Raw genomic sequence first — 920,596 nt, 5'->3', positions numbered from 1 at the left:
ACTGCCGACCTGCAAGCCCGGCGGCGACTCGGCCTGACCGCCACCCTGGTCCGTGAAGACGGTCGCGAGGGCGAGGTCTTCAGCCTTATCGGCCCCAAACGCTACGACGCTCCCTGGAAGGACATCGAAGCCCAGGGCTACATTGCCCCCGCCGATTGCGTGGAGGTCCGGGTGGACCTGCCCCGGGACGAGCGCGTGGCCTACGCGATGGCCGAGGACGCTGACAAGTACCGGTTGTGCGCCACATCGGAGACTAAGACCGCCTTGGTGGAACAGCTCGTGGAGGCACATAAAGGCGAGCAGCTACTGGTCATTGGACAGTACATCGACCAGCTGGATGAGATTTCCGAAAGGCTGGACGCTCCCCTGATCAAGGGCGAAACCAGCGTCAAGGCCCGCCAGAAACTCTTTGATGCCTTCCGGAAGGGCGAGCTCCAAACTTTGGTGGTGTCCAAGGTGGCGAATTTCTCCATCGACCTCCCGGAAGCCTCCGTCGCGATCCAGGTTTCCGGTTCCTTCGGCTCCCGGCAGGAGGAGGCGCAACGCCTGGGCCGGCTCTTGCGGCCCAAGCAGGACGGCCGGGCCGCACGCTTCTACTCGCTGGTTGCCCGCGACACGCTCGACCAGGACTTCGCCGCCAAACGGCAACGGTTCCTGGCCGAGCAGGGTTATGCCTACCGCATCATGGACGCCAAGGACGTCGGAAAGGACGTCGGGACAGAACAGGGCCAGTAACCTTTGGGGGGCCGGGGGCCGGGAGCCGTTGGGGCGAATAACCCCCGCACCCTTGCTATTTATCTCCAGCAATTTTACGATTCCAAGTGAAGCTCTCCGCCCTTAAAAGCTGCCCTTGGTCCAGGCAGCCTGGCGGCCAGTCATCGGCAGTGGGGGTAGCCCGCAGCCAAGGGTGCCGATGGCTTGAAGGCCTTTACTGAATCTGTGAAGTTCCTGTCAGAGGGATCCCCAATGCGTAAGACCCTCATGGTCCTTGCGGCCATCGTTCTGCTTTCATCACTTGCCCAGTTGTTTTTTGCCGGCTACTTCCACTTTCAAAACACCATCGAAGCCCAACGCGAAGCGGGTGTTTACCACGTCCTGAACGGCCAGTACGTCCTCCGCTACGGCGCGCTCCTCGCCGCTATTGTGGCCGCGATCGCCCGTATGGGTTCCCGAACCATCTGGCTTGCCGCCGGAATTTTCCTGATGACCTGGGTCCAGTTGTTCATCTTCATCATTGGCGGCATGCTGACTGGCTCATCCGAGGATTTCATCACTCCGTCCGGCTCGTGGGTGGCATCGATCCATCCCATCACCGGGCTGCTGATCATCTTCATGTCCTACTGGCTGTTCAGCCGGGCACGGGCTGCTGCCCTCAACCCGCAACCGCTGCCACCCAAGGACACCTCCTCCGACGCGCCCACGTCTCCCGCTTCGGCCTGACCACCTGCTGTCTTGAACACTTCACAGCTGTTGGCTGTGGACCTGGTGCTGGCGGTCCTTGCTGCCGGTGCCTGGGCCGCGGCAGCTTGGATGACGTGGACGTCAACAGCCAGTGAAGGCCATGCCAAGCCTCGCAAGACCGGTTTGGCGCTCCTCGCGACGGCCGTCGCCCTAGTGGCAACGGCAGCCCGCTACGCTTTACTCCCTGCCTTGGCGGCGGGCAGTTGGTGGTTTGCCAGCGAACGCATAACCATCAGCTTGCCGCTGACCGCCATCCCCGCGGCTTGGGCCGCGATGGCCGGTGTTCCGTTCTTGCTGAGGAGGCGGAACACCGGCGCACACCTTTCCCCCAACGACGACTCACAGGTGCCGGCACCTCTCCCGGGGCGTGAAGCCGCCGTCCTGGCCATGGTGGCAGCCGGCGCCGGCGCTGTGGGTTCCCTCGCCCTGATGTTCGTCCTGGGACCCTTCCCCGCACTCTGGACCCTGGTGATCCTGCTCTTCCTCGTCGCAGGGGTGGTTGTGCTGGCCAAAATGGCGCTCTTCCCGCGACACGCTGTTAGCGCACTGGGCCCGGCTCGTGGCGGCAGGCGTGCAACGGCAGCCACGGCGCTGGCCGGCCTGATGGCATGCACGGCCCTGGGAGCCGGCGTTTTCACGTGGCTGGGCAGCCGTGCCGCGGACGGCACCGGGATCATCACCGCCGTCGGACATCACGACGCCGGCGGTCCGGTTCCGGTGTCAGCCACGACGCCGGTGACTGCCTTACTGGGCGACATGCCTGCGAATGCCACCGTCCGGCGTTATGAACTCACGGCGAGGGTTGAACAGGTAACGCTGCCGTCGGGGCGGACAACGGAAGCCTGGACGTTCGGCAGCCTGCCGGGACCTACGCTGGAAGCCCAACTGGGCGAAGTAGTGGAAGTAGTACTGAACAACCGTGACGTGCAGGCCGGGGTGACGCTGCACTGGCACGGCTATGACGTGCCGAACGCCATGGACGGAGTGGCAGGCGCCACCCAGGACGCTGTCCTGCCCGGCCAGTCCATGACGTACAGGTTTGCCGCGGCGCAAGCAGGTACGTACTGGTACCACACCCATCAGGATTCAGCCGAAGGAGTCCGCAAGGGGCTCTACGGCGTATTCGTCGTGCACGATCCCGCCATGGTCCGTAGTGACGCGGACATCGTGGTGGCCGGGCACGACCTCGGCGGTCTGGGGATGCTGGGCTCCTCAGACCGTAGCAGTGTGTATAGGGCGAAGCCGGGCTCGCTGGTTCGCGTGCGGTTGATCAATACCGACTCCTTGCCACAGCGCTACCTCGTGCAAGGAACGGCGTTCACAGTGGCCGCCGTCGATGGAACCGAAGTCAACAAGCCGGGCGAAGTGTCAGGAAAGCTGCTCCGTCTCGGCGCCGGCGGCCGGTATGACCTGACCTTTGCCATGCCCGGGACTCCTGTGACCATTCGGATGGATGCTGCCGCTGACGCCGCGGTGGTCATCAACCCCGGGGGTCCCGGCGAAGTTTCGGGTGAGGTGTCGGGTGAGGTGTCGGGTGCCGCTTCCGGCGGAAGCAGCCCTTCAGCGGGGAGCAACCCGGAGAAGGCCACTCCTGGAATTTTTGCGACCACTCCCGTCCTTGATCTGTTGGGCTATGGCGAACCCGTGCCAGGAAGGGTTGATACTCCGACGTCCGACCGTGAGGAAGTAATCGTGTTGGACCGGCAATTCCGGTTTGTGGACGGGGTCCCCCGCTATGCCTTCACGGTGAACGGCGCGGCCTATCCGTTGGTGCCCTCCATGCAGGTCGCGGAGGGGGACGTCGTGAAGGTAACCATCATCAACCGCACCGCCGAACCGCACCCGATGCACCCGCACGGTCATCATGTCCTGGTACTCAGCCGGAACGGAGTGGCACCGAGCGGATCACCCTTGGTCCTGGACACCGTTGATATCCAGGGCGGAGAGGTCTGGGAAGTCCTGCTGGTGGCCAACAATCCGGGGATCTGGATGGATCACTGCCACAACCTGGACCATGCCGCCGAAGGGATGATGATGCTCATGCAGTACGAGGGGGTGTCCTCACCGTTCGTCCACGGAGGGCATGCCCACAACCGGCCGGAGTAGGCACGCTCCTCAGGCGGCGAGGTGGATGTAGGCCTGAATGTCGACGCGCTCCACTACGGCCCAGCAATCTTCCGAGCGGAGTTGGATGGAAGCGAAGCGCTCGGCTGCCTGCAGGTCCTCGAACTCCTCTACCTGGACCCGGCCAACTTCCGAGTCAAAGTAGCTCACGTGGTATTCGTACTGAACTTCCACCGGGTGTGCGGCGTTGCTGACTGGTGCTGTTTTCTTTGCCATGTTTCAAGTGTGGAATGGGGCACTGACATTTTTGGAAGCATCGACGGCGTGTTCCAAAACAACACTGTCCTGCGGCTTGTCAGGGCTGCCTGAGGAACTGCGCTGCTACGGTTCGAACGGTGTCGCTCACCACGTCCAGCACGTGGGAGGCGGTTTTCCACCGCTGCCAGTAGAGCGCCACATCGAGGGGCCGTCCCGGGGCAAGCTCCACCAGTGTGCCGTCCTTGATGTCCTGTTGGCATTGGATCTCCGGGATAAGGCCCCAGCCAAGGCCCAAGCGGATGGCACTTCCAAAGTCGTGGCTGGATGGAACGTAATGCCGGGGCCCTTTGACGTCAATCGATTCACCGGCCGGCGTACTGGCCAACGACTGCACAAAGGCCCATTGATAGGTGTCTTTCCGGTCGAAATCCACAGTGGGTGCCGTGTTAAGTTTCCCGGGGTTGACGCCGTCGGAGAACCATCGGGCAGCAAAGGCCGGTTCAGAGACCGCCAAATAACGCATGACACCCAGCGGCTCCACCCGACAACCCTGCACGGGATCCGGTGTTGCTGTCACAGCCGCCATCACCTTCCCCGAGCGCAGGAAGGAGGCGGAGTGCTGCTCATCGTCGCGGTGGAGGTCGAAGGTGACGTCAACCTCGGCAGCTACCTGTGTCAGGGCCTGCAGGAACCAGACACCCAGGGAATCGGCATTCACCACAATCGGTATGGCCAAGCGCGGACCACTTGCCCCCAAGCCCAGTTCCGCTCCGGCATCAGCCTCCAGTTGCGCCACCTGGCGGGCAAGCCGAAGCACAACCTCCCCTGCCTCCGTCGGTTGGGCCGGGTTGCTTCTCTGCAGCAGCACCCGCCCGGCGGTTTGCTCCAGGGCCTTCAACCGCTGGGAGACCGCGGAGGGGGTGATGTGAAGCGTCCTGGCGGCTGCTTCCAGCGTGCCTTCGGAAAGGACTGCGGCGAACGTCGACAACTGCTCCGAGGGAAATTTCATAAGCAGAGCTTAATCCAGTGAAGAATCTTTAGCTGTTCTTAGTCGAGCTCCGCCCATACGTTGGAGGAGTGAATTTTCCTGACACCATCAACGCGGCGGGCCTCGGCCTCGCCACCGGCCTTGCCCTCATCGTTGCCATCGGGGCACAGAATGCCTTCGTGCTGAGGCAGGGTATCCGCGGAGAACACGTCGCCGCTATCGTCACCATCTGCGCACTCTCGGACGCCGTTCTCATTGCCGCCGGGATCCTCGGTACCGGCGCCTTGATCGCGGCGGCACCCACCGCCGTCGTCATCCTTCGCTACGTGGGCGCAGCGTTCCTCGTCACGTACGGCATCATGGCGGCACGGCGGGCGCTGAACCCGCAGTCCCTGACAGCTGAGGGCAGTTCTCCAAAATCCGGAAAGAGAAGCCTCGCCGCCGCCATAACCACAGTGCTGGCACTGACATGGCTCAATCCCCACGTGTACCTGGACATCGCGCTCCTGGGCTCCATTGCCAGCGCCCAAGGTTCCGGGCAAGAGTGGTGGTTTGGGGCGGGAGCCATTCTGGGCAGCATTCTCTGGTTCGCGTCGCTGGGGTTCGGCGCCCGGTTCCTGAAGGGATTCTTCTCCCGCCCCCGCTCCTGGCAACTGCTCGACGGCGGCATCGCCGTCACCATGGTGGCTTTGGGAGCGGGACTCGCGCTGGGGAGCTAGGAGCCCTGCCCGGCACCACCTTGCACGCAGTCCGCTCCCATAAAGCATTCAGATAACTCCCAGAATCCGGGGGCATCATGGATGCATGAAAAAGAACGGCCCCGAAGCCAAGCTCCTTGTTGTTGACGACGAACCCAACATCCGTGAGCTTCTCTCCACGTCGCTGCGTTTCGCAGGTTTCGAGGTCGTTGCAGCGTCCAATGGTCGCGAAGCGCTTGCTGCTGCGGACACCCATGCTCCTGACCTCGCCGTATTGGACGTCATGCTCCCGGACATGGACGGCTTCACCGTAACCCGACGCCTCCGCGCAGCGGGCAAGCACTTCCCGGTCCTTTTCCTCACGGCCAAGGATGACACCGAGGACAAGGTCACCGGACTGACCGTCGGCGGCGACGACTACGTCACCAAGCCCTTCAGCCTGGACGAAGTGGTCGCGCGCATCCGGGCCGTCCTCCGTCGCACCCAGCCGCTTGAAGACGACGACGCCGTTATCCGCGTCGACGACCTTGAACTCGATGACGACGCCCACGAAGTCCGGCGCGGCGGCACGGTGATCGAGCTGTCCCCCACGGAATTCAAGCTGCTGCGCTACCTGATGCTCAACCCCAACCGCGTCCTCTCCAAGGCCCAGATCCTGGACCACGTGTGGGAGTACGACTTCAACGGTGATGCCTCAATCGTTGAGTCGTACATCTCCTACCTTCGCCGGAAGGTAGACATCGACCCCGACGCCCCGGCGCTCATCCAGACCAAGCGCGGCGTGGGCTACGTGCTGCGGACGGCAGAGAAGCGCTGACCTTGCTGCAACGCTGGAAAACAGCGTCCCTGAGGTCGCAACTCGTTGCCATCATCATGGGACTCCTCCTACTGGCCCTCGCGGCCACCGGGGCAGGCACGTTGACGCTCGTCAAGAGTTATCTCCAAGGCCAGGTGGACGACAAACTCAAGGCCGCCGTCGCCCTTGCCCTGGACCAGCAGTCCTTTGACAAGCTCTCCGAATACAACCCCGCGGTCCCAACGGACTACTCGCTGACGCTGTATGTACCCGGAATTGCGCCCTACCAATTTGGTGGCAGCCCCGACGACCGTCCGGCCATTTCCAGCATCACCCCGGCTGAGGCGAAGGCCCGCGGGAACACACCGTTCCAAGTCAACGGCACCGCAGGCAACAACTGGCGGGTGGTGGCCGTAGGCGTGACCGCCAACGGCAAGAACGGCGTGGTCATCATCGGCCTTCCGCTGGCACCCGTGGACAAAGTCATGGAACATGCCGTCCTGGTGGTGGTCGGTGTGGGGCTGCTGACCCTGGTGCTGGCGTTCTTCATTGCCACCTGGACTGTGGCCCGTTCCTTCCGGCCCCTGGCCAAGGTGGAGAAGACGGCCGCTGCGATTGCGGCCGGGGACCTGTCCCGCCGCGTGGAGATCGACAACATCCATACCGAAGTCGGCCGGCTGGGCGGCTCCCTCAATGCCATGCTGGCCCATATCGAGGCCTCGTTCGCGGCACGGGCAGCTTCCGAAGCACGGATGCGCCGGTTCGCGGCCGACGCTTCCCATGAGCTGCGCACGCCGCTGGTTACCATCCGCGGCTTCTCAGAGCTCTATCGCCATGGGGCCCTCACTTCGCCAGAAGACGTGGCAACCGCCATGGGCAGGATCGAAAGCGAAGCCAAACGCATGGGTTCAATGGTGGAGGACCTTCTCATGCTGGCAAGGCTGGACGAACAACGGCCGCTCAACCTCAAGCCCGTCGACCTGCAGTTGCTGGCCAACGACGCCGTGGTGGACACCAAGGCGTCGTCCGGCAACAGGACCATCAAGCTGGTGGGATTGGACGGCGCCTCCCCCGCTGCTGCTCCCGTTCAAGGGGACGAAGCCAAACTCCGCCAGGTGATTGGCAACCTCGTCGGCAATGCATTGCGCTACACCCCGGAAGGCAGCCCCATTGAACTCGCGGTAGGGGTCCGGGACGTTCCCGAGGGCAGGATGTCCGTGATCGAGATCCGCGACCACGGGCCCGGGATTCCCGATGACGAGGCCAACAAGGTCTTTGAACGCTTCTATCGGGCGGACACTTCCCGGACCCGGGAAACCGGCGGCAGCGGCCTGGGGCTGGCCATTGTGGCGGCAATTGTTGGCAGCCACGGCGGTTCCGTGCGGGTGCAGGATACCGACGGCGGCGGCGCAACACTGGTGGTCAGCCTTCCACTCCACGAGGAACCGGCCGAGGCGTTATCCACATAGCGGCGACGTGCTGTTCCACGCGTTGGGGGTAGTTCATAGGCTCTTGTCTTGTGGCCCACGCACCCACCGCAAACCGCGGAACAACCTCGTCGAAAGGCTTTATCCATGAGTGTCATCTCCGTAGACACCGAACTGCTGCAACTCAAGGCGTCCAACGTCAAGACCACCGTGGACAGGATCAGCGCCGACGTTCAGGCCATGAAGATGGGCCTTGAAGAGCTGCAAGCCACGTGGCGCGGTTCGGCTGCCAGCAACTTCCACGCACTCGTCCTTGAGTGGGCGTTGACCCAGGGCAAGGTGGAGGCATCCCTCGCATCCATCAACGTGGCCTTGGCTTCGGCGGCAACCAGCTATGCCGAGGTGGAACAGGGCAATACCCAGCGCTTCGCCTACTAGGAGCGCTCCTTCCACTGTGCCCGGAGCCGTTATCCGGGACATGACCCCTGCGGGGCCGGCCGATGTCCCCCTTTCGGCCGGTCCCGCAGGCTACTTCCCCCAAGTTACTTTCCACAGTCTGCTTCTCGCCGCCTGTTCCCCTCCGGTTGCCCCCCGCAGGTTCCGCCGGAATATCTTCAGGGTTCGCAGCCAGCAACGGTACCGCTCAGCTCTCCGGCGTCCCCTGATGGAAGCGGAGCCTCCACTGTCCGCGTTCCAACAGCCAGACCGAGCTTCGGAGCGCCGAACCCGAGTGCGCGAGGCTCCTGTAGTTGAGCAGGATCGTGTTTTCACTCAGACGGTCCGCGCTGAGCAGTTCCAGTTCCACGTGCTCGCCGGGATCTTCCTCCAGTGCCACCATCATCGCGTCGCGGGTCCAGAACCTGCCGGACTGGCCGATCTCCGCGAAGTCCGGATGAAGCAGGACGCCTATCCGCCCGATGTCAGCACGCACATCAGGGCGAAGGAGCTCCCGTTCCAGTGCCACGACCAGTTCTTCCGGTGTCAGCTCCGGGGCGGCGGCATCTTCCAGCTCACTGAACAGGTCCGCTTGGCCGAAAATACCGGATTCACCGAACAAAGTGGGCTCCGAATGCAGCCGTGGAGCCCGATCCAGCTTCGAGGCAGGCAGGGGGCTGGAGGGGGCAGGCGCCTTGGCGGCCGGGGCTGAAGCTGGAGCTGCGTCCGATGCGGCGGCTGGTGCCGCGTGCACAGGGACAGGCTCGGCAGCTGCTCCGGAGGCTCCGGAGAAACCGGGGCCGGTGGGCGCTGCCACGCCTTGCTGATAGGCGGTTGCAACGGCCCTGGCGCGTTCGTCCGCGGCCTCGTTGAGCTCATGGCCTGCATGGCCCTTGACCCATTCAAAGGTGTACTTGCGCCCTGCGATCGCGCGATCGATGTCCTTGAGGAGATCGACATTCAACACGGGCTTACCGTCGGCCTTGCGCCAACCCTTGCGCTTCCACCCCGGCATCCACTTGGTGATGCAGTTGATGACATATTGGCTGTCGCAGAGAATCCGCAGCTCTTCGTGCGGAATGTGGGCGGTGGAACGGAAGAGGTCCAGCACCGCCATCAGTTCGCCCATGTTGTTGGTTCCGTGGGGCCATCCACCGGCGCGCCAACAGGAGTCGTCAACATACCAGGCCCATCCGGCCGGCCCGGGATTACCGAGGGCAGAACCATCGGCGGCAGCAATAATCGTCATGCAATCAATCCTGCCAGACCTCACAGACACTGAAGCCGCGTCACTCCTCCATCGTGACCGCGGGAACCCTGCCAACTCGCCGCAATTTTCCCCACGAACCCGGCGCATTCGCGGCTTTTCGCCGATCCACTCGCCAAACGAGCCCTGGCAGGAAACGCCGACGGCGGCCCCCACCCGAAGGTGAGGACCGCCGTCGTCGTTGCTAAGCGTGATGCTGCAGGACAGGAGGCTTAGAAGCCGCCCATGCCGCCCATCTCGTCGCCGCCCGGAGCCGGAGCGTTCTTCTCCGGCTTGTCAGCAACAACAGCCTCGGTGGTCAGGAAGAGACCAGCGATGGAAGCTGCGTTCTGGAGGGCCGAACGGGTGACCTTTACGGGGTCGTTGACGCCGGCAGCCAGCAGGTCTTCGTAGACGCCGGAGGCAGCGTTCAGGCCGTGGCCGGAAGGCAGGCCGCGAACCTTGTCCACAACAACGCCCGGCTCCATGCCGGCGTTGAAAGCGATCTGCTTCAGCGGTGCGTCGATGGCAACCTTGACGATGTTGGCACCCGTGGCCTCGTCACCCTGCAGGGTGAGGTTGGCGAATGCCTTGGCGCCTGCCTGGATGAGGGCAACGCCACCACCGGCAACGATGCCTTCTTCAACAGCAGCCTTCGCGTTGCGGACGGCGTCCTCAATGCGGTGCTTGCGTTCCTTGAGCTCAACTTCGGTAGCGGCACCGGCCTTGATGACTGCAACGCCGCCGGCCAGCTTGGCCAGGCGTTCCTGCAGCTTCTCGCGGTCGTAGTCGGAATCGGAGTTCTCGATCTCGGCGCGGATCTGGGCAACACGGCCGGCGATCTGCTCGGCGTCGCCAGCACCTTCAACGATGGTGGTCTCGTCCTTGGTGACAACAACCTTGCGGGCGGTGCCGAGGAGCTCCAGTCCAGCGTTCTCCAGCTTGAGGCCTACCTCTTCGGAGATGACCTGGCCACCGGTGAGGATGGCGATGTCGGCCAGCTGGGCCTTGCGGCGGTCACCGAAGCCCGGAGCCTTGACGGCAACGGACTTGAAGGTGCCACGGATCTTGTTGACGATCAGGGTGGCCAGGGCCTCGCCCTCGATGTCTTCGGCGATGATCAGCAGCGGCTTGTTGGACTGCATGACCTTCTCCAGAACCGTGACGAGTTCCTTCACGTTGGAGATCTTGGAGTTGACGATCAGGATGTACGGGTCTTCGAGGACCGTTTCCTGGCGCTCAGCGTCGGTGACGAAGTAAGCGGAGATGTAACCCTTGTCGAAGCGCATGCCCTCGGTGAGTTCCAGCTCCAGGCCGAAGGTGTTGGATTCCTCGACCGTGATGACGCCTTCCTTGCCCACCTTGTCCAGGGCTTCGGCGATCAGTGCACCGATTTCCTGGTCACCGGCGGAGATGGAAGCCGTAGCTGCGATCTCTTCCTTGGTTTCGATTTCCTTGGCGGAAGCAAGCAGTTCGCTGATAACAGCGTCCACTGCCTTCTCGATGCCGCGCTTCAGGGACAGCGGGTCGGCGCCGGCAGCAACGTTGCGCAGGCCTTCCTTGACCAGGGCCTGTGCGAGGACAGTAGCGGTGGTGGTACCGTCGCCAGCGACGTCATCCGTCTTCTTGGCAACTTCCTTGACCAGCTCAGCACCGATCTTCTCGTAAGGATCGTCCAGCTCGATCTCCTTGGCGATGGAAACACCATCGTTGGTGATCGTGGGAGCGCCCCACTTCTTTTCGAGGACGACGTTGCGTCCACGCGGGCCGAGGGTAACCTTGACGGCGTCAGCGAGGGTGTTCAGGCCCCGCTCGAGGCCGCGGCGTGCCTCTTCATCAAATGCAATGATCTTGGCCATAACGGCGGTAGTCCTTTCGGGACAGTCGTTAAGAAGGTACCTGTCAGATGGGATGCCCGCGACGGACGGCCCTTCGCTCGCGGCCTCTGTATGCCCCGCGCTCCGGACCTCACCCCATCAGGGTGTTTCTTGTTCCTCCTTGGCAGCGGCGGTAATCCCTGCTCCGCGGACGGGGCCGAAATTAGCAGTCGATGCTTAGGAGTGCTAAATCAATAATTAGCACTCGACCGTGGAGAGTGCAAGCAGGAAGGCCTCGCTGCTACCCACAGCGAGGCCCATTCAGCCGAAAGCTGAGCCGCTAGGCTACACGCACGCTTTCAGCCTGCGGCCCCTTGAGGCCTTCGCCGAGTTCGAACTCCACGCGTTGCCCCTCTTCCAAGGCGCGGTAACCGTCCATCTGGATCGCCGACCAATGGACAAAAACGTCGTCGCCGGAATCATCCACAGTGATGAAGCCGTACCCTTTTTCGGCGTTGAACCACTTGACGGTCCCCAAAGCCATAATGCCCACACTTTCACAGAAGCTGTTGCCGGCAGCCGGGATCTCCGCGCCGGAATTCATCCACTGTAACCACTGTCACGGCCGCTTCGCTGCTCCCGGCCGGTGAGGGGCTGCTTTTGTTATTGAGGCTTAACCGAGTTCTGCCGGATGGACTCCGGATCCCTGTATTTTCGGCTGTTTACTGGTAGCCGGGTCCCACTACGACGACCAGGGGCTGCTGCACGTCCGGGGACTCCACAACGGTGGTGATGCCCAGCAGGGAAGCTACGGCATCGGCGTTCGCCTTCTGCTCCGGAGCGTTGTAGAAGACCACGGACGTCTGCTGCGGAAGTCCTCCCCAGTTTCCCACCGCGCCCAGAGCCCAGCCGTCTCCCTGAACCAACCCGGCGACGCGGCTGGCCAGCCCGGCGGTGGCAGTGCCGTTGTAAACAGCCACTGCGGTGGTCTTGTCCACAGGAGCCGGTGATGGCGTTGCAGACGGCGACTCCGAGGCAGTCGTGTCCGGAGTGGGTTCGCCCGAAGCGATAGGCGCGCTCTCCGACGTCGTGGGTGTTGCCGAAGGTGCCGCCTCGCTCTGCTGTGCGGCCGGCGTCGAGGTGCTGGAAGATGCCGGGGGCGCCACGATGCCCAGCCGCGGAAGGATCAGGAACGCCACCAGGCCAAGGACCAAGGCCACGGCGCCCACAGTGAGGACCGGCCACAGAGTAGGCCGCGGCGTTTCCGTGGCGTCCCTGTGCACACCCTGACGGGACGTGTTTTGCGGAACCCGGTCGAATTCATCCTTGGCATATTTGGTCATGGTGAAGCGTTGTCCTTGCTGGTTGCTGCTGACAGTTCAGCCGTGCGAATTATGCGTCGGACCCCAAGCGACGCGCTGTGCGCGCACGTTGGCGCGACGTACGTAGTCTACGCAGTCTCTTGATCAGCATGGGATCGTGGGCCAAGGCGTCCTCGGTATCGATCAGCGCATTCAGGATCTGGTAATAGTGCGTAGCGGAGAGATCAAACAGTTCGCGGATGGCCTGTTCCTTGGCCCCGGCGTACTTCCACCACTGCCGCTCCAGGGCCAGTATCTGCTGCTCGCGCTCACTCAACGGAGAATCTTCCCGAACACCTGCGGCCAGGTCTGCAAGGGCGAAACCGGTGCCCTGCTCCGCCATCGATTCCGGCGCGGGTTCGGCCACGGCACACTCCTCAAGACGCGGGTAAGGGGATTTCCTCCTCCCCATGTTACGGGCGAATAACACCACTGTCATTCGGAAGTGCCGCGCGTCACGGGAGACAATTGCCGGGTGACTGGTGAGGAAGCGCTCTTTGACTTGGAACCTGCAAGCCCCTCGGGTCAGGGCTTTGATGAACTGTTGGACACGCCGCTGGAGGACTTGATGGCGCCGGACTGGGCGCAGGCCCTGAGCCCGGTTGAGCCGCAGCTTCGCGCGGCACTGGGCTTCGTCGCTGCGCAGGCCGGGATGGGAGCGCAGGTTCTTCCCGCCGCCGGCAATGTGCTGAGGGCTTTTCGTCAGCCGCTGGCCGACGTCAAGGTCCTGATACTGGGACAGGACCCGTACCCCACGCCGGGACACGCCGTCGGGCTTTCCTTCTCCGTCTCCCGGGAGACGCGGCCCATCCCCCGGAGCCTGGCCAATATCTACCGCGAACTCCACGACGACCTTGGGCTGCCGCCACGCGTCCACGGCGACCTCAGTGCCTGGGCGGGGCAGGGAGTGCTGCTGTTGAACCGCGTCCTCAGCGTGAATGCCGGGAACGCAGGCTCGCACCGCGGCAAGGGATGGGAAACCATCACGACGGCGGCCGTCAAGGCCGTGGTGAACCGCACCGACGCCGACGGGCAGCCTAAGCCGCTCGTGGCCGTTCTTTGGGGGAAGGACGCGGAGTCCGTGGGGCCACTGCTGAACGGGGCACCGTCTATTGTGTCCGCACATCCAAGTCCGTTGTCGGCGTCCCGCGGATTTTTTGGGTCCAAGCCCTTCAGCCGGACGAACGAGCTGCTGCGTGAACAGGGCGCCGAACCCGTCGACTGGGAACTCCCCGTCCTGTAACCCCACGCCTTTTCGCAGCTTCCTCTGGCACATCCCACCCCCTGCTGGGGATCCCTCTGGCACATCCCACCCGGTCGGGAATGGGCTCGGGGGCGGGCGGAGGCCTGCAGCGGCAGGAAAAGTACACACGGCAGGGACCGACGGCGGCACCCGGCCGATCGCCGTCGTCGAACTATCCGGCGGGGGACGTAAAAGAGCGACGCACAAAACGCGTCAGGACGTGAAAGAGCAACACAAAAAACGCGTCGGGATGTGAGAGAGCGACGCGGAAAACGCGTCAGGACGTGACAGAGCGACGCCGGGTGGTATGTAACGTTCCGCTCATCCCCAGCAAATGCACAGTGGATCAGCTTAGGCTTGCCTTATGAATGCCGCCCTTCCCGCCACTTCGTCCGCCGACCGCAAGACGCGCCCCCAAGTCAACCTGACGGTGCTGCGCAAGGAGCAGTTGTCACCGCACATGATCCGGATCATCGCGGGCGGCCCGGGATTCAAGGACTACGCGCACAACGAGTACGTGGACAGGTACGTCAAGATCGTTTTTCCGCAGCCGGGCGTCGACTACGAGCTGCCGCTGGACCTGTGGGCCATCCGGGAATCCATGCCCCGCGAGCAGTGGCCCCATACCCGGACCTACACCATCCGCTGGGTCAACCTTGAAGCGCAGGAACTTGCCATCGACTTTGTGGTCCACGGCGATGAAGGCCTCGCCGGCCCTTGGGCAGCGGCGGCTGAACCCGGTGACGCGCTGACCTTCACAGGGCCCGGGGGTGCCTACAATCCGGCACCCGACGCCGACTGGTACCTCTTTGCCGGGGATGACGCCGCGATTCCGGCGATCGCCGCGTCCATTGAGGCGCTGACACGGGAGGCGCGGGGCGTGGCGTTCCTGGAAGTAGACAGCGCCGACGACGTCCTTCAAATCACCGCCCCCGCCGGCGTCGAACTGCACTGGCTGCAGCGGAACGGGGTACTTGCCGGATCCAGCGAACTGCTGCTCGAATCCCTCCGGACCATGGAATGGCTTCCCGGACGGGTGGACGTCTTCGCTCACGGTGAGCGGGGCTACATGAAGGGCCTCCGCGAGATCTTCTTCGTGCAGCGCGGCCTGGAACGCTCCCAGGTCTCCCTGTCCGGCTATTGGGCCCAGGGTCGGGTAGAGGAAGTGTTCCAGGCCGAGAAGAAACTGCCTGTCGGCAAGATCTAGCCGACTTGCCGGCAGGACCAGCGCGACTTACCGGCGCCGCACCCTGCGCCGCTCGTTGCTGGACAGGCCCTTCGTCAAGGGTCGGGCCAGGTTGTCGCCAAGCACAATGCCGGCTGCGACGCCAAGGACAATCGCCGCCGCATTGAGCATGCCACCGGCACCCGCCAGGATGTCGCCGCCTTCGACTGTCAAGGCATACATTGACCGGAAGATCGTGAGGCCCGGCAGAAGGATCAACGCTGCCGGAACCGCGACCACCAGCTGCGGGGCGCCAAGCTTCAGGGCCACAACGCGGCCCAGCAAGCCAATGATCACCGCCGAAATGGCGGGCGACAAACGGTCGCCAAGACCGAGTTCGCCAACCCCCCACAAAACGAAGAAGCCCGCCAGCCCGACTGCCGCCGTCGGAAGTAACAGCCGCATCTGTGTCTGTTCGGTGACACCGATGGCCACCACGGCGATCGCAATGAGGATCGCCTGTCCCCACAACGGGTAGGCCGGCGGGAAAGTATTGGTGACGTCCAGGACCTGGCTGCCCATCAGGGTTCCAACCACCACAGCGACGCCGATGCCCGCCACGATCGCGCCGAAAGTCAGCAGGGTGGACAGGAAGCGGCCTGCTGCCGTGACCGGAAAGCCGTTAATCGCATCCTGTACCGACGAAACAAGCCTGCCCGTGGGGAGCAGCAGGAGGATGCCTCCGGCCACCACAATGGACGGAGCTATGTCCGCACCCGCCCAACGCAGCATCAAAGCAACAAAGGTGACCACAAAAGAACTGGCCATGGTGACGAAGAAGTCCGGAGTCCGCCAGCGAATCAGCTGGCGCGCCAGGAGGCTGATCAACATGTTGGAGGCAAAAGCCAGTGCCGAAGCTCCGGGACCACCGCCGAGCACCCCGACGAACACGGCGGCAAACACACCGAACGCCACAGTGACCATCCAGCGGGGGAAGGGCTTGGCTCTGCGTGTGATCTCGTTGAGCCGCCGAACGGCCTCGTCCCGTCCCACTCCCCCGGCGACAATATCCGAAACCAACTGGTGCACCTGGGCCAGACCCGCATAGTTATTGGTCCACGACCTCACCACACGCAACAGGGTGATGGGCGTTTGGTCCTTCGGCGCGTAGTTGATGGCCACCGACTGGTTGGTGATGTCCACCTCGACGTTCTTCAGCCCCAACGCCGCGGTCACCGCGATCATGCTCGTTTCGACCTCAAGCGCACCGGCCCCGTAACGGAACATTGCCTCGGCCAGGTGCAGTGCGAAGTCGATGGTCTTGCGCGCCGAGGCGTCGACGCCCACCACCTGGATGGTGGGGTTGGCGTAAGGGCTCCCGGCCAGGCGGTCCACGATGTTCATGGGCGCCGTTGGCGGGCTGTCACCTTGCACCAGGCGCATCAGCATCCGCTTGGCATACGCATTCTGCCGGACCTGCGAGGGCCGCAGCGGCTGGGTTTTCGGCAAGCCGTCCGTATGAGGCCTGCCGCCATTGCCCTCGGGGCGTTCAGTCATGCAGCATTCCTCCTTTGGCTTAGTTCTTCCTGAGGAACTTTCCGATCACCGGCAGTTTTGCCGGTTCCCGCAAGTTTCCCAAAACGGTCTGGGCGGCTCCTGCAAGCTTCCTGGCCACCCGGTAGGCGGTGTACTTGACCGGACTGACGGGAGCAACGAAGTCGCCGATGAGCTGGACCACCTCTCCGCCAAAGCCCTTCTTGAACTCGTACCCACCATGGCCCGATTCATCCTGCCCCTGGATGCCGAATGTGCCATAGAAGTTGTACCGCGAGTAGCCGTTGTTCAGGGCGTGAAGCATCATGCCCCAGTACAGGGACGTGGCACCGTTGAAGTAGATGTAATCCTGCACGGTGCCACCAATGACGCAGGTGAGTTCGTCCCCCGAGCAAGCGAAATGGATGGCCGCCACGGTGGCAACTCCCACGGAATCCGGGAAGCGCTCGATGTCCTTGAGGCTGCGCTCGTAGCTGTCCACCAGGTCTTGGACAACCTTTACCTTATTGGCCTTTTTCTTGCTGCCGGTCTCCTCCACTTCGCGTTTCAGGTCCGCGAGGTTCTTGGATTCCGCCTCGAGTCGCTCAGTGATGGAGGCGCGGTATTCCGGGATGTTGATCTTGGCCATCATGAGCTTGGTGAACTCATCGGAGGTGTTGCGCAGCAGTTGCTCGTAGTACTCGCGTTCGCGGTAGGTGAAGCCCTTCTCGTCGCCGGCGGTCTTCAGCGCGTTGTAGAAGTCGTCCAATGTTTCCAGCGTGGCCTGCTCCAGGTACACACCATTTTTTTCGGCCTTCCGGATGGCCTTGCGGGTCCGGTAATTCATTCCCATGATGAGCTCTTCGGCGTCCGCGATGCCGTCCAGGGTCTTGATGAACATCCAGTTGATGTTGGCGAAGTTCATGTCGAAGCCCTGGTGTTTGAACCCGAAGCCCTCGAGCTCCTTCAGCAGCGGCCGGTTGTCTTCGACCTCGGGGTGCTCCGCGCCGTCTTCGTCCCGGGCGATGTATTTGACGTGGGGCGAGATACGCAGTTCCGCCGCCTTCTTCGAGGCGGCATGCTTCTTCAACTGCTCGACGACGAACCTCACCGCAGCGGCGTCGCTGTAGTCCATCAGTGGTCCCTTGGCGCAGTCCGCCACTTTGTAACCGATGCGGTTGGACGTGTAGACGAGCTTTCCGGCGGCGATGAGGCTCCCGCCCTGGGTGACGCCGAACAGTTCGACTTCCTGCCCGCGGGCACGCTGGAAGCGGGTGAGGTCCATGGATTGAATAAAACTTCCCTGGGGGTGCCCCTTGGCGAAGGTCTCAAATTCAGCGTCGCTGAGAAGAACGAATTCCATGGAGTTTCCAGCTTCAATCGGAGTCAAAGAAATTACCTCATCTAGTTGGATATGCACCGTTGGTGGCCGGGGCGGGCCTGGTCTGTTGGCTGACGCTTCGAGTTTTCGGTGCGTCAGGCGCCGGTCAGTAGAACTGACCACCCGTGCGCATGATCTCGAGCCGGCGGAGGACCTTCTCTCCGCCCTTGAGCCAGAGCTTGTACCGGAGAGGACTCAGGACGAGGTCATAACAGCCGACAAAGTCCGTGACGGTCTTGGTGAAGCTCGTCTTGAACAAGCCCATGCCGTACAGCGGGTGGGTTTTGTCTTTGATTCGAGCTGCGGACGGAGTGCCGCAGAAGTCGTATTCGACGCATCCGAGTTCCTGCATGCGCTGGATGGCCGCCCATTGTGTCAGGTGCGAATCCCCGTATCGCTTGCGGTTCTGGGTGGAGCCGCCGTCCTTATACGTAGCTTTGGATCCGTAGTTGATCACGAAGGCACCTACGCTAGGCTGGCCGTCCTCGTAGACGAAGAAGAAGTGCCCCTGCCCGCGGCTGCTGAACTCGTTCCAGAATTTGGCGTAGTAATCGTAGCTGCGCAACGGCATGGCACCCTTGGCGTTCACGGTGTTCTGCATGAGAGCGTACAGCTTCTTGTAGCTCTCTTCGCCGGCCTCTTCCTGGATGACTTCGCACCCCTCGCGCTCTGCCCTTCTTACAGCATTGCGGGCACGGGAAGAGATGCTGCGGAGGACCTCGTTGGAGGGCTTCCTGATATCCAGAATCGCGGTGGAGTCGTTGGACTGGATGTTGGGAGCCTTAACCAGCCCAGCCGCCTTCAGTTGCGCAGCCACCTCAGGTGACTCCACGACGTCGGGCTCTATCTTGACGGTGAAGACGTTCAGCTTCCGTTCCCTGGCCAGGGTTGCGACGGCGTCCAGCATCGGTTTGATGTCTTCGACGGACTCTGCGTCGGGGCCCTTGATCAGGTACCAAAGGCGTCCCAAGACAGGGAAATTTTTCTCCAGCAGCAGGTTGTAGCTGGAGTACTCAGCAGTCTCGATGACGAGCCGCCGGACCAGCCAGCCGTTACCGTCCTTAACCGCGGCATAAGCGTCCGACTGCAGCATGTTGCCGCCGTTCGGGTTGGCCGTGACGTGCTTGTCCCAGTTATCGGTTTCCTCGGCGGTGGCAAAGCGGGCGGTAAATTCTCGCAAGGTGGCCGTGTCCAATCTCAGGGTTCGGTGCAGTGTTCAAGCAGGGTTCAAAGCGTGGTGCGCATGCGGACATGCAGGACCAAGTCTATCGGGGACAGCTTGATTGGCGATTCCAGACCGGAACCAAACGACGCACCGGCACCCAGACGTGATGACCGTTGGAGACCGGATTCCGCATAAGCGGTCACGGCCGACCCAACTCTTAGGGAAAGACGGACCGTTCCGCGATCAGCCCCGAATAGCCTGTGCGGGGTCCGCCCGCGAAGCCGATATTGCAGGATATACAGATGCAAGAACCCCGGTTACTGCTCCGGCTATGACCCCCACCGTGACCGCTTCCAACGCCAGGACCGGGGTCCACCCTTGCTGCAGGCAAAACGCCAGAAGTGCCATCATCCCTGCCGCGCCTCCGGCCAATCCGCCGCCGGTTCCAACCAGCAGGCCCTCAAGTACAAACATCCGGCCAATACTCGCGCGGCCGGCCCCGATCGCCCGGCGAAGCGCAATTTCCGGCCTGCGCGTCTGGACCGTCAGGTACATGGAAGTCGCAGAACTAAGACAGGCTAACGCGAGCAGGACCCAGGCAAGAAGGCCGATGAACGCACTCAAATCAGTGGTTATACCTCTTCTCAATGACCGGAGATCTGCAACAGTACTCACCGTGAAGTACTCGGGATGAGCCGCGTTCAAAGCAAGCGGCACCGCATCGCGCAGCGGAGCGGGGAACCCGGGGACAGTACGCACAATGAACACTGATTTGGACAAGACAGGGTGGTCGAAGTCCCCTATGCCCAGGACGATGCTGTCGGAGAGCAATTGGTTCCGTCCGGGGCTTTCAATGACGCCAACTACTGGCACGGGCTGCCCGTCGACCCAAATCTTTTCATCTGGCCCTGCAGCTGAAACACCCCAGCGCGTGGCGGCTTCGCGTCCTAGAAGCGCTACGGGTTTCCCAAATGCCCCATCCAGGAGCGACAGCGCAGAACTGGGCTCAACAACGGCATCATTCAGCGCAAGATAATGCGAGTCCACAGCTAGCAGGGAACCTGCGAACGTTGGCTCTTGCAGTGCCAGGCCGGGCTGAAAACGGGACGGCTTTAGATCTTTCGAAGCCAGGTCGTAGCGCAAACCAACGTCTACAACCCCATCCAGTCCCTCTATCCTTTTCCTCTGCTCCGTAAACCCGATCCCACTGGCGTCATAGGCTTGTGCTCCTGACGCGCTCATTGACACTTGCAGTTCATCAAGCGCTGCCTGGGCCAGACGCTCCGAAACTTGGGAGGATGCAGTTTGGCTTAGTCCCACAGACAAAACAAGCCCGCCTGATCCCAGCATGAAGGCGAGGATGAGAAGCATTGTCCGTCCTGTCCGTGACGTCAGCGCTGTCAACGCGTCATATACGTCGTCGACCACCCCCTGCCAACGTGCCGGTTTCCGTCCAGAAGCCGGCGAAGCCGTCGTTTCAACTGCGCACGCCTTAGCAGCTCCGGTGTCCGTCGAGCTTGACGCCGGTGCTTCATGAGCATGAACGACTGATCCTTCCAAAGCGCCGTCCACGATTTTCACTTGCGATCGAGCTGCGGCCGCAACAGCGGGATCGTGCGTGATGACGACGATAGTCATCCCCTTTGCATTGAGGCTCCTGAGTTCCTCGATGACTCGTTCCGTGTTGGCGACGTCCAAGTTGCCTGTCGGTTCGTCGGCAAACAGAACTTTTGGGTTAGTCGCGAGGGCGGACGCCAGTGCCAAACGCTGACGTTCACCTCCGGACAAATTTCTACCGAGCGCATCCTGACGGTGAAGAAGTCCCACCCGCTCGAGGGCAGGGCGGATACGCAATTCTCGTTCTCTGCGAGCACGGCGTTGAATACGAAGTCCAAGGGCAACGTTCCTGGCCGACGACTCTTCAGTCATCACATGCGATGCTTGAAAGACGAAGCCGAACATCTCCGACCTCAACGCATCTCGTTGCCGCTCACCCAACCCGGCCACATCGTGACCGTTGACGTGATAAGTGCCATCCGTCGGCCGGTCCAAGAGGGCAAGGACATTCAACAGCGTGGACTTTCCTGATCCGGACGGCCCGATAATTGCAAGGAAGTCGCCTTCGCATATCTGCAGATCTACGCCGAGCAAAGCTTGGGTCGCGGAGTCTCCCACATAGTAAGTTCGACCGACCCCCTTCATCGTCAAGAGTGGTCTCGCGTCACTTGCAGGAAGGTCGCCCGTCACGAGACGATCACCAATGTTCCGGGTTGTAGTAGCGAAGTCTCCTCGATAGCAACCCATCCGTCGCGCTGCTCGGTTACTGTAATGTCCACCCGTTCGGGCGTTGGGCTGCTTTGTCCCTGCCCCTGCGCTCCTGACAAGATCACGTAGGGGCCCCGGTCATCCTGCTTGACAGCGGTCAAAGGGACGGCCAAAGATTCAATGGCCGCTTCGTGGACCTTGATTGAAACCGACTGCCCTGGCTTTGGTGGCGTTCCCTCCACGGGAACAGTGGACACGACGTCCATGCCCGGAACGACACCCTTCTCGGGGTCTCCTTCGCTAAAAGAACCAATGCTTTGGATTGTTCCCTTTGCCAAGTACCCTTCAGCTTCGAGATCGACCTGCTTGCCCACAACGAGCGCATCGGCCTGGTCTATGGTGGCACGCCCAACCACCATGTCAGGGGCCGTCTGGACGATCCCCAAGCTCAAATCTTCCGCTAATACATCGCCGGGTCGTACCAAGGTCATGATCGTTCCCGTATTCCCCGGGATCTGCACGAACTCCCGCCAGCGAAAAACAACCTTCTTGTCTTCAGATGTCGGGGCCGTCAATTGGAGGTCGCGGTAGAAGTTCTTGACGGCGTTCTCCGTCCGTTGATCAAAAATCCCCGTGGCATCCGGCCAGTACCCCATGCCCTGAAGCCACTTCTGCAACCCCAGTACATCCGGGCCCCGGTCGCCCTCAAGTAGGTCCCGGTAGAGAGGTACGTCGGTAGACATGACAATAACGGGACGTCCTGAGACGGCCGCGATAAGCGACCCCGGGGCGACCGTTGCGCCCGTGTCGACATACACGGCCGTCACGACCGCCCGGTCGGCTCCCTTGGGGATAGATGCACGCAACGACACGGAGGGTCCGGCGGTCATCGTTGCAGAAACGACGATGGAAGCGGCCAGTGACTTCCTTTCTACAGCAGCGCTCACTTCAACTTTTTTATCTATGGAATCGATTGCTGAAGTTAGCGGTGTTCGCATTTTACTTCCGAGAAAGAACGAACCGGCTGTGCACGCGAGAACAACGCATAGAAAAACTACAACACGTCTGATTCGTGGAACCCGCGGAAGCTTCACTACTGTAGGTTCACTGGCACCCATTAAAGCCCGCCATGTCCGTGTTGTCGAAGAATATCCTTCGCTTTGGCCAATGCAGCGGACTTTTCGTCTGCCAGTGTGTTCAATGCCCCTTGATGAGTCTCTATAAGGGCGGCCTGGTATTGGGCACGAATGTCCATCAAGCCCTGCATCATGTTTGTTTTGCTCTTGCATTCCGTGTCCTGGAGCGCAGTCCGTATCTCACCCTGCCTGTCGGCCGGGTAAGACGGAACCCAGGCGTCGGGTGAGTCCTGACGCATGGTGATGCCTGAATCCCCAAGGCACTTAATCCACGCCTCACGGATGCTCTTCCACATGGGATCACGTTCGGCCAAGGCGTTGGAGTCATTGACGATGGTTGTGAGCAGTGAATCCTGGCCCGCTACCCTACTTCGAAATGCAGGAATTTGGTCACCCGCCGTCGAGTTGTCACACTCAAAATACTTCTTCACGGCAGCTTGCGGAGAATCCCGGGTTCCCGAATCGTAGATTCCAGGAATGGTCCGGACGGTTGGTCTCACATATCCGTACTTGGCCGCATGCTCCGGAACCCAGACGCCGTAAGATTGATCCGCTTTCACGTCAAGATCGCCATGTTTCTCTGGCATCGTAATTCCGGCCTTCTTCATGCAGCCCTCGATAATGTACATATTCGCTGCTGTGATGATCATGGACTCATCCGCGTTTACCTCATATGAATCCATTGGCATCCGGATCTCGGCAGTAGCGTGGTCCAGTTGTGCGTGCACTCCCGAATAAGCTGAACGGTCGATGGAGGGCAAGGGCCCGGCGTCGGACTGTGGTCCGGTTTGGTTCACGCTGCATCCTGCAAGCACGAAGAGCAGCACTGCTGGCATAAGCCGACGCCGGGTCATGGTCACCTTTCGACTCTTTTAATTTAGGAGATTCGCTGGATCAGTACGATTCATCGTGACTGGAAATTCGATTATCCCAATTCCCCCCGCCTGGATAAGCGATATCCGCAAGATAACTGATTGCCTGCCCTTCCTTCATGTAGAAGGAATTCCCACCGAAGTTTAGGTGTTCGAAGAATGTCACGTATCGGTAGGACGGATTGGTTGTGTACCCAACAATTTTTGATGTTGGATCATTTGCCCCGCTACCAACCCAGGTCGTCGCGTAGTTGTTCGAATACTTGGTCCCGTTCCACATGGAGCTTTGGAACAAGCAGACCTGCCCATTTCCACATGTTTGCTCTGCTCCTGCATGGGCCGCCCCAGCATTGGCGCCAATCATGATCGGTATTGCGACAACGCTGGCCGCACTGATGCTTAGGAATTTGTCATTTCACCGTTCTCTCAGTAGGAGTGGAGTCGGGTGGTAACAGGCATTGAAAACGTCTAGTACTCCAACGTCAGTAGTTGTCCCCCCGTGGGCATGAAAATACCAACGCAGCATGAGGCGAATCAACAGAACAGCGAATTAAAGAATATTTCGGAGAAATATGGATCGTCAGAATGTAATATTCTCACCAGCGTGTCACGATTTGAACGATCCCTACACATACCTAGGGGAGCTGTGTCTTCAATCATTTACAGGCCGAGAGCTCGCAGGCTGCAATTAGAGCCGGACCTGCTCCATGCTCTCCAGCTGGATGGCCTTCGGCGCCTTCCCCAGTTCACGCGTCCCGCTGGTCAAGCGGTCGGCGTTGGTAAGCCGGCTTAGGCTCAGCCCGGTCAGCTCCGCAATCTCCCCGATGGGAACCTGGAAGGTGCGGAAAGGGCCCAGGGGTGGCGGTTCACCTTCCAGGAGCCGCTCAGTGATCGCCTTCTTCAGTTCCACCTTCCCCAGCAATGGAGACTGATCCAGCACGAAGCCTGCAGCACCGAGGGTTCCATCATTGGTCCAGGCCGCGATCTTCCAGAATTTCTTGGGAATCCTGACTCCCCGGTACTCAGAGTCGTCGTCAGCGAAAACCGGCCCGGTGAAGACGCTCAGCTTCGCGTCAAAGGCGTCCGCATGCTTGAGGACGTGATCCTCCAAGCCAACCCACAGCTCCTTGCCTTGGTTGAAGTCGTCCACTTGGGGTGCGGCGTTCGTGAAGGCGAAAGTGTCCTGGTTGGCTTTCTTGGCTGTGGCAGCATCGCCCCATACGGGGTCGAGCCGCCGGACCAAGTGCCCACGGTCGAACGCGTTGTTCTTGTAAACGTCCGGGCCAGCCTGTTGCTCGCGGGGAATCCGGTCGTCGAAGTGCCAGGTTCCCTCGCGGGCCAAAGGATTCAGTTCACCGCCGCTGATATTAACGCCAACGATCGCTGCGAGCTTCCGCGCAGCCCGGAAACGCACTGAGAAATGGGTGTAGTCCAGCAGAATCGTCGTCGCCGACGGACTGGGCAGCTCAAGGCGTGCCCGCAAGAAATCCCGGTCATATCCCCCGCTCATGCATACAGCATGGCACTAGGGACTGACAGGGAACAGACTCAGCATTCGACGACGTTGACGGCGAGGCCGCCCATCGCGGTTTCTTTGTATTTGTGGGACATGTCCTTACCCGTCTCACGCATGGTCACGATGACTTCATCAAGGGAAACCCGGTGCGTGCCATCACCCCACAACGCCATCTTCGCGGCGTTGATCGCCTTCGCCGCCGCGATCGCGTTCCGCTCAATACACGGGATCTGCACCAACCCCCCGATCGGATCACACGTCAACCCCAGATTATGCTCCATCGCGATCTCCGCAGCGTTCTCCACCTGAGCCGGGGAACCACCCATCACCTCAGCCAACCCCGCAGCAGCCATCGACGACGCCGAACCCACCTCACCCTGACACCCAACCTCCGCACCGGAAATCGAGGCCTGCTCCTTATACAACACACCCACCGCACCGGCAGCGAGCAAGAACCGCACCACCACATCATCCCGGACCGCCTGCGTGGCCTGATCCATCCCCGGGGCATAATTCAACGCGTAATACAACACCGCAGGAATGATCCCGGCCGCACCATTGGTCGGAGCAGTGACCACCCGCCCACCGGAAGCGTTCTCCTCATTGACCGCCAACGCGATCAGGTTCACCCACTCCTGCCAATACTTCGGATCGTTCCGGTCCTTGTCCTCCTTCAACAACCGCTCCAGCCAATCAGGAGCACGACGGCGGACCCTCAGTCCCCCGGGCAGCACACCCTCACGCTTGAGCGACGTTTCAACACAGGCCTCCATCACCGACCAGATATGCAGCAAACCCTCCCGGATCTCCTCCTCGGACCGGGACGCCCGCTCATTGACCAGCATGATGTCGCTGATTCCCAGGCCCTTGGACGAGCACCGGCCCAGCAACTCCGCAGCGGTCCGGAACGGCAACGGCAACTCCGCCTTGGACTCCTCCAACTCAGCCCGCGCCGCGTCCTCCTCGCCCTCACGAACAATGAACCCGCCACCCACCGAGAAAAACGTCGCCTCCCTCAGCACGTTCCCCCCGGCATCGGTAACAGCGAACTTCATCCCGTTCGTATGCCGCGGCAACACCGTCAACGGATGCAACACCATATCCCCCACCGCATACGGCAACAGCACACCCTCACCCGAAGCCCCGGCCAGGTTCAGCATGCCCGTCTCCGCGATCGCAGCAAGACGCTCCTCCACCTCACCGGGCAGGATCAACTCCGGCTCAAACCCCTCCAAACCCAGCAACGTAGCCGTAAAAGTGCCATGACCCTTACCCGTCGCAGCCAAAGAACCATACAAATCCACCCTCAACCCCGCCACAGAAGACAGAACACCGGATTCACGAAGCTCCCGCGCAAACACCGCCCCAGCCCGCATCGGACCCACCGTATGCGAACTCGACGGACCAATACCCACGGAGAACAAATCGAAAACACCAACAGCCATAACCGGGATCCCTTTTTATACAGCATGAAACGGTCCGGCAGATGGTCCTGCCGGATGGCCCCCTCCCGCTCGTGGCAAAAAGGCGACCGAAATACGACGCCGGGCGGCCCCCTCAGGCGGCAACCCGGCGTCGCAAATTTATTCAGTTACTACAAGTCAACGCTACGCCAAAGCGCACTTGGCCAAAACGGGGCATCGCTGCGGAGTGTGCCGCGCGCACGGCACACTCCGCAGCGGAACCACGAATCGGAGGATGGCATGCCGAACCCGCCGGGCATGCCGGACCCGTCGGGCACGCGGACCGATCGGACTAGCCCAGGTCGCCGCCGTTCTTGGAGGCGTATTCCTGGGCGGAGAGCAGCGGGCCATCGGATTCAGCAGCGACCTTGAACAACCAGCCCTCACCGTAGGGGTCGTTGTTGATGAGTGCGGGGTCGGACACAACGGCGTCGTTGATCTCGGTGACCTCGCCGGTCACGGGTGAGTAGAGGTCGGAGACGGACTTGGTGGACTCGACCTCTCCACAGGTTTCGCCTGCGGTCACGGTGGAACCGACCTCGGGCAGGTCCACGTAGACGATGTCCCCCAGTGCGTCGGTGGCTACCTCGGAGATACCGACGGATACCGAGTTTCCCTCCCCACGCAAAACCCACTCGTGCTCGTCGGAGTACTGAAGTTCAGGCGCTACTTTGGGCATTCTGTTTTCCTAACTGTGGGTGATCAAAAACTTAGCGGGACCGTTTGTAGAACGGCAGGGCCACGACCTCGAACGGCTCTGCCTTGCCGCGCAGATCGACGTCAAGAGTGGTGCCAGGTTCAGCATAAGCAACGTCAACGTAGGCCATCACTACCGGGTACCCGAGCGTTGGGCTGGGCTGGCCGGAGGTCACTTCGCCAACAACGGCGCCGTCCTTCAAGACCGGGTAGTGCGAACGTCCGGCGCGGCGCCCGAGGCCCTTGAGGCCCACAAGCTTGCGACCAGTGGAGACACCTGCGCCGTCGGCCTTCAAAGCTGCCAAGGCTTCCTTGCCAACAAAGTCGCCTTCCTTGGACAAGGCCACTACAGGGCCGAGCCCGGCCGCGAAGGGATTGCCTTCACGGGACAGCTCATTGCCGTAGAGGGGCATGCCGGCTTCGAGACGCAGGGAGTCGCGGGAGGCCAGACCGGCCGGAACGAGCTCGCCTTCCTCGGCGACGGCGGAGATGGCCTGCCACAGCGCGGCGGCGGATTCGTTGGGCACGAAGATCTCGAACCCGTCCTCGCCGGTGTAACCGGTGCGTGCCAGGAGAAGATCCTGCCCACTCCCGGCCACCAGGAAGGTCACCTCGACTGCCGCGTAGTACTTCAGGTCCGTGACCAGCGAGTGCTGTGAGGCCGGGACCAAACGCAGCAGGATCGCTTCCGCAAGCGGCCCCTGAACGGCGATCAACGACGTCGACGATGAAGCATCCTCAACAAGCACGTCATAGCCCGCGGCGCGCTGCAGCAGCTCAGCAGCGACCACGAAGGCATTGCCTGCGTTCGGAACCACCAGGAACTTGTCGGCGCCGCGACGGTAGACGATCAGGTCATCGATGATGCCGCCATCTTCCTGGCAGATCAGCGAGTACTTGGCTTTGCCCTCGGCCATGGCGGAGATCTTGCCTACCAGCGCGTAGTCCAGGAACTCTGCTGCCTGCGGCCCGGTGACCCAGACTTCGCCCATGTGGGAGAGGTCGAACAGGCCGGCGGACTTCCGGACGGCGTGGTGTTCGGCGAGCTCGGAAGTGTATTTGAGCGGCATCTGCCAGCCACCGAAATCGGTGAAGGAGGCGCCGAGCTTCTTGTGCTCCTCGTAGAGGGCCGTGTGCTTCTCAGTCATTTTCCGGATCCCCTTAGTTCTCGAAGTCTTCGATCGGAGGGCATGAACAAACGAGGTTGCGGTCGCCTGCTGCGCCATCGATGCGGCCCACCGGCGGGAAGTACTTGTCCTGCTTCAAGTGGTGGACGGGGAAGGCGGCCTGCTCACGCGGGTAGGCGCGGTCCCAATCGGAGCTTACGACGGCGGCTGCCGTGTGGGGTGCCCGGCGAAGCGGGGAATCCTGCACGGAGAAGTCGCCATGTGCTACCTGATCGATTTCCTTGCGGATGGTGATCATGGCTTCGATGAAGCGGTCGATCTCGGCCAGGTCCTCGGATTCGGTGGGCTCAACCATGAGGGTGCCGGCGACCGGGAACGCCAGGGTGGGTGCGTGGAAGCCGAAGTCGATGAGGCGCTTGGCCACGTCCTCGGCCGTAACCCCGGTCTTGGCCGTCAGCTCGCGGAGGTCCAGGATGCACTCGTGGGCGACCAAGCCTGCTTCGCCTGTGTAGAGCACCGGGAAGTAGTCGTTGAGGCGGGCTGCGATGTAGTTGGCAGCCAGCAGGGCGGACTTGGTTGCTTCGGTCAGTCCTTCGCCGCCCATGAGCTTCACGTAAGCCCAGGAGATGGGGAGCACGCCGGCCGAACCAAAGCGCGATGCCGAAATCGGAACGTCATTGCCTTCGGTCCATGATGCGGCGTTGCCGGGCATGAACGGGGCCAGGTGGGCCTTCGCAGCAACGGGGCCGACGCCCGGCCCGCCACCGCCGTGGGGGATGCAGAAGGTCTTGTGCAGGTTCAGGTGGGACACGTCGCCGCCGAACTTGCCCGGCTGCGCCAAACCGACCAGTGCATTGAGGTTTGCACCGTCGATGTAGACCTGGCCACCGGCTTCGTGGACAGCGTCGCAGACTTCCCGCACGTCGGCGTCGTAGACACCGTGGGTGGACGGGTAGGTGATCATGATGGCCGACAAGACGTCACGGTTCGCCTCGATCTTGGCTTGGAGGTCGGCGTGGTCGATGGTGCCGTCGGCTGCCGTGGCAACTACCACAACCTTCATGCCCGCGAGCACGGCGGACGCTGCGTTGGTCCCGTGAGCCGAAGCAGGGATGAGGCAGACGTTGCGCTGCTGGTCTCCGCGGGAGTGGTGGTAGCCGCGGATCGCCAGCAGGCCGGCAAGCTCACCCTGGGACCCCGCGTTCGGCTGGATGGAGACCTGGTCGTAACCCGTGATCTCCGTCAGGTCAGCTTCCAGGCCAGAGATCAGCTCACGCCAGCCCTCGGTCTGGGAATCCGGAGCGAACGGGTGGATGGAGGCGAACTCGGGCCAGGAAATGGCTTCCATCTCCGCCGTGGCGTTCAGCTTCATGGTGCACGAACCCAGCGGAATCATGGTCCGGTCCAGCGCGAGGTCGCGATCGGAGAGCTTGCGGATGTAGCGCAACAGCTGCGTTTCGGAGCGGTGGGTGTTGAACACGGGGTGCTGCAGGTACTCACTGGAGCGCTCAACGGAAGCCTCCAGCGCAAAGCCCTCTGCGGACTCAACCGCGGAGGCACCGAAAACTTCAAGGACACTGCCGACGATGTCAGTTGTTGTTGTCTCATCCACGGAGATACCCACGGTGTCCCCGTCGATTCCACGCAGGTTGATGCCACGCTCTTCGGCAGCAGCGACGAGCTCGGCGCCGCGGCCCGGAACGCGAACCGTGATGGTGTCGAAGAAGGACCCGTGCAGGACCTCGACGCCGGCAGCCTTCAGTGAGGCCGCAAGGGTGCGCGCGTGGTGGTGGGCGGTCTCGGCGATGGCCTTCAGGCCTTCGGGGCCGTGGTAGACGGCATACATCGAGGCGACGATGGCAAGGAGTGCCTGCGCCGTGCAGATGTTGGACGTGGCCTTTTCGCGGCGGATGTGCTGCTCGCGGGTCTGCAGCGCCAAGCGGTAGGCGGGGACACCGGCGTCGTCCTTGGAAACGCCCACCAGACGGCCGGGCATGGAACGCTCCAGCCCCTTCTGGACTGCCATGTAAGCGGCGTGCGGGCCGCCGAAGAACAGCGGAACACCCAGTCGCTGGGCGGAGCCGACGGCGATGTCCGCACCCTGTTCACCCGGAGGGGTGATGAGCGTGAGGGAAAGAAGGTCGGCAGCAACCGTCACCAGCGCGCCCCGCTCTTTCGCCTCGGCGATGACGGCGGAGTGGTCGAAGACACGGCCGGAGACGCCGGGCTGCTGGAGGACGACGCCGTTGATGTCGCCGTCGGGCAGTCCCGCGGAGAGGTCCGCAACCTCCACCTCGAAGCCGAGCGCCTCAGCGCGGCCCTTCACGATCGCGATGGTCTGCGGCAGGCAGTCTGCGTCGAGGACGGTCTTGCCATCCTGGACGGCTTTGTTCTTGTTGGCACGGCGCATCATCAGCACGGCTTCAGCGACTGCGGTGGCTTCGTCAAGGAGCGAAGCATTGGCGATCGGCAGGCCAACGAGGTCCTGCACCATGGTCTGGAAGTTCAGCAGCGCTTCGAGGCGGCCCTGGGAAATTTCCGGCTGGTAGGGCGTGTAGGCGGTGTACCAGGCCGGCGACTCGAGAATGTTGCGGCGGATAACCGGCGGCGTGATGGTGTCGTAGTAGCCCTGGCCGATCATCTGGACAGCAGTCTTGTTCTTGGAAGCAAGCTTGCGGAGTTCAGCAAGGACCTCCACCTCGCTCAGCGCGTTCTGCAGCGTCAGGGCAACGTCCTGGCGGATGTCGTTGGGAACCGCGGTGTCCACGAGGGAATCCACGGAGTCGTAGCCGATGGCCTTGAGCATGGTGTCGATATCGGCCTGGCGGCGGGCACCGATGTGCCGATCGACGAAGGCGGTGGAGGCTGAACTAACCGTCACGAAGGAACTCCATTAGTTGGGCGGCGCTTGGGTACGCCGCAGTGGCTCGGGTTCCTCCCCGCTCTGTATTGGACCTGAGAGTTTCCGCGGGTTGCCTGCGCAACGCCGCTTGCACCGTCGGTGAACACAACAATCGTCACCGCTGACGGCGGATTGCCTGCTGCTTTCCAGAGTTGCCTAGCCGCGGCGGTGCGTGGGCCTGAGAGATTCCTGGGGAGGATTTGCTCCTACGGCGCCTGCGTCACGTGCTTTGCAGGACTCTCCCGCCGCAGATCATAGGCTTATGCAGTTGTTCGCGGCCCGCTGCAAGGCGCACCACAATTGTTAATTGTCCTACGTGCCCGGCGTCGCGGCAAATAGGCGGAGCGCTACTTGCGCAGTCGCTCCAGAACCTCGAGCAGGATCCCGACGTCGGCCTCCCGCCCGGCGCTGCCGCCCGCCTGCCCGCCTTCGAACATGGCGTTGAAATAGAGTCCGTCACCCATGTAGCTGACGGCTTTGGCGACTTCCGGTCCAACGTCCTCGGCGAGCACGTCGAGCCAGCGTTGTTGGATGGCGGCAAACCTCCTCCGCGTCTCCTCGTGGGCTACCTCTGCCAAGCGGGTGGTCGCCACAAAAGCCCGGTCCATGGGCGTACCGGCCCACACTGAAGACCGGATGAAGTACGCTGCTGCGCCGTCCGGGGCCGCGATCATTTGTTCGGTGTCTTCCTCCGCCAATCGGTCGAGGCGTTCCAGCAAAGCGCTGATGAGGGCCTCCTTGTTGGGGAAGTGATAGAGGAGCCCTCCCTTGGAGACTCCGGCGCGCTTCGCGACGGCGTCGAGCGTTGCTGCCCGCTCCCCCACCTCGATCAGGAGCGCCTCGAAGGCATCCAGGACGGCATCCTTGGCAACTGGTTTTCGCGGCATGTGTCCATCATTCCCTAAACAGGCGTGTTGAGCTCTTTTGAAACTATACCGTCTGGACGGTACAGTAATATTCATGTTTTCGTCGTCCGCAACCAAAGCTCCCCGCACTTCCATCCGTCGCCTCCACGGCAGGACGGCAGCATGGCGCGACTGGACGGCCCTTGCCCTGCTCATGTTTCCGGTTCTCCTGGTGGCCGTGGACAACACCGCCCTCACCTTCGCTCTACCGGAGATCGCCCGCTCATTGGAAGTCGGGGGCATCCAGCTTCTGTGGATCGTTGACGCGTACCCGCTGGTCCTGGCTGCATTGCTGGTATCCATGGGCAACCTCGGCGACAGGATAGGACGACGGCGGCTGCTTCTGGCCGGCAGCACAGGCTTCGCTGCGGTGTCGGCTGCTACGGCGTTCGCGCCCTCGGCTGAATGGCTGATAGCCGGCCGCGCAGCCCTTGGAGTCTTCGGCGCCATGCTGATGCCCTCAACACTGTCCCTGATCAGGAACATCTTCACCGATCCGAACCGGCGCCGCCTCGCCATCGCCGTCTGGGCAGCCGGGTTCTCGGGCGGCGCAGCCCTCGGTCCCATCTTTGGGGGCTGGCTGGTGGAGCACTTCTGGTGGGGAGCTGTCTTCCTGGTGGCAGCGTTCCTGCTCCTGCCCCTGCTTGCGTTCGGCAGGATCCTCATTCCGGAGTCGAAGGACGCCAACCCTGGCCGGGTGGACGTACCAAGCATCGTCCTGTCCGTCCTCACCATGGCTCCGTTCGTCTACGGCATCAAGGAATTCGCCGTGCACGGCTTCGGGCCAACCGCGGCTTTCTTCATGCTCTTCGGCGCGGTACTGGGCGTGCTCTTCGTGCGGCGGCAGCAGCAGTTGGCCAGCCCCATGCTGGACGTGCGCCTCTTCAGCAACAAAGTGTTCAGCACGGCCATCGTCGCCAACGTGCTGTCCCTGTTCTCCATGACCGGGTTCATCTATTTCTTCGCCCAGCACCTGCAACTCATCGAAGGCCAGTCGCCCATGGAGGCCGGTATTGCCATGATCCCGGCCCTCTTGGCCACCATCGTGTCAGGGCTGGTAGTGGTGCCGCTGGTGAAGCGGATCCGCCCCGGCTTCGTGGTGGCGGGCGGCCTGGTCCTCAACGCAGTGGGGTACCTGGTGGTTGTCGTGGGCGATCACGGAAGCGGCCCGGTGTTCCTGCTCTCAGCACTGACGGTGTTGGCAGTTGGTGTGGGTGCTGCGGAGACCATCTCCAACGACCTCATCCTGGGCTCGGTCCCGGCGGACAAGTCCGGCGCGGCATCCGCCATCTCGGAAACAGGCTACGAACTGGGATCGCTCCTGGGCACCGCCGTCCTGGGCTCCATCCTGACCGCGTCCTACCAGCACAACCTGGTGATACCGGACGGCGTATCCGCTGCCGCTGCGGGCCAGTCAGGGGAAACCTTGGCCGGAGCGGTTGATGCGGCGGCCGCACTGCCCGCGCCCTTGTCCGAGGCACTGACTGCGGCCGCAGGGGTGGCCTTCGAATCCGGAGTGCACGTCACCGCGGCGATCGGGCTGGTACTGATGGCCGGAGCGGCAGTGCTTGCCGCCGTCGTACTTCGCCGGGTGCCGAAGGCGCAGTAGTCCGGTGCTTTCTAGATGTACTGTCCCGGCAGGTTGATGACACGGGGCTGGAATTGACGAAGTAAAGAGGACCTCCGGGTGTTATGTGGAGCTTGTCGAGAGCAAACACAGATACCAGGAGGTCCTCGTGTCCCACTCTAACGCGATCCTTGCCCCTGCCGGTCGGTTGAAGCTGGCCCGGTGTGTGGTCGATGGTCACTTGCCATTGCGTCTAGCCGCTGAGCGGTTCAATGTCTCTGTCCCGACCGCTGCCCGGTGGGCGAGACGTTACGTCGAATGCGGGGAAGCGGGCATGCTGGATCGTCCCAGCCGGCCCCTGAGCTGTCCGCACCGCAGTTCCGTGCGGACAGAACATCGGGTCGTGGGCCTTCGGACCTCCAGGCGGTGGGGGCCAGCACGGATCGCCTACCACCTGCATCTGAACATCTCCACAGTCCACCGGATCCTGCACCGCTATCACTGCCCTCCGCTTCGCTTCACGGACCGTTCCACGGGGATCAGGATCCGTCGCGAACACGCCCGCCGCTATGAGTACGCGTGGCCTGGAGAGATGATCCACGTTGATGTGAAGAAGCTCGGCCGGATCCCTGAGGGCGGAGGCCACCGGAGCGTGGGAAGACCGGCCGGTGAGGCGAACAAACGAACCCGGAACTCGGCCGAGGGCGTTTCCCGAGGACGCGGCCTGCTGCGCGGTTACACGTTCATCCATCACGCCGTCGATGACCACTCCCGGTACGTCTACTCCGAGATCCTTCCCGATGAGACCAAAGAGACCGCCGCGGCCTTCATGCGTAACGCGATCGCAGCGTTCGCCGCGCACGGCGTGAAGATCCAACGGGTCCTGACCGACAATGGCTCCTGCTACAGGTCCCGCCTCTTTGCCCAGACCCTGACGGATGCAGGCATCCGACACAAACGCACCAGGCCCTACCGGCCCCAGACCAACGGCAAAGTAGAACGCTTCAACCGCATCCTCTTGGAGGAATGGGCCTACGCCCGGCCCTACACCTCAGAAGCCGAACGCCAAGCCTGTTACCAGGACTTCATCGAGCACTACAATCGCAGCAGGCCACACACGGCACTCAAAGGCGCCTCCCCAGCCAGCCGTGTCACCAACCTACCGGGTTAGTACATCTAGACGGCTTGGTTGAGGGTTGAACCCAATCCCAGGCTCCGGGTGATTCCGCCGGTAGTGGCCGTGGCGAGGGCGGAAAGGTAATCGTTCCGACGCCGGGCGGTGATCCGGGACTCAGGTTCAAATGCCCGGTCCGGGTTATCTGAATAGTGGGCGGCCAGGCCGTCGCGCAAAAGCCGGATGCCTTCGGCCCGCTGCTGCGAAACTGCCGCGTGGGTGGAGCCCAGTTCCTCTGCGAGGTCTTTGACCGAACGGCCTGCCAAGTAGATCTCCCTGATGACGAACCGCATCTTCTCAGGCAAGGCATCGACGGCGGCCCGGAGGTACTTGATGCGCTCGTCGGCGAGCACGGAGTTCTCCGGTGACGGAGCTACCGATGCCACGGTATCCACCACGACCTCATCCAGCGACGTCAGGGTTCTGGCTGCATCGGCCAAGGCCGCCTCGACGTGGCTGCGCTCGACGCCAAGGGCAGAGGCCATCTCGGCAACGCTCGGACCGCGTCCCAGCACACCCGTAAGGGTTTCCTGGACGGCGAGGGTTTCCTTGATGCGCTTGCGGGCCGAACGGGTAGCCCAGTCTCCCGCGCGCATTTCGTCCGCGAAAGCCCCAATGATTCGACGGCGTGCGAAAGCCCCGAAAGGAACACCCAGGTCCGGGTCAAAGGAATCTGCCGAACTGATGAGGGCGAGGGAACCAACCGAGGCAAAATCATCGCGCGACAAATGAGATGCGCGCGCACAAAGGTCAGAGACCAAGTAACCAACGAGCGGGAGGTGTTGCAACACCAGCTCGTTGCGCTGTTCGCGATTCAAAAGATAGTCCCCCCATGAGACCGGAATATTGAGTTTGCCATGCCCTTGATCCGCATTCCGGACGGCGCTTGGAGACCAATCACAGCGCCGTAGTGGGACTTTGTCTCAGGTACGTGTTCAGTGAACATACCACCTGCAAACCCCTAAACGTGTACGCTCGACACAAGAAATTCAAAACCCTGCTGAAACCTGCTTTCCGCCGGGCAAATAAGGATTGAGGAACCGTGGGGGCGGACGAGCTATCGGCAACGTTGTGGCGGGAGAGAAGGCAACTCGATTTCTTGCTTTTCCTCCTCGAAACGCAACTCCTGCATCTGCGGGCAGGCAACTGGCACCGCCTCGAATACACCGCGTCCGAGCTCGAAAAAGTGGTGGAAAGCCTACGCTTCGAGTCATTGGCCCGCGGCGTGGAAGCGGCTGCCCTGGCCGCGGAATGGAAAGCGCCGGATCAGACTTCGTTGCCTTCACTGGCAGGAATGGCGCCGGCCGGAATTTGGCCTGATCTATTGAAAGAACACCACCGCGCATTGGTTATTCTCTTGGAATCCATAGATGCCGTGGCAGCTGATAACCTCTCCGCGCTCGAGCAGGAGCGGGAACCCGCGGACGCTGAGCCGGACGATCTCGCCATAATGACCCTGAACGTCAACGTTCAACGTGCGCGTGCGGCGGTGACCAGCGCCGCACTCCCCTCTTTGCGTGATTTCCTCGGCACCACCTGACGGGATGTGAAAGAGGACCTGACGAAAACCCGACGGGATGTGAGAGAGGATCAGTTGTTGGTGGGGGCCGGCGGGCGGAGGTTCGCCAGGAGTTCCTCGGCGTCGGGGCCGGCTTGGGCGGCTGCGAGGTTTGCGGCGGCGATCGCCTCAACTACTTCGCTGCGCTGGATGGAAACACCCCGCGGGGCTTCAATTCCGATCCGCACCCCGTCACCGCGGCCCTCCATGACGGTAATGACAATATCGTCACCAATCATGATCTTCTCGCCCGGTTTGCGCGTCAGTACCAGCATGCTTTCAATGTACCTTTCCGAGCGAGGTCCTTCGTGCCGGTTTGCCATCCACCCAGCCCACCGGGATACCCAGCCCGTCCACGGTTTCCGGGCTGGCAGTTTCCGATGCACCGATGACGGCCAGTGCGGAGACACCAACCGGTTCCGTTGAGAGCAGTGTTTGCAGGGCACGCACCCACGCGGCCGTGTCCCCTTCTTTCCGGCGTGCGTCGGCCACCACCCATACCTGGTCGGCGGACAGGCCGGCGATGGCGTGCGCCTGCTCCGGAATGTCTGATGCCTTACCCAGCCCGTAGGCGACCACCACGTTCTGGCCGGTCAGTACTGCCTGGGCGCGCGCAGCCATCGCGCTTTGACGGCCTGAGACATGCAGGTGGCCGAACGCTGTCAGCTCTCCGGCGGTACGGACGTCCGAGCCCCCGGCGGCGATCGACATTTCCAGGGCCGGCCCCAAGGCGTCGTCACCGAGGCCCACAAGGAGGATCACGTTGCCGTTACCCTCCAGCGGCGCAGGAACCTTTTCGTTCGGAGCGTCCGACGGCGGTAGTGGCGGCTCAAGCGGCGGGTGCACAGCCGGAGCCGCCTCAAGTTCCTTGCCCAGTTGTTGCAGCAGCCCGGCGAAATCGGGTGAGGCCGTCGAAACGGGATCGGGCCGGTGCATCTCCCGCTCCGCTGCGTCGGCCCGCTCCAGCAGTGCGGCAATGGCAGGACCCTGCAAATCGTGGCCGGCAATCGGGTTCGCGGCGGTCTTTCCGGTTGAGGCGCGTGGAGCGGCAGGACCGGATGCCAGGGCCGCTGGGGCAATGCCAGCCGCTTCGCCCACCTCTACCGTCGCTTCAAACCGGGCAGCTGCGAACAGGCCCACGATGCCTGGATTGATGACCTTCTCGGCAGCCACAATCCGGGCCTGCGGACCATACTGCGTCAGCGCCTTCTCGCGGATAGCGTCGAGGGACGCTCCCCTAAGCTTGTAGCGCTTCGGCATGGCGAACCACCCCCACTGTTTCTATGCGTATGTTGGCCGATGTCACTTCGCGGTACGACAAGACGGGGACACCGCCGTCGGGAGCGGCCACAAGCCGTCGAATCGCGGGTCGCAGGGCGGGGGCGCAAACGAGGACCGCTTGACGTCCCGTGGCCGCGGCTCCCTCTACCGCGGATTTAAGTGAGGAGAGCACAGAATCGAGCTTGGCTTGGCCCATCACGATCTGTGTACCGCCCTCGCCCGGGCGCATGTCCTCAAGCATCGACTGCTCCAGCAGGGGATCGATCATCACCACCGGAAGAACGTCGCCGTCCAAATACTTGTCGGCCAGGACAGGCCCCAGAGCTTGCCGCGCCGATTCAATAAGGGCTTCCGGGTCCGTAGATACCTTCGCCCGCAAGGACAGTGCCTCGTAGATGCGCGGGAGGTCGTTGATGGGGACCTGCTCCTCGAGGAGGCCCTCAAGGACGCGTTGGATCTCTGCGAGCGTCAGCAACCCGGGAGTAAGCTCCTCCACTGCGGAAGGGCTCTGCTTGCGGACTCCCTCGGTGAGGACGCGAACGTCTTCGCGAGTGAGGAGCCTTGCTGCGTTGGCGGTGATGATCGAGGACAAATGCGTCACCAGGACAGACACCCTGTCGATCACCGTGGCGCCTGTCATTTCTGCGCTGTGGCGCATTTCCGTGGGCACCCATTTGCCGTTTAAACCGAAGACAGGTTCCACGGTGGCCGTACCCGGGAGGGCGTCCAGGAACTCGCCCAGGGCCAGGAGCTTGCCCGACGGCGCCACTCCCCTTCCGGCCTCGACACCGGTGATGCGGATGGCATAGGTGGAGGGCGGGAGATCCATGGCATCCCTGGTGCGGACGGGCGGGACAACCAAGCCCAGCTCCATGGCGATCTTTTGCCGAAGCGACCTCACCCTCGCAAGAAGGTCGTCGGAAGCTCCGGAAACGATGTCCACCAGGTCCGGAGCCAACAGAATCTCCACCGGGTGGACCCGCATGTCTTCCATGAGCCGCTCGTTTGGATCTTCCTCCGAGGCCACCGCGGCGTTGCCTGCTGCCTCCGCCGCGGCAGCAGCTTTTTGCTGCGCTGCCACGCGTCGCGACGCGATCACCAACAAGGCACCCACCACAAGGAAGGGCAGGACAGGCATCCCTGGAATCAACGCCATGCTTGCCGCTGCAAGGCCTGCGATCAACAGCGCATTGGGTGACTGCATGAGCTGCGAGGATGCGGTGCGGCCCATGTCCTCCTCGGCATTGGACCGGGTGACGATCATGCCTGTGGAGACGGCCATGAGGAGGGCCGGGATCTGGGTGACCAAGCCGTCGCCCATGGTCAGCAGGCCATACGTGTTCAGGGCGTCAACGGCGTCCATGCCGCGCTGCAGCACGCCGATCGCGATGCCGCCCACAAAGTTGATGATGATAATGATGATGCCCGCGATCGCGTCGCCTTTGACGAACTTTGAGGCACCGTCCATGGCGCCGTAGAAGTCGGCTTCGGCAGAGACTTCGGCGCGGCGCTTCCGGGCTTCGGCGTCCGTGATGAGTCCGGCATTGAGGTCGGCGTCGATGGCCATTTGCTTACCCGGCATGGCGTCGAGGGTGAAGCGTGCGCCCACTTCGGCCACGCGCTCGGCACCCTTGGTGACCACCACGAACTGGATGACCACCAGGATCAGGAACACCACGGCACCGATGATCAAGGAACCGCCCACCGTGACCTTGCCGAACGCCTCGATCACCTGCCCGGCAAAGCCTTGTCCCAGCACCAACCGGGTGGACGCCACATTGAGTCCCAGCCGGAACAGGGTGGCCACCAGCAGCAGCGACGGGAACACGGAGAAGTCCAGGGGCTTCTTCACGAACATGCTGGTGAGCAGGATCAGGAGTGCCAGCAGGATGTTGCAGACAATCAGGAAGTCGAGCAGCGGAGCAGGCAGCGGGACCACCAGAAGCAGGACAATCCCCACGATGCCCACCGGGACCGACAGCCGGGCGAACTTGCTGTTCTTCATGACAGCAAACCTTCCTTCATGCGATGGATTCCACGGGCAGCGCCGCGCGTCTTGAGGGACATGACGAAAGCCAGGACAGCGGCCACCGAGCGGTACAGCTCCACGGGGATCTCCTGCCCCAGCTCACACGCCGAATGCAAGGCACGGGCCAAGGGAATGTCCTGGACCATGGGCACCCCTTTGCCCTCGGCCTCCTCCCTGATGCGGGCCGCTATGACCCCTGCCCCCTTCGCCACGACGCGAGGTGCCGATTTGCCGGCGTCGTACTTCAACGCGACTGCCACGTGCGTCGGGTTGACCAACACGACGTCGGCATCCCCGATCGCGGCGATCATGCGGTTCCGGCTCATGCTCAGCTGGCGCGAACGCCGGTGTGACTTGACCAGCGGATCTCCGTCGGTGTTCTTGTTCTCGTCCCGGACTTCCTTTTTGGACATCCGGGTTTTCTTCCGGTTGCGGCGCATCACGACGAACATGTCGGCGGCTGCCAACACGAGCCCGGCCGCGACCGCGAACTGGATGAGCGTCCCGACGCCCCCTGCGGCGGCCGCGAGCACACCGGCCACAGGCAAGCCCCCGGCGGTGAGGAGAACGGGCATCAAGCCTTGGATCACGGTGTAGAGGACAAGACCCACGACGGCGGTCTTCAGTAGCGCTTTGGCCCCGCCCCACAGCGCCTGGGCACCGAACATCCTCTTGAAACCGGCCAGCAGGTTGAAGTGTTCGAACTCGGGCCGGAACTTCTTGAAGCGGATACCGCCCTGCAAGGCAGACCCTGCCAGCACCACCACGGTAACCACCAGGAACAGTGGTCCCAGGATTCCCGCCAGAGAGGCGAGCCCGTCCTCCAAGGCCGCCACGGCTTTGGCGGGATCCGGATGGTTGATGATGCCCTTGACCGTGAAGAGTTGGTCCACGGCCGCGTTGGAGGCATGGTCGATGGTGGCCGGAAGCATTGCGGCGGCACCGCCCACCGCCAGCCAGGCCATGAGGTCCTGGGATCTGGAGAGCTGGCCCTTTTCACGGACCTCACGCATACGTTTGTCCGTGGCTTGTTCGGTCTTTTCCTGTGAGTCCGCCACTAGCCCACCCCCAGGACTGTCCGTGCGGCCAACTCGGCCAGGGAAGCGACCAGGCGAGGCAGGGCAAGGAAAAGGAAGCCTGCCAAAGCCAGAGTGATGAAGATCTTGAGGGGGAAGCCCAGGGAAAATGCATTCAGTGCCGGGGCCACGCGCGTGAGGAGACCGAGTCCGACGTCGGCCAGCACCAAAACCACCAGCAGCGGACCGGCTATTTGGACCGCGGAGATGAACATGCCGGTGACAGCGCCCACCATGGCATCCACGGGTTTGCTGAGGTCCAGGCCGCCGGCGAGGGGCAAGGCACTGAAGCTGCCCGTCAGGCCCCCGATCACCAGCTGATAGCCGTCCGAGGCGAAGAGCAGCGCGAGTGCCGCCATCTGGAACAAGCGCGTGAACTGGGCGCCGTTGACCATCATCTGGGGATCGAAGGCCTGCGCCATCTGGAACCCGCTGAAGAGATCGATCAGGCTGCCGGCCGACTGGATCGCCGCGAACACAGCCATCACCAGGAACCCCAGCACCAGGCCCGTTGCCAGTTCCAGGACGACGCCGGTGATGAATCCCGCGGTGTCCTTGGGCACGGCGTCCGCGGACAGCCGCTGGGACACTGCCAGGCCAAGGCCGATACCCAGCATGGCTTTGATCCTCGCCGGAATGGCATGATGCGCAAAGGGTGGTGCCACCACCAGGAAGGCCGTCATGCGGACCGAGGCCAACAAGAGAACCTGGATCCATGACTGGTCGATGGGAATGTCCACCTCACGCGCCACCGATCAATCCGGGGATGCGCAGGAAGAGTTCATTGGTGAACGTGACCATTTCCGAGATCATCCAGTGCCCGCACACCGCCAGCGCTATGGCTACGGCAACGGCCTTGGGGACGAAGCTCAGTGTGGGCTCCTGAAGCTGCGTGATGGACTGCAACAGGGAAATGCCCAGGCCAACCACCAAGGCAGTGAGAAGGGTGGGAGCTGCCAGTTTGGCCGCGACCATCATGGCCTGCAGGCAAATGTCCAGGACTGCGTTGGTATCCATCAGCCGCCCGAATAACTCTGGATCAGGGACGTGATCACCAGGCCCCAACCATCAACCAGGACAAACAGCAGGATCTTGAACGGCAAGGAAATCATCACCGGCGGGAGCATCATCATGCCCATGGACATCAGTGCGGCGGACACCACGAGGTCGATGACCAGGAACGGTATGAAGATCACGAAGCCAATGATGAACGCCGCCCGGAGTTCGGAAACCATGAAGGCCGGCACCAAAGTCTGCAGAGGGACGGATTCCGGGTTCTCCGGGTTATCCATTCCGGCCGCGCGCGTCATGAGCGCGATATCTTCCTCACGGGTATGGGCGAGCATGAAGTGCTGCAACGGAGTCCAGCCGGCGGACATTGCGCCGTTGAAGTCGAGCCCGCCGTTCAAGTAGGGCTGCACCGCCACGGTGTTGATGTCCGACACCACAGGCCACATCACGAACAACGACAGGAAGAGTGCCAGGCCGGCGAGGACTTGGTTGGGCGGGATGGCCGGAAGGGACAGGGCGTTGCGGGTCATCGCCAGCACAACGAAGATCTTTGTGAACGAGGTCATCATGAGCAGCAAGGCAGGCGCCACGGACAGCAACGTGATCCCGATCAAGGTCACTACAGCCGTGGACGGGGTCCCGTCCAAACCATTGATGTCGATGCTCACATTGCCTCCGGACCCCGGGGCTGCCGGAGGCGTCGGTGGTGTGGGCGGCGTGGGATCGATCGGCGAGGCATGGCCAACAGCGGTTCCAGCCCACATCAAGACCGCCGTGAGCAGAAGGGCCCACAGCGCTACGAACCACACCCGGTACAGCCGGGAGGAGGGCAGTCCCGGCAAGCCGGAACCAGCGGAACGAATCAATTGCGGCGTCCCCTGAAGGCATCGGAGGCCTGGCGCCACGTGGAAGCGGAAAGGATGGAGCCGTGCAGGGGGTGCGCCGGGGTGGCCGCCCGCCGGTGCAGGTCCGCCCGACGCCGGACCACGGGAACCTGCCCGGTGACCAGTTCAGTGCGGGGCACCTGTTCCCCGGATGCCTGCCGGAACAACTGAGCGAAACTCTGTTCCTCAACCATCGGCCGGGGCACCGAATCCATCACCTCAGCTGCAAGCACCGGTGCGTCACTGCTGTGCAGGACCGTGACATTGTGCTCCGTGACACCCAGCAGAAAGCGCTTGTCACCGGCATCGACCACCACCACGGAGGCCTTCTGCCCCACGGCCTGGCGACTCACCACGCTCAGCGTGGAATCGGCACGACGACGTCCCTTGCCTTTGCCGAGTCGGCGCTGGAGTAGCCAGATTGCGGCCAGCACGGCGCCGAGGGCAACGACGACGCGCAGCCCGAGGAGGAAGGAATCCATTTACAACGTTCCCTCTGCCCCGTCCAGGACACGGGTGATGCGCACGGCGTAGTCCTGGTCCACCACCACAACTTCGCCGTGGGCTATCAGGCGTCCGTTCAGCAGCACGTCAGCGGGGGCACCGGCCGAACGGTCGAGTTCAATGACTTTCCCCGGTTCAAGTGCCAAGGCGTCGCGGACGGACATTCGAGTACGGCCGATCTCCACCGTCAACGCCATCTCCACGCTGCTGATGAGGCCAAGCCGGGCCGTGAGATCGGAATCGCGGCCGTTGCGGGAAGGCCCGGAGTCATTGTTCCGCACCCGGACAGCGAACCATCCGAAAGGCACTGTGCCGTCGTGAAGTTCAAAAACAACCGTCGCAGGGTCCTGCAGCAGTCCTGTTGCATCTTCCTCGCGCAACTCCCCCAACACCCCGGCGTCGAACGCAGATGCAGCCTGCTCCAAGGCGGGACGAAGGACGTCACTTGCGGAGAAGGGCGCCCCGGTGGAGGCACCGCCGGCAGCGGCGAGAAACGAGGTGTCCACCAGCAGCAGGGCGAAGTCAGTCGTCGACGCACCTACAAATGTGGCAGTGACAGCCGGAGAGGCATAAGGTGCCGCGGACTCCGCGGGGACGATCCCGGCAACCGTCAGCAGTGAGGACGCTGGAAGGTGCTGTGCCAGGCGTTCGGCTGCCGCTTCCTGCACGGTAAGGGTGATGCTCATCGCTGGTGCTCCTCGGTAGTGACAATGACGGCGGCGGCCCTCGAACCGTTCCGTGCGGCGGCGGCTGTGGCCAGCCGGGTGCCGTTGATGGTGACGTCAAACGGCCGGTTCTCCAGGTGGGGCAACGGAAGGACGTCCCCGACGCCGAGTGCCAGGATCTGCGCCGGCGTCACCTGGGCGGGGGTTAGTTGGACAGCCACCTCAACGGGTACTTGGGCCAACTGTGTCCTGACAAGGGCTTCGTTGTCCACGCTATGGACTGTTGGGTTGACCTCTCCCAATCCGCTGAGCAGGACATCGGCCGGAATGGCCAGAGTTGCAGCACACTGGGTCTCACCCACGTTCACACTGAAGGCGGCCACCACCATCAGCTCAGAGGGCGCAGCGGCCTGGGCGAACTGGGAGTTGTATTGGATCCCGTCCATGGTGACGGACTGTGTCAACAGGTTGCCCAGGGAGTACTTCAGGTCCTCAAGGACTTCCTCCACCATGCGGCTGATCAACGAGTGCTCAATCTGCGTGAACTTGCGTTCCGGCACGGCGGTATCTGCTGATCCCCCCAGCATCCGGCTGAGCCAGGACAGCGCCGCCGTGGCGGGGAACTGGACCACCAGCCTGGACTCGCAGTCCTCGATCCGGCACAGGATCATCGACGTCACCGAAGGCAAGGAAGCAGAGTATTCGTCGTAGCTCTGCATGCTCAACTGTTCAAGTGTCGCCGTGGACTTCAGCCGGACTTTCGCGGTGAGCTGCGTGCCCCATTGCCGGGCGAAGGTTTCGAAGGCAACTTCCAGGACACGGCTGTGCTGGCGCGGCAAGGTGGTAGGCCGGCGGAAGTCATAGACGTCCACGGTGCGCCGGCGGCCTTCCTGTTCTCCCACGGACGGGACTATCGACCAAGATGAAGCGGGCGTAAGGCTGTTTTACTCTCCGTTATCCGGCGTTGGCTACTTCGCCTTGGCCGCAGCAGCGGTGTCCTGGGTTTGGGCTTCGATTGCCTGCGGAATGAGGGAACGGATGTCTTCCGGCCGGTCGGAAACCAGCACTACGTCCACCCGCCGGTTGAGTTCCATCAGTTCCTCCGTGGAATCATCCGTGACCTGCCGGGCGGCGCCAAAGGCCACGGCACCTATCCGGCCGGGCGGCATACCGGATTGGTCCACGAAGTACCTCAAGACGTTGACCGACCTTGCTGCGGACAGTTCCCACGTCGAAGCGTAAGCGGTATAGCCCTTGGCTGCGTGGCCCTCAACCATCACCTCAAGGCCTGAGCCAACCACGGTGGGAGCGATGGCGTTGAGGATCTTCAGCGCTTTGGGGGTGAGGTCCGGCATGTCAGGTTGGAAGAAGGTCTGGGAACCAACCAGCTTCACGGTCAGGCCCCGCTCCCCCACCACGAACTCCACATTCTGGTCCAGGCCTTGCGCTTGCAGCTGGTTCTGCATGGCGCCCTGCAGGGCAGTGAGCTTATTGACTTCCTCCGTGGCCAGGTCAAGGGGTGAGAAACCTTCACCGTTGGCCGTGGCCAATTCGCCCGGCACCACCACTCCACTGGCGGTATCCACCTTCTGGCTGATCTCGGTTCCGAAACCCGTGGCCAGCGAATTGCGGAGCTTCTCGAATTTGATCTGGTCTACCGATGACATGGCGAAGAGCACGATGAACATACACATGAGTACTGTGACCATGTCCATGTAGGAGGCCATCCAGCGTTCGTCCACATGATGCTCTTCAGGCTGAGCACCGCGTTTCCTGCGGGACCTCATGCGGCCCTGGACGTCGTCAGCTTGCCGGTCCTGCCGCCGTCGTCCGCCTTGTTCCTGGCGTTCTTGGCCTTGGGATCGGCCGGGACCATGGCCCGCAGCCGCTCCGCCAGGAGCAACGGCTGGGTCCCGCTTTGTACTGCGAGCAAGCCCTCCATCACGAGGTTCATCCGTTCCACTTCCAGCTCAGAGAGACGTTTGAGCTTGGCGCTGATCGGGAGCCAGATGAAGTTCGCCGACAGCAGGCCCCAGAGGGTGGCAACGAAGGCCGCGGCGATCATTGGACCCAGATGGTCCGGGGAGGACAGGTTCTCCAGCACGTGGGTCAGCGAGACCACAGTGCCGATGATGCCGATCGTAGGTGCGTATCCGCCCAAGGCAGCGAAGAACTTGGAGGCCACATGGTCCGCGCGCATCCGGGTATCGATTTCGTCCTCCATGAGGAACCGAAGCTCATCGGCGTCCGTTCCGTCGGCGATGTTCTGGAGGGAACGGGCCAGGAACGGATCCTTGGCGTTGTTGGCTTCTTCCTCCAAGGACAACAAGCCGTCGCTCCGGGCTTTCTCCGCCAACCGGACCAACTCGTCGATGCTCGCACTGGCCTTGGCCGGCTTGCCCATGAAGACTTTGGGCACCTGCTTGAACGAGCTGATGACATCGGGGAGCGTATTGCCTGCCAGGCCCACGGCGATGGTCGCGCCAAAGACCAGAACCATGGGTGCGGGAAGGAGCAATGACGTCAGGTTTGCGTGCTCCAAGGTGACCATGACCACCACTGAGGCAAAGGCGAGCAGCAGGCCGATGATAGTCACGGGGCTACCTTCCGTTTCGGGGGTGGTTGGGGTGTTCCGGTTCTTCTGCTTCGTCCGACTCGTCCGCTTCGTCCGCTTTGGGCGGCGGCACCAGGCTCAACGGGTAGCCCGTCACCCGCGGAAGGTCCTGCGCCCGGCGCAGCACGGTCGCCCGGTATTCCGCGATCAGCTCCACCACTTCGACCAGCGATTCCCGCACAACGTAGGCGGCGCCGTCGAGAGTCACCAAATGGGTGTCCGGACTCTCGTGGATCCGTTCAAGAATGTCCGGATTCACGGCGAAGCGGGTGCCGTTGAGGCGGGTCACGACGATCATGTGCTGTTCTGCTTTGGCTTGAGGTGGTTGTACCTCCTACTGTCGGCCGGGACCGGCGTGGCGTTAGGGGTCCCACCTAAACCTGCCCTGTCTGTTGGATGAAGGACGGACGCGGTCCGGCGTGTGCCATATTTGGCACAATCGCGCCTCTTTGAAAAATGTGCCATATCTGGCGCAAATAAGGGACTTGGTGCGTATGATCAATATATGTCGCAAACTCCGTTTTACCGGGCCGTTGATGCCGCCTCGCTGGGGCGGGCTATCAGCGGTGCCCGAAGGGAGGCGGGCATTACCCAGCAGGAGCTTGCGGATCGTCTGGGAACTGCGCGGCGCACCATTGTGAGGCTTGAGCACGGCGAAGCAGTCTCGGTCGTCCTCGCTATGGAAGCCATCCGCGTACTGGGCCGCGATGTCGCTTTGGTCCCCCGGTTCTCGAAGCTGCAGGTTAAGCCGTGAGCCCGCGGAACACGAGCCTGGAAGTATTCCTGCACGGAAGGCACATCGGCGTCCTCACCGGGTCTGGCCTGAGGATGTCATTCCGCTACGATCCGGACGTCATTGCCGAGTACGGCGCCGCCTCTATTCTGCTTTCATTGTCGCTGCCGATAGACCGCAAGAAGATCGACGGGCCCGCGGTATACAACTACTTTGACGGGCTCTTGCCGGAGGGGCAGGTCCGTTCGCATCTCGCTGCGGAGAACGGATTGTCGACCCCGGACGCCCTGGGGCTGCTCGCCATTCTGGGTGCCGATTGCGCCGGTGCAGTCCAAGCACTCCCATCGGGTATGACCCCGGACGCCCCCGTTGACTCCCAACTGATGTCCGCCGATGAGGTCGTCCGCGTCGTTGAGGCACTGCCTACCTGGGACCTGCCCGAAGACTTCGCGATCACCGCTTCGCTGGGAGGTATTCAGTCCAAGGTGCTGCTGAGCCGGCGCAGGAACGGCTGGGCATGGCCGGCCCGCGGGACCGTATCCACCCACATCATCAAGCCGGAACCGCTGGATTCCCCTGTTCCGCATCTGATAGCCGCCGAGGACTGGGCTTTGAAGGTTGCGGCTGCGGCGGGCTTGCCGGCCGCAAAGGCTCATGTGGAGATGTTCGGATCCCGCGAGGCAATCGTCGTAACCCGGTACGACCGCACTCCGGACGGCGATCGGCTGCACCAGGAAGATTTCACCCAGGCGTTGGCCCTGGCCAGCACCTCCAAGTACGAAACCTCCACCGCACCGCCCTCCCGACTGACCCAGCTCGCGAAGGCTGCGGGACCGCACACCCGCGACGACCGGGAATTCCGGCGCACGCTGCTGCGGTCCGTTACTTTCAATCTCGTAATCGGCAATGGGGACGCGCACTCCAAGAACTATTCGATGCTCATCAGGGATGGAGGCGAACTGGAGCTGGCCCCGCTGTACGACCTTGCCCCCACTTTGCTCCTCTATGCCCCGAGCAATAACGCGGGCCACGTTGTGGGTGGTCAGTCCAGGCTCAACTACCTCACGTTGGAGCATGTGGTACGCGAAGGTGTGGCGTGGGGCATGGAGGCGGGAGATGCGCAGGCGACGGCGATCGCCGTGCTGGAGTCGGTCGAAAGAGCTGCTGCCACGGTGCCCGCCCGGGAAGAGATCGGGTTCCTGGGAGAACTCGTTACAGCACGAGCCGGTGACTTGCTAAACGGCGGAACGGCCCGCCGCGCCATCGCCGGCCAAGCGCCGGTCACCCCCTGACGTATGCCGGCGAAGCAGCCGATGCTAAAGGGACGGCCCGGGCTCCGATGGTCTTTGCAGCCCGGGCGGCCTCTCTCTTCTTCAGGAGACGTCTCCGGGCAATCAGCGCTTGAGGTTGCCCAGTTCCTGCAGGACCTCATCCGAGGTGGTGATGATACGGGCATTCGCTTGGAAGCCGCGCTGGGCCACGATCAGGTTGGTGAATTCCTGGGACAGATCCACGTTGGACATCTCGAGGGAACCGGAGCTCAGCGAACCCAGTCCCGCATCACCCGGGACGCCGAGCTGTGCAGCCCCCGAGTTGGCCGTTGCGACGTACGTTGAGCCGCCGGCCTTCTCCAGGCCCTCGGCATTGGTGAACTTGGCAAGGGCCACCTGGGCGAGGACCTGGGTGCTGCCGTTGCTGAACGCGCCCACCACAGAGCCGTCAGCGGCCAGGGTGAAGGACTCCAGCTTTCCCGCTTCGGCACCGTTCTGGCCGGTGACGGTGACCGTGTCCATCTGAGCGAAGCCGGTGACGGCGCCAAGGTCCACGGTAATCCCGCCAACGTTGAGTGTTCCGCCCGAGGTCAGTGTTCCATTCGCGAACGTGAGCGCGCCCGAGCCGTTGGCTCCGTTGGCGTCCGCTCCGGCTACGCTCCACCCGGTGTTCGTGCGGCTGAAGGTGATGTTGAGCGCCCGTTCTGCCCCGTTGCCGTCGAACACCCTGATCTGGCGCTCCACAGCGGTACCCACGGCTGCATCAGATGGCAGGTTTCCAGCAAGCGCTGCGCGGGTTGTTGCCACAGCCGCAGCGGTAGCGTTCGGAGCCAGGGTAATGGGCCCCGTGGCAGCGCCCAGGTTCACCGCTCCGTTGGTGGCGGACCAGCCTTGGAGGATGCCGCCGTCGGGACTCACCAAGCGGCCCCCGGCGTCGAGCTGGAAGTTGCCCGCACGCGTGTAGAACTGCCGGGTCCCTTTCTCCGTGACGAAGAAACCCTCGCCCGAAATCATCAGGTCGGTGCCGCGGCCGGTGCTCTGCGATGAACCCTGGCCGAAGTTGGTGCTTACCCCGGCAACCCTGACGCCGAGCCCCACCTGGGCAGGATTGGAGCCACCGGTGTCCCCCTGTGGAGCAGCCGCGCCCTGGGCCATCTGTGAAAGGGTGTCCTGGAACTGGGCCGAGGAAGACTTGAACCCCGTGGTGTTGACGTTGGCGATGTTGTTGCCGGTGACGTCGAGCATGGTCTGGTGGGCACGGAGGCCGGAAATTCCGGAGTACAGCGAACGGAGCATGGTGTTGCCTTTCTTCGGTGGTCTGTTTGTTGTGTGCGCTTACGCGGCTGATGGTCCGGTGGTAATGCCTGTGATGCTGTCCAGCGGGACTTTCCTGTCGCCGATGCTGACCAGTGGGATGCCCTCGGCAAAGGACACGGACGTGGCCGTGCCGGAGCCCTTGGTTCCGTCGGCGAGCGCGTAATCCACGGTGGTTCCGATGATCTGGGCAGCAGCCGTGCGCATCTGCAACGAGAAGCTCTCCTTGGAACCGGCAGTAAGTTCCGTCATCTTCTCCATCATGGACAGCTGCACCGACTGGCTCATCATCTGGTTGGTGTCCATGGGCGCGCTGGGATCCTGATACCTCAACTGCGTCACGAGCAGTTGCATGAAGACCTCGGAATCCATGGTCTGGACGGGCTTGCGTACGGTTTGGCCTGGGCTGGCTTGGGCCGCGCCGGGTATGGCTTGGATGGTCACGCTGTTCTCTCCTTCACGTCAGACGAGGACGTCGAGGCGGGTTTGTTGTGGTCCACGATTGCGGGAAGCATCCAGGGCCGGCTCTCGTGGGCCCTGCGGGACCGGAGCCCGGAGTTCTGTATTTCCACTGGCTGGCCCTTCACCGGTCGGGACATGGCGGGGGTTGTCATGGGGATGATGTTGCCCCTGGGAGTTGTCGTGGGGACGGCGGTCCGTCTGGGGGCTGTCATCCGACGACAGGCTCAGGCTCGCTCCCATCTCCTCCAGCCCCCGCCTCAGCTCAGGGAGCACGTGGCGCACAGCTTCACGTCCCGCATCACCCGCGGCGAACAGTTCGATCCTCACACCCCCGCCGTCGATGTGCGCCCGCACAGTCAGCGGGCCCAGGTCCTCCGGCGACACCCTCAGCGTCATGACGTGCTCGCCTGGCTTGGCCGTGGCCAGCGTGAACAGGGGTTGGGTGAGCTGGTGCGCAAGGGGCTGGTTCGTTGCTTGGTGCGGGGTTGCGGATTGGGTCGGCGCCGGTTGGAGCTGGGCGGGTTGCGCCTGCGGCTGCACCTGCGCGTGATGAACGACGGCGGCGGGCGTCGCGGTCGCTGCCTGCCCTGGAACTCCCTCCGATTCGATGCCTCGCTGCGGGTCATGCCGTGCGCTCGGCACACTGCGCAGCGAACCCACGAATCGGGCCATGTCCCGCATCTCGCCGTGACTCCCCGCCGGTCTACCTTCCACCGAAGCAACGGGTACACCACCGCCCACTCCCAGCCCTGATGACGAAGCGGCATGCGGCACAGGAATCACCGCAGAACTCCCTGCTTCGACGGATCGCTGCCCACTGGACGGCAGGAGTCGTCTAACAGGCAAAGAGTCGTCCAAACGGACCGGGCCAGGGGCGACGCCTACTCCGGACAAGGGGGTCCCGGGCACAGGAGTCCCCTCCGCTTCGATGCCTTGCTGCGGGGTGTGCCGTGCGCCCGGCACACTACGCAGCGAACCCACGAATCGAGCTTGCAGGTCCTGAGCCGAAGCCACGGATCCGTCGTCGGACAACTCCGTACCGTCCGCATCGGCGGGGCCGAGCAACCGCTCGAGGATGTCGCCAAAAGCCCCCGGACCTCCCGCTCCTTCGGCAGCGGGGAGGCTCATTGCCACCGACGAACCCCCTGCAACAACGGAACCAAGGGCCAACGGCGGCCCCTCCTGCACGGAAACCCACGACCCCTCCTGCGCAGAACCGGAAGCACCACCCGGCCTAACAACTCCGGACGGGCTGCCCAAAAAAAGGAACCCCACCTGCATCAGTCACCCCCGGACGGAACAATCCGGCGGATGGAGGTCAGGTTGGAATACTTCTCCCACGCATCCCGGATCTGGATAGTCTGGCCCGGCACAGGAGCATCAATGGCCTTGCCATTGCCCAGATAGATGGAAATGTGCTCGCCGCCATAGCTCACCAGGAGATCCCCGGCCCTGGCTTCAGCGAGCGAGGCTACGGGACTGCCTTTGTGCATTTGGTCGCTCACCACGCGGGGCAAGTCAACACCCAGGTCCTTAAACACGCGCTGCACGAATCCTGAGCAGTCCATGCCGACGGCCGGGTTGGTCCCTCCCCACACGTACGGCACTCCGATGTACTTCTTGGCTGCAGCAACCACGGCGTCCCCTGTGGCTCCCCCGCCCGTGGCAACGGGTGCGGCGGGGGCCGTTGCCGACGTCGTACTACCTACGGCGGCGAGCATCCGGGACATATCCGCAGGGGCGGAAGCGTCGGCAGTTCCCAGGGCCGAATTCAATGCCGAGGCGAAGGAGGAAGAAGAAACGGGCGTGACCGGACCAGAGGAGGCAGGAACAGGCCGCTCAACCAACTGCTGCAGCGATGCTTCGATGCTCTGGATCCTGCCCAGCGCCTCAACCATGCTCATGAGCCGGCCTTCCTGTGCCATGCCGCTGAGGCAATCTCATCCAGGGCGCCCTGTTCGGCGAGGAGTTCGGATGCAGCGAAAGCTGCATCGTGCCGGGTCTCCAGTTTCTCGAGGCCGACCGCGCGGCGCCGCGCCTCTGTGTACTCAGCCTGCGCGGCGGCGGCCTCCTCAGCGGCGACGGCTGCCAACGCATCAAGCTCTGCGAGCATGCTCTGCGAGGATGCCCGGGCAGCCGCGATGGCCAGCAAGGTAGCGGAATCTCCGGCGGTTCCGGCCGACTCCGCGAGGGCGGCGCGGGCCTCGGCGCGTCGGGCACGGACGGAGGAGGAACGGGCATTGGCTGAAGCCAGCCCCGTTTCGGCGGTCTTTTGCTCGGCCTGTCGCAGCCTCAGCAATCCTGCGAGGGAGAACTGTCGGTTCACGCGGCTCCTTCCACGTCAAAGCGGGTGGACAGTCTGGAAAGCCAAGCCCACGATTCGGCCATAGCGGAGGGCTCGCCCATGCCCTGGCGCAGGAACTGGTTGATGGCAGCCTCGTTGTCCAAGGCGGCGTCCACCAACGGGTTGCTCCCCCGGCGGTATGCGCCGACGTCGATCAGGTCCTGGGCTGCACGGCGGGCAGCCAGTACCCTCCGCAACTGCACGGCGCACGCGGTATGGACGGGGTCTGTTACTTTCGAGGCCACCCGGGACACGGATCCGAGAACATCGACGGACGGAAAGTGGCCTGTCACGGCGAGCTTCCGGTCCAGGACCACGTGCCCGTCCAGGATGGAGCGTGCGGCATCGGCAATGGGTTCGTTGTGGTCATCGCCGTCCACCAGGACTGTGTAGATACCCGTGATGGAGCCGGTTTCGGCGGTTCCGGCCCGTTCCAGGAGCCTGGCTAAAACAGAAAAGGTCGACGGCGGGTAGCCCCGTGTTGCGGGCGGTTCACCTGCGGAGAGGCCGATTTCGCGTTGGGCCATGGCTACACGGGTCAGGGAGTCCATCATGAGGACTACGTCCTGTCCGGATTCACGGAATGACTCCGCGATCCGTGTTGCGGTGACGGCTGCGCGGAGGCGCATCAGGGCCGGTTCGTCCGAGGTGGCAACCACCACCACGGATCTGGCCAAGCCTTCGGGACCAAGATCGTCCTCAAGGAACTCGCGTACTTCGCGGCCACGTTCGCCCACCAGCGCGATCACGGAAACTTGGGCGTCGGTACCGCGGGCCACCATGGACAGCAGCGAGGACTTGCCCACCCCGGAGCCGGCAAAAAGGCCGATTCGCTGGCCCCGGCCGAGGGTGGTCAGGGTGTCCAGCACCCGGACCCCTGTCTGAAGGGGTGTGTCGATGCGCGCACGGAGCATGGGGTTCGGCGCTTCCTGGTCCAGCGGCACAAAGTGTGAACAGTCCAGCGGCCCCTTGCCATCAAAGGGCCGCCCCATCCCGTCCAGCACACGTCCGAACAGACCGGCCCCGGTGGGTACCATCACGGGACGTCCGGATGCGCGTGCCGGCGCCCCCGCGGCAATACCCGTGAGCCGGCCCAGGGGCATGCACCGCACTCCCCCGAGTACCGACGCCACCACCTCGGCGTCGAGCGCTTCCGCGCCGGATCCCACGGTCAGCAACTCGCCCACCGCGCAATCCAGCCCCGCTACCTCGAGTCCCAGCCCGAGGACGGAGGTCACGGTGCCCACCCGTTGCGGAGCGGCGGCGGCCACGGCAGCTGCGAGGCCCTTCATGCGTGGCTTCCAAGCAACGCCTGCCGGGCACGCTCCAATGCTGAGCCCAACCGCGCGTCAATCCACCCCTGAGGGTATTCGGCGACGGCGTCGCCCGGGTTGAGCGCGGCGTCGGCCTTGAGCTCAACACCGGCGGGGAGCACGACGCCGGAAGCCTCCAAGGCGGCCAGGTCTCCCGGGTGCAGGCAAACCGTGGTGAGGGTTCCGTCGGAGTGCTTGAGCGCCCGGTCCACTGCAGCCCGGGCCGTCCGTTCACCGTGCGCCAGTTCGTAGCCAAGAATGGCCTCGGCGAGCTCCAGGGCAGTGGCGGCGAGCACGTCCTCGATCTCGGCAACCGTTGCCTCCCTGCGGCGCTGCGCGGCCGAAGCTGCTGCCTCCAGCACGGTGACGGCACGCGCAACAGCCAAGCGGCCGGCGTCGAGCCCTTCCGCCTGCTCAGCCAGCAGCTTTTCCCGCAAGCGGCGTAGCTCTTCTGCCGCTGCGCGCATGCCCGCTGCGTATCCGGCCGCGTGGCCCTGGGTGAACCCGCGGTCAGTGGCGGGAGCCTCGGAGCGGAGGACGGGGAACGTAACGCGGGTGTAGGGCTCAGTAGACAAAGTCGTCCTCGTCCCCGCGCCGGACAACAATAGCGCCCGCCGCTTCGAGCTCACGGATGGACCTGACGATATCTGCGCGGGCTTCCTCCACCTGCGAGGCACGGACAGGACCTGATGCGGCCGTTTCCGATTCGAGGATTTCCAGGTTCCTGCCGGACATGTTGGCCCTGATGGTTTCCAGGACAACCTGCGGGGCGCCCTTCATGGCGATGGCCAAGACGCTGGCGCTGACACCGCGAAGAATTTGCTGGATATCGCGCGGTTCCAGTTTGACGATGTCCACAAACGTGAGCATTCGCGCCCGAACCTCGGTGGCGAGGTCCGGGTCCACAGTGCCGAGTCCGTCCAACACCGAGCGCTCCGTGCTGACGTCGGAACGGTTGATGATATCCACCAGCGGCTGGATGCCGCCCACGACCTCATTGGATTTGCGTTGGGACATCACCGCCCCGGCTCGGACCTTGAGTGTTTCGGCGACGATGCTGACAGCTTCGGGAGACGCCGAGCCCATGGTCGCGATGCACCGGGCCACATCGATGCGTTGGACATCTTCCAAACCGGACATGACAGCGGAGGCTTTGCCGGGCCGGAGATGGGCCAGGATCAACGCGATGGTTTGCGGCAATTCCCCGTCGATCAGGGCAAGGATTTGCCCGGGGTCCATCATTTCCAGGAATTCGAAGGACTTTCCGGCCATGGTTGAAGCGAGTCGGTCCATGAAGCCGGCGGCTTTGTCGGCACCGAAGGATGCTTCAAGAAGTCCGACGGCGAATTCCTGGCCGCCGCGGGCGGAACGGCGGCCGCTGACGGCCAGTCCATGGAACTCGTTGATGACGTGATCTGCGACGGTGGACGGAACGCGGCGGAGACGAACAATTTCCGCGGCGATGTCCTCTGCCTCGGATTCGGAAAACTGGGCCATGACTGCAGCGGCACTGGCAGGGGTCATCTGCATGAGGACCACAGCCACCTTCTGGACCCCGCTCAGGGCCGGTGCTTCGGGCAGGCTCACACCGACTGCCTTTCATCCATGAGGCCGCGCAGGTATTCGGCGGTCCGGGCCGGGTTGTCGGCAACCATCGCTTCGATCTGTGCACGTTTGAGTTCGCCGTCGAGGGCATCCGAATCGGGCAACGGCAGGGCGGGGGTGGGCTCCAACGGTGCAGCGGGCTGGATGGATGTCAGTTCAATGGCCGTGGTGGGCGGACCTGCTATGGCAGGGGTTGGGATGGCTTCAGGCAAAGCGTCGTACTCCACGCGTTCTCCGAGGTCCACCGGTTCCCGGCGCTGGCGGCGCTTGAGGATAATCAAGACGGTCACGATCAGCGCGATTGCGGCGAGCAAGATGCTGCCGGCCATGATCAGTGTGTTCATGAGCGCTGCTTCTTTGGCTGCCTCGGCATCGGCCTGGGCAGATCCGAGTGCTTCAGCGGCCTTGTCTGCGGCGGCGGTGCTGAAGGGCAGGACCTCCACTGTGACTACGTCGCCGCGTGCAGTGTTGATGCCGGCAGCGGCGGTCACCAGTGATCGGACGGAGTCGATGTTCACGCCCCCGGCAGCTGACTGGTTGATGGCAACGGAGATGGTCTGCCTTTTTACGGCTCCCTGAGGGATGGTCCGGTCTTCGGTGACCTTGTTGACGGCGTTGTTCTTGGTGGTATCGCTGGAGTCGTAGCTGCCGTTCGCCGAGGTTCCGCCGGGAACGGCAATGTTGTCCGGACCCAGGACGCCTGCTGCTCCGCCGCCCGTTCCGGTGTATTTCTCAGTCTTCGTGGACTCACTGAGTGCCGGCGTGTTGGTGGCAGGGCTAAATGTTTCGCTGCGTTGCTGGGCCGATTCGGCCGTGACATCAGCGGCCACTGCAACGGTCGAGTTCCCGGGGCCCACTACGCTGTCCAGCACTGTCCGGACCGCGTCCGAGGTGCGCTGTTGGTAATCCGAGGCTTGCTTGGACGATGACCCGGTAGCTCCTCCGCCCACTGTGGACAGGACGTTGCCTTGCGAATCGACCACCGAGACGTTGGTTGGCTTCAAGTTCTCGATCGCCGCGGAGGTCAGGTGCACTATCGCCTGGACCTTGTCCGAGGACAAGGTCGTGCCCGGCTGCGTTTCCACGAACACCGAGGCGGTGGCTTCGGGGGTGGTGGCCACGAAGACCGACTTCTCCGGGATGGCGAGTTGCACGGCCGCGGACTTTACGCCGTCCATCGCCTGGATGGTGGTGCTGAGTTCCCCTTCCAAGGCCCGTTTATACGTGACGGACTGCTGGAACTCAGAGGAAGTGACGCCCAGCTTGTCCAGCAACGAATAGCCGGTGGCCGCGGCGGTAGGCAATCCTGCGGCCGCCGCTTTCAAGCGCTCGTCGTACACCTTGTCCTCGGGGACCAGGATGGTGGACCCGCCGTTGCTGAGCTCGTAAGGGATGTTGTCCTTGCGGAGCTGCTCCACGATGCTGTTCGCGTCGGTGTCCTTCAGCCCGGAAAACAGTGGTGAGTAGGCGGGCTTCCCCAGCCACGCAGTCAGGGCGACGCCGCCGAGCACAATCACGGCCACGCCCAGAATGGCGAGTGTGCGCTGGGCAGGGCTGAACGCCTGCATGCCGCTGCCAAGCTTGCGGAAGAACTGGGAAATCGCCGGTGGCATCAGGCCTGCATCCTCATGATTTCGTTGAACGCGTCAATGCCCTTGTTCCGCACCGCGGCAACAAGCTCGAACGTCACCTGCGCGCGCGTGGCAGCGAGGGTTGCCTTGTGGATATCGTCGAGGTTGCCTGTCACCGCGGACACAGCAAGTTCCTTTGACGTGGACTGCAGGGACTGCAAATCGTCGACGGCGCCGGTCAGTGCGGTGCCGAACCCACCCCCGGTGCTGCCGGGGGCCTTGGTGCTCCCGGCATACCCCGTTCCGCTGACGCCCTGGACGCTCTCGATGGGGCTCAGGGACATCAGGATTTTCCGATCTCGAGTGCTGCCAGGTACGTTTCGCGGGCCCGGTCAACTACTTGTGCGTTGGCCTGGTAGCCGCGCTGGGCGATGATCAAAGTTCCCATTTGTTCGGCAAGATCTATGTCCGGGTACTTCACGTTGCCGTCGGCATCGGCCAAGGGATGGTCCGGCTGGTACACGATCCTGCCGGTCGCGTCGCCCAGCGGAGTGCTCTTGACGTAAACACCTTGCCCGTCGTTTCCCTCGGCTGCCTCGATGTACCGGGCCCGGAAGACCTCTCCGTCGGTGCTGGAGGCGTTGTTCATATTGGCCAGGTTGTCTGACACCGCGTCCAGCCATTTGCGGTGGACGGTGAGTGCGGAGCCTGCGATTCCGATCGCATCGAATGTCATCAGGAGCTCCTCAACGCAGTGCGGAGGGAGGTGAACTCTCCGGCAGCTGCGCGCGCCGCAAACTGGTATCGCAGGACAGTGTCGATATTGGACAACGTCTCCGTGTCCAGGTTGACGTTGTTTCCGTCGGTACGTGTTGGCTCTTCCGACGGCGATACCGTGGCGTTCACCTCTCCATCGCCCGCACGAACCGAGGCCGCCAACTGATCCTCGAAGGAAACCCTTTTGGCGGTGTAGTTGGGCGTGTTGATGTTTGCGATGTTGTTGGCAATGGTCCGCTGGCGCAAGGCGAGCGCATCCATGGCGCTGGCCAGTGCGGCGGATGTCACGGATTCAAGCACAAGTCCTCACCTGGTGGTGTTCCTAAGGCCAATCCGTGGCCACGCATCGAGCGATCCCTGCTCAGCATCAGTTATCGACACTGTTCAGGCCGCCGTTAGCGGAATTCGCCAGCAAATTTTGTAAATGCCGGGCGTCCTTCCATCACCGAGCCTGCCCGGCGTTCCATGCCGGCGACATGAGTGGCAATGAAGCCCTCACACGGCGTCGGTCGGAGCCGCCTTGTTGTCCACTTCCGCGGTCAGGGCATCTATCCGATCCAAGGCACCACTGAGCCGGCCAACCGTTTCCCACAGTTCGGGGTGTTGGGAGCGAACCTCCTCCAACGGTGTGCCGCCTTTGGCAAGCGCAGCGAGATCGAAGCTGACGTTGGTCCGTGCACCGGCAATCGCAGCCCGGAGCGCCCCGAAGGCCACCACGACGTCGGCGATCAGGGCAGGATTTCCGTTCGCAGCCAGCCATTCCAGGTCTTCGATGGCCTCAATGGCGTGATCCCCCAACACCGCGGAGGCTTTGGCCGCTTCCACGGATGCTTCGCGGATGGCCTTCTCACGTTCCGGACCGGGGTCCAGCCGGAACGCTGCCCCGAAAGCTTTGGAGGCTACGGCGTCCTCGTCTGCCAGGCGAAGGGCCGTCTCCCGCAAGGCGCGCGCCCGGCCCAGCAAGTCCTCCCCCGCGTTCTCCGAGTAGCCGGCCACCATTGAGGTCAACGATGCGGCGATGCCAAGCATCACCCCGGTCCCGGCCCCTCCGCCAGGTGAACCGCTGGACTCTGCCAGGGCCTTGGTCCATTCCTCGACCGTGGAGTGTTGGGTAGTGATCTCTTGTGAATCAGCCATGCAGCCCAGTCTCGCATTCCAGGACCTGACCAACACCACTGTCCCCCCGATACACTGGCCATCCCGGCGTCGAAACTGTGAGGGGCTTCCCTGTGGGCATTGACCTTGAAGAACTGTACAAAGACCTGCACGCTCACCCGGAGCTGTCGTTCCAGGAGGTGCGAACGGCTGGAATCGTGGCGGGACACCTTGACGGCCTGGGCTTCCAAGTCCACCGGAACATCGGAAAGACCGGCGTAGCGGGCGTTCTCCGGAACGGGGAGGGCCCCGTTGTGATGCTGCGTGCTGACATGGATGCACTGCCCGTCAAGGAAGCCACCGGGCTGGACTACGCAAGCACTGCCATGGGTGTGGACCACCAGGGCCTTGAGGTACCTGTCATGCACGCCTGCGGTCACGACGTCCACGTCACGTGCCTGATTGGCGCCGTGGAGGAACTCGTCCGGACACAGCAGGATTGGCATGGCACACTGATCGCGATCTTCCAGCCGGCCGAAGAGTTCGGTGGCGGGGCGGACACCATGGTCAAGGACGGCCTCTACGACCGCATCCCCAAGCCCGAGGTGGTCCTTGGTCAACACGTGGCGCCTGTCCCCGCAGGCTGGTTCGGACTTCGCTCCGGTGTTGCCATGGCATCTGCTGATTCGCTCAACATCACCCTGCATGGCCGCGGCGGGCACGGTTCACGCCCCGAAACCACCGTGGACCCGGTCCTCATGGCCGCGGCTGCCACGATCCGGCTCCAAGGGGTAGTGGCCCGCGAAATCGCCGCCAGTGATTCGGCCGTGGTGACGGTTGGGCAACTGCACGCAGGCACTAAAAACAACATCATTCCGGAAACGGCCACCCTCGGCCTCAGCATCAGGTCCTTCAGCGAGCCCACGCGCGAAAAGGTGCTGGCCGCCGTCGAACGTATTGTGCGGAGCGAAGCGGCCGCGTCTGGTGCCGCGCGGGAGCCAGACTTCAACTACGAGGAACGTTTTCCCCTCACCGTGAATGATGATGCAGCCGCGCAAAGGGTGGATGCGGCCTTCCGGGAAAAGTTCGGCGCCGGGCAGGTCATTGACCCCGGCCCCGTTTCCGGCAGCGAGGACGTGGGCATGCTCGCCACGGCAGCCGGCGCGCCGCTGGTGTTCTGGTTCCTGGGCGGCATCGAGCCGCACTACGCCAAGGAGTTCGCGGAAAGTGGGCGGCTTCCTGAGGACGTTCCTTCCAATCATTCCCCGTACTTTGCACCGGTCATCCAGCCCACACTCACCCTCGGGACGGAAGCACTGGTCACCGCCGCCCGCGAGTTCCTCGCCTGACGCTCATAGCGCCCAATTAAGTCGCAGTAGCGCGCGTTTTGAACGCTCAAAACGCGCAGTAATGCGACTCAGTTGGGAGGGCGCAGCGGAGGTCAGCCGCGGACATCCAGCAGCAGCGGCCGCTCAAAAACGGGGCCGGCAGGGACAGCAGCCAAGGCACCGAGTTGCGTCCCGGCGTCGTGCTTCATGCGGGCCAGGAGATCCATGGCGTCTGCCTGCGCCTCCAGGACCCGCCGCGCCTGTGGCGCCAGCTCAGCCGGCAACGGTCCTGCATCCAAGGGCGGTTCCCACGCGGGCGGGAACCCTCCGGAAACAGCCAAGGCTATGTCCGCCTCAAACCTGTCGAGGATGCCGGTCCAGATCTCAAGCGACGCCAAGCGCCCGCCCGGGGACGGAACCGGAAACCGCAGGCGACTCAGTCGTCAACAGCGCCGAGGCCTCATGCCAGCCCTGCCGCAAGGGCTCCAGAAGTTCAATGCATTCCTTGGTGCGCTCCACATCCCGGTAGATGTTTGCGCCGATCAAGGCTTGCATAGCGTACTCGTAAATGCTCGCCAGGGAGGCCGCACCGTCCCAGAGGTCCACCCGTAGCGTGGACTGAAGTTCGGCCACGATTGCCTGGGCGTGGAGCAGGTTCTCGCGGGCGGAATCCCAATTGGTGTTCTCCTGTGCCAACCGGGCCCGCTTCAGGTCCAGGAGCAGCCGGTCGTAGAGCATGGTGAGCAGGCGCGCCGGAGGTGCGGAAAGAACGGCGTCGTCGTTGTAACGCGAGACTTGCTGGGCGCGGAGTGCACTGTAGGTCATGGCTATTCTCCTGTGGACTGCTGGGGGAGGCTGGAAATCTGCCCGGACAACCAGGCTGACTGCGATTGAAGGCCGCCGAGCAGGACCTCCATGTTGGTGTAGACGGCTTGGAGGGTAGCCCGGCGCGTGGCGAGCCGCTGGTCCCAATCGGCAATCCGGTTCCCCAGATCCCGGGTTTCGGATTCCCTGCCTTTGATAAGGCTGGAAACGGAGCCGGTGTAGGGATCGGCTCCGGCGTTGGCGGCGTCAGCCACCCGGGCGGCGAGGGCCTGGACGGCGGACTGCGCGGCTGCGGGATCCGCCGTCAGAGCTGCGGAGAACTTTGCGGAATCAAAGGTGAAGTTTCCATCCTTGGTGATGTTGATTCCGTACTCGGCCGGCGATTTTCCGTCGATGGGCCGGGAGAGCGCTGCGAGGACCTGGTCGTTGACTGCCCGCACGGTGCTGTTCCCGGTCAGGATCCCGGCTTTGGGTACGGACGCGCCGCTGGAGTTGGTGCCTTTGGACACCGCGCTGTACATGGAGACGAAGCTGAGGACGTCGTTAACGGAGGTCACCAAATCTTCGGCTTTCTTGGTGATCCCGGGAACATCGCTGGCCACAGTAATTGTCACCGGACCCGCGGTAACCGCCGTTGCCGTCACGGAAACACCCGGCAGGACGTCGGCGAACGTGTTGCTCCCGGAAGTCAGGACCTGGGCGGCTGCGGTGCCGGCGTACAGTGTCGCTTTGGCATCCTGGGCGGTACGTACGACGGCGGCTGTCGGATCCGCCATGAGGTCGATCGCAGTGCCGCCCGCGACGTGGGCGGCTGTGCCTTGGTAGACAGTGAAGGCTCCGGCCGCACCGGACTGCGAAGCCGTGAGTTGCAGACGGTAGGTGCCGTTGCCGGCCGGAACCTTCACCGCTTGTGCGCCACCGGATGCTGCGTTGATGGCTGAGACCACGTCATCCAAAGAAGTGCCCGCGGGCGCAATTTCGGTCGTCTTACCCGTGGAATCCACGATCGTCAGCTTGGCGGGCGCACCGCCGTCCGTGGGCCATGACGCCATGGCCGCGGTGACGTTTACCTGCGTCTGCGCCAACTGCGTAACGGTCAGGTCGACCGATCCCGCAGTGGCCGCCGTCGTGGTTTTTGCCGTGACGGAAGCGGCACTGCTGGTGGCAGTGAACAGATTCAACGCACCCGTGGCGGAACCTGCAAGGGACAGGTCCTTCAAGGACGTGAGCTTGGTGTTGAGGGACTGCAGGGTGGAGATCAACGTCTGGTTGGAGGCCAGCTTGGTCTTGAGCTGGGTCTGTGGCAGCGCCTCAACGGACATCAGCGAATTGATGATCGCTGTGGTGTTCAGTCCACTCGCGAGGCCGTCGATGGCGGTTGTCACAGGTCTCCTCCCGGTTCCGATCAGTTACATGCCGACGGCGGCCGGCCAGGATGGGGCCTGGCCGGACGCCGTTTCACGCCGGTTTTAGCGCAGGAACGCTAAAACGGGGAGTCCTTAGCGAAGGAGCGAAAGAACGCCCTGGCCGGACTGGTTGGCCTGGGCCAGCATTGCGGTACCTGCCTGGGACAGGATGTTGGCCTTGGTGTACTTGACCATTTCCGCAGCCATGTCCGTGTCCGCAATGCGGGACTGGGCAGCCTGCAGGTTTTCACCGGCAACGTTCAGGGACTTGATGGCGTGGTCCAAGCGGTTCTGGCTTGCGCCGAGGTCCGAACGCTGGGTGGATACTGCCTTGATGGCGGTGTCGATTGCCGTGATGGTGGTCTGTGCGGTGGCGTTGTCCGTCACTACGAAGTCCGTGGAGCCGGTTGCCGAGGCCAGCGCACCCACAGCGGTTGCCACATCGCCGAGGTTGACGGCGATGACGTCGTTGGCCGAGCCCGCAGTACCCACCTGGATGTTCTTGGAACCGCCCTTGAGGAGGTCGATTCCGTTGAAGTTGGTGGATTCGGTGATGCGGTTCAGTTCCTTGCCGAGCGAGTCAGCTTCCTTCTTGATTGCTGCGCGCGCATCGGCGTTGTTGGTGTCCGATGCACCCTGTACTGCGAGGTCGCGCATGCGCTGCAGGACGGAGTGGACTTCGGTCAGGGCACCTTCCGTGGTCTGGATGATGCTGATGCCGTCCTGGGCGTTCCGCGCGGCAACTGCCGAGCCGGTGACCTGGGACTTGAGGCCTTCCGAGATGGCAAGGCCGGCAGCGTCATCTGCGGCCCGGTTGATGCGCAACCCGCTGGAGAGCTTTTCCATCGACTTGGACAGGGTGTCCTGCGTGGCGTTCAGGCTGCGGTAGGCGTTGTTTGCCATCAGGTTGTTGTTGATCTGCATGCCCATGATTTTTCCTCCGTGATCTGGACTTACTGTGTGGCAGCCCATCCGTGGGCCGTCATAGCGCACTATCGGCGGGCGGCGCGGATGACGTTAGTTAAAAGTTGCAGGAGGTTTTTCACTGGATGGCCGCCTAACGCCGGGCCGCTGCCGGCCGATAGTTATTGGCGAGTTGGCGGACAGGGTTCCGCCCCGCATCCCCATCCCAAACCAGAACTGGAGTCGACCGCAGTGGCCATCCATGAACTGTCAGCCCTGCTGTGGCGCGAACGTGAGCTTCTGGATCTTCTGACTTTCAAGCTCGAAGAGGAGCAGTTGCTGCTGACGGCCGGCAAGTCCAGGTGGCTGCCGCATGGGACCCGGGAGGTGGAACAGGTTCTTGAACGCGTCTCCCAGGCAGGCCTCACCCGGGCGGTGGAGATTGCCGCCGTCGCGGAGCAGTGGGGCCTGTCTGCGGATTGCTCGCTGGCCGAACTCGCTGCGGGGGCGCCGGATCCCGCATGGGCAGACGTACTCGAATCCCACCTCACGGCCATGCGGCAGCAAACAGCAACCATCAAGGAACTTCGCGATGCCAACGAACAGTTTCTGCGCGCAGCCGTTCGTTCCACCCAGGAAACCCTGGCGGACCTGAAACCGGCAGCCGGCACCTATGACTCCCACGGCAGGACGGGCGACTCCTCGCCTGCCCATCTTGTGGACCGGAAACTCTAAGAAGGCAACCCTGTGAGCACATTCGGCGGACTCAACACGGCTTACCGTGGCCTCACCGCAGCCCAGCAGGCCATCAACCTGGCAGGCCAAAACATCGCCAACTCCGCTACGCCGGGCTACACGCGGCAGCGGATCGAGCAGTCGGCCATCGGAGCGCCGGGCCGGACCGGCGTGAACCCGGGTGGCGCTCAGGCGGGCCAAGGCGTTTCCGTGGATGGCATTGCGCGGTTGGGCAACACCTTCCTCGACGCCGGCGTCCGGAACACGGCCGCTGCTTCCGGGTATGCTACGGTCCGATCTACGGAAATGCAGCGCCTTGAGGACTCACTCCACGAGCCCGGTGAGCACGGGATTTCGACGGCGTTGCACAGCTTTTGGGCTTCCTGGCAGGGAGTTGCCAACCACCCTGGCGAGTCCGCTCCGGCGTCGGTCCTGCTGGAAGCCGCAGCCACGCTGTCGGAGACAGTATCGGCAGGTTACGGGGCGTTGGATGCACAGTGGAGCCGGGTGCGCGGCGAAGCAGCCGCCTCCGTTACCGAGCTCAACGCCGCTGCCGGCCGCGTGGCGAACCTCAACGCGCAGATCCGTTCGACACTCGCCGCCGGCGGCTCCGCGAACGAACTCATTGATGCCCGGAGCCAGATCACGGAATCCATCGCCTCCTTGTCCGGCGGCAGTGTCCGCGTGAACGCCGATGGAACCGCGGACGTTTTCATCGGCGGCAACGCCCTGGTCTCAGGAACCTCCGTCCGCCCGCTCACCCTTGCCGGCCCAACGAGCCTCAGTACCGCAGCTACGCCGGTGCAGCTTGAGTGGGCCGACAGGCCTGGTACTGCGGTGAACCTCGACGGCGGCGAACTCGCCGGGGCGGTGTCGCTGCTGGCTCCATCCAACGGGAGCGGGACGGGCGGCGTGATCGCACAGACCGCTGATGCCTACAACTCTTTCGCCACGCAGCTCATGAGCGAGGTCAACGCGATCCACCGGACCGGGCAGTCCAGCAACGGCGCAACTGGCCTGGACTTTTTCACCAGCACGCCGGGGCTGCCCGCCGCAATGTCGATCCGGGTTGTTCCTACGAATGCCGCCGCCATCGCCACGGGGGCCGTCGGATCCGGCGCGCTGGACGGGAGCGTGGCGGACAGACTCTCCAACATCGGTTCCGCTGCATCGTCACCCGACGTTTTGTGGAGCGGGGTCGTCTCGGCGATCGGGATGGCTTCCCGGGCAGCCCAACAGCATTCGCAACTGGCCGACGCAGCGGGCGTATCCGCCGTCGTACACCGGAACTCCGGTTCAGGTGTGAGCCTCGACGAGGAGAACATCAGCCTTCTTGCAGGGCAGCACGCGTACCAGGCCGCTGCGCGGGTCATGACGGCAATCGATGAAGCCTTGGATGTCCTGATCAACCGCACCGGACTTGTAGGAAGGTAAGCCATGCTCAATCGGGTTACTACGCAGATGATGGCTGCCTCTTCGCAGCGCAGCCTGCAGTCCGCGCAAGCGAAGTTGGCTGACGTGCAGGACAGGGCGCTCACGCTGAAAAACATCAAGCGCCCTTCGGACGATCCCGCCGGTGCAGCCCAAGCCATTGCCCTGCGGGGCCAGCTGCATGCAGCAAGCCAGTACGGCACCAACATCAGCGACGGCAACGGCTGGCTCGCTGCGGCGGACACTGCGCTGGGACAGGCGACGAACATCCTCAACAGGGTGCGCGACCTCGTTGTCCAAGCAGCCAACGGCACACTCAGCGATTCCGCCAGGCAGGCGATCGCCGTCGAAATCGAGGGCCTGGGCGAGGACCTCCTGACGCAGGCCAATACGCAGTACCTTGGCCGTAACGTCTTCGCAGGCAGCGCGGACACTGACAGCGCCTTCACCAACACTGTTCCCCCGGTGTTCAACGGGGTATCCGGCAGTTCGGTGGAACGCCGCGTTGACGCCTCGCGGACCGTGCGCGTTGATTCCGACGGCGGTGCAATCTTCGGCACGGGCGCCGGCTCGGCCTTCGCGGTAGTGGGTGACGTCGTCACGGACATCCGTGCCGGCATCAATCCCAATGGCCGGCTCGCCGCTATCGGCGGGCGCATCCAGGCTGTTATCGATGGAAGGGCCGACGTCGGGATGCGCCAGACACGCCTTGGTCAGGCCCAGGACTCCTTGGAAGGGATGAAAGCTACTCTGGAAACGCAGAGGTCCCGGGTGGAAGACCTGGATTTGGGAAGGGCTGTCATGGATTTGAAAGTGCAGGAAACCAACTATCAGGTTGCCCTCGCGGTAACCGCCAAGGTGTTGCAACCGACGCTCATGGATTTCCTGCGATGAGCACGGCGTTGACATCCGGGACACTGCGCTTCGCTTCGCCCTTGCCCGGACTCGAGGATGCTGAGGGTTTCACCTTGCGGGAGATCGCCGGCGCCCAAGGCTTGTTTGCCCTCGAGGCGCTCGAACCGAAGGTACGGATGTTCGTGGCGGACGCGTCAGTGTACGTACCTGCTTACGCTCCGGTACTTCCGGCGTTCGCGGTTGAAGCTGTTGGCCTCGCTTCGCCGGCTGACGGCAACGTGTTGGTGGTGGTGAACCCGTCCGCGGACAAGACCACCGTGAACCTCATGGCCCCGATCCTGCTAAACCCCTCCAACGGGGTGTGCCTTCAAGTGATCCTCGACGGCGGCAAGTACCCGCTGCGGGCCGAACTCGCCAAGTGACTGGCACCAGCGGTTGTTCTGACGCGTCAGAACAACCGCTAATGCCAGCCAGTTTCGGCGTCAGGCCGGGATGTTCAGCGAGGCCTCAAGAGCTGCATCAGCGTCACGGAGGACTTTGGCCGCTACTTCGAGCCCCTCGATCCGTCCCAAGGACGTGTCCTCATGTTCGATGTTGACCAGCATGTCCGGATCCACCTCGTACAGGGCGCGGAGGAACTCGGTCCAGTAGGCGGTGTCGTGGCCCCTGCCGAGGGCTACGAAGTCCCAGGCGGAGTTCTTGGGCCATTCGTTGGCCCACTCATCTCCGCCCAGGTTGGTGCGGTTTTCCTCGGGTGAAAGACGGCGGAAGCTGTTGTCCAGCACACCGTAGAGCGCGGCATGGTCCTTGTTCACGCGCACGTCCTTGGCTGCCGCCTGGAACACCAACGGACCGAGCTCACGCACCACCGCGACGGGATCCATCTGCTGCCAGAACAGGTGGGATGCATCCAGTTCCACACCCACATGGGTGGCTCCGGTGAGTTCGATGAGCTTGTAGACGTCAGCGGTGTTGAACACGATGTTTTGCGGGTGAAGCTCAAGGGCTACCTTTACCCCGTGGTCGGCGGCGAGGCGGTCGGTTTCCTTCCAGAAATCGGCGGCCACGCCCCACTGGTAATCCAGGACGTCCAACGCCGCGGAGTTCCATGCATTGACCACCCAGTTGGTGACGGTCGCGCCGGGTTCGCCGCCGGGCAACCCGGACATGGTCACCACCCTGTCCTGTCCGAGCCTATGGGCCAAACGGATGGAGCGGCGGATGTCTTCGGCGTGCTTTTCGCCGATTTCCCTGCGCGGGTGCAGCGGGTTGCCGTTGCAGTTCAAGCCCGCGATCGAGACGCCCGTGCCCTCGAAAATGCCCAGGAAATCGTCCCTTGCGGCATCCGACTCCAGAATCTGGTCCATGCCGGGAACGTGGACAGCGCGCAGGAATCCTCCAGTGTTGATCTCGATGCCGGTCAGGCCGAGGTCCGCGATCACTTTCAGGGCTTCGGGAAGGGACCGGTCGTGCAGGATCGCGTTGTAGACGCCGAGTTTCATAGCGTGATCTTCTTTCCATTGTTCAGGGCTGATTCGGTAACGGCTCCAAGGAGTTCCATGTTGCGGACGCCCTCGTCGAACGTGGCACAGCGGGGCAGCGACTCTGCCTCGGAAAGTCCGGCAACTTCTTCCAGGAAGGCGCGGGCCTGATAACCGAAGGCGTCGTTCTGGCCGAAGCCGACCTCCGGCGCGTCCATGGCCAGGCCACCGGCAATGTACGGGTGGCCCGGGCCCAGGATGACCTGGCGGTACCCGTTGTGCAGGCCGGACCCGTCGTTGAGGAACAACTGGATTTCATTGGGCCTGCGCTGGTCGAACTTCGCACCCCCGTTCTCGCAGAACACTTCGAACTGGAGGCTGTTGGCGTGCCCGGCAGCCACACGGGAAACCTCGAAACTGCCCGCTCCATTGGCGAACTCAGCGTTGAAGGCCGCGTAGTCGTCGTTCTCCACGGCCTCGAATGTGTCGCTGACGGCCACGTGGTCATGGCCCATGACTGCGCTCAAAGGCAGCGGTCGCTTGTCGATGGACGTTGCCAGGCGGCCGCCGCTGATGGACTTAATATCGCCGCACAGGAACTCGGAAACATACGTCAGGTGGCTTCCGACGTCGGCCAGCGCACCGGAGCCGGGACCCCCTTTGTACCGCCAGCTCATGGGAGCTGAGGGGCTGAAACCATAGTCGGTCCAGTACCGGCCACTGAAGTGCAGTACGTTTCCGAGGACGCCGTTCCTGATCAGTTCGCGGATGTAGGCAATCCCGGGTGTCCGGCGGAAGGTGAAACCGATGCGGGCCAGGTTGCCTCGGGCTTCAGCAGCCCGGGCGGCCCCGGCCATGGCGCGGGCATCCTCGAGGGTGTCGCTGAGCGGCTTCTCGCACAGCACGTGCTTGCCGGCCGCCAACAATCCCTCCACCACTTCCCGGTGCAGCGGGTTGGCGATCACCACACTGACCACATCAATGTCGTCGGCTTCGGCGATTGCCTGCCAGGACGTGTCATTGCGTTCGTACCCGAACCGGCGGGCCGCCAGGGAACCGAACTCAGCGTTGACATCGCCGATCGATACAAGCCGCACTTGGGGCAGCACCGGGCTGTAGAGGGCGGATGCCGTGCGGTACGCGGCGGCGTGGGCTTTGCCGGCCATGCCTGCACCGATGACGGCGACGCCGAGGCTTTCAGCCATGATTTCTCCTTCGAAATTTCGCCGCTTCGTGGGGCACGTGACGGCATTTTGTAGCGCTACAATTTTTGCACTGGCATTGATCGTAACCATGTCCATATGTCCTGTCAATGATGTGCCGACTATCCTCGATAGCAGACCCGAAAGGCATGCCTGAACCCGTGAACAGTCCCCAGACCCGACGCCCCACCCTCTACGACGTCGCCACCGAAGCCGGCGTCTCGCCGTCGTTGGTTTCACTCTTCCTCAAGGACCCTGAAAGGGTCAGTGCAAAGCGCCGCGACGCCGTCCACGCCGCCATCAACCACCTCGGCTACAGGCCCAGCCGCGCGGCCACCACCTTGGCGAGCAATCGGACCAAGAGCATCGGACTGCTCATCGACGACTACCGCAATCTCTGGTTCGTGGATCTCCTCCGCGGCATGGAGTCGGCACTTTCGGACCTCGGCTACCAAGTCACCGTGGCCGATTCGCGGCCGGGCGAGAACAGGATCAAGGAAGCGACCGATGGCCTCCTGGCCATGCACGTGGACGCGCTGGTCATCGCGGCCGAGCCCAGCGATTCGATGCTGGCACGTACCTGGGTGCCCACCGTCGTCGCGGGTTGGCGCAAGGGCGTTCCCTCCGGAGCAGACCTCATCACCAATGACGACGATGGCGGCGGCGCCATGGCCGCCGAACACCTGCTCGGGCTGGGCCACACGCGCATAGGCCACCTCTCAGGGTCCGACGGCGCCTCCGACCACCGGCGGGCCGGTTACCGCCGCGCTATGGAGACCGCCGGCGTCGAGGTCCTGATTGCGGAATCGAGTGGAACCTCGGAAGAAGACGGCTACGCCTCAACGTGCCGGCTGCTGGACCGCCACCCGGACACCACGGCGATCTTTGCCGCCAACGACACCATGGCCCTGGGTGCCTTCGCCGCCTTGAAGGCCCGCGGTTTATCGGTGCCGCATGATGTCTCCGTGATCGGTTATGACAACTCGCCTTTGGCCAAATCCCGCTTCCTCGATCTGACATCCATCGACAACCGGAGCGATGTGGTGGGCACCAGCGCTGCACGAAGGCTCCTGGACCGTCTGGAGGGCCCCGAACTCAAGCCGGAGCAGACCCTGATTGAGCCAACATTGGTGCTGCGCGGGACAACGTCCCCCGTCCGCACCCGGTAAGCCCGCTACGGCACCACGCGGGCTGCTATTTGCCCGCCTGCAACGGTCCCGCCACCCGCAGTTGTTCGTTGTCGATCAGCCACTGCACGGATTCGAAGATGGCCTCCTCCGGTTCATACATCGGTGCATAACCGATGAGTGACTCGGCCTTGCGGATGGAAAAACAGTGGTTGCGGTACAGGTGCTGCCAGCTTGTTTCCGCATGCCCTTCCGTGTCCGATGCCCGTAACTCGTCCCACGTGATGGATTCGAGATTGGCCTCGCGGCCGAACCAACCCGCAGCAATCCCGGCGAACCCCCGGGCACTGAGGGCCGAGGGAGCAACAATGTTGAAGTCCTCCCCCGCAGCTGCCTCGCGATGTTCCACGGCTTTCTGGAATGCCTGCGCAAGGTCGTCGGCGTGGACGTGGTGCATGAGTGCCGTGCCGCCGTCGGGGACCTTCAAGGCGTGACCGGCCGAGAGTGTGTACCAAACCTCGGGATCCAGGTTTCCCAACGGCCCGATCGGTTGCCAACCCGGACCCACGATGTGCCCCGGGTGCAGGGAAGTGGTTGCCAGGCCGCCGCCGGCCGTCTCCGCCTTCAGCATCCGTGCTATCGCGTCCTTCCGGATCCCGTATTCGCCAACGGGTGGCAAGTCAGCATCCTCGGGAATGGGCACTTTGCGACTGGGACCATACCGCCAGATGGAACCGCAGTGCAGCAGATGACCTGTTGCACCGCGCAGCTTTTCAACCAGCCCAACAGCGGACTCCAGCGTGAAACAGACCAGGTCAATGACGACGTCGGCGTTCAGTCCCGCCACCAGGTCACCGAAGGTGCCTGACCGGTCCTCCTGCTCGCGGTCCGCGGCCACATGGCGCACATCCTTCCACTCGGGCACGTCGACATAGGGCTTTCGGTGTCCGCGGCTGACGTTGGTGACCTTATGGCCCGCGCGCACCAGCCGTGGAACGAGGAAGCTGCCGATGTGCCCGCTGCCGCCTATGACGACGATCTTCATGGAGTACCCCTTTGGCCTTGGACGGGTTTTGACCCACGCTATCCGCTCAGCGCCCGGCTGCGGGAGACCCTGCCGCCTGGAGTCGCCGGGATTCCGTTGCTGCCCTGGTTTCAGCCATCATGAGGTCCGCGTTGATCACGGCGCCGGCCATGTTTCCTGCGGCGGCCGATGCCATGACCTGCCCGGTGGGATCCGTGATGTTTCCGGCCACCCAAACCCCCGGGACTTCTGCTGCTCCGGCGGGTCCGTTCGACTCCACATAGTGACCAATGCCGCTTGGATGCCGGACTGACCTGATGCCCAACGATTCGAGGACGGCGCTCCGGGCTTCCAACCGCGGAGCAACAACAGCCGCATCCACCGGAAATTCCTTGCCGGATTCGAGGACCACGCCGGTCAGGACATCATCCCGGACCACCAGGGACTTCACTTTTCCCTCGACCACCGAGATGGAGCGGGCGGCGAACTGCTCCCACTCTTCATCGCTCGGCTTCAGGACGTCGTTGAGGAACAGTGTGATGTTTGGGCTCCACTGCCGGAACAGCAGGGCCTGGTGAATGGACATCGGCCCCGTGCCCAGGATGCCTATCTTCGTGTTCCGGACTTCCCAGCCATGGCAATACGGGCAATGGAGGACATCCCGGCCCCAGCGTTCATGGATGGCCCCGATGTCCGGGAGCACATCGCTCAACCCTGTGGCCACCAGCAAGCGCCTGGCTGCCACACGCCGCCCATCCGCCAGCTCCACCGCGAAGGCGGGTTCCGCTCCTGCGCCGGGCTCCGCCGTCGAACGCGCCGCCACGGCCGTCCCGCCAACCACATCACCGCCGTATTTTCGTACCTCATCACGGCCAACGGCCAACAATTCCTTCGGATTCATGCCGTCACGCGAGAGGAATCCATGGACTCCGGCCGCCGGTGCATTTCGCGGCTCCCCGGCGTCAATGACGAGGACCGAGCGAAGGGCCCGCCCCAGAGTGACAGCGGCGCTCAGCCCTGCCGCGCCGCCCCCGATCACAACGACGTCGTATTGCTCTTCCACGCTTCCGCCCCTTCCACTGCGGGCCCCGGTCTTCGACTTGTTGTGGAGATCCTCGGGCTCAGACACTCTTTACCAATGGTTTCGAGACCACCCCCTGACTGGCAAGAAACTTTGCTGCAATGGCAAACTACTGTTCATGGACCCGGATTTCAGCAAGCTCCTCGGCTCAGTGGGACCCCGCCTCAGGGCCCTGCGCACCCAGCGCAACGTCACGCTAGCGGAGGCCTCGGAGGCAACCGGCATTTCGGTGAGTACGCTCTCCCGCCTCGAGTCGGGCCAACGGAAACCCACGCTGGAATTACTCCTTCCCCTCGCCAGGCTCCACCAAGTCCCGCTTGAGGAACTCATTGATGCCCCGGAGACCGGCGATCCGCGCGTACACCTCAAGCCGCATGTTCACGAATGGGGTACCGCCCTGCCGCTGACTCGACGGCCAGGCGGGATCCAGGCATTCAAGATGATCCTCCCCGGCGCCAGCGGAAACGAGGTGCCCAATCCGCAGTCCCACGAGGGATACGACTGGATGTACATCCTCAACGGGAAACTCCGATTGATCCTCGGAGAGAACGACTTCGTCCTCAAAGCCGGCGAGGCCGCGGAATTCGACACCCGCACGCCGCATTGGTTCGCAAGCGCCACCAGCAAGCCGGTGGAACTCCTGACCCTGTTCGGACAGCAAGGCGAGCGCATCCACTTGAGGGCCAAGCCGAAGCGCTGACTCCGCGCCGGTCATAAAAGAACAGGGTTCATTTGAACCCTTGCGCTCCGGGACGTCTGCCGCCATACTAAATGAACGCTATTCATTTAGTGACAGTCGTCTCACCGGAGAACATGCCATCATGATTGAAATTACCCGCCTCGAAGCCCCGACTTCCCTGGCGCGCACCGAGCCCTCCACCCGCACTCCCCTGCGGGTGGGCGTCGTCCAGCACCGTTGGCACGCGGACGAAGCCGTCCTGCGCGCCGAATTGAACGAGGGCATCGAACGCGCAGCCAAGCTGGGAGCCGCAGTCGTCTTCCTGCCGGAGCTGACCCTGTCCCGCTACCCGGCAGATACCCGCCCGGCCAACAATCCGGCCGCAGGAGTCCGCCCGTCCGACATCGCCGAGGACCTGCTCACCGGCCCCACGTTCACCTTCGCAGCAGAGGCAGCCCGTAAGCTCGGGGTCTCCGTTCATGCTTCCCTGTACCAGCGCGCCGAAAACCCGGACGGCACCGACGACGGCCTGGGCTTGAACACCGCCATTCTGGCCTCCCCCGCCGGGGAACTCGTGGCCCGCACGCACAAGCTGCACATCCCGGTGACGGCCGGCTACTACGAGGACAAGTTCTTCCGGAAGGGCCCTGACGCCGATGACGCGTACGCCGTCCATGCTCCGGCCGAACTCGGTGGAGCACGCCTGGGCATGCCCACGTGCTGGGATGAATGGTTCCCGGAACTCGCACGCCTGTATTCGCTGGGCGGCGCGGAAATCCTGGTCTACCCCACGGCCATCGGCTCGGAACCGGACCACCCGGACTTCGATACCCAGCCCCTGTGGCAGCAGGTCATCGTGGGCAACGGCATCGCCAACGGCCTGTTCATGGTCGCCCCCAACCGTCACGGCAGCGAAGGCACCCTGAACTTCTACGGTTCGTCCTTCATCTCCGATCCCTACGGGCGCATTCTGGTGCAGGCGCCGCGGGATGAATCCGCCGTGCTCGTTGCCGATCTTGACCTCGACCAGCGCAAGGACTGGCTCACGCTCTTCCCGTTCCTGGCCACCCGACGTCCGGAAACCTACGGCCGCTTGACCGAACCCGTCAACCACGACGCTCCGCTCGGCGCCCAACCCCAGGCAGTTCCCGCATGAGCACCTGGCGCATGCCCTCCGAGACCGCCCCGCAGGACCGGGTCTGGATGGCGTTCCCCACCGGCGGGTACACGTTGGGCGGGACGGAGGAAGAAGCACACGCTGCCCGGTCAACATGGGCCGCGGTAGCGAACGCCATCCTCGAGTTCGAACCGGTCACCATGCTGGTAGCGCCCGACGACGTCGAAACAGCCGCGCGCTACCTGGACCCTCGCGTCGAGGTACTGACCGCGGAACTGAACGATGCCTGGATGCGGGACATCGGCCCGTCCTTCGTGCTCGACGCCAACAGGCAGTTGGGTGCCGTGGATTGGATCTTCAACGGTTGGGGCGGCCAGGACTGGGCTGCGTGGGACAAGGACTCCCTGATAGCCGACTACGTAGCCAGCCGTGCCAACGTACAGCGTGTTCCCTCGGGCATCGTGAACGAGGGCGGCGGCATCCAGGTCGACGGAGAGGGAACGGTCCTGGTGACCGAGACCGTCCAATTGGATCAGGGCCGCAACCCGGGCCTGACCAAGGCGGACATCGAAACGGAGCTGGCGCGTACCATCGGCGCAACCCACGTGGTGTGGCTTCCCCGCGGACTCACCCGCGACTCGGAGAAGTTCGGCACCCGAGGCCACGTGGACATCGTTGCCGCCATCCCAAGCCCGGGAACGTTGTTGGTCCATTCACAGCAGAACCCGGACCACCCTGACTATGAAGTCTCCCGGCAGATCATCGATTTCCTGCGCACCACCCATGACGCAGCCGGACGGGAATGGAACATCATTGAAGTTCCGGCACCGGAAACACTGACCGACGACGAGGGTTACGTGGACTACAGCTACATCAACCACCTCGTGGTCAACGGCGGGGTCATCGCCTGCAGCTTCAATGACCCCATGGACGAGAAAGCACTCCGCATCCTCTCTGATGCCTACCCCGGCCGCCGCGTGGTCAGTGTTGACGCGCGGGAGCTCTTCGCCCGGGGCGGCGGCATCCACTGCATTACGCAGCAACAGCCTTCGGCCATCTAGAAAGGGCCTTTCATGAGCCAGACAATCCACAGCGGCGCAACCGACGCTGCAACGTCGCACAGCATCAGCGGCAAGGGACTGAAGACGGGGCAGTTGGGGCTCCTCGCCGTCGTCGTTCTTGGCATCTCCACCATTGCACCCGCCTACACGTTGACCGGGGCCCTGGGCCCCACCATCAGCACAGTCGGCCTGCAGCTTCCCGCCATCTTCCTCATCGGGTTCATCCCGATGATCCTGGTATCACTCGCCTACAGGGAGCTCAACGCAGACTCCCCGGACAGCGGGACCACGTTCACCTGGGTCACCAAGGCATTCGGCCCATGGGTGGGCTGGATGGGCGGCTGGGGGCTGCTCGCGGCCAACATCATTGTGCTGTCCAACCTCGCGGGTGTGGCCGTGGACTTCTTCTACCTGTTCTTGTCCCAGTTGGCGGGAAACCCGGAGATTGCCGACCTCGCGTCGAACAAGCTGCTCAATGTGCTCACGTGCCTCGTGTTCGTAGCGCTGGCCGTGTGGGTCAGCTACCGTGGCCTGCACACCACCAAGATCGTCCAGTACGGACTGGTGGGCTTCCAGTTGCTGGCCCTTGGCCTCTTCGTTGGGATGGCCTTCGCGAACTGGTCAACCTCCCCTACCGCCATCCCGTTCAGCTGGGACTGGTTCGACGTCACCAAGATTGAGACGTTCGGCCAGATCGCAGCAGGCATCTCCCTCTCCATCTTTGTTTACTGGGGCTGGGATGTGTGCCTCACCGTCAACGAGGAAACCGCCAACGGAAAGAAGACCGCGGGCGCAGCAGGAACCCTGACAGCAGTGGTGGTGCTGGGCATCTACCTGCTGGTGACCATCGCCACCATGATGTTCGCCGGCGTCGGGGACACCGGAATCGGCTTGAACAACGAGGAAAACCACGCCAACGTCTTCACGGCCCTGGCCTCGCCGGTGATGGGACCGTTCGCGATCCTGATGTCCCTGGCAGTCCTGTCCAGTTCTGCAGCGTCACTCCAGTCCACCTTCACATCACCTTCGCGCAGCCTCCTGGCCATGGGCCACTACGGCGCACTGCCGGAACGCTTCACGCACCTGAGCAGGAAGTTCTCGACGCCGGGCTACGCCACCATCGCTGCCGGCATCCTGTCCGCGGGCTTCTACGCGGTGATGCACGTGATCAGCGAGAACGTACTCAACGACACCATCCTGGCGCTGGGCCTGATGATCTGCTTCTACTACGGACTGACCGCGATCGCCTGCGTGTGGTACTTCCGCCACAGCGTTTTCAGCAGCGCACGGAACTTCTTCCTGCGCCTCGTATGCCCGCTGCTGGGTGGCGTTGGCCTGTTCGTGGTGTTCATCCAGACCGCAGTAGACAGCTGGGCCCCGGAGTTCGGCAGCGGTTCGGAAATCTTCGGCGTGGGACTCGTGTTCATTCTGGGCGTCGGCATCCTGGCCTCGGGAGCGGTGGTCATGCTGATCATGTCCCGCGTACGTCCAGGGTTCTTCCGCGGGGAGACCATCCGCAAGGACACTCCCGCGCTGGTGGTCCCGGAGTAGGTAGGTCCGCCAAGTTCGGCTCCTCCGTTCGCCGGAAAGCTGCTGGTTCGTTGGGAAACTTCCCTGCGAACCCGCAGCTTTCCCGCGTTTTGGACGGGGGGTTGGTTTTGGGAGGGGGTTGTTTTTCGGCGAGGTTACCAGTGGTGCGCCACGTCCACCACCAGGCGCGAACCGCCGTCGGGCCCGTCCAAAGTAAACACCCTGAATGGAAGCCGGGCACGGACACCCAGTCCGATGCTCGTGTAGCCCTCGAAGCTGCCCGCATAGACCACCTGCCGGAAGGTTTGGTAACCGGACACATTGGACAGTTCCGCCTTGGCCGCCGGCGAGTAGGTCGACTGGCCGTTCCGGTCATAGGAAGGCGCGGTTACCGTGATCTGGAGGTCGGCACCGCCAAGGGTCGGGATCTGGAACCCGGAACCGTCCTGGATCACCACGGGGACGTACTGCACTGAGTAGCCGGCCACCTTGCCGGTCAGGTCGATCACCAACCTGTCGTAGCAGGCCTGCTGCCCTGGCCGCATGTTGGTGACATGTGCGGAACTCATGTCGGGGTCGGCCTTGGCCAGGGAACCCCACATAATTCCACAGTACGGTGATGCCGCCGAGGCCACCCCCGGCCCTGCCAGGCCGAGCCCCGCCGCCATTATTGCGGCAGCAAACCCGGCCCCGATTTTCCTCATTTTTTGCCTCCTTAAAGGCGGGTTGGATACCTCAAGCGTAGAAGTTGCGGCGGGCTTTTGAGCGGGTTGTTTCCGCATCGGCATTCAACCGTTAGAGGAAGCCCGGGTCGGTCACGGAAACGTCATTCTGCACCGTGCCGCGTGTCCCTTTGGCACCGTATTGAAGGCCACCGGCGGCAAATTCGTAACCGTGGATCACAAACAAAAAAACCCCGTCCGCCGGAAGGGCGTGACGGGGCTCGTTGGCTGGTCCCCGGGGTCAGCCTTCGCAATCCTTGCAGTACTTCAAGCCGTTCTTTTCCAAGGCAATCTGGGACCGGTGACGGACCAGGAAACAAGAGCCGCACGTAAACTCGTCGGATTGCTCCGGAACTACTACAACGGTCAGCTCTTCACTGGAAAGATCGGCGCCCGGAAGGTCAATACCTTCGGCAGTGTCGTTCTCATCGAGGTCGATCACTGCAGTCTGGGCGCTGGTCCCACGGGACGCCTGAAGGGCCTCAAGCGATTCGCCGGGAGACTCTTCTTCAGTCTTGCGCGGGGCGTCGTAATCAGTAGCCATGAGGGTTCGCTTTCGTTGCTGCACAGTGCCATTCCGGCACCTCAGTGCAGCAGTTTAGGGCAAAGCCCAAGGAATATCCGAATAGTGTGCCGAACACGACATTGCCGTGTTTATCCGGCCTGCATCAATGCCCCTGCAGCGCCTGCTGCACGATGTACTCGGCAATGGCCATGGACGAGGTTGCCCCGGGCGAGGGGGCATTCCGCACCAGGACGATGTCCCGTCGCCGGGCAATCACGAAGTCGTCCACCAGCGAGCCATCGCTGTTCATCGCTTGGGCCCGCACACCGCGGGTTCCGGTCCGCACCGACGCGCCTTCCAAGGAAGGCACAAAGCGCACTGCCTCCTTGACGAACTTCCTGCGGCTGACCACCGTCTGGAATTCACGGACCGCGGAAGGAATGTTCTGCCGGGCAAAATTCCAGAAGCCGGGGAAGAGTGCGAAATTGAGCACATCCCTCACGTCGACGTGTTTCCAGGAATACGATTCCCTGCCGAAGGAAATGAAAGCATTGGGGCCCAACATCATTTCTCCGTCAATGCGCTTGGTCAGATGCACGCCAAGGAAAGGGTGTTTCGGATCCGGTACCGGGTAGATGAGGCCTTTGACCTTGTGCCGGGCTTCCTCGCCGAGCAGGAAGTACTGGCCGAAGAACGGCACGATCCTGGGCGACCGGCCTTCGCCCGTAGCCGCCGCCAGCCGGTCCGACTGGAGACCGGCGCAGGCCACCACCAGGTCGTAATGGTCCGCCCCTGACTTGGTCCGGACCACCGCACCGCTCCCCCGCTGCTCGATCGAGGTGACTTCCTGTCCAAGGCGGATATCACCACCCGCCGCGCGTACGTCGTCGGCGAGCGCGTTCGTGATTGCGCGGTAGTCCACGATCGCCGTTTCCGGTGAGTGCACGGCAGAAAGCCCGACGGCGTTCGGCTCCACCCCGGCGATCTGCTCACCTGTCAGCATCCGTACGCCCGGAACCTTGTTGGCGGTAGCCCGGGCAAAGATGGCCCCGAGCCGTTGCGATTCCTCCGCGGTCTGGGCGATGACGAGCTTCCCACATGCTTCGTAAGGCAGGTTCTTGGTGGCGCAGAAGTCCCGGAGCAGTTCCACGCCCCTGCGGCAGAGGGTGGCTTTCAGCCCACCGGGCTCGTAGTAAAGGCCCGCGTGGACCACCCCCGAGTTATGCCCGGTCTGGTGTGCGGCGAGCCGGTCTTCCTTCTCATAAACAGTGATGTGGGCGTCAAGTTTTATGGCCATTTCCCGCGCCACTGCGACGCCGATGATGCCGCCGCCTATGACGGCACAACGCTTGATGTTGCTTGCCGGGAAATGGGCCATGACACTCCTCGTTGTTGGGGCCTTGCCGGTATCTGTGCACAGCATGCCACGAGGCGCTGCGGGCCGGGGCTTGAAACGCGAAAGACTCGAGACGCGAAAGAGGGGCGGCCCGTAATGGCCCGCCCCTCTCCCTGCACTTTGTACCTAGACGCTGCCGGGAACGTCAAAACGCTGGCCCGCCGGGTTGGAAGGCAGCAGCGTGAATACCAGGATGGCCAAGGCACCGAGGAAGGGAACCAGGACCAGGAGCAGGAGCCAACCGCTGAAGTTGGCGTCGTGGAGGCGGCGTACCCCCAAGGCGATGGACGGGATGATGGTGGCAAGCCCCCAAATACCCCACAGGATGAAGCCGATGATCGCTCCCGGGCCAGGAACAGCTGTTCCGTCGGCGGCCATGGTGGCTCCGGTCGCTCCCAGAATCGTGGTCAGCAGCTGCAGCACGAAGTTGACCACTGCAGCGATCAGTGCCCACCACCAGTATTCGCTGCGGCTCGCGCGGCCCGTAAAGACAGTGTATTTCTTGAAGAAGCGCTTAACAGCCACACCGATGGGCGCCCCGTAATACGGTGCCCAAAGCGGCGGTTCTCCGGCTTGCGCGGCATAGGGCTGCGTTTGTGGTTGTGGTTGGTAACTCATTGGTAGATCCCCCGCTTATTAGTTGAGTCGACTGCGCTCATTGGCATGAGACGTTGCTTATGCTAGTTGCCTTTTGACCAATAAGCACTGCCGGTTGAAAAAAGTTAACGGGGATTTGACTGATTACCGGGTGTTTCCGGAAATTGCTATGCACTCGGGTTATACGCTGACAGGCCTGGTGGAGGTGGTCTCCGAGCCCCGAGATGGCGCGGCGGCACCCCGACAGGCAAGCGTCCCTGGCACCATGGCAAGAATCCCGCATATTCGGAGCCAAGGTCTTCATGGGTACTGCTGTGGGCAATACCCAAATGTGCGGGCCTCCCTCGCCGGGATCTACGCGGCTGGCTGGCCGAAAAGATACGCGGCAACATTCAGCAGGACGAATCCCACAGCAATTCCGGCCCCGATCATGGCCGGCACACTTCCTTCTTTGCGCCCGAGCCTCATGGCCTTCCGCCCTTGGATCACCGAGAGGATTCCGGGGATTGAAAAAACAAGGAGGGCCGGAATGACGGCTGCCAGCCTTTGCTGGAGTTCTGTGGCAACCGCGTCGTTGGCGAGAGCTGTGAAGATGCCTTCGCCGATGACGAAGGCGGCAGCGAAGGTCACCGGATACAGAGCCAGCGACCACCATGCCCGCCGGTAAGCCCTGTTTGCAGCCTCGCTCGGCGCCGGGCTGCCCGGGGAAGCTCCCGGCCCGACGTGTCCACTTCTCCCGCTCGTCACCCGTACCTCCTCGGCTGCTGACTCCAGAGTGCACCAGCGCATGTGAGCCCGGTAGAGGCGTTAGCCCTTTGCTGTGGCGCGACGTCTCTTGAATAAGGCCACACGCAGGCGAAGACCTCCTGTACACGCCAAGGGAAGAAGTAACGGGCTGATTCAGAAGTCGATGCTCTTGACCAGGGTAACGAACTGTTCCTTGACCTCCTTTTCGGCGGTCCCATTGGGGGAAATCAGGATCTCTGCGGTGAAGATGGCCATGCTCTGACCACGGGCGACCATGAGGGACATCACGCTGACCGGCGCATCGCTCCCGGGCCTGAGGGATTTCGGTCCGCCTGGTTCTGACCGGATGATGAGGACCGCTTGGTCACCAACGCCCTCGATGCTTGGCCATCGGGAACCTGACGGGATAGCAGGGACGCCCCTCCCTGATGAAGTTCGATGGAGAATATCAGCGAATCCGGACCAGGTGTGCTCAGCGCACCAAAGAGGTACCGGCAGTTGCCCTCACCCGGGAACACCGCTGCCTGGGTTGTGGCACCGAACGCATTCCCCAAGGCATCGGCACCGACCAGGGCGCATACGGCGCTGGTCGTGGAAGTCTGCGGACCAACACTTGGCGCAGGCGGAACACGAAGTTCACTGCCATTGCCCCACCCGCCGTCGACAAGCGCCTGGGCAAGTGCGCGAGCCGTCGCCTCCCCGTCCGGAACCGGGAATTCCGGCGAGATGGGTGGCATGTCGACAATGCGCAGGTCCAGGGACTCGTTACCCCGCACTGCTTTGAGCACCGTGTTTGCCGATGCCCCTCCAGGCTCACCGCGAAACCAGCCGGTCCACTGCATGCAGGCGAAGTCACCGATTCCCGCCACAGTTGAGCAGTCAGGTGTCTGTTTCGCTTCAACGATCTCCGCCGCCGACGCAGGCGAGGTCAACGAGACGCTGAGTGTCCGGCCCTTGTTCGCTTTACTCATGTAGCTGCATAGATATGCCGGGCTCCCGGCAGGTTTGCCACCCTGCCCCATTTGAGCCAGACCAGGATCGACTTTCACAGCGATGTCGGGTGTGATCAGGTCACAGGCCGGACTGCTCGACCCGGCCGGTGTGGTCGACAGCGACTGGGTCGGTGAGGAGAGCGTGCCCCCTTGCGTGCATCCCCCAAGGACTAGTGCCACTGCCGCGGAAAGCATAGCCATCAACCGAAGTACGAGCTTCCTGTCAGCAACCATTGCTTCCCTCTCCTCGCAGAGCGGCTCCACGGCACATTGCGCGGCATCAAAAGTCGGCCCGCCCCGGCTGGGCAGGATTCGGAAAGCTTCCCACCATGGACCCTTCCGGGCCAGAGACCTTCGGCCCGGGCTGAACAGCTTCAGGATGAGGGCACTCTCAATTTGATACCTGTGGGAGCGTCAAGGGAGGACCCAAACCAACCCGTCGTGATCGCGACGCACCGCGTCATGAGATGCTTGTCCTGGTCATGGGGGCGTCGCATCTGGTTGAAAAATGTAGCGGTCGCGGTTGTTTCTAGTTTTGGAGTTGTCATGGGTCCGCTTATCGCCGATGTTGTCACGCCGCGCCTGGCGGCCGCGGAAATCGGCAATGACGTGGGCTTGCTGCTTGGAAAGCTGCACGCGGCCGGGTCAGCCCTGAATAAGCGCATCCTCAGCGACTTCAGGCTGCGGGAACGGTCCTTCTCCGTACTGACGCTGGCTTGCAGCGGCCTCGAAGCCACCCAGCGCGAAATTGCGGAGTTCCTGGACCTTGACCTCAACCAGGTGGCCGGGCTGGTGGACGACCTCGAACACAGGGGCCTTGTTGAGCGGGTCCCCGGCCAACGGAACAGGCGTTCCCGGGCCATCGTCTCCACGCAGGAAGGACGGCGCATCCACAACAAGATCCGCGCTGAACTGGATGTGTGCGAGCAGCAGCAATTAGCACGCCTGTGCGACGACGAGGTTGTCCACCTGAAGCAGCTTCTCCGGAAGGCACTCTGGGGCTGATCGACGACGCAGGCGGGCATTACGCCCTGCACGTCATGGTCATCTGCACAATCAAAGGACAAGCTGCTAGACATCTGTCCACAACATGGCGGATGCGGTTATGCAAGGATCAAGTTTCATATCCTGTCGAGCGCTTTGAGGCTGCCCCATGCGGCCTGGACTTCCCGGAATGGACCCATGAATCTGCCACTCTTCCACGACCCCCTGCAGGGCACCGTCACCGTCGACGCGCCTGTACATGATCCGCGACGCGACGTTCCCTTCCGAAGGGACGCCCAGGCCCGCACCAACCAGCCCCGCGGCAAGGCGGCGAAGCCGGGCCGCGTGGAGCACGGATCCGCACCGACGCGCACCGCCCGCCAGCTCAAGGTGGCGGAGGATCTCCAGGCACTGATGGCCAGGTCCGGCGCCAGGCACTGACTCCCTGCAACGTTCCGCCAGCGGGTCCCGGCACTGTGCTGCCGGAAGCACTAGCATCCAATCATGGGCATCCACATTGGCACTTCGGGCTGGAGCTACGACCATTGGAAGGACGTGCTCTACCCTCCCGGCCTGCCCACGGCGAAACGGCTGGACGCCTACGTTGCACGCTTCTCCACGGTTGAGCTGAACGCGAGCTTTTACCGCTGGCCCCGGGACACTACCTTCGCGGGGTGGCGTGAGAGGCTTCCGCCCGGGTTCGCGATGTCCGTGAAAGCTCCCCGCGGGCTGACGCATGGCAAGAAGCTCTACGCCCCGGAGGTGTGGCTTGAGCGCATCACGCGCTGCTGGCACGAGCTCGGCGACAAAAGGGCAGTCCTCCTGGCCCAGTTACCGCCCGATTTCGCCCGCGACGACGCCCGCCTGGACTATTTCCTGGCCGCCGTCCCCGAGTGGATCCGGGTTTCCGTGGAGTTCCGCCACGACAGCTGGGACCACCCGGACGTCTACGCCATCCTTGAGCGCCACCAAGCAGCCTACTGCGTCATGAGCGGCGCCAACTTGCCTTGCATCCTGCGCTCCACCGCGCCTTTTGTGTATGTCAGGCTCCACGGCCCGGACCAGGAGCACCTTTACGGGGGTTCCTACACGGAGGAGGACATGCGGTGGTGGGCGGACCGCATCCGAGAGTGGAGCGGTGACGGCAAGGATGTGTTCGCGTACTTCAACAACGACGGCGGCGGCAACGCCGTGCGGAACGCTGACACGTTGCGGGGGCTGCTGGGCGTCAACTGAGCAGCAACCCCGCAAGCACGTCAGCCCAGGCGTGCCCTGACGATCTCGCTGACGGTCCTGCCGTCGAACCGCCCAGCCACCTTGGCCGTCACGGGCTTCATAACCGCCCCGAGGGAACGCATGGAGAGTTCCTGCCCGCTGGCCTTGAGAGCGGCAATCTCCTCGTCAACAATCGCCTCGATTTCCTCACGGGTAAGCGGCTTCGGAAGGTAGGCCTCGATGATTTCCGCTTCTGCCACTTCGGCCGCTGCACGTTCACTTTCGCCGGCTTCGGTGTAGATCCGGGCGGTGTCCCTGCGCTTGGCGGCTTCCTTCTGCAGCAAAGAGGTCACCTGGGCTTCGTCGAGGTCCACCGGCGTCTTGCCGGATTTCTCGCGCGTCGTGATCTCGCCCAAGACATTGCGCACTGTGGTCAGGGCAGTCTTGTTGCCGGCTTTCATGTGCTCCACAACGTCTGCCTTGAGACGGTCTTTCAATGACATGCTGCTCCTCGCTCCGGCTTCAACCTCCAGCTTATTGCCCGGCGGACGGCAACCCGGCGCCGGGTTGTTCTCCCACCGGCAACTTCTCCGGGGTGTCCGGGCGGGCGGGATCCTCGTCCTCCATGGCCCTGTCCACCGGCCCACTCACCACTACCTGCGCAGGGCTGTGCAGGATGTAGCCGTTGAGCCAGGAGAACAGCGCCCTGACCTTCTGCTGGATTCCGGACAACAGCGCCAAGTGCACCAGGAGCCAGGAAAGGAAGGCAAGGGTGCCCTGCAACTGATAACGCTTCCGCCCCAGCTCGGCCACCGCCGCGCCGCGGCCAACCATCGCCATGTAGCCCTTGTCCACGTAATGGAAAGGCTTGCGGGTACCACCGTTCAGGTCGGCAATGATGTTGTGGGCCGCCCACTTTCCCGCCTGCTGCGCAACTGAACCCAGTTGGGGAAGCTTGTTTCCGGCGTCGTCGGTGATGTTGGCGGCATCGCCGAGGACGTACACCCCGTCAACGTCCGGCGCGGTGAGGTCCGGCCGGACATCGATCCGCCCTCCCCTGCCTTGTGCCAGACCGGATCCGGAGATGAGGTCGCCGGCCTTCAGGCCACCGGCCCACACCACGATTTGCGCCGGAATGAACGTGCCGTCAGCAAGGGAAACCCCGTCGGCCCGGACTTCCGTGACTCCCACCCCCATGCGGAGTTGAACGCCGACCTTCCCAAGATGCTCGGCCGCGTAGGCTTGGGATTTCTTCGAGAAGGCATTCAGTACGCTCGGGACCATGTCCACCAAGTGCACGCGGCACCGTGACGCCAGCTCGGGCGAGAAATATTTGCGGACCACGTACTTGACGTTTTCGGCCATCGCTCCGGCAGTTTCAACACCGGTAGGACCACCACCCACAACCACCACGTCCACCATGCCGTCGTTGCGGTCCGCCTGGTCCAGGAGCCGCGTGAGGCCGGTGCCCAGCTTTGTGGCATCCGTGACGGAGTACAGCGGATAGGCGTGTTCCTCGGCACCTGGAGTATTGAAGAAGTTGGGTACCGCGCCCACGGCGAGCACCAAGATCTGCCCGCGGAGAGTCCGTCCGTCCGTGGTGGTAACCGTCTTCCGTGCCGTGTCCACTGAACTGACTTTCGCGGTCAGGACTTTGACGGATTTGTAGCGCCGGAACACGGACCGGAGCGGGCGGGCTATGGCCGAGACACCGATCTGGGAGGTGGCCACCTGGTAGAGCAACGGCTGGAATTGGTGGTAGTTGTTTGAGTCGATCAGCAGGACGCGAACGCCCTTTCGCCCGAGTTCCTTGGCTGCCGCAACACCTGCGAATCCGCCGCCGACCACAATGACCTGGTATGAGTCGTCCATCCCAGCAACTTACTTCACCCCGGCCGAAGGCAACAGGGCTTGACTGCGGCTCGAAGCACACGGCCACTCCGAAAGCAGCGCAGCACGCGGCAGCCCCGCCGTCGTGCGTTTATCTTCCAAAACCGTGGGTACCCGGTGTGTAGTGTTCTGCAGACAACTGGAAAAGGACAGCTGGATAATCAGCAAGACAACACTGATGGGGTGATTCCGCGATGAACGACGACGGGCTGACAGATGCGGTGCAGGAAGCCGGTGCCGTAGAGCTGCTGTTGATCCGGCACGGGGAGAGCGAAGGCAACGTCGCAGCGACGGAGGCGCGGCTCGCCGGGGCAGAAGTCATTGAGGTCCCGGCACGGGACGCAGACGTGAACCTGTCCGATCTTGGGCAGGAGCAGGCAAAGGCGCTGGGAACGGCACTGGCAAGGATTCCGGAGGCTGACCGTCCCGACGCCGTCGTTTCTTCCCCCTACGCCCGGGCGAGGCAGACGGCGGAAATCGCCGTCCGGACGGCCGGCTGGCCTGTCAAAGTCCTGTCCGATGAACGCTTGCGGGACCGCGAACTGGGCATCCTGGACCGGCTGACCCGGCTGGGCGTCGAATCCCGGTACCCGGAGGAAGCCGAGCGGCGGCTCTGGCTGGGCAAACTTTATTACCGGCCTCCTGGCGGCGAATCGTGGGCGGACGTGGCACTGCGGCTGCGCTCCGTGCTGGATGAACTGAACACCCTCAACAGCGGCAAACGGGTGATGCTGGTCTGCCACGACGCGGTGATCATGCTGGTCCGGTACGTGCTGGAGGGTATGTCCGAGGAAGAAGTCCTGGACCTGGCGGCCACAACCTCGATCCTCAACGCCTCGATCACCCGGTACCTGCGACCATCGGGCGCCGGGCCTTGGACGTTGGACAGCTTCAACGTAGCGGACCACCTCACCGAGCAGGGAGTTTCCGTTACCGAGCACGCAGGAGACGCCAGTGTCCACCCCCGCTAACACCCCGACGCCGGTCACCCCGTCGCTGCTGCGGGACTGGTCCCTGCCCGCGCCCGGTGAAGACAAATACTCGCGGGGTGCCGTGCTGGTGGTTGGGGGTGGCCGTTCGACACCGGGCGCCGCCCTGCTCGCCGGCGCATCCGCGCTACGGGCAGGTGCCGGGAAACTGACGTTGGCAGTGGCCGAATCGGTGTCCGTGCAGCTCGGCGTGGCGTTACCCGAATGTGGTGCCGTGGGCCTGCCCGAAGACTCCAAGGGCTCCATCACCGGAAAAGGCCTGGACCGTATTTCCTCGTACCTGGACCGGGCGGATGCCGTCCTGATCGGACCCGGCCTTGATGACCAGGAGTTGAGCCGGGACTTGCTGTTCGCCCTTCTTGAACGCGAGGAAGACCGCGGAGGACAAGCCCCGACGCAAGGTCCCGCCGTCGTGCTCGACGCTTTCGCTTTGGGGGCGCTGCCGGAACTGGAGGACCGGCTGGACCCGTGGCGGGGCCGCATGATCCTCACCCCCAATCCCACGGAAGCAGGAATCCTGCTGGGCCGGGACGTGGAGGATCTCGAGGCCGATGTGGCGGCGGTGGCGCGAAAGTTCGACGCCGTCGTGAGTTGCCAGGGCTACATCGCAGGTGCACCCGGCACGTCGGAAACGGAATCCACACTGTGGAAAATCACCACGGGTTACGGCGGGCTGGGAACATCCGGCAGCGGCGATGTCCTTGCCGGTGCCATTGCCGGGCTGCGCGCCCGGGGTACCAGCAGCACCCAGGCAGCCTGCTGGGGGACCCATTTGCACGCAGCTGCCGCGGACAGGCTGGCCAGTACCATGGGCCCGCTGGGGTTCCTTGCCCGGGAACTTGCCGACCAGCTCCCGGCCTTGATGCTTGAGCTGAAAACCTAGGCAGGCCTGAGGAGTTCGTGCTCCATGACGGTCGAGCGGGACAGGGTTTTGTATCCTTCGTGCTCGAACAGCACGGTGATGACGTCGTCTTCGTGCCGCATGACAAGTCCTGGCCCCCATTCCTTGTGGATCACCGCGGACTGCAACGGGAACGGATCAGGCGAGGCGCCGGCGTCGGGCGTTTCCTTGCCGGTGGGCCGCACGTCGGGATGGTTGGCGGCTTCTGTACAGACGTCGCAGTTTCCGCAGGCCTTTGCCAGTTCTTCCCCGAAGTAGCCCAGCAGGAACTGCCGGCGGCAGCTGTCGGTCTCCGCGTACGCGCGCATCATGGTGAGGCGGGAATGGTCCACGCGCTGGCGTGCTTCGGCCAGCTCGACGGCGTGGGCCACCAGGGACCGCAGCTTCGCTTTGGAGGCAAGCCGGACGCCGCGCTTGCCCACCTTCACCGCGTCGGCTTCCTCCAGCTGGTTCACCAAGGCAGTAACGCGCCTCGGCGGGAACCCGGTCAGCTCGGCCAGGACCTTCTTGGTTGCCGGCGCCCCCGCGTTCTTCAGGACCTTCAGCACGGCGAGGAGGGACTCCTGGTCCGGAGCATGGGTGCCGAAGAACTTGCGCAGGCCGAGGTCCTCGGACCGGTAGTGCAGCACTGCCCTCGCATTGTCCCCGTCCCTGCCGCCCCGGCCAATCTCCTGGTAGTAGGCATCGAGGGACTCGGGGATATCGGCGTGCACCACAAACCTGACGTTGGGCTTGTCGATGCCCATGCCAAACGCCGTCGTGGCAACCACTACATCGAGGTCATCGGCCAGGAACTGTTCGTGGATGAGTTCGCGCTCGGATGCGGAACGGCCTGCGTGGTAGGCCTCGGCACGGATTCCCTGCGCCACCAGCTTGGCTGCGTACTTCTCCGTGTCCTTGCGGGTGGCCGCGTACACCAAGCCCTTCTGTCCCGACGTCGTCAACGACGCAACCTGGGACAGCACGGCCTTCCGCTTGGCTTTGTCCTCGTGGTGGCGGACTACTTCCAGGCTGATGTTGGGACGGTCGAAGCCCCGGACCAGGATCAATGGATCCTGCATGCCCAGGCGCTCAACAATCTCGTCCCGCACGGGCGGGGAAGCCGTTGCTGTCAGGGCCGCGACGGGCGGGTTCCCCAGGCTTTCACGGACGTTGCCGAGGTTGAGGTAGTCGGGCCGGAAGTCGTGTCCCCACGATGAAACGCAATGGGCCTCGTCCACTACCAGCAGGGTGAGGTCCAACCGCGCGATCCGCTCCACCGTCTCCTGCTTGGCCAACTGCTCAGGAGCCAGGAAAAGATAGACCGCCTTCCCGGACTCCACCGCGTCCCATGCAGCTTCCACGTCCGCGTCGCTGTGGGCCGAGTTGACCGCGACGGCGGCGCCCTCGCCCAGGTGCCTGTTGAGGCCCTCCAACTGGTCTTCCTGCAAGGCGATCAACGGAGAAACCACGACGGCGGGTCCCCCGGTTCGGCCGTGCAGTTTCTGTTGCTGCTGGTGCAGGTACAAGGCGGCGACCTGGTATGTGGCGGACTTGCCATATCCGGTGGGCATCACGGCAAGGACGTCGCGTCCTTCGGCGAGCGCGCTCATGGCGGCCAGTTGCCCATCCCTGAGTGCATCCAGCGAGAAGGATTCGGCCGCGAGCGCGGCCAGGGCTGATTCGTCCGACATGGTGTAAAGCTCCGCACCCTAGTACCTGCGGCCGCGTTGCTTGAGCCGGGGGAAATCCAGCCTAGCGCGACCATGTCCACAACACTCAATCAATGCTTGCGGACCGAATAATAAGCATGCTTAGCTTATCCTGTTGCGCGCTAAGCCGCCGTCAACGCGCACATTGGCACCATGGCTACGGGGTTGCGAACGGGGAGGATCGTCATGCCGCTATCGGATCAGGAGCGCAAGGTCTTGCAGGAGCTGGAGCGCGAGCTCTTCATCCAGGATCCCGCGCTGGCCAAACAACTTGAAACGGGCATCCCGTCCGAGCCCGCACCTGCCCCCAAGGCCCTGAACGTCATCGCGGCAGCACTCGGCTTGGCGCTCATCCTGCTGGGGATCCCCATCCACCCATCGCCGCTCGGACTGCTCGGCTTCACGCTGATGGTGACGGGAATCGTCAGCCAGTGGATGGAACATCGCAGGTGGGCGGAAAGGCGGCGCACGGAACAGCGCAGGGCAAGAAGCCGCCGGCACGCCTGACCGCCCCGGGGCGAGCGTCCGTATCCCGCACTTGCGACAACACCCGACCTTGCATAGGCTGAAAACCATAAGCCTACTTAGTAATTCGTTGCAGGCTTGTCCGTGTTCCACGCAATACCAGGAGGACCGACCATGACTGATCAGTACACGTTCCGAAACCCGGTCACAGCATACGAGCACATTTCACCGCCCAAGCAGCACCAGCCGGAACCGGGACTGGATGCGGAACTCACCCCCAAGGCCGATCTCGGCGAAGACACCTACCGCGGTACCGGACGCTTGGAGGGCCGCAAGGCAATTGTCACGGGAGCCGATTCCGGCATCGGGGCAGCAACGGCCATCGCCTTCGCCCGGGAGGGTGCCGACGTCGTTCTTTCCTACCTGCCGGAAGAAGAGGAAGATGCCTCGCGCATCGCCGGCATCATCGAGGCAGCCGGCCGCAAGGCTGTGAAGGTGCCGGGCGACCTCAAGGATTCGGCAACCTGCCGCGACGTGGTGGACGCAGCAGTGTCCGCCTTGGGCGGGATCGACATCCTGGTCAACAACGCGGGCAAGCAAGTGGCGCAGGAAGAACTCGGGCAAATCAGTGATGAGCAGTTCGACCACACCATCAAGACCAACGTCTACGCAATGTTCTGGCTGACCAAGGCAGCCCTCCCCCACCTGCCCGCGGGATCCACGATCATCAACACCACGTCCATTCAGGCCTACAACCCATCACCCACCCTGGTGGACTACGCCACGACGAAGGCCAGCATCAACAACTTCACCAAGGGCCTCGCCCAGCAGCTGGCTCCCCAAGGCATCCGCGTCAACGCCGTGGCGCCGGGACCCATCTGGACTCCGCTGCAGGTCAGCAGCGGCCAGCCCAAGGAAGCCCTGCCCGAGTTCGGGAAGGACACTCCCCTGGGCCGTGCCGGCCAGCCGGCTGAACTCGCACCGGCCTACGTCTTCCTCGCCTCGCCCGAATCCAGCTACGTCGTCGGCGAGACCCTGAATGTCAACGGCGGCAGCCCCACGCCATAACCTGCCCCGCTGCGTGGGCCACAGCGGACCAAGACGACGGCGACGCTCCCACGGCGGGGACGTCGCCGTCGGTTTTTGTTGACGCAGTTATGGCGCCGGGAGGAACCCGACGGGTAGCTTTGGGTTTGTTCCCCGACTCGTCGCGGCGGAGGTGCTGCCGATGCAAGGCCTGAGCATGTCACTGCTGGTGATCGCTTCCCTTGCAGTCCTGGCGCCCTTGTTGGTCCGAGCGTTGGACCGTGTCATCAAAGTCCCCCTGGTGGTCTTCGAGATTCTGTTGGGCATGCTGCTGGGCCCGGCCGTCCTGGGATGGGTCCAATCGGTGGAATTCACTGACACCTTGGCGGATTTCGGACTGGCCATGCTGTTTTTCGTGGCCGGCACGGAGATCGACTTCAGCCTCATCCGCGGCCGGCCTGCCGCACGGGCAGGCATCGGCTGGGTCATCTCCCTGACGGCCGGAATCGGCGCGGGCCTCATCCTCGGACCCGGTTTGGAGGCGGCAGTCATCATCGGCGTCGCGCTCTGCTCCACGGCGCTGGGCACGCTGCTGCCCATCCTCCGCGACGCGGGCGAGTCCCGGACTCCCCTGGGCATCGCGGTGACTGCCCTTGGTGCCGTGGGGGAATTCGGTCCCCTCGTGGCCATCTCCTTGTTCTTCAGCGGCAAGCAGTTGGGTCCGGCCACGGCAGTACTCCTGGGCTTTATTGTCCTGACCGGCCTTGCAGTCTTCCTCGCCTCCCGTTCCCGCCACAAATTCCTGCACGCGCAGGTCACCAGGACCCTTCACACCAGCAGCCAATTCGCGGTGCGCTCCATCATGTTCATCCTCACCGTCCTGGTGGTGCTGAGCATGACCCTGGGCCTGGACATGCTGCTGGGTGCCTTTGCTGCCGGGATCCTGTGGAAGGTGGTCATCGCGCGGGCACCCGAACAGGATCGCAGCGTCATCGAGGCCAAAGTGGACGCCATTGCGTTTGGCTTCCTGGTCCCGATTTTCTTCATCGACACCGGAATTGACTTCGATCTCGGCGCACTGACCGCAGACCCCATGACCCTGGCGCTGGTGCCGGTGTTCCTCATCCTGTTGCTGGTGGTCCGGGGCCTGCCCTCGATGCTTGCCGCACCACGGCATTCCACTTTTGCCGGTAAACGCGCCGTTGCCCTGTTCGGCGCAACAGGCCTGCCGATCATCGTTGCGGTGACGGGGATCGGGCAGGACACCCACCTGATCTCCAACGGGATCGCTTCCGCGCTGGTCGGCGCCGGGATGCTCTCAGTGCTGCTCTTCCCGATGCTCGCGTTGCGGCAACGCACACCTGGCGCACCAGTTTCCGCCCCGCGCTCCCAAAAGCACTGGGGCGAACGGCGTTAGCGGTTGCGACGAAGCCCCGGACACGCGGACGTGTGCTGTTCAGTTCCCGGCTGCGAACGAGGCAACGAGGAGTCCCAGCGGCAGTGGCGCCTCGCCGTCGGGCAGTGCCTCAACCAACAACCTTGCATACCGGACCTTGTTGCCACTGCGGCCCCCGAAGAATCTCCGCAGTTGGTCCGTCACCGGGCGGTCCCGGAGCGACGGTTGACGCTGCAGGAGCCGGAACGATGCCAGTTCGCCCTGTTCTTCAATGACATTCAGGACGTTCTCCGTTCCAAGGGCACGGATGAGTTCGTCTTCCAGGTCCTCGTGGCAGACGTGGAACCCAAGTTCCGCCAGCGTCCCGGGACCGATGCCCGCACGGCTCAGCGCCCTGGCAATGCCGGGAGATTCGCCTGCATCGCACAAGCCCAGGAGCCTATGGTCTGCGCCGCTGGGCCCATAACGGTCCAGAAAGTGGATGATGCTGGTGGCGCCGCCCATGGGTACCACCGTGACGCCCTCTGCCGCCAGGTCATGGCCAAGCTTGGCGGCCAGCGTCTCCACGGCCACCTTGTCGCTTTCACCTTCCACCAGCACAGTGGTCTGCATAGAGCCAGTATGCATGCCGCGGCAACGGCCCGGCACGCCGTGATGACGCCGGCCCGCGAATACGGAAAACCCCTCTTTCCGGTGGTGGTCCGCCGGAAAGAGGGGTTAGTGGAGCCCCCTGCCGGATTCGAACCGGCGACCCCCTGTTTACAAGACAGGTGCTCTGGCCAACTGAGCTAAGGAGGCGCGATGAACGATGCCAGCCTGTGCTGGACACTCGCTAAAGAACGCTAGACAAGGTTAGCCCAGACCGTCCCCCACAAGGAAATTCAGCGCAGGACAGCCCCGCCCGGAGACAACAACGGCCGGTCGCCTCCCGGAAGAGGCAACCGGCCGCCGTCGTACGTGGCTGAGAATCAGCCCTTGGCGCTGATGGCCGCCTGGATCTCTGCGTTAAGGTCGGTGGACCCGTCCCACTGCTTGCCGTCGACAAAGACGGTAGGCGTGCCGGTGATACCGATCGCGGCAGCTTCCTGCGTGGCGACCTTCACGTACGGGCGGAACTCCTTGTTATCCACGCAGGAGTCGATATTGGCGGCTCCGACTTCAGTGGCCATGGCCTTGAGGTCCTTGTCGGAAATGCCTGCACCGCCTTCGGACGGCTGGCGCTCGAACAGGAGGTTGAAGAAGTCGGCGTACTTCTCCGGCGAGGTGTTCACGACGCAGGCGGCAGCGTTCGCGGCGCGGGAGGAGTAGTTGGTGGTGGACTGCTGGTCCAAGAAACCAAGCGGCCGGTACTCGAGGGAGATCTTGCCTTCGTTGCGCAGGTTGGTCAGCGATTCACCGTAAGTGGTTTCGAAGCGCTTGCAGACCGGGCAGATGAAGTCGATGTAGGCAACAACCTTGACCGGCTTGCCGGCTTCGGCCTCGGCGCCTGGAGCGGCCACGGTAGCCGGCTTGGTGGTCAGCGGAGCCGGGACATCGGCCACGTTCACCGTTGCGGGCTCCGACTTGACTACTTCGTTGTTGGCCAGCAGCGTCACGCCGCCGTGGACGTTGCCGTTGGCCGGGGTGGGGCCGCTGTCCGCGATGGGGGCGCTGTTCTGGATGTTCTGGACCACCACGAGTGCGATGATCACGAGGATCGCCACGACGGCAACCACGATGCCCCAGCCAATCAGGAGCTTGTTGCGCTTCTCCTTCTTAAGCTGTTCTTCGCGGATCTTGCGCGCTTGTTCGCGGGCCTGGGCTGTGCGCTCGGCCTTGGACAGGCGTGGTTCGTTTGCGGGACTCATCAATTCCTCGTGGTTACTCGATGTCGAAGTGGCAACGGGGCCAGTTTACGGGAGCAAACCTGAAGGTTTGCCGCACACGCAACCGCCCGGTGGTTGAACGATCAACCGCCCCTGAAGATTCCGCCGGTAGGCTGGGAAGCGAGTCACAGCAACCCCAGGGGGCAGTAATGCAGGATTTGGCAAGCGAAAAACTCACGACGGAACAGGGCGTTAGGGCCTCACCCACGCAGAAGCCCACGGCGAGCACGTTCGATTTCATGGTGGTGTCCAACCGCCTGCCCGTGGACCGTTACAGCAACGACGGCGATACTAACGGCGGTGACGGCTGGCGCCGGTCCCCCGGCGGCCTCGTGACCGCACTGGCGCCCATGATGACGAAGTCCGACGGCGCATGGGTCGGGTGGCACGGCGCCCCGGACGAGACAGTGCGTCCTTTCAGCCACGAAGGCATGGACCTCGTCCCGGTCCAGTTGAGCAGCCACGAAGTGGAGCTCTACTACGAGGGATTCTCCAATGCCACCATCTGGCCGCTTTACCACGACGTCATCGCGCCGCCGGAATTCCACCGGACATGGTGGGACTCCTACCGCCAGGTGAACAAGAAGTTTGCCGACGCCGTCATCCGCCATGCCGCGGACGGGGCCACGGTGTGGGTGCAGGATTACCAGCTGCAGCTTGTCCCCAGGCTGCTCCGGGAAGCCCGCCCGGACTTAAAGATCGGCTTCTTCAACCACATTCCTTTCCCGCCGCCGGAAATCTTCGCGCAGTTGCCGTGGCGGCGCGAGATCATTGACGGCCTGCTCGGCGCCGACCTCCTCGGCTTCCAGCGCCCCAGCGACGCCGGCAACTTCATGCGGTCAGCCCGCCGCTTCCTGGGCGCAAGCGTCAAGCAGCAGCAGGTCCACGTCAAGGGACAGGACGGACAGGTCACGCACATTGCCCGCGCCCAGGCGTTCCCCATCTCGATCGACGTGGACCAGATCCGCCAGCTCGCCACGCGGCCGGATATCATCGAACGGGCCCGGCAGATCCGCAAGGACCTCGGCGATCCCAAGACCATCCTGCTGGGCGTGGACAGGCTCGACTACACCAAGGGCATCGGGCACAGGCTGAAGGCCTTCGAGGAACTCCTGGCCGACGGGCACATCAAGGTTGAAGACGCCACCCTGATCCAGGTGGCAAGCCCCAGCCGGGAACGCGTGGAGCAGTACCGCCTCCTGCGGGAAGAAATCGAAGGCACGGTGGGCCGGATCAACGGCACCTACGACACCATCCAGAACACGGCCGTCCGCTACCTGCACCACAGCTACCCCGTGGAAGAGATGGTGGCCCTCTACCTGGCGGCCGACGTCATGCTGGTCACGGCCTTGAGGGATGGCATGAACCTGGTGGCCAAGGAGTACGTCACGGCCCGCTCCGAGGATGACGGAGCCTTGGTCCTCAGCGAGTTCGCCGGCGCTGCCGACCAGCTGAAGCAGGCCTTGCTGGTCAATCCGCACGACATCGACGGGCTGAAGTCATCGATCCTGCGGGCCATCAAACTGGACCCCAAGGAAGCCCGCCGCCGCATGAAGCTGATGCGCAAGCAGATCCTTGACCACGACGTCGACCACTGGTCCGCGGACTTCCTGGCTGCGCTCAAGGAAAAGGTGGTGCGCGATGACAGCTGAGCAGACCCCCCTCTCCCTGGCGCCGGAGCTGCTCGACGCGGTCCGCCGCATCGCCGATACGGAACACCTGCTGGTTGCCCTCGACTTCGACGGCACGCTTGCCCCGATCGTCGATCATGCGTCGGACGCCCGCCCGCTTCCCCGGTCGGCTGCGGCTTTGGAGCAACTCTCTGGGCTTCCGCGCACGACGACGGCACTCATCTCGGGACGCGCCCTGGACAGCCTGCGCGCGGTCGCCTCCCCGCCGGAAACGACGCTTCTGATCGGAAGCCACGGGGCGGAAGTCTGGATGGGAGAAGGATCCCTCGGACTGGAACTGGATGACGAGCAGCGGCAACGCCTGGCTTCGGTGCGCGAGGTGCTCGCCGGCATCGTCAACGTCGCTCCCGGCACGTTGCTGGAAGACAAGCCGGCAGGCGTGGTGCTCCACACCCGGCTGGCGGACGACGACGTGGCCGAGGACGCCGTCCAGGCCGCCCGCCTGGAATTGCAGGACCGTCCGGGGGTGTACTTGAAATCCGGCAAACGGGTGCTGGAAACCTCGGTGATCCAAGCGTCCAAGGGCGAGGCCGTGGAGTTCCTCCGCCAGGCCACCGGAGCCACCGCGGTCCTGTTTGCCGGTGACGACGTCACGGACGAGGACGCGCTGGGCAGGCTCCTGCCCGGGGACGTCGGCATCAAGGTGGGCTTGGATTTCACGCAGGCAGCGTACCGGGTGGAAGCTCCGGTACATGTGGCCGAACTCCTGGAAGCGCTGCTCCGGGAACGACGCCGCGCCGTTGGCTCCGCATGAATCGCGAACAGAATTTCATGTGACCTTCGTAACAGTTCGACAGTTCGTCAAAAAGTCTGACATACTCTCGTATGTGACGTGACGCACAGCATCGTGCGGCGCCACGGGCGACTCCTCGGCTCCGGCCGGGGAGTTTCAACTGAAAAACAAGAACCATTCACTACGGATCGTCCGGCACGTACCTGCCGGTGAAGGGATTGATAACTGTGGCAACAGTTACTTTTGACAACGCTACGCGTCTGTACCCGGGCACTGATAAGCCCGCCGTCGATAAGCTGAACATCGACATCGCTGATGGCGAATTCCTGGTCCTCGTTGGACCCTCCGGTTGCGGTAAGTCCACTTCCCTGCGCATGCTCGCAGGCCTGGAGGACGTCAACGCAGGCCGCATCCTGATCGGCGACCGCGACGTCACCGACGTTCCGCCGAAGGACCGCGACATCGCGATGGTTTTCCAGAACTACGCGTTGTACCCGCACATGACTGTTGCCGACAACATGGGCTTCGCCCTGAAGATCGCCGGCGTCTCCAAGGAAGAGCGCGCAGAGCGTGTCCGTGAAGCCGCAAAGCTTCTTGACCTTGAGCAGTACTTGGACCGCAAGCCGAAGGCCCTCTCCGGTGGTCAGCGCCAGCGTGTCGCCATGGGCCGCGCAATCGTCCGTAACCCGCAGGTCTTCCTCATGGATGAACCGCTGTCCAACCTGGACGCCAAGCTCCGTGTCCAGACCCGTACCCAGATCGCGTCCCTGACCCGCCGCCTCGGTGTCACCACCGTCTACGTGACGCACGACCAGGTCGAGGCAATGACCATGGGCGACCGCGTCGCAGTGCTGAAGGACGGCCTCCTCCAGCAGGTCGACACCCCGCGCAACCTGTACGACCGCCCGCAGAACGTCTTCGTTGCAGGCTTCATCGGCTCCCCCGCCATGAACCTGCTGGAACTGCCGGTTGTTGACGGCGGCGTCCAGTTCGGCGGCACGGTCTACCCCGTTCCGCACGATGTCCTCGATGACGCTTCGGGCAAGACGGTCACCGTCGGTACCCGTCCGGAGGACCTCGAGACCGCTCCTCAGGGCGAAGGCCTCCAGGTTGAGGTGGACGTCGTGGAAGAGCTCGGAGCCGACGCTTACGTCTACGGCCACACCACCCTCGACGGCAAGAGCCACGACATCGTGGCCCGCGTTGACGGCCGCCGTCCTCCGATGAAGGGCGAGTCCATCTTCGTCCGTCCGCAGTCCGGCCACGTGCACCTGTTCGACACCAAGACCGGCCTCCGCCTGGGCGACTAATCCCCACCGACCCCCTAGCCTCGCTTCGCTTCGGCCAGGGAACCCTGTCGGCGTGGGCCCACCCACCGACCCCCTAGCCTCGCTTCGCTTCGGCCAGGGAACCCTGTCGGCGTGGGCCCACCCACCGACCTGAAGTAGCGATAACGGCCCGACCCCCGCGTCGGGCCGTTACCGCTTTAACCCGCCCCGTAGCGGCATCGGACCAGAAGGAGAACGGCATGAACGTCACGGAACTCCTCATCCCCAAGCCTGTGCACGTCGCCGTCCTGGATGGCCGGGCTTTCACCTTGGGCGGCGCCACCCGGATCTCCGCAACCGGCGCCGCCGTGCCCGTTGCCGGGCACCTCGCGTCATTCCTGCGTCGCGCTACCTGCCACGAACTTCCGCTGGTCAGCGATTTCCGGCCCGGTGACGTGGCACTGGAGCTGACCAGAACGTTCGACGGCGGCCCTGAGGCTTACGCCCTGACTGTCACCGACGCAGGCGCACGGGTCCGGGCTGACACACCGGCCGGGCTGTTCAACGGCATCCAGACCCTCCGCCAGTTGTTCGACCCCGCCATCGAAGCCCCGCCGGACGGGCCCGCGGGAAACACGGACAGGCAACGCGACTGGACGGTCCCCGCCGTCGAAATCAAAGATGCTCCCCGCTTCCGGTACCGCGGTTTGATGCTTGACGTTGCGCGCAGTTTCTTCACCGTTGCCGAGGTTAAGGAACAAATCGACGTCATGGCGCAGCTCAAGTTCAACGCCTTGCACCTGCACCTGACGGACGACCAAGCATGGCGCATCGAGATCCATGAACCGGAGAACAACCCCTCCGGGCTGGAGTACGCCAACCTCACGGCAGTGGGCGGGGCCGTGAACCACCCTGGCGTTGGCCTCACGCCCGGTCGGACGGGTTTCTACACCCAACAGGACTACCGGGACATCCAGGCCTACGCAGCCGCCCGCAACATCACGGTGGTTCCCGAGATCGACCTCCCGGGCCACGTCAATGCAGCATTGGCAGCCGTGCCCCGGCTCAACCCTGATGGCATGGCCAAACCCATGAACGCCACGGGTGAGGTGGGGTACTCCACGCTGGACGCAGACATTCCCGCCACCTACGAGTTCGTCAGCGAGGTATTGGGGCAGGTTGCCGCCATCACGGACGGCCCATATCTGCACATCGGCGGGGACGAGGCCCACGTGACCGGCCACGAAAACTACCTCGCCATGGTCCGGGAGTTCGCAAGGATCGGCGCCGCCACCGGCAAGACCGTGGTGGGCTGGAACGAGGCGGCCGAAGCGGATCTGCCGGATGGAAGCGTGGTGCAGTACTGGTTCGGAGACTTCGGGCAAGTACTGAACAAGGCCGAACAAGGTACTGCCAAGGTCATCATGTCTCCTGCCGACCGGACGTACCTGGACCAAAAGTACGATTCCACCAGCCCCATCGGACTGTCCTGGGTTGACGGCGGCCCCTTCACCTGGTCCGAGTACTACCAGTGGAACCCCGCCCAAGGCGGCCTTGAAGACCAGCACATCCTGGGCGTCGAAGGTCCCCTATGGACCGAAACCGTCCGCGGCAACCGCCAGGCCTACTGGCTGCTGTACCCGCGTGCGGTTTCCCTCGCGGAAGTGGCGTGGTCGCCACAGGAGGCCCGAAGCCTTGGTGACTTCCGACGTCGGCTGGGCGGCTTCGGCGAGCGGCTCGCCAACCAGGGGGTCACCTTCCAGCCGGCTGCCGACGTCGAATGGTCCGCCACACCGGCCGATCCCTTCACTGAACCGAACAACACCACCGAATACGGAACAATTGAGGCATGAGCGAGCAAAACGGAGCCCAGTGGCACGACGAACCTACCGACTACGGGCAGATCGGCAAGCTCCCACGGAAGGAAGCTGCGAGCGCGCAGGACTCAACCCCGCCGGCGAGCGTTATAGGTTCGCTCAACATCACCGCAGCAGCGGCCGATCCTGAACTGCTGGACCTTCCCTGGCACATCGCCTTGGAGGACTGGCCGGCTGAATTCCTGGCAGCACTCCCCCGCGGTATTTCCCGCCACATTGTCCGGTTCGCGCACCTTGGCGGCTCCGTCATAGCCATCAAGGAAACCTCTGAGCACGTGGCCCGGCACGAATACCACATGCTCCGGAAGCTGGCCCGGCTGGACGTCCCCTGCGTTGAGCCGGTGGCGGTCATCACCGGCCGGACGACGGCGGACGGCAAACCGCTGAACCCCGTGCTGGTCACCCGGCATCTGAAGTTCTCCATGCCGTACCGCGCACTGTTCTCCCAGATGCTCCGCAAGGACACGCTGACCCGCCTCATCGATGCACAGGCGCTGCTTCTGGTCCGCCTTCACCTCATCGGTTTCTACTGGGGCGACGTGTCGCTCTCCAACACCCTCTTCCGCCGCGACGCCGGTGCATTTGCCGCCTACCTCGTGGACGCTGAAACCGGTGAGCTGTACCCGGACCTCTCCATGGGCCAACGCGAGTACGATCTGGAGATTGCCCGGGTGAATATTGCGGGCGAGCTCATGGATCTCCTGGACGGCGGCCTCATCGAGGAGAAAGTGGACCCCGTAGCTACCAGTGAACTGATCATGGACAGCTACCGGCGCCTCTGGGCCGAGCTGACGGAGAAGGAGTCCTTCGAACTCGGCGAACGCTGGCGGGTGGCGGCGCGTATCCGCAGGCTCAACGAGCTCGGCTTCGACGTCGAGGAATATGCCATCAAGACCACGGCGGACGGTTCCACGATCCAGCTGCAGCCCAAGGTTGTGGACGCCGGGCACCACCAGCGCCGGTTGCTGCGCTTGACCGGCCTGGACGCCCAGGAGAACCAGGCCCGCAGGTTGCTGAATGACATGGACCAGTTCCGTGCCGACAACAACCCCGAACTGGACGAGGAAATCAGCGCCCATGCCTGGGTCAGCCAGATCTTCGAACCGATCGTGCGGTCCATCCCCCGGCACCTGGCAGGAAAACTCGAACCCGCCGAGGTGGTCCACGAGGTCCTCGAACACCGTTGGTACATGAGCCAGAAGCAGGACCGCCACATCCCCCTCGCGGAGACGGTGCAGTCCTACATCGACACCGTCCTGCGGCACCGCCGTGACGAGGCCGCCATCATGCTGAACCCGGACACCGAGATGTTGAAGATCCTCGAAGTGGAAGTTGAAGAGTCCGGCCGGTACGACGAGGTGGAAGAGTACCCCGACGCCGACGACTGAGGTCCTGGAAGGCACGCACGGCGCCCTCCAGTCACCTTATGGTTCCAGGGTTTCCGCGAGCCCGGCCAACACGGGCTCGCGGCCCAGCTCTATGTGGGAGTAGGCCAGCGAGTAAGCGAGCTCGGGACGGCCGTTGAGGATCGCGTTGCACAGCTGGGTGTGTTCTTCCCGTTGGAGTTCGTTGCTGCGGTTGTGCGCCAGGCCGAAGATCCAGCGCATGCGTCCAAACAAGGGCTTCACGGACTCCATCAGGAGGCGGTTGCCTGAAAGGCGGACGATCTCCGCGTGCAGTTCCGCGCTGATGAGGACGACGTCGTCGGTACGGTCCTCGTCGATGGCAGCTTTGGATGCTTCCATGAGTTCCCCGAGGCGGCCGCCGTCGCCACCCTCGGCAACGCGGGCGGCCGCTTCCCTGGCGGCGAAGGTTTCCAGGCACAGGCGGACGTCGAAGAGCTCATTGACGTCCGTCAGGGTGAGTTGGCGTACCACCGCGCCGCGTCGCGGGAAGGTGGCCACGAACCCGTCCTGTTCCAGCCGCTGGATGGCTTCCCGGACGGGGATGCGCGAGACGCTGTACATGTCCGAGAGTTCACGTTCCCGCAGCCGGGAACCCTGGGCGAAGGACCCTGACACGATGCCTTCGAGCACCAGTTGGTATACGTACTCCGCGCGGGCCTCGTCATCGCGGACGTTGCCGTTTTCCGGACCAGCCTCTGCCACTGTGGAACTCCCCTTCATGCCGGCGCCCAACCGAGTTCGCCGGACGGCACCGGTCAGCGCTCCAACCGAGCATACACGGGTGGAAACAGCTACTCGGCGCTGGCGGTGGGAGCATCGTCCAAGGGAGTCCACCACGTCGCAGGAGGGGTCACTTTGAAACGCCGCCCGGTCACGCTGTTGGGCGTAATCCTGATGAACTGGTCCTTCTGGCCTGCTTCCCATGGGAACAGCAGGAGTCCGATGGTATCCAGGACGTCCTGCGTCAATTTCACTGCGGACGCCCTTCCTTTGGCCACCACGCTCCAGGCGACGCCGGTGTCAGGGTTGACTCCGTCCGCCTCAATGGCCACCGGAGTATCGCTGAGTGCGGCGTGGAGCTTGGTGCCTTCCCCTGTACGGAACACCAGGCTTCCGTGGTCAACTTTGTAGTTGACGGGGAAGATGTCCGGGTGGTCGTCCACCCACACGGCCAACCGGCCAACGGAAACTCCCCGCAGGAGTTCCCAGCATTCGTTCACTTCAAGGATTTCGGTCGCGGAGTTCGGTTTGTTGGTCCCAGGTGTGTTCATACGCCGAGAATACGCTGGGCACCCGGCCGCGACCAGCAGCTTTACGGAACAAGCTCAGGTGTGGAGCTTTGGCCCGGGTTGTCCTTCGCGGTTGCTTTGGGGGTTTCAATGCTCACCAGCGGCCCGCGAATCGCCAGGTATCCGGCTGCCGCCAAGACCAGCGCTTCACCCGCCATGGCCAGGAAGGGAGCCTCCCAACCGCCCGACCAGGTGTGCAGCAGCCCCGCAGCAAGAGGGCCCAGGGAGGCCAGGGCAAAGCCGAAGCCCTGGCTCATCGCGGAAAGCCGGCCGGCTGTCAACGGTCCCGCTGAACGTATGACCACCAAGGCCATGGCCAGCCCGAAGCCGGCACTCTGGACTACGCCCAGCACGCCGACCATGAGGAACTGGGCCCCGGACGGAGCTACCAGGACACCAATGAGCGCCACTGCGACGGAAAGGCCCAAACCTGGTCCCAGAACCCGAAGGACCTTGGGCTTTCCGGCCGGGACAGGAGCCAGCAGGCTCGCCGGAAGGCCGGCCAGGCTGAACCACGCCAGCAACGCTGCGGCATCCGCGGAGGAGAGTCCCTCGGAGACAAGGAAAACGGCCAGCCAGGACGTGATGGCGAAGTAGAGCATTGCCTGCAACCCGAAGAACGCTGTCACGGCCCAGGCCGTGCGCTGCTTACGCAGTGGAACAACAGCATTGGGCACCACAGCACTGGGCGCGACAGCCGACGACGGCGAATCCGGCGTCAGCGCCGCAGCTTCCCCGGCCGCTGAGGCGGCATTGCCCGCTGAGGTGGCATTGCCAGCCGAGGCGGCATTCCCCGCCGAGGTGACATTGCCCGCTGCGGCCGGTGCCGACGTCGGGCCTCCTCCCGAGCGCTGTATCAGGAAGGCGCCCAACAGAGCGGGCACGGCCCATACGGCGAGTGCCCCACCGAGGCTGCCGCCCAAGGCATGTTCCAAGGGCCGGACGAGTCCGGCGCCCAAGGCTGCACCGAGTCCAAACCCCAGGGTGCAGAGGCCCGTCCACCAGCCCGTGCCGCGGTTGGTCTTGACGATCTGGGGAACCAACACGCTGGCCGTCATAATCGCCATGCCGCACAGGAAGGTTCCGGGCAAAAGGAGCGCCGGGACAGTGGCCCGCACAATGAGCGCCGCAGCCAGTACCAGCAGGGCGACTGCCACGGCGCGCCCAGCGCCGAGACGCCGGGCCAGCCAAGGCCCGATGGGCCCTGATACGCCGAAGGCAAGGACCGGGAGCGTGCCCAGGAGGGGCAGCCATTGCGGACCCAGCTGGAAGGCATCCTCGAGCTGGGTCATCACTCCGGCGATTGTGGTGATAGCTGGCCGGAGGTTGATGGACACCAGCACCAGGGCCAGCAGCACCATGACCGTCTTCAGTCTTGGACTTCTTCCCTGTACGGCTCGGCGCTTTTCTCCCACATCCATCCCCTCTTCGGTATTTTGGTATACCAAAATAGAATAGGACGCCAAGGCGTCAAAGTAAACCGCTGATAAAGCGCGGCGAAACATGACCGAAAACGCAGATCGAGATTATTGGAATACCAAAAGCCTAGATGGCTAAATGGCCTTTCCGGGGTTCAGGATCCCTGCGGGGTCGAACAGCTCCTTGATCCTGCGCTGCAGTTCACGCACAGGTTCAGGCTGCTCCAGCCCCAGCCAACGGAGCTTGTATTGGCCTACTCCGTGTTCCCCGGTGATGGTCCCACCCATCTCCAGGCCTACCTGAATGGACTCATCCAGGGCCGCGTTGAGCCGCACCAAGGCGTCGGCGTCTGTAGCGTCGTCCACGCGGTCCATCCAGAACGTCGGATGCAGGTTGCCGTCGCCGGCGTGGGCTACCACCTTGAGCCGGACCCGGTGGCGGACGGCCATGGCCTCGAGCGATGCGACGAACTCCACCAGCTTCGAGCGCGGAACGGCAATGTCCTCGCCCACACGGAACTCGTCGTCGACCTCCACGCCGCGGCTGTTGCGGCGCAGCTCTACCAACATTTCCGCTTCCGCGCTGGCTTCCATGGTGACTGTAGCGCCGCCATCGGCAAGGACCTGCCGGACCACAGCCGCCTCAGCGGCCGCCCCAAAGCCGTCGGTCTGAATCAGCAACAACGACTTCCCGCGCTTCTGCAGGTCCGAGCCGTGCAGTGCGTCCAGTTGCTCCAAGGTTCCGTTATCCAGCAACTCCATGATGGCCGGCTGCACCCGCGCTTTGCCGACCGCCAGCACCCCGGCAGCTGCGCTGCGGAAATCCTGGTAGAAAGCCGCAATGGTGTGGACCTCGTGGGGCAAGTACTTGAGGCGGACCGTCACGCCCACCACTATCCCCAATGTGCCTTCAGAGCCCACCATCAGCGCCGTGAGGTCATAGCCTGCCACGCCTTTGAACGTCTGGTGCCCGGTATGCAGGAGGGAGCCGTCTGCCATGACGACGTCCAGGGCAAGAACAGAATCACGCGTCACGCCATACTTTGCACACCTCAGGCCGCCGGCGTTCGTCGCCACGTTGCCGCCAATCGTGGACATCTTGTAACTCGCCGGGTCCGGCGCATACATGAGCCCGTGCGCAGCGGCAGCAGCGTTCAGCTCCGCGTTAATGACGCCGGGTTCGACGACGGCGGTCTCGTCATCCGGGTTCAGGTCAAGGATCCGGTCCATCCGTTCCAAGCTGAGGACGATGCAGCCACGCGTGGCGTGGGCTCCGCCCGATACGCCGGTACCGGCACCGCGTGCAACGATTGGAACCCTGTGCGCGGAGCACGTACGGACAATGTGCTGGACGTCCTGCACCGATTCAGCCCATACGACGGCGAGTGGCAAGTGACGTTCGAGCAGCGGGCCTTGGTCTGCGGAGTAGACCGTCAGTGTTGCCTCGTCTTCGGCCAACTGGGATGGTGCCAGGCCGGATCCCAGCTGTTCCACGAAATCCCGATCCTCCGGCGCCCGTACCGCCGAAGCTTTGTCCACGGCTGCGCGGCCTCTAATGCTTTCCTCCGTGGTTCCGGAAATAGCCGTTTCATCCGCCAAGGTCGGTGTTCCTTTCGCTCATGGTCAGCCGACGCTCCATGATCAGCTCACGTTTGGTCTTGTCCTGGGGGAAGGGCTTGGACTCCCCCGTCAGTGAGAAACCATGGCGTTGATAGAAAGACAGCGCGCGGGCATTGTCCTCGTGGACGCCGAGCTCCAGCACGTGGGCCCCCAAGTCATGGGCAGCTGCATCGCAGCACGCCACCAGCAGCTCGTCAGCCAAGCCCAGCCCCCGGTATTCCGGTGCCACGTAGACGCTGATCAACACTGCGTGCAGTGAATTCCCCACCTTTTGCGGATGCGTCAGGGCTACGCGCATGAGGCCTCTGATCCGGCGGGCGGGGTTGTTTTCCTCCGCGATCAAGGTGACGCTTCCGTCTCCCGACATCGCCTTGGCCCGTTCCTGCCACTGCGCATCGGTTTGCCGCCGCGCCGCATCCAGGCTCTCGATATACGCCATGGGAGTATCGGCCAGCATTTCCAACCGCACGGCTTTCAATTGCTGCCAGTCGCCAGCAGTGAGCCGTCTGATCCCGGCCGTGGATGCACCCGCGCTAGGCAACGGCTCCGCCCATGAACCGTGAGTAGTTCGCCAGGACGCCCGGCCATCCTTCAGCGTAGGATTCGCGCGTAGCTTTGGGGTCTTCAGCGCCCTCCCAACCATCGTGCACAAGGCGCACTTCGGTTCCCCCGTCAACGGCCCTGAAGGCTACCAGAATCTCAGTAGACCAGAGCGGGGTGCTGGCAGGGTACCAACTGGTGTGGAAGGACATTGGGGGCTGCCAGTCGTCGATGGTGCCCCAGACCGACGTGCGGCCGTCCTCGGCTGTCTCGAGGATCATGTTCTCCTCAAATTCCACATGCGAGCCGGCCCCGTAGACGCTGTGTTCGGCCATGGGCCACCACAGGTGCGGGTGGTCCGTGAATCCCATGAATGCGTGCTGAATGGTGGTGGGCACCACGGTAGTGAATACCAACGGCTCCAGGTCCTCCCCACCTGCGTTGGCCGGTGTGGAGTCAGGGGTGGGGTGGCTGAAAAGACTTTCCATGACCACCAACTCTACCCGTGGTTTTCGGGGGTGGGTTTTAAATGCAGTGAGCCCCGACCGTCGTGGTCGGGGCTCACTGTGTAATTTATGTCCGGCGGTGTCCTACTCTCCCACACCCTCCCGGGTGCAGTACCATCGGCGCTGTGGGTCTTAGCTTCCGGGTTCGGAATGGGACCGGGCGTTTCCCCCACGCTATGACCGCCGTAACCTTGTTACCCGTCCCCCGCTTTTGTGGTGGGGGTGGGAAGTGTGTGTGGTTACAACTGTGGTGCTTGTTTAGTTGTGTTGTTGTTCCCGGGTTGTTGGTTGGGAACCACATAGTGGACGCGTGCAGTGTGTTGTGTGTGGTGTAAGTTGTTGGCCTATTAGTACCGGTCAGCTTCACGAGTCTTTAGTCCTCGCTTCCACATCCGGCCTATCAACCCAGTGGTCTGGCTGGGGGCCTCTCACACATAATGTGTTTGGAAATCTCATCTTGAAGCGAGCTTCCCGCTTAGATGCTTTCAGCGGTTATCCCATCCGAACGTAGCTAATCAGCGGTGCACTTGGCAGTACAACTGACACACCAGAGGTTCGTCCGTCCCGGTCCTCTCGTACTAAGGACAGCCCTTCTCAAATTTCCTGCGCGCGCAGCGGATAGGGACCGAACTGTCTCACGACGTTCTAAACCCAGCTCGCGTACCGCTTTAATGGGCGAACAGCCCAACCCTTGGGACCTACTCCAGCCCCAGGATGCGACGAGCCGACATCGAGGTGCCAAACCATGCCGTCGATATGGACTCTTGGGCAAGATCAGCCTGTTATCCCCGAGGTACCTTTTATCCGTTGAGCGACGGCCATTCCACAATGTACCGCCGGATCACTAGTCCCGACTTTCGTCCCTGCTTGAGATGTCTCTCTCACAGTCAAGCTCCCTTGTGCACTTACACTCGACACCTGATTGCCAACCAGGCTGAGGGAACCTTTGGGCGCCTCCGTTACTTTTTAGGAGGCAACCGCCCCAGTTAAACTACCCATCAGGCACTGTCCCTGACCCGGATCACGGGCCGAAGTTAGATGTCCAAAGTGACCAGAGTGGTATTTCAACGATGACTCCACCCGAACTGGCGTCCGGGTTTCAACGTCTCCCACCTATCCTACACAAGCCACTCCGAACACCAATACCAAACTATAGTAAAGGTCTCGGGGTCTTTCCGTCCTGCTGCGCGTAACGAGCATCTTTACTCGTACTGCAATTTCGCCGAGTTTATGGTTGAGACAGCGGGGAAGTCGTTACTCCATTCGTGCAGGTCGGAACTTACCCGACAAGGAATTTCGCTACCTTAGGATGGTTATAGTTACCACCGCCGTTTACTGGGGCTTAAATTCCCAGCTTCGCCCGCAAAGGGGCTAACCGGTCCTCTTAACCTTCCAGCACCGGGCAGGAGTCAGTCCGTATACATCGTCTTGCGACTTCGCACGGACCTGTGTTTTTAGTAAACAGTCGCTTCCCCCTGGTCTCTGCGGCCCACACCCGCTCCACAAAGCAAGTCTGTATCACGGGGCAGGCCCCCCTTCTCCCGAAGTTACGGGGGCATTTTGCCGAGTTCCTTAACCATAATTCTCTCGATCGCCTTGGTATTCTCTACCTGATCACCTGTGTCGGTTTGGGGTACGGGCGGCTAAAACCTCGCGTCGATGCTTTTCTAGGCAGCATAGGATCACCGGATCCCCCCATGCGGGAGTCCCATCAGATCTCAGGATCGTGCTCGAAACACACAGGAACGGATTTGCCTATCCCTGACCCTACATCCTTGGACCGGGGCTACCATCGCCCGGCCCGGCTACCTTCCTGCGTCACACCTGTTAATACGCTTGCCTCCCGGGATCAGGTCCCAGCACCAGCCCAACCATCACACCACAAGTGGCGCAACAAGAAAGACCGGCGGTGGTTAGTATCCCCCGTTCAACATGGGCGGTTTTTCGCCGGTACGGGAATATCAACCCGTTGTCCATCGACTACGCCTGTCGGCCTCGCCTTAGGTCCCGACTTACCCAGGGCAGATTAGCTTGACCCTGGAACCCTTGATCATTCGGCGGACGGGTTTCTCACCCGTCTTTCGCTACTCATGCCTGCATTCTCACTCGTGTAGGCTCCACCGCTGGTTTACACCGCGACTTCACCGCCCACACGACGCTCCCCTACCCATCCACACCCCTGAACCACGAAGGCTAGGGTAATGCGTGAATGCCACAACTTCGGCGGTGTACTTGAGCCCCGCTACATTGTCGGCGCGGAATCACTTGACCAGTGAGCTATTACGCACTCTTTCAAGGATGGCTGCTTCTAAGCCAACCTCCTGGTTGTCTAAGCAACTCCACATCCTTTCCCACTTAGCACACGCTTAGGGGCCTTAGTTGGTGGTCTGGGCTGTTTCCCTCTCGACTATGAAGCTTATCCCCCACAGTCTCACTGCTGCGCTCTGACTTACCGGCATTCGGAGTTTGGCTGACGTCAGTAACCTTGTAGGGCCCATCGGCCATCCAGTAGCTCTACCTCCGGCAAGAAACACGCAACGCTGCACCTAAATGCATTTCGGGGAGAACCAGCTATCACGGAGTTTGATTGGCCTTTCACCCCTACCCACAGCTCATCCCCTCCATTTTCAACTGAAGTGGGTTCGGTCCTCCACGACGTCTTACCGTCGCTTCAACCTGGCCATGGGTAGATCACTCCGCTTCGGGTCTAGATCACGCCACTGAACACGCCCTGTTCAGACTCGCTTTCGCTACGGCTTCCCCACACGGGTTAACCTCGCGACGTAACACTAACTCGCAGGCTCATTCTTCAAAAGGCACGCCATCACACCCATACAACCCCGAAGGGCTGCAGATGCTCTGACGGATTGTAAGCACACGGTTTCAGGTACTGTTTCACTCCCCTCCCGGGGTACTTTTCACCTTTCCCTCACGGTACTGGTCCGCTATCGGTCATTAGGAAGTATTTAGGCTTATCAGGTGGTCCTGACAGATTCACACGGGATTTCTCGGGCCCCGTGCTACTTGGGATCCTCTCCAAAGGCGGTGCCACACATTACGGTTACGGGACTCACACCCTCTCTGGCCGGCCTTTCAAGACCGTTCACCTATACGCGCACCCACACCCCACCGGTCCGGCAGAACCAGCACGGAAAGTCCCACAACCCCGCCCACGCAACGCCCGCCGGCTATCACACATGGAACGGTTTAGCCTCATCCGCGTTCGCTCGCCACTACTAACGGAATCACTCTTGTTTTCTCTTCCTGCGGGTACTGAGATGTTTCACTTCCCCGCGTTCCCCCCACGCACCCTATGAATTCAGGCACGGGTCACACAATCACCTTGCAGCGTTGTGCGGGGTTTCCCCATTCGGACATCCTGGGATCACCGCTCGGTTATCAACTCCCCCAGGCTTATCGCAGATTCCTACGTCCTTCTTCGGCTCCTAATGCCAAGGCATCCACCGTGCGCCCTTAAAAACTTGACCACACAAAACCACAACCCAAACAGGCCGCGGCTGATGCACTCAATCAATTCGAGAGAACCACGACCACAAAAGGGCCAGGTTCATTCATCAAAGAAATTGCTAGAACACACAACCCACACCCCCAAAAAGAGTGCAGGACCATGTGTCCAGATGCTCGCGTCCACTATGTAGTTCTCAAACAACAACCCCGTCAACCACACCCACCCCACACAAACACGAGGGGGTGCCGGCCGCAGGAACAACAAGAAACACCAAGGATTCCCTGCATTGCTGCAAAAAGGCCCTGTTGCCTCAGGACCCAACAGTGCGCCAAACACAACCCGGCAACCAACACCCCGGACCGCTTTCCCAACAACCCCCCCCACACACAAAAGTGCGAAAAGAGGGCCGCCGTACTCACGCCAGGACACCACCACCAACAGGCCATGCCAAAAAACTTGATTTGCTGATATTCCACCCATGAGCACCCACCGCAGAACAGACGCCTGCGCAATGGGCAACACTGACAACCCCGGAACCCGCCCATGCAGGCAGACCCGGACGCCGTTAGCAGCTCCTTAGAAAGGAGGTGATCCAGCCGCACCTTCCGGTACGGCTACCTTGTTACGACTTAGTCCCAATCGCCGGTCCCACCTTCGACGGCTCCCCCCACAAGGGTTAGGCCACCGGCTTCGGGTGTTACCAACTTTCGTGACTTGACGGGCGGTGTGTACAAGGCCCGGGAACGTATTCACCGCAGCGTTGCTGATCTGCGATTACTAGCGACTCCGACTTCATGGGGTCGAGTTGCAGACCCCAATCCGAACTGAGACCGGCTTTTTGGGATTAGCTCCACCTCACAGTATCGCAACCCTTTGTACCGGCCATTGTAGCATGCGTGAAGCCCAAGACATAAGGGGCATGATGATTTGACGTCGTCCCCACCTTCCTCCGAGTTGACCCCGGCAGTCTCCTATGAGTCCCCGGCCGAACCGCTGGCAACATAGAACGAGGGTTGCGCTCGTTGCGGGACTTAACCCAACATCTCACGACACGAGCTGACGACAACCATGCACCACCTGTAAACCGGCCGCAAGCGGGGCACCTGTTTCCAGGTCTTTCCGGTCCATGTCAAGCCTTGGTAAGGTTCTTCGCGTTGCATCGAATTAATCCGCATGCTCCGCCGCTTGTGCGGGCCCCCGTCAATTCCTTTGAGTTTTAGCCTTGCGGCCGTACTCCCCAGGCGGGGCACTTAATGCGTTAGCTACGGCGCGGAAAACGTGGAATGTCCCCCACACCTAGTGCCCAACGTTTACGGCATGGACTACCAGGGTATCTAATCCTGTTCGCTCCCCATGCTTTCGCTCCTCAGCGTCAGTTACAGCCCAGAGACCTGCCTTCGCCATCGGTGTTCCTCCTGATATCTGCGCATTTCACCGCTACACCAGGAATTCCAGTCTCCCCTACTGCACTCTAGTCTGCCCGTACCCACTGCAGAACCGGAGTTGAGCCCCGGTCTTTCACAGCAGACGCGACAAACCGCCTACGAGCTCTTTACGCCCAATAATTCCGGATAACGCTTGCGCCCTACGTATTACCGCGGCTGCTGGCACGTAGTTAGCCGGCGCTTCTTCTGCAAGTACCGTCACCCCCAAAGAGGGCTTCTTCCCTACTGAAAGAGGTTTACAACCCGAAGGCCGTCATCCCTCACGCGGCGTCGCTGCATCAGGCTTTCGCCCATTGTGCAATATTCCCCACTGCTGCCTCCCGTAGGAGTCTGGGCCGTGTCTCAGTCCCAGTGTGGCCGGTCACCCTCTCAGGCCGGCTACCCGTCGTCGCCTTGGTAGGCCATTACCCCACCAACAAGCTGATAGGCCGCGAGTCCATCCAAAACCACAAAAAGCTTTCCACCCCCCACCATGCGATGAGGAGTCATATCCGGTATTAGACCCAGTTTCCCAGGCTTATCCCAGAGTCAAGGGCAGGTTACTCACGTGTTACTCACCCGTTCGCCACTAATCCCCGGCGCAAGCACCGGATCATCGTTCGACTTGCATGTGTTAAGCACGCCGCCAGCGTTCATCCTGAGCCAGGATCAAACTCTCCGTTCAAAAACAAAAAACGAAACACAACCACCCCCACCGGAAATCACGGCAAGAAGCAGCTGCAAATCTGAAACCAGCTGAAAACCAAACCACCACACACGGGGGTGCGCAATGGCCCGGCAAAAATTCAACCAATCAAAAAACAATCGGTATCAACAAACTTGGCACACTATTGAGTTCTCAAACAACAGGTCACTAATCCAAAGCAGTACCACCACCAACCACAACGGCCAGCAGATCGCTCCGGAGCAACTTTTCAAACTTACCCGCTGAACTCCTCCGAGTCAAATCGGCGATTCTGACGTCATTTTTCACCTTGCGGCTACTTGATGTTTTCCTTGCGGTAACTTGTCAGATCGCGATCTCCGCTCGGGGACCAGCGCGGGAATTAACTATACCCCCGCTTCACCCAGAACGCAAAGCGTCCGCGGGCACCGGTCCCGCTCCGGCGGAAATCCCTGCAAACTCAAGGAAAAGGACCCGCATCCATCGGATGAGGGTCCTTCTCCATCACGCAGTACGTCCAGTCACCGCGGACTTAGGTCGCGATGAACGGGACAAGCGCGACTGTCCTACTCAGCCACCATGAACCACGAAGCGCCCAGCGGCGGGAGCGTAACCTTCAGTGCAGCTGGTTGACCATCCGCACCCGGAGTGGTCGCTTCCAGGACGCCGTTGTTCACGACTCCCGAACCGCCGTAGCTTTCGGCATCGGTGTTCACCACTTCGGTCCACTCACCGGCGGACGGCACCCCAAGAACGTAGTCCTGGTGCGGGGCGCCGGAGAAGTTGACTGCACAGACGACGGCTTTGCCTTCACGGTCGTACCGGATGAAGGAGAGGACGTTGTGTTGGGCATCCCCGCCGTTGATCCACTGGAATCCGGCAGGGTCATTGTCCTGCACATGCAGTGCCGGGGTAGCCGCGTACAGCTCGTTGAGGTCCTTGATCAGCAACTGCAGCCCACGGTGCGCGGGGATGTCGGCAAGGAACCAATCCAGGCCGTACTGTTCCGACCACTCGGCTTCCTGGCCGAATTCCGTGCCCATGAAGATGAGCTGCTTGCCCGGGTGTGCCCACTGGTACGCAAAGAAGGCACGCAGGTTGGCCAGCTGCTGCCACCGGTCGCCCGGCATCTTGCGCAGCATGGAACCCTTCCCGTGCACTACCTCGTCATGGCTGATGGGCAACAGGAAGTTCTCCGAGAAGGCGTACACCAAGGAGAACGTGATGGTGCCGTGATGCCATTGGCGGTTGATCGGATCCTCGGCGATGTACTTGAGCGAGTCGTGCATCCAGCCCATGTTCCATTTGAGCCCGAAGCCGAGGCCGCCGTGGTTGGTCGGTGCCGTCACGCCGGGGAAGGCAGTGGATTCTTCGGCGATTGTCACGGCTCCCGGATGGGTCTTGTACACCGTGGCGTTGACTTCCTGCATGAAGGAAATCGCTTCGAGGTTCTCGCGGCCGCCAAACTTGTTGGGCCGCCACTGCCCCTCTTCCCGTGAGTAGTCCAGGTAGATCATGGAGGCGACCGCATCGACGCGGAGACCGTCAATGTGGAATTCGTCCAGCCAGTAGAGGGCGTTGGCCACCAGGAAGTTGCGGACCTCGCGCCGGCCGAAGTCGAAGATCAGCGTTCCCCAGTCCGGGTGCTCCCCCAGCGCAGGATCCGAATGTTCGTAGAGCGGTTGGCCGTCGAACTGGGCAAGTGCCCACGAGTCCTTCGGGAAGTGCGCGGGAACCCAGTCCAGCAGCACGCCGATCCCGGCTTGGTGGAGGGAGTCCACCAGGAAGCGGAATTCATCGGGATGGCCGAACCGCGAGGTGGGGGCAAAGTAGGACGTGACCTGGTAGCCCCATGAACCACCGAAGGGGTGTTCGGCTACCGGCATGAACTCCACGTGGGTGAACCCGAGCCACTTGACGTAGTCCACCAGCTCCTTGGCCAGTTCCTTGTAGCCAAGGCCCAAACGCCACGACCCAAGGTGTACCTCGTAGACGCTCATCGGGGAGTTATGCGGATCCTTGGCGGCACGTGCAGCCATCCACTCCGAATCTTTGAAGCGGTAGCTGGAATCGACCACGCGGGACGCAGTCAGCGGCGGGACCTCGGTTCCGAAAGCAAGGGGGTCTGCCTTCTCCACCCAGTGCCCGGACCGGGTCAGAATCTCGAATTTGTAGCACGCCCCTGCTACAACGCCCGGAATGAAGACTTCCCACACACCGGATGAGCCCAGCGAGCGCAGCGCATGCTGCCGGCCGTCCCAGCCATTGAAATCACCGATGACCCGCACAGCCTGCGCATTGGGAGCCCACACGGCGAAGGACACGCCATGCACATCGCCCAAGGACGTGCGGTAGTTCTGGATATGCGCGCCCAGAACGTCCCAGAGGCGCTCGTGCCGTCCCTCGCCAATCAGGTGCAGATCCACTTCTCCCACCGTGGGCAGGTAGTGGTAAGGGTCATCAACGGTGACGGAATCGGCGTCGTACTCCACTTCCAGACGGTAGTCCGGCACGTGGCCGGGCTGGAGCGGCTCCAGGACCGCCACCCACACACCATGGGCTTCGTGTTCCATGGGGGTGCGCCCGGCCTCGGTCACCACTGTTACCGACTTGGCCAGGTGCTTGACCGAGCGGACGGTGACGTGGCCGTGGTCGTCAAGGTGTGCGCCCAGGACCGAGTGGGGCGCGTGGTGGGCGCCGGCTGCCACACGGGCCAAGGTCTCGGCGTCCACCTGCCGGGGAACGCGGGGCCGTTCGGTGCGTGCAGAGCCAGTCATGTCATTACCTTCCGCTGTAGCCGCGGGCGTGCCGCGGTCCGTGTTATCAAGGATGTGCCGTGCCGCGTTGACCGGGATGGCTAACCAATCCGGCCGGTTCCGCAACTCATAGACCACCTCGTACAAGGCCTTGTCCAGCCACAATGCCACAAAGAGCGGTGAGCTGCGGTCAATGGCTCCGGGATTGACTTCCGCGTACCCGGCCAGGAAGGCCTCGGCGCAGTCATCCACCCAGGAGTCGGGCACTGCAGCTTCCGCGTTTTCGCGGATTGCCGCTCCTGCGGCGTAGTCGAAGGAGCGCAGCATCCCCACGACGTCCCGCAACGGGAGGTCCGGCATATTGCGTTCGTCGATGGTCCGGAGCGGCTCGCCTTCGAAATCGAGGATGGCCCAGCGTCCCGGCTTCCCTCCGGCCTCCGGAACCCGGAGAATCTGGCCGAGGTGGAGGTCGCCGTGGACGCGTTGCAGCTGGCCTACGGCGTTGTCGTCGAGGGTCGCCAACAGCTCTTCAAGCCTTTGGTCGTAAGGCCCGACGGCGGTTGCCGCCTCAGCCCACGAGGCCCGGACCCGCCGTGCGAGCGTTGCGATGATCGCCGGGCCCTTTTCCTGGCCGGGGAAAGTCCCAAAGGTCCCGGCCAGCCTCGCATGGACCGTGGCGGTGGCAGCACCGAGCCCGTGGGCTTCGGCCGTGAAGTCGGTGCCGGAACCCGCTGCCTCTACGGCCAGTCGCCAGGCGTCCTGTCCCCCGCGGAGGAATTCGTGGGCAACCGTGAGTTCGCCTCCCGCAGCCTCACCCTGCGCGTGCCACGAACCGGTGATCCAGCCGAGGGTTGCCGGAACTTCCCCGGTTTCGGCGGCGGTCAGGGCCGCGCCCAGCTCCACTTCCGGGTTCTTCCCGGCCGCGAGCACCCGGAAGATCTTCACGATGGACGCTGAGTCACCGTCGTCCACGATCACGGACGTATTGGACTGTTCACCGGAGAGCACCTTCACGGACGTCGGGTTGTCCGGCAGGGTCAGGCGGCCGGCGGCGAGGTGGCCGCGTGCTGCCCCCTCTCCCGCTGTGCTTTCGGCGCGCATGAGTTCCAGCCAACCCTTGATGAAGGCTTCATCGAAGGCAGCGTCGTACACCAGCCGGAGCCCACCCCCGGGCTGCGTCACCTCACCGATAAGAGCTTCGGGGGCGTCCGCCAGCGGTTGGCCGTGGAAGCTCAACGGAACCTGCACGACGTCGGTCCGCGGGCCGCCGTCGGCCGTCTTGTAGGTGACGGCAAGCAGCAGGACTTCCACTGCATCCGCCCCGCCCGGTTCCGGGAGGGCGAAACCACCTACACGCTCCAGGTCGAATTCCGGACTCTTGACCGGAAACCAGCGCCTCGTGGGGAGCCAGCCGCGCAGAAGGCTTTCAATTGAGGGGTCCAACGTTCCCTTGCTCATCTCACCCTTTCGTCGACACCACTGGGATCGCCTGCGTCATAGGCGACGAGGGATTGGAAAATGCAGAGCGGAGCCTTAGCCAGTAGAAGGCGTGGCTCCCCAACATCACAGTCAGCTGGCCGTTATCACCCACGGCCGGGAAGGGCTGGCCGCCAAAGATGTCCCTGAAGCCGCGGCCGGCGAACTCAGGGAGGTCCAGGGTGGCCGCTACGGGATGCTGTGAAAGATTGAAGACGCACAGAATCGTCTGTGCCGTTTCCCCTTCCTCATTTCCCGGAGCAAGTTCCCGGACGTACGCCAGCACGGCCTCGTGGTCGGCCTCGATGTGGCGGAAGTTGCCCAGCCCGAACACCGGATGGTTCTTCCGGACGCTCAGGATCTGGCGCGTCCAGCGCAACAGCGAGCCGGAATGGGCGGCCTGGGCCTCCACGTTGGCCATGGCGAAGTTGTAAACCAGCGACTGGATGATCGGCAGGTAGAGCTTGCCGGGGTCTGCGTTGGAGAATCCTGCGTTGCGGTCCGGGTTCCACTGCATCGGCGTGCGCACGGCGTCGCGGTCATCGAGCCAGATGTTGTCACCCATCCCGATTTCGTCGCCGTAGTAGAGGAACGGACTGCCCGGCAGGGAGAGCAGAAGGGCGTTGATTAATTCGATTTCGGCCCGGGAGTTGTCCAGCAACGGTGCCAGCCGGCGTCGGATCCCGATGTTGGCCCGCATCCGGGGATCCGGGGCGTACCAGCCGAGCATCGCTGCCCGCTCGTCGGACCTCACCATTTCCAAGGTCAGTTCGTCGTGGTTGCGGAGGAAGGTGCCCCACTGCGCTCCCCGCGGAATCCTGGGTGTATCCCGCAAGGTCTCGATGATCGGGGCGGCCTTCTGGTCACGCAGCGCGTAGTACAGCCTGGGCATGATGGGAAAGTGGAACGACATGTGGCATTCGGGTGCTTCCTCGGTTCCGAAGTACTCCACCACTTCATGCGGGGGCTGGTTTGCCTCGGCGATGATCACCCGGCCCGGGTAGCTTTCGTCCACCATCCGCCTCAGGTCCTGCAGGAAGGTGTGGGTCTGCGGAAGGTTCTCGCAGTTGGTGCCCTCTTCCTCATAGAGGTAGGGAATGGCATCTGCCCTGAAGCCGTCGATCCCCTGGTCCAGCCAGAAACGGACAACATCGTGCAGGGCGTCGATGACGGCCGGGTTCTCGAAGTTCAGGTCCGGCTGGTGGCTGAAGAAGCGGTGCCAGAAGAATTGCCGGCGGATGGGGTCAAAAGTCCAGTTGGATTCTTCGGTGTCCACGAAGATGATCCGTGCGTCCTGGTACTTCTCGTCGGTGTCGCTCCACACATAGAAATCTCCGTAAGGGCCGGTGGGGTCCTTACGGGATTCCTGGAACCAGGGGTGCTGGTCCGAAGTGTGGTTCAGCGGAAGGTCGATGATGACCCGAACGCCGCGGGCATGCGCTTCGGCCACCAGGCGCTTGAAATCGCTGATGGTCCCGAACTCGTCCAGCACTGAGGTGTAGTCGGCAATGTCGTAACCGCCGTCACGCAACGGCGATTGGAAGAACGGCGGCAGCCACAGGCAATCGACGCCCAGCCATTGCAGGTAGTCCAACTTGTCGATCAGGCCCTGGAAGTCACCGGAGCCGTCACCGTTGGCATCCGCAAAGGCCCGAACCAGTACCTCGTAGAACACAGCTTTGCGGTACCAGTGTGGATCATGCTGGAGACCGGGAGCGTTCAGCTCGAAGGTGTTCTTCGGAGTGAAGTACTGGCTCGGGTTTTGCGGAGAAAAACTCACTAAGGCTGCCTCCGGATGCTGAGCACGTGGGCCGGCTCAACGTGGGCGTCCAGCCGGACGTAGTTGTGTTCGCCCCATTCCCAGCTTTGTCCGCTGATGAGGTCGTCCACCCAGTAACGGCCCTCGTCGTTGAAGTCTCCGGGATCGAGCTGCAGCGCAGCGAGGTCCAGCGAAACCGTGCTCTCCCGCGTGCTGTGCGGATCCACGTTGACCACCACGATCAAAGTGTCCTTGCGGCCGTCCGGCAACGTCTTGTGCTTGGAGTACACAACGGTTGCATCGTCCGTGCTCCGGTGCAATGTCAGGTTCTGCAAATCGCCCAGGGCCGGGTGGTCCTTGCGGATGGTGTTGAGCCTGGTGATGTAGGGGGCCAGCGTGTGGCCGGACGCCGCAGCACCCTCCCAGTCACGTGCCTTGTACTCGTACTTTTCGTTGTCGATGTACTCTTCCGCACCGGGCCTGGCAACGTGCTCATACAGCTCGTAGCCGGCATAGACGCCCCATAGCGGGCTGGCGGTGGAGGCGAGGACGGCACGGATCTTGAAAGCCGCCGGGCCGCCGTACTGCAGGTACTCGGTGAGGATGTCCGGGGTGTTCACGAAGAAGTTCGGGCGGAAGAACGCCGGGGTCTCGTGGCTGACCTCGTGGAAGTACTCCTCGATTTCTGTCTTGGTGTTCCTCCACGTGAAGTACGTGTACGACTGCTGGAATCCTGCCCGTCCCAGGGCGTGCATCATGGGCGGCCGGGTGAACGCCTCCGCGAGGAAAACCACCTCGGGATTGCGCTTGTTGATCTTTCCGATCAGCCATTCCCAGAACCAGACAGGCTTGGTGTGCGGATTGTCCACGCGGAAAATCTTCACGCCGTGGCTGATCCACAACTGGACGATGCGCAGGATTTCCTTGGAGAGGCCGGCGGGGTCATTGTCGAAGTTGAGGGGGTAGATGTCCTGGTACTTCTTCGGCGGGTTTTCCGCGTAGGCAATGGAGCCGTCCACGCGGGTGGTGAACCATTCCGGATTCGACTCGACCCATGGGTGGTCTGGAGCGGCCTGCAGGGCCAGGTCCAGTGCCACCTCAAGGCCAAGCTCATTGGCACGCGCAACGAACGCGTCGAAGTCCTCGAAAGTCCCCAGATCAGGATGGATGGCGTCGTGGCCTCCGTCCTTGGAACCGATGGCCCACGGCGAGCCGGGATCCTGCGGGCCCGGTGTCAAGGTGTTGTTGCGGCCCTTCCGGTGCTGGAAACCAATGGGGTGGATGGGCGGCAGGTAGATGACGTCGAACCCCATCCCGGCAACGGCGTCCAGCCGCCGGGCCGCGGTGCGGAAGTTGCCGGAAGTCCATACTCCGGTGGCGTGGTCCAGCACCGCACCTTCGGAGCGGGGGAAGAATTCGTACCACGAGCCACGGCCGGCAAGGTCCCGTTCCACCTTGAGCGGGAACTGCTCGGAAACCGTCACCAGTTCACGGATGGGAACACGCCCGACGGCGGCCAGCACCTCGCGGCTGAAACCGGCGGCAAGGCGCTCCTCGGGTGACTTGGTGGTATCCGCCAGCACGACTGACGCGGCACGCAAGGTGCGCTTTTCCGCGGCGCTGCGTCCGGCGTCGTCCCCTGCCGCCTCGGCGAGGAGCACGGAACCTTCAGTGAGCATGAGCTCGACGTCGATCCCGGCGGCAACCTTCACCTCGGCGTTGTGGTGCCACGTGCCGTACCGGTCGTGCCAGGCTTCGATGACGAACGACCAGGCTCCCACACCGGTGGGGGTCAGGTGGCCCTCCCAGCGGTCCAGACCCTTCCAGCGTTCCTCCTGGGAAGGGGCCAGCCGGACCCGCTGGCGTTCCTTGCCCCTGGGATCCAGGAGCACAGCGGAAACGCCGAGCTGATCATGTCCTTCCCGGAATACCGTGGCAGAAACCCGGAGGTCTTCCCCGGGCAATGCCTTTGCCGGGAAACGGCCCCCGTCCACCACCGGCTGGACAGCCGTGATGGGGAACCGGCCGAAGCGAAGTCCGTCGGTGATGTCCGTTTTTGTCTTGGATTTCAGAGCGGTGCTGGTTCGCTGGATATTCGTCACAAGCACGACGTTACTGACAAAAATCACAGAATGCTAAGCACACGACCTATATTCGGCGCGCTCATGTCTTTTACCTAAAAGAAACCCAAAGCGGTTCCGACTGTCATGGGAGTCGGTTAGTGTGGCGCTCGTGAAGGCAATCCGAAGGTTTACAGTCCGTACCGTCCTCCCTGAGCCCATCAGGCCATTAGCCCGTTTGGCAACGAACTTGCGTTGGTCATGGCACCGGCCCACGCGGGAACTTTTTGCAGGGCTCAACCCTGCGCTGTGGGAAGACGCGCAGCATGATCCCATTGCCTTGCTTGGGTCCATCAGCCGGGAACAGCTTCAGGACCTGGCCGCGGACGGAGAGCTCGTGGCGCGCGTGCAGGAAGCCGCGGCGGACTTGGACCGTTACCTCAGCGAGCCGCGCTGGTACCAAAGCCTGGGCGACGACGCGCCCAAGTGCATCGCCTATTTCTCCCCCGAATTCGGCATCACCGAGGTACTCCCGCAGTACTCCGGCGGCCTCGGCATCCTTGCCGGCGACCACCTCAAAGCCGCATCCGACCTCGGCGTCCCGCTGATCGGCGTCGGCCTCCTCTACCAGGCCGGCTACTTCAAGCAGTCACTCTCCCGCGATGCCTGGCAGCAGGAAACGTACCCCGTCCTGGACCCTGACGGGCTGCCCCTGACACTCCTGCGCCACCCCGCAAAGGACGGCGGCCAGGGCAAGGCCGTGCAGATTTCCCTGCCGCTGCCCAACGGACGCGAGCTGCATGCGCACGTCTGGCGTGCCGACGTCGGACGCGTGCCCCTGCTGCTGCTGGACTCCAACGTACCCTCCAACGACGAAGCCGCCCGCGGCATCACGGACCGCCTGTACGGCGGAGGCGGCGACCACCGCCTCCAGCAGGAGCTCCTGCTCGGCATGGGCGGCGTGAAGGCCCTGCGCGTCTACCAGGAACTGACCGGCACGCCCGCGCCGGAAGTCTTCCACACCAACGAAGGCCACGCCGGGTTCCTCGGTATTGAGCGGATCCAGGAAGCCATGTCCGATCCCGCTGATCCGCTCAGCTGGGAAGAGGCACTCGCCGCCGGCCGCGCCTCCACCGTCTTCACTACCCACACACCGGTGCCCGCGGGGATCGACCGTTTCGAAGCGGTCCAGATCAAGCACTTCTTCGAAGGGGGCCTCGCCCCTGCCGTCCCGGTGGAACGGATCCTGGAGCTCGGCCGGGAAAACTACGACGGCGGCAACCCTGCGGTTTTCAACATGGCCGTCATGGGCCTGCGCCTGGCGCAGCGCGCCAACGGCGTAGCGAAGCTTCACGGCGTTGTTTCCCGCCAGATGTTTGCAGGCCTGTGGCCGGGATTCGACCACTCCGAGGTGCCCATCGCCTCCGTCACCAACGGCGTCCACGTTCCTACCTGGGTGGACCCGCGGATCTCCTCCCTTGTCCGCAGCCAGTTCGGCGCGGAAGCCGAAGCGATGGGGCGCTGGGACCTCGCCTACAACGTCAGTGACGAGGATGTGTGGGCACTTCGCCGCGAACTCCGCGTCCAGCTGATCGAGGATGTCCGCCGCCGCCTGCGCGCCTCCTGGAAGAAGCGGGGCGCCGCCGACGCCGAACTCGGCTGGACCGCGAAAGTCCTGGATCCGGACGTGCTGACCATCGGCTTCGCCCGCCGTGTTCCCACTTACAAGCGCCTCACCCTGATGCTGCGCGACCCCAAGCGGCTCAAGGCCCTGCTCCTTGACCCGAAGCACCCCATCCAGTTGGTCATCGCGGGCAAGTCGCACCCAGCGGACGATGCGGGCAAGAAAATGATCCAGGACCTGGTCCGGTTCACGGACGACCCCGAAGTGCGCCACAGGATCGTCTTCCTGCCCAACTACGACATCGCTATGGCGCGAACCCTGTTCCCGGGATGCGACGTCTGGCTCAACAACCCCCTCCGCCCCCTGGAGGCGTGCGGCACGTCCGGGATGAAGGCGGCCATCAACGGCTCGTTGAACCTGTCCGTGTTGGACGGTTGGTGGGACGAAATGTACGACGGCGAGAACGGCTGGGCGATCCCCACGGCCAACAACGGCGCCTCAGCCGACCAACGTGACGACATCGAAGCCGCAGCCCTCTACGAACTCCTCGAAACCCAGGTGGCACCCCGCTTCTACGGCACCACCGTGTCCCAAGGTGCCGGGGCGGCAGGACCTTCCGAGTCCAGCACGGAGAAGATCCCCACCCACTGGGTTTCGATGATCAAGCACACCCTGGCCAACCTCGGTCCTGCTGTCTCCGCCGAACGCATGCTCCACGACTACGTCAACAACCTCTACTGCCCGGCAGCCGTGTCCGGGCGGAGGGCCTCCGCAGACTCCTACCGGGAGGCGAAGGAACTCGCCGCCTGGACCACCAAGGTCCGGAACGCCTGGCCCGAGGTTGTAGTGGAACACGTCGATTCGGTGGGCCTCTCCGAGGAACCCCAAGTAGGCGACACCCTCCAGGTCAACGCGTACATCGCCCTGAACAACCTCGCACCCGAAGACGTCGCCGTGGAGGTGGCCTTCGGACGGGCCGAGGAAAGCGATGAACTCGAAGACATTGTGGTTGCCGAACTGGACCCGAAGGAAGACCTCGGCCACGGTCGGCATCTCTTCCACGGTTCACTGGTCATCAACCGCTCGGGTTCCTTCGGCTACACCGTCCGGGTGTTCCCGAAGCACGCGGCTTTGGCTTCCAAGGCTGAACTTGGGTTGATCGCGAACGCTCAGTAAATAGACCCATAGGCCCAACACGTCGCTGGCCCGCATTTCCATTGTTCGCAAGCGGGCCAGCCTCGTTTTAGCGCTGAGACGGCACCTCGACCATCGTGGAGAGACCTTCCCAGGCGTGCGTCTCGTTATTCAGAATCGTGGAATCCGAGCCTGTTCCCCGTATCTCCCTCAGACCAAACTGATACCCCGTGATGGCATATTCGCTGTGACTGTTATCTTTTGAAGCCTGAGGCAACAGAAGTGCGACGTATTCTTTCCCCACTTCGATATCAATATCGTCCGTGATTTTAGCTTGGACATATTTTGAGTCAGTTGGCTTCTGACCCCGGTTGAGCTGCAGAATCTTCTCCTGCTGTTCTTTGTTTAGGCTGTTCCAATAATCGTCATAGGTCACTGTCCCGCCCACCCGTGAGTACGCGAGCTGGGTACCCGGCGTAAGGTCTCCTTTGTAAACCTCGCGGACTGACATCTTCCCGAACGTCTGCGGGAAGACAGGCTGCTCTGACACCGGGCTGGAGGTCCGGCCACCGTCGATTGAGTCTATGTGCACCCGTGCAACGACGGGGTACTTGTTGAACCCGTAAAAGGGGTCCTTCGGATCCCAAAGGAAGTCCACCTCGGTTCCAGCCTGTCGTATCTGGTCTGGCGCGATGTCGGCGTAGGCATCGTTGGAGTTCTGCCCTACCAATTGGGACACCTGATGAGAGCCGGAAAGCTGTCCAGCATCCGGGTTTGCCGCACACGACGCTACGCCGGACACCGATACGATGAGTAAGAGAAGAACCAGAATTTTTGGTGAGTTCGACATGAAAAATTCCCCCATTTTCTAATACAGAATATTGACTGCGTCATTATCAACTACTGTGACTCGCTGGACCACTCGACCAGCCGCCGTTTGACACATAACGCTAAAGGGGTTCCCATTATAATGCGCTAGGCCAAATGCATGTCCGATCTCATGAATCGTTGTACCTAGGGCCGCCTCATTGCTAGTTCCTGGTGAACTGTACACATCATTATTTATGTGAACTTCCGCATAGGTCCAATTGGACGACGAAGGATCAACTACGCCCCCTGTACTCGAAAAGAATGCTGTCCAGGCAAGGACATCGCGCGTTCCACCAAAGTAGGCATCGTTATGTTGATGAAAATCGAGTTTTGATCCCACGTTACTGCTGGTGAAGTTAATGTAAACGGGGTTGTCCCAGCCCGGGTACATCCAATTATTTGCCGCATTCGTGATATACCACTGCCAGTTGCCAACACCGGACGAATAGTTAAGCCAGGCTGTTACGTTACCGACTCCACCTGCATACCTATAGCCAATGGTCGGGGTCGCAGCATTAGCACTTGCTATGGGCAGCAACGCCATAAAGACGGCAGCTACTGCCGCGAGCAAGGACCTTCTGATTCCTTTTTGACGGTCCTTACCGCGTGAGTAGCTTGCCCGCCGTAACTCTCGGCCCGGCACGGGGCTCAAAGTTCGAGCCCTGAGATCAATACGCGACCGTCGATTCAATAGACCAAGAAAATCGGATGTGAGTTTATACATCACTTGTCCCCCTCAGTGACAAAGAGAAATACTTCCATCGCAAACAAATACGCGCCCGGCTCTTTCCTTCCCAGATAAAGAGAACCAGGTAGAAGTTGGCAGCAAATCGTTAGATTCTCGATCTCCGAACCGACGGCACCCTCAGATGGTAGGCCTCCTCACCATTCAATGTCATCAGTTTGAGCTGAGGAATTCTATAAATTGCAAAAAAACTAGAAGGGAATCATCGATGTTCAGTAATATACTGGATTATCACAGAAATATTCTGCATGTACCGTCACGAATGATGGATGCTCGCCACTTAAGCCCTCACGTATTGATCAGCGTGTGAAGCAGAAACAGGGCGCCCCGCAAGCAGTTAACGCCCTTGCCCCTATGGGCGTTGGTCGGCCAGCAGCACAAGGTCGGCGGTATCGCAGCGCTCGTCGCTCCCACCTGTGATCAGCACCGAGCACGAGGTCGCTGGATCGTCCGCGGCCAGTATGCACGTGGGCCGATTCGGCTGAGACGTATCAGAGAGTACGCGAAGGAGTAGATCCTCGTCCGCCACAGCCTGCCGTCGTTGGCTGCTCGTGCTCTCGTTGCCGGAGCGCACATCCGGGCGACATATTCAAAGCCGATACCAAACGCCCGTTGCACGCCGCAATCCGTCCAGACGAGAAGTAAGGACCTAGCCACTGAATGGATACGTGTTTCACCATGACCCCGATCGCACGGGCGTCACTACGCGATAACTGGGTAAATCTAGTGCTGGAAGATGGCGATCACTGCCAGGTCGCGGCCGGCGTAGCGCTCTGCGTCTTGGAGGATTTCGCAGACCACCCCGAATGAGCGGTCCGTCCGGTAAGCCGCGGGGACCTGCCAGATCATGGTGACCGGAGCATCGCCATCCTCCGACAGGGAATCGGCGAAGTCATGCAGGGAGTCATTGAGGGCATCCAGGTTCACGCCGTAGTACTCAGGGAAATCCAGGACCTGGCCGAAGACCTCGAGGACGGCCTTCTTGGTGTCCGCGGGGGGCACCAGGATAGTGCGGCGGCCTGCGTCGGAAACCTGCTCCTGCAGTTCTTCGAGCGTCCAGGTGTCAGCTGAGTAGATCTTCATGGGCTCCTACTTATCCTCGACGATGAACTTGAACGATTCGTAGTGGTCCGCGGTGTAGTACTTGGCTGCGTCCCTGCCCACGATGATGCGGCGCGCGCCCCGGTCCGACTCCCCCGGCGTCGGCACGGTGTACTCCTTGTAGAAGCCACCTGGTTTCTTGGGGAGAAGGCCCTCAAAATTGCCGAAGTTCACGCCGTCACGGTCGTAGGGGTAAGGGCCGCCCTTCGCGATGAGGGCAAGGGTCTGCCGTGCTTCCTTGGGCAACTGGGAGGCGTTGACGGCCGGCAGTCCGGAAGGATTTTCCGGTGCCTGGCCAACAGCAGGAGGCGCCGACGTCGTACTTACCGCGGTGCCGGGTGACTCCCCAGGTGCCGTTGGCGCCTGCTGGCCGCTCACCATGGCGACAACCAGCACGACGACGGCGATCACCAAACCTGCGAACGCCGCCAGCCTGCTGCGTTTCATGCCGGGAACTCCTCAGGTTTCAGGTGCGGTAAACGTTGATGGTGTTGGCATGCAGGATATCCCGTTCACCGGACGCTACCAGCGCACCCTTACGGCGTTCATGGAGCACTGACGTGGTGAAACGGAGCTCGAACATACGTTTCCCGACGCCCGTCTCGCTCAAAATCTCCGGCAGGACCATCCGAACGTCATGGTTGCTGCCGTTGATCACGATCAAGCCGCGCACTTGGCTGTCCTCGTCACCCATCAGAAGTTGGACACACCGGACGCCGGGATCGTTCCAGCGGGCCGGGGTCATGCGTTTGCCGTTGTCATCAAACCACTGAAGGCTGGAGTCGTCGGCCATCGCCGGGAAGCTCTCAGGCTGCTGGCTCAGGAACCATCTCCGAAGGCGGACCAACTCGCGGGTGGTCCGGAACAGTGAGTGGGCCTCGTGGGTGCGGCTCCAGTCCAACCAGGCAGTGGGGTTGTCCTGGCAGTAGGCGTTGTTGTTCCCATGCTGCGTCCGCCCTAGTTCATCACCGGCTGTGATCATCGGAACGCCAATGGACAGCAAAAGGGTAGCCATGAGGTTGCGGACTGACAGGGCGCGGGCAGCAACGATCGCCTCGTTCTCGCTGCGGCCTTCGAAGCCATGGTTGTAGCTGCGGTTATCGCCGTGGCCGTCCCTGTTTTGCTCGCCGTTGTCTTCGTTGTGCTTACGGTCGTAGCTGACGAGGTCCGCAAGGGTGAAGCCGTCGTGGGCCGTGACGAAATTTACCGACGCCAGACGCGTCCTGCCTGAAGCGGCAAACAGCTCCTGGGAACCGGCCATGATCTGCGCGAGCTTCGCCACTGACCCGCCGTGGCCGCCGGCCTCGGCGGGTGCGCGGTCGGAAAGCCAGAAGTTGCGGACGCCGTCGCGGAAATGGTCATTCCAGTCAGCCCAGCCGCGGGGGAACCGTCCAGTCTGCCAACCGCCGAAACCGACGTCCCACGGCTCGGCAATCAGCTTGACCGAGGACAGCACGGGATCTTCCGCGATCGCGCGCAGGAACGGGTGGTTCGGGTCGTATTGGTTTCCGGAATCGCGGCAAAGCGTCACAGCGAGGTCGAAACGGAAGCCGTCCACGTGGAAGTCGTTGACCCAGTAGCGCAACGAGTCCAAAGCCAGGTCCACCACAATGGGATCACTGAAGTCCAGTGTGTTGCCGCAGCCGGTGGTGTCCAAGTAGCGGCCGTGGGCATCGTGGCGGTAGTACCGTTTCTCCGCCAGTCCGCGGAAGCTGATGGGAGGCCCGTCCGGTCCGGCCTCGGCTGTGTGGTTGTAGACCACATCCAGGAGCACCTCGATCCCGGCAGCGTGGAGCAGCTTGACCATGCCTTTGAGTTCATCCTGGACCGCATGAGGCCCGGCGTTCCGCGCAGCTTCGGTGGCGTAGGAGGACTGCGGCGCGAAGAAAGCTATGGTGTTGTAGCCCCAGTAGTTGGTCAGGCCAAGGTCCTGAAGGTGCGACTCATCCAGGTGGAAGTGGATAGGAAGCAGCTGCACGGCCGTCACACCCAGTTCCGTCAGGTGCTGGATCATCACGGGATGGGCCATGCCTGCGTATGTTCCACGCAGGTGCTCGGGGATGTCCGGGTGCAACATCGTCTGGCCGCGGACATGGGCCTCGTAGATGACCGTGTTCCGCAGCGGAGTCCGCGGCGCGGCGTCATCTCCCCAGTCAAAGTCACGGGCCATATGCACGCTCGTCAGGAATTCGCCCCGCTGGTCCACGGCGCGGCCGTAAGGGTCAAGCAACAGGGGCTGTCCGCCGTCGTTGTCAAAATCCACCGAGGGCACGGACACCGGAAGTCCGCCGCCTTCAGGAGCGGCGCGGAAACCGTACCGGGTGCCGGGCGGAACCCCGTCCACGATGCCGAAGTGGATGCCGTCGGCCTTGTTCGGCAGAGTGTGGACGCGCCATCCCTCGCCTGGCGCCTGGTACGCCATCTCCACACGCTCCAGATCCGGGGCGAACACTGCCACGTTGACGTGACCGATGGGTGCGGAGGCAGCATTAGTCTCCCCGGACGGCGGCGAGCTCAGTCCGAGCGGCGCGGGACGGGAGGCGTCCACGGCGGCTGCTGTTTCCAAAATAGGCATGACCATTGATTGCAAGTTTAGTTCCACGCCAACTATGTACCGCTTCCTCCTTCCATGTGACGACATACGCGGCACTTCCTTGCAGCGCTGCCATACTGGGAGGTACGGAACTGGAGGTACACATCGTGCGCGTGGCACTTGCCCAAGTCATCACAGGCCGGGATCTGGACGGGAACCTGCGGATCCTGGAGGAGTATGCCCGACGAGCCAAGGAAGGCGGCGCCGGCCTTGTGGTCTTTCCGGAAGCCATGATGCGTGCGTTCGGCAACTCGCTGCTGGACATTGCCGAGCCCCTCGACGGCCCCTGGGCAGCCCGTGTCCGCGAACTCGCCAAGGAGCTGGAGCTGGTGATCGTTGCCGGGATGTTCACGCCCGGCACCCCCTCGGAGTCCGGAAAAGCCCGCGTACGGAATACCCTTTTGGCCACCGGCCCGGGCGTAGAGGCCAGCTACGACAAGATCCACTTGTTCGACGCGTTCGGTTTTGCGGAGTCGGATACCGTCGAGCCCGGCACAGACCCCGTGACGTTCGTCGCCGGTGGCCTCACCTTTGGTCTGGCCACGTGCTACGACATCCGTTTCCCCGCCCTGTTCACCGAGAACGCCCGGCGCGGCGCGGTGGTCAATATCGTCTCAGCATCCTGGGGATCCGGCCCCGGCAAAGCTGAGCAATGGCAGCTCCTTGCCCGCGCCCGGGCCGTGGATACCACCACGTTCGTCCTTGCCTGCGGCCAGGGTGATCCCGCTACCCAAGGAGTGGAAACCAAAGGCGCGGCACCCACGGGAGTGGGGTACTCCGCCGTCGTTTCCCCGTTCGGCCAAGTGCTTGAATCACTCGAAGGCGAGCCGGGACTGATTTTTGCCGACCTCGACGGGACCGTAGTACAGGAAGCCCGCCAAAAGCTCCCGGTGCTGGCCAACCGCCGCGACTTCTAGCGTTCCTCTGCCACATCCCACCCGCTTCCGCCGGTTGCTCTGCCACATCCCACCCGCGGCGGACGTACTGCGGGTGTCCGGGAGGCGCCGTCGTGGGCTGATCCACGCAGAACGGCAAACGCTCCCCCACCGCTTGAGGTGAGAGAGCGTGAGCCAAAACGCGTCGGGATGTAAGAGAGAAACCCTCAAAACGCGTCGGGATGTGAGAGAGGAACGGGGGCTAGTTTGCCGAGCGCTGCCGGGAGACCTCGTAGAGGGAGATGCCGACGGCCATGGAAGCGTTCAGGGACTCCATGGCGGAGTCGATCGGGATGGAGACGATCTGGTCGCAGTTCTCGCGCACGAGCCGGCTGAGGCCCTTGCCTTCGGAACCCACCACGATGCACACCGGTTCGGTAGCGACGGTGAGGTCCGGAAGCGAGACGTCGCCGCCACCGTCCAGGCCCAGAACGTAGATGCCCATCTCCTTGAACTGCTTGAGGGCGTTGTTCAAGTTGGATGCCCGTGCCACGGGGACACGGACGGCAGCTCCCGCGCTGGTCTTCCACGCGGAAGCGGTCACACCTACGGAGCGACGCTCGGGCACGATGACGCCGTGACCGCTGAAGGCGGAAACCGAACGAATGATGGCGCCAAGGTTGCGGGGGTCAGTGATGCCGTCCAGTGCGACGAAGAGCGGAGCGTTGGAGATGTGCCCCTTCTTCCACTTGGCTACCGTTTCTTCGGCGAGATCGTAAGCGTCCTCGTACTCGTACGGCGGAATCTGCAGGACGAGGCCCTGGTGCACGGCGTCCTCGGTCATCCGGTCGAGCTCGGACTTGCCGGCCTCCAGCAGCGGGATATTCCGTTCAGCAGCAATCTTGAGGGATTCCTTGACGCGGTCGTCCATCTCGATCCGGATGGCCACGTGCAGCGCCTTGGCCGGGATGCCGGCGCGCAGGGCTTCCACAACGGAGTTGCGGCCAGTCACCAGCTCTTCAGTGGCGCGGCCCTTGGGACCAGTGCTCCGGCGGGCGCCGGCGCCGCGGGGACCTGCACCGCGCTTGGCAGCCGAACGCTCGGCCAACTGCTTGTTCTTGTAGGCCTTGTGGTAGACGCGGTCCTCCGCCTTGGGCGTGGGGCCTTTGCCTTCGAGTGCCTTGCGGCCGTGGCCACCGGTTCCGACGGTGGGGCCCTTCTTCTTCTTGACCGACCGGTTACCGTTGTTGGCCATGGGATTCCATCCTTGATGTTGTAATGAGTCTGGAATCAAGTCTACTGACCCAATGCAATTCGGCGGACGAGCCTTCTTGTCAGCCGCGCTTGAGGCTCCACGTTGCGCCGTCGGGCCCGTCCTCAACCACGATGCCGGCTGCGGCGAGCGTGTCGCGAATCGCGTCCGACGCGGCCCAGTCCTTCGCCGCACGCGCGGCTGCCCGGGCTTCGAGCTGCGCCTCGACCAGCACCTCGAGGGCGGCGTGTTCACGGCCTTGCACGGCTTCGGGGCGTTTCACGGCGTCCAGTCCCAGGACCGAGGTCATGGCATTGACGCTGTAGAGGGCCTGCTTGGCAGCCTCAAGATCCCCGGCGGCCAGCGCCGTGTTGCCCGCACGAACCGTCTCGTGAAGGACGCCCAGTGCCTGCGGGACGTTCAGGTCATCGTCCATCGCGGCGGCAAAGGCGGCCGGCATGTTGGCCTGCGGCGCTACGGCATAAGCGCTCGGTCCGCCCATGTCGTGCTGAACCTTGGCAGACGCTTTCGCGATGAAACCGTCAATGCGTTCGACGGCGGCAGCCGCCTCCTGGAGCGACGTCGGCCGGTAGTCCAGGACAGAGCGGTAGTGGGCCTGCCCGAGGTAGTACCGGACCACCCTGGGCGAGGCCACGTCCAGCATCTCGGCCGGGCTGATGGTGTTGCCTATGGACTTGGACATTTTTTCGCCCTCGTAGGTCACCAAGCCGTTGTGCATCCAGAAGTTGGCGAAATCATCGCCCGCAGCCTGGGACTGTGCCATCTCGTTCTCATGGTGCGGGAAACGGAGGTCGAGTCCCCCGCCGTGGATATCGAAGCGCTTGCCGAGGTACTTGGTGACCATGGCGGAGCATTCGAGGTGCCACCCGGGACGGCCGGCTCCCCAAGGGGAAGCCCAACTGGCGGTTTCCGGTTCGCCTTCCTTGAAACCCTTCCACAGCGCAAAGTCGCGGGGATCACGCTTGCCGCGGGGGTCGGCGTCGGCGGCTCCCTGCATGTCATCTACGTTCTGACGCGTGAGCGAACCGTACTTGCTCCAGGAACGGACATCGAAGTAGACGTCTCCGGAGTCATCGAGGGCAGGGTAGGCGTGGCCACGGTCAATGAGCCGCTGAATCAGAGCGTGCATCTCAGGGATGTGTCCGGTGGCGCGGGGTTCGTAGGTGGGGCGCTGGACGCCAAGTGTCTCGTAGGCCTGCTCGAATTCCAGCTCGTAACGGTAGGCCAGCGCCCACCATTCCTCGTCCTGCTTGGCTGTGGGCTCGGCGTCCCAGTCAGGCCCGAAGGACCGTTCGGACTTTGCCAGGATCTTGTCATCAATATCCGTGACGTTGCGCACGACTGTGACCCGCAGGCCGCGGAATTCCAGCCATCGGGTCAGTTGGTCGAATGCGATCGCCGAACGAACGTGGCCCACGTGCGGCATGCCCTGCACAGTGGCCCCACAGTAGTAGACACTCGCCTTGCCGGGTTCGAGGGGAACGAAGTCACGGACTTCGGCGGAGGCAGTGTCATAGAAGCGCAGGGTCACCGCTCCAGATTAGCCGATGCCGGACCGTGCCCGGCTTACTTGCAGAACTCGCCGATCTTGTTGAACTGGACCGTAAGCTGCTGCTGTTGCTCCTGGGTAGCCGCTCCGAGCGACGAGGACGCGGCCTTGTCCATAATGGCCGCCATCTCCTTGATGGGGTCCGCGATCTCCGGGGTGAGTTTTTCCGAGAGTTGGTGATAGTGCTCGGCCAGCTGTTTGGACTGCTGCTGCTGGTTGCCGTCCGGCTTGAAGGAATCGTTGTTCAGGAACTCGCAACTGGCTTTCACGTCCATCTTTGGAGTTCCGCCGCAGCCGGCCAGCATCAGTGCCGCCCCGAGGGCTGCTATTGCTGCAGCGGCCGGAAAACGTACGACGCCGGAACGCGGCTTACGCATCCTGCCCGCCGTTCGCGGTAGTCGGCTGCCCGGGCTCCGGCAGTTGGTAAACCAGGGCCGTGGCGATGGCCGAGATCCCTTCACCGCGCCCCGTGAATCCGAGGCCGTCACTGGTGGTCGCCGTGACGCTCACGGGTGCACCGGCGGCTTCGCTGAGGACCCGCTGTGATTCTTCCCGCCGAGGGCCGAACTTGGGACGGTTGGCAACGAACTGCACGGCCACGTTTCCGATCCCGAATCCTGCGGCACGGACAATGCGCGCGGCTTCGCCCAGGAGCTTCACTCCGGAAGCGCCTGCAAACTCGGGGCGGTCCGTGCCGAAGTGCGTGCCGAGGTCGCCGATTCCGCAGGCGGAGAAGAGCGCATCCGCGGCCGCATGGGCGATGCAATCGCCGTCGGAATGGCCTGAGAGCCCCTGCTCGCCCTCCCAGAACAATCCTCCCAACCACAGCGGCTGGGGGTCGTCGGCGGGTGCGAAGGCGTGCACGTCAATGCCGATTCCGGTGCGAGGCAGGATCGGTTCAGCTTGGTTCATCAGCCCTCCACCCAGCGCATTCCCAGGGGGCCTTCCAACAAGCCTTCGGCGATGATGAGGTCCAGCGGTGTGGTGATTTTCAAGGACTGGCTGGCTCCCCGGACCGCATGCACCGGAACTCCGAGGAGTTCCACCAACATGGCGTCGTCGGTAACCGACGCAGACTGTTGGTCATCGAAATCTGCTGCGGCCCCGTGGGCACGGCGCAGCGTTGCCAGCTCAAAACCTTGAGGCGTCTGGACTGCGCGCAACTGCTCCCGGTTGGCGGTTCCGGTGACCACTTCCGGCGCGATCTCCGTCCCTGCCCCGCTTGTAGCCGCCACCGTCTTAATGGTGTCAACCACCGGCATCGCCGGAATGACCGACTTCGCCCCGGCAGCAAGGGCATCGGCAACGCGCTGGAAGACACGCTCGGGCGCAAGGGCCCGGGCGGCGTCGTGCACCAGCACAAATTCAGTGCCTTCCTCCAATGCGGCGAGGGCGGCGCGCACGGAGTCCGCGCGGGTAGACCCTCCGTCGACGACCGACACTTCAGGTCCGCCGTCCACCAGTTCCACGGTGAAATCAGCGATCAGCTCACGCATCTCCGTATCCCCCTTGGGCACGGCAACGCAGATCTGGCGTGCAACGTCTGCCGCCACCACGCCGCGGAGGGCATGCATGAGGATGGACTCACCACCCAAAGGAACCAGGGCTTTAGGCATGCCGTAGCCCAGGCGCTCCCCTGAACCGGCTGCAACTACGATGACGGCCGTAACCGAGCGCATTGAAGGATTACTCATGCGCCAAGGTTACTGGAAGACAAAAAAGAAACCCGGCGGCGCTTTCGCACCACCGGGCATCAATTCTTAGGAAGCCAAGACCTCGTCGAGAACGCTTGCTGCCTTCTCTTCGTCTGTCTTCTCAGCCAGCGCCAGTTCTGAAATCAGAATCTGCCGCGCCTTGGCCAGCATGCGCTTCTCACCTGCGGAAAGGCCGCGATCGTGATCACGACGCCAAAGATCGCGGACGACCTCTGCCACCTTGATGACATCACCCGAAGCAAGCTTCTCCAGGTTTGCCTTGTAACGACGTGACCAGTTGGTGGGCTCTTCAGTGAACTCGGCGCGGAGGACGTCAAATACGTGCTCCAAACCATCCTTGCCCACTACGTCCCGGACCCCAACAAGGTCAACATTCTCTGCTGGAACTTCAATGGTCAGATCACCCTGAGCCACCTTGAGCTTGAGATACATCTTCTCTTCGCCCTTGATGGTGCGCATCTTGATTTCCTCAATTTTTGCTGCACCGTGGTGAGGGTAAACTACTGTCTCGCCGACCTCAAAAACCATGTGGACTTTCCCCTTTCCCGCAGACTAGTCTATCACGATTAAGGCATACGACTGGCATCGGACGGCCCCTCCTCCCGCGCAAATAAAGGGAAAAAGGCCCGAAAGGGCCCTAAAGAACCCCTTGACGAAAACTGTGAAAGATGCATTAGTCAATCGAAGTGAATGCCCGGGCTCTCACGCGTGCGCGCCAGCGGGCACGCGGTCGCACGCGGTTGTGTCCGCCGTCGTGGGCGCCACAAAGGCTTCCCGAATCCTCGTTTCGCCCGATTTGCCGATAGGCTATGGCTGAAAACTTTCCAATGACTCTTGAGGAGTAGGTGTCGTGCGCATTTCTGCGATGAACACTGTCCAGCGCGGCAAGCTGGCAATTGCGGCCGCTGCAATCGGCGTCGGTCTTCTGTCCGTCACCGGCTGCGGCTTCGTCAACGCCCAGCAGACTTCGCACCAGTACTCGGCATCCGACGGGGTCAAGGCTGACCTCGGCCAGCTGCAGTTGCGCAACATCCTGATCGTGGCTTCCGGCGAGAAGGAGCCCGGACGCGTCATCGGCGCTGTCTTCAACCAGGGCACCTCGGACGCTACCCTGACCATCAGCGGCGCAAACGGCTCCCAGACCGAAATCCCGGTCAAGGCAAACTCCGAGACGTACCTGAACACCGGCTCCGACTCCGCGATCCTCAGCAGCGCCGGCGTTATCCCCGGCGGCCTGACCCCGGTGACCATCCGCAGCGGTTCCGACTCCGCCACGATCAACGTGCCTGTTGTGGACGGCACCCTTCCTGAGTACAAGGAATACCTGCCCACCCCCAGCGGTTCGGCATCGCCCACCTCTACGGAGTCCGGTTCGGCCTCGCCCTCCGCTACCTCCACCGAGTCGGCTGGAGCCGGCCACTAGGACCGCGCTCTTACAAGCAACTGCAAGGGAGGGGTTCCGCTACGGCGGAACCCCTCCCTTGTTTGTTTCTTCATGGACTTAGGGCCCATGCCCTCGGCCTACGGCTCGAACTTGTACCCCAGTCCGCGGACGGTGACCAAATAGCGGGGGGCCGAAGGATCCGGCTCAATCTTGCTCCTAAGCCTCTTGACGTGGACATCCAGGGTCTTGGTATCCCCTACATAGTCCGAACCCCACACCCGGTCGATCAACTGCCCGCGGGTCAACACCCGCCCGGAGTTGCGCAGGAGCATCTCCAGCAGTTCGAATTCCTTGAGGGGCAGGGAGACTTGCTGCCCGTTAACGCTGACCACGTGCCGTTCTATGTCCATGCGGACAGGCCCGGCCTGCACGGTGGAAGAGATGAGCTCCTCGGGCTCGCCTTGGCGGCGAAGGACGGCCCGGACACGCGCCACCAATTCACGTGAAGAGTACGGCTTGGTGACGTAGTCGTCGGCACCGAGTTCCAGGCCCACTACTTTGTCGATCTCCGAGTCCTTGGCGGTCAGCATGATCACCGGCACGCTGGAGCGTTGCCGCAATTGCCTGCACACTTCAGTTCCTGGTGTTCCCGGCAACTGCAGGTCAAGCAGGACGAGGTCTGCCCCGTTGCGATCGAATTCCACCAAGGCATCACTGCCGTTGTCCACTACTTCAACGTCGAAACCCTCCTTGCCCAATAGGTAGGACAGTGGGTCGCTGAAGGACTCTTCGTCCTCCACGATCAAAATCCGGCTCAAGCGCTGGCTCCTTGCTCTTGGGCGCCGCTGGCGCCCTCTTGTTGACTTTCATTGCGAGCGTGGCCCGCTCGTTGGGGTTCGACGGCGGCGCTCCCCTGGTGCTGTCCGGGAAGCGGAACCGGGTTGGCAGTGGAAGGCGGGAGTCCGCCGTCGTCCTGGCTTTCCAACTCGGGCAAGCGGATGGTGAACGTGGAGCCGTGGCCGGGCTGGGACCATACCGTCACTTCGCCGCCGTGGTTGGAGACAATGTGTTTGACGATGCTCAGCCCCAAGCCCGTGCCGCCGGTGTGGCGGGAGCGGGCGGCGTCCACGCGGTAGAAGCGCTCGAACACGCGCTCCTGGTCTTCGGGAGTCAGCCCTTCGCCCTGGTCCGTCACTGACACCGCGACCACGCCTTCGCGGGTCCGGACGCCCACTCCCACCTGGCTGTTTTCGGGCGAGTAGCGGATGGCGTTGTCGATGAGGTTGCGCAGTGCGGTCACCAGCAAGTCCCGGTCGCCGAAGACTTCGGTGTCCGCATGGCCTCCCACCACTATCCGTATGTTCTTGCTCTCTGCCGGCAGCTGGGAGCGGTCCACGGCCTCCAGGATCACGGCGTTGACGTCCACGGCGTTGCCCTGCTGGGCGACGTTGGCGCCTTGCAGGCGTGACAATTCGATGATGTCCTGCACCAGGGCTGCGAGGCGGCCCGATTCCTTGTGCATGCGCTTGGCGAAACGGCGCACGGCCTCCTCGTCATCCGCGGACGCTTCGAGGGCTTCGGCCAAAAGGGAGATGGCCCCTACCGGGGTCTTGAGTTCGTGGGAAACGTTGGCCACGAAGTCGTTGCGGATTTCCTCCGTGCGGGTGATCTCGGTGCGGTCGTCGGCAAGCAGCAGTATGTATTCCTGCCCGAGCATCGCTGCCCGGACCTGCACGACAATCGCGCCCTTGCCCATCGGTCCCCGCGGCAGCTCGTACTGTTCTTCCAGGATCACGCCGTCGCGGCGGACCTTGGCGGTCATTTCCAGAAGCTGCTTGTGGACCACCGTGTGCCCGCGGACCAAGCCATAGGCATAGGCGCCGGGGCTGGCCCGGACGACGCCGTCGATCGCATCCACCACCACGAAAGCACGGCCCACCACGGACAGTACTTCCGCTGCCCCTTCGGGAAGCACGGGCTCGGAGATGCCTAAGTCCTCGATCTTCCGTTGCCGCTCACTGATGCCGAAAGCGAGCATGCCGAACACGCCCAAGGACAGGCCAACCAGGCCGGCAATGACGCCTACGAGCAACGGATCCACTCGACCAGCTTATGCTGTGCAAACGTGGCGATGCATGGTTCCGGAGGCAAACCCGAACGGTTCAACTAACGTTCACCTAAAGGTGCGGAACCGTTCACGGGCTACTGTCAATGTTGCTTGTTGGACTACCCGTGGTTTTTGCGATCCCGGCCGCCGCCTGTGCCGGGTCTCGAAGGAAAGGACGCCTTAGTGCGCAAGGTTTTTCAGTCGGAGCTCACCCAGGTTGGCGACGACCTCATCGAGATCTCCAAACTCGTTCACGAAGCTATCACCAAGGCCACCACTGCTTTTGAAGGTGCCGACGTTGACCTTGCCCAAGACGTCATCGCGGCCGATGCGCGCATCGATTTCCTGCAGAACAGCCTGGACGAGCGTGCCATCGACATCCTTGCCCTCCAGGGTCCGGTGGCCAGCGACCTGCGCATGATTGTTGGCTCCCTTCGTATGAGTGCCTCGTTGGAACGGATGGGCGACCTCGCCCGGCACGTCGCCCAGCTGGCCCGGCTCCGTTACCCGGCCAACGTCATCCCCTCTTCGCTCACTGAGACTTTCCAGGCCATGGCCCGGTACGACATTGAGATCGTCGCCAAGGTCATCGAGCTCCTGGAGACCCGCGACCTCGAAGTTGCCCGCGACATCCTCAAGATCAACATCGCGGTGGACGACCTCCACTTGAGCGTCTTCAAGGCCATCGCTGCTCCCGAGTGGAAGGAATCCGCTGCCACCACGGTGGATGTTGCCCTTGCGAGCCGCTACTTCGAGCGCTTCGCCGACCATGGGGTCTCGGTTGCCCGCAAGGTCACCTACCTGGTCACCGGAGAGTGGCAGCCTGAGGGCTTCTAATACAGGGCAGTTAAATCACGACGGCGGTCCGGTCACCCAAGGTGACCGGACCGCCGTCGTATGTCCAGCGTTCTTCAGCCGGGGCCGCGAAGCCTTACTTCTTGCCCTGGTTGGCCACTGCGAGGATAGCCTCGGCTGCGGCGTCGGGGTCCAGGTAGGTGCCGCCCGGGGTGACGGGCTTGAAGTCTTCATCCAGTTCGTAGACCAGCGGGATGCCGGTCGGGATGTTCAGCGAGGCAATGGCGTCATCGCTGATGCCGTCCAAGTGCTTCACGAGTGCACGCAGGGAGTTGCCGTGTGCCGTGACCAGGACGGTCTTGCCGGCCTTGAGGTCTTCCTTGATGTCCGATTCCCAGTAGGGAAGCAGGCGGACGAGGACATCCTTGAGGCACTCCGTGCGGGGAAGGGCGTCGCCGAGGTCCTTGTAACGGACATCGTTGGCCTGCGAGAACTCGCTGTTGTCGTCCAGGGGCGGCGGCGGGGTGTCGTAGCTGCGGCGCCATTCCATGAACTGATCTTCGCCGAACTCGGCGAGGGTCTGGGCTTTGTCCTTGCCTTGGAGGGCACCGTAGTGGCGCTCATTCAGGCGCCAGTCACGCTTGACCGGGATCCAGCCGCGGTCGGCCTTGTCCAGGGCGATGTTCGCCGTGTTGATGGCACGCTTCAGCAACGAGGTGTAGAGGACGTCCGGGAGAACGTTGTTCTCGACCAGGAGTTCCCCGCCGCGCGCTGCTTCCTTGCGGCCTTGGTCGTTCAGGTCAACGTCCACCCATCCGGTGAACAGGTTCTTGGCGTTCCATTCGCTGTGGCCATGGCGCAGCAGAATCAGCTTGTAAGTCATGGTTTTCATCCTAGCCGAGGCGTGTTCCCTCCCGCCGGGCATTACGCCGTGCACCGGGCCCTGGGCTCCGGGGCTGGGCTCCGGGCTCCGGGGCTGGGCTCCGGGCTCCGGGCTCCGGGCTCTGGGCTCTGGGCGGCGGTGTGGTCCGTTGGGCGCTCGGGGAGCACGGGTTCTTCGTGGGCGGCCGCACCCGTTTCCGCCTGGCGCACCCCTACTTCGGCGCCATCGCACCCGTTCACGCACTGCGCCCCCATAACCACGGGAGCGAAGGGCGGCAAAGGGTGCGCCCAAGACAAGCCCACCCCAGCCCCAAGCCCGCAGCCCCCACCCCGGACCACCCTTAACCACGACGCCGCGGCCCCCACGCTCCCCCGCCGCGCACCGTCAGGGCCGCACCGATACAGTGGAGCCGTGGTGCAAAAAGCTGAACGGGTAGCCTCTCCCCGGAGCCGGGGCGGGAAGCCGGTGGGCAACGTGACCCGGGGCACCACGAATCCCAACAGGATGCGTCGGTTGGACAGGTGGTTGGCCGGCCCGCAGGCGTGGCGGCTCCGCACCGCCGTCGAGCCCCTTGTCATCGACCTGGGCTACGGCGCCTCCCCGACCACCGCCGTCGAACTTTTTGAACGGCTGCAAGCAGTGCGGCCGGACGTTCGCGTCTGCGGAATCGAGATCGAACCTGAGCGGGTGCGCACCGCGAAGCCGTTGGAACGGCGGGGCCTGAGCTTCCATGTGGGAGGATTCGAGATCCCTGTCCCCGGCAAGCCGGTCATTGTCCGGGCCTTCAATGTGCTCCGGCAGTACGAGGAAGCCGACGTTCCGGAGATCTGGCACCTGGTTCAGTCGCGGCTGGCGCCGGGTGGTTTGTTCATTGATGGAACATGTGACGAAATCGGCCGTCGGGTCACGTGGGTGGCTTTGGACCCGGCCCGACCCCTGAGCCTGAGCTTCTCCGTGCGTTTCGGCAGCTTCAAGCAACCATCGGACGTGGCGGAGCGGTTACCAAAGGCCCTCATCCACAGGAACGTGCCGGGCGAGCCGATCCACACGTTCCTGCAGGCCATGGACCGGGCGTGGCTGGAGGCCGCACCGCTGGCGTCGTTCGGGAACCGGCAACGTTGGACGCAGATGTGCCGGACATTGCGCGACGCCGGTTGGCCGCTGTTGGATGGACCGTCGCGGTGGCGGCTGGGTGAACTAACAGTGGCATGGGACGCCGTGGCGCCCCGCCGGGAGGATTCTTACCAAGGTCCGTAAGGTCCGACGTTGCGGTTGCCTCCGCTGCCGGCCTCGCGGACAGCAGGACGGACGTCGGCGAGGTACACGCAAGCCGCGGTCACGGCGGCGATGCCGAAGAGGCCCAGTCCGCCTCCACCACCGAGCAAGCTCAGCGCACCGATGGCGAACGCGATGCCGGTGAGGGCGGTCCAGAACGTTTTGGTGCGCTTGGAGGCAGCGACAAAGAGGGTGGGGCGGTGGCGCAAGCAGTCCACGAATGCCCAGACCTCAAGAGCCAAGGCCACCAATCCCAAGATGAAGTAGACCCCGCTGGTGACAATGCCAATCAAGTATTTTCCGTCCACGCCTTTTAGCCTAGCTGCCCAGCGACTTCAGCGCTTGCTCGAGGTCGGCCCAGAGGTCCTCGACGTTCTCGATGCCGACGCTCAGGCGCACCAGGTTCTCCGGAACGCTAAGCGGCTCGGCCGTGTGCCGGCGCCTGCGTTCAATCAGCGATTCCACTCCGCCCAAGGATGTAGCAGGGAGCCACAGTTCAAGGGCCCGGACCAGTTCATCGGCCGCATCGGCCCCGCTGCGGGCGGCGTCACTTGCGATCTGGATACACAGGATAGAGCCGAAGCCCTGCATCTGGTCCTTGGCACGTTGGTGGCCGGGATCGGACGGGAGGCCCGGGAACCGGATTGCCTCAACACGGGGGTGAAGGCTTAGCCGCTCGGCCAGGACCGCCGCCGAGGCCTGCGACCGCTCAATGCGAAGCGCCAGTGTCCGCAGGCCCCGCAGGGCAAGCCACGCCTCGAACGGACCGGCGATTCCGCCGTGGATGATGCGGTGGTGCAGAAGGGCGGCGCGCAGTTCCGGATTGGACGTCACCAAGGCGCCGAGGACGACGTCGGAGTGCCCGGCCAGGTACTTGGTCACCGAATGGAGTACGACGTCGGACCCCAGGCTGAGAGGCTTCTGCACCAACGGCGTCGAGAAAGTATTGTCCGTAACCACGATCGCGCCCACCGCGTGGGCAGCCTCGGTCAGGGCCCGGATGTCGGCGATGCCGAGCATGGGGTTGGTGGGGCTTTCGAGCCACAGCAGGTCGGCGGGTTTGCCGTCTGCAGGATCGATCAACGCTTTGGCGGCCTCGGTATCCGCGATGTCCACGGTCCGCAGTTCAAGGACGCCTTTTTCTGCCAGCTCCGTGGCCATGACCAGCGAACCCGCGTAACTGTGCGAGGGCATGACCACGACGCCGCCGGCCGGCACCAAGGAGAGTGCGGAGCTGACTGCAGCGAGGCCGGAAGCGTACAGCAGGCCGGGGAGCTCCGCGCCTTCGAGCTTGGCAAGGGCTTCCTCGAAAGGATCCCAGGTGGGGTTCGCGTAACGTCCGTAGCCGCGGTCCCCGTCGCCGAGCGAACCAGTTCCGAAGTATGTGGAGGACAGGACGATGGGTGGATTGACCGGTTCATCGTGCTTGCGTTCAGGCCGCCCGGCAGCAACCACAAGGGTTTCCGGGGACAAATCGGCAGCATGGTGATCGGAAAGGCTCATGGATTCAGGGTACGGCTGCCGAACCCTGTGGATGAAAGGCATTACGCATCTTTATGTCAGGGAAGCTCGGTAGGCTAGACGGGTGAGTATCCAGAGCCCAGGTCTTTTCATCGCGTTCGAAGGCGGGGACGGAGCGGGCAAGTCCACGCAGGCCGCCCGGCTCTTCGACGCCCTCGAATCCAAGGGCCTCACGGTGCTGCGGACACGCGAACCCGGCGGAACTCCCATTGGCGAGAAGCTGCGTTCCCTGGTGCTGGACCACGGCCACGGCACCATAGATGCCCGCACGGAGGCGTTAATGTTCGCCGCTGCCCGTGCTGCACACGCCAGCCAGGTGATCCGTCCGGCCCTGGCGTTGGGCCACGTGGTCATTACCGACCGCTACATCGACTCCTCCGTCGCCTACCAGGGCGCTGGTCGAGGGCTGGGCGCCGAGGACGTCAGGTCGCTCAACGAGTGGGCAACCGAAGGGCTCCATCCGCACCTCACGGTACTGCTCGACGTCGAGCCCTCCGACGGTCGCGAACGGCGGACGGCGGGTGACGCCGCCGAGGACCGGCTGGAATCCGAACCCGACACTTTCCACACAGCAATCCGGGATGCCTTCCTCCAGTTGGCTGCCGCCGCGCCGGACAGCTACCTGGTGCTGCCCGCGGCCTTGGACATCGAGACGTTGGCTGCACGGATCCTCGAACGGGTGGAAGCCCTGTTGGGTGATCGGGTCAGCCAATGAGCGTATGGGATGACCTGCAGGGACAAGCCCCGGTAGTCGCACAGTTGAAACAGGCCGCCCAGTCAGAGAGCGGCCTGACCCATGCGTGGCTGTTCACGGGTCCGCCCGGATCCGGCCGTTCCAATGCCGCCAAGGCCTTCGCTGCGGCCCTCAACTGCCAGCAGGACGACGTCACTTTGCGGGGCTGCGGCGAATGCCCCGCGTGCCACACCATCCTTGGCGAAACACACTCGGACGTTACGTTCGTGCGGACCGAGAAAGTCACCATCACCATTGACGAGGCCCGGGAATTGGTGGCCAAAGCCGGCGACCGGCCTTCCACCGGCCGTTGGCGCATCATCGTGGTGGAGGACGCCGACCGCATGGCCGAACGGACCACCAACGTGCTGCTCAAAGCCATCGAGGAGCCCACTCCCCGGACCATATGGATGCTGTGCGCACCCTCCCCGGCAGATGTGCTCGTAACCATTCGTTCGCGATGCCGCCCGGTGACCTTGCGCTTGCCTCCTGCCTCCGACGTCGCCGATCTTTTGGTGAGGCGCGACGGAGTCGAACGTGGCCTTGCCGAGCGGGCCGCACGCGCGGCACAGAGCCACATCGGCATCGCCCGGCGACTGGCACGCGACGCCGACGCCCGGGAACGCCGTTTGGAAACAGTCCGCATTCCGCTTGGCCTGCGCGGAGTAACGGCAGCGGTGATGATGGCCGAAAAGCTGGTGAAGATCGCCACGGAAGAGGCCAACAGTTCCAACGACGAACGCGACGCTGCGGAAAAAGTGGCATTGTTGGCAAGCCTCGGGGCGCCCGAATCCGGCACCCTTCCGCCGTCGATGCGCAGCCAGGTCAAGCAGCTGGAAGACGACCAAAAGCGCCGCGCCAAGCGCTCCGTCACGGATTCGCTGGACCGGACCCTGACGGACCTGTTGTCCTTCTACCGTGATGTCCTCATCATCCAGCTTGGGAACGCGGTGGACTTGGTTAACGTTGAGCTACAAAGCGAGCTGGAAGAGTACGCGCGCCAGTCCGCCCCCGAAACCACGCTCGCCCGGATGGACGCCATCAATAAGGCACGCGTCCGCATCACCACTACCAACGTGGCACCGCTGTTGGCAGTGGAGTCAATGGCTACAAGCCTGATCCAGCAATAGGAGAATCCATGAAGTCCGCACCCCGCCGGTTCGCCGCGTTCTGCCTCGCCATGGTGTCCATGCTGGTGCTCAGCGCATGCTCCCTGCCGTTCCTTCCCGCCCCCACAGCCAAACCTTCCACCAGTACGGTGGACCCCTCAATCGCTGCGTCCGCGCCGGAAGGACTGGAGAAGTTCTACTCCCAGGGGGTGGAGTGGAGTTCCTGCGAAGACGGGTTCGAATGCGGCAAGGTGCAGGTCCCCCTGGATTACGGAAAACCGGATTCGGAGGAGATCACCCTCTCAGCCATCAAGCTCGCAAGCAACGGCAGCAAGAAAGGCACGGTCCTGATCAACCCGGGCGGGCCGGGCGGCTCCGGCGTCGACTTCGTCAAGGACAGCGGAAAGTCGCACTTCACCCAGAAGCTGCGCTCCAACTACGACATCGTGGGTTTCGATCCCCGCGGCGTCAAGAGGTCCGCACCTGTGACCTGCATGTCCTCGGATGCCGAACGGGACGCCGCCCGTGAGAAGGACTTCCGGAAGGACACGGACGAGGGACTGGCCGCTGCGCTGGCCTTCAACAAAACGGTGGCAAAGCAGTGCGCCGAAAAGACCGGGCCGGTCCTTGAACACATTGATACCGTGAGCGCCGCCAAGGACCTTGACGTCCTCCGGGCCGTGGTCAACGACGCCAAGCTCAATTACCTCGGTTACTCCTACGGAACGTTCCTGGGTTCCACGTACGCAGACCTGTTCCCGGAGAACGTCGGGCGGCTGGTCCTCGACGGCGCGGTTGATCCCTCCATCAGCAACGAAGAACTCACCGCTGGTCAGGCGAGGGCGTTCGAGAAAGCCATCCGGACCTACGTAGCCAACTGCCTGGGCCAAAACAACTGCCCGCTGAGCGGCGGAGTAGACAACGGCGTCCAAGAGATCCGGGACCTCATCAATGCCGTGGACGCGAATCCGCAGACTGCCCGGGACGGACGGCTCGTCACGGGAACCGAATTCGTGAACGGCCTGATTCTGCCGTTGTACGACAACCAAAGCTGGCCGGCTTTGACCCAGGCGTTGGAGACCGCTTTCTCCGGAGATGTCTCCCAGATGCTCCGCATCGCGGACCTCGGCGCGGACCGGGATCCCAGCGGAAAATACACCTCCAACTCGGCCTTCGCCTTCACCGCCATCAACTGCCTTGACTACCCCATGGTCACTGACACCGCCGGGATGCGCGCAGAAGAAGCCAAGCTCAAGCAGGACTCCCCCACATTTGGCAGCTTCTTCGCCTACGGCGGCCTGACGTGCAAGGAATGGCCGTACCAGCCAAAACGCCAGCCGGCAGCCGTCGATTACACGGGTTCCGCACCCATCGTGGTGATCGGCACCACCGGTGATCCGGCCACGCCTTTGGAATGGTCGGAGTCCCTTCGCAAGCAACTGGAAAACGCCGCCCTGGTGACCTGGGAGGGTGAGGGGCACACAGCTTACGGCCGCTCCAACTCCTGCGTCAGCACCGCCGTCGACGACTACTTTGTAGACGGCAAGCTGCCGCAGGACGGCTTGAAATGCTAGGGCTCCTGCCCGTTTTGACCCGGGCCGCGTGACTCTATTACAGTTATGTCTTGCGTGATCGGCCGGAAACGGCAGATGGACGCGGTGCTTCCTTAGCTCAGTCGGTAGAGCGTTTCACTCGTAATGAAAAGGTCATCAGTTCGATTCTGATAGGAAGCTCGAGATGAACCCCGGACAGCCCCTAGATCCAAGGGCTTCCGGGGTTTTTCGCTGGTTAAGTGGTGCAATCCTCCTGTGGGCAGGGCACACTTATGGCACACTTTCTCGCTCCTTAGAACAGCACTCGTGAGTGATGAGATTCTAGTCCCGATTCAGGTCACTCCCTCCCATGGATCCCTTCACATCTCTATTGGAGCAAGCCCCCGTCCGGTCATTCGCCGTCAAGGCACCTTGTAGGGTCCAGTCATGAGGCAAATTACTGACAGTGACCGAGGACCAAGATCACAACCGCAGCGGGAAGCATCTACTTGTTTCGCTTCTCGACGAACGGGAATCACGCGCCTGCCCGCAGCAGCCGTTCCGGCAGACGACTTTCAGTCCGTAAGCCCGCTCCCAGCTGCGTTGCGACGGAGAAGTTCTAAATCTGCTCATGCTGGAGATCTGCCAAATGGGTCAGGGTTATTCATCTCGGACCCGCACATCGTTCAGTCCGCTCCCCGGGATACCGCAGGTGAACTTCAACGTTGCTAGTAAACCGGAAAGGCACGCTCAGCGAACGGGCGCGCCTTTTCTGTGCCACTAGGCTTCCGGGTTCTTATCGGAAAGTTCGACAAGGGTTGGTTCTTCTTTTCCGTCCGAGTTGGCAAGAATCGTCATATCGGAGCTTGAGTCCTGCGGGCGGGCCCGTGCCGCTCACGTCTGGTTGAGCATGTTCACCCCCCGTTCTGACACAGCTGACAGCAGGCGGGGTGCCAGGTCCTGTCGTCGGTCATCAAGGATTTGAACAGTCACGCCGCGTTCCTGGGCCGCCGTGTGGCCGCAACGACTTCATCTGTTGCGAGGACGCGTCCGCGGATCTCGTCGCGCAGCTGCGCCTCGACGGGCCGAAGCTCGCCCCAGTCAGCGTCAGAAAGCTCCAAGTCGGGGTCGGCAATCTTCGTCAGCGCCGGCACGACTACCCACGGACGTGTTCGAGCCACTCGGTCCTGGCCAGGTTGGCGGCGCGCTCGGCGGCATACCAGTGTAGCTGCGAAGAATGCAGCTCTGGATGCGATGGCTTGTGGCCGCCCCCAGCTGGCGGATTCAGCAAGCATGGCGCTTCCTGCCCTGCCGGATCCGGTTGACCGTTCTGCCGAACCGGGTTCTGGTTTGGAGATTAGCGGGGCCCGGCAACGGAACAAGGGCGACGGAACCAAACCGGTTCGAATGTCCGCTGAAAAGTAGTACACCGGGCAGGAAGTGTTACGCCTGGAGAAAGCGGTCGAAGCTCAGGATTCGGCGCCGGCCAGAGTTCCCACGCGGCCTGCATGGTCCTTAAACGCAATAGAACCTGCCACCCCCAACGTGCGGGCCAGGTTCAATCACGGCCGATCCTACGGGCGCGCTCGGCCTTCCATCCTGCGTTTTGTCACACCTTGACCGTTCTGCCCCCGTTAAGTGGGGACCCAACGGGGCTTGCTCGCCGACCTCGACAAGAGCAGCCCCAGTAATTGCCCGGGTGGTTGCTTTTCTAAGCCCCTGAGCAGAACGCTTCGATCCGCTGTACATGCTCCTCAGTGAGGCCGCTTTCGGGGTTGGGCCGCTCCAGATGGACGGGTTGGTCATGCCTGCCAGCCCAGGCCCTAGCGTCGGGACCCAGCACGTCATCCACCCAGACAACGGAGTCCCAGGGTGCTTCCCCGGCGGCATCCATCCTGGCAAGCCAGCGCTGCACGCTACGCAGCTTTGGGGTGGGCTCGTCTCCATCCGCTGACCGGTAAACCAGAGTGACCCGCAAAGGTTCGGTGTCCAGTTCCAGCTGGGCTTCCAAGCCCCCGATCAGATCAGCCGGCCACGTCGACACCCAGGCGATCCGGCCGCAACGGGCAAGCCGCCGGACCAGACCCAGCTTCTCGGGGGAGAGCCGCAGTACGGGCCGGTCACCACCTCCAGGGACCACCGCGGGGTTGAGGACGCCGTCGATGTCGAGCAGGATGACCGGCTCCATGGCGTTCCCTAGTTCGCGATCCCGTTGTGTCCGCGGCAAGCGCCTTGGCGGGTAGTGCCTGGCCAGTGGTAGCCATCCCGGCAGATGATGCCGCCGTAGTTGGGAACCGGATCCTGGACGACCGGAGGTGCAACAGGAGGCGCCACGGGAGGAGCCACCGGAGCGGGAGGTGCCACCGGGACGACAGGCGGCTGGACGTTCACATCCGCGCCCCCGCCGGCTACTTGAGCAGCGGGTGTCGGGGTCGGAGTAGGCGTCGGCGACGGGGTGTTGGTCAGATGCTTGACTCCCAGCTTGACCTTGCTGCCTTTCGCCGCTGACGTGCCTGCGGCTGGATCCTGGGAGATAACTTCCCAGTTGGACTTCAAGACGATCGTTTTGCCCTCGACGGTGTCAGTGGAGCTGACCTTGAACCCCAGACCCTCCAGCTCCTTCTGAGCCTTGTCGAGTGTCTTGCCAATTTCGTTCGGAAGGGTGACGCTTGTTGCGTCCGCAGTGGAACTTGGTGTCGCAGCGACCTGTTGAGCAGATGGCTTGCCAGCCGAATCGACAGGTGCTTTGCCGGAGCAGCCCGCTGTCAGAAGCGCAGCAAGGACTACCACCGCCAGTGACTTCTTCAAGGTATCCCCCAATCGGGCCTGAGCCCGGAATCCGGAGCGGCCAAGACGACGAAGAACAGGCAACAATGCTCAGTTCTACGGGCTCGCTCAAAGCAGACAATAGCCGAACTGGGAGCCAGCTGGGAAATGGCTCCACTATCTGGCGCCGGTAACTCTAATTAGGGCGGAGAGGTTGTTCTATGAGATGCCCCTGCCGCTCTGTGTGCGCGTGGTTTTAGAAACGCTCAGGCCTGGCCAAACTTTTTCCAAGCGGTCTCGGAGGGCTCCCGAGCCGGAGTGAACAGCTTGCTAATTTCGTAACCAGCGGTACGAACTTTCCCTCCCGTGACGCTCTGGACGCCGCCTAAAGCTCTCACTATGATCCGAAAACAGGCACTCGAGGCCCCCAGTCATTACCCGGCGCCTGCCGAGTCATCGCTTCGAACGGATGATCATGAGCCGGGTGAACCGTCCGATCCCGGGGCGGGGAAGCCGACAGGCGCAATTTCAGAGTCCGGAGTTTCCCGGTCAGAAGTGGTTTCTCACGACAAGGCTGTTGGCAGATTCTGGCCCATTAGAGTCTCACTGGGCAAATCTCAGGAGCCCTCAGGCTAAATGAGACAACTTCATGCCGGGTGCCGTAGAGGCGGTCCTGGCGATGGAGGAGGCCGGTCTGAATGTCCTATTCTGCTCAACGTCCTTCGCGACGCATCCGACCTGCGCCTCCGAGAAACTGGCCTCATTCGAAGAGCACCTGGGCAGCCGCTGGGTGAACCGGGTAATCCTCACCCATGACAAGACCCTGGTTCGCGGTGACGTGCTCATTGATGACAAGCAGGGCATCACCGGGAACATGGCACCTACCTGGACGCACCTCGTTTTAGACCAGCCCTACAACCGCGGCCTGGCCGATGCGCCCAGGCTTCGGGAATGGAACGACTGGGAGGCTGCGCTCCATCCTCCTGCAAATGGCCACCGCCTAGACCTAGCTCCCTGCAAACCCTGGAAGCCGTACCGGAAGGGGCTGCTTCTGCCATATCCGGCGGTCACCCGCATCCTGCTGGAGCGGTTGCCCGCTGCTTAATAGTCGATCCGCAGGGCTGCTGCAGGCACCGACATGAGACTGCTCGGAAAACCCTCCGGGAACGAGAAAAGGCCCCCGTTTGGGAGCCATATGATAACCCTCGTTCCCCACCACTCCGCAGGAAAAATGCGTGGATCAACGCCGAACCTACCGCCGGTCGTGCCGGAAAACGGCCCCGCATCACAATGCTGTCGCGGTTTTTGGTTGCCGCTGCACCCTCACTCGACCAAAACCACCCCGGGAGGTACGTGCTTACTAGGAGGGAAAGTACTCTCTTACTAAGAGACAAGGGGGTCCCCAGGGAAGAGAACTAGGGGCCCCTTATATATATCTCTATTTTTGGTCGTTTAAGTAGAGTAGTAGTAGTAGGGGCCCTATATTCCCCGCCATTCCGGGGATTTTCCCACTCGACCAGATGGTAGGTTCCGGGTCGCTTTGTGGGATTCCGGCGGTAGGGTCACGAAATCAGCCCTCAAAGCCCCAGCGGGCAACCGCAGCCCCTTTTGCCGGTGGCCGCACACATAGCTGGCATGACGACGTCTCAGAACCGGGAGCCTAAGGGGATCAGCACCGGAGGGCAGTTCGCCCCCCGACATCCGCGCCGAAGCCACGCTCCTGCTCGACCCATCCCAGCGCCCGGTGACCCTCGCTCCCGGCGAGAGCGACACGTTCACTGAGTTGGCCGACGGCGGCGTCATCGAGACGCTGAACGTGAGCCGCTCCGATGACGGGTCCGGCCACTGGGTCTCCCCCGCCAAGGCGGTCAACATCAGCGACCTCATCACAGACACGGACCCGCGCCTGCACGGGAGGCACTGGAGGTCTGGCTGGAAAAGAACAGCCCCGCCATCGAAGACTTCCTCGCCGAACGCTACGAGGCCGGCGTCACCACTGACGAAGGATGGACCGAGGCGGGCATCAAATGCACCGCCCAGATCCAGGACGGACCACTCACCCAGGGCCAGGTCGTCGACGCAGCGTGGAGCGGAACCAAGGTCGTCCAGTTCCACAACGAATCCGACCACGGCTCCTTCCGGATGTAAACCTGGGCCGACTGAAGAGCGCCGCGAGAGCGTGAGAGACCGCAGTTTCTAGATTCGCGTCTCTCGCGTAGAGTGGCTTTTGTAGACCTTATGGGCCAAATAGCATTCCCCTAGAGATGGACTCCGGTTCGTTTCCAATGAACAGTCAAACGGTTGTGCTTCTTTTTAACATAGAGATGCGATTACACGAGACAGGGCTTAATGACACTAAGAGTTCGTGTCTGCGAGGCGACTAAGTGAAGTCGAGAACGCAATTCCACGAAATGGGAGTCAGGGATCCGCGTGCGGACGATAGGCTGCCGTTGTAGGAGCAAGTGCGGAATCTCATCCACGTCGCCTCCGGCTTTCGATCCTGGGCGCGGCCCGGTTCAAGTTATGGCTAGGCGAGGAATCCGCGTGCGGATGAACAGCCAGCCATGGGAACGGAAAGCTAACGCGCGAATGCTCATTGCATTTCTACAGATTGTTTGCTCTTTGCTTGTGGCCCTCCGGGTCAACAAGGAGGCTTATGCTGACCACCTGAGCAGCGATGAGCCGCTCAAGCGTCGGTTCCTACTCGGGTTTTTCCTTGGACAGTGCAACGATCCAGTCGGGGTCGGATCGTCGCCTGTCAGCCTGTCAAGCGTGATCCTGGCCTTGGTGCCTTTGCGGTATCTTGTGATGCGGCCGATTCTCCATATCATTGGCCCGTGGCGTTTCGTGCTAGGCCAGACTGGTCAGGTGCAGGTCTGCTGCGGTATCGCGAATCGAGCATGTTCTCTAGGAGGCCGGGATGAACTCGTTTGAGGACATGGTGAACGATCGGGCTGCCGAACTGTCCGGAGCCGCCAAAGAGCGAAGCACGCGGCATGATGAGCTGCGCGATGTCTACGCATCGGCAGCTGCCCTGGCTGCCCAAAACATCAGAATGGTGCTAGCAGACGCCTGCGGAGTACTGCAGCACCGCCGCGTACCCACCAGCCTTGCCGCCACCACAGCCGGTCCCGATGGTGCCAACTGGTATTTCGTTGCCGAAGCCCTCGGCTGGAACTTCAAGCGCGGGGGTATTGATGCGTTTTTGACCATTGACGGCCGCATAAGCATGGAGCATGGGCGCAAACAGCTTCCCAATGATTTTCTGTCCATCACTGAGGTCCGGGCCAGGTTTGAGAAAGCCACGCTGATCAAACCGCTCATCAACCCTCATCAAATGGTCCCGGCGTTCGGTCAGGTAGTAAACCTTCACACCAGGCAGGCTGCGTGGTTGGGCCCGGACAGACTCGTGGAAACAGTTCACGGCGAAACCAAGGTGCTGTTCCCGACATCGAGCTACTCAACCCTGGGACTCGATTTCACGAAGGACGGGCAGGTCCTGGTTCACCACAGGGACTGGGATACCGATTCGTTCAGTCCCCTGGACAGGTGGCTTGCAGATGCGGTGGGAGGCCTTATCGCAGAGCTGGGCGTCTGACGGGATGGCCTCCCACCGGCAGGCAACTACCCCATCAGACCGGCCTTCACATCAATGCGCTCCACGCGGGTTCCCTCGCTGATCTCCGCGGCACGCTGGTAACCGACCTCGGCGCGCCAAACCCTCCGGGCCTCCATCCAACGCCACTGCAGTGGCTTTCCTGCCTCTTGCTCCGCTGCTGCCTTTGCAGCATCAAGACTGGGCAGCGTCCCCACTCGATCTACCGGATGAACAGCATCGCCATCCGGAGAGAACCCCAGATCCAGGTCGTACACGGTCGTCATGGTCTTACTCCTTATCTACGGGCCATCCCGGGCGGGAGGCTTCGTTGCCATTGTTGGCGGGAGTAAGAAACCAAGTGTGGGATCTCGCAGGTGTCGCGTCGGCCCTGATGTGTTGCTACCTCAGGGCCGTCCGGAGCCTCTCGGCCAGGTCGTCGAGGGATTCCGTCCACTCGGGTTCATCGGCCTCGTCCCAAAGCTCGGCAAGCTCCGACTCTTCGCCGCCCACGCGCTCCACCGCAGTAAGGGCCAGTTGAGCGTCTCCATCAGTTAGTTCGGCACCGTGGACCCTCACCCAGGTTACGACGTTCTCCGGCAAGTCACCGTGCGGGCTGCCCTGGGCGGCTGCGGTGATTTCGGCGGCCGCGACGGCAACGCTTCCGTCCGGAGCCTCAATGTAGCCGTCCGTCACCTGGTTGAGGCCATGGCGGACGACCTCCGCCCCGCCGTCTTCGAGGTCCTGCAACCAGTCCATGGCGTCGTCATTCTCGAATGCCTGAAAACCCCACGCACCCATACCTGCTCCTTCTGTTGTTCTTGACCGCGAAATGGGCCACTGGTCGTGAATCTCGTGATTAACGTAGCGGTCGTTCAAAGTTAATAGAGAAGGCACTCCGAAAGACATGACCGACTTCGAGGCACGTTGCCACCTGGCTTGCCGGACAAGAACGTGGCCATGCCTCAATCGCGGACCCGCAGCGGCTCACTGGGGGCACTGTGACCATCCCCGCCCTAAGGCAACCGGACGTTCAGGCTCGGCCGGCGGCTGCTCAGACCCGCGCTGCTTCAGGTACCGGTGCCCAGAGCATAGGGAGACGCTCCGACGATCTGGATGAGACAGTGACCCGTGTTCGCAGAACCTGATCATATGCGTGGAACGTCGGGCACCCAAGCATTCTCTGAAGCTTCTTCTGCCAGCGGCGATTCGTTGTTAGACGAGGAGTACCAGCTTTCTGCTGCCCGAACCCAAGATCCCGGGTAGATGGCAGGGTTCTGCAGGACGCGCTGTGTAATCCGGTCGTCAGCCGGCGACTCCACATAGCCGAGGCTAACTACGCACTCAGGCCCGAGGTCGGCCAGCGCACTCAAAAGCGTCTCGTTGTAAGTCCGAAGCAGGCGATCGGTGACCGCCCGAGCAACAGTCCAATGGTGAGGCGCTGCCGAAGACATGCCTAAGAGTTGCCCGTCGGTCAACGCTTCCAATGGATCGCGTCCCGCGTGCTCGGCCGCGAAATGGGAAACGACAAGCGCCAGGCGATCCGTGTAGTTCGCTGCGGCGCTCAGTGCACCGTTTCCGAGGCGTCGCGGGATACGTGTTGCCCCGAGCCGGCTCGTTGACATGGCAAATGCATCGAAATCGTCAACGGATGTTGTGTCAAGGACCTCTGCAACCTTGGTCAGGTGCTGCAGCACCATGTCCTCAGTCGCCGTGGCCAGGAGGGCAAAAGCCCAAGTCCTCCTGGATAGGGAATCCGGGTACCGGTCGAACATCTTCTGCCACCAGTCTGTCAGCTGTCCCCTGCGGAGGTGCATGACGAGCGTGCCATAGTCTGTGGCGGGGCCAAACGGCTGCCCCTCCTTGTCTACGGACCCCTCAGCCCTAGCAGTCTGAGTCGCAGCGCCAATAATGGCTATGTCTGCGGCCAGCCAGCATGGCCCGTGCAGCCGCGCCAGTTCTCGCGCCGCATTCTGCCAAGGTTCCGTCGTGCCCTTTTGCCCCATCGCCTGTGACCTTGCCGCCTGCTGGAGACGCTTGTAGGCAGGATCCGCTTCGACGAGAGCCCTAAATGCTTCCGACCGTGAGGCCTTTTCCGGTTGGTCGGTCCAAAAATGGCCCAAGGGGAAGGCGTACCCTTCCCTGCCTTCCTCGGCGATTCTGAGGAACCAAAAGGGCCGCATGCTCCGGAGCAGATTGCCCGCGCGGCTCGAGCTGGTTGTCTCCACGTCAGAACACCAGCCGTCCAGGACAGAGCGGAGCAGCCGGGCGTCCTGGTCGGTTCCCTTTGCGGGCGACGCCCCTGCCAGCAGGGCCGACCGGCAGGCGTTTGCGGTGGCAAGCTGAAGGCCTTCGGTGGCAGCAGAAGTCAGCTTCGGGACTCCGAACCTGCCCCCGAGGGCAAGCCAGGTAGCCTCCAGTGGCGTACCCAGAGCAGCCGTAGCTCTGGTGCGCCACCACTCGGCAAACTCCTTGCCGCCGATAAGGGCATGCTGTCGAAGCATGTCGACCCGGGCGGAAGACACATCGGCATCCGGTGCTCGCTCAATGTCATTGAGCAAGGCGCACTTCAAGTCATCTCCCCCAGAGGAGGTTCGCAGTCGCGGAAAAACATTGCTGCTTGCCCTCTGATTAGTAGCAAGCCTTACGGTGAGATCGTCGGTCAGTAGTTTCGCAACATCGCGTTGCACGGCTGTCTTGTTAGTGAATATTCCGTCGCTCAGTATCGTCCACACTGCTACGCGTTCCTGCAAAGGATGCCGAGCTTCAGCCAGCGCTTCGTCAAACCCATACCTGAGGCTGGCAAGCTCATTTGGATTGGCGAAGCCTGCGTAAAACCTGGCTGTGTTCAGCCAGTAGTTCCGCTTGATGAGCTGCCGTAGGATGTCGGCTTTCGACAGTGGTTCCCTGCTGTCCTCCCCGGCCCACTCGGCAAGAAACCTCGCGGCAAAGTATTCGCGGACCGGCTGAACCCCGAATTCAAACGTTCCTTCGGATTTGCTGGTGAGTGCCCAAAAGCGGTCCGTCACGGCCTGGAAAAGTTCTGCAGCGCGCTCAGTCGGCCCACCCGTACGACGGAAGTACAAGTAGAGCGTGTCTTGGATCGCTTGCAGGGTCATTCGGTCAGCCCCGCGCTTTCCCTCAACGCCAGATTGCATATGCCATCCGAGGAAAGAAGTTACTTCGATGACATGGGGAACATGATCCCGCTGGATCTGCTGCCTGCTCACTTCCCTGTCCATGAAAGTGTTCATGTAATCCGAATAGAGGGGCGTTCTACTGATCGGGACGGCATCACCTTTTCTGCTGATCAAGAACAACAGAATCGTCAATTGCATCGGGTTGTCAGCGAGTTGGGCAACGTGATCGTAGGTCGTCCGCTGCTCGAACGTTCGTCTGAGTTTCGTCCGCGCCATTCCCCGGATGCCATTCAGCTCTGCCCACCTGCTAACGAACTGGCGCTGCAGCTTGACGTCCAGCGGGCACAGCTCAAGAGTTTGATAGATTTCTTTGTCCGGCTCGGGCAGGCTTGATGCATTGGGTCTGGCCGTAACCAAAATCTGAAAACGTCTCTTTGCCTCTGAGCGGCCCATCCGCATGGAGAACCGGTTAATCTCCTCCACAACAATTTTGCGAAGGCGAGGATCGGCGACCTCATCGAGGCCGTCAAACACCAGAAGACTTGGATACCTGTCCAGAAGACTCTGCAAGCGCTCCACGGTGACTTGTCGACCACCGCTGTGAAAAGTGCACAGTGAAACGAGGAACAGTTCGAGGGAACGCTGGTCCTTGCGCCGATCGCGGGGCTTATGGTCAAGCTCCTCCTCGCCAAACGGGTCCCGCCCTGACAGCCACATTGCATAGTCTGAAAGATCTAGGCGCAATGGAAGCTTTGGTTCCTCTACCTTCGGTAAATGATTCGCTGCTGCCGCGAGGTCCGGTGCAATTGCAGCTCGATGGCTCTGGCAGAGGTATTGGCCCAGAGTGGACTTTCCCTGGCCAGGAACACCAAGAAGGTAGGTCAAAGGGAACAGGGATTTGAGCATGTAGCCTACTGCGCCGGTGTTGTCGTCCACAGCCTCGTGGTCCACGTAGAAGCGTTCCGTGGAAGACCCCGGCCGCTGGATGCGTCGTGCTTTGACATCAATGAAGAGCTCCGTAATGTCCACGCGATCCATGTCGAGTTGCGAGAACTTGATTTTGGAGTCGTCTCCCCACTGAGAAGCGATGACCTTGAGGATCGTCTCACGCATTTCGTGAGCTGCGCCCTCCTCGTGAGCCGCGAAGATCAGGTAGCGGATAGCTTCAGATCCCGCCAACATCTCTTGGTACGACCACTTGATGGAGTCCGGAGCAGCATCGACTTCGGCGTCGATGTCCGCCTGCCACCAGCACTCAACAGGGATACCGAATTCCTTCGTAAACTCGTCCAAGGACATCTGCAGTTTTTGCATGCTCCCGGTGTCTTTCCCGGTAGTCGTCCCGGCGACAGACGTCATCAAGATGTAGCGGGAGATTCCCTTCTCGCGAACGAGTCTCTGAATCTTTTCCCGTTCGCCATCGATGGCGGACTTCAACCACAAATGAGGGTTCTGCTGCACTTTGCTGGACCACTTGACTTGGTAAACGATGCTGCCATTCGAGATAGCATCGATACCGCCGTCCGACATGCCCACGGGAAAGCACTGAACTGGGTCGTATTTGAGCCGAAGCAGGGCGCCGCACAGCTGCTGGAAGGCCCCTTCGCTGAGCCTCGAGTACAAATACTTGAACGAGTTTCCTGGTTGCTCGGAGGCTGACCGCGTGGGTCGCGAGGAGCCCGACTGGGGTTGCCGTCTTGGAGTCCTGGGTGACGGGCGGGGGCCACCAGGCCTCGGTGCCACAGCGAATGGATTTGACGCTGGTCGCGGCCTAGGAAAGTTGCCTGAGTCCATGGAGACCATAGTGCCGTATTTGGAGCCGGCGCTATCGTCACGCCGTGGTCAGGATGAAACATCGGCTAAACCTTCGCAGAACCGAAGCCCTGGAAGCGTCGATGCCGTCCACCAGGGAACGGAGCCCGATGCCCCGCTGCTGCACCTCGGCGACCGTGTTCAGAACGTCGATAAGGGATCTTCCCAGGCGCTCTATGCGATAGACCAGCACGGTGTCTTCACGGCGCGCGTATGACATGAGGGCCGTGAGGCCTGGCCGTTCCTTCGCGGCTTTCGCTCCCGAGAGCTGGTCGAAGTAGATGTGTTCCTCCGGCACGCCGGCTTCGATGAGCGCGTCGAACTGCATCTGGCCGTGCTGGTCCGTGGTTGAAACTCTGACGTATCCCAGTAGTAGACCTCCCATGCACAGATGCTAACCGTGGGGTGTGTCATTGTGCCTCAAGGCCTTGTGAGACTCCCTCAGTGAGACAGACTTGGTGAGACACTTCTGGCCGTTTTAAGCGCCCAAAACACGGCCCTGGGGAAGTTACTCATCAAGCTAGAGTCTGTGAGACGCCAAGGTCCCGTTTGGGCTACCGGCGCTGCGCATTTCCGGGCCCAGAGCCATTAGCAGGCGGAAACCGTCTTGCCGCCGTTGATCTTGAAGATGTTCTGGCGATGACCGGCGGGAACAGTGCGACCGTGTAGAGCTCAACATATATAGTCGTCCTAATTCCGCTCAGTCAGTCCCCACCTGCTTGCCTACGTAATGGTCGAAGGCGATCCGGGGTCGTGTTGTCCGCCGGCGCGAAAGCTTGTGTTGCGATAGGAAGCTCGACTCGAACTGTGAAGCCTTCACCCTTTGGCCCGTATGAGAGACTCCCTCCGACGAGCGCAACCCTCGCACTAAGGCCGATGAGCCCATAGTCGGGTCGCGAGTCCACCTTCGCGTTTGATCCTCCGCCGTCGCTGACCTCAACTCGAAGGAGCTCATCCGTCCAGTGCAGGCTGACAGTTGCCTCGGCGCCTGACCCCGCGTGTTTGGTCACGTTCGTAAGGGCTTCCTGAACGACGCGGAAGGCAGCGTGATCGACGCTCGGATCAAGAGGCCGCGGATCCCCGCTGGATGCAAACTGCACGGCAATGCCGGCTGACCGGACCGGGAAGACGAGCCCCTCCAAGTCGTGTAGACCGTGAAGCATTTCGACTCCTGCGCTGTTGGCCCTTATCAGCTCGAGGAGCCGGCGGAGTTCGTCCATGGTCTGGGAGCCGACCCTTTCGATTACTTCCAAGGCCTCTGCGGCACGGGCAGGGTTGTCATCGATGATGCGCCGTGCCCCCGCAGCGTGAAGGGTCATCACCGTCACCGCGTGGGAGACGATGTCGTGTAGCTCCGCCGCAGTCTTGTCTCGTTCCTTCTCGATCGCAGTGGCTGACTCCCTTTGCGCCTGTTGCAGCGAGCTAATTCGACGGCGATTGCGGCCAATGAGCAATCCGAAGAACCAGCCCGATCCGAGCACGACTCCCATGAGAAGGATCGACGAGGGCTCATACCCGGTGATGCCGTCCCGGCCGAAGGCGATCACGGGGACTGCGAGGGCGAACAGCAGAACCGGGACAGAAATCCGTACAGGTTTGTCCGACGCGACGGCGGCAAGTGATATAACGACGCCCGCCCAGGGAGTGGGGGTGTAGTCCTGGCCGATGACCGCGTTCGGTGCAAACAGCGGGAACGTCATGATCATATGGATCACTAGGACACCGAAGACTGGTAGGGGCGCGAAGTGTCTCCAGGCCAGAGCTGCTAGTCCGACCACGTAGTAGACGGCCGGAAGTGTCGGAGAATCCAGATACAGGGTCGACCATGTCTTCGCATTTTCCCAACCTGAGAAGAGATTCATAAGTTCGAGAGCCGCCGCCACAGCTGCGATCATGACGTCGGAGCGGGTTGGTGCAGTCAGGGCGGCGCGCATCCATCCCGATCGTTTGCTGGTCGACACGGCAAGATCAGCGGATTCGTGATTGCGACGCATCATGGCTCCTGTCGGTTGCCGAAATCGATACCCCGAGTTTCTACTGAACCGAGCTTCTGCGCATCCATCTGCAGGTGGAGGGTGGTCCTACCGCAGGATGAAGGTCGGTTCTACTTGCCCTCGGGCCCGACCAAGCCAGAGCGGAATGCGACCGCCACAGCCTGGGATCTGTCGTTGAGGCCGAGCTTCATCAGGATGCGGTGCACGTGGGACTTGACCGTCGTCTCGCTGAGGAACAGTTCCTTGGCTATTTGGCTGTTCTTCAGGCCTCGGGCCATGGCCGCCAGCACCTCCTGCTCTCGCTGTGTGAGATTGCGCAGCTCCGCCGGGCCCGTCAGCCGCCGGCGGACCTGATTCGAATCCGGGCCGGAAGCATTGCTGAATTGGCGAAGCAGGCTCCGTGTCACTGAAGAGTCGATCCAGCCTTCACCTCGCGCCAATGCCCGAATGGCGGCCGCGAGGATCTGCGGTGCCGAGTTTTTCAAGAGGAATTCTGCGGCCCCGGAACGCAGTGCTGAGTCGACGTCCTCGTCATCGCCGAATGTTGTGAGGATCAGCACGGGCGGTGGCGTTCCATGCTCCGCTTCGTACTCTTCGGAATTGAGCAGACGGGTTGCTGTGACCCCGTCGGTACCCCGCATGCGCACGTCCATGACGACTACGTCCGGACGAAGGGATGCAATCGCATTGATTCCGGAAGTACCCTCCCCTGCCTCGCCGATCACGTCAATGTCCGGTTCGCTCGCGAGCACGAGAGCAAGCCCTGCCCTGATGAGTTCCTCGTCGTCAACGAGGACGACGCGGATGCGGTCAGTGTCGCCTCCCATGGGTAAACCTCCTCAGGCTGTGAAAGCAAGTATCTCCGTTCTACGCGTCCTTCCCAAGGTGGTTTGCCTCCATCCGTGGATCGCCATACGAATTTGCTTCCGGGAGACGATTCGACGGCCATGGAGCAGGGGCGAAGCTCTTCACATGCAGCTACGACCCCGAAAGGAGCTGACATGTATCAGGAAATGGGACCTCAAGGCCCGTTGCAGCAACCGGTGAGCATCCCCCAAAGTGCTCCACCCCGGCGGATCTCGGCATGGCCGGCCATTCTCATCACTTTCGCTATTTGCCTAAGTCTGGTTTTCTTCCTCAGTTTCCTCAGCCTACTCAGTGGTGGCGGTGGTGGTGGTGATGATGTCCGCCAGGACAGTGGGAGTCCAGTCACGCGAATGTGCCAAATCGCAGCAACTGCCCAGCAATCCCAAACTGAGTCCGAGCTCGTCGGATATGCGGAGGATTTCCGCCAACTTGCGCAGCAGCTGCCTGCTGAGGACGTGGTGTGGCTATACCAGGGCGAGCAGGTCGGGGCAGCACTAGATGGCTACTTCTACTTCAAAGGTGACCCTGAGTTGTCATCCGGCTCGTTACCGGCGCTCATGGGGGCCTTTCAGAATTTCTCAGCCATGTGCGGCAGTTAGCCCAATCACGTCTTCGGCCGACAGTCCTAAGTCATCGAAAGGCAGGAAGAGCAATGAAGAAGTACTGCCGAAGAGGCCCGCGGGACGGCACCGTCGCCACGACCTCCATCCAGAATGCTGCCCATTCCCCGACCGAGGCGACGACATCGTTCGTGCCCCTGCTTCGTCTCCCGGATTACAACGGACCGCTGTTTCCGGATATAGCGGACTAGCAAGTTTCACGCCCGACGAATAGAAAGAAAAGAAAATGAAGCCAACCATTTTTCGCACGGCAGCTTCGATCGTGATTGCGGCGAGTTGCCTGAGCGCATCAGCTTGTGGAGGAGTGTTCATCCAGCCAATGAACCCGACAAACCAGGCCACAACGTCGACACCTGCACCTACAGATTCCATCTCGCCTTCACCGGGACCTTCGAAGGTCACCGAGGAGCCACACCACATGGAACCCACTGAAGAGACTTCGGTTCCACCCAAGACTGGGACCTACAGGGTCACTATTAACGGACTCTACGTCCGCAGCGAGTCCTGGGACCACGCTTTCGAAGTCGATGGGAAAGGCGATGAAGTCTACATCGACGTCCAAGCGCGTACTGTGGGGGAGGATGGCAAGGTCTTGGACCGGCCCGGACGCGGGAACAAGACAGTCGTAATGGGGGTTACCAACGGCCAGGGAGGCCGGATCCAAGCCGGATCCCGGAGCTCAAAGGGCGGACTCCAAACAGGGGACACTGTCCCGAAGTCGGCCGCAGACTCTAACGAAGGCCCGTGGAACCTCTCAACAGAGCCAAACGCCAACCGTTTGCCGCTCAATGCGGGGACTTTCACCCTGACTGAAGGTCAGGGCAAGGTGCTCATTGCCCCGACCATCTGGGAATGGGACGGTGGCTCTGACCTCTTCTCAGCCTGGACCGAATGGCTCAAAGGGGCGGCAGACAAAGTCCCCGCGGAGGCTCTCGGAGCACCCGGAGCGGTTGCCAAGAAGGCCACACAGCTCGGCCTTGGAATCGCCCTCAGCCTCTCCGAAGACCAGGTAATAGGTCAGGCCTCGGACCGTCCAATCGGTATCCAGAGCCAAGGGCCCAATGGTTACGTCTTCGATCCCTATGTAATCGCCCTTGACTATGCCACGGCCGAGGCCGTTGCCACCGAAGACGACGGCAAGGGACCTGGTGTTAAAACCATCGTTTACAAGGACGCCGACAAATTCCATGGCCATTACGAGCTCTACTATCAAGTGACAAAAATCAAGTAGAGCAAGCCGCATTCTGTTCTGGACCCTTCGAATGAGGCAGCGGCAAAGTAGGCAGCTGCCTCATTCAACTATGGCAATGCTGACCATGGGTCACTGGTTGTGAGCAGGCCGTGAAGGAAAACGATGGCGTCCACCGGGCGGGTGTCGGCGAATAGCACAGCTACCGTCCTGGCATTGGTTGTGACAGGTTTAGATGGCCCCGGTAGGACGGTTATTTCTGGCCCCAATTCTAGACTCGCCGGGCGTTTGTGACGGTTATATGTGGCCCCACCTTCAACGTTGGTTCCATCAGTGGATGGATGCGACGGAGGGTTGGTCCGGATGGAGTCGAGGGTGGAGTTGTTTGCGCGGATCCGACGGGATGCCCGGGTTGAGGGTTTGTCGGTGCGCGCATTGGCGGCAAGGCATAAGGTCCATCGCAGAACCGTGCGGCAGGCGTTAGAGGCTGCGATTCCTCCGGATCGGAAACCGCGGCGCGGTGTTGCTTGGCGGCTGGAACCGTTCAAGACCGCCATTGACCAGATGCTTGTCGATGACACGGCTGCTCCACGGAAACAGCGGCATACAGCCCGAAGGATACTGGCGCGGCTGATTGAGGAGCGCGGAGCGACAGAGCTGTCGTATTCGACGGTGAGGGATTACGTGAGGGTGCGCCGGGCCCAGATCGATCTGGAAGCCGGCCGCAGGGTCGAAGTCTTTGTCCCTCAGGAACACGCACCGGGCGCCGAAGCGGAGGTCGATTTCGGTGAGGTCTTTGTCGTGCTCAATGGTGTGAAGACCAAGTGCCACATGTTTGTGTTCCGGCTCTCCCATTCCGGCAAAGCCATCCACCGGGTCTACCCTACCCAAGCCCAAGAAGCTTTCTTGGAAGGCCATATCGAGGCGTTCAAGGAGATCGGCGGTATTCCGGTCAAACACATCCGCTACGACAACCTCACCAGCGCCGTAACCTCGGTGTTGTTCGGGCAGGGCAGGAACCGGCATGAAAACGACCGCTGGGTGCTATTCCGCTCCCACTACGGGTTTGACGCTTTTTACTGCCAACCAGGGATCGCCGGCGCTCATGAGAAGGGCGGGGTCGAGGGCGAGGTGGGATGGTTCCGTCGGAACCGGCTCACGCCGATGCCTGTGGCTGCGTCCCTGGAGGAGCTAAACGACCGGATCAGAGGTTGGGAGTCCAAAGATGAGGACCGGAGGATCAACGACAGGATCCGTACCATCGGCCAAGACTATGCGGCAGAACGGCCCTGCTTGGGGCCGTTGCCCGTGGAAGAGTTTGATCCCGGGCTGGCATTGAACCCACGCGTTGATCGTTCATCAATGGTCACCGTTCGTATGGTGAAGTACTCCGTTCCGGCGCGGTTCATCGGACGGCAGGTCCGGGTCTCGTTGCGGGCATCCGACGTCGTGGTTTTTGACGGACGCGTGGTGGTGGCCAGGCACCAACGGCTCGCGGCCCGGACGGGGTGCTCGGTCCAGCTGGACCACTATCTGGAGGTCTTGAAGACCAAGCCCGGCGCGCTTCCCGGGTCTACCGCCCTGGCCAAAGCGAGGGAATCAGGTGCGTTCACTAGCGCCCATGAAGCGTTCTGGGCTGCCTCGCGCAAGGTCAACGGCGATGCCGACGGGACCAGGGAACTGATCGATGTCCTGTTGCTGCACCGCTGCATGGATCCCAATGATGTTAAAGCTGGGATCGTCGCCGCCCTTGGCGTTGGGGCCGTCAGCGCCGACGTCGTCGCGGTAGAGGCCCGGCGCCACGCCGCCGCAGCCCCATCGGGTGGGGCCAGCTCGGATCGCCATCCCGGTGAACACGCTGACGTGAAAATGCAACGAGTTGTCAGCCTGACTCAGCGCCGGCTGACCGATCCGGCAGCCGTTATCGCAGGATTGCCACGGGATACCCGGCCTTTGCCCTCGGTCAATGCCTATGACGAGTTGCTGGCCAAGCGCAGTCAACACACCACCGATAAGGAAACGGCATCGAAGGAGAACATCTCATGAGCCCAACAGCCCCGGCGGCCACGATCACACCAACGCTGCGCCGACGGCGTGGCCTGACCGAACAAGCCGCCATCGCCGCCGTGGATCAGGCTTGCCGCAGGCTCCGGCTACCCACCGTCCGCGCGGTCCTGAACGAGGCTCTTGCCGTGGCCGGGAAAGAACAACTCACCTATCAGGGCTTCCTGGCCGAGCTGCTACTGGCAGAATGCGATGACCGTGACCGGCGCTCGTCCATCCGAAGGGTGAAGGCCGCGAACTTCCCGCGGAACAAGTGGCTCGGTGACTTCGATTTCGATGCCAACTCGAACATCAACCCCGCGACAATTCACACGCTCGCAACCGGGGACTGGATCCGCAAAGGCGCACCCCTATGTCTGATCGGGGATTCGGGAACCGGAAAATCTCACCTGCTGATCGGGCTCGGCACGGCGGCCGCTGAACAGGGCTACCGCGTCCGATACACCCTTGCAACAAGGCTCGTAAATGAACTCGTCGAAGCTGCGGACGAGAAGATGCTTGCCAAGACCATCGCCCGTTACGGCAGGGTCGATCTGCTCTGCATCGACGAGCTGGGATACATGGAACTGGACCGCCGGGGCGCCGAACTACTCTTCCAGGTCCTGACCGAACGCGAAGAGAAAAACTCAATCGCCATTGCCTCCAACGAGTCGTTCTCGGGTTGGACGAAGACCTTTACGGACCCTCGGCTCTGCGCCGCAATCGTGGACCGGCTGACCTTCAACGGAACCATCATCGAAACTGGCACCGACTCTTATCGGCTAGCCCATACCATCGCCCAACAAGTGCCTTCGTCAGTCTGATTGGAGCCAACCTGGACGGTTAGGGACAGCTGCCGCAAAGGAGCGCCGCCTCGGCCCAGATGTAGAGGAAACGGGGTAGCCGGCCCGGTGTCCAGGGGTGGATACTCACGTCAAGAGCTTCGTTCTTTTTGGGTGCGTCGTTCGGGGCGGCTTTGCCGACAGTGCGTTGACCGATGACAGTTGTGCCGTCTTCCGCCTTCATAAGACTGTTTCATTTCCGCCTCATTGCCCCTGTCAGGGGCCATTGCCCAAAGGCCATCAAGGCATTAGCCTTGCTCCATCCAATGGATTTACTCTCTCTGGGGGCAGAAGTAATGCATGGCAAATGGAAAATTGCGCTAACAGCCGTAGCCGTTGCTGGCGTCGGTGTAGCCGCTGTTGCTGCGTCATCACCGTCTGAACACGCTGTCGGAAAAGCAGCGGACATCGTTCCCGCGATGGCATCCCAACAGCAATTGTCAGACCGTTTACCCGAGTCCGCTGCCAAGACGTTTTCGTCAACCGGCATCGATCCGGCATCCGTACGGTTGGTGGGCAAAACCACCAATCTTCAATACTTTGCGGCCGCCATGGGAAGCGATCAGATCTGCATCGTCACGGTCGGACAGGACGGCTCCGGTCAAATGATGGGCTGCACCTTCGTCAAGGGATTCGAAGGATATGGCCTCCGCGTGGCCAACCCCGACAAAAGCGAAGAAGCGTGGCTTGTAGTCCCGGGCAGCACTCAAGCTGCTGCAGCCAGCGACCCCGAAAAATGGGACGCTACCGCTCCGAATTTTCTCGTGAAGGGAAGCACCCGCTAACCCGAGGGCGTGCCTGAACACAGGCCGGCCGAATTCGACCCTTCGAACACTCACGTCAGAATTGGATGGGACCCGACATGCACGTCGTAAAACGCGCCTCACTAACCCTTCTCGCCGTAACAGCACTGGTGCTTGGCTCCAGCCAGGCCGCGAATGCCTGGGGCAGCAACAGCTGGTACGTTCAACCAACAAACTGCAACCCAGGAACGTTCTACGGAACCAGCTGGTACGACTTCCCGAATGGCTTAGCTAAAGCTCAAACTTCCGAAAGCGGTAATTACTGCTGGTTTGGAAACGTCAAAGTCACCAGTGCAGTCCGTGACAATTGGGGCAACGGCTACGGGTGGAGCTCGGCAGCGAACTTCACCCAGACCTACTTTCCCACATCTTATGGAGGGTCATGGGGTGGCATCCACGCCTGGGGAGACTCCGGCGGTCGCCTGACCTAAGTCCTGGATTAGGGCCGGGCGACCGATTCGGAAACCCGGCCCTCGCCAAGGAATCCTCGCCGTGCTCTGATGAGTAGTGATGACGGGTTCGCACAAGGGAGCAGACATGAACGGGAATCTTGAACCGTTGTTTCGGGCGGATCCCGCGCCGAGACCGGTGAAGGGCATTCTCCTGGGCTTCACGGCCGCCCTATGCTGGTGGATTGGTATCGCCGGGACGGCGAACAACTCCGGCGGCACCCCATACCTCGTAGTCCCTGCCCTGGTCACTGCATTAGCGTTTGTAGTTGTGCGCCGAGAACGGAACGCTCGGGGCAGATACTTCAAGACCCCGCCAATCCGCAGGCATCGCTTCGCTTTGCCCCGCGCCCGGGCCATGATCGCAATCCTTTGCGGGTTTACGGCCCTGCTATCTTGGTGGATCGCCATAGTTGCGTTCGTTGTCAGCGGTGGCGACATCCAGGCCATCATGGTCTTTCTCTTCGTCCCCGTCGCAAGCACTATAGGGACGTTCTTTGCTGCCCGTAGCGCTGGGTGGATGGGTAAAGGCAACCACTGCTAGTCCGCGCCCCGTCCCCACAAGCTGGGCCTTCTCATACACGGCCGCCCTCGATGCCACGCCCAAACCATCAGACCGATCGCTTCCCCCAACCGGTTCTACACTCGTGGGGTCGGCAGGGGCCGACAAAGGATGCCGGATCAATCCACGGCCGTTACACGGCCGGGCAATGGCCGGTCTCCGTTTCCGTCAATCAGCCATCCTTCCGTCTCCGACCCGCATGCAGCCAAAGAAACCCAGGACACTGGGGCGGCACTTCGAATCTAAGATTGCCCAATCCTCAAGCTGGGGCCAGAAATAGCCGTCCTACCGGGGCCATTTTTAGTTGACATATTCATGGCATGGATACCGTCTAGCGATCGGGGTCTTCTACCCAGGAATGGATCCTGGGTGATTGCTCGACTAAGAACCCGTCACCGAGCAGGCCGTAGAGATCCACTAACTCGTGGATGGCCGCCTCAACTGTTGGAGTGTCATGGGTCCAGGCTCCAACCAAGGTGCGACACGCTTTACGGACGCGCCCTCCGCATGTCACATTGGGAAGAGTCTGTGAGCCTCCGCAGCGGATGAATTTGCCAGATACATCCGGAGACAGAAGACCTGAACTCCGCGCAAGTCAGATACCCCTTGTGATTCCACACAGCGACTGCGAGCAGTACCGCTATCCGCAATGCCTGTGGCGGCCGCCGATTCGGAGAAGAACACAAACGGCAAGCTGACCGGTGGGGCAATACCGCATTGACCGCAGCCTACGTTCTCAGAGCCCTAACGACCTGCCCTAGTCCGGTTCCCCGCTACCCTCAGAGCGCCATTGGCGCCGCTTTCAAGAATCCCGCGTTCAAGCTGAAGGGACTACACGTCGGAGGTCAGAGGTTTCAGGATCTTCTGGACCAGGACTTTGGCGGCAGCCCCTTCGGCGTCGTACTCACGGGACTGGGGCAGGGATGACCAAAAAACCGATGTCGTCATAAGTGCCGTCCTTGCTTGGGCCGCGTCGCTCTCCGAGTCAAAGATGGCACGAGCGCCTGCAGCCGTAGACGGCGTAGTCTTATTAATTTTGGTGTGCGCGCCGTTAGCACCGACCAGGAATGTTGTAGTGCTGTAGACATCGTATTGGCCGGGAATCTTGATTACCCAGCCGTTCAGTGAGAACAGCGGAACGAAGATGTCTTTGCCTGACTTGGTGAAAAAGGACTTCCTATAACGTTCGTATCCGCACTCAATGGCCGGCGCGTGAAGGGTGCTTGCCACCATGTGTGCCGCCGTGTCCATCGGGTCGGGGTGCGACCAAACAGGCGTTGTTCCTGCGGCCGCAATGGTCCGCTGACCAACCCCTTTTCGCCCTTCACCTTCGTAACCCGTGGCCCAGAATCCCAGGTCTACTAATATGGCGGCGATTGTGTGTGGGTGACCATCTGTGTGCCTCTTAAAGGCGGCCGCATAGTCATGTCCCACTGCCGTCAGTGCCGTGTCATAGCAGTTGTAGCACATCGTCTGTGGATGCCGGTTCCAAGCTTCCGCCAGTGCCCGGTGGAGTGCTTTAGGGCTTCGGGTGAGTGCTCCGATGCTGCTGTTGTACCAGGCAGGATGCTTGACGTGCCCTTGGCACATGGTCTGACCGCAGTTGCATCGGGCATCGGCCGATCTTCCGCAAAAACAGTAGTCGGACACCGCATTCTCCTAGGGCTGGAAGGTTGCTTGCAGAGCTCATGCTGATCCTGCAAGCTTCGAATATGCATTGATGCAACTATTTGGGGCAAGAGGAACGAAGTTGTTTGACACTATCTGACGTCTTCTGACCTTTCGTCCATGAGGGAGATGCCAGCGAGGTTATATGACGCGGATTGCTCCAAGTGGTGCTCATGCTGTCCCGCGGCAACTGCCGGCATGACTTTTTTAGCCGACTGATCAACAACAGGACTGCCTTTCTGTAATGGTTCAACCCCTCTCTTTGGGGACCCTTCACCTGAAGATCATGGCCTTATCGGGAGTCGGTGGGCTGAAGCTCCATGTATGCCACCTTGCCATCCCTGCATACCCAGATCTCTGCTCGCTCGGCCCTTTTGTAGCGGTCGTACTCGGGGCAGTCCGAGAGCGTCAATGTGACTACCTTGGCCCCTGCCGAATCGGCAAGACCCGCTTGCTCGTCCTTGGTAAGTTCACGGGATGAACGTCCGGTAGTTTTGCAGCCCAGAGCACGTTCTGTGACCACGCTGAAGCTCGACATCACTTGGTCCCGGTATTGATCCGCGCTCTTCCCCTCGGCGATCTTGGTGAATACGTCCTGGGCTGAACTGTCGGGAGTTGAACAGGCCGCTGCGCCGGTAGCCATGAACATTGCTGTCAGGCACGTGACAGCAATCCGTAGTCTTAACTGCACGTTTAAATCCCCATCGTTCGTTTTGTCGTCGGCCGTACATGAGTACGGGCGGCCGCCGAGCCGGTTGAGTTCCGCGCCCTACTTGAATCCGAGCTTGCCACTTTGTACCAAAAGTGCCAGACCGTCAGCGAAATCAAGAGCCGCTTCAGCTGCCTTGTCTGCGTCTTGGGGCCTGTCGTAAGCCACTCCGCCGACCGCGCCGGTACCCCAGGTTGGATCCGTGAATCCGAGATAGATGTATTTTGCTGATTGGTCGATTTCCTGGTAAATGGTCCAACCTGACCGAGCCCCGTGGTGGGGTGTCCCGGACTTCTTTACGGCTAGATCTGTTGAACCCAGGAGCTTAAGAGTGCTGAACGTCACTGCAGTCACATGAGGGTCAGTGGGGAGGGATCCACTGGTGACATTTGCAAAGCAACCAACATAGTTCGCGTCGGCTGCGCCAAATTCTGTGAACTTGTACGTTTCGCCCAGAGCAGCGGTCAGAGCAGAAGCGTCTATGGATTCGCATATTGCGGTTCCATTTCTGTTCTCGGCTGGTGCGCCAGCAGAGGTTGGTGAAGCGGTTGGTGAGCCGGTAGAGGGTGGTGAAGTAGTTGGGAAGTTCGGATCAGTCGTGGCATAGGTCGAGGCGATGATTGTCGAGTCGCCTGTGGCAGCGTTTTGTGGTGGACCTCCGCAAGCCGATAGTGCTAACACGAGCCCCATGGCAGAACTAATCCATGCAGTCTTCCTTCTCAACTTTTGATGCTTCCTTTTGAACAGTCCCACCGCTCCCCCATCAGGTTGGCGGCACTTGAGGCCGCAACTGCTCTTTTTATACCAAAACACGTACCAAACGACTGCGACTATTTCGCATTACTCTGGCGATTGAAAGTTCCATGGCCCCGGATCTTTGGAGGACCAGATAGCGGGAAGACTTTTCCCACCGCAGGACTCCAGAGAGATCCAGTGCACGGTGAGGGATCCTTCACCGGGCACTTGACCTCTACGACGGAACACTCGCCGCGCTCTTCAACAGAGGGCTTACGAAATCACAGCTATACCCGTTGAAGGTAGGTCTTTGTTCTGCCAGTCCTGATATGGCGGCCACCTGTCCTACTTCCTACGCAGTCGTTGCGAGGGATGAACATTCAGACAGCCGTAGCGGCGAATTTGGATTCGAAGGCACGCTAGGGGGATCCTCTCCTGGGCTCCACACCAGGCCATACAAGTTGTCCGTTGACAGACAGCCGGGGCCGTATGGTCGAATCGCTCTCAGGGCCGGGACATGGACCATGATTGGGGGAACGATGCTGCTGACCGCCTTACTCGACGGGCACCGGGTCGAGGCGACGACCTACAGCGCTGAGTCGTGGAGAGAGCTGCAGAACTCCGAGGACCGCAAGCGGATGGTCATGCCGGTGTGCGGGATCCGGGCGACCGCCAAAACCCGGGGTACGTCCACAAAGTACTTCGCCCACTACCGGAAGACGGAATGCAAGGTTGAGCACGGCGGAGAGTCGCCGCAGCACCTGGCGATGAAGGAGGCCTTGAAGCTCTGCATCGACAGGATTCCTGGCTGGCACGCGATCGTCGAGCACCCGCATCCGTCACGGGAATGGATCATCGACGTCCTGGCCGAGTCAGATGACAGAACCAGGCGGATCGCCTTCGAGGTGCAGCTGTCATCCCAGTCACCGGAGAACTACTTCGCCCGGTCCCAGCGCTATTTCGACGGCGGTGCGTTCCCGGTTTGGCTCATCCCCCGGCAATTGGAGCACAACCAAACCATAGTCCCAGTAGCCGTGACGGGCTTTGGCAAGACGTCCACAGTCCCAGACGATGCGTCGGATCTGCTTGGCCTGCCCGCGCGGCAGAACCTCGTCCACGCGGACGACAATCTCGGAGCTTTCGTTGAGGCCCTGCTCCGAAGGGGCCCGTCATGGAAACATGGAAGCCCGCAGGCCCAGGCAGACGCACGCAAGGCCGCAGCAGAGGCCGACGCCGCCGCTGCCGAAGCCGAGCGCAGGAAGCAGGGAGCCATCGAGCAGGCGATCGAGGTGATGAATGACCGCTCGGCCTCGCCCGAAGCGGCGTTCGGCCCCCACGTCGTCCGCACCCAGACGGATACTTACGTCTGGGGAAGCCTTACATGCTGTTGGAACTGCGAGGGCCCAATGCTAGTCTGGGACGCGCGCGTCTGGGCCTGGGGAGGCGCGACGCCCGGCCTGCAAGTAAAGCCCGAAGTCGGCCCAAAGCGGTTCGAGAACCATCCCGAAGTGCACCGCGCGGTCGACAACTGGATCAAGGCTGCCAGGCCTGACGTGCCCAAGGCAGCGATCAAACCACGGCGCACCAAGGCCAGCGGTCGGCTCTACAGCGCTTTCGTGTGCCCCTCCTGCGATACCACAATGGGGCAGATATTCATCTCCCAAATCCGCCCTGAGAAGTGGTCCATCCTCAGCAGCCCCGGCGGTAAGTCAAAGGCGCCGGCCCCGGTATCAATGCCAGCCACGACACCGAATCGAACCACTGCCCCTGTTCCGGCTACGCCCCCACCCACCCGTGCGGCTATCTCTTCGGGTCCTGCCCAGCCCTTGCGGTGCCGCCTCCACGGCACGCCTCAGGATTGGTGCGACTGGTGCCAGAAAAGACCGAACCCGAAGCTGGGGCGGCGGTACCCTGTCGAATAGTTTTCGGCGACCGGGAGGCGGGCTACTGATCTTCGTCGGGGTGCTGGCCCACCGGCGTCATGGCGTCGAAGCGGTCAGGAGCCTCCAAGTACGTCAGGAAGAAGATCTCCCCGGTCCGTTTATCCACGAACGTGCTACCCCGGCCAATGTGTTCACAGGAGTAGTCGCCGTCGATGACGAGCCGGCTCCCTCCATCGATGAGGAGCCACGCCGCCTCGTCCTCGTAACCGTAGTCGGCAACGGTGTACTCGCCGCACTCCCCCACTTCCCAGGTCGGGGCCAACGCCTCATACGCGCCCGCACGGGCCTGTTCAAACGACAGCATGATCCTCCAGTGGATAGGCCCTTTCATACCCGCCCCCCTGTGACGAGCGAAGGCAGGGCTTCTTTCCAGCATTTCTGCCGCCAGCACAGCACTCCCAAGGGCCGCCTGGGTGGCAATCCTACGTGTTCGGACTGGGGAGGGAATAGGGGGCTGCCGCGCGTCCCGTACTGTCCGGAAGGTCTGCTCCGCCAGCCAAAGCCAGACCAGTCGTTCCGCTGCCGAGGACACCGCGGACTGCAAATATCCGGAGGCCACGAAACGGACAAGAGGACTGCTGTCCTGTGCCAGGGCGTCAAGGACGTCCCGTGGAACTCCGGGGTTCATGGCGACGAGAATTGTCAGGTCGACGCTCCGGCCTGGGAGTTCTACTAGCAATTCCCGAGGCCCGGCACCGTTGAACGCGACTGCCTGGCGGACTACCGAGTCGGTGTCACCGAACGGCTGCAGGCGGCCGGTGGAGACGCGTTCCAGTCCATCCAGGGCCGTCTTGGCGTCGGTGAGGACCTTCAGTCCCCGACGCCCTCGCGCAGGACCGGGTGGTGGCCCAGGGTGGACTGCAGTCCCCGGCGGATGGTCGCAAGTAACCGGCGCGGATGCCGCCCTGAGTGGACACGGACGTGTACACGCCCAGGATCGGGTCCGCCGATGTGGGCGGCGCCTCACACCTTCATCACCGACCGGCTCGATGGGCATGACAGGACGACGTGCGGGTTTCTTCAAGTTCCAGCGGTGGACGGGCTAATGCGTTCCGCTAAGACACCTTTGAGAAGCCATCAAACGCTTGGAGAAGCTTGCCTTTCATCCTTGCTGCGGCCTCGTCCACTTGGGATTGCGGAACGTCGTTCATGGTGGTTGAGGTCAGAACCGAACCCATGGAGATCATGACGCTACCGCTGTGGGCAAACATCCAAACACCTTCTTGGGGTGTCGTGTTCTTCGCCGCCGGTGTTTTCCACCGGACATGCACTGTCAGGACGTTTCCCGAGGACAATGACTCGATCCGCTGCACAGACCCTGTGGACTCAAGCCCCTTGTAGCTGAAGCTGACCGAGGAACAGGTTGAAGCCGCGGACTGCAATGCCTCAAAGCGGCCAGGGTGACCCCCTTGGGGATCAATGGAAGCCAGCATAGATGACTGGCCAGGGACATCAGTCCCAAATCTCAGGACACCGGCGGTCATTCCCTCCTGCACGGCCTCCCCAAGCCCGTTTTCTGGCGTCATGACGAAGGGCCGGCAACTTTCCGGCGTGACCTTGAATAGTTTAAGGTTCTCCGTGTCTTCCTTGATTTTTTGCTGATATTGACCTTTCGGGACAACTGTTCCAAAATCGCCACGCATCGTTTCTAAGACTTGAGCAATTTGGTCTTCGGTGTAGGGCACTAACTGAAGTCCGATCAGAGTGTCGGCAGCTTCAGTGGTTGTAGTTGCATCGGCCTCGTGTTGATCGGCCGCGACGGAAGTGCTCTGCGCAGGGGGCTGGGTGCCAGATGGAGCCTGGATCCCACACGCGGTCATGCCCAGCAATGCCGCGAGGGCAGTGGCTACAAGCTGTGTTCTCATGGAGTTCCCCGTCTTCGGGCCGCTAAGTGAGAGTGGTGAGAGAAAGGATATAGCCACCCAAGAGTCCGTTGTTGATCTTGGGAACATTTGTTGAACTTGGTTCTGGAATCACCGCGCGCAGGCTTAGACCGTCCTCGACAAGAATCCGCCAAAGTTCCTCAACGAGGCAACGGAGAGAGCAGCAGCTATACCCTAACTCCAGCGGATTGGCCTTCTGCCTCACGAGATCTTCCTGGTAGAAGTCCCCCGGTCCAAAGCTCTGCCAGCCCCTCAACCTCGTCCGGGATGTTCGTGGGGTTCAATGGCTCACACGGCAGCGTCAGCGCGTGGGTGAGATCGTTCTGTAGTGCCGAAGCCTTAGTGCTATGCAACCCCTACTGGAGCCGCTTGCTCTCCAGGATGTCCACTCTCCAGCGACTACCGGCCCATTCCAGCCTGCATGTCCACCGATGCACTTCGCTGAAGCTCTCATAGACGATGTTTGTCTTGTACAAGTCACCGACAAGAACGTCCGACTGGATGGTCTCCTTGCCGCCGCCGTGCGGCTGCTGCCGGATCAGATCCTTGCATGTCTTCAGCCCGTTTGCCTTGGTCTTCTCTGCTACCTGGGAGTTCGAAGATTGCGAGGGGTTAGAGGCGACGACCCACACCCATCCTGCCGCAACACCCAGGACAACCAGGATCACGATCAGTGCCTTCACCGGAGCAGACAACCGCTTTCGACGCGGATCCTTCGGACCAAACCATGACACTTGGCTCATTGGCACCTGCCGGAAGGGCCCCTGTGCTGGCGTCCCAGATGGTGGTTGCCTCGGTGGGATCGGCTGGCCAGTTGCCCGGTCGATGACCCGGACGCCTACCAGTTGGGTGAGGGGTAGGGTCTGCAACCATTGGCCGCCATCCCAGTAGCTCGCGACGTCAGGCCGGGCCCGATCCCAGTACCAGGCGGCAAAGTTCATAGCGTCGCACTCTTCTTGAGAACCGGACTAATGGCGCCGGTCATGAGGTCCTGTCCTTAATAATCTGTTTCAGGGTCTCGTCATCGGGGCAGGGCTGGTCATCGAACGGACACCGACCCTCGGCCAGGGCCGCGGGGCCGCCGACAGCTTCGATACACATCGTGCAGATCACGTTGGCTTCCATCATGATCGTCGGGTCGGGCTCTTCGTACCCGCAAGCAGCCTTCCGCCATTCCAGATCCCGGCAGCAAATCAGGTGCGCCAGTTCATCCGGATTCTCGTTCAGCTTGAACTTGGCCTCCCATGCTGGCACCCGCACCAGCTCCATCGCCCCGCCATCAGCCAGCGTCGACGTGTCACCCTTTGTTTCCACGGCCTCCCCCATTCAAGCAACATCGTACCCAGCAGCAAGTGCAACTTCCCTCTGCCCCTGTTGACGGCCGCTTGTACGGAAGTCGGCCAGCCGCACTGCTTATCGCTCTGAATGCCGTGCAAGGGCAGGCATGTACTGCGGAATGAGGGATGCATTGCTGTAAGGAGAGGCATCTAGGGATACCTTGATGACATGAGAAAAACGGGGGCCGCAATAGTCATCTTGATCGCCGGGTTGGTATTAACTGGTTGCGCGGGCAACGAGTCTAAGGGGAATCCTTACGCCTACACTCCGACGGCATCGCCTGAGCCATCAAAAGTTGATTCCACGCTCGCTGCCAAGGTGAAGCAGGCATGTATTGATCAGGTGAACACCGTCGCAAAGAACGCGGCTCGCAAGATAGCTAACGTTCCACCGAAGTTCTATAAGGTCACGGCAACAAGCTTCCGGGGCGATGTTGAGCAAGTTGAGCTGCCACGGGAGAAGATCGTCTACGAGATTGAGTTCACCTACACGACTACCCATGACACTGGCGAAGTTCTCACAACGACTCAGATTTGCAGGGTCAACAAAGCGCTGGACTTCGTTGAGCTTCGGAACACCAGAGGATGAGGCACAGACTCATTGGACTCGCCGTAATTTTGGCCACAGCGTGTGCCCTCCCTGGATGCGCTAGCGGTTCCACTAAATCGGACAGTTCCACGCATACGCCGAAGATCGAGTACGCCGACAGCGCCACCACGCAGAAGGTTCTTGATGCCTGCACTAAACACATGTCGATCTATGCAGCAAACAAGTACAGCGCTGTGGAAGCCAGTGTGACGTATGAGTCGCAGGTCCGGAAGACGAGCACCAAGTGGGATAAGGGTTTCGCCGTGGACCTCACGGTCAATTACAGAAACAAAAGCGGGCTCAAGGGAACGGTTCCCCTGTATTGCTCTGTTGAAGAAGATTTCACTGGGCCAAGGTTCGACCGTCGTAGCGGCAGTTAAACCACGACCAGTGAAGCCATGAGGGTCTCACGGTCGTTTCGGGTGAATTGTCGCGCGTTTCGTTTACATGTCCAACTGCGAACTGGGCAAACTACCGGCCGAGTTCGACAGGCTGGGCGAAAGGGGGACGCGCTTTAGGATCTGGGACTAACGGCCGCGAGGAGCCTTCGGCCTGTACGCAATCCACGGCACGATGCAGATCAATGCCACCACCATGAGGATGGTTCCAAATGTTCCAGCCCACCACGCCCCTGGAGTGACGTCCGACGGGGCCATGCATTTGAAGGCACTACCCAGGCAGACCCAGTTCTCTGTAGTCCCGTCCTTGCCGATCTGAAGGAGGGTGTTGGATCCGATAAAAAGAGAGACAAGCACCGCGATCCATATGGAGTGATACTTCAACCTGGCCATAGCTAGCGCATTGGCTTGTGCTTGCGATTCCGACGAGACCCCCACTAAGCCCCTCCCCCACCTTTTTGGCTAGAAAACTCCTGTGAGTTTACAACGCGGTCGCGCCGTACGCGGTCACCACCTGTTCCTTTACGTGGAACTCTGCTGGAATTCGTCGAAGCAGTTCTTGCTTTCCTGCGGGTTCATTCAGTTTGTCCCGAATCCAATCGGCCGAACTCGTCATGCACTTCCCGCCAGGCACTGGACAATGGTTCGTCAAGGCTGGTCGGCATTGGCGTTCCGACGTCGGCGACGTAAGCCCTGACTTCGCCGGTGGGGATCCACTCTTTGGCTGTAACCGTAACCGGTGATGTGAAAATTTCCTCCGGCAGATCCACCGTCTTTTCAACGGTCAGACGTTCGACGAGATGCAGCGTCTCCACTGTAGCGAGCATTTCGCCGCAGACTGTTCTCGTGGCATAGAGCAGCATCTCTTCGGCACTGACCCCGTGGGCGTACGTTTTCCGGCGGTCGTCCTCGTGCAAAAGGAAGCCATAAAGCCACGCTCCAGCGATCTGTTTGTTGGACATGTGCGGCTCAGAGCGGGGCAGCTTTGGCCGCCCGTGAGGATAGTCGGGATCTGCGACTTGGAACTTTGAACGGAGGCCTTCAATCTGCTCCCGATGCTGCGGAGTAGCTGTTAGGTCTAGCAGCGCGTTGAGGACTTTGTCGTAGTGGACGCCGTCCTCTCGGAGGAAGAGCGGTCTTACCCGTGCAGCTGCCGACTCGACTTGTTCGGTAGGCAGGAGGGGTGCTGGCTTGAATTCTACGGATTTCTGCCCAGTAGCCTTGTTGACCACCAGGTTGAAGGAAATCTGCCAGGCCGCATGACGCTCCAGGACCTTCTTGTCCGAGGCCAGCGAATGCTCTTGTACAAGCCGCGCCCGCAACACGAACCGTGTGAGAGTCTTCACTGCGGCAGCCCTACGCACTCCATTCGACATAAAGCCACTCTAAGCGGGGTCTTCAGACAATCAGATGAGAGTGTCCAGTTTCTGCCAGAATGCCAAGCGCAGGGCTTTCCGCACGCCCTGGAGGTCGGTCTTGTATTCGCCGATCCTTTGGGCGCAGTCCTTCAGGAGCACGCGGTCTATTTCCACTGGCAGTATGGGCCGGTCCGCAAGGAGCTCGTTCAGTTCGCCTTGGGTTATGGACCCGTACCAGCTGGCGGCGACGCTTTCCCCGACTTCCTGGGCGACGTCCATGGGGCTTTCTTCGGGAACGATTGTTGTCCCGCTTCCGCCGGAGCTGTACACCAGGGACGGTTCTGACGTTTGGTAGCGGACCCCGGGGTGGGGCGAGGGCCGGGACGGTGACGAAGGCTTCCCCATGGGAATCCCTGGTTTCGGCACCGGCCTCGGAATGTGCGCCGGAGCCACGGCAGGCAGAGCCGCAGCCGGGCGGGGGGCTTCCTGGACGATGCGAGTGAAACACGCCTCAATCAGTGCCGCCGGCAACGTGATGATGCTGTCCACCCGAAGCGCCAGGTGCTCGGCGACCGACATCACCCCGAGCCTGTGTCCGGTGTCGGCGACGCCAACCAGGACAACTTTCATGCCCAGGTCCTGGGCTTCCTCGACCGCTTCGGCAAGGTCATCGTCGCCGGAGACCAGATAGGCGACGGAGGCAGCCCGGTTGCGGGCCACCCCGACCAGGTCCAGGCCCAGTTTCAGGTCAACGCCTTTCTGTTCACCGTTGAAGGAGATCCGTCCGAGGCGGACTTTTACGCCTGGCAACAGGCCGATCTGTTTGTGCTGGTCGGTGAAAAGGGCGTCCTTGGAGGCGTCGTACCAGTAAGTGCGGAGCACATCGATGCCTGAATGGGCCTCAGTGCAATTGAGGATGCCTTCAATGAGCTTCTGATAGTCGACACGGAACGCCGATCGAAGCGAGGTTCCCACCACCTGGGTGCCCCCGATAGCGAGAAGGAAACCTGCATCGACGAAGATTGCGCGCTGGGACACCATGGCCCGATCCTACCGGGAGCGGCGACCACATTTGCGGCATCGAGGTGGCGACACCGAGCTGGGTCCAGAGGCAGTCGGTTGTTCTGCCCTAGCTGCTGAGAGCGAATCCAGTTGATGGTGGAACGAGTGGGACATAGCGTGGAACTGAAAGCCCGCCGGTCCCCCATCGGTGGGCTTTCCTGTGCTTTTGGTTCCGAACGCCTACACCTGCGCCTCTGCCTGCTGCAGCAGTTTCTCAGCTTCGTCCTGGCTGTAGGGGGTGACAAGGGCCCACTCCCAGCCTGCCCCGTAGTAATCGTCGAAGACGGCGATCCGCGCGATAGGGAGCATCCGTCCCGTCTCAGTCGGGGATAAGTCGGCGTCGGCTTCCAGCTGCACCATGAGCGCCCGCCGCCACGTGGTGAAGGCAGCTGCGTCCTCAAAACCCTGCCGGCGCGCGAAAGTGTCAGAAGCTCTGGCGGGGCCTTCCCAGACGCCAAGTGCCGTTTGCAGGAAGGCTCGCAACTCCTTATCCAGCACTCTGGCCGGCCTTACCATGGGTGAGGCCCGGTTCAGCGGCGCTTGGTTTGAGCCGCAGGGCGCCGCACGGATCATGGTTCATGCCGTTGAGTCAGGGGCCTCAGGACGAACTGGATAGCCAAGCTTTTCCGCGGCATCGAGAACGGCTTGTGGTGTTCGGGCAAGAAACGTCCAGGGCATGTTTTCTTCTGCCAAAAAGTTCACCTGCGCGGGCGTCAAGACGTTCAGGCGACCCAGATACACCCTGCGAATGGCGGACCGTTCGATCCGCCACGGTCCGGCAAGACGGGCGAGCCAACGAAATCTCATCTGAAATTCAATGTGTGATTCATTCAGGGACAGTAGCACCCAGGGGCCTAGTATCCTCGTCATTTTCCCCGGCCTCTCAAGACCGCCTTTGAATACATAGGTCATCCGAACCCCTTAAATGAATTGAAACTAAGCCAAGTCTGCGTCCAGGTATTACTCACCCCCTGCATGAACTTCGGCCAATGGCGAAGCACCTAGGCCAAGGTTTGTCATAACTCTCCGGAGGAGAGTCCTCCGGGGTCCGTTGTCCTGGTGCTCTGAACTGGCTCAGACAAGGGCGTTCATGACATTCCAGCCCTGTCCGACCTGGACACGTGGCATCCACCCGCTGGTGCTGGCGCGCGGATACAACCACAGGATCCCTGCAGTGTCCCGCGCGAGCAGGTCGGCTCTACCGTCTCCGTTGAAGTCTCCGGGGGCGATGATGGCAGTCATGACGTTCCATCCCTGCCCAGTCTGCGCCGGCGGGTACCAGCCGCCTGCCCCGTCTCCTGGGTAAAGCCACAGCACGCCGTGTGCGTCCCGAGCCAGCACATCGGGTTTCCCGTCTTCGGTGAAGTCCCCGCCGCCAAGAATTGTCGTCATGACGTTCCAGCCCTGCCCGACCTGAACCCTGGCAAGCCAGCCGGTGGCCCCGTTCCCGGGGTAGAGCCAAAGCGCCCCGACTTGGTCTCGGGCCAAAATGTCGGGGAAGCCGTCACCGTTGAAGTCCCCTGGGCCGACTAAGGCCGTCAACGATTGCCAGCCCTGCCCGACCTGAACCCTGGAAAGCCAGCCGCCGGCCCCGTTCCCAGGGTAGAGCCACAATGCCCCGCCGCCGTCGCTTGCCAACACGTCAGCATGGCCATCGGAATTGAAGTCGCCGCCAGCCACGATAGAAGTCATGGAGTTCCATCCCTGGTCTACTCGGCCAGGCGGGAGCCAGCCCCCGGCGCCGGATGTCGGGTAGAGCCAGAGTGCCCCGCTGGCGTCTGTGGCCAGCACATCCGTGCGACCGTCGGACGTGAAGTCCCGGTTGGATGGATCCCGGATGACCGATACTGATCCCTTCCGCGAAGGCACGTAGACCGCGTGGGTTGCTGAATCAATCTCCGGCGTTCCTGGCTCTGTGACATAGAGCGTCTGCGTCGTGGCGCTGCCGTGAATGACCGAGACCGTATTGACCCCGATGTGTGTCACGTACAGGGCGTGCGTGGTCGAGTCGACAGCCACGTATCGAGGAAAGTCCATGTACTGCTCGAACTCGATGGTCCGCACTACTTTAACTCCGTTGATGACCGAGATGGTCCCGGCGAACACCCTCGGAACATAGACGTCGTGAGTTGTTGAATCCACTGCGATCGATAGTGGACCGCCGCTCTTGGTGGTGATGGTTTGAGTGACCACTCCGTTGTTTATGACAGAGACTTTGCTGTTGGAGTAGTTGGCCGCGTAGACGGTGTGAGTGGAGGTGTCCACGGCGACCGACCATATATAGCCGCCGTCACTGGGAATCGTGGCCGTTACCCTAGTGCCCTCAATGACAGTGACCCCTGTGAGCCCGTTGGCCACGTAGACCTTGCCGGTGGCCGGGTCCACCGCTACATCCATCGGTTGGTATTCCACGGGAATAGTGGCCGTCACCGTCGTGCCATTGATGACCGAGACCGAGTCGCTTGCAGAATTGACCACATACACCGAATGCGTGCGTGGATCCACTGCCATGGCGGCTGGGGACTGTCCGACGACGACCTTCGTCGTCAATACCCCGTTCCGGAAGACTGAGACGGTGTCCCCGTTCAGATCGGCAGCGTAGAGGAGTCCCGTGGCGGGGTCGTGAGCAACGGAGGTGAACGTGCCGGAGCCCTCATAGGTATCACTCACTTCCGGGCTCGCCGCTGCGGGGTTACCGCTCTGAAGCGCAACAGCGGAGAAGAGAGCGAGGATCACAACACTGCCGACACGAGCCAGAAAACTGTGCATGCGGCTCACCCTACCGTCAGTCGCATGATTCCGGGCAGCATCGCGGGCCCACCTGACTTGTCTACCCATTTGCGCCCAAGGGCGTCCAGAATTCATCTGCATACCCGGTGATCGCCACCAGCTTGCTGCCCACGCGTGGTCAAAGACCGGCGCCCAATGTCGGCGTCCGCCCGCAGCTTCGGCGTCCTTGACGGGCTTATCCACTTCAGGAAAGCGCGGCTTGGATATGATCCGAAAACTTCTTCAGCGGCGGGTAGCCGGCAGCATCTTTGGGGCCGATGGGAATGAAGAGAAACGTGGCCTGGCTCGTTAAATAGTTTCCTGGTACGAGCAGCAAGTTGTTCTGGCCATCACTCAAATTCATGAAAACCAGACCGAAGTTCAACACTTCGACCATCCCCAGCCTCTTGATGTTGTACTGGATCAGCTCATTCTCAGTGATGCCGGTTTCTTGTACCTTCGTGATGCTGCCGGAAGCGGCGGCCGCCGCCTCCTGACCCAGCTTCCGAATCGCATCAAACGACTTGGTAGTCGTGATGTTGAACTTCGTTGCTTCGATCTTTTCCTCGATTGCGCTCATGTCTTCCATTCCTTGATTTTGTCGAACAAACCTGCGTTGGAGCCATGGCCTCAGCCTGTACCCGTCCCGATGCCAGATCCGCGGAGCCGCTCATCTGATGCCCGGCTTCCCTGTCTAGAAGATGAAGAACCCGTAGCGGCCTCCCCGGTAGAGGTAGATGGCGTAGCCAATCATCAGTGGTCCCGCCCAGAACCCGTTTTGGTGGCCTGGAATCCTGGATGCGAAGGCGGCTATTAGAACAGCAACACCGATGATGAGCCAGAAGGTGCCCAGTGCGTACCGAGGGCGCGGCTTCGGTGGACGGACAGCTTCATTAATTGCCTTTGTGAGGTCTTGATCTGACATCGGACACTCTTTCTCTAGTTGGGTCGAGCAATGGATAAGGAGCGTGTCACCACTTGTTGGATGCCCAATTGACTGCCGTGTCGATGGGCTTGCTGCCGTTCGAACGAGCCTTGTCCATTCCTTGGAATCCATAGACGCCGCAGAAGTTGCTGAGTGCGGTCTGCAGGCCCAGAGTGTTGTTGAGGTTGAGGGTTTCCAGGTTGTGGGCTTCCAGGAGAGCTTTTTCAGTCTTCTTTCGCTCGCTGTAGGGCTGGGCTGCGTATTCGTCGCAGGTGATGGCCCCGGGATCCGAGCAACCGGCCAATGTCCCGGATGCGCCCAGGGCCAGGAGCAAGACGAGCGCGGAACGGGAAGGTGTGCGTTGAAAAGCGTTCACGGGATCTCCTGATGGATGTGCGTTGGTCAGGGTCAGGGCCTGCTGGTGGGCAATTTCCGTCCCACGACGAAGCAGACCAAACCCGCTACAAGGATCGAGATGACGATTGGAACTTCTCGCGGGTAGTAGCCGAGGATGGAGGCCTTGAAAATTCCGGCTGCCAACAGGATCATTCCTATGGCGGAAACAATCTTCTTCGTGTTCATGGGAACCTTTCGGCAGGACTAGTAGGTGCCAGGGGGTTGCAGTTGGCCGTGGAGCGCGGACGGAGGTGCCGACGGGGAATACTGGGCGCCGGTGCCGGCGGGGCAACAGGCAGGAATGGTGTACTTGGCCATTGACCCCTTGTCAGCGGGCATGACGGGACCTTGCGTTTTCAGCAGGTCCAGTGCCTGTAAGTCCTCTGCGGAGACCGGCATCCTGTCGGCCCTGCGGTAGGCAAGCGTCCGTTGCGTAATTTCGTAAGCAATGGCCCCACTGTTGTAGGCGTTCTCCAGGGTCAACTCCAAGTACATGGTCGCTCCCTCGGAGTAATAGATCAGCCGCAGGACCTCAGAGTCGAAGAAGCCTTGGCGCTGGTGGAAGAGAACTTTGTCGAGCCATGGATAGCGAAGGTGTCCTGCCAGCGCTTTACCCCGGCTCCGGTTCGCAGCGATGATTTTGCTGCCGGCGTTGAGCACCAGGGCGCCTGCACCGCCAATCCAACCGCCGCCCTTGTCATATTTCCGGCAAACCATAGCCAGACGAGATTCGCTCATGTAGCACTCGATGCGCACATCGCTGATGGCCGCAAGCTGCCGGAATCTGTTCGTTGAGGGGTCGAGGATCTGGACGTCGGCACCGGTGGCATGGAAAGGGCCATTGATGTGTCCGTCCAGCCCGTCCCACGCGATCGTCAGCTCTTCGGTAATGCTGGCATAGGCAAACGACACGGGCTCTCCTGGCTCCATGATGCTGAGCGGGTTATAGAAAGTTATGCCCATCGAACTGGCTCCCTCGTCCAAAACATCGACCGGACCGTTCGGCTGATGTACCCCTAGCGACGTTGACCGGCGCTGTTGATGTTTGGATGTTAGGTGGCCTACGTTGCTTCGCCGCCGTTGTTTCCGGGCTCGAAGCAAAGTGTCCGCAGAAGCGTGGACAATTGCGACGGTTTTAGGGTCCCAAAGAGCTACTGGGCTCTCGAATCCGGGACTTCGACGAGAGTGGGCGCCGCCTCGCCTTCACGTGAAGCAAGGATCGTGACAGCCGCGTTTCCCCCACTTGGCCGTGCCCTTGCCGTCACCGTTCCGCCTCTGGCCTGGTTGAGTATGCTTACGACTTTCTCGGAGACCGCCGCCAACACACGAGGCGCGAGGTCTTGTCTCCGGTCATCGAGCAAGCGGACGGTGACACCCCGTTCACGGGCCCGCCGGGCTGCCTCCAGCACTTCCTCGGTCGCCAGGACACGTCCGCGGATTTCATCTCTAAACCGTGCCTCGATCAACAGGAATTCTTGGCGGTCAGCGTCAGTGAGCTCATAGTCCGGGTCTGCAATCCGGGTCAGGGCCTGGCCAGCAAGTTCTTGGACGTGATGGATCCATTGCGTCCGGGAGACGTTCAATGCGCGTTCTGCGGCGTACCAGTCTGCCGCTGCCACGGCGTCGGCGCTGTAGTCATCTACCTGCCGGTCGTTAGTTCCGAGGAGTCTGCCGATCAGGGTTGCGATGGTCAGCCAGCCCACGGTAGCGATGTTCATCATCAGCCCACCGACAATGCCCAGTGACGTTCCCGAAGCCCACCATGTCGTGAGCACCAGTGACAGCACGGCTCCACACCAGGACAAGGCCACCCGCCCGCGCAGATTGACGACAACAAGGAGGGTGTAGGTCGCGGCCATGTGCCAGGAGGCGTAGCCCGGCCACGTGGTGCGTGGAAGGACACTGTTGACGAGAACCGTCATGGTTACGACGGCCAGCAGGGCCAGGAACGCCACTGGAGAACTGAGCCTTCCGGGTCCAGGCCAGAGCACGAGGACGGTGACGCCGAGATAGATACCCATTGCGGCAATGGGCGGCCAGATCGAGGACACCATATCGAGGTTGGCGATTCCCAAGACGACGTGCAGTACGGCGAAGGCACAGCACAGAATGATCATGAACCGGATTGAAATGGCCCGGATCATCCGGCGTCCCCTGACCAACTCAACGCTACTTCTGTTCCTCTGCCCGGTTGCGACCTGAGGGCCGCCGTGCCCCCAATGGTCCTCATGCGACCCGCAATGGAGACCTTGATGCCGAGACGACGGTCGGAAACAAGTTCCGGCCGGAATCCAATCCCGTTGTCTTTGACGGTCACGGACACCTTGGCAGCACCATCGTGCTCCTGACCGGTAACACGCACCTCACAACGCGTCGCGCAGGAGTGCCTCACAGCATTGGATACCGCCTCCGCGCTGGCCTCGAAGAACGCCCTGACAACATCCCCCGGGACCACCAAGTGTGCCGGGGCCTCACAGTTCACACTGACCGCTGGAGAAGAGCTCCCTTGGACGGTAAAGCGTATGCGGGCGGCCAGTTCCCTCACCGTGGCCGTAGGCGCTTCCGCGTGGTCGCTGCCGTGCTCCGCGAGTCTTAGAAGGGCGCTGCCTGCCAGTTTCGCGCTCGATGAACGTTCGGCGTTAGAGCCGGACCGGCCAGCAGTCAGCAAGGCGCTCATGACGCTATCGTGGAGCAGTCCGTCGACGCGGGTCCGTTCGTTACTGAGGGCCGTTTCGGCTGCAGCTTCCCGGTAACGGTCGATTGCCTCATCGGCTGCGGTATCCACCCGCTCCGCAGCTTGTCGCATGATCCCGATGGTGAGACAGATGATGACCCCCAGAACCGTTGCGAACGACGCGTCTTGGATGGCGATTGACAAGGAAGCTGACCCGCCCTGGGGCAGAGTCCGGATTGCGGCGAAAACCCCGCCAATGACGACGGTGTAGACACAGCCTGTGACGGTGCCGAAGGCAAACGCGCTCCAAGCCGCACCCACATTGATCATCGCCCACAACCACGGGGTTCCGATGTCTTCGGGCACCTCCGGAGGAACCGCCATAGGCCACAGCACCAGTCCGGCAAGAACCAGGAAGGCCAGAAGGGCACTCGTCCAGAGCAATCCGCGTCCTCGCACTGCTGCGGCCATGAAACACAAAAGTGCACCCAGGAACAGCCAGAGGAAAGCCGCGTCCCACCACGGCGCAGCGAAACCAGCCTGGGTTGCGATGGATCCGGAAGCCTGCAACACCAGCAGCAGGGCGAAGGCTGAAATGCCTCGGCCCATGAGCCTGTGCGTTTCCCTCGCAGAAACACCGGACGGCACCGGGACCATGAGTTTCACTGCCCCGTCCTGTCTTTCTTCAAGGGCACTATGGGTGGCAACAGGCCGTCCTCGACCGCCCGCTTCAGAAGGTCGATTTTGGTTCCCGCTGGTCGGCCGACCTGTTCGTACTTCTCCCTGATTCGGTCAACGTACTTCTTGACAGTGCTCTCTTGGACGTTCATCTGAGTCGCTACCTGGGTGAGGGCGTAACCCGTCGCGTACAGGGCAAGGCACTCCGCTTCCCGGTCAGAGAGATTCGCTTCAACGAATTCCGTATCAGCGTCAATTGCGGCTGCGAGGTCGAGACTGGGGATCGTCTCCCCTGCCGCTACCCTGCGTAGCTTGTCGACCGTGACCGTTACAGGCTCCACTTTGAGCGATATGCCTTTGGCTCCATTGGCCAGTGCCTGCTGCAGGTGCCGCACGTCGTTGCCTGCGCTGAAGACCAGCACCTTGTACCCCGCGGACACGAGTCTGGCCGTGTTCTCCGCCGGCGCCGAGCCGTCAGCGAGCTGCATGTCCAAGGCAACCACCTGGCAAACGCCACGGTCGGCATCGATGAAGTCGTCTACTGTCGGCGCCATCCTGACCAACTTCACTGGCGGGTCGCCCAGGTCGGAGTAGCGATTTATTGCGCCCACCAGGCCGATCATAGTCGTCTCGTGATCGTCAATGATTCCTGCTAAAACAGCGCCCGTAACCATAAGATGCCCCCTATGTGCCCTGCTGGCTGCCGATTCAACCAGTGTCAGCGTTCCAATTCGTTACTCCCAAGTAGAAGAGTGTGCTCTCACCTTTCCTGTGTTGATTGTCCACATTTCGGATGACACTTCTTCACGAGGACTGATACTTATCCCATTACGGAGAGCGCGTTCAATAGCATCGGCTTTGTCACCCTCATTAAGACGAAATATTGGAGCAAAATGGGACGAATCACGCTCGGCCGGGCAATCACGAGTCTGCTCGTTTCCGGCATTGTGTCAGCCCTGCTGTGCAGCTGCGCCGGATCACCGCCAAGCCTCACAGGAAATTGGAAGGCCGATGACGGCACTGCCATGAAGGTCGTCATGCCGGACGGTCGCTGCAAGGGCATGTACTACTCCGGTGGCAAACCGCTGGACATAGGTGGAGGCATGACCTGCTCGCTGTCCGACAAGAAGGACAGCAAAGGCCGGTACTCCCTTGTCGTTTCCCAGCCACCCAACCAGGCAACCTTCCAGGTCGAATTCAGCGGCAACGACTCGGCGACCCTGTATTCAGGAAGTAACAAACTATTCACTATGGCCCGGCAATAGGCTCTACTCGCCTAATAACTGCACTTAGGTTTCTCACAAGGGTCCGTAAGAAACAGGCGCGCACAGGATCGCTCAGTGCACGATTTATCAGTAAGCAGCCGGGATAAGCCCCGCCACTCAATCTGAAGGATGGAAGATGCGACGCCGGATTGCGTTGGTAGTGGGTGCGGTTGGTGTCCTGGTGACGACTGTCATTCTTGTCGCGGTGCTAGGGGGTTCACGAGGGCAGTGGAGCAGCCAGCGGCGCAATCGCAGGAACCGTCGGTGCCACCGACCGCTCAACCTCCCACACAAGAGGAACTCCAAGTACTTCAGGAAGCCGTTGTTTCCGGGGATTCTGCATCCGTCCTCAATGCGCTGGGGCTCTCAACAACGCGCACGGTCAATGCTGAGACACTCCCCCAACTTCAAGCGGTGCACATTACATTCGACACTTACCAGGCGCAAGCCTGGCTGCAGTCAGCGGACCATGCAGCAGTTTCCAGGCTATTCATGTCGCTGCGTTTCCAATAGCTTCCGCGGTGCATCTCAGCCTCCGGAGACCACAGTGTCTTCTCGCCAAGCAGCCGACCGCTCGGCGATCCGGCATGCGAGCTCAGCGTCAGCCAGTCCGATCCTTGCGGTAATTTCTCGCGCCCATGCGTCGCTCTCGAAATCGAACAGCGTTCCTCCGCGCTCACGCACAGCGACGGCCAGTTCGCCGTAGCGCCTTCCGAGGACCTCGGCCCGGCCTGTCAGGACTCGCATACCGGCTTGGAGGGTCGCGACGTCGTGAGCCAGTTGCCCCGTCAGTGTGGTCCGATCAACGTTTCGCACGAAAGTGCGCACCAAGTCCGATCCGAGCCGGTGGTTATCATTGGCGTACGCGAGGCGGTCCAGAGAAATGGCGAACCGCGCACCGGGGTCGGCTGCTATGCAGGCAGACAGGGCTTTGAGAGGGGAATCCGAACTGAGTTCCGTGCCCCGCGGGCATGTCATACGAGTCATGGTCTCTCACGCCGGCACGGCTTGGTCCCGTGCCCCTGGATCCGCGGCCGTTGAAGAACCCGAACTCCCCCGGCTTCCCCACCTCAGCTGCAGTTGCACGCACTTACGCAACGCAGATCAAGGCTGACCGGACCAAGCGTATGCTCTGGCGAAAAATTGCCGAGATGTCAATCTCCCGGATCTAGGCGATCAGGCTGGCGCACAGCCAGGACGAGGTGCTTGATGAAATCCGTGAAGCGGAGGCGCCCGAGAATCAACTTGATGCAGTATCCGACTCGCGGCCGGGGTCCCTCTGCAGTCATCACAGCCGCTTAGGCTGGTTCGGTGAAGCCCACGCCCAGTCCGAGCCCGATTGATGTCTTCGTCCACAAGGCCCCCGCGGCCGACTGGGAGGTCTGGGCCGCGTTCGCACCCCTGATCGCTGCAAACATCGCCGCCCTCATTGCGGGTTCCACCCTGTGGCAGAAGGGACGCGCAGACAACCGGGCGGAATGGTGGCGCCGCGCGCAATGGGCCCTTGACGCCTCGATGTCAGATGAGCCCAAGCGGGCCGAAATGGGGCAGCAGGCGATCAACTTCCTCGGCAGCAGTAAGCTGGCCACACCGGAGGACGGAGTCCTGCTGAAAATAGGGACCGAGGACGCGCTGGAAGCAGCCGATAGGGCACGTTCGGCCGAAGCCGCCGACGGAGTAACCGTGACAGATGGCGTCGAGGTGCAGCTCACAAGGGTGGCCGACCCGGTGGCCGGGCGCGAGAATGGAGATGACAGCAATGACGACTCACGCAGGTAGGAGGTCGACGAGGGCCATGGGACAACCGGTAACTCACCGTAGGCATGCTCAATCAGACGCGGACTCAATCGCGCCGTCCCGCCGCCCTGCATCCGTGAGCCCTCAGGACCGTAAAGTCCAGATCGCCGCTGCCAAGGCGCGGATAACCTTGGACAAGCTCATAGGCGACGTCACCCCTGACTGGATCATCGCCTTGTCAAAGGAAAAGCCCGAGTAGCACCCGGCGCCAGACCACGCAGTAAGTCAGTCCCGTCCACAGGGGCGGCTGTGGGGTTTTCTCGAGTACTTGGCATGCAGGTTTCATTATCCGCCGGCATTTGACATGACTATGGAATAGGCGCCCGTCGAAGTCTGCGTGGAAATTTCTTTCCCATCGAGGAAGATACGACAAGTGATGGAAACCGTGGCATCGCTGCCTTGAGCGTTGACTCCAAGAGACCAAAACCCGTAGGTTGACTCAAACCTTGACGCAGCGAACTCATAGGTCTTTTCTGCCCAGAACCCAACACCGATGGAGGCCACGCCTCGGAAATCCCCAACGCTGACTTCGCCTTTGTAGCCTGCGCCGGGAGTTTGGTCGGGACCTCAAAAGGCGCCCGGTAGAACTGGCTGGTCGGCGGCGGAAAAGCCTCAGGATGGCTATAGTTGGTCACGTCGTAACCCTTTTCGCAACCAGCAACTGGCTGGGGGTGCAGTTGAGGCAGAAGGCTACCGGGCAGGGCTGACAATCACAGGACACACGGAGAAGCAGCGCGCGAGGCTATGACAGCGGTGACACAAGATATTGAAGAGAAAATGACACTAGTGTCACGAGAAGTATTATTGTCGGCTGCCTTTACCCCTGGTTCTATTTATCCTGCAAGACGACACAACTAGTGACGTCTGCAGTTATGAAGGGGACACATATGGTGGAATGTCAGCTCTCCGAAAACCCAAGCGTTGGCTTGCTGCGGCGGCCGTCGCCGCAGCAGTTGCAGGCGGCACTGTCGCTGCCGTGCCAGCCGACGCAGCTTACGGGCACATGGTAAATGTGTCATTCAGCAACAGCCTTTGCCGGAATGGCGGCAACGTGCATTCCATCCAGTTCGGGGCCGTCCCGGGCATCACCTCGGTTCCGGCTCAGGGCGGCAACAATGCGTGGATAGCGTTGCCGTATGGCAGCCGGTATGTCACGTTTGCCGGCACGGTCTGGTGCTCCCAGAAGTCCTGGTGGCAATGGTGGAAGACGCCTTACGAGGTGTCCCGTTACGTGTACGTTCCGGCTAACGCCACGTCAGTCCGGCTGAGCTGACATACCCACAACGAAGCGGCCCGGTGGAATGCACCGGGTCGCCTCTGCGTGTTTCTAGCGGGTTTAGAGAGCTGCCTGCCTTCGGAGCGCACGCCATATAGCGCCAGCATCGGCACCCAGACGGCAAGGGACTGCCGAACCGGGGCGGTGAGGACGATGAGGCCGTCGAGAAGAAGTTCGGCGATGCGCCTGTAAGCGGCAATGAAAGCGACTACTTGCATGCGGCGAGGATGTTGGCGATCGCGTCGTGCTCGGGCTGGGTCATCCACAGCTTGTACTTGACCTTCACCGCAGTCTGGCGCGAGACGTATTCGCAGCGGAAAGCCTTGTTCGGCGGCAGCCAGGCATCGGCCGAGCTGTCGCTCTTCTGCTGGTTGGTGGGGCCGTCAGCTGCCATGAGGTTGAGCGGGTCATTGGCGAGCTGGAGGCGTTGTTCGGCGCTGATCTGCTGTGCACCGGTCTGCCAGGCCAGGCTGAGGGGGATGATGTGGTCGATCTGGACATTAGCGGAGTTCGTACCACGGGTGAAGTTGATGGACTTGCCGGTGTACTTGTCGGCCAGGGTGCCGGAAGCAACGACGCAGTCCTTGGTGCCCGGTTTGGCCGTCACCCCGGTGAGGTCGCGGCGGAGGATGTCGTTACGAGTATCGCAACCGTTGTGGTCAACATCGGACCATGCGGCACCGAACTGGTCGCGGCTGTAACCGGTCTTGGGGGCCTTGCCCTTGATCGGGATCGTGGCCAGCTGGGCTGTAGCGGACGAAGTCTCAGCAGGGTTCGCTGATCCTGCGGCAGCGGGAGCCTTGGAGGCCTCCGCAGCTGCGCTGTGCACCGCGTCGGCGACCTTGGAGCCGACCTGGTTAGCGGCGCTGCAGCCCGCGAGGCAGCATACGACGATGAGCAATCCCAGAAGGGTGGTGAAGACCTTGGTGGCGGCGGAGCGGGTGATGTTCATGTTCCTTCATGTGTGCGGCGGGAACATTCACGCTACCCGCGCATGGGGCAAGCTGGTGGGAGGCGTCCAAATCGCGTCCGTCACAACGTGCGGAGTGATCAACGCAGTGAGCCTGGATCGCCTCAGACCTTGTACACGTCGCCACGGAGTGGCCACCCTGGCGTGGCAGCCACTCTGGCCTCATCATCTGACCAGACGTCTGCCCCGTCTCCCGGAACACTTCGCGGAGCTCGGAGACCAGTGCGTTCCCGTCTGCATGGCCGGTCCTGGCTGCCACGTGATCCAGGGACTCACGGACCATGGCGGGGTGCAGCGGTGTCCCGTCAGTGTGCGGCGTCATCGTGAAAGCTCTTCGCCGTCATATTCAGCGACCTTGACCCGGAGATTGGTAGGCGTCCGTATGCTGTAGCCACGGCCGTCGAAGCGGGGTATCGGATGCGGGTGTTTCGTAGGGTGCGGGCCATCCCGCTGCTGGCAGCTTTAGTGGTCATGGCCCTGGCCCTGACGTCCTGTGACCTGTTCACCCAAAAGGGGTCTCCACCGTCGGAGAGCGTGGTCGGCGACAACGGTGCCGACCTGACCATAGCCGGTGTCCATATCGTTGTTCCCGCCGGCGCTGCCCCTGCCGGAACAAAGGTCGAGGCAACCTTTGAAGACCGCAACCCGACAGGCACCGACGGTGACAGCCTGCAACTTCTTGCCAAAGCCTTCAAGATCAAACTCGGGGACGGGCTGCAGCCATCAAAACCGCTCACCGTGACCGTGCCGGTGGACAAGAGCCGGCTCGCATCCTGGGACCAGACAGACACCGCACAGACGGTCGCCATGATGATCCAGTCCGAAGGCGCTTCGGAGCCTGATCTCGTCCAGGCCGTCCTGGACCCAGCCGCCGGAACGCTCACCGCCCAGGTGCCCCACCTGTCCTGGGTGTGGCCCGTGCAGCTCGACCTTGGCGCCGTGATGAAAAAAGTCGGCGAAATCATAGACCAAGGCTTTGGCGTCAAGTTCCCGAAACCGGACTGCGTGGACAAGCCGGTTACGATCGCCGGCGCTACCTACAAGGCAGTCTCCCCGGCGCAGGCCTGGCTGTGTGTGGGCGAGTCGAACGGCTCACTGACCGTTACGGCCTCACCCAACTCCCCCATCCCGTTCATCAGTACGACGTTGCCTGCCGCCGCTGCGTCCAACAAGGTCGAGATTTCGGCGGCGACGGCCTTTTCCGTCGCATTGGCCCAGAACGCGGGTTTCATCAAGAACCACCAGAGCATCATGATGCCCGGCGCGGACGCCCAGTACACGTTCGATGGAACACCCGGGTCTGTGCGGATCGGCTTCAAGCAGTACCCGGTGATGCTGCTCATGTCGATCCTGTCCAAGGTCTTCGACACCGCCCTTGGAAGCTTCGTGAAGGCCCAAGCACTCGACGACCTCGCCAAGGCCGGGTGCATGCAGAACATTGTTGACACCGCAGACGCAGGCAAACCGCTTACCGTCGCGTATGCCGGCGGCATCGTCAAGTCCTTCTTTGGATGTGTCGGCACAGCCATCAAGCTCTCCCCAGCGGCCCAAATACTGCTGGCGATCATCACCGCTGGCCCGCAGTTTCTGGCGGCCTCTGCCATGGGCATCTACAACGAGTTCACGGGCGGGGCGTACTTCGAAGCGACCATCACCGCGTCGACGGCGCCCGCCAGCGGCACCATGGATGGCGCTACGCGCTTCGTGACCCTGGACCCATGGAAGGACGGCACCCTGAAGGCCGTCAACAAAACGTTCGACGGGGCATCCAACAATTCCGGATCCGGCTGTATTGGTTCCGAGATCGCTCCCCGCAAGGATGGCTTCCGCTGCTACTGGCCGGGGATCTTCGACCCGTGCTTTCAGAGTCCCTCGGCGGCGCACGATTTCCTGTGCCTAGGCGTCACGCCGGACGGGAAAACCCTCACCACGCTGCTCAAGAACATGCAGCTGGGTGACAGCCTTGGTTTCAGGCAAAACACCGGCGCACCGGACCAGAGCAGTCCCGTTCGCGTGGAACTGGTTGATGGAACAGTCTGCGTGAGAGCCACGGGTGCAGGACCTCAAGGCATCCCCGGATACCCGTACTGGGCCGGGTCCTGCTTCGGCCCCTCAGCAGGTGTCTGGCGGGTCGGTGAGCCAGAGCTGTGGAAGGACGATCTTAGGCACTATGCGCTCTACCCGCCGGTGAAAGCCGGTGGCTATTGGCAGGTCGCGGTCGCCAGCGGAGATACCGCTCCGGCCAAGAGAATTGACGTCCAGACGGCTTATCGGTAGTTCGGCCGCCGGTGGCAGTGGGGGCTTCCCCGAGGATGGTTCCTGCAGTCGCCCAGGGCGGAGTACTGAACGGCGCGTAACAAAGCCGCAAGTCATTGCCGGTGATAACCTCGTCTGCCGTCCTTGCACGACACAACCGTGAGTTCGGTGTCAGCGCCGAGGTCGGTACCGGATGTTCCGCAACCTCCGCGACGAGCTGGTAGCAGCCTGAGGGCCTCCGTAATCCCTACCCAAGGTGTGCTGTAAATTCGAACCGAAAGAGACAGCCCACAGCAGGGCCGTTGGCTGGGAGAAGAGTGACGTCGTACTGGCTTGTCCGTCAGGGCAAAGGTGGCATCAACGCGCAGGAAATGATCGATGCGGGATGCCTCGGTGTCGACTACATCGGCGACTATGACATCGGACCGTATCTCGGCGCGGGCGCCAAGGCGTTCCGAGACGCACTGAACGGCGTGTATCGAGAGCGGTTTCCTGGGACGTCGACGATGGGTGCTGGCTCGGCCCTGGGCAGGCTGTGGACAGCCTGCGAGGGCATCCAAGAAGGGGATGTGGTTCTGGCCCCCAAGCCGGACAAGACGTACCAGTTCGGCGTGGTGACTTCCGGCTACGAGTATCATCCGGGAACGGCTCTCCCGCACCGACGCCAGGTCGACTGGAGGGACTCCTTCAGCCGGGATGATCTGAGCCCAGAGCTAGCTTCGTCAGCACGCAACCAGATGACTGTTCTCGAACTGGCCTCCCATGCTACCGAGTTGGCGCGGCTGACGCGTGTCACCGACTCCGCGCTTGCCCTGGAGACCGTCATTGCCTCCGAAGTGGAGGAACAACTCGCGTTCCAGATGGAGAAGCAGCTCGAAGACTTCCTCGTGCACAACTGGCACCGCACAGTCCTGGGCCGCGACTACGACATCTACCAAGAGGACGGGGTGATCGCCGGCCAGCAGTATCCCACTGACACCGGCCCCATGGACATCCTGGCAGTCAGCAAGGACGGCAAGCGTATCCTCGTCATCGAGCTCAAACGCGGTAGGGCCAGTGACGCCGTGGTGGGCCAGATTCAGCGATACATGGGCTTTGTCCAGGACACCATGCTGGAACCTGGCCAGGGGGTCGAAGGGCTCATCATTGCCTTGGACGACGACAAGAAGATCCGCAGGGCCCTTTCTGTGGCTTCCAACATCAGGTTCATGAGGTACCGGGTCGAGTTCCACCTGGAGGACTAAGCCGAGGCTGAGTACCGCCGCGGGCTGATCCGGGTAAGTTGTCCGGGTGGAAATTAATGCACTGACTGTACAAATCCAGGACAAGTACCGCAAAGAGCTGGCCGATTTTCGGAAGAAGGTCCTGGGTCCGGAGGGCCAGTCGCACGCTGGAAACCAGCACGAGTCACGACGTGAGCTCCCCCGATTCGGGCCGGTGCGGACCCTGACGGACTCCAAAGTAGACCTGACAATCGTCGCTGACACCTCAGACCTGGACTGGTTCGCTGAAGACCCGTCCCTGGTCGGCCAGCGCTGCATCACCATCTCTATCGCTGGCCACCACCGGCTCATGGGAAACCGCACCTCCCTGCCGTCCGGAGAATGCGACGCCTGGGTCCAGGCCATCCTCGGCCTCGGCTGGACCGAACACGTCTACCGTGCCGGAACCGTCAGCGGTGTCGCTGGCCGGCCCAGCACCGTCTACTACCGGCTGTTCCTCGACGCCGAGTCCAACCCGCGCGAGCGTCCCGAGAAGTTCAAGGACAAAGAAATGCGCCCGCTGCGGGAGCTGTAGGCACTGGAAGCGCCCGGATCTGGAAACCGTCGTTGGCTGAGACGAACGCTGACCCGAGGACACAGCCAATCTTGTGGCACACGATGTAGCACATTGTTCTGCTGACGCGTAGAGGGGACAGCAGCGAAGGCCCGCCCCTTCCTCCCGGGCGCAGCTAAAATCAAACGGTTCACTCAGCGCGCCCCTTATTGGTAATGGTGGAGAGACCACAGACCACCTAACGCCGCCGTGGTTGGCCACCTGGCAGCGTTATAGGTGATCTTGCCAGTCAGCTTGACCGCGGAATGTCGCTGATGACCCAGTGGTTGTTTTCGTACGCGAGCGTATAAGTGCTGGCGCCTTGGCGTCCGAGTTCCTTGCCGTGCTCGACGTAAACGATGCCGTTGCTACTGATTTTCCCTTCGTTACCGTTGACGCGGACCGCTGTCTCATCAACGTTGACCTCAACCTCGGGGTGCAAACCGAATACCGGCACGTAGATGTTGATGACATACTGGATGTCCTCATCGGCCATGCCTCGCTTGAAGTGCGTGTAAGAGTTCCTAAAGTATTCCTGGAACGAGGCCTTGGGTTTGCCTAAATCGGCCGAGTATTGCGCAGCTTCCTTCTTCACGTCCGCCACGAAGGAAAGATAGTCCGCGCGGGCATCTCCAGCAGTCAATGCAGCCTCAGTAGGCTTTGGGGCTCCTTGCGGAGATGTAGCCTGCTCAAGGCTTGGTGCTACCGCCGACTCAGTTCCGGGTGTTGAAGAGTAAGTAGCCTCGAAGGAAGGAGCTGAAGAAGACTCCGGTGGTCTTGACCCCGTGCTTGTTGAACACGAGCTAAGGCACAGCGAGGCGAGCACGAGAGTATACATGAGGAGGAAATTGCTTCGTGAATTTTTCATAACATCTCCAAGAGGCATCTAGGCCTAGCGTAAAGGAGCACTATGCCCTAGCTCGGGCTTAGAATGTCTACGATTTTCAAAGGCTCTTCAGGTCGGGTCGTCCCAGTCACCCATGCAGCATAGGCACAAGCAGCGGTCCCGACAGCTCGCATACGGCAAATTAAGGAACGGCTTCGTAATCTTCATTGCATCCGCCGCTACTAGGTACTACAACGTCCCGAACCGCATATAGTCAGACCAGAAATTTCATTTCATGAGCGGGGACATGATGGGAAAATGGCAACGCTTGGTAGTAGTTCTCCTTGTAGCGGCTGCGTTGGTTGCTGTTGGGGTCTGGGCCTTCTGGCCGAAACCAGAAGCTCAGACCGGAACTGAACCAACAGCCAACCCCACGTCTAGTCCGAGCAGTACTGCCTCACCCCCTGCTGAAGCAGAGCTCCAGGCGATAGAAGCCAGTATTGCGTCCGGCGACGCGGCAGCGGTCCTTCAGCTTATGGGCGAACCCACGGATGGAACTGTGGCACCTGAAACCCTCGCCCAGCTGAAGGCGATGGCCATCAAATTCGACATGTCGACACTTACCCGGTTGGGCGATGGGCCAGCGTGGGAGCTCACTGCCAAGGATTCCTCAGGACAATCCTGGCGCGTAGGTTTGGTCAGACCGAACAGCGGTCAGCTAGTTGTCGCATACGAGGAGCCCGCCCAGTGAAACGGATAATCCACGCCCTGGTTGCCCTCACTGTTGCCCTCGCTGGTCTGCTTATATCCACGCCTGCTCAAGCGGCGCCGGCGGCGAGGGAATGCCCCAGACAGTCCGGTGATGCAGCCACCCAAGTTCGAGCAATTCCCGTCATCTACGTGCATGGCTGGACAGGCAATGGAGCGACCGCCGAGCGAGACACCGTCCCCATGCTCACCACAGCCCTTGGTGATAAATACCAGGTCTTCGCCTTTGACTACGGCTGGGCAAACACGACGTGGGGGGCCGAAGAGAAAATTAGCGGTTGTCTCGCACAGTTCATTGAACACCTCTCCGAGGCCAACCAAGCCGCTCAAGGCGCGGGGCAGGTTGCCATCGTCGCTCACTCCATGGGTGGCCTGGTGAGCCGCGCCGCGACAACCTATCTGGCACAAGATGGAAAATCCGAGTCTCTTGCTGGGATCGTCACACTGGGCACGCCCCACCAGGGGACACCCTTTTACGGCGCCCTTGCCACTGTCCAAGAATTAATTTCACGAGCCATTCCGAGTTTCCACGGGAGCATCGTTCCGGAATGGACCAAAATCGCGACGCCGCCGAACGATTCTCCGGCGTCCAAGTGTCTGGCCTTTCCCCATCCTGACCCCTGCGCGCCTGTCCCCTACGTTCAGCCGGGACAACGGATCGCCACGGTGGCCGGGCAAGTGGAGGTGACAGTCACCTTCTTCGGCCTCAAACTCAACAACGCTGCAGTGCTTGATGTTGGGGACAGCATAGTTCCAACCGGCTCTGCACTCGGTTACCCAGGGTCAGCAGCCGGCGCAAGCCCACGCGGCAGCTACCTCGGCGAGAAGAGGGTGGTATGCCAGCGCACCACCTCGCAACTGAACGCTATGGCACTTCAATTGGGATTCTTCGACTTCGCCAATGTCAACTCCTATCTCGATGAAGTGGCCTCCGGCAGGGCCGCGAGTGGCATGTCTTCATGGGCATTTGCTCTGAACTTCACCGGCGCCCCCTGTAACCACGGCGCACTCCCCAAGAGCGAGCAAGCGCTTGCCTACGCAAAAGAGTTCATTGACGCCATGGACGTCGGCGAATTCGGTTTAGCACGTACATTTTCCGGACGAACTCCGGATCTGCAGTACGCCGGGACAGCAGACAGGGTCCCGTTCACCTTCAGGACCAAACCAGAATGGACGGTCGCCTCCAAGTATCAGGACCATCAGTTTGAAGTGACGGACGAACGCGGGGAGACCCTGGCGACGCTTTCCTTCCCTCTCGATTTCTCCCCGGCCCCCCAGGCGTCCATGCCGACGCACGCTGTCCAAGTTCTGTTGAACTCCACGGCAAGTCTGCAGACTTCCGCCCGGCCATGCACGACGTGCAACCTCCAGATCCAGGCCTTTGCCATCGACTCAAAGGAGGCAAAGCTGACCACCGGGCAACCGGCCGTGCAGGGATGGACGAAGCGAGTCGCGGCCATAACCCGGCTCGCGGACACCTCCACTCCTCCGACTTCCGTGACCGCCCTCGGAGGCCCATCTCCACACATGATCAAGACACCGCTGGGTCACACCGCCGTGGCTGACTGGAGCTCAGTCCGTTACTTCGACACGCTCGACGAAGCTGAAGCATGGCTGAACTCACCCGATCAGAAGTCAGTCGCCAGAATGCTGCTCTCTCTTCGCTTCGACTGAGCTCACGCTGACCTATCTGAAGGGGAAGGGGAACAGCGCTGCCTGCATTCGGAGAATCGAGCAACTCCTGCCTGAGGGTTCATGTCCCCCTTTCGAGAGCCGAAAGGAAGTAAGGGGCTTGTCCGGGACCGCTGGCTGCCAGAGGGATGGTGAAGTGAACCGCGCAAACCTTCTAACGCAAGACCGCGATGGGATTAGCTTTTGGGTTCCTGGTCAGCAAACCTGCGTTGAGGCATGGACTATTCGTCCCATTCCAAAGCTAAGAGTGCCGCAGATGCCCTTTGTATCGTAGTAGTTAAACATCCAACCATCCGGCGCGACGAAACTCTGTGCAACAGCTTCAGCGGTAGCCGCCGGTACGGTGTACGTTTCGGTTTTTGACCCCTTCATATCAACCGTGGCTTTGGTCATGGTCTCCTTGTTTGGACCCTTTATGTCGAATCCCTTCCAGTTGAGACCGCAGTATGGGAGCCTGCTATAGTCAACCCACTGTTCAGGCTTGGTCGCCGAACCGATACCCAGCGCCGCGAGTGACCCTTTTCCGGGCGTAAGGGCGAATTTGCAGACTGCCGAGTCTTTATCCCAATAGGGAGTCACATTCAGCGGAGTGTCGACGCTGAACTGATGATGGGCCGAGGTTAAGGTCCCCGTGGCGTGGCCACTGAAAGTGACCGTGAGTTTTACGTCGGGACCATCCGGTTCGGATTCCGTGGCCACTGTCAGCTGATCCGCGTTGAAGTCCCATGTGGTGCCAGAGCCGCTGAAGTCTTGGACGACAGTGAATATCTCCGCCGCCGGCGTGGAAATCATACGCGGTGGAACAACTGCTGGTGTGGGCGGGCTGAGGCTCACTGATGTCTCCGGCCGGGGTCCGTCTGAAGAATTCGCGTTCTGGCTTGAACTTGATGCGGGAGGACCAGCGCACGACGTGACTAGGGCTGCAGCCGCAAGCATGGGCGCTAAAATCTTGGATAACGCCATCTCTCCCCGTTTCACCTAGCCAACCAGCTATTAACGACCAGAGATTACATGCAGGTGGGCCCGCAAAGTCAATTATTCGCGAATGTTTCGTTGGTGATTGGCCCAAAAACTAGATCCGCCAGTCCCACAGGCTATTAGGCCCGCTGAGAATCATGAATTTCCTTCCCACCTGTGAGTTAGCCAGGCATTCTTCCGGACAAGAGAACGCATCGCGTCGTGATACAACGCGGTAACGGCTCCGTATGAATTCTCGCCGGGCGCCCGTGGCATGATGTGGCCAGAAGCTCAGATCAACCCATGTGGGGAAACATGTCAGATATACGCAGAGATCATGATCGACAAGAAAGAACCAACACACTCGCCGTTGTGTCGTTCATATCCTCGTTCTTTGTGGCGGTGGCAGGCATCGTCACCGGGCACATGGCACTGCGTCAGATCCGCCGGACAGGAGAAGGCGGTCGCGGCCTTGCAATCGCGGGGCTCGTGATCGGGTATTGCTCCACGGCGACAATACTCATCTTTGTCACTGTGCTATTCGTGGCCACCACCTCCATAGTGACAGCCACTGACACGGTTGTCTCGGTTCCTTCCAACACACACAACATTGATGATCCGACCCCGACGCCAGCCCCTACATCGGCGCCCACACCTCCCTCCGCCACCCTTGCTGAAGGTCGTACCTGGAACGCAACCCTCACCCTCGACGGACAGCGCTTGGGAGTCCAGCTTCTAGGACAAGACGCTCCCCAAGCTGTGGCTTCTTTCATTTCACTGGCCACCAAAAGCTTCTTCGATCAGTCCGCATGCCACAGACTGACCACAGGTGGCTTCGACCTGCTTCAATGCGGGGATCCCACAGGAACGGGTGCCGGTGGTCCTGACTACCACTTAGGGCCTATCGAGAATGCGCCTGCCTCCGAAGTGTACAAGAAAGGGTCCATCGTGATGGCCCGCAAGGGCAACGACGCCACCAGTATGGGGAGCCAGTTTTTTATCGTCTATCAGGACACTAAGATTCCGCATGATCCAGCGGGAGGATACTCGGTTTTCGGAACGGTCATTGACGGACTCTCGGCTGTTGAGAAGATCGCAGCCGCTGGCGTGGTCGGTGGAGGAACGGACGGTCAACCGATCGCACCCGCTGTACTTCAAGGAGTCAAAGTTGAATGAGGGCCGTCCAGCCCAACTCGGCCATGACGTACCCAGGTAGCGAATAGCGCCGCATCGGCTCCTCCCGTTCGGCTGTGTGGAACCACAGCGACGGCCAAAGAAACGGCAGCCCATTGCCAGTTCGACCCATGGACCAAACCCGCTAACTTTCAGCAAACGGGCTGGACCACCAAGGGCAAGGAGATGAGCTTGGAACCGTCTCTAGTCCGGCCAGACGACTTTTTCGCCCATGGCCTCGAGGAAGGCTACGTACTCCTGCACGCTCAGATCACCACACTTGGCCGCCGAGGCGATGCTGTCCCTACGGGACCACAGGAACTGTGTGCCGTCTTCCCGCTGGACTGAATGAATGCTCATGTCCATCGCAGCCAGGACCTCGACCAACCCCGCCTCCGCAGCTGACCGGTCCACGGCTCCAGAGTCGTGGACAGCGTCCCGCTCCCGTTCGTATTCCTTAAGGCTCAGCGATGCCGTACCCACGCCATGGGTGCGGGCGCGGGGGCTGAGCCCAGACAACATGCGAGCCATTGGTGTCGGTTCACCACCCATCATCCGGTTCAGGCAGAAGCGTGGGTCGGCGTCGGCCTCGGCTCGCTCTTCCACGGCATAGGGGTTGCGACCGCGGGCGGCGAAAATCCGGGTGTTGTCCAAGGCTCGCAGCTCGTCCACCGGGAAGATCGAGTCGTACATGCTTCGTCCGAAAATCAGCCGGTCGAACGGTTTGCGGGCACCCCAGTGCTGCTTGATCCGTTTGCGAAGGTCCCATGATTGGCCGATATAGAACTGCTTGTATTCGTCGAAGACCATGATGTATGCACCCTCTTTGCCGTCCAACTTAGCCAGGGACTCCACAGGCTTGAAGGTGCGGCCCTTGGCCAGGACATGCTGCAGTGCCGTCTCGAACTCGTCAGCGTCCAGGGATTTGAAGTAGTCCATGGACAGATCAAAGTTCCGGAGGGCCGTATCGCGCTGGCACAGGAGGTACAGGTCCGAGTGCTGGGTATGTTCCTCATCCCGGTAACACCAAGCCAGTGCTTACCACAGCCCATCCGTATATAGCTCACGCTTCGGCCGCTGCTTCTGGGCCCGGTTCGGGTACGCGTACATCTCACGCGTCATCGTATGCCCTTATTTCGAGGCGCGAAGCTTCTCGCCGAAATGCTCGACCGGTCCGCGGGCGACGTCAGTCCGGGAGGTCACCAGCGGTCCGTTCAGCAGTGCGCTGGTATGCTTCGGCGATGAAGTCCTCCACATCTGTGGCTCCGATGCACCACACGTTCCGGCCGCCGACCGGGATCCCCCGGAGGTCGCCGGCCTTCAGTAGCGCTCGGATCTGGACCGCCGTCATGTTCAGTTCCTCGGCAACCTGCTCGATGGTCAGGAACCGGTGTTTCTTCTTCTCTTCTGACACCGCTCCATCGTAGGGGGACGGCTGGATGACCGCGTTCCCCGCCGCGGCCGCACACCCCTGTGGAGTCGTTGCGTGCTATCTGGAAGAGTCGTGCCGGATGTCGACGAAGTTGACCCTCCGGGGGGAAGGGATCAGACGAGCTCTCACGAACAAGCAGCGCAGGCACCACCCGGCGGACGCCGGTCCCAGCGAAGGAAGACTCTTGAGCGACGGCTACCGATCGTACTCTCGGCCTTGATTCTATTGGGGTACATCGCCTACGGAATCAACCTGCAGCTTGACCATTCGAGGCAAAGGGCCGAGATCGTGGCCAAGGTCGAATCCAAGGGTGGCCAGGTCCTCGATCTCATGTGGGGCAACGGGTATCGCGCTGCTTCAGGATGGTCCGTGGGCCACGTCGATGTTCTCTTCGAAGGTCAGCGAAGTCGTTGCTCGCTTGACGGCCTGCAGCGCAACCCTGCAGTGTTCGAATGCGACCCCGTCACAATTCATAGGCGCCCCGCTCACGGCTTTTGTACCTGTCGATGATCAGCTCGTGAAGGGCAAGTTGGGGACGGAGCGGCGGCTCTGATTCGAGTTCGGGGATTCGATGGTGTTGATCCCCGACGATTCCCGGGCACCCCGCCCTAGCCAGGGCTACAACAAGCCCTTTCCAGTGCCGCCGCCCCGTCCCAAGTGGTAGACCCTGCTAGGCGTTCACGGCCGCGGCGTAGGCGAAAGCAGCTGACATTCCTACAGCCAAGGCATATCCCGTGGCGAATACTGCCGGGGTCGCGGTGACCGGTGCAGTTGCGCCGGGTTGCGTCAGCCGGGCGCCTCGCATGGGTGCCGATGAACGTACGTTGCTCCAGCAAGCTCAACATCGCCAAGACCCTCCGTCGCCGGCCAGCAGAACTCGTCGGCAAGTAGAGGACGGCAGCTTGGTGAGCTCGTGGTTTGCGCTCTCACCAGTGGGTTCGTCGTCGCTTATCGATCGGAGGGCTCCGACTACTATCTTCGATTTGGCCTGCCCCAAGCTCTCAAGCGTCAGCACCCCGAGGCGTCATCAGGTGAGGCATGGAACATGTTGACCAGGCTGACGTTCTGAACGTCATTGGGTGAGTAGAAATCTCCACCATTGGCGGTGGTTGAGAACTCCACCTCGACGCCGCCGTCCCGATCCTGCTCGCCGACTACTTTGGCCAGAGTCGCCGACTGGAACTGTATTTGCTTACAGCGCTGCAGATCCCGCTGCCATACGATGGTGGCGTCCGGAGGCAGCTCAGCGGCCGTGAAGAACAATGCTTCCTGTTCGCCGGTCGAAGGCCGCAGGTACATCGTGTAGAAGAGCACCCTGCCGCCGAAACGGAAGACCTCAACGTACCTATCCTGCACGTGGCCGCCATTCAAAGGCAGCGTCGGATCCGGATCGTAAGCAGAGCCCGGTAGGTAGTAATTATCTGCCCTGTGATGGGCCTCCCAGTCGGCTGACAGAGCCCCGTAGGCTGTCAGGACTGGCAAAGCTGCCGCCGGAGGCTGGGTAATGGTGCCAGGGGCGGGAGAGGGTGTGACAGTGGACTGTGATGGTGAAGGATCTGCTGTCGAAGCAGCTGCAGTAGTAGTGGACGGGGAGGCCGTCGCGGGTGTTGTCGAGGCGGCTGCAGTCGAAGGCGATGACGACGCTGTCACGGGCGCTGGTACCGTCGGCTCTTGAGCGACCGATGGCGAGGCGCTCAGCGCAGGAGAAGCAACAGGCCGTGTTGAGCTCCCGACGACAGCAAGGGCCACTGTTCCGAGAAATCCACATAGGACGACGACAGAACTCAGCACCAGAGCGAGGACCGGTTCTGCTGGTAGCCGTACAACGCTCTGCGCTGTTTGTCCTTTTGATGGCCAGAGAGGACGATGATCAGGTCGACGAGCCACCATATTCCATACCCGCCCCAGGTCAGCAGTTTCAGGATGCCGGTGCCGATCTTGCCCAGGTAGAACCGGTCCATGCCGAAGGTCCCGAGAAACAGGGCCAGCAGCCACGTCGTGAGAAACGATTTTTGACCGTGAATGGTCTGCCCCTGGTCCAAAGGCGGCTGGGAGCCATTCCACTGGTTCATGATCATCCTTTCAAAGCGATGACAGGGACGCCGGCCGGACCTGCACTTCGAGTTCTCGCGGAGAATGCTGCGGAACACTCGGCCGTGTGGGACCGACGTCTTGTAATGGATGCTAGCTTTCCCTTTCAAGGCAGTCCATACGCCAGTTACTGCTCACCGCATCCTAACGAGCCGTACTCTCAGCCGAGTCGAGGCCAGCCCTTTAGGGTTTCAGGCTGCATGATCATGACACCTCAAAGTGTTCCAGGGTTTTTGGCCATAAAATCACAAAATCATCCGAGCCTATGCCCCTGTATGCTGCCCGCACGTCCGCCCATCGTGAGTGCGAACCCAACGTCGACGTGGCATCCGCGAACGCTTCCACCGGTAGTTCGGTGTGGACGAAGATATTCATCTCGCCTGACCCAAAATCGTGCCCGTCAACCAGCCCATGCGCTGGAGGGAGTTCAGCAAGCAGCAGGTCTTCCATGGCGACAAGTCCGTCAAAGTCGGCCTCAGTGCTACCTGACCATTGCAATACGAGAATGTATTTCACGGCTACCTACCAAAGCTAGGGGAGCTGGCGAAGCGCAATAACGGTTCGTTGCTACCAGCCTTCGAAGACCGCATTGATCCGTCCCCGAGCTACTACTTTGGGGCCTTCCATGATGAGGAACTCCGCGCCGTCGTGCGTGAAGGACTTGGCGAGGTCAGGGGCCAAGAACCCGACCTTGTAGCGGCGCTCGTTTGAGTCACCAACCACCTCGACTTCCTCTAGAAGAATGCTGAACATCTCCTCCGCTGTTGCTGGCCATCCTGGCTGCACTTCGGCTTCTCCTCCTAGCGGAAAGACGCACGTAGCTGCATAAACGGGAGAGGTTTGGGGGCCACCCCGGCGGCCACCCTCCTCGAGCGTTAGCCATGTCAGAACCGCCGTGGCCACGGGTGTATCAATGGACTTGATCATGGCCAGAGCCTGATTCCGTCCATGGCCCTGTTGATTGCATCGAGTTGCTCTCCGTTCGCGAAGTATGCCGGTCCAATCCCGTCCAGCTTTCCTCCCTGTAGCAGAGTTAATTTGCCAAGGACTGGGGAATTTTGGTGCTGACGGTTTGATCCGGTTCCCGAGTGGAACAGTATGACCCAATTCCGGCGTCTTTCCTGTCATCGCGAAGAACTTTCCTTCCAGCTGCGGCCCAGCAAAGTCATTTTGGGTGTCGCCAGCGCCGCCCGGCCGGTCGGGACATAGAAGCCGTCCTTGAAGGGTTCCAGCCCAAGGTGCCGGCAGTAGTCGACGAGCATCTCATGGGTGAACCTGCCCGTCGTCTTCGCTTCATCGTACTTGGCAGTGTCTTCGAAGTCGTAGGGCTCTCCGTTCTCGTGGAACTTCCACGGCTCAGAATTGCTCAGGCTGAGAAATCTTTTCAGACCCTTCTTGTCATGGACAGTAACGGTACGTGAGCCCCACCGGCCCCGGTCGGGCTCACCGTCGAAGCGCTTGATGTTTCTGGGCTCATCTTCGACCTCGACAGTGGTGATTCCGCGTGCTTCAGGGAAGTGATTTTGCAGGGCAGCATGCAGGTTAGACCCGCCGCGGGAGTTGTCCACGACGGCAGTCCAATCCGGGTTGGTCGTCTCCAGGAGAAGCCACCTATATTCCCAATCGAGCGGTATCAACTTCTCGAAGAGCTCGGGAAGGGTGCCATTGAGCTCGGTGACACGGACCTAGGTCGCCCATTCCGCCGACCGCCCCTGAGCCCACACCCGCCACTCATGGGCGCTCTCATCCAGGGTTGGGTTGATGAAACCCATCCGGGTGGTGATCGGTGCCCACTCGTTGCCCAGCGAAAGCTTCGCTGACAACTTCTGGGCCCGGTGTCTGACGCGGTGGCACTATGGGATTCCTTTCCAAACAGGCGAGGTTGATCCCGCCGACAGCATGGTGCCACATCAAGCCCCTCACCGTTGACGGGTGGTCGGTGCGGACCGGCCACCGATAAGGACTCCTCTGGGTTGGCGGGCCGATGGCGTTTTCACATCGGGACTGTGTGTACTGGGATCCAAGCGCATCAAATCACCCCCGTCGCCCACACTCGATTAGGGCGTAGGGCTCGGCAGCGGCGAACAGAACATTCTGGCATCTCCCCAGACGGCCTTTTGAGTCGAATCGCTCTTGGCTGCGGTCGCCAGGAATGAGACCAGTTTGAATCTGAAAACGCCCGTCAGGTCGACACTCACCTTCTGCGGGACACCGGTGGGAAGGATGCCCAGGTCCTCTGTGGCGCCGTTCTCGCGTTCCAGCAAGAAATGGGTCTTCACCGAGGAAGAGCTGTCGTCCAGTCCGATGGTGGCTTCAAATTTTGTGCACTTGGTGTAGGCGTTCCACAGCGAGGTACTCCTCTTGCCGTCGCTGTCCATCCGCATGACGTAGCTCTGCGGGTAGATGACTCCGGCTATGCTTGCCGGCTTGTCCCCGAATGCTGCGCAGCCGCCGGTGCAGCGCCCTGCTCGGCCTTCGATCTCGGTTTCAATGGGGTCCATATTGGCCAGATAGTACCAGCCGGGTCCGGAAGAAGCGGTCTTATCAGTTGTAGTCGGTGTCGGGGTGCTCGGTGTAGGTGTCGGGGTGCTCGGTGTAGGTGTCGGGCTGCTCGGTGTAGGTGTCGGGCTGCTCGACGTAGGTGTTGGGGTCGGGGTGGTTGGCGCCGGGGCCGCCGCTGGTGTGGTGGGGTCTCCCTGCAGCCCTGGTGCCGGTGGGTTCATCAGCGCCGCAGCCGCCCCTACCAGCGCAACAAGGACGGCCAGGACCAGAACCGCCGGGATCCAGCGGCGACGCCTGGCCTCAGTTGCGGTTGCAGCTGTCGGCGGAGAGACAGGCAAAGGAAGAGCCTCAGTCTGGGGGGCCAGCGGAACAACCGCGGTGACCCCTTCGTGCTGCGCCTGCCGGAAGACCGGCAGCAGATGGGAAGCGGACGGCCGCCGAGAAGGGTCGCGGCTAAGGGTGGCACGGATGCCGTCACTGAGGGAGCCAGCGAAATTGCCCTCGGGGATTCCCATCTCCGGGTCCAGGAGGTCAGGGGTCCGTCCGGTGAAAAGCCATAGCGCAATGGCGCCGAAAGACCACATGTCCGACTCATGGCTTGCTGGCCGCCCTGCCTGCACTTCGGGTGCCATGTAGAGCCGGGTGCCCACGAGGAATTGTGATTCGGTGGCATTAGGGTCTAGTTGCGACTGGGCAATACCGAAGTCGGCCACATATGCCTGGTTGTCTGTCCCAAGCAGTATGTTGGACGGTTTGAGGTCGCGGTGGATCACGGTCGTTTGCTCATGGAGATAGGCCAGTGCCGACAGCACGTCTGCGAGGATGGAGACTTTGGCAGCGTCTGTCAGGGCGCCTGATCTGCCAGCTTTCTCGAGGTCAGTTCCTTCGATGAACCACATGACCAGGTAGAGCTTGTCGTCGTCGATGAAGGTGTCAATGATGGGGACGATCCCGTTGTGCTTCAGCAACGCTTGGAGGGCCGCCTCGCGCTCCAGCCTCCTTTTTACACCAAGCCCCGGAGCGGACCCCTCGCTAAGCCCCTTTATGGCAACGACACGGTTGAACTTTGTGTCGTTGGCCTTCCAAACCTCGCCCATGCCGCCCCTGCCGAGCTTCTGCAGAAGCTGGTATCGCCCTTCCTCAAATGCCTGACCCGTGTGCATGTTACCCGCCTTCCTTTTCGCCCCAAAGGCGCTGACTCCAGGTGCCGGGTTACTTACCGGCGTTGATGATTTCGGTTCCCGCGTCGAAGCGGATCGGATCTGCTTGCCCGATCATGATGATTGCACCGCTGCCCAGCGGGGTCGGCGACGTGACGGTCTGTCCGCTGACTTTGGTCGCGTTGGTGGTTTTCAGCGGCTCCAAAACCCAGCTCCCTCCGGAATGCCGGAGAATCGCGTGCCAGGCGGAGATGTGGTCATGGACGGTGCGGATCTCGTTGCCCTCGGCCCGCCCGAGCCGGTATGGAGAATCTTCCGGCCGAAGAACCCATTGCTTTCCGTTGAAGGTCACCCATGCCATGCCGTTGACCGGTTCGGTCCTGTCCTCATCACCAAGCCCGGCGTCAGCCGTCATCGGGCGGGTGGTCCCATCCCTTGCGTCCTGGTAAGAGAGTACGGGGTTGAGTCTCCGGAGTGTCTCCTTGGGCCAGACAGCAACCGGGACCGGGCCATCCTCTGGTCCATACCATCCTTGGTTCAGCGCGTACTTATGCCGGTAGTCAGCCAGCTGCTTCGCGAACTCGGGGACACTGAACTGCTGCACGAATCGATAGTCCTCGCTGGGCATCGCCACGGTGATTTTCCGTACCCGTAGAGGTTTCCCGGAGGGACCGATGACTCCGCTGTGACGCATTTGTGCCCTGTACTCACGGTTTATCCGCCATAGCGTCAACGGCCCGACGGCCAAGTCTTTGCGGAAGTAGCTTCTCGCTGCCTGCCAGGGTGTGAGGCCGTGAAGACGTCCGAGATTGCTGAAGAACAGCCAGAATCCGCCCCCGACTGCACAGGCAATGCCGCCGTAGATAATCACGAACCCAATGACCGCGTCCACCGCACCTCCATGCCCAAATCCGCAAGATGGGATCAGCGTACTGGCTAGGCGATGGCCTGGGGACTCCTTGCGCCTTGATGACGACACATGTCGTAGGCAGCGAAGCGGCGGCTCCAATAGGGAACCGCCGACGGTCTCGCCAGGTCAGTTGTCGCCGATGGAGTTGCCCTTGAACAACAGCGCGAACAGGGGCCCGAAGTAGAGGTCCAGGAGAGTGACGAGCAGGATCATGACGGCCACGAACATCAGCACGGTAACGGTGTAGCGGAAAAGCTCCGTGCGGGTCGGCTTAACGACTTTGCGCAGATCCGCGATGACCTGCCGCGCGAACAGCATGACCGTTGAAAAGAATCCCTTCTTCTCCTTCGTGCGGCGGGTGCTTGCGGCCCGGGGAGGGGCCTATCCCGATGGGATTCCTTGCTTAGACTGGTCCTGCCAGCGGCAGGAGTGGACGTACTCTCCTCCCGCCGAACGTCTCACCGCGGCGCACCTCAAAGTTCAGGTCGTCAATTAGGGTGCGGTCGCCGAAGTCCACCCGGAAACCGGACACGCTGACGGCCAGGTCAGTGGTGACGGGGCCGGGCGCGTACTCCTTGGGCATGGATCTCCTATTTTTGCGGGGCGTGGGAGTATCTGGTCTTCCACCGCATGTGTGCGGCGTCGTCGTGAAAGCTCTTCGCCGTCACATTCAGCGACCTTGACCCGATGACTGGCAGGCGTCCGTATGCTGTAGCCACGGCCGTCGAAGCTGGGGATCAAATGCGGATGTTTCGTAGGGTGCGGGCCATCCCGCTGCTGGCAGCTTTAGTGGTCATGGCCCTGGCGCTGACGTCCTGTGACCTGTTCGCCCGAAAGGGGTCTCCGCCGTCGGAGAGCGTGGTCGGCGACAACGGCGCCGACTTGACCATAGCCGGTGTCCATATCAGCAAGGACGGCAAGCGTATCCTCGTCATCGAGCTCAAACGCGGTAGGGCCAGTGACGCCGTGGTGGGCCAGATTCAGCGATACATGGGCTTTGTCCAGGACACCATGCTGGAACCTGGCCAGGGGGTCGAAGGGCTCATCATTGCCTTGGACGACGACAAGAAGATCCGCAGGGCCCTTTCTGTGGCTTCCAACATCAGGTTCATGAGGTACCGGGTCGAGTTCCACCTGGAGGAGTAGCAACCCCTAAGGACTCTCCGCTAAGGACCCGCCCCGCGTTGCTCAGGTCCCCGCATGGGTAGATTTCTAACGCCCAAATTTGAGCGTGTGCCCGCCACACATGACAATGCTCGGTAACTTGATACTGCTCCCGCTAGTGCTGGGATATGCTGCCCGGAGTTGTGGCACTGAAACACGTTGGGGAGCCTTAGTGAATGCAAAGACGCCGTTGACCTTCGGCAAAACCCTGGTCGAGCTCATCCGGGCGAGGCACCCGATTCTTCTCGTCGAAACTCACGAGGGCAACCGGGTGATCGCGGCCGCCGAAGTCGTTGCTGTCAGTCCCGAACTGCGGCGCCCGCGGAAGGTCGTGGCCTACACGGTGTCAAGGGGTTTGCACGCGCCAGGCCAGGCTGGAAAGCCAACGTCACCGGACACTGCCCTGAATGAAGCCCTCAAGGCAACCGAGCCGACCATCTTCGTGTTCTTCGACCTTCATCACTTCCTCGGATCGCAAGGCCGGCCAGCCGAGCCGATCATGGTCCGCGCCGTTCAGGACGCCGCGCTGGCGTTCCGCACCGGAGAAGTGCCGCACACGCTGATCATCGTCTCCCCGGGTATGACTCTTCCAACCGATTTGGAGAAGGAAGTCACCGTCGTTGACCTGCCGCTGCCGACGGCCGGGGAAATCGAAGGTGTCCTAGACGAGATCGTTGGCGCGAACGCGGCCTCGATCGTTGTCGACCTGTCCCCGGATGACCGGATGCGGCTCATCCAAGCCGCCCAGGGCCTGACGTTGGGTGAAGCGGAGAACGCGTTCGCCCGCGCCATCGCCTCAGACCGACGGCTGGACGCCTCCGACATCGCGCTCGTCCTGGATGAGAAACGCCAGACGATCCGGAAGTCCGGGCTGTTGGAGTTCATCTCTCCTGAAGGGACGATGAACGACGTCGGCGGTCTGGAGAATCTCAAGAAGTGGCTGAACAAACGCAACGGTTCCTGGCTGCCAGAGGCCCAGCGCTGGTCCATCCCGGCCCCAAAGGGCGTCCTCATCACCGGCGTTCCCGGCTGCGGCAAGAGCCTCACCGCCACGTGCATGGCCACGTTGTGGGGGTTGCCGCTGCTCCGCCTCGACGTTGGCCGGGTCTTCTCCGGACTGGTCGGCTCCAGCGAACAGAACATGCGCGGCGCTCTGAAGCTCGCCGAGGCAGTCTCACCATCCATTCTGTGGATCGATGAAATCGAGAAGGGCTTCGGTTCCAGCAGCAGCGGCGATTCCGGAACCAGCCAACGGGTGTTCGGAACATTCCTCACGTGGATGCAGGAAAAGAAGAATCCCGTGTTCGTGATCGCCACAGCCAACAAGATCGACTCTCTGCCCCCGGAATTCCTCCGCAAGGGCCGCTTCGATGAGATCTTCTTCGTGGACCTTCCCACCAAGGAAGAACGAAAACACATCTGGCGGATCCAACTGGAGAAGCGGCTCACATCCGATTCGGCGGCCAGCGGCGACTTTGAAACCACCGAGGACTCACTGGACTTCCTCGCCGAACTAACCGAAGGCTTCTCCGGAGCCGAAATCGCCGAGGCCGCCGTCAGCGCCTGTTTCGAGGCGTTCTCGGAACGGCGGATGCTGAACGAAAAGGACCTGCGCAGGGCCATCTCCAACACCGTGCCCCTGTCGGTCACCCAGGCTGAACAGATCAACGGCATCCGCGAATGGGCTTCCACCCGCGCCGTGGCCGCTACTTCCATCAGCGCCCGTGAGGAGTACTCCTCGACAAGCACCGCGGCCAGTACTGACGTCAACTCCTGGCGCGGCGGCCGCCAGATCGATTTCTAGGCGGCCGCGATGAGCCTCGAAGTTCTCCTCATCCCGCTCGGCATCGCGGCCATCGCCGCCATCCGGGAAGCAAAGAGCACAGATTTGTGCGAGAAGTGCAAAACAACCCGCATCACCGACCAGCAACTTCTCGAAGACGCCTTGGTGGCGATGGGTGCGACCGAGCTGAGCGTGGCCGAAGGCCGAGTCACCGGCAACAGCCCCTACGGACGCATCACGTTCCAACGCATTGGTGAGACCTTCCTTGGCAGGGTCGATCACGACGAACAACAAACCGGCAACCTGCTGGCCGCCCTGGACTTGAGTGTCGGTGCGCTGTTGCAGCAACGCACTATCGAGTCGCTCCATGCCCGTGCAGCGGAAATGGGCATGGTCCTCGTCTCTCAAACGAACGCAAATGGCGAAGTCCAGCTCGTCTTCGAAGAGGCAACATGACGCAGAAGAAAACCATCACCATCACTGTCTCGGCGACCGGGTCAATCACCGCCGAAGCGCACGGCCCCGGACCCAGCTGCACCGATGAACTCGCCGCCATCCAGGCCCTGCTTCCGAATGCGGTCATCACCGACTCACGGCTGACGCCGGCATACTACCAGCAGGCCACAACCGACCAAACGACATACCAGTACGAAAACGAGGCAGACCGATGACCCCCGAAGAGAAACTCTGCTCGCGTTCCTGGCGCCTGCGCAACAGCGCAGGCGTCCTCTGGAGCATCCTCTCCTTCGGCCTTCTCACCGGAGTAAATTTCCTCATCCGCGGCGTGAAATCCAAGAACAAGCTTTGGATCGGCATGGGCATCGGCTTCCTCCTCGTGGGGGTCGGCGTGATGGTGACCTCAAGCATGATCGACTCTGGGACCAAGGCCGCGCCCAAGTCCTCTCCTGAACTCACCATCTGGGGCTGGGTCATGTTCACCTCCTTCATCGGCGGGGTGATCGCATCGTTCGTCACGAACAAGAAGTGGCTCATCTGGAAAGCACACGTCGACGACCGGAAGTGGTACGCCAAGGCAGGAGCCTCACAGCCCGCAAGCAACACCTCCCCCGCCTATGGCTACAACCCCAACGCTGCAGCGGCGGCCTTGGCAACACCACCGGCACCAGTGCCTCATACCCAGCAGCCGACGTACGTGGCGCCCGCGCAATACACTTCCTCGGCCGCCGCACCCGGTGAAGGCATCAATGTGAACACGGCGGCTCCGCAGGAGCTCGTCACGGCACTGGGAGTCGACAACGAGACAGCCAACCGGATTGTCGGCACCCGTCAGCAACTTGGCTCCTTCACCTCATTCGAACAGCTCATCTCCAAGGCACAGGTGCCGCCGCACCAGCTGATCCCGCACCGGAACAAGCTCACTTTCGGTGCCGTGCAGGCCTCCCCAGCTCCCCCCGCGCAACAGCCGGCACCCCAAAGCAACCACAGCGCCCGAAGGCTCGACATTTGATCAACGAGCCGATGCTCCGCGTAGGACGCGTCCTGCACGGCACCACGGCTGAAGGCCCGGGGCTGCGGACTGCCATCTGGTTCCAAGGCTGCAGCATCAAATGTAAAGGCTGCATCAACCCGCACCTGTTCAGTTCACGCGGGGGAACCCAGATGCCGGTGGCCGGGATCATCAAAGACTCGGTCGCCGCCGGTGTCGAAGGCCTGACTCTGATCGGTGGAGAGCCCTTCGACCAACCCAATGCAGGCCATGCGCTGGCTACAGCTGCACACGACGCCGGCCTCGGGATCATTGCCTTCTCCGGATACGAATACGAGACCCTCCGCGGCCGGGACGAATCCACGCGAGCCTTCCTGGCCGAGGTGGACCTGCTCGTCGACGGCCCCTACCAAGACTGGAACCCCGAAACGGAGCGTGCTCTCGTCGGTTCCGGGAACCAGCGCTTCATCCACCTGACTGACCGATACCGGAACTACCGTCCCGAGCTTGTTCGCAACAGAATCGACATTCGCGTTGGCCCGGACGGGACCATCAAAGTTGCGGGCTTCCTTGACTCGGCTTCACTTGAAGAACTGGGCGGGCTGACCAGCTCCGCCCGTACGCTTCGCAGGCCGTAATCGGCGCACATCATTACAGTTGCTGCTAGAGCTTTCCGCCGAAGCCTCGAAAAGCGGCCTCATGGACGTAGAAGGCGGCGTATTTCTATCCCCATCACTTACGGCGAACCCCCGCACGACCTACGGCCTGTCGCCGCGAGTGACTGCAGATAGCTCATCGACGGCCCGCGATTGTCGTCCTTTTCGTCGGGTAAGCGTTAGGTATACGTTCTGACGGCGTCATGGAAAGCAAATACTGCCTCGTGGACTTAGTAGAATAGTTTGGCAGCCGGACGGACCTCGATCGAGATAGCCGAGACAACGGGCGCAGATTGGGGTCCAGGCATGGATTGGATAGCGCAGCAACGTTGCGATGCCACCGAGGGATCCCAGGTCTTCTCCGCACTATGCCATGCTCAGTCAAACGATGAGTGCGTGGTTGATCTATCGAAGAGCGGATGGGTAGGTCCTGGGATGATGGCGTCGTTGGCTGCGTTTGTCGATTCGCGGCGGGCGGCGGGCATTCCAATCAAGTTCGTGCCGCCTGGCGACCGTGACGTACGGTATTACTTGTCCCGGATGGGCATGGGAAAAGTTCTTGATGCCGCAGAGGTCAACCACGGACTGCCCAGCGTGAACGCCAACATGGCCCTGACCCAACGAGCTCTTGTTGAGGTCGCGGCCTTCTCATCCGAGGATGACGTTGCCGCTCTGGTATCGATCGTTAGCTACCAGTCTGTGGCACCCGGATTGCAGCGAGCCGTCTCCAGGGCTCTGCTTGAAGCGGGCTGCAATGTACCGGAGCACGCACGAGTACCGCGTGGCTTTATGGCGGGCCAGGTAATTAACAACCAACTCCGGCTTTCGGTGGCCGATGCAGGCGTAGGAGTCTTATCAACGCTCGAAGGCTCAGGGGCGACCAGCGAAAAGCAAGCCTTGCTGATGGCCGTCAACGGCACCTCGGAATTTGCCGATGCGGATCGAGGACGTGGCCTGAAGTCGATCCATGAATCTATAAGCACACACGGCGGTCGGGGCGCCTTAATCTCCGGGCAATCCGTAGTGACTATGAGCCCTAACCGGCTTTTCGCTTGGACTGGAAACTCAAGCTCGTACGCGGGAACGATCCTTGACGTCGTCCTACCCATCTCGTAACGATTCATCGCAAGTGACGCTCAAAGCCTACCCAAACCTGGGTAAACATATACACTTACAACACAGGCGAAAGGGGAACCTCAATTGAAAATTATCAATGTTCCTAGCGTCGCCGGCTCCCGGGCGCTTGCCGACAGACTGGTTCACTCCGCCGACTTGGCACCTAACGAATCAGTCCTAATCGACAGCCGCCATCTGGACGTCAACACGGACAGTTTCGTTTCGGAACTAGTGAAACTCGTTGCCGAAGCACGCCCAAAGGGCGTCGAGGTAGTCGGTGGAGGCAAGGACTGGCTTGCCGATGTGGAGCGTGAAAGCTCTAAGCACGGCTTGCATGTAACCGTGCGCAAGTTGACCAGCGCCTAACATCAGTCAATCTCCAAGGCCTTCTTTCCGCAAAGATCTATGGCCAGCTTCCACCTATCACGTTCGCCGTGGCGGTCGTGCTCTTCGGAGCCATTGAAGTAGAGCCGCGCGAAGTCCCGCCAGTCATTTAACGCGTCCTTCAGAACTGCGTCCTGAATTCTGCTAACCATCTTTTCAAGCGCAGCAAGCAGATCCTGCTCCTTGTGCTCTGGGAGCGGGTTCTTGCCGTCTTCGCCCTTCTCCCGCCAGGACTTGAGGCTAGTCCATTTCGTCCGTAACGCTTGCGCGGCATCCTGCGCACCGTAGAGCGCTTCACGCTGGCTCTTGTTGCGCCGCTCTCTCCGGCTGGCCAGCATGGAGCCACGGGTGCTCAGGAAGGCTGTGAGCGCTGCCGCCATGGCGGCTATAACCGCGGTCCAATAGGGCTGCGCTTTGAGGCTCTCAATGCGTCCCGACAGCTGCTCGCAGAGGCTGATGAGGTCGCCAGTGCTAAGGGTGAGGCATTGCTCCATCACTCGATCCTATAGGGGCTGATGCACGGCAGATCCTTTATGAACTAGTGCGAGCCGGTCCTTGCCGCCAGCGGTCGATGTCAGCCCAGGCGATACACAGTGGGGAGTTGTTGCTAGGCTGCCAGCCTTACAGGCATTCGCAAACTCCCGGAAACGGGCCATCATGGTCACAGAGCAATGGCAGGAGATCAGCCACTGCCTTCACGGTCGCCTCACCGCGAAGTTGGTTGGAGGAAGTTGTCACGACTCGGAATCTATAGAGTGCGTTGCGTTGTGCCTAGTTCCCTGTTGCTCTGGCGACCTGTCTGGTCTTCCCCTAGTGAGCCTCTCTCGAGCTTCCCTAGACCTCCACAACATCCGGCACATTCAACTAGATGGGGCACGGTGCTGGCCTCAGTTACGGCAGTGCTGTCCGCCCTCCGCTGGTGGGGGATGTAGGTCTATTGTGTGGCCTCTGTTGCGTCGCCGGTCATGGCTTCCCCAAAGTTCGGTAAAAGGGCGTTGCGTCCAATAAGGTCAGCAAGGGAATCCGCTGCCATGGGGGCGCGGATCAGTTGATGAAGGGGATACACATGGCGAACTTGTATGACGGGACGTACCGCAGCGCAGATGAGACGAAGTATGCGGAGCATGACAACGCGTTGCTGGATGCCCAGATTGCTCTGCTCAAGCAGGTCAAGAGCACATCCAGCCCTACCGTGGCTGCCAAATACGCGGAGGCTTATGCGTTAATCAGCGGCAAGACGGTGCTGCCGCCGGTTGAGGTAAAACAGGCGTAGCGACTCTCAAGGCTTGTCCTACAGGCCGACGTCCTTCCGGTTGCTGTCTTCACGCCACGCCTTGAATTCCGCTGGCGTGGCGTGAGGATTCGACTCATGTTCAACCACGACAAGAAGTTCCTCCAGCCCGACGAGGTCAAGGGCGGGCAGAAGCACTGATGAAGTACGAGGTCTTCCTTGTCTGCTTCGATGTTTTGGTGGTGGGGTTGCTCATTTGGCACGCCCGGCGCGACCGCAAGCACCGCCGTGTCAGGCCGCCGACATCTGGGCGAGCCCCAGTCCCAGCGGGGCCCGTCTTTAAGGATCCGTCTTCCAAGAGCCACACGCCGACCCCGTACAGCGGCTGGCCCTAAGCGTCCTCCGGTTCGTTAGGCTCGACGGCATGACGGGATTGACAAGCCCTGCCGATTCGCCCGCCGGTCAGTCCGCAGTGGCCGCCAGGAAGGCATACAAGCAGGAGGACTACATCAGCGACCTCGCCCCTGAGCGACGATGAGCTGCGGGAGCGCATAAGGGAAACCGTTGCGCTGGAACAGCAAGCAATTCAGGAGTGGCTGGATTCCGGGGACTGCTTCATCGTCTCACTGGCCGGCAAGGTCCACCTGCCCACGTGTGACAGCATGAAGCGGTTTGTGGACCGCCAGAACGCTTGGGGTCTTAAACTGCGCTTTCCGGAGCGACTCCGAGGCGACTCACCAGACCAGGACCCCATCCCCGTCTGGCCGCTCCTGAAGACCCGTGCCCAGATCGAAGCAATGCCACGGCGGACGGCGTGCCCACTGTGCAACCCGGAACTCGCCCACCTGGACAAAGCGCGACGGGCCATCACCTGGACGTACTTGCCAGCCCGCAGCATGAAGTCGAAGCACTTCGGCACAGAGTTCCGCCTGCCCGCGGGCACTCTCCTTGGTGCGCTCACCAAGATCACCACGGTGGAGACGATCGACGGCCTCGACTTCCGGGCGGACTTCGAGCACGCAGAAGCCCCCGTCACCGATCCGGACACCGAGTTGATGTATCAGACCGGGACGAGGGCCCTGGCTTAGTCGCCTGGCTAGGCCTGCTCGGCGAGTTCTACGGACTTGCGAACCTGATCGTCGGCACGACTTGGGTATGCGTCCACGGCGGACTGATACTCGGGCGGAAGGCAGACCTCCAGCTGGTCGTCCACACCGAGGAGTCGGAACACGGTCATGATCTTGACGAGGTCAACAGCTTTCAGGGTGTGCCACCCGGAAGAAGAACCAACTCTGTCGTAGCCGCTGATGACGCGAATGAGGTCATCGAGAGCCCACCACCCGTCCTCCTGCTTGTTCCGGTCAAGGCGGTACGCCGCACGGTGCGGGTCGTCACCGAGCTGGCCCTTCTCCAGTCCAAAAGCCTTAGGCCACTCGTATGTGGTCCAGCGGGGTTCGATCGGTGCTGGCTTGTTCAGTCCGTCGATCGCGTCGATGGTGCGCAAGGAGTACGAATGTGTCATGGGTCCATCCTGTCAGACCGCGACAGGTGCCTTGATCCCTGGGGGCGGGTCGTAGCCGACGATCTCGAAGTCCTCGAAAGTGTAGTCGAAGATCGAGTCCGGTACGCGGTGGAACTTCAGCTCAGGGTAGGAGCGGACGTCGTCCAGCCGTCCGAGCTGTTTGGTGACCTGGTCGGTGTGGTTGTCGTAGATGTGCACGTCGCCGCCGGTCCAGATGAACTCTCCGACGTCGAGTCCGGTCTGCTGGGCGACCATGTGGGTCAGCAACGCGTAGGACGCGATGTTGAACGGGACGCCCAGGAACATGTCCGCGGAGCGCTGGTAGAGCTGGCAGGAGAGTTTGCCGGGGGCGCCGTCGACACCGGGTGCGAAGTATAACTGGAAGAAGGCGTGGCAAAGCGGCAGGGCCATGTTGTCGACTTCAGCCGGGTTCCAGGCAGTGACGATGTGGCGGCGGCCGTTGGGGTTCTTCTGTACACCTGTGCGCTCGAAAATCGGAAGGAGCTGAAGGACACCAGTACGAACAGCGGGGCCGCGACCGCCATCAAATTCATGCGTCTGCGGTCGGTTCTTCTGGAGCGAGCCAACAAGGAATTCGAAAAGCATGACCTCGCTCTGATCCCTATCCGGATCTAGGAGGAGATGGAAGGCCGCATACAGCGGCATCACATGTGTACTGATCCCCCGCATTCACTCCCCGGTTTGGTTCATCAGCCTTTGGTCCAGCTGTCCCCGTCGTCCTCCAAACGGAATTCGGGTAGTGCATCGCAAACGCAGTCACGCACACAACCTTCCGGCCCGTGAGAATGCAACGGTGCCGCTTCGCCGCACAGGGCCCAGGACAGATGCAGAGGTGTTATGCCCGACCATCGACCGCCCAACAACGCCGTGGCTGCTTGCCAGACAAGGGAATCCTCTGGGCCGACGGCGACGGAGGGCACCGAGAGATTCTGGTGCGCTTATCGTCGAAATTCATATCGTCTAGAGGGAGCGACTGCCCCTCCCCCTCTGTCCGCGTCAACAGCTGCTCCGGTCAGGGTCTTCTGACTTTGATTGCTTGCCCCGTCGTTACGGCCGCCGTGGAGTGTGCCTTCGCTGCGGGGCGCCACGAGTCTGTTCCACCTCTGGCATGCCGCGGACATCGACTGTCGCAACGGCGATGAAGTTCACGTCTAGCCGGTAGCCGTTGCAGGCCGGAAGCCAGTGCCACAGTGCCCCGGCCGATGATCTTCTCCGTGGCAGCCCAGCACCTTCCTTGATTTGCGGCCCGTCGTTCCCGGCCCTTGGTCTACCCCTATGCGGGCCAGCGGACGACGGGCGTCACCTGCGCAAGGTGGGGGTCTCCGCCCCAGAGCGGGCGTTCTACCCATGTGTGCGGCGCTTGGGATCATCCTCAGCGAATCATTGACACATTTACACAATCCTGAATATGTTTATGTCATTGCGGAAACCGTATGAAGAAAGCAGACCATGACTCTCCCTGACATCACCCTCACGCCCGCCGATCCGATCCTCGACGAGATCCTCACCCCGAACGCCGCCGCCGCATACCTGCAAAGCACCCGCCCGAATATCACCAAGCTTCTGGCGTCGGGCTACCTTGCGGACTTGACCATGTCCTCCCTGACACCGCTGCGGACCGCCGGCTTTGTATCCGCCGGCGGCCAACTGCCGTTGATCCAAACGGCACCGGCCGAAGAAAGCACCGACGACTGGCGCAAATGGTGGGGCGACGCTCCGACCCTCAGTGACGAGGACTGGCTGAACGCCCAGCGTGGCGACTGGACCGGGGCCGGCGCCGACCGGATCGAACGGGCCAGCTACCTTCTGGTCGGGCTCGGCGGCGTCATCACCGGAGTCACCAGGGTCATCAAGGCTGTTCCGTCCGGCTCTCCCCGCAAGGCCCGCTTCGAACTCGAGCTGCTGGGCCGGCTCACTGGAGAGTTGAAGTCCTTCGAGAAGAGCTTCCCGGAGAGACCGTCCGACGAAGAACAGCTTTTCGCGCACAGCCTGGTCGGCAAGCGGTACGAGCCCCGCGCCGGTGGCTCCGTCATGTGGCTCTAGCCACGTCTCGTACCTTCCCAGAACACACGAAAGGCTTGTCGTGACGACCCCTGAAATGTCCATCGAGCACCTCATCGAACAAGGCCATCTCCATCGGGAAACCGCGGGGAAGCACCGCGGGCAATGGGACCGCTTTGAGGAAATCCCCAACGGCCGGAACGGGCCGGCCGTTGAATCGCAGGTCACCACCTTCATCACCATGTTCGGCGGACGCCTGGAACATGCAGCCATCACCTACCTCTGCACCGCGGCAGAACTCAACCTCACGCCTGAAGAACTCTCGCGCCTGCAGCTGATCTCCGGTTCGGAATTTCGCGCCGACGCCGAGTTGGCCACGCGGCGCACGATCGACATCGTGGTCGTGGACCGAAACGATGACCTTCCGGCCAGTAGGGGACGAAACCATTTTCGGCCTGTCGTCGGCGTTGAGGGCAAATACGGTGCATGGGTGAACGGCGGCAATGGGTTCTGCGCCCACACGTCCGAGGAGGACCGTCGTCCAGACGGCTATCTGCCCTACTCAAACCAGGCGATCTGCTATCCCCATGGCTGCATCGACGGACGACTGAACTCCGGGCAGGGAGTCAAGTTCGTCTGGCTCGGCGAGGGACGATCTGATCCCGACGACGTCGGTCCATGGGGACGGAAAGGGCTCCACCCCGGCGACATGGGCAAGATCCCTGGGTTCGAGGAGGCCTACGACCTCCAGAAGCAAGTGATGGGAATCTGGAAGCCGGCTACATGGTCCGGACTGGCAGCCGCGATCCGGGCGGAGATCGGCGGCCCGGAAGTCGAAGCGATCGCACAGTTCCTTCGCGTTGGCGGCCCGTCAGCAAGCTGACGCCAAGATCCCGCCCGGGTACACTGCCGGTGTCCGGTGTCAGCGCATCATGCAACCGCGGTGAGGCATGACATGGGTCCGGTGCAAGGTGCAGCAGTAGCCCTCGTGGTCGCATCCCACGTGCTCATAGTTGTCAGCCAAGATGTCCACACCTACCCGGTCACGTTGCCCGGTTCCGGGAGCGACAGCACTCAGGATGACCGTCCTGCCCGAACGGAGACCGGTCAGGGTCCACCGACTGCCGTCCGCCTTGTCCTGATGGATGTGGCCGATGCCCAGCGAGATGCGGGCCTGGCGGGAGGCGTTCTCTTCCATGGGCGTGATGTGTGCGGCGCCGGCAGCGGGGCTTCCCGCTCAGCGGAAGACGCAGCCCATATGGGGTGTCGTGTGGGTTCCGTGGGTGTCGCAGCAGGCAGCCTCGTGGTCGCATCCGAGGAACTCGTAGCCAGTCGCCAGCTCCTCCAGGGTGACGTGATCACGGACCTGCCGGTTGGGTCCATCGGCGTCATGGAGAAGACAGCTGCGACCTTTGGAGCGGCGGCCCCCGACTTTGAAAACAACCCCGGTTTCCTTACAGCGGTAGTTGTCCCCGAGGTTGGGGCGGACACCTGGCGCAGGCTTGGGCAAGTTCTCTTCCATGGACCTGATGTGTGCGGCCCAGGCCAGCCGCCTCCCCGGAGGGCCAGCGTGCAGGCTTGCATGTCGCACACTGTCGCGGGCTCGGCTTCGCTGACGCGGCCGCACGGCGTGGCATCACTCAATGCCAAGGCCGCGGTAGAGGCCGGTGATGGAGGTGGCGTTGTGGCGGGCAGCCAGGGCCAGTGCGATGCGGGCGCAGGTGCGCGCGTCATCCCCGGCGTTGTGGGCCGCGAATTCCGGCAGGCCCAGATAGGCGGCCACATCGGCAAGCTTGTTTTTAGGCAGCCGGAACGCAGCGCGCGCCAGCGTCTCCGTGCACCGGAACTCATTGGTCAGCCGGGGCAGCCCAGCGATCTCGAAGGACGCACGGAGCACGGCGGTGTCGTACCGGATGTTGTGGGCAAGCACGGGCCCGCCGCGGATGAGTCCGGCCAGGGTCTGCATGGAGTCCTCAAGAGAGGGCGCCCCGATCACCATGGAAGCGTCGATGCCGTGCACGCGCGTCGCGTAGCGGTCGAACGAGTCGAGGCCGGTGTGCGGGTGGATCAGCCAGGACCGGGTGTGCGTGATGATCCCGTCGCGGACCACTGCCACGCCCACAGCGCAGGCGGAGGCTCGGTCGGAGTTGGCGGCTTCGAAGTCGATGGCCGTGAAGTCCAGGCTGGGGGTCGTTTCCATGCCCGACATGTGTGCGGATCAGCTTATAGTCATCACCGATTCGATGGTCCCCTGAGATGGCCACAGGGAAAACTCAAGCTGTTCAAGCGCCTCGGGCTGGCTGCACTCCAAGGTCAGGTCGATGTCTTCTGCAGTAGCCTCCGCGGCAGCTTCGGTCAGCAGGACCTGGAATTCTTGGGCCTCGGTTATGAGCTTGCTTCCTTTGAGCAGATTGCAACCGAGGTGGGCCAGGGCGCAATTGGCGCGAGTATGTCCGCCTCCCAGCGAGATAGGCACTTTGTGCTCCAAAGACATGCTCTTCGGATCCGGCCAGCTGATGAGGGGGTCAATGGTTGCTTCACAAAGCCAGCAGATTCCCTCATCCCTTTCCCATATCTCCGCGAGGCTGAAGTCCTCCACCGTGACACCGCGCAGCCTTGCCCGGCGTCGGGCAGACGTGTTGCGGGATATTTCCCTGGCTTTCTCCGGGTTGGCCGCACGCCAGGCGGCGTTCTGCATCTGGGCACGTTCGCGGTTGTTCCGGTAGTAGAGCTTGCCTATAGCGCTCTTCTGCTCCGCGTTGGCCGCATTCCATTCGACGGCCCGCTGCTTCAGCATTTCATCGTTGCGCCTGTACCAAGCCGCCTGCTGGCATGCGGTCGAGCAGTACCGGGCATCGGCGGCCATATGCCAAGGGATGACCGCCTGGCAGTTGCCACAGTGTCGAATGGTCAGACTCCTCAGCCGAATAGTCTGCTGGCGGGCCATCCGATTCGCTTGAGCGCATACGTCCGAGCACATCTTGTTTCCACCTGCAAGTTACCCTAGGGGCCAGCACTGACAGTTTTGAGCACCGCCGACGCATAGAGGGACGAAAGGCCCGGCGGGCACCATGATGGTGCCCATACCGGACCCTTCAGCGTAGCGTTCCTGCCCGGATCGAAGCTCCCGTCCCGACTCCCAAGACGTCGGCAAGATGCCCCATCGGGAGGCGCCCTGCCAAGGGCAGGAATGCTGCCAGCACTGTCAAGTGCTGGCCCTCATGTGTGCGGCGTCAGGAAAGTCTCTCCCCGGCCGTCTCAATCCACGGGGCGTTCCTGGTTCCGCCAGTTCTCGGCGATGGTGCGCATGTCCAACATTCCGTCCCAGCCGGACTCCATGTAGGCGTTCGCGGCGAAGCCGGCGAACCGTTCAACGGTGTCCCGGTCCTCGAAGCCGGTGACCCCCAGGAGGTCGCTCTCGTGGACGTAGTTGTAAGCGAAGCGGTGGTGTTCGTCCCAAAGCTTGCGGTCCTCCGGGCTGAGCGGGTCCGGCTCGTCCGGGCCGTCCCAACCAAAGTCCTCGCGGTCATCGTCGTCGTTCGGCTCTGCCACAGCAGCGGCTGCTTCAGCCTTGTACCTGTCGATGCATTCCTTCGCGGGCGTGCCGGGTTTGAAGTCCAGGTCGCGCTCGATCGGCAGGCCCATCTGACCCCGCACCGCCTCGACTTCGCCGAGGTCTATGTAGCCCCATTCGCCTCCGTGACCGAGGTTCACGTAGCCGAAGGCCTCGTTCTCAGCGGGATCGTATTCGGCGATGTACCAGTCCATGCCGCCTTAGAAGTAATGCGCCTGAATCGGCTTGTCCCCAATGGGTCCCTCACCGTCGGTCTCGTAGAGCTTCGGTCAGGAGGCCATCTGCTCGGCCGGAGGGTAGAAGTCGTGGCCGCGGTGCTTCCGCTGGGTCTCTGCCGGCCGCTCCGGCGCGGGCGCCGCGAGGGCCACCTCCGGTTCAGCGTGGGCAGTGGGAGCGAACTGCCCGCCGGTGGGGATGCCCTGCGGCTGGCGGTTGATGATGTTTTCGGTCATGGCGCTCTCCTTAAACAGGCCCTGTTTTCACCTCCCATGTGTGCGGCCAGCAGCCGTGACGACAGCGGGTGGCGCCACGTGTCACCGGATCGGTCCGGCGTTCACGAAAAGGGCCTGGCACCGATACGAAATATCCGCCCGGAGCCGAAAGGCCGTTGCTCATGTAACGCAGTGCAATGGTCAGGCGACCAGCTGCAGCGCGCCTGCATGAGCGGTCCGGTAAGCCTCGGCCCACGCTTCGATGGGTGCGATCAGGGCAGGCTCGCCGGGGCCGCCGAGCAGTCCGATCCGTTCGAGCCGGTCCCAGACACGGAATCCATAGGGGCCGGTATCGTCTTTCACCCATTTGAGGGCTTTGGAGACCAGGGCGAATTCGGCGACCGGTTCCACCGGCACGGGCCACCGGTTTGGGGCGACACAGGCGAGCCAACGGACCTGGTGGGCGCGTGCGCCGAGGATCGGCACCATGCCGAGCGCATATTCCTTGCCCCCGTGGCCTGCCTGGATCACGGTGGTCTCCTCGTCGCCCTAGCCGATCTTGACCCAGACTCCGCAACGGCTGGACTTGAAGCCTTCACCGGCGTTGACCGTGACGGTCACTCCATCGGGTGCGAAGTCGATGATGTCATTGGCAAGAATTGTTCCGTCGCCAGCGCTGCGGGACCAATAGCAGCCCTTAACACCCGGCTTGGTTTTCCAGGTCCCCGGCTCCATGGCCTGACCGACGACCATGGTGCCGTCGGCGACTCTTGGTGAGTTGACGGTGTTCTGCAGTTCTGCGGCATGCGGAGCGTCAGGGCAGATCGTAAGGGCCACGGCCGCTTCAGCCCTTGATTCCGGGGTGGTCGGCTTATCCATGTAGGTTGCACCCCAGGTGTTGTCCAGTTTCGCGCAGAGGTTCATGATCCTGCCGAACGTTTCGCCGGGGCTCTTGATTGCCACTCCCCTGGCCGCCACGTCATCCACGAGCTTCTGCTCGCTGGGCAGCAGGTCAGGCTTGCTCGACGGCGAGATGCCGAGGATCTTGATCTCGCAGGCTTCCCCGCCGTCCTTGTAGTCACCGCTACCCCACACCTCCTCGAAGCTCTTGTATTCATGGCCAGGCCCGTACACTCCGCAGCTGTAGGTGTATCGCCTGGCGATATTGGCTTCCGCGTCCGCGACGTCCTTCGCGGCCGCCCGCGCCGTGGCCCCGGTCAGGAACTCTTTCTCGCTGATGTTGACCCGCACGTCTACGAAGTCGTTCCCGGAAAAGCCCCCTGCGGCGGGACTAGTGGAAACGGTAAGGACGGTGTCGTCGACTTGGGTCTTGGCTGACCAGCTCTGCCCATCCGGGCCGAAGAAACGGGCGCGGTAGTTGAGCTTGTCAAGGTGCGACTTGGCTTCAAGGGCCGACTTGCCGACGAGGTCAGGGACAATTGCCCGTTGCTTTGCAGTAGCTGACGCCGTGGGCTTCGACGTGGCTTCGGCTGCTGGCTTTCCACCTCCGCCGCAACCAGTGAGTGCAAAGGCCAGGACTGCCACTAGGGCAGGGATGTAGAGCTTCATGTCCCCCAGTTTTCTTTTTCAATGCGTCGGTGATGGTCCGCGTGGGTAAGGCAGGCCGAGTGATGATGGCATAACCATAGTGGCCAATCCCAACATGTCCGGCAGATGACGCGGCTAACCGATGACCATCCCGATCTCGAAGCGTTCGGCGGCGCGGCCGATCAAGGGCCGGCGAGGCGTAGACCTTTGCTGGATCTGCCGTACACATGGCGGCCATGGCAAATGCTGAGCAGACCAGCGCTGCCTACGCCAGCCTTGAGGACCTTGTGAAAGGCAGGCCGCCGTCCGCAACACCAAGATCGCCGAGTATCTCGACGTCCCCGTCAACCAGGTGACCGGCCGGGAGTTGGAACTCCGCGCAATGGCCTGGTCCGGGATGCGTACAAGGCCATCTGGCCGGACCGTCATTTGGTGGGAAACCGTCTGATCACAAAGGCTTGTGGCCGTCAACAATCCGGATGTTCAGTCGACTATCGTCGACTTCCGCGGACAGCCCGTGTCTTTTCGCGGTCTTCAAAGACCACTCCCATAATGCCGCCCCGAGAATTGTCCGCAGCTTCTCTGTCCCAAGGAACGGTGCGACTGCACTGCCGATGGTAGGAAATTTAATCCAGCTCCCCGGTGGAAGGCCAACCAGGATTGCGTGGAGAGCCCTGCCCAACCTCTCCTCGAAGTCCTCAAAATTGCCGTCAACGCCGGCGAGATGCGCGGAAACCTGTTTCATGATGAAAGTGGTTCCATCCTCGCTGGCTTTGATTACCGGGGTCTTTGCAGGAGAGGGCTCATCTGGCTTAACTGCCGGGGTACTTCGGCGAGGGGCGAATTCATCCTCGATCAAGCGCGCCATCTCCTGGTGCAGGGCTGCGATCTGGCTGTGGATTCTGCGCGATTCCTTCCAGAACCTCGCTGATTCTTTCGGGTTGTGCTCCCAGACAGCTGCCTCTTCCAACCCGTCCGGAATGGCACACCTGAACAGCCCTGCCAGGGTTTCCGCCAATTCCAGGACTAAGGTCATGTCCCCGACCAAGAGTGGTGACGGGCTGTTGAGCGTGTTGACCGACGCGCAGAGCTCCTCAATGCTGCCGAACATTTTGCCGAACTGCGTCCGGTCTTTCACCGTCTCCCGGTCGATCTGTGGGCAGTAGACACTCTCCATGATTTTGACAGTGTGTCCGTCATGGTCGGGAAAGAACCTCGGCAGAACCTTCTCCCGCAGCACCCATCGGAGCGCTTCCAGCTGCTTGTCGACCTGCTCCAGGGGATTGGGCTGGAGACTCCCGTTTCGGAGTTTCCATTTATGGCCTCTGTCCTTGGCCTCCGCGACGGTGTCGGGGTACCGCTTCCATTCGCTCAACATAACCGAACCGAGCTTGGTGTTGTAGAAAAGCCAATCAAGCTCGGCCACCGGCCTATTGGCGGCGTCAACACGACAATTACTGAACGCCCACACGTCATCCCCCAGAAGCTCGTTGAGCTTGTCAACGTCGGCTCTTTTCGCCACCCGCGCAGATGTCGATGTTGATGGGAAATGCAGCATTGCTTGCTCCTCGTCGCCGGCGCTTAGTTCCATAACGTACACACAAATCCATGACGACTCAGGAACGTCAAGCCATTTCCATGACATGGCGGGCATGACAACGAAATTTGTCCTGATTCTCTTTTCAAGTCCGGCGACCTTTGCCTGCAGCGCAGCACACCCCGACGCGCACACTCCTCCGGGGAGGACTCCTGGGCGGTCCTACTTTTTCAGAGTAATGAACAGGCCGGCGTACGTCTGGGCATTGGTCCCGGGCACGACCGACACAACCTCGTACCCGTCGGCAGCCCATTCATTGATGAGCGCTGTCGCGTTCGGCGCTTCCTGGGTTCCATCCATGGAGTCGATGTGGTCGGGCACCCAAAACACTTTGTAGTCGGCCATGCGGCTGATCCTAAGCCACGGCCGTGGACCTTTACTGGATCTGCCGCACACATAACGGCCATGGCGAACTCACCCTTCACGAACCCGGCTTCCTGCACCTCGTACGCCGCCTTCGAAACGGCCGCATCGCCGGAGCCTCCAGAGCTGGACTACAAGTTCTTCTCACCTGAGTTCCTGGACGAGCTCGATGAATACTACGCCGCAATGGCCGTCAGGCAGCTTTCCGCGTAGAGCACCACGGACGGCATCCCCGTCTCGCACCTCCCGGGCCCGCCGGTCTACTTCCAGCCACAAAGAATTCAGAGGAACCCATGGCGTTCGTGCACCTCCACAACCACACCGAACATTCGGGGTTGGACGGCCTCAGCCGAATCAAGTCAATCGCGAAGACAGCAGCGGATCTGGGTCAGACGGCCATGGCCGAGACCGAGCACGGATCCCTCGCCGGGGCATGGAGGTTCACGAAAGCTTGCAAGGCTGCAAACATCAAGCCGATCATCGGCATCGAAATCTACATGTCCATCGGCGACCGTTTCGAGCGGAACTCAGAGATTGTGGACCGCAACGACGACACCACCGCCGACGCTGACGACGGCAAGGGCGACACCAAGGAAAAGCGCTACGAGCACCTGACCCTGCTGGCCCGCAACGAGACCGGTTGGAAGAACCTCCTGGCCCTGCACAACAAGGCCGAAGAGTCCTACTGGTACAAGCCGCGCATCGACTACGCCCTGCTCAAAGAACACGGCAAAGGCCTCATCGTGCTCTCTGGCTGCCTGGCCGGCGTCCGACCTTTCACCGCGTCATCGTGATGTTTCTCCGGGGGCTGCGCCCCCCGCTTTTCAATGCGTTGTCCGCCGCGTTCAACGAGGTGTTTCTCAGGGCTTCGCCCTGGGCCAGTGGTCCTTCCGTGGCGTTCTTGGTCCGGCGTCGTTTGCGCCTGCGGCGGGCGGTGACCGTCGTGGTTTCCTCTGCGGTTCACGGAGTGTTTCCCCGGGGGCTGCGCCCCGTCATGTTGTCGATTTGCTGACGCCGTAGTGAACGAATTGATGCGCAGGCGCTTTGCGCCGGTGGACGTCACGGCAGACGCCGGGACCGGCGTGACAAACCGTCCACGCCATCACCCATTGCGCAGCAATACGTCCAGCACTCCGGTGCACCATCAAGCACAACGTCACGCCCCAACTTCCCGCGCCGCAGGCATCACCCCAGGTCAGACAAGCATCTGACCCCACCACCCACACCACCGGGGCGCAGCCCCCACCACGTCGCCGACTTCCACCCACCCTCTATGTGTGCCAGGCACCCACCCGCCGGCCGCCGGCCAAACCCCGGCAAAGCAATTGACGGACCCACAAGCCACACTTACGTGGCACCCACCGCCCGCCGCAGGCGACACACCGGCGAGGACACTACGGCACAGGACCACCCCAAAAGTTTTTGGGTTAAAGTTCGGGAAAAGCCCGTCACTTCTGCGGAGGAGCCGCACACAGGAAATGTAGAAGCGAAAGAGCTGACGGTCTGTCCAGAAGACACCAAAACGCTTGCGCATGACGGTCAGACATGTTCTCGGCGGTACACCATTTATACAGGGGGGAAGTCTCGTCGCTGTCGGAAACCCGGCGTGGCGGGATATGGGGACTCTGGCAGACAATTTCGGCCTCCCAGATCGCCGGAATCCGCCTAGCCGGGTCAGCAGGGGTACCACTCTGCAATCTACGCATGTTCCAGAGTATGGACCAACGTATTTTCCGGCTGGCACGGGCCGGCGGCATCGATACAAACCCCACAACCTTCACACAGCGGGCCGGGACTTTCGCGTCCGCCGCGACCAACACCGGCCAGGCCACCCTCTTGACCCGGCGCGAGAAAACGGGGCTCAACGGCTACCTGATCCTCCCGGCCGCGTCGCTTGGCACCAACGCCCCGCTGCACTTGGCGCACACCGTCGGCGCCCGCGCCGAAGAGGCCACCATGCCAGAGGATCTGGGTGACACCCCGGCCATCGGAACGCTGAACTACAGGCCGTCCCCGGTGCTGCGGGAGACCCAGGCCGGCATCGACCCGACCGAACTTCCACGGCTGCTGGCCAACGCGATGCCCGAAGGCACGTGGGTTGCTGTCACGATGCGGAAACCGTCGAACAAGGAGCGGAAGTTCTACACGCCCTGGCTGGCGAACCGGCTCGGCACTGCGGTGCCGACGCACCACTCCACGTCCCCGACCGCCGTCGTTGTCTCCATCACCGCAGGCGGCTCCTCGCGCGAAGAAGTGACGTCCCTGCTCTCCCAGGTCACCGCTGGTCTGCCCGGTTTTGACCTGGACTCCGGTGTGCGGTTCGCTCCGAAGCATCACGGTCTTCTGTTCGCTCTTCCCGCGGGCCTGCTGCTGGCCGCCGCCACATTGTTTGGCTTGCCGATGATCCCTGCCGAGTACGCGGAGTTCATTCCGGCTGCCGCCTCTCCTGTGCTGCTAGCCCTCTCCGGCATCGCCGCTGTGCTTGGCATTGCCGCCCTCACGGGTCGGATTTCTTCCCCGGACACGAAGCTTCGCAACCGCCTGGCACAGCCGGTGTTCGCCGCTCCCCCGGCACGGAGTGGCCGCCCGCGCCCGCCGCGGAAAGAACAGACCATACGAGGACACCGGAACGTCAACGGTGAGAAGGTCCCGTTCGAAAAGTTCGTGCCTGCTTCCGACGGCGACTACCCGCTGGCCCCGGACGCTTTTATGGTCGGACCCAACGTGGTCGTTGGCATGGTCTCCCCGCATGCCGGCGCCGTCTCCGGTGCCGCAGCGACCCGGGCCCGCGCCACACCACCGATCATGCTGCAGGAGATCGGTCCACTGCTGGGGGCCAACGATGACGGATCCGCCCACCTGTCCGCGGCCGCCATGCTCTTCGGCGTGGCCGTCGTCGGAAAGCCCGGCTCCGGTAAGTCGCTTCTGATCCGGGCGCTGTTCGGCTGGCACTGCCTGGAGCGGGTCAATCCCTCCGGCAAACCGGGCTACCCCGGCGCGAACAACACCCTCATCGCGTTCGAGTCCAAGGGTGACGGCGTCGCCAAGTACGTCCAGTGGGCCCACACCCTCGGCGACAAGGTCCTCGCCATCGACGTCGCCGACCCCCGCACGCCGGCCATCGACTTGTTCTCCGTTCCGGGCGACAACGCGACCAAGGCTGTGTTCTTCACCAACGCCCTGAAGTACACGTTCGGCGCCGAGGCCATCGGCGTCCGGTCATTCCCGACGATCGTCGCCGTCCTTACCGCCGCGCTGTCCGTGGACGAACGCGTCCTGGATTCCATCGAGGACCGCGACGAACGGATCCTCAAACACGGCATGTCCCCGCTCTATTACGCGTACCAGTTGCTCGCCGGAACGTCCGACAAGATCGCTGTCCAACTCGCCACCGGCATCAAGGCCCTCGGCATCAAACTGCGTGAACGCGGTGAGCCCGACGAGGTCCTGGAGCAGGCGTACATTGCCATCTCCTCTCTCTTCGAGGACCGGACCGAATCGGCGCGCCGGCCGTTCCTGGAACCGCCCCGGAACAAGTTCGAGCAGCTGCTGATCCTGGAGGACTGGTGGAGCCCGTCCCGCCGGAAGGTCAGCTGGACCGACATCCTGGAAGGCCACCGCTCGGTGGTCATCAACACCGGGTCCTCCCCGTCCGGCATCCTCCTGGATGACGAGCAGAACCAGCAGATCTCCTCCTTGCTGATGTACTCGCTGCAGAACGCACTCAAGCGCACCTGCTCCGGCTGGCTGGAGGCAGGACGGTCCGTGTCACTCTTCGCCGATGAGCTTTCCCTGCTCGCGGGAACCTCACCGGAGATCATCGCCTGGATCCGCGACCAGGGCCGGTCCTACGGCATCCGTGGCATGCTGGCCACCCAGCGACCGGAGCAGCTTGGTGCGGCACTGCGCAACAACTTCCTCACCTACTCGACCCTGATCTCCTTCGCCCAGACCGATGTCCCGACGGCAGCCGAGGTCGCCGCGAACGTCGGCTCCAACGGCGAATGGACGACCGAGGACATCCAGCACCTCGAGCCGTACCACGTCGTGGTCCGGTCCGAAGATGACCAACGCCGGCAGTCCGCGTTCATCGTCAAGCTGCCCAACTTCGAAGCCGACATGTCCTCCTACGCGACCGCGCAGGGATATACCCACGAACCCGCAGGAGCCTATCCGTGGTAGCCGTTGCCCCCGAACGCCGCCTCGTCGCAGACGGTATCCACGCAGAGATGATGCCCTCGGCCAACCCTGACGATGACTTGTCCATGCACAACCGTGCGGACCCGTACTGGGACGAGCTGTGGGCGCCGGGGTCGCAGGCGCTGTGGTCCACCGGCCACGCCGTCCGTGCCAGGCAGAACCGCGGCCAGGTCCGCAAGCGGGCGCGCCGACTGCTCGACGAAGCCGAGGCCATGCGACTGCTGACCGCCAACCGCGGCCGCACCGACCGGCACGGGACCTGGGGTGTGCTGCAATCCTGGCGGACCGTCACCGCCGAACAGCTCGCTGCGCTCACCGGGTCACGGTTCGTGCTCGACCCGGACTACTCCCAGATCCAGGCCTCGTTCGCCCTCGACCTGCTCGACATCGGCATCCTCGCCAACTACGCCGAAGGCACCCCCGGCATGGGCCGGCACACCCTGTACCGGCCCTCGTCCTCGGATGCGTTCGACCGGCTCATCGAGCCGACCCTCACCGGGCCGGAGTGGCTGTCCGTCACCGCAGCTCAGCCGTGGTCCGCCGGCGGCCAGTACGACCGGCACAACGTCCTGTCCACCGAGCTCGCACTGCGCGCCGCGGAGTTCCTACCCATCGGCGCCGTCCTGGGCGAACAGCTCTCCTCAGTGGATCTGCTCGCCGGTTCCGGCATCGGCAAGAAACTTCCCCGCCCGGACAACCGCCGCGCTGACGGGACCTTGGTCCGCGACGACGGCATGCGGATCGCGTTCGAGCTCACCGCCACGGCGTCGCCGTCCTTCGAGGCGAAGGTGCGGCGCTGGGCCGAGCTCATCGCCGCCCGGCCGCTGGAAACCTCCGGCCTGACGGTTGTGTTCATCGCCGCCCCACACCCGGACCGTGCCCGCGGCCGCACCAGCGATCCACGGCATGCCATCTATAAGAAGATGTCCCAGGTTCTCCGGGAATTCCCTGGCCGCGGCAAGGACTCCCCTGCCGCGCGTATCGGCGTCGCCCACTGGGAGGAATGGTTCCCCGACCGGCACCTGATGAGCGAAGCCTTCCTCAACCTGCGCGCCGACTTCGCAATCAACGACGCCGCCGGCGCTGACAAATGGGCGCCGCGTGACCTGCTCGGTGACTACGGCTTCGAGCCGTGGCACACCTTCGACGCTACAGCGATCCTGGAAAACTCGAAACTGCTTGCTGCTACCCCGCACTGGATGCGGAACGGTGACCACACGCACCTGATCGGTTCCCCGATGGACCGGGCTGGCGTCGAGGTCCCGCACCCGGCCCCGGCGAAGCCGCACCTGACCAAGGGCCGGCCGCTGGGCGCCGCGGTCGGCAACGGCGGGGACGCGAAGCTCCCACTCCGGCTGCGCGTCGACTGGTGAGCCGACCGATAGCCTTTAGCCAACCGGATGAGGAGCTCAAGTGAACAACCCCTTCGACAACGCCTTCGATGCCGTGCTCCGGCGCAAGGATGAGGACCGGAACCGTGAACTGCGGAAACAGCAGGAAGCCTCCGCCCGTCACCAGCATGCCCGCGCCGTCGCCGAACCGTACCTGCTGAACGTTGCGCCCGCGGTTCTTCGACGGCTGACCGATCTGGGGATCGGTCCGATTACTGACCCCGTGAGTGCACGGGTCGGGCCGGCCCCAGCTCCGCGCACCGCGGTTCCCTACTGGCCGCTGCAGGCCACGTACGGGCCTGACGGACGAATTACCGCCCTGTAGTACGCAGCTGTGCATGACAGCCGAGGGTTACTTCGTGCTGAACCCGAATCTCCCAGGACAACAAGGTTTCGCTGAACTGCTCGACGCTGTCTACGTCATCCGGCAGCAGCCGCTCTACAGCAACGTTGAGCACTCTGCCCCGGTGTGCGTTGAAGACGGAACCGACCGCGTGTGTGTCGCCACCCATTGGTACGACAACGCCATCCTCACGGAGTTCTCGGACCACGTTGCCGAACATGTGCGGCTCCTTCACCCCGCTTCCCAGCTCGGACCAATCTGGAACCACTAAAGACGCACCTCGGCCCCTCCTTTCCGGCTCCGCATCATCTGGCGGTGCGGCCACCCGGTCCACAGTGAACGTGCCAGATAACAGAGTTCCGGTGATGGACGTCAGTAGTAGTGCTGGTAAAAGCGGGTGTCGGCAATATCGGGCTCTTCGGCCACAATCCACCCGTCATCCTGGGATCCTCCTGCCAGTACCGCCGCCGCAATCGGCACCCCAATGAGTGCTCGCAGGACGTCGTCATCCCCGGGATAGGTAGGCGCCCTCCTGAGGCGGTAATCCGAAAGCAGCGTGAAGGATGAGCGGTGAGCGGGCTCGACATTCGGGTAATAAATGAAATGGGAGTAATTCGCCACTTCCGCATAGCCGCCCTTAATTGCGGTAAGTGATTTCTCGAAAACGACGCCAGCCTTCCATAGGGCTGCGTCTTTTGTTAGCAAGAGGTCAACTTGACTAAGACCGTCGTCATATTGCCAACCGCGAAGCAGCCAACCGTTGCCACGGTATTCAACGTGAGCCAGACTCCTCCACTTGTATTGGCCCAGTTCAGGTGCCGCAACAAGTTCGGTTAGTAACCTCTGCGCGTACAGCGGTCTTGTTCGGGCACCACGTTCGACAAGGAGGTCGCGCAACTCCATGGTCCATGGGCTCGTCCACGGACTGAACTCCTCGTCCTTCTTAGCCAACTGACGGTCTTTCGCTTCTCGTTGTGCCTGCTGAAACTCAGCAGCGTTATCCAATAGACCCACGGTGTCCCTCCTGCCATCAATCAGGTTGCGGATATGTATCAGGATGCCATCCGGGACACCTCTGCCCCCTATGCCTACGCATGTTTCAGGGTATGTGCGAGAAGAAATTGAAAGAACGAGTCCTGGATCAGAGCGCCAAGGACAAACAAGCCATCCCAAGGACCCCGAAGCCCGGCCTGCAGCGGTCTTTGCCGTAGCGCAGAATCTTGTTCTCGTAGGCTGTAAGCATGGAAGAGTCCGCACCACTCGCAATATTCGGTGACTGGCATGGCGATGCAGTCTGGGCACTGACGGCCATCCGTTCTGCTGCTCGTGAAGGTGCCCGTACCGCCATACATGTAGGGGACTTCGGATTCGATTGGCCCGGCGCAAAACGAGGGCGATACGAAACCAAACTGTCCAAATACCTCTCAATATGGGCCTCACCCTCATCATTTCCGGCGGTAACCACGATAACTGGGACACGATCGCGAGGCTTTCCGTCGACACCGACGGGGTCGCCACGGTTCATCCAAACATCCGCATCTTGCCCAGGGGCGGGCGCGCTCAAATCGAGGGGCTTGCCATCGGCGGCTTAGGGGGTGCGTTCAGCGTCGACTTTGAGAATCGAACTGAAGGCAGAGACTGGTGGCCAAACGAGCAACCGACGCGAGAAGAAGCCGCTGCGCTCGTAGCCGGAGGCCCGCTAGACATCCTCATCACCCACGACGCACCGGCGGGCATGCCACTCAAGAGTGACTTCCAACTCAGCGCGCAACTGTCCGAGAACGCGAACAAAACCCGGAACCTCATCCGAGAAGTCGCGGATTCATTGACCGTTCCCCATCTGTTCTGTGGACACTGGCATCAGCGCCGCACGCACGAGCTAAAACACCCAGACGGGAAAATCACTCGTGTAGATGTTCTCGACATGGAACACTCTCGCCACGGCAACGGTGTTCTCGTGTGGCCGGGTAAGCCGCCCCTGCGCATCGAACCGCTCGAAATCCGGGGGCCCAAACCAAATGACTCGCACAGAGGCACGTCCTGAGCTTTTTCCTAGTCTGTTCCGCGGCGGTCTCAGTCGTCGTCTTCGGCCGCTCATCGCAGGTTCCTCACCTACGTATGCAACCCGATTTCTTAGCGAGAACATTTGTAGTCTCGCCCACGGTTTCGGGCTGGGCGCGCAGTTGATTGGCTGGAGATTTGGCGTTTCCGAGGTTATGGCTCTCGAAGCCGTAGCGGACCCGCCTACCTTGAGCACTCAGTAGCCCATTGGGGAAGCAGGCTGCATTGTCGTACCTGCCTCTTAGCATGCTCCCATGGTTCATGGCGTATCAGACTTGCATGACGGATCCTTCCGGATTAGAACCGCGACGGGGTCGCTGTACCTCTTGGAGATGAAGCCGAAACTGCTTACACGATTTGCGGCGGCGGTTGATCCCACAGTGGATCATCTAGACATCGGGACGAGCGTCCTCAGGCGTGACGGGGAATCGCTCCACGTCCACAAAGTCATACGTCTCGCTGTGGGGGTCCCTTCGATCTTCTTGGTTCAGGTCCGGACGGACGATCCAACGATTCCAACTCTGCGAGCGACGAGCCGCGTAGTTGAAATAGCTCTTCTTGCCGACCACTACAATGAAAGAAGACTGACGCAATGACAACGCCTGAGGAATTCTATTCCTACTACACTCAAGAAGGCGGGGCAGGCTGGTTTGCGCGTCTGGGCGAACTACGCCAAGCCATAATTCGATGCGACGGGCCCGCCGTTCTGGACATCCTCCGGTCACGGTGCGTTATCGACCCTGAAGACCCCGGGGGTTGCTGGATCTGGACGGGCGCTAAACGGTCCGGGTACGGCTACATCGGCCGCGGACCTACCAACAGGCTTGCCCACAGGCTCGCCTGGGAGTCCGCCCGCTCCTTCACGCAAGACCTCGGCTCTTTGAGCGTGCATCACAAATGTGGACGCCGACTGTGCATCAACCCCCAACATCTTGCGGCAGTAACCCACCTCGAGAATACTGCCGAGATGCTGGGTCGGCAGTATTACCAAGCAAGAATTTCGGCGTTGGAAGATGCCCTCCGCGTGTACGACCCCAAGCACAAGCTGTTGACCAGATTGCCCAAGCCGCTTCCGCCAGAAGAATGAAGCCGACGCAGACCCCTCCCATTTGTCGTCTCCCCAGCTATTTGCGACATGGTCTCCTTGGGCGCCCTACGCTCCGGGGTGACAGATTCCGACGCCCGTGAAAATGGCCGAGTTCCCTACCCACGAGGATGCGCCCGACCGGAACCTTCTTCGCAAAGGCATGATAGGCAGCGGCAGAAACGAACCGGATGGCCCCGCCGAAGCATTCCCGCCCGTTGCTCCCGGATGGCTTCCAGATTCAGTGGATTCCCAGGGATGGGTAACCGACGCTGGGGTCCGGCCGGCCCTCAAGAGTGCCGGACCAAATGGACCGATGAGCAGCAATGGTGAGTACTCCTAGAAGACGCGCTGCCGATCTTATGTCTCCAAGCGAGCATGAAGACCAGGCGATGTCCGGCTCGAGGGAGGCGGGACAGCGCCGCTAAGAATCTAACAACCCGTGACAGGAGGCAGCTGAACAGCTCATGACTTGACCTCAATCACTCGGCGGAGCCAAATTTCCGAGACTGGATGAGTAATCGGGCACAATGTCGGGTCGCTGGATGTAATGCCGTCGTGTGGTCTCGGGAGAGGAGTGTCCCAACTGCATCTGAGCGGCTTCATGGCCAAATTCCTCCGAGATAGCAGTCCCGACAGTGGAGCGAAACACGTGTGGTGTTATTTTTTCACCGACAAGGGTTCCGCCCGTCGCCTTCTTCAGATCGTCGCGGAAGTTGCTGGGTCGTACGAAGGTGCCGTTCCGGGTTGGGAAAACTGCGTTCGTTGGGGTTAGGCGCCGGTTGAGATTTCGTCGCCTGATCATGGCCTTGATCCATTCCTGGGTCAGCGGCAAGGTTCTCTGGCTATCGTCGGTTTTGGGAAAGTTTTGACGGTAGAAAGCACCCTTCCGCTCAATGAGTGTGCCGCTTACCGTAAGGAACATCGCGGACCCATTGATGTGAATGTCGTCCCAGCGCACGGCCAGAACTTCCCCTATGCGCAGGCCGGTGGCCATGAGGAGCAAGACGACGTCCGAAAGCCTGCTGGTTGGTTTGGGCCCGCCTACGCCCGGTTCCGGTTGTCTGGCCCGTACCGCTTCGTGGACTGCCGCCACGGTGGCCTGTTTCAGCTTCACCGGTGCTTTCTTGGCGTTCGGAATTCTCGACACGGATCTCACCGGGTTGTCCGAGCGATGTCCTTGGCGTACTGCATAGTCCATGACCTGCATGAGGACCTGCTTGGCCATTGCCGCGGTCCTGTAACCGGTTCCGGCCTGCTTGTTGTAAAGATCGTGAATTGTTCTCTCACAGTCCGACGTTTTCAGCCCGCTCACGTTCAGTTCCCCCATGGCTGGAAGGATGTGGAGTCGCAGGTTGCTTTCGTAGGAAGTCCAGGTCTGGAGCCGGAGCTCGTCCGTTGCAACAGTTCCGGTTTGAGTGGTCTGATCAATTTTCACCGGAGCCGGTTTGCGCCACTCCAACCAGCGCATTGCCAACTCCCCCAAGGTCAGGGCCTCTTCCTGCATTCTTTGAGCTCGTTCTGCGTGTTGTTGTGACTGCACTTGTGCGTTTTTGAAGGCAAGCCGCAGGGCGCGGTCCGCTGCCCCGGCTGTTTTGCCTGAGCGCTTGATGTCACGGCGGGCACCGGAGTCGTCCCGGTAACGACCTCGGACAGTCCAAACGCCGGTGGTTTCGTCTTTCACAGCTGGATATTTGAACAGCTCCCAAACTGGCATTCGCGTTCGGGGCATCAGGAGGCCTTTCCTGTCTGGACGTTCATCCACTCTTCGATGTCCGCCAGGCGATAAAGGACTCGCCCGTTTCCAATCCGCTGGTATCGCGGGCCGTAGTCGATGCTCGCCCAGTTGGCCAGGGTTGCCGTGCTCAGGCGCAAATGTGCGGCTGCCTCTTTTCGGGTCAGCCATACTGTCGGTTCAGGGTTCATTGTTGTTTCCACAAGGATCTTTATGCCGACGTCCTGACCACGGGTGTCACTTTGGCGAAGGCACACTTTCGGGCACACTTTCAAAAGTGACCCGCGGGAACGCCCGGGAACTCCGGTAGAACAGAAGTTCCCTAGATTACGTGGGCTACGGGTGCAGCAGGAACGCCACGGACTGCCCGGGAAACGTTCACTCGTAATGAAAAGGTCATCAGTTCGATTCTGATAGGAAGCTCGGTTCAACCCCGGATAGCCCTCCTTCAAGGGCAATCCGGGGTTTTTTATTGACCGTTTTGACCCGCGGGCTGCTCCGGAAGCCACGCCCTATTTGAGGCTTAACACCTCGTCGATCGGCCGGTTGTTGACGAACACCTGCGCGCTCGTCGCTCCGGACGCGGCCATGGCGGTGTATTCCAGCTGGGCCTTCGCGCGCGGGACATCGCATACGCCACCCAGCATGAACTGCCCGGAGAGCCAGATGGTGATGGTGCTGCCGTTCAGCTCGCCGCCAAGGTAGCTGAGGTTGGACTGGTACAGCACGTTGATCAGCCCGGAGAGGCCGACGTCGCGGCTCTTGTTGGCTAGCAGGGCGTTGATGCTCGGGCCCACCTGGTCCGTGTAGGTGACCGGCGCCGTCGTGGTGGCCACCAGGCTGTCACCGCACCCGATGCGCGGCCCGGAGACGCCGTTGTCACCGACCGCCACGTAGTAAACGGTGAGCGGTCCGGTCTGTTCAGGGAGACCGGACGGCACTGGTTCCTGCGTGGCTGGCGTGCTTGCGGGGGCGGACGACGGCGGCGCGACAGGCGTGGAGGCGGCTGGGGCTGAGGTGGTGGCCGACGCCGTCGTGCCCGCTGTTGAGGTGGGGCCAGTCGTCGCGCTTGGGCTGGCGCTGCTCGTGGTGGGCGACGGACTCGGCGGCCCGAAGCAGGCTGTCAGGACCATCAGGCTACTGAGCCCGAGAATGCAGAGTGCCGAGAACCTGGGCCTGGTCATGATGCCCCCTTGAAACCTGACGACGCCGTTGCCGGCGCCACTTTCAAGCTACGCCTGAGGGTTATTCCATAACAGGGACTAAAGTCCGGGCTGTTGGGGCCGCCTGCATGGCAGGCGGGGGCTTTGTGCCCTGTTTACGGTCCGGGACCGGTCCTAGCCTGAGTTAAGCAGCGCGGTGAAGGGCCGGCTGCCGGATCCGGGAGGCATACGGTGAAATCGGCAAACGCAAGCATCATCGCAGGCGTCGTCATCATTGTGCTGTATCACCACCGCCCAGCTCACGGGCGGCGCCTGGGGTGCAGCCTTCCTGTTCGTCTTCATGGGTGCCGGCTTTGCCGCCGTGTTCCTCCGCGAACCGGGCAACTGGTGGGCCCTGATCCCTTCCGGCGTCATGTTCACCCTGGCGGTCATCGTGGCCCTCCCGCAGGAACTGCAGGGTACCCCTACCGCCGCCATCCTCTTCCTGGGTTTGGCGGCCACCTTTGGTGTGCTTTCGCTGGTTCCGGTGCGCGTCGATGAAACCAGCGACCACAGGAAACGGATGAAATGGCCGTTGATTCCGGCCGGGGCACTGGCGGTGATGGGGCTGATCTTCATCCTCCAGGCCACGGTCCTGCTGATCCCTGCGGATTTCGCCTTCCCTGTGGTCATGATCGTGGCCGGCGCCGCCCTGGTGGTGTTCGCCTACCTGTCCCACCGGGACGGACGGCGGAAGGCGCACGACCCCGGCCCGCGGGCAGGCTGAAGAACCCGGAACTGCGGATTTCCGGGGGTTTCTTTGGTTTACAACGCCCTTCCGGGATCATCAACGGTCTGCGCCTTCTCACGGTTCCGGTTTCAGCCTGCGGCGCACAAGAACGCCACGGTCCTCAACCAACCCGTAGAATGACGACATTATGGATGACCCTCCTTCACATATGCCCAGGCCCCTCTGCCCGCTGACCGGATTGCCGGTCTCCCAGGGAGAGGGGCGCCCGAATGTATGAATGGATCATGCTCGGCATAGGCCTCGTCCTCACTGTCGGCACTGGATTCTTCGTCGCTTCGGAGTTCGCTTTGGTCAATCTGGACCGGACCGAACTTGAAGCCCGCCAAGCCCGCGGCGAAAAGCGGCTGGGGCCAACCATCAAGGCCCTCAAGATCACCTCGACGCACTTGTCCGGCGCGCAGCTCGGCATCACGCTGACCACGCTGCTCACCGGCTACACCTTTGAGCCCGCCATCAGCCGGATGCTCAGCGAGCCCCTGCAGTCCTGGGGCCTCCCGGCTGATGTGGTTCCCGGGGTGGGGGCAGTTGCGGGGATTTTCCTTGCCACTGTGTTCTCGATGGTGATCGGCGAGCTGGTCCCCAAGAACTTCGCTTTGGCCTTGCCCCTCGCAACAGCCAAAGTGGTGGTTCCTTTCCAGGCGCTGTTCACCGCCGTCTTCAAACCCGCAATCCTGCTGTTCAACAACACCGCAAACAAGATCATCCGGTCCTTCGGCATCGAGCCGAAAGAGGAGCTCTCCGGTGCACGCTCAGCAGAGGAGCTGTCCTCGCTGGTGCGGCGGTCCGCCATGGAAGGCCTTCTGGATCAGGACCATGCCGAGTTGCTGAACCGAACCCTCCGGTTCTCGGAGCACACGGCCGGTGACGTCATGACTCCCCGTGTCCGTATGATGGCGGTGGATGCTGACCAAACTGCCGCCGAGATCGTGGAGTTGGCCTCTGCTACGGGGTTTTCGCGCTTCCCGGTGATTGGCCGGGACCGGGACGAAATCCTGGGCGTCCTGCACGTGAAACAGGCCTTTGCCGTCCCCTTGGAGCAGCGCGATGCAGTGGTGGCGACGTCCCTGATGACCGAACCGTTGTATGTTCCGGAGTCCAAGGACGTGGACGCCTTGCTGGTATTGCTCCGCAAACAGGGCCTGCAGGTAGCGATCGTCTCTGATGAACATGGCGGAACAGCAGGGATAGTGACCCTCGAGGACCTCGTGGAGGAAATCGTGGGCGAACTCGAAGATGAGCACGACCGGGCACGCGCAGGTGTGGTCCGGGTGGGACGCTCCATCACGTTCGACGCGTCCCTGCGGCCGGATGAGCTGCTGGACCGGACAGGGATCGTCGTCCCCGAAGGGGAAGAGTACGACACCGTGGCCGGGTTCATGTCCGACCAGCTGGACCGGGTGCCTGAATTGGGCGATGAAGTTGAGGTGGCCGGGGGCGTGCTGCGGGTGGAAAGAGTGGCCGGCGCCCAGCTGGGGCGCATCCGTTTCACTCCGGACCCCGACACTGAACACATCAGCACCCATGACCAGATCATCAACAAGATCTCCGAGGAGCTTCGGCCATGAGCGAGTACCTTCCCGGCATCATCTGGCTGGTCATCCTGCTGGTAGTGAACGCGTTCTTCGTGGGCGCCGAGTTTGCCGTGATTTCGGCCAGGCGGTCACAGATCGAGCCCAAGGCCGAGGCCGGCAGCAAAGCAGCAAAGACCACACTGTGGGCCATGGAGCATGCCACTTTGATGCTGGCCACCAGCCAGCTCGGCATTACGGTCTGCTCGCTGGTGATCCTGAATGTCTCCGAACCGGCCATCCACCACTTGCTGGAGATCCCGTTGGGCCTGACGTCCCTTCCGGCGGAAGCCATCGGCATCATTGCCTTCGTGGTGGCCCTGGTCCTGGTGACGTTCCTCCACGTGGTGGTGGGCGAGATGGTTCCCAAGAACATCTCCTTCTCGGTGCCGACCCGCGCCGCCCTCCTCCTCGCTCCCCCGCTGGTCCTCGTGGCCAAGGTGTTCAAGCCCGTGATTTGGACGTTGAACGGGATCGCGAACTCCGTGTTGCGCCTGTTCCGCGTGGAGCCCAAGGAGGAGGCCACCAGCGCCTACACCTTGGATGAAGTAGCCACGATCGTTGAGCAGTCCACCCGCGTGGGTACATTGAATGACACCAGCGGCACCTTGACCGCTGCTTTCGAGTTCACGTCCAAGACGGTGGGCGAGGTTGAAGTACCGATTGCCGACATGGTGTTGTTGCCGGATTCTTCAACCCCGGCCGACATCCAAAGGACAGTAGCGGAGCATGGGTATTCCCGTTACATCCTCACTGACCGGGACGGCCAACCCTCCGGTTACCTGCACTTGAAGGACGTGATGGACCTGACCACCACGGAAAAGTTCAACCGTCCGGTGCCCGAGAAGCGAATCCGCCGCCTGGCCTCGGTCTATGTGGGCAGCGAGCTTGAGGATGCCTTGGCCTCGATGCGCAGAAGCGGCGCACACATTGCCCGCGTCTTCAACTCCGACGGCGCCACCACCGGCATGCTGTTCCTGGAAGACATCATCGAGGAACTGGTAGGCGAGGTCGAGGACGCCACCAGCGTTTAAGGCCACCACGGCAAGGCCCGGTTTGCGCTCCACCATGACGACAGGACGCGCGGACCGGGCCTCACCTGTGCGGGCACGTTAGTCTGGCCCTATGGGGACAGATACCTTGAAATCCGGCGAGCAGCTCGACAAACAGTCCCGCATCCTCGAAGCGGCCTTGGAGTTGCTCTCCCGGCACGGTATTTCCGGGGTCAGCATGCGTGCTGTGGCCCGCGAGGCCGGAGTGGCCCTTGGCCTGGTGAACTATTACTACGACGACAAAACCAGCCTGATCCGGGCGGCCTTGCAGCACGTTGATGAACACGACCTCCTCCTCGTGGCACCAGACCCAGCCGCTGACCCCGTGGAGCACCTCCGCCGCGCCCTCCGCCGGGTGGCCGGCGCCGACCTGTTGACTACCCGTTATTTGTCCCTGCGCCTGCATTTGTGGGCCCTCGCGCAAGCCGATGAGGGCTACGCCGAGATCAACGCTGCCGCGTTTGACCGCTACTTGGACGGTTTGGCGTCCCTGATCTCCAATGCCAAGCCCGGGCTTTCCTGGGGTGAATGCCGCGACCGGGCCGCCGACGTCGTCGTCATCCAGAACGGCATGTGGCTGACCTCCCTCCTCGGCATCGACGCGGCCGCCATCGAGCGCAGCATCGCCCGCACGGAAGAGATCGCTTTCGCCCCGGCGCCTGAAGCGAGCTGACGCCGACGCCGGATCGCCTGCTAAAAGTCACAAACTCACGGCTTGATATATCTGATGCCGCAAAGTCTTGAACGATCGTTCAAAGTGTTCTACTGTCTTTCTATGACCTACGACACACTCAGTCCAGGCTCCTAGCACCACAGGCCACCGCTGCATCGCAGCCAGGCACGCCACATACAGACCTTCGTGCCGGATCAACGGCTCGTAACTGCAACACCACAGGCAACATGCCAAAGCCATACAAGGCCCGGCCGCGCCGTGCCCGAATCCTGGCGGACCCCGCTCTCCAAGCCCAGCACTTTGCCCGATTCATAGGGAGAACAATGTCAACAACAGCATCCACGCTCTTCATCAACGGTTCATGGGAGGCAGCTGCTTCCGGTGCCGCCCGGGAGATCCGAAACCCGGCTGACGGTGAAGTTGTCGCCACCGTTTCCGAAGGTGGCAAGGAAGACGCCGAACGCGCGATCGCCGCAGCCCGGGCAGCCTTCGACTCAGGCGTCTGGTCTTCCGTCCCCGCCCCCGAGCGCGGCTCCTTCCTGCTCAAAGTCGCAGCCGGACTGCGCGAACACCGCGAAAAATTCGCACGGGCCGAATCCTTGGACACCGGAAAACGCATCATCGAGAGCCGCATCGACATCGATGACATCGCTGCGTGCTTCGAATACTTCGGCAAGCTCGCGGGCCAGCAGCCGGGCCGGGTGGTGGACGCCGGGAACCCCGACGTCGTCAGCCGGATCGTCTACGAGCCCGTCGGCGTCTGCGGCCTCATCACCCCGTGGAACTACCCCCTTCTCCAAGCGGCGTGGAAGATTGCACCGGCACTGGCCGCAGGCTGCACGTTCGTCCTCAAACCAGCAGAGTTGACCCCTTCCACCAGCATCCTGTGCATGCAGCTCATGAAGGACCTGGGACTGCCCGACGGCGTCGCGAACCTTGTCACCGGTCCCGGCCGGAAGGTGGGCGCACCGCTGACGGAACACCCCGACGTCGACCTCGTTTCCTTCACCGGCGGCCTGGAGACCGGCAAGAGCATCGCCGCGGCCGCTGCCGCAACCGTCAAGAAGGTGGCGCTGGAACTGGGTGGCAAGAACCCCAACGTGGTCTTCGCCGACGCGGACTTCGACGCCGCCGTCGACAATGCGCTCAACGGCGCGTTCCTGCACTCCGGGCAGGTTTGCTCGGCAGGCGCACGGCTGCTGGTGGAGGAATCCATCGCCGAACGCTTCGTCGACGAACTGGCCCGCCGCGCAGAAGCCATCCGCTTGGGCGGCCCCTTCGACGAGGACGCGGAAACCGGCCCGCTGATCTCTGCCGACCACCGCGACAAGGTCCACGAGTACGTCCAACGCGGCATCGCCGAGGGTGCCCGGTTGCGGACCGGCGGCGGGGCGCCGGAAGGCGATAAGTACGACGCCGGTTTCTACTACCGGCCGACCGTCCTGGACCGCGTCACGCGGGGAATGTCGGTGGTGACCGATGAGGCATTCGGCCCGGTAGTGACCGTGGAAACTTTCCGCACCGAAGACGAAGCCGTGGCAACCGCCAACGACACGATCTACGGGCTGGCCGGAGCAGTGTGGACGCAGGACGCCGGGAAGGCGCAACGGGTGGCGGGCAGGCTCCGGCACGGCACCATCTGGATCAACGACTACCACCCCTACCTCCCGCAGGCGGAGTGGGGCGGCTTCGGACAGTCGGGAGTGGGCCGGGAGCTCGGCCCCACGGGACTGGCCGAGTACCAGGAAGCCAAGCACATCTACCAGAACACCAGGCCGCAGGTAACCGGCTGGTTCGCTGACCACAGCAAGGAGAACTAGATGCACTTCGACACCATCGACGCCCTCGGCGAGCGCACGTTCGACTACGTCGTCATCGGCGGCGGATCTGCGGGAGCCGCAGTGGCCGCCAGGTTGAGCGAGGACCCTGATGTCACTGTCGCGCTGGTGGAAGCCGGCCCGGACGACCGCAACATTCCTGAGGTCCTGCAGCTGGACCGCTGGATGGAGTTGCTGGAATCCGGCTACGACTGGGACTACCCGATCGAGCCGCAGGAAAACGGAAACTCCTTCATGCGCCATGCACGTGCCAAGGTGATGGGTGGCTGCTCAAGCCATAACTCCTGCATCGCTTTCTGGGCACCCCGGGAAGACCTGGACGAGTGGGAGTCCAAGTACGGTGCCAGCGGCTGGAACGCTGATGCTGCCTGGCCGCTGTACAAGCGGCTGGAGACCAACGAGGACGCCGGCCCGGAGGCTCCGCATCATGGTCATTCGGGCCCGGTACACCTCATGAACGTCCCACCTGCCGATCCTGCCGGCGTTGCCCTGCTGGATGCTTGCGAGCAGGCCGGCATTCCCCGCACCAAGTTCAACACAGGCACCACGGTGATCAACGGAGCGAACTTCTTCCAGATCAACCGCCGCGCGGACGGTACCCGGTCCTCCAGTTCGGTGTCCTACATCCACCCCATCATCGAACGCCCCAACTTCACCCTGCTGACAGGGTTGAGGGCGCGCCAACTGGTGTTCGACGCAGGCAAGCGCTGTACCGGCGTCGATGTTGTCGATTCGGCTTTCGGCCGCACGCACCGACTGACGGTCAACCACGAGGTCATCCTGTCCACAGGCGCCATCGATTCCCCCAAGCTGTTGATGCTCTCCGGCATCGGCCCGGCGGCCCACCTCGCCGAGCACGGCATTGAGGCTTTGGTGGACTCCCCCGGGGTGGGCGAGAACCTGCAGGACCATCCCGAGGGCCTGGTGCAGTACGAGGCCAAGCAGCCGATGGTGCAGACTTCCACGCAGTGGTGGGAGATCGGCATCTTCACTCCCACGGAGGATGGCCTGGACCGGCCGGACTTGATGATGCACTACGGTTCGGTTCCGTTCGACATGAACACCCTGCGCCACGGCTACCCCACGACGGAAAACGGCTTCAGCCTCACTCCCAACGTCACGCACGCCCGCTCCCGCGGCACGGTCCGTCTCCGCAGCCGGGACTTCCGGGACAAGCCCATGGTGGATCCCCGCTACTTCACGGACCCGGACGGACATGACATGCGCGTCATGGTGGCCGGTATCCGGAAGGCCCGCGAGATTGCCGCGCAGCCTGCCATGGCTGAATGGACGGGACGCGAGCTGTCGCCCGGCGTTGAGGCCCAGACGGACGAGGAGCTGCGGGAGTACATCCGCAAGACCCACAACACGGTGTACCACCCGGTGGGAACCGTGCGGATGGGCGCGTACGACGACGACATGTCACCTTTGGATCCCGAGTTGCGGGTGAAGGGGGTCACCGGGTTGCGGGTCGCCGATGCGTCGGTCATGCCCGAGCATGTGACCGTGAATCCCAACATCACCGTCATGATGATCGGCGAGCGGTGCGCGGACCTGATCAAGGCTGCCCGGGCTGAAGCGAACCTTGCCGTCTCTGTTACCGCAGAGGAGGACTTCACGCCGTCGTACGCCTAAGGGCCCCCCAACGGGGGCGCCTCCTAGGGGGGATAAGTATCCACAGCAAAAATTTTCGATTCCGCCGCGCCCCAGGGCGGCCGATCCGATCTTGCTTTTCTGATGAGGAGTCCACAGTGGAACCCAGCAAGAGTAATGATTCAAGCGGCATGGACGAATTTGGCTACACGCAAACCCTCGACCGCAGCATTGGCAAGTTCGCCAGCTTCGCTGCCGGCGTCAGCTATATCTCCATCCTTACCGGTGTTTTCCAGCTTTTCTATTTCGGTTTTTCCATGGCCGGCCCGGCCTACGCCTGGTCCTGGCCCATAGTCTTCGTAGGCCAGCTCATGGTGGCCCTTTGCTTCGCCGAGCTCGCCGGACGTTACCCGGTAGCCGGTTCGGTCTATAACTGGGCCAAGCGGTTGTCGACCGGGACGATGTCCTGGTTGGCCGGTTGGCTGTTGTTGCTGTCCTCGATCATGGCCCTGGGTTCTGTAGCACTGGCGCTGCAGATCACCTTGCCGCAACTGTGGTCCGGGTTCCAGTTCGTCGGAGATGGCAGTGGTCCCTTCGACTTCGCCATGAACGGTGTGGTTCTGGCGACGATCATGATCACCCTTTCCACCCTGATCAACGCCTTCGGCGTGAAGCTCATGACCCGCATCAACAGCATCGGGGTCTTCGTGGAGCTGATCGCCGCGGTGCTGCTCATCCTTGCCTTGGGCTGGCACGTTGTCCGGGGTCCGGAAGTCTTCTTTGATACTGCCGGCTTCGGTGAAGGCCACGACCTTGGCTTCTTCGGCGTCTTCCTGATCGGCGCCATGGCATCCGGGTACGTGATGTACGGCTTTGACACGGCCAGCTCCCTGGGCGAGGAAACGAAGGATCCCAAGAAGACAGCACCCAAGGCGATCCTTCGCGCCGTCACGGCGTCGTTCCTGCTGGGCGGACTGATGCTGTTGTTCGGCATCCTGGCCGCTCCCGACCTCAGCGACCCCAAGGTGGGACACGCTGACGGCGGCCTGCAGTACATCGTCCTGAGCGTCCTCGGCGGACCCTTCGGCAAAGCCTTCCTGGTGTGCATCGTGGTGGCTGTCGTGGTCTGCACGCTCGCCGTTCACGCGGCGGCGATCCGCATGATGTTCGCCATGGCAAGGGACAACAACCTGCCGTTCAGCCGGCAGCTCAGCAAGGTTGATCCGGTCCGCAGGACGCCCACGGTGGCTGCGATCGTCATCGGGGTTATAGCGGTAATCCCACTGCTCATCAACGTGATGCAGCCCGCGATCTTCACCATTCTTTCCAGCATCAGCATCGTGTTGATCTACATGTCCTACCTGCTGGTGACAGTGCCCCTGCTGCGCAAGCGGTTCCTGAAGAAGTGGCCGCTTGCCAACGACGGATCCGAGCCCGGGTTCTGCATGGGCAAGTGGGGGCTTCCGGTGAACATTGTGGCCGTGCTGTGGGGTGGGGCCATGACGCTGAACCTCATCTGGCCCCGACAGGAAATCTACAACTCCGTTCCGCCTTTTGAGTGGTACCTCCAGTGGGGCGGCGTGATCTTCGTGGCCACGGTGACTGTTGGCGGCGCGCTGCTCTACCGGCTGAAGATCAGGCACCAAACGGGTGTGCTGGCCGAGCATGCAGCGGCCGTCGCCGCGCACCCGGCCTCAGGCGAGCAGGCCAGGCCCGCAGGCGAGGCAGCGAACCCGTCCGCCGCCGTCGTACCTTAACTCCGGTTCTTAACCAGAACGCCCCCACCCGTGTAAGTAGCAGTAGTGCGCGTTTTGAGCGATCAAAACGCGCACAACTGCTACCCAGTTGGGTGGGGGCGCCTGTTTAAGAATCAGGCGAAGTCGGAAACTGCGGGATCCGGTCCGATGCGGCCTTCAGCGCCGCGGTCCAGGCCGTTGATGGCCTCGACGTCGGCTTCATCCAGCTTCACGGACAGCGCGGCGAAGTTTTCCTGAATACGGGATTCGGTGACGGACTTGGGAATGACCACGTTGCCGATCGCGAGGTGCCAGGCAATAACCACCTGTGCGGGGGTGGCATGGTGCTTGGCGGCGATCTCGGCGATAGTCGCGTTCTCGAGCAGCTCGCCGCCCTGGCCCAGCGGCGACCAGGCCTGCGTGAGGATGCCCTGTGCGGCGTCGAAGGCACGCAGCTCGGACTGGTTGAAGAACGGGTGCAGCTCCACCTGGTGGATGGCCGGTACTACTCCGGTCTCGTCGATGAGGCGCTGCAGGCCCTCGATGCTGAAGTTGGACACGCCGATGGACTTGACCCGGCCGCGCTTCTGAAGCTCGATCAGGGCCTTCCAGGTGTCAACGTACTTGTCCTGCTTGGGCTGCATCCAGTGGATGAGGTAGAGGTCCAGGGTTTCCAGGCCCAGGCGGTCCATGGAGTCCTCGAAGGCCGCCAGCGTGGACTCGTAGCCCTGGTCAGCGTTCCACAGCTTGGTGGTGATGAAGATTTCCTCGGCGGAGAGGCCGGAGGAGGCAATGGCACGGCCCACACCGGATTCGTTGCCGTAGATCTTGGCGGTGTCGATGTGGCGGAAGCCGGCTTCGAACGCCTGGCGGACCACCTTTTCGGCTACATCGTCTTCAACCTGCCACACCCCGTAGCCGAGCTGGGGGATGGTGTTGCCGTCGTTGAAAGTCAGTGTTGGTGAGGAAGTCATGATGCCATCCTGCCAGCCTCAGGCCGCTCTGCGCGCCCGAAAACAGGAAGATCAGCTATCCGCTTAACTCATTGCACCAAGGGAATAAGGGCGCACGCGGGTAGTTGCATGCGCCGCACGCTTTAGGGGTTTTCGCCTTGCTCATTCATCAGCCGCTCAGCGTCAGCGACCTGCTCGAAGACGGCCTCCGCGCGGCGGTGCACGGACAGGGCGCCCACAGGAACCGGCCCCACGGCGAGGCGAAGCATGGCTGCCGCCTCGGCGGTGGTGGCCAAGGCATTTCCTGCCTTGGACAGCGCCCGGTGCACTCCTGCCAAAGCACCGGGAACATCCAAGCCGTCGCTGGGTGAGCGCTTCTGGGCTTCCACGCACACCGCCCGAACCCGGGGCAGCAAAGCGGCCAAGGAATTTGCGATCTCTACCAGCTCGCCGTACAGCTGATCGTCCTCGACACCCTCAAGGACCTGATGGTACCGGTCCAGCCCGCGTTGAAAACGGTCATGGGCCCGGCGCCACAGGCCCTTGCCAAGCTCAAGATCATCCTTCCGCCCTTGCCGGACGACCCCAAAGAAACTCATGGACGAGCTTAGAGGTACTGGCCCGGACCGTGGTCGGGGTCCTCGGGACGTCCCGGGGACCCAGGCGCCGCGGCTCCTGGAGCAGCAGCCCTCTGCGGTTGGCCGTTCTCGCCAATAATGATCCCCGGCGCGATCACCGTACCCGGGGGCAACTGGCGCAGCTGCCGCTGGGCTGCTGCGTGGTCGCGCGCGGCCTGCTGGGCGGCGATGGCGGCTTGGATGCCGTGGAACAAACCTTCAAGCCAGCCAACGAGCTGGGCCTGGGCGATCCGAAGCTCGGCGTCAGAGGGTGCTTTTTCATCGGGGAACGGCAGGCTGATGCGTTCCAGCTCTTCAATCAGCTCGGGCGCCAGGCCATCTTCCAATTCCTTGATGGAGCGTTCGTGGATCTCGGCCAGGCGGCCCCGGGCAGCTTCGTCCAAGGGAGCGCTCTTCACTTCTTCCAGCAACTGGCGGATCATGGTTCCGATCCGCATCACTTTGGCCGGTTCATCCACCAACTCCTGCAGGTTGGAGCCCTTCGGCTTACCGTCCCCGGCGTCGCCCGGTTTCCCGTCGGCCGCGGCCGGGGCATCCCCGTCCAGCGCGTTGCCCTCCACGGGAGTGCCCTCAACAGGGGTGTCGTCCGAAGCCTCATCCTTGGGCTGAATGTCGTTCAGATCGCTCATGGGTTTCATACTCTCACGCCCAAGCGGACCAACCGGGGTCGGTCGGCCTTTTTGGACTTCGTTTGTAGCGAAACTCCCATGGCCACCGGGATTCAGCAGCAGCGGCCTTGGGGGTTGGTGTCCTGCCGGTCCATCCGGTCCCGCCAGAACTCGCGTTCAGTCATGACGGGACCGGAATGGCCTACAGCTTCGAAGTGCTCAACGTACTTTTGGTACGCGTCGGCGCCCATGACCGCCCGGAGGTAACCGGCGAAGCCACGGAGGCCCTTGAGGACGGCATTCATCAGTGATGCCCGGCCTTCTCCAAACGCTTCTCCGGCGGCAGTGCGTTCCATGTTGCCTGCAACTCCTTCTCCGCTGCCGTCGGGATCAGGCCGGCGGGGGCGAACACCTTGGAGGGGAGGGCAGGGTCCTCATGGTCCTCGCCGCCTCCGGCGCGCAGGGCCCGCACCGTCGCGATGATGGCTGCGACGATCACAATGATGCTGAGGGTCACGAAGATGACCGACAACACTCCCTGGATCATGGTGTTGCGGACCACGGCTTCCATGGCCGCTACGGTCTTGGCCGTGCCGAACTCCGTCTTTCCGTCCGCCAAAGCCTTGCTGAAGGCTGCGTTGTTCGCGAAATAGCCGACGGCGGGAACAGGCGAGAAGATCTTGTGGAAGCTCGCCGTAATGGTCACGACGGCGGCAAAGGCCAACGGGACGGCCACGATCCACAGGAACTTGAACGTTCCGCGTTTCGCCGCGATGGCCATGCAGACCGCCAAGGCAATGGCAGCCAGCAACTGATTCGCAATGCCGAACAGCGGGAACAGGGTGTTGATGCCGCCGAGCGGATCCGTGACGCCCATCAGGAGGACGGCGCCCCACGCTGCCACCATGATGGCTGTGCAGATCCAGGCACCCGGGCGCCATGACGCTTCCTTGAACTTGGGAACAAAGTTGCCGATCGAGTCCTGCAGCATGAAGCGGGCTACGCGGGTGCCTGCATCGACGGCCGTCAGGATGAAGAGCGCCTCGAACATGATTGCGAAGTGGTACCAGAACGCCATCATTCCCGGACCGCCGATGAACTGCTGCATGATGTGCGCCAAGCCAACGGCCAGGGTGGGAGCACCGCCGGAACGGGAGATGATGCTCTCCTCCCCCACGTCGCTCGCGGTCTGCGCCAGGACGTCGGGGGTGATGTTCACATTCGCCAGGCCCAGGCTGTTCACCCACTGCGCAGCGGACTCAACCGTTCCGCCGGTGAGCGCCAAGGGTGCGTTCATGGCGAAGTAGATGCCCCGGTCGATCGAGATTGCGGCCACCAGGGCCATGATCGCGACGAAGGACTCCATGAGCATGCCGCCGTACCCGATGAACCGGGTCTGCCGTTCCTTCTCAATGAGCTTCGGCGTAGTGCCGGAGGAGATGAGGGCGTGGAAGCCGGAGAGGGCACCGCAGGCAATGGTCACGAAGAGGAACGGGAACAGCGCACCGGAGAAGACCGGACCGTTCTCACGGCTGGCGAACTCGCTGAAGGCCGGGACGTTGATCTCCGGACGGACCACGATGATGGCCACGGCCAGCATGGCGATCACACCGATCTTCATGAAGGTGGACAGGTAATCGCGGGGCGCCAGCAACAGCCACACCGGCAGGATGGCGGCGATGAAGCCGTAGATGATGATGCCCCAGGCGATGGTCACCTTGTCCAGGTGGAAGAAGGCTGCGCCCCATTCCGTTCCGGCCACGGCGCCGCCGCCGATGATGGCTGCCATGAGCAGTACGAAGCCGATGATGGACACCTCCATCACCCTTCCGGGACGGATGAAGCGAAGGTAGACGCCCATGAAGAGCGCGATCGGGATGGTCATGCCCACCGAGAAGACACCCCACGGGCTCTCACCCAAAGCGTTGACCACAACCAGCGCCAGGATGGCGACGATGATGATCATGATCAGCAGGGTGGCCACCAGGGCGGCGGTTCCGCCGATGACGCCAAGTTCCTCGCGCGCCATTTGGCCCAGGGACCGGCCGCCGCGGCGCATGGAGAAGAACAGCACCAGATAGTCCTGCACGGCACCGGCCAGTACGACGCCGATGATGATCCAGATAGTGCCGGGGAGGTACCCCATCTGGGCTGCGATGACAGGTCCCACCAGCGGCCCGGCACCGGCGATCGCGGCAAAGTGGTGCCCGAACAGGACGTTCCGGTCCGTGCGGACGTAGTCCTTGCCGTCGGCTTTGTATTCGGCCGGGGTGGCACGACGGTCATCCGGCTTGGTCAGGTACCGTTCAATGACCTTGGAGTAGAACCTGTAGCCGATCAGGTAGGTACAAACCGCTGCGAAAACGAACCAGATGGCGTTGACAGTCTCGCCGCGGACCAGGGCCAGCATCACCCAGGCGACGCCGCCCAGCAGCGCAATGGCTACCCAGAGACCGATCTTGGCGGGAGTCCATTTCCGTTCCTCGGCTTCGCGGACTGAATCGTCCACTGCCGGCGCGGGCAGCGTGGGGTCCAATCCCTCCACGAGTCCGGTTTGCTCAGGTAACTTGCCCATTTTCTCCTCCTTGAGACCTGCCGCGGCGCTGTGCTGCCTGCGTTGGCGTCATGATGCCGCGCGCGGACACACGGCAAGCGCACGCTAGCAAGGAGGTTCCCCGGGGAAGGGCGACCCACCGCCCAGGCCCGTCCGGGTGCGGTGAACGGTAGTGATGCTGCGATGAACGGCGGTTAGTTGGAGTGGTTGCGGCCTTGAGCCTGCACCATCCGGGCTTCGCACAGGTCCAGCCAGCGGACCTCGGCTTCCGCTTGGAAGATCAGGGAATCCAGGACCAGGAGCCAGGCCGTATCCGCCGGGCGCTGACCCGCCGAGGCCGCCTTCCTGGCCTGGGTGTAGTCCTGCAGGGCGCGCAGCGAAACCTCGCGCTGGGATTGGATCACCGCGGAAGGATCGACGTCGGGAAGGGTGACGGCGAGCGCCAGCTTGATGGCGATCTCGTTGCGGGGCGGGTTGCCGCGCTCAACCGCATCCTCAAACCAGGCATCCACCTCGGCTACCCCGGCGTCAGTGATGCTGTAGACGACGTGTCCCCCGCCGTCGTCGCCGTCTTTGCTGACCAGCCCGTCCCGCTCAAGGCGGTCCAGGGTTGTGTACACCTGCCCGATGTTCAACGGCCACGCGGCGCCGGTGCGTTCTTCGAATTCCGAGCGCAGCTCGTAGCCGTACCTGGGCTGGCCCTGGAGCAAGGCCAGGAGGCTGTGCCGGATGGACATGGGGCTCCTCGCTGTAGTGGTCGGGTCAGAGCAGCAGCAGGACTTTTCCTACGTGGTCGCCGGAGTCGAAGTACTTGTGCGCCTCCCCCACCTGTTCCAGCGGGAACGACTTGGCCACGAGTGGTTTGATTCGCCCGTCGGCGAGCATGGGCCACACCACCTCCCGAACGGCGGACATGATGATGCCCTTCTCCGCCACCGGCCGGGGGCGCAGCGCCGTAGCGATGACGGCAGCCCTCTTGCTCAGGAGCTGTCCCAGGTTGATCTCGGCCTTGGTGCCGCCCTGGAGCCCGATGATCACCAGCCGGCCGTAATCGGCCAGTGCATCGATGTTCTGCTGGAGGTACTTGGCGCCCACGACGTCGAGGATCACGTCGGCGCCTTTGCCGCCGTTTTGTGCCTTGAGGCTTTCGACGAAGTCCTCTTCGGCGTAGTTGATGGCGATGTCGGCACCCAGGAACGCTTTGGCGGTGCCCACTTTCTCATCAGTGCCGGCAGTGGTGGCCACCTTGGCGCCGTAGGCTTTGGCCAGTTGGATGGCCATGGTGCCGATGCCGCCCGTCGCGCCGTGGATGAGGACCGTCTCGCCTTGCTGGAGCTGTGCCGTCATGACGAGGTTCGAGTAAACAGTGGCCGCCACTTCCGGAAGACCCGCCGCCGTCACCAGGTCCACGCCCTCGGGTAGACGCAGCACTTGTTCGGCCGGTACCGCCACCTGCTGGGCGTAGCCGCCGCCGGAGAGCAGCGCGACTACCTTGTCCCCCAAAGTAAAGGCCTTGGTGACACCAGGCCCGAACCCCGCGATACGGCCCGACACTTCAAGGCCGGGAATCTCCGAGGCCCCCGGTGGCGGCGGGTAAAAGCCCCGGCGCTGTTGGACGTCGGCGCGGTTGAGGCCTGCGGCTACGACGTCGATCAGCACCTCGCCCTCGCCGGGCACCGGTGCCGGTACTTCCCTTACTTCGAGGACTTCGGGTCCGCCTGGTTCGGAAATAAAGACGGCTTTCATGACGAACTCCCGTTTTCTTGCTGCACTAACCGGCTCCGGGGCCTGAAAGTACGTGATGTTTTGGTACAGCCAACTCCCTATGAAACACTACTAGGCAGGGAAGGTTGTCCGAGCGGCCTAAGGAGCTGGTCTTGAAAACCAGTGTGCGGTAACCCCGTACCAAGGGTTCAAATCCCTTACCTTCCGCGTAACAAGTGCCCCGGGTTCCAGAACCCGGGGCACTTTCTGCTTTCCAGCCCTCGTCGCCGCCGCTGCCGTCCGATTATCTGAGAACCTGCCCCCGGATAGCCATTGAAAGTGTCAGGGGCCGCACATAGTGTTCTATCGGGCAACCTTCCGCTTACCGGCAGGCAATGCCCCATTCATCCGTTCGCGCTGAGCTAGACCCGAGGCAGCTTTACCCGGAGCAACTTCCGGTTCATCGTCCGCGCCATGGAACGTGGACGCCCTCAGCGAGCCCGGCTGGGCTCCCTCACGAAAGTAAGAGCGGATGCGACGTAAGCACTGGAAATTCCTGGCGGGCACTGTCCTGTCAGCGGGGTTGGCAGCGGCCCCACTGACGGCTGTGCCGGCCCTCGCAGCAGATGACCCCGCGGCTCCTGGTTCGCCGGTAGTCGTCAAGGAGGCGTATTTGCTGCAGCCGGAGTCCGGCACCAAGACCATCGCCGAGATCCAAGGCACCGGCCCCGCCAGCCCACTCGTCGGCAGCACCGTGACCACCCGCGGCAAGGTGACCGCGGCCTACGCCACCGGCGGCCTGAACGGCTACTACGTCCAAAGCCCGGGGACGGGAGGCGACAGCAGCGGGGCGGCCAGGACGGCGTCGGACGCTTTATTCGTCTACTCCCCCACGACGGCGGGTTCCGTTCAGCCGGGCGACTACCTGGAACTGACCGGCGTCGTGAGCGAATTCGCGAACCAGACGCAGATCACGGTTCAAGCGGCGGGTGTCACGAAACTGACCGATCCCGCCCCGGAAGTGAAGGCCACACCGCTTTCCCTCCCGGCCAACGACGCCGCACGCGAGCGCCTCGAAGGCATGCTGATCGCACCCCAAGGCGACTTTGTGGTGACGGACAACTACGCTCTGAACCAGTACGGCGAAATCGGCCTCGCGGCCGGCACATCACCCCTGGTGCAGCCGACGGCGGTAGCCCCGTACGGTTCGGCAGAGTATTCGGCGGTTGTGGCTGACAACGCGGCGCGCGGCATCAAGCTCGACGACGGCGCGTCCACCAACTTCCTTAAGGACGCCGCCACCAAAGCCCAACAGCTGCCCTACCTCACTCCGGAAAACCCCGTACGGGTGGGTTCGCCTGCCACGTTCACGACCGACGTGATCCTGGGCTACGGAAACAACTCCTGGAAGTTCCAGCCCCTCGCGCCCCTGACTGCGGCCACTGCGGACCGGGTGCAGCCCGCGTCCTTCGCTGTTGCACGCCCTGAAGGCCCTGCCGACGTGGGCGGCAACCTCAAGCTGGCCTCCTTCAACGTCCTGAACTACTTCCCCACCACGGGCGATCAACTCAGCGGCTGCGTGTACTACACCGACCGTGATGGCAACCCCATCACCGTCAAGGAAGGTTGCAACGCCCGCGGCGCCGCCAACGCGGAGAACTTCCAACGCCAGCAGGCCAAGATCGTCGCCGCCATCACCAAGTCCGGGGCCGACGTTGTCTCCCTGGAAGAGATCGAGAATTCGGCCCAGTTCGGCAAGGACCGCGATGCCGCTTTGGCAACACTGGTGGACGCCCTGAACGCGAAGACCCCCGGGGTGTGGGACTACGTCCGCACGCCGGCGAATGCTCCTCCGCTGAGCGATGAGGACATGATCCGGACGGCCTTCATTTACAAGAAAGCCACGGCCGAACCGGTGGGTGGCTCAGTGATCCACAACGACACCGATGCCTTTGCCAGTGCCCGCAAGCCTTTGGCCCAGGCCTTCAAGCCCGCGGGCGCAGCAGATGACACCAAGTTCATCGCAATCGTCAACCACTTCAAGTCCAAGGGATCCGCCGCTACGCCGGAGGACACGGACAAAGGCCAGGGTGCATCGAACCTTGCCCGGACACGCCAGGCCGAGTCACTGCTCGCTTTCGCCAAGGACCAGCAGGTTTCCATGGGCACGGACAAGGTGTTCCTGATGGGCGATTTCAATGCCTACGCCAAGGAGGACCCCCTCAACGTGCTCACCGGCGCGGGCTACACCAACCTGGAAGCAGGGACGGGCAAGCATTCCTACTTGTATGGCGGAATGGTCGGCTCGCTGGACCACGTTCTGGCTTCTCCCGCCGCCCTCCCGACAGTCACGGGAAGCGACATTTGGAACATCAACTCCGTGGAGTCCGTGGCACTGGAATACAGCCGGTATAACAACAATGTGACCAACTACTATGCGTCGGACGAGTTCCGGGCCAGCGACCACGATCCCGTGGTGGTCGGCCTTGACCTGGCACCAAGTGCGCCGCAGACCGTAGGCCTTCAGTTCCTGGGGATCAACGACTTCCACGGCAGGATCGATTCCAACACCGTACTGTTCGCCGGAACGGTGGAGAAGTTGCGTGCTGCCGCGGCACCGGGCGCCACGGCGTTCATCTCGGCCGGGGACAACATCGGAGCATCACTCTTTGCCTCCTCCGTGGCGAAAGACCAGCCCACCATCGACGTCCTGAACGCCCTCGAGCTGCAAGCCTCCGCGGTTGGCAACCATGAGTTCGACGGCGGCTGGGAGGACCTGCGCGACCGCGTCGCCGCAGGTGGCACCAACGCTAAGTTCGCCTACCTTGGCGCGAACGTCTACCAAAAGGGCACCACCACTCCCGTCCTGCCCGAGTACAAGGTGCTGGAACTCAACGGCCTGCGCGTGGCAGTGATCGGCACCGTCACCCCGGAGGTTCCTTCCCTGGTGACTCCGGCGGGCATCGCCGACCTGGAGTTCGGTGATCCGGTGGATGCCATCAACCGGGTTGCGGCGAAGATCAAGGCTGAGGGCGCCGCTGACCTGATCATCGTCGAAAACCACGACGGCGCAGCGTCCGGAACGCCCGACGGCGCCACGTTGGAGGAGGAAGTTGCCGCCGGAGGACCGTTCGCGAAACTCGTGAACCAAACCACGCCCGACGTCGCGGCAATCTTCACCGGCCACACCCACAAGGAATATGCCTGGGACGCCCCGGTGCGGGACGCCGACGGGCAAGCCACCGGAAAGACCCGGCCGATCATCCAGACCGGCAACTACGGGGAGAACGTGGGAACCGTGACCTTGACCGTGGACGTGGCTTCCAAGACGGTCACCGCCTACGAAGCATCGATCGTGGAGCGCACCACCGACACTCCCGAAAGCCTCGTTGCCGCCTACCCCCGGGTGGCAGCCGTGAAAACGATCGTGGACAAGGCCTTGGCTGACGCCAAAGAGATCGGCAACCAGCCGGTAGGGGTAGTGACCGCTGATATCACCACGGCGTTCACGCCGGACCCCGAAGGCGGCGCCCCCAAGCGGGACGACCGCGCGAGCGAGTCCACGTTGGGCAACCTCGTGGCGGACTCACTGGTGGACACGCTCAAGGCGCCGGAACTGGGTGCAGCGGAGATCGGCGTCGTTAATCCCGGCGGGCTCCGCAACGAGCTGTACTACGCCCCGGACGGAACCATCACCTATGCCGAGGCGAACGCGGTGCTGCCGTTCGTCAACAATCTCTGGACGACGTCCCTTACTGGCGCGCAGTTCAAGACGCTCCTGGAACAGCAGTGGCAGACCAACCCCGACGGAACGGTACCGAGCCGCCCGTACCAGCAGTTGGGCTTGTCCAAGAACGTCAACTACACCTACGACGCCGCCCGCCCGACAGGTGAGCGCGTCACCGGGATCTGGGTGGACGGTACGCCGATCGATCCGGCCAAGCAGTACAGGATCGGTACCTTCAGCTTCCTAGCCACCGGCGGTGACAACTTCCGCGTCTTCCAGGAAGGCAGCAACACCAAGGACACCGGGCTGGTGGACCGGGATGCGTGGATCAAGTACCTCCAGGCGCACAACCCGGTATCGCCCGACTTCGCGCGCCGTTCCGTAGCTGTTGCCAACACAACAGCCAGCGACGTCACGGCCGGAGATGCCCTGAGCCTGGCCGTTTCCAAGCTGGACCTGACGTCCATCGGCAGCCCGGCGAACAAGACCCTCAAGGCCTCGTTCGTCGACGCCGCAGGCACCACCGTGGAGTTGGGCGATGTTCCGGTGACCTCCGGTGCCGCGAACGTCAACGTCACGGTTCCCGCCACAGCAGCAGCCGGTACCGCGACGCTGGTGCTCACCGCCGTCGAAACCGGCACCACGGTCAAGGTCCTGGTCACGGTGGCGGAGAGCGTCCCGAATCCGCCGCAATGCACGGCACCGGCCAAACCATCCAAGTGGTACGACATTGCGGGCTGGCTCCGCTACGCCATCGCCTGGTTGGAATATCAGAGGTGCCTGAGGGGCTGACAAACCCCGGTTGGCAGTGAAGGGGCCAGGCCCCGCGTCCGTGTGGTCGCGGGGCCTGGCTTTTTGTGTCCTACTTGCGTGCGGGTTCAGGCTCGGGAAGCCGTTCAGCGTCCTCTTGCAGGCTCGCGCGGAAAGCTTCAAACCGGGCCACGTGGGCCGGCCGGCGGCGCAGGATGGCCCACGCGATGCCCAACGCCACGAACCACACCGGCGTGACAAGCAGCGCCATGAGGGTGTCCGGCTGCGTGGTCAATGCCCACATGATGAACCCGAAGAACGCGAAGACCACCCAAACCATCACAACACCGCCGGGCATCTTGAACGCGGAGCCATCGTGCAGTTGCGGACGACGCTTCCGGAAGGCGAGGTAGCTCGCCAGGATGATCGACCAGACGAACACGAAGCACACGGCCGACACCGTGGTGACCATGTCGAAGGCCTTGCCAACGTCCTGGCCGGCGTACATGAGGACGACGCCGGAGAGCAGCAGCACGCAGGAAAGGAACAGCGCGTTGCGGGGTACTTTGCGTCCGGAGAGCGCACTGAAGACTGCGGGCGCGTCGCCTTCCTGCGCCAAGCCGTAAACCATGCGGGACGTGGAGTAGATCCCGGAGTTCGCGGAGGACATCGCCGAGCTCAACACCACGAGGTTGACGATCGTGGCTGCGGCCCCAAGCCCGGCAAGCGAGAACATGGCGATGAAAGGGCTGTGGCCGGCCGCGAACTGCGTCCACGGAGTAACGGACATCAGGATGATGAGGGCGCCTACGTAGAAGAGCAGCACACGGATGGGAATGGAGTTGATGGCCTTGGGAAGGTTTTTCTCCGGATCCTTCGCTTCGGCAGCGGTGGTTCCCACCAGTTCAATACCCACGAACGCGAAGACTGCGATCTGGAAACCGGCCACGAACCCCATGAATTCGTTGGGGAAGAAGCCTCCATGGGACCAGAGGTTGGTGAAGCTGGCAGGGCCGGCATCGGACTGGAAGCCACTGAAGATCATGAACAGGCCCACGATGATGAGCGCCGCAATGGCCACGATCTTGATGAGGGCGAACCAGAATTCCGTCTCGCCGAAGGCCTTCACGGTTGCCAGGTTCAAGAGCAGGAGGATGCCGATCGTGATGAGTCCGGGAATCCAGAGGGGCAAGCCCGGCCACAGCTCTTCCGAGTAGCCGGCTATCGCAATGACGTCCGCGATGCCCGTGATAACCCAGCAGAACCAATACGTCCATCCAGTGAAGAATCCCGCCCACGGACCCAGAAGGTCTGCGGCGAAGTCGCTGAAGGACTTGTAGTTCAGGTTGCTCAACAGCAACTCGCCCATGGCCCGCATGACGAAGAACAGCATGAAGCCGATGATCATGTAGACGAAAATGACGGAGGGCCCGGCGGCGGAGATGGTTTTCCCGGAGCCCATGAACAGGCCGGTTCCGATGGCACCGCCAATGGCGATCAGTTGGATGTGGCGGTTGCTGAGTTGCCGTTCGAGGTGGGGCTCATGGTTGTTGTCTGTTGGCGGGCGCTGAATCGTCATGAGGAACTCCATTGTTCAGGCGGCACCGGAATGCCACGATGATTCGGGTTCCTCCCCGCTCTGTCATTGACCTGAGAGTTTCCGCGTGCCTGCAGGCAGGAACGCTTGCACCTTCGGTGAGCCCGGTGGGAACCGTGCTTCTTTCCAGAGTTGCCTCGCCGCGGCGGTACAGGGTGCCTGAGAGATTCCTGGGGAGGGTTTGCTCCTACGGCGCCTGACGGGATGTACCGGCAGGACTCTCCCGCCGCGGATCACTAGCGCGCATCACCAGCCGGTGACGCAGATCACACACTAGCGAAGGGCGGGCACCCGCTGCAAACGCCCGGCATCCACGGTCGTCATAAAAGGGGTTAAAGCCCCAGGATGCTCCGCGCGATCTCGTCGGCGTCGCGCAGCGTCCGCTGTCCGCTGGTGTAGGCCTGGCCCGTTGCCGGTTTCGCCTCGGCAGCGATGGCGGTCCCCCACTGGGTTGCCGACAGCTGAAGGCCCAGCACGTACAAACCCTCGGTTACCGAGCCGTTCGCGGCCACGGGCCGGTAAGGATGTGGTTCCACATCCAGGCCGGTGGTCTGCACCGGCGTCCCCTCGACGCTCATCATGATCTTGGTTCGCACCAGGCCGTCCTCCATGAGCTGTTCCAGCAACGGGGAGACGTTGATACCCACCCGGTTGGCGGGCGACATCGCTTCAATCAGGGTCCTCGCCTGCACGGGCGCATCCCGCACCCAGGGCGAAAAGGCGCGGAAGACCTTGGCGTTTCGGTCCACGCTGAATTTCGGGTCCGGCCCCACGAAACTCACGACGCCGGCACGCGCCAAGGCGGCCAGCTGCTCCGAACGAAGTGCGGGAGGCCCGCTGGCCAGTCCCTCGACGAAGGATTCGAACCAGCCGCGCAGCTCCGCCACCCACGACTCATCCGTGATTCCACCGTCCGCCACCACGGTCTTAAGGATCGCGCGGCCCGTATGGAGTGCGCCGATCGCCATCTTCACAGGATCGGCTTCGCCGAGCTCCGAACGCAGGGCATCATCATCCAGGTAATCGGTGATGGCCTTGTCCAACTCGCGGCGGGAGGCGAAGGTCCGGCCCGCCAACGGGGCGGCGAGCGCCCGAAGGTTCAGCCGGCGCGAAGCCACCACGTGTTTTTCGACCAGCGCCCCCACTTCGGTTTCCCAGTTGCCCGTTGCGTGCGCATGCGGCTGCAGCGCGTCCTCCAGGTCGGCCAGGAATTGGGCCGAGTCCCGGATCGCGGCCGGTTGGGACCGTGCCAACGTTGCGTAGTACGCCCACAACGCGTCCCGGTGCAGGAGCGGCCACAGATCATGGTCGAAGCCGGGCTGGATCCCCGCAGCCCGGAAGCGGTCGACGGCGGCTTCCGTCAGGTAGCGGAGGGTGATGCTCGTGGCGTAGTAGCCGGACAGCCCGGCTTTGGCCCGGTACGGGGTGCCTCGCCTGGACGCTGCGATGATTTTCGGTTCGCGCCCGGAAGCACGGTACTCCAGGGCGCCGGTACCCGGGGCGACGGCGTCCACGAATTTGCCGCCGCGGCCCTCGGTCAGCTGCCCCATGACGTCGAAGAAGTTCAGGCCCATTCCCCGGACCAGCACGGGTTCGTTGTCCGGCACTATGGACCAGTCCACGTCGGCCGGAGGCGCCGGAGGGAAGTACAGCAGTCCGTGTTCTTCGGCGGCCACCTGGAAGGAGCGTTGCTCGGGGTTCAGGCGGGCTTCAATGTGGCCAAGGGCGAGCACCACCGAATCGACGGTGAGGGTACCGCCGTCGGCCAGTTCGACGTCGAACGCCTTACCCGCCGGGCGGGCCGCCACCGCCGACGTTTCATGGAAGGTGACGTCCACGCCGTCGGGCACCCGCTGGAGCAGCTCAGCCAGCGTCTGCTGCAGGTAACGCCCGTACAGGGCGCGGCTCGGGAAGTTGTCGGACGCCAGCGCGGACAACTCGGCCTTCTCGGCGTCGCTGAGTCCCTGGCCGTCACGACGCCGGGTCACGCGCCATTCGTCGAACGAACCGCCCGCCAGAGGCGGGGCAAGCTCCGGTTCCTGGGGAATCAGGGTGGGATAGAACGACTGCGTGTTCATCAGGTACAGCCGGGACTGCCCGGGCTGCCAAACGTGCCCCGAACCGGCCGGATAGGGGTCAATGACGTGGATGTGGAGCGTGCTTCCGCCGTTCCCTGCCGCCGCCCGGTTCGCGAGCAACCGCTCAAGGACGCTGGTACCCCTGGGACCAGCCCCGACAAGGGCAACACGGTTGGTTTGGGAAGTAGCCACGCTCAAGCTTAACTTCTGCATGACTTGCTTCCCTTTTACCTGTGTTGCTTGGATGGGGCGATGACCACCACAGCAGCTGATCAATCGCCCTTGCCCGAAGAACGCGAGCAGCCAGGGCCCCGCCACGCCGACGTCGCACCCGAGCCAACGGATGAGTTTGTCTGGTTGGAGGACATCCACGGCGAAGAACAGCTGGCATGGGTCCGTGAACAAAACGCCCGAACCGAAGAACTCCTGGAAGACGCCGGATACGCGGCGGTGGAAGCGGGCATCCTGGAGGTCCTGGACTCCACCGACCGCATCGCCATGGTGAACAAGCGGGGGGACTTCTACTACAACTTCTGGAAGGACCGGGAACACCCCAAGGGCCTCTGGCGCCGCACCACGTGGGAGAGCTACCTCTCCGACGCACCGGACTGGGACGAGCTGCTGGATGTGGACGCCTTGGCAGCCTCCGAAGGTATCGAGTGGGTGTTCCACGGGGCCGGCTTCCTTCGCCCGTCCGACGGTTCCGACTACCGGCTCGCCATGGTTTCCCTCTCCCCCGACGGCGGCGACGCCAACCGGTACCGCGAATTCGACCTCGCCACCAGGACGTTCGTGGACCCGGCCGATGGTGGCTTTGACCTACCCACCGCGAAGGGCCATGTCAGCTGGCTCGATGCAGACACTCTCCTGGTCTCCAGCACCGCCGACGGACTACCCGCAACTTCCTCCTCCTACGCCCGAACCGCGGTGAAGCTGCGCCGCGGCGAATCCCTGGCATCAGCGGAACAGATCTTCGAGATCCCCGAAGACCACATGCTGGCCATGGTCGCCCACGACTCCACGCCAGGCTTTGAGCGCACTTTCGCCGTGGACTACATCGACTTCTACAACCAGCGGACGTCGCTGCTCCATGACGGCGCCTGGATGGACATCGACGTCCCGACGGACGTCAACATCAGCGCGCACCGCGAATGGCTGATGTTCCGTCCACGGCACGACTGGTCCGTTGCCGGCGTCCAATACCCTGCCGGCTCCCTCCTCGCGGCAGGCCTTGAAGAGTGGCTGGCCGGCACACGCGACGTGGTGGTGCTGTTCACGCCCGACGACCACACGTCCCTGCAGTCCTGGAGCTGGACCAGGGACTACCTGCTGCTGAACCTGCTGCGGGACGTCTCCTCCGAGATCCGGGTGCTGGACCCCTCAAAGCCGGACGACTCCGGTTCCTGGGCCTGGAGCACCCTGGACGCCTGTCCCCCGCTCCATGACGTCAACGCCTATGCAGTGGACGACGAGGACGAATCCGGCGCCGGAAACGACTACTGGTTGGTGGCCACAGGTTTCACTACTCCCACGACCCTCACGCGCGGCTCACTCGGACCTGCCGGGAGCCACCACGAAGAGGTGAAGCGCTCGCCGTCGTTCTTCAACGAAGCCGGGTACGAGGTCCAACAGCACTTCGCTGTTTCGGCCGACGGCACCCGCATCCCTTACTTCCAGGTCGCTTCCAAAGACCTGGTCCTGGACGGTCAGAACCCCACGCAGCTCTCCGGCTACGGCGGGTTCGAGGTCTCCCGCACCCCTGCCTACAGCGGAACGATCGGCCGGGCATGGCTTGAACGCCGCACCACCGGGGAGGACGCCCACGTCCGCGGCGGGGTCTACGTGGTGGCCAACATCCGCGGCGGAGGCGAATACGGACCGTCCTGGCACCACGCAGCCCTCCGGGAAAACAGGCACCGCGCTTACGAGGACTTCGCAGCGGTTGCGCAGGACCTCATCTCGCGGGGAGTCACCAGCCGGAAACGCCTGGGGTGCGTGGGCGGCTCCAACGGCGGGCTGCTGGTGGGCAACATGCTCACGCAGTACCCCGAACTGTTCGGGGCGATCTCCTGCGGGGTGCCGCTGCTGGACATGCGCCGATACACGAAGCTGTCCGCCGGATACTCCTGGATTGCCGAATACGGAGATCCCGATGTGCCCGGGCAGTGGGAATTCATCCGCACGTTCTCCCCGTACCACTTGCTCCGTGACGGAGTGGAATACCCGGAAACGTTCATCTGGACTGCGACCTCGGACGACCGCGTGGGTCCCGTCCAGGCCCGGAAGATGGCCGCCCGGATGCAGGCCATGGGCATCCCCAACGTCTGGTTCCACGAAGCCTTGGAGGGCGGGCACGCCGGAGCTTCGGACAACAGGCAAGCCGCCGCGCTGCAGGCCAGGAGCAACCACTTCCTCTGGCGGGCGTTGGCCGGGGGCGAGTAAGGCCCAGGCTTGGTTGACGGCTGTTTTGCACTGTGCCGCACGTTCTGCGTATCCTTGGTGGGCTAGCAATAGCAATTGGAGACGTGCCAGAGCGGCCGAATGGACTTCACTGCTAATGAAGGGTCGGGGTTAAACTCGACCGGGGGTTCAAATCCCCCCGTCTCCGCGAAGTGGTCCCGGTCTTCGAACCGGGACCTTTTGCGTTTAACCCGGGGTTGCAGGACCCCCTTCGAGGGTTAGCGGCGTTAGCGGGGTTGGCGGCCACGACCGCCTGCACTGACCTCCGCGCCGGCATCCCGGTGAAGCATCAGGCTGTCCACGGTACTCACGAGCATCAGTACTGCCATGGCCAGGAAGGCCCCTTTGTAAGCGGTGTTCTCCCCACCCAGGAACCCGGCGGTTTCGAACAACCGGAGGAACAGTGCTCCCACGGCAATTCCGGCACCGGCCGCCAGCTGCACCAGCGTGGCAGAGATGGCATTGGCCGACGGCAGTTGCTCAGGGACGATATCCGCGTACTGCACCGAGGCGTACGCGGAGAAGCCGATGGACCGGAAAGCGCCGCTGAGCAGCAGCAGGCCGAAAATTACCGGCTCGGGAGTCTCGGCCGACAGGAAGGCGCACAGAACAAACGTCACCGCCGAGGCGAAAGAGGCAAAGACCAGTACGGGCTTGAACCCGAACCGCCGGATGATGGGGGTGGTAGCCGGTTTGATGCCGATGTTGCCCACAAAGACCGCCGCCACCATGACACCGGCCTTCAGGGGATCCCAACCGAATCCATCCTGGAACATCAACGGCAGCAGGAAGGGAACCGAGCTGATGGTGAGCCGGTAGATGAAGCCGCCCGTGGACGTGGCACGGAAAGTCCTCGTTCCGAAGACCCCAAGGTTGAACAGCGGGACTTTTGCCCTGGTCATCCACCAGACCGCTCCGGCCAAGGAAAGGACGCCGCCTCCAACCACTACCGCAGCCACCAGCCCCGGTGTGTGGCCGCCCAATGTTTCAAGGCCTACCACCAGGGCACCCACGCCAAGCGTCGTCAGCAACAGTCCCAGCCAGTCAAGCCTGCGTTTATCCCCGACGGCGGTCCGGGGAACCAAGCGCAGCGCGGCGATGAATGCGGCCAGGCCCAACGGGAGGTTGATGAGGAAGATCCAGTGCCAGGAGAGGAACGTCGTCAGCGCTCCGCCGACCATCGGGGCCAACACCGGTGCAAGAAGGCCCGGCCACACGAGGTAAGCGGTGGCACGGAGAAGCTCGGACTTCGGCGTTCCCCGGAGGACCACCAGCGTCCCGACCGGAACCATCATGGCCCCGCCCGCACCTTGGGCCACCCTGCTGAGCGTGAGCATCGTCAGGTCCTGGCTCACCGCGCACAGCAGGGACGCGATCGTGAATACTGCAATGGCGAAGCAAAACACCCTCCGGGCGCCCATTCGTTCCGCCAGCCAGCTGCTCAACGGTATCCCCATGGCCACAGTCACCAGGTAGGCGGTCATGGTGATGTTGACATCTGCTGCGGGCACGCGGAAATCGGAGGCGATGCTCGGGATCGCGGTGGTCAGGACGGTTCCGTCCAGGAACTCCATGAAGAAGGTGGCCGCCACCAGCAACGCGAGCTTTGGCTGCCACGTGCTCTCACTTGGGGCTGCGACGTCGGTGCGGTTCGATTCTGTGCTCATGGCTCCGGTCCGGATCAAACGGTATCCCGCGCTGGGAAGCGGGTGTGTTTCATCGATCCTATAGACGGGATGTGGGAGCGATCACAACATGACACAACCTGGCCGGGCATGACACGGGTCCTGCAGCGGTCCTGTCCGCAGCAAGGGGCGGCGGCCGCTATCCAGCCTGGGCCAACGCCAGGGGAAGGACCGCCCCCGCACCTGCTTCCCGGAGGCACCGGCCGGCCACCGTCATGGTCCACCGACTGTCGATGAGATCGTCCACCAGGAGTACAGGCTGTCCTTGCGCGCCCACCAACGCCTGGCCAAGTTCTTCACCCACCGCAAACCGTTCCCATACTCCCGCAAGGCGGTAAGCGCTGTTGCCACCCCGGGCTCCAACGGGTCCGCCATGGTGAGGTTGCAGGGCACCCAAGTACGGCATGCGGCCTATGCCGGCGATTCCCCGGGCCAGCGAGTCCACCAGCTGTGGTTTGCTCCTGGAAGGAACACTCACAACGGCCACCGGACGGCCCGCTCCACTCCACGCCGTCCCGCCCTCGGCACCGGACCACTCCCGCAGCACCTGAACGCAGGCTTGGAGCATGGCAGGGTCCACTTGGCGGTCCGGAGCGCCGGCGGCAAAGAGTTCACGCAGCGCTCCGCCCCAGCCCAGGTCGGTCAGGCGGGCCAGGACACGCCCTTCCGCCACGGACTGGTCCGGCTTGATCTTGCCCTTCACCGCCACACCCAGCCGGTCCATTCCGGACGGCCACTGCAGCCTCGGCTCCACCACAATTCCCGCCCGGCGAAGCGTTTGCCCCGCAGCGTCAGCGGCTGCCTCGGCAATGTCCTTCGGGAACCACTGCCCGGCACAGTTGTCACAACGGCCGCAAGGTGCCGCGGTTTCATCGTCAAGGACTGAGGTGATGTACTCCATGCGGCACCCCGAGGTGTCCTCGTAGACGATCATCGATTCCTGCTCGTCCACGCGTGCCTCGGCAATGCGGGAGTAGCGTTCAGCATCGTAGGCCCAGGGTTGCCCGGTTGCCTTCCAGCCATCTCCAACCCGTTCCACCGCTCCATCCACGGCGAGCACCTTGAGCAGCAGCTCCAGGGGCGTCCGGCGCAGGTCCACCCTCGCTTCCAAGGCCACCGTGGAAAGGGCGGAACCAGCTTCATCCAGGACGTTCAGGACGGCCTGCGCTTTCTCGGCCGAAGGCATCGAAGCGGTGGCGAAGTATTGCCAGATCTCGCGGTCTTCGGAGCCGGGAAGCAGCAGGACGTCGGCATTCGCAGCGCCACGTCCGGCACGGCCCACCTGCTGGTAGTACGCGACAGGCGACGACGGCGCGCCCAAGTGGATGACGAAGCCGAGATCGGGTTTGTCGAACCCCATGCCCAAGGCTGACGTCGCTACCAGCGCTTTGACCTGGTTGTCCTTCAATAATTGCTCCGCGCGCTCCCTGTCCGCGGGATCGGTGCGTCCTGTGTAAGCCAGGACGTTGTGCCCCGCCTCGGCAAGCAGGCGGGCGGTGTCCTCGGCGGCGGAAACGGTCAGGGTGTAGATAATCCCGCTGCCGGGCAGATCGTTCAGATGCGTGAGCAACCAGCCAAGGCGGTCCCGGGAGTCAGGGAGGTTAAGCACTCCCAACCGCAGGGATTCCCTGCCCAAGGGGCCGCGGATGGTCAGTACCCCTTCCCCGAGCTGCTCCTCGATGTCATGGACAACACGCGAGTTCGCCGTGGCCGTGGTGGCCAGCACGGGGACGGTTTCCGGCAATTGCGTGATCAGGTCCGCGATGCGGCGGTAGTCCGGCCGGAAATCGTGGCCCCAGTCCGAAATACAGTGCGCTTCATCAACCACCAGCAGACCCGTCCGCCGGATCAACTCGGGAAGCTGGTTCTCCCGGAAGGAGGGATTGGTCAGGCGTTCCGGGGACACCAGCAGGACATCGACCTCGTCCGCCGCCAGCTGGGCCAGGACCGTATCCCACTCCAATGCATTTGCCGAGTTGATGGCTACGGCCCGTACACCTGCCCGGGCCGCAGCAGCCACCTGGTCCCGCATGAGCGCCAGCAAAGGGGAAACAATCAAGGTTGGCCCCGCCCCGCGCCTGCGCAGCAACAGGGACGACACGAAATAGACGGCGGACTTCCCCCACCCGGTACGCTGCACCACCAGGGCCCTGCGTCCAGCGTCCACCAGCGCTTCGATGGCCTCGAATTGTCCGTCATGGAACTCGGCTTGGGGATTCCCGACGAGCTCCCTGAGGCATTCAAGCGCCTGCTGGCGTGTAGGCGACTGCACAGGAAGAGCGACATTTTGCGGGATGTTGGCCATGTCCCCAGTATTGCAGCAGGGCCTGACAGCGATAACGGGCAGGAAGGGCTATGTGGACAACCGTTCTCCACATAGCCGGGAGGCGGTTCATGCCCATTTGCACCCTCACAGTAGGATTGAGCGCGTGACTAGCGAGCAGACTAAGACCTTTGACCTCTCGGCCTCTTTCAAGGCGTATGACGTCCGGGGCATCGTGGGGGAATCAATCACGGCCGAGATCGTAGAAGCCGTGGGTGCTGCATTTATCGACGTCCTTGGGTTGGAGGGTGAGACCGTTCTGGTGGGCGGGGACATGCGGCCTTCCTCGCCCGAGTTCAGCCAGGCGTTCGCCAAGGGCGCTGCCACCCGCGGCGCCAACGTGCAGTTGCTGGACCTTATTTCCACGGACGAGCTGTACTACGCCTGCGGCGCGCTTAATGCAGCCGGCGCGACGTTCACTGCCAGCCACAACCCGGCCGAGTACAACGGCATCAAGATGTCCAAGGCCGGAGCCCAGCCCATCTCTTCGGAGAGCGGTTTGAAGGAGATCCAGGCCCTGGCCGAGGAATACCTGAACCAGGGCAGCATCCCGGCCGCCGCCACGCGTGGCCAGATCGGTGTGCGGGATGTCCTGAAGGACTACTCCGAGTACCTCCGCAAGCTCGTGGACCTTTCCGGTTCCCGGCCGTTGAAGGTTGTTGTCGACGCCGGCAACGGCATGGCGGGGTTGACCACCCCTGCGGTCCTGGGTGACAAAATCCTCCCGGGCCTGCCTTTTGAGATTATTCCGCTGTACTTCGAGCTTGATGGATCGTTCCCGAACCACCCGGCCAACCCGTTGGAGCCGGAGAACCTGCGTGATCTGCAGACCGCCGTGGTCAAGCACGGTGCGGACATCGGTTTGGCTTTCGACGGCGATGCTGACCGGTGCTTCGTTGTTGACGAGAAGGGTGACCCGGTGTCTCCTTCGGCGATCACCGGCATGGTGGCCCGCCGTGAAATCGCCCGGGCAAAGGCCGCCGGGGAAGAGACTCCGGTGATCATCCACAACTTGCTCACGTCCAAGGCCGTGCCGGAGCTCGTCGCTCTTGATGGCGGCCGTGCTGTCCGCACCCGGGTGGGCCATTCCTTCATCAAGGCCGTGATGGCTCAGGAAAGTGCCGTGTTCGGCGGGGAGCACTCCGCCCACTTCTACTTCCGGGATTTCTGGAATGCGGACACCGGCATGCTGGCTGCCATGCACGTGCTTGCCGCGTTGGGCGAGCAGGACGGTCCGCTCTCCGAGCTGGGCCGCCAGTACGAGCCCTACGTTTCTTCCGGTGAAATCAACTCCGAGATCGAGGACAAAGCCGCAGCGGTAGAGCGCGTTCGGGTCGATTTCGAGTCCGAGGACGTCGAGATCGACAACATGGACGGCAGCACATTTACCGCCAAGGACGGCAGCTGGTGGTTCAACCTGCGCCCGTCCAACACCGAGCCCTTCCTTCGTCTGAACGCCGAAGCGAAGGACCAGCCCACCATGGAGAAAATCCGCGACCGCGTCCTGGCCATCGTCAGGGCATAGGGGAGCCATCATATGAGCCACGAACCTCAAGCAGCGGGGAATGCGGCGGAGCAGGAACTCAGGGACACCTTGGGCACAGCCATTGGCACGGCCCAGGAACACCTCCTGCAGAACGGCGGCTTCCTCCCCTTCGGAATCACCTTGTCCGATGACGGTGAACTCAGGATCGTCCTGGTAACCCCGAATGAGCCGGACGAAGACGGTCACCTCGATGCTGAGCAGATGCTTGCCGACGTGCAGGAGCTCCTCAAGCAGGGGCGAAACGACTACCGCGCGGTAGCCGTTGCCTACGATGCCAGCCTGCCGGAACATGGTTGCGATGGAATCACCGGCGCGGCCGAACACAGGGACGGCACCGTACTTGCCGCGATAGTTCCCTATCATGTAACAGACGATGGGTTCACCTTTGAGCCCATGGAGCCGGACACCCACGAGCCGTCAGTCTGGGTGGACTAGACCCGCACTACCTTAGGTGAAGCGATGAAGATCAACGCGTTCGCAGATGTAAGCCTCCGCGCCATCATGGTGTTGGCAGCTGCGCCCGAGGGGACTTTGCTGACCACTCAGGCTGTGGCGAATGCCGTCGGCACCCCGTACAACCACGTGAGCAAAGCAATGGTCCGGCTCCGCGAACTCGGCCTGATCGACGTCGAACGTGGCAGGCTTGGCGGCTCCCGGCTCAACGCTGCCGGTCGTAAAGCAACCGTGGGGCAGCTCCTCCGCCACCTGGACAGCAGGCAAGACCCGGCGGAGTGCCAATCCCCCAACGGCGACTGCCCGCTGCTGACCGAGTGCGGTTTGCGCCATGCCATGAAGCGGGCCAGGGAAGCTTTCTACAAGGAACTCGACACCGTGGTGATCGCGTCCCTGCCCCACGCCCGCCAGATGAATCCGGTCTTCGCTACCATCGGCTTGCGTCCCCAGTTCGGCACGGATCCGTCACCCGCTTCCCAGCCCGCCGTCACCACGGCGTGAGACCTCCGGCGTAACGAACCCCCTCGATTTGCACTTCTTTTCTACGGGGAGTAGAAATTGATCTAAATACAGGTATTTGAAATACATGTATTGATCCGGTCCGGCGCAGGTGCACGGACCCCAACCCCAGGAGAACCATGCTCTCGGAAAAGTCCCGCCCCGTCATTGAAGCCACCCTTCCGCTGGTCGGATCGAGGATTGGCGAAATCACCGCCGATTTCTACAACCGCTTGTTCACAGCACACCCCGAACTCCTGGATGGTCTTTTCAGCCGATCGAACCAGCGTTCCGGCGAGCAGCAGAAGGCTTTGGCCGGGAGCATTGCCGCTTTCGCCACGCACTTGGTGAACAACCCCGGCACGCTGCCGGAAAAGGTCCTCTCCCGCATTGCGCACAAGCACGCTTCGTTGGGCATCGTCGAAGAGCAGTACGGCGTGGTTTACGAGCACCTCTTCGCAGCCATTGCCGCCGACCTGGCCGATGTCATCACCCCGGAGATCGCAGAAGCATGGACCGAGGTGTACTGGCTCATGGCGGACGCCCTGATCAAGTTGGAGAAGGACCTCTACGCAGCGCAGGCCAACACCCGCATGTGGATGCCGTGGCGCGTCGTCAGCAAGGAAGCAGCAGGCAAGGATGCCATGACCTTCACGCTGGAACCGGCGGATGAAACCCCCATCACGGAAGCCAAGCCAGGACAGTACGTCAGCGTCAAGGTCACCCTTCCTGACGGCCTCCGCCAGGTGCGCCAGTACTCGCTGTCCGGCGACGCCGGCACCAGCCGGATCTTCACCACCAAGCTCAACGACGGCGGTGAGGTCTCCACCGCCCTGCACACCGCCGTCGAGCCCGGGGACATCCTGGAGATCTCCAACCCCTATGGCGAAATCACGCTCAAGGACGAGGCAGGCCCGGTGGTTCTCGCTTCGGCCGGCATCGGCTGCACGCCCACCGCTTCCATCCTGCGCTCCCTGGCAGATACCGGCACTGACCGCGATGTAGTGGTGCTGCACGCCGAACGTTCCATGGACAGCTGGGCGCTCAGCGGCCAGATGACCGCCGACGCCGCCAGGATCGATGCCGACCTGCAGCTGTGGCTTGAGACTCCGCAGGCCGGCGCCAAGGAAGGTTTCATGTCGCTTCGCGAAGTCGATCTTCCGGCAGATGCCTCGCTCTACCTGTGCGGCCCGCTGCCCTTCATGAAGAAGATCCGCGACGAGGCCATCGAAGCGGGCATCCCGGCAACGCGGATCCACTACGAGGTCTTCGGTCCGGACGTCTGGCTCGCCAACTAAGGCAAGGAACGACGGCGGCCTGTCACCTTTCGTACAAAAGGTGACAGGCCGTCGTCGTTCACTCAGGGACGCCATTGTCCCTAAGAGGTTCTGCACCTCCGGAGGTTCCTACCTCCGGAGGTTCCTGCTTCCCGAGGTCTAGGCCAGGCGGCTCTTCAGGCCGTCCAGCTCGGACTTCAGCGCCGCCGGGAGCGATTCGCCGAAGTTGGCGAACCACTCTTCAATGGAGGCCAGCTCGGTGGTCCATTCGTCGGCATCCACACGGACGGCTGCCTCCACCTCTGCCGGGGTCATGTCCAGGCCCTCGAGGTCGATGGATTCACCGGTCGGCACGAAGCCGATGGGGGTCTCCACGGCGTCGGCTTTGCCTTCGAGCCGCTCGATGGCCCACTTGAGCACGCGTGCATTGTCCCCGAAGCCAGGCCAGGCGAAGCCGCCCTCAGCCGTGCGGCGGAACCAGTTGACCAGGAAGATCTTGGGCAAACGCTCGGGATTGGCCTTCGCTGACAGGTTCACCCAGTGGTTCAGGTAATCGCCAGCGTCGTAGCCGATGAACGGAAGCATCGCCATCGGATCGCGACGGACTACGCCTACGGCACCGGCCGCTGCAGCGGTGGTCTCCGACGAGAGGGTGGCGCCCATGAAGATGCCGTTTGACCAGTCGCGGGCCTCGGTGACCAACGGGATGGTGGTCTTGCGGCGGCCACCGAACAGGATGGCGGAGAGTTCCACGCCCTCGGGGCTGAAGTACTCTTCGGCAAGCATGTCGATCTGGTCGATCGGGGTGCAGAAGCGGGAGTTCGGGTGCGCGGCCGGGGCCTCCGAGTCCGGAGTCCAGGAGTTGCCCTGCCAGTCGGTCAGGTGTGCCGGGGTCTCCTCGGTCATGCCTTCCCACCAAACTCCACCGTCGTCGGTCAGTGCGACGTTGGTGAAGATGCTGTTGCCCTTGGCAATGGCACGCATGGCGTTGGGGTTGGTACCCCACCCGGTGCCCGGCGCAACGCCGAAAAGACCGGCTTCCGGGTTGACCGCGCGGAGCTCGCCTTCCTTGCCGAAGCGCATCCACGTGATGTCATCGCCCAGGGTCTCAACTTTCCAACCCTTGATGGTGGGGTCCAGCAGGGCGAGGTTGGTCTTGCCGCAGGCGGAGGGGAAGGCCGCGGAGACGTAGTAGGTCTTCTGCTCGGGAGAGGTCAGCTTGAGGATGAGCATGTGCTCGGCCAGCCAGCCTTCGTCGCGGGCCATGACCGACGCGATGCGCAGCGCGTAGCACTTCTTGCCCAGCAGGGCGTTTCCGCCGTAGCCGGAACCGAAGGACCAGATGGAGCGCTCTTCGGGGAAGTGGACGATCCACTTTTCCGGGTTGCACGGCCATGCGACGTCGGCCTGGCCGGGTTCCAGCGGTGCGCCGAGGGAGTGCAACGCCGGTACGAAGAACGCGTCGGTCCGGGTGATGCGTTCCAGAACGTCGGTGCCGATGCGGGCCATGATGCGCATGGAAGCAACCACGTAGGCGGAGTCGGTGATCTCAACGCCGAACTTGGGGTCTTCAGCATCCAGGTGGCCCATGACGAAGGGAATGACGTACATGGTGCGGCCGCGCATGGAGCCGGCGAAAAGTCCGCGCAGCTTCTGCTTCATCTCGGCCGGGGCCATCCAGTTGTTGGTGAAGCCTGCGTCGCGCTCGTTCTCGGAGCAGATAAAGGTCTGCTCCTCTACACGGGCAACGTCAGCGGGATCGGAAAAAGCTGCAAAGGAGTTCGGGAACGTCTCCGGGTTGAGCCGCTTCAGCGTGCCGGCCTCAACCAGCTCGTCTGTCAGCTTCTTGTTTTCTGCTTCGCTACCGTCAACCCAGTGGATGCGGTCCGGCTGAGTCAGTTCAGCTACTTCTTCGACCCAGGCCAGCAGGCGTGCATGCGTAGTAGGTGCCTTCTCAAGCAGCGGCAGTCGCGCCAGATCGCCCATTGCGGTTCCCTTCGTCGGGTTCGGTGGTGTGTCCTAAACGATAGGGGGCGCGGACCAGACCAATCCGTTGTCAGACATCGGACAAATGGGGGCCGCGCAAATGAAAACCGCGGAAAATCAAGGAATCCAGTTTCTGAAGGGCTGATTTAAGTGACGAAGGTCACCTAGACCGGTCTAGTTAGGCAGATTACAGTCTGTCGATTTGGAACTTCACGTGAACTTCTGTAAAGTTTATTGAGGTTCGAGGGGGTCAGAGAAACAGACCGCCGAGAATCACCAAGAATGCGCCCATAGCTCAGCTGGATAGAGCGTCTGTCTACGGAACAGAAGGTCAGGGGTTCGAATCCCTTTGGGCGCACAAATGAAGACCCGCACCGGTTCGCCGGTGCGGGTCTTTTGTTTTCCCCGTCCCACCCCCACTCCCCTCCCACCCCTCCCAACTAAGTCGCAGCTGTGCGCCTTTAGACGGCTCTAAACGCGCGCTAATGCGACCTAGTTGGGGAAGTAGGGAGTGGGTGGTGGGGCAGGGAGTTTGCGGCTGCGGGTGGTGGCGGGGCAGGGAAAGTGCGTTGAGCGGAAACGGCAAGGGCCGCCGTCGTACTTGAACAGAAGTACGACGGCGGCCCTTGGGTTCGGCGCGTTACTCGCCCACGGCCTCGCTGATGCGGCGGCGGATACCGTCGAAGTGGCGGTTGAGCAGTTCGGCTGCGAGGGGCTTGTCCCCGGCTGCCACGGCGGTGTAGATATCGCGGTGCGTGGCGGCGGTCTTGACCAGGTCCTCGTTGCCGGCGCCTATCTCCACGTGGATCTTGCGGTAGACCTTCCAAAACACGCCCATGAGGTTGATGAGGAGCTCGTTGTTGAGGGGCTCGAACAGGCGGCGATGGAACTCGGCGTCGGCGGCGACGAAGTTCTCGCCCGAAGCCGCCAACTCCTCCATCTGCTTGACCGCTTCCTCAATGGAGGCCAGCTGCGCGGGCGTCATGACGTCAATGGAAGATGCGATCAGGCCGGATTCCAGGGCTTGCCGTACGTCTACCAGTTGCAGGGCTTCGAATCCCTGATGCCGCAGGGAGAGGCGGCCGCGGAAGGTCAGCCCGTCCGCCAGGGCATCGAAGTTGCTCGGAGCGACGAACATGCCGAAGCCATGGCGGATCTCGATCACACCCAGGGCCTGGAGCACCTTCAGGGACTCCCTGAGCGTGTTGCGTCCTACTCCGAGGGCTACGGACAGTTCACTCTCCGTGGGCAGGGGGTCGCCGGCCTCGAGTTCGCGCTCGAGGATCAGTTCCATAATGTCCGACTGCAAAGCCCGCAGCCGCGCCTGTGCACTGAACCGCGCCTGCGGTACTACACCGGAAGTTGTCATGGCGCTCTCCTTGCCAAAGCAGTTACCGCTGCGCAGGCTCGACGCCTCCGCCGCCGGCAAGTGCGGGTGTTAATATTGGAGCGAGCTTAGCGCCCACTGCAGATTGATGATTGCAGCATACAATATCGGATGTCCCACCTCCCTGATAAGTATGCCGCGGAATTTCCCTGGAAGTCCCGCTCCCGGGCCCTCGAACAGTCGCCCCGAAGGCCTTCCGGAACACCCCGGCGTGACCTGATTCTCACTTGACGTTCGTTGTGACCACCCTTACAGTTTCACTATGAGCATCGGACGTCCTACATCCGATAACCCACGATAAGTGAATTGTGAGGCCCTATGAGCAAGACGATCAATAGCCTGCCGCTGGTCAACGACGCCAGCCGCAGGAACTTCCTGAAGCTGAGTGGAGCCGTCGGTGCCGCTGCTGCTTTCACCGCGACCCTTTCTGCGTGCGGCGGCGCTGCCAGCACCACGAGCAGCAATGCGACCAACACCGCTGCGGTCAACAAGGACCTCACCATTGAGGCGGGCATCTCCTACGCGCTCTCCACGGGCTTCGACCCGTTGAGCTCCTCCGGTGCAACGCCCATGGCAGCCAACCTGCACATCTTCGAAGGCCTCATCGAACTGCACCCGGCAACGCGCGAGCCATACAACGCCCTCGCCGCAGCGGACCCCACGAAGGTCAACGACACCACTTACCAGGTGACCATCCGCGAGGGTGCCAAGTTCCACGACGGCTCTCCGGTCACCACCGAAGACGTCGCTTTCTCCTTCACCCGCGTCATGGACCCGGCCAACAAGTCGCTGTTCTCCCAGTTCATCCCGTTCATCCAGGACGTCAAGCCCTTGGACGGGAAGACGGTCGAGTTCACCCTCAAGTACGCCTTCCCGGGCTTCGGACCGCGTATCTCCGTGGTCAAGATCGTTCCCAAGGCATTCGACGCCAAGCCGGTGGGCTCCGGCCCCTACAAGCTCGTTTCCGCCGTGAAGGACGACAAGATCGTCTTTGAAGCCTTCGCCGACTACAACGGCCCGAAGCCCGCCCTCGCCAAGGGCATGACCTGGCTGCTCCTCTCCGACGCCGCGGCCCGCGTCACGGCAGTCCAGTCGGGACGCGTCCAGGCGATCGAGGATGTCCCCTACCTCGATGTGGACGGCCTCAAGTCCAAGGTCAAGGTCGAGTCGGTGCAGTCCTTCGGCCTTCTGTTCCTCATGTTCAACTGTGCCAAGGCACCGTTCAACAACAAGTTGGTCCGCCAGGCCCTGCACTACGGCATGGACAAGGAAGCAATCATCAAGAAGGCCCTGTTCGGCAACGCCAAGGCCGCCAGCTCCTACTTCCAGGAAGGCCACCCGGATTACGTCAAGGCCAAGAACGTCTACGGCTACGACGCCAAGAAGGCTGAGGACCTGCTCAAGGAAGCCGGCGTCACCAACCTCGAATTCGAACTCCTCACCACCGACACCGCGTGGGTCAAGGACGTCGCTCCGCTGATCCTCGAATCCTGGAACAAGCTCCCGGGTGTCAAGGTCACCGTCAAGAACCTCCAGTCCGGTGCTTTGTACACCGACCGCGTGGGCAAGGGCGACTACACCGTGGTTGCCGCCCCGGGTGACCCGTCAGTGTTCGGCAACGACGCGGACCTCCTCCTGAGCTGGTTCTACTCGGGCAGCACCTGGATGGAAAAGCGCGCCTTCTGGACCACGCCCGAGCGCACCAAGCTCCAGGAACTCATGGACAAGGGCTCGCAGGCCTCCGGCGATGCCGCCAAGAAGACGGTCGGCGAAATCGTGGACCTCGTCTCCGAAGAAGTCCCGCTGTACCCGATCTTCCACCGCCAGCTGCCCAGCGCTTGGGACGAGAACAAGCTCAGCGGCTTCCGGCCCCTGCCCACCACCGGCGTGTCCTTCATCGACGTCGGACGTACCGCTTAGTCGGTCCCCCACCGTTGCGGGGCCCGCCTTGCGTCCCGGGTTCCCCTCCCGGGCCGCAAGGCAGGGCCCGCAACCCTGCTGTACCTCTACCAACCGGAGAATAAATTGGTCACGATATTGCGTCTGCTTGGCCGCAGACTTGCAGCATTGCCATTGATGATCCTGGGCATCACGTTGCTCGTCTTCCTCGTCCTGCAGGCCGCTCCCGGCGACCAGGCAAGCTCGGCCCTCGGCGATGGTGCCAGCGAAGAAGCGAAGCAACAGTACCGCCAGGAAAACGGCCTCAACGACCCCCTGTTCCTGCAGTACTTCCGATTCCTCGGCAAACTCCTGCAGTTCGACCTCGGCGTCACCACCCCGCCGGCGAAGTCCGTGGCCTCCATGATCGGCTCGGCCTTTCCCCTGACACTGCAGTTGACGTTCCTTGGCGTGCTGATTGCGATCGTGGTTTCGCTGGTCTTCGGCATCCTTGGCGCCCTCTACCGCGACAAGTGGCAGGACCAGCTGGTCCGCGTGTTCTCCATCGCCGCGATCGCTACCCCGTCCTTCTGGCTCGGCATCCTCCTGATCCAGTGGTTCGCGCTCGGCAACAACCCGATGTTCCCTTCGGGCGGTATTGCGACGCCGGAATCCGGCTTCGGCGGGTGGCTCAACTCGATGGCCCTTCCGGCCCTCGCGCTCGGCATCCCGGTCTCTGCCTCACTGATCCGCGTGGTCCGGACCTCCATGGTGGAGGAACTGGACCGGGACTACGTCCGCACCGCGATCGGCAACGGTGTCCCCTACCGCGAGGTAGTCTCCAGGAACGTGCTGCGCAACGCGCTCGTCACCCCGGTGACCGTGCTGGGACTGCGCGTGGGCTACCTGCTGGGTGGCGCCGTCGTGATTGAAATGATCTTCGCCCTGCCCGGCATGGGCCAGTTGATCCTCAACGGCATCACCAACCTTGACGTCAACCTCGTCCAAGGCGTGGTGCTCACCATCTCTGTCACGTTCGTTCTGGTGAACATCGTGGTGGACCTTCTCTACCTGCTCATCAACCCCCGAATCAGGACGGTATAGCTCATGCGCAGCAAGCTCGCAGAACGGCTAAGTGCCCCGGGCATTCGTTTCAAGGCCCTGCCCTGGGGCTCCCGTATCGCCCTGCTCTTCCTCATAGTGATCGCCGTCGCCGCCGTCTTCGCGCCGGTACTCGCCCCGCACGATCCGCTGGAGACGTTCATTCCGGCCACTCCCCCGGGTGCGGAACACTTCTTCGGCACCGACCGGCTGGGCCGCGACATCTTCTCCCGCCTGCTCTTCGGTGCGCAGTCGTCGCTCATGATCGGCCTCGGCGCCGTCGGCCTGGCCATCCTGGTGGGCGCCCTTCTCGGCTCGCTCGCCGCGACCTCCAGCAAGGCCGTCAACGAGGTCATCATGCGGATCATGGACATCCTCATGGCGTTCCCGGGCATCGCCCTTGCCGCCGTGCTGCTGGCCGCCTTCGGTAACTCGGTCCCCACCATCATCATCGCGATCGCCATCATCTACACCCCGCAACTGGCTCGCGTTGTCCGTGCCAACGTCCTGGCCCAGTACGGCGAAGACTACGTCCGCGCCGAACGGGTAATCGGGGCCGGCCGCTTCTACATCCTGGTCAAGCACATCGTCCGCAACACCGCCGCTCCCGTGCTGGTGTTCGCCACGGTGATGGTGGCCGATGCCATCATCCTGGAAGCGTCGCTGTCCTTCCTCGGCGCCGGCGTGCAGGACCCCGCTCCATCCTGGGGCAACGTGATCTCCTACGGCCGCAACCTGGTGCTTTCCGGCGGATGGTGGGCCACCACGTTCGCCGGCCTGACGATCCTGCTCACGGTCCTTTCCCTCAACATCCTGGCCGAGGGCCTCACCGACGCAATGGTCAACCCCAAGCTTCGCAAGGCTCCGGCGGTCAAGGACGACGACGGTTCCACCGCCGCCGTCGCAACTGCCGTGGACACCGAGGTAGCCACCTCCCCGGCCCAGCCGTCCGTGGTTGAAGAACACGAGCTCGACGCCGTCCGGGCCGCATCCGGTGACGGCGTCACCGACGAGTTCGGCAAGTCGGCCGTGCTCACCGACGTACGGACCGCCGTCGTCAATCCGCACCTCCTGCTGGACCGCGAACTTGAACTCCTCGCCTCGATCGAAGCGAAGCGCACCGACCGCCTCCCGCAGGTGCCGGCAGGCGCACGCAACGTCCTCGAGGTCAAGGACCTGTCCATCCGCTTCCCCGGCCGCTTCGGCGACACCGCGATCGTGGACAACGTCTCCTTCACTGTCCGTGAGGGCGAGACGATGGGGTTGGTGGGCGAGTCCGGCTGCGGCAAATCCATCACCTCGCTCGCGGTCATGGGCCTCCTGCCGAAAACCGCCCAAATCAGCGGTTCCATCAAGTTCGACGGCAAGGAACTGCTGGATCCGAAGGCGGGGCACAGCGATCCCAAGGCCTACGTCGGACTGCGCGGTGAACAGATCGCCATGGTCTACCAGGACGCCCTGAGCTCCCTGAACCCGTCCATGAAGATCAAGGAGCAGATGGAACAGCTCACCAAGCGCGGAGGCCGCAAGACTCCGACCGAGCTGCTGGAAATGGTGAAGCTGGATCCCGTCCGCACCTTGGCCAGCTACCCGCACGAGCTCTCGGGCGGCCAGCGACAGCGCGTGCTGATCGCCATGGCCCTGTCCCGTTCGCCCAAGATCGTGGTGGCCGACGAGCCCACGACAGCCTTGGACGTCACCGTCCAGAAACAGGTAGTGGACCTGCTCAACGAGTTGCGCGAGCAATTGGGCTTCGCCATGGTGTTTGTCAGCCACGACCTCGCTTTGGTCGCTTCCCTCGCCCACCGCATCACGGTTATGTACGCCGGCCAGGTGGTGGAGTCCGCGCAGGCGTCGGAGCTCCTGCAGAACCCGAAGCACGAATACACCCGTGGCCTGCTGGGTGCGGTGCTGTCCATCGAGGCCGACGCCGCCAGGTTGCACCAGATCCCGGGAACCGTACCGTCGCCACGCGACTTCGCAACCGGTGACCGATTCGCCGCCCGCTCGCTCAGGCCCGACGCCGACCCGCACCAAAAGCTGGTCCTCACGCCCGTCGCTTCGGCGAACGGTGAGGACACGGACCACTACTGGGCCAGCCACTTGAAGGAGGACGCAAAGTGAGCGAATCACTTCGCCGGGATTCGAAGCCCGTGATCGAGCTCAAGGACGTCAAGGTCTACCACCATGCGCGGACCGGCGGGTTGTTCCGGCCGAACATCGTCAAGGCAGTGGACGGCGTGGACTTCACCATCAGCCGCGGCGAGACCGTGGGCATCGTCGGTGAGTCCGGCTGCGGCAAGTCGACGCTTGCCTCCGTGCTGGTCGGACTCCAGCCCCCGACGTCGGGCAAGGTCCTGTTCCACGGGAAGCCGGCCATCAAGCGCAACGCGGCCATGCGCAAGGAGTTCGGCCGTTCCGTGTCCGTGGTTTTCCAGGACCCGGCAACGGCGCTGAACCCGCGCATGACCATCCAGGACATCCTCACCGATCCCCTGCAGGTCCACGGCATCGGCACCGCGTCCAGTCGTGCGGCAAAGGTCAAGGAACTGCTGGCGCTGGTTGGCCTGCCGCAATCGGCAGCCGAAGTGACGCCGTCGCAGGTTTCCGGCGGCCAGCGCCAGCGTGTGGCGATCGCCCGCGCACTGGCCCTGGACCCGGACATCATCGTTGCCGATGAACCGACCTCCGCGCTCGATGTGTCCGTGCGTGCACAGGTGTTGAACCTGCTCTCCGACCTGAAGACGCAGTTGAACCTGGGCATGGTGTTCATTTCCCACGACATCCAGACCGTCCGCTATGTCTCGGACCGGATCTGCGTCATGTACTTCGGCAAGATCGTCGAACAAGGAACCGCCGCGCAGGTGTTCGACAACCCGAGCAACGACTACACCAAAAAGCTGCTGGGCGCCGCGCCGAGCCTGCTCCACATCTAGTTTTTCCCCTCACAAGTTACAACCAACGGAGATTTCTGTGTCCACTCAGTTCCAGGGCGTCATTCCCCCGGTCATCACCCCCCGCCACGCCGACGGCAGCGTCGACACCGACTCGCTGAAGAACGTCACCAAGCACCTGATCGACGGCGGTGTGGCCGGGCTCTTCGTCCTGGGCTCCTCCGGCGAGGTCCCCTACCTGACCAACGCCGAGCGCGAACTGGTGGTCACCACCATCGCCGAAGCCAACGCAGGTGCGGTTCCCCTGATTGTGGGTGCCAACGAGCAGACCACCAACCGCGTCATCGAGGAAGCCCGGAAGGTAGTGGACCTCGGCGCCGACGCGATCGTTGTCACGTCCATGTACTACGCGATCGGCAACGTCGCGGAGACCGAAACCCATTTCCGCAGCATCCACGCGGCCATCGACAAGCCGATCTTCGCCTACGACGTGCCCGTCCGCACCCACTTCAAGCTGCCCACCGACCTCCTGGTCCGGCTTGGCCGCGACGGCGTGATTGCCGGCGTCAAGGACTCCTCCGGCGACGACGTCTCCTTCCGCCAACTGCTGCTGCAGGCCAAGGACATCCCCAATTTCGATATCTTCACCGGACACGAAGTGGTGGTGGACGGCGCACTCCTCGGCGGCGCACAGGGCGTTGTTCCCGGCCTCGGCAACGTTGATCCGGCCGGCTACCGCCGCCTCTTCGATGCCGCACAGGCTGGAGACTGGGCCCTGGCCGCGCGGGAACAAGACCGTCTGGCCGATGTGTTCGAGATCGTCTACACCCCCAACGGCCGCGTTTCCGGCGGCGCTGCGGGCCTGGGCGCTTTCAAGACCGCCCTGCAGGTGATGGGCATCATCGAGTCCAACACCATGAGCCAGCCCATGCTGACCCTGAACGACGCAGAGACCGCCGCGATCCGCGCCATCCTGGAACGCAACGGGCTGGTCTAGTCCTCAATGACCGGTTCGATGACCGCTTCCATGACCCACGTGATCGGCGTTGACCTCGGCGGTACCAAAACCGCCGCCGGGGTTGTCTCAGAGTCGGGGGAGGTACTGATGTCGGGGACCATTCCGACGCTGAACCGGACCGGTGGCGAAGCAATCCTGGATGCCACCGCAGCGCTGGTTTCGGGCTTGGTTGAGCGCGCTGCCGACGCCGGACTGACAGCGTCCGGCGTCGGCGTCGGCTCCGCGGGAGTCATCGACGCCGCGGCCGGGACCGTGGTCTCCGCAACGGATGCCATCCTGGGCTGGACCGGAACGAAGCTTGTTGCAGGGCTCTCCGCCCGTGTGGGACTTCCGGTCCGGACCGTCAACGACGTCCATGCGCACGCCCTCGGCGAGGCATGGCTGGGTGCAGCCGCAGGCACCGACAGTTCCCTCATGGTCGCCTTCGGTACAGGCGTGGGCGGCAGCTTTGTCCTGAACGGCTCGCCGTTCCTGGGACACCGTTTTGTTGGCGGCCATGTGGGGCACTTCGCGTCCCCCTACGCCGTAGTGGACGGAAATCCGCTGCCCTGCGTGTGCGGTGGTTTCGGGCACGTGGAAGCCGTCGCTTCCGGGCCCGCCATCCACGCGGCCTACCTCCGGTTCGGTGGTCTGGCGTCGGAGGCCGCCGATACCCGTGGTGTGTTCGCGATCGCCCAGGGGAACCACGACGCCGTGAGCGGCGTCGCTGCCACTGCCGGCGCCGCTCCCGGTGCCGTGGTCGCCGCCCGTGCCGCCGTCGGGCTCGGTGCCAAAGCCGCCGGGCAAGCCCTGGGCGGCCTCATCAATATCCTTGACCCTGAAGTCGTGGTGGTGTCCGGCGGCCTTGCCGACGCCGGGGAGCTTTGGTGGAAGCCCATGGAGACCGCCCTGCGCCAGGAACTCCTGGCCCCTTTGGCTTCCGTACCGGTAGTTCGCGCCACCTTGGGTAATACGGCGGCGATCGTCGGCGCTGCGAAACTCGTTCTTAAGTAAGGAAGGGACCATGATCCTCACCGCCGAAGGCCTCGAGGCCCTCCGTTCCCAGCTGATTGTTTCCTGCCAGGCGTACCCCGGCGAGCCCATGCGTGATCCCCGCACCACCGGCCAGGTGGCGGCTTCCGCAGTCATTGGCGGTGCTGCGGCCGTCCGCGTCCAAGGGTTGGCGGACGTGCAGTTCACCCGCGCCGCCGTCGAGGTGCCGGTGATCGGACTCTGGAAAGACGGCCACGACGGCGTCTTCATCACACCCACCCTCCGTCATGCCCTTGCCGTGGCGAATGCCGGCGCGCATGTGGTGGCCATTGACGGGACTCGGCGTGCCCGGCCGGACGGCCTGTCCCTGGTAGAGACCATTGCCGGTATCCATGCCGAATCCCATGCCTTGGTGATGGCCGACTGCGGCTCGTTCGACGACGCGGCCGCTGCCGTCCAAGGCGGTGCAGACCTCATCGGAACCACCCTCGCCGGGTACTCCGGCGAGCGCCCCAAGACCGATGGGCCGGACCTGGCGTTGCTGGCGGAAATCGCTTCGGCGAACCTGGGCAAACCGCTCATCGCCGAGGGCCGCATCCATACACCCGCCCATGCCCGGCAGGCCCTCGATGCCGGCGCCTTCGCAGTAGTGGCCGGCACGGCCATCACCCACCCGGCGTCCATTACGGGCTGGTTCAAGGGTGCGATGCACGCGTAGCACCAAAATTTGCTCAATCATTAGCCGCATGCCCTTCCCGCAACCCCGTAGTTATAGGGGATACGAGGGTTCAGACGGGAATGATGCAGCAAATTTTTGCGGTCGCAGCTTAGAGCCCGTACTTCTCCAGCAAGCGAAGCCACACTTCGCTCAGGGTGGGGAAGGCCGGGACGGCGTGCCAGAGGCGGTCAAGGGGTACCTCGCCCACAATCGCGATGGTCGCGGCGTGGAGGAGTTCAGCTACCCCGGGACCCGCGAAGGTTGCGCCCAGAATGACCCGGCGGTCCTCATCGACGACGATCTGCGCCCAGCCTTTGTAGTCGGGCGAGTAGAGCTGCGATCCGGAGACGTTGATGGGTAATTCGACACCCGTGACGTTCTTTCCGTCCAGAAGAGCCTGCTCAAGGCTCGGGCCTACGGAGGCAACTTCGGGGTCCGTGAACACGACGCTCGGTACAGCGTGGTGGTTGGCGGTTTGGGCCCAAGGGCTCCAAGGCTTGGGCGTGCCATGCAGCTTGCCCTTGGCCCGTGCGACGATTGCGTCTCCGGTGGCGCGGGCCGCGTACTTTCCCTGATGAGTCAGCAAGGCCTTCCCGGCAGCGTCGCCCACAGCGTAGAGCCAGTAGCCGCTGGTGCCGTCGCTTGCCGGGCCGTCCACCAGCCCGCTGACGTCCGTGGTCAGTGTGAGCTTCCCGCCGTCGGCGGCGAGGCCCACATTTTCCAGGCCGAGGTTTGCCAATGCGGGGTGCCTCCCGGAAGCAACCAGGAGTTCGTCTGCGCTCACGGTACTTCCGTCGAACGTGATGGTCAGTGACCCGTCGTCGTCCTCTTCCACCTTGTCGACGTCGGTGTGCAGGTGCACTGCCACGCCGTCCGCCCTGAGCCCGGCGAGGACCAGTGCGGCGGCTTCCTCCGGGTAGCTGCCGAGCAAGCGGCTCCGGGCGATGAGCGTGACCATGGAGCCCAGCCGGGCAAAGGCCTGGGCCAGCTCGACTCCGGCCACTCCCCCGCCGAGGACGGCGAGCCGCCTGGGTATCTTCTTGGCTGCGGTGGCTCCCCGGGTGGTCCAGAACGGAACGTCGGACAATCCTTCCACGTCGGGGACCGTGGGGCTGGAACCCGTAGCGATGACCACGGCGTGGTGGGCCTTGAGCGCGTAGCTGTTACCGTCCAGGCCATCGACTTGGACTTCGCGGGGCCCGGTAATTCGTCCCCGTCCCCGGATGAGCTCAATGCCCGTGCTCTCAAGCCATTCCACCTGGCTGCCGTCCTGCCAGTTGTTGGTGAACCAGTCCCGGTGTTTGAGGGCTGCTTCAGCATCCAGGACTCCCGTAATGGCCTCGGTTGCGCCGGGGATCAGCTGGGCTGCGTGCAAGGCGCTGCCGGGACGGAGGAGGGCTTTGGAAGGGACGCAGGCCCAGTACGAACACTCACCGCCCACGAGCTCGGCTTCGATCACCACGGCAGACAAACCGCCTTGCACCACACGGTCCGCGACGTTCTCTCCGACGGCGCCCGCGCCGATCACGATTACGTCGAATTCGCGGGAATTTTCGGCAGTCATGGGAGAAGCCTACGCCGGGAGCCGTCCGGTTGTGAGAGCTTGCTATTTGAACTGACCGGTCAGTTTAGTTAGACTTGACTCAGACATCGTTACTCCGAAAGGCCCTGCCCGTGCTGTCTGCACAGCAACTTCACATCAACGGCCGGCGAACCGATCTCCTCCCGCCAACATCCCTCGAAGCCAAGCGCGGCGAACTCCTCTTGGTTTCCGGCCAAGGACAGGAACAACGGACCGCCCTGGCGCTGGCCCTCAGCGGCCGGATGAAGCCGGGCAGCGGGACGCTGAGCTGGGACAACCAGCCAAAGACCAGGAAGATCCGGGCCGCCAGCGCCTTGGTGGACTCCCTCGGCGTCAACGAACCGGAACAGCACCTCAGCGTCCGTGACCTGGTCACCGAGGACCTGGCGCTCATCCCGCGCCGTTACCGCGGCGCATTGCTCAGCAAGCCATGGCTGAAGGTCAACCGGTTCGAGGACATTGCCGGACTCTGGATTGAACAGCTGCCGCCCGGCCGCCGCTTGGAACTACTGACCGCCCTCGCACTGGCTGATCCCGCCGTGGACCTCCTGGTGGTCGACTCACCAGACCGCCATAGTGCCGACCCCGCCGCGTGGTTGCCTCGACTTCAGGCGTTGGCCTCCGACGCCGGGCGGCCGCTCGCCGTCGTCGGGATCGTTTCAGCCCTTCCGGACAACTGGACAGGCCCCGCAGCGGTGATCGGCAACTCGGTCCGGCGCCCGGCCGAACCGGAGGCAGAGCCGACACCCGAAAGCACCGAACCTGTTCCAACCCACCACCTCCAAAGGACTGCACCGTGACTGTTCTGCGGCTCGCCCGCTCCGAACTCAAGCGCATGACCGGCGGGCTCCTGCCCAAGCTGACCATCCTCGCCCTCACCATGGTTCCCCTGCTGTACGGAGCCGTGTACCTCTACGCGAACTGGGATCCGTACGGAAACCTGGACCGGATCGACGCTGCCTTGGTGGTGGAAGACAAGGGCGCCACATCACAGGACGGCGCGGAACTGCAGGCCGGCAAGAAAGTGGCAGACAACCTGGTGGACGGGCACGTCTTCAACTGGAAACAAGTCGCCAACGCCGAGGAGGCGGACGCCGGGGTCAAGACCGGCAAATACGCCTTCGCGTTGCGGATCCCCGAGGACTTCTCCGCGAACCTCGCCTCTCCGGGCAGCTTCGACGCCGCCGATCAGGCAATGCTCCACGTCACCACCAATGACGCGAACAACTACCTCCTCAGCACCATCGTGGACAAACTCACCACCGCGGTGCACTCCACCGTGGCCAAGGAAGTAGGCGAGGAAACAGCCAACCAACTCCTCACGGGCTTCGGCACCATCCACGCCTCCATCGTCAAAGCCGCCGACGGCGCCGGGGAGCTCGCTGTCGGCGTCGGCAAACTCCGTGATGGCGCTGCAACCCTTCACGCCGGCACCACGGAGTTGGTTACCGGCGCCGACCAGCTGGTTGGCGGCCAGACGAAACTCCGTGACGGCGCCAATCAGCTCAACACCGGAGCCGGCCAGCTCAGTTCCGGGCTCAACGAATTGCAGGACAAGACCGCCACGCTGCCGGCCGATTCGCGCAAACTTGCCGACGGGGCCGCCCAAGTAGCCGCCGGAAATGCGCAGCTGAACGCGAAGGTGCAGGACGTCGTCGGGCAGTTGGACGCAGCGGACAAGGGCATGCGAAACCGCGTCGTGGAGGCCAACTCCAAGCTGGTCGCGGCAGGTGTTCTGACGCCGGAACAGGCAGCCAAGGTCCTGGCGGAGTTCGACGCGGCAGCGGCTTCCGGCCCGGTGTCGGACGCCAGGACGAAGATCGCCGATGACGCGGCCAAGATCCAGCAGCTCTCCGACGGCTCAGCCGCAGTGAGTGCCGGGGCCGCGAAACTCGCCGCAGCAACGCCTGCGCTGACGGACGCCATCGGCAAGGCCTCCGCCGGCGCGGACCAGCTCAGCAGCGGTGCATCCACCTTGGCAAGCGGCCAACAGGCCGCGTTGGAGGGAGCCACCAAGCTCGACGGCGGCGCACACCGGCTGGACGACGGCGCCGGACAACTCGCCACCGGAGCAGTGACGGCATCCGATGGCGCCGGCACCCTGGCCTCTGAACTGTCCAAGGGCGCGGGCGACATTCCGAACCCCAATGACGAACAGAAGAGCAACGTTTCCAAGGTGATCGCCGACCCCGTGGCGGTGGACAACATCTCCCAGGCCAAGGCGAGCTCCTATGGCGCGGGCCTGGCACCGTTCTTCCTCACCCTGGCCCTGTGGATCGGCGTGTTCATGCTTGTTCAGGCCATGCGGCCCATCACCCAACGGGCACTGGCATCCAATGCACGCTCATGGAAAATCGCCGTCGGCGGCTGGCTGCCGTTCTTCGCCGTCTCCGTCCTGCAGGCCACCGTCCTGACGCTCGTTGTGGACCTGGGCCTGGGGCTGAACCCGGCACACCCCGTGGGCACGTGGCTGTTCATGCTGGCCGCGGCGATGGCATTCAGCGCGATCATCCAAGGAATCGTGGCCTTCCTGGGTACGCCGGGCAAGTTCGTGGTGCTGATCCTGCTGGTCCTCCAGTTGGTTTCCTCGGGCGGCACGTTCCCTTGGCAAACCACGCCAATGCCGCTGCACGTAGTCCATGAAGTCCTGCCGATGGGTTACGTGGTCACCGGTATGCGGCACCTGATCTACGGTGGCGAACTGACCATGATCTGGCCAACGGTACTGGGCCTGCTTGGCTACACTGTGCTGGGAGCAGTACTGTCCACCCTTGCAGTCCGCAAACATAAGACGTGGACCCTCAAGACGTTGAAGCCGGAGATCGCCGTATGAGCACCCCAGAGGCCGCACGGGCCCGTGCTGCCACCGCTGAGGCTGCCGACGTCCGGGCTGCCGGCGTCCGGGCTGCCGGCGTCCGGGCTGCCGGCGTCCGGGCTGCCGGCGTCCGGGCTGCCGGCGTCACGGGTGCCACCGGAAAGAAGCTGCGTCCCGAGCGCACCAACGCCACCAAGCAGCGCCTGTTCGAGGCCTCGATGGAACTCATCGGCGAGCGCGGAGCAGCCGGCGTGACCGTCGACGAGATTGCGGCCGCAGCCGGAGTCTCCAAGGGAACGGTCTATTACAACTTCGGCAGCAAGTCGGACTTGATCGCCCAGCTCCTGCGCCACGGCGTGGACATCATGCTCGGACGCCTCCAGGCCATCGAAGGGCAGGTCGCGGACCCCTTGGACGCCATGACGAACATGGTGGAGCAGGCCATGGAGTTCATGGACGACTATCCTTCCTTCGCACGGCTGTGGGTCAGCGAGAACTGGCGCGCTCCCGGTGAGTGGAGCGCGGTGTTTGCCGAACTCCGGGGTGAGTTGCTGGCCGTGATCGGGTCGGCCGTAGACCACGTGGCGGGCGACTATCCCGTTGACCAGAGCATTGCCCGGGGAAGCCTGGAAGCGGCCATCCTCGGTGCCATCTTTGTGGTGGGACTCGACCGGCAAACCTACAACCCGGAACGCACCCGCGGGCAAAGCGTGGCCGCCGTGATGACCATCATGCACGGGTACGTGATCAAGTAGCCCTGCCGTTTAGCCCGCAGACACCCCGGTTCCGCTGAACGGTACAGAACTGCAATCTACGACGGCGTGGCGTGGCGGCTTGGTCGGCGATGATTAACCCCATGCGTCACATGGGGAACAGTGGAAAGCTCGCGATCGTAGCTGCTTTCGTCTCCTTGGGGCTCTTGGTGTTGGCCGCAGTGGTCCTTGAAGAAGTGGTTCTTTACCTCTTCCTTGGCGCCGTCCTCACTTGTTATCTGGCCTCACTGGTCCAGGTCTTCAACCGACGCCGCTACCTGGTTGTCCTTCTGGCCGCGGTGGGCACCACGTTGTTCGTCGGATTCGGCATAGCCTTCCTCCGGATGTGGGGGCTGGCATTCAACCAGGATTCCAACGCCATGGGCAGTGCCGTCAGCAGCCAGGACCCGGACATTTACTTCTACCTCGCTGCCGTTGCAGGCGTGGGAACCGTGGCGGTCCTGTTCCTCGGCGCCGTGATGCCGTCATTTGGCTCGCGAACGGCTGCTCCTGCTCCTGCCAAGCGGCCGGCCCCTGTTACCAAGCGGACACCGGCCCGGCGGAAACCAAGCCCGCCACCGGCCCAGCGAAATCCCACCCCGCGCCCGGCCACCCAAGTCAAGCGCCCCGCTCCCCGCAAGCCAACGACGCCTGCCAAGCCGCCGGCGTCGAACGCTTCCACCCAGCGCAAGCCTGCCACCAAGCGCTAGCTGCAAGGCCCGCCCTGCGCCCTACCGCGGAATCTTGAGGCGTTCACCGGACCTGACAACGGATCGTTTGCGGGGCACACTCAGCACTGCCGTCGCCACGCCGAGGAGCAGGACCAGGCCGCCCAGGATCTCGGCGGCGGTCGGGACCTCGCTCAGCACCAGCCACGCGGCGGTCATCCCCACCACCGGAACCAGCAGCGTGAACGGCACGACGTCGGAACTTGGGTAGAGCGTCAGCAGCCGGTTCCAGATCCCGTAACCAATTAGGGATGCGAAGGCGGCCGTATACACCGCGCTCAGGATGGTTGCCGGTTGCAGGTCAACAATGGTTTCCAGCACCGCCTCCGGACCGTCCACCGCAAGGGACAAAACCACCATCGGCAGGGGAACCACGGCTCCGGACCATACCACCAAGCCCAGGCCGGATGTGGCTTTTGAGTGCCGGGCCACCACGTTTCCAACTGCCCAGGACAAGGCGGCGGCCAGCACGATCATGAGCGGCAGCACCGGGGCCACGGCACTCCGACCCAAAGCCACTACGCCCAAGCCGGCAATGCCCAGGACCACGCCCACCATCTGCCTCCGCGTCGGCCGCTCACCCAGGAACCGTCCGGCAAGCAGGATAGTGAAAAGCACCTGCGCCTGAAGGACAAGCGAAGCCAGCCCCGCCGGCATGCCCAGCGCCATGCCCAGGTACAGCAGCCCGAACTGCCCTGCGCTCATAAAGAGCCCGACGCCGAGAATGGCCTTCCAGCCCACATCAGGTTTGCGGATGAAGAAGATGCAGGGAAACACCACCAACAGGAAACGAAAGGCCACGAACAACAACGGGGGAACGTCCCGGCCGTCGGGGTGCAGGCCGAGGTCAATGGCAACGAAGTTGATGCCCCACAGCACGGCAACGAGCACTGCGAGCACGGAATGACGAAGGTTCACAAGTCCACTCTTACGTTCATTTCAATGAAGCACCAGCGTTGAATTCGGTACGCGACAATGTAGATTTGCTTCATGATCGATATCTCCACGCTCCGGGCCTTGGTTGCGGTCGATCAGCACGGGTCCGTGGTGGCCGCATCAGAGGCGATGGGTTACAGCCCGTCCGCCGTTTCGCAGCAGATCAAGAAACTTGAGAAGCAGGCCGGAGTCGCCGTGCTCGAGCGCAACGGGCGCGGGGTACTCCTCACCGAACGTGGTGTTGCCCTGGCCGGATACGGTCGGCGCATTCTGGGCGAGCTCGAGGAATTGCAGGCAACCCTGCTGGCAGATCCGGAGAAGCCGTCGGGCACACTCCGGCTGGTGGCCTTCTCCACAGCCTGCCGCGGCCTGGTGGGGCCCATGCTGGGACGGATCGCGACTACCGATTCCGAGCTGGAGGTCAGCGTGCTCGCCGAGGACCCGCGCGAGGCCATCCAACGCGTTGCAACCGGCGAAGCCGAGCTCGCGGTAGTCCACAACTGGAACTCAGTGCCACTCGTGATCCCGGAGAACATGGCCCACGAAGACCTGTGCCTCGACCAGGCCGACGTCCTGCTCAACGTCAGCCATCCGCTGGCGGCGAGGACCGCCGTCGAACGCCTTGACCTGTTGGACGAAACGTGGGTGAGCACGCCGGCGGGAGCCATCTGTAACGAGGCCTTGCTGCAGATCTTCGCTGGATTGGGCCGCGTGCCGGATATTCGCGTCTACGATCCCGACTTTTCGACGCACATCGCCATGGTGGAACAGTCGGTGGCCGTGGCGCTGGTCCCCCGGCTGGGCAGGCCGCCGCTTCCGGCAGGGGTTGTTGCCGTCCCGGTAGTGAATCCCGTGCAGCAGCGCGCCGTAGGGATCGTGTACCGCAAGACCATGGCAGCGAGTCCCAACATCCGCCACACGGTTCGCCTTCTCCGGGAGGTGGCCGCCGCTGAAGAACTCCCCGCGGTCCCGACTGACTCGCATTAGTGGTTGCCAAAAGCGCTGGGAACAACCCCTAATGCCAGCCAGTTGAGGTAAGAGGCGGGGGGTTAGTGGCGCGGCACCTTGAAGTGGATCAAACGCGCGTCTTGCCCGTCGAGCTCAGCCCAAGGCTTCTCCGTCTCCAGCACGGTCAAGGCGCTGGTCGGGTAGCGGGTGGCGGCATCCATGTAGGCGTCGTGGTCCGAGTCCCGGGAAGCCAGCCGCATGGCAAGGTCCTGCACGCCCGGCATGTGGGAGATCACCATCAACGTAGTAACTGTGTCCGGTACGTGGTTGATGACCGCGAGCATCTCTGTGGCCGAGGCTGCGTACAGCCCGTTCTCGAGCTTGGGCGTAGGAGCTTTTTCGCCCAGTTCATCGCAGATCCATGTGCACGTCTGGCGCGTCCGGAGGGCCGAGGAACACAGGATGAAGTCAGGGACCACCTTGTGCTTCAACAACCATTTTCCGGCCAACGGGGCTTCGCGGTGCCCGCGTTCCTCGAGGGGGCGTTCATGGTCGGGCACACCCACGGGCCAGTCCGCCTTGGCGTGGCGCATGATCACAAGCCGTCTCAGGTGGTGGTCGCTCATCCAAATACCTTATAGCCGCGCCAGGCAGATACTCACTGACCAGACAAAACGAAAGGCGGCACATTCCGTCAGCGCAGTGGTTGCTCGAGTGAGCGCAGGCGCAGAGGGATGTGCCGCCTTTCGGCAGTCACAGGATCAGATCGAGTATTCCGGAGCGGCCCAGACAATGACCTCGGGGTGCTCGTAGAAACGGTAGCCCTGGCCGCGGACCGTGCGGACGGTGTTGGCGAGGCGGCCCAGCTTGGAGCGGAGACGACGGATGTGGACGTCGATGGTGCGCTCGTTGGGGACTTCCTCGGCGTTCCGCCACAGGCCTTCGAGGAGCTCGTCACGGCCCACCGTGCGGGTGCCGTTCTCCACGAGGTAGTTGAGGAGTTCGAATTCCTTGAACGTCAGGTTCAGCGATTCGCCGTCGAGGTGGACTTCGCGGCGGGCGAGGTCGATGAGCACGCCGGACGGGCGCGCTTCCTGCTGGGGCGCAGGACGTGCGGCTTCGGTGCGCTGGCGTGCGGCCACGGTGGGGTCACCGAATGTGGAACGTACGACGTCGAGTGCGGACCCGGGTGCGCTGGCGGGAGCAACGGCGACGGCGGCATAGCTTTCCGCGCCGGTCACGAGCGACTGGGCGTAAGCACGGATTTCCTGGGCCAGCTTGGCAATGGAGGTCCCGGCAGCAGCTGCGGTCTCTTCGTCAATGCCCATGTAGAGCACGAATCCGCGGGCTACGTTGTCATTGGCCACGGGCCGGAGACGCTCGGACTGGGCCACCACCGGAGTGGGTGCCGTCATGGCGGCGGGCTCGGTAGCGGCAGGCACGGCGCGCAACTGTCCGTAGGAGTTCGGGTTGTAGCCCTGGGGAACGTAGCCCGGAGCCTGCTGGGCAGCAGCCTGGGTACCGGGTGCGTAACCGGGGCGGTTACCGAAACCGGGGCGGAGGCCGGCGTTGGAAGCGGCCTTGTTGGCGTTACGGACGGAGATGTGGACGTATCCGGATGCAACTGACATGGAGTGCTTACCTCAAAAGTGAATAGCCGTCATCGCGGCTTCGAATGCTGGTGTCCCCGCAATGAATTTGGGGAGGGGCGCCCAACGGTGGGCTAGGGGGCGAATGCCTGAAACTTTTCTGGGGTGGGAAGTTAGGCTTGCATTCGACAACAGCGGGACTCGTCGCCAGCGGGTGTGCTGGAGAAGATTGCTGCGGCTGCAGGTGCTGTTGAGTTCTTGTTCACATTGGAAGTGTGCAACGTAACAATGACAACACGCAAGTAACAAAGGGCGGAAACGTCCACATTCTGAGATAAGCGCGAGTATTGTGCCGCAAATCACAATTCAGCGGATCGCAAAAATGAATGCGGTTTTGTTCGGTTAAGGACAGAAATATTGCGTTCTGACTGAACTTTCTTCGATCAAAGGGGCATGATGCCCCTCTGGATTCCCGCGAGCGCCCGACCAGCGGAATCTCACGATCTGAAACGGATGCTGTCCAATCGAAGTGGACGCCAGGCTCGATATTCAGGCTCCCAATCTGCTAAAAGCTCCGAACGCCACCTGCGAACCCCCGCGCAGCCTCAGTGCCCCCGATTGTCGCGGCGCCGTGGCGCATCCTGCCCCGCCCTTCCTTGGGGCACATCCCCACCGCGGCGAATCCGGCAAGGCGACGCACCGGCGTCGTGATCTCTGTTACCTAAATGTGACTTTCGCTTGAACCTCCTGTACCGTCGAACGAGTGGGTCGCCCCAACCTTGGCCCACACCCGGGATGCGCCGAGCTCTGCCACTTCCCGGAGTTCCGTTCTGATTTCGAGGCAGAGACGGGGGACCCAGAGTCTCCGGGCCAGGCATTGCGCCGGCCCTTGGGGTGAAGCCGCAGCTACACGCGCGGCCGGATGACCTCATCCGAACCCGACAGCTAACTCCGCAGGCGCTGAGAGGTAATCACACATGTCTGAATTCAAGGATCAGTCGCGCCATGAGGCGCGTCACCGTGACGAAAACAACGCTCCCCTGACCAAGTCGCAGAATGTCCTGAAGAACGCTGCCCGCCAGGGTAGGACCGGCCACCGCATGTCGGTAGCAGCCGGCGTCGTCGCAGCCGCGCTGGGCGTTGCATCGCTCGGGCAGGCCGCAAACGCCACGTTCAACCTTCCGGAGATGAGCCAGGCAGCACAGACCCAGGCTTCGGTCCAGGTGGACCCGCAGACCCGCGAGAACGCTGCCGCTGAAGCCGCCGCCCAGGCTGAGGCCGCAAAGCGCGCCGCTGCTGAAAAGGCCGCAGCTGCCAAGGCCGCCGCCGAAAAGGCTGCTGCGGAGAAGGCTGCCGCAGAAAAGGCCGCAGCTGACAAGGCCGCCGCCGAGCAGGCTGCTGCTGCCCAGGCAGCAGCAGAGAAGGCTGCAGCCGACGCCGCCGCCAAGGCCGCTGCGGACAAGGCTGCCGCAGAAGCTGCTGCCGCCGCTGCAGCCCCCAAGGCCATTGATGATCCTGCCGCCGCAAAGGCCTACGCTGCCAGCATCCTGGCCAACTACGGCTGGGGTCCGGGTGAAATGACCGCCCTGAACACGCTCTGGGAAAAGGAATCGAACTGGCGCACCACTGCCACCAACGCTTCCAGCGGTGCTTACGGCATTGTCCAGTCGCTGCCGGCCGGCAAGATGGCTTCCGCCGGTGCTGACTGGCAGACCAACTACCAGACCCAGATCAAGTGGGGCCTGAACTACATCAAGGAACGCTACGGTTCGCCGTCCGCAGCCTTGGCATTCCACTTGGCCAACAACTGGTACTAAACCCGGACGTTGCCTGAGAAGCCGCTCCCGTTGCCGCCACACGCACCAGTACCTACAGGAGCGGATGGCGGAACCGGGGGCGGCGTTGGCGTTTAACTAGGCTTCGGGTTCCTGCTCCACCGCACGCCGGACTGCTTCCACCGACGCCGCCACATCGGCGTCGTCCGTGGACCAGTTGCTGACGGAGATCCGCAGGATGTTCCGGCCCTGCCAGGAAGACCCTGACATCCACACGGCGCCTTCTGCCATGAGCCGCTGGGTGATCCTGCGCGTCCGTTCGTCGCTCCCGAAACTCACCGATACCTGCGTGAACACCACGTCATTGAGCACTTCCACCCCGGGGATCGAGGATAGGCCGTCAGCGAGCGCCCGCGCGTTCTCGGCCAACCGCTCCACCATGTCGATGACACCGTTCCGGCCCAATTGGCGCAGGGCAGCCCACACCGGAATACCGCGGGCGCGGCGGGACATCTCCGGAACTTTCTCGAAAGGGTCCCCCGGCCCGGCATCCGTCGCTATCAGGTAACTCGTATGAACGCTGAAGGCACGCCTCATGGCTTCGGGGCGGGCCACGATTGCCAGGCCGCAATCGTAGGGAACGTTGAGTGTCTTATGGGCATCGGTGGCCCAGGAATCGGCGAGCTCCACACCTGCCAGGCGTTCCCGCAGTTTCGGGCTCGCAGCCGCCCATAAACCAAAGGCGCCGTCCACGTGGACCCACGCACCACGGTCGCGGGCCACTCCGATGGAGTCAGCCATGGGATCGAAGGCGCCCGAGTGCAGGTTGCCGGCCTGGAGGCATACGATCGCCGGGCCGGGTTGCTCTCCCATGGCGTCATCGAGCGCGTCGGGCAGGATCCGGCCTTCCCTGTCTGCGTCCACGGGAACACATGTCCCCAGGCCCAGATACCTCAAAGCGAGGTCCACCGCAGCGTGCCGCTCCCGCCCCGCGAACACCGTGATCCTCGGCGCCCCGGACAGGCCGAGGCCTTCCAGGTCCCAGCCGGCCTCGTCCATCAGGTGCTGCCTTCCCGCGGCAAGCCCGACGAAGTTGGCGGTAGTGGCCCCCGTGGTGAAGCCGACGTCGGAGGTGGCGGGCAAGTGCAGAAGGTCAAGCAACCAATCGGCCGCAGACTCCTCGATCGCTGCCGCCGCCGGGGTGGCAAAGCGCAGGCCCGCGTTTTGGTCCCACGCGGAGACAAGCCAATCCGCCGCCATGGCAGCCGGCAAGGTGCCGCCCATGACCCAGCCGTAGAAACGTCCGGACTGGATGGCCATCAGTCCCGGTTCGGCCAGTGCAGCCAGCTCATCAACGACGGCGGCGGCATCAGCAGGTTCGTCGGGGAGCCGCGGCAGGATGCTTGCGGCGACCTGGTCGGCGTCGGACTGTGGGCGGACTGAACGGGTGGGCACCGACGCGAGCCAATTGGTGGCGTGCACCATGGCACGCTCCAATGCAGCACCGTATGCCTCCGGCAACGCAGACATGCGCACAGCCTACTCCCGCCCGGCCGGGTGGAACAGGGCTAGAACGTCAGCGTGATGACGTGGCCGCCGTCGTCGTGCCTCACGGTCTCCACGGTCACCGCCGAGTAGTCGGGAATCCGCCACATGCCGGGTTCCAGATCCGCTTGGTGCGGGGCGGCCTGGCCCACAACCACTGTCCGCATCCCGGCGGCCCTTGCTGCGGCAATGCCTGCGGGTGCGTCCTCGAAAACCACGACGTCGGCCGGTTCGGCACCGAGCAAGGCCGCGGCTTTGAGGTATCCCTGCGGATGCGGCTTGCCGCGCGTAACGGCTTCGGCGGTAACCGCCGTCGAAGGCATGGCGAGACCGGCGGCCTGCATGCGGATATCGGCGAGGATGCGGTCGGCCGAAGTGACCAATGCGATGGCCTCGTCCGGAAGAGCTTCGAGCAGGGCCTCAGCTCCCGGCAAGGCAATGATGCCGTCAGTGCGGTTGCGTTCCATCTCGCCCAGTTCGGCGGTGAGGGCAACGACGTCGGCATCCGCCGGGGCGTATCGGCGCACCGTGTCGCCGGCCTGGACGCCGTGGGAGGTCCGCAGGATCTCGGTGTAGTCAAGCCCGTAGCGTTCTGCGAACTCCAGCCAGACCTGCTCTACTACGGCCGTCGAATCCACCAGCGTTCCGTCCATGTCGAAGAGGACGGCGCGAACGGTGAGGGTTTGCCGGGAATGTCCCGGACCGGGCTGTGCGGCAGGAAGGATCATGGTTCCATCCTGCCGCACAGTGAGCCTGCGTTGGTTACCCGTTGGGCCGCTGAGGGAGGTACTGCACCGCCCACTTATTGCCGTCGGGGTCGGCGAAGTACACAAAGTGGCCCCAGTCCTGGACGTCGACATCGCTGACGTCCACCCCGTTGGCTTTGAGCTGTTCATGGGCCTTGTTGATGTCCGCCACCACCATCTGAAGGCTCGGAGCGGTGCCTGGGGGTGCGTCCGACAACCCTTCTCCGATGGCGATGGAGCACGCCGAACCCGGAGGAGTGAGCTGGACGAAGCGGACGCCGTCGGAAGGTCGTTCGTCGTAATCGGCGTTGAAACCGACCTTGTTGACGTAGAAATCCTTCGCGCGATCGACGTCGGACACGGGGACAAACACCAGTTCAAGTTTCCAGTCCATGCGCCACAGGCTAGCGGGGCACGACGGAAAGTAATAGGGGTCTATGCCTAGCCGGCGATCCCGTACAAGCGGTCGCCCGCGTCGCCGAGACCAGGAACGATGTACGACTTCTCGTTGAGTTTCTCGTCAATCGAAGCCAGAACAATGTTGACGTTGGCGTCGGCGAGTTCCTCTTCCAGCTTGGCCAGGCCCTCCGGAGCGGCCAGCAGGCAGATGCACGTGACGTCCGAGGCTCCACGCTTGAACAGGAACTTGATGGCCTCGCGCAGGGTGCCGCCGGTTGCGAGCATGGGATCCAGGACGAACACCTGGCGCCCCGTCAGGTCCTCGGGGAGGCGCTCCGCGTAGGTGATGATGTCAAGGGTTTCCTCGTCGCGGGCCATGCCCAGGAACCCGACCTCCGCCGTCGGGACCAGCTTGGTCATGCCTTCGAGCATGCCCAGTCCGGCGCGGAGGATGGGGACAACCAGTGGCGTGGGCTTGGTGAAAGCGGTGCCGATGGTCTTGGTGACCGGGGTTTCAATCTCCACCGGTTGGGTCTTGACCTCGCGGGTGGCCTCGTAGGCCAGGAGGGTCACGAGTTCTTCGGTGAGCTGCCGGAAGACCGGTGAGGGGGTGTTCTTGTCCCGCAGTACGGTGAGCTTGTGAGCGACCAGCGGGTGGTCCACGACGAGTGTGCGCATCCCCCAAAACTATCATTGAGGCATGAGCCCTACCGAGCCGTATCACGCAGATCACTTGGCATGGATGGGCCTTGCCCTGGACGAAGCACGCCTTGCCTTGGAAACCGACGATGTTCCGATCGGAGCTGTCATCCTGGGGCCCGACGGCGGCGTGCTGGGTTCCGGGCGAAACGAACGGGAGGCGCACGGGGACCCGACCGCGCACGCGGAGGTTGTGGCTATCCGGCAGGCGGCCGCCGCACTGCGCCGGCGGGCTGCTGAATCCGGAGCTGACGGCGACGGATGGCGGCTTGAGGATTGCACGCTCGTGGTCACTTTGGAACCGTGTGCAATGTGCGCCGGTGCAATTGTCCTGGCCCGGATTCCGCGGGTCGTATTCGGCGCGTGGGATGAGAAGGCCGGGGCCGTCGGATCGGTGTTCGACATTCTCCGTGAACGCCGCCTGAACCACTGGGTGGAGGTCTACGCGGGTGTGCGCGAGGAAGAATGCTCAGCCTTGCTGAGGGATTTTTTTGCCGCTCACCGGGTGCCCTGAGCCCGGTTCGCCCGCGAGATGGCACTTAATGCCAATCGGAGGCCTCGGGATTGGCATTAACTGTCATCTCGATGGCCTTATAAACGGTCCGGGCGGTAGTCTCCCAGCTCTGAAGCCGCCCACGGGCTGCCAAGGCCGCTTCCCGCCACGTCCGGCGTACCTCCGCGTCAGTGAGCCACGTCCTGAGCGTTTCGGCCAGGACCCCGGGGGCGTCGAGATCCAAGGCAGCGCCTGCACCGCTCCCACCCAACGCTTCCACAGCACCGGTCCCCTGCCTTACCAACACCGGAACTCCATGCGCCAGTGACTCGACAACCACCATGCCGAACGCCTCGGATGTGGAGATCAGCACACTGAGGTCAGCCATGTGCCACTGGTCTTCGAGGGCTTCCCCGCCCAGCTCACCGGTGAAGGTCACCCGGTTTTCCAGTCCGTGATGTTCGACGGCGGCCCGGACGTTTGCTGCGTAGGCCGGGTCCGCATCCGGCGAACCAACCAGCACCGCGTTCCATGGCAGGTCCGTCAATTGGCTGAGCGCTTCGACGAGCATTGTCTGTTGCTTGTTGGGCAGCAACGCTGACACAGCCACGATACGCAGCGGATCCGAGCCGGCCGCGATGATCCCCGGCTCAACTCCGGGCCTTGCAACGACGATCTCCAGTTCCCCGTGTCTGGTAAGCAGTTCGCTGGCCGCATGCTCGCTGGGGCAGATCACGCCGCTGGCCGCAGCAAGCGCCTTTCCCTCAAGTTGCGGGTGATCCGCCAATGCCATGTGCGACAGGATCCAGGTGTTGGTTCCCGAAAGGACGGCGGCGGCCACTTCATCAGGCGCCCCGCTTGCAACCAATCCGTCGGCAATCACTGTTGTGCCGCCGTCGAGCGCTTGCGCGAAACGTTTCCGGTCCGCTTCGCTGCCCACCGGCCAGTCGCCGTCGACGGTTACTGTCTCAACCTGGGCGCCGAGAGCGGTCAGGTGCTGTGCGAGCGCGGCGTTGTACTTGTTGCCGCCGGACCCGTGCCGGACGTTGCCCGGGACGACGAAGCGGATGTCCACGTGCCTGGCCTAGTTGCCCGGAAGCTCCAGCGAGTAGCCCGCCCAGGCGTCGGGGTTTTCGCGCAGGACGACGTCGATGCCGGACAGCGCGGGACCGTCGTCGGTGTCCTTAATGCGGGCTGCCATAACGTCGGCGATGTGCTTGGCGAGCGCTTCGGTGGTGGAGAGCTTGCCCTTGAACGCCGGGTGTTCGTCCAGGTTCTTGTAGTTCAGGTCGGCGAGGATTTCCTCGAGGATGCCGCCGGCGGCGCCGATGTCCAGCACGATCGCATCGTCATTAAGTTCACGACGGCGGAACGTCACCTCGGCGACGAAGGTGGCACCGTGCAGGCCCTGGGCCGGGCCGAATGCCTCCCTGGGAAGGCTGTGGGCGACCATGAAATGGCGTCGGACGGTCAGGCTGAACATGTCTTATTCCTCCGGCTGTGGGTAGGCGACCACGTGGCAGAAACCACCGGGCCGTTCGAACAACTTAACAAGCGTGCTGGGCAGGTTCTGGAACGTGCACTCACTGGTGATGAACGTGTCGAAGAGCGGGTCCCTCAGCTGGTTCGCTGCTTCGTGCAGGCGTTGGCCGTTGGTCCTCCGGTGCCTCCTTGGGAGGGCTACGGCGCCCACCTGGCTGGAGCGGATGTTGAGCCGACGGGCATGGAAGTCCTCGCCGAGGGGCAGGGTGACTTCCTTGTCGGCGAACCACGAAAGTTCGATCACGTCCGAGTCGTCACCGGCCAGTTGGAGGCTGAGCTTGAGGCCCTCGTTGGAGGCGGAACAGTGGAAGACGATGTCGCAGTCGTCCATGGCTTCAGTTGGGGCTGCGAACCGGATGCCGAGCTTCCGGGCTAGTTCTTCCTTGCCGGGATCGGCGTCCACGAGTTCCAACCGGTCCAGCGGATACTTGCGCAGGAGCGTCGCCAGGACCCCACCCACCAAACCGCCGCCGATGACGGCAACACGATCACCAAGCCGCGGGCCGGCTTCCCAAATAGCGTTGATGGCGACTTCCACAATGCCGGTCAGTACAGCACGCCGTGCCGGGACATCCTCCGGGATGGCAGTGAGCTGGCTGGCGGGAAGGACAAAGTAATCCTGATGCGGGTGGAGTGCAAAGACAGTCTTGCCCAGCCATTCCTCCGGGCCTTGCTCCACGACGCCAACGTTCAAGTAGCCGTATTTCACGGGGCCCGGGAAGTCGCCTTCTTGGTGGGGCGCGTGCATCAGGTCCGCAACCCGCTCCGGAACGCGACCCTCGTGCACCACGCGCTCCGTCCCCCGGCTGACGCCCGAGTACAGCGTTCGGACCAGCGCTTCGCCGTCCTGCGGGGCTTCGATGGCTTCCCTACGGAGTTCCCCGTGGCCCGATTCCGTAACCCAGTAGGCCTGCGCTGTGTCCGGGCGGTGTTCGCCTTGGTCCTGAGAGATCGTCATGATGCTTATGAATCTATCGTTGCTGTGCGCGGGACGGAAGTTGACCCTTGATCCGTCCCAACGGCGACGGCCGTTTTGGGGAACGGGGCCCAACTCCGGTACCCTATTTCAGTTGGTGACGTGTCCGAGCGGCCGAAGGTGCAACACTCGAAATGTTGTTTGGTGTAACAGCCAACGTGGGTTCAAATCCCACCGTCACCGCCATATAGCGAGGCCCCGGTTCCCATTGTTTGATGGGAACCGGGGCCTTTTGCTTTGCTCGAATCAGTCAGGCGGGCACAGCTCCTTGGCGCGATGCTGGTCTACGCGGGTTCTCGGAGGAATGCCTAACGAGCTCATGCGTCGGCGCGAGCATGAATTACTGGGCCCGCCGCCGATGGACTGAAGAATTCGGGCTTAGCTGGCTACTCGCCGGCCGGTCTGATTCTGTGACTTGACTGCGTAGTTAGGTGTCCGCTTGATCGGAGTGACGGTAGACCTGGTGATCGGTGGCAACTTCATTTCAGACAGCCGCTTCTGGGCGGGTGAAGTCTTCCGGTTCAACTGCTCGTCCAGGGTAACCTTCAGCCGGGCTGCCAGAATCTCACGGCGCAATTTCTTGAACACCTGTTCTTTGCGAGCTCTGTCTTTATCTGTCTGCGGAGCCATCTGCCTCCTCCCGCTGGTTCCTGGAGTGGTTCTTGTCCTCATTCTCTCCCGTAACAGGAGGGTCGTCTACGTTATAGAAACTCCGAACAATAGCCTTCTCTTCCTCATTAAGGCCGTTGAGCTTGGAAGCCTCGTTGATGAGTTGCTCAATGCTATCGTCCTGCATCTCAGTGTCGGTGACTTCCCACACGGCATCCAGGAGTTCTTTGTCTTTCGGGGTAGCCAACTCGCTTCGGGCAAGAAGATCCAGCATCCCGGTCCCGTAGGAATACATCTCATCGTTATCTGACGCGGATGCCTCCAGCGCCCATTGGGTCCTGCGCCACCACTCCGACCGGGCATCGGCCTCGCGTTTCTGCCTGATGCTCCACCAACCGATCAGGAACGCCACGACGGCCGCCAAGAGAGTCGCATAGGAACCAAAGGCGCCCCAAACCTGCCAGTCCTGTGCCGGACCCGGCTTCAAGCCTTCAATCGCCGCGACGACCCGGTCGACTATCTGCTGTATCTGCTGCTCGTCCATATGGCCGGTGCCGTTGGGCTATTTCACTTCGTCGGCGTGCTTGGTGATCGCGTTGGCAATGACCTTGCAGCCTTCCGGATCCACCGCGCCCAGGATAGGGGCCGCGAAGTTAAGTACTCCGTTCAAGCGCAGGGTGCTGACCAATTCCAGCTCAGCTTCAAACTGTTTGGGCAGCTTGCCGTCTTCCCGGAGAGGATACTCAGGGTCGACCTCATGGACAGGCGGAAGATCGAATTCGGGCACTTATCCAACTCTCAGTCGTTGCTGCCAACATGCCTCCATAGCTCACCGGCCCCAAGAGAAAACCGGCAGGCGCTTCAAGCCATGTGTGTTTCCGCAGAAACACCAGCGCCAAAGCATCGAACATGACAATACCAACAGCCCGGAAGCAACCGAGCCAGATGTTGCAGTTGTCCACAATGCGGCGAAAGACATGACGCGTTTTCTGACCACGGCGGCCACGACCGCATCCCTCCCGTTGCCGCCCAGGGCACCTTCCGCGCTTATCCGTGACGACGCAATCGATGGCAATTCCCGCGTCACGGAACCCCGGATGTCCGCACTTGCACATAAGTGAGGGGCTTCCAGCCGAGCTGCGAAGCCCGATCTTTGCACTTCGCAGGATGTGGGTACAGCACCCGCCCAATGCGAACACCATTTTGGAGGGCATCATCAACTCGCTAAAGCCACGTGTACCGGCGTCGGAAACGAGCAAGCCGCAGCCCGCCAACCTGATCCAAAGGGTAATTCGGCAACCCATGTGGGTGGCAGTGTTGTTGGCACTCCTTGCCTTGGAGTTTCGGGCATCCGGCGTTCAGCGCGCAAACGATGTGTTTATCGACGAAGTGACCTACGCAGACTTGGCTGGGCAGATAGCAGGTGGCCACACGCCATCCATTCTGGGCAAACCCTTTTTCCTTCATCCCCCAGGCTCCTACGCTCTCAACGCTTTGGTCATGCGCCTATGCGGCCTTGAAGGACACCCCTTGGATCTGGCCTTGCAATTACGCTGGGTCAACACTGTCCTCGGAACAGTGACAGTGGTTGTCTGTTTTCTTGTGGTCCGCCGTCTGGTTGGGACGGGGCCCGCTGCGCTGGCCGGCATCGTCCTGGCCAGTGACCCCTTTGTGCTGCGCATGGACGGGCGGCTCATGATGGAGCCACCCGCTGGCCTGGCAGTTCTTTCAGGGTGGCTCCTGGTGTTGCTGTTGCTTAACCGCAAGTGGCGGGCCGCACGCCTGTGGCTTGAGATCTGCGCCGGACTGGTCTTCGGGCTCGCCATCGTCACGAAAGATATGACCGTAGTCTTCACTGTGGTCCCGCTGCTGCTCGGCGTGTTCTGGCGCAACACCGTTCCCCCGCTGACCGCCATGAGAGTCATCGCCGCGGCCATGGTCCCTTACGCAATTTATCTTGGTTGGATTACCGCCAACGGGCTGCTGCCCCAGTTCGTGGACCAGAAGTCGGTGGGTGTCCTGAGGATGGCCGGCGCTGTCCAGATGACCGGCTTCAATTCAGTGGCGGGCGTTAGTTTGACGGACCGGCTCATGGATATGGTCGGTCGGTTCGGAACCAGCTATGTACTGTTGGGGCTTTCCATCGTTGCCGGTGCAATCGCCGCTTTTTCCCCTTTGGCGGACCGTCGCGTGATCGGTTTGTTCTCTCTGCTGACAGGCTTGGTTGGTATCTACTCGGTCTTTTTTGGAGCGGCAGAGGAACAATTCGGCTACTGCGTGGTGCTGGCGGCACTGGTTTCAACGCCCGTGGCGGTCATGATGGTGGTCGACTGGCTCCCCCGGCTTCGCTGGACCGCCGTCACGGCCTCCGCATTGATGGTCGTGCTCAGTCTCGCGCTGGGGATACAGGCCAGGTCAGTCGTGGACGACGGTCTTGTCAGTGCACGGGATTGGATGAACACCGAACTGCCCGTGTCCTCGAAGGTGGGCCTGACGTCCGTGACAGGCGAGTTCGCGTTGCTGCCGCATGAAGGTTGGGAAGTCCTGCCATCCCTGCAGTCCCTCAGGGATGGAGGCGCCCAGTACGTTCTGACCCAAGGACGGCAGCTGGGTGAGGGCTACGGCTTTGCGGCACCTGAGCTTCTGGACTGGCTCAAAAACAACGCACGGCCCGTTTTCACATTTACCGGCCCGACGTCCGGGGACACGGTCGTTTGGCAGTTGGACCGAACAAAACTCGACGCCGCGGTGGCCGGAGGACTGACTCTCCCCCCGATCAGCGGCGGGTACCGGTGAATCGCCGGATCCTCTCGACTGTGTTGGCGGTGACGATGGCAAGTGCCGGCGCCGGATGCAGCGTTGGGCCCGATCAGGGCATTCCGGGCTCCATGTCCTTTGGGGTTTTGGGCTCCACGTGCGCTCCCGATCGACTCGCCGCGCTCCGAGACGCCGGAATTTCCGTTGTTGAGCTGCCGTTGGCTTGGGATCGCTACCAGCCGGTGGATAGGCGCGTGGACCGCCACTACGTTGCCCAGGTACAACAACAGCTGGCGGACTGTCGTGACGCCGGCATGCAAGTCGTGCTGTCCCCCGGCATGCACTACCCGCCCAAGTGGGTGCGAAAACTGCCCGGTGGTTCCCTGAAGGGAAGCGCAGGAGGCACCCCCAAAAAAGCCGGGGCCGAGCTGGTGTTCAGCGCCAAGGTCCGGGACGCAGCCCATGAATACCTGGCAGGCATCCTTCCGGAGCTGGGATTCAATGGCATCGCAGCCATACGCGTAGGCACGAATGCCGGCGGGGAGTTGGGGTACCCGGGGCCTGACGATGGCGGACATGAAGGCGAGTTCTGGGCATTTGGTGATGCCCCGCAGTCCGGCAAAGGTCTGGCTGAGGGCGTATCGCCGTCCCCAATGCCGGGGTGGGTTCCGGGCTCACGTTCATGGAACGGGAGTTCCGTGAATGACGGGCAGGTCCAGGGGTGGTGGGACTGGTACGCCCGATCCGTGGTCGATGCGGTGGTATGGCAGATACGCGAGCTACGGGAGCTCGGATATCGGGGACGAGTGCACGTGCCGGTTGCCGGCCGTGGGGTCCTGCCGGCGGATAAGGCGGAAGCCATCAAAGGACGTCTGGACGGGCGGGCCAATCCCGACGGTGCTCAGGAACGCGGTTTGGACTACCCCGCCCAATTCGCGGTCCTGTCATCGTTGCCGGGCGTGGACGTGGATTTCACCGGCCTGGACGACATTTCCGCCGTCGAAGCACGCAACGCTTCACCGCCGCAGGACAAATGCCTCCCCCGCGACGACGAGGATGTGCTGCACGACAGTGCCTCCTTGTGGTCGTCCCACAGGTACACGAGTGCTTTGGCCCGACGCGCCGGCCTCGGATTGGTGGGGGAAAACCCCGGCCCAGCGGACTGGCCATTCACTGGAGGAGCGCCACGATCAGACAGTCTTTCCGATCAGCTGCGAAGAGCTCCGCAATATGCCAAGGAATGCGGCATGACGATGTTCTTGTTTGGCTTCGAAGCGTGTTTGTTCGAGGAGGAAGAGCACAGCCAAAGCGGGGTCAACGTTGATGACTACAAGAAAGTCATCCATGAAATCAGAGCCCTGCCGTAACCGGCACGAGCCCGAAATGCGCCAGTCTAAATCTCCTGGATAATCCGCCGGCCGTCCGTGTCCAGGCGCTTGCCCATGTGCTTCGGTGTCCGCAACACAATCGACCGGTCGGCGATCTCCACGTAGGGCAGCTGCTCGCCGAGTTGGCGCTCCAGCACAGCCATGTCCTCGACTCCGCGCAACCACACCGCCATCGCGATGGAATGCGTGCCGCCAGTCGTGACAACCAGCCGCGCTTCGTTCAATCCGGCCAGGCTTGCGGCGACAAGATCGACCTTTGACGCCGGGGCGCTCAGGAAGTACCAGACGCAGACCGGCCAGGGTGAGGATGTCCGCGCCAGTTCCAGCCGGACCACCACCCTTTGCGAACCCAGGACGTTGGCCAGCGCGGTCTTTGCCCGTGTAGGGCTGATGCGCAGCAGTCGGGCAAGGTCGGCAACGGACGTCCTGCCGTCCATCAGCAGGATCCCGGCCAAATCCTTCTCGACCTCGGCACTGACTGCCGAGGCCCGCGGAGTTGGCAACGGCACAGCCCTTTCGAGCGCCCGCACTTCGTCAGTCGCCAAGGACCTCAGACGCCACTTCCGTGCATCCGTGATCATCCTGGTGACCCGGTGCGTACGCGTGCTGGTGATCCCCTCCACTGCGGGAATCCGGTCCAGGAGGAACGTGGAAAGTTCGGCGTCGGTACTGCAGAAGACCGTAAGAATAAGGTCACGGGCTCCGGCGGTCTGGTCGACGGAAACCACCTCCCGGTCGCGGACCAGACCTTGTATGACTGCCGACATCATGGACGGCGCACACGTGACGTCGATGATGGCACCAACAAACCTGGCCCCGGATCCTTTGTAGGACGTCATCCAGGCGAGCCCTCGGTCCTGGAGGACGTTCCACCTTCGTGCAAGCGTGACGGCGTCGGCGCCAACCACTGGAGCCAAAGCCGTCCATGGTGCCCTGGGCCTCACTTGGAGGGCATGCAAAAGCCTCAGGTCACGCTCGTCGAAATCGAAATCCTGCATGGGCAGTCCGTTTTTCCCACTTTCCTGCATCTTCGGTGAATCCAATCATGCTCTTCCTAGGTTTGGGCCGCTCGCCCCGACCCTGAAAGGCAAAGTGTGGAACCCCCAACCACTGCAGCCGCCGACTCCCCCAATGCCCGCGACAATCACTTGATAGAACTCGTCCGGCAAGGACACCTGTCCGCATTCGATGAACTTTACAGACGCCATAAAAATGCAGCCGTTTACGTGGCACGCAGGGAGGCAGACAACCTCAGCGACGTGGACGATGTTGTTGCCGAAGCCTTCCTGGCCGTCCTCGTGGCTTTGGAAGCCGGCAAAGGACCGAACGCGTACTTCCGCTCCTATGTGCTGACCACGACGCGCCGGATGGCCCACCAACGCAACGCCGGCGCCAGGCGCCGGGCGGCCTTTGACCGGGACAGGGCGCTCGCGCAAACAAGCCAGGAGGCAGACGCTTTCGTCGCACTGTTCGAATCAACCACCCTGCTGCGGGCCTTCCGCTCGCTCCCCACCCGATGGCAACGGGTGCTGTGGTGCGTGGACATTGAGGGGATGAGGCACACCGAGGCGGGAGAATACGTGGGGGTGAACCCCAACGGCGTTGCCTCGTTACTGATCCGCGCCCGCGTGGGTCTCCGCCAGGCGTATCTCCAGGCACACGTCCGCCAGCCCGCCGGCAAAGGCTGTTCCGAAATCTCGCAGCTCCTGGCGCGGTTGGCGCGGGACTCGGCGACCGCCGCCGGCAGGAGGCGGGCAGAAAGCCATCTGGCGGGCTGCCTGCACTGCGCCGAAGCACTGTCCGAGCTTCTGGAGATCGAACGCACCCTGAGGCCGTCCTCGGTTGAACGCTCCGCCAGCCCTTTCCAGAAATCCCGATAGAATCGGAGGTGCCCAAGCAGCCGGCCAACACAGGGAGGACACAGTGCGCACTCTGCAGCACCGGACTCCCTTCCATGCCTTGCGCTCTTCGGCGATCGCCACGGTGATCGTGCTGCTGGCCGCAAGTGCCCACGTTGCCGGCGGCGGCGAACTCCCCACGTTCCCGGTTCTCCTGGCGCTGGTTGCCGTAACGGGCCTGGCCACCACCTTCGCTTCCCGGTTCAAGCTGAACCTGATGGCGATGTCCGCGCTTCTGGGCGCGAGCCAGTTCGTCCTGCACGACGCTTTCAGCGCCTTTGCACCGGTGGGTGTTACCGGACCACTAGGCAGTCACCACGTGGGAACCGAGCTCCTGACACCCGTGCTGGACCCCGCTGCCCACCTTCATGATCCGGGAACTGCCGCCGGAGCCCTCATGCTGGTGGCGCACGCTCTGGCCACCGTCGCGTCCGCAGTTGCCTTGTCGAAGGGCGAGGATGCGCTGTGGCAGCTTGCAGCCTGGCTCCGGCCGCTTGCTGTACTGCCCACACTGCTTTTCAAGCCCGACGCCGGTGCCACGCCACTGGTCGTCGGCGCACCCGTGGTTTTCATCCCCCGCCCGTGGCGGAACCTCAGGCAAGACAGCCGGCGCGGCCCGCCGGCCGCCGTCGTGCATTCCTGACTCCGCCCGGCACCCAAAGTTCACAACAAGCAAAAGCCTTGTGAGGTGACGGGCTAAAAACCTGTACCCAGCGCCGCTCAGAGGCGCACCTTGAAAGGCATTCCCATGAACAAGTCCGTACTCCGCCGTGCCCTGTCCACGACCGCTGCAGCCGGTGCCACCGCTGCCCTGATGATGGCCGGACTGGCCGGGGCGTCCGCCCACGTCGGCGCCGATCCAAACAAGACCGCTGCCAACTCCTACGCGCTGGTCACCTTTGGCATTCCGCACGGCTGCGATACCTCCCCCACCACGAAGGTGACCATCACGCTGCCTGAGGAACTGACTGACGCGCAGCCCACAGTGAACCCCAACTGGACCGTGGAGAAGGTCACCGAAACCCTGGACGCGCCCAAGAAACTGGACGACGGGACCAGCATCACCAAGCGCACCGGCCAGATCGTCTACACGGCCAAGACCCCCCTGGATCCGCACCTGCGGGATGCCTTGGTGTTGTCGGTCAAGCTGCCTGACGCAGCGGGCAAGACCATCTACTTCCCCACGCTGCAGACCTGTGAGCAGGGCCAGGTGGATTGGGCCGAAGTTCCCAAGGATGGCCAGAAAGAGGATGACCTCAAGTCCCCCGCCCCTTCGGTGACCATCACACCCGCCGACTCGTCCGGCGGCCACCACGGCGCGTCAACGGAAACCACTGAGCAGGCAGCTTCCGTGAGCAGCGACAACTCGACCGCACTTGGTTGGGCCGGTTTGATCGCCGGCTTTGCCGGCCTGGTTCTGGGAGGCGCGGCGTTCCTCCGCAGCCGGACCGCAAAGACGGGCACAACAACTAAGTAACGCTGCGCGATTGGCGCCCGGAAGATCACAATCCGGGCGCCAATCCGTCGCGGTCGCCGTGGCTCAATTGACTCCCGCCACGGCCGCCGCAAGGCTGGTGCCCATGTGGACTCAGCGCATCAAGACCGGACTTTTGACGACGACGGCGGCTGCCTCGCTGCTGATGCTGGCCGCCTGCGGGCCCAGCCCGAGCCCTTCGGGGACCAGCAGCGCACCGCCAAGTTCATCCACGCCATCCGCTTCGCCCTCGGAGTCGTCGACGTCGGCTGCTCCGTCAGGAAGCACCTCACCGTCGGCAGCCCCCACGTCCGCCGCTCCGGCCGCACCCGCCTTGTGCAAGGCGGACTCGTTGACGGCAACAACGGACGCCACCGGTGGCGGCGCGGCCGGAAGCATCTACGAGAAACTGATCCTGACCAACTCAGGCTCGGCAACCTGCGTCCTGGAAGGTTTCGCCGGAGTGTCCCTCACGGCCAACGCCACGGGCGAACCCATTGGCGAACCGGCCACGCGGGAAACAACCACGCCCGTCACTAGGATCGAGCTGGCACCCGGCAAGTCCGCATGGGCGGAGCTGCGGTACACGCAGGCCGGGAACTACGGCGACTGCACCAAGGTCCCGGCAGCGGGATACCGCATCTACCCGCCCGAAGACACAGCATCCCTGTTCGTCGCCGAACCCCACGACGCCTGCAGCAACATGGGGATCAAGCTCTTGAGCATCACCGCATTCCAAGCGGTCTAAACCGCCTCCCCACGGGCCGGGCTTATTATGTCCTGGCCGTGGGGCATGATGGAGGAATGCAGGAGCAGCAGGCGTCCACAGGCGCCATGAGCCGTTTCAGCCAGGCAACCAGGGAATGGTTCCTCGGCGCTTTCAGTGAGCCCACGGCTGCCCAGGATGGCGCGTGGAATGCCATTTCCTCCGGTTCCCATGCCTTGGTGGTAGCTCCCACCGGTTCGGGAAAAACCCTGGCCGCGTTCCTCTGGGCGTTGGACAGGCTGCACGCTGCCCCGTCCGATGCTTTGCCGGGACTTGAGGACGTTCCGGCGCCGGCCAAGGGCCGTGCCAAGCGTCCCAAGACCAAGACCCGTGTCCTCTACATTTCGCCGCTCAAAGCCCTCGGTGTGGACGTGGAACGCAACCTCCGCGCCCCGCTGATCGGCATCACCCAAACAGCAAAGCGCTTGGGCCTGCCCGCACCGCTGGTGACCGTTGGCGTCCGTTCGGGAGATACGACGGCGGCAGATCGCCGCTCGCTGCTGTCCAACCCTCCGGACATCCTCATTACAACGCCGGAGTCCCTGTTCCTGATGCTGACGTCGCGTGCACGCGAGACGCTCAGCGAAGTGGACACCGTGATCATCGACGAAGTCCACGCTGTTGCCGGCACCAAGCGCGGTGCCCACCTCGCTGTATCGCTGGAACGCCTGGACGCGCTATTGCCCAAGCCCGCTCAACGCATCGGGTTGTCCGCCACCGTGCAGCCGCGCGAGTTGGTGGCTCAATTCCTTGCCGGGCAGGCTCCGGTGGAGATCGTCGCTCCCCCCTCCAAGAAGAACTGGAACCTGACGGTCACCGTGCCTGTTGAGGACATGTCGGACCTCCAGGGTGCTGCCGGCGCGTTCGATTCCGGGCCGGCGTCAGGTTTGCAGCCGCAAGCTTCCATCTGGCCGCACGTTGAGGAGCAGATTGTGGATCTGGTCCTCTCCAAGCAGTCCACCATTGTCTTTGCCAATTCACGTCGCCTTTCGGAGCGGCTGACCGCCCGGTTGAACGAGATCTACGCGGAGCGGCAACTCATGGCGGTGGCGGGTTCACCGTGGGCGGAGCCGGTAGCTGGAGACACGGAGGACTGGGGCGCCGGGCCAGGGCAAGATGAGGCTTCCGCTGCCGCCCCGGCCAAAGCGCCCGTTTCTACGGCAACCCCCGCGCACATGATGGCCCAGGCGGGCAGCACCAGCGGAAGCGATCCCGTTCTGGCCAGGGCCCACCATGGTTCAGTGTCCAAGGACCAACGGGCCATGATCGAGGACGACCTCAAATCCGGCAGGCTGCGCTGTGTTGTTGCAACGTCTTCCCTTGAGCTGGGCATCGACATGGGCGCAGTGGACCTTGTCATCCAAGTAGAGTCTCCGCCCTCGGTTGCCAGCGGCCTCCAGCGCGTTGGGCGTGCCGGACACCAAGTAGGCGAGATCTCCGAGGGCGTCCTCTTCCCCAAGCACCGGGCCGACCTCCTCCACACGAGCGTCACGGTGGAGCGGATGCTCAGTGGCCAGATTGAGCGGCTGAGCATCCCCACCAACCCGCTGGACATCCTTGCCCAGCAGACCGTCGCGGCCACCGCATTGGAGAGCATCGACGTCGAGGAATGGTTCAGCACCGTTCGCCGCTCGGCGCCGTTCGCCAGCCTCCCCCGGTCAGCCTTCGAGGCCACGCTGGACCTCCTGGCAGGCCGGTACCCCTCCGATGAGTTTGCCGAGCTGCGGCCCCGCATCGTGTGGGACCGCCACGCAGGAACCATTGAAGGCAGGCCCGGATCCCAGCGGCTGGCGGTCACGTCCGGCGGCACCATTCCCGACCGCGGCCTCTTCGGCGTGTACATCATCGGTACCGAAGTTGAAGGGACCGGTTCCTCCGGTGGCTCTGACGGCGACGGCCCGAGCCCATCGTCCCGCGCAGCCAAGGGCGGCCGCCGCGTGGGTGAGCTCGATGAGGAAATGGTCTACGAATCCCGCGTCGGGGACGTCTTCGCCCTCGGAGCAACCAGCTGGAAAATCGAGGACATCACGCATGACCGTGTCCTCGTCTCTCCCGCCTTCGGCCAACCGGGCAAATTGCCGTTCTGGAAGGGTGACTCCCTGGGCCGCCCCGTGGACCTCGGCCGCGCCTTGGGCGCGTTCATTCGGGAACTTTCGGCAGCTGATTCCGGGCCGGCCATGGAACGTTGCCAGGCCAGCGGTCTGGACACCTTCGCGGCAAGCAACCTGATTCAATACCTCGAGGAGCAAAAGCAGGCCACCGAGGTTGTGCCCAACGACCGAACGTTGGTGGTGGAACGCTTCCACGATGAACTGGGTGACTGGCGGGTGGTCCTCCACAGCCCCTTCGGCATGCCGGTCCATGCGCCGTGGGCCCTTGCTGTGGGGCAGAGGCTCCAGCAGCGTTACGGCCTGGACGGATCGGCAATGGCTGCCGATGACGGCATTGTGCTCAGGGTGCCCATGATGGAAGATGAGCCTCCCGGTGCGGAGCTGTTCCTCTTCGATCCGGAGGAACTGGAACAAATCGTCACCGCAGAGGTGGGCGGCAGCGCTCTCTTCGCGTCGCGGTTCCGGGAATGCGCTGCCCGCGCCTTACTGCTGCCGCGTCAAAACCCCACCAAACGGCAACCGCTGTGGCAGCAACGCCAGCGTTCCGCCCAGCTGCTGGATGTCGCCAAGAAGTACCCGTCGTTCCCCATCGTGCTGGAAACCGTGCGCGAATGCTTGCAGGACGTCTATGATCTCCCGGCGCTCAAGGACATCGCAGCCTCCGTGGAACGCAGGGAATTGCGGATCGTCGAAACCACTACGCAGCAGCCATCTCCTTTCGCCAAATCACTGTTGTTCGGCTACGTCGCCCAGTTCCTCTATGAGGGCGACTCCCCCCTGGCCGAGCGCAGGGCTGCGGCACTGGCCCTCGACTCCACCCTCCTGAACGAGCTCCTGGGCAGGGTGGAACTCCGTGAGCTCCTGGACGCGGCAGTCATCGATTCCACCGAGCGGGAGCTGCAACGGCTGGTTCCGGATCGTCGGGTCCGTGGGATGGAAGGCATTGCGGACCTCCTCCGGCTGCTGGGTCCGCTGGACGTGAAGGAAGTAGCCGAGCGCCTGCAAGGGCAGGAACTGGTTCAGGAGCAGGAACAGCTGCTGAACCGGGAACAGTTTCAGGGCCACGCGGAGGACCAGGAACTCACCGAAGGCAAGGCCCTTCCTCCCGGAACTCCCGCCGAAGCAGAGCAGCACCTTTTGGCATTGCAGAAGGCCAACCGCGCCCTCAAGGTGACTATCGGCGGCGTCGAACGCTTTGCTGCCATTGAAGACGCGGCGCGGCTTCGCGATGCAATCGGTGTTCCCCTTCCCATGGGCGTGCCGCTGGCCTTTATCGAACCTGTGCAGGACCCGCTGGGAGACCTCGTTTCCCGTTACGCCCGCACGCATGGACCATTCACTGCGGCCGAAGCGGCGACGCGGCTGGGACTGGGCGTCGCCGTCGTCAATACCGCCCTGAAGCGGCTGGCTGCAGACGGCAGGGTTGTGGAGGGTGAGTTCCGACCACACGCCGTCGCCGTAACCCAGGACCCTGAAACCACCGATCCCGAGTTGATGGGCCCGGAAGCTCCTCCTGCCAGCGAATGGTGCGACGCCGAGGTCTTGCGGAAATTGCGGCGCCGCTCCCTCGCTGCGTTGCGGGCGGAAGTGGAACCGGTGGACGCCGCCGCTTACGGTCGCTTCCTTCCCGCATGGCAAAACGTCAGTGCCCAGGGAAAGTCGAGGGGCTCGGCCCTGCGGGGTCTGGATGGCATCATCACTGCCGTGGACCAACTGTCCGGGGTTCCCGTCCCGGCATCGGCATGGGAACCGTTGGTGCTGGCCAGCAGGGTGGCCGACTACAAACCCGCGATGCTCGACGAGCTCATGGCAGCGGGTGAACTGCTGTGGTCCGGAGCCGGCCAGCTGCCCGGCAATGACGGATGGATCAGCCTCCACGTTGCAGACTCTGCCGAACTGACCCTGAGCCCTTCGCCGGACTTCGAACCGGGCGATGCCCAGCAGCGCCTGCTGGACTACCTCAGTGCCGGCGGCGGCTACTTCTTCCGGCAACTGACGGACGTTGCCGGGGGCATGGACGCCGTGCTCAGTGACGACGCCGTCGTCTCAGCGCTGTGGGACCTGGTGTGGGCCGGCAGGGTTACCGGGGATACCTTTGCCCCCGTCCGTGCCATGATCGCCGGAGGACGGACGGCCCACCGGCAAGTTGCGAAAGCCCCGAGGGCCCGTGCACCGCGCATGAGCCGTTTGGGCCGCCACGGTGCAGGCCTCCTTGGCTCCCCGGGATTGAGCGGCGGACGCTACGGTTCAACCGCTGCTTCGGCACCCACGCCGCCGCTCGCCGTCGGGCGTTGGTCCGCGCTTCCCGCCCCGGAGCTCGACCCCACCATCCATGCACGCGGCACCGCGGAGCTCCTGCTGGACAGGTACGGAGTGGTGACGCGCGGGTCCGTCATGGCCGAGAACATCCTGGGCGGGTTTGGGCTGATGTACAAGGTCCTGGCCCGGTTGGAAGAGGCAGGACGGTGCCGCCGGGGCTACTTCATTGAACACCTTGGCGCGGCCCAATTCGCGGTGCCTGCCACAGTGGACAGGCTGCGGTCCTTCACGGAAGACGCCCGGATCTCCAAGGCCGAGCCGTCAGCGTTGGCCTTGGCGGCAACGGACCCGGCGAACCCATACGGCGCGGCCCTCCCGTGGCCGGGTGTGGCCGGTGAAGCCGGTTCGGGACACCGCCCGGGCAGGAAGGCCGGAGCTTTGGTGGTGATGGTCGACGGCGCGTTGGTGCTTTACGTCGAGCGCGGCGGCAAGACCCTGCTCACCTTCAGCCGCGACGAGGCTGCCTTGACCGTGGCCGCCGAGGCCTTGGTGGGCGTAGTGCGGAGCGGCGCCGTGGACAAGCTGTTCATGGAGAAAGTGAACGGCCACGATCTCCTGGAGACCCCCATAGCGGTGGCATTGGCTGCCGCCGGCGCCTACTCCACACCGAAGGGACTGCGTATCCGTGCCTGAGGGAGACTCCATTTGGCGGGCAGCACACAAGCTCCACGAGGCCTTGGCAGGGCAGGTCCTCACCGCTTCAGACTTCAGGGTTCCCCGGTTTGCCACACTGAACCTGTCGGGCTGGACCATGGTGGAGGTGGTGCCCCGCGGGAAGCATCTGCTGATGCGTCTGGAGGGGCCGGAAGACACCCTGCCCGGTGCCAGCAAGAAACCGCGGGCATTGACCATCCACTCGCACCTCAAGATGGAGGGCTCATGGATGGTCTACCCGCCCGGGGGCCGATGGACGAAGCCTGGTCATACCGCCCGTTGTGTGCTGCGCACTCCCGTAGGGGACGCGGTCGGTTTCTCCCTGGGAATCCTGGATGTGGTGCCCACCAGCGAGGAAGACAAGATCGTCGGCCACCTCGGGCCGGATCTCCTGGGCCCGGACTGGGACGAAGAGGAGGCCTTACGGAGGTTGCAGGCCGAACCGGACGTTCCCATTGGCTTCGCCTTGCTGGATCAACGCAAGCTGGCCGGGATAGGCAATATCTACCGCTGTGATTCCTGTTTCCTGTCTGGCATCCACCCAGCGCTACCCGTGGGCCAGGTCCCGGACCTTGCAAAAATCGTCACCGACGCCAAGCGCCTCCTCGGTGAAAACCTTGGACCCGGGCGTCGGACTACGCTGGGCCCGCGTGCCATGCGTCCCGGTTACTGGGTGTACGGCAGGACCCGCCAACCCTGCCGGCGCTGCGGTACGCAGATCCGGCACGGCCTCCTCGCGGGACCGGACGGGACCGAGGAGCGGGACATTTACTTCTGCCCGCGGTGCCAGCCGGCGCCCTGAAACGATGTTTCAGGCCGCGTCAGTACGGCCCCTGCGGCGACACCCGGCTTCGCATCAGGCTTGCCCTCCGGGACCATGAACCTCGGCAGCAGCAACTGAACGAGTGGACCAATGGCCAGGGCGTAAACCACCGTGCCAACACCTACCGATCCGCCAAGCAGCCAACCTATCGCCAACACGGTGACCTCTATTCCGGTGCGCACCAGCCGGACGGACCATCCCGTCCGCCGCACGAGGCCGGTCATGAGGCCGTCGCGGGCGCCGGGCCCCAGACGGGCTCCGATGTAGCAGGCCGAAGCGATGCCATTGAGCGCCACCGCTCCCGCCAGCAGGGCGATCTGGCCGCCAAGATGGAAGAACTCCGGGATCAGCCACAAGCCCAGATCCGCAAAGAGGCCCACCAGGACCGCGTTCGCCAGCGTTCCAATACCGGGCATCTGCCGCAGCGGTATCCAGAGGAGAAGCACCAGGAAACTCACCACGATCACCACCACCCCGATGCTGAGGCCCGTCTTTTCCGAGACTCCTTGATGGAACACATCCCAAGGATCAAGGCCAAGGCCGGCTCGAATGAACATCGCCAGAGATATGCCATACATGGCCAGTCCGAGCAGGAGTTGGGTGAGTCTTCGGGTCATCATGAATCCCATAATTCACGAAAACTGGCCTTGTAATCCATAGCCAGTTTGAAATACTGGACTGATGCCGAGTTCACTGAACCCCACCGCCCTGGCCCGACTCCTTGGGTCGTGGAACTCCGGCGCGCTGCCCGCCTACCGTGAGCTGGCCGACGTCGTGCGTTTGCTGGTGATGGATGGCCGCATTCCTCTGGACGTCGCCTTGCCGAGCGAGAGGTCGCTGGCGTCCACCCTGGGACTCAGCCGCACCACCATCACCGCCGCCTATGCGAGCCTGCGCGAGCAAGGATTCCTGACAGCGGGCCAAGGCAGTCGCGGACGGACGAGCATTCCGCACCGGAGTACTCCCGTCAGCATGCCGGGCCTCGCCGCGCCCGAAGGCCTGCTGGACCTGGCCTACGCATCGTTGCCCGCGGCCGGCGAGGTGGTCCACCGTGCCTTCGCGGACGCATTGACCGAGTTGCCGGCGCTCCTGCCGGGATTCGGCTACGACGCCTTGGGCATTCCAGTCCTCCGGGAGGCCATCGCCGCGAAGTACACGGCCGACGGCGTACCCACCACCCCGGAGCAAATCCTTGTGACCTCCGGCGCGCAACACGCACTCAACATCATTCTGCGTACACTTGCCGGCAAACAGCACAAAGTGTTGGTGGAGCACCCGAGTTACCCGAACGCCCTCGACGCCATCCGCACCGCGGGCTCCCGCCCCCTGCCCGTCGCGCTGCCCTCCCCCGACGCTCCGGACTCCTGGGACATCGACGCGATGGTCGCTGCCATGCACCAACAACGGCCGGCCATGGCTTACCTGGTTCCGGATTTCCACAATCCCACCGGCCGGCTCATGCCCGACCACTACAGGAAACGCCTGGCACGTGCCGCGGCGTCGTCAGGCACCGTGCTGGTTGTGGACGAGACGCTCCGGGGACTGAACCTCGACGGCGGCGCTGCCGCACCGATGTCAGCTTTCAGTCCCGCCGTGGTTTCGATAGGGTCGCTCAGCAAGTCGCACTGGGCAGGGCTCCGGACCGGATGGATCCGCGCCGACGCACCACTGATCACCCGCTTTGTGGCCACCAGGACGACCATGGACCTCGGCGGGCCGGTGGTGGAGCAACTCGCAGCGGCACGGCTGGTGCGCTCCTACGCCGAGCCGCTTGGGTCCCGGCTGGAAGAACTGCGCGACAACCGCGCCTCACTGTTGGAACTACTGGCCGAACATCTGCCGGAGTGGGAAGTGGAGCGACCCCAAGGCGGCCTGACTGTCTGGTGCCGCCTCCCCACACCCGGCAGCACCGCACTGACGGTGGTCGCACCGGAATTCGGCGTCCGCTTGGCTGCCGGCCCAAGGTTCGGCGTCGGTGGGGCGTTCGAGCACTACATGCGGGTGCCTTACACACTTCCGCCCGCGCAACTCGAAACCGCGGTCAAGGCGCTCCGGGAGGCACAGGACAAGGTGGGCGATTCCCCGCAACTCCGCCGGAGCCTAAAAGCTGAAGAGAGGTTCGCCGTCGCCTGACCTTTAAGCAGCCTGACCCCATCTGACTGGCAGTAGGGGTTGTTCCCAGCGCTGGGAACAACCCCTAGTGCCAGTTAGTTGGACGAGTAGACCTGCTCCAGGAAGGCGCCCCAGGTTTTGGCGGTGAGCTCGGACTCGCCGCTGCCGCCAAACTCGTGGACAGTCATGCCCACCGGTGCACCGAAAGCGTTCCGGCCAAAGAAGCGGTACATCGTGTCCGACGTGCGGATGCCCAGGAAGTTCTCGTTCGAGAAGTCCACTTCCCCTCTGAGCCGTCCCACACCGTCGACGTCCACATCAATGGAAGTTCCGGCAGCAGCTCCTTCGACGCCCAACGCCTCCTTCAACTTGATGAAGCCGTCCGGCGTCCGGGATGCCGCAGGTGCCTGGACGTCGGTGAAGACCACCGGTTGTCCATCGAAGTAGCGGAGGTACTGGCCCAGGGTGTGGAGGTAGAACTCGGTGTGCTTGCTGGCGCCGTCGTATTGCTCGTCCCAATTATCGGCAAAGATGCCGCTGTGCACGTAGTGCAGCTTGGCCCGGCCACCTTCAAGCGGCTCAAGGACGTGCTCCAACTGGTTGAACCAGCCGTCAGGGCCCTCCATGCGGGAAACCAGGTGGTTTGGGTGTTCCTCCACGGTCTTCACGTCAGGCCACTGGTCGGTGGGGAACATCCACGCCGAGGTGCCCTTGGTGACGGCTTCCCAGACGCGCTCAGGAGTTCCGGGCAATTCGGTGTCCGCCACAATTTCGAACTTACGGTTGCCAGTCATTGCTCTGGTCCTTTTCTGCTGGTGCGTGCGTTGTTTGTTCAGTTAATGGAGTCTTCAGTGCCGGATGAAGTACGACGACGAGGCGGTGCTTCCGTGCGCCGCCCGCCACTGCGGCAGCACCGCCGTCGTGATACTTGTCCACGAGCCGCGTCACGGCGACGCCGAGTTCCTCGGCGAAGGCGGCCCGCTCGGCTGCGGAGCGGAAGGTGATTTCCCCGTCGATGGCGAAGCTGGCGAGCTTCTTCTTGGCCGCCGCTGCGCCGGAGATGAGCTTGCCCATTTCCTGCACGGTGCGCGAAGCCAGGGAGAGGAGCCAGAAGGCCGAGAACCTGTCGGCAAAGCGGCGGGGATCGGGCGCCACGGAAGCCAGCGCACTCGGGGAAATGAGGTAGGACGCTGCCGTGGCACGCACGACGCGCTCGGTGACGTTGCCCTTGCGCCGCTCCTCCACCAGTTCCACCAAGCCATGCTGCTCCAGGGCCTTGAGGTGGTAGTTGACCTTCTGGCGCGGCATGTCCACCCTGGCCGCCAGCTGCGTTGCGGTTGCGGGCTGAGTGAGTTCCTGCAGGATCCGGGTGCGGATCGGATCCAGCGATGCTTCCGCCGCGGAGGGATCCTCGATCACTTCGATGTCCAACATGCCTCAAGTATCACTACCGACAACTTTTTTTGTCAAGAACTTTTTTGTGTTCGGTAGCCCCCTCCCCAGGGTCCAAGGGAGGGGCTGCCGGGCAACGTAGAATTATTCGGTGATGCAATCCCCCCTCCCCGTGCGCGACGGCGTGAACGCAACCCGCCTCCGGCTTCCGGATGAGGGCCCGTGGGAGACCGCGATGGACTACATGATGCATCGCTGGGGGCACATCGATCCCAAAGGCATCGAGGACCGCTTCGACGCCGGCGAAATTGTGGGCGAAGGCGGAATCCCGTTGAGCCGGGCCGCCAAACTGGAGGACCACACCTTCATTTGGTACTACCGCACGCTCCCGCCGGAGACCCGCTTGCCCGTGGAAATCAACATCCTCCACCAGGACGAGCACATCCTGGTGGTGGACAAGCCGCACTTCCTGCCAACCACCCCGGGCGGCACCTATATCCAGGAATCGGCACTGGTCCGGCTGCGGAACCTCCTAAACCTGCCAGACCTCATCCCCATGCACCGCCTGGACAGAATGACGGCCGGTATCCTCCTCCTGTCCACCAACCCGGAAACACGCGGCAAGTACCAAGTGCTCTTCGAAAAACGCCAGGTCCAGAAGGACTACGAGTGCGTCTCTGCCGCGACCCCGGCCGCAGGGTATCCCGCCGTCGACTTCCCCGCAGTTGTCCGCAACCGCATGACCAAGTCCCGCAGCTACCTACTGGCAGAAGTGGTTGACGGCGAACCGAATGCGGAGACCCGGATTGAACAGATCAGGACCTTCGACGCCAGGGCGCAGCGCCGCGCGCTGTACCGTTTGGAACCACACACCGGGAAAACCCACCAACTGCGGGTTCACATGGCCTCACTGGGACTGGGCATCCTCCACGATGCGTTCTACCCGGACCTGCTGGACAAGGCGCCGGACGACTACAGCAAGCCGCTGCAACTCCTGGCCAGGGGTATCCGTTTTGTTGACCCCATCAGTAAGAAGCCCGTGGAGTACCGCAGCCGCTTGGAGCTCAGCGAAGCCCGCGTCTGACGCTCCGACGCGGCCCTATCCAACATGCGCGGCCCTATCCTTCAAACACAGCCCTAACCTTCAAAAACGGACTGAAAGACGGCCGCCGTCTGCTCCGAAAACAGCACGAACTCCACTATTTCCAGCGGACTTCCCGGGCCGCTGTTTCCTGAACCGCCTCGTTCCGGAACGGAGTCCCCCAAGGCGGTGACGACGTCGTACGCCACCTCCGCAACCTGGCGCGCATCCCAACCGTAAATCCCGGCACTGATCGCGGGAAAAGCCACGCTGCCGACGCCCAACTGCGAGGCAACCGCGAGGCTTTCGCGGAAACAGGAGGCAAGCAGCCCCGGGTCCGTTTCCCCGGCATGCCGGTTGGGCCCCACGGTGTGAATCACCCACCGCGCAGGAAGCCGGAACCCGGGAGTCGCCACGGCTTTCCCCACGTCCAGGCCGCCGGGCAGTTCGTTCCGCCGCAGTTCCCGGCAAGCCTCCAGTAATTCGCGCCCGGCCGCCCTGTGAATGGCACCGTCCACGCCCCCGCCGCCGAGCAATGATGAGTTGGCGGCGTTGACGATCGCGTCCGTGCTTCGCGTGGTGATGTCGCCTTGCAGGATCTTTATACGCATGCCGCCAGTCTTCCGTCGCGGGTGGGCAACGGCAAGGGAAGCGGCGGGCACGGCAAGTGCGGTACGTTGTGCGGGTGGACTTCATCTCGCCCGATTCGTGGGGATCGGCCATCTACCTGTGGATTGTTCCCGTGGTGCTTGGTGATGCCATTTTTCCGCCCGTTCCGTCAGAGATGGTGGTCATCACCGGCGGCGCCCTCGCGGCTGACGGCCACGCCAACTTCTGGTTGATCTTGTTCCTGGCCGCGTTCGCCTCATGGCTTGGCGATATGGCCGTCTACCTGCTCTTCAAACGGCGCATCAGCCACGTGCTGGACCGGTGGTCCTGGGGAAGGAAAACCCACTTGGCCATTCACGAAGCCATCGCCAAGGCCGGACGGTCCTCAACGTACGGGGCCATCATCGGTGCGCGGTTCATCCCGGCCGGGCGATTGGCGACGTCGGCCGCGTCAGGCATTGCCAACGTGTCCATCCGGGGATTCAGCCTGTGCGCCGGGCTTGGCGCCATCCTGTGGGCGGTATGGCAGGTTGGCTTGGGATACTTTGCGGGATCAGCCACCAAGCTGCCGTTTTGGGCGAGTTCATTGATCGGCGTGGCCGTGGGCCTGCTGATCGGCGTCGTGGTGGGCCTGATCGCGACGCGTCGACGCGGGAGCGCCTCACCAGTGGATGAACCGTTCGACGGCGACCTGCCGCAGCCCGAATGATGCCCCACCTCCGCTAGATCGGCGACCAGCGCCCCCGGCTGCGCCGCAGCACATAGAGGGCACCGGTCAGAGCCACGCGTTCGACGGCGTCACGCACCATGGCAGCGGACGTCCGGGCGGCGTCGTTCTCACCCGCGTAGTCCTGGGCATCCACCGTGAACCGAAGACTGATCTGGGGAACACCGCCCACAATGTCCAGCTGGTTCGATTCCACGTGGTGGCGGGTGCCCAGGGCCTCCACAGCTGCGGCCATCACGGACTCCGGCGCATTGCCGGGCTTGAGGCCTGTGATCTTCAGCTTGGTCTGGAACGAAGGCATCCCACCACCCTATCGTCGCCCCGGACGCTCTATCGCATCCCAACGGGTTTCGCCGGACGCTCTATCACATCCCGACGGGTCCCCCCGGGGTCGCTCTCCTAGCCGGTGTTCCGCAGGCCCGCAGCAACGCCATTGACCGTGATCAGCATGGCCCGCTGGAGCCGCTCATCGATTTCAGCTCCGGACACTGATTCTTCGCGGACGCGACGAAGGAGCTCCACCTGCAGGTAGCTGATGGGGTCAAGATACTGGTCCCGGATTTCCAGTGAACGCTTGAGCGTGGGCTGCGCGTCCAGCAGTTCCAGTTCCCCGGTGAGCCTCTCGACCTCGGCGACCGTCAGTTCGTACTCGTCCCGGATCATGTGGAAGAGCCGGTGGAGTTCCTGCGGCACCAAGGAGGACACGTAGTGCCCGGCAATTTCCATGTCCGTCTTAGCCAACGTCATCTCGACGTTGGAGATCACGGAACGGAAGAAGTGCCAGCGCTCCATCATCTCCATCAGCTGCTCCGTGTTGCCGGACTCGCGGGCCTTCTTCAGGCCTGAACCGACGCCGAACCAACCGGGAACAATCTGACGGGACTGGGTCCATCCGAACACCCACGGGATTGCACGCAAGCCGCCCAGGCCTGCACCGGAATCGGGACGCTTGGACGGGCGGGAGCCGATGTTCAACGAGCCCAACTGCTCCACGGGCGTCGATGCCAGGAAGTAGGCCGGAAGGTCGGGATCGTCAATCAGGGCGCGGTACCGTGCGAACGCGGCGTCGGAAATGGTCTCCATGACGTTGCCGTAGCGTTCACGCTGGTCCTCGGACGTGCGCGGAGTGCGGTGCAGGGCCGAGCCCTGCATCACCGCCGCCAGCGACAGTTCCAAGTTTTCGCGTGCAAGCTCCGGCAAGGAGTACTTGTCCGAGATAACCTCGCCTTGCTCGGTGAACTTGATCTCACCCTCAAGCACCCCGTTGGGCTGGGCCATGATGGCGTCGTAGGTAGGTCCACCGCCGCGCCCCACTGAACCACCTCGGCCGTGGAAGAGCCGCACGCGGACACCATGCTTCGCAGCGACGTCGCGCAACTTCCGCTGGGTCTTGTGGATTTCCCACTGGCTGGTGAGCACGCCCGATTCCTTGTTGGAATCCGAGTAGCCCAGCATGATTTCCTGGATGTCCCCGCGCAGGCGGACGAGCTCACGGTAGGACGGATCAGACAAAAGCTGGTCCACGATTTCCGCAGAAGCACGCAGTTCTTCCACCGTCTCAAGCAGCGGAGCGAAACCGATCCGTGCGTGCGGATTCGCCCCGAAGAGGTCAATGAGCCCGGCTTCGCGGGCCAACACGGCGGCTGCCAGCACATCATCGGCACCGCGCGTCATGGAAATGATGTAGGTTTCCACGACGTCCGGCCCGTAAGTATTCAGGGCCTGGCGAATGCTCCGGAAGACGTCGTACGTACCGTCGGCGGCGCCGTCGAGCTTAATGGGGTGGCCGGACAAGGGACGGCGGGACGCCAGCTCTTCGCCGAGGAACGCGAGGCGCTCCTCGCGGGTGAGGGAGCCATACGGCTTCTCCGTCCCTAGCCTGTCGACGAGTTGACCCACGGCGTCGTGATGGTAATCGGCATGTTCACGGATGTCCAAGGTGGCCAAATGCAGACCGAACGCTGCGAGCGCCCTCCTGACACGGGCCAGGGCACCGTCCGCCACAAGCCCGGCGGCGTGGTTGCGGAGCGACGTTTCCAGGAGTCCGAATTCGGCGAGGAGTTCGGAGGTCGTGGCATAGTCGCGGCCCGGCTCGTGATACGTCGACGCCGAGATGCGACGCCCCGTATTGATGAGCTTGGCTTTGATGCATGTGAGCTTGAGCCTGTACGGCTCCTGCGCATTGAGCTCCAGCACCCGTTTGTCCAGGCCGGGCAGGTTCTTGAGGTCCACCTCGATGGAGTCCAGCAACTCCTGGTCAGCGCCGAACAGTGCGGTGGAGTTGGAAAGGACGGAAATCAGCTCATCGATCAGGGCAATGCTGATCCGGACCGCATTCTGGTTTTGGAGCTGGAGGATCTCGCGGGTAACAGCCGCCGTGACGTTCGGGTTGCCGTCCCGGTCACCACCGATCCAGGAGCCGAAGCGCAAGGGCGCGGCGCCTGTGGGGAGCTTGACTCCGTGTTCCGCCAGAAGCTCGGAAAGATCCGTGAGCATCTCCGGCATGGCATCGGTGAGGATGCTGTTCAAGTAGTAGATGGCATTGCGCGCTTCATCCACGGGAGTCGGCCGCACTTGCCGGAGCTCGTCTGTTTGCCACATCTGATCGATGATTTCGGCGAGCTGGCGGTCCTGACGGCGCCTGGCCGAGGTGCCTTCCGCAGTGGGCTGTGCCAGCACATCGGAAAGCTTACGGATCTTGTCCAGGACCGAACGCCTGGAGGCCTCCGTGGGGTGAGCGGTGAAGATCGGGCGGACATCGAGTTCGTTGACTACGTCCTGCAGGATCTCCGGCCCTGCCTGACCCGCGATTTCGGAAACGGCCTTAGCCAGCCAACCGTCCTTCTCCTGCCTGGTCCGCAGCCCCCGCACCCGGTGGACCTGCTCGGCAGCGTTGCTGAGGTGGAAGTAGAAAGCGAAAGCCCGGACCAAGTCGGTTGCCTGCTCCAGCGGCAGGGAGGCGAGCAATTCGCGGACCTGGGCTACGACGTCGTGCGCGCTCCACGGTCCGGTGGCATCGGCGCCGCCACGCGCCGCTTCCTTGGACTCCTTGGTCAGCAGGCGGACCTGCTCCACCAATTCCAGCAATTCGGGACCGTGTTGCCGGACCAACGACTCGCCCAGCAGGGTTGAAACCCTGCGGACGTCGGCTCGCAGTTCCGCGGCGAGATCAGTGGATTGCTGGGCAGTGTGAACCATGGAGTATTACCTTCGGAATCGGGTGTGGCCCGTACACTGCGCTGGATACTGTGAGCCGGATTACTAATGTTTCCCAAGGGATATTACCGGCAGCCCGGGATACCGCGGAATGCGTCTCAAATACTGGTTTCCGTGAAGCGCCGATCGTCCTTGCGGGTTGGCCCGCGGCCCAGCACAATCCTGCCGTCGTAGGGGTCGCCGCCCGGTACGCGGGGCCCCGCCGTCAAGTGCTCGTGCCTGCGTTGCCGCATCTCTTCAACGGCCGCCGCGGACTCCCACCGCGTAGGCGCACCGGTGGCCGGCTCGATCATGGACAGAACACTGCCGAGCGTACCGGTAGCCCCTTTCGCCGGGACGCCCCTACCCACCAAACGCACCCCCGCCCAGATCGACGCGAGGACAAGCCCCAAGCTGACAACTGCGGAAATCACGCCCTCCATCCCCATGCCAATCAGGGTACGCCCGCCGCACATACACGGACAGGGGCTTCTAGCGCCCCGACCAGGCCTTCTTCAGGACCTCCCAATGCTCGTCAGTCATCAAGCTTGCCGGCGTCACCGACACCGAGGCGGCGCCACCGCGGGCGGCGTCCCGGAGTTCCCGCCCAAGCCGCTCAGGCGTGATGACCCCTTCCGAAGGCCACAGGCCCAACGACAGGGACATACGCCAACCGGCACGCCGGTTCATGGCCCGGAGCAGCTCCTTGGTTGGGGGTGCGTCGGCATCGTTCAGCCCAACGTACTGCCAGACATGGAGACGATCGAGCTGTTTAAGGAGGAGGTCGTAGTCATGCCCACTGTCCGAGCGATCCCCGGTGGCCAGCACCAGCGGCGAGCGCACGTCGGTCTCGGTCCGGACTCCATAAGGCTCGACGGCGGCACGCACCTTGCGGACGATGTCCGCCACTGCCTCGCTGCGCCACGTGCGGAGGTGGGCGTCCGCGGCGTCGATGGAACCGCTGCTGTTCCGGGGCCAGTCCTTCAGCCCGGTGGTCGCCTTGAAATCTTCAAGGTCATCAGTGCCGAATGTGAAGTCGTCAAACATCAGCTCGGTGAGGTCCACCGCCGTCGGGCGATACCGTTCGGCGACTTCCGATGCCAGGGCGGCCAACCGGTCACCCGCCTCCCCGTTCCGGAGGGCATTGACGCTCGCGAACGACGACGACCGTTGTCCGCTTGCATTCCGACCTGCAAGGGAAGGATCCTCCCCAAGGCTTCTGCCCAGGAGAACATCGATGGTCAGGACAATGTCCCGTTGCCGCCCTCCCGCCGAAGTACCTACGGCCTTGATGGCCTCGGCAACATAATCCCGGCCTGTCGCCGCAACTGCACCGGAGACAGCGTTGGGATTGCTATAGGACGGAAATGCCGTCCAGTCGGTGCGGCCCACGGCAAGGGAAACGGCTGTGGCATCCACGGCATCGAGCTGACCCGCAAGCCGGGGAAGATGCCCGGGATCATTGGTGGCAATGTCCTCGAACCCGAGGTTGACCATTCGGTCGGCGGGCCGCGAAGATTGCGCCGAAGATGACGACGTCATCACCAGAGATGACGCCGCCACCGCGAGCGCCGCCATGGCGGCGGCTATCTTTCGCTTCATGTTGGGGATCCGGTGGCGAGGTCGCCGTCCGTTGCACTGACTGAGACCACCCCTGTGCGCTGAAGCTTGTTCCACCGGGCGGGGCTGCCCCGCAATTCCTTGACGATCGCGCTCGCCAACGCCAGCCCCACGAAGACTGAGTAAAACGGCCACAGAAACACCGTCCACACGAAGCGGAGATCGCGCCAGGACTTGTTCAGCCCAATGGAGAAGACGATCAGCAGCAAGGATACGAAAAGGCCCAGCCACCCCAGGATGGCGAGCACCTCCCCAGGGATGGGTCCCTTGCCGGCGAGATACAGGAAAGGCAGTATGCCCAGGATTAACAGCTGCAGTACAGGGATCAGCACCATGGTGACGGCGTTGAAAATCAGGAACAGCCCAAAGGGCCCGTGATCCCATGTGCCCAGCATCCTGGCGTGCATGCGCAGGGTCTGCAGGAGGCCACGCGACCACCTCACGCGCTGGCGCCACAGACCGCCCATGGTGGACGGCGACTCGGCATAAACGAGTGCCTTCGGTTGGAAGTTGACCCGATAGCCTGCGCCATAGACGCGCCAAGTCAGCTCGAGGTCCTCACCCAGGGTGTCTTCGCAGAACCCGCCGACCTGCCGTACCAGGTCCGTGCGAAAGGCGCCGATGTTGCCGGAAACGATCGGAAGGCAGTGCATCAGCGACAAAGCCCGCCTGACGAGCCCTGTACCCACATGGCTGAGGATGGCGAGCATTCTGGTCTGAATCCGGTCCAGGTTCACCGGGCGGTCATCGCCGCACACGGCGCCCACCTTTGGATGGTCGAAGCCCTCCAGCATGTACAGGACAGTGTCCGGGGCGAAGATGCCGTCCGCATCCACGAACATCAGTACATCCCCGTGCGCGGCAGCGATTCCGGTGTTGAGCGCGGCACCTTTTCCGCCATTGGCCTTGGAAATGAAACGAACCCGGTCATGCTGATCCGCAAGTCCGGCCATGATGGAGGCAGTGTTATCCGTTGACCCGTCGTCCACCAGGATAATTTCCAGCCGAAGATAACGGCTGGCCAGGATGGACTCTACGCAGTTGGTGATCACCACTGCCTCGTTGTAGCCGGGGACGATGACCGAAACCAACGGCCTGCCCTCGGCCAGGGAGTACTTGTGCCTGACCCCCCGGGGCCGGTGGATGCGGTTGAAGTACAAAGCCAAGGGAACGTAAAGGATCTTGACGGCGCCAAACGCCAAAATCACCAGGCCTCCGATCTGGACAAAGGCAAGCGCGACGTCGACCAGCGTCACCCTGCCAGCCCTGACGGCAGACCCGGAACGTGGGCAGCCAACACGCTGTCCAAAAGCTCCGGTGCATGTGCGCTGTTGGCCCCGAAACGCGCATTGATTTCCAGCACGACGGGAGTCCCGTCCGGCATGCGCCTGATGTCCAGGTCCACCGGTCCCACCAGGGCCAGGGCGTCGACTGCATCCCGGGCCAGCCCGGCTACGTCGGCATTGGCCGGGCTGTCTGTCCGGCGTACCGTCACGGCGTTACCTATCCGCCCCTGCTTGAGCTCGGTCTTCTCGAGCACGACGACGACGGCGGACCCTCCTTCCGCCCGGTGAACGACAGGCGCGAATTCGGTTCCGGGTGCGAAGCGCTGGACAATCCATGAGTCGTCGATAGTGGACCATATTCGTGCGGCGTGGCGGCCCCGGTCCGCGAGCTTCTCAAGGACGCGGACTCCACGTCCTCCCCGGGAGACGCGCGGTTTGACCACGATAGGACCGCCCAGGAAATCCATGGCTTCTTCCGCGGAATCGAAACTGCCGGGAAGCGCGAAGTCCGGGACGCCTACACCTGCGGTGTCCAGGCAGGTCATGGTGAGGAATTTGTCGTTGGCTATGTGGACGGGAGCGGGGTGTCCGATCACGACTCCGACGCCCGGTGCAAAATCATCACGGGCCTGGGCAACCAGAACCAATTCGTCGCTGACTGTCGGGATGACTGTATCTACGCCGTGTGAAGCCACAAGCCCACGCAGTTCCCAAAGGTATTGCGGAGCATAGGCACGCGATACGCGCACGACGACGTCCGCAAGGGAAGGATCAACGTCCTCCATATCAACACCGAGCACCCAGTGCCCCCGCGACCGGAGTTGCTGCGCCAGTGACGAACCTGCCGGACCCCCTAAGCCCGTTACCAGAAAGCGTGCCATCAGAACTCCCCCACTGCTGAACCGAGCAAACGGACGGGCTCGAAGCCCTCCGCGTAGTTCTGCTTGGCCTGGGAGCCCCGGAACGCTGCCAGGCTGCGGATTCGCTCAGGGCTCATGTAGGGCTTTCCCTTCTGGTCGCGGTGCATGGACACAGCGTGGATCTTCACGTCCACGTAGCCTGCGATGTCCACAAAGACGCTCGGATTGAATTGCCTCGTGGCAGACGGGCTTTCGAAGCACAAGATTGATGAGTGCTGGCGGGCCGCACGCATGGTGGCCTGATGCACCGCCAAGTGGTCCTGATGGTAGTCATGCCCTGAATGGGTCATCACAACATCCGGATTGAAATCCTTGATGAAGGCCTCAATGGTTTGAACCATCTCCTGGCCCTGCTGGGACAGCTTGGTGTCCTTGAAGTCGTGAACCTGTACTTCCGCGGCGCCCATGAACTCCGAACCGGATGAAGCCTCGACGGTGCGTACGGTGCTGTCGCCGCCTTGGCTTCCCGCACTCATCACCAACGTGCGGACCTCGTGCCCGGCATCTGCGAGCTTCGCCAAGGTAGCCCCGCACGCCAATTCAAGATCATCCGGGTGCGCTCCGATGGCCAGTACTCGGCGCGGCTGAGTCGCAACGCCGTGATCAATCCTCAATGCCGGGGACACGAGGAAGCCCACCAGCAGCGAGGCTCCGCTCAGCAGGACGAGGCCCTCAAGCAATGAGCGAAGGAGTGGCGTCAGCAGGCTCATCACCAACGCGGCAAGCAGTACTCCCCCGGCGCAGGCCATGGCCCACCTCAATCGGTGTGGTGTCCTGAACCTGCGGACTATCCAGTTCTTTCCGGCGGGAGCGATGGCCCCAACCACCGCCAAGGCGCCAAGCGCGCCCGCAACGACGAACAACGTCGCTTTCATTCTTCCCCTAAGTTCGCGGATAGCTAGCCCCACCTCGGGTGCTGCTATCTAGCAGTGGAGGAGGTCCCCCCTTCATGACGTACCGGACGGTGTGATGCAGCGCTCAGTCGCCGCGACCGCGAGCTCAGTACTCATAGCGGAGGTTGCCCGTACTGAATTCGCTGCCACTGAAGGAGTAGGTGAGGACGCCGCCGACCGGCCGGCTCGTGGTTTCTGCGGTCATATGGAAGTGCAGCTTGCCGGGCCGGATGGAACCAGTGTTACAAGTGACGGTTTGTTGGCCTTGGAACGAGCAAGTCCACCCCTTGGGGACAGTCAACGACTTCTCCAGGATGCGGGCATCAGGGCCCAGTGTGAAGGTGGCCGTACCCGGCCCGGAGGGTGCTGCCCCTCGTTGAAGGAAGTGCACGTGAACCGCGGTCAGGCCTGTGCGGGCGTCCTGAGCCGCCCAAACAGAGGTCGAAAGTGCAGTGGGATTCGCCGGTTGATCCGGTTGATCCGGTTCATCCGGTTCATCCGGTTCATCGGGTTCATCGGGCGCAGGGACCGGTTCCCGCTGAGGCTGCAGCGACTCTTGTGGACTTCCCGGCGGCAGCTCTTCCGTTGGCGCAGCTCCCTGCACCCCGGCAGCTTTTGGGACTTCCCGCTCATCGGATGGTTGCTGTTCCTGCTCCGTTGGCTGCATCTGCGCGGGGCCGATGCGGCGGAGGGCAGTGCCGACTCGGGGGCCTGTTCCTGCGCGGATGCCGAAGGAGTCCCTGTTGCCTGACCGGAGGGCGTTGACTGTGGCCACGAGGGAAAGACAGAAGATTGGGCCTCGGGCTGCATGGAGTCGGCACGGTTGACCACCGGAGTTTCTGGAACAAAAAGACCGGCAACCCCCGAAACACCCAAGGCCAGCCCCAAACCCGCAGCCGCAACGACGGCCATCATCACTGGCTGGCTGATGGCAGGAGCCACGATGGCCGCCTTTACCGGGGCAAGTCCGCCCAGAACTCCCAGTCCGGCACCCTTGCCGGCCCATAAAGCCACCGGAACTCCGGTGACCATGGGAAGAAGCACAGCCCTCATGCTTCCTTGGACATCTTTCAGTTCGGAGAGGGCGTGGGTGCATTTTGAGCAACCGCCCAGGTGCTGGCGCATTTTCCGCGACGCTGCCCGGGACAATCCACCACGGATGTACTGGCCTAGCTTCGAGGCATACACGGCGCATTCATCGTCGTGTTCATCAGCCACGTGGGCCTGTAAGTACTGCCTCCTCAAGCCTTCCCGGGCGCGCAGAGCGAGCGCTGAGACCGCGTTGGGTGAGAGGCCAAGGATGGGTGCCACCGCGGCGGGCTTCATCCGTTCCACGTCGAGGTACCACAGGACGGCCTTCCAGCGTTCGGGCAGCGCTTGGAATGCCTTGGCGACAGCATCCGATTCAAAAGCCTTGATAGCGGCATCCGGTTCCGACAGTGGGCGGTCCAATACGGCGTCGTCGCTACTGGGCAGAGTGCTTCCCGCTTTGCGGTTGCGGTGGTGGGAAAGCCTGGTGACGGTGGACAGGAGATACGCCCGGAAGAAGTTGTTGGGCCCTTTCCCGGCGACCAGGTTTTGCAGCACCGCCTGAAAGGCCTCGGCCACCACGTCCTCTGCGTCACTGGGGTTGTCCACGTTCCGCCGGGCAACCGCAGCGGCGATGGATATATGCCTCTCGTAGAGGTGGTCGAAGGCAGACATGTCGCCGCCGCGTACCAATTCGATATAGTGTCCGTCGCTCAGAACATCCGCGCCGGAATTATTGTTTGTGTTTTTCCTGGAGGCCACTATGGCATCCACACAACATAGAGAATTGCGCCCATATAAATGCAGTGATGGCGGGCCAGCAGATGTGACGCGAGTTTCTCGAAAATACTTTAAGAACGTTGCCTTGGAAAACTACGTCACGATCGGGAACAAGGGGGCACTATCCGCATATGACATCGTTCCGGAACAAATCCCTCGCCGAATGTTCATTTCCGCGCCATGTGCTCCTCCGGCGGTGGCAGACAGCCAGCTACAAGAGGGGCTGGCGGTTCCGGGCGGATTGGTTGCTGCCTGAAGTGCGCACAGTAGTCACGTCCTTGGCAACGTGCTATTCGGTCCCCGCAATGACCGCCAGGTCATTGGGTGCGGCCAGGGCCAGAAACGGTGTGGGGATCAGTGAAACCATGACTGACTTCCGGGCCCTCTTTGTTGCTGCTGACCAAACACTGGATATCGACCACTCCAGTCCCTGGCAGAGGGCTGGGCGGAGGTGTCCGAAACGGTCCCGCCCATCTCGTGCACCGACGTCTACACAGGACTCGCCACACCAGCCCACTTCCAGCGTCGGATCCACGAAGTCTCCGTCGAAGATCCGGGCGCAGGGCCGCACGCCGTGGCCGTCATCGACCTCCCCGAACCACAGGGTGGCCGCAGCCACTGCTGGACCCTGTTGGCGCTGCTTGGGGATACGGTCCAGGCCGAACTCAAGGGAACTGGCGCCACGGCCATGTACCAGAATTCTTCAGTCCACGTGTTACTGCCGCTCTCGGCTTTCAGCCTGGGGCGTCTTCTGAACTGCAAGATCGCCGTGGAGTCCCTCGGGGAAGGAGTCCTCAGCCCGGCAAGGGTGAAGTTCCTGCCTTTCTCAGTCGACGCAGGGGCAACCACGTCCACAAATTCCCGCCCGGAGTCCATCTGAGCAAAACCTGGAACCTGGCGTCATGATCATCCTCAAGCGACCACTCATTAATGACGAAAATCTTTCGAGGATGCTAAGGACTTCCCAAAAAAATGAATAAACCGCTTCACATGAAGACCACCGCGTTGATGGCCGCATTTCTGGCTGTCTTCCTGACCTCTCTAGCGCTGGTCTGGGCTGCGCAGCCGGCCACTGCTGCAAATATTCCCGGAGCCAGCATCAGCATCAGCACAAACTCCGTAGTGACAAGCCAATGGGACCAGGTCGATCTGACCTGCGAGTGGAGCGTGCCGGACCACTCGCAGCCCGGGGACACCTTCCAAATGCAGCTGCCCCAAGAGCTTCGCTGGTTCGGCGCAGCATCGTTTGACCTGGACAATCCCGAAGGCGAAACTGTTGCCACCGCGGTGGCCGATGACTCGGGATTGGTGGTCTTTACCCTGACTGACTTCGTTGCCACGCACCCGCTTAAGGTGGGCGGCACGTGCAACTTCTCGACGCGTTACGCGGAGGTTCCGGGTGATGAGGAACGCGAGCAACTGGAATTCACCGTTGGCGATCGTGTTGTCCGTGTACCTGTAACCGTCACCCCCTGCGTCACCGACTGCACGCCGGCACCGGAATCTGCAGGCAAGGCGATGTGGTGGGCTGATGCGGGTCAGACACGGCTCGAGTCCATCATTTACATGCCGCCCATGCCCTCGCGTTCAAATGACGTGACGGTGACGGATACTCCTTCCGCAGGGATGGAAATTGACTGTGACGACGTCACACCGCGCGTTGGCCGAACCGTCAACGCAAACGGCAACATCACCGATCCCATGGAAACCGATCGCTACCCCGCTGTTATCGAGTGCACACCGCAGGAAGTAACGGTGACGTGGACGGGTCTTCCCAGAGGGGAACGCGTTGAGCTTTTCGTCGTCACCGAGGTTACGGATGCGACGTTGGATGCCTACACGAACACCGGCACTGTGACGATCGACGGCATCGAAAATCCGGTCGGCGCAGAAACCCGACGGACCAGCGCCGAAGGAACCGGCGACGGCACCGCCACTCCGACGCCCACGCCCACGCCGACCACAGCCACGCCGACGCCTACGCCTACGCGCTCCAGCAGCACACCCACGCCCACCCCAACACCCACCACCGCCACGCCGACACCGACGCCTACGCCGACCATGCCCACACCCACCATGACGGAACCCGCAACAGCCGAGCCCAGCACCTCGGCTCCGACGCCCTCCACGCCGGTGACAACACCCGCAGTCGAGGCTCCGAGCCAAACGCCGGAACAGCCAAAGAAGGTCCAGGACGACACTGAACTGGCCAGCACGGGAGCCAACGGTCCGGCCTTTGTCTTCGCCGCAGCCGCCTTGTTGGCATTGGGTTCACTGCTCGCCTTCGGCGCAGCACGGCGGTCGTCGCAGCGTCGTTCGCACTAAGGGCGTTGCCACGATCCGGCTCGCGCTGGCATGTATTGGGGGCCAGCGCGAGCCGCTCCATTTAAGCAGCCACGAAATTAAGGTGGGGGTAGCTGAAAAAGGGAAAGGAATTTTTACCCCTGCACCACGGTTTGTCCGTACGGTTGAAGTCCTCCAATCCATGGAGAACAGTCAAGGAACTGAGGAGAACCATGAGCGCGCCCACCACGGCTGATCAACAACTGGCACGCTGGGAGAGGTTCCGGGCAGGCCGCAACGCCGCGTTGGCGGCCGACCACGGATGGCTGACGCTCACGTCCTTCCAGTGGTTGGGGTCAGTCCCCGAACCCCTTGAGCTGGTCCCGGGGTTTTGGTCCACCGACGGGGCCTCCGCGACGCTGACGGCCGCGGCGGAAGACGGGTTGACGTTTGTTTCCTCGGGTGACCCTGTAATAGGGACCTACTCAGAAACCCTCCAGGACGAGGAGTCGCTGAACTGGGTTCAGTACGGCGGGTTGGACGGCACTCAGGTGGTCGTGGAGTTGGCCATGCGTGCGGACAAGTACGCCATCCGCACGCGTGACAACGGCTCCGCCGTCTACACGGAGTTCTCCGGCGTCCCCACCTACCCCTTCAACCCGGAATGGGTGATCAGGGGGAGGTTCGAGGCGTATGAGAATCCGGTGGAGGTTCCCATCGGCACAGCAAACCCGTTGGTAGACGGTGTGCATGTGTCCGTTGGCGAAGTGGTGTTCCACGTGCCCGGGATAGCGCACGAGGTCAGGCTGCATGCAGAAGCCGAGAAGCTGGGTGCCCTCAACGTGACCTTCCACGACGAGACCAATGGAGACACCACGGACGAGTGGCGCAAGGTCTTCATTCCCAAGCCTCGCCCGGACGGTTCGGTGATCATCGATTTCAACCGTGCCATCAACTACCCCAGCGCGTTCACGCCCTATGGCACCTGCCCCATGCCCGTCCGTGGCAACTCGATCGATGTTCGCGTTGAGGCGGGCGAAAAGCTCCCCGCGGACTAACGGGGACCAACGCGCACCAACGCAGGCCAGCAGCGAACCCGCAGACCCACAACGCCGGCCGGACCACTCCGTCAAACGATCGCCGAGTGTCCCGTCACCGCACGGCCCACAATCAAAGAGTTGATCTCAAAGGAACCTTCGTAGGTAAAGATCGCCTCGGCATCCGCGAAGACCTTGGCCATGCCGAAATCGGTCACAATACCGTTTCCACCCAGGATGGACCGGCCCATCGCGACGGTTTCCCGCATCCGTGCGCTGCAGTATGCCTTGGCCAGGGCAACTTGTGCCATGTCAGCCCCACCATGCCGCACGCCGTGGGCGTCAGTGAAGATCCCCTCCTGGAGTTGGGCAATACGGACCATCATTCCCATGCTGGCGGTGGCATTGCCCAGCATGTTCACCAGCTGTTGCTGGATGAGTTGGAACCTTGCGAGAGGCCTGCCGAACTGAGTGCGTTCCACGGCGTACTGCCGGGCGATGTCGAAGGCAGCCAACTGCTGCCCAACGGCCTGCCAGGCCACCATGATCCGGGAGCCCCTCAGGAGATGGTTGGTGTCGGCGAAGCTACTGATTCCTTCGAACCGGTCGGCTTCCAGGACCTGCACATCCTCGAACCGGATGTCGGCGTTTTGGACGGTTCGCAGGGCCACTTTGTTTTCGATGCGGGTCCGAGTGATTCCCGGCAATGAGGCGTCCACAATGAAGCCCCGGATCGAACCGTCACCCTCGTCCTTGGCCCACACCAGCATGTAGTCACAAAACGTCCCGTTGCCGATCCAGCGCTTGGCGCCGTTGATCACCCAATAGTCGCCGCCGTCGGACTCCGGCCTGGCGACGCGCCGGGCGGTGGTCTCCATGCCGCCGGCGACGTCGGATCCGTGATCCGGCTCGGTCAAGGCGAAGGCGCCGGTGGTGCGGAGGCTGGAGGCGTCGTCGAGGTAGCGGTCCTGCTGGGCGTCACTGCCAAAGTCGTAGAGGGACTCAACGAAGAGATCGTGGTGCACCATGAAGAACGTCGCAATTGAGGTGTCAACACGGGTCATCTCCGCGATAACCAGCCCAGCGAAGAGGTGCGTGTAACCGCGCTGGGCGGGTGCACTCAGACGCAGTGCCGCCAGCTTGGGAAGGATGTGCTCAGGGAACTCCGCGCGGTCCCACCACTGGCCGGCGTAGGGTGCGATCTCGGTGTCGAGGAACGCCCGCAGCTCCTTGAGCTTGCGTTGTTCCTGGACGCTGAGGAGCGATTCGAAGTCAAAGAAGTCTGCCGCGGGGAGTTCCTCGCCCATCATTTGAGCCCCATGCGGATGGCGCCATCAAGCCGGATGGTTTCGCCGTTGATCATGGCATTCTCCACGATGTGCGCTGCCAGGTTGGCGTACTCGGCGGGCCGGCCCAACCGGGCGGGGTGGGGCACCTGCTGGCCCAGGGATTCCTGTGCTGCCGGCGGCAGGCCGGCCATCATGGGCGTCTCGAAGATGCCGGGCGCGATCGTTGCTACCCGGATCAGCGAACGCGCGAATTCGCGGGCGAGAGGCAGTGTCATTGCCGCAACGGCGCCCTTGGACGCCGCATAAGCCGGCTGCCCGATCTGCCCTTCGAATGCCGCCACGGAGGCGGTGTTGATGATGACTCCGCGCTCCGGGCCACCTAGCTCGGTTGTAACCGGTTCGTTCTGCACCATGGCGGCGGCAGCGAGCCGCACCACGTTGAAGGTCCCCACGAGGTTGACGTGGATGACCTTGTTGAAAGCCTCGAGGGGTAGCACGCCGTCGCGGCCAAGGACCTTGCCGGGCGTTGCGATTCCGGCGCAATTGACCACGATCCGGAGGGTGCCCAGGGCCGCCGCGGCATCGATGGCGGCCTGGATTTGGGCTTCGTCGGTGACGTCGGCAGCCGAGAAAACTGCTTGCTGCCCGGAGGACGTGGCGTTCAATGCAGCGGCGTATTCCTCCCCGGCTGACTGGGGCAGGTCCACCAGCACCACCGAAGCTCCGGCGTCGAATAGCCTCCTCGCGGTGGCCGCGCCCAGCCCCGAGGCTCCCCCTGTTACCAGCGCAACCGTGCCTTTGATGTCCATTCATCCTCCTTGATGCAGACCCAAATCCGTTAATGCATGTTAACTGGAATCCGGGTCCGGCGCACGTCACTTCCTCCCGGCTAGGCTTGATCCATGCCCAGCACGAGCGCAGAACCACCCCTGTCCGCAGTACCGGCAGCAGTATGGGGAGAACGGGCCGACGCTGCAGCGCGTTCCGTGACGCGAACTTTCGGAAAGCGGCTCTTCTTCCTGCCCGGCACCCACATCGGCGCCGTCAGCTTTCCGGGCAGGTTCAGCCTCTTCGGCCCATGGCACTACTGGTGGCAGGCCCATTATGTGGATTGCCTGGTGGACGCGGGCCGCAGGGAACTCGCCTCGGGAGCAAGGTTCGACGGCGCCTCCCGCCCCAGCGCGGGCAGGCTCGCTTCCCGGCTGGTGACCACCATCCGGCTCCGGAACCGTTTCCGCTTCGTCAACCATTTCTATGACGACATGGCTTGGCTCGCGCTGTCGACGTTCAGGCTGGAGGAACTGGCCCGGGAGACCCGCAAGCCCGGACGGCGCCGCAACGCCTACGTTCGCAGGTGCCTCACGTTGCAGTTCGATTCTGCGGCTACGGAAGACCTGGGCGGCGGAACTTACTGGAGTACCGCGAGGGATTTCAAGAACACGCCCGCCACGGCTCCGATCGCACTGTATTTTGCCAGGACAGGGCAGAGGGACAAGGCGAAAGCCTTGGTGGCGTGGCTCAACACCAGGCTTCTGAACCAGGACACGGGCCTGTATATGGACGGCCTGCGGATCAGGAACGGCGAGCCTGTTCTTGAGAGCGCCGTCTACACCTATAACCAAGGTCCCGTACTCGGCGCGCTTCTGGAACTGGGCGGAGCAGTCGAACTGGAACAGGCGTCGAGGCTGATCGAGGCAATCGGCCGCGGCCTGACCCTTCCGGGTACCGGCGTCGTCCGCTGCGAGGGCACCGGCGATGGCGGCCTCTTCACCGGAATACTCTTGCGCTACCTGGCCTTGGCCGCCCGGGACGCCAGGCTCCCGGAGTCGACCCGCTCGGCGGCAAGGGACCTTGTCCTGGCTACCGCCGAGGCCATGTGGACGGGTCGTTCGGAACGGACCCCCGGCGGCCGGGAAGCCTCCAGGCCCCGCCTCATCTTCTCTTCCGATCCACAGCGTCCGGCCGGCGAAACATATCCAGAGGGGTCCGCCGTCGAACTTTCCACCCAACTTCAGGCCTGGATGGCATTGGAAGCGGCCGCAACGCTGGGCTAGGGGAATTACGTCACGCAATACTTGTGTAATTGACGTGATCCTTGTCACATAAGGCCTTCAGGGCTTCGTAAAGAAGGGTTGCCTAACCTACGCTTTTCACAGCGGGCACCCCCAAATCCCCGCCGCCCGCAGAGGCCCGGACCGACTTCCGGGCACCCACATCTGTTCGCAGAAAGAAGTCCGCATGAAGCTCCGCAAGAACGCGCTGGCAGGAATCGCTCTCGCCGCCACTGCCGCACTCGGCCTCGCCGCCTGTGGCTCCAACTCCGGCACCCCGGCCGCCTCCGAATCCGCTTCCGGCGAAGGCATCACGGTCTACAACGCCCAGCACGAAAGCCTCACCAAGGAATGGATCGACGCTTTCACCAAGGAGACCGGCATCAAGGTCACCCTCCGCCAGGGCTCGGACACCGAAATGTCCAACCAGATCATCCAGGAAGGCGCAGCTTCCCCGGCCGATGTGTTCCTGACCGAGAACTCACCCGCAATGGCGCAGGTTGAGAACGCCGGTCTCTTTGCCGACGTCGACAAGGCAACCGTCGACCAGGTTCCCGCCGAGTTCCGCCCCTCCACCAACAAGTGGACCGGCATCGCTGCCCGCTCCACCGTCTTCGTGTACGACAAGAACAAGATCAGCGAAGACAAGCTGCCCAAGTCCATGCTGGACCTGGCCAACCCTGAGTGGAAGGGCAAGTGGGCTGCGTCCCCCACCGGCGCCGACTTCCAGGCAATCGTGTCGGCCCTCCTTGAACTGAAGGGCGAGGCCGCTACCGAAGAGTGGCTCAAGGGCATGAAGGAAAACTTCAAGGCCTACAAGGGCAACAGCACCGCCATGAAGGCCGTGAACGCCGGTGAAGTGGATGGCGCGCTGATCTACCACTATTACTACTACGGCGATCAGGCCAAGACGGGCGAGAACTCCAAGAACGTCACCCCGTACTACTTCAAGAACCAGGATCCGGGCGCCTTCCTGTCCGTTTCCGGCGGTGGTGTCCTGAAGTCCTCCAAGCACGCTGAGGACGCGCAGGCATTCCTGAAGTTCATCACCGGCAAGAAGGGCCAGGAAATCCTGAAGAACGGCACCTCCTTCGAGTACGCCATCGCCTCCGGGGTTGATGCCAACGAGAAGCTGGTTCCCATCAAGGAACTCCAGGCTCCCACCGTTGATCCCGCAAAGCTCAACTCCACAAAGGTCACCGACATGATGACCAAGGCAGGACTGCTGTAACTACGTGAGTACCGACCTTTCGGCTTCCGGCACCCAAGCGGGAAGCACGACGACGGCGGGCAAGGGCAAGCGCCCTCGCCCGCCTTTCGGCGTCTCAACGGTGTCCGTCCTGGCCATCCTGACGGCGCTCTTTTCACTTCTGCCGCTGGGCTACGTGGTCTACATGACCGCCGCGACGGGCTGGGACACCGCCGTCGAACTCATCTTCCGGCCCCGCGTCGCGGAACTGCTGCTCAACACCATCCTGCTGATGGTGATTACGGTCCCCGCCTGCCTGGTTCTTGGCGTGGGTGGAGCATGGCTCGTGGAGCGCACCAAACTGCGCGGCCACCGCTTGTGGGCGGTGGCACTGGCTGCCCCGCTGGCCATTCCGGCCTTCGTGAACAGCTACTCGTGGGTGTCCGCCGTGCCGTCCCTGGCGGGGATTTGGTCCGGCGTCCTGATCGCCACGCTTTCCTACTTCCCGCTGGTCTACATTCCCGCCGCGGCGACGCTCGGCCGCCTGGATCCGGCGATCGAACAGTCCGCTGCATCGCTGGGTTTGGGCCCGTGGGCTGTTTTCTTCCGGGTTGTCCTGCCGCAGCTCCGGATTGCCATGTCCGGCGGGGCGCTCCTGGTGGCACTCCACCTGTTGGCCGAATACGGCGCCTTTGCGATGATCCGCTTCGATACTTTTACGACGGCGATCATGGTTCAGTTCCAGTCGACGTTCAATGGCACCGCGGGAAACATGCTGGCCAGCGTCCTGGTCTTCCTGTGCCTGATCCTGCTGGTCGTGGAGGTCCGGAGCCGCGGAACAGCACGCTACGCCCGCATCGGTTCCGGGGCGCAGGCCAAGGCAACCCGCATGCCCCTGGGCCTCTACCAGGTTCCTGCACAGCTGGCTCTCCTGGCGCTTACCGTTCTGGCGTTCGGAGTTCCGGTGTGGTTCGTGCTGCGCTGGATTGTGGCCGGCGGCCTGGACGTCTGGGCCGCGGATGAGTTCATTCCGGCGCTGCTGCAAACGCTCATGTACGGTGCGGTCGGGGCCCTGGTCACCACCATCGTGGCGTTCCCCATGGCCTACCTGGCGGTGCGGCGCCCCAGCTGGTTCAGCAAGATGCTGGAACTTTCCAACTACATCACCAGCTCCCTTCCGGGAATCGTGGTGGGCCTGGCCTTCGTCACGGTGAGCATCCGTGTGCTGCCGGGCGTGTACCAGACCGCCGGGGTGCTGATCGCCGCCTACGTGCTGCTGTTCCTTCCCCGGGCCCTTGTGAACCTGCGGGCCGGGCTCGCCCAGGCGCCCAAGGAGCTCGACGAAGCCGCGCAGTCCCTGGGCAAGGCGCCGCTGGTCTCCTTCTTCCGGGTCACCCTCCGGCTTTCGGCACCGGCAGCTGCCGGCGGTGCGGCCTTGGTGTTCCTGGCCATCGTGAACGAACTGACGGCCACCCTGCTGTTGTCGCCGAACGGCACCAGGACCCTCGCCACGGAGTTCTGGAGCAAGAGCAGCGAGATCGACTACACCGGCGCAGCCCCCTATGCACTGCTGATGATCCTGCTCTCGGCACCCATGACCTACCTGCTTTTCCAACAGTCCAAGAAAGTTGCCGGACAGTGACCGAACAATCCCCTTCCCGACTCCCCGCGCCGCGTGTGGCACCCTCGGTGGCCTCCTCCACCAACCCACACTTGGACATTGCGGAGGTCACCAAGAACTTCGGTTCGCAGTCAGTGCTGAAAGGGGTCAACCTTTCGGTCGCCAAGGGCGGGACCACGGCGATCGTGGGGCCCTCCGGTTCCGGGAAGACCACACTGCTGCGTTTGATTGCCGGGTTCGAGCATCCGGACACCGGGTCCATCAAACTTGATGGCACCCCGGTGGCGGACGGCAACGTCTGGGTTCCCGCCCACAAGCGCCAAGTTGGTTACGTGGCCCAGGACGGTGCCCTGTTCCCGCACCTTTCCGTGGGGCAGAACATCGCTTTTGGCCTGGATGCCGGAAAGCTCGACGGCGGTCGCCGTGCGGTCAAGGAACGGGTCGCCGGGTTGCTCGACATGGTCTCCCTTGACCCGGCCATGGCAAAGCGCCGGCCGCACCAGCTTTCCGGCGGCCAGCAGCAACGGGTGGCCCTGGCCCGCGCCCTGGCCCGCGAGCCTGAATTGATGCTGCTGGACGAGCCCTTCTCTGCTTTGGATGCCGGCCTGCGCGTTGCTACCCGCCGGGCCGTCGCCAAGGTACTCAACGAAGCCGGCGTAACCACTATCCTGGTCACCCACGACCAAGCCGAAGCCCTCTCCTTCGCCGACCAGGTGGCCATCATGCGCGGCGGCAAGCTGGCTCAGATCGGCAACCCTTTCGTCGTCTATACCCGCCCCGCGGACCGGGCCACAGCGGAGTTCCTTGGAGACGCAGTCTTCCTCGATGCGTGGATGGAAGGCTCCTTGGCCACCTGTTCCCTGGGCGGAATTCCGGTACGCCGGCCACCGGCCCAGGGCAAGGTCCAGCTCATGCTCCGGCCGGAACAGATCCGGATCGCCCCGGAGGGTCCTATCCGCGGCGTAGTGGTGGACACTGACTACTTCGGGCCTGAAACCACCGTTCGCATCAAGCTCGGAGACTACCGGGCACCGGACGGCAGCGCTTCGGGCAACAGCCACCGGTACCCCGGCGGTGGAGAGATCATCACCATCCGCCACTGGAACGCGTCCATCACCAAGCCCGGGACCGAGCTAAGCCTCCGTGTCATAGGCGAAGGCGTGGCGTTCCCCATCGAGTAGCCCAACTGGGTCGCATTTGTGCGCGTTTTGAGCCCTGTAAACGCGCACAAATGCGACCTACTTGGGTGGGGTTTGGGGCTTCGGTGGGGTATTGGGTTTTTTGCGCTGCGGGTACGGGGTTTCGTGGCGGGCCAGCATCTGCACGAAACCTGCGATTTTCCGCGCCCGGGTGTCGGCACCCTTGACGTGGTTGGTCCTGTGAATGAGGGCGAAGCGGTTCTGGGAGGTCAGTACCTCGAACATCGCCTGCGCCTCGGGCACGGCGGCGATGGCCGCGGCAAGATCGTCCGGAACCACCGAATCGGCGGGGCCGGCATAGGCGGCCTCCCAGCGTCCATCGGCCTTGGCGGCGTCGACGGCGGCACGCCCGGCGTCTGTCATCCTGCCTTCGGATTCGAGCCGGGCAATGTGCCCCACGTTGCGCGCCGACCAGATGCTTCGGCGCCCCCGGGGTGTCATCCGTTGAAAGTAGCTTTCGGCGTCGCGGCTCTTGGATTGTCCATCGATCCAGCCGAAGCAGAGGGCCTCGTCCAGCGCGGCGTCGTAATTAAGCTCCGTGACGTTCCCGCCCTTCTTGTGCAGGATCAGCCACACACCCGGGCTGTCAGCGGCGTGCTTGGACAACCAGTCACGCCATTCGGAAGCATCGGCAACCATCAGTTCTTCGAGCTCAACGGCCATGGCCCCATTCTGCTGGCAACTGCCCCACATGCGGAAGCGGAGTCAAAACACCTTTCACGGCATAGGCTGAACCGCAGAGACCCTGCCGCGCCCAAGGAGGAGCCATGCTGCGTGCCCGCCCGATCCATTTCACGTCCCGGCTTGAACCATGGGTTGAGCTGCTGGAAGCTTTGGGGCTGGTAGCCACGTCCGAGGCCCGGGACCGGGTGGAGTTCGACGCCGGATCCGGTCGCCTTGCGCTGCTAAGGGTCAGTCACCAGCAATCCGAACCCCGGGACGGCAGCACCGCTTTCGGTGTAGAGGTCGGCGTGCTGGAAGAATTCGCCCGACGCACCCGTGACGACGGCACCCGGGCCACGGTCACGGAATCCGCACAGGGCGAGACCGTCCACGTCATCGGCCGGGATGGTTTCAGCTTCTTCGCCGGCCAGGCCCAACGGGCACCTGACGGCAGTTGGGCTACCTCGGACAAAGCCGACCCGGCACTTGCCGTGGTGGCCACGTGGGTGAGTCCCGACGTCGACGGTTCCGCCCGGGAGCTCGCCAACATCGGCGCCCGTCCCCGGACAGCCGACGACGAATCCGCGACCTTCACCACCAAGAACGGCGGGATCCTGCAGGTGATTCACGGAACCGCCCCGGAGTCCGGAGACCTGGCCTTCGAGTACGACGGCGGCTTGGAACCTTTGCTGGAGCGGCTGCACGAAGGGGGCATTGACGCGAGGATCGACGACGATGTCCTGTACGTCGCCAACCCGGATGCCGTGGGCGGCTCCGCGCCGGCGTCCATGGTGATTCGGAAACCGGCACCGGGTAAATAAAGCTACTCCTCCAGCGCCCCGTCGCAGAGCCTGCCGACCACCTCGGTGAGCATGGCCAGCCCGGCCACGATGTCCTCGTCCTTGGTGTACTCGTGTTCGTTATGGGAGATGCCGTCCACGCTGGGCACAAAAAGCATCACCGTGGGAACAAGATCTTTCATGTTGGTGGAATCGTGCCCGGCCAACGTCATGACTTCCTTGTTGGAGAGCCCCAGTTCGGCCGCGACCTTTGCTGCCAGCTCCACGCCTTCGGGCTGGTATGGCGTGACGGCCCAGGAGTGCGAATGGTGCTGCTCCACTGTGACGTTGGCTGCCCGTTCGATGTCCGCAATACGTGCGTGCAGCAGGGCGTCAGCCTCGGCCAGGACGCTTTCATCGGCACTGCGCAGGTCAAGGAGCAGGTTCACGCGGGAAGGCACCACCACCGGCGAATTCGGGTAGACGTTGAGCTGACCGACGGAGGTGTGCAGGACTCCGGGGAAACGGTCGGCCAGTTCGCGGGCCGCCACCACCAGCATGGAGGCTCCCAACAGGGCATCCTTGCGGTCCGCGATCACGGTGGAACCGGTGTGCGCCTGTTCACCGTGGACCACGAATTCGTACTTGTTGGCGGCCCAGTTGGAGCTCACCAAGCCGATGGTGATCCCTTCGCGTTCCATGCTTCGGCCCTGTTCGATGTGGATCTCGGCGCAGTAGGCGGCCTGCGGCCCCTCGAACGAACCGCGGCAGCCAATCGCGTCCAGGGCATCACGTACCGTGACCCCGGCGGCGTCCCGGGTGTTGAGCGCCTCCTCAAGATCGAGCTTGCCCGTGTAGACGGAGGAACCCATCATGGACGGCTTAAAGCGGCTGCCTTCCTCGTTGAACCAGTTCACGACGGCGAGGTTGAACCTGGGTGCCGGTGCGCCTGCCTTCCAGCGCTCCACCAGACGGAACGCGGCGTGGGCCGCAGCGAGGACACCGTAGGCGCCGTCGTAACGTCCCGCCGTCGGCTGTGAATCCATGTGCGAGCCGACCACCACGAACGGAGCACCCGGTACTGCCTCGTAGAGGCCCCACTGGTTGCCCGCGCGGTCGAACTTCACGGTGAAGCCGTGCTCCTCAAGGAGCCCGGTGAGCCAACGCCGCTGCTCGCCGTCCGGGATGGTGGCTGCCTGGCGGTCCACACCGCCGTTTTCGGTGGCACCGAATGCGCTCATGGTGTGGAAATCCTGCACGAAGGCGGTGTCCCGGGCAGTAAAGCTGGTTGTGGTGGTCATGTTTCCCCTATGAGCTGTGGCTTGCAGAGATGCGGGCCGCGACCAGGCTTTCCGTGGAAGGTCCCGTCTGGAAGTCGGTTGATTGGTACGTGAACCGGCCGCCGACGGCGGTGGCCAGGACACGGAGTTCACTGATGTCAGGTGCCTGCAATGGTGATCCGGAGAGGACGGTGAAGTCGGCGAGCTTGCCGGGTGTCAACGTTCCTTTGTCAGCCAGGGCACCGGTGGCTGCCGCGGCCCCGGAGGTGTACGCGGCCACGGCCTGGCGGGGCGTGAGCCGTTCGGCCGGATTACCGAAGACGACACCGGATTCGGTCATGCGGTCGACGAATGCCTGCATGCCGCGCAGGACGTTGCCGTCGGCGACGGGCCGGTCCGAACTTCCTGCAAGTGCCACTCCGGCCTCGAGGAAGCTTGACGCCCGGTAGGCCCAGTCCAGCCGCTCCGGGCCAAGGGATTCGGTCATCGCGTCTCCGAGGTCGCGGAAGAAACTCGATTGCGGAGTCACCGCGATGCCCGCCCCGGCCAATCGGGGCAGTTGCCCGGGCCGTGTCATGGACGCGTGCTCAATCCTGTTGGGAATACGCCTCGGGCCGTACGTTGCTTGGCAGTCGGTGATGATGTCCAGGGCCAGGTCAATGGCGCGGTCGCCGATTGCATGGGCAGCAATGGACCACCCCGCCGCGTAGGCAGCCTCGATGCGTTCGCGCAGCTGGTCGGGGTCGGCTTGGAAGTAGCCTTTGTTGCCGGTGTTGTCCTTGTGTCCGTGGCTGCAGAACTCGTGGCTGACCGCTGCGGTTTCGCCCAGGAGCGAGCCGTCCATGAATACCTTGGCGGGCCCCAGGGACAAGAAATCACCCCCGAATCCTGTGGCTATCCCCAGGTCCAGGCCGATGGGGGCCGCGGCAGGGCTGTCGGCAGCGTGGCCGTTCAAGCCGTGCAGGATATCCAGGACCGGCATCACCTGCGCACGGGCATGCAAACGTCCGTTGGACGCGGCGCGTTGGTAGGCAGCCAGCTCGGCAGGGCTGTGGCCGATCCAGCCGCCTCCCACGCCGGCTTCGGTGAAGCTCGTGATTCCCTCGGACGCGTAGTACTTGGTGGCCCGCTCCAGTGCAGCTTCGATGTCCTCCAGCGAATACGGCAGGATCAGCTGTTGGATGAGTTCCTGCGCCGTCTCCTGGACGACTCCCGTGGGACGTCCCGCTGCGTCACGGACTATTTCTCCGCCGTCGGGATCGGGGAACGACGGCGACTCGGCACCTGCCAGCCGCAGCGCGGCTGTGTTGACCACCGCCATGTGGCCTGACGTGTGGCGCATGAAGAAAGGGCGATTGCCGGTGATGCGGTCGAGTTCGTCGATGTCCGGGAAGGCGCCGTCCAGGTGGGCCTGATTGAAGCCGGTGGCGAAGAGCCACTGTTCGCGACCGGCTTCAACGCCACCTGAGACGGCACCCCGGAGGAGATCATAAAGCTCCGCCAGTGCCCGGGCGCCGGAGACGTCGAGCTCCGCCAAACCAAGGCCGAACCACGTGGTGTGGCAATGCGCATCAATGAAGCCGGGCGTGATCGTGGTGCCACCCAGGTCCAAGACCTGGGTTGCTTCGAGACCTGCCAGGTCTCCGTCGAAGCCCACGATCCGGCCCTGCCAGATTCCCATGGATTCCGCCGTGGGACGGTCCGGGTCCATGGTGACGATGTCTGCGTTCTGCAGCAGGAGATCGAGTTTCATGACGCGTCCCTAGCGGTGGGACGTAGTGACGGACTTGATGCGGGTGTAATCCTCAAGCCCGAAGACGGAGAGGTCCTTGCCCGTGCCGGAATGCTTGAACCCCCCGTGGGGCGTCTCTGCCGGGATCACCTGATGGCAGTTGATCCACACCGCTCCGAAGTCGAGTTCGTTGGAAACCCGCGTCACCACGCCGTGATTCTCGGACCATACGCTGGAGGCCAAGGCATATTTGGTGCCGTTGGCGAGCTCCAAGGCCTCCTCTTCGGTTCCGAAGGGCTGGACTGTGAGCACGGGTCCGAAGATCTCGTCGCAGACCACTTCATCGCTTTGGAAAACACCGTCAATGACCGTCGGTTCAAAGTAGTACCCGGTGCCGGTGCGCTTGCCGCCGGTCAGCACGGTGGCGTTGGCCGGGAGGCGGGTCATGAAACCCTCCACGCGCTCCAGCTGCGCGGCGCTGTTGAGCGGCCCCAGGTCCTCCCCCACACGCAGGGCGGAGGCAGCATCGGCAAGTGCCGTTGCGAACTCCGGGTGGATGTCCCGGTGGACCAGCACACGGGTAACGGCAGTGCAGTCCTGGCCTGCGTTGAAGAAGGCACCAAGGGCGATTTCGCGGGCGGTCCGCTGGATGTCGACGTCGGCAAACACCACTGCAGGGGCCTTGCCGCCGAGCTCCAGGTGAACGTCCTTGAGGGTTTTCGACGCCGCCGACATAACCTGGGCGCCGGCCCGGGTGGAACCGGTGATCGAGACCATTTCCGGGATTTCGTGGTCCACCATCGCTGCCCCGGCTTCGCGTCCGCCGCAGACCACGTTCACTACACCGGCGGGGTACACCTGTTGGGCCAGTTCAGCGAGAATCACGGTGGACCACGGGGTGGTGTCGGCTGGCTTGAGGACCAGTGTGTTGCCCGCTGCGAGCGCCGGGCCGATCTTCCAGATGGCCATCATGAACGGGTAGTTCCACGGAGTGATCTGGGCGACGACACCCAGCGGTTCCCTGCGGATGGTTGAGGAGGACCCTTCCACGTACTCGGTCTGCGCAGTTCCTGAAACCACGCGGCAAGCACCGGCGAAAAAGCGCAGCTGGTCTGCGCCGCGCAGGATTTCGAGCTCCTTGGTCAGCGCGGCCGGCTTGCCGGTGCAGGCGACCTCAGCTTCGAGCAGCCGGTCGACGTTGGCCTCGATGAGGTCGGCAAGCTGCAACAGCAGCGACTGGCGGGTTCCCGGCGTCGTGCGCTTGTAGTTCTTGAAGGCGGCGGCAGCAGCCTGGAAAGCGGAGTCGACCACTGCGGCGTCGCTGTCCGGGGCCGTGCCGATCTGCTCACCGGTGGTGGGATCGAAGAACGGCAGCGTCTGCCCGGCGCGTACGGATTCTCCGTTGATGATGTTCTGAAGCTGGATCACGGTGGGGCTCCGGTCAGTTGATGGAAGTCTTGGGCGAACGGGTCGCGGGGTCCTGCGGCAGGTGCAGCAAGGCTGGCAGGCCGGAGTCAACGGCGCGGCGGAACGCGGCTGCGAAGTCCTCCGTACGGTCCACCCGCTCCCCGTAGGCACCGTAGGAACGGGCCAGGGCTGCGAAGTCCGGGTTGGTCATATGTGTTCCGGAGGGCCTGTCCGGGTAGTGATTTTCCTGGTGTTCACGGATGGTGGCGAAGATGCCGTTGTCCACCACCAGCACTATGGGCGTTGCGCCGTAGCCCATGGCGGTGGCGAGTTCCTGGCCGTTCATCATGAAGCAACCGTCGCCGGCCACGGAGATGACCTGCCGGCCCGGGTAGGCGAGCGAAGCAGCCACGGCTGCCGGGATCCCCATGCCCATGGCACCGTTTCGCGGTGCTGCCAGGGAGTTTGCGGAGTTGTGCTCCAAGTAGCGGGCTGGCCAGATGGCGTGGTTGCCGGCGCCGAAGGTGATGACGGCGTCGTCGTCGAGCTCTTTCTTGAGCACTTCCATGGCGACGCCGAGGTCCACGCCGATTCCGCCGTCGGGCATTGGCGTCGAGAACGCGAGGTGGTCGGCGCGGGCGCTGGCGAACCAACCCTCTTCGCGCTCCGTGGTCACCTCGACGGCGGCAAGGGCGCCCGCGAACGACGTGACGTCGGCAATGATGTGCTGGTCCAAACGTCCAAAGTGGCCCAGGAGGTTGGCATCGGCGTTGACCACCACGGTGTGGGCCTCGAGTCCCCGCTTGTAACCGTCGGAAAGGACATCGCTGCGGACGCATCCGACGAAGACCAGAAGGTCGGCGTCGTCCAGGCGCTGGGCGTTGGCATCGCTTCGCCCGTATCCCAAGTAGCCGGCGTAGGCCTCGCTCCTGTGGGGGACGGCGTCGTAGGCACGGAAGTCAGCCACGACGGGGACGTTGTGGCGGCTGGCCCAGGCGGCAAGCTGACCACCGGACTCTTCCGTCCAGCCCTCGCCGCCGACGACGATCAACGGCTTGCGTGCGTTGCCCAGCTTCCGCTTCAAGCCTTCAAGATCCGCTGCGGCGGGTTCCGGACGGGCCACCGCTCGCGGTTCCACCGTGGTTTCCTCGACAACGTGGACCAGCACATCCTCGGGTAGGCCAATGACGACTGGCCCGGGACGGCCGCTGCGGGCGGTGAAGACGGCGTCATCCACCACCCGGGCGGCCGAGGCCGCGTCATCCAGGGTGAGAACCTTCTTGGCTGTGCTGCCGAACCAGGCGTTGATGTCGAACTCCTGAAAGGACTCGCGGCCGCGGTCAGCTACCGGGATCAGCCCCACGAACAGGATGAGCGGGGTGGCGTCCTGATAAGCAGTATGCACGGCGATGAAGGCATTGGCCGCGCCCGGGCCCCGGGTAACCATCGCGACGCCGGGAAGCTCGGTGAGCCGTCCTTCGGCGAGCGCCATGAATCCGGCGCCGCCCTCCTGGCGGGCAACCACGTTGGTGATGGGTGAGCTGTGGAGTCCGTCGAGGACATCCAGGAAGCTCTCACCGGGGACGGTGTAGACCCGCTGGATTCCGGTGCGCTCAAGCTGGCGGACGATCAGGTGTCCGGCGGTAGTGGTGCTCAATGCTTCATACCCTTTTCTGCGATGGAGAGCTTGGGGAGGAACAGCCCGGACAGCGCTGTCAGTGCGGAGATCACCAGGAGGATGATGGCACCGGGCCAGAAGGAACTGTTGGCCGCAACAAGGGCGGTGGCGATCAGCGGCACGAAGCCCGAGATCACGCCGGCGGTGTTGGAGGTGATGGCGACGCCGGTGTAGCGGACCTTGGTAGCGAAGAGCGCAGTCAGTGCGGTGCCGGAGACAGCGTAGGGAATGGACAGGACGGCGACGCCGATCATCATTGCGAGTACCACCAGGACTGGCACGCGGCTGTCGATGGCCAGGAAGACTGGTACTGCGATCAGGGCAGAAGCGACGCCGCCCCACAGGATGACCTTGCTGGCGCCGAACTTTTCACCCAGCCGGCCTGCCCAGACCAGGGCACCGATCTCCAGGGCGGCTGCCAGGAGCGTGCCCAGGAGCAGGAGTTCGGACGGCATCTTGAGGACCTTGGTGCCGTAGAAGACCACGAAGCTGGTGATGAGGTAGAAGCCGCCGATGCCCAGCAGGGCCGAGCACATGCCGACCAGGATCTGGCGCCAGCTGTTCTTCAGGACACCGCGGATGGGAGCGTGCTCCGTCTCGCCGGATTCCATGAGTGCTTCAAATTCGGGCGATTCGCTGAGGCGGCTGCGGATCCACAGCGAGATGGCGAGCAGCGGGATGGCGGCGACGAACGGGATGCGCCAACCCCAGGAATCAAAGTTCGTCTGGCCTACCAGGAACAGCATGCCGAAGAAGCCGCCGGAGGACAGGATAGTGCCGATCGGCGAACCGATCTGCGGCAGCGCTGCGTAGCGGGCGCGCTTTTCCACGGGTGCGTTCTCGACGGCGATGATCACCGCGCCGCTCCACTCGCCGCCGACTGCGAGGCCCTGGACGATGCGGAGGGCTACCAGAAGGATGGGAGCCGCGATGCCGATGCTCATGTAATTGGGAAGCAAGCCAATGAGTCCGGTGACGATGCCGATCCCGACGATCGTGACCATGAGGATCTTCTTCCGCCCCACTTTGTCGCCGAGGGCGCCGAAGATGAAGCCACCGACCGGGCGGGCCACGAACCCTACTGCGAGGGTTGCGAAGGAGCCCATGGCCGCAACGAACGGGTCCTGCGAGACGAAGAACTGCGCGTTGAACACCAGAGCCGCTGCCGTGGTGAAAAGGAAGAAGTCGTACCATTCCAGCGCCGTGCCCACAAGGGCAGCCAGGGCCACCTTCTTGGTGACGCGTTCGTCAACGACGTGTCCTGCCGCGGGATTGGTGTCAGTGTCTGGGCTGACCGTGCTTGCCATAAGTGCTCCAAGGTGCGAGAACGAGGGCCGGGCATCTGGACAGCCCGAACATTTTGTGACTCACTCCATACTGCCAGTAGCTTTTCCCAAAATAACTAGCGATACACCACGCATTGATGCCCCTAGAATGTGTGAATGCACAATGTTGAATCGCCGGCCCAACAGGCACGCTGGTCCCGGCTGGTTGATCAGCTCGAAGAACGGCTTGATGAACTGGCGCAGGCTTTCACCACCAAGGTCCGGGACATCCCGGAGTACGGCGAAAGCCAGGTCACTGTCCAGGAGATCCGGGACACGGCCAGGGAAACCTTCCGGCGCCTGATCCGGGGCTTGAAAGGAACACATCCGGACAGCCGGGACGGCCTCCTCGAATTCGCCTCGGACTTGGGTGCCAAGCGCGCCCAGGCAGGTATTCCCCCGGAATCCCTGACCACGGCCGTGCGCTTGGACTTCAGCATCCTCTGGGCCGAACTGCTGGAAATCGCAACACCGGAGGACGCCATATTGCTAGCATCCCGTGTAGACAAGGTGTGGGGTGTCGTGGACGAATTCGCCACCCGCACGCACACCAGTTACCTCACCGAACGGGTCCGCATGGCCCAGGAGGAATCGAGTATCCAGCGCGAGTTCGTTGCCCGGCTCTTCAACCAAAGCACGCCGTCCGTGGAAACCTCCGCCCAGGTCGCTTCAGCTCTGGGCATCAACGCCGACTCACGCTTTGCACTGGTGGCTGCCAGCGGAGAGCCTGGCGCACGGCTGCGGACCGCCATATCCCGATTCACGTCGAACACCACCGCCAGGCAGAAGCTCTTCCTCCACGAATCAGGCGGAAACACCTATGCGTTCTGGGCGCTGCCGGCTACCCGCACCCGCAGCGCTGACAGCGAGGACCAACTGCCCCCACCGCTGGCAGACCTCCCCTGCGGCTACGTCCCTGAGGTCCTCGGGCTTCGGGCCCTTCCGGCAGCGGCCCGCACTGCCGAAAGCCTGGCCGCACTGCTAAGGCCCCGAGATACGCGGCCGCTTTCCGCCGACTCGGCATGGCCCCGCCTCGCCCGCCAGGCCCTCCAGGATTCCGGCATGGACCTCGCCGCCGAGATCGAAGAAGCCCTGGCTGAATGCAGGGGCGGCGAGCGGGAACGCCTGCTCGAAACCGTCCGCCATTATTTGAGCACCGGCAACATCACCGTCACGTCGGAGCAGTTGTTCTGTCACCGGAACACCATCCTTAACCGTCTCAACCGGTTCGAGGAACTGACGGGCATAGACCTTGCCGTACCGGCCAAGTCGGCCCGCCTGATAGTTGCGTGGGCATGACGCCCGATGTGTGTTCACACATTTTCGCCGGATTTTTGCTGGGATTTTTGCCATTGAACGTGTGATCGGCAACACAGAATAGTTGTAGCTACCTTGCACCGGACACTCGTCCCCGCACCCCATCCGGAGATTCTGATGGCCCACACGGTAGATACCGCCGCCGCATCCACAGCCAGGCTAGACCTCGCCAAAATGCGCAAGATTGCCCTCGCCAGCGTTATTGGCACCACCGTCGAATGGTACGACCTCTTTGTTTTTGGAACCGCCTCGGCACTCGTTTTCAACAAGATCTTCTTCCCCAGCTTCGATCCGATCGTCGGCACCATGCTGGCCTTCGGAACCTTCGCCTCCGCATACATTGCCCGCATGGTCGGAGCCATAGTCTTCGGCCACTTCGGTGACCGCCTCGGCCGCAAGTCCATGCTCCTCGTGTCGCTGCTCACCATGGGCGCCGCAACCTTCGCCATCGGTCTGCTTCCTGACTACGCAGCGATCGGCATCATGGCACCGCTATTGCTGCTCCTGCTCCGCGTGATCCAAGGCCTTGCCTTGGGCGGCGAGTGGGGTGGAGCCGTGCTCATGACCGTGGAACATGCACCGTCCACCCGCCGGGGCTTCTACGGTTCCCTGGTCCAGGTAGGCGTGCCCGCCGGAACCCTGATCGCCAACGTCGCGTTCCTCATCGTGGCCTCCTCCATGAGCAGCGAGGACCTCCTCGCCTGGGGCTGGCGGATACCGTTCCTGGCCTCCTGCCTCCTGGTGGCCGTCGGCATCTACATCCGCCTCAACATCGAGGAAACGCCCTCCTTCCAGGCCGTCAAGACCGCCGGGGCAAAGGCCAAGATGCCCTTCGCCGCCCTCATGGCCAAGTACTGGAAGCAGGTTGTCCTGGGCGGCGTCGCTACCCTGTCCACCGGCAGCACCTTCACCCTCCTGGTAGCCTCCGGCGTGGCCTACGGCAAGAAGGAACTGGGCCATTCGGAAAGCCTCATGCTGTGGGTGGTCCTGTCTGCGTGCGCCCTCTGCTTCGTGCTGATCCCGTTCTTCGGCAAGCTCTCCGACAAGCACGGCCGCAAGCCCATCATCTACGCCGGCGTCATTGCCGAGGCAACGCTCGCGTTCCCGATGTTCTGGCTCATGGACACCAAGTCCGTGGCCCTGCTCTTTGTCGCCTACCTGGCCATGATGACTGCCTTCGCGGCCAACTACGGCCCCATCGCGACCTTCCTTGCCGAACTGTTCGGATCCAAGGTCCGGTACTCCGGCCTCTCGGTGGCCTACATGCTCTCCGGTCTCCTGGGCAGCGCGGCAACCCCGTTCATCACCACGTGGCTCCTGGGCCTGACCGGTGAAAGTTCCTCAATCGCCTGGTACATCCTCGCAGCAGCCCTCGCCTCCCTGGCAGCACTGTTCGTCCTGACGGAAACCCGCCACGGCAACATCGATGCCGTGGACGAGGCACCCGCCGCGGCCGGTGCCGCAACTGCAGGTTCCACGGAAGCCACGGCAGCGAAGTGACCGCAACCCACATCGAGCGCCTGGCCGGTATCCCCGGCCAGGCGCCCGCCGTCGGGCCCTTCTCCCCGGCGGTCATTGCCAACGGTTTCATCTTCACCTCCGGCCAGATCCCCGCGATTACCGGCCTCAACCACCAACCGGACACCTTCGAGGGCCAGGTCCGGCAGACCATCAAAAACCTCGCCGGGGTGCTGGAGGCAGCCGGATCCGGCTTGGAGCACGTGGTCAAGGTCAACACCTACCTCACCAGCCCTGAGCAACTGGAAGAGTACAACCGCGTTTACGTCGAGTACTTCGGCACGGCCAAGCCCGCCCGGACCACGGTGTGCGTCAGTCTTTGGGGCGTGTCACTGGAGATTGAATGCGTGGCAGTGCTCGCGCCCAAGACCGGCCCTGAAATACCCGCCAAGGAGGGTTCCCTGTGATCACCACTTTGCTTGAGGACCTCGCCAGGACCAGCTACCCCACGATCGGCCATTTCCTCGAGGAGGGGTTCGTTGATCCCGGCATCGGCTCGCTCATGGGGCACGTCCCGGGCGGCGTCAAAATCGCAGGGCCGGCCGTTACCGTGCGCATCGCAGACCGAGACGCAATCGCGATGAATCGGGCGCTCCTGGCACTCCGGCCCGGTGACGTACTGGTGGTGGACATGCTCGGCGACAACCGTCACGCGCCTGTAGGAGCCGTGACCGCGGCGGCGGCGATCGCCCAAGGTGCTGCCGCCGTCGTTGTTGATGGCGTGGCGACCGACGTCCGGGAACTCCGCGAGGCCGGGCTGCCGGTGTTTGCCCGCGGGACGTCGTGCCTCACCACCAAAAGGCTGCGCGGAGCGGGGTCGGCGGTCAACGTTCCCGTCCACTGTGGAGGCGTGCAGGTGAATCCGGGCAACATCGTCCTGGGTGATGACAATGGCCTGATAGTGCTCGCACCCGAAGCTGCTCAGGAAGTCCTCCCCCGGGCGCTGGCCTCCGACGAGGCCGAGCCCGCCATCCTGGCACGCATCGCGGCCGGGGAACCGCTCGAATCGATCCTTGCCCTGTAGCATCCGCGGACGCGGCAGGCCACCTGCTGCGCCACAAGCGAACTTGGTCCGGGGATGGGGTAGAACTTAACTATGAGCGTACGTACACCTGATCCGTATCCCGGCTGGCTTTCCGACGAAGACCTCTTCGAGGCCCGCGGGCGGCTGCCCATGGTTTACGTGGAAGCTGTTCCCGTCCGGCTGGATCCGCTCGGGTACGTCAATGAGGTCGGCTCACTCCTGCAGGGCGACGCCGACGGCAACATGGTGCGCTACCTCGTCTCCGGTCGCGTCCTGTACCGAGAAACCATCCGGGCAGCCCTCCTGCGGCACATGGAAAAGGACCTCGGTCCCCTGGCTTTCCCGCAGCTTCCCATCAGCCCGGTTCCTTTCACGGTGGCCGAATACTTCCCGGCTCCCTCGCAGACCGGCTTCACGGACGAACGCCAACACGCCGTCTCGCTGGTCTTCGTCATTCCCGTCACGGGCGAATGCGAACCGCGCCAGGATGCCCTCGAACTCACGTGGATGACCCCGCAGGACGTCCTCAGCGACGGTGTCCAGCAGGAGTTCGAAGGTGGCCGCGGGAACCTCGTGCGGCAGGCACTGGCATACTCGGGCATCGTCGTCTAGCGGGTCCCCCGGCTTGGAGCGGTCCCCTTTTGTAGACTGGACGGCGGACCGCAAGAGAACCAAAGGACTTCCGATGACTCACAGCCCAGCTACTCAGCAATACCGCGAAAAGCAGGCTGGGGACCTGCAGCCCGGAGACTTTGTGTACCTGCCCGGAGACGGGCCGGCCGAGGAAATCACTTCCGTCGACGTCCAGAATGACGATTACGGCGTCCCGGCGTTGGTGCTGGTGACAACGCACGACGGCGGCAGCGTACGCATCGCTGCCAGGTCCAGTGTTCCTGTCGGTGACGGAGTTCCAGCCGGTGCCGGCTCCAGCCTTCCGGATGCGGGCGCCGCCGATGCCGGCGCCGCCGATGCGGGCACTTCCGACTCCGGTGTCCAAGACTCCAGCGCCCCGGACTCCAGCAGCCCGGCGGCTCCCGACGCTCCGGCCCCTGCTGAACCCGCCGTCGTCGTACCTCCCCGCCCGGAAGCGCCGCCGGCGTACATCGGGCCCAGCGCCGAAGAGATGGCGTTGATTCCCGAGCCGGCGGGCACGCCCGAGTCCGTGGTGCTGGCTGCTGCGTCCAACCACAAGGGCAAGAACGGCGTGCAGGTGCTGGCCGATCGCCTCGCCAAGGGCATCAACACCAAGTCCGGCAGTTGCCTGCGGGACCTGAGCGACCTGGCCTTCAACCTTTGCGTGGTGCTCAAGGATCCGGACGGTTCGCTTGCCGTCGCCGACCTCCTGAATGTCCTGCCGTTCGACGGCAACCTGGACCGCTGGGCGTCAATTGAACGTGCGCTCGCGCTTTCCAGCTTCATCTGCCGCGAGTCGGGCCAGACTGAACGGGCCGCGGTGTACGAGAAACTCCTCCGCGCGCCGGAATCGCAGGAAGAAGACCCGTTCAGGGCCCGGATCAACGCCCGTGTGCGGCAGCGCGCCCTCAACGAACCCAACCTCTACGACAAAGAAATCTTCCGCGCGATCGACAATGGAAACCAGGAAGCCGAACGTGAATGGCGGTTCCTGCGGCTCGAAGCGTTGCTGTTCCTGCGCGCCCACGGCGGCTCCGAGACCATCGACGAGGACGAACTGGGACGCCGGATCGGCAATGAACTCGAGGCAGTCCGGGCCTGATCCCCGGCCGGGCTCCGCACCATGGCGTCAAGGTCTGTTGCGGGCGCCTAAACGGCGGTAAATTCGGGGCCATGACGAACAATCTGAGCGTTGTGATTAATGCTGATGCGCCGCAGGTTTGGAATATGCTGCGCGAACCGTCGCTGGTGGCCCAATGGCACGGCTGGGAAGCCGATGACCTGAATGACGAAATCAAACAGATCTACTTCAACACCGACGTCGTGGAGGGTCCGGACCACACCAGCCTGACCGTCAACGGCGGCGATGTCTTCGAACTGCATCCCGTGTCCGGGGGCACCGAGCTCAAGGTCACCCGGGCGGCCCTGGACCATAACTCCGAGTGGGCGGAATGGGACGAGGACATCACCCAAGGCTGGCTCACGTTCATCAACCAGCTGCGTTTCGCCTTGGAGCGCCACCCGCATGGCAAGCGGCGAACCCACTTCCTGTCGGTCTCCGGGAGTGGATCGGCCATAGAAAAGCTGGGGCTGGGCGACCTGCCACCCGTGGGCGACGAGTACTCGCTGACGCTGGGCACCGGTGAGGCTATTTCCGGGAAGGTCTGGTTCAAGAGCCGCCACCAAGTAGGCGTCACGGTCCGCAGCTACGCTGAACACGGGGACGGGCTGCTGATCGTTGCCGAGCAACTGCCCATACCGGAGAAGAGGCCCGACGGCGGAGCGATCGTCATTGCCTCAACGTACGATCTGGGGGCCCACACCTTGGCGGACATCCGGTCCTCGTGGGACAAGTGGAAAGAGTCGAACTACGGTTCCTGACGGCCGCCACGTCAAGTTACCTTCGGTAAAGCTGGCACACTTGGTAGCGTGCCAGCTTCTGTTTCCCAGTCCTCCCCGCTTCCTACCGCCGCGCCTCGTTCCAACGGGGCGCTTCCGGCGGAGCAAACCGAATTCGGCTTCACGGTGGGCCGCCGCCTGACGGAAACGTCGTCGCCGTCGTCCTCCCTTGTAGAAGCAAACGGAGGCGAATTCCTGGGCCGGACCGGCACCATCACCACGCCGCACGGGACCATCCAGACGCCCGCATTCATCGCCGTCGGGACCAAAGCGACCGTCAAGGCCGTCCTGCCCGAGTCAATCGCCGAACTTGGCGCGCAAGCCGTGCTGGCCAACGCTTACCACCTTTACCTGCAACCCGGGCCTGAAATCCTCGATGCCGCGGGTGGTCTGGGTGCGTTCATGAACTGGCAAGGCCCCACGTTCACCGACTCCGGCGGTTTCCAAGTGATGAGCCTGGGCTCCGGGTTCAAGAAGGTGATCGACATGAAGAATGTTGACACCTCAGGCCCTGACGACGCTGTTGCTCCCGGGAAGGAGCGCCTGGCGCACATCGATGACGACGGCGTCTGGTTCAAGTCGCACCTCAACGGGGACAAACACCGGTTCTCCCCCGAGATCTCCATGCAGGTCCAGCACCAGATCGGCGCGGACATCATGTTCGCCTTCGACGAGCTCACCACCCTGCAGAACTCCCGCGGCTACCAGGAAGAATCCTTGGAACGCACCCGGTTGTGGGCGCTGCGGTGCCTGGAGGAGCACTTTGCCTTGACGGCCTCGCGGGTGGGCAAGCCGTACCAGGCGCTGTTCGGCGTGATCCAGGGCGCGCAGTACGAGGACCTGCGGCGCAAAGCCTGCCGCGACCTTGGCGCCATGCCCTTCGATGGATACGGAATCGGCGGAGCGCTGGAGAAGGAAAACCTCGGGACGATCGTCCGCTGGTGCAACGAGGAGCTTCCGGAGGACAAGCCCCGGCATCTCCTAGGCATCTCCGAACCCGATGACATCTTCACCGCCATCGAGAACGGTGCCGACACCTTCGACTGCGTCTCCCCCACGCGCGTTGCCCGGAACTCCGCGTTCTACACGCCGTTCGGCCGCTTCAACCTCTCCGGAGCCAAGTACAAGAAGGACTTCGGTCCATTGCAGGACGGCTGCGACTGCTACACCTGCACCAACTACTCCCGCGCGTACATCCACCACCTGTTCAAGGCCAAGGAAATGGTGTCGGCCACGCTGATCTCCATCCACAACGAGCGCTTCGTGGTGAAGATGGTGGACGACGCGCGCTTGGCCATCGAATCCGGGGACTTCTTCGAGTTCAAGGCCGAGACGTTGGGGCGGTACTACTCCTAGCTGGCTGCGACTTCTCCGGTTCGCGAGTTCGCCGGAGCCCTGCTCGCTCGTGCGGAACGTCGCTGGTCTACCGCAGGCTTCCGGCGAACTCGACGAGGGCCTAGGCGGCGACTTCTCCGTAGCTCGGTTCACGCTTCTTGATCCAGCCCACTACCAGGACGGTGACGGGCACGAACAGGAACTCGACGGCGGTCTTGTACAGGAAGCCGACCAGGACGTAGTTCACGAACGAGCCGACGTCGGAGATGCCGATGACGGACGCGGCGATGCTGCAGAAGATCAGCGTGTCCACGAATTCGCCCACCACCGACGAACCCATGAGCCGGGCCCACAGGCTCTTCTCACCCGTGCGTTCCTTCATCTTCACGAGGATCCACGAGTTGATGGTTTGTCCGGCCAGGAACGCAAGCAAGGAGGCGAGGACGATCTGCGGGACGGGTCCCAACGCGCCTTCGATGGCGGCTTGCTTGGCCACACCGTAATCGTCGTCGAAGCCCGGAAGAATGATGATCACCCAGTAGCAGAGCGATGCAAACACCGATAACGCGAACGAGGTGATGATCGCCTTCCGGGCAACTTTGAAGCCGTAGACCTCGCTCATGACGTCGCCCAGAATGTACGCGAGCGGGAAGAGGAAGAATCCGCCGTCGGTGATGATCGGCCCGAGCACCACACCCTTGGAAGCGCCGATGTTGGACAGGATCAACACCACCGCCATGACGGCCAGCATGATGCCGAAATAGGGAGATCCGATCGAAGCGAAACGGGGCGCGGGCTTGCTCAAGGTACTGCCGGAAGGCGAGGGCATGGGTCATCCATTCGTAGTGGTTCGCGCAGGCGCCTCATCCTTTTCGGAGAGCGCCCCGCTGTATTAGCACTGTGGGTGGCGGGCACGTTTGGCCCGGCACCACGTTACATTCTCCCATCCCCGTCCCTCTGCCACATCCCACCCCCAATCGGCCATCCTTCTCTCACATCCCACCCCCTCCCAACCATCCCTCTGCCACATCCCACCCTCAATCGGCCATCCCTCTGCCACCTCACCTTTTTGAACGCGTTCAGAAAGGTGCCATACTGATTCTTGAACACGTTCAAACAGGAGGGGCCCGATGGCAATTAAGAGCGCGCAAACCCGCCAACTCGTAGCCGACGTCGCATTGAAGATGTTCCGGGAGATCGGCTTCGAGAAAACCACCATGCGCGCCATTGCCCAAGAAGCGGGAGTTTCCGTCGGCAACGCTTACTACTACTTCGCGTCCAAAGACGAGCTCGTTCAGGAGTTGTACATCCAAGTCCAGAATGAGCACGCATCGGCCGCGGCACAGGCACTCGAAGGCATCCCGGATCTCGCAGGCCGCATGAAAGCCGTTCTGCACGCTGGCATCGACGTCATGTCCCCTTACCACCAGTTCGGTTCCGACTTCATTGCCACAGCCATCCGGCCGACGTCGCCCGTCAACCCGTTTGGCGCGGCATCCGCTCCCGCCCGGGAGGCGTCGCTCGCGATCTTCCGTTCCGCCGTCGAAGGTTCCACTCCGGCCGTCGCTAAGAAGCTAGGCGGCGATCTTCCCGAGCTGCTGTGGCTGGCGTACATGGGCGTCGCGTTGTTTTGGGTATACGACCAATCCACGGATCAACGCCGCACGCGCCGGCTGATTGACGGCGCCGCGCCACTGATGGCCCGTGGTCTGTCGCTTGCGAAGATTCCCGGCGTCAGCAAAGTGTTCGACGACGTCCTGGGACTGGTTCGCAGCGTCAAGGAAGACTCATGAACCCGCGGACGGTGGTCATCGCCGGAGCCACTGGCTTTATCGGCAGCTACTTCCATCGGCGGTTTCTTGAAGAGGGTTGGAAGGTCCGAACAGTCGGGCGGAACGCGTCGGCTGACGCGCAGTGGAACGACGACGGCGCCATCACCAGTACGCTGAACGGCGCCGCACTGTTGGTGAACCTTGCCGGACGTTCCGTGAACTGCCGCTACGGGAGGCGGAATCGCCGGGAAATTATGGATTCGCGCGTGTTGACGACTCGAACGTTGGGCCGCGCCTTGGCTGCCTGCGCCGAGCCACCGAGCACCTGGATCAACTCAAGTACCGGGACCATTTACCGGCATGCCGACGATCACCCACAGTCGGAGGCTTCCGGCGAACTCGGCAGCGGGTTCTCTGTCAACGTTGCCAAGGCTTGGGAAGACGAGTTGGAGGCCGCCACTGCACGGCGCACGCGCAAGGTGCCTCTTCGGATCGCGATCGTACTGGGCGCAGGGGGCGTGATGAACCCCCTCCGGAACCTGGCCAGGTTTGGCTTGGGTGGGCACATGGGACCGGGGACGCAGAAGTTCAGTTGGATCCACGTGGAGGACTTGTTCCGTTCGGTCATGTTCATTCACGCCAAACCCGGGCTTGTTGGTGCAGTCAATGCGGCGTCGCCCAATCCGGTAGACAATCGCGAACTCATGGGGCTGGTCCGGGTGAGCCTGGACGTCCCCTTCGGCATTCCGACGCCCGCTTGGCTCCTTGAAGTTGGGGCAGTTCTCATCCGCACCCAGACCGAGCTGGTCCTGAAGAGCCGATGGGTAGAGCCACGGAAGCTACTCGATGCGGTTTCGTGTTTGAGTATCCGTCATTGGCCGGAGCTCTCAGCGCTCTTCGGAGAAGTGACAATTGAGTACGCATGGCGATGACCAGTACAACCGCACAACACCGCATCCTCCCCAGCTCCCCAACCCGCGGGTCAGGGTGACCTTGGGAGGGAAGGGGCTGGGTATGGGTGTCTTGGTTGCCTATGTAGCCTTTAGTACCCTGTTGTCCCTGCAAGCCCCTGAATATGCGCTGATTTTCTTCATCTATGCCGCCATCCCCGCAGCACTCATCGGATCCGTAGTCGGATGGCTGTTAGGACTGGTTCTAAGGCAAGTGCGGAACCAATGGCTCCACGTGGCCGCGTTCTTCGTGGTTGGCACCCTGATCTGCGCACCCTTTGGTGGGCTTTCCAGTTTGGGTACGGTCCTCTTTAGCCTGTCCATCGCAACCGCCGCGGCGATCGGCAGGTTGTCGGCCTGGAGGCTGGTCAAGATCTGCCCACCCACCGCATAACGGCGGCTATGGGGCTAACTCCGCTCACCGCCGTCGGGCGTCCGCGCAGGGAACCCGACGTAACGCGGGACGTTGCCCATGTACTGGCTATACGCCGGACCAAACTCCTTCTGGAGGGCCTTCTCTTCCCACAACGCGCCGAAGTGTTCCACGGCCATGCCCGCGGGCAGGGTTGCAGCCGCCCAGCGCGAGCCCTTGTACACCGCAACCCCTGCGTGGATTAACCACCAGCCCAGGTACATCGGATGCCGGCTCGCGGAGTACGGACCGCTGGTCACCAACGCTTCCGGACGGCCCAAGGCAAAGCTTCCGGTGGTGTGCCGCCGTCGTTCCGCCACCGCCCAAACGGTAATTCCGACGCCGGTCAGCACCAACAGCGTCCCGGCGCTCCTGCGGGCGCGTCGGGCGGACAACGTGGGCAAGGGGTGTATCCGTTGTAGGACCGCGTCCAAGACCAACCCGAGCACCTGCCCGGGTGGCAAAGGGATGCCGGCCGCTTCCCGTTTCACCGCGCCGGCCAGCCGTGCGAGTGGGCTCATGTCCAGAACCATAAACCCGCGAAGGGTGAGGCGCTATGGGAAGTGATAGAGGAACGCGGGAATCCCGGCGGGAGGTGATAGAGCAACGCGGGAAACCCGGCGGGAGGTGATAGAGCAACGCGGGAAACCCGACGGGAAGTGATAGAGGAACGGTGGGGGCGCGGAACCGGGGTTTTCCTCTCGGAATCCTAAGGAAGTGTTAGGAAATCCCCTCCGACGTTGGCTGTGCCGTGCATCACCCATAGCTTGGAACATGTCCTCTTCACCCCCAAGAGGACCTTTCTTAGTCGACGAAGAGCCATGTGCAAGGAAGCCATGAGCACGAGCTTCATGGACAGAACGAACTCATGCAAGACACGACTGCCATGTGCGCAGCCGTCCAGGAAGGTTCATTGATGAGCACCCAACAAGCCGCGCCTCTGAGCGAGGCGGCACAGACACGCAAGGCCGTGAGCAACATCCTCAAGGGCTCTGCGGGCAACCTCGTGGAGTGGTTCGACCTCTACGTGTACACCGTTTTTGCCGCGTACTTCCAGTCGCACTTCTTCAACTCCAAGGACGAACTGCAGGCTGGCCTTGAAGCGATGGCGGTCTTCTCGACGTCGTTCCTCATGCGTCCGATCGGCAGCTGGTTCTTCGGCCGCTACGCGGACCGTAAGGGCCGGAAGGCTGCCCTGACGCTGAGCGTGACCCTGATGTCCGCGGGTTCGTTCGCCATTGCGATCCTGCCTACCCAGGACGTCATCGGCCTGTGGGCCATGATCCTCTTGGTCTTCGTCCGCGTGGTCCAAGGCTTCTCCGTCGGCGGCGAGTACGGGACCAGCGCCACGTACATGTCCGAGGCAGCAACGGCCAAGCGTCGCGGCTTCTTCTCCAGCTTCCAGTACGTCACGCTCATCGGCGGCCAGATGCTGGCCCTCCTGGTCCTCGTGATCCTGCAGAACACCATGAGCAAGGAAGACCTGACCGAGTGGGGCTGGCGCATTCCGTTCGCAATCGGCGGCGTTGCTGCACTGGTTGTCCTGTGGCTCCGCCGCTCCATGGAAGAGACCGTCTCCGCCGACCAGATCCGTGCAGCGCACGTCAAGGTTGAGGGCGAGGCCCAGCCGGGCAGCATGAAGCTCCTGTTCACCAAGCACTGGAAGCCGCTGCTGATCTGCATCGGCATCACCCTCGGCGGCACGGTGGCGTTCTATACCTACACCAACTTCATCCTGAAGTTCATGAACGATACCTCCGGCATCGCAAAGACCGACACCTCCGTCATCAACTTCTGGGCACTGTTCATCTTCATGTTGCTGCAGCCCGTCTACGGCATGTTGTCGGACAAGATCGGCCGCAGGCCGCTGCTGATCTGGTTCGGCGTCACCGGTGTCCTGTTCACTTGGCCGCTGCTCTCCACCCTGGCCGGAACCAAGGATCCGTTCGTCGCCTTCCTGCTCATGATGGGCGGCCTCTTGATGGTTGGCGGCTACACGTCCATCAATGCGCTGGTGAAGGCTGAACTCTTCCCGGCATCCATCCGTGCGCTGGGCGTGGGTCTTGGCTACGCGATCGCCAACTCGCTGTTCGGCGGTACGGTCCCGCTGATCGGCGCTGCCCTGCAGAAAGCCGGCCAGGTGGACATGTTCTTCACCTACGTCACGGCGGCCATCTTCATCTCGCTGTTGGTGTACGTCTTCGCCCTCAAGAACAAGAAGGCTACGCACCTCGATACTGAGCAGGGACATGCTTGGGGAAACCGCAAAGACGACGACAAGAAGGACCTCGTCAACGTCTAACACCCCCTCTGAGGCCCGTTCTGCGCCCTTCGCTGAGTGCGAAGGCCGCAGGGCGGGCCTCGCAACGTTAAGCTCAAGTAGCGGAAAACACCCGCCGGGCTACCAGAAGGATCAACAGTGCACGTGCTCATCGTCGAGGACGACGACGCCATGGCGTCGGCACTGGGGGCTGCCGTGACGTCGGCGGGCCACAAACCAACCAGGGTGTCCCGCGGTGAAGATGCACTCCTGGACCACCGCAACCACGAGGTCATCCTCCTGGATCTGGGCCTCCCGGACCTGGACGGGTTGGAAGTGCTCAGGAAGCTCCGCCAAGTCACGCACATCCCCATCCTGATCCTCACGGCGCGCGATGATGAACGCAGCGTGGTCCTGGGCCTGCGCTCGGGTGCGGACGATTACCTGGTCAAGCCGGTCAAGCTGGTGGAGCTGCTCGCCCGGATCGAGGCCGTAACGCGAAGGGCCCGCCGCTCCGGCCAAAGCACGCCCCATGAGGTCACCGTGGGACCGTTGACCGTAGACCTCGACCGCCGCCTCGCCGCCGTCGACGACAGGGAACTCAACCTCACCGCCACCGAATTCGACCTCCTCAGCCTCTTGGTCCGCAACGCCGGCTCCGTGGTGACCCGTGAGCAGATCCTGGATGCCCTGTGGGGCGACGCCTTCGTGGCGCACTCCCGCTCCTTGGATGTCCACCTGACCGGCCTGAGGTCCAAGCTGCAACTGCCCGGGTTCATCATCAACGTGCGGGGCGTCGGGTATCGCGTGGAGCAGGGATGAAGGTCCGCGTCCTCGGGATCCTCAGTGTCATCGCCGTGCTCATTGTTGTCACGGTTTCCAGCGTCATCCTTACGTCAGCCGCGCGGGAACTGACCCAGGACGTGCAGATCAACCGGGTATCGGCCCTGAACCGTTTTGCCCAGCTCGCCAACGATGCCTCCGCTGATGGCGACACCACCCAGCTCCAGCGCGAAATGGACCGGTACACCGAACTCTATGGCGAAGGCATCCTGATCCGCCTCCAGCAGCAAACCCTGGCCTCCGGCGGTCTGAGCGAGCAAAGACGGGACGTTCAGGATGCCTTGGCCCGGGCCAGCCTCAACCTCAGCGACACCACCATCGGCACGGTCCGGCCCTTCGAATCCGGGACGGAGGTCATCTCGCGCTCTTTTGGAACGGCCAGCCAGGTGCTCGGAGAAGCCGTCCTGGAAGTCAACCTCGACGCGGCCCGGGCGAAACTGCGCGAACGGTGGGTCGTCGTCGGGCTCGCGGCCCTGGTGATGGGTGCGGTGCTGCTGCTGGTCGCTGCCCGCCTCACCGGCTGGGTTTTGCGGCCGGTGCACCGCTTGAGTGAAGCGGTACACCAACTCGAAACCACGGGCAAGACCAGCAAGCTTCCCGAGGCAGGTCCGCCCGAGCTGCGGGAACTGAGCCGATCGTTCTCCGCCATGGCCAACACTGTCAGCGAAAGCATGGAGTCGCAGCGACAGCTCATCGCGGACACCTCGCACCAGCTGCGCAACCCGGTGGGCGCCCTGCGGCTCAGAATCGACCTGCTGCAGCTTGAACTGCAAAACAGCCCGGCGAAGGCGGCGGCGGCCGGCGTGGTGGACGAACTGGAGCGCGTTGAGGAAATGCTCGACGGCGTGCTGAAGCTGGCGACCGCGGAGCATCGCGCCGTGGCCGGGGCTGCTGCAGCGCAGTCGTCCGAGCATCGGCGGCAAAGCGTCATTGACCCTTTCCCGGTACTCCAAGGCGAGGTGGAAAGGGCGGGCCCCGCGGCACGGTTGGCCGGCTCCACCATTACCTTGGAAGACCACAGCGGGCCCGCGTTGGAGCTCCGGTGCGACCCCGAGGAACTGGCCCAGATGGTGGGTGAGTTGCTGGCCAACGCCATCAAGTACTCCCCCGGTGGTCACATCGCAGTGGCGGCCGAAGCTACTCGGGACGGCCTGGCGATCGAGGTCTCCGACGACGGCCCGGGACTGTACGCTGATCAGCGTCTGGCATCCACCTCGCGGTTTTGGCGCGCGCCTCAACACAGCGGAATTCCCGGCAACGGCCTGGGCCTCACCATCGTGGAACGGCTGGCCGAGGCCAACGGAGGCAAGCTGGTGTTGCGGGAGCGTGTCCCGCACGGGCTGATAGGACGCCTGGAGTTCGGCGGTGGCGCGAATGGCTAGGCCTTTGTCCCGCCGTACCGTGCTCACGTCCGGGCTGATCCTGGGAAGTGCAGGGCTGCTGATGTCCTCCGCTGCCTGCACGCCGGAGCCGAAACCGGAGAAGCTGACGGTGGCTGGTGGCGAATCGGGCGGTTTCTACTTGGAGTTCGCCACCTTGCTCGCAGGTCTGCTGCAACGCGAGGGCGTGGCGGAAACGGCAGAGCCTCTGGTCACTGGCGGAAGTCTCGAGAACATCCGGCGGGTCATGTCCGGCGAGGCGACCTTCGCCGTCGCGCTTGCCGACACGGCGGCGCTTCCGGCCCCGGGCCCGGCAGCGCCCGGCCCAAGCCCTGCCGCCACGGGCGCAACCCCGGCCGCTGCGGGCGCAACCCTGGCCGCTGCGGGCACAACCCCGGCCGGTACAAGCCTGGTGGCGCTTGGCAAGGTGTACGAGAACTATGTTCATTGCATAGTCCGTGCGGACAGCGGCATCGGGACCTTCGCCGATCTGGCCGGAAAAGTGGTGGGGGTGGGCGAAGCGGGGTCCGGCACTTCCCTGACGGCTCCCCGGATCATCGCTTCCGCCGTGCTTGAACCCGCGCCGCAACAGGTCAATCTGGGCCTCAACCAAGGGCTGTCCGCGCTCCGGGGTGGGTCCATCGACGCCCTCTTCTGGTCCGGCGGGGTCCCCACCGCGGCCATCGCAGCAACAGCCTCGGTGCTGGGAGTCCGGCTCCTGGACCTCTCACGGCATATCCCTGCCCTGCGCACAGAACATGGTGATTACTACGACCGCGTGCTCATACCGGCGGGTACCTACGGCGACGCCCCCGCGATCTGGACGGTGGGCGTAGCCAACCTGCTGTTGTGCCGCAGCGATCTCCCCGATTCCCTGGTCCGTCGTACGGTGCGCCTTTTGGTGGAACGGGCGCAGGACCTTATTCCCACATCAAGCACGGGCGTGCAGTTCCTCAGCCCGGAGACGCTCATCAACACAGCCGGGGTTCCTCTGCACCCGGCCGCGGCGGCTGCGTACAGGTCCCTCCACGGCTAGGAAATCGCACACCATCAGGAAGCTGGCAAAATGGAAACCATGACTTCTGCCGCTGTCCCTGCCATTGCATTGACCATCGCCGGCTCGGAAGCGACCGGCGGCGCCGGTGCGCAAGCCGACCTCAAGACGTTCCAGGAACTCGGAGTTTTTGGCATCGTCAACCTGACGTGCATCGTTTCGTTCGACCCCAAGGACAACTGGAACCACCGTTTTGTCCCGGTGGACCAGCAAGTGATTGCGGACCAGTTGGAAGCCACGACGGCGGCCTACGGTTCCGCTTCCGGCGCACCTTCGGTGTTGGACACCGTGAAGATCGGCATGTTGGGAAGCCCGGCAACCATCAGCACCGTGGAGAAGGCGCTGTCAGAGGGCGCATTCAGCAACATCGTCCTGGACCCGGTCCTGATCTTCAAAGGCCAGGAGCCCGGACACGCGCTGGACACGGACCAGGCCTTGAAGGCGCAGATCCTCCCGCTGGCCACGTTTGTCACGCCGAACCACTTCGAGGCTGAGTCCCTCTCCGGCCTCACCATCACCGACGAAGAGTCCCTCAAGGCCGCCGCCATCCGCATCCATGAGCTCAGCGGCGCCGCCGTGCTCGCCAAAGGCGGGGTGCGGCTGGAAGGTGCTGACGCCGTCGACGTTTTCTACGACGGCCGGACGCTGGAAGTCCTGCGTGCACCGAAGGTGGGCGAGGTCGCGGTGTCCGGTGCGGGCTGTTCGCTGGCCGCCGCCGTGACGGCGGAGCTGGCCAAGGGCGCGTCGCCGCTCGAGGCGGCCCGTACAGCCAAGGCGTTCGTGACCGAGGGAATCCGCAACCGCGTAGCGTCCGGGGCGCCGTTTGATGCCTTGTGGCAGGGCGGTGCGCTGAGCTAGCGCTGGCCTAGCGGTTGGTAACCTTGCCCATCAGCGACGCGATCGGGCGAAGGAACAGGGGCCGGGCAAGGAACCAGGCCGCCGCCGTGACCACGATGGACGCTGCGAAGACCGCGAAGCCCCACCAACTGTTGGCGTCGTCCGTGGAGGCGTACATGTGGTTGAGGTTCCGCAGGGCACCCGTGGCCAGGACTAACGTCACGTGGACGATCACGAACGCTACGAAGTAGATCATCACCGGGAAGTGGACCTTGCGGGCAGCTTCAATGGGGTAGAACTTGTTGACCGCTGCCTTCTTGGGCCACGCCCCGGACATGCGGATGCCGGTAATGATGGCCAGCGGCGCCGCGATGAAGACCGTGATGAAGTAGGTCAGCAGCTGCAAGGCGTTGTAGTTGACCCAACCGTTTTCCAGCGGCCAGTTCAGCGACGCGTACTGGAGGCCGGCCGAAACCGCGTTCGGGAAGACGTCCCAGCTGGTGGGCACAATCCGCATCCACTGGCCTGTGGCGAACAGCAGCACAATAAAAATCAGGCCGTTGAGCACCCACAGCGCATCCAGCGTCAAGTGGAACCACAGGTCCAGGCTGATCTTGGTGGGAGCGTTCCTGGTCTTGATGAAGCCCTTGTTGTTCCGCGTCCAGTAACCCGGCGGCCGCGTAGTGGTGCGCACCTGCCAACCGGAGCGGATGATCAGGACGATGAAGAACATGTTGAGGAAGTGTTGCCAGCCCAGCCACGCCGGGAGCCCCGTCGGTGCGCCCTCGGGCAGCTCCGAGTGTCCCGGATAGTCCGTCAGGAACTGCTTCACCGGTTCCAGCGTGCGGAGCCACTGTGCCACGAGCACCAGGATCAGCGCGATGACCAAAGCCACCACGGTGACGGCGACGGGCTTGAACCACCTGTTCGACGTGATCCCGGACGACTTGCTTGAAACGGACATCAGGCCGCGTTCCTCTCTGGCTTGTTGGCGTGCGACCAGTTGGCGCTCTCATAGCGATTCAACCAGTTGCTGCCCGACGGCGAAAACGGCGCCTGGCCCGCAGGGCGCCTTTGGCGTCAAAAATCGCAGCATTCGGACACATAGCGCAATACTTATTTTCTAGAACGGACTTCCAGAATTATTTACTGTAATTTGGGCTTGGTCAAGGATTCAGGCTGTCCCGGGGAGGCTCGATGGTTCGGAAAACCTCCGACGCCGCAGTCCATTCCGGCTCCTGGCAGTGGTCCCGGACAGCGACTACCCAACGCAAGCTGCTGGACGCGGCCGCTGCGGTTTTCAGCGAACTGGGCTTCACGGACGCCGGCATCTCGGACATCGTCACGCGGGCCAGGTCCAGCGTCGGAAGCCTTTACCATCACTTCGGCGGCAAGACAGAGCTCTTCCTTGCCCTCTGGGACGACTACCAAAACGAGCACGAACGGCTGGTGGCGGCCGCCGTTGCCAAGGCCCGGAAGTCCGGCGAAAACGATCCCTTGGCGCTCTTCGACGTCGGCAGCCGCACGTACTTCGACTACACCTGGAAGCACCGCGCGCTGGAACGCGTCTTCTTCGAGGGCGATGCTCCCCCCGGCTTCGAGGTCCTGCGTCGCGAGCGCGGGCGGGAATGGGTGCGCCAGAATTCGGTCCTTCTCGGAACGGCCGAGGACACTTTGGGCCGCCTCACCGTCGCGGTGATCACCGACATCATCACGGTTGCCGGCCACGAGGTCGCCTTGAGTGCCACCAAGAAGGAAGCGGACGACGTCGTTGATGCTGCGGCAGTCCTGGTGGCGCGGCTGGTTCGTTAGCCGCCGTCCTGCGCCGTGATCGCGGGAAACCGCCGTCCTGCGCCGTGATCGCGGGAAACCGCCAAGGACCCCCGGAAACTTCCAGCGTCACCGCAGGGTTGCCGCGAACTCGCCGAAGTCCCGTTAGCGCGCGGAGGCCCCGCTCAACGCGCGGAGTGCGCCGCCAGGAAGCTGTACACCTCGGTCTCATCCACGCCCGGGAACGCGCCCGGGGGCATCGCGGCCAGCAGGTGCGAATGGGCCCGGGCGGACGGCCAGGCGTTGCCGGCCCACTCGTTGGCCAGTTCGGCCGGTGGCCGCTTGCAGCAGTTCGGATCCGGGCAATTGGAGGTGGCCCTGGCCGTGGTCTCCCGCCCGCGGAACCACTTCACGTGCTGGTAAGGCACCCCGATGCTGAGCGAAAACTCGCCGGCGGCGGAACGCTCGGTCCGCGCCGTGCACCAGTACGTGCCGGAGGGAGTGTCCGTGTACTGGCTGTAGGCGCTGAACTTGTCCGGTACGTCGAACACCGCTCGGGACGTCCACGCCTTGCACGACGGCTGCCCCTCAATGGCGCCGGTGTGGTCCTGCGGGAAGGCGACGCCGTCGTTCTCGTAGGCCTTGTAGATGATCCCGGACTGGTGGGTTTTCTGGAAGTGGGTGGTGATGCCCAGGTGTTGGGTCGCCAGGTTGGTGAAACGGTGGGCCGCAGTTTCGTAGGACACCGCGAAAGCGTCCCGGATGTCCTCCACGGCGATCTCCTTGGCGGCCTTGGCCTTCAGCAGGAAATCCAACGTTGCCTGCTCCGGCAGCAGCAATGCCGCCGCAAAGTAGTTGGTAGCCACTCTCTGCGCCAGGAAGTCACCGTAGTTCTTGGGAGTCCCGTGCCCCAGGACGTAGTGCCCCAGCGCCTGCAGCAGAACCGACCGGGGATCGTGGTCCTGCCGCTGGTTCTGCGTTAGGTAAATTCTGCGGTTCTTCAAATCGGTCACGGACCGGGTGGAATGCGGCAGGTCGCTGACGTGGTGCAGTGAGAATCCCAGGTTCTCGGCGATGTCCGCGATGACGTGCTGGCTCAACGGCCCGGAGGTGTAGCCCACGCCCTTGAGGACCTTCTGCGCCTCGGCCTCGTACTCGGGGAAATAGTTACCGCGCTCGCGCATCATGGCACGCAACTCGCCGTTCGCGCGGCGGGCTTCTTCCGGCGTCGCGGCTTGCTCGTTGAGCTTGCGTTCGAGTTCCTGAAGCAGCCCGACCTGCGCCTCCAGAACCTCCAACGGAAGCCGCGAACTGATGCGGATTTTTGGCAGGTTCAAGGACTCGTACAGCGGTCCGCGCTGGTACCGCTCCAGCTCGATTTCCAGGGCGGCGCGGCGGCTTGGCGGCTCAGCTCCGAGCAGTTGGTCGATGCTCACGTTCAACGCGGAGGCAAGGTGTTGCAGCAGCCCCAGCTTGGGCTCGCGTTTGCCGTTTTCGATCAGGCTCAGTTGGCTCGGCGCGGTCCCGACGGCGGCACTCAGGTCATCGAGCGTCAGGCCGGCTTGCTTGCGCAGGTGGCGCACGCGGCGGCCAAGGCTGATCACGTCCAGTTCGGGGGACGTAGGGGACGACGACGGCGACGCGACTTCGCGGCTCCAGCTCACAGGCGACATTTCTTGAGAATACGCGAAGAACTGCATTTCTTTCCAGAGGATTTATCTAGAAAGAGCTTGGAAAGTGCAGAAAAGTAGTTCTCACGAAAAGAAATACAGACCCCGGGTGAGCCGGCCGAAGCAGCAAGGACGCAGCGGAGGCCGGCCCGGGAGCCGCTTGGATACGAGGAGACATGCAATGACCGCATCGTTTGAACCAGAGTTGACCGCTGAGCAGCAGGCCGCGGCGCTGGAACTTGAATGGTCCGCCAACCCGCGCTGGGAGGGCGTCACCCGTGATTACTCGGCTGCCGACGTCGTCCGCCTCCGTGGTCGCGTCTCCGTAGAGCACACCCTGGCCCGCCGCGGTTCGGAAAAGCTCTGGAAGCAGCTCACCGAGGAAGCACCCACCGGCGGCTACACCAACGCCCTCGGCGCCCTGACCGGCAACCAGGCAGTACAGCAGGTCAAGGCAGGCCTGCGCGCCATCTACCTTTCGGGTTGGCAGGTCGCCGCTGACGCCAACCTCTCCGGTCACACCTACCCGGATCAGTCGCTCTACCCGGCCAACTCGGTTCCGCAGGTTGTGCGCCGGATCAACAACGCGCTGCTGCGTGCCGACCAGATCGAGTACGCCGAGGGCATCAAGACTGTTGAGGACTGGCTGGTCCCGATCGTCGCCGACGCCGAAGCCGGTTTCGGTGGCCCGCTGAACGCCTACGAACTCATGAAGTCCATGATCACCGCCGGCGCCTCGGGTGTTCACTGGGAAGACCAGCTCGCCTCCGAAAAGAAGTGCGGCCACCTCGGCGGGAAGGTCCTGATCCCCACCCAGCAGCACATCCGGACCCTCAACGCAGCCCGCCTGGCTGCCGACGTCGCCGGCACCCCCACGGTGGTCATCGCCCGTACCGACGCCGAAGCCGCAACCCTGATCACCTCCGACGTTGACGAACGCGACCGCGAATTCATCACGGGCGAGCGTACCGCTGAAGGCTTCTACAAGGTCCGCAACGGCATCGAACCCTGCATCGCCCGTGCCAAGGCCTACGCTCCGTACTCCGACCTGATCTGGATGGAGACGGGCACCCCGGACCTGGAACTGGCCCGCAAGTTCGCCGAAGCCGTCAAGGCCGAGTACCCGGACCAGATGCTTTCCTACAACTGCTCGCCGTCGTTCAACTGGCGCAAGCACCTGGACGACGCCACCATAGCCAAGTTCCAGCGCGAACTCGGCGCCATGGGCTTCACGTTCCAGTTCATCACCCTGGCCGGCTTCCACGCCCTGAACTACTCGATGTTCGACCTCGCCCACGGCTACGCCCGCGAAGGCATGAGCGCCTACGTCGAGCTCCAGGAAAAGGAATTCGCCTCCGAATCCCGCGGCTACACCGCCACCAAGCACCAGCGCGAAGTCGGCACCGGCTACTTCGACGACATTGCCACAGCGCTCAACCCGAACGCTTCCACCCTCGCCTTGGTCGGATCGACCGAAGAAGGCCAATTCCACTAATCCCCAGCCGCCCCCTCCGCTCGCAAGCTCGCGAGGGAACCCGGCGGCCGTGGGCCCACTTTCCCAACTAGATGGCAGTAGTGGTTGTTCTGAACGTTCAGAACAACCACTACCGCCAGTCAGTTGGTTCCTGAAGGGACAACTCCAATGAACAGCTTCACCGACAACTTCACCATCAACGGCATCACTTTGACTGCGCAGCCCATTTGCCGGCAGGGCGAGGTCCTGACTCCGGACGCGCTTGAGTTTGTCGGCAAGCTGCACCGGGCCACCGCCGAGCGCCGGCACGAACTCATGCAGGCACGGCACGCACGCCGCAACGCAATCTCCTCCGGCCAGGATCCGCGCTTCCTGCCGCAGACCGAGGCCATCCGGAATGACCCGTCGTGGCGGGTGGCTCCCCCGGCCCCGGGGCTGGAGGACCGCCGCGTGGAAATCACCGGACCAGTGGACAAGAAGATGACCATCAACGCCCTGAACTCGGGGGCGAAGGTGTGGCTGGCGGACATGGAAGACTCCTCCACTCCGACGTGGCGCAACGTCATCCAGGGCCAGCTCAACCTGACTGACGCTTTGGAGCGCCGGATCGACTTCACAACCCCCGAAGGCAAGGAATACAAGCTCAAGGCCGCCGAGGACCTGCCCACCATCGTGGTCCGGCCCCGTGGCTGGCACCTGCCGGAGAAGCACATGCTGATCGATGGCAAGCCGATCGCCGGCGGCATCGTGGACTTCGGGCTCTACTTCTTCCACAACGCCCGCCGCCTCCTCGCCCAGGGCAAGGGCCCTTACTTCTACCTGCCCAAGATCGAGAACCACCTCGAAGCACGGCTCTGGAACGACATCTTCATCCTGGCCCAGGACCTGCTGGGCATCCCGCAAGGAACCATCCGGGCCACGGTGCTGATCGAAACCATCACCGCCGCGTTCGAAATGGAGGAGATCCTCTACGAACTCCGCGACCACGCGTCCGGTCTCAACGCCGGCCGGTGGGACTACATCTTCTCCCTGATCAAGAACTTCCGTACCCGCGGGCCGCGTTTCGTCCTGCCGGACCGCGGGCAGGTGACCATGACCCAGCCGTTCATGCGCGCCTACACCGAACAGCTGGTCCGGGCCTGCCACCGCCGCGGCGCCATGGCAATCGGGGGCATGGCGGCAGCAGTACCGAACCGCAAGGACGAGGCAGCCAACACCGCGTCCTTCGAGAAGGTCCGTGCGGATAAGACCCGCGAAGCCAACGACGGTTTTGACGGTTCCTGGGTGGCCCATCCGGACCTGGTACCGGTGTGCCGCGAAGTCTTCGACTCGGTGCTCGGCGAGGCGCCCAACCAGCTCACCAAGAGCCGCGAAGACGTGACCCCGGATGACCGCGCCTTGATCGACATCGCCAGCACCCAGGGCACCATCACCGAGGCCGGCATCCGCCAGAACATCGAGGTGGGCATCCGCTACATCGAGTCCTGGCTCCGGGGCAACGGCGCAGTGGCCATCCACAACCTCATGGAAGACGCCGCCACTGCCGAGATCTCCCGCTCCCAGCTCTGGCAGTGGATCCACTCCCACGCCATCACCGAACACGGCGATATCATCTCCCGCGAATGGGTCCAGGACATGCTGGATGAGGAATTCGCCCGCCTGGAACGCTTCGACGGAGACCGCTTCGCAGACGCCCGCAGCATCTTCGAAGAAGTCACCCTCACGGAAGAGTTCCCCACGTTCCTGACCATCCCGGCGTACGCCCGCTACCTCACCGAGGCCCGGGAAGAAGCGACGGCTGAAGAACTCGTCGCCGCCTAGGAGCAGCAACGCCTGGGAACGACAAACCGAAAGCCCCGACGCTGGGCTGCCTGCACTCTTCGCAACAAGTGACCCCGAAGGCCGGGGAGGCAGCCCAGCACCGGAAAAACCACCCATCTGGGTCGCAGTTAAGCACGTTTTGAGGGCTCAGAACGTGCTTAACTGCGACCCAGTTGGGCTAAGGCTGGCGGGCGACCCAGCGCACCGACAGCGTGGTGCACACACAGAACGCGAGGACCGAGCCGAGGATGACCAGCAGCGGCGCGGTCCACCCTGCGGACACGTCATGGACGTAGCCAACGATTGTGGGAGCAAGCGCGGCAAAGCAGTAGCCAACGCCCTGCACGACGGCGGACATCTTGCCGGCCGAGGCCTGGTCGCGGGCGAACCTGATGACGGCAATGAAGATCACCGTGATGCCGCCACCCTGGGCTACTCCGCCCATCGAGGACCAGAGCCACCACAGCTGCGGGGCCAGCAGCAGGCCCACGGGAACGCTCAGCCACAGCGCGCTCAAGGTGACCGCGACCGTCGTCGTACTGGTGAAGCGGGCCAGGAGCGGAACGCCCAGGCCGCCCACAATCGCGAAGATCTGGAACAGCGAGGACCCTGCGCCGGCCTCGGCGGTACCCATCCCGAGTTCATCGGACAGGAAGCTGGGCAGCCACGCCGTGACGCCGTAATAGGAGAACGCCTGCCCGGCGAAGCCAACAGTCAGCCCGGCTATCAGCCATCGGACGCCGGCCACCCGTCCGGAACCCGACGGCGGAGCAGCGGGCACGGGCGCCGGAACCAGGGCGCGGCGGACACCAACGGTAGGAATCCAAAACACGATCGCAGCCAGCGCCAGCAGGGCGCTGGCGGCGAGGGACAACCGCCAGCCCAGCAGATCCGCGAGCGGCGCAGTGATCACGGACGTCAGGAACGAGCCGATGTTCAACGCCGCGGTGTAGACGCCCATGGCCGTGGCTTGCCTGCGTGGGGCGAAGTCGCGACGGATGATCAAGGGCACTGCGATGTTGCCGATGGTGATGGCGACGCCGATGAGCACCGTACCCACCATCACGGGCACGCCTCCCCCGCTGGAGCGCACCACAACGCCGGCCAGCACTCCCAGCAGGGTAAGCATGACGGCGAATTCGGCCCCGAACTGCCGTCCGGCGAGGGATGCCAGCGGGGATGCGAGCGAGAAGCACAGCACGGGAATGCCGGTCAGCAAGCCCAACTCGACCGGCGAGAATCCAAGGTCCACGCGCAGCGAGTCCACCACCGGCGCAACGGCAACGAACGGCCCGCGCATGTTGAGGGCGATGAGTCCGATGCAGGCAAGGATCAGCCAACCGCGCGGAACTTTGGCAAGCAATTGGTTCACGGAACGGACCGCAGGATCTCAGGAAACGTTTTCATCAGTTTCATTGCTATCACGGCGCCGCCCAGCCCCGAAAAAAGACAGCTCAGCCGGTTGCCTGCAGCGTGGCTTCGATCACCGCGGGAGACAGGACATACTGGGTAACCATCTGGCTCGCGCCCAGGATGGCAGCGCGGTCCCCGGCCATGGAGATGCCGATCCGCAGGTGGGTGGTGGCCAGCGGCAGGGAACGCCTGTACACGACCTCGCGGATACCGGCCACGAGATGTTCCCCGGCCTCGCCGACGCTGCCGCCGATCACGATCATGGACGGGTTCAGCAGGTTGACCACCGTGGCCAGGACATCCCCGACGTCTCGCCCCGCCTGCCGCAGGGCCTGGATCGCTTGCAGGTTCCCCTCACCGACCAGCCGCAACACGTCGGCGCCGGTTGACGCGTCCAGCCCAAGCTCGTGGAGTTGGCGCGCGACGGCGGGACCTGAGGCCAGCGCTTCGAGGCACCCGTAGTTGCCGCAACGGCACAGCACCTCGTCGCCGCGGGGTACGCGGACGTGGCCCAGGTCCCCGGCGGTTCCGTTGGCGCCGCGCTGCAGCTCTCCGCTGCTGATGATGCCGGCACCGATGCCCGTGGCCACCTTGATGAACAGGAAGTTCTCGTGCTCCGGCCAGTAAGCGGTCCGTTCGCCGAGTGCCATGATGTTCACGTCGTTGTCCACCAAAACCGGGACAGGCAGCGAGCGCTGGACGTAAGGGACGACGTCGAACCCGTCCCAACCCGGCATGATCGGCGGCTTCACAGGCCGGCCGGTGTCGTGTTCCACGGGTCCGGGCAAGCCAATGCCCATGCCGGCGAGGTCGCCCATTTCCCGTCCCGCCTCGGCGAGCAGTTCCTTGCCTGCGGCTATGACGCGCCCCAGCACGATGTCCGGGCCGTCGGAGACGTCTTGCTTGAGCCGCTGCTCGGCAAGGATTTTTCCTCCGAGGTCCGTGACCGCAACGATCACGTGCGTGGCGCCGACGTCGACAGCCAGGACCACGCGGGCGGCCGGGTTGAAGGCAAAGCGCGACGGCGGGCGCCCGCCACTGGAGCTTGCCTCGCCCGCGGGTCCTACGAGCCCGGAGCTGATGAGTGCGTCGATGCGGGACGCAACGGTGGAGCGCGCGAGTCCGGTGGTCAGCGCGAGTTCGGCGCGGGTGCGGGCCTGCCCGTCACGGAGCAGCTGGAAGAGGTCACCAGCGCGGGAAAGACTTCCGGCCTCCGGCGCAGAGGGCTCTTTTCCGGCGTCGTTCGCGGGGGCTGAAGTCATGAATCAGTGATAGCACGGATGGTTATGCGTGTCACGCGGCAAAAGAACGCCGACGTATTTTCAACTTTTGCTTGACGCTCGGCAAAAGTCCCCCTAGGTTGTGAGGTACAGCACATCACGACCGCAAATGGTGGTTATCACCAGGGTCGATCTGCGCTCAAACCACAACGACGAGGAGAGACAGTGTCATACTCGATCCAGCTCTACACGGTCCGGAAGGCCCTGGAAGAGGATCTTGCTGGAACCATCCAACGTTTGGCTGACATCGGGTTCACCATGGTGGAGCCCTACCGGTTCGTTGCCAAGGCAGCGGAACTCAAGAAAGCACTTGCCGAAAACAACCTCACTGCACCCTCCGGGCACGCTCCCCTGCTGAGCGATGACCAGGACGCCATCTTCGAAGCGGCCCGGCAGCTGGGAATCGGCACCGTGATCGATCCGCACGTTCCGATCGAGCGCTGGAACAGCATCGAAGACATCAAAGCCACCGCAGAACAGCTCAACGCGGCCGCGGCCAAAGGCGCGGAATACGGCGTCCGCGTGGGCTATCACAACCACTGGTGGGAAGTTGAGTCCGTCATTGACGGAAAGACCGCCATTGAACACCTTGCCGACAACCTCGCTCCCGAAGTGGTCCTGGAACTGGACACGTACTGGGCCGCAGTGGGCGGACAGGATCCGGCCGAACTCCTGGCCAAACTCGGTGACCGCGTGAAGTTCATCCACATCAAGGACGGTCCCGTCACCTCCGACCCCTCCAGCCAACTGGCGGTCGGCGACGGAAAGATGCCCATCTGGGACGTCCTCGCAGCAGCAGGTTCCCTGGAAGCCGGCGTTGTTGAACTCGACGACTTCCAGGGCGACATGTTCGAGGCCGTCCGCGACAGCTACAACTACCTCAGCGCAGGAAAGGTCTCCGCATGAGCCACGCCGCAGGAGCAGCGTTCGGTCCACTGGGTTCAGGTCCCGTGGGAGTCGGCATCATCGGCGCCGGCGTCATCAGCAAGCAGTACCTGGACAACCTCACCAGCTTCCCCGATGTACGGGTCCTCGCCATCGGCGACCTGTTCGAGGAAGCAGCGGCAGCCCGGGCTGCCGAATACGGAATTCCCGCCCACGGAGGTGTGGACGCCGTCCTCGGCCATCCTGCGGTCGAAATCGTCATCAACCTGACCATTCCTGCTGCCCACGTCGAGGTGGCTACCCTCGCCGTCAACGCCGGCAAGCACGTGTGGAGCGAGAAGCCCTTCTCCTTGGACCGGGAAAGCGGGCTTGGCCTGCTGAAGGCCGCGGACGCTGCCGGTGTACGCCTTGGCTGTGCTCCCGACACCTTCCTCGGTGCCGGGCTGCAGACGGCGCGGCGGATGATCGAGCGCGGAGACATCGGCACCCCGCTGACCGCTCTGACCCTGATGCAGTCACCGGGACCTGAGTCATGGCACCCCAACCCGGCCTTCCTCTTCCAGGACGGCGCCGGACCCCTCTTCGACATCGGCCCTTACTACCTCACAACGCTGGTGCAGACCTTCGGCAGCATCCGCCGCGTGGCCGCCTTCGGATCCAAGTCCCGCGAATCGCGCATCATCGGTTCCGGGCCCAAGGCCGGGGAAAGCTTCGAGGTCACGGTCCCCACGCATGTCAGCTCCATCCTCGAGTTCGAGGGCGGCGAGTCCGCCCAGAGCATTTTCAGCTTCGACTCACCGCTGAAACGCGCCGGGTTCGTCGAGATCACGGGCACCGAAGCCACCATCGCCTTCCCGGACCCGAACATGTTCGACGGCGACGTCAGGATTTGCACCCTTGGCTCTGACGACTGGACGGTAGTGCCCTCCGTGGGTTCCACCGCCAGCCGGGGTGCGGGAGTTTTGGAGATGGCCCGGGCAACCCGTGAAGGCCGTCCCCACCGGGCCCAGGGTGAACTCGCGTTCCACATCCTGGACACCATGGCTTCCATCTCGGAGTCGATCGATAACCGCGCCTTTGTGGATGTGGAAAGTTCCGCAGCCAAGGTACCGGCCCTCCCCGAGGACTGGGACCCCACCGCAGCAACCCTTTCGGCCTGATCCCATCCCCTCAGGCAACTCGACGACGAGAAAACCGGAGCAACAATGAAGAACCCCCTGAAAGTCCTATCGGCGCTGACGGCCACGGCCGCGCTCGCATTGGGCATGACCGCGTGTGGCGGCGGAGATAATACGCAGGCCTCCTCCGACACCATCACGTACTGGGCGTCGGACCAGGGCAACAGCCTTGACGACACCGCAGCAAAGCTGAAGCCCAGCCTGGACCGCTTCACGGAGAAGACAGGAGTCAAGGTCAAGCTGGAAGTCATCGGCTGGACCGACCTTTACAACCGCATCCTGACGGCTGTCACCAGCGGCGACGGTCCGGATGTCCTGAACATCGGCAACACGTGGGCCGTGACGCTGCAGGAGACGGGTGCTTTCGAGCCCGTGGAAGGTGAGCTCCTGGACGCGATCGGCGGCAAGGACCGCTTCCTGCAGACCAGCTGGTCCACCGGTGGAGCCGAGGGCAAGACGCCCACGTCCATCCCGCTCTACGGCTTGGCGTACAACATGTACTACAACACGAAGATGTTCAAGGAAGCAGGCATCGAAAAGCCTCCTGTGACCTGGGAAGAATTCGTCGCTGACGCCAAGAAGCTGACCAAGGACACCAACGGCGACGGCAAGCCGGACCAGTGGGGCTTCACCGCTGCCGGCGCATCTGTTTCCGCCAACTCCCACCAGGCCTTTATCCGCGGCCTGCAGAACGGCGGCACGCTCTTCGACAAGGACGGCAAGCCGACGTTCGACAGCGATCCGCAGGTGGCTGGTGTCAAGCAGTGGGTCGACCTGATGGCAGTGGACAAGGTGATGTCGCCGTCGGACGCCGAACTTAGCCAGGGCGCCCAGAAGGTGGACAACCTCATCAACGGCAAGGCAGCCATGATGTTCGACCAGAGCCCGCTGAAGAACTTCGCCGCACGCGACTTCAAGGACTGGGGCGTAGCCCCCGTCCCCATGATGACCGCCGACGCGACGGGCGACCGCGCCACCCAAAGCCACGTGGCCGGTATCAACCTGAGTGTGTTCAAGAACAGCAAGAACAAGGCGAACGCCATCAAGCTTGCCGCGTTCCTGACCAGCGATGAGGAGCAGGTTGCCCTGAACAAGGCATACTCCTCCCTGCCGGTGGTGACCGAAGCCTCCAAGGACGCTGCGTTCCAGACCGAGGAGGTCAAGGCCAAGAACGATGCCCTGGCCAACCACTCCCTGCCCATGCCGCTGATCGCGAAGGAAGGGCAGATGGAGACCCTCACGGGTACCGCGATCAAGAACCTCTTTGCCAAGGCAGCAACCGGAACTGTTTCCGAAGACGACATCAAGGCGGCCCTGAAGGACGCCAACAACCAGATGGCCGCGGCCCAGTAACGACGCCTCGCGGGCGGGGGCACCACTGCCGGTGGTGCCCCCGCTCCGGCAAAGGAGTTTCGATGTCCCACTCAACGCTGGACAGCGGCAAGACCGCTGCAGGCAGCACCAACGCTGCCAATCCTGAGCCCGGCGGGCCAGCCACCGCCGCGCCTGCGCCCCGGAAGCGGCGCCGTTCCTTCCTCCCCTACGGCCTGATCGCCCCGGCCGCCCTCCTTGAACTCCTGATCCACATCGGCCCCATGCTCCTGGGTGTCTGGATCGCTTTCATCTCCCTGACCCAGCTGAACCTGACCAACTGGCTCAACGCCCCGTTCGTCGGCCTGCAGAACTTCATCAACGGCCTGAACCCGGAAAGCACCATTGGTCAGGCCTTCTTCAGCACCGTGGGCCGCACCCTGGGCTACACCATCCTGGTGGTGGGCTTCTCCTGGGTCCTGGGCATGGCCGGCGCAGTGTTCCTCTCCTCCAATTTCAAGGGCCGCGCCATCCTGCGGACCTTCTTCCTGGTCCCCTACGCCCTTCCTGCGTACGTCGGAACCATCGCTTGGGCCTTCATGTTCAACCAGCGCGACGGTGCCGTGAACCAGATCCTGGTGGACACACTCCACCTCTTCGGCGACGAACGGCCCTTCTGGCTCCTGGGTGAAAACTCCTTCGGCGCCATGGTGATCGTCAACGTCTGGCAGCTGTGGCCTTTCGCGTTCCTGATGCTCATGGCCGCCCTGCAAAACGTGCCCAACGACGTCTACGAGGCAGCAGCCATTGACGGCGCAACCCTGTGGCAGCAGTTCCGCACCATCACCCTGCCCATGGTGCGCCCGGCCAACGGCGTGCTCCTCATGGTGATGTCGCTGTGGACCTTCAACCAGTTCAACATTCCGTTCGTCCTCTTCGGTGCCACGTCGCCGAAGGAAGCCACACTCATCTCGCCGCTGATCTACCAGAACTCGTTCGGCAGCTGGAACTTCGGCCTGGGCGGAGCCATGAGCGTCCTGCTGCTGATCGCCCTGTTCATCGCTTCTGTCTTCTACATCCGCATGGTGCTGCCCAAGGGAGCCGACAATGATTGAGACCCGCAACTTCCGGATCCTGAGGAACGTGGTCCTGACCATCCTGTCCCTCTGGGTCGCCGTACCGCTGTTCGTCGTAGTGTCCACCTCCTTGAAGCCGCTGAAGGACGTTTCCGGCCTTTTCCAGTGGATCCCCCGCGAAATCACGCTCGCTCCGTACTTTGATATCTGGACCACCGTGCCGTTGGCCAAGTACTTCCAGAACAGCCTCGTCATCACCATCGCCGCCACTGCGTTCTCCGTAACAGTCGCTGTGTTGGCGGCCTACGCGATCGCGAGGCTGCCGTTCAAGGGCAAGCGCGTTTTCAGCCTGACCGTCCTGTCCACCCAGATGTTCCCCGGCATCCTGTTCCTGCTCCCGCTGTACCTGATCTTCACCCAGATCCGGAACATCACCGGACTGCAGCTCCAGGGTTCCTACCTCGGGTTGATCATCACCTACATGACGTTCACCCTGCCGTTCGCCATCTGGATGCTCAGCGGGTACTTTGCTTCCATTCCCAAGGAGTTGGAGGAAGCATCCATGATCGACGGCACGGGAAGGATGGGCGCGCTGTTCCGCGTGATCCTTCCGGTGGCCAAGCCGGGCATCATCGCCGTCGCGGTCTACTCATTCATTTCGGCATGGGGCGAAGTCTTGTTCGCCTCGGTCCTGACCAATGAGGCCACCAAGACGCTGTCCCTCGGTTTGAAGGCCTATGCCAGCGAATCCGACGTGTTCTGGAACCAGCTCATGGCCGCATCGGTCGTGGTCAGCCTGCCGGTCCTCATCGGATTCATCCTGGTCCAGCGGCACCTGGTGGCCGGCCTCTCAGCGGGCGCCGTCAAGTAGCAACGACCATCTCCGGGGCCGGGAGTCCTCCCGGCCATCCGGCCCTTCTTTAGGAGCATCACAATGAACACGGCGCATACGCCAGCGCTGTCGCAGGACAGCAGCACAGCCCGCCCCCTGGGCGTGGCCGCCATCGGTTACGCCTTCATGGGGAAGGCCCACTCGAATGCATGGCGGAATGTGGCCAGTTTCTTCGACGTCCCGGCCTTTGAGCAGAAAGTGCTCGTGGGCCGGGACGCAACCCAGGTGGCCGAAGCCGCCGCCAAGTACGGCTGGGCCGAATCGGCGACCGATTGGCGTGAAGTCATTGAGCGGGACGACATCCACGTCATCGACATCTGCGCCCCCGGCTGGATGCACGCTGAAATCGCCGTCGCCGCCCTCGAAGCCGGCAAACACGTCCTGGTCGAAAAACCCCTCGCCAATACCCTCGCCGAGGCCGAACTCATGACCGCCGCCGCAGCGAAGGCCCGCGCCCGGGGCGTGCAGTCCATGATCGGCTTCAACTACCGGCGCGTCCCCGCACTGGCCCTGGCCCGGGAGCTGATAGTGGAGGGCCGGCTCGGCACTGTCCGCCACGTCCGCGCCGCCTACCTCCAGGACTGGCTTTCCGACGCCGAATCCCCCATGACGTGGCGGCTCCGCAAGGAGACAGCGGGCTCGGGAGCGCTCGGGGACATCGCCTCCCACGCGATCGACCAGGTCCTCTTCCTCCTCGGCGACGCCGTCACCGAGGTCACCGGCCGCCTCCAGACGTTCGTTGACCACCGCCCCGGCGAGGCAGGACTGGAAGAAGTAACGGTCGACGACGCCGCTTGGGCCACGCTGACCCTCACCTCCGGAGCAATCGCCTCCGTGGAAGTCTCCCGTGTAGCCACGGGACAAAAGAACTCCCTCAAACTTGAGATCTATGGCGACAAGGGCACCATCCTGTTCGACCTCGAAGCCCTCAACGAGCTCGGCTTCCTGGACGCCACCGTTCCCGTGCGGGAACAGGGTTTCCGGCGGATCCTGGTCAACGAACCCGAACACCCGTACCTTGAGGCATGGTGGCCGCAAGGACACATCATCGGGTGGGAACACACCTTCACCCACCAGGTCCGCGATTTCCTCCTGGCCATCCAGGACGGAACCCAACCGTCGCCGTCGTTCGAGGAGGGTCTGAACGTCCAGCACGTCCTGGCCGCTATCGAAGAGTCCGCAGCCGCCAAAAGCTCATTGATCCAACTGTCCAGCACCACCGAAGGAGCCTGACCATGCCCCGCCCGTACACCCTGTTCACCGGCCAGTGGGCCGACCTCCCCCTCGAGGAAGTCGCCAAGCTTGCCTCGGGCTGGGGCTATGACGGCTTGGAAATCGCCGTCTCCGGAGACCACCTGGACGCCTGGCGCTGGGATGAACCGGGCTACGTCGAATCCAAGCTCGAACTCCTGGACAAGTACAACCTCAAAGTCTGGGCCATCTCCAACCACCTCAAAGGCCAAGCCGTCTGCGATGACCCCATCGACTTCCGCCACGAAGCAATCGTCGGCCCGAAGGTGTGGGGCGACGGGAACCCCGAAGGCGTCCGCCAACGCGCCGCCGAAGAAATGAAACACACCGCCCGACTCGCCAAGGCTTTGGGGGTGGACACCGTAGTGGGGTTCACCGGCTCCTCGATCTGGCAGTACGTGGCCATGTTCCCGCCCGTCCCGGAAAAAGTCATCGACGCCGGCTACCAGGACTTCGCCGACCGCTGGAACCCCATCCTGGACGTCTTCGACGAGAACGGCGTCCGGTTTGCCCACGAAGTCCACCCGTCCGAGATCGCCTACGACTACTGGACCACTCAGCGCACGTTGGAGGCGATCGGCCACCGCGAAGCATTCGGCCTGAACTGGGACCCCTCCCACATGATGTGGCAAGGCGTCGACCCCGTCTCCTTCATCTGGGACTTCAAAGACCGGATCTACCACGTGGACTGCAAAGACACCAAGGTCCGCCAAACCGGCCGCAACACCGTCCTGGGCTCCCACCTCGCGTGGGGCGACCCCCGACGCGGTTGGGACTTCGTCTCCGCCGGACGCGGCGACGTGCCTTGGGAAGCCTCCTTCCGCGCCCTGTCCGCGATCGGCTACAACGGCCCCATCAGCATCGAATGGGAAGACGCCGGCATGGACCGCCTCCACGGCGCCCCCGAAGCCCTCGCTGCCCTGAAGAAGTTCGACTTCCCCGCCTCGCAAACCTCTTTCGACGCAGCGTTCAACCAAGGCTAGGAAGAGAGGGGCGGGCGTGACCGTCACCGTGAAAACGGCGTCATGCCCGCCCCTCTTTAGGCCAGCAGCCTTTGGCAAGCAGCAAGGGGTGCTTCACGCGCCCTATTCCACAGTGACCATGACTGAGGGCCAGCCGGAGGCTCCATCCGGTACGGGATCGGCGCGTTTGTCTGTCTGCACTTCGCCGGTGCCGTCCGTCGCGCGGGCCCTGACATAGTGGTTGCCGGGCGTTGCGTCCCACTCGTACGACCACTGCCTCCACGTGATGGTGGACGCTTCGTCCGACAGCGTGGCTTCCACCCAGTCGCCGTCGTCTATCTGCACCTCCACTTTGGTGATGCCCCGGGTTTGGGCCCAGGCGGTGCCACCGACAGCGACCTTCCCGGCCGGCAGTTTCGCAAAGGACGCCGGGACGTCCACCCTCGCCATGGTCTTGATAGGTCCCCGCTCGGACCACCCCCGCTCGGTCCAGTAGGCCTTGCTGTCTGCGAAGCGGGTGACTTCCAGGTCGACGACCCACTTGGTTGCGGAGACAAAGCCGTACAGTCCTGGAACCACCATGCGCACCGGGTAGCCGTGTTCGAGGGGCAGGGGTTCGCCGTTCATGCCGATGGCCAGCATCGCATCCCGGCCAGCCTCCTGCAGGACTTCCAACGGAGTGGAGGCGCTGAACCCGTCAATGGAGCGGGACAGGACCATGTCCGCGCCCTCCTTCGGGCGTGCCTTGGCCAGGACATCGCGCAGGGGCATCCCAAGCCATTTCGCGTTACCGACCAATTTGCCGCCCACCGGGTTGGAGACGCAGGTGAGCGTGACGTGCGACTCGATCAGCTCCGCGTCGAGCAGGTCCTGGAAAGTCAGCGTGATCTCCTCTTCGACCATCCCATGGACCCGCAGTTCCCAATCCTCAACGTTGATTTCGGGAACGCTCAAGGCTGTATCGATCCGGTAGAAATCCTTGTTCGGCGTCAACCATGGCAACACACCCTTCACCGGCGACTGGACATTCGCCGGTACGGGGGCAGCTGGCCTGGAGGGCACAGGAAGCCTTAGTGCATCCCGGGCCTGGGCGATGTTATTCCGGGCCGCGCTCAGCAACCGGCCACCGGTAGCAGCGATACCGGCCGCCGCCGCCGTCACACCGGCAGCGGCAAAGAAGCGACGGCGGCTGGTGACGCGGCCGCCGTCGGGAGTGTCGGCGTCGGTTGCCATATCCGCCGGGATTTCCGGCCAAGCCTTCAACCGCCACACCGGCAGGAGAAGCAGGCGCAGGACCGCCAGCCCGGCAAAAGTTCCTGCAATGGATGGAATAGCGTCCGCGGGTTGCACCCCGGCCCGCGTTAGGACACAGGCCACGATCACGGCACCCATGAACAGCACGCCCAGGACCCCCAACGCCCACTTCCGGTAGGCAACCACACCCAACACACACGCCAGAACCGCAATGGTCAGGCCCATCCCAACCAAGAGGGCGGCCTTGTCATTGGTACCGAACGTTGCGATCGCGAAATCCTTCAACCACGGCGGCGTGAAATCAATGAAGGTGGCCCCCAGAGCGAACAACGGCGTTGCCCTGGCCGTGAAGAACGCACCGACCAACTCCGCGACTGCCAGAACAACCGCGGCCGATACCACCCCTGCCAACGCGGCCATACCCTTGGCATCCCGGATCCTGCGCCTGTTCCTAGTCATGTATAGAGATTCGGAGCAGTCGGGCGCTCGGATCGGTGTACAACCCAGCCAGTGACCCGTCATCAGAATTATCTACGGCAAGAAAGGCCATATTCGCTGGCAGATCGGCCCACGTTCCCAGCTAACCAGCCAACACAACAGCTCCGAGGCCCAGAGCCGCAATCAACGCCCACGCGAACAGAGCCATGACCAGGGACCGCGGTCCGGCGTGCAGGAGTTCACGCACGCGCACCGAGGAACCCAGGCCGAAGAGGGCTGGTCCAAGGGCGATCTCCTGCGCCAGGTTTCCGAAGTCGAGCACCGCCGGCGAAGCCCAGCCGAGGCTGCGGACGGCGATCATGGCCAGGAAGCCCAGCACGAACAGGGGGACGATCGGCGGGAACGTGCCCGCATGGTCCGCTGCAGCGGCCGTTGCCCGCCGCCGTCGTCGTTCAAACAGACCTGCGGTGGCGACGATCGGAGCCAGCAGGACCACCCTGGACAATTTGATGACCACCGCGGCGCTGAGTGCAACAGCACCGGCCGTCTGGGACGCAGCCACCACCTGTCCCACATCGTGAACCGATGCACCAACCCAGCGGCCAAACGTCACGGCATCCAGGCCCAGGGGGTGCATGAGCAACGGAAGCGTGCCGATGGCCAAGGTGCCGCACAGGGTTACGAGGGCCACGGGCAGCACCGTGTCCTGGTGCTTCGTTCCCCGGACCGCTGCCATGGCACCGATGGCCGAGGCACCGCAAATAGAGAATCCCGTGGCGATGAGAAGAGGTGCGTCGCCGGGGAGCTTGAAGAGCTTGCCCAAGGCGTACGTACCCGCGAAGGAGAGCAGTACTACCGCGACGATGAGCGCAAAGGACTGCCAGCCGAGGGCCGCGATGTCCCCGAGGCTGAGCTTCAGGCCCAAGAGGACGATGCCGGCACGCATCAAGTGCTTGCCCGCGAATCGAAGGCCGGGTTGCCAGGATCCGTCAACCCATCCCGAGACGCCGGGCAGGTTTGCCGCTGCGATGCCGAGGACCACCGCCAGAGTCATAGCGGGCAGTGACGGCAGTAAGGCGTGGATGCCGAACGCCAGGGCCAAGGCCACGACGCACGCTGCCAGCCCGGGCGCCAGGGAACGGACAGGCCCACGACGCCGGCCGCCACGTCCGCCGCGCCCGCCCCACCCGGGGGTCGCAGTGGCTTCCGATGCGGCGGAGGTCCGCGGCCGTATTGTGCTCATGGTTCCACCTTCCCCCGAATCCCCTCCCGGCGGTAGCCGCCCTTTAGGCCTGAACCCATGCGCAATTGACATGAGCTAAGGGGCGCACATATCTTCCAAGCATGAGCAACCGCCCGGACCTGACCGCGTTGGAAATCCTTGTCCTGGTGGCGGAGACCGGTTCGTTGGGGGCTGCGGCTAGGCGCGTCGGGATGGCCCAGCCGAACGCCAGCCGTGCCCTCGCCCGGCTGGAACGCCAACTCGGCCTCACCCTTGTGGTCAGGACTCCGGCCGGTTCACGGGTCACCACCGAAGGGGAGGTGGTGACTGCCTGGGCCCGCGAGGCACTTGGTGCGATGGACCGGATGATCCTTGGCGCCCGGTCCTTGGCAGCGGAGCAGGCCGCCCACCTTACGGTTGCGGCCAGCCTGACCATCGCCGAGTACCTCGCACCGCGCTGGCTGGCACGCTTCCGCAGGGCACACACGGACCTGCACGTGAGCTTGGCGGTAGGGAATTCGGGAGAAGTCCTTGAGCAATTGGCTGCACGGAAAATCCCCTTGGGCTTCGTGGAAACCCCCACAGTTCCGCGCACTGTGGCGTCAACTACGGTGGCCCGCGACGAGCTGGTTGTGGTGGTCGGAACGAGCCATCCATGGGCGCGGCGACGCACTCCCGTGGAGCCCGGCGAACTGATTGCCGCGGAGTTGGTGCTCCGCGAAGTCGGCTCGGGAACCCGCGACACCTTGGTCCGGGCGTTGGAGCGGTCCGGCACCCCGTTGGCGGCAACGAGCATGGAACTTGCCAGCACGGTGGCGGTCAAAGCGGCCGCCGTTGAAGGTTCGGCGGTGGCTGTGCTGAGCGAACTGGCTGTGACGGCGGAGCTTGCCACGGGCCAACTCGTGGCAGTGCCCGTCCAAGGGCTGGATCTCACCCGTTCACTGCGGGCTGTCTGGCTGCCCGAGCGACGCCCCGAGGGGACTGCCGCGGAGTTGATCCGCATCGCCAAGGCGAGCAAGTAAAAGCACTCAACGCCCCTTGAGCACGTAGCGCCTTTCCGGACGTCCGACGCCGTACTTCAGCTTCACGTCAACGGCGCCGGCATCATGGAGGTACTCAAGATAACGCCGCGCGCTCACCCGCGATGTGCCAAGTTCTTCTGCGACTTCGGCGGCTGACAGATCCCCGGAAGCAGCCTTCAGTGTTTCCTCCACCCGTTCCAGGGTCTCCACGCTGCACCCCTTGGGCAGCGTCCGCTCGGAGGTTCCCAGCCCAAAAACCCTGTTGACGTCGGATTGCTCAGCTTCGGCTTTTGAAGAGTCCAGGCCGTGGTACGCGTGCAGGTAATGCTCGAGCCGCTCCTGGAGGTCGGCCTGGGAGAAGGGCTTGATGAGGTAGTGGACAATGCCGCCGCGGAGGGCCTTGCGCACCGTTTCCACTTCGCGGGCTGCACTGATCACCAGGACGTCCAGGTCCGGAGCCACCTCCCGTAGCCTGTGCATGAGGTCAAGTCCGTTGGCGTCGGGCAAGTGGATATCCAGCAGCACAAGGTCCGGTTGCAACCGTTGTGTTTCCAGCACGGCCTGCGCGCCCGTATGCGCCACTCCCAAAACGGCAAATCCCGGAGTCCTTTGAATGAAGCCGGCATGCACTTTGGCCACCATGAAGTCGTCATCGACAATCAGGACCTTGATCACGGGCGTACTGCCTCCTTCATGAAACGCGCAGCGAACACGGCACCGTTATGGTTCGATACCGACAGATCGCCGCCGCTGCGCCTGCAAATAACCCGGGAGATGGCCAAGCCGAAACCCCGGGAATCCCCGGGCCCTGGCTCCTTGGTGGAGAAGCCCTGCGAGAAGATCTGTTCGGCATCGCCGTCGGGAATCCCGGGACCATTGTCCCGGACTGTGACCCTGACCTCGTCACCGGACTCGACCACCAAGACGCTGACCGTTGCCCCGGGGAGTCCGGTGACGGCGTCGAACGCGTTGTCCACCAGGTTCCCGACCACAGTAGTGAGGTCGCGGGAAAGTTCCTCCGCTACGCGCGGCAGCGCGGATCCCGGATCAAGCTGCAGTTCCACCCCGCGCTCCGTAGCGAGGCTGGACTTGGCAATCAACAAGGCCGCGAGCGCCGGGTCCTGGATCCTGCTGGTCACTTCATCATTTAGCCTGGTGCGGTCCACGGTGGCGCCGTTGACGAACTGGATCACGGATTCGTACTCCTCCAGTTGAAGCAGCCCGGAGATGACATGGAGCTGGTTGGCGAACTCGTGGGCCTGGGCACGGAGCGTGTTGGTTACTGTCCGGGTTGCCCCGAGTTCGCGCTCCAAAGAGGACATTTCCGTCCGGTCCCTGAGCGTCGTGACCGAACCCATGTCCCTTCCGCGGGAGGTGAGCGCAACCCTGTTCATGACCACCAGCCGATCACCCACCAGAACCAACTGGTCCGGGTCCGTCTGGTCCCTGGCCAGCACCACTTTGAGCGCCGGGTCGACGGGCAGCGAGGCGAGTCGCTGTCCGACGCAATCCTCGGGAAGCCCCAGGAGTTGCCGGGCGCTCTGGTTGGCCACGGTAATCCGCCCGTGGGGATCCAAAGCGACCACGCCCTCTTTCAGGCCTTGCAGCATGGCCTCCCGGTTTTCCACGAGTCCGGTGATCTCGCGTGGTTCCATGCCCAGGGTCTGCCGCTTGACGCGCCGGGACAACAAGAGCGAACCCGCAACACCGAGGATGCTGGCCACGCCGAGGTAGGTCAGGAGGTTGGGCGCGGCGTCGCCGAGTCTTTCCAGGGTTGAGGGGTAGTTACGGCTGATGGAGGCTATGCCGATCATTTCACCGGAATCGTCCAGGACCGGCACGTGGGCGGAAAGGACCGGGCCGGTGCTGCCGGCGAGGACTCCGGTCCAGGCCCGGCCTTCCTTCACCCGGCTGTCGCCAAGGGGCAGAATTTTGCCTACCAACCCGGGATCGGAGGCGGTGACCACCGTCCCGTCCAGTTTCGCGAGGGCAACCTGGCCCGAGCCGGAGACTGTCCGTACCGACTCGGCGACGGCCGGAAGGGCGGAACCGGCGCGGGGTTCCGCCGTCGGGAGCAGTTCACGGACGGTGGGGTTGTTCCCCAACGCTTCGGCAGCGGACAGTGCCCTGCGCCCCTCGGTGCGCTCGAAGGCGGCGGCGGATTCAGCCAGCGAAATAGCTGCGACGGCCACGAGCACGGCGAGCACGATCAACAGCTGCAGCAGAAGGTACTGTCCGGCGAGGGACATGCCTCTTCTTCGAGCCAGTCGGGTCACTGCTTGGTCCTTTGGGTGATTTCCAGGTTTGCCGGATGCCGATGGGCTTCGATGCGTTCACGGGACATCCGCCATGGAGTACCGGAACTATACCCCTGAGCGGGTCTTTTTGCCTCTTACTGCGTGAACGCAATGAACTTAAAGATCACTGCGAACACAAGGGTGATCCACGTCACCGGCCGTCCTAGCATCGACCGCAGGGCAGGAACCCGAGGGAACCTGCACAGAGATTCGATGAAGAATTTTTTTCACTGAGAAGAGGAACATCATGCGCCAGATCCGCGCATTGCGCATTGCCGCCGTTGCAGCCGGCATCGCCCTGATGGCTACCGGTTGTGGTGCCACCAGCAAGAGCTCCACCGGCACCGAAAGCACCGGTGCGGCCAAACCCATCAGCGGTCTGCAAATCATGGTCCCCAACACCCCCGGCGGCGGATACGACACCACCGCCCGGGCCGCGGCCAAGGTCCTGGACAACGAAAAGATCGCCAGCAACACCGAGGTCTTCAACCTGGCCGGAGCAGGCGGCACCGTGGGCCTGGCGCGCGTGGTCAACGAGAAGGGCAACGGCGATCTGGCCATGCTCATGGGCCTGGGCGTGGTGGGAGCCAGCTACACCAACAAGTCGGAATCCAAACTGACCCAGACCACTCCCCTGGCACGCTTGATCGAGGAACCCGGCGCCATCATGGTCAGCAAGGACTCCCCGTACAAGACCATCGATGACCTGGTGAAGGCATGGAAGGCCGATCCCGCTTCCATTTCCGTGGGCGGCGGCTCCTCGCCGGGCGGCCCGGACCACCTCCTGCCCATGCAGCTGGCCGGTGCCGTGGGCATCGACGCTACCAAGGTGAACTTCGTTTCCTACGACGGCGGTGGGGACCTCCTGCCTGCGATCCTCGGCAACAAGCTGGGCTTCGCAGCGTCCGGAGCCGGCGAGTACCTGGAGCAGATCAAGTCCGGCGAAGTCCGCGTTCTGGCTACCAGCGGCGAAAAGCGGTTGGACGGCGTGGACGCACCAACGCTCAAGGAGTCCAACATCGACCTCGTCTTCACCAACTGGCGTGGCGTTGTGGCACCTCCGGGCATCAGCGATGAGGACAAGAAGTCCCTGATCGCGGCCTTTGAAAAGATGCACGAATCCGCAGGATGGAAGGAAGCCCTGAAGACCCACAGCTGGACGGACGCCTTCATCACCGGTGACGAGTTCCAGACCTTCCTGACCGACCAGGACAAGCGGGTGGCCGACGTCCTCACCAAGCTTGGCTTGGCGTGAGCACTGCAGTAAAAGGCCTCAAGGGCCGCGCCGAGCTGGGAGTTTCCCTCCTGCTCGGCGCGGCCGGGGTCCTGGTCTTCCTGGACGCCAACGGCCTGGCCACCCCGTACTCCAAATCGGACCCGGTTGGGCCCAAGACTGTGCCGTTCATCGTCGCAGGCCTCTTGCTGGTTTGTGCCGTGCTGCTGGCCATCAACGTCCTCCGCGGCGGCAAGGGTGAAGCCGAAGGCGGCGAAGACGTCGACCTGGCGCACCCCGCCGATTGGAAGACGGTCCTCCCCTTGGCGGGCGCCTTCATCCTGAACATCCTGCTCATTGACTGGGCCGGATGGGTGATCTCCGGAACTCTCCTCTTCTGGGGCAGCGTTTTGGCCCTGGGCAGCCGGCGCTATGTCCGTGACGGCCTGATTGCCCTGGCACTCTCCCTGCTGACCTTCTACGGCTTCTACCTCGGCCTGGGCATTGCACTGCCCGCCGGGCTTCTGGAAGGAATCCTCTGATGGACGTCCTGTCCTCGCTGATGGACGGTTTTGCCACCGCCCTGACCCCCATGAACCTCCTGTACGCCATGATCGGCGTACTCCTCGGCACCGCCGTTGGTGTCCTCCCCGGCCTGGGACCGGCCATGACCGTGGCCCTGCTCCTGCCCGTGACGTACGCGTTGGAACCTACCAGCGCTTTCATCATGTTCGCCGGCATCTACTACGGCGGCATGTACGGCGGTTCCACCACCTCCATCCTGCTCAACACCCCGGGTGAGTCATCCTCCGTTGTCACAGCGATTGAAGGCAACAAGATGGCCAAGGCCGGGCGGGCCGCCCAAGCGCTGGCCACGGCAGCCATCGGCTCGTTCGTTGCCGGCACCATCGGCACCGCCTTGTTGGCCGTCTTCGCGCCGATCGTGGTCAAGTTCGCCGTCAGCCTTGGCGCCCCCAGCTACTTCGCCATCATGGTCCTGGCCCTGCTCGCAGTCACGGCAGTCCTTGGTTCGTCCAGGCTCCGCGGCTTCGCATCACTGGCACTCGGACTGGCCATCGGCCTGGTGGGCATCGATTCGGTCACCGGCCAGCGCCGTTTGACCTTCGGCCAGCCGCTCCTGGCCGACGGCCTGGACATTGTGGTTGTCGCCGTCGCCATCTTTGCTGTTGGTGAGGCCCTCTGGGTAGCCGCCCACCTCCGCCGCAGCCCGCTGCACATCATCCCCGTGGGCCGTCCTTGGATGGGCAAGAAGGACTGGGCCCGTTCCTGGAAGCCTTGGCTTCGCGGTACCGCGTTCGGCTTCCCGTTCGGCGCGCTTCCCGCAGGCGGAGCGGAGATCCCCACCTTCCTCTCCTACGTCACGGAGAAGCGGCTAAGCAAGCACCCTGAAGAATTCGGAAAGGGTGCAATCGAGGGCGTCGCCGGTCCGGAAGCCGCCAACAACGCAGCCGCCGCAGGCACCCTGACCCCCATGCTGGCGCTGGGCCTGCCCACCAACGCAACGGCCGCCGTCATGCTCGCAGCGTTCACCACCTACGGCATCCAGCCGGGACCGCAGCTCTTTGCCAGCCAGGGACCGCTGGTGTGGGCCCTGATCGCCAGCCTGTTCATCGGCAACCTGCTGTTGTTGCTCATCAACCTGCCGCTGGCTCCGCTGTGGGCCAAACTGCTCCAACTCCCGCGGCCCTACTTGTACGCAGGAATCCTGTTCTTCGCCACGTTGGGCGCCTACTCGGTGAACCTGCAGGCGTTCGACCTGGTGATCCTGCTGGTCCTCGGTGCCCTGGGCTTCATGATGCGCCGCTTCGGCCTACCTGTCCTGCCCTTGATCCTCGGCGTCATCCTCGGCCCGCGGATCGAAGGCCAACTCCGCAAGACCCTGCAACTGAGCGCCGGCGACCCCGCCGGGCTCTTCAGCGAGCCGATCGCGATCGTTGTGTACATCATCGTTGCGATCGTGCTGGTTTGGCCGTTTGCGTACAAGCTCATCCGGCCCAAACGTCCAGCCAAGGACCCGCTGCTTCCCGCCAATTCCGGTGCTGCGGACTACAGCGACTAACACCAAGAAACAGGAGAACCCATGACCATCGTGGTGGGATACGTCCCCACGCCGGAAGGTGAGGCCGCGCTGACGCAGGCCATCGCCGAGGCAAAGAAGAGCAACAACCACCTCCTCGTCATCAATTCCTCGAAGGGCGATGCCCTGGTGGACAACCGCTACGCCCAGGAGCCGGACATCCAGGGAATCGAGCAACGGCTTGCAACGCAAGGCATCAGCCACACCATCACGCAACCGGTTCGTGGCCATGACGCGGCGGCCGAGGTCCTGGATGCCGCAGATGAACACGACGCGGATCTGATCGTGATCGGACTGCGTCGGCGCAGCCCCGTTGGAAAGCTCATCATGGGCAGCGTCTCCCAACGGATCCTGCTGGAAGCGGACTGCCCGGTGCTGGCAGTCAAAGCCGACTAGGAGTTTTGCGCACGGAAAATGCCCCTAAGATGCGTTCTTGGGGGCATTTTCCGTACCCGACTCCTGGAGGGACACTGCGTTGACCGAGACTATCCGCACCGCTACAAGCAACGACGCCGGGAAGCTCGCTGAGCTTGCGGCCGTCACCTTTCCGCTGGCGTGCCCGCCGGGCTCCTCCCCGGAGGACATCCAGGCCCATCTGGAGAAGCACCTGAGCGAGGCCAGGTTCGCCGAGTACCTCGCGGACGCGAACATCACCATCCTCGTGCTCGATGACGCCGGCCAACTGAACGGCTACACCATGCTCATCGCCAAGCCCGCCAGCGACCCCGATGTGGCCTCGGTCCTCTCAGCCCAGCCTTCCACCGAACTCAGCAAGTGCTACGTCCATCCCGAACACCACGGCCACGGCGCAGCTGCCCGGCTCATGAAGGCCTCCCTTGCCGATGCGGCAGACAAGGGAGCGGCCGGTGTGTGGCTCGGAGTCAACAGCCAGAACGCCAAGGCCATCCGTTTCTACGAGAAGAACGGCTTCGAACGGGTGGGCACCAAGTCATTCCAGCTGGGCAACACCGTGGAGCACGACTTCGTCATGGAGTACGCGGTCTAGCCGAACAGGTCCCCGGCCAACGGCGGCCGCGGATCGTTGCGCAGCCGCAGGTTTTCCGGCAACCCCGCCACCGACCCCGTGGGCCCGGCTGCCTCGATGGTGATCCGTGAGTCACCCAGCAAGACGTTGTCAGCGCTGAACGTCCCGAAGGATGCGGGGAGTATCGGTGCCAGGTGCAGCACGTCCCGGGTGAAGTCCGGATCGAAGCGCAGCAGGATCCTGGCGAGCTGCACCGGAGCCGCAGCCGCCCATGCCTGCGGGGAACACGCCGTCGGATAGGGAACGGGCTCCGGAAAGTCCGAGCGGTCAAAGCCGCAGAAAAGTTCCGGAAGCCGGCCGCCGAAGTGCTTGGCGGCGTCGAACAATCCGCTGGCAACGCGACTGGCTTCCTCAACGAAGCCATATCGCATCAATCCGGTGGCGACGATCGCCGTGTCGTGGGGCCACACCGAACCGTTGTGGTAGCTGACGGGGTTGTAGGCCCCCATGTCCGAGGCGAGGGTGCGGATCCCCCAGCCGGTGAACATTTCAGGCGACATGAGCCGCTCGGCCACCAGCGGCGCTTTGTCTTCGTCCACGATGCCAACCCACAGGCAGTGGCCCATATTGGACGTGCACGAATCCACGGGCTTCTTGTCCCTGTCCAGGGCGAGCGCGTAATAGCCCTTGTCCGGCAGCCAGAAAGTCTTGTTGAAGGCCTCCTTGAGTGCCTCGGCCCGGTCCGCGCAGCGGCGTTCGACGGCGGTGTCCCCCGCCGCGCGTGCCAGCAGGGAACGGCCCACGTACGCCGCATAGGCGTAAGCCTGGACTTCGCAGAGTGCGATCGGCGCCTCCGCCATGGTTCCGTCGGCGAAGTTGATGCCGTCCCATGAGTCCTTCCACCCTTGGTTGATCAGGCCGTGGGGGTTCGGCCTCTGGTACTCGATGAACCCATCGCCGTCGCGGTCGCCGTACTTCTCCATCCATTCGATCGCCCGGTCGGCATGCGGGAGCAGGGATTCGATGATGTCCGACCCCAGTCCCCAGCGGCTGAGTTCGCCCAGGGTGGAGACGAAGAGCGGTGTGGCATCGGCTGTCCCGAAGTAGGCCGTGCCGCCCAGCGAGTGCCCCGCAGTCACCCCGAGCCTGACTTCGTGGGGTATCCGCCCCGGCTCCTCTTCGGAGTCGATGTCCACTTTGGTCCCCTGCAGGCCTGCCAACGTTTGCAGGGTGCCGGCGGCGAGGCTGGGGTCGACCATGAGCGACATGTAGGAGGCCAGCAGCGAGTCCCTGCCGAACAACGCCATGAACCAGGGCGCTCCGGCCGCTACGGCAGCACGGTCGGGGTGCTTCGCGTCGAAGATCCGCAGGGAGCCGAGGTCGCGCTGGCTCTTCTCCAGGACACCGGTGACGTTGATGTCGGTAACGCTGATGCGGGGAACGTGCTCCTCCCACTGTTCATGGCGTTGCGCGCCGACGCTGTGGCTGAGCGGAGTCGCCGCGGTAAACGGATTTTCCGGTTCTTTCCCATTAGTGATGGGCAGGGCAATCACAGTGGCGGTCCAGTCGGTCCTGGCAGGGATAGTGACATTGAACGTCAGCCCTTCCTCGGTGACCTTTGCCCCCTCTGCGTGGAAGGAAACGCCCCGCTGCTGTCCGTTTGAGTGGCGGGACTCGATGTACAACCGGTCCTCATGCGCGGTCTTCAGGGTCCCGTCAACGTGTCCGGCGCGACCACCCTTGACGTCAAAAAGGTCCGCAAGATCGGCGTCGAGGATCACTTCGATGGTGCAGTTGGACGGCTCGCTGGAGTAGTTGCGGATAGTGATGTCATCCCGAAGTCCCGAGCCGATGCTGCGCTGGTGCTGGACCAGCAACGGGCTCTCGAACCGGCCGTCCTCAGTGCAGGCCCGGCCCACATATTCTGCTTGGAAAGCCGTCGGATTGCGGGCCACCAAGGGCTCGCGCGGTTCGCCGTTGATGCACAGTACCCAGCGGGAGACGATTCGGGTGTCCTGGTAGTAAGCGCCCTGCGAACCCCCGGCGTGGACGTCACCTGTATGGGATGAGATGCAGAAGGAAGAGCCTTCGACGACCGTCACCGCCCCCAGTTCGGACGCTCCTGCTTCTGTATCTGCATTCCAGGCTGTCATGGGCGGTGGGGCTCCTTAGCTGCGGTTTTAAAAGGCCTGCCTTTGATTCTCTTTCACGTAAGGCCCGCCCGTAACCCCCTTGCCCTTGAATTGTTCGATCACCCGCGCGTAGAGCTCCAGATGTTCCGCTGCCATCCGGCCTGCACTGAAGTACCCCTCAACGGCTCTCCGGCATTCGGCGCGGCTAAGCTTCGTTGCGGCGTCCACGAAACCGGCCAGCTGGTGGACGTCGCCCAGGAATCCGGTCTTGCCGTGCTGGATGATCTCCGTGGCTGCACCCATGGGCGTAGCAATGACCGGGGTTCCGGTGGCCAATGCCTCGATCATCACCAGCCCGAACGGTTCGTGCCATTGAATCGGATTGATGAGGACGGCGGCGTCACCCATCAGCTGGTACTTCTCCGGATCAGCCAGCTCACCCAGGAACTCCTCCTGTGGGCCCAGCGCAGGCTTCACCACTTCCTGGTAGAAACGCTGTTCGTCCTTGGCGTGCATCTTGGCGGCGATCCGCAGGGGTATCCCGGCTTCCCGGGCGATCCCCACCGCCTCCATGAGCCCTTTGTCCGGGCACATGCGGCCAACGAAGCAAGCGTAGCCTCCGCTGCCGCTGCCGACGGACACCGTGGAGAGATCCAATCCGTGATGGATCACGGCCGACATCGGAACATCGGGCACCCGGGACCCCTGGCAGTGGGAAATGGCGATCACCGCCGTGTCTGATGCCATGGCCCGGTACAGCACCGCCGATTGCTCATTCAGCGGTCCGTGGATGGTGGTAACCACCGGAACGCCCGGGGGCCTGTGCCCGTACAGGGGCCCGCCCAGGGTGTGGTCATGGATGATATCCACCTCGCCCATGCCCGCATAGGCCTTGATGATGTGTTCCAGTTCGCTCAGCGTCTCCCCGAGTTCGCCCGGACGGCTGGGACCCAGCCCGTCCAGTTGGGGTACCGGACAGGTACTGTCCGACGACGCCGCGAGGAGAACGTCGTGCCCGGCGTCGCTGAGCGCCCGCGCAAGGGCATCCACGACGCGCTCGGTTCCGCCGTATTTCTCCGGCGGGACGGTGAACCAGGGTCCAACAATAAGTCCAATGCGCATCCATGCCTCCGCGCATAACCCCCATACACAGCGGGCTGACTTCCTAACCCGGATCAAGGCTATTAGCCCCGTGAGGAAAATAACAGCCTGTTGCCGGAATGCTCCCTGTGCTGCCCCGGTTGACGCAGGCATGAAGATTGAGATCTGGTCCGACGTCGCCTGCCCGTGGTGCTACATCGGCAAGCGCCGTTTTGAAAGTGCCCTTGCACAGTTCCCGCATCGCGATTCGGTGGAGGTGGAATGGCGGAGCTACCAACTGGATCCTTCCGTCCCCGAACACTACGACGGTACCGAGCTGGACTACCTGAGCAAGCGCAAGGGCATGGCTCCGGAGCAGGTCAAGCAGATGTTCGCCCACGTCACGCAGACTGCGAAGGACGAAGGGCTGGATTACCACTTTGACAGCGTTGTGGTGGCCAACAGCTTCACGGCCCACCGGCTCATCCATTTGGCAGCCACCCACGGCAAGCAGGACCTGGCGAAGGAGCGCCTGCTCAGCGACCACTTTGAGCACGGCAAGGACATCGGAAGCCAGGAGTACCTGACCGGGCTCGGTGAGGCGCTGGATCTTCCGGCCGATGAGGTGGCTGAACTCTTCACCACGGACAAGTTCAGCGAACAGGTCACCATGGACATCAACGAGGCCCGCGCCATCGGCGTCACCGGCGTCCCGTTCTTCGTCATCGACCGCAAGTACGGCATCTCCGGCGCCCAGCCGGCCGAGCTCTTCTCCCAAGCCCTCAACCAGGCGTGGCAGGAAGCCAACCCGCTGATCCCGGTGGGATCCTCCGACGCCGAGGCCTGCGGCCCGGACGGCTGCGCCGTCAACTGACCCACCCGCCGTCGTACTCCCCCCAAGTAGGTCGCAGTTAAGCGCGTTTTGACGGCTCAAAATGCGCTCAACTGCGACCCGGTTGGGTGCCGCCCGGTTGGGTGCGGGGGCTAGGCTTTCGCCACCTCGAGTTCGACGACGGCCCAGGACAAAGCGGGCAGCGTCAGCCGCAGCTCGGAACCGGAGGCCTTGACGCCTTCCAGTGGCGTCAGCCCCACCCGGTCCGGCTGGGACTGGCTGTTGATGGTGAAGCGGTCCCCGCCGTCGGGTATTTCCAGGACCTCGGCCCGAAGAACCTGGCGGGCGTCGAAACCATGCAGGGCTGCCTCGACGTCGGCGGCCTCCTCCAGTCCGCGGTTGGCGAAGAACAAGGCAACCCGGCCCGTTTCCTCGTTCCACGTGGCGCTGACGTCCACCAGGTCGGTGTCGCCGAAACGCGCGTTCGAGTACTTGTCCGAGTTCACGGACAGCTGCAGGATCTGCCCCTTGGCCAGCTCGGCCATGCGTGCGAACGGGTGGAAGATGGACTGCTTCCACGCCGGTCCGTTGGCCTCGCTGAAGATCGGCGCGATCACGTTGACCAGCTGCGCCTGGTTGGCGATCTTCACGCGGTCGCCGTGCCGCAGCAACGAGTTCAGCAGAGTCCCCACCACCACGGCGTCGGTGACGTTGTACTTGTCCTCGATCACCCGCGGGTGTTCAACCCACGGGCCCTTGACGATGTTACTCAACTGGTCCTCGGTGTCCCGGCCGCGCTGGTACCAGACGTTCCACTCGTCGAAGGACAGGTTGATGTGCTTCTTGTGCTTGCCCTTGGCCCGGACAGCGTCGGCGGTCGCCACCACCGACTCGATGAAGTAGTCGGTGTCGACGGCGGAAGCGAGGAAGCTGCCGACGTCGCCGTCGTGCTCCTGGTAGTAGGCGTGGAGGGAAACGTAGTCCACCTCGTCATAGGTGTGGGTGAGCACCGTTTGCTCCCACGCTCCGAACGTGGGCATCCCGGAGTTGGAACTTCCGCAGGCCACTAACTCAATGGTGGGATCCACGAAGCGCATTGCTTTGGCAGCTTCCTGTGCCAACCGGCCATATTCCTCGGCGGTCTTGTGCCCGATCTGCCACGGCCCGTCCATCTCGTTGCCGAGGCACCACAGCTTGATGTCGAACGGGTCCTTGTGGCCATTCCTGGCCCGGAGGTCGGACCAGTAGCTGCCGCCGGGGTGGTTGGCGTATTCCACGATCTGGCGGGCAGCATCCACTCCCTTGGTCCCCAGGTTGATGGCCTCCATGATTTCGGTGCCGGCCTGCCGGGACCAGTCCACGAACTCGTGGAGGCCGAATGCGTTGGTCTCCACGGTGTGCCAGGCTCCGTCCAGGCGGCGCGGCCGGTCCTCCCGGGGGCCGATGCCGTCTTCCCAGTTATAACCGGAGACGAAGTTGCCGCCTGGGTAGCGGATCACGGTGGCACCGAGTTCCTTGACGAGCTTGAGGACATCCTGGCGGAAGCCCTTCTCATCTGCCTCCGGGTGGCCGGGTTCGTAGATGCCGGTGTAGACACAGCGGCCCATGTGTTCCACGAAAGAACCGAAAAGCCGGCGGGGTACCTCGCCTACGGTGAAGTCGCGATCGAGCGTAATGCGTGCGCGGGACATGAATCTCCTTGGGTGTGTTTCTTATCCGGGTTTTGAATGTCAGGTTTGGGTTTATCGGTTGTGGCGTGCTCGGCAGGTGCCTGGTCAGGTTCCGGCGAGTCCGGTCGTTGAGATGCCCTTGATGATCTGCCGCTGAAAGAAGAGGAACACGACGATCAGCGGCAGCGCCGCGAGCAGCGCGGACGCCATGTTCTGCGCGTACTGCACGCCATAGGCGCTCTTGATGGTTTGAAGGCCCACGGGGAGGGTCAGCAGCGAATCGTCGTTGGTGGAGATGAACGGCCACAGGAAGTTGTTCCAGGCACCGATAAACGTGAAGATAGCGACGGCAGCCAGGATGGGCCGGGACAACGGCAGGATGATCGTCATGAAGATCCGGAGCCGGCTGGCCCCGTCCATCACTGCCGCTTCTTCAAGTTCACGCGGGATCTGGTCGAAGAACTTCTTCAGCACGAACACCATGGCCGGGTGGATTACCTGCGGGAGAATGATGGCCCATGGCGTATCGATCATCTTGAAAGCGAGCATTTGATAGAACAGCGGAATCATGAGCACGGGCGGCGGGACGATGATGCTGGCGATAATTGCCGTCATCAGGACTTTCTTGCCCTTGAACTCGATCCTTGACAAGGCGTAGGCGATCAGGGCGGAGATCACCAGCGTGATGAACGTGATTGCCGCCGAGGTGTAGAGCGAGTTCCACGTCCACAGCGGGATGTTGCCAGCCTGGAACACGTTGATGAACGCCTCCGCGGTAAAGCCCGACGGCGGGATCCAGGTGACCTTGGGCGCCGAGGCATCCGCTTCGGTCTTGAAAGCGGTGACCGCTGCCCAAGCGAAGGGAACCAGCCAGAGGAGGGCGAGGACGGCGGCGACGGCGACCGCGACGGCCTTGCCGATGGTGGGCTTCCGGCGCGGTTGCCGGATGACCTGGCCTCTTGCAGCCGGGGTGGAACGGGTGAGGGTTGTGGTTGCCATGGCTAAGCGCTCCTGCGGCGGGTAATGACGAACTGCATGACGGACACCATCACGATCAGTCCGAAGAAGATGTAGGAGATGGCTGCGGAGTATCCCAGCCGGTACCCGGTGAACCCGGTTTCGAAGATGTACTGGACCACGGGCCGGGTGGAGCCGCCCGGGCCGCCGGCTGTCATCTGGTAGATCTGGTCGAAGATCTTGAGGGAAGCCAGAATCTGGAGCAGCACGATCATGACCGTTGTTGGCGTGAGCTGGGGCAGGGTGATGGAGAAGAACTGCCGCCAGGCTCCTGCGCCATCCAGCGATGCGGCTTCATAGTGCTGCGAGGGGATGTTCTGCATTGCGGCCAGGTACAGCAGGAAATTGAAGCCCACAGTCCACCAGAGCGTTGCGATCACGATTGACCACATGGCCACATTGGGGTCGTTGAGCCATCCAACTTTCGGGATGCCGAACTTGGACAGGAAGTCGTTGATCAGTCCAAGCTGCGGGTTGTACATCCACACGAAGAACATGGACACCACCGTGGAGGCCAGGAGGAAGGGCGCAAAATAGCTCAAGCGCCACAACCACTGGGCCGGGAGGCCGATGTTCAACAGCGCCGCCATGGCCAATGCAACCAGCACCAGGGGAACAGTGCTGATCACCGTGAAATAGAGCGTGTTGCCGAGGGAACGCCACATCCCTGCGTCGGCGAAAGCCTCGGAGTAGTTGGCAAAGCCAATGACTGCGTCGTTGGCCCCTGTGAGGGATTTGCCCGTCAGGCTCATGTAGAAGCCGTACAGGATGGGCCATACAAGGAATACCAGGAAGAACACGAGGAACGGGGCAGCGAATGCCCAGCCGCTCACGTTGTCCCCGCTTCGGCGCAGGGAAGGGCCGGCCTTGACGCCGGACGGAGGTGTTGTCCGGGCCTGCCGGGACAGTGTAGAGGAACTCATGAAGGACTCCTTTGTCGCTCGGGTGTCGGCGCCGGTCAGACCGGGTTGGGCCGGAATAGGAGGTCGTTGGTGCGGGCTACGAAGCCGTCCCACCCTGCTGCTGCTTTGTTGCGCCCCAGGAGAACGTTCTGGATGTACTCGGAAAAATAGGTCTGCCAATCCGAGCCGGAGCCGCTGAACCAGGCTTCGGGATCGTAGGCGATGATGTCCGCGGCATTGGCGTAATGGGCCTGTGGACTAAGTTCCCGGTAGGCCTGCGACTGCACTATGGGCTGGTAGGCCGGGATGTGGCCTGCCTCAGCCCAGGACAACGAACCCTTGAGGACATCACTGACGAACTTGTAGGCGTCCCTGCGGCTCTGTTCATCCGCGACGAGCTGCCGGGGAAGGACAAAGGAGTGCGAATCGGCGTACGCAGCCGGTGTCCCGTAGAGAGTGGGAATGGTGACGGCGTCCACTGGGAGCTTCGCCTTCTTCATGGTGGGCATTTCCCACCCACCGCTGAAGAGCATTCCCGAATCACCCCGGACAAATTCCGCGATGCCGGTATTGATGTCGCCGCTCTTGGCTGCGATGGTGTCGTCAAAGAGCGAGGCCATGAATTCCAGCGACTCTATTGCAGCGTCCCGGTCGGCCTGCATGGGCTGGCCGGGAGTCAGCACGATCTCGGCGCCGTGCTGTTTGTAGAGTGTGTAGAACAGGCGCCACATCTGGGAGCCCAGGTTGAGGTATCCAAAAGAGAGACCGTGGCCTTTAGTGACCTTTTGCATCTCCAGCGCCATGGCCTTGAAGTCATCCGGCGTCGAGACCTCTTTCAACCGGCCGCCCGCTTCCAGGAGCCCCGCTTTGCCCGCCACGTCCGTGTTGTAGAACATGATGAACGGGTGCGAATCCAGTGCAATGGAGAAGACCTTGCCGTCCTGCTGGCTCTTCTCCCAGATGCGCGAGGCGAAGTCTTCGGCCCGCACACCGTTCTCCGCGAGGAGGTCCAGGTCCCAGGGTTCTATGAGTCCGCCCGGCGCGTAGCCTGGCACGCGGCTTGCGTGCATGATGGCCAGTTCCGGAGGCCGGCCACCGGCCGATGCCATGGCCAGCTTGGTGTAGTAGGGCGGCCCCCACGCCAGGACGGTGGGGTGAACTTTGAAGCCGGGGTTGGCTTGGTTGGCAGTGGCGATCATCGCCTGCATTTTGATGCCGTCGCCACCGGACAGCAGATGCCAAAAGCCGATCTCGCGTGCCTGGGACGCCTGGGCCGCTCCGCCGCAGCCAGTCAGCCCGGCCATCAGGCCCAGACTGCCGAGGGCCGCGGATCCGGCTAATAGTTGCCTCCGGGATACCTGTCTCCCGGCTATGGTTTCGAATTGCTTCACCCGTCACTCCTTTGGATGGGTCCGCTGAAAGTCACTGCCAACTGCATAAAAAGTCCCGGTGTCCTTGCGTCAGGTCCAGCAGAAGGGTGGAGCCGGAGTGACGCAGCTCTCACATTACAACGATGTAATCATTGCGGCAAGAGAAAATTGTTAGCGCAAACAGAAATACGTCGACGCCTCTTACCCCCGCGGAGTACTGCTGCCCCTCTCCACAATGGAGTAACCCACCTGCACCACGCGCTGGGAGGAGTCGCGGTCCGTCATTCGATCAGTCAGCAGTCGCAGGGCCTCGGAGGCTACCAGTCGCCGGTCGAAGGAAACAGTAGTGAGGGGCGGAACAGCGAAACGCCCGTCCGCGACGTCGTCGAATCCTGCCACCGCAATATCATCGGGAACCCGGATGCCCCGCTTCCAGAGGACGTTAAGCGCACCCAGCGCCATGGAGTCCGTAAAACAAAACAAAGCCTCCGGAACAGGGTGCGAGTCAAGCCAGGAATCAAGTGCTGCAGCTGCGGACTCGGACGTCCATTTCTCGCAGCGGATCAGCAGGTCATCATCAGGCGCTATGCCCAAGGCCTCCAGGGCCGACTCGTAGCCGGCCGCGCGGTGAATGGCGGTTGACGAAGGCCGGGCGGCATTGATGCCCAGGACTGCAATCCTCCGGCGCCCCGGTTTCGCCAGGGCGAGCGTCATGTCCCGCGCTGCAGCCATGCTGTCCACGAACACGCGATCGGCAATGTGCTGGGTGACTTCGCCAAGCAGCACTACCGGAGGAAGGGAAACGCCCACCTTGACGGCGCTTTCCTGAAGGACCACGGGGTTGAGGATGAGGCCGTCGATCAGGTTGGACCGGGCACGTGTCATCAGATCCTGCTCCCGCTGCGGATCCAACCCCGTCTCCTCAATCTGCACGCTCCACCCTTGTTCGTGGGCAACTTCCACCACATGGTGGGCAAGTTCGGCGGAAAAGGGAGTGGCCAGATCCGGCAGGGCCAGGCCGATGACGCCCGAGCGCCCGTTGCGCAGTCCCCGCGCAGAGAGGTTGGGAACGTAGTCGAGCTCCTGCATGGCCTGCTCGACCTTGAAGCGCGTGGGCGCACTGACGGGCACCACGCCGTTCATCACATTCGAAACGGTCTTGGGAGACACTCCCGCGCGGCGCGCTACATCCTTGACCGTTGCCCGCAACAGTCCCCCTTGGTGAAATCAATCCGGTTGACTCGATGCTACGCGAGTTTCCGCCCGCCTCCGCCCCGCAGGGTTCACGGGTATTTGCTGACAGATAACGGTAAAGTGTCTATATGCCAAGGATCACGGCCGCCACCAACGCTGCCCAACGCGCCGAGACCCAACGTCGTATCCTCACCGCGTTCGGTGAGCTTCTGTTCACCCACGGCCTTCCCGGCCTGACCATGACCGACGTCGCCCGCCACGCAGGCGTAGGACGCACTGCGGTCTACAACTACTACGCGGACATGGAGCAACTGCTCATCGCGTACGCCTTGGACGAGACCGAGCGTTTCATCGGGGACCTGCGCGATTCCCTGGCAGCCCTGGACAATCCGGTGGACCGGCTGGCCCTCTACGTCCGATCCCAAGTGGAGGACCTCAGTCGCCGCCACTTGCCGCCGGGGCCGGCGATGGCAGCTGTGCTCTCCCCAGGCTCCTTCGCCAAACTCGCAGACCACGTGGGCGGGCTGAACATCCTCCTCGAGGACATCCTCAAGGACGGGGCTCGCCAGGACTACCTCCCGGACGTGGACGTGGCGCAGCTGGCGCGCCTCATTCACGGCACCCTCTCCGCCAGCGCCGCACGACGCAACAAGACGCCCGACGGCGACGCGCCGCTCCCATCGCCACTCACCGACGTCGAAACCGCCACGGCGCTCACCGTACGGTTTATCCAGCTGGGGGCGGGGGCGAAGTTCGACGACGCCGGCAGGCCTGTCCGGACCGCCGCCGCGGGGACACTGCAGGCCAGCGAAGCGTAGAAGCGCTGTGGGAGCTTAGTTGTCTGCGGGATTCGTGGGGATGATGGGCCACTTGGAATTGTCCGCGATGCGGAGGTCCTCGCGGGGGCAGCTGAGCTTGCCGGGCGTCTTGTCAACCTGTTCCGGTTCAACCAGGCCCTCGTAGCCCGGGGTGAGGATGACGTCCACGGACTCGTCCTCACGGTTGTCCTCGTAGTAGTCGGTACCGGCGAGGTTGCGCTGGACGTTGAAGGCGGCTGCCTGGCCCTTCACGCCGGAAATGACGACTCCGACTCCCGAATAGGCGGTGTCGCTGTTGTCCACGGCGCCCACTTTATGGCCGCGTGCGGCGAATTGCTCCGCGACGGTGCCGGCCAGTCCGCTGCGGGACGTGGCATTGAAGACGTTGAGGCTGACGGTTTCGTTGGGAACGTAGTCGAAAGTGGTTCCCGGGCAAAGGCTCGTGGGAGCTTTGCTGGCTACCGCGGCGGGGACTTTCACCACGCCGTTCATGACGGCCCAGGCGCCTACGGCTCCGGCCGCGATGACCCCCACCAGAAGGACTAGGACGATCGCGTGGAAAAGCCGCCTCCCGAACCGTGAGGGCGGCATCCCGGAGTCGTCGGCGAACGTGGCGCGAAGTTCCTCGCCCGTCACCACGTGATGGCCATGGAGGTGCGTCACATCCTTGGGACGCCTAGCCATCGATCACCAACACCCTGGCATGGATCGCCGTCCTTTGATGCAGTGCCGTCCGGACCGCCCGGTGGAGTCCGTCCTCCAGGTACATGACCCCTTGATACTGGACCACGTGGGGGAAAAGGTCTCCGAAAAATGTTGAATCCTCAGCCAGCAACGCTTCCAGGTCCAGGGTGCGCTTGGTGGTGACGAGCTCGTCAAGCCGGACCGGGCGGGGAGGCAGGGCAGCCCAATCCCGCGGCGCGGAGTATCCATGGTCAGGGTACGGGCGTCCCTCGCCCACAGCTTTGAAGATCACCCTGCAAGCCTATGGAAGTTACAGCCCCAACGGAACTTGTGAGCCCCGGCACAGGCAGGTTGTAGCCAAATGGTGATTATCGGCCCGGCGGCGTCACAGCTGTGGAGTGGGCCCCGCGGACTGACAGAATAGGGACATGACTCAACCGCTCCAAAGTCCCGGCCGGACTGTTACCCGGGAGAACCCTGCCCTCGCGCTGCTCCTCGACGTCGACGGTCCCATCGCCAGCCCTGTCACGCGGGACGTGAAGCCGGACATCATCGCCGACCTCGTAGCCCTGGCCGCTGCGGGCATCCCGGTCATCTTCAATACCGGCCGTTCCGATGCGTTCATCAGCGAACAGGTCATGGAGCCCATGATTGCCGCGGGCATGCCTTCAGGCACCACCATCCACGCTATCTGCGAGAAGGGTGCGGTCTGGTTCAGCTACACCGCCGAGGGTCCCGGTCCCATCCACGTGGACCACGAACTCGCGGTGCCCAAGGCTTACGGCGACGACATCCGCCGACTGGTGGCCGAGGACTACGCCTCTCACATGTTCTTCGACGAAACCAAGCGAGCCATGGTGTCCGTGGAGCAGCACCTTGACGTTGCCAGCGAGGACTACCTCGCCGAACAGAAACTCTTCGACGCGGACGCGCTGGAAATCATGGCAAGCCATAACCTCAACGCGGCCATCCTGGACCACCACGCACCCGGATCCGATGACACCGCGGACTACCGGCTGGACCCCACCATCATCTCCACGGACATAGAGTCGGTCCGCTTAGGCAAGGACCTCGGTGCAAGCCGTGCCGTGGAACTCCTGGCCGCCCAGGGCATTACGCCGCTCTCCTGGCGAACAGTGGGCGATTCGCGCACCGACTACGCCATGGCGGACTGGCTCCACCACAACGACCACGACGTCAAGCATGTGGACGTGCGGCCCGCGGACGGTGTTCCCGTGAAGCCCTACACGATCCTCACCGCGGCGGACCTTGAGCTGGCCGCCGACGTCATCCATGACGACGCCGGAGGAGCATTCCTCCGCAGTTGGCGCGAAGCCCTGGACATCTAGCTCCGGCTCTGCCGCAAGGCAGCGCCCACAACATCAGCTTCACCTCAACACAGCAAGGAGGAACAGCCATCACGCAGGCACAGGTCGATCAGGTTTACCACGGCAGCCCCACGGTCGAGGAGGACTCGATTGCGGAGGCGGCCACCGCGTCCGTTGTTGCGCACCTCAAACACAGGTCCGACGTCGTTCGCCACCGCGGGCGTTATGCCCTCCTTAACACCGACCTCACGCCACAGCAGGCCATGGTTGCGGATCTGCTTGACATCCGCGCGGCGCTGGACGCCGCCGGCGTCGACTTCATCCTGGTGCGGGGCAACGACGAACGTCCGGTCATCGCCGTCGACTGGGAATCGCGCAAGGCCGTGCGGGACGCATTGGTGGAGGCTTTCCGGAACGAGCCGTTCTATTCGATGACCGTAGATGCCAAGAAGAAGGTCTCGGTACTGGTGGCGGACGGTGAGCTGTCCGCCAACCGGAAGTCCCGCATCTTCCGCCTCTACCGTCCCCGGGTAGAGACCGGCGGCGGGCTCTGGTACGGACCTGCCTTGGGCGTCCAGCTGGAACTTTGGCGCTTTGATGGCGATCGCCTGGAACTGCCCGTGGAGAATTCACTGACCCGCCGGACCCTGCTGCGGCAAGACGCCGTGCGCGGTTCCGTGACCCGGCACGGCCTGGAGTGGCCGACCATCGAAAACATGTTTGCGGACCACGCCAGCGACATCGATTTCGACATCGACATCGTTTTCTCCTGGGTGGACGGCAGCGATCCCGCGTACATCGCGGCACGGCGCGCCCAGCAGGCAGATGCCGTGCTGGGCGAGGGTGACGACCATGAAGCCCGGTACCGGCAGATCGACGAGCTCAAGTACGCCCTCCGGTCGGTGTACATGTTCGCGCCGTGGATCCGCCGCATCTTCATCGCCACGGACTCCCCCGCCCCCTCATGGCTTGCCGACCACCCCAAGGTGACCATTGTCCGCAGCGAGGAATTCTTCAGTGACCCCTCAGTGCTGCCCACGCACAATTCGCAGGCCGTCGAGTGCCAGCTCCACCACATCGATGGCCTTTCGGAGCACTTCCTCTACTCCAATGACGACATGTTCTTCGGCAGGCCTGTTGGACCGGAGATGTTCTTCACGCCCGGCGGTATCACCAAGTTCATCGAAGCGGACACCAGGATCGGGCTCGGCGAGAACGACGCCGAACGCAGCGGCTTCGAGAACGCCGCACGCGTCAACCGCAAGCTGCTGTGGGAGCGCTTCGGCCGGATCACCACCAGGCACCTGGAACACACGGCCGCCCCGATCCGCCGGAGCGTGGTGGCCCGGATGGAACGTGAGTTCCCCAGCGAGTTCGCCAAGACCGCGGCCAGCCGTTTCCGGGCCGCGGACAACATCTCCGTGACCAACTCGTTCTACCACTACTACGCGCTCCTGACCGGCCGCGCAGTCACCCAGGAGAACGCCCGGGTCCGGTACGTGGACACCACCCTATGGTCCGGCCTGCACTACCTGCCCAAGCTCCTTGCCAAGCGCCACATGGACCTCTTCTGCCTCAATGACGGCAGCTTCCCCGAGGTCCACGCGGACGAACGCGCCCAACTGGTGACGGACTTCCTGGAGAAGTACTTCCCTGTCAAGGCACCTTGGGAGAAGTAGACAAACGGGTCTTCCCCCTGAAGCGTGTGCGTGACTGGCCGGGGATGGCGACTCCGGCGGCCTCCAGGCGACGCCGGACTCCTTCGGCGTCCAGTTCTTCGCCCACGGTGTCGCCGCCGGACAGGGGCACCACGGAGTGCACGATCGTGTCCTCGTAAACGTGCACCATGTTGTAGGCCTGGGCGCCGTCGCGGCCCCTCTGCCCGCCGGCGCCCACTGCCAGGTCCTGGGTGTAGCAGGTGGCTGAAGCCACCGACACCGACACGCCGGCAAAGGTGGCCGACGTCGAGTAGTGCAGGTGACCGCCCAGGATGGCCCTGACGTCCGAGTTGCCGACGACGGCGGCCAGGCGGGCCTGGTCCCGCAACTCCACCAACACTGCGAGGTCCTGGACGCAGGGCACGGGTGGGTGGTGGAGCGCCAGGATGGTGCCGTCGGGGGCTGGTGTGGAGAGCTCATCGGCCAGCCATTCAAGCTGCTGCTCCGACAACTCGCCGTGGTGGTGTCCGGGAACCGTGGTGTCCAAGGTGATGATCCGAAGGCCGTTCACGAAGTAGCTCCGGTCCATCGGATCCATGGGCCGGCTGCCTTTCGCGGCCTCCGGGAAAACCGCGCGGAAATTAGCCCGGTTGTCGTGGTTACCCATGGCCCAGACCGGCGTAGCCCCGAGGGCCGCGCACAGCGGTTCCACTACTTCGCGGAGCCGTTCGTAGGCCTCGAGTTCGCCCTTTTCCGCGAGGTCGCCGGTGAAGATCACGGCTTCGGCCTGGATCCTCGAATCGATGATCTGCTGGCAGACTTCGCGCAGCCGCTCCGTGCTGTCAACAGCGCCATGAAGGGCACGAGTTCCGCCCAGCAGGTGCAGATCACTCAGGTGCAACAGCACGTGACCTGGTTTCGGATATTCGGCCTCGATGAGCTCCATGGCTGCCTTAGCGTCCGTGGGAGCCGGCGACTCCCGTGTCAATCCAGTAGGTCCAATCCAACCAGATAGGAAGCGAACATTCGGCTAATTTCGGGCGGAAAGTTGGAAAATTCTTCCTCCCTGCGGTCACCGCCGGAGCTCTCCACAGAGTCCGCCGGGGTGCACCGACCTACGGCGTGGGCAGGATCAGGCTGGACAACGGCACGATCACACCATCCGGGCGCTGAACGAGGTCCGGTGCGATCAGGATGTATCCAGGCGGCAGGACCACCGTGGGAAGTGTCGCCAGCGTTGCAGCCGGCGTTGGTGCAGGTGCGGGGGCGGCGGGAGCCTGCTGCGTCACGACCGGAGCCGGCGCAGGTGCAACGACTGCCGGTGCCGGCGCCACCACAGCCGGGGCGGGTGCCGGAGCGACCACTGCCGGAGCCGGTTCCGGTGCAGTCACCGCGGGAGGTGCTACGGGTGCGGGTTCCGGAGCTGTCGTTGCAGGCGGCACTGTCGTTGCAGGCGGTACGACGGCGGATTCAGCCGTCGGTGCGGCGGGAACCGTAGTGACGGGGGCCGTCGTCGTCGGCGCCGTAGTGGTGGGCGCAGCAGTTCCGGTGGGAGTCGGCGTCGCGGTCCCGGTGGGCGACGGCGTGGCCGTCTGCGTCGGAGTCGGCGTCGCGGTCCCGGTGGGAGTCGGCGTCGCGGTCTGCGTCGGAGTCGGCGTCGCGGTGCCGGTTGGCGACGGCGCGGCCGTCTGCGTCGGAGTCGGCGTCGCGGTCTGTGAGCCGCCCGGGTTGGACGGAGTTGCCGTGTTCGACGGCGTCCCTGGGCTCACCGGCGTCTGCGTGACGGGCGGCGCCACATCTTCTTCATGCTCACCACCGATGACTGCCCGGGTGGTCCCGTCCGTGATGGGCACTGCCCACTGCGGAGTGCCGGATCCCGTGCCGACACCGGGCTGGTAGTTCACCATGGTGATGCCCTGGAGCGGATCGATCTGCTTGATGGGCAGCAACTGCCACTGGTTCGGGTTGGTGTGCAGCCCGTTGACGATCGTTTCGAAGTGGAGATGGCAGCCGGTGGACCATCCAGTGGTGCCGACCTCGGCGATCACTTGGCCCACCCGGACTGACTGGCCTTGCGTAACTCCGATGGCCTGCAGGTGGTTATACGTGGTCACCAAGCCGTTGCCGTGCTCAATCTCGACGCGGTTGCCGCCACCCCAAATGTGCCAGCCCACGGCCTTGACCGTCCCCGAGTCCGCCGAGTAAACGCGGGTACCGCAAGCCGCCGCATAGTCCTGGCCCCAGTGGAATTCACCGGGCAGGCCCGTCAGCGGGCTGAAGCGGTAGCCGTAGGGAGAGCTGGGATTCAGGACTTCCAGGGGCGAGTACAGGTAACCGGCCGGCGGACGGGACAGCCCTGCCGAGGCAACCGTCAGCGCGCCGGAACCATCGGCACCCACGGTGCGGACCAAGGCACGGTCGAAATACACCATCGGCGTGCCGGCCACTTGCTGAGGAGGCTCTGGCATGTTGTCCAGCACCAGGGTTTCGGCCTCAGGCGGCACCAAGGTTCCCAGTGCCAGCGGGCCGACGACTCCTTGGGCCGACGCGCCATCCAGCGAATACGACGGACCGGACGTCAGCGGTTGGAATCCAAAAGCGAAGAACGCAGCTATCGCGAGGACGCCTGCGATGAAAACGCGGCGGAAACCCTCGGTGCGCACCAGGATCGCTACCCGGTCTGATTCATGATGCTTGCCCACAAAACACTCCCCAAAGCCAGCGGCACCAAACCCCAGCCTGGCGTGCATGCACCATTGTTGCGGGTAAGCCAATGAAAATAAAGGCTTCCAGCTTGACTTCGAGCGAAAGGTTGGCTCAGCTTTTCCTCAAGACATCTTGAGCTTCGGCCATGACGCGCTCAGGTCAGGTTTTCCTTGAGCAATGCGCGGTGTTCGATCGCCGCGGAAGCATGGAGTGCGCGGCCGGCTTCCGTTAGTTCCAGGAAGACCGACCGGCGATCGTCCGCGCACGTTTGGCGTGACACCAGCCCGGCTTTTTCAAGCCGGTCCACCACTTTGGAAACTGCGCTTTGCGTCATGGGCGTCCGCTCCCCCAGCTGCTTCATACGGCAGGCAGCGTCCGTACTTTCGGCCACGAGGTCCAGGATTTCGAACTCGTTGAGGCCGATGTCGAACTTCGCTTCCAGCGCACGGTCGAGAGCTCCGGCGGTGCGGAAGTAGGAGTCCTGGATGCTGCGCCACTGCTCAACCAGCTGGCGGTCACGGGTTGATGCCATGTTCAGATTCTAGTTCAACAAGGTGTTTGAATCCACGTCATAATATTCCATGTCATATTCCTTGTCATTGAATGACGTGGAATATAGATTGGTCGCATGACCTCACCCACCATCCTTCAAACATCCGCCGACGCCGCCGCTGCAGCAGTCCGCTGGACCCGTGCGCAGTGGCTTCTGCTGATGGTCGTTTGCACCGTACTGGCACTGGACGGCCTTGACGTCTCCATGGTTGGCGTCGCCCTGCCTTCCATCGGGCACGAACTCAACCTGGCCACCGATTCCCTCCAATGGATCGTCTCCGCGTACGTCCTCGGATACGGAAGCCTGCTGCTCCTGGGTGGGCGGCTGGCGGATCTCTTGGGCCGGCGTCGTATCTTCCTGATGGCCCTGACAGTCTTTGCCGCGGCATCGCTCCTGGGCGGCTTGGTTGACGATCCGGCCATCCTGATCGCCACCCGCTTCATCAAGGGACTCGCAGCGGCCTTCACGGCACCCACCGGGTTCTCCATCATCACCACCAACTTCGCGGAGGGCCGGGCCCGCAACAAGGCCCTGTCCATCTTCACCACGTTCGGTGCCAGCGGGTTCTCGCTGGGGCTTGTCGTTGGCGGCCTGATGACCAGCCTCAGCTGGCGCTGGACCTTCCTGGTTTCGGTGCCAATCGCGGTGATTGTTGTGCTGTTGGGCATCCGGTTCATCCCCAAGGACAAGCCTTCTGCGGAGAACAGCGGCCACGATATCTGGGGCGCCGTGACGCTGGCCCTGGGTATGCTCGGTCTGGTCTACACCCTGGTTTCAGCACCTGAACAGGGCTGGGGATCTGCGGCAACAATCGCCGGATTCGCTGCCTCCGCCGCCGTGCTTGCGGCCTTCGCCGTGATCGAAAGCAAGGTCAAGCACCCGCTGATCCGCTTCGGCATCCTCAAGGAAGGCTGGGTGGCCCGTGCCAACCTCAGCGCCGTTGGATTGTTCGGTTCCTACCTCAGCTTCCAGTTCATCGTCACGATGTTCCTTCAGTCTGTGCTGGGATGGACTCCCCTGGGCATGGCACTGGCCCTTCTCCCGGCAGGCCTGCTGGTGGCGACGAGCGCACCGTTCGCGGACCGCCTCATAGAGAAGTTCGGCGCCACGCAGCTCATCCTGACGGGCCTGACCGCCCTGGGCCTGGGCTACGTGTTGTTCCTCCGCGTGGGCACAACGCCCAATTACGCACTGGACATCCTGCCTTCGGTGATCCTGCTTGGACTCGGCTTCGCCCTGGCGTTCCCGTCCATCAACGTCCAGGCCACGGCCGGTATCCGCGATTCCGAGCAAGGTCTGGCCGCCGGACTGATCCAAACCAGCACGCAGGTTGGCGCAGCACTGGTCCTCGCCGTCACTACGGCCTTGGTCAGCGGACACGGACACACTGAGGGTTCGGTCAGCGCCCAAGCCATGCTGGAGCAGTACCGTCCGGGACTCATCCTGAGCGCCGCCGTCGCCATTGCCGCCCTGCTGGTGGCAGCAGCACCTGCCAGGCGCCGCTCCCGCGTGTAGTTTGTAAGGCATGCGGAACTACTTCCTCGAGTACCGCCACGAACTTCAGCGCACGTTCACCGGAACGTCCGGAACACCGCCTGAGTGGGTGCCTCGCCTCGCAGAAGGGAACGACGCCGGATACCACCTTCCGGGGTCGGCGGTGTGGGCTGTGCACGGCTCCATGTCCACCATCGTGGCCGGCATCCGGGTCCTCTTGATGCAGGCACTCCACCCGGGCGCACTTGCCGGCGTGTATGAGCATTCCGGGTTCAAGGAAGACCCCCTGGGCCGCCTCGCAAGCACCATCCGCTGGATCTTCACGGTGACCTACGGTTCAACGGAGGCCGCACAAGAGGCCACCAACAGGGTCAGGAAACTGCACCAGCGTGTCCAGGGAACGTACATCGACGGGAACGGAACACCGCGCGACTACGCAGCCAACAATCCGGAGCTCCTCCGCTGGGTCCACGTGACCTACGCGGACTCGTTCCTCGCGGCGCACCGCATCTTCGGCGGCCCCATCCCCGGCGGCGCCGACGCCTACGTCCGTGAGTGGGCATCGGCCGGCCGGCTCATGGGTGTGGAGGATCCGCCCGTCACGGAAACGGAGGTTCGGCGGGAGCTGGACCGCTGGTACTCCTCCGGCGTTTTGCGGTGCGACGAACGCCTTGCCGAGACGGTCGAATTCATCCGGACGCCGCCCCTGAGCCCGTTGCTGAGGCCGGGTTACCGTATTCTGTTCGCTGCCGCCGTCGCAAGCCTTGAACCCAAGTACCGGGACCTCCTTGGCTTGCGGAAAGCCCGCCTGGGTCCCGTGCCGTTGCCGGCCATCACGGCGGCCAAGGCGATCCTGGCCTTCGTCCACCTTGCCCTTGGCCGGCGCGGCCCCAGCGAGCTGGCTGCCCGGCGTCGGCTTGAGCGGTTGGGACGGGCGTCGTCGAGGGGTTAGCTTTGGACCCTTACACCGGCACTTTGTGCCGAAAGCCAACCCCTCGATGCGTGACCTGCTAGATCAGCCCGTCCGAGAGGTGGTTCGGGGTGCCGAAGCGGTGGGCTGTGATGGACACGGCCTGTTCGCGGAGGAACGGCAGCATCTCGATCCGCCCGGCCTGGGTCACCGCTCCGTGGTACACAGCGATGTCCGGACGGCCACCGGTCGCCGCGCTCAGCGCGGTGAAGTCGCCACCGATCAGGCGGATGCGGCCGCCGTCGAACGTTGCTGCGCGGGCCAGCCACGCGGCGTCGTCCTCGACCCGGACGCTGACATTCAGGTTCGCAAATACGCTCACCACGGCGTCCGGAAGTACGACGGCGGAGCTCACCTTGAGTGCCGAACCGGCCACCGCGCCGGCCGCGACAACCCGCAGCAGGTCGGCGATCCGCTCGCCTTCCGAGAGGCGGATAGTGACCGGGATGGGACGGTAGCGGAAGACATTCCGCTCCGCGGTCAGGGCGGAGACGTCCTTGCGGGTACCGAACTCGCTCGCCCAGGCGTCGGCGTCACTGAACAGCGACTGCTCCAGGACGCGGAGCTCCTCGCCGGTGACGTCCACGGACTTCGCTGCGGCGAGAATCTCCGCAGCGGCACCCTGCAGGACGGTGCCGCGCTTGGCGTGTGCCTCTGCGGGCACCCAGTTGCCCAGGCCGATGAGGTAGTTCGGGCCACCGGCTTTGGTCCCGGCACCCACAGCGGACTTCTTCCACCCGCCGAAGGGCTGGCGCTGGACGATCGCGCCGGTGATGCCTCGGTTGACGTACAGGTTGCCGGCCTGGATGGTCTCCAGCCAGGTGCCGATTTCGGCGGAGTCCAGGGAGTGCAGCCCGGCGGTGAGGCCGTATTCGATCTCGTTCTGGATGGCGATGGCTTCTTCCAACGTCTCGGCGGTCATGACGCCGAGCACCGGTCCGAAGAACTCCGTCAGGTGGAAGTAGGAGCCGCGCTTGACTCCGGAACGGATGCCCGGGGACCACAAGCGGCCCGTCCCGTCGAGGCGTTCGGGTTTGACGGCCCAGGTTTCCCCTTCGCCCAAGGTGGTCAGGGCGTTGAGGAGCTTGCCGTTGGCGGGCTCGATGATGGGACCCATCTGCGTGGTGGCGTTGTCCGGGTAGCCCACGGCGAGGGACCGCGCGGCGTCGATCAGTTGGTTGTGGAAGCGCTTGGACTTCGCAACGGAACCCACAAGGATCACGAGGGACGCCGCGGAGCACTTCTGGCCGGCATGGCCGAACGCCGAGTACACGACGTCCTTGGCGGCCAGGTCAAGGTCGGCGCTCGGGGTGACGATGATCGCGTTCTTACCGGACGTTTCCGCCAGCAGCGGAAGGTCCTGGCGGAAGGAACGGAACAGTTCTGCGGTTTCGTAACCACCGGTCAAGATCACGCGGTTCACGCTCGGGTGCGACACCAACTGCGTGCCCAGCTCCCGCTCTTCGAGCTGCACGAGCGCCAGCAGCTCACGCGGCACGCCGGCTTCCCACAGCGCGTCCACCATCACGGAACCGGAGCGGCGGGCCTGCTTGGCCGGTTTGATCACGACGGCGGAACCTGAGGCGAGCGCTGCGAGCGTCGAGCCTGCGGGGATCGCCACCGGGAAGTTCCACGGGGGTGTCACTACGGTGAGGTTGGCCGGGACGAACGTGGCGCCGTCGACCGTTTCCAAATCCTTGGCGCGTTCGGCGTAATAGTGCGCGAAGTCGATCGCCTCGCTGACTTCGGGATCGCCTTGGTCCAGGGTCTTGCCGGTTTCGGAGGCCATCACCTCGAGCAGCTCGGCCCGGCGGGACTCGAGGATGTCCCCGGCACGGTGCAGGATCGCGGCACGCTCGACTGCCGGGCGGGCTCCCCATGCCTTGCCTGCTTCGAGTGCCGCGGCGATGATGCGTTCGAGTTCGGCGGCGTCGGATACCTTGGTGGACTCGACGATTGCGTTACCCGCCGTGGAGCCGGGGATGCGCGCCAGGATGTCGCGGCCCCAAGCCCGGTTGGCCGGGAGGGCGGGGTCGGTGTCCGGGGTGTTGCGGAAGCCCTCGGTCGGGGCGGGTTCAGCCGGAAGGCGGCGGTCCTGCTTGCGGTTCGGCTCCGGCACGTCCTCGCTCAGGTTCGCGAGGGAGTTCAGGAAACGCTGCTTTTCACGTTCGAAGAGCGGTTCATTGTCGCTGAGCTCGAACACGGCAGACATGAAGTTTTCCTGGCTGGCTCCCTCTTCGAGACGCCGGATCAGGTAGGCGATGGCAACATCGAACTCACCCGGGTGGACCACCGGGGTGTAGAGGAGCAGGCTGCCGACGTCCTTCCGGACAGCGGTCGCCTGGCCGGTCGCCATGCCGAGCAGCATCTCGAACTCGATGCCTTCAGTGACGCCCCGCTGCTTCGCCAGGAGCCAGGCGAAAGCGACGTCGAAGAGGTTGTGTCCCGCGACGCCGATGCGGACGGCGTCAATGTGCTCAGGGGTGAGGGCGTAGTTGATGACGCTCTTGTAGCTGGTGTCCGAATCCTGCTTGCTGCCCCACGTGGCCAGCGGCCAGTCGTGGAGTGATGCCTCCACCTGTTCCATGGGAAGGTTGGCACCCTTGACCACACGCACCTTGATGGGCGCACCACCCTTGGCGCGGCGTGCGGCGGCCCACTCCTGCAGTTCCTGCATGGCGCCGAGTGCGTCCGGGAGGTAGGCCTGCAGGACGATGCCCGCCTCGAGGTTCAGGAACTCGGGCATATCCAGGATCCGCTTGAACACGGCGATGGTCATGCTGAGGTCTTTGTATTCCTCCATGTCCAGGTTGATGAACTTGGGCTTGGGGAAGGACGCTGCCAGGCGGTAGAGCGGGGTGAGCTTCTCCACCACGTGGTCCACTGCCTCGTCGAAGGCCCACGGGGAGTGCGGGGCCACGGTGGAGGATTCCTTGATGGACACGTAGTCCACGTCCTCGCGGGCCAGGAGCTTCAACGTGCCGTCCAAACGACGCTGGGCCTCGTGCTCGCCCAGGACCGCTTCGCCCAGGAGGTTCACGTTAAGGTGGACTCCGTCCTGCTTGATTTTGGCGATGGCCGGACCGAGCTTGGCATCGGTGGCATCGACAATCAGGTGGCCCACCATTTCGCGGAGTACGCGGCGTGCGATGGGAATGACCACCTGGGGCATGATCGGGGCCATGATCCCGCCGACGCGGACGGCGCCGCGCATGTACCACGGGAGGAACGTGGGCACCTTGGGTGCCAGTTCGGCGAGTTTCCGGCCGGCGACCGACAGGTCCTCGGGGCGGATGACGCCGTCGACGAATCCGACCGTGAACTCCAGGCCGTTCGGGTCCTTCAGGACTCCGGCGAGCCGTTGCGCGGAAACGTCAACAGGAATTTTGGCGGCTTCAGTCAGCCAATGGCGAACCAGCGCAATGGCCTCGTGGGCCAGTGCGTCGAACTGCCCGGAATCCTGGGTGCGCGGGGAGGTCGCATCCGGGAGGGTGCTGGTCATGAGGGCTCCTTCTGGGGCGGAGAAGTTTGTTTGTTTCCATCAGTATGGATCTACAATCCCATTAGGAAAAGCGACCTTTTCTGACGAATATTCATTACTCATCCCGAAGTTTTGGAGGCTGCCGTGCTGGACGTCCGCAGGCTGCGATTGCTGCACGAACTCAAGATCCGCGGCACCCTCGCCGAGGTGGCTGACGCCATGCAATACAGCCCGTCTTCCGTCTCCCAGCAGCTCACCCTCCTGGAGAAGGAAGCCGGGGTGGAACTCCTCCGGAAAGCGGGGCGCCGCGTTCAACTCACGCCCCAGGCTGAGATCCTCGTAGCCCACACGTCCGCCCTCCTCGAGACGCTGGAACGCGCCGAGACGGAGCTCGCTGCGTCTCTTTCCACCGTGACCGGCACCGTGCGCCTGGCAGTGTTCCAGTCCGCTGCACTGGCGCTGCTCCCCGGATTCCTGACGATCATGCGGCAGGAGTACCCGGAAGTGCGCGTAGAGATGACCCAACGGGAGCCGGAAACCGCACTTTACGAGACGTGGGCCAGGGACTTCGACATCGTGGTGGCCGAGCAGTACCCCGGGCACGCAGCACCGCACCACCCCGGCCTCGACCGGGCGACCTTGACCAGCGACGCCATTCGCCTGGCTACTCCCCCGGTGGGGCTCGGCGGGGAACATGTTGCATCCATCGCGGACACGGCCTCCATGCCGTGGGTCATGGAACCCCGTGGAGCCGCATCACGGCACTGGGCCGAGCAAGCCTGCCGTTCAGCCGGATTCGAACCCGACGTACGTTATGAAACCGCCGATCTCCAGGCGCAGATCCGGCTCATCGAATCCGGCAACGCCGTAGCCCTGATGCCGGACCTCGTCTGGACGGGAATGGAACGGCCGGTCCAGCTGCTTGACCTGCCCGGTTCGCCCGCGCGGACCATCTTCACCTCCACGCGCACTGCCGGGCGCATCCACCCGGCCATCCTGGCGTGCCGTGAGGTGCTGGAGCGGGTGGCGGCTGCGCAAAGCTAGCGCCCTGTCTCGTGAGGGCTGCCCCGGGGCTTGGCTGGTGAACGCAAAAGGCCCCGGTCCAGTGGACCGGGGCCAAACGCGGAGAATGGGGGATTTGAACCCCCGAGGGCGTTAACCCAACACGCGTTCCAGGCGTGCGCCATAGGCCGCTAGGCGAATTCTCCTTGCTTCCGATTCGAAAGCAGATACTACTGTACCTGAGATTTTCGGCATCTCCCAATCGGGCGCCAGAACGGGTTCCAAGCCCGCGACGCCGCCCGTCGGCAGCAGCCTGAACGACAAGACTTTAACGAAAAAATGGACGCCCCCAACGCGCCCATTCCTACGGTACTTCCGTTGAGCCGCCGGGTCCGGCCCCTCTTGCCCAGGCCCCGCGGCTCACAATCGACGGAGATTGCCCCAATCGGTGTACATACTTATGGTCCGCTGCGACCTCTCCGGATGCAATGCTTGGGGCCGGTTCCGGGCCTTAGTTGCTGACAAAATGTCTTTATGACCGAACTGCATGCCTTGGTTGTCTACGTGCCCGAAGATCATGCGGACGCCGTCCTGAAGGCGATCGGCGACGCCGGGGCCGGTCGAATAGGCGACTATTCCCATTGCGCTTTCACCTCGCCCGGCACAGGCCGCTTCACTCCCCTTCCAGGAGCGCAACCGTTCATCGGCGACGTCGGGGAGCCCGAGCAGGTGCCGGAAGTCCGCGTTGAGTGCGTAGTCGCCGGAGAACTGCTCGACGGCGTGGTACTGGCTTTGCGTGAAGCCCACCCTTACGAGGAGCCGGCCTTCATGACGTGGCCTGTCAAAGGGTGGCGGTGATCCACTCCGTCGCACTGGGCCGGCCGTTGACGCCGCACCCTCACCCGCAATCCGCACCCATAGGAACTGGAGCGCCACGCGGAAACGGGTGCGCCGCCAACTCACAACGGGTGCGCCAAGCGGAAACAGGTGCACCCAGACAGAGTGGCCGCACAGCCCCACCCCGGGCAGACACCGACGCCCGCCGCCGGGGCCGGCCGTTGACCCGCCGCCGACGCCGCACCCCTTCCCGCAATCCGCACCCATCAGAACAGGAGCGCCACGCGGAAACGGGTGCGCCGTCCACCCACAACGGGTGCGCCAAGCGGAAACAGGTGCGCAGAGCTCGGGTCGATAAGTGATTGAGGGACGGCCGGAAACGGACTGGACCTGATAGAGGGGCGGGCGGAAACGGGCGGCAGGTGATAGAGGGACGGCCGGGTTCGACGGCGCGGAGTACCCGCCGTCGAGCGGTTTCCACAGTCCCCTCCAGCCGATTCGAACCGTGCCCCAAGTTCGGGTAAGCTTGTCGACGGCCCCTCATGTGGCGTCATCCTGTTGAACTCCCCCAGGACCGGAAGGTAGCAAGGGTAGATGGGCTCTGGCGGGTGCATGAGGGGTCTCTTATTTAAATGTCAGTCCCTATAGGTAGGTTTTCCCTGTGACTGTTACAACTGCCCTGTACCGAAGGTACCGCCCGGATTCGTTCGCGGACGTTATCGGGCAGGAACACGTCACGGAGCCGCTGATGACGGCGCTGCGGAAGAACCGCGTGAACCACGCCTACCTCTTTTCCGGCCCACGCGGCTGTGGCAAGACCACGTCCGCGCGCATCCTCGCGCGCTGCCTGAACTGCGCCGAGGGCCCCACGGACACCCCCTGCGGAAAGTGCCCCAGCTGCATCGAGCTTGCCCGCGGCGGTTCGGGTTCGCTGGATGTGATCGAGATCGATGCCGCCAGCCACGGCGGTGTGGACGACGCCCGGGATCTCCGTGAACGCGCCACGTTCGCCCCTGTTCGCGACCGCTACAAGATCTTCATCATTGACGAAGCCCACATGGTCACCTCGGCCGGCTTCAATGCGCTGCTTAAGATCGTCGAAGAGCCGCCGGAACACATCAAGTTCATCTTCGCCACCACGGAACCGGACAAGGTCATCGGCACCATCCGTTCCCGCACGCACCACTACCCCTTCCGATTGGTGCCGCCGGAGCCGCTCATCAAGTACCTTGAGCTGCTGTGCCACCAGGAGAACGTGCCCGTGGCTCCGGGCGTGCTTTCTTTGGTGATCCGTGCAGGTGGCGGCTCAGTGCGCGACTCCCTTTCGGTGCTGGACCAGCTCATGGCTGGAGCCGGACCGAACGGCCTCGATTACGAGCTCGCTGTTGCCCTGCTCGGCTACACCCACGCCTCCCTTCTTGACGACGTCGTCGATGCCGTCGCCGCGGCGGACTCCGCCACGGTGTTCCGAGCCGTTGACCGCGTCATCCAGACAGGCCACGATCCGCGACGCTTCGTGGAGGACCTCCTGGAGCGTTTCCGGGACCTCATCATCGTCCAGGCCATGCCGGAAAGCGCCCAGTCCATCCTCCGCGGCATGCCGGAGGACCAGATCGCCCGCATGCGCAACCAAGCCACCAATCTGGGTGCGGCTGAACTGTCCCGGGCGGCCGATGTCACCAACACCGCCCTCACCGAGATGACCGGCGCCACGTCACCACGGCTACACCTGGAACTTCTTTGCGCCCGCATTCTCCTTCCGAGCGCGGAGCAGACGGAGCGCGGAATCGCCGCGCGCATAGACCGCGTGGAACGTCGACTCAACTACGCCGGCGACGCCGTGATCCCGGCTGCCGCTTCAGCCTCACCTCAGGCCGGGGCAGCACCAGCCGCAGGTTCGCAGGCTCAGCAGGTACCGGCAGCTCAAACCGTGGCTCCTGCCGCTCAGCAGACAGCCCCCGCTACCCCTGCTGCCATGGCACCCATGACTCCCCAACAGCCGGCGGAACGTCCCGTTGAGCACCAAACCGCTGCTGCCCCCGCGGGACCGTCCGCTCCCGTTGCACCTGCCACCGTTCCGTCGCAGGAGCACCAGCGACGTGAGCCACAGCAGCAACAACAGCCGGACTCCGGAGCGCGTACGTCCCTGACGGCACCACGGGTCTCCACCAACGACTGGCCTGTGGAGGACCGGTCCGTTTCCGGGCGCCCAACGGGTCCCTCTGAGGGACAGCAAGCTCCCGTGCAAACTCCGGCCGCAGAGCGGAACCCGGCGGCCACGCCCACAGGGCAGGCAGCCCCGGCGGCACAACCCGCACCAGCCTCACAACCTGCCCCAGCCACGCAGTCCGTACCAGCACCGGAAGCTCGGCCCGCGGCCATCCCGTCAGCGCCAACCCCCTCCGGCGGAGACGTCGAAACGCTTCGGCGTGCTTGGCCGGACGTGCTGCAGACGCTGGCCAAGATCAAGCGCAGCACCTGGGCCTTGGTGGAACCCAACGCCCAAGTGGCCCAGTACGACGCCCAAGTGCTTACCCTCGCTTTCACAACCAGTGGCCTTGCCGGGGCGTTCGGACGCGCCGATCATGCGGAAAACCTGCGCCAGGCCATCCACAAGACCATCGGCATCGATTGCCAGATTGTCGCAGTGGCAGGCGCCAACAGCTCAGCGAGCTCTGAACCAAACCCAAAAGCACGTACTAGCCGGGACACCCCGGCAACGAACGCGCAAGAACCGGTTTCCGGCGCCCAAGGAGCCGGAAACACGGTTTCAGACGGAGCTGCACACCTGGCCAGCGGATCGGATACAGCTCCGCTAGCTCTAGCACCAGTCGCGGCAGCTCCAACGCCGGTCGCGGCTACTCCGGCACCAGTAGCGGCTACTCCAGCACCAGCTCCGGCAGCTGCCACCGCCGTGGATGCAGCGTGGGGCATTGCTCCGGCGTCACGCCCTGAACAAGAGTCTTCCGCCGGGAAAGATCCTGCGCAGGACGCGCCCCGCAAAGCTCCTGCGCAGGAAACCCCTGCCCCGGAGCCAGCAGCGCCGGAACCCGTTTCAACGGATCACACTGCCAGCACCTCAGAGTCCTCGGCCCGCAGTACGGAGAACGCGGAAGCTCCGAGCTGGCCGGCCGCTTCCCCGGTGGACCGGGAATCGGTCTGGTTGACGGGTCCGAAGACGCCGGAAGAACCACCTGCTGGACCGCAGGCAACTCCCCAGGCCGGACCCCGGGCATCCGTGCCTGACACGGCCGGCGACTACTCGTACCCTGATGATGATTGGGGTCCGCCGCTCGACGAGGACGCCCCGCCGCTGGAGGAAGAACCGCCGGCTGACTGGGAGCCGACGCCCCGGTACGAGGCCCCGGCCGCCCCTGCCCCTGCGCAGGCCCAGGCCGACGCACGGCCCCGGACACCGTCGCGCCCACAGGCAAGCCCACAGCCCACGCAGGCCACGAAACCCACGAATGCCACCGAGACCCCCTCGCGGCCGGATCCCGCCCAGGATCCGTGGTCACGTGCGGTGGAACATGCGCCGGGAACGTGGGTTGTTGGCACGGAATCCAACGTTGGCGGTAAAGCCAAAGCCAACGGCAACAGCAGCGACCACCAAGCGGCCCAGCCCTCGCAGAACGAGTCGGCCCCGCAGTACGAGCCAGCTACAGCCCAAATACCGGCAACAGCCCAGGCTCCAACGGCCGGAACTCCTGACATCGGCAGCGAAACCGCCGAGCCCTCCACCTACGGCCAGCCAACCAGCGCCGGGAACAACGGTTCCTCAGGCTGGGACGTCGCACCGCCGTCGGAATGGCCCGGAACAGGCGCGACGCAAACCCAGCAGAAGGCACCGGCGTGGCCCTTGTCGTCCCTGGAGCCGCAGGAGGCCCACGGTTCCGTCGCCACGCTCGAAGGGGACGCGCCGTCGGGCGGTCGGCCGGTCAAGCAGAGCCTCTACCAGCGGTTGACCAACAGCCCTGAGGCCCAGCGGGGCCGCGTCCAGGCGCCTGCCCATCCCCACGCCCAGCCGACCAGCGTAGCGGAGGACATCCCCAGCCCCGAGGACGAGACCATCGAGGAATCGAGGGTGTTCGGACGCGCCGCGGTGGAGCGTATTCTGGGCGGAAAGCTGATTGAAGAGCGGTCGTTGGACGGTTCTCCCCTCCACATGCGCTGACCACCATCTGCGCCTGGCACGCAGCCCTAACCCTGGGCGCAGCGGCATTGCAACGAAACGAACGAGGACATTGTGTACGAAGGTGCAGTTCAAGAGCTGATTGACGAGCTCGGCCGGCTCCCCGGCGTTGGGCCCAAATCGGCGCAGCGCCTGGCGTTCCATATCCTCGAGGCTGATCCCGAGGATATGGAGCGCCTGGTTGCAGCCATCACCACCGTCAAGGAACGCGTGAAGTTCTGCTCAGTGTGCTTCAACGTCACTGAGCAGGAAACCTGCAACATTTGCCGCGACCCCCGCCGGGACCCCTCGGTCATTTGCGTGGTGGAGGAATCGAAGGACGTCCTGGCCGTTGAACGTACGCGTACCTTCCGTGGGCGCTACCACGTACTGGGCGGCGCCATTAACCCCATCGCGGGCGTCGGCCCGGAACAGCTGCGGATCCGCGAGCTCCTTACGCGGCTCAACGACGGCGCCATCCAGGAAATCATCATCGCCACCGATCCGAACCTCGAAGGTGAGGCGACGGCCACCTACTTGGCACGGATGCTGAAAACGATCGGCATCACGGTCACGCGCCTCGCGTCCGGGCTGCCGGTGGGCGGAGACCTCGAGTACGCCGACGAAGTGACGCTTGGCCGTGCCTTCGAGGGCCGCCGCAACGCCCTCGCCTGACCGCGGGCCCCTGACCAACGCAAGCGCCGAATAGCTCAGGCCTTCCGGCGCAACCGCATCCGCCCGGGAATCACCACCAACGCGGCCACGGCGCCCTGCAGCGCCAGGCCGGTGACCGCTACCGGCACCGTTGGCGGCAGGCTGTCACTCGATTCGCCTCCGAGGCAGGGAACGTCCCGCTGCGGACCATCGGCGGCCCATTGCAACCCGGCGAGTATCCACGCGAAATCGCTGTTCCTGGGAACAAACTCCCCCGCCGTGCTCCCGAAGACCATCACCGGGTTGCTCGCCGCGATCCACGCCACCCGATCGGTGTGCGCAACCTCAACCGGGCGCGTTTGGCCCACGCATTCATAAGCGGTCATGCGTCCGGATTCGTCGCGCTCCACGTTGACCGGAACCGAGGCTTGCGCGGTGGTGGACGTGCCCGGAAGCAGCGCGAGGGTTGCCACCACGTTTCCGAACAACAGGAAAGCCAGGAGCAGGGCCACAAGCACGCCTCCGGGCAAGGCCCTCCGGAAACAGGCGCGGCTGCCGGCACCGATCAGCCCGAACAGCGCCACCTCCACAGTGACAACGACGACGGCGGCAATCGCCAGCACGATCGGCCCTCCGGTTGCTGCGCCAACCGCAGCCAGGACAACGCCGGACAAAAGCGCCAGGACCAGGCCATGCAGCAATCCTGAGAACAGGGCAGCAAGAACGCCGGACGCGGGACGCCTGAATCCTCGGACGGCCCCGTGAGCTGCAGCGACAAGGACCAGCCAAGCCCCCAGCAGCAGGTAGACGGCGTCCCACAGGCCTGTTTCGAACCATCCGTTGGCTGCGCCGAATCCCACCAACGCCGCGGTCAAGGCGCCGGCGGCCGCTATCCCCAGAACGCATGCAGTCCAGTACCGCCACGAGCCAAGGGACGCGACCACATCCGACCAGGCAGCGCGGGCCGCTGCACCCACCGGATTGCGCGGATGGGCCGGTGACTCATCGTCGTGGGCCGCTGCCGGTCCCGCCTCGGTCCCGGCACGGTGCGGACGACGGTCATCAATGACTCCCCCACCGATCACCTCATAGTCGGATTCTCCGCCCTGGAACGTCATAAATGGATAGTACGCCGGGCGATCATAGGCCGAAATGCCTCATGATGCCGCCATGTGGTCACAATTCCTGCGTGGGGAGCACCCGGCGATAAACTTGGCAAATAAGCTACGCCGGCGTGCTCCAATGAGGATATTGGCACGCCGGATTCGAACCCTATTAATTGCAGTGAGGGTGCGCGCATGACTATGCCCACTACCGAAGTGAAAATCGAAGAGCTCGCAGGCGGAGCTGCCATTACCAAGCAGCTGATCGTCCAGAAGTTCGGCGGTTCCTCGGTTGCCGATGCCGACGGCATCAAACGGGTTGCCCAGCGGGTGGTGGATGCGCAGAAGGCCGGCAACGAGGTAGTCGTTGTCGTCTCCGCAATGGGTGACACCACGGATGAGCTCCTCGACCTCGCAGCCCAGGTCACCGACTCCGCCCCGGCCCGTGAGATGGACATGCTGTTGTCCGCCGGCGAGCGTATTTCCATGGCTCTGCTGGCAATGGCGATCAACAAGTTTGGTGCTTCCGCCCAGTCGTTTACCGGTTCGCAGGCCGGCATGATTACCGATGGTATCCACGGCAAGGCGCGAATTATCGACGTCGATCCGCACCGGATCCGCACGGCGCTGGACAAGGGCCACATCGCAATCGTCGCCGGCTTCCAGGGCATGACCCGCGTCACCAATGAGATCACCACGCTGGGCCGCGGCGGTTCGGACACCACCGCTGTTGCACTGGCCGCAGCGCTGGAAGCGGACGTTTGCGAGATCTACACGGACGTTGACGGCATCTACACTGCCGATCCCCGCGTGGTTTCTTCCGCCCAGAAGATCGACCGCATCTCCAGCGAGGAAATGCTGGAGCTCGCTGCGTCCGGCGCCAAGATCCTGCACCTGCGCTGCGTGGAGTATGCCCGCCGGTTCGGCGTGCCGCTGCACGTGCGGTCTTCATTCAGTAACCACGAAGGCACATGGGTCATCCCGGGTGCCGATGAAAAGTTCACGATTCAAGAGGGAGTTGCCTTGGAGCAGCCAATCATCTCCGGCGTTGCACACGACCGGTCCGAAGCCAAGGTCACCGTTGTTGGCGTTCCGGACATCCCCGGCAAGGCCGCTGCGATCTTCCAGGTGATCGCCGACGCCCACTCGAACATCGACATGATCGTCCAGAACGTTTCCACCCACGGGACGGGCCGCACGGACATCTCCTTCACGCTGCCCATCGTTGAAGGCGCCGACGCCCTGGCCGCCCTTCGCGCCGCTGAGGGCCAGATCGGCTTCGAGAGCATCGAGTACAACGAGAACGTCGGCAAACTGTCCCTCATCGGCGCCGGCATGCGTTCGCACCCGGGCGTTTCGGCTACGTTCTTCAAGGCGCTGTCTGACGCCGGCATCAACATCGACATGATCTCCACCTCGGAAATCCGCATCTCGGTGGTTACCAGCGCAGACAAGCTCGATGACGCCGTCCGCGCCATCCACGCCGCATTCGAGCTCGACGGCGACGCCGAGGCTACCGTCTACGGCGGCACCGGCCGCTAGGAACTTCCCCGGGCCCCAAGCCCTGACAGGTCCAAAAAGATAATGCCGTCCTGAGGCTTCAGGGCGGCATTATCCGTTAACTGCTTCGGCAGGTCATCCGGCCGGGGGCAAGAGGACATCGATGAGGGTCCGGAGTCCCTCGGCCATGTCCACGTCCTTGTCGTAGAGCCACTGCAGCTGGAGTCCATCGAAGGCCGCCACCACCAGGCGGGAGAGCTGCACAGGATCCACGTCGGACCGAACCTCCCCCAGGTGCTGGCGCTGGGAAATATCAGCGCTGATGTCCCCCACCAGAGCCTCGTACCGTTGGCGGAAGTACTCATGGGAGTCATGCCCGGGGTGGCTGGCGGTCGCCGAGGCCACCGCGTACAGGGTGGTCAGCCCGCGCTCCTGGCGGTTCCGCTCGGCGATCGGGGCCATCAGGTCAAGTCCCGCTTTTTCGGAATTCCCGACGGCGGCTGCCCGGCGGTCGCGCTCGGCGAGGACCGCCGTGAGGAGCTCCTGCTTGCCCTTGAAGTAGTGGAAGAGCGTTGCTTCCCGGACTCCTACGAGTTCGGCGACCCGCTTGAGCGCGGTCCCTTCAAATCCTTCGGTGGCGAAGACGTCTGTGGCTGTCTGGATGATCTGTTCCCGACGTTCAGCGCCCTTGGCATACTGTCCGCGCGCCCTCGAAGTAGACATTGGTTCAGTGTATATTTGCGGGCTCCCCGCTAAAAACCTAGTCACACTAGATTTCTAGCGCTACCCTTGGTGAAAGTCCTGAAAAGGCCATGCACAAAGGAGTCACCATGAATCAACCCCGCCTGATGGAAGCCCTCACCGTCGGCACCGACGATGCCGAAGCGAGGATCCGCGAGCTTGCTTCCGGACTCAGCCTCGAACAGCAGGTCCAACTGCTCACCGGCGCGGACATCTGGTCCACCCATTCCCTTCCCGACATCGGCCTGGGCCGGATCGTCCTGTCCGATGGTCCGGCAGGCGTCCGGGGTGAGGACTTCGACGAACGCCACGACTCCGTTTCCCTGCCCTCGCCGACAGCATTGGCCGCAACCTGGAGCGTTGACATGGCACGCCGGTACGGCCAGATCCTTGGCCAGGAAGCCCGGCGCAAGGGCGTCCATGCGGTGCTCGGCCCCACCATCAACCTCCACCGTTCACCCTTGGGCGGCCGCCACTTCGAGTGCATGAGCGAGGATCCCCGCCTCACTGCCACCATTGCGGCCGGGTACGTTGAGGGCATCCAGTCCATGGGCGTGGGTGCGACACCCAAGCACTACCTCGCCAACGAGGCGGAAACTGACCGCTTTACCGCCGATTCAGTGGTTGAAGAGCAACCCCTGCGCGAGCTCTACCTCGCAGCGTTCGAGGACGCCATCCGGGAAGCCCGCGCCTGGCTGGTCATGAGTTCCTATAACTCGATCAACGGCACCACGGCCAGCGAAAACGACCTCCTGGAAACACCGCTCTCCACGGAGTGGGGCTTCGACGGAGTAGTGGTCTCCGACTGGACCGGAGTGCGCTCCATTGACGCCGCAAACGCGCACCAGGACCTGGAAATGCCGGGCCCTGCGGGCCACTGGGGACCCAAACTCATAGCTGCGGTCAACGATGGCCGCGTCAGCCGCGAAGCCATCCTGGAGAAGGTCACCCGCATCCTCCGGCTTGCGGCCCGCGTCGGCGTACTGGAAGGCTTCAAACCGGCAATTACCCGGCTACCGGCCGAACTGGACGGGGCCGCCGTCGCACGCGACATTGCCGTACGCGGAGCGGTACTGGTCCGCAACCCCGATGGGCTGCTTCCCCTGGACGCCGGCAGCATCGGCAGCGTCGCTGTCATCGGCCACAATGCCGATGAGGCGCGCACGCAAGGCGGCGGCAGCGCTACGGTCATGCCCAAGCACACGGTCTCGCCACTGGAGGGGTTGCAGACGGCACTGCCCGACGACGTCAAGGTCACCTATGCGCGCGGGGCCAAGGTAGCCGAGGGTATCCAGGCCTTTTCCCGGACGGACCTGCACAATCCCGTGTCCGGAGTTGCCGGCATACGGGTGGCCTTCCATGCTGCGGACGGTTCGGAAATCTCAGGTGAGGACCGGCTTGCGTCGCACCTTATCTGGTTCGGCGTCGGGATCCCGGAGGGCACAGCGAGCATCCGGATGGTCACCGACTGGACGGCACGGACGGCTGGAACCCATCACATCGGGGTGGGCACCGTGGGCAGAATCCGCCTGGCCGTGGACGGTAAAGACGTCTTCAGTGGCGAACTGGAGGATCAGACCAACGTCCTCGGCGCGGCCCTCTTCGACCCGCCCGCCACGATCCATGCCATCGAAACGGCCGCCGGCCAAATGGTTCGGATCGAAGCGGAGTACCGGCTGCCCGAGGAACAGTTCATTCCACTCACGGCCATCCTGCTTGGCGAGGAAACGGTGGTGGACAACCCGCATGCAGACATCGCCGCTGCAGTGGAAGCAGCCCGCGCCTCCGACGTCGCCGTTGTGGTGGTTGGTACCAACGCAGCCATTGAGTCCGAGGGCTTCGATCGCACCGACCTGGATCTCCCCGGATTCCAGGACGAGCTGGTGTCCGCCGTGGCCGCAGCCAATCCCCGCACCGTGGTGGTGGTCAACTCAGGATCACCCGTTCTGATGCCGTGGTTGGACAAGGTCAGTGCAGTGCTGCTCGGCTGGTTCGGCGGCCAGGAGTTCGGCCACGCAATCGCGGACATCCTTGTGGGCAAGGAGGAGCCCGGAGGACGCCTGCCCACCACGTGGCCGGCCGCGCTGGAGGACGTTCCGGTGCTCAGTACAACGCCGGTGGAGGGCAAGGTGGTGTACTCCGAGGGAATCCACGTCGGGTACCGCGCCTGGCTCAAACAGGAAGCTGCTGGTGGCGCAGCACCGGCCCTGCCGTTCGGGTTCGGCCTCGGATATACCAGCATCGAGTTCGGCACGGCACATGCGCCACAGTGCGTGCCTGCGGGTAAGGACGTGGTGGTCCACGTGCCGGTCCGCAACACCGGAAACCGCACGGGCCGAGAGGTGGTCCAGGTGTACCTTTCCCGCCCGGAGACAGCGGTGGAACGGCCCGTCCGTTGGCTGGCCGGCTACGCGGGAACGCACTTGGCGCCGTCCGGGACTGAAAGCGTCGAGGTGCGGATTCCGGCCAGGGCCTTCGCCCATTACGACGGCGGCTGGCAGTTCGAGCCGGGCACGTTTACCCTGTTGGTGGGTCGCCATGCCGCAGACGACTTTCAGGAGCTGGATGTTGAGCTGCGCTGAGACAGGTGAACACCCCTAACGTGTCCATTGCATGACATTAGTTACCGTGGTTTTCCCCACATGTGGCCTCTTTACGGTATGGTATGGAATTTTCATGGCATGCTGTACGTTGCATAGCCGTAACTCCCCTATCTGAAGAGGCAAATAAACAAGTGGCAGCCGATTACGACGAACTCCGCACAGACGTCAAAGAAAACCAGGAGCAGTCCCTCCAGGCACTCCAGTCCGCCAGCGCCCCCACGGCCAAGAGCGTGGTGCTGGAACTCGACGAGACCGATGGCCTCGACGCCAACGGCCCCGGCGGCGAAATCGTCGCCGAAGAACTGGTCATCCAGGTCATCCCGCAGGCAAATGACGAGTTCACCTGCAACTCGTGCTTCCTGGTCCGCCACCGCTCGCAGATCGCCCGCGAGAAAGATGGCGTGGCCTACTGCACTGACTGCGAGGGCTAGGACCTCCACAACCCGGGCGGTCTGATCGTCGTCAGGGAGTGCCGCCGTCGGGTTAAATGCGGAAGGACCAGTTCACTCTGTGAACTGGTCCTTCCGCAATTACTAAGCGTTTTCGACTCCCGCACCGGTACCGTGCCCAGCGAGGCTGCGTTGCCGGCGATGATTAATGATCCGCAATTGCAGGATGCGGGCACCTCCGGCCAACGCAACCAGCACGCCCCCTCCGACGGCCGCGATAAAGAGCGTCGTACCCAGGGCAAGCGATCCTTCCAATCCGAAGAACCTCACCGTCACCATGTCCTGGTTCTGCACGAAGAAGACGATCAGCAGCACCAGCACCACCAGGCCAACCGCCACCGCAACCCAGACGGCTGCCGTACGCGTCGGGCGGGAAGATCCAGGCACCGGGCCCTGCGACCGGACGGCGGGTCCGGTGTTTGCCGGGATACTTCCTGCGTTTGCAGGGATCCTTCCGGCATCATCTTGGAAACTCATTCCCGGCCCCTCTCCCCAAACAGGACTGACCCTGTTTCCACTCATCCCGTAACAACATAATAAGCATGCTGATCACCCGCGTGGAAGCATCAATGATGGAAGCGCTGGAGCCCGCGGACGCCAAAGCGAAGGACCGGAGCTGAACCCCGGTCCCAGCGTCAGCCCTAAAGGCTGTAATCGGTGGTTGTTGGACCTGGATCGTTGTTCCGGACAGCGTAGTGATGCCCTTCGGAGTCAGTCTCCACGTCAAAATGCTTAAGGTCCTCTTCCGAGGCGAGCTCAAAGTCATCGTGCTTGTGCACCACAGGAGCATCCGAATAGCCATGAGTGGCCGGTCCAAAAACGGACTGCAGCCGTTCGGTTACGTGCTGGAAGCCTTCCAATTTGCGTCCCATTTTCTTCCACCCCCTTTCCGCAGGAGAAAGGAAAACGGCAGGGCCGGTGCGCGCCGTTCCAGTGAGGCAATTTTACGCCCGGAGAGCCACAATGGTCAGTTCGCGAGTTGGCATTTAATCGCAATGTTCCCCGCCCGGACTGCCATCAAATGCCATCTCGCGGGGAGGGCACCGAAGGTTTAGCGCAGAGACTTGTCGTCCGGGTTGCGGGGAACCACGTACGTGCTGCCATCGGGTCGGCGAATGGTTTCCCACTGCTGTGTTTCCGCTTGGCGCTGCGCCAGAAGGCGACGATTGGCCTCGGTCATCTCGTGATCGAGGGAGCTGCTGTGGGCCGGGCCGAAGATAACCCGCAGCCTGCCCGTTGCACGCATGAACTTCTGGGCGAAAGATTCCTTGGCCACCGGCGATCGACTCCTTGTTTCAACGGATCAATACCTCCATAGTAGGCTAATAATTAGTGCACTAACTAATTGGCTGCAGGGCTACCGGCATCGCATGTCCGCCGGTTGGAGCCACGCCCACAGCCCGGGAAGGAAACCATGACCACAGCCAGCGGAACCAATGTCAACGATCAAGCCGACGATCTCCTTCTTGAACGCCAGCTCTGCTTCGCCCTGACCGTGGCATCCCGCAGCGTGGTGGGGATTTATAAGCCCGTCTTGGAGCGGCTCGGGCTCACGCATCCGCAATACCTGGTGATGCTGGCCCTCTGGGAGCGGAGTCCCCGCACCCTCAAGGACCTCAGCGATGCCCTCCTCCACGAGCCCGCCACACTTTCACCGCTCCTCCGCCGCTTGGAGGAAGCGGACCTTGTGACAAGGGAACGAGTCCAAGGCAATGAGCGCGCCCTCGCCATCACCCTCACGGCGAAGGGCGCGGCCCTCCGTGAACAGGCAACTGCCGTTCCCGGGCAGATCCGCGAGCGCCTGCAGCTAAGCCGCGAAGAAGTGGCCGAACTGCACCAAGCCATGACAGGCCTGATCGCGGCAACACAACGCGGGGTCAGGGTCGGACAAGTCGGGTAAGCCGGAGAACAGCAGCACGCCCCCCGGCAGGTACAACACCTGGCGTCCAAAACCGAGAGACCGCGTAAAATGGCAGCAACCAAGGAGATCCAATGCGCATGCGATTCGTTCGGTCCGCCCTCGCAGTACTGACTGTTGCCGGACTGGCCGCCTGCACCGGCGGCCCTGCGCCGGACGCCACTTCAAGCAGCAGCGCCACGTCAAGCAGCGCCACCTCCAGCAGCAGCCCGGCGCCGTCGTCGTCGGCTACTACAGGGGCAACGCCCACGCAGGTTCCCACTACCCTTGGCCCCGGCGATACTTCGCCCAACCCGAGCCTTCCCGCCACCACGCCCACTCCGGGCCAAGGCAATGCGGAGCTGTCCATTACCTTCCTGGCATCTCCTGACGCCGCGCCGAAGAACTACACCTTGGTGTGCCAGGGCGGCGTTCCGGCGGCAGAGAGCAACCATCCCACCGCGGCCGCTGCCTGCGAGGTCCTGAAGAACTACCCCGCGCTCCTCAACCCCGCGCCGGTAAAGACCGACCAGGCCTGCACCATGCAGTTCGGCGGCCCGGAGACAGCCACCGTGACGGGCGCCGTTGACGGCACCGAGGTGGACGCGAAGTTCAGCAGGACCGACGGCTGCCAGATTGCCCTGTGGGACGCCGCCGGCAGCATCCTGGGTGCCAGTGGTGGTGCAGCCTAGGCTTCAGCACCTCCCCCAGGAGCAGTGGCTCGGGCTGGAGGCTGCCCATCACGCGCGCGTCGCCCGCTATGCCGACCCCTACCTCGCCCGCCGTTCCGCCGGGCAGAAGCACCCTGTGGAGGACTTCCTCTTCACGTATTACACGCAGAAGCCTGGGCAACTGCTGCGCTGGCACCCCGGGGACGGCGTTGTGCTCAGCGGGGAGCGCGCACTGGAGCGGGCCGACTGGAAGTTCTATCACAGGCTCGACGACGGCCAGCTCGCCGCCGTCGGACTGGCCCCCGGGACGCCTGCGGTAGCTTTCCACCGCGAGCCGTTCCTGGACCAGCGTGCGGAAGCTGTTCGCTTCGCCGGGATCATCCTCAAGGGCACCTCGATGCGGCCCGCCCAGTTCGGCTGCTTTGGCCTCCACGAGTGGGCCATGGTGTACAGGCAGGAAAAGTTCGAACTACGCCATGAGTACCTGCAGCTCAGGCTCGGCGGGGAGGGGACGGATGACGTGGTGGAAAAGAACCGCATCCGCTGCTCCCACTTTGATGCCTTCCGCTTTTACACGCCGGACGCTGTCGCCCTCAACGAGCTCGCTCCTACGCGGGAGAACCAGCGGACCATAGAGCAGCCCGGTTGCCTCCACGCCAATATGGACCTCTACAAGTGGGCCTATAAGCTGGCCCCCGCGCTGCCCAGCGAGCTGGTGATGGATTGCTTCGAATTGTCCTGGCGGATCCGGGCCATGGACATGCAGGCCTCACCCTACGACCTTGAAGAATGGGGCTACCCGCCCATCAGGATCGAGACACCGGAGGGCAAAGCCGAGTACGTTGAGTACCAGCGGGCTTTCGCAGCCGAGTCGCAGAAGTTGAGGGCCCGCGTGCTTGAGTCGGTGGGTCCGTTACTGGAAGCCCTGCCGGTCAACGCTTGAAGCACCCGCCGCACCAGCGAAAGGTAACCATGGTTTCTTCCGAAAAGACCGAATACGACGTCGACCTGACCGTAACGCTGACAGAGGCACCCGGCGCGGAGCCGAGGACGTACCGCCTCCGTTCCGCTGACGGCGTCCTCTCCCCGGACGAAGGTTCCGTGGAATCCAACTTGCCGGACGCGCATGCGGCACTTGCCGCCGTCGAGCAGTTCGGCGAGGAAGCCTTCTTCCCGGTACCGCGTCCGGACCGGATCTGCACGCAGCAGTACGGCGGACCGCAAATCGCGGTGGTCGAGGGGACGTTCCGCGGACGGCAAGTCAACAGCCAATTCAGCCGGACCGACGGCTGCGAAATCGCCCGGTGGCGCAGCCTGGCGCCCTTGTTCGGCGGCCTCGGGGGCTCAACGGGCAACGTGTGAAATTTCCGGCGTAAGCAGGCCCGGACGGCGGAGGAACAATCCCACTTCCAGGGCCGTGGCCAGGCACAGGCCTGCGTTCACCCAGATTGCCGTAGTGACACCGCTGAGGACGGCCGGAGGGGCGTTGTTTCCGATAGACAGGATCTGTGCGGTGAAGATGGCGCTCATGATCGGAATACCCATGGTGATGCCGATTTGCTGGCTCATTGTTGCCAACCCCGTAGCCAAGCCTTGCTCTCCATCAGGCAAGCCAGATGTGGCGGTGACCATGTAACCAACAATGACGACGAGGTTTGCCACACCACCGATGAACGTGGCAATCAGAAGCAGAGCAATCGAAGCCGGGTGTTCGCTGAGCAGCACAAGCGCGCCGGTGGCGATGGCTTGGACGATGAATCCGTAAACAATGGCCTTCTTGTTGCCGATCTTTCCGATGACCTTGGGGCCAAGAACTCCACCGAGCACTGTGCCGAGGCCGAGGACCGCGAAGGCAAGACCGGCGCCAAGCGGGGTGTACCCGAGCACTTGCTGCAAGTACAGGGTCAGCAGGAATACAAGGGACGTCTCGGTGACGAAGGCAAGAATGCCGGCGATGTTTCCCCAGGCGACTGCGGAGCGCTTCAAGATGTCCAAGGGAACCAACGGGGACGACGCCTTGCGCTCCACCGCCACGAAAGCCAAGAACAGAACCAGGGCTGCGGCGAGCGACCCCAAAGTCAACGGATCGGTCCAGGAATGTTCGGCGGCGTTGGTCAGGCCAAAGACGAGTGCAAGAAGGCCCAGGGTTACCGTGATGGCCCCGGGGACGTCGAGCTTCAGTTTGGCAGCTGGCTTGCTCTCACCGAGGACGATCGGGGCGATGATGAGAACCGCGACGGCGACCGGGACGTTGATGAAGAAGGCCCAGCGCCAACTGAGCAGGTCGGTCAGGAGCCCGCCAAGGATGGCGCCGGTTGTGAAGCCTGCGGCCATCAGGGAACCGTTGAGCCCCAATGCCTTGTCCCGCAGCGGACCTTCGGGGAACGAGGCCAGGAGCAACGACAGCGCAGCAGGGACGACTATCGCCGTCGCAATGCCTTGACCCACGCGGGCTATCAACAGCAGTGCGGGATCGGCAGCCAGGCCACCGGCCAGCGAGGCAGCTCCCAGCAAAGCCATGCCGATGATGAACATCCTGCGACGCCCCGCAATGTCTGCCACGCGGCCAAACAGGAGCGTCAACCCGGCAGCGCAAAGCGCGAACGCCGTAGCTATCCACTGCAGGTTCTCCAGGCTGAATCCAACGTCGGCGCCGATGGCCGGGAGGGCAACGTTGAGGATGGAAAAGTCGACGGCCAAGGTAAAACTCGCCGCCAGCAGGACAATGAGTGCCAGCCTTTGACGGCCGTTCATACGCGCCGGAGCCTGGGTTGCTGCCTGGACGGGCGTCCGGACTTCTTCAGTCAAGGGTGGAACACCGGGTTCCGTGCTGACATCGGGTTGCGTTGTCATGGGAAAGGTCCTTCTTTTGGAGGTACAGCCGCCCGTGGACGGCATCTTCACAACTCCACGTTCATCCAATCCCGCAGCATCAACCACACCCCCTTCTGCCTACCACTGGCAGTGACAGGACAAGGTCCCACGACACCGGCAGAATGGGGCGCATGAGTAATCCAAGTGAACTTGGGGAGTTTCTTCGCGTCCGAAGAGCTGCCTTACAGCCAGAGGACGTCGGCCTGCTGAACTACGGCATCCGTCGCGTACCGGGCCTGCGCAGGGAAGAGCTGGCGATGTTGGCCGGTGTCAGCAGCACCTACTACACCCGGCTGGAGCAGGGGCTCAGCAATAATGCGTCCGAGGCCGTGATCGACGCCATCGCGCGGGCTTTGAACTTGAACACCGATGAGCGGGCACACCTTTTCAACCTCGCCCGGCCCGGAACAAGCAAGCGACGGACCCTGACCAAGCCGGACAAGGTCAGGCCAGGCACACTCCGGCTCATCCAGTCGCTGGCCACGACGCCCGCCGTCGTCCTTGGACGCCGCAGCGAGGTCCTGGCGTGGAACCGCATCGGCCACAGGCTGGTGGCCGGCCACTTGGATTTCGCCTCGCCTGACTCTCCATCCACGCGGCCCAACATGACGCGGCTGCTGTTCCTGGACCGCCACACACGTGAGCTCTACACACGCTGGCAGGAGGAGGCCACACGTGCTGTTTCTTCGCTGCGGCTGGTAGCCGGCCGTGCCACGGATGACCCGGAACTTGCGTCGCTAATTGGGGAGTTGGTCATGAACAGCCAGGAGTTTGCCAACCTGTGGGCCCGTCATCCCGTGGAGAACTGCATGTCCGGTGTGAAGTACATGCACCACCCCGAGGTTGGCGATATTGAACTCAACTTCGAAGTCCTGTCTCCGCCCGATCAATCCGGTCACCGCGTCCTCATGTACGCCGCAGACCCGGGTACGCCCGCGGCAGAAGCGCTGCAATTGCTGATGTCCTGCGAGCACGCCACCGGCGCTGAGCAGCACAAGCGCGTCACGGCCCAGTGATGGCGGCGGACTATTAGACCGCCAACGAAGGACGCTGCCCAGCCACCAATCGGCGGTCCGTGACAACTGTGGCCGGTGGGAAAACCCACCGGCCACAGTTGTTACAGGGAGAACACAGACTAGCCTGCGTTGTTCTCCTGTGTCGGCTCGTCGCTGCGGATCTTGCCGCGGTGCTTCTTGTCCTTCTTGGGATTCTCATTGTCAGGAACAACTACTGCCCCACCCGGGCTCACCACTACGGTGACGAAGCTGGGCTCGCTGGTCCCGTCGAAGGTCAGCCGGCCGATGTAGGAACCCGGTTCCAGGTTCTTCCAGTTCAGCGCGATGGTGCCCTTCTTGCCGTTGGCCAGCTTGATCGGGTTGGGGGTGAGTGTGGCGTTGCCTTCGTTCGCGCCGAGGACGGCGGCATCAACAGTTGCCTTGGTGGGCTGGTTGTTGGGGCTCGCGTACAGGTTGGCGAAAACGTAGTAGTCACCCGGCGCCGGGTTCGTGACAGTCACAGACTCGCTGGCCGAGGCCGTGGCGGACGGGAGCTGCTGCCCGGAGGGTGTCAGGACCAGCATGTCGAAGTCCGCGGCCTCGTCGGAGGAAATGACCGAGAACTTGGCCAGCGCACGGCCTTCACCCACCGTCACCTTCTTCACGAAGTTGGATGCGTTGGTCTCGCCCGCGAAGGGGCCGGGGACCAGTTCCACGGCAGAGGAGTCAGCCCTGGACAGGCCGTCAACCGTGACGCCCACCGGAAGGTTGGTGCCGGAGGTGATGTTGATGGTTCCCGAGCCGTTGGGGCCGGTACCGGTGAAGGCGAGCGCTTTGTCAGCAATCACCGACTGTGGGCGGACCGCGATGGGTGAGGTGACGGTCTGCTTGGCACCCTGCCAGCTCAGCGAACCCATGGCGAACTTGCCCAGTTCTGCGTTCTTGTTCTCGAACCTCACCTTGAACGTCCGCTTCTCACCGGCGCGGCTGAAGTTGAGGACGGACGGGGTGACCTTGACGTCGACTCCGGGAACGTTGACCGTTGCCCGGTACAGACCCGGCGTCAGGGCAGTGACGGTACGGGTGACCTCGATCTTGCCGGCGAGGTTGCCCAGCGCGAAGGAGGGCACGTTCATGTCACGGGCCTGCGTGGTGCCAAGGCCCGGAATGCCCAGGTCCATGCCCGTTCCCTGGACGAACTTGAGGTAGTCCTCCGTGGTGTTGTCGTAGACCAGGCCCGGCGAAAGGACCTTGGCAGGGTCCACCTGTCCGGCTCCGGTTGCGAAGACGTCCGTGTTCGGAGTGCCGTTGGCCAGTTTCACTTGGCCTGCGGTGGTCATCATGGCGGACTTGACCGCTGCCGGGGACCATGTGGGGTTCTTGGACAGGACCAGGGCTCCGAAGCCTGCCACGTGCGGGGAGGCCATGGACGTACCGGACAGGAAGCCGAAGTTGTCCCCTCCGGTTCCGATCGGGGAAACGCCGGCGAGGATGGCGACACCGGGAGCGGAAACATCCGGCTTCAGGAGGTCGGAGTCAGTAGCCAGCAGCGGGCCGCGCGAGGAGAACCCGGCAATTTGCGGCTGGGCTTCAGCCGGGAGACGCGTGGTGTCGCGGTTCAGCAGGGAGACGGTGATGGCCGGGTTGGCCGCGACCTTCTCCTTGATGGTGGCGGTAGCCGGCGGGTTGACGTGCACGGTGGGGACCGCGTGTTTGTCGGTGTCCAGCGAGGAGGCAGTCAGGTTCACAAGGATCATGCCCACGCCGCCGGCACGCAGTACTTCGGCGCTCTTGGCGGTACGGTCAACTACGCCGCGGTCGCAGACAACTACCTTCTCCGCCACCTTGGCCGGGTCCAGCGAATTCGGAGCGCAGAGGGCAGCGTCACCGTTGCCGCTGGCGGCATCGGTGGAAAGCACGACGCCGGCACCGGTCACCTCCTTGTTCATGATGCTCGCTCCGCGGAACTTGCTGCCATCGGAGAATTCCACGGTTCCCTGCAGTTCCTGCGAGAACGAGGTTGCGGCTACCGTGGTCAGCCAGGGTGCTCCGTGGTTGACGGTGCTGGGCGTCGGGCCGGAGTTGCCGGCGGACGTGGCCACAAAGATGCCTGCCGAAGCGGCGGAAAGGAACGCCAGGGAAACAGGATCCGTGGTGGACGTGGCAGAGCCGGAAATGGAGTAGTTCAGTACGTCCACGCCGTCCAGGATTGCCTGCTCGATCGCATCAACGGAAGCCGATCCGTAGCAGCCGCCTGTGGAGGGGTCGGTGTCTTCCCAGCAAACCTTGTAGATGGAGAGTTTCGCGGCCGGTGCTATGCCGCTGGTGACGCCGAAGCTGCGCCCGTCAACCGTTGCCTCAACGTTGGCGTTGCCGGCTGCGGTGCTTGCGGTGTGAGTGCCGTGGCTGTCCACGTCCACGGGGGAAATGAGTTCCTCAGGGGCGCGGTTCTCCGGAGGAACGGTGTCCAGGAAAGCGTCCGCGAAGTAGTGGGTGCTGAGGACCTTGGAATTGCAGGCGCTGCCGTCGTAGTCGGCGCCTGTGCCGGTACCGGGCTGGCACTCACCAACAAAGGTGTCTCCGTCGGCCTTGAGCATCGCAATCTTGCCGTCGTCTGTGCGGTAGGGAACGCCTATTTGGGGGTTGCCAACGAGGGGTCCTACAGGTTCGCCGGCGAAGAACGGGTTGGAAGGGGTGTAGCCGGTGTCGATGACGCCAACCACGGTGCCCTTTCCTGCGTTGTCCACCCCGCCGTACTGGGTTGCCCAGGTGCCATTGGGCCCGCTGAGCTTCAGGAAATCGGTGGTGGAGTAGTCAGGGGCCTGTTGCGTGTCCGGAGCCACCAGCAGGACGTCGGGATCCTTGGCCAGGTTGATGGCCTGGTCTGCCGTGAGGTTGGCGCTGAAGCCATTGACAGCGGTGGTGAAGTCGCGCTGGATCTTGACGTTTTCCTGCTTCGCGATTTCCTGTTGCTTGCGCTGCAGGTGCGACTGGTACTGCTTCACCTCGGCACTGTCGGCCTTTAGCTTCTTGCCCTCTTCCGGTTTGGTAGGCGCCAAGCCGGGCGTGCCGCCGTCGTAGGTCGCAGCGGGCTTCTCCGCGAGGACCACCATGTAACGGCCGTCCTTATAGGCAGCAGGGTCAAGGTTCTTCTTGGCCACAGCCGGAACGTTTTCCGCCGATGGAGCCGCCTGGGCCGGCAACGCCACGGAAGAGAACACCAACGGCAGACCGACAGCCAAGGCCGCCGCCTTCCGAAGGCCCTCGCTTCTGACGAAGCTCTTTCGTTGGGATTTCACGAGTGAGTGCACCTTTCACTGGGGAGGACCGGGCGCCATCGCCTGGACCTTTCAAACGGGGGCCGGTTGCGGCATTGACAGTTCCTGTCAAAGGCGCACTACCAACCGAGTCACAGAGTACAGAGTGAGAGCGACATATGACATAAGGCACATTTTTGTGTTTTTGTCTTGTCACAATCGGGCCCGTCCTCCCCAGCATCAGGAAGCTAGATCTTCTCCCCCTTCGGCGTTACTTGGAGCCGGTCGAAGGAAACCTGGCGGCCGTCCTTGTCCAGCACCACCACGTCATCCCGGCCATTCCTGACCTCGGGCGGGAGGATGAACTCCACGGTGTCCCCAGTGGTGGGGAACATCCAGCCGAGGCGGTAGCCGGTCTTGTTGAGGTACACGTAATACCACTGACCGTACTCAAGCCCGGCGAGGGACACCTTCTGTCCGGTCCGGTACTTGAAGGCCGTGCCGAGATCGAACGGCGGCGTCTTGTCCTCAAGGTCCTGAACTGTCAGTTCGGGTTCGTTGCTTGGCTGCACCGGCTGCACCTTGAGTTCCAGGGGTTGACCTTCCGCAGTTGCGGCTACTTCCTTGGACCCGTTGCGGGCCGTGGCTTCAAAAGCCGTGGCAGCCAACGATCCTGCTGCAACGTCAGCAGCGGTCAGGACGTGCTCGCGTGTTGCCGTGGCAGTGTCTCCGGGGGCAAGGAAGGGCAGCGATATCCCGGCGTCGGGCGCTTCAAGGCCCGTCAACGCTACATTGCCCGCGTTGCCCACGGTGTAGGTGAAAGTTACAGGGTCTCCGGCGCTGGCGAAGCGGTCTCCGTCAGCATCCTTCCATTCGGCCACCACTGTGGCGGACAAGGCAGCATCGCGGACCAACAGGTCCACTTCTCCCCCATTGATCCGATACGTCCTGGTGCTCTGGCCCGCTGCGCCGACCTCCCAGGTGGTGTCGGGAACAAAGAAGCCCTGCTCCACTTCTTCAGCCGTCACCGCGTGACGGGGCGTCGCGCACTCATAGCTCTGGCCTGCCGGGAGGGACAGGTAGCGGCAGTTTCCGGCCCCGGCAGGAAGGAACGGACTGAAGTTGCCGGCTGTAGGAACCACCTGCTCCACGAACGGGCTGGTGTTCTTGACCGTAAAGGCGTAGGGAACCAGCTCGCCTGCCGCGTACGGCCGGGTTGCGAGGTCGCGTCCGACGTCGGTGCGCGCACCGCTGATGTCCGCCGAAATCAGGCCATCCCGCAGGGCGACCGCAGCGCCGGTGAACTGCACCGTCTTGGTGAGTGACGGCGTCGTTGTGGAAGTGATGCTGAAGGTGGCCTCCGGAACAAAGTAGCCCCTCTCCATATCGGCGGCCGTGATGGTGTGCTTGGCCGTGGTGCAGTTGTAGCTGGCTCCGGCTGCAAGGTTGTTATAGCGGCAGTTGGGGGCCGCGGGAGGCAGGAAGCCGGAGTCGAACGTTCCGGTCAACGGCACGGAGTTGGCCGCCACATTCGCGGTGCTCTTGACGTTGAGCGTGTACCCCAGCACGTCACCGGCCTGGTACGGGTTGGCCGCTACGTCACGTGCCGGAGCCGAGCCCGTGATGGTAAGGCCCACTTGCGGAGCCACGGGCGTGGTGGCGGTGAAGGTGAACTGCGAAACCCGGCCATCCGCCGTCGTGAATGCCGCGTTGAGGCTGCGCGGGCCACTGGCGTCCGCCGGTGCGGTCAGTGCAACGGTCACGGTGACGGACGCACCGGGGGCGACGTCGGGCACGGGCACCGTGGTGGCAGACCACCCCGACGGCGTATAGACAGTTGCGGTCGCGCCGGAAAGCGTGGTTGCTTCCTGGTTAGTGACGGTCACCGGAACCTCCTGCGTTGCGCTCGGGGCGATGTTGACTGCCGGTACTGCCAAGGGAGCGCAGACGTAGTTCAACCACGCGTCGTCGAAGGTGGCGAAGGGCATGTTGTCCGTGTAGTTGCCCTCGTAGAGGACACCGAATTTTCCGTCCGCCAGCCGTGTCACTGTCGAGTAGGCCGAGAAGCCGGGACGGATGGTGCGCACGCCCGGCCAGGTTGCGCCGTCGTCACAGGAGACCCGGGCCGAGACGTTTTCGCGGCCGGTCTTGGAGTTTGCGTTGGTGAAGATCAGTTTCTTCGCGTCTGCGGAGCCCTGCGCCGCGTTGGGGAACATGCGGGCGATTGCACCGTTGTTGGCAGGGTCCGGCAATTCCGTGTCCTGGCTGACGGGGCCGTACGTGGCTCCGCCGTCCGTGGAGACGGCCACCTTGCGGTAGCCCTGGTTGGCGTTGTCCCGGGAGTTGAGCAGGACCCGACCGTCGGACAGTTCCACAGTCTTGTTCTCGTCCATCCGGTCGCCCACGTTGGCACCCTTGTGCCACGTGACGCCGTGATCGTCTGAATAGACGCTGTAGGCCTGGATCTTGTTGCTTCCGTCAGCTTGCCGCACGTCGCCGGCGTACTGCTGGATGAGACGGCCCTTGTGCGGGCCGTATTTGAGCTGGATGCCCTCACCGGAGGAGGCAAAGTTGGAGCGGACGTCGCCGGCTGCCGGGTTGGTCTTGCTGGTACCCGGCTTGGTGACGGAGGTGATGAGGCGGGGCTGGCTCCATGTCACGCCGGCGTCGGAGGACTCGATGACAGCGGAGGAAATGACGTTCCGGTCCGCGTCGTCGTTGCCGAACTGACTGCCGCCAAAGCCTTGGTCCTTCGAGTACACGAAGAAAGCGAAGACCTTGTTGGCTTCCGCGTCGTAGATGTACGAGGGATCGCTGTAGCCGTATCGAGGGCCGCTGGCATCGGCGACGTGGCCTGCGGCGATCACTTGGACCGGCCCCCAGGTCTTGCCACCGTCCGTGCTTCGGCGCTGGACGATCGAGTTCGGGTTCGGGGCGTCCGCCGCCGAACCCGGGCGACCGTCCCACGCTGCAAGGACCACGTCGTTGCCAAGGTAGGTAAGCGCGGGAATCCGGTAGAAGAAATTCGCCGCCGTGCGGTCGGCCGCCAGATTGGTTTCAGAGAAGCTGCCAGGTGGAAGCGTGGGCGAATTGGGCGGAGTGGGGGCCGCCTGGGCGGGCAGTCCCAAGCCGGCCAGCAAGCCGATGCTGACCGCGCAGGTCAGTACGCCGGTTGCGGCTCTTCGGACTAGCGATGGTGCGGAGGTGCTGTTGGATCTCAAATCCGTGTTCCTTCCTCTTTCCGCTCACTGCGGAGGTGCTGGTGGATCATTCGCGCAGACTAGATACCTCGTATTACGTGCCACGTCGAACGTCCTACAACCATAAAGTGCTGGCCGTCACATTGCTAGCGATGACGCTGAATCAAGTTTTTGTCCGCCAAAGCAGATAACGTCGAGCACAAGCCCTCCACCAGAGCAAAGACCATGACCCGCGAGCAGTAACGGAGTTCCGCCTTGAAGATCCTCGTCCCCAATACCATCGAGCTGGACCTCGGAACTTCGGGCGAAGAGGTCGCGTCCTACCAAGTGGACCAACCGATTCCGGACGAACACATCGACGCCGAGGTCCTGGTGACGTGGCAGAACACCAGCGGCAACCTGGAGGACGCTGCCCGGCGGCTCACAAACCTGCGGCTCGTCCAGACGTTGGCAGCCGGCCCCGATTCGGTGCTCGCAGCCGGGTTCCCGGACAATGTGCAGGTCACCTCAGGCCGCTCGCTCCACGACGGTCCGGTGGCGGAACACGCACTGGCATTGGTGCTGGCAGCCGTGCGCCGCTTGGACGTGCTGTTCGAAGGGCAGAAGTCGGCACTCTGGGACCGGGAGTACAACGCGGCCCAGTCCGCCCCGGACACAGAACAGCTCTACACGCTCGACGGCGCCAAAGTCACCATTTGGGGGTTCGGCTCGATCGCAGGACGCCTCGCTCCCCTGCTGGCCGCGCTGGGTGCGGAGGTCACCGGCGTCGCGAACTCTGCGGGCGAGCGCTACGGCTTTCCCGTGGTCGCAACCGGGGATCTCCCCAAGGTCCTGGCCACAACGGACGTGCTCATTTCCATCCTCCCGGCCACCCCCGAGACGGAAAATTCGCTGAACGAAGAGATTCTGGATGCCCTGCCGGATACGGCTGTGTTCGTGAATGTAGGACGCGGCGCCACCGTGGACGAAGACGCCCTGCTGGCCGCCCTTCGCGATGGCCGCCTCCGCGCAGCGGCAGTGGACGTCACCAAGACAGAGCCCCTGCCGGCCGGGTCGGAACTATGGTCCGCACCCAACTTGATCATCACTCCGCACGTCGCCGGGAACCGGCCCAAGGGCGGGTCAGCCCTCGTATTGTCGAACATCGCAGCGCTCCGCGAGCGCCGTGAGCTGAAGAACCTGGTTCGCTGATTCAACCCTGCGTTTGACGCAAAAAGAGCGGGCGCGCCCGGCAAGGGCGCGCCCGCTCTTTTGACGAAGGATCACGTGTGCTCGTACGTCAGGCAGTCCGCGGAATCTGCGCCGGGTCCCACCTTCACGTCGTGTGCTTCACACATGAGGTTGTTGTTATGCACGCATTCGGAACGTTGGCAGGCGCCGACGTGGGCGAGGACCTTTGGAAGTCCACCCATGGCGTTCGTGTCAATGAACGTGGCGCAGGAAGCGTGGTCCTGGGTGCCACCGATGGTGATGCCGAATGCCGTGCATCCGTCATGATTGAATCCGCAACTGCCAACGCTACAGGCGGATACTTCTGCAATGTGGTCCGTCATTGTTCCTCCTGGTCGGGTCTTGGTGGCCCCGGCAAGGGACCGGCGTGTAGGACCTAAACTACGCCGGAATCCAAGAGTTTAACCCGTTGCATTAGCGCATTTGTACGTTCGCTATTACTGCGGTGCGCTACCCGTAAGCCGCCGGTGCTGCCCGACGGACATTATTTGCCTGGCGTCCTGATCGCCCGGCTGATCCGTTCCCGCGTCTCCTTGTCCAGTGCAGTGGTGACCCGCTGGCTTCGTGCAGCCTTGTCTGCCTTGATTTTTTGGAGGACCATGCGCCCCAGCCCGGCAAAGACCGCGGCACCCACAATGCCCAACACCATCGACTTCGGTTTCTCAGCCATGCCGCCATCCTAGTGACGCCCGGCACCGGCCGCCACACCGCCGTCGGGCCCTTCTACGCAGGGAATTTCCACTGAAACGGCCCGGGCTCCTCGCGCAATTGCGCTGAATAGGGTATGCGCGCGACTCCCGGTAGGATAGATGTGCAAGCTCGCGGAGCGCCCCCACACCGTTTCAGGACACCGTTTTCAGGACACAGTTCGAACGCGGCTGACCGGCGTGAGACGGCACCCTCCGCGGCAGCCTTATTTAAAGGTTCACCCAACTCACGCACAGGAGTTACCGGATGCCCCGGATCGTCGTTGACGTCATGCCCAAGCCCGAGATTCTGGACCCCCAGGGGAAAGCCATTGTGGGTGCACTGCCCCGCCTTGGCTTCAACAGCTTCAGCGCAGTCCGCCAAGGCAAGCGCTTCGAACTGACGGTTGACGGCGAGGTGACCGACGCTATCCTGGCCCAGGCCCGTGAAGCTGCCGAGACTCTGCTCTCCAACCCTGTCATCGAAGACGTAGTCAACGTAGAGGTCGTCGAGGCCTGACATGACTTCAATCCCCCTGATTGGCGAGGCCGTGGCTGTCGCCGCGGAGCCCCGCTTGGCAGGCGCCAAGATCGGCGTCGTCACCTTCCCGGGTACCTTGGACGACCGCGACGCCGCCCGTGCAGTTCGGCTTGCAGGCGGCACGGCGGTGTCGCTTTGGCACGCAGACGAAAGCCTCGGTGACGTTGACGCCGTCATCATTCCCGGCGGTTTCTCCTACGGCGACTACCTGCGCGCCGGTGCCATTTCGCGTTTCGCGCCGCTGATGTCCAAGATCATCGATGCAGCAAACTCCGACGCAAAGCTGCCGGTCCTCGGTATCTGCAATGGTTTCCAGATCCTGACCGAATCGCACCTGCTGCCCGGCTCCATGATCAAGAACGACCACCTGAAGTTCATCTGCCGCGACCAGGTGCTGCGCGTCGAAAATGCCAACACCGCCTGGACCGTGGACTACCGGCAGGGCCAGGAAATTACTGTGCCGCTGAAGAACCAGGACGGCCAGTACATCGCCGACGAGAAGACCCTCGACGCCCTTGAAGCCGAGGGCCGCGTCGTCTTCCGCTACGTGGGCTTCAACCCGAACGGCTCCCGCCGTGACATCGCCGGGATCTCCAACGCTGCCGGCAACGTGGTGGGCCTCATGCCCCACCCCGAGCACGCCGTTGAGGCAGGCTTTGGTCCCGAAGCACTCGATGGAGCAGCGTCCGACACCGACGGACTCGGTTTCTTCACCTCCGTACTGACCAAGATTGTGGGAGGCGACAAGTGACCACGGAAACCACCAAGAAGTTCAACATCGATACCGTTGAAAACGCCGCCAAGACCCCGGACACGGAACTCCCGTGGGCCGAACTGGGCCTGAAGCAGAACGAATTCGACGAGATCGTCAAGGTCCTCGGCCGCCGCCCCACCGGTGCCGAGCTCGCCATGTACTCCGTCATGTGGAGCGAGCACTGCTCCTACAAGTCTTCCAAGAACCACCTCCGCCAGTTCGGCGAGAAGGTCACGGAGGAAATGAAGAAGGACATGCTGGTGGGCATCGGCGAGAACGCCGGCGTGACCAACCTCGGCGACGGCTGGGCCGTGACCTTCAAGATCGAGTCCCATAACTCGCCGTCGTTCGTTGAGCCCTACCAGGGCGCAGCTACCGGCATCGGCGGCATTGTCCGCGACATCATCTCCATGGGTGCCCGCCCCGTAGCCGTCATGGATCCGCTCCGCTTCGGCGCGATCGACCACCCCGATACCGCACGCGTCATGCACGGTGCCGTTGCCGGCATCGGTGGCTACGGCAACTGCCTCGGCCTGCCGAACATCGGCGGCGAAATGGTCTTCGACTCCGTTTACCAGGGCAACCCGCTGGTAAACGCGCTGGCTGTGGGCGTCATGCGCCACGAGGACATCCGCCTGGCCAACGCCTCCGGCAAGGGCAACAAGGTTGTCCTCTTCGGCGCCCGCACCGGTGGCGACGGAATCGGTGGTGCCTCGGTGCTTGCCTCCGAGTCCTTCGACGACTCCAAGCCGTCCAAGCGCCCCGCAGTCCAGGTTGGCGACCCCTTCGCGGAGAAGGTGCTCATCGAGTGCTGCCTCGAACTCTTCAAGGGTTCCCTGGTGGAGGGCATCCAGGACCTCGGCGCCGCGGGCATCTCCTGTGCGACGTCAGAGCTCGCTTCCAACGGCGACGGCGGCATGCAGGTTGAGCTGACCTCCGTCCTGCTGCGCGACCCCACGCTGACCCCGGGCGAGATCCTCATGTCCGAGTCCCAGGAACGCATGATGGCAATCGTCACGCCGGAGAACGTGGAAGCGTTCGAGGCCGTGATGGACAAGTGGGCCGTGGAGTACTCCTGGTTGGGTGAAGTGACCGATACCGGCCGCCTCATCATCACCTGGGAAGGCGAAGTAATCGTCGACGTCGACCCCCGCACCGTTGCGCACGACGGCCCGGTATACGACCGCCCGTTCGCCCGCCCGGAGTGGCAGGACTCGGTCCAGGCCAACGCCTTCACGGGTTCCGTTGAAGACGCCAACCGTCCGTCCGCTCCCTCGGAACTGGCAGCGGCGGTCACCGAGCTGGTTTCCTCCCCGAACATGTGCAGCAAGTCCTGGATCACCAAGCAGTACGACCGCTATGTTGGCGGCAACACTGCCATGGCGTTCCCGGATGACGCCGGCGTGGTCCGCGTTGACGAGGAAACCGGCCTGGGCGTGGCCTTGGCCACCGACGCCAACGGCCGCTACACCTACCTGGACCCCTACAAGGGCGCACAGTTGGCACTGGCCGAGGCCTACCGCAACGTCGCCACTTCCGGTGCCGTTCCGATGGCCGTGAGCGACTGCCTTAACTTCGGCTCCCCGGAGGACCCGGACGTCATGTGGCAGCTCGCCGAAGCCATTCGCGGCCTCTCCGATGCCTGCATGGAGTTGGGCGTCCCGGTGACCGGCGGCAACGTCTCCCTGTACAACCAGACCGGCACCACACCGATCCATCCCTCCCCCGTGGTGGCAGTCCTGGGCAAGCTCGACGACGTCGCCCGCCGTACGCCGTCGGGCTGGCGCGAGGACGGGCAGGCCATCTACCTGCTGGGCACCACCGCGGCTGAGCTGGATGGTTCCGAATGGTCCAACCTGCGCGGACACCTCGGTGGCCAGCCCCCGAAGGTCGACCTTGCAGCTGAGCGCCAGCTTGGTGAGATCCTCATCAACGCGTCCCGCGACGGCATGGTTGATGCCGCACACGACCTCTCCGAAGGTGGCCTCGCAGCCGCACTCGTGGAGTCCTCGCTGCGTTACGGCGTCGGTGCCCGCATCGCGCTGGAAGAACTCATGGAACGCGACGGTGTGGACCTCTTCACCGCGCTGTTCTCCGAGTCCCAGGCACGTGCGATCGTGTCCGTTCCGCGCTCCGAGGAAGTCCGATTCAAGGACATGTGCACGGCCCGCGGTTTCGCGCACCTCCGGATCGGCGTCGTGGACGCAGCCGGTGGAAAGCTGGAGATCAACGGCGTGGACGAGCTCTCCTTGGAGGCCCTCCGCGAAGCCCACGAAGGCACTCTGCCGAAGTACTTCGGCTAGCACGCAAAAGACGCGGGACCACTCATGTGGTCCCGCGTTTTGTGTTTAAGACGGCCAGGTTTCCTGCCGCTTCAGCTGTGCTGTGAACTCGGTCCCGGAAACCGGGCGGCCAAAGTAATAGCCCTGCCCGCTGGTGCAACCGATGCTCCGCAGCGCTTCGGCCTGTTCGACGGTCTCTATTCCCTCCCAGATGCCGTCCAGTCCGCAGGAGCGGATCACGTTCTGAATGGCGGCGAGGAACTGCAACTGGGTGTCGTCCTTACCCAGGTCGCGGACGAACTCCCGGTCCACTTTGACGTGGTCCACCGGCAGCTTGCGTAGGTAGCCGATGGATGAGTATCCGGTGCCGAAGTCATCTATCTCAAGGCCCACACCCAGCCGGTGGAGGCTCATCAGCGTGTAGCGGTCCAGTTCGTTGTTCTGGATGATGGCGCTTTCTGTCAGCTCCAGCACCAGCGACTCCGGCGGAAGGCCTGCCGTGGACAGGGCTTCCCGGACATCATCGACGAACTCCAGGCTCTGCAGATCCGGTGCCGATACGTTGATCCGCATGGAGAAATCGTGGTGTGCGGTGGCCGGGTCGCGCCGCCACGCGGCAAGCTGGGCCACGGAATTGCGCAGCACCCAACGGCCCAGTTCCGGAATCAAACCCGTGGCCTCGGCAACGGGAATGAACTTGTCCGGCATGATGAGTCCACGTTCGGGATGGTTCCACCGCACCAAGGCCTCGCTGCCTTGGAGCCGGCCGGTAGCCAGCTCCACAATCGGCTGGTAGAAGAGCACAAGCTGGTCCGACCCGATGGCATGACCCAGTTCGCTGACGATCTGCCGCTCGAGTTGGCGCGCCAGCAGGGTGGCAGGATCGAACGTCCTGACCTTGTTCCGGCCCTCGGCTTTGGACTCCCCCAGGGCAAGGTCTGCTTCCATCAGCAGCTCGGCAGGAGTGCGGCTGGGATCGGCGGTCCTCAACCCCATGCTCGCTGTGCAGCGCACGTTCGCGCTGCCGAGATTGATCTCGGGTTCGACCGCAGCCAGGATGCGGTTCCCCGCGGACACTGCCCGGGCCAGCGGTGTTGCCGGCAAAAGGATTCCGAACTCGTCGCCGCCCAGGCGGGTGACGACGTCGTTCTCCTGCACTGCCGCCCTGATACGCGAGGCGACGGTCTGCAGGATAAGGTCCGCGGCGGCGTGGCCAACCGAGCTTTTGACGGCTTTGAACCCGTCCAGGTTCAGCAGCAGCAGGGCAGCCGGCGATGTTCCGTTTGACGCGGCCGCTTGGGCATCCCGCAAGGCGTCCTCGAGCACCAGCCGGTTGCCGAGGCCCGTTATAGGGTCGGTTTCAGGGTGGTGGCTCGCGGCCGTGCGGGGTTGTTTCAAGAGAGGTCCAGGTACCGCAAAGTGTCGTCAACCACGGACTTCGGCTTGGCGACCGGGTTGTTCCGTTCGTCAAGGAACAAACGGTAGGAAGCGATGTCCAGCTTCCCGTCGGGCTGCGCGGGTGTCCCGGCGCGGTAGACCTGAGGCAGCCAGGAGCGTCCGAGGATGGCTTCGACCCATGCGTCGCATTCCCCCAGGGGCAGCGGGACCCGGGTTCCCGTGGTGCGCCGGTGGCCTGCGATCGAGAGAGTGATGCAGCTTCCTTGCAGCCCCTTGTCCGCCGTGAGCCAGGCGAGTCCCTGAACATCTGCGACGATGGTCAGGTTGGCGCTGGCATCCTCTACGGAGTGGACGGGATTCATCCGCACCGAGCGCCTGGCCGTGTTGAGGGTGGTGGACGTGCCGGCCTGGTAGGGCGGGCTGGTGATGTCCTGACGGAACGCGGCCAGTTCCTGGTTGTGCTGGATCTGGATCTTGGTGGTCAGCTGGTTGATGGTCATGATCGTGCCTCATCCGCGATAGTTGCCGCCTCAAGGCGGTTGGCTCCGACAATCCGGTTCCTGCCCTGCGCTTTGGCGCTGTAAAGGGCTGCGTCCGCAACTTCGATCATGAAGGTGAGGTCTGCGGTAGCTGGAGTGCTGGATGTGACTCCGTAGCTGACCGTGGGGAAAGCGCCGCCTCCGGGCACTTCCATGGTGGCCATCCGTTTGCTTATTTCGAGGGCAATGTCTTCTGCCCTTTTCTGCGTGGCACCAGGCAGGAAGAGGACAAACTCTTCCCCGCCGTAGCGCCCCACCAGGTCCGTGGACCTGACGCTTTCCCGGCAGGCCTCCGCGAAGGCCTTCAGTGCTGCATCTCCCGCGCGGTGGCCGTGTTCGTCATTGACGGCTTTGAAGTGGTCCAAGTCGGCAAGGACGACGGCGGCACCCGAACCACTGGCGCGCAGGCGCTTGAGCTCCGCCCCTGCCAGGTCCATGAAGGTTCCCCGGTTGAGGAGCCCGGTGAGGTGGTCGCGGCTGGCCCGTTCGCGGAGCCCCCTGATCAGTTGATCGTTGCTGAGCGTCGTCATGGTGAACGAGGCGGCGACCAGCAGGACAGTGGTCACCAGGCCCAGCGGTCCTGCACCGAAATAGCCTTTGAACAGGGTGCTGTCAGGACCATGAGTCACGTAGAAGATAAACCGCGCAAAGAAGTACAGGGTGGCGAACCAGGCAACGATCGACATCGCCTTGGATATTTGTGGATGGGTGGGCTTGAAGTGCCAGAGATCCCTGGCTGCCAGACCAACACCAACCGTGATCATGGCCAGATACACTGCGCCACCCGACCAGATGTTGTTTGCCGGGTCCTCCAGGGTGGAAGCGACCCCCGTGACCAGGGGCCCCAAAGCCAGCAGCCAGGGGGCTGCCCTGAGGTCGCGCAAGGTCCTGGCGCCTGCCCAGATGCTGAACGCACCGGCTACCACCAGCACGTTGCCGAGGGGGTTGGCCCACACCTGGTGCGGAGTTCCGTTCAGCAGGAAGCCGGCATTGCCGAGCATGAATTCGAAGAGGGCCAGCGCCCACCACCCCGTGTAGGGGGACCTGGTCTTGCCGTAGGAGGCTGAGAACAGCAGGAAAAGCGTGAGGGTAACGACTCCAAGGGACATCCTGGCGGAAAACGCATCGAGTATCACGGTTCGCTCCTGCCATTGGGTCCCCCGCAAATCTCCACCATGGCTGGATGCTTGTCAAAGCAGGTTTCTTCCGTGCTGCCGCGCAATGTGCCCATGCTGCTCGTCTCCCCCCGTGGATGATCGTGACTCCAGTGTGATCCGGCTCGCTCAACCTCCTCGCGGCATTCCCTCAAGATTCGATCAAGATCGCCGCCTGCGCCTGTTTAATGGGCGTATGTGGATTGGGTGGGTCGAATTCGATGTGCTGCTGGGCGATGTTCACAGCCTCAAGGAGAAGCGCTCGCTTGTGCGCCCGGTGGTGGCTGAGCTGAAGCGGCGCTTTGACGTATCGGCCTCGGAGACCGGGCTTCAGGACCAGCACCGCCGGGCATTGATTGGCGCGGCACTGGTGGCTCCGGACCACGGGCACCTCAGGGAAGTACTCGACGCCGTGGAACGGTTCGTCGCTGCCCGGCCCGAGCTTGAGCTGCTCAGCGCCAGGCAGCGGGAAATCCACAGCGAGGACTAGCTAGTCGATGGTCAGCTCGCCCATGCGGTCCCAGCCGCTGCCTTCGAGCTGGCGGCTGATGATGTGCGGGGTTTCGGCGAGGGCCTGGGGCATGTCAGCCATCGCCTTCTTGAAGTGCGCGCTGTTCACGTGGGCCTCGGCGGCGTCGTCCTGGAACGCTTCCACCAGGACGAACTCGTTCGGGTCTTCCACGCTGCGGGACCAGTCGAACCACAGATTGCCCGGTTCTTCGCGCGTGGCCTGGGTAAAGTCGGCCACCAGGTCCAGCCAACGCTCCGACCAGTCGGGTTTCACCTTGAATTTGACCACAATGAAAATCATGTAATTCGGCCTTTCGATCACTTGCCGGGACTGTACTGCCCCGGCACCGGTTGCCGTTCCATCCTTTCAGAGTTAAAGCCCGACGGCGGCCCGCACCGAAAGGCGCGCACCGCCGTCGTACGTCCCGCCTGGCCGGGGCTATTTCATGGTTCCCTGCGACACCGAACCCTGGAGCTGGCGTTGGAAGATGACATACACGATCAGCACCGGCACCACGGTGACAGTGACCGCCGCGAACAAGGCGCCGAAGTCCACCGCATACCCCATCTGCCCGGCGAAAGCCGCGAGGCCTTGGGACAGCACGCGCGGTCCGGCCGCATTGATGGAGACCGGGATGAGGAACTGGTTCCACAGGCCAAGGAAGTTGAAGATCGCAACGGAGGCAAGGCCCGGCTTGGCCATGGGAAGCATGACCTGGAAGAAGGTCCGCCACTCGCCCGCCCCGTCCAGGGCCGCGGCCTCCGTGATCTCGTGGGGTAGGGACTTGAAAAAGGAGAACAGGAAGAACACCGTGAACGGCAGGGCAAAGCCGACGTACACGAGGATCAACCCGGGCAGTGTATTGAGCAGCCCGATGTTCCGCATGACGAAGAACAACGGGACCATGGCCAGGAAGATCGGAAACGTCAGCCCGGCGAGCATCAGGTAGTAGATGGCCCTGCTGCCGAAGAAGACATACCTTGCCAGGACGTAGGCACACATGGCTCCAAGCACCATGACGATCACCAACGCGCCGCCCACCACGATCACCGAGTTCAGGAAGTAGCTTCCAATCCCGGCATCGCTCCAGGCTTTGACGTAGTTGTCGAAACGCCACTCGGACGGCAGGGCGAACGGAGAAGCGAAGATCTCGCTGGAGGTCTTGAACGATGACATCACCGTCCACAGGAGCGGCAGGATGACGATGAGCGACCATATGGTCAGGGCGGTGTGGGAAATGGCCCCCACCACTTTGTCGCCGGGAGTAGTTGCGGGTGTCCGCGGCTGGAAGTGCAGGGACTTCCTTTCCGGCATAACTGTCTTGGTGGACATCAGTTGCTCACATCCTTGTCGCCGCCGGTCAGCTTGTTAACAGCGAACACCAGCCCGGAGAAGATCAGGGTGGTGATTGCCAGGACCACGCCCATGGCGCTGGCGAGCCCGAACTGGCCCTTGCTGAACGCCGTGAAGAACAGCTGTTGGGACATGACAAGCGTCGAGTTGTCCGGCCCGCCGCCCGAGTTGAGGGCCGCCATATACACGAAAGCGTCCAGCGCCAGGATGCCCATGTAGATGTAGGCAGTCTGGATGTTGTCGCGGATCAGCGGGATGGTCACGGACACCGCCGTCCGGAACCTCCCGGCGCCGTCGATGCGGGCAGCTTCGAACAGTTCGGCGGGAATGCCCTTGATGCCGGCCACGAACAGCACCATGTAGAACCCCACGAAGCCCCACACGATCACGAACATGGTGGCGATCATGGCTGTGTCCTTGTTCCCCAGCCAGGCGAAGTCCTTGAACTGCTCCATGCCCAGCCCGGTGAGGATCCCGTTCAGCAAGCCGCCGGAAGGATCGTAGATCTGTCCCCACATGATGCCGATGGCGATGGCAGGAATCGTGTAAGGGAAGAAAGAAACCACGCGGTAGAAACTGGAGTTCCGCAAGCCCTTGATCTGGCCCTTGCTGCTGCCGCCCACCGTGACCATCGTCGCCAGGACGAGGCTCAGGACAATGGTGATGATGGGCAGGAAGATGACCAGGAGGATGTTGTTCCCCATGGCCTTCATGAAGATATCGTCCGTGAAAATTTTGGCGTAATTGTCCAGCCCGATGAAGTTTTGGTTCGGCGAGAAGCCGGACCAGTCCGTCAGGGAGTAGCCAAAGGCCTGGATGAACGGCCAGATCACGAACAGGATATAGATAGCGAGCGGCAGGCCCAGGAAGACGAGGAAGAAGCTGGCCTTGTCCCACGTCAGGGGCTTGCGCCGCCGCTTGGCGGACGCCGGCGGCGGAGGAGCCATGGCCGGAACGACGGCGGCCAAACCGTCGCCGCTCCGGCTCTGCTGTGGTTCCACTACGGTCACTTCACTTCAATCTTCTTGACCGAGCTGTCGTTGCGGACTTTGTCCGTGATGCTCTGCAGGGACGACGTCAGCGTGGCAACGTCCGACTTGCCGTCGAGGAAGGTGTTCCACACAACCAGCTGGTCCTTGTTGGTTCCGTAGAGGTCGATGAAGTTCCAGGTGTAGATGTTCTCGCCGGCATCGCTCAGGAGTTTGGTCTGGGACACCAGGGCCGTTGAACCAAAGCCGTCCTCGGGGACAGTGTCCTTGACGATCGTGGGGGCGAGCTTGGTCTTCGCGAAGTTGGTGGCGGCTTCCTTGGAGAGCATGACGCGGAGCAGTTCCTTGCCGCCGGCCACGTTCTTGCCCTGCGACGGGACGATGTACGGTTCACCGGCCGCGCTGTGCAAGGACTCGTAGGGCATTTTGGGGCTGGAACTCACTGCGGGAACGGGCGCCCCCGTCATCTTGAAGTCAGCCTTGGTCTGGTCCTTCATCTCGTTCTCAATCCAGGAACCGGACGGGTAGAACACTGCCTCCTGTGCGTTGCTCCACTGCGCCTGAGCTGCCGTGAACTGGGTGCCGGACCCGCCGGGCTTAAAGAAGCCTGCCTTCACGATCTTGTCCATGGCCGTGAACACGGACTGGACGGCCGGATGGGACCAGCAATCGGCTTTAAGGTTTTCCAAGGCGAGCCGAACCTCGTCGCCGCCTTCCTTGATGGCCGAGGCGATTGCCATCTCCTGGTAGTACGTGGCGGCTTCCTTGCCCCACACAAACAGGTACTTGCCCTTGGCCTTGGCCTGCTCGCCCAAGGCATACATCTCATCCCAGGTCTTGGGCACGGTCCAACCGTTCTCCTTCAGGAGGGAATCGGAGTACCACATCGCGTAGACCGTCAGGACGTAGTTCAGGGCGGCCAGTTTGCCGTCGAAAGTGCCGGGTGCGAGCACACCGGTGTAGAGGGTGTCCTTGATGACCTTGCCCTCCAGGTTCTTGGCCTCCACAACGCTGGTGAGGTCTTCGAGCTGGGCAAGGATGGTGCTGAAGCCGATTGCCTTGGCACCGGAGTTGTCGATCAGGTCCGGCGGGTTGCCGCCGACGAAGCGTGGCTGCAGTTCCTGCGCAATGTCCGTTGACGGGGCGATCTTCGCCGTGGAACCGGCGTGTGCAGATTCAAACGCCTTACCGGCAAATTCAACGTAGTCGATGCCGTAGCCACCCTTGAAAATGACTGCGTCAACGGTGGATTTGTCCGCCATCCCGAACGGGTTGGTGTCCGACACTGTGCCGGAAGGACCAGCCGTGGTTCCCCCTCCGCCGGCTGCACAGGACGCGATGGTGCCGCCCATCGGGACGAGCACAGCTGCAGCAAGTGCTCCGCGCAGGAATCCGCGGCGGCCAAGGGACTGGTGCTGAATGGTCATTTTCATACCCCTTAAGTGACTCGTATAGGCCGACTCAGGCGTCTGGGGCACCATTGAGCCGACAGTCTGGGTTGACGCCCTACAGCACCAACCTTCGTGTGACATACTTCACTAAGAGTGATTGGAAATCAATATTTCCCCGTAGTTTCGATCAACTTTTGTCAAAGTGTGATCTTTTTAGAGCAGTCCCGCCCATCCGAGTTGCTCCCGTTGCCGCCGGCTCAGGCTCGCCACCACCAGGTCGTAGGAGTCCTCCACCATGTCCCGGATCATGTCGTCCGGGAGCCCGCCGTCCAACCGCACGCCGTTCCAGTGCCTCTTGTTCAGATGCCAGGCGCCGGTGATTTCAGGATGGGCAGCGCGCAACTGCTCGGCAAGCGCAGGCTCGCACTTGAGGCTGACGGACCAGTTGCCGGGATCCATGGCCGACAGGGCAAACATCTTGGCCTCGTGGCGTACGCCACCGGACACCGCAGCCCTCACCTTGAAGACGGACAACTCCGGGCCGAACGGGAAGTCTTCAAAAGCACCCGGAAAGCCGAGGCAGATCTCACGGAGGCGTGGCACGTCCATGATTCGAGGGTACCGCTGCCGGCGTCCCGGACCATCAGCTACGCGACGCCCAGGAAGTCCTCCAGCAACACCACTTCCAACCCCGCCGCGAGCTGGGCAGCACGGAAAGCGGCCAGGTCAGCGGCGAACTCCGCCCGGAAATGCATCAGCACAATATCCCCCGGGCGTAGGGAATTTCCTACCTGGTAGTCCATCTTTCCCGCGTTGGCTTTCGCTTCCCACGTGACGATCGCCTTCATGCCGGCATCCGCCACAGCCTGGCGCATCACGTTTGAATAGGCGCCGCCCGGGGGACGGAAAAGCGTTGGGCGCCGCCCGTACTGCTTCAGCGCGTACTCCTGCATGCCCACCATGTCGGCGAGCTGCTGCTGATAACCCCACTGCCGAACCATGTTGATGTTGTGCGTGACCGTGTGGTTTTCCACCAGGCTGCCCTGGGCCTTGAAGGCGTCAAAGAAGGCGGGGTTCTCGGCGATGGTGTCCTTGGTAAGGAACAGCGAGGCCGGGTAGTCGTACTCAGCCATGAGCTTCACGGATTCAGGGCTCTTGATGTTGCCGTCGTCAATCGTCAGGAAGACCACCGGATGCTGCGTAGGAATCTTGGTGATCACGGGAGCCAGGCCACCCACTACGGGCGGCAGTTGGTAGTCGGGGATGAAGCTGCGGCGAATGCGCTTGGAGGGCTTCGGCGTCGCGGTTGGAGCGGGGGTGCCCGACGGCGGCACCTCACCGGCCGCCGCCATCGCTCCGTTGCCGGCCGGCCCCGCCGGCGAGGCGGACGCACTACCGGGCGGCAGCTCCGGCGTCGTACTTTCCCCTGCGCTGCACGCCGATAGTCCAGCGACTACCGACGCCCCGAAGGCCCCGAGGACGGCCCTCCTGCCGGGCGAGAAGAATGGCACAGCGGAAGGCTGCTTCGGCACGTTATCCCCCATGGATTAGTGAATGGTCCAGCTGCAGGGTAGCAGCAGAACCGGCGCGCGCCTTACAGGCCGTAATGCCAGCCTTCACGTGCCGGGCAGGAGTTGACCACGACGTCGAGCCCTGCGTCCCGGGCGCGCTGGCAGGCATCGTCGTCAAAGACTCCCAACTGGAGCCAGACCGCCTTGGCGCCCACCGCGATGGCCTCGTCAATGACGGCGCCCACGCGCCCGGAGTTCACGAAACAGTCCACGACGTCTATGGGGTGCTTATCAGCGGGAATATCGGCGAGGGATTTGTAGCCCTTTTCGCCGTGGACATCCTCGCCCTTGAGATTGACCGGAATGATTTCCATGCCCATCTTGTCCCGCACGTAAAGGGAGACATCGTAAGCGGAGCGCCATTCGTTGGTACTGAGCCCCACGATCGCCCAAGTGCCTTTTGTTCGCATCAACCGCTCCACCACGGCCGGATCGTTCACATGCATCATTCACCAAGCCTACCCCCCACCTTCAGGAGCGCCTCGGGCCGAATTTTGTTCATGCTGGGGTTATTTCCTCGAAACGGCAGGTGCTTGCCTCAGGAGCTTTTCGGCGGTGCCCCAGGGGTTGGCAATGTCGATTCCCGGGGTCTTGCCGGGCTTGCCGATATTGCCGGGTGCAGTCCAGCGTGCGTCCCCTGGCTTCCCCTTCTGGCTGGTGCCGACGCCCTGGTCGATTTTGCTGTTGTGCGCGTCCTTGGCTGCCTGGTTAGCCACAGCAGGAAGGTCTTTTGAACCAGGAGTCGTTCCCTGGGCCTGGTCATCCGGGGCCCGGTCGGCCCGAGCCTGCTTCGGCGCGGCCTGCGTCGGCGCGGTGGATTGCTGGGGTGCTGTTGTTCGGGGAGCTTCGGGCAGGGCGGATGGGCTACTCGACCCGCCGCTCCCGGCAAGGCTTCCGCCCGGTACGTTTTCTTCCGTGGGTGCAGGCTCTGTGATGACCCTCGGGGCGTCAGGGCGGGGCAATTCCCGAGGTGCTGCGTCCCCCTGCCGGGACGGGTTTCCGAAGAGCCCGCTGATAATGGTGGGAGTCTTCGTGAAACCGGAACTGGCGGCAGCCACACCGCTGACGCCCAGTCCCATGGCGGCAACAACCGCAACGCCGGCGAGGGCGGCGCGATGCTTACGCTGCCAACGTCGCTTGGTAAGCTGGTCATGCGGCCCGGCCAGCATCGCTGCCAGTTCGGGACCCGGGGCGGGAGCGGGAAGGTTCCCGAGCGTCCGCAGGGAAAGAAGTACCGCCCGCATGTCAGCGTCATCGGAGAGATCCGCCTCGAGCAAGAGCTCGTCAACGGCAGCTGTGCTCTCCGATTCCCTGGATGGCCTGTCCCTGTATGTCATGGCGACACATATTCCTTTACTACCGAGTGCTCACGGAGCGTAATCAGCGCCCGCCGCTGCAGTTGTTTGACTGCTCCGGCGGACTTCCCCATGATGTCGGCCACCTGCTCAACCGTCAGTCCAGCCACGATCCGAAGTGCCAGGACCTCCCTTTGATCTCCTCCAAGGTGGTCAAGCAACCGGAGGAGTTCCTGCGGAGCCAACCGGTCCATCGCCTCGGACTCGGCCGAAACTGATTCCCTGGTGTCCCGTTCCGGTTCGAACTCGTGCTGTTCCGGAGTCCGGCTCTGCCTTCGATGCTCGTCAACCATGCGGGCGTGTGCCACCGAGAACACGAAAGTCCGTAGCCCGTCGGCTCCCCCGCTGAGGTCATCAAGCCGGGGCAACACAGCCAGGAACACGTCCTGGGTGACAGCTTCCGGGTCGGATACACCCTTGGCCGTCAGGTACCCGAGCACCGGGCCGGCGTAGGCCTGGTACACGGCGCCGAACAGTGCCGAGCTGTTGCCCCTGAGCGCATGGAGCGCTTCGTCGGTCAATGCGTCGGTCACTGAAGAGACTTTCGATCGGCGGCAGGTCCTTGGCTGGAAGCCGGATCATCCGCACACTGCTCAGCGAACGATCCCCACCTAGGGTATCTGCTCGTCCGGGTCCCCTGTAGGGCAGGACCGGCATGTCGTCAGGAACCTTCCGATACCCGGATCTGCGTGGTCGGAACGGCCCTTGGACAAAAGGAAGGACCGGGCTGGAACATGATGGGGGACAAATTCCAGCTCGGCCCTTTCAAAGACGTAATCGTCGGGCCACCCCAAAGGGTTACGCAGGGTTCACATTTTTTTGGAAAAGTTTTTTGGCGCGCTGTTCGCGGGCACCTCAACCCGTGCCGTACCCGAACCCGCCCGGCGCCCCTGTAGCACCGGGTGCGCCCCGCGCGAACGGTGGCGACGTGTGTGCCCAGGGGGTGCGCCCGGCGCGAAGGGCTGCGACAAAAGGAGTATCTAGCCCTCCTTTGCTGCCCGCTCCTGAACAGCTTTCTCCCTGTAGGACTCCGTGACACGCCTGTACACGGGGGTGAGGAAGGCCAGGAGTGAAGCGACAATCATGACGACGCCGGCCACCAGGAAGACCAGCGCGATGCCACGTGACGTTCCTTCGCCCAGGAGCGGTGCCAGTTGGGCAGAGCCTTCCTCCGAACGGGCGTACGGGATGATCCAGAACTGGGCGATGGGGGCAATGATGAAGGCCGTGATGGGTGCGGCAGCCGACTCGAAGGCCATGGCAAACCCGAACACCCTTCCCTGCCGCGGCAAGGGGACCACTTGCTGGATGACGGTCTGTTCAGCTGCTTCCACAATGGGTACCAGGGCCAGGTACAACCAGATGCCCAGGACGTACAGCCACGGCCACTCGCGAATGGTGAAGAGTGCCCCCAGGAGTCCCATGACGGCGACGGCAATCAGCATGGTCTTGAGCGGGTTGGCGCCAAGGCCGAACTTGCCCACCAACGCGCCGCCCACAATGAAGCCGGTAGCACCGACGGCAAAGAAGGTGCCCCAGAGCTCCACCGGGAACATCTCGAGGCCATAAGGATCCATCAGCGCCATGTACACGCCACCAACGAAGTTGTTGAAGGTGGAGAAGATGATCAAGGCGAAGAGACCCGCAATGGCAAGCACGGCGGCATAGGAGCCCCGAAGGTCGAAACTGCCCTTCGCGTCGGTCGCGGCCGGTCTACGTTCTTCCGGCATGCGCAGGGTCAGCAGGTGCACGTAGGCGAGCGCCGTGAACCCCAGGGCCACCACGATCGTCCATCCCATTCCCAGCAGCCCGACGGACAGGCCGGAAAGCACGGAGGTGACGATGAACATCAGCCCCTGCACCATGCCCACCAAACCGTTGGCGTTGGCCCGGCGGTCGGGTTCGATGAGGATGGTGACCGTGGTGGACAGGGCAATGTTGCGCATGTTCTCCACCACCGCGCCGATGAGGATGATCAGCGTGAACGCCCAGAACCAAGGTTGTCCGAGGTCCAGCAACGACGCTGTGGGCACCAGGAGGTACACGACGCCGGAGATGGTGAACATGATCAGCGTAAAGGCGGCGGCGAAACGCATTACGGTCAGCTTGCGGTAGCGGTCCACAAAGGTGCCGAAGCTGATGCTGGAAAGGGCAATGAGCAGCATGTAGGCACCGCCCACTACACCCGTGGCTATGACGTTGCGGGTTTCCAGGTAGACCCAGAACGTCAGCGCAAACCACAGGTAGCTGGTGGTGATGTTGGCCGCAGCGGTGTTGACCAGGATTCCCATGAAGGTCCTGGATCGTTCCGCCGGCGTGCGGAGTGTCAGATCAATGTCTCCGGGCGCTGCTGCCTCGTGGTCGGCGACGTCACCGGCCGGTGTGTGCTCGTGATCCATTCTCTCCCGCCCCGATGCATGCGTGTTCCCCTCACTGAAAACGCGCGGTAACACCAGCATCTGCCGGTTCTCGGGGACCGGTCAAGGGGTTTCCCGCACCGCTACCATGGCCTCGCGCTTTATAGAGGCGTAGGCTGGCCCCTCCAGCAAGAGGACCGAAAACAACGAGTTCCAGGAGAGATGATGACCCTTCCTCCACAGCATGAACCCGATCCGTTCCCGCCCGAGCCCGGGCCCACCCAGCCGCCGTCGGAGCCCGGCCCGGGACAGCCGCCGCCGGACCCGACGCAGCCGTTCCCTCCACCCATGCCGGACCCGGGTCCGGAGCCAGGCCCCCTGCCCATTCCGGATCCCGGGCCGGCTGCTCCCCCGCCCCATCCGGATCCCATGTTCGGGGAACCGCCGGTGAGCTAGGAAGGCGGCAGTGAAACTAAAGTGAAGCGCGACGGCGGCTGGCCACCTTGGGTGACCAGCCGCCGTCGTGCGTTGTGAACCTGGGACTGGAGGGACTAAGCCTTCGACGGCACGGCCACCGAGGCGCGTTCGATGGCGGGGCATTCGATTTTGAGGGCTGAGTCCACCGGCGCTTCATCCAGGCCGAGCAGGAGCCGCACGCCCGCCGCGCCGAGTTCATAATGCGGCAAGGATACGGTGGAGAGCGGTGGCCGGAGGTGGGCGGCGATGACTTCCTGGTTGTCGAAGCCCACTACGGCGATGTCGCCCGGAATGGACAGTCCTTGCTCCCGGAGGCCGTCGTAGAGACCCATGGCCATGCGGTCGTTGTAGCAGTAGACGGCGGAGACGCCGCGTTTCAGCAGTTCCGCCGTGGCGCCGTAGCCGCCTTCCTGGTCCGGGTACGCCTCAAGGACGAGGTCAGGATCGAACGCGATTCCGGCCGCTTCCAACGCAGCCCGATAGCCCTCCAACCGTCCGTCCCTGGCCGGCGCCGGAGTGGTGGCGTTGATGAAGGCGATGCGCCGGTGTCCACCACGGATGAGGATTTCGGTGGCCGATTGTCCGCCCTGGGCTTCGTCAGGCACCACTGCCCGTGCCGCGCCGGGCACGGGCGAGAAGCAGTTGACAAGCACGAAGTCTGCTTCGCGGAGCGTCTCCGGAATGTCGGTGGTCCGGTGGAACCAGGTGGAGTACAGGATGCCGCGGACCTTGTACTCCAGCATCATGTTGATGGCGTCGTTCTCGAGGTCGAGGTTTCCCTCGGTGTTGGCGATCAACAGGGCGTAGCCGTGTTTCCAGGCCTCGTCCTGTGCTCCGTGGATGATTTGTCCGGCGAAGGGCGTGGTGGCGACACCATCGGCCACCAGTCCGATGAACTTCGAGGTTCCGCTCACCAGGGTCTTGGCCATGGCATTGGGGCGGTAACCAAGGGTGCGGATGGCCGTTTTGACGCGTTCCCGGGTTTCCTCCGCGATGCGGGCGTTCTTCTTTTTGTTGATGACCAGGGAGACCGTGGCGGTGGAAACGCCTGCAGCTTCTGCTACTTCGCGGAGGGTCACCGGATGTGCGCGGCTGGTTCCGACAGGAGCGTCGGGGGTTGCCGGCGTGCCTGGATCTTTCTCCTGCGAAATCATCTGCCCTCCATCAGGAGTATATCCATGCGTTGCAGGCGTCATCCCTTGTTCGCCCCGCTCTCCAAGCCCTGGATCATGGCTTTGTTCAGGACGAGGAACACCAGGAGCAGCGGCGTGATGGTGACGCAGACAGCGGCGAAGGTGGCGGTCCAGTCCACCTTGCCCATGGCGCCGATGTAGTTCTGCAGACCGAGCGGGATGGTCTTCAGCTCTTCGGAGAGGACGAACGTGTTGGCGAAGATGAAGTCGTTCCAAATGAAGATGCTGTTGACCAGCACCACCGTAACCACTGTGTTCAAGGACAACGGCAACGTGATGAGGCCGAAGATCCGGTACGGCCCGGCGCCGTCGAGGGACGCAGCCTCATAGGTTTCGCGCGGGATGTATTCGAAGAAGGAGGAAAACAGGTAAATGGACATCGGCAGGGCAAACCCGGCCAGCGGAATAATCATCGACTGGTACGTATCCAGCAGGTTCACCGCTGAGTAATCAATGAACAACGGAACCAAAGCGATCTGTACCGGGACGATGATGCCGATCAGGAACAGGCCGCGGACGAAGCTGCTGAACCTGAATCCGAGGACCTGGATGGCATAGGCGGCCATCATGCCGAAGAGGACGATCAGCACGTTGGCGCCCATGGTCACGATGAAGCTGTTGAGGATGTTCCTGCCAAGGTCTCCGGTCTGGAACGCCCGGGCATAGTTGTCCCAGGTCAGCGCGCCCGGCAAGGCGAACGGATCGCCCGTCGCGAAGTCGTGCTCGGTCCGCAAACTGGTAAGGAACAGCCAGGCCAGTGGGTAAACCTGGACGATCACGATCAGCATGATCAGCACCCGGGAGAGCGTCCGGTACAGGTTCGGCTTGCGCCGCCGTCGCGTTGGAACCGGCGACGGCGGTTTGGTGGCCGTCGGTCGGGAGGCAGGTGCTGTCTGGGCGATCATGAGTCAGCCTTCCGCTTGAGCATGAACAGAATGAGGCCGACGGCCACCAGGCACTCGATCACGATGAACACCGAGATGGTGCTGGCATAGCCGAAGTCGGTACTGGTGAAGGCGGTCTTGTACATGTAGGTGGTCAGCAGCTCGGACGATTGGCCGGGACCGCCGTTGGTCATGAGGTAGGGAATGTCGAAGCCGCGCAGCCCGTAGGTGGTGGCCATGATGGTGGTGGTGATCCACACCGGACGGATGTACGGGAAGCGGATCTTGGTGAAGAGAGTCCACCGCGAGGCCCCGTCCAGGACCGCGGCTTCCTCGAGCTCCTTGGGGACGGCAATCAAGGCCGCGTAGATGATCAGCATGTAGAGGCCCGTGAACCGCCACCCTTCCGGGGCAGAAACTGCGGCCAGGACGGTGTTCACGTCGGACAACCATGCCTTTTCCAGGCTGCCCAGCCCGATCCAGTGCAACAGCTGATTAAGCAGGCCTACCGGATCGATCGAGTAGATACGGACAAAGAGGAAGGCGATGGCCACGGTGGAGATGACGGCAGGGAGAAGGTAGAGGGTCTTGATGAGTTCCCTGCCCCGCGTCAGTGACAGCAGCAGGCTCGCCACGACCAGCGCTCCGCCGAGCTGGAGCACCAGGCAGATGGCCAGGTAAATCAATGCGTTCCCAAAGGACCGCCAGAAAATGTCATCCGCCGTCAGCATCCGGATGTAGTTTTCGAGACCCACGAACTCCATGTCGCTGATGCCGTTCCAGGAGAAGAAGCTCAGGAACAGGGACTGGAGGATCGGGAAGAGCACTGCCGCGCCGTAGAGAAGCAACGGCGGAAGCAGGAAGACCAGGACTGAGGTCTTGGACCTGTTGGGAAGCATGGTGTGGCCTTTCGGGCGGGGAACCGGCCGGTCCCCCGCCGCTGGGATCTATGTGCAGAACTGCTTACTTGAAGAACTTCGGCGCGTTCTGCGCGATGGTCTGGTCCATGGTGCTGGTGAACTGCTCGGGCGTGATGTTCCCTTGCACCAGGAGCACGAGTTCCTGCTGGAGCCTTCCGTTGGTGGTTGGGTCCAGCTGCGTGTCCCACGGCATGGCCTGCTTCGACCCCAGGTCACTGGCAGCGTCCAAGGCCTTCTTGTACAACGGCGTGGCGTTGGCCGGGACGGTGGTTTCCACGTTGGTGGTGGGTGACAGTGCGCCGGTGGCTGCGTATTCCGCCGGGTACTTCTGCAGGGCGAATTTCAGGAAGTCGCTGACCAGCGGATCGTAGGTCTTGGAGTTCACGGCCATGCCGATGCCGGAGGGGGAAACATACTCATTGGCGGCCGTCACGGAATTCGCGGTGGTGGGCAGTGTGAAGAAGTCGATGTCGTTCCGCACGGCGGGGTTCAGTTTGTCGGTTGCCAGGCTGGGAAGCTCCCACGTGCCGATGTTATACATGGCAGCCTGCCCGGACGTGAACTGGTTTTGCGCGTCTGAGTAGCCTTGGGCTGAGAAGCCGTCCTGGAAGCATTTGGCCTTGCCCAGCCCGGACATCCAGTTCACGGCTTTCTGCCCGGCGGGATCGCTGAACTTGGCTTCGCCCTTCTTGAGCTTCTGCACGAAGTCGGGGCCGGCCTCCCGGAAGGGCTGGTAGGCCACGTACCTCTCCAGCGGCCACTGGTCCTGCCCGTCGATAGCGATCGGGGTGATCCCGGCGTTCCGCAGTGCCGTGCACATGGCCGGAATGTCGTCGAGCGACGTCGGCACGGAAACTCCTGCTTTCTCCAGCAGGGCTTTGTTGTACCAGATGAATTCGAGCTCGAACTGGAACGGAATCATGTACAGCGAACCGTCGTCGAAGCGTTGGTAGTCCAAGGCTCCCGGACGGTAATCGTCGTAGAGGTCCAGGGATTTGAGCAGCTTGTCAGCGTCAAGCATCTTGCCCTGCTTGGCCAACTGCTGCGCGAACGGGGTGGCATCGGTGTCGAACAGTTCCGGAAGCTTGTTGGCTGCGGCCAGGGTCTCGAGTTTTTGGATGTAGGAAGGACGGTCCGGGGTGGTGATGAGGTTCAAGGAGAACCCGGGGTGGTCCTTGGCGTAGTCATCGGCCAGTTTCTTCATGATGTTGATGACTGCGCCGTCGGCGGGCCTGGACAGCAGCCAGGAGATTTCCCGGGGTTTGACCTCGCCGGTGGGGCTCACGTCGGTGGGGTTGCCGGCGCCGCCTCCCCCTGCGCAGGCCGTCAGTGCCAGAGCTGCTGCAGCAGCGACCGCCGCGGCGCGGAATAGCTTCTTCATGGGGATTTGTCTCCCTTGACTCGTTGGGTATGGGACGGGGATGTGAATCAGTTGTCAGTGCGTTGGCGGACGTCGAATTCGACGACGGTGGCGGAACCTTCACCGGCAAAAATTCCGATGCGCCCGCTGGGGCGGTCATAGATCCTTGCGCTCAGCGCCACCTGGCGGTCGACGACGGCGACGCACAGGTCGCCGTCGACTATCACCTCGAGCGTGTGCTCGCCCGGGGCGAGGTGGCAGGGCCGTTCCAGCTCGACGTCGTGAGGGACGTCGCCGGAGACGTGCCACTGCGCGTCGCCGGTCAGCTCGCGCGGCCAGCGGTCGAAGACGAGGCGCCCGCGCCGCGGCTCCAGCCGGAGAACATAGGACGCGTCGCCGTCGTCGCTGGAACGGAGCAGGAGCCCGCATTCGGTGGTGTCGGGGGCGATGTCCAGGACTGCTTTGGCGTAGAAACGGGAGGGCAGGTCCGCCGTGGAAATGATCGCGGAGTAGCTGTCAGGCGCACTCAATTCAGCCGGAAGTGCCTCGGCCAGCGATACCGGGACTTCTACCCAGAAACTGTCCACCAGTTCATCGGCGAACCCGAAGCCGAGCGTCCCGTCCGGGTTTTGGCGGGCTTCCAGGACGGACATGGTGCCCGCCCACTGCCACGGACCGTCGTCGCGGTTTCCTTCCTTGCTGGCGATCCATCCGAAGAAGAAGCGGCGGCCGTCGCGGCAAGCGCTCTTGGAGGCGTAGAACGCGCGCCCATCGATGCTGTCCAGGGCCGGAACTTCCCAGGGTCCGTCCGGGCTCTTGGCCATGCGGTAGCGGGTAGTGAAGGACTCCGAGAACTCGGAGTACACCAGGTACCACCAGTCACCCCACTGGAAGACGTCCGGGCATTCGTGGGTGATGTAGCGTCGGGGATCCCAGAACGGATCGGTGTACTCCCAGGTCACCAGGTCAGTGGAAACGCATTGGGCAATCACTCCACGACGGCGGTCCGGACCGGTTGCGTGCCGGGCGGCGATCAGCATGCGCCACACAGGCCGCGCCGGATCGGACTCGTCCCGGAAGACGAAGGGATCGCGCCAATCGCCGGATTCGTACCCTTCCGGAGCGCCGAACGTATCCTCCGGGTGCTTGGTCCAGGTGCGCATCCCGTCGCTGCTGGTTGCGCGCATGACCAGCTGGAGCGGCAGCCCGTCCGGACCCAGCCGGTGCGGGTTCTGGCCTGTGTAGAAGAGGTGGTGGGTGCCGTCGTCGTCAACCACCACGCTGCCCGTGTAGGCGTTGAAGTCCGGCTCCTGCGTGCTGCCGTGCTGCAGCGCAGCACCGTGATACTCGAACTGGGTGAGGTCCTTGGTGGTGACCAGGTGCCAGGACGTACCTGGTTTGGGGGTAACCCGCTCCTCGTGGAGGTAGAAGAGCCAGAACTCTCCGTCTTTCTCGAAAGGGATAAGGTCCCCTACCCACGCACCTTCGGGCTGGAAGAACACTGAGCGTTTCATCTGCGCTGACCTACATTCTGCTAAAGCGTTTGATCACGATGAAGGTAGCTCTGCGGAGCTGCGTTGGTCAAGCGTTTTAGCAAGAGAATAATAATTGCGCTAAAACGCTTGACCATCCCTCGCGGATGAGGTTATTGTCCCTTCCATCCGCCGCGTCCTTTGACGCCTTCCGCTGCCGTTTGTGTGCAGCCACCACCGCGGTCTCAACCAATGAATGCTTGAGAGGAACCACTTCATGACCCTCGAATTCTCACGACGGGCAGTCCTGCAAGGAACCGGTGCCGGCGCTTTGGCGCTCCTGATGTCCGGCACTGCCGTTGGAGCCTCGCACGCTTCACCGTCGTTGCGGGCCGTTTACCACATGACGCCGCCCTCAGGATGGCTGTGTGATCCGCAAAGACCCGTCTACACCAACGGCGCGTACCAGCTCTACTACCTGCACTCGGATATCAACAACGGCCAGGGTGGCTGGGACCACGCGACCACCACGGACGGTGTTTCGTTCACCCACCACGGAACCGTGCTCCCGCTGACACCGAATTTTCCCGTATGGTCCGGTTCCGCCGTGATCGACTCAGCCAACACGGCAGGCTTTGGTGCGGGAGCCGTCGTCGTACTGGCCACCAAGCCGACCGAGGGCATCCGCAAGTACCAGGAGCAGTACCTCTACTGGTCGGTCGACGGCGGGTATACGTTCACTTCCCTGCAGGATCCCGTGATCGTCAACACCGACGGCCGGACGGCCGTCACTGCGGCGGAGATCGAAAACGCCGAATGGTTCCGTGATCCAAAGATCCACTGGGATGCCGCGCGCGGGAAATGGGTGTGCGTAATTGGCCGGGCAAGGTACGCCGCGTTCTACACCTCCGCGAATCTCCGTGATTGGCAGTGGCGGTCCAACTTCGATTACCCGAACCACGCACTCGGGGGCATCGAATGTCCGGACCTCTTCGAGATGACCGCCGACGACGGCACCCGGCATTGGATTTTCGCGGCCAGTATGGACGCCTACAGCATCGGGCTGCCCATGACCTACGCATACTGGACAGGCAACTGGAACGGCACGGAATTCCTGGCGGACGATCTGACCCCGCAGTGGCTTGACTGGGGCTGGGACTGGTACGCGGCAGTGACTTGGCCATCCTTGGATGCGCCGGAAACCAAACGGCTCGCCACAGCGTGGATGAACAACTGGAAGTACGCCGCGCGCGATGTTCCCACGGACGCCACTGACGGCTACAACGGCCAGAACTCCATCACCCGGGAGCTTACTTTGGAACGCCAGGGCGGAGGCTGGTACGCCCTCCTTAGCAGTCCCGTCTCTTCGCTGAGCGGCTATGTTACCGGCACCACGAGCATTCCGGACCACACCGTCAACGGCAGCTTCGTAGTGCCGTGGAACGGGCGCGCCTACGAGCTGGAGCTGGACATTGCGTGGGAAACCGCCGCGAACGTCGGGGTGTCAGTGGGGCGGTCCGCCGACGGATCCCGGCACACCAACATCGGCAAGTACGGCGGTGACCTATATGTTGACCGCGCTCCATCCGATCTGGCCGGCTATTCGCTGGTCCCCTACACCCGGGCGGCCGCCCCGATCGATGCCAACGCGAAGTCTGTGCATCTGCGCATCTTCGTGGACACCCAAAGCGTGGAGGTGTTCATCAACGCCGGCCACACGGTTTTGTCGCAGCAAGTGCACTTCGACGACGGCGACACGGGCATTTCCTTCTACGCCGACGGCGGCCCGGCGACGTTCTCCGGCATCACCATCAAGGAGTTCGGGAATCCAATCTGAGCGCGGGTGATCCAATCAGTCAAAGAACCCCACGATGTAGCCAATGAAGTAGAGCAACGACATCAGGACCACGACGCCGATCACGGCGATCCAGAAGACCTGCGTGGATTTCCTGGTTCCGTGTTCCTCGTGCCCCTGCGGTCCGGCAGTGGAGGCTTCCCCGGGCGGGGTTTCTCCCGGAGGAACTCCCCCGCCGGGCTCCAGGCCTGTGATGTTCTCTTCGTACGGATCCGGATTGGCGCCTGACATTGGTTCTCCCTTGCTGCAGCTTGGGCTGGGCACGGCTTACGTTGTCCCGTACCCAGCCCTGCAGCAGTCAAAACACCCGGACTTTGCCGGAATGGTCCGCAATCAGTCCACGGAAAGCTTTCAGTCCACGGAAAGCACGATTTTGCCGCGGGTGTGGCCTTCCATGTTCAGCCTGAAAGCATCCGCGGCCTCTGCCAAGGCGAAGACCTTGGCCACCTCGACGCGGAACTTTTTGTCATCAACCAAGTCGGCCAGTTCCTGCAGGTCGGCACCCACAGGGCTTACCCACATCCACGTACCGCCGTGCTCCTCGACGTCGCTGTCCGCGATCGAGGCGTGTCGTCCGCCGTCGGCCAGTACCTGCAGAGTCGCCTCGAGGTTTCCACCCGCGAAATCAGCAACAACGTCCACCCCGTCCGGGCTCAGCGCCCGGACCCGCCCGGCAAGTCCTTCACCGTAAGCCACCGGCTCGGCACCCAAGGACCGCAGGAACCCGTGGTTCTTCTCCGACGCAGTAGCGATGACCCTGGCACCCCAGGAGGCGGCGATCTGGATGCCCAAGGAACCAACGCCACCGGAGCCGCCGTGGATCAGGACGGTCTCCCCGGCCTTCACTTCCAAGCGCCGCAACACTTGGAACGCCGTCAACCCGGCCAGCGGAAGCCCCGCGGACTCGTTCCAGTCCAGGGACTTCGGCTTGCGGGCCAGGAGCCGCTCGGGCAGGGCAATGTACTCGGCGAAGCTGCCGCCGTGAACAAAATCCTTCCGGCCGTACGCAATCACTTCATCTCCCGGAGCGAACTTCCGCGAATCAATTCCCACCGACTCGACGACGCCCGCTACGTCCCACCCCGGAATCGCCGGGAACTGGAGGTCCATTACACCGTCGAGGTAACCGGCCATGATCTTCCAGTCCACGGGATTGACCGAAGCTGCCTTGACCTTGACCAGGACCATTCCCGGCCCGACCTTCGGTTGTGGCTGTTCCGTCATCTCGAGGACATCCGGATTTCCGTATTTGCTGTAGGTGATTGCTTTCATGGTTAGTGCCAACGGGTGGGGCGGCGCGGGTATTCCGCTAGAGGTTTTCCACCAGCGAGACGTCGCGCACTGCGCCCTTGTCCGCGGACAGAGCCATCGCGGCGTAGGCACGCAGGGCCGGGGATACCTGGCGGTCCCGGTTCTTGGGCTTGAAGCCTCCGTTGACCAGCAGCTTTTCGCGGCGTTCGGCGAGGATCTCCTCGGACACCTGCAGCTGCAAAGAGCGCTGCGTGATATCGATGCTGATGATGTCACCGTTCTCGACCAAGGCGATGTCGCCGCCGGAAGCGGCTTCCGGGGAGATGTGGCCGATCGACAGCCCGGACGTGCCGCCCGAGAAACGTCCGTCGGTGATGAGGGCGCACTTCTTGCCGAGGCCACGGCCCTTGAGGAACGACGTCGGGTACAGCATTTCCTGCATGCCCGGACCGCCGCGGGGGCCTTCGTAGCGGATGACCACCACGTCGCCTTCCTTGACCGTCTTGTTCAGGATCATCTCCACTGCTTCGTCCTGGGACTCGCAGACAATTGCCGGTCCTTCGAACTTCCAGATGGACTCGTCCACGCCGGCGGTCTTCACGACGGCGCCGTCCACGGCAATGTTGCCGCGCAGCACAGCCAGGCCGCCGTCCTTGGAATAGGCGTGTTCCACCGAGCGGATGCAGCCACCCTCGGCGTCAGTGTCCAGGGAGGTCCATTCGTTCGACTGCGAGAACGCCGTGGAGGAGCGTACGCCACCGGGCGCCGCGTGCCACAGCGCCTTTGCCTCCTCGGTGGCCTTGCCGCCGCGGATGTCCCAGTCATCCAGCCAGCCATCCAGGTCTGCGGAGTGTACGGAGTGCACGTTCTTGTGCAGGAGACCGCCGCGGTTCAGCTCGCCCAGCAGAGCGGGGATGCCGCCGGCCCGGTGGACGTCTTCCATGTAATAGGTCTTGTTCCCGGCAACGTTCGGGGCCACCTTGGCCAGGCAAGGCACCTGGCGGGACTTGGCATCCATCTCGGCCAGGCCGTAGTTCACGCCCGCTTCCTGGGCTGCGGCCAGGAGGTGGAGGATGGTGTTGGTGGAGCCGCCCATGGAGATATCCAGGGCCATGGCGTTGTCAAAAGCCTCGGCGGTGGCGATGTTGCGCGGCAGTACAGAGTCGTCGTCGCCGTCGTAATAGCGCTTCACGAGCTCGACGATCGTGGCACCGGCCTTCTCGTAAAGGGCTTTGCGGGCTGTGTGTGTGGCGAGCACGGAGCCGTTGCCGGGCAAGGCAAGCCCGATTGCCTCGGCGAGGCAGTTCATGGAGTTGGCCGTGAACATACCGGAGCAGGAGCCGCACGTGGGGCAGGCGTTTTCCTCGATGAGGTTGATGTCTTCATCGGAGATGGACTCATCAACGGCGTCGGCGATGGCGTTCACCAGGTCCAGGGAGCGCACGGAACCGTCGGTCAGGGTCACGCGGCCGGCCTCCATGGGGCCACCGGACACGAAGACAACAGGGATGTTCAGGCGCAATGCTGCCATGAGCATACCCGGGGTGATCTTGTCGCAGTTGGAGATACAGACCAGGGCGTCGGCGCAGTGCGCGTTGACCATGTACTCCACGGAGTCGGCAATCAGGTCGCGGGACGGCAGGGAGTAGAGCATGCCTGAGTGGCCCATCGCGATGCCGTCGTCCACGGCGATGGTGTTGAATTCGCGGGGTACTGCGCCGGCGGCGAGGATCGCATCGGAGACGATGCGGCCCACGGGGGCGAGGTGGGTGTGACCCGGAACGAACTCAGTGAAGGAGTTGGCCACGGCGATGATCGGCTTTCCGATATCCGAGTTGGCGACGCCGGAGGCACGCAGCAGTGCGCGGGCTCCAGCCATATTGCGGCCATGGGTAACTGTCTTTGAACGAAGTGCAGGCATGTCTACCATCCTGCTGTTGTTCCAGGACCGGCGGAAGACGGTGCTGCTACTAGTAGTGAAAGTACCAGAGTAATAGTGTTGAGTTCGTGAAAGACGAGAGGCGCAAGGAACTGGGACTCTTCCTCAGGACCCGCCGCAATCAAGCCCTTCGTTCGGACTACGGCCTGCCGCCGGTGGGGCGTTCCCGCGAGCGCGGCCTTCGACGGGAAGAGATCGCGTTCCTCTCCGGCGTCAGTGTTACTTGGTACACATGGCTGGAGCAGGGACGGGACATCAGTCCCTCGCGGCAGGTTCTTGAATCCATTGCGAGGGCCCTTCATCTCTCCAACACTGGACTCAGCTACGTGCTTTCCTTGGGCGGCTATTCTTCTGCACTGCCAAAGGGACCCGTCGCGGCCGACGCTCCCGCCCATGTGCAGCGCCTTTTGGACGCCTTGGACCCCAACCCCTCCTACGCTTTGTCCCCGGATTGGGGAATTGCCGGCTGGAATCGGGCGTACGAGGCGCTGTATCCCAATATCGGCACGTTTGACGCCTCGGACCGGAACCTGCTGTGGCTGGTCTTCACCGACCCCTTCATCCGCGATCTTCTCCCCGATTGGGACGTCACCAGCAAGCGGTTCCTGGCAGAATTCAGGGCTGAAACAGGGCAACGCCTAGGCGACCCGGATGTCGCGTACCAGGTTGGCCGGCTCAAGGAAGCCAGCCCGGAGTTTCAGGAGAGCTGGGACCGGTACGACATTCTGGGCTTCGAATCCCGGGAGCGCCAGTTTCACCACCCCGCCGTCGGCGTCCTGCACATGGAGCACCACCAGGTCTCGCCGTCGGACAGGCCTGACCTGCACATAGTCGTCTACACGCCGGCACCGGGGAGCGACGCCGGCGCGCAGATGAAGCGGCTGATGGAAAGCTAAGCTACGCCGTTTGCGCGGTGTCAACTGCTCTTCCCGGCCTGGCAGCCACTACCTGCCAGGCGGGGCTGCGAGGTGTTCGTTGTCCAGCTGAGACGTTTCGGGGGTCGCATTCCTTCCAGCCGTTATTCTCCCCAGGATCAGCACCAGTGCCAGTGCTACGAGCACGGGTATGCAAACAGAGAAAACAATGGTGCCGGTGTCTGCGCCAAGGCCAATGAGCATCCCGCCGAATATGGGACCCACCACCGATCCGAGCCTGCCCAAGGAAGCTGCCCATCCCACGCCCGCGGTAACAGTTGCTTGAGGGTATAGAGTCACCGCCACAGCCGCCTGGCCGATCATGCCGGCTTGGAGCCCAAGTCCGACGCCACCGAAAACAATCAGCAACAACGCCTTGTCCGGACCGAGGAATGCGGAAATCACCAGGAACACGACAGCTGCGGCTGAAGTGCAGGCCAAGACTGAAGTCATCCGGCGGCGACGTGATCCGAGAAGCAGCACACCGGCGCCCACAATGCTACCTACACCCAAGGCCGCCGATCCCAACGGGGCCATGCCAGGTCCAAAGCCGTAGCTGGTAAGCAGCGTGGGCAGCCACGATGAGAACACGTAGTAAACAGCGAATATCAGGAATGAGAATGACCACAGCAGAAGCGTCTTGCTCCGTACGGGTTTATCGAAAAGGCGGGACACTGCGGCGTGATGCTTGGCCTCGGAATGATTTGCGGGCGTGATCGACTCATGTCGGCCCGATAGTCCGATCCACAAAAACGGCAGGAGTACACCCGAAGCAATGGCTCCGAGGATGAACACCCACCCCCACCCGAGCGCACTGATAACCACGCCACCTGCGAGGCCGGCGATCAGGGCCCCAAACGAAATACCCGTCATCACCACCACCGCGATCGATTGGCGCAAACGCAATGGATTGGTGGCGGTGGCATGTGAGACAGCCGCGGGCAGCACCGCACCCAACCCCAGGCCTGTCAGGAATCGGAGGATCGTCAGCTCCACTATTGAACCTGACCACGCTGTCAACAGCGAGCCAATCGTGAAGAGCGCAACGGCGGAAAAGATGACATTGCGAGTGCCCAGTTTTGCCACCAGGCGCCCCACCGCCATATAGCCAATGGCAACCCCCGCACTGGTTAGAGCCAGGGCCGGGGTGAAATGGGCGGGCTCAACCCCCCACGCCTTTGACATGGATGGGATGGACACCCCCAACGCGACAGTATCGAATCCATCAAGCACTACAGCGGCAAATGTTAGGCAAAGTACCCACCAGTTAGGTTTGACCTCATCCTGCATCACGTGTTCTCTCGTTGTGTCCATGGGCATCCTTAGAGTTTCGAGGGCTTCGAAGATGAAGCAAGGCATCACAGCGGTAATCCCGGAGCCGCATTCACAGAATGCCTTGGTGCAAAATATCTTAGCAGTGTGATTCTTTGAAGTGATGGATTTCACGCTTCAGCGTTTCTCATCACGCGAGCGGTTCGGGGGCTGGAAAGAAAGTACTAAGTCTGCTTACTATGTTGGCGTGCTGTTGATCGGCACACCCGCATCTTTCCCACGGAAGCAAGGACGGTCATCATGGCAGGAAATCTCTTGGCCCGCTCGATTCATGATCTGACAGCAGCGGCATGGTTCGGAGGATCCCTCATGGGAGCCATCGGCTTGAACGGCGCCGCCGCCGAGGCCACCGATCCCGCCGAACGGACACGCCTTTCCAGCAAGGGCTGGATGAAGTGGGCACCCATCCAGACCGCAGCCTTCTCCGCACACCTGTTGTCCGACCTCGCGATTGCCTGGGAAAACAAGGGACGGATCGCCAAGCAGGACAGCGTGGCGGGGGACACGGTCCTGAAGACCGCGGTCACCGTAGCCGGCGCCGCGGTCACACTCTACGCGGGCATCCTCGGCAAGAAGGTTGACAAGCTGGCCGACGAGGGCGCCCGGGGCGCAACCGAGCCGCGGCCGGATGCATCAGATGAGCTGAAGGCAGCCCAGAAACAGCTGAAAGCGCTCCAGTGGGCCATCCCCGCTTTTGCAGGCTGGGTCATCGTACTTGGCGCCAAGCACGGCGAGATGCAGCGGCCTAAGAATGTGCTCGCCGGGCTGGTGCAGCACTAGTCATCAAAGTGCGTCTTGGTTTCATGGGTGCTGCCCGCGAGGCTGCGAAGCATGTCGCGGGCAACATCGTGAAGCTTCTGGTTGCGGTTTTGGGACGCCCGCAGCATCACCGCAGAGGCTTCTTCCTGCGAACACCGGTTCTGTGACATAACGATGCCTGTTGCGAGGTCGATGACCGTCCTGCGCTCCATGGCTGCTTTCAAGTCCTTCGCCAAAAGATCCGCTGTAGCTATACGCAGCGCCAACCTCAAGGCCTGGCTCGCCATGTCAGCGAAAGTCACCGCTTCTTCGATGATCCCCTCCGTAAAGAGGTCGGCGACGTCGGAGAAGAAATTCAGTCCTGCGGAGGCATCATCGCCCAGTTCCATCGGCACGCCGAGCGCACTGCGTGCACCGGCGACAGTCAGGTTGCGCGCATACTCCGGCCATCGAGTCTCAGTGGCCGCGTCGATCACCACTACAGGCACACCGGTCCTCAAAGCCTCCATGCACGGGCCGTCGTCGAGCCTCTGTTCAATCCCGTCAAGCAGGATGGCGTCATCACTGCTGCCGGCTATTGTTGCTGCCCGCTTCCGGCGGTGCAGCGTCACTGCGCACTCGACCTGCACGCCAGTGGCCCGCGTTAGGGCCCGTGCAGCGTACTTGGTGGTTCCATCCAAGAAACCCTTGAGGTCTTCCTTGCCGTCAATCAACTGATGAAGGCGTTGGAAATCTTCATTCTGCTCGTCGGTTTCCACAGCATTGATCCTAGAAGCAACAAACTGAAATCGCCATTGGATAGGCGAGTATCCTTGTAGTCCTGCTAGCCCAGGAGTTCCTTGAGGTCAGGTTCGGTCAAGCCTGAAGCCAATTGGAGGTCCCGGCCCTCAACACCGGCCAAGGTGGCCTGCCGGACCGCATGACCCAGCGACTCTTTTGCAGAGTCCATCTCCCATTGCAGCGACTCCACCAGGGCAGCAGCCGTCCAGACGCTGCCCACAAAATCACTGGCCTCCGCGTCCATCCGGAAACCGCAGGAGCACGCCCAAGCCGGCCAGACCTCACCATCGGAGCGACCGCTCGTGACGGGCCCGGGCGACACCGAGAGGGACATTGCGGCTCCACAGTGCATGGGACTTCCGGCCGCCGGGACGTGGCCCATCTCAGCCATTTGGCTCAGCCCCGCCTCGCGAACCAGACTGGAACCGACCTCGGCAGCAGGCTCCGCGCCGGAAACGTTCGAAGATTCCGTCAACGTTTCCACCTCGGCAGCTTGCTCCGCCAAGGAAACCAGTTCGATGACACCGTCCACGGCGTCGCCACCTTCATTCATTGGGCGTTCGTTCGCACCGGGGCCATGCAGTACTGCTGTCATAACAACCACCCAATCTCGCTAAGCTGCAAAGTAACTCGATAAACTAGTTATATTGCTTTTTTAGCTGGGTGTCCATTCAGGATTTACGAAGCTCCGCAACGCCGAGCTTGCCCACCCCTTCGGCGAGCCTGCCCAGGAAGGATGCAACCGCCTCCGCCTCGTCCGGGGTCAGGGAGTCAGCTTCAGCGGCTATGAGGTCACTCAACGCAGCAAGTGCGGGGTACGGCTCAAGAGCGAGGGAAACCGGACGCAGAATAACCGAACGGCGATCACTCGGATGCCTTTCGCGTCGAATGTGGCCCGAGGCTTCAAGCCGGTCGATCAGCATAGTGGTGGCCGCAGACGTAATGCCCAGACGCTCACTCAAGTCGCGGGGGCTGACAGCCAGCCCCTCCTTTTCGGCGTCGAAGACGATCTGGAGGGCAACGATGTCCGTGTCTCCAACGCCGCTCTGCGAGCGATTGCGACGACGCCATTCATTAATGGCGCGCTGAAGGTCATGAAGGGAGGCCACCGCATGCGCGCCCGTCACCTTCTGGTTTCCAAGGTCGAACCAGTCTTCCTGAAAAACACTTCGCGGGTCCATGTCCACTTTCCTAGCTAGCCGTGTATTTCGCGAATCAAGGTTTATCCGGTTTAACGAGGTTACACGGAATCCGGGGGGCCGGCTGCCGGGAGTCCACCTTTTGACGTAACGCAGATCACGAACTATGATTTATGAATCGATTCAACCGCAGCATCCTTGCCAATGACGACTAAGGAGATCCACGTGAGCGTCATGCACCGAAGGGAAACAATTCCCACCCCGGGAGACACCCCGATCGACACCACCCCGGGCCGGAAAGATCCCAAGAAGGCCGCGATGAGCGGTTGGATCGGAAGCGCCCTGGAGTACTACGACTTCGCCTTGTACTCCCTGGCAGCCACACTCCTCTTCCCCACCATCTTCTTCCCCACGGAGAACCCGACCGTGGGCATCATCGCCTCCCTTGCCACCTACGCCGTCGGCTATGTTTCACGGCCGCTCGGAGCCGTAGTCCTGGGCGCTTATGGCGACAAGCAAGGGCGCAAGAAGGTTCTGGTCTTCGCCATGCTGCTCATGGGCTTCGCGACCTTCGCCGTGGGCCTGCTTCCCACCTATGGACAGGTTGGACTCCTTGCGCCGCTGCTGCTGGTGATCCTGCGCCTCATCCAGGGCTTCGCGGTAGCCGGCGAACTCGGCGGCGCAAGCGCCATGATTGTGGAGCACTCCCCTGATGGGAAACGCGGCTTCTTCGCCAGCTTCAGCCTCCAAGGCACCCAGGTGGGCTCCATCCTTGCCACGGCAGTCCTGATTCCGCTGGCTGCCTTGCTTCCCGAAGAGCAGTTCCACTCCTGGGGTTGGCGCCTGCCGTTCCTTCTGAGCGCCTTAGTGATCGTGGCGGGCTACGTCATTCGCCGCCGCGTGCAGGAGCCCCCCGCCTACGTGGCGCAGTCAGGCGACGCGACAGCCAAGCGCCGCTTCCCGCTGGTTGACCTGCTCCGCACGCACCCGTGGGTACTGGTCCGATGCATCGCGATGACCTTTACCAACGTGATCGGCATGGCAACCCTCATCTTCGGTGTCTCCTACGCAACGCAAAAGGGCTACGGCATCGGGTTCTCCAGCAGCGAGTTCCTGTGGGTCACCCTGGCCGCCAACGTCGCCGCCGTCGTCACCATTCCGCTCTTCGGCGCACTGTCCGACCGCATCGGCCGCCGAACCCTCATGGTTGCCGGCGGACTCGCGGGCGGCCTGCTCACCATGGGCTACCTGTATGCGATCCAGCTGGGCAGCCTGCCGCTGGTCTTCGTTTGCGTCGTTATTGTCCAGGGCATCTTCTTCCAGATGTGGAACGGCACGTTCGCCACGTTCTTCCAGGAGCAGTTCCCCATGCGGATCCGTGTCACTGGTTTCGCTGTCTCCCAGAACATCGGACTCATGATTGCCTCGTTCTTCCCGAGCCTCTTCACCGCAATCGCCCCTCCGGGTTCCAGCAACATCCCCATGGTCATCGGATTGACCACACTGGGCATCTGCGCTGTTGCCGCCGTCGCCACGATGCTTTCCGCCGATACCAAGGGCAAGACCCTTGAGGACCTCGAAGCCCGGTAACCAGGAAGCCCAGTAACAAAGACGTCCGCTGACAAAGCCATCGGTGTGGAAGCAAAAGCTGCTTCCACACCGATGGCGCTGCCCGTTCAACCAAGGGACAGAGTCCCCTCCAAAGCCGTTCGGGGAGCTCCAACTGATCCGCGCTGGATGAGCCGCGGGTGCAGCTCCGGGCCGGATGCCGCCGCTGGCCTCCCCTCAATTTTCCGGATCAGCGCCGAGGCAGCAGCCCTGCCCATCTCATACACCGGCTGGGCGATCACGGTGAGCGGCGGAGAGATGAGCCGGGTCCAAGCGAAGTCGTCGTACATGATGAAGGAGATGTCATCCGGAATCCGGAGGCCTGATTCCTGGATTGCTTCAACAACACTGAGTGCGATCAGGCCGTCTGAGGCGATGATGGCCGTGGCGGGGTCCGGACCGGTGACCAGATCGCGGGCAACAGCCTTGATGGACCCGGCGTCCCCGGCGTTGAGGCGGACCAAGTCAGCGGGGAAAGGGAGCGCCTGCTCTTGGAACGCACGGCGCATACCGTCCACGCGGTCCGCGATCTGCGAAGACTCCAGCGCCATTCCCTCCCGGTAGGGCTGCTCCGATTTGAGGGTGGAAACGAACGCTATCCGCAGGTGGCCGAGCCCGATGAGTTGCTTGGTGGATTCATAGGAAACCGGACCCATATCCACGGCGAAGGTCTCAACCTCCAACCCCTCCGCCGCCCTGTCCAGGAGGACCAGCGGACGCCCGGACTCCTGGACCTCCCGGAGGTGCGGAAAATCCGTGGAGGAAGCGGGCGCGACGATCAGTCCGTCCACTCGTTTGTCCAGCAGTACACGGACGGCATCCACTTCGGCCTGCTTCTCCTCGTCGGTGTTGATGAGGATGACGTTGTAACCACTCTTTTTTGCCGTGTCCGTGATGCCGCGGGTGGCGAGGCCGAAGTGCGGGTTTTCGATGTCACCTACCACCACCCCAAGGGTGTTCGAGCGTCCCGTGTTCATGCTCCGGGCCAACTCGTTGGGACGGTAGCCGAGCTCTTCGGCAGCTGCAAGGACACGCTCGCGGACGTCATCGCTGACGGCTCCATAGTTCCCCAAAGCACGCGCTGCTTGTGCTTTGGACACTTTCGCGGCCTTGGCGACGTCGGCAACCGTTACGTCCCGCCGTCGGGATCCTTCAGTGCTCATGTTCACCTTTCACGGGGGTGTTGACGCGGCTTTGTGAGTTCCGCTACATTCGTTCAAACGATGTGAGTCCGGTCTCAATCCTAGGCGGTGAGACCGGACTCAACAAGACTCAACATCGAGCAAGATCTCCCGGCTGCCTCCGACAGCACCGCATCCCTCCCACGATTGGACACGCTGTGATCAAACTGAAGTTCCGCCCCGCTGCGTTCGCAGCCGCAGCAATGGCGGCCGTCATTGCCCTCTCCGGCTGCGGAGGCTCCTCCGCGGGGAGCTCCCCTTCCGCCGACAACCCCTACGGCCTGATCGAACCCGGCACCATCCGGGTCGCAAGCCTTGGCGACTCAAAGCCTTACACCTTCACCGACAGCTCCGGAAACTTCACGGGGTTCGATGTTGAACTCTTCAAGGACGTCGCACATCGCGCCGGAGTGGACAACGTAGTCTTCACCGGACAGGACTTCTCCGGGCTGCTCGCCGCCGTCGCCAACGGCCAATTCGACGTCGGAGTCGCAGCAATCGGCATTACCGACAAGCGCAAGGAAACGGTCGACTTCTCCGAGGGCTACCTGGCCGGCTACCTCACGGTCATCACCACCAAGACCTCGGGCATCAAGGACGTTGACGGGCTCAACGGCAAGCGCCTCGGCGTAGTCCAGGGAACGCTCCAGGAAGCCTACGCGGTGAAGAACTTCACTTCCTCGCAGCTGGTCCGCTTCCCCGACAACAACACGGCCATCTCGGCAGTGAACAGCGGAGCAGTGGACGCGCACTTCCTGGACTACGAAGCCGCCAAGTCCTACCAGGACCAATTTGGCCTGGTCAGCGCCGCGGACATCCCTTCCTTCGATGCCCCTGCCGGTTTTGCGATCGCCAAGAACAAGCCGGAGTTCAAGGAGGCCCTGAACAAGGGGCTCGCCGAAGCCATGGAAGACGGCACGTGGAAGAAGCTCTACCAGAAGTGGTTCCCGGGATCTCCCATGCCGGAGCAGTACCTGCCCAAGGCAGAGCAGACTTCCAGCCCTTCCCCCGCTGCCAGCAGCAAGTAATCCAACAGGGCGGGCCGCCACGATGCACCCTACCGGCGGCCCGCCCGGCAGAAACACAAATCCAACTACCGACTGAGAGCATTCAATGGATTGGCTCAATACCATCAGCCGCACGTTCTTCGACTTCAACGCCATGGTCGAAGTACTGCCCCAACTCCTCGGAGTTGGCCTCCTCAACACCCTCATCATCTCCATCGCAGCCACCATCCTTGGCGTCGTGATGGGCATGGTGGTGGCCGTCATGGGCATCTCACGCTCAAAGTGGCTCCGCATTCCCGCACGGATCTACACCGACCTGTTCCGCGGCCTGCCCGCCATCCTCACCATCCTCCTGATCGGGCAGGGATTCGCCCGTTTGAGCCAATCGGTCTTCGGGCCCTCCCCCTATCCCCTGGGCATCATCGCCCTGAGCCTGATCGCCAGTGCCTACATCGGGGAAATCTTCCGCGCCGGCATCCTGAGCGTGGACAAGGGCCAAGGCGAAGCCTGCCGCGCCCTGGGCATGAGCTACAGCAAGTCCATGGCCTTGGTTGTGGTGCCGCAAGGTGTGCGCCGCGTACTCCCTGCCTTGGTGAACCAGTTCATCGCCATCGTGAAGGACTCCTCCCTGGTGTACTTCCTGGGGCTGCTGGTCAGCGAGCGCGAATTGTTCAGGGTTGGCCAGGACGCCGCAGTGCTGTCCGGCAATCTCTCACCACTGGTCATGGCAGGCATCTTCTACTTGGTGATCACAGTGCCGCTGACCCACCTCGTCAACTACTTCGACAACAAGTTCCGGACCGGCCGCCGTCGTCCCACAGCCCCGACCAGCGGCCTGAAGGAAGTCAAGGAACTCGATGCGGCTTCGCCGCTCATCTCCGGGAGCAACACGTGAACCTCACCAGCAGCACCAGCGCCGGCACCAGCAAAAGCGCCACCACCGCGCCGGACATCGAAAAGTTCCACGGTTCCAGCCTGGAACTGCGAAGCCTGACCATGGCCTACGGCGATGTGGACGTCCTCCGCAATGTCAGCCTTACAGTCGCGCCGGGAACCACCACCTGCATCATCGGCCCCTCCGGCTCCGGCAAGTCCACCCTCCTGCGGGGCGTGAACCGCCTGCATGAGCCGAAGAGCGGCGATGTCCTCTTGGCCGGAGAAAGCGCTCTGCAGGTCAAACCGGACATTCTCCGGGCCCGGATCGGCATGGTGTTCCAGCACTTCAACCTTTTTCCTGACCATACGGCGTTGGACAACGTGGCCTTGGCGCTCTGGAGCGTCAAGGGCACGTCCAAGGCGGAGGCCAGGGAACGGGCGCGGCGCCGGCTTGCCGAAGTAGGCCTGGCTGAACGTGCGGACCACCGTCCGAGGGACCTTTCCGGCGGCCAGCAGCAGCGCGTCGCCATTGCCCGCGCGTTGGCCATGGAACCCGAGGTGATGCTTTTCGACGAAGCAACCAGCGCCCTGGACCCGGAGCTGGTCAAAGGCGTGCTGAACCTGATGGCCGGACTTGGACGACGCGGTATGACCATGCTGGTGGTCACCCATGAGATGAACTTCGCCCGCAAGGTTGCGGACCAGGTGGTGTTCATGGACGAAGGAGAAGTTGTGGAGATGGGCCCGCCCACTGAACTGTTCGACAACCCGCGCAGCGAACGCCTGCAGCGGTTCCTTTCGGAAGTCCTGTGATGGGCGCCGCGATTATCGCACCTATCCGCACCGCCGTCGTCGGGTTCGGCGTCTCCGGCAAGGTTTTCCACGCACCGCTGATTGCGGCGGACCCTGCCTATTCGCTGGATGTGATCGTGACGGCGGATCCCCGGCGCGCTGCGGAGGCAGCACGGCTCTACCCGGAAGCACGGATCGTCGGGACGTCTGAGGAATTGTTCGCCTTGTCCGGGCAGCTGGACCTGATGGTCCTCGGAACCCCGCCACTGACCCATATGGAACTCGGGGCTACGGCAATCGCGCATGGGCTCAACCTGGTGGTGGACAAGCCCTTTGTCACCACAGCGGCCCACGGCGAGGAGCTGCTGGCACGGGCGTCCGACGCCGGGGTGCAGCTGACGGTCTTCCAGAACCGCCGGTGGGACGCCGACTTCCTGACGCTGCGGAAGCTGCTGGACGAGGGAGCCCTCGGAGAAGTCCGCACTTTTGAGTCCCGGTTCGAGTGGTGGCGCCCGGAAGGCTTCGGCAATTGGCGTGACTCGGCAACGCTGGCCGAAGGCGGCGGAATCCTCCATGACCTCGGAGCGCACGTGATCGACCAAGCCATCCAGCTGTTCGGCCCCGTTGCGGAGAGCTACGGCGAAACTGCCAACCACGGCCCGCATCCAGAGGCCGCCGACACTGAAGCTTTTGTGTCCCTGCGGCACGAATCGGGCATCCGGTCCCGGCTGTGGATGAACGGCATGGCCGCCCAAGTGGGCCCCCGCTTCCATGTGCTTGGCTCAAAGGCCGGGTACACCAAGTGGGGACTGGACGGTCAGGAACCCGCCCTGGCAGCGGGCGTCACGCCGTCGGACCCTTCCTACGGAAGCGAACCCCAGGAGTCTTGGGGGCTTCTGGGAGTGGACGGCTCCGCCGCGCCTGTTCCGCCCGAAAAGGGCAGCTACCCGCGGTTCTATTCCGAACTCGCCGCTGCGCTGCGCGGCCGCGGCCCACTGCCTGTCCAGGCTGCTGAAGCCCTTGAGACCCTGCGGGTCATCGAGTCAATCCACGCCTACGCCTGACCCCGCAAGTTTTCCAACCTTGAGATGAAAGGGAGAACCATGTCCTCCACCAAGCACGTTGCCGTCATCGGAGGCGGCATCCTGGGTGTTTCCACCGCTGTCCACCTGCTCCGCGGGGGCGCTTCGGTCACCCTGTTGACCGAACAGGGCCTGGCCAGCGAAGCCACCGGACGCTCATTGTCCTGGCTCAATTCGGCCGGCGAGCGCTCAACGCCGTACCACCAGCTGCGCGTGGCGGGCGTGGACCGCTACCGCACCCTGTTCGCGGCCGACCCCACCCGTGAATGGTTGCAGTTCGGCGGGGGCCTCATGTGGAACGCCGCCGGTCACAAGGAAGCCACCGAGGCACGCCACGCCTACGAGGAGTCGATCGGCTACGACTCGAAGCTCCTGGCACCGGAAGACATCGCCAAGGTCACCCCTGGCATCGATTCCGGCGCCGTTCCTGAGAACGCCATCTTCAACCCCGGTGAGGGGTGGGTCAGCCTCCCGGACCTGGTTAATTTCCTCATGGAGGAGTTCCACTCCTTGGGCGGCCGGCTGGTCCTTAACGCGGGCAAGGTTTCGGTGACGGTCGACGGCGGCAAGGCCGCCGGCGTCGAAACCTCCGGCGGTGCCACCTACGCAGCGGACGCGGTCCTCGTGGCGTGCGGCGCGGCTACTCCCGGCGTGGTGAAGCCCCTCGGGGTGGAAATCCCCAATGGTTCGCCTGTGTCCATGCTGGTTGTCACCAAACCGGTGGAGCACCGTGTGACCGCTGTGATGAACACCCCCCGCGCCGCGGTGCGCCCCAACCCCGGACGGACGTTCGCGCTGGACCATGACTGGTACGAGGAGCACATTACCGAGCACGCCGACGGTTCCTTCAGCATCCCGGATGACATCGTGCAGGAACTGGCCGATGAATCGTCCAAGCTGATCGACGGCAACCCGGAGTTGAAGCCAGCGTCGTGGAAGATCGGCTACAAGCCGATCCCGGGCGACGGCGAGCCGGTGTTCGGCGAACTGGGACAGGTGCCCGGCTGCTTTGTTGCGTTCACGCACTCAGGGGCGACGCTGGGGCTGATCGCCGGTGAGTTGCTCTCCGGGGAGATCCTGACGGGCCGGAAGCACCCGATGCTGGCCACGTTCCGCCCGGGTCGCTTCTCTTAGGGCGGCTGTTCGCAGGTCATCCTGACCCGGACTGGACATGAAAGGAGCCCTGGCAACACGCCGGGGCTCCTTTCATGGTGTGTGCTTACGCCGGCAACTCCAGCCGGAACCCGCAGTCCATGCACTGCAGGACTTTGGTGCCGAGCCGAACGTCCAGCCGCACCAGCTCTTCCGCTCCAACAGGCTTGGCGGTGATGCTCCGCCGGACTTCGACGGGAAGGGGAACCATGGGATCGCCACAATGAAGGTAGCTGTCTTCGAAAACAATCAGCCCTTGAAGGTTTTCCTTCGTGTTCAGCTTCGAAGCCACTTCGCGCAAAGGAGTGACGTGGGACTGGGCAAAGCCGCATTCGGCGCAGGTGTAAGCAACAGCCACCAACAGGCCGACGTTGTGCGCGTGGACCGAATCAATGGAGTGCAGCACCAGATGCTCGTCCGATTGGCAGCGGGAGCACCACATGCGCTCTCCCTGGGGCAGGGACATTCCGTCCGATAAACCGTCTGCCTTTCCCATCGCCTCCACCTCCATAAAGTAAGTATCCTTACTAAATGATAGCGCAGAAGTGAAGCGGACGGCAGTACTGCGGCACAAGGACTAGTCGGCGCCTCCCGGGACGTCCTCGCCCGGCAGCTCTGTTGGCCGTGGGCCGCTGGTAATGATGCCGAGCTCTTCCAGCTGGTCGGACATACCCGCACCGTCGGGTGCATAGATCCACGGGACACCGGGGGTCGGTCCGGCGTCGGATGACCGGCCACCGGCCAGGACCGCCTCACCGACTGACAGCTGCCTGATGGCAATGGCGCACACATTCTCCGGATGCCGCTGGGCGAACTCGGTGTAGATGGCAACGTCATGCTGGCCGTCGTCGCCCACCAGCAGCCATTTGATGTGCGGGAACTCCTCGGCCAGCCGTTCCAGGCTTCCCTCCTTGTGCTCCCTTCCGCTGCGGAACCACCGGTCCGTCGTGGGTCCCCAGTCCGTGAGCAGCTTAGGCCCGGCAGGATAAAGGTTGCGGGAGAGGAAGCGGGAAAGGGTAGGGGCTACGTTCCAGGCACCCGTGGACAAATACAACACCGGAGCTTCCGGGGCACTCCGCACGATTCTCTCGTAGAGCACCGCCATGCCCGGAGTCGGGGTGCGGGCGTGCTCGTTGAGCACAAACGTGTTCCAGGCGGCCAGGAAGGGGCGGGGCAAGGCGGTCACCATCACGGTGTCGTCAATGTCGGAAATAAGTCCAAAATCAGCGTCGTCCGGAACGATCTGCACCGGAGCTTCCACAACGTCGGATTCGCCCGATTGGAGGCTTACCTTGTGCCAACCAGCCGCCAGGTTAGCGGGAATCCGGACGTCCACCACTCCCCCGCGGTCCGCCTCGACGTCGTGGACTTCCCCGCCCACCGTGATGCGGACAGCAGCGTGGGCCACCGGCGCGCTCGTGAAATTGCGCCAACCGCGCATCCCCTCCGTCAGGGGCCGCTTAGACCCGTTTTCCGAATCGCCGATGTCCCGTGGATCGCTTCGCACCACCCTGGCGAGCACCCGCACCCAGGACGTCGTTCCATATCCCGTATGCGGAACGACCGTCACTACGTGACCCCTCCGGATGGCGAGGCGGGTCTGGAACCGCAACCACGCGTCGTCGAGCCTTGCAGCCAAGTGGCGGCTGCCCTCCTTGACGGACGACGCCGGGTGGCCGGTTTCGAGGGAATCGGACGGTGTGCGCGGTGCCTGGGAACGTGAACGCATGGCTTTAGTCTGGCACGGGCAGGCGACGCGTTCCGTTACCCGGCTTCACTTCGCGTCGGCAGGCCTAGGAAGCTTCGGCAGGGCGCCGGCGCGTCCACACGTTGCGGACATGCTCCCTGAGGGTCTTCTCACTGCGGCGGCTGACCAGGATCACGCACGCCACACCGGTTACCAGGACCACCGCGCCGCCCGCTGCAACCGACCACCGTGCTCCGAATTCGGTGCCGATCCAACCCATCAGGGGGGCCCCGATCGCCGTGCCGCCCTGCAGGATCGCAAGGTACAACGCGAGAATGCGGCCACGGAACTGAGGCTCCACGGACAGCTGGATGGTTGTGTTGCAACTATTCAGGAACGTGATGGATGCAAGGCCGACGGGAATCAGCACTACCGCGTAGACCCAGAAGCTTGGCGCGACGCTTGCTGCCAAGGTGAAGATGCCCAGGCTCAGGGCCCCTCCCAGCAGGAACCTCAACCGGGGACCCGAGCGCCTCGCTGCCAGCAACGCACCGGCCAGGGTTCCGATGGCCATAATGGATCCCAGCGCACCGAACTCCTCCGGGCCCATGCCGAACTCTGCTGTGGCCATCAGGGAGTTGGTCACCGGGAAGTTCATGCCGAAAGCGCCCAGCAGGCCCACCATCACCATGATCAGCGTGAGGTCAGGGCGTTGGCGCACATACTGCAGCCCGTCGAGGAACTGGTGCTTTCCGCGTGCCACCGGCGTGGCCGGCTCCAGTTGGGAGACCTTGACCCGGAGCAGGGAGATGATGACGGCAACGAAGCTCGCAGCATTGAGGATGAAGACCGGCCCGGTGCCGATCCACGCAATCAGGACGCCCGCGATCGCCGGACCGGTCAGGCGGGCGCTGTTGAAGGACGCCGAGTTGAGGGCTACGGCGTTGGAGAGCTTCTCCGGGCCGACGAGTTCTGAGACGAACGCTTGCCGGGCGGGAGCATCCATGGCTGCAGCCAGGCCCAAAGCGGCCGCGGCGATGTAGACGTGCCATAGTTCAGCCACTCCGGTGACCACCAGCAGTCCGACGATGAGTCCACAGATGCCCATGGCAGCCTGTGTCCACAGCAAGATGACGCGCTTGCGGTAGCGATCGGCGAGCACGCCGGCATAGGGACCGAACAACAGCATGGGAAGGAACTGCAGCGCCGTGGTGATGCCTACCGCCGTACCCGAATGGTCGGTGAGGATGGTCAGGACCAGCCAGTCCTGGGCCACACGTTGCATCCACGTACCGATGTTGGAGACCAGCGCGCCGCCTGCCCAGACCCGGTAGTTGGGGTTTTCCAAGGCTTTGAACATGGCACTCACTTGGCACTCATCTCCTGCATGATGAGGGCCGCCCGGCTCAGCGTGAGCCGATCCTCTTCGCTAAGCCCGGCAACGCGCCGGGCAAGCCATGCCGTTCGCTGGCTGCGGGCCTCGGCAAGGGCTTCCCTTCCCGCTTGCGTGATGCTGACCTGCACCTGCCGGCCGTCGCCGGGATGCGCTTGCCGGGACACGAACCCCTGGTCCGTCAGCGCGTTGACGATGCGGGTCATCGAGGGCGCCTGGACGTGCTCACGCTCAGCGAGCTCCCTCAGCGTCTGCGATCCCGCACTGAGGTGGGCGAGCACGGTGTATTGACCCGGAGTGATGACGTCACCCGTGGCTTCGATGCGCAGGCGCCGGGACGTGCGCATCACAGCTGTTCGAAGGTCGATGGCAACGAGATCCGGCTGGATGCCCGGATCGGTTATTGGATCGGCTGGTGCTATGGCTCCGGTCAAATGGGATCCGGTCGCGTTGGTTTCGCTCGCGTTGGTTCCGGTCAAGGGGAGGCGCCTCCTGAGGTCGGCATAATAGTTAGCAGTGCTAATTAGCTCCGCTAACTATTATGCTCCTCCCCTCAGCACCCTGTCCATGGAATGTGATCAGGCTTGCTTGCGACTGATCGTGCAGTCCGTCGTTCCCGTCCGAAGGCGGTAGAGCGAAGTGGTAGCCGTGATGTAGAGATCCTGCCCGTCGGGCCCGCCGAAGCAGAGGTTGGACACCTTCTCGGGAAGTTCGACGGCGGCCAGCAGACCGCCGTCTGGGGCGTAGACACGGACCGAGGCTCCACCGGACGTCCAGACCCTGCCCTCAACATCCACCCGGAAGCCATCCGAAGGCCGGTCGTCCTCCAGCTCGACGAACGTTCGTCCAGTTCCGCAGGTCCCGTCCTCAACGGGGTAGGCCGCAATGCGGTACGGCGATCCGCGGTCCGGGCCGGCGGTGTCCGCGACATAAAGGATCGACTCGTCCGGGGAAAATGCTAAACCGTTGGGATGGATCAAGTCGGTGACAACAGGGGTCAATTCACGGGTGGCCGGGTCGAAGCGAAAAACGTAGCAACCGCCATACTCCTGATCGCCCTCATGGCCTTCCACGGTTCCGGGCAAGATGCCGTACGGCGGATCCGTGAACCACACCGTGCCGTCACTGGCCACCACCACATCGTTGGGCGAATTGAGCCGGTGCACGCCGAACGAATCCACCAAAGGCGTCACCACGCCGTCGTGGTCCCGCTCCACCCGCCGCCTCCCGTGGCTGCACTGGACGACGCTGCCGTCGCGGTCCAGGGTCCGTCCATTGGTGAACTCGACGCCGGTGGCATACTCCCGGGTTTGGCCGGTTTCAGCGTGGAATTCGAGGATCCGGTTGTTGGGGATGTCGCTCCAGCGGACGGTTTGGGTTGCCGGGATCCAGACGGGCCCTTCTGCCCAAATAGTGCCCTCGAACAACTTCTCCACGGTGCCCGTGATCAGCTCTTCCACGCGGTGTCCTTTCAATGGTTTCGGTCTAGCGTTCTGACTGGGTTGCTTTCGCCCCAATATCCGCAGGCACTGAGTCATGGTCGGAGGCTTCCCGTGGCATGGCCAGGACCGCGACGACGGTCAATGCGGCGCTGACGAGCACCGCAAAGAAGACTGCCGTCGAAGCCGCCCCGGTACTTTGCGGGTTGGGCCCGCCGCTACTGGCATAAATGGCGTTGGCAACGGCGCCGAAAACCGCGACGCCGATGGAACTGCCGATGGATCGGGCAAACAGGTTGGTGCCCGTGACCACGCCGCGTTCATTCCACTCAACGCTCGTCTGGGCCGCGATGAGGCTCGGAGTCGCAACGAGTCCCAGACCAAGTCCCACCACGAAGCAGGCCGCTGCCACCAGCAGGACACTGGGCGAAGACGCCGTGAGGGCCAGGATTCCGGTGCCGGCAACAGTAATGAAGATCCCGATGATCGCCGTGTTCCGGAACCCGATACGGAGGTAGAAGCGGCCTGCCTGGGATGCGCTGATGGGCCACCCAAGCGTCAGCGCCGCCAATGCCAGCCCGGCCAGGAGCGGCGAGGTGGAAAGGGCACCTTCAAGGAACGTCGGCACGTACGTGGTGAGGCCCAGCATCACGGCACCGATCCCGAAAGCGACCAACGCCGTCGTCGCGAGCAGCCTGCGGGAGACTACCCACGGCGGAAGGACCGGTTCCGCAGCCTTCCGCTCAACGAGCAGGAAGGCGGAGAAGAGGACGGCGCCGACGACGAAGACACCAATGCTGATGGGAGAGTTCCACGCCCAGGCCTGGCCTCCCTCGAGTGCGCCGAGAATGAGGAGGCTCAGTGCCGTGGTGAGGAGCGCAGCACCCAGGTAGTCGATCCGATGGTTGGTGCGATCGACGTTCTCGTGGAACGTCCGGACTAGCACCCAGCCCGCCAGGATGCACAGGGGAATGTTGATGAAGAAGATCCAGCGCCAGATCTCCAAAGATGCGAAGACGCCGCCGAGCGTCGGCCCCACCACGGAGGAAACGGCCCACACGCTGGCAAGGTAGCCCTGGACCTTCGCCCGCTCGGCCAACGTGTAGATGTCGCCGGCAATCGTGATCGCTACCGGCTGCACCGCACCTGCGCCCAAGCCCTGCAGCACCCTGAAGGCGATGAGGGCCGGCATGCTCCACGCCAGGCCGCACAGGATGGAGCCAAGCAGGAAGAGCCCGATGCCGGCAAGGATGATCGGCTTCCGGCCCAGGACATCGGAGAGCTTCGCGTAGACCGGGACCGACACTGCCTGGGCCAGCAAGTACGCCGAAAACAGCCAAGGGAAAGAAGAGAAGCCGCCGATGTCTTCCACGATGGACGGGACCGCCGTAGCCACGATCGTTGCGTCAATGGCCACCAAGCCCGTAGCCAGCATCAGCGCAATGAGAATCGGTCCCCGTTTGGAACGGAAGCCGACACCGTCCTCGATCTCCGTGCTGATACTCCTTCAACCGTCCTCAACTCGTCGCGTCCGTGCTGGTGCTCCACAAGCGTGCTGGTTCCCCAAGAAGAGGTAACCCCGCGGGTGGCCGAATTAGTCCCGGGTTTGGAAATAAGAAAGACGGCCGCCAACGTGACGGCCGTCTTTTTCGGAGACAACGCTCTATTCGGGCAGGCTCAGTAGTTGTAACCGAAGCTGCCGATGTACTTCTGTTGATATTTGTTCCAATGGCACGCGGTAACATTGGTGACTTTGCCGCCATAAGCCTGAATCGCTGCACGGAGCTTCGTCGCGCATGCAGAGTTGGTGCTCTGGACTACCTGGTACGTGTTGTAGTCGGCGTGCGCCGGCGCGGCGAGCACCAACGTCCCTGCACCCAGAGAAAGCCCTACCGCCGCAGTTGCAAGGACAGTACGGAACTTCTTCATCTTTACCCCCTGTTTGGATTGCTCGTGCATTTCACCCTATTGGGGTCAGCCCGGGCCCGGAAATGGGCAGAAGTCCCCAAGGTACATGACACTCGCAACAGCGGCGGGCCGCCCCCAAGGTTCCTTTCGAACCCAAGGGCGACCCGCCGTCGTCGTAATTCAGCGAGGGTTAGTCGTTGATCAAGTCGTGGACAACGATCGTCTGGTCGCGGTCCGGGCCGACGCCGATGGCCGAGAAGCGCGTACCGGAGAGCTTCTCGAGGGCCAGCACGTAGTTGCGCGCGTTCTCGGGCAGGTCTTCCAGGGTGCGGGCACCGGTGATGTCCTCGGTCCAGCCGTCGAAGTACTCGAAGATCGGCACCGCGTGGTGGAACTCGGTCTGCGTCATGGGCATCTCGTCATGGCGGACGCCGTCAACGTCGTAGGCCACGCAGACGGGAATCTGCTCGATGCCGGTCAGGACGTCCAGCTTGGTGACGAAGTAGTCCGTGAAACCGTTGACGCGGGAGGCGTGGCGGGCCAGGACGGCGTCGTACCAGCCGCAGCGGCGCGGACGGCCGGTGTTCACGCCGAACTCGCCACCGGTCTTCTGCAGGTAGACGCCCATCTCGTCAAAGAGTTCCGTGGGGAACGGGCCGGCTCCAACGCGGGTGGTGTACGCCTTGATGATGCCGATGGAGCGGGAGATCCTGGTGGGGCCGATGCCCGAGCCCACCGAGGCGCCGCCTGCCGTCGGGTTGGAGGAGGTCACGAACGGGTAGGTGCCGTGGTCCACGTCCAGGAAGGTTGCCTGGCCGCCTTCCATGAGCACAACCTTGCCCTCATCCAAAGCGTTGTTGAGTTCGAGGGTGCTGTCGATCACCAACGGGCGCAGGCGCTCGGCGAAGGACAGGAAGTACTGAACGATCTCTTCGGTCTCGATGTCCCGGCGGTTGTAGACCTTGACCAGGAGTTCGTTCTTCTGGCGGAGCGAACCTTCCACCTTCTGGCGGAGGATGGATTCGTCGAAGACGTCCTGGACGCGGATGCCCAGGCGGGCCACCTTGTCCATGTAGGCCGGGCCGATGCCGCGGCCCGTGGTGCCGATGGCGCGCTTGCCGAGGAAACGCTCGGTGACCTTGTCCAGCACCTGGTGGTACGGAGCCACGAGGTGGGCGTTCGCTGAGACGCGGAGGCGGGAGGTGTCTGCGCCGCGGGCTTCGAGGCCATCGATTTCCTGGAACAGGGCCTCGAGGTTCACCACGCAGCCGTTGCCAATAATCGGAATGGCGTTGGGGCTCAGGATGCCTGCGGGGAGGAGCTTGAGCTCGTACTTCTCGCCGCCCACCACCACGGTGTGCCCGGCGTTGTTGCCGCCGTTGGGCTTGACCACGTAGTCAACGCGGCCACCGAGCAGGTCGGTTGCTTTGCCTTTGCCTTCGTCGCCCCACTGGGCTCCGACGATCACGATTGCGGGCATGGGATCCTCCCCCATTCTTTCGGGCCGGGCCGCAGGGCCTGGCGCCGTACATGAGAACGCCCCGACAGTACTTGGCACAGCCTGCCGCGTACGGCGGCATACGCAAGAGGTTCGGGGCTCTTACCAGCCAAGTTTAGCCGATCAGCATACAAAGTCCGGCTTTAAGGGACACCCCGCGGCGCAGGCCGCCCCGTTGCGAACGGACGGCGCGCCGGTGGATATCACCGGTCGTCCAACAGTCCGGTAAGGTTAACCAGCCCCCACCAGCACCCTTTGAGCATCGGCAGCGGCATGCCCGCAGCCGACACTCTTGTGTGCGCGCTGTAACACCTAGGAGACCTAACTTCCGATGCAAGACCTGGCGACTGACTCACCCGAACAACTCCTCTGGAACCGCCGTTACGAAGACCACATCGCCGAGGTCAACTCGCTGTGCGATTCGCTCAAGGAACAGAAGCCCGGAAGCGAGGTCCTCTACATCGACCCCGCGCACAGCATCGACGACTGCCGCATCGTGAGCCTCTTCTCCAACCAGCGCACCACCTCCGGCGAGGGCTTCATCCGTCCCGGCGACGAGGAAGCCACCACCCGCATGCTCGGAATGCAGTGGCAGCTTGGCCTGCGTCCGGAGTACGTCATTCCGTGGAACGCTTACCCGTGGATCGAACCCAACGAAGAGCCGGGCAAGCTCACCCCCGCGAACATCACCGAAGGCCTCAAGCCGCTGCTGCGCCTCCTGCAGCTGCTCCCGCGCACGTCCGCGCTGGTGGCGCACGGCAATGAGGCCCACCGGCTTGCCGACCAGCTCATGAAGGCAGCTCCGGCCAGCATCGCCCGCCGTGGCTTCAAGACGTTCAAGGTCCGCTCCCTGGGCGGCCGTTCCTTCGCCGGAACCCCCGAGCGCCAGCAGGAATACCTGGACGCCATCCACGCCGCCTACGCCGAGGCCATGGCACGCACGGGCATCCCCCGCAAGGCTTAGTCTCCCCTCCCCCAACTGACTGGCAGCAGGGGTTGTTCTCAGCGCTCAGAGCAACCGCTACTGCCAGCTACTTGGGCGGTTTAACGACGACGGCGACCCTCGCCATGTAGGTGAGGGTCGCCGTCGTCGTTTGTACTTTGTTGACGCGCCTTAGCGGGCTTCCAAAGCCGCTTTCGCGTTCGGGTCCGAGTCGTTCAGGAACTTCTCGATCCGCTCCGGCTCGTCAGCCTCGCCAATTGCGGCAGCCGCCCGGCCCAGCGCGTACAGTGCGCGCAGGAAACCCTGGTTGGGCTCGTGCTCCCACGGGATAGGGCCTACTCCACGCCAACCGTTGCGGCGCAGGGCATCCAGCCCGCGGTGGTAACCGACACGGGCGAACGCGTAGGACTCGATGGTCCGGCCTTCATCCCATGCTTCCTCGGCGAGGATGGCCCACAACAGGGAGGACGTCGGATTCCGGGCAACCAGGTCCAACGCTTCCTTGCCGAGGGCGAGGTGCTGGTACACGTCGGTTTCGGCGGGCAGGAGGGTAGGCTCCGGCCCCATCAGGTTCTTGCGGAATTCGTCGGACATTAGAACGTCTTGCCGGCCGATCCGAGCTGCTGCGCGGCCTCGACGATGCGTGCTGCCATGCCGGCTTCGGCCGAAGCACCCCAGACGCGGGGGTCGTAGGTCTTCTTGTTGCCCAGCCCGCCGTCGACCTTGAGGACGCCGTCATAGTTGGAGAACATGTGGCCGGCCACAGGGCGGGTGAACGCGTACTGGGTATCGGTGTCGATGTTCATCTTGATCACGCCGAAGGAAACAGCGTCCGCGATTTCCTGCTCGGTGGAACCGGAACCGCCGTGGAAGACCAGGTCGAACGGGTTTTCCTTGCCGATCTTGGCGCCGACCTCGGACTGGATCTGCTTGAGCAGTTCCGGGCGGAGCTTGACGTTCCCCGGCTTGTACACGCCGTGGACATTGCCGAAGGTCAAGGCGGTCAGGTAGCGGCCGTTCTCGCCCGCACCCAGGGCTTCGATGGTGGCCAGGGCGTCCTCGGTGGTGGTGTAAAGCTTCTCGTTGATCTCGTTCTCCACACCGTCTTCTTCACCGCCGACCGTGCCGATTTCAACCTCGAGGATGATCTTCGCGGCAGCAGCGCGCTGCAGCAGCTCCCGGCCGATGCGCAGGTTGTCCGTGAGGGTCTCGTGGGAGCCGTCCCACATGTGCGAGTTGAAGATCGGGTCCTTGCCGGCCTTCACTGCTTCCTCGGAAGCGGCCAGCAGCGGCAGGACGAAACCTTCGAGCTTGTCCTGCGGGCAGTGGTCCGTGTGCAGGGCGATGTTGACGTTGTAGTTCTTGGCAACTTCACGGGCGAACGCGGCGAAGCCCAGCGAACCGGCCACCATGTCTTTCACCGAAGCGCCGGACCAGTAGGCTGCGCCACCGGTGGAAACCTGGATGATGCCGTCCGATTCGGCCTCGGCGAAACCGCGGATCGCAGCGTTCAGAGTCTGCGACGACGTCACGTTGACCGCAGGGAAGGCGAAGCCGCCGGCCTTTGCGCGATCGATCATCTCGGAGTAAATCTCTGGGGTTGCAATGGGCATGGTGACTCCTATGCTGAATTCGTCTGTGGGCGGGTAACCCTGGAGTAGACCGCTTACGGCTAGCACCATCCTAGCGACAACCGCCCGGGCGCCGTGTTTCGGGTCACTTGGGGTGGTAACACTTCCGCTTCGATGGCGCGAGATGGCATTTAATGGCAATCCCGACCATTGGGATTGCCATTAAATGTCATCTCGGTGCCCAGCCTCGGCTCAGTAGCGCGCGACGCACCTTGTGAACGACGGCGGGCCTGTCGCCTTCAAGGTCGCGTTTGGAAATCCGGACCTCCAGCCAGCCATGGGCCAGCGACTTTTCCTGGCGTTCGATGTCCCTCAGATGGTGCTCAAGGCCGCCATGGTGCCGCCCGTCGTATTGAAGGGAGATCTTATACTCCCGGTACGCTCCGTCAGGCCACAGCACACCTTGCCCAAGGTGATTGCGCACCACAAGGTTCAACTCTGGCTCGGGAAGCTTCGCGTCGACCAGTGCCAGCCGCATGAGGGTTTCCGGAGCAGAATCAGCCCCCACACGGATGAGTTCCAAAGCTGCCCGGGCCGTTCGCACTCCCCGCATGCCCGGGTGGCGGCGCACGATCTCCGCCAGTTCATCAGTAGAGCATATGGCGGCTTTAGGAACAGGGAAGTCGGGACCGTGGGAGCACACCAGGTGGTCGCCGGCGGCAACGAGGTCTTCCACGTTCAGGACGGCGGCCAAGTCCAGCCATGTCCGCGCAGGCGAGGTGAGTCTGACGCCGTCGTACTCGACCGTCTCCCCGGGAAGAAGCGTGAGGAGGTGACCGACTACGTTGGTCCTCCGCGGAAAACTGAATCCCCTGCGTCGTGCGAGGTGGATGCGCCAATCACCACTGACGTTGGCAGGCAAAGGCATATCCCAGATCCTCGCCGCACTCAGCGAAGCCAGCACTGAGGTGTCATCCAGATCCGTATAAGCGCGCAGGGCGGCAGTTCCGGCGGCACCGGACGCGGCGGGCACGCGTATGCCACGCGAAACAAGCACCAAATCCTTGGCATGGGTCCGCGACCGCGGCACGCCCGCCTTATCCGAAGCGCGCACAGAGAATGAACCAGTTGTGAGATGTTCCGGTAGTTCTTTTCTGCGCATGCCCCATTCTGGCTACCCAAGCTGTGCCTCGATCGGGTTATCCACAGTTCGCACTGCTCACCCCGCGTCGAGATGGCACTTAATGACAATCCGCCCGCCCTGCATTGTCATCAAATGTCATCTCGGGGAGGGCTAGACGGGCTGGCTGAACACGTGGCGCCGGACCCACGCGTGCATGGCGATTGCGGCGGCGGATGCTGCGTTCATGGAACGCGTCGAGCCGAACTGCTCAATGGAAAGGGTTGCGACTGCGGCATCGTGCACCTCGGGGGTCAGGCCCGGCCCCTCCTGGCCAAACACGAGGACGCAATTCTTCGGGAGGTCGTAGGTCTCCAGCGGCACCGAATCCGGGAAGATATCGATCCCAATGATCGCCAGCCCCTCCCCCTTGGCCCACTCCACAAAGTCCTCCACCGTGGGGTGGTGCCGGACGTGCTGGTAGCGGTCGGTGACCATGGCACCGCGACGGTTCCACCGCCGTCGACCAATGATGTGGACCTCCTTGGCGAGGAAGGCATTGGCCGTACGGACGACGGTTCCGATGTTGAGGTCGTGCTGCCAGTTCTCAATGGCGATGTGGAAGGAGTGGCGCTTGGAATCCAGGTCCGCGACGATCGCTTCGTGCTTCCAGTACCTGTACTGGTCCACCACGTTGCGGCGGTCGCCGTCCCGCAGGAGGTCCGGGTCCCAATGGTCGCCTTCGGGCCACTCACCTTCCCAAGGCCCGACGCCGACCTCCGGTTTCGCCTCCGCCTCACCGTCGGTGGCGGCGCTTGCAGGGGTGGGCTCGGTTGCTTCGGGGGGAAGGTCAGTCACCCCTCAACTTTAGCTTCGCCCTTCGGCGCTCCTAACCGAGCTTCCACTTGTTGATGCGGTAAGAATTGGCCAGCTGCTGTATCAGTCCCGGGTGGGCGTCCCAGTACTCCTTGTGTCCGCTGACTCCGAGCATCTGCGGCGTTCCCCAGGGCGTGACCGAAAAGAGGTTGACGGCCTGGATCTCTTCACCGCGGGCGTTGGTGCACGTGAACCCAATGACTACAGCAGCGCCACGGCGGAATTCCCGGATCTCCGGCATGCTGGTTGTGAAGTCCGAGGCGCACTTATGGCCAACCAGGTTCTGCGGCAGCTCCGTTGCGGTCATGCCCTTGAACCTGGCTTCGATCTCCTCAATGGCGGCCTTTACCTTTGCCGGGTCCTTGCCGTATTTGCCCTCTTCGGACTCGGCGAAGAACGCGTAGGCGAGCGCAATTCCATCGCCGTCCGTTTCCGTTGTGCCTTGCGCCCTCTTCTGGATCTCAGCCCCCGTGGTGGGGTCCTTCGTGATGCCGAAGGACTCATCGTGCGTCCACTCAGCCAAGTACTGGAAAGACGACTCCCCCGTGACCCACTTGCTGAACTGCGGGTCGCCGTCCGCGGGGACGTTGGACGGGCCATCGAAGCTTTCCCACACCGAAGGGAGGGCAATGGCGCCATCGGGCATGCCCGAGGCGTCCGAGTCCTCCGATGGTTCCTCTGCTGCAGCCTCGTCGCTGGCCGGCTGGTCGCTTGCGGGCGCCGATTCGGCCGGGGACGGCTCAACCGTCGACGTCGGATCCCCGGCGGCTACGGGTTTGGTCATCGAGGGGACCAGCCACGTGAAGACCACCACCAGGGCAATAATGACGACGACGGCGAGGCCACCGAGGATGAACAACAGCGGCTTCTTGTTGGGGTTGCGTTCGGGTTGGTTGCCTCCGAATTGGTTGCCGTCGAACGGGGCGCCGGGTGCTGGATATCCGGGCTGCGCGGTGTAGTTGGGTTGGGCCGGCTGGCCGTGCTGGGCAGCGTTGGCCGCGTGCGGCGGCTGGGGAACGCCGTCGGGGTTGTACGGGGGCTGGGGAACGCCCTCCGGGTTGTACGGCGGCTGGGGTGTTCCGTTGTTGCTCATGCAAGGCCTTTCAAGCGCTGGGACCGGCCCCGGATTGCCTGAGCCCTCCCAACAGTAGGTAGGTCCAAGGTGTTGCGCGCAAGTCAAAACGGCTTTCACAGATGGGTACTTCTACCCACATAGAAAGATTCAAAGGTGTCTGGCCGCCCCAAAAATGGAAGACTGGGATGCAGTGAATGACCAACCCCAGCCGGAGGCGAATATGGCAGATGAAACCGTGCCCACCACAACCAAATCGGTGTACCGCAGCGGCAAGGAAATTGAGTGCTGGCTGACGGACATGGACGGCGTCCTGGTCCATGAAAACCAACCCATTCCCGGTGCTGCCGAACTTATCCAGCGCTGGGTTGATACCTCCAAGCGCTTCCTCGTGCTGACCAACAACTCCATCTTCACTCCCCGTGACCTCGCGGCGCGGCTGCGTGCCTCGGGCCTTGAGATCCCGGAAGAAAACATCTGGACGTCCGCCCTTGCCACCGCCCAGTTCCTGAAAGACCAAGTTCATTCCTCGGACTCCGGAAACCGCGCCTACACCATTGGCGAAGCAGGCCTCACAACCGCCCTGCACGAGGCCGGCTTCATCCTTACGGATACCGATCCCGATTTCGTGGTGCTCGGCGAAACCCGCACCTACTCCTTCGAAGCCATCACCATGGCCGTCCGCCACATCCTGGCCGGTGCCCGCTTCATCGCCACCAACCCGGATGCCACGGGTCCCTCCAAGGACGGCCCCCTTCCCGCGACCGGGGCAATAGCTGCCATGATTACCAAGGCGACGGGTCGTGAACCGTACATCGTAGGAAAACCGAATCCCATGATGTTCCGATCCGCCATGAACCAGATCGATGCCCATTCAGAGACCACTGCAATGATCGGCGATCGCATGGACACGGACATTGTTGCCGGCATGGAAGCAGGCCTGCATACGGTCCTGGTGCTGAGCGGCATCACCCAGCGCGAGGAAATCGTGTCCTTCCCGTTCAGGCCCAACCAAATCCTGAACTCGGTGGCCGATCTCAAGAGTCAGATCTAGGAGATCACCATGGCTGTGCTCAATCTGCGTCCCTTGGCTGGAGGCCGGATACTCAGGGGGAGCCAGCCCTTCGGCCTCGATGCTGCCGGCACTTCGAACTTCCTGGAGCAGCACGGGATCCAAGCCATCATGGACCTCCGCAGCGACCTCGAGCGCAGCATTGTGCCTTGGCTGGTGGATTCGGGCGCGGACGGCAGTGTTCCCCCTGCAGGGACGCCGTCCCGCGCCGGAACAGGGGCGCCGTCCCGCGTCGAAGTCATTCATAACCCGTTGGACCCTAATGCGGTGGCAGGGTCCTTGCAGGCAGTGGAAACACCCGAGGATCTGGGTGAGCTCTACCTGGGTTGGCTCCGGGTCCGCCCGCAGTGGGTGGCCGACGCCCTCCGGCCTGTGGCACAGGGCCGGCGCACACTGGTTCATTGCTCCCTGGGCAAGGATCGGACCGGGGTGGTCTCGGCAGTGGCGCTCATGGCTGCAGGCGCGTCGGATGAGGCCGTCGTGAACGATTACACCGCCACAACAGCAAACCTCCCCGACGTCTTGAAAGTCATGGCGGACACCTGGCGCTTGCACGTTCCGTCCACCCCGGCCCAGTACTTCAGTCCGGACCTCATGATCCTGCAAAGCCCGGAAGCGGCCATCCGGCATTTCCTGATGGGATTCGCCAGGGAATTCGGTGATGCCCGCGCCTTCCTCAATGAGGCCGGCCTGACCGCCGTCGAGGTTGAGAGGCTTCGCGACGGTTCCTGAGGCACGGCTCCCTTCAGATCAACCGGACCCAGCCCAACCGGAACAGCCCCAACCAGCCCAGCTCAGCCGACGCCGGTCACCTCAAGCCGGCCGGATGATGCGCCCGTCCGGCGTCCGGTAGGACGGTTCTTCGGGTGCCGGCGGTAACGGATCAAGCTGGTTCTGAATGTGCTCAATCAGCGGCCGGTAGACGTCGGGATTCCATTGGGGGCTGGCGTGGGCCGGCCGGGCGCCTGCGGTGCTCAGGATCGGAAGCTTCATGTTCTGCGCAAATACTTTGCTCCACCCGGCCCGTGCAGTGAGGTAGTTGACCGTCCCGTCGGCCGAGTTGCCCATGTACGCCATCTTGGCCGGACCCAGCTTCCCGACGAAGCGCAAGCCATCAAAGTGGTAAATGTAGGCAGATTCGGTCTGGATCAGAACGCTGGACGGCGCGATCGGAGAAAGCTGCTCGGCCGTTTGGTCGAGGATCTGCCGCCAGGAACGCTCATCTTTGTGAACCACCCGCTCCCCCAGCTCGTAGCCGCCGCGAAGTACCGAGGGAATCCTGAAGCCGTTCTCGTAAAGGAACACCACACCGTCGAACCAGCTCTTATCCAACACATCGGCACGGTTGAAAGGGCTCGAATCGAGGACGATGAGTTCCGTCTCAACGCCATGCAACTCCAGGAGGCGGGCAGCCACTTGCGTCGCGAGCATTCCGCCGAAGCTGTGTCCGTAAAAATAGAGCTTCTCGAGGCCCAGCTCACGGACGTAGAGGATTACCTCGCGGACCACCTCGTCAACGTCCAGCCCCAGGTTGGAATATCCCACGGCAGCCAGGCGGCCCCGCTGGTGGAGTGCCGGACGCAACGAATTAAGGATCCACTGCGCTTCTTCCCAGCTGGTTTTGTAGCCCGGAAAGAGGATCCAGCTGGCTTTAGGGAAGTACAAATCGGAGAACTGATCCGGGATGCGGAGGATTTTTGGTGCGCGCCGCTCAGCCTGCACGTGGCGGGTGAAAAGCATGTCGCCCGCCAGGGCCGCCGACGCGCCCGCAGCCACCAGGAAGTTACGGCGGGACGACTTCTTCAGTCGGGCAGCGTAAGGCAGGATCCGGGCCCACGAACCCGGATCCTCCGCTGGCTCCGTCCCTGCCCCGGGCCCACGGCCCGGCTCAGGCTTGGCGGGCCGCGGGAGGTCTTCTTCCACTTCCGGCGGTACCGGAAGCTTCCCTACCTGAACGCCCACGCAGCCAGCATAGGCTTCGAACGCACTCCCTTACAGCCCTGTGGAAACCGCACCGCCGATGCCCTTAGGATGCGCCCTCGGAGGATTGCCCTCGTCCCTCCCGACCCGATGATTTTGCCTGCTTCTGCCCTTAACCGAAGATTTCTTTGAACGAGTATGCCGACGACCAATCCGGGTGTTGCTGAAGCCTGTTCAGGACGTCAGTCATGTTCTTATCCGACGTCATGACGACGGTCGCAGCCGCGGCAGAAGCCACATGTATAGCGTCAAGGGATTTGACGTGGAACGGAATTTCCATGGCCCGGTCCAGAATGGCACTGGAGATAGGCATCACTGTTATCTGCTTCAAGAAGAGATCGACCTGCGCGCCGAGGTTATGGTTGCCGTCCCTCACGGCTACACGTGCCGCCTCCAACTGCGTGAGTTTGCTGGTGCATAGCTGGTTCCAGAGGTCCGCTTGGTCAAGGTAATCCAAGAGCGATTGACGGGAGGGATGCTGAGGCGTAAGGAGCCGGATCAGTGAAGATGTGTCCAAATAGCATCCCGCGCTGACGATCGGCATCAGTAGCGCTCTCCTTCGCGCATTGCATGAAGGGTAGCCTCGGAGTCAAAGGTCACCGTGGATGCCATAACGACGTCCCTCGCCGACCGGCGCTGAGCCGTGACAGCTCGGTGGACGGCTTCAACTTCGTCGTGATTTCTCAGGACAGACGCCGGAACTACGTACGCCACGACGTCCCCGCGCCGGCCATAAGTTACAGGTATGACGTTGCCTTCGCGTACCTGCCGGAGGATCTCGCTGGACGAGTGATTAAACTCCCGGCTCGTGACGCTGTTTTTGACCTCCACAAAGAGTCCTTCCCGCTGCCCTGAGGTACTACTGTAGTACCTCAGGGCAGCGGGTGGCAACGTTTTTTGACGCGCCCGGACGCTTAGTCGAGTCCCAGCTCATCCTTGCCGAAAGCGAAGAGGTACGGGACACCCGTTTCGGCTTCGATCTTCTCTTTCGCGCCGGTGTCGCGGTCGACGATCACGGCAACGGCAACCACGTTGCCGCCGGCCTTGCGGACACCCTCGACGGCGGTCAGTGCGGATCCGCCCGTGGTGGAAGTGTCCTCGAGGACCACAACATTGCGGCCTTCAACGGACGGACCTTCCACCTGGCGGCCCATGCCATAGGACTTCTGGGCCTTGCGGACCACGAAGGCGTCAACAGCGCGCCCGGCGTCGGCGGCTGCGTGCATCACAGCGGTACCGACGGGGTCGGCACCCATGGTGAGGCCGCCGGCGCACTCAACCGGGATCCCGGCGTCGTCGATCATTGCCAACATGACCTGACCCACCAGTTTGGATGCCTCATGGTGGAGGGTGATCCGGCGCAGGTCGATGTAGTAGTCAGCTTCCTTGCCGCTGGAGAGGATCACCTTTCCGCGGACCACCGCCAGTTCTTTGATGAGTTCAAGAAGGCGGGCGCGGGCAACTGAGGTCTCAGGCGAGGAAGTCATGGCTTCTATTCTACGTAAGGCCGGGAGCAGGAAATCGAAGTGCTGCGAGCGGGAAATCAGAGCCGGGTGTCGAAGGAGTCACAGAACACGTTGTCGTTGAACGTCCCTTGGAACTCCGAGTTGCCTCGGATCTTGTGGATCGTCGCGCGGATGGCCTCCCTGGTTCCTGCGTGGGCGTGAATGGCGGTTTTCACCATGGGCACGTCGATCAGGTGGTTGGGCTGGTTCAGCGAGACGAACACAGTGGGAACTTCCGTGGCGTACCAGGGGATTTCGGCTGCCATAGGTGATGACCACTTGATGCGGATGGCCGCTTCCTGCGCGAACCCCTTGACGTTGGCAAAGACAAAAGCAGCGTCGTAGCGTTCAGCGTAATCCGCCGCGGCTTCCTCTGAGAGGACCCGCATGAAGTTCATCCCGGTCTCCCCCGCGGCTGAACGCTGCTCAGCCGTTTTGAACACGTCAACCGAGAAGCCCGCAGCTTCGAGTTCCTCCTTCACGGTGTCCAGGTAGGCGAGCGGGTCAGCGCGGGTGAAGTCCGCACCTCCGGAGATCCCGTAGAGCCGGATACGTTTGTGGGTTTCGGGCCTGATCGGGAGGTTGTTCGCGGTGTCTTTGACCAGGGTGACGGTCTTGTCCGCGATCTCGGCGGCCACAGCCTTATGGGCTTCACTTCCGATGACCGACAGCACATCAGCCGACGGAACCAGTGATTCACGGGAAGCCGTGTGCAACCCAAGGCTCGCCTTGATGCCGAGAATCCTCCGGAGCGCATCCTGCAATCGCTCCTCTGTGATGACGCCGGACTTGTAGCCGTCCAGCATGAATTGGAAGTCCTCCTCCGGGTTGCGGAAGAAGAGGAACATGTCGCAACCGGCAGCGATCGTCGCAGGTACCAGGTCCCGGCGCTTCATGGTCTGGGTCAGGCCAACCATCAGCGAGGCGTCGGTGAGCACCAGGCCGTTGAAGCCCAGTTCACCGCGGAGCAGGTCCTGCAGCAGCTCAGGGGCAAGGGTGGCGGGACGGATTTCGGAATCAGTCATTCCGGGCCGGAAGTGTCGCGACACCTCCGGGGCTCCGATGTGTCCCACCATGATCGACTGCACGCCGTGCCCGATCATTTCGCGGTACACGTGGCCGTACGTCCGGTTCCATTCCTCGTAGCCGAGCGTGTTGTAAGAGGTGACCACGTGCTGGTCGCGCTCGTCGATGCCGTCGCCGGGGAAATGCTTCATCGCGCAGACTGTGGGTGATTCGCTGATGCCGTCGAAGTACTCCTTGGCACGCTCCACCACGATCTCCGGAGTATTGCCGAAGGCACGGGTGGAGATGACAGTGTTCCGCCAGTTGTAGTGGATGTCCACGATCGGCGCGAACGCCCAGTTGCAGCCAAGGGCGGCGGTTTCGACGCCGGCAACCCGGCCCATCTGCCGCGCGATCCCTTTGTCGGGGTGCGAACCAGCCTGCAGGTGCGTTGAAACGAAAGTGCCGTCGTCGCAACTTCCAGCGCCGCCCATCTCCGGGTTGGAGGCGACCAGCAGCGGAATCCGGGTCTTCGACTGTGCGTACCTGATGTGCTCCTGCACCGCGCCGGAGGGGCCTGGCCTGTACCGCATGCCGCCCACATGGTATTTCTCCAGCACCTCGTCGAGGTACTCCGGGGAGTAGTCGTTGTTGTGGTTGATGAAGAGCTGCCCGATCTTCTCCTCCAGCGACATTGTGCCGATGGTGGATTCCACCCACTGGACAGCGGCGTCATCCAGGTTGAAGGGGGCGGCTTTCAGGTCCACTGGGAACCGGGCCGCGGCGTCCTGGATATTGCCGCCCTGGGCTCCGAGCAGAAACTCCGCGGCGCGGTCCACGATCTGGTCCACGGGATTTTCGATGTCCACCATTACTCCGTCTTCGTCGGATTGGAGATGTTCAAGGGTAGCCAGTTGTGAGTCCAGGAGGGAGGTTGGCATGAAGTGGCCGGGGCGGTTGTTCATGCGTTCGCCCAGGAGTTCGCGGGTTCCGTGCAGGTGCACGAATGCCACGGTCGGGTCGCCTTCGCGGATGATGTCGCGGTACGCGCGCTTGAGCGCACTGCACGCGATCACCAGCGGAGCGTCCGACGTCGAGAATCGCCTGCCGATTTCGGCCAGCCAGGGTGCCCGGTCGGCGTCGTTCAGGGGTGTGCCGGCGGCCATCTTGTCGATGTTCGCCTGCGGGTGGAGGGAGTCGCCGTCGAGGAACTCGGCGCCGAGCCGTTCGGCCAAGGCCGCACCGACGGTGCTCTTGCCGCACCCGGCGACGCCCATGACCACCACGTGGGTCGCTTTACCAGTCATGAACGGTGCCGTCCACGAGGCGGTTGTAGGGCAGGTAGGCCTGCTGGTACGGGAACGCCGCGGCGGCTTCTTCGTTGAATTCGACGCCGATGCCGGGCTCATCGCCCGGGTGCAGGTAGCCGTCCTTGAAGGTCATGGACTGTTGGAAGACCTCGTTGGTCTTGTCCGAGTGCTGCATGTATTCCTGGATGCCGTAGTTGTGGATGGCCAGGCCCACGTGCAGCTGCGCGGCGAAACCGACCGGGGAGATGTCCGTGGGCCCGTGGAAGCCGGACTTGATCTGGTACTGCGCGGCGAAGTCCATGACCTTCTTCAACGGGCTGATGCCACCGAAGTGGGTGGACGCGGCACGGACGTAGTCGATCAGCTGTTCCTTGATCAGGGTCTGGTAGTCCCACACGGTGTTGAAGATTTCACCGATGGCCAGCGGGGTGGTGGTGTGCTGGCGGACCAGTCGCAGTCCTTCCTGGTTCTCGGCCGGGGTGCAGTCCTCAAGCCAGAACAGGTCATACGGTTCCAGGGCCTTGCCGAGCTTGGCCGCCTGGATGGGGGTCATGCGGTGGTGGCCATCGTGCAGCAACGGGATTTCGGGGCCGAACTCGTTCCGCACGGCTTCGAAGACGGTGGGCAGGTGGCGCAGGTAGGCGCGGGTGTCCCAGTCCTCCTCCAGCGGGAAGTTGCCCCGGCCTGCAGGTTCGTAATCGTAGCGCTCCCCCGAGGCCTGGGCCTGCGCGGCAACACCGTACACGGCCTTGATCCCCGGGACGGCGGTCTGGATACGGATGGACTTGTACCCAAGTTCCAGGTGCTCGCGCACGGAGTCGAACAGCGAAGGGATGTCCGAACCGGAGGCGTGGCCGTAGGCGCGGAGCCCGTTGCGCGAGGCGCCGCCCAGGAGCTGGTAGACCGGCATGCCGGCCATCTTGCCCTTGATATCCCACAACGCCATATCGACGGCGGCAATCGCGGCCATGGTCACGGGGCCGCGGCGCCAGTACGAGGACCGGTACAGGAACTGCCAGGTGTCCTCGATCCGGTGCGGGTCCTTCCCGATCAGCAACTGGGCCACGTGCTCCTTCAGATACGCGGCGACCGCCAGCTCGCGTCCGTTCAGCGTGGCATCACCGATACCGGTCACACCGTCCTCGGTGGTGATCCGCAGGGTGACGAAGTTACGGGACGGGCTGGTCACAAAGACATCAGCAGCAATGATTTTCACGATCAAAGATCCTTTCGGAAGGGCTGTCAGGTTTTAGCGGGAAGCGCTTGTGGATGAGGCTGTGAAGCGGTCTTGAAGGCGGTGTACCTGCGCCAGGACGCCGGGATCCGCGGCCAGCCCAGGATCCAGAAGTTCCAGTAACGCGCGGGTGCGGCGATCGCCGTCGAGGGTATTCGCTTCCGCGATCCCCGCAGCCAGCGGGTCCTTGACGTCGGCGGGAGAAGTAACCTGAGCCATCCAGGCCGCAATCATGCCGGCAGCCCCGTCACCGGGCCGGCCTTCAGCCCTTTCTGCGGCCAGGACCGGCAGGGCACGCATCCGCAGCTTCGTGGTCCCGTCCATGGCGATCTGGGCCAGATGGTGGGCGATCCTCGAGTTGCTAAAGCGTTCCACCAGCGCCGCCCGGTATTCGGGTACGCCCAGCTCGTCAGGCAGGTGCCGTGCCGCTTCATCCCAGAACTTCTCCACGGCATCCCGGCACAGCGGATCAGCCAACGCTTCAGCGACTGTGGCATATCCCCGTAACTGGCCGGCGTAGGCAAGGATCGAGTGCGCCCCGTTGAGCAGCCAGAGCTTGCGGTTCTCGTACGGCTCGAGGTCCTCCACGAAGACAGCTCCAGCGTCTTCCCAGCGAGGGCGGCCCGTTGGAAAGGCGCCACTGAGGATCCAGTTCCGGAAGGGCTCGGCAACGACGGGCGCGGCGTCGTCGTACCCGCAGGCGACCGCGACTTCGGCAATGTCCTCTCCGGTGGTTCGTGGGGTGATCCGGTCCACGGAGGTGCTGACGAAACTGACGTTTGCCCTCACCCAGTCAGCAAAACCCGGGTCAAGGGTGTCCGCGAGGGAGAGCACCGCCTCACGGGTCACCGTCCCGTTATGGGCCAGATTGTCGCAACTGACGATCGCCAATGGCCCTGCGCCATTTTCCTTGCGCGCTGCCAAGGCAACGGCCAAGCGTCCCAAGGGCGTTGCGGAGTGCTCTGCGTCGGCCGCGTCCGTGGCATAGGCGGCCTCGGTGATGGTCAGCGTGACGATGGCGGTTGAAGGTGCGGCCAGCAGCGCCGCCAACCGTCCGACGTCGTTTCCGTCCACAGCCTCGACGATGCTGCCGATGACTTCGAACGTATCTCCGGCGTCGGACCTCTCCACCAGCGTGAACACGCCGTCCTGTTCGGAGAGGACCTGGGCAGCATCGGGTCGGCGGCCCGTGAATGCGGCGATGCCCCACTCTGCCGAGTCGCCGGCGTGCTGGGTGTACCAGGCCTGATGTGAGCGGTGAAAGGCACCCAGACCCAAGTGAACAATGCGTACGGGGGCCTTGGGACCCGCGGCTGCCACGACACGGTTCAGCCGCGGGCGGGTGGCGTTGCCTGTCATAGTTTGAAGACCCTTCTGGGTGCGGAATCCACGACGTCGACAATCACCTCGTGCGCGCGGTCCTCGCTGATGCGGTGCTCGGCTACGAGGCGGGCGAGGAACGAGGCCTCCACCCTGCGGGAGGCACCGTGCCGGGCGGGGATCGAGCAGAACGCCCTCGTGTCGTCGATGAATCCGGAAGACCGGGAGAACCCGGCGGTCTCCGTCACGGCAGACCGGAACCTGAGCATCGCATCCGGCGCATCAAGGAACCACCAGGGCGCACCCAAGTACACCGAAGGGTAGAACCCGGCAAGGGGTGCCAGTTCGCGGGAGAAGACCGTCTCATCCAAAGTAAACAGCACCAAGTGAAAGTCCTTGGCCGTCCCAAAATCCTGAAGGAGCGGCCGGATGCCTTCGGTGTAGTTCACTGCAAAGGGAATGTCGTGACCCGTATCCGCCCCGAACGCTTCAAAGGTGGGCGTGTGATGGTTGCGGAACGAGCCCGGGTGGATGGTCATCACCAGGCCGTCTTCCACGGACATCCGCGCCATCTGGTACGTCATGTGCGCTTCGAAGACCTCCCGGTCTTCGAAGGACGCTTTGCCGGACCGGGCCCTCTCGAAGAGGGCCTCCGCGTCTGCCGGATCGAGTTTGAGCGTTGCCGGGGTCCTGACGCCGTGATCTGCGGACACGGCGCCATGTTCCACGAAGTACCGGCGGCGGTTCTCCAAGGCTGCGATGTAGCCGCCGTAGCCCGTAGCACCGTCACCGGCGGCAGCGATCAGCCGTTCAACATTGGTGCCCCAGGACGGGTGCGCAATGTTGATGTAGGCGTCTGGCCGGAAGGTTGGCAGGACGCGTCCGTGGAACGAAGGATCGTGGGCGAGTTCCTTGTGGCTGGAGAGATCGTCCAGGGGATCATCCGTGGTGGCAAGGACTTCGATGTTGAAGTCCTTGAACAGTTCGCGCGGGCGGAAGCCGGGCTCCGCAAGACGTGCCGAGATTGCATCGAAGCTGGCATCCGCTGTCTCCGCGCTGAGTTCCTCATGGAGGCCGAAGACTGACTGGAACTGGGTCCTCAGCCAGTACCCGGACGCGGTTCCCTCGAACAGCGGCCACGAGCGGCAGAACGTCCGCCAGATCTCCCGCGCCCCGGCGTTCTGCGGCTGGAGCTGCTCCATGCTGACGCCGGACGCATGGATCAGACGGGTGACATAGTGGTCCGGGGTGACCAGTAACGCGGCGGGGTCCGGAAAGGGCGTGTTCTGCTCAATGACGGTGGCATCCACATGACCGTGGGGCGAAATGATGGGAAGGTCCTGAACACGGGCCAGCAGGTTGCGGGCAATCTCCCGCGTCCCCGGGTCCGCCGGGAGGAGCCGGTCCGGGTGGGTGGCGATGGAAGTGGACATCGGTTCAGCCTTTCGACAGTGAGCCGGCGGCGCGGGTTCCGCTGATGGTCAGCCCGGCCGCGTCGGCTGCGCGACGGAGGAAGTCGAGGTTTCCGGCCGTGCGTTCGGCCAGGGGTACCTCCGTGGAGAAGTCCTCCACGGTGACCCAGTGGTCGTAGCCCACTGAAGCCAACGCCTTGAAGTACTCCAAGACGCTGCCTTGCCCTTCGGCCAGTGGTGCCCACTCGTTGACCCAGACCGAAGCACCAGCCTCGTCACGGTTTTCGGTGCGGACCCATCGGGCGTTCTTGACGTGGACGTGTGCAAGGTACGGTCCCAGCAGTTCCAAGGCAGGTAACGGCGATTCCCAGCCCTCGATCAGCAAGTTTCCCAAATCATGGATGACCCCAACATGCTGCGGGTCCAGTCCCTCAAGGAGCCGGCGGGCGGAGGAAGCGGAGGCAGTCACCGTGCCGTGGTGCAGCTCAACGAGCGCTTTGACTCCGTGGTGGGCTGCCCGTTCGGCCACCCACTCATAGTGCCCACGCGTCGCAGCGAACAGCTCTGGGTAGGACAAGCCGCTGGGTTCCAGGCCGCCCATGGTCGAGTTGCCCAGGGGAAGGACGTTTACCCTCACTTGGCGGGCACCCAAAGCGGCCGTCGCAGCGAGAACCCGCTCTACGCCGTCGTGGTTGTCGCAGCGCGCATAGCCGCCAAGACCGGAGAACTCCAAACCCGCCTCGGAGGTGATCCGGGCAATCTCCGGGACAGAGTCCTCAATCCCGGTCATCGGCCACGTTGCCTTGTTTCCGGCCCAGAAGCCGGGTTCCGGGGCTTCGGCCTGGTCCGTCACCCGCCATTCGATTCCGTGCCAGCCCTGGGCCGTCAGCTGCGTGGCGGCTTCCTGCGGAGTCCATTCCGGTGTGGAGGCCGTAAAGACGGAGAATTTCATGCCGTAACCTCCTCGAGGTGGCCGTTGCCGGCGCGGACCTGGACATCGTTGTATTTCCCGGCCAGAACGTCGGCGATCAGGACGGGCTTACCCAGAGTTGCTGAGACGTAGAGCGCGCGGACAGTACCGAGGGCGGTGACGGCATCCTCGATCCTGACGCCTGCGGGCCTGCCGGACCTGATGGCCTCAAGCACATCGCGATACTGGCGGATGTGTCCGGCCGGGTACACGGTGGGATCCAGGTTGGAGTCCAGCGGCGCTTCCGGGAACTTGGCAAGTTCTTCTTCTGCCTGATTGCCGCCGCCGCGGATTCCCATGGGCCCACCGTCGGGGCCCTTTGGATCGCCTGCGTGAAAATACTCGAGGTTGTCGTTGTCGATCACGGCGGAGCCTTTGCTGCCCATGACCTGCAGCCGGACGGTCAGGCCCGGGTATGCCGCGGTGGTTGCATGCAGCACTGCGAGCGCGCCGGACTCGAACGTCACGGTAGCTACGGCTGTGTCTTCCACCTCAACGTCCGTGTGGGCAAGGAGTGCGGTCCTGGCGCTGATCTCGATCGGCCGGCCCAGGAACCACAGGAGCAGGTCCACCGTGTGAACGCCCTGGTTCATCACCGCGCCGCCACCATCCATGGCCCATGTTCCGCGCCAGGCGCCGGAATCGTAGTACCCCTGGCTCCGATACCAACTCACCGACGCAATGGCGGACGTCAGTCGTCCGAAGCGGCCGGCGCGGCGTGCCTGGTCAACCACCACGGAGGCGGGGTCGAAGCGATGCTGGCTGATCACGCTCGCCACCAAGCCCTTCGCCTCGGCGGCTTTTGCCGCGGCAAGAATCTCATCCGCCCGGTCCAGGTTGACGTCCAGCGGCTTCTCGATCACAACATGCTTGCCGGCCTCCAACACTTCCAAGGCCTGCTCGATGTGCATCCCGCTTGGTGTGGCGATAATGACAAGATCGACGTCGGCGCCCGCGAACGCTTCCTTCAGGCTATTGAAGGTTGCCGGCCGTGTGGCACCGGAGTCTTCGATGTATTGCGCCAGGCCGGCAGCAGCTTCCGGGATTTCATCCACGAGCGCCGTCACGCGCAATTCGGGGAACTCCCCGACGGCGGCGGCGTGCGTGCGTCCGATGGTGCCGCAACCTGCGATGGCGACCTTGATGGTGCTTTGGTTCGTTTCAGTGCTCACTTGGTTTCCACTCCAGCTTCATTCACGACTTTTGCAAAGGCACGGGCCGCCATTCCGAACGCGGTGGGTCCGGAGAAGCCACCAAGCCCGTGGGCGCCTGCGAGGTGGGGTTCCAGGCTGGCAAAGCCAACAAACCCGTCCGCCTTGAGCGCCTCCACGGTGCGGAGAAGATCGCCATCGCCTTCACCGGAAGGCACCACGACGCCGTCGGCGAACCGCGCATCCTTGACTTGCAGGTACTCGAGGTGGGGACGGAGCTTCGCGTAGCCTTCGTCGAACGGCTTGACGCCCACTTGGACGAAGTTTGCCGGGTCCCAGGCCACTTTCAACGCCGGCGAATCCACGGATTCGATGATGTCCAGGACGCGGTCCGGGGTGTCCCCGAAGATGTCTTTCTCATTCTCGTGAAGCAGGACCACGTCCTGCTCTTCGGCAACAGCGGCGAGGGCCCGCATCCGCTCAATGACATCGTCCCGGATGCGGTCCACGGCCACTCCTTCCCCGTAGTAGAAGGAGAAGATCCTGATGTAGCGGGCACCGAGGACGTGCGCCGCGTTGGCCGCGCGCCGCAGGCGTTCCACTTCATGTTCCACCGGCAGCGTCACGTCAACCTTGCCGATCGGCGAAGCTATGGCGGAAACGCCCATGCCGGCATCGTCCAGCAGCGCCTTGAGCTGCCCAAGCCGTGCAGCGTCCAGGTCCACGATGTTGGTTCCCCATGCGCTCCGGACCTCAATGTGGTTCGCGCCCAAGGCCTGGAGCACCGCGATCTGCAGCACAGGATCATCGCTGATCTCGTCGCCGAAACCTGAAAGCGTCCACTCAACTTTTGCTGAACCGGTCATTGCTATTTGACTCCTCCGGCGGTCAGGCCGCCCACTAGGTAACGTTGGAAAATCAGGTAGAGAATCACCACTGGTGCTGCACAGACCAGCGAGGCAGCCATCATCTGTCCGTACATGGGGATGGCCCCGCCTTCCTGTGACGCCCCGAAAATCTGTAGGGCGACGGCTGCGGTCTGGCTGTCGGGGCGTGTCATTACCGATGCGAACAGGACGTCGTTCCAGCCCAGCAGGAACGCGAAAATCCCGGAGACGACGATCCCCGGCCAGCTCAGCGGAAGGATGATGCGGGTCAGGACACCAAGGTTGCTGGCGCCGTCGATCCTTGCAGCCTCTTCCAATTCCCGCGGCAAGCCACGCAGGTAGGTGACCATCACCCACGTAGAGAAAGGCATCGCAAACGTCAGGTACGTGATGAAAAGGCCCCACTGGGTTCCGATGACCTGGATGCCCAGGTAACTGGCCGCTGAGGAGAATAGGACGAACACCGGCAGGACCATGAGGGTCCCCGGCACCGATTGGAGGGCCAGAAGGCCGCGCAGGATGGTGAGCCGTCCGAGGAACTGGTACCTGACAAGCACATACGCGATGGAGATGGACATGGCGGCAGACACGATGGCCGTGGCTCCTGCCACCAGGACGCTGTTGGTCAGGCCCTTGGCCAAGCCCACGCTGGACCAGATCTTGGAGTAGTTCTCCATCGAGAAGGTCGACGGCCAGAACTCGCCCCGGGCCACGCCGATATCCGAATTCACGGAGGCGAGGAAAATGTACGCGATCGGGATCAGGACCACGGCGCACAGGACAGTCAGGATGATAGCGAGCACCGGCCCGGGCAGGAGCCGGGTGACCTCATGCTGCCGCTTGGAACCAGGCCTGAATTCCGCGGCAGATGCCTCGCTTCCTGCCCTACCGCGGACCGAAGTAGTTGACGCGCTCACTTCTTGCCTCCTGGCGTCTCGGCGTCGTCCAGCTTGACGGCGCGCAGATAGATGAACAACGGGATGGCGATCAGGACCAGGGACACAAAAGCCATGGCGGCGCTGAGGCCGAAGCGGAAACTCTGGAAACTGGTCACGTAGGTGAGGATCGGCAAGACCTCGACGTCGGAGGGTGCCGGAACACCGAACAGGACGAACGGAAGGGTGAAGTTGTTGATGTGATGGAGCATTCCAATGAGGAAGGCCAGCGAGAGCGGACCCTTAAGGTAGGGGAAAATGACGTACCTCAGCTTGTTCCACCAGAGTGCCCCGTCCAGCGCCGAAGCCTCGTGCACCTCGTGGTCCACCGACTGCAGCCCGGAAAGCGCCAGCAGATAGATGAACGGCCACGACGCCCAAATCTGAACCAGGATCAACGTCCAGTACGTTTGCGGCCCGTTGAGCCACAATCCTGCCTCAATGCCGATGCCGCCCAGGACCGAGTCCACGACGCCACCAGGCTGGAACATCGTCCGCCACACCGTGGCAACCACGAACGCGGGCAGCACATACGGAATCAGGAAAATCGAACGAATCAGCGCCCTGCCCTTGAATGCGTTCTGGGTGGCAACAGCAGCGGCTATACCCAGGGGAAGGGTGACCACCATGGCAATCAAGGAGTAGCTGACGCTCAGCCACACCGAGTGCAGCAGGGGTGAGTCCGTCAGGGCTTCAACGAAGTTCTCCACCCCTATGAACGGCGCGCTGATCCACTTGCGCAACGAGTACTGGTCCAGATTGAGCGTGGACATGTAAATGCCGAGTATGAGCGGCACCACAATGATGACCAGCATGAGCAGGCCGCCGGGAATCAGCATCCACAACGGACGGTTGCGCTCGCTGATGTTCCTGCGCCGCGCCGGCTTCTTCGAAGGTCCCTGGCTCCGGTTGGTTCCTGTGCCAGCGCTCGACGGCCTACCGCCGTCGGACGTGTTTTCCACGGTGCCGGAGCGGGACAGTTGCCTCTCGGCAAGCGAACCCCCGCCGCTCCTCATTTTTCGGAAGGAATCGGTTGACATTTGGGGTTACCGCCTAGGACTTGGAGGCCCGGTCGAGTGAAGCCTGGCCTTTGGACTGGGCATCCTTGAGGCGGGCTTCCAGGGCTGAGTCGTCCACAGAGCCCTTGGCAAGGTCGGGAATGGACTGGACAGTGACGTTCAGGAGTCCCAGCTGGATGTCGCCCCAAGCACCGGTGAACGGCGTCGCCTTCGACTTGCCCGCGGCGTCGGCAATGGGCTGGAGCTTCGGATCGGTCAGCGACGCCAGTGCTTCTGCGTTGGCCGGGAGCTCACCGAAGATCTTCTGGTAGTTGAGCTGTTCTTCCTTGGACGTGATGAGCTTGATGTAAGCAAAGGCGAGGTCCTTCTGCTGCGAATAGTCGGCAACCACCACGTTGTCGCCGGAGAGGATGCTGGCGGCCTTGTCACCGTCACCCTTCGGGGACGTTTCACCTGGAGCCACGGTGGGCATGGTGGCGTAGGCGTACTTTCCGGCGATCGCGGACTTGTCGAGCGTGGGCACGGAGCTGGAAGTGGTCATCATCAAGTAACCGGCCTTCCCTGACGCGAAGGCTGCCACAGCGTTGCTGTTGCTCCATCCGATGGCGGCCGGGTCCACGATCTTGTCCTTTGTCAGCCAGCCGAAGTAGGTCTCGTAGGCCTTCTTGACGGACGGGTCATCCATCTTCAGCTTGTCACCGTCCACGAGCGGGTTGCCGGCCTGGACCGACATCGCCCAGATGAACTTCCAGGGATCGAAGTTGTCCTTGTACCCGGTGGCCAACCCGTAGGTGCCGGCCCCGGCGTTGGTCATCTTCTTGGCCTGCTCAGCGAGCTCATCCCAGGTGGTTGCGGGCTTCTCTATGCCGGCGGCCGCGAGGAGGTCCTTGTTATAGGCCATGACGAACGGACGGCTGACGAACGGGATGCCGGCCAGGTGGTCCTTGTCCGGTCCGCTGATGCCCAGCGCGGCCTGGTTGAAGCGGTCCTTGCCGCCTACCTTGTTCCAGTCGTCATCGCTGAGCGTTACGAAAGCCTTAGTGGCGTAGGCCGTGGGTGTAAAGGTGGTTCCAAGGCTGTACACATCCGGGCCTTGTCCCGAAACAACTGAGGTCTGGATCCTGGTCAGTTCGTCGTTGGCCGATGCAAAGGTTTCGAACTCCACCTCGGCACCGGTCTCCGCCTTGAACTTCGCCGCGATGTCCTTAAACCACTCCTTCTGCTGCTCCGGATACTGGTTGTTGACGCCCGTCAAGACGCTGAGTTTCTTCCCTGTGCCGTCCACGGCGTCGCCGCTCGAATTGCTCGAGCCCCCGCTGCTTCCCCCGCAGGCCGTCAAGGCCAGTCCTGCCGCAACGATGACGGCGGCGAACTTCGCTGATGGTGCAAACCTCATTGTTCCTCCTTGGATACGCAGCCCGTAGACGGTGCCATATGGCAGCAAATGGTGGTGTACGTCACAGGGGCTTTCGGCAACGAGTCTATGAGTTGGCAATTTTTGCGGCAAGCGTTTGCCAAAAGTTGCCAAAACTGTTGCAATTGCTTCAACACATGGTTTCGGTGGCACCTCATCGGGTTTGCCGACGGCCGGAAAGGATCTGACATGGCAGACTCGAGCACCCGGCCGGCCGGGGCACCTCCGACGATTCGCGACGTGGCAGAAATGGCAGGGGTTGCCACGTCAACCGTCTCAAGGGCCCTCTCCAATCCGGGACGGGTGAACCGCGTGACCCGGGAACGCATCGAGCAAGCTGCCGCTGCACTCAACTACGTGCCAAGTTCCCAGGCAAGGGGCCTCAGTTCCGGGCGCACGAATGCCATAGCACTCTTGGTTCCTGACGTGACCAACCCGTTCTATTTCGACATCATCCGCGGCACCCAGAACCAGTTGAAGGCCGCCGGCTACACACAGTTGCTGGTGGACACCGAGGAGTCCGCGGAAATGGAGGCGGACACCCTCCGAAAAATGCAGCGGACAGCAGATGGATTTATCCTTGCGGCGTCCCGCCTCACGGACGCCCAGCTCGCAGAGGCAGCCTCAGCCCACGCCATCGTGACCATCAACCGGTCGTCGTCGAACGCCCCGACCGTCATGATCGACACCCCCGGCGCCATAGTCCAGGCGATCGACCACCTGTCCTCCCTCGGCCATTCCAGCATCTGCTACGTCGGAGGCCCCGCTTCCTCATGGTCGAATGCCAAGCGCTGGAAGACTTTTGAGGACGAGAGCCGCGAGCGGGGGTTGGCCATCTCGCGGGTGGGACCTTTTGCTCCAAAAACCACCTCCGGGGCCGCCGCAGCTGACGCTGTCGCCAGGACCGGGGCAACGGCCTGCATCGTTTTCAACGATCTCCTGGCCATCGGCATGCTGCAAAGGCTGCGGGAACGCGGAATCCGAGTCCCTGAGGACATGAGCATCGTTGGCTGTGACGACATCTTCGGGGCCGACTTCTGCAATCCCCCACTGACCACCATCGCTTCGCCCATCGAGCAAGCGGGGCGGGTGGCGGTGTCCATGCTGTTGACACAGCTGGATCCCTTGCATGCGGCCACAAGCCGTCGACTGGCGGTCATGCCTACGCACCTCACGGTCCGCGGCTCAACCGGCCCGGCACCCAAGTAAGTAGCAGCAGAGCACGTTTAGCGGGCTCAGAACGCGCACAACTGCGACTTACTTGGGCACGCCGCTTCATGATGGTTGAGGCTTTGCGATCCCGCTGACTAGTGTGGAACCCATGCGCGAACTCCAGGCCACAATCATTGAGGAAATGGGCGTACAGCCCCGGATCGATCCCGCGGGGGAGGTTCGCAAACGGGTTGAATTCCTGAAGGAGTATGTGAAGGCGACCGGTACCAAGGGGTTCGTCCTGGGCATCTCCGGCGGGCTCGACTCCACGCTGGCGGGCAGGCTCGCCCAGTTGGCGGTGGAAGAACTCCAGTCAGAAGGCGTGGACGCGAACTTTGTGGCCGTGCGGCTCCCCTACGGCGTGCAGCACGACGAAGATGATGCCCAGGCAGCCATGGACTTCATCAACGCCAAGACCGAGTGGACCTTTAACATCGCCGCCGCCGTGGACGGCTTCGAGGACGAATTCCAAAAGACCACGGGCGCGGAGATCTCAGACTTCCACAAGGGCAACACCAAGGCCCGCGCACGCATGATCGCGCAGTACGCCCTTGCGGGCGAACACAACTATCTGGTGATCGGCACCGACCATGGCGCCGAATCCGTCACGGGCTTCTTCACGAAATACGGCGACGGCGGTGCGGACATCCTGCCGCTGTTTGGACTGAACAAACGCCAGAACCGTGCAGTGCTGGCCGAACTCGGCGCACCCGCGCGCCTGTGGCAGAAGGTTCCCACGGCAGACCTGCTGGATGACAAGCCGGGCCGGACCGACGAGGACGAACTGGGCATCACCTACGACCAGATCGATGACTACCTCGAAGGCCGCGACGTACCCGAGGGCGTCGCCGAAATCATTGAGCAGAAGTACTTGCGGACCCGCCACAAGCGGACTGTCCCGGTCACCATTTTCGACACGTGGTGGAAATAGCCCACCGGGCCTGACCAGCGTCACCTGCCCCGGGCAGACAGCCTCAAGCACGACGGCGGGTGCCGGCTTCCGTACGGAAGTCGGCACCCGTCGTCGTTCTTTAACCCTCTATCACATCCCACCCCCGACAGCCGATCGCTCTATCACATCCCACCCCCGACAGCCGATCGCTCTTTCACATCCCGTTGACGATTCGGTCTCTACCGATATATCGTTAACTATCGCCGATAATACTTCGGTGAGCTTAACAACCGAAAGGAAGATGCTGCGATGAAAGGCATCAACGAACACGACAACAACGCATTTCCAGAGCACGGTCATGGGCACCCTGAGCACGGGGGCGGTCGCGGCCGCTTCAACCGCGGCAGGGGACGCCGCGGCCCTGGCGGTCATGGCGGCGGGTTCGGCCCAGGCTTTGGTCCGGGTTTCGGCCCGGGCGGTTTTGGCCCCCGCGGCTTCGGACCAGGCGGCCCGCGCCGCAACCGCGGCGACGTCCGGGCAGCCATCCTCTCGCTGCTGGCCGAAGCTCCATCCAACGGCTATGGCCTGATCAAGACCATCGCGGAGAAGACCTCCGGAGCGTGGCGGCCAAGCCCGGGATCCGTTTACCCGACCCTCCAGCAACTGGTGGACGAAGGCCTCATTGCTGCTGTTGGCGAAGGCAAGCGCACGGAATTCACGCTCACCGATGAGGGTCGCGCCTACGTCGCCGAGCACGAAGAGGAATTGGCCAACGCCTGGAACACCGAAGCCGACGCCACCGGCGCTGCCTTCCACCAGAGCGTGGGCAAGCTGATGGGAGTCGTCCACCAGTTCCGCTCGGGAGTCTCCGATGAACAGCGGCAGGCAGCCATCGCGAAGCTCGACGAAACCCGTCGGGCGCTTTACCTGATCCTCGCTGACTAACAGTGATCCATCCCTTGACCTTGAGATGTTGACCTTGACGTAACGTCAACGCCTACTGTCGAAGAACAGGCACAGGATGGAGGACGGATGGACTGGTCGATCCAGGAAATCGCCAAGATGGCCGGAACCACCAGCAGGACGCTGCGGCACTACGACGATATCGGGCTGCTCAAACCAAGCCGGACCGGACATAACGGTTACCGCTACTACGACGGTCCGGCCTTGGTTCAGCTCCAGCGCATCCTGTTGCTCCGGGAGCTCGGGCTTGGCCTTCCCGCAATCGCGGAAGTGCTGGCTCGGGAGACAGACACCGTCAGGGCCCTCAGCAGCCATTTGGAGTGGCTCGGCCAAGAACGGGATCGACTGGCCCGGCAGATGGCCTCCGTTCAGCAAACCATCAAGACATTGAAAGGGGATGGAAACTACATGGCACAGGACATGTTTGACGGCTTCGACCACACTCAATACAAAGACGAGGTGGAGGAGCGATGGGGCAAAGACGCTTACGCCAAGAGCGACTCGTGGTGGCGTGGCATGAGCCCGGAAGAAAAGCAGGACTGGAAGGGCCGGGCCGGGAAACTGGGAAGCGACTGGATAGCGGCGGCCTCCGCCGGCATATCGCCGGAGAGCCCGGAAGCGCAGGACCTCGCGCAGCGGCATGTTGAATGGCTTCGCGGCATTCCGGGAACACCATCCGCCACCCCGGGCGGAGATGTGAAGGGCTACGTTACCGGCCTCGGCGAGATGTATGTGGCAGACCCCCGGTTCGCCGCGAACTACGGCGGAGAAGCAGGGGCGATGTTCGTCCGCGACGCTTTGCGGATCTACGCGGAGGCGAATCTCTGAGCAACGCACGTCCGGGACGGCAAGCGCCCCGATCCCCGGGTTATGGCGGGCCATGACGGCCCGCCTGCACTTCGGCCGGCGTCATAATCCGGGCGGAATCACAAACCTGTAATTCGAATACTAGAATCCCCGAGGGCGTTCAGCCACAAGCGCTCTCATCATCGGCCGCTGACTCACGGTTCGATATCGAAATGGGGATTTCTTCGTGTCCAATCACATCCCGCCCGGGACGGGTTCATTCCGGCTGCCCACGTCAACAATTTGCATGGGCATCATCGCTGTTCTCTTGCTGATAATCAGCGCCTTCGCATCCGGACTCGGCGGCATGCTGATCATGCTTGGCCTGCTGGCCTTGCTGACCGGAATCTACGTGGTAGCCACAGGCCGGCCTTCCTGGGCGTTGTTGCCCGGCGGTCGCCGCGCCGGAGCAATCGTCCTGACCGGCGCCTTGGTCTTCTTCGTTGCCGGCGGCGCGTTGAGCCCTGCTCAACCGAGGGAAACGCTGGAGGCTTCCAAAGCTGCTGCCGAGGCGCAGAAGCTGGTGGACGCTTCCGCTTCGCCGTCGGCATCAGCCACGCCAACGCCAACGTCCAGCGCGTCCGACGCCGGAGCCCCCTTGGATCCCGAGGTCACCAAGGCTCTCGCCGCCGGAGCGTCGTACGAAGCTCCGCATGCCCAGCCGGCGTACGCCTCAAAGGCGCTGGATATCCTGGCCACGCTGCCCATCAAGGGCCGCGCCCCGAAAACCGGCTACGACCGCGATGAGTTCGGGCAAGCTTGGGCCGACGTCGACCGCAACGGATGCGACACCCGCAACGACATCCTCAAGCGCGACCTCACACAGATCGCGTACGCCAACAGCGTTCCCTGCAAGGTCCAAAGCGGCACTCTCGCGGATCCCTACACGGCCAAGATCATTGGATTCGTGCGCGGTACCACCACCAGCGCTGCCGTTCAGATCGACCACGTTGTTGCCCTGAGTGACGCTTGGCAGAAAGGTGCCCAGCAGCTGAGCCTCGGACAACGCACCGCTTTGGCTAATGATCCGCTGAACCTGCAGGCCACCGACGGGCCTACCAACCAGCAAAAGGGCGACGGCGACGCAGCGACCTGGTTGCCACCAAACAAGTCATTCCGGTGCGAGTACGTCGCCCGTCAGATTTCTGTGAAAGCCACCTACAGCCTCTGGGTGACACAGGCGGAGCACGACGCCATGGTCGGTATCCTGACGGGTTGCCCGGGACAGCTTGCGCCCACGAATGAGAAGGCCCCGGTTGAGACACCGGCTCCGGCATCACCCGCAGCTGTTGAGCCGGCTCCGGCAGCGCCTGCTCCCCCGGCTGTTGTTGCGCCTGCGCCTGCCGCCCCGGCACCTGCACCTGCCCCTGCTGTCGTGCCCCCGGCACCCGCGCCCGCGTATTACGCCAACTGCGCGGCGGCCAGGGCTGCCGGTGCCGCACCCTTGTACGCCGGACAGCCCGGCTACAGGGCGGGATTGGACGGAGATAAAGACGGAGTGGCCTGCGAAAAGTAAGCCTTCGACGAAACATCCTGCCTCCGGTACACAACCCTTCGGGGTTTCTGACCGGGGGCAGGACTCTTTCGCGCACCCCTATCCGCAGTTTTTCGACTGGCTTTTCCACATACGGGATGGGGGCTGGTTACAGGGTTTGGGTGGGGTGGAAGGCTTGGTTTATGGGTTTGAGCGGGCAGGTTGTGGTGGAACGGGCGGGTGCGCCCGGTACTGCGGCTGCCAACGGCGGTGGACCTCCCGGCGCCGGTGACCTTCCCAGCAAATACCCTTCCGGCGGCGGTGGGGTCGTTGAGGATGTGATGGAGGCGTTGGAGGACGGGGCGGCGGTGTTGGAGACTGCGCGTGCCCTGGCGTTACCGGCAGGACGGGTGTTCGATGTTCAGGAAGCAGCAGACTTCGCTGCCCGGGTCGAGGACCTCTCCCGAAGCATCGGCTACCTGCAGATCATCGCAGCCCACGCGGTCGAACGCACCCGCACCGAAGCCAAACACAACCCCGCACAGACCGCCCCGGGCTGGCGGACCGGCTGGACCGAAACCCCACACACCGCCCACGCGCACACACCCGGCACCACTGCCGTACTGGCCCCCGGTGTTACCGCACCCGACACCCGGGCGGGGTCCGGTAGTGTCCTGTCGTCCGGGGCGGGGACGGAAGCATGTGCCCGGGCTGGTCGTCCCGTCTCCAGTGCCGGTGCCGGTGCCGGTGCTGTGGTTGGGGCCGTTGTGGGGTCCGGTGCTGTTCGGTCTTCTGTGGCGGGGGCGGGTTCGGTGCTTGATGACGGGTACCGCAACGCCGCCGAGTTCCTGCGCGCCAGGCTCCGGATCGATATCCGCGAAGCCCGCCGCCGCCTGACCCAAGCCGCGCTCCTGCTGCCCGGAACCTCCCTCACCGGAGAAACCACCTCCCCACGGCACGAACACCTCGCCACCGCGTTCGCCGCCACCGACGTGCCCTCCCGCTCAGCGACCATCATCACCACAGCCCTCGAACGCGTCGCCTTCATCGCCCACCCCGACACCCTCACCACCATGGAACACGCCCTGACCCGCACCGCCACCCACAACGACCCCGACTTCCTGGCCAAAACCGCCCAACACTGGATCAACCGCATCGACCACGACGGACCCGAACCCACCGAAGAAGAACTCCGCACCATCCAAGGAGCCTTCATCCGCAAACCCCGCCGCGGACTCCACCACATCGAAATCTTCGCCACCGACGAACAATACGAAACCCTCATCACCACCATGAACACCGCCACCAACCCACGCCTAACCCCACACAACAACCCCAACACCACCAGCGCGGGCACTACTGCCAGCCCCAGCACCGTCAGCGCCGTCAGCGCTGCCACCAGCGTCAGCAACGCCAACACCGTCAGCACGGTCAGTGTCGCGAGGGTCACCGGGCACAGCACACCAGGGCCCGAACTGGACCGCCGCTCCCGCGCCCAGAAACTCCTCGACGGTCTCATCACCGGCTGCAACTACGCCTTGCGCACCGGCAAACTCCCCGCCAACGGAGGCCTCAAACCCCAACTCACCGTCACCATCAACGCCAACGACCTCTACCCCCAACTCCAAAACCCACCGCACCACCCCGGCCAACCACCCCAGCCCGGCACCCCATCACCACAACCAGCCCACCCAACCCAGGGAGGCTCCTCAGTACGGCCGGGCAGCGCAGTACGGCCGGGCAGCGCAACAGCGACCTTCACCGGCCCCATCCACGCCAGCACCATCCGCAAAATCGCCTGCGACGCCGACATCCTGCCCGTCCTCCTCGGAACCAACGGACAAATCCTCGACATCGGCCGCACCACCCGGATCTTCCCACCCCACATCCGCAAAGCCATCGCCGCAAGAGACCAAGGCTGCACCTTCCCCGACTGCACCATCCCCGCACCCTGGTGCGAAGCCCACCACATCACCTACTGGTCACAAGGAGGCACCACCAGCACCAACAACGGCACCCTCCTGTGCTCACACCACCACCACCTCATCCACAAAGAACAATGGAAAATCACCACCCACCAAGGCATCCCATGGTTCACACCACCACCCCACATCGACCCCACCCAAACACCCCAACGAAACCACCACCACACACCCAACCGAACATGACACCCTGCCCCAAAACAGGAAACACCCACGGCCGCCCGGCACACCCCGGTCACTTGGCGCGCCCCCAGCCACCCCTCCGCGCCTCCAGCAACCCCTCCGCGCCCCCAGCCAGGGAGCCTGGGCGCCTTGGGACAACAAAACAACAGGACCCTCCGCAATCACGAAGGATCCTGTCACTCAGAACCGATATCAGTAACGGTGCTTGACTACACCCACGTGCCCCTACACGAACGCCGACTTCCCGGTGACCGCCCGGGCAACAATGAGGGAGTTGATCTCGTAGCTGCCCTCGTAGGTGTAGAGGATCTCGGCGTCACCGAAGAGTTTCCCCATCTCGTAATCCGTGGTGATGCCGTTACCGCCCAGCAGGGACCGGCCCATCGCCACGGAAGACCGGGCAAGACGCGTCGTTGTGGCCTTTGCCATGGCGGCCTGCACCATTTCCAGTTTTCCCGCCTGTTGTATGCGGGCCAGCTCAACCATCAGGGACAAAGATGCGTGGGCGTTGCCCAGGATGTCAGCGAGTTGCTGCTGAACCAGCTGGAATCTGGCAAGTTCCTTGCCGAACTGCAGGCGTTCAAGAGCGTAGGAACGCGCGATGTCGAACGCCGCCAGTTGAATACCCGCAGCCTGCCAGCCCACCCACGCCCGGGAATCCCGCAACAGTTCATTGGCCCGGGAGAACTCGGTGGCGCCTGGAAGGAGGTTCGAAGCGGGAACGCGGACTTCGTTCAGGGTGATGTCCGCGTTTTGCATGATGCGGAGACCGATTTTGTTCGAGATCTTGGTAGCGGCGTATCCGGCGCGGTCAGTCTCCACGATGAACCCCTTGATGTGGCCGTCAGCCTCATCCCGGGCCCACACCAAGGCGAAGTCTGCGATGGTTCCGGCCCCGATCCAGCGCTTGGCACCGTTGATGACCCATTCCCCGCCGTCGCGCCGCGCCGTCGTCGAAAGTCCTCCGGCGATGTCCGAGCCATGGTCGGGTTCGGTCAGGGCGAAGGCTCCCAACACGGAAAAAGCCTCAAGCCCGGGAAGCCAGCGTTGCTTCTGCTCGGGCGAACCCAGCTCATGGATCATGCCGACGATGAGCTCGTTATGGATCCCGACCAGTGCCGACAGGGAGACGTCGGCCCGCGCAATCTCGGTGTACATGAGCCCTTTGAACAGCGTGGAGGAGCCATCGGTCTGCAGTCCTCCGAGCCCGAATTTCGCCATGTCGGCCAGCAGCCCGAACGGGAATTCCTCCCGGTTCCAGTAATCGATGCTGGCAGCCCTGACGCTTGCTTGAAGGAACTCCCGGACCTCCCGGTAGCGGGCCCGCTCCTCATCGGGAAGCAGGTCCACTACGTGCATCAGGTCCGCCTCCGGGTAGGGAGGGAGGGCGTTAGCGGGAGCGGCTCCACTTGTGGTGGATGCGGCTTTCTCGTCGAGCATGTGACCCCTTCGTCATGTCCGGCGCGGGCTCTTCCAAACCCTTGGATGTCCTAGTATATTGCAAGGTGATGTGGATCACTAGGTGGCAGAAATGCCTCTACCAGACGCGGGCACACTGCCCCACGAAAGGCGGACTATGACAGTCACCGATGACTTCCGCGCGGCCCGGAACCGCCTTCTCGAGCTCCGCGAGGACTACAAACAAGCGCACAGCGAGTTCCAGTGGCCCCGGTTCGAACACTTCAATTTCGCCCTGGATTGGTTCGACCAACTCGCTCAGGACCCGGCACGCCAGGACCAGCCCGCACTGGTGATCGTCGAACAGGACGGCAGCTCCACCCGCCGTACCTACCGGGAACTTTCACAGCGCTCCAACCAGCTCGCCAACTGGCTGCGAAGCCAAGGCGTCCGGCGCGGTGACCACATGATCATCATGCTCGGTAACCAAGTGGAACTCTGGGAACTCATGCTGGCCGGCATCAAGCTCGGCATCGTCATGATCCCCACCACCACGCTCATGGGTCCCCGCGACTTGCAGGACCGCGTGGAGCGTGGCGGAGCCGCCTGGGTTGCGGTCGGCAGCGCCGACATCGGCAAGTTTGCCGCCGTCGAGGGTAACTACGCGCTTATCGAAATCGGCACGCAACGCACCACTGCGGACGCCAGGCAGTATGCGGATTCGTACGACGCCGGTACGGACTTCACGCCCGACGCCCCCACCCGTGGGGACGAGACGCTGCTGCTGTACTTCACCTCCGGCACCACCTCCCGCGCCAAGCTCGTGGAGCACACCCACACTTCCTACCCGGTGGGCCACCTGTCCACCATGTATTGGATCGGCGTCGAGCCTGGAGACGTGCACCTCAATGTCGCCTCACCGGGCTGGGCCAAGCACGCCTGGTCCAACGTCTTCACGCCGTGGATCGCGGAGGCGTGCGTCTTCATCTACAACTACGAACGCTTCGACGCCTCGGCCCTCATGGCACAAATGGACCGCGAGGGCGTCACCAGCTTCTGCGCCCCTCCCACCGTGTGGCGGATGCTGATCCAGGCCGACCTCAAGCAGCTCAAAAACCCGCCAGGCAAGGTGGTATCGGCGGGCGAGCCGCTCAATGCCGAGGTCATCGGCCAGGTGGAGGAAGCCTGGGGTGTCACCATCCGGGACGGCTTCGGCCAGACCGAATCTACGGTCCAGATCGCCAACACCCCGGCCCAGCCCGTGAAGATCGGCTCCATGGGGCGTCCGCTGCCCGGGTATGACGTCGTTCTGGTGGACCCGTTCACAGGGCAGGAAGCCAACGACGGCGAGCTCTGCTTGCGTTTGGACCCCCGGCCCGTGGGGCTCATGAAGGGCTACTTCGGCGACGAAGCAAAAACCGCGGAGGCCTTCCGGGACGGTTATTACCACACCGGCGACATGGCCAGCCGGGACGAGGCCGGCGTCATCACCTACGTCGGCAGGGACGACGATGTCTTCAAGTCCTCGGACTACCGGCTTTCGCCCTTCGAGCTTGAAAGCGTCCTGATCGAGCACCCTGCAGTGGCGGAGGCCGCCGTCGTTCCTTCCCCTGACGCGGTCAAGCTGTCTGTTCCCAAAGCGTTCGTGGTCCTTGCCGCGGGTTACCAGCCGGGACCGGAGATCGCGGAAGATATCCTTCGGTACTGCCGCGAACACCTGGCACCGTTCAAGCGCATCCGGCGGCTCGAATTCGGCGAGCTGCCAAAAACCATCTCCGGCAAGATCCGCCGCGTGGAGTTGCGCGGCACGGAGGTGGCCAGGCACAGTGACGGTCCGCTCCCGGCAGGTCTTGGGGTTGAATACACGGAGGAAGAATTCCCGAACCTGAAAGATTAGCCTCTCAGAGCTTGAAGGAGGACCATGGGCAATCCACTCCCCCGCGATCCCATCGCCGACGCCCAACGCAACTGGGAACGGCACGGCTGGGGCGACGTCGCGGCGCCCATGGCAGCCATCACCGCCATCATGCGGACCCAGCAGATACTGCTCGCACGCATCGAGACGGTCCTCAAGCCCTTCGGCCTGACCTTCGCGCGGTACGAGCTACTGGCACTCCTCAGCTTCGCCCGCAGCGGCGCGCTGCCCATGAACAAAGCGAGCGCGCTGCTGCAGGTGCATCCCACGTCGGTGACAAACGCCGTCGACCGTTTGGAGAAGGCCGCGCTCGTGGCGCGGTCGCCGCATCCCACCGACGGCCGCACCACGCTGATTGAACTCACCGCAGAAGGCCGGACGCTGGCGAAAAGGGCGACGGCGGCACTGAACGCCGAGGTCTTCGGCAAGTCGGGCTTTACCGACGACGACGTCGATCACCTCATCCGCGTACTGGGAACCTTCCGCAGGGACGCCGGGGATTTCACGGACGGGTAAGTCCTAGCCGGCGTTCCGCCGCGACACCAGGACCGGGCCGGGAGCATGATGCAGGACTGCGTGTGCAGTGGAGCCGATGGTCCCCTTGATGAGGCCGCGCCCTTTGGTGCCAACCACCACTATCCGGGCATCCGGCGCCGCTTGCAGGATGGCCCGGGGAACTGAGTGGTTAACCTGCAGTTCTCCGGTCACAGTGGTTTGGGGTGCCAGTTCACGTGCCTTGCGGACGGCGGAATCCACGACGGCCTCGGCCGCCGGGTAGGCGTCGATCGGGTCGCGCAACCGCCGCAAGCCAGCAGGCTCGGGAACCACATGGACTACCTTTAGGTCCGCTCCTGTCACTGATGCCATGGTGCATGCGTCCTCGAGCGCTTCGGGCGAGCCGGCGTCGTCGATAGCCACCACAACGGGGCCATCCGGGTGGTCAACGGACCTGATCACGGCCACCGGACAGGACGCGGTGGCCGCCATCTCCAGGCTGACAGAACCCACAAGCAAGCCAAGGAACCCGCCGAGTCCGCGGCTCCCCAGCACCAGCATCTCCGCGCCCACGGACAGTTTGCCCATGTGGTCCCGAGGCATGCCGTGAAGGAGGGTGGTGGTCACATCCACGGAAGGTTCGGCTTCTTTCACCACCGCCAGGCCCTCTTCAAGGACTCGTTCGGCGGCCCGTTCCAGCCCGCTGTCAGCGACGCCGGGAACCGGGCCAAGGTCGGAGGTCACAAGGATCCAGAGCGAGCAGTGGATCAGGTGAAGATGGCACCCGCGCAGCACGGCCTGGCGGGCAGCCCACGTTACGGCCTGCTTCGCTTCCGTGGAACCGTCATAGCCAACCACTATTTGTTTGGAGTCCGTCATGGCCAGAGCATACGACGGAATCCGGAGTGCGGGCCAGCGAAGGGCCTAGGGATTCCGGAGTTCGTCCATCGTCAGGTCCAGAATTTGGAGGTCGGTGTTGGCCACAGTCATGAGTCCGCGCACAAAGGCCTCGAATTCCTCGAGGCCTGCCATCCCTCCCCGGGCGAAGAACTCAATCCACAACTCGGTAAGCGACACGTCTCCGGCGGCGAGGACACTTGATGCCTCGCGCCGGATTACTTCCTGATCGATCACTTCCGGAACCTTCCGCTCTGCCATACCGCCACCCCCATTGGCTAGCTTTGCTTCTTTCTCCGTCACGGCACGACCATATTATCAGCATGCTTAGTAATCAACCACTTCTCGTCCACACATGCTTCGGGGACCTCCGAAAAGCCGGTCCAATGCCATTCTTTGGGGCAGGCAAAATTGTCACAGAACTGCCAGGACACAGCCGTCCTTCTTCCAGTCGTCGGGATATTCCGTCTATGAAGAAGGGTTCGGCGGCAATTCGTGTCGCCGCAGTGGCCGGAAAGTTAGCGCGTGAGCGTATAGATCAGCGCCGAAACGAGCGAAAGGGCGGCAATTCCGTAGCCGATCACCAATGCAGAAACCGCGAGCGCCCGCCCGCGTTCTTGCCGCTGCCCAATCTGGTTCAGGGCCACGTGCCCGGCGCCAACGGCGAAGACGGCGATGATGGCCATGCCGGCAAGGAACAGCCCAACCACGGCAAGGGCTGCAATACCGGCTGACACAATAGCCAGGGTATTCACCGGTGTCCCCGCTTCGGATGACTCAGCAGGGTCCACCGATTCGGCGCGAACGTTCTCCGTTGACATGTTCTCTCCCCATGTGGTCTGTTGCAGGCCCTCTTGTGAACAGGAGTCTATCCGGGCGCCCCACCTATTCCGCGCTGCGGGCCCGGGCCTGCGCGCCCCGCACCCGAAAATGACGCCGGCCCCACACGATCGGACCAGGGCCCCACACGATCGGACCAGGGCCCCACACGATCGAATCAGGCCTTTAGCGGTGTTTGAATTCCGGTTCCCGCTTTTCCGTGAAGGCTGCCATGCCTTCCTTTTGGTCCTCTGTGGCAAACAGGGAGTGGAACACCCGCCGTTCAAAGAGCACGCCCTGGGCCAACCCCATTTCGAACGCCGCGTTGACTGCTTCCTTGGCCACCATGGCGGCCGGCTTCGACTTCGATGCAATGGTCTCGGCGGCTTTTAGTGCCTCCTCAACGACCTCCGCAGCGGGAACCACCCGGGAAACGAGCCCGGAGCGTTCGGCTTCCTCCGCGTCCATGAAACGCCCTGTGAGCACCATGTCCATGGCTTTGGCCTTGCCCACTGCGCGGGTAAGCCTCTGGGAACCGCCCATCCCCGGGATAACACCGAGGTTGATTTCCGGTTGCCCGAACTTGGCGTTGTCCCCGGCGATGATGAAGTCAGCCATCATCGCCAGCTCACACCCGCCGCCGAGCGCGAACCCGGACACGGCGGCGATGACCGGGATCCGCAAGCGCGTGAGGTCCTCCCAATGCCGGAACCAATCCGCCGCGTACATGTCCATGTAGGTGTTGGCGGACATTTCCTTGATGTCCGCCCCCGCTGCGAAGGCTTTGGCGGAACCGGTGATGACCACGGCCCCCACCCCGGGATCGCGGTCCATGTCAGTCACGGCTTCAACGAGTTCGTTCATCAAGGCCGTGTTCAGCGCGTTCAACGCCGAAGGCCGGTTCAGCGTTACCAGGCCAACGCGGCCACGGCGCTCCACCATGATGTTCCGATACTGGGCTACGTCCTGGTGGTGCTGGGTCACTCCGCGTCCTTCTTCCGTAGTTTCCGTAGTCGTCGTAGTTTCCGTAGTAGTCGTCATGCCACCCTATTCCCCCGCCGGACCGTCGCCGCCGGCAGCACCCGGGGATTGCGACTTCTCCCGGATATCCGTGATGATCCCGGAGAAGTCCCGGGCAGCACCTTCCCCGGCGGCAAAGGCGTCGTAAATCCTGGAGGCCAGTGGCCCCATTTCGGCAGCAACGCCCGTACTTTCCAGGGCATTCACCGCCAGCCGGAGATCCTTTGCCATCAATGCCCCCGCGAACCCGGGCTGGTAATCGCGGTTGGCAGGGCTGGTGGGAACCGGGCCCGGAACAGGACAGTTGGTTGTGAGGGCCCAGCATTGGCCGGACGCGTTGGAAGCGACGTCGAACAACGCCTGGTGTGTCAGTCCCAACTTCTCGCCGAGGACGAAAGCCTCGGCCACGGCAATCATGGAGACTCCCAGGATCATGTTGTTGCACACCTTCGCAGCCTGGCCGGCGCCGTGATCACCGCAATGCACAATCCGCTTGCCCATGAGCTCCAGGATCGGCTTCACGGTCTCGAAGTCCCCGGGCAGTGCGCCCACCATGAACGTCAGCGTCCCGGCTTCTGCCCCCACCACGCCTCCGGACACCGGCGCGTCCACGCTTCGGTGTCCTGCGGCGACGGCCAGGGACGCAGCTTCCCTGGCCTCGTCAACGTTGATGGTGGAGCAATCCAGGAACAGCGTGTCCGGTGGCGCCACGCTGAGCAGCCCCGGCCCTCCCACGCCCCGGTAGGCGTCCAGGACGTGCTTCCCGCTGGGCAGCATGGTCAGGACCACGGCAGCCCCCCGCACGGCGTCGGCTGCCGTGTCAGCCATGGGGATGCCATGTGCCACCGCAGCCTCCACTGCTGCTGGAACGGGGTCGTATCCCACCACCTCATGCCCGGCCTTGATCAGGTTGGCAGCCATGGGGCCGCCCATATGCCCAAGGCCCAGGAAGGCGATGAGTCCCGTTGCCGATGCTGCATTTTCTGTCATGATCGTCTCCTCCAACTGGACGGCAGTAGCCTCAACGTGATCGGCCCGGCTTTTCAACCCGACTGGACCGGCGTCGCGGAAAGCCCCAACTCATGCTCGCCGAGCGAGGCAAAGTAGCCTTCGACGTCGGACTCGTGGACGTCGGCGAGGGTGGCCGGCTTCCACTGTGGATTCCGGTCCTTGTCCACCACTTGCGCCCGGATGCCCTCGCGGAAATCGGGGCCGGAGAGGCAGCGGAGACCGACGCGGTATTCCTGGTCCAGCGCCTCTTCCAGGGACAGCCCCCGCACCCGCCGCAGGGACGCCAAGGTGACCTTCACCGACGTCGGCGACTTTACCGTGATGGTGTCCGCGGCGTCGGCGGCCTCACCTCCGGCCTCTCGCAGGCGGTGCACGATCTCTTCCGCGTCCTCTGCTGCGTAGCAGGAATCGATCCACTCCCGCTGCGCCGCGAGAGCCGAGTCCGGCGCGGCTTGGGCAAAGCGCACGACGGCGTCTTCCGGCGTCGAGCCTTCCAGCGCTTCAGTGAGTGCCGGGAGGCTTTCGGACGGGACGAAGTAGTCCGCGAGTCCCAGGAACAGGGCGTCCGCCCCGGACAGGTGCGCGCCCGTGAGCGCGGCGTGGGTCCCGGTTTCCCCGGGGGCGCGGGAGAGCAGCAGGGTTCCGCCGACGTCGGGCACGAACCCGATGGTGGTTTCCGGCATCCCCGTCCGCGTCCGTTCAGTGACGATGCGAACTGAGCCGTGCGCGGAAACTCCTACGCCACCGCCCAGCACCAGCCCGTCCATGAAAGCGACGTACGGCTTGGGATAGTTGGCGATGAGGGCGTTGAGGCGGTACTCGTCAGCCCAGAAATCAGCGGTTTCCGAGCCCCCGTGCAGCATGTCCTTGTAGATGGCCACGATATCTCCCCCGGCGCAGAGGCCCCGATCGCCGGCGCCGCGCACCAACACCGCAGCAACCGATTCGTCGTCAGCCCAGGCAGCCAGCTGCTGCAACATGGCTTTCACCATGCCGGCATTGAGGGCGTTGACTGCCCGGGGCCGGTTGAGCGTCACGATGCCGAGGTGGCCGCGCCGCTCGAAAAGAACTTCTTCCTGCTGCACTTCTTCGATGATCTGCTCTCCCATCAGCTGCCTGCCGGCATCACGAAGCTGGCGCCCTGGCGGATACCGGAGGGCCACCGCGAGGTGACGGTCTTGGTCTTGGTGTAGAAGCGGAAGGCATCCGCGCCATGCTGGTTGAGGTCGCCGAACCCGGACGCCTTCCACCCGCCGAACGTGTAGTAGGCAATCGGCACGGGGATGGGAACATTGATGCCCACCATGCCCACTTCCACGCGGCTGGCGAAGTCGCGGGCGGAGTCGCCGTCGCGGGTAAAGATTGCGACGCCGTTCCCGAACTCGTGCTCGCTGCAGAGCCTGAGCGCTTCGTCGTAGTCGGCCGCCCGGAGGACGCTCAGGACAGGACCGAAAATCTCCTCCTTGTAGATCTTCATATCCTTGGTGACGTTGTCGAAGAGGGTGGGGCCTACCCAGAAGCCGCCGTCGTATCCCTCAACGGTGAGGCCGCGGCCGTCTGCCACCAAGGTGGCGCCCTCGTCCACGCCGGACTGGATGTAGCCCTCGATCCGTTCCTTCGCAGACGCCGCGACCACCGGCCCGAAGTCCGCGTCCTTGTCCAGGCTGTGCCCGACCCGGAGTTCCTTAACCCTCTCGGTGAGCTTGGCAACAAGGGCGTCCGCTGTTTCCTGGCCCACCGGGACGGCTACGGAGATAGCCATGCACCGCTCTCCAGCGGAACCGTACCCGGCACCAATCAGGGCGTCCGCGGCCATGTCCAGGTCGGCGTCGGGCATGATCACCATGTGGTTCTTCGCCCCGCCGAAGCACTGTGCGCGCTTCCCATGCGCGGCGGCCGTGGCGTAGATGTACTGGGCGATCGGCGTGGAACCGACAAAGCCGATTGCCTTGACCCTCGGGTCCTCAAGAAGGGCGTCCACGGCTTCCTTGTCCCCGTTGATGACGTTGAAGACGCCGTCCGGAACGCCGGCTTCGCTGTAGAGCTCGGCGAGCCGCAGCGGCACGGAGGGGTCCCGCTCGGACGGTTTGAGGATGAAGGAGTTGCCGGCAGCGAGCGCCGGTCCCGACTTCCACAACGGAATCATGGCAGGGAAGTTGAAGGGCGTAATGCCGGCAACAACACCCAGCGGCTGCCTCAGGGAGTGGACATCGATCCCCTGGCCTGCGCTGTCCGAGAATTCGCCTTTGAGCAGATGCGGCGCCCCGGCGGAGAACTCCACCACTTCGATGCCCCGCTGGATATCACCCTTGGCGTCCGCGAACGTCTTCCCGTGTTCGGAGGACAGGAGCTTGGCCAGCTCGTCCATGTTGTCATTGACGAGGTCCACGAACTTCAGCAGGATGCGACCCCGCCGCTGCGGATTCATGGCAGCCCATTCGAGTTGGCCCTTCTCGGCGTTCGCGACGGCGTTGCGCACCTCCTCGGCGCTGGCCAGCGGCAGGCGGGCCTGGACTTCGCCGGTGCAGGGATCGTAGACATCGCTGAACCGGCCGGACGTGCCGTCGATCCTTTGGCCGCCTACGTAGTGTGAAAGCTCGCGCACCATAGTGGAAATGCTCCTTTGCATCATTAGTGACTGCCGTGCCGATCAATACCGCACAACACGTCCGGAACACGTGCATGCATGTGATCCAGATCATCTCTGCAGCCGAATATACTCGGACTTCCTACTAATTTCCAGAGGGCCGCTGCGGAAGGAATGCGGGAGGCTGACGCTGGCTTGAAGGCCGCCTAATGCACCTCGCGCAGCTCCTTGTAGGCATCCAGTGCGTCCTGCCTTGACGCTTTCAAGTCCACGATTTCCGCCGGGTAATCCGGGGTGCCGAACTCCGGAATCCACTGCGCGATGTACTTGCCCTGCGGGTCGAACCGCACGCGCTGGGCCTCCGGGTTGAAGATGCGGAAGAAGGGCGAGGCGTCAGCCCCCGAGCCTGCCACCCACTGCCAGTTGGCAGGGTTGGACGCCGGATCCGCATCCACCAGCGTGTCCCAGAACCATTGCTCGCCCAGCTGCCAATGGATCCCCAGGTTCTTCACGAGGAAGCTCGCGGCCACCATGCGCACCCGGTTGTGCATCCAGCCCGTTTCCCACAGTTGCCGCTGTCCCGCATCCACCAGGGGGAACCCCGTTCGCCCCTTTTGCCATGCCCGGAGCTCTTCCGGGGCCGACTCGTGCCCGGGGTGCCGACCGTCGTCGCCGGCAGAAGCGCCGGCAGACGCTCCGACAGAAGCGCCGGGCCAGGCCCACGGGAACCTGTCGAATTCGCTGCGCAGGTTGGCCGTGGCCAAGGTGGGGTTGTGGAAGTACTGGTGCCAGCAGAATTCGCGCCAGCCCAACTCCGACGCGAAGATCGTGGCACTTTCCGACCTCTTGGAAGATATTGCCTGCCACACCTCGAAGGGGCTGAGTTCACCCCAGCGCAGGTACGGCGACAGGGAGCTGCTGCCATCGGTGTCCGGACGGTTCCGCCCTTCACTGTAGGAATCCAACCCGTTGCCCACGAACTCCTTCAAGCGGGCATGGCCGGCTGCGGACCCGGGAGTCCACCGGGCGGCCAACCCTCCGGACCAATCCGGTTTGGTGGGCAGCAACTGCCAACTCTCCAGGGAGTCGTACCGCGGAAGCGTGCCGGTGAACCCATGGCCACGAGCGGGAAGCGGCAGTGGTTCGCGGAATTCCTGAGCAGACACCGCCTTCCAGAACGGGGTGAACACCTTGTACTGGGTGCCGGTCTTGGTGCTGACCTTCCAGGGCTCGTGGAGCAGGGTGGCTTGGAAACTCTCCACGTGCAGCCCGGCCTCAACCGCCCAGCCCTTGATCCCGGCGTCGATGGTCCGTTCCACCTCGCCGTACCGCCGGTTCCAGAACAGCGCGCCCGCACCCACCGCCGTCGTGGTTTTCTGCACCACCTCAGCAGCGGGCCCGCGGCGCAAGAGCAGGGGTATTCCCAACGCGTCCAGGTCCTCCCGGAGGGCGAGGAGGGAATGGTGCAGCCACCACTTTGCTGCCCCGCCGTGCGGCCGGATGCCCGGCGACTCCTCGTCCAGGACGTAGAGCGCCACTGCCGCTCCATCGTCGACGGCGGCCCGCAAGGCCGGGTTGTCCCTGACCCGGAGGTCGTCGCGGAACCAGACGATGGATGGTTTCACTTGCGCCCCTTACCGCCGGTACACCGGCTGCTTAAATGGCTGATGCCCTTAGGAACGAATCCTAAGGGCATCAGCTGAAGATAAACCTAGACGGCCTTTGCAGGCAGGACGACGTCCCCGCCATCCTCGACTTCCGTCACGGGAATCGGCGGAACGACTACTTCCACTACTTCGTCCGGGATGCTGTTGAGTACGTAGTCGCGGGCGGCGTCGCCAATCATCCGGAGCCCCGGGTAATACCGCACGCCATCGCGCTTCTCGTGTTTTACTCCGCTGGTGCGCACGGACGTGCGGAATGCACTGTCCGGAACGGGAACCTTGTTTCCAAGGACGCACCAACTGATGTAGAGGCCGTACAAGGCCTCGAAGTCCAAGCCTTCTTCGCTGTCTTCTTCGTATATAACGCATTCGCGAAGGAACGCGCCGATCTGGGTGTCCGTCATTACAGAGTCCTCCGGCGTACTTCTTTACAACCGCCGGTCTGCATCAGCGAATACTGCAACTCTCATTGTAACCGCCATTCGCTTCGGATAAGAGGGTTCACGGTGAACTCCGGGTTTACTTCAGGTGGCTGACGGGTGCCCGATCGGGTGCCTGACGGGCATCAGGGTGGATGCCGCAACCGGCGCCGGACATTCCAGGCTCTGGTGTCCCACAGCCCTCCGGCGTACCGTCAACTACATCCCGGCCCGCGCTGTTCGAAGGACAATCCCATGACCGGTTGGAATACGGAAACGGCTGCCGGACCGCTGGGCGCCGGGACCATCACGCTCGTGGAAGGCTCGTCCTTCTGCATCTCCGGACCCAACGGGGACATCCACCCCGACCTGCCCCAAGGCGTCTTCCACCTGGACACCCGGATCCTTTCCCGCTGGCAGCTCCGCATCAACGACCAACCGTTGGAGCCGCTGGCGGCCGAACTGAAGCAACCGTACCGCGCCCTCTTCGCCTGCCGGGTTCCCCGTCCGGACGGCTACGCAGACAGCCCGCTCCTGGTGGAACGGCTGCGCGAAGTGGGGGCGGGGATCCTGGAAGAAATCACCGTCCGGAACTACTCCAGGCAACCTGCCCGCTGCACCATCACCCTCACCGCAGAGGCGGACTTCGCAGACCTCTTCGAAGTCAAGGAAGCCCGTATCACCCGCGTATGGAAGGAAACCCGGCGGGTGGAGAACGACTCCTTGGAGATCAGGGGTCAGTGGGAAGGATTCCGGAAGTCGGTGATCATTCGGGGCGAAGGCGCCGGGGCCGGTTCCAAGGCCCTCGGCTTCAGGGTCACCATCCCGGCGTTCGGGCAATGGAACACCCGGGTCAGCGTACTCCCGGCGGCAGAGGGCAAACCTTTCAGCCATCCGTCACGGGGTGAGTTGTCACCCAGCGACCGGCGCCGGCAGGAATGGGTGGCCAAGATTCCCGTCCTGCAGATCGGCAACCGTTCCATCCAGCGCACCCTGCGCCGGAGCTATGAGGACCTCGGAGCCCTGCGCATCCAGGACCCGGACCACCCGGAAAGGGTGGTGGTGGCCGCGGGAGCTCCGTGGTTCATGACGTTGTTCGGCAGGGACTCCTTGTGGGCCTCGGAGATGGCGTTGCCGGTGGATCCTTCCCTCGCTCTGGGCACGCTCCGCACGTTGGCCGACCGGCAGGGAAAAGAAGTAAATACAGACACGGAAGAGGAACCCGGGAAGATCCTCCACGAGGTCCGCCTGGACGTCAGCAGCGGCCAGGCCTTGCGCGGCAGTTCCGCCTACTACGGCAGCGTCGACGCCACTCCCCTCTTTATGGTTGCGGTGGGGTCCGTGAGCCGCTGGGGCTTCGCCAAGGACACCATCGCCGAACTCCTGCCCAACGCCGACCGCGCCCTCGACTGGATCCGCCACTACGGCGACCGGGACGGCGACGGCTACGTGGAGTACGGCCGCCCCAACCAGCACGGCCTCATCAACCAGGGGTGGAAAGACTCCTGGGACGGCATCAACTTCGCTGACGGTACCCTCGCCGAGGCGCCTATCGCCTTGGCCGAGGTACAGGCGTACGTGCACGGCGCCTACGTGGCGCGCGCCTGGATGGCTTACGACGACGGCGACCTCGCCTTGGCCTCGGAGCTGCGGGAACGCGCTGACCGGCTCAAACAGAAATTCAATGAGGACTTCTGGATGCCGGACAAGGGCTACTACGCTGTTGCCCTCGATAAGGACAAGCGCCAAGTGGATGCCTGCGCTTCGAACATGGGCCATTGCCTGTGGTTCGGGCTCATGGACGAGGACAAGGTTCCCTCGGTCGTGGAGCACCTGATGTCTCCGAAGATGTTCAGCGGTTGGGGCGTGCGGACCCTGGCCACGGACATGGCCGCCTATAACCCGGCCAGCTACCACAACGGCTCAGTGTGGCCGCACGACAATGCGATCATCATGTCCGGGCTCCTGCGCTACGGCTACATCGAAGAAGCACAGAGGATCGGCACGGCACTCCTGGAAGCCGCGGAGTATTCGGACGGCAGGCTTCCCGAGCTTTTCTGCGGCTTCGACCGGGCCAGGTTCACCGAGCCGGTGCCCTACCCCACCGCCTGTTCACCCCAAGCCTGGGCCGCGACCACGCCTATCCACGTAGTGACCAGCCTGATGCGGTACGACACCCACATTTCGTTGGGCGGCATATGGCTGGATCCGGTCCTGCCACCCGACTTCGGGGATGTCCACATCAGCAACGCCCCCATGGGGGATGCGCGGATCACGATCGATGCTTCAGGCACCGACGCCACGGTCCGCGGCATCCCCGAGGGCCTCACTGTCTATCGCGGACAACGCCCCTGGATGTCCGAATTGGTTGAGCAGCCGCAACTGTGGCGGCCGGGCACGCTGCATCGCCCCGGTGATGCGGCAAACCGGGGCGATGCACCCGCCTAGCTTGAGGAGACAAGCCCTCTAAGCGTCGATCACCATATCCGTCTTGGCCGTGGAACAGCAGGGCAGGAACTTGCCCGCATCGATTTCGCGTTTCCGGATCCCGCCCTGGTGGTTCATGTCGATGTCGCCCGACAACTTGACCACCTTGCAAGAACCGCACATTCCTTCCTTGCAGTTGGCGCCGATCCTGACACCCGCACGCTGGGCCACCTCGAGGATGGGCTCCGTGGGGTCGATCCGCACGTTGATGCCGGTGCGCATGAAGGACAACGTGAGGCTCCCGGTCCCCACCGTGTTGAAGCTCGAAGCATCGGGAGTCTCCGCTTCAGCCTCCGGCGAGGTGCCCGAACCGCCGTCGTTGGCTTCCGCACCGGACGTCGCGTCGGCGTCGACCGCTTCGAGCGGCAGGCCCGTGGCTTCCAAGGTGCCGTCTGCGTCGTACCTCGGCTCGTAGAGACCGAAAGCCGCAGGCTGGCTCTCGAAGTAATCCTCGGCGGAGTCGGCGATTTCCTCGGCAATTTCTTCTGCGATGTCCGTGGCGAGGGCCACTTCGGCCGCATATTCAAGGAGCGTCTGGCGGTCACCGGAGAAAAACTCCATGTAGATGGAGGTGTCGTCGACGCCGACCTTCTTCAGGAGCTCCGTGGCGTTGTTCAGGTAGCCCTCGGGACCACAGGCGTAGACCTGGCGTCCGTTGGCGTCAGGGGCCACCTCGTCAATCATGGCCGAGGTCAGCCGTCCGGTGAGGCCGTCCCAACCATCGGGCTTGCTGCGGTCACCCAGGGAGTAGAAGACCCGGATCCGCGAGTCCACGGAAGCGATGTAGGCGAGCTCCCGGTGGAAGGCGAAGCCGCCCGCTTCCGCACCGTGGTAGAGCACCACGACATCCGCGTGTCCCGGCAGGGAATGGATGGTCCGCACCATGGACATGATGGGCGTGATGCCGGCCCCGGCTGCGAGCAGCAGGTAACGGGCGCGCCGGTCCGCATCCGGCAAGTGGAAGGCGCCGACCGGCCCGAGCATCTCCAGCACAGTGCCCGGCTGGACGTTCTCATGCACCCACGGAGAGACCAGGCCGCCGGCGTCGCGCTTGACGCTGATGCTGAAGGTCCACGGCTCGGTAGGCGAACTGGACAGCGAATAGCTGCGGTCCACAGGCTCGTGTTCCCCGCCGTTCACGGGGAACGCGATGTTGACGTACTGCCCGGCACGGAACGCAAGGGGTGCGCCGTCGCAGCGTCGGAACACGAACGTCATGAGGCCGCCCGCTTCCGGGATGGTCTCCACGCATTCGGCCGTGAACTCCTGGGGGTGCCAGGGACCCAAGGCGCGGGCTGCCCGGGCGGGGGTGTCGCTGCTGCCCATAACCCTGTTCCACGGCATCTCGAGTCCGCGGATGCGCTGTGGCTCCTGGACGGCCGTTTCGGTGAGGAGTTCCGTCATGCCAAGTGCTCCTGGACGCGCTGCACGTACCAGTTGATGAAGGCCTCAACCTGGTACTCGCTCTTCATGTACGGGCCGGGTTCGTAGGCGGGGCTGCCTGCACCCGTCTGGCACAGCTCAACGAAGGCCTTGTCCTGGAGGTTGGTCTGCTTCCAGGTGTAGGTGAGCTTGTCCAGATCGTAGTCCACGCCTTCCACGGCGTCGTCGGCAACCAGCCACGTGGTGCGGACCAGGGACTGGTGTTCGTTGATGGGGAAGACGCCGAAGGTGATGACGTGGTCGCCCAGGAAGTGGAACCAGCTGTTGGGCTGCAGGTGCATCGAGCAACGGCCCAGGCGGAAGTCGGGCAGGTCGCCGAGCAGCTTCTTGGAAAGGCGGCGTCCGTCGGCCGAGAACGATTCGCCTTCGCCGTCGAGGGATTCGCGGGAGATGCGGATACCTGCAATGCGGGTGTCCAGCTCTTCCACCACCTCATAGGGCAGGCCGTAGCGGCGGCAACGCTCTTCGAGGGAGGCCTGGGCTTCCTTGTTGCGGTCCCAGACGTCTTCGAGGTGGGTGGGGATAAGGCCCTCGGTCAGGCCCCAGGTGGGGAACAGGGAGCAGGCAAGTTCCGGGTGGCCGTCACAGTGGTAGCACTCACGGTTGTTCTCCATGACGAGCTTCCAGTTGCCCTCTTCGATGATGTTCTGCTGGTAGGCAATCTTCGTCTTGGACAGATCGTGCGGCGCCAGGTAGGGCTCAAAGATCTTGGAGGTCTCATCAAAGTCTGTTGGCGGCTCGTCGGCGATGCAGACGAAGATGAGTCCGGCAACCTCGCGGCTGTGGGCGCGCTTAAGCGCGAAGCAGTTCTTGTCGAACTTGGCCTCGCCGGGAGCGGAAGCGTGGATCAGGTTGCCCTCGGGCGAATAGGTCCAGGAGTGGTAGCCGCAGACCAGGTTTCCGGTGGAACCAGCCGACTCCGTCAGGACGCGCGCACCGCGGTGGCGGCACACGTTGTGCAGGACGTTGACTTCGCCGTCATCGTTGCGGAGAACGATCAGCGAGTAGGGTCCGTAGTCCACGGTGATGTAGTCGCCCGGCTCGGGCAGTTCGGCAACGCTGCCCGCGTAGATCCAGTGCTGGCCGAAGATGGCCTCCATGTCCACCTTGAAGATGGTCGGGTCCGTGTAGAACGGGGCATCAAGGGAATAGCCCGTGCGGCGGAACTCAAACAACGCGCTGATTTCAGCCAGCTGATCGGCAGGCAATGATGAAACGATCTTTCCGCGTGATGCAGGAGCGACGTTCACTGGAGCAGTCATGGGTTTCCTCCCGGGAGGCTGGGTCATTAAGTAGTTCATGGGGACCGCGGTGCGTCATCGCAACCGCCTTTGTCGAAGTCTTCGTAGTACGAGATTAGGGACGATTGAACTGCAACAAAAGCGCAATATTTAGGAGATAACCGTGCACTATCTGTGCATGATTGATTCATGATCGATCCGCGCCTCCACACCCTTCGCGTCTTTGCCCGCTGCGGCACCGTGGCGGCTACTGCCGAACTCACCGGCTACTCCCCTTCCGCCGTCTCCGCACAGCTGCGGGAGCTCCAGCGCGTACTGGGAATGCAGCTCCTAACGAAGGACGGCCGCGGAGTGCGCCTCACCGCCACAGGCCGCTTCCTGGTTGCCGGTTCGGATGGCCTGGTTGCCGAGTGGGAAAGCCTGCGTGCCGCCGCCATGGCCGCCGGCGACCAGGTCCAGTCCCATTTTGGGCTCGGGGGGTTTTCGACGGCGGCAGCCCAGTTACTGGCGCCCCTCGCCGCGACATTGCGCTCGACGCGGCCGCTGTTGGAAGTCCAGGTACTCGAGGCAGACCCGTCGCGTTGCTTCGATTTGCTCGTGGCCGAACGGATCGACCTGGCCGTAATCGTCGCCATGCAATCCGATAGCTACGGGGAGGACGATCCGCGCTTCGAGCAAACGTTCCTGTTGGACGACCCCTTGGACGTCATCATTCCCGGCGACCATCCGTTGGCCTCCCGGGAAACAGTCACTTTGGAAGAACTGGCATCGGAGCCGTGGATCACCGAAACTGCCGGATCCACCTACCACGCACTGTTTACCGCCGCCTTCACCGCAGTGGGAGTCACGCCGCGGATAGCCCATGAAGCCGTTGAATGGGAGACACAGATCGCTTTTGTGGGGGCGGGCCTGGGCGTCGGCCTGCTTCCACGGCTGGCACCCCTGCACAACGCGGAGAACGTCGTTCGACTGCGCATCACGGGGAAGGGAAAGCCGGCCCGCCGGATTGTGGCAGCGGCGCGACGGGGCAGCATCGGCTCGCCCTTGATCAAGGAATCCTTGGAGATCCTTCAGGGCACGGCGCAACGGCTCCTTAAGACCAGGCTGGAAGACGAGTCCTGAGCGGTTGCAGACGACGGCGGCCTGTGGTCCGGCAGCGTGCGTTAAAGGGGCCCGCCCTCGGGCGGCCGCTGCTTTACCAGCCGCGTTCGGCCAGGCGGTGGGGTTCGGGGATTTCGTCGACGTTGATGCCGACCATCGCCTCGCCGAGGCCGCGGGAGACTTTCGCGATCACATCGGGATCGTCGTAATAGGCAGTGGCTTTGACGACGGCGGCGGCGCGCTGGGCCGGGTTGCCGGACTTGAAGATACCGGAGCCGACGAACACGCCGTCAGCGCCGAGCTGCATCATCATCGCAGCATCAGCCGGGCTCGCGATGCCACCGGCGGTGAACAGCACCACCGGGAGCTTGCCCGTCGCGGCAACTTCCTTCACCAGCTCGTACGGGGCCTGCAGCTCCTTGGCCGCAACGTACAGCTCATCCTCGGGCAGGGACGAGAGCTTGGCGATCTCGGCGCGGATCTTGCGCATGTGCCCGGTCGCGTTGGGCACATCGCCGGTGCCGGCTTCACCCTTGGACCGGATCATCGCCGCACCCTCGTTGATGCTGCGCAGGGCCTCACCAAGGTTGGTGGCACCACAGACGAAGGGAACAGTGAAGTTCCACTTGTCGATGTGGTTGATGTAGTCCGCCGGGGTCAGGACCTCGGACTCGTCGATGTAGTCAACACCCAGGGACTGCAGGACCTGGGCCTCGACGAAGTGGCCAATACGTGCCTTGGCCATCACCGGGATGGACACGGCGGCGATGATCTGATCGATCATGTCCGGATCGGACATGCGGGACACGCCACCCTGGGCGCGGATATCAGCCGGGACACGCTCAAGCGCCATCACGGCTACGGCACCGGCATCTTCGGCGATGCGGGCCTGCTCGACGTTAACGACGTCCATGATGACGCCGCCCTTGAGCATCTCAGCCATACCCCGCTTAACGCGGCCTGTGCCGGTCAGGGGAATGTTGTCGAAAGGGAGCGGTCTTATGTTCACGCGATACTCCAAGGGGAATGAAGCCTGCATGCCTACGCAGGCGCCGGTATCCACTCACCGGCAGAGCGCCGACGTCGCGTGATATCCGAGAGATATATTAGCTAGGTCCCAAGTATGCAAGGAGGAAATCGCACGCGTCAACAAGGCGCTTTGCGGCCGGGCGGACAACCCGTTCACGTCAGGCTGCAAACAACGCCTCACGCACCGCCTGCTCGAATTCACTCACGTGCTTCCGCGCCAACTCTGCCGCCTTGTGCTCGTCGCCGTCGATCACTGCCTGCAGTAGATCCACGTGCTCATGCACGTGCCGCTCAAGGTTGGGCAGCCGGTCCAGCACCATGCACCAAATCCGCGTGGCCAGGTTGTCGTAGCGGATCAGGACGTCTTCCAGGTGCGGATTGGCTGCCGCAGCGTAGATGCCCTGGTGCACGCGGGCATCCAGCTTCAAGGTCTCCACCACGGAGGCGGCCTTGATGTCGAAGGCTTCAACTTCCCGGACAACTTGGCGCAGGTAATCCCTGCTCGCGGGGGTAGCCACGCGGGCCGCCCGCGCTGCGGCGACCGGCTCCAACTGCACCCGGATCTCGGAAATGAACGCAAGGTCAGTGACCTCCACCCGGGTGGCGAAAGTGCCGCGTCGCGGGTACGTCACCACCAGGCGATCAAGCTCCAGCCGCTTCAGGGCCTCGCGCACCGGCGTGCGCCCGATGCCGAGCTCCTTGGCCAGCTGGTCATCATTGAGGAGGTCGCCCGGCTTGATGTCCAGCGTCAGGAGGCGGTCGCGCACGCTTTCGTAAGCGATGTCCGCAAGCGACTTCCTGCCTGCGTCTTCTACAGTCGCCAAGGTTTGAATTGCCACAGTGCCGAGCTCCTTCCACAGTTCCGAAAAAACCTATTGACCTCGTTCCAAGGTCCAGTATACGCTGAATCCAATCCTAATATATCAGTACGTAATTCAGGAATATATCTAGGGAATTACCTAAGGAGGACATATGACCCTCGTGGCTTCAGACTCTCACCTCAGCACCCTTCCGGCGGAACGCGGGCAGCTCAAGGACGAGCAAGCGCAGAAGTTCGTACTCACACTGTCGTGCGTCGAACAGCCCGGAATCGTGCATGCGGTCACCACGTTCCTGTTCGAGCGCGGCTTCAACATCGAAGAGCACCAGCAGTTCGATGACAGCCTTCGCCAGACGCTGCACCTGCGCACTGCGTTCTCCGGCCCGCAGAGCTACTCACCGGAGCAGCTTGAAGAAGAGTTCCGCTCCATCGCAGAGCGCTTCGACATGAAGTTCAGCTTCCATGACCAGACCAAACAGCGCGTCCTGGTGATGGTCTCCAAGTTCGGCCACTGCCTGAACGACCTCATCTTCCGTTGGCGCGGAGGCAGCCTCGGCGGCGAGCTGGTGGCTGTTGTTTCCAACCACGAGACCCACCGTGCCATGGCGGAGGCAGCCGGCCTGCCCTTCATCCACGTTCCGGTCACCCCGGACACCAAGGCCGAGGCCGAGGCGCGGCTGCTGGAACTGGTGGAGGAATACGAGGCTGACCTCGTGGTCCTTGCCCGCTACATGCAGGTCCTGTCAGATGACTTGTGCCGCAAGCTGGAAGGCCGTGCGATCAACATCCACCACTCCTTCCTCCCCGGCTTCAAGGGTGCTCGCCCCTACCACCAGGCCTACGACCGTGGCGTGAAGCAGGTAGGCGCTACGGCACACTACGTCACCGCGGACCTGGACGAGGGCCCGATCATCGAGCAGGAAGTCATCCGGGTGGATCACAGCTACGGCCCCACGGCACTTTCCACCGTGGGCCAGGACGCGGAAGCCCTCGCACTGTCCCGCGCCGTCCGCTGGCACTGCGAACACCGCGTGCTTCTGGACCGGACCAGCACGGTCGTCTTCCGCTAACCAGCCCGCCCACGCCCGAATTACAGCAGGAGAAAACTTTCATGGCATCGACGCCCCGCATTGTCATCATCGGAGCCGGCATCGTCGGCACCAACCTCGCCGACGAACTCGTTCAACGCGGCTGGAACAACATCACGGTCCTGGACCAGGGTCCGCTCAACATGCCCGGAGGCTCCACCTCGCATGCTCCGGGCCTGGTCTTCCAGACCAATCCGTCAAAGAGCATGGCACTCTTCGCCAAATACACGGTGGAGAAACTGCTGTCCCTGACCGAAGATGGCCAGAGCTGCTTCAACCAGGTAGGCGGCCTTGAAGTAGCCACCACGGAAACCCGTCTTGCGGACCTCAAGCGCAAGCTTGGCTACGCGCAGTCCTGGGGCATTGAGGGCCGCATCCTCTCCCCCGAGGAATGCAAGGAGCTCTACCCGCTGATCAACCAGGACGACATCCTGGGCGGCCTCCATGTTCCCTCCGATGGCCTCGCCTTGGCCGCCCGTGCCGTCCAGCTGCTCATCAAGCGCACCGAAGCTGCCGGCGTGAAGTACCTCGGCAACACGGAAGTGACCGGCATTGAACAGTCCGGCCACCGCGTCACAGGCGTCCAGACCGCCGACGGCGTGATCCCGGCCGACATCGTCGTCTCCTGCGCAGGCTTCTGGGGTGCCAAGATCGGCGAGATGATCGGCATGGCAGTTCCGCTGCTCCCCCTGGCCCACCAGTACGTCAAGACCACCCCGGTTCCCGCCCAGAAGGGCAAGAACGAACTGCCCAACGGTGCACAGCTGCCGATCCTCCGTCATCAGGACCAGGACCTTTACTACCGCGAGCACGGCGAGCGCTACGGCATCGGTTCCTACGCCCACAAGCCCATGCCCGTGGACCTGGACGAACTCGGCAAGTACGAGCCCTCCAGCATCAGCGAACACAACATGCCTTCCCGCCTCGACTTCACCCTTGAGGACTTCCTGCCGGCGTGGGAAGCAACCAAGCAGATCCTTCCGGCCCTGCGTGAAAGCGAAATCGAAGACGGCTTCAACGGCATCTTCTCCTTCACCCCGGACGGCGGTTCCCTGGTGGGCGAGTCCAAGGAACTGGACGGCTTCTACGTGGCTGAGGCCGTGTGGGTCACCCACTCCGCAGGCATCGCCCGCGCCGTTGCCGAGGTCCTGGTTGACGGCAAGTCGCAGATCGACCTGGGCGACTGTGACATCCACCGCTTCGAGGAAGTCCAGCTCACCCCCGAGTACGTCAGCGAAACCTCGCAGCAGAACTTCGTGGAGATCTACGACGTCCTGCACCCGCTCCAGCCCAAGCTTTCTCCGCGCAACCTCCGCGTCAGCCCTTTCCACGCCCGCCACAAGCAACTGGGCGGCTACTTCCTGGAAGGTGCCGGCTGGGAGCGTCCTTACTGGTTCGAGGCCAATGCCGAACTGCTGAAGGAAATGCCGGACGAGTGGCAGCCGCCGGCCCGCGATGCCTGGTCCGGAATGTTCAGCTCCCCGATCGCGGCTGCTGAAGCCTGGAAGACCCGTACGGCAGTGGCCATGTACGACATGACGCCGCTCAAGCGCCTGGAAGTTTCCGGCCCCGGCGCCTTGAAGCTGCTCCAGGAACTCACTACCGGCGATCTCGCCAAGAAGCCCGGAGCAGTTACCTACACCCTCCTGCTGGACCACGCCGGCGGCATCCGAAGCGACATCACCGTTGCACGCCTGGATGAGAACACCTTCCAGCTGGGCGCCAACGGCAACATCGACACCGCCTACTTTGAGCGTGCTGCCCGCCAGCAGACGGAGAACGGCGGCGCGGGCGACTGGGTGCAGGTCCGCGACACCACCGGCGGCACTTGCTGCATCGGCCTGTGGGGTCCGCTGGCCCGCGACCTGGTCAGCACCATCAGCAGCGACGACTTCTCCAACGACGGCCTGCGCTACTTCCGCGCCAAGGACGTGGTGATCGGTGGCGTTCCCGTCACGGCAATGCGACTGTCCTACGTTGGCGAACTCGGTTGGGAGCTCTACACGAGCGCGGACAACGGCCAGCGCCTGTGGGATGCGCTGTGGAAGGCCGGCCAGCCGTTCGGCGTCATCGCCGCGGGCCGCGCCGCCTTCAGCTCGCTGCGCCTCGAGAAGGGTTACCGTTCGTGGGGCACGGACATGACCACGGAGCACGACCCCTTCGAGGCAGGCCTCGGCTTCGCGGTCAAGATGGCCAAGGAGAACTTCGTCGGGAAGGCAGCCCTGGAGGGCCGCAGCGAGGAAAGCTCCGCCCGCCGCCTGCGCTGCTTGACGGTCGACGACGGCCGCAGCTTGGTGCTGGGCAAGGAACCGGTGTTCTACAAGAACCAGCCGGTGGGTTACGTCACCAGCGCGGCGTTCGGCTACACGGTTCGCAAGCCGATCGCGTACGCGTACCTCCCGTCCGCAGTGTCCTTGGGTGATTCGGTGGAGATCGAGTACTTCGGCCGCCGCATCCAGGCGACCGTCACCGAGGATCCGCTGTACGACCCCAGCATGAGCCGGCTCCGGGGCTAGTCCCCCGCCGCACCCGCGGCTTCCAAGACACGCGGCCCGGACCCTATCCCTCGCAACCGGGTCCGGGCCGCTGTCTGTCCCCTTTCTTTCTCCAGCCCAGGAAGACACATGATCAGCTCAGAAACAGTCAACGATTATTTGGCCAGGCTCGCCGCCCGCCAACCCACACCGGGCGGCGGAGCGGCTGCGGCCTTGCATGCTGCCCAAGGTGCCGCACTGGTGGCCATGGTGGCCCGGTACACCACGGGTGAGAAGTACGCGGAGCATGCAGGACTGGTTGCCCGTATCACCAACAGCGCCGATCACCACCGCACCGAAGCGCTCCGGCTGGCCGATGCCGACGAACACGGCTTCCAAGGGGTCATCGATTCCTACAAGCTTCCTTCCGACACCCCGGAGCTCAAGACCGCGAAGAAAGCGGCGATCGACGCTGCCCTGGTCCAGGCCGCGCAAACGCCCGCCCAGCTCATCAAGCTTGCCGGCGAGATCGTGGACCTCGCCACGGAACTTTTCGAAGCGGCCAACCCGAACGTCATCAGCGACGTCGCCGCTGCCGCCGACGCAGCCCGGGCGGCTGCCACCACCGCACGCATCAACATCGACATCAACCTTGTGGCCATCAAGGACGATGCCACCCGGACCCGCCTTGCCGGGCAGACCGACGGGCTGGAAGAGAAGGTGGTCCTCGCCGCTGACACCCTGTCCCGCCGCGTCCGCGAAAGGATCCTCGCATGAGTGCAGAAGTGCTGTCCGGCAAGGGGCTTGCAGGCCTCATCCGGCAACGCGCCCAGGAAGAGGCCCACGCCCTGGATAGCCAGGGAGTCCGTCCCACGGTGGCCGTCGTGGTCGCTACCGACGACGAATCAACCCACTGGTACGTCCGGTCGATCGAACGCGCCGCGGAACGTGCAGGGATCGACTGCCGGATTGTGGACCTCGGCCACGACGCCACCGAACAGGTCCTGGCCGCCGTGCTCCGTGACCTCAGCGCGGAGGCCTCGGTGCATGGCATCATCCTCCAGACTCCCCTGCCTTCGGGTGTCCGTGCGGACAGCCTGGTCGGGCTCATCGCCCCTGAAAAGGACATCGACGGCGCCAACCCGCTGAGCCTCGGCCGCCTTGCCGTGGGGCAGCCGGCCTTCGCGCCCGCAACAGCGCGGGCCGTCGTCGAGCTTCTGGACCACTTCGAGGTTCCGACGGCGGGACGCAACGTGGTCGTCGTCGGACGTTCTGCCGTGGTGGGCAAGCCGTTGTCGCTGCTGCTGCTCGCCAAGGATGCCACCGTCACCGTCTGCCACTCCCGCTCAGGTGCGCTGGAGCCGTTCACGCGGCCCGCCGACGTCGTGGTGGTGGCCGCCGGCCGCACCGGGCTGCTGACCGGCAGCCACGTGACGGAAAAGACCGTGGTGGTGGACGTCGGCACGAATGTCCTGCCCGACGGTTCCCTGGTGGGCGATGTGGACGAGGCGAGCGTCAGCGGCGTCGCAGCGGCCTTGACGCCTGTTCCGGGTGGCGTAGGCTCGGTGACCACGGCATTGTTGCTGCTGCACACCACCGAAGCCGCCCGTCGGCAGGCACGTGTTACCGGCGGCACCGTACCCGCCGTCCAGCCTGTACCTGCCGGCGCCGCCTGACCATTTCCTGATCTGGAGGGAAGATCACATGGCTTCCAAAGCCCCCCGTGAAAACATCGACGAGTCGAAGCTGACCGTCACCAAACCCAAGACCAAGGCCGTGGGTATTCCGGCCGTTGCCAATGCCTTGAAGATCTCGTTCGAGCAGATGGGACCGATCCGCAGCGCGCAGACGCTGATGGCCGTGAACCAGCTGGATGGTTTCGACTGCATGGGATGCGCCTGGCCGGAGCACGAGAAGCGCAACGCGGCGGAGTTTTGCGAAAACGGGGCCAAGGCAGTGGCTGAGGAAGCCACCCGGCGCAGGGTCACGCCCGAATTCTTCGCCAAGCACTCCGTCGCTGAGCTGAAGACCCGCGACGACTACTGGCTGGGACAACAGGGACGCCTGACCCACCCCATGGTCCTGGAAGAAGGCGCCACCCATTACAAGCCCATCAGCTGGGACGACGCCTACGACCTGATGGCCGAGGAACTCCGCGGCATGGACAACCCGGACGAAGCGGTGTTTTACACCTCGGGCCGGACCTCCAACGAAGCGGCGTTCGTCTACCAGCTCCTGGTCCGCGGCCTGGGCACCAACAACCTGCCGGACTGTTCCAACATGTGCCACGAATCGTCCGGCTCCGCCCTCGTGGAGACAATCGGCATCGGCAAGGGCTCCGTGAGCCTAGCCGACCTGGAAACAGCGTCGCTGATCTTCGTCGCGGGCCAGAACCCGGGCACCAACCACCCGCGCATGCTCAGCGCGCTGGAAAAGGCCAAGAAGAACGGAGCGATCATTGTCTCCGTCAACCCGCTTCCCGAAGCCGGGTTGCTGCACTTTGAAAACCCGCAGCATGTCAAGGGCGTCGTTTCCGGCACCAAGCTCACCGACGACTTCCTGCAGATCCGCGCGGGCGGCGATCAGGCCCTCTTCCAGGGTCTCGGCAAATACCTCCTCGAAGCCGAAGCGGGAGGCCGCGCAACTCCCGGCCTGGACACCGTGCTGGACCACGATTTCATCAACAACTACACGGTGGGCATCGACGAATACCTGCGCTACCTCGAGAAGGTTGAGTGGGACGACATCGTCGAAGCGACCGGCCTGACCCTGGAGCAAATCCGGGCCACCGGCGAACGGCTCCTCGCCTCCAACGCCACGATCGTTTGCTGGGCCATGGGGCTGACACAGCACAAGCACTCCGTGCCCACCCTGCGGGACGTGGTGAACGTCCTGCTGCTCCAAGGCAACATCGGCAAGCCGGGCGCCGGCGTTTGCCCCGTTCGAGGGCACTCGAACGTCCAAGGCGACCGGACCATGGGCATTTTCGAGAAGATGCCGGAGAAGTTCCACGACCGCCTGGACCATGAGTTCGAGTTCCTTTCACCGCGCGCTCACGGTTACGACACCGTCGCGGCCATCAGGGCCATGCGCGATGGCAAGGTCCGGTTCTTCATGGGCATGGGAGGTAACTTCGTCCGCGCAGCCCCGGATTCACAGGTAACAGAGGACGCGCTGGCCAACACGGCGTTGACCGTCCAGATCTCCACCAAGCTGAACCACTCCCACCTGTCCACCGGGCGCCGCGCACTCATCCTGCCTACGCTGGGCCGGACGGAGAAGGACACGCAGGTGACGGGCGACCAGCGGGTCACAGTGGAAGATTCCATGAGCGCAGTGCATGCCTCCCGTGGACGGCTGAAGCCCGCCAGCGAGCACCTGCACTCCGAGGTGGCGATCGTCTGCAACCTTGCGCACCGCCTGTTCACCGATGCCCAAGGCCACCCGCTGCCGGGCGCACCCCGCGCGGCATGGCTCTCCATGAGGGACGACTACACCCTGATCCGGAAGCACATCGAAGGCGTGATTGACGGCTTCGAGAACTTCGAGGACCGCATCCAGCACCCCGGCGGCTTCGTGCTGCCGCACCCGCCCCGCGATGCCAGGAAGTTCGATACTGCCTCGGGCAAGGCCCACTTCACGGGAAACGAGTTGGAATACATCAAGATTCCGGCCGGCCGCCTGGTCCTGCAGACCCTCCGCTCGCATGACCAGTACAACACCACCATCTACGGCAAGGACGACCGCTACCGTGGCATCCACGGCGGCCGCCGGGTGGTCCTCATCAACGAAGCCGACATCAGGGAACTCGGCTTCGCGGACGGGGACATGGTGAACCTGATTTCCGAGTTCGACGGGGTCGATCGACTCGCGGAGAACTTCCGCATCGTTTCCTACTCAACGCCCAAGGGTTGCGCCGCCGCTTACTACCCGGAAACCAACGTTCTGGTTCCCTTGGACTCGGTGGCCGACACCAGCGGCACGCCCACGTCAAAGTCGGTCATCATCAGGCTCGAAAGGAGTTAAGAAAAGCTGTACATGCTGTGACCACTGTCATAGTATGTGACTGATATATCTTTTGAATTAGACAAAAGATATCACCGGACTTTCCGTACCTCGCCCGTGCCACCAAACATGAATCAAAGGAGAAGCATTGTCTGATATCACCCAAGCCCACGCTGAGGCCGTTTAGTGATCGGCGCAATCGGCGTCAGCGGCAGCACTGTGGAAAACGACCACACGGTAGCTTCCGCCGCCGCTGCCGTCCAACTTCAAGGCGTCGCCTAGCCGGCCCTGTAGTAGTCCAATTGCCCGTGAACGGTGCTTCGGTGGCCTGAAACCTGGGGAGGTATTCCTCATCGAAGCATCGCTTTCGGGCAGTTGGACCCCATAGTTCCCGCAACACCAACTGTCCAAGGAGTGTCCATGTCAGGAAACAGAGCAGTCGCCTACAAGGAACCCGGCGTCGTTGAAATCATCGACACCGAGTACCCGACGTTCGAACTCAAGGACGGACCGGGCGTCAACCCGGCCAACGTCGGCAGGAAGGTGCCCCACGGCGTCATCCTGCGCACCGTGACCACCAACATCTGCGGATCGGACCAGCACATGGTCCGTGGCCGCACCACGGCGCCGAAGAACCTGGTGCTGGGCCACGAAATCACCGGTGAAGTGGTTGAAGTGGGACCCGACGTCGAGTTCATCAAGGTGGGCGACATCGTTTCGGTGCCGTTCAACATTTCCTGTGGCCGTTGCCGGAACTGCAAGGAACGGAAAACCGGCATCTGCCTCAACGTCAACCCGGACCGCCCCGGCAGCGCCTACGGCTACGTGGACATGGGCGGCTGGGTGGGAGGCCAGGCAGAATACGTCCTGGTCCCCTACGCGGACTGGAACCTGCTGCGCTTCCCGGACCGTGACCAGGCCCTTGAGAAGATCATGGACCTCACCATGCTCTCGGACATCTTTCCCACCGGCTTCCACGGTGCCGTCACCGCGGGCGTGGGCGTTGGCTCCACCGTGTATGTTGCAGGTGCCGGTCCGGTGGGCATCGCTGCTGCCGTCGGCGCCCAACTGCTCGGTGCCGCCGTCGTGATTGTGGGCGACATGAACGAAGAGCGCCTGGCGCAGGCGCGCTCCTTCGGGTGCGAAACCGTCAACGTCTCCCAAGGCGATCCCAAGGACCAGATCGAGCAAATTCTCGGCGTTCCTGAAGTCGATTCCGGCATTGACGCCGTGGGCTTCGAGGCCCGCGGACACGGCAAGGACGCCTCGCACGAGGCTCCGGCCACGGTGCTGAACTCGCTCATGGACATCACGACGGCCGGCGGCGCCCTCGGTATCCCGGGCTTGTACGTCACCGGCGATCCCGGCGGAATCGACGAGGCAGCCAAGCACGGCTCCCTGTCCTTGTCCCTGGGCACCGGTTGGGCCAAGTCCCTGTCCTTCACCACGGGCCAGTGCCCGGTCATGAAGTACAACCGCCAGCTCATGATGGCCATCCTGCATGACAAGGTACAGATCGCCAAGGCAGTCAACGCCAAGGCCATCCCGCTCGAAGACGCACCCCGCGGCTACGCCGAATTCGACGCCGGTGCAGCAACAAAGTTCGTACTGAACCCCAACGGCTACGTAAAGGCCTAGCACCAGTACGTCAGCCCGGATACCGGGGGCGGCACGGCACAACGGGAAGGCCGGCCGCCCCCGGCGTCCGTTTTTAAGGCATTTTTTAACGGTTTTGGCAGTTGTCAGGCAACGACTTTCAGGGAGTCGTCAGGCACCGCCCTTGATCCAACCCAGGAGATGGAGATCCATGCTTGTCCGGGAAGTCTCCGACGTTTCTACGGCCAACGGGTCCTGCGACAAGAACCACGGAGCTACGTGGTCCGCAGCGCGCCAGGCAGCCTTTGGCTGTGCCCGTCCCCTCGGAGCTGCTTTGGTACCGCTTGCAGAGGCCATCGGAAGTGCCCTGGCGTTGGAGGTGAGGGCCCGCCAGGACATTCCGCATTATGCGTCCTCGGCCATGGACGGGTGGGCGGTCAGCGGCTCCGGCCCCTGGATTCTGGTTGAGCGCGGCACCCGGCTTGAACGCGGCACCCGGCTATTCCCGGGCGAGGCAAGCACCATTGCCACAGGTGGCGTTGTCCCCGAGGGCGCAACGTCCATCCTCCGGAAGGAAAGCGGAATGCTGACCGGGGACGCCCCAGGCGCCCGGAATCTCGTCCTCATTCCCGAAGCGAAACCGGGTGAGGTATCTGCCGGCCGCCACATCCGTCCGGCTGGTGAAGAAGCAGCCGCCGGTGATGTCCTCATTCCCGCGGGAACCCTTTTGAACCCCGCCCACATTGCCCTCGCCGCCGTAGCAGGCCACGACGAGGTGGCCGTGCAGCGCAAGCCGCTGGTCGCCGTCGTGCTGACCGGCTCAGAAGTGGTCACTTCGGGTGAGCCCGCGCCGGGACAGGTGCGCGATACGTTCGGGCCGCAGCTTGGCGCCGTCATTTCGCGGCTTGGCGGCGTTCCGTCCGGGCAGCGCAGGATCGGCGACTCCTATGAAGAATGGCTGGCCGCCCTGGGCGGTTCAGGCAGCGCGGCTGTTGCAGGCGGCGGCCAACCGGCGGACGTCATTATCACCACAGGCGGCACCGGCAAGTCCGGGACCGATCATTTCCGCACTGTAGTTGAGGCCTTGGGTGGGCGTCTGCTGCTTGACGGGATCGCCATGCGGCCCGGCCACCCCGCCGTGCTGGCCGCGCTCCCGGATGGCCGCTTCATCATCGGACTGCCGGGAAATCCGCTGGCGGCCATGGTTGCCCTCATCACCATCGGCGAACCGTTGCTGGCCGCCCTCGGCAACCGCCAGCCGCCCGACACCGTGATCATGACCTCCGGCGCGGATTTCGAGCCGGATCCCGGCAGGACCCGGCTTGTCCCCTGCACTTTTGTCCACGGCTTGGCCATCCCGGCCTCCCACACCGGCCCCGGCATGATGCGTGGCCTCGCATGGGCGGACGGAATCATGGCGGTGCCGCCCCAGGGGGTCGAGGCCGGCCACGCTGTGCAGGTCATGCCACTGCCGTGGGTCCAACCACCGCAGTTCACGGACAGGCCTGTCACCAACGAACAAAGGCACGCCCCGTGGCACGCATGACTCAACGCCGGAAGATCCACCGTTTCCAACTGGACGGGACCGGCGCCGAACACCCCATCCGGTTCAAGGAAGACGTACTGGCCGCCGAAGAGCCGCTGGAAATCCGTTTGGGCGGCACGTCATTTTCCGTGACCATGAGGACTCCGGGCGACGACTTCGACCTCGTGGCGGGGTTCCTGGTGTCCGAAGGCATCATCCGCCACCAGGCCGAACTCGTGTCCCTGCGCTTCTGCGCGGGCGAACGGGACGGCATCCAAACCTTCAACGTGGTGGAAGCACAGCTCCGACCGGACGTTCCCTTGCCGGACACCATGAGGCACGTCTACACCTCCAGCTCATGCGGCATCTGTGGCACTGATTCCAATGAAGCTGTCCGGAAGACCATCCATTTCGACGCATCGCAGGACGCCCTCCAGGTGCCTGTGGACCTGCTGGCCGAACTGCCCGAACGGCTGCGGGACGCACAGGCCGTCTTTGACAGGACCGGCGGAGTCCACGCCGCAGGTCTCTTCAAGGTGGACGGCTCCCGGCCGGAACTGTTGTGCCTGCGTGAAGACGTGGGCCGTCATAACGCGGTGGACAAAGTGGTGGGCTGGGCGCTCAGGCAGGGCCTGCTGCCGTTGTCCGGCCTGGTCCTGCAGGTCTCCGGGCGGGCGTCGTTCGAGCTCGTCCAGAAGGCCGCCCTCGCGGGAATCCCCGTCCTGTCAGCGGTCAGCGCCCCGTCCAGCCTGGCAGTGGAACTCGCGGCCGAAACGGGACTGACCCTGGTGGGCTTCAGCCGTGGACGCAGCCTCAACGTGTACGCCGGCAGGGAACGGGTGGGCCTCCCGCTCCGCACGGGCCTTGAGGAGGCCACCGTGAGTCCCTGATCCCCTAGACCCGGGACGGGCCCCAACGCCGGCCCCGTGACGGGCCAGTCTAGGATGTGACCATGGCCGCACGCAGCAACCCGGACATCGACAATGACGCAGAGACCCAAAGCGGAGGCGTCCAGTCTGTAGACCGCGCGCTCCAAATCCTGGAGATCCTCGCCCGCAAGGGTGATGCCGGCGTCAGCGAGATCGCCGAGGAAATGGGCGTGCACAAGTCCACGGTGTCGCGGCTGGTGGGTTCGCTGGTCACCCGGGAGCTGGTTCGCCAGAACAGCGAACGCGGCAAGTACCAGCTTGGATTCGGCATCCTGCGCCTGGCCTCCTCCATTCCCGGCAGGCTGAGCGTGGTGCACGAGGCCCGCGAAGTCCTGGAAGCCCTCGCCGGTGAGTACAAGGAAACCGTCAATCTTGCCGTGCTGCGTTCCAACTACGCCGTCAACGTGGATCAGGCCATGGGTCCTTCCACCCTGGCCACCTACGACTGGGTTGGCAGCCTCACGCCCCTCCATGCCACGTCCAGCGGGAAGGTGCTCCTGGCTGCGTTGACCGCGGACGAGCGAACCCAGGTCTTCAAAGCAGTGGGCCTGCCTGCCCGCACGCCCCGGACCGTGACCAACCGTGGAGATCTCGAGAAGCAGCTCCACGATGTTGCACGCCAGGGCTACGCGATAGTGCATGAGGAATTCGAAATTGGCCTCACCGCTATTGCCGTGCCTGTCTTCAACCATTTGGGGACCGTCATTGCGGCCGTCAGCATCTCCGGCCCCGCATTCCGCTTCGCTCCCGAAGACCAGCCCGGCCTCATCGAGGGGCTCCGCGAGGCAGGCCTCGCCATCAGCGCCAAGATGGGCTACCGGCACCAGTAATTTCGGCCGTCCGAAACGCCTTTTTGCATAAGTCCAGCTCAAAGCCAACTGGTATATCAATGTGCGTCAAAGAAGCGAAAGTGCTTGACTTTCGGGTGTGACGGGGCGCACTCTGTTGCATAACGCGAATGTTGTTGATTCTTGCGGAACGCTCACCGGCCCCAGTCCGGTAGCAATCCGCCCGTTATCCGGAATCGGTCCCACAACCGGGCCTCGTAGAAACGCAAGCCCATGACTCGCCGAGCAAAGGACCCGCTCATGGCTATAAGCAGTGACACAAAATCCCTGACACCAGAAGAGTTACCGGCAGACAATACGCCGGCTGAAACTCCGGCTGACAAGGAGCCCTCCACCAGGGAAACGCTTGATGAAGTCATCAGCGTTTCCCCCGATGAATCAAACCCCGCAGTCCTCGACCCCGAGGAAGGCACGGCAGAAACCCTCCCCGACTCTGAAGAGTACGAACAGATCCTGGAGGAACTTCGCAACGCCAAGACCGAGCAGGCCGTCTCAGCCCGCCGGAACCGCAAACTTACCCTCGACAAAGTCACCTTCGGAATCACAGGCGCCATCGCCGTCGCCTTCGTGGTCTGGGGATTTGTTGGCAGGGACAGCCTCTCTGAAACCTCCAAGGGGGCCCTCAACTGGGTCATGGAGTACACGGGATGGCTGTTCATGGTTCTCGCCTCGCTTTTCGTGATCTTCGTGCTGTGGCTTGCCTTGGGCAAGTTCGGCAACATCCCGCTGGGCAAGGACGGCGAGAAGCCCGAGTTCCGCACCATCTCCTGGGTAGCGATGATGTTCGCAGCCGGCATGGGCATCGGGCTCATGTTCTATGGAGTTGCCGAGCCGCTGTTCCACTACATCTCGCCTCCGCCCGGCACGGTGGATGGCCGTACGCCCGATGCCATCCAGACCGCCATGGCCACCTCGATTTTCCACTGGACGCTCCACCCATGGGCGATGTACGCAGTAGTCGGCATCGCCATGGCCTACGGCACCTACCGCCTCGGCCGGAAGCAACTGGTCTCCGCGGCCTTCACCTCGCTGTTCGGCATCCGGATGGTGGAGGGACCCCTCGGGAAGTTCATCAACATCCTGGCCATCTTTGCCACGCTCTTCGGAACGGCAGCTTCCCTGGGCCTCGGTGCCCTCCAGATCGGCAGCGGCCTGACGTCCAACGGTTGGATGGGCGAAGTCGGCACCCCCGTCCTTGTAGTCATCGTTGCCATCCTGACGTTCTGCTTCGTGGCCTCGGCCGTGTCCGGCATCAGCCGCGGCATCCAGTGGTTGTCCAACATCAACATGGTCCTGGCCGTTGTCCTGGCCTTGATTGTGTTCGTTGCCGGCCCCACGCTCTTCATCCTGAACCTCATTCCCTCCGCCGTAGGCGACTACGCCCGCGACCTGGCCGAGATGTCCTCCCGGACCGAAGCAGTGGGAGATGACGCCCTGCGCAGCTGGATGACCAGCTGGACCATCTTCTACTGGGCCTGGTGGATCTCCTGGACGCCCTTCGTTGGCCTGTTCATCGCCCGCATCAGCCGTGGCCGTACCATCCGCCAGTTCGTCACCGGCGTCCTGCTGGTACCGAGCATCGTCAGCGTCATCTGGTTCTGCATCTTCGGCGGCACTGCCTTCCACGTCCAGCAGGAAGCAGACAAGGCGGGGACTCCCGGCTTGGTGACAATGGTCGACGGCGCCCCCTCCATCAACTTCGACGGCGCCCTTTTCGATCTGGTCAAGAACCTGGGCATGCCCGAGTGGCTCACTGTGGGTGTCATCGCGCTGGCCATGGTCCTGGTGGCGATCTTCTTCGTCACCGGTGCGGACGCCGCTTCCATCGTCATGGGATCCCTCAGCTCCAACGGTGCCGAACACCCGCGGCGCGGAGTAGTGATCTTCTGGGGAACCCTCACCGGTGCAGTTGCAGCTGTCATGTTGCTTGCCGGCGGTGATGAACCCTCGGAAGCCTTGTCCGGCCTCCAAAGGGTCACCATCGTGGCCGCCCTGCCGTTCATCCTGGTCATGCTGCTGCTTTGCTTCGCGCTCGCCAAGGACCTCAGGCGCGATCCCCTGTCGCTCCGGCGTCGGCTGGCAACCTCCGTGGTGGAGCGGGCCATCCGCACCGGCGTCGAACAGCACCGCGGTGTCCAGTTCGACCTCGTCACCAAGCACGAATGCGCGGAGACCTGCTCGGATTCGGACTGTCCCGGCGGTACGCCTACCGGCAGCATCCCAACCGTTGACAGCACGCCGCGGTCTCCTGAAGACAAGTAGCGAACACTCCCCCAACCACCAGCAGTAAGGTGTCACACCATGACCTCAACCTCCGTGGCCTCCGTGGCCTCCGTGGCTTCAGACGCCTCCGTGGCCTCCGGCGCTTCCCCGGCGCACAGCACCCTCCACGTCATCAAGGATTCCAAGGACCAGGTATCGTTCACCGTTGATTCAGCCAACCCCGTGACGGTGCGCATCGAGCTCAGCGGCGGGTGCCCGTGCGGCTCGGAACACTCACGGCCAGGTTCCTACGTGGACAGCGACCTGGGAAGGTAGGCCGTTGCCCCGGGACATAAGCCCGGGGCCAACATAGAGACAGCAACAGGGCGGGTGCCGGATTTCCGGCACCCGCCCTGTTCATGCGTGGAGGGGTTTACTTGGGCATCAGCACGGAGTCGATCAGGTAGACCGTGGCATTGGCAGTCTGCACGCCACCGCAAATGACGTTGGCGTCATTGACGGTCAGGGCGTCCTTGCTGCCACCCACCGTCACTTCGCCGCCCTGGACGGTCTTGTGGGTTCCCACTACCTGGTCCGGGGTCAGCTGTCCGGGGACAACGTGATACGTGAGGATCTTGCTCAGCAGGGCATCGTCGGTCTTGAGCGTTTCGATCGTAGCGGGGTCAATCTTGGCGAACGCGTCGTCAACGGGAGCAAAGACCGTGAACTCGCTGCCGTTCAGCGTGGAGACGAGATCCACCTTGGGGTTCAACTTGCCGGATACTGCGGCGGTCAGGGTCTTGAGCAGCGGGTTGTTGGAGGCGGCCACGGCAACGGGATCCTGCGCCATTCCCGCAACCGAACCTGCGCCGTCGGGAACCTGGGCGGCGTAGCCGGCGCAACCTGGTCCGACCAGGTTGCTGGCGGGATCCATGGCTGCGCTGGAACCCATCGATTCGCTGGCGGAGGCTGATGGCGACGGTGCCATGGAGGAGGTCTCCGGGGCCGCAGAGGACGAGGGGGAGCTGGAGGTGCTCGAACCACCACAGGCCGTCAGTCCCATGAGGGCGGCTGCGGTGAGGCCAACGAAGGCGAGGGCGGGGCGCTTGGTGGACAACATGTCATTCTCCTTGCTCTGAGGAACCTGGTGCTGGGTCCATTCGGGTGTGGGACACGGGCGGTCCGGCGTCGCTTCCGCTCTTCCGGTTTTGTTTGTGTCTCATCAGCTATTCGGAGGTGATGTCCGGGTGGATGGGTGCGGATTGAAAAAATTTCAAAGGTTACTTTCTTTCACCTGTTTTCCCACGTCAGGTCCGGGCCCGGCGCTTCTCCCACATCCCGCACGACTATGGCTAAACGCCCATGCCGGTGACAGGATGGGCGGATGTCAATCGAAGTGCGGCCCGCCACGGTGTTCGACGACGTCAAGACCATGGTCGGCCCCAAGAATCCAGGCTCAAACGTGTGCTGGTGCCTGAGTTACCGCATCCCGTCCAAGCTGAACCAGAGCCTCCAGCGGGAAGAGCGCGGCAAGTTCGTGGAAAAACTGGTTGCCGAAGACCCGCCTCCCGGCGTGTTGGCGTACGACGGCGGCGAGGTAGTTGGATGGGCGGCCGTCCACCCGCGTGCGGACACCAGTTTCGCAACGAGCCGGAAGATCCCCCATGTGGACGATTCCGAGGTCTGGTCCGTGTGGTGCATCCGGGTGCGGCCAGGCCACCGGGGCAAGGGAATTTCCCATCACCTGCTTCGCGGCGCCGTCGAGCTGGCCAGAAGTCATGGCGCTCCCGCGATCGAGGGCTACCCCGTGGACAACAGGGGCAGCAAAGTGGACCTCACCATGGCGTACGTCGGCACACGAAGGCTTTTCGAGAAGGCGGGCTTCACGAAGGTCGCTGAAACCACGTCCGTCCTTAACGGCTTCCCTAGGGTCCTGATGCGCCTGAACCTCGACTCCGCCTAACAACCCCGCCCCGCTCACCTCCATCACCCCACCTACCCAACTAGGTCGCATTTGTGCGCGTTTTGCCCGCTCAAAACGCGCACTAATGCGACCTAGTTGGGGGCGGAGCGCTGCAACCGTGACGTCATCCTGTGGGCTTCCTCGAGCAGGAGCTTGCCCAGGAACTCCTGGCGATCGCCCCTGAACCGGGGTTCGATTCCGGTCAGGGAAAGCGCCCACGCCGGACGTCCCTGGGGGTCGAAAACAGCGGCCCCCATCCCCCAGCTCCCCTCAAGGACCAACCCCGGGTTTACCGAATAACCAGCCAACCGGGTCTTCTCCAGGTTCTCCCGAACCACCCCGGCAGGATGTCCGGCCGCAAAGTCGCCGGCGTGCGCTTCCCAGTCCGTGAGCAGCACGTCCTGTTCCTCCTCCGGCAGGAATGCCATGATCGCCGTCCCGGCCGAGGCCACCCCCAGCGGGAACCGCACGCCTTCATGCAAAACGAATGACCGAACAGGGAAGGAACCTTCCTCCCGCAGGACGCACACCGTCTCGTTGCCGCGCCTGATGGAGAAGAACGCGCTCTCCCCCGTCTCGGCCGCGAGCCGCCGCAGGGACGGCCGTGCGATGTCCTCCATGGGAAAACGGGCAGCGGCCACGGACCCAAGCAGGAAAACTTCAGGTCCCAGGACCCATTTTCCGGTGGCTTCCTCGTGTTCCACCAACCCCTCCGCGGCCAGGGACGTCAGCAGCCTGTACGCAGTTGGCCGGGTCAGCCCGGACTCGCGGACCAGCCCTGCCAAGGACATGCCTTCCGGCTTGCGGCCGACGAGCCTTAACAGGGCAGCGACCCGCCCAACCACCTGGGCACCCTGAACGGGAACGGCGGGAACGGTGTGTGCGGCCATGGGGACTCTCCTTGAGATTTCGTCCACATTATGGACATATTTCAGTCTAGCGTCCACAGCGTGAGGTGCTCAAGCTTCCGGTTATTGCCACACAAAGGCACCGCTCCTAGACTCGAAAGCCACAACGCTAACGTCCACAAAGTGGATTACCCACTCAAAGAGGAGTCCGGAATGTCCAAGATCCATCCCGACGCGCCCCAAGCGCTGCAGGACCTTTTGACGGACGGCATGACAATCGCCGTCGGCGGCTTTGGCCTCAGCGGTATCCCGGCCGACCTCATCGATGCCCTCCGCGATTCGGGCGCCAAGGACCTCACGATCGTTTCCAACAACATGGGCATTGACGGCAAGGGACTGGGCGTCCTCATCGAGGCAGGACAAGTCCGCAAGGTCATCGCTTCCTACGTCGGCGAGAACAAGCTCTTCGCGGAGCAGTACCTCGCAGGCAAGCTCGAGGTGGAGTTCACTCCGCAGGGCACGCTGGCCGAACGCCTGCGCGCCGGTGGCGCCGGTATCCCCGCCTTTTACACCCGGACCGGTGTGGGCACCTTGGTTGCCGAAGGCAAGCCCCATGAAGAGTTCGACGGCGTCACTTACGTCCGCGAGCGCGCCATCACCGCCGATGTCAGCCTGGTCCACGCCCAAACCGCGGATACCGACGGCAACCTCATTTACCGCTACACCGCCCGGAACTTCAACCCGGTGGTGGCCACCGCAGGCAAGGTGACCGTCGCCGAGGCGGAGGTGATCGTGCCCTTGGGCGAACTCGATCCGAACCACATCGTGACCCCGGGCGTCTACGTTCAGAGGCTGGTCCAGGCAAGCAACAGGATCAAGGACATTGAGCAGCGCACGGTCCGTCAGCGGCTCGAAGCCCCGGCCGTCCCGGCAGCCGTCTAAGCGGCCGTCCAAGCGGCCGTCCAAGCAGAAAAGGAGCACACACCATGGCATGGACACGTGACCAGATGGCCGCCATCGCGGCCGAAGAACTCAACGACGGCGACTACGTCAACCTCGGCATCGGCATCCCCACACTGGTAGCCAACAACCTCCCGGACGGCGTTCGGGTGGTCCTCCAGAGCGAAAACGGCCTGCTCGGCATGGGCCCGTTCCCTTACGAGGGCGAGGAGGACGCCGACCTCATCAACGCCGGCAAGCAGACTGTTACCATCAATCCCGGCGGCAGCATTTTCGATTCCGCCACCTCGTTCGGCATGATCCGGGGCGGGCATGTGAAGGTCGCGATCCTGGGCGCCATGCAGGTGTCCGGCAGCGGCGACCTCGCCAACTGGACCATCCCCGGGAAGATGGTCAAGGGCATGGGCGGCGCCATGGACCTCGTCGCCGGAACACCCCGGGTCGTGGTCCTGACCGAACACAACGCCAAGGACGGTTCAGCCAAGATCGTCCGCGAATGCACGCTTCCCCTCACGGGTTTGAACTGCGTGGACAGGATCATCACGGATCTCGCCGTCTTCGACATTGAGCCGGATGAGACGCACGACGGCGGCACGCGCCTTGTGCTGACCCGTCTCGCCCCGGGCGTCACTGTGGAAGAGATCCGCGGGAAGACCGAGGCAGAGTTCGCTGTGGCGCTTATGGACACCGCTGTTGAAGAGACCCTCGAAGGAGCTACGGCATGAGCCTCAAAGACCGGTTTGGCAAGGACATCCTGCTCACGGGGTGGGGCCACAGCAAGTTTGGCAAGCTCACGGACCAGACGCTCGAAACGTTGATCGTCCAGGTGGCCGGTGAAGCCATCGCGAACTCCGGACTTGAGCCCAAGGACATCGACGAGATCTACCTGGGCCAGTTCAACTCAGGCATGCAGCCCCTGGGGTTCACGTCGTCCCTCGCGCTGCAACTTTCGGCAGATCTCGCCAACGTCCCCGCCACCCGGACGGAGAACGCGTGCGCCTCCGGTTCGGCAGCGTTCCAACAGGGCGTCAAGGCGTTGCTCGCCGGGACGGCAAGGAATGTGCTGGTGATTGGTGCGGAGAAGATGACCGACGCCGGCGCGGACGTCGTGGGGGCCGCGCTCCTGGGTGCCTCGTACGAGATGGCGGGAAAACCGTCCACTACGGGATTCACCGGCCTGTTCGCGGAAGTGGCCAAGCACTACGACAAGCGGTACGGCGCGGGTACGGCAGGTTCAGGCATCGCCGGTCCGGGCTTCGAGAATGGCCTGGGCGATGTGCTCGGTTCCATCTCCGCCAAGAACCACCACAACGGCATGAGCAATCCATACGCCCAGATGCATCGCGACTTCGGCGTGGAGTTCTGCCGGACCATCTCGGACAAGAACCCGATGGTGGCCGATCCCTTGCGCCGCACTGACTGTTCGCCCGTCTCCGACGGTGCCGCCGCCGTCGTACTTTCAACCCGGGAAACCAACGGCGCAACCGCAGCTGTTCGCCTTGCCGGTTTCGGGCATGCCAACGACTTCTTACCCGCGGAGAAACGCGACCCAACCGAGTTCGAGGCAACGCGCGTCTCTTGGGAGCGGGCATTCACCATGGCAGGAGCCGGGGTGGATGACCTGGACTTCGCCGAGGTCCACGACTGCTTCACTATCGCCGAGCTCATCATGTACGAAGCCATGGGACTGGTCCCCCGCGGCCAGGGTGCCCGGGCCATCAAGGAAGGCTGGGTGTACAAGGACGGCAAGCTGCCGGTCAACGTGTCCGGCGGCCTGAAGGCGAAGGGACATCCGGTGGGTGCCACCGGTGTATCGCAGCACGTCATCGCTGCCATGCAGCTCAGTGGCACCGCCGGGGACATGCAGCTGGCCAATGCCCGTCGCGGCGCAGTCCAGAACATGGGCGGCGTCGGCATCGCCAATTACGTGAGCATCCTCGAGGCGCTGTAGCACCCAAGTAAGTCGCAGCAGAGCGCGTTCTGGACGTCCAAAATGCGCTCTACTGCGACCCAGTTGGGCGGTCCCGGATTAGCTCAGCGGTTCCGGATCAGCTCAGCGATCTCCGTGAACCCCAGCCGCTCCGCGTTTTGCAGGGCAGTCCGGCCCTCCCGATCCCGGATGTCCGGGTCTGCTCCGGCCTCAAGGAGTTGCCGCACGACGTCCTGTTGCCTCGGCCCGCCGTCATTGAGCAGGACCGCTTCCTGCATGGCAGTCCAGCCCAGGTTGTTCACGTGGTTCACCGGAACGCCCGCGGCGATCAGGATCCGCACCGTCTCCGTATGCCCGTGCTCGCTGGCGGGGATCAGCGCCGTTCCGCCGTACCGGTTGGTGCTGCGGACGTCCGCTCCGGCTTCCAAGGTCAGCTGCAGGACCTCGTTGAACCCTTCCGCACCGGCGTACAGGAATGCCGAGTCCTGGATTGCGTCCTTGGCGTTCACGTTGCCGCCGGCAGCGATCAGCTCCCGAACCCGGACGGGATCGTTGGCTTTCGCGGCAAGTATCAGCTGCCGGTCGGTTTCCATCTGTGCCTCCGCGGACAGGGTTGGTGGTTTCGCCGGGGCAGCAGCCGACGACGCCGGACCCGCCCTTGCGCTCGACGGCCCGGCCTGGGCGGGGGCTGCTTGGGAGGCATTCGGCGAGGCGGTCGCCGTCGGGCTTGTCGGTTCAGGTGGCGCAGTCGGGGCGCAGCCGGCGACGAGCCCGGCAATCAGCACCGTCGTCATCAGCACGGTTCCACCAGCCCGGCCGCTCCCGTTCCACGCACCCATGCTCCCAGGCTACTTCGCGGCCGCGGCCAGCGCATCGGCTCCGGCGGCTGCGCAGGCCTCGTCGAGGGCGCCGTCGGGAGCGCCCCCGACGCCGATGCCCGCCACCGAGGCGCCGTTCACCTTGAGCGGCACACCCCCGGCCAGGAAGAGGGTGCCGGGAAGGTCTGCGATGGACGGACCGTTGCCGTTGACGCGCTTGGCCAGTTCACTGGTGGGCGCACCGAACGCAGCGGCCGTGTAGGCCTTCTGCTTCGCTGCTTCGATGGTGTGCTCGGCGGCGTTGTCACCGCGGAGGAGGGCTTGGACCGTCCCGAAGCGGTCCACCAAGGCCACGGTCACGAACGGCAGTTTGTCCGCCTGGCATTTGGCGAGCGCCGCAGTGACTGCCTTGCCCGAAGCGCCCACGGTGATGCGGTTCTGTGCAACCACATTCTCCGGGGCAGGCTGGACATCGGCCGGCACCTTCGCGGCCACGTTCGCCGGCGCAGCAGGGGCGACGGCGTTGGCCACAGCGGTGACACCGCCGGTGAGCAGCAACGCTCCGGCAGCAGCAGCACCGGCAATCATCTTGTTCGACTTCTTCATGGTTCTCCTCAGGTCGGCCATATGCGTACCCCTCCATGTTTCCCGGGGTCAACCGACGCCCACATCGGCCGGTCGCCGCTCGCACGCTCAGCCTTTTGGGCGGCCGTATCAGCCAAAAGGTGGAGAGACCAGCGGGGGCGCGGGATCTAGCATGGAAAGAGCGCCCTCAACACACCAGGAACTCCCATGAAACCCGCCCGTCCCAGGCCCGACACCACGCCTCCGGCCCCACTCCAGGGGGATGGCCGCATCGATGTTGTGGTGCATTGCGGGTTCGCTGTGCTCATGGTGGCCTCGGGGGTCCGCTACGTCATGCGCCACTCCCCCGCGGACAACCTCTGGACCATGGCTCTGGCGGGTGCGGTCTGCGTCCTCTACGCAGCCACGGCACTCCTCGCCCGCCGATCTGGCGCTTACAGCCCGGCTCGGGACCGCCCGGCCGCCCGCCGCCCGGGGACGCAGCCCACACCATGGCTCCCGTGGACCGTGGCTCTGCTCGGAGCCTGGGCAGTGCTCGTAGTGGCCGCCCCCAGCTTCGCCTGGTGCTCCTTCGCGATCTTCTTCCTCGGCAGGAGCGCCCTCAGCGGCTGGGCCGCATATGTGGCGGGCGGCGTGACCGCGGCCGCCACCGCCGTCGGGCTTTTCCGGATGAGCGACTGGACCGACGTCGCCATGGTTCTGGGTCCGCTGGCCGCCGCTGCGCTCCTCACGCTGATTTACGACAAGATCGAACGCGATGCCGCCCTGCAACGCCGGCTCCTGGCTGATGTCTCGCAGGCGCAGGAACAACTGGCAGCCAGTGAGCGCGCTGCGGGGATTGCCGCCGAGCGGGAACGGGTTTCCCGCGAAATCCATGACACTGTGACGCAGGGGCTGGCCAGCAGTTTGCTCCTCCTTGAGGCCGCGCAACGATCTTGGCCCGAGGCGTCGGCCAGGGACGATCTGTTCAAAGCCACGGACCTCTTGCGCCACAATCTCGCCGATACGCGCAGCCTGGTCCATGAACTGTCGGCGCCCGGCCTCGAGACTGGCCCCTTGGCGGAAGCGCTGGAGCATGCGGCCCGGCAGTATGTGGAGTCGATTGCCGTGCACGTCACCGGGGACCCCCGCCCCGTCCCGCCGGAGGTCCGGCACACCCTGTTGCGCGTCACCCAGAGCGCGGCAGCGAACATCAAACTCCACGCCGGCGCGCGGAACGCGAGCATCACACTGGGTTACTTGCCGGACGCGGTCACCCTGGACGTGTACGACGACGGTCGCGGCTTTGATCCCGCAGCGGTACCTCCCCCGTCGGCGGCCGGAGGGTACGGCTTGCGGGCCATGCGGCAGCGTGTTCACCGGCTGGGCGGAGAATTGTCCGTGGAAAGCAGTCCCGGCGAGGGCACCATCATCGCCGCGCAGTTGCCACTGACCGGATCCAGCACCGGTTCCAACTCCAGCACCGGCTCCAACTCCGAGACAAAGGGATCGCCATGACCACCATCTCCGTGCTCCTCGTGGATGATCACACCGTGGTCCGGAGCGGGCTCAAGGCGCTGCTGGGCACCCAACCGGACATCGCCGTCGTCGCCGAAGCCGCTTCCGGCGAGGAAGCGCTTATTGCCGCGGCAGAGTATTCTCCCGACGTTGTGTTGATGGACCTCGCGATGGGTCCGGGCATGGACGGCATCGAGGCCATCAAGCAGTTGCGCGAACGCCGCCCCCGGCAGGCGATCATCGTCTTCACCACCTACGACTCCGACGCCGACATCGTCAGGTCCGTGGACGCCGGCGCAATGGGCTATTTGCTCAAGGACGCAGCACCGGACGAGATTTTCTCCGCGGTGCGCGGCGCGGTCCTGGGCAAGAGCGTCATGAGCGCTCCGGTGGCATCGCGGCTCTTCCAGCAGCTCCGCAACCCCGATGAAGTCCTCACGCCGCGGGAAGCCGAGCTGCTCAGCCTCCTCACCCAGGGACTCAGCAACCGCGATCTCGGCAAACGCCTCTTCATCTCCGAGGCCACTGTCAAGACCCACTTGGCGCACATTTACGCCAAGCTCGGAGTGGACACACGGGCGGCAGCCATCGCCACGGCCATACGCCGGGAAGGAATGCGGTGAAATTCCCGGCTTCTCCCTATACCTCCTGCGTTGAGCCGGGATTAAACTGACGCTATGTCGGAGGCCGTTGGTCGCAAGATGTTCAAGCATTCCGGTACGGCTTTGCTGTTCCGGGGAGTCCTTGCCGTGCTGTTTGGCCTTCTGGTGGCGGCGCTGCCGGTGGCCACGGTGTTCGCGCTTATTTTCGTGTTCGCGATTTTCGCCATCACGGACGGCCTCACCAACATCGCGCACTACTTCTACGATCCGTCGCGCCATTCCCGCTGGACCATGGTGGGCGGCTTCATTTCCATCGCCGCAGGCATTGTGGCGCTGGCGTGGCCGGGTATGACCGCCGCTGCGCTCGGAGTGCTGATCGGCCTGTGGGCTTTGGTCCTTGGACTGTCCGAGATTGTCCTGGCCTTCGCCGCGAGGAACTCCGTGAACGGCTGGCCCGTGTGGTTGCTGACCGGCGTGGTCACTGCCCTCTTCGGCCTGCTGGTACTGGTCAATCCTGGTCTCGGTTTCCTGGGCATGGTGGGCATGCTGGCCGCCTTCGCAGTGGTTGCCGGACTGCTCTTGATTGTCTGCGGTTTCAAAATGCGCCGGGGCTCCACCGGCCCCCTGATCTACGCGCACTGACCTCCGCCCGCCGCAGCGTCCCCGCAGCAGCAATCCTCCGGTTGGGGATGCACTCTGCGCCAAGTTCGGTAAGTTAGTGGCTGTGAAGATAGCTACCTGGAACGTGAACTCCCTCCGCGCCCGCGCCGACCGCGTTGAAGCCTGGCTTGAGCGCAGCGACTGCGATGTCCTGGCCATCCAGGAAACCAAATGCAAGGACGACAACTTCCCGTGGGAGCTGTTCGAACGCATGGGCTACGAGGTAGCGCACTTCGGCGTCAACCAGTGGAACGGCGTCGCCATCGCCTCGCGCGTCGGCTTGGAAGACGTCGAGCGGACCTTCGTGGATCAGCCGGCCTTCGGCAAAGCCGGCAAGGATCCGGCCCAGGAAGCCCGTGCCATCGCAGCTACCTGTGCCGGCATGCGTATCTGGAGCCTGTACGTCCCCAACGGCCGCTCCCTGGACGACGAACACATGCCTTACAAGATTAAGTGGCTTGAGGTCCTCCGTGGCCAGGCGGCTGAATGGGTCCAGGCTGACCCGAACGCCCAGATCGCCCTCATGGGCGACTGGAACATCGCGCCCTTCGACGAGGACGTGTGGGACATCCAACTGTTCCGCGACAACAATTTCACCCACGTCAGCGAACCGGAGCGGGCAGCGTTCCACGCCTTCGAGACCGCAGGCTTCACCGACGTCGTCCGCCCCTACACCCCCGGCCCGGGCGTCTACACCTACTGGGACTACACCCAGCTGCGCTTCCCCAAGAAGGAAGGCATGCGGATCGACTTCTGCCTCGCCTCGGCACCGTTGGCCGCCCGCGTCACAGGTGCCTCCATTGATCGTGAAGAGCGCAAGGGCAAGGGCGCCTCGGACCACGCACCCGTGATCGTGGAGCTCGCAGACTAGGCACCGAACCGGACAAGAAAGGGGCTGGCTGACATGGGTGGAAAGCTGTACCGAGGCCAGGCCGGCCTGCCCTTCTCTTCCTCCCTCCGCATCTACGAACCCCTCGAGGCATTTCCGCCGGAACAGCAGCGCCAACTCGTCGCCGACGGTGACCGCATAGGTTCCAGGGCCGCCGTCGAGAATGCGGAGCTGCAGGCGTCCCTGGGACGCATCACGCGTTCCGGCGGCGACCCCTTCCCTACCGGCCGAACGGACCTCGTGCGTATGACGCGGGTTCCGGGCGGGCGGCATGCCGCCCCCGGTCCGGGACAGGAAGAAGCAGCGCACGACGCCGGACGCCTCCTCTACTGCCCCAGCCAGCTGGTGATTCGGGCCGGTTTGGCAGCGAATGCCTTGATGGACGGCGTTCACGGACCGTTGGCTGATCTCCTCATCCCGGTTTCCCAGCGGGACAAACACCAGCAGCGGATCGACCGCATCAACGCAGGTGACGATGCTAAGCGTGTGCATACGCGGGCTTCCACCTGGGGGATCCCCTTCAGCTGGTTCTCCCTGTTCGCCGAATCGGACCGCAAGGAAGTGGTGGAGTCCGATGGCCATATCCAGACCGTCAGGGTGTGGACTCCCCTGACTGAGGCCCTGGAACGGGCACGTTTCGCGGTGGCCCACTTGGCTCTGGCTGCCCCGGACCTGGACATGCTGGACGATCTCACCCAGTTGACCGAATGGCTGGAGCTGTTCCACGTCCAATCCATGGTTGAACTGGATTACGGTGCCGTGGCAGACAAGGTCTATCCCGACGAGTCACCCATGGATGTTCGTCTCGGAATTGAGTGCCTCGCGGAAGGGGACATGACGGGAGCGGCTGCGGCCTACCGTCGTCTTGCCTCGCGGTGGATCCCCATCAGGCAACTGGCACGGGCTTCGTAGTTACCGGCCGCTCAGCGGCAGGGCGGGCCGCTCAGCGGATCGCGGGGCAGGTCAGCGGCAAGGCGGGGCCGTGGTCTCCCTGATGATCAGTTCATGCGGAGCAACCTGCGATCGGACAGCGCCGTGATGGCCGTCCAGCTCGTCCAAGAGCATCTTGGTGCCCAGTTCAGCCTGGTTGTCCGGTCTCTGGCCCACCGTCGTCAGCCCGAGTGAAGCAGAAAAGTCGTGATCGTCGATGCCGATCACGGAGAGGTCCTGCGGAACCCGGACGCCGTGCCGGTACGCCTCGAAAATTACGCCCATGGCCATCTCGTCCGAGGAGCAGAAGATCGCCGTCGGCTTGCGGCCGGGCTGATTCCACAGGCGGGTGAACGCCTGTTGCCCACTGGCGACTGTGAAGTCACCCCACTGGTCCCATTCGGGGCGGACCTCCAGTCCGGCGTCGGACATCACTTCCTGAAAGGCCCGGATCCGCACCCGGGGAACATCGAAGTTCAAGTCCGTCTCGTCGTCGCCGTGGAGCAGGGCGATGTCCTTGTGCCCCAGGTCCAGAAGATGCCGCACGGCGGTGGAGGCGGCGTCGTAATCGTTGATCCCTATATAGGGGCAGTTCTCAACGTGGCCACCCACCACCACCAGCGGGATATCCAGCTTATGGAGGTGCTCCTGTTCGTCCTCGCTCAGCGCCATGCAGAGCACCAGCAGGGCGTCGATCTGTTTGTAGACCATGGTGGAACTGAACAGCCGTTCGCGGTTGCTGCCGTGGCCGCCGAGGTTGAACAGGGAGAGGTTGTATTTCCTGGAATGCAGCTCCCTGTCCGCCCCCTCGATCGCTTTCGAGAAGAACCAGCGGCTCACGAACGGGGCCAGCACGCCGATGGTGCGGGTCCGCCCGGTAGCCAGGCCCGACGCCGAGGACGATGCCACGTATCCCAGGGAAGCCGCGACATCCAGGATCTTTTCGCGTGTTGCCGGAGATACCCGCGGCAGCCCCCGGACGGCCCGGGAAACGGTCGCCGTCGAGACCCCCGCGGCCGCCGCGACATCCTCGATGCTGACCCCCGTATGACCGCCACGCTGGGACCGTTCGTTAGTTTTTGCCACTTTAGCCCCCTCAAAGGTGCATGCCGAAGGCCGAGGGCTCCTTCCCGAACGGCGCGTTAAAGCCTATCTGTCCCGGGAGCCCTTCTTTATTTCGCGCAGGGATTGTTTCGACCCGCTGTTAATTCGACCCGCTGTTAAGTTGAGGTGCCGCCTTGTTGCGGGGGCCTCAGCTGAGGCGACGCGAAGTCCTTTCAGGGAGTTTGCGGCGGAGCCTGATCATGCCCCACAGCGCGAGTACCGTGGCCAGGAGGCCCAAGGCCCAACCCAAGGCGGGCTGGGCTGTGACTTCCATATAGATGGTGACTGCCAGGAGAACCAGCGCCCAGAAGCCAAGGAGTCCGATGATGATGTCGAAGTCCTCCCCGGAGCGCACGCGCTTTGTGTGGGGATCGACCTTCCGGACTGCGGCGGCTTGCTGGCGTCGGTTTGCTGAGCTGCTCACTTCACTGCACCTGCCGTCAGGCCGGCGACGATCTTGCGTTGGAACACCAGCACCAGGATGACCAAAGGAATGGTGACGATGGTGCCGGCTGCCATGATCGCGGTGTACGGCTCCTGTTGTGGCTGGGAACCTGCGAAGTAGGCAATGGCCACCGTAACCGTCCTGGTGTCATCGTTGGACAACTGGCTGGCAATCAGGAACTCGTTCCATGCGGAGATGAAAGCCAGGATTGCCGTAGTGAACGTGGCCGGGGCCGCGAGCGGCAGGATCACCTTGCGGAATGCCTGCCCTTGGGTGCAACCGTCGATCCGGGCCGCTTCTTCGAGTTCCCACGGCATTTCACGGAAGAACGAGGTCAGCGTGTAGACCGTCAGCGGAAGCACGAAGGAGATGTTCGGGATGATCAGCGCCTGGTAGGTGCCCATCCAGCCAATGTTCGTAAAGAGCTGGAACAGCGGGGTCACCAAAGCAACACCCGGGAACATCGAGGCACCCAGGATGAAGCCGAGCACCACGAACTTGAACCGGAAGTTCAGTCGTGCCAGCGCATAGGCTGCAAAGACGCCGACGATCAAGGCGATCAGCGTGGTGACAGCACCAACAAAGAGGCTGTTGAGCAGGTTCTTGCCGAAGTGGTTGCCGAGGCTCTCGTCAAACACCGTAGCGAAGTTATCCCACGTGAAGTGTGTGAAGAACGGCGTTGTGTCAAAAGTGAACCCAACGTCCCGGAACGCCGTGACGATCATCCAGTAGAAGGGTGCCAGACACCAGATCAGGATGACGATTGCGCTGATGTAGGTGCGGAACGATCCCCAGTTGAACGGGCGCTTCGGCCGCTCTGCAGGAGCAGTGGAAGTCCTTGAAGCTGTGGCTGTGGCCATGTCACTTTGCCTTTCCGGACGAAGAAGCGGCATCGACCGCGTTTGCCCCCAGGAATCTGACGAAGATGAAGGCGACGATGAAGATGACTATGAACGTGATGGTCGATAGCGCCGCGGCCGAATTGAACCCTTGCCGGATTTGTTGCACTACCAGGATGGAGAGAGTGGTGGTGCCGTTGGCGCCTTGGGTCATGATGGCCGGGAGGTCGTACATGCGGAGGGCGTCCAGCACGCGGAAGAGGATCGCAACCATCAGTGCGGGCTTGACCAGCGGAAGCGTGATGAGGCGGAAACGCTGCCACGTGGACGCGCCGTCCACCTTCGCTGCCTCGTAGACCTCATCCGGGATCAGTTGCAGGCCGGCAAGGATCAACAGAGCCATGAACGGAGTGGTCTTCCAAACATCCGAAATGACGATCGCCCACTTGGCAGGCCATTCCGATCCGGTCCACAGGATCTGGGTGCCGAAGAGTTTGTTGGCAATGCCCTCAAAAGCGAAGATGAAGAACCACAGCTTGGCCGTCACTGCCGTGGGGATGGCCCACGGAACCAGGACGGCTGCGCGGATGATGCTCCGGCCACGGAAAGCGCGGGCCATGATGATGGCCATCCAGAAGCCGAGGACCGTTTCGAAAGCCACCGTAACTACGGTGAAGAAGAACGTGGTGCCCATGGCGTCCCAGAATTGCGCACCCAGGGTTCCCGGAGGACAGGCCACCGCGCCGCCGCCGGGGGCGGTGCATTGCTGGGCCAGCCAGTGTACGTAGTTGTCGAAGCCGGCGGGGCCGCCTTCGGAGAAGAAACCCGTTGCCGGATCAAGTCCCGAGTCCTTCTGGAAGGACATGATGATGGCGTTGATAACCGGGTAGATGATGACGATTGCCAGCAGTACCAGCGAGGGTGCCAGCAGCGTGTAAGCCCAGCGACCCTGGGTCACCTGCTTACGGTCGGCGCTTTCGCGCCCTGGCATCTTGTGGCCGGCATCCGCCGTCGACTGCTGTTTTTGCAATTCTGTTGACATGGCAAGACTCCTGTCAGGGAGAAGGCCGTAGCCGAGTCCGGCCGTCCGCCTGGAGGGCGAACGGCCGGACGTGGGCCCGGGTGGTTACTTGGCTCCGGCCGACTCGATTGCCGCCTGCATGTCGGAGATCGCCGAATCAACGGTCTTCTCACCCTTGAGTGCTGCGTAAGCGTTGTCCTGGACAGCCTTGGTGACGGCCGGGTAGAACGGCGTTACGGGACGCGGCACGGCGTTCTCGATGGACGTCTTCAGCACCGGCAGGTAAGGCAGCGCGGTGACAAGTTCCTGATCGTCATACAGCTTGGTCAGCACCGGGGCGAGTGAACCCTGGGTGGCGTAGAACCGCTGGGTCTCTTCGCTGGTGATGAACTTGATGAAGTCAGTAACCGTTGCCTTGTTCTTGGAGTAGACGCTCATGGCAATGTTGTGGCCGCCCAGCGAGGAAGCGCCAGGGCCGTCCTTGCCGGGAAGCGGAGCCATCTTGAAGGTGTCCTTCACGGTGGAGGAACCATCAGTCTTGGCCAGGTTGTAAACGTACGGCCAGTTGCGGTGGAAGAGGAGCTTGCCGGCCTCGAATGCCTGGCGTCCCTGCTCTTCCTGGAAGGTGATGGCCTCGGTGGGGATGTTGCCGTCCTTGTAAGCCTGTACCAGGTTGTTCAGGCCTGCCTTGGCCTCGGCGGAGTTAACCGCGGCCTTGCCGGAATCGTCAACGATCTTGCCGCCGGCAGAGTTGATGGCCTCCGCGGCGTTGACCGTAAGGCCCTCGTACTTCTGGAACTGACCGGCGTAGCAACCGATGTTGTTCTGCTTGGCGATGTCGCACATCTGCATCATCTCGTCCCACGTCTTGGGCGCATTGGGCACCAAGTCGCCGCGGTAGTAGAGGATGCCGCCGTCAGAGCTTTGCGGGGCTGCATAAAGCGTGCCGTTGTAGGTGGCGCTCTTGACCGTCGACTCCAGCATGCCGTCGGTTGAGATAGCCGTCTTGTCCTTGAGCGGCTGCAGCCAACCCTTGGCAGCAAATTCGGCTACCCAGATCAGGTCAACGCTCATGACGTCGTAGTTCGGGTTCTTTGCCTGGAAGTTCTGGACGAGGTCATCATGCTGCTGGTCAGCCTGGTCCGACTGCTCCTTGAACGTTACTTTCTCGTCCGGGTGCTCGGCGTTCCACTTTTCGATCAGGGGCCGAACAACGTTGCTGTTGTCCTTGCCTTGTACGTAGGTGATCGGCCCACGGCCGTCAAGGTTGTTGGCCGCGTCGCCGCTTGCACCGCCGCCGCCGTTGGTGCTTCCGCCCCCGCCCCCGCCGCCACATGCAGTGAGGGACATAGCCAAGACTCCGGCGATCGCTGCCGGAAGAAGGTACTTCTTCGATTTCATGCTGGGAACTCCTCAGTGAGTGGACCAGGTGATTTCCGCGGTGCGGTTGATGTGGTGAGCCTCACACTAGCGAGGTGCCCGTATCGAATGCAAGCGCTTACACCTAAGTTAATCACACTGATACCAAGCAACCTGCCTATTTAGTTTTTTGGTATCTTCCCGGGCGTGATTTAGCACCCTGGACGGCCCTTGATCCAGGCATTGAAGCGGCCCCTCGATTTGATTGCCCATGGTTGCCTATGGAACAGTGGGAAGTGTGGATGAACTCGAAGCACTGCAAACCATCGGACGACTCATCAAGGAAGAGCGGTTGGCCCAAGGGATAAGCCAGGTGCAATTAGCCAAGCAGGCCGGTACTGCCATCAAGACCGTCAGGACGCTGGAGTCGGGCACCCGCCGGACCCAGGAGATCAATCAGCGCAAGCTGGAGAACGCCCTGGGGTGGCGTGCCGGGTCGGTTTCGGAGGTCCTCAAGGGCAAATCCACCTTCGCGCCGGACCAAATCACTCCCGACGACATGCGGACCACTGACGGTTCCCGGCAGGCATCCAGCCCACGGATGGCCGTTCCGGCAGCCTCGAACGCCCGGGCCTCGCACCTCTCCGACGAGGAACTCCTGGCTGAACTGACGTACCGGATGATGCAACGCAACAGGGGCTGACCCGGCAAGGCTGGCTCTCCGCGGGGGCTACAGCGACTTGCGGCGCACCATCTCGTTGATCCAAACGGGTGCAAAAGGCGACGTGCAGTTGGGCGGAGTCGGGTAGTCCTTCAGGACCTCCAGGCGTTCGCCGATGTCCAAGGCCCGGGCGCGGTGCTCCGGGTGTTCGATGCCGATCTGGGCGAGGCACTGGTTCATGGCCCACTGCAACCGGTCCGGAACGCCCTTCATGCGTGCCTCGATGATGTCCAAGAGACTTTCCAAATCCAGGCCTTCAGGTTTCTTGACGACGCGCTCGGAGGTCAACGCCCACCCGGCACTTGCCACCACAGGATCCGGGTCAGCGAACCAGGCGCTGCGGAGGTCCTCGGCGTGCGGGCTCTTCTTCACCACATAGTTCACGAGCCAGTCCTGCACCTTGGGAGTGCGGGATTCCCGCAGCATCCGGTCCAGTTCCCCGCGGTCAAAAGCCTTCGGCCGGCAGATCAACAATGCCAGCAACCGGGCCGCGGTGTCGCCGGTAGCCCATAGCTCCCGGGCAAGATCCTGTTGGGTCTTCAGCCGCTTTGCAACGGCCCGCAATTTGCTGAGATTTACCCCGTGATCGTCGCCGTGTTTCACATTGACTTCGCGGTGCCTCGGTTCTTCCAGCGCAGCCAACTCTGCCATGACATCGGACAACACCGGGGCGTCGGGAACGGTTTTAGCCGCTGTTCCAGCGGAACTCACAGCCATCGGAACCTCCTGTCTACCTGGCCGCCAAACTTAGGGAATGCCCCGGTAACGCTTCACCCAGGCGACGTGGGGCAGGGCAACTCGGGGCAAGATTCAGCGCACGCGCTCAGCCTTGGTGAACTTAGCGCGTGCTCCGGAAACCATGTGGACCAAGACAGGCGTCTTCTTGCCGATCACAAGGTCCAACGCCTCAACCATCTGCGAGATCTCCGCGGCCAGAAGGTGCGGAGCAACCCCTTGCCTCGGTTGAACCCGGATGCGCAGACCCGGCTGCCCCTTGTACTCGTAGGTGGCAACCGAGGCCCCGGCAAGGTCCGGACGGTCCGACAACGCGGCCCGGAGTGCCTGCTCAGCCACGCCACCGCCGATCCGGACTTCGCCTGCAACCTGGCTGTCGTCGTCGTCGCCGGCTACCAACAGGTTGGCCCGTCCCTTGCCCTGCTGCGCAAGCCAGGCGACCATCCCCACGATCACCACAACGAGCACCAAGCCCGCCACAATCCAGAGCCAGCTCTCCTCGCGGCCAGGGAAGCGCGTCCGCCGGAAGGCATCCTCAGTTCCGGCCCACACGGATCCGGCCCAGCCGTGCCACCACTCGGCGACCGCCGGGACGGTGGCCAACAGCACCAGCAGCACGCCGATAGCCAACAATTTCGCACCGATAATGAAGAGCAGGATGCGGTTCAGGGCCCGGGGTGTTCCGTTCATGCGCCGATCACCCCCGAGGTGCCCAGGTTAACCCGGACGGCGGGCATGGGCACGGGAGACATTTCCTCCAACTCAGCTTGGACAGCGGCAAGGACGGCTTCCTCGCTGACCCTGCTGCCCGACGTCGGACGCACATTAACCACCACCAGGCGCTGCGAGACCACCACCATCACTTGTTCCTGGGTGACGTTCGCTGCCAGCCGCGCGCGGCGCGCCAGGGCGGAGGCCAGCACCTCATCATCAACGACGACGGCGATCCTCGGGTCCCGTAACAGGTGCCTGGCGCGTCGGCCGGGAAGAACTGCGTGGAGGAAGAAGTACAGGCCCACCATGGCGACAACTGCCCCGCCAGCGCCCAGGAGGAGTGGAGAGATGCCGGCGGGAAGTGCGATGATGCGTTCGGCTGCCGTACCGGGATCGACCAGCCACGGCGGTTGGCCTACTGCGCGAACGCCCGCTTCCAGCAACGCGTAGACACACAGCAGAATCACCAGCACGGCTGCGATTCCCGACGCACCGGCCCTCGATGAGTGCGTTTCCCTCCGCAGGATTTGGCTCATTGTTGCGTCTTCACCGGCTACAGGCGGTGTTTCCGGGGGTTGGTTTGCCAGCGTGGGCGCTTCCGTTTCCTGATCCTGGGTCACTTGACCCGGCCCCCTTCCGTGACGTGGGCTCCGCTGATCCTGATGTCCACACGGCTCAGCTGCGAGCCGCTGAGCCGCATGACACTGTCCAGGATGCTCGCTTTGGCGGCGACTGCCCGGTCCCAGATGGAACCGCCGAACCCTTGGACCCGCTGGGGTTGGCGAAGAACTTCGCTTAAGGCGGGGACGCTGATCGGTGCCACGATGGACAAAGCCAGCAGGCCGTCGTCGTCCGCCCAATCAGCGCGGATGTCCGACGCAGGGACGCCGAGAGCCTCGGCGGCCGCCGCCTGCGCCAACGATGTCAGAGCCTGGGTGCTGATCCGGTTGTGGCCGGCCAGGCTGGTGGTGGTTTCCACAGCCTCAGCCACGCTCATGAGGAGGAGCGCCGGCCGGTGATGGCATCGAGGACGCTGCGGAGATCCAACTTGCCGTCAGCTGCACGCCCCAAGAGGGCACCAATGCCCATGAACAGCAGCGAAATGACAAATCCCCAGAATCCGAACTGGAATGACATGAACGCCACGAAAGCGCCAATAGCGATACCCACAACTGTCATGCTCATTGGAGTACCTCCTTATCCACCGTGACCGCCTTGGCAGTGGTTGGTTTTTGTGGCGGGGCTATATAGACGTCCGTGATTTCAACGTTGACCTCTATGACCTGCAGGCCCACCAGTTCCTCGACCGCACGGTATACAGCCGCGCGTACCTGGTTGGCTACGCCGTGGAGCGGGTGCCCGTAGAGGGCCACCAGGTTGATGTCCACAGCCACTTGGGTTTCGCCCACTTCGGCGCGGACGCCGGCGGCGTGGTCCGAGCTGCCCACGGCATCACGGATGGCACCGAGCGCACGGGAGGGACCTGAGCCCAAGGAGTACACGCCCGGCACCGCGCGGGCGGCGATGCCGGCCACTTTGGCGACGGCGGCCTCGGAGATGATGGTGCGGCCCGTACCGGGAATGGCGCCTTCAGGCACGGGATTCATCTGGACGTTGTGATCGGGCACGTTGTGTTCCGGCACGCTTTGACCGGGCACGCTCTGGTCTGGCATGAGCACTCCCCTTCTCTTGGATACCACCCTAGCGCCTGCCCCCGACGCTTTGTGAGAGAAGTATGTGCGCGGCGCCTCTACTTGCAGTTCTTGTCCATCCAGTGCTCGATCGGCTTCAAAAGCTCCTCGAATTCCGGCTCCCCGAATTTGCTGAAATCACTACCTGCAGATTCCGTGTAATCACGCAGCTTTTCAAATGCCGGCTTCAATTCCCCGGGCACCTTGTCCTCCAATTGGGACAATTCCTGCCGGGCCTTCTGCAAGTCATCGGGATTTCCACCCGCGAGTGCCGCCAACGGCAGGAGCGTCACGCTGAGCATGGTGGCGCTGACTGCCAGGCATGCCTCGGACAACGACGAGAACTGGCCGTAGTTCCCGTCCACCCCGGGGCCCGTAGCACTGGCCTCCGCAGAGGGCACAGCAGAGGGCGCCGCAGAGGGCAGGTCAGCCGCCGGCGCCGGACTGGACGCGGCAGACTCCGCGGCCGCAGGAGTTCCCTGCGGAAGGGGTAGGGGGATGGCGCACGCCCCGAGCGCCATGGCCGCTGCCACCAGAATCCCCGCCAGCGTGGACTTGGCGGTTTCTAACGAACGTCGCAACAGGTCGTCTTTTGAACCTAGCAGTCCGGCGAGCTCTTCGAAGACCAGTTCTACTGGCTTGCCACTCCGGAGATCGAAGGTCTTGCTAACTGCGGACCCCGCTAGTTAGTACGAGCCCTTCTTCGTTATCCACACGCGGACGTCACAGGTCCGGGCTGTGCTGTCGCAGCGTCAGTCTCCGCTGATGTGTTCTGAGGTCTTTGGATCCTTGATGTCTAGGCCGATGATGTGGGTTTTGGTCCAATTGGCCAGCAGCTGCAGTCGGTCGTCGGATGGCGATCCGGCTTCCGCGGAGAAGACGAGCATTTGGAGGTTGTGGTCTGCGATGAGGTCCAGTCCAAGGTAGGTCAGATCCAGGTCTCCGACGACGGGGTGGTGAAGACTCTTTAGGCCTGTGCGGTGCTCGCGGACGTCGTGCGCTCCCCAGAGTTTGCGGAAGAGGTCGCTGCGGGTTGAGAGTTCACCAATCAAGTCGCTCAGTTGTCGGTCGTAGGGTGAACGCCCAGCTTCAACGCGAAGAAGGGCGACGATCTGGCGGCAGTTGGCTTCCCAGTCCTGGTAGAAGGATTGGGCGCGGCCGTCAAGAAAGACGAAGCGAGCGGCGTTAACGGACTTCGGTGAGTCCTCAAACATCTCTGAGAACAGTGCCCGACCCAGCTGGTTGGTGGCCACGGCGTCCAAGCGACCGTTCTGTACGAACACAGGAACGGTCGACATCGCATCAATGGTCTGCTGGAGAGCGGGATTGACCTGGGAGTTGCGTGCCGGGCGGCGGCGTTGTGGATGTGCGCCTGCATTGGCGGTCTTGACGAGCTCGTAGAGATGCTTGTGCTCGGCCTCGTCCAGTTGGAGGGCGCGGCTGACCCCATCAATCACCGACTCCGAAACACCCTTGGCGTTGCCGCGTTCGAGACGTTTGTAGTACTCAACGCTCATGCCGGCCAGGAGAGCGACTTCTTCGCGCCGTAGCCCTGGAACGCGGCGGCGTCCGCCGTAGTCAGGCAGGCCTACTCGTTGCAAGTCGAGTTTGGCCCGACGCGTGACGAGGAACTTGCTGAGGTCGTTCTGGTTCTCCATGGAGTTGAAGGTACCGCACCTCACGGCCTCTATAGGGTCTCTGTCAGGGAACCCATAGGTGGGGTCTCGTTAGCCTCGGCGATGCCCTGTTGACTTGAATCAGCAGCCGCCCCGACCGGGCCGGCTAAGACCTGAGAGAGGCATCATTATGAGCAACGTTTGGTTCATCACAGGAGCTGCCCGCGGCATGGGAGTCGACCTGGCCAAAGCCGCACTCGACGCCGGCCACCGTGTGGTCGGCACCGCACGCGACGCCGCCAAAGTCACCGCCGCTCTTGGCGAACACGAGAACCTTCTCGCCCTATCCCTGGATATCACCGACGCGGCGGCCTCCGCTGCCGCAGCGGAGGCCGCCGTCGAACGCTTTGGCAGCGTTGACGTTCTGGTCAACAACGCCGGAAACTTCTACGCCGGCTACTTCGAAGAAATCAGCGACGAGCACTTCCGGGCGCAGATGGAAACCAACTTCTTCGGCCCGCTGAACGTCACACGTGCGATCCTGCCGGTGATGCGCAAGCAGCGCAGTGGCCACGTCATCACCATCACCTCTGCCGCCGGGATCATCGGCCAGGAGTTCTGCGCCGCCTACGCGGCCTCAAAGTTCGCTCTTGAAGGGTGGATGGAATCCCTCCAGTACGACGTCCAGCCCTACGGCATACACACCACCATCGTCGAGCCCGGCTTCTTCCGCACCGAACTCCTCGTCGAGGGCGCTTCCTCCATCTGGCCCGAACTGTCCATCGATGACTACGCCGAGCGCACCACCCAGACCATCGCTGCGTGGAAGAGCATGAACGGCCAGCAGGGTGGAGACCCTGCCAAGCTCGGCGCCGCTCTCGTCACGATCGCCGACCTGGAGACCCCTCCCTTGCGGTTCGTCGCCGGAGCAGACGTCGTCGCCGGAGTCGAGCACAAGGCTCAGCAGCTCCTCGACCAGGTCGCGGCCCACCGCGACCTGTCCTCCGCCATGGCCCTCGAAAACGCTTAGGAAATCATGAAAAAATCACTGGCTCTGATCTCCCTGGCGGCTACGGCCGCGATCGCCCTCGCAGGATGCTCCGCACCTGCAGCCGAGACCACCACCGCATCTCCGACCACCACGGCTATCGCGGCCACACCCTCCGCCACCACCGATTCCCCGGCTCCACCCGAAGCATCCACGGACGGGACCCCAATCACCATCACCGCCGGTGACGTCGTGGTGACCGCGACCCTCAACGACAGCCAAGTCGCCCAAGACTTCGCAGCTACGCTCCCCGTGACGTTGCCCTGGTTCCGCAATGCCGGCATCGAGTACATCACCGAGCTCCCCGCCCCGATGACAGAAACGGGTCCGTTCTACACCGACGTGCAGCCCGGAGACATCGTCTACTACAACCCGCTCGACAGCATCACCATCATCTACGAGGAGACCAGCTCAGTCCCTACACTCACGAAAATGGGTGAAATCACCTCAGACCTGAGCGTTTTCGAAAGCCTCCCCAACGACGTGGACATGCGCATCGAGCGTAAGTAGATCCCCATGCCTTAGACGCAGTCAGCAACCGGACCAGAGTCGGGCACTTACCCATGCGAGGGAACGCCCAGCAATGGACCGGTTGCTGCTGCCTGTTGGAGCCTGAAACAGGCCTCGGCGCTGGACCAATCTAAGACGGCCCTGGGTCGGCTATTGATCTCATCGACGGCTAAATGGATCGCCGGTGACCCTACAGCGCTCAGGTCCTGCCCTTTTCGGAAGTACTGGCGTAATAGTCCGTTGGCGTTCTCGTTTGAGGCGCGTTGCCATGGGCTGGCTGGATCACAGAAGTACACAAGCGTTCCCAACGCTGATGTGACCCCGGCGTGCTTAGCCATCTCCGAACCCCGATCCCAAGTCAACGTCCTACGCATGCAGGCCGGCAACACCCCGAGAGCTTCAATGAGCTGGTCCCGCATATTCTCTGAGCGATTGCCTGGCCGGAGCGCGAACGCGATCAGAAAGCGCGAGGTCCGCTCAACCAACGTGACAATAGCGGATCTATTTGCCTTGCCCATGATGAGATCTCCCTCCCAATGACCAGCCTCTTCTCGCTTGGCAACGTGGGCTGGGCGGTCTCCGATCTTGAGGGCGTCCGCGATGTACTGGCGTGGCTTCACCTTGGTCCGCGCCCGTGGTTGACGACTGAACTTTCCCGAACGCAGCAACCGAGCAGGGCCTGACGGGACAGGACGAATGCTCAGCTGGTAAAGCGCGCGGTAAATCGTCTCGTGTACCAAATGCCGGTGAGCTTCGCCCGGAAACCGAGACTTCAGCGCCTGGCAAACCTGCTGTGGACTCCATCGTTTCGACAGGCACGCCACAACGTAACGGCGCAGCTCCTCGTCCTTGGCCAGCTTAGTTAGGCGAGGTCTTGGACGTCGTTTCTGCGCCAGCTTCTGAGCGCGGAATGGATGATAACGCCTGGAATCCGGCCTGTTCCGGGCTAGCTCCCTGCTGATGGTCGATGGTGAACGCCCGAGCTTCCGGGCTATGGAACGCAGGCTTGCCCGAGCCAGCAACTGATCGGCAATGTAGATGCGCTCGTCTTCTGACAAGTAGCGGCTGGATACAGCCGCCGCAGGAATTGCCTTACGTGGCCGCGGATCCAAACCTTGCTGCACGAGTCCTTGAACGCCGTTGCGTCCGTTCAACCAACGAAGGCCTGTGTTGGGGTTGATCCCAAGAATCCTGCATGCTGCCCGGTTGGAGAGCCCATCTTTCATGAGCTGAACATACAAGGGCCGCTTCTCAATCAAGCCCGGAGGCCCCATTTTCCTCGACTGGCGCGTCGAACTACGCATGAATAAACACCACTTTCAGTAGGTGTTGCGACGTTCGTTAGAAACCGCCCTTTCTTGAACGGCTCGTTGCGGCCATGATGCACCCCGTTTGGACTATTGCGATGACGAGCAGGCGAGGGCAAGACTACGCCCGACGCCCCGCCCTGAACAGAGTCCGAGTTATCCACATATGGGAAATTTCGCCGTGATTCCATCGGGGGCTGCTGCCTAGACTGGCCGACACTACGCCAACCTGCTTCCGGGGGATTCTGCATGCCATACCGCCCAACCGATTCGTTCGCCCCTGCCCGCCTTCGCGGCGCCGGCCTTGCGCTGGCCGCGGCGCTGTTGCTGACGGGCTGCCAAGGCGGCACACCCTCCCCACCAAACACGACGACGGCGGAACCCACCTCCAGCGCTACGCCGACCGGCGCTCCTGCACCCGGAGCGTCTGAGTCCGGGGCAGCTGGCGCTCCTTCCGCAGGCCAGTACAAGCCGGCTGACGCGAAAGGCAAGGCCGAGAACGTACCCGTGCCCGTCATGCCTGAGCTGGCGAAGGAGAACTCGAAGGAGGGGCTGGAGGCGTTTATCCGGCACTGGTACGCGCAGCAAAACTACGCCGCAGAAAGTGGAGAAACTCAACGATGGGCAGAGTCCTTCGAACCAGGATGCCGTGCATGCAACAGGATATTGGAAGGTATCACGGACAGTCACAGAGGCGGCCGGTGGTTGGTTGGCGGGCGAATTACCCTCCCAGCTATAGAACCGATTTCGAACGGCGGTGGAGCAAGCCAACTAGTGAGGGTGCAAGTCGTCCAGCAAGAGATTGACTACTTCAATGCTGATGGAAGCGTCGGCAGGGCCTCCGAAAGCTCCACCAATTCAGCTTTCGAGCTAACAGCCGCGTACAGCGACGAATGGAAAGTAGTTGACCTTGCTCTCATCCGCTAAGTCGCGCCCAGCGCTGCTCTGGCTTATGGTTTCAATTCTCTTTCTAGCTGCGATATCGCTGGAGGCGCCGGCCCGAGCCGATACAGGTAACTGGGCAGGAACGAATAACGCGACTGGGACGCTGGACGTGGGCCGAACGACCACCATCGATGCTTCGACCGGCCAGTTGGCGTCTCAGCTTTCCAGCGGAAACGGAGCCGCTGCTGCATCCGAGGACCCGAACCAGTACATGGCCGATACCCACTGCCGCGCCGACGGGCCAGACACCGTGGACCCCGGCTGCCTCACCCTCGCCTGCCCACCATCACCCAACGGCGCCACCGGCACACCCGTGATCTGGAAAGAAGCCCCCAAAGCCATCACCAACCCCGGCTGGACCGACTGGATCCCCGTCACCGGCCCCACCTGCCTCTACGGCCCCGAACCCCACAACATCCTCGACGACATCGCAGCCCGCATCCTCACCGACTTCCGCCAACTACCCCTCAACCCCGGAACCCTCACAACCCAACCCTTCCCCAACACCCTCATCGGGGCACCCACCAACTTCTACGCCACCACCACACCCCAAACCTTCAACCTCACCATCCTCGGACAAAACGTCCACCTCACAGCCACCCCCACCACCTACACCTACACCTACGGCGACGGCCAAACCCTCGGACCCACACCCACCACCGGCCACCCCATCCCCGACACCCAATGGCTCACCACCACCACCCAAACCAGCCACACCTACACCACCACCGGCAACTACCCCGCAACACTCACCACCACCTACACCGGCACCTACACCGTCAACAACGGCCCACCCCTACCCATCAACGGAACCCTCAACCTCACCACCACACCCCAAACCATCCACGTCTGGAAAACCGAAACAGCACTCGTCGCCGACACCTGCGAACAAAACCCCCACTCCTGGGGCTGCCCCGGCACCAACGACTAAAACCACCAACCCGGGCACCAGAAACACAGCCGCACCGCCACCACCCACATCGACGGCAAAACCCACCCAACTCGAAGGAAAAACGCACACTGCGGCATCAAAGAAGGTCGCAACGGCACAGCCAAGAGACAAATGAGGTTGCACAATTCATAAGCATGCTTACAATGGGACACCGGAGCCGCATCGGCTCACCCATACTTCGTGAAGGAGCGCAGCCATGGCAACGGATTACGACGACCTTCGCCCGGAGGTCAAAGAAGCCCAGGAACAGTCGCTGGAAGCCTTGCAGACAGCAAGCGCCCCCACAGCAATGACTGCCGTCCTTGAGGTGGAAGAAAGCGATGAGCCGGACTCAAGCACACCGGCAGGCGAGTTCATCGCCGAGGAGCTGGTAGTCGCCGTCGTTCCGCCTCAGGAGGACGAATTCACGTGTTCCTCCTGCTTCCTGGTTCACCACCGGTCGCAGATCGCACGCGAAAAGGGCGGACAGTATTACTGCACGGAATGTGAAGGCTGACCACCGGACTTCACATCACCGCAGCATGGGCAGGCTTATGGGCCTGGGAACAGGGACCTCCCGCCCCAAGCCCGCGAAGGTGGTCCGGGCCAAGGCAACATCGTTGACGCATACTCCGTCCACACCCAGACTGACTGCGTTCGCAATCTGCTCCGCCGTGACCAAAGTCCACGGGTATACCTTCAGCCCGGCAGCGTGCGCCTGAGCCACGAGCTTTTCGTCCAGGAGGTTGACCTCGGGGGCCACTGCCTCTGCCCCGGCGGCGAGCGCAGCTTCGATCAGCGCGTAAGTGTCGGACGGGTACAGGCCCGGGTCCGGAACCACAGGGTAGCGGCACAGCGCCACCCTGGGAACACTGGGAATCTCCTCCCCCATGGCCTTGATGACGAGGGGATCGAAGCTGCGCACACGAAGCGCCTGCCCGGACTCGTGAACCCTCAGGATGTTGGCCAGCCACCACACGATCGAATGGCTGTATTCCCGCCCCTTCGCTCGATCGGTTTTGACCTCTATGTCCAGGACAACGTCGTCCGCGCCTGCGAAACGCATCAGCGCCAAGAGCTCTTCCAACGTGGGAGTCCTTGCCTCAGCGCCGACGCGATGGACGGCCTCGGGCAGCACTTCCACGGCAGCATCCCGAAGTCGGCCATCACGAATGTCGCGTCCATTGACGATGGAATCGTGACGGAGCGCCAGTTGGCGATCAGAGGTAAGCCAGATGTCCACTTCGATGGCGTCAACGCCAAGTGTCAGTGCCTCGACGAAGCTGGCCAAGGTGTTCCCGTGTTGCGTTGCAAGGACACCCCTGTGGCCCTGGATTTCTATCATGAAGTGATTCCTTGTGTGGGTTGAAGGTTGCAGCTACTCGGCGTCATCGACGATGGACACCTCGGTGACCGCTGCGAGTTGCGAAAGCCTGCTGACGACGTTCGACGCGGCCATGGTGCCTTCGATCTCCAGTTCGATCTCAATGGACCCGGTGGTCGAGGCGTCCTCATGCTTCATTAGTCTTTCCACCACGCGTTTCGTTTCGTCGGAGGCCCTGATGGTCGCAAAACCCTGGACGCGGAACCCTTCCTCCGTGCACGTGGTGAGGACGTCCCGCAAAGCCCCAACGCCGTCGTCGTAAGTCACTCGGAGGACCCACTGCTGCGGGAGTCCGGAGCGCAACTTGGCCGATAGAACCGGGTAGGCATAAACGATGAGGAAATGGGCGGCCGTTACGAAGACCGCGGGAAGCGCCAATCCGGCGCCGGCCGACGTCCCCACGGCGGCCGTAATCCAAATCGAGGCCGCGGTGGTGAGGCCTCGTACTTGGTTCCTCCGGACGAACACGAGCCCGGCCCCGATGAAACCGATGCCGGAAACGACCTGGGCCGCCAACCTCGACGGGTCCAGCCTGACAAGGTCAGCCATCAAGACATCGCTAAAACCATATTTGCTGACCACCATGAAGAGGGCAGCACCCAGACCGACCATTGCGTGGGTCCGCATTCCGGCCGATTTATTCTTGCTTTGGCGTTCAAACCCGATAGCCGTGGATAGAACCAACGCCACCGCGAGCGCCACACACATCTGCCACCATTGCGTATCCCCATCAAAGATCAAGCCGTTGCTCCAGTTCCAGTTCTGCGCTTGGGAGTCCCCAACAGCCCATGGTCAGCTCGGGATCCCTGGGGCGGGGACACCGAAGACCATGAACAAAGTCCTCAAGCTTTCCGGCATTGCCGGTCCATTCTGAGCGGAGGTCTGGAACTCTCGCTCGGGCTGCCCGATCGGGCAGTGCAGGATATTTGTAAGGACGTTAGCACAAGTCACGCAAGCGGCACTTCCGAGCTATTGCGTTGGGACAGTCTGGGCGGTAGGTTAGCAGCAGAAGTAAGGCAGATTGTCAGGTCAACCGCCCAAAGACCCGATCAGCCACGATGAGCGTTGCCCCCAGACAACATGACTAAGAAGTCAGAGGTCTGTGGTGAGCGCTGTAGGCACCAATCGTCCGGAGACTGCCCGGGAGCCAAGCAACCCCGGCATGCGAAGCCCGTCCGGTGGACGCGGAGAACCGCCCGGCCTCAAGCGGAACAGCCGGTGGAACAGACGCACACGCCGGGACGCATGGTTCTTTATCCTGTTCGCCGCACCCAACGTAGCCCTGATCCTCCTCTTCACTTACAGACCCCTGCTCACGAATTTCTATTACTCCACCCTGGACTGGACGCTGGGAGCAGCAACCGCCACAAACGTGGGGTTTGCGAACTACGTCGAGTTCTTCTCATCGGCTGATGCCGCAAACGTCCTGGGAACCACGGCAGTATTCACCGCCACGACGGTAGGTGGCGCCATGGCGCTCGGCCTGGTGGTGGCGCTCGTCTTGAATCAAAAGCTGAAGGGCAGGACCTTCGCCCGGGCAGTTGTCTTTGCCCCCTATGTCCTTTCGGGCGTCGGGGTCGGATTGGTTTGGCTCTTCATTTTCGATCCGACCTACGGAGCATTGTCCTGGCTCCTCCGCTCCGTGGGGCAGGCGAGTCCTCAGTGGGTCAACGACCCCAAGCTGGCGCTGACGATGGTCATCATCGTTTACGTCTGGAAAAACCTGGGCTACTGCGCCGTCGTTTACTTGGCCGGGTTGCAGTCCATCCCGCCCCAGCTGATGGAAGCGGCCGCCCTGGATGGGGCCTCGAGCCTGCGCCGGTTCTGGACGATCGTGGTGCCCCTGCTTTCTCCCACTACGTTCTTCCTGCTGATTACATCCCTGCTGAGCTCGCTTCAGGCGTTCGACATCATCCGGATCATGACGCCATCGGGCAATGGCACCAGCACGCTCATCTTCGATTCCTATCTCCAAGCCTTCGGGTCATATAACCGGGCAGGCTACTCCGCGGCCATTTCGGTGGTCCTGTTCGCAGGTCTGCTGGTCATGACGGCTGTGCAACTCCGGTTAGTGGAACGAAAGGTTCACTACTCATGAGCACTACTCCCGTTCAGCCCCTTCCAGCCGATGCAAAGCCTTTGTCCTGGCGGAACCTTGGCCGGACGATTGCCACTGGTTACGTACCACTCGCCCTCGCCACCCTTGTGGTATTCGTTCCTCTCCTGTGGATGATGCTCTCGTCGTTGAAGGCACCGGGAGAAATTGTCACCACCGAACTGGCTCTCCTCCCAAAAGAGCCAAGCTTCCAAAACTATGCGGAGGCCACGTCCACCGTTCCCTTTCCGAGGTTCTTCCTCAACAGCGTGATCGTGACGGCAATCGGCTCAACGGTGAAGTGTGTACTGGCCATCTTCACCGCCTACGCGCTGGTCTTCATCCGCTTCCCCTTCAAGAGGGTGATCTTTCTCCTGATCCTGGTCGCATTGATGGTTCCGCCGCAGGTAGCCGTGCTGCCCAACTACGTCCTGATCGCCGGCATGGGCGGACTGAATACTTACTGGGGAATCATTGTTCCCTCCCTGGGCACAGCCTTTGGCACATTCCTGCTGCGCCAGCACTTCCTTACACTCCCGCCGGCCATTCTGGAGTCTGCGGAAATCGACGGGGCCGGGCATTGGCGCAAGCTCTGGAAGATCGTGGTTCCAGTCTCGATGCCCAGCATCGCCACGGTCGCGCTGGTCACGATCGTGGCCGAGTGGAATGAGTACATCTGGCCGCTGATCGTCACTGACCACCCGGACATGATGACACTGCCAGTGGGGCTGACGCAGCTCGTCAACAGCGAAGGAAGCACCCAGAACTGGGGCATGCTCATGGCCGGCTCGGTGATCGTCCTGCTGCCGATCCTGATCGTCTTCGCTGCGCTCCAGAGGTACATAGTGTCCGGCCTGACGCAGGGCTCTGTAACCGGCTAACGCTCCGTTCGAACTTGCCATCAACTTTTCAGCACCCAATGAAAGGCACCTATCGTCATGTCCACTACATTCACCCGCAAGCAGTTTCTCACCGTAGCCGGCGCGGGCCTCGGCACCCTGGCATTGGGAGCTTGCGCCGGCCCCTCAACGGATGGCGGCGGTCCGGACACCAAAGCCGTGGCGGTGGACTGGTCTACCATCAAGCCGGCCAGCAGCATCAGCTACATGTCCAGCCACCCGGGCAAGTCCCGGGATACGGAGCTGCTGCTGATCGAGTCATTCCAAAAAGAAAACCCCGGAATCACAGTAAACCTCGTTACCGGTGGGGCGAACTATGAAGAGGTTGCCCAGAAGTTCCAGACCTCGCAAGCAGGCAACGACGTCCCCGATGTTCTGCTCGCATCGGACGTCTGGTGGTTCCGGTACGCACTCTCGGGTGCGATTCTGCCCCTCAACGAACTTCTGAAGGCCACCAACACTGACATCTCCGGTTATGTCCCTGGACTGGTCAGCGACTATGAGTACGACCAGAAACAATGGGCCATCCCTTACGCCCGCTCCACTCCGCTCTTCTATTTCAACAAGGACCATTTCAAGGCAGCCGGGGTACCCGAAGGGGCTCCGGCTACCTGGGAAGAATTCGCGGAGTGGGCACCGAAGATCAAAGCCGCCAACGCTTCCGCGTCCGGCTACCAGAATGCCTACCAGTACCCTGCGATTGCGGGGTACGCGGGCTGGACACTCCAGAACCTCCTGTGGGGACGCGGAGGTGCGTGGTCCAAGGAGTGGGAAATCACTGCCGACTCCGAGGAATCAGTCGCTGCCATGCAGTGGGTGCAGGATTCCATCATCAAGGACTCATGGGCAGGCGTTTCCTCCAAGAATGCCCTCACCGACCTCCAGGCCGGCGCGGTCAGCGCAACGATCAGTTCCTCGGCCGACCTCGCCACCGTCATGAAAGCCTCGAAGGAGTCCGCCATGCGCATCGGTGTGGGCGTCCTCCCCGGCGGAGACGTCAGCAAGTCTCCGGTATCACCAACCGGCGGGTCCGGGCTGGTCATTGCCAGCAAATCCACCCCTGAGCGTCAACTCGCAGCCGCCATGTTCATCGCCCACGTCACCAATGCCGGGAATACTGCCAAACTGTCCGCTGCCACGGGGTACGCACCGGTTACCCAAACCGCGGACGTTTCGGCAATCCTCGCCCAAACGCCGGAGTTCCAGGTGGTTGTTGACCAGCTCAAGCAGACCCGGAACCAGGATTACGCCCGCACCTTCCTGCCGGGTGGGGACCAGGAGCTGGCCAAGGCAGCGACCAAAATCATGAACGAGAAGGCCGACGTGAAAACCACCATGTCGGAACTCAAAGCATCCTTGGAATCGATCTACAACAAGGACGTGAAGCCGAAGCTGAAGTCCTGACGACGGCGACGTCGGCACCCGGCCGGGTGCCGACGTCGTAATCTCTGCACCGCAGAACCCAGACCGTAGAATGCCTGCATGAGTAGCATGCAACAGATCGACCATGGCCAATCCCTGACGGTTCAGGTCACCAACATGCTGCGTGCAGCCATCACTTCCGGCGAGATGGGCCCGGAAGAACACTTCTCGGCAATCGGATTGGCGGAGAAGCTGGGAGTCTCCCGAACGCCGGTCCGGGAAGCGCTTCAATTGCTCGAAAAAGAGGGAATCGTCCGCATCGAGAAGAACCGCGGTGTGCGGGTGCTTCAGATGTCCTTGGATGAGATCGTGCAGATCTTCCAAATCCGCATCATCCTCGAGCCGCCTGCGGCAGCCCGCGCGGCGGAGGTGGCCACCGACGAAGATTTGGCCAACTTCCGAACCCTGCACGGCCGTATCCTTGACGCTGCCGCCCGCGAGGACGGGCCGGCAACTTTACAGGCTGACAAGGACTTTCACCTGTTCCTGATGGAGCTCGCGGGCAACCCCCGCCTGTTGGCCTTGGACGGCGAACTACGCAATATGGTGCTGGCCCATGGGCTGGTCACTATCCCGTCGGCCCGAAGCAGCCAGGACCTGGCCTGTGACCGCAAGGACATCCTGGCCGCGTTGGAGCGCAGGGATCCCCGGGCAGCAGCCGGAGCCGTACGGGACCATGTCACCCGGACCGCTCACTTGTTGATCAGCGGGGTCTGCGCCCGGACGCCTGGCCTGTCAGCAGACCAGTACCTCTCTCAGCTCGAGCAGCTCACCAAATTCTCCCGCTGACTCCACGGGTATTTACAGCTTTCCGAAAGTGCCCTACAGTTGCATGCAACCTCAGTAGCATGCAACATACAAGCGAAAGGATGCGAAGTGGCATCCCCCAGCTCCTCCGAGTCCCCCCTGAGCCAACCGCTGGCCGGAATCCGGATCGCGGATTTCTCCCGTGTGTTGGCAGGTCCCCTGTGCACCATGATGCTGGCGGACTTTGGCGCCGAGGTCATCAAGATCGAAAGCCCGGCCGGCGACGACACCCGGGCATGGGTACCGCCCGTGGACCATCACGGACGGGGAACGTATTTTGCCAGTGTCAACCGAAACAAGCGATCGGTGGTCGTGGATCTTAATACGGACGACGGCCTGGCTTACGCCCGCGAACTGACTGCGGAATGCGACGTAGTGGTGGAGAACTTCCGGCCGGGCGTCATGGCCAAGTTTGGGCTGGACTACCAGACCTTGTCCGCCGGGCGGCCCGACCTGGTGTACTGCTCCATCTCCGGGTTTGGAACGGGCGCCGGATCCGCACTCCCCGGGTACGACCTCCTCGTCCAAGCGCTCGGCGGCCTGATGAGCATCACCGGGTCGCCCGAGACGGAACCGACCAAAGCCGGCGTCGCACTGGTTGACGTACTCACCGGACAGAACGCCTTGACGGGCATCCTCATGGCACTGCGCGTCCGTGACACCACCGGCCACGGTCAGGAAGTCCACGTCAATCTGCTCTCATCGCTTCTTGCCGCTTTCGTCAACCAGGGAACAGCAACGCTCGCTACTGGGAACTCCCCGGCCCGCATTGGCAACGCACACCCAAGCATCGCCCCCTATGAAACTTTTCGGACCAGAGACGGCCTGCTTGCCATCGCGGTCGGCAACAACAGGCAGTTCGGTGCGTTGACTGAAGCCCTTGGGTTGAACAGCCTGACCGAGGACCCCCGCTTTCGCACCAATGAACTTCGGGTGGCATCACGCGTCCCCTTAAAGAGGATCCTCGAACAGGCACTGGAAACTGATTCCGCCGCTCATTGGCAGGCCAAGCTTCTCGAAGCCGGGGTACCGGCCGGCAAAGTCAATGACATCGGCGAAGCTTTGGCGCTCGGTCACTCCCTGGGTCTTGAACCTTCCGTTCATTTCACGGACCCAATCACCGGCCGCTCATCAGTCCAACTGGCCAATCCCATCCGTTTGTCCGCTTCCCCCGCCACGTACCGGCAGGCACCGCCCACCCTTGGTGAACACCAAGGCAGCACCTTCATTTCCATTTCCCCGAACACGAGAGGTTCCGCATGAACAGCATCAGCGATCTGATTGACTTCGATTCCTTGCTCACCCCGGAAGAACGGAAGCTGCGGGACAGAGTGCGCGCCTTCGTGGACGCGGACATCAGGCCGAACATTGCGCAATGGTACGAATCGGCCACTTTCCCGTTGGAGATAGTTCCGGAACTCGGTCGGCTGGGCCTGTTGGGAATGCATTTGCAGGGCTACGGCTGCGCCGGGGGCTCCGCGGTCGATTACGGATTGGCAGGCGCCGAACTCGAGGCCGGCGACTCCGGCCTACGGACCTTCGTCTCAGTGCAGGGCTCGCTGGCCATGAGTGCCATCTACAAGCACGGTTCCGAAGAGCAGAAGCAGGAGTGGCTGCCCGCCATGGCCAAGGGCGAAGCAATCGGCTGCTTCGGACTGACCGAGCCCACCGCCGGCTCCGACCCCAGCGGCATGAAGACCTTTGCGCGTCGCGACGGAAACGACTGGGTCCTTAACGGCTCCAAGCGCTGGATCGGCCTGGCATCGGTAGCCCAGGTTGCTGTTATCTGGGCCCAGACCGAAGAAGGCATCAGGGGGTTCGTGGTTCCCACGTCCACCCCGGGCTTTACCGCGACGCCGATCGAGCCGAAGCTGTCCATGCGCGCCTCCATCCAATGCGACATCGATCTGGTGGACGTGCGCCTGCCCGAGTCCGCGGTGCTGCCGAACGTGGTGGGGTTGAAGGGTCCTTTCAGCTGCCTTAACGAAGCACGCTACGGGATCATTTGGGGTGCCATGGGCGCGGCCCGTGATTCTTTCGAGGCCGCCCTGGCCTATTCACAGGAGCGCTTGCAGTTCGACAAGCCCCTTGCGGGCTACCAGCTCACGCAGCAGAAGCTGGTGGACATGGCGCTGGAAATCAACAAGGGCTTCCTGCTCGCGCTGCACCTTGGCCGGAAGAAGGACGCCGGAACCTTGCAGATCGACCAGATCTCCGTGGGCAAGCTCAACAACTGCCGCGAAGCCATCAAGATCGCCCGCGAGGCCCGGACCATCCTTGGCGGCAACGGCATTACCTTGGACTACTCACCGCTGCGGCACGCGAACAACCTGGAGTCGGTCCGCACTTACGAGGGCACCGACGAAGTGCACACCCTCATTCTCGGCAACAAGCTGACCGGCATTCCCGCCTTCCGCTGACAGGCTGCGGGTTACCGGCGGACAACTGACTGGGAGATGCTCGACGGCGGCGCCCGGCCACCGGAACAAAAGGCCGGGACCGCCGCTGCCGTAGCCCATAAGACATAGGGCCAATGCGGCAACGAAATTCCCCAACGCAAAAACCCCGCTATTTCCAAAGTCCTGACGACTGGAAATGCGGGGTTCTAGCTGGTGGCTCCGACCGGCGTCGATCCGGTGACCTTTCGATTTTCAGTCGAACGCTCTACCAACTGAGCTACAGAGCCTAGGTGACATGTCACCTTGAGAACCGGAATTCCTTCCGGCGCTCAGAGCGACCCTGACGGGACTTGAACCCGCGACCTCCGCCGTGACAGGGCGGCGCGCTAACCAACTGCGCTACAGGGCCTTGCTTTGCGGTATCTCTACCGCGCTTTGCAGTATCTCTACCGCGTTTTTTTCAAGGCTTCCAGCCTACCAGACTTTTTCAGTCCGATTTACCACTTACCTTGCGTACCCCCAACGGGATTCGAACCCGTGCCGCCGCCGTGAAAGGGCGGTGTCCTAGGCCGCTAGACGATGGGGGCCTGAACTCAATTCGAACTCGCAGCAGAAGACAACGCTTTATGCGTTCTTTTCCGCTCTCGCTCGTCCGAACTGGACTCTAAAACCTTAGAGCATGGATGGCGATAATCCAAAATCGAGAGGAGCGTGACCTCGGACACGTCCAAAAACAGCGCACAGGACATTGGCAGTTTTTTGCTCTGACGCGTCCGAAATCCGCCAGCCCCACGGTCGGATGCCGCGCTAGATTTGCCCTATGACAACCCCCACCCCGGCCGGATCCGGCCAGCCCTCCGGCGACCAGGAGCGCAGCATCCCCGCGCCGGTCGCCGCGGCAACCATCAGCAAAGCCGGCATAGCCGCCGTCGTGGTCACCGTAGTCCTGTGGGCTTCGGCTTTCGTCGGCATCCGGGCGGTCGGCCCCAGCTTCTCCCCCGGCTCCTTGACGTTGGGACGCTTGGCCGTTGCCGCCGTCGTGCTTGGACTGGTGGTGCTGCCGACGCTGAAGGTGTGGCCGAAAGGCCGCCAGTGGCTGCCTATCGCAGCCTACGGGGTGATGTGGTTCGCCGGCTACAACGTGGCGCTGAACGCCGCCGAGCACATGCTCGACGCCGGTACCAGCGCCATGCTGATCAACGTCTCACCGATCCTGATAGCGGTCATGGCCGGCTTCATCCTGAAGGAAGGCTTTCCGCGCTGGTTGCTGATCGGCAGCGCGGTGGCCTTTGGCGGGGTTGCGATGATCGCGTTGGGCTCCGGGCAACGGTCGACGGCGGACGTGGCCGGCGTGTTGTTGTGCCTGCTGGCCGCTGTGCTCGCGTCTGTCAGCGCCATCCTGCAGAAACCCGTCCTGCGCACGTTTACCGCGGGGCAGGCCACCTGGTTCGGCATCATGGTTGGCGCCGTGTGCTGCCTGCCCTGGACAGGCCAGCTCATCAGCGAAATTCAGTTGGCGCCGATGGCAGCCACGTTGGGCCTGGTCTACCTCGGCGTTTTCCCGACGGCGATTGCCTTCACCACATGGGCTTACGCGCTGTCCTTGATTCCTGCCGGAAAGATGGCCGCCACGACGTACCTCGTCCCGGGAACCACCATTCTTATTTCCTGGGCCGTCCTGCAGGAAGTGCCCACGATCTGGGGTTTGCTGGGCGGCGTGGTGTGCCTTTTCGGCGTAGCGCTGACCCGCAGGACCCCCAAGGCGGAGCGCACAACAGTACTGCGCGCGTCCAAGTCGAGGACGCGCGCAGTAAAAGGTTAGGTTTCAGCGAAAAGTCAGCGGGCCATTCCGGCCAGCAGTTCCCGGTGCGTGGGCGGGTTCGCCCCGGAGCGGCCCACAGTGATGGATGCCGCCATGGAGGCGGTGGTGCCGATCCTCTCCAGCACTGTCGGAGCCAAGCCATCGCTTCCCCGAAGGAGCAGCCCCAGGATCAGCGCGGACATGTATGAATCCCCCGCTCCGATCGTGTCAGCCACCGTGGACGGGATGGCCGGGACATTCAGCTGGGTCTCCCGCGTGGCCATGAGGGATCCGTTCGCCCCCTGCGTCACCACGGCCAGCACGGTCCCCAGGGACAGCAGGTGGCGGGCCGTTTCCGCCAGGTCCTTGCCCGGATACAGCCAGCGGGCATCGTCTTCACTCATCTTGACGACGTCGGTCAACGGCACCAGTTCCTCAAAGAGGGAGAGGGCCTCGTGGTGGCTGCCCAGGAGGTCGCGGCGGATGTTGGGGTCGTAGGTGACCATGCATCCGCCCTGCGCCTGTTCAAGCATGCCGCGCACGACGCTTGCTCCCGGCTGCAGGAACGTGGCGATGGAACCGGTGTGCAGGATCCTGGGCGCGTAAGGGAGCACCACGGGAGGCAAGGACCAGTCAATGTCGAAGGTGTACTCAGCGGACCCGTCGTCGCCGATCTGTGCCGTAGCCGTGGCCGTCTTCCCCAACGACCTGGAACCGGGAAGCAGAACCACCCCCGCGCTCTGGAGGTGTTCGGTGATGGCGTCACCGCGGTCGTCGCGTCCGATCGCCGTCAACAGGCCGGCTTTGATGTCCAGGCGCCCCAGGCCGTAGGCCACATTGGCAGGTGAACCGCCCGGATACTCGATCTGCCCATCCGGAGACTGCACGATGTCGATCAGCGCCTCACCCACCACGACGACGTCGAGGGGTTCGGGTGCGAGGGAGGGAGTGGCGGTCATGCGGTTCCTGTTCGTTGGTTGGGGAGGTGTGGAGGTGCGGCCACGGAATGACGTTCAACAAGGGGACATTCGAACAATTCAGTGTGGCCCGGGGTTGGCGTACCGGCAAGGATCAACTCCACGGCACGCCTTCCCATGTCAATGAAGGGCAGTTCCAAGGTAGTCAGGCCTGGCCGCAGATGGGGTGCGAGTGACTCCTGGTTGTCGAAGCCGACCACGGACACGTCATCCGGAACGGCCAGCCCTTTCGACGCCAGCGCCTGGTAGGCGCCCCACGCCGTGCGGTCATTACCGCAGAAAATCGCTGTGGGCGGGCGATCCCCGGCCATCAGCTCAAGCGTCCTCCGGTAACCGCCGGCTTCGTCGCCGTCCCCCGCGAGGTGCAGTCCGCCGTCGTACGCAATACCCGCCTCTGCGAGCGCCTTCCGGTAGCCTTCAAGCCGCCCGACGACGGCAGGCAGTCCGTCCTCCACCGCACCGATGTTGATGAAACCGACCCTTCGGTGCCCTGCCCGGATGAGGGTCCGGGTGGCGGTGTACCCGCCGAGCACCTCCGACGGCGCGATGCTCGCGAAGGCGCCGCTGCGGTCCTGCGCGTTAAGCACGACGGCGGGCAGCTCACCCAGGACGTCCGGAACATCCACCGTCCGGTGATACATCGAGGCGTAGACCACCCCGGCCACTTTGTGCGAGAGCATGGCTTCGAGGGACGCAGCCTCCAGCCCGCGGTCTCCGCCCGTGTTCACCGTGAGCAGCAACATCCCGGCCTCCCATGCCCGGGCTTGTGCGCCTTCGATGATCTTCCCGGCAAAAGGTGCGGTGGCCACGTGGTCCCCCACGAAACCGATCATTTCAGCAACGCCTTCGCGGAGAACCTTCGCGTGGGCGTTGGTGCGGTACCCTAGCTCCTTGGCGGCCTGATGGACGCGCCGCCGGGTTTCCTCCGAGACCCTGGCTCCCCCCACGTCGTTGAGGACCAGCGATACCGTGGCTTGGGAAACGCCCGCAGCGGCCGCCACGTGGTGCATCGTGGGGCCGGACTTGCCGCTGGTGCCGGGCCGGGTCATGGAAGCCTGTCTGTCGTGCGGCTCCGGCTTGATTCAGGGGTTCAGTTATACGCATAACCGGGCCTCGAAAACAGTAACTCTCATCACACCCCGCGTCAATGCCGCACGCGGGCGTTACAGTCGGAACATGCCCGCAAATCTTCCTCCAGGCCTGCCTATCATCCCTGACGGCGACCTTCCTTCGTCCCCGTTGCGGGGCCGGGCCGCCCCCTTCCGGATGACGCCGGAGGAGTTCGAGGCCGCCGTCGAAGATGCTTTGCACATGATCCCGCCCAAGGCAGCCAGCGCCATGGACAACGTGGCCGTCTTCATTGAGGACACCTACGTTCCGCGCCCCGGCGAAGACCCGGACACGGTACTGCTGGGCCTCTACGAGGGCGTCCCGCTGACGGAACGCGATTCATGGTGGGAGGCGGGTTCGCTCCCGGACCGCATCACCATCTTCCGCCAGCCCATCCTGGACATCTGCACCACCCGCGACGAAGTCATCGAGGAAGTGGCCATCACGGTGGTACACGAGATCGCCCACCACTTCGGCATCGACGACGACCGCCTGCACGAACTCGGCTGGGGCTAGCCTTAGAAGCATGGGGCACGACCACAACCACTCGCACGGACTCACTGCAACCGGCAGGCATCGCAAGAGACTCATAGCCGTCCTGGGCATCACCCTGGGCGTGGTGGGTATCCAGGTGGTCGGCGCCATTATCTCCGGTTCCCTTGCGCTGCTGGCCGACGCCGGACACATGCTCTCCGATGCCGCCGGCGTGTTCATCGCGCTCATGGCGGCCTGGATCGCGACGCGCCCCGCCAGCGATCAACGCACCTACGGCTACCAACGGGCCGAAGTGCTTGCCGCCCTGGCCAATGCCCTGGTCCTGATTGTCATCGCGGTGGTGATCATGATCGAGGCCATCCGCAGGTTCGGCGAAACCCCGGAGATCCACACCGACATCATGCTGTGGGCCGCAATTCTGGGTGCCGCAGCCAACCTCGTCTCACTGTTGATCCTCCAAGGCGCGCAGAAGGAAAGCCTCAACGTACGCGGCGCCTACCTGGAAGTCCTGGGCGACCTCCTCGGCTCGATCGCCGTCATTGTGGCCGCCGTCGTCATCATGACCACGGGCTTCAGCGCTGCGGACCCCATCGCCTCCATGCTGATCGCGGTCATGATCATCCCCCGCGCCTGGCACCTCCTCCGCGACGTAGTGGACGTGCTGCTTGAAGCCACCCCCAAGGGAGTGGACGTCAACATGATCCGCGAGCACATCCTGGCCGTGGACGGAGTGGTGGAGGCCCACGACATCCATATTTGGACCATTACCTCGGGAGTGCCGGTGTTCTCGGCCCACGTGGTGGTGGAAGACGAACTTCTCAACGCCGCCGGCGCGGACAGCATCCTTGACCAACTGGGGTCCTGCCTGGGGAGTCATTTCGATACCGAGCACTGCACCTTCCAGCTTGAACCGGTGAGCCACTCGGAGCACGAATCCCACCAGCACGCATAGCTGCATTCGCTGTGCCGTGCCGGGCTTTGAAGTGCCTGTTCAGGCGGGCGTTACCGTTCCGGAGGCGCCGTCTACCGTGATGCGCTGGCCGGTTGCGATCCGCACGGTGGCATCGGGGACGCCCACGACGGCGGGAATCCCGTACTCGCGCGCAACCACGGCCCCGTGCGAGTTGGGACCGCCCATTTCCATGACCAGGCCTCCTGCCGTCAGGAAGAGCGGCGTCCAGCCCGGATCGGTTGAAGGCGCCACCAGGATTTCGCCGGGCTCCAGGTGGGCTCCTACCGGGTCCATGACCACCCTCGCCAGCCCCGTCACTGTCCCGGTCGATGCCGCACTGCCGGTGAGTACTCCCGCGGACGCGTTGGCCGCTGGCTCTTTGGCTCCGGGATCCACCACGGCTTCGGGTTCTGTTCCGTCCGAGAGCAGCATCCGCGGGATGTGGCGGCGCTGCAGCTCACGGTCGTAATCCTGGCGGCGTTCCGCCACCACCGGCTGGAAGCGGGTTCCGGCCAAGGCGAGTTCCACGTCCTCGAAGTCCAGGAAGAAGACGTCATCGGCCTCGTCCAAACGCCCTGCTTCTGCCAGTTCCCGGCCGATCCGCACCATGTGCCTCCGCACCTCGGCCAGACCAAGGACCAGGTTGTATTTGGGCAATTCCCGCAGGCCCGCGTAGCGGCGCGTGCGATCGAGGGCGAAGCGGATCACCGCGGCGTGAAGGGCGCTCTTGGTCCTGCCACGGGCCACCAGGCGTGCAACCTGGTCTTCGGCTTCGGTGGCGGCATTTTCAAACTGCCGGGGCGGGTCGGGTTGCGGCGTGGGTTCCGGCTGCCGTGGAGAACCTCCGGCCCCGGGAGCACCGCCGCCCTGCCCAAGCCGCAAGTAGTTCCCAAGAACTCCAAGAATGTGGGTGGGTTCCTCCGACCAGCGCGGCATCCCGATGTCTATCTCCGCGACGGCCCGGTCCCCGTATTCGGCAAGGAACCTCTCAAGACCGGCTTGCGGACGTGCCGGAAGCCCACCTGCCTTGTAGGCCTCCGCCAGTTCTGCGGCGCCACGGGAAACGAAGAACTCAACTGCTTCCGGGTCCTGTCCGATCTTGCTCGCCAACTCCCAGAGCGCAAGGTCCATCTCGGTGGTGACGTTATGGGGCAGGCCACGAATAACTGTTTGAAGTTCGTCGTAGGAAACGTCGGGACCCAGCAATTTCCGGACCAGTGCCAGCAGGGCAAAGCCAAGTGCCGGAAGGGGCAGGACCTGGGGAACTGTGGCAAAAATCCGCTCTCCGAGGATTCGCTCCACATGCTGCAACCTCTGATGGCTCGTGGCGGAGACGGGAAGATCGAAGGCGTCCTTCAAGTCTTGGCTGACCTTATCCAGTTGCCTCATGGCCGCTGCGGGCCTGAACAGACCCCGAAGGACCGTTTCCGGCACCCGGTATCTCGCTGCAACAGGAGCCACATGGCGGATCAGCTTGAAAGGAGTCTTGTTGGTCATGGCGAACCGGGGGTCTTCGCTGAGGCGCCGGATCAAAGCGGCGGACCGGGCCTCCATAATGTCGAAAATCCTGGGCGCAAGGGCCCTGCCCACCCTGCTCCGAAGCACTGAAGTGATGTCGAAGAAGATCCGCTGGCCAGCCTCGTAGTACGGCGAAGGGCCCGTGCGCGGGTCCGGCACGTCAAAGCCGGCCCGGCGGGCGACGCAGGAAGCAATCAGCCTGATTCCCGCCAGCCCCATGGGCGTCAGGGGCCGGGTGAGGCCCTGGGCCAGGCTGAAGTTCAAGAACGCATGCTCGCCCCCGGAAGACGGCGTCCTTGTTGGTCGCGGGTACAGGGTGGTGATGGGCCGCGCCTGCGTCAACCACAGCTTCCCGTCCCGGTCCATGGCCCACTCGGTGTCCTGCGGAGCTGCGTAGTGTTGTTCCACGCGGTCGCCCAAGGCCGCGAGCGCCCGGATCTGGTGGTCCGTGAGGCAAGGTTCCACCCGCGAAACTTCGCCGTCAGTCCCGATCGCCGCAGCGTCAAGCCCGGTCTTTCCAAGCTGTCCGGAGTGTTCAACCCGTTCAGTCCCCCCACCGGGCAGGGGCCGGATCTCGACTCTACGGTCACCGATGGTGCGCGTCAGGATCTGGAGGCTCCGGATATCCACCACGTACTGGTCGGGATTCACCGCGCCGGAGACCACTGCTTCGCCCAGGCCGGGACTCGCATCGATGACCGCCTCCTGCCGACGCCCGGTCAGCGGGTTGGCCGTGAACATGACGCCGGCGGTGGCGGCGTCGATCATCTGCTGCACTACAACGGCGAGCGCCACCGTCGAATGCCGGATCCCGTGTGCAGTCCTGTAACTCGCCGCCCGGTCAGTCCACAGGGAAGCCCAGCACCGGCTCACTGCGTCCAGCACGGCATCCACGCCAACCACATTCAGGAAAGTGTCCTGCTGGCCGGCAAAGCTCGCAAAAGGCAGGTCTTCCGCCGTGGCCGAGGACCGGACAGCAACCGGGACATCCGGGCCCAGCCTGTTGTACGCCGTGCGGACTTCTTCGGCCACCTCTGGAGGAACACCGGCAGCCAGCACTACGGAGCGGGCACGGGCCGCCAGGGCATCAAGGGAAGAATCAACGACGTCGGTCCCGTCCAGGGCAGCCAGCACCTCACCCAACGCTGCGCCGTCAAGCGCCCGGCGGTAGGCCGCCGTCGTCAGGCAAAATCCGGGCGGCACCGGCAAACCGGCGGTGGCCATTTCACCAAGGTTGGCGGCCTTGCCGCCAACCTCCGCCAGCATGCCTGAACGAATCCGGTCCAACGGAAGGATGAAACCGTACCCGGCTGTTGAAGCCTTCCCGGTTTGCCCGCCCTGCTGCGGCCCTTCCGCCGCTTCACCGTCCATGCCGCCGTGAAGCGTCAGGTCCTAGTCGTTGCCCAGCATGGGGCCGAACTTGGGCCTGTCCGCAAGCCTGGAGTCTTCGCGATCCGGGACCACCATGACCGGTCCCTTGGCGTGGTGCAGCACGCCGTCCGAGGTTGAACCGAGGAGCATTCCGGCGAACCCGCCGCGTCCACGGGTGCCCAGGACCACCAGTTCCACTCCCCTGCTGGCCTCCACCAGGACGTCCACGGGAGAGCCGTCTGTCAGCTGGGTTTCCACCGTGAGATGCGGGAAATGGCTGCGGAGCCAGGCAACGCCGGCATCCAGTTGGACCTTGATATCCGCGAACAGGGCATCCCTGTCCAAGGGGGCCGGCACCCAGGCCAGCGAGCCGCTGTACTGAGGCACAGCGCAGACTACCCGCAGCTTCGCGCCCATGCGTTCTGCCTGTTCAGCAGCCTCCAGGACCGCCACTCGCGCCTGTTCGGAGCCGTCAACACCAACTACAACAATGTTCTCCACAGTGCGGGGACCGGCCTTCGCGTGTTCGGCCTTGATGTGCTTGTCCTCGGTGCTCTGGCCCAGGCGGTCGGCGCAATACAACGGCACCGTCACTGTGGGGCACTTCGCGTGGGCCGGCAGCGCGCTGCTGACGGAGCCCAGCAGACGGCCGACGAATCCACCGCGTCCGCGGCTGCCCGAAACCAAGAGGGCGGCTTCCGCGGAGAGATCCAGCAGGACACCGGCGGCATCCCCGTTCTCCACCGAGGCGTCAACGTCGATGTTGTAGCCGGAAACCTTCTCCACGGCCTGTTTGGCGATGGCTTCGGCGCCTTCCCGGATCATCGAGTCGTCCACCGTTGCGTATCCGCCGTCCAACCCTGAGGCGGCGAAGATCGGCACTGAATAAGCGGTCACGATGTGCAAGGGAAGTTGCCGGCGTTCGGCTTCACGCGCTGCCCACACCAAAGCGCATTGTCCGTGTTCGGAGCCGTCCACTCCAACCACGATGCCGCCCGGTGCTACTGCTTCCGCGTCACCGCCGCGGGGATGTTCAACGTGACTACCGTGCTGGTCCATTTGGGGCCCGCCTCTCCACCTGCTGCTTGATGTTCCGGCCATTCTGCCAGAGGTTCAACGTAGGGGTGTTACACCTCACGTTGTGCGCTAATGTCCGTGAACGAGGAAGCCACGGGACTTCCTCGTCCAATGCCAACTATTCTCGTTTGCTTATAGCGAATCAAGGCGGCTTTTCCGCTATCTGCATAACGGTCCGGGCTCGGTTTCAAGGCCCTCCCGGGACGCCCCGGGAAGAAGTAATAACACGCTGTCAGGAAGGCTACCCAACGCCCCAAAAGTTCTGTAGTGTTCGAGTCACCGAATGGCCGGGGAGAGTGTTCCAGAACACATACCGGCCATTTATTTGCGACCGTTTGGGGGAACCGGAAGCGTCCAATCCTGCCTTTGGGCACGTACGTCAAGGAGGAACCACGCAGTGTCACTCATGCCTGATTCCGCCACGGAGCGAACCACCACCGTGGTGATCGGAGCCGGACTCTCAGGCCTCGCCGTGGCCAGCGAACTCAGCCGCTACGGCGTGGGCTCGATCGTGGTGGACGGCTTCGGCCCACTGGCACAGACGGGTCCTTCCGTGCATACCGGCATGCTGCAACGCTGCGAGGTAGCCGATCCCGCTTCCATGCTGGAACGGAACCAGATCCTCCGCCACCTGCGGAACTACGCGGCCAGTCACCACCTGGATGTACGCAACACCACCAAGGCGGTCCGGCTGGACCTGCTCACGGCTGCAGAAACTCCCCTCGCATCCCCTCGTCAATGGGCCGTCCACACGGCGCACGGCATTCTCCTTGCCGACCACGTTGTAGTGACGCGTTGCGCGCAGAGCCAGCTACGCAAGATGCTGGCCGAGCTGGGGATTGCCGTTGGTCAGAACCTTGTGGCCGCCATGCGCGCGGTGGGCATGCATCTGGTGGGAGTGGGAGAACTCATCACTCCAACCCCCAAGGAAGTCCTCCGCCAGGCCAAGGCGGTGGGGCAGGCCATCTCTTCGAAGGTGGCACTTCCAGCAGCGCCCGGCCTCGCGATCGCCTAAGCCCGGCAACCCCCACAGCGGCACCAAGGCAGCCCGGAAACAGGGCTCTTGGAGCAGGGGCCTTAGACCAAAAGCCTTAAACCAAAAAACCGGCACCCCGGGAGGAGAAACCTCCGGGGTGCCGGCCTTTTTGTGAAGCGTGAAGCTTATGCGCCGGCGCGGACGTACGTGAGCGGGCCGGTTGCGGTCAGCCAGCTGATCGGGTGGATGCCGGTCTGGTTACCGTTGATGCCACCGGAGATGGCCTGGCCATTGCCGATGTAGATGGCAACGTGGCCGGACTGGACGATCATGTCACCGGGCTGGGGATCACTGACAACCTTGCCGTAGTTCATGAATTGCATGGGTGCAAGGTCGCCCACCGGGATACCTGCGGAGCCGAGGGCCTTTTCGACCATGGCGGTGCAGTCCTGCATGACACCGATCTGGGCGTAAGCCGAGGCAACCATTGCTGCGCTGACGCCGCCAACAGCGGGTGCCGGGGCAGGTGCTGCGGGAGCAGCAGCGGCAGGTGCGGAAGCAGCAACCGTGGCGGTAGCGGCGGGAGCAGCAGCCTTGGCTGCGGCCTTCTTGGGAGCCTCAACAACCGGAGCCGGCTTCTCGATGACCGGTGCTGCCACGGAAGCAACAGCGGGACGCTCGAAGTTGACGGTGGCCGTTGCTGCGGCAGTGACAACCTTGTTGGGGGTTTCGGCAACGGTTTCAGCAACCGTGGCGGGGCTGGAGTCCCGCTGGACCGGAGCCTGTGCCGGAGTTTCGGCAGCGTGCGCAGCAATGGAACCGGTCAGGACAAGACCCGAAGCTGCAGCGATGACGGCTGCCTGGCGGCCAGCGCCTGAAGCGTTGCTGGCAACTGCCTTGGAGATGGAGATGAACGGATTGGGGCGTACGCTGTCCGCCTTACGACGGCCGCGAAGAATGCGTGAAGACATGAAAGAGCCTCTCCCGATGCCTGCGAGGTTAGCTGTCGGATTCGGATGGGAGTCACCCGGCCACTATCCACCGCTGTTCAGCGGAAGCTTCGTGGCTTCACCCCAAGGCGCGCTCATTGGCGGCCTAAAATGGGTTCCCCGTCTCTGCCGTAGGTATGTCTGCGAACGGATTCCGACCTGCGGCAGAGCTAGGCAATCAGGCCGGAAGTGCGCCGAATGCGGATCGGGCACAGGTACTACCGTACGCGATGATCACGGCAAAGTCACATTTAAGTAACGAGAAGTGGGCGTCGAGCGTGTCGCAGTAACCGTTTCGAGATTTTCGCAGGTATGTAGAAAACCCCGTCATTCCGCGGATTTATCGCCCTCGGCATCATTGGAGGCAGCCAATTTCCGACGGGCTGTAACGGCCAGGAAAATAACGAGCGCAACAGCTAATGCAGCAAACGCCACGATGCTCCACGGGAACGGCTGGGAGGCGTCCGGAGCGGGTTCGCTGACGGGGGTTCCGGGGGCCGCAGTTCCTGCGCTCGGAACAGTGCCCGAACCTGCCTGGCCCGACGCGGACGGCGAGGCTCCCGCGGTGGCCCCCTCCGACGTCGTGCTTCCTGCTGTTGCCGTGAACGTAAAGGTGCCCTCGATGGGGTGCGAATCGGAGCTGACGACGCGCCAAACCACCGTGTACTGGCCCGCCGGAGCGCCGGGGCGCAGTTTTTGGACCGCCTGGTTGTCGATGATTTGCACGGCGCCGTCCGCCCAGTTCTCCCCGCCCGCGGTCACCGACATGCCCGAACCAATAGCCAGCGGCCGGTTATTGAACGTGACGGAGACCGATGCCGGAACTTCCGCAACCGTGGCTCCGCTGGCCGGACTCGTGGATTCTGCGGCGTCGTGCGCCGATGCCGGGGCGGCGCCGAAAAGCAGCGCCGAGGCGAAGGCGAGGGCAGCAACGACGGCGGCCAGGAGCGGGCGGATGGTGCGCATGGGGCGGTTTCTCCTAATGTTGGCTTCCTTACAGACTAGGCGAATCGTCAGGCCTCCCCGCACGGGCGGGCATAGGATTTGAGAGCACACTCACACGATCCCCGGAGACATCCATGCTTAAACAGGGTTCTGCAATCGACCGCTACTTCAAGATCTCCGAACGTGGATCCACGTATTCGCGGGAAATCCGTGGCGGCTTCGCGACCTTCTTTGCCATGAGCTACATCGTGGTCCTGAACCCCCTCATCCTGTCGGGGGCTGACTCGAGCGGGGCATCGCTGGGCTTCACGGCCGTCGCCGCCACCACGGCCTTCGTGGCAGGCATCCTGACCATCCTCATGGGTGCTTGGGCCAAGCATCCCTTTGCCGTAGCCACAGGTCTGGGCGTCAACGCGTTCGTGGCCGTCACCGTCGCCTCGCACCCGGGCCTGACATGGCCGGACATGATGGGCCTGGTGGTCCTCTCCGGCCTGACCATGCTGATCCTTGTCCTCACCGGGTTCCGGACCGCCGTCTTCAAGGCCGTCCCCGAGGCGCTCAAGACCGCGATCGTGGTGGGCATCGGTCTCTTCATTGCGCTGATCGGCCTGGTCAACGCCGGCTTCGTGCGCCGCATCCCCGACGCCGCCGGAACCACCGTTCCGCTGGGCCTGGGCGTGGACGGCAAACTCCTGGGCTGGCCGACGCTGGTGTTCGCGGTCGGCCTGGTCCTCACCATCGCGCTGGTGGTGCGCAAGGTACGCGGTGCCATCCTGATCGGCATCATCGTCTCCACCGCGCTGGCTGCGATCCTTGAATTCACCCTGCATATCGGCCCGAGCAACGACGGCACCACCATCAACCCCCGTGGCTGGTCGCTCGTGGCGCCCAAAGTGTCCGAGTGGGGCGCTCCGGACCTTTCCCTGATCGGCAAGGCCAACCCCTTTGGCGCCTTCGAACACCTTGGCTTCATCGGTGCCGCCCTGCTGGCCTTCGTGATCCTGCTCAGCATCTTCTTCGACGCCATGGGCACCATGGTGGGCCTGGCCAATGAGGCCGGAACCGTGGATGAGCACGGCAACATCCCCAATGTGGACCGCGTTCTCCAGGTTGATGCGCTCGGCGCGATTGTGGGTGGCGGAGCTTCGGTGTCCTCCAACCAGATCTTCGTCGAATCCGGCGCCGGCATTGGCGAAGGCGCCCGGACCGGCCTGGCCTCGATCGTCACCGGTGTCCTGTTCCTGGTGGCCATGTTCTTTACGCCGTTGATCAACCTGGTTCCCTTCGAAGCCGTTGCGCCCGCCCTTGTTGTGGTGGGCTTCATGATGGTTTCGCAGGTGGGCAAGATCGACTGGCAGGACTGGGGCGTCGGCATCCCGGCGTTCCTGACCATCGCCCTCATGCCGTTCACCTACTCGATCGCCAACGGCCTCGGCGCAGGCTTCATCTCCTACGTCCTGATCCGCACGTTCCAGGGCCGCGCCCGCGAGGTACACCCCTTGATGTGGGCTGTGGCTGCCGCATTCCTGCTGTTCTTCGGCATCGGCACCGTGGAGGAACTGCTCGGGGTGAAGTAACCTCATTCCGGTATTACAGACACTCCGGGCCCGGAACTGCTGGCATTGGCAGTCCGGGTCCGGTGTGCTTAAACCATGGAAACCAGCGCCCCCGCCGTAGACGTCACCCCCACCGCGTGGACCGGCCGCTTCGACGGCGACGGCCCCGAGCACCGCCGGTGGTGGCAAGCTGTGGCTCCCCACGCTGCCGGGACCGCCGCTGCCGGCGTGCGCTCCGCCGTCGTACTGGGCTTCTGCAGCGACGCAGGGGTTCGCCGCAACAAGGGGCGGGTGGGTGCTGCCGCGGCTCCGGCCGCGATCCGTGCGGCGCTTGGTCCGCTGGCGTTCCACCTGGACCGGGAGGTGTTCGACGCCGGTGACGTGGTGGTGGAGGGCGACCAGCTGGAGGACGGCCAGGCACGCGCCGGACGTGCCATCTCCGGACTGCTCGACGCCGGCAACCTCACCGTTGTGCTTGGCGGGGGCCACGAAACCGCGTTCGCCAGCTACCTGGGGGTGGCCGGCTCCGAAGTCCTGCGCGGCAAACGGCTGGGTGTGCTGAACCTTGACGCCCACTTTGACCTGCGCGACGAGCCCGTCCCGAGCTCGGGAACGCCGTTCCTCCAGATGGCCCAGGAGGAAGCCGCCGCTGGCCGGGAACTGCAGTACGCCGTCGTCGGTATTTCCGAACCCAACAACACGCGGACCCTGTTCGACACAGCGGAGCGGCTGGGCGTGAAGTATCTATTGGACGAGGGGTGCGCGCCGGAGGTCGTGGAGACGTTCGTGGCCGATTTCCTGGCAGGCATCGACGTCCTTTACTTGACGATCGACCTTGATGTGATGCCCGCAGCGGTGGCGCCCGGCGTCAGCGCTCCGGCCGCGTACGGAGTGCCGCTGCCGGTGATCAGCGCCGTCTGCAAGCAAGTGGCCGCCAGCGGGAAGCTTGTGCATCTTGATGTGGCGGAATTGAATCCTGAGTTCGACATTGACGGGCGTACCGCCAAGGTGGCTGCTCGGTTGGTGAACACGCTGCTGGCCTAACTGTGTTTGGCTAACCCTTTTGCTGGGCACATCATCCCCATAGCCTTGTGGAGGGAAGGATGGCGATGAGCACGACTCCTGTGGATGTTCCGCGAAAGGGCACTGTCCGGAATAAGTGGTCCTGGGTGGCCGGACCGGTGGCCGTTGCCCTGGGTCTGGGCGCCCACGTTGTTTCCGGTGGAAGCGCCCCGGCCATCCCCATCCTGCTGGGATTCGTGGCTTTGTCTGCCTTGGCGGCCCAGCTGATCACACACTGGATCCACGGACCCATCTTGCTGCTGCTCATCTCCGGGGCGGCGCAGCAAGTGCTGTTCTTCGGCTTCGATGCCTTGGGTGGTTCCTTTCCCGGCCTCGGTTCCCTGGACCACCTGCACGGCACGGGGCAGATCCCCGCGGACCTCCCTGCCGCAGTGTCCGGTGGCGGCGCCGTCCACGGGGCGGACCTGATGCTCTACACCCACGCCGCCGCGGCCATTCTCACGTTGCTGATTGGCGCAGGCGTGGCGAAGCTGGGTCACAGGCCCGTACGTCGTCCCGCAACTCGAGATGGCATTTAATGGCAATGTCCGGCCCAAACATTGCCATTAAGTGTCATCTCGCGGGGTTTAGGGCGATCATGAAAGCATGGCACCCGGGAATGAGCCGGCCGATGGGTTCCTGACCGACTACTACGAACACGTATCGGACGACGACGTCCGCAATTACACTCCGGAGACACTCCTTGAGCGGGCCCGCTACCATCGGACACTGGCCGAGCGCCGCGAGCCCGGGCAGGCCCTGGTAGGCATCCTCCACGAGACCGATTCCAGCGTGGTGGCGATCGTCGCGGACGACCTGCCGTACCTTCTCCCCTCCGTCACGGCCGAGATTGCCCGGGACACCTCGTCCATCCGGCTCCTGGTCCATCCGGTGTTCCGCGTCGAACGGGACCCTGCAACGCACCGGCTCACCCGAATCCGCAGCGGTCCGCACCGCACGGGATTGCCCACCGGGGTGGCGCCTTCCCCGGCAACGCACGACGACGGCGACCGCACCGAAGCGTGGATGGCGCTGGACATCCCGCGCTTGGCGGACGAGGACGGCACCGAACTCCTGACTGCCCGGATACATGCCGTGTTGAAGGATGTGCAGGCCGCCGCGGAAGATGCCGACGCCATGCACGCAGGTTTGGAGCGGACACTCGCGGAACTGGAAGCAGGCACTGGCTCGGGCGAAGATGCAGTGAAGGATTCCCGTGAAGCACAGCAGCTGCTGCGGTGGTTGGACGCGGGAAACTTCGTCTTCCTGGGCTACCGGGCCGGCGGCTCCGGCGGGTCCGGCGGATCGACCGGGCAGAGCGGCGGCCTGGGGATCCTGCGCGAGCCCGGAGACCCCAACAGTCCCACCACGGTGCAGGGCCCACTCCTAACGCTCACCAAGTCCACCAAACGTTCCACGGTCCTCCGTCATGCCTACCTCGACGAAGTAACGGTAAGGACGCCCGCCGCCCGGGAACACACCTTCGTGGGTTTGTTCTCGCCCAACTCCTCGGCCCACCCGGTGCTGGAGATCCCTGTCATCCGGGACACCGTGTCCGAGGCGTTGCGGACTTTGGGCTACCCGGCCTCATCGCATCACGGCAAGGAACTCCTGGCCGTGATGGACGCCTACCCACGGGACGAGCTGTTCCACATAGAGGCATCGCAGTTGGCCCTGCACGCCCGGGAGATTCTCCGCTTGCAGGAGCTGCACAGCACCCGGCTGTTCCTTCGTCCCGATTCGTTCGGCCGGTTCATGACTGCTTTGGTGTTCCTACCGCGCCGTCGTTACAACACAGCCGTTCGCCTGAACATCGAACGGGAACTGCGTGAAGCGTTCGGCTCGGATGACATCGAGTTCGAGTTGCGCTTGGGCGAATCCGCAATGGCCAGGGTCTTCTTCCGGATCCTGCTCCCGGCGGCGCCGTCAGGATCCAGCCAGCACAGAGCAGACGCCGGCACACCCCCACCTGGCGCCGGCCCGCACGAGGCGCCATCCGCCGTCGTCGATTCCGCCGCGCTGGAGCAGCGCATCATTGCCGCCACGCGTTCCTGGGCCCAAGGTCTGGACGAGGCGCTTCAGGCCGCCTACCCGCGGGAGGAGGCCGGCCGGCTTTCCGGGCTGTGGGCCGCTGCTTTTCCAGCCAGCTACAAAGCGGACTATGAAGTGGAGGACGCGGTAGCGGACATCGCGCGGTTTGAGAGTTTCCTTCCCGGCGAGGATGAACAGGACCCCATCTTGTCCGTGTACACCCGTCCGGGCACCGCAGTCCTGGCTGAGGACGCCCGCGTGCGCCTTTACCTGACCCGGCCCAAGAGCCTCACCCAGATCCTCCCGTTGTTCCACAATCTGGGTCTCCAAGTGCTGGACCAACGGCCGTTCGATGTCCAGCGGGCCGATGGAAGGCAGTTCTTCCTCTACGACCTGGGCTTGAAGTACCCGCGGGGCGTGGATCCCGTCGCAACGGGTCATTTGCTCGCCGTGGCGTTCCAGGCGGCGATGCGCGGGGACTCGGAGTCGGACGCCTTTGATGCGTTGGTCATTCGGGAGGGCCTGGGTTGGCGGCATGTTGCCGTGCTGCGGGCCTATGCCAAGTATTTGCGGCAATTGGGCAGTGCCAATTCGTACAGCTTCATGGCGGAGACCCTCCGGACCAACCCGGCGGCAACCCGCGCGCTGTTGGAACTGTTCGAAGCCAAATTCAACCCGGACCTGATCGCGGCTGACCTGTTCGAACCGGACCCGGGTGCGCACACGGGCGACGGGGATGTGTTTGAAGAGGGCAGCAGTGAACTGAGCCACCGGACACAGGCCGTCCACGCAGCGCGGGCCAGGCTCGCCGAAGCCATCGACGCCGTCCCCGTCCTTGATGCGGACAGGCTGTTGCGTTCCCTGGCCAGCCTGGTGGAGGCCACCCTGCGGACCAACTTCTACCTGGACAGGCCCTGCCTCAGTTTCAAGGTCAGCCCCGCCGGTATCCCTGCTGCGCCGGCACCGCGGCCGAAGTTTGAGATCTGGGTGTACTCGCCACGCGTCGAGGGCGTTCACTTGCGCTTTGGAGCGATCGCGCGGGGAGGTTTGCGCTGGTCGGACCGGCGGGAGGATTTCCGCACGGAAGTCCTGGGACTGGTGAAGGCACAGACCGTGAAGAACGCGGTGATCGTCCCTACCGGCGCCAAAGGCGGGTTCTTCCCCAAACGGCTCCCGGACCCGGCGGAAGACCGGGCCGCGTGGCTCGCCGAGGGCCAGCAAAGTTACCGCACTTTCATCCGTGGCCTGCTGGACGTGACGGACAACCTGGTGCCGGATCCCGACGGCGGACCGGCCGGCCGCGTCGTGCCACCGCCCCGGGTGGTGAGGCACGACGGCGACGACTACTACCTTGTGGTTGCCGCGGACAAGGGGACGGCCGCCTTCTCCGACCTCGCCAACGCCATAGCAGCGGAGTACGGCTTCTGGCTGGGTGATGCCTTCGCGTCCGGCGGATCCGTGGGCTACGACCACAAGCAGATGGGCATCACCGCCCGGGGCGCCTGGGAATCGGTACGCCACCATTTCAGTGAACTGATGATCGACTCCCGCGCAGAAGACTTCACCGTGGTGGGGATCGGGGACATGAGCGGTGACGTCTTCGGCAACGGCATGCTCCTGTCCAACCACATCAAGCTGGTGGCAGCGTTCGACCACCGGCACATCTTCCTGGACCCCAACCCTGACCCGCTTGCTTCCTACGCGGAACGGGAGAGGCTCTTCACACTGCCCCGCTCGTCCTGGGCGGACTACGATGCCAGCAAACTGAGCCCCGGCGGTGGCGTGTTCGCCCGCTCGGAAAAGTCCATCCGGATCAGCGAACAAGTGCGCGTTGCCTTGGGCCTGCAGGAAAACACGACGGCGATGACCCCGCCGGAGCTTCTGCGCGCCGTACTAACGGCACCGGTGGACCTCGTGTACAACGGCGGGATCGGAACCTACGTGAAGGCTTCCACGGAAACCAACGCGGACGTGGGAGACAAGTCCAACGACGCTATCCGCGTGGATGCCACGCAGCTCCGCACGCACATCATCGCCGAGGGCGGGAACCTTGGCGTGACCCAGCGCGGCAGGATCGAAGCTGCCCTGGCCGGGATCCTCGTGAACACGGATGCGATCGACAATTCCGCCGGGGTTGAATGCTCGGACCACGAGGTGAACATCAAGATCTTCCTTGACCGCATGATCTCCGCCGGAAGGATGCCCGCGGCCGAACGCACGGCGTTCCTGCAGGACCTCCAAACCGAAGTTGGGCGGCTCGTCCTGAAAACCAACGACCACCAGAACACCCTCCTGGTCAACGACAAACAGCTGGCCCTGGAGTGGAGCCCCAGCTTCGAACGGACCATGGACTGGCTGGAATCGGTGACGGACATGGACCGGAAACTGGAATCCCTGCCGTCCAACGAAGAGCTGCGCGCCCGGGTCCTTACGGGCAAGGGCCTGACCACCCCGGAACTGGCAGTGCTGGCGGCCTACGCCAAGATCGAGCTCGCCCGGGAGCTGACCGACGGTGGACTGGCCGATGATCCGTGGTTCTCGCAAACCCTCCATTCCTACTTCCCCAAGCAGCTCTCCGAAAGGTTCGGCGAGCACCTTGCCACCCATCCCCTCCGCCGGGAAATCGTGGCCACGGTGGTAGCCAACGACATGATCAACATGGGCGGGATTTCCTTCGCCTTCAGGGCCATGGAGGAAACCACCGTGTCCGCTGCGGCAGTGGCCCGTGGATTCGTCGTCATGCGCCGGATCTGGGATTTTGATGCGGTGACAGAGGCAATAGCGGCAATTCCAGCGAACATCCCCACTGAGCATGGAGCGGCGGTCGCTTTGGACATGCGACGCCTGCTGGACCGTTCAGTGCGTTGGTACGTCACCCACGACTTCCGCGACAAGCCCGTAGCCGATGCGTTTGCCCGACTGGAAAGCCCCATGGCATTGATGCGGTCAAACTTCACGCGCTTCCTGCATGGATTCAACTTGAGCTTTTCGCTGGACCTTCTTGCCCACTCGGACGCCGTGGGGCTGCCTCATCAGCTGGGGCTCCGTGCCTCCGAGTTGCTGGTCAGCTACGGGCTGCTGGACATCGCGGCGATTGCCGAAGAGCTTCAGGAACCCGCAGAGGCTGTGGCCGAGGTGTACTTTGCCGTGTTCGAGCGGATCTCGGCCATCCGTCTGCTGCAGCACATCACCCGGCTCCCCCGTGACACCCACTGGGAATCCCTTGCGCGTGCTGCCCTGCGGGACGACATGTACCTCGTGCTGGCGGACATGACCCGGGCGGTTGTCCGCCACACACCCCGTTCCCCGGCTGCTGCCCATGACCCCGTGGAGCGGATCATGGACTGGGAGCGCGGAAACATCGAACAACTGACGCGGATCCAGGAGACCATCCAAGAGGCGATCAAGCCCGGACCCATGGATATCGCAGCCCTGTCAGTGGCCGTTAAACTGCTCCGGGCAATGGTCCGGAGATGAGACACGGATCACATGGTTGCCAGTCATCTTACAAATAATTGGCTTGAAGGTTTTATGATTGTCGGGTCGCCCTCGCATGCGACAAGTAAGAGGAGGCCCCCAAATGACCACTGCTACGACAGTAGAACGCGAGATTCGCCTGTCCTTTTCGAAGGCAGACGAAATCCACGACGGACTTGACCGTGCCGTGGATGCCCTCATTGAGAGCGCCGCTGCAGACGCCAACTGCGGCATCCTGGTGACCCGGCACGAGCCCGGCACCTACACCGTGGCCCTGGACGAATCCGTTCCCTTCGGTCAGACCCACGAAGTCCTCGCTGCCTGAGCCGCTCTTCAGCAGCTCGCAGCGAAACACAACCGGGGCCTGTCCCTTCCGCACTACTACCCGCGGAAGGGACAGGCCCCGGTTTGTCGGTCAAGCGGCACCCATCCAGGTCGCATTACCGCGCGTTTTGAGCGTTCAAAACGCGCGGTAATGCGACCTAGTTGGGTGCTTGGGCGCTTGGGTGAAGGAGGGTGCTTAGGCGCGGCGGAGGATCACGCCGTCGGACTTCATGAAAAGTTCCTTGCCCTCTTCGGTGACGCCGGGTCCCGAATGCTCGAGCCACAACACGTTGCCGCTCAGGGAGACCTCTTCCACCAGACCGGCTGCGATCACGTGGGCGTACTTGATGACTTCCACCCGCTCCCCGACCTTCAGCTGCCTCCAGTCGGCAACCGTTGCCGCGTGTGCGCTTCTTCTGGAAAGTACTGCTCCCCGTGCCTTCATTGAACTTCTACCCCTTTGTGGATGTTCTCTGTTAGTTATTCACTTGACCGTCAAGCCCGGGACACCGTTGTCGCCGGACGTGACGTACACCATAAGTATTACTACATTTGCCACGCCCCGGACGTTGCGTTGCGAACAATTTCCGGGGCGTGACAAATTTGCCGCTCAAATGAGCGTTTTATTCGACGTCAGGCCAAAACCCCGACGGCGGATTCGGCGGCCGCGCGGACCGCACCGGAGCCAACCAGGCGGTCAGCCGCTTCCAGTTCGGGCGACAGGAACCGGTCCGTGCCCGGCCCCTGCACCACTTCCCGAAGCACCCCGATCACGGCGGTACCCGCCGGACCCGGGGTGAGTTCGCCGTCGGAGAGCTGCGTCCGGATGTCCAGGGCGCGTGCGCTGGTGACCAGTTCGACGGCGAGCACCCGCCGGAGGTTCTCCACGGCCTTGCGCAGCTTCCGCGCCGCGTGCCAGCCCATGGAGACGTGATCCTCCTGCATGGCGGAGCTCGGTATGGAGTCCACCGACGCCGGAACAGCGAGCCGCTTGTTGTCGGAAACAAGGCCGGCCTGCGTGTACTGGGCAATCATCAGGCCCGAATCCACGCCCGGATCCGCGGCAAGAAATGCCGGGAGGCCGTGGGAACGGGCCGGATCCAGCATGCGGTCCGTGCGTCGCTCGGCAATGGAGCTGAGGTCAGCAACAGCGATGGCAAGGAAGTCCAGCACGTAGGCCACGGGTGCGCCGTGGAAGTTGCCGTTGGACGTTACACGGCCGTCGGGAAGGACCACCGGGTTGTCGATGGCTGCGGCGAGTTCGCGGGAAGCCACCAAGGCGGCATGGTCCACGGTGTCGCGGACTGCTCCGGCAACCTGCGGTGCGCAACGGAGCGAGTAGGCGTCCTGAACCTTGGTGTCGTTGATCCGGTGGGAAGCCACGATCGGTGAGTTGGACAGCACCCGGAGCATGTTGTCCGCGCTGGCAGCCTGGCCCGGGTGGGGACGCAGGGCTGCGTGCAGCTCGGGAAGGAATACCTGGTCAGTGCCAAGGAGGGCCTCCACGCTGAGGGCTGCGGTGACATCGGCCGTCGCCAGCAGGACGCGGAGATCGGCGATGGCCATGAGCAGCATTCCCAGCATGCCCTCGGTGCCGTTGACGAGGGCCAGGCCCTCCTTCTCAGCGAGCGTGACCGGCTCGATGCCGTGCTGCGCGAGCAGCTCAGCAACAGGTGCCTTGCCCTCGGCGCCGTACAGTTCGCCGTCGGGCCCTGTTGCTTCGCCCTCACCCATGAGAACCAGCGCACAGTGGGACAGCGGTGCGAGGTCGCCGGAGCAGCCCAACGAACCGAACTCGCGGACCACCGGGGTGATGCCTGCATTGAGGACATCCACCATGGTCTGCAGAACCACGGGACGGACACCCGTCCGGCCGGACGCGAGGGTCTTGGCGCGGAGGAACATGATGCCGCGGATGACTTCCCGCTCCACCGCGGGTCCCATGCCGGCAGCGTGGCTGCGGATCAGCGACTTCTGCAACTGGGTGCGGAGGTCGTTGGGGATGTGGCGGTTGGCCAGCGCGCCGAAGCCCGTGGAGATGCCATAGGCGGGGACGTCGCTGGTGGCGAGCCCGTCAATGTGGGCACGGACCTTGGCGACGGTGTCCAGGGCTTCCTGGGACACGGTCACCTTGGCGCCATGGCGTGCGACGGCGACGACGTCTTCCGGGGTTACCCCGCTGGAGCCGAGGGTCACCGTGAGTTGTTCGTTCGAGGTTATAGTCATTTACTTACCTTCATTCATGGGGATGCGGACGCCGCGTTCCTTGGCTACCTCAATGGCGCGTTCGTAGCCTGCGTCGGCGTGGCGGATGACGCCCATGCCGGGGTCGTTGGTCAGGAGTGCGGTCAGCTTTGCCGCAGCAAGTTCGGTGCCGTCGGCCACGGAGACCTGGCCGGTGTGGATGGAGCGACCGATTCCCACGCCGCCGCCGTGGTGGATGGATACCCAGGTGGCGCCCGAGGACGCCGCGGTGAGTGCGTTCAGGAGCGGCCAGTCGGCGATCGCGTCCGAGCCGTCCCTCATGGCCTCGGTCTCGCGGTACGGAGACGCGACGGAACCGGAGTCCAGGTGGTCGCGGCCGATCACGATCGGGGCCTTGACCTTGCCTTCGGCCACGAGCTTGTTGAAGAGCAGGCCGGCCTTATGGCGCTCGCCATAGCCAAGCCAGCAGATGCGGGCCGGGAGGCCTTCGAACTCCACGCGCTCGGCGGCGGCGTCGATCCACTTGTGCAGGTGCTTGTTCTCGGGGAACAGTTCCTTGATGGCCTCGTCAGTGACGCGGATGTCTTCCGGGTCTCCGGAGAGCGCCACCCAGCGGAACGGGCCAAGGCCTTCGCAGAACAGCGGCCGGATGTAGGCCGGGACGAATCCGGGGAACTCGAAGGCCCGGCTGTAGCCACCCTTACGGGCTTCGTCGCGGATGGAGTTGCCGTAGTCGAAGACCTCGGCCCCGGCGTCCTGGAATTCCACCATGGCCTGTACGTGGCGGGCCATGGAGGCCTGGGCCTTCTTGGTGAAGCCCTCCGGGTCGGCTGCAGCCTCGGTGTGCCACTCTTCCACCGTGATGCCCTCGGGCAGGTAGGACAGCGGATCGTGGGCGGAGGTCTGGTCAGTGACGATGTCGATCGTCAGTTCGCCTGCCTTGTGGCGGCGGAGCAGTTCCGGGAACACCTCGGCGGCGTTGCCCACATAGCCCACGGACCAGCCGCGGCGTTCTTCCTTGGCCTTGAGCACCTTGGCGATGGCGGTGTCCAGGTCGGTTTCCACCTCGTCGAGGTAGCGCTTGCCGGCGCGGCGGCGCAGGCGGGTCTCGTCGACGTCGACGATCAGGCATGCGCCGTCGTTCAGCGTGACGGCGAGCGGCTGGGCGCCGCCCATGCCACCACAACCGCCGGTCAGGGTCAGCGTCCCGGCCAGCGGCCCCTCGGACTCGGCCCCCGCGGCCACGCGGCCCTCTTCAGCGAGCTTGCGTCCGACGGCGGCAAAGGTCTCGTAGGTGCCCTGCAGGATGCCCTGGGTGCCGATGTAGATCCATGAACCGGCAGTCATCTGCCCGTACATGGTCAGGCCCTCGGCCTCGAGCCGGCGGAACTCCGGCCACGTTGCCCAGTCCCCCACCAGGTTGGAGTTGGCCAGCAGCACGCGCGGCGCCCATTCGTTGGTGCGGAACACGCCCACCGGCTTGCCGGACTGGACCAGAAGGGTCTCGTCCTTCTCCATGGTTTCCAGGGTCCGGGTGATGGCGTCGAAGGCATCCCAGGAACGGACGGCCCGGCCGGTGCCGCCGTAAACCACCAGATCGTCAGGGCGCTCGGCGACCTCGGGGTCGAGGTTGTTCATCAGCATGCGCAGCGGTGCTTCGGTCTGCCAGGACTTGGCGGTGAGCTCCGTGCCGCGGGCGGCTTTGACCGGGCGGGCTCCTGTTGTGAAATCGGCGGGTGCCATGGTGGCTCCTTCTCTCGGTGGAACTTTGTGATTGAAAGATCTTCTGTATCCAGTAGAGCCCCTCCGTTCCGCTCGTGGAACGGCTTTCGGATGGGTGCTGTCCGGTATTACAGACCCAACTAGCTCGCATTAGTGGTTGTTTTGAGGGCTCAGAACAACCACTAATGCGAGCCAGTTGGGTTGTGCGGGGGATCTCGAATTCAGGGGTGAAGAAGAGCATGCTGAACGCATGGGAACTTACAAGGTTTCGACCTTCATCGCAGCGCCGCCGGAGCAGGTCTTTGCCACCTGGACGGATGCGGACCGCTTCAAGGAGTGGATCGGAGGGGTTACCCGCGTGACAGACCGTGTTGGTTCAGTTGATGAGCCCGGCAGCCGGTACACGGTGTGGTTCGGGCGGATGGCAAGCCCCACCGAGGTCCTTGCCGTCGAGCGCCCCAAACACCTGCGGACGCGCTTCGGAAACGCGATCCTCAAGGGCGAATCGGATGTGACATTCCTGCCGGAAGGTGCGGGCACACGGCTGAACCAGGAGTTCGTGACCCGGGGATTCATCGCGGGAATCTTTGGGCGGCTGTTTTCCCTGGGCTCGTACCGCGGGAGCTTCCGCGGCGAACTGGAGGCGTTCCGGGAGATCGTGGAACGCGAAGCACGGAGCTAGCCAGCTCAGCTCAACCGGCCGGACGGCCGTGGATGCGGACGGACAACTCGTCGGCCGCCTTGCGGATGCGGGCAGCGAGTACCGGCCATTGCTCCGCCGGCACTTTGTCCTCCAGGAACGTCACGGCGACTGCCGCAGTCGGCCATCCCAAATGGTCCGTAACAGCAGCCGCGATGGACCCGAAACCCGGTGTCACTTCGCCGTTTTCGGTGGCATATCCGCGCTGCCTGACCTGGTCCAAGTGCGAGGACAGGGCCGAGTACTTCATGATGGGAAATTCCACTTCGTGCCGCGAAGTGAAGGCGGCAGCGTTCGGGTACAGGGCACGAACCTGCGATTTCGGCAGCGCAGCCAGGATGGCCCGCCCGCTGGCGGTGAGGTGGCTGGGTAACCGGACCCCGACGTCGGTCACCAGGCTGGGGCGGTTCTTGGCGCGTTCCTCAACGATGTACAGCACGTCGCGGCCATGGAGGACGGCAAGGTGGGCACTCTCGCCGATGGCGTCAACAAGGGAGGCCAACATGGGCCGTCCGAGCCGGGACAAGGGCTCTTGCCGGGAGTAGGCCGAGCTGAGCTCGAAGGCGCTGATCCCCAGCCCGTAGCGCTGTTCTTCGTGGAGGTGCAGCACAAAGCCGTTGGCCTCCATGACACCCAAAAGGTGGTACACGCTGGAACGCGGCAGGCCGAGCGCGGTGGCTATGTTCGACGCCGCCATGGGTCCGCGGCGGGAAGCCAGCAGCTTGAGGATGCGCAGGGTGTTCTCTGCGGCCGGGACCTTGGATTTTCCGGTTGCCAGTGGCGTGGATGTCATGTTGCCTCATTGCTCGGGTGTTCTTGGGGGTTCCTTCAGGAGGCGAAAGTTCCTGCTTGTCCGGTATCCCGTACTTAAGGATGCTCCCCTTCCGGGCATCGTGGCCAGCATTGGGGACCGGGACGCGTCCGGGATACCAGACCATGTGCGCATTTACCCAAGTGTCTGCGATCGAAGACAGCAAACCGCCGTGAATCCGATCACAAGCGGGTCAAAAGTGATCTGCTGGATAGCGATCCCCTCCCAAAGACGAGAAGGTTTTACCATGCAACAAACCAAGCTGGCTGTGGAGACCCCTGCCCTCCAAGCTGCAGGTTCGGCACTCAGCCGTGGCCTCAACGTCCGCCATATCCGCTTCATGGCACTCGGATCAGCCATCGGCACCGGGCTCTTCTACGGTTCGGCCTCGGCCATCCAAAAAGCCGGACCCGCCGTCCTCCTCGCCTACATCATCGGCGGTGCCGCGGTGTTCATGGTGATGCGGGCCCTGGGCGAAATGGCCGTCCGGCACCCGGTCTCCGGCTCCTTCGGCCAGTACGCCAGCCGGTACCTCGGACCGTTCGCGGGCTTCGTGACGGGATGGACATACGTCTTCGAGATGGCCATCGTTGCCATCGCCGACGTCACGGCCTTCAGCATCTATATGGGCTTCTGGTTCCCGCAGGTGGATAGATGGATCTGGATCCTGGCGATCATTCTCTTCCTCGGCGCCCTGAACCTGTTGAGCGTGAAGGTCTTCGGCGAGCTCGAGTTCTGGTTCTCGCTCATCAAGGTTGTGGCGATTATCGCCATGATCGTTGGCGGCGCAGCCATCATCGCCTTCGGCTTCCAGTCGGGGAACGACGGCGGAGGCGTGGCACCGGGGTTGGGGAACCTGGTGGAGCACGGCGGTTTGTTCCCGAACGGTTTCGAGGGCCTCCTGGCCGCGTTCGCCGTCGTGATGTTTGCCTTCGGCGGGATCGAAACGATCGGCATTACCGCGGGCGAGGCCGCCGACCCCAAGAAGGTCATCCCGAAGGCAGTGAACACCGTTCCCGTCCGCGTGCTGCTCTTCTACGTCCTCACCCTCGGAGTGCTGATGAGCATCTTCCCGTGGAACGAGATCGGCAGCAGCGGCAGCCCCTTCGTCCAGATCTTCGACGGACTTGGCATTCCGGCCGCACCCCATATCCTCAACGCCGTGGTGATCACGGCAGCATTGTCCGCCATCAACAGCGACATCTTCGGAGCCGGACGCATCCTCTTCGGCCTGGCCCAGCAGGGCCACGCGCCCAAGAGCTTCGGCAAGATTTCCCGGCATGGCGTTCCTTGGATGACCGTGGTGATGATGGGTGGCATCCTGCTGGTGGGCGTCGTCCTGAACGCCATGATTCCCGAGGACGTGTTCGTGGTAATCGCTTCCATCGCCACGTTCGCCACGGTGTGGGTGTGGGTCATGATCCTGGCATCACACGTGGCCATGAAGCGTGAGATCAAGCGGAAGGACCTGCCGGCGTCGGAATTCGGTTCCCCGTTGTGGCCGGTCGCCTCGATCCTGACCATCGCTTTCATGGCCATGGTGATCGTGATCCTTGGTGTCTTCGAGGACACCCGCGTTGCCCTCTACGTAGGCGCCACCTGGCTGGGCCTCCTGTTCGTGGCCTACAAGCTGTGGGTCCGCGGTGGTGGCCTCCGCCGGGCCGAGTTGGTCGACGAGACTGTGTGATCCCATCTTCCCCGCGCCGAGGTGACAGTTAATGCCAATGTTCGACGCGAACATTGGCATTAACTGTCACCTCGCGGGGAGTGAAGGGCGGGGGTGCGGGTGCGTTACCTCGCTGACCAGCCGCCATCCATGGTGTAGCTCGCGCCGGTGACCATTCCGGCGTCGTCGGAGGCCAGCCAGGCCGCCAGCGACGCCACCTCGGAAGGCTCCACCAACCGTTTCACCGCGGACTCCGTCAGCATCACCTTGGCGAGCACCTCGGCTTCAGGGATGCCGTGGAGCCTCGCCTGGTCGGCGATCTGCCGCTCCACGAGGGGCGTGCGGACGTAGCCGGGGTTGATGCAGTTGGACGTCACCCCGCGCTCCCCGCCCTCCAGGGCAGTGACCTTGCTGAGCCCTTCGAGCCCGTGCTTGGCCGAAACGTAGGCGCTCTTGTACGCCGAGGCCCGCAGCCCGTGGACCGAGGAGATGTTGATGATCCGCCCGAAACCGTTGGCATACATGTGCGGCAGGGCTGCGCGGATCAGCAGGAACGGCGCTTCCAGCATCAGGGCCACAATTCGCCGGAACTCTGCGGGGTCGAACTCCTCGATGGGCGCAACCTTCTGGATCCCGGCGTTATTGACCAGGATGTCGCAGTCGATGCTGAGCGCGGCGAGCGCGTCGGTGTCGAGCAGGTCGATTTCCCACGCGGTACCGCCCAGCTCGTCGGCGAGTTTCCCTGCCCCGGAGGCGTCGACGTCGGCCACTACTACTTTGGCCCCGCGGGCGGCGAGTGCCCGCGCACAGGCGGCCCCGATTCCGCTCGCGCCCCCGGTCACCAGAGCCTTGCGGCCATTCAAGGTGTTGTCCATCAGATCAGCCCTTCGAAGTAGCGGTGGCCAGTCCGTGGCGCTCAGCGTCCGCTGCGTCCACGTCCTGAAGTGCGATGCCCTTGGTTTCCTTCAAGGACACGACGGCGACGGCGGTGATGGCGCAGGCGACCACCAGGTAGATGGCGGTGGGCAGCCAGGAGCCGGTGTCCTTGAGCCACTGGGTTGCCAGCAGCGGCGCCAGCGAGCCGGCGAAGATGGACGTCACCTGCGAGCCGAGGGAAACACCGGAGTACCGCATGCGGGTGGGGAAGAGTTCGGACATAATGGCCGGCTGCCCCGCGTACATGAAGGCGTGCAGGCAGAGCCCGATTGTCACGGCGAGCACGATGATCACGGCGTTCTTGGTGTCGAACATGGGGAAGGCGAAGAACGGCCATACAGCTCCGGTGATGGCACCCACGAGGTACACGGGCTTGCGTCCCCACGAGTCCACCAGGCGGCCGACCTGCGGGATGACCAGGAAGTGGATGACATGGGCGATCAGCAGGGCCAGCAGCAACGATGAAGTGTCGTACTTGTGGACGCTCTTGAGGTAGACGATCGCGAAGCTCACCACGAGGTAGTACATGATGTTCTCGGCAAAACGCAGTCCCATGGCCTGCAGGATGCCCTTCGGGTACTTGCGGATGACTTCACCGATGCCGTAGCTGATGGCCTTGGATTCCTCCACCTGCGCCTTGGCTTCGAGGAAGATGGGTGCCTCGCTGACGTGGGTGCGGATGTAGTAGCCAACGAACACGATCACGGCGGAGAGCCAGAACGCTACGCGCCAACCCCAGCCCAGGAACGCCTCGCTGCTAAGGGTGGTGGACATGATGAAGAGGACCAGCGTTGCCAGGAGGTTGCCAACGGGGACTGCGGCTTGCGGCCATGAGGACCAGAAGGCGCGTGAGTTGTTGGGGCTGTGTTCGGCGACGAGCAGTACGGCGCCACCCCATTCGCCGCCCAGCGCGAAGCCCTGGATGAAGCGCAGCGCCACCAGCATGGCGGGGGCCCAGTAGCCGATGTCCATGAAGCCGGGGAGGCAGCCCATGAGGAACGTGGAGACGCCGACGATCACGATTGTCAGCTGCAGCGTGGGCTTGCGGCCGAGTTTGTCGCCGATTTGCCCAAAGATAATCCCGCCCAGGGGCCGGGCCACGAAGCCGACGGCGTAGGTGATGAAGGCCTGGATGATGCCGTCAAGCTCGTTGCCGGTGCTGGGGAAGAAGTACTTGCCGAAAACCAGGGTGGCCGCTGTGGCGTACAGGAAGAACTCGTACCATTCCACCACCGTGCCCACCATGGACGCGGCCACGATCTTCTTCAGCCCGGATCCTTTGCCGTTGTTCCCGGCCGTTGATGTGGAGCGTTGCTCTACGCTCATATCCATCTCCTCAGTGTCCTCTTTGACAGTGCCCTATCTTGGTTCGCGCTGTGATCCACAACACGAAATGCTCCACTGAGTATTGCTGCACATTCGGCGCGCCTCAATAACCAAAGAGGCACTTACTATGTGCAAAATTGCAGATATGAATCCAAATCCGGATGATCTGCTCATCCTCCTGGCCGTCTCGCGTTCAGGAAAGTTCACGACGGCGGCACAGGCCTTGGGGCTCAACCACACCACGGTCTCGCGCAGGATAGCGGCGCTGGGAAAGGCGCTCGGCGGCCGTGTCCTTGCCCGGGCTGCCGGCGGCTGGGAGGTCACGGAACTCGGAGCCGAGGCCGTCCATGTGGCCGAGCGGATCGAATCCGCCGTCAGTGCGCTGGGACCCGACGACCGCGCACCCGACCCCATTGCCGGCGTCGTACGCATGACCGCAACCGACGGCTTCAGCGCCTACATCGCGGCACCGGCAGTGGCGCGGCTGCGCGAGGAACACCCCGGGCTGAGCGTGGAGATCGTTACGGTGACCCGGCGGGCTCTGCAGCAGCGATCCGGCCTGGACATCGAAGTGGTGGTGGGAACGCCGCAGGTGCACCGGGCGGAAGCGACCAGGCTTGGCGATTACCGCTTGGGGATGTACGCGTCGCGGGCGTACCTGGCCAGCCATGGAACACCCGCCAGCGTCGAAGAGCTGACCCAGCACCAGCTGGTGTATTTCGTGGACTCAATGCTGCAAGTGGATGACCTCGACGCTCCCCGCAGGCTGGTCCCGGCAATGCGTGACGGCCTGAGTTCCACCAACGTGTTCGTCCACGTGGAAGCCACCCGGGCGGGGGCAGGGATCGGCTTCCTGCCGTGCTTCATGGCCGATCGCCACGCCGACCTGGTCCGACTGCTGCCAGAAGACTTTGCCGAGCTGCTCCCCTACTGGATGGTCCTGCGGCCGGACTCCATGCGCCGCCCTGCGGTAGCCGCCGTCGTACACGCTCTCAAGGCCGAGACAGCAAACCGGCGCGAAGAGCTGCTGGGCCGCCCTACCGGCCGCCGAGATGACAGTTAATGGCAATAATTCGAGGAAACATTGCCATTATTTGCCATCTCGCGGGGAGTCAGGGGGTGGGCTCGGGGGTGGGGTCGTGCCGGACGGGGGTCCCGGCCGCGAAGGCGCGGACTTGGGCGTCATTCCAAATGTGCGCGGGGACTGCTCCGCCCAGGAGCCTGCGGGCCAGTGTGGGATCGTCGCCGAAAGGGACGTGGCTGCCTGCCATGATCATGTTCCCGTAGCGCCGGCCCTTGAGCATGGGCGGGTCGGCGATGATCAGCGTGTGCTCGAAGGTATCCGCAATCGCGGCTGCGTCGGCCCGGGCGTTCTTGAGGTCCGGCGCATCTCCGGAATTCACCACATACAGCCCGTCAGGGGCCAGCACCGCGTCAGCGTGGGCGTTGAATTCCCGCGTGGTGAGGGCCCGGGGCGTGAAGGCCCCGGCGAACACATCGCGGATGATGAGGTCCCGCGTGTCAGGGGTGAGCGATTCCGTTACCTGCCGGGCCTCGCCCACGCGGATCCGCAGGAGCGGCGCCTTGGGGAGATCGAACCAGCCCCGCACATACTCAGCCAGTTTTCCGTCGAGCTCCACCACCACTTGCCGGGCTTCAGGGTAGGCCGCGTTGAAGTAGCGCGCCATGGAGCACGCTCCGCCGCCCAGGTGCAGGGCACGCAAGTTGGGCCTGGATTCACGGGGCCAGCGGGACTCCACCAGCGCCGCAATCCAGCGCATGTACTCGAAGTCCAGGAACAGGGGGTCAGCGAGGTCTATGTGCGAACTCAGCACCCCGTTGATTTTCAGGAGCCAGCCGTTTGAATTGTCAGGATCCGGCAGCAGTTCACAGTCCCCGGTATCGATGTAATAGACGCCGGCTACCGGGCCGTCAGGCCGGGTGCCCTCAGGCACTTCGATGACTGCCGCCGTCGAACGCCCGAAGCGGGCCAACTTCGGCTCCTTTCCGGATCTGCCGGATTTATTTCCCCTGGCCACTAGTTCCGCACCGCCTCAGTCATGCTTCAAGACTAGTAGCTGACATCGCCCGACAGCTGAACACTGCAACGATTGCTAAGGCTGCTTACCATTTAAGCGGGATCGGTCATAAGATCACTTCATGGAAGTGGAAGCGACGATGTGGGCAGAAGTGTTCTCCGTGGTCGTCGCGTGGTTGACGGTAGTGGGCTTGCTGATAGCCCGAGTGCCCAAACCACCAAGCCTCCTGGAGGACGCGCCGGTCGACGTCGAACCGGGCGAAGAGTCCGCGCGCATTCCGCGCGCTGACGCATAAGCCCTCAAAGGATCCTTGCCATGGCAAAGCCGTCCCAGCCCTTGGTGCCCACTGTTTGGATGGCGGTAGCGTCAAGCCGGGGATCCTGACCGAGCTTCTCCAGTACCGCCACAATCCCCGGGGCGTTCACCACGTCGCGCTGGGGATCAAGGATGGCACCATCCCAGATGACGTTGTCGATCACAATTACTGTGCCCGGATGGCCCAGGCGAATGGCCCAATCGAGGTAGTTGGAATCGTTCTCCTTGTCCGCGTCAATGAACACGAAGTCGAACGACTCCTCGGAGACCAGCGTCGGAAGCGTATCCAGGGCCGGCCCCACCCGGATATCCACCTTGTGGCCCAGTCCCGCGGCGTCGAGGTTGGTCCGCGCAACGTCGGCATGCTTCTGAAGGTATTCGCACGTCACCAACCGCCCGTCGTCGGGAAGTCCCTGCGCCATCCACATGCTGCTGAAACCGGCCAGCGTACCGATCTCCAGAACCCGCCGCGCACCGGAAAGCTGCACCAGCATCTTGAGCAGCTTCCCGGCATTCGGCGCCACCTCGATGGCCGGCATGCCGGCTTCGGTTGCCGACTTCAGGGCGCGCTGATGAGCCGGGCCGGGATGTACGACGACGTCGGTCAGGTACCGCTCCACGTCTTCCCATCCGTGCTCGGTTACGTGTTCAATCATTGCCCCAGTCTGGCACCCGGGGCACAGGGACGGAAGGTGCTACTCCGCGTTGGAAATGGCCTGTTCCAAGCGCTCCACCTTGCCGGTCAGTTCACCCTCGTAGCCGGGGCGGATGTCAGCCTTGATGACCAGGGAGACCCGGCTGCCGAAGCGGCCCACTGCCTCCGTGGCGCGTTTGACCACGTCGAAGACCTCGTCCCACTCACCCTCGATGGTGGTGAACATGGAATCGGTGTGGTTGGGCAAGCCGGATTCACGGACGATCTTGACGGCGGCCGCGACGGCGTCGTGGACCGATGCGTCTGCCGAGGGCTCACCGGCGGGGGCGGATGCGGGCTGGCCCGAAGGCGCGACTGAGAATGCAAGCAACATAAAACCAGTGTTTCATGTGCCGGTTTGTCATATTAACGGCCTACTCCCGCGTAACCACTGGGGATCAGTGCCGCGTTGCTAGTCTGGGCAGCATGGAACAGCCCTCAGAACGCAAGCCCCTCAGGGCTGACGCGGCACGCAATGTGGACAAGATCATCACTGCGGCGCGTCAATGTTTCCGCGAACAAGGTCCCGACGTTCCCCTGCAGACCATTGCCGCCACCGCGGGGGTTGGTCCGGCCACGCTGTTCCGCAATTTCTCCGACAAGGAACAACTGGTGTTGTCCGCCCTTTCCAGGGAGCTGCGCCAGCACGTCGACCCCGTAGCCCAAGCCGGCTTGGACGGCATGGACGCCGCCGAAGGCCTCTTCAACCTGATTGATGCGCTGATGCGGGTTGCCAGCGACGAAGCGAACCTGCTCAGCGCTGTCGCCGGCCGCCGCGGGCTTCTGCTCGGCATTACGCAGGGGCTCATCGAAGCCATGGCCACCTTGCTGGAGCGCGGCCAGGGCCAGGGCTCCCTTCGCCGCGACATCACCATTGAGGACATGGTCCGGCTGGTGGCGATGCTCATCGGCGCCGTGGACACCATGGAACCCGGCTCCGAGGCATGGAAACGCCCCGTGGCTTTGGCGGAAGACGCCATCCGGACCGAACGCCTGCCGAGGCCGCTTCCGGAGCAATCGGACATTCCGGGCTTCTCGTTCAGCGGGCGGGGCTAACCGCACGATTCCGGCCCGGCCATCATCAATCCGGCCCGGCCATCATCTCTACCCCCGGTCAACCCCAGCCGAGAAGCCGCAGCAGGGCAGCAGCCCCCGCACCGGAAATCACCACCACCAGGAACGGCGCGCGGAGCCAGAGGGCGACGGCGGCAGCCACCAGCGCGCCGATGCGGGCATCGAGTACCAGGCCTTGCCCGGAAGCCACCGCATTGACCACGGTGAGGGATGCCAGCAGGCCGATGGTCATAGTGCCGGCGATGTGCATGATTCGCGGGCTTTGCAACAGCTTGGCGGGAACGAAGTAGCCCACCAGCTTGGTCAGGTACGCCAGTCCGCAGGCGATGAGTATCCACACCCAGAGGTTCATTTTGTACCTCCTTCATAGTGGGCGCCATGCTCACCAACGCGGTGTCCGTGGTCCGCGGCGTACGGGTCGATGTCCGGCTCCAACCCTTCATCGAGCCGGGCATGGCTGAACCAGCCGATAACGCCCGCCACCACCGCTGCTACGAGGATGGGCACACCCGAAGGAACGAAGGGAACGGCCAGGATGGTAGCCAGGGCGCAGGCGGCGGCGATGGCCCACGGTTCCCGGCCTTTCAGCCGCGGCCACAGCAGGGCAAGGAAAGCAGCCACCGCGGCACCATCAAGGCCCCACTGCTTGGGGTCCCCCATGGCGTCACCGGCCAAGGCTCCTATGGCCGTGAAGATATTCCAAAGAATGATTATTCCGATTCCGGCAGTCCAGAACCCGCGGCGTTGTTCATCCGCATCCGACTGTCCAGACGCCGTCGCGGTCGATTCATCAATGGTGAGATGGGCCGCGGCGTAACGTTTCCACCCGCCCGGGCGCAGCATCGCATTCATTTGCATGCCATAGATTCCGTTACGCAGGCCGAGCAGCGCACTCGCTGTCATCGCTGCGACTCCCGAGCCGCCGCCGGCCACCACGCCAATGAAGGCAAACTGCGAACCGCCACTGAACAGCAACAGACTCAGTGCCATGGTTTGCCAGAAATCAAACCCCGAAGCCACGGACAAAGCCCCGAAGGATATGCCGTACAGCCCCGTGGCAATACTCAGCGAGACCGCGATCTTGAAGGCGGGTGAGTCCTTCAGCTTCACTTCCGCAGGCTCCAGGACCACACGATCAGCGGAACTTGCAGTGGCAGACGCAGAGTATGCACCCGTCGCTGCTTCTGCGTTCCGCGCGGACCGTAGGCCCGGCGCAGCGCGTCAATATGCCCTGCAAGGAATGCGAGCAACATGGCTGTGGTGGCGTCGGCGGCCACTTTGCGGGTGGCAGGGATCATGAGTCCGACGGCGGCTGCTGCTTCGAGCAGGCCGGAGGAAGCGATCCATTCCTCGCGGGACATAACAGCCAAGGGCCCACGTGGTCCCGCTGCGGGCTCATCCTCGCGGCAAAGGTAGTCGGGAACCACGGGAGCATAGAAGGCAGGGTCCCGGAAGTGCTTCATGGCACTGGCCAGCAGGAGACCGCTCATACCCATGGCCGAGAGCGTATGTATTGCCTTGGGTAACCTTCGATGCGACATGAGACCACTCAATCACAACGCTTGGCACGCCCGCCAAAAATTTCTCTGCCGCGGCTACGTGCTGGGGACGCTGAGCTGGGCAAGGACCCGGGCCGGGTTGTTGGTGGTGATCTCGTGGATGCCGAGCCCTTGGCACAGGGCTACGTCGTTTTCCGAATCCACGGTCCACACCCGGAAGATGCGACCGGCTTCCAACCAACGCTGGACGTTGAGCGCATGTTCGCGAACGTAGTCTATTCCCGGACCGGCTATGCCCACCTCGCCCTCATTCAGGACGCGTTCAGCTTCCTCTTGGGTGGCACGCATGACATTGGCCACGGCTCCTGCGGTGATCGGGCCCAATCCCAGCCCTTCACGGATCTCTTGAACCGTAAAGTTGTCCACCAGTTGGCACACATGCTCCGGCGGGACCGTTTCCAACAAGCGCTGTATGGAGTCCGTATCAAAGCTCATGAAGGAGATGTGGATGTTGCCCAGCCGGGAATCGTCCGCTGTCCAGCCTTCCCCGGCGAGAAGTTCCAGTACGCGGTCCTCAAGTTTGAGTTGGTAGGGACTGGGGTGTTTCAGTTCAATGGCCAGGCCGATTTCGCGTCCCGCTTCCCTGAGGATGTCCAGCAGTTCGGGCAACGTCAGGAATTGCTCGGCTATTCCACCGTAAGCATCCGGGATCCTTGCGCCTTTCCAAGAGGAGAAGTCAAGGGACCGGAGCTCTTCCAGCGTCCGCTCCGAGACGGGTCCGGTTCCTGTGGAGGTGCGGTCGAGGGTGGCGTCATGGAGAAGCACCACATGCTGGTCGCGGGTGAGGTGGACATCGCACTCAACCCCGTCGGCGCCGTCCGCGATCGCTTTCAAATACGCAGCCCTGGTGTGCTCGGCGTAAGTAGCGCTGGCCCCTCGATGTGCATAGACCTTGGGACGCGCAGGGGCGAAGGATTCGCTGCTCATGCAGACACCGTAACCTACAGAGCTGCACGCACCGGGCTAGTCTGGGCTAATGCAGGTGAACTCTGAACAAATCCCCGCCGAAGACGTCACCAACCAGCCACAGCCAACCCAAGCGCAAGGTGCCCGGCGAAGCAAGGCGCGCTCCGCCGTCGTCGGGCTTTCCGCCGGCGACCTGGAAAAGGCTGCCGCGCTGCGCCGGATGAAGCGGCTGGCGCTGTCCCTGCTGATCGTCATGGCCGTGATCTTCCTGTTCGCTTTTGCCCTGCAGAAGCAGTACCCGTGGCTTGAGTATGTGCGCGCAGCGGCCGAGGGCGGCATGGTGGGAGCACTGGCTGACTGGTTCGCGGTGACGGCCCTGTTCAGGTATCCGATGGGGCTGAAGATTCCGCACACGGCCATCATTCCCCGCCGCAAGGACCAGATCGGCGAATCCCTCAGCGACTTCGTGGAGAGCAACTTCCTCTCCCAGGAGGTTGTGCAGGACAAGTTGGTGAGCATCGACATCGCCCGCAAGGCCGGAACATGGCTTTCCGCCCCGGGCGGCGCGGAGCGCGTGGCCAAGGAAGGCGGCGCCGTGATCCGTGGCGCCTTCACCGTCCTCAACGACGACGACGTCCAGGCCGTCATCGAGGGACTGGTACGCAAGCACCTGCTGACGCCGCCGTGGGGACCACCCGTCGGCCGGATGGCTGAAAGGATCTTCGCGGACGGACACCACCACAAACTGGTGGACCTCCTGGTGGATCGTGCCGCCGACTGGGTGGACGCCAACCACAACACAGTGAACCGGTTGGTCTCGGACCGCTCTCCGGTCTGGGTGCCCACGTTCGTGGATGGGATGGTGGGAGACAAGGTCTATGTGGAGCTCTTGAAGTTCGTCCGCGCCGTGCAGAACGACCCCAACCACCAGGTCCGCCAGTCCATCGACTCCTACCTCACCGACCTGGCGCAGGACCTGCAGCATGATCCCGCCATGATCGAACGTGCCGAGGCCATCAAGGCACAGATCCTCGGCGACCCCGAGGTCCGCGAACTTGCCTCCCGCACCTGGGGAACGGTGAAGACCGCCTTGCTCACCGCCGTCGACGATCCGGACAGTGAACTCAGCCAGCGCTTCAAGGGCGCCGTCCGCGACTTCGGTTCGCGGCTGGTCAATGACGACGAACTGGCGGGCAAAGTGAACGCGTGGATCGGTGACGCCGCCGGATACCTGGTGAACACGTACCGCTCGGACATCGCCGGGGTCATCTCGGACACCGTGGCCCGTTGGGATGCCGAGGAAACCTCGCAGAAGATCGAGCTCCAGGTAGGCAAGGACCTTCAGTACATCCGGATCAACGGCACCGTGGTGGGAGCTTTGGCCGGCTTGCTGATCTTCACGGTGGCGCACCTGTTGTTCGGTTAGCGCCTGCGGTTCGGCCAGCAATTTTCTCAGAATCGGCCCCCGGTGAGAAAATCCGGGCGCCGCTTTCTCAGCCCAGCAGGTGCACCATCTGCCCCGGCCGCGCCTGGCCGAGGGCGTCGAGGTCCTCGTCACGCACCGTGGCTATGACCGGGGATGCGCTCGTGGCCGGGTGGTCGGCGAGGGCGATCACGGGAAAGCCCGACGGCGGCAGGAGGACCGAGCCTGTCACCAACTGTCGGGAGCGGGGCGGGCCGGGTTGATGGTCGCCGGGCGTGGCGCTGGAAAGTGGCCGGCCGGCCAGCCGTGCCCCAACCCGGTCCGACTCCGGCGAGAGTATCCACGGTTCCTTTGTCAGACGAAGCCAGGTTCCGGCGTCGTAATCCTGCGCATCCGGGCCGGGGGCAACCCTGGCAACTACGGGGCGTTCAGAGTCCAGGGCCCGCCGCGCGGGCAGTCCCACGGCGGGAAAACCTTGGCCGTGCGGCCGGCCGAAAGCCAACGTCCGCCCGGTACGGAGCACGTCGGGCTGCGGCACGATGCCGCCTTGGATCGCGAGGTAGTATCGGATTCCGAAGCGGACCCTGCCGAACTCCACCACCGCGCCAGGAGCCACCCTGAGTGCCTTGTTTTGGGGCAGTTCCGAGCCGTTGAGCCTGACCATGCCCTCAGCACCCGAAACTGCGATGGCCGAGCCGGTAACGAACCGCAGGCGCAGGCCCCCCACAAGGATTTCAAGTCCCGGCGCCTCGGCGGCATTGCCCAGCAACGCGTTGGCCAGCTGCAACGAGGCCCGGTCCAGCGCCCGGTCCGGAGACACCACCAAACCCTGCGTACCGGCGTCCATCACAATCGCGCTCACTCGGGCCTCCTTTGAACCGGGAACCACAGTTTAGGCGAACGCTTGGATCTCCACACCTGCCCGTTCCAAGCCTTTGCGGACTGCCCCGGCCATCGCCAAGGCTTCGGGCGTATCGCCGTGAATCCACAGCGAATCAGCCTCGACCGCCACAACAGTGCCGTCGTGGGCGACGACTTCCCCGCGGGTGGCCAGCCGGACGGCCTGCGCCACTGCATCGTCGGAGTCTTGCAGGACTGCGCCCTCCTGCGAACGGGGCACCAAAGTTCCGTCCGGGTTGTAGGCGCGGTCAACGAACGCTTCGCGGAACACGGGGTGTCCGGCTTCTTCCGCCAGGGTCAGCCACGCCGAGCCCGGCAGCCCCAGGGCCGGCAATCCGGGGTCGTAGGCATGAACGGCGGCAACCACGGCCTCGGCTTGCTCTGTGTCCCGGACCAGCCGGTCATAGAGGGCGCCGTGCGGCCTGACATAGTCAACGGAAGCGCCCACGGCATGGGCCACTCCGTCCAGGGCACCCAACTGGTAGAGCACGTCGCCGAACAGTTCGTCGAAGCTCATGTCCAGCGCACGACTGCCGAACCCGGCCAGGTCCGGGTAGCCGACATGCGCTCCGACCCGGACATCAAGGTCGAAGGCCGCGCGGCAACTGTCCAGCATGGTGAGTGGATCTCCGGCGTGGAAGCCGCAGGCCACATTGGCGCTGCTGACGAGCCGGAGCATGGAAGCATCATCGCCCATCGACCACGAGCCGAATGACTGTCCAACGTCAGCGTTGAGGTCCACGAGCGCCTCCTTCCATGACAGGAACGTCCTCCAGGACGCGCGCCTTGGGATTGGCCAGCAGTTCTCCGGGGATAGTGTCCGGCAAGGCACCGAAAGCTTCCTTGGCCGTTGCGACTACTGCCCGTCCCATCATGAGGTTGCCGGCACCGCCCACCACCGCGCCGACGCCGAACGGAAGGGCCCTGCCCAGGAAGGCCGTGCCTTGCCGCTTGATGAGGTTCTTGAGGAACGCTCGCTGGATGGCGTCCCGGATCACGCCGAAACCGCTGCCGGGGATCTTCTTGGTCAGCGTGGTGCCCCAGGCATTGGTCACACCCTTGCTCCGGCCGAGGGACTGGCCGCTCAACGCACCCAGCAGCGACGTACCTTCTTCGCCAAGCATGATGGCCATGACCATGGTCCGGGCGCGTTCCGGATCGGTCAGCCGGATACCGTGCAGCTCAGCCAGCGAGGACGCGTACAGCGCCGTGGTTTCCAGGAATCCAACGGTCGCGAGCGCCGAAAGACCCAGCGACGCCGCGGTTCCCAGGCCCGGTACGACGGCGATGGCACCTACGCCTGCTCCCCCACCGGAGACGGCGGTCAGGTAGTCGCGCTCCAGTTTCGCGGCAAGCTGCGCCGGCGTGGCGTTCGGGTGCCGGCGCTGCATCCGCCGCAGGTTGGCCAGGACCAGGGGCCGTTGCACTTCGACGGCTTTCAGCAGCACGTTGTGCACGCCGGGCTTGGTGTTGCCTTCGGCGTCGAACACCGCATTGTGGGCAGTTTTCTGGGCGATTCGCACCGCCGGATTGGATCGCTTTGGCATCTTCACAGCCTAAGCCACCCACCACCCCGGGCGTATACTAAGGACACTTATAAATTTTTTGAGCCTGATTTGGTCCGATCGAAGGAGCACCCCCGTGAACCCGACCGATACGCCCGAAGAACAGCAGCCCCGCCACCACACCGACGCACCGGCCGAAGGACAGCCCGAAGGCTGGAAGCCCGAGGACGAAGGCGCACACACCCAGGACCCCGCTGAAGGCGGCGAGGCAGGAGACGACGGCGAGACACCGCCGTCGGAGGCTTAGCCCACCTGCCCCGCAACCAGGGGCAACGGCGCTAGCGGGTCCCGCCGCTTGGCACCGGCCCGGTGGTGCCACGAACCACCAGGTGAGGGATCCGGACAAGGTGGGCGGCCGGCGTCGTACTTTCCAAGCGCTGGATGGCACGGTCGACGGCGGCACTCGCCAGGAGCGGCGCGTCCTGGCTGATCGAGGACAACCGGATGTAGCTCAAACGGGCGAACTGGCTGTCGTCATAGCCCAGCACGGAAACATCCTGCGGAACGCGGAGTCCGGATGCGCGGAGGCTTTCCAGGATCCCCAGTGCGCAGCGGTCATTGAACGCGACCACGGCGGTGGGCAGATTGTCCTGCAGTTCGCGTCCGGCCCGCATTCCGTCCTCTTCGGTGGGACCGCCCGGAATCACCCTTGGTTCCAGGCCCAGCCCGGCCATTTCGGCAAGGTAGGCCTCCCGGCGCTGCGGACCGCTCACCATGCTGCCGCCGTCGACGTGGGCGATTCGCGTGTGGCCCAGCGAGGTGAGGTGCCCCAGGGCGATGCGGATTCCCTCGCGGTCGTCACTGCTGACTGAGTCGAGGGACTCCCCTACGTCGTCACGGAGGAGGCTGACCACGGGAAGCCGCGCGGCAAACCCGGCAAGTTCCTGTTCATCCAGGGTGGGCGAGATCATGATCAAGGCTTCGCAGCCCAAGTCCACAAGCGCCTCAACAGCGTGGGTTTCCGTCCGGTCCCGGGTAACGGCACTCAGGGCAAGCTCGTAGCCACGCTGACCAGCCGCCGCGTACGCCGCGTCCACGATTTCGGCGTGGAAGGCGTGCGAGGTTGAAAACGTCACCCCCAGGAGCCTGGTACGGCTGCTCCGCAGGAGGCGGGCGCGGCTATCCGGGCGGTAGCCCAGCAGCCGGGCTGCTTCCTGGACTTTGCGCCGCGTGGCTTCGGATGCACCGGGGGCGTCCCGCATGACGATGGATACGAGGGCGCGGGAGACACCCGCCGCTTCCGCGACGTCCATCAACGTTGGCCGCTTGCCGGTCATGGCCCTCCTCTGCTCGGAGAGCCAGTCTATAGAACGATCTAAGACTCAACCCGCAGGTCTGCGTTCAAGGATAGACGTGCGGCCGGCCGCGACTCAGACGACCGACCGCACTAGCCCGGTTATACGCAGTGACGGCGCCCCGGGCGGGCCCCAGAACCCGCCACATCCCTCACTGCTAACTCAGCGTTGATCACGCGGCATGGGCCGAAAAGGGCGACGGCGCAGCACGCGGTTCAACGACTAGGGCACTGGTTATGTGTGCACCTTCGCGGGATCGTGACGCTGGGTTCTGAGCAATATTTTGGCGCTGCCTCCGGACGGCACTTGAGGGGCAGGATTCTGTGTTCCTGGCCGGGACCAGAGGGAGGGAGCGCCGGGCCGGTCTCAGGGCAAAACGAAGGCAAGACGGCCAGGGGTCGCCTTGCCTTCGTATTGTGCCGATGATGGACCTGCACCCGACCGTCGGGTTTCCTGTTGCGTGGGAACGCAGGTCCCCTTGGCACCTGCCGGACGGAGGTCCGGCGGGCTGTGGCTGCTACATGATTCCCGTGGGAACCAGCAGCGCCCAAGCGAGGGCCGGAGCGGCGAGGACAACTCCGCCGGCGTACATCATCAGCTGGCGGTAGACGCGCTGGCGGTCTGCTTCCCGGGCGTTCGCCACCACCAGGGCTCCGTCAGTGGAGAAGGGCGATACATCCACAACGGTTGCAGCGATGGCAAGGGCCGCCACCGTACCCGACGCACTGAGGGAACTGGTAGCCAGCAGCGGGCCCGCCATGGGGATAAATGCGGTCAACAGGGCGGTGGACGATGCGAACGCCGAGCCGACGCCAATGACGTAGCAAAGAACCAGGGCAATCAGCAGGGGCGCTCCAAGAGCCAGGGCCATCTCGGCCAGCGTATCGATCACGCCGACGTGCTGGAGCAAGGAGACGTAGGTGATCATGCCGGCGACCAGCAGGACGGTGGACCACGAGACGCCACCGATGAAGGTCTGGTGTTCCTTGATGTTGACGAACGCCAGCAGCAGGCCTGCGGACAGGGCCACGAACCCGATCGGCATGTGGAAGCCCAAGGTGCAAACGAGGATGGCGACGATCAGGGCCAGCGTGAAGAACTGCTGCCCCGTGGGCCGTCCGATGCGCGGAGTGTCCAGGGCGGTGTATTCGTTGGAATGCTTGTCCCGGAGCTTGCCGAGGAGCGCAAACAGCACGATCGTCAGCGCGGACAGGATGAAGTTAAGGGCGAAGCTGGCCAGGAAGAGCGCACCCTGGTCGATGGGGAAACCGTTCTTGTTGGCGATGTCGTGGACCAGCACGCCGGCCACGGATAGCGGCGAGAAACCGCCGGCGTGGGCACCATTGATGACGAAGGCCCCCATCAGGACGGGGTGGAGGCGGGACTCGTAAGCGAGGCCGAGGGCAGCAGGCGCCAGGAGTGCCACCGCTGCAGGAGAGAAGGTTCCCAGCGCCGTCAGGGCAGCGGCCATCAGGAAGAACACCCACGGAAGCATCATGGTCTTGCCGCGGACAAGGCGGACACAGCTCTGCACAATGATGTCGATGGACCCGTTGCGTTGCGCCATGCTGAAGAAGTAGGTCACACCGATGATGGTCAGGACGATGCTGGCGGGAAATTCCTCCAGGATCTGCTTGTCCGTCATGCCAAGGACGAAGTAGCCCACGCCGAACGAGGCAACCAGGCCCATGACGCCGATGTTGAGCGGCCACTTGGTGGCTACGACGAACATCACGACGAGGATGACCAAGGGAATGATCTGGGTGATGGTCATGGTCGGCTCCGTATCCGAGGCGGCCGAAGGGGTGCCCGGGACACCCCCGAACAGGAGGGCGGCCATGCCCAGAATGGCGATGACGGCTGCCGTCACCAGAAGAATACGACGGCGACGCTTGGGTGGCGCAGTTTGGTCCTGCGACGCGGTGGTTGGGGTGGTCTTTTCTGCAATCTTTGTGGTCATGATGGCTCTCTCTTCATTGAGCAGCGGCCTCGTCATCGAGTAGCGCCGGCAAGGGAAGCCCCTGCCTTGGGTGCCTTGATATCGAGGGTTTCGGGGAGATGGATGGTGGTGGAGGCAATGGTGCGGGCCGTCCGGTCCACGCCGACGAGCAGGGAACCGTCCCGTTCCTCGCTCCATGTTTCGATGACGCCCGCCGGAGTGCGCAGCCGGAGCGTCGGCGATGCGAAGCCACCCAGGAACCGGTGCATTACCGTGCCCGGCGTTCTGGCTGCGAGCGTGAGCGCGATGCTTCCCGTGATCGCCAGCGCGGGGTGGGGCTTACCCATGGACAGCATCATGATGCCGACGTCGCTCCCTTGATCGGTGGACGGCGGCGGAGCAACGATGGCGACCTTGGGAATGGCCCTGGCCGCCTCGCCGGCCGTTGCGGCAAGGCCCATGCGCACGGCTGCTTGGCGGCGGATACGTTCCAGGGTTTGCAGCAGAAGTTCGACGCCGCCGAACCAGGATTCGTACGCTTCCGGATCCAGGCCAAGGTCTTCGGCCCTGATGATGACCACCGGAGCGCCGGCATCCACCATCGAGACGTTCCAGGTGGTGCCGCCCACCGTCAGGGCATCAGTCGCCGCGCCGGACGGGAGGAGGCGGCCAGTGGTCTTGCCTGCGGGATCCAGGAACCCAAGCCCCACTTGGTGTCCGGGGAACGGCACTCCGGGCATTTCCGCCAGGGGCTCGGCAGGAAGGCCGGCATCCGGGGTGGCTATCCGTTGGATGATGATTTGCCCGGTGTTCGTATTGCGGGTGACGATCCGGGTGACGTCACCGCGCGGAACCACCCAGCCCTTCTCGATCGCGTACAGGCCAACCACGGCCGAGCAGTTGCCGCAGTTGCTGCCCCAGTCCACGGCCGCTTCCTCGATGCCTACCTGGGCGAAAGTGAACTCGACATCTACATCGCCGGCCTGCGGCCTGTGCAGGATCATCGCCTTGCTGGTTGTAGAGGTAGCTCCGCCCACGCCATCAATCTGGCGATGGTCCGGACTGCCGAAGAGGCGCGGAAGCAAGACATCCGGGCTTGCTTGGGTCTTCTCCAGCTGTGCTGATTCAAACACCCAGCACTTACTGGTGCCGCCGCGCATCCATTCTGCTTGGATCTTCATGGTCTATTCCTTGCTTCTCGACGCCCCAGGTGTTGAGGGGATATTTCGAGAATGAGTCAGATCACAAATGAAGACAATGTTGGATATCTTGATGGGGATGTAGCAACACTTCATTCACTGTCAGGAAAGCTCAAAACCCCGGCAGCGAACCCCGCCATCGCTCAGAAACGGTGCCTAAGTGCCGGAATCAACCCCGTGAATGCATAGAATGAACCAATCCTGAGGAGGGGTAAAGCATTGCTTAACGATGATTCCCAAAGTCTTTTTGATATCCGGCGCCTGGCCCTCTTGGTGGAAGTGGTTGAGCAGGGCTCCATCACGTCAGCGGCGGAATTGATGATGTACACGCCCTCGGCGGTCTCGCAGCAACTCCGGAAGCTCGAGCAGGAAGTCGGACAGCCATTGCTCAACCGCCGCTCCCGGGGCGTCGTCCCCACGGAGGCGGGGCAGGTCCTGGCCGGTCACGCCCGGAAGATCGTGGAACAGATGCTGGCCGCCCAGGCCGATCTTGCCCAGATAGCCGGACTCAAGCGCGGGTCACTGGCGGTTGGGACCTTTCCCACCTTGGCCGGTTCCTTCCTTCCCCTGGTGATCCGGGTTTTCAAGAAGCGCTACCCGGCAATCGGGCTATCAGTCCGGAGCGCGCGCTTCGACGAGCTCGTCTCCGACCTTCAGTCAGGCGTCACGGGATTGTGCCTGCTGTGGGACTACCCTTGGAACCGCTTCCAAGACGACGCGATCCGCGTCACCGAAGTCTTCCAGGAGAGTACGGTCCTTCTCGTCTCCCGCAGTCACCCCTTGGCCGACCGGGATGAAGTCCGCATGGAGGAGTTAAGCAAGGAATCCTGGATTGTCCGCGCCGAGGCCCACCCCGTCGTGGAAGTGCTCAAACGCTCGGCGCACGACGCCGGCTTTGAGCCATCCATTGGATTCCTCGCCAACGACTACCAGGAGGCGCAGGCGATGGTCAGCGTCGGCATGGGCGTGGCGATGGTCCCCCGGACCGCTGTGGCCCTGCAACATCCCGACGTCAAGGTCATCTCCTTGGGGGATGACGCGCCTTTGCGCCGGGTCCTGCTGGCACAACGGCAAGACAAGGTTTACGCCCCGGCAGAAGTGGCGTTCCAATCCACGCTTATGGAACTGGCGAACAAGCACGCCGGGGATTACCTCTAACCACCAAGGCCCGGCCGCTACCTACTGCGGATGCCTTTGAGGCGCGCATCGCGGTGGACCAAGAAAACTACTAGAACGATCTAGACAGAACGATCAGCGAGTGCCACCATAGATGGACTAGAACGATCTAGAAGCCATCCCACAGGAGTCCCGTTGAGCTACCTCCACCACCCCGTCGCCGCAGACCAGCCCGTACGCGTTGCCTTGATCGGCGCTGGTTGGATCGGCAAATTCCACGCTGAGTCCATTGCCACGCGCATTCCAACAGCACACCTTGAAGCAATTACCGATCCAGTGCTTCCCGCAGTCCAGGAACTCGCTTCGAGGCTGGGAGTGCGGAAGATCAGCACCGACGTCCAGGATGTCCTCGCGGATCCGGACGTTGATGCGGTCCTCATAGCCGCACCCATGCGCTTCCACTCCGACCTCATCACGGCCGCTGCGCGCGCCGGCAAGGACGTCTTCTGCGAGAAGCCCGGCGGCGCCACCCTGGATGAACTCGACGCCGCCATCGACGCAGCGGCGAGTGCCGGCGTCGTACTCCGCTTCGGCTTCAACCGGCGCTACTCCAGCGACTTTGCGGCCGCCCGCAAACTGATCGACAGCGGCACAGTGGGGACCCCGCAATTGCTTCGCTCGCTGACGCGCGACCCCGGGACAGAGGCCGGCATCAGCAACCCTGAACGCATCGCGCCGGGAACCATCTTCCTGGAAACCCTCATTCACGACTTCGACACCCTCAACTGGCTCAACCCGGGCGCCGTGCCCGTGAAGGTTCATGCCGTTGCGGATGCCTTGGTGGCACCCGAGGCGAAGCCGGGCGGCCTGCTGGATACCGCCGTCGTGACCGTCACATACAGCAACGGCGCAATCGCAGTGGGGGAAGCCAATTTCAACGCCCTCTACGGCTACGACGTCCGCGGCGAAGTCTTCGGCTCCGCCGGCATGGTCACGGCGGGTTCGCCGCAGGCCACGAACGCCACCAGCTTTACGGCCGCCGGCATCGCCTCGGACACCACGCGGCTGAACATCACTCTGTTCCATGACGCATACACGGCCGAACTTGCGCACTTTGTGCACGACGTCGCCGTCCGGCGGGGCTATGCACCGGAAGGTACGACGGCGGCCACCGCGCCTGCCGCCGTCGCAGCGCCGGGTGGTGTGGACGCACGGAACGCGTTGGCTGTAGCGCTTGCTGCGTTCAAGTCCGCGGAAACCGGCCTGCCTGTGGAGATCTCCGACATTGCAGAGTTGCGGGCCGCCGAAGGTGCCGTGGAATTGCAGGCCTTCGTGGAATTGCAGGGAGCATGAGCTTCCGCCTGGCAGTCTGCGCAGAGATGGTCTACGGCGAGCTGCCCCTGATCGACCGGGTGCGCAGGATCCACGACCACGGCTTCGACGTGGAACTGTGGGACACCCGGGGACAGGACATCCCCGCCCTCGCCGCGACGGGAGCCCGGTTCTCGTCGATGAGTGGCTACTTCGGCGGCAGCGTCGTCGATCCTTTAAATGCCCATGAAGTGCTGGCCTCGGCAGAGAAGCTGATCCCCACCGCATTGGAGCTGGGGGTGGAACGAATGGTCGTCCACCCGGCGGAACTGGGCGAAGGTGGACGTGCCGTCCGGCCCACCCACCGGTCCACGGGAGAAATGTGGCTGACCGGGCTCCGCACGTTGGAGAAGCTCGGCGCCTTGGGCGAACAGCATGGCATCACGTTCGCCTTGGAGAACCTCAACACCACCCTTGACCACCCGGGTATCCCGTTGGCGCGGGCAAAGGACACCCTTGCGTTGGTGCGGGCAGTGGACCATCCGAACGTGAAGATGATGCTGGACCTCTACCACGCACAGATCGGCGAAGGGAACCTGATCGAACTGGTCCGTGCGGCCGGGCCGGACATCGGGGAGATCCAGGTGGCGGACGTTCCCGGTCGATTCGAGCCCGGGACAGGAGAAATCAACTACCCGGCCATCGCCAAGGCACTACGGGACGCCGGGTATGCGGGAGTGATCGGCATGGAGGCGGGTGCGATCGGCGGCCAGGGAGTCGAGGCAGGCGACGCAGCACTGTCGGCCTTCCGCGCCGCGTTCGCCTAACCCTGCCCCCACCCCTCCCAACTGGGTCGCATTTGTGCGCGTTCTGAGCCGTCAAAACGCGTGTGGAGTCTCATGACTTAATAGACAGTTCTGTCTCATGACTTCGTAGACACTCTGTCTCAGGACATCGTGGACACTCTGTCTCAGGACATCGTGGACACTTAGCTTGCGGGTTTGCTGCTATGCATGAGCAAACCCCAACCGGACATCAAGATCCGGCATGCTGTGGCAACGTGGTCCGAGGATTCGCCCAGAGGCGCGGTTACTGCGTTCTGCAGGAAGCACAATGTCTCCCGGGCCTGGTTCTACCGGGTCCGGGCGGCGGCTGCCGAGGTGGGGCCGGTGAAGGCATTGGAGAAAAAGCCCACGATTCCAAGAACCATGCCGGCCCTGACCCCACAGGCGATGATCGAGTTGCTGCTCGGTACCCGGGCGGAACTGCAGGAGAGCGGGCAGGACCACGGTCCGCTTTCTGTCATCGCGAAGCTCTCACGACAAGGCTTCACACCGCCCTCGCGTGCCACCGTGGCCAGGATCTTTTCCCGGGCCGGTGTCGTGATGCCCGAACCGCGGAAGAAGCCTCGAAGCGCCTACAAAAGGTTCGTCTATCCGCAACCCAACGCGTGCTGGCAAATCGACTCGACCGAATGGCAGCTCGCCAGCGGCAAGAAGGTAGCCATCTTCCAACTCATCGATGATCATTCGCGTTTGGCGCTGGCTTCCCTGGTCGCACCCGGCGAAACCAGCGCCGCCGCAATCGCCGTCGTTACCCAGGCCATCGAACGCCACGGAGCACCGCAGAAGTTCCTTTCCGACAACGGCTCGGCACTGAATCCCACCCGCCGCGGCCGCACCGGGGCCCTCGTGGAGTTCCTCAAAGCCAAAGGCATCGAACCGATAACGGGCAAACCCTACAAACCCACCACCCAAGGCAAGAACGAACGCTTCCACCAAACCCTGCACCGATACCTGCACAGGCAACTCCCGGCCCCTTCAATGGCTGCCCTGCAACTGCAGGTCGACGCTTTCGATCTCTACTACAACAACGAACGCGAACATCAAGGCCTACCCGCGGGAACGACGCCCTATGAGGCCTGGAACGCCACCCCGAAAACGCCCCCGCCAACCGTTCCTGAGCAAGTCACGCCCGCAACGGACAGGCAAAGCGCGCACCGAACAGTGAACCGGAACGGGTCCGTGACGATCCTAGGAACCCACTTCAAAATGGGCAAAGAACACACCGGCACCACCGTGCACATCATCTACGACGACACCACCATCATGTTCTTCGGAGCACAAGGCACCGAGATCATCACTCACCCCAGACCTCCGCACGGAACCACCTACGTCGGCAACGGAAAACCCTCAGGAGTCGTCGCAGACCCACAAGGCACCCGCAAGAAACGAACAAAGTACCCGCCCCGCAGAGGCCGACAAACAAAGTCCCAAGACGAAGTGTCCACACAGTCGTGAGACAACAACCGTCCACGAAGTCATGAGACATGAAGTGTCTACAAGGTCATGAGACATGACAAGCCGTCAAAACGCGCACAAATGCGACCTAGTTGGGTTAGTACTTGATGGGTTCCATGCGGCCGGAGCGCAGGGAGAGCGTGGCGGCCTCGGCGATGGCTTGGGCTTTCAGTCCGTCGTCCAGGGTCGGGATCGGGGCGGCACCGCCTTCGAGGGAGGACACGAACGCCGCCAACGCTGCGGCATACGTCGGTTGGACGCGTTCGAACCAGCCGGGGTGGAGGCCATCGTCCACCACGGACGCACCGGAGTACCGGGAGACTGCGCCGTTGCGGTGCCGGCGGGCTTCCACCATTCCCTCGGAGCCCATGATCTCGATCCGCTCGTCGTACCCGTACCCGGTGCGGCGCACGGAATCGATCTGGACCAAGGCCCCTCCGGGGAGCCGCAACGTGACCGCGGAGGTATCGACGTCGTCGTACTGCGCGATTCCCGGCTCAGCCAGAGCCGAACCCGTTGCGAAGACTTCCACCGGATCCAAGCCTGAAAGCCACCGCGCGAGGTCGAAGAAGTGGACGGTCTGGTCGCGCATCTGGCCGCCGGAGACGGCCACGTAGGACAGCGGCGGCATGGACGGTCCGCGGGAGGTGAGCTGGATGAGCTCCACCTTGCCGATCTCCCCCGAGTCCACCACGCGCTTGAGTTCGGCATAGTCGCGATCGAAGCGGCGGTTGAAGTCCACCATCACGGCCACGCCGCTCTGCTGCGCGAACGCCGCGGTTTCCCGGGCGCGGTCAAGGTCCAGGTCGATGGGCTTCTCACACAAAGCGGCAATTCCGACGGCGGCAGCCCGGCGCAGGTGTTCAGCGTGCGTATCGGTGGAGGAGGCGATAAAGACAGCATCGATCCGGGATGGGTCGAAAACTTCCTCAAGCGAGGTCGCGGCTACGGCTCCGTGCGCGACGGCGAGTGCCTCCGCCCGCTGCTGGTCAACGTCGTACACCAGGCGGAAATCGATGCCGGGGTGGGCGGCCAGGTTGGCGGCATGGACCGAACCGATGAAGCCGGCTCCCAGAAGGGCGAAACGGGGCATGTCAGGCAACTGCTTTCTCGAGGGCGAACGCGGGGACTTTCCACGCGGAATCGTCGTTGTGGGAGGCGGCGACGGCCTCAACGAACTGGACACCGACCAGGCCGTCAATGCCGGTCGGGAAGGAGAGATCACGCTCCGGGAGTGGCGTGGAGTCACGGCGGGCGCGCAGGGACTCGGCGAGGTCTGAGTAGAAGTTGGCGAAGGCCTCAAGGAAGCCTTCCGGATGGCCGAGGCCCACCCGGGTGAGCCGGGACGCGTCGTCGTGCAGTGTGCTGAGACCGTGAGTGAGGATGGTGGTGGCACCAGCGAGGTCCTGCACCTTGAGGTGGTGCGGATCCTCGTGCAGCCACTCGAGGCTGCCCTTTTCGCCGTAAACGCGGATGCGGAGGCCGTGGTTGTGGCCGGTGGCAGCCATGCTGGCCCACAGCCGTGCGGGGACGTTGCCGGTCAGCTCGAGTTCCACGGTGGCGTTGTCGAAGACGCGACGGTTGGGCACGAACGTTTGCAGCCGCCCGGACAGGCGCTCGGCTTCGAGGCCCGTGATGTAGCGCAGGAGGTGGAAGGCATGCGTACCCAGGTCGCCCACCACGCTCGGGAAACCGGCGATGTCCGGGTTGGTGCGCCAGCCGGCCTGCTTGTGGCCGAGTTCTTCGAGCGGCGTCGCCGCCCAGCCGGAGGCGTGTTCGACGTCGACAAACCGGATGGCGCCCAGCTCGCCCTTGCGGACCATCCGCGCGGCCTGGCGGACCATGGCGTAGGCGGAGTAGCAGTGCGGGACCGCGAGGATTGCATGGTTTTGGTCCGCGACCCGGACGAGCTCCGCAGCCGTGGCGGAGTCCTGGGTCAACGGCTTCTCGCACACCACTGAGATGCCCTTGTCCAGGAAGGCTTTGGCGAGCTGGAAGTGGCTGTCGTTGGGCGTAGCGATCACCACCACATCCACGCCGTCTTCGCGGGCCGCCTCAGCGGCTGCCATCTCCGCGACGTCAGCGTAGTTGCGGTCCGCGGCCACGCCAAGTTCGACGGCGACCTGCCGGGAATTGCTCCGGTCACGGCCGAAGCTCCCGGCCCGCAGGTCGTAGTGGCCGTCCAGCCGCATGGCGTAGCGGTGGGTCTTGCCGATGTCCGCCCCCGGCCCGCCGCCTACCATCCCGGCGACCAACTGCCGCGAATTCGGTGCACTCATTGAAGATCCTCATTGACTCTTTGGAATTTACTTGGACCGGTCCATAATGGAGTCATAAGCAGGGGCCCGTCAACCCCTAAGCTTGAAGGTCGAGCCGATTCCGCCGGACCGAGAGGAAGCAGCACCGTGACTGACACGCCAAACGTGGCGGCACCAAAACCCACCATCCGCGATGTGGCGAGTGCTGCCGGCGTTTCCAAATCCCTGGTGTCGCTGGTCCTGCAGGGATCCGCGAACGTGAGCGAGAGCCGCCGTCGTGCTGTCCTGGAGGCCATGGAGCAACTGGGTTACCGACCCAACCGCCTGGCCCAGCGCCTGTCCGGGCCGCGCAGCGGGACTGTTGGCGTGATGCTCAACGACATCCGGAATCCATGGTTCGTGGAGTTGCTGGAAGGGCTCACGGCATCGCTGCACGCGGCCGGGGTCTCTCCGGTCCTGGCCGACTCGTACACGGATAACCGCGTGGGCCGGAGCTCCGTGGAGACGCTGCTGGAACAGCGCATCGATGGCTTGGTGGTGGTGGGTACGACCCTCGAGTCCGCTGCGATCGAAGATGCCTCGCGGAACATTCCGGTGGTACTTGCCGGAACGCGCGAACCTGAACTTCCCGGGGTGGACATTGTGGTCAATGACGACGACGCCGGCGCCCGGCAAGCCACCGAGCACCTTTTGCACTTGGGTCACCGGAGAATCGCGCACCTGCAAGGGCCTGGCATCGTTGGCAGGCTGCGGCGGGAATCGTTCGAGCGCTCAATGCTCGACGCCGGACTGGAACCGGTGGTCGTGTCCGGCGGGGTAAGCGAGGAGTCGGCCTACGCGGCCGCAACCCGCCTGCTTTCGAGGCCGGGACGCCCTACCGCGATTTTCGCATACAACGACATCGCCTGCATCGGCGCATTATCGGCCGCGGATGACCAAGGGTTGGCTGTACCCGGGGACCTCTCACTGGTTGGCTACGACAACACCTACCTCGCCAAGATCCGCCATCTTTCGCTGACCTCCGTGGACAACGGCAACCTCGCGGTGGGCGTCGAGGCCGGAAAGTTCATCCTCGAACGGCTGACGACGCCCGATCTTCCGGCCCGCCTGCATCAGGTGCCGTCCCGTTTGCAGGTGCGTGGGTCCTCGGGGGACGCGCCCCGGGAGGGGTGACGCCGCCCGGGGCGGGTGGCACCCGGGGCCCTCCCGCCAAATCAATAAGTATGCTTACCATAGCCTCATGACTCAGCGAACGGTTTCGGATCTGATCGTGGAACGCCTCAAGGCCTGGGGCGTGGACAGGGTGTTCGGCTACAGCGGGGACGGCATCAACGGCTTCATGGGAGCACTCCGCCGCTCCGAGGGCGAGGTGGAATTCGTCCAGGCCCGGCACGAGGAAGCTGCGGCCTTCATGGCGGTGGGCCACGGCAAATACACCGGCGGGGTGGGTGTGGTCACTTCCACCCAGGGCCCCGGCGCAGTTCACCTGCTGAACGGCCTCTATGACGCAAAGATGGACGGCGTGCCCGTGGTCGCGATCATCGGGCAGCAAAGCCGCACGGTCCTGGGTTCTGCGTACATGCAGGAGATCGATCTCCTGACCCTGTTCAAGGATGTCGCCGCTCAGTTTGCCCAGCTGGCCAGCTCCCCCGAACAAGTCCCCATGCTGATCGACAGGGCGTTCCGCACCGCCTTGGAAACGCGGACTCCCTGCGTGGTGATCGTTCCCCACGACCTCCAAACAGCCGAAGCCCCGGAGCTCGAACCCGAGCACGGCATTGTGGTCACTGCCCCCGTTTGGCGCCCGGCCCGGGTAGTGCCGCGGGACGAGGACCTTGATGCCGCAGCGGAGATCCTCGCACAAGGCGAACGGGTGGCGTTCCTGGTGGGCCAGGGCGCCCGCAAGGCACAGAAGGAGGTGGTGGAACTGGCGGAACAACTGAATGCCGGCATTACCACCAGCCTTCTCGGCAAGCCCTATATGGACGAAACGCTCCCCTTTGCCACGGGCACCATGGGGCACCTCGGGACCACGGCGAGCGGCCATCTCCTGGAAAACTGCGACTCCCTGCTGATCGTCGGATCCAACGATCCCTGGACGGAGTTCTACCCCAAGCCCGGGCAGGCCAGAGCGGTGCAGATCGACATTGACGGGCGGAAGATCGCCAACCGCTACCCCGTCGAAGTCGGCTTGGCAGGCGACGCCGCCGAGACACTCCAACAGCTCGCTTCCCGGTTGGCTGCCAGGGGGCACGAAAAGGAGGCCGAACGCGCCCGGTGGCGTGCCGACGTCGAAGACCAGGTCCGCGCCTGGCGGAAGTTGTCGGCGGAACGCGCCGGGATTGCCGCGAGCCCGGTCAACCCGGAGCTGGTGGTCCGCGAGTTGAACGGCCGGCTCCCGGAGAACGCACAAGTAAGCGTCGACGTCGGAAGTTGCGTTTACTGGTACGCGCGCCAGCTGACCCTCCCGCAGGGAGTCCCGGCGCACCTTTCCGGAACCCTCGCCAGCATGGGTTGCGCCATCCCCTACGGCTTGGCTGCGAAGCTCGCCCACCCGGACCGGCCCCTGGTGGCATTGGCGGGTGACGGCGGCATGCAGATGCTGGGCGTTGCTGAGCTGATCACCGTGGCGCACCGCTGGCGGGACTGGGCGGATCCCCGTTTTGTGGTGTGCGTCTTCAACAACCGGGATCTCGCCGAGGTTTCGTGGGAGCAGCGCGAAACGGAAACCGAACCCCGCTTCAACGACAGCCAGGAGCTCCCGGACTTCCCGTTCGCCGCATATGCGGAGTTGCTTGGCCTGAAGGGTGTCTCTGTGGACGACCCCACACAGCTTGGCGCCGCGTGGGACGAAGTCCTGGCAGCGGACAGGCCGGCCGTGCTGGAAGTGCTGACGGATCCCAACACTCCCCTGCTGCCGCCCTTCCCCGCCGGTGAGCAGAAGCTCGAAGGCATGCAGTCGGCCTTGGACGAGGAAGGTGCGGACGGCACCCATGCCCGGAAGCTGTTGGATGCTTACGCGGAGGGAGAGGCCCGGTTGAGGGAAGGGTCCTAAAGAATCGAGGATCTTTGGGGCCAGCGCTTGCCTGGGCAAGTCCACACCCCGAAGGTCCTCTTGGGTGGAATCAGTGCTTCGGAAAGGCCGAGGAATTCGAAATCATAGGCCTGAGCTTCTTGTCCGAGTGGACCATGATGTGACCCCACGGCAATTGTGCAGCAGCCTCCCGCACAATTGCCCCATCGGGCCAAGTGGCCGCTAACGTGGCCATGTACTGGATTTGAGATTCTTTCCCAAAGGGGCCCACTTGTCCTAGCAAGCGGTTGGATCGCCGAACGGCAAGGAGGTTCCGGCGATGAGCCAGCGTGTACCGTCCCAGTGCATTGAGTACCGGATCCTCCAGTTCGAGCACGTTTGGTCCGTCCCGTGATAGGCATCGGCCGCGTCTTGGATGGTCTGAAGGTTCACATCGGCGCTCAAATCGTCCGCTGACGGGGCACCGGTGACCTTAGTGAGCTCTGCTTTTGTCCAGTAGGAGGAACCAAGATCCTTGCTCCATGTAGCAGCGTCCCCGAAAGTGGCCTGCAGCTCGGGGGCGAGGAGTTTGAACGCCGCGGTGTATGCGCCTTGATTGATGCCTTGACCGTGAAGGAGCAGGCTTTGACCTATGCTGCGGGCCTGGTCATGGTCCGCCGAGACGGTGAAGGGGAAGAACCCGGAATCTGGCGCCGGCGCGTTTCCGCAGTCCCTGAAGGCCACAGGCGTGGACCGTGATTTCCACTCGTTCACAGCCGCGGCAACACGGGGCGCCGTTACCGCGTAAGCGATGCCTTCGGCTCGGAAGTTGCCCCTGATTTCGGCTGTGACGACGACGCCGGCTACCTGTCCATCCTGGGTGATGAGCGGGCCTCCACTGTTGCCGTAATTGACTGCGGTATCTGTCTGGATGAGGTTCCTGAGAACTCCCTCTCCGGTATCTTGCTCGGCATCGAGGACGCTGACTGTTCCTTTGGTGAAGGTGAACGGGCGGCCTAGCGGAAATCCCAGTGCTGCAATGTCGGTGGCTACCGGAGGTTCGCTGGTTCTGAGTTGGAACTCATGTCCTTGGACCGGTTGGTCGGTTCTGACAAGAGCGATGTCCGCTATGTCATTGGTGCCTACAACGGTGGCGTTCACTGAGGTTCTGCCGAAAGCTACGCTGATCGCGGCAGCGTCCCGCACAACGTGCGCTGCAGTGACCACCAGGTTCGGTTCGATAAGGAACCCGGTTCCCGTACCGTCGTACTCACATGTGGTGACGAAGAGTTGGCCCACCCCCGATTGAACATCCGAGACGACCTCAGGCCACGCACTCGGCGACGCGGCGGCAGTTGTACTCGTCGCCGTGGTCGAAGTGGTCGGTGCGCTTTCGGTGGGCGTAGAGGTTGGACTGCTTGTCGGTGGCGAAGACTGCGGGGCGGTGCCGGATCCATTGGTGCAGCCTGTAGTAACCCACAGACACAGGCTTAGGGACGTGACAACCGCGCAACGGATGTAGGGGCTGGGTTTGCTGCTCATCAATTACCTCCCGAGGCTGAGAAGAACAGCTGCATGAGCAACCCTCTGTTGTGCCCGCTCCTGCAACTGCCCACAAAAAATATGAGTCGGGTAAGCCACCGTCAGATGCGCTTGATCATGGAGGGAAAACGGGAGACCTTCCCCATGATTCAAACCAACGGCCGTTTACTCGACTCGTGTCCCAGCAAGCACATCGTAACCCCTAAGGATCCTGTCAATCCGGAAGTGCGTTCGTGACGGGCGAGTTGACAGCGGATACGAGACCGGCGCCTGACGCACAAAAGCCGCCTGCCGCCGTCGTACTCTTCCCGTGAAGTACGACGGCGGCAGGCGGCTTTCGCGTTTGGGCGCCGCGTCAGGGCGTCAGGCAGGGACCTTTCCGGCCGCGATGACCTTGGGCGCTTCCGCGGCAGGTCCGCCGGGGACGCCCTGGGCGTAGAGCCAGTCGTTGTACTGGAAGTCGTTGTCCTTGCGGCTCTTGAAAAGCAGATTGCGGAGGGTACGGCCTATGCCGGAGACGTGCCACGATTCGCCCCAAACACGGGCTGTGCGCTGGACCCGGGCGGTGCGCTCCGCGCGGGCTTCGTTGAAGGCACGGATCGCTTCGTCCCAACCTGCCGGGTTGATGCCATCGTCAGTGAAAACCGTTCCGGCACTGGCATCCTGCAATACTGCGGCGTCTTCGAGGGCCTGGCATGCGCCTTGGGCGAGGTACTGGAGCATTGGGGGGCCGAGTCGCCCATCAGGACCATGCGGCCGGCAACCCTGTTTTCCACCGGATCGCGGTCATACATGGGCCAGCGGATGCCGGTGCCCAGTCGACGGCGAAATCCAGCAGCAGACCCCCCACCAATGACGTGGTGTTCACCCCGGAATTCCTGGTCTCCTACATCTCCACCATCATCACGCTGTACCCCGGCGATGTGATCGCCACCGGCACCCCCGGTGGCGTGGGCCACGCGCAGGAGCCCAAGCGCTACCTGCAGGAAGGCGAACTGCTGACCACCACCATCGAGGGCCTCGGCCAGTTGAACAACCGCGTGGTCAAGGAAGCCTGATGGTCGCCCGTCACGACCTAGCTGTAATTCCCACTGAGGTTGTGAACGCGGCTGATGGGGGTTTCGCCTCCGATGCCGGTATGGGTTCGGTGATGATTGTAATGGTGGAGCCATGCCGGGTAGGTGGCGGCGCGCTCCACTGACAACGGACACGGGAGTTCTCGCAGCTACTTCTACTCCCGTACTTTGACTGGCAGCGAGACGTGTTGATGTGGGACCAGTCGGCGCGATTGTGTTTGATAGGCGGCCTTCAGTTGCGGGGTGACGCGGATCCTTCCGATGCCGCCACCGAAGTCTGTGGAATTTGGGCTGTGCGTGTAGCTTCCGCTCTTCACATCCGCTTTTGGAAGTATCTGGCCAGGGGCGGCACCGCAACCACGGCGGTGACTGCCGCTCCAGCTGTCATGTATAAAATCTCTGCTTCTGGAAAAATCGCCCGGAGAATAAATGTCACGACAAGGCCAGCGACTAAGCCAGCAATACAGAGAAGAATCAGCTTTCGAAAGCCTCGTTCGTCCGCCATGTCGACCTCTCTGGTCACCTTGCTGTTCACCTTGGTAAGGAGACTCTCAGCGCGAGTTCAGCGTAGTGGCCCCATCCTACGCGGGCGAGTCTGAGTTCGCCCTCACTATCTTCACCAACCCTGGGTGCTGTCACGGTTGCTTTCTATCTCGAGATGGCTGATTTCAAAGCAGAGACGTATTGCGCATAGTTGGCTGACGAGTCGATGGCGTGGCGATCGATTGTAGCCGCGGAGTAGCCAAGTGCTTCGGCGATGATGGCAACGGGGGCGAGTTTGGTGAGTTCGTGAAGTGTTCCGAGCCTGGCTGCCCGACTACTGAAGGCCGTGCTGAGTCGTTGAGTGAGGGTTGAGGCTTGGATGTGCTGGCCGGGTGAGCCGCCTCGGAATACCCACTTGCTGTTGGGGTGCGCTGCTGTCTGGTGATGGGTTGGCGTGGCCGTGAGGTCTCGCCAGGGCTCATCGAGCGGTGGTGTAAGTGCGATTTCGACGGTTCCGAGGGTGATGGTGACGAGTTCCTCTGTCACTGTGACGTTGTCCCAGGTTAGTTGGACGATGTCGGAGACCTGCTGGCCGAAGACCAGGATGAGGATGGCTGCCGCGCGGTCTCTCGGGTTCATGTCAGTCGTGTGGCTGAGGTTGGCAACGATCTCGGTTTGAGCGGCCGCGTCGAGGCGCGGACTGGTGCCGCGGCGGTGAGGCTGCAGTTTCAGGGAAGGGTCGATGAGGTTGGTCCTGATTGCCCAGTCGAGAAAGCGTGAAGCGATACCACGTGTTGTGGGGCCTTCTGCCTGCCATCGGTCCAAGTGCGCCTGGTTCACTTCGGCGAGTTCGTTGCCCTGTTCGCTGAGCCAGTTCTGCAGTTCGATGGCGACGGTGACTGCCTGTTTGGCCTGCAGGAACGTTCCTCGGGTGACCTCGTCCATCTGGTTCATGCGGCGCAGGTGGTGCCAGCGAATGTATCGGCGGGTGATGTCGCGGTGGGCCGGACTGGTGATCCGGTCGAGGGCCTGCTCGGCCCAGTCGCTGAACCTTGCGCTGAGTTCATCGCGTCGCGGCAGCGCATTGTGTTCGACAAGTAGTCCGCGGACGTATTCGCGGGTGCGCGATGCCGGTAGTTCGTCGAGGCGGGCATGGGTGATCACAGGCTCGGTGGCGAGTTGTTGGAGGAACTCGGTGACGTGTGGCTGCTGGATCCAGGTGAGACCGCTGTTGGCGCGTTTCATGGACTTCAGCGCGGTGGCGACTGCCCGGAGCTCGGGGGAGGGCGGCTGGTTGTCCGGCGGGCTGAGGATCCGGTTGACGGTCATGGCAAGGATGCATGACCAGCATCGATTGCCTGAGTGGAGCTCGTCTTCTTTGCCGCACGCGATGCAGTCGACGTTGAGGCGGACGCCCGAGCACTTCCGGCAGGCCGACAGGGTGCCGACGCGACCGGGCAAGACCCCTTCGTGGCCGCAGGCGCAGACTCCGCGGGTTCTTTTGGCTTGCTGGTAGCAGTAGCCGCAGATTCCGCCGTCGGGCCAACGGACCGCGATTTTGTGGTGTTCTGCGCAGCGGGCGCAGGCTTCCGGCCATTTCGCAGGGTCGCCGGCTTTCCGGGGCCTAGTCATCTTCGTCCGGCGGCAGCACCCGGATCCGGCGGGCAATCGGCGCCCCGGGAGTGATGCCCAGGTCTTCTGGCCTCTTCGGGGCGTTGGCGGTCTTAGCGGCGCGCATCTGCACGTAGGGCTCGAAGAGGTCGTTCGGCGTGCATTCGAGGATGTCACAGAGTGCTGCGAAGGTCTGTGCGGGAATGCGTTCGGGTGTTCCGGTGACCAGGCGGTGGACTTGGGCGTTGGAGAGGTTGATGCCCCGGGCTTTGAGCAGGGGGAGCAGCTCGGTGGTCTTCCAGAGGTTGCGTTGGGCCATCAGTTGCCGGAGGTTCCAGCGGTAGCCGATCCGTCGCTGTTCAGCCATGGCTGTTCCCCTCGCCATCGCCGCTGCGTAGTCGCTGGGCGATCATTTTCTGGATGATCTTCTGTTTGAAGTCCGCCGACACGGAAGTATAGAGGGCCGTGGTGGAGGAGTAGCTGTGCCCGACCTGCTGCTGGATAAACAGAGGGTCGTAGCCGGCTTCGATCAGATGCGTCACGTACGAGTGCCTCAGCGTGTGAAGGGTCAGTTCTTCCGGGAGCCCCGCGATTTTCCTTACCCGCTGGAATGAACGGTCGAAGTTGCGGTGAACAGTCGAGCCGGAGCGCTCCGATGGCCACAGGCTGGCGGACCTGTCCGCGGTAGGGAATCTTTTGCGGCCGTCAGGGGAGAGCCAGTACTCAAGGAGTCCCACCACCCAATCGAACTCCGGGACGGTGAGCACGGTCCGGCGGCGGGGCCCTGAACCCTTGGTGCCCTTTGCCCAGCGCACCTGGAGCGCTCCGAAGCGGCCGAACTGTTCAACGTGCGGGTTGGGGCCGAAATCGACGTACTCAAGCATCACCAGTTCACGCCGACGCAGCCCGTAGGCATAGGCGACCTTGAACGCCGTCGAGTCCCTCAGCGCCGGCAGCCAGCGCTTTGAACCCTTGGCGAACTCGGTGTCGACCAGGTCGTCCGCGGCGTCAAAGAACGACTGCAGTTCGGTCCGTGTGAACGCCCGGCGGCGTGCCGGCACAGCATCATCGGTCGTGTGCCGGGGTGAGTTCCACTCGAAGACCACCTGTACCGGGATGTCGGAAAAGACCCGTTCGCAGAATGACGCCCAGCCATAGCGCCCGTCCGTCAGATAGGAACAGAACGCCCTGATGGCCCCGGAATTGGCCCTCAGGGTTGATAGCGCCAAGCCCTTCTCGGAGCTTCGCCGGTCAGCCAGGAACTCGTCCAAGTGATGCGCCGACCACGTCCACGGATACTCATTCGCGTGCTCCTGGAACCGCTGGATCGTTCCGCACGAGCTCTTGATGTACGACGTCGACAGGCCACGCGCCAGCATCTGAGCACGCCAGCCATCCAACATCGCCTCGAAAACACGATCCTCGGCACGCAGCAACCCGACATTCACATCGGTCAGAAAGACCGGAATCCGCCCAGGTTCGATACTCACAGACCAAACTGTACGCGAAAATCTCTCATCTAATGAGCGATTACGCCGCTAGCCCGCGCCATCACGCGAAGCCACTCGTTCATGCCCATCGGCTTCGGGGCCTCACTGCATTCGTCTGACCTGCATGAACACCAAAAAGCAATGTAGGACGAGTCCTCTCATCTACTTCTACTCGTCCCACTCAAACGCCGATAATGGACGTTATGTCAAGCTGACAGAATGACAGGACAAAATTACTATCTGTCCTAGTCTAGCAAGACCTCTCCTAGGTGACCAGATCCCCACCTGCGAATGATCGCCTGGATCAGGTCTCCGGGGTTCTCTTGCTCGTAGCGCTGCGGTGCAGGTGTGCGAACGGGCAGACCGGTGCCCTGATCCAGGCAGGCCAGCCGGGGCATCCGGTACCGGGTCAGGACCTTGCCGACGGTGGAGCGGGCCAAGCCCAGGTGGGCCGCTATCCGGTGCGGTCCCCACCGCCGATTGAACCTCAACCCCACAATGCGGCGTTCGGTGCGTACGGGGGTGCGTTTCGGGCTCCGCCGCGGGCGGGAGGACGCGTCAGCCATGCCGTCCTCACCACGGACCCTGTAGCGGTCCACCCACTTCTTGGCCGTCGCTGGTGAGCATTGAAAACGTTCCGCGGCCCGGCGCAACGTCCAGCCCTCCTCAACGACCAAACGGGCCAGCTTCGCCCTGGCCTTAGGTGTCAGATCGGCGTTGGCATGGGTACCGTAGGACAACGAGAGCCTCCTGGCGTCGAGATGAGTGTGGTAACCCAAATCGATACCGGAGGCTTTCGCCTTTTACATCACGCCACGCTGTTCACAACCTCCATGGGAACTACAGCTAGCGTGGCGTAAGGATTCTAAGGCTGCCCGTGGTTGTTCTCGGGCAGATCGGATGGGTTGATCAGCTCGAGAAACGCGTGTGTCGCGGGGCTGGGATTGAACCTGCTCCAAGCTACATATTCGGATCGTGAGGGCCCGTCGGCGATCGGGATGCTGACGAGGTCCGGATGGCGCGGCACATATCCTGCAGGCAGGAGTGCCACGGCCAGGTTATGGCGAATGAGATCCACGGTGAGATCCGTAGCCATTGATTCGAAGGCCACTTCTCGGTGGATATTCGCTGCAGCGAAGGCATGATCACTCTCGTCGCGTGCCGGAGTTCCGCCGGGAAAATCCGCAAATGTCTCCTGGGCCAAATCACATAGCTTTACTTCGCGAGAGTTTGCCAGACGATGTTCTTGGCTGGTCACAGCGACCAACGGATCAGAACCCAAATGCCGCCACGAGACTCCCTTTGGTTTGCGGTTTTCCGGCAAGCCGAGGAAGCCCACGTCAAGATCTCCCCGCGTGATGGAAGCTTCCAGTTCGTCGCTGCCGCCGGCCTGCAACATTACGTGGATCTGTGGATGAGCTTCTCTAAATTCCTGCAACGAGGCTGAAACGTTGATTGCGGTCACTGTTGGAATGACACCTACGCGCAGGCGTCCAGTGATGTGACCTGCCGCCGCTGCCGCGTCAACGGCGGCACGTTCTGCAGCATTGAGCGCGGTACGGGCTGCTGCGAGGAAGGCCGTACCTGCTGCTGTCAGTTCAACGCGTCTGCTTGTCCGATTGAACAGCTTGACGCCCAATTCATCCTCCAAACGCTTGATCTGGTGACTCAATGCTGACTGCACCACGAAACAGCGTGCGGCCGCACGAGTAAAGTTCCCGTCTTCTGCCACGGCCACGACATAGCGAAACTGTTGTAACTCCACCCATCCATGATCCATATCGATTGGTGTGATGACAAGCATGTGTTGGACTCATAGCCCTAGGCCACAGCAAGATGGCATTACACACGAAAAAGACCACGAGTGCACACAGCGTCCAAGCGATGCGGACGCAATAGCCCGTGGTCCTCTTAGATCGAGAAGGAGATCAGTTTTGATCAGGCACGTATTCATGTGGCAGGCGGCAGAAACGGCTGAAAACTCGGCCATCCTTGACCTTCTGACCCAGCTTTCAGACAAGCTGACCGTCATCCGTAGCTGGGAACTTGGCGGCCACGTCGGCGAACCCAACGAGAACGGTGAGCCGTGGGACGGTGTCCTGATCACGGACTTCGATTCCTGGGCCGACCTGGAGTCCTACTCGTCCGACCCGTTCCACGAAGAGATCGTACAGCAGTTGCTGCCGATGGTGCGCAGCCGTGCGGTCGTCGACTTCATCCGCGAGGCAGAGTAATCGTGACTGCGAATATTGCAGAAACCAAGGCGGGCATCAAGGTCGCGATGAGCCCCTATGGTGCTGACGACGAGCTCGGAGCGCTGAACACTCTTGCTTTGGCCGCCCAGACCAACGCCTTGGACCGTGCAGACACCTCAAAGGTCTATGACCTGAGCGTGGACTACTTTGTGGGCATGCCAAGTTTCCAAGCGGCAGGCGACCCGTCGTACCAAATTTTCATGAGCCACACGCCGGACGGAACCGTCGTCGATAACCTAAACGGCGCAGGGGACCACGTTAATCAGCACGTCTGCTACTCGGGCGATGTCGTTTTCCTGTATACCCACACTGGCACCCACATCGATGCCCTGAACCATTTCGGCGTTGACGGTGCCATCTACAACGGCTTCACAGCCAAGGAACATCTTGGCAGCCGTAACTGGACCAAGGGTGGCGTGGACACGATTCCGCCAATCATCGCCCGCACCGTACTGCTGGACATCGCCAAGCTCAAGGGCGTGCAGTGCCTTGAGGACTCCTACGCCATCACAGTTGAAGACATCGAAGACGAACTGCAGCGCACCGGCTTGACTATCGGGCAGGGCGACGTCGTGTTTGTGCGTACAGGACGGATGGCTTTCTGGCCCGACGGCAGCAAGGCGCTCGGCAACCCTCCCGGCCTCAGCCTGGATGCATCCCGTTGGCTCACTGCACAGGGAATCAGCGTCATCGGCGCGGATCAGGAATGCGTGGAGGTTGGTCCCAGCCACCACGAAGACAACTGGCTTCCCGGGCATTGTCACTTCCTGGCAGAGGCCGGCGTACCGATGATTGAGTTGCTGAACCTCGAAGAGCTCTCGGCAGACGACGTCAACGAGTTCTGCGTCATTGCGGCGCCGATTCGCCTCAAGGGAGCAACGGGTGCGCCAATCCGCCCCATGGCTCTGAAGCTGAACTAATTCCGCGAGGGCGGAAAACAGTTCAACCGTTCAGGTCTAGCTTGACGTGAACGACAATCGAAATAATCAGGGAGCCCCAACGGTGAGCAACAGACCGGACCCAATGTCCAGTTTTGCTCAAGAGACCACGGGCTATCAGTTCCAAGTTTCAAAGGAGAAACTCATGGATCTCAAGGGCACAAACAACACGGTCGAGGTTACAGACGCCTTGTACCGTACTGGTTCCGACGAGGACCAGATGGGCAAATGGTCACTGCTGATGGCGTTCTACGGCATCGCCAGCGCCATGTTCATGCTCTACATCGGCGCAGCCATGGCGGTCGCGTACGGCACGGTCAACGCGATCATCGGCCTCGTGCTAACCATTATCACGTATAGCTTGATTAACCACGTGCTTGCGAAGCACTCAATCAACAACCGCACCACGGTAGCTCGGTTCTCACGGACCATCTTGGGCAAGGCCGGCACCATCATTGCCAGCGTGATTCTGGCTCTCACCGCCATTTACTACGCCGTCTTTGAGGGCCTCATTATCGTGCACGCGTTCCGCACGGCTTTCGGCGGGGAAAACTGGATCTGGAGCCTCGTGGTCGTGGCCTACTCCACCCCCCTGATCATGGGTGGAGTCCGGCGCTTCCTGGACAAACTCAACGGTTGGTTGCTTCCGCTGTACTTCCTTGGACTTGTTGTCATGGTGGCCTGGGCAGGCATCAAGCACGGGTTCTCGGACGCATGGCTGACCCACACCCCCGGGCCGGAGCTTCCCCTCGCTGCCGGTGGCCCTGGCTGGCTTGCCACCTTCGCGGCATATTTGGGCGTCTGGGTGCTGATGATGTACGTCATGGACTACGCAGCGTTGGGCAAGCGCCAGGACACCGGCTTCCACACGAAGTTCACCTTCACCTGGGTTTTCTGGGTAATTACCTACGGTGTAAACGCTCTGGTTGGCATCTTCCTGACATTCACCATTCCCGGTCTGGATGGTTCGGAGGCGGGCCTCTCCGGGGGCTTGGTGAACTTGATGGGACCAATCGGGCTTCTGCTCATACTAGTCTTCCAAACCCGAATCAACACGGCGAACTACTTCATGGGCGCAGCCAACTTGCAGGAATTCGGGGAGCGGCTGTTCCGAGTAAAGCTTCCAGCAGCGTTCTGGGTGGTTGTCTCCTCGGTGATCATCTACTTGTTGATGCTGCTGCCGATCATCCAGTACCTGCTCCTTGCTTTGGCATGGCAGGGAGTTCTGGTCAGCGGGTGGGTTTCAATCGCCCTCACGCACATCCTCCTAAACCGGACACGGAAGGAAGAACACGGTCTGCTCGGAGACGAACACTACAAGCAGGTCCACTACCCGGGACTGATCGCCTGGGTCGCAGCGACTGTGGTTGGCATCTTCCTCACAAGTGCCTTCTCTTGGGGTGCAACGTGGGGCCCAATCGCAACAGTCGTTGTAGCCAGCGGCCTATACGCCGGGCTGAGGGGTGCTTTTAGGCAGCACAGTGCCCTGCACCTGGAGACCAAAGCCGAGCACAACACGGGCCTAAACGGAGGCGGGGTAACCGGGGACTGAACAACACCAGCGACCGCACCTGACCTCGGCCAGGACCCCGCCCAGCCGGACCAAGGGCAGACGGCAACAACCAAGATCGCAGCGGCCGTACGCAATTCACAACAATGAAATTGGAGAAGTAGCAATGAAACTCGGAGTCTTCCTTCCGAATGGTCAAAACGGATACATCATTTCGGAAAACGCACCGCAGTACGAGCCCTCCTTTGAACACTGCCTGGAGATCGCACAGGAGGTCGAAAACATTGGTCTCGATTTTGTCCTCTCGATGATCAAATATCGCGGCTTTGGCGGCAAAACCGGTTACTGGGATGGTTGCCTCGACTCGGTCGTCCTGGCTACTGGCATCGCTGCCCATACCAGCAAGATCGATGTCTTCGCAACGGTTCCGATCCTCGGTATTCCTCCAGTGATCGCGGCCCGCCAGCTTGCGACCTTCGATGAGATTGCCAAGGGACGGGGCGGCGTAAACCTTGTAACCGGCTGGAATCGTCCTGAATACGAGCCCATGGGTCTGTGGCCAGGCGACGACTACTACGACAGGCGCTACGACTACGCAGCGGAGTACGTACAGATCCTTCGTGGGCTCTGGAGAGACGGGCGCACCACGTTCAAGGGTGAGTTCTTCGATATTCAGGACGCGACGTGCTTGCCGAGCTCGGGTCGTGAACTCCCCATTGTCACCGCCGGACAGTCAAAGAAGGGCCAAGAATACACCGCGCACCACGGTGACTACAACTTTGTTTTTGCAGATCGTGCGCTATTGCCACAGATCACGAAGCCGATGAACGAGGAAGCAGAGCGGGTGGGGCGTACAGTCGGCAGCTATGCTCTCTTTACTGTTATCGCCGCGGAGACCGACGAAGAGGCATTCGCAAAGACTCAGCACATCATTGACGGTCGTGACCTGGAAGCGCTCAAAAACGTTGCTGGCAGTGCGTCTCTCGACCCTCAGACAGGAGGCACCAGTGCACACTTCGTCGCGGGGCTCACTGCGCCTGCTGAAGAGGGCAACCTGACCTTCATGAGCTTTCCGGTCATTCACGGTTCCTACGAGAATGTGGCTGAGCAAATCGCCACGATGGAGCGTGATACGGGTGCGGCCGGCGTACTCATGACGTTTGTGGACTACGTGCAGGACATCAAGGTTTTCGGCGAGAAGGTCCTGCCGCTCGTCCGCGAAAAGCTCGCCGCGCTCCAGCCTGCCTAAGAGGCCACGGTGCACTGCCAGGCTGGTCCTGTCCCCGGCAACGACGTTGCTCGGGACAGGACCAGCCTGGAAGTCTCCGGCTGGCCTCCCGGCAGGGCTTGTATCTATCCAACGTCACGTACTTAGAGGCCTCGGTATGGGAAAGTTCTCGGGCACGACCACTTCAGGCCGTGAAAAGGCATACGCGCACCTGCGTGAAAGTGTCCTTACGGATCCTCAGATGCAAGGCCAGTTCATCAAGGAGACAGACCTTGCAGCCGACCTCGGCATTTCCCGCACCCCTGTCCGGGAAGCGTTGATGCTCCTCGTCTCAGAAGGTCTCGTCGAGCTGATCCCGCAGCGCGGCGCATACGTTCCAGCCATCTCTGGCAGGGAGATCTCGGAACTCATGGAACTCCGCAGCGTTCTTGAAAGCTACGCATCCCGGCTGGTCATAACGGAAAAGCGTGTGCCGGCTGAAAGGATGCAAACAACACTCGACCTTCAGGCCGCCGTCCCAGATTACGATGATCCAGAGTCCGCCCGCCACTTTATCCGTTCGGGAACCCTGTTTCACAACAGCTCATTGACGCCGCTGGAAGCGAGCTGATTTCCCGCACCTACAGCAATCTCCATGTCAGGCAACCTTGGCAGGTGCCACCGCCGTGTGGCGGACCTCCTGGCGGCGCCATGTCGTCTGCTCCGAACATCAGGGGATACTCGACGCCCTTGTCGCGGGAGATGTTGTCCAGGCCCAGAAAGCAGTTGATGAGCATCTGGCCTCAACCAAGGACAACCTGTTCCGCAACTGACCGGAAGATTCCGGCCCGCACCTCAAATCACGCACAACCGATGGGAGTTCTTCCATGCGTCTCGCAGTCGCCCAGATCATCAGCGGCGCCGACCCGACAACCAATCTCGGCCTCATCAGGCAATACGCTGCTGAAGCCAAGAAATCCGGAGCCGAGCTGGTCGTATTCCCTGAGGCGGTCATGCGGGCATTCGGTCACTCCCTCAACGACATCGCTGAGCCCCTCGATGGTCCTTGGGCCAACGAGGTCCGCAGCATCGCAAAAAACCTGGATCTTGTCATCGTTGTTGGAATGTTCACACCCGGCCGTGACGGCCGCGTCCGGAACACACTTCTCGTCACTGGACCCGGAATTGAAACTTCGTACGACAAGGTGCACCTCTTTGATGCATTTGGATTTGCCGAGTCCGAAAGCGTCGATGCCGGCGAGAAACCGGTGACTTTCGAATCGAACGGTACGGTCTTCGGTCTGGCCACCTGCTATGACGTCCGTTTCCCTGCACTGTTCTCTGCCAATGCCAACGCCGGAGCTCAAGTGAACATCCTCTGTGCTTCGTGGGGATCCGGAGAAGGTAAAGCCGAGCAATGGGACCTGCTGGTCCGGGCAAGGGCATTGGACAGCACGACGTTCGTCGTCGCTTGCGGTCAGGGCGACCCCGAAACCATCGGTACCGGGCCTGCTGGCGCAGCTCCCACCGGAATCGGTCGCAGTGCTGTTATCTCGCCGCTTGGATCCGTGCTGGCCAAACTTGGCGGCAAGCCCGAACTTGTGGTCGTTGACATCGAACCGTCACAGGTTGCCGAGGCCCGCCAAAAACTGCCGGTTCTGGCCAACGCCCACCAGTTCTAAGGTCAGGGCGCGGACCATCCATATCTGCTGACCACGAAGAAGTGAGAGACACACCATGACACTGAAAGCAACGATCGTCGTAGGCAACCCCAAGGCGCAGTCACGCACACTGGAGGTGGCCAAGAGTCTCACCGACAAACTCCTCGTCCCGGGCACCTACATGCTGGAAATCATCGATCTCGCTGATCACGTCGCGGAAATCTTCGCCTGGCCATCGGATGAGATGGCTGCATTGAACGCCCGTGTTGCCGAGAGTGATCTTGTGGTTTTCGCCTCCCCGACCTACAAGGCGACCTACACAGGCCTCCTTAAAGCATTCCTGGATCGGTATCCAACCAATGGTCTAGTAGGCGTCACAGCCATTCCCGTGCACACAGGAGGCGATCTCACCCACGCCATGGGACCCACTGTGAACCTGGCACCGCTGCTGGCTGAACTTGGTGCTGTCGTTCCTGGCCGCGGCTTCTACTTCGTGTCCAGCCAGATGGAGAACCTGGACGAAATCACTGCCCAGGCGGCGGCGGAGTACGCGGCCAATCTCAGCCGCGCCGCCAACATCGCCGCGTCATTGTCCGCGCCGGTTGCCTGAGGGAAGGAACACCATGTCTCTCGCAAGAACCATGCGATCGTCCAGACCCGGGGTTTGATCCGCGGGTTTTCGGTGACACGCTCGGGCACTACGCTTCCGGCATCACCATCATTAGCGGCATCGAGGAGGACGGCCCGATCGGCTTCACCTGCCAGTCCTTCTACTCCGTCTCGACCGAACCGCCCCTGGTCTCCTTCAGCGTCATGACCAACTCAACGACCTACCCGCGGCTACGCGAGACCGGCAAATTCGTCGTCAACGTCCTCGCCCACGACCAGGACACCGTCTCAAACCAGTTCGCCCGCAAAGGCACCGACAAATGGGCCGGAATCGACTGGTCCCAAACTAACGCAGGCAACCCCGTCATCGGACGGTTCAACGAAACGAGCCCAGCCACCTGGCACAAAGAAGAACCACGGCTCTACTTCAAAGGCCAGTACCGCCACCGCCACCTCCACGGCGCCGACGAGGCCTCTATACCCGATACATATGCATCAGCGACCCCCAAGCCGACTGACCCCACCAATACGGTGCTGCTTCACTAGGTAGGGCCTGCCGTGACTAGCGCGGGGGCTCCGGAGCACGGGCGAGAGAATGAGAATGCAATGCGAATGGCACGACTATTGACCAGCGAAGGCATTCGGCATGCCGTCTACCTGAATGAGGAATGGCATCACATAGATGATCCGTTTGCTCCGGTTCCAACGTTCTTGGGTCCAGTAACCTCGGCCGGGAAGGCCACACTGCTGGCCCCAACCTGCCCGGCGGTTATTGTCGGAATCGGGCACAATGACGGTAATCACCCGCTGCCTATACAGCCTTGGCTCAAATCAGTCCACACTGTTGCCAGCCCGAATGATGTCATCGAGCCACCGCGGCGGGTGGGCTCTGTGAATGTGGAAGGTGAACTTGCCGTCGTCATTGGTAAGAGTGCTGTTGACCTTACGGCGGAGAATGCCCTGGATCATGTCTTGGGCTACACCATCGCCAACGATGTCACCAACGCCACCCAGGCAGTGATTGACGAAAGACTCTTTCAAGCCAAATCAGGAACCCATTACACCCCGTTGGGACCGTGGATTGAAACGGATATCGAGGATCCGGGGAACCTTGGCATCGACGTCACTGTCAACGGCCGCGCCGAGGCCCGCTCAGGCACCTTCAACCTTATCTCCGGCGTGGTTGAGTGCTTGGTCCACGTGACGAAGTGGATGGTACTGGAACCCGGTGATGTCGTCATGACCGGAGCCCCTGGCACCATTGTCGAGGTCCGGCCCGGAGACACGGTGGCCATAACGATTGATGGGATCGGGACCTTGGTCAACGCTGTCGCCTGATCTTCGCGCACATCCGTGTCTCTATCGGTCCGGGCAGTGTCACCTGAGTGTCGCTCCCTGCAACCTTCCAAGCTTGGAGACAAAGGGGGACGGTGCCCGCTACGGAGCTTTCTGCCTCCATGCCAGGACGTGCCACACATGAGCGAAGAGCGCTGCTGGGACAAGGTGCGGCGGGGCGACGTGTGACCCTGAAACTGGCGCGTGGCCGGGCAGTGGAGGCGGCCATCAAAAATTACTTTGAAGAGCGCAGGATGGTATGGATCCGTCTGGACGACTCACAGGAGCGTCGGATTGTTATCCCCGGCGACGCTACCGAGATTGTCCAACGGTGACGACGACCCCCAAGCAACCAGTGCCACCCATCTCGCAACGTTGGAGGACCTGGCGATTTAACTCCGGTATGCGGACTCACTGCGGTGAGTTAGTGGAGGATTCCGCGTCGGATGGCTTGGGCGACCGCGGAGGCCCGGTCAGAGACTTCGAGCTTTTCGTAGATGTGCTGCAGATGCGTCTTAACGGTCGTCAGCGAGATGTGCAGCTCGTTGGCAATCTTCTGGCCCGAATGGCCATCTGCTGCAAGACGAAGAATATCGACCTCGCGGGCGGTGAGCGTCGGCCTCTTAGGAGTGTCCTGGCGGGTCCGTAGTTCGCGGGCGAGAACATCCTGCGCGAACGGGGCGATGATGGTTCCACCGGCACCAATGCGCAGGACTGCATCCGTGATCTCATCAAAGGACGCCGCCTTCTCCAGGAACCCGCGGGCTCCATGCGTGAAGGCTCTGAAGACCGTCTTGCTGTCCATGTATGCGGTCAGGACAAGAATGCTCGTCGGTGCCGCTTCAGCGAACAGCGTCTCAAGAACTTCCATGCCACCGAGTTCAGGCAGTTGTAAATCCATGACTGCCACGTCTGGCTTCAGTTCCCGGATCGCTGCTAGTGCACTCTTGCCGTCTCCGGCGGAGCCCACAACCTCGATTTGAGGCACGTTCTTCCAGTTCTGGGCGAGGCCCTCCCTGTAGACCGGGTGGTCATCGGCGATGAAGACGGTGAAGATCTTCATGCCAGAGCTAGCGCCTGGCGAACTGTCCGCGCAAAATGCTCGATATCGAACGGTTTCGTTAGGTAGTCAAGGATTTTCATACTCCGGAGTTCGGCTATGCGCGCCGGAGTTGCATCTGCGGAAAGAATAATCACCGGGATGTCCTTCGTACGCTGGTCCTGCTGCAAGAGTTTTACGACTTCAACCCCTGACATGTCGGAGAGATTCACGTCCAGCAGGATAAGCTGAGGCGCGTTGTCCTGGGCCAAAGCTACCCCGGACTCACCACTTGTAGCGGAAATAAGGTTCAGCCCGCCCATCCCGGAAATGATGTTCTCCACCAAGCGGATATTCGCGTAAGTGTCTTCAATCTGCAGGATCGTAGCATGAGCAGCGTCGCTGGTGTCGACAGCATCTTTTTCGGGGGCCGACGTGTCGAGATCCTCCTCCGGCGCAGGCGCGAGCGGCATGTCCACGTAAAAAGTTGATCCCTCGCCCGGGGCGGTGTGTTCAATGCCCAAGGAGCCGCCCATTTCCTCCACAAGTCGCCGGGAAAGGGCAAGGCCCAAGCCGGACCCCTCAATGGAAGCCGATTGATCAAGGCGCACAAATGGTTTGAACAGCCGCTCCACGTCGTCCTCGGACATGCCAGGGCCTGTGTCCATAACCAGGAAGCGCAGCGCCCCGTCCACTACCTCGCACCAGACCCTGACAGCACCCTGGGGGTTGTTGAACTTCACAGCGTTGCTCAGCAAGTTGATGAAGACTTGCCTTAGCCGCTGAGTGTCAGCTAGGACGTAACGGTGCAAGGCACCATGCAAATCGCTGGCGATCTCGATGTCCTGTGCAGCGGCCAGGGGGCGGACCAATTTGAGGGCCTGGTGGATCGAGTCGATTGCCGGTACAGGAGCGGAGGCAATGCCAGGGGCGCCGGCCTCGATCCAGGTGATGTCCAGAACATCATTAACGAGTGCCAGGAGGTGCTTGCCGGCATCGAGGATATGACTTGTACTCTCGGCTGCGCGGGGGCTCAGGGGCAAATCCTGAAGCAGTTGCGCGGACCCTAATATGGCGTTCAGCGGCGTCCGCAGCTCGTGGCTCATCCTGGATAGGAATTCGCTTTTCGATCGGTTAGCACGCTCCGCGTCATGCATCGCTTCCCGCGCGGCCCTTTCTGCCCGTTTCCGGTCAGTGATGTCAGTGGAGATCGCGCCTAGAGCGTATGGCTTGCCGGCGTCATCCAGAAGCGGGAATTTTATGGACAGCCAACGGCTGTCTTCATCCAATTCGGACTGGTCCCGGTCTGTCGCCAAGAGTTCCTCGACTTCGATTGAGCTGGCGGTCCTGATGACCATGTCATCGTTGTTGGAGTAGTTGTCGGCCACGGCCTTGGGAAACAGGTCATAATCAGTCAGGCCGATGATTGATTCTGCTGTGATCCCGAGGCGTCGGGCGTAGTAGTGGTTGGCAATTAGGTAACGACCGTCCAGGTCTTTGACGTACATGAGGGCCGCTGAATTATCTAATAGATCCTTCAACTGCCTGATTGTCGAGTGTAAGTCGTGTTCGATGGAGTCCGGCTCCGCCAGCGCAGCCAACTGAACGACAAGATACTCCGCAGGATCGCCGGGTATGTTGAACGTCTTGACCTGCGGGCGGAAGGCAGCCAGCTGATCGCCCAGATGAACCGTCATGGTTTGATCGTCCGCCGGTTCAGAAAGCGATGTCGCAACAAGTTTTATCAGGGCCGGTGTTGGGGCTTCATGCGGATCAACGGCGGGCTCGGTTGAGCCGTGCAGCAGTGCATCGAGCTTGCTGTTGCCTCCCAGGAACACCAGCCCTTTAGGGGATTCCTTTCGAAAGATGGCAGTGGCCAGGGGGGCCGCGTCGAATGCGCTTTGTTTCAGCAGGCGAAGGGCCTCATCGGGGCTCACGGCAGTAGTCTTTCACGGTGCTCGGTCCAGTCGGCAGGTGCTGCGTTGAATAATTCATGGATCAGCGGATCAGGCGTAAGTGCCTCCGTTGTACTCAACACTGGACCTCCAATTCATTTGTGGGAATGGAAGCCGGCCGGATCCTTTCAGGACCAGTCCGACAAGACGTGGCCGGCCTTAGCTACCTACCCGCCACGGCAAGAAGCTTTTCCCGGGACGGGTATTGCCATTCGACCCATTGCAGCGGAAGACCAACCCGCTCAGCCACGAGAGAATGTGTAACGGTTTCGGGGCCTCCTGTACCAGTTATCTCCGTGATGCAGGCAATGAGGGCCGCGGTCCTTCGTTCCTTGCGCTCCCGGAGGATGTCGGCAACGGCTCGTGCCGGTTTCGTTCTGCGTTTCTCGCGCCAAAGCGACATATTAAATACCTCTGGCAAATTTGCCAATCCAGAGTGGGTTGGTCGTAACTTTCTTGGCCATGGCCGTCGCCCCGAAACCAATTGCAGTTCAGTTCGGGCGACTTCCTGCCCTGCCATCCTGACTTGTCCGTCGGGGAGGGCAGGGCGAGGCCTTAGGGATAACGGCGGATGGGGTCTATACCTCGTCGTCGATACCGCGGAGGTGGCGGTACTGACCTTTGAAGTAGAGCAGTGGTTCTTCTTTGTGCCAGGTGGCTGGGCTCATTTCATTGACGCGTCCGATGACGATGTAGTGGTCGCCGGCTTCGTGTTCTGCCCAAATGTCGCAGTCGAGCCACATCAGGGTGTCGGCGATGACGGGGTTGCCTGCGTTAGTTTGGGACCAGTCGATTCCGGCCCATTTGTCGGTGCCTTTGCGGGCGAACTGGTTTGAGACGGTGTCCTGGTCGTGGGCGAGGACGTTGACGACGAATTTGCCGGTCTCGCGTAGCCGCGGGTAGGTCGTTGAGTTGGTCATGACGCTGAAGGAGACCAGGGGCGGTTCGGTCGAGACGGAGTAGAAGGACTGGCAGGTGAAGCCGATCGGGCCGTCCTCATCGATGCCGCTAATGATGGTGATGCCGGAAGCGTAGTGCCCGAGCGTGTCACGGAAAACCCGCGGATCAATCGCCGGTTCAAGGGCCGTCTTCTGGTCCAGAGTGATTGTCATAGTCCTCAACTCCTTTGCGTGGTGTGGATAGTCGTTCTATTCGCCGTACATGAGGCCGGCGAGAAATGGTTCAAGTTCACGGCTGGGCTGCGTACTGCGGGCCATTGACTCCGCAGATTCGTCGCTTGGCTCGATGTAGACGCCCTCCCAGGGAAAGGCGCTGATCTGTCCGGGTGCCACAAGAGCCTGGCGGTCCTCTGCAGTCCGGAAAGACTGGTCGGCTGTTGAAGCGGGGATGGCCCTCCGCTTTGAACGGAAAGTCATGGGCAGTTGGAGCGTGATTGACATGACGGCTTCCTCCTTGAAGCGAGCTACCAATAACGTGGACAGTCATCAGGTGTTCTGTGACCCACCCTTCAGGCCCTTACAACATCAATTCTTTCGTCAGGTGATGTGGCGCACATCGGCCGGTTGGGTTTCCGATGAGATGATCTTTTTCCGACCAAAAGGATGATGCAAGTTCCCCAAAGACTGTGGTTTGGTAGAGCAAGTCAGCTTCCGGTAGAGAGGCGCCCCGGCAATATCTGCCTCTGGGTCAAATGACACTAAACATTCAGTCAGTGCTTATACCTGAGAACAACTGGCCAGGAGGGCCGCGGCCGATGACCTTGTCCCAACCCACCCCTAAGCCAATGAAACGCTTCTTGCTGTGGCTCGCATCCTGGCGACTTGAACTGGCCGATGGGGAGGGGCTGGGCAAGAATGAGCGTTCTGACTGCGGACACGACTCTAGGGGAATGGCGGACAACCTCAATTGGCTCGCCGCACTCAATGGAATCCCAGTCGAAACCATGCGTGCAACAGAGGAGCGAAGCAAGGACGAGCGTTGCGGCTGCACAAACGATGCACACATCAGTTACCGAATTCTACGTCCCTTCCCCTCACCCAGTTCCCTTAGCTGAGCTACCACCGGTGTTCGATCCAGCCAGCGCAAATACGGGAAAGACATATCGTCCCCGGCTTGCGAGAAGGCACTGCCCCGGTTCAGGCTGAAGCACACCCCAACCTGACAAAATTGGAGCTAGTCTTGACTTATTTCTAAGAGGAGCCTAGAACTCAACCTGACGGGTTCAGGGTTGGAGGCTAACAGTGGCTGGGCAGCGGATCGGGTACGTGCGTGTCAGCACGCTGGACCAGAACGAGAAGCGCCAGCTCGAGGGCCAAGTGCTTGACCGTGTGTTCACGGACAAGGCATCCGGCCGGGACACGTCCAGGCCAGAACTGACGGAGCTGTTGCGGTTCGCCCGTGACGGGGACACCGTCGTGGTTCACAGCATGGACCGGCTTGCCCGGAACCTCGATGACCTGCGTGCCCTCGTCCAAGGCCTCACCCGTAAAGGCGTACGGGTGGAGTTCATCAAGGAGACTCTGGTCTTCACCGGCGAAGACTCCCCCATGGCCAACCTCATGCTCTCCGTCATGGGCGCCTTCGCCGAATTCGAACGTTCCCTCATCAGGGAACGCCAACGGGAGGGGATCGCCCTCGCCAAGCAGCGCGGTGCGTACAAGGGGCGAAAAAAGACCCTAACTCCGGAGCGGGCGGCCGAGCTGGTCAGGCGGGCCGGCAGCGGCGTCTCAAAAGTCGTCCTTGCCCGCGACTACGGGATCAGCAGGGAGACGGTCTACCAGTATCTGCGTCAAGCCAGGATGTCGGGAACCCCGTCCCCTGTCGAGTCAAACCCATTGCCCCAGCTTATGGAACGGCCACTATCAGGGTTGGGACAGGACAAATAGATGGTGGATAAGGAGATTGGGGTTCCTCGTGGGTGGAAGCCCGGCTCGTGGGTCCGGGACGACTAGCTTCCCTCTGCTTGAGTGACTACCATGAGTCAAACGAACAAAACGATAATTTCGCAGGAAACGGATAAGCGAGCACACCATGGCTACGAGTACAGCGACCAAGGAAACCTTCCTCGCACCAGAGGCGCCTCAAACTGGGAAGATCTACAACTTCATAGAGGCCCACGCAGACAAGAACGGCTCTCGACCTTCTCCTCAGTTCTTTCTTTCCGGTGCTGATGCCGGCGACCAAGTTGAAATTCCCCACGAAATCTATGAAGTGCTCGTTAAAACCGTGGAAGCAATGCGTAAGGGCCTCGCCATTACCATCACGCCCAGTTCCATGACTTTGACGACTCAGCAGGCGGCAGAGCTGTTGGGCGTTACGCGTCCAACACTGGTTCGCCTCCTCGATGCAGGAAAGATCCCCTTCGAAAAGCCTGGTACTCACCGGCGTATCAAGCTTGAAGACGTCCTGGCTTTCAAGGAAGTCCGCAAGGCGGAGCAATACGAAGCTTTGGATTCCTTGGGTGCGCTTGACGATGAAAACCCCGAAGCAGCGACCATCAGGATGAAGAAGGCTCGTGCTGTAGCGGCGGAGCGCCGCCGACAGCACAAGGAATGACACGATAGGAACCATGTTCACCGCCCTTCTTGACAGCTGCGTCCTGTGGCCGAGTACGCAACGCGATTTCCTGCTATCGCTGGCATTCGAGGGTGCTTACCGCTTCATCTTTAGTGAGGCCATCCTCATGGAGGTCGAGGCAAACGAAGAGATTAAGCGTGCCGAGCGAGGGGACAGCGCGGAAGAAGCACGGCAAAAGGCATTGCACCTGGCGGACCGCATGCGTTCCAGCTTTGGAGACGCAATCGTCACGCACTGGGAAGGGCTCGAGGGGACCTACGGCTTGCCTGATCCCGACGACGAGCACGTGTTGGCTGCAGCAGTTGTGGGTGGCGCCGGCAGTATCGTAACCGAGAATTACCGTGACTTCCCTGAAGAAAAAATTCCAGCTGGCATCCAGATAGTGAGCGCCGAGGACTTTGCCTTTGACACGGTGTCCATGAGGCCGGATCTAGGTCTCCAAGCTGTCCTTGCCATGGCTGCCCGGTCAGGGCGGAAAGGCACTGCGTCTTCTCCGGAGGACGTTCTAGATACCCTAAATAAGCTGTACGGCATGGATGCGGCCACGGCACTAATTCGGGATCTCCTCTAACGACCTCGCAGACCCCCACGAGCCAGACTCGAATTCTCCAACGCACTTTGGGCAATTGGCCGTGGCCGTTCCCCTCCTCCATTGACCGCGATCCGACATCCCGCCACGTTCCGCAGCCAAAGCATCCCATGCCAGCGACCTGACCCCAGTACCAGAGTAAAACCCGGGCGGCACCGACGAGGACTAGGACGCCCTCCCGTTTGAAAGTTTCCCCAACTCGGCTGTCAGAAACGCTGCTTTACAGAATATCCGTTATCGGCGTTCAAACAACGGGAGTAGAAGTAGCTGCGAGGCTTCCTTCCGCGGTGAATTGGACGTTTTCCGCGGAAGGCTGCGACAGCGTGAGGAATCACTTTTGGGCACAGGCCGCTATGTCATCTGGGGCCCTTAGGGCTACTTCGCGCGGCCCGTCGGATTCGCGCGGAAGGATGTTCTGCGGCGGCGTCGAGCAGTTCTTGAACGGAGGTCTCCTCTGTAGGCGCTGTCAGCCGAGAGACGACCGAAGCAGCGCTTTGCGTACCGCCCGATACTAGTGTCTTGGCAAGAGCCGTAACAACGATGCCTGACGCTCTTCCGGCAGCGACCAGTTTACTCAAGCCAGATAGCGCTGCGTCAGCGACCATCTGGCTGGTGTCGCCAGCCAGTGCCATTAGTACCTCAACTTCCGCAGCGTCCCCGTGTCTCTCGATGATTCGCGCACTAGAAGCACGCTGGGCTGCATTTCCGCAAAGAAGCTCCCGTACCACCTGGCTGCGTACTGATTCTTCTGAAAGAGCGGCGAAACCTTCTGCCGCCAAGCCACGAATGTCCTTCTCGTCGTCAAAGTACTGTCGGCCGGGCATTGTGTTCCGCAGGCCAAGTACGTGCTCGGCAAGCTGCCTCTTGGTCTCTACTGAAAGCTGAGCCCCGTGAATGGCGAGGACATCCAGTGCCCCGGAGCGCTCCCGGCCTAAGACATGCGGAGCGGTCAGCAACAATTGAATGCGATCCCAGCGCGCTTGGGGAGGGTGCCAAACATTTAGGAGTGATAAGGCCTGCCCAGGGTCAAGTCCGCCAACCGAGTGCATGCCTTTGGCCGCATTGTCGACGAGGGAATCAATGACTCCGCATAAGCGGTCGATGAGGGCAATAACCGCGTCGCTTGGAAGAGTTCTGACATCGTCGATGGCGTCAAAAGCGAGAAGTTCACCCGTTCGGGCGCGTTGATGAATTTCGGAACGGCTTTCGGGTACCGTCGGAGCCGCCACCGCCAGATATGCTTCGCGTAGGTATGCAGCGTCTGACTTGTAACGTTCTGCGGCACGTCGGCGATGACTTTCGGTCCACGCAGATTCTGGAATCACGTGGATCAGTCGGGCGAGGGTCTGTGCAGCGCCATCCTCGAAAACATGCGCTTCATCGAGGAAGTAGTCAATCACTGCGTGCAGAGAAGCGTCACTCATCGTCCAGACCATGGACTTGAGTAGATCGATGCTCTTGTAGAGCATGATAAATGTAGGCCGAACGCGTTCGTAGTACACCTGTGGGTCTCGCAGTGTCGCAAGCACCCACATACAGATCTGGTCCGCCTGGGCAGGTTCGATTACATCGCCGGCGGCAGTCAGCAGCTCAATGTCTGCTAGTGCGCTTGTTCGGGTTGAACTAGATAAATGCACACGTGACGCTGCTATTCGGGCGGCCATTGCAGGTCCCCTCCGTACGATGCGTCGGGTTGCGAGGCGGGTGCTCTCGCTGTCGCCGGATACTCGTAAGAGGGTTAGCCAGCCCGCGACCGCCTCGGCACTGTCCGTAAGGTCTGAAACCATCAGGAAGTGTTTTCCGAGCGCGCCGGTGGCATGGCGCCAGCTGTCGTGATCTCCTGCGCAGGATGCAAGTAGCGCCGCGGACAGCAGGCGCCTGTGCGTCTCATCTGAGTTTCCGATCCGAATCGACGAATCCTCGCTCCAGGTCCGGAATCCTGCGGACAGGTGAGCCGACAGTCCGTAGGACGTGACTTGGCTTCTCCACCATGATGCAGGATTGTCGCTGCGTTGAACGATGTTGGCAATGTCGCCCTTCATCCAGCCCGCGGCCCTGAACGACGTCCCCGCACATGCACCTGCGATAGCCGCCGCCGTTACGTCGTGTGGTGCCTCGCGGTGGATTCGCTGTGTCGCCATCGCTAGGTCGAACGCATCTTCGTGTCGCCCGGCTTCGAGCAGCGCTCGGGCTCGTTGAGCTTCGAGCCACGCGTGATCGACAAAGGAATAGTCGTCGTGCTCCAAGGCATCTCGGACTGCCCGAAGGGCTGTGTCAGGATCGTTTTCCCATAGGTGATGCATGCAGCACAGGACGGTAGCGGCAGCGCGTTCTGCCGGAGTCGATGCAAGTCCGACAAGCCCAAGCAGATCGTCGGACTCCCCCTGATAGTGCCAACGATGAAGGGCGGCAGTAGCGCGCCAGGACCAGTCATCGGATCCAAGCGCGTCCTCGAGCGACAGACCCTTCCTCTTTGCGTCGGAGTCTTGCATATTGCTTGGAAGCTCGATCGGGTCCAGAATCTTTTCGATTTCGCTGCGCAACAGCACCTGCATGGCAAGTGCTTCGGGCCCGGTGATCGTATCGGTGGCCAGATTGGGGTGGGGTGCTATTAGCCTGGGAGTGATGAGGGCATGCCGTATTTCATCTTCAGGTGGGAGATGCACCGCGCCCGTCCAGGCTGTTCCGTCCCAAGTGGGGGTGGCAAGCTGTGTGAGGGCAACATCGGAAAGCGCTTGATTGTTGTCCGAGTCGACGGTCTGTGAGGTTGGCAGGAGAATCTTTGCGCCCTTGCCAGTCGAGACGACTCGTTCGGGGGTTACATGAACCCAGTACGAAAGATTCTTCTCTTGGTCGCGCAGGACCACCACGTGCGGCAGGGCGTGCCGGAGCCAGTAGTCGAAGTGTTCGCGGTCGGCTTCAGTGAACCACCAACCAGTGATCGTGCCGTCCGTGTCCTTCTGCGGAGAGGTGAAGTACGACGGCCCTGTCTTGACCTGGGCACCCATAACGGCGCCGAGTTCGTATCGGCGGGCGTCTCGGGGACGCAGATACAAATCGGTGCCTGTGTCGTGCCTGCTGTCGACCACGCCGCCCCAGCCCAAACGCTCGAATTGCGCCAAGACCTCGGACTCGCCTGACGTTCCAGTAGCTTCATTCTTCGGCGCCCGCACTTAGGCCCCCTTCGTTTCGTCGGCTACAACACGGATGTTGCGCATTGCAGAACCAGTGAATAAGAGCGGAATAAATGAGTCTCGAAACGCGATTCCTGCGGGGCGTTGGGTGTGCCCGCCACCCGGAGGATTCGTAAGAGGAAATCTCATTCCCACCGGCGCATCGGCCGCAATATGGCGGGGAAATGGGCCGTCGACCGGATAACCAGGGTGAGAAGGCGCACGGAGATTCACGGGAAGCTCCCCCCGCCCGTCGAAGTGTCTTGCAGCGGCGATATGGAACATGGCGCCGTGAGCCCAAGCGATCATGTATGCCTCGGCGAGAACAGCAGGAACATCTACCCTTAACTGGGTCAGCTCCAGCCCCTGGCGATGCCCGCCCACCTTGGGCGCCTGTGCGAGTACCTCGATAACTGGGCGGTCAAAAATGTCTACGGCATCGGGCCCTGTCAGTGCACTAACTGGGATTGTCCCATCTGCGGCGGGCGGAGTGGAAGCGAACGTTACCTTGAGGTCATCTCGTGCCCGGACCGATAGACCATGCTTGACCTTATTGTGAGCGGCGTTGAGTTGGAGTTCGTGTCCCACTAAGAGATCAATCGAAAACTGAAGCCAGTCGGCGAAGACGTTGGAGGCTGATGCAAGTTGCTCGGTCATCCCACTCTGCAAGTCCTGCTGGCGGAGGACCAGGCGAGCGAACTTCATCGGGGCGTCTGGAGACGAGAAGAACTCTTGGAGCTGTTCGACGATTTGATCAAGTTGGTTTGGCCCCATCGACAGCGCCTCCCAGACGCAGGGCGTTCCCGAGGTGAGCGCCGCCGTCAACCGCACAAGGGACTCAGCCGCGTGGTGCCGCAGGGCATAAGCGTCGGTAGCGACCTGTGTTGCAATGGTCCTTGGAGAGGTTTCGGGGACAAAGCTAATAGGTCGGCCGAGAAGTCGAGCGAATTGTCTAGCGGTCTCCGCTTCATGTCGCTCATCTTCATGAGGCGTTACGGGACGCAGTTGGCTGTCGTTGCCACAATCCGCCCACCGAAGAACCATTCCAATTCGGACGCTGAAGTACCCGTAGGGATCAGAAGACAGGAAAGTGTCGTCAAGCTCCTGACGCTGCTCGGCCGTGAGGTTTGGCCCGGTAGGTGGAAGATACATCCAATAAAGCGTAGATTCACTCGGCCGACTGACCCTCCCGCCCCGCCGAGCCGATATGAAGGAACCGTCATGTTTCCACGACGGCCAAGAGCAGCAGTCCCCTTCCCCCTCTTTACAGAATCACGGTTATCGGCGTTACAACCACCGGGGTGGAAATCCGCGGGATCCGGCGTTCTTGGAACGTCATACCACGGCTGATCGGCCTGAGCTCGGCATGCGACACCCTCGCCGGGCTGCTCAAGGTTCCCGTCTGTCAATGCCGGGTTGGCTGTGGTCGGGCCGCAGTCACTTGACCCACATACCCCCCGGGGGTATATTGGCAGTGTTGTCAGTGAGTGGTATGTCGCGGAGGCCGGTTTGGTTTGCCTCTTTACAACCGTTCAACCACAGCGCCATCGCATCTTCTGCAATGAATGGAACTGACATGCACACACCATCACGTACTGAACTGTCTCTGACGTCGTCCTCGGCGGGCTGCGGCTGCTGCTCCACCGACAAGGGCATCGCTGCAGGTGCCGAGGCCGTCGGCGTCGAGTACCCGTTGGAAGGCCTGACCTGCGGCGGTTGCGTCGCCAGCGTCGAGAAGGCCGTCGCCGCCGTCAAGGGCGTTGACACCGCGACCGTTGAACTTGCCCCCGCCGGGGTTTCCCGCCTCGTCGTTTCAGGACCGGCCGATCCTTCGGCTGTCCGGGACGCCGTCACGTCGGCTGGATACAGCCTGACCAGCTAGTTCGAACCCACACCGGCCTGCGCCGCATTCGTGCGATGACGCGGCCGTCACTGGAGGAGCGCACAATGGCAGAGCATGACCATCACCATAACCACCACCCATCACCGGTCAGCGAAGCCGACCGGGAACCAACCACCCAGCTTGCGGGCGGGATAACACCGCCCGTGCATGAGCACCACGGCCACCTGTCCGGTCACGAGGATCGGGATGACCATGCCGTGCACAGCCACGGCCAGCACGCCGGACACAGCACCGCCATGTTCAGGGACCGGTTCTGGCTGACGCTTGCCCTGTCGGTCCCGGTCGTGTATTTCAGCCCGATGTTCGGGCACCTTCTGGGGTACATGCCCCCTGAATTCCCGGGTTCGGCGTGGATTCCGCCTGTGCTTGGTACGGTGATCTTCCTCTACGGAGGGATGCCGTTCCTCAAGGGCGGCCTGAACGAGTTGAGGAACCGGCAGCCAGGGATGATGCTGCTGATCAGCATGGCCATTTCGGTCGCGTTCCTCGCGTCCTGGGCGACCAGCCTGCGGATCGGGAACTTCGATTTGGACTTCTGGTGGGAGCTGGCGCTGCTGGTGGCCATCATGCTGCTCGGTCACTGGATCGAAATGCGGGCGCTCGGTTCGGCCCAGAGCGCCCTGGACGCGCTGGCGGCCCTGTTGCCCGACGAAGCAGAACGCGTCACCGACAAGGGCGTCGAAACCGTCAAGGTTTCCGAACTGAGGACCGGGGATATCGTCCTGGTCCGGTCCGGGGCGCGAATGCCCGCCGACGGCACGATCGTTGAGGGGCAGGCCGAGTTCGATGAATCCATGATCACCGGGGAGTCTAAAACAGTCCTGCGCACCGTGGCGGACCCGGTCGTGGCCGGAACCGTTGCCACCGACAACACCGTCCGGGTCACTGTCACGGCAGTCGGGGACGACACGGCACTGGCCGGCATCCAACGTCTGGTCGCCGAAGCGCAGGCCTCCTCCTCCAAGGCGCAGGCCCTCGCTGACCGGGCAGCGGCGTTCCTGTTCTACTTCGCGACCATCGCCGGTGTCATCACATTCATTGCCTGGACGCTGCTGGGCAGCCTCCCCGAAGCGGTCACCCGCACCGTGACGGTTCTGGTGATCGCTTGCCCGCACGCCCTCGGGCTGGCCATCCCGCTGGTCATCGCGATCTCCACCGAACAGGCTGCCCGGGCCGGGGTACTGATCAAGAACCGGATCGCACTTGAACGGATGCGCACCATCGATGTGGTCCTGTTCGACAAAACCGGAACCCTGACCAAAGGCGAACCCGAGGTCAGGAACACCGCCACCACCAAAGGTGCCGGGGACAATGAATTGCTGGCCCTGGCCGCAGCCGTCGAATCCGATAGCGAGCATCCCGTGGCCCGGGCCATCGTCCGGGCAGCACATAAGCAAGGCCTGAAATTTCCGCAGGCGACGGGTTTCACCTCGATGACAGGCCGCGGTGTGCGGGCCATGATCGACGGGCGAACCATCCAGGTCGGCGGACCGGCGCTGCTGCGCGAACTCGGACTCATTGAGCCCGGAACGCTGGCGGCCTCAACCCGTGAATGGATGGACCGCGGCGCGGCCGTGTTGCACGTCATTGACGGGAAACACGTGCTGGGGGCACTGAGCCTCGAAGACGCCATCCGTCCTGAGTCCCGGCAGGCCGTAGCGGCCCTGCAAAGCCGGGGAGTCAAGGTTGCCATGATCACCGGCGACGCCACCCAGGTCGCCAAGTCGGTGGGCGCGGAGTTGGACATCGATGAGGTCTTCGCCGAAGTGCTGCCCGCGGATAAGGACAAGAAGGTCGCCGAGCTGCAGTCCCGCGGAATGAAGGTTGCGATGGTCGGAGACGGCGTGAACGACTCCCCTGCTCTGGCCCGCGCGGAGGTTGGTATCGCCATTGGTGCCGGCACCGATGTGGCCATGGAATCGGCTGGGGTGATCCTGGCCGGCAACGACCCGAGGGCGGTGCTGTCCCTGGTGGACCTGTCCCGGGCAAGCTACGCGAAGATGTGGCAGAACCTTGTCTGGGCCACCGGGTACAACGTCATCGCCGTGCCGCTGGCCGCCGGTGTCCTGGCGTTCGCCGGGATCGTGCTCTCCCCCGCTGCCGGGGCGGTCCTGATGTCCGTCTCCACGATCGTGGTCGCACTCAACGCCCAGCTGCTCCGGCGCGTGAAACTGAACCCCTCGCAGGTTCGTTGACCCAACAGGGAAACGGTACCGGCCTCCACCTCACAGGAAGGGTGGTGCCGGTACCGGTAGCCTGAAACAACATGCAGACAGGAGGACCGTGATGGCAGCACAACGCACCACCAGCGGATCCGCCCTGCTCAGCGTCGGGCTTCTGGCCGCAGTTATCGCCCTCATCGCCGGGATCCTCGGAATGCACGTCATGACCGGCGACCACTCGGCGCACGCGGGGATGACTGTTTCCGAAGCAGGCACGTCCGCTGCGGGCACTTCCATCACCGGGCACGACAACCATGGTCCCGCGCCGCAGGAAAATGCCTTAGTCCCGGAGCGGACCGTGTTGGGCGACGTCGCGTCCCCGACGCAGTGCTCGTGTTCAGGGAACTGTGCCAGCCAGCACGCTATGGCCGCTTCCTGCATCCCTTCCGTGGCGCCAGGCGGCCTGACAGCGCCCCTTCCGGACACCAGTGTCTCCATCACGGCGCCCTCCTCGGAGTCTGCCAACGCGCCGAGCATTCCGTGGTCGTACCGTCCCGGCAGTCCTTCACCGGGTGAATTGTCCATCAGCAGAACGTAGGCAACCCGGCCGCCCGGTTCCGGGCAACCTTTTCGTTGCCGTCGGCAGCCCCTCAAGGCTGTCGCACGTTCCTCTTTTGCACACCCCTCTCTTTTGCGAGGCGCCTGCGCGCCCCCGGAACTTGTGAAGGACCTGATTTTCATGAACACGAAGAAGCTTTTACCTGTAGCCGCGACAGCGATCGCCGCCGCAATAGCCCTCGCCGGCTGCGGTACCGCCGGCGGTTCCGGATCCTCCGGGACATCCATGCCCGGAATGGACCATGGCAGCAGCTCATCCAGCCCCGCAGCGGCTGCGGACCAAAACACCGCGGACGTCATGTTCGCCCAGATGATGATTCCCCACCACGCACAGGCCGTGGAGATGAGCGAGACGATCCTCAAGAAGCAGGACATCCCTGCCGAGATCACTGCCCTGGCGACCCGGATCAAAGAAGCCCAGGGGCCCGAAATCGAGAAAATGACCGGCTGGTTGGCGGGCTGGGGCGAATCCACCCAGACGCCCGCTGGGCACAGCATGGACGGCATGATGGGCGCCGATGACATGGCAAAGCTCGACGCCGCCCAAGGAGTTGAAGCAGCCAAACTGTTCCTGACCCAGATGATTGCCCACCACCAAGGTGCCGTGACCATGGCCCGGACCGAGACCACCGACGGCAAGAATCCGGAAGCGGTCCAGCTCAGCAAGGACATCGTGAGCGCCCAGGAAGCCGAAATCCAGGAAATGCAGAAACTGCTGGCCACCCTCTAGCCGGCCTCTGATCCGCCGGTCCCGTCACTTAGACCAGCGGGGCCGGCGGCGTCCCTCTACCTTCCCCCAACACTGGAGCTTTCCATGCGACTTTCCAATCTCACTCCCGTCCGCGCCGGAGCCGTTGTCACCGGCGCCCTGCTCGTCTTTGCCCTGGCTGCTTGCGCCCCGGCAAACCCTTCGGCGAGCGGCACACCATCCATTCAAGTGACCGACAAAGCCCTGCCCAGCAGCCACGTGCACGGACTCACCGTCGACGGTGATACCGACCAAGTACTGCTGGCCACCCACGACGGGCTTTTCGACATGACCAAGCAGCCGGTACCCAAGATCGGTGGCACCAACGACCTGATGGGCTTCACCGCCGGAAAAGACGGCATCTTCTACGCCTCCGGCCACCCCGGCCCCGGCTCTGACCTGCCCAACCCCCTCGGACTGATCAAATCCACCGACGGAGGACAACGCTGGGAGAAGCTCTCCCGGCAAGGCGAATCCGATTTCCATGCTATTGCCACCACCAAATCAGGCATCGTCGCGTACGACGGGGAACTGCGCAGCAGCCCCGACGGGAAAACCTGGAAAACCGTCGCCGCCGCTTTCGCCCCGGCCGTCCTGGCCGGGCATCCCGACAGCGACATCGTGCTGGGCACCACCACCGAAGGGATCCAACGCTCCACCGACGGCGGAACCACCTGGACACTGAACACGACCGGCCCGGTAATCCAGTACGCCGCTTTCGCCACCCCGGACGAGGCGGCAGGCGTTGCCCCCGACGGAACCGTCTACTACTCATCCGACGGAGGAGCCACTTGGACCGAAAAGGGGCGCATCGGTGGTGAAGTCCTGGCCATCGCGGCCGTCAAAGGCGGGGTCGGGAATCCCCGGATCTGGGCTGCCACGCCGGACGGAATTGTTGTTTCCACCGAGGATGGAACGAGTTTCCGCCCCTCCGCCTGAAGCGCATGGACACGTTTGAATCAGTGCTCCAGCTGTCGCGACGTGCGGGCAGTCTGATTGGTCCAAGGGCAGACAGGGCGGCCCGGCGGGCATGACGTAGCCCCGCTGTTCGGGTTGATGAGCATGACACAACAGCGTATCTCTAGGTGCATATATACGCACATATGCACTACTTGGTTTGTTGAGGGTTTACGATGCTGTCTGTTTTGCAGGATACGACGTACCGTCGTTTGTTTTTGGCCCAGGTAGTGGCGCTGGTGGGTACCGGGCTTCTGACAGTTGCGTTGGGCCTGTTGGCCTTTGACATTGCCGGTCGGAACGCCGGGGCGATCATGGGCACGGCTTTGCTGATCAAGATGCTGGCGTACGTGGGTTTCGCCCCGGTCATTAACGCCCTGGTCGCTCGTTTACCGAAGAAGCCGGTACTTATCGGGGCAGATCTGGTGCGGGCTGCGATGGCCCTGTGCCTGCCGTTCATCACGGAGGCGTGGCAGATCTACCTGGTGATTTTCCTGTTGCAGTCGGCGTCGGCGACGTTTACCCCGGCGTTCCAGTCGCTGATCCCCGCCGTGCTGAGAAGCGAACGTGATTACACCCGCGCCTTGTCTTTATCCAGGCTCGCTTATGACATGGAGGCGTTGGTCAGCCCTGCAGCGGCGGCGCTGCTGCTGAGCGTCGTCAGTTACAACAACCTGTTCCTGGGCACCGTTGCCGGGTTCATGTTCTCCGCCGGGATGGTCGCCTTTACGGTTCTTCCCCCGCCGGCTCTGAACGGCGCGGAGGCGGCCAGTTCTTTGTGGCACCGGACTACCCTGGGTGCCAGAATCTTCTGGCGGAACCGACGGCTGCGGTCGCTGCTGGCATTGAATATGGTGGTCGCCGCCCCGACTTCGCTGGCCTTGGTGAACTCTGTCGTCTATGTCCGGGACGTTCTGCATCGCCCCGAGACAGACCTTGCCTTGGTTTTGGCCTGTTTCGGGGTCGGCTCGATGGTCGTGGCGGTGACGGCACCACGCGTGCTGGAGCGTTTCGGGGATCGGGCGGTGATGCTCAGCGGCGCGGCACTGATCCCGGTTGCCTTGGCAGCTGCCACGACGGTCACGTTCTTGGCCGCCCCGGGTGCTGGATGGTGGTGGTTGCTCGCCCTGTGGTTCCTGCTCGGCGCGAGCAACTCCACAATCCTTACACCGTCCGCGCGGTTGCTGCGGGACGCGTCGACAGAGGAGAACCGCCCCTATGTTTTCACGGCGCAGTTCTCGCTCTCGCATGCCTGCTACATCCTCAGTTACCCACTGGCGGGCTGGATCGGAGCGGCCGCCGGCTTGGGCTGGGCTGCACTGGGATTGACGATTCTTGCAATACTGGGCAGTGTGGGGGCCGTCCTGTCCTGGCCCCGGCCCACCGCCATGAGAACCTTGAAATCCATGAACGAAGGAGTGGAGTGTTGAGCAGCCAGCCGAGCTCGTTAGGCGGCGCCTTTGGCGAGCCCTCGCTTTTCCACCCCGGCAGGCCCGGGCCGGAGCTGCTTGAGAGCGCCGCCGGCACCTTGCGGATGCTCGCCGAACCAACCCGGCTACACCTGCTGTGGGAGCTCGCGCAGGGCCCGAAGTCCGTCACCGAACTCGTCGACTCCGCGTCTGTTCCACGGACGGTGATCAGCCAGCACCTGTCCAAGTTACGGTTGAGCGGACTCGTCGATACCCGCAAAGATGGCCGGCGCGTTATCTACTCCCTCCACGACGGCCACCTGTCCAGACTTATCCAGGAAACCATCAACCACGCCGACCATCAGGTAACCGGGGAACCAGCCCACGGCTAAACCCTTCTGCGTGTCGTCACACCCTGACAACGTACGGATTCGCGCGGACCTTGCAGCCCGACGGCCCCATTCCTATGGCGGGGCGTGCGCAGCAGATTCTTTGTCGGGGAGGCATCGTTTCCGGCGGCCTTCGCCCCTACCGACGGGCCAATGTTGGATCCGTGATCTGTCTCTTGGGTCTGGCCACCAGCACGTTCGTCGCCACCCGACGAAGTCGAGGCTTATCACGAGGTTCACCCTACACAGGGACCACCCATATTGCTTCTGAGGCTGCGGCGCCCAAGTCGATGTCCTCGTCTTGTCCGTGGAGCCGGACGGTGGTCAGGTCGGTATAGGGCCGCGGCGGCCGTATGGACAATTGGGTATCCGGTGAGAGCCCGAGTTCGGCAAAAAAGCGCAACATCTCCGGGTCGGCGTCGGAGATCCGAATGACCGCAACCGTACTTCCCGCGGCGGTGGCCGAGAGCTGTGTTCCCGCTGTCTGAATCGGGGACCCATCAGCAGGCGGTATTGGGTCGCCGTGGGGATCTCGCCTGGGATGGCCCAGGCACTGGTCGATGCGCTCGATGAGTTTGTCCGAGACAGCATGCTCAAGCGTCTCGGCCTCGTCGTGGACCTCGTCCCAGCCATACCCGAGAACCTGGACAAGGAAGGTCTCCAGGAGACGGTGCCTGCGGACCATGGTGACAGCGTGTTCCCGGCCTTCCCGGGTCAGCTCGATGGCGCCGTAGGGGGCGTGGGTAACCAGATTCTGCGCAGCCAGCTTCTTAATTCCGTCCGAGACCGTGGAAGGCCGCACCCTCAGGCGCTCGGCCATGGCACTGACGGTTATTGGGGTGGCGGACCATTCGGTGGCGGACCAAATCAGCTTCAGGTAGTCCTGGGCGGAGGTGGATAGGTCGGTTACGAGCATTGCTTCATACTACTTTGATGCCACCCAAAATGTTAGGCTTATCGAACAATATTGTTTTCAGCGTTGAAATCTAGGAGTCGGTGTGCCGAAATTCAGTTTGGAGAAGCTGCTAAGCCGGCGGTCGATGATCTCCGGCGCCGCAGCCCTCGCCGCAGTGCCGGCCTTTTCGTCACTGGCGCCCCGCGAGGCCCAGGCCACCGGTGCAGGACCGCACTCCGGTCATGGCACGCCCGCCCAGAACACCACCCCCCGAGCATCCACCAGCGGCCCGGCCGCGGCCACTGGTGGTTCCGCAGGCGGCGCCACTTCCATGAGCCATGCCGGCCACGCCGGCTTCGCTGGCGGATCTGTCCCGGTCGACCGGGCCGGGATCGATCCCACCGCCATCCTGCGGGACTTCGACCGGGGGAAGACCAGCACCCTGCCGGACGGGCGGCCACTGCGGGAATGGGACATTGTGGCCGTGGACAAGGACTTCGAAATCGCCCCCGGAGTGACCTTCCCGGGGTGGAGCTACAACGGACGGATCCCCGGGCCCACGCTCTGGGCGCGGGAAGGAGACCTGCTGCGGATCCACTTCACCAACGCCGGCGCGCATCCGCACACCATGCACTTCCACGGTGTGCACCGGGCGGAAATGGACGGCACTCCCGGGATCGGCGCCGGATCCATTGCGCCGGGCCAGAGTTTCACCTACGAGTTCGATGCCACACCGTTCGGCACCCACCTCTACCACTGCCACCAGTCACCACTGGCACCCCATATCGCCAAGGGCCTCTACGGCGGATTCATCATCGAACCCAAAGAGGGACGGCCGGCGGCCGATGACGAGATGGTCATGGTCATGAACGGCTACAACACCGATGGCGGGGACGATAACGAGTTCTACTCGGTCAACGGGCTGCCGTTCCATTTCATGGACTACCCCGTCCAGGTCAAACAGAACGCGTTGGTGCGGATCCATCTGATCAACGTGCTTGAGTATGACCCCATCAACTCCTTCCACGTGCATGGCAACTTCTTCCACTACTACCCGACCGGGACCATGCTGACGCCCAGTGAATTCACCGACACCATTTCCCAGGTGCAGGGCCAGCGCGGCATCGTGGAAATCCGCTTCCCCTACCCCGGCAAGTTCATGTTCCACGCCCACAAGACCGAGTTCGCCGAACTCGGCTGGATGGGCTTCTTCGAGGTGACCCCGGCATGAGCATTGAAGAACAAACCACGACGACGGTATCGCCCCCGCCTCCCGGTGGCCGCCGTCCGCCGGTGCCTGGCTGGTTGCTTGGCCTCGGACCGTTGGTCCTTATCGTCGTCCTGATGGCCGTGTTCGCCTTACTGAACGGCCCCGGGTTGGCGAAGCTGTCCGAAGGCATCCCGCCCAAGGAAGAGATCGCCGTCGAAGACGTCCGCTTCCTGCCCGGCCAGATCCAGGTCACTGCCCGCAACGAGGGACCGGACCCCGTCAGTATCGCCCAGGTGAACGTCTCGGACTACTACGCGGCCTTCACCCAGACGCGCGAAACCATGGCCCCGCTCGAAACCACGACGCTGACCATCAGCTACCACTGGGTGGATGGGGACCCGTACGAGATAGCCCTCGTCACCTCCATCGGCGGCAAAATCCCCGCCACGGTTGATGCAGCAGCCCTTAGCCCCGAACGCGGCACCTCGTTCTTCGGTCTGATGACCCTGCTGGGCATCTACGTAGGCGTCATTCCGGTTGCCCTGGGCATGCTGTGGATGCCGTTCATCCGCCGCTCCTCAGCGGCCTGGATCAGGCTCCTGCTCGGTGTCACGGTCGGGCTCCTGGCCTTCCTCGCCGTCGACGCCATACTCGAAGGCATGGAACTCGTCGCCGGGAGCGGCGCGTTCGGCGGTCCCCTGGTGGTGTTCCTCGGCGCCCTCGTCGCGTACCTGGTGCTCGAAGGCACCGATGCCTGGATGCGGCGACACCAGGACCTCAGCAGCATCGGAAAACCCGCCGCCCTGCCGCCACGTCGGCTGGCCCTGCTCATCGCCATCGGCATCGGTCTGCACAACCTCGGCGAAGGGCTGGCCATCGGCTCCGCGTACGCCGTGGGATCGCTGGCGCTCGGGGCCACACTGATTGTGGGCTTCGCCATCCACAACACCACCGAAGGCCTCGCCATCGTCACACCCCTGGCCAAGGAACCAGCACGCCTGGGCCGGCTTGCGGTACTGGGTCTGATCGCCGGGGCACCTGCGATCGCCGGCGCCCTCATCGGGGCCACCGTCAACCAGCCCGCGCTCTCGGCCTTCCTCCTGGGGCTTGGAGCAGGCGCCGTCGCCCAGGTCGCCCTCAAGATCCTGCCCCTGATGAAAGACCACGCCGTCAAGGTACTGACCCCGCTGGCCAGTGCCGGCATCATCCTCGGCCTTGCCATCATGTTCGCCACGGGTCTGCTCGTTCAGGCCTGACAGCGGCCCTCTGAGCCTCACCGACAAAAGTACACAATTGCGTGGATACATTGATGAATGTAATTTTGGAGCATGGAAACCCTCACGCACGCCCCGGTGCTCGCGCGGTTCGGCTACGCGGTCTCGGATCCCACCAGGGCCAGAATCCTGCTGGCACTCTCCGAAGCGCCGGGATACCCTTCCAGCCTCGCCGAGGCGCTGTCGGTATCGCGGCAGAGCATGTCCAACCACCTGACCTGCCTTCGCGGCTGCGGCCTGGTAGTGGCAGTCCCGGACGGGCGGCGGATGCGGTACGAACTCGCCGATGCCAGGCTGGGCCACGCGATCACTGACCTTCTGGGCGTCGTCCTGGCAGTGGACCCAACCTGCTGTGCTCCCGGCGGCGGCGCGCCTGCCCTGGCCAGCCGGTTCGAAACCGACCGGCCCGGCCGGCTGCGGCTTCACACTGGAGGAACGGCTAGGCCATGACCGACTATGAACTGCGCGTCATCAAGGGCTGTCCGAACACTGTTCCTGCGCTGAATCTGTTTCGCATTGCCCTGGAAGCGGCGGGGCTGCCGGTGACACGTCTCCGTGTCCGGGTCCTCACCTCTGATCGTGAAGCCCAGGAACTGGGCTTTCAGGGCTCACCGTCGTTCATCGCCGCCGGAGATGACCTGTTTCCGGCGGTCGCGATTCCAGCCGTGAGCTGCCGCGTTTACCCTTCCGCGGGGAAAATGGCAGGCTTGCCGGCTTTGGCGTCGTTAGTGGCGGCTGTGCGCGGGTCGGGTCAGGAGGCATGAGGGACCAGGAAACCAAGGCGCTACTCCCGTTGCGTGCGTTGATGGCACTGGCGGTCGCTGGTTTGGCGCTGGGTGACTTGCTGGTCAAATCCGCCGTGGTTCTGACGATGGGCCAAGGCCAGCTCTGGGACCTCGGAGTAGTCAACGTCCGGTTGGCGTACAATACCGGTGTCGCGTTCGGCCTCGGCGCGACCTTGTCCCCGTGGATTGTCCTCGCAGCGACGGCAGCGATCGTGGCGGTGCTGGCCGTTTACCTGTACCGGGCGGCTCCCGGATTCAACCGGGTGTCCCGGGCCGGAGCGATCCTCCTGCTCGGCGGCGCCGTCGGGAATTTGGTGGATCGAACGGACGGGTCCGGGGTCGTTGATTACCTGCACACCGGTTGGTTCCCGACCTTCAACATTGCCGACGTCTTCGTCACCGCTGGAGTCGGCCTGCTGGTGGTGGGCTCCATCCGCACCCCGGCCTTGGCCCCTAAAGAAGAGGGGCGCTGACCGGTGGACATAGGTGAGTACTTTGCCTCGACGGTAACCTCCGGGGCGCTGGTCCTGGCACTTCCCCTGGCGGCAGTGGCGGGCTTGGTGTCCTTCCTGTCCCCCTGTATTCTTCCGCTGGTTCCGGGCTACCTGGGCTTCGTCTCCGGGCTTACGGACCCGGCCCAACCGCGGAACAGGCGACGCGTCCTGGCCGGCGTTGGACTGTTTATTCTGGGCTTCGGGGCCGTGTTCACCCTGTACGGGGCCGCTTTCGGCGCCATCGGGGCCTGGTTGATCCGTTGGCAGGATCCTCTCATGAGGGGCCTGGGGATCGTGGTCATCCTCATGGGGCTGGTGCTGCTCGGACGATTTTCCTGGCTCCAACAGACCCGGAAATTCCAGATCCCCGGCCGCCACGGGCTCTCCGGCGCCCCGCTGCTGGGAATCGTCTTCGGGCTGGGATGGACCCCCTGCATGGGGCCGACGCTCAGCGCCGTCCTCAGCCTGAGCGTCACCGCCGGGAGCGCCTGGCGCGGGGCCTTGCTCGCCTTTGTCTACTGCCTTGGCCTGGGCATTCCCTTCGTCCTCGTGGCCTTGGGCCTGAACTGGGTGTCAAAGGCCCTGCTCGTGGTGCGCAGGCACATCAGGGCCGTGAATATCGGCGGCGCCGTCATGCTCATCATCCTCGGTGTCCTGATGGTGTCCGGCTTGTGGGTGCAATGGATCTACCAACTGCAAAACCTCGCCGGAACGTTCCTGATGCCCGTCTAGGCACGTCCACCCCGGAACTCTGATACGAAAAGCAAGGACAACCTCATGAGCAGTCAACCACAAGCGCACCGGGGACCCCGCCGCCGCACTATCCTGGGCCTGGGCGGGGCACTGCTTGCCCTCGCCGGCTGCGCAAGCCAGGATGATCTGGCCGAGCAGGCCAAAGCCGGAGACGACAAAAACTACATCGCCGGCGACGGGTCCGTGAACGAATACCCACCCGCCTCACGCGGCTCCCGGGTCTCCCTGGAAGGCCAGCTCTTCAACGGCGAGAAGATTTCTGCCCAGGACTGGGCCGGCAAGGTCGTGGTCCTGAATTTCTGGTACGCAGCCTGCGCACCCTGCCGGGTCGAGGCGCCGGACCTGGCCGCCCTCCACCTCGAATTCAAGGACAAGGGCGTGCTGTTCTACGGGGTCAACGTCCGCGACGACGCCGCAACCGCAGAAGCCTTCGAACGGACCTTCAACGTGCAATACCCCAGTTTTGATGACAGCGACGGCGGCGTGCTGCTGGCAATGACCGAGTACGTCCCGCCCCGCGCGGTACCCACCACCCTCGTGCTCGACACAGAAGGCCGCGTCAGTGCCCGGATCCTCGGGGTCTCCCAAAAAGGAACCCTGAAAGCACTGATCACCTCCGCCGCGGCCGGATCCTGAACAGACACCCCGCCGTGAATCCAACCTCAAGGAATCCCTCCCCATGACCAGCACCCCACCACCGAACGGGACGATGCAAACTGCCGGTTCCACCGCGCAGCCACAGGCCCCCCGCTTCACCCGCGACAAGCCCCTTGGCTGGCTCCTGCTCATCACCGGGGTCATCGGCTGGCTGGCCTCCGGCACCTTGGTCTTGGAGAAACTCGAAGTCCTCAAAGACCCCGGATACCAAACCGCCTGCGACATCAATCCGTGGATTTCCTGCGGCCAGGTCATGCAGACCTGGCAGAGTTCGGTCTTCGGCTTTCCCAACATGTTCATCGGGATCGTGGCGTTCGCTGTCATCATCACCACCGGCATGGCACTGCTCTCCGGCGCCACCTTCGCGCCCTGGTACTGGGCAGGGCTCCAGGCCGGCGTCACCCTTGGTTTTGCCTTTGTCGTGTGGCTATGGTCGCAGGCCCTGTACTCGATCCACATCCTCTGCCCCTTCTGCATGATCGTCTGGGCAGCAATGATTCCCCTCTTCGTCTGGGTCACGGCCCGAAACCTCACCCACGGAATCATCAAGGTCCCCGCACGGGCCGCGCGGATTGTGGGCGAGTCCGGCTGGATCATCACTGCCCTGCTCTACGTGGCCGTGGCCGCGACCATCTTCTTTGCGTTCCTTCACGTGTTCATTGGCACCTCCGGTTTCTAAAAAGGGCCCCCGGAGCGCGGCCTAAGTCCTGCTGCCGCAAGGATGGCTCGCTCCGCGGGCGGCCCGACGTGCCGGACGTGGAACCTCTGACGTGCACCAGAGCCGCGTCAACGGGCCCCGCCCCAAACCTTCATCGCCCCGCCAATCGAGGAATGCCCATGGCCCGGAACCAGCCAAAGCCCAGGACCGCCAACCGGAGGCCCGGCCCACCGGACCGCGAGGGAGCGGGGATCCTAACCGGCCTGCGCGACCTCATCGACAACATCGCCAACAGCTCCCCTGCCCGGTTGGCTTTCAGCGCCTTCGTGGTGGTGATTCTGCTCTTCACCGGCCTGCTGTCCTTGCCGGCGTCCTCCGCCACCGGTGAGCAAACACCCCTCCATCAGGCCATGTTCACGGCCGTCTCCAGCGTCTGCGTCACCGGACTGACAGTAGTATCCACCGCCACGCACTGGTCCTTCTTCGGGCAGCTGGTCATCCTGGTGGGCATTTTCGTCGGGGGTTTGGGCACGCTGACGCTCGCGTCCCTGTTGGCCCTCATGGTCAGCAAGCGCCTGGGCGTGCGCGGCAAGCTCATCGCCCAGGAAGCCATGAACAACGCCGGAAGGTTCGGTGAAGTCGGTACGCTCCTGCGGATCGTCATCGTGACCTCGGTCGTCATCGAAGCGGGGCTGGCCATCGCCCTGATCCCCCGCTTCGTGGTCCTGGGCGAGCCGTTCTGGCAAGCCGTGTGGCACGGCGTCTTCTACTCCATCTCAGCTTTCAACAACGCAGGGTTCACACCCCATTCGGACGGGATCGTCCCTTACGAAACCGACCTGTGGATCTTGGTCCCGCTGATGCTGGGCGTTTTCCTCGGCAGCCTGGGCTTCCCGGTAGTCATGGTCCTCCGGCAGAACGGGCTGAACTGGAAGAAGTGGAACCTCCACACCAAGCTAACCATCCAGGTCTCCCTCATCCTGCTCGCGGCAGGTACGGTCCTGTGGGCAGTCATGGAGTGGGACAACGTTCGGACCATCGGTACCTTGGAGGCCGGCGAGAAGGTCATCCATTCGCTCTTTGCCTCTGTCATGACACGCTCGGGCGGTTTCAACTTGGTGGATCAGAACCAGATGGAATCCACCACGATGCTCCTCACCGACGCGCTCATGTTCGCCGGCGGCGGGTCGGCCTCCACAGCCGGCGGCATCAAGGTGACCACCATCGCCGTCATGTTCCTGGCCATAGTGGCCGAAGCCCGCGGCGATGCCGACGTGAAGGTCTATGGCCGCACCATTCCCCAGGGCACCATGCGGGTGGCGATCTCCGTGATCGTCGCAGGAGCCACCATTGTGTCCGTCGCCGCCTTTCTGCTCCTGCAGATCAGCGGGGCCTCCCTTGACCGGGTACTGTTCGAGACGATCTCGGCCTTTGCCACCGTGGGACTGAGCACCAACCTCAGTGCCGAACTGCCGCCAATCGGGGTGTACGTATTATCGGCTCTGATGTTCGCAGGGCGCGTTGGCACCGTCACCCTGGCCGCTGCACTGGCCCTGCGCCAACGCAGCCAGCTGTACCACTACCCCGAAGAGCGACCGATCATTGGCTGACCCCGCCCCTGGAGGGTGGGAGGTGCCACCATCCGGGTCAGATCCAGCCTTGCGGATTTACCGTCTGACCGTTCAGGAGTACTTCGAAATGCAGGTGGCAGCCGGTGGAGGCTCCGGTGGTCCCGGCCGCTGCAAGCCGCTGGCCGGCGGTCACGGTCGCCCCGACAGCGGTTTCGATGGACGCCAAGTGGTTATAAGTACTCTTCAGGCCGTTACCGTGGTCCACCACAATCCTGTTTCCGCCTCCATAAGCGGACCAACCGGCCTCCACGACCGTTCCAGCGCCCGCAGCGAATACTGCGGTCTGACACGCTGCCACGAGGTCAAGACCGGTATGGAGCTCCCCGGAGCCGCTGATCGGGCTGGAGCGGATACCGAACGGCGAAGCGACCGACATGCTGGCCAGCGGCGCGCCGAGCCGGGCAGAGGAAGCAACGGGTGCGGCAGCGACAGCCTTCGGCGCTGCCGTGCCCGCGGCGGCAACCTGGGCCTTGGCCGGCGCGGGCACCGGCGCCTGCTCGGTGGTGACAGCCGGCCGTTCATAGCTGATGGACGCCCCGGCAGAGGCCTGAACCGGTGCAATGGAAGCTTTTGTCGCTGCGGCTTGCACGGCCGGACCGGTTCCGGTGGGGGCTGGGCCGGCGTGGGCTGCGGTGAGTGAGGCCGTCAGGATCGCGGCGACGCTCAGCGTGGCGGCAGCGGTGACCTGTTTGCGCCGACTCCCGCCCGGCCCGGCAGCCGGCACCGCCCGGTGCTGCTGCGTAGTCCGGGAAGTCCTAGTCCGGGATGTCGTCGGGGCAGCCGCGCGGGGGAAGGGACCTGAGGTTGGTTTTCGGCGCCGGCCATGGGGGGATGAGGAAGTCAAAGGGGATCCTTTCGTTCGCCTGCGAAGTTAGCTGTCGGGTTCGAGCCAAGGAAAATGCCCGGCCGCTGACCCGGTGGCCATCTGACCACCGGCGTCGCGGCTTCACCCCAAGGCAGGCTGGCTGCCGATTGTGGGTCCTCCACCCCCGCCGTGAAAAGGGATAGTCGTTTGATGCTGCCGGCGGGGCTGAGCGTACGGCATCAAGGGTTTTAGTACAGAAAAACCTGAACTAATAGTAGCTACAAAGCGTCATCGTTACAATTTCGTGACACGGCGTTGGGCGGCACCGGGGGCTTGAACCCGGCGGGGTGCTGCTTCCGGCAGTCCTGAACACAGCAACATCTGGGCAGTCCTCAGATGTGCAGCCAATGGTGTCAACGAACCCCGCCTCGGGATGGTTCCGGTACTGGGGCCTGCCACCACGGAGCCCTTGTGATTGAGGTCCCGGTGCCGCGGAGCACGTCGGGACCAGCTGAAGGATCCTGGTGTTCTCGCACGAGTACGCGGTTCGTTTCTGCGGAAGAGGGTAGAACCGGACAACCACGCCCAGGGGCCTGTCGGTGTGACAGCCTGGATGTCACTGTCGACCGGTCCAGGGCGCGGGGGGGGTTAGAGCCCCATGGAGTCCAGAAGGGCGTCTTCTTCTTCGGAGCCGGAGCGCCTGGGCCGGGAGGGAGCCCGGGGCTGCTGAACGGCTTCAGCCGGGTCCGCCGTGTTCTCCGGCATGTCGGATTCCTCGCGCCCGATCCGGGCCTGTTGCCGTGCCATGTATCCGAAGCCGACGAACGCCAGAACTCCAAAGGTGATCCACTGCAGGGCATAGGACAGGTTCGACCCTTCCTTGACGGCGGGTGCGGCGAGTGGCTGGGGGGCCACGGACGGTGGTGGAGACTCCGAGGTCATCACCCCGTAGCTGCCCGTCATGAGCGGGTAATCCAGTTGCCTCCCGTAATGGGACAGGTCGATGCTGGCCAGTTGGCCCTCGGGCGCGTCACGGCCGAGATCAGGTTCGGACGGCTTGATCCGGATGACCGCTGCAACCTCACCGGTCGGTGGGCCGGGCACCGCGTCGGGGTATCCGGGCCGGTCATTGCCTATCGGCAGCCATCCTCTGTTGATCGCGATCGTCTCACCGGAGCTCAACCGGAACGGGACCAGAACCTCGTATCCGGCGGCGGAATTGTTGGGCCGGTTCCTGACGATTCTCTGGTCCTGCGCAAGGTACCAGCCCGTCACCGATACAGTCGTCCACTTCGCCTCAGGGTCGGCAACGGCGAAGTATGTACTGGCGTCCTTGAACGGCACGGGGGGTTTGTCATAGTTCTCCTGGACCCTGCGGATCTCGGTCACGGCCTGATTCCGACGCTCCATCTGCCAGTTCCCGAGTCCAATGCACGCGGCGGCGAACAGTGCTGCCATCATCAGGAAACCGGCCCAACGCCAGGACAGCAGGAACCTATACGCCACCGGGGTCCTCCTGGATCTGCCACTGCCCGACCAGCAGTGCGCGGATGGCCGCCGCTTCGGCGGCCAGGCGGTGGTCCTCGCCGCGGGCCAGCAGACCGTATTCGACCATGGTTCGTCCGTCCTCGTGGGTGCCGGCGCGGACCCAGACCCTGCGGCGGTTCACGTACAGCGAGGCCAGCAGGCCAGCGACGGCCATCAACGAGAAGATCAGAACGCCGGTCTGTCCGGGGGTGCTGCGGATGTCCACGCCAATGTAGCGTTTGAGGCCATCGAAGCTGATGCTTCCCTTGCCCTCGGGCAGCGTGTATGTGCCACCGGGAGCCAGTGTGATGCCCTTGGCGGGCAGTTCCCGGCCGTTGAGCTGGGTCAATCCCTTCACATCCAGGTTGTAGACATTCTGCGGCGCGCCGGTGTCCAGGCCCAGATCCCCATAGTAGGAGTTCAGGTTCAGTTGGGGGTTCAGCGGGTCCGGGTCGAAGCTGTAGGCGACCCCTTCATCATTTTTGATCGCGGAGGGCAGAAAGAATCCCACGAAACCCAGTTGCGCCGGACGGGCATCTGGAACCTTGATGACAACCGTTGATGTGTAAACCCCATCGTTCGGGATGCCCACGACCGGTCCGCTGAATGCCGTATCACCATTGCCGTCCCGGACCGTGATGACCGGGGCGTAGCCGTTGCCGACCAAAAAGACGCCCACCTCCCCGAAATAGACAGGGTCATTGACCTTAAGCGTCCGGGGTTCCTGGGCTGCACCGGGAGCATCCCTGGTTCTCAGCTGGGCGGTGAAATCAATAGGCTGGCCGAACTGCCTGCTGGACTCCCGGTCGAACCGGACAGCGAACGTGTCCAAGGTGACCGTAAACGGCTCCAGCCACGAGGACTGGAAGTTCGTTCCGGGCGCAAAGTTGTCGTAGCCCACGAGCGTGTTGACGAAGGTATCGCCTTCGATCAGGATTTTCTGTCCCCGGAACCCGAACAGCCCGCCAATGGCCAAACAGATCAGGACGCCGATCAACGAGGTGTGGAACACCAGGTTGCCGGCCTCCTTCAGGAAGCCGCGCTCGGCACCCAAGGACGGCAAAGCTGCTTTTTCGTCCCTGACCTGGACCCGGTAGCCGCGCTTCTTCAGTGCAGCGGCCGCGCCGGCGATGGCGGCCGCGGCAGGTATCCCGGCTTCCGCGGGCACCTGCAGGGTTCCGTACTCCGGCAGCCGGGAGAGCCGCTTCGGGGTCCGCGGAGGGTGCGAACGCATGGCTTTGTAGTGGGCGCGGGCCCTTGGAAGCACACAGCCGATCAGGGAGATGAACAGCAGAATGTAGATGGCGGAGAACCAGGCCGAGGAATAGACGTCGAAAAGCTGCAGTGCATCCAGGAGTGGTCCGTAGTCCGGGCGGTTCTTGATGTACTGGGTGACGAGCGAAGGGTTGGCCGGACGCTGGGGAAAGAGCGATCCCGGCACCGCGGCGATAGCCAGCAACAGCAGCAGGAACAGGGCTGTCCGCATACTGGTCAGCTGGCGCCAAGCCCAGCGCAGCATGCCAAAAGCTCCCAGCGGCGGCGGGGTGGGGCCGGCGTTCTCATCAGTGCGGGCAGGGCCCGCAGGGTTATCAGTGCTCATCGTCGGCGCACCGGTCGGTTGGCCAGTTGGCGCAGGTATTCGTTGTAGGCGTCCAGATCCGGGTCCCCTGCCACGGCTGCCGTCCGGTCCGCCTTGACCCACCCACGGGCCTCCTCCCGCTGCCACCGCACGAGGATGAACATCAGCAACAGCACCCCGGGCAGTTCCCCATAAGACCATGCCAGTCCACCGGCCAGGCCCTGGTCGGCCATCGGGTCCACGTTCCAAGTTGCCGGTGGTGCCGCGAAGAACTTGACCATCGGGGCGGTGGCCATCATGATGACAACCCCGAAAAAAGCGTGCAACGGCATCTCAGCAAAGATGTCCAGCATCCGGCCGAAGTGCGTTTGCCTGGTCGGCAGCGGATCCGCTGAAATCAGTGGCACCGTGAACAGGATGCCGGCGGCAAGGAACAACAGCTCGAGTCCGACGTGCCCGTACCAGTTGGGCAGCAGCAGGTCCGCAAGCCCGGAGAAATAGACGCCGTAGAAGCTGAGCAGGAACAAGGGCACCATGAAGGCCGGATGGATGGCCAACCGGCCCCAGCGGGAGCGCAGGCCCCAGAGGGCCGCCTTCAGGACCGGCCGGCCCAACCGGCCGTGCGGGGTCGCCCGCAGCAGCAAGGTGCCGGGGGATCCGATGACCAGCAGGGGCGGGACGGCCATCATCAGGGTCAGCTGCTGGAACATGAAAATGGAGAACATCCGCAGTCCGTACCCTTCGATGCCGGCTCCCATGACGACGATGATGGCCAGGCAGCCGAACAGGAAGGAGACGGTGCGAACCGGGGACCAGTGCCGGCCCTGCCGCCAGAGGCTGATGGCGCCGGCCAGATAAAGGAGAGCGGCCAGCAGCGTCAAGGCCGGGATCAGCGGAACAGGCTGGAAGTTCGGCGCAAGGTACTCCCCCAACGATGGCGGCAGCGAGGGAAGCCAGACCGGACCCTCGACTCCAGGGTCGCCCATGTCAGTACCGCCATCCGGACGAGACGGCCAGGCCAGGGGCCAGCGCTAGTTGTTGCTGACCATCGTCAGCCGGTCCCGTCCGGCGTGGCCGACGTGCGTGAGGCCCAGATCCAGCAGCATGCGCACGTGGGAATCGGCCAGTGAGTAATAGGCCATCCGGCCGGAACGACGGACCTGCACCACGCGCGGGCCCCGCAGCAGGCGCAGCGCATGGGAGACGCCGGATTCGCTCAACCCTGTGGTGGCAGCCAGATCGCACACGCACATCTCCCCTTCGAGCAGGGCGATGAGGATCCTTACCCGCCCCGGGTCCGAGAGCAGCCCGAAGATCACCGCGAGATCCGTCACGTCCGATTCGGCGGGCATTCGGGACCTGACGGCCTCCACCTTCTCGGCGTCGACCAGACGGATGGCGCATTCGCTGCCCGGCTGGCCGGCGGCGGTCGGCTGTGCCTGTGCTGTTCCGGTCATTCATCAAGACTACCCTTACTTGCTAATGCGTCGCATTTGCCTTGTGGCGTGCCGGGGTGGGCCGGAGAGCCCGGCAGGCTCAGACGGCATCCACCGATTAACGTCTGAACAACTCTACAGATAATCTTGAATGGCGCTGGAATGCACCGGCGCTGCCTGCCCCCGACGCATCGGAGGAGTCAGGTCCGGACCTGCGTTAGGGAACCATTGTGGCTTTGAAAGCCCCCGCTGCCGGCGGCAGCACGGCCGTCTCGCCGAAACTGCGCTGGTTCGCTGTGGCCGGTGCCATCGCCGTGGTCGTGGTGCTGGTGGCCACGGCGTACGGCAGGGGAACCCTGCCTGCCGAGACCCGCGATCCTGGCGCTTTGGTCCGGTGGGGCTACGGTGTCGCCCAGACCATGCAGAACATAGCGGCCGCTGCCACCTTCGGCGCCCTTGTGTTTGCTGCGTTCATCGTTCCGCCGGTCCTGCGGGGCCGTAAAAATGCGGGCCGGACCGGGTCCGGGGTGACGGCGGCGCAAATCGCTGCCGCCGACGAGCACCCGGCGTTCAGCCGGATCATGGTGCTGGCCTCGGTGGCGAGCCTGACGTGGACCCTTTCGGCCCTGGCAGTATTGGTGTTCAGCTTCTCCGACATCGCCGGCGTGCCGGTCTCGGGGAGCCCCGAATTCGCCGCGCAACTGACCTCCTACATTACGGAGCTTCCCAACGGGGCGGCCTGGCTGTGGGTCGTCATCATCTCCTCGGTCGTCGCCACCCTGACCTTCGGTGTCCGGTCCAGCGCAGGCCTGGGCGCCGCCGTGTTGCTGGCACTCTCAGGCCTGGTGCCGGTGATGCTGATCGGCCACGCGGCCGGTGGAAGCGACCACGAACAGGCCATCAACTCCCTGGGCCTGCACCTGATCGGGGTGTGCCTGTGGTTCGGTGGGCTCATTGCCTTAGGCGTTGCCGGGACAGCCCTGGGCAAAGACACCGCTGCGGTCCTCGGGCGATTCTCCACCCTGGCCGGTTTTTCCTTCGTCCTCGTGGTGGCCTCGGGGATTATCAATGCCACGATCCGCATCGATTTTCCCGCGGGTCTGGCCTCACCCTACGGTGTCCTGCTGATGGCAAAAACGGTGGCCGCTCTGGCCCTGGGCGCGATCGGATTCCTGCACCGGAAGCGGCTGATACCGGCCTTGAGCATGAAGTCCGGCAACGGGCAGGCGACCGGGTTGGTGTGGCGGTTCATCGTCGTCGAGCTGCTGATCATGGGTGCCGTCAGCGGCCTGGCTGCCGCGCTGAGCCGCACACCGACACCAACCGGGGAGGATATCCGCCCCGCCCTGACCCCCGCCGAAGTCCTCACCGGCTACCTCTTGCCACCGGAACTGACCCCCGAACGCTGGTTCACCATGTGGCGCCCGGACTGGCTCTGGATCGCCTTCGCGCTCTTCGCCGCATACCTGTACCTGCGGGCGGCGCAGCGGCTGCGCCGCCGCGGGGACAGCTGGCCGTGGATACGCACTGCGGCCTGGCTCGCGGGGTTGGCGGCGCTGGTGTTTTTCACCTCCGGAGGGCCGTCGGTGTACGGGCGGATACTTTTCAGTGCACACATGCTGGATCACATGGCCCTGACCATGATCGTCCCCGTGTTCCTCGTCCTCGGAGCCCCGGTCACGCTCGCGCTCAGGACGCTCAAACCGCGGACTGACGGTTCCCGCGGGCCGCGCGAGTGGATCATGGTACTGATCCATTCCCGCGTGGCCGCCATCGTAACGCACCCCCTCTTCGTTGCCGCGAATTTCGCCGGATCCATCGTCCTGTTCTACTACTCCGATGCTTTCGGCTTCGCCCTCCGGGAACACGCCGGGCACGAACTCATGACAGTCCATTTCGTGATCACCGGATACCTGTTCGTCCTGTCGATGATCGGCACCGACCCCATCCCCCGCCGGGCGCCGTATCCGCTGCGGCTGCTGCTGCTTCTGGCCACCATGGCCTTCCACGCGTTTTTCGGTGTCACCTTAATGGGCTCGACTACCCTGATCCAGCCGCAGTGGTTCACCGAACTGGGCCGACAATGGGGAGCGCCGCCCTTGGAGGACCAGCAAATGGCCGGCGCCATCACCTGGGGTATCGGCGAGGTCCCCACCTTGCTGATCGCCATCGGCGTAGCCGTCATGTGGTCACGCTCGGATGCCCGCGAAACGCGGCGCAGCGACAGGGCGGCCGCACGCACTAACGATGCTGATCTGGACGCCTACAACGCAATGCTCGCAAGCCTCGAGGAACGTGACACCAGGGGCCGTGGTGGCCAGGTCTAATCCGGTCAGTCCCGGACCATCATTAAGTTCAGGATATTCTGAATCCATATATTTCTGTATCATTTCTGATATGCGCATACTTTCCACCGTTGACGTCCTGGCCCGCTTCGGTAAAGCTCTCTCGGACCCGACCCGGGCCGCCATTCTCCTGCAGCTAAAAGACGGCCCGGCGTTCCCGGCGGATCTGGCCGACAGCATTGGCGTCAGCCGCCAGATTCTCTCCAACCATCTGGCCTGCCTGCGTGACTGCGGGCTGGTCGCCGCGGAACCGGACGGAAGACGTGTCCGCTACGAACTCTCCGATGCCAAACTGGCGCACGCCCTGGAGGACCTGCTCGGCACCATCCTGACAGTCGATACGATCTGCGGCTGCGCCGAGCCAGAATGCGCCCAGGACACCCCTCCGGGTTCACTGGCTTCTCCCGAGACCATGGAGGTCCGCTCATGAGTGGTCACGAGCACGACCACGCCGCCGCGGCAACGGCACGGCGCGGCAAACTCATCACCGTCTTTGCCATCACCTTCACGGTCATGATTGCAGAGATCATCGGCTCAGTACTGACCGGCAGCCTTGCGCTGCTGGCAGATGCCGGCCACATGTTCACCGACTCGGCAGGGCTGCTGATAGCGCTCATCGCCGCATCATTGGCGTTGAAGCCGGCCACCCTGAAGCGCACGTGGGGGTACAAGCGTGCCGAAATCATCGCTGCCGCCGGACAAGCGGCGCTGCTGCTCGCGGTCGGCGGCTTCGTCATCGTTGAAGGCATCCGCCGGTTCTTCGAGCCCCCGGAAATCGGGGAGTCGACGATGCTCTGGTTCGGCATCATCGGTTTGGCGGGCAACGCGATCGGCCTCGTTATTCTCGCGTCCGGACGGAACCACAACTTCAACATGAAGGCGGCCTTCCTGGAGGTGCTCAATGACGCCCTCGGGTCCGTAGCAGTCATCGTGGCAGCCATCATCATCGCCGTGACCGGCTGGCTTCAGGCCGATGCCCTCGTGTCGTTGCTCATCGGCGTCCTGATCATCCCGCGCACACTTAAGCTGCTCCGAGACACCGTGAATGTGCTCATGGAGTCCACCCCCAAGGGGTTGGATTTGGCCAAGGTGCGCGAGCACATCCTTGCCCTGCCCCACGTCATCGACGTCCACGACCTCCACGCCACCCTGGTGGCCTCCGGAACACCGGTCCTTTCGGCGCACGTCACCGTGGAGGACAGTTGCATGACCGACGGGCATGCCGCCACGATCCTGGCGGATCTGCAGGGCTGCGTGGCCCAGCACTTTGATATCAGCGTCGAACACTCCACGTTCCAGATAGAACCAGCCGCCCACCGCGACCAGGAAAGCATTCACCACTGATGAGCAAAACCCAAACCCCTCCCCCGCCCATGGACACCGCGAAGAAGGCCCGGGTCTTCATCTGGGTCCTGTTGGCCGTCCTCGTCGCCGTTGGGGTGATCTGGTACACCGTCTTCACGCTGAACAAGCCCGCCCCCGCGGCCCCGACGCCGGCCGCGGAAGCCCAACTGGTCCGTGAAGACAGTCACCGTGTGACCTCCCCGGCCACCGAGAAAGCCCAGCTCGTTGAGTTCCTGGACTTCGAATGCGAAGCATGCCTTGCCGCCCAACCGCTGGTCGAGGAACTGAAGAAGGAGTTCGGCGACCGAATCACCTTCGTCAACCGCTACTTCCCGTTGCCCGCGCACCGCAATTCAGCCACCGCCGCCCTTGCCGTGGAAGCCGCAGCCCAGCAGGGAAAATACGAGCAGATGTATGCCAAAATGTTCGAAACCCAGCCGCAATGGGGCGAGAAAACCGAATCCCAGGCGCCACTGTTCCGCACCTTCGCTGAAGAACTCGGACTGGACCTGACCGCCTACGACGCGGCGGTGGCCGATGACAAGACCAAGGAACGGATCAAGAAGGACATCGCAGACGGCACCGCCCTGGGCGTCAAGGGCACGCCGACGTTCTTTCTCAACGGGGAAATGCTCACCCTTGAGACCAAAGAACAATTCCGGCAGCTGCTCGCGGACGCCGCCAAGTAACAGACCTCCGGACCGAATACACCGCCTCGGGCGTTGCCCGACCCAACCTTCGACGTAACGTAATAAGGAATCCATACCCTGAAAGGAACGGTGCGCGATGACTGCTGCGCGTGCACCGTTCCGCATTCCGCGGGCCGCCGTTGTTGCGGTCACGGTCCTTGCCCTGGCCGCAACGGCACACTGGCTGGCCGGAGGTGAACTGCCGGCCTTCCCCGTCATGACAGCCCTGACAGCCGTTGTTGTCCTGTCGGCGGTACTACTGGCTGGCAGAAAGATGACGGCCCCCCTTCTGGCCGCATATCTGGGCGCCTCCCAGACAGCACTGCACCTGGCATTCTCAGCCTTGCCAGGATCAGGAACGCCCAAGCCCGATCTGGCCCACCACCCTGGAATGGCAGCCGGACCGGGCATCGGTGGCGCGGTTGTCCCGCATGAACATCTCAGCGCGGATGTCAGCCCCGGAATGCTCGGCGCGCATGTGGTGGCAATCCTCGCTACAGCTCTTCTGATGGCGCGGGGCGAATCGGTGTTATGGGCTTTGGCCGCCTGGCTGCGTCCCCTGCTTCAAACGCCGAGCCCATCCGCGATCAAAGCATGTCCGTTCATTGCCGCCTCGGCGACGCAGACCGTTCCTCTGCGATCCAAGTACCTGGGACGGCCGCCGTCGCGAGGACCGCCTGGGCGCGTTCACGCCGCCACGCTCTGAGCATCTTTTCAGGGACGCCCGGCGTGCACCGAGCACTTTGACCCCTTCTCACCGAGCAGAATCGCAGAGTCCCATGAATCCCCGTAACAAAAAACAACGAGTCCGCGTCCGCGTCCGCCTGGCTCTCGCCGCGGCCATCTTCATCCCGGCCTTCGCAGCGGCGCCGGCGATGGCCCACGACGCCCTGGAATCCACCGTCCCGGGCAAGGACACCACCGTCACCACAGCCCCTGGCACCGTGTCCCTGACGCTCTCGGAGCCGCCCATGGATGCCACGCAACTCAATCTCAGCGTCATCACCGTCAGCGACGAGACGGGCAAGACACTCAGCGACGGCAAGGTCACCGTGGACGGTCCGACCATTTCCACGGCCATATCCGGCGGGAACAACGGGGTCTACAAGGTCCTCTGGCGGACGGTTTCCTCCGATGGCCACCCCATCGAAGGCAACTACTCCTTCACCGTCCAGGACCCCGCCCAAGCCGCCACCGCCACACCACCTGCGACGCCAACCCCGGCCGCGGGCACTGCCTCCAGCGCCGCCGCCCCGGCAGCCCAAACGGCGCCGGAGCAGATCAAACCCAACGATGACAACGCACCCATCGCCGTCGGCATCGCGGCCGCGATCCTGGCTGTCGCAGCCGCTGTCTTCTTCATTGCACGCAAGCGCAGGGAAAAGACCCTAGGGGCGTAGCAGCACCCGCGAACCAGCCAAAAGTCTGCCTCACTCGCCCGTGGGCTCCGGGTCACTGCGTCTGGAGCCCACGGGCCAGGGGGCGCTACTGTGCCGCGGCCACTGCGCGTCGATCGGACAACGAACGTAAGGTCCAACCAGCGATGGTACCGAAAGCCATGACCGCCAAGGCAGCCAGACCACTGTAGAACAGCACCGTCGGAAGACTGGACGGGGACGACGAACCGTCCACGGCAGCCATGATGCTCAGCCAATAGGCCACCGTTGCGATCACCCAGAGCGCACCGCCGGCCGTTGCCAGCCAGGACCAGCGCGAAAACCAGGACTGGCCGCGCCGATAAGACAGGGCAATGGCGACCGCCACGACACCCGCCACGGCAACCAGCTGGAGGCCAAAGAGGTATGGGCCAGCTACCAGCCCTACTGGAATGCAAAGTCCTCCGATGAGCACGAGTCGACGGGCGCCGAGGGGCATCTTGGCGGCGTCCTCGGGAGCCGGGGATCGGCTGACGCCGGGGTCTGAAGTCATTGGTTCGGTGGCTCCTTGAAGAGTGGGTACTGCGGGATCATTTGTAGTAGCGGCGGGACCGGCGATGCACAGAAAAACGATGTGCCGAGACAGGGCAGGCAGGAGGACCCGTCTGGATGTTCCCGCATCACCAATGACGGCTGAAACGGCAGTCGGCAGCACCGCCAGAGGACCACTTAGGACTCTCAGTGCGCTGGTACCTTCGGGCCAGTCTCATGTGGTGCAGAGAAACCTCACCCCTGCCGTGGAAAGTATCAGAGACCGATTCTAGCAACAGCGTATGAACATATGTTCATACGCGCGGGATTGCCAGGCGGGCCATTCGGCTGCCCCACTGGTACCACTGCCTATGTGTTGGTCTTGGTGATGACCGAACGATGTCGAGTCGACAGGCCCGGCCAGAATCACCCTCGCCGGCCCCGGACGGACCGGCCAGAGCTAGTCCTCCGCTCGTGGCCTCGGGGAAAGGACAGCCCCGAGGATCAGGACTGCCATGCCGGTGGTGACGAATACATCGGCGAGGTTAAAGGTGGGGAACCATCCGGTGTGGAGGTAGTCCACTACCCCCTGCCCGTCCAGCCGGTCGATGAAGTTGCCGGCGGCTCCTCCGAGCAACAGGACCGCCCCGGCCCGGGATAGCAGGGACATGCGGGGCGCTGCGGCGAGCAGGAACCAGAGCAGGGCGGCCAGGATCACCCCTGTGCCGGCGATGACGGCCCAGGCTGGCAGGCCCGCGCCCATACTGAAAGCGACTCCTCGGTTGTAGACGAGCCGGATGTTGATCGGCCCGACATCGTTGGTAGCGCCCGCAGCGAGAACGGCCTCGGCCACGGCCTTGACGAGAAGATCCGTGGCGGCCAGGGCGGCCGCGACAACAACCAGCAGGACCCGGACCCTCCGCGAGGACCGGTTCGCGGGGCCCGGCGTGGGCGTGGCCATTGACGCGGGTTCAGTGCTCATGATGCCGGTTCCAGGGCCGGGGAGGGTTGGGTGGCCTTGAGCGCTGCTTTTCGGCTGATCCGGCCGGCCCGGACACCGTTGGCGATGACGAGGACCTCGGCGAGTTCGTGGATAAAGACCACCGCGGCGAGGCCGAGCACACCGAACAGGGACAGTGGGATGAGCACGGCGATCAACAGCAGGGACAGCCCAGCGTTCTGCAGCATGATGCCTCGTGTCCGTCGGGCATGTTCAAGGACTTGGGGCAGGTGGTTCAGGTCCTCGCCCATCAGGGCGATGTCGGCGGTTTCGATCGCCACGTCGGTACCCATGGCGCCCATGGCGATGCCGGTGTCGGCGGTCGCCAGGGCGGGGGCGTCATTGACGCCGTCACCGACCATCGCGGTGGGGGCGCGGCCCTTCAGGGTGCGGATGATCTCGGCTTTGTCTTCCGGGCGCAGCTCGGCGTGAACCTGCGTGATTCCGGCGTCCTTGCCCAGCGCGGTGGCCGTGATGAGGTTATCGCCGGTGAGCATGGCCGTGGTGTATCCGGCGGCTGTTAGTCGGGTGATGACGTCCTTGGCTTCGGGCCGCAGTTCGTCGCGGACGGCGACCGCTCCGATGGCCTCCCCGGCTTCCTCGATCAGCACGGCAGTGGCACCGGCGCGCTGCATGTGCTCGACCTGCCCGGCCAGGGGGCCGGCCTCGATCCATCCCGGACGTCCCAGTCGGACGGTTTTGCCTTCGAACCGGCCGGTCAGCCCGGCCCCGGGGACGGTGTCCACATCGGTGACCGGCGCCCGGTTGGGTGTGGCGGCGAGGATGGCACGGGCCAAGGGGTGCTCGCTGCGGGCTTCGAGCCCGGCGGCGAGGGCCAGGACGTGTGCTTTGGTCGCTGTACCGTTGGCGGCGACGTCGATCACGGCGGGCTTGTTTCGGGTCAGTGTTCCGGTTTTGTCCAGGGCGATGGTGCGGATCTTCCCAAGGGTTTCCAGGGCCCCACCGCCCTTGATCAGGACGCCGATGCGGCTGGCAGCCCCGACCGAGGCGACGACCGTGACCGGCACGGAGATCGCCAGGGCGCACGGTGAGGCTGCGACCAGCACGACCAGGGCGCGTTCGAACCACAGCAGCGGTTCGCCCACGATGAAGCCGAAGGCGGTGATCAGTACGGCGGCGATCAGGATGCCGGGGACGAGTTTGCTGGCGATGGAATCGGCCAGACGCTGGCCGGGGCCCTTGCGGGACTGCTCGGCCTCGACGATGTGCACGATCCTGGCCAGCGAGTTGTTTTCCGCGGTGCTGGTCACTTCGACTTCCAGCGGGCCGGTGCCGTTGATCGACCCGGCAAAAACCTCGCTGCCGGGTCCGGCCTCGACGGGCACGGACTCACCGGTCAACGCCGAGGTGTCCAGGGAGGTGCGGCCGGTGATGATCCGGCCGTCGGTGGCCAACCGTTCGCCCGGGCGAACGACCATCCGGTCTCCGAGGACGAGCGCGGCAGGGTCGATGGTGATTTCGAGGCCCCCGCGCAGGACGGTTGCCTCGGCCGGGACCAGGTCCAGCAGAGCCCGCAGGCCACGGCGCGTCTTGGCCAGGGAGTATTCTTCCAAGGCCTCTGAAATCGAGTACAGGAAGGCCAGCATGGCCGCTTCCTCGAACTGGCCCAGCGCGACGGCACCAACGGCCGCGATGGTCATCAGCGTCCCGACGCCGATCTTTCCCTTGACCAGCCTCCGCACGGTGGAGGGAACGAACGTCCACGCAGCGATCAGCAGGGAAGCGATTTCAAGCGGGAGCGTCACCCATTCCGGCGCTCCGGCCAGTGAAGAGATCCAGCCGGCCAGGAGCAGAACTCCTGACGTCGCCGCAGCGCGGACCTCACTGACCTGCCAGAAACCAACGGCTTCTTCTTCTGTTTCCTTGTGTTCGCTACCGGCTGGCTCGTCGTGGCTGCAGCACGCATCACTCATCGAGACGCCTCCTTGGTGACGGAGACATCGGTGCTGCCGATTCCGTAGTTCGGGCAGAGGCTGACCGCGTTACCGGTCGCGGCCAGCAGAACTTCCGCCTGCGCCAGCATGTCCATCAGCTCCGGGCGGGAGAGCGAGTAGTACACGCTCCGGCCCTGGACGCGCCCTTCGACCAGGCCGCAGTCACGCAGGCACGCCACATGGGCCGATACCGTGGATTGTGCCAGGCCCAGCTCCCCGGTCAGGTCACCAACCCGAACCTCACCCCCGGCCATCCTCTTCACGATACTCAAGCGGGTCGGATCGCTGAGGGAATGGAACAGGGCAGCCGCAGGGTCCAGCGGGGCGCACGGCTCAGGCGAGAACACATCATCAATCGTCATAAGACGATGATAGCGGCAATATTGGATGCAGTCGCTTGAGTCTTCGGAACCTGTCCTGATTCGGTGACCAGTACCAGCGTGCCGGACCTGGTGAGGCCGGTACCGGGACGGGGCGGTGTCTGTCGTTGGCCTTGGGGCCGAAGACCTTCGTTGGGCTGACGGTACGGGGAAATCCGGCCATGGTTAGGCGGGAAGCCTTGCCGCGCACCCGCCGCACCCCTACACTCCTGCCAAGGGTTACTTGATGATGTGCTTCGACCTATTGGTCTACAAGGTCGATGGCGGATCAGGTTCGGTCGTTCTTCATGACCACCTCAAGGACAGTGACCCGGGCGTTTTATAACTGAAGATTTTTTGGTTTGACCCTGGCTGGGGAGCGGCAAGCAGGGACCGTGTGTCAAGCACGGATCCATACTCGCAACAGGCGTACCACTCCCCAGGAGCTCCGATGCCCGGTCATTCAGCCACCCGGCCGCAGTCACCCCTCAAGGGCTTTATTGCGCCCCTGGTGATCACCCTGGTAGTAGCGCTGCTGCCCCTGACTGTCCCGGCAGCCCTCGCAGCAGGGCCCTGTGACCCTGTGGTGAACCCCGTTGTCTGTGAGAACTCCAAGGCCGGAAGTCCGCCGTCGGAGTGGGACATTTCCGGTCCCGGTGACGACAGCATTCAAGGTTTCTCGACCGAAATCAGCGTCAATGCGGGCCAGCCGATTCGCTTCAAAATTGACACGACAGCTCCCAGTTACACCATCGCTGTTTACCGCACAGGCTGGTACGGAGGTCTCGGTGCCCGCAAGGTCGCTGAGGTGACACCGTCCGTGCTGCGTCAAAACCAGCCCCAATGCCTCACTGACCTCACCACAGGGCTGTATGACTGCGGGACCTGGGCGGTATCCGCAACGTGGCAGGTTCCTGCGACCGCGGTCTCAGGTGTCTACGTCGCCCTTCTGACCCGGCCCGATACCGGCGGGCAAAGTCACATCACCTTCATCGTGCGTTCCGACGGCAGCCGATCCGATGTGGTCTTCCAGACTTCCGATCCCTCCTGGCAGGCGTATAACTCCTACGGTGGCTCGGACTTCTACCAGGGGGCAAACGGCCGCGCCTACAAGGTCAGTTACAACCGACCGGTAGCCACCCGCGGCGGGCCAGGTGGCCGGGACTTCTACTTCTCCAACGAATACCCGATGGTGCGCTTCCTGGAGCAAAACGGCTACGACGTCAGCTACATCAGCGGCCTCGATACCGACCGCAATGGCCCACAACTGTTGAACCACAAGGTTTTCCTCTCCGTCGGGCACGACGAATACTGGTCCGGCCCCCAACGCGCCAACATCACTGCCGCCCGTGACGCTGGGGTGAACCTGCAGTTCCTCTCCGGAAACGAGGGCTACTGGCGCACCCGGTTCGAACCTTCCCCGGTCGATGGCGTAGCGGGACGGACGCTGACCTCCTACAAGGAAACTTGGGCCAACGAAAAGATCGACCCCAGCCCCGAATGGACCGGCACCTGGCGGGACCCGCGGTTCGCAGCCCAGGCCAACGGGGGCGGGCTGCCCGAAAACGGGCTGACCGGAACCATCTACATGTCCAACTACTCCGACTTGCCGGTGACCGTCGATTCGGAGGAAGGCAAGACCAGACTGTGGCGCAATACGTCCCTCACCTCGTTGCCGCCCGGCTCTTCTACGGCCCTGGCGCCCCATACAGTGGGATATGAGTCCGACGAGGACCTGGACAACGGGTTCCGCCCACCGGGCTTGATCCGGTTGTCTACCACCGTGGGCGAGGTACCTCAGTATCTTCAGGACTTCGGCAACACGGTCCTTCCCGGCACAACAACCCACCATGTGACCCTCTACCGCGCCGCCAGCGGCGCGCTGGTGTTCTCTGCTGGCAGTGTCCAGTGGACGTGGGGCCTGGATGAGGTGCATGACGGCGAGGGCGCACCGGCAGATCCGCGGATGCGGCAGGCTCAAGTCAACCTCCTGGCCGACATGGGTGCCCAGCCTGCGACCCGTGCCGCCGGGCTGACTGCGGCCGCCGCGAGCACGGACCGGACCGCGCCCACAGCTGCCATCACTGCCCCGGTCAACGGCGCCGCTGTGCCCCATGGGACCAGCGTGACCGTTACGGGAACCGCCGCCGATACGGGCGGGGTGGTGGCCGGCGTAGAGGTTTCAACCGACGGCGGGAGCACGTGGCACCCCGCCGTGGGCAAACAAAACTGGACGTACACCTATATCCAGAAAGGCTTCGAGACCGCCACCATCCAGGCCCGGGCCATTGACGACAGCGCCAACATAGGGGCCGCCACCAGCACGAGCCTGGTCTTGAGCGGACCCTACAGCGTCTTTGGCCAGACCATACCGACCGTACAGGATTCCGGTGACGGCGGCAGCTACGAAATGGGCCTGCGCTTCACCCCCACGGTGGACGGTTTCATCACCGGGGTTCGCTTCTACAAGAGCGCAGCCAACACCGGTACACATACCGGGTCCCTGTGGAGCTCCACCGGCGAACGGCTGGCCACGGCGACGTTCACCAACGAGACACCCTCCGGCTGGCAGTCCGTGCTGTTCAGCCAAGCCGTCCCCGTGGCCGCCGGGCAGAAATACACGGTCTCTTACTGGACACCGAACGGCCGCTACTCCATCCAGAACTATCAATGGGCGAGCGTTGGTTCCACCAACGCGCCCTTGACAGTGGCGGGCGGTTTCGGAGCCGAGCCGGCCGGTGTCTATACCACCTCCCCCGGATTCCCAACGTCGAGCTACAACGGCGGAAACTACTTCGTCGACGCCTTGTTCGGCACAGCCGACACCACGCCCATGACAGTGTCCGGGCACACCCCGTTCCCGTCCTCGTCCAGCGTCTCCGTGGACACCAAGGTCAGCGCAGTGTTCTCCAAACCCGTCACTGCCTCCAGCGTCCAACTGACACTGCAGTCCCCCGCCGGGCCAGTGGCCGGCACGACAGCGTACGACCCTGCCACACGGCGGACGACCTTCACGCCAACGAGCGCCCTGGCCTTCAGCACCCAATACACGGCCACCCTCGCCGGGACGGACACCCTGGGCGGTCCGGTCACAACCGGTGGAACCTGGTCCTTCACGACCGCGGCGACGTTGCCGGTTCCCGGGTCCTGCCCGTGCAGCCTCTTCGACGACTCCGTCACGCCGGGCATCGCCGAAATCCGGGACGGCGTTCCGTTGACGCTGGGCGTCCGGTTCTCCAGTGTTTCAGCCGGTGAAGTCGTGGGCATGCGTTTCTACAAGTCGGCCGGCAACACAGGCACGCACAACGGGGCCCTATACACGGCGGCCGGACAGCAACTGGCAACTGTTGCCTTTACCAACGAGAGCGCCTCAGGGTGGCAGACGGCGATGTTCAGCCAACCGGTCCAGATGTCCGCGAACACGGAATACATCGTGTCCTACAAGTCACTGACCGGCACCTATTCCGCTACCTCCAACGGGTTCGGATCCGGCATGAGCGTCGGACCATTGCGAACACCTTCGGACGCCGGCGCATACACGTACAGCGGTGACTTCCCCGGATCACGGTCGAACGCCAGCTACCTCGTGGACGTCATCGTGACGGTTCCACCGCCGGCGTTCACCCCGACAGGCCAATCCCCGCTTCCCGGCTCCTCCAGTGTTCCACTGGATGCCGCCGTCAGCACGGTCCTGTCCGAACCGGCCGAAGCCTCCAGCGTCACCCTGACGGTAAAAGACGCCGGCGGAACCACCGTGGCCGGAGCCACCAGCTACGACACCGGAACAAGGAAGGCCACGTTCACTCCGGCCGGGCCACTGGCGGCAGATACGTCGTACACCGCCACCGTCACGGCGACCGCGGTGTCCCGACAACCACTGAGCAACGCCACATGGGCCTTCAGAACCGCCCCCGCCCCCAGAACACCAGGGACGTGCCCCTGTACGCTCTACCAAGACACGGTGACGCCGGGCACCCCTGAGGCCAACGACGGGGTGCCGCTATCCCTGGGTGTCCGGTTCGCCAGCGACACTGCAGGCCAGATCACCGGCGTCCGGTTCTACAAGGCCGCAGGCAACACCGGAACACACACCGGCTCGGTGTACACGACCGGCGGGCAGCTTCTGGCCACCGCCACGTTCACCAACGAGTCCAGCTCCGGCTGGCAGACAGCGACATTCAGCCAGCCGGTGACCATCGACGCCAACACCGAGTACCTGGCGGCCTACAAGTCCCCGGGCGGCAACTACTCCTACACGGCCAGCGGATTCGGCGCCGGCTTCACGAGCGGACCGCTGAGGACAGCACCCAATTCCGGTGCATTCGCCTACAACAACGACTTCCCCAGTTCGCCCTCCACGGCAAGCTACCTGGTGGACCTGGTGTTCATGGCCGCGGTACCCCCGCTGACGATCACCGACCGGTCCCCCGCAGCCAACGCCACGGCCGTGCCCGTCACCGTCAAACCAACGCTCACGCTCTCCTCCGCCATCAAGCCGGGTGCCTCGTTCGCGCTGGCGGCGAACGAGGCACCCCTGGCCGGCAGCGCTGCCCTGTCCACCGACGGCCGCACCCTAACCTTCACCCCGGCGGCTCCCCTGCCGGGCAACACAGCCATCTCCGTCAGCGTCAGCAACCTCGAATCCCAACAGGGCCAGACACTACCGACCACCACCTGGCAGTTCACCACGGCCGACCCTGATGCCGAGCAATCCTCCATCTTCGGCGACCTCCAACCACAGACAGGAGCCTCGGATGATGCGTCATCGGTTGAACTGGGAACGAATTTCACGGTCTCCGCAGCCGGTAACGTCACCGGCATCCGGTTCTACAAGGGAACCGGAAACACCGGAACCCACATCGGCTCCTTGTGGAACGCCGCGGGAACACGGCTTGGCCAGGTGACATTCACGAACGAAACAGCGACCGGCTGGCAAACCGCGATGCTGTCCTCCCCGGTAGCCGTAGCTCCAGGGGAAACGTACACCGTGTCCTATCTCGCGCCCAACGGCCGCTACGCCTACACGCCGGCGTTCTTCGCCCAGACGTGGGTCAGTGGGGTATTCACCGCCGCTGGCCCTGACAACGGCCGCTACCGATACGGGACCGGCGGAGCTGCACCCACGAGCTCGTGGAACTCCACGAACTACTTCGTAGACGTCCTCTACTCGGCCACCACACCGGCACGGGCGGCTCCCACCCCGAGCGCAACCCCAGCACCATCCGCAAGCGCGACGGCGGCTCCCTCGCCAAGCCCTTCACCCAGTCCGACAGGGTCGGGCGGGCTGCTGTGCGGATTGCTGGGAACCTGCTGACGCGCGGGGCGGGCAATTTAGACTGCTGACGTCCGGCCGCTCTCAGAGTTCCCGTACTGGACGTCAGCGGACCACACTGGGAGACCACGCGTGCTCGATGAAGAGGCTCGGCTGGGACGCGGGATCGGTGCCGAGTTTCCAGATGTTGCTGTCCCCGTCGGTGTCCTCGTCGGCCAGGCCGTAGAGCAGATTCTGATCGTCCAGCCATTCGATCTGGTCATCGACGCTGCGCTTTTCCAGGAGCACCGTTTCCTCACCCGTTGCCAGGTCAAGAAGGGCTACGTTCCAGTGAGCGGTCAGCGGCCCACCAATGTTCTTCTTATAAGCGATCCGGGTGCCGTCAGGTGAAATGGAGGGGCATTCGACGTTGTCACGGATGGCCGTCAGGGTCTTCCCTGCCAGGCTTCCCCGGACGAGCCAAATACGTCCTGAGGATGCTGCGGTGGCATAGAAGACATCGCTCTGCTTGGGCGCGAACGTGACTCCCCAGATATTCCGGTCGCTGGACAGCAGCCGTTCGCCGTTTACGAAGAGGGCGAAGTCCTCCAGATTTCCCGTACCGCCGTCGGGCACAGTGATTTCCGTTGCTGTGGAGAACCCGGCTTGCGTGTAGGAGTGGCCCGAGACGAAAACCGTGGTGGCGATCATGGGACCGTCCGGACTGATACGTGTCCTGCTCGGAATGCCGGGGACGGGCCACGCCCGTTCCTGCTGCCAGTCACGGTTCAGGACGGCCGCCTCATACGTCGTCACCAAGCCACGGTTGGACTTGAGGCAGACCACCATGGAGGACGTGCCATAGACCCTTTCGCACACCTGCTCACTGACTGCACGCGTACCGGCAGGGGCAGAGAGAGGCACCGTTGCAGCGTTGCCATACCCTTGCCCGCTGGCCGTGTTCCTGAACAGGACGAAAGGAACCTCCGGGAGAGGTTGGCCCGCAGTGACCCCCACGGATGAGTTGGCAGTGCGGCTCTCCTCGAAGCGCTGATAGGCTCCTACCGCGTAGATTGCGGCTCCGGCCAGGACCAGTGCGGTAACCGTCAGGAGAATTCCCCACCGCAACCTCCCGCCTACAGTGGTACCGGCACCTGCGTTTGTCCTATTCATGAAGGCGTTTGACGTAGTCAGCCATTCCTGGCACGGTGAACGCCACAACACCGAGGGCCGGTGCGTAGATGATCCCCTTGTCGATCAACGATGCACGGGTCATGGTCATGGAGCTTTGCTTCTTTTGCGCCCGTTCAGCAAGGTCAGCTGTGCTGGATCCTTCATCACCGTCGATGGCCATCAGGCGGAGGAAGTCTTTCTCTGCCTTCGAGGCGCGTTTCCAGCGTGAGGGAAAGAATCCTTGGTCCAGCTGCGCGCGGCCGATTTCCACCGCGATTTTGGCGTCGTCGAAGGTTACGGTCTTCTCCGGGGCTGTTTCCCAAGCGGCGTATCCGTATTCCTGCAGGAAGTATGGGTACGCGCCCGATGCGTTCAGGAGGAGGTCTTTGGCTTCGGGTACGAATGACGCCCCATAGCGTTGGGCCGGGGCGATCAGGGCCGCCTCGGCGGCCTCCCTCGACAGCGCTCCGATGCTGCAGTAGTTGAAGATCCTTTCGGCGTAGGAACGCGCTTCACTGAGTACCGAGGGAAGGTTGGGCAGGCCGGCCCCGGCGATGTAAAAAGGCCATTCGCGTTGCCCGGCCAGATGCTGGGCGCTCAAAAGCGCGGCAATAAGTCCGTCGTCCAGATCCTGCATTTCATCGATGATGAAGATCAGACCCGAGCGCTTCTCCGCCAGTGCCAGGCAGAGGTCCTCAATCAGTTCCTCCAGGTCCACTTCGATCGATCCGGAGTCAGCGCGGCCGTGATTGAGGTTCACGCCGATATCGATCCCGGTCACGCCCAGTTTCGCGGAAAAAGAAGCGATGCTGCCAAGTGCCGCCAAGAGTCGTTCCCCTGCTCCGCGGCGGTTCAGCTTCCGCCCTGCCTGCAGAAGGTTCCGGGCGAGTTTGGCCCGCACGGCTTCAGGCCCCCCCTCGGCGTCCCTGCCCTCGAGGAAGACGACCATAAACTCCGCACGTTCGGCCTGACGCCGAAACTCATTCAGCAGGACCGTTTTGCCCACCCCGCGCAGACCATGAAGGACGATCCCCCGGTCTGGTCTTCGCTGCCGGGTCTTGGCCAGCAGTAAATCGAACGCATCGATCTCGCTCTGGCGCCCGACCAGCTCGAAAGGCCGTCGGCCCGAACCGGGCGAGTAAGGATTTAAGGCACTTTCCATATCAACAACTATAAGCGAGTATCCACTTTATTGGATACTCGCTTATAGCTCCGGATAGAAGATGATGCCCGTTAACTACCGACCGGCGTCGACCGACAGACATCCGGGGTGTTCCTCCACATCCCGAGCCTAGCCCGCGGCCAGACCGTCAATAGTCTCCACTTTGTCCCCGCGAAGACGGTGGGTTTGATCCAGATTTGCCAGCTGCTCAGCGTCGTTGAGCAAGTCATCGGGTACGTCCACAATCTGGCTGGTTTGTCCTTCAAATGGCAGGATCTCGTGCCAGAGCGCTGGCCCCGCCCCGTCGGAGGATTCCACCGGACCCGGCGCCGGACCAATGGCGATTATCCTGCCGTGCTCGTCGCTGATAACCGTGCATTTCATGGGTGCCTCCTATCGCAGCGCTGTAATGAGGAGACGATAACTGGCGCCGTACGAGCTCTCTGCCCGTAAATCAGCGAAGTAGGTGAGCCGGTCACGACTTTGGCTGAATCCGTTACTGAGCGTCGTCACTCCGCCTGTCGAAACCACGATTGAAGGCGGCATGGCCACGGCCAGGATGGCAGGTCCAAACGCGCGATCTTCCCACCAGAACGAGTGGCGGACGGTCTGTCCAGGAGCAATGTAGTTGCTCAAAATCCCGCCCGGTGGAAGGAACCATTGATTCATAGCGCAACCCCCTGGCCTGAGCCCTATCATGTGGTGCGTGAAGGAGTAATAGTTAGACCTTGGCACTGCGTGCGGCAGGTGGCAAGACCCAAGACGCTCAGGCCATGCAACTGACCTTGCGAACGCACGGCGGGGCTGGATCCGAAGCCCTCGGACTCCCCCACACATTCAAACCGACAGCGACGAACGGCGCGTAGGACAGGGTCCTGTCTGCCCACTGTAGAGCAGGTGGAGACCCCTGAAAATCTCAAAGTGGTCCGCTTTGGGGTGGAGCCCGCACCTACCACGGCAGGCTTCTCCCGTTGAGCTGTTCCGCCGGCCGTCCAGAGCGGGCAACGGGAAGCAGCGTTTGTACGGGAAACCGACGGCGTTTCATACCGTCAGGACGGGCTCACCTAGCATTGCAATGGTGAACACCCCGAACCTCGTCGCGTGGATGGAACGCCACCAGATCAGCCTCTACCTCACGGCCATCCTCGTCGGCGGCGCCGTCGGGTTCCTGGCACCCGGGTCCGCAACTGTGCTGGAACATTCAATCAACCCTGTACTCGGACTGCTGCTTTACGCGACCTTCCTAGGGATACCCTTTGCGTCCATCGGTAAGGCCGCCCGCGATTTCCGGTTCCTATCCACGGTGCTGGTTTTGAATTTCCTCGTCGTTCCTCTGGTGGCGTGGGGTCTCACCCGGTTCATCGCCGGAGACCAAGCTCTGCTCGTTGGGGTTTTGCTGGTACTCCTGACCCCATGCATTGACTACGTCATCGTGTTTACGGGCCTTGCCGGAGGGGCCGGTGACCGGCTTCTCGCGGCAGCACCGGTGCTGATGCTCGCGCAGATGCTTCTGCTTCCGCTCTATCTGCTGCTCTTCGTCGGCCCTGATCTGGTGTCGGCAATTGACCCGGCCCCTTTTGTTGAGGCACTCATCGTTCTGATCATCATCCCGTTGGCCACAGCAGCACTGACACAGGCACTGGCCCGGAGAACGGGCGCTGGAGCGGTGGTCATGTCGGTAATGCAGGCGTTGATGGTGCCACTTATGATGACCACGCTGGCCGTCGTCGTCGGTTCCCAGATCGTCGGAGTCGGCCAAGAACTGGGTTCCCTCCTGTCGGTCTTGCCCCTCTACGCTGCGTTCTTGGTGGTGATGGTGCCGTTGGGCTTGATCGCCGCCAAACGGGCCAAACTCGATATCGCCGCCACTCGTGCCGTTGTTTTCAGTGGGGCTACCCGCAATTCCTTGGTCGTCCTGCCGTTGGCGCTGGCGCTGCCCGGCCAGTTGGACCTTGCTGCCTTGGTAGTAGTGACTCAAACCCTTGTGGAGCTCGTCGGCATGGTGCTCTACGCCAGATTCCTACCCCTGATCGTCAAAGAGCGCCGCCAACAACCCGCCTGACGCCCGCCCGGTTATCGGCACGATGACCATCGGTTTCAAGCGCAGGTTACGTCCTGAACTTCGCCGACAAGTTACTCGACGACGTCCTCCAATAACTGCACACCTTCGGTGTTGCCCTCCACATCGAAGACCCGCGCAACGCGTGAGCCGCTCCCGCTTAATGCCGAGGCGAGGCGGCGGATCCTCGTTGCGAATTTCTCGCCCGAGGTCAGGTCTATTACCTCCTTGAGGTGCAGGTAACCGCAAGGGTCGCCGTAGTGACTCTTTGGGGTCGGGACTCCGCTCATGGTGAGAACGGGCCGTTCGCCGTAGCTGTTCCTTGCGCGGCGGAAGCTTTCATCGACAAACACCACGGATCCGGGAGTGCGGCGTACAGGGTATGCAGCCGTTTCCGCGCTTCCCTCCGGCGAAACGTCCCATGCTCTCCTTTGACGACTGCCGGGCCTGCCGGCCAGTCAAGCTAGCCTATAGGCGTGGGCCGCGGGGGCCCTGTTCGGGACCGGTGCCCGGACCTGGCTGGTCCCGTCGGCGGCGTTCTTCGGCGGCTTTGGCTTCGGCTTGTTCTTGGCGGAGTTTCTCAACAACGGACGGGGCGGAGGTTGTGGGCTGCGCCGCGCGTCGTGCGGCCAACTTCTTAGCGAAGTCCCCCTCTGTCGTCCCCGGTGGCTTCTTTTCCTGTTCTCGCCGGGCTTTGAGCTGGTCCAAGGCTTCCTGGACAGCTTCCGGGCTGCGTGCCTCGGAGTCGACACCGTGTCGTTCTGCCCGGTTTTGACGGACCTTGCGGGCGAGTTCGGCCAGCCGTTCGGCGTGTTCCTGTGCGGGGCTCAGCTGCGCTTCCGCGCCGCGTACCTGCTGCAGGTAGTCCACGACTTCCTCGGCAGGGGTTGGTGTTTCCTTCACGACTGCTTCGACGTGCGCGGCCTCGGCCATGAGTGACGCGTCGGCGGCGGACAGCGGCTCCTTGTGCGTTTGCGCCGTGTACTTGTGCATGGCGGTGACGCGCGCGGTCAGTTCCGAACCGAGACCCTTGTCTTGGTGGTCCATAGGTACGGGGGCAGCTTCGCTGGCCGGGATCCTGTACATGTCACGGTAGGTGGAGATCTCCACTGCGAGCTGCCGCCACTGCTCCTGCCGGGCAGGATCGGACGGCACCGGTCCGAGGGCAGCTGCCCAATTCGGAGGCTCGGCCGCGAGCTGGGCACCGCGGCGGCTGACTTCGGTGGCCATGGTTTCCCGGCGCTCGAGGAGTTCCTTCCGCCACAAGGCCGGGGTGTCCTCGTGGATCGCGACATCAGCTGGTGCCATCCATGCCGGCAACCGGTCAGCTGCCGCGTCGGTACCGACGGTGGAGGGCAGTTGGCGGCGTAGTTCGATTTCGGCGCGGATCCTGCGGTGGACCTGGATGGCGGCTTCGATCTTGGGGGCGTTCTCGTCCCGGCGGTAGTTGCTTACCGCACCTCGTTCGTAGGCTTCATCGGCCCGGGCCTCCGGGTGCATCAGTTCGCGGAGCGATTGTTCATTATGCAGTGAAGATGTCAGCCACTGGTTTTTACGCGTGGCCGCGAGGTCGTTGATGTTCGTGTCCGTAAGTCCTTGCTGCTGCGCTGCGCTCAGCCGTGTGGCGAGGTCGTCGTCGCTGAGGTGGCCGTGCAGGCGTCGCTGCCACGGCGTTTCTTTCCCTTCGGTCTTCCAGTTGCGGGCAAGGTCCTTCCGGTCCGGGGTCTCCACACCTGGTGTGCGCGCTGCTTCGGCTTTGGCGCGAATCAGCTCCCCGGTGGCCCTGCGGTCCAGCCGTTCAAGTGCCTCATCGGTCATTGATTCCAGCGGCCGGCGGCCGGGATCGGCTGCGCGTGAACGCCACCGGTCAAGGCGGTCCTCAACCCGCCACGCCAGAACAGCCGCGGGATCCGCGGATGCGCCGAAGTCTTCCCCGTTGACGCTGTCCCTAAGGAGGTGGACGAGGTTGAATCCTTCGTTCTCGGCCGCGCGCAGGTGCGTGGCGACTGCTCCCCAGGCGGTGGACTTGGTGAACGTCCCTGCGACGCCTTCGCCGAGTTCACGGCGGGCGATGTTCGCCATGCGCAGCTCGTTGGCTTGCGCATCGATGTCCCTGTACTGCTCGGACATGTCCGGCAGAGAGCGCGCCTGGGCGCGGGCGGCGTCCATCTGTTCGTGAGCGGTGAGGTTCCCGTCATGGTTGGCGGCCACGGCCGTCAGGACATCCTCCATGGTCTCTCCCTCGCCCACGATGCCGTAGAGCTTGTTGGAGTATCGGCCGCGGGACGCGGCGACGTAAGCCAGGGCGCGGGACAGTCCCGAGCTGATCAGGGCGTGGACGGTGTCGCACGTGACGCCCTGGGTGCGGTGGATGGTTGCCGCGTATCCGAGCATCGTGTTCCCGCGCACATAGTCGGAGGGAAGAGTGATAGTTCCTTGGTGGCTATGGTGCCGGACGGTCAAGGATCCATCCTCGTGGGCACTGAGAACATTCCAGACGTCGTTGTTCTTGACGAAGTCCTTGCCCCTGTTGGTGGAGAGCCTGCGGTTGTTCTCCCGGGTGACGATGATGTCCCCTGCGCGGGCGGTCAGTCCGTCACGGAGCATGGCTGCAGGGGTGGTGGAGTCCAGTTCTCCGGTGGCGATCCGGTAGGCCTGGGCGCGGGCGTTCAGTTCGGTGACGGTGGCATTGTCGAAGGCCATCATGATGGCGTGGTGGCCGGCGTTGGTGTCTTTCTGCCATGCCTCGAAGACCTGGGAGGTCATGGTTTCGGCGTCGCCGCCGACGACGCGGCGGTTCTCCCGGTAGAAGGTCCACGGGTCATCAACGCCGTTAAGGGATGGTTCGCGCAGGGCCAGGGTGGCTTCCGCTTCTGCCTCGTTCGGGGTGCCGTCAGCGTTCCGGAACCGGTGCAGGTCTTCCAGGTGAACAGCCCCGACGGTGTTCTTCAACAGCCGCAGCGCGCCACCGGAGCCTACGGCGGAGAGCTGCTGGTCATCCCCGAGTGCGCGCACGACCGCGCCGTGCTGTTCGGCGATGGTCACGGCTGAGGCGAACAGTTCCGTGCCGACCATCCCGGCCTCATCGATGATGATGACGTCCCCCGGTCGCGGGGTGGTTTTCTCGTCCGCCGCCCCTGTTTTGTGGGCGAGCACGAAGGAGTCAATGGTGGTCGCTGTGGCTCCCAGTTCAGTGCCCATCACAGCCGCGGCCACGGCAGTAGGCGCGAGTCCGAACACCCGACCGCCGGCTTCCCGGATGGTGTCAGCTGCAAGCTTGAGTGCCGTTGTCTTGCCGGCACCGGCCGGCCCCACGCCGACCAGCAGCAGGCGGTCGCTGCACGCGAACTCCTGGGCCATGCGCAGCTGCCCGGCGTCGAATGTCTTCTCTTGCAGGGCCAACGCAGCATCGAATGAATCGACCGTCGCGGCAGGAATGACAACGCTTTGCGCCGCTGTCAGGAGCCGGTCTTCGCTGTGGAGGATCCCGGCAGAGGTGTACAGGGTGGAGTGTGGTTTGCCGTACTTGGATCCGCCGTTGGACAGGCGCAAGGCCTCAATGTCAGGGGCGGGTGTTTCGGGGGTGATGCGGAGGGAGAACTGATCTGTCGCACGCGCGGTGACCTGTTCAAGAAGCGCCTGCGGGATGGGCATTTCCCCGAGCCTGGAACCCAGTCGCCTGGTTGCTTCGGCCCTGATGTGGTGCTCTCCCCAGACCCCACGGCTGCGTTCGAGCCGTTCAATGACACCTTGTGCTTCGAGAGCCGGGTCGAGCTCATCGGCGTGGGCGACCATCCATGAGGGCCGGTCCTTTTCGGACTGTTCGCGTGCATCATGGCGATGCTTGCGTGCTTGTTCGACAGCGGCCGGGCCGGTGACAACGCCGGGCAGAGCGCCTAGTTCGGTCGTCCACTCTTCCACCAGTGCGGAGAGCTGCCTGGCTTCCTTCTTGGCCGGTCGGGTGTCCAGTGTTGCCTGTTGGGCCAGGGCAATCAGCTGCTTCTTGTTGGGTGCGTATCCGTGCTTCTCAGTGAACTCTTTTGTCAGTTCATCAATGACAGGTTTGATGCCTTCCCGTCGTGAGGACGCTGCTTCGATGGCGGCTACATCGACGCCGGCGATCTCGGTGACAGGGCGGTCGCCGTTGACTTTGCGTTCGGTCAGGCCGACACCCAGGCGTGCACAGATCTTCTCCATGACAACCCTGTTGTACATCTCCGATGCGGCCACATTGAATTGGTACAGCAGCCGACCGTCGAGGCTGGACCACTTGCCATCGGCACCGAGGACCTTGTTGGACACCACAATGTGATCGTGCAGTTGCGGATCCCCGGTGCGGGAGTCGTAGTGGCGGAACTTGGTGTAAATCAGGCCGCCATCGACGTCCTCTTGGCGAACACCGTTGCGGCCGCGTCGAGTAAACGTGGCTTCCTCTTCGAGGTACTCCATGGTCTCTTCGATGGCCTCGTTATGTGCGGCCTCGATCTGTTTGCGGGCGTCGGCACCGCCAATGGCCCACAGAACAGATGCTGATTTCGCGGGAGCGAAAACAAGGTCATATCCGGCAACGGTCTGCGCAGCCGGTTTGGTCTGGGCGGTGATGAACTTACCCAGCTCTTCCTTGTCAGCAGGGTTCCGGCCGTTGAGTTCACGGAAGTACTGGGCGCCCTCTTTCGTGCGGATCAGCCGACGGTTATCCGCGTCCGGCTCGCGATGGTTCAGGCGCTGGTAGTCTCCCGTGGCCCGGTTGATCCGCGCCTGCAGTTCGTTGTCCTTCTGATTCGCTTGCCGGTACTTCTGACCCAAAGCGACATCTGATGTCGGGTCATCGGCAAGCATCTTCTCCGCGTTGGGATGTAATCCCAGTCCAAACAAGGCCGCCATGTGCGCCTCGGTGACGTCACCGGAAACACCCAAATGCTGCACGCCGGACCCGCCCCATTGCCCTGGAGGGTTGCCGTCCACCGTGTAGTAATCACCCAGCTCGCGGCCCTTCGCACGCAGCTCATCACCGCTGGCGACCTCACGTGTGTAGTACGTATATCCGTCGCCGGCACTGAGCTTGTGCACGGTCATCACGACACCCAGCATACCCGCGAAACGGCCCCACCCATCGATGATGCATGAGGTGTGACAGATATTGGTTGTCTTTGATTTTTGGAATCGTCTGATGGGAGCTTGCGAGCGGGGATCGATGGAAAAGATCAAAGACGGGTAAGATCGGGCCATCAAGGTTTTGATGCGGTTCTGCACATGAGAATGGGCGGTGGGTAACACGCTTTTCCGTTATCCACGGTTCGTTCGATTGTGTTGAACCGCAGCCAGGCTTATCCCCTGGTGGTCAGCGGAGAGACCGCCCTTATCTCGGAGCTGTCCACGTGTGGACAAGCCTGGCCTGGCCAGCCCGAGCGTCAGCGAGGACCGTTAAGGCGGGCGGCGCGTGCCTGGCCACCCGAACCGGTGCTAGCCGTTAGGTTTGTGTGAAGGACTACCTAGGGGAGGGACCCACATCATGGCAACACCACGCAAGTCAGCGCAGCAGCAGGCTGCCCGCGAGAAGGCACTGGCCAAGGCAAAGGAACTGACAGAACGGCACGAGAAGTTGATTGAGCTGGCAGCGGATTTCTTCCAGCGTCAGGAACAAGCCGAGCTCGTCCGAGCCGATGCCCGGAAGAAGGCCGATGTTCTCCTGGCGAAAGCCGAAGAGGACGCGCAGGACACAGTCCGCGGTGCCGCGAGGACAGTTCGTGCCATGCTCGATTCGGGCGAACCGAAGGCCGGTGTCTCCGCGCGCCTGGGACTCAGCGCCGCTGAGTTGAAGCGACTCCTCGACCTCCTCAGTGAGGACGAAAAGAAGGCACCCACGGAGAGCAACAGTCCAGCAGCACCGGACGCGGCTGACCGTGAGAGCCAACACGCCGCTGCCTGAGGGCGGATAGCTGATGACAGGGTGATGCCCCCGGCCTGCAGGCCGGGGGCATCACCGGTTTTAGAAGAGCGTCGGGGCGTCAGGATCGAGACCGGCCAGCAGTGCCCGCACCCGTTCCTCCCTATCCCAGCCATGTTCGCGGACTTCATCACGCAGTGCTTTGGACCGTTCAGCGAACTGCCGGCGGGCCAGCCCGCGCCATCGGAATCCTGAACCGTTCGTGTCACGTCCCTTGGCTTGACGATCGAGCATGTTGACTCTGGCATCGCCCACACTCAGATGCGTATCTGCCGTCGTCCTCGCGCGGACGCACAGCGGGATATCGCAGTGGTGCATCAGCGGACCGAATCCGTCCAGCTCGACGCCGTATGCCAGATGAAAGGCGAAGCGATGCGGACGGACGGCCCGCGTTCGTCCGTTGCTGTTGAGAGTGAACCGGCCGTACCCGTCATCGGCCACAGCTCGAACCCAAAGCCAGCAGTCGTTCTCCCGCGGCCCTTTCATGACCTTGGACCAGAACCGGGCCTCGTCCCGCGCATGGACACGACTGGATCACCAGCGCCGCCAGCGGCGTTCAAGCCGGTTCGCGGCGACGAAGAAGGCAACCATGAACACCGCCGGCGGCACTGCCTGGAGCAGACTCTGACCGAGCCAGGCCACCACGGCCGTGATCAACGCAATGACCCCGGCCGCCTTGCAGAGGAAGATCAGGATCCCTTGACCGGCGGCCACCGGGTGCGTGAGGGCGTAGATGATCCAGCCGCCCAGGGCAACAGCCGCGAACGTTGCGAAGAAGATCAGAACGACGGCCATGATGGTCCCCTGACAACTCGCTGGCGTGCTTCCGGTGATCTCAGCAGGCCCATCGGCCCGCCTTGCTCTCCTTGGCTTGCTCGGCGGTCCTAGTGAAGTCCCCACTGTAGGCGAAGGATTTGCCGTAGCCGGTAGCTTCGGCGTGACCTTGTTCAAGGATGGTGCGGTTGGCCAGGGTGCCGTCGGTGGACCAGACGTAGGCAAGAAGCCGGTCGTACTTGTCGCGCACTCCCTGGGCGGGATCCGCTGCCAGGAACACTTGCTGTCCGTCCAGGAGTGAGTGCAGGTAGGTGGACGCTTCCGGTCCGCCGCACTCCACCGGCGCGTCTCCTTTGACGCTTTCCGGGGCGTTGAGGCCAACAAGCCTGACGCGGGTGCTGATGCCGTTGCAGCTGATTCGGATCGTGTCCCCATCGACAACACTCTCCACGAGGTACGGGCCGCTGGCCGTGGCCTGAAGTGCCGGCGGCCGCGCCGCCGTGCCCGTCGCATCGCAGGGCACCTCGTGCAGCGGTGCCGGGCCACCGGCAGGAACGACCTGCGGTCCGCCCTGGGCCGTGCAGCCGGTCAGGGCAAGAACGGCCAGAACGCTGCCGAGAAGCAGCCGGCCCGTGTACTGGGTGCCGGTCATGAGTGATCCTCCTTTGCTGCTGTTTCGGCGCGGGTCCGTCGCCCCGGGCGGAGTTCCCCAGCTTCAACACCCGGCCATTTCCGGCCGTCGTTGTACTTGCGCTGCAACCGTCGCAGCTCCCGACGTGCGGCTGCTTCAACGAAATCCGAAATGGACACATACCCCTCGAGCTGCCCGACCGCTTGAACCGCTGCCCGGATCTGCTTCAGGTCCTCTTCAGTGAAGTAGGGCCCCTTCTTCTCACTCGGCTTCATGGGTATTAGAACGGGGGTTCGGAGTCGGGGCCGTTGCCCCAGGATGAGCCAGCGTTGGCTGACGGGTTCGCGGCCCAAGGGTCGTCCTGCTGGGCGGGTTGTGCGCTGCTAGGCTGGTTGCCGAAACCTCCACCGTTTCCTGCGCCCTGGTTGGTGCGCTGGGTGCGGTTCACTTTCGCGTTCGCGTACCGCAAGCTCGGACCGATCTCGTCTACCTCAAGCTCTATCACGGTGCGCTTTTCGCCCTCTTTGGTCTCGTAGGACCGGGACTTCAGCCTGCCGGAAACGATGACGCGAGTGCCCTTGGTCAGGGACTCGGCGACGTTCTCAGCTGCCTCCCGCCACACACTCGCACGGAGGAAAAGCGTCTCCCCGTCCTTCCACTCGTTAGACTGACGGTCGAAGGTCCTGGGCGTTGAAGCGATCGTGAAATTCGCTACCGCCGAACCCGATGGGGTGAACCGCAACTCGGGGTCCGATGTCAGGTTTCCAATGACAGTAATGGTGGTTTCGCCGGCCATGATGATTCCTTTTCCTCGTGCGCTGTTGGTGTTCTCGGTGTGTGTGCTGGTTTCGTTCTGAGGTTCGGTCCCACCCGGTTCATCGTGGGTGAGGTCGTTGGGCTGGTGCTGGTCCGCGGCGTACTCGTCCCAGAGCCCGCCCTCCCCTATCGGGGCCCTACTTATCGCTGCAAGGTAGCGGTCATCCTCGATGCTGGAAGGGATGCCGTAGTAGCCGGCGAAAGGTTCTTCCTTGGCGTCGGGGTAGATCCTGCCGCTGGGGTTGGTTTCCCGGAACAGGTCCACCTCCAACGGGATCCGCGGGCTGATTTTGAACCCGTCCACCGGGTGCGGGGTGGTCATGGTCCTCACCCGAGTTCGGCGATGCGGACGCTCAGCCGGGCGGTGAGCTGCTCTTCAAGGAGATCTCGGTTGCTGACCTCGTACCTGCTTTCGTCTTCCTCGTCGTAGAAAACGGTTGAGGCGCCGTAGAAGCGTCCCTCGGCGGGAGTGGCCGGGGAGTTCAGGAACGCAAGCCCGTATGCGGCAGCCTGGATTTCGGGATCGGCGTGCAGTTCCGCGGGAATACCATGGTCGCCCAGAATCAGGGCGATGGTCTCGGCGGTGATGGGCGTGGCGTTCATTATGCCTCCTTGCGGCTTGCAGTCGTGTGGGTCATGGCGGCGTGGACGAGCTTGTCAGGGCGGAGGCCGGACCAGTGGTCCTGGTCATCGGAGTTGTTCACGATGACGGGTGCCTGGGAGTAGCCAAGCTCTTGGGTGATGTACTCCAGCGCTTCCGGCACTTCGGTGAATGGGGTTAGCCTCTGTTGGTGGACACCTGAAGTAGCGGGATCCTGGGATTCTGCGGGAAGGTGTTCTTGTGAGCACGACACGACGTAAATTCACTCCGGAGTATCGGCGGGAGGCTGCACGGCTCGTTATCGATACCGGCAGGCCGGTAGCGCCGGTGGCTAGGGAACTCGGGCTTGGAGAGCAGATGTTGGGCCGGTGGGTGGCTCAGGAACGGGCACGTCTGGCGGCCCCGGAAGAGGTCGCGGCGGCCGAGACAGAGAAGTCGGAGTTGGAGCGGTTGCGCCGGGAAAACGCGCAGTTGCGGATGGATAACGAGTTCCTGGGAAAAGCCGCAGCCTTCTTCGCCTCCAAGCAGCAGAATCGGAATGCTTCGAACTGATGGAGGCCGAGAAGGCTAACTACTCGATCCAGCGGATGGCCAGACTGCTGGGCGTGTCACGATCGGGGTTTTACGCTTGGCGGCGGAGGACCTCCGTGAGGTCACTGCGGACGGTGGTCCGGGCTGAACTGGATGCAAAAGTCCGGCGGGTTCATCAGGATTCGACCGGAGTCTATGGGGCGCCGCGGGTCCGGGCAGCGCTGGCCAGGAACGGGACCGGCGTTGACCGGAAGACCGTCGCGGCCTCGATGCGTCGGCAGGGTCTGGAAGGGATCTCGCCGCGCCGGTTCCGGCCCGTGGCCCCGATCGGTGAGGGGCGGGTCCATTCGATCCCGGATCTGGTGGCCAGGAAATGGGACACCGGTGTGCTGGACGCGGTCTGGATCTCGGATATCACTTATCTTCGTACCGGTGAGGGCTGGGTGTACTTGTGCGCAGTCAGGGACGGTTGCTCGAGGCGGGTGATCGGCTGGGCAATGGACTCTACCCAGTCCAGCGCTCTGGTCGAACGGGCCCTGCGCATGGCCTTCATTCTGCGCGGCGGCGGCCCGGCCGGGGTCGTCTTCCACGCCGACCGGGGCACCCAGTACACCTCCACCCAGCTCAATGACGTCTGTACCGGGCTTGGTATCCGCCAGTCCGTTGGGAGGACGGGCGTGTGTTGGGACAACGCGATGCAGGAATCGTTCTGGTCCACCCTGAAAGCGGAGTTCTACGACCGGCGCCGGTGGGCAACCAGACAGGACGCCATCCGGGCCACCGGCCGCTGGATCGAGGAGTTCTATAACCGCACCCGCCTCCATTCAGCACTGGGCTATAACACCCCCGTGGAGCACGAACTGCTGCTCACCACGGACCAACCTCAGCCGGCACAAGCCGCCTGACCAACTGTCCACAGCTTGCGGGCAACCCCATGAAGTCCACGGGCGTGTAGGTGACGCCATTGGAATCGAAGTACTCCATGGTGCGGTCGCAGTTCGGGCAACCGGGCTTGGTGTAGACCGTGTAATCGGTGATTAAGGAAGTCATTTTCAGTCCTGCGTTTCGTATCAGTTTTGGTTAGGTTCGTCTGGCTGACTTGCTACTACTATTCTAGCTTTTATCCAATCGGATTTAAAGGCTTTTACCCTTATTTCTAGGCGTTTTTTACCTGCTTTTGGTAGTGATTTTCTGGGGATTAGGGCGTCTGGGGAGTTTGGGAAGATTGCGGGTAGTAGTCCGGTGCGACTCCCCCGGTGTCTTTAGGAGCTGCCCTGGGCATGGGGTTCTTGTGCCTGTGTCAGGTGATTCCGAATTTCCGAGTGTGTGGTCCCGCCTGAAAAGAATTGTTCCCCAGCGGGTGGTGGGCAGGCTGCGGGTTGGCTTGGCCCATGGGGAAGGTTGCTGGCATGTGCTGTTAAAGGGTGAAGGGCCGGCACTGTAAGTGCCGGCCCTTCCTATTTTCCCTCTGCAAAAGGAAATCTGTGGTTCAGTCTAGCGGACTCTTCCGGTGTTCCCCGGCTGGTTTTCGCTTGGAGTGCGGTGCGCAGTGCCCCAGAGGGTTAGTCCAATGACCAGAGCGAACCCTCCAATGATGAGTCCCCCGCCGAGTCCGCTGCGGCCTAAGACAAGCAAGCCGCTGAGGGGCGTCGCGATCGCCAGGCCGAAAGCGACGTCCGTCGCCTTGGGAGCCCGTAGTGATGCCTGGTTTCTTCCTCGGATGGCCACGGCCGCACCAACGTAAACCGCGACTAGTGCAGTGCTGATCAGCATCATTGCCGGCAGTGACCAGTCGAAGGCGCCGCTGAAGTCGCTGTTCATGAAGTCGGTGATGGGGTTGTCGGGGATTGGTGGCTTGGTCAAGGTGACTCCTGTCGTGGTGCCATGAGATGAGCCTAGCGGTGGCCTCTGACAAAAATTTCTCGGTGGTGAGTCGATGGAGTAGCCAGGCAGCCGGGGCTGCGCGGCTTTTGGTGGGCGTGTGCCTGGTGGCGTTGAACGGCGGTCCGTCGCTGGTGATTGGCTTCTGTGGTTCGCCCTGGGCGGCGGACCGCCCGACGTTTGGGAGGTTCCCGGCCCTACTCGCGGTGAGTGGCCGGGGGCCTTGCCGGGCGGTGGGGGTTCCGCCCGGCTAGGGGTCTAGGCGGCTTCGGGTTCGTCCGCGCTTTCCGTGGTTTCCTCAGTTTCCGTCTTGGGGTCGGTGAGGATGATCTTTTCAACGTCGCTGGCTTCGTATCTTCTCCGGACTAACGGGTCAAGAGGCGTGAAGTTGCCTGATGGAGCGTTCCGTCGCTTCCGCTGCGTCGAGGAGAGCCTGAGGCATGAGGTGGCCATAGATCTCTTCAGTTGTTCTCGTTGAGGAGTGACCAAGCCGTCGGGAGAGCGTGAAAATGGGGATGCTTCCTTCCTGGAGAAGCCATGAGGCATGCGTGTGCCTAAGGTCGTGGATACGGGGCGTCTGCGTTAGTCCGTCCGCCTGTGCGGAACGGACCGCGGGGCGCCAATGATGATCCCAGAAGGGTTTGTGCGCTATTCGGTCACCGGTACGTGTAGTGAATAACAGGTCGCTGCCGGGACGGTTGGCAACGAGTGGGGTGAGCAGGTCCGTGAGGGCCCGATTCAACGCAATTGTCCGCTTCCCTGCGCCCGTCTTTGTTGGTCCCAAGTAGTACCGGGATTGATCATCCCGCTTCCAGGCTTTGTTGACTCGTGCTGTTGGGGGTCGGGCAATTAGGTCTATGTCGCCAACGGTGAGAGCGGTAGCCTCCCCGAACCTGGTTCCCGTCATCACCAAGAAGCTAATGAATGGCTTATAGTCTTCGTCCATGGAGCTCAAAACCAGCTGATATTCGGCATGGGTAAGGAATTTCTTGGTGTCATCAGAGCGCTCAAGCGGAGGTAGTCGGACCCCCCGACAAGGGTTGCGGGGTATGTATTGGAGCTTCTCCGCCGTCTGAAGTGCAGCAGACAACAATCCGTGGATGTTGTGGATGGTTTTCGGGGCCATTCCTTTGTTGCTTAGGGTGCGTAGCCAAAGCATGACATCCCTATAGCCGAGTTCCTTCACGGGTATCCGGCCGATCGTTCCCTGGATATGTAGATCCAGCATCCGTTGATACGTTCGTATGGTTCCGCTGGAAGGACGAACCAGCAGATCGATGTGCTCTTGAACGACTTCGCTGACCCAGGGTCCAGTTATTGTCCTGCGTTGTTTAGCTCGCAGAGCCCTGATCAGTGACTGTCCATGATCATTGAGGCTCCGCATCAGAGCGAGGGCCTCCTCCTCAGACCGGAACGTCAGACCCTGCTGACGCCTGGTTTCGGGGTCCCGCCACCGAACCATAAATGACGGCTGACTACCCATGCGGGGCCGTCGGAGAATACTGGCCACGAGATCAGGCTACGCCTATGTTTCGCAGCGGCCCACCTTGGCTTGTATGCCGTACGAGTCGTCGTCCTGAGCCCGTCAGGGCGCATGGCTTTGAGTCCTAAATTGTCGGTGCCATGAAGTAGGTTGAGCGCAAAGGACTACTTCAGGAGACCAAATGACAATTCACTACTTCGATTCGCTTGGACACTGGGTTGCCTTCCGCACCAGCGAAATCAACAAGAACCTGTTCAGCCCGACGGCGAAGTGGATCGGCTGGCTTGCGTGGAATGACAACGACGTGTGCGGCGTCGCAACAAAGATGTACCTTGGCACGCTCGTCGGCGATCGCCTCCTAAAGAAGGTGCATCCGCCCTCCCATTTCACGCCTTTCACTCCGTTTACGCCCTTCACTCCGTTTACCCCGTTCACGCCCTTCTCCAAACACTCGATCGGGCTGCCGGCGGGCTACGTGGACGTGCACTGACCCGGCTCGTCATCTTCACGGTGGTTGTGACAGGTTTAGATGGCCCCGGTAGGACGGTTATTTCTGGCCCCAATTCTAGACTCGCCGGGCGTTTGTGACGGTTATATGTGGCCCCACCTTCAACGTTGGTTCCATCAGTGGATGGATGCGACGGAGGGTTGGTCCGGATGGAGTCGAGGGTGGAGTTGTTTGCGCGGATCCGACGGGATGCCCGGGTTGAGGGTTTGTCGGTGCGCGCATTGGCGGCAAGGCATAAGGTCCATCGCAGAACCGTGCGGCAGGCGTTAGAGGCTGCGATTCCTCCGGATCGGAAACCGCGGCGCGGTGTTGCTTGGCGGCTGGAACCGTTCAAGACCGCCATTGACCAGATGCTTGTCGATGACACGGCTGCTCCACGGAAACAGCGGCATACAGCCCGAAGGATACTGGCGCGGCTGATTGAGGAGCGCGGAGCGACAGAGCTGTCGTATTCGACGGTGAGGGATTACGTGAGGGTGCGCCGGGCCCAGATCGATCTGGAAGCCGGCCGCAGGGTCGAAGTCTTTGTCCCTCAGGAACACGCACCGGGCGCCGAAGCGGAGGTCGATTTCGGTGAGGTCTTTGTCGTGCTCAATGGTGTGAAGACCAAGTGCCACATGTTTGTGTTCCGGCTCTCCCATTCCGGCAAAGCCATCCACCGGGTCTACCCTACCCAAGCCCAAGAAGCTTTCTTGGAAGGCCATATCGAGGCGTTCAAGGAGATCGGCGGTATTCCGGTCAAACACATCCGCTACGACAACCTCACCAGCGCCGTAACCTCGGTGTTGTTCGGGCAGGGCAGGAACCGGCATGAAAACGACCGCTGGGTGCTATTCCGCTCCCACTACGGGTTTGACGCTTTTTACTGCCAACCAGGGATCGCCGGCGCTCATGAGAAGGGCGGGGTCGAGGGCGAGGTGGGATGGTTCCGTCGGAACCGGCTCACGCCGATGCCTGTGGCTGCGTCCCTGGAGGAGCTAAACGACCGGATCAGAGGTTGGGAGTCCAAAGATGAGGACCGGAGGATCAACGACAGGATCCGTACCATCGGCCAAGACTATGCGGCAGAACGGCCCTGCTTGGGGCCGTTGCCCGTGGAAGAGTTTGATCCCGGGCTGGCATTGAACCCACGCGTTGATCGTTCATCAATGGTCACCGTTCGTATGGTGAAGTACTCCGTTCCGGCGCGGTTCATCGGACGGCAGGTCCGGGTCTCGTTGCGGGCATCCGACGTCGTGGTTTTTGACGGACGCGTGGTGGTGGCCAGGCACCAACGGCTCGCGGCCCGGACGGGGTGCTCGGTCCAGCTGGACCACTATCTGGAGGTCTTGAAGACCAAGCCCGGCGCGCTTCCCGGGTCTACCGCCCTGGCCAAAGCGAGGGAATCAGGTGCGTTCACTAGCGCCCATGAAGCGTTCTGGGCTGCCTCGCGCAAGGTCAACGGCGATGCCGACGGGACCAGGGAACTGATCGATGTCCTGTTGCTGCACCGCTGCATGGATCCCAATGATGTTAAAGCTGGGATCGTCGCCGCCCTTGGCGTTGGGGCCGTCAGCGCCGACGTCGTCGCGGTAGAGGCCCGGCGCCACGCCGCCGCAGCCCCATCGGGTGGGGCCAGCTCGGATCGCCATCCCGGTGAACACGCTGACGTGAAAATGCAACGAGTTGTCAGCCTGACTCAGCGCCGGCTGACCGATCCGGCAGCCGTTATCGCAGGATTGCCACGGGATACCCGGCCTTTGCCCTCGGTCAATGCCTATGACGAGTTGCTGGCCAAGCGCAGTCAACACACCACCGATAAGGAAACGGCATCGAAGGAGAACATCTCATGAGCCCAACAGCCCCGGCGGCCACGATCACACCAACGCTGCGCCGACGGCGTGGCCTGACCGAACAAGCCGCCATCGCCGCCGTGGATCAGGCTTGCCGCAGGCTCCGGCTACCCACCGTCCGCGCGGTCCTGAACGAGGCTCTTGCCGTGGCCGGGAAAGAACAACTCACCTATCAGGGCTTCCTGGCCGAGCTGCTACTGGCAGAATGCGATGACCGTGACCGGCGCTCGTCCATCCGAAGGGTGAAGGCCGCGAACTTCCCGCGGAACAAGTGGCTCGGTGACTTCGATTTCGATGCCAACTCGAACATCAACCCCGCGACAATTCACACGCTCGCAACCGGGGACTGGATCCGCAAAGGCGCACCCCTATGTCTGATCGGGGATTCGGGAACCGGAAAATCTCACCTGCTGATCGGGCTCGGCACGGCGGCCGCTGAACAGGGCTACCGCGTCCGATACACCCTTGCAACAAGGCTCGTAAATGAACTCGTCGAAGCTGCGGACGAGAAGATGCTTGCCAAGACCATCGCCCGTTACGGCAGGGTCGATCTGCTCTGCATCGACGAGCTGGGATACATGGAACTGGACCGCCGGGGCGCCGAACTACTCTTCCAGGTCCTGACCGAACGCGAAGAGAAAAACTCAATCGCCATTGCCTCCAACGAGTCGTTCTCGGGTTGGACGAAGACCTTTACGGACCCTCGGCTCTGCGCCGCAATCGTGGACCGGCTGACCTTCAACGGAACCATCATCGAAACTGGCACCGACTCTTATCGGCTAGCCCATACCATCGCCCAACAAGTGCCTTCGTCAGTCTGATTGGAGCCAACCTGGACGGTTAGGGACAGCTGCCGCAAAGGAGCGCCGCCTCGGCCCAGATGTAGAGGAAACGGGGTAGCCGGCCCGGTGTCCAGGGGTGGATACTCACGTCAAGAGCTTCGTTCTTTTTGGGTGCGTCGTTCGGGGCGGCTTTGCCGACAGTGCGTTGACCGATGACAGTTGTGCCGTCTTCCGCCTTCATAAGACTGTTTCATTTCCGCCTCATTGCCCCTGTCAGGGGCCATTGCCCAAAGGCCATCAAGGCATTAGCCTTGCTCCATCCAATGGATTTACTCTCTCTGGGGGCAGAAGTAATGCATGGCAAATGGAAAATTGCGCTAACAGCCGTAGCCGTTGCTGGCGTCGGTGTAGCCGCTGTTGCTGCGTCATCACCGTCTGAACACGCTGTCGGAAAAGCAGCGGACATCGTTCCCGCGATGGCATCCCAACAGCAATTGTCAGACCGTTTACCCGAGTCCGCTGCCAAGACGTTTTCGTCAACCGGCATCGATCCGGCATCCGTACGGTTGGTGGGCAAAACCACCAATCTTCAATACTTTGCGGCCGCCATGGGAAGCGATCAGATCTGCATCGTCACGGTCGGACAGGACGGCTCCGGTCAAATGATGGGCTGCACCTTCGTCAAGGGATTCGAAGGATATGGCCTCCGCGTGGCCAACCCCGACAAAAGCGAAGAAGCGTGGCTTGTAGTCCCGGGCAGCACTCAAGCTGCTGCAGCCAGCGACCCCGAAAAATGGGACGCTACCGCTCCGAATTTTCTCGTGAAGGGAAGCACCCGCTAACCCGAGGGCGTGCCTGAACACAGGCCGGCCGAATTCGACCCTTCGAACACTCACGTCAGAATTGGATGGGACCCGACATGCACGTCGTAAAACGCGCCTCACTAACCCTTCTCGCCGTAACAGCACTGGTGCTTGGCTCCAGCCAGGCCGCGAATGCCTGGGGCAGCAACAGCTGGTACGTTCAACCAACAAACTGCAACCCAGGAACGTTCTACGGAACCAGCTGGTACGACTTCCCGAATGGCTTAGCTAAAGCTCAAACTTCCGAAAGCGGTAATTACTGCTGGTTTGGAAACGTCAAAGTCACCAGTGCAGTCCGTGACAATTGGGGCAACGGCTACGGGTGGAGCTCGGCAGCGAACTTCACCCAGACCTACTTTCCCACATCTTATGGAGGGTCATGGGGTGGCATCCACGCCTGGGGAGACTCCGGCGGTCGCCTGACCTAAGTCCTGGATTAGGGCCGGGCGACCGATTCGGAAACCCGGCCCTCGCCAAGGAATCCTCGCCGTGCTCTGATGAGTAGTGATGACGGGTTCGCACAAGGGAGCAGACATGAACGGGAATCTTGAACCGTTGTTTCGGGCGGATCCCGCGCCGAGACCGGTGAAGGGCATTCTCCTGGGCTTCACGGCCGCCCTATGCTGGTGGATTGGTATCGCCGGGACGGCGAACAACTCCGGCGGCACCCCATACCTCGTAGTCCCTGCCCTGGTCACTGCATTAGCGTTTGTAGTTGTGCGCCGAGAACGGAACGCTCGGGGCAGATACTTCAAGACCCCGCCAATCCGCAGGCATCGCTTCGCTTTGCCCCGCGCCCGGGCCATGATCGCAATCCTTTGCGGGTTTACGGCCCTGCTATCTTGGTGGATCGCCATAGTTGCGTTCGTTGTCAGCGGTGGCGACATCCAGGCCATCATGGTCTTTCTCTTCGTCCCCGTCGCAAGCACTATAGGGACGTTCTTTGCTGCCCGTAGCGCTGGGTGGATGGGTAAAGGCAACCACTGCTAGTCCGCGCCCCGTCCCCACAAGCTGGGCCTTCTCATACACGGCCGCCCTCGATGCCACGCCCAAACCATCAGACCGATCGCTTCCCCCAACCGGTTCTACACTCGTGGGGTCGGCAGGGGCCGACAAAGGATGCCGGATCAATCCACGGCCGTTACACGGCCGGGCAATGGCCGGTCTCCGTTTCCGTCAATCAGCCATCCTTCCGTCTCCGACCCGCATGCAGCCAAAGAAACCCAGGACACTGGGGCGGCACTTCGAATCTAAGATTGCCCAATCCTCAAGCTGGGGCCAGAAATAGCCGTCCTACCGGGGCCATTTTTAGTTGACATATTCATCACGGCCCGTTTCGCATCACACCAGCAGTATCCCTTCACTCGAAACAACTGAAAGGATCCCTCAGTGCTCCATGTTCAAATTGACCGCGTGAACTCAGATGCCGAGCGATCGGAAATCGAGGCGTTCTTCACCTCTCACATCCACGATGTCAACCGGTTCCCCTTGATGGCCCGGGCGATTGATCCCCTTAAGGGGTTTCCGTCATACATCCTCACCGTTCGGGACGCTGTCGGCTTAATCGGGGCCCTTCATGCGGGCGCGGCAGCGGAGCAAATATGGGCCTATGTCAGTCATGGACTTCCAGCTTCGGAAGTCAGCCAAGGCATCAGGGATCACGCCATGATCTATAGCCTGGCGGTCCGCGAAGACTGTCGACGGAAGGGGGTCGCCCGTACTCTGGTCAAGGAGCTGCTCACCCAACTTCAGGGATTCAAGCGTCTCTATGGCGTGACCGAGCCGGAGTCGGCCTCGTTTTACCGGGCGTGCGGCTTCAGCGTGCTTCCGCCTGGCGCAGAGATTCAGCTGATGATTGGCCGGGCGCAGGTGAATATTCCGCTGGCGGGCAAAGGGTCCTGGTTCAGCATGGTGTTCTGAGCAGGCCGTTCTAGTCCTTGGGGCCCGATGGAAATGACGGAACACCCAGGGAGACCTGCCTGGCCATGCGGGCCAGCTTCTCCCGTGCAGCGTTTAGGCTGATGTCGATACCTTCGAGTTCGCCTAGCCACCCTCGTTGTTCGGCTTCCATCTTCCGGTCTTCTAGGGCTTCGATGAGTTCCTTGAGTCGTGGGCGTTGTGCGGGGTCGGGTCGGAGTACCGGGCATCGGATGCAGGCGTGTTCGTGGATGCAGGGTGTGTTGTAGGCACGTCCGCAGCTACCGAGCTCGACCTTTCGCTTCTTGAAATGCTCGTGGAATTCGTTGATTTCGGCCTCGGTGGGTTCGAGGTAATCCTCGGCAGGACGGAGGGCGCGCCGCCTATCGAGGAAGCCTCTGAAATGCCGGTGGGTGTCCTCGTCGTGAACGGCGGCATAACCCTGCGTTGTGGAGATGTTTTGATGCCCCATGAGCTTGGCCAGGATATGGATCGGAAGGCCGGCGGCGAGGGCTGATGTGGCGAAAAGTCTGCGGAAATCGTGGGGTGTGAACTTGTACTCATCACCGTTCTCGTCCCTGAGACCGGATCTGTTGATTGCGTCCTTGATGGCGATTCTGGCCCACTCCGGTGACATGGTTCGGCGTTCACTGCCGCACCTGAGCTGAAACAGGTGTGGGAGAGGCTGGCTGTACGTGCGCTCGGCTGAGTCGTAGCGCACCGCAAGAGGGACGCGTCCGTCAGGTGTCGAGACGCGCCTCTTAACCTGGGCAAAGACGTGAGCGAGTTCCGGAGAGATCAGCAGTATTCGTTCCCTGTCCGTCTTCGAGGGAACGATCTGCAGCAGAGGCAGTGCCTCGCCGGTGTCCGGGAGCCTATAAATGGAAAAAGCATGCGTAGTGATCTCCACGAGCTCTTCGATTCGCACGCCGGTCTCATTGAGCGTGTTGGTCAGGGCCCAACTCCAGAAACAGCTCTCTTCCCGCTGGGTGAGGTCGACCCGACGTTCGAACTCTCCACCTGTTACCCATACCCGCCCGGAGCCGCGAGGCCAGCTTTTTCTGCTTCGACTCATCTCCCGGCGGCGATAGGTCACCCCTTGGTGCTCGAACTCCTGCCCTTGCTCCACCGCCATGGCGGCGGCCAGGATTGCCTGAGCATCTTTGAGCTCCTTGTCAGTGCTCTCGAGGAGTCTTGGCAGTATCGGGCTCAGATCGCGGATCCGTTGGTGGATACGGGCCTGGGTTCGTCGCTTGTTCTTGTTGGCACCGGCCGTATCCTCCCGGGTCAGGAAAGGAGGCGCCGCCCATTCAGCCCAGTAGGCATCGTCCGTGGCCCAGGCCGCAATATCCAGGTAAAGACCCCTGACCATGAAAAGGGTGCGGTGTTTGGTCGTGATCGAGCCCTGCATAAAGCGGCTAAGCCAGGCGCGTCCCTCTTCGAAACTCAACCGGAGGCTGTTCGCTCCCGGGTTGTGGGCTTCGACATCGAGCCAGAAATTCTTCACCAGCTCGTAGACCATCCAGCGAAGGGTGGAGTAGTCCACCGAAATCTCTCTGGTCTTGAGGTATCGCACCAGCATGTCTCGAACCGGCTGGCTTTGGATCCCGTAGGAGTCAACCATCTCCTCAACACCTGGACGCTTCACTGCGACCAGTTGCAACAGTCCAGGGATCGAGGAATCAAAGACTCCAAGGTCCTTGAGCATCGACCAGACATACGTCAGACCATCGGGCTTTTGCTTACGTTCGAGCTGGTATTCCCTGTAGTCAAGCAAGTGTTCGGGCCGGAGATCATTCACAGAGAGCCCGGTGTGCGCCAAGACCTTTGTCATAACGGTGAGGCCGTTACCGACGTTGGACTGTCGGACATCCAATCCGGACCCGTGCTCTTTCATTCGAGCGAAGAATTCCGGGTTCCTGTTTTCTCGGATGCGGTGGAACCTGGGTCTGGCGTTCCGAAGCCATGTGTAGCTCGGCCGGATCACGTCCAACGCGATGAGATCCGCGATTCCGTTGGCCGATTCAAACCTGGCCCTGTTCAGACGGATGCCCTTCCAAGGGCTCCCAAGCTGGTCCTTCCAGTCATTTCCTGGGTCCTGGCAGTCAGCGTTTTCCCACCGTTGCTGCCACGTCTGTCCTTCGAATTCGGTCAAGGCGGTCAAGATAGTGCGGACTCCGCGGAGCGATACTTCGTCGGCGCCAGCCAGCCTCTCAGCCTGTTGCAGCAGCTCTGCCTGCGAGAGTAGCGACCGGCGCGGAACAGGGTCGTGTGGTTCGTGGGCTGGTTCCGTTGTCGGCGGTGCAGGCAGCGGGCGGACGTAGTCTCGGACTATTGCCATGTGGTTCCTCCGAAGAGTTCAGTCATGTCCTCTGCTGAATACGAGGAGTGCTGTTCCACCCCGACGTCAGGGCTATCGTCTGCTGTGGTTCTTGCGACTAAGTGCTTGTTGACTCGTTCGATCACTTCATCGTCCCGGAGCCGCAGATACGTTTCGGTGGAAGTGATGTGGACGTGCCCCAAGACGGACTGGACGTCCGTGAGTGAAAGATTGGGATCGCGTGCCATGCGGATGGCAGCGGTATGTCGAAAGTCGTGGAGAGTCCAGTTGGCGCCCAGCATCGTATTTATTCTGCGAATGATGCCCCGCGCTGCTTCATAGTTCAGTGGCCGGAAGGGCTTTCGAAGGGTCCACCACGCAGAAGCTGCAGATTTGGTGAGATCGGGGGGCAGGGACTCTTGGTATAGCCGGAACCATGTGAAAGCTTCCTGCGAAGCGGGGATGCGTTGGATTGCTCCGCTTCCTTTACGTACTACCGAAATGCATTGTTGTCCAACATCGACCATTCCGTTCGTTAGACCGACCAGTTCGGATGGCCGGGCGGCACTGGAGACATAGAAAGCAACCAAGGCCCTGTCTCTGTCGGATCCCAACGCGTGAAAAAGGTTTTCAAAAGCTTCATCGGGAATAGACCGAGGTGCCTGCACGGGGACCTTTTGCCGGTAATGAGCCCGCGGCCCTTGTTGGAAGGCATTTTCAGGATTGTGGTGAGCTCCGAAACGCCCATGCGGTCCCATTCGTTCTGGCACCGGATTCACCAGAGGGCCCGTTAGGGCTCGCAAGTGGAAGTCATAGAACGCGCTGAGCACGGACAGATTGTGATTGATAGTCCGCGGCGAATACCGGTCTGTTAAATACGGCTTGCCGGAGACTTCGTTGAAGGCCGGCACTGGCCGCCGCCTGCCCACGTCCTTCGATGCTTCACGTAAGGAAGCCACGAAATCACGGACATCATCACGGCTAACAGGATTCCAGACCTTGCCCGTAGCCCAAAGAAAACGGAACCACCGCAGAAGATCCCGCGCATAGGACTCAACACTGGCAGAACTCATTCCCCTGGCCCAGAAGTCCTTCAGGTAATGTTCCACGCTCCGTATTGGGGCACCGTCGGGCCCCACGACTTGCCAGTACGGCGCGGCAGGGATCGCTTTTACAGCCCCTTTAGGACGTGCCTCGTCGGATCCGTCTTGCGTCTTAGTGGCCATACCGGGCGACTCCAAGTGTCCGTTGGTGGTCCGAGATTAACCAACCCGCTTAGTCCGGTCAACATACCCCCATGCCGTGAGCTGGGTGAGGTAGTAGCGGTTACTGCTGTTGCTACTCCGCCAGCTCGTGCGGTCGATGTTTGCCTCGTAGGCGGTGATCATCATGGCGAGGGTGACCGTTTCGGGTTTGGTGGTGGGCTTGTCCACGTAGGCTGTGAACTCGCCATACCCGGTGCCGGTGCCCAGCAGTTCGGCCGTGAGTTCGGTCTTGTTCAGGGCCTTGGTCAGGATGTAGCTGGCGTAGGCAATGGTGTGGGCGATGAACTTCTGGGCGTTCTTTGGCAGGGCCTTGCGTGCCAGCAGGGTTTTGACGAATTCCCTGCGTACCACCTCGGCTTCTCTGCACTTTGCAAGTGAAGGCGGCAATGTCCTGAAATTGCACCACCGGGGGCGGAGACGGCATAGAATCCAGAAGTCGCGCTGTCGCCCGCTTATATAGGGCAGCGTTCTGAGGGGGCCAGATGTCTGTCTTTGATTTCGATGCAGGTCGCGGAGTGCCGTCGCCCGTCGTTCCTCGAAAGAGGCGTCGTTGGCCGGCGATCGTGTCGATTATCGCTCTTTCGTTAGTAGCTGTCGTTTTGGGGGTTGGGTTCGCTTATGCAACTCATTCCGCTGTGGAATGGCGGGATGCTGCGGTGAGCTCGGACAAGGCTTTGGACGAGATGACCACTCAACGTGATGATGCCCGAGCTGAAGCGGAAGACCTGCGGGGGCGGCTGGACAAAGTGACCGCTGATTTCGATGCTTCCACCGAACGGATCCGTTCCCTGTCGAATGAGAAGGCACAGGCTGGCGACAGCTTTGCCGTTGCCGCCACGTTGGTCGCCAAATCGCAGAACGTCACGGCAAGTATGGACGCTTGCATCAAGGATCTGCAGAAGCTGCAAACGTACCTGGTCAATTTTGACTCCTATGAACCGTCATCCCTTCTGTCCTATGCCCGTCAGATCAACGACGGGTGCAACAAGGCCAGAACCGATAGTGACAACCTTTCCAAGGAATTGGCCCGCTGATGGCTCGGCGGTTATCCCGTTCGTGGGGGCTGACGCTATTGCTGCTGGCTGTGCTGGGCCTGGCCTCGTGTGGAATGCCACCAGCTCCCCCAGCCTCCAAGGTCAGCGCGACGCCGTCTGGGGCATCGAGCCCCACGCCCAGCAGTGTGAGTATGCCAACGCCGACGGGAGGTTTCAGCCCTTATGAACGCGCTGCGCTGCGGGTTCGCAACGTGGGCTGCGGCAGTGTGTCCAGTGGCTCTGGTTTCGCGATCTCCGAGCATGTCTTTGTGACCAACCGTCACGTGATAGGCGGTGCTGCGATCCTTCAGGTCAGCACGTTTGATGGCCATGACATATCCGTCACGGCGACCGGTTCGGTCGCTGTCGCTGATCTGGCGCTGGTATGGACCAAGGAATCCCTCCCCGCTTGGCTGCCCCTTGCCAGCAGCGATCCGTCCACCGGGTCGCGGGTCACGGCGGTTGGATACCCTCTTGGTGGTCCGCTGACGACAACGCGTGGGAAGGTCCTTGGTTACGGGGCTGATCCCGTGGGCTGGTCGTCGCTGCCCATGTTGGTCAATGACGCACCGATTGAGCACGGTAGCTCGGGAAGCCCGCTAATCAATGATCGCGGTCAAATAGTCGGAGTTGTTTATGCATCCGACGGGGACCGGTTCGCTGTCCCTGTGAGTGTGTTGCGTAAAGCTCTGGATAATCCGTCGGGTATTTCGAGTGCCTCCTCCTGCGACGGGGTCCTCTAGCCCTGGGTGAACTGTCAGGCCGCTCTCAGGACTTCGGGACTGTTGGAATGCCAAGATGGGCTGCTCCATTTCCGCTCCGTGCTTGTACTGCTGTTCGTTTGTCTCCAAGGAATTTGAGGGTCAGATCAATGCCTTCAAGCTCCCCCAGCCAGCCCCTGGTTTCGGCAAGTTCTCGTCGTGCCGTGAGGTCTTCCTGTATTTCGTCAAGGCGCTGGAGCATGCGGGGGTCGACGTGAAGCATGGGGCAGCGAATGCAGGCGTGTTCGTGTTCGCAGGGGGTGGCGTAAGGTCGTCCGCAGTTGCCGAGTTCTACTTTGCGTTTGTCGAAGTGTTCCTCGAATTCGGCCCATTCGGCTTCAGTCGGCGCTTTGTATTCCCGGGGCGGCCGGGCGGCACGGCGATCGGCGAGGTGTTTCTGGTAGTGCCGGACGACGTCTTCGCGGAAGACTGTGACGTAGCCGTGGGTGGTTTGTATGTCGAGGTGTCCCAGGAGTGCAGCGCCGATGTGAATGGGCAGTCCATTGTTGACCAGGTCTGTGGCCAGCAGGCGGCGGAAGTCGTGCGGTGTGAAGCGGGTGCCCGCGAGTTCGGGGTGTTCGATGGCAATGGCATCGCTGAGTTTGGCCAGCGCAGTGCGGAGCGTTCCGGCGTTGAACACTTCGGTGCGTTGGCCGATGGTGCGTTGAAAGAGGAACGGCAGTGGTTCACTGGTGATACGTTCCGATCGGTTGAACCGGGTTGCCAGGGGCACGCTTTCCCTGTTTCTGGTCAGGCGCCGGATGATGGTGGCGATGACGTGGAAGAGCTCCGGGCTCGTGGGAATGACCCGTTCCCGGTCCGTCTTCGATGGTGCAACCACCAAGAGGGCCACCACTTCGCCGTTTGGGCGAATGTACTGACGGATGCTCAGCTGCGACAGATCAAGCAGTTCGTCGCAACGAAGACCTGTATGCCTCAGGGTTTCAACGGCGGCCCACTGCCAGAAGGCGGCATCCTCGGTGAAAGTCACGTTGATCTTGCAGTTGGTGGACAGATCCATGACGCGCACGTTGGCGGTTCCGTGGAAGCGGAGATGTCTGGCGTCTCCCTCGGCGAAAAGCCGTTGATACTGCTTTGTTCCGACGGTAATGATCTGGTCTTTGCTGGCCTCCCCGGCAGTTGCCAAGAGTTCGTGGAAGTGGTCCTTGCGTTCTGTCGCGGCAGCGACAAAGGCCGGAAGTGCGGGCTGGAGGAGGCGGATTCGTGCATCCATCCGTTCTTTTGCGCGGCGGGCTATTTTGCCCCGCGTGCGGGTTGCTCTGTCAGCGATCGGGCACGGTGCCACCCAGTGGGCCCAGCGTTCTGGTTCTTCGATCGCCCAGCCCTGGATATCGAGGTAGAACGCCCTAACATTGGTCAGCACGGCCTCGACGTGAAGGCGGGGTTTCCCGTCTTTGCGGACTGAGACCGCGGCCCGCCAGATCTCGTAGTCTTCTTGTGAAATGGCAAAATTCGACTGGTCAGGGTTGATCTGTTGGAGCCCGGCCCAGAACCGTCCGCAAATGTCTGCAGCGAGGTCCCGCAAGGTGCCGTAGTCGATGTCGTGGCTGCGCCTGGTGAGGTAAGCGATGAGAACGTCGCGAATCTCGAACCTGGTGATGGCGTATTTGTCGACCAGCTCAGCAGGCGTCTGAGCTGGGGCGCGCATGGCTGCGCGAAGAGTTGCCGGGACTTGAGCGGGAAAGTGCCCGGATTCGGACATGACCCGCCAGGCAAGGTATCCGACGTGCGTCTCGTAGCCGCGGCCCCAACCGCCTTCACGCGTGGCTATGGCGTAGTGCAGGAACGCCTCAGCGGTCAGGTCCGCGAAGCGGATCCCCTGGGTAGTCAGCGCCGCGGCCACATCCATCCGTGCGCAGCGTTTGAAGTGGCCGGAGGTGTCTTGCTCTTCGACCAGGGCAAGGAAACGGTCAAGATCCGGATCTTTTTGCGCTTGGGCGAAATGCTCGTGGTAGCGGTAGAAGGAGTTGATCTTGAAGGCTGCCAGCGAAGGCCTGATGACACGCAGACAGCACAGCAGCATCAAGGAATGCCCGAGTTCACCATCCAGGCGGAAGTTTCCCGTGGTCAGCTCACGGATCTTGCGGCTGCCGTCGTTGAACCCGGAGGCTACCCATTTCTCCTGCCAGGTCCGTCCCGAGTGCCTTACGAGGTAGGACAGCAGCCATTTCAGCCCATGGTGGCGCAGTGATTCACGCGGCTGCTTGCGGGGCCAGATCGAGTCGACCAAGGCGATGAGGGTCTCGGGGCTCGCCATATCCAGGTCCTCACCAAGCCATGGTGGCTTTTCAGGAGCCGGGGCCGGGGCCGCGATGATGACGGTTTCGTTCCGGGTTCTGCCTGGCACTGCCACGTTCATTGGCCGCTGCCGGGGCCGTTTGAGGTCGTCCTTAGGCACCGAACACCACCGCGAAGTCATCGGGGTCGTAACCGGGTGTCAGTGTGGGTTGTGGCCTCGGAGCTGCCAAATGCTCCTGGACCTTTTGGAAGACTTCCTCGGTTCGCGGCCGAAGATAGGGAGCCATAGAGGAAACTTGCTGGTGCCGGCTGACAGCCATGATTTCAGGCAGGGTCAGGTTTGGGTCGGAGACCATGCGGTTGATGGTGGTGTGCCTGAAATCGTGCAATGACCAGTCCGTATCCAGGACGGCGTTTGCGCGTTGCAGCATTCGTCGGGCAGCGTGATAGGTCAATGGGCGGGGTTTGCCGTGGAGAGCCCGCCAGATCAATTGGCCAGGTTGTGGTGTTCCGTGCTCGTGGAAGTAGGCCGCGAGATACTGCAGGGACTCTGGTGAGACTGGCACCGGTTCGAGCAGACGGGATCCTTTAGATACAACCCATACGCGCTGCCCGGGCCAGTCGACTTGGTCGCCGTGGACGCCGAGCAGTTCGCTGGCGCGGGCCCCGGAGGATACGTACATACTCACGAGGGCGCGGTCACGGTCGGTGCGCAGTGCGCCCATCAAGTCATCAAGAAGCGCATCCGGGATCGAACGGGGCGCTACTTCGGACTTCTTCTGCCGCAGCGGGGCCCGATTTGCCCGTGGCAGTGTTTCGGTCCGACCCCGCCGGACCATTCGTTTCCGTCCGGCGGGCTCAGGGACCGGGTTTATCAGCGGGCCACGCCCGAACCGCGCATGGTAGGAATAAAAGGACGAAATCACCGACAGTGCGTGATTGATCGTCGACGGCGCATAACCGTCGGCCAAAGGACGTTTACCTGTGCGCTGATTCCTGCCCCTCTGACCGGTCCCCCGCCGCTGAGGATTTACCGCCGAACGCATCCACCCCACGAGGATCTCGACCTCCGAGCGCGTCGCTTGTTCCCACGGAATACCCAGCAGGCCCAGAATCCGCCACCACCTGAGCAGGTCGTTGCCGTAAGAGCGCACCGTCCAAGGGCTCATGTCACTCAGAACTAGATCACGCAGGAAAAGTGAGACGTCCTCAATCTCTGCCCCGTCGTCGCCCACGACGACGAAGGGCATGAGACCCTCCGTTCTCGGGACTACCGCGCCTACCGCGAGCAGTCCAATTTTTCCCTCAAGCAATTTCAACCGAACGTCGTCCACGAGCATCACCTCTCCGGAGAACCTTCCTCCAGACTCTACTGATGAAGTTCAGTTAACAGGCCAGAGTCCATGGCTTTATTGTTTTCGATGACCTCCCGGCGTGCGGCCTTTTCCTCCTCGGTCATGCCTCCTGCCGGGGCTTTGCCGTCCTTCCGCAGTCCACGTTCCTTCCAGTCCGCGACGGCGAACCTTGTCATCAAGCCGCTGTATCCGATGCCGATGTATACCGCATCCGCGTCCGTCTCGCTGAGGCGTTCGCCCTCGTGGGTGGTCAGTGCGGAGATCAGGGCGGCGGCTCCCTTGTACTCGTAGTAGCTGGGGTCTTGTTCCAGCACGGTGAGGCCTTTAGCGGCAGCCTCGGCGCAGGCTTCGGCGAGCAGGGCGTTGTTCTTGCGCTCGTCGCGGAGCCGCTGCGCCCGGTGGGCGAAGTTGCCGGGGTTCTCAGTGGCGAGGCGTTCGAGCGTGGCCACGGCGTCGGCGTCGTCGGCGAATTCCTCGATCACTGCTGACTGTTCCAGTGTCAGGCCTTGGTCCAGTGCCTGGGCAGCGGTGGCGTTCGCTTTGACCTTCAGCGCGGTTTCCACCACTGCTTTCTTGGCTCCCATCTTCCGGGCGATGACGCTGGCACTCACTCCCAGCAGTGCCATTTGGTGGAAGGCTTCGGCGCGGTCGCCGTCAGTGAGTTCGCTGCGGTGGTCGTTCTCGACTACCTGCGTGGCGAGTCGTTCCGCTTCCTCGGGGGTGGCCCCGACGAGCACGGGAATGCTCGCTGCCCCGGCCTCTATGGCTCCGAGGGTGCGGCGCTGCCCCATCAGGACATGCACGGTTCCGTCCTCGGTCCGGTGGGCGACGACGGGCACGAGCACGCCGTGTTCTTTGATGCTGGCTACGAACTCTTTGGTGAGTCCGGCTTCTTTTCGGACGTTGGTGTCCACGGTCAGGGTGGTGGGGTCGAGCATTTCGAGCGTGGGTGTTGCGTTCATGGTTGTGTGTCCTTTGCAGAGGATTGGTGAGGGAGGGGTGTGACCCGGCCAGCTGATTGGGTTCCTCCCCCGATGCTTCTATGTCTTGTCAAGCGTCGGGGGTGGGGTGCGGGCTGACCGACGGGCTTCCCCGTCGCCTCGTTGTTTGTCGGTGGGTGGGGCGCTCGTGGTGAGTGGCCAGCTCCCCTCTCCCCCGCCGTTGTTTTGGCTGCTGGCGAAGCTTGCGGAGCTGTGCCCGACGGAGGCCTGTCTACCCATGGGGCAAGGGACGTGAAATTCCCGGAGGAAATCAGCGACGCAGGAGCGCCGCAGGGACATTTCCTGCACCGCAGGCCCCGACGAAGGAGGGGCTAGACGGGCCGGAGCGGGCACGTACAATCCGAAGGACAGCAGCCAAAACGTCGCAGACGAGGACAGGGCCAGGGCGTGCAGGAGCTCTGCGACGGCGCGCCCTGGACCTAACAGCCGGTCACGGAGCGAAGCGGAGTGGCCGCCCGAAAGGGTGCGAGCCTTGCGAGCAGGATCTCGGCTCCTGAGTAGGGTTGGGGCATGACTGATCCGGCACCGCTGCCCGGAACCGACCGGGGTCATCGCGGGCTTAGGTGGTTCCGTCTTCTGGCGGTGCTGTTCACCATCGCCGCAGCTGCCTCGCTCGTGCTGGTGGCCATCGATTTGTTCATCGGACGGCCTGCGGCGGGGGATCTGTTTATCACCGGGCTAAACGCCCTGGCTGCCGCGGTGCTGTGGCGCGAGTTGGCCAAACAACCAGGCGAGTGACTGTTGGCTTGACGGTTTCCACCACCATGCAGTCCGTCCGTTGAAATTTTGCCGGAAGCCATGGGTATCGATGCACCCAGGCGGGGCGCGTGGCCGGTGGGACGCCCCGTCCTGAGATGGCGGAAGAGCCGGCACCATTATGGTGCCGGCTCTTCCTGTTTTCCCTCAGCAAAAGGAAAATCGTGGCGCAGCGTCATCGCTGCAGGGGGTTAGAGGTCTTGTGGGTTTTTCTCCCAAGAGATGTCCACGACGGTGGCATTGGGTTCCGCGGTGAGCATGCTCAGTTCCAGGATGTCTTCGGCATGAGTATTGCCGGAGGGGGCATCTTCTTCGGTAAGGACGAAGTCGTGGCTCATGTGGCTGCTCCCTGGCATTCGTGGACGGTATGGTTCTTCCACTGTAGCCCGACGGCCCGGTCTCTTGCGTTTGCCGTGTTGCTTCGCCCGCGTCAGCGTTGATCGGCGGCCGGAGGAGCGCCAGCGGGGGAGGCCGCCGACGCGCCTGTGGGCCGGAACCGATGCCGGTCCCGGCCCCTTCATGGTTAGCGTTTCTTGTAGGCTGTGGCCTCCTCGGCGGCGACTGGGGCGATCCTGCCTTGGCCGATGATTTCTTCCATGAGTTCAGCGAGCCGGTACCCGGGGACGTCTTCCAGCGCGGCGGTAAAGTGCTCCGCGGCGACAGATGATTGACCCTTGAGGTAGTAGAGCCAGCCGATCACGGTCAGCAGCGGCGCCCGGTACCCTTCCGGGGCTGCGGTGATCAGTTCCTGGGCCGCTTTCTCGGCTCGGTCCACCCGGGCCCAATCCGGGGCGATGCCGTCGCCGAGGAGCAAGTATCCGCTGCCGTCGGCGTCGATTCGTTCGGGTTCGATGATGTTGCACATCAGGGTGTCCCGCAGGCTCGCAAACTGGAAGCATGCCAGCAGCTGCACTGCGGTTTCCGGGCTGACCGGTCGGCCCTGTTCGATGGTCTGGTTCCACAGTTCGCGGGCGTTGATCTCCTCGCTGTACTGCAGCACGTGCCCTGCATGTTCGATCTGTTCGGCGGTGTCGGCCGGTCCGTTGAACGGGGCGAAGGTGGTGCCGGGGGCGTCTTTGTAGCTGCTGCCACGGTAGATCATTTCGGCGTTCAGGTGTCCGTCCGTGATGGAGTCCAAGGACTCGATGGGGCAGCACCTCAGGTCATCGCACAGCAGGTTCTTCCAGTGCTCGGAAGTGACCAGCCATGCATCTTTGAGCGGCATTCCTGCGGCGTCGAGTGTTTCGACGATCGCCTCGATGTGCTCGTTGAACGGGCGGGGCGCCCCGACACTGGCGGGCTGGTCGGTGTAGACGGCCAGCACGGCAGCGTTCGCTACGGTGTCCAGTGCGAGATAGTCGGCCATGGCCCGGGCGAAACCTGCCGCATTGGTGTCCGTGGGGGCGTCGACACGCAGTGTCGCGCCGAGCATGTTCCCACGCATGGTGATGAACACGAAGGACTCCCGGGGTGCGAACCCGAGGGTGTGAGGGACGAAGCTGAGGATATCGGCAGGGCTGCTGATGCGGAGTTCGTTGGTCAAGATTCAAGTCCTTTGCTGAGGATTCGGTGGGTGGGGCGCTCGTGGTGAGTGGCCAGCTCCCCTCTCCCCCGCCGTTGTTTTGGCTGCTGGCGAAGCTTGCGGAGCTGTGCCCGACGGAGGCCTGTCTACCCATGGGGCAAGGGACGGGAAATTCCCGGAGGAAATCAGCGACGCAGGAGCGCCGCAGGGAAATTCACGGCACGCAGGCCCCGACGAAGGAGGGGCTAGACGGGCCGGAGCGGGCACGTACAATCCGAAGGACAGCAGCCAAAACGTCGCAGACGAGGACAGGGCCAGGGCGTGCAGGAGCTCTGCGACGGCGCGCCCTGGACCTAACAGCCGGTCACGGAGCGAAGCGGAGTGGCCGCCCTTTTCCCGGTTCGCCCTGGCGAGCCGCTCCCCCGACCCCGGCGGTCACCCGAGGCGAGGATCGCGGCCGGTGCCACGCGCCACAGACAGGACCCGAGTGCAGGCTGTGCCTCGGCGGTCCGCCGCCGGCAACCACCCACTAGAGCCGCCACGACGGCGGACCGCCAGCGGTGACCGGCCCTGTCACCGGACCGGTCACCATTCGGGAGGTTAGGCCGCTAGAAGCTCGCTGATCTCGGCCGCGTCAGTGACCAGGATTGCTCCGCCGTCTCTCAGGAGCCGGTGGCATCCTGCGGAGTTCGCGCTGTGCACACTGCCTGGGACGGCCGCAACATGCCGGGCGATGGTCTCGGCCTGGTGCGCTGTGTGCAGGGCGCCGGAACGCCACCGGGCCTCCACGACGCAGGTCACCCCCGCCAGTGCCGCAATGATCCTGCCGCGCTGGAGGAACCTGTAGCGCGTGGGCGCGGTACTCGGGGGCTGTTCGGACACCGTCAGGCCGTTGGCCCGGATGGCCGCGGCGAGGTCGGCGTTCCCGGACGGGTAGTCGCGGTCAAGGCCGCCGGCGGCGACGGCGATCGTCGCGGCCCCGTCGCCGCTGAACCCGGCAAGGGCGGCGCGGTGGGCGTGGGCGTCGATGCCGTAGCCGAGTCCTGAGATGACGCAGATGCCGCGTTGGGCCAGCTGGTGGGCGATGTCGCCGGTCACGGCCGCGCCGTAGCTGGTGGAATCCCGGGACCCGGTCAGCGCGACGGACCGTTCCGGGGCCGGGATGCCGTGGGTGATGTTTCCCCGGTACCAGAGCCCGTACGGTGCATCAGGCAGATCATCGAGGCCGGTCGGCCAGTGCTCGTCGCCGGGGATGAGGAAGCCGCCACCGAGGTGCTCGATCTCGGCGAGGTCCCGCTCGGGGTCGACGTCGGGCAGCCGGGGTGCCCAGCGGTTCAACGCTTCGGTGAGGTCGACGTCGGTGATGTGCCGGAAGGTGTGGGCGGGCTGGTCACCGGTAGCGACGCGGAGGGCGGCGTAGGCGCCGAGAGTGCCGACGAGGGTGCGGCCGGTGACGTCCTGCGGGTCGAACAGTCGGGTCAGGGCGGCGCGTGCGATGCGGTCGTTCATGGTGTGTGTCCTTTGCTGAGGATTCGGTGGGTGGGGCGCTCGTGGTGAGTGGCCAGCTCCCCTCTCCCCCGCCGTTGTTTTGGCTGCTGGCGAAGCTTGCGGAGCTGTGCCCGACGGAGGCCTGTCTACCCATGGGGCAAGGGACGTGAAATTCCCGGAGGAAATCAGCGACGCAGGAGCGCCGCAGGGAAATTCACGGCACGCAGGCCCCGACGAAGGAGGGGCTAGACGGGCCGGAGCGGGCACGTACAATCCGAAGGACAGCAGCCAAAGACAAGAAGGACGCTTCTACAGCCCGAGCGCAGCGAGGACGTATTCCTGGTGCGGGCTGCCGCGCCGGCAGTCTCGGCCCTCTGGGATGGGTTGGTCAGCTGCCGCCGGTTCCAGGGCTCAGATGCCGGTAGATGGTTCCGCGGGAGACGCCGAGCGTCTCAGCGATTTCCCGGACCGTGTAGATTTTTTGGTCGTACATTGACCGGGCCTGCTGGGTTTTCGTTGGGGTCATTTTGACCCTGCCGCCGCCAGTCCGGCCTCTGGCCCGCGCAGCAGCCAAGCCGTCTTGGGTTCGTTCGACGATGAGGTCGTGCTCGAACTCGGCGATGGCGGCGAGAAGATGGAAGAACAGCCTGCCACCAGGTGTGGTTGTGTCGATGCCTTGGGAGATGGCCTTCAGTCCAACCCCGTGGTCTTGGAGCCACTGGGCGAGGTCTTTGAGGTTGCGTACGGATCGGCCGAGTCGGTCGAGCTTGGTGACGACGAGGGTGTCACCGGGTCGGAGGTAGTCCAGGGCCGTATCGAGTGAAGCCCTCCTGGCCAGCACGCCTGAGGCCTGGTCAACGAAGATTTTCTCGCAGCCGGCGGCTACCAGCGCGTCTGTCTGGCTGTCGGGGTTTTGATCCCGTGTGGAGACCCGTGCGTATCCGACCATGGCCACGGCGACAATGTACCGCAAACGCCCCTGACGGAACATAGCTCCCTGACACGGGCCATGGAACTGTGGGTTTTGGCGGTGCTTGGCGGCGTTCGGTTGTCGCTATGTGTCGTGTCTGCCTATCAGCTGACCGCTGACAGTAGTGCGTTCGTGCGGAGTCATTCGGGGTTGACGTGCCGGGCCAAGGGCCAGTTTCTACCCGGTTATGTGGTCGTTGCCGCGCATTCGAACGGCGACCACCAGGCCGGAGGCGGCTGTGAGTGCAGCGACGGTCGCGATGGCTGCGGGAATCCCATACAGATCTGCGAGAAGACCTGACAGGAGTGCGCCAATGGCGAAGCCGCCGTCACGCCAGAGCCGGTAGACCCCGACGGAGCGGGCCCGCCAGGTGGGGTGTGCGACGTCCCCGATGGCGGCGAGGAGGGCGGGGTAGACCATGGCCGTTCCGAGCCCGAGGAGGACTGCGGCGATGAGCCAGGGCCCGAAGCTGTGGGCTGCGGCGACTATTGCGAGTCCCGCGGCTTGAACGAGCATGCCGGTCACAATGAACCATTTGCGGCCCCACCGGTCTGAGGCGGCACCGGTGAAGAGCTGCCCGGCGCCCCAGACCGCAGGGTAAACGGCGGCCAGGATCCCTACCTGGTTCAGGTTTAGCCCGGAGCTGACGAAGAGGACCGGAAAGAGGCCCCAGGCGAGGCCGTCGTTGAGGTTGTTCACCAGTCCTGCCTGGCTGGCTGCGGAGAGTGAGCGGTCTTTGAAGCTGGTGAGGGTGAAAACCTGTCCTGTGGTGAGGCCGGCGTCGGCACTCTTGTATGCACTTACGTGCTGGGAGGCTTCCGTCTTGGCATGGTGGTGGGTTTCGCGAATGGTCAGGACTGACAGGCCTAACCCGAGGGCGATGTAGGCGGCGCCGAGGAGGAACGGGCCGGGCCGGAGCCCGTACGCGGAGGCGATGTACCCGGTGGCGAGGGCGGTGACGGCGACTCCGAGGTAGCCTGCCGCTTCGTTCAGACCCATGGCGAGGCCGCGCTGTTTCGGGCCAACGAGGTCCATTTTCATGATGACGGCCGTGGACCAGGTCAGGCCTTGGCTGATGCCGAGGAACACGTTCGCCGCAACGATCCATCCCCACGACGGGCCGAAGATGAGCATGAGCGGAACAGGGATTGCTACAAGCCAGCCCGTGACGAGGACGGGTTTGCGGCCGTACCGGTCAGAGAGTGTTCCCGCGAAGTAGTTCATCGCGGCCTTGGACAGGCCGAACGCGAGGATGTAGGTCAGGGCACTTGTATACAGGTCCAGATGGAATGTTTGGGAAGCGAGCAGGGGCAGCACGGTGCGCTCCTGGCCCAGCGTCCCTCCCACCAGGGCGTTGACTGCCACCAGCAGCATGAACTGCGCCAGGTTCTGTCGCAGGCCCAGTGCGAAACGGGTGGAGTCCAGGGTGCTTCCCGCCTTTGTTCTGGCCATTCCTAGGTGCTCGCTTTCGTGCGGGGGACATAAAGGTGCCCGGACGCGTGGCGGAACGCGTCCGGGCGGGCCCGGGCGGGAGGGGGGTCCTGCCCTGGCGGTCTTAGGGGTTTACTTTGCTGAGACGGTGTTCTGTCGGGTCTGCTGGAAGGCGTCCCAGGCGGCGTAGCTGCCGTCGAGTTCGACGACGTCGTATCCGGCGCGGCGCAGGGCGCTGGCTGCCACGGAGTTCCGGACGCCGGACTGGCAGTAGGTCACGATGGTTCCGTCCGTGGGGAGCTTGTCCAAGTGCCACATGATCCGGCCGCCGCTGAGCTGGTACGAGCCGGGGATGTTCCCGGCGATGTGTTCGCTGCGGTTGCGGACATCCACGACCAAGGCGGCGTCAAAGCCCTGCAGCTCTTCTGGCTGGATCAGCTTCGGCGTAGTCATGGGGAGCCCTTCGATGCTGGTCACGTAACCGGCGACGTTATCGATGCCGACCCGGACCAAGTGGTCCCACATGTCCATGGCCTGTTCCTGGTCTGCCGCGAGCAGTACCAACGGGTTCTTGTCCGTCTCGGGGTTTACTACCCAGGCGCCGTAGCTGGCCACGGACTTGCCGGCCGGTACGTTCAGGGAACGGGTGACCGTGCCTTCGTGGACCTCGCTGTTGGGCCGGGTGTCGATGAACGTGACTTTGTCCGCCGCCAGGTCCTTTGCGACGTCAGCGGTCTCCAGTTCCTCGAGCGGAGCGCGTTCTCCCATGACGGCGGGGCCTTCACGGTTTTCCCGCTTCATCCGGCCGAAGTAGGCGTGGGCGTCGGGCTGGCCGTCGAGGAGCTCGTCGATGAAGCCCTGCTCGTCATTGGCTGCGAGGTAGGGGCCCCACCAGGAGTAGAGCCGCTCGTAGCCCACGGTGGAGGAGGGGATGGCGCCCAAGGCCTTGCCGCAGGCGCTGCCGGCGCCGTGGGCGGGGTGGACCTGCACGTAGTCCGGCAGGGTCAGGAACTTATCCCGCAGGCTGGCGAAGAGTTGCTTGGCGCCTTCGAAGCGGGTGTCGATCCCGCCGGCTGCCTCGTCCAGCAGGTCCGGCCGGCCCAGGTCGCCGGAGAAGACGAAGTCACCGGAGAGCAAGTAGCCGGGCTGGTCGCTGAACGCACCGTCGGTGACCAGGAATGACAGGTGCTCGGGGGTGTGGCCCGGGGTGTGCACGGCCTGGACGCTGATGTTGCCGATGGTGATCTTGTCACCGTCGTAAAGGCGTTCGCCGTCGAATTCGTACTGCCAGTCCGGCCCGCCCTCACCGGAGACGTAGATCTTCGCGCCGGTGGCAGCGGCCAGCTCGCGGGTTCCTGAGAGGTAGTCCGCGTGGATGTGGGTTTCGGTGACGGCCACGATCTTCATGCCGTTCTTCTCAGCCAGGTCCTGGTAGACCGCAATGTCGCGGCGGCCGTCAACGACGATGGCGGTGCCGTTGGCCTGGCAACCGATCAGGTAGCTGGCCTGGGCGAGGTCTTCATCGTAAATGCGCTCGATAAGCATCTGGTGTTCTCCTTCATGGAGTGGGTGTCTTGGGGGGGATTGATTTAAGTGTAATACCCCGGGGGGTATAGCACAATGAGGGATGTGCGCCGGGCAAACGGTACGTGTGCTAGGCCTGCTGGTGGTTTTCGGAAGGCGGGTGTGTCCGATAAACGGTGGATCTGGTTTGGCGTTCATTAGTTGATTCGGCCTTCGAATGCGATCGCGAACGCGTTCAGCGCCGGCTTCCATCTCGTCGCCCAGCGTGCCCTGCCGCGCCCGGTCGGGTCAAGCGAGCGGGTCACGAGGTAGAGGCATTTCAGCGCGGCGGCGTCGTTCGGGAAGTGCCCGCGCGCCCGGACTGCTCTGCGGTACCGGGCGTTGAGTGACTCGATCGCGTTCGTGCTGCAGATGATCCGGCGGATTTCCACGTCCCAGTCCAGGAACGGCACGAACTCGGACCAGGCGTTCTGCCAGAGCTTGCTGATCGCCGGATACTGTTGACCCCATTTCGCGTCGAACTCCACGAATCGCTCACGAGCGGCCGCTTCGGTCGGCGCCGTGTAGACAGGACGCAGGTCCTTGCCCATCTCTTCCCAGTAGTGGCGGGACGCGAACCGGAACGTGTTGCGGATCAGATGGATGATGCAGGTCTGCACCGTCGCGAGCGGCCAGGCGGTGTTGATCGATTCCGGCAGACCCTTCAGCCCGTCACAGACGACGATGCACACGTCCTCGGCGCCACGGTTCTTGATCTCCGTCAACACGCCGAGCCAGAACTTCGCCCCCTCCCCGCCATCGCCGGCCCAGATCCCGAGGATGTCGCGCTCCCCGTTCACAGTAACGCCCACGGCGATATAGAACGGCTTGTTCCGCACCTGGCCGTCTCGGACCTTCACCACCAGAGCATCGATGAACACCACCGGGTAGACGCGATCCAGCGGACGGTTCTGCCATTCGGTCATCTCCTCGATGACCTTGTCGGTGATCCTCGAGATCGTGTCCTTCGACACCGACGCCCCGTAGACATCGTCGAAGTGCGCCGCGACCTCGCCGGTCGTCAGCCCCCGCGCGGTCAACGACAGCACGATCTCATCGACGCCGGTCAGGCGCCGCTGCCGCTTCTTGACGATCTTCGGTTCGAACGACCCCTCACGGTCTCTGGGAACGTCGATCTCGACGGGACCGACCTCGGTCAGCACCGTCTTCGATCGGATCCCGTTGCGAGCGTTCTCGGCGATCGTGTTGCCGTGCTTCTCGTAGCCAAGATGCTCGGTCATCTCCGCCTCGAGCGCTGTCTCCAGCACCCGCTTGGTGAGCCCGTTCAGCACCCCGTCGGGGCCGACGAGGTCGACACCCTGTTCCTTCGCCTGCTTCAGCAGCTGCTCCGCGAGCTGCTGCTCATCGATGATCTCTCCCGTCACAGGATCGATCATCTCGATGACATCGGTCATCGCCCTTCCTTTCGGTCAGGCCAGACCAGATCCACCGTTAATCAGACAGTCCCCTCTTCATTGAGTCGGCTGGTTTGTAGCAGATACGGTCGTTTTAGGCAGCCGACCTCCCTGCTTCGCGAAGTCGCCTGGTTTCATGACTTACGGCGGGTGCCGGCTCCCGGGACAGCTCTGGCGGCGATGGCTGCAAGGTCACGGGCCGGTCCGGGCGGTGGTGTGGGGCCGGTCTGCCAGATGGCGGTCAGGGTGCGGCGCAGGGGTAGCCCGCGGACGGGAACGGCGATGAGCCGTTGCAGGGCAAGGTCGTCGCGGACGGCCAGTGCGCTGAGTACTCCGGGGGCTGTGCCGGCTGCGATGGCGGAGCGGACGGCAGCTGTCGTGGAGAGTTCCACCAGCGGATCTGCCAGGGGCGGGGCCCCTGCGGTGGTGAGCAGGTGTTCGAGGGCGTCCCGGGTTCCGCTGCCGTGTTCCCGGGTGACCAGCGCGGTTGTAGCCAGTTCGGCTGCTGTGACGGGGGTCCGGCGCCGGGCCCAGGGGTGGTCCGGGGCGACGACCAGGACCATGTCATCGTTCTGTACCGCCGCTGCGCTCAGGTCCGGGGGGAGGTGCGGGCTTTCGATGAAGCCGATGGCTGCCTGTCCGGATCGGACCAGGGCTACGGTGGCTTCACTGTTGTTCACCGTCAGCTCCACGACGGTGGGGACGAGTCCGAGGCTCTCCTGCTGGCGGCGCAGCGCGACCAGCCAGAGCGGCAGCAGGTGTTCGGCGATGGTCTGGCTGGCCGCGACCTTCAGTTGCCGGGCGGTGTCGGATCGGAGCGAGGCGATTCCGGCGTCCAGGCGTTCCGCGGCTGCGAGGACCTCCGCCGCCCACCCTGCGACCAGTGCACCTGATTCTGTCAGGGTGGATCCCCGCGGTGTCCGGGTCAGCAGGGCGGATCCGATCTGGGACTCCAGGGAACGCATCCGGGAGGAGACAGCCTGCTGGGACAGTCCAAGGCGTTTCCCGGCGGCGGAGAGGGATCCCAGATCATGGACCGCGGCGAGCATTTCCAGGGCGGAGAGATCCGGTATCCGGGGGCTGAGCATCGGGGAATCTCCTTCAGAAACGTCACATGTGATACAAGTCCGGCTTGTACCCTGACAAGTGTATGCCCCCTACTGCGGCAGGTCCCGGTCCGGGAGCATGGAAGGTATGGAATCTCTGCTGCTGACCGCCGACGAACACCACTCCACACCACCGGCACAGACCCATGGTCGCCGTACTGGGGGCCGGCGCGTCCTGCGCCGTCTGGATAGGTCCTCGGAGCTGTTCGCGAACCTGACCCCGAACTGGTTCGCCTCCATCATGGGTACCGGGATCGTCGCGACCGCGGCCGCGACGCTGCCCCTGCAGTTTCCCGGCCTGCGCACTGGCGCCACCGTCGTCTGGGCTCTGGCGTCCCTGCTGCTGATCCTGCTGAGTGCCGCGACCGGGGTGCACTGGATCCGGCACCGGGAAACCGCCCGAAGCCACCACGGCCATCCGGTGATGGCGCACTTCTACGGCGCACCGCCCATGGCGTTGCTCACCGTCGGCGCCGGTACCCTGCTGCTGGGCAAAGACGTCCTGGGCGAACAGCTGGCACTCGGCATCGATGCGGTGCTGTGGATCGCCGGGACCCTGCTGGGGCTGGCCAGCGCCGTCGCTGTCCCGTACCTGCAGTTCACCCGGCATCAGGTCACACAGGACAGTGCGTTCGGCGGCTGGCTTATGCCCGTCGTCCCGCCCATGGTTTCGGCTTCCACCGGGGCCCTGCTGCTGCCCTACGTCCCGGCCGGGCAAGCACGCCTGACCCTGCTGATGGGCTGCTACGCGATGTTCGGACTGAGCCTGCTGGCCTCCATCATCATCACCACACTGATCTGGAACCGCCTCGCCGGGCACAAGATCGGGGCCGCCGCGGCCGTTCCCACCTTGTGGATCGTGCTGGGCCCGCTGGGCCAGTCCATCACCGCCGCGAACCTCCTGGGCGGGAACGCCCACCTCGCCGTGTCCGGGACCCTGGCCCGGGCGATGGAAGCCTTCGGCGTCTTGTACGGGGTGCCGGTTCTGGGCTTCGCGCTCATGTGGGCCGGCCTCGCAACCGCCATCACGATCCGCACCGCCCGTCAGGGCCTGCCGTTCTCCCTGACCTGGTGGTCCTTCACCTTCCCCATCGGAACCTGCGTCACCGGCCTGACCGGCGTCGCCGCCCACACCCACCTCGCCGTGTTCGATGCAATGGCCGTCGCAGGCTACACCCTGCTGGTCGCCGCGTGGATCATCGTCGCCGCGCGGACCTTCCACGGCAGCATCCTCGAAGGCACCCTCTTCCAGAAGCCCGCAACGACCGCACCGTAGGCGGGCCGCAGCGAACCAGCAACCCCTCACGCAAACAAGCAACCATTCACAGCGCCCGAAGGTGGCCTCATGAAACCCCGGACAACACCCGGTTCACAGCAACGCTCACCCACCAACACAAAAGGGTCCAGGTCGCCCGCCCGATTGCAGCGGCCACTGATCGCCGTCGGCGTGCCACTCCTCCTCGCAGCCGGCGCGCTCACCTACGGGCTCACCGCAAACGGCACCGGCCAACCGACCCCGTCAGCAGAGAAGGGCCCGACCATGATCGAAGGAGTCATCAGCTATGCCGGCCTGAGCAGGAACCACGTCCAGACCGCGGTGACCTATCCGCAACGTCCCGGCGTCGGCGGAGACCACTCACCGGTGTGGACGAACTGCGGAGCATACGACCGGCCCGTGCAGGAAACCCGGGCAGTGCACTCCCTTGAACACGGTGCCGTCTGGATCAGCTACCAACCCGGGCTTCCCGCCGATGACATCGCCAAACTCGCCCGGCTTGCAACCAACCAGAGCCACGTGTTGGTCAGTCCCTTCCCCGGACAGGGATCCCTCATCGAAGCAACCGCCTGGGGAAAGCAACTAAGCGTCACAGACCCGGCAGATCCGCGGCTGTTCGCATTCATCAAAGCATTTCAGCAGGGTCCGCAGACACCCGAACCCGGCGAGACCTGCAGCGGCGGAGTCAACGGATAAATCAGGAGACATACCGCCGCTCGACCGGTCAGCCCCCAACGCGCGCTGTCCCATGAACTGCCGCTCACCCGTTGATGGCTCCCGGGCGGGACGACAAACCGCCAATCTAAACTGCGATTTAACCGCCAACTCCGACTAAAAGTCACACTCAAAGGCCGACGGATCCCAGACCACCGACTTGCAGCGCGACGCGCTCCTGGCCGCCGGCATCGACGCCGGCTCGCTCTACGAAGACCTGGCCTCCGGAAAGAAAGACAACCGACCCCAGCTCGCGGCATGCCTCAAAGCCCTGCGGCACGGGGACACCCTGGTGGTCTGGAAGCTCGACCGGCTCGGCCGGGACCTGCGGCACCTGGTCAACATCGTTCACGACCTGACCGAACGCGGCATCGGACTCAAGGTCCTCACCGGGCAGGGCGCCGCCATCGACACCACCACAGCCTCCGGAAAACTCGTCTTCGGAATCTTCGCCGCCCTCGCCGAATTCGAACGCGAACTCATCTCCGAACGAACCCTCGCCGGACTGGCCTCCGCCCGGGCCCGAGGCCGCAACGGCGGCAGACCCTACAAAATGAGCCCGGCGAAGCTCCGCTTGGCCATGGCATCCATGGGCAAGCCCGGCACCAAAGTCAGCGAACTCTGTACCGAGCTTGGCATCACACGCCAGACCCTTTACCGGCACGTCTCACCCACAGGAGAACTGCGTGCTGACGGTCGGAAGCTGCTATCGCGATAGCCATTGGTCCGGGATGGGGATGTAACGGGCGTTGTGTCGCTTTCTTTGGTGCAGCGAACGCACCCGGAGGGACAGACCAGCATGACCGACGATGACATGACGGCCCCTGTCCGGTGAAGGGACCGTTTGTTGATGTCCTTCTATGATGCGTTTCGCGAAGCCGGGGTGCGCTTGTCTGCTGCGGCAGTGGCCAGCTCGGCTTCGGAACTCTGTTAGGCCCGCTCGTAGGGGGTTACGGCCTTGCTTTCTACGCGGTCGATGTCCTGCTGCAGGACTTTCGAGATATCCGTCCAGTTCCAAGGGAGATCGCCATCGTCGATACGGTCCCATTGGGAATCGAGGTAAGCCTTGAACACCTTTGCCCGGGACAACCGATCCTTGATGGTGTAGGCATCATGTATGTCCTCTCGGACGGAACGATCTGTTATTGGTGTATCGACGATGATGGCGTCTACATACGTGAAGAATCCTAAGAGCGTCCTCACGGTATAGACTCCGGCGCTGGTGACCCTATAGAAAATGCGGTCTCGGTTTTCTATAGACCGCGGGGTGCTCTCTAACAACCGTTCTCTGATGCACTGGTCCAAGGCTTCCTTGGTTTGAAGATCCGTGAAACCAAGTAGTTGACTGAAGGCAAATATTTCTGCGGCGTCAACAAACCCTTCACCAGAAACTTGGTCTCCGCGTGATTGGGAGAAGGAAACTATGAGGGGGATCAAGAAGTGTGCCCGGCCGTCAGAGTCGCGCAGCCGCAGGACGTTTGCGATGTCCGAAGCCGACGGATCAAAGTGCTCATGATCTTTGTAGAGCAGAGCACGGAGAAACTCGTGCACGGGCACATCGTACCGTCCGAAGCGATCAATAATTTCCAACATCTTGCCTGTGGCGACATGGCTTGACCCAATGAAGTCGGAAACGAACTGGAGGGCGAGTCGCATGTTGCCTGAGGCCATGTTGTCTATGAGAGACATCAAGCCCTTGTTCGTCCGTAGGTTTTCTTCGAACATCCGGAGGAAGGTTTCAAGCTTCTCGCTGCTTACGGATACGTTGGCCGGCAGGAGGCCGCCTTGGCTTATTCCGTGCATGTTCCTAAGGGCAAACTGGATTCGTTTGGTTAGTACCACGTCGGCGCGGGGCGGGGCGATGGTAAAAACGCGTGACTGATAGCCCGACAAAGCTCCAGTTCTTTTCGATTGGTAGAACGTTTCTGGCCTGAGGGTCACGAAGACGGTGGCATTCCACGTGCTTGCAAGCTCGTTTGAGATCAGAAAGACCTGGTCCTGGTCGTCGGTGCTTCTCTGGTCCACGTTGTCAAGGAAAACGACAACTTGTTTTCGCCTTGAGGTTTGAATGTTCTTGATACTTGCCGCGATGTGCCCCGGGCGGTCATCCACTAACTTCTGCAGGAACTGCAGCCGAGCGATCTTGTACGCCTTCTCATCAATCTCCCGTAGCTGGCCGGACGGAGATGAATCAAACTCCTTAAGTGCACGCCGATGAACCGACTGTGCGAAGGAGTTGTCATTCAATGATGTACCAAGAAGATCCGATAACTGTCTGATCGTCTCAGTCAGCACGTGCTCTCGGAGGTCGGCAAGTGTAGTGCTAGAACCAAAGTCGATGTAGACGGTAAATGCCTGGGAAAAGAGTTCCACCGCGTCCACGTGTACCAGCCGTTGTATGAACGTGCTCTTACCGACGCCAACATCGCCGAGGAGGACGATAGGCCGACGGTTGGTTGCTGTGGCCAGCATGTCCCGGGTTAGCTGAGGAGCTAATCCCCTTTTTCCTTGAGCTGGGACGGCTTCTGTTGTGCCCTCATAGTCGAGCGCGGCGTATCTACTTTCGAGGATGTTTTTACTGATCGACGCATGTTGCGACAGAGCACCGCTGGTGGCATAGCAGTCCCGAAGGAACTGGTCTCGCATGTCCCCAATCTTTGCCAAGTCCTCAAGGAATAAATCCCCAAGTATTTCCAGGTCAGCCTGCAGCTCGTTCCTTCGCTTCATTCCTGGATAAACCGGAAGACGCGCCGACAGAGGCAGCGGGGGTTGGCTGACGGTCGTTACGAGGCGTTGAAGGAGTGTTCGATTGTCGATGCCCTCTGGGCTGGCAGCATCCCATAAAGCCCGAAAGTTCGTCCGCATGTCCTCGAGGCTCGTAAACACCAACGCCTTGCCATCGGACTGCGGGACACCGTCGACCCTGGCTCCGATGAACAATATGAGTTGATGTCCGTTGGAGACACCGGCGATTTGTATGCCGTTAGAACTGGCATACTCCATCGCCTGCTGCACGGCATCAGAAAGTGCTTTGGCTTCCGCTCCATGTGTCAGGGATTTCAAGCTATGCACGCCGTGCTTTACCCCGGCAGGAAGACTGAAGGTTATGTTCTCCCGCTTTGCTTCTATAAGAAATTGCCGTGCAGGAAACCCCAGCGCATAGTCGATACGCCCAGTGCCAGCTTTGTCTTCGCACACCACCGCATGATCGTCCCAAGTCAGGACATCCCGGACGATGGTGTCGATTACTTGGTAGCGAGTGGTTGCTTCATTTCGATCCGTGGCTTGGCGCTCGTTCTCAGCATCAATGAGCGCGGTCAGAGCCTCAAGGCCAGCGTCAAACTTGTCGGACACTATTTATCCCCAATTTTTAGGTCGAGCGGTGATGTCGCTCCAACCAACCCGGAAGAAGGTTGTTCCCAGCTAATCCGTTGGATCCTAGCATTGAAGCTTGCGCCTGCCGTTGAATCAGGCGAGAGAACCGAAAGCCACGTCTGGCATCCAAGGAAGGTGAAACTGCAAGTCATTTGCCGAGTTGCAGTTGGGGGACCTCCACCACCTGATCAGTCGTGCGGGGCTTTCGGGCTCCTCGACTCCTACCCGGGCATGGGCAAGTGCCCGAAATACCTGCGCCCGTTGATCGACCCCCTTTCGCGCTGAACGATGCGCCAAACAGCGCCGCAAAAACACCGCCATTTATCGCCGCGAGTCACAATGGAACACAACACCCCGGACACCGATGCGGTCCGGGGTGTTGTGTTGTGAACGGCCGTTATCGGACGGAGCGGCGCAACTAGCCTCACTTGGACAAGTAGCGAGCGTATGAACTGCTTAGGCTAGAGATTTGCTGCTTCGGTCATCCGCGAGATCTTTGCCTTCGTTTCTCGGTAGAGGTCGATGTTTCCGGGGTTTGGTACCGGGATCCAAGGAATGTTCTCACGCGCCGCTATGCGCAGAGCTACAGCCTCCGCTTCCTTGATCTGGTAGGTGACGCTCTTTCGTTCCGGCTCGGTGATTTTGAAGAGTGCCCGCTTGTTCTCGTATCCCCAGCTCCAGGTGAGCATCTTCTTGTCCTCCAACTGGTCCAAGAAGTCTCCCAAGTGCATTTGCCGGTGGACTCTGTACGGATCCTTCAGCGCCATGTTCTGCTCCATCGTTTGGTTGCTCCGCCACCGCATTGTGTCGGTCGCGCTCTGCCAGCGTATCGACCGGCAGCCGTGGCCTGTTGCCCGGATACGCAGTCTCCGTGCCGTTCGTGGCCGCGCCGGCACGCAGAGAATCAGGGATTCAGATGCAGCGGGGTGTCCCATCGCTCGTAGCCCTCATCTACTGAGCCCTGCGCATATAGGGTGCTGCGCTTGGGGATTTTCCTTCTGAGCCTGTCCCACAAGCCATGTTCTTTGTACACAATGGTGATTGTCTCAACGCTGCTGGAAGGGCTAACGGAGACGAGTTCTGTGTCCCCCCTGCGATACACCTTCATAGGAAAGCCGGCTGCACTTGCAACTCCAAACTGGAGCCCAGAGCACATCTGGCCGTACTCAAATCGCCGTATCTGCGCTGGCTTTCGGTGGATGCGCTCCAGTCTCCAGTAGCCTCCGCCGACGGCCGTAAACGTCCATGGCGATTCCATACCGACTTGACGCCAGTCGAGATAGGCCACCGCCAGAGCAGTAAGGGCGATTCCGGTTCCGAAAATGCTCACGATCAGCGCCCACAGCGCGAGAATGTCTCCAGTGTCTGTCACAGTTCAAGCGATTCCATGTTGGTTCCTATCCATCATTGCCATGACCGATGTCTACCTAACTCCAGCGTTCTAGGTGGGCGCTCACGGTCGGCGCTCCTTTTGCCAGAGCGGTTCGGTAGTCGAGAGCCTTATCGCGTTGCAGTCTCCCGAGTACAACCACTGGATGAACGCCTATCCGCTGCGCAGTGGAATCGATCCACCCCCTACGCACGGCTGCTGGCGGGGCAGGGAGCCCTCCTGGAATTTGCCATTCGCCAGCTTTCTCGTCGGCCGCCAGCTCCGTCGGTTCCCTGGATGACTCTTCGTCAATTACGAGGTGTTCGGGTGTCACATGCCCTAGGACGATGTGTGCCACCTCGTGAAGCAAAGTGAAGAGGACGACATCGAGTCGTTTTCCTCGGCCTGATAGAGCGATTACCGGTTGTCGGTTGTCGTCGTCAAGAAGAAAAGAGGCACCGTTCAGCTTGCTTCCAGGGAATGCTTCGACGTAGACGAGACGTACTCCAACGGCAGCGAATTCAGCAGGAAGTTTTGCGAAATTATCTGGGACCGAAACCAAGGCGGACACTCGTTCGGCCAGCTTCGTGAGTCCTTCTGCGTCGTATTCGCTGACCGCAAGCTTTTGCGCATGCTTTCGAGCACAGGCCAGCCATGCCTTTTGAGTCGGGGTGGGTTCTTCATCGCGGTTAGAACGACGTGCTGCTGCAAGAAAGCGCGGAGTGTCTTCAATGTGTTCGATCTGGAACAGATCGATCAGTTCACTTTGCTGCTCGGCCAAAGATCTGCCAGTCAGGATGCCGCGCTTAAGAAGTAGAGACACCGGGGCCAGTTCGTTCATCCGAGCACGGAGCTTTACCTCATCCAAGTCCTTGCGGGTGGCGACATTCTGAGACTGACTCCACAGAAGATATGAATTCTGAAGGTTTAGCCAGTACTCCGGGCCAGTGCCAAGAGCTGCCCCGATCTGAGCCGCAGACTCTCGGGTGATTTCCTTCTTGCCGGCAATTATCTCCGAAACGAACTGCGCCGGGCGTCCGAGAATTTGGGCGAAGTCGTTCTGGGACCAATGACGTGCTTCAAGCTCCTCGGAAAGAAAATCCCCAGGAGGGAAAGCTTCAATTAGCTCGGGGGCCATAGCTATCAGTCCTTCAGTGGTAGTCAACGGCTTCAATGACGATGGCTATTCGCCCGCCATCCTGCGTCTGGAACCGAAGAATAAGCCGGTACTGCGTGTCTATTCGAATCGACCATGTTCCAGCACGGTCACCCTTCAGCTTCTCTAGGTGGAGGGACTTCAGTGCTCTCAGATCTTGATCAGTGACCGCCGCATGCAGCTGTTGAATCCGTCGCCTATAAGCCTTCGTAACGTTTGGGGCCCAACGTGTAGTGCGGTGGTCTGGCTCGTAAGCGAGTCTCCGGAGATCCTCGTCCTCGTAGTCCACCTGCATTCCGTAAGCCGTCCTTCACCCCTGATGTGAATAACACCCTACAGGAAGTGCTTAACTCGTAAACAACACTATACTCCACTTCTCGACACAGCACATCACCCTTGCGCCCTAAGAGTGATGCGACTAGGCTAATTTTTGTCGGATAGCCCGACACGTGAAAGGGCGGACCCGTAACAGCGGATCCGCCCAGCAACTCGAGGTCAGGACCGCAAGCTCCATGGTTAGTGGTAGTAGCGATTCTAACGGAGTCCACGGCAGCCAAGAATGGCGGCCCTCCCCCTCGGATGAGTGTTCTGAGGAGGACACCATGGCACGATCAGTTAGCCGCAGCGCCCGGACCGGACGGTTTGTCACGAAAGCTGCTGCCGCACGATCTCCGCGCACGACAACGACGGAGAGGGTAGGCAGCGGAACAGGGAATGGACGCAGCGTGAATCGCTCGGCCGCAACGGGCAGGTTCGTCACCGACGCAACTGTGCGACGGAACCCCAGCGGAACGATCACACAGCAGGTCTGACGCCCAGGGGCGGAATTCGGCATTCCGCCCCTGCTTGCCCCCGCGCTAAGTGGCTCGGGAAGTACGCACGCGAAACACCCGACAAAACTAGGAGTAAAGCCATGGCGGTAAGAATCACCCACGTACGCATTGAGGGATTCCCGGAAGATCACCAGCACATCACCAGCTACAAGTGGATAAACGAAGCGGACAACGGCACTGGGACCAGTAACAAGCCGACGATGGTCGAATGGATTGACGTGAAAAAGGGCCGGGCATATGTAGGGACCGGCTCCTCGAAGGTGGAAGTGGGTGTGGTCCGCCCCGAAAACGCGGCTCCATACCTACGTACCTATGCCGATCGCCAATGGAACAACAACCTGCTGGCCCTGCCCAGGTTCTAGATACCCCGCGAGCCACACTTGTGAGGTCGCTGCGTCATTGACGCAGCGACCTCACCTTCTTGCGCCATGGCATCTGGCAGGGTGCACCATCTGCGCCAGCCCCAGAGGTCGCCGGGCGTCCCAATCTCCCGATTGAGGATCCATACGAGATACCAGCGATACCAGACAAGCACATGAACCGTGTCCTCTAGCTATGTATGGGATGCGCCCGTTGCGCAACGGAAGCATGACTACCGTCAGTGAGACGCCGGAACCTCTAGGCAAACCGCGGCCGAAGGATAACCCTTCTCTCCCTGGCCGGGTGCTTCTCCTGCAACAAAAGTTCGGGGTGGTTCCTCGGTGGTGTAAAGGGTATTGAGTTGGCGATAGAGGGTACGGGCGATGTAGCGCTTGAGGGATCTGCGGATTTCGCGGTAGCTGCGACCCTCTTGGGTGCGTTTGGCAACGTAGTCCCTTGTTCCGGGGTCGTGGACCATCCTGGTCATGGTGATGGTGTGCAAGGCTCGGTTTAATCGTCTATCACCGCCCCTGTTGAGCCTGTGCCGGACGGTGTTACCGCTTGAGGCAGGCAAGGGATTCACCCCTGCCAGAGACGCGAAAGCGGCTTCGCTGCGTACCCTCCCTGGATGCGGCCAAGCTGTCAGGACGGTCGCGACCGTGACAGCGCCAGCCCCCACTATCTCCAACAACGGCGCAGCGGGGCTTTGCTGGATCAGCTCTGTCATGCGCTTCTGGTTCGCAGAGAGCTGAGTGGTCACCTCGAGAACGCGGCGCGCCAACCGGACTGCTTCCTCGCGCGCAATCGATAGTTCAATCGGTTCGTCCCGTTCCCGCCATCTACTGATCGAGGCGATCTGGGCGGAAACCAAAGGTTTACGAGCGTCGGTTCCAAGGTCATGTGCCCGGAGTAAGGCGATGAGTGCATTGACGTTCACTGTTCGGTCCCGGGTCAGCTGATCCCGGGCCGCGTTCAGGATCCTAAGCCCTGCACGGATTCCTTCATCCCTGCGCGGAGTCCGGAGCTGGGAGACCTCAAGGCCCAGGACTGCGGTTCCGATGGCGGCGGCGTCCAGCGGGTCGGATTTGCCGATCCCACGGCGAACTCGGGCGTTCATCCGTGGAGCTTCGGCGACATCGTAGCCGGCGTCGGTTACCGCTTTGGCCAAACGTGCCCCATAGGAGCCGATGCCCTCGACGGCCCATAAACACGCCATATCGCCATCTGTCCTTCGTCCTACCCAGGCAAGTGCGCGCGAGATCCCTCCCGGGGTGGTCGGGAACTGCTCGCATGCGACCTGGCGCTTGGTGTTGGCCTCGATGATGGCGTAAGTGTGTGTGCGGGCGTGACAGTCCACGCCAATAACGAACGGGCGGGTCTGCGTAACGAAAGTCAACGCGGCCACCCTCCTTCCTTTCGAACGGGCAAGACAGGCCGCTTCACGACCGGCATTGAACCTGGGAAGAGTCACCTCGAGGCAAAACTGTGATGAGCCACAACCAAAAAGGCTGGGCAAGCTTCTAATCAAGCCATCGACGTGGGACAGATCAACGCCGGCCGCTCCACCCGGCGCGGACAAATCGGGGGAAACGCACCCACCAGGGGCAATTGTTTTTTCGAGTCACACGCCAGGCAGAACGACCGGCACCAACACTGCCAGCTAGTCCCAGACCAACCATTGCAAGACTCACAGTTGTTTTTTGGCTGCTGGCGAAGCTTGCGGAGCTGTGGCCGACGGAGGCCTGTCTACCCGCAGGGCAAGGGGCGGGAAATTCCCGGAGGAAATAAGCGACGCAGGAGCGCCGGAGGGACATTTCCTGCGCCGCAGGCCCCGGAGCCTGCGGAGGGGCTAGACGGGGTGGAGCGGACACGTACAATCCGAAGGACAGCAGCCAAAAAACGGTAATACTGGAAAAGTCCTTGAGCCGGCGTGGCCCACCCAAAAACTGACGTGCCTGCCGGCACTGTCTTTCCGACGATCTGTCAGCCGGCTCAAGGTCCGTCAAAGGGTGTCGAGCCAGGCGGACATGACTTTATAGGAGCCTGATTCGACCAGTCCCATTACCGTTTTGTCTGCCCACCTGGCCCGCGCCCGATCAATCAGCATTCGACGCGACTGAGGGGCAATTTCCATCTTGGCAAACGAACCAATCAAAGTCATCGCGGGTATCGACACCCACGCCGACACACACCACGTAGCCGTCATAAACGAACACGGCAAACCCCTCGCGGACAAGGAATTCCTGGCCGTGGGATCCGGATACCGGAAAATCCTCGACTTCATCACCAGCCATGGAACGGTCACCGCCGTCGGGATCGAAGGAACCGGCTCCTACGGCGCCGAGCTCGCCCGGACCCTCCGGGCCGCCGGGCTGACGGTGCTGGAAGTGAACCGACCGAACCGGGCCGCGCGGCGGCTACGGGGCAAGTCCGATCCGCTGGATGCCTACCAGGCTGCAAAGTCGGTACTCGAGGGACGGGCGACGTCGGTCCCGAAAGCCAAGGACGGCCCCGTTGAATGCCTGCGGGTCCTGCGCGCTGGGCGCGCCTCCGCGCTCAAGGCACGTACCGCAGCCATCAACCAGATCAAGGGACTCCTCGTTTCAGCCCCGGACAGACTCCGGGCGAAGTACCGGGCAATGGCCACTTCCGCCCTGATCACTGCCCTGCAGCGCACGAGACCATCGGGACACATGGCTGACCCGGAGTACGTGACCCTTCTGACGCTGAAAGCCCTCGCCACGCGCTGCCAGTCCCTGGCCACAGAGATCGCTGAGGCGGATGCCGCACTCCAGGAAATCATCGAAGCCTACGCCCCGATGCTCTGCGACCTGCCAGGCGTCGGCACCGACGTGGCCAGCCAGCTGCTGGTCACCGTCGGAGACAACCCGGACCGGTTGGGAAACGAAGCCCAGTTCGCCTCCCTCGTCGGGGTCGCCCCCGTACCGGCATCGTCAGGCAAAACAACCCGCCACCGGCTCAGCCGAGGCGGGGACCGCAACGCCAATCACGCCCTCTATCAAGTGGTCCTGGTCCGGATGGCATCGTGCCAAAGGACGAAGGAGTACGTGGCCAAACGCACCGCGGAAGGCAAGAGCAAACGGGAAATCATGCGCTGCCTCAAACGCTACGCCGCCCGGGAAATCTACCGCCAGATCACCAACCCCCAGCCAGCACCGGACAACAGCGATCTCCGGCAGACGCGCACCACACTCGGTTGCACCATCACAACCGCAGCCCGCGAACTCGGCCAATGGCCCTCGAAAATTTCCCTCCTGGAACGAGGACTCCTCCGCAACGACACCCTTGCGACCACCTACCGGCAATGGCTAGGGGATCAATCCGCAGCGGCGGCCGTCTGAACAAAAGACGAACGGCCGTAGCCGAGCAGCTCGCCGAAAGAGCCTCAACACTGGTAAGTATGCTGATCATTTACTAGGGTTAAAGTGGCTTTAGACCGGCAAGACCGGAGGGGATGACCTATCTCAGCATCAGTAATTGACGCTACGCAACCCAGCAGGCGAATGCTGTGCGGGGTGCTGACCGTGTCGCTGTTGCTGGTCTTCTCATTCAGCCTGTGCGCGGCGCTTTGCCTGCTGATGAAGCACCCGAACGCCATGGGAATCAGTTCCCATCAGATGGTCACCGCCGAGGTCCATGAACTCACTGCTTCAGCAGCAACGGCCGTCACCGCAGCGTCTGACCTGCCGGAGTCTCAGCGCGCCTGCTGCAGCGATCAGCACGGGACCCAAATGATGGTCGCCCAAACCCTCCGGCTTCTGCCCGAGAAAGTGGCTGCGGCCTCCACACTGATCGAGACGGGGGAATACCGGCCGGATTACGTCCCGCCTGGTTGGTTTGACCCCGCTTTGGAACGACTCGATCACCTCAGACCGTCTTTGACGGTCCTATCGATCAGCAGGACATAAATCTCCGTACAGCGATGACCCGACCGTAACCGGATCAGCGGCTATTAGCCGGCTGAGGAAACCCGGGGCTGCACAGAGCAGACCCAATAAATCGCTTCACAGCAGTAGTAACGGACTGCTGTATTTAAAAACAGGGAGATAAGACAATGACGCATCACGTAACCCCCATGCTCGCAACCTACCCCAAGGACCTGGGCGGAGTGGATCAGGAAAAACTCGCCGAGTGCATCCAGGCATGCTTCGAATGCGCACAGACCTGCACGGCCTGCGCCGATGCCTGCCTGAGCGAGGACATGGTGGCCGAGCTGACCAAGTGCATTCGCACCAATATGGACTGCGCCGACATCTGCGCAACGACAGGCAACGTCCTGTCCCGGCACACCGGGTACGACGCCAACATCACCCGGGCAGTCCTCGAAGCATGCCGCACCGCCTGCAAGGCATGCGCAGATGAATGTGAACGCCACGCCCAAATGCATGAGCACTGCAAGATCTGCGCCGAAGCCTGCCGCCGCTGTGAAACAGCGTGCCACGAGCTCCTCTCCTCGCTGGGCTAGTCGCCCCGCCTACGCCTTGGCGCCCCTTCCCGCCCCCGGATTTGTGTAGGGAAGGGGCCACGCACATGAAGGAAACTCACATGAGTACCCCGCAAAACCAGCCAGACTCCCCTCGCGTTAGCGCCGCCGGGCACGAGCAGCAGCAACCCAGCCACCAGCACCGAGAATCAGAAACCCACAGCAGCGGCCCACGCGCCCGAGACGACAAAACCGGCCACCACTCATCCAGGATGTATCTCAAATTCGCCCTGATACTGCTGATCAGCCTGGCGTTGATGTGGGTCCTGTCGATGTCAATGATCCGCTCGATCGACCACTTCTACTTCAACCTGAGCAATTTTTGGATGGCGTTGCTGATGGTGTCCGCGATGGCCGTCGTCATGATCATCGGCATGTGGTCCATGTTCAAGAACAGAAAAGCCAACATCGCCATGCTGATCGGCTTCGCCGTACTCTTCGTCGCCGTGTTCGCACTGGGCCGCACAGAAACCTTCGTCGGCAACGAACAGTTCCTCAAATCCATGATCCCCCATCATTCCCGGGCATTACTCGTCTGCGAGGAATCGAATATCACCGACCCGGAAATCATCACCCTGTGCGACTCCATCGTGAAATCCCAACAGGAAGAAATCACCCAGATGAAGGCGATCCTCGAAAGGTACAAGTCAGACTGACGCCGACCACTACGCCAATTTTGACGACTATAGGAGCATCGTCGTAGACACAAAAGGGCCAGGGTGTCCGGAGCTCTGCGACGGCGCGCCCTGGACCCAACAGCCGGCCATGGAGCGAAGCGGAATGGACGCCCAAAAGGGGTGCGAGCCCTGCGAGCATGCTTGTTCCCTGAGGCTTGTCCGGCTGGGTTGGTACGGTAGGCATGTCCCGCCTGGTTTCTCCCAATCCCAGGCGGGACACTTGTGTCAGAAGGAGTGGTGGCAGTGGGACTGAGAAACTTTCTGGGCAGGCGCCGCACAACGGCGGACTCTTCCGACCTGCAGGCGGCGTGGGCTGAGCTGCGGCAGACTGTCGATGAGTCCAAGGTGACGTCGTTCCAGGCTTGCAGCCGCAACGGACGCTCTTGGGTCGAAGACCCGGAAGCGGTGCGGGCGATTGCTGAGACGATCGGGCGCATCATGAAGGACACGGCTGACGGTCCGAAGGACACCCCGGCCCGGTAGGGCGGGCCGCCGTGTGGCAGCCCGCCCCGGATCCGGCTAGCTGCCGTCTTCCTTGGGGACTTTGGAGGTGGCGCGGTACGCCCATGATCGAAGCGCCCAGTGCTGTGAGTGAGAGAACGAAGTTCACGATGGTCAGCGGTTCCATGAGGTTTCCTTATCGGTGAGTAGGACTTAGTCTGAGAAGGAGCCGGTGGCCGCAACCAAAGCGGTCACGACCACCGGGTTTCGTAGCTACACCTACTTCCTTGCTTTACGCTTACGCTTCCGAGTTGCACCTCGGGAGCGTTTGCTTGTTAAGCGCTCGTTCCGCATGGAGAGTAGAGCGATGACAGCTGTCATCAAGCTCACGACCGAAGTCGCGAGCTTGATCGCTTCGTCGATGCTCATGTAGCCACCTCCTTCCTGCCCCGCCGTGCGAGGCCCCCACTGGTCCAGCCGGTCGAGGGTGGCCCCCGGACGGCTACGATCAGTGGCCTTGCACGGAGAACAACCCAGCCACATGTAAGGCAAAAAGAGGCTTTTGCAGTCGTCCGCGGAGCGGACGCCCGTTGTGGTCCTTGGTGCTGACGTCGAACTGCCACCGCATCTCAAGCAGGTAACCCTGCCCGTCGCGTGGACGGGTTGTGCCCACTGGGGGCAAGGTGGAGCCCTCCGCACAGCTCAAAGCTGTCCCCGATTGGTGTGCAAGCCGTCCACGCCGCCCTTGGGCAGTACTGGCGGACCTCCATGTAGCATTCCAACGAATGGATCGGATTTCACGGTTGCGCAGAGGCTGGTTTGTGGAAGACTCTGAGCGTCCGGCGTCACGAGTCAGCGGACCACATGCGGTACGGGAGCATATGTTGAGCCGATCGCATCGAGGACGTGCTCGGCGTCGTTTCCTACGCCGCGCAACGTTGCGGACGCGAACGTTCGTTGGTGTTCCATCCCGACGTAACCAAGGCCCGGGATGGTGGTGGACACGCCACGGGAATGATGTGGGAACCCCGCCGGGTCCACTGCCTCTGCTGGCAGGAAGGGCGTATCGGGCACGAATCCTGTGGCGAGGACGATGGTGTCTACGTGCTCGTGCGACCCGTCAGCCCAGATGACACCGTCGTTAGTGATATGCGTGAACATGTGCCTGCGATCGGGCCTACCGGCGCGTACCGCTGCCCGGTACCTGCCGTCGTCAACGACGGGCGTTCCGCGTTGTGTCAGGAGCAGCCCGGCCCGGGAGCGGTCGAGGCCGGAGCGATCCAGCCACCAGTGGAAGTCTTGTCCCAGGATCCGCTGGGCCTGCCACCGCAGTGAGCGCCGGGTTGCGAGGCTGACTGTAGCTGTTGCAGCCAGCTCGACGGCGATCTGAACGGCCGAGTTCCCACCGCCGACCACGATGACCCGGTCACCGGCGACGTCGTCCGGTCGAAGGTAGTCGGCGCTATGGAGGATTTGTCCGGTGAGTTCGTGCAGTCCGGGCAGGGTGGGGATAAAAGGTTTCCCGAAGCCTCCGGTGGCGACGATGATCTTCTCAGTCATGAACGTCGCTCCGTTGGCCGTCTCCACCGCAAAGCCTTCATCGTTTGTGGCGAGGGTCTGGACGCGTTCGTTGTGTCGGATCTCGGCGTCGAGGTCTCGGGCGTAGGTAGCCAGATAGGCGGCCGCTTCGTCGCGCGAGGGGTAACGGTCGGGGTCACCGGGGAAGGGCGTGCCTGGCAGGGCCGAGTACCTGGCCGGGGAGAAAAGTTTCAGGCTCTCGTAGTAGTTCGGCCAGGAGCCGCCAGGCCCTGTGGAGGCGTCCAGGATGAGAGGGTGCAGACCCATGGCCAGCGCATGGTGTGCGGTGGCCAATCCGGCTTGTCCGCCGCCGATGATGATCAACTCTGCCGTGTTCATGCCCTGAACATATCGTCATATCGCGATATTAAGAAATGACACGGTAGGCTGGATTCATGACCGAGTCGACAGCACTCAACGATGGCACCCAGCGCTTCCTGAAAGCCTTGGCCAGCGAGACCCGCCAGCAGATCATGCTCGTGTTTGCTGGCGGGGAATCACTGACGGTTGGCGAGGTCGCGACCCGGTGTGGCTTGGGACAGTCGACGGCGTCCGAGCAGCTAAGTCTTCTGCGTCAGGGCGGGCTGCTGACGGCGGTCAGACAGGGCAAGAGTGTTTACTACCGGGCAGATACTGAGGCCATCCGGGCGACTCTGGAGGATCTGCAGGGCTATCTGGGGAGATGCTGCTGATCCAGCCCTCGGGTCAGCGGACCACGGAGGACCTGCGTTCGAGGAGAATGGTGTCGCGCCAGTGCCCCGCGGCGGGCCCATGGTCCATGCGGGCGATCCGGGTCCTGCGTCCGATGACCGTGAAGCCAGCGGTTTCGTGGATGCTGAGGCTGGAATGGTTTTCCGGGAAAACGCTGGACTGGATCGTCCAGATTCCTGAATTTTCGGTGGACTCGATGAGCGCCTGCAGGAGTGCTTTGCCCAGACCGAGCCCGCGGGCTTCGGCAGCAACATAAACGGAGTGTTCGACCACCCCGGCGTAGGCAGGCCGGGAAGACACCGCGGAAACGGCCGCCCATCCCAGAACGCCATGCTCGGGCGTTGCGGCAACCAGACGGTGACCTGGCAGCCTGGTTTGATTGAACGTCTCCCAGTCGGGCGCCCTTGTCTCAAAGGTCGCATGCCCGGTGTCGATGCCTTCCTGGAAGATACGCTGCACGGCGGGCCAGTCGGCCGCCTGCATGGGTCGGATATCGAACGCGGTGGTCACAGGGCGGCCAGAATCCCGGCGACCTCATCCAGAGCGCCCGGAATGAGTGAGTAGTAGGCCCAGGTTCCGCGCTTCTCGCGGCGCAGCAGCCCTGCTTCTACGAGGATCTTCAGGTGGTGGGAGACCGTTGGCTGGCCCAGGTCCAGGGGTTCGGTGAGGTCACAGACGCAGGACTCCCCCGATTCCCCGGCTTTGACGATGGAGAGCAGGCGGAGCCGGTTCGGATCGGCCAAAGCTTTGAAGATGAGGGCCTTCTGCTGCGCTTCCTCGGCGCCCAGCGCCGGCTTCTCGGCCGGCACGCAGCAGGAAGCCTCAACTTCGGGCTCAAGAGTTTGCAGAGAATTCATGTCTCCCATTATGCACGCAAATTGACAACCATCGATATAGCTGGGAATACTTCATATCGATCCTCATCAATTTACCGCCGAGATTCACAGGAGACCCGTGAGCACCCGGACCGATACACCCCTGCCCCGGCAGGACGCCGCCATCGTTGGCAAACTTTCCACCCTTGACCGGTTTCTGCCGGTGTGGATCATCGCCGCCATGGCCTTGGGCCTGCTTCTGGGCAGCCTGATCCCTGGGCTGAACACCGCCTTGGAGGCGGTGAAGATCGGCGAGGTGTCGCTGCCGATCGCCATCGGACTACTCGTGATGATGTACCCGGTCCTGGCGAAAGTCCGCTACGACCAGGCGCACCGGGTTCTGGCTGACCGGAAGCTGATGATCACGTCGCTGGTGATCAACTGGGTTCTGGCGCCGGCGTTCATGTTCGCTCTCGCATGGATCTTCATCCCGGACCTGCCCGAATACCGGACCGGTTTGATCATCGTGGGCCTGGCCCGTTGCATTGCCATGGTGATGATCTGGAACGATCTGGCCTGCGGGGATCGCGAATCCGCCGCTGTTCTGGTGTTCATCAACTCCGTGTTCCAGGTTGTCGCATTCGGCGCTCTGGGTTGGTTCTACCTTCAGTGGCTGCCATCCCTCCTCGGCCTGCCTACCACCAGCGCGGACTTCTCCTTCTGGGCCATCACGCTCTCGGTCCTGATCTTCCTGGGCATCCCCCTGCTGGCCGGCTTCCTCACCCGCACCGTTGGCGAGAAAGCCAAGGGCCGGGACTGGTACGAGAACAAACTCCTGCCAAAACTTGGACCCTGGGCTCTCTACGGCCTCCTGTTCACCATCACCCTCCTGTTCGCCCTGCAGGGCGGGACCATCACCTCCCGACCACTGGACGTGGTCCGCATCGCGGTGCCACTGCTGGTCTACTTCCTCGTGGTCTTCGGCGTTGGCATGGTCCTTGGAAAGCTCCTCAACCTTGGGTATGCCAAGACGACGACACTGGCGTTCACCGCAGCCGGCAACAACTTCGAGCTTGCCATCGCTGTTGCCATCGGCACCTTCGGCGTCACGTCCGGACAGGCCCTCGCCGGCGTCGTGGGCCCTCTGATCGAAGTCCCGGTCCTCGTCGCGCTGGTATACGCCGCACTCTGGGCCCGCAAGCGCTTCTTCACCAACGACGTCACCGAAAATGCTTAGCCGGCACAAGGGACAATCAGGTTGACTAGGTGATTTAGTTCAGTCAAGATTGACTCAATGAGTATTGAGCAAGAAGAGACGTTTCAGGCCAGGGTCGCCAGGTACGCCGCCCTCGCCGACCCCGCACGGCTGCGCATCGTGGACCTGCTGACTTTGGGCGACTTGTCCCCGAAGGAGCTGCAGTCGGAATTGGGGATTCCTTCCAACTTGCTGTCGCACCACCTGCGGACCCTGGAAGGGGCCGGGCTGGCGGTGCGGCAGCGCTCCGAAGCTGACAAGCGGCGCAGCTACTTCCGGCTGGCACCCGCAGCCCTGGAAGGACTGGTCCCTGGTCGGAAATACGATGCGCGGCGAATCCTGTTTGTCTGCACCCGCAACAGCGCAAGGTCCCAACTGGCGGCCGCGCTGTGGCGCAACGTCAGCGACATTCCCTCAGCATCGGCGGGCACGCACCCCGCGGAGCACGTGGCAAAGGGTGCCATTGAGGTAGCGCGCCGCAATGGCCTCGATCTCGCCGGAGCCCTGCCCCGCCAGATCAACCAAATGGCCCTCGATGAAGTCCTTGTGGTCACCGTCTGCGACAACGCCCACGAGGAACTCCCGGACCTGCGCGGCATCCACTGGTCGGTGCCGGATCCGCTGCGACTGGACAGTGAAGATGCCTTCGAGAACGCCTTTGCGGACATTTCGCGCCGAGTGCTCGACCTGGCCCCCCGCCTGCAGGCAGCCTAGCTACAGCAAATATTGACAACCATCAATCTAGACGCCGATACTCGATACATCGATGAAGATCAATGTTATTCATCGCGGTATTGGTTCGGTACGACCATCCAGACCAAGCAACTGATCCCAGGAGAAACCCGTGAGCACCGAAACCATCAAGAAGCCTTCCGTTCTGTTCGTCTGTGTCCACAACGCCGGCCGTTCCCAGATGGCCGCAGCGTTCCTGACCACCCTGTCCGACGGGGCCATCGAGGTCCGTTCCGCCGGCTCGCAGCCCGCGGACAAGGTCAACCCCGCCGCCGTTGAGGCCATGGCCGAGCTCGGCATCGACATGTCCGCCGAGATCCCAAAGGTCCTGACCACCGAGGCCGTCAAGGAATCCGACGTCGTGATCACCATGGGCTGCGGCGATGAATGCCCGTACTTCCCCGGCAAGCGTTACGAGGACTGGGTTCTTGAAGACCCCGCCGGTCAGGGCGTGGACGCTGTCCGTCCGATCCGCGATGAGATCAAGACCCGCATCGAGGCCCTGATCGCCTCGCTGGTCCCGGCCGCCAAGTAACCCATCTTTTTTCGAGCACCAGGAGAGACTTCCGTGAGCACCGACGCCAGTACCGACGTCCAGACAGAACAGCTGATCATCATCGGCTCCGGCCCCGCCGGTTACACGGCTGCGATTTATGCCGCACGGGCCGGGTTGAACCCGTTGGTCCTGGCCGGTTCGGTCACCGCCGGGGGTGCGTTGATGAACACCACCGAGGTGGAGAACTTCCCCGGCTTCCCGGGCGGCGTTCAGGGCCCGGAGCTGATGGATGGTCTCCAGGAACAGGCCGAGAAGTTCGGCGCCCGGATCGTGTTCGACGACGTCACCGAGGTCGATCTGACCGGTCACCTCAAGCGCGTCGTCACCGGCGCCGGCGAGACTCACGAGGCACCGGCGGTTATCCTCGCCACCGGCTCGGCCTACAAGGAGCTGGGCCTGCCGGAAGAGAAGAAGCTCAGCGGCCACGGCGTGTCCTGGTGTGCCACCTGCGACGGGTTCTTCTTCCGCGAGCAGGACATCATCGTCGTCGGCGGCGGCGACTCCGCCATGGAGGAAGCGACCTTCCTGACCCGCTTCGCCAAGACCGTCACCGTCGTCGTCCGCAAAGACGAACTCCGCGCTTCCCGGATCATGGCCCAGCGCGCCAAGGACAACCCGAAGATCACTTTCGCGTGGAATTCCGCCATTACCAAGATCCACGGCGATACCAAGGTCACCGGTGTGACCCTGACGGACACCCGCACCGGCGAAACCCGCGAACAGGACGCCACCGGCATCTTTGTCGCCATCGGACATGTGCCCCGCACCGAACTGGTCACCGGACAGGTCGATCTGGACGCTGAGGGCTACATCAAGGTCGACTCACCCACCACCGTCACCAACCTGTCGGGTGTCTTCGCCTGCGGTGACGCGGTGGATCACCGCTACCGGCAGGCCATTACCGCCGCGGGCACCGGCTGCGCCGCCGCGTTGGACGCCGAACGGTTCCTGGCAGCGTTGGAGGATGCCGACAGCATCGCCACGGCATTGGTTGAAGAACCAACCCACGCCTAATCACTCAGTAACGGGGAGGGGGTGATCTGGATGGACACCGGATGCTGCACCGACACGGGCTGCTGCGACGAGGACGATCTGGACTGCTGCTGAACAGCACCACCCCCGGCCTGCCGGACCCATAAGGACCGGCAGGCACCCCCGAAACCAACCGCACCAAGGGAAAAGAACAGAGGACAGCATGGATTCAGTGAAGAACCTTCCCGTCGCCGTGATCGGCGCAGGACCCATCGGTTTGGCCACCGCGGCACATTTGCTTGAGCGCGGCATCGAACCGGTCATCTTCGAGGCCGGCCCCACCGCCGGTGCCGCCATTGAACAATGGCGCCACATCCGGCTGTTCTCTCCGTGGCGGTTCAACCTCGACGACGCCGCCGTGCGCCTGCTCGAACCCACCGGCTGGGAGTCCCCCCGCCCCACGGCACTGCCCTACGGCGGCGAACTCATCGACCACTACCTCACCCCGCTGGCCGCCACCGCCCAGATCGCCTCCCGGCTCCAGACCAGCGCCCGTGTCATCGCCGTCACCCGGCAAGGCATGGACAAAACCCACGTCCGGGACCGCGACACCACCCCGTTCGTCGTCCGCGTCGAGCACGACGGCGGCGAAGTCCGCGACCACACCGTCGCCGCCGTCATCGACGCCTCCGGGACCTGGTCCACCCGCAACCCGCTCGGCACCTCCGGCCTGCCCGCCATCGGCGAAACCACCGCAACGGACCGGATCTCCTCACCCCTGCCCGACGTCGCTGGCCGGGACCGAGCCGCGTTCGCTGGCCGCCGCGTCCTCGTCGTCGGCGCCGGCCACTCGGCAGCGAACACCCTGATCAACCTCGCCGACTTGACCAAGGACGAACCCGACACCACGATCCTCTGGGCCGTCCGTGGCGGGTCCGCGGAAAAGGTCTACGGCGGCGGCGACGCCGACGGGCTGCCAGCACGCGGCCAGCTCGGCTCCCGGCTCCGCCGCCTCGTCGAAGCCGGAACCATCGAACTGCACACCGGCTTCGGCATCGCAGCCCTGAAAACCCTCGACACGCACGTCACGGTCGAAGCCGTGGACGGGCGCACCGTCGATGCCGACGTCATCGTGCCCTGCACCGGGTTCCGTCCCGACCTGGACATCCTGCGCGAACTGCGCCTGAACCTGGACCCGGCCGTGGAAGCACCCACCGAGCTCGGCCCGCTGATCGACCCCGAATTCCACTCCTGCGGCACCGTCCCAGCGCACGGCGCCAAGGTTCTGGCCCACCCCGAGAAGGACTTCTACATCGTCGGAATGAAGTCCTACGGACGCGCCCCGACCTTCCTGCTGGCCACCGGCTACGAACAGGTCCGCTCCGTGGCCGCAGCCCTCGCCGGCGACCACGCAGCAGCAGACACCGTCCACCTCGAACTGCCCGAAACCGGAGTCTGCTCCGCCGACGCCGGCACCAGCTGTGACGTCCCCGCCGCAACCACCACCCCTGAGACTGCACAGGAACCTGAGTCCCAGGGCGGTTGCTGCGGAGCTCCGGAACCAGCGTTCGTCGGCTTCCCGACCGGGCTCGCCCACGGCCGCTCGGGCACGGACCTTTAAGCAAGCCCACCCATAAAGGAGTTGGAGTTTCTGCCATGACCGTACATCGCGACCTCTCGTCAGGCCTGCAGGACAACACGGAGCTTCTGCATCGGATCAGTGACCGCCTGGCCAGCCGATTCGCTGGGATCTTTGCAGCCGAAACCGTCGAACGCTACGTCTTCGAGTCCTACACGGCTCTCGCCCGAACGGCCAGAATCACGACCTATCTGCCCGCTACCACCGAGCATTTCGCCAACGAACGGCTGGATGCTTTGGCCCGCTCCAAGGCAGCAGCCCGCTCCGAGGTACCGGAAGTTTTGTTCGTCTGTGTGCAGAACGCCGGTCGGTCCCAGATGGCCGCCGCGCTGCTGAACGTCGAAGCCAAAGGCAGGATCCGGGTCCGCTCGGCCGGGTCCCTCCCGGCCTCCGAACTGGACCAGACCGTCGTCACTGTGATGAGCGAGATGGGCTTGGACTTGGGCAAGGAATACCCAAAGCCCCTCACCGATGACGTGGTGCGTGCCTCCGACGCCGTCATCACCATGGGCTGCGGTGACTCCTGTCCGATCTATCCCGGCAAACGCTACGAAGACTGGGAACTGACCGACCCCGCAGGCCAGTCCCTGGAGACCGTCCGGGACATCCGCGATGAGATTCACGACCGCGTCAAAGTACTGGTGGACTCACTGCTCCGCACCGAAGAAAAGGAAGAAACTCGCGCATGACCGAAGGCAACAAGACTCCGGGCGTTCTGTTCGTCTGCAGCAAGAACGGCGGCAAGTCCCAACTCGCGGCCGGTCTCATGCGGAGCCTCGCGGGGAATGGTGTACGGGTGTATTCGGCGGGCACGAAACCCGGTCCCGCACTGAACCCGGAGTCTGTGGAGTCGTTGGTCGAGCTCGGTATCGACATCACCGGGGAATATCCTAAACCGGTCACCGACGAGGTACTGGACGCTGTGGATGCCGTGATCGTGTTGGGAACCGAAGCCAAGCTTGATGCACCAGCCGGGAAAAGGTTTGAGATCTGGGAGACCGACGAACCTTCGACTCGCGGTATCAGGGGCATGGAGCGGATGCGCCTGGTCAGGGACGACATCAAGGCACGAGTCCAGGCACTGCACGACGAGCTCGTCGGACAGACCCGCCCCTGAGGGCGGGCGCAGAGCGGTTCCCCGATGGATGAGTTGTGGTCCGCCTTGCAGGACAGTACCGACGAGCCGGCGCCCGGGCCTCTGGTCCTGGGTGTTCCGTGGAATTGCCCGGCGTCCTTGGCTATGACCGCGGCCCGCTTGGCGGCAGCCCTTGACCTGCATCTGATCTGCGCGTATGTGGATCCGTCCAGTTATCTTGTGGAGTGGAGTCCGGCATCCGGGCTCCTGGCCGAATCGTTGGACCCTGCTGTCAACGAAGAGGCCGCATACCCGGCCTCGATGGTCCTTGAGCGGCTGGAGTCAATCCTTGGCCCCGCAGGCACGGAATGGTCATTCCGGGTGTTGAACGGATCCGTCAGTGCCGCGTTGACCCGGCTGGCACAAAGCACCGGCGCGTCGATGCTTGTGGTAGGCGGGCAGCGACCAGGTCTGCTGCCCCGGCTGGGCAGGATCCTGGAAGGATCGGTGGCAGAGGACCTGGGCCGGGTCCAGTCCCGGCCCGTGGTTGTTGTCCCTGCCCGGCGGTCGGGCTAGCGGGCAGGGACTGGAGCTGTCGGGCTGGTTAGCCGCAGAGAGCCGGACCTAGCCGGTATCCGACGCCCCGGATGGTCCGGATCATGCGTCCGTGCTGCGGGTCATCGCCGAGCTTGACCCGCACACGTTTGACGTGGACCGCGACGGTGTTGGTCGCGGCCGGTTTGCCCCACACTGCGTCGCTGATTTCCTCGGGGCTGGCCACACGCCCGCCCTGGCGGATGAGGTATGCCAGCAGTTGCAGTTCGCGGTGGCTGAAGATGATTTCCTTACCGTTGAGTCGGGCTTCGTGCCGTTCAAGGTCAAGGCTGATCGGCCCGGCGACAAGGACGGGCTGCTCTTCCTCGGCCGCAGTTAAACGTCCGGTCTGCTCTGACACAGTAGTCATGCTCCGCTCACTGTTCCAACGGGTTATCCGAATCGGCCGGAAATGTAGTCTTCGGTGGCCGTTTCGGAGGGGTTGCTGAAGATCTTTTCCGTGGTGTCGATTTCCACCATACGTCCGGGTTTGCCCACCCCGGCAAGGTTGAAGAAGGCCGTCTGGTCGCTGACGCGTGCGGCCTGCTGCATGTTGTGGGTCACGATCACGATCGTGTATTTGGCTTTGAGTTCGGTGATCAGATCCTCAATGGCAAGGGTCGAGATCGGATCGAGCGCTGAACACGGTTCGTCCATGAGCAGCACATCGGGTTCCACGGCGATGGACCGGGCGATGCAGAGGCGCTGCTGCTGGCCACCGGAGAGCCCGCCGGCGGGCTTGTCCAGACGGTCTTTGACCTCACGCCAAAGGTTGGCGCCCTGCAGCGACTTTTCGGCCACTTCGTTCAGGGTCTGCTTGTTCTTCACGCCTTGGAGCCTCAGACCGGCCACGACGTTGTCCCGGATGGACATCGTCGGGAAGGGGTTGGGTCGTTGGAAGACCATCCCGATGGTGCGCCGTACCGAGACGGGGCTGACGGCGGGATCGTAGATATCCACCCCGTCCAACAGGACGTGGCCGTCGACCCGGGCACCGGGGGTGACCTCGTGCATGCGGTTCAGGGTGCGCAGCACGGTTGACTTGCCACACCCGGAAGGGCCGATGAGGGCCGTGACGCTGCGCGGCGGGACGGTCATGGAGACGGAATCCACGGCGTGGAAGTTGCCGTAGTAGACGTTCAGATCTTTGACATCAAGGCGCTTGGCCATCTGTATTCCTTGTGGGGCTAGGATTTTTTGGGCGCCGCGAGACGTGCGGCGGCTGCGGCGATGAGGTTCAGGACGGCGATCACAATGATCAGGGTCAGGGCGGCACCCCAGACCCGGAGTTGACCGGCCTCTTCAGGGTTGATCAGCTCGGTGTAGAGCAGCAGCGGCAGCGAGGCCATGTTGCCGTCGAAAATGTTGAAGTTGATCGAGCGGCTGTAGCCGACCAGAACCAGGACGGGCGCGGTTTCGCCCATGACCCTGGCGATTGCCAGGATGATGCCGCTGATGATTCCGGACATGGCCGAGGGCAGGACAATGCGCAAAATGGTGATCCATTTCGGCACGCCGAGAGCGTAGGAGGCCTCGCGCAGCTCGTCCGGGACCAGTCTCAGCATTTCCTCGGTGTTCCGCACCACGACAGGGAGCATGAGGAGCACCAACGCCAGGGAGACAGCGAACGCGCTTTGCGGTTGTCCGAACGTGGCAACCCACAGGCTGAAAATGAACAACGCGGCCACAATGGACGGGATGCCGGACATGATGTCCACCATCTGGGTGGTGACGCGGGCCAGGACGCCCCGGCCGTACTCCACCAGGTAGATGGCAATCAGCAGGCCGAGCGGCACGGCGATCAGGGCCGCCATGAACGCCTGGACGAGCGTGCCGTACAGGGCGTGGTAGACGCCGCCGGCGAACTGCTCCGGCAGGACGCCTTGGAGGGACTTGGACCACCAGTCACCGTTGGTGATGGCGGGGAAGCCCTTGGACAGCACGGTCCACAGGACCCACAGCAACGGCACGAGGGCGATCAGGAACGCGGCGGTCACAAGCCCGCCGGCGAACTTGTCGGTGAAGCGGCGGCCCCGGCTGATCGGCAGAAGGGCGCGTTTTGCCTTCATCTGCTCTTCGGTGGGCATCTGGGCCTGTGTCATCCGTTGACCTTCTTTCCAACAACGGACCGTGCCAGGGCGTTGACGACGAACGTCAAGGCGAACAGCACGAAACCGGCGGCAATGTAGGCGCCGGTGGGCAGCGGTGCCCTGAACTCGGCGGCGGCGGAGGCAATCTTCGAGGCGAAGGTGTAGCCGCCGTCGAAGAGCGTGAAGCTGGCGGCCTGGGCGGACGCGCGGAGGATGAGCAGGACGGCGACGGTCTCTCCCAGGGCGCGGCCAAGGCCGAGCATGGCGGCGGCGATCGTTCCGCTGCGGCCGAAGGGAATGACGGTCATGCGGACCACTTCCCATTTGGTGGCGCCCAGGGCCTGCGCGGCTTCGATGTGTCCGCGTGGTGTCTGTTTGTAGACCTCGCGAGTAATGGCGGTGATGATCGGCAGGATCATCACCGCCAGGACGATACCTGCGGTGAAGATGGTGCCACCACCGTTTAGGGAGACGTTGCCGGTGGCGAAAAGCGGGAACCAGCCCAGGTTCTCGTTCAGTCCCTTGGCGACCGGTTCCAGTGCAGGGGCGAGGATGAAGATGCCCCACAGGCCGAAGACGATCGAAGGGACTGCGGCGAGCAGGTCCACCAGGGACCCGAAGGTCCGGGACAGGGACTTGGGCGCGTACTGGGTCAGGAAGATGGCGATGCCGACCGATACGGGGACGGCCAGCAGCAGCGCGAACGCTGAGCTGAGGACCGTGACGATGAGCAGGTCACGGATACCGAAGGCGAGGTTGTTCTCGTCGGTGGTGCTGAATTCGTTGCTGGTGAAGAAGTTCACCGTGTTGGCCTGCAGCGACGGGATCGCCCGGACAAGCAGGAACACTGCGATCAGGACGATGGTCGCAATCACGAACACGCCGGAGGCGGTGGCCAGGCCGTGGAAAACGCGGTCGCCCACGACCTTGCCCTGCTTGAACGTTGAAGGGTTCTGTCCCTTGTTGTTGTTCTGCCGTGTCGGTGGCGTTGTGGGGGTTTGCTTGGGTGCGCCCTCAGGCCCCGCGCTGCTGCGCAGGGCCTGAGGTTCAGTCACCTCGGGTCGTGGAGACGACATATGCGTAACTTTCCTAGGAGATAGCCGCGATGGCCGTCTTCAGCTTGTCCTTGAAGGCGTCCGGAACGGGAATGTAGCCGTTGTCGGTCAGGCCGTTCTGGCCGGCGCCGATGGTGGAGGACAGGAAGGCCTTGACTGCGGTTGCGGTCTCGGCGTCCTTGTACTTGGAGCACACGATTTCGTACGTTGCCAGCACGATCGGGTAAGCGCCCTTTTCGGCCGGGGTGTAGAAGGAGCTGGTATCCAGGACCAGGTCGTTGCCCGTGCCCTTGATCTTGGCACCGGCGATGGTCTTGCCGACGGTCTCGGTGCTGATCTCAACGGGCGTGGAGTCTGCGGAGGTGATGATGCTGGCGACCGAGAGCTTCTGACTCTTGGCGAAGGACCACTCGTTGTAGGTGATGGACCCTTCGGTGCCCTTCACTGCAGCGGAGGTGCCTTCGTTGCCCTTGGCGCCTTCACCGACACCGCCGGCGAAGGTCTTGCCCGCGCCCTTGCCCCAGGCACCGGCGGATGCCTTGTCCAGGTACTGCTGGAAGTTGTCCGTGGTTCCGGACTCGTCGGAGCGGTAGATCACGTTGATCTTCTCATCGGGCAGGGTCACGCCGGAGTTCAGGGCAGCGATGGCCGGGTCGTTCCAGGTTGCGACGGTGCCGTTGAAGATCTTGGCAACGGTGGGGCCGTCGAGGTTGAGCTTGTCGACGCCCTTGACGTTGTAGGTCACGGCCAGCGGGCCGAACACGACGGGGAGGTTCCATGCGTCGCTGCCGCAACGTTCCAAAGCCTTCGCGGGCTCGCCCTTCTTCTCGCTCAAGGGCGAGTCGGAGCCACCGAAGTCGGTCTGTCCGCCGAGGAACTCGGAGACACCGGCGCCGGAGCCGTTGGAGGTGTAGTTCAGGGTCTGGCCGTTGCAGGCCGACTCGAAAGCGGTAACGAATCGGGTCATGGCGTTGGCCTGGGCGGTGGAGCCGCTGGCTTTCAGTGCGTTCTTGCCGCCACAGGCGACGTCAGAGGTCGCCGCCGCGGAGCCGCTGGCCTGGGGTGTTGCGTTATCGCTGCCGCAGGCGGACAGCAGCAGGGTGCTGGCCGCTACTGCTGCAAGAAGAGCGCTTGATCGCTTGAAGTTCACGAGGATTCCTCCGGGGTACCCGGCGGTGATGCAGGCCGCCGGAATGCTGAACGTGCGGGATTGACCGCCGGGCAGCATGCAGCTGCCTTCACCTAACGTAGGGAGCCACTATGAACGCTTTGTCCTCCCTAAATGAACAGAAGATGAACGCTCAAATGGGCGTGGATGACACTATCGAATGGGCAATCATGGAAGCATGCCCGCACCCACCGACACACCCACCCCTTCGCCCAGTCGCCGGGTAGACCGGATCGCCCCCTTCTGGGAGGAAGGCCAGGCCCTGGTCCTGGTCATCGACCCTGACGGACAGGCACCCGCGCCCTTGCTGGACTACTGCCGCGCCAACGGAATACGCACAGTCGTCGAAGCAACCGGCGCGGCCGGTCTCATTGCCTACGGGCGGACACCCGCGGACGCCGTCGTCCTAGCCGATACCGTCACCGACATAGCCCCGGCCACCGTGGCCGCCGCTATCGCCGCCGACGGGACCACGCCCGTCCTGATGGTCCTGGCCACCGGCCTTGCTGAACCCCCTGCCGCGGTTGCCGGAGTGCTCCCGGGCTATGACCAGGCACCTTCGACCCGGATCCTGGCCAGACTTGCCCGCAGGGCAGCGGGCGTGCCCGAGCAACTGAAGGTCGGCTCGCTGGTGATGCGGGTAGCTGCGTTCGAAGTCCTCGAGAACGGCAAACCCGTCACATTGACCCTGCGGGAATTCGAAATCCTGCGTGTGCTGATGCTGGCCCAGGGCCGGGCAGTACCCCTTGAGCAGCTCAAGGACGACGTCTGGGGAGCTGTGGGGGAAACGGCGAGAACGCAAACGCTCAAAGTGCACCTGAACCGGATCAGGTCCAAACTCATCGGACGTACCCAGCCCATCGCCGTCAGGGGCATCGGGTACCGGCTCGCCACAGCTGCTGCCCCATCCAGCGAAGAAGCTTTGCACTGAGAAGATGATGGCCTCCCCGGCGCACGGGAAGGCCATCATCTTCACAGCGACTGGTCGTTATTTGGACTTGCCCCGGAACACCTGGACGACCGAGGGCCGCGGAGCGGGCGTACCGTCGTAGGGGAACAGCGAGTTCGGTGCGGCCCAGGTTCCTTCCTCACCGGGGTGCTGGACGGCGACGAAGACCATGCCTTCATCGTCGCGGATGATCGGACCGCACGTTTCTGCGTCCCGCGGGACCGAGAGGAACTGTTCGACCTTGCCGCGCTCGGCTCCCTCAAGAGTGACCTTGAACAGGCCATCGTTGTAGCCGATGCCCGACGGGGCGCCATCAGTGGAGATCCACAGGTTCCCGGCCTTGTCGAACGCCAAGTTGTCCGGGCACGAGATCGGCGAAACCTTATCTATCGGGTACCCGCTGAAGTAGGTCACGTCGCCCTGGGCAGCGTCACCACACACCATCAACAGGTTCCAGGTGAAGGTGGTCGCGGTCGGGTTGTTCCCGGTTTCGGTGATCTCCACGATGTGTCCGTCGCGGTTCTCCGTGCGCTGACTATGTCAACTTGATTGGAGCCCACTAGGACGGCCCGAACGGTACCCACGTGAGCGCGTTTCAAGCCTAGAATGGAGGAGGCGATGGATCCCGCCTGAATCACTTGTCACGGTTCGAACAGCCTTCTGGCTTATGGCTCCTGTCCGATGTTGACGGTGGACAGGAGTGGCCGAATTGAGCGTCCCAGCAATCTCAGTGTGAGGTGTACTACTGATGTGAGACACAGTTTGAAAGGATTGTGCTCATGTCTGCTCGACCTACCTATTCCGATGAGTTCAAGGCCGATGCCGTCGCTTTGGCGGCGTCTTCGGGGCGTCCGTTGCCTGCCGTTGCTGCTGATCTCGGGATCTCGTTGACTGCTCTGAAGCGGTGGATTCGGTTGGCCCGTGAGGCTGATCAGGAAAGCGGTGGCAAGCCCGATGACCCGGTAGATCCGGTGAAATTCAAAGCCATGGAGGCCCGGCTGCGGGAGCTCGAGCGGGAGAATGATTTCCTGAAAAAAGTTTCGGCGTTCTTCGCCAAAGAACAGCGGTAGAAGATCTCTACCGCGTTGTTCAGGAGGAGAACGCCGACTTTCCAGTGGCATGGATGTGCCGGCAGTTGGGGCTTCCACGGGCCTCGTACTACCGGTGGCGGGACGCTGAGGAGACACCGACCGCGGCCCGTCACCGGGACCTGACGGACCAGGTGAGGACCGTCTTCGATTCCTCTGACGGGATCTTCGGTCACCGCATGGTGCATACCAAACTTGTTGCCGCCGGCATCGAGGTGTCGGTGGGCACCGTGGCGGGGATCATGGCTGAGAACGGATGGGCGGCAAAGCGGATGCGCGCCTTCAAGCGCACCACCATAGCCTCGGATCCGGACAAGGTCTTCGCGGACCTCATCGGCCGGGACTTCACGGCAGATGCCCCGGGCACCCGTTTGGTGGGCGATATTACCTACTTGCGGACCGGTGAGGGCTGGCTGTATCTGGCCACCGTCATTGACCTGTGCACCAGGATGGTCGTCGGTTGGGCCATGGCGGACCACATGCGCGCCTCGTTGGTTACCGGGGCCCTGAGGATGGCCAGAGACCGCGGCCACCTGACCCCGAACGCCATCTTTCACAGCGATCGCGGCACGCAGTACACGTCCCGCGAAATGGGCGCCTGGTGCGCCGGAAACAAGATACGCCAATCGATGGGCGCTACCGGGGTGTGTTGGGACAATGCCGTAGCCGAATCGCTGTTCTCATCGCTGAAAAACGAGTTCTACCATCACCACAGCTTCGAGACCCGCCAAGACGCCAGACGGGCCACGATGCGCTATATCGAAGTGTTCTACAACCGCTGGAGGCCTCACACCAACAACAAGGGTCTCCCGCCAGCGACGGCAATGGCCAACTTCACAACCAACAGCCAGCCCCTGCCCGCTGCTGCCTGACCGAAAAGAAACTACCCGGCTGTCTCACATCCTTGACACACCTCAGTGATTTCTCTTAGCATCCTTCACGATGGCCTGACCATGAGTCCGGTGGAGCGCCTCCTCCCGGAGTCTTGAGGGACCTGCAGCTTGAGCGGATCATCGAGGCCGTGACGGCGGGGTATCAGGAATACGATCTTCAGCCGCTGTTCCGGTCCCCGTTGCGGGATGAGGAAACCGTCGCCTACCGTCAGTCGGTCTGCCGTGACCTGGAGACCGGCATGGTTCCGGAAGCCGTGGAGGTTTTCTGCGTTGCCATGCGTGAGGTCCGTGCCACTCTTGCCCTGGCCGGGGGCCTTCACTACCGCTACCAGAAGATGGCGGTGTTCCTCGCGGCGGTGGAGCAATACCTGGGTGCGGTGTCGTCGCTGGCCGCCGGGCTGGGTCGGGCCGAGCCCAGGTCTTCCGGGTTCCGCGCTGTCAGGGACTATCTGGACCGTTACCTGGCATCGAAGTCCGTCCGGATGCTGCAGGAGGAGACCCTGCGGCTGCGAAAACTCCTGACCGGTATTGCCTACACGGTGCACGTCAGCGGGGGCCACATCACGGTGGGCCGGAAGGACATCGACCCCGATTACACGGCAGAAGTCGAAGCGACGTTCCGGCGGTTCCGGCAGGGGAACCCGAAGGATTATCGGTCTACGTCCCGGACGACGTTGGAGATGAACCACGTCGAGGCGAGGCTCCTTGACCGGGTCGCGGACCTGTTCACCGGCACTTTCACCGAGCTGGGCAGCTTCTGCGACCGGCATGCCGGGTTCCAGGACCCTGTCATCGTCCGGTTTGACCGTGACGTGCAGTTCTACCTGTCCTACCTTCACCATATCCGTGGGCTACGACGGGCCGGTCTGAGGTTCACCTACCCGATCGTTTCCACAGCGTCCAAGAGCGCCTGCGGAACCGGCGCTTTTGACCTGGCCCTGGCCGCCACCCTCGTGGCAGAGGACAGAACGGTGGTCCTCAACGACTTCGAACTGAACGGACCGGAACGGATCCTTGTCGTCTCAGGCCCGAACCAAGGCGGAAAAACAACCTTCGCCCGCACCTTCGGCCAACTCCACTACCTGGCGGCCCTCGGACTGCCGGTGCCCGCTACGAGGGCAAGACTGTATCTACCGGACCGGATCCTCACCCACTTTGAACAGGAAGAGAACCAAGCCGACCTGCGCGGCAAGCTGCACGACGAACTGGCCAGAATCCGTGACATTCTCGACTCAGCGACCCCGCGCAGCATCATCATCCTCAACGAAATTTTCACCTCGACCACCCTGCAGGATGCCGTATTCCTCAGCGGCAAAATCCTCAAGAACATCATCGATCTTGATCTGATCTGCGTGTGCGTGACGTTCCTCGATGAGCTCTCCAGGCTCAGCCCCACCACGGTGAGCATGGTCAGCAGCATCGATCCCGAAAATCCGGCGGTGCGGACCTTCAAGATCCTGCGGCGGCCCGCGGACGGTCTGTCCTACGCCAAGATCCTGGCCCGCAATCACGGCCTGAGCTACCCCGAGCTGAAGGAGAGGATCACCTCGTGAAGGCCCATCTTCTTGCCCCGGCGGGATCATCCGACACGCCGGAACAACCCGCCAACGCCGCCGATCTGATCAGGGATTTGGCCTTGCGTCCTGTCCTCGCGGCCATGGCTGACGGTGACGAGTTCCTCCTCACGACCGCCACCGGTTCGCTGCTGCGGAGCCTGACCGATCCGGAAACGATCCGCTACCGCCAGCAGGTCCTCATCGACTGCCTGGAAAACCCGGCCGCGGTCCGCAGCTTGTACGCGTTGACGGTCCAGGCCATCGAGGGAGAGAAGAAGATCTACCGTGGTCTTTTCAACACCTACCCCGACGCGGTGTTGCGCCGGGCCATCGAATCCCTGACCTTCCTGTTGCCCCTGCTGCGGCGCCTCCACGCGATGGCAAAGCAGGAAGCGGAGACGTTCCGCTCGTCCGGCTTCGACCGCTTTTTCGCCATGATCACCGACGAACTCGGACCCGTATACCTCGACACGGTGAGCACCCATCTGAAACAGCTGAAATTCCGTAGCGGGCTGCTGCTGAGCGCCCGTCTCGGACCCGGGAACCATGCCACGGGATACACCCTGCGCCGGGCTCTTCACCGCTCATGGTGGCAAGTGCTGTGTGATGTCTTCACCCGGGACCGGTCCGCCCTTTCCTTCCGGATCAGTGACCGGGACGAAAGCGGCCACCGGGCACTGTCGGACCTGCGGAACGAAGGTATCAACCTCGCCGCGAACGCCCTGACGCAGGCCGATGACCACATCCTGGACTTCTTTACGCTGCTCCGGACGGAACTGGGCTTCTACGTCTCGTGCCTGAACCTTTATGACAGGCTCATGGCGATGGGCGCTTCGATTTGTCTGCCCAAACCCGAACCCCCGCTACAGGCACCGGTTCTGTCCGCGCGTGGCCTGTATGAGGTGCCGCTGGCCCTGGCTGGAGCCGGCCCCGTCGTGGGCAACGACTTGGGAGCCGATGACATGGCCCTGGTTTTGATTACCGGGGCGAACGAGGGCGGCAAATCCACGTTCCTGCGCGCCGTCGGTGCAGCGCAGTTGATGATGCAGGCCGGAATGTTCGTGTCCGCGGAGTACTTCAGTGCCAGTACCTGCCAGGGGCTGTTCACGCACTTCAAACGCGAGGAGGACGCGGCGCTGCGCAGCGGCAAACTCGATGAGGAACTGGCCCGGATGAGCGGCATCGCCGATCACCTCAGGTCCGGGTCGATGGTGCTGTTCAACGAATCCTTCGCCTCCACCAACGAACGGGAAGGCTCCAGCATCAGCGGCGACATCATCGCTGCCCTGACCGAATCCGGAGTGCGGGTCCTTTTCGTCACGCACCTGTACGACCTGGCACGTTCACTGTTCGACGCGGGCCGGCCTGGCCACCTATTCCTGCAAGCAGAACGCCTGCCCGGTGGCCGGCGGACTTTCCGGCTGCACCCCGGCGAGCCCACCCCCACCAGTTACGGCGAAGACCTCTACAGGGGCATCTTCACCGGCCGACGCCCCGCCGTGGAACTGAGGTGTGTCAAGGATGTGAGACAGCCGGGTAGTTTCTTTTCGGTCAGGCAGCAGCGGGCAGGGGCTGGCTGTTGGTTGTGAAGTTGGCCATTGCCGTCGCTGGCGGGAGACCCTTGTTGTTGGTGTGAGGCCTCCAGCGGTTGTAGAACACTTCGATATAGCGCATCGTGGCCCGTCTGGCGTCTTGGCGGGTCTCGAAGCTGTGGTGATGGTAGAACTCGTTTTTCAGCGATGAGAACAGCGATTCGGCTACGGCATTGTCCCAACACACCCCGGTAGCGCCCATCGATTGGCGTATCTTGTTTCCGGCGCACCAGGCGCCCATTTCGCGGGACGTGTACTGCGTGCCGCGATCGCTGTGAAAGATGGCGTTCGGGGTCAGGTGGCCGCGGTCTCTGGCCATCCTCAGGGCCCCGGTAACCAACGAGGCGCGCATGTGGTCCGCCATGGCCCAACCGACGACCATCCTGGTGCACAGGTCAATGACGGTGGCCAGATACAGCCAGCCCTCACCGGTCCGCAAGTAGGTAATATCGCCCACCAAACGGGTGCCCGGGGCATCTGCCGTGAAGTCCCGGCCGATGAGGTCCGCGAAGACCTTGTCCGGATCCGAGGCTATGGTGGTGCGCTTGAAGGCGCGCATCCGCTTTGCCGCCCATCCGTTCTCAGCCATGATCCCCGCCACGGTGCCCACCGACACCTCGATGCCGGCGGCAACAAGTTTGGTATGCACCATGCGGTGACCGAAGATCCCGTCAGAGGAATCGAAGACGGTCCTCACCTGGTCCGTCAGGTCCCGGTGACGGGCCGCGGTCGGTGTCTCCTCAGCGTCCCGCCACCGGTAGTACGAGGCCCGTGGAAGCCCCAACTGCCGGCACATCCATGCCACTGGAAAGTCGGCGTTCTCCTCCTGAACAACGCGGTAGAGATCTTCTACCGCTGTTCTTTGGCGAAGAACGCCGAAACTTTTTTCAGGAAATCATTCTCCCGCTCGAGCTCCCGCAGCCGGGCCTCCATGGCTTTGAATTTCACCGGATCTACCGGGTCATCGGGCTTGCCACCGCTTTCCTGATCAGCCTCACGGGCCAACCGAATCCACCGCTTCAGAGCAGTCAACGAGATCCCGAGATCAGCAGCAACGGCAGGCAACGGACGCCCCGAAGACGCCGCCAAAGCGACGGCATCGGCCTTGAACTCATCGGAATAGGTAGGTCGAGCAGACATGAGCACAATCCTTTCAAACTGTGTCTCACATCAGTAGTACACCTCACACCGGACGTGGAAGAACAAGGCCTGGACGAACCAGCCCCGCTTCCGCCTGGCTTGGCACAGGGTTCTTAGGAACTTCTGAGGACCGGCAACGGAGACTGATGAATGAACGCCCCGGGTCACGGGGACCGCCGGAATCGAAGGGCAGATACAACATGACTTCCCCCGTCAGCGCACCGAAACCGGATCCACGGACCCGGCTGGCCGTGCTGCCCCAGCCCCGGCACTGGCTCCTGGCCTCGGTACTGCTCAGTGCTTTGACACTGGCGGTCGGCTTCACGGTCACGTCAGCCAAAGAGCTGACTGCGGCCGAGTTCGGGGCGGATCAAGTGATCAGCGCGCATCACGTTCCGGTCCTCAACGTCCTGGCCCTGGCCATTGTGCAGATTTTCAGCCCGGTCGGCGGGGTCCTCATGCTGGTGTTGATTTGCCTTTTCCTGCTGTTGGTCAGGAAAAGCCCGGTCAACGCCATTGCCGTGGGAGCGGTGGTCTGTGCGGGGTGGCTGAGCAGCGAAGTGTTCAAACTCATCGTCGGAAGGCACCGCCCGGACCCCGCCGCCCTGGCGGACCCGCTCGTGCCCGAGCCCGGAACGGACAGCTTCCCCAGCGGGCACACAGCGCTGGCCGTATCACTGTGCGTGGCACTGTATCTGCTCTCACGCGGGACCCGATGGCAGCGTCCGGCCCTGTTGGCAGGGATCGCGGTTGCCCTGACCGTCGCCGCGTCGAGGGTGTATCTGGGCGTGCACTACCCCAGCGACGTCACCGCCTCATTCCTGACCTCCTTCGCCGGGATCCTGGCGCTAACAGGTCTGTGGAACCGTCACGCGCTGCGACTGCTGCACCGGATCACCATCCTCTGCTCCTTCGTCCCCGTCCCCTCCTCTGTCCCCGGCAGACGGTCCGGCAACCACCGGTGACAGAATAAGAACCCATGGACATCAGCACGAGGTCATCGCCCGGGCCGCGGATTCTCCTGGTCGAAGACGATCCACAACTCGGTCCGCTGATCACCGAACTGCTCCAGCCGGACTTCTGCATTGAGCTGGCCACCGACGGACGCACGGGCCTGCACCGTGGCCTCGCCGGGAGGTGGGACGCGATGATCATCGACCGTGGCCTGCCGGGGTTGGACGGACTGGAGCTGATCCGCACCCTGCGGAACAATCAGGTCACCGTGCCGGTGCTGATCCTGACCGCATTGGGATCGGTCGGAGACACGGTCGCCGGTCTGGACGCGGGGGCCAATGACTATCTGGCCAAGCCGTTTGACGCCGAGGAGCTGGCCGCGCGGCTGCGGGCACTGACCCGCGTGTACGCGACAACGCCCCGGAGCGTGAGTATCGGGGCCTGGGAGCTGGACCCCGCTGCCCGCACCATGGTCTCGGACTACGGTCACCGCGTGGTGCTCTCGCCACGGGAAGCGGACCTGATGACCGCCTTGGCCCAGGACCCGCAGCGGGTCTTTTCACGCCAGGAACTCGCCGCCACCGTCTTCGGCTCACCCGTGACCCCCGGGGCCGTGGACACCTACGTCCACTACCTGCGCCGGAAACTGGGAAAGGACATCATCCACACCGTCCACGGGACCGGATACATGGTGGGAGAGACCACATGAAAACCACCGACACGGACCAGCGGATCATCAAGACCGCTGCCCGCAAAATCAGCCTGCAGATAGGTCTCGTCAGCGCCGGTGCCGCCACGCTTCTGCTGGCCGCCGTCGCGTTCTTCATCGCCCGCCGGTCCCAACCGGCAGAGACCCTTGAGAGAACCGGACGGCCCGGATACATCGTCATTGACGGCAGCGAGTGGCTCTCCGCGCTCATCCTCTGCGGACTCCTCGGAGTGCTTCTCGCCGCCACCGTCGGGCTGATCAGTGCCCGGAACGCCGTCCGGCCGCTCGGGACCGCGTTGGAGGCACAACGCCGTTTCGTCCAGGCCGCCGGACACGAGCTGCGTACCCCGTTGGCCGTCCTTGACGCCCGACTGCAGCTCATCCAACGCCGGGAAGCCGCCGGCGAACCTGTGACCGGGCTCCTGGGCCAGTTACGCAATGACAGCACGGTCCTCGCCGGAATCGTCGATGACCTGCTCCTGACAGCCACCCTGGATCACGGCGGATCCGAAGCCCCGCTGGCGGGCGCACGGGAAACTGATGCCGCAGCCGTGGTCGCCCGCACCGGCGAGGACCTGCACCTCCTGGCCCACGCCGACGGCATACGCTTCAGCACCGAAACCCCCTCCCCGGTCAGCGTCCGGGTGCCCGCCGCCCAGCTGCAGCGCATGATCACGGCGCTGGCAGAGAACGCCATGGCTCACACACCCGCGGGCGGGTCCATCCGGGTCCTCGTCGCCGCCGAGGGCCCAAACGCGGTGATCACCGTGACAGACACCGGGACCGGCGTCACGGGCATCGACCCTGACCATATCTTCGACCGCTTCGCGCACGGCAGCGTCAGCCTCCCGTCCGGTGCACGGCGGGGCTACGGAATCGGTTTGGCCCTGGTTCGGGAGACAGCACAACGCCACAACGGCAGCATCGAACTGACCGCTACCGGTCCTGAAGGGACCACCCTGACCCTCCGCCTGCCCACCGCCTGACCCGGAACGCCATTGACGATGATCGCCGGTTCGCTGGTCTGCCCCGGCCGGGCTAATGAGTCCGGTCCGGTGCGGAAGCCCTCTTCAGTAAGGGGGTGAAGGCTGCCAGTGCCGCTACCTGGGTCGCGACGGTGAAGACGATCAGCGCGGTGATGGAGGCCGAGTAGAGGGCGCCGATGATGGTGGACCCGGCGAGCCAGGCGGCGCCGTAGATCGCGGTGAAGATGCCGTACCCGGTGCCCCGGCGTGCTGCCGGGACGAGGTCGGCCACGGCGGCGCGGAGCGTGGATTCGTGGATCCCCAGGGCCGCTCCCCAGACCACGGCACCGGTCCAGACCAGGCCGGGAGTGGTGGTGAAGGACAGGAACGGCACGGCAGCCGTCAGCGGCAGCGCGATGAGCAGACCGCGTAATCCGATCCGGTCGTAGAGTGCCCCGGAAGCCAGGGCCGCCAACGCGGCGGTGCCCATGGAGACGGCGTAGGTGACCGGTATCAGGGCCGAGGGCAGCACCTTCTGGACTTCCAGGTGGTAGGAGATGACCCCGAAGGTGGAAAACCCGAACATCGACACGGCGGTGAACGCGCTGTACCACCAGAACCGGGCGGGCAGGGGAACCCGCACCTTTGGCTGGCCGGGCACGGCAAGAGGATCGGTGATGGTGTGTGTGTCGTACCGGGCCGGATCCGGCACGGCCCGGCGCAGCAGGAGCACGGCAACGAGCGCGGCCGCTCCCGGGATGGCCAGGACACCGAAGCCGAGCTGGTATCCGGAGACGGCGACCATGAGCCCGACGAGCAGCGGGCCCAGGAGCGCGCCGGACTGGTCGAGGGCTTCGTGGATGGCGAAGGCCTTGCCCCGGCCGATTTCGGCTCCTGCATGGGAGAGCATGGTGTCCCGGGCTGGCGTGCGGACGGCTTTGCCGAACCGTTCCATGATGACGAACGATGCGGCCTGCCACAGTGAGCCGGCCAGGGCCAGCAGGGGGACGGCGATGACGGTCAGGGCGTACCCGGCGATGGTCAGCGGCCAGTATTTGCGGGTCCGGTCCGCCAAGGGTCCGGTGCCCAGGCGCAGGACCAGGGCCACGGCTTCACCGAATCCGGTGATGAAGCCGACCATGACTGCGGAGGCCCCGAGGGTGGCCAGGAACGGGCCGGTGATGGACCGGGCGCCTTCGTAGACGACGTCGGCGAGCATGCTCACCACACCGAAGGTCAGCACGAATCCCATCGGGCCCAGCCCGTTCGGCCGGTTCGTGGTGGCGGCAGGGGCGGGGTTCTCGGCGTTCATATCCGGCATTCGTGCTCCGTGTTCTGGTTCGGGCTGATCGGTGGACCGCCACAAGGTCTCATAGCAGAGCGGCCAGGGCCAGGCCGGCGGCAGCGGCGCCGACCGACGCTGCCGCGGTCCCGATGCTGTTCAGAAGAGCCCATCCGGTGCGGCGGGACTGGATGAGCCGGACGGTTTCGAAACTGGCGGTACTGAAGGTGGTGTAACCGCCCAGGAACCCGGTCCCGGCAATGACCTGTAGTTCCACGGGCGCTGCGGTGACGAGCACGGCCCCGGTGAGCACGCCCAGCAGGAAGGAGCCGGTGACGTTGATGGCGATGGTCCCGGCGGGCAGTGCGGTACGGAGGGTGGCACGGACCAGCCCATCGACCATGAACCGGGCTCCGGCGCCGAACCCGCCGGCGAGACCGAGCAACACTATGGTCAACGCGTTCACCGGATACTCTCCGTCCGGTGCGGGCGGAGGGTCGCGTCCCGGCGACGGGCGGTGATCCGGGTGTGGTGACCGGCGGCGGCCCAGATCCCGGCGACCGATGCGACAGCGCCGCCGAGCAGGGTCGCGGCGAGGTATCCTACCGCGTCCAGGACACGTCCGGCCCCGAGCAGGGTATTCGTTTCCAGGGCGAGGGTGCTGTAAGTGGTGAAGGCGCCCATGAACCCGGTCCCCACGAACAGCCGGATCATCCTGAGCCGCCCGGTGTCGGGTCCGCGCCGGACCAGGGCTTCGAGCAGGACACCGAGCAGGAAGGCCCCGGTCAGGTTGATGATCAAGGTCGGCAGCGGCCACCCTCCCGGGGAGGGCAGCAGGACGCTGAGACCATATCGGGTCACGGCTCCGAACACGCCTCCGGTGATGACGACCAGCACAAACCCGGGGTGCAGGTGTACAGGGCGGGGGGCACGGCCCGCGCCGAGGGTGTCCTCATCCGTGCGCGGGGCGGGGGCCTGTGCGGTGTTCGCCGTGGCGGGGGTGGGTGCCTCCATCAGTGCCCCTCCTGCCGGTGGTGCCGGGCGAGGGGAACGACCAGGACGGGCCGGTGTTGGCGGTGGGTGAGGTGGACCGCGACCGAGCCGACGAGCAATTCCTCGAAACGGGCTCCGAGGCCGCGTTCGCGGGTGCCCACGACGATCAGGGACGCATCCGAGGCTTCGGCCAATGTTCCCAGGGCCCGGGCCGGGTCCCCGGAGAGGGTCTGGAAGGACCACGGCACGCCGCTGCCGTCCAGGGCTTGGCGCAGGCGTTCTGCGATGCCGGCGCTGATCTCTTCGATGTCATCATCGATGCCGTCCGGATCAATCGGGAAGGCGTCGACCCGGCCGTCGGGTTCCTTGACGAGGTAGGTGGTGACATCGACGTACGCGCAGATCAGCTCCACGTTCAGGCTGTGGGCCAGGTCCGCGGCACGGTGTGCCACGGCCAGGGGCTGGCCGGGCACGACGCCCATCAGTACCGGGCCGCCGATCCGGTCCGGACGATATGGTGCCGGGCCGGCGGCGGGCCCGGGGTCTTGTGCTGGCTCATTCATGAGTGCTCCTGTCATGCGCGGTCGGTGGTATGGACGTGTGTTCCGGGGGGCCGTAGGGCAGTGAGGGTTCCTCGTCGGTGATTTCCAGGAGCCGGTTGTACTTGGCCAGACGTTCCCCGCGGGCCGGTGCCCCGGATTTGAGCTGTCCGCAGCCTGAGCCGACGGCCAGATCGGCCACGAAGGTGTCATCGGTTTCCCCGGACCGGTGCGAGACCATCGCCTCGAAGCCTCCCTCGAAGGCGGCCCGGAGTGTATCCAACGTTTCGCTGACGGTCCCGGCCTGGTTCGGTTTGATCAGTACCGCTGTCGCGGACGCGGACCGGATGCCGTCCCGGACCCGGTCCGCGGAGGTGACAAAGAGATCGTCCCCGACGATCTGGACCTTGTTTCCGAGTTCAGCGGTCAGGGCAGGCCACCCGCTGGTGTCGTCCTCGGCCAGGGGGTCCTCCAGGCTCCAGATCGGGTAGTCGGTGATGAGTTTGTCGTAGTAGGAGATCATCTGCTCCGTGGTGTGAGCCTTGCCGGCGACCGTGTAGGTCCCGTCCGTGTAGAAAGAGTTCGCGGCCGGGTCCAATGCGATCGCCACACCGTCCCGGCCCGGGGTGTAGCCGGCGTCCTTGATGGCGGCAACGATCAGATCCAGAGCTTCCTCGGGACGGGCGATGTCCGGGGCGTACCCGCCTTCATCTCCCAACCCGGTCCCAAGGCCCTGACGGCGCAGCCGCCTGGCCAGGGCGTGGTAGACCTCCGACCCCCACCGGAGCCCCTCGGCGAAGGAGGGTGCCCCTGCGGGGGCGATCATGAATTCCTGGAATTCCAGCGGGTTCGCGGCGTGCTGTCCGCCGTTGAGGACATTGAAGTGCGGCACTGGCAACCGGCCGGCCCTGGCCATGGTCTGGGCGATCCAGACGTGCAGGGGCAGCCCGGCCGCGGTGGCGAAGGCGCGGGCAGCGGCCATGGACACGGCGACAATCGCGTTGGCTCCCAGCCGTGACTTACCTGCGGTCCCGTCCAGCCCGGCCAGGGCCTGGTCCAGGTCCGCAAGGCTCTGCCAGGTGCCGGAGGTGAGCAGCCCGCTGATCTCACCCTTGATGTGGGCGACCGCGTTCTGCACGCCGCGGCCGGAGTACTCCTGGCCGCCGTCGCGCAGTTCGACCGCCTCATGCGCCCCGGTGGACGCCCCCGACGGGGCGGAAGCGACCGTCACGGTGCCGTCCGGTCCCGTGAGCCAGACCTTCACCGTGGGATAGCCCCGGGAGTCGAGGATCTGCAGGGCGCGCACCCCGGTGATTTGCAGTTCATACATGAGCTTCTCCGTTCCTTCCCTCAGGTCCCGCCGGTAGCGGCGACCAGCGCGGCAGCGGTCCGCGCCGCCGCCGGATTCATATATTCCCCACCCCGCACCAGCGGGACCAGCCCGGGGCCGAAGCGATACACCAGCGGGTGCCCGGTGGGAATGTTCAACGCCTCAACCTCGGCGTGCGAGAGGCCGTCCACGACCAGACACAGTGCCCGCAGTGAGTTGCCGTGCCCGATCACGAGCACATCCTCCCCGGTGCGGATCCTCGGGCGAAGCTGCTGATGCCAGAAGATCCGGACCCGTTTGACCACCCCGCACAGGGACTCGGTGGCCTGGACCGCTTCCGGAGGGAGCCCCAAGAACGACCGGCTGCGCCGTATGGCCAGGAGCTCTGCGCGCGGCATGGGCGGCGGTGCGCCGTAGTAGGAGCGGCGCCAGAAATGGAAGACCTCCGGGCCGAGTTCGCTGAGCACTTCACCCCTGGCCCGGCCGGTCAAGGAGCCGTAACTGCGCTCGTTCAACTCCCAGGCAGCCCTGGGCGGCACACCTTGGCAGCCCAGCACGTCCAGGACGATGCGGGCGGTGTCCCGGGTGCGGGACAGGGTTGAGGTGTAGACGGTGTCGGGGGCAAAGGATGCCGAGGACAACAGTGCCCCGGCTTCCGCGGCTTCGTCGTTCCCTGTTGGGTTCAGGGGCGGGTCGAGCAGGCCGGCGAACCGGTCCTGGGCGTTCAAGACGCTCTGGCCGTGGCGGAGCAGGACCAGTGTTCCGGGTCCGGGCATGAGTCACCTACCTTCGTATCAGCAAAGGTAGGAACCATTAGCCAGGAGGCGGTTCGAACTCCCCACACCTCAGGTGCGGGCTGTTCCGGCGGGATCCATCACCGTGAACAGAGACTACAGGCACAGCGGCCGCGGCCGCCACCATGTGACGCAGTCAGTTTCTCTGCCCAGCACCGGTGCTGTCCGGTTCGGGTCCGGTGTCCGTGGCTCCCGCGGTCAGGTACAAGGGCAGCCCCCAGCCGGCGAAAAAGCCAATGGCCTCGATCCAGGAGACGTTCTCCTCACTTCCGGCCGGGGCCCCGTAGTCGGTCATCGACTCGGTCAGCCGCCGCACCCGGGCCCTGACGTCCCGGAGCCGCGACGCCACATCGCGCCGCACCTGCCCGGGCACGGGACGGCGTGCCGCCAAATGGAAACGGCACAACAGCACCGGATCCCCGGATTGCTCCATAATTCCGGGCCAGCAGTCCGGACATGCCCGGTCCCGCCACAGTGGGAGTGTTTCCCGGCACCAGGCAGTGGTGTGTGCGAGTCCGTTTGCTTCCACGGTCAGCGCTTCGGTGTTGGAGTTCGCGTAGCCCATCCGCACCCCGGGCAGATCCGCAGAGGCCATGTCTTCACAGATCCGGCAGGGCCCCACCGGGACGAGGACGTTGTCCGGGTGCCGGCGCAACAGGGAGGTTTTCCGGTCCAGCCCGTCAGCAACGTGGCCCAGCAGGTCCTCATAAAGGACCGTGACATCGAAGGGCTGGTGTCCTCCCCGGACTCCGGCGCCCGCCTGCCACAATTCGATCTCCACGACCGCGTACGCCCACGTGTGACGCGGACACAGCCCCAAGGAAGCGCGCAGCAACCGGCGCATGCTCCCGTCCATAATGTCACCGTGAATGAACGACCAGAGCTGGCGCACTTCCTCCGGGGCCAGCTCCAACGGACCGACCGGCACCAGACCCCCAGAAAGCCTGTCCCTCGCGGGCACTTCCGGGGCACCGGGCCCGCTTCTCTTACCAGCCATCGCGATCATCCTGCCCTTCACAATCCGGGGCAGGAACCATCAGCCACATCGGCGGTCCAGGCCGGCAAACCAGCCGGTCACGGTGGGATCCATCACCGTTACACCAAGGCTAACCCCCTACCGGGAGGCTGGGCCAGCTTCCATCACGGGTTGGCTGGTCCACATCGCTGAAGGACCAGTCGTACACGGTTCTTAAGGACGAAGCAGCGGATCCGGGAATCTGCAGGATCCTCTGGAGATTAAGCTGGATACTTAATCCGTGGGCTTATGGACGTGCTTGGAATTCACACCAGTAATCCTCTCTGCTGCGCTGCAAGCCCGGCATGTCATGGGGTCGCTGGCACGACAAGCGAAGAGGGTCATTGAATGAATTGGTGGGATGTGGCGATCGCCATCGTTGGCGGGATCGTCCTGATCTATGCCGTGCTGTTGGTCCTTCTGGCCCTCTACGCCCGTCAGCACCCCGAAACTGTCGGCATGAAGGACGCACTCCGGCTCCTGCCCGACCTGCTGGTACTGCTGCGCAGGCTGACCGCGGACCGGGCACTGCCCCGCGGAATCCGGATCCGGCTGGTCCTGTTGCTGCTCTACCTCGCCTCACCCATCGATCTGGTCCCGGACTTCCTCCCAGTGATCGGCTATGCCGACGACGCCATTATCGTCGCATTGGTCCTGCGCTCGGTCATCCGTAAAGCCGGCCACGCCCCCTTGGAACAGCACTGGCCCGGCACACCCACCGGACTCACACTGATCCGACGCCTCACCGGGACTTCCTCGGCCCCAGCATGAGCGGCCTTTAGGCTCGCCAGCAACCTGACGAGTCCGGACCCGAGGTAGCCGTTGTAGTGCATCCGTGAGACAACCAGACAGCCCGGTGTTTGCTCCTTCAGGGATACCCCGAAGCCCTTCGACACTCCCAGATATGGCTATCCTTGATGCCCTGTCTGTCCCAGGCTGTGGGCGAGGCGGTAGGAGTCTGTGCCTGTTTCAATGATCGTGCCCTTGAAGGTGAGCCGGTCCACGATGGCTGCGCAGAGCCGGGGATCGCTAAACGTCTTGGTCCAGCCGGAAAAGGACTCGTTACTTGCGATAGCGATGGAATTCTTCTCCTCGCGTTCCGTCAGAACCTGGAAAAGGAGTTCGGCGCCACGGCGATCCAGCTCCATGTAACCCAACTCATCAATACATAAAAGGTCCACGCGGCCGTAGCGGGCGATCGTCTTAGCTAGAACCTTCTCATCCGCGGCTTCAACGAGCTCGTTCACGAGCCTCGTTGCGAGCGTGTATTTAACCCGGTATCCCTTTTCGGCGGCAGCTGTGCCCAGCCCAATGAGCAGGTGGGATTTGCCGGTTCCGGAGTCACCGATCAGACAAAGAGGTGCGCCTTTACGGATCCAGTCACCGCCGGCGAGGGTGTGGATAGTGGCGGAGTTGACGCATGGGTTCGCCTCAAAGTCGAAGTCCCCGAGCCATTTATCCCGTGGGAACCCAGCAGCCTTGACCCTGCGGATCGAGGAGCGCCGGTCACGGTCGTCGCACTCGGCCAGCAACAGTTCGGCCAGGAACCCCTGGTAAGAGAGTTGCTCCTTCCCGGCGATGGTCAGGGCTTCGTCGAGGACCGCCCTTACGGTGGGCAATCGGAGCCGCCGGCAGGCCTGGTCCACGGCCGCGACTGCAGCCTGTTCGGTCAGGCCCCGCCGCCGGCGCAAGGATGGGGTGATGGTTGCTGCCGGTGCTGTCGGGCTCATGAGATGTTCTCCTTCGACGTGGTTTCTGTGGGGCGTTCGGCGCGTTTGGCCAGCAGCTCGTCATAGGCGGTTACGGAGGGCAGCGGGCGGGCGTCCGGGGGGAGCCCTGCGATCACCGCGGCGGGGTCCATGAGTCTGCGTTGCGTAAGGCTGACAACTCGTTGCACATTCACTTCGCCATGAGCAACGGGATGGCGGCTCGAACCGACCCCACCCACCGGAACGCTTGCTGCGTGCCTGCGTGCCTCAACAGCGACCACGTCCGCACTCACAGCGCCCACACCCAAAGCCGCGGCGATACCTGCTTCGATTTCATTGGCGTCCATCGAGCGGTGTAACAAAAGGACCTCGATCAGCTCCTTGGTTCCCTCGGCGTCGCCGTTGACCCGCCTGGATGCTGCCCAGAAGGCCTCATGGGCGCTGGTGAACGTCCCCGCGTCGCGGGCCCGAGCCAGAGCGGTGGAACCAGGCAGAGCGCCGGGTTTAGTCCTAAGGACCTCGAGATAGTGATCCAGCTGGACCGATGGCCCACGCTTGGCAGCGATCCGTTGGTGCCTCGCAACCACCACCCGGCCGTCAAACACCACAACCTCCGACGCCCGCAGCGACACCCGGACCTTCCGACCTATGAAACGAGCCGGAACGGAGTACTTCACCATCCTTACCGTGATCATCGAGGACCGATCAACCCGCGGTGTCAGCACCAGCCCCGGATCGAACTCCTCAGCCGGCAACGCTGCAAGGAACTGCTGTTCTGCCTCAAAGTCCTGACCAATAGTGCGGATCCTGTCGTCAATCCGCCGGTTGTCGTCCTGCGCTTCCCACATGCGAATACGGTCGTTGAGCTCACCAAGGGACTTCGTGACTGGCATCGGGGAAAGTCTGTTGCGGCGGAACCAGCCGACCTCGCCCTCAACACCACCCTTCTCATGAGCTCCAGCAATGCCAGGCTGGCAATAGAAAGCATCAAATCCGTAGTGGGATTTGAACAGCACCCACCGGTCGTTCTCGACCCTTTGGCGGCCCTGTCCGAAGACCACGGTCGTGACAGCGCTAGTGAGGTTGTCGTAGCGAATGTGTCTGACCGGTACCCCGCCGATTTCATTGAACGCCTCGATATGTCCTTCAAAGAAAGCTTCCTGCGCCTGGGTTGGATAGATCCGGTGGATGGCCTTGCCGGACCGCGACAGCCGGAACACGAACATGTGACATTTCGTCTTCACGCCGTTGAGTATCACCCAGACTTCGCCGAAGTCCACTTCCGCCTCCGCGCCAGGGGCATGCTCCTGCGGAACGAAGACCTCCACCCGGCGGCCAGCCTCCACATCGATCTGCGCCCGCCGCACCCTTACATAGTCACGCACCGTCGAATACGAAAGATCCTCCGCTCCGTGCTCCTCGACGAGCCGCGCGAGAATCCTGCGAGCAGTATGGCGCTGCTTCCGGGGAGATGCCGTGTCCTCGATCAACATGGCATCGATCGCGGACTTGAACGGATCCAAACGGGGCGACGACCTCACAGGTGTCTTCCGGGCCGGCGGAACCGGGGAATTCAGCGCCTTCCGCACGGTTTTTCGCGCTACTTCGTGCCGGCGAGCAAGCTCGCGTATCGAAAGACCCTCAACCCTGGCATCCCTGCGAATCTGCGCGAACAACTCCACTCTCGACTCCATCCGACCCTCCTGCCGTTGATCCAAACCTTGATGGGATCAACGTTCACAGGTGGGTACCATTCAAGCCGTCATTAGGCTCGGCAAGTCTTTCGGGTGGGTACCGTTCGGGCCGTCCTAGTGGGCTCCGATCAGACTGACATACTCATGCGCGGGTTGACCTCGTTGACTCCGGCTTTGCCGGCCTTGCCGCGGTCGGAGTTGTTCGTGCAGGCGACGTACACCTTGCCCGTGACGGGGTGGGGTTCAACGTCTTCGGGCCGGTCCATCTTCGTCGCGCCGGCCAGGTCAGCGGCGAGGCGGGTGAAGACCAGGACTTGTTCGATGCTCATTCCCGGGATGGTGCTGGCACCATCGCGGGTCAGCGGCAGCCACTCCCCCACCCCGTCGAAAGCACCATCGGACGGGACCTTGCCCGTGCCGTTGATCTCGGCTTCGGAGTTGCCGGTGAAGCGGGCGACGAACAGGTCACCGTTGGCCAGCAGGTTTTTGTTGTGGGCCTGGTTGCCCTCAATGTATTTGTCGCGGGAAACGAACTTGTAAAGATAGTCGAATCGCTCGTCATCGCCCATGTACGCGACAACCCGACCGTCAGGGGCAACGGTGACGTTCGCGCCTTCGTGCTTGAACCTGCCCATCGCGGTGTGCTTCACCGGCGTCGAGTTCGGCTCCAGCGGGTCGAGCTCCACGATGTAACCGAACCGGTTGGCCTCGTTCTCGTAGCCCGGGATAGTGGCGTCGAAACGGGGTTCATCCAGGTGCCAGCCACGGCCGGGGTTGGTAGTGGTGATGCCGTAGCGGCGCTGCTCGGCGGTCGGGGTTCCGACCTTGAAGTAGCCCTGGAAGTTCTCTTCCCCGGAGAGGATGGTGCCCCACGGGGTGGTGCCGCCGGCGCAGTAGTTCAGGGTGCCCAGGACCGTTCGGCCCTGCGGGTCCGCAGTCGTGCGGACCAGGGACGAGCCTGCGGCCGGTCCGGTCAGCGTGAACGGGGTATGCATGGTGATGCGGCGGTTAAGGTCGCCGTTCTTCACGGTCTTCCACGGCGTTCCCTCGCCGCTGCGCTTGACCTCAACGACAGACATGCCGTGGGCGGCCATCGCAACACCGCGAACGGTCTTCGGATCCGCACCCGGAGCGAACATGATGTTCTCGTTGGTGTATTCGTGATTGGCCACCAGAACGGCACGCTTGTTCTTCCTATCCAGGGCCAGGATGTCCACGTAGTCGCAGTTGTATCCGAATTGCTGTGCCTGGGCAGCCGGGGTTTGGGCGTTGACGTTGAAGTCCGGGGCCTTCTTCACGACCGGGTCGCCCCACTTGATCAACGGCTCCCAAGAGTAGCCGGCCGGGACTGTCAGCTCGTCCACGACATAGGGAACCGGCTCGATCGGGGTGAAGGGCAGCCCGCCACCGTGGACCTTCGCGGCTGGGGAAAGCGTGGAAGCCTCAGCGCTTTGAGCACCTGCGCCGCCGAGCAATAACGCCGCGGCACCAACAGCGCCGGCGCCGAGCAGGTTGCGACGGGAGAACTCAGCCGAAACGATGTCGCGCAGGTAATTGTTCTGCGAAGTGTTGCATACAGCCGAGGCGCAGGCGTTGTCGCACTTCAGAGCACAGGTCACGGCACTGCGCTTGCCCCTCACATGCCCCAGCATGGGCAAAGAGAGTTTGGTCGAGTTCGGAGCCACAGGAAGTCCTTCCACAGAGAATTGGGATGCGGACGGAGAAGCCGCTGTCCCCCAGGCGGCCGGCCTCTCCTCAAGGCCGGCGCAAGCACTCCGTCGAGGTGATGAGATTTTTGTCGTGCCATGAGTGGCCGCGAAGACACCCCATGTCTGAAAGATGGCCACCCACAGCACGACAGGCCCCACCGTAGGCACCGATGCTTAACTGCCCATGAACAACGGAACTACTCAAGACTTCACCGGAGTGCACGCCAAAAGATCACCATCAGGGAGTGTCCGACGACATCGGACTTCCGCCGAGGCCTTGAACGGCCAAGCCGTGGACTCGCTAACGGAGCTGGGCATCGACGTCACCGGTGAATACCCCAAACCCGTCACCGACGAGGTCCTGAACCTCGTGGACGCCGTCATCGTCCTCGGCACCGAAGCCAAACTCGACGCCTCTGCCGGGAAACGCTTCGAGATCTGGGAAACCGACGAACCCTCCACCGGCGGCATCGAAGGCATGGAACGCATGCGCCTGGTCCGCGACGACATCAAAACCCGCGTCCATGCCCTCTACACCGATCTGGCAGGCAATTAGTGTCATTGTGACTGCGAAGCGGCTCCTGCCCCGGCGTTCCAGATCGCGCTGCTGATAATTTTCACTTATGAAAAGCACCGCCCTGCCGACGTTGACTCCGGGAACGGCCCGACAATACAACCTGCCCCTGGTTTTTCTCGCCGGTGCCATCATCGGTGTGTTGGGAGGCATGATCGGTTTGGGCGGCGCCGAGTTCCGGTTGCCTTTGCTGATCGGCGTGTTTGGCTTCGCTGCGCTGCAGGCCATCATCATGAACAAGGCTATGAGCCTGATCGTGGTTATGACCGCACTGCCGGCACGACTTTTCGCGATCCCGTTCGGGGACCTGTCCCCGTACTGGTTTATCGTCTTGAATCTTCTGGCCGGAAGCCTGGTGGGGGCCTGGGCAGGCGCTCACTGGGCCACGAAGCTGAAATCCAAGACCCTCTACCGTGTCATCGCGGTGCTGCTGGTGCTCATCGCGGCTCTACTGTTCTACACGCATTTCTTCGCCGTTGATCCGCTCGCACTGCCGGAGGTCCCGCGGACCATTGCCGGCATCGGAGCGGGGATCGTCATCGGCGTCGTCGCCGCGCTCATGGGCGTTGCTGGCGGGGAACTGCTGATCCCCACGATCGTGTTGCTCTATGGCACCGACATCAAAATCGCCGGCAGCCTCTCCCTGGCCGTTTCACTCCCCACGATGCTCGTCGCATTCGCCCGATTCAGCAGGGATAAAAGCTTCTCCGTGCTCGGCCAAAACAAGCCGTTCTTGGTCACCATGACCCTGGGCTCCATCACTGGAACCATCATCGGCGGGCTCATGCTCGGCGTCATCCCCTCGCTGGTACTCATCCCGCTGCTGGTCCTGCTCCTACTGCTGTCTTCCATCAAGGTCTGGAACCACGACTGACCATCAAACTGACAGGCTGAGGCCATGACCATCGCCAAATCCGTCCTGTTATTTGTCCTCGCCGCTATCGCTGAAATAGGCGGCGCGTGGCTCGTTTGGCAATCAATCAGGGAAGGCAAAGCCTGGTGGTGGGCTGGTCTCGGTGTGATCGCCCTGGGGATCTACGGCTTCGCCGCCACACTCCAGCCCGACGCGCACTTCGGCAGAATCCTTGCCGCCTACGGCGGAGTCTTCGTAGCCGGCTCGTTGGCCTGGGGCATGATCATCGATGGGTTCCGGCCCGACCGCTGGGACATCACTGGATCAGTGATCTGCCTTATCGGCGTCGCCGTAATTATGTTCGCGCCCCGCAACACCTGAACACATACAAACCCCTCATTTGCGGCCAGATTTACCCGTCATCCCGGGGCCAAGAACAGTTGACATACTCACCATCTCGAGCGTCGGCGCTAGTGGCTTCCGTGCTGGGCGCCGTGGCCGTGTTCCTCACCTCCAGGGATCCCCGCAGCTGAGGCAAGGTAGCCCCAACCGGCGTCGCTGAGTGCGTGGTACGCGATGTGGAGTTCTTTCGCCGGATCTGCAACTCCGGCGGTATCGCGGCGTTCCAGGACAGGGGTCAGCTGTTCGACCGAGGCCACGAATCGCTCCGCGGCTGGTCGGAGCTCATCAGGCCACGCCGTCACGGCTACGGCGATGCGTGCGTTACGGATCAGAGGTGCCCAGTTGCGGTCGATTTTGGGTTCTGACCCGGTCAGCGCGGTGGCGATGCCGTGGAAGCCCACCGTGTCGATATGGGTCAGGACGGCGAGCAGTGCTGTCGTGATTCCCGCCGGTTCTGCGGCGGGAAGGATGTGTTCCATCGCGGTCTCCTCGGTTCCGGTTTCTTCAAGAATGGCCTCCCCTGCCGGATGCCTCAAGACCTTACTGTCACGCACCCGGCTAAGCTCTTGCCAACCATACCCCCCGGGGGTATAGTTGCCGTGTTGTCAGTGAGTGGTCTGTCGCGGAGGCCCTGAGGGTCCCTCTTTACAACCGTTCAACCACAGCACCCATCGCATCTTCTGCAATGAATGGAACTGACATGCAAACACCATCACGTACCGAACTGCCCCTGAAATCCTCCGGATCGGCCTGCGGTTGCTGCTCCACGAATTCCCGTGAGACTCCCGCCGAAAAGACCGCCGGCGTTGAGTACGCCGTTGAAGGCCTGACCTGTGGCGGCTGCGTAGCCAGCGTCGAAAAGGCCGTCACTGCCATTGACGGGGTTGACACAGCGACCGTTGAACTCGTCCCCGGCGGTCTCTCCCGACTGATCGTTTCCGGCCCCGCAGGGACCTCGGAGATCCGGGACGCCGTCATCTCGGCTGGATACAGCCTGACTAAGTAGCTCGAACCAACTCGGCCTGCAGCGCTATGTGCGATACCGCGGCCGTATTTGGAGGAGTACACCATGGCAGAGCACGACCATCATTACCATCATCCGTCACCGGTCGGTGAAGCGGACCGGGACGACTCGGCGGTCCCCTCACGCAAGGTGGAGGGGACAGGGCCAGCCGCCCATCAGCATCACGGCCATGAGCAGGGCCGCGAGGACCGCGACGATCATGCCGTGCACAGCCACGGCCAGCACGCCGGGCACAGCACCGCCATGTTCAAAGATAGGTTCTGGCTGACCCTGGCACTGTCGGTCCCGGTCGTCTATTTCAGCCCCATGTTCGGACACCTCCTCGGGTACATGCCGCCGGAATTCCCGGGCTCGGCCTGGATACCACCCGTCCTTGGAACGGTGATCTTCCTCTACGGAGGCATGCCCTTCCTCAAAGGCGGGCTGAATGAACTCAAGTCCCGGCAACCGGGCATGATGCTGCTGATAAGCATGGCCATCTCAGTCGCCTTCGCGGCTTCCTGGGCGACCAGCCTGCGGATCGGGAACTTCGATCTGGACTTCTGGTGGGAACTGGCACTGCTGGTAGCCATCATGCTGCTGGGTCACTGGATCGAAATGCGGGCCCTCGGCTCAGCCCAAGGCGCGTTGGACGCCCTGGCCGCGTTGTTGCCGGACGAAGCAGAACGCATCACCGACACCGGAGTGGAAACCGTCTCAGTCTCCGATCTCCGGACCGGGGATAAGGTCCTGGTCCGGTCCGGGGCGCGGATGCCCGCTGACGGGACCATCGCGGAGGGGCAGGCCGAGTTTGATGAATCCATGATCACCGGCGAATCCAAGACGGTGCCCAGAAGCGTCGGGGATCCTGTCGTGGCAGGAACTGTGGCCACTGACAACACCGTCCGGGTAACCGTGACAGCGGTCGGGGATGACACCGCCCTGGCGGGAATTCAACGTCTGGTGGCCGAAGCCCAGGCCTCGTCCTCGAAGGCCCAGGCCCTCGCGGACCGGGCCGCTGCGTTCCTTTTCTACTTCGCCACCATCGCCGGTGTCATCACCTTCATCGCATGGACCTTGCTGGGTAGCCTGCCCGAAGCCGTGACCCGCACGGTCACGGTCTTGGTCATCGCCTGCCCTCACGCGCTGGGCCTGGCCATTCCGCTGGTGATAGCGATCTCCACTGAGCAAGCCGCCCGGGCCGGAGTGCTGATCAAGGACCGGATCGCACTGGAACGGATGCGCACCATCGACGTCGTGCTCTTCGACAAGACCGGCACCTTGACCAAAGGAGAACCTGAAGTCAGCAGCACGGCCACCTCCGACGGTGACGGCACCGATGAGCTGCTGGCCCTGGCCGCAGCCGTCGAATCCGACAGCGAACACCCCGTGGCCCGGGCCATCGTCCGCGCAGCCCACCACAAGGGCCTGCAGCTGCCGAACGCCACCGGTTTCACCTCCATGACAGGGCGGGGAGTGCGCGCCACGATCGACGGCCGCACCGTCCAGGTCGGCGGTCCGGCACTGCTGCGCGAACTCAGGCTCACCGAACCCGAATCCCTGGCCGCCGCAACCCGGGAGTGGATGGGACGCGGCGCCGCCGTGCTCCATGTCATCGACGGTGACCGCATCCTGGGCGCCGTCAGCCTCGAAGACGCCATCCGACCCGAGTCCCGCCAGGCTGTGGCGGCCTTGCAAAGCAGGGGCGTCAAGGTCGCCATGATCACCGGAGACGCCACCCAGGTAGCCACCGCGGTGGGAGCGGAGCTGAACATCGATGAGGTCTTCGCTGAAGTCCTTCCAGCGGACAAGGACAAGAAAGTCGCCGAACTGCAGGCCCGGGGCCTGAAGGTTGCCATGGTCGGTGACGGGGTCAACGACTCCCCCGCGCTGGCACGCGCCGAGGTCGGCATCGCCATCGGAGCCGGCACCGACGTGGCCATGGAATCAGCAGGGGTCATCCTGGCCGGCAACGACCCGCGGGCGGTGCTGTCCATGGTAGACCTGTCCAGGGCAAGCTACGCGAAAATGTGGCAGAACCTGGTGTGGGCCACCGGATACAACGTCATCGCCGTCCCGCTGGCTGCGGGCGTACTGGCCTTCGCCGGGATCGTGCTCTCCCCGGCCGCGGGCGCGGTGCTGATGTCAGTCTCTACAATCGTCGTCACCCTGAACGCCCAACTGCTCCGGCGGGTGAAACTGAACCCGTCCCAGGTCCGTTGACCCAACAAGCACCGGCACCGCCGCTCTCAAACCATCCCGGTACAGCGGCGGTGCTGGCATGCTGAAACGGATGAAAACCGTGCCCTGGTTCATGCCGTTGCGGGGAGCCGGAACGGCGACTGCTCTGCATCGCCTTGGCTGCCGCAAGCCCCGAATTTTAGGGCTGATCTCGCCGGTTTCTTTGAGAGAGGAAGAATCCAACAGCGGCCATGGCCAGGATAACGGCCACGATCCCTGCGACGAGCGGAGCATTGGCATCATTTGGACCGATGCTCTCCGGCGCGGACGGCTGTGTTGAGTTGCTTGGCTGAGAAGAGGGTGTAGCCGCCGTTTCGGGTGGGGCTTCCTCGCCGAAGACCTCCTGCCGCCGGTCATCCGATGGCGTGAGCCCGAAGTTCAAGCTGACTTTGTCGTTGAGTGACCGCCGACCCTGAAGAACCGTGTCCTTCGGAGCTGCAGGTCCGGCAGTTGTCTGCTGTACCGTCGCGGTGACCTGCGGAGGATCGGCGCGGGCCGGGACCGCGGCCACAGTCGAGAAGCTCGCCGCAGCGGCGAGGACGAGACCCCATAGGGCTACGACGGACCTCTTGCGGGATGTGTTGTGCACATTTGCTCCAATAGTGGTGATGGTGTGGCGGCTGCCCGCCTGGCTGGGCGGGTCTAGTTCGCGGCGGCCGCTACGAGCCCGCGGAATTGTTCCTCTGTGTTGAAGGGGATCATTTGCCCGTTGAGGAAAAAGGCTGGAGTGTCGGTGACGCCAAAGGAGGTACCGTCTGCGATATCTTCCTTGATCCGTTCCTTGGTCTTGTCAGCTGTCACGGTGTCGTCATAGGTTCTCAGGTCCAGGCCCAGGTCCTGGGCGAACGAACGGAACAGCTGGGCTTGTGAGTCTTGTTTGTTGCCCCATTGAGTCCCGGTTTCGAACAGTTTGATAGTCATCTGCTGATATTTCCCCTGCTGGGCTGCGGCTTCGGCAGCGAGGGCCGCAGCGGCTGAGTTACGATGCGCGGGAACCGGGAAGTATCGCTGCACGAAGGTGATTCGGTCCCCGTATTCATTCTTCAGTTCCTCGATAAGCGGCTGAGCGGCGCGGCAGGGGTCGCATTCAAAGTCCACGAACTGGACCAGTTGGGCTTTCTCTGTGGTCGGTGAGGTGGTGCGGTGGCTATCTTCCCGAACCAGTTGGGCGACGGCAGTGGGTTGGGCCGACGTCGTCGCTGGCTTATTGAGCGTAAAGACGCTGTACCAGACCAGACCAAGGCCGATGAGGACGGACAGCAAGACCCAGACGAAGACCCTTGTCTTCCTGGCAGTGTCTGCAAGCGGATGCGAGGGCAGGTGCGGGGTCCGCTGCGGCTGTTGTTTTCTTGTCATGGGGCGGGCTCGATCCGGTGGTGTTTTCTTAGGTTGGGGATGCGATTGTGCTCGGCGAGACGCTATGTCTCGGCCACCGCCGCGGCGACAAGGGATTTGAGGATGCTTTGGTCCGCCAGTCCCAGGATGCGTGCCGCGACTCGTCCTTTCTTGTCAATCACGAGAGTGGAAGGAACTGCCTGCGGGGGGACGTATTGGGTCATGGCCAGGAGGATGCCCCCGTCTTTGTCCTGCATGCTGGGGTAGGTGACACCAAAGGTCCGTTCAAAGGCGGCCGCTGCCGGTTCTTCATCGCGGACGTTGACACCATAGAACTGGACACCTTGGCCTTTGAACTGTTCCGCGATGGCTTCGAGCCTCGGGGCTTCGAGCCGGCAGGGGGCGCAGGCGGCATACCAGAAGTTCAGCACGATGATTTTGCCCTGCCAATCACTGGAGGTGATTGCCGTGCCGTCGTAGAGCTTGCCTTTCAGGACCACGGGGGCCTTCCGCTCGGCATCCACATATTCGGTGACAGACCCGTCCCCTGCGATGTAGTTTTTGTTGTCGCCCGCCTTGGCCTGTTCAGAAAGGGTGTCCCTGGCTCCACATCCTGTGAGAACCAGCGCTCCCAGCCCGGTCAAAGACGACGCGGTGATGAAACGCCGACGCGTGATACCCGGCTTCTGTGTACCGGCACCGCCGGCTGAAAGTAGTCGTCCTACGAACTTAGACATTGCGATCCTTAGATAACGAAATTGTAACTTCTTGGTGTTTTGGTTAGGCTGGTTTCGTCCATACCCGTCCGGGGTATGGGTTGGCCGTCTCGCCAAACCCCGTCGGCGGCCCAATGAGCATCCAGTTCCAGACGGGGGCGGAGGACCCAACAACGGTGCATGAGCACCTTGGGGTGAAGCCGGCCCTGCAACTACCCATCCGGGAGCGGGGCTGGCCGGACAGTCCACTCGTCCGAATCCGACAGCTAACTTCGTCGGCGCCGAGAGGACCCCCACCTTGCCTTCCCAGCCCCGGCACGGCCGTCGCCGCGCCACGCCCAGTTCAGCACCCGTCAAGCGCCGCCGTGAAACGGTGTTTCTTCCGTCCCCTCTGCAGGACCGCGGCCATCGGTTCGGTGCTGCCGCCGCTGTCACCGGCCTGATCGCCATGAGTGTCCTATCAGCCGCCCAGGCTGATCCCGGGCGCGTCGGAACCGACCAGGCCCTTTCACCCGCAGCACCAGCTGCCGTCTCCGCGCAGCCGGTGATCAATGCCGAAGCCGGCGCTTCCCTCACCTTTGACCGGCCGGCTGTGGGATCAAAGGCCGCACCGCCAGCCATTGTGGCGCCGCCTGTGGCAGCTGCCGCACCCCAGAAGACCAAAGCAGCAGTACAGGTCCCTTCCGTTCCAGCGGAGACATCAACAGCGTTGAAGGCACCCATGGCTTCAATCAACGTCAGCTCACCGTTCGGCCTCAGGGTCAACCCCCTCACCGGATCGACCGGGGAATGGCATACGGGGATTGACCTGACGGGGGCCTGCAGCACACCCGTGTTCGCAGCTGGCGCCGGAACCGTCATGGAAGCCGGTTGGAGCCAATACGGAGGCGGAAACAGAATCGTCATCGACCACGGCAATGGTTTGAAAACCACATACAACCACTTGGCCAGCATCGGTGTTGCCATGGGACAGGCCGTTACATCGGGCGCCCAGATCGCCGGTGTGGGAACGACGGGTAACTCAACCGGCTGCCACCTACACTTCGAGGTCATGGTCGATGACAAGACAGTGGATCCTGCCAGCTTCATCTGAGACGGACCTCTGCTGCGCAGGTGCTCACGCATCGTGGGTTCCCGGGCCGCGGGGGCCTTGAAGATGCTTCCGGTTCAGTACGTCCAGCTCGTCGTCGCTGAGCTCATCAAAGGAGCGGGCCTCCCTACGGTCGCTGCGGGAGAACCTGACAAACATGAGGATGATCAGTGGCAGGTCCACGACCTCAGCGAGGAACCACAGCAGGTCCCCGGCGAGTTGTTGGTCCCGGAGCGGGTCCGGGAGCCAGGATGGGTGGCCGGTAAGGGGCAATGTCGCACCGTCCAGGATCTGAGGACTGATGCGCATCAGCACCCCCGGCACGGCGTCGGCGACCAATTCAATGAAGACGTAGATGAATTCCACCACGATCAGGGATGTGACGTCCTTCGTGGAGCCATCTTCAATGATCGGTACGGCCATCAGTAAACCCGCTGCGGGGACGAGGACCGTCAGTGCTGCATCCCACCACGGGTCCGTCCTCATCGGGTAGAACAGTGGGGTCAACAAGAGGGTGAACATGGCAAGGCCCAGTAGGGCCGCGACGACCGTGTTGCTCAGTGCCCTGGCCACCCGGCTGCCCAGAACGCGGGCGAGCCGTTCCTGACCCTGCTTTCCCAAAGCTGCCCTGGCCAGTGTCAGGGGCTGGCCTGCTGCGATGAGCAACGGGACGATGAACAGATACGACGTGATTCTCAGTGTGAAGGCCCAGCGAAGATCGTGGCTGTACACGCCCGTGAACCCGAAGCTGAGCACGGCGAAGCTGCCCAAGCCCAGGAAATAGAAGGTCGCTGCCCGCCACCACGGCCAGTGCACCCCCCGGCGCGTGGCTGCCCGGATGCCTTGGCCGTAAAGGACGGCTGCTGTGGCGGTGATGGCCGCTGCCGGCACATTCAACGTCCAGGATGACACGACGGCGTCCCAGGGAGGCATGGTCAGCGCTTTGCTTCGGTCCGCCCGGCCAGGAGCGCCCCGGCCAGGAACAGCAGACCCGCTGTGGGGTAACCGGCGTAAAGGTCCAGGGCCACGCTCGGGCCCTGACCGGCTGGCGCCAGGTGCAGGATCCAATGCCAGATCCCGACCACGGCCCCGGCGGCCATGATTACCTGTCCGATGCGCACCAGCCGGCGGTGCCTGCGGTGCCGTGCTTCGGGGTCGTCATTGTTGTTGGGTTTTGTGTTCATGGGGATTGCCCTTCAGTGGTTTCAGCCGTTGCTTCCGCCGGTGCACGCGGCTCCGGGTTCGGGGGCCTTTGGGGATTGGGCGTAGGCGCTGATGAACGTCGGGATCCGGGGATCGGATGCTTCCGTCACACCCAGTTGAGTACCCCAGGCCGTCGCGGTGACCGGTTCGTTTTGGTTCGCGTCGGGGCTGAGCAGAACGTAGCGGTTTGCCTTGGCGAGGGCGGCCAGTTTGGTGATCTCATCCTCAGGCAGACCGGGCTTGTAGCTCAGCCATACGGCGCCGTGTTCCAGGGAGTGAACGGCCCGTTCTTTGGTGACAGGTTCGGTGTAGATGCCGCAGTTGACCCAGACGGGCGCGTGGTCGCCGCCGACACCAGGTTCCTGAGGGTAGGAGACAGGTGTTTGGACGTGGTTGCGGGAGAGCCCCGGGTAGGTCTGGGCGCCGTCAATTGGTTTCTTGGCGGCCTCCATGGCGGCGTTCTTTTCCTGGACCGCGCCCGAGACTACCAACGCGACGGCGGTGATGATGGCCGCCAGGAGAAGACCGAACCCGCCGTAGACCAGAATGTTCCATTTGCGCTGCTTGGCTTTTTGCTGTGCACGGATTCCAGCGAGTACGGCTTCGTGGTCGGCGCGGCGTTTACTGGCGTTGCTCATGAGGGTTCTCCTGTATGTGGAAGGGCGCGTGAGGTGGGTGGGGTCTGGCCGGCGGCCAGCACGAAGGATCGTGGTCCAGGGCGCAGGATCAGGAACAAGAGGATCCCAGCGACAAGAAGCAGCCCGGAAACCCAAGTGTTCACGCGCAGGCCCAGAATGGTGTTGGCAGGGTCAGCGCGCATCAGTTCGAACACGAACCGGCCGCTGGTTGAGGTGTACTACTGATGTGAGACACAGTTTGAAAGGATTGTGCTCATGTCTGCTCGACCTACCTATTCCGATGAGTTCAAGGCCGATGCCGTCGCTTTGGCGGCGTCTTCGGGGCGTCCGTTGCCTGCCGTTGCTGCTGATCTCGGGATCTCGTTGACTGCTCTGAAGCGGTGGATTCGGTTGGCCCGTGAGGCTGATCAGGAAAGCGGTGGCAAGCCCGATGACCCGGTAGATCCGGTGAAATTCAAAGCCATGGAGGCCCGGCTGCGGGAGCTCGAGCGGGAGAATGATTTCCTGAAAAAAGTTTCGGCGTTCTTCGCCAAAGAACAGCGGTAGAAGATCTCTACCGCGTTGTTCAGGAGGAGAACGCCGACTTTCCAGTGGCATGGATGTGCCGGCAGTTGGGGCTTCCACGGGCCTCGTACTACCGGTGGCGGGACGCTGAGGAGACACCGACCGCGGCCCGTCACCGGGACCTGACGGACCAGGTGAGGACCGTCTTCGATTCCTCTGACGGGATCTTCGGTCACCGCATGGTGCATACCAAACTTGTTGCCGCCGGCATCGAGGTGTCGGTGGGCACCGTGGCGGGGATCATGGCTGAGAACGGATGGGCGGCAAAGCGGATGCGCGCCTTCAAGCGCACCACCATAGCCTCGGATCCGGACAAGGTCTTCGCGGACCTCATCGGCCGGGACTTCACGGCAGATGCCCCGGGCACCCGTTTGGTGGGCGATATTACCTACTTGCGGACCGGTGAGGGCTGGCTGTATCTGGCCACCGTCATTGACCTGTGCACCAGGATGGTCGTCGGTTGGGCCATGGCGGACCACATGCGCGCCTCGTTGGTTACCGGGGCCCTGAGGATGGCCAGAGACCGCGGCCACCTGACCCCGAACGCCATCTTTCACAGCGATCGCGGCACGCAGTACACGTCCCGCGAAATGGGCGCCTGGTGCGCCGGAAACAAGATACGCCAATCGATGGGCGCTACCGGGGTGTGTTGGGACAATGCCGTAGCCGAATCGCTGTTCTCATCGCTGAAAAACGAGTTCTACCATCACCACAGCTTCGAGACCCGCCAAGACGCCAGACGGGCCACGATGCGCTATATCGAAGTGTTCTACAACCGCTGGAGGCCTCACACCAACAACAAGGGTCTCCCGCCAGCGACGGCAATGGCCAACTTCACAACCAACAGCCAGCCCCTGCCCGCTGCTGCCTGACCGAAAAGAAACTACCCGGCTGTCTCACATCCTTGACACACCTCAGGTGTACAGGACGATGTAGGCGGCGAAGACCGCTCCGGCACCGAGATGGTACTTGCGGTCCAGAAACATCAGCAGTGACGCGGCGGCAAGGCACCACAGCGATTCATAGAGGAACGTGGGCTGGAAATAGCCCAGTACTTCGGGGGTGCCATCAGCTGTGGTCACCGCTTGGCCGGTGGCTTGGTTCATGGCATGGACCTGCAGTTTCCACGGCAGGTCCGTGGGCCCGCCGTAGAGTTCATTGTTGAACCAGTTGCCCCACCGGCCCAAACCTTGGGCGATCAGCAGGCCAGGGGCTGCAGCGTCAGCGAAGACCGCCAGGGTGATCCCTGCCCGCCGGGCACCGATCAGGGCACCTACCAGGCCGAGAGCGACGGCCCCCCAGATCCCCAAGCCGCCTTCCCAGATGCGCAGCGCACCCCACGGGTCCTTGCCGGGGCCGAAGTACAACTGGTTGTCCGTGATCACGTGGTACAGCCGGCCTCCGATGATCCCGAACGGGACGGCCCACATCACCACGTCCAGGGCCTGGGCTGTGGTGCCTCCCCGGGCGCGTAGTCGTCGAGCGGTCAGCCAGACGCCGACGATGATCCCGGCCAGGATGCACACGGCATAGAACCGGATGGTCAGCGGCCCGACTTGAAAAGCGCTGACGGTGGGTGAAGGGATGAAGAAATCAGTGCTGGCGAGGGTTCTCACGGCGCCGCTCATTTCACGTAGGAGAAGAGGGCCATCATGCCCTGCTCGGCGTGGAAGGCGTTGTGGCAGTGGACCAGCCACTGGCCCGGGTTGTCGGCGTCGAAGAACACCGTCACGGTCTGTTTCGGGCGGACGATCACCGTGTCTTTCCGGGCCCCGTCGGCGCCGACCTGAAACGTGTGTCCGTGCAGGTGCATCGGGTGCCACATGTCGGTGTCGTTGACGAAAGCCACCTGGACCCGTTCCCCTGCCTGGACGTCGAAGGCATGCTCGAACGGTTTGCTCATGTCGAAGCGGTTCCCGTTGATCCCCCAGTCGTATTTGTCCATCCCGCCGGTGAGTTTGACCTCGTGGGCGCGGTCCGGGGTTTTTGCTTCCAGGGCGGCGGCGGGATCTGCTTTGAGTTGTCCGCCGTCAAGGACGGTTCCGTCCAGGCTGTCCGGAAGGACTGCCGGCAGAGGCTTTTTGCCTGTGCCGGTGCCGATGAATCCGAGGGCTTTGCCGGATTTGCCTTCGGGCAGGGCCAGGACGGGGGTGAATCCTTCCCCGACAGTGATCAGCGCATCGATGCGTTCACCCATGCCCAGCACGACGGCGTCCACGTCCTGATGCTGGACCGGGAACCCGTCGGTGTGGGTGAGGGTGATCTTTTGTTCGGGGATACCGACCCTGTAAGCGGTGTCCCCGGCGGCGTTGATGATCCGTAACCGGACCACTTCCCCAGCGGCGGCCGCAAAGACTTCAGCGTCGTCGGGGGCCTTGGCGTTGAACAGGTGGAACGGGTAGCTGACATCACCGGCGTCGCCTCCCAGAAAATCGCTGCGTGAGCCCATGAGCATATGTTTCATCCCCATGGAGCTACCCGAGGGTCCCGGGGAGGAACCCATCGAGCCGTGATCCATGCCGCCCATGGACATGCCCTGGGACAGTTCGGCCAGTACGTCTTCGGGAGTCCCGGTGATGCCATCCATCCAGTCATCAAGGATCACCACCCAGTCCTTGTCGTAGATGAGCGGTTCATCCGGGTCTTCAACGATCAAGGCCCCGTACAGGGCCCGTTCGCGCTGGAGTTCCACATGGGAGTGGTACCAGTAAGTGCCAGGGTGGGACAGCCGGAAGTCGTAACTGAAGCTCTTCCCCGCAGCCACCGGCGCTTGGGTGATGTGTTGGACTCCGTCCTGGTCGTTGCGCAGGGCCAGGCCGTGCCAGTGGATGGAGGTTTCCTCGGGCAGGTCGTTGGCAAGATCCACGCGGAGCCGGTCCCCGGCCCGGGCGCGGATAGTGGGCCCGGCCAGACCGGCGTTGAAGCCCCACGTCCTGAGTGTTTTGCCGGCCACCGACGCGGTGAGTGAAGCGGCGGCCAAGGCCTGGTTTACGGTGCTGCCCGAGACAGGGCGTCTGGATTCAGTGTCGGCGACCGCGGGGTCGGTGGGCATGATGCGTTCCGATCCCGTTGCTGCGGAGTCGGGTGGGGTACAGGCGGCCAGGGCTGCTGCGGCGGCACCGGCAACGGACAATGTCAGGAAATGTCGTCGGTTCAGAGTGGGGTACATGGGAATGTCCTTTGGTCTGCGGAGCAAAGCTCTGCAGCTATCAGATGGGGGTGAGGAAAGTTCCGGAGAGGTTTTGCAGCTGGTAGATCCACTGCACCCAAACGCCGGTGACCATGAGTACGCCAAGAACGATGAGCATGGATGCTCCGGCGATGTTCACGACCCGGATGTGCCGGCGTATCAGTGCCAGGCCGGAACTGACCCAGCCCAGGCCCAGCGCGGCCAACGCGAAGGGAATACCCAGCCCGAGGCAGTAAGCGAAGGCCAGGAGGGCACCGCGTCCGGCGCTGCCGGTCGTGACGCTCAAGGACAGCACCGCACTCAAAGTCGGACCCATACACGGAGTCCATCCGAGTCCGAACACGATGCCCAGCAGGGGTGCGCCGCCCAGCCCGGTCCGGCGTGCGAGGTTGATTTTGCGGGTTTGCTGGAGCCACGGCACCAGCCCAAGCAAAGCCGCCCCCATGATGATCACGACAACACCGAGTCCGCGCATCAGTTGGTCCTGCCAACGCAGCAACCATGAACCGATGGCCCCGAACGCCGCCCCGTAGAGAGTGAACACCGCAGCGAAGCCCAGCACGAACAGCCCGACCCCGGCCAGGACCCTGCGCCGGTTACGTGGCTGACCGGGGTTGGTGAGCCCGGATACATACCCGAGATATCCCGGGACCAGGGGCAGGATGCACGGGGAAAGGAAGGAAACCAGCCCGGCGGCCATCGCCATCGGAATGGCGATGAGCAGTGCACCGGAGGTCACGGTGGAGGCGAAGAGGCCGCCAATGTCCACGATTCAGTCCGCGTCGGCGGGGCGGAATGTGGTTCCGCCGTCAGTGGACACGGTCAGCCCGGTGGTGGTCGCCGCCCAGATCCAAGGGCTGCCCTCGGCTCCCTCTGAAGCGGCGATGGCTTGGACCTCTCCGTCGATCTTCCCGGTCTTTTTCCACATCGCGCCCGCATCTGCGGAGATGTACACGGTCCCGTCCGGTGTGACGCCTACTGCTTCGGTGGCCCCGGCGAAGGTGGCGAACTGGATGATCGGCGCGGCGGGGTCCACAGCCCAGGTGTTGCCGGCGTCGGTCGAGCGTTGAAGGCCCTCCGGGGTGGTTGCCAGCACAGTATCGCTGTAGGGGTTACCTGCCAGGGCGGCTGGGGCGAAACCGGCAGTGGCTGTCTTCCAGCTCTTACCGTCAGTGCTGGTTTGCAGGGTTCCGTCATAGGCGACGATTCCGGATTTGGTTGTTGCCAGGGCATGGAAGTCGGACTCGCCCTGCCGGGAGAGCTTTTCCCACGATTTGCCGCCGTCCGTGGTCCGGATAAGCCCAAGGGGATTGGGTAGATCCGATCCCGGGCCAGGGTGACCGGACGCGTAGAACACGCCCTCATCCATGGCCGCAGTGAACCCCATAAGGTCGTTGGTGGGCCCGATCTTGACGGATTGGTTCTTGGAGACGTCGAACAGGCCCTCGTGTGTTGCCAGCAGCACTTGACCGGTTTCGGAGTTGACGCTGAGGCCGTGGACGTGGGCGCTGGGCAGCCCTGTTCCTGGTCCTGTAGACAGGGAAACCGTAGGGGACGGACCCGAAGAGGCGGTCGATGAGCATGCTGAGATGCCCAGTGTGAGGACGATCGCGGCCGTGGTGAAGGTCAGGGCACGGGATTGGATGAAGGTCAGAGTAGGCATGGGGGACTCCAGGAGAAGAGGTAAGGGAAAGAAAGGTGGTGCCCGGCGCTGCTGTGAGCGCGTGTGGCTCCGACGAGCCGTTAGAGACCGGCCAGCAGGTCCTTCATTTCCTGGATTTCAGTTTCCTGGGAGGTCACGATGCTCTGGGCCAGGGCGACAGCATCAGGGTTCTTGCCTGCGGCGGCTTCGGTTTTGGACATCGCCACGGCACCCTGATGGTGGGCGATCATCTGCGTCAGAAACAACTTCGCGGCGTCAACACCCTGGGCCTGTTCGAGCTTGGCCATGTCCTCGGCGCCCATCATGCCGCTCATCGTATGTCCCGCGGCCATGGTCGCGGACTCGTTCCAATTCTGAAGCCAGGTCGTCATCTTTTCGATCTCCGGGGCCTGGGCTGCCTTGATCTTCTCCGCCAGGGCCGTCACGGAAGCGGGGATGTTCTGCTTGACGAGAATCATGTCACTCATCTCCACCGCCTGGGTGTGGTGAACGATCATGGACTGGGCAAACATGGTGTCATCGCCGCTGTGGTCACCGACCAAGGCAGCGGAACTCGAGGACATGCCGGAGCTGCCGTGGTTCATGCCGGGCATGCTCCCGCCGCCAGCGGAACAGCCGGCAAGAACCAGGCCTGCGGCGATGGTGGCTGCGGAAATGGTCACAAACTTCTTCATGGGAATCAGGATCCTTCAATAGACATAGGAGTGCACGGGGCACCGTCAGAAAGGGCACCGCCGCAGTGCCCCGCATGGGGCCACAACGATGCATTCATGTAAGGGCTGGCGCGGTGATGGCCGCAGGACAGTCCCTCCTATGTCCGGCTGATTCCCAGGTCTCCCGGTGAAGGACTCGAAGAACGATACAACTGCCCCGCCGTCTGGTCCGGGGCTGTTTCCGTCCGGTACGCCAAGGTCACCGAACCGGGCACCGGTGCGTCGAAGGACGTGTTGCAGGGGGCAGGGACGCACTCCTGGTCCATGGCCGCCATGATCGGACACGGGGCCGGGTCCAGGCAGGAAGAGGCTCCCGGCACGGGGGAACTTGATTCTTCCCCGACCTTTTGTCCGTCCACGGGTCCGCTCATCACATGAGCGCCGTGCAGTGTCCCTGCCTGGGATCCGCCGGCAGCCATGGGCATGTCATGGGAACCGGAGAGGATATGCATGCCAAAAATTCCGGCGATGATCGCCAGCATCCCCGCAACCATGCCGACCCTGCACAGGAACGCCGTGGTGTTGCGCGTCAGAGCTGTGACCATGGTGTTCCTCCTTCCGTCAGGGTTGGCATCATCTCGGATTTTTTGTGTCTGCTTAAGGGTACCGGCTGTGTCCGGCAGGACGGTCCGCAGCCTGTTCAACGAAGCGGCTCCGGATTCAGTTGCACCAGCCCGGGTTGGTGATCAGCCGGTGCCGTGCCAGCCAGCCCTGCCGCTCACGTGCGAGGGTTCTCTGGGCATTCACATGGGGTTCCTCCGATGGCCCGCTTGTGCGGGGGCGCCAAGCACGAAAACGGTGCCGAACGAAATCAGTGCGGCGAGGATCGCCACCCCTGTCACCATTTCCGTTGACCACTGGACACCTTTGACAGCGTTCGTTGCCAGAAGCTGACCCGGCCAGACCAGCAATGGCAACGCCGAGGCGACGACGAGCTCCTGCCCGCGCATCGGAAGGTGGAAACGACGCAGGACGAGAAGCAACACATCGACCGCTGCCGCCGCTGCCACCGCCGCGTAAACGGTGCCCAAGGTGCGGAAATCGACCAGAACCGTGGCCATCAGGGCCAGGAAGCCAACAACACCTGTCACCGTCCCCGGCACCACCGCCCGGGAACGAACAAGAAACACCAAAGGGACAACCATAACGAGCGAGGTAAGCAAATAACTTGCCACTCCAGCCGAGGCCAGGGCTTCTGCAACGTTGTGCTCGTCCGTGCCTTCAGGCACGTGGCTGACGGCAATGGTGGCGTAGTCGGTAATGAACCCAGAAAGAAAGCTCAGGGCGAACGCGGCGATCCCGGCGATGCCCACAACGCCCAACGTCGGCGGCAGGAGGTTCGCGGGCGGCCTCCGGCCAGCCCGAAGTCCGAACGAACGGACGGGGCCTGAAAGCAGAAGAGAGGCCCCGGCAAACAGCAAGAGATGAGTGGGACTCAGCAGCGCGTCGATTCCCGATTCCACACCAAATATCTGGTGCCAAACCATGTCCCCGACGCCACCTGCCAGAAACAGCCCGGCGCCAACAGCAGCAGCAGTCCTCCATAGAGGAATGCGTGCCATGGCGTGAAGAAGGAATCCGGCAGGCCCAAAATGTGGGCACGACCATCGAAATAGACGGCCGTGACGATCACGAGGCCAAGGACCGCCGCCACCAGGTCTTCGGCAACGGTGCTGGTCAAGGGCCCCCGGAGAGTTCCGGCACCTGTCACGGTCTCGGGCTGTCCGGTGTTGCTGCCGGCGTTGACCTTCAGGTCAGGACTCTTCCGCACGGCACTTAGCTCTCTGGCGTATCGGTTCGGGGTTCATCGCCGACCATTTCGAACCCGAAGGATGGGAGGGCCCGGAGCAAATCCAATCGGGTGCCGGGTGCCGGGTCCCCGGTTTTGCTGACCGGGCCCGGCTGGGAGGCAACGGCTTGGGGCTCCTTGGTGGGCTGGTGGGGCTTTCCTGACGCTTGAAGATGCGTGGGCAGCGTCGTCTTCGCGGTTTCAGCTGCGGAAAGGTGCATAAGCTTTTTCATGGAATTGGGGTCCTTCAAGAGACGCATAGGCGTAGGTGGAGACGTCGCCGGTGTTGGGCACGCGGTGGCCACGAGGCGACGCGTCGGGATGCAATGCTTGGCGCAAGAGGAGGTTCCCCCCGCGCGGCAGTGCCGCTCTACGTCCGGCTGATGCCCAGTGCGCCCGGAGACGGGCTTGCCGGTGAAGATGTCCGGCAGGTGAGGGGCCTGGCGGCGGTGTCAATGCGGGCGGCCCGCAATGCTTCCCCGGGGCCAGGGGCCTCGAAGGCGGTGTTAGCCGGAGCGGGGGTGCACTCTTGCGCCGTGGTGGACATGGCCGGGCACGTAATCGGGTCCAGGCAGGCAGAGGGCCCGTCGGAGATGGGAGCCGACGGATCAGTTGCAACTCCCGACGGCTGCCTGGGGACCCGTTCGTCCAAGGCGGGCACGTACCCGTCGAGCTGCGTCGCAGCTACCGGCGAAGCGTAGGCAGCGTGCACGTCATGGGAGCTGGAGAGTATGTGCATGCCGAAGACCCCGGCAATGAGGATCAGCGTGCCGGCAAGGATCCCGGCCCGCCGCAGGAACATCCGCGAACGCCGCCCAAGAGCAATGGTCATGGTGTTCCTCCTTCCGGGGCTGGAGCCTTCAACGGGGCTGGTTCTTGCTTAAGAATACCGGGATGCGTTCAGCGCATGGCCCCGTCGTCGTTGCCAACGAATCACAGAGTGTCCCACGTTCCGGAACGCGGCGACGGCCCAACCGCTCCATGCGGAGGGTCTTGCCGTGAGGAGGCAAGCAGGCCTACACTCCGTCCCAAGGGTTACCAAGGTGAAGTCAGTCCGGTGATCCACCCTTTGGTCGGAGCGTCGCGCGGTCCCGGGTTGGATCCGGTCCCGTTGTTCCGGAATGACCACCCCTGGACGTGGGGCCGCCCGCTGCGTTGATCGATAACTGAAGATCTTGTTTTGGCCTGGCTGGGGAGCGGCAAACCGGGACCGGGCGTCAAGCGCGGAACCGCATTCGCTATTGGCGCACCACCCCAGGAGTATCCGATGCCCGGTCTTCGAGTCGAACGACGGCAGCCATTCGCCGGCAGGTTGTTGATGCCCTTGGTGATAGTCATGGTGGCCGCGTTACTGCCTTTCATGGCCCCCGCAGCGCACGCGGCAGGACCGTGTGACCCGGTCGTGAACCCCGTGGTCTGCGAGAATTCCAAACCCGGCAGCCCTCCGTCGGAGTGGGACATCAGCGGCCCCGGAGATGACAGCATCCAGGGCTTTTCGACGGACATCAGCGTCAACGCCGGGCAGCCCATCCGGTTCAAGATCGACACCAACGCACCCAGTTACACCATCGCCATCTACCGGACGGGCTGGTACGGAGGCAACGGCGCCCGCAAGATCGCCGACGTGGTTCCGTCTGCCTTTCGCCAGAACCAGCCAAACTGCCTCAACGACGTGGCGACAGGACTTTATGACTGCGCCACGTGGGCGGTATCGGCCACGTGGCAGGTCCCGGCAACGGCCGTCTCGGGTGTTTACATCGCCCTGTTGACCCGCCCTGATACCGGCGCGCAAAGCCATATCACCTTCATCGTCCGCAAGGACGGCAACACCTCCGCGGTGCTGTTCCAAACGTCCGACCAGACCTGGCAGGCCTACAACTCCTACGGCGGTTCCGATCTGTACCAGGGCGTGAACGGCCGCGCGTACAAAGTCAGCTACAACCGGCCCATGGCCACCAGGGGCGGGCCCGGCGGCAGGGACTTCTACTTCTCCAACGAATACCCCATGGTCCGTTTCCTGGAGCAGAACGGCTACGACGTCAGCTACATCAGCGGCCTGGACGCCGACCGCAGCGGTTCACAGCTGCTGAGCCACAAAGTGTTCCTCTCCGTGGGCCACGACGAATACTGGTCCGGCCCGCAACGGGCCAATGTCACCGCCGCCCGGGATGCAGGAGTGAACCTGCAATTCCTCTCCGGCAACGAGATGTACTGGCGTACCCGCTTCGAAGCATCCACCGTCGACGGCACGGCCGGCAGGACCATGACCTGCTACAAAGAAACTTGGGCGAACGAAAAAATCGACCCCACCACCCAATGGACCGGCACCTGGCGGGACCCCCGCTTCGCATCCCAAGCCAACGGCGGCGGACTCCCCGAAAACGCCCTCACCGGCACCTTGTACCAGTCCAACTTCTCCGACCTTCCTGTCACCGTTTCCGCCGAGGAAGGCAAGACGCGCCTGTGGCGCAACACGACCCTTGCGTCATTGGCTGCCGGATCCTCAGCAGCGTTGGCGCCGCACACCGTTGGGTACGAATCGGACGAGGACCTGGACAATGGCTTCCGGCCTGCCGGCCTGATCCGGCTCTCAACATCCACCGGAGCCGTCCCGCAATACCTCCAAGACTACGGCAACACCGTGGCCCCGGGAACGACCACCCACCACGTAACCCTGTACCGGGCCGCCAGCGGGGCTCTGGTCTTTTCCGCCGGCAGCGTCCAATGGACCTGGGGCCTGGACGCCGTCCACGACGGCGAGGGCGCCCCGGCTGACACGCGCATGCGCCAAGCCCAAATCAATCTCCTCGCCGATATGGGAGCCCAACCCGCAACGCTGGCCGCCGGGCTGGCCGCGGCCACGCCCAGCAGCGACCGCACAGGACCCACCGCGGCCATCACCTCCCCAGCCAACGGCACCACCGTGGCCCACGGCACGTCCGTGACCGTCACCGGCACCGCAGCTGACACCGGCGGCGTCGTGGCCGGCGTCGAAGTTTCCACCGACGGCGGAACCACGTGGCACCCGGCCCAAGGGAAACAGAACTGGACCTACACCTACATCCAGAAAGGGCTGGACACCGCCACCATCCAGGTCCGGGCGATTGACGACAGCGCCAACATCGGCGCCGTCACCACCCGCAACCTGACCCTGAGCGGCCCCTACAGCGTCTTTGGCCAAATCGTTCCCTCCGTACAGGACTCCGGGGACAGCGGCGCCTACGAAATGGGGCTGCGCTTCACCCCCTCCGTGGACGGGTTCGTCACCGGTGTCCGCTTCTACAAGAGCACCGCAAACACTGGAACCCACACAGGCTCGTTGTGGAGCTCCACCGGGGAACGTCTGGCGACAGCCACCTTCACCAATGAGACCGCGTCCGGCTGGCAGACCGTCCTGTTCAGCCAAGCGGTTGCGGTCTCGGCGGGCCAAAAGTACACCGTGTCGTATTGGGCTCCCAACGGCCGGTACTCCATCCAGAACTTCCAGTGGGCAAGCTTCGGTTCCAACGACGCACCACTGAAAATCGCCGGCGGGTTCGGGGCCGAACCCGCCGGTGTCTACAGCACCTCCCAGGGATTCCCCACAGCCAGCTACAACGGTGGCAACTACTTTGCCGACGCGCTGTTCAGCACCGTGGACACTTCGCCCCTGACAGTCTCCGGGCAATCACCTTTCCCGTCATCCTCAAGCATTTCGGTCAATACCAAGGTCAGCGCGGTCTTCTCCAAACCCGTCACAGCCTCCACCGTCAAAGTCACCCTGCAGTCCGCTTCGGGTCCGGTAGCAGGGACCACTGCGTACGACGCCGCCACGCGGCGGGCGACATTCACGCCGTCGAACGCCCTGGCGTTCAGCACCCAATACACCGCCACTCTCGCCGGAACCGACGCGATCGGCGGGCAGGTGAGCGCCGGCGGCACATGGTCCTTCACGACAGGGGCGACCGTGCCGGTTCCCGGGGCCTGCCCTTGCAGTCTCTTTGACGACTCAGTGACACCGGGAATAGCCGAAATCCGGGACGGCGTGCCGCTGACCCTTGGGGTCCGGTTCACGAGTGTCTCCGCCGGTCAGGTGACAGGCATGCGCTTCTACAAGTCAGCGGGAAACACCGGTACCCACACCGGGTCCCTCTACACCGCCGCGGGACAGCAACTGGCCACCCTGACCTTCACCAACGAATCCACCTCCGGGTGGCAGACGGCGATGTTCAGCCAGCCGGTCCAGATGGCAGCGAACACCGAATACATCGTCTCCTACAAGTCCCCCACCGGCGCCTATTCCGCGACGGCGAATGGGTTTGGTCCGGGGCTCAGCGTCGGTCCGCTGCGCACCACCCCGGACGCCGGCGCCTACACCTACAGCGGCGACTTCCCCGGCTCACGCTCCACCGCCAGCTACCTCGTCGACGTCATCGTCACCATCCCGGCAGCAGCGTTCACGCTCAGCTCCCAGACTCCGCTGCCAGGTGCGTCCAGCGTCCCGTTGGGCACCGCCGTCAGCGCGGTCCTGTCCGAAGCAGCCAACAGCGTGAACCTGGTCCTGAAAAACTCCGCGGGGACCGTCATCGCTGGCTCGTCCAGCTATGACTCGCAAACCCGCAAAGTCACGTTCACCCCAACCACAGCCCTGGCTGCGGGTACGTCCTACACGGCCGCGGTGAGCGCCACCGCCGTCTCCGGCCAACAACTCACCAGCCCCACATGGTCCTTCACTACGGTCCCTGCACCAAGAACGCCCGGTGTGTGCCCGTGTACCCTGTACCAGGACACAGTGATACCCACAACGCCCGACGCCAATGACGGGGTCTCCTTGTCCCTCGGTGTCCGGTTTGCCAGTGACACGGCGGGGCAGGTCACCGGGGTGCGCTTCTACAAGGCCGCCGGCAACACGGGAACACACACCGGTTCGCTCTACACGGCCGCCGGACAGCTGTTGGCCACGGTCACCTTCACCAATGAATCCAGTTCCGGCTGGCAGACCGCAACGTTCAGTCAGCCAGTGAGCATCGAAGCCGACACGGAGTATGTGGCGGCGTACAAGGCTCCCACCGGCAAGTACTCCTATACCTCCGGCGGATTCGGTCCGGGCTTCACCAACGGTCCCCTGCGCACTGTCACCGATTCGGGAGCATTCGCCTACAACAGCGACTTCCCCAATGCTTCGTCCACCGCCAGCTATCTGGTGGATCTGGTCTTCGCGACGGCAACGCCGCCACTGACGGTGTCTGAACAGGTGCCCGCCCCGGGTGCCACGGGGATTCCGACGGATGTTAAGCCATCCATCACCTTCTCCTCCGGTATCAATACCGGCTCGTCCTTCACACTGACTGCGAACAGGGCATCCGTTGCCGGCACGGCTGCGCTCTCTGCGGACAGCAGGACCGTGACGTTCACCCCGGCGGCGGCACTGCCCAACAGCACAGTGATATCGGCCAATGTGTCCAACGTCGTCTCCCAACAAGGGCAGGCGTTCCCCACCACGAACTGGCAATTCACCACCGCTGCCGCCAGCGTCCAGGTGTCCACGATCTTCGGGTCCCTGACCCCCCAGACGGCGTCAGCATCCGACACCCTATCCGTGGAGCTGGGGACTGCCTTCACCGTTTCCCAAGCGGGGAACGTCACAGCAATTCGCTTCTACAAAGGAGCCGGCAACACTGGAACCCATGTGGGATCGCTCTGGAATTCGGCGGGCACACGCCTGGCCCAGGTGACATTCACCAATGAAACGGCCACAGGCTGGCAGACGGCTACCTTGGCCACGCCGGTGGCCCTGGTAACAGGTCAAACCTACGTGGTGTCCTACAGGGCACCGAACGGCCGCTACTCCTCCACCTCCGGCTTCTTCAACCAGACGTACACGAGCGGTGTATTCACAGCCTCCGGACCAAACAACGGGCGGTACCGGTACGGCACCGGCGGGGTCATGCCAGCCAGCTCATGGAACGCCACCAACTACTTCGTGGACGTGGTGTACTCCACCACCGCCGCGGCCCAACAACAGGCTGCACCGGCACCCTCTCCGACAGCTACCCCTACAACAACTCCGACGGCAACCGCGACCCCATCGCCGAGCCCTTCACCGTCCGGCAGCGGGCTCTGCCAACTCCTGGGACTCTGCTGACGGCCGGCCCTCGGGACGGGCCGGCCGTCAGCAGACCATACCGGGTGCCCAAAGCGTGCTCGATGAACACAGATTTGGCGCTGCTCACAGACGCCCCCTCTTGGTCACAACTGGGACGATGGAGGCCTCGGGTGCCAGCGGGACACATGCCAACGATTTCCAGCGCTTGACTTATTCATGGAGTCGTTTGACGTAGTCAGCCATCCCCGGCACCGTGAACGCTACAACGCCCAGCGCAGGGGCATAGATGATGCCCTTGTCGATCAACGCTGCGCGCGTCATAGTCATGGAGCTTTGCTTCTTCTGCGCCCGTTGGGCAAGAGCCGCCGTGGCGGATCCGCCATCGCCATCGATGGCCATCAGGCGTAGGAAGTCCTTCTCTGCCTTCGATGCACGTTTCCATCGGGATGGGAAGAATCCTTGGTCCAGCTGCGCGCGGCCGATTTCCACCGCGATTTTGGCATCATCGAAAGTCACTGTCTTCTCAGGGGCTGTTTCCCAGGCCGCGTATCCGTATTCCTGCAGAAAGTATGGGTAGGCGCCCGATGCGCTCAGGAGGAGGTCTCTGGCCTCGGGTACAAACGACGCACCATAGCGTTGGGCCGGGGCAACCAGGGCCGCCTCGGCGGCCTCCCTCGACAGCGCCCCAATGCTGCGGTAATTGAAGATCCTCTCTGCGTAGGAGCGCGCTTCACTCAGTACCGAGGGGAGGTTGGGTAGCCCCGCCCCGGCAATATAGAAAGGCCATTCGCGCTGGCCAGCCAGATGCTGGGCACTAAGAAGCGCGACGATGAGTCCATCATCCAGATCCTGCATTTCATCAATAATGAAGATAAGACCCGAACGCTTCTCCGCCAGCGCCAAGCAGAGGTCCTCAATCAGTTCCTCCAGGTCCACCTCGATCGATCCGGAGTCAGCGCGGCCGTGGTTGAGGTTCACGCCGATATCGATCCCAGTCACGCCCAGTTTCGCGGAAAAGGATGCGATGCTGCCAAGGGCCGCCAAAAGCCTTCCCCCGGCGCCACGACGGTTGAGCTTCCGGCCCGCCTGCAGCAGGTTTCGAGCGAGCTTGGCCCTTACCGCTTCAGGACCTCCCTCGGCATCCCGGCCCTCGAGGAAGACCACCATAAACTCCGCATGTTCGGCCTGACGTCGAAACTCGTTCAACAGGACCGTCTTGCCCACCCCGCGCAGCCCATGCAAGACGATCCCCCGGTCCGGTCGTCGCTGACGGGTCTTGGCCAACAGCAGGTCGAACGCATCAATCTCGCTCTGGCGCCCGACCAGCTCGAAAGGCCGTCGGCCCGAACCGGGCGAGTAAGGGTTCAAGGCACTTTCCATATCAAGAACTATAGGCCAATATCCAGTATTTTGGATATGGGCCTATAGTTCTTGATAGCGGATGACCTATCTTTGTAGTACCGCTTATGGCATGAAACCCACCGGTCAGGGTGACTGAGCTGGTCTATCACTCAGGCGCGGCCGACTGGCGGCAACGACGAGCAGTGCCAAGGCACCCAGCCCCAGTGGTAGTCCGCCAACGGTGGCGAGGCCTCCAACAATCAACGGGCCTCCGGCGTCGCCGAGCTCCCTGCCGAGTTCGGCTGAGCCCATGGTTCTTCCCATTCGTTCCTGGGGCGTGACGTCGGCCAAGTGGGCAAAAGCCAAAGGGGTGGCCATACCGACACCAACCCCGACGAAAAGAGCCGCAATGAAGACGGTGGGGCTTGAAGGGCCGATGGCAACGGCCCCGATACCGGCCGTGATAAGCAGCAGCCCCGCCTTCATCCCGGCCGCGTCCCTGATCCTTTGCAAGTCACGTTGCTTCCCGACCCATGGCTGGGTGACCGCTGATGCGATGGCCAGCACGCTTACCGCAGCCGTCCCCACGATGGGATCCATCCCATGCCGGGTCGCTAAGGCAGGCAGGAAACCGATCGCCGCTCCCAAGGCGCCGGTCGAGGCTGCCAACACCATGGTCGGCACCAGGAACCCACGATCGGCCATCTGCCGGGCCAAATCCGCGACCGTGTATCTCGTGCGATGAACCGACTCGAACCGGGGCAAGCTCAACGCCACCCAAGCGGCGGTAACGAACGCCAGAACCGACAAGGTTGCAAACAGCAGCGCAAAGCCCCCGAGGTGGATCAGGCCGGCTCCAAGGAGCGGGCCGATCACATATCCAAGGCTTTTCCAGGATCCATAGCGGCCAAAATACCTGCCGGTGTTCTTACCGCCAGCCAGGCGCGCCACGGTAGCCGATGAGGCCGGAGAGAAGGCCGAGGCCGCAGCGCCCTGACCAAATCGGGTCAGAAACAACAGGGCCGGGTCCGCTGCCCAGAAACCAATGAGGGAGAAAGCAGCAAATGCCAGCAAACCGCCAACAATGACGGGCTTGGGCCCAATCCGGTCACTGAGCGCCCCGAATACGGGCTTTAGAAAAACCTCGGCCAGGTCGTATACAGCCAACAGAACGCCCAGATTGAGAAGGCTCAGGCCGATGTTTTCGCTCTGAGCCCCTGCTCCAGCAGCAATACTGTGGGCCCCAAACGCAGTCACGAATCCCGCCGCGTAGAGGGGCATGGTCGCCCGGGGAACCGTCCCAACGGGATGCATCGCGCTCATTGGTGCACCTGGCGATAGACCTGATCCGAAAAATCTTCAAGGGCGGCAGCGCACCGGCTAAGTTCGCTCTCCGCCTCTTCAATCAAGGCATTGGCAAAGACTGACTTGGATCGAATGCTCCGAAACCATCGGCGAAGCCGTTCCAGGCCCTGCTCTTCCTCCTCCAACTCAGCGAGGGTAAATTTCCGCTTTGCGATCTCCTGCGCGATCTCTTCATTGAATTTGGCGCAGTCCGCCATGAACTCCGCCCACTCCTCTGCCCGAGCTGCGTCGAAGAGTCTGCGCAGCTCGGCCGCATCAGCGTCCCCCGCGGCGGTCGTCAACAGAATCATTCCTCCATCGCCGGCACTGGCCAGCTCACGCGCCTTCTCGGCACCTGCACGGCAGACGGGAACGTCCGGCGCAGTCCATGTGCCCTGCCCCAGGGGAATAGCACCAAAGCGACGAAGCTCCCGCCAAACGGCCACCCGATGTTTTGAAGGTTGCGCCGGCATCTGTACGATCATCACGAGCCAAGACACGGTTTCAATAGTCACATGCTTAAGTGTAACAACTGTTACATCGAGCTTGGCTGTTGGTGCTCCCACCGAGGCGCCGGCGGAGCAAATTTTCCATGCAGGCATTCAGGAGCATTCAACCAAGTAGCGCAAGGACCACGATTGACCTACTAGTGCCTTGGTAAGACCGTAAACCGACGTCGAGTTGCTCGGCGGCGCGGCCTAGGGGAAAGTCAGTCCGTCCGACTCATGCCTGGCGTACGCCGTCGGCATCCAGAAGAAGGCTGGCGGTGATGAATTCAGGGCATTGCGTGAGCTTGGGCGTGAAGGTAATCGTTCGAACGGGCAAGGGTGATCCGTCCGCCCCGATGCCTGACAGAGTAGCTTCAATCGGATTCTCCGTGAGCAGGTCCATCCAAAGATGGCCAGTGAGAGTTCCAGGGGACGCATTCGTGGAGCACACCGATTCAGGGCCCTGCTCGCATCTCTGATCTACAGGACTGGTGCCGGGCACCAGCTCCAGGTCCCTTTCCCGGTGACTATGTCAACCTTTCTTGGCCCCGGACGGACGGCTATATCTGGCCCCGTCAAGGAGCCTGAGATTCCCCGCACGTAGCCCGGCTGCGTAACCAGCGCAGGATACGCTGATCCAATACTGCTCGTGCATTTGGAGGAGCCATGCTGAATTACTTCCGTGAAACACAAGAAGCGCGAATAGCTACTCCCGGGCGGCGTATCTACAACTACACTTCTGCTGGCGTGATCCTTGTCGTCATGGTATTGGTTTTTGCGGGCCTCACACCTCTGTGGCTCTTTTGGGTTGCCTTTCCCATGTCTCTCGTTCTGGACGCCCTCTTGACTAGAAAGTGGGTCAGAGAAGATGCGCTCAGAGATTATCGAGCCGCCCAGCGGCAGTAGGCTTGCCGCTGCCTGCCCCGTTGACGTACGAGGCCGGCGAAAGTAGTTCCTCCCTGAGTTGAGTGATTGTTTCAACTTCTTTGGAGTCCACCAGGACGGCTTGATCGGTACCCACTGAAGGGCTAGTTGTATTAACCACAGACGTTAGTGACATCCGGCGTGGTGCGGTGACAAAAAGAAGACCTCCGAGTGGAGTGGGGCTTGTCTAGAGTCCAATTCCACAATCGGAGGTCTTCATGTCCCACCCTAATGCTTTTCTGGCGCCAAAAGGCCGGCTGCACCTGGCTAGGTGCATCGTCGAGGACGGGTGGCCGCTTCGTCGGGCCGCAGAGCGGTTCCAGGTTTCCGTCCCTACCGCCGCACGCTGGGCCAGCCGGTACCGCGAGCACGGCGAGATCGGGATGGAAGACCGTTCCAGCCGCCCGCGCCGCTCTCCCTCGCGAACCCCGCAACGGCGCGAGCGGCGCATCATCGCCCTGCGCCTGAACCGACGCTGGGGTCCTGCCCGAATCGCGTATCTTCTCGGTCTCCAGCCCTCCACCGTGCACAGGGTCCTCTCCCGGTTCGGACTGGTGAAACTCTCGTGGCTGGACCGCGCCACGGGACGGGTGATCCGCCGCTATGAGCACGAGAAGCCCGGCGACCTTGTCCACGTCGACATCAAGAAGCTCGGACGCATCCCAGACGGCGGGGGCCACCGCGTCATGGACCGCGCAGCAGGGAAGAAGAACAAGACCGGGAGCCCATCGAACCGGCGTCCGGGCTACGCCTACTTGCATAACGCCGTGGATGACCACTCCCGATTCGCTTACACCGAGATCCTGGCTGACGAGAAGAAAGAGACCGCCGCTGGCTTCTGGGAGCGCGCCAACGAAGCATTCAACGCGGCCGGCATCACCGTGAAGCGCGTACTCACAGACAACGGTTCCTGCTACCGCTCATACGCCTTCAAAGACGCCCTTGGCCCAGACATCAAACACAAGCGGACCAGGCCCTACCGCCCTCAAACCAACGGTAAAGTCGAACGGTTCAACCGGACCATGCTCGAGGAATGGGCCTACGCCCGGACCTACACCTCTGAGTCCGAACGCGTTGCGGCCTTCCCGGCCTGGCTGCACTACTACAATCACAACCGAGGCCACACCTCACTCAAGGGTCAGCCACCCGCCAGCCGGGTCATCAACGTCTGTGGTTAATACAGCTAGTGACCGAAATCTGAAGAAGCAGCAGCAAATTTTGTTTTATCGACACGGTGAAACATTGTGTCTTGATTCGACTGGAAGATAGTCTTCATTTCCTTAGCCCATCTGGCATGAGAATGGATCTATTCTTTTGGGGGAAATAGATGGCCAAGTTCTGGTCTGCGTCCGTGCCCGTGAAGGCTTGCGCTGTGGCGGTGGCACTTTGTCTTCTTTCTCCGGCCGCTGCCGGACAGGCGTTAGAGGACCCCGATGCCGCAGGGTCTGTGGAGGGGGCGGCTGCAGTCATCGAGTCAGCGGCAAAAGCCGCCGGGCAGGACGATGCCCTGCCGGTTCAGCCGGATGTAGAAACGCCTGAGTCGATCAGCTCGAGCGTTCGTGAAGGCACCGTTGAGATCACCAGGGACGGCACTGAGGCCGTGGCGGTGCTCGATGGTGGACCTGATGGACTCCAATTGTCTCTTGGCCTACCGGCAACGGACAATGCTGAAGACGCCCAGACAGCCCAAGACGGGACCACTGTCTTCGAGGACGGAAGCGGTCTCGTGGATGTGGGTGTACAGACTCTGGAGGACGGCGCAGTTCGAGCGCTGACGGTCATCAATGAAGCGCAGGCCCCGACGCGCTATGACTACGAGATCAACGTCGCGGAAGGGATCGTCCTGAAACCGACGGATGACGGAGCGATTGCCCTGGTAGGGGCGGACGGATCGGCGCAGGGCATGATCATGCCTGCGTGGGCCGTGGATGCCAACGGCGCAAACGTGAAAACACGTTACGAGGTCTCCGGGAACACGGTCACCCAGGTTGTCGAGCACAACGCTCCGGGGGTTGCGTACCCGGTGGTCGCGGACCCGAAGGTGTACTACGCCTGGTGGCAGCTGTTCACTTGGTCGGAGTGGCGCTGGAGCAGCGCATACCGCATGAACCAGCTCTCGATGCAGCTTTCGGGCTGGGGACGCTATGACGTTATCTTCAACGCCGGTCAGTTCCTGAGCTCCGGCTGGAATCTCCTGAAATCGCGGCATTCGTCATGGATCTTTACCCCCTCCATGCGTCAACAATGGGAATGTCATGTTTTGGGTGGGGTCGCGGAATGGGGAACGTTCGATCTTGAGTACGAGCGCCGCTCCCTGCCGAACTGGCGCAGTCGGATCGGTATGCGGCCGCTCTCCCAGACCTGCAACTGGTAAACGGAGGACGAGTAAATGGCACGACACTGGCCAGCTGTGGCCGCCTTGTGGTTGGCCGGGGCGGTCCCGTGGGCGCTGGGGGCCTATGCGGTCTACATCGAGTCGCCCCAGTACACGGGCCTGGGGCTGGTTGAGTCGTACCAAGGCTTCCAGGTAGGTTCGAATGTCGGAAATGTTCTGTGGTTTGTTCTGTGGACAGGGCTCAGCGCTTTATTCTGCTGGTTCCTCTCCCGTAGGACCAGCAGGCCTACGACCCTGCCAAAAATGATTGCGTTCGTGCTGTTTTGCTACACGGTCCCGGCCCTGCTGGTGTTCCTGCCTGAAGCTGCGATGGGTTTTGCGGTTTCCCATGTGCGGGCATTTACCGATGCCACCGCGCCGCATTCCAGCGTTGTGGACGCACTTTTACTCAGCGGCGGCGCTGCCCTGCTGGCTGCGCTTGCCATTTCCTTGGGTGAAGCAATGTACCGAAGTCAACGCCGGACGAGGGACGCGCCCGTAGGGCGCTAGTTTCATGGGGACGCACGTGGCGGCGCCACGGAACCCTCAATGGCTAGATAGATGTCGGCCCGAACAGGTACAAAGGGCTACCAGGGGCGGCTTGTGAAAAAGTGAAATATCCGACGCTAAGGTTTTGCCGAGCGACGTAGGGGCCTGTATTTGCCGGGTTTGATGTGGTTGGCGCGCGGCCAGGTGTAGTCGCCGGTGAGGTTGATGTGTTCCCAGCCCAGGGGTGAGAGGAACCGCAGGAAGTCCGGGTCGATGTCACCGCCGTTGCTGGCCAGGGTGGAGACGGTGCGGTCAAGGTAGACGGTGTTCCAGAGAACGATGGCCGCGGTGACCAGGTTCAGCCCGCTGGCGCGGTAGCGCTGCTGCTCGAAGGAGCGGTCACGGATTTCGCCGAGCCGGTTGAAAAACACGGCCCGGGCGAGGGTATTCCGCGCCTCGCCCTTGTTCAGGCCTGCGGTGACTTTGCGGCGCAGGCCGGGGTGCAGGCCGTGCCGGCAGGCTACTCATTGACGAGGACGGGTACGCCTACGGCCGCTGAAACGGCTTTGGTCTTTAGCTCGGCCGGTACCGGGATGCTGAACTCTTCACCTTCTTCAGGCGGTCCCGAGTGGTTATGGCCCTCGCTGCCGCGATGGTGCACGAAGCGGGCAGTTCCAAGGAAGGTGCCGTCGTCATCGTAGAACCCGGCGAGTACCTGGAGTTCGAGCAGGTCGCTGACATCACTGGTTATCCTGACTGCTCCGGTGGCGGCCTGTCCGTCGAAGGCCAGGCTTTCGACCACCAGCCTGTCATCGAACGGTCCCTGGACCTGGAGGACCTGGCCCGGGGACGGCCGGGTTGCCTGGAGTCCGGACAGGTCCGGTTCGCCCTCTGCAGCGGCCAGGCCAGGGAAGGATGTTTTGGCGGCGGCGGCCGGCGGGACGTTGCCGCCGGGCGCAGTGGTAGAGGCCCGTCCGCCCAGTGCGACGAAGGCAAGTACTGTCAGGGATGCAGCAACGAGGGCTGCTATCAGGAGAATCCGTTTGCGGTTCATGGTGTTCCTTTGGATGTGCAGTGGCCCGGGGGCGTCTGGTCCCCGGGCCACTGCCGGTCTTGCAGTATTGGTGTTCCGTGAAGGTCAGCGCAGGACGCGTAGGGCGTTGCCCACGATGTCGAACAGATCGGTGTTGTCTACGCTGCCCTGCAACTGTTCGGATCCTGAACCGTAGGCGTAAACCGGTACGTCGGCGCCGGTGTGGTTGCCGGAGAGGTAGGTCAGCCAGAGACTGGCCTCCTTGGAGCCGTCCTTGACTTCGGCCGGGTCATTCGGGGTGCGGAAGGTGGCGGGGCCGAAGTTCTTCGGGTCCGCGGCGCCTGCACCGTTGATGATGCCGGTGGAGCGGGCCGGGTCCTTGGCGTTGCCGCCGGGCCGGGTCGGGGTGGAGTTATTGGCGGTGTTGCCGGAATCGACGTTGACCGGGGGTGCGGTTGCTTCGGCGTTGGTGAAGGAGCCCTTTTCGATGATGTTGAACCCGGCGCATTCGTGGTCTGCGGTAACGATGACCAGGGTGTTGCCGTCCTTCTTGGCGAAGTCCAGGGCTGCGGCGACGGCGTCGTCGAAGGCCTTGATTTCCTGTAATGTCTGTGCCGCGTCGTTGGCGTGGGAGCGCTTGTCGATCAAGGCACCTTCGATCTGCAGGTAGAAACCGTTGCCGCCGGCTTTCTTTTTCTGGTCCAGCAGTTCGATGGCTTTCTTGGTCATCTCCGGCAGGGAGGGCTCCTGCGCCTGGGGGGCGGCGGGGTTGTCCTGCTTGGCTTTTTCTACGGTCAGGTTGCCCTTGTTGAACAGGCCAAAGACCTTCTCCCCTGCGGCCCCGTTCAGGTCCGTGCGGGTGGCCGGGATCTGGCTGGAGACCGAACCCAGGACGGAGTAGCCCTGCTCCTTCAGCGCGGTTTCATCCGAGGCATCGAAGCGGCCCATGCCGCCGCCTAGAATAACGTCGGCGGTGCCGTTGCGGGCGATCTGGTCGGCGATCGGGGTCACCCGGACGTCGGTGGTGGGCAGCGCCGCGCCGGTGATGGTGGTGTCCTGGCATGCGGCGGCGGAGTAGGCCGGGCCCTGGCAGCCACGGGCGAGGGCGTGGCTCATCTGCGCGGCCGGTGACGCGTCGGTGATTTCAGCAGTGGATACATTGCCGGTGCGATAGCCGGCCTGCTTGGCCAGCTCCATCATGGTCGGGACTACGGCGCCCTTGGCGTCCACCCCGAGGGCAGCATTGTAGGTCTTCACCCCGGAGGCCCAGGCGGTGGCTGCGGAGGCGGAATCGGTGACAAGGTTCGGCTTGAAGTCAGCTTGCCCGGGCTGGCCGGAGTTTTTCTCCACGGCGTAAGTGCTCACGTAGCCCTGGGCCGGTAGAGTTTCCATCGCCAGTTTGCCCTCGGCACCGTAGAAGCGCTCCCTGGCCGCCGTGACGTGGGTGCGGCCCATGCCGTCACCGAGCAGGTAAATGACATTTTTGGCCCGGCCGTTGTTCCCCTCCGGGGCGGCGGTGGCGGGGCCGCTGAGAGCAACGACGGTCAGTACTGCGGCAACAGCCGCCGTTGAAGTGAGCATGGATAGGGTGCGACGCATCAGGGATCTCCCAAAGAAAAAGTGCGAGCGGTTGACGGAAGGGCCGGGGCCCGGGTTGAACCCTAAGGCCGCGATCTTCACAGGTCCGGACTCCCTGATGTCCAGCTGGCGGCCGGCAGGTAAACGCTCGATGCTGGCCGGACATTCACCGATACGCGCTGACCTTTATGCTCCCGGACGCCTTCAAGCTTGCCTGGCATCGCAGAGCGGCCGGCCACCGAACCGGAGTTTAGGTCCAGAAAGTTCTGCCATTCACCGGGGCCGGGCGGTCCGGGAAGGGTCATCCGTGCCGTTCGGGCAGGTACGGCCGCAGCAGAGGCAGCGGCCGCTGCTGCGCAGCAGTTGAGGACGCGGTGGCCATTGGAGAAGCCCGCGCGCCACAGCACCGTGTGCCGGTTGGCTCCTCTGGCCACAGCAGTGGACTTGCAGGACCGGCCATGCTGGCGTCACACCCGGTACAGTCCGTGATGGTGATGACGCCTATGCTCAGGTCCCCGGAGCCCGTGGCGTGGCGGCGCAGTCCCTGCCTTGGTGCAGTTGATTTGAAGTGGCCCCGCATGTGCCGGCGCCAGGAACGCCTGGGAGACAGGCCCCGCCCAGCCCTTCTACGGGGGCAGCGGGATGACTGTGCGGTGCTTGCCGCCTGGAGTGAGGCGCGGTGGCCCGGGATCCCTGGCCAGGGCCACGTTGCCCAGTCCGTGGCTGGTCAGCACGGCGGTGATCTCGGAGCGGGCGGCTTCCCAGACACTCCCGGGATCCGCGCCAGTGGCGGCTTGCAGCCGGAGGGTGAGACTCTGCGGTCCTGTCTGGACGATCTGGCCCTTACTCAGTCCCTGCACCTTGTCCAGGGCGGTACTCAGCGTCAGGGGTGTTATTGAGACGGGGAGCCGGTCATTGCGTTGGAGGGTCAGCAGCTCCGCGGTGCGTCCCTGCACGTGGATGGCCGGGGTCGGGTCCCCGCAGGGGCAGGGATCGGGCCGTGCCAGGACGCTGTCGCCGAGGTCGTAGCGCAGGATGGGTTGAATGCGGTTGGCCAGGTTGCTCAACAGCACGCTGTGCGAGGGCCGGCCGGGCGGGACCGGTTCATGGTTCGCGTCGACCGGCTCCAGGATGACCCAGTCGCTGTTGACGTGGAGCCAGCCTTCCTGGCAGCTGTAACTGAGGAAGGGGCACTCGGTCGCGGCGTAACCCTGACGGACGGGGGCTCCGAACGCGGCGCTGATCCTGGCGTACTCTTGGGCGGGCAGCCCCTCGGCGGAGAGGACAACGGCCGCCGGGTTGATGTTCAAGCGTCCTGCTTCCTGCTCGGTTGCCAGCAGCCGGCCGGTGGAGGCGTAGGGGGCAAGAATTGCCGGGCGGAGGCTGTTCAGCTGCGCGACGAGATCCGGCATGGGAGTCTGGACGGGGAAGACGCCCACGATCTGCCGGGTTCGTCCTTTGCGGAGCGCGGCGGCGGCTGCTGCCGAGGCGAAGTGACCGCCGGTGGCTATGACCATGGCGATGCGCCCGCGGCCGCGGATGATCCGTGCGACGTCAGCGGGTGTGAGCCAGGAGATGAGCATGCGGAACGTCAGGGCCTGGGCCACGGCCAGGGATCTGGGGTCGAGCACGAACACCCCCCGGGTGCCGGTGGTCCCGGACGTCGTGGCGACCGTATAACGCCTCAGGAATTTCGTTCCGACCAGCGACGGGTCCGCGACGAACGCCTGCGTGTTCTCCAGGGTCACGTCAGGGTCTGTGACCCAGTCATCGAAATGAGCCATCAGTTCGGCTTTGTTCGTCACCGGCAGCGGACCCGGGTCGGTGAGCCGGGCCGGCAGGCCCTGGTAGAGCCGACGGTAGTACGGGGAGCTTGTCCGGGCGTAGGTGACCATCTCCGACAGCCGCTCGCGTTGGCGGCGCATGATCGCTGCGCAGCCCTGTTTCCGGGCGGCGCGGGCATCGAGGAAAAGCCCGAGCTGGGTTTCTCTCATAAACAGTCCCGGCATTTTGCGGATCCTCCACGGGGGTTGTGCACGGTCAAGGGGTCGGCGGCTCGCCCGCCACTCTCGCGGAGGCCCTGCCGCCGAGTCCGGTCCTGAGCACATTGAGCAGGGACCGTCGGCGTCGGATGAGCAGCCACCCGGCCAGGACCAAATAGATGACGGCGACGATCAAACGCTCCGCCCCCCGCAGATCCGGGGGCAGGGTCCAGGCGGCAATGAACTGCGCGAAGAAAAGCCCGAGGAGCGACCATGCGCCGGCCCGCGTCAGGCGCCCGCCGATGACCAGGCTAACGGCGAACATGGACTGGGCTGCGGTGAGCAGCAGTTCCTCCCGCTGCACCGCATCGACCGGCAGTCCCTTCAGGGATCCGGCCGAAAAGGCAAACACCAGGGGAAGGATTCCCACCAGCAGGGTCCATTGGTTGATCTTGGAGGAAATAAGCGCCCCCAGGGCCGCCGCAGACTGCAGCTTCCAGGCCAGCAGCACGACGGCGATGAATTCGGGAGTCTCCGAAGCCAGCGGCGCCACCCATTGCACGAGCAGGAATTCACTGACATTAAGCTGCCGCCCGGTCTGGACAAGGCTGTCGGCGAAGGGTTCGGCCACGACGATGATAACCGCGGCCGCGGCCGCCAGCATTCCGACGGTCATGAGCCGCCGGGCACGGAGGGGAAGCTGCGCGATGCGCGTGGCGGGACCGAACAGTTCGGATTCCTCATCATCACCCTCGTCTCCCTCCGCAACGGCGTGTCCGAACTTGGGCTCCATCGGCGAGGCGGACGGGCGCAGTCGCCACAGATACACGACGAAAATCCCGAAAAGCACAACGGTGTCAAGAATCGTCAGGGTCTCCCGCAGAGGCAGGGTCAGGGCATAGACGCTCGCGACCGTGAGGAACGCCAGCTCAATCACCTGAACCTGGGCGAGCTGCACTGCTTCCGGACCTGCCTCCCCGGCCCGGCCCGGGCCTTTGCGCCTGAGGGCCAGCAGTGCCACGAGCGCCACGACGGACCAGCCCACCCCGATGAGCAGCCGGTTGGCTCCTGTCATGTTCGCCAGCGCCAACGGTGCATAGGCAGGGTCCGTGCCTGCCTTGGCAGCGAAGACCACATCCACCGCATACTCGGGCAGGACCGCGATCAGGGCCAGCAACGCCAAGGCCAGCCCTTCCCCGAGGTCGATTTCGGCAAGTTCGGTGCCCCAGGTGAGCAGAAACGCGGCCCCGACAACGGCAGCCGCGAACGCGGCGGCCGCCACCACCGGCGGCACCCCGACTCCGCTCAGCCGCAACAGGACCCCGGGGACCATGGCAGCCACGGGAAGAGCCAAGCCGCCGGCGATGGGTCCCATGGACCCTGCGCGGCTCACGGTGACGTTCCCGGCCGGCGGGCCGGAGCGACGGGCGCCCGGGACCCGCCCCGTGGACGGTCAGGGCCGTCCCCGGCCATCGGGGTGCTTTTCATTCCTGTTAACTCCTCCAGCCGTGCGTTCGGGAAATTTCCCCGGGACGCTGAAAGCTGCGGTGCTGCACCTGAGTCCGGCCACCATGCCACAACAGGGCCCAGGAGCCTGTCCCGGCAAACCGCAGCTGCCAGACCCAGAACCGCTGATATCGTCATTGGCCGATAATATCGCCGCTGACCCTCTGTGAAAAGACTGATTGCTGGTTCCCTTGCCGCACGGTCATGTCCCGGGGCGCCGGTGGCGGCCGATGCCGGGCAGGAAGCGGCCCACGCGCGCGGCATAGTCCATGTACTCCGCGCCGTGGATGCGGCGCAGGTAGGGCTCTTCGACGAGGCGCACCTGTATCTCGATGCCGATGAGTGTCACGGCCAGGCCGGCGATTGCCACCGGATTGGGCACCATCAGTGCCATGCCCAGGAACGCGACGGCCACGGCGGTGAAGACGGGGTTGCGCACCAGCCGGAACGGCCCGGTAGTCATCAGCGCAGTGCGCTCTGCCTCGTCGACCCCAATCCGCCAGGACGCACCCAATGCAAGTTGGGTGGTGAAGGCTGCAAGGATTCCGAGTACCGCCAGCACGAAACCCAGACCGTGCACGACGGGGTGGTCCGCAACGGCGAGCAGAGGCATGCCGGCCCAATCGGCCAGAGGCGCACCGAGACCAACCAGCAGGAGCCCGAGGTCGACCGCCGCAAGCCCCCACCACTCCACCGAGCCCCGTGGCAGCAGAGTCCGCCGGCTCCCCCAATCGCCCGTTGGCCCCCGCTGGACCAGTGTCCGGACACCGGTGAGCAACATGAAAGCAGTGAACAGGGTAAAGGCGGCGAGGGCCATCACCCGTGACTCCCTGTTGGTAAGGGTCTGGCGGCCACGCCGAGCAGGTAGGCGCCGCGGATCCGCGTAAGCGAGCCGGTCACCACGAGCCCGCGGCGGGCCAGGGCGTGTGCTGCGACCTCCTCGAAGTAGAACCGACCACCCGGTGCCAGAACCCTGGCAACCTCGGCATTCGGCCGCACGCCAGTCAGGGATGTGGTGAATGATCCCGAAGTCGAACACCGCGTCATTGCCGCCATCACCCACATCCAGCGCCGAAGCCAAGCCGCGGCGCCGAGTTCACCACTGCGGCCTCAACCTTGTTCATCAACATCGCAATCCGTCCCATCGTCAATGTGACTATTATCGGCTCAGCCCGTTTCGACTGGCTGGGCCGCCGACAGTTGACTTTTGGGATGATGGGCACCCGCGGCGGCAGTGTCACCAGCAGGGGAACTGCGCCCGGATGGCAGGCTTCTAGCGGCAGCTGCTGGACGTCCCACAGAAGTTGATTCCGAGCCGTGCGTGCCTATCCGAACAGTCCGGACAGCGCTCCCACGCCTGGCCCGTGAAGAAGGTTGGGGCTTCCTGGCCCCCAACAGTTCAGCGGATTGCCGTCACGGTGCCAGGGAAGCTTGGAACCGTCGGCAGCCCGGAGTCAGCACTTATCGGGAACGGTCCGGGAAAGCATCGAGCGGGCTTCGCCACTCTGCTGGACATCGTCTTGTGCCTGGGCCGGACACACTGCGTGGGCCGCCCCTGAGCGCCGCGTCATGGTCCATTGTCGGTATCCGGGCGTGAACACGAAAGTGCCTTTGTGTCAGCCTTGGACGCCGCCGGTGCAGACGGCTCCGGGTTCGGGGGTCTGGGGGCCCTGCCGGTATTTCTTGAGGAAAAGTGCCAGCCGGGCGTCGCCGCTGCTGTCAACGGAGAGCTGTTTGCCCCAGGCGGTCACCGTCACGGCCGATTGCTGCGCTGGCAGGGGGCTGAGCACGATGTAGGTCTGGTTGCCGGCCAGTGCCGTCAATTCCGCGATCTGGTCCTTGGCGAGGTCGGGCCGGTAGGTAAGCCACACGGCGCCGTGTTCAAGGGAGTGCACGGCGCGGGTCTGTTCCACGGGTGCGGTGTAGATCCCGCAGTTGGTCCACACCGGGGCATGGTCGCCTCCGGTGGCCGGGGTCCGGGGGTAGTTCACGGGTTCACGGGTGTGGTTCCGTGACTGGCCGGGGAAGTCCTGTTCGCCCTCGATGGGGCGGGTCGCCGCGGCCGTCGTTTCTTCACGCTTTCTCACTTCGCCGACGACGACGAACGCCACCGAGGCGATGATCGCTGCGACCACCAGACCACCGATGCCGTAGATCAGCCATGCCTTGCGTCTGTCGGCGGCGCGCTGCCTGGCCTGCAAGGCCTTCACGATCGCCTGGCGTTCCTCGGGCGTCTTCCGCGGTGCGGACATGATGTTTCCTTTCCTGGACCCTGTCAGAGTCTGCCGCGCAGCTCCTGGAGCGCCGTGATTTCAGCGGTCTGGGCCTCGACGATGCCGGCGGCGAAATCCCTGACCTTCGCGGTTTCGGCCAAGCTGGCCGCGGCGCGAGCCATGGCCACGCCGCCCTGGTGGTGGCGGATCATCAGTTCGATGAACAACCTGTCCGCTTCCGCACCTGCGGCCCCGCGCAGTTTTTGCAGCTGCTCCGGTGTGGCCATGCCCTCCATGCCGCTCTCTGACCCGGGGTGCTGGCCCATGGTCGAGGAGTTGCCCCCGTGTTCGCCGGTTCCCATCCACGCCATCGGGGGGACAGATCCGGCCTGAGGCAATCCCCAGTCCACCAGCCAGGCGAACATCTGGCCGCTCTGCTGCTGCTGGGTGGTGATGATGTCATAGGCGATGGTGCGGATCTCCTCGTTGGCGGACTTGTCCCTGATGAGCAGAGCCATCTCAACGGCCTGGGCATGGTGAGCCTGCATATCCCGGGCGAATCCGGCGTCGGGCCCCGCATCGGATACCGGGGCAGGGCCCGCGGTGAGGCGGCCGACGGCGAAGAACGCTGCAGCGGTCAGAACAAGAACGGTGAGCAGGACCAGCCACAGCCGGCCCGTCAGCGGCCGTGGCCCGGGCTTGGCCGGTTCGGGCGCCTCGCTTCCGGCCGGAGCCGTGGTGTCTTCGTTCATGCCTGCCTTCGGGGTTCAGGGTCTGTCCGGTGAAGAGGACCACGATTTGTGCACCTGACAGCCCGGGGTTAGCCGCCTACATAAAGTCTGTATCAGAGTATCCCGTTCCAGACATTGCAGTGTTTGACGGCAGGGGCGTCGTTGCCAGTGACGATGCAGGTTTTTGCCGTGATGTGTCGAGCGGGTCCATGAAGAACGCGGGAAGCGGTGGGCGTGTGGTGCGGCCGGTGAAAATCGTGCGCGGATACCGGGCTCGGGAGCGCACCGTGGCCAGGGACCCTTTGGTTTTGGGTTCGCGATAGGCGAAGGTGGATCTTTCATGGATCAGGACGGCAATCCCGATACCGACGGCCCCGTGATGGTTGCCGGGACCAGGATGGCGACGATGCCCAAGCTTGGCCACAGGTTCTGACGGATGATACGGGCTGAGGTCCACGGCGAATAGGAGCCTTGCCAGGTGATTGCGGGGGCGGCGTTGACGCCGTCGCCGACCAGGGCAACCTTGTGTTCCCTGGTGTGCAGCTTTCGATCATTGCTGACCGTGTCATTGGCAGCAGGTCGCCCCGGGCCTCGTCGTGTCCGAGGTCCCCGGCGACGGCGTGTGCGACGGTCTGGTTGTCTTCGGTGAGATGGCTCTTCTCCGTGGCCCGAGGGCATCCTCCGGGCTTCCTCCGCCAACCCGTACTTCGAGGGCCACGTTAGTTTGGGGCCGTCGCGGTGATCGCGGCAGTGCTTACCTACCTGTTAGTCGCCGGCAAGGTCACTGCGACCAATCGCTTCCGCTGACGAACTGGCATCTGCTCGGGCGTCGCCCCATGGGGCGGGTACACTTCGCTGTGGCGTAAGGGACGCATTGGCGTGGGCCAATGCACTTTGGCCGGGAAGAACGTCCAGTACGAGTTGCCTCAGGGGAGGCGTATAAACGGTGTTCCACGGGCCGCGAGGGAGTCCAGGGCCCGTGCCATGCCCTCGGCGGTTCCACCGCGGGGATGGTTGCCGTGACAGATGATGATGTCCCCGGGACGGGCTTTTGCTGCTTCCCGTGCCACGGTTGTGGCCGAGTAGGTCGCACCGCCATCGGCATTGATGCTAAAGCCGGCCGGGGTCAGTCCTAGGACGCCGACGATCTGGGCAGCGACGTCGTCGAGGTAAGCGGTGCCGGACCGGAAGAAGCGCGGCCTTGCCCCGGTGAGCTGTGTGAGGGTGACGTCGTTGGTCATCACCTCGTCGTAGACCTCACCGGCATCTTGGGTGCCGGGAATCCCATAGGCGGACTTGCCGGTTATGGACAATGGTCGGTGCGAGGTTCCGTGATTGGCCAATTCAAACAGTGGGTCGGCGGCCAGTTGGCGGGCGGTCGCGGGATTGGCAGCAAGCCACCTGGAGTTGAGGAAAAGCGTCGCGGGGACGTGCCGCTCACGCAGGGCGGTGAGAAGGGCCTGGTCAATGTCGTTGCCGCCGGGGCCGCCGCAAAAGTCCACTGTCACTGCTATTCCCGGTGTTCCCGGGTCAAGCCGGGTAAGGGCGCCGGGAGCTTCGAGGCCCCAGTAGTGCGGGTTTCGGCCGCCGAAGGCGTTGATGACGTCCGTCCGCGACGGGGGTGGGGTTTTTGGCGACGCGGTCTGTGCAGGTGGTGCTGGTTGGACCGGTGGAGACTCGGGCGGTGCGCCAGACGCCGTTGTCTGCGGGAGGCGGCTCTGTCTGCCCGGGAGTGCGGCTGCCGTGGCCAGAATAGTGAGCAGGACGGCGCGCCTGGTTGGCCGGGAGCCGCATTGCCTCAGATGCCGGGGGGTGCCTTCCATGCTGCGTCCCGGTTTCAGAGAAGTTTAGAAGGAACCGGGCGAAGAATCGACCGAAGAGCAGGACGGAGAAGAGCGGCACCGGCGATGTTCATCATAATAATCGAAGGATACCGTCCGCCTTGCCTGTACTTGAACGCCCCGTAGGTCCCAGTCATCACCAACCAGTGTCCAAATCCCCGTTGGTTCATCCGTAAAAAACTTCCGGTGCCAGACCATACTATGGGAGTACCGGGTCCTCTGGGAGGGATCGGGGTCAACGTGGAGGACGGTGTAAAGACGCTGCGTAGCAAGGGCTGCAGATTGCCTACCGCCCTGCTCCGGACGCTGTTCTACGCGTCTTCGTTATGGCCGTCGGATGGTGAAAGCATCCGTGAAGGAGTAGCCCGCGGCCGGGACAAACCTGGCCGAGAGTTGTTCTGTTGTTGCTGAAACGTCGAGCGTACCCAGGGCGGGATCGCGGTTCGTTCCTGACCAGGCGGCGAAATAACCTGCTTCAGCATCGGAGTCGTTTATATCCCGCAGTCCCACGCCGCCGACCCCCACTGTGGCGAAGACCGTTCCGGCGTCCCGGACCATGGTTGCACTGGTATTGGTGATGCAGGCCGGAGAGAATCTTTCCGGAACCAGTGCCGGGCAGGCGGCGCCGGTTCCCAGCTGATAGGTACGCTGGTAGTTGTGCTCGTGCCCCGCCAAGACAAGGTCCACCTTCTTGTTCAGCAGCATGTTAAGGAGGTCCTTGCCGATCTGGCAGCTGTATCTTCCGACGCTGAGGCAGGGAGCGTGCATGCCGACGACGGTCCAGGGTATGTTCGCGTTTTTCGCGCCGTCGATGGCGTCCGCCGTCCAGCGCCAGCGTTCGCTGTTTTTTGAGTAGTCCAGCGGCTTACCCTCTTTGAAGTTGATGCCCGGTGAGACCATCACGAACCGGATCAGAGGGCTGGTCGCGGGGACATCGACGTACCGTTGGGTCCCGTAAGCCCCTTGGAGGCCGGGCAGTTTGTTGGGCAGACATTTGACGAAGTTCTCGATGTTTCCGTCCTGGCCGTTACTCTCATGATTTCCTGTGATGAGCTGGTAGGGAAAGTCTGCGCCGAGCTTGTCCGTGACCATCTTGCAGAATTGCTCTTCCATTCCGGCTTTGTAGGACAAGTCTCCGAGCACGAGATTGAGCTGGGGGCTGAGGCCGGCGATGGTATCAAGTACCGTGGTGGCGCCCGTGCCGATGCCGATGTCCCCTTGGGCAGTGAAATGCACCGGGGACGCCGGCGGGCCGGGCGGGAACGGACCCGGAGGAGGCGGACCGATTTGGCAGCAGGCCAACGCAGGCTATGACGGCCACCACTATGGAAACCGTTCCCCGTTTCACAATCCTCAAATCCATCTGCGCTCCTCCCGCCTGATCGGGCGCGGCCGCCGTGCCCGATCATTTCCCCCCGCCCGTTCCCAGCGCTCCGCCCCGGACTGGCCGGAGGCGACCAGACTGCAGGCAGAGTGAGAACGGGACTTCTGGAAAGCCTCAGCACATCACTCAGCCGCCTTGCCTGGACGTAGGGTGATCAGGTCTTTCCTTCCGTTCCGGTGCCGGGGTTATTCCACTGCTTTGCTCCGGCGATGACAGCTGCTGGCCCCTGTTTTGCCGACCGCCTCCGCTGTCCCGGGGCACACGGTCCCGGCCTGGATGCGATGCGGTGGTCCCACGGCCAGACGCAGCAGTTCGGCCGCGCAGCAGCATGCGGCGCAGCAGCGCCAGGCTTTCTCGAAAGCTGATCGCTGGCAGATAGGCCCGGGTGACCGCGTTGCCGATGGCGGGCAGCGCGGCCGCGTCGGGATAAAGCATATAGAGCGGCTCATACCGAGGCCGGAATTTCGCTTTGAAAGCCAGCAGGGACCTGAACCCGTAGACCGGCTCCAGGGTCGTCCCCAGCCAGTCAAGCAACCGATCAAGCCCCCCCGTGCCCGGTGGCACAGCTGTTGTTGGCCCGGGACCGACCGAGCCTGCCCGGGCCAGAGGCGCCCCCGAGAGGCTGACAAACTCGTACCCTTCCTTCTTGAAGCTGAGCACGGCGGAAGCGATCAGAAACTCGATCGCGGGGCGGAAGCCACTGCTGCGGCGGCGCATGAAGTCCAGCGTCCAGCCAACGACGCTTCCGCTGCGGTAGACGGGAAGCCATGACACGAGGGCGTGGACAGTGTGATGATCGTCAACGGCGAGCAGGCACCGGACATTGGGGTCCTGGAGCTCGTCCAGACTCCCCAGAGTAAAGCCCATCTCCGGTATTTTCTTATCTGCAACCCATTCTTCGGAGATCTCCTGGATCTCGGCCTGCCAGGACAGAGGAGCTGTGCTGTAGGCGATCCATTCGGCGTGGATCCCCGCCTTCGCAGCGTTGTTCATCGCCGTGCGGATGTCCTGGAACTTCTTTCCCTGGAATGACACTGAGTCCAGGGACAGCACCGTCTCCTGGGCAACCTGCACCGATCCCCATCCCAGCGAAGCGGCACGGTCCCGCAGTGTCTGGTCCACCGAGTAGAAGCACGGGGTCCATCCGTGCTCGCGGCAAAACCGGGCAAAATCGGAGAGGACTGTTTCATTCCCGCTGTCCGGACCGACAGGGCCGGACAGCGCCAGCGCGATGCCTGAGATGACACGGTAGGCGATGAAACTCTCGCCGGTGGCGGAGAACCAATAAGTGTTCCCGGTCCATGTTGTCATCCAGGACAGGGACCCGCCTCCATGTGTTGTGAGGATTGCACGGGCGCGGTCTTCCCCGCGGTGCTGGACGGGAGCCGGGCGAAGGAATGACTTGAGGACAAGCACGCCTGTGACGGCCCAGAAGGTGACCCCTACGCCCTCGTAGAGCAGGACCGCGGCCGGGCTTTGGGGGAAGAAAGCCGGGGGGATGTCCATCGTGAACGCCAGGGGAAGAAACCTGTCCGGAACATCTGCGAGCAGCTCAGCCGGACCCGGAACGGGGGAGAAATCCCGGGCCAGGGCCAGCCCGGCGCCCACGTACACCACGCCCAGGGCCGCTGCCGTTCCAGCAAGACGGAGCCCGAGGGATCGATAAGTGCCTGCCGGGGCGGCGACCGGGAAGAATTTACGGGTCACCAGCAACACAAGGGTCAGGGCGGCGGGCAGCAGCAGTGGCAGCAGCCAGGCCAGCGGGTACGCGTCCCCGATTGTTCCGGCGGTGCTGATCCCTTCAGCGGCCCGGGTGTCCGGCGCTGCCGGCTGCAGGACTCCATTGATGGTGATCCCGGCCAGCACGGAGAGGCTGAGCTGAATCAGCGCAGCGCCGGCCCAGGCGAAGCGCCGCCCGCGTCTCAGACCATCGGCGAGCAACAGCAGCAGGAAGGAGGGAAGGATCGCCATGAAAATCCCCCCGGCCCCGGCACGAAATTGCAGCTGGGCCGCCGCGCAGTGCTTGGCCTGGCCCGGGTCACTGCAAAGGATCTGGAGCTCCTGTGGATCCACGGGCTGGATATTGGTGAACAACAGCCGCAGGACAGACAACGGTCCGGCCGCGTGCGGGACCAGGCCGGCCACGACCGGTCCGATGGCGGTCACCGCAACGAGGAGCGCGATCAGGACACGGCCTTCGTGCCGGGAGGTGACGGGGCGTCCGAAGTGCGTCCGCCGGCGGAGCATGACCGGTCCCAGAAGTGCGCCCGCACCGGCCGCAGCCAGCCGGACCAGATCGGCGAACCCTCCGCTGTAGAGGGCCAAAAGCAGCAGCAGTGAAAACACCACCAACCGGATCCGGCGCCGCCACAGGGTCGGCATCGCCGTGGTTGCCAGAATGAGGGTACCGGCAATGAAAGCGCTGGGACCCAGGAAATGATGCCCGCCCATGGCCCGGGCCCAGCTGCCCATCACAGCCCGTGCAGCGACGACCAAACCGACGGCCGCTCCGACACCCAAAACCTGGACACCCAGGGCGGAAGCGCCAAATCTCAGGCTTCCTATCCGGCGTTCCAAGGGGATGCCGACGGTGAGCACCATCATGGTCGCCAGAACATATCCCGCCAAATTCCCCGCCCAGAACGCCGACGTGAGCAGGGTCCACCACTGGCCCGGGACTGAATGCGCAGTTGCAGCCACTTGGGAACGCATCGGCCCCTCGGGCCCGGAGAAGAGGCTGAAAGACAATGCGCCCACGCCCCAGAAAACAGCGACAAAGCCTAGCGTCACCGGCGCGCGGGCCAGCAGCGCGGACCACTGCCGGGGATGCAGGGCACGGCGGGACCCGGTCATGGGAAACAGTGCCGGCACCTGAGGAACACTCCTTTCATGGCGGGGACCCTGGACTTCCTCCCCGGGCACAGACGCTGCCGGGGTTGAAGGGGGTTGTCTATCCAAGCGGGTTCGCGCTCTGGCAACTCTGGTCGTTCGCGGTCTGGGCAACGACATCGTCGGGGCCCGGTGCCGGGACCAGAGGCCTGTTCCCGGCGGCGAAATCTTCGCCCGCATAGATCTGCACGCCCCGGACGGTAGCAAGTTCCTGCACGTTTGAGGCCGGGAGGGCGAACATTGCGGCCAGGTCAGCAGCAACGTCAGCAAAGCCCGGCCCATAGTAGACCATGGTCTCTGCCCGCGGCTGGGCCGGTATGCGGGCCAGGTTCGTAAAACCATTGGCGGAGAGCAGCGCCGCGATTTCCTGGCTTCTGCCAGCTACCGCTGTTCCATTGGCGACGGTGATCGGCTGGAGGGCCTTGTTGTACCCGGTTTCCGCCGGTTCCTGCGGCGGCGCGGAGGAAGGGGCAGGGGCTGCCGCAGCCTGGCTCAGATCGGGGTTTTGCTTGAGGGCGGCAAAAAAAGCACCCGCGGCCGGTTCACTCAAAGCCAGCCTGTTGGGATCCGATGCCGCGGGGGCATTAGGTACGGTGATGAAGTTGACCTTAGCCGGATCAAGGTTCTTGAGCCTGTCGGCAATGGTCAACAGCGCCGGTGCCGACGCGAGACCTTCATCGACCGTCAGGTTCTTTGTCACGGTATCGGCGATACCCAGCATCTTTTGCGGGTCGCCCAGAGTCCCTTCGGCCTTGAGTTTACGAGTCAGGGAACCAAGGAACGCCTGCTGTGCTTTGATCCGGCCAAGGTCTCCGCCGTCCGCAAATGCATGGCGGGTGCGCAGAAACGCCAGCGCCTGGTCTCCCTGGACCTGAGAGGTACCTTCGGGCAGACGCAACCCGGAGTCGGGATCGAAGACGGCGGAGCTGACGCACACCTCAACGCCCCCTACGGCGTTGGAGAGTTCCTTCACCGCGTTGAAGTCAGCCATCAAAAAGTGGTCGATTTCGGCAAGGTCTCCGCCAAAGCCGGACAGTGACCGGGCGGCGACCGTCCGGGCGTCCGCGGCCCTTCGGGTGGCGTCGAGATATTCCTTCCTGACCCGGATCCCGTCCACCTGTGACTGCAGGGTCTGAAGGGAGCGGGCCAGTGCGTCCTCCTGGTCCCGTAAGGCTTCATCCTGGCGCCCCAGATCGGTCAGGCTCCGGTGCAGGACGGCCCGGCGGCCCAGCGCCTCCCGGGCCATGGTTTCCTGCCCTGCTGCGATTGCCTGTCGGGCCTCCTTCTGCAGTTGGTGCATGAGGGCGGATGCCCGCTGTGCGCGGAGGTCGACCCTGGTGCGCGCGGCGGCGATACCGGCCAGGCCGCGGCGCAACTGCCGGAACGTGTCCTGCTGCCGCGCGAACAGGGTTTCGAGGGTCTCACACGGTTTCCCGGCCTGGTCCGGTGTGCCTGTGGTTCCGGACCGCAGCAACACGGCCATTCGTTTACTGATCTTCATGGCTTCCCCGCAGCGGATGGCAGAGACGGCGGCGGACCGGCTTGTCATGTAGCCGCAGGATCCACCCTGCCTTTTACAAACCACCGTTGCTGTCCGCGTTGACTGCGAGGTGATCCTCGCCAGAGGTTCGGCGGGGAAATGGCCGGAGCTGGAGTAGCTCTGTATCCAGGCTTGCAGGACCTGGCTCTCGGTGGCAAGCCGGGCAGCGACATCGTTCTCCAGGTCATCGGTGCCCAGTGCGATGGCTGCATCTGTCAAGGTGCTGCGGACGTCACGGGCGGCACGCTCAATCCGCGCCAGGTGCGGTTCGAAGGCGGCGGCCCGTCGCGAGTTTTCGTCCGGCTCCCGCTCGGCAAGCCGCAGCTGGCTGTCCAGCGCGGACCCGGACCGGGTAAGAGTGTCCATGATGGCCGGGATTTCCTCGACCGGGCGTTGCTGGTCACGGAACAGCTCGACAGCACGGGTTGTGGAATCCAGGGTTGCGCGTAGCCGCAGGCGCTTCTGGGCAAGCTTGCGGCCCACACCTTGGGCCCCCCGGGCCCGTACCGTGAGCAGACCTCCCTGGAGCGCTTTTTCCTTGCCTTCCTGGACCCGTTTCACCGCACCGGACGCTTTGCCCGGCGCACGAGCACCCCGACAGAAACCAAGACGGCGAGAAACAGGACCAGCACGAGGATGAGGATGAAAAGTACTCCCGGGCCAAGCATTGAGAACATTTCGATTCCGCCTCGCTCGGCATCGGCGGCAATGAAGATGTGTTGCACGCCAACCTCACTTGCAAATGTTACATTCGTAGCAGTTCAGTGTCTTATCCTAGCAGTCCGCTCCGGTACGACGGGGGGCCTCCGTGCGGAAAACAACCTTGCCACGGTGCCCGAACGTGGTGCCTCCCGACAGGCTGTGTGGGCAGAGATAAGGGCAACCGGGGATGCAGACCAAGCAACAACTCCAAGAGCATATCCGCAGGGACAGGCGCGCGGTCCTGCTGGTCAACACGGCGTCCCGGCGCGCCGGACGTTTCGCAGACCGCGCGCGGTCGCTCCTGGAAGACCGGGGCATGGCCTTCGACAGGGTCCTTGAAGTGCCGGACGGACGAGAGCTCGGCGCCGTACTCGCCCAGGCCCTGGCCCTGGAACCGGCGCTGCTCATCGTCGGCGGCGGCGACGGGACTCTAAGCCGCTGCGCGGCCGCTTTGGCCTACCGGGACACCGTTCTGGGAATCCTTCCGCTGGGCACGACCAACAACTTCGCCCGAAGCATGGGGATTCCCCTGGAGCTGACGGCGGCCGTGGAGGTAATCACGACGGGTAAGGTTGCCGACGTGGACCTGGGCATGGCCAACGGCCGGTATTTTGCCAACGTCGCCGGCGTCGGGCTCTCGGCCCTGGTCGCGGCCGGGACGGGGCCACGAATGAAACGACGTCTGGGTCGTCTGGCTTACGTGGTCACCGGCCTGCGGATCCTGGCCAGGCATAGGCCTTTCAGCGCCTGGCTCGACTCCGAGTCCGCCGTCACCCCACTGATCACGCACCAGCTGGTCATCGCAAACGGCGGCTTCCACGGAGGAAGCCCGATCCGCGGGGCAGGCATCGATGACCGTCTGTTGGCCGTTTTCGGGCTCGGCGGCGGACACCGGGCTGGTTTCCTGGTGGAGCTGGGTCTCTTTGTCCTCGGCTTCCACCGTCCGGCGACCGGCTTTCTACTCATCGATCGGCTCAGGATCGAAACCGGGCGACCGGTTCCTGTCGAACTGGACGGCGAGCTGGCGGGCACCACCCCGCTCCTGGTGGAGGTCGCGGCGGAGGCATTGAAGATCATGGTCCTTCCCAGCTTCCAGGATGACTGAGTGAGCGCCGCCACCAGGGTTCCTTGCCGGACCGCCGGAGTCGGTAACCGGCGGGCGGAGGGACCGTTTTGTCTCACGCCGAAGAATGGCAACGGGGCCGTTCCACTGCACGTTCAGCGCCGTTGGGCATGAAGAGCTGCCAGCTCTTATACTTCTCGGACACCGGATTGCCTTTGCCTGTTTCTGTTTCGAGACTTTCGGCGAAGCGTGAGGTGCAGACGGTGGACTGTGATGACCACGGCGAGCAATGCTGCACCGAGGGTCCACGCCAAAAGAACATCGGTGAGCCAGTGATGGCCGAGAAACACCCTGGTGAGCCCGATAGTGACGGCGAACCCTGCAGCCAAGGCAAAGGCCGACGCACTGGCCCGGCCGATCAGCTGCTTACCGACGACAGTCATGAGCAGGGATCCGGCTCTGGCAATGATAATGAGAACAAGAGGTGTCCAGGTCCGTTGCCGGAGAGTGAGGATGATGATGGCAACCAGGGCAAGCCCGGGCAAAACAGTCCCCGCCGGCGAGATCACCGTCGGCACAGGACGGTCCAGGGCGGCCACCCCGTCGGAGTCTGTCTTCGCCTCGTACTCCGGAAATCGCGGTCAGCAGGCCGGCGATGACGGCGCCTGCCAAAACGATGAGGATCAGCGCCCCGTGCCGCCCGAGACGGAGACTGAGTCGGTGGACCCCGGACGCGAGGGCCCGTGCCGCCGGTGTTTTCCACCAGATGAGGTCGTGGCTACCGACGGACTTGTCTTCCGCAGAGGTTTCTTCTTCGCGCGGTAGAGGGCTATCAGGGCGTTGGTTCGTGGTTTCGGTCGCTCCTGTTCGTGAATCCTGGCGGGCTGTTCATGGTGCTGCCCGACAAGCCGTTCCTCCGGTCGACCTGGCTGACGCAGGACCTCGCGTCGGTTGCCGGAGGAACCCCCTTGAGAATGTGATCGCTGGTTGAGAGTCCGTCTCCTATGGCCCCGATTCAGCCGTTCCGGGTTTCTGCAAATTGCAACGAGGCAAACAGGGGTGCGGACCCGGGAGGTAGCATGAAGACATGGATGAGGACGATCAGGGGCGGTGGCTGATGGTGACCATCTCGACTGCCGGTGCCCCGGCGGCCCTGCGGGTCACAGTCTGGCGCAAGCTCAAAGAACTCGGTGCCCTGTACCTGCAGCAGTCAGCATGCCTGTTGCCCGCAAAGGCCCCAACACTACGGGCCGCGGCCCAGCTGGCCGGCCGGGTGATCAGGGACGGAGGAACAGCCCGAGTGCTGACCATTTCCTTCCCTGAGCGGGAGCAGGAACAGGAAATAATTCGGGAGTTGCAGAAGGCACGAAGCGGCGAATACTCCGAAGTCCTTAAACGCTTTCCGGCGTTCTTCGCCGAACTGGAAACCGAAACGGCACGCGGACGCACAACGTTCGAGGAAGTCGAGGAATCCGAAGCGGACCTCGCACGGTTCCGCACTTGGCTGCGCAAAATCGCCGCCCGCGACTACTTCCCGGCCCCCCTCGGCACGCAGGCGAGGAGCGAACTGCGCCGAGCCGAGGAAGCGATGGCCCGGTTCGCCGAAGCAGCCATACTGGCTGAGGCCCCCGCCCCTGTCGAACAGGTCCACAACGCCGACCACGGGGGCAGGAACAAGGACCCCGCCCCGGTGCTGCGCGCTGTTGGCCCCTGATCTGGGCACTGACGGTTACTCACCGACCTCTATGAGCAGCGGCATGCAACGCAAAGCACGGCGGGCCGCTGCCCTGGTCATCGTGGTACTGGCCAGTGTGAGCCTGGCCCTGGCGCGGGTCGCGGACGTGACGGGTCCGGTGAGGCAGTTCGAAACCATTGCTCTGATCCCCGCCATCGCCGTGCTGATGGTGGTCATGGCCGGCTACCTGATCAGGGGCCGGTCAGCAGGTCAACCCTTGGTACTGACGCGCCGGAGGTGGAAATACCGTGTCCTGATGATTACTGCGGTCGCCGGCGCTGGGATCGTCTGGCCCCTGTCTCTGGTCCGCCCACACGAGTTCCTGATCGCCGCCTACGTTCCTGCTGTCCTGGCGAACCTGATATTCAATCTCTTCGAACGGCGCACCCCGAACGTCCACGGACCCAAAGGAAGGGACCAGATCGACCATCCCTCAGCGACATGAGAACCCCGCCCGGCCGCATCCAGAACCTCCGAACCAGCATCGGAGACAAAACCCCATCAACCGCATTGACGACCCCCAGCCGGAACCACAAGGTCGCCGTCCGCCGTCACTGTAGCCGTCGTCGTCGTAAGCGCCCGGCCAGCCGAGACTGCCAGTGGTCCACGGCCCCCATGACCCTAACGGAGACCGCCCAGTAGGCGACGCCGACCGCCAGTGATGCGAGGACTGCCAGGGCCTTGTCGATTTCCCTGACCTCGGGGAAAACCACCCAGTGAGTGACGTAGGCGAAGAGGGACGCGCTGGCGAGCATCCCCAGCGGGCGGTGGAGTAGCGCGGGTAGCGGGACCGCCGGCAGCCAGGCCAGCATCAGGATGCCGGCGATGATGGTGGCCTCGCGCCAGGGTTCTCCGAAGTAGCCCGGGACGGTGAGGATGGTAAGCGCGGAGAGGGCGAGGCGCTGGGCCACGGTCCTGGCCCGGGCGAAGGCCCAGCCGAGTGCGAACAGCCACAGCACCGGGCGTGTGTGCAGGATGTCCACGCCGACCAGCCCGTAACGGGCCAGCAGCCCCGCGCCGAGAAGCGCGACGGGGAAGGCCAGCGGGTAGCGCCGCTCCGCCCGGTGGACCCAGGGAATGGCAAGCAGCGCCATCATGGCCACCAGCACATAGACAAGCACCTCCACGAACCAGAAGTGCCAGGCATCGGTCCAGTACTCCGGGCCGATCATCGTGTTCAGGAGCAGCAGGTTGGCGGTGGTGTACTGGTATTTGTCGCCCAGCAGCAGCATCACGGCGCCAATGAACGCCACCGTGGGCACCACCACGCGCGCCAGGCTGCGCAGCTGGCGGCGCAGCCGCGGGATCCGTTCCCCTCCCAGTTGGAATCGTGCGAAGTTGTAGCCGGCCAGGAGCATGAGGACATGAGCGGTTCCGGGCCATTTGAACAGTTCGACGTGGGTGCTGATGATCGTCACGATCGCCACCGCCCGCAGCACGATGCTGGTCTCGAGCGGGGCAAAGAGCCGCTTCTTCCGGCGCGCCGGCTGCCTGCCCACCAGGTCGCCGACGGGGGTCACATGCCAGTTGGCGGGCAAGTGGCCGAGCGCCCTTTCCAGCCGAACTGACGCCGCCACATAGGAAAGCGAGTCGCCGCCCAGCGACACGAACGTGTCACCGTCCTCGACCCGGTCCACCTCCAGGGCCTCGGCAAAGATCTTCCTGACATCCTCCGGCCGCTCCCCGGCTGGCGGGGCGGCCACTGCAGGCTCGGCGGCGGCGTTGCTCGTTGGGGCAAGTGCGAGGACGGCGGGATAGTCCGTCTTGCCCGTGGACAGCCGCGGCAACTGCACGACGGAGTGGACCCCGACGGCGGCGCGGGGCAGCGCCAGGTCCTGGGCCAGCATCTTGGCCAGCATCCCGGTGTCGTGGCCGCCCTCGACGGCGACGACGAGTTGCTCGTCGGTGCCGGTGCACGCGGCCTGAATGCCGAGACCTGCGAGCATTCTCTCCACTTGCCCCAGGTCGATCCGCAGGCCCACGATCTTCACGAAGCGGCTCAACCGCCCGACCACCTCATACAGCCCGTTGGCGTGCCGCCGGGCGAGGTCGCCGGTGCGCAGTTCCTCGATGGTCCTGCCCGCCGCCAGGTCCGCCGGGTGTTCGGCGTAGCCGAGCATGACGTTCGGGCCGCTGTAGACCAGCTCGCCGTGCTCCAGACCGGACACGGGATCGATGCGGAAGGACCCGCCAGGCACGGGAACGCCGATGGTGCCCGGGTTGGACGCTGCCATTGACGGCGGCAGATAGGCCATCCGTGCCGTCGCTTCGGTCTGGCCGTACATAACGAACAGATCCCAGTCGCTGCGCCGCCCGAGCTCGGCATAACGGGTCACGGTATCCGGGTCCAGCCGACCGCCGGCCTGGGTGATGTAGCGCAGGCCAGGCAGCTCCCGGGCGGCGAACCCGGCGCGGTCCAGCAGCTCGAAGGTGTACGGCACGGCCGCGAAGGAAGTGGCCCCGCGGTCGCGGAACAGCTGCCAGAAGCATTCGTCCACCACGGACAGCCCGGTCAGCACCAGCCCCGCCCCGCACAACAAATGGCTGTTAATGACCGACAGGCCGTAGCAGTAGTACATCGGCAGCGTGGTCATGGCACGGTCGCCGGCAGTGATTCCCAGGTACTCCGCGATGGACTGCGCATTGGATTGCAGATTCTGGTGCGAAAGGCGCACAAGCTTCGGGGAACCAGTGGACCCCGAGGTGCTCAGCAGGAGCGCAAGATCCGGGTGCAACTCATGGCGCGTGACTTCCCGCACCTCCTGCAGCAGCAGACCGTGCCCGACTTGGCTGTCGGCTCCAGCTCCACCGGCACCTGTCCGGATGATCACATCCGGATCGTAGGCCGCTACGAGCGATTCGAAGGCCGAAGCGTTGTCCGCCGGCGCCAGCAAAAGCGGACAGCCAGCCATGAGGGCCCCCAGATAGGCCACCAGGGATTCAATGCTGTTGTCCGCTGCAAGGACGGCAAGCCGGCGCCCGGGGCCGAGCCGGTCGGCAAAATCCTGCACCCGCTCGCCCAGCTCACGGTACGTCACCATCCGGTCAGCGCTCAGAAGGGCAGGCCGTTCACCATGGCGGGAAAGGTTCACGGCAATACCGACCCCGGCCAGTTCAAGGGGGAGAGTCACTGAGTCACCGTAGAAGATAGGCTTACCTAACTTCAAGTGGACTAATATTAATTAGGAAACATTCTAGTGACGTATCGTTGCCCCGCTGGGCCATGTGAGCGCACTCTCGCGCCCTTAATGGGCGAAGCCCGGTCAAATGGCGGTTGACGCAAGCTCCGGCCCACTGGGCCCCTCTGAACCCATTTGCTGGATGGCAGTAGGGCCGCTGACTCACCGACGGACTGGGAACACATCAAGCTCAGCGGCGACTGCATCTGGCCACGCACCAACCAGATCAAACCCGGCAAATACGGACCTATGCGGCGCCCGGCAAAACCCTAGTCGGATATTTCAATTTCCCAAAGCCACCCCTAAAGGGTCGGAGACGCCCTCCCAAGCTTGGAAACGCCGGCACCAGCAACACTGTCTAAGCTAAGTCAAACCCTGGGACCGCGGCATCTCAGAGAAACTCTCTACCATGCGCGGTCCGGCTACGACGGGCTACGTTGTGGTACTCCCGGTAGAAACGGTCCGGGCAACTGCTTGGTCTGTTCACGCGCAGGGTAGCTCACCCGCCGCCCGAAGAATCTTCACCTCCGATAAACGGTATTCGCTGAACCTGCCGGAGTATCCCATCCAGCCAAGACAATACGGCCTCGGCATTGGTTAAAAGCATCACACCGAACACGACAACGGCGATGATCAGGAGCAGAGCCAGAACCAGAACCAGAGTGACCAGAATGCGGAGCCCCCCGAAGCGCCGTCGAACAGCGGATCGCCCCTCTCGGTCGGCAGGCCGGTCGCGCAGCAGCTGCCCTGCCGCTGCTCGTGCCCGGCCTGTCCAACGCACCGCTCTCATGTCGCCCGTCCTTCTGGACCACTCTCAACGGGCAGGCCCGCCTCCTGACCGTGGGCCCGCGGCCTTGGGTCGGAGGCCTTGCGTTTTCGGGCGATCACGGCGTACTCATCCGAAGAGTCGGTGTATCGGGACGGTTGGTGCTGTCATCATAGCTCGTCGGATCGTGCTGCCAGCCCAGGCATTCTTGCCGGTGTTGATCATTCCATCCCCCTGTTCGGTAGGCGAAGTACCAATAAGTCAGCATCCCAGACCACCCACCCAAGACGCCGTGCGAACCAAAGGGCGGGAGGCCGTTCAGGAGCCGGAGGACGGGCCCTCGGCTCGCGGCATCCCGCCGCTCTGGTCGCGTGGACCTGCCTGGCTCGACTTGTGCTTTGATGTTACATCCGTAACATCAAAGGTGTCTACGACGAGGCTTGCTCGCCAAATTGCGGGCAGCGGCTGGACATCTTGAAGGTCCCGTTCAGGTTGAACGGCGGCGACTGGGACGCCCTCGGGATATCTGGCCGGGATCAAAGACATCTGGTAGACCGTCCAGACCAACCGAGCCGGGCATTTTTCTATAACGTCATCGGAATACCCATCGCAGCATTTGGCCTGCACAACTCCATCATCGCTGGCGCGGCTACGGTTCGAAGCTCCGACCTCGTCGCTCTCCTTTCACGAGACTCCACAAACAGGGACACTACTTGGATTCATGTGTCCGCAAATGGCTGTAGCCGACACACGCCGGGCTGAGTTCGGGAGCCCTGGGCAGGAGGATCCAGCATGAAAAACTCCTCCTCTTCACGCCGTTGTTGGTCAAAACAAAGACCGCCGGAACCGGCAGCCTGAACGGCCGTTCCAAGCCTGGCACGGTCAATTCCGGTGCCTTATGGACGCTTTTCCGCGCGTTACCAGAGCCTGCGCCTGCTCCGACTCCAGGACGGCCAGCAGCTCAGGCAATCCGGCAAATTCGCTCACAATGGCTGCGCATTGAGCGCATTCGGCAAGATGCAGCTCATATTCGCGTTGCTCAGCAGGAATCAGCGATCCAAGAACATGGACGGCAGCCCAGATGGTATACTTGTCTGCCCCGCTCGGGTTCATCGCCCCAACCTCTTTCAATCCCAATCCCGGGGCTTTCCAGCCTGGCGGCCTTTACCACGGCCTCCGAATGAGTTCCCCGGATTTCAATTACGCGATCTGCTGATCAGACATGATGACCAACTACAACTAAGACAACGCCCAGGACCTGCTGGTTCACCTCGAGGTCCAGTCACGGTGAACAGTATGCCTCCCCGTCCGCTAGCCGGGACCAGAGGAGTCGTTACCACAGTGCCTTGGGACACATGGTGCGAAAGCTCGGGGTGTAGGCGATGTTATCAGCGCCGTCGGCGAAGATGATGCCGGCGGCGCTGGGCAGGCCGACGGCGCTGACGGCATCGCCCTCGTCCACTTCGCTGCGTTTGCGCAGGGAACGGATCAGCCCGTCCACACCGATCCCCAAGGGGACCAGGCCGAGCCAGCCCACCCATTCATCCGGGACCCGTGTCGGCCCAAGGGCGCCCCGGACGCCGCTGCCGACTACGGGCGATGAACCCCAGATGCTTGCCTCTGACGATTTGCCAGGGCCGGGACCGTCCTAGCGCCGCGGCAAGAAACAGGACGGTCAAACCGTGTCGTCAATATTCGTGGCGGCGAACAAGGCCTCCACTGCTCCGATGTTGCCCGGCATTGCTCGCGTGCACGTCGGTGGGTCCGGGTTCATGCCCGCAGGGGTCAGATGGGTGTGGTGAAGGTGCCGATCAGGTTTTGCAGGCTCAGGATCCAGGTGGTCCAGATGCCGGAGACCATCAGGATTCCGACGAGGATCAGGGTGGCTGCTCCTGCGAGGTTGAAGGTCCGGATGTTGCGGCGGACGAAGCCCAGGGTGCCGGTGACCCAGTTGAAGCCCCGGGCGACGAGGAGGAAGGGGATGCCCAGGCCGATGCAGTACGCGAAGCCGAGCAGCGCGCCGCGCCAGGCCGATCCGGTGGTGGTGCTGAGCGCCAGCACTGCGCTGAGGGTCGGGCCGATGCAGGGGGTCCAGCCGAGCCCGAATCCGATGCCCAGCAGCGGGGCACCGGCGAGGCCGGTGTTCGGTTTCCAGGACAGTTTGGCCGTGCTCTGCAGGAACGGGATCTTGCCCGACAATGCCACACCCATCACGATCACGACCACGCCCAGGACACGGGTGATGACATCGCTCCAGCTCACGAGCCAGTATCCGATGGTCCCGAACGCGGCACCGTAGAGGGTGAAGACGGCGGCGAACCCGAGGATGAACAGCCCGACGCCGGCGGTGGTCCGGCGGCGTGCGGCTTTCTCATCGGTTCCGGCCAGTCCGGAGACATAGCCCAAGTAGCCTGGGAGCAGGGGCAGGACACAGGGAGAGATGAACGAGACCAAACCGGCGATCAGGGCCAGGGGTACGGCCAGGAACAGGGCTCCGGAGTGCACGGCCTCGGCAAAGAACCCGCCGAGGCTCATGCTCCCTTCTCCGTGGCCGTCCTCTTGGCGGGCAGGATCGTGCCCAGCACCAGGACGGCGACGCCGACTGTGACGAAGACGTCGGCGAGGTTGAATGTCGGGAACCAGCCGCTGTGCAGGTAGTCCACGACGCCTTGTCCGTCGAGCCTGTCCACGAAGTTGCCGAGGGCTCCGCCGGCAACGAGGATTCCGCCGGTAAAGGAGGTCCGGGACATCTTCGGTGCGCTGACGACCAGCCAGGACAACAGTCCCGCGATGATGATCCCGGTGCCGGCCACGACAATCCCGGTCGGCAGGGCCGCGCCGAGGCTGAAGGCCACCCCGGTATTGTACAGGAGCCTGATCGTCAGCAGGGGCGTGTCGATGACCTCGCCGTGGGAGAGGTTGGTTTCTGCCAGCGCCTTGATGACCAGGTCCGCGCCGGCGAGCAGGAGCGCGCCGAGCAGCAGGACGCCGCGGCGCACCCCTGGCCGGGACAGGGCGCTGTCCCGGACCGGTGCCGGGGTGCTCACCGGGCCGGTTCCAAGGTCGGGACGTCCCGGGTGACCGGGATGGTTGCGTACTTGCTCACCCGGCCGGCGCGGACGCCGTTGGCGATGACGACGATTTCGGCCAGTTCATGGATCAGGACGACCGCGGCGAGTCCGAGGATGCCGAACAGGGCCAGCGGGATCAGCACGGCGATCAGGGCCAGGGACAGGCCGACATTCTGGAACATGATGCGCCGGGTGCGGCGGGCGTGCTCCAAAACCTGGGGCAGGTGGTGCAGGTCCTCACCCATCAGGGCGATGTCGGCCGTTTCGATGGCCACGTCGGTACCCATCGCACCCATCGCGATGCCAGTATCGGCAGTGGCAAGCGCCGGGGCGTCATTCACGCCGTCACCGACCATCGCCGTGGGCTGCCGGGATTTCAGGGTGCGGATGATCTCCGCCTTGTCCTCCGGGCGCAGGTCGGCGTGGACTTCGGTGATGCCCGCTGCCTTGCCCAGGGCTTCCGCGGTGAGCTTGTTGTCACCGGTCAGCATGGCCGTGGTGTAGCCGGCGAGGGTCAGCCGTTCGATCACGGCGTTGGCCTCGGGGCGAAGTTCATCCCGGACGGCAATAGCACCAATGAGAACTCCGTCTTCCTCAACCAGGACCGCTGTCGCACCGCCGGCCTGCATCCGCCGGATCGTTTCTTTCAGTTCTCCCGGGGCGATCCACCCGGGCCTGCCGAGCCGGGCGCTGCGCCCGTCAATGGTTCCTTCCAGCCCGGCGCCGGGAACAGTGTTCAAGTCCGTGACGGCGACCCGGTCGGTGGCGGCGGCGAGAATGGCCCGGGCCAGCGGGTGTTCGCTGCGTTCCTCCAGGCCGGCAGCCACGGCCAGCACCCTGTCCTTGGTGGAGGAGGCTGTGGCAGCGACCTCGATCACGGCGGGCTTGTTCCGGGTCAGGGTACCGGTCTTGTCCAGGGCGATGGTGCGGATCCTGCCCAGGGTTTCCAGGGCACCGCCGCCCTTGATCAGGACACCCATCCGGCTGGCAGCGCCAACGGCGGCGACCACCGTCACGGGCACGGAGATGGCCAGGGCACACGGTGAGGCTGCCACCAGGACCACCAGGGCACGTTCGATCCACAGGACCGGCTCCCCCGCGATAAAACCGAAGACAGCAATGAGTGCGGCAGCTATCAGGATGCCCGGGACCAGCTTTTTGGCGATGCTGTCGGCCAGGCGCTGGCCGGGGCCCTTGCGGGACTGCTCGGCCTCCACGATATGCACAATGCGGGCCAGCGAGTTGTTCTCAGCGGTGCTGGTGACTTCGACTTCCAGCGGACCGGTGCCGTTGATCGAGCCGGCGTAGACTTCACTGCCCGGTCCCGCTTCGACGGGGACGGATTCGCCGGTGAGGGCCGAGGTGTCCAGGGCGGTGCGCCCGGTCAGGACGCGCCCGTCGGTGGCCAGACGCTCACCCGGGCGCACGACCATCGTTTCGCCCAGCACCAGCTCGGACGGGGCCACGGTGACCTCGGTTCCGTTCCGGAGCACACGGGCCTCGGCCGGGACCAGGTCCAGCAGGGCCCGGAGGCCGCGGCGGGTGCGGGCCACCGAGTACTCCTCCAGCCCCTCGGAGATCGCATACAGGAAGGCCAGCATCGCCGCTTCCTCGACCTGTCCCAGGATCACGGCGCCGACGGCGGCGATGGTCATCAGGGTGCCGACACCGATCTTTCCCTTGGCCAGCCGGCGCAGCGTCGAGGGGACAAAGGTCCATGCCGCAACCAGCAGCGCCCCGATCTCCAGCGGCAGCCTGAGCCATTCCGGCGCGGCAAGCATGCCTGCAATCCATGCCGCCAGCAGCAGCCCTCCGGAGACCGCGGCGGCGCGGACCTCGGTCACCTGCCAGAAACCCTCGGCCTCTTCTTCGCCCTCTGCTGTTTCGGGCTTGTCATCGCTGCATCCGCAGGCGTCACTCACAGTTTCTCCTCAAAGTCAGTTCCGGCGGCGCGGGAAGCGTCGCCGTAGGCCGGGCACAGGCTCACGGCGTTGCCTGTGGCGGCGAGAAGGATTTCGGCCTGCGCCAGGACATCGATCAGTTCCGGCCGGGTCAGCGAATAGAAAACCTTCCGGCCCTCCGTCCGGCCGGTCACCAGCCCGCAGTCCCGCAGGCAGGCGACATGGGCCGAAACCGTGGACTGCGCCAGGCCCAGTTCGGCGGTCAGGTCTCCGACCCGGACCTCCCCCTCGGTCAGGCGCTTCACGATGGCCAGGCGGGCCGGATCAGCCAGGGAATGGAACAGCGCAGCGGCCGGCTCCAGCCGGGTCCCGTTCCTCGTATCAATCGTCATACAACGATGATATCTGTAAACGGGGGATGATTGCCAGCCGGCCGGGTTCGCCTTTACATGGGGTCTGCTCGTCCAGGTGCGGACGAAGGTGAAGCCGCTTCGGGGCAAGGCGGGGATGCAGCGAAGGGACGATAGTGTGGTTCTGGAAACTCCCGCCCGCTGGCAGGCGACGGCCGCGAGGGTCCTGGGACCCCGTTACATTTGTTGGGTCCCGGCGGCCGGGCAGCCTAAGTCTTCAGCGTGGAAGCAATCAGGGCTTTCAGCGTGCTTTTGTCGAGTCCGCCAAGGATCCTTGCCGCGACACGCCTGCGCTTGTCCAGCACGAGGGTGGTCGGGACCGCCTGGGGCGGGACAAAACGCGTCATGGCCAGCAGCACTTTCCCGTCCTTGTCCTGCAGGCTCGGATACGTGATGCCGAAGGTCCGTTCAAACGCTTCTGCAGTGGGCTTCTCGTCCCGGACATTGATCCCGTAAAACTTCACCCCTTGCGGGGCGAACTCCTGGTGCAGGGACTCCAGGTGCGGGGCTTCCACCCGGCAGGGTGCACAGGCCGCGTACCAGAAGTTCAGCACCGTGACCGCGCCGGACCAGTCCGTGGATCTCACCGGGGTGCCGTCGTAGAGGTTCGATTCGAACGCGACGGGAGCGCTCCGTGACTCCTCGGCGTACTCCTGCACGGAACCGTCCCCGGCGATGTAATTCTTGTTGTCCCCTGCCGCGGCCTGCCGGGCCAGGGGGTCCGGGCCGGCGCACGCGGTCAGGCCGAGGGAAGCCGCGGCCGCCAGGGCACCGAAAATGCTGCGCCGGCTCAGGCTGTTGCCTCCGGAGGTGGTGTTCATGCGATAGCTTCCCGGTTCGTCAGGTCATGGCGGATGGACCGCCGCAGTCCGCGTGGCCCGGCGCGGGCGTGCTGCCAGCCTCCGGATACGCGAATCTTTTAAATCGTCTTCTGGCGATATTATCAGGACTGGGTGAGGGTCCGAGAAATGAAGCACGCAAGCGCCCCCACCAAATTCTACGTAATGTAGAAGCGATGGTCGACTGGACCGTGTCACCCCCTGATCTGACCGAAAGGCAGCCATGCCCCGACCTAACGCCCCGGACCGAAAGGTGCTGCCCGCTCCCGCGCCGCTGGGATTTTCCGGGATGCTGCGCTGGGCGTGGACGCAGCTGACAAACATGCGGACAGCCTTGTTTTTGCTGCTGCTGCTCGCTGTCGCGGCAGTACCGGGGTCGCTGTTTCCGCAGCGCCCGGCGAACCCTGCCGTGGTGACCCAATACATCAAGGACCGCCCCGAGTACGGGAAGGTCCTTGACACCCTTCAGCTCTTCGATGTCTATTCCTCGGCGTGGTTTTCCGCGATCTACATCCTGTTGTTCCTCTCCCTGATCGGGTGTGTGCTGCCCAGGGCCCGGGCGCACTGGAAGGCGCTGCGCACGGCTCCGCCGCGCACGCCCCGAAGGTTGTCCCGCCTGCCGGAGTACGGCACCCTGATCCTCCCCGCGGCAGCCGGGGTGCCGCCGCGGGCGGCTGTCCGGGACGCCGCGGCAGTGCTCAGGCGGCGCGGCTACCGTGTGGATGTCAGGGACGCCGACGGTGCGATGCCCTCGTTGGGGGCCGAGCGGGGGCTGCTGCGCGAGGTCGGCAACCTCGTCTTCCACAGCGCCCTGATCGGCGTGCTGGTCAGCGTGGCCGTCGGCGGGTTGTTCGGCTACCGGGGACAAAAGATCATCATCGAAGGCGACACCTTCGTCAACACCCTCGTCGGTTACGACAATTTCAGCCCCGGGACCAACTTCCAGTCCGGGTGGCTGGATCCGTTCGCCGTCACCCTGGACAAGTTCGAGGTCCGCTTCGACCGCGAATCCACCAAGCAGTTCGGGCAGCCCATCGACTTCAAGGCCTCCCTGACGACCAGGGACAGCCCGGACGCGGCCCCGCAACAACAGGTCCTGAAAGTCAACGAACCGGTCTACTTCGGCGGAACAGGCATCTTCCTCGTCGGCAACGGCTACGCACCGGTGGTCACGATCAAGGACGGCGCCGGGAACACCGCCTTCAGCGGTCCCGTCGTCTCCGTTCCCAGCGACGCCGTCTACACCTCGAACATTGTCCTCAAAGCGCCGGACGCCGCGCCCTCCCAGCTGGGTTTCGCCGGGTTCTTCTTGCCCTCCGCCGTCAAGAACGAGGCCGGCGTGTCCTACAGCTTCGATCCGGACCCGCTGAACCCGCAACTGAACCTGAACTCCTATTACGGTGATCTCGGGCTGAACAGCGGGAAACCCCAGAACGTCTACAACCTGGACGTGAAAAACCTCACCCAGCTCAACGGCCGCGGTCTTCCCGCCGGCGGCATCGTCCTCGGGCCTGGGCAGAGCTACACCCTGCCGGAGGGCAAAGGCTCGATCAGCTTCGACGGGCTCAAGCGCTACATCGGCGTGGACATCCGCACCGTCCCCGGCCAGGACGGGGTCCTGGTCTTCTCCCTGACCGCCGTCGCGGGCCTGATCATCTCCCTGTACGTGAACCGCCGCCGCGTCTGGGTACGGGCCGGCACCCACGAGGACGGCCGCACCATGATCGAATACGGGCTGCTCGCCCGCGGGGAAGACCACCGGCTCGCGCCCGAAGCCGCCGCAATCCGGGCCCGGCTCGCCGCCCACTGGAAACTGGAAGATACAGCGAACGGGTCCTCCCTGCCCGCCGCAGTCCCCGCTGAACACCCGACGAAGGAAACCTAATGCCCCCGCTCAGCCAAACCATGGGCGCCTACAGCGAGCTGTTCATGCTCCTCGCCGCCGGCACCTACACCGTGGCGTTCATCGCCTTCGCCTGGGACCTGGCCAGAAGCAGCAAAACGCTGCGTGCAGTGGACCTCAGGGCCGCCGCCGCAACCGCGAAAGCCGCCGGCGCCGTAACGGCACTGGTTCCCGCACACGCCGGCGCCCGGGCATCCTCGGCCCCGGCGGACCGAACAGGCTCCGACGTCGCCGGCCCGGCCGGCCGGGCTGAACGCCCGTCCTCCGTCCCGGACGCCCACGACCGAGGCTCCGGCCGAACCGCCGACGGCGGCATGCGCTACGGCTCCGAGCGCCGGGTACCGGCCCGGGTCGCCGTCGCCGTGACCGTGCTCGGCGCGGTGATCCACGCCGCCGGTGTGCTCACCCGGGCCCTGGGCGCCGGACGGGTGCCGTGGGGCAACATGTACGAATTCCTCACCACCGGCGCATTCCTCGTGGTCGCCGTATTCCTGCTCGTGCTGACCCGACGGGACCTGCGCTTCCTGGGAACCTTCGTGATCGGCCTGGCCATCATCATGCAAGTGGCAGCAGCCGTAGCCTATTGGACACCCGTCGGCCACCTCGTGCCCGCCCTGCAGAGCTACTGGCTGATCATCCACGTCTCCATCGCCGTCCTCTCCTCGGCCCTGTTCACCCTGACCTTCGCGATGTCCGCGCTGCAGCTCGTGCAGACCCGCAGGAGCAAAGCCGTCGCGGCAGGCGGCGCCGACAGGCTTCCCTTCATGCGCCTCGTGCCGTCCGCCCTGAGCCTGGAGAACCTCTCCTACCGGATCAATGCCATCGCCTTCATCGGCTGGACCTTCACGCTCATGTTCGGCGCCATCTGGGCCGAGAAAGCCTGGGGACGGTTCTGGGGCTGGGACCCCAAGGAAGTCTGGACCTTCGTGATCTGGGTGGTCTACGCCGGCTACCTGCACGCCCGCGCCACCCGCGGCTGGACCGGCACCCGCGCCGCGTGGCTCTCAATCATTGGCTGGCTCTGCGTGGTCTTCAACTTCACCATCGTCAACCAGTTCATCAACGGCCTGCACTCCTACTCCGGACTCTGACAGGGCCATGCAGCAAATACTCTCGGACCCAGGCCTCTTTTTGCCGTCACCAACGGTCAGCACCATTGAACTCGGGCCACTGACCATACACTTCTACGCGCTGTGCATCATGGCCGGCATCGCTCTGGGGACCTGGCTGACCGCGCGCCGTCTTCGCGCCCGGGGCGGCACCACAGCCCAGGCCCTGGACATCGTGATGTGGGCCGTTCCTTTCGGCATCGCCGGCGGCCGGATCTACCACGTGATCACCGACAACCAGCTCTACTTCGCCCCCGGTAAGGACCCCTGGGGTGCACTGCGGATCTGGGAAGGCGGCCTGGGCATCTGGGGCGCCGTGGCCCTCGGACTCGTCGGAGCCGCGATAGGCGCCCACCGCGCCGGCGTCCCGTTCTCCGCGTTCGCCGACGCGGCCGCCCCCGGCCTGCTGCTGGCACAGGCCCTGGGCAGATGGGGCAACTGGTTTAACAACGAACTCTACGGCGCACCCACAGACCTGCCCTGGAAACTCCAGATCCACGCCATGGACCAGGGCACCGGACGGGCACTGACGACACCGGAGGGAACACCGGAAATTCTCGGCTACTTCCATCCGACCTTTCTCTACGAATCCCTCTGGTGCCTCGCCGCCGCGGCGCTCCTGATGTGGCTGGACCGCAAATACAAACTCGGGGCCGGCGCAGTGTTCGGCCTCTACATCGTCCTCTACACCGCCGGACGGTTTGGCTTCGAACTCATGCGCACGGACTACGCCAACACCATCCTTGGCCTGCGCGTCAACACCTGGGTCGCCGGCCTGCTCTTCATCGGAGGCCTGGTGCTCTTCCACAGGCTCAGGCCCCGCCCCCGGTCGCGGGTGGGAGCCGACGGCCCGCCCCCGGAGAACACCCGCTGAAGCCCGGACAAACGCCGTCACGTCCGCAGAAACGCTTTGAAAACCCCGCCCATCGGGCGCCCCCATTATCCGGTCACCACGAGCCGAGGGACCGAAGCAGGTGCCGTACGTGCCGCAGCCCAGCCAGATCACTGCCAGAGGGAGGGAAGGCTGAGCATGCCAGTCTGATCGGAGCCCAGGAGGACCAGGCAGAACGGTGCCCAGTGAGCCTTGATGGGGATGTTGTGAATGCCCGAAGGAACGAAGGGGCTCGCGGTCCGTCAAGGAAAGCAGCGACCGGGTGGCCCGGCGAAGACTGCTGCCAAACCCTGCGAACCGTTAATCCTTCCAACATCGCACGCAACGGCGGCATGGCCGGGAGATATGCAGGTTTCAGCTGCGCCTAGCATGGACATGGTGAAGACCGAGAGCCTCGTGGCGTGGATGGAACGCCATCAGATCGCCCTGTACGTCGTGGCCATCCTCGTCGGGGGTGCTGTTGGCTTCCTTGCGCCCGGATCGTCGGCGGTGTTGGAGCATTCGATTTATCCGGTCCTGGGGCTGCTGCTCTACGCAACTTTCTTGGGCATTCCCTTTGCCTCCATCGGAAAGGCAGCCAGGGACCTGCGGTTCCTCGCAACGGTGCTGGTTCTGAACTTCGCCATCGTTCCCGTAGCGGTCTTTGGCTTGACCCGGTTCATTGCCGGGGACCAGGCCCTGCTGGTCGGAGTGTCGCTGGTACTCCTGACGCCGTGCATTGACTACGTCATCGTGTTCAGCGGCCTCGCGGGCGGGGCAAGCGACCGGCTCCTCGCAGCTGCCCCCGTGCTGATGCTGGCGCAGATGCTCCTGTTGCCGGTCTATCTGTTTGTTTTCGTCGGGCCCGATCTGGTTTCGGCCATCGATCCGGCACCGTTCGTTGATGCCCTGCTCGTATTGATCATCATCCCCCTGGTTGTTGCTGCGCTAACCCAAACATTGGCCCGCCGGGCACTTCTGGGTCGGATGGTCATGAAAGTCATGCAGGCGCTGATGGTTCCCCTCCTGATGGCAACACTGTCGGTGGTGGTCGGTTCGCAGATCGTGGGAGTCGGCCAGGAGCTCGGTTCACTGCTGGCTGTTGTTCCGCTCTACGCGGCATTCCTGCTGGTGATGGTTCCGCTGGGACTGCTCGCAGCCAAGCCAGCCGGTCTCGATGCGGCAGCCACCCGTGCCGTTGTGTTCAGCGGCGCGACCCGCAATTCCCTGGTCGTGCTGCCGCTGGCGCTGGCGCTTCCCGGACCGCTGGCCCTGGCAGCCCTGGTGATTGTTACCCAGACACTCGTTGAATTGATCGGAATGGTCCTCTACGTCCGCTTCCTGCCCCTGATCGTCCGCGCGGAACCCAACCGGCAGCCCTCCTGAAACGTTTCCGGGTTCCCCGGCGGGCAGATCCCCGCAGGGGACTTGTTTAGGATTAGCCGTCGGATCGGAGGCGCAGGATCAGTTGCTGGCCCTGTTGGGCGCGGTTTCTGCGGGCGCGGCCAGGTCGGCGCTGAAGACCGTGCGCGGGGCGTTCACGGCCTACTGGCGGGCACCTTTCAGCAAAACAATCACATGTCGGGGGGCGGAGTTGCGCTCACTTGTCTTGCAACCAATGAGTTGCGAGGCACTGGATGGGAGTCTCTGCTCCGCAAGACCCCGAGGCGTCTCGTGATCGTTCGGTTATCGGACCCAGCGAATCCTTAGCGTCTGATATTTCACTTTTAACAAGCCACGCCTACCACACCAGCAACAGCACTACCGAACGTGCAGTGTCGGCATAAAGTCGAAGCCGGCGCCCGGCACCATCAGAACAGGCTCCTCGACCAACAGTTGAGCAACAGTCCCGAGCCGTGTGGCCGCCGTGAGCGGGCAACCGTGGCCTGCCTCTGATTGCGCCTCCAGACTGCGTTAGGCAGTTTGTTGGGCGATGGTGTGGGCGAGACGATATGAATCGGTGCCTGTTTCGATGATGGCGCCGTTGAAGGTCAGCCTGTCCACGATTGCGGCGCAGAGGCGTGGGTCGGTGAAGGTTTTGGTCCAGCCGGAGAAGGATTCGTTGGAGGCTATGGCGATGGAATTCTTCTCCTCTCGTTCGGTGAGGACCTGGAACAGAAGTTCGGCGCCGCGGCGGTCCAGTTCCATATAGCCCAGTTCGTCGATGCAGAGCAGGTCCACGCGTCCGTAGCGGGCGATGGTCTTGGCCAGGACTTTCTCATCCGCGGCCTCGACGAGTTCGTTCACAAGCCGGGTCGCAAGGGTGTATTTCACCCGGTAGCCCTTCTCCGCCGCCGCGGTGCCGAGTCCGATCAGCAAGTGGGATTTTCCCGTCCCGGAATCCCCGATGAGACACAGGGGCGATCCTTTGCGGATCCAGTCTCCGGTAGCGAGGGTGTGGATAGTGGCGGGGTTGATATTCGGGTTCGCGTCGAAATCGAAATCCCCGAGCCATTTGTCCCGGGGAAAATTCGCGGCCTTCACGCGGCGGATCGAGGAGCGCCGGTCCCGGTCATCGCACTCGGCCAGCAACAGCTCCGCCAGGAACCCCTGGTAGCTCAGTTGTTCCTTTCCGGCGACGGTAAGGGCCTCGTCCAGGACCGCCCGGACGGTGGGCAGGCGCAGCCGGCGGCAGGCCTGGTCCACAGCCGCGACCGCGGCCTGTTCGGTCAGGCCGCGCCGCCGGCGCAGGGTCGGAGTGATGGTCGTAGAGGGTGCGGCAGGGCTCATGAGATGTTCTCCTTCGACGCGGATGCTTGTGCGGGTTGGGGGCGTTTGGCCAGCAGCTCGTCATAGGCGCTGACCGAGGGCACGGGCCGGGTGTCCGGCGGGAGCCCGGCGATGACCGCCGCCGGATCCATGAGCCGACGCTGGGTAAGGCTGACAACCCGTCGCACATTCGCGTCTTCTCGAGCAACGGGATGACGGTCCGAACCGGACCCGGCACCGGAGAGGCTAGAGATGTGTCTGCGGGCTTCGACCGCGACGACGTCGGCACTGACGGCACCCACCCCCAGTGCCGCGGTGATCCCGGCGTGGATATCACCGGCGTCCATGGAGCGGTGAAGCAGCAGGACATCGATCAGTTCACGGGTCCCGTCCGCGTCGCCGTTGACGCGCCGGGAGGCAGCCCAGAACGCCTCGTGCGCGCTGGTGAACGCGCCGGACTCCCGCGCCCGGGCCAGGGCGGTGGAACCGGGCAGCGCGCCGGGTTTGGTCTTCAGGACCTCCAGATAGTGGTCCAGCTGCACGGACTGGCCACCTTTGGCAACGATCCGCTGATGCCTGGCGACCACGGCACGCCCGTCGAACACCACGACCTCGGACGCTCGCAGCGACACCCGGACCCTCCTGCCGATGAGCCGGGCCGGGACGGAATACTTCACCATCCGCACCGTGATCATCGAGGACCGGTCCACCCGCGGTGTCAGCACTAGGCCCGGGTCGAAGAGCTCTGCCGGCATTGGCGCCAGGAACGGCTGTTCGAGGGCGAAGTCCTGGCCAATGGTGCGGATCCTGTCATTAATCCGCCGGCCATCGTCCAGGACTTCCCAAGCCCGAATCCGGTCGTTGAGCTCATCCAAAGACCCAGCAACAGGCATTGGGGAGAGCCGGTTGCGGCGGAACCAGCCGACCTCCCCCTCGACTCCGCCCTTCTCATGCGCCCCGGCGATGCCGGGCTGGCAGTAGAAGGGGTCGAAGCCGTAGTGAGAACGGAACAGCACCCACCGGTCATTTTCCAGCCGCTGCCGCCCCTGCCCGAACACCACCGCGGTAACAGCGCTGGTGAGATTGTCATAGCGGATGTGTTTCGTCGGGATTCCGCCCAAAACATTGAAGGCTTCGATGTGGCCTTCGAGGAAAGCTTCCTGCGCCTGTGTCGGATAGATCCGGTGGATGGCCCTACCCGAGCTCGACAGCCGGAAAACGAACATATGGCACTTCGTTTTCACCCCGTTCAGCACGACCCAGACTTCACCGAAATCCACCTCAGCCTCAGCGCCCGGGGCATGCTCCTGCGGGATAAACACCTCAACCCGACGGCCGGCCTCGACATCGATCCGCGCCCTCCGGACCCGCACATAGTCACGCACCGTCGAATACGACAACTCCTCCGCGCCGTGCTCTTCAACGAGCCTGGCCAGAATCCTGCGCGAGGTATGGCGCTGCTTGCGCGGCGCCGTCGTGTCCTCGGTCAGCATGGCATCGATTGCCGGCTTGAACGGCTCCAGCCGCCAGGCCACCCCCTGCCTGGGCTTCCGCTCCGGAGGGGATGCCGATTCCAGCGCCTGCCGCACCGTCCTTCGATGAACTTTGTGCTTGGACGCCAGCGCACGGACCGAGAGGCCCTCGACCCGGGCGTCCCTTCGGATCAGTGCGAACAACTCCACTCTCGACTCCATCCAGACCAGCCTTCCGCCGCATCCATCCACTGATGAATCCAACGTTGAAGGCGGAGCCACATATAACCGTCACAAGATGCCCGGCGAGTCACGAAGTGGGGCCAGAAATAACCGTCCTACCGGGGCCATCCAAACCTGTCACAGCCATCCCGGCATGTCCCGGATTGGCACGCCTTAATGTGGAGGGTGCGCACCGCTGGAACATAGCCCTGCAGGATAGTTGCTGTCACAACCGGCGCCTGAGCAATCGCAGGGCAGGCCGTGACTGGGGCCGCGCATGCCGGAGCCAACAGGACTACGGCTAGCCGCATCATGCGCATGCTTCAGCGTAGATCTCTTAGTGTATTGGGAGCAGCCCTCCAGTCGTCCCACTTCCTTAGAAGTGGGACACTCCCCCAGCGGGAGCCCCCCACACATCCGCATTGCCATTTTCAGGAGCCAGCTGCACCAAACACCCCGTCAGATCGATGCGAACGGCCACACAACTGCAGCCGGCTGTCCCGAGCCTCACATCCAACGGTGGCCGGTCTACTCACTGTTTTAGGCCGAGTACGTTTCAGGGCCATGAGGTCGAGCTCTTTGACCTGCTTGGGGTGCCGGCATGCTGGGCTGGGCCGCACCTCCATATACGCCCCACGACTACAGGAAAGTTAGGGAACTCGCACACGCAACGACCACGGGAAAGTTAGGGAGTGTTTGTTGTACACTGAACGTGAGCTTCCATCCCGAGGGGTGGAAGAAGTGAAGCCAGGACCCCCGCTGTTCATAACGGGACCTGGCTTTCGCGTTCTCTAGAGATTTATCCGTGAGATTTTGACGTCATCAAGGATTGTTTTGAAGTATCTGGGCTCTCCAGCTTCAGCGTCCCCTATGGCACCTAGGACTTGATCGGCGATCCAAAGCATTGGGTCCTCGGAGCCCCTAAGCCAATCGACTCGCAAGCCGACGGGCAGGGCGCCTTTGCCCCTCAATTTGGGGATTAGTTGCCGATCGCGTTGGTTCAGCGATTGGGTCCGCGCTTCAAATGTCACGCTCGTGCCGCCCAGCTCCTCCACCTCCCAGCAGAGCCTTTCAATGCACTTGGCACGTGCGCGCTCCTGCCGGCGAGGATCCAGAGGGCTGGCGATAACAACAATATGGTCCAGGCTCAGCGATGCGACAGCTTCGACAGACAGCGTCTTGGCTCGTGGGTCAAGATCTCTCCAATGGAGTTTCGGACCCTTTTTGTGAATCCCTAGCATGGCCTCGCGAGCTTGAACTGCTGTCACCTCGTCCGCAAGGGCGGCACCAAGCAAGTACATGGGTGACTGCACCTTTGTAAGGCGCATACTTTCATCTCCCCATGCCCCAATGTTTTTCGATTCGCCTCCCGTCACCCCACCCACGCGCTTTATACCCTCCCTGCTGCAGCCACCCCGCCTCACAGCAGGCTTCTAATCACCATCGAGAATAGCATGATGTGTACCAGTGAAACATATTGCCGTATATTGTGTTTTCATGACACAAATTTTGATGGGGATCGGTCGACGTATCGGTGCTTTCCGTAGGCGAGAGGGTCTATCAGCCCAAGATCTGGCAGAAGACTCAGGAATGTCCCGGTCGGTCATAGCCAATATCGAGACAGGGCGGCGCGAAGACATCACGGTCAGCGAGCTGATGGCCCTATCCAAGGCCTTGCGGGTACCCCCCGTCGCTATTCTCTTTGACGTAACGCGGCCGCTCGCACCAGTACCAGCTTCGAGCGATGGTGAGCCTGAGATTATGCCTATGAGAACTATCGATCTCGTGGACTGGTTTGCAGGCATAGACGGTCCGGCGGAGTGGAGCTACGATCGTGCGGCCATGGAGGAAGAACTCGCAGTTAATGGACCGGCGGTGATGCCGGTGACCGGCCTGGTCTTGGAAGCCACCTATAGCGACAGCGGGTGGGACGCAATCCGGCTCTTAACGGTCGGACGGCAGCTTCGAACCGCCAGAGAGACCCATGCCGAGCTGATCCGGGACTTCGCATTTGATGTAAAGACGGGGAGTTTCGGTTGGGAGCCCGACTCGGACGAGCATAGGCATCTAATGGACGCCGTGAGTGATCTGGTTGATATCGAAGTGGCCATCCCGCTGGAAGAATTCGTGAACAAAGTTAAAGAGATTGATCCCGGCAAGGCCTCTGATGCTGAGACAGCGGTGCGACGTCTGCGCTCCTCCGCCCAAGACCTTCGCCGCTTCAAGGGTCTACTGAAATCCCTGGGCGGAGACGCGGGCGAGTCCCCTCTAAAGATAGATGACGAACACTCGTTTCCCTCCTTCGGCCGAGAGCAGATCCTCACGCTGTGGACCCGGATGAAGTTTCAGTTCATGCGGGATCTCGTGGACGGCGACTTCAATCCCAAGAAGCACCGGACATACGATCAAATCCAAAGGGCAATCAAGACAGGAAAGCTACACCGCAAACCGGAACAATCCCAATAGTCAGATCCTTCAGGTGAGATGAGATCTAGCCTTCTTGCGCCGGCTCAACCCCGGGGAAGCTGCCCATCAGCCAATGGTACGGTTCTTTCGAACTCCACCCACTGCCTTGTGATGGGTTCGAGAAGCTGCGGAGGAAACCATACTGCCGCGCGAAAAGCAGCGCCATCCATCGGGTCCATCGTTGTGATGTCAATTCCTCCCTCACTGTAGGCGGCACTGTCCATCAGTTCCATCGTTTTCCGCACGAACTTGCACGCCTGGTCGTAGTCGGCAAAGACGATTTGGGAACGGTTGAAGTTAAGTAAGGGCTCGTGGGCGGTGTAGTGGTCAGCGTCTCCCTGGCACGAAAACTGCGTCTCCAGCCCCAAATCCCAAAGTGCTCGAAGTAAGGGTGCCATCAAATGGTCGACCTCAATGCCGTCAATCTCCGACTGCGGATGACCAGCAAGCCCTGGTTTCGAGGATTTCGTCAGTCCCCGGGAACCATGATCACGCCCAATGCTGTACCCGGAGTCGAACCCTGCGCGGAACCGACGTCGACCGTAACCGTCGAGTTGGAGTTTCGCGAGCTGCATGTTGAAAGAAACAGTTTGGACCAGTTCACTGGCGAGTTTTCGGAACACCGAATCATAATGCCAGCCGCATACGACATTTTAAGAAACTCTGCATCCTCGTGACTTGCCAGCCGCCCCCTTGTCAGCACCGACCGATAGCCCGTTTTTCGACCTGTTCCATTTCCTTAGAACGGGAACACTCCCCCAGGATTTGATCTCCATGTGGTCTGGTTTGGCCGCGCCGCCGCCGGGTGGCCACCTCGTAACATTTCCGTCCCGGATGTTATCCCAAAAGATCTGTCGCGGGCGGCAGTCACAAAGTCAACTTCCGGGACAGCTAGTTCCGTGGCTCAGGAGTCCATGCTCAGGTATCGGTAGACGGTCGCGCGGCTGGCACCGATGATCTTTCCAATGTCCGATGGCTTGAGGCCTCGTGCTTTCAGTTCACGTGCTCTCTTGACCTTTTCGTGGTCTGTAGTGACCTCCCGGCGTCCTGCTTTCCTTCCGTTTGCAGCTGCAGCCGCCATGCCGGCTTTGGTGCGTTCGGAAAGCTGGTCTCGTTCAAGCTGGGCGAACGCAGAAATGATGGTGACCATCGCCTGGGCCATCGCTCCCCCGACCTCGCTGGCCGGGTCAGTGGCGATGCCGTCCCTTAGGGAGCGGAACTTGATGCCTTGCACCTTGAAGTCATCCAGGAGCTCGAGCAAGTGTCTAGTGTTGCGGCCCAAACGGTCCAGCTTCCACACCACGACTTCATCCCCTGGACCGAGTCGGTCCAGCAGCCGGTCCAACTCTGGACGGCTTACCTTGGTCCCGCTGATCCCCTGGTCCTTATAGATTCGCTCGCACCCAGCCGCTTCCAATTCACGGATCTGCAGATCGGTATTCTGCTCAGCCAGGCTGACTCGGGCGTATCCAAGGCGTGTCATCATTTCTCCGTCTTATCAAAGGACCAAAATTGATGATTCTGAGAATACCTCAGTGAGACACTTTGTTTGGACATCTGGCTTGTCGGGAATCCGCGAGTTGGAGTCGCCTTGCACGACCACCTAGCGGTTTCTTATCAAAGGATCCTTTGATGCGACAAGCTGTTGTGGCCGGACGGTGCGGAAGTTCGAAGCCAGTTCTTGTGTCATGGGTAGCCGTCCTTGCAGATGCCGCTATCACGATTCCAAAGGGCGCCCGATACGCAGATTCGTTCCGGTGCCGTGAAGGGTATCGGTGGTTGGGTCTGGACGTCTCACTTAGGAAGGGCGTCCCATGAGTATCTGGCGTATACCTCGTGCCCTTCGGATCTTTCGAACATGGTCCGAGGGAGAGCGCCTGAGGCACAGATCCAGAGTATGGAGTTGTCGGGCATGACGGCTTCTACGGTTCCGGCGTGAATGGTTTTTCCTAGTCGTCGGATTTCGACGTGTTGGCCTTGGGCTCGTTGCCAGTCAGGCTGGAGGTGTAGTTCCACGGGCAGTCGCTTTCTTGGCATCGGGTTGTTCGATCCATGTCCGTGAGACGGATGGTGAGGCTTCCATGGGGGCAGCAGGCCAAGCCGTTTGTGGGCTTGGCCTGCTGCTCCGCTTGGCCGTCTAGACGGTGACGAGTGGAGTCGCGCCGTCGAAGAAGGCTGCTTTGATCGCAGTTGCGTCTAGTCCTTCGAGGCCGAGGACGTCGGCTGTGCGTCCTGCGGTTTCGAAGTCTGTGTCGCAGATGATTCCGCTGACTTTGATGAAGGCGTCCGTGAGTGGGAGGGAGAGTCCGATTTGCTTGGCCAGCGAGCTCCAGATGACCAGGCCGAAGGGGATGTCTTCGGTGAAGTATCGGTGGGTGAGGGAGTCTGGTTCGGGGAAGGCTTGGCGTCCGTAGCCTTGAACGATTCGTTCGACGTGGGTTCCTTCGGTGACGCCGTAGGCGTTTTCGAGGAATTCCCAGAAGCTGGGCGTTTTCACGCCGAGGGCTTCGGCCAAGAGCAGGCGTTCTTCGTCGAGGGCGTGGATGACTTCCGCGACCCTGGGGGTGACGAGTGTGTGGTGGGGGTGGGTGTCGGCGTCTTCGACGGTTTTGATGTTCAGGACTGCTGGGGGGACGTGGTAGATCGCGTTGCAGTTTCCGAGGCCTACGGAAAGGGTGTCGCTGCCGGCCACGTAGCGGCCGCCGAAGTATGGGCTGAGCCGGTCGAGAGCGGTTTGTGAGGCTGTGTGGGGGATGGTTGCCAGCTGTACTGCTTGTTTGATCGCTCCAATGAAGACCTGGGCGGGCCCGCGAAGGCGGCAGGTGTACAGGCTGGTGGGCGTTTCGGCGATGAGGCATGGCGTGCGCTGTGCGAGGGCGAAGTGCCTTGCCAGTTCCAACGAGCTTCCCAGGACGCTGGGCTGGAAAACGACCAGCTGTTCGGGTTCCAGCAGTGCTGCAAGCTGCTCGGAGAGGTAGGCGTGGGCGAAGGCTGGTGCTGCGACGATGATGGTGTCTGCGCCTTCGACGGCCCGCCCGAGGTCAGTTGTCAGGAGTGGTTTGTCGGCGTGGCCTTCGACGTCGCCTGAGAGGTCGATGCCGTCATTGGCGATGATCGCTTCGAAGTCGCGTTCCCACCGTGAGAACAATCGGACGTCGTGGCCGAGCAAGGTCATGTGGCCGGCGATGGCCTGGCCGACGTTTCCGGCGCCGACAATTGCAATGCTTCCCATGGGGTGTGTTTCCTTTGTGTTGGTGTTCACGGGGCAGGAGCCCGGTGCGTTTGAGAGTCTTGGTGCTTAGCGGACGGGGACCCCGGGTCCGAGTGGGATCCCGAGGGCGTACCAGAGGACAAAGAGCGCGGTCCAGACGACGAGGACGCCGACGGCCAGCGGGATCGTGAAGGAGAGCATCGTTCCGATGCCGGCGCCTTTACGGAACTGCTGGACGAAGCCGAGGGCCAGGACGAAGTACCCGTTCAAGGGCGTGATGCAGTTGGTGACCGAGTCACCGATCATGAACGCCACCATGGAAGCTTCGGGTTTCAGCCCGACATACATGACCATCGGGATCACGACGGGGGCCAGGATGGACCACATTGCCGAGCCGCTGGTGATGAGCATGTTCAGGATGCTGATGGCCAGGACGATGACGAGCAGGATGACCAGGTGGGGCGCTTCGAGTGATTTGAGTGCTTGGGCGCCGTTCACGCTGATGACTGAACCGATGTTTGTCCAGGCGAAGTAGGCCAGGAACTGGGCGACAACGAAGAACAGGACAAGCACGGGGGCGAGATTGCGGATTCCTTCGGCCATGGCCGCGGGGACATCGCTCAGTTTGGGAATGGTTCCGGTGATCCGTCCGTAGACGATGCCGAGCAAGGCGAAGATGATGCACAGGAAGATCGCGATGTTCTTCACGACCACGGAAGTCACGAGGTCCCCACCGGTGCCGAGGAAGGGTGAGCCCGGCATGAGCATGATGGTGATGACGCCGAAGCAGGCCAGGAGGACCAGCCCGGAGATGGTGAGCGCCTTTGCTTCTTTCGAAGAGAGTTTGACGGCCACGTTGGCGTTGTCTGCGGTGTTGAAGAGTTTGTCTGCTTTGGCGAAGTCGGCCGTGAGCGTGGCCGAGCCGAATTCGGGGCGGCGGGCGAGGACCTTGTCAACGATCAGTGCGATCGCGATGGCCAGGACCACCGAGGACGCGGCCGTGAAGAAGTACGTTGCAACCGGAGTGATGACGTAGTCCTTGTCGACCAGGCGGGCAGCTGCTGTTGACAGCGAAGAACGGATCGCATCTGCCGGGGTGACCAGCGGGCTCGCGTTGAAACCCACTGCCGTGGCGGCGTAAGCGACCATGAGTCCTAACACAGGACTGCGTCCGGCCGCGCGGAAGGCCAACGCTCCCAGCGGGATCATGACCAGATAGGCCGAGTCGCTCATGACGTGGGCGATCATCGAGCTGAAGGCGATCGAGAAGGTCAGCAGCGCGGCGGGCAGGCGCCCGATGGTCACCCGAAGCAGAGCTGTCAGGAGGCCGCTGCGTTCCAGCACGGCAACGCCGAGCAGGACGACGACAACGGTCGCCAACGGAGGAAAAGTGGCGTAATTGTTCAGCGCTGACTCGACCGCGAATTTAGCTCCCTCCATCGAGAACAGATTCTTCACGGCCACTGTTTCGTCCTTGCCCGGCAAGGCAACAGTGATGCCGAGCCCAGCGAGGACCGCACTGGTCACGCCGAGGATCACGATCAGGATGGCGAACAGCCAAAACGGGTGGGGCAGCTTGTTGCCGGCGCGTTCGATCGCGCTGAGTGTTCTGTAAAGGCGGTTTGTGGGGACGTCGATGGTGGTATCGACCGGAGCTTGTGTCATCGCTCAAAAGCCTTGTCTGGTGTGGAGGATCCCATGTGAGTGAAGGGCTGTCGGGGACTTCTTTGCTGGGTGTCCGTCGTGCTCACACCTTCAGCGTCGTCGCTTGAGTGCAAAGCATCAAGACATCTATCCATAACCATGAATCCGCGTGTTATTCATGTTATATATAACAGGGATGTTAGGCTGGTCACATGAACGCTGTCAAGCAGCATCTGCAAGTTACGCCCCGCCGACAGGGCGGGCTTTTCGGAAAGGCCAGGAGCAATGAACAAGCCGGTGTCGATGGCGGATCGTGCATACGAGATGCTCAAACGCGACATCCTGCGTTGCCGCTTCAGGCCGGGCAGCGCCATTCTGGATACCTACCTGGCCGCTGAATACGGCATGAGCCGCACACCGATTCGTGAAGCTACCAACCTGCTCCGACGTGAAGGACTCGTGGTCGTCATCCCCAAACGGGGAACACTCGTGAAGCCCATCGACTTCGGTGAACTCCAAGACACGTACCGCATGCGCGAACTCCTCGAACCCGAAGCAGCCGTACTTGCATCCCGGCGCGCAAACGCCGAAGAACTCGCGGCTCTGGAGGAACTCAGCGATGCGAGCGTCAGCAATGACGTCGATGCTGCGACGCGGAACGAAAGAAACCGACTCCTGCATGTCCGGATCGCCGAGCTGTCACGAATACCGTTGCTCGCCCAGACCGTCAACTCCTTGCACGAAGAGATTGAACGCTTCCTCAACTTCCGAGGTAGTCAGGGACGCGACTACACCGCCACGAACCATGGCCGCATCGTCGATGTGATCCGAACCGGAACAGAGGACGAGATTCGCCACGTTGTCTCCGCCGGCATCGAGCGTGCCCGTACACACATGCTGGAAGGACTCATGGCCAGCGACAGTGGACGCGCTGACCAAGCCTCCTGAACACAGTCGCCTCCATCGAGACCGGCAGAAATGGCGGAGCTTGGGCGAGTGATTGTCTCTGCCGCGTGAATGGAGTTTGGCTGGGCCTCCCCCACCCCGCCAGTAAACACAGCGAAAAACCGGCAACGGCCGCTATCCTCCCGCGGATGATTCTTCTATTTGCAGCACTCGGAGGCAGGTTTACAGATGGGTGCTTATCGGCGCTTCACGATCCCCGCCGTGGCCAGAAAGTGCCGACTGGCGTGTTTACTCTCGTCGCGGGTCTGGCCTGCAGGTGCTCGCGGCCGGGTCTGATTGATTTGCACACCGGCCTGCTGGGTAGTTTGCCGCGAAAGCAGTCTGAGAGTCGGAGTTGGAGGAGCCAAGACATGGCTTGGGTCACGTAGACTCACAAGGACTCACAAGGATCCCTGATGATGAACCCTTTCCGGCCGACAGCCGGCGCCACTCCCCCTGAACTTATTGGCCGCGAGGGCACACTGGATGAATTTGAGTATGGCTTGCAGATTGGCTCGGGAGCGCCCGGATTGCTGACCATCATCACAGGCGCCCGCGGCATCGGCAAGACAGCGCTGCTCGGCGCAGCCCAGGATAAGGCCGTCCAGCAAGGGTGGGTCGTTGCCGAGACGGCCACCTCTGGATTCATCGGACGGATCGGCGAAACCATGCGACTGCACTTGGAAGAACTTGGCAAAGGCCCCGCTCGGCGGAGGATCACGGCCTTGGGGGTGGCAGGTTTCACCGTGACCACCCAGCTGCCGCCGGAGCAGGGTTCCGGGACGCCGGGGCTTTTGACCATCATCACGGGCTCCAGGGGCATCGGCAAGACCGTGATGTTGAATGAGGCGGAAGGCATCGCACGCGAGTAAGGGTGGGCCGTCATTTCCCGGACAGCAACTCCCGGCTTCCTGGGCGGGGTTGGTGACATGCTGCACCTTCTCGATGAGCTCGGGGATGGCCCTCCGTCGCGGAAGATCACCGCCTTCTCCGCAGCGGGGTTCGGGCTCACCACCCAGCTGCCGCCGACGTCCAGCACTTCATCCGCGAAGGGCTGCCCGTCGGGTTGATCTTCGCCGGCCTGCCAGCTCGTTGGATACTTCCTCTGGCTGGAAGCGGGCAAGGCAGGGTGGGCTCTCGATGAGGACCGCGCGTTCCTGGATGCCGTGGCCGCCCAAGACGGCCCCTCCGTGGCCGGCAAGATCGGCGCGATCCTGAAAGCCAAACCCAACGTGGTGTCCAAGTACCGGAAACGGCTCATTGCCGCGGGCCTGATCGAGTCCGCCGGCTACGGGAAAGTCGATTTCGCAATCCCCGGGTTGAGGCAGTACCTCCGCGACCAGGGATGAGCTAGCTCCGAATTGCCTGATCGCGCTAATAGGTCTGCCCGAACGGCACATCAGGTGACAGGGCCACTGAATAGTGTTCGAAGCTATACCGGATGACAAGCACTCCATCGCTCCCCTTTGTTCGCGCGTCCCTTTGGGCCGCGCGAACTGCGGCTTCCAGCTTTTCGTCGATCTCAGCTGGTTGCTTGACTCGAATGTCCGTGAAAATCTGCATGAGGAATCTCCTGGCGGAGGATCGCTGCATCCTTGGGAACGTTCGCCAGGACGGTGGGCGGGTAGAAGTAGCCGGGGCCGTCCGCAGGACTCCCGCCAGTCAGGGCGGTAGCTCCGGCGTCGACGGCGGCAGTCACCAAGGCGTGCACGTCGGCGCGGGCGCCGGCGTCGATCAGCGGCCCGACCTGGGTAGTGGGCGCGGTTCCCCGGCCTACGCTCAGGGACCCCATGGCCGCGGCGAACTTGCGCGTGAATTCCGCGGCAACAGCTTCGTGCACCAGGAACCGGTTGGCGGCCGTGCAGGCCTCCCCCATGTTCCGCATTTTCGCGGCCATGGCCCCTTCGACGGCTTTGTCCACGTCGGCGTCCTCGAACACGATGAACGGAGCGTTTCCGCCCAGTTCCATGGACGACCGCAGGACATTGCCTGCCGCGTCCGCCAAGAGTCGCTTGCCCACCGGCGTCGACCCCGTGAAGGAAACCTTCCGGAGCCGCGAGTCCCTCATCAGGGGGCCGGAGATGCCGGAGGCAGAAGAGGACGCAACGACGTTGAGGACGCCTGCCGGAAGCCCGGCGTCGAGCATGGTCTGGGCGAAGTACTGAGCCGTCAGGGGCGTGAGCTTGGCGGGTTTGAGGACCATGGTGCAACCGGCCGCACAGGCGCCACTTTGCGGGTGGCCATCGCCAAGGGGAAGTTCCAGGGCGTGATCAGCAGGCAGGGACCAACCGGCTTCTGCTGAACCAGGATCTTGTTCTTGCCTTCCGGCGTGGTCAGGTACCGTCCGTAGTCCCGGAAGGCCTCCTCCGCGAACCAGCGCAGGAATTCAGCACCGTAGGTGACCTCGCCCCGGGCTTCTGCCAAGGGTTTGCCCATTTCCAAGGTCATCAACAGGGCGAACCCGTCCGCCCTCTCGGTGACGAGTTCAAAGGCACGGCGAAGGATCTCGGACCTGACACGCGGCGCCGTCGCGGCCCAGAATCCGCCGTCCGCCGTTCTGGTCGGTGCCCGGCGGCTTCTCTGCCAGTACCGTTATCGGTTCCTCTTGGAGTATTCACATCGTTTTGCGTACGCATTCCGTACAGCTCTTGCGCATTTCGTACGGTAGTTCCAGATTGGAAATAAACTTGAGATGTCAATCACTTTGATCCAGCCGGAAATGTGATCGTCCTGACATGCTGGAGTAGTGACGAACCTTTCGACTGAAGTGCCGCGGACAGCCCTCACGTGGAAGCTGCTGCCCGCGGCCCTTCTCTCCGCTTCCGCAGTGCCGCTGTTTGCCATCCGCGATGACGCAGCGGGGTATTCACTGCTCGCCCTCAGCCTGGTGACGGCAGCGTTCATTGATCGTCAGCTTCTACGGCATCTGGCCTTGGTAGCGGCAGGCGTGGTGATCATCAGCCTCGTCCCGCTCAACGCGGACCTCAGCCTGGAACACATGGCCCTGATGGGGGGCGCTTTGGCCTTGGCGGTACTGGTCCCCTGGCTTGTTTCGCGCTTCATCTACCAGGAAAAAATCATCCGGTTCCCCGTCAACACAGGCCGGAAGTGGCCGCTCGCAGCAAAACTTTACTTGGCGGGAGTAGTAGCGCTCGGCTACTTCATCCTGCCCGCCTACCTGATCAATACGGGCGTGTACACGAACTGGCCGGACGCCTCGGACCCCACCATCTTCTGGCGGCTGTTCCTTGGCGTGAACACCGTGGGAATCTGGGACGAGCTGTTCTTCATCTGCACAACATTCACCCTGTTGCGGCAGCACTTTCCGGACTGGCTGGCGAACCTGCTGCAGGCCGTGGTGTTCTCATCATTCCTGTGGGAGATCGGCTACCAGGCCTGGGGGCCGCTGCTGACCTTCCCCTTCGCTCTGCTGCAGGGCTACACGTTCAAGTTGACCAAGTCCTTCACCTACGTGGTGTCGGTGCATCTGATCTTCGACTTTGTGCTGTTCCTTGCCTTGGTGCATGCCCATAACCGGGACTGGCTTCCGGTTTTCATCTACTGACAACGCCGCTTTATCCAAACCGCAGTCCGCGGTAGAAGTACTACTCCCAGGCGGTGTTCTCCAAGGAGATTTCCTTGGCCATGTCATCCAGGAACCGCATCACGACTTCCCTTTCGGCGGGGGTCAACCGCGCCGCTGCGATGAACTTCCGCGCGTGTTGACGCCCCACCGTCCGCATCGCAGCCGCATGCGTTTCCGGGGTGATGGAGATGGCCAAGGCTCGCCGGTCGGAGGGGTGCGGCTCCCGCGTGATGTGCCCGGCGCGCTCCAAGCGGTCCAGCAACTTGGTGGTGGACGCCGTCGATATGTGGAGGTGCGCAGCTATGGCGCCGGGCGTCGCCAGCACATTACTGTTGGCACAAACAATGAGGTAGTGCAGTGCCCGCATGTCGGAGGCGTTCAGACGCATGTACTTGAGCGAAGCTTCGGATAACCGTTGTTCGGCCTCGCTGAGCCTGCCCATGGCAGCCATCAGCTCGTTGATCTGCCTCAGATCGTCCTCACTAAGCCCCTCCCGGTCCACAAGCTCATGCAACGGATCGTTGGCATCCAGGTTATAGAGACGGGAAGAGGGCTGGCCGTCAACTTCTTCCCTTTTAAGCATATGGGTATGTTACACCTATCTGCCTACATGGTAGTCTTCTTTCTAGCTTGTCTAGCAATTATCGGCGTTGAAGGAAGGCTCAGGAATGAACACAGTAGAGATGGTGGTCCTTCTAGACGACGCCGGGCGGCACATCGGCGAGGCACGCAAGTCCGAGGTCCACACGACCGAAACCCCGCTCCACCTGGCCTTCTCCTGTTACCTCATGAACCACGCGGGTGAAGTCCTGCTGACGCGACGCTCCCCGGAAAAGAAAGCCTGGCCCGGAATCTGGACCAACAGTTTCTGCGGCCACCCGGGGCCCGGAGAAGAACAAGAAGAGGCCGTGATGCGTAGGGCCCGCTTCGAACTGGGCACCGACGTGACGCGGATTGAGTTGGCGCTCCCCGACTTCCGCTACAGGGCGGTGGACCCCTTTGGCATTGTCGAGAACGAGATCTGCCCCGTCTACACAGCCCTTATACACGGTGAACTGAAGCCCAACCCCACGGAAGTCGCGGACTGGGTCTGGGTGACGCCGGACCTGTTGTCCGGGGCGCTGGAACACTCCGCTTCCGCATTCAGCCCGTGGCTTGCCATGCAGTTCCCCCAGCTCATAAAGTCCGGGGCCCTCCAGGCCGGAGCGAGGGCATGACGCTCATGGCGAACGTCGTCCGAACCCGCTCACACCTCTGTTCCGCCATCGAAGGCGAACTGACAGGCCTCATATCTACGCGTTCCAACTCGGCACGGGCCTACGGACCGGAGTTCAGCCGGCTCTGGGACATTGCCGGCGAGAACATTCTCGGTGGAAAATTCGTGCGGCCGCTGCTGCTCGTGGAAACCTATGACGCTTTCGACGAACACGCCCGGGACCGCAGCACAGCCATCAGCATTGCAGCCGCGATCGAGCTGCTGCACTACGCGTTCCTGCTGCACGACGATGTGATCGACGGCGACCTCGTCCGCCGCGGCCGCCCGAACCTGGTGGGAGCCCTCCTTGCCGAGGCGGGCCAACTGCCGCCGATGGACCAAAGGCCCGACGCCGGCCGTCCGGACAGCGCCCTGCACTGGGCACAAACCGGTGGCATCCTCATGGGCGACATGCTTCTCGCCGCTACCCACCAGGCTTTCGCCCGCGTGGACCTTCCCCACCCGCTGCGCATCCGGCTCCTGGACCTCTTGGAACACACCATCAACGAAACCGTGGCGGGCGAGCAACTGGACGTGGGACTCGGTGACGGCATCATCGCACCGGAGCTCGAAACCATCCTCACCATGTGCGGCTACAAGACGGCAACGTACACCTTTGAGCTGCCGCTGCGGGCAGCGGCGACCCTTGCCGGCGTCGAACCTTCCGTGGAGTCCGCGCTTGCGACGGCGGGACGGCATCTGGGCCTGGCCTTCCAGCTCCAGGACGACTTCCTTTCAACCTTCGGGGATCCGCGCCGGCACGGCAAGGATCCCTTTTCCGACCTCCGCGAAGGCAAGCAAACCGCCATCATCGCCTACGCCCGGAAAACCAGCGCATGGGCGGAGATCGAGCCATGGTTCGGCCGGCCCGATCTCTGCACCCAGGACGGCGAGAATGTCCGCCGCCAGCTCTCCGAATGCGGCGCGGAGACGTTCGTCCAAGGCCATATCGACCAACAGACGCGGGCGTTCCACGACGTCCTCGCCGACACAACCAACCCCATCCCGGACAAGGTCCGCAACGTCCTGCTGGACCTGGCAGCACAGCTTGAAGGACGGCAATCATGAGCGTCGACGTCGACACTTCCTTTACGCAATTCACCCGCACGGCCGAGCGTGCGGCCAACCAGGTGATTTCCGCCTACTCGACCTCCTTTGGGCTGGCCACCCGCCTTCTGGGCCCGCGCCACCGGCAGCACGTACGCAACATTTACGCGTTGGTGCGGGTGGCCGATGAACTCGTGGACGGAGTTACCGCGGAGGCTGGCCTGAGCCGACGGCAGCAGAGCGAAGCGCTCGACCACTTCGTGGACGAAACACACCGTGCGCTGGAGCTTGGCTACAGCAGCGACCTCATCATCCACGCTTTCGCGCAGACAGCCCGCGCGGCAGGCATCGACGCTTCACTCGTGGATCCGTTCTTCGCGTCGATGCGCACGGACCTGGGCGGGCAGGATGCTGCCCCGGCTGCACCTCTGCGCTTCGACTCCGCAGCCCACCAGGGCTACGTCTACGGCTCGGCAGAAGTGGTGGGCCTGATGTGCCTGCGCGTTTTCATGCGGGGCCAAAGAATCGACGACGCCGATGCCGCCGCACTGGAGTACGGCGCGGGAAGGCTCGGGGCCGCCTTCCAAAACATCAACTTCCTCCGCGACCTCTCCGACGACACCGCCCGGCTCGGCAGGAGCTACCTGGGCACGGCGGACCATCTCGAGGACCGGGACCGGATGGAATGGATCAGCACCATCCACGCCCAACTGGCGGATGCCAACGCCGTCATCCCGCTGTTGCCGCATGACGCCCGTGCCGCCGTCAGGAGCGCCCTGGCCCTCTTTGCCGCGCTCACCCGCCGGCTCGAGCGGACATCCATCGCCGAACTCTACGAATCCCGCGTCCGTGTTCCGGACGTCTTCAAAGCCGGCCTGGCTGCCCGCGCAGTCGCCGCCACGTGGTTGGAGCCCCGCGCATGACTTGCAGCACCAGGACCGTAGTAGTGGGCGGCGGCATCGCCGGCCTTGCCACAGCGACCCTCCTCGCCCGCGAAGGACACGAGGTCCAGCTCCTCGAACGGCTCCCCCGCGTCGGAGGCCGCGCAGGCACCCTGGAGAGGGACGGTTTCCGTTTCGATACCGGCCCCTCCTGGTACCTGATGCCCAATGTGTTCGACCATTTCTTCGAATTGCTGGGCACCAGCACCGAAGAACAGCTTGACCTGCGAACGCTGAGCCCCGCCTACCGCGTCTTCAGCGAACCGCACGACGGCGGCCGACCGGTCCCGCTGACGGTTCCGTTGGGCAGTGACAAGGTCATGGAAACCTTCGAACGCGTGGAGCCCGGCAGTTCCAAGCAGCTGGCAACGTACCTGGCCTCCGCGCGGAACACCTCGGACATGGCGGAGCGGTTCTTCCTCTACAACCCCTTCACCAGGCTGAAGGCCTTGATGCAGCCCGAGGTGGTGCGGAGCCTCCCCGAGCTGGCCAAGTTGCTGGCCATGCCGTTGGAGAAGTTCATTGCAAACCGCTTCCAGGACCCCGTGCTGCGTCAGGTGCTGGGCTACCCCGCGGTCTTCCTGGGCACCAACCCCGCCGATGCTCCCGCCATGTACCACCTGATGAGCGCCTTGGACCTCGGTGACGGCGTCCAATACCCCATGGGTGGCTTTTGGCACTTGGTGGAACGCCTTGAGGCACTCGCCCTCAAAGCCGGGGTACGCATCCGGACCGAAGCGCAGGTCCTCCAGATCACCACGCGCGAGGCCCCACCCAAGTCCCGGGAGCGGTTCACCCCGCGCGGACATTTCCAAAGGCCCGCCCCGCTCCGGGTCCGGAAAACCCGCGAGGTTACCGGCGTCAAGTGGCGCGACAGTGAGGGCGGCGAACACTTCAGCGTCGCGGACATCGTGGTCTCCGGAGCCGACCTGCACCACACGGAAACCAAGCTGCTGGACATCCCGGACCGCAGCTACCCCCGAGCCTGGTGGCAGCGGCGCACCAGCGGGCCGGGAGCTGTCCTGGTGATGCTGGGCGTACGGGGCAACCTCCCTGAATTGCCCCACCACTCGCTGTTCTTCACCCGCGACTGGGAGGCCAACTTCTCGGCCATCTTCGGCAAGCCTTCCCGCGTCCCGGACCCCGCTTCCATCTATGTGTGCAAACCCAGCGCAACAGACCCCGGCGTCGCCCCGAAGGACCACGAGAATCTCTTTGTGCTCGTCCCCATTCCCGCCGATCCCTCGCTGGGCGCCGGCGGAGCAGAAGGGGGCGGAGACGCACTCATCGAGGGCATTGCTGATGCCGCGATTGACCAAATCGCGGACTGGGCGGGCATCCCGGATCTCCGCGAGCGCATCGTGGTCCGGCACACCATAGGGCCCGCCGACTTCGTCAGGGACTACAACTCGTGGCGCGGCGGCATGCTGGGCCCTGCCCACACACTGGGCCAAAGCGCCATGTTCCGGGCCCAGAACTCGTCCAAGAAGGTCAACGGCCTCTACTACGCCGGTGCCACCACGGCTCCCGGCGTCGGTGTCCCCATGTGCCTCATCAGCGCCGAGCTGGTCCTCAAGAGGATCCGCGGCGATCACAGCCCCGGACCAACCCGGGTGCAGCATCCTGCCTGGGTTTCAGGCAAGGTGGGCTGATGGGAGTCATCTATCTGGCATCGCTTCTTGCCGGCATCGTTTGCATGCTGCTGCTGGACCACCGTTTCCGGCTCTTCTTTTGGCATGACGCCAAAGCGGCAACGGTGGTCACCGCCGTCGGGCTGGCGTTCTTCCTGGCCTGGGACATCGCTGGAATCGGGCTGGGGATTTTCCTGCGTGGAGAAAGTGCCATTGCCACCGGCATCCTGCTTGCTCCCGAGCTTCCCCTTGAAGAGCCCGTGTTCCTCCTCTTCCTCATCCTGTGCACCATGGTCCTCTTTACGGGCGCGCGGGAGGTCCTGGCGCGGGCGGCGGACCGGAAAGGGACGGGCGGCGCGTCAGCAGCCGCACGCTCTTCGCACGGAAAGCCGGCGCGCGAACGGGAGAACGCATGACGTACTTGTGGCTCGCCCTCGCCTTCGTGGTTGCTGCCGCGGTGGCAGGAGTCGCGTTTGCCCGGGGTGCCGGCCGCCGGCATTGGCAGGCCACGGGTATCGCCTTCGCCGCTTTGGCCGTGCTCACGGCGGTGTTCGACTCCGTCATGATCGGCATGGAGTTGTTCCACTACGATTCCCAGCACCTGCTTGGCGCAAGCATCGGGCTGGCGCCTGTTGAAGACTTCGCTTATCCGCTGGCCGGCGTGTTGGCTCTTCCCGGCTTGTGGGCCTGGATGACGCGCCGCAGGCGAACACTGGACGGAGGCCACCCCACCACGCCGCACGCCGACGCCAAAGCCGGTTCCACCGACGGGCTCACGGGGCTGCTCCCCCAGGCCTTCGTCGCGTCCCGGCCCATCAGCTGGATCAACACCGCGTACCCGTTCGCCGCGGCCATGCTGCTAACCACCCGCGAGGTCGATTGGGTCCTGATAGTGGGCACGTTCTACTTCCTGGTTCCCTACAACCTGGCCATGTACGGCATCAACGACGTCTTCGACTACGCCTCGGACCTGAAGAATCCACGAAAAGGCGGAATCGAGGGTGCCCTCCTTGCGCCGCGGCTGCACCGGCCCATGCTGTGGCTCGCGGCTGTCACCAACGTCCCGTTCCTGGTGGTCCTCGCTGCCGCAGGCGGCCCGGCCTCGTGGCTGCCGCTGTTGGTGAGCGCCTTCGCGGTGGTTGCCTACTCGGCGGCGGGGCTGAGGTTCAAGGAACGCCCCGTGCTGGATTCCATCACGTCCAGCACGCACTTTGTGAGCCCGGCAGTGGTGGGGCTGGCTATCGCCGGAGCCACGGTCACGCCCGGCTTGGTCATCCTGTTGGCAGCATTCTTTATGTGGGGCATGGCCGCCCACGCGTTCGGCGCCGTGCAGGATATTGAACCGGACCGGCAGGCAGATATCGCTTCGATCGCCACAGTCTTCGGTGCCCGGCGAACCGTGCGTACCGCCGTCGTGCTGTGGCTGCTTGCCGGTCTTGCCATGCTGGCCACCCCCTGGCCCGGGCCGCTGGCGGCCCTGATCGCCATCCCCTACATCGTCAATTGTGCCCGTTGGTGGAACGTGACGGATACGACGGCGGCGCGCACCAATGTGGCGTGGCGGCGGTTCATTTGGCTCAATTACGGCTCGGGTTTCCTGGTGACGCTGATCCTCATTCTCCAGTGGAGCCTCACGTCATGAAGGCTGCGAATCCCCCGCTGCGGCACCCGGTTCACCGTGACCGGCCCCGCCATCCGCTGTGTTCCCGCCATCCGCTGTGTTCCAGCCATCCACTGTGTTCTCGTCGTCGACTGTGTCCAGGGCTTGGCGCATATCCCGCAGGAAAGCCGTCACCACGGCAGCTTCCTCCGGGCTCAGCGCGCTGGCCACGTCCATCATGCGGCGGTGCATGCCGCCCAGGGTATGCCGGACTTCCTGGTCCGAAGCCGGAGTGGCCCGGAGGATCAGTGCCCGCCGGTCGGTCGGATGCGGTTCGCGGCGGATGTGGCCGGACTCCACGAGGCGGTCAATCAGGGTGGTCATGGACGCCGAGGTTATCCCGAGCCGCTCGCCCAGATCCTTCGGCTTCATTACGCGACCGTCGGCCTCGGCCTCGAAGAGGTAACGCAGGGCCAGCAGGTCCTTTTCGCCCATCAGCATGGATGAACGCGTCCGGCGCCGCATGGCTTGCTCGGACACCCTGTAGTCGCGCAGGGCGTTCAGCACGTCCACGGCCTTTTCCTTCTGCACCGGGTCTTTTCCGTACCAATAACCCTTTGCGTGGTGGTCCGCGTCCATCCTGTGTTTCCTTCGATCAGCTTGAAGCTCGTTTCCCTAGCATCTGATACTAAGTCCCTGCACGTGCCGGAAGGAAAGAGGCTGACAGAGTGAATATTTCAGAATCCACCGATTCGACGGCCCGGAATGACCTTGCGCGCCAGGTTTTTGTGACCCTGAGCCTGGTTGTTTGCATTGTTGGTTCCATGATCGGCGTCGGAGTTTTTGGCGGAACTCCCATCGCCCAGGCGGCGGGCGGCGCCCTCAGCGCGGACTCCACGTTGCTTGCGCCGGCCACGCCTGCGTTCTCCATCTGGTCCGTGATCTACACAGGGCTGGTGGCTTACACGGCATGGCAGTGGCTGCCTTCGCAGAAGAGCAATCCACGCCAACGGTCCCTGGGCTGGGTGGTTGCTTGCTCCATGCTGCTGAACGCCGCGTGGATCCTGTCGGTCCAGGCGGGTTGGCTGCCGGTCAGCGTGCTGGTGATCGTTGCCCTGCTTGTGGTTTTGGTGGTCGCTTTCCGGCGCTACATTTCCCGGCGGCCCGCGTCAGTGCCGGAGGCCGTGGTGGTTGACGGAACCCTCGGCCTGTACCTTGGCTGGGCGAGCGTTGCCGTCTGCGCGAACATTGCCGCCGCCCTGAAGGCCGCCGGCTTCTCCGGCTTTGGTTGGCGACCGGAAGTCTGGTCCATCGCCGTGCTGGTGGTGGTGGCCGCCGTCGGAATCGCTGTGGCCGTCAAAGGTGAGGGTCGGCTGGCACTGGCAGCCGCCATCGCGTGGGGGCTGGCTTGGATTACTGTAGGCAGGAGCGCGGACTCTCCCGAGTCCGCACCGACGGCCATAGCTGCAGCCGCAGCCGCAGCCGCCGTCCTGGGAGCCGCGTTCATTGTGCGGACCCGTTCCATGACAGCCCTTGCGCGTGTGCGCAGCGGGCAGGAAAGGTAGTTCGCTTGTTAGGTGAGGGGCAGGCTCCTACATTTGGAGCCATGAGTGACCAAGAGAGGTCCGACGACTTCGAGCAACTGGTGGACCTTATCTCCGGCACGGAAGACATCAAGGATTTCCTGGATGGCCTGACCAACTTCTCAGCTGACATGATGAGGCGCGCCACCGGAGTGGACATCGAGTGCGCCGTGACGCTGCGCCGCCGCAAGCGCACAGCGACCATCGGCGGCAACAGCGAACGCGCCATCATCCTTGACCGGATCGAACAACGCCTTGGCGAGGGCCCGTGCGTGGATGCACTGGAATCCGGCGAACCGAAGGTCCTGGAGGACGCGCACAAGGATCCGCGGTGGCCCGTGTACGCGCAGGAGCTGCTCGCCGAAGGCATCACCAGCGCACTGGGCGTGCCCATGGAACTGGGGGACGACTCCAGGGCGGTCCTGAACTTCTTCGCTCCCAAGCCCGGGGTCTTCACCACCAAGGCGATCGCCGACGCGGTCCTCTTCGTCAAGATGTCCAGCAAGGCACTCCACCTTGCCGTCCGGATGGCAGCCTCCAACCAACGCGGCGACGACCTCCAGGCGGCCATGCAGAGCAGGACCGTCATTGACCTTGCGTGCGGCATCATCATGTCGCAGAACCGGTGCTCACACGACGAAGCTTTTTTGATCCTCCGGCGTGCTTCCGGCAACGGGAACCGCAAACTGCGCGACGTCGCCCAGGCAATCGTTGACAGGGTTGCCGGGACGCCGCAGACGAACAGCGCACATTTCGACGAGTAATCAGCAAGGCGAGTAGTCAGTAAGCTGGGTATTATAAACTCGTTTTACTAACTTTTTCGTAATCATTGAATGACATAACTCACATTCTGTAAGCTACTTTTCATAGTCACGCAGCCGGCTTCCTTCGCTCTACGTTTCGGGGAGGTCCGTATGGCCCCCAACACCGTCAAAACCACCTACTCGCATGGCGTAGCGCCGTTCGCGGCCCCCATTGCTCGACGAGGAGCATCAAGGCCGCACGACCTGCCCAACAAACCCGACGCGCTCCTTGGCGCCATCGCGGTCCGCCAACTATTCCGGCGTTGGCCGCTGGTCCCGACGAGGGAATTGGAACGCATCCGCCACGTCCTGGTCCATTGCGACCAATTGGGCTCGGCGGACTCGCACCATCTCTCCGAACCTGCCAAAGCGCTGCTGGAGCTCATCTCATCGGAGCTCGACCGCCGCAGGAACGCCGCGATGGCGGCCCATCCCGCAAGTGGCAGGCCGCGGGCCGCACGCACGGAAACGCCGACTCTCCCCGCAAGGCGGGAGTCGACAGCAAGGCGGGAGTCGACTGCACGGCGGGAGTCGACTGCACGGCGGGAGTCCCCTGCCGCGCGGAAGTCGCCGCCCCGTCAGGAGTCACCGGACCGGCGAGAGGGGAGCGCCGCCTGATGGCAGGACATTTTGAACTGATCGATGCCGCCGGCGGCGACTGTCGCGTACGCCTGGTGGACGCCGACGGCATCGAACTGGCCCTGTCCATGTGCTTCCATGACAAGGACTCCGCAGCCAAGGGGATCTATTCGCTACGGGAAATCGCGGCCAGCGGCCTCATCGAGGACCACACCCGGCCGGCCCCGGCGGGACTGCTACTGCCCCACGATCGGGAGTCCCGCCGTCGGGAATGAACTCGGGAAGATCGACGGCGGCGGCACGGGGACCGCATCCAGCGGTACCGTGACCGTCGTCGTCGTGCCCACCTGGACTTCCTGGTTGCGGACGTTGACCGGCAACGGTTCCTGGCTGTACTCAGGTCCGGGGACCAAGGTCAGCGCGATGGATCCCTGGGACAGTTCCACGGACAACAGGCGCCCTTGGACCTTGAGCCGGAACGCCAGGCCGTCCCATTCCGTGGGCAGGCGCGGATCGAAGCGCAGCACCTCGCCTTGGTCCCGCATGCCCGCGAAACCGCACACCAGCGAACTCCAAATGCCACCGGTCGACGCGATGTGGACGCCGTCGATGGTGTTGCCGTGGGAGTTATCCAGGTCGATGAAGAGCGCTTCCGTGAAGTGCTTCAGCGCCACGTCGCCGTAACCCACCTCGGCCGCCATGATGCCCTGCACGCAAGCGGACAGGGTGGAGTCGCCCGTAGTGATGGGATCGTAGAAGTCGAACGCCCGCTGCTTCTCCTCAGCGGAGAAGTCCTGCCACTGAAGGAACATGGCCAGGACCGTATCGGCCTGCTTGAGGACCTGGTGGCGGTAGATGACCAACGGGTGGAAGTTCAGCAGGAGCGGGTACTTGGACTTGGGGGTGTTCCAGTCCCAGGGCTCCAGTGTCATGAAGTCGTTGTCCTGGCTGTGGACTTGCAGATGTGGATCGTACGGCAGTGACATGCGTTCCGCGGCCTGCCGCCACACCAGGCGCTCGGTATCGGCAATACCCTCATGCTCGAGCGCCGCTGCCGCACGCAGGTTGAAGCGCGCCATGACGTTTGTGTAGAGGTTGTCATTCACCACGGCCGTGTACTCGTCCGGGCCCGTCACGCCATGGATGTGGAACAAACCGTCCTTGCCGAAGAAGCCCAGCGACGCCCACATGCGGGCCGTCTCGATGAGAAGGTCCGCGCCCACCTCGGCTTCGAAGGCCGCATCCCCGCTGGCCCACTCATAGCGGTTGGCCGCGAAAGCGATGGCGGCGGCAATGTGGAACTGTGCCGTTCCCGCGGCGTAATAGGCGCTGGCTTCCAGTCCGTTGATGGTCCGCCACGGGAAAAGGGCTCCGTCCACGCTTAGCTCCTTGGCCCGGATACGGGCGTCGGGAAGCATGGCATGCCTCGACTCAAGGACTTTCCGGGCCCCGGTCGGGTTGGTGTAGGTGAGGTAGGGCAGGAGGTAGACCTCCTGGTCCCAGAAGTAGTGGCCCTCGTAACCCGAACCGCTGACGCCCTTGGCCGGGATACCTGCCACACCGGCACGCGCCGTGGCCTGGGAGAGCTGGAACAGTGCCCAACGGACTGCCTGCTGGAGTTCAGGTTGTCCGCCGATCGCAACATCCGCGGTGGTCCAGTACGTGTTGTAGTGGGCCTGGCTCTGGGCCAGGATGTCAGAAAACGGCACCAGGTTTGCTTCCGCTTCCGCGGCCAGGCTCTCGCCACGGTCTTCGGCGTCGTCCGCGGAACCGGCCACGACGTAACTGACCGTCTTCTCCAAACGGAACGGCCCGCCGCCGGTAATGGCCAGCACGTAACGCACCGAGGACTCATCCTCGGCCACGACGGTCTCGAACGGCTGCTCGGGCGAGGAAATCCAGTGGTCCACTGCCATGGCCACGCGCTGCCGGGACTCGGAAGTCTCCCACGCCAGGCGCAGCGAGCCATCGGCTCCGTGCAGGTGCAGGGGGAGGAGCACGCGGCCGGCGTGGCGTCCGGAACGCCGGGGATCGTGGACCGAATGGTCCTCCACGGGCTGGTCCTGGCGGTTCACGACGGCGGATGTGATGTCCGCGGACACGTCACGGTCCGCAGTTATGGACAGTTCAAGCCCGAGGCAGCCGCGGGAATCGAACCCCACCGCGCGCCGCTCCACGGTGGTGACCACTGCGCCGGAGCGGCAGGCCCACGTGGTTGATTCCTCGTAGACACCCGTGGAGAAGTCGATGCTCCGGTGGTAGTCCAGCACTGTGGATTCGGACAGGCTCAGGGCTTCGCCGTCGATTGTCACCGTGAAGTTGTTGGCGTCCGGGACATACACGATGCGCTGGCCGGTGCGGGCAAAGCCGTACGCGTTCTCCGCGTGCTTGATGTCCCAAATCTCATGGAACCCGTTGATGAACGTACCCGGGAGTTCGCCGTCCCCGCGCGTGGAGTGCGCGCCGCGCACACCCAAGTGGCCGTTGCCGAGCGCAAAAAGCGTCTCCAGCGTCCCTTCATCACCGGGGACGTGGATGTTTTCCACGAGCTTCCACGGTTCACACGGGAAGCGCAGCCGGTCGGAGCTGATCAGTGCCATGGGCTGTTGAATTCCTTCGAAAAAGTAGGGTTAGAGAAGATCATCGAGGTCGTCGACCACCAAAGTGGCACCAGCGTCCAGCAGCGTCTGCCGACCCGCCCCGCGGTCCACGCCGATCACCGACATGAAGTTCCCGGCCTTCCCGGCCTGCACTCCGGAGACGGCGTCCTCCACCACGATGCATTCCTCCGTGGGAACACCCAGCAGCGAGGCGGCATAGGTGAAAGTTGCGGGGTCCGGCTTTCCGGGAAGCCCGACGGCGGCGGCAACCTGCCCGTCAACCACCACCTCGAAGTGGTGGTCAAGCCCGGCGGCCTTCAAAACTGCCGGTGCGTTGCGGGAGGACGAAACCACCGCCACCTTCAGGCCCAGTTCCAGTGCTGCATTGATGAATTTGACCGACCCTGGGTAGGGCTCCACGCCGCGCGTATCCACGATCTGGTTGAAGATCGCGTTCTTACGGTTGCCCAGGCCCTGCACGGTCTCATTCGTGGGGGCGTCGTCTGCGGGTCCCTCCGGCAGGGTGATGCCGCGGGAGGTCAGGAAGTCCCTGACGCCGTCGAAGCGCGGCTTCCCGTCAATGTGGTCGAAGTAGTCGCTCTCCCGGTAGCCGTCGGGGTGGCCGGCCTCGGCAAGGTAGCCGTCGAAGAGTTCCTGCCACGCCTGTTCGTGCACCACGGCAGTGGGCGTCAGCACGCCGTCGAGGTCGAAGAGCAGCGCCGAAGCGCCGGTCCAGGCAGTACGAAGTTCAGTCATGTGCGTTTTCCGTTTCAGCGCCGGTGGCGCGTGGTCTTGCGTTCGATGAGCTTGGTGTCGAGGAGGTGGGTTGCAGGTTGGTTGGGGGTATCGGTATTCAAAAGTCGCTCGCAGAGCAGGTTGGCCGCGAAGGCGCCTTGGTCTGCAACGGGCTGGGCCACGGTGCTCAGGCCAAGGAACCAACTCATGGGGTGATCGTCAATGCCGATCACGGACATGTTCTTCGGCACGGAGAAGCCGTGTTCGCGCAACGCCATCAACGCGCCGAACGCCGCCTCGTCGCAGTGGGCGAACACCGCGGTTGGCTTTGCACCCCGTGCAATGAGCTCGGTCATGGCCCGCCGGCCGTCGTCTATGCCGGGAGCACAGGCAACCACCAGGTCCGGGTGGACGGTGAGGTGGTGGTCATCCAAGGCACGGCTGAAACCACGGAACCTCGCTGTTGTTGCCTGTTGTCCGCGTCCTGCCGGCTGTGCCGGAGCGACGTCGCTGAGGACGGGTTCGGTATTCGTGAGAACCGCCAAGTCCCAATGACCCAGCTCCAGCAGGTGTGACGTTGCCTGCCAGGCCGCATGTTCGTCGTCGATTCCAACATTGTCCCACGGAACATTCCGCAGGCCGACGCTGGCCACTGCCAGCCCCGAAGCTTCCAAGGCTTCCACCTCGGAGGGGTCCAGGTCAACATTAAGCAGCAGCACGCCGTCGACTCTTTGCGCCAGTGACTCGAGCCGGCCGAACACCTGCTGTTTCACTGTCTTCTTGTTCCGGAGGCTGATCAGCATGGTGTCATAGCCGCTGTCGCCGAATACTTCTTCTGCTGCTTCCACTGCCTGGGAAAAGAACCAGGTGGTGGCGGTGGGAGCAATGATGGCTACGGATCCTGTGCTGCCGCCGGCCAGCCGCGAAGCAGCGGCCGAGGCCTTGAATTCGAGCTTGCTGGCGGCTTCCGCCACCTGCCGTTGGGCCTTCTCCGAAACGTTGGGGAGATTCCGGAGTGCCCGGGAGACGGTGCAGATGGACAGTCCGGAGAGGACTGCCACGTCCTGGATGGTCACCCTGTGAGTCCTAACCATGCAACACGGCCTCAACCCTTTCCATGCTTGAGCAACATTTTGCGGGGCGGCGCCGTCGGCCACCGCAGCCAAAAGTGTAAGCGCTTACAATTTTGTCATTCAACACTGTGGGAGCGAATGCCCGAATCTGACGCGAATCTCACAGAAAGGTTGATTCAAGGTCGCTGGTGACGTCCAATCCCCCACCTCCTCACCCAACTAGGTCGCATTCGTGCGCGTTTTGAGCGTCTGTCATGTCTCATGACCTTGTAGACACTTCATGTCTCATGACTTCGTGGACGGTTGTTGTCTCACGACTGTGTGGACACTTCGTCTTGGGACTTTGTTTGTCGGCCTCTGCGGGGCGGGTACTTTGTTCGTTTCTTGCGGGTGCCTTGTGGGTCTGCGACGACTCCTGAGGGTTTTCCGTTGCCGACGTAGGTGGTTCCGTGCGGAGGTCTGGGGTGAGTGATGATCTCGGTGCCTTGTGCTCCGAAGAACATGATGGTGGTGTCGTCGTAGATGATGTGCACGGTGGTGCCGGTGTGTTCTTTGCCCATTTTGAAGTGGGTTCCTAGGATCGTCACGGACCCGTTCCGGTTCACTGTTCGGTGCGCGCTTTGCCTGTCCGTTGCGGGCGTGACTTGCTCAGGAACGGTTGGCGGGGGCGTTTTCGGGGTGGCGTTCCAGGCCTCATAGGGCGTCGTTCCCGCGGGTAGGCCTTGATGTTCGCGTTCGTTGTTGTAGTAGAGATCGAAAGCGTCGACCTGCAGTTGCAGGGCAGCCATTGAAGGGGCCGGGAGTTGCCTGTGCAGGTATCGGTGCAGGGTTTGGTGGAAGCGTTCGTTCTTGCCTTGGGTGGTGGGTTTGTAGGGTTTGCCCGTTATCGGTTCGATGCCTTTGGCTTTGAGGAACTCCACGAGGGCCCCGGTGCGGCCGCGGCGGGTGGGATTCAGTGCCGAGCCGTTGTCGGAAAGGAACTTCTGCGGTGCTCCGTGGCGTTCGATGGCCTGGGTAACGACGGCGATTGCGGCGGCGCTGGTTTCGCCGGGTGCGACCAGGGAAGCCAGCGCCAAACGCGAATGATCATCGATGAGTTGGAAGATGGCTACCTTCTTGCCGCTGGCGAGCTGCCATTCGGTCGAGTCGATTTGCCAGCACGCGTTGGGTTGCGGATAGACGAACCTTTTGTAGGCGCTTCGAGGCTTCTTCCGCGGTTCGGGCATCACGACACCGGCCCGGGAAAAGATCCTGGCCACGGTGGCACGCGAGGGCGGTGTGAAGCCTTGTCGTGAGAGCTTCGCGATGACAGAAAGCGGACCGTGGTCCTGCCCGCTCTCCTGCAGTTCCGCCCGGGTACCGAGCAGCAACTCGATCATCGCCTGTGGGGTCAGGGCCGGCATGGTTCTTGGAATCGTGGGCTTTTTCTCCAATGCCTTCACCGGCCCCACCTCGGCAGCCGCCGCCCGGACCCGGTAGAACCAGGCCCGGGAGACATTGTGCTTCCTGCAGAACGCAGTAACCGCGCCTCTGGGCGAATCCTCGGACCACGTTGCCACAGCATGCCGGATCTTGATGTCCGGTTGGGGTTTGCTCATGCATAGCAGCAAACCCGCAAGCTAAGTGTCCACGATGTCCTGAGACAGAGTGTCCACGATGTCCTGAGACAGAGTGTCTACGAAGTCATGAGACAGAACTGTCTATTAAGTCATGAGACTCCACACGCGTTTTGAGCGTCCCAAACGCGCACAAATGCGACCTAGTTGGGCCGGTTTAGCGGGGGCCGAGGACGTAATACCGCAGGAAGGCGCCCACATCCACCAATTCAGCGGGCTCGATCCTGTGCCCCATCCCGGGATACGTCCGGGCCGTAAGGGCGGTGTTGGCGTTGAGCCAGCCGTCGGTATGTTCGATCGCTTCGTCATTGATCACGGGGTCGGCCTTGTCCCTGCCCCAGAAGAAGGGCGGCGGGGCGTCGAAGGACTCGCTGAGGGCCAGGAGGTCGTTGTCCAGCACGAAACCGGACAGCCCAACCGTGGCCACGAATTGCTCCGGCTTCAGGCGCAGGAGCGTGCTGGCCATGGCCATGCCTTGGGAATACCCCAGGAGGCTGACGCTGCTGTGGTTGTTCCGGACGGTGTTGATCCAGTCGAACACCCTGTTGGTGGAGGAGATAACGTCCGCGAAGTCATTGGTAAGGAAGTAGTCCAGCAGGAACCATCCGTAGTGGTCGCCAATGACTTTGGGTCCGCGCAAGGCAACGCAGGTGAACTCTTGCGGCAGGTGCGGGAAGAGTGCCGCCATCCGTTCCTCGCTGGTGCCGTAACCGTGCAGCATCACCAACAACGGCGTACCCGCGCGCTCGTTTTCCGGCTTCGACCAAACCACTGAATCCATGGGCATGAGCCTAGTAGACTGACCGCATGACTCCGCAGGAACTGGCCAACCTGGCCCACTTGCGGCGGGCCCGCGACTTCATCGATCGCGAGTACGCGCGGCCGTTGGACGTTCCCACCATGGCAGCCGGCGCCCTCATGTCGCCGGCCCACTTCTCGCGCCAGTTCAAGGCCGCCTATGGTGAATCGCCGTACAACTACCTCATGACCCGGCGCATTGAGCGGGCCATGGCGCTCCTCCGCGCCGGTGCCACCGTCACCGACGCCTGCATGGAGGTGGGCTGTACGTCCCTTGGTTCCTTCAGCTCGCGTTTCACGGAAATCGTGGGAATGCCGCCCAGCGAGTACCGCGCGCTGGAACACGAGGCCGTGAAAGCCATGCCAAACTGCATCGCAAAGCAGCACACACGCCCGGCCAGGAACCCGCCTGCAGCAGCCCTCAAAAGCTGAGCAGGATCGAAGAAGCACGGCGTTCACCGCTGCAATAGCGTGGGCCTCATGAACATTTCCCTGAAGTACGCACATGTAACTGTCACTGATATCGACGAGTCCCTGGCGTTCTACCGTGACGCGCTGGGCCTGCAGGTCAGGAACGACGTCGGCTCCGACGGGCAGCGCTGGGTGACCCTTGGCAGCGACGCGCAGCCCGACTTGGAACTGGTCCTCTCGCCCCCGCATGCCGGCCGCTCCCAGGCCGACGGCGATGCCATCCAGGAACTCCTCACCAAGGGCGTCATGCCCATGCTGGTCTTCACCACCGATGACCTCGATGGCACGTTCGAGAAGCTCCGCGCATCCGGCGCGGAAGTCCTGCAGGAGCCCATCGACCAGCCGTGGGGTCCCCGCGACTGCGCGTTCCGCGACCCCTCGGGGAACCTGATCCGCTTTAACCAGGGCTAGGGATCCGCTTCCGCCGGGGCATCCGGTGGAGGCCGTCGGTCACCCGGTGAGGAGGCCGGCGTCGGGCACTCCGTACCGGTGCGTGGAATCAATCGCTTCCGTGACGACGTCGGCCAGCCGCAGCCCGCGGGCGTAGGCCTTTCGCTGTAGCCGCTCGCCCGTTCCGCGCCGGAGTATCGCCGACACTCCGGCGCGCGCGGGTTCGAGGTCGCCCGCGTCCGCGAGCGCCTCGTGGACGTGCGCCAGCAGCGCTTCGAGCACTTCGGCTGCCGGGTACGGACGCAGTTCCGCAGGATGCAGCAAATGGTTTTCAACCCCAAAGCGGCTGGAGCGCCAGTTGGCCATGCGCAGCACGCTGGTGAGAACGCCCGACGGCGGAACCCCCTCGCGCCATTGCCTCGCCGACGTCTCTACCAAGGCCCGCGCAAGGACAGCAATGGTCAGGGCATCCTCGGCGTAAAGGCACACGTCGGCGATCCGCAGCTCGACAGTCGGGTGTCCGCGCGAAAGCCGCGCGTCGAAGTAGATCATGCCCTCATCCAGAGGCACGCCCGTCTTGAGCAGCTCCTCCAGCACGGACCTGTAACCATGCTCGGAACCGAAGACGTCCATGGGGCCGGCAGTTGGCCACCTGTTCCAGATCTGGGTCCGGTAGCTGGCAAACCCAGTATCGACGCCCATCCAGAACGGGGAGTTGGCGCTGAGGGCGAGCAGCACGGGCAACCAGTGCCGCATGCGGTCAAGGACAGCTACGCCTTCTTCGGGGTTTTCGATGGCAACATGCACGTGGAAGCCGCAGGTGAGCTGCTCCCTGGAGACCAGCCCGAACTCCGTTCCCATGGTGGCGTACCGCTGGTTTCCCAGGGTGGGCGTCGCATGGAATACCGGCGGCGTTGCCAGCGCCGCAACGCGGGCGCCCAGGGTCCGGGCGGCAGAATCCGCGAGCGCCCGGCCAAGGTGGATCTCCTCGCGCAACTGAACGGCCGAGGTACAGGGGCGGGAGTTCACCTCAATCTGCTCCTGTTTGAACTCCGATTTGAGCGAGGGCCCGTCATCCGGTCCTGTGGTCTCGAGGATCCCGTTGGCAAGGGCCAGCGGAATCCCGTCCACAGGATCGGCAATGAGCAACTCTTCCTCTACGCCGAACGTACGCATGGCCACCCCTCCCCACCGGATACGTCTATAGAGCCGGCCTCATCCGACGTGCGGAACCTCCGTTTGGAAGCCGCAGCGGCAGTGCAGCACCTGGGTTTGCAGGTACACCTCCAACAAGCTTGGCCCGCCCGGATCGTCAGTGTTCCGGGGCGCCTCGATGAATTGTTCGGCCGGGCGGCCCAAGGTCATGGGCTCACCGCAATGGGTGCAGCTGTACCAGAGACCTGTTGCGGTGGAAGAGAGGAATTCCGCCTGAATGTGGGGCGCGAGCTCCGCCAAACGGACAGCGTGGGCGTAGAACGTATCGCATTCGCTGCAGGTGTAGCTGACTTCAACAATTTCGGACTGGTTCGGCGCGGCTTCAACCACGGTTTCAACAAAGATGTAGGAATCGGTATCGCAGACGGTGCACCAGGGACGGGATCCGGTGTCTCCGATCGCGGGTGTCGCCCCGGTAAAGCGTTTCGGGGCGGGAAGCGGGGAACCAAGCGTCATTGCCATTCTCCTTTATTGCAAGCACCACCGGGGCCGGTGGTTTCCGACAACCGTCCCTTGCGGGACGCACTGAACAGCGTCGGGTGAAGCGATTGCTCCTGTAGGAGCTGCATGTGAAATGGCGGCGAATGCTAACGAAGGATTGCGCCGCACTGCGGACCATCATCGCGGATGGTCCAAGTCATGAGGCTCCAGGGGCTGGTGGCTTAACCCACCTATGAATTTAGTTCAACAGTGCGCGGCCTCACAAGGGATGGCGTCCGGAGTCCCCAGGTGCTAAGGCTCAAAGTGCGACACAGGGGCGGCACCAGCTACCGATTTGATGAGCGACTCGGCGATGTCGCGCAGCTTCTGATTCCGCCCGTTCGACGCCTTCTTGAGAATCTCGAAGGCCTCTTCCTGGCTGCAACGGTTTTGACCCATGATGATTCCGCACGCGAGGTCGATCGCCGTTCTCGAAGACATCGCCTCGCGGAGGTCCTCCGCATGCTGCTGCCTGGTCCCGATTCGAACGGCCAGACGCAAAGCCTTTTCGGCCTGGCTGCCGTAAAGATCACAGCCCCGGATGATGGAGTCCGTGAAGATCCGGGCCTTGGGAGCGAAGAAGTTCAGGGCAGCCGTAGCACCCTCGTCCAGTTCAAGCGGAACGCAAAGGGCTGAGAGGTGACCTCGTTGGGCGATGACCGAGCAGTAATCTGCCCAGCGTTCTTCTGTTGAAGTGTCGTGGACAAGCACGGTCTTGCGCTCCCGCATGGCGTGCAGGCAGGGACCGTCACCGTATGCCTGCTGGACCTCGTCGATGAGGCGCGCCTCAGGGCTGCTTCCGGCGACGGTCAGGGCTTTGCGGCGTCGGCTCAGGGTCACCCCGCACAGAACTTCGACGCCAACCTCAGCCGAAACCGCCCCGGAGGAAAAGACCGCGAGTTCATTGAGGAACCCGTTCACGTCTTCGCTGTCGATCACCAGGTCCTGCAAGTGTTCGGCGACGGGGACGCCCGCTTCGCCACCTAGGAAGCCGGCTTCATCCGGAGCCGCAACATTGTTGGAAGACACCGCTCCATGCTGCATTTCATCCATGCTCCCATAGTAGGAGTGTCCGGTTCCGTGAGGTTAGGTGTTGGCAAAATCCTTGCATCTGCTGTGCGCCTATGTGCACAATCTAGCTACAGTCCGCGTTGACGGACCCGGCTTCACAGCTCATGCAGACGGGCGCCCAGCATCACTGTGCAAAGGTGCGTCCCATGCCCGCCCAGCCGGCTTCGAGAGTTCCCGACGAAGCGCATCAGCCCCCTGACGAGCCCCTGTGGTGTTCCCGGTGCGATTCCGACCAGTTCCTGCGGGTCAACTCGATCCAGTCGCACTACCCGCCCGCGCCCAACATGGTGAATGTCAGCTACGAATGCGCTGCATGCCGCTACATCTACTCTCAGCTGGCCAGTGTCCAAAAGGTAGCCATCATCGTCAACCGCCCGGGCTCACCTCAGGGCATGTTGAAGTTCGGCGGCCAGTACCTCCACTGCGGGGAGCCCATGAAAACGCGCAGTTGCGAGCTTCGACGCATCGAGGCGACCTTGGCCCTGGGAAAGGGCCAGCCCCAGTCTTACGAGGTCCACCTCAACACACGCATCCTTGGGTGCAAATGTGGCTTCCGGATGGAGATTCCGGACTAAACCGGTCAAAAGGGAAGAGTGACATGCAAACAGAGAAGCGCAGGACAGAGCCACGGGTTGCCAGCTCCGAACCCCGGTCAGGGCTCAAGCACAAGCTGCCGGATCCGCCCGATCCGGACAACCTCCCCATCGACTATCTTGGAGCCGGCTGGGATTCCAGCAGCTTCCCCTCAGCGACACCCCGGACACTGCGGCCGCAGCACTATGTCCGTGGCCGGAGCACCAAGCCATGAGTGAAGCGCACGGAGAGGGTACTGCTGCGCGGAGTCCCGGACCGGAAGACCAACCCGCGCCAACGCGGGAGCCAAGTCCCACTCCTGAGCCCGTTCCCCTCCCCGAGCCCGGCCCTCCGCCGGTTCCTGAGCCGACGCCGGAACGGGAACCCGGGGATTCGCCGCCGGAGTAGCCAAAGAAACGAGGTCACAACCGGCCGGGTTTGCCCGGTCGGCTGAGATGACCATTCAGAACAACCCATGGACCGGATCCTGGTAAATCCCCCAGTCAGGATCCCAAAGAGGGCATGTCGCACTACAGGGAGTGCGACATGCCCTTGCTGCGTTCCCACACATTCCCACCTGTTCCCACCTGCTCCCACCTACAGATCTGTGTTTATGTGGCTTTACCCTTGACGAACCCACATAAACAAAGATAGAGTCAAGCAATTCCACATTAGTTGTGACAGTCATCACGGCAGTGGAACCAACGAATCAACCGACTCGAAGCTTTACGCAATGGAGGGTAAGTGTTCGCCGAAGAGCGCCAGCAACTGATCTCCGCACTCGTTACAGAGCGTGGACGGGTGAGCGTCACTGAGCTGGCGGACCGATTCAGCATCACCACCGAAACCGTCCGGCGCGACCTGGCGGCACTGGAAGTTTCAGGCAACCTCAGGCGCGTCCACGGCGGGGCAGTCCCGTCCGACAAGTTGAGCACGCGCGAAGAAAGCATTCAGGAACGCGCCATCAAGCGCAAGGCGGAAAAGCTGCGCATTGCCGCTGCGGCGTTGGCCATGATCCCGGACTTTTCCTCGGGCAGCGTCCTTTTGGATGCAGGGTCCACCACGGAAACCCTGGCGGACCTGCTGGCCCAGCAGCCCGCGGCGAACGGTTCGGACGAGCTTGTAGTCATTACGAACGCCATGCCCATCGCCGGCAAACTCTCCACCGTCGCCGGAATCTCCCTGCAGGTTCTTGGCGGTCGGGTCCGCGGCCTGACGCAGGCCGCCGTCGGGCAGTCCACCGTGGAGGCCGCCCTCCGCCTCCGCCCTGACATTGCCTTCATCGGCACCAACGGCCTCCACGCCGGGTTCGGTCTCAGCACCCCCGACCCGGAGGAGGCCGCCGTCAAGGCCGCCTTCGTGACCTCGGCCCGCCGCGTGGTAGCCCTCGCCGACTCTTCCAAGCTGGACACGGAGACCCTGGTCCAGTTCGCCACCCTGAAGGATGTGGACACGTTGATAACTGACAACGAACCCCCTGCCGATCTTGCAGCTGCCTTGGCAGAAGCCGGCGTTGACGTGGTGGTCGCATGATCGTCACTTTTACGGCGAATCCGAGCCTGGACCGCACCGTGGAACTTCCCGCGGCGCTTGCCCGGGGCGAGGTACAGCGCGCCCTCCACGTCCACCAGGAATCCGGCGGCAAAGGCGTGAACGTTTCCCGCGCCCTGGTGGCATCGGGACTCGAAACCGTGGCCGTTCTTCCCGGCGCCGATGCGGATCCCGTCCTTGCCGGACTTCACGACGCAAAAGTTCCGTTTGCGGCCTTGCCCATCGGCCAGGCGCTGCGCAGCAACGTCACGCTCACCGAGCCGGACGGCGTCACCACAAAGATCAACGAGCCCGGCCCGGAGTTGAGCGACGAACAACAGGAGGCCCTGATCGGGTTGCTGCTGGACCGCTCCCGTGGCGCCAGCTGGGTGGTCCTCGCGGGTTCGCTCCCACCAGGAGTGCCGGCTGATTACTACGCCACAATTGCACGGCGGCTTCGCTCCCGCGCCGATGGCACGGAAGCTCCCGGCATCGCCATCGACTCCTCAGGAGCGCCGCTGGCGGCTGCCGTGAAAGCCGACGCTGCAGGAAAGCCGGACCTCCTCAAGCCCAACGCCGAGGAACTTGCGGAACTCGCAGCCGCAGCAGGCTTCGCAAGTGTCTCCACGGCTGAGGAACTCGAAGCGGACCCGGCCAAGGCGGCACAAGCAGCCGCCGCCGTCGTCGAAAGCGGTGTGGGCGCTGTCCTCGCAACGCTTGGGTCCAAGGGCGCCGTCCTTGTGACCGCAGAAGGTGCGTGGCTGGCCACACACCCGCCCATCCAAGCAGTCAGCACAGTAGGTGCCGGCGATTCGTCCCTTGCCGGCTACCTGCTGGCTGCAACCCAAGGCCGTTCCCCGCAGGACTGCCTTCGTCAAGCCGTGGCACATGGTGCCGCTGCCGCATCGCTGCCGGGCTCCACTGTCCCGGCAGTCCACCAGACAACCCCAGACGCCGTAACCATCACGGCCCTCCAGAAGGACTAACAGTGACCCAGCTGATCACACCCCAATTGGTCACCCTCGACCAGAACCTGGGCGACTCCCCCGCCGACGTCATCCGCGTCCTGGCCGGCAAGGTTGCCGCCTCCGGCCGGGCTTCCGAAGTGGAGGGCCTCTTTGCCGACGCCTTTGCCCGCGAGCAGAAGACTGCCACCGGCGTACCCGGCGGGATTGCCATCCCGCATTGCCGTTCGGCCGCTGTCACCGAGCCCGCCCTGGCCATGGCACGCCTGGCCCACAAAGTGGACTTCGGCGCCAAGGACGGCCCTGCGGACTTGATCTTCTTCATCGCAGCCCCGGACGGCGCGGACCAGGAGCACCTGAAGCTTCTCTCCAAGCTCGCCCGTTCCCTCATCAAGAAGGACTTCACGGCCGCACTGCGTGCTGCCTCCTCTGAGCAGGAGATCGTTGAGCTCGTTGACGGCGCCCTTGCTGACAAGCCGGCCGCGCACGCTGCTCCGGCACCTGCTGCAGCGGCCGCACCTGCCGCCGCTGAAAGCACGACGGCGGCTACCGGACCCAAGCGCCTCGTGGCCGTCACCGCCTGCCCCACCGGAATTGCGCACACGTACATGGCAGCCGACTCGCTGGTTGCCGCCGCACAGGAGGCCGGCGTAGACCTGCAGGTGGAGACCCAGGGTTCCTCCGGCGCCAAACCGCTGGACCCGGCGGTGATTGCCGCGGCAGACGCGGTGATCTTCGCCGTCGACGTCGACGTTCGCGGCAAGGAGCGCTTCGCCGGCAAGCCGGTCATCAACGCGCCAGTCAAGCGTGGCATCGACGAGCCCGCCAAGATGGTGCAGGAAGCCCTCGCGGCCGCCGACGATCCGCACGCACGCCGCGTCCCCCACTTCGGTGCGGAGGAGCAGGCCGAGCGCGAAGCCGAAGAAAAGGGTGAGCACATCGGGCAGAAGCTCAAGCGTGCCCTCTTGACCGGTGTCTCCTACATGATCCCGTTCGTCGCAGGCGGCGGCCTTTTGATCGCCCTTGGGTTCCTGCTGGGCGGCTACGACATCACGGCCGTGGCGGACAAGGTGGTGCTGGAGAACAACCTCGGCAACCTGCCCGAAGGCGGCCTGGCCATCTACCTCGGCGCAGTGGCATTCAAGATCGGTGCCCTTTCCATTGGCTTCCTGGTGCCGGCGCTGGCCGGTTACATTGCCTACGGCATCGCCGACCGTCCCGGCATCGCACCCGGCTTCACGGCCGGTGCCGTGGCCGGATTCATGGGCGCAGGGTTCCTCGGCGGCTTGGTGGGCGGCCTCCTGGCGGGCGTCGTGGCGCACTGGATCGGCACGTGGCAGGTGCCCCGCTGGCTCCGTGGGCTCATGCCTGTGGTCATCATTCCGTTGCTCGGATCGATCGTCGCTTCCGGCCTGATGTTCCTTGTGCTGGGCGGCCCCATCAAGAACCTGACGGACGGCTTGAACGCATGGCTTTCCGGCATGACCGGCGCGTCGGCAGTGGTCCTTGGCATCATCCTCGGCCTCATGATGTGCTTCGATCTTGGCGGCCCCGTCAACAAGGTGGCCTACTCCTTCGCAGTTGCCGGACTGGGTGCGGGCGCAGTTGCCAACCAGGCTCCGTGGCAGATCATGGCAACCGTGATGGCTGCCGGCATGGTTCCGCCGCTGGCAATGGCACTCGCCACCCTGATCGACAAGAAGCGTTTCAGCCTCGCCGAGCGTGAGAACGGCAAGGCGGCGTGGCTGCTGGGTGCCTCGTTCATCTCCGAAGGCGCCATCCCCTTCGCGGCCGCCGACCCGCTCCGCGTCATCCCCGCCAGCATGGTGGGCGGCGCACTGACCGGCGCCCTGTGCATGGCAACCGGAGTGACGTCCCAGGCTCCGCACGGCGGAATCTTCGTCTTCTTCGCCATCGGAAACCTGCCGATGTTCGTCATCTCGATTCTGGCAGGCACCGTGGTTTCGGCCCTCATCGTGGTGGCCCTCAAGCGCTGGGCCGTTCGCAAGCCAGCCGCGGCCGAGGCCGAAGCAGTTCCCGCAACCGTCTAAACGTCCCCAAACCACCAAGGAGTAAGAAATGACCGAACGTACCGCCACCATTGCCAGCCGTGTGGGCCTCCACGCCCGCCCTGCGGCCATCTTCGCCGAGGCTGCCGGCGAGCTCGACCTTGAGGTGACCATCGCCCGCCAGGGAGAGCCTGCCGACGAAGCCATGGACGCTGCCAGCATCCTTTCGCTCATGAGCCTTGGTGCCGAGCACGGTGACGTGGTGGTTCTTCGCGCAGAGGGCGAGGGTGCAGATGCTGCCTTGGAGAACCTCGTGAAGATCCTCGAAACGGACCACGACGCCTAAGCACACCTCCTGACCAGGAAGCCTGGCCGTACCCGGAAGGGTGCTGCCAGGCTTCTTTCTTGTCTACAGCGGCAGTCAGTCAGGTTTGCTTTGCGATGAGGAACTCGGCAATGGAGGGCTCGGTGGGCTTCACGTCCATGAGTTCGCCGGACAGATATGCCTCCACGATCCGCGGGTCCACGTACGACGTACGAGCCACGGTGGGCGTGTTGCCCAGCAACTCGGCCGCCTCCTTCATGGCCCTCACCAATGCCTGCGGACGGGTCATGGTGCCTTCCGTTTTCAAGAGGCATAGCGCCGCTGCTGCGGTCCCCTTCCACGTGCGGAAGTCCTTGGAACTGTAGGCCTCCCCCGCGATGCTGCGGAGGTACTCGTTGACCATGGAGCCATCCAAGGGAATCCACGAGCCGTTGGCCTTGTAAGCCAACAGCCGCTCCTTGCCCGGCCTGCGTGAGAGTGGCTCAAGGAAAGCGGCCAACGCCGGATCATTGATGGAGGTGTCCCACCATTGGCCGCTCTTGCCGGGAAACTTCAGGCCGACGGCGTTTTCCTTGACGCGCGCGTGGCGGCACCGCAGGGTTGTCAGTCCGTAGGACCCGTTCTGCTTCATGTAGCTTTCAGATCCGATCCTCAATGCTCCAAGGTCCATGAGCCGGACAGCGGCCGCCAGGGTTTGCTGCCTGGGATCGGAAGTGTCTTTCAAGTGCAACGTCACGGCGCGGCGGATGGACGGGAAAGCAGAGCCCAGTTCGGCTGCGCGTTGGAACTTCTCGTTGTCCTTACGCTCCCGCCACCGGGGGTGGTAGATGTACTGGCTCCGCCCGGCCGCGTCCACCCCGGTGGCCTGGATATGGGCGTTTTCGTACGGGCTGATCCAGACGTCGGTCCATGCAGGAGGGATCGCCAGCGCATTGATGCGCTGGCGATCCTCTTTGTCCAGCAATGTCCCGTCGGGATGCCGGTAGCTGAACCCTTTACCGGAGCGGCGCCGCACGATGCCCGGCTTGGAAAGATCACTCCGCCGTAGCCTGACCATGGTTGCTCCGCCTGTCCGGTTGGGCCGCGTTGATGCTTTGTCGTTTATGCTTCGTCCGGGTCCGTCACGCTGGCGTTGGCGCCCATGATTTCGGCGTTGATCATCCAGACCAGCTGCTCAAGGCGGGCGATGAACTCGTGGAGGAGGTCCGCCGTCGTGGGGTCTTCCTCATCCACTTCGTCGTGTACGTCGCGCATGGTCTGGACTGCCCGTTCCACGCGTTCGGTAACCAGTTTGACGGCGTCCTTGGTGTTGACCAGGCCGCCGGGGAATTCCTCCAGGCGGGTGCCCTTGGCGATTGTGGAGCTACGGCCGTCCGGCAGGGCGTGCAGGGCACGCATGCGCTCGGCGGTGTCGTCGGCGAACTGGCGGGTGGCGAGGACCAACTCGTCCAGCTGGAGGTGCAGGTCCCTGAAGTTGGGCCCCACGATGTTCCAGTGGGCCTGCTTGCCCTGGAGCTGGAGTTCGATGAGGTCTGTCAGGACGACCTGAAGGTTGTCTGCGAGCTGCTGTGACGCTTTCATGTGTTCCTCTCTTTGACGGCCATTGAACGACAAACCGACACCGCCAACCGCTCTGCGGAAAATCGGTCAATCATCAGGTGACGACTTCCATAAGACTTTCATAAGGATGCTTAGTAGTACAATGGAGAGTGTCGCTGTTCACAACTGGCGAACTTCGCACCAGCGAGGATCGGTTTTCGACGGCGGCACTGGCACCTTGGGAGCTGGAGGGGTTTTCAGGTACCGGCATAACTCAATCGAAGTAACAGGAAATGCATAGTCAGGAACCCGGTAAATTTCATTCCGGGTTCACGCAGAAAGGAATGTGCTGACCATGAACACGCTTCTGATCATTGCTGGTGTTGTGGCAATTGTTTTTCTTCTGGTGGGCGGTTTCTCCTCAGCCCTCAACTGGCTCCTCTGGGTGGGCATCGTCCTCCTGGTAGTCGCAGCCATCGGGTGGCTTCTCAGCTTCATGTCCGGACGCAGGGGCCACACCGTTTAGGCGTACGCCACCATCAATCCACGCCGGCGCAGGATGCCGGAAAGCCTTGAACATCCGTCTACCGCGAGGGCTGTTCCAGCAGCAGCGCAGCTGACTGCAGGGGCAGTCCTCCGGCGCACTATACCCGCTGGAGGTGCCTGAATGGCAGAGTCCGATCCGGTCGCCCGCACCGGGAGGAATGAATCCACAGAGGAGCGGATGGACCGCAACTGGATGGAACTGATCCAGGAACTGCGCGTCCTGCAGACAGGCGTGCAGATCCTGGGCGGCTTCCTCCTGACGCTGCCGTTCCAGGAGCGCTTCGAGGAACTCGACGAGTGGCAGGTCACTCTCTATCTCTGCAACGTCCTCGTTGCTGCACTGACCACCATCCTCATAGTGATGCCCGTCAGTGTGCATCGGCGTCTCTTCCGCAGGGGCCTGAAGGCCGCCCTCGTGTCCAATGCGGATCTGGTGACCAAACTTGCCCTGGGCGGCGTGGCCCTGCTGATCGTGGGCTCGGCCGCGCTGGTTTTCGATGTGACAATAGGGCGCACCGCAGGCCTGGTCACCGGCGGGACCATTATTTTGATTGTCCTGGTCATCGTTGTGGGAATGCCTTTCTGGATTCTTCGACGCGCCGTGCACAACAACAACGGGAACTCCCCTCAGGAGTGAGTCATGCTCAAACCGACCAAGCACTCCGAACCGTCAACCGACGCCCGTCCCAATCGGAATTGGCTGAAGGACCACGGCCTGCTGCTTGCCAACGCGGGCCTGTTCGTCGCATTCCTGGGCGGCATGATCATCTCCGGGGCGAAGACTTACAGCGAAGAGCAGCAAACCCACGGAGGATCCCCGGTAGGCATCCTTGAATACATCACCACCGGCGACTTCGTTGAGGCCGTCTTTGAAAACTGGGAGTCCGAGTTCCTGCAGATGGCCATGTACGTGGTCCTCACGGTCTTCCTGTTCCAACGGGGTTCCTCGGAATCAAAGCCCGTGGACAAGGCTGCTCCCCAGGATGAAGATCCCAGGGACGCTGGAAAGTCAGCCAAAACCCCGTGGCCTGTGCGCCGGGGTGGCTGGGTACTGAAGATCTATGAGCACTCCCTGTCGGCGCTTCTTGGCATCCTGTTCCTGGCTTCCTTCACGCTGCATGCCATCGGCGGCACGTCCGCCTATAACGAAGAACAACTCAGCCATGGCCAAGCCACTGTATCCGTCTGGGAGTACCTCGGCTCCAGCCAGTTCTGGTTCGAGTCATTCCAGAACTGGCAAAGCGAATTCCTGGCCGTGGCCGTACTGGTGGGAGCTTCCGCCTACCTCCGCGAACGTGGCTCTCCCGAATCCAAACCCGTTGCCGAACCGCACTACGAAACGGGTGCCTGACAAACGCAGTCGCCTGACAAACGCAGTCGCCTGACAAAGAAAGGATCAGCATCATGCCGGAAAAGAAGAATCCAAGCCTGAAGGATCCGGAGCTTTACGAAGAACTCCGCGATGACGGGGCTTCCAAGGAAAAGGCCGCGCGGATTTCCAATGCCGCTGCCGCCAAGGGACGGAAGGAAGTGGGACGCAAGGGCGGGAAGTCCGGCGACTACGACGATTGGACCGTGGACAAACTCAAGTCCCGCGCCAAGGAACTCGGATTGAAAGGGTATTCGGACAAGAAGAAGTCCGAACTCATTTCAATGCTCCGGAATCACTGACCCCAACCCATGTAAGTAGCAGTAGATGCCGTTTTGGGCGTTCAAAACGGCATCAGCTGCGACCTGGTTGGGGGAGGCCGGGGATAACAACGTCGGATCACGCCTTTTTCTTGGCCCGCGCCTTTGGCTTACTGGCAGTTGTGGTCGATTTGCTGGTTTTGCTTGCGGCAGCCTCGTCGTCGGACGCTTTTTCCTTGCCGCGCTTTTTGTCCAGGCTCCGCTTCAGCGCTTCCATCAGGTCGATGACGTCGCCGCCCTCGGCTTCGCCTTCCGTGGCACCGAAGGTGGCCTCCGTATCCAACGCCTCGCCCTTTTCAAGCTTGGCCTCAATCAACGTTCGGAGCTGGACCTGGTAGTCGTCGGTGTATTCGTCGGGGTCGAAATCGTGCGCCATGGATTCAACAAGCGCGGAAGACATCTCCAATTCCTTGTCCGAAATCTTGATATCGGTTTCAAGGGAGGGGAACTTGGCTTCCCTGACCTCATCTCCCCACAGCAGCGCCTGCAGCAACAGGACGTCGCCACGCACACGCAGTGCTCCCAACCGCGTCTTCTGGCGGAGGGCGTACTGGACAATGGCGATCCTGTCCGTATCTTCCAGCGTTTGCCGCAGGAGCATGTAGGCCTTGGGGGACTTGGAATCCGGTTCGAGGAAATAGCTTCGCTCATACATGATCGGGTCCAACTGTTCGGCAGGGATAAACTCCACTACCTCGATTTCCCGGCTATTCTCTTCAGGCAGGGATTTCAGTTCCCCTGCCGTAAGGACTACCGTTCGCCCTTCTTCTTCGTAGGCTTTATCAATGTCCTCATAAGCCACAACTTCACCGCAAATTTCGCATTTGCGCTGGTAACGAATCCGTCCGCCGTCCTTGTTGTGCACTTGGTGAAGGCTTATGTCATGGTCCTCCGTGGCACTGTAGAGCTTGACTGGTACGTTGACCAGACCGAACGCGATAGATCCCTTCCAGATGGCCCTCATGAACCCAGTCAACAGCACAAGGCAACGGAGGAGAAGAGGTGGCAGGAAAGCAGAAGGAGCGTGTCGTCGTTGAGGGTCATGAGCTGACCCTCACGAACCTGGGCAAAATCATCTACCCGGAGACCGGCACCACCAAGGCCGAAGTGCTGGCCTACTACGCCGCGGTTGCCCCCTACCTGATCCCCGCGGCGGCCAACCGGCCCGTGACGCGCAAGCGCTGGGTGAACGGCGTTGGAACGGCAGAAAACCCGGGCGAGGTCTTCTTCCAAAAGAACCTGGAAGACTCGGCGCCCAGGTGGATTCCGCGGGTCACCATCCACCATTCGGACCACGCCAATGTCTACCCCATGGTCAACAGCCTCGCCACGCTGACGTGGATGGCGCAGATCGCGTCATTGGAAATCCACGTACCGCAGTGGCAGGTGGACCCTGCCGGCAACCCGTTGCGCCCCGACCGCTTTGTCCTCGACCTCGATCCCGGGCCGGGCGCAGGCCTGCCCGAATGCGTTGAAGTTGCCCGGCTGGCCCGGTCCATCCTCCAGGACATGGGCATGGAGCCGGTGCCGGTCACCAGTGGCAGCAAGGGCATCCACCTCTACACGGGCTTGGAGGGCACGCTGAAGTCCGATCAGGTCTCCGCCTTCGCTCACGAACTTGCCCGGGCCTTGGAAGCGGACCACCCGGCGTTGGTTGTGAGTGACATGAAGAAGTCCCTCCGCAACGGAAAAGTCTTGGTTGACTGGAGCCAGAACAGCGGCAACAAGACCACGATTGTCCCGTACTCGCTGCGCGGCAAGGCGCATCCCACCGTCGCCGCTCCGAGGACCTGGGCGGAGCTCGAAGACCCGGACCTGGACCACCTCGACTACACCGAA

Annotated in this window: 867 protein-coding genes, 10 tRNA genes, 3 rRNA genes, 1 other RNA gene, 15 pseudogenes and 8 riboswitches (2 of these 904 only partly in view); of the genes and pseudogenes, 398 read left to right on the top strand and 498 right to left on the bottom strand. The window is 63.1% G+C overall.

All coding sequences use genetic code 11. The annotated features are described in order from the left end of the window. The 3 genes from QN084_RS16610 to QN084_RS16600 form a co-directional block, all read left to right on the top strand. Positions 1-735: the 3' end of a DNA repair helicase XPB gene (locus QN084_RS16610; protein ID WP_069696172.1), read on the top strand. 930 nt of this gene lie to the left of the window's left edge; 735 of the gene's 1,665 nt are visible here — the last part of the coding sequence; the start codon falls outside the window, past its left edge; it ends in the stop codon at positions 733-735. Positions 736-966: 231 nt separating this feature from the next. After that, complete coding sequence (locus QN084_RS16605; protein ID WP_021473664.1) at positions 967-1,440, top strand: hypothetical protein; 474 nt, start codon at positions 967-969, stop codon at positions 1,438-1,440. A 12-nt stretch (positions 1,441-1,452) separates the two neighbouring features. Beyond that, the gene (locus tag QN084_RS16600; protein WP_031216906.1) at positions 1,453-3,567 is read left to right on the top strand and encodes a multicopper oxidase family protein; all 2,115 of its coding nucleotides are present in this window, start codon (positions 1,453-1,455) and stop codon (positions 3,565-3,567) included. A 9-nt stretch (positions 3,568-3,576) separates the two neighbouring features. Here the strand turns inward: QN084_RS16600 and QN084_RS16595 are convergent, their stop codons facing one another. Further along, positions 3,577-3,801, bottom strand: a complete 225-nt coding sequence (locus tag QN084_RS16595; RefSeq protein ID WP_021473666.1) for a hypothetical protein — start codon at positions 3,799-3,801, stop codon at positions 3,577-3,579. Between the two features lie 79 nt (positions 3,802-3,880). Then, a complete protein-coding gene (locus QN084_RS16590; RefSeq protein WP_069696173.1) occupies positions 3,881-4,792 on the bottom strand; it encodes a LysR family transcriptional regulator ArgP in 912 nt (303 codons plus the stop codon). Positions 4,793-4,860: 68 nt separating this feature from the next. Here QN084_RS16590 and QN084_RS16585 point away from each other — a divergent pair, with 68 nt between their 5' ends. The 4 genes from QN084_RS16585 to QN084_RS16570 all read left to right on the top strand — a co-directional run bounded on the left by QN084_RS16585 (position 4,861) and on the right by QN084_RS16570 (position 8,130). Continuing rightward, positions 4,861-5,490: a LysE/ArgO family amino acid transporter gene (locus QN084_RS16585; RefSeq protein WP_021473668.1), complete on the top strand. Its 630-nt coding sequence runs from the start codon at positions 4,861-4,863 to the stop codon at positions 5,488-5,490. 85 nt (positions 5,491-5,575) lie between these two features. Then, positions 5,576-6,286 (top strand): response regulator transcription factor, encoded by a 711-nt coding sequence (locus QN084_RS16580; RefSeq protein ID WP_021473669.1) that lies wholly within the window; start codon positions 5,576-5,578, stop codon positions 6,284-6,286. A gap of 2 nt (positions 6,287-6,288) precedes the next feature. Further along, positions 6,289-7,734 carry a sensor histidine kinase gene (locus tag QN084_RS16575; RefSeq protein WP_021473670.1) on the top strand — a complete coding sequence of 482 codons (1,446 nt, stop codon included), beginning with the start codon at positions 6,289-6,291 and terminating at the stop codon, positions 7,732-7,734. Between the two features lie 105 nt (positions 7,735-7,839). Further along, complete coding sequence (locus QN084_RS16570) at positions 7,840-8,130, top strand: WXG100 family type VII secretion target (protein WP_021473671.1); 291 nt, start codon at positions 7,840-7,842, stop codon at positions 8,128-8,130. A gap of 205 nt (positions 8,131-8,335) precedes the next feature. On the opposite strand, the gene QN084_RS16565 is transcribed toward QN084_RS16570, so the two are convergent. The 5 genes from QN084_RS16565 to QN084_RS16545 form a co-directional block, all read right to left on the bottom strand. Next, positions 8,336-9,376 carry a ribonuclease HI family protein gene (locus QN084_RS16565; RefSeq protein ID WP_069696174.1) on the bottom strand — a complete coding sequence of 347 codons (1,041 nt, stop codon included), beginning with the start codon at positions 9,374-9,376 and terminating at the stop codon, positions 8,336-8,338. Between the two features lie 230 nt (positions 9,377-9,606). Then, entirely contained in the window at positions 9,607-11,232 is a 1,626-nt protein-coding gene (gene groL / locus QN084_RS16560) for a chaperonin GroEL (RefSeq protein ID WP_021473673.1), read from the bottom strand. A gap of 298 nt (positions 11,233-11,530) precedes the next feature. Next, positions 11,531-11,734 (bottom strand): cold-shock protein, encoded by a 204-nt coding sequence (locus QN084_RS16555; protein WP_031216907.1) that lies wholly within the window; start codon positions 11,732-11,734, stop codon positions 11,531-11,533. 178 nt (positions 11,735-11,912) lie between these two features. Beyond that, the gene (locus QN084_RS16550) at positions 11,913-12,533 is read right to left on the bottom strand and encodes a LytR C-terminal domain-containing protein (protein WP_069696175.1); all 621 of its coding nucleotides are present in this window, start codon (positions 12,531-12,533) and stop codon (positions 11,913-11,915) included. Positions 12,534-12,582: 49 nt separating this feature from the next. Next, positions 12,583-12,918 carry a DUF3263 domain-containing protein gene (locus tag QN084_RS16545; RefSeq protein WP_069696176.1) on the bottom strand — a complete coding sequence of 112 codons (336 nt, stop codon included), beginning with the start codon at positions 12,916-12,918 and terminating at the stop codon, positions 12,583-12,585. Between the two features lie 108 nt (positions 12,919-13,026). Between QN084_RS16545 and QN084_RS16540 the strand changes: the two genes are divergently transcribed. Both QN084_RS16540 and QN084_RS16535 read left to right on the top strand, forming a co-directional pair. Then, positions 13,027-13,794 (top strand): uracil-DNA glycosylase, encoded by a 768-nt coding sequence (locus QN084_RS16540; protein WP_069696177.1) that lies wholly within the window; start codon positions 13,027-13,029, stop codon positions 13,792-13,794. Positions 13,795-14,158: 364 nt separating this feature from the next. Continuing rightward, entirely contained in the window at positions 14,159-15,001 is an 843-nt protein-coding gene (locus tag QN084_RS16535; RefSeq protein WP_069696178.1) for a siderophore-interacting protein, read from the top strand. A 27-nt stretch (positions 15,002-15,028) separates the two neighbouring features. On the opposite strand, the gene QN084_RS16530 is transcribed toward QN084_RS16535, so the two are convergent. The 12 genes from QN084_RS16530 to QN084_RS16475 all read right to left on the bottom strand — a co-directional run bounded on the left by QN084_RS16530 (position 15,029) and on the right by QN084_RS16475 (position 31,902). After that, on the bottom strand, positions 15,029-16,516 hold the full coding sequence (locus tag QN084_RS16530) for a threonine/serine exporter family protein (protein ID WP_021473679.1): 1,488 nt from the start codon (positions 16,514-16,516) through the stop codon (positions 15,029-15,031). A gap of 19 nt (positions 16,517-16,535) precedes the next feature. Then, a complete protein-coding gene (locus QN084_RS16525; protein WP_069696179.1) occupies positions 16,536-17,855 on the bottom strand; it encodes a peptidoglycan bridge formation glycyltransferase FemA/FemB family protein in 1,320 nt (439 codons plus the stop codon). Between the two features lie 124 nt (positions 17,856-17,979). After that, positions 17,980-19,068, bottom strand: coding sequence for a lipid II:glycine glycyltransferase FemX (locus QN084_RS16520; protein ID WP_082694508.1), 1,089 nt, complete (start codon positions 19,066-19,068; stop codon positions 17,980-17,982). A 213-nt stretch (positions 19,069-19,281) separates the two neighbouring features. Continuing rightward, on the bottom strand, positions 19,282-21,189 hold the full coding sequence (locus QN084_RS16515; RefSeq protein WP_170828581.1) for an ABC transporter ATP-binding protein/permease: 1,908 nt from the start codon (positions 21,187-21,189) through the stop codon (positions 19,282-19,284). A 92-nt stretch (positions 21,190-21,281) separates the two neighbouring features. Beyond that, complete coding sequence (locus QN084_RS16510; RefSeq protein WP_168529523.1) at positions 21,282-22,301, bottom strand: peptidoglycan-binding protein; 1,020 nt, start codon at positions 22,299-22,301, stop codon at positions 21,282-21,284. A 119-nt stretch (positions 22,302-22,420) separates the two neighbouring features. Continuing rightward, positions 22,421-23,299, bottom strand: a complete 879-nt coding sequence (locus QN084_RS16505) for a hypothetical protein (RefSeq protein WP_168529521.1) — start codon at positions 23,297-23,299, stop codon at positions 22,421-22,423. 700 nt (positions 23,300-23,999) lie between these two features. Then, positions 24,000-24,821, bottom strand: coding sequence for a DNA/RNA non-specific endonuclease (locus QN084_RS16500; protein WP_062095382.1), 822 nt, complete (start codon positions 24,819-24,821; stop codon positions 24,000-24,002). Positions 24,822-24,859: 38 nt separating this feature from the next. Next, positions 24,860-26,272 (bottom strand): L-serine ammonia-lyase, encoded by a 1,413-nt coding sequence (locus QN084_RS16495; protein WP_182264050.1) that lies wholly within the window; start codon positions 26,270-26,272, stop codon positions 24,860-24,862. Positions 26,273-26,582: 310 nt separating this feature from the next. Then, on the bottom strand, positions 26,583-26,969 hold the full coding sequence (gene gcvH / locus QN084_RS16490) for a glycine cleavage system protein GcvH (protein WP_021473686.1): 387 nt from the start codon (positions 26,967-26,969) through the stop codon (positions 26,583-26,585). Between the two features lie 31 nt (positions 26,970-27,000). Beyond that, positions 27,001-28,134: a glycine cleavage system aminomethyltransferase GcvT gene (gene gcvT / locus QN084_RS16485; RefSeq protein ID WP_069696542.1), complete on the bottom strand. Its 1,134-nt coding sequence runs from the start codon at positions 28,132-28,134 to the stop codon at positions 27,001-27,003. 13 nt (positions 28,135-28,147) lie between these two features. Next, positions 28,148-30,994, bottom strand: coding sequence for an aminomethyl-transferring glycine dehydrogenase (gene gcvP, locus QN084_RS16480; RefSeq protein WP_069696894.1), 2,847 nt, complete (start codon positions 30,992-30,994; stop codon positions 28,148-28,150). Positions 30,995-31,171: 177 nt separating this feature from the next. Next, a riboswitch (glycine riboswitch) is annotated at positions 31,172-31,270 on the bottom strand. 92 nt (positions 31,271-31,362) lie between these two features. Next, the gene (locus QN084_RS16475; protein WP_021473689.1) at positions 31,363-31,902 is read right to left on the bottom strand and encodes a TetR/AcrR family transcriptional regulator; all 540 of its coding nucleotides are present in this window, start codon (positions 31,900-31,902) and stop codon (positions 31,363-31,365) included. Positions 31,903-31,975: 73 nt separating this feature from the next. Between QN084_RS16475 and QN084_RS16470 the strand changes: the two genes are divergently transcribed. Both QN084_RS16470 and QN084_RS16465 read left to right on the top strand, forming a co-directional pair. Beyond that, complete coding sequence (locus QN084_RS16470; protein ID WP_069696535.1) at positions 31,976-33,529, top strand: MFS transporter; 1,554 nt, start codon at positions 31,976-31,978, stop codon at positions 33,527-33,529. A gap of 127 nt (positions 33,530-33,656) precedes the next feature. Further along, positions 33,657-34,658: an IS481 family transposase gene (locus QN084_RS16465; protein WP_069696677.1), complete on the top strand. Its 1,002-nt coding sequence runs from the start codon at positions 33,657-33,659 to the stop codon at positions 34,656-34,658. A 5-nt stretch (positions 34,659-34,663) separates the two neighbouring features. Here QN084_RS16465 and QN084_RS16460 read toward each other — a convergent pair whose 3' ends face one another. Further along, positions 34,664-35,479 carry a sigma-70 family RNA polymerase sigma factor gene (locus tag QN084_RS16460; protein WP_021473691.1) on the bottom strand — a complete coding sequence of 272 codons (816 nt, stop codon included), beginning with the start codon at positions 35,477-35,479 and terminating at the stop codon, positions 34,664-34,666. A 224-nt stretch (positions 35,480-35,703) separates the two neighbouring features. Between QN084_RS16460 and QN084_RS16455 the strand changes: the two genes are divergently transcribed. After that, on the top strand, positions 35,704-36,201 hold the full coding sequence (locus QN084_RS16455) for a flagellar protein FlgN (protein ID WP_139126913.1): 498 nt from the start codon (positions 35,704-35,706) through the stop codon (positions 36,199-36,201). A gap of 50 nt (positions 36,202-36,251) precedes the next feature. On the opposite strand, the gene csrA is transcribed toward QN084_RS16455, so the two are convergent. The 13 genes from csrA to QN084_RS16390 form a co-directional block, all read right to left on the bottom strand. Next, complete coding sequence (gene csrA / locus QN084_RS16450) at positions 36,252-36,494, bottom strand: carbon storage regulator CsrA (protein ID WP_021473693.1); 243 nt, start codon at positions 36,492-36,494, stop codon at positions 36,252-36,254. Positions 36,495-36,498: 4 nt separating this feature from the next. Further along, positions 36,499-37,479 carry a hypothetical protein gene (locus tag QN084_RS16445; protein WP_069696714.1) on the bottom strand — a complete coding sequence of 327 codons (981 nt, stop codon included), beginning with the start codon at positions 37,477-37,479 and terminating at the stop codon, positions 36,499-36,501. After that, positions 37,457-39,505, bottom strand: a complete 2,049-nt coding sequence (locus QN084_RS16440; RefSeq protein WP_069696713.1) for a flagellar biosynthesis protein FlhA — start codon at positions 39,503-39,505, stop codon at positions 37,457-37,459. The genes QN084_RS16445 and QN084_RS16440 overlap by 23 nt, the downstream gene beginning before the upstream one ends. Next, complete coding sequence (locus tag QN084_RS16435) at positions 39,502-40,587, bottom strand: EscU/YscU/HrcU family type III secretion system export apparatus switch protein (RefSeq protein WP_069696712.1); 1,086 nt, start codon at positions 40,585-40,587, stop codon at positions 39,502-39,504. Before QN084_RS16435 ends, QN084_RS16440 begins: the two co-directional genes overlap by 4 nt. Further along, on the bottom strand, positions 40,587-41,345 hold the full coding sequence (locus tag QN084_RS16430) for a flagellar biosynthetic protein FliR (protein ID WP_031216913.1): 759 nt from the start codon (positions 41,343-41,345) through the stop codon (positions 40,587-40,589). The genes QN084_RS16435 and QN084_RS16430 overlap by 1 nt, the downstream gene beginning before the upstream one ends. A gap of 1 nt (position 41,346) precedes the next feature. Further along, the gene (fliQ, locus tag QN084_RS16425; protein ID WP_021473698.1) at positions 41,347-41,622 is read right to left on the bottom strand and encodes a flagellar biosynthesis protein FliQ; all 276 of its coding nucleotides are present in this window, start codon (positions 41,620-41,622) and stop codon (positions 41,347-41,349) included. Continuing rightward, on the bottom strand, positions 41,622-42,380 hold the full coding sequence (gene fliP / locus QN084_RS16420) for a flagellar type III secretion system pore protein FliP (RefSeq protein WP_079941265.1): 759 nt from the start codon (positions 42,378-42,380) through the stop codon (positions 41,622-41,624). Before fliP ends, fliQ begins: the two co-directional genes overlap by 1 nt. Before the next feature lie 98 nt (positions 42,381-42,478). Continuing rightward, positions 42,479-42,982 (bottom strand): flagellar biosynthetic protein FliO, encoded by a 504-nt coding sequence (fliO, locus tag QN084_RS16415; protein WP_062095369.1) that lies wholly within the window; start codon positions 42,980-42,982, stop codon positions 42,479-42,481. After that, on the bottom strand, positions 42,983-43,690 hold the full coding sequence (gene fliN / locus QN084_RS16410; protein WP_069696711.1) for a flagellar motor switch protein FliN: 708 nt from the start codon (positions 43,688-43,690) through the stop codon (positions 42,983-42,985). Continuing rightward, complete coding sequence (locus QN084_RS16405) at positions 43,687-44,571, bottom strand: flagellar motor switch protein FliM (protein ID WP_031216915.1); 885 nt, start codon at positions 44,569-44,571, stop codon at positions 43,687-43,689. Before QN084_RS16405 ends, fliN begins: the two co-directional genes overlap by 4 nt. Positions 44,572-44,637: 66 nt before the next feature. Continuing rightward, positions 44,638-45,411 (bottom strand): OmpA/MotB family protein, encoded by a 774-nt coding sequence (locus QN084_RS16400; protein ID WP_021473703.1) that lies wholly within the window; start codon positions 45,409-45,411, stop codon positions 44,638-44,640. A gap of 41 nt (positions 45,412-45,452) precedes the next feature. Then, on the bottom strand, positions 45,453-46,220 hold the full coding sequence (locus tag QN084_RS16395) for a motility protein A (protein ID WP_069696719.1): 768 nt from the start codon (positions 46,218-46,220) through the stop codon (positions 45,453-45,455). A 49-nt stretch (positions 46,221-46,269) separates the two neighbouring features. Then, the gene (locus QN084_RS16390) at positions 46,270-46,581 is read right to left on the bottom strand and encodes a flagellar FlbD family protein (RefSeq protein WP_021473705.1); all 312 of its coding nucleotides are present in this window, start codon (positions 46,579-46,581) and stop codon (positions 46,270-46,272) included. Between the two features lie 207 nt (positions 46,582-46,788). Here QN084_RS16390 and QN084_RS16385 point away from each other — a divergent pair, with 207 nt between their 5' ends. Together QN084_RS16385 and QN084_RS16380 are read left to right on the top strand one after the other, a co-directional pair. Next, entirely contained in the window at positions 46,789-47,037 is a 249-nt protein-coding gene (locus QN084_RS16385; RefSeq protein ID WP_021473706.1) for a helix-turn-helix transcriptional regulator, read from the top strand. Beyond that, on the top strand, positions 47,034-48,308 hold the full coding sequence (locus QN084_RS16380; protein ID WP_069696710.1) for a type II toxin-antitoxin system HipA family toxin: 1,275 nt from the start codon (positions 47,034-47,036) through the stop codon (positions 48,306-48,308). The genes QN084_RS16385 and QN084_RS16380 overlap by 4 nt, the downstream gene beginning before the upstream one ends. Positions 48,309-48,410: 102 nt before the next feature. On the opposite strand, the gene QN084_RS16375 is transcribed toward QN084_RS16380, so the two are convergent. The 13 genes from QN084_RS16375 to QN084_RS16315 all read right to left on the bottom strand — a co-directional run bounded on the left by QN084_RS16375 (position 48,411) and on the right by QN084_RS16315 (position 58,810). Continuing rightward, a complete protein-coding gene (locus QN084_RS16375; RefSeq protein ID WP_021473708.1) occupies positions 48,411-49,583 on the bottom strand; it encodes a flagellar hook protein FlgE in 1,173 nt (390 codons plus the stop codon). A gap of 39 nt (positions 49,584-49,622) precedes the next feature. Then, a complete protein-coding gene (locus tag QN084_RS16370; protein ID WP_021473709.1) occupies positions 49,623-50,045 on the bottom strand; it encodes a flagellar hook assembly protein FlgD in 423 nt (140 codons plus the stop codon). An 18-nt stretch (positions 50,046-50,063) separates the two neighbouring features. Continuing rightward, positions 50,064-51,233, bottom strand: a complete 1,170-nt coding sequence (locus QN084_RS16365; RefSeq protein WP_168529545.1) for a flagellar hook-length control protein FliK — start codon at positions 51,231-51,233, stop codon at positions 50,064-50,066. 110 nt (positions 51,234-51,343) lie between these two features. Then, positions 51,344-51,967 carry a C40 family peptidase gene (locus tag QN084_RS16360; protein ID WP_069696708.1) on the bottom strand — a complete coding sequence of 208 codons (624 nt, stop codon included), beginning with the start codon at positions 51,965-51,967 and terminating at the stop codon, positions 51,344-51,346. Next, positions 51,964-52,389 (bottom strand): flagellar FliJ family protein, encoded by a 426-nt coding sequence (locus QN084_RS16355; protein WP_021473712.1) that lies wholly within the window; start codon positions 52,387-52,389, stop codon positions 51,964-51,966. Before QN084_RS16355 ends, QN084_RS16360 begins: the two co-directional genes overlap by 4 nt. Then, positions 52,386-53,699: a FliI/YscN family ATPase gene (locus QN084_RS16350; RefSeq protein WP_069696707.1), complete on the bottom strand. Its 1,314-nt coding sequence runs from the start codon at positions 53,697-53,699 to the stop codon at positions 52,386-52,388. The genes QN084_RS16355 and QN084_RS16350 overlap by 4 nt, the downstream gene beginning before the upstream one ends. Further along, positions 53,696-54,295, bottom strand: a complete 600-nt coding sequence (locus tag QN084_RS16345; protein WP_069696706.1) for a FliH/SctL family protein — start codon at positions 54,293-54,295, stop codon at positions 53,696-53,698. The genes QN084_RS16350 and QN084_RS16345 overlap by 4 nt, the downstream gene beginning before the upstream one ends. After that, positions 54,285-55,250 (bottom strand): flagellar motor switch protein FliG, encoded by a 966-nt coding sequence (fliG, locus tag QN084_RS16340; RefSeq protein WP_069696718.1) that lies wholly within the window; start codon positions 55,248-55,250, stop codon positions 54,285-54,287. Before fliG ends, QN084_RS16345 begins: the two co-directional genes overlap by 11 nt. A gap of 53 nt (positions 55,251-55,303) precedes the next feature. Further along, positions 55,304-56,938, bottom strand: coding sequence for a flagellar basal-body MS-ring/collar protein FliF (gene fliF / locus QN084_RS16335; protein ID WP_069696705.1), 1,635 nt, complete (start codon positions 56,936-56,938; stop codon positions 55,304-55,306). Beyond that, entirely contained in the window at positions 56,938-57,240 is a 303-nt protein-coding gene (gene fliE / locus QN084_RS16330; RefSeq protein WP_021473717.1) for a flagellar hook-basal body complex protein FliE, read from the bottom strand. Before fliE ends, fliF begins: the two co-directional genes overlap by 1 nt. Continuing rightward, positions 57,240-57,632, bottom strand: coding sequence for a flagellar basal body rod protein FlgC (locus QN084_RS16325; protein WP_021473718.1), 393 nt, complete (start codon positions 57,630-57,632; stop codon positions 57,240-57,242). Before QN084_RS16325 ends, fliE begins: the two co-directional genes overlap by 1 nt. Continuing rightward, positions 57,632-57,973, bottom strand: coding sequence for a flagellar basal body rod protein FlgB (gene flgB / locus QN084_RS16320; protein ID WP_021473719.1), 342 nt, complete (start codon positions 57,971-57,973; stop codon positions 57,632-57,634). The genes QN084_RS16325 and flgB overlap by 1 nt, the downstream gene beginning before the upstream one ends. A gap of 195 nt (positions 57,974-58,168) precedes the next feature. Further along, complete coding sequence (locus QN084_RS16315) at positions 58,169-58,810, bottom strand: cyclodeaminase/cyclohydrolase family protein (RefSeq protein ID WP_069696704.1); 642 nt, start codon at positions 58,808-58,810, stop codon at positions 58,169-58,171. A gap of 92 nt (positions 58,811-58,902) precedes the next feature. Here QN084_RS16315 and QN084_RS16310 point away from each other — a divergent pair, with 92 nt between their 5' ends. Beyond that, positions 58,903-60,117, top strand: a complete 1,215-nt coding sequence (locus QN084_RS16310; RefSeq protein WP_170828600.1) for an amidohydrolase — start codon at positions 58,903-58,905, stop codon at positions 60,115-60,117. Between the two features lie 92 nt (positions 60,118-60,209). Here QN084_RS16310 and QN084_RS16305 read toward each other — a convergent pair whose 3' ends face one another. The 4 genes from QN084_RS16305 to QN084_RS16290 all read right to left on the bottom strand — a co-directional run bounded on the left by QN084_RS16305 (position 60,210) and on the right by QN084_RS16290 (position 63,257). Then, positions 60,210-60,494, bottom strand: a complete 285-nt coding sequence (locus QN084_RS16305) for a hypothetical protein (RefSeq protein WP_069696703.1) — start codon at positions 60,492-60,494, stop codon at positions 60,210-60,212. Continuing rightward, positions 60,481-60,921: a flagellar export chaperone FliS gene (fliS, locus tag QN084_RS16300; protein ID WP_021473723.1), complete on the bottom strand. Its 441-nt coding sequence runs from the start codon at positions 60,919-60,921 to the stop codon at positions 60,481-60,483. The genes QN084_RS16305 and fliS overlap by 14 nt, the downstream gene beginning before the upstream one ends. 2 nt (positions 60,922-60,923) lie before the next feature. Further along, a complete protein-coding gene (gene fliD / locus QN084_RS16295) occupies positions 60,924-62,306 on the bottom strand; it encodes a flagellar filament capping protein FliD (protein WP_069696702.1) in 1,383 nt (460 codons plus the stop codon). Between the two features lie 114 nt (positions 62,307-62,420). Continuing rightward, positions 62,421-63,257, bottom strand: a complete 837-nt coding sequence (locus QN084_RS16290; RefSeq protein ID WP_069696701.1) for a flagellin N-terminal helical domain-containing protein — start codon at positions 63,255-63,257, stop codon at positions 62,421-62,423. A 225-nt stretch (positions 63,258-63,482) separates the two neighbouring features. Here QN084_RS16290 and QN084_RS16285 point away from each other — a divergent pair, with 225 nt between their 5' ends. Genes QN084_RS16285 through QN084_RS16270 form a run of 4 tightly spaced genes read left to right on the top strand, consistent with a single transcriptional unit; the run spans position 63,483 to position 66,673 of the window. Continuing rightward, positions 63,483-63,965: a flagellar protein FlgN gene (locus tag QN084_RS16285; RefSeq protein ID WP_062095344.1), complete on the top strand. Its 483-nt coding sequence runs from the start codon at positions 63,483-63,485 to the stop codon at positions 63,963-63,965. Positions 63,966-63,977: 12 nt separating this feature from the next. Further along, the gene (gene flgK, locus QN084_RS16280) at positions 63,978-65,399 is read left to right on the top strand and encodes a flagellar hook-associated protein FlgK (protein WP_069696700.1); all 1,422 of its coding nucleotides are present in this window, start codon (positions 63,978-63,980) and stop codon (positions 65,397-65,399) included. A 3-nt stretch (positions 65,400-65,402) separates the two neighbouring features. Next, complete coding sequence (flgL, locus tag QN084_RS16275; protein WP_069696699.1) at positions 65,403-66,290, top strand: flagellar hook-associated protein FlgL; 888 nt, start codon at positions 65,403-65,405, stop codon at positions 66,288-66,290. Beyond that, on the top strand, positions 66,287-66,673 hold the full coding sequence (locus QN084_RS16270; protein WP_069696698.1) for a flagellar assembly protein FliW: 387 nt from the start codon (positions 66,287-66,289) through the stop codon (positions 66,671-66,673). Before flgL ends, QN084_RS16270 begins: the two co-directional genes overlap by 4 nt. Before the next feature lie 60 nt (positions 66,674-66,733). On the opposite strand, the gene QN084_RS16265 is transcribed toward QN084_RS16270, so the two are convergent. Beyond that, complete coding sequence (locus QN084_RS16265) at positions 66,734-67,753, bottom strand: sugar phosphate isomerase/epimerase family protein (protein ID WP_069696697.1); 1,020 nt, start codon at positions 67,751-67,753, stop codon at positions 66,734-66,736. Beyond that, positions 67,750-68,937 carry a Gfo/Idh/MocA family protein gene (locus QN084_RS16260; RefSeq protein WP_021473731.1) on the bottom strand — a complete coding sequence of 396 codons (1,188 nt, stop codon included), beginning with the start codon at positions 68,935-68,937 and terminating at the stop codon, positions 67,750-67,752. The genes QN084_RS16265 and QN084_RS16260 overlap by 4 nt, the downstream gene beginning before the upstream one ends. Before the next feature lie 146 nt (positions 68,938-69,083). Between QN084_RS16260 and QN084_RS16255 the strand changes: the two genes are divergently transcribed. Next, positions 69,084-70,103, top strand: coding sequence for a LacI family DNA-binding transcriptional regulator (locus QN084_RS16255; protein WP_502920604.1), 1,020 nt, complete (start codon positions 69,084-69,086; stop codon positions 70,101-70,103). A 25-nt stretch (positions 70,104-70,128) separates the two neighbouring features. On the opposite strand, the gene QN084_RS16250 is transcribed toward QN084_RS16255, so the two are convergent. Both QN084_RS16250 and QN084_RS16245 read right to left on the bottom strand, forming a co-directional pair. Continuing rightward, positions 70,129-71,106, bottom strand: a complete 978-nt coding sequence (locus QN084_RS16250; protein WP_069696695.1) for an NAD-dependent epimerase/dehydratase family protein — start codon at positions 71,104-71,106, stop codon at positions 70,129-70,131. Positions 71,107-71,152: 46 nt separating this feature from the next. Continuing rightward, positions 71,153-72,148 (bottom strand): NAD(P)/FAD-dependent oxidoreductase, encoded by a 996-nt coding sequence (locus QN084_RS16245; RefSeq protein WP_021473734.1) that lies wholly within the window; start codon positions 72,146-72,148, stop codon positions 71,153-71,155. Positions 72,149-72,284: 136 nt separating this feature from the next. Here QN084_RS16245 and QN084_RS16240 point away from each other — a divergent pair, with 136 nt between their 5' ends. The 4 genes from QN084_RS16240 (at position 72,285) to QN084_RS16225 (ending at position 76,574) form a co-directional block, all read left to right on the top strand. Continuing rightward, entirely contained in the window at positions 72,285-72,866 is a 582-nt protein-coding gene (locus QN084_RS16240) for a helix-turn-helix domain-containing protein (protein WP_069696694.1), read from the top strand. Between the two features lie 121 nt (positions 72,867-72,987). After that, positions 72,988-74,001 carry a nitrilase-related carbon-nitrogen hydrolase gene (locus QN084_RS16235; RefSeq protein ID WP_285750401.1) on the top strand — a complete coding sequence of 338 codons (1,014 nt, stop codon included), beginning with the start codon at positions 72,988-72,990 and terminating at the stop codon, positions 73,999-74,001. Then, positions 73,998-75,023, top strand: a complete 1,026-nt coding sequence (locus tag QN084_RS16230) for an agmatine deiminase family protein (RefSeq protein ID WP_069696693.1) — start codon at positions 73,998-74,000, stop codon at positions 75,021-75,023. Before QN084_RS16235 ends, QN084_RS16230 begins: the two co-directional genes overlap by 4 nt. Positions 75,024-75,035: 12 nt before the next feature. Then, the gene (locus tag QN084_RS16225; protein WP_069696692.1) at positions 75,036-76,574 is read left to right on the top strand and encodes an APC family permease; all 1,539 of its coding nucleotides are present in this window, start codon (positions 75,036-75,038) and stop codon (positions 76,572-76,574) included. Positions 76,575-76,708: 134 nt separating this feature from the next. Here QN084_RS16225 and QN084_RS16220 read toward each other — a convergent pair whose 3' ends face one another. The 6 genes from QN084_RS16220 to QN084_RS16195 form a co-directional block, all read right to left on the bottom strand. Next, the gene (locus tag QN084_RS16220; protein ID WP_069696691.1) at positions 76,709-77,257 is read right to left on the bottom strand and encodes an AMIN-like domain-containing (lipo)protein; all 549 of its coding nucleotides are present in this window, start codon (positions 77,255-77,257) and stop codon (positions 76,709-76,711) included. A gap of 259 nt (positions 77,258-77,516) precedes the next feature. Further along, a complete protein-coding gene (locus tag QN084_RS16215; protein ID WP_021473741.1) occupies positions 77,517-77,819 on the bottom strand; it encodes a DUF4193 domain-containing protein in 303 nt (100 codons plus the stop codon). 124 nt (positions 77,820-77,943) lie between these two features. After that, the gene (lhgD, locus tag QN084_RS16210) at positions 77,944-79,158 is read right to left on the bottom strand and encodes an L-2-hydroxyglutarate dehydrogenase (RefSeq protein ID WP_069696690.1); all 1,215 of its coding nucleotides are present in this window, start codon (positions 79,156-79,158) and stop codon (positions 77,944-77,946) included. A gap of 144 nt (positions 79,159-79,302) precedes the next feature. Next, a complete protein-coding gene (locus QN084_RS16205) occupies positions 79,303-79,794 on the bottom strand; it encodes a DUF805 domain-containing protein (RefSeq protein WP_069696689.1) in 492 nt (163 codons plus the stop codon). Between the two features lie 333 nt (positions 79,795-80,127). Then, complete coding sequence (locus QN084_RS16200) at positions 80,128-80,520, bottom strand: hypothetical protein (RefSeq protein WP_139126910.1); 393 nt, start codon at positions 80,518-80,520, stop codon at positions 80,128-80,130. Positions 80,521-80,804: 284 nt separating this feature from the next. Further along, positions 80,805-81,491 (bottom strand): hypothetical protein, encoded by a 687-nt coding sequence (locus tag QN084_RS16195; RefSeq protein WP_259362862.1) that lies wholly within the window; start codon positions 81,489-81,491, stop codon positions 80,805-80,807. A 567-nt stretch (positions 81,492-82,058) separates the two neighbouring features. Between QN084_RS16195 and QN084_RS16190 the strand changes: the two genes are divergently transcribed. The 3 genes from QN084_RS16190 to QN084_RS16180 all read left to right on the top strand — a co-directional run bounded on the left by QN084_RS16190 (position 82,059) and on the right by QN084_RS16180 (position 83,732). After that, positions 82,059-82,517, top strand: coding sequence for a MarR family winged helix-turn-helix transcriptional regulator (locus QN084_RS16190; RefSeq protein ID WP_021473746.1), 459 nt, complete (start codon positions 82,059-82,061; stop codon positions 82,515-82,517). Between the two features lie 177 nt (positions 82,518-82,694). Then, positions 82,695-82,937, top strand: a complete 243-nt coding sequence (locus tag QN084_RS16185; protein ID WP_021473747.1) for a hypothetical protein — start codon at positions 82,695-82,697, stop codon at positions 82,935-82,937. A gap of 63 nt (positions 82,938-83,000) precedes the next feature. Beyond that, complete coding sequence (locus QN084_RS16180; RefSeq protein WP_021473748.1) at positions 83,001-83,732, top strand: DUF72 domain-containing protein; 732 nt, start codon at positions 83,001-83,003, stop codon at positions 83,730-83,732. A gap of 20 nt (positions 83,733-83,752) precedes the next feature. Here the strand turns inward: QN084_RS16180 and QN084_RS16175 are convergent, their stop codons facing one another. Next, a complete protein-coding gene (locus QN084_RS16175; protein ID WP_069696687.1) occupies positions 83,753-84,214 on the bottom strand; it encodes a GatB/YqeY domain-containing protein in 462 nt (153 codons plus the stop codon). A gap of 31 nt (positions 84,215-84,245) precedes the next feature. Continuing rightward, entirely contained in the window at positions 84,246-85,583 is a 1,338-nt protein-coding gene (locus QN084_RS16170; protein ID WP_083262060.1) for an NAD(P)/FAD-dependent oxidoreductase, read from the bottom strand. Positions 85,584-85,795: 212 nt separating this feature from the next. On the opposite strand from QN084_RS16170, the gene QN084_RS16165 reads away from it, so the two are divergent. Both QN084_RS16165 and QN084_RS16160 read left to right on the top strand, forming a co-directional pair. Beyond that, positions 85,796-86,572 (top strand): histidine phosphatase family protein, encoded by a 777-nt coding sequence (locus QN084_RS16165; protein WP_062095307.1) that lies wholly within the window; start codon positions 85,796-85,798, stop codon positions 86,570-86,572. Next, the gene (locus QN084_RS16160; protein WP_069696686.1) at positions 86,556-87,473 is read left to right on the top strand and encodes an NAD(P)H-hydrate dehydratase; all 918 of its coding nucleotides are present in this window, start codon (positions 86,556-86,558) and stop codon (positions 87,471-87,473) included. Before QN084_RS16165 ends, QN084_RS16160 begins: the two co-directional genes overlap by 17 nt. Here the strand turns inward: QN084_RS16160 and QN084_RS16155 are convergent. After that, positions 87,470-89,164 carry a RecQ family ATP-dependent DNA helicase gene (locus tag QN084_RS16155; RefSeq protein ID WP_069696685.1) on the bottom strand — a complete coding sequence of 565 codons (1,695 nt, stop codon included), beginning with the start codon at positions 89,162-89,164 and terminating at the stop codon, positions 87,470-87,472. The two genes, QN084_RS16160 and QN084_RS16155, sit on opposite strands and share 4 nt — an antisense overlap. Before the next feature lie 204 nt (positions 89,165-89,368). On the opposite strand from QN084_RS16155, the gene QN084_RS16150 reads away from it, so the two are divergent. The 3 genes from QN084_RS16150 (at position 89,369) to QN084_RS16140 (ending at position 92,090) form a co-directional block, all read left to right on the top strand. Then, entirely contained in the window at positions 89,369-89,689 is a 321-nt protein-coding gene (locus tag QN084_RS16150; RefSeq protein ID WP_062095302.1) for a DUF3040 domain-containing protein, read from the top strand. 132 nt (positions 89,690-89,821) lie between these two features. After that, positions 89,822-90,715, top strand: coding sequence for a glucose 1-dehydrogenase (locus QN084_RS16145; RefSeq protein WP_021473755.1), 894 nt, complete (start codon positions 89,822-89,824; stop codon positions 90,713-90,715). A 160-nt stretch (positions 90,716-90,875) separates the two neighbouring features. Then, complete coding sequence (locus QN084_RS16140) at positions 90,876-92,090, top strand: cation:proton antiporter (protein WP_069696684.1); 1,215 nt, start codon at positions 90,876-90,878, stop codon at positions 92,088-92,090. A 39-nt stretch (positions 92,091-92,129) separates the two neighbouring features. Here QN084_RS16140 and QN084_RS16135 read toward each other — a convergent pair whose 3' ends face one another. The 3 genes from QN084_RS16135 to QN084_RS16125 form a co-directional block, all read right to left on the bottom strand. Continuing rightward, on the bottom strand, positions 92,130-92,681 hold the full coding sequence (locus tag QN084_RS16135) for a TOPRIM nucleotidyl transferase/hydrolase domain-containing protein (protein ID WP_021473757.1): 552 nt from the start codon (positions 92,679-92,681) through the stop codon (positions 92,130-92,132). 109 nt (positions 92,682-92,790) lie between these two features. Further along, positions 92,791-92,867: transfer RNA gene (locus tag QN084_RS16130), tRNA-Thr, on the bottom strand. A gap of 170 nt (positions 92,868-93,037) precedes the next feature. After that, complete coding sequence (locus QN084_RS16125; protein WP_021473758.1) at positions 93,038-93,916, bottom strand: DsbA family protein; 879 nt, start codon at positions 93,914-93,916, stop codon at positions 93,038-93,040. A 167-nt stretch (positions 93,917-94,083) separates the two neighbouring features. Between QN084_RS16125 and QN084_RS16120 the strand changes: the two genes are divergently transcribed. The 5 genes from QN084_RS16120 to QN084_RS16100 all read left to right on the top strand — a co-directional run bounded on the left by QN084_RS16120 (position 94,084) and on the right by QN084_RS16100 (position 100,891). Beyond that, the gene (locus QN084_RS16120; RefSeq protein WP_021473759.1) at positions 94,084-95,586 is read left to right on the top strand and encodes an alpha,alpha-trehalose-phosphate synthase (UDP-forming); all 1,503 of its coding nucleotides are present in this window, start codon (positions 94,084-94,086) and stop codon (positions 95,584-95,586) included. After that, complete coding sequence (gene otsB / locus QN084_RS16115) at positions 95,576-96,379, top strand: trehalose-phosphatase (protein WP_069696683.1); 804 nt, start codon at positions 95,576-95,578, stop codon at positions 96,377-96,379. Before QN084_RS16120 ends, otsB begins: the two co-directional genes overlap by 11 nt. A 206-nt stretch (positions 96,380-96,585) precedes the next feature. After that, positions 96,586-97,668, top strand: coding sequence for an ABC transporter ATP-binding protein (locus QN084_RS16110; RefSeq protein ID WP_021473761.1), 1,083 nt, complete (start codon positions 96,586-96,588; stop codon positions 97,666-97,668). Between the two features lie 218 nt (positions 97,669-97,886). After that, entirely contained in the window at positions 97,887-99,479 is a 1,593-nt protein-coding gene (locus tag QN084_RS16105) for a beta-N-acetylhexosaminidase (RefSeq protein WP_069696682.1), read from the top strand. Beyond that, positions 99,476-100,891, top strand: a complete 1,416-nt coding sequence (locus QN084_RS16100) for a DUF4032 domain-containing protein (protein ID WP_021473763.1) — start codon at positions 99,476-99,478, stop codon at positions 100,889-100,891. Before QN084_RS16105 ends, QN084_RS16100 begins: the two co-directional genes overlap by 4 nt. 36 nt (positions 100,892-100,927) lie before the next feature. On the opposite strand, the gene QN084_RS16095 is transcribed toward QN084_RS16100, so the two are convergent. From QN084_RS16095 to QN084_RS16040, 12 genes are all read right to left on the bottom strand, one after another. After that, entirely contained in the window at positions 100,928-101,611 is a 684-nt protein-coding gene (locus QN084_RS16095; protein ID WP_225740056.1) for a GntR family transcriptional regulator, read from the bottom strand. An 89-nt stretch (positions 101,612-101,700) separates the two neighbouring features. Beyond that, complete coding sequence (locus tag QN084_RS16090) at positions 101,701-102,180, bottom strand: pyridoxamine 5'-phosphate oxidase family protein (protein ID WP_021473765.1); 480 nt, start codon at positions 102,178-102,180, stop codon at positions 101,701-101,703. A 41-nt stretch (positions 102,181-102,221) separates the two neighbouring features. Then, complete coding sequence (locus QN084_RS16085) at positions 102,222-103,559, bottom strand: MFS transporter (protein WP_069696681.1); 1,338 nt, start codon at positions 103,557-103,559, stop codon at positions 102,222-102,224. 192 nt (positions 103,560-103,751) lie between these two features. Further along, on the bottom strand, positions 103,752-105,101 hold the full coding sequence (locus QN084_RS16080) for an FAD-binding oxidoreductase (RefSeq protein WP_373325271.1): 1,350 nt from the start codon (positions 105,099-105,101) through the stop codon (positions 103,752-103,754). A gap of 103 nt (positions 105,102-105,204) precedes the next feature. Then, positions 105,205-105,693, bottom strand: a complete 489-nt coding sequence (locus QN084_RS16075; RefSeq protein ID WP_021473768.1) for a GNAT family N-acetyltransferase — start codon at positions 105,691-105,693, stop codon at positions 105,205-105,207. Between the two features lie 76 nt (positions 105,694-105,769). Beyond that, positions 105,770-106,264 carry an SRPBCC domain-containing protein gene (locus QN084_RS16070; protein ID WP_069696680.1) on the bottom strand — a complete coding sequence of 165 codons (495 nt, stop codon included), beginning with the start codon at positions 106,262-106,264 and terminating at the stop codon, positions 105,770-105,772. A gap of 89 nt (positions 106,265-106,353) precedes the next feature. Continuing rightward, positions 106,354-106,470 (bottom strand): 5S ribosomal RNA (gene rrf, locus QN084_RS16065). Positions 106,471-106,608: 138 nt separating this feature from the next. After that, positions 106,609-109,770 (bottom strand): 23S ribosomal RNA (locus QN084_RS16060). A 561-nt stretch (positions 109,771-110,331) separates the two neighbouring features. Beyond that, positions 110,332-111,860 (bottom strand): 16S ribosomal RNA (locus tag QN084_RS16055). Together the 16S, 23S and 5S rRNA genes form the textbook arrangement of a ribosomal RNA operon. Before the next feature lie 566 nt (positions 111,861-112,426). Then, positions 112,427-116,074: a 1,4-alpha-glucan branching enzyme gene (locus tag QN084_RS16050; protein WP_069695440.1), complete on the bottom strand. Its 3,648-nt coding sequence runs from the start codon at positions 116,072-116,074 to the stop codon at positions 112,427-112,429. A 1-nt stretch (position 116,075) separates the two neighbouring features. Next, positions 116,076-117,872 carry a maltose alpha-D-glucosyltransferase gene (treS, locus tag QN084_RS16045; RefSeq protein WP_069695439.1) on the bottom strand — a complete coding sequence of 599 codons (1,797 nt, stop codon included), beginning with the start codon at positions 117,870-117,872 and terminating at the stop codon, positions 116,076-116,078. Then, positions 117,872-119,953 carry an alpha-1,4-glucan--maltose-1-phosphate maltosyltransferase gene (locus tag QN084_RS16040; protein ID WP_373325310.1) on the bottom strand — a complete coding sequence of 694 codons (2,082 nt, stop codon included), beginning with the start codon at positions 119,951-119,953 and terminating at the stop codon, positions 117,872-117,874. Before QN084_RS16040 ends, treS begins: the two co-directional genes overlap by 1 nt. A 130-nt stretch (positions 119,954-120,083) precedes the next feature. On the opposite strand from QN084_RS16040, the gene glgP reads away from it, so the two are divergent. Next, positions 120,084-122,711, top strand: coding sequence for an alpha-glucan family phosphorylase (gene glgP, locus QN084_RS16035; RefSeq protein WP_175430148.1), 2,628 nt, complete (start codon positions 120,084-120,086; stop codon positions 122,709-122,711). Between the two features lie 67 nt (positions 122,712-122,778). On the opposite strand, the gene QN084_RS16030 is transcribed toward glgP, so the two are convergent. The 5 genes from QN084_RS16030 to glgX all read right to left on the bottom strand — a co-directional run bounded on the left by QN084_RS16030 (position 122,779) and on the right by glgX (position 127,966). Next, entirely contained in the window at positions 122,779-123,519 is a 741-nt protein-coding gene (locus QN084_RS16030) for a hypothetical protein (protein WP_021474279.1), read from the bottom strand. Positions 123,520-123,537: 18 nt separating this feature from the next. Further along, positions 123,538-124,110, bottom strand: coding sequence for a matrixin family metalloprotease (locus QN084_RS16025; protein WP_168529743.1), 573 nt, complete (start codon positions 124,108-124,110; stop codon positions 123,538-123,540). A gap of 897 nt (positions 124,111-125,007) precedes the next feature. Continuing rightward, on the bottom strand, positions 125,008-125,367 hold the full coding sequence (locus QN084_RS16020; protein WP_021474278.1) for a barstar family protein: 360 nt from the start codon (positions 125,365-125,367) through the stop codon (positions 125,008-125,010). 6 nt (positions 125,368-125,373) lie between these two features. Then, complete coding sequence (locus QN084_RS16015; protein ID WP_069695436.1) at positions 125,374-125,832, bottom strand: guanyl-specific ribonuclease; 459 nt, start codon at positions 125,830-125,832, stop codon at positions 125,374-125,376. A 19-nt stretch (positions 125,833-125,851) separates the two neighbouring features. After that, positions 125,852-127,966 (bottom strand): glycogen debranching protein GlgX, encoded by a 2,115-nt coding sequence (gene glgX, locus QN084_RS16010; protein WP_069695435.1) that lies wholly within the window; start codon positions 127,964-127,966, stop codon positions 125,852-125,854. Between the two features lie 119 nt (positions 127,967-128,085). Here glgX and QN084_RS16005 point away from each other — a divergent pair, with 119 nt between their 5' ends. Then, positions 128,086-128,895 (top strand): carbon-nitrogen hydrolase family protein, encoded by an 810-nt coding sequence (locus QN084_RS16005; RefSeq protein WP_069695434.1) that lies wholly within the window; start codon positions 128,086-128,088, stop codon positions 128,893-128,895. A 220-nt stretch (positions 128,896-129,115) separates the two neighbouring features. Here the strand turns inward: QN084_RS16005 and rlmB are convergent, their stop codons facing one another. The 6 genes from rlmB to QN084_RS15975 form a co-directional block, all read right to left on the bottom strand. Then, a complete protein-coding gene (gene rlmB, locus QN084_RS16000; RefSeq protein WP_021474274.1) occupies positions 129,116-130,108 on the bottom strand; it encodes a 23S rRNA (guanosine(2251)-2'-O)-methyltransferase RlmB in 993 nt (330 codons plus the stop codon). A gap of 79 nt (positions 130,109-130,187) precedes the next feature. Further along, the gene (cysS, locus tag QN084_RS15995) at positions 130,188-131,657 is read right to left on the bottom strand and encodes a cysteine--tRNA ligase (protein WP_069695433.1); all 1,470 of its coding nucleotides are present in this window, start codon (positions 131,655-131,657) and stop codon (positions 130,188-130,190) included. Between the two features lie 35 nt (positions 131,658-131,692). Beyond that, the gene (locus tag QN084_RS15990; protein WP_069695432.1) at positions 131,693-132,052 is read right to left on the bottom strand and encodes a hypothetical protein; all 360 of its coding nucleotides are present in this window, start codon (positions 132,050-132,052) and stop codon (positions 131,693-131,695) included. Then, on the bottom strand, positions 132,045-132,587 hold the full coding sequence (gene ispF / locus QN084_RS15985; protein ID WP_021474271.1) for a 2-C-methyl-D-erythritol 2,4-cyclodiphosphate synthase: 543 nt from the start codon (positions 132,585-132,587) through the stop codon (positions 132,045-132,047). The genes QN084_RS15990 and ispF overlap by 8 nt, the downstream gene beginning before the upstream one ends. Continuing rightward, positions 132,587-133,369, bottom strand: a complete 783-nt coding sequence (ispD, locus tag QN084_RS15980) for a 2-C-methyl-D-erythritol 4-phosphate cytidylyltransferase (protein WP_031217134.1) — start codon at positions 133,367-133,369, stop codon at positions 132,587-132,589. The genes ispF and ispD overlap by 1 nt, the downstream gene beginning before the upstream one ends. Before the next feature lie 66 nt (positions 133,370-133,435). Next, a complete protein-coding gene (locus QN084_RS15975; RefSeq protein ID WP_009357288.1) occupies positions 133,436-133,918 on the bottom strand; it encodes a CarD family transcriptional regulator in 483 nt (160 codons plus the stop codon). 337 nt (positions 133,919-134,255) lie between these two features. Here QN084_RS15975 and QN084_RS15970 point away from each other — a divergent pair, with 337 nt between their 5' ends. Next, positions 134,256-134,813 (top strand): hypothetical protein, encoded by a 558-nt coding sequence (locus QN084_RS15970; RefSeq protein ID WP_062095287.1) that lies wholly within the window; start codon positions 134,256-134,258, stop codon positions 134,811-134,813. 98 nt (positions 134,814-134,911) lie between these two features. On the opposite strand, the gene QN084_RS15965 is transcribed toward QN084_RS15970, so the two are convergent. Continuing rightward, positions 134,912-135,592, bottom strand: a complete 681-nt coding sequence (locus tag QN084_RS15965; RefSeq protein WP_021474268.1) for a winged helix-turn-helix domain-containing protein — start codon at positions 135,590-135,592, stop codon at positions 134,912-134,914. After that, a complete protein-coding gene (locus tag QN084_RS15960; protein WP_197521596.1) occupies positions 135,589-136,866 on the bottom strand; it encodes a sensor histidine kinase in 1,278 nt (425 codons plus the stop codon). The genes QN084_RS15965 and QN084_RS15960 overlap by 4 nt, the downstream gene beginning before the upstream one ends. Before the next feature lie 198 nt (positions 136,867-137,064). Between QN084_RS15960 and phoU the strand changes: the two genes are divergently transcribed. Next, positions 137,065-137,718, top strand: coding sequence for a phosphate signaling complex protein PhoU (gene phoU, locus QN084_RS15955; RefSeq protein WP_062095285.1), 654 nt, complete (start codon positions 137,065-137,067; stop codon positions 137,716-137,718). Positions 137,719-137,812: 94 nt separating this feature from the next. Here the strand turns inward: phoU and QN084_RS15950 are convergent, their stop codons facing one another. After that, positions 137,813-138,559 (bottom strand): phosphoglyceromutase, encoded by a 747-nt coding sequence (locus QN084_RS15950; RefSeq protein ID WP_021474265.1) that lies wholly within the window; start codon positions 138,557-138,559, stop codon positions 137,813-137,815. A 411-nt stretch (positions 138,560-138,970) separates the two neighbouring features. On the opposite strand from QN084_RS15950, the gene QN084_RS15945 reads away from it, so the two are divergent. After that, on the top strand, positions 138,971-139,816 hold the full coding sequence (locus tag QN084_RS15945) for a class I SAM-dependent methyltransferase (protein WP_173024401.1): 846 nt from the start codon (positions 138,971-138,973) through the stop codon (positions 139,814-139,816). Here the strand turns inward: QN084_RS15945 and QN084_RS15940 are convergent. Together QN084_RS15940 and QN084_RS15935 are read right to left on the bottom strand one after the other, a co-directional pair. After that, positions 139,801-140,142, bottom strand: coding sequence for a DUF2516 family protein (locus QN084_RS15940; protein ID WP_021474263.1), 342 nt, complete (start codon positions 140,140-140,142; stop codon positions 139,801-139,803). The two genes, QN084_RS15945 and QN084_RS15940, sit on opposite strands and share 16 nt — an antisense overlap. Before the next feature lie 10 nt (positions 140,143-140,152). Continuing rightward, positions 140,153-141,337, bottom strand: coding sequence for a trans-sulfuration enzyme family protein (locus QN084_RS15935; RefSeq protein ID WP_069695442.1), 1,185 nt, complete (start codon positions 141,335-141,337; stop codon positions 140,153-140,155). A gap of 82 nt (positions 141,338-141,419) precedes the next feature. On the opposite strand from QN084_RS15935, the gene tmk reads away from it, so the two are divergent. The 4 genes from tmk (at position 141,420) to QN084_RS15915 (ending at position 144,930) form a co-directional block, all read left to right on the top strand. Then, the gene (gene tmk / locus QN084_RS15930; RefSeq protein WP_062095278.1) at positions 141,420-142,070 is read left to right on the top strand and encodes a dTMP kinase; all 651 of its coding nucleotides are present in this window, start codon (positions 141,420-141,422) and stop codon (positions 142,068-142,070) included. Beyond that, positions 142,067-143,218 carry a DNA polymerase III subunit delta' gene (locus QN084_RS15925; RefSeq protein WP_021474260.1) on the top strand — a complete coding sequence of 384 codons (1,152 nt, stop codon included), beginning with the start codon at positions 142,067-142,069 and terminating at the stop codon, positions 143,216-143,218. The genes tmk and QN084_RS15925 overlap by 4 nt, the downstream gene beginning before the upstream one ends. 8 nt (positions 143,219-143,226) lie before the next feature. Next, a complete protein-coding gene (locus tag QN084_RS15920) occupies positions 143,227-144,771 on the top strand; it encodes an alpha/beta hydrolase (protein WP_021474259.1) in 1,545 nt (514 codons plus the stop codon). A gap of 86 nt (positions 144,772-144,857) precedes the next feature. Then, positions 144,858-144,930: transfer RNA gene (locus tag QN084_RS15915), tRNA-Thr, on the top strand. A gap of 788 nt (positions 144,931-145,718) precedes the next feature. Here the strand turns inward: QN084_RS15915 and QN084_RS15910 are convergent. The 3 genes from QN084_RS15910 to QN084_RS15900 form a co-directional block, all read right to left on the bottom strand. After that, positions 145,719-145,910, bottom strand: a complete 192-nt coding sequence (locus QN084_RS15910; protein ID WP_139126814.1) for a hypothetical protein — start codon at positions 145,908-145,910, stop codon at positions 145,719-145,721. Positions 145,911-146,440: 530 nt separating this feature from the next. Beyond that, entirely contained in the window at positions 146,441-146,917 is a 477-nt protein-coding gene (locus QN084_RS15905) for an HAD domain-containing protein (protein WP_069695430.1), read from the bottom strand. A gap of 8 nt (positions 146,918-146,925) precedes the next feature. Then, the gene (locus QN084_RS15900; RefSeq protein WP_168529747.1) at positions 146,926-147,537 is read right to left on the bottom strand and encodes a PASTA domain-containing protein; all 612 of its coding nucleotides are present in this window, start codon (positions 147,535-147,537) and stop codon (positions 146,926-146,928) included. Between the two features lie 607 nt (positions 147,538-148,144). Between QN084_RS15900 and QN084_RS15895 the strand changes: the two genes are divergently transcribed. Together QN084_RS15895 and QN084_RS15890 are read left to right on the top strand one after the other, a co-directional pair. Further along, positions 148,145-148,600: a 5' nucleotidase, NT5C type gene (locus QN084_RS15895; RefSeq protein WP_069695428.1), complete on the top strand. Its 456-nt coding sequence runs from the start codon at positions 148,145-148,147 to the stop codon at positions 148,598-148,600. A gap of 1,815 nt (positions 148,601-150,415) precedes the next feature. Next, positions 150,416-151,093 (top strand): hypothetical protein, encoded by a 678-nt coding sequence (locus QN084_RS15890; RefSeq protein WP_069695425.1) that lies wholly within the window; start codon positions 150,416-150,418, stop codon positions 151,091-151,093. A gap of 26 nt (positions 151,094-151,119) precedes the next feature. Here QN084_RS15890 and QN084_RS15885 read toward each other — a convergent pair whose 3' ends face one another. The 6 genes from QN084_RS15885 to QN084_RS15860 all read right to left on the bottom strand — a co-directional run bounded on the left by QN084_RS15885 (position 151,120) and on the right by QN084_RS15860 (position 158,863). Further along, positions 151,120-151,377 (bottom strand): hypothetical protein, encoded by a 258-nt coding sequence (locus QN084_RS15885; RefSeq protein WP_069695424.1) that lies wholly within the window; start codon positions 151,375-151,377, stop codon positions 151,120-151,122. 115 nt (positions 151,378-151,492) lie between these two features. Further along, positions 151,493-151,891: a DUF4259 domain-containing protein gene (locus tag QN084_RS15880; protein ID WP_069695423.1), complete on the bottom strand. Its 399-nt coding sequence runs from the start codon at positions 151,889-151,891 to the stop codon at positions 151,493-151,495. Positions 151,892-152,238: 347 nt separating this feature from the next. Beyond that, entirely contained in the window at positions 152,239-155,766 is a 3,528-nt protein-coding gene (locus tag QN084_RS15875) for an NACHT domain-containing protein (protein ID WP_139126813.1), read from the bottom strand. A gap of 295 nt (positions 155,767-156,061) precedes the next feature. Further along, complete coding sequence (locus QN084_RS15870) at positions 156,062-156,427, bottom strand: recombinase family protein (RefSeq protein ID WP_083261831.1); 366 nt, start codon at positions 156,425-156,427, stop codon at positions 156,062-156,064. 319 nt (positions 156,428-156,746) lie between these two features. After that, a complete protein-coding gene (locus QN084_RS15865) occupies positions 156,747-158,039 on the bottom strand; it encodes a sensor histidine kinase (protein ID WP_069695420.1) in 1,293 nt (430 codons plus the stop codon). A 107-nt stretch (positions 158,040-158,146) separates the two neighbouring features. Next, on the bottom strand, positions 158,147-158,863 hold the full coding sequence (locus QN084_RS15860) for a response regulator transcription factor (RefSeq protein WP_069695419.1): 717 nt from the start codon (positions 158,861-158,863) through the stop codon (positions 158,147-158,149). Positions 158,864-159,037: 174 nt separating this feature from the next. Between QN084_RS15860 and QN084_RS15855 the strand changes: the two genes are divergently transcribed. From QN084_RS15855 to QN084_RS15825, 7 genes are all read left to right on the top strand, one after another. Continuing rightward, positions 159,038-159,502, top strand: a complete 465-nt coding sequence (locus QN084_RS15855) for a hypothetical protein (protein ID WP_069695418.1) — start codon at positions 159,038-159,040, stop codon at positions 159,500-159,502. A gap of 439 nt (positions 159,503-159,941) precedes the next feature. Continuing rightward, on the top strand, positions 159,942-160,754 hold the full coding sequence (locus tag QN084_RS15850; protein ID WP_069695417.1) for a hypothetical protein: 813 nt from the start codon (positions 159,942-159,944) through the stop codon (positions 160,752-160,754). A 321-nt stretch (positions 160,755-161,075) separates the two neighbouring features. Then, the gene (gene istA, locus QN084_RS15845) at positions 161,076-162,758 is read left to right on the top strand and encodes an IS21 family transposase (protein ID WP_069695247.1); all 1,683 of its coding nucleotides are present in this window, start codon (positions 161,076-161,078) and stop codon (positions 162,756-162,758) included. Beyond that, positions 162,755-163,579 (top strand): IS21-like element helper ATPase IstB, encoded by an 825-nt coding sequence (gene istB / locus QN084_RS15840; protein ID WP_069695248.1) that lies wholly within the window; start codon positions 162,755-162,757, stop codon positions 163,577-163,579. The genes istA (QN084_RS15845) and istB (QN084_RS15840) overlap by 4 nt, the downstream gene beginning before the upstream one ends. 173 nt (positions 163,580-163,752) lie before the next feature. Continuing rightward, entirely contained in the window at positions 163,753-164,382 is a 630-nt protein-coding gene (locus QN084_RS15835; protein ID WP_139126780.1) for a hypothetical protein, read from the top strand. A gap of 65 nt (positions 164,383-164,447) precedes the next feature. After that, complete coding sequence (locus QN084_RS15830) at positions 164,448-164,831, top strand: hypothetical protein (RefSeq protein WP_139128007.1); 384 nt, start codon at positions 164,448-164,450, stop codon at positions 164,829-164,831. A 106-nt stretch (positions 164,832-164,937) separates the two neighbouring features. Beyond that, complete coding sequence (locus QN084_RS15825; protein WP_139126782.1) at positions 164,938-165,393, top strand: hypothetical protein; 456 nt, start codon at positions 164,938-164,940, stop codon at positions 165,391-165,393. 849 nt (positions 165,394-166,242) lie between these two features. Here QN084_RS15825 and QN084_RS15820 read toward each other — a convergent pair. From QN084_RS15820 to QN084_RS15810, 3 genes are all read right to left on the bottom strand, one after another. Beyond that, positions 166,243-166,644 carry a hypothetical protein gene (locus QN084_RS15820; RefSeq protein ID WP_139126812.1) on the bottom strand — a complete coding sequence of 134 codons (402 nt, stop codon included), beginning with the start codon at positions 166,642-166,644 and terminating at the stop codon, positions 166,243-166,245. A 727-nt stretch (positions 166,645-167,371) separates the two neighbouring features. After that, positions 167,372-167,770 (bottom strand): hypothetical protein, encoded by a 399-nt coding sequence (locus tag QN084_RS15815; protein ID WP_139126811.1) that lies wholly within the window; start codon positions 167,768-167,770, stop codon positions 167,372-167,374. Positions 167,771-167,848: 78 nt separating this feature from the next. Next, positions 167,849-168,541: a hypothetical protein gene (locus QN084_RS15810; protein WP_139126810.1), complete on the bottom strand. Its 693-nt coding sequence runs from the start codon at positions 168,539-168,541 to the stop codon at positions 167,849-167,851. A gap of 506 nt (positions 168,542-169,047) precedes the next feature. Here QN084_RS15810 and QN084_RS15805 point away from each other — a divergent pair. Next, entirely contained in the window at positions 169,048-170,445 is a 1,398-nt protein-coding gene (locus tag QN084_RS15805) for a competence protein CoiA (RefSeq protein ID WP_069695413.1), read from the top strand. A 22-nt stretch (positions 170,446-170,467) separates the two neighbouring features. On the opposite strand, the gene QN084_RS15800 is transcribed toward QN084_RS15805, so the two are convergent. From QN084_RS15800 to QN084_RS15785, 4 genes are all read right to left on the bottom strand, one after another. After that, positions 170,468-170,770 (bottom strand): hypothetical protein, encoded by a 303-nt coding sequence (locus tag QN084_RS15800; protein ID WP_139126808.1) that lies wholly within the window; start codon positions 170,768-170,770, stop codon positions 170,468-170,470. A 751-nt stretch (positions 170,771-171,521) separates the two neighbouring features. Next, positions 171,522-172,331 carry a hypothetical protein gene (locus tag QN084_RS15795; RefSeq protein WP_069695411.1) on the bottom strand — a complete coding sequence of 270 codons (810 nt, stop codon included), beginning with the start codon at positions 172,329-172,331 and terminating at the stop codon, positions 171,522-171,524. Positions 172,332-172,705: 374 nt separating this feature from the next. Further along, a complete protein-coding gene (locus QN084_RS15790) occupies positions 172,706-173,092 on the bottom strand; it encodes a hypothetical protein (RefSeq protein ID WP_139126807.1) in 387 nt (128 codons plus the stop codon). A gap of 238 nt (positions 173,093-173,330) precedes the next feature. Then, on the bottom strand, positions 173,331-173,663 hold the full coding sequence (locus QN084_RS15785) for a hypothetical protein (protein ID WP_139126806.1): 333 nt from the start codon (positions 173,661-173,663) through the stop codon (positions 173,331-173,333). Between the two features lie 192 nt (positions 173,664-173,855). On the opposite strand from QN084_RS15785, the gene QN084_RS15780 reads away from it, so the two are divergent. After that, a complete protein-coding gene (locus QN084_RS15780) occupies positions 173,856-174,275 on the top strand; it encodes a hypothetical protein (protein ID WP_069695408.1) in 420 nt (139 codons plus the stop codon). Positions 174,276-174,436: 161 nt separating this feature from the next. Next, the gene (locus tag QN084_RS15775) at positions 174,437-174,655 is read left to right on the top strand and encodes a hypothetical protein (protein WP_139126805.1); all 219 of its coding nucleotides are present in this window, start codon (positions 174,437-174,439) and stop codon (positions 174,653-174,655) included. A gap of 593 nt (positions 174,656-175,248) precedes the next feature. On the opposite strand, the gene QN084_RS15770 is transcribed toward QN084_RS15775, so the two are convergent. From QN084_RS15770 to QN084_RS15710, 13 genes are all read right to left on the bottom strand, one after another. After that, positions 175,249-176,049: a hypothetical protein gene (locus tag QN084_RS15770; RefSeq protein WP_139126804.1), complete on the bottom strand. Its 801-nt coding sequence runs from the start codon at positions 176,047-176,049 to the stop codon at positions 175,249-175,251. 30 nt (positions 176,050-176,079) lie between these two features. Continuing rightward, positions 176,080-177,072 (bottom strand): NYN domain-containing protein, encoded by a 993-nt coding sequence (locus QN084_RS15765; protein WP_069695404.1) that lies wholly within the window; start codon positions 177,070-177,072, stop codon positions 176,080-176,082. A 201-nt stretch (positions 177,073-177,273) separates the two neighbouring features. Then, entirely contained in the window at positions 177,274-177,591 is a 318-nt protein-coding gene (locus QN084_RS15760; RefSeq protein ID WP_139126803.1) for a hypothetical protein, read from the bottom strand. A 78-nt stretch (positions 177,592-177,669) separates the two neighbouring features. Beyond that, entirely contained in the window at positions 177,670-178,005 is a 336-nt protein-coding gene (locus QN084_RS15755) for a hypothetical protein (RefSeq protein WP_139126802.1), read from the bottom strand. Between the two features lie 162 nt (positions 178,006-178,167). Then, the gene (locus QN084_RS15750; protein WP_069695402.1) at positions 178,168-179,862 is read right to left on the bottom strand and encodes an FG-GAP-like repeat-containing protein; all 1,695 of its coding nucleotides are present in this window, start codon (positions 179,860-179,862) and stop codon (positions 178,168-178,170) included. Between the two features lie 205 nt (positions 179,863-180,067). After that, entirely contained in the window at positions 180,068-180,442 is a 375-nt protein-coding gene (locus tag QN084_RS15745; protein WP_069695401.1) for a hypothetical protein, read from the bottom strand. Positions 180,443-180,556: 114 nt separating this feature from the next. Further along, positions 180,557-180,787 carry a hypothetical protein gene (locus tag QN084_RS15740; protein WP_069695400.1) on the bottom strand — a complete coding sequence of 77 codons (231 nt, stop codon included), beginning with the start codon at positions 180,785-180,787 and terminating at the stop codon, positions 180,557-180,559. A 46-nt stretch (positions 180,788-180,833) separates the two neighbouring features. Beyond that, positions 180,834-181,163: a hypothetical protein gene (locus tag QN084_RS15735; RefSeq protein ID WP_069695399.1), complete on the bottom strand. Its 330-nt coding sequence runs from the start codon at positions 181,161-181,163 to the stop codon at positions 180,834-180,836. A 32-nt stretch (positions 181,164-181,195) separates the two neighbouring features. Further along, positions 181,196-181,369, bottom strand: a complete 174-nt coding sequence (locus QN084_RS15730; protein ID WP_168529749.1) for a hypothetical protein — start codon at positions 181,367-181,369, stop codon at positions 181,196-181,198. Between the two features lie 18 nt (positions 181,370-181,387). Beyond that, the gene (locus QN084_RS15725) at positions 181,388-182,146 is read right to left on the bottom strand and encodes a hypothetical protein (protein ID WP_139128004.1); all 759 of its coding nucleotides are present in this window, start codon (positions 182,144-182,146) and stop codon (positions 181,388-181,390) included. A 188-nt stretch (positions 182,147-182,334) separates the two neighbouring features. Next, complete coding sequence (locus QN084_RS15720) at positions 182,335-183,300, bottom strand: DUF8320 family protein (protein ID WP_139126798.1); 966 nt, start codon at positions 183,298-183,300, stop codon at positions 182,335-182,337. Positions 183,301-183,323: 23 nt separating this feature from the next. Beyond that, positions 183,324-184,514, bottom strand: coding sequence for a sensor histidine kinase (locus QN084_RS15715; protein ID WP_259363009.1), 1,191 nt, complete (start codon positions 184,512-184,514; stop codon positions 183,324-183,326). A gap of 5 nt (positions 184,515-184,519) precedes the next feature. Continuing rightward, complete coding sequence (locus tag QN084_RS15710) at positions 184,520-185,146, bottom strand: helix-turn-helix transcriptional regulator (protein WP_168529751.1); 627 nt, start codon at positions 185,144-185,146, stop codon at positions 184,520-184,522. A 282-nt stretch (positions 185,147-185,428) separates the two neighbouring features. On the opposite strand from QN084_RS15710, the gene QN084_RS15705 reads away from it, so the two are divergent. Next, on the top strand, positions 185,429-185,800 hold the full coding sequence (locus QN084_RS15705) for a hypothetical protein (RefSeq protein WP_069695394.1): 372 nt from the start codon (positions 185,429-185,431) through the stop codon (positions 185,798-185,800). A 528-nt stretch (positions 185,801-186,328) separates the two neighbouring features. Here QN084_RS15705 and QN084_RS15700 read toward each other — a convergent pair. Beyond that, positions 186,329-186,616, bottom strand: coding sequence for a hypothetical protein (locus QN084_RS15700; RefSeq protein ID WP_259362854.1), 288 nt, complete (start codon positions 186,614-186,616; stop codon positions 186,329-186,331). 495 nt (positions 186,617-187,111) lie between these two features. Here QN084_RS15700 and QN084_RS15695 point away from each other — a divergent pair, with 495 nt between their 5' ends. The 3 genes from QN084_RS15695 (at position 187,112) to QN084_RS15685 (ending at position 188,870) form a co-directional block, all read left to right on the top strand. Beyond that, positions 187,112-187,579, top strand: coding sequence for a hypothetical protein (locus QN084_RS15695; RefSeq protein ID WP_069695392.1), 468 nt, complete (start codon positions 187,112-187,114; stop codon positions 187,577-187,579). A gap of 94 nt (positions 187,580-187,673) precedes the next feature. Continuing rightward, complete coding sequence (locus QN084_RS15690) at positions 187,674-187,796, top strand: hypothetical protein (protein WP_259362853.1); 123 nt, start codon at positions 187,674-187,676, stop codon at positions 187,794-187,796. 696 nt (positions 187,797-188,492) lie between these two features. Then, entirely contained in the window at positions 188,493-188,870 is a 378-nt protein-coding gene (locus QN084_RS15685; protein WP_069695390.1) for a hypothetical protein, read from the top strand. Between the two features lie 211 nt (positions 188,871-189,081). Here QN084_RS15685 and QN084_RS15680 read toward each other — a convergent pair whose 3' ends face one another. Then, complete coding sequence (locus QN084_RS15680) at positions 189,082-189,825, bottom strand: HNH endonuclease family protein (protein WP_069695389.1); 744 nt, start codon at positions 189,823-189,825, stop codon at positions 189,082-189,084. 441 nt (positions 189,826-190,266) lie between these two features. Here QN084_RS15680 and QN084_RS15675 point away from each other — a divergent pair, with 441 nt between their 5' ends. The 3 genes from QN084_RS15675 to QN084_RS15665 all read left to right on the top strand — a co-directional run bounded on the left by QN084_RS15675 (position 190,267) and on the right by QN084_RS15665 (position 193,896). After that, positions 190,267-192,120: a hypothetical protein gene (locus QN084_RS15675; RefSeq protein ID WP_139126797.1), complete on the top strand. Its 1,854-nt coding sequence runs from the start codon at positions 190,267-190,269 to the stop codon at positions 192,118-192,120. Positions 192,121-192,416: 296 nt separating this feature from the next. Beyond that, entirely contained in the window at positions 192,417-193,343 is a 927-nt protein-coding gene (locus QN084_RS15670; protein ID WP_069695387.1) for an endonuclease NucS domain-containing protein, read from the top strand. Positions 193,344-193,389: 46 nt separating this feature from the next. After that, positions 193,390-193,896 (top strand): hypothetical protein, encoded by a 507-nt coding sequence (locus QN084_RS15665; RefSeq protein ID WP_069695386.1) that lies wholly within the window; start codon positions 193,390-193,392, stop codon positions 193,894-193,896. Positions 193,897-194,164: 268 nt separating this feature from the next. Here QN084_RS15665 and QN084_RS15660 read toward each other — a convergent pair whose 3' ends face one another. Further along, on the bottom strand, positions 194,165-194,557 hold the full coding sequence (locus QN084_RS15660; RefSeq protein ID WP_069695385.1) for a hypothetical protein: 393 nt from the start codon (positions 194,555-194,557) through the stop codon (positions 194,165-194,167). Positions 194,558-195,487: 930 nt separating this feature from the next. On the opposite strand from QN084_RS15660, the gene QN084_RS15655 reads away from it, so the two are divergent. Continuing rightward, a complete protein-coding gene (locus QN084_RS15655) occupies positions 195,488-197,182 on the top strand; it encodes an alpha/beta fold hydrolase (RefSeq protein ID WP_069695383.1) in 1,695 nt (564 codons plus the stop codon). A gap of 213 nt (positions 197,183-197,395) precedes the next feature. Here QN084_RS15655 and QN084_RS15650 read toward each other — a convergent pair whose 3' ends face one another. Continuing rightward, positions 197,396-198,034 carry a hypothetical protein gene (locus QN084_RS15650; RefSeq protein WP_139126796.1) on the bottom strand — a complete coding sequence of 213 codons (639 nt, stop codon included), beginning with the start codon at positions 198,032-198,034 and terminating at the stop codon, positions 197,396-197,398. A 438-nt stretch (positions 198,035-198,472) separates the two neighbouring features. Between QN084_RS15650 and QN084_RS15645 the strand changes: the two genes are divergently transcribed. After that, a complete protein-coding gene (locus QN084_RS15645) occupies positions 198,473-199,333 on the top strand; it encodes a peptidylprolyl isomerase (protein ID WP_259362850.1) in 861 nt (286 codons plus the stop codon). A 201-nt stretch (positions 199,334-199,534) separates the two neighbouring features. Here QN084_RS15645 and QN084_RS15640 read toward each other — a convergent pair whose 3' ends face one another. From QN084_RS15640 to QN084_RS15630, 3 genes are all read right to left on the bottom strand, one after another. Beyond that, positions 199,535-200,269, bottom strand: coding sequence for a GIY-YIG nuclease family protein (locus QN084_RS15640; protein WP_069695380.1), 735 nt, complete (start codon positions 200,267-200,269; stop codon positions 199,535-199,537). A gap of 247 nt (positions 200,270-200,516) precedes the next feature. After that, complete coding sequence (locus QN084_RS15635; protein ID WP_069695379.1) at positions 200,517-200,744, bottom strand: helix-turn-helix domain-containing protein; 228 nt, start codon at positions 200,742-200,744, stop codon at positions 200,517-200,519. A 1,026-nt stretch (positions 200,745-201,770) separates the two neighbouring features. Then, positions 201,771-202,118: a hypothetical protein gene (locus QN084_RS15630; RefSeq protein WP_069695378.1), complete on the bottom strand. Its 348-nt coding sequence runs from the start codon at positions 202,116-202,118 to the stop codon at positions 201,771-201,773. A gap of 178 nt (positions 202,119-202,296) precedes the next feature. Here QN084_RS15630 and QN084_RS15625 point away from each other — a divergent pair, with 178 nt between their 5' ends. Beyond that, entirely contained in the window at positions 202,297-202,437 is a 141-nt protein-coding gene (locus tag QN084_RS15625; protein WP_259362847.1) for a hypothetical protein, read from the top strand. A gap of 109 nt (positions 202,438-202,546) precedes the next feature. Here QN084_RS15625 and QN084_RS15620 read toward each other — a convergent pair whose 3' ends face one another. From QN084_RS15620 to QN084_RS15585, 8 genes are all read right to left on the bottom strand, one after another. Further along, the gene (locus tag QN084_RS15620; protein WP_069695377.1) at positions 202,547-202,834 is read right to left on the bottom strand and encodes a TM2 domain-containing protein; all 288 of its coding nucleotides are present in this window, start codon (positions 202,832-202,834) and stop codon (positions 202,547-202,549) included. 223 nt (positions 202,835-203,057) lie between these two features. Continuing rightward, positions 203,058-203,369: a hypothetical protein gene (locus QN084_RS15615; RefSeq protein WP_069695376.1), complete on the bottom strand. Its 312-nt coding sequence runs from the start codon at positions 203,367-203,369 to the stop codon at positions 203,058-203,060. 51 nt (positions 203,370-203,420) lie between these two features. Then, positions 203,421-203,780, bottom strand: a complete 360-nt coding sequence (locus tag QN084_RS15610; protein ID WP_069695375.1) for a hypothetical protein — start codon at positions 203,778-203,780, stop codon at positions 203,421-203,423. 197 nt (positions 203,781-203,977) lie between these two features. Next, positions 203,978-204,421, bottom strand: coding sequence for a hypothetical protein (locus QN084_RS15605; RefSeq protein ID WP_069695374.1), 444 nt, complete (start codon positions 204,419-204,421; stop codon positions 203,978-203,980). Positions 204,422-204,910: 489 nt separating this feature from the next. Beyond that, the gene (locus QN084_RS15600; RefSeq protein WP_069695373.1) at positions 204,911-206,518 is read right to left on the bottom strand and encodes a serine/threonine-protein kinase; all 1,608 of its coding nucleotides are present in this window, start codon (positions 206,516-206,518) and stop codon (positions 204,911-204,913) included. 49 nt (positions 206,519-206,567) lie between these two features. Then, positions 206,568-207,407 carry an FHA domain-containing protein gene (locus QN084_RS15595; RefSeq protein ID WP_083261825.1) on the bottom strand — a complete coding sequence of 280 codons (840 nt, stop codon included), beginning with the start codon at positions 207,405-207,407 and terminating at the stop codon, positions 206,568-206,570. 144 nt (positions 207,408-207,551) lie between these two features. Then, positions 207,552-207,743, bottom strand: coding sequence for a preprotein translocase subunit SecE (gene secE, locus QN084_RS15590; RefSeq protein ID WP_083261824.1), 192 nt, complete (start codon positions 207,741-207,743; stop codon positions 207,552-207,554). An 85-nt stretch (positions 207,744-207,828) separates the two neighbouring features. Then, positions 207,829-208,008 (bottom strand): hypothetical protein, encoded by a 180-nt coding sequence (locus QN084_RS15585; RefSeq protein WP_069695371.1) that lies wholly within the window; start codon positions 208,006-208,008, stop codon positions 207,829-207,831. A gap of 164 nt (positions 208,009-208,172) precedes the next feature. Between QN084_RS15585 and QN084_RS15580 the strand changes: the two genes are divergently transcribed. The 8 genes from QN084_RS15580 (at position 208,173) to QN084_RS15545 (ending at position 213,957) form a co-directional block, all read left to right on the top strand. Further along, a complete protein-coding gene (locus QN084_RS15580) occupies positions 208,173-208,571 on the top strand; it encodes a PDDEXK family nuclease (RefSeq protein WP_175430147.1) in 399 nt (132 codons plus the stop codon). A gap of 190 nt (positions 208,572-208,761) precedes the next feature. Next, positions 208,762-210,393: an AAA family ATPase gene (locus tag QN084_RS15575; protein ID WP_069695369.1), complete on the top strand. Its 1,632-nt coding sequence runs from the start codon at positions 208,762-208,764 to the stop codon at positions 210,391-210,393. Positions 210,394-210,402: 9 nt separating this feature from the next. After that, positions 210,403-210,828, top strand: a complete 426-nt coding sequence (locus tag QN084_RS15570; protein ID WP_069695368.1) for a hypothetical protein — start codon at positions 210,403-210,405, stop codon at positions 210,826-210,828. Continuing rightward, positions 210,825-211,043 (top strand): DUF2997 domain-containing protein, encoded by a 219-nt coding sequence (locus QN084_RS15565; protein WP_069695367.1) that lies wholly within the window; start codon positions 210,825-210,827, stop codon positions 211,041-211,043. The genes QN084_RS15570 and QN084_RS15565 overlap by 4 nt, the downstream gene beginning before the upstream one ends. Continuing rightward, positions 211,040-211,840, top strand: a complete 801-nt coding sequence (locus tag QN084_RS15560; protein ID WP_069695366.1) for a ComEA family DNA-binding protein — start codon at positions 211,040-211,042, stop codon at positions 211,838-211,840. Before QN084_RS15565 ends, QN084_RS15560 begins: the two co-directional genes overlap by 4 nt. Further along, positions 211,837-212,457: a 4Fe-4S single cluster domain-containing protein gene (locus tag QN084_RS15555; protein ID WP_259362845.1), complete on the top strand. Its 621-nt coding sequence runs from the start codon at positions 211,837-211,839 to the stop codon at positions 212,455-212,457. The genes QN084_RS15560 and QN084_RS15555 overlap by 4 nt, the downstream gene beginning before the upstream one ends. A 453-nt stretch (positions 212,458-212,910) precedes the next feature. Continuing rightward, positions 212,911-213,591: a hypothetical protein gene (locus QN084_RS15550; protein ID WP_182264043.1), complete on the top strand. Its 681-nt coding sequence runs from the start codon at positions 212,911-212,913 to the stop codon at positions 213,589-213,591. Positions 213,592-213,675: 84 nt separating this feature from the next. Then, a complete protein-coding gene (locus QN084_RS15545; protein ID WP_069695364.1) occupies positions 213,676-213,957 on the top strand; it encodes a hypothetical protein in 282 nt (93 codons plus the stop codon). Between the two features lie 2 nt (positions 213,958-213,959). Here the strand turns inward: QN084_RS15545 and QN084_RS15540 are convergent, their stop codons facing one another. Beyond that, the gene (locus QN084_RS15540) at positions 213,960-214,469 is read right to left on the bottom strand and encodes a hypothetical protein (protein ID WP_069695363.1); all 510 of its coding nucleotides are present in this window, start codon (positions 214,467-214,469) and stop codon (positions 213,960-213,962) included. 572 nt (positions 214,470-215,041) lie between these two features. Between QN084_RS15540 and QN084_RS15535 the strand changes: the two genes are divergently transcribed. After that, positions 215,042-215,248: a hypothetical protein gene (locus QN084_RS15535; protein ID WP_168529652.1), complete on the top strand. Its 207-nt coding sequence runs from the start codon at positions 215,042-215,044 to the stop codon at positions 215,246-215,248. 18 nt (positions 215,249-215,266) lie between these two features. Here the strand turns inward: QN084_RS15535 and QN084_RS15530 are convergent, their stop codons facing one another. After that, positions 215,267-215,404 (bottom strand): hypothetical protein, encoded by a 138-nt coding sequence (locus QN084_RS15530; protein ID WP_168529650.1) that lies wholly within the window; start codon positions 215,402-215,404, stop codon positions 215,267-215,269. Between the two features lie 464 nt (positions 215,405-215,868). Here QN084_RS15530 and QN084_RS15525 point away from each other — a divergent pair, with 464 nt between their 5' ends. Further along, the gene (locus QN084_RS15525) at positions 215,869-216,294 is read left to right on the top strand and encodes a hypothetical protein (protein ID WP_168529648.1); all 426 of its coding nucleotides are present in this window, start codon (positions 215,869-215,871) and stop codon (positions 216,292-216,294) included. A gap of 8 nt (positions 216,295-216,302) precedes the next feature. On the opposite strand, the gene QN084_RS15520 is transcribed toward QN084_RS15525, so the two are convergent. Together QN084_RS15520 and thyA are read right to left on the bottom strand one after the other, a co-directional pair. Continuing rightward, positions 216,303-216,728, bottom strand: coding sequence for a hypothetical protein (locus QN084_RS15520; RefSeq protein ID WP_168529646.1), 426 nt, complete (start codon positions 216,726-216,728; stop codon positions 216,303-216,305). A 12-nt stretch (positions 216,729-216,740) separates the two neighbouring features. Continuing rightward, positions 216,741-217,205 (bottom strand): annotated as a pseudogene (gene thyA, locus QN084_RS15515) (thymidylate synthase); the annotation flags it as partial. Positions 217,206-218,198: 993 nt separating this feature from the next. Here thyA and QN084_RS15510 point away from each other — a divergent pair. Both QN084_RS15510 and QN084_RS15505 read left to right on the top strand, forming a co-directional pair. After that, entirely contained in the window at positions 218,199-218,792 is a 594-nt protein-coding gene (locus QN084_RS15510) for a hypothetical protein (protein ID WP_168529644.1), read from the top strand. 40 nt (positions 218,793-218,832) lie between these two features. Beyond that, positions 218,833-219,633 carry a hypothetical protein gene (locus QN084_RS15505; protein ID WP_168529642.1) on the top strand — a complete coding sequence of 267 codons (801 nt, stop codon included), beginning with the start codon at positions 218,833-218,835 and terminating at the stop codon, positions 219,631-219,633. A 39-nt stretch (positions 219,634-219,672) separates the two neighbouring features. Here QN084_RS15505 and QN084_RS15500 read toward each other — a convergent pair whose 3' ends face one another. From QN084_RS15500 to QN084_RS15460, 9 genes are all read right to left on the bottom strand, one after another. Next, complete coding sequence (locus QN084_RS15500; protein ID WP_182264041.1) at positions 219,673-219,948, bottom strand: hypothetical protein; 276 nt, start codon at positions 219,946-219,948, stop codon at positions 219,673-219,675. Positions 219,949-220,386: 438 nt separating this feature from the next. Further along, positions 220,387-220,950, bottom strand: coding sequence for an exonuclease domain-containing protein (locus tag QN084_RS15495; RefSeq protein ID WP_168529638.1), 564 nt, complete (start codon positions 220,948-220,950; stop codon positions 220,387-220,389). 18 nt (positions 220,951-220,968) lie between these two features. After that, a complete protein-coding gene (locus QN084_RS15490; protein WP_264398814.1) occupies positions 220,969-221,547 on the bottom strand; it encodes an HNH endonuclease in 579 nt (192 codons plus the stop codon). 461 nt (positions 221,548-222,008) lie between these two features. Continuing rightward, the gene (locus QN084_RS15485; RefSeq protein WP_168529634.1) at positions 222,009-222,518 is read right to left on the bottom strand and encodes a DUF2958 domain-containing protein; all 510 of its coding nucleotides are present in this window, start codon (positions 222,516-222,518) and stop codon (positions 222,009-222,011) included. 75 nt (positions 222,519-222,593) lie between these two features. Then, positions 222,594-222,776: a hypothetical protein gene (locus tag QN084_RS15480; RefSeq protein ID WP_168529618.1), complete on the bottom strand. Its 183-nt coding sequence runs from the start codon at positions 222,774-222,776 to the stop codon at positions 222,594-222,596. A gap of 180 nt (positions 222,777-222,956) precedes the next feature. Next, positions 222,957-223,286, bottom strand: a complete 330-nt coding sequence (locus tag QN084_RS15475; RefSeq protein WP_182264040.1) for a hypothetical protein — start codon at positions 223,284-223,286, stop codon at positions 222,957-222,959. Positions 223,287-223,304: 18 nt separating this feature from the next. Next, positions 223,305-224,324: an Rv1352/Rv1906c domain-containing protein gene (locus tag QN084_RS15470; protein WP_182264039.1), complete on the bottom strand. Its 1,020-nt coding sequence runs from the start codon at positions 224,322-224,324 to the stop codon at positions 223,305-223,307. Positions 224,325-224,751: 427 nt separating this feature from the next. Continuing rightward, on the bottom strand, positions 224,752-225,903 hold the full coding sequence (locus QN084_RS15465; RefSeq protein WP_285750341.1) for a hypothetical protein: 1,152 nt from the start codon (positions 225,901-225,903) through the stop codon (positions 224,752-224,754). 159 nt (positions 225,904-226,062) lie between these two features. Beyond that, on the bottom strand, positions 226,063-226,245 hold the full coding sequence (locus tag QN084_RS15460; RefSeq protein WP_168529630.1) for a hypothetical protein: 183 nt from the start codon (positions 226,243-226,245) through the stop codon (positions 226,063-226,065). A gap of 60 nt (positions 226,246-226,305) precedes the next feature. Between QN084_RS15460 and QN084_RS15455 the strand changes: the two genes are divergently transcribed. From QN084_RS15455 to QN084_RS15430, 6 genes are all read left to right on the top strand, one after another. Then, entirely contained in the window at positions 226,306-226,476 is a 171-nt protein-coding gene (locus QN084_RS15455; protein ID WP_168529628.1) for a hypothetical protein, read from the top strand. A gap of 80 nt (positions 226,477-226,556) precedes the next feature. After that, positions 226,557-227,057: a PHP domain-containing protein gene (locus tag QN084_RS15450; RefSeq protein WP_259362842.1), complete on the top strand. Its 501-nt coding sequence runs from the start codon at positions 226,557-226,559 to the stop codon at positions 227,055-227,057. Between the two features lie 910 nt (positions 227,058-227,967). Further along, a complete protein-coding gene (locus QN084_RS15445; RefSeq protein WP_069694703.1) occupies positions 227,968-230,445 on the top strand; it encodes a type IV secretory system conjugative DNA transfer family protein in 2,478 nt (825 codons plus the stop codon). Further along, positions 230,439-231,836 carry a hypothetical protein gene (locus tag QN084_RS15440; protein WP_069694702.1) on the top strand — a complete coding sequence of 466 codons (1,398 nt, stop codon included), beginning with the start codon at positions 230,439-230,441 and terminating at the stop codon, positions 231,834-231,836. The genes QN084_RS15445 and QN084_RS15440 overlap by 7 nt, the downstream gene beginning before the upstream one ends. A gap of 40 nt (positions 231,837-231,876) precedes the next feature. Next, positions 231,877-232,179, top strand: a complete 303-nt coding sequence (locus QN084_RS15435) for a hypothetical protein (RefSeq protein ID WP_069694701.1) — start codon at positions 231,877-231,879, stop codon at positions 232,177-232,179. A gap of 13 nt (positions 232,180-232,192) precedes the next feature. Continuing rightward, positions 232,193-232,468: a hypothetical protein gene (locus QN084_RS15430; protein WP_069694700.1), complete on the top strand. Its 276-nt coding sequence runs from the start codon at positions 232,193-232,195 to the stop codon at positions 232,466-232,468. Positions 232,469-232,569: 101 nt separating this feature from the next. Here the strand turns inward: QN084_RS15430 and QN084_RS15425 are convergent, their stop codons facing one another. After that, positions 232,570-233,211: a hypothetical protein gene (locus QN084_RS15425; RefSeq protein WP_069694699.1), complete on the bottom strand. Its 642-nt coding sequence runs from the start codon at positions 233,209-233,211 to the stop codon at positions 232,570-232,572. Between the two features lie 415 nt (positions 233,212-233,626). On the opposite strand from QN084_RS15425, the gene QN084_RS15420 reads away from it, so the two are divergent. From QN084_RS15420 to QN084_RS15410, 3 genes are all read left to right on the top strand, one after another. Continuing rightward, complete coding sequence (locus QN084_RS15420) at positions 233,627-234,241, top strand: hypothetical protein (protein ID WP_069694698.1); 615 nt, start codon at positions 233,627-233,629, stop codon at positions 234,239-234,241. A gap of 271 nt (positions 234,242-234,512) precedes the next feature. Further along, positions 234,513-234,854 carry a hypothetical protein gene (locus QN084_RS15415; RefSeq protein ID WP_069694697.1) on the top strand — a complete coding sequence of 114 codons (342 nt, stop codon included), beginning with the start codon at positions 234,513-234,515 and terminating at the stop codon, positions 234,852-234,854. After that, positions 234,851-235,345, top strand: a complete 495-nt coding sequence (locus QN084_RS15410) for an HNH endonuclease signature motif containing protein (protein ID WP_069694696.1) — start codon at positions 234,851-234,853, stop codon at positions 235,343-235,345. The genes QN084_RS15415 and QN084_RS15410 overlap by 4 nt, the downstream gene beginning before the upstream one ends. Positions 235,346-235,820: 475 nt before the next feature. Here the strand turns inward: QN084_RS15410 and QN084_RS15405 are convergent, their stop codons facing one another. The 3 genes from QN084_RS15405 to QN084_RS15395 all read right to left on the bottom strand — a co-directional run bounded on the left by QN084_RS15405 (position 235,821) and on the right by QN084_RS15395 (position 238,261). Continuing rightward, entirely contained in the window at positions 235,821-237,074 is a 1,254-nt protein-coding gene (locus QN084_RS15405) for a tyrosine-type recombinase/integrase (protein WP_139126736.1), read from the bottom strand. Then, on the bottom strand, positions 237,074-237,268 hold the full coding sequence (locus tag QN084_RS15400; protein ID WP_069694694.1) for a helix-turn-helix transcriptional regulator: 195 nt from the start codon (positions 237,266-237,268) through the stop codon (positions 237,074-237,076). The genes QN084_RS15405 and QN084_RS15400 overlap by 1 nt, the downstream gene beginning before the upstream one ends. A 321-nt stretch (positions 237,269-237,589) precedes the next feature. Continuing rightward, positions 237,590-238,261 (bottom strand): hypothetical protein, encoded by a 672-nt coding sequence (locus QN084_RS15395; RefSeq protein ID WP_210731162.1) that lies wholly within the window; start codon positions 238,259-238,261, stop codon positions 237,590-237,592. 253 nt (positions 238,262-238,514) lie between these two features. On the opposite strand from QN084_RS15395, the gene QN084_RS15390 reads away from it, so the two are divergent. The 7 genes from QN084_RS15390 to QN084_RS15360 all read left to right on the top strand — a co-directional run bounded on the left by QN084_RS15390 (position 238,515) and on the right by QN084_RS15360 (position 247,511). Further along, positions 238,515-239,006 carry a hypothetical protein gene (locus QN084_RS15390; RefSeq protein ID WP_259362839.1) on the top strand — a complete coding sequence of 164 codons (492 nt, stop codon included), beginning with the start codon at positions 238,515-238,517 and terminating at the stop codon, positions 239,004-239,006. 233 nt (positions 239,007-239,239) lie between these two features. Then, positions 239,240-240,595, top strand: coding sequence for a hemolysin family protein (locus tag QN084_RS15385; protein WP_062095275.1), 1,356 nt, complete (start codon positions 239,240-239,242; stop codon positions 240,593-240,595). Then, positions 240,592-241,632: a hemolysin family protein gene (locus QN084_RS15380; RefSeq protein ID WP_069694691.1), complete on the top strand. Its 1,041-nt coding sequence runs from the start codon at positions 240,592-240,594 to the stop codon at positions 241,630-241,632. Before QN084_RS15385 ends, QN084_RS15380 begins: the two co-directional genes overlap by 4 nt. A gap of 91 nt (positions 241,633-241,723) precedes the next feature. Further along, positions 241,724-242,323 carry a TetR/AcrR family transcriptional regulator gene (locus QN084_RS15375; RefSeq protein ID WP_062095270.1) on the top strand — a complete coding sequence of 200 codons (600 nt, stop codon included), beginning with the start codon at positions 241,724-241,726 and terminating at the stop codon, positions 242,321-242,323. Between the two features lie 323 nt (positions 242,324-242,646). Then, on the top strand, positions 242,647-244,143 hold the full coding sequence (locus tag QN084_RS15370; RefSeq protein ID WP_069694689.1) for an aldehyde dehydrogenase family protein: 1,497 nt from the start codon (positions 242,647-242,649) through the stop codon (positions 244,141-244,143). Then, complete coding sequence (locus tag QN084_RS15365) at positions 244,144-245,796, top strand: GMC family oxidoreductase (protein WP_021474251.1); 1,653 nt, start codon at positions 244,144-244,146, stop codon at positions 245,794-245,796. Positions 245,797-245,945: 149 nt separating this feature from the next. Beyond that, positions 245,946-247,511 carry an APC family permease gene (locus QN084_RS15360; protein WP_069694688.1) on the top strand — a complete coding sequence of 522 codons (1,566 nt, stop codon included), beginning with the start codon at positions 245,946-245,948 and terminating at the stop codon, positions 247,509-247,511. A gap of 113 nt (positions 247,512-247,624) precedes the next feature. Here QN084_RS15360 and QN084_RS15355 read toward each other — a convergent pair whose 3' ends face one another. From QN084_RS15355 to QN084_RS15325, 7 genes are all read right to left on the bottom strand, one after another. Then, positions 247,625-248,464 carry an aldo/keto reductase gene (locus tag QN084_RS15355; RefSeq protein WP_021474249.1) on the bottom strand — a complete coding sequence of 280 codons (840 nt, stop codon included), beginning with the start codon at positions 248,462-248,464 and terminating at the stop codon, positions 247,625-247,627. Positions 248,465-248,586: 122 nt separating this feature from the next. Further along, complete coding sequence (locus tag QN084_RS15350; protein ID WP_069694687.1) at positions 248,587-249,042, bottom strand: hypothetical protein; 456 nt, start codon at positions 249,040-249,042, stop codon at positions 248,587-248,589. An 8-nt stretch (positions 249,043-249,050) separates the two neighbouring features. Further along, positions 249,051-249,710, bottom strand: a complete 660-nt coding sequence (locus QN084_RS15345) for a bacterial proteasome activator family protein (protein WP_021474247.1) — start codon at positions 249,708-249,710, stop codon at positions 249,051-249,053. A gap of 92 nt (positions 249,711-249,802) precedes the next feature. Further along, positions 249,803-249,994: a YbdD/YjiX family protein gene (locus QN084_RS15340; RefSeq protein WP_021474246.1), complete on the bottom strand. Its 192-nt coding sequence runs from the start codon at positions 249,992-249,994 to the stop codon at positions 249,803-249,805. Then, positions 249,994-252,264 carry a carbon starvation CstA family protein gene (locus tag QN084_RS15335; RefSeq protein WP_062095260.1) on the bottom strand — a complete coding sequence of 757 codons (2,271 nt, stop codon included), beginning with the start codon at positions 252,262-252,264 and terminating at the stop codon, positions 249,994-249,996. The genes QN084_RS15340 and QN084_RS15335 overlap by 1 nt, the downstream gene beginning before the upstream one ends. A 173-nt stretch (positions 252,265-252,437) precedes the next feature. Beyond that, positions 252,438-252,980: a PadR family transcriptional regulator gene (locus tag QN084_RS15330; RefSeq protein WP_021474667.1), complete on the bottom strand. Its 543-nt coding sequence runs from the start codon at positions 252,978-252,980 to the stop codon at positions 252,438-252,440. Positions 252,981-253,005: 25 nt separating this feature from the next. Next, positions 253,006-253,989 (bottom strand): NAD(P)H-quinone oxidoreductase, encoded by a 984-nt coding sequence (locus tag QN084_RS15325; protein WP_021474668.1) that lies wholly within the window; start codon positions 253,987-253,989, stop codon positions 253,006-253,008. A 98-nt stretch (positions 253,990-254,087) separates the two neighbouring features. On the opposite strand from QN084_RS15325, the gene QN084_RS15320 reads away from it, so the two are divergent. Continuing rightward, positions 254,088-254,175: transfer RNA gene (locus QN084_RS15320), tRNA-Ser, on the top strand. A 304-nt stretch (positions 254,176-254,479) separates the two neighbouring features. Then, the gene (locus QN084_RS15315) at positions 254,480-258,466 is read left to right on the top strand and encodes an ExeM/NucH family extracellular endonuclease (RefSeq protein ID WP_259362837.1); all 3,987 of its coding nucleotides are present in this window, start codon (positions 254,480-254,482) and stop codon (positions 258,464-258,466) included. A 70-nt stretch (positions 258,467-258,536) separates the two neighbouring features. Here QN084_RS15315 and cycA read toward each other — a convergent pair whose 3' ends face one another. Beyond that, positions 258,537-260,003 (bottom strand): D-serine/D-alanine/glycine transporter, encoded by a 1,467-nt coding sequence (gene cycA / locus QN084_RS15310; protein WP_021474670.1) that lies wholly within the window; start codon positions 260,001-260,003, stop codon positions 258,537-258,539. Positions 260,004-260,157: 154 nt separating this feature from the next. After that, positions 260,158-260,257: riboswitch (glycine riboswitch) on the bottom strand. A 96-nt stretch (positions 260,258-260,353) separates the two neighbouring features. Beyond that, the gene (locus tag QN084_RS15305) at positions 260,354-262,291 is read right to left on the bottom strand and encodes an FAD/NAD(P)-binding protein (RefSeq protein WP_031217320.1); all 1,938 of its coding nucleotides are present in this window, start codon (positions 262,289-262,291) and stop codon (positions 260,354-260,356) included. Positions 262,292-262,351: 60 nt separating this feature from the next. Between QN084_RS15305 and QN084_RS15300 the strand changes: the two genes are divergently transcribed. Continuing rightward, on the top strand, positions 262,352-264,541 hold the full coding sequence (locus QN084_RS15300; RefSeq protein ID WP_069694686.1) for a prolyl oligopeptidase family serine peptidase: 2,190 nt from the start codon (positions 262,352-262,354) through the stop codon (positions 264,539-264,541). A gap of 77 nt (positions 264,542-264,618) precedes the next feature. Then, positions 264,619-264,707, top strand: a tRNA-Ser gene (locus tag QN084_RS15295). Positions 264,708-264,786: 79 nt separating this feature from the next. On the opposite strand, the gene QN084_RS15290 is transcribed toward QN084_RS15295, so the two are convergent. Both QN084_RS15290 and QN084_RS15285 read right to left on the bottom strand, forming a co-directional pair. Beyond that, positions 264,787-266,226: an MFS transporter gene (locus tag QN084_RS15290; RefSeq protein WP_069694685.1), complete on the bottom strand. Its 1,440-nt coding sequence runs from the start codon at positions 266,224-266,226 to the stop codon at positions 264,787-264,789. Positions 266,227-266,383: 157 nt separating this feature from the next. Then, positions 266,384-268,549, bottom strand: a complete 2,166-nt coding sequence (locus tag QN084_RS15285; RefSeq protein ID WP_069694684.1) for a RecQ family ATP-dependent DNA helicase — start codon at positions 268,547-268,549, stop codon at positions 266,384-266,386. Positions 268,550-268,673: 124 nt separating this feature from the next. On the opposite strand from QN084_RS15285, the gene QN084_RS15280 reads away from it, so the two are divergent. The 4 genes from QN084_RS15280 to QN084_RS15265 all read left to right on the top strand — a co-directional run bounded on the left by QN084_RS15280 (position 268,674) and on the right by QN084_RS15265 (position 272,362). After that, positions 268,674-270,092 (top strand): phosphomannomutase/phosphoglucomutase, encoded by a 1,419-nt coding sequence (locus QN084_RS15280; protein ID WP_069694683.1) that lies wholly within the window; start codon positions 268,674-268,676, stop codon positions 270,090-270,092. Between the two features lie 12 nt (positions 270,093-270,104). Further along, positions 270,105-270,548, top strand: coding sequence for a hypothetical protein (locus tag QN084_RS15275; RefSeq protein WP_069694682.1), 444 nt, complete (start codon positions 270,105-270,107; stop codon positions 270,546-270,548). 24 nt (positions 270,549-270,572) lie between these two features. Then, positions 270,573-271,067, top strand: coding sequence for an RrF2 family transcriptional regulator (locus tag QN084_RS15270; protein WP_021474536.1), 495 nt, complete (start codon positions 270,573-270,575; stop codon positions 271,065-271,067). Between the two features lie 137 nt (positions 271,068-271,204). Then, positions 271,205-272,362, top strand: a complete 1,158-nt coding sequence (locus tag QN084_RS15265) for a globin domain-containing protein (protein WP_021474537.1) — start codon at positions 271,205-271,207, stop codon at positions 272,360-272,362. 138 nt (positions 272,363-272,500) lie between these two features. Here the strand turns inward: QN084_RS15265 and QN084_RS15260 are convergent, their stop codons facing one another. Further along, a complete protein-coding gene (locus QN084_RS15260; protein ID WP_069694681.1) occupies positions 272,501-274,327 on the bottom strand; it encodes a phosphoenolpyruvate carboxykinase (GTP) in 1,827 nt (608 codons plus the stop codon). 284 nt (positions 274,328-274,611) lie between these two features. Here QN084_RS15260 and QN084_RS15255 point away from each other — a divergent pair. Then, a tRNA-Arg gene (locus QN084_RS15255) sits at positions 274,612-274,685 on the top strand. 282 nt (positions 274,686-274,967) lie between these two features. Here the strand turns inward: QN084_RS15255 and QN084_RS15250 are convergent. Continuing rightward, positions 274,968-275,696, bottom strand: a complete 729-nt coding sequence (locus tag QN084_RS15250) for a FadR/GntR family transcriptional regulator (protein ID WP_069694680.1) — start codon at positions 275,694-275,696, stop codon at positions 274,968-274,970. A 336-nt stretch (positions 275,697-276,032) separates the two neighbouring features. Here QN084_RS15250 and QN084_RS15245 point away from each other — a divergent pair, with 336 nt between their 5' ends. From QN084_RS15245 to QN084_RS15215, 7 genes are all read left to right on the top strand, one after another. Then, positions 276,033-277,634 carry an ABC transporter substrate-binding protein gene (locus QN084_RS15245; RefSeq protein ID WP_069694679.1) on the top strand — a complete coding sequence of 534 codons (1,602 nt, stop codon included), beginning with the start codon at positions 276,033-276,035 and terminating at the stop codon, positions 277,632-277,634. Between the two features lie 156 nt (positions 277,635-277,790). Then, positions 277,791-278,696, top strand: coding sequence for an ABC transporter permease (locus QN084_RS15240; RefSeq protein ID WP_021474543.1), 906 nt, complete (start codon positions 277,791-277,793; stop codon positions 278,694-278,696). A gap of 3 nt (positions 278,697-278,699) precedes the next feature. Next, the gene (locus tag QN084_RS15235; protein ID WP_069694678.1) at positions 278,700-280,817 is read left to right on the top strand and encodes a dipeptide/oligopeptide/nickel ABC transporter permease/ATP-binding protein; all 2,118 of its coding nucleotides are present in this window, start codon (positions 278,700-278,702) and stop codon (positions 280,815-280,817) included. Next, on the top strand, positions 280,814-281,629 hold the full coding sequence (locus tag QN084_RS15230; RefSeq protein ID WP_062095246.1) for an ABC transporter ATP-binding protein: 816 nt from the start codon (positions 280,814-280,816) through the stop codon (positions 281,627-281,629). The genes QN084_RS15235 and QN084_RS15230 overlap by 4 nt, the downstream gene beginning before the upstream one ends. Positions 281,630-281,666: 37 nt before the next feature. Beyond that, on the top strand, positions 281,667-282,584 hold the full coding sequence (locus QN084_RS15225) for a dihydrodipicolinate synthase family protein (RefSeq protein ID WP_062095244.1): 918 nt from the start codon (positions 281,667-281,669) through the stop codon (positions 282,582-282,584). 30 nt (positions 282,585-282,614) lie between these two features. Next, positions 282,615-283,598, top strand: a complete 984-nt coding sequence (locus tag QN084_RS15220) for an ROK family protein (protein WP_069694710.1) — start codon at positions 282,615-282,617, stop codon at positions 283,596-283,598. 10 nt (positions 283,599-283,608) lie between these two features. Continuing rightward, entirely contained in the window at positions 283,609-284,295 is a 687-nt protein-coding gene (locus tag QN084_RS15215; RefSeq protein WP_069694677.1) for an N-acetylmannosamine-6-phosphate 2-epimerase, read from the top strand. A gap of 109 nt (positions 284,296-284,404) precedes the next feature. On the opposite strand, the gene QN084_RS15210 is transcribed toward QN084_RS15215, so the two are convergent. Next, positions 284,405-285,859, bottom strand: coding sequence for a dihydrolipoyl dehydrogenase family protein (locus QN084_RS15210; RefSeq protein WP_062095236.1), 1,455 nt, complete (start codon positions 285,857-285,859; stop codon positions 284,405-284,407). A gap of 110 nt (positions 285,860-285,969) precedes the next feature. Between QN084_RS15210 and QN084_RS15205 the strand changes: the two genes are divergently transcribed. From QN084_RS15205 to QN084_RS15190, 4 genes are all read left to right on the top strand, one after another. Continuing rightward, positions 285,970-286,677 (top strand): sugar ABC transporter ATP-binding protein, encoded by a 708-nt coding sequence (locus QN084_RS15205; RefSeq protein WP_069694676.1) that lies wholly within the window; start codon positions 285,970-285,972, stop codon positions 286,675-286,677. Further along, positions 286,674-288,710 carry a YhgE/Pip domain-containing protein gene (locus tag QN084_RS15200; RefSeq protein WP_069694675.1) on the top strand — a complete coding sequence of 679 codons (2,037 nt, stop codon included), beginning with the start codon at positions 286,674-286,676 and terminating at the stop codon, positions 288,708-288,710. The genes QN084_RS15205 and QN084_RS15200 overlap by 4 nt, the downstream gene beginning before the upstream one ends. Continuing rightward, entirely contained in the window at positions 288,707-289,447 is a 741-nt protein-coding gene (locus QN084_RS15195) for a TetR/AcrR family transcriptional regulator (protein ID WP_083261932.1), read from the top strand. Before QN084_RS15200 ends, QN084_RS15195 begins: the two co-directional genes overlap by 4 nt. Before the next feature lie 110 nt (positions 289,448-289,557). Continuing rightward, positions 289,558-290,154: a hypothetical protein gene (locus tag QN084_RS15190; RefSeq protein WP_264450046.1), complete on the top strand. Its 597-nt coding sequence runs from the start codon at positions 289,558-289,560 to the stop codon at positions 290,152-290,154. A 21-nt stretch (positions 290,155-290,175) separates the two neighbouring features. Here the strand turns inward: QN084_RS15190 and QN084_RS15185 are convergent, their stop codons facing one another. Further along, positions 290,176-291,090 carry an EamA family transporter gene (locus QN084_RS15185; protein ID WP_069694673.1) on the bottom strand — a complete coding sequence of 305 codons (915 nt, stop codon included), beginning with the start codon at positions 291,088-291,090 and terminating at the stop codon, positions 290,176-290,178. A 72-nt stretch (positions 291,091-291,162) separates the two neighbouring features. On the opposite strand from QN084_RS15185, the gene QN084_RS15180 reads away from it, so the two are divergent. Then, positions 291,163-292,095, top strand: a complete 933-nt coding sequence (locus tag QN084_RS15180) for a LysR family transcriptional regulator (RefSeq protein ID WP_062095226.1) — start codon at positions 291,163-291,165, stop codon at positions 292,093-292,095. Positions 292,096-292,157: 62 nt separating this feature from the next. Here the strand turns inward: QN084_RS15180 and QN084_RS15175 are convergent, their stop codons facing one another. Both QN084_RS15175 and QN084_RS15170 read right to left on the bottom strand, forming a co-directional pair. Continuing rightward, positions 292,158-292,682: a SixA phosphatase family protein gene (locus tag QN084_RS15175; protein ID WP_062095224.1), complete on the bottom strand. Its 525-nt coding sequence runs from the start codon at positions 292,680-292,682 to the stop codon at positions 292,158-292,160. 135 nt (positions 292,683-292,817) lie between these two features. Beyond that, positions 292,818-293,687: a winged helix-turn-helix domain-containing protein gene (locus QN084_RS15170; protein ID WP_021474557.1), complete on the bottom strand. Its 870-nt coding sequence runs from the start codon at positions 293,685-293,687 to the stop codon at positions 292,818-292,820. Positions 293,688-294,463: 776 nt separating this feature from the next. Next, a riboswitch (cyclic di-AMP (ydaO/yuaA leader) is annotated at positions 294,464-294,617 on the top strand. A 5-nt stretch (positions 294,618-294,622) separates the two neighbouring features. On the opposite strand from QN084_RS15170, the gene QN084_RS15165 reads away from it, so the two are divergent. Further along, positions 294,623-295,462, top strand: coding sequence for an aggregation-promoting factor C-terminal-like domain-containing protein (locus tag QN084_RS15165; RefSeq protein ID WP_062095222.1), 840 nt, complete (start codon positions 294,623-294,625; stop codon positions 295,460-295,462). Positions 295,463-295,558: 96 nt separating this feature from the next. Here QN084_RS15165 and QN084_RS15160 read toward each other — a convergent pair whose 3' ends face one another. Genes QN084_RS15160 through upp form a run of 4 tightly spaced genes read right to left on the bottom strand, consistent with a single transcriptional unit; the run spans position 295,559 to position 298,788 of the window. Continuing rightward, positions 295,559-296,950, bottom strand: coding sequence for a pyridoxal phosphate-dependent decarboxylase family protein (locus tag QN084_RS15160; protein ID WP_069694672.1), 1,392 nt, complete (start codon positions 296,948-296,950; stop codon positions 295,559-295,561). 38 nt (positions 296,951-296,988) lie between these two features. After that, positions 296,989-297,693: an HAD-IA family hydrolase gene (locus QN084_RS15155; protein ID WP_069694671.1), complete on the bottom strand. Its 705-nt coding sequence runs from the start codon at positions 297,691-297,693 to the stop codon at positions 296,989-296,991. Positions 297,694-297,727: 34 nt separating this feature from the next. Then, positions 297,728-298,105, bottom strand: a complete 378-nt coding sequence (locus QN084_RS15150; RefSeq protein ID WP_021474805.1) for a VOC family protein — start codon at positions 298,103-298,105, stop codon at positions 297,728-297,730. Positions 298,106-298,152: 47 nt separating this feature from the next. Next, on the bottom strand, positions 298,153-298,788 hold the full coding sequence (gene upp, locus QN084_RS15145; protein WP_021474806.1) for a uracil phosphoribosyltransferase: 636 nt from the start codon (positions 298,786-298,788) through the stop codon (positions 298,153-298,155). A gap of 22 nt (positions 298,789-298,810) precedes the next feature. Between upp and QN084_RS15140 the strand changes: the two genes are divergently transcribed. Beyond that, the gene (locus tag QN084_RS15140; RefSeq protein ID WP_062095215.1) at positions 298,811-299,323 is read left to right on the top strand and encodes a nucleoside deaminase; all 513 of its coding nucleotides are present in this window, start codon (positions 298,811-298,813) and stop codon (positions 299,321-299,323) included. A 25-nt stretch (positions 299,324-299,348) separates the two neighbouring features. On the opposite strand, the gene QN084_RS15135 is transcribed toward QN084_RS15140, so the two are convergent. From QN084_RS15135 to QN084_RS15125, 3 genes are read right to left on the bottom strand one after another with little or no spacing between them, the layout of a single operon-like run. After that, positions 299,349-300,377 carry a glycosyltransferase family 4 protein gene (locus tag QN084_RS15135; protein ID WP_083261933.1) on the bottom strand — a complete coding sequence of 343 codons (1,029 nt, stop codon included), beginning with the start codon at positions 300,375-300,377 and terminating at the stop codon, positions 299,349-299,351. A 9-nt stretch (positions 300,378-300,386) separates the two neighbouring features. Then, the gene (locus tag QN084_RS15130; protein WP_069694670.1) at positions 300,387-300,785 is read right to left on the bottom strand and encodes a 6-pyruvoyl trahydropterin synthase family protein; all 399 of its coding nucleotides are present in this window, start codon (positions 300,783-300,785) and stop codon (positions 300,387-300,389) included. Positions 300,786-300,788: 3 nt separating this feature from the next. Then, positions 300,789-301,802, bottom strand: coding sequence for a zinc-dependent alcohol dehydrogenase (locus QN084_RS15125; RefSeq protein WP_062095212.1), 1,014 nt, complete (start codon positions 301,800-301,802; stop codon positions 300,789-300,791). A gap of 114 nt (positions 301,803-301,916) precedes the next feature. On the opposite strand from QN084_RS15125, the gene QN084_RS15120 reads away from it, so the two are divergent. After that, a tRNA-Ser gene (locus QN084_RS15120) sits at positions 301,917-302,006 on the top strand. Positions 302,007-302,198: 192 nt separating this feature from the next. On the opposite strand, the gene QN084_RS15115 is transcribed toward QN084_RS15120, so the two are convergent. The 3 genes from QN084_RS15115 to QN084_RS15105 are packed head-to-tail and all read right to left on the bottom strand — an operon-like array spanning position 302,199 to position 303,216. Next, the gene (locus QN084_RS15115; protein WP_128397191.1) at positions 302,199-302,450 is read right to left on the bottom strand and encodes a hypothetical protein; all 252 of its coding nucleotides are present in this window, start codon (positions 302,448-302,450) and stop codon (positions 302,199-302,201) included. Beyond that, positions 302,431-302,973 (bottom strand): hypothetical protein, encoded by a 543-nt coding sequence (locus tag QN084_RS15110; protein ID WP_069694669.1) that lies wholly within the window; start codon positions 302,971-302,973, stop codon positions 302,431-302,433. Before QN084_RS15110 ends, QN084_RS15115 begins: the two co-directional genes overlap by 20 nt. Before the next feature lie 18 nt (positions 302,974-302,991). Continuing rightward, complete coding sequence (locus QN084_RS15105) at positions 302,992-303,216, bottom strand: hypothetical protein (RefSeq protein ID WP_062095206.1); 225 nt, start codon at positions 303,214-303,216, stop codon at positions 302,992-302,994. Positions 303,217-303,731: 515 nt separating this feature from the next. On the opposite strand from QN084_RS15105, the gene QN084_RS15100 reads away from it, so the two are divergent. Together QN084_RS15100 and QN084_RS15095 are read left to right on the top strand one after the other, a co-directional pair. Then, entirely contained in the window at positions 303,732-305,225 is a 1,494-nt protein-coding gene (locus QN084_RS15100) for an ArnT family glycosyltransferase (protein ID WP_069694668.1), read from the top strand. A 29-nt stretch (positions 305,226-305,254) separates the two neighbouring features. After that, positions 305,255-306,553, top strand: a complete 1,299-nt coding sequence (locus QN084_RS15095) for a glycoside hydrolase family protein (protein ID WP_139126735.1) — start codon at positions 305,255-305,257, stop codon at positions 306,551-306,553. A gap of 26 nt (positions 306,554-306,579) precedes the next feature. Here the strand turns inward: QN084_RS15095 and QN084_RS15090 are convergent, their stop codons facing one another. Next, positions 306,580-307,572 (bottom strand): Lrp/AsnC family transcriptional regulator, encoded by a 993-nt coding sequence (locus QN084_RS15090; RefSeq protein WP_069694707.1) that lies wholly within the window; start codon positions 307,570-307,572, stop codon positions 306,580-306,582. A 96-nt stretch (positions 307,573-307,668) separates the two neighbouring features. Between QN084_RS15090 and QN084_RS15085 the strand changes: the two genes are divergently transcribed. From QN084_RS15085 to QN084_RS15060, 6 genes are all read left to right on the top strand, one after another. Then, positions 307,669-308,454, top strand: a complete 786-nt coding sequence (locus QN084_RS15085; protein WP_069694666.1) for an RNA polymerase sigma factor — start codon at positions 307,669-307,671, stop codon at positions 308,452-308,454. Positions 308,455-308,497: 43 nt separating this feature from the next. Then, positions 308,498-309,115 (top strand): hypothetical protein, encoded by a 618-nt coding sequence (locus QN084_RS15080; protein ID WP_069694665.1) that lies wholly within the window; start codon positions 308,498-308,500, stop codon positions 309,113-309,115. A gap of 105 nt (positions 309,116-309,220) precedes the next feature. Then, positions 309,221-309,949: a YcnI family copper-binding membrane protein gene (locus QN084_RS15075; protein ID WP_069694664.1), complete on the top strand. Its 729-nt coding sequence runs from the start codon at positions 309,221-309,223 to the stop codon at positions 309,947-309,949. Between the two features lie 103 nt (positions 309,950-310,052). Continuing rightward, a complete protein-coding gene (locus QN084_RS15070) occupies positions 310,053-310,694 on the top strand; it encodes a DUF4232 domain-containing protein (protein ID WP_170828560.1) in 642 nt (213 codons plus the stop codon). A gap of 56 nt (positions 310,695-310,750) precedes the next feature. Continuing rightward, on the top strand, positions 310,751-315,775 hold the full coding sequence (locus QN084_RS15065; protein ID WP_069694662.1) for a DNA glycosylase AlkZ-like family protein: 5,025 nt from the start codon (positions 310,751-310,753) through the stop codon (positions 315,773-315,775). Next, the gene (locus QN084_RS15060) at positions 315,768-316,598 is read left to right on the top strand and encodes a DNA-formamidopyrimidine glycosylase family protein (RefSeq protein ID WP_062095185.1); all 831 of its coding nucleotides are present in this window, start codon (positions 315,768-315,770) and stop codon (positions 316,596-316,598) included. Before QN084_RS15065 ends, QN084_RS15060 begins: the two co-directional genes overlap by 8 nt. On the opposite strand, the gene yczE is transcribed toward QN084_RS15060, so the two are convergent. After that, a complete protein-coding gene (yczE, locus tag QN084_RS15055; protein WP_083261939.1) occupies positions 316,565-317,239 on the bottom strand; it encodes a membrane protein YczE in 675 nt (224 codons plus the stop codon). The genes QN084_RS15060 and yczE overlap by 34 nt on opposite strands. Positions 317,240-317,300: 61 nt before the next feature. Between yczE and yczR the strand changes: the two genes are divergently transcribed. Continuing rightward, entirely contained in the window at positions 317,301-318,752 is a 1,452-nt protein-coding gene (yczR, locus tag QN084_RS15050; RefSeq protein ID WP_069694661.1) for a MocR-like transcription factor YczR, read from the top strand. Positions 318,753-318,826: 74 nt separating this feature from the next. Here the strand turns inward: yczR and QN084_RS15045 are convergent, their stop codons facing one another. Together QN084_RS15045 and QN084_RS15040 are read right to left on the bottom strand one after the other, a co-directional pair. Continuing rightward, positions 318,827-319,525, bottom strand: a complete 699-nt coding sequence (locus QN084_RS15045) for an SRPBCC family protein (RefSeq protein WP_069694660.1) — start codon at positions 319,523-319,525, stop codon at positions 318,827-318,829. After that, complete coding sequence (locus tag QN084_RS15040; protein ID WP_069694659.1) at positions 319,509-320,165, bottom strand: ArsR/SmtB family transcription factor; 657 nt, start codon at positions 320,163-320,165, stop codon at positions 319,509-319,511. The genes QN084_RS15045 and QN084_RS15040 overlap by 17 nt, the downstream gene beginning before the upstream one ends. Before the next feature lie 112 nt (positions 320,166-320,277). Here QN084_RS15040 and QN084_RS15035 point away from each other — a divergent pair, with 112 nt between their 5' ends. Further along, a complete protein-coding gene (locus tag QN084_RS15035) occupies positions 320,278-321,207 on the top strand; it encodes a pseudouridine synthase (RefSeq protein WP_069694658.1) in 930 nt (309 codons plus the stop codon). A gap of 53 nt (positions 321,208-321,260) precedes the next feature. Here QN084_RS15035 and QN084_RS15030 read toward each other — a convergent pair whose 3' ends face one another. Further along, complete coding sequence (locus QN084_RS15030; protein ID WP_069694657.1) at positions 321,261-321,815, bottom strand: O-acetyl-ADP-ribose deacetylase; 555 nt, start codon at positions 321,813-321,815, stop codon at positions 321,261-321,263. A gap of 74 nt (positions 321,816-321,889) precedes the next feature. Here QN084_RS15030 and QN084_RS15025 point away from each other — a divergent pair, with 74 nt between their 5' ends. Further along, positions 321,890-322,522 (top strand): DedA family protein, encoded by a 633-nt coding sequence (locus QN084_RS15025; RefSeq protein ID WP_164888685.1) that lies wholly within the window; start codon positions 321,890-321,892, stop codon positions 322,520-322,522. A 13-nt stretch (positions 322,523-322,535) separates the two neighbouring features. Here QN084_RS15025 and QN084_RS15020 read toward each other — a convergent pair whose 3' ends face one another. From QN084_RS15020 to QN084_RS14985, 8 genes are all read right to left on the bottom strand, one after another. Further along, on the bottom strand, positions 322,536-322,841 hold the full coding sequence (locus QN084_RS15020; protein WP_062095173.1) for a hypothetical protein: 306 nt from the start codon (positions 322,839-322,841) through the stop codon (positions 322,536-322,538). A 98-nt stretch (positions 322,842-322,939) separates the two neighbouring features. Beyond that, positions 322,940-325,738 (bottom strand): phosphoenolpyruvate carboxylase, encoded by a 2,799-nt coding sequence (ppc, locus tag QN084_RS15015; protein WP_062095171.1) that lies wholly within the window; start codon positions 325,736-325,738, stop codon positions 322,940-322,942. A gap of 116 nt (positions 325,739-325,854) precedes the next feature. Further along, entirely contained in the window at positions 325,855-326,184 is a 330-nt protein-coding gene (locus tag QN084_RS15010; protein WP_128397186.1) for a hypothetical protein, read from the bottom strand. A 43-nt stretch (positions 326,185-326,227) separates the two neighbouring features. Beyond that, a complete protein-coding gene (locus QN084_RS15005) occupies positions 326,228-327,337 on the bottom strand; it encodes a hypothetical protein (protein WP_069694656.1) in 1,110 nt (369 codons plus the stop codon). Next, complete coding sequence (locus QN084_RS15000) at positions 327,334-328,611, bottom strand: glycosyltransferase family 2 protein (protein WP_069694655.1); 1,278 nt, start codon at positions 328,609-328,611, stop codon at positions 327,334-327,336. The genes QN084_RS15005 and QN084_RS15000 overlap by 4 nt, the downstream gene beginning before the upstream one ends. Continuing rightward, a complete protein-coding gene (locus QN084_RS14995) occupies positions 328,608-329,522 on the bottom strand; it encodes an ATP-grasp domain-containing protein (RefSeq protein WP_069694654.1) in 915 nt (304 codons plus the stop codon). Before QN084_RS14995 ends, QN084_RS15000 begins: the two co-directional genes overlap by 4 nt. Beyond that, on the bottom strand, positions 329,522-330,436 hold the full coding sequence (locus QN084_RS14990; RefSeq protein WP_083261935.1) for a PIG-L deacetylase family protein: 915 nt from the start codon (positions 330,434-330,436) through the stop codon (positions 329,522-329,524). The genes QN084_RS14995 and QN084_RS14990 overlap by 1 nt, the downstream gene beginning before the upstream one ends. A 420-nt stretch (positions 330,437-330,856) precedes the next feature. Next, entirely contained in the window at positions 330,857-332,158 is a 1,302-nt protein-coding gene (locus QN084_RS14985) for a sigma-70 family RNA polymerase sigma factor (protein ID WP_139126734.1), read from the bottom strand. A gap of 556 nt (positions 332,159-332,714) precedes the next feature. Here QN084_RS14985 and QN084_RS14980 point away from each other — a divergent pair. The 3 genes from QN084_RS14980 to QN084_RS14970 all read left to right on the top strand — a co-directional run bounded on the left by QN084_RS14980 (position 332,715) and on the right by QN084_RS14970 (position 335,604). Beyond that, positions 332,715-333,143, top strand: a complete 429-nt coding sequence (locus tag QN084_RS14980) for a hypothetical protein (RefSeq protein WP_285750291.1) — start codon at positions 332,715-332,717, stop codon at positions 333,141-333,143. 92 nt (positions 333,144-333,235) lie between these two features. Further along, the gene (locus tag QN084_RS14975; RefSeq protein WP_168529622.1) at positions 333,236-334,588 is read left to right on the top strand and encodes an Ig-like domain-containing protein; all 1,353 of its coding nucleotides are present in this window, start codon (positions 333,236-333,238) and stop codon (positions 334,586-334,588) included. 191 nt (positions 334,589-334,779) lie between these two features. Further along, positions 334,780-335,604, top strand: coding sequence for a DUF1684 domain-containing protein (locus QN084_RS14970; RefSeq protein ID WP_069694651.1), 825 nt, complete (start codon positions 334,780-334,782; stop codon positions 335,602-335,604). A gap of 71 nt (positions 335,605-335,675) precedes the next feature. Here the strand turns inward: QN084_RS14970 and QN084_RS14965 are convergent, their stop codons facing one another. Both QN084_RS14965 and QN084_RS14960 read right to left on the bottom strand, forming a co-directional pair. Then, on the bottom strand, positions 335,676-336,893 hold the full coding sequence (locus QN084_RS14965) for an acyl-CoA dehydrogenase family protein (RefSeq protein WP_069694650.1): 1,218 nt from the start codon (positions 336,891-336,893) through the stop codon (positions 335,676-335,678). Then, a complete protein-coding gene (locus tag QN084_RS14960; protein WP_062095152.1) occupies positions 336,890-337,681 on the bottom strand; it encodes an SDR family NAD(P)-dependent oxidoreductase in 792 nt (263 codons plus the stop codon). Before QN084_RS14960 ends, QN084_RS14965 begins: the two co-directional genes overlap by 4 nt. Before the next feature lie 93 nt (positions 337,682-337,774). On the opposite strand from QN084_RS14960, the gene QN084_RS14955 reads away from it, so the two are divergent. The 4 genes from QN084_RS14955 (at position 337,775) to QN084_RS14940 (ending at position 342,914) form a co-directional block, all read left to right on the top strand. Then, positions 337,775-338,926 (top strand): glycoside hydrolase family 76 protein, encoded by a 1,152-nt coding sequence (locus QN084_RS14955; protein WP_062095150.1) that lies wholly within the window; start codon positions 337,775-337,777, stop codon positions 338,924-338,926. 184 nt (positions 338,927-339,110) lie between these two features. Continuing rightward, the gene (locus tag QN084_RS14950) at positions 339,111-340,154 is read left to right on the top strand and encodes an iron ABC transporter substrate-binding protein (protein WP_062095148.1); all 1,044 of its coding nucleotides are present in this window, start codon (positions 339,111-339,113) and stop codon (positions 340,152-340,154) included. Between the two features lie 4 nt (positions 340,155-340,158). Beyond that, complete coding sequence (locus QN084_RS14945; protein WP_170828561.1) at positions 340,159-341,754, top strand: ABC transporter permease; 1,596 nt, start codon at positions 340,159-340,161, stop codon at positions 341,752-341,754. Further along, positions 341,751-342,914, top strand: a complete 1,164-nt coding sequence (locus QN084_RS14940; protein ID WP_021471585.1) for an ABC transporter ATP-binding protein — start codon at positions 341,751-341,753, stop codon at positions 342,912-342,914. The genes QN084_RS14945 and QN084_RS14940 overlap by 4 nt, the downstream gene beginning before the upstream one ends. A 57-nt stretch (positions 342,915-342,971) precedes the next feature. Here QN084_RS14940 and QN084_RS14935 read toward each other — a convergent pair whose 3' ends face one another. After that, positions 342,972-343,595, bottom strand: coding sequence for a YdeI/OmpD-associated family protein (locus QN084_RS14935; RefSeq protein ID WP_069694649.1), 624 nt, complete (start codon positions 343,593-343,595; stop codon positions 342,972-342,974). A 104-nt stretch (positions 343,596-343,699) separates the two neighbouring features. Here QN084_RS14935 and QN084_RS14930 point away from each other — a divergent pair, with 104 nt between their 5' ends. Further along, on the top strand, positions 343,700-344,416 hold the full coding sequence (locus QN084_RS14930; RefSeq protein WP_069694648.1) for a hypothetical protein: 717 nt from the start codon (positions 343,700-343,702) through the stop codon (positions 344,414-344,416). Between the two features lie 2 nt (positions 344,417-344,418). Here QN084_RS14930 and QN084_RS14925 read toward each other — a convergent pair whose 3' ends face one another. The 5 genes from QN084_RS14925 to QN084_RS14905 are packed head-to-tail and all read right to left on the bottom strand — an operon-like array spanning position 344,419 to position 351,778. Continuing rightward, positions 344,419-345,675 (bottom strand): M20 family metallo-hydrolase, encoded by a 1,257-nt coding sequence (locus QN084_RS14925; RefSeq protein WP_069694647.1) that lies wholly within the window; start codon positions 345,673-345,675, stop codon positions 344,419-344,421. Positions 345,676-345,682: 7 nt separating this feature from the next. Then, positions 345,683-347,407, bottom strand: a complete 1,725-nt coding sequence (locus QN084_RS14920; RefSeq protein WP_069694646.1) for an amidohydrolase — start codon at positions 347,405-347,407, stop codon at positions 345,683-345,685. A gap of 9 nt (positions 347,408-347,416) precedes the next feature. Beyond that, positions 347,417-348,814 carry a gamma-aminobutyraldehyde dehydrogenase gene (locus tag QN084_RS14915; RefSeq protein WP_069694645.1) on the bottom strand — a complete coding sequence of 466 codons (1,398 nt, stop codon included), beginning with the start codon at positions 348,812-348,814 and terminating at the stop codon, positions 347,417-347,419. A 13-nt stretch (positions 348,815-348,827) separates the two neighbouring features. After that, a complete protein-coding gene (locus QN084_RS14910) occupies positions 348,828-350,450 on the bottom strand; it encodes a thiamine pyrophosphate-dependent enzyme (protein ID WP_021471591.1) in 1,623 nt (540 codons plus the stop codon). Further along, positions 350,447-351,778 carry an MFS transporter gene (locus QN084_RS14905; protein ID WP_069694644.1) on the bottom strand — a complete coding sequence of 444 codons (1,332 nt, stop codon included), beginning with the start codon at positions 351,776-351,778 and terminating at the stop codon, positions 350,447-350,449. The genes QN084_RS14910 and QN084_RS14905 overlap by 4 nt, the downstream gene beginning before the upstream one ends. 135 nt (positions 351,779-351,913) lie before the next feature. Between QN084_RS14905 and QN084_RS14900 the strand changes: the two genes are divergently transcribed. The 8 genes from QN084_RS14900 (at position 351,914) to tgt (ending at position 359,543) form a co-directional block, all read left to right on the top strand. Beyond that, the gene (locus QN084_RS14900; protein WP_021471593.1) at positions 351,914-353,095 is read left to right on the top strand and encodes a PucR family transcriptional regulator; all 1,182 of its coding nucleotides are present in this window, start codon (positions 351,914-351,916) and stop codon (positions 353,093-353,095) included. Between the two features lie 135 nt (positions 353,096-353,230). Further along, positions 353,231-354,613: an MFS transporter gene (locus tag QN084_RS14895; protein ID WP_021471594.1), complete on the top strand. Its 1,383-nt coding sequence runs from the start codon at positions 353,231-353,233 to the stop codon at positions 354,611-354,613. After that, a complete protein-coding gene (locus QN084_RS14890) occupies positions 354,610-355,038 on the top strand; it encodes a RidA family protein (protein ID WP_082694480.1) in 429 nt (142 codons plus the stop codon). Before QN084_RS14895 ends, QN084_RS14890 begins: the two co-directional genes overlap by 4 nt. Continuing rightward, on the top strand, positions 355,035-355,655 hold the full coding sequence (locus QN084_RS14885; protein ID WP_021471596.1) for an RraA family protein: 621 nt from the start codon (positions 355,035-355,037) through the stop codon (positions 355,653-355,655). Before QN084_RS14890 ends, QN084_RS14885 begins: the two co-directional genes overlap by 4 nt. A 72-nt stretch (positions 355,656-355,727) precedes the next feature. Next, a complete protein-coding gene (locus QN084_RS14880; RefSeq protein ID WP_021471597.1) occupies positions 355,728-356,267 on the top strand; it encodes an NUDIX hydrolase family protein in 540 nt (179 codons plus the stop codon). A gap of 73 nt (positions 356,268-356,340) precedes the next feature. Further along, the gene (locus QN084_RS14875) at positions 356,341-357,390 is read left to right on the top strand and encodes a DUF6707 family protein (protein WP_031216262.1); all 1,050 of its coding nucleotides are present in this window, start codon (positions 356,341-356,343) and stop codon (positions 357,388-357,390) included. 71 nt (positions 357,391-357,461) lie between these two features. Then, entirely contained in the window at positions 357,462-358,169 is a 708-nt protein-coding gene (locus QN084_RS14870; protein ID WP_031216263.1) for an SRPBCC family protein, read from the top strand. A gap of 144 nt (positions 358,170-358,313) precedes the next feature. After that, positions 358,314-359,543 carry a tRNA guanosine(34) transglycosylase Tgt gene (tgt, locus tag QN084_RS14865; protein ID WP_031216264.1) on the top strand — a complete coding sequence of 410 codons (1,230 nt, stop codon included), beginning with the start codon at positions 358,314-358,316 and terminating at the stop codon, positions 359,541-359,543. 100 nt (positions 359,544-359,643) lie between these two features. Here the strand turns inward: tgt and QN084_RS14860 are convergent, their stop codons facing one another. After that, positions 359,644-360,351, bottom strand: coding sequence for a queuosine precursor transporter (locus QN084_RS14860; RefSeq protein ID WP_062095128.1), 708 nt, complete (start codon positions 360,349-360,351; stop codon positions 359,644-359,646). Between the two features lie 301 nt (positions 360,352-360,652). Between QN084_RS14860 and QN084_RS14855 the strand changes: the two genes are divergently transcribed. The 3 genes and pseudogenes from QN084_RS14855 (at position 360,653) to QN084_RS14845 (ending at position 362,638) form a co-directional block, all read left to right on the top strand. After that, positions 360,653-361,315: a TetR/AcrR family transcriptional regulator gene (locus QN084_RS14855; RefSeq protein ID WP_069694643.1), complete on the top strand. Its 663-nt coding sequence runs from the start codon at positions 360,653-360,655 to the stop codon at positions 361,313-361,315. Further along, positions 361,312-362,210, top strand: a pseudogene (locus QN084_RS14850) (TIGR01777 family oxidoreductase). Before QN084_RS14855 ends, QN084_RS14850 begins: the two are co-directional and overlap by 4 nt. Then, on the top strand, positions 362,207-362,638 hold the full coding sequence (locus QN084_RS14845) for a hypothetical protein (protein ID WP_021471604.1): 432 nt from the start codon (positions 362,207-362,209) through the stop codon (positions 362,636-362,638). The pseudogene QN084_RS14850 and the gene QN084_RS14845 overlap by 4 nt, the downstream one beginning before the upstream one ends. Before the next feature lie 14 nt (positions 362,639-362,652). On the opposite strand, the gene QN084_RS14840 is transcribed toward QN084_RS14845, so the two are convergent. Continuing rightward, on the bottom strand, positions 362,653-363,177 hold the full coding sequence (locus QN084_RS14840; RefSeq protein ID WP_052474363.1) for a methyltransferase family protein: 525 nt from the start codon (positions 363,175-363,177) through the stop codon (positions 362,653-362,655). Positions 363,178-363,572: 395 nt separating this feature from the next. Between QN084_RS14840 and QN084_RS14835 the strand changes: the two genes are divergently transcribed. From QN084_RS14835 to QN084_RS14815, 5 genes are all read left to right on the top strand, one after another. Beyond that, positions 363,573-364,958, top strand: coding sequence for an MFS transporter (locus QN084_RS14835; RefSeq protein WP_069694642.1), 1,386 nt, complete (start codon positions 363,573-363,575; stop codon positions 364,956-364,958). A 117-nt stretch (positions 364,959-365,075) separates the two neighbouring features. Further along, a complete protein-coding gene (locus QN084_RS14830; protein ID WP_069694641.1) occupies positions 365,076-365,738 on the top strand; it encodes a response regulator transcription factor in 663 nt (220 codons plus the stop codon). After that, entirely contained in the window at positions 365,735-367,141 is a 1,407-nt protein-coding gene (locus QN084_RS14825; protein ID WP_021471608.1) for a sensor histidine kinase, read from the top strand. Before QN084_RS14830 ends, QN084_RS14825 begins: the two co-directional genes overlap by 4 nt. Further along, positions 367,134-368,174, top strand: a complete 1,041-nt coding sequence (locus tag QN084_RS14820; RefSeq protein WP_069694640.1) for a TAXI family TRAP transporter solute-binding subunit — start codon at positions 367,134-367,136, stop codon at positions 368,172-368,174. The genes QN084_RS14825 and QN084_RS14820 overlap by 8 nt, the downstream gene beginning before the upstream one ends. A 39-nt stretch (positions 368,175-368,213) precedes the next feature. Further along, positions 368,214-369,050, top strand: a complete 837-nt coding sequence (locus QN084_RS14815; protein ID WP_170828562.1) for a hydroxymethylpyrimidine/phosphomethylpyrimidine kinase — start codon at positions 368,214-368,216, stop codon at positions 369,048-369,050. Positions 369,051-369,057: 7 nt separating this feature from the next. On the opposite strand, the gene QN084_RS14810 is transcribed toward QN084_RS14815, so the two are convergent. Continuing rightward, positions 369,058-369,993, bottom strand: coding sequence for a cytochrome b/b6 domain-containing protein (locus tag QN084_RS14810; RefSeq protein ID WP_021471611.1), 936 nt, complete (start codon positions 369,991-369,993; stop codon positions 369,058-369,060). A 233-nt stretch (positions 369,994-370,226) separates the two neighbouring features. On the opposite strand from QN084_RS14810, the gene QN084_RS14805 reads away from it, so the two are divergent. Beyond that, entirely contained in the window at positions 370,227-370,841 is a 615-nt protein-coding gene (locus tag QN084_RS14805; RefSeq protein ID WP_062095114.1) for a TetR/AcrR family transcriptional regulator, read from the top strand. Between the two features lie 143 nt (positions 370,842-370,984). Here QN084_RS14805 and QN084_RS14800 read toward each other — a convergent pair whose 3' ends face one another. Further along, positions 370,985-372,499, bottom strand: coding sequence for an XRE family transcriptional regulator (locus QN084_RS14800; RefSeq protein WP_021471613.1), 1,515 nt, complete (start codon positions 372,497-372,499; stop codon positions 370,985-370,987). A gap of 151 nt (positions 372,500-372,650) precedes the next feature. Between QN084_RS14800 and aceA the strand changes: the two genes are divergently transcribed. Both aceA and aceB read left to right on the top strand, forming a co-directional pair. Then, the gene (gene aceA, locus QN084_RS14795; RefSeq protein WP_069694638.1) at positions 372,651-373,964 is read left to right on the top strand and encodes an isocitrate lyase; all 1,314 of its coding nucleotides are present in this window, start codon (positions 372,651-372,653) and stop codon (positions 373,962-373,964) included. Between the two features lie 147 nt (positions 373,965-374,111). Next, a complete protein-coding gene (gene aceB / locus QN084_RS14790) occupies positions 374,112-375,764 on the top strand; it encodes a malate synthase A (RefSeq protein WP_069694637.1) in 1,653 nt (550 codons plus the stop codon). A gap of 178 nt (positions 375,765-375,942) precedes the next feature. On the opposite strand, the gene QN084_RS14785 is transcribed toward aceB, so the two are convergent. Beyond that, positions 375,943-377,136 (bottom strand): MFS transporter, encoded by a 1,194-nt coding sequence (locus tag QN084_RS14785; protein ID WP_069694636.1) that lies wholly within the window; start codon positions 377,134-377,136, stop codon positions 375,943-375,945. Between the two features lie 82 nt (positions 377,137-377,218). Next, complete coding sequence (locus tag QN084_RS14780; protein WP_062095110.1) at positions 377,219-378,439, bottom strand: ROK family transcriptional regulator; 1,221 nt, start codon at positions 378,437-378,439, stop codon at positions 377,219-377,221. Positions 378,440-378,622: 183 nt separating this feature from the next. Here QN084_RS14780 and QN084_RS14775 point away from each other — a divergent pair, with 183 nt between their 5' ends. The 7 genes from QN084_RS14775 (at position 378,623) to QN084_RS14745 (ending at position 386,033) form a co-directional block, all read left to right on the top strand. Then, positions 378,623-379,363, top strand: a complete 741-nt coding sequence (locus QN084_RS14775; protein WP_021471618.1) for a sugar phosphate isomerase/epimerase family protein — start codon at positions 378,623-378,625, stop codon at positions 379,361-379,363. Continuing rightward, positions 379,360-380,502, top strand: a complete 1,143-nt coding sequence (locus QN084_RS14770; RefSeq protein ID WP_069694635.1) for a Gfo/Idh/MocA family protein — start codon at positions 379,360-379,362, stop codon at positions 380,500-380,502. Before QN084_RS14775 ends, QN084_RS14770 begins: the two co-directional genes overlap by 4 nt. Before the next feature lie 45 nt (positions 380,503-380,547). Beyond that, the gene (locus tag QN084_RS14765; protein WP_021471620.1) at positions 380,548-381,873 is read left to right on the top strand and encodes an ABC transporter substrate-binding protein; all 1,326 of its coding nucleotides are present in this window, start codon (positions 380,548-380,550) and stop codon (positions 381,871-381,873) included. A gap of 62 nt (positions 381,874-381,935) precedes the next feature. Beyond that, positions 381,936-382,946, top strand: a complete 1,011-nt coding sequence (locus QN084_RS14760; RefSeq protein ID WP_083261938.1) for a carbohydrate ABC transporter permease — start codon at positions 381,936-381,938, stop codon at positions 382,944-382,946. Continuing rightward, positions 382,939-383,778 carry a carbohydrate ABC transporter permease gene (locus tag QN084_RS14755; RefSeq protein WP_069694634.1) on the top strand — a complete coding sequence of 280 codons (840 nt, stop codon included), beginning with the start codon at positions 382,939-382,941 and terminating at the stop codon, positions 383,776-383,778. Before QN084_RS14760 ends, QN084_RS14755 begins: the two co-directional genes overlap by 8 nt. Positions 383,779-383,841: 63 nt before the next feature. Continuing rightward, on the top strand, positions 383,842-385,032 hold the full coding sequence (locus tag QN084_RS14750; RefSeq protein ID WP_021471623.1) for a Gfo/Idh/MocA family protein: 1,191 nt from the start codon (positions 383,842-383,844) through the stop codon (positions 385,030-385,032). A 2-nt stretch (positions 385,033-385,034) separates the two neighbouring features. Next, positions 385,035-386,033, top strand: coding sequence for a sugar phosphate isomerase/epimerase family protein (locus QN084_RS14745; protein ID WP_182264035.1), 999 nt, complete (start codon positions 385,035-385,037; stop codon positions 386,031-386,033). Positions 386,034-386,135: 102 nt separating this feature from the next. On the opposite strand, the gene QN084_RS14740 is transcribed toward QN084_RS14745, so the two are convergent. Both QN084_RS14740 and QN084_RS14735 read right to left on the bottom strand, forming a co-directional pair. After that, positions 386,136-387,725 (bottom strand): molybdopterin-dependent oxidoreductase, encoded by a 1,590-nt coding sequence (locus tag QN084_RS14740; protein WP_069696327.1) that lies wholly within the window; start codon positions 387,723-387,725, stop codon positions 386,136-386,138. A gap of 121 nt (positions 387,726-387,846) precedes the next feature. Beyond that, positions 387,847-388,947 (bottom strand): YeiH family protein, encoded by a 1,101-nt coding sequence (locus QN084_RS14735; RefSeq protein WP_083261812.1) that lies wholly within the window; start codon positions 388,945-388,947, stop codon positions 387,847-387,849. A 101-nt stretch (positions 388,948-389,048) separates the two neighbouring features. Here QN084_RS14735 and QN084_RS14730 point away from each other — a divergent pair, with 101 nt between their 5' ends. After that, a complete protein-coding gene (locus QN084_RS14730) occupies positions 389,049-389,948 on the top strand; it encodes a LysR family transcriptional regulator (RefSeq protein WP_069696326.1) in 900 nt (299 codons plus the stop codon). A gap of 6 nt (positions 389,949-389,954) precedes the next feature. Here QN084_RS14730 and QN084_RS14725 read toward each other — a convergent pair whose 3' ends face one another. Both QN084_RS14725 and QN084_RS14720 read right to left on the bottom strand, forming a co-directional pair. Continuing rightward, entirely contained in the window at positions 389,955-390,623 is a 669-nt protein-coding gene (locus QN084_RS14725; protein WP_021471628.1) for a response regulator, read from the bottom strand. Further along, positions 390,620-392,197 carry a sensor histidine kinase gene (locus tag QN084_RS14720; protein WP_069696325.1) on the bottom strand — a complete coding sequence of 526 codons (1,578 nt, stop codon included), beginning with the start codon at positions 392,195-392,197 and terminating at the stop codon, positions 390,620-390,622. The genes QN084_RS14725 and QN084_RS14720 overlap by 4 nt, the downstream gene beginning before the upstream one ends. A 295-nt stretch (positions 392,198-392,492) precedes the next feature. Between QN084_RS14720 and QN084_RS14715 the strand changes: the two genes are divergently transcribed. The 5 genes from QN084_RS14715 (at position 392,493) to QN084_RS14695 (ending at position 396,562) form a co-directional block, all read left to right on the top strand. Next, positions 392,493-393,500 (top strand): Bug family tripartite tricarboxylate transporter substrate binding protein, encoded by a 1,008-nt coding sequence (locus QN084_RS14715; protein ID WP_285750264.1) that lies wholly within the window; start codon positions 392,493-392,495, stop codon positions 393,498-393,500. Next, positions 393,497-394,000 carry a tripartite tricarboxylate transporter TctB family protein gene (locus QN084_RS14710; RefSeq protein ID WP_021471631.1) on the top strand — a complete coding sequence of 168 codons (504 nt, stop codon included), beginning with the start codon at positions 393,497-393,499 and terminating at the stop codon, positions 393,998-394,000. The genes QN084_RS14715 and QN084_RS14710 overlap by 4 nt, the downstream gene beginning before the upstream one ends. Further along, the gene (locus QN084_RS14705) at positions 394,000-395,538 is read left to right on the top strand and encodes a tripartite tricarboxylate transporter permease (protein ID WP_069696324.1); all 1,539 of its coding nucleotides are present in this window, start codon (positions 394,000-394,002) and stop codon (positions 395,536-395,538) included. The genes QN084_RS14710 and QN084_RS14705 overlap by 1 nt, the downstream gene beginning before the upstream one ends. Before the next feature lie 21 nt (positions 395,539-395,559). Beyond that, complete coding sequence (locus QN084_RS14700; RefSeq protein WP_062095095.1) at positions 395,560-395,952, top strand: universal stress protein; 393 nt, start codon at positions 395,560-395,562, stop codon at positions 395,950-395,952. Between the two features lie 79 nt (positions 395,953-396,031). Continuing rightward, positions 396,032-396,562, top strand: a complete 531-nt coding sequence (locus QN084_RS14695; RefSeq protein WP_021471634.1) for a GNAT family N-acetyltransferase — start codon at positions 396,032-396,034, stop codon at positions 396,560-396,562. On the opposite strand, the gene QN084_RS14690 is transcribed toward QN084_RS14695, so the two are convergent. Both QN084_RS14690 and QN084_RS14685 read right to left on the bottom strand, forming a co-directional pair. Next, a complete protein-coding gene (locus tag QN084_RS14690; protein ID WP_069696323.1) occupies positions 396,559-398,694 on the bottom strand; it encodes an amylo-alpha-1,6-glucosidase in 2,136 nt (711 codons plus the stop codon). The genes QN084_RS14695 and QN084_RS14690 overlap by 4 nt on opposite strands. A 27-nt stretch (positions 398,695-398,721) precedes the next feature. Next, a complete protein-coding gene (locus tag QN084_RS14685) occupies positions 398,722-399,795 on the bottom strand; it encodes a glycosyltransferase family 4 protein (RefSeq protein ID WP_069696322.1) in 1,074 nt (357 codons plus the stop codon). A gap of 130 nt (positions 399,796-399,925) precedes the next feature. On the opposite strand from QN084_RS14685, the gene QN084_RS14680 reads away from it, so the two are divergent. Beyond that, positions 399,926-400,627: a DsbA family oxidoreductase gene (locus QN084_RS14680; RefSeq protein ID WP_021471637.1), complete on the top strand. Its 702-nt coding sequence runs from the start codon at positions 399,926-399,928 to the stop codon at positions 400,625-400,627. A gap of 110 nt (positions 400,628-400,737) precedes the next feature. Here the strand turns inward: QN084_RS14680 and arfA are convergent, their stop codons facing one another. The 5 genes from arfA to QN084_RS14655 form a co-directional block, all read right to left on the bottom strand. Then, positions 400,738-402,276, bottom strand: coding sequence for an arabinosylfuranosidase ArfA (arfA, locus tag QN084_RS14675; RefSeq protein ID WP_021471638.1), 1,539 nt, complete (start codon positions 402,274-402,276; stop codon positions 400,738-400,740). Positions 402,277-402,360: 84 nt separating this feature from the next. Next, a complete protein-coding gene (locus tag QN084_RS14670; RefSeq protein ID WP_021471639.1) occupies positions 402,361-403,254 on the bottom strand; it encodes a carbohydrate ABC transporter permease in 894 nt (297 codons plus the stop codon). Positions 403,255-403,256: 2 nt separating this feature from the next. After that, complete coding sequence (locus QN084_RS14665) at positions 403,257-404,195, bottom strand: carbohydrate ABC transporter permease (RefSeq protein WP_069696321.1); 939 nt, start codon at positions 404,193-404,195, stop codon at positions 403,257-403,259. Between the two features lie 35 nt (positions 404,196-404,230). Then, the gene (locus tag QN084_RS14660) at positions 404,231-405,565 is read right to left on the bottom strand and encodes an extracellular solute-binding protein (protein WP_069696320.1); all 1,335 of its coding nucleotides are present in this window, start codon (positions 405,563-405,565) and stop codon (positions 404,231-404,233) included. A 180-nt stretch (positions 405,566-405,745) separates the two neighbouring features. Further along, positions 405,746-406,753 (bottom strand): LacI family DNA-binding transcriptional regulator, encoded by a 1,008-nt coding sequence (locus QN084_RS14655; protein ID WP_031216272.1) that lies wholly within the window; start codon positions 406,751-406,753, stop codon positions 405,746-405,748. Positions 406,754-406,866: 113 nt separating this feature from the next. On the opposite strand from QN084_RS14655, the gene QN084_RS14650 reads away from it, so the two are divergent. Continuing rightward, complete coding sequence (locus tag QN084_RS14650) at positions 406,867-407,556, top strand: TetR/AcrR family transcriptional regulator (RefSeq protein WP_285750256.1); 690 nt, start codon at positions 406,867-406,869, stop codon at positions 407,554-407,556. A gap of 15 nt (positions 407,557-407,571) precedes the next feature. Here QN084_RS14650 and QN084_RS14645 read toward each other — a convergent pair whose 3' ends face one another. After that, positions 407,572-408,240, bottom strand: coding sequence for a LytR C-terminal domain-containing protein (locus QN084_RS14645; RefSeq protein ID WP_031216273.1), 669 nt, complete (start codon positions 408,238-408,240; stop codon positions 407,572-407,574). Beyond that, on the bottom strand, positions 408,233-408,532 hold the full coding sequence (locus QN084_RS14640) for a type II toxin-antitoxin system VapB family antitoxin (RefSeq protein WP_021471645.1): 300 nt from the start codon (positions 408,530-408,532) through the stop codon (positions 408,233-408,235). The genes QN084_RS14645 and QN084_RS14640 overlap by 8 nt, the downstream gene beginning before the upstream one ends. Positions 408,533-408,668: 136 nt before the next feature. On the opposite strand from QN084_RS14640, the gene QN084_RS14635 reads away from it, so the two are divergent. Continuing rightward, positions 408,669-409,589 carry a Cof-type HAD-IIB family hydrolase gene (locus QN084_RS14635; RefSeq protein WP_069696319.1) on the top strand — a complete coding sequence of 307 codons (921 nt, stop codon included), beginning with the start codon at positions 408,669-408,671 and terminating at the stop codon, positions 409,587-409,589. A gap of 128 nt (positions 409,590-409,717) precedes the next feature. Further along, positions 409,718-411,247, top strand: a complete 1,530-nt coding sequence (locus QN084_RS14630) for a stealth family protein (protein WP_370583590.1) — start codon at positions 409,718-409,720, stop codon at positions 411,245-411,247. Here the strand turns inward: QN084_RS14630 and QN084_RS14625 are convergent. The 3 genes from QN084_RS14625 to QN084_RS14615 form a co-directional block, all read right to left on the bottom strand. Further along, the gene (locus QN084_RS14625) at positions 411,225-412,172 is read right to left on the bottom strand and encodes a phosphodiesterase (protein ID WP_069696318.1); all 948 of its coding nucleotides are present in this window, start codon (positions 412,170-412,172) and stop codon (positions 411,225-411,227) included. The two genes, QN084_RS14630 and QN084_RS14625, sit on opposite strands and share 23 nt — an antisense overlap. Before the next feature lie 169 nt (positions 412,173-412,341). After that, positions 412,342-413,928 (bottom strand): M23 family metallopeptidase, encoded by a 1,587-nt coding sequence (locus tag QN084_RS14620; protein WP_069696317.1) that lies wholly within the window; start codon positions 413,926-413,928, stop codon positions 412,342-412,344. A gap of 158 nt (positions 413,929-414,086) precedes the next feature. Next, entirely contained in the window at positions 414,087-414,464 is a 378-nt protein-coding gene (locus QN084_RS14615; RefSeq protein ID WP_069696316.1) for a MarR family winged helix-turn-helix transcriptional regulator, read from the bottom strand. A 96-nt stretch (positions 414,465-414,560) separates the two neighbouring features. Between QN084_RS14615 and QN084_RS14610 the strand changes: the two genes are divergently transcribed. Then, positions 414,561-416,000, top strand: coding sequence for an MFS transporter (locus QN084_RS14610; protein ID WP_069696315.1), 1,440 nt, complete (start codon positions 414,561-414,563; stop codon positions 415,998-416,000). Positions 416,001-416,010: 10 nt separating this feature from the next. Beyond that, on the top strand, positions 416,011-416,931 hold the full coding sequence (locus QN084_RS14605; protein ID WP_069696314.1) for an oxygenase MpaB family protein: 921 nt from the start codon (positions 416,011-416,013) through the stop codon (positions 416,929-416,931). 58 nt (positions 416,932-416,989) lie between these two features. Here QN084_RS14605 and QN084_RS14600 read toward each other — a convergent pair whose 3' ends face one another. After that, positions 416,990-420,451 carry a bifunctional proline dehydrogenase/L-glutamate gamma-semialdehyde dehydrogenase gene (locus tag QN084_RS14600; protein ID WP_069696313.1) on the bottom strand — a complete coding sequence of 1,154 codons (3,462 nt, stop codon included), beginning with the start codon at positions 420,449-420,451 and terminating at the stop codon, positions 416,990-416,992. A gap of 123 nt (positions 420,452-420,574) precedes the next feature. Here QN084_RS14600 and QN084_RS14595 point away from each other — a divergent pair, with 123 nt between their 5' ends. Continuing rightward, a complete protein-coding gene (locus QN084_RS14595; protein ID WP_021471652.1) occupies positions 420,575-421,474 on the top strand; it encodes a LysR family transcriptional regulator in 900 nt (299 codons plus the stop codon). A gap of 79 nt (positions 421,475-421,553) precedes the next feature. On the opposite strand, the gene QN084_RS14590 is transcribed toward QN084_RS14595, so the two are convergent. Continuing rightward, positions 421,554-421,638, bottom strand: a tRNA-Ser gene (locus tag QN084_RS14590). Positions 421,639-421,966: 328 nt separating this feature from the next. On the opposite strand from QN084_RS14590, the gene QN084_RS14585 reads away from it, so the two are divergent. The 4 genes from QN084_RS14585 (at position 421,967) to recR (ending at position 427,115) form a co-directional block, all read left to right on the top strand. After that, entirely contained in the window at positions 421,967-422,290 is a 324-nt protein-coding gene (locus QN084_RS14585; RefSeq protein ID WP_021471653.1) for a YqfO family protein, read from the top strand. A gap of 510 nt (positions 422,291-422,800) precedes the next feature. After that, an RNA gene (ffs, locus tag QN084_RS14580) (signal recognition particle sRNA small type) lies at positions 422,801-422,897 on the top strand. A 33-nt stretch (positions 422,898-422,930) separates the two neighbouring features. Then, positions 422,931-426,443: a DNA polymerase III subunit gamma and tau gene (locus QN084_RS14575; RefSeq protein ID WP_083261811.1), complete on the top strand. Its 3,513-nt coding sequence runs from the start codon at positions 422,931-422,933 to the stop codon at positions 426,441-426,443. A 72-nt stretch (positions 426,444-426,515) separates the two neighbouring features. Then, a complete protein-coding gene (recR, locus tag QN084_RS14570; RefSeq protein WP_069696311.1) occupies positions 426,516-427,115 on the top strand; it encodes a recombination mediator RecR in 600 nt (199 codons plus the stop codon). Positions 427,116-427,150: 35 nt separating this feature from the next. Here the strand turns inward: recR and QN084_RS14565 are convergent, their stop codons facing one another. Then, complete coding sequence (locus QN084_RS14565) at positions 427,151-428,212, bottom strand: hypothetical protein (protein WP_021471656.1); 1,062 nt, start codon at positions 428,210-428,212, stop codon at positions 427,151-427,153. Between the two features lie 180 nt (positions 428,213-428,392). On the opposite strand from QN084_RS14565, the gene QN084_RS14560 reads away from it, so the two are divergent. Continuing rightward, entirely contained in the window at positions 428,393-429,739 is a 1,347-nt protein-coding gene (locus tag QN084_RS14560; protein WP_021471657.1) for an aspartate kinase, read from the top strand. A 93-nt stretch (positions 429,740-429,832) separates the two neighbouring features. On the opposite strand, the gene QN084_RS14555 is transcribed toward QN084_RS14560, so the two are convergent. After that, a complete protein-coding gene (locus QN084_RS14555; RefSeq protein ID WP_069696310.1) occupies positions 429,833-430,420 on the bottom strand; it encodes a TetR/AcrR family transcriptional regulator in 588 nt (195 codons plus the stop codon). Positions 430,421-430,527: 107 nt separating this feature from the next. On the opposite strand from QN084_RS14555, the gene QN084_RS14550 reads away from it, so the two are divergent. Then, complete coding sequence (locus QN084_RS14550) at positions 430,528-433,020, top strand: beta-glucosidase (RefSeq protein WP_069696309.1); 2,493 nt, start codon at positions 430,528-430,530, stop codon at positions 433,018-433,020. A 152-nt stretch (positions 433,021-433,172) separates the two neighbouring features. Beyond that, positions 433,173-433,472: a DUF4193 domain-containing protein gene (locus QN084_RS14545; RefSeq protein WP_018778105.1), complete on the top strand. Its 300-nt coding sequence runs from the start codon at positions 433,173-433,175 to the stop codon at positions 433,470-433,472. A gap of 102 nt (positions 433,473-433,574) precedes the next feature. Here QN084_RS14545 and QN084_RS14540 read toward each other — a convergent pair whose 3' ends face one another. The 3 genes from QN084_RS14540 to QN084_RS14530 all read right to left on the bottom strand — a co-directional run bounded on the left by QN084_RS14540 (position 433,575) and on the right by QN084_RS14530 (position 434,766). Beyond that, positions 433,575-433,967, bottom strand: coding sequence for a LapA family protein (locus tag QN084_RS14540; protein WP_021471660.1), 393 nt, complete (start codon positions 433,965-433,967; stop codon positions 433,575-433,577). 164 nt (positions 433,968-434,131) lie between these two features. Then, the gene (locus QN084_RS14535; RefSeq protein WP_021471661.1) at positions 434,132-434,362 is read right to left on the bottom strand and encodes a hypothetical protein; all 231 of its coding nucleotides are present in this window, start codon (positions 434,360-434,362) and stop codon (positions 434,132-434,134) included. Between the two features lie 179 nt (positions 434,363-434,541). Beyond that, complete coding sequence (locus tag QN084_RS14530; protein ID WP_069696308.1) at positions 434,542-434,766, bottom strand: hypothetical protein; 225 nt, start codon at positions 434,764-434,766, stop codon at positions 434,542-434,544. 138 nt (positions 434,767-434,904) lie between these two features. Between QN084_RS14530 and QN084_RS14525 the strand changes: the two genes are divergently transcribed. From QN084_RS14525 to QN084_RS14510, 4 genes are all read left to right on the top strand, one after another. Beyond that, on the top strand, positions 434,905-435,390 hold the full coding sequence (locus tag QN084_RS14525; protein ID WP_069696307.1) for a MarR family winged helix-turn-helix transcriptional regulator: 486 nt from the start codon (positions 434,905-434,907) through the stop codon (positions 435,388-435,390). A gap of 98 nt (positions 435,391-435,488) precedes the next feature. After that, complete coding sequence (locus QN084_RS14520) at positions 435,489-436,079, top strand: SSI family serine proteinase inhibitor (RefSeq protein WP_352231279.1); 591 nt, start codon at positions 435,489-435,491, stop codon at positions 436,077-436,079. Further along, on the top strand, positions 436,066-437,001 hold the full coding sequence (locus QN084_RS14515; protein ID WP_021471665.1) for a hypothetical protein: 936 nt from the start codon (positions 436,066-436,068) through the stop codon (positions 436,999-437,001). The genes QN084_RS14520 and QN084_RS14515 overlap by 14 nt, the downstream gene beginning before the upstream one ends. Before the next feature lie 29 nt (positions 437,002-437,030). After that, positions 437,031-437,420, top strand: coding sequence for a serine protease inhibitor (locus QN084_RS14510; RefSeq protein ID WP_069696305.1), 390 nt, complete (start codon positions 437,031-437,033; stop codon positions 437,418-437,420). On the opposite strand, the gene QN084_RS14505 is transcribed toward QN084_RS14510, so the two are convergent. Then, positions 437,403-438,812 (bottom strand): MFS transporter, encoded by a 1,410-nt coding sequence (locus QN084_RS14505; protein ID WP_069696334.1) that lies wholly within the window; start codon positions 438,810-438,812, stop codon positions 437,403-437,405. The genes QN084_RS14510 and QN084_RS14505 overlap by 18 nt on opposite strands. A gap of 251 nt (positions 438,813-439,063) precedes the next feature. On the opposite strand from QN084_RS14505, the gene QN084_RS14500 reads away from it, so the two are divergent. Next, positions 439,064-439,948, top strand: a complete 885-nt coding sequence (locus QN084_RS14500) for a helix-turn-helix transcriptional regulator (protein WP_069696304.1) — start codon at positions 439,064-439,066, stop codon at positions 439,946-439,948. Positions 439,949-440,067: 119 nt separating this feature from the next. Here QN084_RS14500 and QN084_RS14495 read toward each other — a convergent pair whose 3' ends face one another. After that, entirely contained in the window at positions 440,068-443,226 is a 3,159-nt protein-coding gene (locus tag QN084_RS14495) for a S8 family serine peptidase (protein WP_441339069.1), read from the bottom strand. 206 nt (positions 443,227-443,432) lie between these two features. Beyond that, positions 443,433-446,405 (bottom strand): exo-alpha-sialidase, encoded by a 2,973-nt coding sequence (locus QN084_RS14490; protein ID WP_069696302.1) that lies wholly within the window; start codon positions 446,403-446,405, stop codon positions 443,433-443,435. Positions 446,406-446,639: 234 nt separating this feature from the next. Here QN084_RS14490 and QN084_RS14485 point away from each other — a divergent pair, with 234 nt between their 5' ends. Further along, on the top strand, positions 446,640-447,575 hold the full coding sequence (locus QN084_RS14485; protein ID WP_069696301.1) for an NAD(P)-dependent oxidoreductase: 936 nt from the start codon (positions 446,640-446,642) through the stop codon (positions 447,573-447,575). A 71-nt stretch (positions 447,576-447,646) separates the two neighbouring features. Here QN084_RS14485 and QN084_RS14480 read toward each other — a convergent pair whose 3' ends face one another. After that, complete coding sequence (locus tag QN084_RS14480) at positions 447,647-447,937, bottom strand: DUF1540 domain-containing protein (RefSeq protein ID WP_021471672.1); 291 nt, start codon at positions 447,935-447,937, stop codon at positions 447,647-447,649. A gap of 161 nt (positions 447,938-448,098) precedes the next feature. After that, the gene (locus QN084_RS14475) at positions 448,099-448,284 is read right to left on the bottom strand and encodes a hypothetical protein (RefSeq protein WP_021471673.1); all 186 of its coding nucleotides are present in this window, start codon (positions 448,282-448,284) and stop codon (positions 448,099-448,101) included. A gap of 284 nt (positions 448,285-448,568) precedes the next feature. Between QN084_RS14475 and purS the strand changes: the two genes are divergently transcribed. The 3 genes from purS to purL are packed head-to-tail and all read left to right on the top strand — an operon-like array spanning position 448,569 to position 451,898. After that, a complete protein-coding gene (purS, locus tag QN084_RS14470) occupies positions 448,569-448,820 on the top strand; it encodes a phosphoribosylformylglycinamidine synthase subunit PurS (RefSeq protein WP_011773385.1) in 252 nt (83 codons plus the stop codon). Between the two features lies 1 nt (position 448,821). Beyond that, entirely contained in the window at positions 448,822-449,592 is a 771-nt protein-coding gene (gene purQ / locus QN084_RS14465; RefSeq protein ID WP_021471674.1) for a phosphoribosylformylglycinamidine synthase subunit PurQ, read from the top strand. After that, positions 449,589-451,898, top strand: a complete 2,310-nt coding sequence (purL, locus tag QN084_RS14460; RefSeq protein ID WP_021471675.1) for a phosphoribosylformylglycinamidine synthase subunit PurL — start codon at positions 449,589-449,591, stop codon at positions 451,896-451,898. Before purQ ends, purL begins: the two co-directional genes overlap by 4 nt. A 45-nt stretch (positions 451,899-451,943) precedes the next feature. Here the strand turns inward: purL and QN084_RS14455 are convergent, their stop codons facing one another. Genes QN084_RS14455 through QN084_RS14445 form a run of 3 tightly spaced genes read right to left on the bottom strand, consistent with a single transcriptional unit; the run spans position 451,944 to position 454,950 of the window. Further along, positions 451,944-453,275 carry a putative bifunctional diguanylate cyclase/phosphodiesterase gene (locus QN084_RS14455; RefSeq protein ID WP_083261809.1) on the bottom strand — a complete coding sequence of 444 codons (1,332 nt, stop codon included), beginning with the start codon at positions 453,273-453,275 and terminating at the stop codon, positions 451,944-451,946. Continuing rightward, on the bottom strand, positions 453,272-453,775 hold the full coding sequence (locus QN084_RS14450; RefSeq protein WP_021471677.1) for a hypothetical protein: 504 nt from the start codon (positions 453,773-453,775) through the stop codon (positions 453,272-453,274). The genes QN084_RS14455 and QN084_RS14450 overlap by 4 nt, the downstream gene beginning before the upstream one ends. Then, positions 453,772-454,950 (bottom strand): GGDEF domain-containing protein, encoded by a 1,179-nt coding sequence (locus QN084_RS14445; protein WP_021471678.1) that lies wholly within the window; start codon positions 454,948-454,950, stop codon positions 453,772-453,774. The genes QN084_RS14450 and QN084_RS14445 overlap by 4 nt, the downstream gene beginning before the upstream one ends. A gap of 214 nt (positions 454,951-455,164) precedes the next feature. Here QN084_RS14445 and QN084_RS14440 point away from each other — a divergent pair, with 214 nt between their 5' ends. Further along, positions 455,165-455,458, top strand: a complete 294-nt coding sequence (locus QN084_RS14440) for a DUF503 domain-containing protein (RefSeq protein WP_021471679.1) — start codon at positions 455,165-455,167, stop codon at positions 455,456-455,458. Here QN084_RS14440 and QN084_RS14435 read toward each other — a convergent pair whose 3' ends face one another. The 15 genes from QN084_RS14435 to QN084_RS14365 form a co-directional block, all read right to left on the bottom strand. Further along, the gene (locus QN084_RS14435) at positions 455,459-455,779 is read right to left on the bottom strand and encodes a putative quinol monooxygenase (protein ID WP_021471680.1); all 321 of its coding nucleotides are present in this window, start codon (positions 455,777-455,779) and stop codon (positions 455,459-455,461) included. Positions 455,780-455,917: 138 nt separating this feature from the next. Beyond that, positions 455,918-456,811, bottom strand: coding sequence for a carbohydrate ABC transporter permease (locus QN084_RS14430; RefSeq protein ID WP_021471681.1), 894 nt, complete (start codon positions 456,809-456,811; stop codon positions 455,918-455,920). Continuing rightward, positions 456,811-457,842, bottom strand: coding sequence for a carbohydrate ABC transporter permease (locus tag QN084_RS14425; RefSeq protein ID WP_021471682.1), 1,032 nt, complete (start codon positions 457,840-457,842; stop codon positions 456,811-456,813). Before QN084_RS14425 ends, QN084_RS14430 begins: the two co-directional genes overlap by 1 nt. Then, a complete protein-coding gene (ngcE, locus tag QN084_RS14420) occupies positions 457,839-459,248 on the bottom strand; it encodes an N-acetylglucosamine/diacetylchitobiose ABC transporter substrate-binding protein (RefSeq protein WP_021471683.1) in 1,410 nt (469 codons plus the stop codon). The genes QN084_RS14425 and ngcE overlap by 4 nt, the downstream gene beginning before the upstream one ends. Before the next feature lie 177 nt (positions 459,249-459,425). After that, on the bottom strand, positions 459,426-459,821 hold the full coding sequence (locus QN084_RS14415) for an MmcQ/YjbR family DNA-binding protein (protein ID WP_021471684.1): 396 nt from the start codon (positions 459,819-459,821) through the stop codon (positions 459,426-459,428). Between the two features lie 38 nt (positions 459,822-459,859). Continuing rightward, positions 459,860-460,723 carry a polysaccharide deacetylase family protein gene (locus QN084_RS14410; protein ID WP_225740060.1) on the bottom strand — a complete coding sequence of 288 codons (864 nt, stop codon included), beginning with the start codon at positions 460,721-460,723 and terminating at the stop codon, positions 459,860-459,862. 83 nt (positions 460,724-460,806) lie between these two features. Next, positions 460,807-461,232 carry a CoA-binding protein gene (locus QN084_RS14405; protein WP_021471686.1) on the bottom strand — a complete coding sequence of 142 codons (426 nt, stop codon included), beginning with the start codon at positions 461,230-461,232 and terminating at the stop codon, positions 460,807-460,809. A gap of 60 nt (positions 461,233-461,292) precedes the next feature. Then, entirely contained in the window at positions 461,293-462,120 is an 828-nt protein-coding gene (locus tag QN084_RS14400; protein WP_021471687.1) for a hypothetical protein, read from the bottom strand. Further along, a complete protein-coding gene (locus QN084_RS14395; RefSeq protein ID WP_021471688.1) occupies positions 462,117-462,671 on the bottom strand; it encodes an RNA polymerase sigma factor in 555 nt (184 codons plus the stop codon). Before QN084_RS14395 ends, QN084_RS14400 begins: the two co-directional genes overlap by 4 nt. 447 nt (positions 462,672-463,118) lie before the next feature. Next, on the bottom strand, positions 463,119-464,537 hold the full coding sequence (locus QN084_RS14390; protein WP_069696300.1) for an MFS transporter: 1,419 nt from the start codon (positions 464,535-464,537) through the stop codon (positions 463,119-463,121). A 509-nt stretch (positions 464,538-465,046) separates the two neighbouring features. After that, positions 465,047-466,126, bottom strand: a complete 1,080-nt coding sequence (locus QN084_RS14385) for a LacI family DNA-binding transcriptional regulator (RefSeq protein WP_021471690.1) — start codon at positions 466,124-466,126, stop codon at positions 465,047-465,049. A gap of 38 nt (positions 466,127-466,164) precedes the next feature. Further along, a complete protein-coding gene (locus QN084_RS14380; RefSeq protein WP_062095035.1) occupies positions 466,165-467,070 on the bottom strand; it encodes a carbohydrate ABC transporter permease in 906 nt (301 codons plus the stop codon). After that, the gene (locus QN084_RS14375) at positions 467,067-467,948 is read right to left on the bottom strand and encodes a carbohydrate ABC transporter permease (RefSeq protein ID WP_021471692.1); all 882 of its coding nucleotides are present in this window, start codon (positions 467,946-467,948) and stop codon (positions 467,067-467,069) included. Before QN084_RS14375 ends, QN084_RS14380 begins: the two co-directional genes overlap by 4 nt. A gap of 64 nt (positions 467,949-468,012) precedes the next feature. Continuing rightward, on the bottom strand, positions 468,013-469,350 hold the full coding sequence (locus tag QN084_RS14370) for an ABC transporter substrate-binding protein (RefSeq protein ID WP_069696298.1): 1,338 nt from the start codon (positions 469,348-469,350) through the stop codon (positions 468,013-468,015). A 47-nt stretch (positions 469,351-469,397) separates the two neighbouring features. Further along, the gene (locus QN084_RS14365) at positions 469,398-470,843 is read right to left on the bottom strand and encodes a glycoside hydrolase family protein (protein WP_069696297.1); all 1,446 of its coding nucleotides are present in this window, start codon (positions 470,841-470,843) and stop codon (positions 469,398-469,400) included. Between the two features lie 235 nt (positions 470,844-471,078). Here QN084_RS14365 and QN084_RS14360 point away from each other — a divergent pair, with 235 nt between their 5' ends. Beyond that, entirely contained in the window at positions 471,079-472,638 is a 1,560-nt protein-coding gene (locus tag QN084_RS14360) for a glycoside hydrolase family 32 protein (protein ID WP_069696296.1), read from the top strand. A 15-nt stretch (positions 472,639-472,653) separates the two neighbouring features. Here QN084_RS14360 and QN084_RS14355 read toward each other — a convergent pair whose 3' ends face one another. From QN084_RS14355 to ilvD, 3 genes are all read right to left on the bottom strand, one after another. Beyond that, positions 472,654-472,887 (bottom strand): DUF6480 family protein, encoded by a 234-nt coding sequence (locus QN084_RS14355; RefSeq protein ID WP_021471696.1) that lies wholly within the window; start codon positions 472,885-472,887, stop codon positions 472,654-472,656. Between the two features lie 120 nt (positions 472,888-473,007). After that, entirely contained in the window at positions 473,008-473,928 is a 921-nt protein-coding gene (locus QN084_RS14350; RefSeq protein ID WP_021471697.1) for an NADP-dependent oxidoreductase, read from the bottom strand. 37 nt (positions 473,929-473,965) lie between these two features. Further along, positions 473,966-475,828 (bottom strand): dihydroxy-acid dehydratase, encoded by a 1,863-nt coding sequence (ilvD, locus tag QN084_RS14345; protein WP_021471698.1) that lies wholly within the window; start codon positions 475,826-475,828, stop codon positions 473,966-473,968. Between the two features lie 86 nt (positions 475,829-475,914). Here ilvD and QN084_RS14340 point away from each other — a divergent pair, with 86 nt between their 5' ends. Further along, on the top strand, positions 475,915-476,742 hold the full coding sequence (locus QN084_RS14340) for a helix-turn-helix transcriptional regulator (RefSeq protein WP_062095027.1): 828 nt from the start codon (positions 475,915-475,917) through the stop codon (positions 476,740-476,742). Positions 476,743-476,790: 48 nt separating this feature from the next. Here QN084_RS14340 and QN084_RS14335 read toward each other — a convergent pair whose 3' ends face one another. Beyond that, positions 476,791-478,206: an MFS transporter gene (locus QN084_RS14335; protein WP_259362822.1), complete on the bottom strand. Its 1,416-nt coding sequence runs from the start codon at positions 478,204-478,206 to the stop codon at positions 476,791-476,793. 126 nt (positions 478,207-478,332) lie between these two features. Between QN084_RS14335 and QN084_RS14330 the strand changes: the two genes are divergently transcribed. After that, positions 478,333-478,872, top strand: a complete 540-nt coding sequence (locus QN084_RS14330; protein WP_031216292.1) for a hypothetical protein — start codon at positions 478,333-478,335, stop codon at positions 478,870-478,872. On the opposite strand, the gene QN084_RS14325 is transcribed toward QN084_RS14330, so the two are convergent. From QN084_RS14325 to QN084_RS14315, 3 genes are all read right to left on the bottom strand, one after another. Next, the gene (locus QN084_RS14325) at positions 478,869-479,609 is read right to left on the bottom strand and encodes a GAF and ANTAR domain-containing protein (RefSeq protein WP_069696295.1); all 741 of its coding nucleotides are present in this window, start codon (positions 479,607-479,609) and stop codon (positions 478,869-478,871) included. The two genes, QN084_RS14330 and QN084_RS14325, sit on opposite strands and share 4 nt — an antisense overlap. A 65-nt stretch (positions 479,610-479,674) precedes the next feature. Beyond that, entirely contained in the window at positions 479,675-480,184 is a 510-nt protein-coding gene (locus QN084_RS14320) for a hypothetical protein (RefSeq protein ID WP_021471703.1), read from the bottom strand. Between the two features lie 118 nt (positions 480,185-480,302). Further along, positions 480,303-480,812 carry a MarR family winged helix-turn-helix transcriptional regulator gene (locus QN084_RS14315; RefSeq protein WP_021471704.1) on the bottom strand — a complete coding sequence of 170 codons (510 nt, stop codon included), beginning with the start codon at positions 480,810-480,812 and terminating at the stop codon, positions 480,303-480,305. A 183-nt stretch (positions 480,813-480,995) separates the two neighbouring features. Here QN084_RS14315 and QN084_RS14310 point away from each other — a divergent pair, with 183 nt between their 5' ends. After that, positions 480,996-482,360: an MFS transporter gene (locus QN084_RS14310; RefSeq protein ID WP_021471705.1), complete on the top strand. Its 1,365-nt coding sequence runs from the start codon at positions 480,996-480,998 to the stop codon at positions 482,358-482,360. Positions 482,361-482,446: 86 nt separating this feature from the next. Here the strand turns inward: QN084_RS14310 and QN084_RS14305 are convergent, their stop codons facing one another. Next, positions 482,447-483,541: a LacI family DNA-binding transcriptional regulator gene (locus QN084_RS14305; protein WP_021471706.1), complete on the bottom strand. Its 1,095-nt coding sequence runs from the start codon at positions 483,539-483,541 to the stop codon at positions 482,447-482,449. 221 nt (positions 483,542-483,762) lie between these two features. Between QN084_RS14305 and QN084_RS14300 the strand changes: the two genes are divergently transcribed. From QN084_RS14300 to QN084_RS14280, 5 genes are all read left to right on the top strand, one after another. Next, positions 483,763-484,587: an ABC transporter substrate-binding protein gene (locus tag QN084_RS14300; RefSeq protein WP_052474312.1), complete on the top strand. Its 825-nt coding sequence runs from the start codon at positions 483,763-483,765 to the stop codon at positions 484,585-484,587. 85 nt (positions 484,588-484,672) lie between these two features. Then, a complete protein-coding gene (locus QN084_RS14295) occupies positions 484,673-485,461 on the top strand; it encodes an amino acid ABC transporter permease (RefSeq protein WP_021471708.1) in 789 nt (262 codons plus the stop codon). Beyond that, positions 485,458-486,255 carry an amino acid ABC transporter ATP-binding protein gene (locus tag QN084_RS14290; RefSeq protein WP_069696294.1) on the top strand — a complete coding sequence of 266 codons (798 nt, stop codon included), beginning with the start codon at positions 485,458-485,460 and terminating at the stop codon, positions 486,253-486,255. Before QN084_RS14295 ends, QN084_RS14290 begins: the two co-directional genes overlap by 4 nt. Further along, on the top strand, positions 486,255-487,298 hold the full coding sequence (locus tag QN084_RS14285) for a Gfo/Idh/MocA family protein (protein WP_069696293.1): 1,044 nt from the start codon (positions 486,255-486,257) through the stop codon (positions 487,296-487,298). The genes QN084_RS14290 and QN084_RS14285 overlap by 1 nt, the downstream gene beginning before the upstream one ends. A 39-nt stretch (positions 487,299-487,337) precedes the next feature. Continuing rightward, on the top strand, positions 487,338-488,450 hold the full coding sequence (locus tag QN084_RS14280; RefSeq protein ID WP_069696292.1) for an NAD(P)/FAD-dependent oxidoreductase: 1,113 nt from the start codon (positions 487,338-487,340) through the stop codon (positions 488,448-488,450). An 85-nt stretch (positions 488,451-488,535) separates the two neighbouring features. On the opposite strand, the gene QN084_RS14275 is transcribed toward QN084_RS14280, so the two are convergent. The 8 genes from QN084_RS14275 to QN084_RS14240 all read right to left on the bottom strand — a co-directional run bounded on the left by QN084_RS14275 (position 488,536) and on the right by QN084_RS14240 (position 496,375). Then, positions 488,536-488,964 (bottom strand): hypothetical protein, encoded by a 429-nt coding sequence (locus QN084_RS14275; protein WP_285750231.1) that lies wholly within the window; start codon positions 488,962-488,964, stop codon positions 488,536-488,538. A gap of 81 nt (positions 488,965-489,045) precedes the next feature. Next, positions 489,046-490,197: an App1 family protein phosphatidate phosphatase gene (locus QN084_RS14270; RefSeq protein WP_069696290.1), complete on the bottom strand. Its 1,152-nt coding sequence runs from the start codon at positions 490,195-490,197 to the stop codon at positions 489,046-489,048. Between the two features lie 64 nt (positions 490,198-490,261). Continuing rightward, positions 490,262-491,524 carry an MFS transporter gene (locus QN084_RS14265; protein ID WP_069696289.1) on the bottom strand — a complete coding sequence of 421 codons (1,263 nt, stop codon included), beginning with the start codon at positions 491,522-491,524 and terminating at the stop codon, positions 490,262-490,264. Then, a complete protein-coding gene (locus QN084_RS14260; protein WP_374978457.1) occupies positions 491,521-492,027 on the bottom strand; it encodes a MarR family winged helix-turn-helix transcriptional regulator in 507 nt (168 codons plus the stop codon). The genes QN084_RS14265 and QN084_RS14260 overlap by 4 nt, the downstream gene beginning before the upstream one ends. Positions 492,028-492,126: 99 nt before the next feature. After that, complete coding sequence (locus tag QN084_RS14255; protein ID WP_069696288.1) at positions 492,127-493,008, bottom strand: SMP-30/gluconolactonase/LRE family protein; 882 nt, start codon at positions 493,006-493,008, stop codon at positions 492,127-492,129. A gap of 25 nt (positions 493,009-493,033) precedes the next feature. Beyond that, positions 493,034-494,422: an MFS transporter gene (locus QN084_RS14250; RefSeq protein ID WP_210731101.1), complete on the bottom strand. Its 1,389-nt coding sequence runs from the start codon at positions 494,420-494,422 to the stop codon at positions 493,034-493,036. Positions 494,423-494,664: 242 nt separating this feature from the next. Next, positions 494,665-494,916, bottom strand: a complete 252-nt coding sequence (locus QN084_RS14245; RefSeq protein WP_021471718.1) for a hypothetical protein — start codon at positions 494,914-494,916, stop codon at positions 494,665-494,667. A 169-nt stretch (positions 494,917-495,085) separates the two neighbouring features. Beyond that, positions 495,086-496,375: an adenylosuccinate synthase gene (locus QN084_RS14240; protein ID WP_069696286.1), complete on the bottom strand. Its 1,290-nt coding sequence runs from the start codon at positions 496,373-496,375 to the stop codon at positions 495,086-495,088. A gap of 349 nt (positions 496,376-496,724) precedes the next feature. Here QN084_RS14240 and QN084_RS14235 point away from each other — a divergent pair, with 349 nt between their 5' ends. Then, a complete protein-coding gene (locus QN084_RS14235) occupies positions 496,725-497,357 on the top strand; it encodes a uracil-DNA glycosylase family protein (RefSeq protein WP_021471720.1) in 633 nt (210 codons plus the stop codon). 150 nt (positions 497,358-497,507) lie between these two features. On the opposite strand, the gene QN084_RS14230 is transcribed toward QN084_RS14235, so the two are convergent. The 5 genes from QN084_RS14230 to QN084_RS14210 all read right to left on the bottom strand — a co-directional run bounded on the left by QN084_RS14230 (position 497,508) and on the right by QN084_RS14210 (position 501,996). Further along, positions 497,508-497,930 carry a DUF3151 domain-containing protein gene (locus tag QN084_RS14230; RefSeq protein WP_021471721.1) on the bottom strand — a complete coding sequence of 141 codons (423 nt, stop codon included), beginning with the start codon at positions 497,928-497,930 and terminating at the stop codon, positions 497,508-497,510. Further along, a complete protein-coding gene (gene fbaA / locus QN084_RS14225) occupies positions 497,930-498,949 on the bottom strand; it encodes a class II fructose-bisphosphate aldolase (RefSeq protein ID WP_021471722.1) in 1,020 nt (339 codons plus the stop codon). Before fbaA ends, QN084_RS14230 begins: the two co-directional genes overlap by 1 nt. Positions 498,950-499,136: 187 nt before the next feature. Further along, positions 499,137-499,964, bottom strand: a complete 828-nt coding sequence (locus tag QN084_RS14220; RefSeq protein WP_259362821.1) for a putative endonuclease domain-containing protein — start codon at positions 499,962-499,964, stop codon at positions 499,137-499,139. A gap of 237 nt (positions 499,965-500,201) precedes the next feature. Then, positions 500,202-500,885 (bottom strand): TrmH family RNA methyltransferase, encoded by a 684-nt coding sequence (locus QN084_RS14215; RefSeq protein ID WP_062095005.1) that lies wholly within the window; start codon positions 500,883-500,885, stop codon positions 500,202-500,204. Positions 500,886-500,916: 31 nt separating this feature from the next. Further along, positions 500,917-501,996, bottom strand: a complete 1,080-nt coding sequence (locus QN084_RS14210) for a hypothetical protein (RefSeq protein WP_069696284.1) — start codon at positions 501,994-501,996, stop codon at positions 500,917-500,919. A 202-nt stretch (positions 501,997-502,198) separates the two neighbouring features. On the opposite strand from QN084_RS14210, the gene QN084_RS14205 reads away from it, so the two are divergent. Both QN084_RS14205 and QN084_RS14200 read left to right on the top strand, forming a co-directional pair. Continuing rightward, positions 502,199-503,029, top strand: coding sequence for an HAD-IIA family hydrolase (locus QN084_RS14205; RefSeq protein ID WP_031216301.1), 831 nt, complete (start codon positions 502,199-502,201; stop codon positions 503,027-503,029). A 9-nt stretch (positions 503,030-503,038) separates the two neighbouring features. Beyond that, positions 503,039-503,779 carry a tyrosine-protein phosphatase gene (locus tag QN084_RS14200; protein ID WP_021471727.1) on the top strand — a complete coding sequence of 247 codons (741 nt, stop codon included), beginning with the start codon at positions 503,039-503,041 and terminating at the stop codon, positions 503,777-503,779. Between the two features lie 81 nt (positions 503,780-503,860). Here the strand turns inward: QN084_RS14200 and QN084_RS14195 are convergent, their stop codons facing one another. The 13 genes from QN084_RS14195 to QN084_RS14135 all read right to left on the bottom strand — a co-directional run bounded on the left by QN084_RS14195 (position 503,861) and on the right by QN084_RS14135 (position 519,171). After that, positions 503,861-505,009: an alpha/beta hydrolase family protein gene (locus QN084_RS14195; RefSeq protein WP_062095000.1), complete on the bottom strand. Its 1,149-nt coding sequence runs from the start codon at positions 505,007-505,009 to the stop codon at positions 503,861-503,863. 130 nt (positions 505,010-505,139) lie between these two features. After that, positions 505,140-505,571, bottom strand: a complete 432-nt coding sequence (locus tag QN084_RS14190) for a type II toxin-antitoxin system VapC family toxin (protein WP_062094998.1) — start codon at positions 505,569-505,571, stop codon at positions 505,140-505,142. Positions 505,572-505,941: 370 nt separating this feature from the next. Continuing rightward, on the bottom strand, positions 505,942-506,514 hold the full coding sequence (gene pyrE / locus QN084_RS14185; protein ID WP_021471731.1) for an orotate phosphoribosyltransferase: 573 nt from the start codon (positions 506,512-506,514) through the stop codon (positions 505,942-505,944). 56 nt (positions 506,515-506,570) lie between these two features. After that, complete coding sequence (locus QN084_RS14180) at positions 506,571-508,844, bottom strand: gluconokinase, GntK/IdnK-type (protein WP_069696283.1); 2,274 nt, start codon at positions 508,842-508,844, stop codon at positions 506,571-506,573. After that, positions 508,834-510,063, bottom strand: a complete 1,230-nt coding sequence (gene manD, locus QN084_RS14175; RefSeq protein ID WP_069696331.1) for a D-mannonate dehydratase ManD — start codon at positions 510,061-510,063, stop codon at positions 508,834-508,836. The genes QN084_RS14180 and manD overlap by 11 nt, the downstream gene beginning before the upstream one ends. A gap of 33 nt (positions 510,064-510,096) precedes the next feature. Continuing rightward, positions 510,097-511,440, bottom strand: a complete 1,344-nt coding sequence (locus QN084_RS14170) for a mannitol dehydrogenase family protein (protein WP_069696282.1) — start codon at positions 511,438-511,440, stop codon at positions 510,097-510,099. Further along, positions 511,437-512,834 carry a glucuronate isomerase gene (gene uxaC / locus QN084_RS14165; protein WP_069696281.1) on the bottom strand — a complete coding sequence of 466 codons (1,398 nt, stop codon included), beginning with the start codon at positions 512,832-512,834 and terminating at the stop codon, positions 511,437-511,439. Before uxaC ends, QN084_RS14170 begins: the two co-directional genes overlap by 4 nt. Before the next feature lie 4 nt (positions 512,835-512,838). Beyond that, positions 512,839-513,765 carry a sugar phosphate isomerase/epimerase family protein gene (locus QN084_RS14160; protein ID WP_069696280.1) on the bottom strand — a complete coding sequence of 309 codons (927 nt, stop codon included), beginning with the start codon at positions 513,763-513,765 and terminating at the stop codon, positions 512,839-512,841. Beyond that, the gene (locus QN084_RS14155; RefSeq protein WP_069696279.1) at positions 513,762-514,955 is read right to left on the bottom strand and encodes a Gfo/Idh/MocA family protein; all 1,194 of its coding nucleotides are present in this window, start codon (positions 514,953-514,955) and stop codon (positions 513,762-513,764) included. Before QN084_RS14155 ends, QN084_RS14160 begins: the two co-directional genes overlap by 4 nt. Next, positions 514,952-515,800 carry a sugar phosphate isomerase/epimerase family protein gene (locus QN084_RS14150; RefSeq protein ID WP_069696278.1) on the bottom strand — a complete coding sequence of 283 codons (849 nt, stop codon included), beginning with the start codon at positions 515,798-515,800 and terminating at the stop codon, positions 514,952-514,954. The genes QN084_RS14155 and QN084_RS14150 overlap by 4 nt, the downstream gene beginning before the upstream one ends. A 2-nt stretch (positions 515,801-515,802) precedes the next feature. Continuing rightward, positions 515,803-516,738, bottom strand: coding sequence for a carbohydrate ABC transporter permease (locus QN084_RS14145; protein WP_069696277.1), 936 nt, complete (start codon positions 516,736-516,738; stop codon positions 515,803-515,805). Beyond that, on the bottom strand, positions 516,735-517,796 hold the full coding sequence (locus QN084_RS14140) for a carbohydrate ABC transporter permease (protein ID WP_170828523.1): 1,062 nt from the start codon (positions 517,794-517,796) through the stop codon (positions 516,735-516,737). The genes QN084_RS14145 and QN084_RS14140 overlap by 4 nt, the downstream gene beginning before the upstream one ends. Positions 517,797-517,809: 13 nt before the next feature. Beyond that, positions 517,810-519,171, bottom strand: coding sequence for an ABC transporter substrate-binding protein (locus QN084_RS14135; protein ID WP_170828522.1), 1,362 nt, complete (start codon positions 519,169-519,171; stop codon positions 517,810-517,812). A 207-nt stretch (positions 519,172-519,378) separates the two neighbouring features. Between QN084_RS14135 and QN084_RS14130 the strand changes: the two genes are divergently transcribed. From QN084_RS14130 to QN084_RS14105, 6 genes are all read left to right on the top strand, one after another. Beyond that, positions 519,379-520,398 carry a LacI family DNA-binding transcriptional regulator gene (locus tag QN084_RS14130; protein WP_069696276.1) on the top strand — a complete coding sequence of 340 codons (1,020 nt, stop codon included), beginning with the start codon at positions 519,379-519,381 and terminating at the stop codon, positions 520,396-520,398. 112 nt (positions 520,399-520,510) lie between these two features. Then, complete coding sequence (nadE, locus tag QN084_RS14125) at positions 520,511-521,332, top strand: NAD(+) synthase (protein WP_021471747.1); 822 nt, start codon at positions 520,511-520,513, stop codon at positions 521,330-521,332. A 270-nt stretch (positions 521,333-521,602) separates the two neighbouring features. Continuing rightward, a complete protein-coding gene (locus QN084_RS14120; protein WP_069696275.1) occupies positions 521,603-522,238 on the top strand; it encodes a PadR family transcriptional regulator in 636 nt (211 codons plus the stop codon). Positions 522,239-522,325: 87 nt separating this feature from the next. Continuing rightward, the gene (locus QN084_RS14115) at positions 522,326-523,084 is read left to right on the top strand and encodes a MerR family transcriptional regulator (protein WP_021471749.1); all 759 of its coding nucleotides are present in this window, start codon (positions 522,326-522,328) and stop codon (positions 523,082-523,084) included. Positions 523,085-523,289: 205 nt separating this feature from the next. Beyond that, positions 523,290-524,618, top strand: a complete 1,329-nt coding sequence (locus tag QN084_RS14110; protein ID WP_259362820.1) for a GmrSD restriction endonuclease domain-containing protein — start codon at positions 523,290-523,292, stop codon at positions 524,616-524,618. A 161-nt stretch (positions 524,619-524,779) separates the two neighbouring features. Further along, on the top strand, positions 524,780-526,744 hold the full coding sequence (locus tag QN084_RS14105) for an HNH endonuclease signature motif containing protein (RefSeq protein ID WP_259362819.1): 1,965 nt from the start codon (positions 524,780-524,782) through the stop codon (positions 526,742-526,744). Between the two features lie 222 nt (positions 526,745-526,966). On the opposite strand, the gene QN084_RS14100 is transcribed toward QN084_RS14105, so the two are convergent. Further along, positions 526,967-528,181 carry an acyl-CoA dehydrogenase family protein gene (locus QN084_RS14100; RefSeq protein ID WP_069696055.1) on the bottom strand — a complete coding sequence of 405 codons (1,215 nt, stop codon included), beginning with the start codon at positions 528,179-528,181 and terminating at the stop codon, positions 526,967-526,969. A 136-nt stretch (positions 528,182-528,317) separates the two neighbouring features. On the opposite strand from QN084_RS14100, the gene QN084_RS14095 reads away from it, so the two are divergent. Both QN084_RS14095 and QN084_RS14090 read left to right on the top strand, forming a co-directional pair. Beyond that, positions 528,318-530,036 (top strand): AMP-binding protein, encoded by a 1,719-nt coding sequence (locus QN084_RS14095; protein ID WP_069696056.1) that lies wholly within the window; start codon positions 528,318-528,320, stop codon positions 530,034-530,036. Between the two features lie 24 nt (positions 530,037-530,060). Further along, positions 530,061-530,570, top strand: a complete 510-nt coding sequence (locus tag QN084_RS14090) for a MarR family winged helix-turn-helix transcriptional regulator (protein WP_021471053.1) — start codon at positions 530,061-530,063, stop codon at positions 530,568-530,570. Between the two features lie 3 nt (positions 530,571-530,573). On the opposite strand, the gene QN084_RS14085 is transcribed toward QN084_RS14090, so the two are convergent. From QN084_RS14085 to QN084_RS14045, 9 genes are all read right to left on the bottom strand, one after another. After that, positions 530,574-531,428, bottom strand: a complete 855-nt coding sequence (locus tag QN084_RS14085; RefSeq protein ID WP_021471054.1) for a universal stress protein — start codon at positions 531,426-531,428, stop codon at positions 530,574-530,576. A 45-nt stretch (positions 531,429-531,473) separates the two neighbouring features. After that, positions 531,474-531,749, bottom strand: coding sequence for a hypothetical protein (locus QN084_RS14080; RefSeq protein WP_128397167.1), 276 nt, complete (start codon positions 531,747-531,749; stop codon positions 531,474-531,476). A gap of 215 nt (positions 531,750-531,964) precedes the next feature. Next, a complete protein-coding gene (locus QN084_RS14075; protein WP_021471056.1) occupies positions 531,965-532,267 on the bottom strand; it encodes a DUF4190 domain-containing protein in 303 nt (100 codons plus the stop codon). Between the two features lie 184 nt (positions 532,268-532,451). Continuing rightward, on the bottom strand, positions 532,452-533,207 hold the full coding sequence (locus QN084_RS14070) for an enoyl-CoA hydratase (RefSeq protein ID WP_031216081.1): 756 nt from the start codon (positions 533,205-533,207) through the stop codon (positions 532,452-532,454). Positions 533,208-533,312: 105 nt separating this feature from the next. Next, positions 533,313-534,275 (bottom strand): 3-hydroxyisobutyrate dehydrogenase, encoded by a 963-nt coding sequence (gene mmsB / locus QN084_RS14065; protein WP_021471058.1) that lies wholly within the window; start codon positions 534,273-534,275, stop codon positions 533,313-533,315. A gap of 53 nt (positions 534,276-534,328) precedes the next feature. After that, positions 534,329-535,405, bottom strand: coding sequence for an enoyl-CoA hydratase/isomerase family protein (locus QN084_RS14060; protein ID WP_021471059.1), 1,077 nt, complete (start codon positions 535,403-535,405; stop codon positions 534,329-534,331). Continuing rightward, complete coding sequence (locus QN084_RS14055) at positions 535,405-536,904, bottom strand: CoA-acylating methylmalonate-semialdehyde dehydrogenase (protein ID WP_021471060.1); 1,500 nt, start codon at positions 536,902-536,904, stop codon at positions 535,405-535,407. Before QN084_RS14055 ends, QN084_RS14060 begins: the two co-directional genes overlap by 1 nt. Positions 536,905-537,089: 185 nt before the next feature. Further along, positions 537,090-538,508: a cryptochrome/photolyase family protein gene (locus QN084_RS14050; protein ID WP_021471061.1), complete on the bottom strand. Its 1,419-nt coding sequence runs from the start codon at positions 538,506-538,508 to the stop codon at positions 537,090-537,092. An 86-nt stretch (positions 538,509-538,594) separates the two neighbouring features. Continuing rightward, positions 538,595-538,951 (bottom strand): hypothetical protein, encoded by a 357-nt coding sequence (locus tag QN084_RS14045; protein WP_021471062.1) that lies wholly within the window; start codon positions 538,949-538,951, stop codon positions 538,595-538,597. A 270-nt stretch (positions 538,952-539,221) separates the two neighbouring features. Between QN084_RS14045 and QN084_RS14040 the strand changes: the two genes are divergently transcribed. Next, positions 539,222-541,414: an amylo-alpha-1,6-glucosidase gene (locus QN084_RS14040; protein WP_069696057.1), complete on the top strand. Its 2,193-nt coding sequence runs from the start codon at positions 539,222-539,224 to the stop codon at positions 541,412-541,414. Positions 541,415-541,432: 18 nt separating this feature from the next. Here the strand turns inward: QN084_RS14040 and QN084_RS14035 are convergent, their stop codons facing one another. Both QN084_RS14035 and QN084_RS14030 read right to left on the bottom strand, forming a co-directional pair. Next, positions 541,433-542,857, bottom strand: coding sequence for a ferredoxin reductase (locus QN084_RS14035; protein ID WP_069696058.1), 1,425 nt, complete (start codon positions 542,855-542,857; stop codon positions 541,433-541,435). Next, positions 542,854-544,158, bottom strand: a complete 1,305-nt coding sequence (locus QN084_RS14030) for an aromatic ring-hydroxylating oxygenase subunit alpha (protein ID WP_069696059.1) — start codon at positions 544,156-544,158, stop codon at positions 542,854-542,856. Before QN084_RS14030 ends, QN084_RS14035 begins: the two co-directional genes overlap by 4 nt. A 168-nt stretch (positions 544,159-544,326) precedes the next feature. Between QN084_RS14030 and QN084_RS14025 the strand changes: the two genes are divergently transcribed. After that, positions 544,327-545,259: a LysR family transcriptional regulator gene (locus QN084_RS14025; protein ID WP_069696060.1), complete on the top strand. Its 933-nt coding sequence runs from the start codon at positions 544,327-544,329 to the stop codon at positions 545,257-545,259. 73 nt (positions 545,260-545,332) lie between these two features. Here QN084_RS14025 and pdxS read toward each other — a convergent pair whose 3' ends face one another. Both pdxS and QN084_RS14015 read right to left on the bottom strand, forming a co-directional pair. Then, positions 545,333-546,181 (bottom strand): pyridoxal 5'-phosphate synthase lyase subunit PdxS, encoded by an 849-nt coding sequence (gene pdxS / locus QN084_RS14020; protein ID WP_285751802.1) that lies wholly within the window; start codon positions 546,179-546,181, stop codon positions 545,333-545,335. Between the two features lie 244 nt (positions 546,182-546,425). Beyond that, positions 546,426-547,106 (bottom strand): GntR family transcriptional regulator, encoded by a 681-nt coding sequence (locus QN084_RS14015; protein ID WP_069696061.1) that lies wholly within the window; start codon positions 547,104-547,106, stop codon positions 546,426-546,428. A gap of 133 nt (positions 547,107-547,239) precedes the next feature. On the opposite strand from QN084_RS14015, the gene purU reads away from it, so the two are divergent. The 12 genes from purU to QN084_RS13955 all read left to right on the top strand — a co-directional run bounded on the left by purU (position 547,240) and on the right by QN084_RS13955 (position 562,090). Beyond that, complete coding sequence (gene purU, locus QN084_RS14010) at positions 547,240-548,157, top strand: formyltetrahydrofolate deformylase (RefSeq protein ID WP_069696062.1); 918 nt, start codon at positions 547,240-547,242, stop codon at positions 548,155-548,157. A 41-nt stretch (positions 548,158-548,198) separates the two neighbouring features. After that, the gene (locus QN084_RS14005; protein WP_021471080.1) at positions 548,199-550,691 is read left to right on the top strand and encodes a GcvT family protein; all 2,493 of its coding nucleotides are present in this window, start codon (positions 548,199-548,201) and stop codon (positions 550,689-550,691) included. 108 nt (positions 550,692-550,799) lie between these two features. Beyond that, positions 550,800-551,426 carry a cyclodeaminase/cyclohydrolase family protein gene (locus tag QN084_RS14000; RefSeq protein ID WP_069696063.1) on the top strand — a complete coding sequence of 209 codons (627 nt, stop codon included), beginning with the start codon at positions 550,800-550,802 and terminating at the stop codon, positions 551,424-551,426. Continuing rightward, positions 551,423-552,325, top strand: coding sequence for a bifunctional 5,10-methylenetetrahydrofolate dehydrogenase/5,10-methenyltetrahydrofolate cyclohydrolase (locus tag QN084_RS13995; protein WP_021471082.1), 903 nt, complete (start codon positions 551,423-551,425; stop codon positions 552,323-552,325). Before QN084_RS14000 ends, QN084_RS13995 begins: the two co-directional genes overlap by 4 nt. A gap of 28 nt (positions 552,326-552,353) precedes the next feature. Further along, positions 552,354-554,675 (top strand): FdhF/YdeP family oxidoreductase, encoded by a 2,322-nt coding sequence (locus QN084_RS13990; protein ID WP_069696064.1) that lies wholly within the window; start codon positions 552,354-552,356, stop codon positions 554,673-554,675. Positions 554,676-554,840: 165 nt separating this feature from the next. After that, complete coding sequence (locus QN084_RS13985; RefSeq protein WP_021471084.1) at positions 554,841-554,936, top strand: heme-binding protein; 96 nt, start codon at positions 554,841-554,843, stop codon at positions 554,934-554,936. Between the two features lie 138 nt (positions 554,937-555,074). Then, positions 555,075-556,292 (top strand): formaldehyde dehydrogenase, glutathione-independent, encoded by a 1,218-nt coding sequence (gene fdhA, locus QN084_RS13980; RefSeq protein WP_021471085.1) that lies wholly within the window; start codon positions 555,075-555,077, stop codon positions 556,290-556,292. A 169-nt stretch (positions 556,293-556,461) separates the two neighbouring features. Continuing rightward, entirely contained in the window at positions 556,462-557,796 is a 1,335-nt protein-coding gene (locus QN084_RS13975; protein ID WP_069696065.1) for a molybdopterin molybdotransferase MoeA, read from the top strand. Next, a complete protein-coding gene (fdhD, locus tag QN084_RS13970) occupies positions 557,784-558,665 on the top strand; it encodes a formate dehydrogenase accessory sulfurtransferase FdhD (protein ID WP_069696066.1) in 882 nt (293 codons plus the stop codon). Before QN084_RS13975 ends, fdhD begins: the two co-directional genes overlap by 13 nt. Positions 558,666-558,727: 62 nt before the next feature. Then, positions 558,728-559,534: an IclR family transcriptional regulator gene (locus QN084_RS13965; protein WP_021471088.1), complete on the top strand. Its 807-nt coding sequence runs from the start codon at positions 558,728-558,730 to the stop codon at positions 559,532-559,534. A 258-nt stretch (positions 559,535-559,792) separates the two neighbouring features. Beyond that, positions 559,793-561,814, top strand: coding sequence for a BCCT family transporter (locus QN084_RS13960; RefSeq protein ID WP_259362817.1), 2,022 nt, complete (start codon positions 559,793-559,795; stop codon positions 561,812-561,814). A gap of 39 nt (positions 561,815-561,853) precedes the next feature. Further along, positions 561,854-562,090, top strand: a complete 237-nt coding sequence (locus tag QN084_RS13955; protein ID WP_069696068.1) for a hypothetical protein — start codon at positions 561,854-561,856, stop codon at positions 562,088-562,090. Positions 562,091-562,187: 97 nt separating this feature from the next. On the opposite strand, the gene QN084_RS13950 is transcribed toward QN084_RS13955, so the two are convergent. Continuing rightward, positions 562,188-562,874 (bottom strand): fasciclin domain-containing protein, encoded by a 687-nt coding sequence (locus tag QN084_RS13950; RefSeq protein WP_062094849.1) that lies wholly within the window; start codon positions 562,872-562,874, stop codon positions 562,188-562,190. A 264-nt stretch (positions 562,875-563,138) separates the two neighbouring features. Between QN084_RS13950 and QN084_RS13945 the strand changes: the two genes are divergently transcribed. Continuing rightward, positions 563,139-563,717, top strand: a complete 579-nt coding sequence (locus tag QN084_RS13945) for a GNAT family N-acetyltransferase (protein WP_069696069.1) — start codon at positions 563,139-563,141, stop codon at positions 563,715-563,717. A gap of 92 nt (positions 563,718-563,809) precedes the next feature. Here the strand turns inward: QN084_RS13945 and QN084_RS13940 are convergent, their stop codons facing one another. Beyond that, entirely contained in the window at positions 563,810-564,607 is a 798-nt protein-coding gene (locus QN084_RS13940) for an IclR family transcriptional regulator (protein WP_021471093.1), read from the bottom strand. A gap of 171 nt (positions 564,608-564,778) precedes the next feature. Here QN084_RS13940 and QN084_RS13935 point away from each other — a divergent pair, with 171 nt between their 5' ends. Genes QN084_RS13935 through QN084_RS13925 form a run of 3 tightly spaced genes read left to right on the top strand, consistent with a single transcriptional unit; the run spans position 564,779 to position 567,476 of the window. After that, positions 564,779-565,507 (top strand): CoA transferase subunit A, encoded by a 729-nt coding sequence (locus tag QN084_RS13935; RefSeq protein ID WP_069696070.1) that lies wholly within the window; start codon positions 564,779-564,781, stop codon positions 565,505-565,507. 44 nt (positions 565,508-565,551) lie between these two features. Further along, positions 565,552-566,250 (top strand): CoA transferase subunit B, encoded by a 699-nt coding sequence (locus QN084_RS13930; protein ID WP_062094843.1) that lies wholly within the window; start codon positions 565,552-565,554, stop codon positions 566,248-566,250. Further along, positions 566,247-567,476 carry an acetyl-CoA acetyltransferase gene (locus QN084_RS13925; protein WP_069696071.1) on the top strand — a complete coding sequence of 410 codons (1,230 nt, stop codon included), beginning with the start codon at positions 566,247-566,249 and terminating at the stop codon, positions 567,474-567,476. The genes QN084_RS13930 and QN084_RS13925 overlap by 4 nt, the downstream gene beginning before the upstream one ends. A gap of 83 nt (positions 567,477-567,559) precedes the next feature. On the opposite strand, the gene QN084_RS13920 is transcribed toward QN084_RS13925, so the two are convergent. Further along, positions 567,560-568,294 carry an ankyrin repeat domain-containing protein gene (locus QN084_RS13920; RefSeq protein ID WP_259362815.1) on the bottom strand — a complete coding sequence of 245 codons (735 nt, stop codon included), beginning with the start codon at positions 568,292-568,294 and terminating at the stop codon, positions 567,560-567,562. A 9-nt stretch (positions 568,295-568,303) separates the two neighbouring features. Beyond that, positions 568,304-568,879, bottom strand: coding sequence for a GlcG/HbpS family heme-binding protein (locus QN084_RS13915; RefSeq protein ID WP_069696103.1), 576 nt, complete (start codon positions 568,877-568,879; stop codon positions 568,304-568,306). A gap of 186 nt (positions 568,880-569,065) precedes the next feature. Between QN084_RS13915 and QN084_RS13910 the strand changes: the two genes are divergently transcribed. From QN084_RS13910 to QN084_RS13890, 5 genes are all read left to right on the top strand, one after another. After that, positions 569,066-570,355 carry a sensor histidine kinase gene (locus QN084_RS13910; protein ID WP_083261917.1) on the top strand — a complete coding sequence of 430 codons (1,290 nt, stop codon included), beginning with the start codon at positions 569,066-569,068 and terminating at the stop codon, positions 570,353-570,355. Beyond that, the gene (locus QN084_RS13905) at positions 570,352-570,978 is read left to right on the top strand and encodes a response regulator (protein WP_069696073.1); all 627 of its coding nucleotides are present in this window, start codon (positions 570,352-570,354) and stop codon (positions 570,976-570,978) included. The genes QN084_RS13910 and QN084_RS13905 overlap by 4 nt, the downstream gene beginning before the upstream one ends. 54 nt (positions 570,979-571,032) lie before the next feature. Beyond that, entirely contained in the window at positions 571,033-571,599 is a 567-nt protein-coding gene (locus QN084_RS13900) for an HdeD family acid-resistance protein (RefSeq protein ID WP_069696074.1), read from the top strand. An 82-nt stretch (positions 571,600-571,681) separates the two neighbouring features. Further along, positions 571,682-572,488, top strand: coding sequence for an exodeoxyribonuclease III (locus QN084_RS13895; protein ID WP_031216106.1), 807 nt, complete (start codon positions 571,682-571,684; stop codon positions 572,486-572,488). Between the two features lie 33 nt (positions 572,489-572,521). Then, positions 572,522-573,418: a DUF8083 family protein gene (locus QN084_RS13890; RefSeq protein ID WP_021471103.1), complete on the top strand. Its 897-nt coding sequence runs from the start codon at positions 572,522-572,524 to the stop codon at positions 573,416-573,418. A 51-nt stretch (positions 573,419-573,469) separates the two neighbouring features. Here QN084_RS13890 and QN084_RS13885 read toward each other — a convergent pair whose 3' ends face one another. The 5 genes from QN084_RS13885 to QN084_RS13865 all read right to left on the bottom strand — a co-directional run bounded on the left by QN084_RS13885 (position 573,470) and on the right by QN084_RS13865 (position 578,246). Then, the gene (locus QN084_RS13885) at positions 573,470-574,522 is read right to left on the bottom strand and encodes a LacI family DNA-binding transcriptional regulator (RefSeq protein ID WP_021471104.1); all 1,053 of its coding nucleotides are present in this window, start codon (positions 574,520-574,522) and stop codon (positions 573,470-573,472) included. A gap of 166 nt (positions 574,523-574,688) precedes the next feature. Next, positions 574,689-574,895, bottom strand: coding sequence for a hypothetical protein (locus QN084_RS13880; protein ID WP_043427213.1), 207 nt, complete (start codon positions 574,893-574,895; stop codon positions 574,689-574,691). Positions 574,896-574,960: 65 nt separating this feature from the next. Beyond that, entirely contained in the window at positions 574,961-575,845 is an 885-nt protein-coding gene (locus tag QN084_RS13875) for a carbohydrate ABC transporter permease (protein ID WP_021471106.1), read from the bottom strand. A 1-nt stretch (position 575,846) separates the two neighbouring features. Beyond that, a complete protein-coding gene (locus QN084_RS13870; protein WP_021471107.1) occupies positions 575,847-576,866 on the bottom strand; it encodes a carbohydrate ABC transporter permease in 1,020 nt (339 codons plus the stop codon). Between the two features lie 84 nt (positions 576,867-576,950). Then, the gene (locus QN084_RS13865; RefSeq protein ID WP_021471108.1) at positions 576,951-578,246 is read right to left on the bottom strand and encodes an ABC transporter substrate-binding protein; all 1,296 of its coding nucleotides are present in this window, start codon (positions 578,244-578,246) and stop codon (positions 576,951-576,953) included. A gap of 256 nt (positions 578,247-578,502) precedes the next feature. On the opposite strand from QN084_RS13865, the gene QN084_RS13860 reads away from it, so the two are divergent. Beyond that, positions 578,503-578,907: a helix-turn-helix domain-containing protein gene (locus tag QN084_RS13860; RefSeq protein ID WP_031216108.1), complete on the top strand. Its 405-nt coding sequence runs from the start codon at positions 578,503-578,505 to the stop codon at positions 578,905-578,907. A 27-nt stretch (positions 578,908-578,934) separates the two neighbouring features. Here QN084_RS13860 and QN084_RS13855 read toward each other — a convergent pair whose 3' ends face one another. From QN084_RS13855 to QN084_RS13820, 8 genes are all read right to left on the bottom strand, one after another. Then, on the bottom strand, positions 578,935-579,642 hold the full coding sequence (locus QN084_RS13855) for a DNA alkylation repair protein (protein ID WP_021471110.1): 708 nt from the start codon (positions 579,640-579,642) through the stop codon (positions 578,935-578,937). 93 nt (positions 579,643-579,735) lie between these two features. Beyond that, complete coding sequence (locus QN084_RS13850; RefSeq protein ID WP_021471111.1) at positions 579,736-580,350, bottom strand: hypothetical protein; 615 nt, start codon at positions 580,348-580,350, stop codon at positions 579,736-579,738. After that, on the bottom strand, positions 580,347-580,994 hold the full coding sequence (locus QN084_RS13845) for a DUF6286 domain-containing protein (RefSeq protein WP_021471112.1): 648 nt from the start codon (positions 580,992-580,994) through the stop codon (positions 580,347-580,349). The genes QN084_RS13850 and QN084_RS13845 overlap by 4 nt, the downstream gene beginning before the upstream one ends. Further along, positions 580,991-581,371: a hypothetical protein gene (locus QN084_RS13840; protein WP_062094833.1), complete on the bottom strand. Its 381-nt coding sequence runs from the start codon at positions 581,369-581,371 to the stop codon at positions 580,991-580,993. Before QN084_RS13840 ends, QN084_RS13845 begins: the two co-directional genes overlap by 4 nt. Then, positions 581,368-581,559 carry a DUF2273 domain-containing protein gene (locus tag QN084_RS13835; RefSeq protein ID WP_021471114.1) on the bottom strand — a complete coding sequence of 64 codons (192 nt, stop codon included), beginning with the start codon at positions 581,557-581,559 and terminating at the stop codon, positions 581,368-581,370. Before QN084_RS13835 ends, QN084_RS13840 begins: the two co-directional genes overlap by 4 nt. Further along, positions 581,556-581,981, bottom strand: a complete 426-nt coding sequence (locus tag QN084_RS13830; protein ID WP_052474348.1) for an Asp23/Gls24 family envelope stress response protein — start codon at positions 581,979-581,981, stop codon at positions 581,556-581,558. Before QN084_RS13830 ends, QN084_RS13835 begins: the two co-directional genes overlap by 4 nt. Positions 581,982-582,124: 143 nt before the next feature. Beyond that, the gene (locus tag QN084_RS13825; protein WP_139126870.1) at positions 582,125-582,646 is read right to left on the bottom strand and encodes a hypothetical protein; all 522 of its coding nucleotides are present in this window, start codon (positions 582,644-582,646) and stop codon (positions 582,125-582,127) included. Between the two features lie 171 nt (positions 582,647-582,817). Beyond that, positions 582,818-583,723 carry a helix-turn-helix transcriptional regulator gene (locus tag QN084_RS13820; protein WP_069696076.1) on the bottom strand — a complete coding sequence of 302 codons (906 nt, stop codon included), beginning with the start codon at positions 583,721-583,723 and terminating at the stop codon, positions 582,818-582,820. A gap of 148 nt (positions 583,724-583,871) precedes the next feature. On the opposite strand from QN084_RS13820, the gene QN084_RS13815 reads away from it, so the two are divergent. Next, on the top strand, positions 583,872-584,711 hold the full coding sequence (locus QN084_RS13815; RefSeq protein ID WP_069696077.1) for an SDR family oxidoreductase: 840 nt from the start codon (positions 583,872-583,874) through the stop codon (positions 584,709-584,711). A gap of 6 nt (positions 584,712-584,717) precedes the next feature. Then, complete coding sequence (locus QN084_RS13810; RefSeq protein ID WP_083261916.1) at positions 584,718-585,239, top strand: cyclophilin-like fold protein; 522 nt, start codon at positions 584,718-584,720, stop codon at positions 585,237-585,239. 47 nt (positions 585,240-585,286) lie between these two features. On the opposite strand, the gene QN084_RS24080 is transcribed toward QN084_RS13810, so the two are convergent. Continuing rightward, the gene (locus tag QN084_RS24080; protein ID WP_168529475.1) at positions 585,287-586,465 is read right to left on the bottom strand and encodes an IS30 family transposase; all 1,179 of its coding nucleotides are present in this window, start codon (positions 586,463-586,465) and stop codon (positions 585,287-585,289) included. Positions 586,466-586,795: 330 nt separating this feature from the next. Between QN084_RS24080 and QN084_RS24075 the strand changes: the two genes are divergently transcribed. The 3 genes from QN084_RS24075 (at position 586,796) to QN084_RS13795 (ending at position 588,939) form a co-directional block, all read left to right on the top strand. Further along, entirely contained in the window at positions 586,796-587,473 is a 678-nt protein-coding gene (locus QN084_RS24075) for a DUF6318 family protein (RefSeq protein WP_083261915.1), read from the top strand. A gap of 127 nt (positions 587,474-587,600) precedes the next feature. Continuing rightward, on the top strand, positions 587,601-588,422 hold the full coding sequence (locus QN084_RS13800; protein ID WP_241650917.1) for a hypothetical protein: 822 nt from the start codon (positions 587,601-587,603) through the stop codon (positions 588,420-588,422). Between the two features lie 217 nt (positions 588,423-588,639). Then, complete coding sequence (locus QN084_RS13795) at positions 588,640-588,939, top strand: DUF4193 domain-containing protein (protein WP_021471120.1); 300 nt, start codon at positions 588,640-588,642, stop codon at positions 588,937-588,939. Positions 588,940-588,954: 15 nt separating this feature from the next. Here QN084_RS13795 and QN084_RS13790 read toward each other — a convergent pair whose 3' ends face one another. After that, a complete protein-coding gene (locus tag QN084_RS13790) occupies positions 588,955-589,767 on the bottom strand; it encodes a glycerophosphodiester phosphodiesterase (protein ID WP_069696080.1) in 813 nt (270 codons plus the stop codon). Positions 589,768-589,800: 33 nt separating this feature from the next. Further along, entirely contained in the window at positions 589,801-590,514 is a 714-nt protein-coding gene (locus QN084_RS13785; RefSeq protein WP_062098959.1) for an MgtC/SapB family protein, read from the bottom strand. A gap of 454 nt (positions 590,515-590,968) precedes the next feature. Here QN084_RS13785 and QN084_RS13780 point away from each other — a divergent pair, with 454 nt between their 5' ends. From QN084_RS13780 to QN084_RS13755, 6 genes are all read left to right on the top strand, one after another. Beyond that, positions 590,969-591,904 carry a carbohydrate ABC transporter permease gene (locus QN084_RS13780; RefSeq protein WP_083261914.1) on the top strand — a complete coding sequence of 312 codons (936 nt, stop codon included), beginning with the start codon at positions 590,969-590,971 and terminating at the stop codon, positions 591,902-591,904. Then, a complete protein-coding gene (locus QN084_RS13775) occupies positions 591,901-592,782 on the top strand; it encodes a carbohydrate ABC transporter permease (RefSeq protein WP_062094824.1) in 882 nt (293 codons plus the stop codon). The genes QN084_RS13780 and QN084_RS13775 overlap by 4 nt, the downstream gene beginning before the upstream one ends. Before the next feature lie 57 nt (positions 592,783-592,839). Beyond that, on the top strand, positions 592,840-594,204 hold the full coding sequence (locus tag QN084_RS13770) for an ABC transporter substrate-binding protein (RefSeq protein WP_069696081.1): 1,365 nt from the start codon (positions 592,840-592,842) through the stop codon (positions 594,202-594,204). A gap of 78 nt (positions 594,205-594,282) precedes the next feature. Beyond that, positions 594,283-595,011, top strand: coding sequence for a GntR family transcriptional regulator (locus QN084_RS13765; protein WP_083261913.1), 729 nt, complete (start codon positions 594,283-594,285; stop codon positions 595,009-595,011). An 87-nt stretch (positions 595,012-595,098) separates the two neighbouring features. Further along, positions 595,099-596,292 (top strand): CaiB/BaiF CoA transferase family protein, encoded by a 1,194-nt coding sequence (locus tag QN084_RS13760; protein WP_259362812.1) that lies wholly within the window; start codon positions 595,099-595,101, stop codon positions 596,290-596,292. Beyond that, complete coding sequence (locus tag QN084_RS13755; protein ID WP_021471128.1) at positions 596,289-597,449, top strand: acyl-CoA dehydrogenase family protein; 1,161 nt, start codon at positions 596,289-596,291, stop codon at positions 597,447-597,449. Before QN084_RS13760 ends, QN084_RS13755 begins: the two co-directional genes overlap by 4 nt. Before the next feature lie 190 nt (positions 597,450-597,639). Here QN084_RS13755 and QN084_RS13750 read toward each other — a convergent pair. The 3 genes from QN084_RS13750 to QN084_RS13740 all read right to left on the bottom strand — a co-directional run bounded on the left by QN084_RS13750 (position 597,640) and on the right by QN084_RS13740 (position 598,015). After that, positions 597,640-597,715: transfer RNA gene (locus QN084_RS13750), tRNA-Phe, on the bottom strand. A gap of 48 nt (positions 597,716-597,763) precedes the next feature. Continuing rightward, positions 597,764-597,837: transfer RNA gene (locus tag QN084_RS13745), tRNA-Asp, on the bottom strand. Between the two features lie 105 nt (positions 597,838-597,942). Then, positions 597,943-598,015 (bottom strand) — tRNA-Glu (locus tag QN084_RS13740). A 233-nt stretch (positions 598,016-598,248) separates the two neighbouring features. On the opposite strand from QN084_RS13740, the gene QN084_RS13735 reads away from it, so the two are divergent. Beyond that, a complete protein-coding gene (locus tag QN084_RS13735; protein WP_083261912.1) occupies positions 598,249-599,250 on the top strand; it encodes a DMT family transporter in 1,002 nt (333 codons plus the stop codon). 14 nt (positions 599,251-599,264) lie between these two features. Here the strand turns inward: QN084_RS13735 and QN084_RS13730 are convergent, their stop codons facing one another. Both QN084_RS13730 and QN084_RS13725 read right to left on the bottom strand, forming a co-directional pair. Beyond that, positions 599,265-600,188 carry a carbohydrate kinase family protein gene (locus QN084_RS13730; RefSeq protein ID WP_069696083.1) on the bottom strand — a complete coding sequence of 308 codons (924 nt, stop codon included), beginning with the start codon at positions 600,186-600,188 and terminating at the stop codon, positions 599,265-599,267. Continuing rightward, complete coding sequence (locus QN084_RS13725) at positions 600,185-601,255, bottom strand: LacI family DNA-binding transcriptional regulator (RefSeq protein WP_259362811.1); 1,071 nt, start codon at positions 601,253-601,255, stop codon at positions 600,185-600,187. Before QN084_RS13725 ends, QN084_RS13730 begins: the two co-directional genes overlap by 4 nt. 127 nt (positions 601,256-601,382) lie before the next feature. Here QN084_RS13725 and QN084_RS13720 point away from each other — a divergent pair, with 127 nt between their 5' ends. Continuing rightward, positions 601,383-601,832 carry a metallopeptidase family protein gene (locus QN084_RS13720; RefSeq protein ID WP_021471132.1) on the top strand — a complete coding sequence of 150 codons (450 nt, stop codon included), beginning with the start codon at positions 601,383-601,385 and terminating at the stop codon, positions 601,830-601,832. Between the two features lie 10 nt (positions 601,833-601,842). Further along, positions 601,843-602,763, top strand: coding sequence for a cation diffusion facilitator family transporter (locus QN084_RS13715; RefSeq protein ID WP_062094816.1), 921 nt, complete (start codon positions 601,843-601,845; stop codon positions 602,761-602,763). Between the two features lie 39 nt (positions 602,764-602,802). Here the strand turns inward: QN084_RS13715 and QN084_RS13710 are convergent, their stop codons facing one another. Next, positions 602,803-605,652 (bottom strand): PEP/pyruvate-binding domain-containing protein, encoded by a 2,850-nt coding sequence (locus tag QN084_RS13710; RefSeq protein WP_062094814.1) that lies wholly within the window; start codon positions 605,650-605,652, stop codon positions 602,803-602,805. Between the two features lie 21 nt (positions 605,653-605,673). After that, the gene (locus tag QN084_RS13705; protein ID WP_021471135.1) at positions 605,674-606,711 is read right to left on the bottom strand and encodes a universal stress protein; all 1,038 of its coding nucleotides are present in this window, start codon (positions 606,709-606,711) and stop codon (positions 605,674-605,676) included. A 424-nt stretch (positions 606,712-607,135) separates the two neighbouring features. On the opposite strand from QN084_RS13705, the gene QN084_RS13700 reads away from it, so the two are divergent. Continuing rightward, a complete protein-coding gene (locus tag QN084_RS13700) occupies positions 607,136-607,744 on the top strand; it encodes an FAD-dependent monooxygenase (protein WP_021471136.1) in 609 nt (202 codons plus the stop codon). 146 nt (positions 607,745-607,890) lie between these two features. Here QN084_RS13700 and QN084_RS13695 read toward each other — a convergent pair whose 3' ends face one another. Further along, positions 607,891-608,676 carry an NlpC/P60 family protein gene (locus tag QN084_RS13695; RefSeq protein ID WP_069696084.1) on the bottom strand — a complete coding sequence of 262 codons (786 nt, stop codon included), beginning with the start codon at positions 608,674-608,676 and terminating at the stop codon, positions 607,891-607,893. A 3-nt stretch (positions 608,677-608,679) separates the two neighbouring features. Continuing rightward, positions 608,680-608,842: riboswitch (cyclic di-AMP (ydaO/yuaA leader) on the bottom strand. A gap of 179 nt (positions 608,843-609,021) precedes the next feature. Then, positions 609,022-609,660, bottom strand: coding sequence for a copper resistance CopC family protein (locus QN084_RS13690; protein ID WP_021471138.1), 639 nt, complete (start codon positions 609,658-609,660; stop codon positions 609,022-609,024). Between the two features lie 113 nt (positions 609,661-609,773). Between QN084_RS13690 and QN084_RS13685 the strand changes: the two genes are divergently transcribed. The 5 genes from QN084_RS13685 (at position 609,774) to QN084_RS13665 (ending at position 618,090) form a co-directional block, all read left to right on the top strand. Continuing rightward, the gene (locus QN084_RS13685) at positions 609,774-611,216 is read left to right on the top strand and encodes an NCS2 family permease (RefSeq protein ID WP_021471139.1); all 1,443 of its coding nucleotides are present in this window, start codon (positions 609,774-609,776) and stop codon (positions 611,214-611,216) included. A 75-nt stretch (positions 611,217-611,291) separates the two neighbouring features. After that, complete coding sequence (hutG, locus tag QN084_RS13680) at positions 611,292-612,239, top strand: formimidoylglutamase (protein WP_069696085.1); 948 nt, start codon at positions 611,292-611,294, stop codon at positions 612,237-612,239. Between the two features lie 65 nt (positions 612,240-612,304). After that, positions 612,305-612,796, top strand: a complete 492-nt coding sequence (locus QN084_RS13675) for a hypothetical protein (RefSeq protein WP_021471141.1) — start codon at positions 612,305-612,307, stop codon at positions 612,794-612,796. 67 nt (positions 612,797-612,863) lie between these two features. Next, positions 612,864-617,765, top strand: a complete 4,902-nt coding sequence (locus QN084_RS13670; RefSeq protein WP_069696086.1) for an NAD-glutamate dehydrogenase — start codon at positions 612,864-612,866, stop codon at positions 617,763-617,765. Positions 617,766-617,868: 103 nt separating this feature from the next. Beyond that, on the top strand, positions 617,869-618,090 hold the full coding sequence (locus tag QN084_RS13665) for a hypothetical protein (RefSeq protein WP_021471143.1): 222 nt from the start codon (positions 617,869-617,871) through the stop codon (positions 618,088-618,090). A 195-nt stretch (positions 618,091-618,285) separates the two neighbouring features. Here the strand turns inward: QN084_RS13665 and QN084_RS13660 are convergent, their stop codons facing one another. From QN084_RS13660 to hutU, 3 genes are all read right to left on the bottom strand, one after another. Further along, positions 618,286-618,534 carry a hypothetical protein gene (locus QN084_RS13660; RefSeq protein ID WP_021471144.1) on the bottom strand — a complete coding sequence of 83 codons (249 nt, stop codon included), beginning with the start codon at positions 618,532-618,534 and terminating at the stop codon, positions 618,286-618,288. Between the two features lie 188 nt (positions 618,535-618,722). After that, on the bottom strand, positions 618,723-620,315 hold the full coding sequence (gene hutH, locus QN084_RS13655; protein WP_021471145.1) for a histidine ammonia-lyase: 1,593 nt from the start codon (positions 620,313-620,315) through the stop codon (positions 618,723-618,725). After that, positions 620,316-622,037, bottom strand: coding sequence for a urocanate hydratase (hutU, locus tag QN084_RS13650; protein ID WP_021471146.1), 1,722 nt, complete (start codon positions 622,035-622,037; stop codon positions 620,316-620,318). 229 nt (positions 622,038-622,266) lie between these two features. Between hutU and QN084_RS13645 the strand changes: the two genes are divergently transcribed. Beyond that, entirely contained in the window at positions 622,267-622,698 is a 432-nt protein-coding gene (locus QN084_RS13645; protein ID WP_021471147.1) for an SRPBCC family protein, read from the top strand. Positions 622,699-622,708: 10 nt separating this feature from the next. Here the strand turns inward: QN084_RS13645 and QN084_RS13640 are convergent, their stop codons facing one another. Then, on the bottom strand, positions 622,709-623,509 hold the full coding sequence (locus QN084_RS13640; RefSeq protein WP_062094797.1) for an IclR family transcriptional regulator: 801 nt from the start codon (positions 623,507-623,509) through the stop codon (positions 622,709-622,711). A gap of 265 nt (positions 623,510-623,774) precedes the next feature. Here QN084_RS13640 and QN084_RS13635 point away from each other — a divergent pair, with 265 nt between their 5' ends. After that, complete coding sequence (locus QN084_RS13635; RefSeq protein ID WP_069696087.1) at positions 623,775-625,214, top strand: amino acid permease; 1,440 nt, start codon at positions 623,775-623,777, stop codon at positions 625,212-625,214. A gap of 104 nt (positions 625,215-625,318) precedes the next feature. Here the strand turns inward: QN084_RS13635 and QN084_RS13630 are convergent, their stop codons facing one another. Together QN084_RS13630 and QN084_RS13625 are read right to left on the bottom strand one after the other, a co-directional pair. Beyond that, a complete protein-coding gene (locus QN084_RS13630; RefSeq protein ID WP_021471150.1) occupies positions 625,319-626,068 on the bottom strand; it encodes a 3-hydroxybutyrate dehydrogenase in 750 nt (249 codons plus the stop codon). A 4-nt stretch (positions 626,069-626,072) separates the two neighbouring features. Further along, a complete protein-coding gene (locus tag QN084_RS13625; RefSeq protein ID WP_021471151.1) occupies positions 626,073-627,455 on the bottom strand; it encodes an MFS transporter in 1,383 nt (460 codons plus the stop codon). 145 nt (positions 627,456-627,600) lie between these two features. On the opposite strand from QN084_RS13625, the gene QN084_RS13620 reads away from it, so the two are divergent. Then, positions 627,601-628,518 (top strand): LysR family transcriptional regulator, encoded by a 918-nt coding sequence (locus tag QN084_RS13620; protein WP_069696088.1) that lies wholly within the window; start codon positions 627,601-627,603, stop codon positions 628,516-628,518. 49 nt (positions 628,519-628,567) lie between these two features. Here the strand turns inward: QN084_RS13620 and QN084_RS13615 are convergent, their stop codons facing one another. Next, positions 628,568-629,449: a spermidine synthase gene (locus QN084_RS13615; RefSeq protein WP_069696089.1), complete on the bottom strand. Its 882-nt coding sequence runs from the start codon at positions 629,447-629,449 to the stop codon at positions 628,568-628,570. A gap of 166 nt (positions 629,450-629,615) precedes the next feature. Here QN084_RS13615 and QN084_RS13610 point away from each other — a divergent pair, with 166 nt between their 5' ends. Then, positions 629,616-629,789, top strand: coding sequence for a hypothetical protein (locus QN084_RS13610; protein WP_164888680.1), 174 nt, complete (start codon positions 629,616-629,618; stop codon positions 629,787-629,789). A 4-nt stretch (positions 629,790-629,793) separates the two neighbouring features. Here QN084_RS13610 and QN084_RS13605 read toward each other — a convergent pair whose 3' ends face one another. After that, positions 629,794-630,465: an O-methyltransferase gene (locus QN084_RS13605; RefSeq protein WP_062094793.1), complete on the bottom strand. Its 672-nt coding sequence runs from the start codon at positions 630,463-630,465 to the stop codon at positions 629,794-629,796. Positions 630,466-630,504: 39 nt separating this feature from the next. Then, the gene (locus QN084_RS13600; protein ID WP_062094791.1) at positions 630,505-630,837 is read right to left on the bottom strand and encodes a thiamine-binding protein; all 333 of its coding nucleotides are present in this window, start codon (positions 630,835-630,837) and stop codon (positions 630,505-630,507) included. 92 nt (positions 630,838-630,929) lie between these two features. Here QN084_RS13600 and QN084_RS13595 point away from each other — a divergent pair, with 92 nt between their 5' ends. Continuing rightward, the gene (locus QN084_RS13595; protein ID WP_021471157.1) at positions 630,930-631,559 is read left to right on the top strand and encodes a TetR/AcrR family transcriptional regulator; all 630 of its coding nucleotides are present in this window, start codon (positions 630,930-630,932) and stop codon (positions 631,557-631,559) included. Between the two features lie 58 nt (positions 631,560-631,617). On the opposite strand, the gene QN084_RS13590 is transcribed toward QN084_RS13595, so the two are convergent. The 4 genes from QN084_RS13590 to QN084_RS13575 all read right to left on the bottom strand — a co-directional run bounded on the left by QN084_RS13590 (position 631,618) and on the right by QN084_RS13575 (position 634,063). Then, the gene (locus QN084_RS13590) at positions 631,618-631,929 is read right to left on the bottom strand and encodes an AzlD domain-containing protein (RefSeq protein WP_021471158.1); all 312 of its coding nucleotides are present in this window, start codon (positions 631,927-631,929) and stop codon (positions 631,618-631,620) included. Beyond that, complete coding sequence (locus QN084_RS13585) at positions 631,926-632,687, bottom strand: AzlC family ABC transporter permease (protein ID WP_168529473.1); 762 nt, start codon at positions 632,685-632,687, stop codon at positions 631,926-631,928. The genes QN084_RS13590 and QN084_RS13585 overlap by 4 nt, the downstream gene beginning before the upstream one ends. Beyond that, positions 632,684-633,073: a DoxX family protein gene (locus QN084_RS13580; protein WP_490246564.1), complete on the bottom strand. Its 390-nt coding sequence runs from the start codon at positions 633,071-633,073 to the stop codon at positions 632,684-632,686. The genes QN084_RS13585 and QN084_RS13580 overlap by 4 nt, the downstream gene beginning before the upstream one ends. A gap of 99 nt (positions 633,074-633,172) precedes the next feature. Further along, positions 633,173-634,063: a glycerophosphodiester phosphodiesterase gene (locus QN084_RS13575; protein ID WP_069696091.1), complete on the bottom strand. Its 891-nt coding sequence runs from the start codon at positions 634,061-634,063 to the stop codon at positions 633,173-633,175. A 49-nt stretch (positions 634,064-634,112) separates the two neighbouring features. Here QN084_RS13575 and QN084_RS13570 point away from each other — a divergent pair, with 49 nt between their 5' ends. After that, positions 634,113-635,468: a DUF445 domain-containing protein gene (locus tag QN084_RS13570; RefSeq protein WP_069696092.1), complete on the top strand. Its 1,356-nt coding sequence runs from the start codon at positions 634,113-634,115 to the stop codon at positions 635,466-635,468. 67 nt (positions 635,469-635,535) lie between these two features. Here QN084_RS13570 and QN084_RS13565 read toward each other — a convergent pair whose 3' ends face one another. From QN084_RS13565 to QN084_RS13555, 3 genes are read right to left on the bottom strand one after another with little or no spacing between them, the layout of a single operon-like run. Beyond that, on the bottom strand, positions 635,536-636,327 hold the full coding sequence (locus QN084_RS13565) for a 5-oxoprolinase subunit C family protein (RefSeq protein WP_069696093.1): 792 nt from the start codon (positions 636,325-636,327) through the stop codon (positions 635,536-635,538). A gap of 30 nt (positions 636,328-636,357) precedes the next feature. Beyond that, entirely contained in the window at positions 636,358-637,107 is a 750-nt protein-coding gene (locus tag QN084_RS13560; protein ID WP_069696094.1) for a LamB/YcsF family protein, read from the bottom strand. Beyond that, positions 637,091-637,912: a hypothetical protein gene (locus QN084_RS13555; protein ID WP_069696095.1), complete on the bottom strand. Its 822-nt coding sequence runs from the start codon at positions 637,910-637,912 to the stop codon at positions 637,091-637,093. Before QN084_RS13555 ends, QN084_RS13560 begins: the two co-directional genes overlap by 17 nt. A 94-nt stretch (positions 637,913-638,006) precedes the next feature. Between QN084_RS13555 and QN084_RS13550 the strand changes: the two genes are divergently transcribed. After that, positions 638,007-638,177 (top strand): hypothetical protein, encoded by a 171-nt coding sequence (locus QN084_RS13550; RefSeq protein ID WP_021471166.1) that lies wholly within the window; start codon positions 638,007-638,009, stop codon positions 638,175-638,177. A gap of 31 nt (positions 638,178-638,208) precedes the next feature. On the opposite strand, the gene QN084_RS13545 is transcribed toward QN084_RS13550, so the two are convergent. From QN084_RS13545 to QN084_RS13535, 3 genes are all read right to left on the bottom strand, one after another. Then, the gene (locus QN084_RS13545) at positions 638,209-639,207 is read right to left on the bottom strand and encodes a LacI family DNA-binding transcriptional regulator (RefSeq protein ID WP_069696096.1); all 999 of its coding nucleotides are present in this window, start codon (positions 639,205-639,207) and stop codon (positions 638,209-638,211) included. Positions 639,208-639,742: 535 nt separating this feature from the next. Then, entirely contained in the window at positions 639,743-641,185 is a 1,443-nt protein-coding gene (locus QN084_RS13540; RefSeq protein ID WP_069696097.1) for an SLC13 family permease, read from the bottom strand. A gap of 32 nt (positions 641,186-641,217) precedes the next feature. Beyond that, on the bottom strand, positions 641,218-642,345 hold the full coding sequence (locus QN084_RS13535) for a PrpF domain-containing protein (protein ID WP_069696098.1): 1,128 nt from the start codon (positions 642,343-642,345) through the stop codon (positions 641,218-641,220). A gap of 237 nt (positions 642,346-642,582) precedes the next feature. Here QN084_RS13535 and QN084_RS13530 point away from each other — a divergent pair, with 237 nt between their 5' ends. The 4 genes from QN084_RS13530 to QN084_RS13515 all read left to right on the top strand — a co-directional run bounded on the left by QN084_RS13530 (position 642,583) and on the right by QN084_RS13515 (position 647,090). Then, positions 642,583-643,521, top strand: a complete 939-nt coding sequence (locus tag QN084_RS13530) for a LysR family transcriptional regulator (RefSeq protein WP_069696099.1) — start codon at positions 642,583-642,585, stop codon at positions 643,519-643,521. A 153-nt stretch (positions 643,522-643,674) separates the two neighbouring features. Beyond that, positions 643,675-644,832, top strand: coding sequence for a Gfo/Idh/MocA family oxidoreductase (locus QN084_RS13525; RefSeq protein WP_069696100.1), 1,158 nt, complete (start codon positions 643,675-643,677; stop codon positions 644,830-644,832). After that, entirely contained in the window at positions 644,829-645,617 is a 789-nt protein-coding gene (locus QN084_RS13520; protein ID WP_069696101.1) for a TIM barrel protein, read from the top strand. Before QN084_RS13525 ends, QN084_RS13520 begins: the two co-directional genes overlap by 4 nt. A 186-nt stretch (positions 645,618-645,803) precedes the next feature. Then, positions 645,804-647,090: a DDE-type integrase/transposase/recombinase gene (locus tag QN084_RS13515; protein WP_062095146.1), complete on the top strand. Its 1,287-nt coding sequence runs from the start codon at positions 645,804-645,806 to the stop codon at positions 647,088-647,090. 97 nt (positions 647,091-647,187) lie between these two features. On the opposite strand, the gene QN084_RS13510 is transcribed toward QN084_RS13515, so the two are convergent. Together QN084_RS13510 and QN084_RS13505 are read right to left on the bottom strand one after the other, a co-directional pair. Continuing rightward, complete coding sequence (locus QN084_RS13510; protein ID WP_069696406.1) at positions 647,188-648,183, bottom strand: Gfo/Idh/MocA family protein; 996 nt, start codon at positions 648,181-648,183, stop codon at positions 647,188-647,190. Position 648,184: 1 nt separating this feature from the next. Beyond that, positions 648,185-649,369 (bottom strand): Gfo/Idh/MocA family protein, encoded by a 1,185-nt coding sequence (locus tag QN084_RS13505; protein ID WP_069696407.1) that lies wholly within the window; start codon positions 649,367-649,369, stop codon positions 648,185-648,187. Positions 649,370-649,495: 126 nt separating this feature from the next. Here QN084_RS13505 and QN084_RS13500 point away from each other — a divergent pair, with 126 nt between their 5' ends. Both QN084_RS13500 and QN084_RS13495 read left to right on the top strand, forming a co-directional pair. Next, on the top strand, positions 649,496-650,521 hold the full coding sequence (locus tag QN084_RS13500; RefSeq protein ID WP_069696408.1) for a LacI family DNA-binding transcriptional regulator: 1,026 nt from the start codon (positions 649,496-649,498) through the stop codon (positions 650,519-650,521). Between the two features lie 67 nt (positions 650,522-650,588). Further along, on the top strand, positions 650,589-652,403 hold the full coding sequence (locus QN084_RS13495; RefSeq protein WP_069696409.1) for a thiamine pyrophosphate-requiring protein: 1,815 nt from the start codon (positions 650,589-650,591) through the stop codon (positions 652,401-652,403). A gap of 255 nt (positions 652,404-652,658) precedes the next feature. Here QN084_RS13495 and QN084_RS13490 read toward each other — a convergent pair whose 3' ends face one another. Both QN084_RS13490 and QN084_RS13480 read right to left on the bottom strand, forming a co-directional pair. After that, a complete protein-coding gene (locus QN084_RS13490) occupies positions 652,659-653,903 on the bottom strand; it encodes a S1C family serine protease (RefSeq protein ID WP_069696410.1) in 1,245 nt (414 codons plus the stop codon). Positions 653,904-654,266: 363 nt separating this feature from the next. After that, complete coding sequence (locus QN084_RS13480) at positions 654,267-654,626, bottom strand: FAD-dependent monooxygenase (protein ID WP_310649537.1); 360 nt, start codon at positions 654,624-654,626, stop codon at positions 654,267-654,269. Between the two features lie 94 nt (positions 654,627-654,720). Between QN084_RS13480 and QN084_RS13475 the strand changes: the two are divergent. Next, positions 654,721-654,961, top strand: a pseudogene (locus tag QN084_RS13475) (fumarylacetoacetate hydrolase family protein); the annotation flags it as partial. Between the two features lie 17 nt (positions 654,962-654,978). Here the strand turns inward: QN084_RS13475 and QN084_RS13470 are convergent. The 7 genes and pseudogenes from QN084_RS13470 to QN084_RS13440 form a co-directional block, all read right to left on the bottom strand. Further along, positions 654,979-655,101 (bottom strand): annotated as a pseudogene (locus QN084_RS13470) (IS481 family transposase); the annotation flags it as partial. A gap of 191 nt (positions 655,102-655,292) precedes the next feature. Further along, positions 655,293-655,514 carry a hypothetical protein gene (locus tag QN084_RS13465; protein WP_069696870.1) on the bottom strand — a complete coding sequence of 74 codons (222 nt, stop codon included), beginning with the start codon at positions 655,512-655,514 and terminating at the stop codon, positions 655,293-655,295. Between the two features lie 113 nt (positions 655,515-655,627). Next, positions 655,628-657,094, bottom strand: coding sequence for a site-specific integrase (locus QN084_RS13460; protein ID WP_069695977.1), 1,467 nt, complete (start codon positions 657,092-657,094; stop codon positions 655,628-655,630). Next, positions 657,087-657,440, bottom strand: coding sequence for a helix-turn-helix domain-containing protein (locus QN084_RS13455; protein ID WP_014923526.1), 354 nt, complete (start codon positions 657,438-657,440; stop codon positions 657,087-657,089). Before QN084_RS13455 ends, QN084_RS13460 begins: the two co-directional genes overlap by 8 nt. Next, positions 657,433-658,563, bottom strand: a complete 1,131-nt coding sequence (locus QN084_RS13450) for a tyrosine-type recombinase/integrase (RefSeq protein ID WP_069695976.1) — start codon at positions 658,561-658,563, stop codon at positions 657,433-657,435. Before QN084_RS13450 ends, QN084_RS13455 begins: the two co-directional genes overlap by 8 nt. Positions 658,564-658,841: 278 nt before the next feature. Continuing rightward, positions 658,842-659,303, bottom strand: a pseudogene (locus QN084_RS13445) (helix-turn-helix domain-containing protein); the annotation flags it as partial. 125 nt (positions 659,304-659,428) lie between these two features. After that, the gene (locus tag QN084_RS13440) at positions 659,429-660,367 is read right to left on the bottom strand and encodes a LysR family transcriptional regulator (protein ID WP_182264030.1); all 939 of its coding nucleotides are present in this window, start codon (positions 660,365-660,367) and stop codon (positions 659,429-659,431) included. A 130-nt stretch (positions 660,368-660,497) separates the two neighbouring features. Here QN084_RS13440 and QN084_RS13435 point away from each other — a divergent pair, with 130 nt between their 5' ends. The 10 genes from QN084_RS13435 (at position 660,498) to QN084_RS13390 (ending at position 668,081) form a co-directional block, all read left to right on the top strand. Then, the gene (locus QN084_RS13435) at positions 660,498-660,797 is read left to right on the top strand and encodes a Dabb family protein (RefSeq protein WP_259362807.1); all 300 of its coding nucleotides are present in this window, start codon (positions 660,498-660,500) and stop codon (positions 660,795-660,797) included. Positions 660,798-660,799: 2 nt separating this feature from the next. Continuing rightward, positions 660,800-661,738 carry a cyclase family protein gene (locus QN084_RS13430; protein ID WP_259362806.1) on the top strand — a complete coding sequence of 313 codons (939 nt, stop codon included), beginning with the start codon at positions 660,800-660,802 and terminating at the stop codon, positions 661,736-661,738. A gap of 163 nt (positions 661,739-661,901) precedes the next feature. Further along, positions 661,902-663,308 (top strand): purine-cytosine permease family protein, encoded by a 1,407-nt coding sequence (locus QN084_RS13425; protein WP_069695548.1) that lies wholly within the window; start codon positions 661,902-661,904, stop codon positions 663,306-663,308. A 124-nt stretch (positions 663,309-663,432) separates the two neighbouring features. After that, positions 663,433-664,515, top strand: coding sequence for an LLM class flavin-dependent oxidoreductase (locus QN084_RS13420; protein WP_069695547.1), 1,083 nt, complete (start codon positions 663,433-663,435; stop codon positions 664,513-664,515). A gap of 136 nt (positions 664,516-664,651) precedes the next feature. After that, positions 664,652-665,104 (top strand): GntR family transcriptional regulator, encoded by a 453-nt coding sequence (locus tag QN084_RS13415; RefSeq protein WP_259362805.1) that lies wholly within the window; start codon positions 664,652-664,654, stop codon positions 665,102-665,104. Between the two features lie 37 nt (positions 665,105-665,141). Further along, positions 665,142-665,306 (top strand): FCD domain-containing protein, encoded by a 165-nt coding sequence (locus QN084_RS13410; protein WP_259362804.1) that lies wholly within the window; start codon positions 665,142-665,144, stop codon positions 665,304-665,306. 54 nt (positions 665,307-665,360) lie between these two features. Next, positions 665,361-666,155: a carbon-nitrogen hydrolase family protein gene (locus QN084_RS13405; protein WP_069695546.1), complete on the top strand. Its 795-nt coding sequence runs from the start codon at positions 665,361-665,363 to the stop codon at positions 666,153-666,155. Between the two features lie 55 nt (positions 666,156-666,210). After that, positions 666,211-666,744 carry an NADPH-dependent FMN reductase gene (locus tag QN084_RS13400; protein WP_206599690.1) on the top strand — a complete coding sequence of 178 codons (534 nt, stop codon included), beginning with the start codon at positions 666,211-666,213 and terminating at the stop codon, positions 666,742-666,744. Beyond that, positions 666,723-667,289, top strand: coding sequence for a flavin reductase family protein (locus QN084_RS13395; RefSeq protein ID WP_206599691.1), 567 nt, complete (start codon positions 666,723-666,725; stop codon positions 667,287-667,289). The genes QN084_RS13400 and QN084_RS13395 overlap by 22 nt, the downstream gene beginning before the upstream one ends. Before the next feature lie 66 nt (positions 667,290-667,355). Then, complete coding sequence (locus QN084_RS13390) at positions 667,356-668,081, top strand: fumarylacetoacetate hydrolase family protein (RefSeq protein ID WP_259362802.1); 726 nt, start codon at positions 667,356-667,358, stop codon at positions 668,079-668,081. 421 nt (positions 668,082-668,502) lie between these two features. Here QN084_RS13390 and QN084_RS13385 read toward each other — a convergent pair whose 3' ends face one another. The 4 genes from QN084_RS13385 to QN084_RS13370 all read right to left on the bottom strand — a co-directional run bounded on the left by QN084_RS13385 (position 668,503) and on the right by QN084_RS13370 (position 672,472). Continuing rightward, complete coding sequence (locus QN084_RS13385) at positions 668,503-669,141, bottom strand: response regulator (RefSeq protein ID WP_069695543.1); 639 nt, start codon at positions 669,139-669,141, stop codon at positions 668,503-668,505. Then, positions 669,138-671,054 (bottom strand): hybrid sensor histidine kinase/response regulator, encoded by a 1,917-nt coding sequence (locus QN084_RS13380; protein WP_069695542.1) that lies wholly within the window; start codon positions 671,052-671,054, stop codon positions 669,138-669,140. Before QN084_RS13380 ends, QN084_RS13385 begins: the two co-directional genes overlap by 4 nt. Positions 671,055-671,650: 596 nt before the next feature. After that, positions 671,651-672,184, bottom strand: a complete 534-nt coding sequence (locus QN084_RS13375) for a flavin reductase family protein (protein WP_069695541.1) — start codon at positions 672,182-672,184, stop codon at positions 671,651-671,653. 36 nt (positions 672,185-672,220) lie between these two features. Next, positions 672,221-672,472: a hypothetical protein gene (locus QN084_RS13370; protein WP_069695540.1), complete on the bottom strand. Its 252-nt coding sequence runs from the start codon at positions 672,470-672,472 to the stop codon at positions 672,221-672,223. Between the two features lie 801 nt (positions 672,473-673,273). Here QN084_RS13370 and QN084_RS13365 point away from each other — a divergent pair. From QN084_RS13365 to QN084_RS13355, 3 genes are all read left to right on the top strand, one after another. Beyond that, complete coding sequence (locus QN084_RS13365; RefSeq protein WP_259362801.1) at positions 673,274-673,918, top strand: recombinase family protein; 645 nt, start codon at positions 673,274-673,276, stop codon at positions 673,916-673,918. A gap of 145 nt (positions 673,919-674,063) precedes the next feature. Further along, complete coding sequence (locus QN084_RS13360) at positions 674,064-674,588, top strand: helix-turn-helix domain-containing protein (RefSeq protein ID WP_069695539.1); 525 nt, start codon at positions 674,064-674,066, stop codon at positions 674,586-674,588. Positions 674,589-674,601: 13 nt separating this feature from the next. Then, a complete protein-coding gene (locus tag QN084_RS13355; protein WP_069695538.1) occupies positions 674,602-675,180 on the top strand; it encodes a PIN domain-containing protein in 579 nt (192 codons plus the stop codon). Positions 675,181-675,554: 374 nt separating this feature from the next. Here QN084_RS13355 and QN084_RS13350 read toward each other — a convergent pair whose 3' ends face one another. Together QN084_RS13350 and QN084_RS13345 are read right to left on the bottom strand one after the other, a co-directional pair. Further along, positions 675,555-678,287 carry a DUF4365 domain-containing protein gene (locus QN084_RS13350; protein WP_264398807.1) on the bottom strand — a complete coding sequence of 911 codons (2,733 nt, stop codon included), beginning with the start codon at positions 678,285-678,287 and terminating at the stop codon, positions 675,555-675,557. An 84-nt stretch (positions 678,288-678,371) separates the two neighbouring features. Then, positions 678,372-679,523 (bottom strand): hypothetical protein, encoded by a 1,152-nt coding sequence (locus QN084_RS13345; protein ID WP_285750159.1) that lies wholly within the window; start codon positions 679,521-679,523, stop codon positions 678,372-678,374. A 424-nt stretch (positions 679,524-679,947) separates the two neighbouring features. Here QN084_RS13345 and QN084_RS13340 point away from each other — a divergent pair, with 424 nt between their 5' ends. The 7 genes from QN084_RS13340 (at position 679,948) to QN084_RS13310 (ending at position 686,560) form a co-directional block, all read left to right on the top strand. Beyond that, positions 679,948-680,253 (top strand): heavy-metal-associated domain-containing protein, encoded by a 306-nt coding sequence (locus tag QN084_RS13340; RefSeq protein WP_083262027.1) that lies wholly within the window; start codon positions 679,948-679,950, stop codon positions 680,251-680,253. Between the two features lie 65 nt (positions 680,254-680,318). After that, the gene (locus tag QN084_RS13335) at positions 680,319-682,469 is read left to right on the top strand and encodes a copper-translocating P-type ATPase (RefSeq protein ID WP_069695536.1); all 2,151 of its coding nucleotides are present in this window, start codon (positions 680,319-680,321) and stop codon (positions 682,467-682,469) included. 91 nt (positions 682,470-682,560) lie between these two features. After that, entirely contained in the window at positions 682,561-683,034 is a 474-nt protein-coding gene (locus QN084_RS13330; RefSeq protein WP_069695535.1) for a DUF6153 family protein, read from the top strand. A gap of 141 nt (positions 683,035-683,175) precedes the next feature. Beyond that, positions 683,176-683,784, top strand: a complete 609-nt coding sequence (locus QN084_RS13325; RefSeq protein ID WP_069695552.1) for a DUF305 domain-containing protein — start codon at positions 683,176-683,178, stop codon at positions 683,782-683,784. Positions 683,785-683,868: 84 nt separating this feature from the next. Then, entirely contained in the window at positions 683,869-684,741 is an 873-nt protein-coding gene (locus tag QN084_RS13320; RefSeq protein WP_069695534.1) for a F510_1955 family glycosylhydrolase, read from the top strand. A 194-nt stretch (positions 684,742-684,935) separates the two neighbouring features. After that, positions 684,936-686,189 (top strand): MFS transporter, encoded by a 1,254-nt coding sequence (locus tag QN084_RS13315; RefSeq protein WP_069695533.1) that lies wholly within the window; start codon positions 684,936-684,938, stop codon positions 686,187-686,189. Beyond that, positions 686,186-686,560, top strand: a complete 375-nt coding sequence (locus QN084_RS13310; protein ID WP_069695551.1) for an ArsR/SmtB family transcription factor — start codon at positions 686,186-686,188, stop codon at positions 686,558-686,560. The genes QN084_RS13315 and QN084_RS13310 overlap by 4 nt, the downstream gene beginning before the upstream one ends. Before the next feature lie 238 nt (positions 686,561-686,798). On the opposite strand, the gene QN084_RS13305 is transcribed toward QN084_RS13310, so the two are convergent. Beyond that, the gene (locus QN084_RS13305) at positions 686,799-687,473 is read right to left on the bottom strand and encodes a metal-dependent transcriptional regulator (RefSeq protein WP_069695532.1); all 675 of its coding nucleotides are present in this window, start codon (positions 687,471-687,473) and stop codon (positions 686,799-686,801) included. An 82-nt stretch (positions 687,474-687,555) separates the two neighbouring features. Between QN084_RS13305 and QN084_RS13300 the strand changes: the two genes are divergently transcribed. The 9 genes from QN084_RS13300 (at position 687,556) to QN084_RS13260 (ending at position 694,893) form a co-directional block, all read left to right on the top strand. Then, positions 687,556-688,683: a multicopper oxidase domain-containing protein gene (locus QN084_RS13300; RefSeq protein ID WP_264398804.1), complete on the top strand. Its 1,128-nt coding sequence runs from the start codon at positions 687,556-687,558 to the stop codon at positions 688,681-688,683. After that, positions 688,680-689,918, top strand: coding sequence for a ZIP family metal transporter (locus tag QN084_RS13295; RefSeq protein ID WP_083262028.1), 1,239 nt, complete (start codon positions 688,680-688,682; stop codon positions 689,916-689,918). Before QN084_RS13300 ends, QN084_RS13295 begins: the two co-directional genes overlap by 4 nt. 72 nt (positions 689,919-689,990) lie before the next feature. Next, positions 689,991-690,386, top strand: a complete 396-nt coding sequence (locus tag QN084_RS13290) for an ArsR/SmtB family transcription factor (protein ID WP_168529806.1) — start codon at positions 689,991-689,993, stop codon at positions 690,384-690,386. After that, on the top strand, positions 690,383-690,700 hold the full coding sequence (locus QN084_RS13285) for a hypothetical protein (protein WP_069695530.1): 318 nt from the start codon (positions 690,383-690,385) through the stop codon (positions 690,698-690,700). Before QN084_RS13290 ends, QN084_RS13285 begins: the two co-directional genes overlap by 4 nt. After that, positions 690,697-691,194: a signal peptidase II gene (lspA, locus tag QN084_RS13280; protein WP_069695529.1), complete on the top strand. Its 498-nt coding sequence runs from the start codon at positions 690,697-690,699 to the stop codon at positions 691,192-691,194. The genes QN084_RS13285 and lspA (QN084_RS13280) overlap by 4 nt, the downstream gene beginning before the upstream one ends. 3 nt (positions 691,195-691,197) lie before the next feature. Further along, complete coding sequence (locus QN084_RS13275; protein ID WP_069695528.1) at positions 691,198-691,947, top strand: cytochrome c biogenesis CcdA family protein; 750 nt, start codon at positions 691,198-691,200, stop codon at positions 691,945-691,947. Between the two features lie 45 nt (positions 691,948-691,992). Further along, the gene (locus QN084_RS13270) at positions 691,993-692,604 is read left to right on the top strand and encodes a TlpA family protein disulfide reductase (protein WP_069695527.1); all 612 of its coding nucleotides are present in this window, start codon (positions 691,993-691,995) and stop codon (positions 692,602-692,604) included. A gap of 73 nt (positions 692,605-692,677) precedes the next feature. After that, the gene (locus tag QN084_RS13265) at positions 692,678-693,304 is read left to right on the top strand and encodes a vitamin K epoxide reductase family protein (RefSeq protein WP_259363006.1); all 627 of its coding nucleotides are present in this window, start codon (positions 692,678-692,680) and stop codon (positions 693,302-693,304) included. A 158-nt stretch (positions 693,305-693,462) separates the two neighbouring features. Continuing rightward, positions 693,463-694,893 (top strand): TrkH family potassium uptake protein, encoded by a 1,431-nt coding sequence (locus tag QN084_RS13260; RefSeq protein ID WP_069695525.1) that lies wholly within the window; start codon positions 693,463-693,465, stop codon positions 694,891-694,893. A 37-nt stretch (positions 694,894-694,930) separates the two neighbouring features. Here the strand turns inward: QN084_RS13260 and QN084_RS13255 are convergent, their stop codons facing one another. The 5 genes from QN084_RS13255 to QN084_RS13235 form a co-directional block, all read right to left on the bottom strand. Then, on the bottom strand, positions 694,931-695,638 hold the full coding sequence (locus QN084_RS13255; protein WP_259362797.1) for a M23 family metallopeptidase: 708 nt from the start codon (positions 695,636-695,638) through the stop codon (positions 694,931-694,933). A gap of 123 nt (positions 695,639-695,761) precedes the next feature. Then, a riboswitch (cyclic di-AMP (ydaO/yuaA leader) is annotated at positions 695,762-695,935 on the bottom strand. Positions 695,936-696,367: 432 nt separating this feature from the next. Beyond that, positions 696,368-697,225, bottom strand: a complete 858-nt coding sequence (locus QN084_RS13250; RefSeq protein ID WP_069695523.1) for an SURF1 family cytochrome oxidase biogenesis protein — start codon at positions 697,223-697,225, stop codon at positions 696,368-696,370. Beyond that, positions 697,215-698,846 (bottom strand): cytochrome c biogenesis protein ResB, encoded by a 1,632-nt coding sequence (gene resB / locus QN084_RS13245; RefSeq protein ID WP_069695522.1) that lies wholly within the window; start codon positions 698,844-698,846, stop codon positions 697,215-697,217. The genes QN084_RS13250 and resB (QN084_RS13245) overlap by 11 nt, the downstream gene beginning before the upstream one ends. Next, entirely contained in the window at positions 698,843-699,811 is a 969-nt protein-coding gene (locus QN084_RS13240; protein ID WP_069695521.1) for a cytochrome c oxidase assembly protein, read from the bottom strand. Before QN084_RS13240 ends, resB (QN084_RS13245) begins: the two co-directional genes overlap by 4 nt. A gap of 45 nt (positions 699,812-699,856) precedes the next feature. Beyond that, the gene (locus QN084_RS13235) at positions 699,857-700,282 is read right to left on the bottom strand and encodes an ArsR/SmtB family transcription factor (RefSeq protein ID WP_069695520.1); all 426 of its coding nucleotides are present in this window, start codon (positions 700,280-700,282) and stop codon (positions 699,857-699,859) included. A gap of 209 nt (positions 700,283-700,491) precedes the next feature. On the opposite strand from QN084_RS13235, the gene QN084_RS13230 reads away from it, so the two are divergent. The 6 genes from QN084_RS13230 (at position 700,492) to QN084_RS13205 (ending at position 706,039) form a co-directional block, all read left to right on the top strand. After that, the gene (locus QN084_RS13230; RefSeq protein ID WP_069695519.1) at positions 700,492-702,588 is read left to right on the top strand and encodes a bifunctional copper resistance protein CopD/cytochrome c oxidase assembly protein; all 2,097 of its coding nucleotides are present in this window, start codon (positions 700,492-700,494) and stop codon (positions 702,586-702,588) included. Between the two features lie 70 nt (positions 702,589-702,658). After that, positions 702,659-703,036: an ArsR/SmtB family transcription factor gene (locus tag QN084_RS13225; RefSeq protein WP_069695518.1), complete on the top strand. Its 378-nt coding sequence runs from the start codon at positions 702,659-702,661 to the stop codon at positions 703,034-703,036. After that, complete coding sequence (locus QN084_RS13220) at positions 703,033-703,950, top strand: cation diffusion facilitator family transporter (protein WP_069695517.1); 918 nt, start codon at positions 703,033-703,035, stop codon at positions 703,948-703,950. The genes QN084_RS13225 and QN084_RS13220 overlap by 4 nt, the downstream gene beginning before the upstream one ends. After that, entirely contained in the window at positions 703,950-704,639 is a 690-nt protein-coding gene (locus tag QN084_RS13215) for a DsbA family protein (protein ID WP_069695516.1), read from the top strand. The genes QN084_RS13220 and QN084_RS13215 overlap by 1 nt, the downstream gene beginning before the upstream one ends. 97 nt (positions 704,640-704,736) lie before the next feature. Continuing rightward, positions 704,737-705,345, top strand: a complete 609-nt coding sequence (locus QN084_RS13210; RefSeq protein ID WP_069695515.1) for a hypothetical protein — start codon at positions 704,737-704,739, stop codon at positions 705,343-705,345. A 73-nt stretch (positions 705,346-705,418) separates the two neighbouring features. Further along, positions 705,419-706,039, top strand: coding sequence for a copper resistance CopC family protein (locus tag QN084_RS13205; protein ID WP_069695514.1), 621 nt, complete (start codon positions 705,419-705,421; stop codon positions 706,037-706,039). 85 nt (positions 706,040-706,124) lie between these two features. Here the strand turns inward: QN084_RS13205 and QN084_RS13200 are convergent, their stop codons facing one another. The 4 genes from QN084_RS13200 to QN084_RS13185 all read right to left on the bottom strand — a co-directional run bounded on the left by QN084_RS13200 (position 706,125) and on the right by QN084_RS13185 (position 709,863). Continuing rightward, a complete protein-coding gene (locus tag QN084_RS13200) occupies positions 706,125-706,568 on the bottom strand; it encodes a hypothetical protein (protein WP_069695513.1) in 444 nt (147 codons plus the stop codon). 438 nt (positions 706,569-707,006) lie between these two features. Further along, entirely contained in the window at positions 707,007-707,528 is a 522-nt protein-coding gene (lspA, locus tag QN084_RS13195) for a signal peptidase II (RefSeq protein ID WP_069695512.1), read from the bottom strand. Next, positions 707,525-709,480, bottom strand: a complete 1,956-nt coding sequence (locus QN084_RS13190; RefSeq protein WP_069695511.1) for a heavy metal translocating P-type ATPase — start codon at positions 709,478-709,480, stop codon at positions 707,525-707,527. Before QN084_RS13190 ends, lspA (QN084_RS13195) begins: the two co-directional genes overlap by 4 nt. Then, entirely contained in the window at positions 709,477-709,863 is a 387-nt protein-coding gene (locus tag QN084_RS13185) for an ArsR/SmtB family transcription factor (RefSeq protein ID WP_069695510.1), read from the bottom strand. Before QN084_RS13185 ends, QN084_RS13190 begins: the two co-directional genes overlap by 4 nt. Positions 709,864-710,311: 448 nt before the next feature. Here QN084_RS13185 and QN084_RS13180 point away from each other — a divergent pair, with 448 nt between their 5' ends. After that, positions 710,312-715,174, top strand: a complete 4,863-nt coding sequence (locus QN084_RS13180; protein WP_069695509.1) for a DUF4082 domain-containing protein — start codon at positions 710,312-710,314, stop codon at positions 715,172-715,174. A gap of 63 nt (positions 715,175-715,237) precedes the next feature. Here QN084_RS13180 and QN084_RS13175 read toward each other — a convergent pair whose 3' ends face one another. The 3 genes from QN084_RS13175 to QN084_RS13165 form a co-directional block, all read right to left on the bottom strand. After that, positions 715,238-716,284 carry a TolB-like translocation protein gene (locus QN084_RS13175; RefSeq protein ID WP_069695508.1) on the bottom strand — a complete coding sequence of 349 codons (1,047 nt, stop codon included), beginning with the start codon at positions 716,282-716,284 and terminating at the stop codon, positions 715,238-715,240. Next, positions 716,277-717,446, bottom strand: a complete 1,170-nt coding sequence (locus tag QN084_RS13170) for an ATP-binding protein (protein WP_069695507.1) — start codon at positions 717,444-717,446, stop codon at positions 716,277-716,279. Before QN084_RS13170 ends, QN084_RS13175 begins: the two co-directional genes overlap by 8 nt. 129 nt (positions 717,447-717,575) lie before the next feature. After that, positions 717,576-717,830 carry a hypothetical protein gene (locus QN084_RS13165; protein WP_069695506.1) on the bottom strand — a complete coding sequence of 85 codons (255 nt, stop codon included), beginning with the start codon at positions 717,828-717,830 and terminating at the stop codon, positions 717,576-717,578. 691 nt (positions 717,831-718,521) lie between these two features. On the opposite strand from QN084_RS13165, the gene QN084_RS13160 reads away from it, so the two are divergent. Continuing rightward, entirely contained in the window at positions 718,522-719,508 is a 987-nt protein-coding gene (locus QN084_RS13160) for an arsenic resistance protein (protein WP_285750133.1), read from the top strand. Between the two features lie 71 nt (positions 719,509-719,579). Here the strand turns inward: QN084_RS13160 and QN084_RS13155 are convergent, their stop codons facing one another. Continuing rightward, the gene (locus tag QN084_RS13155; RefSeq protein WP_139126821.1) at positions 719,580-719,858 is read right to left on the bottom strand and encodes a hypothetical protein; all 279 of its coding nucleotides are present in this window, start codon (positions 719,856-719,858) and stop codon (positions 719,580-719,582) included. Between the two features lie 115 nt (positions 719,859-719,973). Beyond that, the gene (gene mobF, locus QN084_RS13150; protein ID WP_285751792.1) at positions 719,974-724,581 is read right to left on the bottom strand and encodes a MobF family relaxase; all 4,608 of its coding nucleotides are present in this window, start codon (positions 724,579-724,581) and stop codon (positions 719,974-719,976) included. A gap of 436 nt (positions 724,582-725,017) precedes the next feature. Here mobF and QN084_RS13145 point away from each other — a divergent pair, with 436 nt between their 5' ends. Further along, a complete protein-coding gene (locus QN084_RS13145) occupies positions 725,018-725,434 on the top strand; it encodes a hypothetical protein (RefSeq protein WP_069695503.1) in 417 nt (138 codons plus the stop codon). A gap of 60 nt (positions 725,435-725,494) precedes the next feature. Here QN084_RS13145 and QN084_RS13140 read toward each other — a convergent pair whose 3' ends face one another. The 7 genes from QN084_RS13140 to QN084_RS13110 form a co-directional block, all read right to left on the bottom strand. Next, positions 725,495-725,893 (bottom strand): hypothetical protein, encoded by a 399-nt coding sequence (locus QN084_RS13140; RefSeq protein ID WP_285750132.1) that lies wholly within the window; start codon positions 725,891-725,893, stop codon positions 725,495-725,497. Between the two features lie 93 nt (positions 725,894-725,986). Further along, positions 725,987-726,247, bottom strand: a complete 261-nt coding sequence (locus tag QN084_RS13135) for a chemotaxis protein (RefSeq protein WP_069695501.1) — start codon at positions 726,245-726,247, stop codon at positions 725,987-725,989. A 40-nt stretch (positions 726,248-726,287) separates the two neighbouring features. Further along, complete coding sequence (locus QN084_RS13130) at positions 726,288-726,878, bottom strand: thermonuclease family protein (RefSeq protein WP_069695500.1); 591 nt, start codon at positions 726,876-726,878, stop codon at positions 726,288-726,290. After that, a complete protein-coding gene (locus QN084_RS13125) occupies positions 726,875-727,132 on the bottom strand; it encodes a ParB family protein (protein ID WP_069695499.1) in 258 nt (85 codons plus the stop codon). Before QN084_RS13125 ends, QN084_RS13130 begins: the two co-directional genes overlap by 4 nt. Before the next feature lie 5 nt (positions 727,133-727,137). Continuing rightward, a complete protein-coding gene (locus tag QN084_RS13120; RefSeq protein ID WP_069695498.1) occupies positions 727,138-727,995 on the bottom strand; it encodes a single-stranded DNA-binding protein in 858 nt (285 codons plus the stop codon). Between the two features lie 5 nt (positions 727,996-728,000). Next, positions 728,001-728,276 (bottom strand): hypothetical protein, encoded by a 276-nt coding sequence (locus QN084_RS13115; RefSeq protein WP_069695497.1) that lies wholly within the window; start codon positions 728,274-728,276, stop codon positions 728,001-728,003. Then, positions 728,276-728,527: a thioredoxin domain-containing protein gene (locus tag QN084_RS13110; protein WP_285750127.1), complete on the bottom strand. Its 252-nt coding sequence runs from the start codon at positions 728,525-728,527 to the stop codon at positions 728,276-728,278. Before QN084_RS13110 ends, QN084_RS13115 begins: the two co-directional genes overlap by 1 nt. On the opposite strand from QN084_RS13110, the gene QN084_RS13105 reads away from it, so the two are divergent. Further along, positions 728,515-729,710, top strand: a protein-coding gene (locus tag QN084_RS13105) for an IS3 family transposase (RefSeq protein WP_259362723.1) whose coding sequence is annotated in 2 segments (ribosomal slippage) — positions 728,515-728,782 and positions 728,782-729,710 — 1,197 coding nt in all. Because the reading frame shifts where the segments join, the coding sequence is not laid out codon by codon here. The genes QN084_RS13110 and QN084_RS13105 overlap by 13 nt on opposite strands. Here QN084_RS13105 and QN084_RS13100 read toward each other — a convergent pair. The 4 genes from QN084_RS13100 to QN084_RS13085 form a co-directional block, all read right to left on the bottom strand. After that, entirely contained in the window at positions 729,673-729,855 is a 183-nt protein-coding gene (locus QN084_RS13100) for a glutaredoxin family protein (protein ID WP_285750124.1), read from the bottom strand. The two genes, QN084_RS13105 and QN084_RS13100, sit on opposite strands and share 38 nt — an antisense overlap. 444 nt (positions 729,856-730,299) lie before the next feature. After that, a complete protein-coding gene (locus tag QN084_RS13095; protein WP_285750122.1) occupies positions 730,300-730,668 on the bottom strand; it encodes a hypothetical protein in 369 nt (122 codons plus the stop codon). Positions 730,669-730,944: 276 nt separating this feature from the next. After that, a complete protein-coding gene (locus tag QN084_RS13090; protein WP_285751833.1) occupies positions 730,945-731,139 on the bottom strand; it encodes a hypothetical protein in 195 nt (64 codons plus the stop codon). Then, positions 731,060-731,632 (bottom strand): site-specific integrase, encoded by a 573-nt coding sequence (locus QN084_RS13085; protein ID WP_242703676.1) that lies wholly within the window; start codon positions 731,630-731,632, stop codon positions 731,060-731,062. The genes QN084_RS13090 and QN084_RS13085 overlap by 80 nt, the downstream gene beginning before the upstream one ends. A 718-nt stretch (positions 731,633-732,350) precedes the next feature. Here QN084_RS13085 and QN084_RS13080 point away from each other — a divergent pair. From QN084_RS13080 to QN084_RS13050, 7 genes are all read left to right on the top strand, one after another. Then, complete coding sequence (locus QN084_RS13080) at positions 732,351-732,659, top strand: hypothetical protein (protein WP_166842604.1); 309 nt, start codon at positions 732,351-732,353, stop codon at positions 732,657-732,659. A 167-nt stretch (positions 732,660-732,826) separates the two neighbouring features. Next, positions 732,827-734,509: an IS21 family transposase gene (gene istA, locus QN084_RS13075; protein WP_069695247.1), complete on the top strand. Its 1,683-nt coding sequence runs from the start codon at positions 732,827-732,829 to the stop codon at positions 734,507-734,509. Beyond that, positions 734,506-735,330, top strand: coding sequence for an IS21-like element helper ATPase IstB (istB, locus tag QN084_RS13070; RefSeq protein WP_069695248.1), 825 nt, complete (start codon positions 734,506-734,508; stop codon positions 735,328-735,330). Before istA (QN084_RS13075) ends, istB (QN084_RS13070) begins: the two co-directional genes overlap by 4 nt. 173 nt (positions 735,331-735,503) lie before the next feature. Beyond that, entirely contained in the window at positions 735,504-736,133 is a 630-nt protein-coding gene (locus QN084_RS13065) for a hypothetical protein (RefSeq protein ID WP_139126780.1), read from the top strand. Positions 736,134-736,198: 65 nt separating this feature from the next. Beyond that, positions 736,199-736,582: a hypothetical protein gene (locus tag QN084_RS13060; protein WP_139128007.1), complete on the top strand. Its 384-nt coding sequence runs from the start codon at positions 736,199-736,201 to the stop codon at positions 736,580-736,582. Between the two features lie 106 nt (positions 736,583-736,688). Then, positions 736,689-737,144, top strand: coding sequence for a hypothetical protein (locus tag QN084_RS13055; protein ID WP_139126782.1), 456 nt, complete (start codon positions 736,689-736,691; stop codon positions 737,142-737,144). A gap of 423 nt (positions 737,145-737,567) precedes the next feature. Continuing rightward, positions 737,568-738,074, top strand: a complete 507-nt coding sequence (locus QN084_RS13050) for a GNAT family N-acetyltransferase (protein ID WP_139126783.1) — start codon at positions 737,568-737,570, stop codon at positions 738,072-738,074. 10 nt (positions 738,075-738,084) lie between these two features. Here QN084_RS13050 and QN084_RS13045 read toward each other — a convergent pair whose 3' ends face one another. From QN084_RS13045 to QN084_RS13035, 3 genes are all read right to left on the bottom strand, one after another. Then, positions 738,085-740,058, bottom strand: a complete 1,974-nt coding sequence (locus QN084_RS13045; protein WP_285751788.1) for a tyrosine-type recombinase/integrase — start codon at positions 740,056-740,058, stop codon at positions 738,085-738,087. A 344-nt stretch (positions 740,059-740,402) separates the two neighbouring features. After that, positions 740,403-741,500 carry a tyrosine-type recombinase/integrase gene (locus QN084_RS13040; RefSeq protein ID WP_166842607.1) on the bottom strand — a complete coding sequence of 366 codons (1,098 nt, stop codon included), beginning with the start codon at positions 741,498-741,500 and terminating at the stop codon, positions 740,403-740,405. 153 nt (positions 741,501-741,653) lie between these two features. After that, positions 741,654-742,007: a hypothetical protein gene (locus QN084_RS13035; RefSeq protein WP_069695254.1), complete on the bottom strand. Its 354-nt coding sequence runs from the start codon at positions 742,005-742,007 to the stop codon at positions 741,654-741,656. A 131-nt stretch (positions 742,008-742,138) separates the two neighbouring features. On the opposite strand from QN084_RS13035, the gene QN084_RS13030 reads away from it, so the two are divergent. Further along, positions 742,139-742,690: a hypothetical protein gene (locus QN084_RS13030; RefSeq protein ID WP_139126784.1), complete on the top strand. Its 552-nt coding sequence runs from the start codon at positions 742,139-742,141 to the stop codon at positions 742,688-742,690. Continuing rightward, a complete protein-coding gene (locus QN084_RS24070) occupies positions 742,690-743,433 on the top strand; it encodes a trypsin-like peptidase domain-containing protein (RefSeq protein ID WP_083261847.1) in 744 nt (247 codons plus the stop codon). Before QN084_RS13030 ends, QN084_RS24070 begins: the two co-directional genes overlap by 1 nt. Positions 743,434-743,458: 25 nt before the next feature. On the opposite strand, the gene QN084_RS13025 is transcribed toward QN084_RS24070, so the two are convergent. The 3 genes from QN084_RS13025 to QN084_RS13015 form a co-directional block, all read right to left on the bottom strand. Beyond that, positions 743,459-745,819 carry a tyrosine-type recombinase/integrase gene (locus tag QN084_RS13025; RefSeq protein ID WP_170828537.1) on the bottom strand — a complete coding sequence of 787 codons (2,361 nt, stop codon included), beginning with the start codon at positions 745,817-745,819 and terminating at the stop codon, positions 743,459-743,461. A gap of 43 nt (positions 745,820-745,862) precedes the next feature. Then, positions 745,863-746,960 carry a tyrosine-type recombinase/integrase gene (locus QN084_RS13020; protein ID WP_069695298.1) on the bottom strand — a complete coding sequence of 366 codons (1,098 nt, stop codon included), beginning with the start codon at positions 746,958-746,960 and terminating at the stop codon, positions 745,863-745,865. A 119-nt stretch (positions 746,961-747,079) separates the two neighbouring features. After that, complete coding sequence (locus QN084_RS13015) at positions 747,080-748,027, bottom strand: ParB/RepB/Spo0J family partition protein (RefSeq protein ID WP_285750104.1); 948 nt, start codon at positions 748,025-748,027, stop codon at positions 747,080-747,082. A 549-nt stretch (positions 748,028-748,576) separates the two neighbouring features. On the opposite strand from QN084_RS13015, the gene QN084_RS13010 reads away from it, so the two are divergent. Then, positions 748,577-748,804 (top strand): hypothetical protein, encoded by a 228-nt coding sequence (locus QN084_RS13010; protein WP_069695256.1) that lies wholly within the window; start codon positions 748,577-748,579, stop codon positions 748,802-748,804. Between the two features lie 209 nt (positions 748,805-749,013). On the opposite strand, the gene QN084_RS13005 is transcribed toward QN084_RS13010, so the two are convergent. From QN084_RS13005 to QN084_RS12970, 8 genes are all read right to left on the bottom strand, one after another. Continuing rightward, positions 749,014-749,160: a hypothetical protein gene (locus tag QN084_RS13005; RefSeq protein WP_170828538.1), complete on the bottom strand. Its 147-nt coding sequence runs from the start codon at positions 749,158-749,160 to the stop codon at positions 749,014-749,016. Positions 749,161-749,345: 185 nt separating this feature from the next. Next, positions 749,346-750,365 carry a DUF4192 domain-containing protein gene (locus QN084_RS13000; RefSeq protein ID WP_069695257.1) on the bottom strand — a complete coding sequence of 340 codons (1,020 nt, stop codon included), beginning with the start codon at positions 750,363-750,365 and terminating at the stop codon, positions 749,346-749,348. A 579-nt stretch (positions 750,366-750,944) separates the two neighbouring features. Further along, positions 750,945-751,853, bottom strand: a complete 909-nt coding sequence (dprA, locus tag QN084_RS12995; protein ID WP_069695258.1) for a DNA-processing protein DprA — start codon at positions 751,851-751,853, stop codon at positions 750,945-750,947. 367 nt (positions 751,854-752,220) lie between these two features. Then, a complete protein-coding gene (locus QN084_RS12990; protein WP_285750096.1) occupies positions 752,221-752,823 on the bottom strand; it encodes a recombinase family protein in 603 nt (200 codons plus the stop codon). 156 nt (positions 752,824-752,979) lie between these two features. Beyond that, entirely contained in the window at positions 752,980-754,254 is a 1,275-nt protein-coding gene (locus tag QN084_RS12985) for an MFS transporter (protein ID WP_069695259.1), read from the bottom strand. Between the two features lie 111 nt (positions 754,255-754,365). After that, entirely contained in the window at positions 754,366-755,778 is a 1,413-nt protein-coding gene (locus tag QN084_RS12980; protein ID WP_069695260.1) for an MBL fold metallo-hydrolase, read from the bottom strand. A gap of 176 nt (positions 755,779-755,954) precedes the next feature. Further along, entirely contained in the window at positions 755,955-757,193 is a 1,239-nt protein-coding gene (locus QN084_RS12975; protein WP_168529793.1) for an IS256 family transposase, read from the bottom strand. Positions 757,194-757,345: 152 nt separating this feature from the next. Beyond that, complete coding sequence (locus tag QN084_RS12970) at positions 757,346-758,299, bottom strand: LysR family transcriptional regulator (RefSeq protein WP_168529529.1); 954 nt, start codon at positions 758,297-758,299, stop codon at positions 757,346-757,348. 106 nt (positions 758,300-758,405) lie between these two features. On the opposite strand from QN084_RS12970, the gene QN084_RS12965 reads away from it, so the two are divergent. The 3 genes from QN084_RS12965 (at position 758,406) to QN084_RS12955 (ending at position 761,025) form a co-directional block, all read left to right on the top strand. After that, positions 758,406-759,593, top strand: a complete 1,188-nt coding sequence (locus QN084_RS12965; RefSeq protein ID WP_069695267.1) for a TDT family transporter — start codon at positions 758,406-758,408, stop codon at positions 759,591-759,593. 69 nt (positions 759,594-759,662) lie between these two features. Continuing rightward, positions 759,663-760,289, top strand: a complete 627-nt coding sequence (locus tag QN084_RS12960; protein ID WP_069695268.1) for a thioredoxin-like domain-containing protein — start codon at positions 759,663-759,665, stop codon at positions 760,287-760,289. A gap of 178 nt (positions 760,290-760,467) precedes the next feature. After that, positions 760,468-761,025, top strand: coding sequence for a recombinase family protein (locus QN084_RS12955; RefSeq protein WP_069695269.1), 558 nt, complete (start codon positions 760,468-760,470; stop codon positions 761,023-761,025). A gap of 212 nt (positions 761,026-761,237) precedes the next feature. On the opposite strand, the gene QN084_RS12950 is transcribed toward QN084_RS12955, so the two are convergent. From QN084_RS12950 to QN084_RS12930, 5 genes are all read right to left on the bottom strand, one after another. After that, the gene (locus QN084_RS12950; RefSeq protein WP_069695270.1) at positions 761,238-763,661 is read right to left on the bottom strand and encodes an ATP-binding protein; all 2,424 of its coding nucleotides are present in this window, start codon (positions 763,659-763,661) and stop codon (positions 761,238-761,240) included. 482 nt (positions 763,662-764,143) lie between these two features. Next, the gene (locus tag QN084_RS12945; protein ID WP_069695271.1) at positions 764,144-764,449 is read right to left on the bottom strand and encodes a hypothetical protein; all 306 of its coding nucleotides are present in this window, start codon (positions 764,447-764,449) and stop codon (positions 764,144-764,146) included. A 137-nt stretch (positions 764,450-764,586) separates the two neighbouring features. Then, positions 764,587-765,054, bottom strand: coding sequence for a hypothetical protein (locus tag QN084_RS12940; protein ID WP_069695272.1), 468 nt, complete (start codon positions 765,052-765,054; stop codon positions 764,587-764,589). A gap of 55 nt (positions 765,055-765,109) precedes the next feature. Continuing rightward, entirely contained in the window at positions 765,110-766,189 is a 1,080-nt protein-coding gene (locus QN084_RS12935) for a HigA family addiction module antitoxin (RefSeq protein WP_069695273.1), read from the bottom strand. Positions 766,190-766,202: 13 nt separating this feature from the next. Beyond that, positions 766,203-766,502 carry a type II toxin-antitoxin system RelE/ParE family toxin gene (locus tag QN084_RS12930; protein ID WP_069695274.1) on the bottom strand — a complete coding sequence of 100 codons (300 nt, stop codon included), beginning with the start codon at positions 766,500-766,502 and terminating at the stop codon, positions 766,203-766,205. A 618-nt stretch (positions 766,503-767,120) separates the two neighbouring features. Here QN084_RS12930 and QN084_RS12925 point away from each other — a divergent pair. Next, on the top strand, positions 767,121-767,402 hold the full coding sequence (locus QN084_RS12925) for a DUF3892 domain-containing protein (RefSeq protein ID WP_069695275.1): 282 nt from the start codon (positions 767,121-767,123) through the stop codon (positions 767,400-767,402). Positions 767,403-767,752: 350 nt separating this feature from the next. Here QN084_RS12925 and QN084_RS12920 read toward each other — a convergent pair. Continuing rightward, positions 767,753-768,796: pseudogene (locus tag QN084_RS12920) on the bottom strand (IS110 family RNA-guided transposase); the annotation flags it as partial. Positions 768,797-769,535: 739 nt separating this feature from the next. Here QN084_RS12920 and QN084_RS12915 point away from each other — a divergent pair. The 5 genes from QN084_RS12915 (at position 769,536) to QN084_RS12895 (ending at position 773,064) form a co-directional block, all read left to right on the top strand. Next, positions 769,536-770,762 (top strand): IS110 family RNA-guided transposase, encoded by a 1,227-nt coding sequence (locus QN084_RS12915; protein ID WP_069695276.1) that lies wholly within the window; start codon positions 769,536-769,538, stop codon positions 770,760-770,762. A 174-nt stretch (positions 770,763-770,936) separates the two neighbouring features. Then, entirely contained in the window at positions 770,937-771,329 is a 393-nt protein-coding gene (locus QN084_RS12910) for a hypothetical protein (protein WP_139126785.1), read from the top strand. Positions 771,330-771,475: 146 nt separating this feature from the next. Then, positions 771,476-771,886 carry a four-helix bundle copper-binding protein gene (locus QN084_RS12905; RefSeq protein WP_069695278.1) on the top strand — a complete coding sequence of 137 codons (411 nt, stop codon included), beginning with the start codon at positions 771,476-771,478 and terminating at the stop codon, positions 771,884-771,886. An 80-nt stretch (positions 771,887-771,966) separates the two neighbouring features. Then, positions 771,967-772,560: a DUF305 domain-containing protein gene (locus tag QN084_RS12900; RefSeq protein ID WP_228145621.1), complete on the top strand. Its 594-nt coding sequence runs from the start codon at positions 771,967-771,969 to the stop codon at positions 772,558-772,560. 264 nt (positions 772,561-772,824) lie between these two features. Continuing rightward, positions 772,825-773,064, top strand: a complete 240-nt coding sequence (locus QN084_RS12895; protein ID WP_285750082.1) for a hypothetical protein — start codon at positions 772,825-772,827, stop codon at positions 773,062-773,064. Between the two features lie 810 nt (positions 773,065-773,874). Here QN084_RS12895 and QN084_RS12890 read toward each other — a convergent pair. Next, positions 773,875-774,939 carry a flavin-containing monooxygenase gene (locus QN084_RS12890; protein WP_069695280.1) on the bottom strand — a complete coding sequence of 355 codons (1,065 nt, stop codon included), beginning with the start codon at positions 774,937-774,939 and terminating at the stop codon, positions 773,875-773,877. A 56-nt stretch (positions 774,940-774,995) separates the two neighbouring features. On the opposite strand from QN084_RS12890, the gene QN084_RS12885 reads away from it, so the two are divergent. Then, the gene (locus tag QN084_RS12885) at positions 774,996-775,292 is read left to right on the top strand and encodes an ArsR/SmtB family transcription factor (RefSeq protein WP_069695281.1); all 297 of its coding nucleotides are present in this window, start codon (positions 774,996-774,998) and stop codon (positions 775,290-775,292) included. A 13-nt stretch (positions 775,293-775,305) separates the two neighbouring features. Here QN084_RS12885 and QN084_RS12880 read toward each other — a convergent pair whose 3' ends face one another. Further along, positions 775,306-775,794 (bottom strand): GNAT family N-acetyltransferase, encoded by a 489-nt coding sequence (locus QN084_RS12880; RefSeq protein ID WP_069695304.1) that lies wholly within the window; start codon positions 775,792-775,794, stop codon positions 775,306-775,308. A 23-nt stretch (positions 775,795-775,817) separates the two neighbouring features. Then, on the bottom strand, positions 775,818-776,168 hold the full coding sequence (locus QN084_RS12875) for an ArsR/SmtB family transcription factor (RefSeq protein WP_069695282.1): 351 nt from the start codon (positions 776,166-776,168) through the stop codon (positions 775,818-775,820). 97 nt (positions 776,169-776,265) lie between these two features. Between QN084_RS12875 and arsB the strand changes: the two genes are divergently transcribed. From arsB to QN084_RS12835, 8 genes are all read left to right on the top strand, one after another. Then, a complete protein-coding gene (gene arsB / locus QN084_RS12870; protein WP_069695283.1) occupies positions 776,266-777,363 on the top strand; it encodes an ACR3 family arsenite efflux transporter in 1,098 nt (365 codons plus the stop codon). A 57-nt stretch (positions 777,364-777,420) separates the two neighbouring features. Further along, positions 777,421-778,095, top strand: coding sequence for an arsenate reductase/protein-tyrosine-phosphatase family protein (locus QN084_RS12865; RefSeq protein WP_069695284.1), 675 nt, complete (start codon positions 777,421-777,423; stop codon positions 778,093-778,095). Between the two features lie 130 nt (positions 778,096-778,225). After that, positions 778,226-778,648, top strand: a complete 423-nt coding sequence (locus QN084_RS12860) for an arsenate reductase ArsC (RefSeq protein ID WP_069695285.1) — start codon at positions 778,226-778,228, stop codon at positions 778,646-778,648. Between the two features lie 33 nt (positions 778,649-778,681). Beyond that, the gene (trxB, locus tag QN084_RS12855) at positions 778,682-779,683 is read left to right on the top strand and encodes a thioredoxin-disulfide reductase (protein ID WP_069695286.1); all 1,002 of its coding nucleotides are present in this window, start codon (positions 778,682-778,684) and stop codon (positions 779,681-779,683) included. Between the two features lie 181 nt (positions 779,684-779,864). After that, positions 779,865-781,262: an FAD-dependent oxidoreductase gene (locus QN084_RS12850; protein WP_069695287.1), complete on the top strand. Its 1,398-nt coding sequence runs from the start codon at positions 779,865-779,867 to the stop codon at positions 781,260-781,262. Positions 781,263-781,297: 35 nt separating this feature from the next. Beyond that, positions 781,298-781,969, top strand: a complete 672-nt coding sequence (locus tag QN084_RS12845; protein WP_069695288.1) for an arsenate reductase ArsC — start codon at positions 781,298-781,300, stop codon at positions 781,967-781,969. Further along, positions 781,966-782,397 carry an arsenate-mycothiol transferase ArsC gene (locus tag QN084_RS12840; RefSeq protein ID WP_069695289.1) on the top strand — a complete coding sequence of 144 codons (432 nt, stop codon included), beginning with the start codon at positions 781,966-781,968 and terminating at the stop codon, positions 782,395-782,397. The genes QN084_RS12845 and QN084_RS12840 overlap by 4 nt, the downstream gene beginning before the upstream one ends. A gap of 24 nt (positions 782,398-782,421) precedes the next feature. Continuing rightward, positions 782,422-782,931 carry a universal stress protein gene (locus QN084_RS12835; protein ID WP_069695290.1) on the top strand — a complete coding sequence of 170 codons (510 nt, stop codon included), beginning with the start codon at positions 782,422-782,424 and terminating at the stop codon, positions 782,929-782,931. A 28-nt stretch (positions 782,932-782,959) separates the two neighbouring features. Here QN084_RS12835 and QN084_RS12830 read toward each other — a convergent pair whose 3' ends face one another. The 5 genes from QN084_RS12830 to pstS are packed head-to-tail and all read right to left on the bottom strand — an operon-like array spanning position 782,960 to position 787,322. Beyond that, entirely contained in the window at positions 782,960-783,319 is a 360-nt protein-coding gene (locus tag QN084_RS12830; protein ID WP_069695291.1) for a winged helix-turn-helix domain-containing protein, read from the bottom strand. A 23-nt stretch (positions 783,320-783,342) separates the two neighbouring features. Next, on the bottom strand, positions 783,343-784,119 hold the full coding sequence (gene pstB, locus QN084_RS12825; protein WP_069695292.1) for a phosphate ABC transporter ATP-binding protein PstB: 777 nt from the start codon (positions 784,117-784,119) through the stop codon (positions 783,343-783,345). A 17-nt stretch (positions 784,120-784,136) separates the two neighbouring features. After that, on the bottom strand, positions 784,137-785,051 hold the full coding sequence (gene pstA / locus QN084_RS12820; protein WP_069695293.1) for a phosphate ABC transporter permease PstA: 915 nt from the start codon (positions 785,049-785,051) through the stop codon (positions 784,137-784,139). Further along, positions 785,048-786,115, bottom strand: a complete 1,068-nt coding sequence (gene pstC / locus QN084_RS12815) for a phosphate ABC transporter permease subunit PstC (RefSeq protein ID WP_285750073.1) — start codon at positions 786,113-786,115, stop codon at positions 785,048-785,050. Before pstC ends, pstA begins: the two co-directional genes overlap by 4 nt. Before the next feature lie 13 nt (positions 786,116-786,128). Then, positions 786,129-787,322, bottom strand: a complete 1,194-nt coding sequence (gene pstS / locus QN084_RS12810) for a phosphate ABC transporter substrate-binding protein PstS (protein WP_083261853.1) — start codon at positions 787,320-787,322, stop codon at positions 786,129-786,131. Positions 787,323-787,440: 118 nt separating this feature from the next. On the opposite strand from pstS, the gene QN084_RS12805 reads away from it, so the two are divergent. Further along, on the top strand, positions 787,441-788,193 hold the full coding sequence (locus tag QN084_RS12805) for a winged helix-turn-helix transcriptional regulator (RefSeq protein WP_069695294.1): 753 nt from the start codon (positions 787,441-787,443) through the stop codon (positions 788,191-788,193). Between the two features lie 57 nt (positions 788,194-788,250). On the opposite strand, the pseudogene QN084_RS12800 reads toward QN084_RS12805, so the two are convergent. Beyond that, positions 788,251-788,742, bottom strand: a pseudogene (locus tag QN084_RS12800) (PhoX family protein); the annotation flags it as partial. A gap of 248 nt (positions 788,743-788,990) precedes the next feature. Here QN084_RS12800 and QN084_RS12795 point away from each other — a divergent pair. The 4 genes and pseudogenes from QN084_RS12795 to QN084_RS12780 all read left to right on the top strand — a co-directional run bounded on the left by QN084_RS12795 (position 788,991) and on the right by QN084_RS12780 (position 793,337). Continuing rightward, a complete protein-coding gene (locus QN084_RS12795) occupies positions 788,991-789,281 on the top strand; it encodes a transposase (RefSeq protein ID WP_062098648.1) in 291 nt (96 codons plus the stop codon). 35 nt (positions 789,282-789,316) lie between these two features. Continuing rightward, positions 789,317-790,171 (top strand): annotated as a pseudogene (locus QN084_RS12790) (IS3 family transposase); the annotation flags it as partial. A gap of 113 nt (positions 790,172-790,284) precedes the next feature. After that, the gene (locus QN084_RS12785; protein ID WP_069696673.1) at positions 790,285-791,745 is read left to right on the top strand and encodes a MutS-related protein; all 1,461 of its coding nucleotides are present in this window, start codon (positions 790,285-790,287) and stop codon (positions 791,743-791,745) included. Beyond that, a complete protein-coding gene (locus tag QN084_RS12780) occupies positions 791,742-793,337 on the top strand; it encodes a MutS-related protein (RefSeq protein WP_285750070.1) in 1,596 nt (531 codons plus the stop codon). The genes QN084_RS12785 and QN084_RS12780 overlap by 4 nt, the downstream gene beginning before the upstream one ends. Here the strand turns inward: QN084_RS12780 and QN084_RS12775 are convergent. Further along, positions 793,300-794,154, bottom strand: a pseudogene (locus QN084_RS12775) (IS3 family transposase); the annotation flags it as partial. The gene QN084_RS12780 and the pseudogene QN084_RS12775 sit on opposite strands and share 38 nt — an antisense overlap. Positions 794,155-794,189: 35 nt before the next feature. Further along, positions 794,190-794,480 (bottom strand): transposase, encoded by a 291-nt coding sequence (locus QN084_RS12770; protein ID WP_062098648.1) that lies wholly within the window; start codon positions 794,478-794,480, stop codon positions 794,190-794,192. A 200-nt stretch (positions 794,481-794,680) separates the two neighbouring features. On the opposite strand from QN084_RS12770, the gene QN084_RS12765 reads away from it, so the two are divergent. The 3 genes from QN084_RS12765 to QN084_RS12755 are packed head-to-tail and all read left to right on the top strand — an operon-like array spanning position 794,681 to position 797,129. Next, the gene (locus tag QN084_RS12765) at positions 794,681-795,445 is read left to right on the top strand and encodes a phosphatase PAP2 family protein (RefSeq protein WP_285750068.1); all 765 of its coding nucleotides are present in this window, start codon (positions 794,681-794,683) and stop codon (positions 795,443-795,445) included. A 14-nt stretch (positions 795,446-795,459) separates the two neighbouring features. Next, a complete protein-coding gene (locus QN084_RS12760; protein WP_069694625.1) occupies positions 795,460-796,143 on the top strand; it encodes a response regulator transcription factor in 684 nt (227 codons plus the stop codon). Continuing rightward, positions 796,140-797,129, top strand: coding sequence for a sensor histidine kinase (locus QN084_RS12755; protein ID WP_069694624.1), 990 nt, complete (start codon positions 796,140-796,142; stop codon positions 797,127-797,129). Before QN084_RS12760 ends, QN084_RS12755 begins: the two co-directional genes overlap by 4 nt. Before the next feature lie 52 nt (positions 797,130-797,181). On the opposite strand, the gene QN084_RS12750 is transcribed toward QN084_RS12755, so the two are convergent. The 7 genes from QN084_RS12750 to QN084_RS12720 all read right to left on the bottom strand — a co-directional run bounded on the left by QN084_RS12750 (position 797,182) and on the right by QN084_RS12720 (position 803,043). Then, the gene (locus tag QN084_RS12750; protein ID WP_139126728.1) at positions 797,182-798,429 is read right to left on the bottom strand and encodes an MFS transporter; all 1,248 of its coding nucleotides are present in this window, start codon (positions 798,427-798,429) and stop codon (positions 797,182-797,184) included. 49 nt (positions 798,430-798,478) lie between these two features. After that, complete coding sequence (gene crcB, locus QN084_RS12745; RefSeq protein ID WP_069694630.1) at positions 798,479-798,847, bottom strand: fluoride efflux transporter CrcB; 369 nt, start codon at positions 798,845-798,847, stop codon at positions 798,479-798,481. A gap of 5 nt (positions 798,848-798,852) precedes the next feature. Further along, complete coding sequence (locus QN084_RS12740; RefSeq protein ID WP_083262030.1) at positions 798,853-799,404, bottom strand: fluoride efflux transporter FluC; 552 nt, start codon at positions 799,402-799,404, stop codon at positions 798,853-798,855. Further along, positions 799,404-799,946 (bottom strand): universal stress protein, encoded by a 543-nt coding sequence (locus QN084_RS12735; protein WP_083262031.1) that lies wholly within the window; start codon positions 799,944-799,946, stop codon positions 799,404-799,406. The genes QN084_RS12740 and QN084_RS12735 overlap by 1 nt, the downstream gene beginning before the upstream one ends. Then, positions 799,939-801,252: a phosphopyruvate hydratase gene (eno, locus tag QN084_RS12730; protein ID WP_069694623.1), complete on the bottom strand. Its 1,314-nt coding sequence runs from the start codon at positions 801,250-801,252 to the stop codon at positions 799,939-799,941. Before eno ends, QN084_RS12735 begins: the two co-directional genes overlap by 8 nt. Positions 801,253-801,272: 20 nt before the next feature. Further along, positions 801,273-802,028 carry a 2,3-bisphosphoglycerate-dependent phosphoglycerate mutase gene (locus QN084_RS12725; RefSeq protein WP_069694622.1) on the bottom strand — a complete coding sequence of 252 codons (756 nt, stop codon included), beginning with the start codon at positions 802,026-802,028 and terminating at the stop codon, positions 801,273-801,275. A gap of 21 nt (positions 802,029-802,049) precedes the next feature. Continuing rightward, positions 802,050-802,140: riboswitch (Fluoride riboswitch) on the bottom strand. A gap of 42 nt (positions 802,141-802,182) precedes the next feature. Continuing rightward, positions 802,183-803,043 (bottom strand): hypothetical protein, encoded by an 861-nt coding sequence (locus tag QN084_RS12720; RefSeq protein ID WP_139126727.1) that lies wholly within the window; start codon positions 803,041-803,043, stop codon positions 802,183-802,185. 23 nt (positions 803,044-803,066) lie between these two features. Next, a riboswitch (Fluoride riboswitch) is annotated at positions 803,067-803,149 on the bottom strand. A 260-nt stretch (positions 803,150-803,409) separates the two neighbouring features. On the opposite strand from QN084_RS12720, the gene QN084_RS12715 reads away from it, so the two are divergent. After that, complete coding sequence (locus tag QN084_RS12715; RefSeq protein ID WP_069694620.1) at positions 803,410-803,832, top strand: YkvA family protein; 423 nt, start codon at positions 803,410-803,412, stop codon at positions 803,830-803,832. Positions 803,833-803,969: 137 nt separating this feature from the next. On the opposite strand, the gene istB (QN084_RS12710) is transcribed toward QN084_RS12715, so the two are convergent. The 3 genes and pseudogenes from istB (QN084_RS12710) to QN084_RS12700 all read right to left on the bottom strand — a co-directional run. After that, the gene (gene istB / locus QN084_RS12710; protein WP_069694619.1) at positions 803,970-804,791 is read right to left on the bottom strand and encodes an IS21-like element helper ATPase IstB; all 822 of its coding nucleotides are present in this window, start codon (positions 804,789-804,791) and stop codon (positions 803,970-803,972) included. Then, positions 804,788-806,464 (bottom strand): IS21 family transposase, encoded by a 1,677-nt coding sequence (gene istA, locus QN084_RS12705; RefSeq protein WP_069694618.1) that lies wholly within the window; start codon positions 806,462-806,464, stop codon positions 804,788-804,790. Before istA (QN084_RS12705) ends, istB (QN084_RS12710) begins: the two co-directional genes overlap by 4 nt. A 146-nt stretch (positions 806,465-806,610) precedes the next feature. Continuing rightward, positions 806,611-808,116, bottom strand: a pseudogene (locus QN084_RS12700) (PhoX family protein); the annotation flags it as partial. A gap of 241 nt (positions 808,117-808,357) precedes the next feature. Between QN084_RS12700 and QN084_RS12695 the strand changes: the two are divergent. From QN084_RS12695 to QN084_RS12685, 3 genes are all read left to right on the top strand, one after another. Continuing rightward, on the top strand, positions 808,358-808,729 hold the full coding sequence (locus tag QN084_RS12695) for an arsenate-mycothiol transferase ArsC (RefSeq protein WP_069694616.1): 372 nt from the start codon (positions 808,358-808,360) through the stop codon (positions 808,727-808,729). A gap of 67 nt (positions 808,730-808,796) precedes the next feature. Then, positions 808,797-809,621 carry a sulfite exporter TauE/SafE family protein gene (locus QN084_RS12690; protein WP_069694615.1) on the top strand — a complete coding sequence of 275 codons (825 nt, stop codon included), beginning with the start codon at positions 808,797-808,799 and terminating at the stop codon, positions 809,619-809,621. 24 nt (positions 809,622-809,645) lie between these two features. Then, positions 809,646-809,981, top strand: coding sequence for a YnfA family protein (locus QN084_RS12685; RefSeq protein WP_069694614.1), 336 nt, complete (start codon positions 809,646-809,648; stop codon positions 809,979-809,981). Positions 809,982-810,070: 89 nt separating this feature from the next. Here the strand turns inward: QN084_RS12685 and QN084_RS12680 are convergent, their stop codons facing one another. Then, entirely contained in the window at positions 810,071-810,556 is a 486-nt protein-coding gene (locus tag QN084_RS12680) for a hypothetical protein (protein WP_069694613.1), read from the bottom strand. Between the two features lie 146 nt (positions 810,557-810,702). On the opposite strand from QN084_RS12680, the gene QN084_RS12675 reads away from it, so the two are divergent. Further along, on the top strand, positions 810,703-811,008 hold the full coding sequence (locus tag QN084_RS12675) for a heavy-metal-associated domain-containing protein (protein WP_069694612.1): 306 nt from the start codon (positions 810,703-810,705) through the stop codon (positions 811,006-811,008). A gap of 63 nt (positions 811,009-811,071) precedes the next feature. Beyond that, a complete protein-coding gene (locus QN084_RS12670) occupies positions 811,072-813,228 on the top strand; it encodes a copper-translocating P-type ATPase (RefSeq protein WP_069694611.1) in 2,157 nt (718 codons plus the stop codon). 157 nt (positions 813,229-813,385) lie between these two features. On the opposite strand, the gene QN084_RS12665 is transcribed toward QN084_RS12670, so the two are convergent. From QN084_RS12665 to QN084_RS12655, 3 genes are all read right to left on the bottom strand, one after another. After that, the gene (locus QN084_RS12665) at positions 813,386-813,835 is read right to left on the bottom strand and encodes a hypothetical protein (RefSeq protein WP_069694610.1); all 450 of its coding nucleotides are present in this window, start codon (positions 813,833-813,835) and stop codon (positions 813,386-813,388) included. A 53-nt stretch (positions 813,836-813,888) separates the two neighbouring features. Then, complete coding sequence (locus QN084_RS12660) at positions 813,889-814,602, bottom strand: DsbA family protein (RefSeq protein ID WP_069694609.1); 714 nt, start codon at positions 814,600-814,602, stop codon at positions 813,889-813,891. Between the two features lie 62 nt (positions 814,603-814,664). Continuing rightward, entirely contained in the window at positions 814,665-815,318 is a 654-nt protein-coding gene (locus QN084_RS12655; RefSeq protein ID WP_083262032.1) for a TlpA family protein disulfide reductase, read from the bottom strand. A 111-nt stretch (positions 815,319-815,429) separates the two neighbouring features. Beyond that, a riboswitch (cyclic di-AMP (ydaO/yuaA leader) is annotated at positions 815,430-815,590 on the top strand. Between the two features lie 5 nt (positions 815,591-815,595). Between QN084_RS12655 and QN084_RS12650 the strand changes: the two genes are divergently transcribed. Beyond that, positions 815,596-816,390, top strand: coding sequence for a M23 family metallopeptidase (locus tag QN084_RS12650; RefSeq protein WP_083262033.1), 795 nt, complete (start codon positions 815,596-815,598; stop codon positions 816,388-816,390). A 24-nt stretch (positions 816,391-816,414) separates the two neighbouring features. Here the strand turns inward: QN084_RS12650 and QN084_RS12645 are convergent, their stop codons facing one another. The 3 genes from QN084_RS12645 to QN084_RS12635 are packed head-to-tail and all read right to left on the bottom strand — an operon-like array spanning position 816,415 to position 818,228. Next, positions 816,415-817,320, bottom strand: a complete 906-nt coding sequence (locus QN084_RS12645) for a cytochrome c oxidase assembly protein (RefSeq protein ID WP_083262034.1) — start codon at positions 817,318-817,320, stop codon at positions 816,415-816,417. Between the two features lie 2 nt (positions 817,321-817,322). Beyond that, positions 817,323-817,571 carry a hypothetical protein gene (locus QN084_RS12640; protein ID WP_069694607.1) on the bottom strand — a complete coding sequence of 83 codons (249 nt, stop codon included), beginning with the start codon at positions 817,569-817,571 and terminating at the stop codon, positions 817,323-817,325. 21 nt (positions 817,572-817,592) lie between these two features. Further along, positions 817,593-818,228, bottom strand: a complete 636-nt coding sequence (locus tag QN084_RS12635) for a thioredoxin-like domain-containing protein (RefSeq protein ID WP_069694606.1) — start codon at positions 818,226-818,228, stop codon at positions 817,593-817,595. A 255-nt stretch (positions 818,229-818,483) separates the two neighbouring features. On the opposite strand from QN084_RS12635, the gene QN084_RS12630 reads away from it, so the two are divergent. Further along, a complete protein-coding gene (locus QN084_RS12630; RefSeq protein ID WP_062098648.1) occupies positions 818,484-818,774 on the top strand; it encodes a transposase in 291 nt (96 codons plus the stop codon). Between the two features lie 35 nt (positions 818,775-818,809). Further along, positions 818,810-819,664: pseudogene (locus QN084_RS12625) on the top strand (IS3 family transposase); the annotation flags it as partial. 45 nt (positions 819,665-819,709) lie between these two features. Here QN084_RS12625 and lgt (QN084_RS12620) read toward each other — a convergent pair. From lgt (QN084_RS12620) to QN084_RS12575, 10 genes and pseudogenes are all read right to left on the bottom strand, one after another. Next, a pseudogene (gene lgt / locus QN084_RS12620) lies at positions 819,710-820,420 on the bottom strand (prolipoprotein diacylglyceryl transferase); the annotation flags it as partial. After that, positions 820,417-821,961, bottom strand: a complete 1,545-nt coding sequence (locus QN084_RS12615) for a multicopper oxidase family protein (RefSeq protein WP_069695616.1) — start codon at positions 821,959-821,961, stop codon at positions 820,417-820,419. The pseudogene lgt (QN084_RS12620) and the gene QN084_RS12615, both read right to left, overlap by 4 nt. 40 nt (positions 821,962-822,001) lie before the next feature. Continuing rightward, a complete protein-coding gene (locus QN084_RS12610) occupies positions 822,002-822,751 on the bottom strand; it encodes a cytochrome c biogenesis CcdA family protein (protein ID WP_069695615.1) in 750 nt (249 codons plus the stop codon). A 3-nt stretch (positions 822,752-822,754) separates the two neighbouring features. Continuing rightward, positions 822,755-823,645 (bottom strand): F510_1955 family glycosylhydrolase, encoded by an 891-nt coding sequence (locus tag QN084_RS12605; RefSeq protein WP_069695614.1) that lies wholly within the window; start codon positions 823,643-823,645, stop codon positions 822,755-822,757. A gap of 80 nt (positions 823,646-823,725) precedes the next feature. After that, positions 823,726-824,319 carry a DUF305 domain-containing protein gene (locus tag QN084_RS12600; RefSeq protein ID WP_069695613.1) on the bottom strand — a complete coding sequence of 198 codons (594 nt, stop codon included), beginning with the start codon at positions 824,317-824,319 and terminating at the stop codon, positions 823,726-823,728. Positions 824,320-824,456: 137 nt separating this feature from the next. Then, the gene (locus QN084_RS12595) at positions 824,457-824,903 is read right to left on the bottom strand and encodes a hypothetical protein (RefSeq protein ID WP_069695612.1); all 447 of its coding nucleotides are present in this window, start codon (positions 824,901-824,903) and stop codon (positions 824,457-824,459) included. 198 nt (positions 824,904-825,101) lie between these two features. After that, a complete protein-coding gene (locus QN084_RS12590) occupies positions 825,102-825,671 on the bottom strand; it encodes a hypothetical protein (protein ID WP_139126830.1) in 570 nt (189 codons plus the stop codon). A gap of 122 nt (positions 825,672-825,793) precedes the next feature. Beyond that, the gene (locus tag QN084_RS12585) at positions 825,794-826,129 is read right to left on the bottom strand and encodes a hypothetical protein (RefSeq protein ID WP_069695610.1); all 336 of its coding nucleotides are present in this window, start codon (positions 826,127-826,129) and stop codon (positions 825,794-825,796) included. 5 nt (positions 826,130-826,134) lie between these two features. After that, positions 826,135-826,380, bottom strand: coding sequence for a hypothetical protein (locus QN084_RS12580; RefSeq protein WP_139126829.1), 246 nt, complete (start codon positions 826,378-826,380; stop codon positions 826,135-826,137). Positions 826,381-826,517: 137 nt separating this feature from the next. Beyond that, a complete protein-coding gene (locus QN084_RS12575; protein ID WP_069695608.1) occupies positions 826,518-826,979 on the bottom strand; it encodes a hypothetical protein in 462 nt (153 codons plus the stop codon). A gap of 435 nt (positions 826,980-827,414) precedes the next feature. Between QN084_RS12575 and QN084_RS12570 the strand changes: the two genes are divergently transcribed. Further along, positions 827,415-832,271, top strand: coding sequence for a DUF4082 domain-containing protein (locus QN084_RS12570; RefSeq protein WP_069695607.1), 4,857 nt, complete (start codon positions 827,415-827,417; stop codon positions 832,269-832,271). A gap of 171 nt (positions 832,272-832,442) precedes the next feature. Here the strand turns inward: QN084_RS12570 and QN084_RS12565 are convergent, their stop codons facing one another. The 3 genes from QN084_RS12565 to QN084_RS12555 form a co-directional block, all read right to left on the bottom strand. Further along, entirely contained in the window at positions 832,443-833,612 is a 1,170-nt protein-coding gene (locus QN084_RS12565) for an ATP-binding protein (RefSeq protein ID WP_069695606.1), read from the bottom strand. 105 nt (positions 833,613-833,717) lie between these two features. Further along, positions 833,718-834,896: an MFS transporter gene (locus tag QN084_RS12560; protein ID WP_139126828.1), complete on the bottom strand. Its 1,179-nt coding sequence runs from the start codon at positions 834,894-834,896 to the stop codon at positions 833,718-833,720. After that, a complete protein-coding gene (locus tag QN084_RS12555; RefSeq protein WP_285750039.1) occupies positions 834,893-835,432 on the bottom strand; it encodes a Chromate resistance protein ChrB in 540 nt (179 codons plus the stop codon). The genes QN084_RS12560 and QN084_RS12555 overlap by 4 nt, the downstream gene beginning before the upstream one ends. A gap of 639 nt (positions 835,433-836,071) precedes the next feature. On the opposite strand from QN084_RS12555, the gene QN084_RS12550 reads away from it, so the two are divergent. The 4 genes from QN084_RS12550 (at position 836,072) to QN084_RS12535 (ending at position 839,213) form a co-directional block, all read left to right on the top strand. Then, positions 836,072-836,311 (top strand): hypothetical protein, encoded by a 240-nt coding sequence (locus QN084_RS12550; RefSeq protein WP_069695603.1) that lies wholly within the window; start codon positions 836,072-836,074, stop codon positions 836,309-836,311. A gap of 236 nt (positions 836,312-836,547) precedes the next feature. Continuing rightward, positions 836,548-837,507 (top strand): IS481 family transposase, encoded by a 960-nt coding sequence (locus QN084_RS12545; protein WP_069695602.1) that lies wholly within the window; start codon positions 836,548-836,550, stop codon positions 837,505-837,507. Between the two features lie 200 nt (positions 837,508-837,707). Beyond that, positions 837,708-838,703, top strand: a complete 996-nt coding sequence (locus QN084_RS12540; protein WP_139128000.1) for a hypothetical protein — start codon at positions 837,708-837,710, stop codon at positions 838,701-838,703. A gap of 15 nt (positions 838,704-838,718) precedes the next feature. After that, a complete protein-coding gene (locus QN084_RS12535) occupies positions 838,719-839,213 on the top strand; it encodes a hypothetical protein (protein WP_139126827.1) in 495 nt (164 codons plus the stop codon). 116 nt (positions 839,214-839,329) lie between these two features. Here QN084_RS12535 and QN084_RS12530 read toward each other — a convergent pair. The 13 genes and pseudogenes from QN084_RS12530 to QN084_RS12470 all read right to left on the bottom strand — a co-directional run. Beyond that, positions 839,330-839,686: pseudogene (locus QN084_RS12530) on the bottom strand (Tn3 family transposase); the annotation flags it as partial. Between the two features lie 26 nt (positions 839,687-839,712). Further along, the gene (locus QN084_RS12525) at positions 839,713-840,246 is read right to left on the bottom strand and encodes a hypothetical protein (RefSeq protein ID WP_069695598.1); all 534 of its coding nucleotides are present in this window, start codon (positions 840,244-840,246) and stop codon (positions 839,713-839,715) included. 84 nt (positions 840,247-840,330) lie between these two features. Then, positions 840,331-841,824, bottom strand: a complete 1,494-nt coding sequence (locus QN084_RS12520) for an alkaline phosphatase (protein WP_069695597.1) — start codon at positions 841,822-841,824, stop codon at positions 840,331-840,333. Positions 841,825-842,429: 605 nt separating this feature from the next. Continuing rightward, the gene (locus QN084_RS12515) at positions 842,430-843,797 is read right to left on the bottom strand and encodes a CoF synthetase (protein WP_069695622.1); all 1,368 of its coding nucleotides are present in this window, start codon (positions 843,795-843,797) and stop codon (positions 842,430-842,432) included. Between the two features lie 46 nt (positions 843,798-843,843). After that, the gene (locus QN084_RS12510; RefSeq protein WP_206599692.1) at positions 843,844-845,178 is read right to left on the bottom strand and encodes a calcium:cation antiporter family protein; all 1,335 of its coding nucleotides are present in this window, start codon (positions 845,176-845,178) and stop codon (positions 843,844-843,846) included. A gap of 315 nt (positions 845,179-845,493) precedes the next feature. Then, the gene (locus QN084_RS12505) at positions 845,494-846,108 is read right to left on the bottom strand and encodes a methyltransferase family protein (protein ID WP_069695595.1); all 615 of its coding nucleotides are present in this window, start codon (positions 846,106-846,108) and stop codon (positions 845,494-845,496) included. Positions 846,109-846,907: 799 nt separating this feature from the next. Then, complete coding sequence (locus tag QN084_RS12500) at positions 846,908-847,543, bottom strand: thioredoxin-like domain-containing protein (RefSeq protein ID WP_069695594.1); 636 nt, start codon at positions 847,541-847,543, stop codon at positions 846,908-846,910. Between the two features lie 23 nt (positions 847,544-847,566). Further along, a complete protein-coding gene (locus QN084_RS12495) occupies positions 847,567-848,256 on the bottom strand; it encodes a DUF305 domain-containing protein (RefSeq protein WP_069695593.1) in 690 nt (229 codons plus the stop codon). Positions 848,257-849,161: 905 nt separating this feature from the next. Continuing rightward, complete coding sequence (locus QN084_RS12490) at positions 849,162-850,058, bottom strand: polysaccharide deacetylase family protein (protein WP_069695592.1); 897 nt, start codon at positions 850,056-850,058, stop codon at positions 849,162-849,164. 342 nt (positions 850,059-850,400) lie between these two features. Continuing rightward, positions 850,401-851,312, bottom strand: a complete 912-nt coding sequence (locus tag QN084_RS12485; RefSeq protein WP_069695591.1) for a metallophosphoesterase — start codon at positions 851,310-851,312, stop codon at positions 850,401-850,403. Positions 851,313-851,586: 274 nt separating this feature from the next. Further along, complete coding sequence (locus tag QN084_RS12480; protein ID WP_069695590.1) at positions 851,587-854,331, bottom strand: rhomboid family intramembrane serine protease; 2,745 nt, start codon at positions 854,329-854,331, stop codon at positions 851,587-851,589. 79 nt (positions 854,332-854,410) lie between these two features. Further along, positions 854,411-856,450, bottom strand: a complete 2,040-nt coding sequence (locus QN084_RS12475) for an LCP family glycopolymer transferase (RefSeq protein WP_139126826.1) — start codon at positions 856,448-856,450, stop codon at positions 854,411-854,413. Next, positions 856,447-856,614 (bottom strand): hypothetical protein, encoded by a 168-nt coding sequence (locus QN084_RS12470; RefSeq protein ID WP_168529502.1) that lies wholly within the window; start codon positions 856,612-856,614, stop codon positions 856,447-856,449. Before QN084_RS12470 ends, QN084_RS12475 begins: the two co-directional genes overlap by 4 nt. A 164-nt stretch (positions 856,615-856,778) precedes the next feature. Here QN084_RS12470 and QN084_RS12465 point away from each other — a divergent pair, with 164 nt between their 5' ends. Beyond that, positions 856,779-857,696: a diacylglycerol/lipid kinase family protein gene (locus QN084_RS12465; protein ID WP_069695589.1), complete on the top strand. Its 918-nt coding sequence runs from the start codon at positions 856,779-856,781 to the stop codon at positions 857,694-857,696. A gap of 146 nt (positions 857,697-857,842) precedes the next feature. On the opposite strand, the gene QN084_RS12460 is transcribed toward QN084_RS12465, so the two are convergent. Next, entirely contained in the window at positions 857,843-858,253 is a 411-nt protein-coding gene (locus tag QN084_RS12460; protein ID WP_069695588.1) for a phosphatase PAP2 family protein, read from the bottom strand. A 488-nt stretch (positions 858,254-858,741) separates the two neighbouring features. Between QN084_RS12460 and QN084_RS12455 the strand changes: the two genes are divergently transcribed. Together QN084_RS12455 and QN084_RS12450 are read left to right on the top strand one after the other, a co-directional pair. Continuing rightward, complete coding sequence (locus QN084_RS12455) at positions 858,742-859,368, top strand: Chromate resistance protein ChrB (RefSeq protein ID WP_069695587.1); 627 nt, start codon at positions 858,742-858,744, stop codon at positions 859,366-859,368. A gap of 43 nt (positions 859,369-859,411) precedes the next feature. Further along, the gene (locus QN084_RS12450) at positions 859,412-859,834 is read left to right on the top strand and encodes a hypothetical protein (RefSeq protein WP_069695586.1); all 423 of its coding nucleotides are present in this window, start codon (positions 859,412-859,414) and stop codon (positions 859,832-859,834) included. A gap of 106 nt (positions 859,835-859,940) precedes the next feature. Here the strand turns inward: QN084_RS12450 and QN084_RS12445 are convergent, their stop codons facing one another. The 8 genes from QN084_RS12445 to QN084_RS12410 all read right to left on the bottom strand — a co-directional run bounded on the left by QN084_RS12445 (position 859,941) and on the right by QN084_RS12410 (position 869,537). Next, entirely contained in the window at positions 859,941-862,520 is a 2,580-nt protein-coding gene (locus tag QN084_RS12445) for an AMP-binding protein (protein ID WP_069695585.1), read from the bottom strand. Between the two features lie 1,696 nt (positions 862,521-864,216). Beyond that, on the bottom strand, positions 864,217-864,447 hold the full coding sequence (locus tag QN084_RS12440) for a hypothetical protein (RefSeq protein ID WP_069695583.1): 231 nt from the start codon (positions 864,445-864,447) through the stop codon (positions 864,217-864,219). A 220-nt stretch (positions 864,448-864,667) separates the two neighbouring features. After that, a complete protein-coding gene (locus QN084_RS12435; protein WP_069695582.1) occupies positions 864,668-864,871 on the bottom strand; it encodes a hypothetical protein in 204 nt (67 codons plus the stop codon). Positions 864,872-865,119: 248 nt separating this feature from the next. Beyond that, positions 865,120-865,869: a cytochrome c biogenesis CcdA family protein gene (locus QN084_RS12430; protein ID WP_069695581.1), complete on the bottom strand. Its 750-nt coding sequence runs from the start codon at positions 865,867-865,869 to the stop codon at positions 865,120-865,122. Then, positions 865,866-866,381, bottom strand: a complete 516-nt coding sequence (lspA, locus tag QN084_RS12425; protein WP_083261820.1) for a signal peptidase II — start codon at positions 866,379-866,381, stop codon at positions 865,866-865,868. The genes QN084_RS12430 and lspA (QN084_RS12425) overlap by 4 nt, the downstream gene beginning before the upstream one ends. Next, positions 866,378-868,327, bottom strand: coding sequence for a heavy metal translocating P-type ATPase (locus tag QN084_RS12420; protein WP_069695580.1), 1,950 nt, complete (start codon positions 868,325-868,327; stop codon positions 866,378-866,380). Before QN084_RS12420 ends, lspA (QN084_RS12425) begins: the two co-directional genes overlap by 4 nt. Then, positions 868,324-868,698, bottom strand: coding sequence for an ArsR/SmtB family transcription factor (locus tag QN084_RS12415; RefSeq protein ID WP_069695579.1), 375 nt, complete (start codon positions 868,696-868,698; stop codon positions 868,324-868,326). The genes QN084_RS12420 and QN084_RS12415 overlap by 4 nt, the downstream gene beginning before the upstream one ends. 227 nt (positions 868,699-868,925) lie before the next feature. Next, complete coding sequence (locus QN084_RS12410; RefSeq protein ID WP_069695578.1) at positions 868,926-869,537, bottom strand: TlpA family protein disulfide reductase; 612 nt, start codon at positions 869,535-869,537, stop codon at positions 868,926-868,928. A 241-nt stretch (positions 869,538-869,778) separates the two neighbouring features. On the opposite strand from QN084_RS12410, the gene resB (QN084_RS12405) reads away from it, so the two are divergent. From resB (QN084_RS12405) to QN084_RS12390, 4 genes are all read left to right on the top strand, one after another. Further along, positions 869,779-871,440: a cytochrome c biogenesis protein ResB gene (gene resB, locus QN084_RS12405; RefSeq protein ID WP_069695577.1), complete on the top strand. Its 1,662-nt coding sequence runs from the start codon at positions 869,779-869,781 to the stop codon at positions 871,438-871,440. Beyond that, the gene (gene ccsB, locus QN084_RS12400) at positions 871,440-872,549 is read left to right on the top strand and encodes a c-type cytochrome biogenesis protein CcsB (protein ID WP_069695576.1); all 1,110 of its coding nucleotides are present in this window, start codon (positions 871,440-871,442) and stop codon (positions 872,547-872,549) included. The genes resB (QN084_RS12405) and ccsB overlap by 1 nt, the downstream gene beginning before the upstream one ends. A 7-nt stretch (positions 872,550-872,556) precedes the next feature. Next, positions 872,557-873,441: a prolipoprotein diacylglyceryl transferase gene (gene lgt / locus QN084_RS12395; RefSeq protein WP_069695575.1), complete on the top strand. Its 885-nt coding sequence runs from the start codon at positions 872,557-872,559 to the stop codon at positions 873,439-873,441. Between the two features lie 387 nt (positions 873,442-873,828). Further along, entirely contained in the window at positions 873,829-874,824 is a 996-nt protein-coding gene (locus tag QN084_RS12390) for an arsenic resistance protein (protein WP_285750023.1), read from the top strand. A gap of 528 nt (positions 874,825-875,352) precedes the next feature. Here QN084_RS12390 and istB (QN084_RS12385) read toward each other — a convergent pair. From istB (QN084_RS12385) to QN084_RS12375, 3 genes are all read right to left on the bottom strand, one after another. Further along, entirely contained in the window at positions 875,353-876,168 is an 816-nt protein-coding gene (istB, locus tag QN084_RS12385; RefSeq protein ID WP_069695574.1) for an IS21-like element helper ATPase IstB, read from the bottom strand. Then, complete coding sequence (gene istA, locus QN084_RS12380) at positions 876,165-877,841, bottom strand: IS21 family transposase (protein WP_069695619.1); 1,677 nt, start codon at positions 877,839-877,841, stop codon at positions 876,165-876,167. The genes istB (QN084_RS12385) and istA (QN084_RS12380) overlap by 4 nt, the downstream gene beginning before the upstream one ends. Before the next feature lie 791 nt (positions 877,842-878,632). Beyond that, on the bottom strand, positions 878,633-879,142 hold the full coding sequence (locus QN084_RS12375; RefSeq protein ID WP_139126825.1) for a hypothetical protein: 510 nt from the start codon (positions 879,140-879,142) through the stop codon (positions 878,633-878,635). A 196-nt stretch (positions 879,143-879,338) separates the two neighbouring features. Here QN084_RS12375 and QN084_RS12370 point away from each other — a divergent pair, with 196 nt between their 5' ends. After that, positions 879,339-880,307 (top strand): helix-turn-helix domain-containing protein, encoded by a 969-nt coding sequence (locus QN084_RS12370; RefSeq protein WP_139126824.1) that lies wholly within the window; start codon positions 879,339-879,341, stop codon positions 880,305-880,307. 44 nt (positions 880,308-880,351) lie between these two features. On the opposite strand, the gene QN084_RS12365 is transcribed toward QN084_RS12370, so the two are convergent. From QN084_RS12365 to QN084_RS12350, 4 genes are all read right to left on the bottom strand, one after another. Beyond that, positions 880,352-880,930, bottom strand: coding sequence for a hypothetical protein (locus tag QN084_RS12365; protein ID WP_069695571.1), 579 nt, complete (start codon positions 880,928-880,930; stop codon positions 880,352-880,354). A 281-nt stretch (positions 880,931-881,211) separates the two neighbouring features. Next, the gene (locus tag QN084_RS12360; RefSeq protein WP_285750013.1) at positions 881,212-881,793 is read right to left on the bottom strand and encodes a recombinase family protein; all 582 of its coding nucleotides are present in this window, start codon (positions 881,791-881,793) and stop codon (positions 881,212-881,214) included. Between the two features lie 651 nt (positions 881,794-882,444). Continuing rightward, entirely contained in the window at positions 882,445-883,539 is a 1,095-nt protein-coding gene (locus tag QN084_RS12355) for an NAD/NADP octopine/nopaline dehydrogenase family protein (RefSeq protein ID WP_069695570.1), read from the bottom strand. 66 nt (positions 883,540-883,605) lie between these two features. Further along, positions 883,606-885,183, bottom strand: coding sequence for an AbgT family transporter (locus tag QN084_RS12350; protein ID WP_168529483.1), 1,578 nt, complete (start codon positions 885,181-885,183; stop codon positions 883,606-883,608). 264 nt (positions 885,184-885,447) lie between these two features. Here QN084_RS12350 and QN084_RS12345 point away from each other — a divergent pair, with 264 nt between their 5' ends. The 4 genes from QN084_RS12345 (at position 885,448) to QN084_RS12330 (ending at position 887,456) form a co-directional block, all read left to right on the top strand. Beyond that, the gene (locus QN084_RS12345) at positions 885,448-886,110 is read left to right on the top strand and encodes a GntR family transcriptional regulator (protein ID WP_069695568.1); all 663 of its coding nucleotides are present in this window, start codon (positions 885,448-885,450) and stop codon (positions 886,108-886,110) included. Positions 886,111-886,523: 413 nt separating this feature from the next. Further along, positions 886,524-886,979, top strand: a complete 456-nt coding sequence (locus tag QN084_RS12340) for an ATP-binding protein (protein WP_256869929.1) — start codon at positions 886,524-886,526, stop codon at positions 886,977-886,979. A 57-nt stretch (positions 886,980-887,036) separates the two neighbouring features. Beyond that, a complete protein-coding gene (locus tag QN084_RS12335) occupies positions 887,037-887,177 on the top strand; it encodes a hypothetical protein (RefSeq protein WP_168529485.1) in 141 nt (46 codons plus the stop codon). 96 nt (positions 887,178-887,273) lie between these two features. After that, complete coding sequence (locus QN084_RS12330) at positions 887,274-887,456, top strand: DUF8462 domain-containing protein (protein ID WP_069695567.1); 183 nt, start codon at positions 887,274-887,276, stop codon at positions 887,454-887,456. Positions 887,457-887,674: 218 nt separating this feature from the next. Here the strand turns inward: QN084_RS12330 and QN084_RS12325 are convergent. Then, positions 887,675-888,645, bottom strand: a pseudogene (locus QN084_RS12325) (aldehyde dehydrogenase family protein); the annotation flags it as partial. A gap of 208 nt (positions 888,646-888,853) precedes the next feature. On the opposite strand from QN084_RS12325, the gene QN084_RS12320 reads away from it, so the two are divergent. Beyond that, on the top strand, positions 888,854-889,672 hold the full coding sequence (locus QN084_RS12320; RefSeq protein ID WP_069695566.1) for a CPBP family intramembrane glutamic endopeptidase: 819 nt from the start codon (positions 888,854-888,856) through the stop codon (positions 889,670-889,672). Between the two features lie 40 nt (positions 889,673-889,712). On the opposite strand, the gene QN084_RS12315 is transcribed toward QN084_RS12320, so the two are convergent. Then, the gene (locus tag QN084_RS12315; protein WP_069695565.1) at positions 889,713-890,276 is read right to left on the bottom strand and encodes a MarR family winged helix-turn-helix transcriptional regulator; all 564 of its coding nucleotides are present in this window, start codon (positions 890,274-890,276) and stop codon (positions 889,713-889,715) included. An 85-nt stretch (positions 890,277-890,361) separates the two neighbouring features. On the opposite strand from QN084_RS12315, the gene idi reads away from it, so the two are divergent. From idi to QN084_RS12285, 6 genes are read left to right on the top strand one after another with little or no spacing between them, the layout of a single operon-like run. Then, the gene (gene idi / locus QN084_RS12310; RefSeq protein WP_021471215.1) at positions 890,362-890,910 is read left to right on the top strand and encodes an isopentenyl-diphosphate Delta-isomerase; all 549 of its coding nucleotides are present in this window, start codon (positions 890,362-890,364) and stop codon (positions 890,908-890,910) included. Next, positions 890,907-892,016 (top strand): polyprenyl synthetase family protein, encoded by a 1,110-nt coding sequence (locus tag QN084_RS12305; RefSeq protein WP_069695564.1) that lies wholly within the window; start codon positions 890,907-890,909, stop codon positions 892,014-892,016. Before idi ends, QN084_RS12305 begins: the two co-directional genes overlap by 4 nt. After that, positions 892,013-892,918 carry a phytoene/squalene synthase family protein gene (locus tag QN084_RS12300; protein WP_021471217.1) on the top strand — a complete coding sequence of 302 codons (906 nt, stop codon included), beginning with the start codon at positions 892,013-892,015 and terminating at the stop codon, positions 892,916-892,918. Before QN084_RS12305 ends, QN084_RS12300 begins: the two co-directional genes overlap by 4 nt. Beyond that, on the top strand, positions 892,915-894,588 hold the full coding sequence (gene crtI, locus QN084_RS12295) for a phytoene desaturase family protein (protein ID WP_069695563.1): 1,674 nt from the start codon (positions 892,915-892,917) through the stop codon (positions 894,586-894,588). The genes QN084_RS12300 and crtI overlap by 4 nt, the downstream gene beginning before the upstream one ends. Further along, positions 894,588-894,983, top strand: coding sequence for a lycopene cyclase domain-containing protein (locus QN084_RS12290; protein WP_021471219.1), 396 nt, complete (start codon positions 894,588-894,590; stop codon positions 894,981-894,983). The genes crtI and QN084_RS12290 overlap by 1 nt, the downstream gene beginning before the upstream one ends. After that, positions 894,980-896,209 (top strand): prenyltransferase, encoded by a 1,230-nt coding sequence (locus tag QN084_RS12285; RefSeq protein ID WP_069695562.1) that lies wholly within the window; start codon positions 894,980-894,982, stop codon positions 896,207-896,209. Before QN084_RS12290 ends, QN084_RS12285 begins: the two co-directional genes overlap by 4 nt. A gap of 99 nt (positions 896,210-896,308) precedes the next feature. On the opposite strand, the pseudogene QN084_RS12280 reads toward QN084_RS12285, so the two are convergent. Then, a pseudogene (locus QN084_RS12280) lies at positions 896,309-896,806 on the bottom strand (MarR family winged helix-turn-helix transcriptional regulator); the annotation flags it as partial. Positions 896,807-896,895: 89 nt separating this feature from the next. Between QN084_RS12280 and QN084_RS12275 the strand changes: the two are divergent. The 4 genes from QN084_RS12275 (at position 896,896) to QN084_RS12260 (ending at position 899,407) form a co-directional block, all read left to right on the top strand. Beyond that, positions 896,896-897,732, top strand: coding sequence for a TspO-related membrane protein (locus QN084_RS12275; RefSeq protein WP_502920602.1), 837 nt, complete (start codon positions 896,896-896,898; stop codon positions 897,730-897,732). 41 nt (positions 897,733-897,773) lie between these two features. Next, positions 897,774-898,514: a GAF and ANTAR domain-containing protein gene (locus QN084_RS12270; protein ID WP_069695561.1), complete on the top strand. Its 741-nt coding sequence runs from the start codon at positions 897,774-897,776 to the stop codon at positions 898,512-898,514. A gap of 150 nt (positions 898,515-898,664) precedes the next feature. Further along, entirely contained in the window at positions 898,665-899,171 is a 507-nt protein-coding gene (locus QN084_RS12265; RefSeq protein WP_242703169.1) for a hypothetical protein, read from the top strand. Beyond that, positions 899,171-899,407 (top strand): YegP family protein, encoded by a 237-nt coding sequence (locus QN084_RS12260; protein WP_021471224.1) that lies wholly within the window; start codon positions 899,171-899,173, stop codon positions 899,405-899,407. The genes QN084_RS12265 and QN084_RS12260 overlap by 1 nt, the downstream gene beginning before the upstream one ends. Here the strand turns inward: QN084_RS12260 and QN084_RS12255 are convergent. From QN084_RS12255 to QN084_RS12235, 5 genes are all read right to left on the bottom strand, one after another. Beyond that, positions 899,369-901,732, bottom strand: coding sequence for a glycoside hydrolase family 65 protein (locus QN084_RS12255; RefSeq protein ID WP_021471225.1), 2,364 nt, complete (start codon positions 901,730-901,732; stop codon positions 899,369-899,371). The genes QN084_RS12260 and QN084_RS12255 overlap by 39 nt on opposite strands. A gap of 30 nt (positions 901,733-901,762) precedes the next feature. Beyond that, positions 901,763-902,488 (bottom strand): HAD family hydrolase, encoded by a 726-nt coding sequence (locus QN084_RS12250; RefSeq protein WP_069695560.1) that lies wholly within the window; start codon positions 902,486-902,488, stop codon positions 901,763-901,765. Between the two features lie 14 nt (positions 902,489-902,502). After that, positions 902,503-903,543 (bottom strand): LacI family DNA-binding transcriptional regulator, encoded by a 1,041-nt coding sequence (locus QN084_RS12245; protein ID WP_285749994.1) that lies wholly within the window; start codon positions 903,541-903,543, stop codon positions 902,503-902,505. Positions 903,544-903,851: 308 nt separating this feature from the next. Continuing rightward, on the bottom strand, positions 903,852-905,138 hold the full coding sequence (locus QN084_RS12240) for a DDE-type integrase/transposase/recombinase (protein ID WP_062095146.1): 1,287 nt from the start codon (positions 905,136-905,138) through the stop codon (positions 903,852-903,854). 175 nt (positions 905,139-905,313) lie between these two features. Then, positions 905,314-905,937, bottom strand: coding sequence for an alpha/beta hydrolase (locus QN084_RS12235; protein ID WP_031216152.1), 624 nt, complete (start codon positions 905,935-905,937; stop codon positions 905,314-905,316). 26 nt (positions 905,938-905,963) lie between these two features. Here QN084_RS12235 and QN084_RS12230 point away from each other — a divergent pair, with 26 nt between their 5' ends. Together QN084_RS12230 and QN084_RS12225 are read left to right on the top strand one after the other, a co-directional pair. Continuing rightward, on the top strand, positions 905,964-906,386 hold the full coding sequence (locus tag QN084_RS12230; RefSeq protein WP_021471229.1) for a helix-turn-helix transcriptional regulator: 423 nt from the start codon (positions 905,964-905,966) through the stop codon (positions 906,384-906,386). A 48-nt stretch (positions 906,387-906,434) separates the two neighbouring features. Then, a complete protein-coding gene (locus QN084_RS12225; RefSeq protein ID WP_021471230.1) occupies positions 906,435-906,836 on the top strand; it encodes a VOC family protein in 402 nt (133 codons plus the stop codon). Positions 906,837-906,875: 39 nt separating this feature from the next. Here QN084_RS12225 and QN084_RS12220 read toward each other — a convergent pair whose 3' ends face one another. The 3 genes from QN084_RS12220 to QN084_RS12210 all read right to left on the bottom strand — a co-directional run bounded on the left by QN084_RS12220 (position 906,876) and on the right by QN084_RS12210 (position 909,563). Continuing rightward, on the bottom strand, positions 906,876-907,991 hold the full coding sequence (locus QN084_RS12220; RefSeq protein ID WP_069696048.1) for a glutamate--cysteine ligase 2: 1,116 nt from the start codon (positions 907,989-907,991) through the stop codon (positions 906,876-906,878). A 39-nt stretch (positions 907,992-908,030) separates the two neighbouring features. Beyond that, a complete protein-coding gene (locus QN084_RS12215) occupies positions 908,031-908,486 on the bottom strand; it encodes a hypothetical protein (protein WP_021471232.1) in 456 nt (151 codons plus the stop codon). Positions 908,487-908,762: 276 nt separating this feature from the next. Next, positions 908,763-909,563, bottom strand: coding sequence for a GAF and ANTAR domain-containing protein (locus tag QN084_RS12210; RefSeq protein ID WP_083261975.1), 801 nt, complete (start codon positions 909,561-909,563; stop codon positions 908,763-908,765). A gap of 164 nt (positions 909,564-909,727) precedes the next feature. On the opposite strand from QN084_RS12210, the gene QN084_RS12205 reads away from it, so the two are divergent. The 6 genes from QN084_RS12205 (at position 909,728) to QN084_RS12180 (ending at position 915,004) form a co-directional block, all read left to right on the top strand. Further along, positions 909,728-910,156 carry a hypothetical protein gene (locus QN084_RS12205; RefSeq protein WP_069696047.1) on the top strand — a complete coding sequence of 143 codons (429 nt, stop codon included), beginning with the start codon at positions 909,728-909,730 and terminating at the stop codon, positions 910,154-910,156. 23 nt (positions 910,157-910,179) lie between these two features. Next, positions 910,180-910,389, top strand: a complete 210-nt coding sequence (locus tag QN084_RS12200; RefSeq protein ID WP_069696046.1) for a hypothetical protein — start codon at positions 910,180-910,182, stop codon at positions 910,387-910,389. Between the two features lie 509 nt (positions 910,390-910,898). Further along, positions 910,899-911,687, top strand: coding sequence for a DeoR/GlpR family DNA-binding transcription regulator (locus QN084_RS12195; protein ID WP_069696045.1), 789 nt, complete (start codon positions 910,899-910,901; stop codon positions 911,685-911,687). Further along, complete coding sequence (locus QN084_RS12190; protein WP_069696044.1) at positions 911,684-912,670, top strand: 1-phosphofructokinase family hexose kinase; 987 nt, start codon at positions 911,684-911,686, stop codon at positions 912,668-912,670. Before QN084_RS12195 ends, QN084_RS12190 begins: the two co-directional genes overlap by 4 nt. Positions 912,671-912,672: 2 nt before the next feature. Next, positions 912,673-914,700 (top strand): PTS fructose transporter subunit IIABC, encoded by a 2,028-nt coding sequence (locus tag QN084_RS12185; RefSeq protein ID WP_021471237.1) that lies wholly within the window; start codon positions 912,673-912,675, stop codon positions 914,698-914,700. Positions 914,701-914,728: 28 nt separating this feature from the next. After that, positions 914,729-915,004 (top strand): HPr family phosphocarrier protein, encoded by a 276-nt coding sequence (locus tag QN084_RS12180; RefSeq protein WP_021471238.1) that lies wholly within the window; start codon positions 914,729-914,731, stop codon positions 915,002-915,004. A 79-nt stretch (positions 915,005-915,083) separates the two neighbouring features. On the opposite strand, the gene QN084_RS12175 is transcribed toward QN084_RS12180, so the two are convergent. Together QN084_RS12175 and QN084_RS12170 are read right to left on the bottom strand one after the other, a co-directional pair. Then, a complete protein-coding gene (locus QN084_RS12175; protein ID WP_069696043.1) occupies positions 915,084-916,040 on the bottom strand; it encodes a DNA topoisomerase IB in 957 nt (318 codons plus the stop codon). Positions 916,041-916,084: 44 nt separating this feature from the next. After that, the gene (locus QN084_RS12170) at positions 916,085-916,564 is read right to left on the bottom strand and encodes a Dps family protein (RefSeq protein ID WP_021471240.1); all 480 of its coding nucleotides are present in this window, start codon (positions 916,562-916,564) and stop codon (positions 916,085-916,087) included. A 313-nt stretch (positions 916,565-916,877) separates the two neighbouring features. Between QN084_RS12170 and QN084_RS12165 the strand changes: the two genes are divergently transcribed. The 4 genes from QN084_RS12165 (at position 916,878) to QN084_RS12150 (ending at position 918,739) form a co-directional block, all read left to right on the top strand. Beyond that, positions 916,878-917,048: a cytochrome c-type biogenesis protein gene (locus QN084_RS12165; protein WP_164888678.1), complete on the top strand. Its 171-nt coding sequence runs from the start codon at positions 916,878-916,880 to the stop codon at positions 917,046-917,048. A 141-nt stretch (positions 917,049-917,189) separates the two neighbouring features. Next, on the top strand, positions 917,190-917,705 hold the full coding sequence (locus QN084_RS12160) for a DUF6328 family protein (protein WP_021471242.1): 516 nt from the start codon (positions 917,190-917,192) through the stop codon (positions 917,703-917,705). A gap of 3 nt (positions 917,706-917,708) precedes the next feature. Next, positions 917,709-918,419, top strand: a complete 711-nt coding sequence (locus QN084_RS12155) for a DUF6766 family protein (RefSeq protein ID WP_021471243.1) — start codon at positions 917,709-917,711, stop codon at positions 918,417-918,419. Between the two features lie 53 nt (positions 918,420-918,472). After that, positions 918,473-918,739 (top strand): DUF7218 family protein, encoded by a 267-nt coding sequence (locus QN084_RS12150; protein ID WP_021471244.1) that lies wholly within the window; start codon positions 918,473-918,475, stop codon positions 918,737-918,739. A 97-nt stretch (positions 918,740-918,836) separates the two neighbouring features. On the opposite strand, the gene ku is transcribed toward QN084_RS12150, so the two are convergent. Continuing rightward, positions 918,837-919,721, bottom strand: coding sequence for a non-homologous end joining protein Ku (ku, locus tag QN084_RS12145; RefSeq protein ID WP_062094697.1), 885 nt, complete (start codon positions 919,719-919,721; stop codon positions 918,837-918,839). Between the two features lie 38 nt (positions 919,722-919,759). On the opposite strand from ku, the gene QN084_RS12140 reads away from it, so the two are divergent. Next, positions 919,760-920,596, top strand: partial view of an ATP-dependent DNA ligase gene (locus QN084_RS12140; protein ID WP_069696042.1) — the 5' portion only. Its footprint extends 1,683 nt past the window's final position; only the first 837 of its 2,520 coding nucleotides appear in the window; its start codon is at positions 919,760-919,762; its stop codon lies off the right edge, out of view.

Source organism: Paenarthrobacter sp. R1, from assembly GCF_030264015.1.
Lineage (GTDB): Bacteria > Actinomycetota > Actinomycetes > Actinomycetales > Micrococcaceae > Arthrobacter > Arthrobacter ureafaciens.
This window is presented reverse-complemented; position numbering and strand designations above follow the sequence as displayed.

Coding starts and splice junctions, on each gene's coding strand:
- fliF (WP_069696705.1), bottom strand. CDS start 56,938: ATGCCACCGGCGATTTCCCAGTTCTTCCGCAAGCTTGGCAGCGGCATG.
- QN084_RS13620 (WP_069696088.1), top strand. CDS start 627,601: ATGAATCCAAATCCGGATGATCTGCTCATCCTCCTGGCCGTCTCGCGT.
- QN084_RS12985 (WP_069695259.1), bottom strand. CDS start 754,254: ATGGCCAGAACAAAGGCGGGAAGCACCCTGGACTCCACCCGTTTCGCA.
- QN084_RS14250 (WP_210731101.1), bottom strand. CDS start 494,422: ATGCTGGCTACGGGCTTGGTGGCCATTGACGCAACGATCGTGGCTACG.
- QN084_RS15400 (WP_069694694.1), bottom strand. CDS start 237,268: ATGAACCCTGAACCGACAGTATGGCTGACCCGAAAAGAGGCAGCCGCA.
- QN084_RS15160 (WP_069694672.1), bottom strand. CDS start 296,950: ATGTCTGCGTTGCCGGAGGCATACGGTGCTGCATTGGAGCGTGCCATG.
- QN084_RS14605 (WP_069696314.1), top strand. CDS start 416,011: ATGCGGAACTACTTCCTCGAGTACCGCCACGAACTTCAGCGCACGTTC.
- QN084_RS15245 (WP_069694679.1), top strand. CDS start 276,033: ATGAGCAAGACGATCAATAGCCTGCCGCTGGTCAACGACGCCAGCCGC.
- QN084_RS14635 (WP_069696319.1), top strand. CDS start 408,669: ATGACTCAACCGCTCCAAAGTCCCGGCCGGACTGTTACCCGGGAGAAC.
- QN084_RS14480 (WP_021471672.1), bottom strand. CDS start 447,937: ATGACGGACCACATTGCAGAAGTATCCGCCTGTAGCGTTGGCAGTTGC.
- QN084_RS12225 (WP_021471230.1), top strand. CDS start 906,435: ATGAACATTTCCCTGAAGTACGCACATGTAACTGTCACTGATATCGAC.
- QN084_RS13770 (WP_069696081.1), top strand. CDS start 592,840: ATGTCCACTACATTCACCCGCAAGCAGTTTCTCACCGTAGCCGGCGCG.
- QN084_RS12675 (WP_069694612.1), top strand. CDS start 810,703: ATGCAAACACCATCACGTACCGAACTGCCCCTGAAATCCTCCGGATCG.
- QN084_RS16525 (WP_069696179.1), bottom strand. CDS start 17,855: ATGGAATTCGTTCTTCTCAGCGACGCTGAATTTGAGACCTTCGCCAAG.
- QN084_RS13690 (WP_021471138.1), bottom strand. CDS start 609,660: ATGCGCACCATCCGCCCGCTCCTGGCCGCCGTCGTTGCTGCCCTCGCC.
- QN084_RS14005 (WP_021471080.1), top strand. CDS start 548,199: ATGGCATCGACGCCCCGCATTGTCATCATCGGAGCCGGCATCGTCGGC.
- QN084_RS16290 (WP_069696701.1), bottom strand. CDS start 63,257: ATGGGCATGCAGATCAACAACAACCTGATGGCAAACAACGCCTACCGC.
- QN084_RS15090 (WP_069694707.1), bottom strand. CDS start 307,572: ATGCAGGATTTCGATTTCGACGAGCGTGACCTGAGGCTTTTGCATGCC.
- QN084_RS15045 (WP_069694660.1), bottom strand. CDS start 319,525: ATGACTGGCAACCGTAAGTTCGAAATTGTGGCGGACACCGAATTGCCC.
- QN084_RS15375 (WP_062095270.1), top strand. CDS start 241,724: ATGGGGACAGATACCTTGAAATCCGGCGAGCAGCTCGACAAACAGTCC.
- lspA (WP_069695512.1), bottom strand. CDS start 707,528: ATGAGCACTGAACCCGCGTCAATGGCCACGCCCACGCCGGGCCCCGCG.
- QN084_RS15260 (WP_069694681.1), bottom strand. CDS start 274,327: ATGGGCGATCTGGCGCGACTGCCGCTGCTTGAGAAGGCACCTACTACG.
- QN084_RS16440 (WP_069696713.1), bottom strand. CDS start 39,505: ATGAAGAACAGCAAGTTCGCCCGGCTGTCGGTCCCGGTGGGCATCGTG.
- QN084_RS14960 (WP_062095152.1), bottom strand. CDS start 337,681: ATGGACATCAAAGGCACGGTTGCGCTGGTAACAGGGGGAGCCTCGGGG.
- QN084_RS12430 (WP_069695581.1), bottom strand. CDS start 865,869: ATGAGCCTCGGCGGGTTCTTTGCCGAGGCCGTGCACTCCGGAGCCCTG.
- QN084_RS12360 (WP_285750013.1), bottom strand. CDS start 881,793: ATGATGACACGCCTTGGATACGCCCGAGTCAGCCTGGCTGAGCAGAAT.
- QN084_RS14665 (WP_069696321.1), bottom strand. CDS start 404,195: ATGAGTTCCTCTACACTGTCCCGGCAGGCCCGGACAACACCTCCGTCC.
- QN084_RS16030 (WP_021474279.1), bottom strand. CDS start 123,519: ATGTCGAACTCACCAAAAATTCTGGTTCTTCTCTTACTCATCGTATCG.
- QN084_RS13765 (WP_083261913.1), top strand. CDS start 594,283: ATGAGTAGCATGCAACAGATCGACCATGGCCAATCCCTGACGGTTCAG.
- QN084_RS14600 (WP_069696313.1), bottom strand. CDS start 420,451: ATGACCAGCACCCTCCCGGATGCGACCTCCCCGCGCACCCAGGATTCC.
- QN084_RS12345 (WP_069695568.1), top strand. CDS start 885,448: ATGAACAAGCCGGTGTCGATGGCGGATCGTGCATACGAGATGCTCAAA.
- QN084_RS15645 (WP_259362850.1), top strand. CDS start 198,473: ATGTCAGATATACGCAGAGATCATGATCGACAAGAAAGAACCAACACA.
- ppc (WP_062095171.1), bottom strand. CDS start 325,738: ATGGTTCACACTGCCCAGCAATCCACTGATCTCGCCGCGGAACTGCGA.
- QN084_RS16470 (WP_069696535.1), top strand. CDS start 31,976: ATGTTTTCGTCGTCCGCAACCAAAGCTCCCCGCACTTCCATCCGTCGC.
- hutH (WP_021471145.1), bottom strand. CDS start 620,315: ATGACTATAACCTCGAACGAACAACTCACGGTGACCCTCGGCTCCAGC.
- QN084_RS15290 (WP_069694685.1), bottom strand. CDS start 266,226: ATGAGCACAGAATCGAACCGCACCGACGTCGCAGCCCCAAGTGAGAGC.
- QN084_RS12165 (WP_164888678.1), top strand. CDS start 916,878: ATGAACACGCTTCTGATCATTGCTGGTGTTGTGGCAATTGTTTTTCTT.
- QN084_RS12640 (WP_069694607.1), bottom strand. CDS start 817,571: ATGAACACAAAACCCAACAACAATGACGACCCCGAAGCACGGCACCGC.
- QN084_RS14270 (WP_069696290.1), bottom strand. CDS start 490,197: ATGCGTTCACGTTCCCAGGCACCGCGCACACCGTCCGATTCCCTCGAA.
- QN084_RS15275 (WP_069694682.1), top strand. CDS start 270,105: ATGAGCCACGAACCTCAAGCAGCGGGGAATGCGGCGGAGCAGGAACTC.
- QN084_RS15990 (WP_069695432.1), bottom strand. CDS start 132,052: ATGCGTAAGCCGCGTTCCGGCGTCGTACGTTTTCCGGCCGCTGCAGCA.
- QN084_RS15325 (WP_021474668.1), bottom strand. CDS start 253,989: ATGAAAGCCGTCTTTATTTCCGAACCAGGCGGACCCGAAGTCCTCGAA.
- QN084_RS16225 (WP_069696692.1), top strand. CDS start 75,036: ATGAGCCAGACAATCCACAGCGGCGCAACCGACGCTGCAACGTCGCAC.
- QN084_RS13580 (WP_490246564.1), bottom strand. CDS start 633,073: ATGGGTATGAGCGGTCTCCTGCTGGCCAGTGCCATGAAGCACTTCCGG.
- QN084_RS15850 (WP_069695417.1), top strand. CDS start 159,942: ATGGAACCCACTGAAGAGACTTCGGTTCCACCCAAGACTGGGACCTAC.
- QN084_RS15250 (WP_069694680.1), bottom strand. CDS start 275,696: ATGACAACTTCCGGTGTAGTACCGCAGGCGCGGTTCAGTGCACAGGCG.
- QN084_RS15830 (WP_139128007.1), top strand. CDS start 164,448: ATGGGACCCGACATGCACGTCGTAAAACGCGCCTCACTAACCCTTCTC.
- QN084_RS14440 (WP_021471679.1), top strand. CDS start 455,165: ATGTGGATTGGGTGGGTCGAATTCGATGTGCTGCTGGGCGATGTTCAC.
- QN084_RS13700 (WP_021471136.1), top strand. CDS start 607,136: ATGCCTGATTCCGCCACGGAGCGAACCACCACCGTGGTGATCGGAGCC.
- QN084_RS14765 (WP_021471620.1), top strand. CDS start 380,548: ATGAAGAACCCCCTGAAAGTCCTATCGGCGCTGACGGCCACGGCCGCG.
- QN084_RS14920 (WP_069694646.1), bottom strand. CDS start 347,407: ATGAAACTCGATCTCCTGCTGCAGAACGCAGACATCGTCACCATGGAC.
- QN084_RS13780 (WP_083261914.1), top strand. CDS start 590,969: ATGCGAAGCCCGTCCGGTGGACGCGGAGAACCGCCCGGCCTCAAGCGG.
- QN084_RS15730 (WP_168529749.1), bottom strand. CDS start 181,369: ATGAACACGAAGAAGATTGTTTCCGCCATAGGAATGATCCTGTTGGCA.
- QN084_RS13790 (WP_069696080.1), bottom strand. CDS start 589,767: ATGATAGAAATCCAGGGCCACAGGGGTGTCCTTGCAACGCAACACGGG.
- QN084_RS13630 (WP_021471150.1), bottom strand. CDS start 626,068: ATGGACAACACCTTGAATGGCCGCAAGGCTCTGGTGACCGGGGGCGCG.
- QN084_RS12250 (WP_069695560.1), bottom strand. CDS start 902,488: ATGACTGAACTTCGTACTGCCTGGACCGGCGCTTCGGCGCTGCTCTTC.
- QN084_RS15550 (WP_182264043.1), top strand. CDS start 212,911: ATGATGGCGTCGTTGGCTGCGTTTGTCGATTCGCGGCGGGCGGCGGGC.
- QN084_RS14860 (WP_062095128.1), bottom strand. CDS start 360,351: ATGCCCTCGCCTTCCGGCAGTACCTTGAGCAAGCCCGCGCCCCGTTTC.
- QN084_RS15925 (WP_021474260.1), top strand. CDS start 142,067: ATGAGCGTATGGGATGACCTGCAGGGACAAGCCCCGGTAGTCGCACAG.
- QN084_RS15110 (WP_069694669.1), bottom strand. CDS start 302,973: ATGGACGAGCAGCAGATACAGCAGATAGTCGACCGGGTCGTCGCGGCG.
- QN084_RS12415 (WP_069695579.1), bottom strand. CDS start 868,698: ATGACGATTGATACGAGGAACGGGACCCGGCTGGAGCCGGCCGCTGCG.
- QN084_RS16150 (WP_062095302.1), top strand. CDS start 89,369: ATGCCGCTATCGGATCAGGAGCGCAAGGTCTTGCAGGAGCTGGAGCGC.
- QN084_RS16350 (WP_069696707.1), bottom strand. CDS start 53,699: ATGAAGGGCCTCGCAGCTGCCGTGGCCGCCGCCGCTCCGCAACGGGTG.
- QN084_RS16495 (WP_182264050.1), bottom strand. CDS start 26,272: ATGGCTGTTGGTGTTTTCGATTTGTTCTCCGTGGGTATTGGTCCGTCG.
- QN084_RS12900 (WP_228145621.1), top strand. CDS start 771,967: ATGAGTACCCCGCAAAACCAGCCAGACTCCCCTCGCGTTAGCGCCGCC.
- QN084_RS14305 (WP_021471706.1), bottom strand. CDS start 483,541: ATGAGCACTGAAGGATCCCGACGGCGGGACGTAACGGTTGCCGACGTC.
- QN084_RS13260 (WP_069695525.1), top strand. CDS start 693,463: ATGGCCCGGAACCAGCCAAAGCCCAGGACCGCCAACCGGAGGCCCGGC.
- QN084_RS14070 (WP_031216081.1), bottom strand. CDS start 533,207: ATGGTGGAGCGCCGTGGCCGCGTTGGCCTGGTAACGCTGAACCGGCCT.
- secE (WP_083261824.1), bottom strand. CDS start 207,743: ATGCTGTTCGCGCGGCAGGTCATCGCGGATCTGCGCAAAGTCGTTAAG.
- QN084_RS13810 (WP_083261916.1), top strand. CDS start 584,718: ATGAAAAAATCACTGGCTCTGATCTCCCTGGCGGCTACGGCCGCGATC.
- QN084_RS15495 (WP_168529638.1), bottom strand. CDS start 220,950: ATGGAAACGACCCCCAGCCTGGACTTCACGGCCATCGACTTCGAAGCC.
- QN084_RS12960 (WP_069695268.1), top strand. CDS start 759,663: ATGAAACCCCGGACAACACCCGGTTCACAGCAACGCTCACCCACCAAC.
- QN084_RS15600 (WP_069695373.1), bottom strand. CDS start 206,518: ATGCACACGGGTCAGGCATTTGAGGAAGGGCGATACCAGCTTCTGCAG.
- QN084_RS13710 (WP_062094814.1), bottom strand. CDS start 605,652: ATGGACGGTGAAGCGGCGGAAGGGCCGCAGCAGGGCGGGCAAACCGGG.
- istB (WP_069694619.1), bottom strand. CDS start 804,791: ATGAGCCCGACAGCACCGGCAGCAACCATCACCCCATCCTTGCGCCGG.
- QN084_RS13935 (WP_069696070.1), top strand. CDS start 564,779: ATGTCCAAGATCCATCCCGACGCGCCCCAAGCGCTGCAGGACCTTTTG.
- QN084_RS14875 (WP_031216262.1), top strand. CDS start 356,341: ATGACTCACAGCCCAGCTACTCAGCAATACCGCGAAAAGCAGGCTGGG.
- QN084_RS13540 (WP_069696097.1), bottom strand. CDS start 641,185: ATGACCACAAAGATTGCAGAAAAGACCACCCCAACCACCGCGTCGCAG.
- QN084_RS15490 (WP_264398814.1), bottom strand. CDS start 221,547: ATGCTGAAGCAGCGGGCCGTCGAATGGAATGCGGCCAACGCGGAGCAG.
- QN084_RS16555 (WP_031216907.1), bottom strand. CDS start 11,734: ATGGCTTTGGGGACCGTCAAGTGGTTCAACGCCGAAAAAGGGTACGGC.
- QN084_RS14535 (WP_021471661.1), bottom strand. CDS start 434,362: ATGGGACGCAAATTGGAAGGCTTCCAGCACGTAACCGAACGGCTGCAG.
- QN084_RS15835 (WP_139126780.1), top strand. CDS start 163,753: ATGACAGTTGTGCCGTCTTCCGCCTTCATAAGACTGTTTCATTTCCGC.
- QN084_RS14405 (WP_021471686.1), bottom strand. CDS start 461,232: ATGATGCATGTGAACGATCCGGCCGTGGTGGAGCGGTTGATGCGAACA.
- QN084_RS15415 (WP_069694697.1), top strand. CDS start 234,513: ATGGTTCATGGCGTATCAGACTTGCATGACGGATCCTTCCGGATTAGA.
- QN084_RS14355 (WP_021471696.1), bottom strand. CDS start 472,887: ATGTCAGGCGCCAATCCGGATCCGTACGAAGAGAACATCACAGGCCTG.
- QN084_RS15935 (WP_069695442.1), bottom strand. CDS start 141,337: ATGAGCCTTTCCGATCACCATGCTGCCGATTTGTCCCCGGAAACCCTT.
- QN084_RS24075 (WP_083261915.1), top strand. CDS start 586,796: ATGCCATACCGCCCAACCGATTCGTTCGCCCCTGCCCGCCTTCGCGGC.
- QN084_RS13360 (WP_069695539.1), top strand. CDS start 674,064: ATGGCTACGAGTACAGCGACCAAGGAAACCTTCCTCGCACCAGAGGCG.
- pstS (WP_083261853.1), bottom strand. CDS start 787,322: ATGCTGCCCGGCGGTCAATCCCGCACGTTCAGCATTCCGGCGGCCTGC.
- QN084_RS14750 (WP_021471623.1), top strand. CDS start 383,842: ATGAACACGGCGCATACGCCAGCGCTGTCGCAGGACAGCAGCACAGCC.
- QN084_RS15190 (WP_264450046.1), top strand. CDS start 289,558: ATGGGGAACAGTGGAAAGCTCGCGATCGTAGCTGCTTTCGTCTCCTTG.
- QN084_RS16375 (WP_021473708.1), bottom strand. CDS start 49,583: ATGCTCCGTTCGCTGTACTCCGGAATTTCCGGCCTCCGTGCCCACCAG.
- QN084_RS13890 (WP_021471103.1), top strand. CDS start 572,522: ATGGGTGGAAAGCTGTACCGAGGCCAGGCCGGCCTGCCCTTCTCTTCC.
- QN084_RS14880 (WP_021471597.1), top strand. CDS start 355,728: ATGAGCGTACGTACACCTGATCCGTATCCCGGCTGGCTTTCCGACGAA.
- QN084_RS15175 (WP_062095224.1), bottom strand. CDS start 292,682: ATGAGCGACCACCACCTGAGACGGCTTGTGATCATGCGCCACGCCAAG.
- QN084_RS16445 (WP_069696714.1), bottom strand. CDS start 37,479: ATGCCGAAGCGCTACAAGCTTAGGGGAGCGTCCCTCGACGCTATCCGC.
- QN084_RS15775 (WP_139126805.1), top strand. CDS start 174,437: ATGTCGATCTATGCAGCAAACAAGTACAGCGCTGTGGAAGCCAGTGTG.
- QN084_RS14060 (WP_021471059.1), bottom strand. CDS start 535,405: ATGGGAGAGCAGATCATCGAAGAAGTGCAGCAGGAAGAAGTTCTTTTC.
- QN084_RS12255 (WP_021471225.1), bottom strand. CDS start 901,732: ATGGCACTGATCAGCTCCGACCGGCTGCGCTTCCCGTGTGAACCGTGG.
- QN084_RS13755 (WP_021471128.1), top strand. CDS start 596,289: ATGAACAGCATCAGCGATCTGATTGACTTCGATTCCTTGCTCACCCCG.
- QN084_RS13815 (WP_069696077.1), top strand. CDS start 583,872: ATGAGCAACGTTTGGTTCATCACAGGAGCTGCCCGCGGCATGGGAGTC.
- QN084_RS14370 (WP_069696298.1), bottom strand. CDS start 469,350: ATGAAGAAGCTATTCCGCGCCGCGGCGGTCGCTGCTGCAGCAGCTCTG.
- QN084_RS14745 (WP_182264035.1), top strand. CDS start 385,035: ATGCCCCGCCCGTACACCCTGTTCACCGGCCAGTGGGCCGACCTCCCC.
- ispF (WP_021474271.1), bottom strand. CDS start 132,587: ATGAACCAAGCTGAACCGATCCTGCCTCGCACCGGAATCGGCATTGAC.
- QN084_RS13600 (WP_062094791.1), bottom strand. CDS start 630,837: ATGTTGCTTGCATTCTCAGTCGCGCCTTCGGGCCAGCCCGCATCCGCC.
- QN084_RS14045 (WP_021471062.1), bottom strand. CDS start 538,951: ATGACGGACACCCAGATCGGCGCGTTCCTTCGCGAATGCGTTATATAC.
- QN084_RS12235 (WP_031216152.1), bottom strand. CDS start 905,937: ATGGATTCAGTGGTTTGGTCGAAGCCGGAAAACGAGCGCGCGGGTACG.
- QN084_RS13920 (WP_259362815.1), bottom strand. CDS start 568,294: ATGGGTGCGTGGAACGGGAGCGGCCGGGCTGGTGGAACCGTGCTGATG.
- QN084_RS12945 (WP_069695271.1), bottom strand. CDS start 764,449: ATGGCGCTGAAGGATCCGTACAGAGTCCACCGGCAAATGCACTTGGGA.
- istA (WP_069695619.1), bottom strand. CDS start 877,841: ATGGAGTCGAGAGTGGAGTTGTTCGCACTGATCCGAAGGGACGCCCGG.
- QN084_RS12170 (WP_021471240.1), bottom strand. CDS start 916,564: ATGAAAGCGTCACAGCAGCTCGCAGACAACCTTCAGGTCGTCCTGACA.
- QN084_RS14240 (WP_069696286.1), bottom strand. CDS start 496,375: ATGCCCGCAATCGTGATCGTCGGAGCCCAGTGGGGCGACGAAGGCAAA.
- QN084_RS12830 (WP_069695291.1), bottom strand. CDS start 783,319: ATGACTACTGTGTCAGAGCAGACCGGACGTTTAACTGCGGCCGAGGAA.
- QN084_RS14555 (WP_069696310.1), bottom strand. CDS start 430,420: ATGTCTACTTCGAGGGCGCGCGGACAGTATGCCAAGGGCGCTGAACGT.
- QN084_RS16550 (WP_069696175.1), bottom strand. CDS start 12,533: ATGACCAAATATGCCAAGGATGAATTCGACCGGGTTCCGCAAAACACG.
- QN084_RS12355 (WP_069695570.1), bottom strand. CDS start 883,539: ATGGGAAGCATTGCAATTGTCGGCGCCGGAAACGTCGGCCAGGCCATC.
- QN084_RS15560 (WP_069695366.1), top strand. CDS start 211,040: ATGACCCCCGAAGAGAAACTCTGCTCGCGTTCCTGGCGCCTGCGCAAC.
- QN084_RS12455 (WP_069695587.1), top strand. CDS start 858,742: ATGGATGAGGACGATCAGGGGCGGTGGCTGATGGTGACCATCTCGACT.
- QN084_RS14950 (WP_062095148.1), top strand. CDS start 339,111: ATGAAGCTCCGCAAGAACGCGCTGGCAGGAATCGCTCTCGCCGCCACT.
- QN084_RS15855 (WP_069695418.1), top strand. CDS start 159,038: ATGTATCAGGAAATGGGACCTCAAGGCCCGTTGCAGCAACCGGTGAGC.
- QN084_RS14380 (WP_062095035.1), bottom strand. CDS start 467,070: ATGATCGCCCAGACAGCACCTGCCTCCCGACCGACGGCCACCAAACCG.
- QN084_RS13915 (WP_069696103.1), bottom strand. CDS start 568,879: ATGAAGAAGTCGAACAAGATGATTGCCGGTGCTGCTGCTGCCGGAGCG.
- QN084_RS14300 (WP_052474312.1), top strand. CDS start 483,763: ATGGCGGCCGTCATTGCCCTCTCCGGCTGCGGAGGCTCCTCCGCGGGG.
- QN084_RS13855 (WP_021471110.1), bottom strand. CDS start 579,642: ATGGCTGTGAGTTCCGCTGGAACAGCGGCTAAAACCGTTCCCGACGCC.
- hutU (WP_021471146.1), bottom strand. CDS start 622,037: ATGGCACCCGCCGATTTCACAACAGGAGCCCGCCCGGTCAAAGCCGCC.
- QN084_RS14500 (WP_069696304.1), top strand. CDS start 439,064: ATGAGTAATCCAAGTGAACTTGGGGAGTTTCTTCGCGTCCGAAGAGCT.
- QN084_RS14870 (WP_031216263.1), top strand. CDS start 357,462: ATGACGAACAATCTGAGCGTTGTGATTAATGCTGATGCGCCGCAGGTT.
- QN084_RS14435 (WP_021471680.1), bottom strand. CDS start 455,779: ATGATTTTCATTGTGGTCAAATTCAAGGTGAAACCCGACTGGTCGGAG.
- QN084_RS14385 (WP_021471690.1), bottom strand. CDS start 466,126: ATGATTTCGCAGGAGAAAGATCCAGGCACGCCGGCAACCCCCGACGCT.
- QN084_RS15860 (WP_069695419.1), bottom strand. CDS start 158,863: ATGGGAGGCGACACTGACCGCATCCGCGTCGTCCTCGTTGACGACGAG.
- QN084_RS13295 (WP_083262028.1), top strand. CDS start 688,680: ATGAGCATTGAAGAACAAACCACGACGACGGTATCGCCCCCGCCTCCC.
- QN084_RS15040 (WP_069694659.1), bottom strand. CDS start 320,165: ATGTTGGACATCGAAGTGATCGAGGATCCCTCCGCGGCGGAAGCATCG.
- QN084_RS15385 (WP_062095275.1), top strand. CDS start 239,240: ATGTATGAATGGATCATGCTCGGCATAGGCCTCGTCCTCACTGTCGGC.
- QN084_RS12930 (WP_069695274.1), bottom strand. CDS start 766,502: ATGCAGGTGGACTACGAGGACGAGGATCTCCGGAGACTCGCTTACGAG.
- QN084_RS14855 (WP_069694643.1), top strand. CDS start 360,653: ATGGCAATTAAGAGCGCGCAAACCCGCCAACTCGTAGCCGACGTCGCA.
- QN084_RS12690 (WP_069694615.1), top strand. CDS start 808,797: ATGAAAAGCACCGCCCTGCCGACGTTGACTCCGGGAACGGCCCGACAA.
- QN084_RS14200 (WP_021471727.1), top strand. CDS start 503,039: ATGGCTGTGCTCAATCTGCGTCCCTTGGCTGGAGGCCGGATACTCAGG.
- fliN (WP_069696711.1), bottom strand. CDS start 43,690: ATGAGCATCACCCTTACCGTGCAGGAAGCGGCAGCCGAACGCCTGGCA.
- QN084_RS12890 (WP_069695280.1), bottom strand. CDS start 774,939: ATGAACACGGCAGAGTTGATCATCATCGGCGGCGGACAAGCCGGATTG.
- QN084_RS13160 (WP_285750133.1), top strand. CDS start 718,522: ATGGTGAACACCCCGAACCTCGTCGCGTGGATGGAACGCCACCAGATC.
- QN084_RS14930 (WP_069694648.1), top strand. CDS start 343,700: ATGCTGCGTGCCCGCCCGATCCATTTCACGTCCCGGCTTGAACCATGG.
- QN084_RS14840 (WP_052474363.1), bottom strand. CDS start 363,177: ATGAGCCCACTCGCACGGCTGGCCGGCGCGGTGAAACGGGAAGCGGCC.
- QN084_RS15070 (WP_170828560.1), top strand. CDS start 310,053: ATGTGGACTCAGCGCATCAAGACCGGACTTTTGACGACGACGGCGGCT.
- QN084_RS14100 (WP_069696055.1), bottom strand. CDS start 528,181: ATGCTCGACGAGAAAGCCGCATCCACCACAAGTGGAGCCGCTCCCGCT.
- QN084_RS15315 (WP_259362837.1), top strand. CDS start 254,480: ATGCGACGTAAGCACTGGAAATTCCTGGCGGGCACTGTCCTGTCAGCG.
- QN084_RS14955 (WP_062095150.1), top strand. CDS start 337,775: ATGCCCAGCACGAGCGCAGAACCACCCCTGTCCGCAGTACCGGCAGCA.
- QN084_RS24070 (WP_083261847.1), top strand. CDS start 742,690: ATGGCTCGGCGGTTATCCCGTTCGTGGGGGCTGACGCTATTGCTGCTG.
- QN084_RS15370 (WP_069694689.1), top strand. CDS start 242,647: ATGTCAACAACAGCATCCACGCTCTTCATCAACGGTTCATGGGAGGCA.
- mmsB (WP_021471058.1), bottom strand. CDS start 534,275: ATGACAGAAAATGCAGCATCGGCAACGGGACTCATCGCCTTCCTGGGC.
- QN084_RS13945 (WP_069696069.1), top strand. CDS start 563,139: ATGTCAATCGAAGTGCGGCCCGCCACGGTGTTCGACGACGTCAAGACC.
- QN084_RS14510 (WP_069696305.1), top strand. CDS start 437,031: ATGGTTTCTTCCGAAAAGACCGAATACGACGTCGACCTGACCGTAACG.
- istA (WP_069694618.1), bottom strand. CDS start 806,464: ATGGAGTCGAGAGTGGAGTTGTTCGCGCAGATTCGCAGGGATGCCAGG.
- QN084_RS13735 (WP_083261912.1), top strand. CDS start 598,249: ATGACAACCCCCACCCCGGCCGGATCCGGCCAGCCCTCCGGCGACCAG.
- QN084_RS13870 (WP_021471107.1), bottom strand. CDS start 576,866: ATGTCAACAGAATTGCAAAAACAGCAGTCGACGGCGGATGCCGGCCAC.
- QN084_RS15715 (WP_259363009.1), bottom strand. CDS start 184,514: ATGGTCCCGGTGCCGTCCGGTGTTTCTGCGAGGGAAACGCACAGGCTC.
- QN084_RS16240 (WP_069696694.1), top strand. CDS start 72,285: ATGGACCCGGATTTCAGCAAGCTCCTCGGCTCAGTGGGACCCCGCCTC.
- QN084_RS12805 (WP_069695294.1), top strand. CDS start 787,441: ATGCCCGCACCCACCGACACACCCACCCCTTCGCCCAGTCGCCGGGTA.
- QN084_RS15140 (WP_062095215.1), top strand. CDS start 298,811: ATGAGCCCTACCGAGCCGTATCACGCAGATCACTTGGCATGGATGGGC.
- QN084_RS13590 (WP_021471158.1), bottom strand. CDS start 631,929: ATGAACCTCTGGGTGTGGATACTCATCGCCTGCGGACTGGCGTACCTG.
- QN084_RS15795 (WP_069695411.1), bottom strand. CDS start 172,331: ATGAGAACACAGCTTGTAGCCACTGCCCTCGCGGCATTGCTGGGCATG.
- QN084_RS15010 (WP_128397186.1), bottom strand. CDS start 326,184: ATGGGGATGGAGGGCGTGATTTCCGCAGTTGTCAGCTTGGGGCTTGTC.
- QN084_RS12150 (WP_021471244.1), top strand. CDS start 918,473: ATGCCGGAAAAGAAGAATCCAAGCCTGAAGGATCCGGAGCTTTACGAA.
- gcvT (WP_069696542.1), bottom strand. CDS start 28,134: ATGACTGAGAAGCACACGGCCCTCTACGAGGAGCACAAGAAGCTCGGC.
- QN084_RS13675 (WP_021471141.1), top strand. CDS start 612,305: ATGAGCACGACTCCTGTGGATGTTCCGCGAAAGGGCACTGTCCGGAAT.
- QN084_RS13320 (WP_069695534.1), top strand. CDS start 683,869: ATGCGACTTTCCAATCTCACTCCCGTCCGCGCCGGAGCCGTTGTCACC.
- QN084_RS13605 (WP_062094793.1), bottom strand. CDS start 630,465: ATGATTGAACACGTAACCGAGCACGGATGGGAAGACGTGGAGCGGTAC.
- QN084_RS15755 (WP_139126802.1), bottom strand. CDS start 178,005: ATGACCTATGTATTCAAAGGCGGTCTTGAGAGGCCGGGGAAAATGACG.
- QN084_RS16235 (WP_285750401.1), top strand. CDS start 72,988: ATGATTGAAATTACCCGCCTCGAAGCCCCGACTTCCCTGGCGCGCACC.
- QN084_RS15770 (WP_139126804.1), bottom strand. CDS start 176,049: ATGTCGAATGGAGTGCGTAGGGCTGCCGCAGTGAAGACTCTCACACGG.
- QN084_RS15335 (WP_062095260.1), bottom strand. CDS start 252,264: ATGGGCAAGTTACCTGAGCAAACCGGACTCGTGGAGGGATTGGACCCC.
- glgX (WP_069695435.1), bottom strand. CDS start 127,966: ATGGTCATGCCTATTTTGGAAACAGCAGCCGCCGTGGACGCCTCCCGT.
- QN084_RS15800 (WP_139126808.1), bottom strand. CDS start 170,770: ATGCTGTCGTTTGAACAGGCCCGTGCGGGCGCGTATGAGGCGTTGGCC.
- QN084_RS16105 (WP_069696682.1), top strand. CDS start 97,887: ATGAACGTCACGGAACTCCTCATCCCCAAGCCTGTGCACGTCGCCGTC.
- QN084_RS16535 (WP_069696178.1), top strand. CDS start 14,159: ATGAATGCCGCCCTTCCCGCCACTTCGTCCGCCGACCGCAAGACGCGC.
- QN084_RS13440 (WP_182264030.1), bottom strand. CDS start 660,367: ATGCTTGTCATCACACCAATCGATATGGATCATGGATGGGTGGAGTTA.
- QN084_RS16205 (WP_069696689.1), bottom strand. CDS start 79,794: ATGAGTTACCAACCACAACCACAAACGCAGCCCTATGCCGCGCAAGCC.
- QN084_RS14475 (WP_021471673.1), bottom strand. CDS start 448,284: ATGGCTGAGAAACCGAAGTCGATGGTGTTGGGCATTGTGGGTGCCGCG.
- QN084_RS13905 (WP_069696073.1), top strand. CDS start 570,352: ATGACCACCATCTCCGTGCTCCTCGTGGATGATCACACCGTGGTCCGG.
- QN084_RS13090 (WP_285751833.1), bottom strand. CDS start 731,139: ATGGCCACCTCATGCCTCAGGCTCTCCTCGACGCAGCGGAAGCGACGG.
- QN084_RS12885 (WP_069695281.1), top strand. CDS start 774,996: ATGACCGAGTCGACAGCACTCAACGATGGCACCCAGCGCTTCCTGAAA.
- QN084_RS13775 (WP_062094824.1), top strand. CDS start 591,901: ATGAGCACTACTCCCGTTCAGCCCCTTCCAGCCGATGCAAAGCCTTTG.
- QN084_RS13240 (WP_069695521.1), bottom strand. CDS start 699,811: ATGGGCGACCCTGGAGTCGAGGGTCCGGTCTGGCTTCCCTCGCTGCCG.
- QN084_RS16255 (WP_502920604.1), top strand. CDS start 69,084: ATGCCTGAACCCGTGAACAGTCCCCAGACCCGACGCCCCACCCTCTAC.
- fliP (WP_079941265.1), bottom strand. CDS start 42,380: ATGTGGGCTGGAACCGCTGTTGGCCATGCCTCGCCGATCGATCCCACG.
- QN084_RS15950 (WP_021474265.1), bottom strand. CDS start 138,559: ATGACTTACAAGCTGATTCTGCTGCGCCATGGCCACAGCGAATGGAAC.
- QN084_RS16185 (WP_021473747.1), top strand. CDS start 82,695: ATGAATCTGCCACTCTTCCACGACCCCCTGCAGGGCACCGTCACCGTC.
- QN084_RS14685 (WP_069696322.1), bottom strand. CDS start 399,795: ATGCGCATTGGACTTATTGTTGGACCCTGGTTCACCGTCCCGCCGGAG.
- QN084_RS13965 (WP_021471088.1), top strand. CDS start 558,728: ATGGCCGCACGCAGCAACCCGGACATCGACAATGACGCAGAGACCCAA.
- QN084_RS14190 (WP_062094998.1), bottom strand. CDS start 505,571: ATGCCGATCGTCAGCGCGGGATGCTATTTGGACACATCTTCACTGATC.
- QN084_RS14150 (WP_069696278.1), bottom strand. CDS start 515,800: ATGACCGGTTCAGCAAAAGTTGAGTGGACGCTTTCAGGTTTCGGCGAC.
- QN084_RS13715 (WP_062094816.1), top strand. CDS start 601,843: ATGGGGCACGACCACAACCACTCGCACGGACTCACTGCAACCGGCAGG.
- QN084_RS13210 (WP_069695515.1), top strand. CDS start 704,737: ATGACTGCTGCGCGTGCACCGTTCCGCATTCCGCGGGCCGCCGTTGTT.
- QN084_RS14645 (WP_031216273.1), bottom strand. CDS start 408,240: ATGGCTAGGCGTCCCAAGGATGTGACGCACCTCCATGGCCATCACGTG.
- QN084_RS13415 (WP_259362805.1), top strand. CDS start 664,652: ATGGGAAAGTTCTCGGGCACGACCACTTCAGGCCGTGAAAAGGCATAC.
- yczE (WP_083261939.1), bottom strand. CDS start 317,239: ATGATGACCCGAAGACTCACCCAACTCCTGCTCGGACTGGCCATGTAT.
- QN084_RS16125 (WP_021473758.1), bottom strand. CDS start 93,916: ATGAGTCCCGCAAACGAACCACGCCTGTCCAAGGCCGAGCGCACAGCC.
- QN084_RS14450 (WP_021471677.1), bottom strand. CDS start 453,775: ATGACCATCAACCAGCTGACCACCAAGATCCAGATCCAGCACAACCAG.
- aceB (WP_069694637.1), top strand. CDS start 374,112: ATGAACAGCTTCACCGACAACTTCACCATCAACGGCATCACTTTGACT.
- QN084_RS14835 (WP_069694642.1), top strand. CDS start 363,573: ATGAGCACCCAACAAGCCGCGCCTCTGAGCGAGGCGGCACAGACACGC.
- QN084_RS12560 (WP_139126828.1), bottom strand. CDS start 834,896: ATGAGCGCGATGCATCCCGTTGGGACGGTTCCCCGGGCGACCATGCCC.
- QN084_RS14815 (WP_170828562.1), top strand. CDS start 368,214: ATGACTTCTGCCGCTGTCCCTGCCATTGCATTGACCATCGCCGGCTCG.
- QN084_RS13425 (WP_069695548.1), top strand. CDS start 661,902: ATGGATCTCAAGGGCACAAACAACACGGTCGAGGTTACAGACGCCTTG.
- QN084_RS14670 (WP_021471639.1), bottom strand. CDS start 403,254: ATGGCAACCACAACCCTCACCCGTTCCACCCCGGCTGCAAGAGGCCAG.
- QN084_RS15805 (WP_069695413.1), top strand. CDS start 169,048: ATGATTGGGGGAACGATGCTGCTGACCGCCTTACTCGACGGGCACCGG.
- QN084_RS15340 (WP_021474246.1), bottom strand. CDS start 249,994: ATGAATGCCGTCCTCAAGGGCCTCCGTGGCTTCGCCGGTTACCTCCGG.
- QN084_RS16220 (WP_069696691.1), bottom strand. CDS start 77,257: ATGAGGAAAATCGGGGCCGGGTTTGCTGCCGCAATAATGGCGGCGGGG.
- QN084_RS13460 (WP_069695977.1), bottom strand. CDS start 657,094: ATGACTAGGCCCCGGAAAGCCGGCGACCCTGCGAAATGGCCGGAAGCC.
- QN084_RS14975 (WP_168529622.1), top strand. CDS start 333,236: ATGAATAAACCGCTTCACATGAAGACCACCGCGTTGATGGCCGCATTT.
- uxaC (WP_069696281.1), bottom strand. CDS start 512,834: ATGTCCACTTCCATCGCCACCCACCCGGACCGGCTCCTCCCGGCGGAC.
- QN084_RS14990 (WP_083261935.1), bottom strand. CDS start 330,436: ATGAAAGCGACGTTGTTCGTCGTTGCGGGCGCGCTTGGCGCCTTGGCG.
- arfA (WP_021471638.1), bottom strand. CDS start 402,276: ATGTCCCGCGCACGCATTACGCTCGATCGCGACTTCACCGTAGGCGAG.
- QN084_RS14770 (WP_069694635.1), top strand. CDS start 379,360: ATGAGCCACGCCGCAGGAGCAGCGTTCGGTCCACTGGGTTCAGGTCCC.
- QN084_RS16100 (WP_021473763.1), top strand. CDS start 99,476: ATGAGCGAGCAAAACGGAGCCCAGTGGCACGACGAACCTACCGACTAC.
- QN084_RS12575 (WP_069695608.1), bottom strand. CDS start 826,979: ATGACCATTGCTCTTGGGCGGCGTTCGCGGATGTTCCTGCGGCGGGCC.
- QN084_RS13545 (WP_069696096.1), bottom strand. CDS start 639,207: ATGACCGGCAAGCGGCCAACGTTGATGGACGTCGCGGAAGCGGCGGGT.
- QN084_RS12925 (WP_069695275.1), top strand. CDS start 767,121: ATGGCGGTAAGAATCACCCACGTACGCATTGAGGGATTCCCGGAAGAT.
- QN084_RS15540 (WP_069695363.1), bottom strand. CDS start 214,469: ATGGAGCAATGCCTCACCCTTAGCACTGGCGACCTCATCAGCCTCTGC.
- QN084_RS12570 (WP_069695607.1), top strand. CDS start 827,415: ATGCCCGGTCTTCGAGTCGAACGACGGCAGCCATTCGCCGGCAGGTTG.
- QN084_RS13950 (WP_062094849.1), bottom strand. CDS start 562,874: ATGTTGTCCACCAAGCGCCCCGCCCTCGCCTTCGTTGGCCTCACCGCA.
- QN084_RS12660 (WP_069694609.1), bottom strand. CDS start 814,602: ATGACAAGAAAACAACAGCCGCAGCGGACCCCGCACCTGCCCTCGCAT.
- QN084_RS16190 (WP_021473746.1), top strand. CDS start 82,059: ATGGGTCCGCTTATCGCCGATGTTGTCACGCCGCGCCTGGCGGCCGCG.
- QN084_RS14330 (WP_031216292.1), top strand. CDS start 478,333: ATGGCAGGAAATCTCTTGGCCCGCTCGATTCATGATCTGACAGCAGCG.
- QN084_RS14820 (WP_069694640.1), top strand. CDS start 367,134: ATGGCTAGGCCTTTGTCCCGCCGTACCGTGCTCACGTCCGGGCTGATC.
- QN084_RS15485 (WP_168529634.1), bottom strand. CDS start 222,518: ATGGACTGGTACATCGCCGAATACGATCCCGCTGAGAACGAGGCCTTC.
- QN084_RS13135 (WP_069695501.1), bottom strand. CDS start 726,247: ATGGCCGTCGTTCTGATCTTCTTCGCAACGTTCGCGGCTGTTGCCCTG.
- QN084_RS15610 (WP_069695375.1), bottom strand. CDS start 203,780: ATGATCAAGTCCATTGATACACCCGTGGCCACGGCGGTTCTGACATGG.
- QN084_RS13270 (WP_069695527.1), top strand. CDS start 691,993: ATGAGCAGTCAACCACAAGCGCACCGGGGACCCCGCCGCCGCACTATC.
- QN084_RS13405 (WP_069695546.1), top strand. CDS start 665,361: ATGCGTCTCGCAGTCGCCCAGATCATCAGCGGCGCCGACCCGACAACC.
- QN084_RS15410 (WP_069694696.1), top strand. CDS start 234,851: ATGACAACGCCTGAGGAATTCTATTCCTACTACACTCAAGAAGGCGGG.
- QN084_RS15525 (WP_168529648.1), top strand. CDS start 215,869: ATGAAGCGGTTTGTGGACCGCCAGAACGCTTGGGGTCTTAAACTGCGC.
- QN084_RS14055 (WP_021471060.1), bottom strand. CDS start 536,904: ATGGTGCGCGAGCTTTCACACTACGTAGGCGGCCAAAGGATCGACGGC.
- QN084_RS15300 (WP_069694686.1), top strand. CDS start 262,352: ATGACCACCACAGCAGCTGATCAATCGCCCTTGCCCGAAGAACGCGAG.
- QN084_RS13925 (WP_069696071.1), top strand. CDS start 566,247: ATGAGCCTCAAAGACCGGTTTGGCAAGGACATCCTGCTCACGGGGTGG.
- QN084_RS14925 (WP_069694647.1), bottom strand. CDS start 345,675: ATGACCACCACAACCAGCTTTACTGCCCGGGACACCGCCTTCGTGCAG.
- QN084_RS16475 (WP_021473689.1), bottom strand. CDS start 31,902: ATGCCGCGAAAACCAGTTGCCAAGGATGCCGTCCTGGATGCCTTCGAG.
- QN084_RS15235 (WP_069694678.1), top strand. CDS start 278,700: ATGCGCAGCAAGCTCGCAGAACGGCTAAGTGCCCCGGGCATTCGTTTC.
- QN084_RS13065 (WP_139126780.1), top strand. CDS start 735,504: ATGACAGTTGTGCCGTCTTCCGCCTTCATAAGACTGTTTCATTTCCGC.
- QN084_RS14245 (WP_021471718.1), bottom strand. CDS start 494,916: ATGAAGAAGTTCCGTACTGTCCTTGCAACTGCGGCGGTAGGGCTTTCT.
- QN084_RS13840 (WP_062094833.1), bottom strand. CDS start 581,371: ATGAGCGTGGCTGAGGCTGTGGAAACCACCACCAGCCTGGCCGGCCAC.
- QN084_RS13875 (WP_021471106.1), bottom strand. CDS start 575,845: ATGGCCACAGCCACAGCTTCAAGGACTTCCACTGCTCCTGCAGAGCGG.
- QN084_RS15880 (WP_069695423.1), bottom strand. CDS start 151,891: ATGGGTGCGTGGGGTTTTCAGGCATTCGAGAATGACGACGCCATGGAC.
- QN084_RS13145 (WP_069695503.1), top strand. CDS start 725,018: ATGGCAACACCACGCAAGTCAGCGCAGCAGCAGGCTGCCCGCGAGAAG.
- QN084_RS15195 (WP_083261932.1), top strand. CDS start 288,707: ATGAGCACCCCAGAGGCCGCACGGGCCCGTGCTGCCACCGCTGAGGCT.
- QN084_RS12765 (WP_285750068.1), top strand. CDS start 794,681: ATGACTTCCCCCGTCAGCGCACCGAAACCGGATCCACGGACCCGGCTG.
- QN084_RS13190 (WP_069695511.1), bottom strand. CDS start 709,480: ATGAGTGATGCGTGCTGCAGCCACGACGAGCCAGCCGGTAGCGAACAC.
- QN084_RS15455 (WP_168529628.1), top strand. CDS start 226,306: ATGGCGAACTCACCCTTCACGAACCCGGCTTCCTGCACCTCGTACGCC.
- QN084_RS16215 (WP_021473741.1), bottom strand. CDS start 77,819: ATGGCTACTGATTACGACGCCCCGCGCAAGACTGAAGAAGAGTCTCCC.
- QN084_RS13455 (WP_014923526.1), bottom strand. CDS start 657,440: ATGGCTGAACAGCGACGGATCGGCTACCGCTGGAACCTCCGGCAACTG.
- QN084_RS14615 (WP_069696316.1), bottom strand. CDS start 414,464: ATGGCATCAACCCGTGACCGCCAGCTGGTTGAGCAGTGGCGCAGCATC.
- QN084_RS16325 (WP_021473718.1), bottom strand. CDS start 57,632: ATGACATTCGATGCGATCGGAATCGCAGGCTCCGCACTCACCGTCCAC.
- groL (WP_021473673.1), bottom strand. CDS start 11,232: ATGGCCAAGATCATTGCATTTGATGAAGAGGCACGCCGCGGCCTCGAG.
- resB (WP_069695577.1), top strand. CDS start 869,779: ATGCCCCGACCTAACGCCCCGGACCGAAAGGTGCTGCCCGCTCCCGCG.
- QN084_RS13215 (WP_069695516.1), top strand. CDS start 703,950: ATGAGCAAAACCCAAACCCCTCCCCCGCCCATGGACACCGCGAAGAAG.
- QN084_RS15445 (WP_069694703.1), top strand. CDS start 227,968: ATGTTCCAGAGTATGGACCAACGTATTTTCCGGCTGGCACGGGCCGGC.
- QN084_RS15720 (WP_139126798.1), bottom strand. CDS start 183,300: ATGATCATTCTGTGCTGTGCCTTCGCCGTACTGCACGTCGTCTTGGGA.
- QN084_RS16265 (WP_069696697.1), bottom strand. CDS start 67,753: ATGAAACTCGGCGTCTACAACGCGATCCTGCACGACCGGTCCCTTCCC.
- QN084_RS15430 (WP_069694700.1), top strand. CDS start 232,193: ATGACAGCCGAGGGTTACTTCGTGCTGAACCCGAATCTCCCAGGACAA.
- QN084_RS15470 (WP_182264039.1), bottom strand. CDS start 224,324: ATGAAGCTCTACATCCCTGCCCTAGTGGCAGTCCTGGCCTTTGCACTC.
- QN084_RS16155 (WP_069696685.1), bottom strand. CDS start 89,164: ATGTCGGACGAATCAGCCCTGGCCGCGCTCGCGGCCGAATCCTTCTCG.
- QN084_RS15765 (WP_069695404.1), bottom strand. CDS start 177,072: ATGGTGTCCCAGCGCGCAATCTTCGTCGATGCAGGTTTCCTTCTCGCT.
- ilvD (WP_021471698.1), bottom strand. CDS start 475,828: ATGCCTGCACTTCGTTCAAAGACAGTTACCCATGGCCGCAATATGGCT.
- QN084_RS12205 (WP_069696047.1), top strand. CDS start 909,728: ATGCCCGCCCAGCCGGCTTCGAGAGTTCCCGACGAAGCGCATCAGCCC.
- QN084_RS13185 (WP_069695510.1), bottom strand. CDS start 709,863: ATGACGATTGATGATGTGTTCTCGCCTGAGCCGTGCGCCCCGCTGGAC.
- QN084_RS14905 (WP_069694644.1), bottom strand. CDS start 351,778: ATGGCAAGCACGGTCAGCCCAGACACTGACACCAATCCCGCGGCAGGA.
- QN084_RS12750 (WP_139126728.1), bottom strand. CDS start 798,429: ATGCCGGATATGAACGCCGAGAACCCCGCCCCTGCCGCCACCACGAAC.
- pstA (WP_069695293.1), bottom strand. CDS start 785,051: ATGACACAGGCCCAGATGCCCACCGAAGAGCAGATGAAGGCAAAACGC.
- QN084_RS13695 (WP_069696084.1), bottom strand. CDS start 608,676: ATGTCTTCACGCATTCTTCGCGGCCGTCGTAAGGCGGACAGCGTACGC.
- QN084_RS14400 (WP_021471687.1), bottom strand. CDS start 462,120: ATGACATACAGGGACAGGCCATCCAGGGAATCGGAGAGCACAGCTGCC.
- rlmB (WP_021474274.1), bottom strand. CDS start 130,108: ATGGCCAACAACGGTAACCGGTCGGTCAAGAAGAAGAAGGGCCCCACC.
- QN084_RS12535 (WP_139126827.1), top strand. CDS start 838,719: ATGGCACGACACTGGCCAGCTGTGGCCGCCTTGTGGTTGGCCGGGGCG.
- QN084_RS12525 (WP_069695598.1), bottom strand. CDS start 840,246: ATGAACCGCAAACGGATTCTCCTGATAGCAGCCCTCGTTGCTGCATCC.
- QN084_RS13400 (WP_206599690.1), top strand. CDS start 666,211: ATGACACTGAAAGCAACGATCGTCGTAGGCAACCCCAAGGCGCAGTCA.
- QN084_RS15065 (WP_069694662.1), top strand. CDS start 310,751: ATGCAGGAGCAGCAGGCGTCCACAGGCGCCATGAGCCGTTTCAGCCAG.
- QN084_RS13835 (WP_021471114.1), bottom strand. CDS start 581,559: ATGAGCATGACAGTTGTGGGTATCGCTATTGGCGCTTTCGTGGCGTTC.
- QN084_RS16565 (WP_069696174.1), bottom strand. CDS start 9,376: ATGACGATTATTGCTGCCGCCGATGGTTCTGCCCTCGGTAATCCCGGG.
- QN084_RS13990 (WP_069696064.1), top strand. CDS start 552,354: ATGGCTTCCAAAGCCCCCCGTGAAAACATCGACGAGTCGAAGCTGACC.
- QN084_RS15345 (WP_021474247.1), bottom strand. CDS start 249,710: ATGAGCGATCTGAACGACATTCAGCCCAAGGATGAGGCTTCGGACGAC.
- QN084_RS15890 (WP_069695425.1), top strand. CDS start 150,416: ATGAACTCGTTTGAGGACATGGTGAACGATCGGGCTGCCGAACTGTCC.
- QN084_RS15005 (WP_069694656.1), bottom strand. CDS start 327,337: ATGAAGCGAAAGATAGCCGCCGCCATGGCGGCGCTCGCGGTGGCGGCG.
- eno (WP_069694623.1), bottom strand. CDS start 801,252: ATGTATGAACTGCAAATCACCGGGGTGCGCGCCCTGCAGATCCTCGAC.
- QN084_RS14780 (WP_062095110.1), bottom strand. CDS start 378,439: ATGACTTCAGCCCCCGCGAACGACGCCGGAAAAGAGCCCTCTGCGCCG.
- QN084_RS13570 (WP_069696092.1), top strand. CDS start 634,113: ATGCAGGTGAACTCTGAACAAATCCCCGCCGAAGACGTCACCAACCAG.
- QN084_RS12770 (WP_062098648.1), bottom strand. CDS start 794,480: ATGTCTGCTCGACCTACCTATTCCGATGAGTTCAAGGCCGATGCCGTC.
- QN084_RS12970 (WP_168529529.1), bottom strand. CDS start 758,299: ATGCTCAGCCCCCGGATACCGGATCTCTCCGCCCTGGAAATGCTCGCC.
- QN084_RS13995 (WP_021471082.1), top strand. CDS start 551,423: ATGAGTGCAGAAGTGCTGTCCGGCAAGGGGCTTGCAGGCCTCATCCGG.
- QN084_RS16510 (WP_168529523.1), bottom strand. CDS start 22,301: ATGCGAACACCGCTAACTTCAGCAATCGATTCCATAGATAAAAAAGTT.
- fbaA (WP_021471722.1), bottom strand. CDS start 498,949: ATGCCCATTGCAACCCCAGAGATTTACTCCGAGATGATCGATCGCGCA.
- QN084_RS15500 (WP_182264041.1), bottom strand. CDS start 219,948: ATGGAAGAGAACGCCTCCCGCCAGGCCCGCATCTCGCTGGGCATCGGC.
- QN084_RS14430 (WP_021471681.1), bottom strand. CDS start 456,811: ATGTCCACCAAGACAGTTATGCCGGAAAGGAAGTCCCTGCACTTCCAG.
- QN084_RS16050 (WP_069695440.1), bottom strand. CDS start 116,074: ATGAGCAAGGGAACGTTGGACCCCTCAATTGAAAGCCTTCTGCGCGGC.
- QN084_RS15020 (WP_062095173.1), bottom strand. CDS start 322,841: ATGCCTTCGTTCCAGACCAAGCTGAAGATCACAGGCCTCAAGCCCGGC.
- QN084_RS13370 (WP_069695540.1), bottom strand. CDS start 672,472: ATGTCAATCACGCTCCAACTGCCCATGACTTTCCGTTCAAAGCGGAGG.
- QN084_RS14505 (WP_069696334.1), bottom strand. CDS start 438,812: ATGAACGGCCGTCAAAGGCTGGCACTCATTGTCCTGCTGGCGGCGAGT.
- QN084_RS12850 (WP_069695287.1), top strand. CDS start 779,865: ATGGATTCAGTGAAGAACCTTCCCGTCGCCGTGATCGGCGCAGGACCC.
- QN084_RS15270 (WP_021474536.1), top strand. CDS start 270,573: ATGAAGATCAACGCGTTCGCAGATGTAAGCCTCCGCGCCATCATGGTG.
- QN084_RS13595 (WP_021471157.1), top strand. CDS start 630,930: ATGGAACAGCCCTCAGAACGCAAGCCCCTCAGGGCTGACGCGGCACGC.
- QN084_RS12160 (WP_021471242.1), top strand. CDS start 917,190: ATGGCAGAGTCCGATCCGGTCGCCCGCACCGGGAGGAATGAATCCACA.
- QN084_RS14140 (WP_170828523.1), bottom strand. CDS start 517,796: ATGTCAACCGATTCCTTCCGAAAAATGAGGAGCGGCGGGGGTTCGCTT.
- QN084_RS15740 (WP_069695400.1), bottom strand. CDS start 180,787: ATGTCAGATCAAGACCTCACAAAGGCAATTAATGAAGCTGTCCGTCCA.
- QN084_RS13420 (WP_069695547.1), top strand. CDS start 663,433: ATGAAACTCGGAGTCTTCCTTCCGAATGGTCAAAACGGATACATCATT.
- lhgD (WP_069696690.1), bottom strand. CDS start 79,158: ATGGCCCATTTCCCGGCAAGCAACATCAAGCGTTGTGCCGTCATAGGC.
- QN084_RS14995 (WP_069694654.1), bottom strand. CDS start 329,522: ATGGCACGCTTTCTGGTAACGGGCTTAGGGGGTCCGGCAGGTTCGTCA.
- QN084_RS12715 (WP_069694620.1), top strand. CDS start 803,410: ATGAATTGGTGGGATGTGGCGATCGCCATCGTTGGCGGGATCGTCCTG.
- QN084_RS13390 (WP_259362802.1), top strand. CDS start 667,356: ATGGCACGACTATTGACCAGCGAAGGCATTCGGCATGCCGTCTACCTG.
- istA (WP_069695247.1), top strand. CDS start 732,827: ATGGAGTCGAGGGTGGAGTTGTTTGCGCGGATCCGACGGGATGCCCGG.
- fliQ (WP_021473698.1), bottom strand. CDS start 41,622: ATGGATACCAACGCAGTCCTGGACATTTGCCTGCAGGCCATGATGGTC.
- QN084_RS15790 (WP_139126807.1), bottom strand. CDS start 173,092: ATGAGCCAAGTGTCATGGTTTGGTCCGAAGGATCCGCGTCGAAAGCGG.
- QN084_RS12175 (WP_069696043.1), bottom strand. CDS start 916,040: ATGGTCAGGCTACGGCGGAGTGATCTTTCCAAGCCGGGCATCGTGCGG.
- QN084_RS13820 (WP_069696076.1), bottom strand. CDS start 583,723: ATGGAGAACCAGAACGACCTCAGCAAGTTCCTCGTCACGCGTCGGGCC.
- QN084_RS12595 (WP_069695612.1), bottom strand. CDS start 824,903: ATGGTCACAGCTCTGACGCGCAACACCACGGCGTTCCTGTGCAGGGTC.
- QN084_RS16085 (WP_069696681.1), bottom strand. CDS start 103,559: ATGGTGCTGCTGGCCCTGGTGCTGGTGTCCATCAACCTCCGGCCAGCT.
- QN084_RS12230 (WP_021471229.1), top strand. CDS start 905,964: ATGACTCCGCAGGAACTGGCCAACCTGGCCCACTTGCGGCGGGCCCGC.
- QN084_RS15350 (WP_069694687.1), bottom strand. CDS start 249,042: ATGAGTTTCTTTGGGGTCGTCCGGCAAGGGCGGAAGGATGATCTTGAG.
- QN084_RS15365 (WP_021474251.1), top strand. CDS start 244,144: ATGCACTTCGACACCATCGACGCCCTCGGCGAGCGCACGTTCGACTAC.
- QN084_RS12670 (WP_069694611.1), top strand. CDS start 811,072: ATGGCAGAGCACGACCATCATTACCATCATCCGTCACCGGTCGGTGAA.
- QN084_RS13520 (WP_069696101.1), top strand. CDS start 644,829: ATGAGCTTCCGCCTGGCAGTCTGCGCAGAGATGGTCTACGGCGAGCTG.
- QN084_RS16140 (WP_069696684.1), top strand. CDS start 90,876: ATGCAAGGCCTGAGCATGTCACTGCTGGTGATCGCTTCCCTTGCAGTC.
- QN084_RS14275 (WP_285750231.1), bottom strand. CDS start 488,964: ATGGGAAAGGCAGACGGTTTATCGGACGGAATGTCCCTGCCCCAGGGA.
- QN084_RS12580 (WP_139126829.1), bottom strand. CDS start 826,380: ATGAAAAAGCTTATGCACCTTTCCGCAGCTGAAACCGCGAAGACGACG.
- QN084_RS13785 (WP_062098959.1), bottom strand. CDS start 590,514: ATGTGTGTGGCGCTCGCGGTGGCGTTGGTTCTATCCACGGCTATCGGG.
- QN084_RS15520 (WP_168529646.1), bottom strand. CDS start 216,728: ATGACACATTCGTACTCCTTGCGCACCATCGACGCGATCGACGGACTG.
- QN084_RS14210 (WP_069696284.1), bottom strand. CDS start 501,996: ATGAGCAACAACGGAACACCCCAGCCGCCGTACAACCCGGAGGGCGTT.
- QN084_RS15130 (WP_069694670.1), bottom strand. CDS start 300,785: ATGTTCAGCCTGACCGTCCGACGCCATTTCATGGTCGCCCACAGCCTT.
- QN084_RS15460 (WP_168529630.1), bottom strand. CDS start 226,245: ATGGCCGACTACAAAGTGTTTTGGGTGCCCGACCACATCGACTCCATG.
- dprA (WP_069695258.1), bottom strand. CDS start 751,853: ATGAACGACCGCATCGCACGCGCCGCCCTGACCCGACTGTTCGACCCG.
- QN084_RS13575 (WP_069696091.1), bottom strand. CDS start 634,063: ATGAGCAGCGAATCCTTCGCCCCTGCGCGTCCCAAGGTCTATGCACAT.
- fliS (WP_021473723.1), bottom strand. CDS start 60,921: ATGACCTACAGTGCACTCCGCGCCCAGCAAGTCTCGCGTTACAACGAC.
- pyrE (WP_021471731.1), bottom strand. CDS start 506,514: ATGACTTCCTCGCCTGAGACCTCAGTTGCCCGCGCCCGCCTTCTTGAA.
- QN084_RS16315 (WP_069696704.1), bottom strand. CDS start 58,810: ATGGCTGATTCACAAGAGATCACTACCCAACACTCCACGGTCGAGGAA.
- QN084_RS13865 (WP_021471108.1), bottom strand. CDS start 578,246: ATGAAATCGAAGAAGTACCTTCTTCCGGCAGCGATCGCCGGAGTCTTG.
- QN084_RS15970 (WP_062095287.1), top strand. CDS start 134,256: ATGAACACTGTCCAGCGCGGCAAGCTGGCAATTGCGGCCGCTGCAATC.
- QN084_RS12875 (WP_069695282.1), bottom strand. CDS start 776,168: ATGAATTCTCTGCAAACTCTTGAGCCCGAAGTTGAGGCTTCCTGCTGC.
- QN084_RS14170 (WP_069696282.1), bottom strand. CDS start 511,440: ATGACAGGCAACGCCACCCGCCCGCGGCTGAACCGTGTCGTGGCAGCC.
- QN084_RS16260 (WP_021473731.1), bottom strand. CDS start 68,937: ATGGCTGAAAGCCTCGGCGTCGCCGTCATCGGTGCAGGCATGGCCGGC.
- QN084_RS16170 (WP_083262060.1), bottom strand. CDS start 85,583: ATGGACGACTCATACCAGGTCATTGTGGTCGGCGGCGGATTCGCAGGT.
- QN084_RS14040 (WP_069696057.1), top strand. CDS start 539,222: ATGACCGGTTGGAATACGGAAACGGCTGCCGGACCGCTGGGCGCCGGG.
- yczR (WP_069694661.1), top strand. CDS start 317,301: ATGCCGAGTTCACTGAACCCCACCGCCCTGGCCCGACTCCTTGGGTCG.
- QN084_RS15975 (WP_009357288.1), bottom strand. CDS start 133,918: ATGGTTTTTGAGGTCGGCGAGACAGTAGTTTACCCTCACCACGGTGCA.
- QN084_RS13670 (WP_069696086.1), top strand. CDS start 612,864: ATGGCACCCGGGAATGAGCCGGCCGATGGGTTCCTGACCGACTACTAC.
- QN084_RS15180 (WP_062095226.1), top strand. CDS start 291,163: ATGATCGATATCTCCACGCTCCGGGCCTTGGTTGCGGTCGATCAGCAC.
- QN084_RS16390 (WP_021473705.1), bottom strand. CDS start 46,581: ATGATCGTCGTGACCCGCCTCAACGGCACCCGCTTCGCCGTGAATCCG.
- QN084_RS13910 (WP_083261917.1), top strand. CDS start 569,066: ATGAAACCCGCCCGTCCCAGGCCCGACACCACGCCTCCGGCCCCACTC.
- QN084_RS15210 (WP_062095236.1), bottom strand. CDS start 285,859: ATGACTGCCGAAAATTCCCGCGAATTCGACGTAATCGTGATCGGCGCG.
- QN084_RS13060 (WP_139128007.1), top strand. CDS start 736,199: ATGGGACCCGACATGCACGTCGTAAAACGCGCCTCACTAACCCTTCTC.
- QN084_RS14700 (WP_062095095.1), top strand. CDS start 395,560: ATGACCATCGTGGTGGGATACGTCCCCACGCCGGAAGGTGAGGCCGCG.
- QN084_RS14230 (WP_021471721.1), bottom strand. CDS start 497,930: ATGTCCGACGAATTCCGCAAGAACCTGATGGGGCCGGAGCCTACCCTC.
- QN084_RS15510 (WP_168529644.1), top strand. CDS start 218,199: ATGACTCTCCCTGACATCACCCTCACGCCCGCCGATCCGATCCTCGAC.
- QN084_RS16580 (WP_021473669.1), top strand. CDS start 5,576: ATGAAAAAGAACGGCCCCGAAGCCAAGCTCCTTGTTGTTGACGACGAA.
- QN084_RS14680 (WP_021471637.1), top strand. CDS start 399,926: ATGAAGATTGAGATCTGGTCCGACGTCGCCTGCCCGTGGTGCTACATC.
- QN084_RS13900 (WP_069696074.1), top strand. CDS start 571,033: ATGTCGGAGGCCGTTGGTCGCAAGATGTTCAAGCATTCCGGTACGGCT.
- QN084_RS14895 (WP_021471594.1), top strand. CDS start 353,231: ATGGCCCACACGGTAGATACCGCCGCCGCATCCACAGCCAGGCTAGAC.
- QN084_RS15705 (WP_069695394.1), top strand. CDS start 185,429: ATGGGACGAATCACGCTCGGCCGGGCAATCACGAGTCTGCTCGTTTCC.
- QN084_RS14735 (WP_083261812.1), bottom strand. CDS start 388,947: ATGAGCACAATACGGCCGCGGACCTCCGCCGCATCGGAAGCCACTGCG.
- QN084_RS15870 (WP_083261831.1), bottom strand. CDS start 156,427: ATGGGAGGTCTACTACTGGGATACGTCAGAGTTTCAACCACGGACCAG.
- QN084_RS14135 (WP_170828522.1), bottom strand. CDS start 519,171: ATGAGGTTTGCACCATCAGCGAAGTTCGCCGCCGTCATCGTTGCGGCA.
- QN084_RS14350 (WP_021471697.1), bottom strand. CDS start 473,928: ATGAAAGCAATCACCTACAGCAAATACGGAAATCCGGATGTCCTCGAG.
- QN084_RS12335 (WP_168529485.1), top strand. CDS start 887,037: ATGCTGCACCTTCTCGATGAGCTCGGGGATGGCCCTCCGTCGCGGAAG.
- QN084_RS14585 (WP_021471653.1), top strand. CDS start 421,967: ATGACCGAACTGCATGCCTTGGTTGTCTACGTGCCCGAAGATCATGCG.
- QN084_RS16595 (WP_021473666.1), bottom strand. CDS start 3,801: ATGGCAAAGAAAACAGCACCAGTCAGCAACGCCGCACACCCGGTGGAA.
- ispD (WP_031217134.1), bottom strand. CDS start 133,369: ATGAGTAATCCTTCAATGCGCTCGGTTACGGCCGTCATCGTAGTTGCA.
- QN084_RS13625 (WP_021471151.1), bottom strand. CDS start 627,455: ATGAGCGTAGAGCAACGCTCCACATCAACGGCCGGGAACAACGGCAAA.
- QN084_RS14035 (WP_069696058.1), bottom strand. CDS start 542,857: ATGACGGAACTCCTCACCGAAACGGCCGTCCAGGAGCCACAGCGCATC.
- fliO (WP_062095369.1), bottom strand. CDS start 42,982: ATGGATTCCTTCCTCCTCGGGCTGCGCGTCGTCGTTGCCCTCGGCGCC.
- QN084_RS15170 (WP_021474557.1), bottom strand. CDS start 293,687: ATGTCAGTTGCATCCGGATACGTCCACATCTCCGTCCGTAACGCCAAC.
- QN084_RS12725 (WP_069694622.1), bottom strand. CDS start 802,028: ATGCCCGGACCCGGAACACTGGTCCTGCTCCGCCACGGCCAGAGCGTC.
- QN084_RS16015 (WP_069695436.1), bottom strand. CDS start 125,832: ATGAAACGCAGCAGGCTGGCGGCGTTCGCAGGTTTGGTGATCGCCGTC.
- QN084_RS12465 (WP_069695589.1), top strand. CDS start 856,779: ATGCAGACCAAGCAACAACTCCAAGAGCATATCCGCAGGGACAGGCGC.
- QN084_RS14000 (WP_069696063.1), top strand. CDS start 550,800: ATGATCAGCTCAGAAACAGTCAACGATTATTTGGCCAGGCTCGCCGCC.
- QN084_RS12565 (WP_069695606.1), bottom strand. CDS start 833,612: ATGGAAAGTGCCTTGAACCCTTACTCGCCCGGTTCGGGCCGACGGCCT.
- QN084_RS12990 (WP_285750096.1), bottom strand. CDS start 752,823: ATGTTCCGTCAGGGGCGTTTGCGGTACATTGTCGCCGTGGCCATGGTC.
- QN084_RS15355 (WP_021474249.1), bottom strand. CDS start 248,464: ATGACTTCCTCACCAACACTGACTTTCAACGACGGCAACACCATCCCC.
- QN084_RS13720 (WP_021471132.1), top strand. CDS start 601,383: ATGCCCGCAAATCTTCCTCCAGGCCTGCCTATCATCCCTGACGGCGAC.
- QN084_RS13235 (WP_069695520.1), bottom strand. CDS start 700,282: ATGACCGGAACAGCACAGGCACAGCCGACCGCCGCCGGCCAGCCGGGC.
- ccsB (WP_069695576.1), top strand. CDS start 871,440: ATGCCCCCGCTCAGCCAAACCATGGGCGCCTACAGCGAGCTGTTCATG.
- QN084_RS12370 (WP_139126824.1), top strand. CDS start 879,339: ATGACACAAATTTTGATGGGGATCGGTCGACGTATCGGTGCTTTCCGT.
- QN084_RS14935 (WP_069694649.1), bottom strand. CDS start 343,595: ATGGCCGTTGAGCTCGAAGAACTGATGGTTGCCGATGCTTCCGAATGG.
- QN084_RS13510 (WP_069696406.1), bottom strand. CDS start 648,183: ATGCCCCGTTTCGCCCTTCTGGGAGCCGGCTTCATCGGTTCGGTCCAT.
- QN084_RS14800 (WP_021471613.1), bottom strand. CDS start 372,499: ATGCAGTTCTTCGCGTATTCTCAAGAAATGTCGCCTGTGAGCTGGAGC.
- ngcE (WP_021471683.1), bottom strand. CDS start 459,248: ATGACCATTCAGCACCAGTCCCTTGGCCGCCGCGGATTCCTGCGCGGA.
- QN084_RS12645 (WP_083262034.1), bottom strand. CDS start 817,320: ATGCCTCCCTGGGACGCCGTCGTGTCATCCTGGACGTTGAATGTGCCG.
- QN084_RS12500 (WP_069695594.1), bottom strand. CDS start 847,543: ATGTCCGCACCGCGGAAGACGCCCGAGGAACGCCAGGCGATCGTGAAG.
- QN084_RS12375 (WP_139126825.1), bottom strand. CDS start 879,142: ATGTACTTGCTTGGTGCCGCCCTTGCGGACGAGGTGACAGCAGTTCAA.
- QN084_RS12265 (WP_242703169.1), top strand. CDS start 898,665: ATGGCCCCCAACACCGTCAAAACCACCTACTCGCATGGCGTAGCGCCG.
- QN084_RS13175 (WP_069695508.1), bottom strand. CDS start 716,284: ATGAATAGGACAAACGCAGGTGCCGGTACCACTGTAGGCGGGAGGTTG.
- QN084_RS13290 (WP_168529806.1), top strand. CDS start 689,991: ATGGAAACCCTCACGCACGCCCCGGTGCTCGCGCGGTTCGGCTACGCG.
- QN084_RS15360 (WP_069694688.1), top strand. CDS start 245,946: ATGGACGAATTTGGCTACACGCAAACCCTCGACCGCAGCATTGGCAAG.
- QN084_RS15035 (WP_069694658.1), top strand. CDS start 320,278: ATGCAATCCCCCCTCCCCGTGCGCGACGGCGTGAACGCAACCCGCCTC.
- QN084_RS12755 (WP_069694624.1), top strand. CDS start 796,140: ATGAAAACCACCGACACGGACCAGCGGATCATCAAGACCGCTGCCCGC.
- QN084_RS13635 (WP_069696087.1), top strand. CDS start 623,775: ATGCAACAAACCAAGCTGGCTGTGGAGACCCCTGCCCTCCAAGCTGCA.
- QN084_RS15155 (WP_069694671.1), bottom strand. CDS start 297,693: ATGATCCTTCCTGCCGCACAGCCCGGTCCGGGACATTCCCGGCAAACC.
- aceA (WP_069694638.1), top strand. CDS start 372,651: ATGACCGCATCGTTTGAACCAGAGTTGACCGCTGAGCAGCAGGCCGCG.
- QN084_RS14375 (WP_021471692.1), bottom strand. CDS start 467,948: ATGCTTCCCAACAGGTCCAAGACCTCAGTCCTGGTCTTCCTGCTTCCG.
- QN084_RS13100 (WP_285750124.1), bottom strand. CDS start 729,855: ATGACTTCCTTAATCACCGATTACACGGTCTACACCAAGCCCGGTTGC.
- QN084_RS15220 (WP_069694710.1), top strand. CDS start 282,615: ATGACCCACGTGATCGGCGTTGACCTCGGCGGTACCAAAACCGCCGCC.
- QN084_RS14205 (WP_031216301.1), top strand. CDS start 502,199: ATGGCAGATGAAACCGTGCCCACCACAACCAAATCGGTGTACCGCAGC.
- QN084_RS15420 (WP_069694698.1), top strand. CDS start 233,627: ATGGGCCTCACCCTCATCATTTCCGGCGGTAACCACGATAACTGGGAC.
- QN084_RS14130 (WP_069696276.1), top strand. CDS start 519,379: ATGGCAGACTCGAGCACCCGGCCGGCCGGGGCACCTCCGACGATTCGC.
- crtI (WP_069695563.1), top strand. CDS start 892,915: ATGACTTGCAGCACCAGGACCGTAGTAGTGGGCGGCGGCATCGCCGGC.
- QN084_RS13220 (WP_069695517.1), top strand. CDS start 703,033: ATGAGTGGTCACGAGCACGACCACGCCGCCGCGGCAACGGCACGGCGC.
- QN084_RS14105 (WP_259362819.1), top strand. CDS start 524,780: ATGGGTTTGAGCGGGCAGGTTGTGGTGGAACGGGCGGGTGCGCCCGGT.
- QN084_RS14985 (WP_139126734.1), bottom strand. CDS start 332,158: ATGTCTGCCTTCGACCACCTCTACGAGAGGCATATATCCATCGCCGCT.
- ku (WP_062094697.1), bottom strand. CDS start 919,721: ATGAGGGCCATCTGGAAGGGATCTATCGCGTTCGGTCTGGTCAACGTA.
- QN084_RS15820 (WP_139126812.1), bottom strand. CDS start 166,644: ATGGTGGCAAGCACCCTTCACGCGCCGGCCATTGAGTGCGGATACGAA.
- QN084_RS15115 (WP_128397191.1), bottom strand. CDS start 302,450: ATGGCTCCGCAGACAGATAAAGACAGAGCTCGCAAAGAACAGGTGTTC.
- QN084_RS16230 (WP_069696693.1), top strand. CDS start 73,998: ATGAGCACCTGGCGCATGCCCTCCGAGACCGCCCCGCAGGACCGGGTC.
- QN084_RS15075 (WP_069694664.1), top strand. CDS start 309,221: ATGAACAAGTCCGTACTCCGCCGTGCCCTGTCCACGACCGCTGCAGCC.
- QN084_RS13660 (WP_021471144.1), bottom strand. CDS start 618,534: ATGAAGGCACGGGGAGCAGTACTTTCCAGAAGAAGCGCACACGCGGCA.
- resB (WP_069695522.1), bottom strand. CDS start 698,846: ATGAGCACTGATAACCCTGCGGGCCCTGCCCGCACTGATGAGAACGCC.
- QN084_RS14235 (WP_021471720.1), top strand. CDS start 496,725: ATGCAAGACCTGGCGACTGACTCACCCGAACAACTCCTCTGGAACCGC.
- QN084_RS12845 (WP_069695288.1), top strand. CDS start 781,298: ATGACCGTACATCGCGACCTCTCGTCAGGCCTGCAGGACAACACGGAG.
- QN084_RS16070 (WP_069696680.1), bottom strand. CDS start 106,264: ATGGAAAGTCTTTTCAGCCACCCCACCCCTGACTCCACACCGGCCAAC.
- QN084_RS13080 (WP_166842604.1), top strand. CDS start 732,351: ATGACAATTCACTACTTCGATTCGCTTGGACACTGGGTTGCCTTCCGC.
- QN084_RS12200 (WP_069696046.1), top strand. CDS start 910,180: ATGCAAACAGAGAAGCGCAGGACAGAGCCACGGGTTGCCAGCTCCGAA.
- QN084_RS14315 (WP_021471704.1), bottom strand. CDS start 480,812: ATGGACCCGCGAAGTGTTTTTCAGGAAGACTGGTTCGACCTTGGAAAC.
- QN084_RS12630 (WP_062098648.1), top strand. CDS start 818,484: ATGTCTGCTCGACCTACCTATTCCGATGAGTTCAAGGCCGATGCCGTC.
- purU (WP_069696062.1), top strand. CDS start 547,240: ATGACCCTCGTGGCTTCAGACTCTCACCTCAGCACCCTTCCGGCGGAA.
- csrA (WP_021473693.1), bottom strand. CDS start 36,494: ATGCTGGTACTGACGCGCAAACCGGGCGAGAAGATCATGATTGGTGAC.
- QN084_RS12835 (WP_069695290.1), top strand. CDS start 782,422: ATGGATGAGTTGTGGTCCGCCTTGCAGGACAGTACCGACGAGCCGGCG.
- QN084_RS12550 (WP_069695603.1), top strand. CDS start 836,072: ATGCTGAATTACTTCCGTGAAACACAAGAAGCGCGAATAGCTACTCCC.
- QN084_RS16590 (WP_069696173.1), bottom strand. CDS start 4,792: ATGAAATTTCCCTCGGAGCAGTTGTCGACGTTCGCCGCAGTCCTTTCC.
- QN084_RS16500 (WP_062095382.1), bottom strand. CDS start 24,821: ATGAGCGGGGGATATGACCGGGATTTCTTGCGGGCACGCCTTGAGCTG.
- QN084_RS13205 (WP_069695514.1), top strand. CDS start 705,419: ATGAATCCCCGTAACAAAAAACAACGAGTCCGCGTCCGCGTCCGCCTG.
- QN084_RS13850 (WP_021471111.1), bottom strand. CDS start 580,350: ATGAACGGAACACCCCGGGCCCTGAACCGCATCCTGCTCTTCATTATC.
- QN084_RS12905 (WP_069695278.1), top strand. CDS start 771,476: ATGACGCATCACGTAACCCCCATGCTCGCAACCTACCCCAAGGACCTG.
- QN084_RS13005 (WP_170828538.1), bottom strand. CDS start 749,160: ATGAGCCACGACTTCGTCCTTACCGAAGAAGATGCCCCCTCCGGCAAT.
- QN084_RS15620 (WP_069695377.1), bottom strand. CDS start 202,834: ATGAACCAGTGGAATGGCTCCCAGCCGCCTTTGGACCAGGGGCAGACC.
- QN084_RS12410 (WP_069695578.1), bottom strand. CDS start 869,537: ATGAACACCACCTCCGGAGGCAACAGCCTGAGCCGGCGCAGCATTTTC.
- hutG (WP_069696085.1), top strand. CDS start 611,292: ATGGAAACCAGCGCCCCCGCCGTAGACGTCACCCCCACCGCGTGGACC.
- QN084_RS16250 (WP_069696695.1), bottom strand. CDS start 71,106: ATGAAGATCGTCGTCATAGGCGGCAGCGGGCACATCGGCAGCTTCCTC.
- QN084_RS12155 (WP_021471243.1), top strand. CDS start 917,709: ATGCTCAAACCGACCAAGCACTCCGAACCGTCAACCGACGCCCGTCCC.
- QN084_RS13645 (WP_021471147.1), top strand. CDS start 622,267: ATGGGAACTTACAAGGTTTCGACCTTCATCGCAGCGCCGCCGGAGCAG.
- otsB (WP_069696683.1), top strand. CDS start 95,576: ATGACAGCTGAGCAGACCCCCCTCTCCCTGGCGCCGGAGCTGCTCGAC.
- QN084_RS13330 (WP_069695535.1), top strand. CDS start 682,561: ATGGCAGCACAACGCACCACCAGCGGATCCGCCCTGCTCAGCGTCGGG.
- QN084_RS14025 (WP_069696060.1), top strand. CDS start 544,327: ATGATCGATCCGCGCCTCCACACCCTTCGCGTCTTTGCCCGCTGCGGC.
- QN084_RS12980 (WP_069695260.1), bottom strand. CDS start 755,778: ATGCTTATCGAGCGCATTTACGATGAAGACCTCGCCCAGGCCAGCTAC.
- QN084_RS12865 (WP_069695284.1), top strand. CDS start 777,421: ATGAGTATTGAGCAAGAAGAGACGTTTCAGGCCAGGGTCGCCAGGTAC.
- QN084_RS14365 (WP_069696297.1), bottom strand. CDS start 470,843: ATGAAACGCTCAGTGTTCTTCCAGCCCGAAGGTGCGTGGGTAGGGGAC.
- QN084_RS16570 (WP_021473671.1), top strand. CDS start 7,840: ATGAGTGTCATCTCCGTAGACACCGAACTGCTGCAACTCAAGGCGTCC.
- QN084_RS13225 (WP_069695518.1), top strand. CDS start 702,659: ATGCGCATACTTTCCACCGTTGACGTCCTGGCCCGCTTCGGTAAAGCT.
- QN084_RS13705 (WP_021471135.1), bottom strand. CDS start 606,711: ATGGACCAGCACGGTAGTCACGTTGAACATCCCCGCGGCGGTGACGCG.
- QN084_RS13975 (WP_069696065.1), top strand. CDS start 556,462: ATGCTTGTCCGGGAAGTCTCCGACGTTTCTACGGCCAACGGGTCCTGC.
- QN084_RS13830 (WP_052474348.1), bottom strand. CDS start 581,981: ATGAATCCCGTGCCTGAAGGCGCCATTCCCGGTACGGGCCGCACCATC.
- QN084_RS15265 (WP_021474537.1), top strand. CDS start 271,205: ATGCTCTCGGAAAAGTCCCGCCCCGTCATTGAAGCCACCCTTCCGCTG.
- QN084_RS14095 (WP_069696056.1), top strand. CDS start 528,318: ATGACAGTCACCGATGACTTCCGCGCGGCCCGGAACCGCCTTCTCGAG.
- QN084_RS12760 (WP_069694625.1), top strand. CDS start 795,460: ATGGACATCAGCACGAGGTCATCGCCCGGGCCGCGGATTCTCCTGGTC.
- QN084_RS15905 (WP_069695430.1), bottom strand. CDS start 146,917: ATGGAGCCGGTCATCCTGCTCGACATCGACGGCGTCCTCAACCCCGCG.
- QN084_RS15480 (WP_168529618.1), bottom strand. CDS start 222,776: ATGACCGAAAACATCATCAACCGCCAGCCGCAGGGCATCCCCACCGGC.
- QN084_RS13010 (WP_069695256.1), top strand. CDS start 748,577: ATGACTGATCCGGCACCGCTGCCCGGAACCGACCGGGGTCATCGCGGG.
- QN084_RS12975 (WP_168529793.1), bottom strand. CDS start 757,193: ATGATCGATCCTGTGACGGGAGAGATCATCGATGAGCAGCAGCTCGCG.
- QN084_RS14970 (WP_069694651.1), top strand. CDS start 334,780: ATGAGCGCGCCCACCACGGCTGATCAACAACTGGCACGCTGGGAGAGG.
- QN084_RS13385 (WP_069695543.1), bottom strand. CDS start 669,141: ATGAAGATCTTCACCGTCTTCATCGCCGATGACCACCCGGTCTACAGG.
- QN084_RS13165 (WP_069695506.1), bottom strand. CDS start 717,830: ATGAAATGCACGGTTATCAGCGACGAGCACGGCAGGATAATCGCCATT.
- QN084_RS14120 (WP_069696275.1), top strand. CDS start 521,603: ATGAAAGGCATCAACGAACACGACAACAACGCATTTCCAGAGCACGGT.
- QN084_RS14285 (WP_069696293.1), top strand. CDS start 486,255: ATGGGCGCCGCGATTATCGCACCTATCCGCACCGCCGTCGTCGGGTTC.
- QN084_RS16180 (WP_021473748.1), top strand. CDS start 83,001: ATGGGCATCCACATTGGCACTTCGGGCTGGAGCTACGACCATTGGAAG.
- QN084_RS12545 (WP_069695602.1), top strand. CDS start 836,548: ATGTCCCACCCTAATGCTTTTCTGGCGCCAAAAGGCCGGCTGCACCTG.
- QN084_RS12220 (WP_069696048.1), bottom strand. CDS start 907,991: ATGCGTACGTTCGGCGTAGAGGAAGAGTTGCTCATTGCCGATCCTGTG.
- QN084_RS13285 (WP_069695530.1), top strand. CDS start 690,383: ATGACCGACTATGAACTGCGCGTCATCAAGGGCTGTCCGAACACTGTT.
- QN084_RS13535 (WP_069696098.1), bottom strand. CDS start 642,345: ATGAAGATCCAAGCAGAATGGATGCGCGGCGGCACCAGTAAGTGCTGG.
- QN084_RS13555 (WP_069696095.1), bottom strand. CDS start 637,912: ATGCCAAAGCGATCCAATCCGGCGGTGCGAATCGCCCAGAAAACTGCC.
- QN084_RS14540 (WP_021471660.1), bottom strand. CDS start 433,967: ATGAGTTTCCAAGATGATGCCGGAAGGATCCCTGCAAACGCAGGAAGT.
- QN084_RS13725 (WP_259362811.1), bottom strand. CDS start 601,255: ATGACCCGGCCCGGCACCAGCGGCAAGTCCGGCCCCACGATGCACCAC.
- QN084_RS15215 (WP_069694677.1), top strand. CDS start 283,609: ATGATCCTCACCGCCGAAGGCCTCGAGGCCCTCCGTTCCCAGCTGATT.
- QN084_RS12965 (WP_069695267.1), top strand. CDS start 758,406: ATGGAATCTCTGCTGCTGACCGCCGACGAACACCACTCCACACCACCG.
- QN084_RS14805 (WP_062095114.1), top strand. CDS start 370,227: ATGGTTCGGAAAACCTCCGACGCCGCAGTCCATTCCGGCTCCTGGCAG.
- fdhA (WP_021471085.1), top strand. CDS start 555,075: ATGTCAGGAAACAGAGCAGTCGCCTACAAGGAACCCGGCGTCGTTGAA.
- QN084_RS12305 (WP_069695564.1), top strand. CDS start 890,907: ATGACGCTCATGGCGAACGTCGTCCGAACCCGCTCACACCTCTGTTCC.
- QN084_RS12605 (WP_069695614.1), bottom strand. CDS start 823,645: ATGCCTACTCTGACCTTCATCCAATCCCGTGCCCTGACCTTCACCACG.
- QN084_RS13015 (WP_285750104.1), bottom strand. CDS start 748,027: ATGAACGCAACACCCACGCTCGAAATGCTCGACCCCACCACCCTGACC.
- nadE (WP_021471747.1), top strand. CDS start 520,511: ATGCGCGAACTCCAGGCCACAATCATTGAGGAAATGGGCGTACAGCCC.
- QN084_RS14075 (WP_021471056.1), bottom strand. CDS start 532,267: ATGTCAACGGAGAACGTTCGCGCCGAATCGGTGGACCCTGCTGAGTCA.
- QN084_RS12505 (WP_069695595.1), bottom strand. CDS start 846,108: ATGGCCCTCGCCGCCTTTACCCTGTTCACTGCTTTCATGTTGCTCACC.
- QN084_RS13495 (WP_069696409.1), top strand. CDS start 650,589: ATGACTCAGCGAACGGTTTCGGATCTGATCGTGGAACGCCTCAAGGCC.
- pstB (WP_069695292.1), bottom strand. CDS start 784,119: ATGGCCAAGCGCCTTGATGTCAAAGATCTGAACGTCTACTACGGCAAC.
- flgL (WP_069696699.1), top strand. CDS start 65,403: ATGCTCAATCGGGTTACTACGCAGATGATGGCTGCCTCTTCGCAGCGC.
- QN084_RS14705 (WP_069696324.1), top strand. CDS start 394,000: ATGGACGTCCTGTCCTCGCTGATGGACGGTTTTGCCACCGCCCTGACC.
- QN084_RS16090 (WP_021473765.1), bottom strand. CDS start 102,180: ATGAACACACCTGGGACCAACAAACCGAACTCCGCGACCGAAATCCTT.
- gcvH (WP_021473686.1), bottom strand. CDS start 26,969: ATGCCCAAAGTAGCGCCTGAACTTCAGTACTCCGACGAGCACGAGTGG.
- QN084_RS14520 (WP_352231279.1), top strand. CDS start 435,489: ATGCGATTCGTTCGGTCCGCCCTCGCAGTACTGACTGTTGCCGGACTG.
- QN084_RS14715 (WP_285750264.1), top strand. CDS start 392,493: ATGCGCCAGATCCGCGCATTGCGCATTGCCGCCGTTGCAGCCGGCATC.
- QN084_RS15680 (WP_069695389.1), bottom strand. CDS start 189,825: ATGAACATCACCCGCTCCGCCGCCACCAAGGTCTTCACCACCCTTCTG.
- QN084_RS13335 (WP_069695536.1), top strand. CDS start 680,319: ATGGCAGAGCATGACCATCACCATAACCACCACCCATCACCGGTCAGC.
- QN084_RS12210 (WP_083261975.1), bottom strand. CDS start 909,563: ATGGATGAAATGCAGCATGGAGCGGTGTCTTCCAACAATGTTGCGGCT.
- QN084_RS12315 (WP_069695565.1), bottom strand. CDS start 890,276: ATGCTTAAAAGGGAAGAAGTTGACGGCCAGCCCTCTTCCCGTCTCTAT.
- QN084_RS12300 (WP_021471217.1), top strand. CDS start 892,013: ATGAGCGTCGACGTCGACACTTCCTTTACGCAATTCACCCGCACGGCC.
- QN084_RS16145 (WP_021473755.1), top strand. CDS start 89,822: ATGACTGATCAGTACACGTTCCGAAACCCGGTCACAGCATACGAGCAC.
- istB (WP_069695248.1), top strand. CDS start 734,506: ATGAGCCCAACAGCCCCGGCGGCCACGATCACACCAACGCTGCGCCGA.
- QN084_RS16270 (WP_069696698.1), top strand. CDS start 66,287: ATGAGCACGGCGTTGACATCCGGGACACTGCGCTTCGCTTCGCCCTTG.
- QN084_RS12795 (WP_062098648.1), top strand. CDS start 788,991: ATGTCTGCTCGACCTACCTATTCCGATGAGTTCAAGGCCGATGCCGTC.
- QN084_RS14525 (WP_069696307.1), top strand. CDS start 434,905: ATGACCACAGCCAGCGGAACCAATGTCAACGATCAAGCCGACGATCTC.
- QN084_RS15570 (WP_069695368.1), top strand. CDS start 210,403: ATGAGCCTCGAAGTTCTCCTCATCCCGCTCGGCATCGCGGCCATCGCC.
- QN084_RS12685 (WP_069694614.1), top strand. CDS start 809,646: ATGACCATCGCCAAATCCGTCCTGTTATTTGTCCTCGCCGCTATCGCT.
- QN084_RS12490 (WP_069695592.1), bottom strand. CDS start 850,058: ATGGAAGGCACCCCCCGGCATCTGAGGCAATGCGGCTCCCGGCCAACC.
- QN084_RS14760 (WP_083261938.1), top strand. CDS start 381,936: ATGTCCCACTCAACGCTGGACAGCGGCAAGACCGCTGCAGGCAGCACC.
- QN084_RS13960 (WP_259362817.1), top strand. CDS start 559,793: ATGGCTATAAGCAGTGACACAAAATCCCTGACACCAGAAGAGTTACCG.
- QN084_RS12450 (WP_069695586.1), top strand. CDS start 859,412: ATGCAACGCAAAGCACGGCGGGCCGCTGCCCTGGTCATCGTGGTACTG.
- QN084_RS13930 (WP_062094843.1), top strand. CDS start 565,552: ATGGCATGGACACGTGACCAGATGGCCGCCATCGCGGCCGAAGAACTC.
- QN084_RS13030 (WP_139126784.1), top strand. CDS start 742,139: ATGTCTGTCTTTGATTTCGATGCAGGTCGCGGAGTGCCGTCGCCCGTC.
- QN084_RS12350 (WP_168529483.1), bottom strand. CDS start 885,183: ATGACACAAGCTCCGGTCGATACCACCATCGACGTCCCCACAAACCGC.
- QN084_RS14550 (WP_069696309.1), top strand. CDS start 430,528: ATGAATCAACCCCGCCTGATGGAAGCCCTCACCGTCGGCACCGACGAT.
- QN084_RS12240 (WP_062095146.1), bottom strand. CDS start 905,138: ATGAGCAAACCCCAACCGGACATCAAGATCCGGCATGCTGTGGCAACG.
- lspA (WP_069695529.1), top strand. CDS start 690,697: ATGAGGGACCAGGAAACCAAGGCGCTACTCCCGTTGCGTGCGTTGATG.
- QN084_RS15380 (WP_069694691.1), top strand. CDS start 240,592: ATGAGCGAGTACCTTCCCGGCATCATCTGGCTGGTCATCCTGCTGGTA.
- QN084_RS12635 (WP_069694606.1), bottom strand. CDS start 818,228: ATGAGCAACGCCAGTAAACGCCGCGCCGACCACGAAGCCGTACTCGCT.
- QN084_RS15405 (WP_139126736.1), bottom strand. CDS start 237,074: ATGCCCCGAACGCGAATGCCAGTTTGGGAGCTGTTCAAATATCCAGCT.
- QN084_RS14415 (WP_021471684.1), bottom strand. CDS start 459,821: ATGGACGTGCCACGCCTCCGTGAGATCTGCCTCGGCTTTCCGGGTGCT.
- QN084_RS13685 (WP_021471139.1), top strand. CDS start 609,774: ATGCTTAAACAGGGTTCTGCAATCGACCGCTACTTCAAGATCTCCGAA.
- QN084_RS16175 (WP_069696687.1), bottom strand. CDS start 84,214: ATGTCATTGAAAGACCGTCTCAAGGCAGACGTTGTGGAGCACATGAAA.
- QN084_RS14030 (WP_069696059.1), bottom strand. CDS start 544,158: ATGACTGCTCCAGTGAACGTCGCTCCTGCATCACGCGGAAAGATCGTT.
- purS (WP_011773385.1), top strand. CDS start 448,569: ATGCCCCGGATCGTCGTTGACGTCATGCCCAAGCCCGAGATTCTGGAC.
- QN084_RS13340 (WP_083262027.1), top strand. CDS start 679,948: ATGCACACACCATCACGTACTGAACTGTCTCTGACGTCGTCCTCGGCG.
- QN084_RS13020 (WP_069695298.1), bottom strand. CDS start 746,960: ATGCCCTTCGTCGTCGTGGGCGACGACGGGGCAGAGATTGAGGACGTC.
- QN084_RS15895 (WP_069695428.1), top strand. CDS start 148,145: ATGCCGGGTGCCGTAGAGGCGGTCCTGGCGATGGAGGAGGCCGGTCTG.
- QN084_RS13640 (WP_062094797.1), bottom strand. CDS start 623,509: ATGACATCCACGCCACTGGCAACCGGAAAATCCAAGGTCCCGGCCGCA.
- QN084_RS14360 (WP_069696296.1), top strand. CDS start 471,079: ATGACCCTCGAATTCTCACGACGGGCAGTCCTGCAAGGAACCGGTGCC.
- QN084_RS12495 (WP_069695593.1), bottom strand. CDS start 848,256: ATGAACGAAGACACCACGGCTCCGGCCGGAAGCGAGGCGCCCGAACCG.
- QN084_RS15885 (WP_069695424.1), bottom strand. CDS start 151,377: ATGACGACCGTGTACGACCTGGATCTGGGGTTCTCTCCGGATGGCGAT.
- QN084_RS12735 (WP_083262031.1), bottom strand. CDS start 799,946: ATGAATGAGCCAGCACAAGACCCCGGGCCCGCCGCCGGCCCGGCACCA.
- istB (WP_069695574.1), bottom strand. CDS start 876,168: ATGAGCCCTGCCGCACCCTCTACGACCATCACTCCGACCCTGCGCCGG.
- cycA (WP_021474670.1), bottom strand. CDS start 260,003: ATGACGATTCAGCGCCCGCCAACAGACAACAACCATGAGCCCCACCTC.
- QN084_RS12340 (WP_256869929.1), top strand. CDS start 886,524: ATGATGAACCCTTTCCGGCCGACAGCCGGCGCCACTCCCCCTGAACTT.
- QN084_RS15165 (WP_062095222.1), top strand. CDS start 294,623: ATGTCTGAATTCAAGGATCAGTCGCGCCATGAGGCGCGTCACCGTGAC.
- pstC (WP_285750073.1), bottom strand. CDS start 786,115: ATGTCGTCTCCACGACCCGAGGTGACTGAACCTCAGGCCCTGCGCAGC.
- QN084_RS12260 (WP_021471224.1), top strand. CDS start 899,171: ATGGCAGGACATTTTGAACTGATCGATGCCGCCGGCGGCGACTGTCGC.
- QN084_RS15240 (WP_021474543.1), top strand. CDS start 277,791: ATGATCCTGGGCATCACGTTGCTCGTCTTCCTCGTCCTGCAGGCCGCT.
- QN084_RS14560 (WP_021471657.1), top strand. CDS start 428,393: ATGACTATGCCCACTACCGAAGTGAAAATCGAAGAGCTCGCAGGCGGA.
- QN084_RS14720 (WP_069696325.1), bottom strand. CDS start 392,197: ATGTCCCTCGCCGGACAGTACCTTCTGCTGCAGCTGTTGATCGTGCTC.
- QN084_RS13610 (WP_164888680.1), top strand. CDS start 629,616: ATGGAAGTGGAAGCGACGATGTGGGCAGAAGTGTTCTCCGTGGTCGTC.
- QN084_RS13120 (WP_069695498.1), bottom strand. CDS start 727,995: ATGACCACCCCGCACCCGGTGGACGGGTTCAAAATCAGCCCGCGGATC.
- QN084_RS13505 (WP_069696407.1), bottom strand. CDS start 649,369: ATGAGTGCACCGAATTCGCGGCAGTTGGTCGCCGGGATGGTAGGCGGC.
- fliE (WP_021473717.1), bottom strand. CDS start 57,240: ATGTCCCTGAGCCCCATCGAGAGCGTCCAGGGCGTCAGCGGAACGGGG.
- QN084_RS16195 (WP_259362862.1), bottom strand. CDS start 81,491: ATGAGTAAAGCGAACAAGGGCCGGACACTCAGCGTCTCGTTGACCTCG.
- QN084_RS14390 (WP_069696300.1), bottom strand. CDS start 464,537: ATGGATCACGAGCACACACCGGCCGGTGACGTCGCCGACCACGAGGCA.
- QN084_RS13305 (WP_069695532.1), bottom strand. CDS start 687,473: ATGCTCGTAACCGACCTATCCACCTCCGCCCAGGACTACCTGAAGCTG.
- QN084_RS14610 (WP_069696315.1), top strand. CDS start 414,561: ATGACCTCACCCACCATCCTTCAAACATCCGCCGACGCCGCCGCTGCA.
- QN084_RS13115 (WP_069695497.1), bottom strand. CDS start 728,276: ATGAACGCCACGCCCATCACCGCCGAGACCATCGCCCTGATTCTGGGC.
- QN084_RS14090 (WP_021471053.1), top strand. CDS start 530,061: ATGGGCAATCCACTCCCCCGCGATCCCATCGCCGACGCCCAACGCAAC.
- QN084_RS12290 (WP_021471219.1), top strand. CDS start 894,588: ATGGGAGTCATCTATCTGGCATCGCTTCTTGCCGGCATCGTTTGCATG.
- QN084_RS15580 (WP_175430147.1), top strand. CDS start 208,173: ATGTTTCGTAGGGTGCGGGCCATCCCGCTGCTGGCAGCTTTAGTGGTC.
- QN084_RS15640 (WP_069695380.1), bottom strand. CDS start 200,269: ATGGACTACTTCAAATCCCTGGACGCTGACGAGTTCGAGACGGCACTG.
- QN084_RS15725 (WP_139128004.1), bottom strand. CDS start 182,146: ATGGGCATAACTTTCTATAACCCGCTCAGCATCATGGAGCCAGGAGAG.
- QN084_RS15825 (WP_139126782.1), top strand. CDS start 164,938: ATGAACGGGAATCTTGAACCGTTGTTTCGGGCGGATCCCGCGCCGAGA.
- QN084_RS14650 (WP_285750256.1), top strand. CDS start 406,867: ATGCCAAGGATCACGGCCGCCACCAACGCTGCCCAACGCGCCGAGACC.
- purQ (WP_021471674.1), top strand. CDS start 448,822: ATGACTTCAATCCCCCTGATTGGCGAGGCCGTGGCTGTCGCCGCGGAG.
- QN084_RS13375 (WP_069695541.1), bottom strand. CDS start 672,184: ATGACAATCACTCTGGACCAGAAGACGGCCCTTGAACCGGCGATTGAT.
- QN084_RS12515 (WP_069695622.1), bottom strand. CDS start 843,797: ATGAGAGAAACCCAGCTCGGGCTTTTCCTCGATGCCCGCGCCGCCCGG.
- QN084_RS15150 (WP_021474805.1), bottom strand. CDS start 298,105: ATGGACTGGAAACTTGAACTGGTGTTTGTCCCCGTGTCCGACGTCGAT.
- QN084_RS14730 (WP_069696326.1), top strand. CDS start 389,049: ATGAGCAACCGCCCGGACCTGACCGCGTTGGAAATCCTTGTCCTGGTG.
- QN084_RS15565 (WP_069695367.1), top strand. CDS start 210,825: ATGACGCAGAAGAAAACCATCACCATCACTGTCTCGGCGACCGGGTCA.
- QN084_RS12285 (WP_069695562.1), top strand. CDS start 894,980: ATGACGTACTTGTGGCTCGCCCTCGCCTTCGTGGTTGCTGCCGCGGTG.
- QN084_RS14900 (WP_021471593.1), top strand. CDS start 351,914: ATGCACAATGTTGAATCGCCGGCCCAACAGGCACGCTGGTCCCGGCTG.
- QN084_RS14625 (WP_069696318.1), bottom strand. CDS start 412,172: ATGGAGCTCATCGAGGCCGAATATCCGAAACCAGGTCACGTGCTGTTG.
- QN084_RS13055 (WP_139126782.1), top strand. CDS start 736,689: ATGAACGGGAATCTTGAACCGTTGTTTCGGGCGGATCCCGCGCCGAGA.
- QN084_RS15125 (WP_062095212.1), bottom strand. CDS start 301,802: ATGACGATCTCTCAGGACCAAGGCGAACACCGCCCGGACACAGCGCAG.
- QN084_RS15685 (WP_069695390.1), top strand. CDS start 188,493: ATGTCAGCTCTCCGAAAACCCAAGCGTTGGCTTGCTGCGGCGGCCGTC.
- upp (WP_021474806.1), bottom strand. CDS start 298,788: ATGCGCACACTCGTCGTGGACCACCCGCTGGTCGCTCACAAGCTCACC.
- QN084_RS15285 (WP_069694684.1), bottom strand. CDS start 268,549: ATGGCCAACATCCCGCAAAATGTCGCTCTTCCTGTGCAGTCGCCTACA.
- QN084_RS12740 (WP_083262030.1), bottom strand. CDS start 799,404: ATGGAGGCACCCACCCCCGCCACGGCGAACACCGCACAGGCCCCCGCC.
- QN084_RS12720 (WP_139126727.1), bottom strand. CDS start 803,043: ATGGCTGGTAAGAGAAGCGGGCCCGGTGCCCCGGAAGTGCCCGCGAGG.
- QN084_RS16120 (WP_021473759.1), top strand. CDS start 94,084: ATGCAGGATTTGGCAAGCGAAAAACTCACGACGGAACAGGGCGTTAGG.
- QN084_RS12615 (WP_069695616.1), bottom strand. CDS start 821,961: ATGTACCCCACTCTGAACCGACGACATTTCCTGACATTGTCCGTTGCC.
- QN084_RS12270 (WP_069695561.1), top strand. CDS start 897,774: ATGAGTGACCAAGAGAGGTCCGACGACTTCGAGCAACTGGTGGACCTT.
- QN084_RS15745 (WP_069695401.1), bottom strand. CDS start 180,442: ATGAGCGCAATCGAGGAAAAGATCGAAGCAACGAAGTTCAACATCACG.
- QN084_RS16075 (WP_021473768.1), bottom strand. CDS start 105,693: ATGCTGGCCGATACTCCCATGGCGTATATCGAGAGCCTGGATGCGGCG.
- QN084_RS12840 (WP_069695289.1), top strand. CDS start 781,966: ATGACCGAAGGCAACAAGACTCCGGGCGTTCTGTTCGTCTGCAGCAAG.
- QN084_RS24080 (WP_168529475.1), bottom strand. CDS start 586,465: ATGAAAGATGGGCTCTCCAACCGGGCAGCATGCAGGATTCTTGGGATC.
- QN084_RS13355 (WP_069695538.1), top strand. CDS start 674,602: ATGTTCACCGCCCTTCTTGACAGCTGCGTCCTGTGGCCGAGTACGCAA.
- QN084_RS14965 (WP_069694650.1), bottom strand. CDS start 336,893: ATGATGGGCGAGGAACTCCCCGCGGCAGACTTCTTTGACTTCGAATCG.
- QN084_RS15450 (WP_259362842.1), top strand. CDS start 226,557: ATGGCGTTCGTGCACCTCCACAACCACACCGAACATTCGGGGTTGGAC.
- QN084_RS13490 (WP_069696410.1), bottom strand. CDS start 653,903: ATGAGCAGCAAACCCAGCCCCTACATCCGTTGCGCGGTTGTCACGTCC.
- QN084_RS15750 (WP_069695402.1), bottom strand. CDS start 179,862: ATGCACAGTTTTCTGGCTCGTGTCGGCAGTGTTGTGATCCTCGCTCTC.
- QN084_RS13730 (WP_069696083.1), bottom strand. CDS start 600,188: ATGACCGCCACTCCCTCCCTCGCACCCGAACCCCTCGACGTCGTCGTG.
- idi (WP_021471215.1), top strand. CDS start 890,362: ATGAACACAGTAGAGATGGTGGTCCTTCTAGACGACGCCGGGCGGCAC.
- QN084_RS13325 (WP_069695552.1), top strand. CDS start 683,176: ATGAACACGAAGAAGCTTTTACCTGTAGCCGCGACAGCGATCGCCGCC.
- QN084_RS13345 (WP_285750159.1), bottom strand. CDS start 679,523: ATGTATCTTCCACCTACCGGGCCAAACCTCACGGCCGAGCAGCGTCAG.
- QN084_RS13515 (WP_062095146.1), top strand. CDS start 645,804: ATGAGCAAACCCCAACCGGACATCAAGATCCGGCATGCTGTGGCAACG.
- QN084_RS13795 (WP_021471120.1), top strand. CDS start 588,640: ATGGCAACGGATTACGACGACCTTCGCCCGGAGGTCAAAGAAGCCCAG.
- QN084_RS15330 (WP_021474667.1), bottom strand. CDS start 252,980: ATGTCCATCCGGCACAGCCTCCTGGCCTTGCTCCAGGGCCAGCCCAGG.
- QN084_RS14810 (WP_021471611.1), bottom strand. CDS start 369,993: ATGTCCGTTTCAAGCAAGTCGTCCGGGATCACGTCGAACAGGTGGTTC.
- QN084_RS12520 (WP_069695597.1), bottom strand. CDS start 841,824: ATGCGTCGCACCCTATCCATGCTCACTTCAACGGCGGCTGTTGCCGCA.
- QN084_RS15100 (WP_069694668.1), top strand. CDS start 303,732: ATGTGGGTGGCAGTGTTGTTGGCACTCCTTGCCTTGGAGTTTCGGGCA.
- QN084_RS16360 (WP_069696708.1), bottom strand. CDS start 51,967: ATGAGCATGGTTGAGGCGCTGGGCAGGATCCAGAGCATCGAAGCATCG.
- QN084_RS12215 (WP_021471232.1), bottom strand. CDS start 908,486: ATGACGCTTGGTTCCCCGCTTCCCGCCCCGAAACGCTTTACCGGGGCG.
- QN084_RS14280 (WP_069696292.1), top strand. CDS start 487,338: ATGTCCTCCACCAAGCACGTTGCCGTCATCGGAGGCGGCATCCTGGGT.
- QN084_RS14565 (WP_021471656.1), bottom strand. CDS start 428,212: ATGACGTTCCAGGGCGGAGAATCCGACTATGAGGTGATCGGTGGGGGA.
- QN084_RS12190 (WP_069696044.1), top strand. CDS start 911,684: ATGATCGTCACTTTTACGGCGAATCCGAGCCTGGACCGCACCGTGGAA.
- QN084_RS15395 (WP_210731162.1), bottom strand. CDS start 238,261: ATGACCAGGCCCAGGTTCTCGGCACTCTGCATTCTCGGGCTCAGTAGC.
- QN084_RS13315 (WP_069695533.1), top strand. CDS start 684,936: ATGCTGTCTGTTTTGCAGGATACGACGTACCGTCGTTTGTTTTTGGCC.
- istB (WP_069695248.1), top strand. CDS start 162,755: ATGAGCCCAACAGCCCCGGCGGCCACGATCACACCAACGCTGCGCCGA.
- QN084_RS16530 (WP_021473679.1), bottom strand. CDS start 16,516: ATGACTGAACGCCCCGAGGGCAATGGCGGCAGGCCTCATACGGACGGC.
- QN084_RS15865 (WP_069695420.1), bottom strand. CDS start 158,039: ATGATGCGTCGCAATCACGAATCCGCTGATCTTGCCGTGTCGACCAGC.
- QN084_RS15780 (WP_069695408.1), top strand. CDS start 173,856: ATGAGAAAAACGGGGGCCGCAATAGTCATCTTGATCGCCGGGTTGGTA.
- QN084_RS16395 (WP_069696719.1), bottom strand. CDS start 46,220: ATGGTCACCTTGGAGCACGCAAACCTGACGTCATTGCTCCTTCCCGCA.
- QN084_RS14295 (WP_021471708.1), top strand. CDS start 484,673: ATGGATTGGCTCAATACCATCAGCCGCACGTTCTTCGACTTCAACGCC.
- pdxS (WP_285751802.1), bottom strand. CDS start 546,181: ATGGCTGAGATGCTCAAGGGCGGCGTCATCATGGACGTCGTTAACGTC.
- QN084_RS16605 (WP_021473664.1), top strand. CDS start 967: ATGCGTAAGACCCTCATGGTCCTTGCGGCCATCGTTCTGCTTTCATCA.
- QN084_RS16020 (WP_021474278.1), bottom strand. CDS start 125,367: ATGAAGATCTACTCAGCTGACACCTGGACGCTCGAAGAACTGCAGGAG.
- QN084_RS12935 (WP_069695273.1), bottom strand. CDS start 766,189: ATGGCCCCCGAGCTAATTGAAGCTTTCCCTCCTGGGGATTTTCTTTCC.
- QN084_RS15585 (WP_069695371.1), bottom strand. CDS start 208,008: ATGCCCAAGGAGTACGCGCCCGGCCCCGTCACCACTGACCTGGCCGTC.
- QN084_RS14085 (WP_021471054.1), bottom strand. CDS start 531,428: ATGACGGACTCCAAACAAATAGTGGTTGGCTATGACGGTTCCACGGAA.
- QN084_RS14160 (WP_069696280.1), bottom strand. CDS start 513,765: ATGAAATTCTCCGTCTTTACGGCCTCCACACCGGAATGGACTCCGCAG.
- QN084_RS14115 (WP_021471749.1), top strand. CDS start 522,326: ATGGACTGGTCGATCCAGGAAATCGCCAAGATGGCCGGAACCACCAGC.
- QN084_RS13130 (WP_069695500.1), bottom strand. CDS start 726,878: ATGACCGGCACCCAGTACACGGGCCGGCTGCTTCTCGGCAGCGTTCTG.
- QN084_RS13170 (WP_069695507.1), bottom strand. CDS start 717,446: ATGGAAAGTGCCTTAAATCCTTACTCGCCCGGTTCGGGCCGACGGCCT.
- QN084_RS14690 (WP_069696323.1), bottom strand. CDS start 398,694: ATGACAGCCTGGAATGCAGATACAGAAGCAGGAGCGTCCGAACTGGGG.
- QN084_RS14825 (WP_021471608.1), top strand. CDS start 365,735: ATGAAGGTCCGCGTCCTCGGGATCCTCAGTGTCATCGCCGTGCTCATT.
- QN084_RS12880 (WP_069695304.1), bottom strand. CDS start 775,794: ATGCAGGCGGCCGACTGGCCCGCCGTGCAGCGTATCTTCCAGGAAGGC.
- QN084_RS12440 (WP_069695583.1), bottom strand. CDS start 864,447: ATGAACCCGAGCGGGGCAGACAAGTATACCATCTGGGCTGCCGTCCAT.
- QN084_RS13125 (WP_069695499.1), bottom strand. CDS start 727,132: ATGAAGCCGAGTGAGAAGAAGGGGCCCTACTTCACTGAAGAGGACCTG.
- QN084_RS14320 (WP_021471703.1), bottom strand. CDS start 480,184: ATGAATGAAGGTGGCGACGCCGTGGACGGTGTCATCGAACTGGTTTCC.
- lgt (WP_069695575.1), top strand. CDS start 872,557: ATGCAGCAAATACTCTCGGACCCAGGCCTCTTTTTGCCGTCACCAACG.
- QN084_RS13940 (WP_021471093.1), bottom strand. CDS start 564,607: ATGGCCGCACACACCGTTCCCGCCGTTCCCGTTCAGGGTGCCCAGGTG.
- QN084_RS12390 (WP_285750023.1), top strand. CDS start 873,829: ATGGACATGGTGAAGACCGAGAGCCTCGTGGCGTGGATGGAACGCCAT.
- QN084_RS15030 (WP_069694657.1), bottom strand. CDS start 321,815: ATGCGTATAAAGATCCTGCAAGGCGACATCACCACGCGAAGCACGGAC.
- QN084_RS14740 (WP_069696327.1), bottom strand. CDS start 387,725: ATGACTAGGAACAGGCGCAGGATCCGGGATGCCAAGGGTATGGCCGCG.
- QN084_RS13480 (WP_310649537.1), bottom strand. CDS start 654,626: ATGCTCCAGTACCTCGCCCAAGGCGCATGCCAGGCCCTCGAAGACGCC.
- fliG (WP_069696718.1), bottom strand. CDS start 55,250: ATGCAGATGACCCCTGCCAGTGCCGCTGCAGTCATGGCCCAGTTTTCC.
- QN084_RS15920 (WP_021474259.1), top strand. CDS start 143,227: ATGAAGTCCGCACCCCGCCGGTTCGCCGCGTTCTGCCTCGCCATGGTG.
- QN084_RS15535 (WP_168529652.1), top strand. CDS start 215,042: ATGGCGAACTTGTATGACGGGACGTACCGCAGCGCAGATGAGACGAAG.
- QN084_RS13265 (WP_259363006.1), top strand. CDS start 692,678: ATGCAAACTGCCGGTTCCACCGCGCAGCCACAGGCCCCCCGCTTCACC.
- QN084_RS16165 (WP_062095307.1), top strand. CDS start 85,796: ATGAACGACGACGGGCTGACAGATGCGGTGCAGGAAGCCGGTGCCGTA.
- QN084_RS13180 (WP_069695509.1), top strand. CDS start 710,312: ATGCCCGGTCATTCAGCCACCCGGCCGCAGTCACCCCTCAAGGGCTTT.
- QN084_RS16135 (WP_021473757.1), bottom strand. CDS start 92,681: ATGCAGACCACTGTGCTGGTGGAAGGTGAAAGCGACAAGGTGGCCGTG.
- mobF (WP_285751792.1), bottom strand. CDS start 724,581: ATGACCGTGCACAAGCTCAGTGCCGGCGACGGATATACGTACTACACA.
- QN084_RS16385 (WP_021473706.1), top strand. CDS start 46,789: ATGTCGCAAACTCCGTTTTACCGGGCCGTTGATGCCGCCTCGCTGGGG.
- QN084_RS13955 (WP_069696068.1), top strand. CDS start 561,854: ATGACCTCAACCTCCGTGGCCTCCGTGGCCTCCGTGGCTTCAGACGCC.
- QN084_RS12600 (WP_069695613.1), bottom strand. CDS start 824,319: ATGAAGAAGTTTGTGACCATTTCCGCAGCCACCATCGCCGCAGGCCTG.
- QN084_RS14180 (WP_069696283.1), bottom strand. CDS start 508,844: ATGACTGGTAAAGCGACCCACGTGGTGGTCATGGGCGTCGCCGGGTGC.
- QN084_RS12180 (WP_021471238.1), top strand. CDS start 914,729: ATGACCGAACGTACCGCCACCATTGCCAGCCGTGTGGGCCTCCACGCC.
- istA (WP_069695247.1), top strand. CDS start 161,076: ATGGAGTCGAGGGTGGAGTTGTTTGCGCGGATCCGACGGGATGCCCGG.
- QN084_RS12695 (WP_069694616.1), top strand. CDS start 808,358: ATGAACAACGGAACTACTCAAGACTTCACCGGAGTGCACGCCAAAAGA.
- QN084_RS13665 (WP_021471143.1), top strand. CDS start 617,869: ATGACCACTGCTACGACAGTAGAACGCGAGATTCGCCTGTCCTTTTCG.
- QN084_RS13200 (WP_069695513.1), bottom strand. CDS start 706,568: ATGACTTCAGACCCCGGCGTCAGCCGATCCCCGGCTCCCGAGGACGCC.
- QN084_RS14755 (WP_069694634.1), top strand. CDS start 382,939: ATGATTGAGACCCGCAACTTCCGGATCCTGAGGAACGTGGTCCTGACC.
- QN084_RS13085 (WP_242703676.1), bottom strand. CDS start 731,632: ATGGACGAAGACTATAAGCCATTCATTAGCTTCTTGGTGATGACGGGA.
- QN084_RS12655 (WP_083262032.1), bottom strand. CDS start 815,318: ATGTCTAAGTTCGTAGGACGACTACTTTCAGCCGGCGGTGCCGGTACA.